This window comes from Nocardia sp. CA-290969, from assembly GCF_050936135.1.
Lineage (GTDB): Bacteria > Actinomycetota > Actinomycetes > Mycobacteriales > Mycobacteriaceae > Nocardia.
Map to the genome: position 1 here is coordinate 6,243,627 of NZ_JBNJNJ010000001.1, position 915,063 is coordinate 7,158,689.

At 67.9% G+C, this 915,063-nt stretch carries 860 protein-coding genes, 12 tRNA genes, 1 other RNA gene, 7 pseudogenes and 2 riboswitches (2 of these 882 running past the window's edge); of the genes and pseudogenes, 419 read left to right on the forward strand and 461 right to left on the reverse strand.

Annotated features, from left to right (window positions below; all coding sequences use genetic code 11):
- The 8 genes from ACQEVO_RS28420 to ACQEVO_RS28455 form a co-directional block, all read right to left on the reverse strand.
- On the reverse strand, positions 1–191 hold the start of the coding sequence (locus tag ACQEVO_RS28420; protein ID WP_432919376.1) for a hypothetical protein. It extends 304 nt beyond the left edge of the window; only the first 191 of its 495 coding nucleotides appear in the window; it begins with the start codon at positions 189–191; the stop codon falls past the left edge of the window.
- Positions 188–1,276: a DUF4129 domain-containing protein gene (locus ACQEVO_RS28425; protein ID WP_432919378.1), complete on the reverse strand. Its 1,089-nt coding sequence runs from the start codon at positions 1,274–1,276 to the stop codon at positions 188–190. Before ACQEVO_RS28425 ends, ACQEVO_RS28420 begins: the two co-directional genes overlap by 4 nt.
- A 487-nt stretch (positions 1,277–1,763) precedes the next feature.
- Positions 1,764–2,954: a lipid-transfer protein gene (locus tag ACQEVO_RS28430; RefSeq protein ID WP_432919380.1), complete on the reverse strand. Its 1,191-nt coding sequence runs from the start codon at positions 2,952–2,954 to the stop codon at positions 1,764–1,766.
- Positions 2,951–3,385: a MaoC family dehydratase gene (locus tag ACQEVO_RS28435; protein ID WP_432919382.1), complete on the reverse strand. Its 435-nt coding sequence runs from the start codon at positions 3,383–3,385 to the stop codon at positions 2,951–2,953. Before ACQEVO_RS28435 ends, ACQEVO_RS28430 begins: the two co-directional genes overlap by 4 nt.
- A complete protein-coding gene (locus ACQEVO_RS28440; protein WP_432919384.1) occupies positions 3,382–4,320 on the reverse strand; it encodes a bifunctional MaoC family dehydratase N-terminal/OB-fold nucleic acid binding domain-containing protein in 939 nt (312 codons plus the stop codon). The genes ACQEVO_RS28435 and ACQEVO_RS28440 overlap by 4 nt, the downstream gene beginning before the upstream one ends.
- Positions 4,321–4,394: 74 nt before the next feature.
- Positions 4,395–5,564 carry an acyl-CoA dehydrogenase family protein gene (locus ACQEVO_RS28445; RefSeq protein ID WP_432919386.1) on the reverse strand — a complete coding sequence of 390 codons (1,170 nt, stop codon included), beginning with the start codon at positions 5,562–5,564 and terminating at the stop codon, positions 4,395–4,397.
- Complete coding sequence (locus ACQEVO_RS28450) at positions 5,549–6,613, reverse strand: acyl-CoA dehydrogenase family protein (RefSeq protein ID WP_432919388.1); 1,065 nt, start codon at positions 6,611–6,613, stop codon at positions 5,549–5,551. Before ACQEVO_RS28450 ends, ACQEVO_RS28445 begins: the two co-directional genes overlap by 16 nt.
- A 26-nt stretch (positions 6,614–6,639) precedes the next feature.
- On the reverse strand, positions 6,640–8,811 hold the full coding sequence (locus ACQEVO_RS28455) for an acyl-CoA dehydrogenase family protein (RefSeq protein ID WP_432919390.1): 2,172 nt from the start codon (positions 8,809–8,811) through the stop codon (positions 6,640–6,642).
- A 133-nt stretch (positions 8,812–8,944) separates the two neighbouring features.
- On the opposite strand from ACQEVO_RS28455, the gene kstR reads away from it, so the two are divergent.
- The 7 genes from kstR (at position 8,945) to ACQEVO_RS28490 (ending at position 17,604) form a co-directional block, all read left to right on the forward strand.
- A complete protein-coding gene (gene kstR, locus ACQEVO_RS28460; protein ID WP_432919392.1) occupies positions 8,945–9,589 on the forward strand; it encodes a cholesterol catabolism transcriptional regulator KstR in 645 nt (214 codons plus the stop codon).
- Between the two features lie 173 nt (positions 9,590–9,762).
- Positions 9,763–12,315, forward strand: coding sequence for a trehalose-phosphatase (gene otsB, locus ACQEVO_RS28465; RefSeq protein WP_432919394.1), 2,553 nt, complete (start codon positions 9,763–9,765; stop codon positions 12,313–12,315).
- A gap of 224 nt (positions 12,316–12,539) precedes the next feature.
- Positions 12,540–13,430, forward strand: a complete 891-nt coding sequence (locus ACQEVO_RS28470; RefSeq protein WP_432919395.1) for a metal ABC transporter solute-binding protein, Zn/Mn family — start codon at positions 12,540–12,542, stop codon at positions 13,428–13,430.
- A 220-nt stretch (positions 13,431–13,650) separates the two neighbouring features.
- Positions 13,651–14,562 carry a metal ABC transporter ATP-binding protein gene (locus ACQEVO_RS28475; protein ID WP_432923090.1) on the forward strand — a complete coding sequence of 304 codons (912 nt, stop codon included), beginning with the start codon at positions 13,651–13,653 and terminating at the stop codon, positions 14,560–14,562.
- The gene (locus ACQEVO_RS28480) at positions 14,563–15,429 is read left to right on the forward strand and encodes a metal ABC transporter permease (protein ID WP_432919397.1); all 867 of its coding nucleotides are present in this window, start codon (positions 14,563–14,565) and stop codon (positions 15,427–15,429) included. It abuts the gene before it with no gap.
- Positions 15,430–15,553: 124 nt separating this feature from the next.
- The gene (locus ACQEVO_RS28485; protein WP_432919399.1) at positions 15,554–16,723 is read left to right on the forward strand and encodes an acyl-CoA dehydrogenase family protein; all 1,170 of its coding nucleotides are present in this window, start codon (positions 15,554–15,556) and stop codon (positions 16,721–16,723) included.
- A gap of 71 nt (positions 16,724–16,794) precedes the next feature.
- Entirely contained in the window at positions 16,795–17,604 is an 810-nt protein-coding gene (locus ACQEVO_RS28490) for an enoyl-CoA hydratase/isomerase family protein (RefSeq protein ID WP_432919401.1), read from the forward strand.
- Between the two features lie 6 nt (positions 17,605–17,610).
- Here ACQEVO_RS28490 and ACQEVO_RS28495 read toward each other — a convergent pair whose 3' ends face one another.
- The 6 genes from ACQEVO_RS28495 to carD all read right to left on the reverse strand — a co-directional run bounded on the left by ACQEVO_RS28495 (position 17,611) and on the right by carD (position 22,564).
- Complete coding sequence (locus ACQEVO_RS28495; RefSeq protein WP_432919402.1) at positions 17,611–17,886, reverse strand: DUF4190 domain-containing protein; 276 nt, start codon at positions 17,884–17,886, stop codon at positions 17,611–17,613.
- Between the two features lie 310 nt (positions 17,887–18,196).
- On the reverse strand, positions 18,197–19,168 hold the full coding sequence (gene rlmB / locus ACQEVO_RS28500; RefSeq protein WP_432919404.1) for a 23S rRNA (guanosine(2251)-2'-O)-methyltransferase RlmB: 972 nt from the start codon (positions 19,166–19,168) through the stop codon (positions 18,197–18,199).
- Between the two features lies 1 nt (position 19,169).
- Entirely contained in the window at positions 19,170–20,576 is a 1,407-nt protein-coding gene (gene cysS, locus ACQEVO_RS28505; protein ID WP_432919406.1) for a cysteine--tRNA ligase, read from the reverse strand.
- 289 nt (positions 20,577–20,865) lie between these two features.
- Positions 20,866–21,360 carry a 2-C-methyl-D-erythritol 2,4-cyclodiphosphate synthase gene (ispF, locus tag ACQEVO_RS28510; RefSeq protein WP_432923094.1) on the reverse strand — a complete coding sequence of 165 codons (495 nt, stop codon included), beginning with the start codon at positions 21,358–21,360 and terminating at the stop codon, positions 20,866–20,868.
- A 5-nt stretch (positions 21,361–21,365) separates the two neighbouring features.
- Entirely contained in the window at positions 21,366–22,073 is a 708-nt protein-coding gene (gene ispD, locus ACQEVO_RS28515) for a 2-C-methyl-D-erythritol 4-phosphate cytidylyltransferase (RefSeq protein WP_432919408.1), read from the reverse strand.
- 2 nt (positions 22,074–22,075) lie between these two features.
- Positions 22,076–22,564: an RNA polymerase-binding transcription factor CarD gene (gene carD, locus ACQEVO_RS28520; protein WP_011206964.1), complete on the reverse strand. Its 489-nt coding sequence runs from the start codon at positions 22,562–22,564 to the stop codon at positions 22,076–22,078.
- 462 nt (positions 22,565–23,026) lie between these two features.
- On the opposite strand from carD, the gene ACQEVO_RS28525 reads away from it, so the two are divergent.
- Together ACQEVO_RS28525 and radA are read left to right on the forward strand one after the other, a co-directional pair.
- On the forward strand, positions 23,027–23,686 hold the full coding sequence (locus ACQEVO_RS28525) for a hypothetical protein (RefSeq protein WP_432919412.1): 660 nt from the start codon (positions 23,027–23,029) through the stop codon (positions 23,684–23,686).
- Between the two features lie 574 nt (positions 23,687–24,260).
- Entirely contained in the window at positions 24,261–25,640 is a 1,380-nt protein-coding gene (radA, locus tag ACQEVO_RS28530) for a DNA repair protein RadA (RefSeq protein WP_432919414.1), read from the forward strand.
- 120 nt (positions 25,641–25,760) lie between these two features.
- Here radA and ACQEVO_RS28535 read toward each other — a convergent pair whose 3' ends face one another.
- Both ACQEVO_RS28535 and ACQEVO_RS28540 read right to left on the reverse strand, forming a co-directional pair.
- Entirely contained in the window at positions 25,761–26,417 is a 657-nt protein-coding gene (locus ACQEVO_RS28535; protein ID WP_432919416.1) for a hypothetical protein, read from the reverse strand.
- 121 nt (positions 26,418–26,538) lie between these two features.
- Entirely contained in the window at positions 26,539–27,162 is a 624-nt protein-coding gene (locus tag ACQEVO_RS28540; RefSeq protein ID WP_432919418.1) for a carbonic anhydrase, read from the reverse strand.
- A 176-nt stretch (positions 27,163–27,338) separates the two neighbouring features.
- On the opposite strand from ACQEVO_RS28540, the gene ACQEVO_RS28545 reads away from it, so the two are divergent.
- Positions 27,339–28,205, forward strand: coding sequence for an A/G-specific adenine glycosylase (locus ACQEVO_RS28545; protein WP_432923097.1), 867 nt, complete (start codon positions 27,339–27,341; stop codon positions 28,203–28,205).
- Position 28,206: 1 nt separating this feature from the next.
- On the opposite strand, the gene ACQEVO_RS28550 is transcribed toward ACQEVO_RS28545, so the two are convergent.
- Both ACQEVO_RS28550 and ACQEVO_RS28555 read right to left on the reverse strand, forming a co-directional pair.
- Positions 28,207–28,479: a hypothetical protein gene (locus ACQEVO_RS28550; protein WP_432919420.1), complete on the reverse strand. Its 273-nt coding sequence runs from the start codon at positions 28,477–28,479 to the stop codon at positions 28,207–28,209.
- An 80-nt stretch (positions 28,480–28,559) separates the two neighbouring features.
- The gene (locus tag ACQEVO_RS28555; RefSeq protein WP_432919422.1) at positions 28,560–29,324 is read right to left on the reverse strand and encodes an alpha/beta fold hydrolase; all 765 of its coding nucleotides are present in this window, start codon (positions 29,322–29,324) and stop codon (positions 28,560–28,562) included.
- 42 nt (positions 29,325–29,366) lie between these two features.
- Here ACQEVO_RS28555 and mhuD point away from each other — a divergent pair, with 42 nt between their 5' ends.
- The 3 genes from mhuD to ACQEVO_RS28570 all read left to right on the forward strand — a co-directional run bounded on the left by mhuD (position 29,367) and on the right by ACQEVO_RS28570 (position 30,907).
- Positions 29,367–29,678, forward strand: a complete 312-nt coding sequence (gene mhuD / locus ACQEVO_RS28560) for a mycobilin-forming heme oxygenase MhuD (RefSeq protein ID WP_280399927.1) — start codon at positions 29,367–29,369, stop codon at positions 29,676–29,678.
- A gap of 73 nt (positions 29,679–29,751) precedes the next feature.
- Positions 29,752–29,897, forward strand: a riboswitch (cobalamin riboswitch).
- A gap of 36 nt (positions 29,898–29,933) precedes the next feature.
- On the forward strand, positions 29,934–30,128 hold the full coding sequence (locus tag ACQEVO_RS28565) for a CbtB domain-containing protein (protein WP_432919424.1): 195 nt from the start codon (positions 29,934–29,936) through the stop codon (positions 30,126–30,128).
- Positions 30,119–30,907 (forward strand): CbtA family protein, encoded by a 789-nt coding sequence (locus tag ACQEVO_RS28570; protein WP_432919426.1) that lies wholly within the window; start codon positions 30,119–30,121, stop codon positions 30,905–30,907. Before ACQEVO_RS28565 ends, ACQEVO_RS28570 begins: the two co-directional genes overlap by 10 nt.
- A gap of 53 nt (positions 30,908–30,960) precedes the next feature.
- Here the strand turns inward: ACQEVO_RS28570 and ACQEVO_RS28575 are convergent, their stop codons facing one another.
- Both ACQEVO_RS28575 and ACQEVO_RS28580 read right to left on the reverse strand, forming a co-directional pair.
- Positions 30,961–31,404, reverse strand: a complete 444-nt coding sequence (locus tag ACQEVO_RS28575) for an OsmC family peroxiredoxin (RefSeq protein ID WP_068045750.1) — start codon at positions 31,402–31,404, stop codon at positions 30,961–30,963.
- Positions 31,405–31,460: 56 nt separating this feature from the next.
- Positions 31,461–31,916 carry an SRPBCC family protein gene (locus ACQEVO_RS28580; RefSeq protein ID WP_432919429.1) on the reverse strand — a complete coding sequence of 152 codons (456 nt, stop codon included), beginning with the start codon at positions 31,914–31,916 and terminating at the stop codon, positions 31,461–31,463.
- Positions 31,917–32,101: 185 nt separating this feature from the next.
- Here ACQEVO_RS28580 and ACQEVO_RS28585 point away from each other — a divergent pair, with 185 nt between their 5' ends.
- Both ACQEVO_RS28585 and ACQEVO_RS28590 read left to right on the forward strand, forming a co-directional pair.
- On the forward strand, positions 32,102–33,196 hold the full coding sequence (locus tag ACQEVO_RS28585; protein ID WP_432919431.1) for a sensor histidine kinase: 1,095 nt from the start codon (positions 32,102–32,104) through the stop codon (positions 33,194–33,196).
- 85 nt (positions 33,197–33,281) lie between these two features.
- On the forward strand, positions 33,282–33,746 hold the full coding sequence (locus ACQEVO_RS28590; RefSeq protein ID WP_432919433.1) for a YfbM family protein: 465 nt from the start codon (positions 33,282–33,284) through the stop codon (positions 33,744–33,746).
- 346 nt (positions 33,747–34,092) lie between these two features.
- Here the strand turns inward: ACQEVO_RS28590 and ACQEVO_RS28595 are convergent, their stop codons facing one another.
- The 18 genes from ACQEVO_RS28595 to ftsH all read right to left on the reverse strand — a co-directional run bounded on the left by ACQEVO_RS28595 (position 34,093) and on the right by ftsH (position 52,538).
- Positions 34,093–34,743, reverse strand: a complete 651-nt coding sequence (locus ACQEVO_RS28595; protein ID WP_432919435.1) for a vWA domain-containing protein — start codon at positions 34,741–34,743, stop codon at positions 34,093–34,095.
- Between the two features lie 156 nt (positions 34,744–34,899).
- Positions 34,900–37,455 carry an ATP-dependent Clp protease ATP-binding subunit gene (locus tag ACQEVO_RS28600; protein ID WP_432919437.1) on the reverse strand — a complete coding sequence of 852 codons (2,556 nt, stop codon included), beginning with the start codon at positions 37,453–37,455 and terminating at the stop codon, positions 34,900–34,902.
- Between the two features lie 278 nt (positions 37,456–37,733).
- The gene (locus tag ACQEVO_RS28605) at positions 37,734–38,357 is read right to left on the reverse strand and encodes an FHA domain-containing protein (RefSeq protein ID WP_432919439.1); all 624 of its coding nucleotides are present in this window, start codon (positions 38,355–38,357) and stop codon (positions 37,734–37,736) included.
- Positions 38,358–38,623: 266 nt separating this feature from the next.
- Positions 38,624–38,986, reverse strand: coding sequence for a histone-like nucleoid-structuring protein Lsr2 (locus tag ACQEVO_RS28610; RefSeq protein ID WP_432919441.1), 363 nt, complete (start codon positions 38,984–38,986; stop codon positions 38,624–38,626).
- A gap of 119 nt (positions 38,987–39,105) precedes the next feature.
- Positions 39,106–40,572 carry a lysine--tRNA ligase gene (gene lysS / locus ACQEVO_RS28615; RefSeq protein WP_432923100.1) on the reverse strand — a complete coding sequence of 489 codons (1,467 nt, stop codon included), beginning with the start codon at positions 40,570–40,572 and terminating at the stop codon, positions 39,106–39,108.
- A gap of 300 nt (positions 40,573–40,872) precedes the next feature.
- The gene (locus ACQEVO_RS28620; protein WP_432923103.1) at positions 40,873–41,295 is read right to left on the reverse strand and encodes a rhodanese-like domain-containing protein; all 423 of its coding nucleotides are present in this window, start codon (positions 41,293–41,295) and stop codon (positions 40,873–40,875) included.
- A gap of 8 nt (positions 41,296–41,303) precedes the next feature.
- On the reverse strand, positions 41,304–41,930 hold the full coding sequence (locus ACQEVO_RS28625) for a cysteine dioxygenase (protein ID WP_432919443.1): 627 nt from the start codon (positions 41,928–41,930) through the stop codon (positions 41,304–41,306).
- Positions 41,931–42,108: 178 nt separating this feature from the next.
- Complete coding sequence (locus tag ACQEVO_RS28630; RefSeq protein WP_432919445.1) at positions 42,109–42,903, reverse strand: type III pantothenate kinase; 795 nt, start codon at positions 42,901–42,903, stop codon at positions 42,109–42,111.
- A gap of 16 nt (positions 42,904–42,919) precedes the next feature.
- Positions 42,920–43,339 (reverse strand): aspartate 1-decarboxylase, encoded by a 420-nt coding sequence (panD, locus tag ACQEVO_RS28635; RefSeq protein ID WP_280399932.1) that lies wholly within the window; start codon positions 43,337–43,339, stop codon positions 42,920–42,922.
- A 298-nt stretch (positions 43,340–43,637) separates the two neighbouring features.
- Positions 43,638–44,606 (reverse strand): pantoate--beta-alanine ligase, encoded by a 969-nt coding sequence (gene panC, locus ACQEVO_RS28640; protein WP_432919447.1) that lies wholly within the window; start codon positions 44,604–44,606, stop codon positions 43,638–43,640.
- A gap of 49 nt (positions 44,607–44,655) precedes the next feature.
- Entirely contained in the window at positions 44,656–45,603 is a 948-nt protein-coding gene (locus tag ACQEVO_RS28645; RefSeq protein WP_432919449.1) for a Rossmann-like and DUF2520 domain-containing protein, read from the reverse strand.
- Between the two features lie 117 nt (positions 45,604–45,720).
- Complete coding sequence (locus ACQEVO_RS28650) at positions 45,721–46,953, reverse strand: DUF6779 domain-containing protein (RefSeq protein WP_432919451.1); 1,233 nt, start codon at positions 46,951–46,953, stop codon at positions 45,721–45,723.
- Positions 46,954–47,039: 86 nt separating this feature from the next.
- On the reverse strand, positions 47,040–47,570 hold the full coding sequence (locus ACQEVO_RS28655; protein WP_432919453.1) for a DUF3180 domain-containing protein: 531 nt from the start codon (positions 47,568–47,570) through the stop codon (positions 47,040–47,042).
- Positions 47,567–48,112, reverse strand: a complete 546-nt coding sequence (gene folK, locus ACQEVO_RS28660; RefSeq protein ID WP_432919455.1) for a 2-amino-4-hydroxy-6-hydroxymethyldihydropteridine diphosphokinase — start codon at positions 48,110–48,112, stop codon at positions 47,567–47,569. The genes ACQEVO_RS28655 and folK overlap by 4 nt, the downstream gene beginning before the upstream one ends.
- Positions 48,109–48,495 carry a dihydroneopterin aldolase gene (gene folB / locus ACQEVO_RS28665; protein WP_432919457.1) on the reverse strand — a complete coding sequence of 129 codons (387 nt, stop codon included), beginning with the start codon at positions 48,493–48,495 and terminating at the stop codon, positions 48,109–48,111. Before folB ends, folK begins: the two co-directional genes overlap by 4 nt.
- Positions 48,492–49,307 (reverse strand): dihydropteroate synthase, encoded by an 816-nt coding sequence (folP, locus tag ACQEVO_RS28670; protein ID WP_432923106.1) that lies wholly within the window; start codon positions 49,305–49,307, stop codon positions 48,492–48,494. Before folP ends, folB begins: the two co-directional genes overlap by 4 nt.
- Before the next feature lie 92 nt (positions 49,308–49,399).
- Positions 49,400–50,071 (reverse strand): GTP cyclohydrolase I FolE, encoded by a 672-nt coding sequence (folE, locus tag ACQEVO_RS28675; RefSeq protein WP_432919459.1) that lies wholly within the window; start codon positions 50,069–50,071, stop codon positions 49,400–49,402.
- A gap of 73 nt (positions 50,072–50,144) precedes the next feature.
- Positions 50,145–52,538, reverse strand: coding sequence for an ATP-dependent zinc metalloprotease FtsH (ftsH, locus tag ACQEVO_RS28680; protein WP_432919461.1), 2,394 nt, complete (start codon positions 52,536–52,538; stop codon positions 50,145–50,147).
- Positions 52,539–52,836: 298 nt separating this feature from the next.
- On the opposite strand from ftsH, the gene ACQEVO_RS28685 reads away from it, so the two are divergent.
- On the forward strand, positions 52,837–53,835 hold the full coding sequence (locus ACQEVO_RS28685) for a hypothetical protein (RefSeq protein WP_432919463.1): 999 nt from the start codon (positions 52,837–52,839) through the stop codon (positions 53,833–53,835).
- A 149-nt stretch (positions 53,836–53,984) separates the two neighbouring features.
- On the opposite strand, the gene ACQEVO_RS28690 is transcribed toward ACQEVO_RS28685, so the two are convergent.
- Positions 53,985–54,800, reverse strand: coding sequence for a DUF1266 domain-containing protein (locus ACQEVO_RS28690; protein WP_432919465.1), 816 nt, complete (start codon positions 54,798–54,800; stop codon positions 53,985–53,987).
- Positions 54,801–54,903: 103 nt separating this feature from the next.
- Here ACQEVO_RS28690 and ACQEVO_RS28695 point away from each other — a divergent pair, with 103 nt between their 5' ends.
- The 4 genes from ACQEVO_RS28695 (at position 54,904) to ACQEVO_RS28710 (ending at position 59,040) form a co-directional block, all read left to right on the forward strand.
- A complete protein-coding gene (locus tag ACQEVO_RS28695; RefSeq protein ID WP_280397596.1) occupies positions 54,904–55,158 on the forward strand; it encodes a DUF2277 domain-containing protein in 255 nt (84 codons plus the stop codon).
- A gap of 164 nt (positions 55,159–55,322) precedes the next feature.
- A complete protein-coding gene (locus tag ACQEVO_RS28700) occupies positions 55,323–56,912 on the forward strand; it encodes an aldehyde dehydrogenase family protein (protein ID WP_432919467.1) in 1,590 nt (529 codons plus the stop codon).
- On the forward strand, positions 56,909–57,739 hold the full coding sequence (locus ACQEVO_RS28705; protein ID WP_432919469.1) for an SDR family oxidoreductase: 831 nt from the start codon (positions 56,909–56,911) through the stop codon (positions 57,737–57,739). The genes ACQEVO_RS28700 and ACQEVO_RS28705 overlap by 4 nt, the downstream gene beginning before the upstream one ends.
- Before the next feature lie 416 nt (positions 57,740–58,155).
- The gene (locus ACQEVO_RS28710; protein WP_432919471.1) at positions 58,156–59,040 is read left to right on the forward strand and encodes a LysR family transcriptional regulator; all 885 of its coding nucleotides are present in this window, start codon (positions 58,156–58,158) and stop codon (positions 59,038–59,040) included.
- Between the two features lie 53 nt (positions 59,041–59,093).
- Here the strand turns inward: ACQEVO_RS28710 and hpt are convergent, their stop codons facing one another.
- From hpt to ACQEVO_RS28730, 4 genes are all read right to left on the reverse strand, one after another.
- Positions 59,094–59,657, reverse strand: a complete 564-nt coding sequence (gene hpt, locus ACQEVO_RS28715) for a hypoxanthine phosphoribosyltransferase (RefSeq protein WP_432919473.1) — start codon at positions 59,655–59,657, stop codon at positions 59,094–59,096.
- 1 nt (position 59,658) lies between these two features.
- Entirely contained in the window at positions 59,659–60,624 is a 966-nt protein-coding gene (gene tilS, locus ACQEVO_RS28720) for a tRNA lysidine(34) synthetase TilS (protein ID WP_432923109.1), read from the reverse strand.
- A gap of 91 nt (positions 60,625–60,715) precedes the next feature.
- On the reverse strand, positions 60,716–61,852 hold the full coding sequence (locus ACQEVO_RS28725; RefSeq protein WP_432919475.1) for a zinc-dependent metalloprotease: 1,137 nt from the start codon (positions 61,850–61,852) through the stop codon (positions 60,716–60,718).
- A 14-nt stretch (positions 61,853–61,866) separates the two neighbouring features.
- Positions 61,867–63,351, reverse strand: coding sequence for a D-alanyl-D-alanine carboxypeptidase/D-alanyl-D-alanine-endopeptidase (locus ACQEVO_RS28730; protein ID WP_432923112.1), 1,485 nt, complete (start codon positions 63,349–63,351; stop codon positions 61,867–61,869).
- Between the two features lie 192 nt (positions 63,352–63,543).
- Between ACQEVO_RS28730 and ACQEVO_RS28735 the strand changes: the two genes are divergently transcribed.
- Positions 63,544–64,035, forward strand: a complete 492-nt coding sequence (locus ACQEVO_RS28735; protein ID WP_432919476.1) for an inorganic diphosphatase — start codon at positions 63,544–63,546, stop codon at positions 64,033–64,035.
- A 374-nt stretch (positions 64,036–64,409) separates the two neighbouring features.
- Here the strand turns inward: ACQEVO_RS28735 and ACQEVO_RS28740 are convergent, their stop codons facing one another.
- Positions 64,410–65,231: a crotonase/enoyl-CoA hydratase family protein gene (locus tag ACQEVO_RS28740; protein WP_432919478.1), complete on the reverse strand. Its 822-nt coding sequence runs from the start codon at positions 65,229–65,231 to the stop codon at positions 64,410–64,412.
- Between the two features lie 194 nt (positions 65,232–65,425).
- On the opposite strand from ACQEVO_RS28740, the gene ACQEVO_RS28745 reads away from it, so the two are divergent.
- The 4 genes from ACQEVO_RS28745 (at position 65,426) to ACQEVO_RS28760 (ending at position 71,913) form a co-directional block, all read left to right on the forward strand.
- Positions 65,426–65,899, forward strand: a complete 474-nt coding sequence (locus tag ACQEVO_RS28745) for a YbaK/EbsC family protein (protein ID WP_432919480.1) — start codon at positions 65,426–65,428, stop codon at positions 65,897–65,899.
- A 63-nt stretch (positions 65,900–65,962) separates the two neighbouring features.
- Positions 65,963–66,523, forward strand: coding sequence for a flavin reductase family protein (locus ACQEVO_RS28750; protein WP_432919482.1), 561 nt, complete (start codon positions 65,963–65,965; stop codon positions 66,521–66,523).
- Positions 66,524–66,640: 117 nt separating this feature from the next.
- Complete coding sequence (locus ACQEVO_RS28755) at positions 66,641–70,570, forward strand: Pls/PosA family non-ribosomal peptide synthetase (RefSeq protein WP_432919484.1); 3,930 nt, start codon at positions 66,641–66,643, stop codon at positions 70,568–70,570.
- Positions 70,570–71,913: a M1 family metallopeptidase gene (locus ACQEVO_RS28760; RefSeq protein ID WP_432919486.1), complete on the forward strand. Its 1,344-nt coding sequence runs from the start codon at positions 70,570–70,572 to the stop codon at positions 71,911–71,913. The genes ACQEVO_RS28755 and ACQEVO_RS28760 overlap by 1 nt, the downstream gene beginning before the upstream one ends.
- Here the strand turns inward: ACQEVO_RS28760 and ACQEVO_RS28765 are convergent.
- A complete protein-coding gene (locus ACQEVO_RS28765; RefSeq protein WP_280397585.1) occupies positions 71,898–72,086 on the reverse strand; it encodes a hypothetical protein in 189 nt (62 codons plus the stop codon). The two genes, ACQEVO_RS28760 and ACQEVO_RS28765, sit on opposite strands and share 16 nt — an antisense overlap.
- A 14-nt stretch (positions 72,087–72,100) precedes the next feature.
- A complete protein-coding gene (locus tag ACQEVO_RS28770) occupies positions 72,101–72,610 on the reverse strand; it encodes a DUF2752 domain-containing protein (RefSeq protein ID WP_432919488.1) in 510 nt (169 codons plus the stop codon).
- Between the two features lie 241 nt (positions 72,611–72,851).
- Here ACQEVO_RS28770 and ACQEVO_RS28775 point away from each other — a divergent pair, with 241 nt between their 5' ends.
- The 3 genes from ACQEVO_RS28775 (at position 72,852) to ACQEVO_RS28785 (ending at position 76,110) form a co-directional block, all read left to right on the forward strand.
- A complete protein-coding gene (locus tag ACQEVO_RS28775) occupies positions 72,852–73,904 on the forward strand; it encodes an alpha/beta fold hydrolase (protein ID WP_432919490.1) in 1,053 nt (350 codons plus the stop codon).
- 121 nt (positions 73,905–74,025) lie between these two features.
- Positions 74,026–74,946 carry an NADP-dependent oxidoreductase gene (locus ACQEVO_RS28780; RefSeq protein WP_432919492.1) on the forward strand — a complete coding sequence of 307 codons (921 nt, stop codon included), beginning with the start codon at positions 74,026–74,028 and terminating at the stop codon, positions 74,944–74,946.
- A 108-nt stretch (positions 74,947–75,054) separates the two neighbouring features.
- Positions 75,055–76,110 carry an NAD(P)H-dependent amine dehydrogenase family protein gene (locus tag ACQEVO_RS28785; RefSeq protein ID WP_432919494.1) on the forward strand — a complete coding sequence of 352 codons (1,056 nt, stop codon included), beginning with the start codon at positions 75,055–75,057 and terminating at the stop codon, positions 76,108–76,110.
- A 122-nt stretch (positions 76,111–76,232) separates the two neighbouring features.
- Here ACQEVO_RS28785 and ACQEVO_RS28790 read toward each other — a convergent pair whose 3' ends face one another.
- The gene (locus tag ACQEVO_RS28790) at positions 76,233–76,706 is read right to left on the reverse strand and encodes a DUF1772 domain-containing protein (RefSeq protein ID WP_432919496.1); all 474 of its coding nucleotides are present in this window, start codon (positions 76,704–76,706) and stop codon (positions 76,233–76,235) included.
- 86 nt (positions 76,707–76,792) lie between these two features.
- On the opposite strand from ACQEVO_RS28790, the gene ACQEVO_RS28795 reads away from it, so the two are divergent.
- The 5 genes from ACQEVO_RS28795 to ACQEVO_RS28815 all read left to right on the forward strand — a co-directional run bounded on the left by ACQEVO_RS28795 (position 76,793) and on the right by ACQEVO_RS28815 (position 80,402).
- Entirely contained in the window at positions 76,793–77,395 is a 603-nt protein-coding gene (locus tag ACQEVO_RS28795; protein WP_432919498.1) for a TetR/AcrR family transcriptional regulator, read from the forward strand.
- 219 nt (positions 77,396–77,614) lie between these two features.
- Complete coding sequence (locus ACQEVO_RS28800) at positions 77,615–78,907, forward strand: lipase family protein (protein ID WP_432919500.1); 1,293 nt, start codon at positions 77,615–77,617, stop codon at positions 78,905–78,907.
- Between the two features lie 52 nt (positions 78,908–78,959).
- Positions 78,960–79,151 (forward strand): MaoC family dehydratase, encoded by a 192-nt coding sequence (locus ACQEVO_RS28805; protein WP_432919501.1) that lies wholly within the window; start codon positions 78,960–78,962, stop codon positions 79,149–79,151.
- Positions 79,152–79,154: 3 nt separating this feature from the next.
- Positions 79,155–79,286, forward strand: a complete 132-nt coding sequence (locus ACQEVO_RS28810) for a hypothetical protein (protein WP_432919503.1) — start codon at positions 79,155–79,157, stop codon at positions 79,284–79,286.
- 282 nt (positions 79,287–79,568) lie between these two features.
- Positions 79,569–80,402 (forward strand): hypothetical protein, encoded by an 834-nt coding sequence (locus ACQEVO_RS28815; RefSeq protein WP_432919505.1) that lies wholly within the window; start codon positions 79,569–79,571, stop codon positions 80,400–80,402.
- 3 nt (positions 80,403–80,405) lie between these two features.
- On the opposite strand, the gene ACQEVO_RS28820 is transcribed toward ACQEVO_RS28815, so the two are convergent.
- From ACQEVO_RS28820 to ACQEVO_RS28840, 5 genes are all read right to left on the reverse strand, one after another.
- Positions 80,406–80,621, reverse strand: coding sequence for a DUF2510 domain-containing protein (locus tag ACQEVO_RS28820; RefSeq protein WP_432919507.1), 216 nt, complete (start codon positions 80,619–80,621; stop codon positions 80,406–80,408).
- A 247-nt stretch (positions 80,622–80,868) separates the two neighbouring features.
- Positions 80,869–81,363: a hypothetical protein gene (locus tag ACQEVO_RS28825; RefSeq protein WP_432919511.1), complete on the reverse strand. Its 495-nt coding sequence runs from the start codon at positions 81,361–81,363 to the stop codon at positions 80,869–80,871.
- A gap of 52 nt (positions 81,364–81,415) precedes the next feature.
- Positions 81,416–81,676 carry a Txe/YoeB family addiction module toxin gene (locus ACQEVO_RS28830; protein ID WP_432919512.1) on the reverse strand — a complete coding sequence of 87 codons (261 nt, stop codon included), beginning with the start codon at positions 81,674–81,676 and terminating at the stop codon, positions 81,416–81,418.
- Positions 81,673–81,957 carry a type II toxin-antitoxin system Phd/YefM family antitoxin gene (locus ACQEVO_RS28835; protein WP_432919514.1) on the reverse strand — a complete coding sequence of 95 codons (285 nt, stop codon included), beginning with the start codon at positions 81,955–81,957 and terminating at the stop codon, positions 81,673–81,675. The genes ACQEVO_RS28830 and ACQEVO_RS28835 overlap by 4 nt, the downstream gene beginning before the upstream one ends.
- 193 nt (positions 81,958–82,150) lie before the next feature.
- A complete protein-coding gene (locus tag ACQEVO_RS28840; RefSeq protein ID WP_432919516.1) occupies positions 82,151–82,639 on the reverse strand; it encodes a nuclear transport factor 2 family protein in 489 nt (162 codons plus the stop codon).
- 72 nt (positions 82,640–82,711) lie between these two features.
- On the opposite strand from ACQEVO_RS28840, the gene ACQEVO_RS28845 reads away from it, so the two are divergent.
- Positions 82,712–83,923 carry an MFS transporter gene (locus ACQEVO_RS28845; RefSeq protein ID WP_432919518.1) on the forward strand — a complete coding sequence of 404 codons (1,212 nt, stop codon included), beginning with the start codon at positions 82,712–82,714 and terminating at the stop codon, positions 83,921–83,923.
- A 159-nt stretch (positions 83,924–84,082) separates the two neighbouring features.
- Here ACQEVO_RS28845 and ACQEVO_RS28850 read toward each other — a convergent pair whose 3' ends face one another.
- From ACQEVO_RS28850 to ACQEVO_RS28880, 7 genes are all read right to left on the reverse strand, one after another.
- A complete protein-coding gene (locus ACQEVO_RS28850) occupies positions 84,083–84,859 on the reverse strand; it encodes a hypothetical protein (protein WP_432919520.1) in 777 nt (258 codons plus the stop codon).
- Positions 84,860–84,870: 11 nt separating this feature from the next.
- Positions 84,871–85,875 carry a hypothetical protein gene (locus ACQEVO_RS28855; RefSeq protein WP_432919522.1) on the reverse strand — a complete coding sequence of 335 codons (1,005 nt, stop codon included), beginning with the start codon at positions 85,873–85,875 and terminating at the stop codon, positions 84,871–84,873.
- Positions 85,876–86,156: 281 nt separating this feature from the next.
- Positions 86,157–86,232 (reverse strand) — tRNA-Thr (locus ACQEVO_RS28860).
- 57 nt (positions 86,233–86,289) lie between these two features.
- On the reverse strand, positions 86,290–87,480 hold the full coding sequence (locus tag ACQEVO_RS28865; RefSeq protein ID WP_432919524.1) for a DNA polymerase III subunit delta': 1,191 nt from the start codon (positions 87,478–87,480) through the stop codon (positions 86,290–86,292).
- A gap of 155 nt (positions 87,481–87,635) precedes the next feature.
- Positions 87,636–88,142: a DUF664 domain-containing protein gene (locus ACQEVO_RS28870; RefSeq protein ID WP_432919526.1), complete on the reverse strand. Its 507-nt coding sequence runs from the start codon at positions 88,140–88,142 to the stop codon at positions 87,636–87,638.
- Positions 88,143–88,200: 58 nt separating this feature from the next.
- Positions 88,201–91,119 (reverse strand): type I DNA topoisomerase, encoded by a 2,919-nt coding sequence (gene topA, locus ACQEVO_RS28875; protein WP_432919528.1) that lies wholly within the window; start codon positions 91,117–91,119, stop codon positions 88,201–88,203.
- Between the two features lie 677 nt (positions 91,120–91,796).
- Positions 91,797–92,003 carry a cold-shock protein gene (locus tag ACQEVO_RS28880; RefSeq protein WP_011206895.1) on the reverse strand — a complete coding sequence of 69 codons (207 nt, stop codon included), beginning with the start codon at positions 92,001–92,003 and terminating at the stop codon, positions 91,797–91,799.
- A 434-nt stretch (positions 92,004–92,437) separates the two neighbouring features.
- Between ACQEVO_RS28880 and ACQEVO_RS28885 the strand changes: the two genes are divergently transcribed.
- On the forward strand, positions 92,438–94,801 hold the full coding sequence (locus ACQEVO_RS28885) for a DEAD/DEAH box helicase (RefSeq protein WP_432919531.1): 2,364 nt from the start codon (positions 92,438–92,440) through the stop codon (positions 94,799–94,801).
- 244 nt (positions 94,802–95,045) lie between these two features.
- Here ACQEVO_RS28885 and ACQEVO_RS28890 read toward each other — a convergent pair whose 3' ends face one another.
- The 7 genes from ACQEVO_RS28890 to ssd all read right to left on the reverse strand — a co-directional run bounded on the left by ACQEVO_RS28890 (position 95,046) and on the right by ssd (position 100,196).
- The gene (locus ACQEVO_RS28890) at positions 95,046–95,612 is read right to left on the reverse strand and encodes an Rv3654c family TadE-like protein (protein ID WP_432919533.1); all 567 of its coding nucleotides are present in this window, start codon (positions 95,610–95,612) and stop codon (positions 95,046–95,048) included.
- 44 nt (positions 95,613–95,656) lie between these two features.
- Positions 95,657–95,971 (reverse strand): TadE family type IV pilus minor pilin, encoded by a 315-nt coding sequence (locus tag ACQEVO_RS28895; protein WP_432919535.1) that lies wholly within the window; start codon positions 95,969–95,971, stop codon positions 95,657–95,659.
- A gap of 113 nt (positions 95,972–96,084) precedes the next feature.
- Positions 96,085–96,312, reverse strand: a complete 228-nt coding sequence (locus tag ACQEVO_RS28900; protein WP_432923115.1) for a DUF4244 domain-containing protein — start codon at positions 96,310–96,312, stop codon at positions 96,085–96,087.
- Positions 96,313–96,393: 81 nt separating this feature from the next.
- On the reverse strand, positions 96,394–96,993 hold the full coding sequence (locus tag ACQEVO_RS28905) for a type II secretion system F family protein (RefSeq protein WP_432919537.1): 600 nt from the start codon (positions 96,991–96,993) through the stop codon (positions 96,394–96,396).
- A 91-nt stretch (positions 96,994–97,084) separates the two neighbouring features.
- Positions 97,085–97,903, reverse strand: coding sequence for a type II secretion system F family protein (locus ACQEVO_RS28910; protein WP_432919539.1), 819 nt, complete (start codon positions 97,901–97,903; stop codon positions 97,085–97,087).
- Positions 97,900–99,093: a TadA family conjugal transfer-associated ATPase gene (locus ACQEVO_RS28915; protein WP_432919541.1), complete on the reverse strand. Its 1,194-nt coding sequence runs from the start codon at positions 99,091–99,093 to the stop codon at positions 97,900–97,902. Before ACQEVO_RS28915 ends, ACQEVO_RS28910 begins: the two co-directional genes overlap by 4 nt.
- A complete protein-coding gene (gene ssd, locus ACQEVO_RS28920) occupies positions 99,090–100,196 on the reverse strand; it encodes a septum site-determining protein Ssd (RefSeq protein WP_432923119.1) in 1,107 nt (368 codons plus the stop codon). The genes ACQEVO_RS28915 and ssd overlap by 4 nt, the downstream gene beginning before the upstream one ends.
- A gap of 363 nt (positions 100,197–100,559) precedes the next feature.
- Here ssd and ACQEVO_RS28925 point away from each other — a divergent pair, with 363 nt between their 5' ends.
- Positions 100,560–101,393, forward strand: a complete 834-nt coding sequence (locus ACQEVO_RS28925) for an HAD family hydrolase (RefSeq protein ID WP_432919543.1) — start codon at positions 100,560–100,562, stop codon at positions 101,391–101,393.
- Between the two features lie 465 nt (positions 101,394–101,858).
- On the opposite strand, the gene ACQEVO_RS28930 is transcribed toward ACQEVO_RS28925, so the two are convergent.
- The 5 genes from ACQEVO_RS28930 to ACQEVO_RS28950 form a co-directional block, all read right to left on the reverse strand.
- Positions 101,859–102,605, reverse strand: coding sequence for an oxidoreductase (locus ACQEVO_RS28930; protein WP_432919545.1), 747 nt, complete (start codon positions 102,603–102,605; stop codon positions 101,859–101,861).
- Between the two features lie 61 nt (positions 102,606–102,666).
- Positions 102,667–104,319, reverse strand: coding sequence for a dipeptide ABC transporter ATP-binding protein (locus ACQEVO_RS28935; RefSeq protein ID WP_432919547.1), 1,653 nt, complete (start codon positions 104,317–104,319; stop codon positions 102,667–102,669).
- Positions 104,320–104,395: 76 nt separating this feature from the next.
- Positions 104,396–105,349, reverse strand: coding sequence for an ABC transporter permease (locus tag ACQEVO_RS28940; protein ID WP_432919549.1), 954 nt, complete (start codon positions 105,347–105,349; stop codon positions 104,396–104,398).
- Between the two features lie 14 nt (positions 105,350–105,363).
- Positions 105,364–106,290, reverse strand: a complete 927-nt coding sequence (locus ACQEVO_RS28945) for an ABC transporter permease (RefSeq protein WP_432919551.1) — start codon at positions 106,288–106,290, stop codon at positions 105,364–105,366.
- Between the two features lie 31 nt (positions 106,291–106,321).
- Positions 106,322–107,935, reverse strand: a complete 1,614-nt coding sequence (locus ACQEVO_RS28950; protein ID WP_432919552.1) for a peptide ABC transporter substrate-binding protein — start codon at positions 107,933–107,935, stop codon at positions 106,322–106,324.
- 343 nt (positions 107,936–108,278) lie between these two features.
- Between ACQEVO_RS28950 and acs the strand changes: the two genes are divergently transcribed.
- The 4 genes from acs to ACQEVO_RS28970 all read left to right on the forward strand — a co-directional run bounded on the left by acs (position 108,279) and on the right by ACQEVO_RS28970 (position 113,224).
- Positions 108,279–110,234, forward strand: coding sequence for an acetate--CoA ligase (acs, locus tag ACQEVO_RS28955; RefSeq protein ID WP_432919553.1), 1,956 nt, complete (start codon positions 108,279–108,281; stop codon positions 110,232–110,234).
- A gap of 226 nt (positions 110,235–110,460) precedes the next feature.
- Positions 110,461–111,672: a Na+/H+ antiporter NhaA gene (nhaA, locus tag ACQEVO_RS28960; RefSeq protein WP_432923122.1), complete on the forward strand. Its 1,212-nt coding sequence runs from the start codon at positions 110,461–110,463 to the stop codon at positions 111,670–111,672.
- 37 nt (positions 111,673–111,709) lie between these two features.
- Positions 111,710–112,207, forward strand: a complete 498-nt coding sequence (locus ACQEVO_RS28965; protein WP_432919555.1) for a phage holin family protein — start codon at positions 111,710–111,712, stop codon at positions 112,205–112,207.
- Positions 112,208–112,255: 48 nt separating this feature from the next.
- Positions 112,256–113,224: an alpha/beta fold hydrolase gene (locus tag ACQEVO_RS28970; protein ID WP_432919557.1), complete on the forward strand. Its 969-nt coding sequence runs from the start codon at positions 112,256–112,258 to the stop codon at positions 113,222–113,224.
- A gap of 45 nt (positions 113,225–113,269) precedes the next feature.
- Here the strand turns inward: ACQEVO_RS28970 and ACQEVO_RS28975 are convergent, their stop codons facing one another.
- The 4 genes from ACQEVO_RS28975 to nth form a co-directional block, all read right to left on the reverse strand.
- The gene (locus ACQEVO_RS28975; protein ID WP_432919559.1) at positions 113,270–114,463 is read right to left on the reverse strand and encodes a MarP family serine protease; all 1,194 of its coding nucleotides are present in this window, start codon (positions 114,461–114,463) and stop codon (positions 113,270–113,272) included.
- Positions 114,460–115,164, reverse strand: a complete 705-nt coding sequence (locus tag ACQEVO_RS28980; protein ID WP_432919560.1) for an NUDIX hydrolase — start codon at positions 115,162–115,164, stop codon at positions 114,460–114,462. Before ACQEVO_RS28980 ends, ACQEVO_RS28975 begins: the two co-directional genes overlap by 4 nt.
- 64 nt (positions 115,165–115,228) lie before the next feature.
- Positions 115,229–115,879, reverse strand: coding sequence for a redoxin domain-containing protein (locus ACQEVO_RS28985; protein WP_432919562.1), 651 nt, complete (start codon positions 115,877–115,879; stop codon positions 115,229–115,231).
- A complete protein-coding gene (gene nth, locus ACQEVO_RS28990; RefSeq protein WP_432923125.1) occupies positions 115,876–116,637 on the reverse strand; it encodes an endonuclease III in 762 nt (253 codons plus the stop codon). Before nth ends, ACQEVO_RS28985 begins: the two co-directional genes overlap by 4 nt.
- 178 nt (positions 116,638–116,815) lie before the next feature.
- On the opposite strand from nth, the gene ACQEVO_RS28995 reads away from it, so the two are divergent.
- On the forward strand, positions 116,816–117,055 hold the full coding sequence (locus tag ACQEVO_RS28995) for a hypothetical protein (protein WP_280402311.1): 240 nt from the start codon (positions 116,816–116,818) through the stop codon (positions 117,053–117,055).
- 153 nt (positions 117,056–117,208) lie between these two features.
- Complete coding sequence (locus ACQEVO_RS29000; protein WP_033243926.1) at positions 117,209–117,883, forward strand: Crp/Fnr family transcriptional regulator; 675 nt, start codon at positions 117,209–117,211, stop codon at positions 117,881–117,883.
- A gap of 136 nt (positions 117,884–118,019) precedes the next feature.
- Here ACQEVO_RS29000 and ACQEVO_RS29005 read toward each other — a convergent pair whose 3' ends face one another.
- From ACQEVO_RS29005 to ACQEVO_RS29015, 3 genes are all read right to left on the reverse strand, one after another.
- Positions 118,020–118,814: an MBL fold metallo-hydrolase gene (locus ACQEVO_RS29005; protein WP_432919565.1), complete on the reverse strand. Its 795-nt coding sequence runs from the start codon at positions 118,812–118,814 to the stop codon at positions 118,020–118,022.
- A 476-nt stretch (positions 118,815–119,290) separates the two neighbouring features.
- A complete protein-coding gene (locus ACQEVO_RS29010; RefSeq protein ID WP_432919566.1) occupies positions 119,291–119,761 on the reverse strand; it encodes a RidA family protein in 471 nt (156 codons plus the stop codon).
- Between the two features lie 20 nt (positions 119,762–119,781).
- Positions 119,782–119,946, reverse strand: a complete 165-nt coding sequence (locus ACQEVO_RS29015) for a DUF4177 domain-containing protein (RefSeq protein ID WP_280402308.1) — start codon at positions 119,944–119,946, stop codon at positions 119,782–119,784.
- 167 nt (positions 119,947–120,113) lie between these two features.
- Here ACQEVO_RS29015 and ACQEVO_RS29020 point away from each other — a divergent pair, with 167 nt between their 5' ends.
- Together ACQEVO_RS29020 and ACQEVO_RS29025 are read left to right on the forward strand one after the other, a co-directional pair.
- The gene (locus ACQEVO_RS29020) at positions 120,114–121,133 is read left to right on the forward strand and encodes an ArsA-related P-loop ATPase (protein ID WP_432923128.1); all 1,020 of its coding nucleotides are present in this window, start codon (positions 120,114–120,116) and stop codon (positions 121,131–121,133) included.
- Entirely contained in the window at positions 121,130–122,269 is a 1,140-nt protein-coding gene (locus tag ACQEVO_RS29025; RefSeq protein ID WP_432919568.1) for an ArsA family ATPase, read from the forward strand. Before ACQEVO_RS29020 ends, ACQEVO_RS29025 begins: the two co-directional genes overlap by 4 nt.
- Positions 122,270–122,354: 85 nt before the next feature.
- Here ACQEVO_RS29025 and ACQEVO_RS29030 read toward each other — a convergent pair whose 3' ends face one another.
- Positions 122,355–122,678, reverse strand: coding sequence for a WhiB family transcriptional regulator (locus ACQEVO_RS29030; protein WP_432919570.1), 324 nt, complete (start codon positions 122,676–122,678; stop codon positions 122,355–122,357).
- Between the two features lie 418 nt (positions 122,679–123,096).
- Between ACQEVO_RS29030 and ACQEVO_RS29035 the strand changes: the two genes are divergently transcribed.
- Positions 123,097–125,406: a penicillin-binding protein gene (locus ACQEVO_RS29035; RefSeq protein WP_432923131.1), complete on the forward strand. Its 2,310-nt coding sequence runs from the start codon at positions 123,097–123,099 to the stop codon at positions 125,404–125,406.
- Positions 125,407–125,486: 80 nt separating this feature from the next.
- On the opposite strand, the gene ACQEVO_RS29040 is transcribed toward ACQEVO_RS29035, so the two are convergent.
- Positions 125,487–125,951, reverse strand: coding sequence for a GatB/YqeY domain-containing protein (locus ACQEVO_RS29040; RefSeq protein WP_432919572.1), 465 nt, complete (start codon positions 125,949–125,951; stop codon positions 125,487–125,489).
- A gap of 203 nt (positions 125,952–126,154) precedes the next feature.
- On the opposite strand from ACQEVO_RS29040, the gene ACQEVO_RS29045 reads away from it, so the two are divergent.
- Together ACQEVO_RS29045 and ACQEVO_RS29050 are read left to right on the forward strand one after the other, a co-directional pair.
- Positions 126,155–127,117, forward strand: coding sequence for a metallophosphoesterase (locus ACQEVO_RS29045; protein ID WP_432919574.1), 963 nt, complete (start codon positions 126,155–126,157; stop codon positions 127,115–127,117).
- Positions 127,118–127,194: 77 nt separating this feature from the next.
- Positions 127,195–127,268, forward strand: a tRNA-Pro gene (locus ACQEVO_RS29050).
- A 31-nt stretch (positions 127,269–127,299) separates the two neighbouring features.
- Here the strand turns inward: ACQEVO_RS29050 and ACQEVO_RS29055 are convergent.
- Positions 127,300–127,908, reverse strand: coding sequence for a TetR/AcrR family transcriptional regulator (locus ACQEVO_RS29055; RefSeq protein ID WP_432919576.1), 609 nt, complete (start codon positions 127,906–127,908; stop codon positions 127,300–127,302).
- A 106-nt stretch (positions 127,909–128,014) separates the two neighbouring features.
- Between ACQEVO_RS29055 and ACQEVO_RS29060 the strand changes: the two genes are divergently transcribed.
- Positions 128,015–129,274 carry an FAD-dependent monooxygenase gene (locus ACQEVO_RS29060; protein ID WP_432919578.1) on the forward strand — a complete coding sequence of 420 codons (1,260 nt, stop codon included), beginning with the start codon at positions 128,015–128,017 and terminating at the stop codon, positions 129,272–129,274.
- Positions 129,275–129,380: 106 nt separating this feature from the next.
- Here ACQEVO_RS29060 and ACQEVO_RS29065 read toward each other — a convergent pair whose 3' ends face one another.
- Genes ACQEVO_RS29065 through ACQEVO_RS29080 form a run of 4 tightly spaced genes read right to left on the reverse strand, consistent with a single transcriptional unit; the run spans position 129,381 to position 134,287 of the window.
- Positions 129,381–130,679: a glycerate kinase gene (locus ACQEVO_RS29065; protein ID WP_432919580.1), complete on the reverse strand. Its 1,299-nt coding sequence runs from the start codon at positions 130,677–130,679 to the stop codon at positions 129,381–129,383.
- A gap of 33 nt (positions 130,680–130,712) precedes the next feature.
- Positions 130,713–132,209, reverse strand: a complete 1,497-nt coding sequence (locus ACQEVO_RS29070) for an SLC13 family permease (RefSeq protein ID WP_432919582.1) — start codon at positions 132,207–132,209, stop codon at positions 130,713–130,715.
- Positions 132,206–132,868: a response regulator transcription factor gene (locus tag ACQEVO_RS29075; protein ID WP_432919584.1), complete on the reverse strand. Its 663-nt coding sequence runs from the start codon at positions 132,866–132,868 to the stop codon at positions 132,206–132,208. Before ACQEVO_RS29075 ends, ACQEVO_RS29070 begins: the two co-directional genes overlap by 4 nt.
- 3 nt (positions 132,869–132,871) lie before the next feature.
- Complete coding sequence (locus ACQEVO_RS29080; RefSeq protein ID WP_432923134.1) at positions 132,872–134,287, reverse strand: sensor histidine kinase; 1,416 nt, start codon at positions 134,285–134,287, stop codon at positions 132,872–132,874.
- A 1,726-nt stretch (positions 134,288–136,013) separates the two neighbouring features.
- On the opposite strand from ACQEVO_RS29080, the gene ACQEVO_RS29085 reads away from it, so the two are divergent.
- A complete protein-coding gene (locus tag ACQEVO_RS29085; RefSeq protein ID WP_432919585.1) occupies positions 136,014–137,360 on the forward strand; it encodes a serine hydrolase domain-containing protein in 1,347 nt (448 codons plus the stop codon).
- Between the two features lie 45 nt (positions 137,361–137,405).
- Here ACQEVO_RS29085 and ACQEVO_RS29090 read toward each other — a convergent pair whose 3' ends face one another.
- From ACQEVO_RS29090 to ACQEVO_RS29100, 3 genes are all read right to left on the reverse strand, one after another.
- The gene (locus ACQEVO_RS29090; RefSeq protein WP_432919587.1) at positions 137,406–138,440 is read right to left on the reverse strand and encodes an aspartate-semialdehyde dehydrogenase; all 1,035 of its coding nucleotides are present in this window, start codon (positions 138,438–138,440) and stop codon (positions 137,406–137,408) included.
- Positions 138,441–138,443: 3 nt separating this feature from the next.
- Entirely contained in the window at positions 138,444–139,709 is a 1,266-nt protein-coding gene (locus ACQEVO_RS29095) for an aspartate kinase (RefSeq protein ID WP_280399563.1), read from the reverse strand.
- Positions 139,710–139,887: 178 nt separating this feature from the next.
- Positions 139,888–140,457: a dihydrofolate reductase family protein gene (locus tag ACQEVO_RS29100; protein ID WP_432919590.1), complete on the reverse strand. Its 570-nt coding sequence runs from the start codon at positions 140,455–140,457 to the stop codon at positions 139,888–139,890.
- Between the two features lie 179 nt (positions 140,458–140,636).
- On the opposite strand from ACQEVO_RS29100, the gene ACQEVO_RS29105 reads away from it, so the two are divergent.
- Positions 140,637–140,822: a DUF1918 domain-containing protein gene (locus ACQEVO_RS29105; RefSeq protein ID WP_280399561.1), complete on the forward strand. Its 186-nt coding sequence runs from the start codon at positions 140,637–140,639 to the stop codon at positions 140,820–140,822.
- 168 nt (positions 140,823–140,990) lie between these two features.
- Positions 140,991–141,449: an SRPBCC family protein gene (locus tag ACQEVO_RS29110; protein ID WP_432919592.1), complete on the forward strand. Its 459-nt coding sequence runs from the start codon at positions 140,991–140,993 to the stop codon at positions 141,447–141,449.
- Here ACQEVO_RS29110 and ACQEVO_RS29115 read toward each other — a convergent pair.
- The 3 genes from ACQEVO_RS29115 to ACQEVO_RS29125 form a co-directional block, all read right to left on the reverse strand.
- Complete coding sequence (locus ACQEVO_RS29115; RefSeq protein WP_432919594.1) at positions 141,434–142,303, reverse strand: ion transporter; 870 nt, start codon at positions 142,301–142,303, stop codon at positions 141,434–141,436. The two genes, ACQEVO_RS29110 and ACQEVO_RS29115, sit on opposite strands and share 16 nt — an antisense overlap.
- A 170-nt stretch (positions 142,304–142,473) precedes the next feature.
- Complete coding sequence (locus ACQEVO_RS29120; protein WP_432919596.1) at positions 142,474–144,108, reverse strand: GMC oxidoreductase; 1,635 nt, start codon at positions 144,106–144,108, stop codon at positions 142,474–142,476.
- A gap of 109 nt (positions 144,109–144,217) precedes the next feature.
- Positions 144,218–144,982 carry a sulfite exporter TauE/SafE family protein gene (locus ACQEVO_RS29125; protein WP_432919598.1) on the reverse strand — a complete coding sequence of 255 codons (765 nt, stop codon included), beginning with the start codon at positions 144,980–144,982 and terminating at the stop codon, positions 144,218–144,220.
- A gap of 422 nt (positions 144,983–145,404) precedes the next feature.
- Between ACQEVO_RS29125 and leuA the strand changes: the two genes are divergently transcribed.
- Both leuA and ACQEVO_RS29135 read left to right on the forward strand, forming a co-directional pair.
- Positions 145,405–147,204 carry a 2-isopropylmalate synthase gene (gene leuA, locus ACQEVO_RS29130; protein ID WP_432919600.1) on the forward strand — a complete coding sequence of 600 codons (1,800 nt, stop codon included), beginning with the start codon at positions 145,405–145,407 and terminating at the stop codon, positions 147,202–147,204.
- A 157-nt stretch (positions 147,205–147,361) separates the two neighbouring features.
- Positions 147,362–149,701, forward strand: coding sequence for an AAA family ATPase (locus tag ACQEVO_RS29135; protein ID WP_432919602.1), 2,340 nt, complete (start codon positions 147,362–147,364; stop codon positions 149,699–149,701).
- Here the strand turns inward: ACQEVO_RS29135 and ACQEVO_RS29140 are convergent.
- Entirely contained in the window at positions 149,695–150,636 is a 942-nt protein-coding gene (locus ACQEVO_RS29140; protein WP_432919604.1) for a LysR family transcriptional regulator, read from the reverse strand. The two genes, ACQEVO_RS29135 and ACQEVO_RS29140, sit on opposite strands and share 7 nt — an antisense overlap.
- A gap of 72 nt (positions 150,637–150,708) precedes the next feature.
- Here ACQEVO_RS29140 and ACQEVO_RS29145 point away from each other — a divergent pair.
- The 5 genes and pseudogenes from ACQEVO_RS29145 to ACQEVO_RS29165 all read left to right on the forward strand — a co-directional run.
- Positions 150,709–151,632, forward strand: a pseudogene (locus ACQEVO_RS29145) (EamA family transporter); the annotation flags it as partial.
- A 639-nt stretch (positions 151,633–152,271) separates the two neighbouring features.
- A complete protein-coding gene (locus ACQEVO_RS29150; RefSeq protein ID WP_432923137.1) occupies positions 152,272–153,954 on the forward strand; it encodes a hydroxysqualene dehydroxylase in 1,683 nt (560 codons plus the stop codon).
- Positions 153,955–154,271: 317 nt separating this feature from the next.
- Entirely contained in the window at positions 154,272–155,510 is a 1,239-nt protein-coding gene (locus ACQEVO_RS29155) for a MurT ligase domain-containing protein (protein WP_432919606.1), read from the forward strand.
- Entirely contained in the window at positions 155,507–156,214 is a 708-nt protein-coding gene (locus tag ACQEVO_RS29160; RefSeq protein ID WP_432919608.1) for a type 1 glutamine amidotransferase, read from the forward strand. Before ACQEVO_RS29155 ends, ACQEVO_RS29160 begins: the two co-directional genes overlap by 4 nt.
- 223 nt (positions 156,215–156,437) lie before the next feature.
- Positions 156,438–157,079 (forward strand): hypothetical protein, encoded by a 642-nt coding sequence (locus ACQEVO_RS29165; protein WP_432919610.1) that lies wholly within the window; start codon positions 156,438–156,440, stop codon positions 157,077–157,079.
- Between the two features lie 205 nt (positions 157,080–157,284).
- On the opposite strand, the gene recR is transcribed toward ACQEVO_RS29165, so the two are convergent.
- Together recR and ACQEVO_RS29175 are read right to left on the reverse strand one after the other, a co-directional pair.
- Positions 157,285–157,893 (reverse strand): recombination mediator RecR, encoded by a 609-nt coding sequence (gene recR, locus ACQEVO_RS29170; protein ID WP_280402682.1) that lies wholly within the window; start codon positions 157,891–157,893, stop codon positions 157,285–157,287.
- Between the two features lie 18 nt (positions 157,894–157,911).
- Positions 157,912–158,241, reverse strand: coding sequence for a YbaB/EbfC family nucleoid-associated protein (locus ACQEVO_RS29175; RefSeq protein ID WP_432919613.1), 330 nt, complete (start codon positions 158,239–158,241; stop codon positions 157,912–157,914).
- A 113-nt stretch (positions 158,242–158,354) separates the two neighbouring features.
- On the opposite strand from ACQEVO_RS29175, the gene ACQEVO_RS29180 reads away from it, so the two are divergent.
- Entirely contained in the window at positions 158,355–158,708 is a 354-nt protein-coding gene (locus ACQEVO_RS29180) for a VOC family protein (RefSeq protein WP_432919615.1), read from the forward strand.
- A 172-nt stretch (positions 158,709–158,880) separates the two neighbouring features.
- Here ACQEVO_RS29180 and ACQEVO_RS29185 read toward each other — a convergent pair whose 3' ends face one another.
- Complete coding sequence (locus ACQEVO_RS29185; RefSeq protein WP_432919617.1) at positions 158,881–159,315, reverse strand: SRPBCC family protein; 435 nt, start codon at positions 159,313–159,315, stop codon at positions 158,881–158,883.
- Positions 159,316–159,879: 564 nt separating this feature from the next.
- On the opposite strand from ACQEVO_RS29185, the gene ACQEVO_RS29190 reads away from it, so the two are divergent.
- Both ACQEVO_RS29190 and ACQEVO_RS29195 read left to right on the forward strand, forming a co-directional pair.
- Positions 159,880–161,316, forward strand: a complete 1,437-nt coding sequence (locus ACQEVO_RS29190; protein ID WP_432923140.1) for an FAD-binding oxidoreductase — start codon at positions 159,880–159,882, stop codon at positions 161,314–161,316.
- Positions 161,313–162,629 carry a class I SAM-dependent methyltransferase gene (locus tag ACQEVO_RS29195; protein WP_432919619.1) on the forward strand — a complete coding sequence of 439 codons (1,317 nt, stop codon included), beginning with the start codon at positions 161,313–161,315 and terminating at the stop codon, positions 162,627–162,629. Before ACQEVO_RS29190 ends, ACQEVO_RS29195 begins: the two co-directional genes overlap by 4 nt.
- 26 nt (positions 162,630–162,655) lie before the next feature.
- Here the strand turns inward: ACQEVO_RS29195 and ACQEVO_RS29200 are convergent, their stop codons facing one another.
- From ACQEVO_RS29200 to ACQEVO_RS29215, 4 genes are all read right to left on the reverse strand, one after another.
- Positions 162,656–166,495, reverse strand: coding sequence for a protein kinase domain-containing protein (locus ACQEVO_RS29200; RefSeq protein ID WP_432919621.1), 3,840 nt, complete (start codon positions 166,493–166,495; stop codon positions 162,656–162,658).
- A 534-nt stretch (positions 166,496–167,029) separates the two neighbouring features.
- Positions 167,030–169,180, reverse strand: a complete 2,151-nt coding sequence (locus ACQEVO_RS29205) for a 3-hydroxyacyl-CoA dehydrogenase NAD-binding domain-containing protein (protein ID WP_432919623.1) — start codon at positions 169,178–169,180, stop codon at positions 167,030–167,032.
- A 38-nt stretch (positions 169,181–169,218) separates the two neighbouring features.
- Positions 169,219–170,430, reverse strand: coding sequence for an acetyl-CoA C-acetyltransferase (locus tag ACQEVO_RS29210; protein WP_432919625.1), 1,212 nt, complete (start codon positions 170,428–170,430; stop codon positions 169,219–169,221).
- Between the two features lie 300 nt (positions 170,431–170,730).
- Positions 170,731–173,643, reverse strand: a complete 2,913-nt coding sequence (locus ACQEVO_RS29215) for a DNA polymerase III subunit gamma and tau (RefSeq protein WP_432919627.1) — start codon at positions 173,641–173,643, stop codon at positions 170,731–170,733.
- A 171-nt stretch (positions 173,644–173,814) separates the two neighbouring features.
- Here ACQEVO_RS29215 and ACQEVO_RS29220 point away from each other — a divergent pair, with 171 nt between their 5' ends.
- Together ACQEVO_RS29220 and ACQEVO_RS29225 are read left to right on the forward strand one after the other, a co-directional pair.
- A complete protein-coding gene (locus ACQEVO_RS29220; RefSeq protein ID WP_432919629.1) occupies positions 173,815–176,091 on the forward strand; it encodes an MMPL family transporter in 2,277 nt (758 codons plus the stop codon).
- Entirely contained in the window at positions 176,088–176,783 is a 696-nt protein-coding gene (locus tag ACQEVO_RS29225; RefSeq protein WP_432919631.1) for a TetR/AcrR family transcriptional regulator, read from the forward strand. Before ACQEVO_RS29220 ends, ACQEVO_RS29225 begins: the two co-directional genes overlap by 4 nt.
- Position 176,784: 1 nt before the next feature.
- On the opposite strand, the gene ACQEVO_RS29230 is transcribed toward ACQEVO_RS29225, so the two are convergent.
- Complete coding sequence (locus ACQEVO_RS29230) at positions 176,785–177,696, reverse strand: neutral zinc metallopeptidase (RefSeq protein WP_432919633.1); 912 nt, start codon at positions 177,694–177,696, stop codon at positions 176,785–176,787.
- A gap of 316 nt (positions 177,697–178,012) precedes the next feature.
- On the opposite strand from ACQEVO_RS29230, the gene ACQEVO_RS29235 reads away from it, so the two are divergent.
- Positions 178,013–179,620, forward strand: a complete 1,608-nt coding sequence (locus ACQEVO_RS29235) for a DUF2207 family protein (protein WP_432919635.1) — start codon at positions 178,013–178,015, stop codon at positions 179,618–179,620.
- Positions 179,621–180,125: 505 nt separating this feature from the next.
- Here the strand turns inward: ACQEVO_RS29235 and ACQEVO_RS29240 are convergent.
- Positions 180,126–181,412, reverse strand: coding sequence for an ROK family protein (locus tag ACQEVO_RS29240; RefSeq protein ID WP_432919637.1), 1,287 nt, complete (start codon positions 181,410–181,412; stop codon positions 180,126–180,128).
- A gap of 734 nt (positions 181,413–182,146) precedes the next feature.
- Between ACQEVO_RS29240 and ACQEVO_RS29245 the strand changes: the two genes are divergently transcribed.
- The 3 genes from ACQEVO_RS29245 (at position 182,147) to ACQEVO_RS29255 (ending at position 185,396) form a co-directional block, all read left to right on the forward strand.
- On the forward strand, positions 182,147–182,536 hold the full coding sequence (locus ACQEVO_RS29245; RefSeq protein WP_432919639.1) for a hypothetical protein: 390 nt from the start codon (positions 182,147–182,149) through the stop codon (positions 182,534–182,536).
- Positions 182,537–182,625: 89 nt separating this feature from the next.
- Positions 182,626–184,680, forward strand: a complete 2,055-nt coding sequence (locus ACQEVO_RS29250) for a hypothetical protein (RefSeq protein WP_432919641.1) — start codon at positions 182,626–182,628, stop codon at positions 184,678–184,680.
- Positions 184,680–185,396: an ESX secretion-associated protein EspG gene (locus tag ACQEVO_RS29255; protein ID WP_432919643.1), complete on the forward strand. Its 717-nt coding sequence runs from the start codon at positions 184,680–184,682 to the stop codon at positions 185,394–185,396. The genes ACQEVO_RS29250 and ACQEVO_RS29255 overlap by 1 nt, the downstream gene beginning before the upstream one ends.
- A gap of 6 nt (positions 185,397–185,402) precedes the next feature.
- On the opposite strand, the gene ACQEVO_RS29260 is transcribed toward ACQEVO_RS29255, so the two are convergent.
- Complete coding sequence (locus ACQEVO_RS29260) at positions 185,403–185,975, reverse strand: HhH-GPD-type base excision DNA repair protein (protein WP_432919645.1); 573 nt, start codon at positions 185,973–185,975, stop codon at positions 185,403–185,405.
- A gap of 191 nt (positions 185,976–186,166) precedes the next feature.
- On the opposite strand from ACQEVO_RS29260, the gene ACQEVO_RS29265 reads away from it, so the two are divergent.
- Positions 186,167–186,973: a methyltransferase domain-containing protein gene (locus ACQEVO_RS29265; protein WP_432923143.1), complete on the forward strand. Its 807-nt coding sequence runs from the start codon at positions 186,167–186,169 to the stop codon at positions 186,971–186,973.
- Between the two features lie 13 nt (positions 186,974–186,986).
- Here the strand turns inward: ACQEVO_RS29265 and ACQEVO_RS29270 are convergent, their stop codons facing one another.
- From ACQEVO_RS29270 to ACQEVO_RS29280, 3 genes are all read right to left on the reverse strand, one after another.
- The gene (locus ACQEVO_RS29270; RefSeq protein ID WP_432919647.1) at positions 186,987–188,273 is read right to left on the reverse strand and encodes an aminotransferase class I/II-fold pyridoxal phosphate-dependent enzyme; all 1,287 of its coding nucleotides are present in this window, start codon (positions 188,271–188,273) and stop codon (positions 186,987–186,989) included.
- A 329-nt stretch (positions 188,274–188,602) separates the two neighbouring features.
- An RNA gene (gene ffs, locus ACQEVO_RS29275) (signal recognition particle sRNA small type) lies at positions 188,603–188,697 on the reverse strand.
- A 188-nt stretch (positions 188,698–188,885) separates the two neighbouring features.
- Positions 188,886–188,971: transfer RNA gene (locus tag ACQEVO_RS29280), tRNA-Ser, on the reverse strand.
- Positions 188,972–189,115: 144 nt separating this feature from the next.
- On the opposite strand from ACQEVO_RS29280, the gene ACQEVO_RS29285 reads away from it, so the two are divergent.
- Positions 189,116–189,853, forward strand: coding sequence for a hypothetical protein (locus tag ACQEVO_RS29285; protein WP_432919649.1), 738 nt, complete (start codon positions 189,116–189,118; stop codon positions 189,851–189,853).
- A 93-nt stretch (positions 189,854–189,946) separates the two neighbouring features.
- Here ACQEVO_RS29285 and ACQEVO_RS29290 read toward each other — a convergent pair whose 3' ends face one another.
- Both ACQEVO_RS29290 and ACQEVO_RS29295 read right to left on the reverse strand, forming a co-directional pair.
- Positions 189,947–191,395: a wax ester/triacylglycerol synthase domain-containing protein gene (locus ACQEVO_RS29290; RefSeq protein WP_432919651.1), complete on the reverse strand. Its 1,449-nt coding sequence runs from the start codon at positions 191,393–191,395 to the stop codon at positions 189,947–189,949.
- A gap of 88 nt (positions 191,396–191,483) precedes the next feature.
- Positions 191,484–191,693 (reverse strand): DUF397 domain-containing protein, encoded by a 210-nt coding sequence (locus tag ACQEVO_RS29295; RefSeq protein ID WP_432919653.1) that lies wholly within the window; start codon positions 191,691–191,693, stop codon positions 191,484–191,486.
- Between the two features lie 481 nt (positions 191,694–192,174).
- Here ACQEVO_RS29295 and ACQEVO_RS29300 point away from each other — a divergent pair, with 481 nt between their 5' ends.
- From ACQEVO_RS29300 to ACQEVO_RS29310, 3 genes are read left to right on the forward strand one after another with little or no spacing between them, the layout of a single operon-like run.
- Positions 192,175–192,726, forward strand: a complete 552-nt coding sequence (locus tag ACQEVO_RS29300) for a DUF309 domain-containing protein (RefSeq protein ID WP_432919655.1) — start codon at positions 192,175–192,177, stop codon at positions 192,724–192,726.
- Entirely contained in the window at positions 192,723–193,658 is a 936-nt protein-coding gene (gene gluQRS / locus ACQEVO_RS29305; RefSeq protein ID WP_432919657.1) for a tRNA glutamyl-Q(34) synthetase GluQRS, read from the forward strand. Before ACQEVO_RS29300 ends, gluQRS begins: the two co-directional genes overlap by 4 nt.
- Positions 193,659–193,706: 48 nt before the next feature.
- On the forward strand, positions 193,707–194,384 hold the full coding sequence (locus ACQEVO_RS29310) for an RDD family protein (protein WP_432919659.1): 678 nt from the start codon (positions 193,707–193,709) through the stop codon (positions 194,382–194,384).
- 61 nt (positions 194,385–194,445) lie between these two features.
- Here ACQEVO_RS29310 and ACQEVO_RS29315 read toward each other — a convergent pair whose 3' ends face one another.
- Entirely contained in the window at positions 194,446–194,988 is a 543-nt protein-coding gene (locus ACQEVO_RS29315; protein ID WP_432919661.1) for a DUF4190 domain-containing protein, read from the reverse strand.
- A 37-nt stretch (positions 194,989–195,025) separates the two neighbouring features.
- Between ACQEVO_RS29315 and ACQEVO_RS29320 the strand changes: the two genes are divergently transcribed.
- A complete protein-coding gene (locus ACQEVO_RS29320) occupies positions 195,026–195,799 on the forward strand; it encodes a queuosine precursor transporter (RefSeq protein WP_432919662.1) in 774 nt (257 codons plus the stop codon).
- Between the two features lie 56 nt (positions 195,800–195,855).
- Here ACQEVO_RS29320 and tgt read toward each other — a convergent pair whose 3' ends face one another.
- The 5 genes from tgt to ACQEVO_RS29345 form a co-directional block, all read right to left on the reverse strand.
- Entirely contained in the window at positions 195,856–197,109 is a 1,254-nt protein-coding gene (gene tgt / locus ACQEVO_RS29325; protein WP_432919663.1) for a tRNA guanosine(34) transglycosylase Tgt, read from the reverse strand.
- Positions 197,110–197,271: 162 nt separating this feature from the next.
- On the reverse strand, positions 197,272–199,167 hold the full coding sequence (locus ACQEVO_RS29330) for an ABC transporter ATP-binding protein (RefSeq protein ID WP_432923146.1): 1,896 nt from the start codon (positions 199,165–199,167) through the stop codon (positions 197,272–197,274).
- Positions 199,168–199,175: 8 nt separating this feature from the next.
- Entirely contained in the window at positions 199,176–200,909 is a 1,734-nt protein-coding gene (locus ACQEVO_RS29335) for an ABC transporter ATP-binding protein (protein ID WP_432919664.1), read from the reverse strand.
- Positions 200,903–201,442: an RrF2 family transcriptional regulator gene (locus ACQEVO_RS29340; RefSeq protein ID WP_432919665.1), complete on the reverse strand. Its 540-nt coding sequence runs from the start codon at positions 201,440–201,442 to the stop codon at positions 200,903–200,905. Before ACQEVO_RS29340 ends, ACQEVO_RS29335 begins: the two co-directional genes overlap by 7 nt.
- 22 nt (positions 201,443–201,464) lie before the next feature.
- A complete protein-coding gene (locus tag ACQEVO_RS29345) occupies positions 201,465–202,058 on the reverse strand; it encodes a TetR/AcrR family transcriptional regulator (protein WP_432919666.1) in 594 nt (197 codons plus the stop codon).
- 256 nt (positions 202,059–202,314) lie between these two features.
- Here ACQEVO_RS29345 and ACQEVO_RS29350 point away from each other — a divergent pair, with 256 nt between their 5' ends.
- Positions 202,315–204,699, forward strand: coding sequence for an MMPL family transporter (locus ACQEVO_RS29350; RefSeq protein ID WP_432919667.1), 2,385 nt, complete (start codon positions 202,315–202,317; stop codon positions 204,697–204,699).
- A gap of 112 nt (positions 204,700–204,811) precedes the next feature.
- Here the strand turns inward: ACQEVO_RS29350 and ACQEVO_RS29355 are convergent, their stop codons facing one another.
- The 3 genes from ACQEVO_RS29355 to ACQEVO_RS29365 all read right to left on the reverse strand — a co-directional run bounded on the left by ACQEVO_RS29355 (position 204,812) and on the right by ACQEVO_RS29365 (position 207,204).
- Positions 204,812–205,531, reverse strand: a complete 720-nt coding sequence (locus tag ACQEVO_RS29355) for a maleylpyruvate isomerase family mycothiol-dependent enzyme (RefSeq protein ID WP_432919668.1) — start codon at positions 205,529–205,531, stop codon at positions 204,812–204,814.
- Positions 205,532–205,642: 111 nt separating this feature from the next.
- Positions 205,643–206,074 carry a very short patch repair endonuclease gene (locus ACQEVO_RS29360; RefSeq protein WP_432919669.1) on the reverse strand — a complete coding sequence of 144 codons (432 nt, stop codon included), beginning with the start codon at positions 206,072–206,074 and terminating at the stop codon, positions 205,643–205,645.
- Positions 206,071–207,204: a DNA cytosine methyltransferase gene (locus ACQEVO_RS29365; RefSeq protein ID WP_432923149.1), complete on the reverse strand. Its 1,134-nt coding sequence runs from the start codon at positions 207,202–207,204 to the stop codon at positions 206,071–206,073. Before ACQEVO_RS29365 ends, ACQEVO_RS29360 begins: the two co-directional genes overlap by 4 nt.
- 278 nt (positions 207,205–207,482) lie before the next feature.
- Between ACQEVO_RS29365 and ACQEVO_RS29370 the strand changes: the two genes are divergently transcribed.
- Entirely contained in the window at positions 207,483–208,553 is a 1,071-nt protein-coding gene (locus ACQEVO_RS29370; protein ID WP_432919670.1) for an alpha/beta hydrolase, read from the forward strand.
- A gap of 5 nt (positions 208,554–208,558) precedes the next feature.
- Here ACQEVO_RS29370 and ACQEVO_RS29375 read toward each other — a convergent pair whose 3' ends face one another.
- From ACQEVO_RS29375 to ACQEVO_RS29390, 4 genes are all read right to left on the reverse strand, one after another.
- On the reverse strand, positions 208,559–209,050 hold the full coding sequence (locus ACQEVO_RS29375; protein WP_432919671.1) for an SRPBCC family protein: 492 nt from the start codon (positions 209,048–209,050) through the stop codon (positions 208,559–208,561).
- Positions 209,051–209,294: 244 nt separating this feature from the next.
- Positions 209,295–209,367: transfer RNA gene (locus tag ACQEVO_RS29380), tRNA-Arg, on the reverse strand.
- Between the two features lie 37 nt (positions 209,368–209,404).
- Positions 209,405–209,494, reverse strand: a tRNA-Ser gene (locus tag ACQEVO_RS29385).
- A gap of 92 nt (positions 209,495–209,586) precedes the next feature.
- Positions 209,587–210,327, reverse strand: a complete 741-nt coding sequence (locus ACQEVO_RS29390; protein ID WP_432919672.1) for a dienelactone hydrolase family protein — start codon at positions 210,325–210,327, stop codon at positions 209,587–209,589.
- Positions 210,328–210,421: 94 nt separating this feature from the next.
- Here ACQEVO_RS29390 and hisC point away from each other — a divergent pair, with 94 nt between their 5' ends.
- The 3 genes from hisC to ACQEVO_RS29405 all read left to right on the forward strand — a co-directional run bounded on the left by hisC (position 210,422) and on the right by ACQEVO_RS29405 (position 214,614).
- Positions 210,422–211,498: a histidinol-phosphate transaminase gene (gene hisC / locus ACQEVO_RS29395; RefSeq protein WP_432919673.1), complete on the forward strand. Its 1,077-nt coding sequence runs from the start codon at positions 210,422–210,424 to the stop codon at positions 211,496–211,498.
- Between the two features lie 310 nt (positions 211,499–211,808).
- Entirely contained in the window at positions 211,809–214,028 is a 2,220-nt protein-coding gene (locus ACQEVO_RS29400) for an MMPL family transporter (protein ID WP_432919674.1), read from the forward strand.
- 4 nt (positions 214,029–214,032) lie between these two features.
- Positions 214,033–214,614 carry a TetR/AcrR family transcriptional regulator gene (locus ACQEVO_RS29405; RefSeq protein WP_432919675.1) on the forward strand — a complete coding sequence of 194 codons (582 nt, stop codon included), beginning with the start codon at positions 214,033–214,035 and terminating at the stop codon, positions 214,612–214,614.
- Between the two features lie 70 nt (positions 214,615–214,684).
- On the opposite strand, the gene ACQEVO_RS29410 is transcribed toward ACQEVO_RS29405, so the two are convergent.
- Positions 214,685–216,049 carry an MFS transporter gene (locus tag ACQEVO_RS29410; protein WP_432919676.1) on the reverse strand — a complete coding sequence of 455 codons (1,365 nt, stop codon included), beginning with the start codon at positions 216,047–216,049 and terminating at the stop codon, positions 214,685–214,687.
- 221 nt (positions 216,050–216,270) lie between these two features.
- Positions 216,271–216,996 carry a TetR/AcrR family transcriptional regulator gene (locus ACQEVO_RS29415; protein ID WP_432919677.1) on the reverse strand — a complete coding sequence of 242 codons (726 nt, stop codon included), beginning with the start codon at positions 216,994–216,996 and terminating at the stop codon, positions 216,271–216,273.
- A 138-nt stretch (positions 216,997–217,134) separates the two neighbouring features.
- On the opposite strand from ACQEVO_RS29415, the gene ACQEVO_RS29420 reads away from it, so the two are divergent.
- Both ACQEVO_RS29420 and ACQEVO_RS29425 read left to right on the forward strand, forming a co-directional pair.
- Positions 217,135–218,331 carry an FAD-dependent monooxygenase gene (locus ACQEVO_RS29420; protein ID WP_432919678.1) on the forward strand — a complete coding sequence of 399 codons (1,197 nt, stop codon included), beginning with the start codon at positions 217,135–217,137 and terminating at the stop codon, positions 218,329–218,331.
- A gap of 20 nt (positions 218,332–218,351) precedes the next feature.
- Positions 218,352–218,813 (forward strand): DUF6640 family protein, encoded by a 462-nt coding sequence (locus ACQEVO_RS29425; protein ID WP_432919679.1) that lies wholly within the window; start codon positions 218,352–218,354, stop codon positions 218,811–218,813.
- Positions 218,814–218,820: 7 nt separating this feature from the next.
- Here the strand turns inward: ACQEVO_RS29425 and ACQEVO_RS29430 are convergent, their stop codons facing one another.
- Positions 218,821–219,642: an SDR family oxidoreductase gene (locus ACQEVO_RS29430; protein WP_432919680.1), complete on the reverse strand. Its 822-nt coding sequence runs from the start codon at positions 219,640–219,642 to the stop codon at positions 218,821–218,823.
- A gap of 278 nt (positions 219,643–219,920) precedes the next feature.
- On the opposite strand from ACQEVO_RS29430, the gene ACQEVO_RS29435 reads away from it, so the two are divergent.
- The 3 genes from ACQEVO_RS29435 (at position 219,921) to ACQEVO_RS29445 (ending at position 221,630) form a co-directional block, all read left to right on the forward strand.
- Positions 219,921–220,334: a hypothetical protein gene (locus ACQEVO_RS29435; protein WP_432919681.1), complete on the forward strand. Its 414-nt coding sequence runs from the start codon at positions 219,921–219,923 to the stop codon at positions 220,332–220,334.
- A gap of 478 nt (positions 220,335–220,812) precedes the next feature.
- Positions 220,813–221,169 (forward strand): MerR family transcriptional regulator, encoded by a 357-nt coding sequence (locus ACQEVO_RS29440; RefSeq protein WP_432919682.1) that lies wholly within the window; start codon positions 220,813–220,815, stop codon positions 221,167–221,169.
- A gap of 95 nt (positions 221,170–221,264) precedes the next feature.
- Positions 221,265–221,630, forward strand: coding sequence for a hypothetical protein (locus tag ACQEVO_RS29445; RefSeq protein WP_432919683.1), 366 nt, complete (start codon positions 221,265–221,267; stop codon positions 221,628–221,630).
- A 22-nt stretch (positions 221,631–221,652) separates the two neighbouring features.
- Here the strand turns inward: ACQEVO_RS29445 and ACQEVO_RS29450 are convergent, their stop codons facing one another.
- Positions 221,653–222,573: a LysR family transcriptional regulator gene (locus tag ACQEVO_RS29450; protein WP_432919684.1), complete on the reverse strand. Its 921-nt coding sequence runs from the start codon at positions 222,571–222,573 to the stop codon at positions 221,653–221,655.
- 74 nt (positions 222,574–222,647) lie between these two features.
- Between ACQEVO_RS29450 and ACQEVO_RS29455 the strand changes: the two genes are divergently transcribed.
- Positions 222,648–223,514, forward strand: coding sequence for an EamA family transporter (locus ACQEVO_RS29455; protein WP_432919685.1), 867 nt, complete (start codon positions 222,648–222,650; stop codon positions 223,512–223,514).
- A gap of 154 nt (positions 223,515–223,668) precedes the next feature.
- Positions 223,669–224,106, forward strand: a complete 438-nt coding sequence (locus ACQEVO_RS29460; RefSeq protein ID WP_432919686.1) for a DoxX family protein — start codon at positions 223,669–223,671, stop codon at positions 224,104–224,106.
- Between the two features lie 219 nt (positions 224,107–224,325).
- On the opposite strand, the gene ACQEVO_RS29465 is transcribed toward ACQEVO_RS29460, so the two are convergent.
- The gene (locus ACQEVO_RS29465; RefSeq protein ID WP_432919687.1) at positions 224,326–224,661 is read right to left on the reverse strand and encodes a YnfA family protein; all 336 of its coding nucleotides are present in this window, start codon (positions 224,659–224,661) and stop codon (positions 224,326–224,328) included.
- A gap of 73 nt (positions 224,662–224,734) precedes the next feature.
- Here ACQEVO_RS29465 and ACQEVO_RS29470 point away from each other — a divergent pair, with 73 nt between their 5' ends.
- Positions 224,735–225,358, forward strand: coding sequence for a TetR/AcrR family transcriptional regulator (locus ACQEVO_RS29470; RefSeq protein WP_432919688.1), 624 nt, complete (start codon positions 224,735–224,737; stop codon positions 225,356–225,358).
- Positions 225,355–226,833: a hypothetical protein gene (locus tag ACQEVO_RS29475; protein ID WP_432919689.1), complete on the forward strand. Its 1,479-nt coding sequence runs from the start codon at positions 225,355–225,357 to the stop codon at positions 226,831–226,833. The genes ACQEVO_RS29470 and ACQEVO_RS29475 overlap by 4 nt, the downstream gene beginning before the upstream one ends.
- On the opposite strand, the gene ACQEVO_RS29480 is transcribed toward ACQEVO_RS29475, so the two are convergent.
- Complete coding sequence (locus ACQEVO_RS29480; RefSeq protein WP_432919690.1) at positions 226,806–227,411, reverse strand: TetR/AcrR family transcriptional regulator; 606 nt, start codon at positions 227,409–227,411, stop codon at positions 226,806–226,808. The two genes, ACQEVO_RS29475 and ACQEVO_RS29480, sit on opposite strands and share 28 nt — an antisense overlap.
- Positions 227,412–227,606: 195 nt before the next feature.
- Between ACQEVO_RS29480 and ACQEVO_RS29485 the strand changes: the two genes are divergently transcribed.
- Positions 227,607–228,410, forward strand: coding sequence for a ferredoxin reductase (locus tag ACQEVO_RS29485; RefSeq protein WP_432919691.1), 804 nt, complete (start codon positions 227,607–227,609; stop codon positions 228,408–228,410).
- Positions 228,411–228,466: 56 nt separating this feature from the next.
- Here the strand turns inward: ACQEVO_RS29485 and ACQEVO_RS29490 are convergent, their stop codons facing one another.
- Entirely contained in the window at positions 228,467–229,174 is a 708-nt protein-coding gene (locus ACQEVO_RS29490) for a hypothetical protein (protein WP_432919692.1), read from the reverse strand.
- Between the two features lie 230 nt (positions 229,175–229,404).
- Between ACQEVO_RS29490 and ACQEVO_RS29495 the strand changes: the two genes are divergently transcribed.
- Genes ACQEVO_RS29495 through ACQEVO_RS29505 form a run of 3 tightly spaced genes read left to right on the forward strand, consistent with a single transcriptional unit; the run spans position 229,405 to position 231,623 of the window.
- Positions 229,405–229,863 (forward strand): MarR family winged helix-turn-helix transcriptional regulator, encoded by a 459-nt coding sequence (locus ACQEVO_RS29495; protein ID WP_432919693.1) that lies wholly within the window; start codon positions 229,405–229,407, stop codon positions 229,861–229,863.
- On the forward strand, positions 229,860–231,293 hold the full coding sequence (locus ACQEVO_RS29500) for an MFS transporter (RefSeq protein WP_432919694.1): 1,434 nt from the start codon (positions 229,860–229,862) through the stop codon (positions 231,291–231,293). Before ACQEVO_RS29495 ends, ACQEVO_RS29500 begins: the two co-directional genes overlap by 4 nt.
- 36 nt (positions 231,294–231,329) lie before the next feature.
- Positions 231,330–231,623 carry a DUF1330 domain-containing protein gene (locus ACQEVO_RS29505; protein ID WP_432919695.1) on the forward strand — a complete coding sequence of 98 codons (294 nt, stop codon included), beginning with the start codon at positions 231,330–231,332 and terminating at the stop codon, positions 231,621–231,623.
- 164 nt (positions 231,624–231,787) lie between these two features.
- Here ACQEVO_RS29505 and ACQEVO_RS29510 read toward each other — a convergent pair.
- The 3 genes from ACQEVO_RS29510 to ACQEVO_RS29520 form a co-directional block, all read right to left on the reverse strand.
- Positions 231,788–231,878 (reverse strand) — tRNA-Ser (locus ACQEVO_RS29510).
- Between the two features lie 56 nt (positions 231,879–231,934).
- Positions 231,935–232,381 carry a nucleoside deaminase gene (locus ACQEVO_RS29515; RefSeq protein ID WP_432923152.1) on the reverse strand — a complete coding sequence of 149 codons (447 nt, stop codon included), beginning with the start codon at positions 232,379–232,381 and terminating at the stop codon, positions 231,935–231,937.
- 23 nt (positions 232,382–232,404) lie between these two features.
- Positions 232,405–232,944, reverse strand: a complete 540-nt coding sequence (locus tag ACQEVO_RS29520) for a tRNA adenosine deaminase-associated protein (protein WP_432919696.1) — start codon at positions 232,942–232,944, stop codon at positions 232,405–232,407.
- A gap of 58 nt (positions 232,945–233,002) precedes the next feature.
- Between ACQEVO_RS29520 and ACQEVO_RS29525 the strand changes: the two genes are divergently transcribed.
- Positions 233,003–233,983 (forward strand): prephenate dehydrogenase, encoded by a 981-nt coding sequence (locus ACQEVO_RS29525; RefSeq protein WP_432919697.1) that lies wholly within the window; start codon positions 233,003–233,005, stop codon positions 233,981–233,983.
- A 213-nt stretch (positions 233,984–234,196) separates the two neighbouring features.
- Here ACQEVO_RS29525 and ACQEVO_RS29530 read toward each other — a convergent pair whose 3' ends face one another.
- The 3 genes from ACQEVO_RS29530 to ACQEVO_RS29540 form a co-directional block, all read right to left on the reverse strand.
- Positions 234,197–234,811 (reverse strand): putative glycolipid-binding domain-containing protein, encoded by a 615-nt coding sequence (locus ACQEVO_RS29530; protein WP_432919698.1) that lies wholly within the window; start codon positions 234,809–234,811, stop codon positions 234,197–234,199.
- Positions 234,812–234,929: 118 nt separating this feature from the next.
- Positions 234,930–235,014 (reverse strand) — tRNA-Ser (locus tag ACQEVO_RS29535).
- 66 nt (positions 235,015–235,080) lie between these two features.
- Positions 235,081–236,256: an alpha-hydroxy-acid oxidizing protein gene (locus ACQEVO_RS29540; protein WP_432919699.1), complete on the reverse strand. Its 1,176-nt coding sequence runs from the start codon at positions 236,254–236,256 to the stop codon at positions 235,081–235,083.
- Between the two features lie 138 nt (positions 236,257–236,394).
- Between ACQEVO_RS29540 and ACQEVO_RS29545 the strand changes: the two genes are divergently transcribed.
- On the forward strand, positions 236,395–237,396 hold the full coding sequence (locus ACQEVO_RS29545) for an NAD(P)H-quinone oxidoreductase (RefSeq protein WP_432919700.1): 1,002 nt from the start codon (positions 236,395–236,397) through the stop codon (positions 237,394–237,396).
- Here ACQEVO_RS29545 and ACQEVO_RS29550 read toward each other — a convergent pair whose 3' ends face one another.
- Positions 237,397–238,599 (reverse strand): cysteine desulfurase-like protein, encoded by a 1,203-nt coding sequence (locus ACQEVO_RS29550; protein WP_432919701.1) that lies wholly within the window; start codon positions 238,597–238,599, stop codon positions 237,397–237,399.
- Positions 238,600–238,724: 125 nt separating this feature from the next.
- On the opposite strand from ACQEVO_RS29550, the gene ACQEVO_RS29555 reads away from it, so the two are divergent.
- The 6 genes from ACQEVO_RS29555 (at position 238,725) to ACQEVO_RS29580 (ending at position 244,374) form a co-directional block, all read left to right on the forward strand.
- Complete coding sequence (locus ACQEVO_RS29555; protein WP_432919702.1) at positions 238,725–239,315, forward strand: bacterial proteasome activator family protein; 591 nt, start codon at positions 238,725–238,727, stop codon at positions 239,313–239,315.
- A 168-nt stretch (positions 239,316–239,483) separates the two neighbouring features.
- Positions 239,484–240,374, forward strand: a complete 891-nt coding sequence (gene wzm, locus ACQEVO_RS29560) for a galactan export ABC transporter permease subunit Wzm/RfbD (protein WP_432919703.1) — start codon at positions 239,484–239,486, stop codon at positions 240,372–240,374.
- 13 nt (positions 240,375–240,387) lie between these two features.
- A complete protein-coding gene (gene wzt / locus ACQEVO_RS29565) occupies positions 240,388–241,251 on the forward strand; it encodes a galactan export ABC transporter ATP-binding subunit Wzt/RfbE (RefSeq protein WP_432919704.1) in 864 nt (287 codons plus the stop codon).
- Positions 241,252–241,526: 275 nt separating this feature from the next.
- Positions 241,527–242,438: a galactofuranosyltransferase GlfT1 gene (glfT1, locus tag ACQEVO_RS29570; protein WP_432923155.1), complete on the forward strand. Its 912-nt coding sequence runs from the start codon at positions 241,527–241,529 to the stop codon at positions 242,436–242,438.
- 125 nt (positions 242,439–242,563) lie between these two features.
- Entirely contained in the window at positions 242,564–243,280 is a 717-nt protein-coding gene (locus ACQEVO_RS29575) for a hypothetical protein (protein WP_432919705.1), read from the forward strand.
- A 242-nt stretch (positions 243,281–243,522) separates the two neighbouring features.
- Positions 243,523–244,374 (forward strand): SDR family oxidoreductase, encoded by an 852-nt coding sequence (locus ACQEVO_RS29580; RefSeq protein WP_432919706.1) that lies wholly within the window; start codon positions 243,523–243,525, stop codon positions 244,372–244,374.
- Between the two features lie 353 nt (positions 244,375–244,727).
- Here the strand turns inward: ACQEVO_RS29580 and ACQEVO_RS29585 are convergent, their stop codons facing one another.
- The 3 genes from ACQEVO_RS29585 to ACQEVO_RS29595 all read right to left on the reverse strand — a co-directional run bounded on the left by ACQEVO_RS29585 (position 244,728) and on the right by ACQEVO_RS29595 (position 248,768).
- Positions 244,728–246,632: a glycosyltransferase gene (locus ACQEVO_RS29585; protein WP_432919707.1), complete on the reverse strand. Its 1,905-nt coding sequence runs from the start codon at positions 246,630–246,632 to the stop codon at positions 244,728–244,730.
- 76 nt (positions 246,633–246,708) lie between these two features.
- Positions 246,709–247,251 (reverse strand): GtrA family protein, encoded by a 543-nt coding sequence (locus ACQEVO_RS29590; protein WP_432919708.1) that lies wholly within the window; start codon positions 247,249–247,251, stop codon positions 246,709–246,711.
- An 83-nt stretch (positions 247,252–247,334) separates the two neighbouring features.
- Entirely contained in the window at positions 247,335–248,768 is a 1,434-nt protein-coding gene (locus ACQEVO_RS29595) for an RNA-guided endonuclease TnpB family protein (protein ID WP_432919709.1), read from the reverse strand.
- Between the two features lie 128 nt (positions 248,769–248,896).
- Between ACQEVO_RS29595 and ACQEVO_RS29600 the strand changes: the two genes are divergently transcribed.
- Complete coding sequence (locus tag ACQEVO_RS29600; protein WP_432919710.1) at positions 248,897–249,892, forward strand: glycosyltransferase; 996 nt, start codon at positions 248,897–248,899, stop codon at positions 249,890–249,892.
- Positions 249,889–251,409, forward strand: a complete 1,521-nt coding sequence (locus tag ACQEVO_RS29605) for a DUF2142 domain-containing protein (protein WP_432919711.1) — start codon at positions 249,889–249,891, stop codon at positions 251,407–251,409. The genes ACQEVO_RS29600 and ACQEVO_RS29605 overlap by 4 nt, the downstream gene beginning before the upstream one ends.
- 216 nt (positions 251,410–251,625) lie before the next feature.
- Here the strand turns inward: ACQEVO_RS29605 and rfbB are convergent, their stop codons facing one another.
- The gene (gene rfbB / locus ACQEVO_RS29610) at positions 251,626–252,636 is read right to left on the reverse strand and encodes a dTDP-glucose 4,6-dehydratase (RefSeq protein ID WP_432919712.1); all 1,011 of its coding nucleotides are present in this window, start codon (positions 252,634–252,636) and stop codon (positions 251,626–251,628) included.
- Positions 252,637–252,934: 298 nt separating this feature from the next.
- Here rfbB and ACQEVO_RS29615 point away from each other — a divergent pair, with 298 nt between their 5' ends.
- A complete protein-coding gene (locus tag ACQEVO_RS29615; RefSeq protein ID WP_432919713.1) occupies positions 252,935–253,636 on the forward strand; it encodes a hypothetical protein in 702 nt (233 codons plus the stop codon).
- 118 nt (positions 253,637–253,754) lie between these two features.
- Here the strand turns inward: ACQEVO_RS29615 and ACQEVO_RS29620 are convergent, their stop codons facing one another.
- Positions 253,755–255,767 carry a hypothetical protein gene (locus tag ACQEVO_RS29620; RefSeq protein ID WP_432919714.1) on the reverse strand — a complete coding sequence of 671 codons (2,013 nt, stop codon included), beginning with the start codon at positions 255,765–255,767 and terminating at the stop codon, positions 253,755–253,757.
- A 36-nt stretch (positions 255,768–255,803) separates the two neighbouring features.
- On the reverse strand, positions 255,804–256,844 hold the full coding sequence (locus tag ACQEVO_RS29625; RefSeq protein ID WP_432923158.1) for an ATP-grasp domain-containing protein: 1,041 nt from the start codon (positions 256,842–256,844) through the stop codon (positions 255,804–255,806).
- 423 nt (positions 256,845–257,267) lie between these two features.
- Here ACQEVO_RS29625 and rfbA point away from each other — a divergent pair, with 423 nt between their 5' ends.
- Together rfbA and ACQEVO_RS29635 are read left to right on the forward strand one after the other, a co-directional pair.
- Positions 257,268–258,140: a glucose-1-phosphate thymidylyltransferase RfbA gene (gene rfbA, locus ACQEVO_RS29630; RefSeq protein WP_432919715.1), complete on the forward strand. Its 873-nt coding sequence runs from the start codon at positions 257,268–257,270 to the stop codon at positions 258,138–258,140.
- 8 nt (positions 258,141–258,148) lie between these two features.
- Positions 258,149–258,709: a dTDP-4-dehydrorhamnose 3,5-epimerase family protein gene (locus ACQEVO_RS29635; RefSeq protein WP_432919716.1), complete on the forward strand. Its 561-nt coding sequence runs from the start codon at positions 258,149–258,151 to the stop codon at positions 258,707–258,709.
- 89 nt (positions 258,710–258,798) lie between these two features.
- Here the strand turns inward: ACQEVO_RS29635 and ACQEVO_RS29640 are convergent, their stop codons facing one another.
- Positions 258,799–259,248: a DUF4282 domain-containing protein gene (locus tag ACQEVO_RS29640; protein ID WP_432919717.1), complete on the reverse strand. Its 450-nt coding sequence runs from the start codon at positions 259,246–259,248 to the stop codon at positions 258,799–258,801.
- 414 nt (positions 259,249–259,662) lie between these two features.
- On the opposite strand from ACQEVO_RS29640, the gene ACQEVO_RS29645 reads away from it, so the two are divergent.
- Positions 259,663–260,154: a hypothetical protein gene (locus ACQEVO_RS29645; protein ID WP_432919718.1), complete on the forward strand. Its 492-nt coding sequence runs from the start codon at positions 259,663–259,665 to the stop codon at positions 260,152–260,154.
- Positions 260,155–260,261: 107 nt separating this feature from the next.
- Here ACQEVO_RS29645 and ACQEVO_RS29650 read toward each other — a convergent pair whose 3' ends face one another.
- On the reverse strand, positions 260,262–260,642 hold the full coding sequence (locus ACQEVO_RS29650; protein WP_432923161.1) for a GtrA family protein: 381 nt from the start codon (positions 260,640–260,642) through the stop codon (positions 260,262–260,264).
- Positions 260,643–261,152: 510 nt separating this feature from the next.
- On the opposite strand from ACQEVO_RS29650, the gene ACQEVO_RS29655 reads away from it, so the two are divergent.
- Positions 261,153–262,634, forward strand: a complete 1,482-nt coding sequence (locus ACQEVO_RS29655) for an FAD-binding protein (RefSeq protein WP_432919719.1) — start codon at positions 261,153–261,155, stop codon at positions 262,632–262,634.
- Complete coding sequence (locus ACQEVO_RS29660) at positions 262,631–263,410, forward strand: decaprenylphospho-beta-D-erythro-pentofuranosid-2-ulose 2-reductase (protein ID WP_432919720.1); 780 nt, start codon at positions 262,631–262,633, stop codon at positions 263,408–263,410. The genes ACQEVO_RS29655 and ACQEVO_RS29660 overlap by 4 nt, the downstream gene beginning before the upstream one ends.
- A 198-nt stretch (positions 263,411–263,608) precedes the next feature.
- Here the strand turns inward: ACQEVO_RS29660 and ACQEVO_RS29665 are convergent, their stop codons facing one another.
- The 5 genes from ACQEVO_RS29665 to ACQEVO_RS29685 all read right to left on the reverse strand — a co-directional run bounded on the left by ACQEVO_RS29665 (position 263,609) and on the right by ACQEVO_RS29685 (position 272,888).
- On the reverse strand, positions 263,609–263,770 hold the full coding sequence (locus ACQEVO_RS29665) for a hypothetical protein (protein WP_195055828.1): 162 nt from the start codon (positions 263,768–263,770) through the stop codon (positions 263,609–263,611).
- Positions 263,771–263,892: 122 nt separating this feature from the next.
- Entirely contained in the window at positions 263,893–267,171 is a 3,279-nt protein-coding gene (locus tag ACQEVO_RS29670) for an arabinosyltransferase domain-containing protein (RefSeq protein ID WP_432919721.1), read from the reverse strand.
- 106 nt (positions 267,172–267,277) lie between these two features.
- Entirely contained in the window at positions 267,278–269,290 is a 2,013-nt protein-coding gene (locus tag ACQEVO_RS29675) for a galactan 5-O-arabinofuranosyltransferase (protein ID WP_432919722.1), read from the reverse strand.
- Between the two features lie 158 nt (positions 269,291–269,448).
- Positions 269,449–269,571: a hypothetical protein gene (locus ACQEVO_RS29680; protein WP_432919723.1), complete on the reverse strand. Its 123-nt coding sequence runs from the start codon at positions 269,569–269,571 to the stop codon at positions 269,449–269,451.
- Positions 269,571–272,888, reverse strand: a complete 3,318-nt coding sequence (locus ACQEVO_RS29685; protein WP_432919724.1) for an arabinosyltransferase domain-containing protein — start codon at positions 272,886–272,888, stop codon at positions 269,571–269,573. Before ACQEVO_RS29685 ends, ACQEVO_RS29680 begins: the two co-directional genes overlap by 1 nt.
- Before the next feature lie 191 nt (positions 272,889–273,079).
- Between ACQEVO_RS29685 and ACQEVO_RS29690 the strand changes: the two genes are divergently transcribed.
- Positions 273,080–273,580, forward strand: coding sequence for a peptidylprolyl isomerase (locus ACQEVO_RS29690; protein WP_432919725.1), 501 nt, complete (start codon positions 273,080–273,082; stop codon positions 273,578–273,580).
- A 63-nt stretch (positions 273,581–273,643) separates the two neighbouring features.
- Here the strand turns inward: ACQEVO_RS29690 and ACQEVO_RS29695 are convergent, their stop codons facing one another.
- The 18 genes from ACQEVO_RS29695 to ACQEVO_RS29780 all read right to left on the reverse strand — a co-directional run bounded on the left by ACQEVO_RS29695 (position 273,644) and on the right by ACQEVO_RS29780 (position 301,992).
- Positions 273,644–275,188, reverse strand: a complete 1,545-nt coding sequence (locus ACQEVO_RS29695; protein ID WP_432919726.1) for an acyl-CoA carboxylase subunit beta — start codon at positions 275,186–275,188, stop codon at positions 273,644–273,646.
- Entirely contained in the window at positions 275,185–280,548 is a 5,364-nt protein-coding gene (gene pks13 / locus ACQEVO_RS29700) for a polyketide synthase Pks13 (protein ID WP_432919727.1), read from the reverse strand. The genes ACQEVO_RS29695 and pks13 overlap by 4 nt, the downstream gene beginning before the upstream one ends.
- Before the next feature lie 115 nt (positions 280,549–280,663).
- Positions 280,664–282,574 carry a long-chain-fatty-acid--AMP ligase FadD32 gene (gene fadD32, locus ACQEVO_RS29705; RefSeq protein ID WP_432919728.1) on the reverse strand — a complete coding sequence of 637 codons (1,911 nt, stop codon included), beginning with the start codon at positions 282,572–282,574 and terminating at the stop codon, positions 280,664–280,666.
- Positions 282,575–282,767: 193 nt separating this feature from the next.
- Positions 282,768–283,787, reverse strand: coding sequence for an LLM class F420-dependent oxidoreductase (locus ACQEVO_RS29710; RefSeq protein WP_432919729.1), 1,020 nt, complete (start codon positions 283,785–283,787; stop codon positions 282,768–282,770).
- 268 nt (positions 283,788–284,055) lie between these two features.
- On the reverse strand, positions 284,056–285,045 hold the full coding sequence (locus ACQEVO_RS29715) for a cutinase family protein (RefSeq protein ID WP_432919730.1): 990 nt from the start codon (positions 285,043–285,045) through the stop codon (positions 284,056–284,058).
- A gap of 9 nt (positions 285,046–285,054) precedes the next feature.
- Positions 285,055–285,585, reverse strand: coding sequence for a DUF732 domain-containing protein (locus ACQEVO_RS29720; RefSeq protein WP_432919731.1), 531 nt, complete (start codon positions 285,583–285,585; stop codon positions 285,055–285,057).
- A gap of 380 nt (positions 285,586–285,965) precedes the next feature.
- Positions 285,966–287,819 (reverse strand): alpha/beta hydrolase-fold protein, encoded by a 1,854-nt coding sequence (locus ACQEVO_RS29725; protein WP_432919732.1) that lies wholly within the window; start codon positions 287,817–287,819, stop codon positions 285,966–285,968.
- Positions 287,820–287,994: 175 nt separating this feature from the next.
- Complete coding sequence (locus ACQEVO_RS29730; RefSeq protein ID WP_432919733.1) at positions 287,995–289,017, reverse strand: alpha/beta hydrolase; 1,023 nt, start codon at positions 289,015–289,017, stop codon at positions 287,995–287,997.
- A 442-nt stretch (positions 289,018–289,459) separates the two neighbouring features.
- Positions 289,460–290,509, reverse strand: a complete 1,050-nt coding sequence (locus tag ACQEVO_RS29735) for an alpha/beta hydrolase (RefSeq protein ID WP_432919734.1) — start codon at positions 290,507–290,509, stop codon at positions 289,460–289,462.
- Between the two features lie 275 nt (positions 290,510–290,784).
- Positions 290,785–291,879: an alpha/beta hydrolase gene (locus ACQEVO_RS29740; protein ID WP_432919735.1), complete on the reverse strand. Its 1,095-nt coding sequence runs from the start codon at positions 291,877–291,879 to the stop codon at positions 290,785–290,787.
- A gap of 166 nt (positions 291,880–292,045) precedes the next feature.
- Entirely contained in the window at positions 292,046–293,995 is a 1,950-nt protein-coding gene (gene zomB, locus ACQEVO_RS29745) for a flagellar motor control protein ZomB (protein ID WP_432923164.1), read from the reverse strand.
- A 4-nt stretch (positions 293,996–293,999) separates the two neighbouring features.
- Positions 294,000–294,926: a decaprenyl-phosphate phosphoribosyltransferase gene (locus ACQEVO_RS29750; RefSeq protein ID WP_432919736.1), complete on the reverse strand. Its 927-nt coding sequence runs from the start codon at positions 294,924–294,926 to the stop codon at positions 294,000–294,002.
- Between the two features lies 1 nt (position 294,927).
- Positions 294,928–295,494, reverse strand: a complete 567-nt coding sequence (locus ACQEVO_RS29755; RefSeq protein ID WP_432919737.1) for a phosphatase PAP2 family protein — start codon at positions 295,492–295,494, stop codon at positions 294,928–294,930.
- A 5-nt stretch (positions 295,495–295,499) separates the two neighbouring features.
- Entirely contained in the window at positions 295,500–297,434 is a 1,935-nt protein-coding gene (locus ACQEVO_RS29760) for a glycosyltransferase (RefSeq protein WP_432919738.1), read from the reverse strand.
- The gene (gene glf / locus ACQEVO_RS29765) at positions 297,431–298,660 is read right to left on the reverse strand and encodes a UDP-galactopyranose mutase (RefSeq protein ID WP_432919739.1); all 1,230 of its coding nucleotides are present in this window, start codon (positions 298,658–298,660) and stop codon (positions 297,431–297,433) included. Before glf ends, ACQEVO_RS29760 begins: the two co-directional genes overlap by 4 nt.
- A 156-nt stretch (positions 298,661–298,816) precedes the next feature.
- Positions 298,817–299,440 (reverse strand): hypothetical protein, encoded by a 624-nt coding sequence (locus ACQEVO_RS29770; protein ID WP_432919740.1) that lies wholly within the window; start codon positions 299,438–299,440, stop codon positions 298,817–298,819.
- 136 nt (positions 299,441–299,576) lie between these two features.
- The gene (locus tag ACQEVO_RS29775; protein ID WP_432919741.1) at positions 299,577–300,344 is read right to left on the reverse strand and encodes a MerR family transcriptional regulator; all 768 of its coding nucleotides are present in this window, start codon (positions 300,342–300,344) and stop codon (positions 299,577–299,579) included.
- 88 nt (positions 300,345–300,432) lie between these two features.
- A complete protein-coding gene (locus ACQEVO_RS29780) occupies positions 300,433–301,992 on the reverse strand; it encodes a SpoIID/LytB domain-containing protein (protein WP_432919742.1) in 1,560 nt (519 codons plus the stop codon).
- A 408-nt stretch (positions 301,993–302,400) separates the two neighbouring features.
- On the opposite strand from ACQEVO_RS29780, the gene ACQEVO_RS29785 reads away from it, so the two are divergent.
- On the forward strand, positions 302,401–304,869 hold the full coding sequence (locus tag ACQEVO_RS29785) for an N-acetylmuramoyl-L-alanine amidase (RefSeq protein ID WP_432919743.1): 2,469 nt from the start codon (positions 302,401–302,403) through the stop codon (positions 304,867–304,869).
- 207 nt (positions 304,870–305,076) lie between these two features.
- Here ACQEVO_RS29785 and ACQEVO_RS29790 read toward each other — a convergent pair whose 3' ends face one another.
- The gene (locus tag ACQEVO_RS29790) at positions 305,077–305,934 is read right to left on the reverse strand and encodes an HAD family hydrolase (protein ID WP_432919744.1); all 858 of its coding nucleotides are present in this window, start codon (positions 305,932–305,934) and stop codon (positions 305,077–305,079) included.
- 246 nt (positions 305,935–306,180) lie between these two features.
- Here ACQEVO_RS29790 and ACQEVO_RS29795 point away from each other — a divergent pair, with 246 nt between their 5' ends.
- The 6 genes from ACQEVO_RS29795 to ACQEVO_RS29820 all read left to right on the forward strand — a co-directional run bounded on the left by ACQEVO_RS29795 (position 306,181) and on the right by ACQEVO_RS29820 (position 314,013).
- On the forward strand, positions 306,181–307,158 hold the full coding sequence (locus ACQEVO_RS29795) for an ABC transporter permease (protein ID WP_432919745.1): 978 nt from the start codon (positions 306,181–306,183) through the stop codon (positions 307,156–307,158).
- Between the two features lie 79 nt (positions 307,159–307,237).
- Positions 307,238–308,209 (forward strand): ABC transporter permease, encoded by a 972-nt coding sequence (locus ACQEVO_RS29800; protein WP_432919746.1) that lies wholly within the window; start codon positions 307,238–307,240, stop codon positions 308,207–308,209.
- A gap of 14 nt (positions 308,210–308,223) precedes the next feature.
- Entirely contained in the window at positions 308,224–310,152 is a 1,929-nt protein-coding gene (locus ACQEVO_RS29805; protein WP_432919747.1) for an ABC transporter ATP-binding protein, read from the forward strand.
- Positions 310,149–311,813, forward strand: a complete 1,665-nt coding sequence (locus tag ACQEVO_RS29810; RefSeq protein ID WP_432919748.1) for an ABC transporter family substrate-binding protein — start codon at positions 310,149–310,151, stop codon at positions 311,811–311,813. The genes ACQEVO_RS29805 and ACQEVO_RS29810 overlap by 4 nt, the downstream gene beginning before the upstream one ends.
- Positions 311,810–312,535 (forward strand): hypothetical protein, encoded by a 726-nt coding sequence (locus ACQEVO_RS29815; RefSeq protein WP_432919749.1) that lies wholly within the window; start codon positions 311,810–311,812, stop codon positions 312,533–312,535. The genes ACQEVO_RS29810 and ACQEVO_RS29815 overlap by 4 nt, the downstream gene beginning before the upstream one ends.
- A gap of 149 nt (positions 312,536–312,684) precedes the next feature.
- Positions 312,685–314,013, forward strand: a complete 1,329-nt coding sequence (locus ACQEVO_RS29820) for an MFS transporter (protein ID WP_432919750.1) — start codon at positions 312,685–312,687, stop codon at positions 314,011–314,013.
- A 38-nt stretch (positions 314,014–314,051) separates the two neighbouring features.
- Here ACQEVO_RS29820 and hemC read toward each other — a convergent pair whose 3' ends face one another.
- From hemC to ACQEVO_RS29840, 4 genes are all read right to left on the reverse strand, one after another.
- The gene (hemC, locus tag ACQEVO_RS29825) at positions 314,052–314,978 is read right to left on the reverse strand and encodes a hydroxymethylbilane synthase (protein WP_432919751.1); all 927 of its coding nucleotides are present in this window, start codon (positions 314,976–314,978) and stop codon (positions 314,052–314,054) included.
- A 122-nt stretch (positions 314,979–315,100) separates the two neighbouring features.
- Positions 315,101–315,460, reverse strand: a complete 360-nt coding sequence (locus ACQEVO_RS29830; RefSeq protein WP_432919752.1) for an ADP-ribosylation/crystallin J1 — start codon at positions 315,458–315,460, stop codon at positions 315,101–315,103.
- A 201-nt stretch (positions 315,461–315,661) separates the two neighbouring features.
- Entirely contained in the window at positions 315,662–317,242 is a 1,581-nt protein-coding gene (locus ACQEVO_RS29835; protein WP_432919753.1) for a Rieske 2Fe-2S domain-containing protein, read from the reverse strand.
- A 44-nt stretch (positions 317,243–317,286) separates the two neighbouring features.
- The gene (locus ACQEVO_RS29840; RefSeq protein ID WP_432919754.1) at positions 317,287–318,252 is read right to left on the reverse strand and encodes a hypothetical protein; all 966 of its coding nucleotides are present in this window, start codon (positions 318,250–318,252) and stop codon (positions 317,287–317,289) included.
- 99 nt (positions 318,253–318,351) lie between these two features.
- Between ACQEVO_RS29840 and ACQEVO_RS29845 the strand changes: the two genes are divergently transcribed.
- The 4 genes from ACQEVO_RS29845 to ACQEVO_RS29860 all read left to right on the forward strand — a co-directional run bounded on the left by ACQEVO_RS29845 (position 318,352) and on the right by ACQEVO_RS29860 (position 323,769).
- Positions 318,352–319,098 carry a lysophospholipid acyltransferase family protein gene (locus ACQEVO_RS29845; protein ID WP_432919755.1) on the forward strand — a complete coding sequence of 249 codons (747 nt, stop codon included), beginning with the start codon at positions 318,352–318,354 and terminating at the stop codon, positions 319,096–319,098.
- A 57-nt stretch (positions 319,099–319,155) separates the two neighbouring features.
- Positions 319,156–319,896 carry a lysophospholipid acyltransferase family protein gene (locus ACQEVO_RS29850; protein WP_432919756.1) on the forward strand — a complete coding sequence of 247 codons (741 nt, stop codon included), beginning with the start codon at positions 319,156–319,158 and terminating at the stop codon, positions 319,894–319,896.
- A gap of 643 nt (positions 319,897–320,539) precedes the next feature.
- Positions 320,540–321,472: a hypothetical protein gene (locus tag ACQEVO_RS29855; RefSeq protein ID WP_432919757.1), complete on the forward strand. Its 933-nt coding sequence runs from the start codon at positions 320,540–320,542 to the stop codon at positions 321,470–321,472.
- Positions 321,473–321,492: 20 nt separating this feature from the next.
- Entirely contained in the window at positions 321,493–323,769 is a 2,277-nt protein-coding gene (locus ACQEVO_RS29860; RefSeq protein WP_432919758.1) for a heavy metal translocating P-type ATPase, read from the forward strand.
- Between the two features lie 145 nt (positions 323,770–323,914).
- Here ACQEVO_RS29860 and ACQEVO_RS29865 read toward each other — a convergent pair whose 3' ends face one another.
- The 4 genes from ACQEVO_RS29865 to serS all read right to left on the reverse strand — a co-directional run bounded on the left by ACQEVO_RS29865 (position 323,915) and on the right by serS (position 330,280).
- The gene (locus ACQEVO_RS29865; RefSeq protein ID WP_432919759.1) at positions 323,915–324,937 is read right to left on the reverse strand and encodes a DMT family transporter; all 1,023 of its coding nucleotides are present in this window, start codon (positions 324,935–324,937) and stop codon (positions 323,915–323,917) included.
- A gap of 232 nt (positions 324,938–325,169) precedes the next feature.
- Positions 325,170–326,813, reverse strand: a complete 1,644-nt coding sequence (locus tag ACQEVO_RS29870) for an MFS transporter (RefSeq protein WP_432919760.1) — start codon at positions 326,811–326,813, stop codon at positions 325,170–325,172.
- Positions 326,814–327,079: 266 nt separating this feature from the next.
- Positions 327,080–328,933: a putative bifunctional diguanylate cyclase/phosphodiesterase gene (locus ACQEVO_RS29875; protein WP_432919761.1), complete on the reverse strand. Its 1,854-nt coding sequence runs from the start codon at positions 328,931–328,933 to the stop codon at positions 327,080–327,082.
- An 84-nt stretch (positions 328,934–329,017) separates the two neighbouring features.
- On the reverse strand, positions 329,018–330,280 hold the full coding sequence (gene serS, locus ACQEVO_RS29880) for a serine--tRNA ligase (RefSeq protein WP_432919762.1): 1,263 nt from the start codon (positions 330,278–330,280) through the stop codon (positions 329,018–329,020).
- 168 nt (positions 330,281–330,448) lie between these two features.
- Between serS and ACQEVO_RS29885 the strand changes: the two genes are divergently transcribed.
- The 5 genes from ACQEVO_RS29885 to ACQEVO_RS29905 all read left to right on the forward strand — a co-directional run bounded on the left by ACQEVO_RS29885 (position 330,449) and on the right by ACQEVO_RS29905 (position 334,684).
- The gene (locus ACQEVO_RS29885; protein ID WP_432919763.1) at positions 330,449–331,726 is read left to right on the forward strand and encodes a septum formation family protein; all 1,278 of its coding nucleotides are present in this window, start codon (positions 330,449–330,451) and stop codon (positions 331,724–331,726) included.
- Positions 331,727–331,739: 13 nt separating this feature from the next.
- Positions 331,740–332,090, forward strand: coding sequence for a metallopeptidase family protein (locus tag ACQEVO_RS29890; RefSeq protein WP_432919764.1), 351 nt, complete (start codon positions 331,740–331,742; stop codon positions 332,088–332,090).
- A gap of 175 nt (positions 332,091–332,265) precedes the next feature.
- Positions 332,266–332,598 (forward strand): PE family protein, encoded by a 333-nt coding sequence (locus tag ACQEVO_RS29895; protein WP_432919765.1) that lies wholly within the window; start codon positions 332,266–332,268, stop codon positions 332,596–332,598.
- Between the two features lie 98 nt (positions 332,599–332,696).
- Positions 332,697–333,857, forward strand: coding sequence for a PPE domain-containing protein (locus tag ACQEVO_RS29900; RefSeq protein ID WP_432919766.1), 1,161 nt, complete (start codon positions 332,697–332,699; stop codon positions 333,855–333,857).
- Positions 333,854–334,684: an ESX secretion-associated protein EspG gene (locus ACQEVO_RS29905; protein ID WP_432919767.1), complete on the forward strand. Its 831-nt coding sequence runs from the start codon at positions 333,854–333,856 to the stop codon at positions 334,682–334,684. Before ACQEVO_RS29900 ends, ACQEVO_RS29905 begins: the two co-directional genes overlap by 4 nt.
- Positions 334,685–334,764: 80 nt before the next feature.
- Here the strand turns inward: ACQEVO_RS29905 and ACQEVO_RS29910 are convergent, their stop codons facing one another.
- The 3 genes from ACQEVO_RS29910 to ACQEVO_RS29920 all read right to left on the reverse strand — a co-directional run bounded on the left by ACQEVO_RS29910 (position 334,765) and on the right by ACQEVO_RS29920 (position 337,591).
- Positions 334,765–335,427, reverse strand: a complete 663-nt coding sequence (locus ACQEVO_RS29910; protein WP_432919768.1) for a histidine phosphatase family protein — start codon at positions 335,425–335,427, stop codon at positions 334,765–334,767.
- Positions 335,424–336,341 carry a prephenate dehydratase gene (gene pheA, locus ACQEVO_RS29915; protein WP_432919769.1) on the reverse strand — a complete coding sequence of 306 codons (918 nt, stop codon included), beginning with the start codon at positions 336,339–336,341 and terminating at the stop codon, positions 335,424–335,426. The genes ACQEVO_RS29910 and pheA overlap by 4 nt, the downstream gene beginning before the upstream one ends.
- Positions 336,342–337,162: 821 nt before the next feature.
- A complete protein-coding gene (locus tag ACQEVO_RS29920; RefSeq protein ID WP_432919770.1) occupies positions 337,163–337,591 on the reverse strand; it encodes a hypothetical protein in 429 nt (142 codons plus the stop codon).
- A gap of 182 nt (positions 337,592–337,773) precedes the next feature.
- On the opposite strand from ACQEVO_RS29920, the gene ACQEVO_RS29925 reads away from it, so the two are divergent.
- The 5 genes from ACQEVO_RS29925 to ACQEVO_RS29945 all read left to right on the forward strand — a co-directional run bounded on the left by ACQEVO_RS29925 (position 337,774) and on the right by ACQEVO_RS29945 (position 342,711).
- Positions 337,774–338,532 (forward strand): DUF2470 domain-containing protein, encoded by a 759-nt coding sequence (locus ACQEVO_RS29925; RefSeq protein ID WP_432919771.1) that lies wholly within the window; start codon positions 337,774–337,776, stop codon positions 338,530–338,532.
- Between the two features lie 655 nt (positions 338,533–339,187).
- Positions 339,188–339,967: a CPBP family intramembrane glutamic endopeptidase gene (locus tag ACQEVO_RS29930; protein WP_432919772.1), complete on the forward strand. Its 780-nt coding sequence runs from the start codon at positions 339,188–339,190 to the stop codon at positions 339,965–339,967.
- A 112-nt stretch (positions 339,968–340,079) separates the two neighbouring features.
- Entirely contained in the window at positions 340,080–341,435 is a 1,356-nt protein-coding gene (locus ACQEVO_RS29935) for an LCP family protein (protein ID WP_432923167.1), read from the forward strand.
- A gap of 77 nt (positions 341,436–341,512) precedes the next feature.
- Positions 341,513–342,067 (forward strand): ferritin, encoded by a 555-nt coding sequence (locus ACQEVO_RS29940; protein WP_432919773.1) that lies wholly within the window; start codon positions 341,513–341,515, stop codon positions 342,065–342,067.
- A 92-nt stretch (positions 342,068–342,159) separates the two neighbouring features.
- A complete protein-coding gene (locus ACQEVO_RS29945; RefSeq protein WP_432919774.1) occupies positions 342,160–342,711 on the forward strand; it encodes a ferritin in 552 nt (183 codons plus the stop codon).
- Between the two features lie 279 nt (positions 342,712–342,990).
- On the opposite strand, the gene ACQEVO_RS29950 is transcribed toward ACQEVO_RS29945, so the two are convergent.
- The 4 genes from ACQEVO_RS29950 to ACQEVO_RS29965 form a co-directional block, all read right to left on the reverse strand.
- Positions 342,991–343,911 (reverse strand): DUF5926 family protein, encoded by a 921-nt coding sequence (locus ACQEVO_RS29950; protein WP_432919775.1) that lies wholly within the window; start codon positions 343,909–343,911, stop codon positions 342,991–342,993.
- Positions 343,912–343,984: 73 nt separating this feature from the next.
- Complete coding sequence (locus ACQEVO_RS29955) at positions 343,985–344,770, reverse strand: glycerophosphodiester phosphodiesterase (protein WP_432919776.1); 786 nt, start codon at positions 344,768–344,770, stop codon at positions 343,985–343,987.
- On the reverse strand, positions 344,767–345,816 hold the full coding sequence (locus ACQEVO_RS29960; RefSeq protein WP_432919777.1) for a DUF4328 domain-containing protein: 1,050 nt from the start codon (positions 345,814–345,816) through the stop codon (positions 344,767–344,769). The genes ACQEVO_RS29955 and ACQEVO_RS29960 overlap by 4 nt, the downstream gene beginning before the upstream one ends.
- 18 nt (positions 345,817–345,834) lie before the next feature.
- Positions 345,835–346,197, reverse strand: a complete 363-nt coding sequence (locus ACQEVO_RS29965) for a rhodanese-like domain-containing protein (RefSeq protein WP_432919778.1) — start codon at positions 346,195–346,197, stop codon at positions 345,835–345,837.
- A 477-nt stretch (positions 346,198–346,674) separates the two neighbouring features.
- Here ACQEVO_RS29965 and ACQEVO_RS29970 point away from each other — a divergent pair, with 477 nt between their 5' ends.
- From ACQEVO_RS29970 to ACQEVO_RS29980, 3 genes are all read left to right on the forward strand, one after another.
- A complete protein-coding gene (locus tag ACQEVO_RS29970) occupies positions 346,675–347,313 on the forward strand; it encodes a hypothetical protein (protein WP_432919779.1) in 639 nt (212 codons plus the stop codon).
- 344 nt (positions 347,314–347,657) lie between these two features.
- Positions 347,658–348,281, forward strand: coding sequence for a superoxide dismutase (locus ACQEVO_RS29975; RefSeq protein ID WP_033243809.1), 624 nt, complete (start codon positions 347,658–347,660; stop codon positions 348,279–348,281).
- Between the two features lie 267 nt (positions 348,282–348,548).
- Positions 348,549–349,076, forward strand: a complete 528-nt coding sequence (locus tag ACQEVO_RS29980) for a peptidase (RefSeq protein ID WP_432919780.1) — start codon at positions 348,549–348,551, stop codon at positions 349,074–349,076.
- Between the two features lie 75 nt (positions 349,077–349,151).
- On the opposite strand, the gene ACQEVO_RS29985 is transcribed toward ACQEVO_RS29980, so the two are convergent.
- Positions 349,152–349,547 (reverse strand): hypothetical protein, encoded by a 396-nt coding sequence (locus tag ACQEVO_RS29985; protein ID WP_432919781.1) that lies wholly within the window; start codon positions 349,545–349,547, stop codon positions 349,152–349,154.
- Between the two features lie 534 nt (positions 349,548–350,081).
- Between ACQEVO_RS29985 and ACQEVO_RS29990 the strand changes: the two genes are divergently transcribed.
- Together ACQEVO_RS29990 and ACQEVO_RS29995 are read left to right on the forward strand one after the other, a co-directional pair.
- On the forward strand, positions 350,082–350,816 hold the full coding sequence (locus tag ACQEVO_RS29990) for a TMEM165/GDT1 family protein (protein WP_432919782.1): 735 nt from the start codon (positions 350,082–350,084) through the stop codon (positions 350,814–350,816).
- Between the two features lie 109 nt (positions 350,817–350,925).
- Positions 350,926–351,693, forward strand: a complete 768-nt coding sequence (locus ACQEVO_RS29995) for an SDR family NAD(P)-dependent oxidoreductase (RefSeq protein ID WP_195055885.1) — start codon at positions 350,926–350,928, stop codon at positions 351,691–351,693.
- 75 nt (positions 351,694–351,768) lie between these two features.
- Here the strand turns inward: ACQEVO_RS29995 and ACQEVO_RS30000 are convergent, their stop codons facing one another.
- The 3 genes from ACQEVO_RS30000 to ACQEVO_RS30010 all read right to left on the reverse strand — a co-directional run bounded on the left by ACQEVO_RS30000 (position 351,769) and on the right by ACQEVO_RS30010 (position 356,154).
- Positions 351,769–352,323 (reverse strand): hypothetical protein, encoded by a 555-nt coding sequence (locus ACQEVO_RS30000; protein ID WP_432919783.1) that lies wholly within the window; start codon positions 352,321–352,323, stop codon positions 351,769–351,771.
- 231 nt (positions 352,324–352,554) lie between these two features.
- Complete coding sequence (gene htpG, locus ACQEVO_RS30005; protein ID WP_432919784.1) at positions 352,555–354,513, reverse strand: molecular chaperone HtpG; 1,959 nt, start codon at positions 354,511–354,513, stop codon at positions 352,555–352,557.
- Between the two features lie 15 nt (positions 354,514–354,528).
- Entirely contained in the window at positions 354,529–356,154 is a 1,626-nt protein-coding gene (locus ACQEVO_RS30010; protein ID WP_432923170.1) for a TM0106 family RecB-like putative nuclease, read from the reverse strand.
- An 838-nt stretch (positions 356,155–356,992) separates the two neighbouring features.
- Between ACQEVO_RS30010 and ACQEVO_RS30015 the strand changes: the two genes are divergently transcribed.
- The 8 genes from ACQEVO_RS30015 (at position 356,993) to rraA (ending at position 362,136) form a co-directional block, all read left to right on the forward strand.
- On the forward strand, positions 356,993–357,631 hold the full coding sequence (locus ACQEVO_RS30015; protein ID WP_432919785.1) for a DUF6474 family protein: 639 nt from the start codon (positions 356,993–356,995) through the stop codon (positions 357,629–357,631).
- 382 nt (positions 357,632–358,013) lie between these two features.
- Positions 358,014–358,673, forward strand: coding sequence for a hypothetical protein (locus ACQEVO_RS30020; RefSeq protein ID WP_432919786.1), 660 nt, complete (start codon positions 358,014–358,016; stop codon positions 358,671–358,673).
- Positions 358,634–359,290: a YcnI family copper-binding membrane protein gene (locus ACQEVO_RS30025; protein ID WP_432919787.1), complete on the forward strand. Its 657-nt coding sequence runs from the start codon at positions 358,634–358,636 to the stop codon at positions 359,288–359,290. The genes ACQEVO_RS30020 and ACQEVO_RS30025 overlap by 40 nt, the downstream gene beginning before the upstream one ends.
- Positions 359,287–359,826: a copper resistance CopC family protein gene (locus ACQEVO_RS30030; protein ID WP_432919788.1), complete on the forward strand. Its 540-nt coding sequence runs from the start codon at positions 359,287–359,289 to the stop codon at positions 359,824–359,826. The genes ACQEVO_RS30025 and ACQEVO_RS30030 overlap by 4 nt, the downstream gene beginning before the upstream one ends.
- Positions 359,823–360,749 carry a CopD family protein gene (locus ACQEVO_RS30035; RefSeq protein ID WP_432919789.1) on the forward strand — a complete coding sequence of 309 codons (927 nt, stop codon included), beginning with the start codon at positions 359,823–359,825 and terminating at the stop codon, positions 360,747–360,749. The genes ACQEVO_RS30030 and ACQEVO_RS30035 overlap by 4 nt, the downstream gene beginning before the upstream one ends.
- Positions 360,750–360,758: 9 nt before the next feature.
- Positions 360,759–361,142 carry a DUF5313 family protein gene (locus ACQEVO_RS30040; protein WP_432919790.1) on the forward strand — a complete coding sequence of 128 codons (384 nt, stop codon included), beginning with the start codon at positions 360,759–360,761 and terminating at the stop codon, positions 361,140–361,142.
- Between the two features lie 53 nt (positions 361,143–361,195).
- Positions 361,196–361,558, forward strand: coding sequence for a DUF5313 family protein (locus tag ACQEVO_RS30045; protein WP_432919791.1), 363 nt, complete (start codon positions 361,196–361,198; stop codon positions 361,556–361,558).
- Positions 361,559–361,647: 89 nt separating this feature from the next.
- Positions 361,648–362,136, forward strand: a complete 489-nt coding sequence (gene rraA, locus ACQEVO_RS30050; protein ID WP_432919792.1) for a ribonuclease E activity regulator RraA — start codon at positions 361,648–361,650, stop codon at positions 362,134–362,136.
- Between the two features lie 41 nt (positions 362,137–362,177).
- On the opposite strand, the gene ACQEVO_RS30055 is transcribed toward rraA, so the two are convergent.
- Entirely contained in the window at positions 362,178–362,399 is a 222-nt protein-coding gene (locus tag ACQEVO_RS30055; protein ID WP_432919793.1) for an RNA-binding S4 domain-containing protein, read from the reverse strand.
- Positions 362,400–362,646: 247 nt separating this feature from the next.
- Here ACQEVO_RS30055 and lysX point away from each other — a divergent pair, with 247 nt between their 5' ends.
- The 3 genes from lysX to ACQEVO_RS30070 all read left to right on the forward strand — a co-directional run bounded on the left by lysX (position 362,647) and on the right by ACQEVO_RS30070 (position 367,275).
- Complete coding sequence (gene lysX, locus ACQEVO_RS30060) at positions 362,647–365,961, forward strand: bifunctional lysylphosphatidylglycerol synthetase/lysine--tRNA ligase LysX (RefSeq protein WP_432919794.1); 3,315 nt, start codon at positions 362,647–362,649, stop codon at positions 365,959–365,961.
- Positions 365,962–366,082: 121 nt separating this feature from the next.
- A complete protein-coding gene (locus ACQEVO_RS30065; protein WP_432919795.1) occupies positions 366,083–366,550 on the forward strand; it encodes a hypothetical protein in 468 nt (155 codons plus the stop codon).
- A gap of 110 nt (positions 366,551–366,660) precedes the next feature.
- On the forward strand, positions 366,661–367,275 hold the full coding sequence (locus ACQEVO_RS30070) for a histidine phosphatase family protein (RefSeq protein ID WP_432919796.1): 615 nt from the start codon (positions 366,661–366,663) through the stop codon (positions 367,273–367,275).
- On the opposite strand, the gene ACQEVO_RS30075 is transcribed toward ACQEVO_RS30070, so the two are convergent.
- The 3 genes from ACQEVO_RS30075 to gltB all read right to left on the reverse strand — a co-directional run bounded on the left by ACQEVO_RS30075 (position 367,276) and on the right by gltB (position 374,662).
- Complete coding sequence (locus ACQEVO_RS30075) at positions 367,276–368,175, reverse strand: cutinase family protein (protein ID WP_432919797.1); 900 nt, start codon at positions 368,173–368,175, stop codon at positions 367,276–367,278. It lies immediately after the preceding gene.
- 308 nt (positions 368,176–368,483) lie between these two features.
- Entirely contained in the window at positions 368,484–369,953 is a 1,470-nt protein-coding gene (locus ACQEVO_RS30080) for a glutamate synthase subunit beta (RefSeq protein WP_432923173.1), read from the reverse strand.
- A 56-nt stretch (positions 369,954–370,009) separates the two neighbouring features.
- The gene (gltB, locus tag ACQEVO_RS30085; RefSeq protein ID WP_432919798.1) at positions 370,010–374,662 is read right to left on the reverse strand and encodes a glutamate synthase large subunit; all 4,653 of its coding nucleotides are present in this window, start codon (positions 374,660–374,662) and stop codon (positions 370,010–370,012) included.
- Between the two features lie 941 nt (positions 374,663–375,603).
- On the opposite strand from gltB, the gene ACQEVO_RS30090 reads away from it, so the two are divergent.
- From ACQEVO_RS30090 to ACQEVO_RS30110, 5 genes are all read left to right on the forward strand, one after another.
- On the forward strand, positions 375,604–377,256 hold the full coding sequence (locus ACQEVO_RS30090; RefSeq protein ID WP_432919799.1) for a DUF4407 domain-containing protein: 1,653 nt from the start codon (positions 375,604–375,606) through the stop codon (positions 377,254–377,256).
- A 506-nt stretch (positions 377,257–377,762) separates the two neighbouring features.
- Entirely contained in the window at positions 377,763–378,677 is a 915-nt protein-coding gene (locus tag ACQEVO_RS30095) for a hypothetical protein (RefSeq protein WP_432919800.1), read from the forward strand.
- A complete protein-coding gene (locus ACQEVO_RS30100; protein WP_432919801.1) occupies positions 378,674–379,714 on the forward strand; it encodes a DUF4129 domain-containing protein in 1,041 nt (346 codons plus the stop codon). Before ACQEVO_RS30095 ends, ACQEVO_RS30100 begins: the two co-directional genes overlap by 4 nt.
- Positions 379,711–380,715, forward strand: a complete 1,005-nt coding sequence (locus ACQEVO_RS30105) for an AAA family ATPase (RefSeq protein WP_432919802.1) — start codon at positions 379,711–379,713, stop codon at positions 380,713–380,715. Before ACQEVO_RS30100 ends, ACQEVO_RS30105 begins: the two co-directional genes overlap by 4 nt.
- Positions 380,716–380,718: 3 nt before the next feature.
- Positions 380,719–382,014 (forward strand): DUF58 domain-containing protein, encoded by a 1,296-nt coding sequence (locus ACQEVO_RS30110; RefSeq protein WP_432919803.1) that lies wholly within the window; start codon positions 380,719–380,721, stop codon positions 382,012–382,014.
- Between the two features lie 116 nt (positions 382,015–382,130).
- Here ACQEVO_RS30110 and ACQEVO_RS30115 read toward each other — a convergent pair whose 3' ends face one another.
- Positions 382,131–382,928: an RDD family protein gene (locus tag ACQEVO_RS30115; RefSeq protein ID WP_432919804.1), complete on the reverse strand. Its 798-nt coding sequence runs from the start codon at positions 382,926–382,928 to the stop codon at positions 382,131–382,133.
- Positions 382,929–383,080: 152 nt separating this feature from the next.
- Here ACQEVO_RS30115 and ACQEVO_RS30120 point away from each other — a divergent pair, with 152 nt between their 5' ends.
- Positions 383,081–384,076 carry a stage II sporulation protein M gene (locus ACQEVO_RS30120; protein ID WP_432919805.1) on the forward strand — a complete coding sequence of 332 codons (996 nt, stop codon included), beginning with the start codon at positions 383,081–383,083 and terminating at the stop codon, positions 384,074–384,076.
- Between the two features lie 875 nt (positions 384,077–384,951).
- Here the strand turns inward: ACQEVO_RS30120 and ACQEVO_RS30125 are convergent.
- Positions 384,952–385,034, reverse strand: a tRNA-Leu gene (locus ACQEVO_RS30125).
- A 249-nt stretch (positions 385,035–385,283) separates the two neighbouring features.
- On the opposite strand from ACQEVO_RS30125, the gene ACQEVO_RS30130 reads away from it, so the two are divergent.
- From ACQEVO_RS30130 to pknB, 7 genes are all read left to right on the forward strand, one after another.
- Positions 385,284–386,660, forward strand: a complete 1,377-nt coding sequence (locus ACQEVO_RS30130; protein ID WP_432919806.1) for an FhaA domain-containing protein — start codon at positions 385,284–385,286, stop codon at positions 386,658–386,660.
- Between the two features lie 201 nt (positions 386,661–386,861).
- Positions 386,862–387,329 carry an FHA domain-containing protein FhaB/FipA gene (locus tag ACQEVO_RS30135; RefSeq protein ID WP_280397298.1) on the forward strand — a complete coding sequence of 156 codons (468 nt, stop codon included), beginning with the start codon at positions 386,862–386,864 and terminating at the stop codon, positions 387,327–387,329.
- On the forward strand, positions 387,326–388,816 hold the full coding sequence (locus ACQEVO_RS30140; protein WP_432919807.1) for a PP2C family protein-serine/threonine phosphatase: 1,491 nt from the start codon (positions 387,326–387,328) through the stop codon (positions 388,814–388,816). The genes ACQEVO_RS30135 and ACQEVO_RS30140 overlap by 4 nt, the downstream gene beginning before the upstream one ends.
- Positions 388,816–390,294 carry an FtsW/RodA/SpoVE family cell cycle protein gene (locus ACQEVO_RS30145; protein WP_432919808.1) on the forward strand — a complete coding sequence of 493 codons (1,479 nt, stop codon included), beginning with the start codon at positions 388,816–388,818 and terminating at the stop codon, positions 390,292–390,294. Before ACQEVO_RS30140 ends, ACQEVO_RS30145 begins: the two co-directional genes overlap by 1 nt.
- Positions 390,291–391,757, forward strand: coding sequence for a peptidoglycan D,D-transpeptidase FtsI family protein (locus ACQEVO_RS30150; protein ID WP_432919809.1), 1,467 nt, complete (start codon positions 390,291–390,293; stop codon positions 391,755–391,757). Before ACQEVO_RS30145 ends, ACQEVO_RS30150 begins: the two co-directional genes overlap by 4 nt.
- Before the next feature lie 37 nt (positions 391,758–391,794).
- Entirely contained in the window at positions 391,795–393,291 is a 1,497-nt protein-coding gene (locus ACQEVO_RS30155) for a serine/threonine-protein kinase (protein ID WP_432919810.1), read from the forward strand.
- The gene (gene pknB, locus ACQEVO_RS30160) at positions 393,288–395,192 is read left to right on the forward strand and encodes a Stk1 family PASTA domain-containing Ser/Thr kinase (RefSeq protein WP_432919811.1); all 1,905 of its coding nucleotides are present in this window, start codon (positions 393,288–393,290) and stop codon (positions 395,190–395,192) included. The genes ACQEVO_RS30155 and pknB overlap by 4 nt, the downstream gene beginning before the upstream one ends.
- Positions 395,193–395,380: 188 nt before the next feature.
- Here the strand turns inward: pknB and ACQEVO_RS30165 are convergent, their stop codons facing one another.
- Complete coding sequence (locus ACQEVO_RS30165; protein WP_432919812.1) at positions 395,381–396,025, reverse strand: aminodeoxychorismate/anthranilate synthase component II; 645 nt, start codon at positions 396,023–396,025, stop codon at positions 395,381–395,383.
- A gap of 135 nt (positions 396,026–396,160) precedes the next feature.
- On the opposite strand from ACQEVO_RS30165, the gene crgA reads away from it, so the two are divergent.
- Both crgA and ACQEVO_RS30175 read left to right on the forward strand, forming a co-directional pair.
- Positions 396,161–396,427 (forward strand): cell division protein CrgA, encoded by a 267-nt coding sequence (crgA, locus tag ACQEVO_RS30170; protein ID WP_432919813.1) that lies wholly within the window; start codon positions 396,161–396,163, stop codon positions 396,425–396,427.
- Positions 396,428–396,508: 81 nt separating this feature from the next.
- The gene (locus ACQEVO_RS30175) at positions 396,509–396,970 is read left to right on the forward strand and encodes a PH domain-containing protein (RefSeq protein ID WP_432919814.1); all 462 of its coding nucleotides are present in this window, start codon (positions 396,509–396,511) and stop codon (positions 396,968–396,970) included.
- Between the two features lie 121 nt (positions 396,971–397,091).
- Here ACQEVO_RS30175 and ACQEVO_RS30180 read toward each other — a convergent pair whose 3' ends face one another.
- The gene (locus ACQEVO_RS30180; RefSeq protein ID WP_432923176.1) at positions 397,092–397,943 is read right to left on the reverse strand and encodes a rhomboid family intramembrane serine protease; all 852 of its coding nucleotides are present in this window, start codon (positions 397,941–397,943) and stop codon (positions 397,092–397,094) included.
- Positions 397,944–398,164: 221 nt separating this feature from the next.
- On the opposite strand from ACQEVO_RS30180, the gene ACQEVO_RS30185 reads away from it, so the two are divergent.
- A complete protein-coding gene (locus ACQEVO_RS30185) occupies positions 398,165–398,374 on the forward strand; it encodes a hypothetical protein (protein ID WP_432919815.1) in 210 nt (69 codons plus the stop codon).
- Between the two features lie 4 nt (positions 398,375–398,378).
- Here ACQEVO_RS30185 and ACQEVO_RS30190 read toward each other — a convergent pair whose 3' ends face one another.
- Together ACQEVO_RS30190 and ACQEVO_RS30195 are read right to left on the reverse strand one after the other, a co-directional pair.
- Positions 398,379–399,173: an ABC transporter permease gene (locus ACQEVO_RS30190; protein ID WP_432923179.1), complete on the reverse strand. Its 795-nt coding sequence runs from the start codon at positions 399,171–399,173 to the stop codon at positions 398,379–398,381.
- Between the two features lie 59 nt (positions 399,174–399,232).
- Positions 399,233–400,297: an ATP-binding cassette domain-containing protein gene (locus ACQEVO_RS30195; RefSeq protein WP_432919816.1), complete on the reverse strand. Its 1,065-nt coding sequence runs from the start codon at positions 400,295–400,297 to the stop codon at positions 399,233–399,235.
- Positions 400,298–401,070: 773 nt separating this feature from the next.
- Here ACQEVO_RS30195 and ACQEVO_RS30200 point away from each other — a divergent pair.
- On the forward strand, positions 401,071–401,982 hold the full coding sequence (locus ACQEVO_RS30200) for an oxygenase MpaB family protein (protein ID WP_432919817.1): 912 nt from the start codon (positions 401,071–401,073) through the stop codon (positions 401,980–401,982).
- A 99-nt stretch (positions 401,983–402,081) separates the two neighbouring features.
- On the forward strand, positions 402,082–402,594 hold the full coding sequence (locus tag ACQEVO_RS30205) for a thioesterase family protein (RefSeq protein WP_432919818.1): 513 nt from the start codon (positions 402,082–402,084) through the stop codon (positions 402,592–402,594).
- Between the two features lie 8 nt (positions 402,595–402,602).
- Here ACQEVO_RS30205 and ACQEVO_RS30210 read toward each other — a convergent pair whose 3' ends face one another.
- A complete protein-coding gene (locus tag ACQEVO_RS30210) occupies positions 402,603–402,893 on the reverse strand; it encodes a cold-shock protein (RefSeq protein ID WP_432919819.1) in 291 nt (96 codons plus the stop codon).
- 107 nt (positions 402,894–403,000) lie between these two features.
- Here ACQEVO_RS30210 and ACQEVO_RS30215 point away from each other — a divergent pair, with 107 nt between their 5' ends.
- On the forward strand, positions 403,001–403,642 hold the full coding sequence (locus ACQEVO_RS30215) for a class I SAM-dependent methyltransferase (protein ID WP_432919820.1): 642 nt from the start codon (positions 403,001–403,003) through the stop codon (positions 403,640–403,642).
- Between the two features lie 146 nt (positions 403,643–403,788).
- On the forward strand, positions 403,789–404,310 hold the full coding sequence (locus ACQEVO_RS30220) for a helix-turn-helix domain-containing protein (RefSeq protein ID WP_432919821.1): 522 nt from the start codon (positions 403,789–403,791) through the stop codon (positions 404,308–404,310).
- Positions 404,311–404,405: 95 nt separating this feature from the next.
- Here ACQEVO_RS30220 and ACQEVO_RS30225 read toward each other — a convergent pair whose 3' ends face one another.
- Positions 404,406–405,287 carry an NAD(P)-dependent oxidoreductase gene (locus tag ACQEVO_RS30225; RefSeq protein WP_432919822.1) on the reverse strand — a complete coding sequence of 294 codons (882 nt, stop codon included), beginning with the start codon at positions 405,285–405,287 and terminating at the stop codon, positions 404,406–404,408.
- Between the two features lie 139 nt (positions 405,288–405,426).
- Between ACQEVO_RS30225 and ACQEVO_RS30230 the strand changes: the two genes are divergently transcribed.
- Positions 405,427–405,777, forward strand: a complete 351-nt coding sequence (locus tag ACQEVO_RS30230; protein WP_432919823.1) for a winged helix-turn-helix transcriptional regulator — start codon at positions 405,427–405,429, stop codon at positions 405,775–405,777.
- 305 nt (positions 405,778–406,082) lie between these two features.
- Here the strand turns inward: ACQEVO_RS30230 and ACQEVO_RS30235 are convergent, their stop codons facing one another.
- A complete protein-coding gene (locus ACQEVO_RS30235; RefSeq protein ID WP_432919824.1) occupies positions 406,083–406,289 on the reverse strand; it encodes a hypothetical protein in 207 nt (68 codons plus the stop codon).
- Positions 406,286–407,566, reverse strand: a complete 1,281-nt coding sequence (locus tag ACQEVO_RS30240; protein ID WP_432919825.1) for a helix-turn-helix domain-containing protein — start codon at positions 407,564–407,566, stop codon at positions 406,286–406,288. Before ACQEVO_RS30240 ends, ACQEVO_RS30235 begins: the two co-directional genes overlap by 4 nt.
- 218 nt (positions 407,567–407,784) lie before the next feature.
- On the opposite strand from ACQEVO_RS30240, the gene ACQEVO_RS30245 reads away from it, so the two are divergent.
- The 6 genes from ACQEVO_RS30245 to ACQEVO_RS30270 all read left to right on the forward strand — a co-directional run bounded on the left by ACQEVO_RS30245 (position 407,785) and on the right by ACQEVO_RS30270 (position 410,689).
- Positions 407,785–408,042, forward strand: coding sequence for a hypothetical protein (locus tag ACQEVO_RS30245; protein WP_432919826.1), 258 nt, complete (start codon positions 407,785–407,787; stop codon positions 408,040–408,042).
- Positions 408,032–408,178, forward strand: a complete 147-nt coding sequence (locus ACQEVO_RS30250) for a hypothetical protein (RefSeq protein ID WP_432919827.1) — start codon at positions 408,032–408,034, stop codon at positions 408,176–408,178. Before ACQEVO_RS30245 ends, ACQEVO_RS30250 begins: the two co-directional genes overlap by 11 nt.
- A complete protein-coding gene (locus ACQEVO_RS30255) occupies positions 408,168–408,503 on the forward strand; it encodes a hypothetical protein (protein ID WP_432919828.1) in 336 nt (111 codons plus the stop codon). The genes ACQEVO_RS30250 and ACQEVO_RS30255 overlap by 11 nt, the downstream gene beginning before the upstream one ends.
- Complete coding sequence (locus ACQEVO_RS30260; RefSeq protein WP_432919829.1) at positions 408,500–409,402, forward strand: SAM-dependent methyltransferase; 903 nt, start codon at positions 408,500–408,502, stop codon at positions 409,400–409,402. The genes ACQEVO_RS30255 and ACQEVO_RS30260 overlap by 4 nt, the downstream gene beginning before the upstream one ends.
- Before the next feature lie 61 nt (positions 409,403–409,463).
- Positions 409,464–409,877: a hypothetical protein gene (locus ACQEVO_RS30265; protein WP_432919830.1), complete on the forward strand. Its 414-nt coding sequence runs from the start codon at positions 409,464–409,466 to the stop codon at positions 409,875–409,877.
- A 227-nt stretch (positions 409,878–410,104) separates the two neighbouring features.
- On the forward strand, positions 410,105–410,689 hold the full coding sequence (locus tag ACQEVO_RS30270; RefSeq protein WP_432919831.1) for a DUF2510 domain-containing protein: 585 nt from the start codon (positions 410,105–410,107) through the stop codon (positions 410,687–410,689).
- A gap of 64 nt (positions 410,690–410,753) precedes the next feature.
- On the opposite strand, the gene ACQEVO_RS30275 is transcribed toward ACQEVO_RS30270, so the two are convergent.
- The 36 genes from ACQEVO_RS30275 to ACQEVO_RS30450 form a co-directional block, all read right to left on the reverse strand.
- Complete coding sequence (locus tag ACQEVO_RS30275; protein ID WP_432919832.1) at positions 410,754–411,392, reverse strand: DUF7257 domain-containing protein; 639 nt, start codon at positions 411,390–411,392, stop codon at positions 410,754–410,756.
- Positions 411,393–411,415: 23 nt separating this feature from the next.
- A complete protein-coding gene (locus ACQEVO_RS30280) occupies positions 411,416–411,829 on the reverse strand; it encodes a hypothetical protein (RefSeq protein ID WP_432919833.1) in 414 nt (137 codons plus the stop codon).
- A complete protein-coding gene (locus tag ACQEVO_RS30285) occupies positions 411,829–412,494 on the reverse strand; it encodes a hypothetical protein (RefSeq protein ID WP_432919834.1) in 666 nt (221 codons plus the stop codon). The genes ACQEVO_RS30280 and ACQEVO_RS30285 overlap by 1 nt, the downstream gene beginning before the upstream one ends.
- Before the next feature lie 10 nt (positions 412,495–412,504).
- Entirely contained in the window at positions 412,505–412,738 is a 234-nt protein-coding gene (locus ACQEVO_RS30290) for a hypothetical protein (protein ID WP_432919835.1), read from the reverse strand.
- Entirely contained in the window at positions 412,738–413,115 is a 378-nt protein-coding gene (locus tag ACQEVO_RS30295; RefSeq protein WP_432919836.1) for an LtfC-like domain-containing protein, read from the reverse strand. The genes ACQEVO_RS30290 and ACQEVO_RS30295 overlap by 1 nt, the downstream gene beginning before the upstream one ends.
- Entirely contained in the window at positions 413,112–413,477 is a 366-nt protein-coding gene (locus ACQEVO_RS30300; protein ID WP_432919837.1) for a hypothetical protein, read from the reverse strand. Before ACQEVO_RS30300 ends, ACQEVO_RS30295 begins: the two co-directional genes overlap by 4 nt.
- A 15-nt stretch (positions 413,478–413,492) precedes the next feature.
- Positions 413,493–415,124, reverse strand: coding sequence for a hypothetical protein (locus ACQEVO_RS30305; protein WP_432919838.1), 1,632 nt, complete (start codon positions 415,122–415,124; stop codon positions 413,493–413,495).
- Position 415,125: 1 nt separating this feature from the next.
- Positions 415,126–415,683 carry a hypothetical protein gene (locus tag ACQEVO_RS30310; RefSeq protein WP_432919839.1) on the reverse strand — a complete coding sequence of 186 codons (558 nt, stop codon included), beginning with the start codon at positions 415,681–415,683 and terminating at the stop codon, positions 415,126–415,128.
- Positions 415,661–415,915 carry a hypothetical protein gene (locus ACQEVO_RS30315; RefSeq protein WP_432919840.1) on the reverse strand — a complete coding sequence of 85 codons (255 nt, stop codon included), beginning with the start codon at positions 415,913–415,915 and terminating at the stop codon, positions 415,661–415,663. Before ACQEVO_RS30315 ends, ACQEVO_RS30310 begins: the two co-directional genes overlap by 23 nt.
- 43 nt (positions 415,916–415,958) lie before the next feature.
- On the reverse strand, positions 415,959–416,333 hold the full coding sequence (locus ACQEVO_RS30320) for a hypothetical protein (protein WP_432919841.1): 375 nt from the start codon (positions 416,331–416,333) through the stop codon (positions 415,959–415,961).
- The gene (locus tag ACQEVO_RS30325; RefSeq protein WP_432919842.1) at positions 416,333–417,352 is read right to left on the reverse strand and encodes a hypothetical protein; all 1,020 of its coding nucleotides are present in this window, start codon (positions 417,350–417,352) and stop codon (positions 416,333–416,335) included. The genes ACQEVO_RS30320 and ACQEVO_RS30325 overlap by 1 nt, the downstream gene beginning before the upstream one ends.
- Positions 417,352–417,954: a C39 family peptidase gene (locus ACQEVO_RS30330; RefSeq protein ID WP_432919843.1), complete on the reverse strand. Its 603-nt coding sequence runs from the start codon at positions 417,952–417,954 to the stop codon at positions 417,352–417,354. The genes ACQEVO_RS30325 and ACQEVO_RS30330 overlap by 1 nt, the downstream gene beginning before the upstream one ends.
- Entirely contained in the window at positions 417,951–418,379 is a 429-nt protein-coding gene (locus ACQEVO_RS30335; RefSeq protein WP_432919844.1) for a phage gene 29 protein family protein, read from the reverse strand. The genes ACQEVO_RS30330 and ACQEVO_RS30335 overlap by 4 nt, the downstream gene beginning before the upstream one ends.
- 1 nt (position 418,380) lies before the next feature.
- The gene (locus ACQEVO_RS30340; protein ID WP_432919845.1) at positions 418,381–419,988 is read right to left on the reverse strand and encodes a hypothetical protein; all 1,608 of its coding nucleotides are present in this window, start codon (positions 419,986–419,988) and stop codon (positions 418,381–418,383) included.
- Positions 419,985–420,890, reverse strand: coding sequence for a hypothetical protein (locus ACQEVO_RS30345; protein WP_432919846.1), 906 nt, complete (start codon positions 420,888–420,890; stop codon positions 419,985–419,987). Before ACQEVO_RS30345 ends, ACQEVO_RS30340 begins: the two co-directional genes overlap by 4 nt.
- Positions 420,836–424,354, reverse strand: coding sequence for a phage tail tape measure protein (locus ACQEVO_RS30350; protein WP_432919847.1), 3,519 nt, complete (start codon positions 424,352–424,354; stop codon positions 420,836–420,838). Before ACQEVO_RS30350 ends, ACQEVO_RS30345 begins: the two co-directional genes overlap by 55 nt.
- On the reverse strand, positions 424,351–424,755 hold the full coding sequence (locus ACQEVO_RS30355) for a hypothetical protein (protein ID WP_432919848.1): 405 nt from the start codon (positions 424,753–424,755) through the stop codon (positions 424,351–424,353). Before ACQEVO_RS30355 ends, ACQEVO_RS30350 begins: the two co-directional genes overlap by 4 nt.
- A gap of 14 nt (positions 424,756–424,769) precedes the next feature.
- Positions 424,770–425,291, reverse strand: a complete 522-nt coding sequence (locus ACQEVO_RS30360; protein WP_432919849.1) for a hypothetical protein — start codon at positions 425,289–425,291, stop codon at positions 424,770–424,772.
- Positions 425,275–425,601, reverse strand: a complete 327-nt coding sequence (locus ACQEVO_RS30365; RefSeq protein WP_432919850.1) for a hypothetical protein — start codon at positions 425,599–425,601, stop codon at positions 425,275–425,277. Before ACQEVO_RS30365 ends, ACQEVO_RS30360 begins: the two co-directional genes overlap by 17 nt.
- A 96-nt stretch (positions 425,602–425,697) precedes the next feature.
- The gene (locus tag ACQEVO_RS30370) at positions 425,698–426,513 is read right to left on the reverse strand and encodes an Ig-like domain-containing protein (protein WP_432919851.1); all 816 of its coding nucleotides are present in this window, start codon (positions 426,511–426,513) and stop codon (positions 425,698–425,700) included.
- A gap of 80 nt (positions 426,514–426,593) precedes the next feature.
- Complete coding sequence (locus tag ACQEVO_RS30375) at positions 426,594–426,998, reverse strand: hypothetical protein (protein WP_432919852.1); 405 nt, start codon at positions 426,996–426,998, stop codon at positions 426,594–426,596.
- On the reverse strand, positions 426,995–427,261 hold the full coding sequence (locus ACQEVO_RS30380) for a hypothetical protein (RefSeq protein WP_432919853.1): 267 nt from the start codon (positions 427,259–427,261) through the stop codon (positions 426,995–426,997). Before ACQEVO_RS30380 ends, ACQEVO_RS30375 begins: the two co-directional genes overlap by 4 nt.
- Positions 427,262–427,264: 3 nt before the next feature.
- Positions 427,265–427,591, reverse strand: coding sequence for a hypothetical protein (locus tag ACQEVO_RS30385; protein ID WP_432919854.1), 327 nt, complete (start codon positions 427,589–427,591; stop codon positions 427,265–427,267).
- Complete coding sequence (locus ACQEVO_RS30390) at positions 427,588–427,953, reverse strand: hypothetical protein (protein WP_432919855.1); 366 nt, start codon at positions 427,951–427,953, stop codon at positions 427,588–427,590. The genes ACQEVO_RS30385 and ACQEVO_RS30390 overlap by 4 nt, the downstream gene beginning before the upstream one ends.
- Positions 427,950–428,396, reverse strand: coding sequence for a hypothetical protein (locus ACQEVO_RS30395; RefSeq protein ID WP_432919856.1), 447 nt, complete (start codon positions 428,394–428,396; stop codon positions 427,950–427,952). The genes ACQEVO_RS30390 and ACQEVO_RS30395 overlap by 4 nt, the downstream gene beginning before the upstream one ends.
- Positions 428,393–429,325: a hypothetical protein gene (locus ACQEVO_RS30400; RefSeq protein ID WP_432919857.1), complete on the reverse strand. Its 933-nt coding sequence runs from the start codon at positions 429,323–429,325 to the stop codon at positions 428,393–428,395. Before ACQEVO_RS30400 ends, ACQEVO_RS30395 begins: the two co-directional genes overlap by 4 nt.
- A 33-nt stretch (positions 429,326–429,358) precedes the next feature.
- Positions 429,359–429,811 (reverse strand): hypothetical protein, encoded by a 453-nt coding sequence (locus ACQEVO_RS30405; RefSeq protein WP_432919858.1) that lies wholly within the window; start codon positions 429,809–429,811, stop codon positions 429,359–429,361.
- 1 nt (position 429,812) lies between these two features.
- Positions 429,813–431,309: a phage protease gene (locus ACQEVO_RS30410; RefSeq protein ID WP_432919859.1), complete on the reverse strand. Its 1,497-nt coding sequence runs from the start codon at positions 431,307–431,309 to the stop codon at positions 429,813–429,815.
- Entirely contained in the window at positions 431,306–432,667 is a 1,362-nt protein-coding gene (locus tag ACQEVO_RS30415) for a phage portal protein family protein (protein WP_432919860.1), read from the reverse strand. The genes ACQEVO_RS30410 and ACQEVO_RS30415 overlap by 4 nt, the downstream gene beginning before the upstream one ends.
- Before the next feature lie 11 nt (positions 432,668–432,678).
- The gene (locus ACQEVO_RS30420) at positions 432,679–434,220 is read right to left on the reverse strand and encodes a hypothetical protein (protein ID WP_432919861.1); all 1,542 of its coding nucleotides are present in this window, start codon (positions 434,218–434,220) and stop codon (positions 432,679–432,681) included.
- Positions 434,198–434,521, reverse strand: a complete 324-nt coding sequence (locus ACQEVO_RS30425) for a hypothetical protein (protein WP_432919862.1) — start codon at positions 434,519–434,521, stop codon at positions 434,198–434,200. Before ACQEVO_RS30425 ends, ACQEVO_RS30420 begins: the two co-directional genes overlap by 23 nt.
- A 171-nt stretch (positions 434,522–434,692) precedes the next feature.
- Complete coding sequence (locus ACQEVO_RS30430) at positions 434,693–435,037, reverse strand: hypothetical protein (RefSeq protein ID WP_432919863.1); 345 nt, start codon at positions 435,035–435,037, stop codon at positions 434,693–434,695.
- A gap of 2 nt (positions 435,038–435,039) precedes the next feature.
- Positions 435,040–435,375 (reverse strand): hypothetical protein, encoded by a 336-nt coding sequence (locus tag ACQEVO_RS30435; protein WP_432919864.1) that lies wholly within the window; start codon positions 435,373–435,375, stop codon positions 435,040–435,042.
- Entirely contained in the window at positions 435,372–435,494 is a 123-nt protein-coding gene (locus ACQEVO_RS30440) for a hypothetical protein (protein WP_432919865.1), read from the reverse strand. Before ACQEVO_RS30440 ends, ACQEVO_RS30435 begins: the two co-directional genes overlap by 4 nt.
- Positions 435,495–435,792: 298 nt before the next feature.
- A complete protein-coding gene (locus tag ACQEVO_RS30445) occupies positions 435,793–435,939 on the reverse strand; it encodes a hypothetical protein (protein ID WP_432919866.1) in 147 nt (48 codons plus the stop codon).
- A gap of 76 nt (positions 435,940–436,015) precedes the next feature.
- Entirely contained in the window at positions 436,016–436,318 is a 303-nt protein-coding gene (locus tag ACQEVO_RS30450) for a hypothetical protein (protein WP_432919867.1), read from the reverse strand.
- A gap of 134 nt (positions 436,319–436,452) precedes the next feature.
- Between ACQEVO_RS30450 and ACQEVO_RS30455 the strand changes: the two genes are divergently transcribed.
- On the forward strand, positions 436,453–436,794 hold the full coding sequence (locus ACQEVO_RS30455; protein ID WP_432919868.1) for a hypothetical protein: 342 nt from the start codon (positions 436,453–436,455) through the stop codon (positions 436,792–436,794).
- Positions 436,795–436,856: 62 nt separating this feature from the next.
- Here the strand turns inward: ACQEVO_RS30455 and ACQEVO_RS30460 are convergent, their stop codons facing one another.
- From ACQEVO_RS30460 to ACQEVO_RS30595, 28 genes are all read right to left on the reverse strand, one after another.
- The gene (locus tag ACQEVO_RS30460) at positions 436,857–437,144 is read right to left on the reverse strand and encodes a hypothetical protein (protein WP_432919869.1); all 288 of its coding nucleotides are present in this window, start codon (positions 437,142–437,144) and stop codon (positions 436,857–436,859) included.
- The gene (locus ACQEVO_RS30465; RefSeq protein ID WP_432919870.1) at positions 437,141–437,524 is read right to left on the reverse strand and encodes a DUF6221 family protein; all 384 of its coding nucleotides are present in this window, start codon (positions 437,522–437,524) and stop codon (positions 437,141–437,143) included. The genes ACQEVO_RS30460 and ACQEVO_RS30465 overlap by 4 nt, the downstream gene beginning before the upstream one ends.
- Positions 437,521–437,721 (reverse strand): hypothetical protein, encoded by a 201-nt coding sequence (locus ACQEVO_RS30470; protein WP_432919871.1) that lies wholly within the window; start codon positions 437,719–437,721, stop codon positions 437,521–437,523. Before ACQEVO_RS30470 ends, ACQEVO_RS30465 begins: the two co-directional genes overlap by 4 nt.
- On the reverse strand, positions 437,718–438,662 hold the full coding sequence (locus ACQEVO_RS30475; protein ID WP_432919872.1) for a hypothetical protein: 945 nt from the start codon (positions 438,660–438,662) through the stop codon (positions 437,718–437,720). The genes ACQEVO_RS30470 and ACQEVO_RS30475 overlap by 4 nt, the downstream gene beginning before the upstream one ends.
- Positions 438,659–438,946, reverse strand: coding sequence for a hypothetical protein (locus ACQEVO_RS30480; protein WP_432919873.1), 288 nt, complete (start codon positions 438,944–438,946; stop codon positions 438,659–438,661). The genes ACQEVO_RS30475 and ACQEVO_RS30480 overlap by 4 nt, the downstream gene beginning before the upstream one ends.
- A 2-nt stretch (positions 438,947–438,948) precedes the next feature.
- Positions 438,949–439,320 (reverse strand): hypothetical protein, encoded by a 372-nt coding sequence (locus ACQEVO_RS30485; protein WP_432919874.1) that lies wholly within the window; start codon positions 439,318–439,320, stop codon positions 438,949–438,951.
- Complete coding sequence (locus ACQEVO_RS30490) at positions 439,317–440,129, reverse strand: DNA-methyltransferase (protein ID WP_432919875.1); 813 nt, start codon at positions 440,127–440,129, stop codon at positions 439,317–439,319. Before ACQEVO_RS30490 ends, ACQEVO_RS30485 begins: the two co-directional genes overlap by 4 nt.
- Positions 440,130–440,143: 14 nt before the next feature.
- A complete protein-coding gene (locus ACQEVO_RS30495) occupies positions 440,144–440,380 on the reverse strand; it encodes a hypothetical protein (RefSeq protein ID WP_432919876.1) in 237 nt (78 codons plus the stop codon).
- The gene (locus ACQEVO_RS30500; RefSeq protein ID WP_432919877.1) at positions 440,373–440,576 is read right to left on the reverse strand and encodes a hypothetical protein; all 204 of its coding nucleotides are present in this window, start codon (positions 440,574–440,576) and stop codon (positions 440,373–440,375) included. The genes ACQEVO_RS30495 and ACQEVO_RS30500 overlap by 8 nt, the downstream gene beginning before the upstream one ends.
- Positions 440,576–441,172: a hypothetical protein gene (locus ACQEVO_RS30505; protein WP_432919878.1), complete on the reverse strand. Its 597-nt coding sequence runs from the start codon at positions 441,170–441,172 to the stop codon at positions 440,576–440,578. Before ACQEVO_RS30505 ends, ACQEVO_RS30500 begins: the two co-directional genes overlap by 1 nt.
- Positions 441,165–441,614 carry a hypothetical protein gene (locus tag ACQEVO_RS30510; RefSeq protein WP_432919879.1) on the reverse strand — a complete coding sequence of 150 codons (450 nt, stop codon included), beginning with the start codon at positions 441,612–441,614 and terminating at the stop codon, positions 441,165–441,167. The genes ACQEVO_RS30505 and ACQEVO_RS30510 overlap by 8 nt, the downstream gene beginning before the upstream one ends.
- A 10-nt stretch (positions 441,615–441,624) precedes the next feature.
- Entirely contained in the window at positions 441,625–442,752 is a 1,128-nt protein-coding gene (locus tag ACQEVO_RS30515; protein ID WP_432919880.1) for a hypothetical protein, read from the reverse strand.
- On the reverse strand, positions 442,752–443,090 hold the full coding sequence (locus ACQEVO_RS30520) for a DUF4326 domain-containing protein (protein ID WP_432919881.1): 339 nt from the start codon (positions 443,088–443,090) through the stop codon (positions 442,752–442,754). The genes ACQEVO_RS30515 and ACQEVO_RS30520 overlap by 1 nt, the downstream gene beginning before the upstream one ends.
- The gene (locus ACQEVO_RS30525) at positions 443,090–443,932 is read right to left on the reverse strand and encodes a DNA adenine methylase (protein ID WP_432919882.1); all 843 of its coding nucleotides are present in this window, start codon (positions 443,930–443,932) and stop codon (positions 443,090–443,092) included. Before ACQEVO_RS30525 ends, ACQEVO_RS30520 begins: the two co-directional genes overlap by 1 nt.
- Positions 443,929–444,672 carry a hypothetical protein gene (locus ACQEVO_RS30530; RefSeq protein WP_432919883.1) on the reverse strand — a complete coding sequence of 248 codons (744 nt, stop codon included), beginning with the start codon at positions 444,670–444,672 and terminating at the stop codon, positions 443,929–443,931. Before ACQEVO_RS30530 ends, ACQEVO_RS30525 begins: the two co-directional genes overlap by 4 nt.
- Positions 444,669–445,586, reverse strand: a complete 918-nt coding sequence (locus tag ACQEVO_RS30535) for a phage Gp37/Gp68 family protein (RefSeq protein WP_432919884.1) — start codon at positions 445,584–445,586, stop codon at positions 444,669–444,671. The genes ACQEVO_RS30530 and ACQEVO_RS30535 overlap by 4 nt, the downstream gene beginning before the upstream one ends.
- Positions 445,583–446,596 carry a DNA translocase FtsK gene (locus ACQEVO_RS30540; RefSeq protein ID WP_432919885.1) on the reverse strand — a complete coding sequence of 338 codons (1,014 nt, stop codon included), beginning with the start codon at positions 446,594–446,596 and terminating at the stop codon, positions 445,583–445,585. The genes ACQEVO_RS30535 and ACQEVO_RS30540 overlap by 4 nt, the downstream gene beginning before the upstream one ends.
- On the reverse strand, positions 446,593–447,759 hold the full coding sequence (locus ACQEVO_RS30545) for a hypothetical protein (protein WP_432919886.1): 1,167 nt from the start codon (positions 447,757–447,759) through the stop codon (positions 446,593–446,595). Before ACQEVO_RS30545 ends, ACQEVO_RS30540 begins: the two co-directional genes overlap by 4 nt.
- Positions 447,756–448,589, reverse strand: a complete 834-nt coding sequence (locus ACQEVO_RS30550; RefSeq protein WP_432919887.1) for a PD-(D/E)XK nuclease-like domain-containing protein — start codon at positions 448,587–448,589, stop codon at positions 447,756–447,758. The genes ACQEVO_RS30545 and ACQEVO_RS30550 overlap by 4 nt, the downstream gene beginning before the upstream one ends.
- Positions 448,586–449,125, reverse strand: a complete 540-nt coding sequence (locus tag ACQEVO_RS30555; RefSeq protein WP_432919888.1) for a WhiB family transcriptional regulator — start codon at positions 449,123–449,125, stop codon at positions 448,586–448,588. Before ACQEVO_RS30555 ends, ACQEVO_RS30550 begins: the two co-directional genes overlap by 4 nt.
- The gene (locus ACQEVO_RS30560) at positions 449,122–449,709 is read right to left on the reverse strand and encodes a WhiB family transcriptional regulator (RefSeq protein WP_432919889.1); all 588 of its coding nucleotides are present in this window, start codon (positions 449,707–449,709) and stop codon (positions 449,122–449,124) included. Before ACQEVO_RS30560 ends, ACQEVO_RS30555 begins: the two co-directional genes overlap by 4 nt.
- Positions 449,710–449,928: a hypothetical protein gene (locus tag ACQEVO_RS30565; RefSeq protein WP_432919890.1), complete on the reverse strand. Its 219-nt coding sequence runs from the start codon at positions 449,926–449,928 to the stop codon at positions 449,710–449,712.
- Positions 449,925–450,140, reverse strand: coding sequence for a hypothetical protein (locus ACQEVO_RS30570; RefSeq protein WP_432919891.1), 216 nt, complete (start codon positions 450,138–450,140; stop codon positions 449,925–449,927). Before ACQEVO_RS30570 ends, ACQEVO_RS30565 begins: the two co-directional genes overlap by 4 nt.
- The gene (locus ACQEVO_RS30575; RefSeq protein ID WP_432919892.1) at positions 450,137–450,274 is read right to left on the reverse strand and encodes a hypothetical protein; all 138 of its coding nucleotides are present in this window, start codon (positions 450,272–450,274) and stop codon (positions 450,137–450,139) included. The genes ACQEVO_RS30570 and ACQEVO_RS30575 overlap by 4 nt, the downstream gene beginning before the upstream one ends.
- On the reverse strand, positions 450,271–450,717 hold the full coding sequence (locus ACQEVO_RS30580; RefSeq protein ID WP_432919893.1) for a hypothetical protein: 447 nt from the start codon (positions 450,715–450,717) through the stop codon (positions 450,271–450,273). Before ACQEVO_RS30580 ends, ACQEVO_RS30575 begins: the two co-directional genes overlap by 4 nt.
- On the reverse strand, positions 450,714–450,953 hold the full coding sequence (locus ACQEVO_RS30585) for a hypothetical protein (RefSeq protein WP_432919894.1): 240 nt from the start codon (positions 450,951–450,953) through the stop codon (positions 450,714–450,716). Before ACQEVO_RS30585 ends, ACQEVO_RS30580 begins: the two co-directional genes overlap by 4 nt.
- Before the next feature lie 252 nt (positions 450,954–451,205).
- On the reverse strand, positions 451,206–451,526 hold the full coding sequence (locus tag ACQEVO_RS30590; RefSeq protein ID WP_432919895.1) for a helix-turn-helix domain-containing protein: 321 nt from the start codon (positions 451,524–451,526) through the stop codon (positions 451,206–451,208).
- Positions 451,523–451,828: a hypothetical protein gene (locus ACQEVO_RS30595; protein ID WP_432919896.1), complete on the reverse strand. Its 306-nt coding sequence runs from the start codon at positions 451,826–451,828 to the stop codon at positions 451,523–451,525. The genes ACQEVO_RS30590 and ACQEVO_RS30595 overlap by 4 nt, the downstream gene beginning before the upstream one ends.
- A 92-nt stretch (positions 451,829–451,920) precedes the next feature.
- Here ACQEVO_RS30595 and ACQEVO_RS30600 point away from each other — a divergent pair, with 92 nt between their 5' ends.
- Positions 451,921–452,202, forward strand: a complete 282-nt coding sequence (locus tag ACQEVO_RS30600) for a helix-turn-helix domain-containing protein (protein ID WP_432919897.1) — start codon at positions 451,921–451,923, stop codon at positions 452,200–452,202.
- A gap of 475 nt (positions 452,203–452,677) precedes the next feature.
- On the opposite strand, the gene ACQEVO_RS30605 is transcribed toward ACQEVO_RS30600, so the two are convergent.
- The 3 genes from ACQEVO_RS30605 to ACQEVO_RS30615 form a co-directional block, all read right to left on the reverse strand.
- Complete coding sequence (locus ACQEVO_RS30605) at positions 452,678–454,144, reverse strand: tyrosine-type recombinase/integrase (RefSeq protein WP_432919898.1); 1,467 nt, start codon at positions 454,142–454,144, stop codon at positions 452,678–452,680.
- A gap of 143 nt (positions 454,145–454,287) precedes the next feature.
- Positions 454,288–454,360, reverse strand: a tRNA-Ala gene (locus ACQEVO_RS30610).
- A 94-nt stretch (positions 454,361–454,454) separates the two neighbouring features.
- Positions 454,455–455,732: an oxygenase MpaB family protein gene (locus tag ACQEVO_RS30615; protein WP_432919899.1), complete on the reverse strand. Its 1,278-nt coding sequence runs from the start codon at positions 455,730–455,732 to the stop codon at positions 454,455–454,457.
- A gap of 246 nt (positions 455,733–455,978) precedes the next feature.
- Here ACQEVO_RS30615 and ACQEVO_RS30620 point away from each other — a divergent pair, with 246 nt between their 5' ends.
- The gene (locus ACQEVO_RS30620) at positions 455,979–456,650 is read left to right on the forward strand and encodes a TetR/AcrR family transcriptional regulator (protein WP_432919900.1); all 672 of its coding nucleotides are present in this window, start codon (positions 455,979–455,981) and stop codon (positions 456,648–456,650) included.
- Between the two features lie 270 nt (positions 456,651–456,920).
- On the opposite strand, the gene ACQEVO_RS30625 is transcribed toward ACQEVO_RS30620, so the two are convergent.
- From ACQEVO_RS30625 to dnaA, 9 genes and pseudogenes are all read right to left on the reverse strand, one after another.
- Positions 456,921–456,994 (reverse strand) — tRNA-Ile (locus ACQEVO_RS30625).
- 258 nt (positions 456,995–457,252) lie between these two features.
- Positions 457,253–458,308, reverse strand: a complete 1,056-nt coding sequence (locus ACQEVO_RS30630; protein WP_432919901.1) for a DUF3566 domain-containing protein — start codon at positions 458,306–458,308, stop codon at positions 457,253–457,255.
- 39 nt (positions 458,309–458,347) lie between these two features.
- Positions 458,348–460,849, reverse strand: coding sequence for a DNA gyrase subunit A (gene gyrA / locus ACQEVO_RS30635; RefSeq protein ID WP_432919902.1), 2,502 nt, complete (start codon positions 460,847–460,849; stop codon positions 458,348–458,350).
- 71 nt (positions 460,850–460,920) lie between these two features.
- Positions 460,921–462,963, reverse strand: coding sequence for a DNA topoisomerase (ATP-hydrolyzing) subunit B (gene gyrB, locus ACQEVO_RS30640; protein ID WP_432919903.1), 2,043 nt, complete (start codon positions 462,961–462,963; stop codon positions 460,921–460,923).
- Positions 462,964–463,303: 340 nt separating this feature from the next.
- Positions 463,304–463,870, reverse strand: a complete 567-nt coding sequence (locus ACQEVO_RS30645) for a DUF721 family protein (RefSeq protein WP_432919904.1) — start codon at positions 463,868–463,870, stop codon at positions 463,304–463,306.
- A 299-nt stretch (positions 463,871–464,169) separates the two neighbouring features.
- Entirely contained in the window at positions 464,170–465,447 is a 1,278-nt protein-coding gene (gene recF / locus ACQEVO_RS30650) for a DNA replication/repair protein RecF (protein WP_432919905.1), read from the reverse strand.
- A gap of 181 nt (positions 465,448–465,628) precedes the next feature.
- Positions 465,629–466,804 carry a DNA polymerase III subunit beta gene (gene dnaN, locus ACQEVO_RS30655; protein ID WP_432919906.1) on the reverse strand — a complete coding sequence of 392 codons (1,176 nt, stop codon included), beginning with the start codon at positions 466,802–466,804 and terminating at the stop codon, positions 465,629–465,631.
- Positions 466,805–468,467: 1,663 nt separating this feature from the next.
- A pseudogene (locus tag ACQEVO_RS30660) lies at positions 468,468–468,602 on the reverse strand (SDR family oxidoreductase); the annotation flags it as partial.
- A 338-nt stretch (positions 468,603–468,940) separates the two neighbouring features.
- Entirely contained in the window at positions 468,941–471,202 is a 2,262-nt protein-coding gene (gene dnaA, locus ACQEVO_RS30665) for a chromosomal replication initiator protein DnaA (RefSeq protein WP_432919907.1), read from the reverse strand.
- Positions 471,203–471,768: 566 nt separating this feature from the next.
- On the opposite strand from dnaA, the gene rpmH reads away from it, so the two are divergent.
- The 6 genes from rpmH (at position 471,769) to rsmG (ending at position 475,399) form a co-directional block, all read left to right on the forward strand.
- Positions 471,769–471,912 carry a 50S ribosomal protein L34 gene (gene rpmH / locus ACQEVO_RS30670; protein ID WP_006550910.1) on the forward strand — a complete coding sequence of 48 codons (144 nt, stop codon included), beginning with the start codon at positions 471,769–471,771 and terminating at the stop codon, positions 471,910–471,912.
- Positions 471,913–472,017: 105 nt separating this feature from the next.
- On the forward strand, positions 472,018–472,410 hold the full coding sequence (gene rnpA / locus ACQEVO_RS30675; protein ID WP_432919908.1) for a ribonuclease P protein component: 393 nt from the start codon (positions 472,018–472,020) through the stop codon (positions 472,408–472,410).
- Positions 472,407–472,751 (forward strand): membrane protein insertion efficiency factor YidD, encoded by a 345-nt coding sequence (yidD, locus tag ACQEVO_RS30680; protein WP_432919909.1) that lies wholly within the window; start codon positions 472,407–472,409, stop codon positions 472,749–472,751. Before rnpA ends, yidD begins: the two co-directional genes overlap by 4 nt.
- A 4-nt stretch (positions 472,752–472,755) precedes the next feature.
- On the forward strand, positions 472,756–473,850 hold the full coding sequence (gene yidC / locus ACQEVO_RS30685) for a membrane protein insertase YidC (RefSeq protein WP_432919910.1): 1,095 nt from the start codon (positions 472,756–472,758) through the stop codon (positions 473,848–473,850).
- A gap of 79 nt (positions 473,851–473,929) precedes the next feature.
- Positions 473,930–474,475 carry a protein jag gene (locus ACQEVO_RS30690; protein ID WP_432919911.1) on the forward strand — a complete coding sequence of 182 codons (546 nt, stop codon included), beginning with the start codon at positions 473,930–473,932 and terminating at the stop codon, positions 474,473–474,475.
- Between the two features lie 174 nt (positions 474,476–474,649).
- Positions 474,650–475,399 carry a 16S rRNA (guanine(527)-N(7))-methyltransferase RsmG gene (rsmG, locus tag ACQEVO_RS30695; RefSeq protein ID WP_432919912.1) on the forward strand — a complete coding sequence of 250 codons (750 nt, stop codon included), beginning with the start codon at positions 474,650–474,652 and terminating at the stop codon, positions 475,397–475,399.
- Between the two features lie 988 nt (positions 475,400–476,387).
- Here the strand turns inward: rsmG and ACQEVO_RS30700 are convergent.
- Positions 476,388–476,585, reverse strand: a complete 198-nt coding sequence (locus ACQEVO_RS30700) for a hypothetical protein (RefSeq protein WP_432919913.1) — start codon at positions 476,583–476,585, stop codon at positions 476,388–476,390.
- A 1,025-nt stretch (positions 476,586–477,610) separates the two neighbouring features.
- Here ACQEVO_RS30700 and ACQEVO_RS30705 point away from each other — a divergent pair.
- The 3 genes from ACQEVO_RS30705 to ACQEVO_RS30715 all read left to right on the forward strand — a co-directional run bounded on the left by ACQEVO_RS30705 (position 477,611) and on the right by ACQEVO_RS30715 (position 480,573).
- Positions 477,611–478,567, forward strand: a complete 957-nt coding sequence (locus ACQEVO_RS30705; protein ID WP_432923182.1) for a ParA family protein — start codon at positions 477,611–477,613, stop codon at positions 478,565–478,567.
- 47 nt (positions 478,568–478,614) lie between these two features.
- Complete coding sequence (locus tag ACQEVO_RS30710; RefSeq protein WP_432923185.1) at positions 478,615–479,631, forward strand: ParB/RepB/Spo0J family partition protein; 1,017 nt, start codon at positions 478,615–478,617, stop codon at positions 479,629–479,631.
- Between the two features lie 216 nt (positions 479,632–479,847).
- The gene (locus tag ACQEVO_RS30715) at positions 479,848–480,573 is read left to right on the forward strand and encodes a GNAT family N-acetyltransferase (RefSeq protein WP_432919914.1); all 726 of its coding nucleotides are present in this window, start codon (positions 479,848–479,850) and stop codon (positions 480,571–480,573) included.
- A 20-nt stretch (positions 480,574–480,593) separates the two neighbouring features.
- Here the strand turns inward: ACQEVO_RS30715 and ACQEVO_RS30720 are convergent, their stop codons facing one another.
- The 8 genes and pseudogenes from ACQEVO_RS30720 to ACQEVO_RS30755 all read right to left on the reverse strand — a co-directional run bounded on the left by ACQEVO_RS30720 (position 480,594) and on the right by ACQEVO_RS30755 (position 493,598).
- Positions 480,594–481,787 carry an N-acetylmuramoyl-L-alanine amidase gene (locus tag ACQEVO_RS30720; RefSeq protein WP_280398934.1) on the reverse strand — a complete coding sequence of 398 codons (1,194 nt, stop codon included), beginning with the start codon at positions 481,785–481,787 and terminating at the stop codon, positions 480,594–480,596.
- 176 nt (positions 481,788–481,963) lie between these two features.
- Positions 481,964–482,299 (reverse strand): annotated as a pseudogene (gene trxA / locus ACQEVO_RS30725) (thioredoxin); the annotation flags it as partial.
- Between the two features lie 39 nt (positions 482,300–482,338).
- A complete protein-coding gene (trxB, locus tag ACQEVO_RS30730) occupies positions 482,339–483,325 on the reverse strand; it encodes a thioredoxin-disulfide reductase (RefSeq protein WP_432919915.1) in 987 nt (328 codons plus the stop codon).
- A 142-nt stretch (positions 483,326–483,467) separates the two neighbouring features.
- Positions 483,468–484,337 carry a hypothetical protein gene (locus tag ACQEVO_RS30735; RefSeq protein ID WP_432919916.1) on the reverse strand — a complete coding sequence of 290 codons (870 nt, stop codon included), beginning with the start codon at positions 484,335–484,337 and terminating at the stop codon, positions 483,468–483,470.
- Between the two features lie 129 nt (positions 484,338–484,466).
- Positions 484,467–485,087 carry an RNA polymerase sigma factor SigM gene (gene sigM, locus ACQEVO_RS30740; RefSeq protein WP_432919917.1) on the reverse strand — a complete coding sequence of 207 codons (621 nt, stop codon included), beginning with the start codon at positions 485,085–485,087 and terminating at the stop codon, positions 484,467–484,469.
- 225 nt (positions 485,088–485,312) lie between these two features.
- Positions 485,313–489,095 carry a lipid II flippase MurJ gene (locus ACQEVO_RS30745; RefSeq protein ID WP_432919918.1) on the reverse strand — a complete coding sequence of 1,261 codons (3,783 nt, stop codon included), beginning with the start codon at positions 489,093–489,095 and terminating at the stop codon, positions 485,313–485,315.
- 1,360 nt (positions 489,096–490,455) lie between these two features.
- The gene (locus ACQEVO_RS30750; protein ID WP_432919919.1) at positions 490,456–493,065 is read right to left on the reverse strand and encodes a DUF6049 family protein; all 2,610 of its coding nucleotides are present in this window, start codon (positions 493,063–493,065) and stop codon (positions 490,456–490,458) included.
- Positions 493,062–493,598: an NUDIX hydrolase gene (locus ACQEVO_RS30755; RefSeq protein WP_432919920.1), complete on the reverse strand. Its 537-nt coding sequence runs from the start codon at positions 493,596–493,598 to the stop codon at positions 493,062–493,064. The genes ACQEVO_RS30750 and ACQEVO_RS30755 overlap by 4 nt, the downstream gene beginning before the upstream one ends.
- 216 nt (positions 493,599–493,814) lie before the next feature.
- On the opposite strand from ACQEVO_RS30755, the gene ACQEVO_RS30760 reads away from it, so the two are divergent.
- Positions 493,815–495,275, forward strand: coding sequence for a CCA tRNA nucleotidyltransferase (locus ACQEVO_RS30760; RefSeq protein ID WP_432919921.1), 1,461 nt, complete (start codon positions 493,815–493,817; stop codon positions 495,273–495,275).
- A 9-nt stretch (positions 495,276–495,284) separates the two neighbouring features.
- Here the strand turns inward: ACQEVO_RS30760 and ACQEVO_RS30765 are convergent, their stop codons facing one another.
- Positions 495,285–496,109, reverse strand: coding sequence for a hypothetical protein (locus tag ACQEVO_RS30765; protein ID WP_432919922.1), 825 nt, complete (start codon positions 496,107–496,109; stop codon positions 495,285–495,287).
- Positions 496,110–496,377: 268 nt separating this feature from the next.
- Here ACQEVO_RS30765 and ACQEVO_RS30770 point away from each other — a divergent pair, with 268 nt between their 5' ends.
- A complete protein-coding gene (locus ACQEVO_RS30770; protein WP_432923188.1) occupies positions 496,378–497,970 on the forward strand; it encodes a DUF4185 domain-containing protein in 1,593 nt (530 codons plus the stop codon).
- Here the strand turns inward: ACQEVO_RS30770 and ACQEVO_RS30775 are convergent.
- From ACQEVO_RS30775 to ACQEVO_RS30795, 5 genes are read right to left on the reverse strand one after another with little or no spacing between them, the layout of a single operon-like run.
- Entirely contained in the window at positions 497,963–498,823 is an 861-nt protein-coding gene (locus ACQEVO_RS30775; protein WP_432919923.1) for a biotin-dependent carboxyltransferase family protein, read from the reverse strand. The genes ACQEVO_RS30770 and ACQEVO_RS30775 overlap by 8 nt on opposite strands.
- On the reverse strand, positions 498,820–499,497 hold the full coding sequence (locus tag ACQEVO_RS30780) for a 5-oxoprolinase subunit B family protein (RefSeq protein ID WP_432919924.1): 678 nt from the start codon (positions 499,495–499,497) through the stop codon (positions 498,820–498,822). Before ACQEVO_RS30780 ends, ACQEVO_RS30775 begins: the two co-directional genes overlap by 4 nt.
- A 16-nt stretch (positions 499,498–499,513) precedes the next feature.
- Positions 499,514–500,269 carry a LamB/YcsF family protein gene (locus ACQEVO_RS30785; RefSeq protein WP_432919925.1) on the reverse strand — a complete coding sequence of 252 codons (756 nt, stop codon included), beginning with the start codon at positions 500,267–500,269 and terminating at the stop codon, positions 499,514–499,516.
- 56 nt (positions 500,270–500,325) lie between these two features.
- Positions 500,326–501,723, reverse strand: coding sequence for an MFS transporter (locus ACQEVO_RS30790; protein ID WP_432919926.1), 1,398 nt, complete (start codon positions 501,721–501,723; stop codon positions 500,326–500,328).
- Between the two features lie 10 nt (positions 501,724–501,733).
- Positions 501,734–502,234, reverse strand: a complete 501-nt coding sequence (locus tag ACQEVO_RS30795; RefSeq protein WP_432919927.1) for an NUDIX hydrolase — start codon at positions 502,232–502,234, stop codon at positions 501,734–501,736.
- A 196-nt stretch (positions 502,235–502,430) separates the two neighbouring features.
- On the opposite strand from ACQEVO_RS30795, the gene ACQEVO_RS30800 reads away from it, so the two are divergent.
- The 3 genes from ACQEVO_RS30800 (at position 502,431) to ACQEVO_RS30810 (ending at position 505,905) form a co-directional block, all read left to right on the forward strand.
- Positions 502,431–503,213, forward strand: a complete 783-nt coding sequence (locus ACQEVO_RS30800; protein WP_432919928.1) for a pirin family protein — start codon at positions 502,431–502,433, stop codon at positions 503,211–503,213.
- A gap of 153 nt (positions 503,214–503,366) precedes the next feature.
- On the forward strand, positions 503,367–503,840 hold the full coding sequence (locus ACQEVO_RS30805; protein WP_432919929.1) for a DUF4190 domain-containing protein: 474 nt from the start codon (positions 503,367–503,369) through the stop codon (positions 503,838–503,840).
- A 61-nt stretch (positions 503,841–503,901) separates the two neighbouring features.
- Positions 503,902–505,905, forward strand: a complete 2,004-nt coding sequence (locus ACQEVO_RS30810; RefSeq protein ID WP_432919930.1) for a M13 family metallopeptidase — start codon at positions 503,902–503,904, stop codon at positions 505,903–505,905.
- Between the two features lie 117 nt (positions 505,906–506,022).
- On the opposite strand, the gene ACQEVO_RS30815 is transcribed toward ACQEVO_RS30810, so the two are convergent.
- Positions 506,023–506,922: a L,D-transpeptidase gene (locus ACQEVO_RS30815; protein WP_432919931.1), complete on the reverse strand. Its 900-nt coding sequence runs from the start codon at positions 506,920–506,922 to the stop codon at positions 506,023–506,025.
- Positions 506,923–507,591: 669 nt separating this feature from the next.
- Between ACQEVO_RS30815 and lppU the strand changes: the two genes are divergently transcribed.
- Positions 507,592–508,200, forward strand: a complete 609-nt coding sequence (gene lppU / locus ACQEVO_RS30820) for an LppU family putative lipoprotein (protein ID WP_432923191.1) — start codon at positions 507,592–507,594, stop codon at positions 508,198–508,200.
- Positions 508,201–508,269: 69 nt separating this feature from the next.
- On the opposite strand, the gene ACQEVO_RS30825 is transcribed toward lppU, so the two are convergent.
- Positions 508,270–508,962: a serine protease gene (locus ACQEVO_RS30825; protein WP_432919932.1), complete on the reverse strand. Its 693-nt coding sequence runs from the start codon at positions 508,960–508,962 to the stop codon at positions 508,270–508,272.
- A gap of 610 nt (positions 508,963–509,572) precedes the next feature.
- Here ACQEVO_RS30825 and ACQEVO_RS30830 point away from each other — a divergent pair.
- The 10 genes from ACQEVO_RS30830 to ACQEVO_RS30875 all read left to right on the forward strand — a co-directional run bounded on the left by ACQEVO_RS30830 (position 509,573) and on the right by ACQEVO_RS30875 (position 519,958).
- Positions 509,573–510,391 carry an MlaE family ABC transporter permease gene (locus ACQEVO_RS30830; RefSeq protein WP_280401870.1) on the forward strand — a complete coding sequence of 273 codons (819 nt, stop codon included), beginning with the start codon at positions 509,573–509,575 and terminating at the stop codon, positions 510,389–510,391.
- Between the two features lie 4 nt (positions 510,392–510,395).
- Complete coding sequence (locus ACQEVO_RS30835) at positions 510,396–511,259, forward strand: MlaE family ABC transporter permease (RefSeq protein WP_432919933.1); 864 nt, start codon at positions 510,396–510,398, stop codon at positions 511,257–511,259.
- Between the two features lie 4 nt (positions 511,260–511,263).
- Positions 511,264–512,805 (forward strand): MlaD family protein, encoded by a 1,542-nt coding sequence (locus ACQEVO_RS30840; protein WP_432919934.1) that lies wholly within the window; start codon positions 511,264–511,266, stop codon positions 512,803–512,805.
- Positions 512,802–513,833 (forward strand): MCE family protein, encoded by a 1,032-nt coding sequence (locus ACQEVO_RS30845; RefSeq protein WP_432919935.1) that lies wholly within the window; start codon positions 512,802–512,804, stop codon positions 513,831–513,833. Before ACQEVO_RS30840 ends, ACQEVO_RS30845 begins: the two co-directional genes overlap by 4 nt.
- Positions 513,830–514,828 (forward strand): MCE family protein, encoded by a 999-nt coding sequence (locus tag ACQEVO_RS30850; RefSeq protein WP_432919936.1) that lies wholly within the window; start codon positions 513,830–513,832, stop codon positions 514,826–514,828. Before ACQEVO_RS30845 ends, ACQEVO_RS30850 begins: the two co-directional genes overlap by 4 nt.
- Positions 514,825–515,925: an MCE family protein gene (locus ACQEVO_RS30855; protein WP_432919937.1), complete on the forward strand. Its 1,101-nt coding sequence runs from the start codon at positions 514,825–514,827 to the stop codon at positions 515,923–515,925. Before ACQEVO_RS30850 ends, ACQEVO_RS30855 begins: the two co-directional genes overlap by 4 nt.
- Positions 515,922–517,016 carry an MCE family protein gene (locus ACQEVO_RS30860; protein WP_432919938.1) on the forward strand — a complete coding sequence of 365 codons (1,095 nt, stop codon included), beginning with the start codon at positions 515,922–515,924 and terminating at the stop codon, positions 517,014–517,016. The genes ACQEVO_RS30855 and ACQEVO_RS30860 overlap by 4 nt, the downstream gene beginning before the upstream one ends.
- Positions 517,016–518,176, forward strand: a complete 1,161-nt coding sequence (locus ACQEVO_RS30865; RefSeq protein ID WP_432919939.1) for an MlaD family protein — start codon at positions 517,016–517,018, stop codon at positions 518,174–518,176. The genes ACQEVO_RS30860 and ACQEVO_RS30865 overlap by 1 nt, the downstream gene beginning before the upstream one ends.
- A gap of 185 nt (positions 518,177–518,361) precedes the next feature.
- Complete coding sequence (locus ACQEVO_RS30870; protein ID WP_432919940.1) at positions 518,362–519,282, forward strand: hypothetical protein; 921 nt, start codon at positions 518,362–518,364, stop codon at positions 519,280–519,282.
- A gap of 40 nt (positions 519,283–519,322) precedes the next feature.
- Positions 519,323–519,958 (forward strand): hypothetical protein, encoded by a 636-nt coding sequence (locus ACQEVO_RS30875; RefSeq protein ID WP_432919941.1) that lies wholly within the window; start codon positions 519,323–519,325, stop codon positions 519,956–519,958.
- A gap of 60 nt (positions 519,959–520,018) precedes the next feature.
- Here the strand turns inward: ACQEVO_RS30875 and ACQEVO_RS30880 are convergent, their stop codons facing one another.
- Both ACQEVO_RS30880 and ACQEVO_RS30885 read right to left on the reverse strand, forming a co-directional pair.
- The gene (locus ACQEVO_RS30880; protein ID WP_432919942.1) at positions 520,019–521,125 is read right to left on the reverse strand and encodes a tyrosine-type recombinase/integrase; all 1,107 of its coding nucleotides are present in this window, start codon (positions 521,123–521,125) and stop codon (positions 520,019–520,021) included.
- On the reverse strand, positions 521,112–521,630 hold the full coding sequence (locus ACQEVO_RS30885; protein WP_432919943.1) for a helix-turn-helix domain-containing protein: 519 nt from the start codon (positions 521,628–521,630) through the stop codon (positions 521,112–521,114). The genes ACQEVO_RS30880 and ACQEVO_RS30885 overlap by 14 nt, the downstream gene beginning before the upstream one ends.
- 105 nt (positions 521,631–521,735) lie before the next feature.
- On the opposite strand from ACQEVO_RS30885, the gene ACQEVO_RS30890 reads away from it, so the two are divergent.
- From ACQEVO_RS30890 to ACQEVO_RS30935, 10 genes are all read left to right on the forward strand, one after another.
- Positions 521,736–521,927, forward strand: a complete 192-nt coding sequence (locus tag ACQEVO_RS30890) for a helix-turn-helix domain-containing protein (RefSeq protein ID WP_432919944.1) — start codon at positions 521,736–521,738, stop codon at positions 521,925–521,927.
- 92 nt (positions 521,928–522,019) lie between these two features.
- Positions 522,020–522,706, forward strand: coding sequence for a hypothetical protein (locus tag ACQEVO_RS30895; protein WP_432919945.1), 687 nt, complete (start codon positions 522,020–522,022; stop codon positions 522,704–522,706).
- Complete coding sequence (locus ACQEVO_RS30900; RefSeq protein WP_432919946.1) at positions 522,703–522,999, forward strand: hypothetical protein; 297 nt, start codon at positions 522,703–522,705, stop codon at positions 522,997–522,999. Before ACQEVO_RS30895 ends, ACQEVO_RS30900 begins: the two co-directional genes overlap by 4 nt.
- A 439-nt stretch (positions 523,000–523,438) precedes the next feature.
- Positions 523,439–524,407 carry an AAA family ATPase gene (locus tag ACQEVO_RS30905; RefSeq protein WP_432919947.1) on the forward strand — a complete coding sequence of 323 codons (969 nt, stop codon included), beginning with the start codon at positions 523,439–523,441 and terminating at the stop codon, positions 524,405–524,407.
- Complete coding sequence (locus ACQEVO_RS30910) at positions 524,404–524,715, forward strand: WhiB family transcriptional regulator (RefSeq protein WP_432919948.1); 312 nt, start codon at positions 524,404–524,406, stop codon at positions 524,713–524,715. Before ACQEVO_RS30905 ends, ACQEVO_RS30910 begins: the two co-directional genes overlap by 4 nt.
- 23 nt (positions 524,716–524,738) lie before the next feature.
- A complete protein-coding gene (locus ACQEVO_RS30915) occupies positions 524,739–525,044 on the forward strand; it encodes an HNH endonuclease (RefSeq protein WP_432919949.1) in 306 nt (101 codons plus the stop codon).
- 98 nt (positions 525,045–525,142) lie between these two features.
- Entirely contained in the window at positions 525,143–525,358 is a 216-nt protein-coding gene (locus ACQEVO_RS30920; protein WP_432919950.1) for a hypothetical protein, read from the forward strand.
- Positions 525,351–525,830: a hypothetical protein gene (locus ACQEVO_RS30925; protein ID WP_432919951.1), complete on the forward strand. Its 480-nt coding sequence runs from the start codon at positions 525,351–525,353 to the stop codon at positions 525,828–525,830. The genes ACQEVO_RS30920 and ACQEVO_RS30925 overlap by 8 nt, the downstream gene beginning before the upstream one ends.
- Before the next feature lie 128 nt (positions 525,831–525,958).
- Complete coding sequence (locus ACQEVO_RS30930; protein ID WP_432919952.1) at positions 525,959–526,801, forward strand: phage major capsid protein; 843 nt, start codon at positions 525,959–525,961, stop codon at positions 526,799–526,801.
- Positions 526,801–527,445, forward strand: a complete 645-nt coding sequence (locus ACQEVO_RS30935) for a hypothetical protein (RefSeq protein ID WP_432919953.1) — start codon at positions 526,801–526,803, stop codon at positions 527,443–527,445. Before ACQEVO_RS30930 ends, ACQEVO_RS30935 begins: the two co-directional genes overlap by 1 nt.
- Before the next feature lie 437 nt (positions 527,446–527,882).
- On the opposite strand, the gene ACQEVO_RS30940 is transcribed toward ACQEVO_RS30935, so the two are convergent.
- Complete coding sequence (locus ACQEVO_RS30940) at positions 527,883–529,043, reverse strand: helix-turn-helix domain-containing protein (RefSeq protein WP_432919954.1); 1,161 nt, start codon at positions 529,041–529,043, stop codon at positions 527,883–527,885.
- Positions 529,044–529,208: 165 nt separating this feature from the next.
- Here ACQEVO_RS30940 and ACQEVO_RS30945 point away from each other — a divergent pair, with 165 nt between their 5' ends.
- Positions 529,209–529,517: a hypothetical protein gene (locus ACQEVO_RS30945; protein WP_432919955.1), complete on the forward strand. Its 309-nt coding sequence runs from the start codon at positions 529,209–529,211 to the stop codon at positions 529,515–529,517.
- Between the two features lie 522 nt (positions 529,518–530,039).
- On the opposite strand, the gene ACQEVO_RS30950 is transcribed toward ACQEVO_RS30945, so the two are convergent.
- The 4 genes from ACQEVO_RS30950 to ACQEVO_RS30965 form a co-directional block, all read right to left on the reverse strand.
- Positions 530,040–530,624: a ribonuclease H family protein gene (locus ACQEVO_RS30950; RefSeq protein ID WP_432919956.1), complete on the reverse strand. Its 585-nt coding sequence runs from the start codon at positions 530,622–530,624 to the stop codon at positions 530,040–530,042.
- A 9-nt stretch (positions 530,625–530,633) separates the two neighbouring features.
- Positions 530,634–531,107, reverse strand: a complete 474-nt coding sequence (locus tag ACQEVO_RS30955; protein WP_432919957.1) for an SRPBCC family protein — start codon at positions 531,105–531,107, stop codon at positions 530,634–530,636.
- Between the two features lie 359 nt (positions 531,108–531,466).
- Positions 531,467–532,270 (reverse strand): TIGR03084 family metal-binding protein, encoded by an 804-nt coding sequence (locus tag ACQEVO_RS30960; protein WP_432919958.1) that lies wholly within the window; start codon positions 532,268–532,270, stop codon positions 531,467–531,469.
- A gap of 241 nt (positions 532,271–532,511) precedes the next feature.
- Positions 532,512–533,867, reverse strand: a complete 1,356-nt coding sequence (locus ACQEVO_RS30965) for a hypothetical protein (protein ID WP_432923194.1) — start codon at positions 533,865–533,867, stop codon at positions 532,512–532,514.
- A 169-nt stretch (positions 533,868–534,036) separates the two neighbouring features.
- On the opposite strand from ACQEVO_RS30965, the gene ACQEVO_RS30970 reads away from it, so the two are divergent.
- The 4 genes from ACQEVO_RS30970 (at position 534,037) to ACQEVO_RS30985 (ending at position 540,918) form a co-directional block, all read left to right on the forward strand.
- Entirely contained in the window at positions 534,037–534,843 is an 807-nt protein-coding gene (locus tag ACQEVO_RS30970; RefSeq protein WP_432919959.1) for a cyclase family protein, read from the forward strand.
- Positions 534,840–536,558 carry a thiamine pyrophosphate-binding protein gene (locus tag ACQEVO_RS30975; protein WP_432919960.1) on the forward strand — a complete coding sequence of 573 codons (1,719 nt, stop codon included), beginning with the start codon at positions 534,840–534,842 and terminating at the stop codon, positions 536,556–536,558. The genes ACQEVO_RS30970 and ACQEVO_RS30975 overlap by 4 nt, the downstream gene beginning before the upstream one ends.
- A 191-nt stretch (positions 536,559–536,749) precedes the next feature.
- Positions 536,750–539,134 carry an endopeptidase La gene (lon, locus tag ACQEVO_RS30980; RefSeq protein ID WP_432923197.1) on the forward strand — a complete coding sequence of 795 codons (2,385 nt, stop codon included), beginning with the start codon at positions 536,750–536,752 and terminating at the stop codon, positions 539,132–539,134.
- Between the two features lie 311 nt (positions 539,135–539,445).
- On the forward strand, positions 539,446–540,918 hold the full coding sequence (locus ACQEVO_RS30985) for a molybdopterin-dependent oxidoreductase (protein ID WP_432923200.1): 1,473 nt from the start codon (positions 539,446–539,448) through the stop codon (positions 540,916–540,918).
- Positions 540,919–540,998: 80 nt separating this feature from the next.
- Here ACQEVO_RS30985 and ACQEVO_RS30990 read toward each other — a convergent pair whose 3' ends face one another.
- Together ACQEVO_RS30990 and ACQEVO_RS30995 are read right to left on the reverse strand one after the other, a co-directional pair.
- Positions 540,999–542,879 carry an ABC transporter ATP-binding protein gene (locus tag ACQEVO_RS30990; RefSeq protein WP_432919961.1) on the reverse strand — a complete coding sequence of 627 codons (1,881 nt, stop codon included), beginning with the start codon at positions 542,877–542,879 and terminating at the stop codon, positions 540,999–541,001.
- 74 nt (positions 542,880–542,953) lie between these two features.
- Positions 542,954–544,039 (reverse strand): DNA polymerase IV, encoded by a 1,086-nt coding sequence (locus ACQEVO_RS30995; protein ID WP_432919962.1) that lies wholly within the window; start codon positions 544,037–544,039, stop codon positions 542,954–542,956.
- Between the two features lie 176 nt (positions 544,040–544,215).
- On the opposite strand from ACQEVO_RS30995, the gene ACQEVO_RS31000 reads away from it, so the two are divergent.
- The 3 genes from ACQEVO_RS31000 (at position 544,216) to ACQEVO_RS31010 (ending at position 548,778) form a co-directional block, all read left to right on the forward strand.
- The gene (locus ACQEVO_RS31000) at positions 544,216–544,653 is read left to right on the forward strand and encodes a PaaI family thioesterase (protein WP_432919963.1); all 438 of its coding nucleotides are present in this window, start codon (positions 544,216–544,218) and stop codon (positions 544,651–544,653) included.
- Positions 544,654–544,733: 80 nt separating this feature from the next.
- Positions 544,734–547,541 (forward strand): FAD-binding and (Fe-S)-binding domain-containing protein, encoded by a 2,808-nt coding sequence (locus ACQEVO_RS31005; RefSeq protein WP_432919964.1) that lies wholly within the window; start codon positions 544,734–544,736, stop codon positions 547,539–547,541.
- 319 nt (positions 547,542–547,860) lie between these two features.
- A complete protein-coding gene (locus tag ACQEVO_RS31010) occupies positions 547,861–548,778 on the forward strand; it encodes a DNA-3-methyladenine glycosylase family protein (protein WP_432919965.1) in 918 nt (305 codons plus the stop codon).
- Between the two features lie 46 nt (positions 548,779–548,824).
- Here ACQEVO_RS31010 and ACQEVO_RS31015 read toward each other — a convergent pair whose 3' ends face one another.
- Positions 548,825–549,025, reverse strand: coding sequence for a hypothetical protein (locus tag ACQEVO_RS31015; RefSeq protein ID WP_432923203.1), 201 nt, complete (start codon positions 549,023–549,025; stop codon positions 548,825–548,827).
- 269 nt (positions 549,026–549,294) lie between these two features.
- Here ACQEVO_RS31015 and ACQEVO_RS31020 point away from each other — a divergent pair, with 269 nt between their 5' ends.
- Complete coding sequence (locus ACQEVO_RS31020) at positions 549,295–549,522, forward strand: DUF397 domain-containing protein (protein WP_432919966.1); 228 nt, start codon at positions 549,295–549,297, stop codon at positions 549,520–549,522.
- A 127-nt stretch (positions 549,523–549,649) separates the two neighbouring features.
- Complete coding sequence (locus ACQEVO_RS31025) at positions 549,650–549,805, forward strand: hypothetical protein (protein WP_432919967.1); 156 nt, start codon at positions 549,650–549,652, stop codon at positions 549,803–549,805.
- A 19-nt stretch (positions 549,806–549,824) separates the two neighbouring features.
- Here the strand turns inward: ACQEVO_RS31025 and ACQEVO_RS31030 are convergent, their stop codons facing one another.
- The 5 genes from ACQEVO_RS31030 to ACQEVO_RS31050 all read right to left on the reverse strand — a co-directional run bounded on the left by ACQEVO_RS31030 (position 549,825) and on the right by ACQEVO_RS31050 (position 555,769).
- Positions 549,825–550,571 (reverse strand): succinate dehydrogenase/fumarate reductase iron-sulfur subunit, encoded by a 747-nt coding sequence (locus ACQEVO_RS31030; RefSeq protein ID WP_432919968.1) that lies wholly within the window; start codon positions 550,569–550,571, stop codon positions 549,825–549,827.
- A gap of 4 nt (positions 550,572–550,575) precedes the next feature.
- The gene (locus tag ACQEVO_RS31035) at positions 550,576–552,540 is read right to left on the reverse strand and encodes a fumarate reductase/succinate dehydrogenase flavoprotein subunit (RefSeq protein ID WP_432919969.1); all 1,965 of its coding nucleotides are present in this window, start codon (positions 552,538–552,540) and stop codon (positions 550,576–550,578) included.
- A gap of 15 nt (positions 552,541–552,555) precedes the next feature.
- On the reverse strand, positions 552,556–553,389 hold the full coding sequence (locus tag ACQEVO_RS31040) for a hypothetical protein (protein ID WP_432919970.1): 834 nt from the start codon (positions 553,387–553,389) through the stop codon (positions 552,556–552,558).
- A 285-nt stretch (positions 553,390–553,674) separates the two neighbouring features.
- Complete coding sequence (locus ACQEVO_RS31045) at positions 553,675–553,962, reverse strand: hypothetical protein (RefSeq protein WP_432919971.1); 288 nt, start codon at positions 553,960–553,962, stop codon at positions 553,675–553,677.
- 619 nt (positions 553,963–554,581) lie between these two features.
- A complete protein-coding gene (locus tag ACQEVO_RS31050; protein ID WP_432919972.1) occupies positions 554,582–555,769 on the reverse strand; it encodes an AAA family ATPase in 1,188 nt (395 codons plus the stop codon).
- A gap of 387 nt (positions 555,770–556,156) precedes the next feature.
- On the opposite strand from ACQEVO_RS31050, the gene ACQEVO_RS31055 reads away from it, so the two are divergent.
- Positions 556,157–556,807 (forward strand): C40 family peptidase, encoded by a 651-nt coding sequence (locus tag ACQEVO_RS31055; RefSeq protein WP_432919973.1) that lies wholly within the window; start codon positions 556,157–556,159, stop codon positions 556,805–556,807.
- A gap of 3 nt (positions 556,808–556,810) precedes the next feature.
- A complete protein-coding gene (locus ACQEVO_RS31060) occupies positions 556,811–557,215 on the forward strand; it encodes an RNA-binding S4 domain-containing protein (protein WP_432919974.1) in 405 nt (134 codons plus the stop codon).
- Positions 557,216–557,422: 207 nt separating this feature from the next.
- Here the strand turns inward: ACQEVO_RS31060 and ACQEVO_RS31065 are convergent, their stop codons facing one another.
- On the reverse strand, positions 557,423–559,318 hold the full coding sequence (locus tag ACQEVO_RS31065; RefSeq protein WP_432919975.1) for an acyltransferase domain-containing protein: 1,896 nt from the start codon (positions 559,316–559,318) through the stop codon (positions 557,423–557,425).
- A gap of 755 nt (positions 559,319–560,073) precedes the next feature.
- On the opposite strand from ACQEVO_RS31065, the gene ACQEVO_RS31070 reads away from it, so the two are divergent.
- Positions 560,074–561,027: an MBL fold metallo-hydrolase gene (locus ACQEVO_RS31070; protein ID WP_432919976.1), complete on the forward strand. Its 954-nt coding sequence runs from the start codon at positions 560,074–560,076 to the stop codon at positions 561,025–561,027.
- Positions 561,028–561,247: 220 nt separating this feature from the next.
- On the opposite strand, the gene ACQEVO_RS31075 is transcribed toward ACQEVO_RS31070, so the two are convergent.
- On the reverse strand, positions 561,248–562,222 hold the full coding sequence (locus ACQEVO_RS31075; RefSeq protein ID WP_432919977.1) for an NAD(P)H-dependent flavin oxidoreductase: 975 nt from the start codon (positions 562,220–562,222) through the stop codon (positions 561,248–561,250).
- A 332-nt stretch (positions 562,223–562,554) separates the two neighbouring features.
- Between ACQEVO_RS31075 and fadD5 the strand changes: the two genes are divergently transcribed.
- Positions 562,555–564,123, forward strand: a complete 1,569-nt coding sequence (fadD5, locus tag ACQEVO_RS31080; RefSeq protein WP_432919978.1) for a fatty-acid--CoA ligase FadD5 — start codon at positions 562,555–562,557, stop codon at positions 564,121–564,123.
- Positions 564,124–564,268: 145 nt separating this feature from the next.
- Positions 564,269–564,859, forward strand: a complete 591-nt coding sequence (locus tag ACQEVO_RS31085) for a cysteine hydrolase (protein WP_432919979.1) — start codon at positions 564,269–564,271, stop codon at positions 564,857–564,859.
- A 133-nt stretch (positions 564,860–564,992) separates the two neighbouring features.
- On the opposite strand, the gene ACQEVO_RS31090 is transcribed toward ACQEVO_RS31085, so the two are convergent.
- Positions 564,993–567,377, reverse strand: a complete 2,385-nt coding sequence (locus ACQEVO_RS31090) for a lysylphosphatidylglycerol synthase transmembrane domain-containing protein (protein WP_432919980.1) — start codon at positions 567,375–567,377, stop codon at positions 564,993–564,995.
- Positions 567,378–567,495: 118 nt separating this feature from the next.
- On the opposite strand from ACQEVO_RS31090, the gene ACQEVO_RS31095 reads away from it, so the two are divergent.
- A complete protein-coding gene (locus tag ACQEVO_RS31095) occupies positions 567,496–568,095 on the forward strand; it encodes a GDSL-type esterase/lipase family protein (RefSeq protein ID WP_432919981.1) in 600 nt (199 codons plus the stop codon).
- Between the two features lie 96 nt (positions 568,096–568,191).
- Here the strand turns inward: ACQEVO_RS31095 and ACQEVO_RS31100 are convergent, their stop codons facing one another.
- Positions 568,192–569,559, reverse strand: a complete 1,368-nt coding sequence (locus tag ACQEVO_RS31100) for an ABC1 kinase family protein (protein WP_432919982.1) — start codon at positions 569,557–569,559, stop codon at positions 568,192–568,194.
- A 240-nt stretch (positions 569,560–569,799) separates the two neighbouring features.
- Between ACQEVO_RS31100 and ACQEVO_RS31105 the strand changes: the two genes are divergently transcribed.
- Positions 569,800–570,588, forward strand: a complete 789-nt coding sequence (locus ACQEVO_RS31105; RefSeq protein ID WP_432919983.1) for a GntR family transcriptional regulator — start codon at positions 569,800–569,802, stop codon at positions 570,586–570,588.
- Between the two features lie 104 nt (positions 570,589–570,692).
- Here ACQEVO_RS31105 and ACQEVO_RS31110 read toward each other — a convergent pair whose 3' ends face one another.
- Both ACQEVO_RS31110 and ACQEVO_RS31115 read right to left on the reverse strand, forming a co-directional pair.
- A complete protein-coding gene (locus ACQEVO_RS31110) occupies positions 570,693–571,820 on the reverse strand; it encodes an NAD(P)H-dependent flavin oxidoreductase (protein ID WP_432919984.1) in 1,128 nt (375 codons plus the stop codon).
- Between the two features lie 168 nt (positions 571,821–571,988).
- On the reverse strand, positions 571,989–573,386 hold the full coding sequence (locus ACQEVO_RS31115) for a hypothetical protein (RefSeq protein ID WP_432919985.1): 1,398 nt from the start codon (positions 573,384–573,386) through the stop codon (positions 571,989–571,991).
- A gap of 153 nt (positions 573,387–573,539) precedes the next feature.
- Between ACQEVO_RS31115 and rpsF the strand changes: the two genes are divergently transcribed.
- From rpsF to dnaB, 5 genes are all read left to right on the forward strand, one after another.
- Complete coding sequence (rpsF, locus tag ACQEVO_RS31120) at positions 573,540–573,827, forward strand: 30S ribosomal protein S6 (RefSeq protein WP_432919986.1); 288 nt, start codon at positions 573,540–573,542, stop codon at positions 573,825–573,827.
- Between the two features lie 95 nt (positions 573,828–573,922).
- Positions 573,923–574,462 carry a single-stranded DNA-binding protein gene (locus ACQEVO_RS31125; RefSeq protein ID WP_280400827.1) on the forward strand — a complete coding sequence of 180 codons (540 nt, stop codon included), beginning with the start codon at positions 573,923–573,925 and terminating at the stop codon, positions 574,460–574,462.
- Positions 574,463–574,517: 55 nt separating this feature from the next.
- The gene (rpsR, locus tag ACQEVO_RS31130; RefSeq protein ID WP_033246575.1) at positions 574,518–574,769 is read left to right on the forward strand and encodes a 30S ribosomal protein S18; all 252 of its coding nucleotides are present in this window, start codon (positions 574,518–574,520) and stop codon (positions 574,767–574,769) included.
- Positions 574,770–574,787: 18 nt separating this feature from the next.
- Positions 574,788–575,243, forward strand: a complete 456-nt coding sequence (gene rplI / locus ACQEVO_RS31135) for a 50S ribosomal protein L9 (RefSeq protein ID WP_432919987.1) — start codon at positions 574,788–574,790, stop codon at positions 575,241–575,243.
- 655 nt (positions 575,244–575,898) lie between these two features.
- Positions 575,899–577,281: a replicative DNA helicase gene (gene dnaB / locus ACQEVO_RS31140; protein ID WP_432919988.1), complete on the forward strand. Its 1,383-nt coding sequence runs from the start codon at positions 575,899–575,901 to the stop codon at positions 577,279–577,281.
- A 29-nt stretch (positions 577,282–577,310) separates the two neighbouring features.
- On the opposite strand, the gene ACQEVO_RS31145 is transcribed toward dnaB, so the two are convergent.
- The 6 genes from ACQEVO_RS31145 to ACQEVO_RS31170 all read right to left on the reverse strand — a co-directional run bounded on the left by ACQEVO_RS31145 (position 577,311) and on the right by ACQEVO_RS31170 (position 582,237).
- The gene (locus ACQEVO_RS31145) at positions 577,311–577,625 is read right to left on the reverse strand and encodes a DUF1330 domain-containing protein (protein ID WP_432919989.1); all 315 of its coding nucleotides are present in this window, start codon (positions 577,623–577,625) and stop codon (positions 577,311–577,313) included.
- A 253-nt stretch (positions 577,626–577,878) separates the two neighbouring features.
- Entirely contained in the window at positions 577,879–578,649 is a 771-nt protein-coding gene (locus ACQEVO_RS31150; RefSeq protein WP_432919990.1) for an SDR family oxidoreductase, read from the reverse strand.
- Positions 578,646–579,338 (reverse strand): VC0807 family protein, encoded by a 693-nt coding sequence (locus ACQEVO_RS31155; RefSeq protein WP_432919991.1) that lies wholly within the window; start codon positions 579,336–579,338, stop codon positions 578,646–578,648. The genes ACQEVO_RS31150 and ACQEVO_RS31155 overlap by 4 nt, the downstream gene beginning before the upstream one ends.
- A gap of 128 nt (positions 579,339–579,466) precedes the next feature.
- Positions 579,467–580,093, reverse strand: coding sequence for a TetR/AcrR family transcriptional regulator (locus ACQEVO_RS31160; RefSeq protein WP_432919992.1), 627 nt, complete (start codon positions 580,091–580,093; stop codon positions 579,467–579,469).
- Positions 580,094–580,319: 226 nt separating this feature from the next.
- Positions 580,320–581,432: a DUF475 domain-containing protein gene (locus ACQEVO_RS31165; protein WP_432919993.1), complete on the reverse strand. Its 1,113-nt coding sequence runs from the start codon at positions 581,430–581,432 to the stop codon at positions 580,320–580,322.
- 229 nt (positions 581,433–581,661) lie between these two features.
- On the reverse strand, positions 581,662–582,237 hold the full coding sequence (locus ACQEVO_RS31170) for a TerD family protein (protein WP_432919994.1): 576 nt from the start codon (positions 582,235–582,237) through the stop codon (positions 581,662–581,664).
- Between the two features lie 263 nt (positions 582,238–582,500).
- Here ACQEVO_RS31170 and ACQEVO_RS31175 point away from each other — a divergent pair, with 263 nt between their 5' ends.
- The 4 genes from ACQEVO_RS31175 to ACQEVO_RS31190 are packed head-to-tail and all read left to right on the forward strand — an operon-like array spanning position 582,501 to position 588,409.
- Positions 582,501–583,709, forward strand: coding sequence for a hypothetical protein (locus ACQEVO_RS31175; RefSeq protein ID WP_432919995.1), 1,209 nt, complete (start codon positions 582,501–582,503; stop codon positions 583,707–583,709).
- A 12-nt stretch (positions 583,710–583,721) separates the two neighbouring features.
- The gene (locus ACQEVO_RS31180; RefSeq protein ID WP_432919996.1) at positions 583,722–584,936 is read left to right on the forward strand and encodes an HpcH/HpaI aldolase/citrate lyase family protein; all 1,215 of its coding nucleotides are present in this window, start codon (positions 583,722–583,724) and stop codon (positions 584,934–584,936) included.
- A gap of 2 nt (positions 584,937–584,938) precedes the next feature.
- Entirely contained in the window at positions 584,939–587,563 is a 2,625-nt protein-coding gene (locus tag ACQEVO_RS31185; RefSeq protein ID WP_432919997.1) for a phosphoribosyltransferase, read from the forward strand.
- The gene (locus tag ACQEVO_RS31190) at positions 587,564–588,409 is read left to right on the forward strand and encodes an HAD family hydrolase (RefSeq protein WP_432919998.1); all 846 of its coding nucleotides are present in this window, start codon (positions 587,564–587,566) and stop codon (positions 588,407–588,409) included.
- 189 nt (positions 588,410–588,598) lie between these two features.
- On the opposite strand, the gene ACQEVO_RS31195 is transcribed toward ACQEVO_RS31190, so the two are convergent.
- The 4 genes from ACQEVO_RS31195 to ACQEVO_RS31210 form a co-directional block, all read right to left on the reverse strand.
- Positions 588,599–589,564, reverse strand: a complete 966-nt coding sequence (locus ACQEVO_RS31195; RefSeq protein WP_432919999.1) for a DUF389 domain-containing protein — start codon at positions 589,562–589,564, stop codon at positions 588,599–588,601.
- Positions 589,565–589,693: 129 nt separating this feature from the next.
- Positions 589,694–590,434 carry an AIM24 family protein gene (locus ACQEVO_RS31200; RefSeq protein WP_432923206.1) on the reverse strand — a complete coding sequence of 247 codons (741 nt, stop codon included), beginning with the start codon at positions 590,432–590,434 and terminating at the stop codon, positions 589,694–589,696.
- Between the two features lie 17 nt (positions 590,435–590,451).
- A complete protein-coding gene (locus ACQEVO_RS31205; RefSeq protein ID WP_432920000.1) occupies positions 590,452–591,150 on the reverse strand; it encodes an AIM24 family protein in 699 nt (232 codons plus the stop codon).
- Positions 591,151–591,153: 3 nt separating this feature from the next.
- Positions 591,154–591,777, reverse strand: a complete 624-nt coding sequence (locus ACQEVO_RS31210) for an AIM24 family protein (protein WP_432920001.1) — start codon at positions 591,775–591,777, stop codon at positions 591,154–591,156.
- A 439-nt stretch (positions 591,778–592,216) separates the two neighbouring features.
- On the opposite strand from ACQEVO_RS31210, the gene ACQEVO_RS31215 reads away from it, so the two are divergent.
- Both ACQEVO_RS31215 and ACQEVO_RS31220 read left to right on the forward strand, forming a co-directional pair.
- Positions 592,217–593,542 carry a TerD family protein gene (locus ACQEVO_RS31215; RefSeq protein ID WP_432920002.1) on the forward strand — a complete coding sequence of 442 codons (1,326 nt, stop codon included), beginning with the start codon at positions 592,217–592,219 and terminating at the stop codon, positions 593,540–593,542.
- 23 nt (positions 593,543–593,565) lie between these two features.
- A complete protein-coding gene (locus ACQEVO_RS31220) occupies positions 593,566–595,134 on the forward strand; it encodes a TerD family protein (RefSeq protein WP_432920003.1) in 1,569 nt (522 codons plus the stop codon).
- 248 nt (positions 595,135–595,382) lie between these two features.
- Here ACQEVO_RS31220 and ACQEVO_RS31225 read toward each other — a convergent pair whose 3' ends face one another.
- From ACQEVO_RS31225 to ACQEVO_RS31235, 3 genes are all read right to left on the reverse strand, one after another.
- Positions 595,383–597,224, reverse strand: a complete 1,842-nt coding sequence (locus tag ACQEVO_RS31225; RefSeq protein WP_432920004.1) for a glycosyltransferase family 87 protein — start codon at positions 597,222–597,224, stop codon at positions 595,383–595,385.
- Between the two features lie 73 nt (positions 597,225–597,297).
- Positions 597,298–599,931 (reverse strand): transglycosylase domain-containing protein, encoded by a 2,634-nt coding sequence (locus ACQEVO_RS31230; protein ID WP_432920005.1) that lies wholly within the window; start codon positions 599,929–599,931, stop codon positions 597,298–597,300.
- 451 nt (positions 599,932–600,382) lie between these two features.
- Positions 600,383–600,793 carry a DUF5318 domain-containing protein gene (locus ACQEVO_RS31235; RefSeq protein WP_280396964.1) on the reverse strand — a complete coding sequence of 137 codons (411 nt, stop codon included), beginning with the start codon at positions 600,791–600,793 and terminating at the stop codon, positions 600,383–600,385.
- A gap of 286 nt (positions 600,794–601,079) precedes the next feature.
- On the opposite strand from ACQEVO_RS31235, the gene ACQEVO_RS31240 reads away from it, so the two are divergent.
- The 4 genes from ACQEVO_RS31240 (at position 601,080) to ACQEVO_RS31255 (ending at position 605,290) form a co-directional block, all read left to right on the forward strand.
- Positions 601,080–601,796, forward strand: a complete 717-nt coding sequence (locus ACQEVO_RS31240; RefSeq protein ID WP_432920006.1) for a hypothetical protein — start codon at positions 601,080–601,082, stop codon at positions 601,794–601,796.
- A 23-nt stretch (positions 601,797–601,819) separates the two neighbouring features.
- Positions 601,820–603,400: a serine/threonine-protein kinase gene (locus ACQEVO_RS31245; protein WP_432920007.1), complete on the forward strand. Its 1,581-nt coding sequence runs from the start codon at positions 601,820–601,822 to the stop codon at positions 603,398–603,400.
- Positions 603,401–603,648: 248 nt separating this feature from the next.
- Positions 603,649–604,209, forward strand: a complete 561-nt coding sequence (locus ACQEVO_RS31250) for a PadR family transcriptional regulator (RefSeq protein WP_432920008.1) — start codon at positions 603,649–603,651, stop codon at positions 604,207–604,209.
- On the forward strand, positions 604,202–605,290 hold the full coding sequence (locus ACQEVO_RS31255) for an inositol-3-phosphate synthase (protein WP_432920009.1): 1,089 nt from the start codon (positions 604,202–604,204) through the stop codon (positions 605,288–605,290). The genes ACQEVO_RS31250 and ACQEVO_RS31255 overlap by 8 nt, the downstream gene beginning before the upstream one ends.
- Before the next feature lie 330 nt (positions 605,291–605,620).
- Here ACQEVO_RS31255 and ACQEVO_RS31260 read toward each other — a convergent pair whose 3' ends face one another.
- From ACQEVO_RS31260 to ACQEVO_RS31285, 6 genes are all read right to left on the reverse strand, one after another.
- On the reverse strand, positions 605,621–606,046 hold the full coding sequence (locus ACQEVO_RS31260; RefSeq protein ID WP_432920010.1) for a GyrI-like domain-containing protein: 426 nt from the start codon (positions 606,044–606,046) through the stop codon (positions 605,621–605,623).
- A gap of 6 nt (positions 606,047–606,052) precedes the next feature.
- Positions 606,053–606,514, reverse strand: coding sequence for a GyrI-like domain-containing protein (locus tag ACQEVO_RS31265; RefSeq protein WP_432920011.1), 462 nt, complete (start codon positions 606,512–606,514; stop codon positions 606,053–606,055).
- A 180-nt stretch (positions 606,515–606,694) separates the two neighbouring features.
- Positions 606,695–609,055, reverse strand: coding sequence for a transglycosylase domain-containing protein (locus tag ACQEVO_RS31270; RefSeq protein ID WP_432920012.1), 2,361 nt, complete (start codon positions 609,053–609,055; stop codon positions 606,695–606,697).
- Positions 609,056–609,163: 108 nt separating this feature from the next.
- Positions 609,164–610,051, reverse strand: coding sequence for a carbohydrate ABC transporter permease (locus ACQEVO_RS31275; protein WP_432920013.1), 888 nt, complete (start codon positions 610,049–610,051; stop codon positions 609,164–609,166).
- Positions 610,048–611,082: a carbohydrate ABC transporter permease gene (locus ACQEVO_RS31280; RefSeq protein ID WP_432920014.1), complete on the reverse strand. Its 1,035-nt coding sequence runs from the start codon at positions 611,080–611,082 to the stop codon at positions 610,048–610,050. Before ACQEVO_RS31280 ends, ACQEVO_RS31275 begins: the two co-directional genes overlap by 4 nt.
- Before the next feature lie 40 nt (positions 611,083–611,122).
- A complete protein-coding gene (locus ACQEVO_RS31285) occupies positions 611,123–612,406 on the reverse strand; it encodes an ABC transporter substrate-binding protein (RefSeq protein WP_432920015.1) in 1,284 nt (427 codons plus the stop codon).
- 197 nt (positions 612,407–612,603) lie between these two features.
- Between ACQEVO_RS31285 and ACQEVO_RS31290 the strand changes: the two genes are divergently transcribed.
- Together ACQEVO_RS31290 and ACQEVO_RS31295 are read left to right on the forward strand one after the other, a co-directional pair.
- The gene (locus ACQEVO_RS31290) at positions 612,604–613,464 is read left to right on the forward strand and encodes a DUF2786 domain-containing protein (RefSeq protein ID WP_432920016.1); all 861 of its coding nucleotides are present in this window, start codon (positions 612,604–612,606) and stop codon (positions 613,462–613,464) included.
- Entirely contained in the window at positions 613,461–613,991 is a 531-nt protein-coding gene (locus ACQEVO_RS31295; RefSeq protein ID WP_432920017.1) for a TIGR04338 family metallohydrolase, read from the forward strand. Before ACQEVO_RS31290 ends, ACQEVO_RS31295 begins: the two co-directional genes overlap by 4 nt.
- Positions 613,992–614,016: 25 nt before the next feature.
- Here the strand turns inward: ACQEVO_RS31295 and ACQEVO_RS31300 are convergent, their stop codons facing one another.
- Positions 614,017–615,000, reverse strand: coding sequence for an o-succinylbenzoate synthase (locus tag ACQEVO_RS31300; RefSeq protein WP_432920018.1), 984 nt, complete (start codon positions 614,998–615,000; stop codon positions 614,017–614,019).
- A gap of 171 nt (positions 615,001–615,171) precedes the next feature.
- Here ACQEVO_RS31300 and ACQEVO_RS31305 point away from each other — a divergent pair, with 171 nt between their 5' ends.
- Both ACQEVO_RS31305 and ACQEVO_RS31310 read left to right on the forward strand, forming a co-directional pair.
- Complete coding sequence (locus ACQEVO_RS31305; RefSeq protein ID WP_432920019.1) at positions 615,172–615,411, forward strand: hypothetical protein; 240 nt, start codon at positions 615,172–615,174, stop codon at positions 615,409–615,411.
- Complete coding sequence (locus tag ACQEVO_RS31310) at positions 615,408–616,682, forward strand: SGNH/GDSL hydrolase family protein (RefSeq protein ID WP_432920020.1); 1,275 nt, start codon at positions 615,408–615,410, stop codon at positions 616,680–616,682. The genes ACQEVO_RS31305 and ACQEVO_RS31310 overlap by 4 nt, the downstream gene beginning before the upstream one ends.
- 175 nt (positions 616,683–616,857) lie before the next feature.
- Here ACQEVO_RS31310 and ACQEVO_RS31315 read toward each other — a convergent pair whose 3' ends face one another.
- Positions 616,858–618,027: a thiolase family protein gene (locus ACQEVO_RS31315; RefSeq protein ID WP_432920021.1), complete on the reverse strand. Its 1,170-nt coding sequence runs from the start codon at positions 618,025–618,027 to the stop codon at positions 616,858–616,860.
- A gap of 105 nt (positions 618,028–618,132) precedes the next feature.
- Between ACQEVO_RS31315 and ACQEVO_RS31320 the strand changes: the two genes are divergently transcribed.
- On the forward strand, positions 618,133–618,657 hold the full coding sequence (locus tag ACQEVO_RS31320; RefSeq protein ID WP_432920022.1) for a winged helix-turn-helix transcriptional regulator: 525 nt from the start codon (positions 618,133–618,135) through the stop codon (positions 618,655–618,657).
- A gap of 108 nt (positions 618,658–618,765) precedes the next feature.
- Here ACQEVO_RS31320 and ACQEVO_RS31325 read toward each other — a convergent pair whose 3' ends face one another.
- Entirely contained in the window at positions 618,766–619,839 is a 1,074-nt protein-coding gene (locus ACQEVO_RS31325) for an ABC transporter ATP-binding protein (protein WP_432920023.1), read from the reverse strand.
- A 324-nt stretch (positions 619,840–620,163) separates the two neighbouring features.
- On the opposite strand from ACQEVO_RS31325, the gene ACQEVO_RS31330 reads away from it, so the two are divergent.
- Entirely contained in the window at positions 620,164–621,132 is a 969-nt protein-coding gene (locus ACQEVO_RS31330; protein ID WP_432920024.1) for an Rpn family recombination-promoting nuclease/putative transposase, read from the forward strand.
- A gap of 74 nt (positions 621,133–621,206) precedes the next feature.
- Here ACQEVO_RS31330 and ACQEVO_RS31335 read toward each other — a convergent pair whose 3' ends face one another.
- The 7 genes from ACQEVO_RS31335 to ACQEVO_RS31365 form a co-directional block, all read right to left on the reverse strand.
- Entirely contained in the window at positions 621,207–622,115 is a 909-nt protein-coding gene (locus tag ACQEVO_RS31335) for an SMP-30/gluconolactonase/LRE family protein (RefSeq protein WP_432920025.1), read from the reverse strand.
- 52 nt (positions 622,116–622,167) lie between these two features.
- Positions 622,168–623,139, reverse strand: coding sequence for a prolyl aminopeptidase (pip, locus tag ACQEVO_RS31340; protein ID WP_432920026.1), 972 nt, complete (start codon positions 623,137–623,139; stop codon positions 622,168–622,170).
- Positions 623,140–623,185: 46 nt separating this feature from the next.
- The gene (locus tag ACQEVO_RS31345) at positions 623,186–623,713 is read right to left on the reverse strand and encodes a hypothetical protein (protein ID WP_432920027.1); all 528 of its coding nucleotides are present in this window, start codon (positions 623,711–623,713) and stop codon (positions 623,186–623,188) included.
- Between the two features lie 268 nt (positions 623,714–623,981).
- Positions 623,982–625,274 (reverse strand): MFS transporter, encoded by a 1,293-nt coding sequence (locus ACQEVO_RS31350; protein WP_432920028.1) that lies wholly within the window; start codon positions 625,272–625,274, stop codon positions 623,982–623,984.
- A 31-nt stretch (positions 625,275–625,305) separates the two neighbouring features.
- Positions 625,306–626,514: a CaiB/BaiF CoA transferase family protein gene (locus tag ACQEVO_RS31355; protein ID WP_432920029.1), complete on the reverse strand. Its 1,209-nt coding sequence runs from the start codon at positions 626,512–626,514 to the stop codon at positions 625,306–625,308.
- Between the two features lie 11 nt (positions 626,515–626,525).
- On the reverse strand, positions 626,526–627,986 hold the full coding sequence (locus ACQEVO_RS31360; protein ID WP_432920030.1) for a dihydroorotase: 1,461 nt from the start codon (positions 627,984–627,986) through the stop codon (positions 626,526–626,528).
- Between the two features lie 57 nt (positions 627,987–628,043).
- Positions 628,044–629,411: an FAD-dependent oxidoreductase gene (locus ACQEVO_RS31365; protein ID WP_432920031.1), complete on the reverse strand. Its 1,368-nt coding sequence runs from the start codon at positions 629,409–629,411 to the stop codon at positions 628,044–628,046.
- Positions 629,412–629,725: 314 nt separating this feature from the next.
- Here ACQEVO_RS31365 and ACQEVO_RS31370 point away from each other — a divergent pair, with 314 nt between their 5' ends.
- The 4 genes from ACQEVO_RS31370 (at position 629,726) to ACQEVO_RS31385 (ending at position 633,725) form a co-directional block, all read left to right on the forward strand.
- Entirely contained in the window at positions 629,726–630,508 is a 783-nt protein-coding gene (locus tag ACQEVO_RS31370; RefSeq protein WP_432920032.1) for an IclR family transcriptional regulator, read from the forward strand.
- Positions 630,505–631,344 (forward strand): HpcH/HpaI aldolase/citrate lyase family protein, encoded by an 840-nt coding sequence (locus ACQEVO_RS31375; protein WP_432920033.1) that lies wholly within the window; start codon positions 630,505–630,507, stop codon positions 631,342–631,344. The genes ACQEVO_RS31370 and ACQEVO_RS31375 overlap by 4 nt, the downstream gene beginning before the upstream one ends.
- A complete protein-coding gene (locus ACQEVO_RS31380; RefSeq protein ID WP_432920034.1) occupies positions 631,341–632,174 on the forward strand; it encodes a cyclase family protein in 834 nt (277 codons plus the stop codon). The genes ACQEVO_RS31375 and ACQEVO_RS31380 overlap by 4 nt, the downstream gene beginning before the upstream one ends.
- A 114-nt stretch (positions 632,175–632,288) precedes the next feature.
- Positions 632,289–633,725: an MmgE/PrpD family protein gene (locus tag ACQEVO_RS31385; RefSeq protein WP_432920035.1), complete on the forward strand. Its 1,437-nt coding sequence runs from the start codon at positions 632,289–632,291 to the stop codon at positions 633,723–633,725.
- 63 nt (positions 633,726–633,788) lie between these two features.
- Here the strand turns inward: ACQEVO_RS31385 and ACQEVO_RS31390 are convergent, their stop codons facing one another.
- On the reverse strand, positions 633,789–634,529 hold the full coding sequence (locus ACQEVO_RS31390) for an SDR family oxidoreductase (protein WP_432920036.1): 741 nt from the start codon (positions 634,527–634,529) through the stop codon (positions 633,789–633,791).
- Between the two features lie 93 nt (positions 634,530–634,622).
- Between ACQEVO_RS31390 and ACQEVO_RS31395 the strand changes: the two genes are divergently transcribed.
- Positions 634,623–635,201: a TetR/AcrR family transcriptional regulator gene (locus ACQEVO_RS31395; protein ID WP_432920037.1), complete on the forward strand. Its 579-nt coding sequence runs from the start codon at positions 634,623–634,625 to the stop codon at positions 635,199–635,201.
- A gap of 118 nt (positions 635,202–635,319) precedes the next feature.
- On the opposite strand, the gene ACQEVO_RS31400 is transcribed toward ACQEVO_RS31395, so the two are convergent.
- The 5 genes from ACQEVO_RS31400 to ACQEVO_RS31420 all read right to left on the reverse strand — a co-directional run bounded on the left by ACQEVO_RS31400 (position 635,320) and on the right by ACQEVO_RS31420 (position 639,635).
- Positions 635,320–636,849: an ATP-binding protein gene (locus ACQEVO_RS31400; RefSeq protein ID WP_432920038.1), complete on the reverse strand. Its 1,530-nt coding sequence runs from the start codon at positions 636,847–636,849 to the stop codon at positions 635,320–635,322.
- 308 nt (positions 636,850–637,157) lie between these two features.
- Entirely contained in the window at positions 637,158–637,985 is an 828-nt protein-coding gene (locus ACQEVO_RS31405) for an alpha/beta fold hydrolase (protein ID WP_432920039.1), read from the reverse strand.
- 178 nt (positions 637,986–638,163) lie between these two features.
- Positions 638,164–638,487: a DUF4288 domain-containing protein gene (locus tag ACQEVO_RS31410; protein WP_432920040.1), complete on the reverse strand. Its 324-nt coding sequence runs from the start codon at positions 638,485–638,487 to the stop codon at positions 638,164–638,166.
- 42 nt (positions 638,488–638,529) lie between these two features.
- Positions 638,530–638,736: a DUF397 domain-containing protein gene (locus ACQEVO_RS31415; RefSeq protein WP_432923209.1), complete on the reverse strand. Its 207-nt coding sequence runs from the start codon at positions 638,734–638,736 to the stop codon at positions 638,530–638,532.
- A 2-nt stretch (positions 638,737–638,738) separates the two neighbouring features.
- Positions 638,739–639,635, reverse strand: coding sequence for a helix-turn-helix domain-containing protein (locus ACQEVO_RS31420; protein ID WP_432920041.1), 897 nt, complete (start codon positions 639,633–639,635; stop codon positions 638,739–638,741).
- Between the two features lie 364 nt (positions 639,636–639,999).
- On the opposite strand from ACQEVO_RS31420, the gene ACQEVO_RS31425 reads away from it, so the two are divergent.
- From ACQEVO_RS31425 to ACQEVO_RS31435, 3 genes are all read left to right on the forward strand, one after another.
- Complete coding sequence (locus tag ACQEVO_RS31425) at positions 640,000–640,359, forward strand: hypothetical protein (protein ID WP_432920042.1); 360 nt, start codon at positions 640,000–640,002, stop codon at positions 640,357–640,359.
- On the forward strand, positions 640,356–640,724 hold the full coding sequence (locus ACQEVO_RS31430) for a hypothetical protein (protein ID WP_432920043.1): 369 nt from the start codon (positions 640,356–640,358) through the stop codon (positions 640,722–640,724). The genes ACQEVO_RS31425 and ACQEVO_RS31430 overlap by 4 nt, the downstream gene beginning before the upstream one ends.
- Positions 640,725–640,850: 126 nt before the next feature.
- Entirely contained in the window at positions 640,851–641,645 is a 795-nt protein-coding gene (locus ACQEVO_RS31435; protein ID WP_432920044.1) for an LLM class F420-dependent oxidoreductase, read from the forward strand.
- Between the two features lie 135 nt (positions 641,646–641,780).
- On the opposite strand, the gene ACQEVO_RS31440 is transcribed toward ACQEVO_RS31435, so the two are convergent.
- Positions 641,781–642,446: an ammonium transporter gene (locus ACQEVO_RS31440; RefSeq protein ID WP_432920045.1), complete on the reverse strand. Its 666-nt coding sequence runs from the start codon at positions 642,444–642,446 to the stop codon at positions 641,781–641,783.
- Between the two features lie 482 nt (positions 642,447–642,928).
- Here ACQEVO_RS31440 and ACQEVO_RS31445 point away from each other — a divergent pair, with 482 nt between their 5' ends.
- Positions 642,929–643,225: a hypothetical protein gene (locus ACQEVO_RS31445; RefSeq protein WP_432920046.1), complete on the forward strand. Its 297-nt coding sequence runs from the start codon at positions 642,929–642,931 to the stop codon at positions 643,223–643,225.
- A 212-nt stretch (positions 643,226–643,437) separates the two neighbouring features.
- Here ACQEVO_RS31445 and ACQEVO_RS31450 read toward each other — a convergent pair whose 3' ends face one another.
- A complete protein-coding gene (locus ACQEVO_RS31450; RefSeq protein ID WP_432920047.1) occupies positions 643,438–644,136 on the reverse strand; it encodes an SDR family oxidoreductase in 699 nt (232 codons plus the stop codon).
- Positions 644,137–644,501: 365 nt separating this feature from the next.
- On the opposite strand from ACQEVO_RS31450, the gene ggh reads away from it, so the two are divergent.
- Positions 644,502–645,842 carry a glucosylglycerate hydrolase gene (gene ggh / locus ACQEVO_RS31455; protein ID WP_432920048.1) on the forward strand — a complete coding sequence of 447 codons (1,341 nt, stop codon included), beginning with the start codon at positions 644,502–644,504 and terminating at the stop codon, positions 645,840–645,842.
- Between the two features lie 3 nt (positions 645,843–645,845).
- Here the strand turns inward: ggh and ACQEVO_RS31460 are convergent, their stop codons facing one another.
- Complete coding sequence (locus tag ACQEVO_RS31460; protein ID WP_432920049.1) at positions 645,846–646,268, reverse strand: SdpI family protein; 423 nt, start codon at positions 646,266–646,268, stop codon at positions 645,846–645,848.
- 115 nt (positions 646,269–646,383) lie between these two features.
- Between ACQEVO_RS31460 and leuS the strand changes: the two genes are divergently transcribed.
- Positions 646,384–649,275 (forward strand): leucine--tRNA ligase, encoded by a 2,892-nt coding sequence (gene leuS, locus ACQEVO_RS31465; protein WP_432920050.1) that lies wholly within the window; start codon positions 646,384–646,386, stop codon positions 649,273–649,275.
- A gap of 130 nt (positions 649,276–649,405) precedes the next feature.
- Positions 649,406–651,448, forward strand: a complete 2,043-nt coding sequence (locus ACQEVO_RS31470; RefSeq protein ID WP_432920051.1) for a PhoX family protein — start codon at positions 649,406–649,408, stop codon at positions 651,446–651,448.
- 115 nt (positions 651,449–651,563) lie between these two features.
- Here the strand turns inward: ACQEVO_RS31470 and ACQEVO_RS31475 are convergent, their stop codons facing one another.
- Positions 651,564–652,253, reverse strand: a complete 690-nt coding sequence (locus ACQEVO_RS31475; RefSeq protein WP_432923212.1) for a glycoside hydrolase family 25 protein — start codon at positions 652,251–652,253, stop codon at positions 651,564–651,566.
- 560 nt (positions 652,254–652,813) lie between these two features.
- On the opposite strand from ACQEVO_RS31475, the gene ACQEVO_RS31480 reads away from it, so the two are divergent.
- Genes ACQEVO_RS31480 through ACQEVO_RS31490 form a run of 3 tightly spaced genes read left to right on the forward strand, consistent with a single transcriptional unit; the run spans position 652,814 to position 654,936 of the window.
- Positions 652,814–653,716 (forward strand): TIGR04222 domain-containing membrane protein, encoded by a 903-nt coding sequence (locus ACQEVO_RS31480; RefSeq protein WP_432920052.1) that lies wholly within the window; start codon positions 652,814–652,816, stop codon positions 653,714–653,716.
- Between the two features lie 3 nt (positions 653,717–653,719).
- Positions 653,720–654,589 (forward strand): DUF692 domain-containing protein, encoded by an 870-nt coding sequence (locus tag ACQEVO_RS31485; RefSeq protein ID WP_432920053.1) that lies wholly within the window; start codon positions 653,720–653,722, stop codon positions 654,587–654,589.
- Entirely contained in the window at positions 654,586–654,936 is a 351-nt protein-coding gene (locus tag ACQEVO_RS31490; protein ID WP_432920054.1) for a hypothetical protein, read from the forward strand. The genes ACQEVO_RS31485 and ACQEVO_RS31490 overlap by 4 nt, the downstream gene beginning before the upstream one ends.
- Before the next feature lie 69 nt (positions 654,937–655,005).
- Here the strand turns inward: ACQEVO_RS31490 and ACQEVO_RS31495 are convergent, their stop codons facing one another.
- Complete coding sequence (locus ACQEVO_RS31495; RefSeq protein ID WP_432920055.1) at positions 655,006–655,761, reverse strand: SDR family oxidoreductase; 756 nt, start codon at positions 655,759–655,761, stop codon at positions 655,006–655,008.
- Between the two features lie 328 nt (positions 655,762–656,089).
- Between ACQEVO_RS31495 and ACQEVO_RS31500 the strand changes: the two genes are divergently transcribed.
- Complete coding sequence (locus ACQEVO_RS31500; protein ID WP_432920056.1) at positions 656,090–656,602, forward strand: EXLDI protein; 513 nt, start codon at positions 656,090–656,092, stop codon at positions 656,600–656,602.
- A 33-nt stretch (positions 656,603–656,635) separates the two neighbouring features.
- On the opposite strand, the gene ACQEVO_RS31505 is transcribed toward ACQEVO_RS31500, so the two are convergent.
- Positions 656,636–657,295 (reverse strand): YqgE/AlgH family protein, encoded by a 660-nt coding sequence (locus ACQEVO_RS31505; RefSeq protein ID WP_432920057.1) that lies wholly within the window; start codon positions 657,293–657,295, stop codon positions 656,636–656,638.
- A gap of 257 nt (positions 657,296–657,552) precedes the next feature.
- Between ACQEVO_RS31505 and ACQEVO_RS31510 the strand changes: the two genes are divergently transcribed.
- A complete protein-coding gene (locus tag ACQEVO_RS31510) occupies positions 657,553–658,314 on the forward strand; it encodes a lysophospholipid acyltransferase family protein (protein WP_432920058.1) in 762 nt (253 codons plus the stop codon).
- A gap of 143 nt (positions 658,315–658,457) precedes the next feature.
- Here the strand turns inward: ACQEVO_RS31510 and ACQEVO_RS31515 are convergent, their stop codons facing one another.
- Positions 658,458–658,769 carry a GNAT family N-acetyltransferase gene (locus ACQEVO_RS31515; protein ID WP_432920059.1) on the reverse strand — a complete coding sequence of 104 codons (312 nt, stop codon included), beginning with the start codon at positions 658,767–658,769 and terminating at the stop codon, positions 658,458–658,460.
- Between the two features lie 86 nt (positions 658,770–658,855).
- Complete coding sequence (locus ACQEVO_RS31520; protein WP_432920060.1) at positions 658,856–659,953, reverse strand: zinc-binding dehydrogenase; 1,098 nt, start codon at positions 659,951–659,953, stop codon at positions 658,856–658,858.
- Between the two features lie 376 nt (positions 659,954–660,329).
- On the opposite strand from ACQEVO_RS31520, the gene ACQEVO_RS31525 reads away from it, so the two are divergent.
- Positions 660,330–660,812 (forward strand): nitroreductase family deazaflavin-dependent oxidoreductase, encoded by a 483-nt coding sequence (locus ACQEVO_RS31525; RefSeq protein WP_432920061.1) that lies wholly within the window; start codon positions 660,330–660,332, stop codon positions 660,810–660,812.
- 102 nt (positions 660,813–660,914) lie between these two features.
- Here ACQEVO_RS31525 and aroQ read toward each other — a convergent pair whose 3' ends face one another.
- Complete coding sequence (gene aroQ, locus ACQEVO_RS31530; protein WP_432920062.1) at positions 660,915–661,370, reverse strand: type II 3-dehydroquinate dehydratase; 456 nt, start codon at positions 661,368–661,370, stop codon at positions 660,915–660,917.
- A 367-nt stretch (positions 661,371–661,737) separates the two neighbouring features.
- Here aroQ and ACQEVO_RS31535 point away from each other — a divergent pair, with 367 nt between their 5' ends.
- The gene (locus tag ACQEVO_RS31535; RefSeq protein ID WP_432920063.1) at positions 661,738–663,354 is read left to right on the forward strand and encodes an NTF2-like N-terminal transpeptidase domain-containing protein; all 1,617 of its coding nucleotides are present in this window, start codon (positions 661,738–661,740) and stop codon (positions 663,352–663,354) included.
- A 9-nt stretch (positions 663,355–663,363) separates the two neighbouring features.
- Here the strand turns inward: ACQEVO_RS31535 and ACQEVO_RS31540 are convergent, their stop codons facing one another.
- From ACQEVO_RS31540 to ACQEVO_RS31550, 3 genes are all read right to left on the reverse strand, one after another.
- A complete protein-coding gene (locus ACQEVO_RS31540) occupies positions 663,364–663,732 on the reverse strand; it encodes a DUF3054 domain-containing protein (protein ID WP_432920064.1) in 369 nt (122 codons plus the stop codon).
- A gap of 63 nt (positions 663,733–663,795) precedes the next feature.
- Positions 663,796–664,899, reverse strand: a complete 1,104-nt coding sequence (locus ACQEVO_RS31545) for a lysylphosphatidylglycerol synthase transmembrane domain-containing protein (RefSeq protein WP_432920065.1) — start codon at positions 664,897–664,899, stop codon at positions 663,796–663,798.
- Between the two features lie 68 nt (positions 664,900–664,967).
- Positions 664,968–666,491, reverse strand: coding sequence for an adenylate/guanylate cyclase domain-containing protein (locus ACQEVO_RS31550; RefSeq protein WP_432923215.1), 1,524 nt, complete (start codon positions 666,489–666,491; stop codon positions 664,968–664,970).
- Positions 666,492–666,591: 100 nt separating this feature from the next.
- Between ACQEVO_RS31550 and ACQEVO_RS31555 the strand changes: the two genes are divergently transcribed.
- A complete protein-coding gene (locus ACQEVO_RS31555) occupies positions 666,592–667,932 on the forward strand; it encodes an AI-2E family transporter (protein WP_432920066.1) in 1,341 nt (446 codons plus the stop codon).
- A 304-nt stretch (positions 667,933–668,236) separates the two neighbouring features.
- Positions 668,237–668,935, forward strand: a complete 699-nt coding sequence (locus ACQEVO_RS31560) for a DUF1707 SHOCT-like domain-containing protein (RefSeq protein ID WP_432920067.1) — start codon at positions 668,237–668,239, stop codon at positions 668,933–668,935.
- 8 nt (positions 668,936–668,943) lie between these two features.
- On the opposite strand, the gene ACQEVO_RS31565 is transcribed toward ACQEVO_RS31560, so the two are convergent.
- Genes ACQEVO_RS31565 through trmB form a run of 3 tightly spaced genes read right to left on the reverse strand, consistent with a single transcriptional unit; the run spans position 668,944 to position 674,307 of the window.
- Positions 668,944–672,768, reverse strand: a complete 3,825-nt coding sequence (locus ACQEVO_RS31565; RefSeq protein WP_432920068.1) for an MMPL family transporter — start codon at positions 672,766–672,768, stop codon at positions 668,944–668,946.
- A 1-nt stretch (position 672,769) separates the two neighbouring features.
- Positions 672,770–673,498 (reverse strand): NYN domain-containing protein, encoded by a 729-nt coding sequence (locus ACQEVO_RS31570; RefSeq protein WP_280399180.1) that lies wholly within the window; start codon positions 673,496–673,498, stop codon positions 672,770–672,772.
- Positions 673,498–674,307 carry a tRNA (guanosine(46)-N7)-methyltransferase TrmB gene (gene trmB / locus ACQEVO_RS31575; RefSeq protein ID WP_432920069.1) on the reverse strand — a complete coding sequence of 270 codons (810 nt, stop codon included), beginning with the start codon at positions 674,305–674,307 and terminating at the stop codon, positions 673,498–673,500. The genes ACQEVO_RS31570 and trmB overlap by 1 nt, the downstream gene beginning before the upstream one ends.
- 135 nt (positions 674,308–674,442) lie before the next feature.
- On the opposite strand from trmB, the gene ACQEVO_RS31580 reads away from it, so the two are divergent.
- The 5 genes from ACQEVO_RS31580 to ACQEVO_RS31600 all read left to right on the forward strand — a co-directional run bounded on the left by ACQEVO_RS31580 (position 674,443) and on the right by ACQEVO_RS31600 (position 680,451).
- Entirely contained in the window at positions 674,443–675,564 is a 1,122-nt protein-coding gene (locus ACQEVO_RS31580; protein ID WP_432920070.1) for a hypothetical protein, read from the forward strand.
- The gene (locus ACQEVO_RS31585) at positions 675,551–677,146 is read left to right on the forward strand and encodes a hypothetical protein (protein WP_432920071.1); all 1,596 of its coding nucleotides are present in this window, start codon (positions 675,551–675,553) and stop codon (positions 677,144–677,146) included. Before ACQEVO_RS31580 ends, ACQEVO_RS31585 begins: the two co-directional genes overlap by 14 nt.
- A 241-nt stretch (positions 677,147–677,387) precedes the next feature.
- Positions 677,388–679,220 (forward strand): phosphoenolpyruvate carboxykinase (GTP), encoded by a 1,833-nt coding sequence (locus ACQEVO_RS31590; protein WP_432920072.1) that lies wholly within the window; start codon positions 677,388–677,390, stop codon positions 679,218–679,220.
- 455 nt (positions 679,221–679,675) lie between these two features.
- Positions 679,676–679,813 carry a hypothetical protein gene (locus ACQEVO_RS31595; RefSeq protein ID WP_432920073.1) on the forward strand — a complete coding sequence of 46 codons (138 nt, stop codon included), beginning with the start codon at positions 679,676–679,678 and terminating at the stop codon, positions 679,811–679,813.
- A gap of 323 nt (positions 679,814–680,136) precedes the next feature.
- Positions 680,137–680,451 (forward strand): hypothetical protein, encoded by a 315-nt coding sequence (locus ACQEVO_RS31600; RefSeq protein ID WP_432920074.1) that lies wholly within the window; start codon positions 680,137–680,139, stop codon positions 680,449–680,451.
- A gap of 63 nt (positions 680,452–680,514) precedes the next feature.
- Here ACQEVO_RS31600 and ACQEVO_RS31605 read toward each other — a convergent pair whose 3' ends face one another.
- Positions 680,515–681,408, reverse strand: coding sequence for a methyltransferase domain-containing protein (locus ACQEVO_RS31605; protein ID WP_432920075.1), 894 nt, complete (start codon positions 681,406–681,408; stop codon positions 680,515–680,517).
- Between the two features lie 492 nt (positions 681,409–681,900).
- Between ACQEVO_RS31605 and ACQEVO_RS31610 the strand changes: the two genes are divergently transcribed.
- On the forward strand, positions 681,901–683,103 hold the full coding sequence (locus ACQEVO_RS31610) for a glycosyltransferase family 4 protein (RefSeq protein ID WP_432920076.1): 1,203 nt from the start codon (positions 681,901–681,903) through the stop codon (positions 683,101–683,103).
- Between the two features lie 364 nt (positions 683,104–683,467).
- Here ACQEVO_RS31610 and ACQEVO_RS31615 read toward each other — a convergent pair whose 3' ends face one another.
- Entirely contained in the window at positions 683,468–685,795 is a 2,328-nt protein-coding gene (locus tag ACQEVO_RS31615) for a hypothetical protein (RefSeq protein ID WP_432920077.1), read from the reverse strand.
- A gap of 137 nt (positions 685,796–685,932) precedes the next feature.
- Here ACQEVO_RS31615 and ACQEVO_RS31620 point away from each other — a divergent pair, with 137 nt between their 5' ends.
- On the forward strand, positions 685,933–687,156 hold the full coding sequence (locus tag ACQEVO_RS31620; protein ID WP_432923218.1) for a polysaccharide biosynthesis protein: 1,224 nt from the start codon (positions 685,933–685,935) through the stop codon (positions 687,154–687,156).
- On the opposite strand, the gene ACQEVO_RS31625 is transcribed toward ACQEVO_RS31620, so the two are convergent.
- The 4 genes from ACQEVO_RS31625 to ACQEVO_RS31640 all read right to left on the reverse strand — a co-directional run bounded on the left by ACQEVO_RS31625 (position 687,113) and on the right by ACQEVO_RS31640 (position 693,717).
- Positions 687,113–691,369, reverse strand: coding sequence for an alpha-(1->3)-arabinofuranosyltransferase domain-containing protein (locus ACQEVO_RS31625; RefSeq protein WP_432920078.1), 4,257 nt, complete (start codon positions 691,367–691,369; stop codon positions 687,113–687,115). The genes ACQEVO_RS31620 and ACQEVO_RS31625 overlap by 44 nt on opposite strands.
- Positions 691,370–691,437: 68 nt before the next feature.
- A complete protein-coding gene (locus ACQEVO_RS31630) occupies positions 691,438–691,608 on the reverse strand; it encodes a DUF2613 domain-containing protein (RefSeq protein WP_195056089.1) in 171 nt (56 codons plus the stop codon).
- Positions 691,609–691,983: 375 nt separating this feature from the next.
- Positions 691,984–693,075 carry an isochorismate synthase gene (locus ACQEVO_RS31635; RefSeq protein ID WP_432920079.1) on the reverse strand — a complete coding sequence of 364 codons (1,092 nt, stop codon included), beginning with the start codon at positions 693,073–693,075 and terminating at the stop codon, positions 691,984–691,986.
- A gap of 129 nt (positions 693,076–693,204) precedes the next feature.
- A complete protein-coding gene (locus ACQEVO_RS31640) occupies positions 693,205–693,717 on the reverse strand; it encodes a universal stress protein (RefSeq protein WP_432920080.1) in 513 nt (170 codons plus the stop codon).
- 102 nt (positions 693,718–693,819) lie between these two features.
- On the opposite strand from ACQEVO_RS31640, the gene ACQEVO_RS31645 reads away from it, so the two are divergent.
- Together ACQEVO_RS31645 and ACQEVO_RS31650 are read left to right on the forward strand one after the other, a co-directional pair.
- A complete protein-coding gene (locus tag ACQEVO_RS31645) occupies positions 693,820–694,989 on the forward strand; it encodes a glycoside hydrolase family 3 N-terminal domain-containing protein (protein ID WP_432920081.1) in 1,170 nt (389 codons plus the stop codon).
- 186 nt (positions 694,990–695,175) lie between these two features.
- Positions 695,176–695,799, forward strand: coding sequence for a TetR/AcrR family transcriptional regulator (locus ACQEVO_RS31650; protein WP_432920082.1), 624 nt, complete (start codon positions 695,176–695,178; stop codon positions 695,797–695,799).
- Positions 695,800–695,939: 140 nt separating this feature from the next.
- Here the strand turns inward: ACQEVO_RS31650 and ACQEVO_RS31655 are convergent, their stop codons facing one another.
- On the reverse strand, positions 695,940–697,040 hold the full coding sequence (locus ACQEVO_RS31655; RefSeq protein ID WP_432923221.1) for an acyltransferase family protein: 1,101 nt from the start codon (positions 697,038–697,040) through the stop codon (positions 695,940–695,942).
- A gap of 340 nt (positions 697,041–697,380) precedes the next feature.
- Between ACQEVO_RS31655 and ACQEVO_RS31660 the strand changes: the two genes are divergently transcribed.
- Complete coding sequence (locus ACQEVO_RS31660) at positions 697,381–698,559, forward strand: DUF3068 domain-containing protein (protein WP_432920083.1); 1,179 nt, start codon at positions 697,381–697,383, stop codon at positions 698,557–698,559.
- 85 nt (positions 698,560–698,644) lie between these two features.
- On the opposite strand, the gene ACQEVO_RS31665 is transcribed toward ACQEVO_RS31660, so the two are convergent.
- The 3 genes from ACQEVO_RS31665 to ACQEVO_RS31675 form a co-directional block, all read right to left on the reverse strand.
- On the reverse strand, positions 698,645–698,968 hold the full coding sequence (locus ACQEVO_RS31665) for a DUF4288 domain-containing protein (protein WP_432920084.1): 324 nt from the start codon (positions 698,966–698,968) through the stop codon (positions 698,645–698,647).
- A 130-nt stretch (positions 698,969–699,098) separates the two neighbouring features.
- The gene (locus ACQEVO_RS31670; protein ID WP_432920085.1) at positions 699,099–699,314 is read right to left on the reverse strand and encodes a hypothetical protein; all 216 of its coding nucleotides are present in this window, start codon (positions 699,312–699,314) and stop codon (positions 699,099–699,101) included.
- Between the two features lie 152 nt (positions 699,315–699,466).
- Complete coding sequence (locus ACQEVO_RS31675) at positions 699,467–700,114, reverse strand: HEAT repeat domain-containing protein (protein ID WP_432920086.1); 648 nt, start codon at positions 700,112–700,114, stop codon at positions 699,467–699,469.
- A 371-nt stretch (positions 700,115–700,485) separates the two neighbouring features.
- Between ACQEVO_RS31675 and ACQEVO_RS31680 the strand changes: the two genes are divergently transcribed.
- From ACQEVO_RS31680 to ACQEVO_RS31700, 5 genes and pseudogenes are all read left to right on the forward strand, one after another.
- Positions 700,486–700,635 carry a hypothetical protein gene (locus ACQEVO_RS31680; RefSeq protein WP_432920087.1) on the forward strand — a complete coding sequence of 50 codons (150 nt, stop codon included), beginning with the start codon at positions 700,486–700,488 and terminating at the stop codon, positions 700,633–700,635.
- Positions 700,636–700,697: 62 nt separating this feature from the next.
- On the forward strand, positions 700,698–700,841 hold the full coding sequence (locus ACQEVO_RS31685) for a hypothetical protein (RefSeq protein WP_432920088.1): 144 nt from the start codon (positions 700,698–700,700) through the stop codon (positions 700,839–700,841).
- 183 nt (positions 700,842–701,024) lie between these two features.
- The gene (locus tag ACQEVO_RS31690; RefSeq protein WP_432920089.1) at positions 701,025–701,276 is read left to right on the forward strand and encodes a CopG family transcriptional regulator; all 252 of its coding nucleotides are present in this window, start codon (positions 701,025–701,027) and stop codon (positions 701,274–701,276) included.
- Positions 701,273–701,707 carry a type II toxin-antitoxin system VapC family toxin gene (locus tag ACQEVO_RS31695; protein ID WP_432920090.1) on the forward strand — a complete coding sequence of 145 codons (435 nt, stop codon included), beginning with the start codon at positions 701,273–701,275 and terminating at the stop codon, positions 701,705–701,707. Before ACQEVO_RS31690 ends, ACQEVO_RS31695 begins: the two co-directional genes overlap by 4 nt.
- Positions 701,708–701,722: 15 nt before the next feature.
- Positions 701,723–701,869: pseudogene (locus ACQEVO_RS31700) on the forward strand (DUF397 domain-containing protein); the annotation flags it as partial.
- 98 nt (positions 701,870–701,967) lie between these two features.
- Here the strand turns inward: ACQEVO_RS31700 and ACQEVO_RS31705 are convergent.
- Together ACQEVO_RS31705 and ACQEVO_RS31710 are read right to left on the reverse strand one after the other, a co-directional pair.
- Complete coding sequence (locus ACQEVO_RS31705; RefSeq protein WP_432923224.1) at positions 701,968–702,834, reverse strand: MaoC family dehydratase; 867 nt, start codon at positions 702,832–702,834, stop codon at positions 701,968–701,970.
- Positions 702,834–704,192, reverse strand: a complete 1,359-nt coding sequence (locus ACQEVO_RS31710) for a 3-oxoacyl-ACP reductase (RefSeq protein ID WP_432920091.1) — start codon at positions 704,190–704,192, stop codon at positions 702,834–702,836. Before ACQEVO_RS31710 ends, ACQEVO_RS31705 begins: the two co-directional genes overlap by 1 nt.
- 252 nt (positions 704,193–704,444) lie before the next feature.
- On the opposite strand from ACQEVO_RS31710, the gene ACQEVO_RS31715 reads away from it, so the two are divergent.
- Positions 704,445–705,737 carry an acetyl-CoA C-acetyltransferase gene (locus ACQEVO_RS31715; RefSeq protein WP_432920092.1) on the forward strand — a complete coding sequence of 431 codons (1,293 nt, stop codon included), beginning with the start codon at positions 704,445–704,447 and terminating at the stop codon, positions 705,735–705,737.
- A gap of 637 nt (positions 705,738–706,374) precedes the next feature.
- Here the strand turns inward: ACQEVO_RS31715 and gnd are convergent.
- Positions 706,375–707,406 carry a phosphogluconate dehydrogenase (NAD(+)-dependent, decarboxylating) gene (gnd, locus tag ACQEVO_RS31720; RefSeq protein WP_432920093.1) on the reverse strand — a complete coding sequence of 344 codons (1,032 nt, stop codon included), beginning with the start codon at positions 707,404–707,406 and terminating at the stop codon, positions 706,375–706,377.
- 375 nt (positions 707,407–707,781) lie between these two features.
- On the opposite strand from gnd, the gene ACQEVO_RS31725 reads away from it, so the two are divergent.
- A complete protein-coding gene (locus tag ACQEVO_RS31725) occupies positions 707,782–710,367 on the forward strand; it encodes a VanW family protein (protein WP_432920094.1) in 2,586 nt (861 codons plus the stop codon).
- A 255-nt stretch (positions 710,368–710,622) separates the two neighbouring features.
- On the opposite strand, the gene ACQEVO_RS31730 is transcribed toward ACQEVO_RS31725, so the two are convergent.
- The 3 genes from ACQEVO_RS31730 to ACQEVO_RS31740 all read right to left on the reverse strand — a co-directional run bounded on the left by ACQEVO_RS31730 (position 710,623) and on the right by ACQEVO_RS31740 (position 715,418).
- Positions 710,623–711,717 (reverse strand): DUF4185 domain-containing protein, encoded by a 1,095-nt coding sequence (locus tag ACQEVO_RS31730; protein WP_432920095.1) that lies wholly within the window; start codon positions 711,715–711,717, stop codon positions 710,623–710,625.
- A gap of 38 nt (positions 711,718–711,755) precedes the next feature.
- On the reverse strand, positions 711,756–713,210 hold the full coding sequence (gene rox / locus ACQEVO_RS31735; protein ID WP_432920096.1) for a rifampin monooxygenase: 1,455 nt from the start codon (positions 713,208–713,210) through the stop codon (positions 711,756–711,758).
- A 372-nt stretch (positions 713,211–713,582) separates the two neighbouring features.
- The gene (locus ACQEVO_RS31740; protein ID WP_432923227.1) at positions 713,583–715,418 is read right to left on the reverse strand and encodes an acyl-CoA dehydrogenase; all 1,836 of its coding nucleotides are present in this window, start codon (positions 715,416–715,418) and stop codon (positions 713,583–713,585) included.
- Positions 715,419–715,832: 414 nt separating this feature from the next.
- Between ACQEVO_RS31740 and ACQEVO_RS31745 the strand changes: the two genes are divergently transcribed.
- The gene (locus ACQEVO_RS31745) at positions 715,833–716,432 is read left to right on the forward strand and encodes an alpha/beta hydrolase family protein (RefSeq protein WP_432920097.1); all 600 of its coding nucleotides are present in this window, start codon (positions 715,833–715,835) and stop codon (positions 716,430–716,432) included.
- Positions 716,433–716,631: 199 nt separating this feature from the next.
- On the opposite strand, the gene ACQEVO_RS31750 is transcribed toward ACQEVO_RS31745, so the two are convergent.
- Together ACQEVO_RS31750 and ACQEVO_RS31755 are read right to left on the reverse strand one after the other, a co-directional pair.
- Positions 716,632–717,291 carry a class I SAM-dependent methyltransferase gene (locus ACQEVO_RS31750; RefSeq protein WP_432920098.1) on the reverse strand — a complete coding sequence of 220 codons (660 nt, stop codon included), beginning with the start codon at positions 717,289–717,291 and terminating at the stop codon, positions 716,632–716,634.
- A gap of 69 nt (positions 717,292–717,360) precedes the next feature.
- Positions 717,361–718,443 (reverse strand): DUF4185 domain-containing protein, encoded by a 1,083-nt coding sequence (locus ACQEVO_RS31755; protein WP_432920099.1) that lies wholly within the window; start codon positions 718,441–718,443, stop codon positions 717,361–717,363.
- A gap of 334 nt (positions 718,444–718,777) precedes the next feature.
- Between ACQEVO_RS31755 and ACQEVO_RS31760 the strand changes: the two genes are divergently transcribed.
- Positions 718,778–720,298 carry an acetyl-CoA acetyltransferase gene (locus ACQEVO_RS31760; RefSeq protein WP_432920100.1) on the forward strand — a complete coding sequence of 507 codons (1,521 nt, stop codon included), beginning with the start codon at positions 718,778–718,780 and terminating at the stop codon, positions 720,296–720,298.
- Positions 720,298–721,062 (forward strand): crotonase/enoyl-CoA hydratase family protein, encoded by a 765-nt coding sequence (locus ACQEVO_RS31765; protein WP_432920101.1) that lies wholly within the window; start codon positions 720,298–720,300, stop codon positions 721,060–721,062. Before ACQEVO_RS31760 ends, ACQEVO_RS31765 begins: the two co-directional genes overlap by 1 nt.
- A gap of 35 nt (positions 721,063–721,097) precedes the next feature.
- Here ACQEVO_RS31765 and ACQEVO_RS31770 read toward each other — a convergent pair whose 3' ends face one another.
- Positions 721,098–721,880 (reverse strand): alpha/beta fold hydrolase, encoded by a 783-nt coding sequence (locus tag ACQEVO_RS31770; RefSeq protein WP_432920102.1) that lies wholly within the window; start codon positions 721,878–721,880, stop codon positions 721,098–721,100.
- 535 nt (positions 721,881–722,415) lie between these two features.
- Here ACQEVO_RS31770 and ACQEVO_RS31775 point away from each other — a divergent pair.
- From ACQEVO_RS31775 to ACQEVO_RS31795, 5 genes are all read left to right on the forward strand, one after another.
- Complete coding sequence (locus tag ACQEVO_RS31775; protein ID WP_432920103.1) at positions 722,416–722,748, forward strand: hypothetical protein; 333 nt, start codon at positions 722,416–722,418, stop codon at positions 722,746–722,748.
- A gap of 461 nt (positions 722,749–723,209) precedes the next feature.
- Complete coding sequence (locus tag ACQEVO_RS31780) at positions 723,210–723,716, forward strand: NADPH-dependent FMN reductase (RefSeq protein ID WP_432920104.1); 507 nt, start codon at positions 723,210–723,212, stop codon at positions 723,714–723,716.
- A gap of 10 nt (positions 723,717–723,726) precedes the next feature.
- Positions 723,727–724,224: a flavin reductase family protein gene (locus ACQEVO_RS31785; protein ID WP_432920105.1), complete on the forward strand. Its 498-nt coding sequence runs from the start codon at positions 723,727–723,729 to the stop codon at positions 724,222–724,224.
- A gap of 118 nt (positions 724,225–724,342) precedes the next feature.
- Positions 724,343–725,575 carry an MFS transporter gene (locus ACQEVO_RS31790; protein ID WP_432920106.1) on the forward strand — a complete coding sequence of 411 codons (1,233 nt, stop codon included), beginning with the start codon at positions 724,343–724,345 and terminating at the stop codon, positions 725,573–725,575.
- Complete coding sequence (locus tag ACQEVO_RS31795; protein ID WP_432920107.1) at positions 725,572–725,958, forward strand: ArsR/SmtB family transcription factor; 387 nt, start codon at positions 725,572–725,574, stop codon at positions 725,956–725,958. The genes ACQEVO_RS31790 and ACQEVO_RS31795 overlap by 4 nt, the downstream gene beginning before the upstream one ends.
- 12 nt (positions 725,959–725,970) lie before the next feature.
- Here ACQEVO_RS31795 and ACQEVO_RS31800 read toward each other — a convergent pair whose 3' ends face one another.
- The 4 genes from ACQEVO_RS31800 to ACQEVO_RS31815 all read right to left on the reverse strand — a co-directional run bounded on the left by ACQEVO_RS31800 (position 725,971) and on the right by ACQEVO_RS31815 (position 728,565).
- Positions 725,971–726,315: a VOC family protein gene (locus ACQEVO_RS31800; RefSeq protein ID WP_432920108.1), complete on the reverse strand. Its 345-nt coding sequence runs from the start codon at positions 726,313–726,315 to the stop codon at positions 725,971–725,973.
- A 306-nt stretch (positions 726,316–726,621) separates the two neighbouring features.
- Positions 726,622–726,930, reverse strand: coding sequence for a hypothetical protein (locus ACQEVO_RS31805; protein ID WP_432920109.1), 309 nt, complete (start codon positions 726,928–726,930; stop codon positions 726,622–726,624).
- Positions 726,920–727,129, reverse strand: coding sequence for a hypothetical protein (locus ACQEVO_RS31810; protein WP_432920110.1), 210 nt, complete (start codon positions 727,127–727,129; stop codon positions 726,920–726,922). The genes ACQEVO_RS31805 and ACQEVO_RS31810 overlap by 11 nt, the downstream gene beginning before the upstream one ends.
- 263 nt (positions 727,130–727,392) lie before the next feature.
- Positions 727,393–728,565 (reverse strand): helix-turn-helix domain-containing protein, encoded by a 1,173-nt coding sequence (locus tag ACQEVO_RS31815; protein WP_432920111.1) that lies wholly within the window; start codon positions 728,563–728,565, stop codon positions 727,393–727,395.
- A 699-nt stretch (positions 728,566–729,264) separates the two neighbouring features.
- Between ACQEVO_RS31815 and ACQEVO_RS31820 the strand changes: the two genes are divergently transcribed.
- Both ACQEVO_RS31820 and ACQEVO_RS31825 read left to right on the forward strand, forming a co-directional pair.
- Positions 729,265–729,936, forward strand: coding sequence for a hypothetical protein (locus ACQEVO_RS31820; protein ID WP_432920112.1), 672 nt, complete (start codon positions 729,265–729,267; stop codon positions 729,934–729,936).
- Positions 729,937–730,055: 119 nt separating this feature from the next.
- Positions 730,056–730,496, forward strand: a complete 441-nt coding sequence (locus tag ACQEVO_RS31825; RefSeq protein WP_432920113.1) for a hypothetical protein — start codon at positions 730,056–730,058, stop codon at positions 730,494–730,496.
- A gap of 81 nt (positions 730,497–730,577) precedes the next feature.
- Here ACQEVO_RS31825 and ACQEVO_RS31830 read toward each other — a convergent pair.
- A tRNA-Gly gene (locus ACQEVO_RS31830) sits at positions 730,578–730,648 on the reverse strand.
- A 178-nt stretch (positions 730,649–730,826) separates the two neighbouring features.
- Between ACQEVO_RS31830 and ACQEVO_RS31835 the strand changes: the two genes are divergently transcribed.
- Complete coding sequence (locus ACQEVO_RS31835) at positions 730,827–732,113, forward strand: tyrosine-type recombinase/integrase (protein WP_432920115.1); 1,287 nt, start codon at positions 730,827–730,829, stop codon at positions 732,111–732,113.
- Positions 732,114–732,161: 48 nt separating this feature from the next.
- Here ACQEVO_RS31835 and ACQEVO_RS31840 read toward each other — a convergent pair whose 3' ends face one another.
- The gene (locus tag ACQEVO_RS31840; RefSeq protein WP_432920117.1) at positions 732,162–733,031 is read right to left on the reverse strand and encodes an AMP-binding enzyme; all 870 of its coding nucleotides are present in this window, start codon (positions 733,029–733,031) and stop codon (positions 732,162–732,164) included.
- 107 nt (positions 733,032–733,138) lie between these two features.
- Between ACQEVO_RS31840 and ACQEVO_RS31845 the strand changes: the two genes are divergently transcribed.
- From ACQEVO_RS31845 to ACQEVO_RS31920, 16 genes are all read left to right on the forward strand, one after another.
- A complete protein-coding gene (locus ACQEVO_RS31845; RefSeq protein ID WP_432920119.1) occupies positions 733,139–733,459 on the forward strand; it encodes a helix-turn-helix transcriptional regulator in 321 nt (106 codons plus the stop codon).
- Entirely contained in the window at positions 733,446–734,252 is an 807-nt protein-coding gene (locus tag ACQEVO_RS31850; RefSeq protein WP_432920121.1) for a phage antirepressor N-terminal domain-containing protein, read from the forward strand. Before ACQEVO_RS31845 ends, ACQEVO_RS31850 begins: the two co-directional genes overlap by 14 nt.
- A complete protein-coding gene (locus tag ACQEVO_RS31855) occupies positions 734,249–734,500 on the forward strand; it encodes a hypothetical protein (protein WP_432920123.1) in 252 nt (83 codons plus the stop codon). Before ACQEVO_RS31850 ends, ACQEVO_RS31855 begins: the two co-directional genes overlap by 4 nt.
- Positions 734,497–734,751, forward strand: coding sequence for a hypothetical protein (locus tag ACQEVO_RS31860; protein WP_432920125.1), 255 nt, complete (start codon positions 734,497–734,499; stop codon positions 734,749–734,751). Before ACQEVO_RS31855 ends, ACQEVO_RS31860 begins: the two co-directional genes overlap by 4 nt.
- Complete coding sequence (locus ACQEVO_RS31865) at positions 734,748–735,191, forward strand: hypothetical protein (RefSeq protein WP_432920127.1); 444 nt, start codon at positions 734,748–734,750, stop codon at positions 735,189–735,191. Before ACQEVO_RS31860 ends, ACQEVO_RS31865 begins: the two co-directional genes overlap by 4 nt.
- Before the next feature lie 109 nt (positions 735,192–735,300).
- The gene (locus ACQEVO_RS31870) at positions 735,301–735,666 is read left to right on the forward strand and encodes a hypothetical protein (RefSeq protein ID WP_432920129.1); all 366 of its coding nucleotides are present in this window, start codon (positions 735,301–735,303) and stop codon (positions 735,664–735,666) included.
- Entirely contained in the window at positions 735,663–736,142 is a 480-nt protein-coding gene (locus ACQEVO_RS31875) for a hypothetical protein (RefSeq protein WP_432920131.1), read from the forward strand. The genes ACQEVO_RS31870 and ACQEVO_RS31875 overlap by 4 nt, the downstream gene beginning before the upstream one ends.
- Positions 736,143–736,204: 62 nt before the next feature.
- On the forward strand, positions 736,205–737,125 hold the full coding sequence (locus ACQEVO_RS31880) for a helix-turn-helix domain-containing protein (protein ID WP_432920133.1): 921 nt from the start codon (positions 736,205–736,207) through the stop codon (positions 737,123–737,125).
- The gene (locus ACQEVO_RS31885; RefSeq protein WP_432920135.1) at positions 737,122–737,379 is read left to right on the forward strand and encodes a hypothetical protein; all 258 of its coding nucleotides are present in this window, start codon (positions 737,122–737,124) and stop codon (positions 737,377–737,379) included. Before ACQEVO_RS31880 ends, ACQEVO_RS31885 begins: the two co-directional genes overlap by 4 nt.
- Positions 737,376–738,707, forward strand: a complete 1,332-nt coding sequence (locus tag ACQEVO_RS31890) for an AAA family ATPase (protein ID WP_432920137.1) — start codon at positions 737,376–737,378, stop codon at positions 738,705–738,707. Before ACQEVO_RS31885 ends, ACQEVO_RS31890 begins: the two co-directional genes overlap by 4 nt.
- Before the next feature lie 122 nt (positions 738,708–738,829).
- Positions 738,830–738,976 (forward strand): hypothetical protein, encoded by a 147-nt coding sequence (locus ACQEVO_RS31895; RefSeq protein ID WP_432920139.1) that lies wholly within the window; start codon positions 738,830–738,832, stop codon positions 738,974–738,976.
- A gap of 38 nt (positions 738,977–739,014) precedes the next feature.
- Positions 739,015–739,758, forward strand: coding sequence for a hypothetical protein (locus tag ACQEVO_RS31900; protein WP_432920141.1), 744 nt, complete (start codon positions 739,015–739,017; stop codon positions 739,756–739,758).
- Positions 739,759–739,786: 28 nt separating this feature from the next.
- Positions 739,787–739,936, forward strand: coding sequence for a hypothetical protein (locus ACQEVO_RS31905; protein WP_432920143.1), 150 nt, complete (start codon positions 739,787–739,789; stop codon positions 739,934–739,936).
- On the forward strand, positions 739,933–740,163 hold the full coding sequence (locus ACQEVO_RS31910; RefSeq protein WP_432920145.1) for a hypothetical protein: 231 nt from the start codon (positions 739,933–739,935) through the stop codon (positions 740,161–740,163). The genes ACQEVO_RS31905 and ACQEVO_RS31910 overlap by 4 nt, the downstream gene beginning before the upstream one ends.
- A complete protein-coding gene (locus tag ACQEVO_RS31915; protein WP_432920147.1) occupies positions 740,160–740,552 on the forward strand; it encodes a hypothetical protein in 393 nt (130 codons plus the stop codon). The genes ACQEVO_RS31910 and ACQEVO_RS31915 overlap by 4 nt, the downstream gene beginning before the upstream one ends.
- 391 nt (positions 740,553–740,943) lie before the next feature.
- A complete protein-coding gene (locus tag ACQEVO_RS31920; RefSeq protein ID WP_432920149.1) occupies positions 740,944–741,201 on the forward strand; it encodes a GreA/GreB family elongation factor in 258 nt (85 codons plus the stop codon).
- A 365-nt stretch (positions 741,202–741,566) separates the two neighbouring features.
- On the opposite strand, the gene ACQEVO_RS31925 is transcribed toward ACQEVO_RS31920, so the two are convergent.
- On the reverse strand, positions 741,567–741,890 hold the full coding sequence (locus ACQEVO_RS31925) for a hypothetical protein (RefSeq protein ID WP_432920151.1): 324 nt from the start codon (positions 741,888–741,890) through the stop codon (positions 741,567–741,569).
- Between the two features lie 270 nt (positions 741,891–742,160).
- Between ACQEVO_RS31925 and ACQEVO_RS31930 the strand changes: the two genes are divergently transcribed.
- The 32 genes from ACQEVO_RS31930 (at position 742,161) to ACQEVO_RS32085 (ending at position 767,175) form a co-directional block, all read left to right on the forward strand.
- Positions 742,161–742,442 (forward strand): HNH endonuclease, encoded by a 282-nt coding sequence (locus tag ACQEVO_RS31930; protein ID WP_432920153.1) that lies wholly within the window; start codon positions 742,161–742,163, stop codon positions 742,440–742,442.
- 108 nt (positions 742,443–742,550) lie between these two features.
- Positions 742,551–742,844: a hypothetical protein gene (locus tag ACQEVO_RS31935; RefSeq protein WP_195056132.1), complete on the forward strand. Its 294-nt coding sequence runs from the start codon at positions 742,551–742,553 to the stop codon at positions 742,842–742,844.
- A gap of 13 nt (positions 742,845–742,857) precedes the next feature.
- Complete coding sequence (locus tag ACQEVO_RS31940; protein WP_432920155.1) at positions 742,858–744,273, forward strand: terminase; 1,416 nt, start codon at positions 742,858–742,860, stop codon at positions 744,271–744,273.
- Positions 744,270–745,730, forward strand: coding sequence for a phage portal protein (locus ACQEVO_RS31945; protein WP_432920157.1), 1,461 nt, complete (start codon positions 744,270–744,272; stop codon positions 745,728–745,730). The genes ACQEVO_RS31940 and ACQEVO_RS31945 overlap by 4 nt, the downstream gene beginning before the upstream one ends.
- A complete protein-coding gene (locus ACQEVO_RS31950) occupies positions 745,711–746,529 on the forward strand; it encodes a hypothetical protein (RefSeq protein ID WP_432920159.1) in 819 nt (272 codons plus the stop codon). Before ACQEVO_RS31945 ends, ACQEVO_RS31950 begins: the two co-directional genes overlap by 20 nt.
- A 49-nt stretch (positions 746,530–746,578) precedes the next feature.
- Positions 746,579–747,169, forward strand: a complete 591-nt coding sequence (locus ACQEVO_RS31955) for a hypothetical protein (protein WP_432920161.1) — start codon at positions 746,579–746,581, stop codon at positions 747,167–747,169.
- Positions 747,170–747,181: 12 nt separating this feature from the next.
- Positions 747,182–748,081, forward strand: coding sequence for a phage major capsid family protein (locus tag ACQEVO_RS31960; RefSeq protein ID WP_432920163.1), 900 nt, complete (start codon positions 747,182–747,184; stop codon positions 748,079–748,081).
- On the forward strand, positions 748,081–748,242 hold the full coding sequence (locus ACQEVO_RS31965) for a DUF7302 family protein (RefSeq protein WP_432920165.1): 162 nt from the start codon (positions 748,081–748,083) through the stop codon (positions 748,240–748,242). Before ACQEVO_RS31960 ends, ACQEVO_RS31965 begins: the two co-directional genes overlap by 1 nt.
- A 6-nt stretch (positions 748,243–748,248) precedes the next feature.
- Positions 748,249–748,710 carry a hypothetical protein gene (locus ACQEVO_RS31970; protein WP_432920167.1) on the forward strand — a complete coding sequence of 154 codons (462 nt, stop codon included), beginning with the start codon at positions 748,249–748,251 and terminating at the stop codon, positions 748,708–748,710.
- Complete coding sequence (locus tag ACQEVO_RS31975; RefSeq protein ID WP_432920169.1) at positions 748,707–749,069, forward strand: hypothetical protein; 363 nt, start codon at positions 748,707–748,709, stop codon at positions 749,067–749,069. Before ACQEVO_RS31970 ends, ACQEVO_RS31975 begins: the two co-directional genes overlap by 4 nt.
- Positions 749,069–749,326: a hypothetical protein gene (locus tag ACQEVO_RS31980; protein ID WP_432920171.1), complete on the forward strand. Its 258-nt coding sequence runs from the start codon at positions 749,069–749,071 to the stop codon at positions 749,324–749,326. Before ACQEVO_RS31975 ends, ACQEVO_RS31980 begins: the two co-directional genes overlap by 1 nt.
- Positions 749,326–749,730: a hypothetical protein gene (locus tag ACQEVO_RS31985; RefSeq protein ID WP_432920173.1), complete on the forward strand. Its 405-nt coding sequence runs from the start codon at positions 749,326–749,328 to the stop codon at positions 749,728–749,730. The genes ACQEVO_RS31980 and ACQEVO_RS31985 overlap by 1 nt, the downstream gene beginning before the upstream one ends.
- A gap of 58 nt (positions 749,731–749,788) precedes the next feature.
- Positions 749,789–750,373, forward strand: a complete 585-nt coding sequence (locus ACQEVO_RS31990) for a hypothetical protein (RefSeq protein WP_432920175.1) — start codon at positions 749,789–749,791, stop codon at positions 750,371–750,373.
- A gap of 111 nt (positions 750,374–750,484) precedes the next feature.
- A complete protein-coding gene (locus tag ACQEVO_RS31995; RefSeq protein ID WP_432920177.1) occupies positions 750,485–750,781 on the forward strand; it encodes a hypothetical protein in 297 nt (98 codons plus the stop codon).
- Positions 750,742–751,155 carry a DUF5361 domain-containing protein gene (locus ACQEVO_RS32000; RefSeq protein WP_432920179.1) on the forward strand — a complete coding sequence of 138 codons (414 nt, stop codon included), beginning with the start codon at positions 750,742–750,744 and terminating at the stop codon, positions 751,153–751,155. Before ACQEVO_RS31995 ends, ACQEVO_RS32000 begins: the two co-directional genes overlap by 40 nt.
- A 3-nt stretch (positions 751,156–751,158) precedes the next feature.
- A complete protein-coding gene (locus tag ACQEVO_RS32005) occupies positions 751,159–754,269 on the forward strand; it encodes a phage tail protein (RefSeq protein WP_432920181.1) in 3,111 nt (1,036 codons plus the stop codon).
- Positions 754,266–755,132, forward strand: a complete 867-nt coding sequence (locus tag ACQEVO_RS32010) for a phage tail protein (protein WP_432920183.1) — start codon at positions 754,266–754,268, stop codon at positions 755,130–755,132. Before ACQEVO_RS32005 ends, ACQEVO_RS32010 begins: the two co-directional genes overlap by 4 nt.
- Positions 755,036–756,766: a phage tail protein gene (locus ACQEVO_RS32015; protein WP_432920185.1), complete on the forward strand. Its 1,731-nt coding sequence runs from the start codon at positions 755,036–755,038 to the stop codon at positions 756,764–756,766. The genes ACQEVO_RS32010 and ACQEVO_RS32015 overlap by 97 nt, the downstream gene beginning before the upstream one ends.
- Positions 756,767–756,775: 9 nt before the next feature.
- The gene (locus tag ACQEVO_RS32020) at positions 756,776–757,819 is read left to right on the forward strand and encodes a hypothetical protein (RefSeq protein ID WP_432920187.1); all 1,044 of its coding nucleotides are present in this window, start codon (positions 756,776–756,778) and stop codon (positions 757,817–757,819) included.
- A 10-nt stretch (positions 757,820–757,829) separates the two neighbouring features.
- Entirely contained in the window at positions 757,830–758,903 is a 1,074-nt protein-coding gene (locus ACQEVO_RS32025) for a hypothetical protein (RefSeq protein WP_432920189.1), read from the forward strand.
- A 41-nt stretch (positions 758,904–758,944) separates the two neighbouring features.
- Positions 758,945–759,952 carry a hypothetical protein gene (locus tag ACQEVO_RS32030; protein WP_432920191.1) on the forward strand — a complete coding sequence of 336 codons (1,008 nt, stop codon included), beginning with the start codon at positions 758,945–758,947 and terminating at the stop codon, positions 759,950–759,952.
- Positions 759,949–760,548 carry a hypothetical protein gene (locus ACQEVO_RS32035; protein ID WP_432920194.1) on the forward strand — a complete coding sequence of 200 codons (600 nt, stop codon included), beginning with the start codon at positions 759,949–759,951 and terminating at the stop codon, positions 760,546–760,548. Before ACQEVO_RS32030 ends, ACQEVO_RS32035 begins: the two co-directional genes overlap by 4 nt.
- Positions 760,532–761,362 (forward strand): peptidoglycan recognition protein family protein, encoded by an 831-nt coding sequence (locus ACQEVO_RS32040; protein ID WP_432920195.1) that lies wholly within the window; start codon positions 760,532–760,534, stop codon positions 761,360–761,362. The genes ACQEVO_RS32035 and ACQEVO_RS32040 overlap by 17 nt, the downstream gene beginning before the upstream one ends.
- A complete protein-coding gene (locus ACQEVO_RS32045) occupies positions 761,359–761,622 on the forward strand; it encodes a hypothetical protein (RefSeq protein ID WP_432920197.1) in 264 nt (87 codons plus the stop codon). Before ACQEVO_RS32040 ends, ACQEVO_RS32045 begins: the two co-directional genes overlap by 4 nt.
- 41 nt (positions 761,623–761,663) lie before the next feature.
- The gene (locus ACQEVO_RS32050; protein WP_432920199.1) at positions 761,664–761,954 is read left to right on the forward strand and encodes a hypothetical protein; all 291 of its coding nucleotides are present in this window, start codon (positions 761,664–761,666) and stop codon (positions 761,952–761,954) included.
- A 4-nt stretch (positions 761,955–761,958) separates the two neighbouring features.
- A complete protein-coding gene (locus tag ACQEVO_RS32055; RefSeq protein WP_432920200.1) occupies positions 761,959–762,141 on the forward strand; it encodes a DUF7620 family protein in 183 nt (60 codons plus the stop codon).
- Positions 762,138–762,533 carry a putative phage holin gene (locus ACQEVO_RS32060; protein ID WP_432920201.1) on the forward strand — a complete coding sequence of 132 codons (396 nt, stop codon included), beginning with the start codon at positions 762,138–762,140 and terminating at the stop codon, positions 762,531–762,533. Before ACQEVO_RS32055 ends, ACQEVO_RS32060 begins: the two co-directional genes overlap by 4 nt.
- The gene (locus ACQEVO_RS32065; RefSeq protein ID WP_432920203.1) at positions 762,521–763,984 is read left to right on the forward strand and encodes a hypothetical protein; all 1,464 of its coding nucleotides are present in this window, start codon (positions 762,521–762,523) and stop codon (positions 763,982–763,984) included. Before ACQEVO_RS32060 ends, ACQEVO_RS32065 begins: the two co-directional genes overlap by 13 nt.
- Complete coding sequence (locus tag ACQEVO_RS32070) at positions 763,984–764,439, forward strand: hypothetical protein (protein WP_432920205.1); 456 nt, start codon at positions 763,984–763,986, stop codon at positions 764,437–764,439. Before ACQEVO_RS32065 ends, ACQEVO_RS32070 begins: the two co-directional genes overlap by 1 nt.
- A gap of 1,020 nt (positions 764,440–765,459) precedes the next feature.
- The gene (locus ACQEVO_RS32075; protein ID WP_432920207.1) at positions 765,460–765,804 is read left to right on the forward strand and encodes a hypothetical protein; all 345 of its coding nucleotides are present in this window, start codon (positions 765,460–765,462) and stop codon (positions 765,802–765,804) included.
- Positions 765,782–766,318, forward strand: a complete 537-nt coding sequence (locus tag ACQEVO_RS32080; protein ID WP_432920209.1) for a DUF6879 family protein — start codon at positions 765,782–765,784, stop codon at positions 766,316–766,318. Before ACQEVO_RS32075 ends, ACQEVO_RS32080 begins: the two co-directional genes overlap by 23 nt.
- Positions 766,315–767,175: a helix-turn-helix domain-containing protein gene (locus tag ACQEVO_RS32085; RefSeq protein ID WP_432920211.1), complete on the forward strand. Its 861-nt coding sequence runs from the start codon at positions 766,315–766,317 to the stop codon at positions 767,173–767,175. The genes ACQEVO_RS32080 and ACQEVO_RS32085 overlap by 4 nt, the downstream gene beginning before the upstream one ends.
- Positions 767,176–767,218: 43 nt before the next feature.
- Here the strand turns inward: ACQEVO_RS32085 and ACQEVO_RS32090 are convergent, their stop codons facing one another.
- The 5 genes from ACQEVO_RS32090 to ACQEVO_RS32110 all read right to left on the reverse strand — a co-directional run bounded on the left by ACQEVO_RS32090 (position 767,219) and on the right by ACQEVO_RS32110 (position 769,208).
- Positions 767,219–767,590, reverse strand: a complete 372-nt coding sequence (locus tag ACQEVO_RS32090; RefSeq protein WP_432920213.1) for a hypothetical protein — start codon at positions 767,588–767,590, stop codon at positions 767,219–767,221.
- A gap of 37 nt (positions 767,591–767,627) precedes the next feature.
- Positions 767,628–768,086: a Panacea domain-containing protein gene (locus ACQEVO_RS32095; protein WP_432920215.1), complete on the reverse strand. Its 459-nt coding sequence runs from the start codon at positions 768,084–768,086 to the stop codon at positions 767,628–767,630.
- Between the two features lie 152 nt (positions 768,087–768,238).
- Entirely contained in the window at positions 768,239–768,526 is a 288-nt protein-coding gene (locus ACQEVO_RS32100) for a hypothetical protein (RefSeq protein WP_432920217.1), read from the reverse strand.
- A gap of 133 nt (positions 768,527–768,659) precedes the next feature.
- A tRNA-Gly gene (locus ACQEVO_RS32105) sits at positions 768,660–768,733 on the reverse strand.
- Positions 768,734–768,830: 97 nt separating this feature from the next.
- Positions 768,831–769,208 carry a VOC family protein gene (locus tag ACQEVO_RS32110; RefSeq protein WP_432920219.1) on the reverse strand — a complete coding sequence of 126 codons (378 nt, stop codon included), beginning with the start codon at positions 769,206–769,208 and terminating at the stop codon, positions 768,831–768,833.
- 147 nt (positions 769,209–769,355) lie between these two features.
- Between ACQEVO_RS32110 and dcd the strand changes: the two genes are divergently transcribed.
- On the forward strand, positions 769,356–769,928 hold the full coding sequence (gene dcd, locus ACQEVO_RS32115; protein ID WP_432920221.1) for a dCTP deaminase: 573 nt from the start codon (positions 769,356–769,358) through the stop codon (positions 769,926–769,928).
- Positions 769,929–769,940: 12 nt separating this feature from the next.
- On the opposite strand, the gene ACQEVO_RS32120 is transcribed toward dcd, so the two are convergent.
- Positions 769,941–770,537, reverse strand: a complete 597-nt coding sequence (locus ACQEVO_RS32120; RefSeq protein ID WP_432920223.1) for a TetR family transcriptional regulator — start codon at positions 770,535–770,537, stop codon at positions 769,941–769,943.
- Positions 770,538–770,628: 91 nt separating this feature from the next.
- Here ACQEVO_RS32120 and ACQEVO_RS32125 point away from each other — a divergent pair, with 91 nt between their 5' ends.
- The gene (locus tag ACQEVO_RS32125; protein ID WP_432920225.1) at positions 770,629–771,561 is read left to right on the forward strand and encodes a zinc-binding dehydrogenase; all 933 of its coding nucleotides are present in this window, start codon (positions 770,629–770,631) and stop codon (positions 771,559–771,561) included.
- Between the two features lie 5 nt (positions 771,562–771,566).
- On the opposite strand, the gene ACQEVO_RS32130 is transcribed toward ACQEVO_RS32125, so the two are convergent.
- Positions 771,567–772,133, reverse strand: coding sequence for a TetR/AcrR family transcriptional regulator (locus ACQEVO_RS32130; RefSeq protein ID WP_432920227.1), 567 nt, complete (start codon positions 772,131–772,133; stop codon positions 771,567–771,569).
- A gap of 99 nt (positions 772,134–772,232) precedes the next feature.
- Here ACQEVO_RS32130 and ACQEVO_RS32135 point away from each other — a divergent pair, with 99 nt between their 5' ends.
- Complete coding sequence (locus ACQEVO_RS32135) at positions 772,233–772,736, forward strand: hypothetical protein (protein ID WP_432920229.1); 504 nt, start codon at positions 772,233–772,235, stop codon at positions 772,734–772,736.
- Between the two features lie 142 nt (positions 772,737–772,878).
- On the opposite strand, the gene ACQEVO_RS32140 is transcribed toward ACQEVO_RS32135, so the two are convergent.
- On the reverse strand, positions 772,879–773,325 hold the full coding sequence (locus tag ACQEVO_RS32140; protein WP_432920231.1) for a hypothetical protein: 447 nt from the start codon (positions 773,323–773,325) through the stop codon (positions 772,879–772,881).
- Between the two features lie 293 nt (positions 773,326–773,618).
- Here ACQEVO_RS32140 and ACQEVO_RS32145 point away from each other — a divergent pair, with 293 nt between their 5' ends.
- From ACQEVO_RS32145 to ACQEVO_RS32155, 3 genes and pseudogenes are all read left to right on the forward strand, one after another.
- Positions 773,619–774,941 (forward strand): helix-turn-helix domain-containing protein, encoded by a 1,323-nt coding sequence (locus ACQEVO_RS32145; RefSeq protein WP_432920233.1) that lies wholly within the window; start codon positions 773,619–773,621, stop codon positions 774,939–774,941.
- A gap of 85 nt (positions 774,942–775,026) precedes the next feature.
- Complete coding sequence (locus tag ACQEVO_RS32150) at positions 775,027–776,280, forward strand: pyridoxal phosphate-dependent aminotransferase (RefSeq protein WP_432920235.1); 1,254 nt, start codon at positions 775,027–775,029, stop codon at positions 776,278–776,280.
- A gap of 424 nt (positions 776,281–776,704) precedes the next feature.
- Positions 776,705–777,853, forward strand: a pseudogene (locus tag ACQEVO_RS32155) (YibE/F family protein); the annotation flags it as partial.
- Positions 777,854–778,394: 541 nt separating this feature from the next.
- On the opposite strand, the gene ACQEVO_RS32160 reads toward ACQEVO_RS32155, so the two are convergent.
- Positions 778,395–780,863, reverse strand: a complete 2,469-nt coding sequence (locus ACQEVO_RS32160; RefSeq protein WP_432920237.1) for an Hsp70 family protein — start codon at positions 780,861–780,863, stop codon at positions 778,395–778,397.
- A gap of 162 nt (positions 780,864–781,025) precedes the next feature.
- Positions 781,026–782,348 carry a UDP-glucose dehydrogenase family protein gene (locus ACQEVO_RS32165; protein ID WP_432920239.1) on the reverse strand — a complete coding sequence of 441 codons (1,323 nt, stop codon included), beginning with the start codon at positions 782,346–782,348 and terminating at the stop codon, positions 781,026–781,028.
- Positions 782,349–782,501: 153 nt separating this feature from the next.
- Between ACQEVO_RS32165 and ACQEVO_RS32170 the strand changes: the two genes are divergently transcribed.
- From ACQEVO_RS32170 to ACQEVO_RS32180, 3 genes are all read left to right on the forward strand, one after another.
- Positions 782,502–783,035, forward strand: a complete 534-nt coding sequence (locus ACQEVO_RS32170; RefSeq protein WP_432920241.1) for a YdcF family protein — start codon at positions 782,502–782,504, stop codon at positions 783,033–783,035.
- A 134-nt stretch (positions 783,036–783,169) separates the two neighbouring features.
- Positions 783,170–784,402, forward strand: a complete 1,233-nt coding sequence (locus tag ACQEVO_RS32175) for an acyl-CoA dehydrogenase family protein (RefSeq protein ID WP_432920243.1) — start codon at positions 783,170–783,172, stop codon at positions 784,400–784,402.
- Positions 784,402–785,544, forward strand: a complete 1,143-nt coding sequence (locus ACQEVO_RS32180) for an acyl-CoA dehydrogenase family protein (RefSeq protein ID WP_432920245.1) — start codon at positions 784,402–784,404, stop codon at positions 785,542–785,544. Before ACQEVO_RS32175 ends, ACQEVO_RS32180 begins: the two co-directional genes overlap by 1 nt.
- Positions 785,545–785,647: 103 nt before the next feature.
- Here the strand turns inward: ACQEVO_RS32180 and ACQEVO_RS32185 are convergent, their stop codons facing one another.
- Both ACQEVO_RS32185 and ACQEVO_RS32190 read right to left on the reverse strand, forming a co-directional pair.
- Complete coding sequence (locus ACQEVO_RS32185; protein WP_432920247.1) at positions 785,648–786,301, reverse strand: Uma2 family endonuclease; 654 nt, start codon at positions 786,299–786,301, stop codon at positions 785,648–785,650.
- Between the two features lie 97 nt (positions 786,302–786,398).
- The gene (locus tag ACQEVO_RS32190) at positions 786,399–787,178 is read right to left on the reverse strand and encodes a phytanoyl-CoA dioxygenase family protein (protein ID WP_432920249.1); all 780 of its coding nucleotides are present in this window, start codon (positions 787,176–787,178) and stop codon (positions 786,399–786,401) included.
- A 198-nt stretch (positions 787,179–787,376) separates the two neighbouring features.
- On the opposite strand from ACQEVO_RS32190, the gene ACQEVO_RS32195 reads away from it, so the two are divergent.
- Entirely contained in the window at positions 787,377–787,808 is a 432-nt protein-coding gene (locus tag ACQEVO_RS32195; RefSeq protein ID WP_432920251.1) for a PPOX class F420-dependent oxidoreductase, read from the forward strand.
- A gap of 224 nt (positions 787,809–788,032) precedes the next feature.
- Here the strand turns inward: ACQEVO_RS32195 and ACQEVO_RS32200 are convergent, their stop codons facing one another.
- On the reverse strand, positions 788,033–788,431 hold the full coding sequence (locus ACQEVO_RS32200; protein WP_432920253.1) for a hypothetical protein: 399 nt from the start codon (positions 788,429–788,431) through the stop codon (positions 788,033–788,035).
- A 56-nt stretch (positions 788,432–788,487) separates the two neighbouring features.
- The gene (locus ACQEVO_RS32205) at positions 788,488–789,714 is read right to left on the reverse strand and encodes a helix-turn-helix domain-containing protein (RefSeq protein WP_432920255.1); all 1,227 of its coding nucleotides are present in this window, start codon (positions 789,712–789,714) and stop codon (positions 788,488–788,490) included.
- Between the two features lie 122 nt (positions 789,715–789,836).
- Between ACQEVO_RS32205 and ACQEVO_RS32210 the strand changes: the two genes are divergently transcribed.
- Positions 789,837–790,034 carry a hypothetical protein gene (locus ACQEVO_RS32210; protein ID WP_432920257.1) on the forward strand — a complete coding sequence of 66 codons (198 nt, stop codon included), beginning with the start codon at positions 789,837–789,839 and terminating at the stop codon, positions 790,032–790,034.
- Between the two features lie 141 nt (positions 790,035–790,175).
- Here ACQEVO_RS32210 and ACQEVO_RS32215 read toward each other — a convergent pair whose 3' ends face one another.
- The 3 genes from ACQEVO_RS32215 to ACQEVO_RS32225 form a co-directional block, all read right to left on the reverse strand.
- A complete protein-coding gene (locus ACQEVO_RS32215) occupies positions 790,176–790,517 on the reverse strand; it encodes a helix-turn-helix domain-containing protein (RefSeq protein WP_432920259.1) in 342 nt (113 codons plus the stop codon).
- Entirely contained in the window at positions 790,514–790,897 is a 384-nt protein-coding gene (locus tag ACQEVO_RS32220; RefSeq protein ID WP_432920261.1) for a type II toxin-antitoxin system RelE/ParE family toxin, read from the reverse strand. Before ACQEVO_RS32220 ends, ACQEVO_RS32215 begins: the two co-directional genes overlap by 4 nt.
- Positions 790,898–791,058: 161 nt before the next feature.
- The gene (locus tag ACQEVO_RS32225; protein ID WP_432920263.1) at positions 791,059–794,316 is read right to left on the reverse strand and encodes a heterodisulfide reductase-related iron-sulfur binding cluster; all 3,258 of its coding nucleotides are present in this window, start codon (positions 794,314–794,316) and stop codon (positions 791,059–791,061) included.
- A gap of 508 nt (positions 794,317–794,824) precedes the next feature.
- Between ACQEVO_RS32225 and ACQEVO_RS32230 the strand changes: the two genes are divergently transcribed.
- Complete coding sequence (locus ACQEVO_RS32230; protein WP_432920265.1) at positions 794,825–795,547, forward strand: hypothetical protein; 723 nt, start codon at positions 794,825–794,827, stop codon at positions 795,545–795,547.
- Positions 795,548–796,016: 469 nt separating this feature from the next.
- On the opposite strand, the gene ACQEVO_RS32235 is transcribed toward ACQEVO_RS32230, so the two are convergent.
- The 3 genes from ACQEVO_RS32235 to ACQEVO_RS32245 form a co-directional block, all read right to left on the reverse strand.
- On the reverse strand, positions 796,017–797,330 hold the full coding sequence (locus ACQEVO_RS32235) for a S1 family peptidase (protein WP_432920267.1): 1,314 nt from the start codon (positions 797,328–797,330) through the stop codon (positions 796,017–796,019).
- An 18-nt stretch (positions 797,331–797,348) separates the two neighbouring features.
- The gene (locus ACQEVO_RS32240) at positions 797,349–798,704 is read right to left on the reverse strand and encodes a S1 family peptidase (RefSeq protein ID WP_432920268.1); all 1,356 of its coding nucleotides are present in this window, start codon (positions 798,702–798,704) and stop codon (positions 797,349–797,351) included.
- Between the two features lie 143 nt (positions 798,705–798,847).
- Positions 798,848–800,230, reverse strand: a complete 1,383-nt coding sequence (locus ACQEVO_RS32245) for a hypothetical protein (protein WP_432920270.1) — start codon at positions 800,228–800,230, stop codon at positions 798,848–798,850.
- A gap of 521 nt (positions 800,231–800,751) precedes the next feature.
- Between ACQEVO_RS32245 and dnaK the strand changes: the two genes are divergently transcribed.
- Genes dnaK through ACQEVO_RS32265 form a run of 4 tightly spaced genes read left to right on the forward strand, consistent with a single transcriptional unit; the run spans position 800,752 to position 804,979 of the window.
- Positions 800,752–802,602, forward strand: coding sequence for a molecular chaperone DnaK (dnaK, locus tag ACQEVO_RS32250; protein ID WP_432920272.1), 1,851 nt, complete (start codon positions 800,752–800,754; stop codon positions 802,600–802,602).
- A complete protein-coding gene (grpE, locus tag ACQEVO_RS32255; protein WP_432920274.1) occupies positions 802,599–803,339 on the forward strand; it encodes a nucleotide exchange factor GrpE in 741 nt (246 codons plus the stop codon). The genes dnaK and grpE overlap by 4 nt, the downstream gene beginning before the upstream one ends.
- Positions 803,340–803,390: 51 nt before the next feature.
- On the forward strand, positions 803,391–804,554 hold the full coding sequence (dnaJ, locus tag ACQEVO_RS32260) for a molecular chaperone DnaJ (RefSeq protein ID WP_432920276.1): 1,164 nt from the start codon (positions 803,391–803,393) through the stop codon (positions 804,552–804,554).
- Positions 804,554–804,979 (forward strand): heat shock protein transcriptional repressor HspR, encoded by a 426-nt coding sequence (locus ACQEVO_RS32265; RefSeq protein ID WP_432920278.1) that lies wholly within the window; start codon positions 804,554–804,556, stop codon positions 804,977–804,979. Before dnaJ ends, ACQEVO_RS32265 begins: the two co-directional genes overlap by 1 nt.
- Positions 804,980–804,997: 18 nt before the next feature.
- Here ACQEVO_RS32265 and ACQEVO_RS32270 read toward each other — a convergent pair whose 3' ends face one another.
- Positions 804,998–805,780 carry an FAD-binding oxidoreductase gene (locus ACQEVO_RS32270; RefSeq protein ID WP_432920280.1) on the reverse strand — a complete coding sequence of 261 codons (783 nt, stop codon included), beginning with the start codon at positions 805,778–805,780 and terminating at the stop codon, positions 804,998–805,000.
- 254 nt (positions 805,781–806,034) lie between these two features.
- Positions 806,035–807,192: an FAD-binding oxidoreductase gene (locus tag ACQEVO_RS32275; protein WP_432920282.1), complete on the reverse strand. Its 1,158-nt coding sequence runs from the start codon at positions 807,190–807,192 to the stop codon at positions 806,035–806,037.
- Between the two features lie 336 nt (positions 807,193–807,528).
- On the opposite strand from ACQEVO_RS32275, the gene clpB reads away from it, so the two are divergent.
- The 7 genes from clpB to ACQEVO_RS32310 all read left to right on the forward strand — a co-directional run bounded on the left by clpB (position 807,529) and on the right by ACQEVO_RS32310 (position 815,084).
- Positions 807,529–810,129 carry an ATP-dependent chaperone ClpB gene (gene clpB, locus ACQEVO_RS32280; RefSeq protein ID WP_432920284.1) on the forward strand — a complete coding sequence of 867 codons (2,601 nt, stop codon included), beginning with the start codon at positions 807,529–807,531 and terminating at the stop codon, positions 810,127–810,129.
- A gap of 166 nt (positions 810,130–810,295) precedes the next feature.
- Entirely contained in the window at positions 810,296–811,093 is a 798-nt protein-coding gene (locus tag ACQEVO_RS32285) for a DUF5666 domain-containing protein (RefSeq protein WP_432920286.1), read from the forward strand.
- A gap of 74 nt (positions 811,094–811,167) precedes the next feature.
- The gene (locus ACQEVO_RS32290) at positions 811,168–812,205 is read left to right on the forward strand and encodes a hypothetical protein (RefSeq protein WP_432923230.1); all 1,038 of its coding nucleotides are present in this window, start codon (positions 811,168–811,170) and stop codon (positions 812,203–812,205) included.
- Positions 812,206–812,346: 141 nt separating this feature from the next.
- Positions 812,347–812,880: an orotate phosphoribosyltransferase gene (gene pyrE, locus ACQEVO_RS32295; RefSeq protein ID WP_432923233.1), complete on the forward strand. Its 534-nt coding sequence runs from the start codon at positions 812,347–812,349 to the stop codon at positions 812,878–812,880.
- An 82-nt stretch (positions 812,881–812,962) separates the two neighbouring features.
- Positions 812,963–814,021 (forward strand): beta-ketoacyl-ACP synthase 3, encoded by a 1,059-nt coding sequence (locus ACQEVO_RS32300; protein WP_432923236.1) that lies wholly within the window; start codon positions 812,963–812,965, stop codon positions 814,019–814,021.
- Positions 814,022–814,023: 2 nt separating this feature from the next.
- Entirely contained in the window at positions 814,024–814,713 is a 690-nt protein-coding gene (locus tag ACQEVO_RS32305) for a lysoplasmalogenase family protein (protein WP_432920288.1), read from the forward strand.
- A 59-nt stretch (positions 814,714–814,772) separates the two neighbouring features.
- Positions 814,773–815,084 carry a DUF4190 domain-containing protein gene (locus tag ACQEVO_RS32310; protein ID WP_432920290.1) on the forward strand — a complete coding sequence of 104 codons (312 nt, stop codon included), beginning with the start codon at positions 814,773–814,775 and terminating at the stop codon, positions 815,082–815,084.
- Between the two features lie 93 nt (positions 815,085–815,177).
- Here the strand turns inward: ACQEVO_RS32310 and ACQEVO_RS32315 are convergent, their stop codons facing one another.
- Positions 815,178–815,789 (reverse strand): TrmH family RNA methyltransferase, encoded by a 612-nt coding sequence (locus ACQEVO_RS32315; RefSeq protein WP_432923239.1) that lies wholly within the window; start codon positions 815,787–815,789, stop codon positions 815,178–815,180.
- Between the two features lie 584 nt (positions 815,790–816,373).
- Here ACQEVO_RS32315 and ACQEVO_RS32320 point away from each other — a divergent pair.
- Positions 816,374–817,462 (forward strand): glycoside hydrolase family 76 protein, encoded by a 1,089-nt coding sequence (locus ACQEVO_RS32320; protein ID WP_432923242.1) that lies wholly within the window; start codon positions 816,374–816,376, stop codon positions 817,460–817,462.
- A 60-nt stretch (positions 817,463–817,522) separates the two neighbouring features.
- On the opposite strand, the pseudogene ACQEVO_RS32325 reads toward ACQEVO_RS32320, so the two are convergent.
- Together ACQEVO_RS32325 and ACQEVO_RS32330 are read right to left on the reverse strand one after the other, a co-directional pair.
- A pseudogene (locus ACQEVO_RS32325) lies at positions 817,523–818,158 on the reverse strand (DedA family protein); the annotation flags it as partial.
- 30 nt (positions 818,159–818,188) lie between these two features.
- The gene (locus ACQEVO_RS32330; RefSeq protein ID WP_432923245.1) at positions 818,189–818,932 is read right to left on the reverse strand and encodes a DedA family protein; all 744 of its coding nucleotides are present in this window, start codon (positions 818,930–818,932) and stop codon (positions 818,189–818,191) included.
- Positions 818,933–819,140: 208 nt separating this feature from the next.
- On the opposite strand from ACQEVO_RS32330, the gene fbaA reads away from it, so the two are divergent.
- Both fbaA and ACQEVO_RS32340 read left to right on the forward strand, forming a co-directional pair.
- On the forward strand, positions 819,141–820,175 hold the full coding sequence (gene fbaA / locus ACQEVO_RS32335) for a class II fructose-bisphosphate aldolase (protein ID WP_432920292.1): 1,035 nt from the start codon (positions 819,141–819,143) through the stop codon (positions 820,173–820,175).
- A gap of 24 nt (positions 820,176–820,199) precedes the next feature.
- Positions 820,200–821,315, forward strand: coding sequence for a BTAD domain-containing putative transcriptional regulator (locus ACQEVO_RS32340; RefSeq protein WP_432920294.1), 1,116 nt, complete (start codon positions 820,200–820,202; stop codon positions 821,313–821,315).
- Between the two features lie 364 nt (positions 821,316–821,679).
- On the opposite strand, the gene ACQEVO_RS32345 is transcribed toward ACQEVO_RS32340, so the two are convergent.
- Positions 821,680–822,969 carry an adenylosuccinate synthase gene (locus ACQEVO_RS32345; protein ID WP_432920296.1) on the reverse strand — a complete coding sequence of 430 codons (1,290 nt, stop codon included), beginning with the start codon at positions 822,967–822,969 and terminating at the stop codon, positions 821,680–821,682.
- 202 nt (positions 822,970–823,171) lie between these two features.
- On the opposite strand from ACQEVO_RS32345, the gene ACQEVO_RS32350 reads away from it, so the two are divergent.
- A complete protein-coding gene (locus ACQEVO_RS32350; RefSeq protein WP_432920298.1) occupies positions 823,172–823,831 on the forward strand; it encodes a hypothetical protein in 660 nt (219 codons plus the stop codon).
- Positions 823,828–824,607 (forward strand): site-2 protease family protein, encoded by a 780-nt coding sequence (locus tag ACQEVO_RS32355; RefSeq protein WP_432920300.1) that lies wholly within the window; start codon positions 823,828–823,830, stop codon positions 824,605–824,607. Before ACQEVO_RS32350 ends, ACQEVO_RS32355 begins: the two co-directional genes overlap by 4 nt.
- A 220-nt stretch (positions 824,608–824,827) precedes the next feature.
- On the opposite strand, the gene ACQEVO_RS32360 is transcribed toward ACQEVO_RS32355, so the two are convergent.
- Complete coding sequence (locus tag ACQEVO_RS32360) at positions 824,828–825,976, reverse strand: FUSC family protein (protein WP_432920302.1); 1,149 nt, start codon at positions 825,974–825,976, stop codon at positions 824,828–824,830.
- Between the two features lie 14 nt (positions 825,977–825,990).
- Positions 825,991–826,443 (reverse strand): DUF3151 domain-containing protein, encoded by a 453-nt coding sequence (locus ACQEVO_RS32365; RefSeq protein WP_432920304.1) that lies wholly within the window; start codon positions 826,441–826,443, stop codon positions 825,991–825,993.
- A gap of 77 nt (positions 826,444–826,520) precedes the next feature.
- On the opposite strand from ACQEVO_RS32365, the gene ACQEVO_RS32370 reads away from it, so the two are divergent.
- The 4 genes from ACQEVO_RS32370 to ACQEVO_RS32385 all read left to right on the forward strand — a co-directional run bounded on the left by ACQEVO_RS32370 (position 826,521) and on the right by ACQEVO_RS32385 (position 832,664).
- Complete coding sequence (locus tag ACQEVO_RS32370; RefSeq protein ID WP_432920306.1) at positions 826,521–828,962, forward strand: Rv0361 family membrane protein; 2,442 nt, start codon at positions 826,521–826,523, stop codon at positions 828,960–828,962.
- Positions 828,963–829,249: 287 nt separating this feature from the next.
- Positions 829,250–829,546 carry an excalibur calcium-binding domain-containing protein gene (locus ACQEVO_RS32375; protein WP_432920308.1) on the forward strand — a complete coding sequence of 99 codons (297 nt, stop codon included), beginning with the start codon at positions 829,250–829,252 and terminating at the stop codon, positions 829,544–829,546.
- Positions 829,547–829,633: 87 nt separating this feature from the next.
- Positions 829,634–832,234 carry a LuxR C-terminal-related transcriptional regulator gene (locus tag ACQEVO_RS32380; protein WP_432920310.1) on the forward strand — a complete coding sequence of 867 codons (2,601 nt, stop codon included), beginning with the start codon at positions 829,634–829,636 and terminating at the stop codon, positions 832,232–832,234.
- A gap of 142 nt (positions 832,235–832,376) precedes the next feature.
- A complete protein-coding gene (locus tag ACQEVO_RS32385; RefSeq protein ID WP_432920312.1) occupies positions 832,377–832,664 on the forward strand; it encodes a hypothetical protein in 288 nt (95 codons plus the stop codon).
- Between the two features lie 49 nt (positions 832,665–832,713).
- Here ACQEVO_RS32385 and ACQEVO_RS32390 read toward each other — a convergent pair whose 3' ends face one another.
- Positions 832,714–832,923: a hypothetical protein gene (locus ACQEVO_RS32390; protein WP_432920314.1), complete on the reverse strand. Its 210-nt coding sequence runs from the start codon at positions 832,921–832,923 to the stop codon at positions 832,714–832,716.
- Positions 832,924–832,984: 61 nt separating this feature from the next.
- On the opposite strand from ACQEVO_RS32390, the gene ACQEVO_RS32395 reads away from it, so the two are divergent.
- On the forward strand, positions 832,985–834,490 hold the full coding sequence (locus tag ACQEVO_RS32395) for a PLP-dependent aminotransferase family protein (RefSeq protein WP_432920316.1): 1,506 nt from the start codon (positions 832,985–832,987) through the stop codon (positions 834,488–834,490).
- Positions 834,491–834,699: 209 nt separating this feature from the next.
- On the opposite strand, the gene ACQEVO_RS32400 is transcribed toward ACQEVO_RS32395, so the two are convergent.
- From ACQEVO_RS32400 to fgd, 4 genes are all read right to left on the reverse strand, one after another.
- Positions 834,700–835,905, reverse strand: coding sequence for an acetate kinase (locus tag ACQEVO_RS32400; protein ID WP_432920318.1), 1,206 nt, complete (start codon positions 835,903–835,905; stop codon positions 834,700–834,702).
- A 29-nt stretch (positions 835,906–835,934) separates the two neighbouring features.
- Positions 835,935–838,007 carry a phosphate acetyltransferase gene (gene pta / locus ACQEVO_RS32405; RefSeq protein ID WP_432920320.1) on the reverse strand — a complete coding sequence of 691 codons (2,073 nt, stop codon included), beginning with the start codon at positions 838,005–838,007 and terminating at the stop codon, positions 835,935–835,937.
- Between the two features lie 474 nt (positions 838,008–838,481).
- On the reverse strand, positions 838,482–839,132 hold the full coding sequence (locus tag ACQEVO_RS32410) for a class I SAM-dependent methyltransferase (protein ID WP_432920323.1): 651 nt from the start codon (positions 839,130–839,132) through the stop codon (positions 838,482–838,484).
- A gap of 207 nt (positions 839,133–839,339) precedes the next feature.
- Positions 839,340–840,350, reverse strand: a complete 1,011-nt coding sequence (fgd, locus tag ACQEVO_RS32415; RefSeq protein WP_280400374.1) for a glucose-6-phosphate dehydrogenase (coenzyme-F420) — start codon at positions 840,348–840,350, stop codon at positions 839,340–839,342.
- A gap of 204 nt (positions 840,351–840,554) precedes the next feature.
- Between fgd and ACQEVO_RS32420 the strand changes: the two genes are divergently transcribed.
- On the forward strand, positions 840,555–841,331 hold the full coding sequence (locus ACQEVO_RS32420; protein WP_432923248.1) for an HAD-IIA family hydrolase: 777 nt from the start codon (positions 840,555–840,557) through the stop codon (positions 841,329–841,331).
- Positions 841,332–841,336: 5 nt separating this feature from the next.
- Here the strand turns inward: ACQEVO_RS32420 and ACQEVO_RS32425 are convergent, their stop codons facing one another.
- The 3 genes from ACQEVO_RS32425 to ACQEVO_RS32435 all read right to left on the reverse strand — a co-directional run bounded on the left by ACQEVO_RS32425 (position 841,337) and on the right by ACQEVO_RS32435 (position 843,627).
- Entirely contained in the window at positions 841,337–842,551 is a 1,215-nt protein-coding gene (locus ACQEVO_RS32425; RefSeq protein WP_432920326.1) for an O-succinylhomoserine sulfhydrylase, read from the reverse strand.
- Positions 842,548–842,964 (reverse strand): rhodanese-like domain-containing protein, encoded by a 417-nt coding sequence (locus ACQEVO_RS32430; protein ID WP_432920328.1) that lies wholly within the window; start codon positions 842,962–842,964, stop codon positions 842,548–842,550. Before ACQEVO_RS32430 ends, ACQEVO_RS32425 begins: the two co-directional genes overlap by 4 nt.
- A gap of 15 nt (positions 842,965–842,979) precedes the next feature.
- Positions 842,980–843,092, reverse strand: a riboswitch (SAM riboswitch).
- A gap of 64 nt (positions 843,093–843,156) precedes the next feature.
- Positions 843,157–843,627, reverse strand: coding sequence for an Rv0361 family membrane protein (locus ACQEVO_RS32435; protein WP_432920330.1), 471 nt, complete (start codon positions 843,625–843,627; stop codon positions 843,157–843,159).
- Between the two features lie 229 nt (positions 843,628–843,856).
- Between ACQEVO_RS32435 and ACQEVO_RS32440 the strand changes: the two genes are divergently transcribed.
- Both ACQEVO_RS32440 and ACQEVO_RS32445 read left to right on the forward strand, forming a co-directional pair.
- Positions 843,857–845,245: an FAD-dependent oxidoreductase gene (locus ACQEVO_RS32440; RefSeq protein ID WP_432920332.1), complete on the forward strand. Its 1,389-nt coding sequence runs from the start codon at positions 843,857–843,859 to the stop codon at positions 845,243–845,245.
- A 64-nt stretch (positions 845,246–845,309) separates the two neighbouring features.
- Positions 845,310–846,194 (forward strand): amidohydrolase family protein, encoded by an 885-nt coding sequence (locus ACQEVO_RS32445; RefSeq protein WP_432920334.1) that lies wholly within the window; start codon positions 845,310–845,312, stop codon positions 846,192–846,194.
- A 212-nt stretch (positions 846,195–846,406) separates the two neighbouring features.
- Here the strand turns inward: ACQEVO_RS32445 and ACQEVO_RS32450 are convergent, their stop codons facing one another.
- On the reverse strand, positions 846,407–846,886 hold the full coding sequence (locus ACQEVO_RS32450) for a DUF456 domain-containing protein (RefSeq protein ID WP_432920337.1): 480 nt from the start codon (positions 846,884–846,886) through the stop codon (positions 846,407–846,409).
- A gap of 143 nt (positions 846,887–847,029) precedes the next feature.
- Here ACQEVO_RS32450 and ACQEVO_RS32455 point away from each other — a divergent pair, with 143 nt between their 5' ends.
- Positions 847,030–847,836, forward strand: coding sequence for an MOSC domain-containing protein (locus tag ACQEVO_RS32455; RefSeq protein WP_432920340.1), 807 nt, complete (start codon positions 847,030–847,032; stop codon positions 847,834–847,836).
- A 97-nt stretch (positions 847,837–847,933) separates the two neighbouring features.
- Here ACQEVO_RS32455 and ACQEVO_RS32460 read toward each other — a convergent pair whose 3' ends face one another.
- Positions 847,934–848,809, reverse strand: coding sequence for a helix-turn-helix domain-containing protein (locus tag ACQEVO_RS32460; protein ID WP_432920343.1), 876 nt, complete (start codon positions 848,807–848,809; stop codon positions 847,934–847,936).
- A 160-nt stretch (positions 848,810–848,969) separates the two neighbouring features.
- Here ACQEVO_RS32460 and ACQEVO_RS32465 point away from each other — a divergent pair, with 160 nt between their 5' ends.
- Positions 848,970–849,218 carry a hypothetical protein gene (locus ACQEVO_RS32465; protein ID WP_432920346.1) on the forward strand — a complete coding sequence of 83 codons (249 nt, stop codon included), beginning with the start codon at positions 848,970–848,972 and terminating at the stop codon, positions 849,216–849,218.
- On the forward strand, positions 849,215–849,517 hold the full coding sequence (locus ACQEVO_RS32470; protein WP_432920349.1) for a hypothetical protein: 303 nt from the start codon (positions 849,215–849,217) through the stop codon (positions 849,515–849,517). Before ACQEVO_RS32465 ends, ACQEVO_RS32470 begins: the two co-directional genes overlap by 4 nt.
- 183 nt (positions 849,518–849,700) lie before the next feature.
- Here the strand turns inward: ACQEVO_RS32470 and ACQEVO_RS32475 are convergent, their stop codons facing one another.
- Complete coding sequence (locus tag ACQEVO_RS32475) at positions 849,701–850,237, reverse strand: TetR/AcrR family transcriptional regulator (RefSeq protein WP_432920352.1); 537 nt, start codon at positions 850,235–850,237, stop codon at positions 849,701–849,703.
- Positions 850,238–850,326: 89 nt separating this feature from the next.
- On the opposite strand from ACQEVO_RS32475, the gene ACQEVO_RS32480 reads away from it, so the two are divergent.
- Complete coding sequence (locus ACQEVO_RS32480) at positions 850,327–851,277, forward strand: quinone oxidoreductase family protein (protein ID WP_432920355.1); 951 nt, start codon at positions 850,327–850,329, stop codon at positions 851,275–851,277.
- Between the two features lie 90 nt (positions 851,278–851,367).
- On the opposite strand, the gene ACQEVO_RS32485 is transcribed toward ACQEVO_RS32480, so the two are convergent.
- The 3 genes and pseudogenes from ACQEVO_RS32485 to ACQEVO_RS32495 form a co-directional block, all read right to left on the reverse strand.
- The gene (locus tag ACQEVO_RS32485) at positions 851,368–851,622 is read right to left on the reverse strand and encodes a hypothetical protein (protein ID WP_432923415.1); all 255 of its coding nucleotides are present in this window, start codon (positions 851,620–851,622) and stop codon (positions 851,368–851,370) included.
- A 46-nt stretch (positions 851,623–851,668) separates the two neighbouring features.
- Positions 851,669–852,094, reverse strand: a pseudogene (locus ACQEVO_RS32490) (aminoglycoside phosphotransferase family protein); the annotation flags it as partial.
- A 34-nt stretch (positions 852,095–852,128) separates the two neighbouring features.
- Positions 852,129–852,725: a TetR/AcrR family transcriptional regulator gene (locus tag ACQEVO_RS32495; protein WP_432920358.1), complete on the reverse strand. Its 597-nt coding sequence runs from the start codon at positions 852,723–852,725 to the stop codon at positions 852,129–852,131.
- Positions 852,726–852,828: 103 nt separating this feature from the next.
- Between ACQEVO_RS32495 and ACQEVO_RS32500 the strand changes: the two genes are divergently transcribed.
- From ACQEVO_RS32500 to ACQEVO_RS32515, 4 genes are all read left to right on the forward strand, one after another.
- On the forward strand, positions 852,829–853,710 hold the full coding sequence (locus tag ACQEVO_RS32500; RefSeq protein WP_432920361.1) for an alpha/beta fold hydrolase: 882 nt from the start codon (positions 852,829–852,831) through the stop codon (positions 853,708–853,710).
- Positions 853,711–853,819: 109 nt separating this feature from the next.
- Positions 853,820–854,749: an ABC transporter ATP-binding protein gene (locus tag ACQEVO_RS32505; protein ID WP_432920364.1), complete on the forward strand. Its 930-nt coding sequence runs from the start codon at positions 853,820–853,822 to the stop codon at positions 854,747–854,749.
- A complete protein-coding gene (locus tag ACQEVO_RS32510) occupies positions 854,746–855,591 on the forward strand; it encodes an ABC transporter permease (RefSeq protein WP_432920367.1) in 846 nt (281 codons plus the stop codon). Before ACQEVO_RS32505 ends, ACQEVO_RS32510 begins: the two co-directional genes overlap by 4 nt.
- A complete protein-coding gene (locus ACQEVO_RS32515) occupies positions 855,581–855,823 on the forward strand; it encodes a helix-turn-helix transcriptional regulator (protein ID WP_432920370.1) in 243 nt (80 codons plus the stop codon). The genes ACQEVO_RS32510 and ACQEVO_RS32515 overlap by 11 nt, the downstream gene beginning before the upstream one ends.
- A 101-nt stretch (positions 855,824–855,924) precedes the next feature.
- Here the strand turns inward: ACQEVO_RS32515 and ACQEVO_RS32520 are convergent, their stop codons facing one another.
- The 4 genes from ACQEVO_RS32520 to ACQEVO_RS32535 form a co-directional block, all read right to left on the reverse strand.
- Positions 855,925–856,728, reverse strand: coding sequence for an alpha/beta fold hydrolase (locus tag ACQEVO_RS32520; protein ID WP_432920372.1), 804 nt, complete (start codon positions 856,726–856,728; stop codon positions 855,925–855,927).
- 89 nt (positions 856,729–856,817) lie between these two features.
- Complete coding sequence (locus ACQEVO_RS32525) at positions 856,818–857,234, reverse strand: type II toxin-antitoxin system VapC family toxin (RefSeq protein WP_432920374.1); 417 nt, start codon at positions 857,232–857,234, stop codon at positions 856,818–856,820.
- Positions 857,231–857,485, reverse strand: a complete 255-nt coding sequence (locus ACQEVO_RS32530) for a hypothetical protein (protein WP_432920377.1) — start codon at positions 857,483–857,485, stop codon at positions 857,231–857,233. Before ACQEVO_RS32530 ends, ACQEVO_RS32525 begins: the two co-directional genes overlap by 4 nt.
- A gap of 35 nt (positions 857,486–857,520) precedes the next feature.
- Positions 857,521–858,054, reverse strand: a complete 534-nt coding sequence (locus ACQEVO_RS32535) for a methylated-DNA--[protein]-cysteine S-methyltransferase (protein WP_432920380.1) — start codon at positions 858,052–858,054, stop codon at positions 857,521–857,523.
- Positions 858,055–858,203: 149 nt separating this feature from the next.
- On the opposite strand from ACQEVO_RS32535, the gene ACQEVO_RS32540 reads away from it, so the two are divergent.
- The 3 genes from ACQEVO_RS32540 (at position 858,204) to ACQEVO_RS32550 (ending at position 860,052) form a co-directional block, all read left to right on the forward strand.
- Positions 858,204–859,301 carry a CaiB/BaiF CoA transferase family protein gene (locus tag ACQEVO_RS32540; RefSeq protein WP_432920383.1) on the forward strand — a complete coding sequence of 366 codons (1,098 nt, stop codon included), beginning with the start codon at positions 858,204–858,206 and terminating at the stop codon, positions 859,299–859,301.
- A gap of 131 nt (positions 859,302–859,432) precedes the next feature.
- The gene (locus ACQEVO_RS32545) at positions 859,433–859,654 is read left to right on the forward strand and encodes a type II toxin-antitoxin system VapB family antitoxin (protein ID WP_432920386.1); all 222 of its coding nucleotides are present in this window, start codon (positions 859,433–859,435) and stop codon (positions 859,652–859,654) included.
- Between the two features lie 11 nt (positions 859,655–859,665).
- Entirely contained in the window at positions 859,666–860,052 is a 387-nt protein-coding gene (locus ACQEVO_RS32550) for a PIN domain nuclease (RefSeq protein WP_432920389.1), read from the forward strand.
- A gap of 106 nt (positions 860,053–860,158) precedes the next feature.
- Here ACQEVO_RS32550 and ACQEVO_RS32555 read toward each other — a convergent pair whose 3' ends face one another.
- Together ACQEVO_RS32555 and ACQEVO_RS32560 are read right to left on the reverse strand one after the other, a co-directional pair.
- The gene (locus ACQEVO_RS32555; protein ID WP_432920392.1) at positions 860,159–860,746 is read right to left on the reverse strand and encodes an ABC transporter permease; all 588 of its coding nucleotides are present in this window, start codon (positions 860,744–860,746) and stop codon (positions 860,159–860,161) included.
- Between the two features lie 134 nt (positions 860,747–860,880).
- The gene (locus ACQEVO_RS32560) at positions 860,881–861,936 is read right to left on the reverse strand and encodes a medium chain dehydrogenase/reductase family protein (RefSeq protein WP_432920395.1); all 1,056 of its coding nucleotides are present in this window, start codon (positions 861,934–861,936) and stop codon (positions 860,881–860,883) included.
- 108 nt (positions 861,937–862,044) lie between these two features.
- On the opposite strand from ACQEVO_RS32560, the gene ACQEVO_RS32565 reads away from it, so the two are divergent.
- Positions 862,045–862,686, forward strand: coding sequence for a TetR/AcrR family transcriptional regulator (locus tag ACQEVO_RS32565; RefSeq protein ID WP_432920398.1), 642 nt, complete (start codon positions 862,045–862,047; stop codon positions 862,684–862,686).
- Positions 862,687–862,714: 28 nt separating this feature from the next.
- Here ACQEVO_RS32565 and ACQEVO_RS32570 read toward each other — a convergent pair whose 3' ends face one another.
- The 3 genes from ACQEVO_RS32570 to ACQEVO_RS32580 are packed head-to-tail and all read right to left on the reverse strand — an operon-like array spanning position 862,715 to position 867,521.
- Positions 862,715–865,105, reverse strand: coding sequence for a tetratricopeptide repeat protein (locus ACQEVO_RS32570; RefSeq protein ID WP_432920401.1), 2,391 nt, complete (start codon positions 865,103–865,105; stop codon positions 862,715–862,717).
- Between the two features lie 5 nt (positions 865,106–865,110).
- Positions 865,111–866,160: a glutamate ABC transporter substrate-binding protein gene (locus tag ACQEVO_RS32575; RefSeq protein WP_432920404.1), complete on the reverse strand. Its 1,050-nt coding sequence runs from the start codon at positions 866,158–866,160 to the stop codon at positions 865,111–865,113.
- On the reverse strand, positions 866,157–867,521 hold the full coding sequence (locus ACQEVO_RS32580) for a hypothetical protein (RefSeq protein WP_432920407.1): 1,365 nt from the start codon (positions 867,519–867,521) through the stop codon (positions 866,157–866,159). The genes ACQEVO_RS32575 and ACQEVO_RS32580 overlap by 4 nt, the downstream gene beginning before the upstream one ends.
- Before the next feature lie 297 nt (positions 867,522–867,818).
- Between ACQEVO_RS32580 and ACQEVO_RS32585 the strand changes: the two genes are divergently transcribed.
- Genes ACQEVO_RS32585 through ACQEVO_RS32595 form a run of 3 tightly spaced genes read left to right on the forward strand, consistent with a single transcriptional unit; the run spans position 867,819 to position 869,726 of the window.
- Positions 867,819–868,577, forward strand: coding sequence for an NUDIX hydrolase (locus ACQEVO_RS32585; protein ID WP_432920410.1), 759 nt, complete (start codon positions 867,819–867,821; stop codon positions 868,575–868,577).
- Positions 868,577–869,278 (forward strand): RibD family protein, encoded by a 702-nt coding sequence (locus ACQEVO_RS32590; protein ID WP_432920413.1) that lies wholly within the window; start codon positions 868,577–868,579, stop codon positions 869,276–869,278. Before ACQEVO_RS32585 ends, ACQEVO_RS32590 begins: the two co-directional genes overlap by 1 nt.
- 19 nt (positions 869,279–869,297) lie before the next feature.
- On the forward strand, positions 869,298–869,726 hold the full coding sequence (locus ACQEVO_RS32595) for a deaminase (protein WP_432920416.1): 429 nt from the start codon (positions 869,298–869,300) through the stop codon (positions 869,724–869,726).
- 37 nt (positions 869,727–869,763) lie between these two features.
- Here the strand turns inward: ACQEVO_RS32595 and dnaE are convergent, their stop codons facing one another.
- Positions 869,764–873,300 (reverse strand): DNA polymerase III subunit alpha, encoded by a 3,537-nt coding sequence (dnaE, locus tag ACQEVO_RS32600; protein ID WP_432920419.1) that lies wholly within the window; start codon positions 873,298–873,300, stop codon positions 869,764–869,766.
- 131 nt (positions 873,301–873,431) lie between these two features.
- On the opposite strand from dnaE, the gene ACQEVO_RS32605 reads away from it, so the two are divergent.
- The 3 genes from ACQEVO_RS32605 (at position 873,432) to ACQEVO_RS32615 (ending at position 875,417) form a co-directional block, all read left to right on the forward strand.
- The gene (locus ACQEVO_RS32605) at positions 873,432–874,436 is read left to right on the forward strand and encodes a LysR family transcriptional regulator (protein WP_432920422.1); all 1,005 of its coding nucleotides are present in this window, start codon (positions 873,432–873,434) and stop codon (positions 874,434–874,436) included.
- Positions 874,437–874,776: 340 nt separating this feature from the next.
- Positions 874,777–875,226 carry a hypothetical protein gene (locus ACQEVO_RS32610; protein ID WP_432920425.1) on the forward strand — a complete coding sequence of 150 codons (450 nt, stop codon included), beginning with the start codon at positions 874,777–874,779 and terminating at the stop codon, positions 875,224–875,226.
- 47 nt (positions 875,227–875,273) lie between these two features.
- Entirely contained in the window at positions 875,274–875,417 is a 144-nt protein-coding gene (locus tag ACQEVO_RS32615) for a hypothetical protein (RefSeq protein ID WP_432920428.1), read from the forward strand.
- An 8-nt stretch (positions 875,418–875,425) separates the two neighbouring features.
- Here the strand turns inward: ACQEVO_RS32615 and ACQEVO_RS32620 are convergent, their stop codons facing one another.
- Positions 875,426–875,884, reverse strand: coding sequence for a TetR family transcriptional regulator (locus ACQEVO_RS32620; protein ID WP_432920431.1), 459 nt, complete (start codon positions 875,882–875,884; stop codon positions 875,426–875,428).
- On the opposite strand from ACQEVO_RS32620, the gene ACQEVO_RS32625 reads away from it, so the two are divergent.
- A complete protein-coding gene (locus tag ACQEVO_RS32625; RefSeq protein WP_432920434.1) occupies positions 875,848–876,807 on the forward strand; it encodes a zinc-binding alcohol dehydrogenase family protein in 960 nt (319 codons plus the stop codon). The genes ACQEVO_RS32620 and ACQEVO_RS32625 overlap by 37 nt on opposite strands.
- A gap of 24 nt (positions 876,808–876,831) precedes the next feature.
- Here the strand turns inward: ACQEVO_RS32625 and ACQEVO_RS32630 are convergent, their stop codons facing one another.
- The 6 genes from ACQEVO_RS32630 to thiO all read right to left on the reverse strand — a co-directional run bounded on the left by ACQEVO_RS32630 (position 876,832) and on the right by thiO (position 882,186).
- Positions 876,832–877,596 carry an adenylate/guanylate cyclase domain-containing protein gene (locus ACQEVO_RS32630; RefSeq protein ID WP_432923251.1) on the reverse strand — a complete coding sequence of 255 codons (765 nt, stop codon included), beginning with the start codon at positions 877,594–877,596 and terminating at the stop codon, positions 876,832–876,834.
- A gap of 631 nt (positions 877,597–878,227) precedes the next feature.
- On the reverse strand, positions 878,228–878,995 hold the full coding sequence (locus tag ACQEVO_RS32635) for an ABC transporter permease (RefSeq protein ID WP_432920437.1): 768 nt from the start codon (positions 878,993–878,995) through the stop codon (positions 878,228–878,230).
- Positions 878,995–879,987 (reverse strand): ABC transporter ATP-binding protein, encoded by a 993-nt coding sequence (locus ACQEVO_RS32640; protein ID WP_432920439.1) that lies wholly within the window; start codon positions 879,985–879,987, stop codon positions 878,995–878,997. Before ACQEVO_RS32640 ends, ACQEVO_RS32635 begins: the two co-directional genes overlap by 1 nt.
- Positions 879,988–880,086: 99 nt before the next feature.
- The gene (locus tag ACQEVO_RS32645) at positions 880,087–880,845 is read right to left on the reverse strand and encodes a thiazole synthase (RefSeq protein ID WP_432920442.1); all 759 of its coding nucleotides are present in this window, start codon (positions 880,843–880,845) and stop codon (positions 880,087–880,089) included.
- Positions 880,838–881,086: a sulfur carrier protein ThiS gene (gene thiS / locus ACQEVO_RS32650; RefSeq protein WP_432920445.1), complete on the reverse strand. Its 249-nt coding sequence runs from the start codon at positions 881,084–881,086 to the stop codon at positions 880,838–880,840. The genes ACQEVO_RS32645 and thiS overlap by 8 nt, the downstream gene beginning before the upstream one ends.
- Positions 881,083–882,186 (reverse strand): glycine oxidase ThiO, encoded by a 1,104-nt coding sequence (thiO, locus tag ACQEVO_RS32655; RefSeq protein WP_432920448.1) that lies wholly within the window; start codon positions 882,184–882,186, stop codon positions 881,083–881,085. The genes thiS and thiO overlap by 4 nt, the downstream gene beginning before the upstream one ends.
- A 283-nt stretch (positions 882,187–882,469) precedes the next feature.
- Here thiO and thiE point away from each other — a divergent pair, with 283 nt between their 5' ends.
- Positions 882,470–883,165, forward strand: coding sequence for a thiamine phosphate synthase (gene thiE, locus ACQEVO_RS32660; RefSeq protein WP_432920451.1), 696 nt, complete (start codon positions 882,470–882,472; stop codon positions 883,163–883,165).
- Between the two features lie 394 nt (positions 883,166–883,559).
- Here the strand turns inward: thiE and ACQEVO_RS32665 are convergent, their stop codons facing one another.
- Positions 883,560–883,715, reverse strand: coding sequence for a hypothetical protein (locus ACQEVO_RS32665; protein ID WP_432920454.1), 156 nt, complete (start codon positions 883,713–883,715; stop codon positions 883,560–883,562).
- Between the two features lie 167 nt (positions 883,716–883,882).
- On the opposite strand from ACQEVO_RS32665, the gene ACQEVO_RS32670 reads away from it, so the two are divergent.
- The 10 genes from ACQEVO_RS32670 to ACQEVO_RS32715 all read left to right on the forward strand — a co-directional run bounded on the left by ACQEVO_RS32670 (position 883,883) and on the right by ACQEVO_RS32715 (position 894,742).
- Positions 883,883–885,598 carry an acyclic terpene utilization AtuA family protein gene (locus tag ACQEVO_RS32670; protein ID WP_432920457.1) on the forward strand — a complete coding sequence of 572 codons (1,716 nt, stop codon included), beginning with the start codon at positions 883,883–883,885 and terminating at the stop codon, positions 885,596–885,598.
- On the forward strand, positions 885,595–886,746 hold the full coding sequence (locus ACQEVO_RS32675) for an acyl-CoA dehydrogenase family protein (RefSeq protein ID WP_432920460.1): 1,152 nt from the start codon (positions 885,595–885,597) through the stop codon (positions 886,744–886,746). The genes ACQEVO_RS32670 and ACQEVO_RS32675 overlap by 4 nt, the downstream gene beginning before the upstream one ends.
- Positions 886,743–888,341, forward strand: a complete 1,599-nt coding sequence (locus ACQEVO_RS32680; RefSeq protein WP_432920463.1) for an acyl-CoA carboxylase subunit beta — start codon at positions 886,743–886,745, stop codon at positions 888,339–888,341. Before ACQEVO_RS32675 ends, ACQEVO_RS32680 begins: the two co-directional genes overlap by 4 nt.
- Positions 888,342–888,349: 8 nt before the next feature.
- Positions 888,350–890,449: an acetyl/propionyl/methylcrotonyl-CoA carboxylase subunit alpha gene (locus tag ACQEVO_RS32685; RefSeq protein ID WP_432920466.1), complete on the forward strand. Its 2,100-nt coding sequence runs from the start codon at positions 888,350–888,352 to the stop codon at positions 890,447–890,449.
- Between the two features lie 20 nt (positions 890,450–890,469).
- Positions 890,470–891,630 (forward strand): acyl-CoA dehydrogenase family protein, encoded by a 1,161-nt coding sequence (locus tag ACQEVO_RS32690; RefSeq protein WP_432920469.1) that lies wholly within the window; start codon positions 890,470–890,472, stop codon positions 891,628–891,630.
- Between the two features lie 20 nt (positions 891,631–891,650).
- Positions 891,651–892,535: an enoyl-CoA hydratase family protein gene (locus ACQEVO_RS32695; RefSeq protein ID WP_432920472.1), complete on the forward strand. Its 885-nt coding sequence runs from the start codon at positions 891,651–891,653 to the stop codon at positions 892,533–892,535.
- 6 nt (positions 892,536–892,541) lie between these two features.
- Positions 892,542–893,144 carry a TetR/AcrR family transcriptional regulator gene (locus ACQEVO_RS32700; RefSeq protein WP_432920475.1) on the forward strand — a complete coding sequence of 201 codons (603 nt, stop codon included), beginning with the start codon at positions 892,542–892,544 and terminating at the stop codon, positions 893,142–893,144.
- Positions 893,145–893,200: 56 nt separating this feature from the next.
- Positions 893,201–893,476: a hypothetical protein gene (locus tag ACQEVO_RS32705; RefSeq protein ID WP_432920478.1), complete on the forward strand. Its 276-nt coding sequence runs from the start codon at positions 893,201–893,203 to the stop codon at positions 893,474–893,476.
- On the forward strand, positions 893,473–893,871 hold the full coding sequence (locus ACQEVO_RS32710; protein ID WP_432920481.1) for a PIN domain-containing protein: 399 nt from the start codon (positions 893,473–893,475) through the stop codon (positions 893,869–893,871). The genes ACQEVO_RS32705 and ACQEVO_RS32710 overlap by 4 nt, the downstream gene beginning before the upstream one ends.
- 556 nt (positions 893,872–894,427) lie before the next feature.
- Entirely contained in the window at positions 894,428–894,742 is a 315-nt protein-coding gene (locus ACQEVO_RS32715; RefSeq protein ID WP_432920484.1) for a hypothetical protein, read from the forward strand.
- 7 nt (positions 894,743–894,749) lie between these two features.
- Here ACQEVO_RS32715 and ACQEVO_RS32720 read toward each other — a convergent pair whose 3' ends face one another.
- The 3 genes from ACQEVO_RS32720 to ACQEVO_RS32730 all read right to left on the reverse strand — a co-directional run bounded on the left by ACQEVO_RS32720 (position 894,750) and on the right by ACQEVO_RS32730 (position 896,714).
- Positions 894,750–895,637 carry an oxidoreductase gene (locus ACQEVO_RS32720; protein ID WP_432920487.1) on the reverse strand — a complete coding sequence of 296 codons (888 nt, stop codon included), beginning with the start codon at positions 895,635–895,637 and terminating at the stop codon, positions 894,750–894,752.
- A 193-nt stretch (positions 895,638–895,830) separates the two neighbouring features.
- Positions 895,831–896,256, reverse strand: coding sequence for an organic hydroperoxide resistance protein (locus ACQEVO_RS32725; RefSeq protein ID WP_432920490.1), 426 nt, complete (start codon positions 896,254–896,256; stop codon positions 895,831–895,833).
- A gap of 8 nt (positions 896,257–896,264) precedes the next feature.
- Positions 896,265–896,714, reverse strand: coding sequence for a MarR family winged helix-turn-helix transcriptional regulator (locus ACQEVO_RS32730; protein ID WP_432920493.1), 450 nt, complete (start codon positions 896,712–896,714; stop codon positions 896,265–896,267).
- A gap of 174 nt (positions 896,715–896,888) precedes the next feature.
- Between ACQEVO_RS32730 and ACQEVO_RS32735 the strand changes: the two genes are divergently transcribed.
- Positions 896,889–897,377, forward strand: a complete 489-nt coding sequence (locus ACQEVO_RS32735; protein ID WP_432920496.1) for a cupin domain-containing protein — start codon at positions 896,889–896,891, stop codon at positions 897,375–897,377.
- Here ACQEVO_RS32735 and ACQEVO_RS32740 read toward each other — a convergent pair.
- Positions 897,337–898,482, reverse strand: a complete 1,146-nt coding sequence (locus ACQEVO_RS32740; protein ID WP_432920499.1) for a DUF2332 domain-containing protein — start codon at positions 898,480–898,482, stop codon at positions 897,337–897,339. The genes ACQEVO_RS32735 and ACQEVO_RS32740 overlap by 41 nt on opposite strands.
- Positions 898,483–898,717: 235 nt before the next feature.
- Positions 898,718–899,317: a hypothetical protein gene (locus tag ACQEVO_RS32745; RefSeq protein WP_432920502.1), complete on the reverse strand. Its 600-nt coding sequence runs from the start codon at positions 899,315–899,317 to the stop codon at positions 898,718–898,720.
- A gap of 190 nt (positions 899,318–899,507) precedes the next feature.
- Between ACQEVO_RS32745 and ACQEVO_RS32750 the strand changes: the two genes are divergently transcribed.
- Entirely contained in the window at positions 899,508–901,064 is a 1,557-nt protein-coding gene (locus ACQEVO_RS32750) for an MFS transporter (RefSeq protein ID WP_432920505.1), read from the forward strand.
- 18 nt (positions 901,065–901,082) lie between these two features.
- Here the strand turns inward: ACQEVO_RS32750 and ACQEVO_RS32755 are convergent, their stop codons facing one another.
- Entirely contained in the window at positions 901,083–901,796 is a 714-nt protein-coding gene (locus ACQEVO_RS32755; protein ID WP_432920508.1) for a GntR family transcriptional regulator, read from the reverse strand.
- A gap of 99 nt (positions 901,797–901,895) precedes the next feature.
- Here ACQEVO_RS32755 and ACQEVO_RS32760 point away from each other — a divergent pair, with 99 nt between their 5' ends.
- The 5 genes from ACQEVO_RS32760 to ACQEVO_RS32780 are packed head-to-tail and all read left to right on the forward strand — an operon-like array spanning position 901,896 to position 906,976.
- Positions 901,896–902,582, forward strand: a complete 687-nt coding sequence (locus ACQEVO_RS32760; RefSeq protein ID WP_432920511.1) for a phosphonatase-like hydrolase — start codon at positions 901,896–901,898, stop codon at positions 902,580–902,582.
- Positions 902,583–902,614: 32 nt separating this feature from the next.
- A complete protein-coding gene (locus ACQEVO_RS32765) occupies positions 902,615–903,574 on the forward strand; it encodes a phosphate/phosphite/phosphonate ABC transporter substrate-binding protein (RefSeq protein ID WP_432920514.1) in 960 nt (319 codons plus the stop codon).
- Between the two features lie 5 nt (positions 903,575–903,579).
- Positions 903,580–904,398 (forward strand): phosphonate ABC transporter ATP-binding protein, encoded by an 819-nt coding sequence (gene phnC, locus ACQEVO_RS32770; protein ID WP_432920517.1) that lies wholly within the window; start codon positions 903,580–903,582, stop codon positions 904,396–904,398.
- Positions 904,395–905,987, forward strand: a complete 1,593-nt coding sequence (gene phnE / locus ACQEVO_RS32775; protein ID WP_432920520.1) for a phosphonate ABC transporter, permease protein PhnE — start codon at positions 904,395–904,397, stop codon at positions 905,985–905,987. Before phnC ends, phnE begins: the two co-directional genes overlap by 4 nt.
- Positions 905,963–906,976 (forward strand): zinc-binding dehydrogenase, encoded by a 1,014-nt coding sequence (locus ACQEVO_RS32780; protein WP_432920523.1) that lies wholly within the window; start codon positions 905,963–905,965, stop codon positions 906,974–906,976. Before phnE ends, ACQEVO_RS32780 begins: the two co-directional genes overlap by 25 nt.
- Before the next feature lie 75 nt (positions 906,977–907,051).
- On the opposite strand, the gene ACQEVO_RS32785 is transcribed toward ACQEVO_RS32780, so the two are convergent.
- The 3 genes from ACQEVO_RS32785 to ACQEVO_RS32795 all read right to left on the reverse strand — a co-directional run bounded on the left by ACQEVO_RS32785 (position 907,052) and on the right by ACQEVO_RS32795 (position 909,405).
- Positions 907,052–907,348 (reverse strand): HigA family addiction module antitoxin, encoded by a 297-nt coding sequence (locus ACQEVO_RS32785; protein WP_432923254.1) that lies wholly within the window; start codon positions 907,346–907,348, stop codon positions 907,052–907,054.
- Positions 907,349–907,377: 29 nt separating this feature from the next.
- Entirely contained in the window at positions 907,378–907,659 is a 282-nt protein-coding gene (locus ACQEVO_RS32790; protein ID WP_432920526.1) for a type II toxin-antitoxin system RelE/ParE family toxin, read from the reverse strand.
- 63 nt (positions 907,660–907,722) lie between these two features.
- Positions 907,723–909,405: a bifunctional metallophosphatase/5'-nucleotidase gene (locus ACQEVO_RS32795; protein WP_432920530.1), complete on the reverse strand. Its 1,683-nt coding sequence runs from the start codon at positions 909,403–909,405 to the stop codon at positions 907,723–907,725.
- Positions 909,406–909,743: 338 nt separating this feature from the next.
- Between ACQEVO_RS32795 and ACQEVO_RS32800 the strand changes: the two genes are divergently transcribed.
- Complete coding sequence (locus ACQEVO_RS32800; RefSeq protein ID WP_432920534.1) at positions 909,744–910,130, forward strand: nuclear transport factor 2 family protein; 387 nt, start codon at positions 909,744–909,746, stop codon at positions 910,128–910,130.
- 71 nt (positions 910,131–910,201) lie between these two features.
- Here the strand turns inward: ACQEVO_RS32800 and ACQEVO_RS32805 are convergent, their stop codons facing one another.
- From ACQEVO_RS32805 to thiD, 3 genes are all read right to left on the reverse strand, one after another.
- Positions 910,202–912,379 (reverse strand): glycosyltransferase family 39 protein, encoded by a 2,178-nt coding sequence (locus ACQEVO_RS32805; protein ID WP_432920537.1) that lies wholly within the window; start codon positions 912,377–912,379, stop codon positions 910,202–910,204.
- Positions 912,380–912,443: 64 nt separating this feature from the next.
- Entirely contained in the window at positions 912,444–913,697 is a 1,254-nt protein-coding gene (locus ACQEVO_RS32810; RefSeq protein ID WP_432920540.1) for a glycosyltransferase, read from the reverse strand.
- Positions 913,698–914,275: 578 nt separating this feature from the next.
- On the reverse strand, positions 914,276–915,063 hold the 3' portion of the coding sequence (gene thiD / locus ACQEVO_RS32815; protein WP_432920543.1) for a bifunctional hydroxymethylpyrimidine kinase/phosphomethylpyrimidine kinase. It continues 52 nt past the right edge of the window; 788 of the gene's 840 nt are visible here — the last part of the coding sequence; the start codon falls outside the window, past its right edge; it ends in the stop codon at positions 914,276–914,278.

A 915,063-nucleotide genomic window follows, 5' to 3' on the forward strand; every position in this document is an offset into this window, starting at 1 on the left:
TTGGCCATCTCGTCGACGAATTCCTTCTCTTTCTTCTCCGGGCGCAACAGCACCCAGACGAAGCAACACAATGCGATCGCCACCGGAATACCGGCGGCCATCAGCATGAATTCCCGGGCCCGCAGGTAGGCCGCAGCTTCGATCACCGCGACGGCGAGGATCGCGGTCACGACTATCCAGGGGCGGGTCACGCGGTCTCCTTCGGCATACGCGAGGGCCCGGCGTGGGTACGCGTCGTTACCGCCTCCGGGCCCGGCTCGCCCACCCGGGCCCCCGTTGCGCCGGCCGGGCGGTCCGCCGCGTCCGGGCCTTCCGGTGGAGCGGGGATCGGAATGCCCTGTAGATCGGCGAGCACCACCCGCAGCAACTGTTCGGCCCGCATCCGCTGCCATTCCAGCATCGAGTGCGGGCTGAACCGCGCCTCCTCGAACAGCGCGACCAGTTCGCGGGCGGAGGCGTCGTGCAGGGCGCCGTGTTCGAACGCCCGGGCCAGCACCTCCATGGGGGTATCGGAAGCCAGTGGGGCGGCGCCGCGCGCGTAGATGAGCCCGCGCTCCATCGCCACATAGCAGGCGATGATCGCGGTGCGCGGATCCTGTCCGGGCGCGTTCATCGCGGCCAGTCCCATTTCGGCGGCCTTCACCAGCGACAGCTTTTCCTCGCGCAACTGTTCACCGGTGATACCGCCCGCTTCCTCGGGTTCGGTGGGCCGTTCGCGACGCTGGGTGTTCACGGTGACCACGGCCAGGCCGGTGATCGCCACCGCGACCAGTGTCCCGGCCGCGGCGACGGCCAGGATCAGGCCGGTACCGGTGAGTACCGGCTCGTCCTCCTGCATCCCGGGCGGCACCGGTGGGCGGTCGGGCTGTTCGGTGCGCTGTTCCGGTGCCGGCACCTCTTCGGCAGTGCGCTGGAACCCGATGAAGTAGAGGGCGAAGACGATCGAGGCCAGCACTCCGGCGACGGCCAGCAGGAACAGCGCCACCAAGCCGAGACGGCCGAGCCGCCAGGGCTGTTCCGATGCGTCGTCGTCGAGATCGGGCATGGCCAGCGGTAGCCGATGCTGGCTGGCGATGACACCGGCCAGCAACACCACGATCGAGACGGTGAGCAGTACGGGCATGAGCACGACGGACAGGACGGCCGGTGCGCTGTCGGCGGATTCCCCGGATTTTTCCGGTAGGCCCGGAATATGTCCGCGCAGCGCGAGGACAGCGCAGACCAGCAGCGCGAACACCGCCACAATCCGCGCGATCAGCGCCCGCGACCCGGCCAACCCGATAACTCCACTATGTGTACTGCCAAGAACAGCCACATATTTACATGCCGGACGGTCGGCCGGGTAGCGATTGGGCAATATGAAATGACGACTTTTCCACCTCTACCAGCCCTTCGCCGGCAAACCTACTGCCTATTGAGGAATCGACAGTTATATCTTGTTCCCCGCTGTGAATACTCACAAGCCTCCCGGGCCCGCTGAACAGGCCCGGGACGCACGCCGGCGACTTCCGCCGCAGCGGACGGGCAGAACTCACACCCGGCGCTGCCACCTGCGCCGAGTCCATCCGGATTGACGGTTTCCGCGAGCGCCGCAACCCACCGTTGTGGACGCGTGGCTACAGCAAAGCCGCGGTCACCGGCCCGCCTCAGGAGCCGGTGACCGCGGCAGGCGGACGGCGACCACCTCCATGTAGCCGCAGCGGCGACCGCTGCCCATTTCCTGCCTCGGCCCACGCCGGGGCGCGGGGGTGACGGACGGTCCGTCAGGAGCGGTCGGCGCTGAGCACGAGGCCCGAAGTAGGCACCCCGGTACCGGCGGTGACCAACACGTTGTCCACCTTTTCGACCTGATTGACCGAGGTTCCGCGGAGTTGCCGGACTCCTTCGGCGATACCGTTCATCCCGTGGATATACGCCTCACCCAATTGTCCGCCGTGGGTATTGATCGGCAGCTTTCCACCGATTTCGATGGCTCCGCCGGCAATGAAATCCTTCGCCTCGCCACGTCCGCAGAATCCGAGTTCCTCGAGTTGCATCAGCACGAAAGGCGTGAAGTGGTCGTACAGAATCGCGGCCTGCATATCGTCCGGCCGTAAACCGCTCTGCTCCCACAGCTGATCGCCCACCAGACCCATTTCCGGCAGACCGGTGAGCGCGTCCCGGTAGTAGCTGGTCATCACGTACTGATCCGCGCCGCTGCCCTGCGCCGCCGCGGTGATCACCGCGGCGGGGTTGGGCAGATCGCGCGCCCGCTCCACACTGGTCACCACGATCGCGACCCCGCCGTCGGATTCCTGGCAGCAGTCCAGCAGATGCAGTGGTTCGGCGATCCAGCGGGAATTCTGGTGATCCTCCAGGGTGATCGGCTTGTTGTAGAAGAAGGCATCCGGATTCACCGCGGCGTGTTTGCGGTCCGCGACGGCGACCCGCCCGAAGTCCGCGCTGGTCGCGCCGTAGACATGCATGTACCGGCGGGCCACCATCGCGACCTGCGCGGCCGGTGTCCCCAGCCCGTGTGGATAGGACCAGCCGGCGTCGATTCCCGAGGAGGTCGGCGCCGCGGCCAGCGACGACGAGAACTGCCCGAACCGGGAGACCGACCGTTCGTTGAACGCCCGGTACGCCACCACCACATCGGCGACCCCGGTGGCCACCGCCATCGCCGCCTGCTGCACGGTGGCGCAGGCCGCGCCGCCGCCGTAGCCGATATGGCTGAAGAACTTCAGCTGCGGGATGCCCACCGCCCGCGCGACCGCGACCTGCAGGTTCGTATCCATGGTGAAGGTGGTCAAGCCGTCCACATCGGCCGGGGTGAGCCCGGCGTCGGCGAGCGCGGCGGTAACGGCCTCGGCCGCCAGCCGCAGTTCGCTACGGCCGGATTCCTTGGAGAAATCGGTGGCGCCGATACCCGCGATGGCGGCCCGGCCCGACAGTGGATGTGCTGAGTTGCTCACGCGTTCCTCGTTCCCGGCTCGCAGCGCCCGATATCGATGGCGACCTTCGCGACGATGTGATCGCCCAGGCTGTCCTTGCCGACGACCTCGAGTCGCACTTCGGACCCGTCGATCGCCGTCACCTTCCCGGTGAGCGTGAGGGTGTCGTAGGCGTACAGCGGCACCCCGAGGCGCAGCGAAATCGACTTCACCACGGTGGCGGGGCCCGCCCAGTCGGTGACGAACCGCTGCACCAGACCGGTGTCGGTGAGGATGTTGACGAAGATGTCCTTGGATCCGCGCTCGATCGCCTTGTCGCGGTCGTGGTGTACATCCTGGAAATCCCGGGTGGCCAGGGCGGTGCTGATCACGAAGGTCGGATCGGCGTGGATCGACAGCTCGGGCAGTTCGGTGCCCACCTGCACAGCGGCCGGATCGAATGTGGTCGTCACGGGTTCACCTTCCAGAACGGCAGCACCGTATCGTCGTCCAGCTTCTCGAAATCGGCGACGACGGGCAGTCCCACCTCGACGTCGCCGGGTTCGATACCGCGCAGTTCGCCCAGCATCCGTACCCCTTCCTCGAGTTCCACCAGGGCGACCACGAACGGCAGATCGCGGCCGGGAACCTTGGGCGCGTGATGCACGACGTAACTGAAGACCGTGCCTTTTCCGGAGGCAACGACGTAGTCGACCGGCTCGGCCTTGTCCTGCCAGATAGCGGGAACGGGCGGGTGGCGCAGTGTTCCGTCGGGCATCTTCTGGATCCGCAATTCCCGGGCTTTCGTGCCCTCCCAGAAGAATTCGGTGTCGTGCGAAACCAGCGGGCGCACCCGGTCGGCGAGCGACGGCTTCGGCGGCGCGCCGGTTCCGGGCGCGAATTTCAGGATGCGGAAAAGCATTTCGGTGACGAGCTCGTCGCCGACGTGCCAGCTGGTGCGATAGGTGAGGAAGAACCCCTCCCCCAGGCCGGTCTTCTTCGGTCCGGCGATATTGTCCAGCGCGCTGGTGATGCTCACTTCCTCACCGGGCCGCAGATAGCGGTGGTAGATCTGCTCGCAGTTGGTGCCGACCACCGAGGTGTATCCGGCGGAATCGAGCAGGGCGTTGGTCGCTTCCATCGGATCGTCGGCCGGACGGCGGCCGCCCAGCCCCAGCATGGTCCACACCTGGGCCATCGCCGGTGGGGCGACGATTCCGTCGAACCCGGCGGCCTTGGCGGCGGCCTCGTCGACGTACACCGGGTTGGTGTCGCCGAGGGCCTCCACCCAATTGTTGATCATCGGCTGGTTCACGGGGTCGCGGCCGGGCCGGGGCGCGCTGGCGCCTGCTGCCTTGATTTTCTCGGCCGCGGCGATGATCGCTTCCGGAGTATTGAGATCCGGCACGCTACTCCTTCGTTACGTGTGATCCGGCGCGGGCGGGACACCGACGAGGATCACAGGATTGCTGGTCGAACGCATCAGCGCGGCACCCGGGGCAGTTTCAGGCCCGCGGAGGCGACGAGTTCGCGCATTACTTCGTTGACGCCGCCGCCGAAGGTCACCACCAGGTTCTGCTTCGTCCGGCGGTCGAGCCAGGTCAGCAGTTCCGCGGTCGCGGGGTCGGAGGGATCGCCGAACCGGCCGATGATCTCTTCGGCCAGCCGACCGGCCTCCTGCAGCGATTCGGTGGAGAAGATCTTGGTCGCCGACGCGTCCGCGATGACCTGTGACTGATCGGTGTCCGGATCCTCGGCGGTGGCCGCCACCTGCCAGTTCAGCAGTTCGTTGAGACGGGTCATGGCGTGGATGCGACCCAGCGCGCGCTGCGCCTCGGGTTCGTCGAGGATCGCCCGGGGGCGAGCCCAGTCGCGGACCTTGTCGTAGAGCTGCTCGATCTTGCCGGACGGCCCCAGGCTCACCCGCTCGTGGTTGAGCTGGGTCGTGATCAGCCGCCAGCCCTTGTTCTCCTCGCCCACCAGCATGCTCGCCGGAACGCGGACATTGTCGAAATAGGTCGCGTTGGTGTGGTGGGCGCCGTCGGCGGTGATGATCGGCGTCCACGAGTACCCCGGATCGGAGGTGTCGGCGATCAGGATGGTGATACCGCGGTGCCGGGATTCCACCGAACCGGTCCGGCAGGCCAGCCAGATGTAGTCGGCCTCGTGCGCGCCGGTGGTGAAGATCTTCTGGCCGTTGACGACCCAATCACCGGAATCGTCCTTGACCGCGCTCGTCCGCAACGCGGCCAGATCCGTTCCGGCTTCCGGTTCGGAATAGCCGATGGCGAAATGGATATCGCCGGACAGGATGCCGGGCAGGAACTTCTCTTTCTGTTCCTGCGTGCCGAACTGCTGCAGGGTCGGGCCGACGGTCAGCAGGGTGACCAGCGGCAGCGGGACGTCCGCGCGGGACGCCTCGTTGTAGAAGATCTGCTGTTCCACCGGGCCGAAACCCTGGCCGCCGTATTCCTTCGGCCAGCCGACACCCAGCCAGCCGTCGCGGCCCATCCGGCGCACCACGGCGCGGTAGGCGTCGCCGTGCCGGTTGACCGCCATTTCGGCGGCCTCCTCCGGGGTGACGAGATCGGCGAAGTAGGCGCGCAGGTCGTCGCGGAGTTTGCGTTGTTCGCTGGTCAGATCGATGAACACCCTGCCCCCAATCGTTCGAGCCGCAGCGCGGCGCCGCCCAGCCAGCGGGCGAGGTCTTTGGACTGTGAGTAGTAGCGGTGCATGGAGTGCGTGACATCCACTCCGATACCGCCGTGCAGGTGATGACATTTCTGCATGGCGCGCGGCAATTCCGCGGCCACGGTGTAGGCCAGCACGTTCAGATCGTCGTCGATCCGCTGCTGCTGTTCGGGGCTCGTGGCGTCCTGCCCCAGCGCCCAGTTCGCGGAAACCGCCGCGACGTGCAGCGTACGCGACACCACGTACAGATCGGCGATCTGCTGGGCGACCGCCTGGAACTCCGCCAGCGGCCGGTTGAACTGGTGCCGGGTGCCCACATGGGTCGCGGTGAGTTTCACCGCGCCGGCGAGCAGGCCGTCGGCGACCGCGCCGATGGCGGCGAGGACGAACCGGTGCAGTCGCGGGCCCGCCGCGGGCAGCAGCCGGTCTGCCGGGATCGTGACCCCGTCCAGTTTCACCGAGAATTCGGGCAGTTCCCCGGATACCGAGGACGGCGCGAACGACAGTCCGGACGCGTTCGAATCGACTACGGCGACACCGGATTCCGTGGTGACCAGAATCCAGCGCGCCTGATCCGCGCAGGGCACCGCCACCTTGTAGCCGGTGATCCGCACCGAATCGCCGGATACCTCGGCCTTGGTCGTGGGCTCGGTGGTCAACGGCGCGCCGGGTTCGCTGACGGCCGCGGTGAGCACCGCGCCCTCCGCGACGGCCGGGAACACCTCCGCGGCCACACTGTCGGGTAGCGCGCCCAGTAGCGGCAGGACGCCGAAGCCCAGGGTGGGCAGCGCGGGCGCGGCCACGGCATCGGTGGCCAATTCGGTCAGCAGCACCGATACCGCGTCGATGCCCATATCGTCGCCGCCGAACCGCTCCGGTAGCGCGACCGACAGCAGGCCGGTCGCGGCCAGTTTCGGCCACAGCTCGCTGTCGCGCGCCGCCTCCCGCTCCAGGAGTCCGACGACGACCTCGGCCACCGCCTCCTGAGCTTCGTCTCGGGTGAAGTCCACGTTCTGCTCTCCAGTCGTCGCACGAACTAACCGGCCGCGTCGCGGGGCAAGCCCAGGATCCGCTCGGCGGCCACGGTCAACAGGATCTGCTCGGTGCCGCCCGCGATCGACAGACAGCGAGTGAGCAGGAATTCCGAGGTGTCCTCGGTCGTTCGCGCGCCGGCCGGGCCGGCGACCTGTACCGCGAACTCGGCGACCGCTTGCCGGTGCCGTACACCCACCAGTTTGCGCACACTGCTCTGCGCGCTCGGGTCGGCGCCGGCCAGGATCCGCACCGCCGCCCGCTGCTCCAGCAGCAGGCCCGCGATCGCGTCGGCGACAAAACCACCCAACCGGTCGTTGATCAGCTCCGAACCCCGGCCGGTGGCGGGCAGTTTGGCGATCAGCTCCTCCAGTGCGGGGCCGATCCCGTTGCCGCTCATGGCGACCCGCTCCGCCGAAAGTGTGGACCGCGCGATCTTCCAGCCGTTGCCCAGCGCCCCGACCACACAGTCGTCGGGCACGAAGACCTCGTCGAGGAAAACCTCGCTGAACCGCGCCTCACCGGTGATCTGGACCAGCGGCCGGATATCGATCCCGGCGCTGCGCATATCGACCAGGAAATAGCTGATGCCCTTGTGTTTCGGCGCGGCCGGATCGGTGCGGGCCAGGCAGATCGCCCAGTTCGCCTCTTTGGCCAGTGAGGTCCACACCTTCTGCCCGCGCAGGATCCAGCCGCCCTCGGTGCGTTCGGCGCTGGTGCGCAGCGCGGCGAGATCGGAACCGGCGCCGGGTTCGCTGAACAGCTGGCACCAGACCACCTCACCGCGCAGCGTCGGCCAGGCGAACCGTTCGATCTGCTCGGGTGTGCCGTGCTGCAGCAGGGTCGGGACGGCCCAGCCGCCGATGGTCAGATCGGGTACCGGTACACCCTCCCGGCGCAGCTCCTCGGAGATCACCAGGCCGGTCATCGGATCGGCCGCGCGACCGTAGGGCTTCGGCCAGTGCGGCATGATCAGGCCCGCTTCGGCGAGCGCGGTGCGCTGCCGGTCGGCCGGCAGGGCGGCGATCCGGGCGACTTCGGTGGCGAGTTCGGTTGCGGTGGCGTCGGTATCGCCGCCGGCCGCGGCCGCGTCGGCGAACACCCGGTCGGCGCCGGTGGTGCGCCGCTGCCCGGCACGGGTCAGTTCGGTGACCCGGCCCCGCCAGTACGCGCCGCCGCCGAGCAGCTGGCACAGGGCCACCGCCCGCCGCAGGTAGAGGTGCGCGTCGTGTTCCCAGGTGAAGCCGATACCGCCGAGCACCTGGATACAGTCCTTGGCGGTTTCCACCGCGGCCTCCAGGCTGATGGCGGCGGCGATCGCGGTCGCGATGGGTAGTTCGGCGGCACCGGAATCCACCGCGGCGGCGGCGTCGGCGGCCACCGCCCGGATGAGTTCGGTACGGCACAGCATCCAGGCGCAGATATGTTTCACGGCCTGGAACGAGCCGATCTGCCGGCCGAACTGTTCGCGGACCTTCGCGTAGTCGACCGCGGTGTCCAGGCACCAGCCGGTGACGCCCGCGAGTTCGGCGACGGCCAGCGCGACCAGCAGGTCCTCCACGGCGTACGCGGGCGCGAAGACCGCGGCCGGCGCTACGGATACGCCGGTGCAGCGCACCCGCGCCAGCGGCATCGCCAGGTCGAGCGGTTCCAGCGATTCGAGTTCCACCCCGTCCGCGTCCGGCGGCACCAGGCACCAGCGCCGGCCGTCGGCGGTGTCCACCGGTAGCAGCAGCGCGGTACCCGGAGCGGCGCCGAGCACCGATTCCCAGGTTCCCGACAGCGTTCCGGCGGCCGGATCGAATACCGGGACGCCAGCGCCGGGCGCGTCGTCCGCGGGGGCCACCGTATCCAGCGCGACGCCGCACGGCTGATCTTCGGCCAGCGCACCGGCCGTCACCAGGCCGGCCACCGCGGTCGTGAGTACCGGCCCGCCGACCAGGTCGTGCGCCGCCTGTTCGAGGAAAACGGCCAGATCGGTCACCGATCCACCCGCGCCGCCCGACTCCTCGGCCACCGCGACATGGAAGATTCCGAGTTCGGTCAGCGTTGGCCAGTACGAACGCCAGAAACCGGTGGTATCGGCCCGCATTGTTGCAATCGGTTGGGCCGCTGCGGCCCATCCGCTCATCGACTGCTGAACGGCTTTATGCTCGTCAGTGGTGGCGATGGTCACAGTCCATACCGCCTTTCCGGCGTGACTCCCACACCTAGAACATGTTCTAATATCCACGGCGGGCGGAAGTCAAGACATGGCGCCGACCGGCCGCCACCGCGCCCCGATCACGTCACGGAAAGGACTCCGCTCCATGGCAAGCCCCTCCCGTTCCCAGCCCGGCGACTCGGACGCGACTCCGGTCGCGCCCGTCACCACGCTGCGGGAGGACGAGCTGAGCTCGGCGGCTCAGCGCGAGCGGCGCAAGCGGATCCTGGACGCCACCCTGGCCCTGGCCTCGAAGGGCGGCTACGACGCCGTGCAGATGCGCGCCGTCGCCGAGCGGGCCGATGTCGCCGTGGGCACCCTGTACCGGTACTTCCCGTCCAAGGTGCACCTGCTGGTCTCGGCCTTGGCCCGGGAGTTCGAACAGTTCGAGGGCAAACGCAAACCGCTGGCCGGTCAGTCACCGGAAGAGCGGATGCATACGCTGCTGTCCCAGATCACCCGGATGATGCAGCGCGACCCGCTGCTCACCGAAGCGATGACCCGCGCCTTCATGTTCGCCGACGCTTCGGCCGCCGCCGAGGTGGACCGCGTCGGCAAGGTGATGGACCGGGTTTTCGCCCGCGCCATGAACGACGGCGAACCCACCGACCGTCAGCTCGCCATCGCCCGCGTGATCAGCGATGTGTGGTTGTCGAATCTGGTCGCCTGGCTCACCCGCCGGGCCTCTGCCACCGATGTCTCCGAACGCCTCGAACTGACCGTCGACCTGCTGCTCGGCAAACGCTCCTGAGGGGATACCGGCGCTCACCCGGCGGCCGGTAGGCAGGCTCGGCCACCGCCACGATCCGCGCGGTTCGCGCGGGCACCCGCCCGCACTTCCCGCCGAATCGGATGAGGGATGATGACACAGTATTGTCATGCGCGCCCCCTCTTAACGAAAACTCCGATCAATAGGTTGGATGCGTGAGCGCACAGGATCTGCCATTGGAACTCCGCCGCGCGCTGGCGACGGTCGCGCGCGTGCCTCGGCTGCTGGTCGCATCGGATTACGACGGGACCCTCGCGCCCATCGTCTCCGATCCGTCCAAGGCGTACCCGCACGGTGAATCCGTGCGGGCCTTACGCGCGCTGGCCGGTCTCTCCGGCACCACGGCCGCGGTCATCTCCGGCCGCGCCCTGCGCGATTTGGCCGCGCTGTCCCGGTTACCGGTCGAAGTGCAGTTGATCGGCAGCCACGGTTCGGAATTCGACGTGGGTTTCGTCCATGCCATCGACAACGACGCCAGACAACTCCTGCGTGAAGTGGTCGCGGCCATGAACAAGATCGCGACGGAGAACACCGGCGTGGCCGTGGAGGTCAAACCCGCCAGCGTCGCGCTGCATGTGCGCAACGCGGCCCCGGAGGTCGGGCGCCGCGCGCTCGACCAGGCCCGGCAGGGGCCCGCGTCGTGGGTCGGCGTGCAGGTCACCGAGGGCAAGGCGGTGATCGAACTGGCGGTGGTCCCCACCGACAAGGGCTCCGCGCTGAGCACCGTCCGGCATCAGGAGAGCGCGTCGGCCGCGGTGTTCTTCGGCGACGACGTCACCGACGAGAAGGCCTTCCGGGTGCTCTGCGGCCCCGATATCGGGATCAAGGTCGGCGAGGGCGAATCGCTGGCCAAGTACCGGGTGGACAGCACCGAGGCGGTTTCGCACGCGCTGGCCTTCCTGCTGGAGGAACGCCGCACCTGGCTGGCCGGGGCCAGTGCGCCGCCGATCGAACGCCTGAGCATGCTGGCCAGCCCGCGCTCGGTCGCGCTGCTCACCCCGGACGCCACGGTGACCTGGTTCTGCCATCCCGAGCCCGATTCCGCCGCGGTGTTCGCACATCTGCTCGGCGGGATCGACGCGGGTCATTTCTCGATCACCCCGCAACGACCGGGCCTGCCGCTGTCCCAGCGGTACATCGACAGCACGATGACGGTGGAGACCCGCTGGGCGAAACTGTCGGTGGTCGATTACCTCCCGCACGATGTGGACCCCGCCCGCACCGATCTCACCCGCGTGATCACCGGTTCGGCGGCCGCCGAGGTGACCTTCGCGCCGCGACCCGAATTCGGCCAGGTGCCGGTATCCATCGAGGTCGAACGCGACGGCCTGCGGGTCTGGGGCACCAACGACCCGGTGGTACTGCGCTCCCCCGGCGTCGCCTGGGAGATCCACAGCGACGGCGTGCACGATTCGGCCACCGCTGTCGTCGACCCGTCGCAGGGCCCGATCGTGCTGGAACTGCGCTGCGGATCGAAGGATCTCGGCCCGGCCGCGACCAGCGAACCGGAACGCCGGCGGATGGCCGAACTGTACTGGTCGGAATGGGCGCGGACACTGGACCTGCCCGCCCTCAAACCGGATCTGATGAAGCGCTCCGCGCTCACCCTGCGCGGCCTGGTGCACGCCCCGTCCGGGTCGATTCTGGCGGCGGCCACCACCTCGCTGCCGGAGGATATCGGCGGCGTCCGCAACTGGGACTACCGCTACTGCTGGTTGCGTGATGCCGCGCTCACCGCGAGTGCCCTGGTCTCCCTGGGGTCGCTGGGTGAGGCCGAACAGTACCTGGACTGGGTCCACCGGGTGCTGGAAACGCTGCCCGGTCCGGAACGGCTGCACCCGCTGTACACCATCTACGGCGAGACACTGCCCCCGGAGGCCGTGATCGACCAGCTGCCCGGATACGCCGGCTCGCGGCCGGTACGCGTCGGCAACGCCGCGAATATGCAGGTGCAGCTGGACGTGTTCGGCCCGATCGTGGATCTGATCACCACCCTCGCCCACGCCCGCGAGAAGCAGGGCATCACCGATCCGCGCAAGGTTCTGCCCGATGCGGACTGGGAGCTGGTACATGCCATGGTGTCGGCGGTGCAGCGGCGCTGGACCGAACCCGACCACGGCATCTGGGAGATCCGCGGCAACCCGCGCCACCACGTGTATTCGAAGGTGATGGGCTGGCTCACGGTGGACCGGGCGCTCACGCTCGCCGAGAAGTTCGACCGTCCCGTCGACACCGACTGGGTTCCGTTGCGGGAAACCATCGCCGAAGAGGTGAAATCGAAGGGCTGGAACGACGAGGTGCAGTCCTACACCGCGGCCTACGACGGCACCGACCTGGACGCCGCGACCCTGCACATCGGTCTGAGCGGCCTGATCGACCCCACGGATCCGCGTTTCGCGGCCACCGTGCTGGCGACCGAGGCGGAACTGCGCAGCGGCTCCACGGTGTACCGCTATCACCACGACGACGGGCTGCCGGGCGGTGAGGGCGGCTTCCATCTGTGCGCGGCCTGGCTGGTGGAGGCCTACCTGCTGATCGGCCGGCGCTCCGACGCCGAGGCGCTGTTCACGCAACTGGTGAACGTGGCGGGACCGACAGGCCTGCTCAGCGAGGAATACGACCCGGTCGCCGAGCGTTCTCTCGGAAACCACCCGCAGGCCTACAGCCACCTGGGCCTGCTCCGTTGCGCCCAGTTGCTGGGGGTTTGAGGAAGCACTCCGACCCCGGCCCGAGCCGAACGCACCCAGCGGCACCGCCGATTCCTACGGCCTTCGGAGGACTGACCGAAACCGGACCCGTCCAGCGGCGCCGCTGGGCGGGTTCCGGGGTGCTCGCCGAGGGTGTCCAGCGGGGACGGGCCGGGTCTTACCGGCAACACCTCCTGCTAAAGTAAAACGGAAACGATTTCCATTAACTTTTTGGTAGGTACGCCGTGTTCTTGAAGTCTGCCCGCAGCGCCCTCGTTCTCGCCGTCGGCGTGGCGACGACCGCGGCGCTCACCGCCTGCGGTGGTTCCAGCGACGATTCGGGCAAACCGCAGGTGGTCGCGTCCACCAATGTCTGGGCCGATATCGCGAGCGCAGTGGCCGGACCGGACGCGGACGTATCCGCGATCATCTCCGACCCCGCCGCCGACCCGCACTCCCACGAGACCTCGGCGGCGGAATCCGCCCAGATCAGCGATGCCGATCTGGTGGTCTACAACGGCGGGCACTACGACGAGTTCATGGCGAAGGCGATCGAGGGCCGCGATAAGCGCGCTGTCGAAGCCGTCGCCGCCCGCGACGGTGAAATCGCCGGCGATACGAACGAGCACATCTGGTACGACATGGAGACCGTCGCCCAGGTAGCCGAGCAGATCGGCACCGCGCTCGGTGAGCTCGATCCCGCGCACGCGAGCGGATACGCCGATCGAGCCGCGCAGTTCTCCGACCGGCTCGCCGGGATCACCGCGCTCACCGACCGGACCGCCGCCGAACACCCGGACACGCCGGTCCTGCAAACCGAACCGCTGGCGTACTACCTGCTCCAGGACGCCGGTACGGTCGACCGGACCCCGCGCGGCTACCAGGAAGCGATCGAACAGGAAACCGATCCCGCTCCCGCCGCGGTAGCCGCCACCAGAGATCTGATCAACGGCCGGCAGATCCGGGTGCTGGTCTACAACGTGCAGACCGAGGACCAGGTCAGCGAGGATCTGCGGGCGGCGGCCGACGCGGCCGGTATCCCGGTGGTCGAGGTCACCGAGACGCTGCCGCCCGGGCTCGATTTCGTGGCCTGGCAGACCCGCAATGCGCAGGCACTGGCCGACGCCGTCGGCTGATCCCGCCCCCGAGACCGACGAACGGATACCACCGATGAGCGAAACCGCCTCGGCGAACGGTCGCGGCACACCGCCCGGAGCCGATACCGGCGCGCCGGAGACAGTGGCGGAGCACGGTACCGGCCTGGGCGGCAACGGCGACCGTACGACCACCGGAAGCGCGCAACACAGCGCCTTACCCGGAGGGCATGAAACCTTGCCGCGCGAGGGGAACCACAGTGTGCCGCCGGGCGAGCAGGGCACCGCGCACCGGACCCAACCGGCGGCCGTCGCGCTCGACTCGGCGACCCTCGCCTTCGGCGACCGCACCCTCTGGCACGATCTCGACCTCAGCGTCGGCCGCGGTGAGTTCATCGCCGTTCTCGGACCCAACGGATCCGGTAAGACCTCCCTGCTCCGGGTACTGCTCGGTCAACTCGCGCTGACCTCCGGCCGCGCCCGGATCGGCGGCGCCGAACCGCGCGCCGGGCACCCCGATATCGGCTACATCCCGCAGCAGCGCACCATCGACGCCGGCGTGCAGTTACGCGGAACCGACCTGGTCGGTCTCGGGGTCGACGGACATCGCTGGGGGCTGGGGCTGCGCGATCGCGCCGAACGCCGCCGCAAGGTCGCCGCCGCGATCGCCGATGTCGGGGCCGAACGGTTCGCGAAGGCGCCACTGGAAAGTATGTCCGGCGGCGAACAGCAGCGGTTGCGGGTCGCGCAGGCGCTGGTCGGCGATCCCGCGGTCCTGCTCTGCGACGAACCCCTGCTCAGCCTCGACCTAGCCAGTCAGCAGCTCGTTTCGGGCCTGATCGACGCGCGACGCCGCGAACACGGGACCGCGGTACTGTTCGTCACCCACGAGATCAACCCGATCCTGCCGCTGGTGGACCGGGTGCTCTACCTGGTCGACGGAAAGTTCCGGATCGGCACTCCCGACGAGGTGATGACCTCGGCCGTACTGTCCGAGCTGTACCAGACCGAGGTCGATGTGCTGCGCGTCCGTGGCCGGCTGGTCGTGGTCGGCACCGGCGACACGATGGACGCGCTCGGCACCGCCGGAGCGCATTGCCACGGCGACCCCGGCACCCCGCATATCCCCGAACCGGCCGCCGAGGGCCGGCAAGCGCGACAGGTACGCACCTAGATGGACAAGCTCTCCGACGTGCTGGCCCAGGTCTTCGATCTGGGAACCACCGTTCACCTGCTCGGCTACGACTTCGTCCAGCAGGCGGTACTCGCCGCGGCGCTGCTGGGTCTGCTCGCCGGCGCGATCGGGCCGTTGATCATCAGCCGGCAGATGTCGTTCGCCGTGCACGGCACCAGCGAACTCTCACTCACCGGCGCCGCGGCCGCGCTATTGGTCGGCGCCGGCGTGGGTGTCGGCGCGATCGCGGGCTCGGTGGTCGCGGCGGTCCTTTTCGGCGTGCTCGGTACCCGCGCCCGGGAACGCGATTCGGTGATCGCGGTGGTGCTGTCGTTCGGACTCGGGCTCTCGGTGCTGTTCCTGTGGCTCGGGCCCGAACGGGCCGGGTCGAAGTTCTCGCTGCTCACGGGGCAGGTGGTCAGTGTCGGATTCAGCGGCCTGACCCTGCTCGCCACCTGCACCGCGGCCGTGCTGGCGGTGCTCGCGGTGGTCTACCGCCCGCTGCTGTTCGCCAGCACCGATCCGGAGGTCGCGGTGGCGCGCGGGGTTCCGGTACGCGCCCTGTCGATCCTGTTCGCCGTGATGCTCGGAATCACCGCGGCATTCGGTGTCCAGATCGTGGGCGCCCTGCTGGTACTCGCCCTGCTGATCACCCCGGCGGCCGCGGCGGCGCAACTCACCGCCGACCCGGTGCGGGCCACGATTCTCGCGGTGATCTTCGCCGAGGTCGCAGCGGTCGGCGGCATCCTGCTGTCGCTGGCGCCCGGCGCCCCTGTCTCCACCTTCGTTACCACGATCTCGTTCTTGATCTACCTGGTCTGCCGGGTGATCGGCGCGCGGCAACGACAGGTGGCCCGAGTCCGGTAACGCCGCGTCGGGGCTCACCTCCGGTTCCGCGGATCGGCGCGGGTCTATTGCGGGCATCTGCCTTCAGTCGGGGTGCCGGGGTTTCGTATGCTCGTCGCAACGCTCCCGGACCGAAGGGCACTTCATGATCGACTTCACGATTCCCGCCGACCTGGCCGCCGAACGGGACCGAATCCGCCGGTTCGTCGCCGAGCGGATCGTGCCCTACGAGCGCGACCCCCGGCTCACCGCGCACGGCCCCACCGACGAGCTCCGGCAGGAACTGGTCGAACTCGCCCGCGCCGAGGATCTGCTGACCATCCAGGCGCCCAAGGAACTGGGCGGCCGCGGGCTCACCCATATCGAACAGGCCGTCCTCTACGAGGCGGCGGGCTGGTCCACCCTCGGCCCGGTCGCGATGAACTGCGCGGCCCCCGACGAGGGCAATATGTTCCTGCTCTCCAAGATCGCCGATCCCGAGCAGACCGAGCGCTACCTGAAGCCGGTCGTCGACGGCCACCAGCGGTCCGTTTTCGCCATGACCGAACCCGACGGCGCCGGTTCCGACCCCGGCCAGCTGTCCACCACCGCCACCTTCGACGGCGAGAACTTCACCATCGAGGGCCGCAAATGGCTGATCACCGGCGCGAACGGCGCCAAAACCTGGATCATCATGGCCAAGCTCGCCGAGAACCCGCATCTCCCGGCCGGGCCGACCCTTTTCCTCACCGACGGCGATCAGCCCGGCATCGTCATCGAACGCACCATGAACACCATGGACCGCAACTACGTGGCCGGACACTGCGTGGTCCGCTTCGACGGCCTCACCCTGCCGAAATCCGCGCTCCTCGGCGAGGCGGGCCAGGCCCTGCGCTACGCCCAGCTGCGCCTGGCCCCCGCCCGGCTCACCCACTGCATGCGCTGGCTCGGCGCCGCCGAACGCGCCCAGAGCATCGCCGTGGACCACGCCAAGACCCGCACGGCGTTCGGCAAAACCCTCGGCGAACACCAGGGCGTGTCGTTCATGATCGCCGACAACGAGATCGCCCTGCACCAGTGCCGGCTGACCATCTGGCACGCCTGCTGGCTGATGGACCAGGGCGAAAAAGCCCGCCACGAGAGCTCGATGGCGAAATCGTTCGTCTCCGAGGAACTGTTCAAAGTCGCCGACCGCTGCGTGCAGATCCTCGGCGGTATCGGTGTGAGCGACGAAACCGTCGTCGAAATGATCTTCCGCGATATGCGCCCCTTCCGCCTCTACGACGGCCCCACCGAAGTCCACAAATACGCCATCAGCCGCAAAGTGCTGCGTTGACGGCCGGGGCTCCGTAGGAAAAAGACAGCCCGGCACCCCGGATGTGGCGGCTGACCAATAAACTGCCCGGCATGAGTTCGGAATTGCTCGTCGATGTCTCAGCGGGCATCGCCGTCCTCACATTGAATCGGCCGGCGAAGCAGAATGCGTTCAACCCCTCGATGACCGAGGCGTTGGGGGCGGCATTGAAACGGTGTGACGCCGAGGACGCCATTCGCGTCGTGGTCATCACCGGGACGCCGCCCGCCTTCTGCGCCGGCGCCGACCTGTCGGACCGGGTGGGCGAGGTGAGTGCGGCCGTCGATCCGCCGCCGTTCCGGATCCGCAAACCGGTGATCGCGGCTGTCAACGGGCATGCGGTGGGGGCCGGGCTGGCGCTGGCCCTGCAATGCGATCTGCGGTACCTGGCCGACGACGCGGTGTACGCGCTGAGCCAGGTACGGCGCGGCGTACTCGCCGACGGGTACGCGCACTGGACGCTCTCCCGGCTGGCGGGCCTGGCCAATGCCGCCGATATCCTGCTCACCGGCCGTACCTTCGACGGCGACGAAGCCAAGGCCATGGGCCTGGCGAATGCGTGCCTGCCGGCGGCGGAGGTGGTGCCCACCGCGATGGCGGTCGCCCACGATATCGCCAACGGCTCGGCCCCGCTCAGCGCGGCGTTGTCGAAACGTTTGCTCTGGGAGGGCATCGGCCTGAACCCGGCGATCGTCGGGCAGTTGGAGGCCGACCTGAACGAGCACATCGCCCAGGGCCGCGATGCGGGTGAGGCGATGGCGGCGTTCCGGGAGCGCCGCCAGCCGAACTGGTCGGGGTCGATCAGCGAGGAATGGCCGAGCTGGGAGCCCGGGAAATGGTCCGGGCAGCAGAGCCTCGACTGATCGCGTTCACCCGCCGCTGATCAAGACCAGGAGGAACAGCAACGCCATCAGCACCATCAGGATGGTGCCGATAACCCCCAGCGTGAACCCGACCACCACCTGCGTCCGGCCGCTGTACGCGCCGCCGGATTCGTCGATCTGGTCCAGCGCGCGTTTCCCCATCGCCCATGCCACCGGCCCGGACAGCCCGAAACAGAACAGGCTGATGGCGCCGAGGAGCAGCACCACCGTCGCATAGGGATGCTCGACCGGCTTACCGATGGGCGCGTTGGGTATCACCACGCATCGAATTCTACGGTGCCGAGCCGGTTTTGCGTTCCGGGCGCGACACAATCGCCTCCGCACCGGCCGCTGAGCGCGTGTCTCGCGCGACGCGGCGCCACGAGCATCCGCCGCCCGAGCCGGGGCGGACACCGGCGCCCGTCGCGGGGAGGCCGGCAACCTGGCCGGGGAAAGACCGTCGGCCGGAGCCTTCACGCGAGCCGCCGAGCGAGCGCCGGGCACGTAAGCCCGCATCAGCCGACACGATCACGAGAACCATGCGGTGCAATTACCCGGCGACCCGTTACGACGACAGCGCTACCGCCCCGAATCAGGCGCGGCGCTGCCGGGCAGTCTCGGCCAGTACCACGCCCGCCGCGACGGAAGCGTTCAGCGATTCCACCGGACCCGCCATCGGAATGCTCAGGATGGCATCGCAGGTCTCCCGGACGAGCCGGGACAGCCCCTTGCCTTCGGACCCCACCACGATCACCGTCGGCCCGGTGGCGTCGAAATCGTCGAGCGACGTATCACCACCGGCGTCCAGGCCGACGATCTGCACGCCTTTGGCAGCCCAATCTTTCAGTGTGCGAGTGAGATTGGTGGCTCGCGCGACCGGCAGCCGGGCCGCCGCACCGGCACTGGTCCGCCACGCCACCGCGGTCACGCTCGCGCTGCGCCGCTGCGGGATCACCACACCGTGCCCGCCGAACGCCGCCACCGAACGCACCACCGCGCCCAGATTGCGCGGATCTGAGATATTGTCCAGAGCCACCAGCAGCGCGGGCTCCACCGACTGCTGGGCCCGGGCCAGGAGATCGTCGGGGTGGGCGTACCGGTAGGGCGGCACCTGCAGCGCCATCCCCTGATGTAAACCGTTGGAGCTCATCCGGTCCAGATCGGTGCGCGGCACCTCGAGGATGGAAATCCCGGTATCGGCGGCGATACGCACGCTCTCGGTGAGCCGCTCGTCGTTCTCGGTGCCCACCGCGACGTACAGCGCTGTCGCCGGAACCCCGGCGCGCAGACATTCGGTGACAGGGTTGCGGCCGAGTACCAGCTCGGGCCCGTCGTCACCGTGCCGGCCGGCCGGGCGCGCGCCGCGATTGGGTGAGCCGCTCTGGGCGGCACGCGCTTTCGCGGCGGCCCGCCGGGCGGCCGGATGCTTAGTGCGCGCCTCCGCCGGCGGCGTCGGCCCGCGACCCTCCAGGCCACGGCGGCGCTGCCCGCCGGAACCGACCACCTGCCCCTTCTTGGTGCCGCCTTTGCGGATCGCACCACGACGTTGTGAATTGCCGGCCATATCAGCCTGCCTTTCCGGGGGAAGGTGTGCCCAGCGACCATTCGGCACCGTTGGGGGTATCGGTCACTTCGATGCCGGCGGCCTGCAAGCGGTCGCGAACGGCATCGGCGGTCGCCCAGTCCTTCGCCGCCCGGGCCTGCTGGCGGCGTTCCAGTTCCGCCGCCACCAGCACATCGAGCGCGGCATCGGCGGCCGAATGATCGGCGCCGCTGTGCCAGTGCGGATCCAGCGGGTCCACGCCCAGCACGTCGAGCATGGCGCGAACCTGACCGGCATGTTCGCGGGCGGTTTCCAGGACACCGGCGTCGAGCGCCCGGTTGCCCTCGTGCACCGCGTGATGGATTTCGGCGAGCGCCTTCGGGACCCCGAGGTCGTCGTCGAGGGCGGCGGCGAAGCCGTCGGTCCATTTACCCAGCGGAATATCGCCACCGCGTTCGGCCACCCGCTGCACGAACGCCTCGATCCGCTGGTACGACTGCGCGGCATCGGCGAGCGCTTTATCGGAATATTCCAGCATCGACCGGTAGTGCGCGCTGCCCAGGTAGAAACGCAATTCCACGGGCCGCACCGATTTCAGCACGTTCGGAATGGACAGCACATTGCCGAGCGATTTCGACATCTTCTCGCCGCCCATGGTCACCCAGCCGTTGTGCAACCAGTACTGCGCGAAACCGTCCCCGGCCGCCTTCGACTGCGCGATCTCGTTCTCATGATGCGGGAAAACCAGATCCATTCCCCCGCAATGAATATCGAATTCCTTGCCGAGATAGAACTCGGCCATCGCCGAGCATTCCAGATGCCAGCCGGGCCGGCCCGGTCCCCACGGCGAAGGCCAGGTGGGTTCGCCGGGTTTCGCGGCCTTCCACAGCGTGAAATCGCGGGGGTCGCGTTTACCGAGCCCGGCGCTTTCCCCTTGGTGGACGTCTTCGAGACGGTGGCCGGACAAATGGCCGTAGTCCGGATAGCTGCGGACATCGAAATACACATTGCCCTCGGAGGCATAGGCGTGCCCGCGGTCGATGAGCCGCTGCATCAAATCGACCATCTGGGTGATATGCCCGGTGGCCCGCGGTTCCGCCGAGGGCGGCAACACCCCGAGCTGCCGATAAGCCTGGTCGAACGCCCGCTCGTGCGTCGCCGCCCATTCCCACCACGGCCGGCCCGCCGCGGCCGCCTTGGTCAGGATCTTGTCCTCGATATCGGTGACATTGCGGATGAAGGCCACGTCCAGCCCGCCCGCGGCCAGCCAGCGGCGCAGAATATCGAACGCCACCCCGCTGCGCACATGACCGATATGCGGCAGACCCTGCACGGTCGCCCCACACAGGTACACCGAGGCACGTCCGGGTACCAGCGGCGTGAAATCACGCAGGGTCCTTTTCTCGGTGTCGAACAGGCGCAGCGTCACGGCAGTCGATCCTAGTTTCGTTTGTGGATTGCACTCGAATGTGGTGCAGCGGGGATATGGGCAGGGTAGCGGCAACGACCGAATCTCCGGCATTCGGCCGCACCGTCACGGCGAGGCCGGTCACGCCGTGGGCCTCGGTATCGATCATTGCGCCGGCGCGGCAGCGATCTCCACGGCGGCCGTCCGGCACCGAGGCGACCGGCGATGCCGAGTTCACCCGGCATCCACCGGCCGGGAGTTCCCGGTTCCTACTGGATGTGGCGGCTTCGCTGACCTGGGACGCGTCCGGTTACCGGTCCCCGAGGTGATCGCTCGGCCGCCCCGGACAGTGCAGCAGGGCCGTGGCGACCGCGGCAATCCCCTCGCCCCGGCCGGTGAGACCCAGCCCGTCGCTGGTGGTGCCGGATACCGACACCGGAGCGTCCAGCAGATCACCCAGCACCCGCTGCGCTTCCGCGCGCCGCGGGCCGATCCGCGGGCGATTACCGATGACCTGCACCGCGGCGTTGACCACGGCGTATCCGTCCTGTTCCAGCAGCCGCCGCACTTCCTTCAGCATGGCGGCGCCGGATACACCCGCCCATTCGGGGCGTCCGGTACCGAAGACCGACCCGACATCGCCGAGTCCGGCGGCCGACAGCAGGGCGTCGCACAGGGCATGTGCGGCAACATCACCGTCGGAGTGGCCGGCGCACCCGTCTTCCCCGTCGAACAGCAGACCGGCCATCCAGCAGGGCCGCCCCGGTTCGATCGGGTGCACATCGGTGCCCAGGCCGACTCGGATATCCATCACCCCACCACCTGTTTCCCGTCGAGGACGGCTTCGGCCAGGCGCAGGTCGAGCGGGGTCGTGATCTTGAACGCAAGCGGATCGCCGGGGATGGTGCGCACTCCGATCCCGAGCCGTTCGACCAGACCGGCGTCGTCGGTCGCGATTTCCGGGTGGTCGTAGGCGCGTCGCAGCACCTCGGCAGAGAAACCCTGCGGGGTCTGCACCGCGCGCAGCGCGGAACGGTCGGGCGTACCCGTCACGACACCGGCCGCGTCGACCGATTTCACGGTATCGACCACCGGCAACGCGGGTACGACGGCCGGCTCACCGGCACGCAGCTCCGCGACCACCCGGGCGATCAGCGTGGGTGGGGTCAGCGCCCGCGCGGCATCGTGAACCAGGAAGAACGCGGCGTCACCGGCGGCCGCGAGCCCGGCGCGCACGGAATCGGTACGTTCGGCGCCCCCGGCCACGATCCGGGCCGGGGCGGCGGGGGGAAGCAGGGCTGCCGTGGCCTCGACGAGTTCGGCGGGCACCATCACAATGATCTCGTCGACGACTCCGGCAGCCATCAGGCCGCTGACAGCGAGCCCGAGCATGGGTTTGCCGCCGACCGGGACGAACGCCTTGGGAGCATCTGCACCCAAGCGCACGCCACGACCGGCGGCAGGAACCAACGCGACGACGGGACCGGCATCACGGCCGGTACCGTCCGGTGCGTACACGGTCAGGACGCCGCGGCGAGAACCTCGTCGAGAAGCGTCTCGGCCTTGCCGTCATCGGTCCCCTCGGCGAGCGCCAGCTCACCGACGAGGATCTGCCGAGCCTTGGCCAGCATCCGCTTCTCGCCCGCGGACAGACCACGATCCTGTTCCCGGCGCCACAGGTCGCGGACGACCTCGGCCACCTTGTTCACATCGCCGGAGGCGAGCTTCTCGAGGTTGGCCTTGTAACGGCGGGACCAGTTGGTGGGTTCTTCCGTATGTGGCGCCCGCAGCACCTGGAAGACCCGATCCAAGCCTTCCTGGCCCACGACATCGCGAACGCCGACGTATTCCGCGTTTTCCGCGGGAACCCGAACAGTGAGGTCACCCTGTGCGACCTTCAGGACCAGATACTCTTTCTGCTCACCCTTGATGGTGCGGGTCTCGATAGCTTCGATCAAAGCCGCCCCATGATGGGGATAAACGACGGTATCTCCGACCTTAAAAATCATGTGTCCCGTGCCCCTTTCGATGTTCACAGTTTAACACGCGACTCGATAACGGCGCGATCAACTGCGCAGGTCAGGGCCACAACGACCAGGTACTGGGGCTTGACAGGGCCAATTTGGTGTGCATCACGTTGTGGCCGAACGGGTGTCGGCGCCACCCTTGTCCGAGTCCCGCGCGACCGCGTCACGCGGGCGCGCCGAAACGATACGCGGAAGCCGGATCGTTACCGGTCAGCGGGGCGCGGCCGATACGCCGATCGCGGCCGGGCAACCCGCCGGACCCAGCGGTTCGAGGCGGTTCATCCAGGCCGGGCCGCAGGTAATACCACCGGCGCGTCGACGTGCGGCAAATCACACCGCACCGACCCGCAATACCCCCTGACGGCGCCCGGTGCGCCCGGCATCCCGGCGCGACTACTACAGTGCCTAGTTGGAGTGCGCCCACTCGGACATGGAGGACAACCCGTGACTGCCCTGACTGCTGTGACTGCCGCGAACCCGGTCGCCTCGACTCGGCGGCGCCGCCGCCTGGTGCCGGTCGCCGCGCTCGCCGCCGGAGCGGCCCTCATCCTGTCCGGCTGCGGTGCCGGCCAGATCTCGCAGACCGCCGACCAGGTTCCCGCGATCAACGGCAACACCGCCGACGCCGGTGAAATCGCGCTGCGCAATGTGCACCTCGTGTACCCGGGCAGTGCCACCCACAACAACACCACCGGCGGCCAGGCCGCGCTGGCCCTGTCGATCATCAACACCGGCGAAACGGTCACCGACGAACTCACCAGCGTCACCACCGACCTCGGCACGGTGAAGATCACCCCGGCCGAGGGCGACAAGATCCGCCTCGCCCCGGCCGAAACGGTCGTGGTCTCCACTCCGTCGGCCGGCGCGGAAACACACACCACCGGCGAAACGGTCGACACCGAAGGCGGCGAAACCAAAACCGCGCAGATCGAAATCACCGGCCTGACCCAGAACATCACTCCCGGCCTCACCTACGACGTCTCGTTCAACTTCAAGGAGAACGGCACCGTCCTGGTCCAGGTCCCGGTGGACGCCGGCCTCGACACCCCCCGCCACGAATCGGAACTCTCCAAGAGCACCACCGGTAGCTCCGGCGGGCACTGAATCTTTTGCGGCGCCTTCGGCGCCGCGGGTTTTGGCCCCCTTGGTCCCTGCTGTCAGCACTCGACACTCGCGGCTGCGCCGCATCGCATCGAGCACTGACAGCAGGGACGGGCCAAAACCTCTCAGGGCCTCGTAAGACTCGGCACCGCCGTGGTTGCGTTGGGTTTCGGGGTTATGTGAACCGCTGAGGGCCTTGTAAGACTAGGCACCGCCGTAGTCGCGTTCGGTTTCGGGTTATGTGAACTTCCGAGGGCCTCGTGAGATTCGGCGCGGTCGTGGTTTCGTTGGGTTCCGGGGTATGTGAACCTCCGAAGTCTCGTGGACCCGGCGCTGCCGTGGTCGCGTTCGGTTTCGGGTCAGGTGGGCCTCCCCGGGCCTCGGCGAGGGCCCGGTGGGTACACCGGCGCCGCGTCGTCGCCGGCGCCTGCGGTTTCGGGCTGCACCCTGCGCCGCTGTGGGCATATCGGGCCGGGGTGAGCTGGTCCGTTGGGTCGCGCTGTGTTGTGCGGCATCGGTTCGTAGTAGGGACGGGAGATACCTCGGCTGTCGGTGAGTATGCGTAAGGTGCGGGTTCGTGGCAGCTACCAAGACCAAGGCCGTCTATCGGTGTTCCGAGTGTGCGCACGAAGTCGCCAAATGGGTTGGTAAATGCCCCGGTTGCGGCTCGTGGGGCACCGTCGACGAAGCCCTGCCGGTGGCGGGGGCGGCCGGTGGTACGGCGAGCCGGAAGGCGATGCTGCCGAGTACCGCGGCCGCGCCGATCTCGCGGATCGACTCGAACACGACCACCGCGCGGCCGACCGGGGTTTCCGAGCTGGACCGGGTGCTCGGTGGGGGGATCGTCGCGGGCTCGGTGGTGTTGCTGTCCGGGGAGCCCGGAGTGGGGAAATCGACCCTGCTGCTCGAGGTGGCCCATCGGTGGGCGCGGCAGCGTGACGAGCGAGCCTTGTACGTCACCGCCGAGGAATCGGCGGGGCAGGTGCGGTTACGTGCCGACCGGACGGGAGCGGTGCACGACCGCGTGTACCTGGCGGCCGAATCGGATCTGTCGGTGCTGCTCGGCCATGTCGATCAGGTGAAACCCACACTGCTGGTGGTGGATTCGGTGCAGACGATGCTGGCCGGCGACAGCGACGGCGTGATCGGCGGGGTCACCCAGGTCCGCGCGGTGACCGCGGCGTTGACCTCACTGGCCAAAACGAGCGGGATCGCGGTACTGCTGGTCGGTCACGTCACCAAAGACGGCGCGGTGGCGGGGCCGCGCACCCTGGAGCATCTGGTCGATGTGGTGTTGCAGTTCGAGGGCGACAAGAACTCGACGCTGCGCATGGTGCGCGGTATCAAGAACCGTTTCGGCAGTGCCGACGAAGTGGGCTGCTTCGAATTACACGACGACGGAATCGCCTGTGTCACAGACCCTTCCGGGCTCTTTCTACATCACCGCACCGATTCGGTTCCGGGGACCGCGGTGACAGTAGCGATGGATGGGAAACGGCCGCTCGTCGGCGAGGTGCAGGGACTCACGGTCGACACCCAGGTGCCGGCGCCGCGCCGGGCCGTGAGCGGACTGGACTACAACAGGGTCGCGATGGTTCTCGCGGTGCTGCAGAGCCGTTGCGGACTCTATGTCGGCAAACAGGATGTCTATGCCGCGACGGTCGGCGGGATGCGGCTCACCGAGCCCGCCGCGGATCTGGCCATCGCGGTGGCGATCGCCAGTGCCGCCCGGGATACGGCGCTCCCGCCGGGCTGGGTGATCCTCGGCGAGGTGGGGCTGGCGGGCGAGGTCCGCCGGATCACCGCCGGGGGCCGCCGGCTCGCGGAAGCGGAACGACTCGGTTTCACGACCGCGGTGGTGCCGCCCGGGGTCACGGGGAAAGGCATCGGGATGACACTGCACGAGGTATCCAGCCTGCGCGGCGCGCTGCGGCTGGCCGGCCTCACGAAGAAATGAGTACCGCGCCGGAAGCACGTCCGCGCCGGGCCGGGTGACCTTCGGCGAAGGGGGGCTTGCCGGCGAGGCCCACCGGATCACCGCGGCCGTCGGCGGGATCGCGACTCCGGCCGTTCGCTGTCAGGCGATGTTGAAGGGTTCCGGGGCGCTGCGTACGGATCCGAGCTGCGCTGTCACGTTGTAGGCCCCGGTGGGCACCTGTACACGTTCCCCGGCGCATTCGGGCTGGGATGTGGTGCCCGTCCAGGTGACGGTGAACGCGGCCTGCTCGCCGCGATCGAGCGTGCGCACATCGGGTTCACCGTCGGGATAGCAGTCGGTGCTGGCCCACAGCTGACGACCGCCGTCGAGGGTGTGCACCGAAACCCGCTGCAGCCCCGACCCCATGTCCCGGGTGCAGGGCTCGCCGGAGATATTCGTGATCACGATCCCGAAAACCGGCTCCTCCCCCACCCGGTAGGTCGGCTGGGCCACCGACACCTTGATCGCCAGCGATTGGTCGGTGCATTGCCCGGACACGGCGGGTGCCGGCTCGGTGCCGGAGGTCGTGGTGGTCGCTCCGGTGGTGGTAGTGGGGGCCGGCGTGGAACTTGCCGGGGTTTGTGTACCGGTCGCCGACGAGGTCGCCGCGGCGACGGTCCCGGGCGAATCGCCGCCCCGGGATACGGTCACGGCCAGCCAGATCACCACCGCGAGCGCGACGATCAGCGCGCCGATGGCAAAAACGCGACGCCGCCAGTAGATCTCCGGCGGTAACGGTCCTGTCGGTTCCAACACGTGTCAACGGTAAGCGTATTCGGCGGTGGTGGCGGTCAACGGCACACCGGAAGCTCCGGCCGGTTGCCGGGACGCCACCGGCCGGCCGGGTATCCGGCCGGCCGGTACCGCGCGTATCCCGCTAGACGGTCTCCCCGATTTCGCCGACGACGCGATGCAGTTGCGCCCGGCCCTCGGCCAGCTTGTAGGTGACGCAGGCGATCGCGCACTGCCCGGATTCCACCCGCTCGGAGACGATCTTCGACCGTTCCATCAGCAGCTTGCTGGTTTCGACCACGTGGCGGGCCTCGAGTTCGTCCACCGTGTTCAGGCCCTCGCGGCGGCCGATCAGCATCGAGGGGGTGACCTTCTCGACGATGCTGCGGATGAATCCACCCGGCACCTCGCCGCCGTCGAGCGCGTCCAGCGTCGCTTTGACCGCGCCGCAGGTGTCGTGGCCGAGGACGACGATCAGCGGGACGTTCAGCACACCCACGCCGTACTCGATCGAACCCAGCACCGCGGCGTCGATGACATGACCCGCCGTACGCACCACGAACATATCGCCGAGGCCCTGATCGAAGATCAGCTCCGCGGCTACCCGGGAATCGCCGCAGCCGAAGAGGACGGCGGTCGGACTCTGGCCACCGACGAGCTTGGCTCGGTCGGCGGCACCCTGACTAGGATGCAACAACGTGCCGTTGACGAAGCGCTCGTTTCCTTCACGCAGCGACTTCCAGGCACTCACCGGGTTGGACTGAGGCATGGTGTCCATTCTGCACGATTCGTATTGCCCCCGGCTTCGGTCCCGTTACGACGCGGCGTCGGTCCGCGCGTCGCCGGTGGTATTGCACGGTGAGGTGAACGGAGCGAGTTCGGGTGAGCAGCAGAGCAGTCGCAGGTCCGGAGACGGGCGAGCACCGAGTTTCACCGGCATCGGCCGTGCTCGACACCGACGCGCTGATCGACTGGTACTCCCGCACCGCCCGCGACCTGCCCTGGCGCCGGCCCGGCGTCACGGCCTGGCAGATCCTGATGAGCGAAATCATGCTGCAACAGACTCCGGTTTCGCGGGTCGAACCGATCTGGCGGGAATGGGTGGCGCGCTGGCCGGTGCCCTCGGCCATGGCGGCGGCGAGCGCGGGCGAAGTGCTGCGCGCGTGGGGCAAGCTCGGATATCCCCGCCGCGCCCTGCGGTTGCACGAATGCGCGCAGGTGCTGGCGAGTGAGCACGCCGACGAAGTCCCCGATGATGTGGAGGTCCTGCTCGGCTTACCGGGGATCGGGGCCTACACGGCGCGGGCGGTCGCCTGTTTCGCCTATGGGCAGCGAGTTCCGGTGGTGGACACCAATGTTCGCCGCGTGGTGGCCCGGGCCGTGCACGGTCGCGGTGAGGCGGGCAACCCGGCGGCCCGCGATCTCCGCGAAACCGAGGCGCTGCTGCCCGTACGGGTCGACCGGGCGGCGGTGTTCTCCGCGGCCCTGATGGAACTCGGGGCGACGGTGTGCACCGCCCGCACCCCCGACTGCACCCGCTGCCCGCTCCCCCGCTGCGCCTGGGTCACGGCGGGCCGCCCGGTACAGGAGTCCACGCGCCGGACCCAGAAATACGAGGGCACCGACCGCCAGGCGCGCGGCCGTTTGCTGGATGTACTGCGCGCGGCGACGGAGCCGGTGGATCGCATCCGCTTGGACTTGGCCTGGACCCGCGACCCCGGCCAGCGCGACCGCGCCCTGGATTCGCTCCTGGTGGACGGCCTGATCGAGCAAACAGTGGACGGGCGCTTCGCCCTGGCCGGCGAGGGCTGAGTTACCGCGCGCCTGCACCTCGGATTCGGTGAGCGGGGTGCGCGGGCTCTCCGCGAGCCCGGTGGGTGGGCCTGGTCCGGCGCGGGTTCGCCGGCACCGGAGCGGGCTGGGGAGCCGGCTCCACCACCTCGGCGTCGACCACATCGGCCGGCGCCTCGGCGGGTTCGGGCTCGGCGTCGGCGGCCTTGCCCGGGCGGCCGATCAGGCCGTTCACCCGGTCCAGCACTTCCTCGGCCCGGCTGCTGGCGTCCTCGGGGCCCGGCGGCGGTGCCATCCATTCCCGGCCGTGGCGGCGCTGCTGCTCCGCCTAGACGAGCACACCTGGGGCAGGCTGTCGCAGGCGAATGCCGACGATCAGCGGTTCGGGGTTGCTTCGGCGGTGAGTACCCGGCCGAGGAACCGTTCGACTGCGGTGCGGTAGCGGGCGGGCTGGTCGTCGTGGACCAGATGGCCCGCCTCGGGGATCACGATATGTTCGGCGGCCGGATGCAGCTCGGCCATGCGGCGCATCTGCCCGGGTGGGGTGATGGTGTGTTCGCCCTCGATCAAAAGGCTGGGGACGCGCACCTGCTGCCATTGCGACCAGAACGCGCGCGTACCCCATTCCTCGGAGATATCGCGAAACGTGGCCACCTCCCCGTGCAGGCGATAGCCGTCACGGCTCCGCTCGAACGAATGCAGGAAGTAGCGACCGGCGACCGGACCGAAGAACTCCAGCATCGCGGCCTCGTCGGCGAAGGGCTGCGGCCAGGCTTCGATCATGGCCGCCCAGTGTGCGGCGGTGCGGCCGGTGAAGTCGGCCGCCATATCCTCGACCACCAGCGCCCGTACCCGCTTCGGGTACCCGGCGGCGAAAACCCACCCGTGCAGGCCACCCATCGAATGTCCGATGACGACCATCGGCTCGGGGATCGTCGCGGTGGCGGCGGCAAGATCGGCGACGAATGCGTCGGTGGTGAGTTCGGCCGGGGCCGGACGGCCGTGCCCGGCCGCGTCGAAGGTGTACACATGGCCGTAGCCGCGTAACCACGCGATCTGATCGGCCCAGGTCCGGGCGCTGCCCATCAGACCGTGCAGCAGCAGTATCGGGACCCCGGACCCGCCTTCGTCGTGCAACATCGGGTCGAGTGTATTCGGCACACGTTTCACTAAGCTCGTCCTATGGCTGTTGTGAAAATCAATGCGATCGAGATTCCCGAGGGCGCGGGTCCCGAATTGGAGAAGCGGTTCGCCCACCGCGCGCATGCCGTCGAGAACTCCCCCGGGTTCCTCGGCTTCCAGTTGCTGCGGCCGACTGCCGGGGAGAACCGGTACTTCGTCGTCACCCAGTGGGATTCCGAGGAGTCCTTCGCGGCGTGGCGGGACGGGCCGGCCAAGGAGGCGCATGCCGGGCAGCAGAACAAGCCGGTGGCCACGGGCGCCTCGCTGCTGGAGTTCGAGGTCGTGCTGGACGTGGCCGGCAAGAACGCCTGACGATCCTTTCGATGCGGGTCACGCCACCTTTACTGTGCGGTGGCGTGACCTGCGCTTTTTCCGGGGCATATTGACGACCACCGCGGGCGGTGTCACAGTTCCGGAGTACGCGGAGGTGATGCGGTAATCCGGTGGGAACCCGGAGCGGTCGCGCCACTGTATTGCGCACTGTCTCGGCAGTGGGCAGAGCCAGACACCGGCACCGAAGCGCAGAACTCGCGACCGGACGCGACCTTCCGGATGAGGAGGACCATCATGGCCATCGTGCACACCCCGAGCCGGGCCGGCGAAACGCTGGCGACCGTGCTCATCACAGTCGGTGTCGTTCTACTGGCGTTGCTCACGCTCTACCTGGTCGGTTTCGATCAGGGCGCGATATCCCGCAGCGGGATGTTCCTGCACGAGCTGATGCACGACGGACGGCATCTGCTGGGCGTGCCATGCCATTGAGCGGATCCTTCGGTGCGCTGCTGCTCCGTGGTCTGCTCGCCGGCCTGATCGCCGGTCTGCTGGCGGGTGTCGTCGGGAATTTCGTCGGTGAACCCAAGGTGGACGCGGCCATCGCCATCGAGGAGGCAGCGGCGACGCACGAGCACGGCGGCGGGCACAGTCACGGCGAAGACGCCGGGCACAGTCACGATCCGGACGAGGCCGTGGTGAGCCGGCCGTGGCAGAAGTTCGGTCAGTTCCTGGCGAACGCCTTGGCGGGGATGGCCTTCGGCGCCCTCGTCGCGACGGCGGCGCACTACGCCCGCCGCCACACCGCCCTACCGGGACCGCGACTGGTGCTGGGGCTCGGCCTCGGCGGATGGCTCGCGGTGGTGCTCGTCCCGTTCTTCAAATACCCGGCCAACCCCCCGGCCGTCGGTGACCCGGAAACGATCAACGAACGCACGCTGCTGTGGGTGGCCGCTGTCGTCCTCGGACTGATCGCCTTGGCGGCCGCCGGCTATGTCTGGAACCTGCTGCGGGCACAGCTCGAAACAGTCCGGCTCGTCGCGGCCGTCGCCGCCTTCGCCCTGATCGTCACGCTCGGATATGTTCTGCTGCCCGGGGTGAACGAGGTCGGCGCGGATTTCCCGGCCACCCTGTTGTGGGAATTCCGGACGGCATCGCTGGCGGTGTCGACCACGCTGTGGGTGAGCATCGGTCTCGCCTTCGGCGCACTCACCGAATGGAGCACCCGCCGCAGCACGCCGGTAACGGAAGCCGCTGCTGCAGCCGGGTGATCCGGGAGTCCGCGATCCCGGGCTCCCCGCAGACGAGGGAGCCCGGGAACCGGTCAGGACTCGAGTGCCGCGTCCAAGGTGATCTCGTCCACTCCGGCCAGTGCCTTGCTCACCGGGCAACCCGATTTGGCCGCGGCGGCCGCCGTGGTGAAACCGGCGTTGTCCAGGCCCGATACCCGGCCGCGGACGGTCAGTGCGATACGGCTGATGCGGAACCCGCCGGCCGGGTCGGGGCCGAGGGTGACAGCCGCCGAGACATCGAGGCTCTCCGGGGTGCCGCCGGCCTGGGCGATCTCGTTCGACAGCGCCATCGCATAGCAGGACGCGTGCGCGCCCGCGATCAGTTCCTCCGGGCTGGTGGTGCCGCCGGCCTCGTCGGCGGACCGTTTGGGGAAGGACACCTCGTACTTGCCGACCCCCGAGCTGACCAGTTCGACCTGGCCGGAGCCGTCCTGCAGACCACCGGTCCATGCGGTGCGCGCGGTACGTGTGGGCATCACAATCCTTTCGAAGACGATTCGTTCGGGTCCGGTGTCGAACCTACTCGCACCATTCAACCGGCCGCAGAGGTTCGCTCATCGAGGCGGGCCAGCGCCTTCGGCCAGGTCGCGCGGTACCGGTCACGAGCGGCCTCGTCGGCAAATCCGCTGTGCCGCAGCCGTAACCGGATACCGCGGGGTTGTTTCACGAGTTCCACCCGGACCACGGTTTCCGCGCCCGCGGTGCCCGCCGCTCCCGTCACCCAGGTCATTTCGACGAGCCGGCCGGGTTCGAGCCGCAGGAATCGCCCGTAGTGCGGGTGCATGCTCCCCTCGTGCCGGGTTTCGAAGTAGAACGGCTCGTTCACCTCCGGGCGCATCCGTACGGTTGCGGGCTCCGCGAACCAGATATCGAATCCCTGGGTCCACGCGAGGTACAGCAGTTCGGGCGAGGCTTTCATCACTCGCTCCACTGTCAGCTCGTACGGCCGCGCTGACAGGTCCGGTGAACGCACTTGCTGGTCGACCATCACTGGACCATACCCGCGCCGGGACGCGTGCCGCCGCCGATGCGGCGATCGTCGCGCCGACGACGAGGAGTTTCTTCACCGAGCGAAGTATTCGCCGCGGCAATACCTCTGCCGCAAAGCAAATCCGGGTGTGCAGCGCCGGGTTCGGCCCAAGTGCGAATAGGGTGGTGCAGGTGGAGTCCGCGATGACGAGCTGGCAGATGGTCGGGCTGCTGAGCTGGCTGGCATTGGCCGCCGCTCTGGTGGTGATGGCGCGGCAGCAGCGTGCGCTCGTACACGCTCGCCGGGAACGGGACGCCGCGGCGGATACCGCCGCGCAGCGGCTACGGGAGCTGGAGGTGAGTACCGAACGCCTGCTGATCGCCCGGGAACTGCACGACGTGGTGGCACACAATCTTTCGCTGATCAATGTGCAGTCGGGGATGGCACTACAGCAGGTCGAGAACAAATCGGCGAAGGCCGCGGGAACGGTCGCCGAGATCAAGACCACGAGCCGCAACGCCCTCGAGGATGTACAGGCTCTGCGGCACGCGATCCAATCGGTGGAACCGGCCCGCACCACCCCACCCGCCGAGGAGCAACAGCCGCGCGATACCGGCGCACCCGCCGGTGACGAACGTGAGAAACCCGCCCGGCGCGCGGGTTTCGGGCGGCGCGACAGGTCTTCGGCGGCCGGCCGGCCCCGCGATTCCGCACCCCGGAACACGGCACCCGCCCCGGCCCCGGCGCCACCGGCGCGCGAACCCGATCCGACCATGGCCGAACTCGACGAACTCCTCCGCAAACCCCGCCGCGCCGGCCTGACGGTGCATACCCGGATCGTGGGTACCGCCGGTTCGCTGCCCGCGGCGATCGACGAGGCCGCGACCCAGATCGTCACGGAATCACTGACCAACGTCATCCTGCACGCACCCGGCGCCGAAGCCACGGTGACCGTGCGCTTCACCGCCGATTCCGTGGACCTCACCATCGACAACACCCGGCCCACCGGCAAACCGGAACACACCGGACCGACCCGCGGAATGGGCATTATCGCCATGCGCGAACGCACCCACGCGCTCGGCGGCGCGCTGACCGCCGGCCCGAAACCCAGCGGCGGTTACCGGGTGGCCGCTCGGTTACCGAGCCGTCCGCTGCGGGCGGTCGACCCGGACCGGACATCGCGGTCGCGTGCGGAGTCGGGCGAGAGCAAGCGGTTCGCACCGGCGGCTTCCGATAAATCCGGCACTCGGGAATCCGAACGCCGACCAGCCGAAACCGCGCCCACGAGAACGGAATAGCGCCGGGCGGCGAATGTCGCGAAAGAAACTGTCGGATCCTGCGGCTAGCCTCTGCCCCGATATCTCAACCGACATCGGGGTGACAATGGGAATAGTTGTTTCGTTCAATCGCGTTTCCGACGCGGAGCTGGCACGGGTGATCGCGGAGCCGGAAAGCTATTGGGAAGTGGTGGACAGCCGGGACCGCGCGGCGGAGCCCAGCGGGTACCTGGACAAAGCTTGGCACGGCCTGTCATATCTGCTGGGGCGCTCCGGCACGGGGATCGATCTGTTCATGGGCGGCGACCCCATCGAGAACACCGAGGGTTTGACCGCCTGGTCCGCACAGCTCGTGCGCGAAACCGCACAAACCCTGCGTGGTACACCCTTCTCCACACTCGCGGCCCATTACGAACCCACCACACTGGAAGCGGCGGGAATCTATCCGAATATCTGGGCCGCGGAGGGCGAGGAGGCGTTGGACTATCTGCGTGAGTACTACGACGTCCTGGTGAAATTCTTCGGCTCCGCCGCTGACGCGGAATCCGCCGCCGTCATGAGTATGGGCTGAGGCGGAACCTCGCGGGGCGCGGAACAGCTCGGCAATGCCGACGGTCCCGGCTCGGCGAGTAGCGCACCCCGGCCCTGCAGGTTCCGGCGGTCGGCAAATCCGTATTAGACACCTGTCGCCGAATTCGGACAGGCGCGGAGTGCCCCGAGACCGGTGATCGTTCGGTGTGCGCGGACCCCTGGCGCCGGTCGGTGAAACCGGGCCGCGTTCGAGCCCCAGGTCTGCGGTATCCAGTCTGTCATCGCCCAGCGGGAGGTCTCATGGGTGGCGCGGGCCGCAGCGTGCTCGTCGGGCGCCCAGGCCGCCGGACCTCGGTGCGGTGCGGCCGGCCTACCGAAGTCCGGGATCACCCTCCCGGATTGGAACCGCGGCGTTCTTCGTCGGTGAATCCCGCAGCGCGGGCCGCCCCAGGGGCTCCCGGGGCCTGCAGTCGGCCGGAGTACGCGCCGGCCGCCCGGAAGACTCCCTGGACCCCGGCGGGGGCGGCGCCGTAGGTGATCGACTGCTGCGGAGCGAAGCCCAGTTCGGTGCCGATCTGCACGGCGTCCATATTGGCGCCGAGGAACAGGAAATCCCAGTTGTACTGGTTCTGCTGCTGCTCGATCAGCGACCGAACCGCCGCATGTGTCCATTCACGGCTGGAGTTCTCGTGGCCGTCGGTGAGGATGACGACGATCACGGTGCCCGGCCGCTCGGACTCCGGGCGCCCCGCCAGCTCGGTGCCGATATCGGTGACCAGCTTCCCGATCCCGTCGTACAGCGCCGTACCGCCGCGGGGATGCAGGACCGGTGGCGGAACTTCCGCGAGGGGGACGTTCGAGTAGAGACATTCGTACTCGGTATCGAATTGCGCGAAGGTCACCCGGACGGTTTTCTCGACCTTGCGCTGTTCTTCGAAGAAGGCGGCCAGCCCGCCCTCGGTATCGGATTTGATCGACTGCATCGAGCCGGAGCGGTCCAGCAGGACGGCGATCAGGCTCTGGTCGGGATCGGTCATCGTTACCCCCGGTTCGGAATGGACCTGTGTCCCCACACTACGTGCCCTCACGTCCGGCCGCCGCTGAATTACGCACCCCCGGAGAAATGCCCATAGGTACGCGAAAGGGCCTGTCCCGCTGTGCAACACAGCTGGACAGGCCCTTCGCCGTCCGGACTACTCGCCCGAGGCGGCCTCGGCCGGGCCCTCGCCCGCACCGGTCAGCACGACCTCCGGCTTCTTCTCACCCTCGTCCTTGGTGAGCTTGGCCTTCGGGGTGAAGGTGAAACGGGCATCCTCGCCCGAGCCTTCGCCGTCCCAGCCCTCGACATCGACCACGACGTTCTGGCCGGCACCGATCTCGCCGAACAGGATCTTCTCCGACAGCTGATCCTCGATCTCCCGCTGGATGGTGCGGCGCAGCGGCCGGGCACCGAGCACGGGATCGAAGCCGCGCTTGGCCAGCAGGCTCTTGGCCTGATCGGTGAGCTCCATCGACATATCCTTGTTCTTCAACTGGACGCCGACGCGGTTGATCATCAGATCCACCATCTCCACGATCTGCTCGGTGGTGAGCTGGTGGAAGACGATCACATCGTCGATACGGTTGAGGAACTCCGGCCGGAAATGCTTCTTCAGCTCGTCGTTGACCTTGAGCTTCATCCGCTCGTAGTTCGAGCCCTCCTTGTTGGACTGGGTGAAGCCCAGGCCGACGGCCTTCGAGATATCCGAAGTGCCGAGGTTCGAGGTGAAGATCAGCACCGTGTTCTTGAAGTCCACGGTCCGGCCCTGGCCGTCGGTCAGGCGGCCGTCCTCCAGGACCTGCAACAGGGTGTTGTAGATCTCCTGGTGGGCCTTCTCGATCTCGTCGAACAGCACGACCGAGAACGGCTTGCGGCGCACCTTCTCGGTGAGCTGGCCGCCCTCTTCGTAGCCGACGTACCCGGGAGGAGCACCGAACAGCCGCGAGGCGGTGAAGCGGTCGTGGAACTCGCCCATATCGATCTGGATGAGCGCATCGTCGTCGCCGAACAGGAAGTTCGCCAGCGCCTTGGACAGCTCGGTCTTACCGACACCGGACGGGCCGGCGAAGATGAACGAACCGGACGGACGCTTCGGATCCTTCAGGCCGGCACGCGTACGGCGGATGGCCTTGGAGACGGCCTTGACGGCATCCTCCTGGCCGATGATCCGCTTGTGCAGCTCGTCCTCCATACGGAGCAGACGAGTGGTCTCCTCCTCGGTGAGCTTGAACACGGGGATACCGGTCCAGTTGGCCAGCACCTCGGCGATCTGCTCGTCGTCGACCTCGGCCACGACGTCCAGGTCACCGGAGCGCCACTGCTTCTCCCGCTCCGCGCGCTTGGCGACGAGCTGCTTCTCCTTGTCGCGCAACCGCGCGGCCTTCTCGAAGTCCTGCGCGTCGATCGCCGATTCCTTCTCCCGGCGCGCGTCGGCGATCTTGTCGTCGAATTCGCGCAGGTCCGGCGGGGCCGTCATCCGGCGGATGCGCATGCGGGCGCCGGCCTCGTCGATCAGGTCGATCGCCTTGTCCGGCAGGAACCGGTCGTTGATGTAGCGATCGGCCAGGGTGGCGGCGGCCACCAGGGCGCCGTCGGTGATGGAGACCCGGTGGTGCGCCTCGTAGCGGTCGCGCAGACCCTTGAGGATGTTGATGGTGTGCTCGACGGTCGGCTCGCCCACCTGCACCGGCTGGAAGCGGCGTTCCAGGGCGGCGTCCTTCTCGATGTACTTGCGGTACTCGTCGAGGGTGGTGGCACCGATGGTCTGCAGCTCACCGCGGGCCAGCTTCGGCTTCAGGATCGAGGCCGCGTCGATCGCGCCCTCGGCGGCACCCGCACCGACCAGCGTGTGCAGCTCGTCGATGAACAGGATGATGTCGCCGCGGGTGTTGATCTCCTTGAGCACCTTCTTCAGGCGCTCCTCGAAATCACCGCGGTAGCGGCTGCCCGCGACCAGGGAACCCAGGTCGAGGGTGTAGAGCTGCTTGTCCTTCAGCGTTTCGGGGACCTCGCCGTTGACAATGGCCTGGGCCAGGCCCTCCACCACGGCGGTCTTACCGACACCGGGCTCGCCGATCAGCACCGGGTTGTTCTTGGTACGGCGGGACAGCACCTGCATGACCCGCTCGATCTCCTTCGAGCGGCCGATCACCGGGTCGAGCTTGCCTTCGAGCGCGGCCTGGGTGAGGTTACGGCCGAACTGGTCGAGCACCAGCGACGTGGACGGAGTACCGGTCTCGCCGCGAGCGCCGGATTCCACCGGTTCCTTGCCCTGGTAACCGGACAGCAGCTGGATGACCTGCTGGCGGACCCGGTTGAGGTCGGCGCCGAGCTTGACCAGGACCTGGGCCGCAACTCCCTCGCCCTCGCGGATGAGGCCCAGCAGGATGTGCTCGGTACCGATGTAGTTGTGGCCGAGCTGCAGCGCCTCGCGCAGGCTCAGCTCCAGCACCTTCTTGGCGCGCGGGGTGAACGGAATATGACCGGACGGCGCCTGCTGGCCCTGGCCGATGATCTCCTCGACCTGGCTGCGCACGCCCTCCAGCGAGATACCGAGCGACTCCAGCGACTTGGCCGCGACACCCTCACCCTCGTGGATCAGACCCAGCAGGATGTGCTCGGTGCCGATGTAGTTGTGGTTGAGCATCCGGGCCTCTTCTTGGGCCAGGACGACGACACGCCTCGCGCGGTCGGTGAACCTCTCGAACATCGCTCCCTCACTCTCCTGCTCCGGACTCTATGGCCGGCTGGTGCCGTGGTGTGTCGTGGACAACCGTCGGCCTCAGCCTGCCATGAAGGCCAGGGGTTGCGGCCCCCGCCTCCCACTCTAGTTGGCGGGTGGTCTCACTGCCGCCGGTCCACCCTAATGATCTGTGGCCGGTCGCAGCGCTATTCACTGATAACGCCCATACCCACGGATTCGTTTCCCACTCCGGTTTTGCCCAGAGCGAACATCCGGACTTCCCCATACCGGGGATACGCGCAGGTCTACAGGTCGCGGTCGGTGATGAGCCCGCTACGCATGGCCAGCGCCGCCAGCCGGACCCGCTTCTGGTTCTGCGGCAGATCCTCGACGCCGAATTTTGCGAACAGGGCGCGCAAATGTGTTTTGACGGCGTCGACGCTGAGGAACAGCTCGTCGGCGATCTGCTGGTTCGATGCGGGCGCGGCGAATCCGGCGTCGCCCTTGTAGGGGCGGCACAACGCGATCAGCACGCCACGCTGCGCCTCCGTCAGCGATCGAACGGTCGGGATGCTGGCACTGGAGGCCCGGGTCGCGTCGTCGGCGACCCCGTTGAAATCGTGGAACGACACCAGCGAGGTGCCCATCCGGATCCGATCGCCGGGCATGAGCCGGCGGCGGCCGTGCAGTCGTTCGCCGTTGACGAACGTTCCGTTACGCGACAGGCCGTCGTCCACGATGGTCCACTGCGCGGCGAGGTATTCCACGGCGGCGTGCAGCCGCGATACCTCGGCGTCCCACCGCAGCGAGAGATCGGCGCCGGCCGAACGGCCTATCGTGATCCGCTGACGATCGGGGCTCAGCATCACCTCACGGCGGCGGCCTTCGTCATCGGTGAATCGTAGGAACGAGCCGGCGGATCCGGACACTGCGCCGCTACCTGACCTCTCCATACCGGCAGCAACTGCCGAAATACCACCCCGACCCCCGGTACCGCGTTCGTACCGGGCCCGGTACAACCAACACCCCTATGGTGCCGGGCGAGCGGGCGGTCGAGCAAGACTGAACACCGCTGAGCGCAGTGACCCCGGCGCGCAACGCCGGGGCCAGCGGTAATTCCAATTAGCTATCGAGAAAGACCTTACCGTCGCCCGCTTCGGCGGAAATACCTCCCGAACGACGGTTGAAAGAAGAACTACCCCTTCGAGGCCTTGTTGTACGCGTCGGTGATATCGGCGGAGATCCGGCCCCGCGCGGAAACCTTGTGACCATTCCGGCGCGCCCACTCACGAATTGCCGCGCTTTGTTCGCGATCCATCGTGGCCCGTCCCTTGCTGTTACCCCCGGCGGCGGCGACCGCGGCCTTCACCCGGCGCCGGCCGCTCACGCGACGTGCACTGGAAACCCACTGCTCCAACTCGTCCCGAAGCTTCGCCGCATTCGATGACGACAGGTCGATCTCGTACGACACCCCATCGATTGCAAACTCGATGGTCTCGTCCGCGATGGACTCACCGTCGACATCGTCGATCAGGCTAACGGTGACCTTCTTTGCCATGAGATGAACGTCCTCTCGAAATCGTGCGGCCCGCAAAATTCAGGCCGGATTACCCGAGGCAAGAATACCCCGAATTCGAAAAATTCCAAGACGAGCGATCGGCTATGCAAACCGTTCGCTCAACGGCCGGCGGGCCGCACTATTGGGAACAGTATCGTTTCCCGGATTCCCAATCCGGTGAGCGCCATCAACAACCGATCGATTCCCATACCGGTTCCGGTTGTCGGCGGCATCCCGTGTTCCATCGCGGCCAGGAAGTCTTCGTCGAGCACCATTGCTTCGTCGTCCCCGGCCGCGGCCAGCCGCGCCTGATCGACGAACCGCTCGCGCTGGACGACCGGATCGACCAACTCCGAATAACCCGTGGCCAACTCGAAGCCGCGGACATACAGATCCCACTTCTCGGCCACCCCCGCGCGCGACCGGTGCTGCCTGGTCAACGGGGAGGTCTCGACCGGGAAATCACGAACGAAAGTCGGCATGTACAGCTTGTCGCCGTAGCAGTGCTCCCAGAGTTCCTCCACCAGTTTGCCGTGACCGTAGCCCTTGCCTTCGGGAATTTCGAGACCTTCCCGTTCGGCGAGCGCCAGCAATTCCGAAACGGTTGTTTCCGGAGTCACCTCGACCCCCAGCGACTCCGATAGCGACGGATACATCTCGACCGTTGTCCACTCGCCACCGAGATCGTATTCGGTACCGTCGGCCAGTGTCACGATCTGTGTTCCCAGAGCCTCCTGCGCGACTTCCTGGATCAATTCGCGGATCATCCGCGCGGAGTCGTCGTAGGTGCCGTACGCCTGATAAGTTTCGAGCATCGCGAACTCGGGCGAATGGGTCGAATCGGCCCCCTCGTTACGGAAGTTCCGGTTGATCTCGAACACCCGCTCGAGCCCGCCCACGACGCAGCGCTTGAGAAAAAGTTCCGGCGCAATGCGCAGGTAAAGGTCCATATCGAGCGCATTGGAATGCGTCCGGAACGGACGCGCCGCGGCGCCGCCGTGCAGGGTCTGCAGCATCGGCGTCTCGACCTCCAGGAAACCCCGGCGCTCGAGTGCGTTGCGCAGTGCGCGCACCACCGCGACCCGGGTCCGGGCGGTCTCCCTGGCCTCCGGGCGCACGATCAGATCCACATAACGCTGCCGGACCCGCGACTCCTCGCTCATCTCTTTGTGCGCGACGGGCAGCGGGCGCAAAGCCTTCGAGGCCATGGACCAGGAATCGGCCATGATGCTCAATTCCCCGGTACGCGACGAGATGACTTCGCCGTGCACGAAAACCACATCACCGAGATCCACATCGGCTTTCCAGGCCGCCAGTGCATCCGCGCCCACCCCGTTCAGGCTGACCATGGCCTGCAACGTGGTGCCGTCACCCTCCTGCAACTGCGCGAAACACAATTTGCCGGTATTGCGCATGAAGATGACGCGCCCGGCCACACCGGCCTGCTGCCCGGTCGCGGTATCGGCCGCGAGATCGGGATGCGCGGCGCGGATTTCGGCCAGGGTATGGGTGCGGGGCACCACCACCGGATAGGGCTCGGTACCCGCCGCGAGCAGCCGTTCCCGCTTCTCGCGCCGGATCCGCATCTGCTCGGGGATGTCGTCGACTTCCACAGCGCGGCCGGATCGCCCCGCGGGAACAGTGCCCGCGGAGCCGCCGGATGACGAGGAGTTCGGGTTGCTCACAGCGAACCACCCTAGCGTGCACGGCAAACCGATTCGTCAGCCGCCCGCCCCTCGACCACACGATAAGGAATCGGCACGGTCGCGCACCGGGTTACCCGCGACAGAAATAGACCATTTGGTTGCTTCGGCAATTCCGCCCACAGCTCGCCGAGGCGGAAATGTATTGCGCTCCGGACCTATTCGCGGCCCGATACGAACAATTCAGAGAACGGCGAGCGAACGGACTTCCCTGGTGAAGTGCTCGGCTCCGGTCGCGACCGTGCGCAAACCGGCGGCGACCAGGGCCTGATATCCGCCGACCAGATCGGTCGCCCTGTGCAACCCCAATTGACGCAAGGATGCCGCGGCCAGGCTGGAGGTGTAGCCCTGGGAGCACACCACGATCCATTCGACATCGTGATCGGTGGCCAGTGCGAGCCGGGCCGAACTGCTCGGGTCCAGGCGCCACTCCAGCACATTCCGTTCGATAACCAGCGCGCCGGGCAATGCACCCTCCTGAGCGCGCTGCGCCGCGGGCCGGATATCCACCAGGATCGCGCCCCGCGCCAGCGCCGCCGGTAATTCGACGGGCTGGATCCGCCGCAATTGCGCACGGGCGTTGTCGAGCATTTGATCGATGGTCAGTCGCGACATCAGAGATCACCCTCGGGCTGGTCGGTGAGAACGGTATGGGTACGTCGGAGGCTGCCGTGCCCGGTCACCTCGTAATAGGACATGGCGGTGAGCGGGGGAGAATAGGCGTGCACGCTCAGCGTGGGATCCAGCGGACCGGTATCGGACTGCCCGGAAACGGCGATCCGCTCGGACGCGCGGACGACATCGTGCACCCAGCCGATCGGGAATGCGGCCTGATCACCTGCGGTCAGCACCCGGTGCCGGAGCTCGGAACCGTTCCACCGGTATTCGGCGAGGGCACCGCTGAGCACGGTCAACGCGCCGAGCGAACCCGCGTGATCGTGCAATTTCGTGGATTTGTCCGGCGTCCAGCTGATCAGCCAGATATCGACCTCGTCATCGGCGACCAGCCGGGTGGCCCAGCGATCCACCAGCGGCCACCGGCCGTCGGCGGGGAGTAAATGGTCGTACCGGCCGGCGAGAACGTCCTCGCCGGTTTCGTCGGTCAGCCGTAAGAGGTCGGCCGGACGAAGGCGAGTCGGCAAGGCCGGGGAAATCGGGCGATCGGGAATCGGATTCGCTGCGGCGGCCGCGGTATCACGAAACGAAGGCCGGACGACGGAGGAAAGAACAGGGGAACGCATCTGCGCATCTCCAGGAGGAATGAGTTCGGTCGAGGAATTCGGAATGCCTCGACTGGCCGAGGCGAATCAGCCTCGACAACACTCCTGGGTACGCACGCGCTTCAGCACACGGCGAGCTTAGCAATCAAGGAACGGCTCGGCCATACCCGGCCCAGCGGAATACGTCACATTTCACCACTCACCCGCGGCTGCGCCGCTGGTTGCGTTCATAGACCAACCGCAAACCGGTCAGGGTGAGATGCGGCCGGTGATGTTCGATCGTCTCGGATTCGTCCAGAATCAACGGTGCCGCGGGACCCGTCGCCACCACCGCGATATCGTCGCCGGCAAAACCGTCGATATCGTCGCGAATCCGGTCGACCAGGCCGTCCACCAGACCGGCGAAGCCGAACACCGCACCGGACTGAATGCATTCCACGCTGTTCTTGCCCACCACCGAGCGCGGACGGGTCAATTCCACCCGGCGCAGCGCCGCCCGCTCGATCAGCGCCTCGGTCGCGATCTCCACGCCCGGCGCGATCACACCGCCGAGGAACTCCCCCTTCGCCGACACCAGATCGACGCAGGTCGATATGCCGAAATCCACCACGATCGCGGCGGTGCCGTATTCGTGATAAGCGGCGAGACTGTTGACGATCCGGTCCGCGCCCACCTCCTTGGGGTTGTCCACCAGCAGCGGGATACCGGTGCGCACACCGGGCTCCACCAGCACATGCGGTACGTGCTGCCAGTAGCGGTCCAGCATCAGCCGCATCTCCCGCAGCACCGGCGGAACCGTGGACAGGCCCGCCACCCCCGTCACCTCGTCGAGTTCGGCACCCACCAAACCACGCAGGCTCATCGCGAACTCGTCGGCGGTATGCAACGGATTGGTATGAATCCGCCAATGCCGCACCAGGTCGGCCCCCGACTCGGTTCCGTTCAGCAATCCGACAACGGTGCTGGTGGTGCGGACGTCGATGGTCAGCAGCATCCTTCTACCGCAGCGCTCAGACCAGCGAGAGGTTGCGGGGACTGAGCAGATCCGACCCCTCCGGCGCATGCGCCGGATCGGAACCCAGCTCCACCGGGCGGTTACGGGAATCGACGAAGACGACCTTCGGCTCGTATTCGCGCAACTCGGCCTCGTCCATCATCCCGTACGCGATCAGAATGACCAGGTCACCAGGGTTGACCAGATGCGCCGCGGCACCGTTGATACCGATCACCCCGGACCCGCGCTCACCCGCGATGATGTAGGTCTCCAGCCGGGCACCGTTGTCGATATCGACAATGCAGACCTGTTCACCCTCCAGCAGATCGGCGGCATCCAGCAGATCCTGATCCACGGTCACCGATCCGACGTAATGCAGATCGGCGTGGGTCACGGTGGCCCGGTGGATCTTCGACTTCATCATGGTCCGCAACATCACTGTCGCCCTTCTGTATCTATGGCGTCGCCTCCGGCGACGCGGGGTCGGGGCCCTCTGAGCCCCTGGTCTTCACTCCTCCGCTCCTCCGCTTCGCTCCCCCGCTCCGTCGCTCCAGACCAGGGGCGGGCCCCGACCACGGAGGTAGACCGACCGGAAGGAACAGCGGCCGCCACGATCGCATGTGAGCGGTTCACATACGGGCCGAGCAATGGCGCGGAAGGGTTCAGCACTTCGCTTCCGCGGAGCGACACGCCCCGATACCGCCTCGTAGCGCGGGCTGCGGCTACACAAGTGCTCATCGTCCGGTGCCCGTAGGGGTCGCGGACTCATGAGTCGTTTGCTCCGCCACCGGGGCGGATATATCCGCGTCGGGGTGGCCGTCCAGTTGCACGCCGAGCTGGACGGGGGCGTTGTCGATCAGGCGGGTGGTGCCCACGCGGGCCGCGACGAGGAGGCGGGCGTTGCCCGTTTCCGGGGTGGGGCCCAGGTCCGCGGCGCGCAGTTCGAGGTAGTCCAGGGCGATCTCCGGGGCGGCGTCCAGTACCGACCGGGCGGCGTCGAGGACAGCACGCGGGCCGCCCGCGCCGGAGCGGGTGCCGGCCAGGAGTGCGGCCGACAGAGTGGTCGCGAGTTCGCGCTGGGCGGGGTCGAGGTAGCGGTTGCGGGAGGACAGGGCGAGACCGTCGGCTTCGCGGACCGTGGGAACCGCGACGATTTTCACGTCGAAATTCAGGTCGCGGACCATCTGCCGGATCAGGGCCAGCTGCTGGTAGTCCTTCTCACCGAAGAATGCCTCGTGCGGGGCCACGATCTGCAGCAGTTTCGCCACGACCGTGAGCATTCCGGCGAAATGGGTCGGCCGGGACGCGCCCTCGAGCTCGGCACCCAGCGGGCCCGGCTGCACCGTGGTGCGCGGACCGTCGGGATACATGGCCGCGGCGCTCGGGGCGAACACCAGGGCGACGCCCTCGGAGCGCAACAGTTCGACATCCGCGTCGAGGGTGCGCGGATAGGCATCCAGATCCTCGCCCGCACCGAACTGCAGCGGGTTGACGAAAATCGAGACGACCACGACCTGATTGGTGCGCTTGGCGCGGCGGACCAACTCCAGATGGCCCTCGTGCAAAGCGCCCATGGTGGGCACGAAGCCGATCGTGCGGCCCGTACCGCGCAACGCACGGACGGTTTTGGCCAGCACCGCCGGATCGTGTTGCACGGTGAGCTCACCGGCACGGTAGGCCCCGCGCAGAGTCCCCTCCGTCATCGGCCACACTCCTTCCCAGTGGATCCGGCGGAGGTACCGCGGTATCGCATCATCGGTGCCCCTCCAGCAGGTCACGGAGTTCGGCGGGCGCCTGGGCCCGTTCGGCGGTGCGCCGCGACAGCGCCCGGTAACCCGCGGCGATCTGCGGGTCGGCAGCGGTGAGCGCATCCAGATGGGCGGCGACGGCCGCGGTATCACCGCGGGCCACCGGCCCCGTGAGGGCGGCTTGCCCGCGGCGCAGCGCGTTGTCCAGCGCGGCGGAGGCCAGCGGTGCCAGCAGGCGTTCGGGCAGGCCGTTCGGCTGGTCGTCGACGATCTGCTGACCGAGCAGCCCCGGCCCCGCCAGCGCGTCGCGCAACGCCTGCACCGCGTCGAGTACCAGCGTGACCAGGTGGTTGCTGCCATGGGCGAGGGCGGCGTGGTAGAGCGTCCGGTTCTCTTCGGCCACCCGGACCGGTTCCCCGCCCATCTCGATGACCAGGGACTGCGCGATCGCGTAGCCGATCTCGTCGGCCGCGGTGATCCCGAAACACGCGTTCGCCAAGCGCGCCAGGTCTTCGTCGTGGCCGGTGAAGGTCATCGCGGGATGGATGGCCAGCGGCCGGGCGCCGGCCTGCGCCAGCGGCGCGAGAATGCCGATGCCGTTGGCGCCGGAGGTGTGCGCGACGATCGTGCCGGGCCGTACCGTCTGCGCACTGGCCAGACCGCGGACCAGGCCGGCCAGTTCGGCGTCCGGGACCGCGAGGACGAGCAGTTCGCTGCGGGCGGCGACCTCTTCGATCGGCAGGATCTGTGATTCGGGCAGCCGGGTACGCGCCCGGTGCACGGAGGCATCGGAGATGGCGGCTACGCCGAACACCACATGTCCGGCGCGCTCGAGCGCGGCGCCGAGTGCTGATCCCACACGTCCCGCCGAGACGATTCCTACCGTCAGTCGTGCGGGCGCCGGATCACCACTCGCGGCCGGATTGCCAGGAGTCACGCGTGGCGAGGTCACCAGTGTCCTCTCGAAGTCGTTCCAGTCCCGCTGTGCGGGTACCGGACGTTACGCATCGAGGATAGGACCGCAGTCCACCGATGCGCCATGTGCGCGCCGGGTGATCTGCACCGCACTTCAGGAGCTGCGCTGTTCCTCTTCCTGACGCAGGTTCGCCATGATCTCGGCCACCGACAACCGGCGCGAACCGCTGGGGTCGGCCTGGGCGCGACGCCGCCGGGAGTTGCGCGGCGACAATTTGGCCGGGATCCGGGAGATCCGCTCCCGGGGCTTCGTGGCCGCGACCTTCTCGGACGGGTCCGCTTTCGGCTGCGCCGGACGTTGCGCGGCATCATGCGGCACCGGCGGGCCGTGGATCTCCTCGGCCGGAGGGGGCGCGCCCTGCACGGATTCGTCGCGGCCCGGCGGATCGTAACGACCGGCGCCGACGGCCGGGGCCGAAGCATCGTGGACCTCGGTGAACGCGTCCGACCAGCTCGGCCCGGATATATCGGCGGTTGCCTGAGCGAACGGCGGCTCGTCGTCGAGCCGCACGATCGCCGTTTCGGCCGTTACCGGAGCATCGTCGGGACTCGCGAAACGGGGCCGGCTCGGATGGTCACTGTCGTAGACGGGAGTCACGCCGTTACGTTCGCCGGTCGGTTCCGCCGCATCGGCCACGGGCTCGCCGCCGCCATCGGCCACCGGATCGATCGAGTCGCCGATGGCCGGATCGACGAGCTCGCCGACCTCCGGATCGACCCAGCCGTCCGCCGCATGCGACCAGCTCGCCGCGGCATTCGCCCAGGCGTCCACCGCCCGGCGCTCACCGTCCTCACTGCCGGGCCAGGCGCCCGCGACCACGGCCCGGGCCTGACCATTGGCCCAAGCCCCCGCACCGCCGGGCCGTTCCCCGGCGCCGGGCAACTCCGGCATGCGGAAAGCCGCTGCCCGCAGCGCCGGACGCTCCGGCGGAAGGTCCCCGTCGAACAGTCGCTCCAGCTGCCGGCGCAGCACGGCCAGTTCGGCACGCAGCGCGGCCATCTCCGACGCGTCGGCGCCGACTTCCGCCCGTACCCGCGCCTCGATCCCCAGATCGTGTTCGCGGCGCGCGCTGATCTCGCGTTCGAGTTCGATTTCGTAGGTGCGGCGCAGTTCGCGCACCGTGGACTGGTACCGGCTCACCGCCCAGGCGCCGAGCACCGCGGCCCACAACGCGGCCACCAACCCGACCCGCACGAACTGCACCTTGTCGCTGACGACGAGAAAGACGCTGGCAACCAGGCCGAGCAGAACCAGGGCGCCGAGGAAAAGCTTGCCCACATCTTCCCGGCGGCGCGCGGAAGAACTACTGCGGGACGGTGACACCATGACCGCAAGGGTAGCCGCGTTCGGCAGCCTCGCCCAGGTCGGGAAAGGCGTGATGGATCACGAAGAACGCGGCGGTCACAATGCGTTCACGAAGGCGCGGGATCGTCGGTCGGGTCGTCCGGGGCCCGGCAGCAGTACTCGAGCCACAGCGCCGCGACGACCAGCGCGATACCCGCACCGCAGCCGATCAGGGCACCCGGATAGTCGGCGTCGGCGGCCCGGAGATCGCCGCGCTGCGGAAAGATCCAGAACAGGAACCCCAGCCAGACCCCGGCGACCAGCGACCCGACTTGCGCCGATGCCTTCGCCAGGGCCAGTGCCCGGGCCACCGTGATCGGATGCAGCCGCCGGCCGTCGGCGCCGATCTCACTGTTGCCGACCCGGATGCGGATATAGACGCCGAGGGCGGCTTCCAGCAGCGCCACCGGGTACAGCGAAGCCCCCGCCAGGGTGGAGATCGGCGGAAAACTCCCGTAGGCGAGACGCGTGGCCACCCAGGCGATCACGGCCGCGATCGCGACGTTGGCCAACAGCTCCCGGACACGGGTGGGTTTCAACTTCATATCGTCGTCGTCGGGCCCGCCGCTGGTGTTCTTGTTACCGCCCCCGAGCGTCATGGTGCTACTCCCCCGGCGGGTGTCAGCGTGTGATCGGTAGGCCGTACTCCCGCGACCTCGGCGGTGTCCAGTTCCGCCAGCAGATCCCGCACCGGGCGGCCGGCGCCGGCCACGTCGAGCACGGCGTCCGGCTCCACATCCAGCCAAGGGACCAGCACGAACGCCCGCTCATGGGCCCGCGGATGCGGCAGGGTCAGCTCGGGGTCGGTGCTACGGCAGGCTCGGAACCCACCGGCGACCGGTTCGGCGCAGGTGACGATATCCACGTCGAGGGTCCGCGCGCCCCAGCGCACCGTCCGCTCCCGGCCGGCGCCCTGTTCGAGCCGCTGCCCGTGCGCGAGCCAGTCGCGGCAGTCGTAGGCCGGGTCCTCGGCCACCAGGACGGCGTTGAGGAAATCGTCCTGCTCCACGCCGCCCCAGGGCGCGGTGGTGTACACCGGCGAGACCGCCCGGATACGCGGTCCGAATCCGGCGACGGCACCACGCAGCAACGCGAGCCTGTCCCCCATGTTCGAGCCGATGGAAAGGATCGCGCGCGTCATACCGGCCCCTGCTCACGGCCGCCGGAGGTAACGACCCGCACATCGGTGAAACGATGCGGTATCGGCGCGCCCGGCTTGTGCAGCACCACCTCGACATCGGCGACGCCGGGCACGGCGCGCACCCGTTCGGCGATTTCGGCGGCGACGGTTTCGATCAGATTCCGCGGCGGCCCCTGCACGATGCCCACCGCGAGATCGGCGAGAGCGCCGTAATCCACGGTGTGGGTGAGATCGTCGGTGGCCGCGGCGGCGGAGATATCGGTCCAGACGGTGAGATCGACGACGAATTCCTGCCCGTCGCGGCGTTCGTGCTCGAACACCCCGTGATAACCGAAAACGCGCAGTCCCCGCAGTTCGATCCGGTCGGCGGGCCGGGTGCTCACCGGACAGCTCCCGCGGCGGCGCGGCGCCAGGCATCGGTGACCGCGATCGCGTCCTGTGAACCGCGCACATCGTGCACCCGGACGCCCCAGGCGCCGTGCCAGGCCGCGAGCGCGGAGATCGTCGCGGTCGCGGTTTCCCGGCCGGCCGGCGGACGCGGACCGCTCTGGTCGCCCAGCAGCGAACCCAGGAACCGCTTACGGGAAGCCCCGATCAGCACCGGGAAACCGTCGGCGACGAAACTGTCCAGCGCCGCCAGCAGGGCCCAGTTGTGCTCGGCGTTCTTCGCGAACCCGAGGCCGGGATCGAGAACGATCCGGGCCGGGTCCACCCCTGCGGCGACCGCATGCCGCACCTGGACGCCGAGTTCGGCCCGCACTTCCGCCACGACATCGTCGTAGTGATCGGCCGGGCCGGTATGCCGGTAATCGGCGGCGGCCCGCCAGTGCATGAGGATCCACGGAATATCGGCAGCCGCGACCACCTCGGCCATCGCCGGGTCGGCACGCCCGCCGGAGACATCGTTGATCACCGACACCCCGGCCGCGACGGCCGCCTCCGCGACCACGGCGCGCATGGTGTCGACACTCGTGGGCACGCCGGCCGCGACGAGCCCGGTGATAACGGGCACCACCCGTTCGATCTCGGTTTCCGCCTCGACCCGCACCGCGCCGGGTCGCGTGGATTCGCCGCCCACGTCGATGATGTCGGCGCCGGACTCGTAGAGCCGCACCCCGTGCTCGATCGCCCGGTCGGGGTCCAGGTAGCGGCCGCCGTCGGAGAACGAATCGCTGGTCACGTTCACGATGCCCATGACGACGCACGACCGGCCCGGGCGGGGAGTGACTCCCGGCCGGGGTACGACACCGGTCAGGGTGGGGGTGCTGGTGGCCGGGGGCTGATCGCTCACTTGCGCAGGATCAAGTCGAGGGCCTCGGAGCGCGAGGCCGAGTTGGTCTGCAACAGTCCGCGTACCGCGGAGGTGGTGGTGCTGGCCCCGGGTTTGCGGATACCGCGCATGGCCATGCACAGATGTTCGGCCTCGACCACGACGATCGCGCCGCGCGGATCCAGTTTGCGCATCACCGCGTCCGCGATCTGACTGGTCAGCCGCTCCTGAACCTGCGGCCGCTTGGCGTACAGGTCCACCAGCCGGGCCAATTTCGACAATCCGGTGACCCGGCCGTGCGGGCCCGGGATGTAGCCGACGTGCGCGACCCCGTGGAACGACACCAGGTGATGTTCACAGGTCGAGTACATCGGGATATCGCGGACCAGCACCAATTCCTGGTGCTCCTCGTCGAAGGTGGTGTTCAGTACCGCATCCGGTTCGACGTACAGGCCCGCGAACATTTCCCGGTAGGCGCGCGCGACCCGGGCAGGCGTATCGACCAGCCCCGGCCGGTCGGGGTTCTCCCCGACCGCGAGCAGCAGCTCCCGTACGGCGTTCTCGGCACGTACCTGGTCGAACGGTTTACCCGTGTGCCGGGCGATCAACTCCGGCACCGGACCGCCGGTCTCGCCCAATTCGGCGGGAATACCGGTCGTTTGGCCGTTGGTCTGCTGATCGGCCGACATAGGACACCTCCACATCTCGGGCGCGGCAGTACTCACCGGGCGCCGAACAGGTCCGAGCGTAATCGGCGCCGAATTACTGCCGGCCGTTCGGGCCGTCCCAGGAGTGCGCGCCGCCACGTCCGGGCTCCTCGCCGGAACCGTAACCGGAATCGCCCTGGCCACGGTCGTAGGGCCCGCCCTCGTTCCGTTGCCCGCCGGACTCGGTTCCCGGATGTGCGTGGCGCGGCTGCTCGGCTGCCGGGCCACCGTAGCCGCGTTCGGCGGGTGGTGCCTGCGGCGGCTCACGCGGCGGCCAGCCGGGCGCCGACCAGCCGGCGGGCGCGCCGTAATCCGGACGTGAACCTTGCGTCGCCCCGCGCGGATACACGGGTGCGGGCTGCTGCGGCGCCGGATAGCCGGCCGGAGGCTGCCCATAGCCGGGCTGCGCGACCGGCCCGCCCGGATACCCGGCGGGCTGCGGCAGGCCGCCCGCGGCGGCGGGCTCGCCCTGGGCGACCCCGGCCGGCACCTTGGGTTCGTGCGGCGGCCACTGCTCACCCCGTTCGGCGGCCAGTTCACCCGGGGTCTTCACCGGGGGTTTGTCCGAGGGCACCCGATCACCGAAATCGTTGAACGCGGTGATCCGCGGCCGCTTCTGCACCGCACCAAGGATCACTTCGAGGTCCTTGCGGTGCAGGGTTTCGCGTTCCAGCAGCGCAGTGGCCAGATCGTCGAGCACATCGCGGTATTCGCTCAAGATCGACCAGGCCTCGGTATGCGCGGCCTCGATGAGGTTGCGGACCTCCTCGTCGATCGCACCCGCGACCTCGTGCGAATAGTCCGAGGCGGTGCCCATGGACCGGCCGAGGAACGGATCGCCCTGTTCCTGGCCGTAGCGGACGGCGCCCAGGCGCGCGCTCATCCCGTATTCGGTGACCATGGCGCGAGAGATCTTGGTGGCCTGGTCGATATCGGAGGACGCACCCGTGGTGGGCTCGTGGAACACCAGTTCCTCGGCCGCGCGCCCGCCCATGGCCATGACCAGCCGGGCGATCATCTCCGAGCGGGTCATCAGGCCCTTGTCGTCCTCGGGCACGGTCATGGCGTGACCGCCGGTCCGGCCGCGGGCCAGGATCGTCACCTTGTAGACCGGCTCGATATCGGGCATCGCCCAAGCCGCCAGGGCGTGACCGCCCTCGTGGTAGGCGGTGATCTTCTTCTCGTGTTCGCTGATGATCCGGCTCTTGCGGCGCGGGCCGCCGATCACCCGGTCCACCGATTCCTCGAGGGCGTCGCCCGTGATGGTGGAACCGTTCTCGCGGGCCGTGAGCAGCGCGGCCTCGTTGATGACATTGGCGAGATCGGCACCGGACATACCGACGGTGCGCTTGGCCAGACCGTCGAGATCGGCCTCCGGCGCGATCGGCTTGCCCTGCGAATGCACCCGCAGGATCGCCCGGCGACCGGCCAGGTCGGGATTGCTGACCGGGATCTGCCGGTCGAACCGGCCGGGGCGCAGCAGCGCGGGGTCGAGGATATCGGGGCGGTTGGTGGCGGCGATCAGGATGATGCCGGTGCGGTCACCGAAGCCGTCCATCTCGACCAGCAGCTGGTTGAGGGTCTGTTCACGTTCGTCGTGCCCACCGCCGAGCCCGGCGCCGCGCTGGCGGCCGACCGCGTCGATCTCGTCGACGAAGATGATGCACGGGCTGTTCTGTTTGGCCTGTTCGAACAGGTCACGCACGCGGGAGGCACCGACACCGACGAACATCTCCACGAAATCGGAGCCGGAGATGGTGAAGAAGGGCACCCCGGCCTCACCGGCGACGGCGCGCGCGAGCAGGGTTTTACCGGTACCGGGCGGGCCGTAGAGCAGTACGCCCTTCGGGATCTTCGCGCCCAGCGCCTGGTAGCGCACGGGATTCTGCAGGAAGTCTTTGATCTCGTACAGCTCTTCGACCGCTTCGTCGGCACCGGCGACATCGGCGAAGGTGGTCTTGGGCATATCCTTCGACAGCTGTTTGGCCTTGGATTTGCCGAAGCCCATCATGCCGCCGCGGCCGCCGCCCTGCATCCGCGACATCACGAAGATGAACAGGCCGAGCAGGATCACCATCGGCAGCACGAACAGCAGGATCTGGGTGAGCCAGCTCTCCTGTTTGACCACCGTGTTGTACTCCGCGCCGGAGTCCTGGACGGCCCGGAAGATCTGCGCCGAGGTATCGCTGCCACCGGGATACTTGGCGATGATCTTGTTCTGGCCGTCGGTGGCCTCGTTCCCGTTCTTCAGCTCGATCCGCAGCTGTTGTTCGCGATCATCGATCTGAACGTGGGTGACGTTTTCCTTGTCGTTCAGCTGGTTGAGGGCCACCGACGTATCGACGCTCTGCCAGCCGCGGGTGTCGTTGCCGAAGTAACTGAACAGATAGATCACGAGCAGAATGCCCGCGATTATCGCCAGGGTGCGAAACACTGTCTTGCGGTTCATAGAGCGTCGGCCGGGCGGCCAGTCCTTTCAGGCGTCTCCGCGTTTTGCCTAGCGATGCGTCCGTCTCGAGCGGCGCAACCCACTTCCGGGGCCGCCCGGTGGGCGGATTCGGATGCGGACATGCCACGTTACCGCGTACGGTCTACTCGATACATCGCGCTTCCTGACTTATCGCAAGCGAGGAGTTCGGCTGGTGATGCAGTTCAACAGGTAAACGGCCGGAAAACCACAGTGGTTCCCGGCGTCGTGGTCTGTGATATCTCGTAGTGATCACAATCATGGCACGCACACCCCACCCATGATGATCGAGTACGAACTGAGCGCAGGGGGTATGGACATAGTCGAGTTACGGACACCCACAGCAATCGTTCGGCACGGCGCGGGACGGTTGATCGTCCTACGGCCCGGAGCCGACGGCGATACCGAAACCGACGGCGAGCGCGTCCTGGACGTCGCGGTCACCGATCTGCTGGAGGTGCGGCTCAGTCGGCGCGCCGACGACGCGGTGGTGATCGAGATCTATCTGCGTTACCCGACCCCGGTACTGGTCGGGGTGCCCGCGGACCGGACTCCCCTCCCCGTGCTGATCGCCGAACACGATGTGCCGGCGGCCGCCGGCATCGTCTCCCGGATCAACGATCAGATCCTGGCCGCCCAGCGGATCGATATCGCCGCCCCCGACCTGACCGCGCCCCCGGTCGAGATCACCGACCACGGGCCGGTCCGCGCGGACGTCGACCGGGCGATCCGCCGGATGGCGGTGGCCGGGCGCGGCGAACCCGCCCTGACCGATCTGCACCGACTCGTCACCGGTGACGAATACGTTCTGGAAACGGCGTATGTCATCGCGCATCCACCGGTCGGCGACGACGATCCCTGCCTGCTCACGGTGACGACCCGGCGCCTGCTGCTGCTCGCCCTGGGCGCCGACGAACCGTACGCGCACGAGCTGCCGATCGAAATGATCATGCGGGCCCGCGCCACCGAGGAACCGCCCTCGATGGCGACCGGCCTGCTCGCCGCCGACCGCCGGCCGCTGATCGAGATACACGACGGCAACACCACGATGAGCTTCACCGGACTGGACCGGGCCGATACCGAGCGGGTGACCTACGCGGTCAACTTCGCGGTCCGGCTGGTGGCGCTGGACGGTTCGGCGGGCGCGGCCGATCCGAGCGTCGCCCATCTGTACTCGGAGTGGGAGCTGCTGGTCGAACGGCATTCGCTGGGCATGGTCGACGACACCCAGTTCCAGCGTTACGGCCGCGGCATCCTGCGCTCGCTACCGGGCATCTGAAGTCGCCGGGCGCCGTCTCGCACCCGGCGGGCCGGCGCCGCTACGGCGACGACGCACCCGTCAGCAGGCGGCGGGTGCGCGCGGGCGCCCACTCCGGTAGTTCGCCGACCGGCCCTGAAGCATCCCGCTCCGGATGGTCCTGCGGGGGGTTACAGCAACTCGACACGGCGCCAAGGGCTGGTCGGTCGTAGCCAGAGGCGTAGCAGTTCCATCCGGCGGTCGACCCCGCCGTCCTTGAGCTCGGCGAGATCTTCACAGGCCTGCCAGTAGGTCCAACCGGTGATGTAGGCGTCGCCGAACTGCCGCCAGTTGCGGTATTTGCGCTGCGCCAGCGGCAGCGCACGGGCCAGGTAATCCCAGGCGACGTCCTCTTCGATATAGCCGGCGGTATAGGACATGCGGGCCACCGCGACCACCCGGGCCAGATCCCAGGCGTGGATATCGGCCGGCAGCGGCCGGGACAGATGGTCGGTGAAGCCGATCTTGATGGCTTGCGACCAGATGTCGTAGTCGCGCACCAGTGCCTCGGAGTTGTCGATCCCGCGGAACGAGGCGACCTGTCGCAGGAAGGCCCGGTGCCGATCGGCGCGTTCACCGAAGCGGTCGCGTTCGCTGGCATTGAGCGAGGCGGTGACCAGCGGATGCACCAGGGCGTACAGCGGTGCGTGCATACCTTCGAGGAGCTGTTCCATCGAGGCCCGGGCCTCGGTTCCGTCGGTGATCCCCCAGGCCCCGGTGAGCGTGTCGATGGCGAGTTCGCGCCGGTCACCGAGGGGATGGTCGCGTTCGGGGCCGAGCAGCAGCGCATCGTGGAATGCGTCCCAGCGCGCCGAGTAGAAGGCACCCAGCGACAGCGCCCGCAGGCGGTCGTCGTCGATCGGCGCGCCGGACCAATGGTCTTCCTCGCGCTTGTCGAGCTCCGGATAGGGGAAGGGGGTCGGCGTGGGCAATCCGGCAGCAGCCATACCGTGAAGTGTAGGACCCAGGTTGAGCCCCGGTCCGGTCAATGTGTTTTCACATTTGCGGCTTGGCATGTCACGCGGGTAGTTCCGGAGCTAATGTGCATTCATGTGTAGAAATATCACCGTCTTGCGAGGTCTGGAACCCGCCGCTACCGAGCAGGAGATCTACGCCGCAGCACTGCAGTATGTGCGCAAGGTCGGTGGCCTGTCCGGACTCAGTTCGGCCACCAAACCCGCGGTGGACAAGGCCGTCGCCGCGGTCGCCGAGGCGACCACCGCCCTGCTGGCGGAGTTACCCGACCGCCGGGTTCCCCCGGCAACCGAACCGCCGCTGCGCCGGCTGGCCAGGGAAAACTTGTAACCGACCCCCCTCGGGCGCCGCGACCGGGCGCGGTGTCCGTAACGAGTCGCCTTCCATCCTCGAGATGTTGAGGCGATTACCGATGAATTGTGTCACGATCGGTCTGCGCGCCGATCGCTGATCGGCCACCAGCGGTTCCAGCACGACGCAGTGGGAGAACAGCAGTGACCAATACCGAATCGGGACGACCCGATACCGAGCCCGCATCGGGCCCGCCCCCGGATGCGGAAATCCGGGTTCTCAACCCCGCCACCGGCGAAATCGTCGGCAGCGTGGCCGATACCCCCGCCGACCGGGTTGTCGCGCGGATCGCCGAACTCCGCGAGCACCAGCGCGAATGGGCGGCCATGGGCGCGAGCGGACGCAAGGAATGGCTGCTGAAACTGCAGGACTGGATCATCGACAACACCGAGGCACTCGCCGACGTACTCCAGTCCGAAACCGGTAAGCCCCGGGTGGATGCCCTCATCGACCCGATCTTCGGCAGCGATCTGATCGGCTATTACGCGCGCCGCGCGCCCAAATTCCTGGCCGACGAGCATCCGGCACCGCACAGCCCGCTCTCCCGGGTGAAACGGCTCACCACGGTTTTCGAGCCGTATCCCGTGGTCGGCGTGATCACGCCGTGGAACTTCCCGCTGGCCATGCCGATTCTCGACGTCATCCCGGCGCTGGCGGCGGGCGCCGCCGTGATCCTGAAACCGTCCGAGGTCACCCCGCTGTCGGCGCTCGAACTCGCCCGCGGCTGGTCCGAGATCGGCGCGCCGCCGGTGCTCACCGTCGTCACCGGCGCCGGTGCCACCGGGGCGGCGGTCGTGGACAACGCCGATTACATCCAGTTCACCGGGTCCACCGCCACCGGCCGCCGGATCGCCGCCGCCTGCGCGGCCCGCATGATTCCGTACAGCCTGGAACTGGGCGGTAAGGATCCGGCGATCGTACTGGCCGATGCCGACCTCGATCGCGCCGCGCACGGTATCGCGTTCGGCGGCATGTTCAACTCCGGGCAGGTCTGTATCTCGGTCGAGCGCGTGTACGTCGAGGCACCGGTCTACGACGAGTTCGTCGCCAAGCTCACCGCGAACGTCAAGTCCCTGCGACAAGGTCGCGACGACCGCACCCCGCGCCACGACGTCGGCGCCATGGCCAACGAGAGCCAGGTCGCGATCGTCTCCCGGCACGTCGAGGAAGCGGTGGCCGCGGGTGCGAAGGTGCTCACCGGCGGCAAACGCACCGGTGAAGGCACCTTCTTCGAGCCCACCGTGCTCGTCGATGTCGACCACAGCATGTCGTGTATCACCGAGGAGACCTTCGGCCCGACCCTGCCGGTGATGAAGGTGGCCGACGAGGCCGAGGCCATCCGGCTGGCCAACGATTCCGTCTACGGGCTGTCGGCCTCGGTCTGGACCGGGGACAAGGCACGCGGCGAACGGGTCGCCCGGGCGCTGAACGCCGGCGCGGTGAATATCAACGATATCTTCGCGAACCTGTTCAACTTCGCGCTGCCGATGGGTGGCTGGGGCGATTCCGGTGTCGGCGCCCGCTGGGGCGGCGCCCAAGGCGTGCGCAAGTACTGCAAGGCCAAGGCGATCACCACACCGATCCTGCCGACCCAGGAACGCGAGCTCACCTGGATGCCCTACGACCTGAACAAGATCCTGATCGGACTGGGCGCCATGCGTGCGGCCGGTGCGCGCGGTATGCGCCGGATCGATCTTCCCGCCCTGCTCCGACTCAAGGGAGACAAGAAGTGAAGACGGGTTCCATCCGCGGCAAGGTTGTCGTGATCACGGGCGGCGCACGCGGTATCGGCCTGGCCACCGCGGTGGCGCTGGCGAAACTGGGTGCGAAGATCGCGATCGGCGATATCGACGAGAAGACGGTCAAGGAATCGGGCACCGAGCACGATTTCGACCATTACGGCCGGCTCGATGTGACCGATCAGCAGTCGTTCACCACCTTCCTCGACGACGTGGAACGCGAACTCGGCCCGATCGACGTGCTGATCAACAATGCCGGGATCATGCCGACCGGCCGGCTCGTCGAGGAGCCCGATCAGGTCACCCGCCGGATCCTGGACATCAACGTCTACGGCGTGATCCTCGGCTCCAAGATCGCCCTGGCCCGGATGCTCGGGCGCGGACGCGGGCACATCATCAATATCGCCTCGCTGGCGGGTGAGACCCATATCCCCGGCCTGGCCACCTACAACGCCTCCAAGCACGCCGTATTGGGTTTCACCGATACGCTGCGCGAGGAGTACCGGGGCACCGGGGTGTCGTTCTCGTCGGTACTGCCCACGCTGACCCGGACCGAGCTCGGGTCGGGTGTCGCCGCTCCCAAAGGGCTGCCCGCCGCCGAGCCGGAGGATATCGCCGCCGCCGTGGTCCGGCTGATCGCCAAGCCCAAGGCGAAGGCACGCGTGACGCGGGCAGCGGGAGCCATGTCGGTTTTCGTGAACCTGCTGCCGCAATCGGTGGGTGACGCCCTGGGCCGGTCGATGGGATCGGGGCAGACCTTCCTCGACGATGTGGACGCCGACGAGCGCAAGGCCTACGAGGAGCGGATCCGCAACACCTGATACCCGGATACGACGCGCGCCGCGGTTCCGTTCCGACGGGCCGCGGCGCTCGCTTTTGCGTCGGATGGAGCACATCGAAACCCTATTGTGATCAATGTCACTTGACGTGCATAGTCGAGTAGACGGCGTGGGGATTCACCTCCCCCGCCGCACAGCCGGCAGTCCCGCTCACTTCATCTCCCGAGGTGGCACCACACATTTCATGAACAGCCCTACCACCGGAAACGCCCGACGTTTTACGTCGTATCGCCCGCGGCCGACGCACAGACCGCGCGGCGCGAAACCGATGGTGCGCATCACGGTGACACCCAATAAGCTGTCACTAACAAACCTGCCGACTGTTTCCGGCCCGCATTGCGGACCATCCGAACAGATTAGGGCTGGAAATTCGGCAACTATTCTGATAGCAAGGTGCTATGGACCCGCATTTGCGCGATCTGCGGTATTTCGTCGCCGTCGCCGAGGAACTGCACTTCACGAACGCCGCTCAGCGGCTGCACATCGCTCAACCGACCCTGTCGCGTCAGATCCGGCAGCTGGAACGTCAGCTCGATGTGGTCCTGTTCGATCGCAACCAGCGCAGCGTCGCACTCACGGTTGCCGGTAAGGAGTTGCTCGGCGGCGCCCGCAAGATCCTGGAACTCTGGGAGACCACCAACGGCTCACTGCAGGAAGCGGGCGAAGTACTGCGCGTCGGCCTGCAGTCGAACCTGGGCCGCGGCCTGCTCAACGATCTGGAAAGCGCCAGCGGCCACCGGCTCGCGCTGCACCAGGCGTCCTGGACCGACCCGTCCAGCGGCCTGTCCGGCCGGCAGGCCGATCTGGCACTGGTCTGGCTCCCGCTACCCGACCCCAACCGCTATCGCTGGCAGGTACTGCGCACCGAGCGGCGCTGGGTCCTGCTGCCCGAGAACCATCCACGGGCAGGCCAGGAGATGATCGATTTCGCCGATCTGCTGGACGAGCAGTTCATCGCGCTCCCCGCCGAAGCCGGCGCGGTCCGCGACTTCTGGCTCGGCAACGACGCCCGCGGCGGCCGGCCGGCGAAGATCGGCGCGGAAGCCGCCACCCCGGAAGACCGGCTGGAAGCCGTCGGGCTGGGGCTGGGACTGTGCCTGCTCGCGGAGAACAACGTACCGATGTACCGCTGGCCCGGCCTGACCGCGCGCCCGCTCACCGGTATTCCGCCGTGTGAACTCGCGGTCGCCTGGCGCGCCGACGATACCCGGCCGACCATCCTCGAATTCGGCCAGCGCGCCGTCGCGGGTGGATTCGCGGCCCCGCCCGCCATCTCGGCCTGATACCGGATTCGCCCGCCCGGGCAGGTGGTCATCCACCTGCCCAGGCGCGGCGCTCAGTCGCTCTCGCCGCCGTATACCCGCGGATGCAGAGTGCCGATATAGGGCAGATCCCGGTACCGCTCGGCATAGTCCAGGCCGTAGCCCACGACGAACTCGTTGGGGATATCGAAACCCACATTCGCCACCTCGACCTGCGTGCGCAGCGCATCCGGTTTGCGAAGCAGGGTGACCACCTCGAGCGAGGCGGGATTACGGGTGGAGAGGTTGCGCATCAACCAGGACAGCGTGAGCCCGGAATCGATGATGTCCTCGACGATCAGCACATTACGGCCGGCGATGTCCTTGTCCAGATCCTTCATGATCCGCACGACCCCGGACGACGAGGTCGACGAACCGTAGGACGAGACGGCCATGAATTCCATCTGGGTCGGGATGGGCAGCGCCTTGGCGAGATCGGTCATGAAGAAGATCGCGCCCTTCAGTACCCCCACCAGCAGTAGATCCCCTTCCGGGGCATCGGCCGGGTACCGTTTGGAGATCACCTCGGCCAGTTCGCTGACCTTGGCCTCGATTTGTTCCTCGGTGATCAGGACCGAAGCGATATCGTCCCCGTACACGTCAGCTGGTTTCCCTTCGGTCTCGGCTCGCCCGGTCGGCGCGGGCAAGTGCCAGCCTGCCATGCTCGCGGACGACGACCAACCGGGTCCCCCGCTCACCGCCGCTCACCGCGACCCCGCCCTGTCCGCGCCACGCCGTCACCAGTTCGTCCACGGCCCGGATATGTGCCCCGGTCACCGCGCGCACCCCACGGCCCAGCAGCCAAGCCCGTACGGCCCGGCGCCGTACCGCCGCGGGCGCGCCGGCGAGCACTTCGCAGGACAGTCCGGCGGGCTCGGTACCGGCTCGGACCAGCAATTCCGCGGCGAACTCGTCGAGCGCGGCATTGTCCTGGCGCAACTGTTCGGCGGTGCGCGCGAGCGCCACGGCCGCGGTACCGCCGAGGACGTCCTCGAGCAGCGGCAGCACTTCGATGCGCAGCCGTACCCGGGTGAACTCGGGGGAGAGATTGTGTGGATCTTCATAGGGCGAGAGCCCGAGATCCGCGCAGAACTGCCGGGTGGTCGCGCGCCGGACAGCCAGCAGCGGCCGCCCCCAGGGAGCGTCGAACGGCGCCATCCCCTGGATCGAGCGGGCGCCCGATCCGCGGCCGAGCCCGAGCAGCACGGTCTCGGCCTGATCGTCGAGCGTATGGCCGAGCAAAACCGGTAGCTCACCCCGCGCGACATCCAGCGCGCGGTAACGGGCGGTGCGGGCGGCGGCCTCCATCCCGCCCTCGCGCCCCACCTCGACGGCCAGCACGCGGGCCGACCGGCAACCCAGCGCACGCGCCGTCTGCGCCGCCGTCTCCGCGACGGCATCCGACCCCGGCTGCAGCCGATGGTCCACCACCAGCGCGTCCACGACCGCCCCTTCGGAGACGGCCGCGGCCGTCAGCGCGAGCGAATCGGCACCACCGGAAACACCCACCGCCACCGCGCCCGTGGACCGGTACCGGCCGAGCCAATCCCGGACCGCGTGCCGCATCGCGAGTACCGCGGGCGTTTCCGGTAGCCGGACAGGGCGCGATTGCGCCGGCGTCGTCCCGGCTGCGAGGTCGCCGGCCCGCCGGCTCGGATCAGCCCAGTACCCGGTCGATCCAGCGCCGCGGTTCATCGATCTCCTCGGTGCGCGGCAGGGTGTTCGCATCGGTCCACACGACGTTGAACTGCTGCATCCCGACCGTATCCACCACCTCGTCGACGAAGGCCTTCCCGCGCACGTACTGGGCGACCTTCGCGTCGATACCCAGCAGCGCGCGCAGCAGCCGCTGCACCGGATTGGCCGGACGGGTGCGACGCCGGTCGAAGGCCGACCGGATCTGTTCGACTGTCGGCACCACGCTCGGGCCGACCGCGTCCATCACATGATCGGCGTGCCCTTCCAGCAGGGTGCCCAGCATCAGGAGGCGGTCCAGCGCCTCGCGCTGAGCCGGTGGCTGGGTGGCGCGCAGCAATCCGACCACGCCGCGCGAGTTGGGATCGTCGCCGGCCTTACCGCTGCGGCGCAGCCTGAGCTCGGCGATCAGCCGGCCCAGCATCTCCATCGTCGCCTCGTCCTCGATATCACCGAGCACCTCGACATTTTCGCGCATATAGCCGGACAACCACGGCGACGCCGAGAACTGGACCCGGTGGGTCACCTCGTGCAGGCACACCCAGAGCCGGAAATCCGCGGGTGTCACACCCAGCGCCCGCTCGACCCCGACGATATTCGGGGCCACCAGCAGCAGTGTGCCGTCGGGGCCGGTGAACGGGTCGTACTGGCCGAGGATGGCGGTGGACAGGAAGGCCAGCATGGCACCCACCTGCACACCTGCCGGTTTACCGGCCAGGACGCCGCCCGGTTTACCGGCCGGGACGCCGGTTTCGCCGGTGATCCCGGTGCCGGTGAGCAGGGACATGGAATCGGCGGCGGCGCCGATCCAGCCGGGCCGGTCGACGATCCGCGCGGCGGGCACCGGCTGGTCGTCGAGCAGGCCGGTCACCGCGCGCACCGGGCTCTCGGCCCGCACCGAGGCCTCCGCCAATTCGGCCACGGCCTGTTCCGCGGCCAGGCGCGAAGTCCGCGGCCCGGCCGGTACGAGCGCCGCACCGGTGCGGGCGGCCCAGCGCCAGTCCACCGCACCGGCGAAGGTTCGCCGCTCGGAATCCGGGGTGCCGGTATCGGCCGACTCCGTGGCGCCGGGTCCGGCAGGACCTTGTCGAATCGTCATGCGCCCTCCAGCCGTCAGGAACATCCACAGTTACGCAGCGTCGTCGCGACAGCATCCAGCGCGGGCCGGCTGACCTCCGGCGGACGATCGCTCGACATCAATGTGAAGGTCAGCACCCGGCCGTCACGATCCAGCACGTACCCAGCCAACGTACTGGCCACCGAGAGAGTTCCGGTCTTGGCGCGCACCCAGCCGGCGCCGGCCTGATTCTGGGTGACATAGCGGCTGGTCAGCGAGCCGGTACCGCCCGCGACCGGCAGATAGTCGAGCAGCGGGACCAGGGCGCCGGTCAGCGTCTCACCCGGATCGGCCGGTTCGGCTTTCGAGCCCGCGCCGGCGCCGATCGGCGGAATCAGCGGTTTGGGGGTCGTGGGCGTCGCCGTCTCGTCCGCGCCCGGCCCGGCCGCGGTGGCCAGGATCCGGTCCAGCACCCGGGCCGGGATCCGGTCGTCGGTCGACAGGCCGCTGCAGTCGAACATGGTGACACCGTTCAGGTCGAACCCGTGCTCGGTGAGTACCGCGGCGACCGCGGCGGCGGCTCCCTCGAACGACGCGGGCCGGCCGGTGGCCTGCGCGACCTCCCGGCCGATCGTCTCGGCCAGCACGTTGTCCGAATACACCATCATGTCGCGCAACCGGTCGCGCAGCGGTGCGGAGGACACCTCGGCCAGGCGTTTGGTCCCCTGCGGCGCGGTGCCGATCCGCACCCGTGCGGGATCCAGACCGAGATCGGTCGCCAATCGGCGGCCCACATCCAGCGCCGGCGTACCGGACCGGGGGGAATACTCGACCAGCGGGTCGAGGCGGGCGCCGTCGAGCATGACGGGTTCCAGCGGCGCGATGGAACCACCGCCGATATCGGCCGGTTCCCAGCCGCGCGCCATCGTCGCACCGGAATAGCGCGAGATATCGACCACGATGGTGTCGGCCCGCACATCGGCGGAACGGACCTGATCGGCCAGATCGGCCAGACTGGCCGCGCCCGGGTAGTAGCCGTCACCGCCGGGCTGGGCGGTCAGCGTGGGGTCACCACCGGCCACCAGCACGATCTCGTTCGGTGCCGCCCCCGCGACCACCCGCGTCTGCACCCGCTGATCGTCGGGCAGGGTGAGCAGTGCCGCCGCGGCGGTCATGATCTTGGCTGTCGAGGAGGGCACCCGCGGTTCGTCGGCGCGGGAATTCCACAGCACGGTGCCGGTCGCGGCATCGGTAACCGACCCGGCGAAACCGCCGAGGTCGGGGTTGGCCACCACCGGCCCGAGCGCCGCCGCCACACCGGCCGGGCTGGGCGCCGGCCCCGTCTCGAGCGCGGGCACGACGTCCGGCACAGGTTCGACGGGCGCGGGAGGCGCGGCGATGGTGAGGCCGCCGTGCCGGAACTCCGGGGTCCACGGTTGCAGCAGTGCCGCGACCACGGCCGCCGCCCCCAGCAGACCCACCAGCACGGTGATCAACCATGCGCGTATTCCGCGGCGCCGGCGTCCCGCCGAACCGTTCATCCCGTTGCCGCCCTGCCAAACCACGTTGCCGCCGTCTCCTCGTACCGTCCGTGGCACCGGGACCCCGGCCGTCCCATGTGCCCGCCGACAACCCTATCCGGGACCGGTCCGCTACCGTTCTCGGCGAACAACCGGGTGCGCCGGCCGGGCCGGCCGCCACGGCGCATCGTGACAGCAGCGGAAGGAGTTGGCGTGGAGTTCGACGTCACCATCGAGATCCCCAAGGGTTCGCGTAACAAGTACGAGGTCGACCACGAAACGGGCCGGGTCCGGCTGGACCGGTTCCTGTACACCTCGATGGCCTACCCGGCCGACTACGGTTTCATCGAGAACACCCTGGGCGAGGACGGCGACCCGCTGGACGCCCTGGTCCTGCTGCCGGACTCGGTGTTCCCCGGGGTGATCGTCGAGGCCCGCCCGGTGGCCATGTACAAGATGACCGACGAAGCCGGCGGCGACGACAAGATCCTGTGCGTACCGGCCGGCGACCCGCGCTGGGATCACATCCAGGACCTCGCCGACGTCCCGGAATTCGAACTGGCCGCGATCAAGCACTTCTTCGAGCGCTACAAGGACCTGGAGCCCGGCAAGTACGTCAAGGGCTCGGAATGGGTCGGGCGCGCGGAAGCCGAGGCCGAGGTCGAGGCGTCGTTCCAGCGGCTGAAGGACAAGGGCGGGCACTGAGTCTGCGGCGCGCCACCGACCTCCGTCGTTTCGCAGTAGAGCGCAGGTGGGTGGAACGCCGGGATGCCGCACACCGCAGCGCGCTCACCGCGAAGGCGGGGAAGCGGGCCGAACCGCGAAGGTTGCTGTGTTTTTGGCGCGCTGGCGCGCGCGGGGTTTTGGCCCCCTTGGTCCGGCTGTCAGCGCCCGAGACTCGCGGCTGCGCCGCATGCGCTTCGGGCACTGACAGCCGGACGGGCCAAAACCTCTAAATGCCTCGCTGAACTCGGCGCCGCCGTGGTTGCGTAAGGGACGGCTGTGGCGCCGGACCTCTGTAGGTGCCTCGCTGAACTCGGCGCCGCCGTGGTTGCGTTCGGAACGGGGGTTGGCGAACCCTAGCGGCCCTTGTAGTCCGGGGTGCGCTTTTCGAAGACTGCCTGGATGGCTTCGGTGAGGTCTTCCGAGGGGAGGAATGCGGCGTTCCAGGCCGAGACGTAGCGCAGGCCCTCCGTGACGGCGGCGGAGTCGCGCTGGTTCAGGACGTCTTTCACGCCCTGGACCACCAGGGGCGGGTTGGCGGCGATTTCCCGGGCGGTCGCTTCGGCGGCGGCCAGGACCGCTTCCTGGTCCGGGTAGACGTCGTTGACCAGGCCGATCTTCTCGGCGCGGGCGGCGTCGATGTCCTTGGCCGTATAGGCCAGTTCACGTAGGTGACCTTCGCCGATGATGCCGGGCAGCCGCTGTAGCGAGCCCACGTCGGCCACGATCGCGACCTTCGCCTCGCGCAGGCTGAACTTCGCTTCGGCACTGGCGTAGCGGATATCCGCGGCGGCGATGAGGTCGAGGCCGCCACCGATGCACCAACCGGAAATCGCGGCGACAACCGGTTTACGGCATTCGGCGACGGCGGTGATCGCGGCCTGGAGGCGGCGGATCTCACCGAGGAAATCGGTGCGCGGCGCGGCCAGGGCGCGGTCGGCCATCAGCGGGCCGAAGGTGCCGCTCATGGCGGGCAGGTCCAGGCCGTAGGAGAAATGCTTACCCGACCCGGTGAGCACGATCGCGCGGACCTCGGGGTCGGCGTCGAGACCGCGGAAGATCTCCGGCAGTTCCCGCCAGAAATCCGGGCCCATGGCGTTCCCTTTACCCGGGCCGGTGAGCGTCACCCGGGCGACGCGATCGTTGGTTTCGACGGTGAAAGCCTGCCAATCTGTCATCGGTTCAGACTAATGGCTCGCTCCGGAGGGCCGGGGCGGGCCGAGTGCCCGCAGCCGCGCCGGGTGCCGCGTTCCGGCAGTTCGGATCAACCGGCGACGGCTGGGGCGGCGGCCCTGTCCACTCGCCGGGACGGAACCGACCCCGCCTCGGTCGAACAGCGCCCTCTGGGCCCGGTTCGCCCTACCCTGTGACCATGCGCAGGTCGCTTCCACCGATAACCTGCCGGGTCTCGGATACTTTGATAGCTCGCGGACACCACGGCCTGATCGTCACCGTGCCGGAATCCGCGGTGGGTCCCGTGGAAACAGCGGAGGCGATGGAGGTGGCCCCGGGAGCGCTGGTGCAGGCCCAGGTCTTCCTGCTCGCTGACGAACCGATCCTGCTGCTCGTCTCCGCCGCGCATCGAGTGGATACGGCCCGGACCGGTGCGCGGCTCGACGGCGAACTGATACCGGCGCCACCCCATCTCGCCGTCAAGTACACCGGGCAACTGCCGGGCAGTATCGCGCCGGTGGGTCATCCGGCGAACCTGCCCACCTGGGTGGACAGCATGCTGGCCGGGTTCGGTGAACTGCTGGCGGCCGGCGGCTGTCCCGGCACCGTGTTCCGCACCTCGTATTCCGAGCTGCTGCGAATCACCGCCGGACTCTCCCTCGAGATGGAATAACCGGCTTCCCGCCCAGCGGACCGGGCCGCGCCGGTGCCCGGTTCCGCGCGTAGCGTCGGCGGGGTGACCGAAGCACCACGGCCCGAGACCGGAATCCGGATCCCCGACGACCTCAGCGGTATCACCGCCGAGCAATACCGCGCCTCGATGCGGCACTACCCGTCCGGCGTCACCATCGTGACGCTGAACTCGGCCACCGGCCCGGTCGGTTTCACCGCGACCTCGTTCGCCTCGCTCTCCCTGGATCCGCCGCTCATCTCGTTCAATATCAGCGATACGTCCTCCAGTCTCACCGCCCTGACCGCCGCGCAATCGGTGGTGATCCATTTCCTGGGCGAACACCAGCGCCATCTGGCCCAGCGGTTCGCCCGCACCGCCGCGCACCGTTTCAGCGATCCGGCTCTCTGGTCGGCACTGGACACCGGCGAGCCGGTACTGCACGGCACTCCGCTGTGGCTGCGCACCACCATCGAACAGCTCATCCCGATCGGCGATCACACCCTCGTGGTGGGCCGGGTGGTGAAGGTGCACGACGACACCGAAGAGGAACCCCCCACCGTTCCCTTGCTCTATTACAAGGGCCGCTACTACCGCCCCACCCCGCTCACCGACGACGCGGACTGATTACCCCACCTCCACGCCGGTAGGCTGTTCACCCGGTCGACCGCTGTTTGCCGCGCGGTAACCCTCGTATGAGATAACAGTCCGTCGGCTGGGCGCGATGGAAGGTGGGCCGGGTAGATGCAGTCGCAGCTGCAGGAGGAGAGCGGGCTCCGGCGCGCCGATGCGGCGCCGGCTGCCCGCACCCTGGTCGAGGTACTCACCGAAACGGCCGCCCGCCATCCCGACGCGCCGGCGTTGTCGACCGCCGACCGCACGCTGACCTACGCCGAACTGCTGGCGGAGATCGATACCGCGGTCGGCGCGCTCATCGCGGCCGGGGTCCGCCGGGGCGACCGGGTGGGTGTGCGAATGCCGTCGGGTACGTGGGAGTTGTATCTCACGATCCTGGCGGTACTGCACGCCGGCGCGGCTTATGTTCCGGTCGATGCCGACGACCCCGAGGAGCGGGCGCGGCTCGTCTTCGGTGAGGCGCAGGTCACGGCCATCGCGACCGCGTCCGGTATCCAGCCCGCCGCGGATCGCCCCGCGGCCCGCGAACAGGCCCCGGCAAACGATGGGCAATCTCCCGGATTGCCCACTCCCGACGACGACGCCTGGATCATCTTCACCTCCGGTTCCACCGGCACACCGAAGGGCGTCGCGGTGACCCACCGCAATGCCGCCGCCTTCGTCGATGCCGAGGCCCGGCTGTTCCTGCGCGAGAGCCCGCTCGGCCCGGGCGACCGCGTGCTGGCCGGGCTGTCGGTGGCTTTCGACGCCTCCTGCGAGGAGATGTGGCTGGCGTGGCGGCACGGCGCCTGCCTGGTCCCGGCGCCGCGCGCGCTGGTACGCACCGGCGCCGATCTCGGCCCGTGGCTGGTCCGGCAGGGCATCACCGTGGTGTCGACCGTCCCGACCCTCGCCGCGACCTGGCCTCCGGAAGCCCTGGAATCGGTGCGCCTGCTGATCTTCGGCGGCGAAGCGGTACCGCCGGAGCTGGCCGAACGCCTCGCCGACGACGACCGCGAGGTGTGGAACACTTACGGTCCCACCGAGGCCACCGTGGTTGCCTGCGCGGCGCTGCTGGACGGTACCGGCCCGGTCCGGATCGGGCTGCCGCTGGACGGCTGGGATCTGGCGGTGGTCGACGCGGAGGGCGCCCCGGTGGGCGAGGGCGAATCCGGCGAACTGGTGATCGGCGGCGTGGGGCTGGCCCGCTACCTCGACCCCGCCAAGGACGCCGAGAAATACGCCCCGCTGGCGACACTGGGCTGGGAGCGCGCCTACCGCAGCGGCGACCTGGTCCGCAACGACAGCGCCGGCCTGGTGTTCCTGGGCCGCGCCGACGATCAGGTGAAGATCGGTGGCCGCCGGATCGAACTCGGCGAGATCGACAACGCGCTGCAGCATCTTCCCGGCGTGAGCGGCGCGGCCGCCGCGGTCCGCACCACCGCCGCGGGTTCGCCCGTGCTGATCGGCTACCTCACCGGGGTCGCGGACGATTACGACCTGGCAGCGGCCCGGACCCGGCTGTCGGGGCAACTTCCGGCACCGCTGATCCCGCGCCTGGTGGTGGTTCCGGAACTACCCACCCGCACCTCGGGCAAGGTCGACCGTAACGCGCTGCCGTGGCCGCTGGCCGGCGCCGACTCCGGAACCGACCACGGGCTCACCGGTACGGCCGCCTGGGTCGCGCAGATCTGGACCGATGTGCTGGGCGCGGAGATCACCGGCGCGGAAGCCGATTTCTTCGAACTGGGCGGCGGATCGTTGTCCGCCGCGCAACTGGTGACGGCGTTGCGCGCCCGGTATCCGCGGGTCACGGTCGCCGATATCTACGATCACCCGCGACTGGGCGCGCTGACCGAACTGCTCGACGACAGCGGTCCGGGTGCCGTCGCCGAAACCCGCCGGGTCGCGCCGACCCCGCGTTCGGCGCAGCTGATCCAGATCCTCGCGACGGTCGCCCTCACCACGCTCACCGGGCTGCAATGGGTCACCTGGCTGGCGGTGGCCGCCGGCGTTACGGCCTGGTTCGATCTGCTGCCGTGGCTGCCCCGCCTCTCCTGGGGGTGGACGCTCCTGTTGTTCCTGGTGTTCATCACGCCGCTCGGCCGGATGGCGATCTGCGTGGCCGGCGCCCGCACCCTGCTCGCCGGGGTGCGCCCGGGCAGTTATCCGCGCGGCGGTTCGGTGCATGTGCGGTTGTGGGCGGCGGTCCGGCTGGCCGAGGCCAGCGGCGCGGAGAACCTGTCCGGCGCCCCCTGGATGGTGCCGTTCGCCCGGGCGCTGGGCGCGAAGGTCGGCAAAGGCGTGGACCTGCACACCCTGCCCCCGGTCACCGGCATGCTCGAACTGCGCGACGGGTGCAGCGTGGAACCCGAGGTCGATCTGTCCGGCTACTGGATCGACGGCGATACCGTGCACATCGGTTCCATCGTGGTGGGCAAGGGCGCGGTGGTGGGGGCCCGTTCGGTGCTGCTGCCCGGAACGCGGATCGGCCGCGACGCGGAGATCGCGGCCGGATCGGCGGTCGCCGGGAAGGTGAAGGCCGGTCAGGAATGGGCCGGTTCGCCGGCGGTGAAGGTCGGCCGGGCCCGGCACCGCTGGCCGGCGGAGACTCCGCAACGGGCCGTGCACTGGGTGCTGGCCTACGGGATCGGTTCGCTCGCCCTCGGCGCGCTGCCGCTGGCCGGGCTCGCGGCGGGTCTGGCGGTGATCGCGTGGGGTATCCGGGATACCGCGACCCTGTCGTACGCGCTGCTACCCGCGTTCCTCTGGCTGCCGGTGGCGACCCTGTTCAGCCTCGTGCTGTACGCGGTGGCGACGATCGTGGCCGTCCGGCTGCTCGGTATCGGATTGACCGAGGGCTACCATCCCGTGCGCAGCCGGGTCGGGTGGCAGGTATGGGCCACCGAACGCCTGCTCGATTCGGCCCGGACCTTCCTGTTCCCGCTGTACGCCTCCCTGCTGACCCCCATTTGGTTGCGGCTGCTGGGCGCGAAGGTCGGCAAACGGGTCGAGGCGTCCACGGTGCTGCTGCTGCCCAAGTTCACCACCGTCGCCGACGGGGCCTTCCTGGCCGACGACACCATGATCGCCAGTTACGAACTCGGCGGCGGCTGGTTGCACATCGGGGAGGCGAAGGTCGGTAAACGCGCGTTCCTCGGCAATTCGGGGATGACCGCACCGGGCCGCCGGGTGCCGAAGAACGGCCTGGTCGCCGTGCTGTCGGCGGCGCCGAGCAAGGCCAAGGCCGGTTCGTCCTGGCTGGGGAGCCCGCCGGTGCGGTTGCGCCGCGCGGCCGGCAACGCCGATACCGACCGCACCTTCGACCCGCCGCTACGGTTGCGGATCTACCGCGGCGCCTTCGAAACGTGCCGGCTGGCCGCGGTGGTGGTGACCTTCGCCATCGGCCTCGGTGTCCTGTTCGCCCTCGCCCGGCTGGCCGGGGGTCTCGGCTTCCTCGCCGCCGGACTGCTGTCCGGGGTCGTGCTGATGGTGGCGGGCGCGCTGGCCTGCGCGAGTGCGGTGACCGCGAAATGGGTTCTGGTGGGCCGTATCCGGGCCGAGGAACATCCGCTGTGGAGTTCGTTCGTCTGGCGCAACGAGGTTTCGGACGCCTTCGTGGAAACGGTCGCGGCGCCGTGGTTCGCCCGGGCAGCAACCGGTACGCCCGTACTGAATCTCTGGTTGCGCGCGCTCGGCGCGAAGATCGGCCGCGGGGTATGGTGCGAGTCCTACTGGCTTCCGGAGGCAGACCTGGTGACACTCGGTGACGGTGCGACCGTGGAACGCGGTTGTGTGGTGCAGACCCACCTGTTCCACGACCGCATCATGGCCATGGACACCGTGACGCTGGAGCCCGGCGCCACCCTCGGCCCGCACTGTGTCGCGCTGCCCGCCGCCACCCTCGGCGCGGGCGCGACCGTGGGTCCCGCCTCCCTGGTGATGCGCGGCGATACCGTTCCGCCCTCCACCAGGTGGTGGGGTAACCCCATCGCCCCCTGGTCCGGGCCGGTGCGTGCCGCGGAGACCGATCCGGCGGACGAGGAGACAGACCGCTGATGGGGAGCAGGTTCTACGACGCCCCCATCGACGACTATCTACCGCAGAACGGAAACCGGGGCTATCGCGTATCGCGGTACGAACTGGAATTGAACTACAAGGTCGCCAGTAACCGGCTGGCCGGCCGCGCCGTGATCACCGCGGTGGCCACGGCCGAACGCCCCCGCTACGCACTCGACCTCTCCCAAGCCCTGGCGGTCTCGAAAGTACTGGTCAACGGCACCAAGGCCGGTAAGTACAACCATCAGCGCGGCAAACTCACCATCACCCCGCGGCAGCGGATCCCGGCGGGCGGGATCCTGCAGCTCGTCGTCCAATACGCCGGCGCACCGAAACCCGTGCGCGGGCCGTGGGGCGAGGTGGGCTGGGAGGAACTCACCGAAGGTTCGCTGGTGGCCAGTCAGCCCAACGGCGCGGCGTCCTGGTTCCCCTGCGACGACCACCCGAGTTCCAAGGCCAGCTACCGGATCTCGGTCACCACCGACACCCCGTACCACACCCTCGCCAACGGCACCCTGGTCGGCAAACAGACCAAGGCCGGGCAGACCACCTGGGTGTACGAGCAAACCGAACCGATGGCCAGCTACCTGGCCACCGTGCAGATCGGCCGCTACCGCAAACACCGGCTCACCGATCACGACGCACCGGTGCCCATGTACGCGGTGATCCCGGCCCGGTTACGCGCCGAATTCGACCACGATTTCGCCCGCCAGCCGCAGATGATGACGGTATTCGGCGACCTGTTCGGGCCGTACCCGTTCCAGAGCTATTCGGTGGTGGTCACCGAGGACGAGCTGGAGATCCCTATTGAAGCGCAGGGCATCTCCATCTTCGGCGCCAACCACTGCGACGGCCGCCGCGGCGCGGAACGCCTCGTCGCCCACGAACTGGCCCATCAATGGTTCGGCAACAGCCTCACCATCCAGCATTGGTGCGATATCTGGCTGCACGAGGGTTTCGCCTGCTACGCGGAGTGGATCTGGTCCGAAGCTTCCGGGGGCGCGAGCGCCGACCAGCTCGCCCGCGCGGCCTGGCACACCCTGCGCCGGGAACCGCAGAACATCGCGATCGGCGATCCGGGCCCCACGCTCATGTTCGACGACCGCGTCTATAAGCGGGGTGCCCTCACCCTGCACGCGCTACGGCTGGAACTCGGCGATACCGCGTTCTTCCGATTGATCCGGGACTGGACCGCCCGCCACCGTCACGCCTCGGTATCCACCGAAGAGTTCACCGATCTGGTCGGCCACTACAGCGTGGCGCCACTGCATCCGCTCTGGCAGGACTGGCTCTACTCCGAACCGCTGCCGCCGCTGCCGCCGCTCGGTCAGAAAACCAGGTAGCGGCCCGCCAGCTGTTCGATCAGCGGATCGTCCTCGCCCACACTGTCCAGGGCGTCCAGGTCGGCGACCACGGAGATGAGACGCGGATCCTCCGATTCAGGTCCGGGTGGCCCGTCCTCGGCGAGCTGCCGCAGCAGTTTGTCCCGGACCCGGTCCTTCAGCGAATCACGCATATCCACCTCGTCGATTAAACCGGCGTCAGCCAGGTACCCCACGGCGTGTTGCGCAATACGGTGTACGCAGCGAGCGAGCCGAGCAGCACCCAGGTCGTGGTGAGGCCGATCCCGGGCAGCCGCGGCCCTTCGCCGCGCCAGGCCCGGACGGCCCAATCACCCACCCACAGCGCGAACAGCACCAGCACCGGCAACGCCAGCAGATTGCTGTGCAGGGAATCGATGATGTTCCCGTCGGTCAGGTTGTGCACTGCCCGCATACCCCCACATCCGGGGCAGTACACACCGAACAGCCCGTAGGAAGGGCACAGCCCGTACGAGCCCGGAATATGCGGGTCGCGCACATGCAGCAGCAGCACGGCGCCCGCCCCCGCACTCGCGACCGCGGCGGGAAGTGCCAGCCCGAGCACCCCGCCGCGGCGCTTCGCCGCGTGACCCGTAACCCCGGCCACGACCCCCGGCTCGCCTGCGCCCGGCGCTCCGGATGACACCAGCGGTGGCCGCGCCGCGTCCGAGTCCTTCACAGTTCTCACCGTAGTCCGGGCGCCGGGGTTGATGCCACAACCACCGGAGATGCTTGCTCCGTTTGGGCGGCGCATGCATAAAACCGGCCGGGATTGGGAAATTCTGGGTTAACAACACCGCCTACGAAACCGACATCCGGATAGAGAACCACATTCCGGGCGTGAATTTCGGTGCGGCGCTTGCTCTTGTAAGCACCCAGCTTGCAGGTTACCGTGTCAGCAGGCACAAAGGAGTGTTCTGATGCTGGTGAAATCGTTATCCGCGCTGTCGCAGGCGCACCACGGGGCGCTGACCGCCCCCTACCGCGCCGCACTGCGCGCCCGCCGGTTCAAGAACGCGGCGTTCAACGCCCCGGTCGATGCGCCAGAGGTCTCGACTGTCACAACCGTCGACGGAGCCCGCCTGCGCGTCCACTCCTACGGTCCCGCCGATGCCGAGCCGATCGTGCTCATCCACGGCTGGAGCTGCTGTATCGAATACTGGCATCCGCAGATCAACACCTTCGCCGATCGCTACCGCGTCATCTCCTACGATCAGCGCGGTCACGGCGAGAGCACGCTGGGTCGCGCCGCCCTCGCCGATCACACCCTCGCCGACGATCTCGCCGCCGTCCTCGACGCCACCCTGCGCCCCGGCCGCAAAGCCGTGCTCGTCGGTCACAGCATGGGCGGTATCACCCTGCAGGCCTGGGCGGCCCGGCACCCCGATCAGGTAGCCCGGCGCGCCCGCGCGGTGGTCCTGGCCAACACCACCTCGGGCAATATCCGCTACGACACCGATCTGCTGCCGCTGCTGAACAAACCGCTCAGCCTCGGCAACCAGCCGATCACCCTGCTGGGTTCCCCGCTGCGGCTGCCGATGATCTTCGCCGAATCCCTGCTCACCTCCCCGCTGCCGCTACCCGGCGGCTGGGCGGCGCGAGAGCTGCTCAAAGAGCGCATCATGGCCCGCGGCGCCACGAATGAGCAGGCGGAATTCGCCCTGGGCATCGTGCGTTCCTGCCGCCCGCTGGCCCGCGGCCGGCACGCCGCCCTGCTGGCGGATCTGGAGCTCGGCGAGGCGGCCGCGAACCTCACCGTCCCCACCACGATCATCGCCGGCCGCTACGACCGGCTCCTGCCCGAACGGATGTCGCGCATCATCGCCGACACCATGCGCGCGGCCGGCAACCACCCCGATTACCAGGTCTGGCCCACCGGCCACCTGGGCAATATCGAGGCCGCCGACCGTTTCAACACCGAACTCACCGCCATCCTGAGCCGCACCAGCCCGCAGTCGAAGGCCGCGGGCTGAGCGGAGGTCCCCGAGTCCGGTCGACGATGCCCGGCTCGGCGGACCCTGTCCCGTACACCGGAATATCGGCCCTGGCGCGTCGTTGCACGCAACGACACCGCCAACCGATAGGAATGGAGTTATGCGCGCAGCGACCTACGACCGCTACAGCACCGACAACAACGATATTCGCGTCCGTGACCTGCCCGATCCCAAACTTTTCCCCGGTTCGGTCCTGATCGAGGTGCGGGCCGCCGGGGTGAACCCGGTCGACTGGAAGGTGATGTCGGGCGGGCTGGACGGCCTGATCGATGCGGTGTTCCCGGTGATCCCCGGCTGGGATGTCGCCGGCACCGTGGTCGGCACCGGGCTGGACACTCCCGAATTCGCGGTCGGTGACGAGGTGCTGGCCTATGCCCGTAAAGACGTACTGCACGCCGGGACATTCGCCGAACTGGTTGCTGTCGAGGCGGCGCACGTCGCCCGCAAACCGGCCGATCTGCCGTGGGAACAGGCCGGAGCGCTGCCCTTGGCCGGCGGCACCGCGCTGCGCACCCTCGACCTGCTCGGGGTCACCGGTGACGACACCGTGCTGATCCACGCCGCGGCCGGTGGCGTCGGCAGTCTCGGTGTACAGATCGCCAAGGCCCGCGGCGCCCGCGTGCTCGGCACGGCCTCCCCGGACAACCACGACTACCTGCGCGAACTGGGCGCCGAACCGGTGACCTACGGGGACGGCGTAGTCGACCGCATCCGCGAACTCGCCCCCGACGGCGTTCAGGCGGTGGCCGATTTCGTCGGCGGCCAGCTCGACACCACGCTCGCGGTTCTGGCGACCGGCGGCCGGCACGCCTCGGTCGCCGACAACAGCGTGGCCGAACACGGCGGGCACGTCGTCTGGGTCCGCCCCGACGGCACCCAAACCCAGCGGCTGGCCGACCTCGCCGCCAAGGGCGATCTGACGGTGCCGGTTGCCCGCACTTTTTCCCTCGAAGAGGTACCCGAGGCATTCGCCGCGAGCCAGACCGGCCATACGCGCGGCAAGAACGTCATCGTGCTCTGATATCGAACCGGCCGGAAACAGTGACTTCCGTCGGCCACTGAGCGGGACCGGCCGAGTGGTACGCGCGTTCCCGAACGTCGGCGCCCCGGCGGCGGGTAGGTTCGCACGATGGCTTTGCGCGTTGTTCAATGGGCGACCGGGGGTGTCGGACAGGCCGCGATCGAACATATCCTGCGGCATCCCGACCTCGAGCTCGTCGGCTGCTGGGTTCATTCGCCGGAGAAGTCCGGGAAGGATGTCGGCGATATCGTCGGGGTCGGCAAGACCGGTGTCATCGCGACCCACAGCGTCGAGGAAATCCTCGCCCTCGATGCCGATTGCGTTCTGTACGCACCGCTGCTGCCGGACGCCGGTCAGGTCCAGGCGATCCTGCGGTCCGGCAAGAACGTCGTCACTCCCCTCGGCTGGTTCTGGCCGAACGAGAAGGAGCGGTCGAAAATGGAACCCGCGGCGCTCGAGGGTGGCGCAACCCTGCACGGCACGGGTATCGACCCCGGTGGCGCGACCGAACAGCAGCCCCTCTTCTTCAGCGGCCTGTCCTCGGCGATCACCTTCGTCCGCGGGGAGGAATTCTCCGATATCCGCACCTACAACGCCCCCGATGTCGTCCGCTACATCATGGGTTTCGGCGCGACCCCGGAGGAGGCGAAGGCCGGCCCGATGCTGGGCCTGCTGGCCCGCGGCTTCGAGCAGTCGGTACGAATGTGCCTGGACACCTTGGGTTTCGCCGAGGCGGAGATCCGCAGCAGCCACGAGCTCGCCGTAGCCACCGCGCCGATCGATTCACCGGCCGGCGTCATCGAGCCCGGCCGGGTCGCCGCGCAGCGTTTCGCCTGGGAAGCGTTCGTCGGCGAGACGAAGGTCGTGCGGGTGGCGGTCAATTGGCTGATGGGTGAGGAAAACCTGGATCCGCCATGGCAATTCGGGCCCGGCGGTGAACGCTTCGAGGTCGAGGTGAAGGGCGATCCGGACTGTTCGGTCGTCATCCACGGCTGGCATCCGGCCAGTGTCACGGCGGGCCTGCTCCGCAACCCCGGGATCGTGGTCACCGCCGCACACTGCGTCAACTCGATCCCCACGGTCTGCGCCGCGCCGCCCGGCATTCTCACCTTCGTGGATATGCCGGTGGTCACCGGCCGCGCGCACCCCGACCTCGCCAGATAACTCGAGTACCCGCCTGCGGATCCGGAGGTGTAGCGAGGCCGTCGAGTTCGACGGCCTGCCGGACGGGCACAGACAGCGAACGAACCGGCACACCCGGCCGGTTCGTTCGCGTGGTCTGCCGGTCAGACAGCGGCGATTACGACCGCCAACGCGACCAGCGCGACCACCTGCAACCCCACCCGCAGCACGATGATGCTTTCCCAACGCCGTTGCAGCGCACGAGCATTCTCCGGTACAACTCCGGAAAGCGCCGCCGCCTTCTGCGCGGTGTTGACCGGCTTGGCGACCCGGGCGTACAGAACCAGCCAGACGACCAGCGCCACCACGGCCACGGCCGCCGCTGCCGCCGCAACCGGGTATCCGCTGAGCCCAGCCACCACGGCGGCGGCGAGCGCGCTGACCAATCCGGTGATGCCGATGGGCGGCATGCGTGCGTCGGCGAAGTAGTGACCCCATCCGGCGCTGAGGGTCATCGTCGCGTCGTCGAGCCGGGCATTGACCGAGCGCGTCACGAGTGCGGCGACAGCATCGGCACCGTAGACGACGCTGTTGGTGACAAGCGCGAGCACAGCGAGAACCTGAATGAGCGTGAGCATGGTCAACTCCATATCTAGCATTGCTATCTCTAGTAGCGACACTATCTTGCTGGCGCTACTTTGTCTAGCGCTGCTAACTTGAAGGCATGGGAATCCAGAACAGGCGAGAACGGGAACGCGCCGACCGGCACCGGCTGATCGTCGACACGGCCCGCGAACTGGCCGAGACCGAAGGCTGGGACGCCGTCACCGTCCGCAAACTCGCCGACCGCATCGAATACAGCCAGCCCGTCCTCTACAGCCATTTCGCCGGCAAACGGGCCATCGTCACCGCGGTGGCCCTCGACGGCATCACCGAACTGGCCGCATCCCTCCACCGCGCCCGCACCACCGCCCCGGATGCCTCCGCCGCCCTCGCCGCCGTAGCCCGCGCCTACACCGATTTCGCCGCCGGGAACCCGGCCCTCTACGACGCCATGTTCGTCCTGCCCACCGATCTCACCTTCGGTGACGGCGCCCCCGAACCCCTCCGCAACGCCTTCGCCGAACTGGTCACCACCTTCGCCCCCTTCGCCCGGAAAACCGACGTCGAAACCCTCACCGAAACCATCTGGAGCACCCTCCACGGCCTGGCCACCCTGGAACGCAACAACCGCCTCCGCCCGGGTCACCGCGAGGAACGCCTGGCCATCCTCCGAAGCTGGCTCGACAGCGCCGCAGATGACTCCGCCGCGCGGAACGCGAATTAGTCTCACCACACCTCGTATCCGCGTACTTCCGGCGGCTTCGTTCGCGACCCGCGCGACCGGTTCGTTGACCCGCGCAGGCGAGTGCGTTTCAATGCAGCGGCGTCCGAAGACGTTTTCGCTGCTCAGGCTTGTGCACACCCGTCAGACCGCGACGGTGCCCGGTCGTTCCGGAACCGGCCCGCGGTAGCGCCCGGCGGTCGCCGGGGAACGGAGTCGCCGATGAGGACGGTCGCATTCGGTTCCGGGACACGGTCACGGATGGTCCTTGCCCTGGTCACCATGATGGTGCTGCTGTCGGGCGGCCCAGCGGCGATCCCGGCCACCACACAAGCCCAGCCACCACACCCGTCCGCAGACCCCTTCTACACCTACGACCAACCCCTGACCGCCACAGCTCCGGGCACGGTCCTGCGTTCCCGGCCCGCGCCGTTCGCCTTCCCGCAGTTATCCACACCCATCACCAGCACCCAGGTGCTCTACCGCACCACCACCCAGCAGAACACGCCCACCGCGGCGGTCACCACCGTGCTGCGCCCACTCGTCCCCGGCCCCCCACGACTGCTGTCGTACCACATGGCCTACGACGCGCTCGGCTCCCAATGCAACCCCTCGAACACGCTCACCGGCCGGACCGACAACCCCGGCGCCGTCATGGAACAGGCCGCTATCGCCGGCTATCTCGCCGCCGGGTACACCGTCGTGGTACCCGATTACGAGGGCCTGGACCTGGAGTGGACCATCGGGCGGCAATCCGGCTACGGCGCCCTCGACGGAATCCGGGCGGCCGAACAGATCCTGGGTCTTCCCGCTTCGACACCGGTCGCGATGTTCGGATACTCGGGCGGTTCGGTGCCCACCGAATGGGGTGCCGAACTCGCCCCGCACTACGCCCCCGAACTCGCCCTGGTCGGCGCCGCCGCCGGCGGGCTACCCGTCCACCTCGCCCACAACCTCCCCTATGTCAGCGGCAGCACCAACTGGGCGGGTGTCATCCCGGCCGTAATCGTCGCCTACCGCCGCGCCTACGACCTCGACACCGCCGCCTTCCTCTCCGAACGCGGCACCCAGCTCACCGCCGCCGTCGAAAATCTCTGCCTCGGCCAGTTCGCCAGGCGCTACCCCGGCCTCACCGACGCCGAAATGGTCCGCGCTCCTTACAATTCCATACTCGACATCCCCGTGGCCGCGGCCGCCCTCAACGACAACATCATGGGCACCGCCGGCAACCCCACCATCCCGCTGTTACTCGCCGTGGGCCAAAGCGACCCGATCGGCGACTCGGTAATGGTCGCCCGCGATATCGAAGCGCTGGCCCACCAGCACTGCCACCGCGGCGTCCCGGTCACCTACACCCGCTACCCCCACGCCGACCACATAGCCGCCTTCCCCCTCTTCCAAGCCCAAGCCGCCCACTTTCTCACCGACCGCTTCACCGGCACCCCACCCCCAACCAACTGCGAATCCATCGGCCCGGGCAACTCCCTCGCCCCCGTCCCCGCCCCGTCCGGGTGATCGACCGCCTCGGCACCGAAGCAGCCGCCGATATACGCCTAGCCTCGGAAGCATGATCGCTATCGACGCCGCCGAGGACCCCGGTAAGCACAACGGCGCGGAAGCGGTGACCGAATGGCAGCTGCTGAGCCAGCAGCAAGTCACCGATTTCGCCGACGCCAGCGACGACCGCAACCCCCTCCACGTAGACCCCGATTTCGCCCGCACCACCCCCTACGGCTCGACAATCGCACACGGCTACTAATTCATGGCCACAGCTCCGAGCCTGCTCGAAACCCTCTGGCAATTCACCGGATTTTCCTTCGCCGTCGCCTACGGCGTCGACCGGATCCGCTTCCCCGCGGCCCTCCCCACCGGCACCCGCTTCAGGCTCGACTGAAAATCCTCTCCACCGAAGAGATACCCAACGGCATTCAGGTCCGTACCGTCCTCACCTTCGAAGGCGAAGGCCTCGACCGCCCGGTCTGCGTAGCCGAATCCCTCTACCGCGCATATCGATAACCTGCCATCACGGCACGGCACCGACACGTTGTGCAAGTTTCCCAAGGTCACCGGCAGTAAGGTCGCGTCGCGCGGCGCGCAACGCCGGCACCCTTGATCCGATATGACGAAATTCGGCAACCACTCGCAGAACCCGCTGTGCGCCGGAAGGATCAAGAGCATGACTGGTCTCGTACTGACGTCTGAACGTCGGGCCGAATTGGCCGCGTTGCTCGACGATGGGGCACGGTTGACGGCGGAGTATCCGAAGGTCGCCGAATATCTGGATAGCGCGCCGATGCTGTCGGGTACCGGGAACCCGGAGGCCGATGGAGCGTTCGATCTGCGGTTCGTGCACTTCATGACCGGTGGTGCCACGGAGTTCGGTAATCCGTACTGGGAGATCGTCGGTCCGGCTGTTGGGAACGACGGCGACCGCAGGGTGGTCGATGGCGGAAGCGCCGACGGCAGCGTTCGACTGGGGTTCGTGCAGACCATTCTCCAGGCCGCATATGCCTATGCGATCCCCGCTCCCGAGACCCTGGACTGGGTGAAGATGTTCAGCCAGGGACGCACAGTGGTCGAACTGGGTGCCGGTCGCGGGTACTGGGCACGACAATTGAGCAACCATGGCGTGACGGTGAAGGCGTTCGATTCCGAACCGCCGGACACCGCCGCGAATCCGTCGTTTCCGGACACCCCGGGGCAGCCTGCGGTGTGGTTCCCGGTCAGCGGACTCGATGAGTTCGACACCGAACTGGATTCGGACTCGGTGCTGCTCCTGTGCTGGCCGCCCGGCTGGGGCAACACGATGGCGTCCGAAGCGCTGGAGCAGTTCGAGTCGCGCGGTGGCCGGCGGTTGGTGTTCATCGGTGAACCCAAGGGCGGCAAGACCGGTGACGACGCGTTCTTCGATCAGCTGTCGGCGGCCTGGTCACTGGAGAGTGTCGACGAGCGGTTCGTGTCCTGGTGGAACCTCGCCGATGTCGCACAAGGCTGGATCCGGCGACCCTGACTGTCAGCGACTCCGCAGCTGGTCGGTCCACATGTGCCCATCGAACCAACGCAACCGCGACGGATCCACCTGATCGGGGTACCAGCCGGGTGGCGTCGCCGTTACCGGCGGATGCGCCGGGCCACGGCTGGGACCGGCTTTGGTAAGCGCCACAACGAGACCGACCAGGCCCACCACTACCGCCAAGAGAACCACCAGCAGGATACCCACCGTGACCATGCGCTCCGAACCCTTCCTACTAAAGGCTGGGCCGGACAATCGACCCCGCGAGGCAGTCTAGGGCCAGCGCGAGGCCGGCAACGCGACCGAAGGTCGCGCGGGATTCCTCGTTGTTGCAAGCTTGAAGCCAGGAGTTCGATGCTGCGCCGTTGGCCGGCCGCCGATTGGGAGCAGGTTCACGAGATGCTCGATCCGCCGAGCGAGGCTGAGCATTTGGAAAAGTGGGCGCGGAGATGAGGGTGCGTTGTCAGCCGTGGCAATAGACTCGAACGAGCACGGTGTCTTCGGGCAGCATTTTCACGTAGTTTTCGTAGCCACCCGGCGGTATCGGACAGTCGGGCTCGTCGTCGAAGGACGTGTTCTCGTTCCAATCCTTGTGTCGGCAAACGCCGCTCGGCTCAACCCACCAACCATCGAGGGTGATTACATCGGACCATGGGAGGGTGTTTACCGCGGTGTTCAGCAAGGCTTTCGGACCGCCCGCGCACTCGCCTCGATGGGTGGGCAGCACGTGGCCGGCATAGTTGGGTGTGTCGTGAATCAGCCGGGAATCATCCTCGTACCCCGCCCGTACACAGAAGCCGGCTCCCTCACCACCGCCCCGAACCCGCCATGTGTCCCACATTTCCCGTTCCGGGAACCCTTGGTACATCTCGAACGGAGCGAGCGCTCGAGTGAGCGCAGCCGCCACGTCATCCAGAGCCTCCGGCGGTAGGCAGACCGTCACCCAGATATGCGTCAACCGCCCCTCCCGCAATGTCGAGCGGACCATAGCCGGCAAAGCAGGCACAGATCTACTCGTAGTGATGGCGACACGCCAGGATGTGGATGACATCGCCCTCGACCCGATACACCAGCCGGTGCTCCTGAGTGATCCGACGCGACCACCACCCGGCCAGACTGTGCAGCAGTGGTTCCGGCTTACCGATCCCGTCGGCTTGACCGCTCACCACGATATCGTCCAACAGCCGGTTGATCTTGCGGGCCGCCGCCCTGTCGTTGGCGACTGTCCACTCATAATCGCTCCAGGCCTCGCTGGAGAAATGCAGCTTCACGCAACACCCGCCGAGTCGCCGTCGTCGGGCACGTCCAGACGTTCGCCGGGCACGAACCCGCCGGCCGCGAACTCCTCCAGCCCGCGCTGCAAGTGCCGGGCGTTGGCAGGCGTGCCGAGCAGATGCGCCGTCTCCTTGAGCGACTCGTATTCACGAAGGGAGACCACCACCGCAGGTTCATGACCGGCGCGAGTGACAACGATCTCTTCCAGATCATCGGTGGCAGTATCGAGCACCTTCGCGAGAGTCGCGCGGGCTTCGGTGTAGGAGATCTGCCTCATACGCTAACCGTACAGGATTTCTGTACAGGTTGTTGCGCCAAGGTCGTGACGCCGCTCAGCGACGAGCCAGAACCGGTCTGCCGATCCGGATCGCGCGGAAATCTGATGCTTGGAGTCGTTCATCCGAGTGGAGCCCGCCGCGGAGCCGGTTACAGTGGGGTGCTCGCGCATGCCCTCGCCGCTCGAGGCGGGTTCAATGGTTGCTCACCGAGCAGGCGTCGGCGATAGCCGCAGTGTCCCAATAGAAGGGCCGCACCTCGGTGATCCGTCCATCGGTCACCGTGATCATTTGCAGTATGGGGAAGTTCAACTCTCGACCGCTGTCACGGGAGCGCGCGTTCACGTGAGTCAGAACAACGAGCGGGCTGGTGTCGGACAGAAACATCTGTTCGGTCATTTCGAAGCGGTCCCATGTCGCGCTCATGGCGAGGAAGAACTGTTCCATACCGTCGTGGCCGCGCCAGATTCCTCCGTACGGGAGCGTATCCGCCTGCCACAGCACCACTTCGGGGGCGAAGAACGGTGCGAGCGTGGAGAACGAAGCCTTGCCGGGGCCGCCGGCAGCGAGGTATTCGGCCTCCGCTCGGTACATGCGTTCCAACACGAGCTTCGGCGAAGAGACAGTCATGAGGTCAGTATCTGACTGCGGGTCCATGACAGGCTGGCGGTAATCGGACGGCACGTTCGCCGACCACGGACGGTCACGTCGTATTTCCGCCGGTAGCGCGGTTGGTGCGTCCTTACGGTCGGTCGAGTGCGAACTGAAACCAGACCCGAGACTTCTGATACTGCCCAGCTCCGCGGTCCCGTCATCCTGTTCATGGCCGTCGCGGCTGCCCTCGGCACCTCGACCATCTACCCGATGCAGCCCGCGATCGCGGACGTGGCGGACACGCTGGGGACGCAGATCACTGCCGTCGGGATCGCGCTCGCCTGCGGGCCGGTCGGCTACATGATCGGCCTCGGCCTGCTCGTACCGCTGGTCGACCGCTTCGCCCCCGGGCGCGTCCTCGCCGCGCAGTTCGCGGTTCTGGCGTGTGCGCTTGCGGCCGGCGCCGCTGTCGGCACCGTCGGCTTTCTGGGTCCGATAGTCGGACTGATCGGCGCATGTTCGGCGGTCGGCGCGGGTCTGAGCTCGGTCGCGGGCCGCTTGGCTCTTCCGCAGCGGCGAGCGACGGTCTTGGGGATGGTGACCGCCGGCATCTCGGTCGGCATCCTCGCAGGCCGGATCGTGGGCGGGTGGCTCGCCGACGAGCTCGGATGGCGCGGGATGCTGCTGGTGTTCGCCGCCGCGTGCGGTCTCGTTGCCGTGTGTTGCCTGATGGCGCTCCCCGCGGCACCCGGCAACTCCGAACGCGGCTACCTCGCCGCCCTGCGTTCCCTGCCCGGCTTGTTCGTCCACCACGCGCCCCTGCGCCTTGCCGCGCTGCGCGGCGCCCTGTGGTTCTTCGCGTTCTGCGCGGTGTGGGCAGGTCTCGCCGTGGCGCTCTCCGAACCCCCGTACTCCTACTCGGCCGAACGGATCGGCCTGTACGCACTCGCGGGTCTCTCCGGGCTCCTGGCCACCCGGATCGCGGGCGCCCGGACCGACCGTGACGGTGCTCGCCGGGTGATCCTCGTCGGCCTTGCCCTGGCCGGGATGGCCGCGGTCGGCGCGGGCTTCGGCCTCGCGAACACGGTCGCGACGCTGGTCTGCCTGGCAGTGTTCGACGCCGGACTGTTCGCCGCCCAGGTGGCCAACCAGAGCACGGTCCTGGCCATCGATCCCTCGGCACCGGCCCGCTTCAACAGCGCATACATGCTGGTCTACTTCGTCGGCGGCAGCCTCGGCACAGCCTTCGGCGCCGCGGCAGTCGAGTGGTTCGGGTGGCCGGCCACCACATTGATCGCCGCGGCAGCAATCGGGACGGCCGCGATGATCACCGGTTTCGGCAACCGGCGGTCAGAGTCACTCGTTGCGAACTGACACCGGAGCTGTGGGAAGGTGTGGAACCACCTGGGAATCGAGCCCCCGACCTTTTCATTGCGAGTGAAGCGCTCTACCGACTGAGCTACGGAACGCGCCGCGCCGCCGTGGAATTGGATGCTGGTGAGGTTATAGGTCGCTCTTGTCGGCGATATCCATTCAGGGTCGCGACACATGTTTCCGGATCAAGGCTGCTAATCGCGCGGGCGGAAGACCGAGCAGGGTACCGCGACTGACCTTGCCACGGTCGAGGATGACAAGTAGCTGCCCCAGCGCGCGGGCGGCGTCGAGGCGTGTACCCATCAGCGAGGTCCTGTGCATCGACCACCCGCAGAGATCGTCACGATGGGCATCGACGATCTCGAAAAGGCTGGCCAGGTCCGTGAGATCCTTGTCGGCACAACGCGACCGCCATGCCAAAGCCTTCAGCACGACCGCCGCTTCGACATCAGGCACTTGGATGTGGAAATCGAGATATGTTCCATTGGTCAGACGAACACAAGCAGCAATCCGCAGTGCCGGAGCGGCGAGGGCAAGGCTCAGACCGGGAACCTGGTCGAATCCGCGCCCTCCGAGTTCCCGTATCCCGGGTTCTGCTGTATCGGGCACGAGAATATCCACGGCCAGCTCGCCGTTCGGGTGTTCCCGGATGTAGCGGTTGCCGCACTCGTCTTCGTAGTTCCTGTCCCGAAGCCGATCGTGGAAGTGTTTACTCGCCGCGATCTGGGGGCTCACACCGGCATCAGCGTCGGTAGTACCACGAAGCCGGCCGATAGCGGTCGGATAGATATGGATCAACATCTGCACCATATGACCGCCGATAATGCGCCATTCGTCGTTCGCAAGGTCCGCAGCGGCAGCAGCGACGTCGGCCAATGCCAGGTACCCGAGATCTGATGCGTTGGTTGTAGAAGCGACATCGACCCGCGCCGACACTGGCAGCATGATTATGGAGTCCGATCGGCATCGATACGAGCACGGAGCCGATGCGCCGCTTCGGCAGCGGATGGATCCGCACTGGTGTTGTAGAGATCCCACAGAACGATGGCGTGATCCGCAAGCAAGTGAAGGGGCACAGAATCAACGTAGCTGGAGGGCTCGACCTGGGCCGTGGCCGCTGCCACCGCTCTGATCGTCGGATCGTCGGGGATCACAATGGTCATCGTGGCATCCCCGGGGTCTGCCGGTGAGAATCCAGCATCGGTGAAATCGATGATTTCCTCGGTGTATAGACGAACCGTGTTCGGCAGCATCCAAGGTGCGTACTCATCGGCCGCCATCTCGCCGGTTAGAACTGATCCGACGTTCAAGTCGGTGAGCAGCTGTCGAGCAGAGCGCAGCTGCCCTGCGGGAGGCTCCAGTCCGTACCAGTGCGCCTGCGTACCGCGAGGGCCGGGATAGTCGACGAGCCAGCGATCCAAGAGGCCGGAGTCACCGATCCAGCCATCATCGACCCGGAGAATGTGATCCAACGTCGGCAGCACCCGGGAGACTGCCTGCTGGGTAGCGCCGATGCGATCTGCGATTTCGATCTGCTTGAGTGGGCTGTCGCTGATGGCAAGCACCCGCTGGACGGCGAGTCGTAGCCACGAGACTCTCCGACCATGCGTACCGGTTGTCGACGAAACCCCTGCTGCGTCGAGCAGTACCTTTCCATCCACTACTACCAGACCGCTCTCGGCGAGCACCAAGTCGAAAGCGCCGGTCTTGGCTTCCTCGATCAAAGAGCCACGCGCGCTGTCCGCCGCGAGAAGTAACCTTCCCGGCCGATCGCTTCGCCGGACGGCATCCCGAGCCATGGCAGCTGTGAGAACCTGCCCATAGATCTTGACGCGAGTCGGTCGAGCCAGATTGTCCTTCGTGACAAGCACCATGTCGGGAATGCCACCGAGAACACGAAGCCCAGCACGCTGCAGGAGCCTGAGTAGGTCGCGATGAACGTCTGCAGCCACAACTCCCTCTCATGCAACCATTGTCCCCACACGCGACCAGCGAGATAACGGGCGAGGCCTCGGGCTCCAACACGGCATCCGCCATCGGCCCGTCATACACCGAGCTAGCCTTATACATTCGCTCGCCGAGATTATCAAACAACAGAAACGAGCATTTACTGACATTCGTTGTTTGACAAAAAGCTCAACCTAAGGTATGCGACGCCGAGCGGTTAATCCGCACCGGAGTGGTCGGGATCGGCAAGAAAAGAAGTGCGCTGCACGCAACCGAGAGAAGAGTGTGGAGCCGCCTGGGGGAATCGAACCCCCGACCTTTTCATTACGAGTGAAGCGCTCTACCGACTGAGCTAAGGCGGCGTGCCGTTCGGCGTCGCGAGTCTATCGTCTCCGGCCGGGGAACGCGAAAACGGGTGGTCAGGACGTTTGGGCGAGGAGGGTGGCGGCCATGGCGGCGAGGGCGAAGCGGGGTTTGACGTTGAGGTCGAGGGCTTCGCGGCAGGCGAGGACGGCGTCTATCGAGCGGAGCAGGCCCTCGGGGCGGATGCGGGTGGCGAGGTCGCGGGCGCGGTCGGCCATATCGGGGTGGGTCATGGTGAGGCCGGTGGGGTCGCCGAAGCTCACGGCGAGGGCGTCGCGGTAGAGGCCGGCTATATCGAGGAGGGCGCGGTCGAGGGCGTCGCGGCCGGTGCGGGTGGTGCGGGATTTCTGGCGTTTTTCGAGGTCCTTCAGAGCACCCGCGGAACCTCGGGTGGCGCCGGCCGCGCCTTTGCCGGTGCCGCCGGCGCCGAGGGCGGTGGCGAGTTCGTCGCGTTCGCGTTCGTCGCGTTCGGCGCTGAGCTGTTTGGCCTCGTCGTCGGCGGCTTTCACCAGGTCGTCGGCGGCGAGGTAGGCGTTGCCGCGGAAGACTGCGGCTACCAGATCGAGGGCGCGGCGGCGGCGGTCGCGGGCCTCGTCGTCGGTGGCGAGGCGGCGGGCGCGGCCGACGTGACCGCCGCTCACGGCGGCAGCCCATTCGGCGGTTTCCGGGTCGAGGCCGTCGTGGTCACGCAGGACCTGCGCTATAGCGGGCACCGACGGGGTCACCAGGTGAACGTGGCGGCAGCGGGAACGCAGGGTCACCGAGATGTCCTCGGGGTCGACCGAAGGTGCGCACAGCAGGAACACGGTGCGGCTGGGCGGTTCCTCCACTGCCTTCAGCAGGGCGTTGCCGGCGCCTTCGGTGAGGCGGTCGGCGTCCTCGATGATGACCACCTGCCAGTGGCCGGTGCTGGGGCGGCGGGCAGCGATCTGCACGATGGCGCGCATTTCCTTGACCGCGATGCTCAGGCCTTCGGGGATGATCCGGCGGACGTCGCCGTGGGTTCCGGCCATGGTGGTGGTGCACGCGTGGCACCGGCCGCAACCCGGTTGTGCGGGGTCGGTGCACTGCAGTGCCGCGGCGAAACACAGCGCGGCCACCGACCGCCCGGACCCCGGTGGGCCGGTGAACAGCCACGAGTGCGTCATCGCTCCTTCGACCGTGCCGGAGCGCGCCGCCGTCGCGGCGGCGGTCAGCTCGGCCGCTACCGTCTCCTGCCCCACCAGCCGATCGAAGACACCCGTCACGTCCGCCACCATAATGGACTTGTCGTCCGCGACCGATCCAAAGGCTTCACCGGACGACGCTCGTTCGCCCGTTCACAGCGCGCCCACCGAGGGGTGCACGCTGATGCTCGGGACAACGCGTCGGCGCCAGGCGGTATGCGGCCGCAATCCCATCCCTATCCGGCACGTTGCGCGGTGGTGTTCGCGCCGTCCAACTGTTCGCGGATGATGTCGGCGTGGCCGCTGTGGTGGGCGATTTCACGCAGGATGTGCAGGACCAGGAAACGCGCCGACCACCACACCCGGCCGGGCACCCACGGATTGGTGGGTGTGGGGATGGAGGCGTCCAGATCGTCCACTGTGCGCAGGAGTTCCGTGGTGTTCGCGGCGACGAGTTCCCACTCCGCGAGGAGACCGGCGACGGTTTCGTCGTCACCGAGGGTGTACTGGCCTTCGAAGTCTTCGAGTTTCTGTTCCGCGGTTTCGTCGCGATCGACGAGAACTTTTGTCCACAACCGTTCACAACTGACCAGGTGGTGCAGCAGCCCGCCCAGTGTGAGTTCACTGGCGGTGGTGCGTTGCCTCGCCTGCTCGTCACTGATTCCCCGGACGGTGATCCGGAACATCTCGCGCTGTTCGTCGAGCAGTTGGATGAGGTCGTCACGTTCCTGGCGGCCGGCCATCGGCGCTCCTTCGCATCGGTGTCGCGTGGAGGCTACGGCGTGGGTCCGACAACCCGGGTTATTCGTTGTCCCCGGTGGTGGTGCGGCTCGCGGCCTTCGCCGGGGCCTTCTTCGCGGTGGACTTCTTGGCGGTCGTCTTCTTGGCCGCGGTCTTCTTCGCGGTCGTTTTCTTCGCCGCGGTGGTGGTCTTCTTCGCCGCGGCCTTCTTGGCCGGCGCCTTCTTGGCGGCGGTCTTCTTGGCCGCCTTCTTCACCGGACCCCGCGCGCGCCGATCGGCCAGCAGCTCCGAGGCACGTTCGTCGGTGATCGACTCCACCTCGTCGCCCTTGCGCAGGCTGGCGTTGGTCTCCCCGTCGGTGACATAGGGCCCGAACCGGCCGTCCTTGATCACCATCGGTTTCCCGGTGGCGGAATCGTTGCCGAGTTCACGCAGCGGCGCAGCGGCCGCGGCCTGTCTACCCCGGCGTTTGGGCTCGGCATATAACTTGAGTGCCTCGTCCAGGGTCACCGTGAAGATCTGGTCCTCGGTGGCCAGCGACCGGGAGTCGGTGCCCTTCTTGAGATAAGGCCCGTAGCGGCCGTTCTGCGCGGTGATCTCCTCGCCGGATGCCGGGTCCGTGCCGACCACCCGGGGCAGCGAGAGCAGTTTCAGCGCGTCGTCGAGCGTCACCGTCGCGGGATCCATCGACTTCAACAGCGACCCGGTGCGCGGCTTCGGACCGTTGTTCTTCTTCGCGGTCTTCTTCGCCGCTTCCTCTTCCGGCGGCTCCGGCAGGATCTCGGTGACGTACGGCCCGAAACGTCCTTCCTTGACGACGATTTCGTGGCCGCTCGCCGGATCCACACCCAGTGCGCGACCCTCCTGCGGCGTCGCGAACAGCTTCTCCGCGACATCGGGGGTCAGCTCGTCGGGCGGCAGATCGTCGGGCAGGTTCGCGCGCTGCGAGGTGGGTTCGGCGTCGGGATTGTCGGGGTCGGTGACCATACGCTCCAGGTACGGCCCGTACCGGCCGACCCGCACCACCACATCGCGACCCTCTTCATCGGTGAACAGCTTGATCGAATTGATCTCGCGCGCATCGATATCGTCGAGCCGCTCCCCGACCATCTTCTTCAACCCGCCGGACCGCGCGACCGACCCCTCGGCCCCGTCGTCCCCGCCGAAGTAGAAGCTGGACAGCCAATGCCCGCGCCGGGCCCGGCCGGTGGCGATCGCGTCCAGATCGTCTTCCATGGCGGCGGTGAAATCGAAATCGACCAGCCGGCCGAAATGCGATTCCAGCAGTCCGGTCACCGAGAACGCCACCCACGACGGCACCAGCGCGCTGCCGCGTTTGTAGATGTAGCCGCGGTCGAGGATGGTTTTGATGATCGAGGAGTAGGTGGACGGGCGGCCGATACCCAGTTCCTCGAGGGTTTTGATCAGCGAGGCCTCGGTGTAGCGGGCGGGCGGATTCGTGCTGTGCCCGTCGGGATTCAGTTCGACCGCCGTTACGCCCTCGCCCTCGGCGAGCTGTGGCAGCCGCATCTCCGCGTCGTCGGATTGGCCACCGGCCTCCTCGTCGACGCTCTCGACATAGGCCTTCAGGAAGCCCGGGAAGGTGATGGTGCGACCGGAGGCGGAGAACACACACTGCTCGCCGGTTCCGGCGGTACCGGAGATCCGCAGGGTGAGGGTGGTGCCGCGGGCATCGGCCATCTGCGAGGCCACGGTGCGCTGCCAGATCAGCTCGTAGAGCCGGAACTCGTCGTTGTCCAGCCGGGCATGCAGCTGGCCGGGTGTGGCGAACGTATCACCGGCGGGGCGGATCGCCTCGTGTGCTTCCTGCGCGTTCTTGACCTTGCGGGTGTACTGCCGCGGGGTCGGATGGACGTACTCGGCGCCGTACAGCTGGGTCGCCTGGGTGCGGGCAGCATTGATCGCCGACTCCGACAGTGTCGTCGAGTCGGTACGCATATAGGTGATGTAGCCGTTCTCGTACAGCCGCTGCGCGGTGCGCATGGTGCGTTCCGAGGTGAACCGCAGTTTCCGGCCGGCCTCCTGCTGCAGGGTGGAGGTCATGAAGGGGGCATACGGTTTGCGCGTATACGGCTTGGATTCGGCCGAAGTGACCACGAGGTCGGCGCCGTGCAGGGCCTCGGCCAGGCGCCGGGCGTGAGCCTCGTCGAGCACCAGGGCACGGGAATCGGCCTTGAGTTGCCCGTCGGAACCGAAATCGCGGCCCGTGGCCACTCGGGCACCGTCCACATCGACCAGCCGGGCGGAGAAAACCCGCGGATTGGCGGAATCGGCGTCGCCACCCGCATCCAGCTTCGCCGCGATATCCCAGTACTCGGCCGACCGGAACGCCATCCGCTCACGTTCGCGTTGCACGATCACCCGGGTCGCGACGGACTGCACACGGCCCGCCGACAACCGCGGCATGACCTTCTTCCACAGCACCGGGCTGACCTCGTAGCCGTACAGCCGGTCCAGGATGCGCCGGGTTTCCTGGGCGTCGACCAGGTCGTTGTCCAGCTCGCGGGTATCGGCGGCCGCGGCGCGGATCGCGGGTTCGGTGATCTCGTGGAACACCATCCGGCGCACCGGGACCTTCGGCTTCAGCGTCTCCAGCAGATGCCAGGCGATCGCTTCGCCCTCGCGGTCGGGGTCGGTGGCGAGATACAGCTCGTCGGCGTCGGCCAGCAGACCCTTGAGTTCGGTGACCTTGCCCTTCTTATCCGGGCTCACCACATAAATGGGTTCGAAGTCGTTGTTGACGTCCACCCCGAGCCGAGCCCAGTCCTGCCCCTTGTACTTGGCGGGCACATCGGCGGCACCGCGCGGCAGATCGCGGATATGCCCCACCGACGCCTCGACCGTATAGTCCCGGCCCAGGTAGGGCGCGATTTTCCGGGCCTTGGTCGGGGACTCGACGATCACGAGACGACGCACGGGACGACCCGCCTCGGCTGCGCTGCGGTCTCGTGTTGCCACCGGCGAATCCCTTTCCTTCTCGACCCGCGAAGCCCTGCTGGGGGCGCAGTACGCGGCTGGATGAACAGATGGTGAAGTCGAACATCACCACCAGACACGTTTATACCTTGACGCTGCGCGTGGCCGAGCGGTTGCGACCATCGGGCGATGGCGCGTCGATGCCGTTCAGTATGCAGGGCGCGAGGCCGCTACAGCACGCACGGTAGGTCACGAGGACGTGCCTTGTCGATGTGAGCGGGGTGGGCGCACGGTCATCGAGCGACGGCCCGCGCGTGGCGCGACGCCGGCGGGACCGGCCGGAGTCCGGCGGGATCCGCGTCGCGTGAAAGGCTGCCTGGCCTGCGGCGCGGGAAGGCAGTGGATGGGTCCCCGGCGCGACAGCCGAACCGTTCGGTGACGGCGTGAGCCGTGCCGGGATCCGGCCGGGCGTCGAGTAGCCGGGCGAGACGCGTTCGACCGGGGCAGCCGCGGTATGGCGCAACGACGCCATCGCCGGTACGGCTCCCGGGGTGCCCGCGGCCGATGCCGAAGCTCGCGAAAAGCGTGCGGCTGGAGCGAACCCGGAAGTACGCAGAGGGCGAACGGCTGGAGCGAACGCGGAAGTACGCATACTGCACATATAGTTCGTCCCTCGCTCCCGTTACGGGATCGAGGGACGAACTGGGAGGTGTGCCCGCTCAGCTGAGCGCGCGAACTCCGGTGGCCTGAGGGCCCTTGGTGCCCTGACCAACCTCGAACTCGACTTTCTGATTTTCTTCGAGGGTACGGAACCCCGAACCCTGGATTTCGGAGTAGTGGACGAAGACGTCCGCAGAGCCGTCTTCGGGCGCGATGAAGCCGAAGCCCTTCTCCGCGTTGAACCACTTCACAGTTCCCTGTGCCATTCTGTTCCTTCTCTTTTCTTACTCGGAACGGCGGACAACTGAGTTTCGTCCACCGGGCCTGTTCCGAACCCCTGTACTCTGGACTCCCATGGGGGGCCTTCGTAAGCGGTTCGCAACATCGATCCTGCCAAGGTTTGGACTTTGCATCCGTTCCCTCGAACACAGAAGCTTGCGACCGAGACCCAGTGAACCATGTCTTCGGGAAATTCAACAGCGGAGTTACCGACAATTTGCAAAAAAAATGATCTCGCGAATGCAGGGGTAAGGGATTACCCGCCGGAATCTGAACCTCCGGTATGTTTGCCTACAGATAACCAGCCGACGGACCGTGTACCCACCTGTGACCCAGATCGCTATTGGGTATCGAATCCGCAGGCAGCGAGCGGCGGAAGACGGTGTTTCACACCTTCCGGCGACACGGAAGGCATGGCGGAATGACGCGCGAGGTCCAGCCCGAGACGAGCTACGGTCGATCGTTGCTGAATCGTGTCCTGGCCGGCGCCGGGGACACCGACGAGCGACTGACGCATATCGCCGAGATCGCCGGACGCGCGGCCCGGACCACCGAATGGCCGCTGTGGGCGGCGCCCGCAGTGGTCGACGCACTGCGCGCGGAGGGCATCGAAGCCCCCTGGAGCCACCAGGCCGAAACCGCGGACCTCGCCCACCACGGGCGCAATGTGGTGGTGTCGACCGGGACCGCGTCGGGCAAATCGCTCGGGTACCAGCTGCCCGTGCTCACGGCACTGCACGACGATCCCCGAGCGACCGCGCTGTATATCGCCCCGACCAAAGCACTCGGGGCCGACCAGCTGCGAACGGCCGGCGAACTCGTCCGGCACCGGGCGTTACGCGATATCGCGATCGCCGCCTATGACGGCGATACGCCCACCGAAATACGGCAATGGGTGCGCGCGGAGGCACGCTGGGTGTTCACCAATCCCGATATGTTGCATCTGGGCGTCCTGCGCTCGCATCGCCGCTGGTCGCGGCTGTTTCGACGGTTGCGCTATGTGGTGGTCGACGAATGCCACGCCTATCGTGGCGTCTTCGGCTCCCATGTGGCGCTGGTGCTGCAGCGGCTTCGCCGGCTCGCCGCGTATTACGGCGCCGACCCGGTGTTCGTGCTGTGCTCGGCGACCGCCGCCGACCCGGCAGCCGCGGCATCCCGGCTGACCGGTGCGGACTGTGTGGCGGTGACCGAGGACGGTTCCCCGCGCGGTCCGCGCACCGTGGCGTTCTGGGAGCCACCGCTGCTGACCTCGGTACAGGGTGAGAACGGTGCACCCGTACGCCTGGGCGCGACCACCGAAGCCGCCCGGATCACCGCCGATCTGGTGCTCGAGGGTGCCCGCACGCTGACCTTCGCCCGATCCCGGCGCGCCGCCGAACTCATCGCCCTGCACACCCGGCAGCGGCTCGCGGAAATCGACCCCGACCTGGCGGAACGGGTCGCTGCCTACCGCGGCGGCTACCTCCCCGAAGACCGCCGCGCGCTCGAAGCCGGCCTCACCGACGGGTCGCTGGTTGCCGCGGCCACCACGAACGCCCTGGAGCTCGGTGTGGACATCGCGGGGCTGGACGCCGTGGTGCTCGCGGGTTTCCCGGGCACCGTCGCCTCGTTCCGCCAGCAGATCGGCCGAGCCGGACGGCGCACCCAGGGGGCACTCGCCCTGCTCGTGGCGCGGGACGACCCGCTGGACACCTACCTCGTCCACCATCCCGAAGCCCTGCTGGACCGGCCGGTGGAAGCCACGATCATCGACCCGTCCAACCCCTACGTCCTGGGCCCGCAGCTTTTGTGCGCGGCCATGGAGCTGCCGCTCGGCGATGCCGAGGCAGAGCAGTTCGGCAACCGCCGGATTCTGGCAGAACTGGCAGGTCAGGGACTGCTTCGGCGCCGGAAGTCGAACGGGGGCCACCACTGGTTCTATACCGCGCCCGAGCCGCCACACGATTCGGTGGATGTCCGCGGCGGTATCGGTGGCCAGATCGCGATCGTGGTCGGCGAGACCGGTCGGTTCCTGGGAACGGCGGACCCCGGCCGCGCCCCGGCGACCCTGCACCAGGGCGCGGTGCACCTGCACCAGGGCGAGACCTATGTGGTCGACGAGCTGGACCTCGAAGCAGGCGTGGCCTTCGTCCACGAGGAGAGCCCCGGCTGGTCCACGAGTGCCCGGCAGATCACCTCGATCACCATCGATTCGGTCCGGGAGAACCGCGTATTCGGGCAGGTCACGGCGGCCTTGGCCGAGGTCACCGTGCACAGCCAGGTCGTCGGTTACCTACGCACCGCGCTCACCGGCGAGGTGCTCGACCTGGTCGAACTCGACCTGCCGCCACAGCGCCTGTCCACCACAGCCGTGCTCTACACCGTCACCCCGGAACTGCTGGACCGCGCCGGTATCGCGGCGCCCGATGTGCCGGGAGCACTGCACGCCGCCGAACACGCGGCCATCGGGTTGTTGCCGCTGGTAGCGACCTGCGACCGGTGGGATATCGGCGGCGTTTCCACCGCCCAGCACCCCGATACCGGCCTGCCCACCGTGTTCGTCTACGACGGGCAGGCCGGGGGCGCCGGTTTCGCCGAGCGGGGCTACGCCCTGCTCCGGCGCTGGCTGGGCGCCACACTCGCCGCCGTGGAGTCGTGTTCCTGCCGCTCAGGATGCCCATCGTGTGTGCAATCACCCAAGTGCGGCAACGGCAATGACCCGCTGGACAAGGCGGGAGCGGTCAGGTTGTTGACGGCGATTCTGGCCCAGCCGGACGGGCGCGATCACGCGTCGTACGACTCGTAAGAGATGCACGCAGGTCAAGATGTTCGCTGCTCCGCACCCACCGCCGTCATCCTGCCCACGGCGCTACCGATTTAAGAGGAAGCGGCTCATGTTAACTGAATTGTTGCCACTTAACCGGCCGGTAGCCGGCGGCAATGCATTCGGATCATTTCAATAACGAACTCCTATTTCCGGTAACGAGCAGTTAATTGCCGCAGCTAAGTGAACGACCAATTCGTCGTTAACTAATTACCGTGAAGTCCCATCACCGCCCTTCTTCGACCGGGCCGGCGCGCGCAATCGCACGTATACGCCGCGCTCCGAACGGACCCACCGGTACCTTTTCCTCCACTTCGATCAGGACATCCCAGCCCTCGACTTCGCATCGGGTTATCGCGGCCCGCATCCGCCGGCCGAGGGATTCGGCGGCAGTACACCCCGCCTCGGCGCCGTCGCGTAGTCCGGCAGCGGCAGCCAGCGCAGACAGGTCGGCGGCCGCCTGCGCTCGGTGCCGCGCGACGACCACCCCGCCGATCTGGGTTACGAGTACGGTCAGTGCGATCAGAGCGGCCACGGCAAAGCATGCGATCACGGTTGCCGACCCGTTGTCCCCGCGCAGATGGCCGAACTGCCGGCCGCTCGCCCGGGTCAGGCTCTCGCTGTTGCTGCTGGACACACGCACCGGTCTCCGGCGGGCCGCCGCGGCCGGCTCCGAGCTGTCCCAGCGGCCGAGCCGGAACAGCGGCAGCCCGCGGAGGCAGCCGGTGATCCCGCCGATCACCACGCCGGCGGCCGTCCCGACGAAGCCGCCGACCGCGGTCGCGAGTGACACAGCGGAGAGCCATCGGCTGCCCGCCGGACCCGGGCACCCCCGGTTCACGAGCCCGCGCCCGGTTCCCGGACGGCGACCGCCTCGGCCCGCATCTGCAGCGCGGGAAGCAACGGGGTGTCGGCGGTGACCACGGCGACCACGCGGTCTCCCTCGTAACGCAACGAGATATCCGCTCCGTCCGGGGCCACCCGCTGCGCGGTAGGGACCGCGGACTCCCGGTCTCCTCTGGCGGCGAGCCGAGCCGCTTCGCGGGCGGCATCGACACAGCGCACCTGGGTGACCGCCGCGAAAACCGCGCCCACACACAGGGCTACCGCGGCAGCGAGCGCACCGAGCGCGATCGCTCCCTCGACAGTCACCGACCCCCTGTCACCGCGCAGTACCGCTGGGCGGCGTGCTCGCTCTGCGCTTGTCGTGCCCGGCCACCGGCCGCGCGCCCACGTTCCGGCCTCATCGGTGGACACCTGTGTTCCTAAACGCTTGTGTTCAAGGCCTTTTCGATGATTCCGGTCAAGGCGTCGGGGATGCTCTCCCCGGTCACCACGGTGTACAGGACGGCGCCGAACGCCGCCGCGGCTATGGTTCCGATCGCATACTCGACCGTGCTCATCCCGTCCTCCGCCGTCGCGGCATACAGCAGTCGGGCGTTCAGTTCGCCGCCGAACGCGCGCACCCGCCGCACCGGTGCCCACTCGATCATTTCGGACATGGGGTATCTCCTCCTCTTCACCACGTTCGGACTGTCCGTACGTGGTACATCTCGGTTCTCCGGCTGCGGCGGTCACAGCAGGGTGCCGCCCAGCACCCGGCCGGCCAAGCCGACGATGACGGGCACGATTCCCAGGCAGACGAATGCGGGGAGAAAGCACAGGCCCAGCGGGCCGCCGATCAGCACACCGGCACGTTCGGCGCGTGCTGTCGCCGCCTCCTCCACCAGCGCCCGGTGCTCATCGGCCAGTTCCCCGACCGCCGCCGCCAGCGAGGATCCGGAACGAGCCGACCGGCGTGCCAACCGCGCCAGCGCCTCGAATTCCGGCGCGGCCGCAGAACCGGGTGGCGTCGCCGCCCAGGCTGTCGCCGGGTCGGCACCCATCGCGAGCAGATCGGCCGCGCGCCGCAGCAGCGCCGCCAACGGCGCCGGGCAGGTGGGTAATACGGCACGTACCGCGGCGTCCGCCGGCAGACCTGCGCGTAGACAGGCCGCCAGCAGGTCGAAGAGCGTCGCGATGGCCACCGGATCGACCGGGCCCCGAGTTGGGCGCCGTGCCGCGGGTTCGTAGGTGGGCCCCGTCCCCAAGCGCGCGAGCACCGGCCTGCGCACCGGAAAGAGCAGGAACGCCGCGGCCAGCAGGAGATAAGGCCACACCGCACCGGTCGTCATCGTGGGCTCCTACCCGGGTATGCCGGACATTTCGGCCACCGGCCATGCGGCGGCTGCCGCACGGTGCTGCGCTGGGAGCGAGCGGGGACGCTCATCGCGGAACCACCCGGCGGGTTATCTCGTCGGCCCACAGCAACCCGGCACAAGCCAGGCCCGCGCCGAGCGGAAGGAGAAAGGTGCCGATCGACGAGAACAGGAGTACACGCAGCGGTTGGGCACCCATCAGCTGTCCCAAACCGATGCCGAGTACCGGAAGTACCGCCAGGATCGTGGCCGTAGCGCGGGCTCCGGCCAGAGCCGCCTCGGTACGGTTGCGGAATTTGATCCGGGCGGCCAGATCGGCCCGGGCTGCCGCGAGCAGTTCGGCCAGGGCGAGGCCGTGTCGTTCGGCGACCCGCCAGGCGTCCGCTACCCGGGCGAGCTCGGCGGCGATCACCGTATGCGGGCGTAACAGTCCGTCGGCACCGGAGCCGCCCAGCCGGCTACGCGCCGCGCCCACCGCGAACGCCTGCGCCGCGATACCGCCGGTCTCGCGGGCGGCGACCGCGGCGGCGGCACTGGGATGCGCGCCCACCCGCAATTCCGCGATCACGGCCGACAACGCATCAAGGAGGTAGCCGCATTCGGTGTTGTGCCGCCGGGCCAGCCGCGCACGGCGCATTCGTACCGTCGCGGTGGCCACAACGAGCACCCCGCCGATGAGGCTGCCGCTACCGAGAACCAGCGCCACCGCACAGCCGAGCCCCGCGGCGCCGCGGACGAGCCACCGCCCGGGCACGCGGCGCGACACTGGCGCACCGAACACCCGGGTGAATCGCCGCCGATCGGCCGGTGCGGGAATCAGGAGCAGGGCCACGGCCACCCAGCCGAGCCCGGCGACCACCGGCGATACCGGTCCGGTGAGAGTCATCGGCCCAGCCGTTCCTCGAACAAGGCGGCCAGCGCCTCCGCACCGGGGCCTGCCGCGCCGGCCCGCCAGGCCGGGCAGATCACCACCCAGCCGTCGCTGCCCCGCCGCACCACCCCGATTTCGCGGAGGATGCGCGAGCCGTCGGGACGCCGCTGTACATGGAGAACCACCTGGACCGCCGCGGCGAACTGACTGTGCAGAGCCGCGCGGTCCATACCGCCCGAACCGGCGAGGGCTTCCAGCCGGGCCGGCACCTCGCGCGGCGAGTTGGCGTGCACCGTTCCCGCGCCGCCGTCGTGCCCGGTGTTGAGCGCCGCCAGCAGGTCGACGACCTCGGCGCCCCGCACCTCACCCACGACGAGGCGATCCGGGCGCATCCGCAGGGCCTGGCGCACCAGATCGCGCAGGGTGATTTCGCCGGCGCCTTCAATATTGGCCGGACGAGCCACCAACCGGACCACATGGGGATGCGGCGGCGCGAGTTCGGCGGCGTCCTCCACGCAGACGATGCGCTCGGCCGGATCGACCTCGGCGAGCAGCGCGGACAGCAACGTGGTCTTCCCCGCGCCGGTACCGCCGACCACCAGGAAAGCCAGCCGCGCCCGAATCATCCGGCGCAGTAGGGCTTCGGCTTCCGGCGGTACGGTTCCGGCCCGGCACAAAGCGTCCAGACCCTGGGTGGCCGGCCGCAGCACCCGTAGCGACAGGCAGGTACCGCCGAGCGCGATCGGCGCGAGCACGGCATGCAGGCGAACCCCGAAGCTGTTACCCAGCACCATCTCCCGCCCGGCGAGCCGGCCGTCCACCCAGGGCTGGGCGTCGTCGAGGCGGCGGCCCGCCGACAGCGCGAGACGCTGGGCCAGGCGCCGCACGGCGGCCTCGTCGGGGAACGTTATCGGGGTCTTCTCGACACCGCGGCCACGATCGACCCACACCGCATCCGGCGCGGTGACCAGCACATCGGCGACCGCGGGATCGTGCAGCAGCGGTTCGAGCAGCCCGGCACCGGTGAGTTCGGTCTGCAGCAGGCGCAGGGCCCGCAGGAGGTCGGTATCCCCCAGCATGCCGCCCGCCTCGGCCCGGATGGCCGCCGCGACCCGCGCCGGTTCCGGTTCGGCGGATTCGCCGGCCAGCCGCCGGCGGACCCGGTCCAGGAGTTCGGCGGTGACGACCCCCGCCTCGGCGTTCACCCGGCTCTCCGTTCACCGGGCGGAGTGAGCACCGCGAGCACCGCATCGCAGGCGGTACGCAGTGGGCCGCGACGTAGCCGCAGGCCACCGCGCTCGAGGCGGGCGGCGAGACCGGGCTGGGCGCGCACGGAAGCCAATAGCGGCAACCGCAGCACCGAGGCGATCTCCTGCCCCCGCAGATTGCCGGGTGCGGGCCCGCGCACCACCAGGCCCTGGTTCGGGTTCCGGTTCGCGACCCACTGCGCCACCGCCTCGGCCGCGGCCACCGCACGCAGCCGGGCGGGTACGACCAGCACGACCAGATCAGCGGCGTCGAGCATGCCATCGATATGCGGACCCCGTTCGCCGGAGATATCGCAGACGACGAGATCCCCGGCTCCGCGGGTGGCTTCGACCACCGCGTGCACCGCGGCGGCGCCGATCGGACTGGTGCGGCCGGAGCCGCGGCCGCAGGACAACACCGACAGCCCGGCTCCGGCGCCCGGTAGAGCGTTGTGGAGTTCGGCGGCGGCCACCCGGCCGTCGTCGATGACCAGGTCCGGCCAGCGCAGACCGGGAGCGCTTTCGATCCCGAGCAGTAGATCCAGCCCGCCACCATGCGGTGCGCCGTCGACCAAGACCGTCTGCGGCCGGAATCCAGTGGTGGCCGAACGCAGCGCGATCGCCGCGGCGAGGGTGGAGGCACCCGCCCCGCCGCCCGCGCCGGCGAGCGCGATGACCACTCCCCCATCTGCGCGCTTTTCGGCGTATTCGGCGAATTTCTCGATGAGACCGACCGCCCCGGCGGGCAACGCGACCACCCGCTCGGCGCCGATCACCGCCGCCGCCTGCCAATCCGCGAGTTCCGGCTCGCCGTCGGTGACGGTGACCACTCCGCTGCGCCGCGGTGGTGCCGCGGCAGCGCATTCCACCGCCGCGGGGGTGTCCAGCACGATGAGTGGCGCGATGGACCATGCGTGGCGTCCCGGTGGCGGAGCGGCCTCCTCGATACGCCGGCCCGCGGCCGCCGCAACGCGTAGCACTTCGTCGCGTAACCGGTGATCCCGGATGAGCACCAGCACACCGGGTTCGGCGGTTTCCGCGGTGGTCGCCTCGTGGTCCATGAGATCCAGCGTGGCCGGGAAACGCGGTCCGGTACGGGCCGCGGAGGAGATTGTGGACAACTCGCGGGCTGTGGACAACGTCCACAGCGAATGGCCGTCCCCGAAATAGAGGACGGCCCCAGCCGGGGGGGGAGGAGGCTGGGGCCGTCGGGGTTCAGCCCCGGGGGGTCGGGCTGAACGCGCCTGGAACATGTCCAGGTGACAGCAATACTACACCCAAGCCCCGACGAGAACGCAAGCCCCGAGACAAAGAAGTTCCCCAGCTCACGCCGACCACTGTCCGCGGTGAAAAACCACAGGTCAGAACCGGCTGAACCACCCTGTGCCGCCGACACGCCAGACACGTTTGCCTATCCTGAACCCGTGACGGACACCGCTGATTCGACACCGCTTCCCGGCGATCGCCGACCCACCCACGGCCGTATCGCCGCGTTCTTCGACCTGGACAAGACCGTGATAGCTCGCTCGAGCACCTACGTGTTCAGCAAACCGTTCTTCGCCCAGGGCCTGATCAACCGGCGGGCGGTACTCGAGAGCAGCTACGCCCATTTCATGTTCCTGCTCTCGGGCGCCGACCACGATCAGATGGAGCGGATGCGCGCCAACCTGACCAATATGGTCGCCGGCTGGGATGTCGCCCAGATCCAGTCGATCGTGGCCGAGACGCTGCACGAACTGGTGGATCCGCTGATCTACGCAGAGGCAGTCGATCTGATCGCCGACCACACGATCCGCGGGCACGATGTGGTGATCGTCTCGGCCTCCGGCGAGGAGGTGGTGGCGCCGATCGCGGAGGCGCTCGGGGCGACCCACACCGCCGCGACCCGCATGGAGGTCGTCGACGGGAAGTACACCGGCGAGGTCGATTTCTACTGCTACGGCGAAGGCAAGGTCACGGCCATCGAAAAGCTTGCCGCTACAGAGGGTTACGACCTGTCGCGGTGCTACGCGTATTCCGATTCGATCACCGATCTGCCCATGCTGGCCGCGGTCGGCCACCCGACCGCCGTCAATCCGGACCGGAATCTACGGCGGGAGGCAACGGCACGGGGGTGGCCGGTCCTGACCTTCTCCAACCCGGTTTCACTGTGGTCACGGTTTCGCGCACCGTCGAGAACGACGGCCACCGGGATCGCGGTCGGACTCAGCGCACTGGCCGCCGGCGCACTTACCTATCGGCTCCTGCGACGCCGCTGAAGACGGCTTCTACCTGGCCTTATAGCATACGCCTCCGAACTCCGGCGACCGTTTTCCAATGTTCGGTTATGTTGCCCGAAGCCTTGATGTGAGTGCGCTCACAGTGTAAAAATGGAGGCACGGAAGGACGGAAGGCCAAGGCGCAGCCGGAAGAGAAGGCTCAGTCTCCCGACCACCCTTCCCAGCACGGACACCAGGCACCCACGCGGAGCTCGCCGCGACAAGGGCAGGAGTGTTGTGGGCCTGCGAAATCCGGTTCGTTGCCGGCGATGGCCTCGCATAGCTGCGGGGATGAGCTGCTGCGGATCCCGGAGGAACGCCGAGGCCGGAGAACACAACCCATTTCAGCACGCATGGTAACCGGGTAGTCCGTGCTCGCGGGCGGTGAGGTCCAACGACCACGCCGCCCGCTTTGATGTGTGCGGTAGCCCTGATACGACAGCCCACCACGACGGCATTCGGCTGTCAGCCGGCCGCCGCCTCCGCGATCGACATCGCTTCCCGGGCACCGTCTTCGAGTGCACCGCAGCAGAACACCACCCAGCCCCCGACCCCGTCGGCGGTTGCGGCGCCGAACGCGGCCGCCGCGTCCAGGTATGCCTGCCGGCGGCGCAGCAGAAAGACCTCCGGCACACCGAGCGCGTGTGGATCCAGCCCGCTCGACACGGTGACCAGACGCGACGCCGCCCGGGCGACCAGCCCGTCCGCCGACCCGAACGGTTTCAGGGTCAGCAGTTCGCCGTGCACCACCGCCGCGGTGACCGGAGCCGGTGCCGAGGTGGCCAGCAGGGTCTGGGCCAGCACGTCCAAGCGCTCGGCCACACCGCCGTCGGCGCGTGGCCGGCCCAGCGCGCTTTCGTCGTCCACCATGTCGGCGGCGGCGAGCAGGTGCAACCGGGCCAGGGCCTGCAGCGGCGCCCGCTCCCAGATTCCGACGAGGTTGCGCAGTGCGTCACCTTCCAGCGCCTGGCCCACGCGCAGCGCGCCGGCCAGGATCGGGTCGGCGACCGCGCCGTCGGCGGGTAGTTCGGTACTCCCGCCGTCGAGCGCCGCGGAGGATCGCGCCGCCCGGACAGCGGCTTCGGCCGCGGTCGTCGGCCAGCCGCGGCGGTTCGTCTTGTGCCGGTGTACCTCGGCCAGCGCGTCGCGGGCCTTATCGGCCGCGGCGCGCACGCCGGGCAGTTCGGTGAGGGGCGCGAGCGGATCGGTCACGGGGTAGGAGGCTACGCGGCTCGGACGGCGACGTGGACGTGAGTCCCGCGAGACCCCGTTGTCACGGTCGGCCGACAGCCAGGTCGCGGCCGGGTATGGCCGCGAGCAGGGAGCGCGTGTACTCCTCGCGCGGGGATTCGAAGATCTGCTCCGTCGGTGCCGCCTCGACAATGGTCCCCTCGTGCATCACCAGGACCTCGTCCGCGATCTGGCGCACCACCGCCAGATCATGGGTAATGAACAGATAGGTCAGACCCAGGTCACGCTGGAGGCGATCGAGCAGGTCGAGGATATTGGCCTGGACGAGCACATCCAGCGCCGATACCGCCTCGTCGCAGACCAGCAGTTCGGGTTCGAGCGCCAGTGCCCGGGCGATGGCGACCCGCTGGCGCTGCCCGCCGGACAGTTCGTTCGGGTAGCGGTCGGCGATATCGGCGGGCAGCGAGACCTGATCCAGCAGCTCCCGGACCTTGGCGTCCCGTTCGGCGCGAGTACCCAGTTTGTGGGTGTACAGCGGTTCGGCGATACAGCGATGGATCGAATACATCGGGTCGAGCGACGCGTAGGGGTTCTGGAAGATCGGCTGCACCCGGCGCCGGAACCGAGTCTGCTCGCGGCGGCTCAGCCGGCCGATATCGGCGCCGTCGAAAAGCACCGAACCGGAGCTGGGCTCGAGCAATCCGAGGACGAGCTGTGCCACGGTGGACTTTCCGGAACCCGATTCGCCGACCAGGGCGGTAGTGGTCCCCCGGTGCAGGCGGAACGAAATATTCTCGGCGGCCGCGGCCTCTCGGGACCGCCACGGAGCCGATCCGCGGACGCGATACCGCTTGGTGAGCTTGTCGGCCACCAGAATCGGATCCCGGCTCTGCTCGTCGCCGCGGTCGCGGGTACGGCCGGCGCGCCGCCCGGCGGCCAGCGAGGGCGCCGCTTCGATCAGCTTGCGGGTGTAGGCGTGGCGCGGATCGCGTAGCAGGTCCGGCGCCGGGCCCGATTCGACGACGCGACCCTGATACAGCACCACGAGGTGTTCGGCGCGTTCGGCGGCGAGTCCGAGATCGTGGGTGATGAGCAGCATCGCCGTACCGAATTCTCCGGTGAGGCTGTCGATGTGGTCGAGGATGCGGCGCTGCACGGTGACATCCAGCGCCGAGGTGGGTTCGTCGGCGATCAGCAGCGCCGGTCGCGCGGACAATGCCATCGCGATGAGAGCGCGCTGCCGCAACCCTCCGGACAGTTCGTGCGGATACTGGCCGGCCCGGTGCTCCGGGTCGGGTATCCCGGCGGCGCGCAACAATTCGACCGTCCGCTCCCGGCCCGCCCGGCCCCGCGCCACGCCGCTCGCGGCCAGGGCCTCCCGGATCTGGAAGCCGATCTTGTAGACCGGATCGAGATTCGACATCGGATCCTGCGGTACGAAACCGATCTCGTTGCCACGCAGGGCGACCAGCCGAGATTCGGGCGCATCGGTCAGTTCCGTACCCGCGAAACGGATACTTCCCCCGGTGATCCGGCCGCCGGGCGGCAACAACCCGAGTACCGCGTGCGCGGTGGTCGATTTACCGGACCCGCTCTCGCCGACGATCGCGACTGTCTCGCCGGGGTAGACGGTGAGATCCACACCCCGTACCGCCTCGACCCGGCCGGCGCCGGTCCCGAAAGCTATACGCAGATCCTGGATTTCCAGCAAGGGGCGCTCTTCGGTGGTGGTCATGAGCGCGTCCTGTCCAGTAGCCGCGAGCGCCGCTCGCTCGGTGTGCGGAGACCGTGCGCCGGCCCTCCCCCGGCGCTCATCGCGCACCCCGTGCTTTCGGATCGATGGCGTCGCCGAGGGCATCGCCGAGCATGATGAAACTGAGCACCGTCAGCGCCAACGCGGTGGCCGGATAGAACAAGATCAGCGATCCGCCCCGCAACTGCTGCTGGCCGGTCGCGATATCGGCGCCCCAGGAGACCACGGTGGGTGGCAGTCCGACCCCCAGGAACGACAGCGTCGCCTCGGTCACGATGAACACACCCAGCCAGATGGCCGTCACCACGATGACGGGCCCTACCGAGTTCGGCAGGACGTGGCGGACGAGGATACCGAGGCGGGAAACTCCCAGCGCCCGGGCGGCCAGCACGTATTCGCTGTTCTTCGCCGCGAGCACGGATCCGCGGGCGATCCGCGCCGCCTGCGGCCAGGTGAAGGCCGCCAGCGTGACGATCACCAGCCCGATGGTGCGCTCGGTGGACAGCTGCATGAGCACGATGGCGGCGAGCATCAGCGGGATGGCGTAGACGATCTCCGAGATGCGGGAGATCACCGAATCGAGCAGCCCGCCGTAGTACCCGGCCAGTGCGCCCAGCGTGGCCCCGATCAGAACGAACAGGGCAGCCGCACCGACCCCGGTCAGGATCGACGCCCGGGCCCCGTAGACCGTGCGGGCGTAGATATCGCAGCCCTGCAGATCGAACCCGAACCAGTGCGCCGAGCTGGGCGGCAGCAAACTGTTGTCGACCGTGCAGTAGCGCGGATCCTGGTCGGTGAACAGACCGGGGAACGCCGCTACCACCAGCACCAGCAAGATGAGTGCCGCGGAGATCCAGAACAGCGGATTGCGCCGCAGGTGCCGCCAGGCCTGGCCCCAGAAACCGCGCGGCGCGCCCGCGATCCGCACCCGGTCGGTGGCCTCCACCGGCACCGCGTCCGGTTCGGCGACCCAGCGCTGCCGGTCGCGCCGCCGGGGCAACTCATCGGACATGACCGCACTCCTGTTCAGGCATAACGGATCCGGGGGTCGAGTACCGCGTACAACAGGTCCACCACGAGGTTGGCCAGCAGGAACACCACGATCAGCACCGTGACGAAGGAGACGACCGTCGGCGCTTCGCCGCGGACCACCGCCTGGTAGAGGGTGCCGCCGACGCCGGGGATGTTGAAGATGCCCTCCGTGACGATCGCCCCGCCCATCAGCGCGCCCAGATCGGCGCCGAGGAAGGTGACCACCGGGATCAGCGAGTTCCGCAGGATGTGCACGGTGACGACCCGCCGCCGGGGCAACCCCTTGGCCGTGGCCGTGCGCACGTAGTCGGCGTCGCGGTTCTCCGCGACCGCGTTGCGGGTCAGCCGGAGTACGTAGGCGAACGACAGCGCACCCAGCACGAGTGCGGGCACCACCAGTCGCCCCCAGCTCGCGTCCGCGCCGACCGTGACGGGCGCGATGCCCCATTTCACGCCGAGCAGGAACTGGGCGAGGAAACCGAGCACGAAAACCGGTATCGCGATCACCACGAGACTCAGCACCAGCATGGCCGAATCGAACCATTTACCTTTGCGCAGCCCGGCCAGCGCGCCGAACAGGATGCCGAACACCGCTTCGAACAGCAGGGCCAGTAGCGCCAGGCGGATGGTGATCGGAAAAGCACGGGCGAGTTCGTCTTTCACCGACCGGCCGGAGAACGAGGTGCCGAGATCGAAGGTGAAGATCCCCTTCAGGTAGTAGAAGTACTGCACGAAGAAGGAGCGGTCCAGGTGGTAACGCGCGCGTAGTTGCTCTTCGAGAGCGGGGGTGAGGGTGCGGTCACCGGCCAGCGCCGCCACCGAACCACCGGAGACCTTGTAGATCAGGAAGTAGATGAGCAGGGTGGCGCCGAAGAACACCGGAACCATCTGCAGCAGGCGCCGCACTACATACCAGGCCATGCGCTCTCCTCCCGCCGGCGGGTATCCGGGGTCATATCAGCTCGAGGTTCTCGAAATCGGCCATACCGTTCCAGCCGAAGGTGACCCCGCGGACCCGTTCGGAGTAGCCGGAGGAGTTCACGTAGTCGAAGATGGGAATGGTGGGCAGATCGCGCAACAGCACCGTCTGGGCGCGCGCCACCAGCGCCCAGGATTCCGGTTCGGTCAGTGCGGCTTCGGCGGCCGCGATCAGGGCGTCGAATTCGGGGTTGTGATAGTCGAAATCGTTGGTTTCGGAGTTGCCCAGGAACGATGGCTCCAGGAACTGGAGCATCGTCGGGTAGTCGCCCTGCCAGCCGGAGCGGAAGGCCTTGCCGACGGTGCGCGAGGTGATCTGGTCGCGGAGTTGTTTGAACGTCGGATAGGCGGCGCCCACCGCTTCGATCCCGAGGGTGTTCTTGATACTGTTCGCGACCGCGTCGACCCAGGGCTGATGATCTCCGTCGGCGTTGTAGGCAATCTCGAAACGACCGCTCCACGGTGCGATCTCGTTCGCTTCGGCCCACAACCGGCGGGCCTCGCCGGGATCGAATTCGAGGACCTCGGCACCGGGGAGATCACCGTCGAAACCCGGCAGCACGCTCGAGGTGTAGTCGCGGGCCGGCGCGCGGGTGCCGCGGAAGATCTTGTCGCCGATGGCCTTCCGGTCGATGGCGCGCGAGATGGCGTGCCGCCGCAGCCGGCCTTCCGCACCGCCGAAATGCGGTAGGCCGGGTTGGGTGCCGATCCACTGATTCTTCGCGGTGGCCGCCGCGACGGCGCGCTCGCCCAGGTCGGCATCCACCACGGTCAGCGCACTGGTGGGGACGGTATCGAGGACATCCAGGTTACCGGCCAGCAGATCGGCGTAGGCGGCATCCATATCGGAATAGAAGACGAAGGTCAGGCCCCGGTTCCGGGCGGGCCGCCCGCCCCGGTACGTCTCGTTCGGCACCAGATCCAGTTTCACATCGTGCTGCCAGGCGTCCGGGCCCGCGAACCGGTACGGGCCGTTACCGATCGGATGCTGCCCGAACGCTTCCATATCCGCGAAGGCTGCCGCGGGCAGCGGGTAATAAGGCGCGTATGCCAGCCGGGTCCGGAAATCGATGGTGGGCGCCTTCAAGTCGACCGTGAAGGTGAGATCGTCGACCACGCGCAGTCCCGACATGGTCGTCGCGCGGGGCGGATCGGCCTGCACATCCTCGAATCCGACGATCGGCTCATAGGTGTAACTCTGCAGCTGCGCGTTGGTGACCAGGGCGCCGTAATTCCACGCGTCCACGAAAGAACGGGCGGTGACCGGTGATCCGTCGCTGAACGTCCAGCCGGGTTCCAGCCGAATCCGGTAGTGCTGCTGATCGGTGGTCTCGATGGACTCGGCGACCTCGTCGTGCAGGCTGCCGTCGGCGGCGATCCGGCGCAGGCCCGCGAACAAACGATCGACGATCCGGCCGCCACCGTTCTCGTTCGTATTCGACGGCACCAGCGGATTCTGTGGTTCCGAACCGTTGACGGCGATGGAATCACCGAGCGCGGGGGTCACCGTGCAGGCAGGCAGCACGACGACGGCGGCCAGTACCACCAGCAGGCCCGCGGCCCACCGAGTCCACGATGCTCCCCGCACACACACTCCCCGACTCGTCGTTCCCCACGATCGCCCGTTCGGCGTCGCGGGCCGAGACAGCCGCACTGCTTCCCGGACCCGCACTTCCCGTCCGCGGCCGGGCGGGCAAGACCGGGTCGCGACCCACACCCCGAAGAGTTGCCCGATGATATCGGCCCCCGCCGCATCCCGCACGGCTTCGTCGACTTCGCGCTGGATCCGGGACCTACCGTTCGTCCCCCTCCGGCTGCCGTTCACCCGGCAGGGGCGGCCATTCGCCGGGGATCTCCTCGACCGGCCCGTGGAGAGTTTAGGGTCACAGGTGGCCCCTCATGGTGCAGGTAACGCGAAGGAAGTGACTCAGATGACCGAAACCGCCGATCACCCGGACGCCTACCCGCCGAGCGCGGAGTTCGCTGCCGCGGCGAATGTGGATGCGGGTATCTACGAGCGTGCCGCGCAGGATCGCGAAGGGTTCTGGGCGGAGCAGGCCGATCACCTGCACTGGCATCAGCGCTGGAACCAGGTGCTCGACTGGAGCGACGCGCCGGTGGCGAAATGGTTCGTCGGCGGACGCCTGAACGTTGCCTACAACTGCGTGGACCGGCATGTGCTCGAGGGCCGCGGCGACAAGGTGGCGCTGCACTGGGAGGGCGAGCCCGGCGATTCCCGCACGATCACCTACGCCGACCTGCTCGCCGAGGTCGGCCGCGCGGCGAACTACCTGACCTCGCTCGGTTTGACGGCGGGCGACCGGGTCGCCATCTACATGCCGATGATCCCGGAAACCATCGTGGCGATGCTGGCCTGCGCGCGCCTGGGCCTCACGCATTCGCTGGTTTTCGCCGGGTTCTCCCCGACCGCCCTGCGGCAGCGCATCGACGATGCCGAGGCGCGCCTGGTAATCACCACCGACGGCCAATGGCGTCGCGGCAATCCGGCACCGCTGAAGGAGGCGGTCGACGAGGCGCTGTTCGCGCACGGTGACGTTCCGTCCAGCGTGGAGCATGTGCTGGTGGTGCGCCGGGTCGGGATCGAGGTGGCGTGGACCGAGGGACGCGATCTGTGGTGGCACGAAACCGTCGCCCAGGCCGAGCCCGCCCACGAGGCGGAGGCGTTCGATTCCGAACATCCGCTGTTCATCCTCTACACCTCGGGCACCACCGGTAAGCCCAAGGGCATCCTGCACACCAGCGGCGGATACCTGACCCAGACCAGCTACACCCACCGCGTGGTGTTCGACCACAAACCGGAAACCGATATCTACTGGTGCACCGCCGACGTCGGCTGGGTCACCGGGCACAGCTATATCGTCTACGGTCCGCTGGCCAACGGCGCCACCCAGGTGCTCTACGAGGGCACCCCGAATTTCCCCGACGAGCACCGGCATTGGCAGATCATCGAGAAGTACGGGGTCACGATCTACTACACGGCCCCCACGCTGGTGCGCACCTTCATGAAGTGGGGGCGCCAGATTCCGGACGCGCACGATCTGTCCTCGATTCGGGTGCTCGGCTCGGTCGGCGAACCGATCAACCCGGAGGCCTGGCGCTGGTACCGCGATGTGATCGGTGGCGGTAAGGCGCCGATCGTCGATACCTGGTGGCAGACCGAAACCGGCGCCATCATGATCTCCCCGCTGCCCGGTATCACCGCCACCAAACCGGGTGCCGCGATGACCCCGCTGCCCGGTATATCCGCGACGGTGGTGGACGAGGAAGGCAATACCGTACGCCGCGGTGAAACCGAGGCCAACGGATATCTGGTCCTCGACCAGCCGTGGCCGTCGATGCTGCGCGGTATCTGGGGCGATATGGAACGCTACCGCGCCACCTACTGGGAGCGTTTCGCCGAACAAGGCTGGTACTTCGCCGGCGACGGGGCGAAGCTCGACGTCAACGGCGATCTGTGGGTGCTCGGCCGGGTCGACGACGTGATGAATGTGTCCGGGCATCGCATCTCCACCGCCGAGGTCGAATCCGCGCTGGTCGGCCATGCCGGGGTCGCGGAGGCGGCGGTGGTCGGCGCCACCGACGAAACCACCGGTCAGGGGATCGTGGCATTCGTGATCCTGGCGGCCGGGGCCACCGACAACGGCGCGGCGATGGTCGACGAACTCAAGGCCGAGGTGGCGCGCGAGATCAGCCCGATCGCCCGGCCGCGGGAGATCCACGTGGTGCCGGAACTGCCCAAGACCCGCAGCGGCAAGATCATGCGCCGGTTGCTGCGCGATGTGGCCGAGGGCCGCGAACTGGGCGACACCTCCACCCTGGTGGACCCCCAGGTGTTCGAGAACATCCGCGCGGGTCGGTCCGAATAGGTCACCCGCCGGGCCCGGGGCGGCGGAGACGCCCATGGGCCCGGCGGTCCCGCCACGGCCGCACTCCTCTGAGGCAGGGTGCGAATGATCGGCGGGAGATCACCGACCGTTAAGATTGCTTACGGTGTGCCGGGAAGTCTGGTCGGCGAGATGGACGTGCGCTCGCCGGTGATCAACCGGTCGAGCGGACGCGGAACATGTCCGTACGACCGAAAGGTTCCCCGTGCTGAGCAGCCCCCGGTCGGAACTCGCCAGATATCTACGGACCGAGACTGTCGGCGGATCATTGCTGCTGATTGCCGCGGCGGTAGCTCTGCTCTGGGCCAACTCACCGTGGAGCGAGAGCTACCTGGCGCTTTCGGAGGCACACCTTCCCATTCCGCCGCTGCACCTGGACCTGACCGTCGCCGAATGGGCCAAGGACGGCCTGCTCGCCATCTTCTTTTTTGTCGCCGGCCTGGAACTGAAACGTGAGCTCGTCGTCGGTGAACTCGCCGACCCGAAACGTGCGGCGCTGCCGATCATCGCCGCCGCCGGTGGCGTGGTCACCCCGGCGCTCATCGCGTTCTCCGTAGGATTCGGCGTGCCGGGGATGGACCAGGCCTGGGCCATCCCGGTAGCCACTGATATCGCCTTCGCGCTCGCTGTGCTGGCGATGACAGGGTCGCGGATCCCGGCCAGCGCGCGGGTTTTCCTGCTCAGCCTCGCGGTCGTCGACGATCTGATGGCCATCGCGCTCATCGCGGTGCTGTTCACGGCCGGGCTGGCCTTCACCTGGCTGCTGGCGGCGCTGGCCTGCTGCGCGGCCTGGTGGTTCGCCCAGCACCGGCGCTGGAAATCGCCGCTGATCTACCTCGTGATCGGACTTGTGTGCTGGTACGCCCTGCACGAGGCCCATATCCATCCCACGCTGGCCGGGGTGGCGTGCGGTCTGCTCACCCGAGTGCGGCGCGACGACGGCGAAGACGAAGCGCCCGCCACCCGGTGGGAACACCGGGTCCAGCCGATCTCGGCCGGACTGTGTGTGCCCCTGTTCGCCCTGTTCGCCTCCGGCGTGCCGTTCAATATCGAGGTCCTCGGCGATATGTTCACCGAACGGCTTTCCCTGGCGATCATCCTCGGCCTGCTGTTCGGGAAAATCATCGGCATCTTCGGCATCAGCTGGGTCGCGATCCGCTTCGGTCTCGCCAAACGTCCCGCGCAGCTGGGTTACCGCGATATGTTCGCCCTGTCGGTGCTGGGCGCGATCGGGTTCACCGTTAGCCTGCTCGTGGCGGAACTTGCGCTCGAGGACTACCCCGAATCCGCCGAATTGGCCAAAGCCGCGGTCCTGGTGACCTCCATGGCCGCATCGTTGATCGGTTCGGCGCTACTGTTGCGGCGTGGGCGTGTCCACGACGCACGGCGCGACGCGGATGCGCTAGAACCAGAACAGTAAGACCGAGCAGGATCGGGACAGGGAGAGGGTCGACCACGTGAGTGTCACACAGGGCGGTAACGGCGACGGCGCACGAGGCGGCACGGTCACCTCGATTCCGCTGTCCGAGATCGACCCGCACGCTTCGGCCAGTTTCGGCAGTCTGGTCCGCGACGCCTCCGAACAGGTCTCGACCCTGGTCCGCGCCGAAGTGGCTCTCGCCAAGGCGGAGGTCACCGGGGAGATCAAGAAGGGCCTGCAGGGCAGCGTCTTCTTCATCGGCGCGCTGACCGTCCTGCTGTTCAGCAGTTTCTTCTTCTTCTTCGCGGTCGCCGAAACGCTGGATATCTGGCTCACCCGCTGGGCCGCGTTCTGGATCGTCTTCGCGTTCATGATCGTGGTGACGGTGCTGCTGGCGTTCCTCGGCTACCGGAAGGTCAAGAAGCTGCGGGCACCGGAGAAGACGATCGACTCGCTCAAGCAGACCCGTACGGTGCTGCCCTCGGGATTCGGCAGCCACGACGAGCCGACCGCGCTGGAGAAGACCACCCGCTGAGCGGGTCAGACACCGGGCGCGACCGGACGTTCACTACGCTCGGACGCCGTGGCGTCGAACTTTCCACCGGACCCGTCGAGCGTGCGCTACGACGGCGCCTGGACGCACCGTGATGTGCACGCCAACGGGATACGGTTGCACGTGGCCTCCGCCGGCCCCGGCGACCCCGAGGCCCCGCTGGTGGTGCTGCTGCACGGGTTCGCCGATTTCTGGTGGACCTGGCGGCATCAGCTCACCGCGCTGGCCGCGCTCGGCTATCACGCGGTCGCGGTGGATCTGCGCGGCTACGGCGACAGCGACAAACCTCCGCGCGGCTACGACGGCTGGACCCTGGCCGGCGATATCGCCGGCCTGATCCGCGCGCTCGGCTACAGCAGCGCGACACTCGTCGGGCATGCCGACGGCGGGCTGGTCTGCTGGGCGACCGCGGTCCTGCATCCCCGGCTGGTGCGGGCGATCGCGGTGGTGTCCTCACCGCACCCGGCGGCTTTGAAGAGCGCGGTATGGCGTGACCACGCGCAACGTCGCGCCTTCCTTCCAGGGTTCCTGAACGCGCAGCTCCCCCGGTATCCCGAATACCGGCTCACCCGCGACAACGGTCGCGGCGCCGCCGATCTGCTCACCGGCCGCAGTTCGCCGGCCTGGGCCGATACCGCGGAATGCGCCGAGACGGCACGGCGGATGAGCTCGGCCATCCGGATTCCCGGCGCGGCCCATTGCGCGCTGGAGTACCAGCGGTGGGCGTTCCGCAGCCAGTGGCGTGCGGACGGCCGCCGGTTCATCGCCGTGATGCGCAAACCCGTCGATATCCCGGTGCTCTCCCTGCGGGGCGAGCTCGATCGGTACATCCTGCCGAATACCGTGCACCGGGGCTCGCACCTGTCACCCCGCCGCCAGGTGGTGACCGTGCGCGACGCCGGGCATTTCGCGCATCAGGAGAACCCGGACGCGGTCACCGCCGAAATCGCCAAACTCCTCGGCGGGCACGACGACCGAAGACCGGACCGCTACGCCTGAACACCTACACCGCTGTCTGTTCCGCGCTGTACTACCGGGTCGCGCTCAGCTCAGCACACACGGGCCCGTAGCGACCGGCAGTGTCGACGCGGGCGCCGCGGTGATCCGTTCCCGGACCTCGTCCAGCGTCAGCACATAACCGGTGTCGTCGTCGGTGACGGCGGCGCCGAACACCACGCCGAGCACCTTGCCCTCGGTATCGACCAGTGGGCCACCGGAATTACCGGCCCGCACCTGCCCGCGCACCGTGTACACCTCACGCTCGACGGTGCCGTCGCGGTAGATGGTGGGCCCGGTGAGATCCAGGGTCTCCCGGACCCGGGCGGCGCTGGCCGTGTACCGGCCGCCGCCGGGATAACCGAGCACGATCGCGCTCTCTCCCGAAGTGGCCGCCTCCGGCGCCTGTGGAATCACCGGCGCCGTGAGACCGGGCACCGACAGCACCGCGATATCCATGGACGGATCGAACTCCACCACCGACGCTTCCAGCGGCCCCGCGGCGGAATCCACCGTCACACTGGTGGTTCCGGCCACCACGTGCGCGTTGGTCATCACCCGTTCCGGTGCGACCACGAACCCGGACCCTTCCAGCGCGCGCTGGCAACTCGGCGCGACCCCGCGGATCCGCAACACACTCTGCTGTAGCGAACCGGCCACCGGACTGGCCAGCACACTGGGATCCGGCGGTTCCACCGCGGCGATGGGCGCCCGCCCGAACGGACCGATCACATCCGGAAGACCCGAAGTATTCAGCAGTTTCGAGAACTCGTTGGGCAGGGTGCGCAGCCATTCCGGCGCCACCCGGTTCACATCGGCGAGCACCCGGGAACTGTTGATCGCCGCGGCGATGGCCGGCTGTGAAGAGGTGGCCAGTGGCAACGCCAGCAACCAGGCCGTCACCAGTACCGCACCGGCCATGAGCACCGCGCCGACCGTACTGTCGGCGCTGCGTGCGAAGGGGTGGCGCATCCCGCTGCGCGCTGCCCGGCCGAGCACCATCCCGGCGATCTCGCCGACGATCACCAGCAGCACGATGAGCAGCACCCCCGCCAGCACCCGGCTGCGGCCCTCGTCGATGTGCACGAGGATATGCGGCGCGATCAGGATGCCGGCGACGGCGCCGAGCACCACCCCGAGAAATGCCAGCGCCGAACCCACCGCTCCCTGCCGCCACCCGGAGGAGGCGGCCAGCAACGCCAAGATCACCACTGCGATATCGAGCCACGCAGACGAGCTCACAACACCATCCCCACCGCGGCCAGCGCCTGTTCCAGATCACGCACGTCGGTTCGGTCCCATTCCGCTTCCCAGCCCAGCGAAGTCACAAGTCCGGCCAGTATGCCGCCGGTGAGCCCCCAGACCAACATTCCGTCCACCTGGAACGCCGGACTCCGGTACCCGAGGGAGCTGCGTACCAGGAAACGGTTCGCCGGATCCAGCAGCTCGGACATCGGTACGCGGACCACCCGATCGGTTTCCCCGCGGTCCATCACCCGCACCTCGCTCGGCGTACGCCAATAGGCGACCACCGGCGTCACATCGAATCGCGAGGGCGGAACGAAGAGTTTCGGCAGGGTCGCGATCGGCTCGACCCCCGCGCGCTCGAGCCCCGTCTCCTCCCAGGCTTCCCGCAACGCGGTATCGATCGGCCCGTCGTCACCGGGGTCCACGGCACCGCCGGGGAAAGCGACCTGTCCGCGGTGGTTGCGCATGGTGGAGGCGCGCTGGGTCAGCAGGACCTCCGCGTCCGCGGGGAGACCGCCCGGCGCCTCCGGGTCGCCGGCGGGATCACCGGCGAACAACACCAGCACCGCGGCCTGGCGGACCTTGCCCGCCATCGTGCGCCGCAGAACCCGGGTCCGGCCGAGGGTATCGGCGAAATCGGGCAGCCCGGGCCCGGCCGCCCTGCTGAGCCAGGACGGCACCTGCTCGTCGGTCAAGAAGCCTCCCTCGAAGCAATTACCTGTGGGCGGCGCAGACCGTGGGGAAGGCAGGAACAACGCATCACGCCGCAACTCCCAGGGCACCGGCCACGGTATCGGCGATATCGGTGACATCGCGGAACGGGCGGGCGACGTAGTCGGCGATCGACCCGTCCGGCCGGACCAGCACCGTGATCGGCAGCGCGTTCGGCGCGTTCGCCGCCGCGCGGATCCGGGCCTCGGGATCCTGCAGGCCGGGTAGCCGCAGTTCCGGGCGCTGTTGCGCCCGCAGGTCGGCGTTGAGCGCGGCCAGCAGGGACAGTGCCTTCGCCTCGTCCGGGTCGCTGTGCACGGTGAGCACCCGTACCGCGGGCCCGGCCCGGTCCGCGTACTCCTGGAACAGCGGCAGTTCGGTACGGCACGGTTCACACCAGTAGGCCCACAGGTTCAGCACCATCGGTGCACCGGTCATCCGGCCGGGCGCCACGGGCGCACCGTCGGCCAGGCAGCTCGTGACGATATCGGCCAGCGGGCCCGCCGCGGACGCGGATTCCGGCGGGCAATCCGCCGCCCCCGATTCCTGCCGCAGTGTGGGCTCGATCCGGGCGGGTTCGGGCGTCGCCTGCGTTCGGCCGGAATCCGAATCGCCGCGCGGCCACAATGCCGCCGCCGCCGCCACCGCCACGATTACCGCCGTCAACGCCCATTTCCAGAAAACCGGTATTCGGCTCACCGGCCCACCAGTTCGAGCAGATGCGCTTTCTCCGGACCCTTCACCAATGCGGCGGCACTTTCCGGATCGGTCGGGCCGGCACCGAACGACGGGCAATCCTTTGCCAGCACGCAGACGCCGCATGCGGGTTTACGGGCATGGCAGACACGGCGCCCATGGAAGATCACCCGATGGGACAGCAGCGTCCACTCCTTGCGTTCGATGAGCGCACCCACGGCGTGCTCGACCTTGACCGGATCCTCCTCGGTGGTCCAGCCCCAGCGCCGCACCAACCGGCCGAAATGGGTATCGACCGTGATACCCGGAATTCCGAACGCGTTACCGAGAATGACATTGGCAGTTTTACGGCCGATCCCGGGCAACCGGACCAGCTCCGCCATGGTGTGAGGTAACTCACCGTCGTGACGTTCGAGCAACGCCTGCCCGAGCCCGATCAGCGAATTGGCTTTGTTGCGATAGAAACCCGTGGGCCGGATGAGTTCTTCCAGCTCCGTGCGGTTCGCCTCGGCGTAGGCCCGGGCGTCCGGATAGGCCGCGAAAAGTGCGGGAGTGGTCATATTCACTCGCACATCCGTGCACTGCGCCGACAGGATCGTGGCGACCGCCAATTCCAGCGGAGTACCGAAATCCAATTCGCAGTGCGCGTCCGGAAATGCCCGTGCCAGCATCCGGTTCATCCGGCGTGCCCGGCGCACCAGACCCAATTGTGTCTCCGCCGGTCGCGAGCGGGTTTTCCGATTTCCGACCCCGTCGGACACCGGGCGCCCCGCGGCTGCCGCGGCGGTTCCGGAAAGGGGGCTTCCGGCGGTATCGGAGGGGGTGATTCGCACCCGTCCACCATACGGAACCCGCCGACAACGTTGTCCCGCCAGTTCTGGTCCCGTATTCCATCTGAGACCTCGACCGTGTTTACTACCCGGCATGCAAGGACTCGCTGTGGCGCTCTTCCCAGTGGTGTTGATGCTGTTCGCCCTCGGTATGGAACGAGTGGAGAACCGTCTGCGCAAACTTGTCGAGCCCGACGAGGAAGTCCAGGCCTACCTGGACAAAGCCAGCAACGCCGAGGTCAACGAGCTCACCAAGCTCGGCCTACCGGCGGCGGTGGCGCGTATGCGCCGACGCCGTAACCGCACCGAGGAGGCCGAGGACTCCCTCGATATCGCCCGCGCGAGCTGATCCGTGCGCCCACTGGCGCGTGCGGGGCGCGTCCCGGTTAACCTTCCTTACGTGGTGTCTGTCACTGCGCGCCGATAGGGCCGCGTAGACTGCACTGTCGGCCGACTCGCATCGGTCCGACGACTACAGCCATTCCCGATAAGGAGCACATTCGTGGACGAGGCCCTCGCCAGAGCAGGCATCTTCCAAGGCGTTGAGCCCACCGCGGTGGCTGCGCTCGCCAAACAGCTGCAGCCCGTGGATTTCCCCCGCGGCCACGTCATCTTCAACGAAGGTGAACCCGGCGATCGGCTGTACATCATCACGGCCGGCAAAGTGAAGCTGGGCCGGCGTTCCCCGGACGGCCGGGAGAATCTGCTGACCATCATGGGCCCGTCGGATATGTTCGGCGAACTGTCCATCTTCGATCCGGGCCCGCGCACCTCCACCGCCACCACGGTCACCGAGGTTCGCGCCGTCACCATGGACCGGGACGCGCTCAAGTCCTGGATCGATCAGCGCCCGGAGATCGCCGAACAGCTGTTGCGAGTGCTGGCCCGCCGTCTGCGCCGCACCAACAACAACCTCGCGGACCTGATCTTCACCGATGTCCCCGGCCGGGTCGCCAAGGCGCTGCTGCAGCTCGCGCAGCGTTTCGGCACCCAGGAAGCCGGCGCGCTGCGGGTCACCCACGACCTGACCCAGGAGGAGATCGCCCAGCTGGTGGGCGCTTCCCGGGAAACGGTCAACAAGGCGCTCGCCGATTTCGCGCATCGCGGCTGGTTGCGCCTGGAGGGCAAGAGCGTGCTGATCTCCGATTCCGAGCGGCTGGCCCGCCGGGCTCGCTGAGTCCGCACGGCACCACCCCATCCGGGGCCCACGCACGCCGGTAACCGCTCTGCTCAGTGAGTGATTTTCAGCGGCCGGCCGTTCACGGCTATCCGTGGCGGCCGGCGTACCGACTACCTACCGTGCAGCTATGGCCTCAGGCGCCGGATTCGGAGCGCAGGTAGGTGAGCTGGGATTCGACCGAACTGCGCGCCGCCGGCCACAGGCTTTCGTCCACGTCGGCGTACACCTTGCGGACCACGTCCATGGCGTCGGCGTCCGCACCGAGTTCGTCCAGCGCGGAGCGCACCTGTGCGAGCCGTTCGTGCCGGTGCGCGATGTAGTACCGCGCCACCGGTTCCAGGTCGGGATGGTCGGGGCCGTGTGCGGGTAGCAGGGCCCGGCCGGAGCCTTCTTCCAGTAGCCGGTCCATCGAGCGCAGGTAGTCGCGCAGGGTGCCGTCGCGGTCGAGCACAGTGGTCCCACGACCCAGGATGGTGTCGCCGCTGAGGACCGCGTCGGCGAGCAGGAAACTCACCGAATCCGCGGTGTGCCCGGGGGTGTGCAGCACGGTGATCCGCAGGCCGGCGGCCTCGATCACCTCACCATCGGTCAGCGGTTCCACCTCGCCACGCAGGAATTCCGGGTCCACGGCCCGCACCGGTGACCCGGTCAACCGGACCAGTTCGTCGATTCCGCCGGTGTGGTCCGGATGGCGGTGGGTGATCAGCGTGAGTGCGACCGCGCCACCGGTCGCTTCGGCGATCGCGGCGATATGGTCCGGATCGTCCGGGCCCGGGTCGACCACCACACAGTGGGTTTGCCCGGGGGCCCGCAGGATCCAGGTATTGGTCCCGTCCAGCGTCATCGGTCCCGGATTGTCCGCGAGCAACACCGCCGCGGACGGCGTGACCGCACGCAATTGCCCGTAGGCCGGATGAGTGAGTGTCATCGACGACACCTCCGATCAGAAAGCAGCACAATCGAATCTACGGGCCCACTCGCGGCTGCGCCGATCCGCACCCCGGGACGGCCCGCGCGCCGGCCGCCCCGGCAGCGGGACAGGAGTCCGGCACGGCGCCCACCGCGACGGGTGGAGGTGCACAACAGCACACGGCCGGAGCAAGCCTCCATCTGATGCGGCTGCTGCTGCCGGACAACGCGATCATCGACACCGCCTCCTCCGGGAACCGGCCCAGGTCCATCGGTCATCCGGGTGCCGGCATCCGGCCTCGCGGACCACGAGCTAGGTTTGCAGCCCGCGGGCTCGGCGACCGACGTGCCGACCGATGGCTCCCACCCCTCGGGCGAAGTGACGCAGTGAGCGCACTGCGGGAGCCGGTGCGGAGGTACGCAGCGTGAGCAGCGCGCGGCCGGAGCCCGTTCAGCGGTACGCAGGCCACGGGGCGGGAGCACCCAGAGGTCCGGTTATCGGACCTCGGCGATCAGTTCGACCTCCACCGGAGTGTTCTTGGGCAGTTCGAAAACTCCGACCGCCGAACGGGCGTGCGCACCGGCCGGTCCGAACACCTCGCCCAGGAATTCCGAGGCGCCGTTGATCACCAGCGGCTGATCGGTGAACCCCGGCGCGGACGCCACGAAACCGACCACCTTCACGATCCGCACCACCTCGTCGAGGCCCACCAGATCGTGCACCGCGGCCAGGGCGTTGAGTGCGCACCACCGGGCCGCGAGCACCGCCTCCTCGAGCGATACCTCGGCGCCGACCTTGCCGACCGCCGTCAGCTCACCGGCGACGAACGGCAACTGCCCGGAGGTGTAGACATGCGAACCCGTCCGCACCGCGGGCAGGTACGCGGCGACCGGGGCCACCACCTCGGGCACTGTCAGCCCCAGCCGGCCGAGGTTCGCGCGCCATTCGGTCGCGGGTGCGCTCATATCGGATTCCCCCACGCCGCTTACTGCTTCGGCCGCTTCAGGTATGCGACGTGCTGCTCGCCGGTGGGCCCGGGCAGCACGGTCACCAGTTCCCAGCCGTCGGCGCCCCACTGGTCCAGGATCTGTTTGGTCGCATGCGTCAGCAGCGGTACGGTCGCGTACTCCCACTGGGTGATATCGCTCATGCGCACCGAGCGTACTGGGTCCCGGACCCGGCGCCCGGCGCAGGACCGGTGTGGCTGTACAGGCGTCGGATCCCGGTGTCTGGTACACCACAGGAGGACAAACCGTAGTATGCGGGCATCCGTCCGGTCCGGGTTATAGGCTCGCGACCGTGGCAGAACCAACGACGATGCCGGAATCGGCCGAGCCCGACCTGAAAACCGGGTGGCCCGAGCGTGCGGCGAACGCCCGGCTGCACTACGTCTCCGGTAAGGGCGGCACCGGTAAGTCCACGGTCGCGGGGGCCCTGGCATTGGCGCTGGCCGCGGGGGGCCGCCGCGTCCTGCTGGTCGAGGTGGAGAACCGGCAATCGATCGCGCAGTTGTTCGACCTGCCGCCGCTGCCGCCCACCGAAACGAAGATCGCCACCGCCGACGGTGGTGGTGAGGTGGTCGCGCTCGCCCTCGATATCGAGCACGCCTTTCTCGAATACCTCGAAATGTTCTACAACCTCGGGTTCGCCGGCCGGGCCATGCGCCGGATGGGCGCGATCGATTTCGTCACCACGATCGCGCCGGGCCTGCGGGATGTCATCCTGACCGGCAAGATCAAGGAATGCGTGGTCCGGGCCGACAAACAAGGTTCACCGGTCTACGACGAGGTGGTGGTCGATGCCCCGCCGACCGGACGGATCGCCAGTTTCCTGGATGTCACCAAGGCGATGGCCGAACTCGCCAAGGGCGGGCCGATCGCCGGACAGGCCGAAAGTGTCTCGCGGTTGCTGCACTCGGACCAGACGATGATCCACCTGGTCACCCTGCTCGAGGCGCTGCCCGTACAGGAAACCCTCGACGCTGTCGCCGAGTTGAGCGCCAACGATCTGCGGATCGGCAGCGTGATCGTCAACCGGGCCGCGCAGAGCCCGCTGAGCGTCGAGACCCGGGCGAGCGCGGCCGCCGGCGAACTCGACACCGAGGCATTGCGCGCCGGGCTGGAAACGGCCGGAATCAGTCCGACAGCCGCCGATTTCGCCGGCCTGCTCACTGAGACGGTCGAGCATTCGGCCACGCTGACCGCCCAGGATCGCAGCGCCGCGGACCTGCTGGACCTGGATATCGCCCGCCTGCAGCTCCCCACCCTCGCCGAGGGTATGGATCTCGGGGGCCTGTACGAACTGGCCGCCTATCTGACCGAACAGGGAGTCCGATGAGCACCCGACCCGCCGGCCCGGCGCCCCTGGATCTCTCCGGCATCCTCGCCGACCCCACCGCCCGGGTCGTGGTGTGCTGCGGTTCCGGCGGCGTGGGCAAGACCACCACCGCCGCCGCGATCGCGTTGCGCGCGGCCGAACAGGGCCGCAAGGTCGTGGTACTCACGATCGACCCGGCGCGGCGACTGGCCCAGTCGCTGGGGGTCGCGGATCTGGACAACAGCCCGCAGCGGGTCGCGCTGGGTCCCGAAGCCAAGGGCGAACTGCACGCGATGATGCTGAATATGCGGCGCACATTCGACGAGATGGTGCTCGAACACACCACCCCGGAGAAAGCCGAGCAGATTTTCGCCAACCCCTTCTATCAGGCGGTGGCCTCCTCGTTCGGCGGCACCCAGGAATACATGGCGATGGAGAAACTGGGCCAGCTCGCGGGCCGCCGCGAATGGGATCTGATCGTCGTGGATACGCCGCCGTCGCGTAACGCGCTGGATTTCCTGGATGCCCCGAAACGGCTCGGCACCTTCCTCGAGGGCCGGATGATCCGCGTGATCATGGCGCCCGGCCGGGGCGTCGGGCGGTTCGTCACCGGTGCGATGAGCCTGGCCGTGCGCGGTGTGTCGACCATCGTCGGCGGCCAGATGCTCAAGGACGCGTCGAACTTCCTGCAGTCGCTGGAATCGTTGTTCGGCGGATTTCAGGAGCGCGCCAATCGCACCTTCGCGATGCTCGCCCGGCCCGGCACCCATTTCCTCGTGATCGCCGCCCCGGAGCCCGATGCGCTGCGAGAGGCGTCGTTCTTCGTGGATCGGCTGTCCACCGAGAAGATGCCGCTGGCCGGGCTCGTCCTCAACCGGACCCATCCGGTGCTGTGCTCGATACCGGCCGATCACGCCCTCACCGCCGCCGACCGGGTCGCCGAATCCGACCCGCTGACGGCCGGGGTGTTGCGGGTGCACGCCCACCGGGTCGCGATCTCGCGGCGGGAACAGCACCTGCTGCACCGGTTCACCGGCGCCCACCCGCGGGTGCCGATGGTTTCGGTCACCGCCCTGCCGTTCGACGTCACCGACCTGTCCGCACTGCGCGCCGTCGGCGCCCAGCTGGTGGGCGAGGAGACCGCGGCCGCCGGCTGACCGGAACCGTCATACCCCGATCGATCGGCCGCCGGGCACTCGCGAATCGAGTGCCCGGCGGCCGGTTGTCCAATCGGTAATTCCCCTACATAGCCATCTGATGCTGACGCTGGGCGTGGAAGAAGTCCGACCAGGAGGTCACCTCGGGATGCTGTTTGAGCAACGCCCGCCGCTGCCGCTCCGTCATACCGCCCCACACGCCGAATTCGACCCTGTTGTCCAGGGCGTCCGCCCCGCATTCCATCAGGACCGGGCAGTGCCGGCAGATCGTCGCCGCCTTGCGCTGGGCGGCGCCGCGTACGAACAACTGATCGGGATCTACTTCCTTGCATCGGGCCTGGGAAACCCAGGCAATCCTTGCTTCGGCCTGCTCTACATCCAAGCGAGCGACGGGGGTTGTCATGTGCATTTGGTGTGCCCCTTTGCCAGTCCGAACACCGGGTCACGGCGCTCCGGAATCGCGTGTACTCCGCAGCAACCCGAACCCCGCTGCGAAGTGCACCACATTCCACATTGAGTGTTAGCTCTATCACACTGAGCTCTCAATCTAGGTAAAGGTATGCCGCGAGCGCAAGACCGGATGATGACTTTTTGGTACGTCCGTGCCTGCGGACCACTCCCCGTCGACCGCCCCCACGGTCGAATACGCACGTCAGGTGCCCTCACCCGGATTAGCCGCGCAATCGGCGAATCCGGATACACAACACCGAGTGTCCACACGTCACGGACGCCGGACGGCCACCCTCTACCCTGGTGCTGTGCCGATCACACGTGCGCTCCTCAAGCTGGCGGGCAGCTGTGTACTCGCCTCCGTACTCGTTGCCGGAATGTTGTTCCCGGTCGCCGGAGGTTTCGGATTCGTCTCGAACCGCGCCGCCGATGCCGTCGACAACGTGTCGGCGGAACTGGTCGAGGGAACCGTGCCGGCCGTATCCACGATGGTGGACGCGGCCGGTAACCCCATCGCCTATCTGTACGAGCAGCGCCGCTTCGAAGTGCCCAGCGACCGGATCTCCAACGATATGAAGCTGGCCATCGTCTCCATCGAGGACAAACGATTCGCCGACCACCACGGTGTCGACTGGCAGGGCACCATCCGCGCCTTCCTCACCAACACCAGCAGCGGTGAGGTCCAGCAGGGCGCCTCGACCATCGATCAGCAGTACGTGAAGAACTTCAACCTGCTGGTGGTCGCGAAAACCGATGCCGAACGCCGGGCCGCCATCGAGACCACTCCCGCGCGCAAGATCCGCGAGATCCGGATGGCGCTCACCCTGGACAAGGAACTCAGCAAGGACGAGATCCTCACCCGGTATCTGAACCTGGTCCCGTTCGGCAACTCGTCCTACGGCATCCAGGACGCCGCGCAGACCTACTTCGGCATCGACGCGAAAGACCTGAACGTCGCGCAATCGGCGATGCTCGCGGGCATGGTGCAGAGCAGTTCGAAACTGAACCCCTACACCAATCCGGAGGGCGTGACCGCCCGGCGCAACACGGTCCTGGACACCATGATCCAGAACATCCCCAGCCGGGCCGAGGAGTTCCGGGCCGCGAAATCCCAGCCGCTGGGCGTGCTGCCCGAGCCCAAGGGATTGCCGCAGGGTTGCATCGCCGCCGGTGACCGCGGTTTCTTCTGCGACTACGCGCTGCAGTATCTGGCCGAGGCCGGACTGAGCCAGGAACAGATCCAGAAGGGCGGCTACCTGATCCGCACCACCCTGGACCCCGCGGTCCAGGATTCGGTGAAACGTTCGGTCACCGAACATGCCGACCCGCATCTGCCGAATATCGCCTCGGTGATGTCGCTGATCGGCCCGGGCAAGGAGAAACATCCGCTGCTGGCGATGGCCAGCAGCCGCACCTACGGGCTGAACCGGGAAGCGCACGAGACCCTGCTCGCCCAGCCGTACTCGATGGTCGGCGACGGCGCCGGCTCGGTGTTCAAACTGTTCACCACGGCGGCCGCGATGGAGAAGGGCATGGGTATCAACGCCCAGCTCGACGTACCCGGCCGGTTCGACGCCCGCGGTATGGGTAACGGCGGCGCCCCCGGCTGCCCGCCCGCCACCTACTGCGTCGAGAACGCCGGTAACTACCGGTCGCCGATGTCGGTGACCGAGGCGCTGGCGACCTCACCGAACACGGCCTTCGTGAAGCTCATCCAGGCGGTCGGCGTGACGCCCACCGTGGATATGGCGGTCCGGCTCGGGCTGCGTTCCTACACCGAACCGGGCAGTTCCGGCTTCGACAACCAGAGCCTGGCCGACATGATCAAGGGCCAGAACCTCGGTTCGTTCACGCTGGGCCCGGTCGCGGTGAACCCGCTGGAGCTGTCGAATGTGGCAGCCACCCTGGCCTCCGGCGGGACCTGGTGCCCGCCCTCGCCCATCGCGCAGGTCATCGACCGGTACGGCAAACCGGTGCCGCTCACCGAACAGGCGTGCGAGCAGGTCGTCGAGCCGGGTCTGGCCGATACGCTGGCCAACGCCATGGGCAAGGACCACGATCCGGGCGGCACGGCCGGCGCGGCAGCCTCGGCGACGGGCTGGAACATGCCGGTCGCGGCCAAGACGGGGACCACCGAAAGCCACCGCTCCTCGGCCTTCGTGGGCTTCACGAATTCACTGGCCGGTGCCGTCTACGTCTACGGCGACAGCCCGACTCCCGGTGAGATCTGCTCGTTCCCGCTGCGCAACTGCCCGGCCAGCGACGCCAACGGCCTCTTCGGCGGTAACGAACCCGCCCGAACCTGGTTCAAGGCCGCGAAGGACGTTTCGGGGAACTTCCCGCCGCCCGCGCTGCCACCGGTCGACGAGAAATACGTGCGCGGCTCGGCGAACGCGCAGGTGCCCGATGTGGTCGGAATGACGGCGGGTGAGGCGACCGCCGCGCTCACCGGCGCCGGCTTCAAGGTCACCTCGGTGACCGCGCCGGGCTCGGCTCCGAAGGGCACGGTCACCGGTTCGACCCCGAACGGATCGGCGATCCCGGGGTCGCAGGTGACGATCTATCTCAGCGACGGCACCATCCGGCAGGCACCGGAGCCGGGACGTCCGCCCGCACCGACCCAGGCCCCGCCCGGTATACCGCTGCCGCCGTTCCTGCCACCGATCCCCATCCCGATACCCCGGTGATCACCCGGCTATGACTGTGCCCCGGGCTCGCGCGACCAGCGCGCCCCGGGGCACAGTCCTGTGAGCGGTGGGCTCCGCGCTCAGAGGCGCGCCTTCACCGCCGCCGAGATCCTCGACCCGTCCGCCTTCCCGGCGGCCAGCCCGGTCGCGACCTTCATGACCTGCCCCATCTGCCGTTTACCGGGCCGCTCGCCCAATTCCTCGGCGACCTGGGCGATCGCGGTATCGGCGAGATCGGCGACTTCCGCGTCGGTCAACTGAGTGGGCAGGTATTCGTCGATGATCCGCGCCTCGGCATGCTCGTTGGCCGCCAGCTCGCCGCGACCGGCCTGGGTGTAGACCTCCGCGGCTTCGTTGCGCTTCTTCGACTCCTTGGTGAGCACGGCGACGACCTCGGCATCGGAGAGCTCCCGCGCTTCCTTACCGGCCACCTCGGCCGTCTGGACGGCGGCCAGCAGCATCCGCAGCGTGTTCAACCGCAGCGAATCCTTCGCCTTCATCGCGGCGGTCATATCGGCGCGCAGCTTCGATTTCAGTTCCGGCATGGGCGCAACGGTAGCCGCTGCACCGCGCCACGCCCATCGGATTATCGCTCCACACCGGGCGTGTCCCCCGGGGGCATCGCATCGTTTTCCAAGGCCACGAGCCCGGTGACAGCGCCGGTGAGCAGTTAATCAGTCCGCCACAGCACCGTAACTGTGGCCGAACACGCTGCGCGCGGGCCGTGCTGGTCACCTATGCTGGGCAAATGCCCGTGATCTCGACGTCGGCCCTGCGCCGGACCGCGTTCGGCGCAGCCGGAGCCGCGGCTGCCGGAGTCGGCTACGCCTCACTGATCGAACGCAATGCCTTCGTCCTGCGCGAAACGACCATGCCGGTCCTGCGGCCGGGTTCCGCTCCGCTGCGGGTACTGCACATCAGCGATCTGCATATGACCCCCGGGCAGAAGCTCAAACAGCAGTGGCTGCGGGAACTCGACCGGCTCGAACCGGACCTGGTGATCAACACCGGTGACAACCTGTCGCATCAGAAGGCCGTGCCCGCGGTGGTGCAGTCGCTGGGTCCGCTGTTGTCGCGGCCGGGTCTCTTCGTGTTCGGCAGCAACGACTACTTCGCTCCGGTGCCGAAGAACCCACTGAAGTACTTCGACAAGAACCACAAGCGAGTGCACGGCGCCCCGCTGCCGTGGAAGGATCTGCGCGCGGCGTTCACCGAACGCGGCTGGCTGGATCTCACGCACACCCGCCGCGATATCGAGGTGGGCGGTATCCGGATCGCCAGCGCCGGCGTCGACGACCCGCATCTGCAGCGCGACCGCTACGACACCATCGCCGGAGCCCCCAACCCGCTGGCCGATCTGCGCCTGGGTCTCACCCATTCGCCCGAGCCGCGGGTCTTGGACCGCTTCGCCGAGGACGGCTACGACCTCGTCCTCGCCGGTCATACGCACGGCGGCCAGCTGTGCCTGCCCGGATACGGCGCCCTGGTCACCAACTGCGAGATCGACCGCTCCCGCGTGAAGGGCCCGTCCAAATGGGGCGCCCACACCCGGCTGCACGTCTCCGCCGGTATCGGCACCTCACCGTGGGCGCCCTACCGCTTCTGCTGCCGTCCCGAGGCGACTCTGCTCACCCTGGTGGCGGTGCCGCCGAAGAAACCTGCCGCCGATTCCGGCCACGGTGTTTCGACTTCGCGGGCCGTTGCCCGGTAGGACCCGAAAAACCGGGCTCGAGCTGCCGGTTTCTTTTCCGGACCGGACCTGATGTAAGCTACGTCAGGTCCGCTTCACGGGGTGTGGCGCAGCTTGGTAGCGCGCTTCGTTCGGGACGAAGAGGTCGTGGGTTCAAATCCCGCCACCCCGACTCGTGTGGTCGAGACACGATAGACCCCTGATCAGTTCGCCTGGTCAGGGGTTTTCTCGTTTCCCCCGGCGCTCCTACCGCTCAGCGCGGAAATCGCGGCACCGAACTCCGCGGCGGTGGGCAGGGCGCCGTCCGGGTGGCTCATCCACTGCATCACCAGCCCGTTGAGCAGGATCATGTAGAGCCCGGCCAGCGCCCGGGCCTGCGGCGGGTCCAGTTCCGGGTGCGTTTCGGCCAGCGTGGTGGCGATTTCGGCGACCCCGAATTCGCTCAGCTCACCCATGCGCGCCTGCTCACTGGGCGTCCGGTGCACCCGCACCAAGTTCTCCACACTCGCTACCAGGGCCTCCCGGTTGCGCGTGAACAGTTCGGCGATGCCGTCCCACACCTCCGGAAAGGCCGCCCCCGGCGACAGTCCCGCGGTGGCGCGGATCCGGTTTTCCAGGTCGTCGCCGATCTCCCGGCCGGTCTCGTCGGTGAAGGCTTCGGTGAGCAGGCGGTCTTTGGACCCGAAGTGGTAGCCGATGGCGGCAAGGCTCACGCCGGCCTTCGTGGCGATATCCCTGGCCGTGGTCGCGGCGAATCCGCGCTCGTAGATGCAGGTCCGCGCGGCGGCGAGCAGGTCCTCCTTGTTTCCCATGCCACCACCTTAACCCGACGTCTTAGACATTTGTTCTAGACATACGTTCAACGCATGTGTTAGACATTTGTCTAAGACATTCGAACAAGGCCTGAGCGAGGAACCGATGACCACACACCCCACCACCGCCACCCCCCGAGTGCTGATCTCCGGCGGCGGTATCGCCGGCAACGCCGTGGCCCTCCAACTGTCCCGCGCCGGGATCCGGCCGACCGTGATCGAGCGTGCCCCCGCTCCCCGGCCCGGCGGACAAGCCGTCGACCTCCGTGGACCCAGCCGGACTGTCGCCGAGCGAATGGGCCTCATGCCCGGAATCCGCCGGCACCAGCTCGACGAGCGCGGCATGGTGCACGTCGACACCGCCGGACGCGAAGTGGTCCGGATGCCGGCGGACCTCTTCGGCGGCAACGGCGCGGTCGCCGAAATCGAGATCACCCGGGGCGATCTGAATCAAGTTCTCCTGGACGCGGTTGCCGCCGCGGCCGACGACCGGGACAACCCGGGTGTCGACTACCGCTACGGAGAATGGATTCGCGACCTGCGCGAACTCGACCATTGCGTACAGGTGGACTTCGCTTCGGGCGCTACCGGCGAATTCGACCTGGTGATCGGCGCCGACGGCCTGCACTCGGTGACCCGCCGGCTGGCGTTCGGACCCGAAGAGCAGTTCAGCACCTATCTCGGCGCCTACATGTCGTACTTCACCATGCCGACCCCCGCCGGCATCGAACCGCACTGGATGACCATGTATTCGATGCCCGGCGGAATCGTCGCCGGGCTGCGCCCCGATGCCGATCCGGCCACCTCGAAGGCGCTGATCACCGTCCGGACCGCTCTCGATCCCGCACTCCGGCGCGATAGAGCCGCCCAGCAGGAGCTCATCCGGAAAAGCCTGACCGGCGGCGGCTGGATGACCGGCACCATTCTCGACGCGATGGGCCGCGCCGAGGACTTCTATTTCGACGAACTCGCGCGGATCACCATGCCGGGCTGGACCACCGGACGGGTCGCGCTCGTCGGCGATGCCGGCTACTGCGGGTCACCCCTGAGCGGCCAGGGTACTGCCATGGCACTCGTGGGTGCCTATGTGCTGGCCGGCGAGATCGCCCGCACTCCGCACGACCCGTCCGCCGCCCTCGTCCGCTACACCGAAACGCTGCGGCCGTTCGTCGACACCGCGCAGCAGCTGCCGCCGGGCGGCGTGAAGGGCATGGCCCCGCGCACAAGGATCGGGATCCGAGCCGCCCACGCCTCCGTCCGCCTCATGACATCGCGGGTAATGCAGCCACTGATGACCCGCATGCTGTCGGAGACCGACAACTACAGCCTTCCCGAGTACCCGGCGGCGCAACCCGCACCACAGTGATCCCGGCCGCCGCATTCTTGTGTGCAGCCGTTCGGCTGGTGCCCTCGCAGACAACGCTGTATCGACCCGTAACGGCGCGCGCATCCGACCGCGCCGGGCGTGGGCTTCACCGCTGTTGTCCACGGGCCCGTCCGCGGGCGGCCGGGAGACGCGGTCCGATGGCGCGCCGAACACCGAAGGTGGCGGGACGGAGCACACGCCCTGTCCCGCGACCCATCCGCACGGAGACGGCTCCGCCGACCAGCAGCATCCGCATCGTGCGTTCGGCGGCGTCGGTGAGCAGCCGTTCGGCATCGGCCACCGCATCGGCCAGGGCCATCGGCACGGGGATGATCGAGGCGATGGCGCCGATACCGACATCGTGCACCCGCGGTGCCCCCTCCCCCAGGGAACCGGCCAGCGCGATCACCGGCACTCCTCGGACGCGGGCTCGGCGGGCGATTTCAGCGGGCACCTTGCCGTGCGGTGTCTGCAGGTCGATCGCGCCTTCCGCGGTGATCACCAGATCCGCCCGGGCGATCCGGCGGTCCAGGTCGGCCCCGGTGAGACCGGAATCCAGCAGTGCGTCGAACCGGGAACGCAGAGTCGCGCCCACCCCGCCCGCCAATCCGGCGCCGAGCCCACCGGATGCGCCGGTGACCGCTCCGGTGCGCAGGTCACCGGCTGCCCGGCCGTCGCGTTCGAGTATCGCCGCCCAGTTGTCCAGGGCGAGCGATAGTGCTGCTACCTGTGCGGGTGTGGCTCCTTTCTGTGGCCCGAACACCCGCGCGACCCCGCGCGGTCCGCAGAGCAGGTTGTGTGGATTGCCCGCCACCACGATTTCGGATCGGGCCAGCCGGGGATGTAGACCGGACAGATCGAGGCGCACCGCACGCGCGAGTTCGGTACCCCCGTAGCCGATTTCGCGTCCCGTCCCGTCGAGGATGCGGGCGCCCAGGGCTTGTAGCGCACCGGCGCCACCGTCACAGGTCCCGGAATCGCCGCAACCCACCACGATTCGCTCCGCACCCGAGTCCAGCGCCGCGGCGATGAGCTGCCCGACCCCGAACGTGGTGGTGGCGCCGGGATCCCGGCGGTCGCGCGGCACCTGCCGCAGACCGGCCGCGGCGGCGACCTCGACCACGGCCGTTCGCCCGGCCGGGAACCCGAGCCGGGCCCATTGCGCTCGCAGCGGAATATGCACCGGTCCGGTTACCTCGCAATCGTGCAATGTGCCGCCGGTCGCGGCGGCGAGCATAGCGGCGGTGCCCTCACCACCGTCGGCGATCGGGGCGAGGTCGACGTGGACGCCGGGCAGCACTCGGCGCACGCCGGCGGCGATGGCGTGCGCAACGGGTTCAGCTCCGAGACTTTCCTTGAACCCGCTGGGTGCGACGAGAATGCGCTGCGGGACGGGTAGTGCCATGGTGGTGCCTTTCGAGAGAGCCGACCACTCGGGTCAGCGGATGGGACTCAGTCCCAGTTGCGGCCACACCCAGACCGCGAACGCGAGCAGTAGTGCCACCGAGAGCGGGGCGAGGACGGCGGAATAGCGCAGCAGATGTTCGGGCCGGAATCCCGGCACGGTGTCGGACGCGGCGAAAACGGCCATCGGTTTCGCCGAACTGGTCATGGTGTGACAGAAACCGGCCGCCGCCGTCGACAGGAAGGCCGCCGCGGCAGCGTCCATGCCGACCGCCGGGGCGGTCGCGACGATGATCGGCACGAGCACAGCCGAACGCGCCGACCGCGACTGGATCATCAGGTGCGCCGCCAGGGAGACGACCACGGTCAGCACCAGGAACGCCGCACCGGCCGTGTCCCCCAGCGAACGCACCGGGTCGAAGACGAGGCCGGCGAGCCACGCGGACGCGCCACTGGTCGTGAGTGCGATGCCCAGGCAGAGCGTGGCGGCCATGAAAAGCAGCAGAGTCCAGGGGATGGTTTTCGCGGCGGCGGGCAGTGTGGTCGCGCCCAGCTTCGGCGCAGTCGCGAGCAGGGCGCCGAGCACGGCGACAACGGCCGGGTCGATACCGTGCCACGCTTCGGTGCACCACAGCACCACCACGGCCGCGAGCACGCCGAGTACCCGGCGCTGAGATGCGGACAGCGGCCCCCGCACATCCGACCCGGCCGCGTCGGCAAAGGCCGCCACGGGCACGGTGAGCGGCGTACGGCGCTCGGTGCGGTCGGCGAACAGCACCAGCGCGATCTCCGCGGCCAGATGCGACCACACCACCGCGAGCGGGAGACCGAGGATCAGCCATTGCGCGAAGTGGTAACCCTCGCCGGTGGCCGTCGCGACGATCTCGCTGGTGATGAGGTGCGCGCCCGCGCCGACCAGCGAGCCCACCGCGGAGAACAGGATCACCGAAGGGATGCCGACCGCGAGAGCCAACACGAGCTGAGGCCGGTGCCGCAGCACCGCGGCGAGGGCCAGGAATACCGGTAGCGCCAGGGCGGCACGACCCGACGTCGCCGGTATCGCGAAGGTGGTGGCCAGCAGGACAACGGTGAGCAAATGCATCAGCTGCCGCGGGGTCCGGGCCAGAGCCAGTACCCGGGCGGCGATACGCGCGGACAATCCGGTCGCGGTGACCGCCGCGGCAATCACGAAGGATCCCACCAACAGCCAGATCACCGAATCACCGAGGGTCCCGGTGAATGTCTCGGTATCGATCGGCCCGGTGACGACCAGTGCCACCGCCGCGCCGAGCGCGACATAGGTATCGGGCACCGGTGCGAAAATCCACATCCAGATCGCGACCACGAAAACTACCAGCGTTATCAGAGCTTCGCGGCCGAGGTCACCGGCTGCTGCGGCGGCGAGAAAACCCAGGCAGACAAGAACTCCCGCGATTGCGGCCAGCAGGGGCGCCCAGGCGAGTTCGCGTGCGGGCGGCACCGCGGCCGCCGGCCGCCGGCGCGGTACGGTCCGGAACTCGGTAGCCGTCACGAGAGCCGGTATCCCATCCCGCGCACGGTCTGCAAACGCTGGGCGCCGATCTTGCCCCGTAGCGCCCGCACATAGACATCGACCACGTTGGAGGCGGGATCGAAATCGTAGCCCCACACCTGTCCGAGGATCTGCTCCCGGCTCAGGACCTGGTCGGGATGCCGCAGAAACACCTCGAGCAGGCCGAATTCCCGGGCGGTGAGATCCGCGGTCCGTCCGTCGACATGCACTCGACGCGCGCGCAGGTCGAGGCTGAGGCCGTTGTGCGACAGCGCAGCCGACGGCGCACCCGCGGTCGTTTCGTCCTGGAGGCGCAGCCGCACGCGTGCCAGGAGTTCGGCGAATTGGAACGGCTTGGTCATGTAGTCGTTGGCGCCGCCCTCCAGCCCGGCGACCGTATCGTCGACGCTGTCGCGGGCAGTGAGCACCACCACCGGTGTCCGCACGCCTTCTCCGCGCAGCCGGCGCAGCACGGTGAAACCGTCCATCGAGGGCAGTCCGATATCGAGGATCACCATGTCGAAGGCGCCGGATCGGGCCATCAACAACGCGGTTTCGCCATCGGCGGCGTGTTCGGTGGTGTACCCGGCGGCCCGCAGGCCCTTGCCGACGAACGACACGATGTGCACATCGTCCTCGGCGATCAGTATCCGGCTCATCTCCTACCCTTTGCGTTCGTTCGGATCGGCGTGGTCGCGGCGTGCGGGATACGCCGGATCGGCCGGCAGATCGAGACCGAAGGTGGCGCCGTCACCGGGCACGCTGCGCACCCAGGCCGACCCGTGGTGCGCGTCGGCAATCGCTCGGACGATTGCCAGCCCGAGGCCCGCGCCGGACCGCGGATCCGTCCCGGAACTGTCGGCCGGCTCACCCCGCCGGAACCGTTCGAAGATCACCGGCGCGTCGTGCGGCGACACTCCCGGCCCCTGGTCGGAGATCCACAGCGACAGCGTCCGGTCCGGTTCGGTACCGCTGAGCCGGCAGCCGAGTTGCACGGTGGTCCCGTCCGCCGAATGCGCGACAGCGTTGGCCGCGAGCTGCAGCATCGCCTGGGTGACCCGCTGCGCGTCGATCCACGCGGTCCCCTCGGCCACCTCCATCAGATGCCAGCGCCGCTCACCGAGCGGTTGCACCTTGGATTCGATATCCAGCATGGTCTGTGCGATATCGACCGGACGCCGGACCACGAAGTCGGGTTGTTCGGCCTTCGCCAGCATCAGCAGATCGGAAACGAGCCGCCCCATCCGGTTCAGTTCCGAATCGACCAGCGCCAGCGTGCGACGCTGCTCCTCCGGGTCCTGGGAGAGCAGTTCGAGATGCCCCCGTACCACCGTGATCGGCGTGCGCAGCTCATGGCCCGCGTCGTCGACGAACTGCCGCTGGGTCGTATAGGCGTGTTCGAGACGGTCGAGCATATCGTTGAAGGTTTCCGCCAGCGCCGCGATATCGTCGCGCCCCTCTACCGGAACGCGTGCGGTGAGATCCGTTTCCCCGATCTCGGCGGCCACGGCCCGTACGGTGCGCACCGGCAGCAGGATGCGCCCCGCCACCAGGTACGCGACTCCGGCGGTCAGGGCCAGCCCGGCCAGCGAGACCGCGGCGATCGTACGCATCATCCGATCGACCCCCGCGCGTCCGACCTCCGTGAACGCCGCTACCACGAATGATCCCCGGTCGGCGGCGGACTCGACGTCCACCCGGCCCCACCGCATCTCACCGGCCGGTGAATCGACCACCCCGGATGTCCGGTCCGCCGTTGTGGTGGCGGTGAACAGACTCGGGTCGCCGGCCACGACCGCGGGCAGGTTACCCCGGATACCGCCGAGCTGCCGATGGTCCACGACTCCCACCATCACCTCGCCGTCGATCGGCGACTGGCGCAACAGATAGGTCTCGAGCAGGCGCTGCACCGAGGTGAACGGTTCGGTGGTGGCCGGATCGACCCCTTCGTCGGCGAAGGTGCGGAATTCGTCGGCCTCCTGGGCGATATCGGCGTTCGCCCGGGTACTCACATCGCGCAGCAGCAGATTGCGGGCGGTCACCAGCACCACGACCAGCAGCAGGAACGTCGTGAGCATGATCCAGGCGGTGATCTTCCAGCGTGCCGGCAACCGGGAACCCCGCCGCCGAAGTATCCGCCGACCACCCGCAGCCGGGTGGCCGGCAGTGTCCGCGGGGTGGTGCAGGGTCGGCTCCGTCGTGCCGGCAGGACGCGAGGGGCCGAGATCAATCATCGTTGTCGGACGGCCCGTCCATACCCGGCTGATCATCCGCGTCGTCGTCGAATCCGTCGTCGGCATCGTCATCGCTCTGGTGCGGTGCAGGCGCCGGAGCCGCAGGACCCGGGGCAGGCACCGGGTGCGCGGGCGTCACCGGACCCGGTGCTGGAGATGCGGGTGCCGGTGCGGGGACCGGGCCGCCCGCAGCCGGCGGCGCACCGGCCGAGCCCGGTCCCTGTTGCGGTACGGAATCCCCCGGCGCCTGCCGTCCCGGCTCAGCAACCGCGCCCGGTGACTCCGGCACGTCCGGCTCCACACTCACCGAAACCGACGACGGATCGAGCTCCGGCTCCGGTGATCGAGTCAGGACAAAGCTCACCAGCACCACGGCGGCGGCACCCGCGAGGACTAGGGCTGCGGCAAAAGAACGAGAACCGGACATAACAGTCACTATGCCGGACCCCGATGATCCCACGGTGAGGGCCGGATGAGGATTTCTTCATCACCGAGCGCAAACGACCGGCCGGACGATTCGACAGTTTTCGTCCGGCCGGCCGCAGTTTCGTGGACGCTGCCGTACCCGATTCTCGAACGGTTACCTTTCGCGGTGGCGGACCGCGGACATTGTTCGATCGGTCCGCCACTGAGCATCCGGAAGAGCCGAACGGTGCGACGGCTGCCGGCCGGACCGGTCACCCCGCGAGACCGGTCCGATCGACGACGCCCTGCCCATGGGCCGGTCTGTCACCCCGCGAGACAGACCGACCCACCCGGTCGCGCAGCTCCCCACTGCGCCGACCGGCCCCATTCCCCCACGGTGGTTCGCCGATCCCCTCCCCGGTCACGGAAACCACCACACCCCCACGGATCCCCCACCATTCCCCCGGATCCGTACTTTCCGGGATGCGTCCCGGGTCCTCCCCAGGCACCGGTCCGCATCCCGCCCCCTCCTTTGGACGGCGTCCCCGACTACTGGCAGGAGTCGAAACGCCGAGCTCGATGCGACCGTCCTCGATCGGGTAGCCGGTCGCATACAGTTCGATGCCCGCGACCGGGTTCTCCCCGTCCGGCGCAGGCCATTGCGCCCCTTGGACCGCCGGGTAGGCGTTCGGGATCGTTGTGCAGGGCGGTGGCCGGCTCGGTGCTCATCTACGGGTTCCTGTTCGCGGTGTGAGTGCCGGTGTGCTCTCCGGCATGACTCAACAATGCGACCCGGCACTTGGCGCGCCCTTAACGTGAACTTATAACGCTGCGAACACGATGCGTCACAGTGCAATCAAGGTCGGAGAACGGTCCGGGCGGGTGTGCCGCCATCCGGATATCTCGGGCATCATGGAGAACATCCGCTACGACAAGAGTGGGAGTGTCGATGGATACGTTGGCCCTGTGGGCACTGGCCTGTGTGGTCTATTGGTTCGGCCTGCTGTAGCCGCGCCCATACCGACCTCGTGACGGCACGGTACGAGTGCCGATCGGCATGACGCCCCTGATCGATCCGGATCGGTCAGGGGCGTCGGCTATCCGCGGCGCGTGCCACGCCCGGTGATACCGGCCCGGTGGACCGGCCGGCATTAATGTGTCCCGCATGGCGCGTTTCGGTGGGCTCCTGGCGGGAGTCGCGGCGGTAACTCTGGTGGCGGGACAGGTTTTCGCGGCCCACGCGCACGCCGCGCCGGCCGAAACCGAATGCGCGGTGAGCTCCGGCCGGGACCCGCAGCGGGCCCAACCGGAAGAGGTGGGCCTGGACTCGCAGCGGCTGGCCGATGCGCTGGCCTTCGCCGGTGGCCGAAATCGGCTCAATGTGCAGGTTTTCCGGCACAACTGCCTGGTCGGCGAGGGGCCGGAAAATGACCGGACCGGGCGTATCCCGTGGAACGTGTGGAGCGTGACCAAGAGTGTGGTCTCACTGGTCGCCGGGATCGCCGCCGACCGTGGCCTGCTGGATATCCGGGCACCGATCGATCGATACCTGCCGCCGGGCCTGGGCGACGCGCAGCGGCGCGCGATCACGGTGGAGAACCTGCTCACCGAAACTTCCGGGATGCGCACCGGCGTCGTCACCGAGGGCATCACCGGCGCTGTCCCCATCGATCCCAACAGCGCGGTCCAAGCGCTGGGTGTACCGCTGGATCATGAGCCCGGCACCGTGTTCACCTACAGCCAGCGCACCGTGGACCTGCTCTCCTACGTGGTGGAACTCGCCGTCGGCGAACCACTGCAGGAATTCGCGCAGCGAGAATTGTTCGCGCCGCTGGGGATAGAACGCGGTGACTGGTATTGGGCGCGCGACCGGACCGGACACACCTACGGCTACGCGCATCTGCTGATCCCGCCGGACGATCTGGCCAAACTCGGCCTGCTCGTCGCCAATCAGGGTGACTGGAACGGGCTCCGGATCGTCTCCGAGCAGTATCTGGCCCGCGCGACCGCGCCCTCACCGGCCAACCCCTGCTACGGGTACCTGTTCTGGCTCGGGTCGAGTTGTGCGGAGAACCCGGGGTTCCTGCCGCCGGACACCTACGCGATGTCCGGGATGGGGCTGCAGAATGTGTTCATTGTGCCGAGCCTCGACCTGGTCGTGGTGTGGACCGGCGTATTCGGCAACGTCAGCAAGTACGGCCCGGCCGGGATCCTGCAGAACTTCGAGGAATTGCCACACGAGTTCTTCCGGCGGCTGATGGCCGCGTTCGACGAACCACCGGTCGCCGATCCTGGACCCTACGTGGAACCGCCGGTGCAAGCGGACCCGGATGCCTATATCGACACCGATATCCTGCTGGCGGTCTTCGGGATCGGGAATTCGGCCTATCCGGGCTGCGATGTTTTCGCCTGCCTGAACGAGCCGCTCGCGGCGCCGTTCAGCGACGCACCGCCGGGTTGCGTACTGCTGGCCTGCCTCGGCACCGATCCTCGGACACCGGGAATCCACTGAGCCCCCTGTCTCCCCGGCACGGCGGCCGGGGAGACGGGCTCCTCGTCAGCGATCGGCGAGCAGGACTTCGGCGATCTGGATGGTGTTGAGCGCGGCACCCTTACGCAGGTTGTCGCCGGAGATGAACAGCGCCAGACCGCGGCCGTCCGGTACACCGGGATCCTGGCGGATCCGGCCGACCAGGGATTCGTCCTTACCCGCGGCGGCCAGCGGCGTCGGCACATCGACGAGCTGCACGCCGGGCGCCTTGGCCAGGATCTCCTGCGCCCGCTGCACCGACATCGGGTCGGCGAATTCGGCGTTCACCGACAGCGAGTGACCGGTGAACACCGGCACGCGCACGCAGGTACCGCTCACCAGCAGCTCCGGCAGCCCCAGGATTTTGCGGCTCTCGTTGCGCAGTTTCTGATCCTCGTCCGTCTCCCCGGAACCGTCGTCCACCAGCGAACCCGCGAGCGCGAGCACGTTGAAGGCGATGGGGGCCACGTACTTGTTCGGCGCCGGGAAATCCACAGCGCCGCCGTCGTGGGTGAGTTTCTCGGCGTCGTCGATCACCGCGCGGGTCTGCGAGGCCAGTTCTTCGACACCGGCCAGACCGCTGCCCGAGACCGCCTGATAGCTGGACACGATCAGCCGCTGCAGGCCGGCCGCATCGTGCAACGGTTTGAGAACCGGCATGGCGGCCATCGTGGTGCAGTTCGGGTTGGCGATGATGCCCTTGGTGAGGTTGCGGGTCTGCTCCGGGTTGACCTCGCTGACCACCAGCGGAACATCCGGATCCTTACGCCACGCCGACGAGTTGTCGATCACCGTGACACCGGCCGCGGCGAACCGCGGCGCCTGCACCCTCGACATGGTCGCGCCGGCGGAGAACAGCGCGATATCCAGGCCGGCGGGATCGGCGGTTTCGGTGTCCTCCACGACGATCTCGCCGCCGCGCCACGGCAGTTTCTTGCCCGCGGACCGGGCCGAAGCGAAGAAGCGCACCTCGTCGGCCGGGAAATCACGTTCCGCGAGCAGTTTGCGCATGACGGCGCCGACCTGCCCGGTCGCGCCGACCACACCTACACGTACACCCATGAGTTATCGCCCCGTTCCGGCGTGCACGACGGCGACCTCGTCGCCGCCGAGATCGAACGCGCGGTGCAGTACTTTCACCGCGTCGTCGAGTTCGGTGTCCTTGACCAGTACCGAGATGCGGATCTCGGAGGTCGAGATGAGGTCGATATTGATACCGGCCTCGGCCAGCGCCTCACAGAAGGTGGCGGTGACCCCGGGATGACTCTTCATACCGGCGCCGACCAGCGACACCTTGCCGATGTGGTCGTCGTAGAGGACCTGCGAGAAACCGATCTCCTCCTGGTGCCCGGACAGCATCTCGACCGCCCGCTGGCCGTCGGATCGGGGCAGGGTGAAGGTGATATCGGTTTTCCCGGTCTCCACCTTGGAGATGTTCTGCAGAACCATATCGATGTTGATCTCGGCCTCGGCGACGGCACGGAACACCTTGGCGGCGTATCCGGGCACATCCGGCAGGCCGACCACGGTCACCTTGGCCTCGCTGCGGTCGTGCGCGACGCCCGTGAGGATTGCTTGCTCCAAGGGAATGTCCTCCATCGATCCGTAAACGTAGGTGCCCTGCTTGTCGGTATAGGACGAGCGCACATGCACGGGCACGTTGTAGCGGCGCGCGTATTCGACACAGCGCAGCATCAGCACTTTGGACCCGCAGGCCGCCATCTCCAGCATCTCCTCGTAGGAGACCTGCTCGAGCTTCTGCGCATCGCTGACGATGCGCGGATCGGCGGTGAACACTCCGTCCACGTCGGTGTAGATCTCGCAGACGTCCGCCTCGAGCGCGGCCGCCAGCGCGACGGCGGTGGTATCGGATCCACCGCGTCCCAGCGTCGTGACGTCCTTGCTGTCCTGGCTCACGCCCTGGAAACCCGCGACCAGCACGATGGTGCCTTCGTCGAGAGCTTCCCGGACGCGGCTGGGAGTCACGTCGATGATCTTGGCCTTACCGTGCACCGATGTGGTGATCACGCCGGCCTGGGAGCCGGTGAACGACCGCGCCTCGGCGCCGAGAGTGTGAATGGCCATGGCCACCAGTGCGTTGGAGATGCGTTCACCGGAGGTGAGCAACATATCCATCTCCCGGGCGGGCGGCGCGGGAGCGACCTGTTCGGCCAGGTCGAGCAGTTCGTCGGTGGTGTCGCCCATGGCCGAGCAGACCACGACCACATCGTGGCCCTGCTTCTTCGTCTCGACGATCCGTTCGGCGACGCGCCGGATCCGGTCGGCCGAGGCGACCGAGGATCCTCCGTACTTCTGGACAACGAGTGCCACGAGGGGTCCTCCAATGTCGGCGAACAGGCGATCAGTGCATAAGCGTACCGAGCCCGTACTGGTTGTCCCGGGAGTATCCGCCCCGGCTGTGGAATAACACACAGCCGTGTGACGTCACGTTTACCGGCCCGGACACCCGCCGCACGCGCGGGCGCCCGCCCTGGTGACGTCGCCCGCGTCAGGTCCGGTCGAACCAGGTGACCAGGGTCCCGTTGCTGAACTCCTGCCGCCGCCGGGGCGTGAAGAGGGTCGGCCGGAACTTCCCGGAGACCAGCGGGATGCCGCTCCCCGCCAATACCGGATAGCTCTTGACGACCAGCTCGTCGATCTCGTCGATCAGCGCTCCCGCGAGCTCGGCGCCACCGCAGAGCCAGATATCGAGGCCGTCCTGCTGTTTGAGTCCGCGCACCAGTTCCACCGGATCGGTGGCGACGATCTCGACTTCCGGATACTCGCTCGGCTCGAGGGTGCGCGAAAAGACGTACTGCTTCATATGACCGAAGGGATTGCGCGCGCCCTCGGCCAGACCCGGTTCGTAGGTCCGCCGACCCATGAGCACGGTGTCCCATGACTTGTTCGGCAGGTCGACGGGGATGCCGACCCGCTCCCGGATGTGCGCGGGGATGGATTCCGGGTAGGGGTTCCACGTGGCCATATCGTCGGGCACCGGGTAGAAGTCGTACTCCCCGCCCGGACCGGCGATATAGCCGTCGATGGATACGCCCACGTAGTAGACCAGCTTTCGCATGCGGTACCACCTTATTCGTAGCACTTTAGTTGAAGTGGTTTCACCGTAGTACTACGGTTGGAGTGGTGTCAAGCCATGGGCAGTGACGTAGCACGCGCTCGGCGGGCACCCCGGGAATCGATACATAGCCGACGGATGAGGGTTGTGATTAACACCACCCGGGCCGAATAATGGGAATCATGATGGCGAACGTCGGAGACCGCTTGCATGTGCACGGGCACACCGTCGGGGAAAGTGATCATGAAGGGGAGATCGTCGAAGTACGCGGTCCGGAGGGATCGCCGCCGTACATCGTGCGTTTCGACGACGGCCACGAATCCCTGGTATTCCCCGGCCCGGACGCGACAGTCGAACATCCCCACTGAACCTGGCGCACCCGGTAGCCCGCACCCCAGCAAACGCCCGCAGTTATTCGCGGGCCGCATACCTACGTGTCGGACACCTCGAGCGCGTTGAACAGCGTGTTGACGATCACGCGACGCACAGGCGACAATCGTGGCCGATTCGTAATAACCGGGGGTGCGAGGGATCAGATGCGTACGAAGACCGATATCAGTTTCGCTGTCCAAGCCGATCCGTCGCAGGTCATGGACGCAATGATGGCGGTCGAAATGTTCGCCGAATGGTCCCCCGATTTCATCGACGCCCGAGTGGCCAACCGGGACGACGAGGGTCGCCCGCGGCGCGTTTTCATCCAGGTCGACATCTCGAACTCCCCCGATATGCAGGTGTGGGAGTTCACCTGGTCGGACAACCGGATGTCGTGGGAAGTCGCCGACAGCAGCCGCGGTATCCGCGGCGGCGGGTTCTTCGAGGTCACCGCCGGTGCCACCGGTAGCGAGGTGTTGTTGCACGTCGAGCAGTACACGCCCGTTCCGCTACCGGGTTTCCTGCTCAAACGCTCGGTGCGCAAGACCTACGAGACGCTGGTGGAGAATTTCGCCGCCTACGCCGAACAATTCCCCGAAACCGAGACCTACGATCTGGTCTGATCCCGCTGCCCGTTGAGATGCCGGGCGGTGAGATGGTGCGGTGTCGGGCCGTAGGCCGACGGCGCCACCTTCACCCCGGAGCGCACCGATTCGCGGATCTGGTCCACGTTCTCCCGGATCATGTCGGAGACCAGTTCATCGGTGCGCGGATCCGCGAGCACCTGGAACAGGATGCGGAACACCGTATCGGCGACCAGCCGGATGATGTCGTCGTGGAACGGGATGTAGCGGACCCGGCCGGTCTGCGGATCGTTCTTGATCATCTCGACGATCATCTCGTCGAGCTCGCTGCGGTTCTCCTCCAGTGCCGTGGCGATATTGCGGGTGTAGTGGCCGGTGCGCAGGACCGCGGTGACCTCCTCCATGATCGCGATCGTCATGGGCCGTTTGATGACCTCCACGATCGTCCCCACGGAATGGTTGATCACCGCGGCGGTGACCCGATCGCCGAAGACCCGGTCGGCCACCCGGGCCAGCCGCACGAGGATCACGATGATCCGCAGCAACCGGAAAGCACGGAAGATCGGGCTCGTCACCGGGATCATGCCGAGGATCTCGTACCAGTAGACCAACGGATAGGTCCACGGCCAGCCGGCCCGGCGCCAGCGCCACAGGAATTCGACGGCGAAAACAGCGCAGATCGTGTAGTCGGCGATGACGATGTAGTGGTAGACGTCCGGGTCCACCTCGAAGAAGGAGACCCAGCACACCAGCACCACGGAAACGATCGCCAGCGCCAGCATCACGAAATCGGTCCACAGAGCGGGCGGCTTCCGGGGGAATTCATCCGGTTCGGCCGTATCGGCCACGGGTATCGTGCCGGGCTCCGTGGACGGCGGTGTTGACACCTGCATTCCCTTCGACGCCGAAAGATCGTAGTCAAGTATTACCCGCTCGCCCCGCGGCCTGCCCGCGCAATACGCCGGTCCTCCGAACCGGACCGCTGCCACGACGCGGGTAGACAGCCGACCGTCGAGGGTCCGGCCGCCCGCGCCGGACGGCCGGTGAACTGCCCGGCTGTCGACTACTGGCCCGCGCGGATGATGGCCTCGATATTGCGTTCGGCCAGTGCGGTGATGGTGAGCGACGGGTTGGCGGCGGCGGTACTGCCCGGAATCGCCGCCCCGTCCATGACGTAGAGGCCGCGGTGGCCGTGCACCCGGCCGTAGGGATCGGTCGCCTTACCCAGCACCGCACCGCCCAGCGGGTGTGCGGTGAAGAACGCGTTCGCCTCGTAACCCAGCGCGCTGTACTCGGCCAGCGCGCCGGCCCGCTCCGCGATCCGCCGATCCACCGCCCGTGCCGCCGCGGTCACCTCGTCCTGGGCCCGCGCCGGCCAGGACAGCCCCACCGCGCCGGTGGCGCGATCGAAGCCGAAGCGGGTCCGGGTCGGGTCCAGGACCACGGCGAGCGAGGCCAGCGCCCCGGTTTCGAACGGAATACCCGGGATGTACCAGTTCTCCAGGGTGAGGGCCATACCGCTGTCGTCGAAGATCCGGCTGGCACTGGGTACACCCTGGCCGTTCCCGGCGACCGAACTGGCCCCGCGGGCCAGCACCACATCACCGTTGGTGCCCCAGCCTTCGCCGATATGCTCGTTCAGCCGCGGCAGCGCACCGGTCTCGCGGGCCCGGACCAGCAGTTCCGAAGTGCCGATGGAACCGGCGCCGAGGAACAGCTTGTCGCAGGTGAGCGTGCGGGTACCGAGCACCGCGCCGGTGGGCGCGAGCAAGGTGACCGTGACCGCGAAGCGACCGCCGGGCTCCTGGGCGATGGCGTCCACGCGGTGGCCCGGGAAGATCCGTGCCTTACCGGTGGCCTGCGCTTCTTTCAGATAGTTCTGGTTGAGATCGAATTTCGCGCCGTTGGAGTTGCCGAGGTTGCTGCGGCCCACGGTCGCCGAGGGGCGGGTGGCCCCGTTCAGTTCACCGCGCACCACATCCCAGGTGAAGATCGAATCGTTCGGCAGGGGCCGGTAGCCCGCTTTCCGGACCTGGTCGTCCCAGGCGCGTGAATGCGTGAACGGCGCGGAGTGATAGATATCGGCGGGCATCGGGTCCAGCCGCAGCATCGAGCGAACCCGCGGATAGTAGACGCGGTCGAGTTCCGCGTAGTCGACCACACCGCCGAAGACATGGTCGAACAGCGGCTTCTCGGGGGCGATCATCGCGCCGGTGAACACCACCGAGCCGCCGCCGACCGCGGCACCGCGCCAGACGTCGATACCGGGATAGCGGGTGCAATCCAGGACACCACCGAAATCGGCGAACTGCATCGGCACCTTGGTGACACCGGTGAAGCTGGTGGTGTGCCAGAAACCGCGGCCGTCGGGCAGATCGTCGCCGGTGAAGATCTCCCGCCACGGATCGTTGGGCCAGCGCGAACCGCGCTCCAGCACCGTGGTCGCGACCCCGGCCTGTGCCAATCGCAGCGCCGTGACCGCCGCACCGAAACCGGAGCCGATGACAACGGCCTCGGTATGCTGCGGCGCCTCCGGTAGCGGCGCGAAGATCTCCGGAACCCACTGGGCGAACAGTTCGTGCCAGATGGGCTGGGCCGCGGCACGCGGCAGCGCCGATTCCGGTTTCGGAATCCCCGCCCCCACCGCCCCGATCAGAGCAGCCGCCCCCGCGGCCTTGAAAAGGGCTCGCCTATCCACCCCGGTACCTCTTTCGTCACGCAACAAGCGCTGGGATGGTACCGATATTCACGGGTGTTGAACAGTGGGAGCGGCGAACAGCCCTGCGCCCCGGGCGGATTCGAGCTGGTCAACTGAACAACAAACGGACCACCGCTATGGTGCCCACCACAACGATCACCGCGCGCAGCACATTCGGCGACAGCCGCCGCCCCACCCGCGCGCCGAACTGGCCGCCGATGATCGAACCGGCCGCGATCAGCGCGACCACCCGCCAGTCGATCTCCGCGACGACGATGAAAATCGCCGCGGACAGCGCGTTCACCAGCAGCGCGAGCACATTCTTCACCGCATTGAGCCGCTGCAGCTCGTCCTGCACGAAGACGCCGAGCAGGCCCACCAGCAGCACGCCCTGGGCCGCACCGAAGTAACCACCGTAGATACCGGTCGCGAAAATCGCGGCCAGCAGAACAGGGCCGCCGTGCGCCGGTGCCGCGGCCTTGTCGCGCTGCCGTTCACGCACCCAGGCCGACAACCGTGGTTGCAGTACCACCAGCACCAGCGCGGCGATGATCAGCACGGGCACGATCGCCGCGAACGCCTCTTCGGGCAGGTTGAGCAGCAGCACCGCACCGACAGCCGCACCCAGCAGCGAGGCCGAACTGTAGCGCAGCAATCGGGCCCGCTGGCCGGACAGCTCGCGGCGGTAGCCGATGACCCCGCTGAGCGAGCCCGGAACGAGGCCGACGGTATTGGAGACATTCGCTGTCACCGGGGGTAGACCGATTCCGAGCAGCACCGGGAAGGTGATCAACGTGCCGGAGCCGACGACCGTGTTGATCCCGCCCGCGGCGATACCCGCGGCGAAAACGGCCAGCATCTCCAGCCAACTCATCCTCGACCTCTCGACCTTTCCGGACAGTGCGGTCACGCCCGAGCGTGCCCAGGGCACGCTAACGGTATGGGCGCGCACCGCCGCGCCGGGCCCGGCGCGGTTGTCTATCCCGCCACACGGCTGCCGTCGGCCCGGCGACCCCGGCCACCGGCCTCGGCACGCCTGCGCACCGTCCGGGCCGGGGCGGCAGCACACGTCTCGAACGGCTGCGCGCGGCCGCAACCGCCGGCGCGCCGACGGGCCGACCGCCCGTACCGCCTTGTCAGGGGTGGTGGCGCTGGGGGTAGACTCGCACGAGTTATGCAGCGGGCACTTCTTCTCAGCCGCCGCGACGGGGTCTGATCGGACCGGCTTCCCGTCGCGGGGTTCCGCCGCGCCGGTCGACCCAATTCGGGAAACAATCTCACCCACGGAGAAATCGCATGTCACCCGCTGACGCCTTCGTATCGAGCTCGCGCACCATCACCGCGCCCGCCAAGCCCGCGCCCGCCGACCAGCCCGCGTGGAACCGGCAGAAGAACTCGTCGATGCCGGTGTTCCGGTACCGGCCGTTCGCCGAAGAGGTCGAACCCGTCGTTCTCCCGGACCGCACCTGGCCGGACAAAGTGATCGACCGCGCCCCCGCCTGGTGCGCCGTCGATCTGCGTGACGGTAACCAGGCGCTGATCGACCCGATGAGCCCCGCCCGCAAACGCCGCATGTTCGATCTGCTGGTGCGGATGGGTTACAAGGAGATCGAGGTCGGTTTCCCGTCGGCCAGCCAGACCGATTTCGATTTCGTCCGCGAGATCATCGAAGACGGCGCGATCCCCGACGATGTCACCATCCAGGTGCTCACCCAGTGCCGTCCCGAACTGATCGAGCGCACCTTCGAGGCGTGTGCCGGCGCCACGAACGTGATCGTGCACTTCTACAACTCGACCTCCATCCTGCAGCGGCGGGTGGTGTTCCGGGCCGATCGCGACGCGGTCCGCAAGATCGCCACCGATGCCGCGCGGCTGTGCCTGGAGATCGAGCAGCGCTACCCGGATACGAACTGGCGCTACGAGTACAGCCCGGAGTCCTATACCGGCACCGAGCTGGAATACGCCAAGGAGGTCTGCGACGCGGTCTCCGAGATCATCGCCCCGACTCCGGAAAAGCCGTTGATCATCAACCTGCCCGCGACCGTGGAGATGGCGACCCCGAACGTCTACGCCGATTCCATCGAATGGATGCACCGCAATCTGGCGCGGCGCGATTCGATCGTGCTGTCGCTGCATCCGCACAACGACCGGGGCACCGCGGTGGCCGCCGCCGAACTCGGCTACCAGGCCGGCGCCGACCGGATCGAGGGCTGCCTGTTCGGCAACGGTGAGCGCACCGGCAACGTCTGCCTGGTGACGCTGGGTATGAACATGTTCTCCCAGGGCGTGGACCCGCAGATCAACTTCTCCGATATCGACGAGATCCGCCGCACGGTGGAGTACTGCAACCAGCTGCCCGTGCACGAACGCCACCCCTACGGCGGCGACCTGGTGTACACCGCGTTCTCCGGCAGTCATCAGGACGCCATCAACAAGGGCCTGGACGCCATGAAGGCCGCCGCCGACGCCGCCGAAACCGATGTCGACGATCTCACCTGGGAGGTGCCGTACCTGCCGATCGACCCCAAGGATGTCGGCCGCACCTACGAGGCCGTGATCCGGGTCAACTCGCAGTCCGGTAAGGGCGGCGTGGCCTACATCATGAAAACCGATCACGGACTGGCACTGCCGCGTCGGCTGCAGATCGAATTCTCCCAGGCCATCCAGCAGATCACCGACGGCGAGGGCGGCGAGATCACGCCCAAGGAGATGTGGGACGCCTTCGCCGACGAGTACCTGACCCCGATCCGGCCGCTGGAACGGATGCGGCAGAAGGTGACCGCGTCGGAAACCGACGGCGGCACCGACACCATCACCGCGGTCGTCAAGGTGGACGGGGTCGAGCAGGAGATCTCCGGTAGCGGTAACGGCCCGCTCGCGGCCTTCGTCGACGCCATCTCGACGGTGGGTTACGAGGTCGAGGTGCTCGACTACTCCGAGCACGCCCTGTCGGCCGGTGACGACGCCCAGGCCGCGGCGTATGTGGAATGCGCGATCGGCGACCGGATCGTCTGGGGCGTCGGTATCGCCACCTCGATCACGACCGCCTCGCTGCGCGCGGTGGTCTCGGCGGTGAACCGGGCCGCCCGGCAGTAGAACCGCGCTCCGGCTACTCGGCCGCCGTACCCACCGGGTACGGCGGCCGAGGTCGTCAAACCACCCGGCATGCGATACGCCCCGCACCTGCTAGCGTTGGTCACGACTCAACGCCGCCGAGCTCTCTGCTCGAAAACCCCGAGCAGATGGGGGAACTGTGACCACTGACGAACACAACCCGACTTCCCAGCCCTGGCCCCCGAGTCAACCGGCGGATACCGCCGGCGGTGAGTCGGATACCACGCCATCCGCCGATCCGGTCGCCGACGCGGAATCGGCCACCGAAGCCGAAACGGCGACCCCGGCAGGCCCGGCCGAACCGGTGAACGAGCCCGCCGACGCGAGCCTCCCGGAGCCGGCAGCCACCGACGGTGCGGTGAATCCGGAATCCGATGCGGCCGGTGCGCCCTGGCCCGCCGACCCCGCTGCGGGATCATGGGGTGGAGCCGACGGATTCGCCCCACCCGGGCCGGACGGTAACGGCGGCCAATACAGTGCCGTGCCGTTCGACCAGCTCGCCCCGCCTGTGCCCGGCGGGTTCAGCACCCCCGCCGGCCCCGGCAGCGATCAGTTCCCGCAACCGGACCAGTTCCCCGCGGGCGCCGGCTACCCGAGCGGACAGTTCGTCGCGCCCGACGCCGGCCAGCCGCAGCCCCTCGGACACGGCAGTGGCCAGTTCGCGCAGCCGGACCCGAACCAGTTCCAGCCGGCGAATACCGGATATGCCAGCGGACAGTTCGTCGCACCGGGGGCCGACCAGTTCCAGCCTCCGAATTCCGCGCACGGCAGCGGACAATTCCAGCAGCCGGATCCGAATCAGTTCCAGCCCGGCGGTGGGGGTTTCCCGCCACCGGACCCGAACCAGTTCCAGGCCGCGAATTTCGCCGCGAACGGTGCACAGTTCGACCAGCCGTACCCGGGCCAGTACCAGGCGCCCGGCCCGGCGGGCCAGTTCGATCCGCAGTCCGGCGGTTTCCAGGCTCCCGACGCCGCCGGCCCGCCCGGCAGCGGGCAATTCGAGCAGCAGCCCGGTGGATTCCGTGCACCCGAAGCCGGCGGCCAGTACGGCAGTGGGCAATTCGAGCAGCAGCCGGGTGGTTTCCAAGCTCCCGGCCCCGGAGGCGGCCAGTACGGTAGCGGCCAGTTCCCGGCGGCGGGCCCGAATCCGTCACTGGATCAGCTCAATCCGGAGCAGGCGCCCAATACCGGAGCACTGGGTCCGGACGGCGGTCGATTCGACCAAACTCCCGGCGGATACGCACCGGCCGGGGCGCCGGACCCCGGCGCCGGCCCACAGGGCGACCCGGCGGGCGGACCGATCTACAGCTGGGCTCCGCCGCCGATACCGGCCGCGCCGCCGCTCCAGCAGCCGTACCAGCAGGTACCACCCGCGGCTCACAACCCGCCCACCGGCCAGTTCGAGCAGCCCGGATGGGGCGCCGGCCCGGGACAGCCCGCGCCCGGAGCCCCGCAACCGCAGCAGCAGTTCCAGCAGCCGGGGCAGCCGCCGCAGGGGCAGTTCCAGCCGCGGCATATGCCCGAACCCGGGCAGCCGGGACATTCGGTCAACGATCTGAATCTGCTCAAACGTGCTCGCAAAGCCCCGCGCGGCGGCTGGCGGCGTGCGGTGCACAAGGTTTCGCGCGGCGTGATCAATCCCGGTGAATCGGCCGCGGACGTCGTCCACCGCGACCTGGTGAGTCGCGTGAACGCGCCCGTACACGGAGATTTCCGGATCGCGATCCTCTCGCTGAAGGGCGGGGTCGGCAAGACCACCACCACGGTCGGCCTGGGCGCCACCTTCGCCTCCTTGCGCGGTGACCGGGTGATCGCGATCGACGCCAACCCCGACCTGGGCACCCTGGCCCACCGGGTGCCGCGGCAGACCCGTTCGACCGTGCGCAATCTGCTGGAAGACCAGAACATCACCCGGTACTCGGATGTGCGGGCGCATACCTCGCAATCGCCGAGCCGGCTGGAAGTACTGGCCAGCGAACAGGATCCGGCGGTGTCGGAGGCCTTCAGCGAGGCCGATTACCGTCGCGCGATCGGGATCCTGCAGTCGTTCTACAACATCATCCTCACCGACTGCGGTACCGGACTGATGCATTCGGCCATGTCGGGTGTGCTCGATATGGCCAGTTCACTGGTCCTGGTGACCTCGCCCGCCATCGACGGTGCCCGCAGCGCCTCGGCGACCCTGGATTGGCTGGATTACCACGGGTATTCGCATCTCGTACGGCAGACGGTGGTGGTGGTGAACGCGTCGCGGCGCGGTTCCACCTCGGTGAACCTGGACCATCTGCGCCGGCTGTTCCTCGACCGCACCCGCGCGGTGCAGGTGGTGCCGTTCGACGACCACCTCGCCGAGGGCGCGGAGATCGATCTGGAATTGGTGAGCAAGCCGACCCGGCAGGCGCTGCTGGAACTGGCCGCGATGGTCGCCGACGATTTCTCGAATGTGGACGGATACCCGTACGGCGGTAATCGCTACTGAGCGGTGACCGCGGGCGGCGGTTCCGCGGTGACCCGCCGGGCCGCCGCCGCGAAGGAGTCCAGGACCGCGGCGATGGCCGGACGGGTCTCGGCGCGCGGCCGGGTGACCAAGTCGTAGAGCCGGGCGGCGCGTACCCCGATCAGCCGCAGCTGCGACAGCCCCGGATGGGTGACGACGTAGCGCGGCATGAGCGCGACTCCGTATCCGGCGGCGACCAAGGTTTCGATCATGCGGAAATCGTTGAGCCGCTGCACGATACGCGGTTCGACGCCGGTCACGGTGGCGATCGAGCGCAATACGTCGTCCACCGGGAAACCGCCGCGCACACTCAGCCAGGCCTCCGCGGCCAGCTCCGCGGGTGTGACGGCGGGCTTGCCCGCGAGCGGATGATCGGGCGGTACGAGCACGTCGATGGGTTCGCGCATGAGTACACGTGAGGCGATACGCGGCCCGGATACAGGCGCGGCGCGTTCGTCGCGATGGGTGAGCACGATGTCGTAGTCGGCGAGCAGGCGCGGGGTCTCGTGCGGCGGGACGTCCTCGTCACCGGCCACGATCTCCACACCACTACCCGCCATCGCCGGCAGGACGTGCGGTAGCAGCAGCGCCCCGCCCGAGGGGAACACCGCGACCCGCACTTGCCCGCGGGGCGAACCGCGGTAGTGCGCCATCTCGGCGACCGCGCGATCGAGCGCGGCGAGCACCTCGTCGGCCCGGACGACGAGTGCGTGCCCGGCGTCGGTGAGCCGCACCCGGCGCCCGCTGGGTTCGAGGAGGGTGACGCCCGCCTCCCGGGTGAGCACCTTCAATTGCTGTGATACCGCCGACGGTGTCATGGACATTGCGTCGGCGACGGCGCCGATCGTGCCGCGATCGGCGAATTCGCGCAGGATACGCAGCCTTTCCACGGAGAGCGACGAACTGCCGGAAACCATTAAGCAATACTAAATCATTCGTCCATAACAATTCGATTGTGCTCACGGTTCGATACATCCCACGATTGATCCGTGACCTCCCGTGACCGCCTCCTCGCCCTGACCGTCATCCTGCTGTGGGGACTGAACTTCCTGGCCATCCGCGTGGGTCTCGACCATCTGCCGCCGTTCTTCTTCGCCGCGCTGCGGTTCGCGGTGATAGCGGTGCCGGCCCTGCTTTTCATCCCGCGACCCCCGGTGCGGCTGCGCTGGATCCTGCTCTACGGCGCCGGGTTCGGGATGCTGCAATTCGCGTTCCTGTTCACCGCGATGCGGGTCGGGATGCCGACGGGGCTGGCGTCGCTGGTACTGCAGTCCTCGGCGCCGTTCACGGTGGCGCTGGGCGCGGTACTGCTGCGGGAACGGCTACGGCCGGTACAGGTGGCCGGGCTGCTGGTGGCGGTTGCCGGTATGGCCGTGATCGGCTGGAACCAGTTCGCGCACGCCGCGCTGCTGCCGGTGCTGCTGACGCTGGCCGCCGGATTCGGCTGGGCGCTGGGCAATATCGGCGCACGGCAGGCGAGTGTGGAGTCACCCGCCGCCAACCCCCTGCATCTCACCCTGTGGACGACGGCGGTCCCGGTGCTTCCGCTGCTCGCCATCTCGCTGGTCTGGGAGGGCCCCGCTACGGGGGCGCGGGCGCTGGCGGGCAGTTTCTCGGCGGACGGGTGGCCGGCACTGGCGGCGCTGGCGTATATCTCCCTGCTGGCGACAGTGATCGGGTCGGGCTTGTGGACGTATCTGATGAGCCGGTATCCGGCGGGTAGCGTCGCCCCGCTGTCGCTGCTGGTTCCGGTGGTCGGCTTCACCGGTGCGTGGATCTTCCTCGGTGAAACACCGGCACCGGCTAGTTTGCTCGGCGGTGGGGTGGTCATCGCCGGCGCGTTCGCGGCCACCGCCGGCGCTCGGAAGACGGCCCCGCCACGCGACCAGGACCCGGCATCCGCACCCAGCGGCACCGGGTCGTGCGAGGACAGCACCACATCTCCCGCGGACAGCTCTGCCGGGCAGGAAGACAGCACCGGGCCGCGCAAGAACGGCACCGCGTTTCCGGAAGACCGCAGAGCTTCCCACGACGACAGCACCGGGCCGACCGGAAGCAGCACCGAACCGCGCGAGGAGGGCATCGTATTGCTGCCGAACGGTCCGGCGGCGCAGGCGGCCGGTAAGAATGGCGTGCCGGACGCCGTGCGCCCGCTTGCCCCCGTGACCCGGTAGTCCCGCAGTGGAAGCCAGGCGGCGGTAACCGTGCGGCGGAAGCCGGGCAGCGAATGCCGGGCGCGGGTAACCGGATGGAACGCGGCCGACAGGTGAGCGGACCGGTCGGTGAGCGGACCGGTCGGTGAGCGGACCGGTCGGTGAGCGGACCGGTCGGTGAGCGGTCGATGGGGCACGAACGGCATATCGCGTTTAAAGTATGGCGCGATAGAGACAGCTATCCCGGGTTAGGCAGTAGTAGACAATATGGCGCAGCATCGGTGGCCCACCGCGGACTCCGCAACGATTTCCGATCAGCGGACCGCCGGTGCGGGGGCATTCTCCCGGCGCACCGTATTGCGCGCCACCGCGACCGCGGGGATCGGCGTGGCCGCCGCGATGACCCTACCGGCCCGGACGGCGCGGGCCGCGGCGAAGAGCCGAGTCGCGGTGCTGGGTGGTGGGGTCGCCGGCCTCACCGCGGCGCACGAGCTGGCCGAACGCGGTTTCGAGGTCACCGTCTACGAACGACGGGCGCTGGGCGGCAAAGCCCGCAGCATGGGGGTGCCGGGCAGCGGCACCGGCGGCCGGCCCGATCTGCCCGGCGAGCACGGCTTCCGGTTCTTCCCCGGTTTCTACCAGCACGTCCCCGACACCATGCGGCGGATCCCGTTCGCCGCCAACGGCAACGGCGTATGGGACAACCTCGTGTCCGTCCCCGATGCCCGCTTCTCCCGGGCCGGTGGCGACGATATCCACGCCGTACTCGGTTCCGGAGCGCTGACCACCGCGACCCCGGAAGGTATGCGGGAGAGCCTCGGCTCGATGATTTCCACGTTGCTGAAGATGCCGCCCGAAGAAGGGTTGTTCTTCGCCAACCGGCTGCTGGTGTTCTACACCAGCAGCGATGCGCGGCGCCTGGAACAGTGGGAGCGCACCTCGTGGCTGGATTTCGTCCAGGGACATGAGCGTTCGCACGAATTCCGGGCGTTGGTGTCGCGCACGCTGACCAGCCTGCTGGTCGCGGCGAAGGACGATATGGCCAGCGTGCGGACCATCGGCACGATGGGCGAACAATTCCTCGGCAACCCGCTGCGGATCGGTTTCGACGGTGCCCTGGACCGGGTGCTCAACGGCCCGACCAATACCGCCTGGATCGACCCGTGGGTCACGATGCTGCGCCAACTCGGGGTGCGGTTCGAGGTCGGCGCCGAGGTACGCGGGCTGGAAACCGCCGGGCGGCGGATCACCGGTGCCCGGATCGTCACCGCGGACGGTACGGCGGAAACGGTGACAGCCGATCATTTCGTGGTGGCCCTGCCCGCCGAACGCGCCCGTGATCTCTGGAACGCCGATATTCTCTCCGCCTGGCCGGAATTGGCGAAGATGAGCCGGCTGTACACGGATTGGATGAACGGCATCCAGTTCTATCTGCGTCGCGGCACCACTCTCGGCGCCGGCCACAGCGCCTATATCGATTCGCCCTGGTCGCTCACCTCGATCGCCCAGAACGCCCTGTGGGCGCGCAAACTTCCGGAGTACGGCGACGGTACCGTGGCGGATTGCCTTTCGGTGGATATTTCCGACTGGAACACCCCCGGCATTCTGTTCGGTAAAACCGCCAAGGAATGCACTCCGGAGGAAATCGCGCGGGAAACGTGGGCGCAGTTGATCGCCCACCTCAACGACCGCGAAGAAGTATTGCGCGATGCCGATCTGCATTCGTGGTTCCTCGACCCCGGAATCACCTGGCACGCCGATCGTGGCGAGAACAGCAACGCCGACCCGCTGCTGATCAATACCGCGGGTTCCTGGGATGCCCGGCCCGAACCGCACGGCGGGGTGGAGAACCTCTATCTGGCCGGTGACTATGTGCGGACGAATATCGATTTGGCGACCATGGAGGGCGCCAACGAATCCGCCCGGGCCGCGGTCAACAAACTGCTCGATGTGATCGGGTCGGACGCCCCACGCTGTCGCACCTACACCCTCTACCGGGCAGTCGAACTCGAACCACTCCGCCGAGCCGACGCCGCCGACTTCGCCGCGGGGCGCCCGAACCGGTTCGATATCCAGTTCTGATACCACCCCGCGAGACCACCCTCGACCCGCTCGCGAGCGGACCCGCAAAGCACCGGCGGGCCTCGTTCGGACACGTGGCGAGGCCGGGCCTCGGTTCCGGCCGTGAACATGAGGTCGCACCGCGCCGCCCCTGGTCCAGTGGCGGACGGTTCGCGCGGCGCCCAGCCGCGAAGGCACCGCGCCGGGCAGGGACCACAACCGGTGGTGGCATACCGGCCGGGCCCGATCTCGAGCCCGGGGGAACGCACAGTGTCACCACAATGTGAACTCCCCGCGCCGCGTGAAGACCGGCGTGGTGAATCATTAGACTGCGCGGCGTGGCAGATATCTCTGTGCGGGGGCGAACCGCCCTCCGGGTGGCGAACGCGGCAGCGTGGGCGTCCCGCAAAGCAGGCCGTGGCAACGGTTCGATGATCGGCGGGCTCCTCGCGCTGCGTATCGACCCGGGCATCATGAAACAGCTCGGCCGCGGGCGGCGCACCGTGCTGATCACCGGGACCAACGGCAAATCCACCACCACCCGCATGACCACCGCCGCCCTCAGCACCCTCGGCGAGGTGGCCACCCAGGCCGACGGCGCGAATATGGACGCCGGGATCGTCTCCGCGCTCAATGTTCACCGCGACGCCCCGCTGGCCGCCATCGAGGTGGACGAACTGCATCTGCCGCATGTCACCGATGCCCTGAAGCCCGAAGCGGTCGTGCTGCTGAACCTGAGCCGCGACCAGCTGGACCGGGTCGGCGAGATCAATATGATCGAACGCCGGCTGCGCTCCGGGCTGGCCCGGCATCCGGACACCGTCGTCATCGCCAACTGTGACGATGTGCTGGTCACCTCGATCGCCTACGACCATCCCAACGTCGTCTGGGTCGCGGCCGGCAGCGGCTGGGCGATGGATGCCACCAGCTGCCCGCGCAGCGGTGAGCCGATCCTCTGGGAGGGCGCGCACTGGCACAGCACCGGCACCGATTTCGCCCGCCCGCAACCGGATTGGTGGCTGGACGGGGACAAACTCTGCGGCCCGGACGGGGTCCGGCTGCCATTGCGGCTGGCGCTGCCCGGTCGCGCGAACCGCGGTAACGCCGCGCAGGCGGTTGCCGCTGCAGTCGCCATGGGCGCCGAGGCGGAACAGGCCTGCGCGGCCACCGGCACGGTGCAGGAGATCGCCGGCCGCTACCGCACGGTGCAGGTCGGCGAACACGCCGCCCGGCTGCTGCTCGCCAAGAATCCGGCCGGCTGGCAGGAGGCGCTGTCGATGATCGACCACAGCGCGGCCGGCCTGGTGATCGCCGTGAACGGGCAGGTGCCCGACGGTGAGGACCTGTCCTGGCTGTGGGATGTGCGCTTCGAGCACTTCGAGGACGTGCACGTCGTCGCCGCCGGCGAACGGGCCACCGACCTGGCCGTACGGCTGACCTACGCCGGGGTCGCGCACACCACCGTGCCCGACCCGGTCCGCGCGATCGCGTCCTGCCCGGCGGGACAGGTCGAGGTGCTGGCCAACTACACGGCGTTCCGCGACCTGAACCGTGACCTCCGGGAGCGCACACGATGAGCGAATCAACCGTCCGCATCGGGCTGGTACTGCCCGATGTGATGGGCACCTACGGCGACGGCGGCAATGCCGTGATCCTGCGCCAGCGGCTGCGGTGGCGCGATATCGACGCCGAGATCGTGGAGATCACCCTGCCCGACCCGGTCCCCGACTCGCTGGACATCTACACCCTCGGCGGTGCCGAGGATTCCGCCCAGCGCCTGGCGACCCGCCACCTGCTGCGCTACCCGGGCCTGCAAACCGCCGCCGGCCGCGGCGCCCCGGTGCTGGCCATCTGCGCGGCGATCCAGGTGCTCGGCCGGTGGTACGAAACCTCCAGCGGGGAGCGGGTGGAAGGCGTCGGGCTGCTGGACGCCACCACCTCCCCGCAGACCACCCGTGCGATCGGCGAAGTCACCACCACCCCGCTGCTGCCGGGGCTGTCGGCGCCGCTCACCGGGTTCGAGAATCACCGCGGTGGTACCTCGCTCGGCCCCGATGCCACCGGTTTGGCGCGGGTGACCCGCGGCGTCGGTAACGGGGTCGGCGACGGGCTGGAAGGCGTGGTCCAGGGGTCTGTACTGGGCACCTACATGCACGGCCCGGCTTTGGCCCGCAACCCCGAACTCGCGGACTACCTGCTCTGCCGGGCTCTCGGCCTCGACTCGCTCCCGCCCCTGGACCTCCCCGAGGTGGACCAGCTCCGCCGCGAACGCTGCGTCTAACTGCGCTGCCTCCGGCGGCGCGGGTTCGGGGCCCCCTTGGTCTCGTTCTTCACTCCTCCGCTCCTCCGCTTCGCTCCCCCGGCTCTGTCGCTCCAGAACGAGACGGGCCCCGAACCACAGGTGCCGGCCGAACACAGAGACGCGGAGATGATCAGTGGCCCGCGTGAATCGACTCACCGGATCCGACCACTGACGAATGGGGGGCTGCGGCCATACTCTGAGCGTGAGCTATGACCATATGCTGCTGCCGTCCGGTGTCGCCGCTACTCCTGCCGAGGTGGACGCATATTTCGTGACGCAGGAGGGACGGGCGGAGACCGAAGCGGTCGCGGCGCTGGCGAGCGAGTTGAACGATCGCAATGCGAAACTCCCGGAAGAGGACAGTTTCCTGAGCGCGCCGGTAGGCGGCGTGCCGTACGGGGCGGCATTGCATATCGCCAGCCCCTACGACGCGATCGGTTTCGTCCGGAACCTGGTGTTCGAGCTGGCGACCCCTCGCGACTACGCGGTCTACGACCCCCAGCTGGCCTGGTTGATCGACCCCGCCGGGCATATCCCGGTCACCGTCACCCACGGCGGCGCGGGCGAATTCCCCTACCTGACCGAAACCCTCGCCGGCTTCTGGGTCCACGGCCTCGCCGACCCGAACCCGTACCTGATCGTGGAACGCGCGGACCAGGTCTACATCCAGACCTACCGCGAGTCGGACCAGGATTTCACCCTCGAATACCGCGACGGCGGCCCCGACCGGCATTTCACCACCCAGGTCACCGGCCCCGACACCGTGGCCGAACTGATCTGGGCTTGGACCCGCCGCAACCAGGAGCGTCTCGACCAGCTCCCCTGGCAACGGCTGGACCTGTGAACGCCACCCGCTGACCACGCCGCGCGTTCATAACCCCGAAACCCAACGCAACCACGGCGGCGCCGAGTCTTACGAGGCCCTGAAAGGTTTTGGCCCGTCCCTGCTGTCAGTGCTCGATGCGATGCGGCGCAGCCGCGAGTGTCGAGTGCTGACAGCAGGGACCAAGGGGGGCCAAAACCCGCGGCGCCGAAGGCGCCGCAAAACATTACAGCGCGCGGCGACCTGAAAAAGCTCGGCCCAGGGTCAGTTCGTCGGCGAATTCGAGGTCGCCGCCCATGGGCAGGCCGGAGGCCAGGCGGGTGACGGTGAGGCCGGGGAAGTCGCGCAGCATGCGGACCAGGTAGGTGGCGGTGGCCTCGCCCTCGGTGTTCGGGTCGGTCGCGATGATCACCTCGGTGACGTCCACCCCGTCGTCCTGGTTGCCGATCCGGGTGAGCAGCTCCCGGATCCGCAGTTGTTCGGGGCCGATACCGCTGAGCGGGTCCAGCGCGCCGCCCAGCACGTGGTAGCGACCGCGGAATTCGCGGGTGCGTTCGATGGCCGGGACGTCCTTGGGCTCCTCGACCACGCAGATCATGCTGCGATCCCGGCGTGGGTCGGCGCAGATGCGGCACAGTTCGCCGTCGGCGACGGTGCCGCATTGGGCACAGAACCGCACACCGTCGCGGATTTTCTGCAGTACCGCCTGTAGACGGTCGATCTCCGGCGGTTCCACCTGCAACAGGTGGAACGCGATCCGCTGGGCGCTCTTGGGGCCGACGCCCGGAAGTTTGCCCAGTTCGTCGATGAGATCCTGAACCGGACCCTCGTACACCGCGTTTCCCGGAACGTCTCAGAAGCCGGGCAGGCCCGGGGCGCCGCCACCGGCCAGCGGACCCAGCCGCTCGGCGGCCAGCTCCTGCGCGTTGCCCATTGCCTGGTTGATCGCCCCGATCACCAGGTCCTGCAGGGTTTCCACATCGTCGGGATCCACCGCCTTGGGGTCGATGGTCAGCGACACGATCTCCCCCGTGGCCTTGATGGTCACCTTGACCAGGCCGTTTCCTGCCTGCCCCTCCACTTCGGCAGCGGCGATCTCGGCCTGCGCCGCCATCACCTGCTCCTGCATCTGCTGGGCCTGCTGGAGCAACTGCTGCATATCGAACTGACCATCGGGCTGCACGGCATTCCTCTCTACGGACGGGTCACGGTTCAGCCTAGTGCGGTAATGCGCTTTGTTGTCGGTGGGCCGGTGCATGATGCGGGCAACCACTCGTTCGAGGACAAGGACTACATATGGCCCCGACCATCGCCGCCGCCACGTTCGACTGTACGAATGCCGCCGCCTTGGCCGATTTCTACGCGCGCCTGCTCGACCATTCGGTGGACCCGGATGCCAGCGAGTACGTCGCCACTGTCGGACGCGACTCCGGGATGACACCGCCGCTGATGTTCCTGCAGGTGCCCGACCGGACACCGGGTAAGAATTCGGTTCACCTGGATCTGATGGCCACCGATCTGGCCGCGGAGGTCGAGCGGGCGGTGGCGCTGGGCGCGAAGCATATCGGCGATTTCGACGAGCACGGTTTCCAGTGGGCCACGCTGGCCGATCCGGAGGGCAACCTCTTCGATATCGCCACCCACTCCTGAGCGGGGCGACCGCACGGGAGCGGGAACACGACGCAACCGGGCCGGGTAACGTGGCGCAACCGTTCGCCCATCCGGTGGCAGCCGAGAGTTACGTAGCCCGTCCCGGCCGATTCGCCCGGGCGGGACGGCCGCACGCAGTAAGTGCGGCCGTCCGCGCCGGAGCCGGGCGATATCAGCCCAGTTCGCGCTTCAGGTTCGCCAGCACCGCGCCCTGGATCTTGCGCAGGCCCAGCGGGGCGAAGATGCCCTCGAAGATGCCGGAGATACCGCCGGCGCCCTGCCAGGTGGTTTCCAGCCGCACGGTCGAACCGGAGCCCGACGGGATAACCGTCCAGGTGTTGACCAGCGTGGAGTTGGCGTCCTTCTCGGTGACCACGAGATCGGCGACCGACACCTGGGCCCGGATGTTGCGGACGCGCTTCTCGGTGGCCTGCAGGGTCCACTCGGCCACGGTGCCGTCGCCCTGGCCGCCTTCCACCACCTTGTAGTCGCGGTACTGCTCGGAAAGGATCCTCGGCCGCACTTCGGTGTAGTCGGTGATCGCCGCGAGCGTGCGCTGCGGATCCGCCGCGACGTCGATCGAACTACCGGCCTTGACCTGCCCCACGATGACACTCCTTATCCAGGATGAGTTCTGACAACCCCATCCTGCCCTGTGTTCGTAGCGACCGCCGCGCCAGCCCGATAATTACGGACAACCGGCGCAAAACCGACCAATTGACAAACGCATTCGAAACAACGAGAAATAGGACAATACGGCCAAAGAATCGGCAGACCACGCCCCGAACGCCCCCCACGGCGGCGCCGAGTCCAGCGAGGCCCTCGGAAGTCCACATAACGCCGAAACCGAACGCAACCAGGGCGGCGCCGTGTCTTACAAGGCCCTCGGAGGTTCACATAACCCCGAAACCCAACGCAACCACGGCGGCGCCGAGTCTTACGAGGCCCTGAGAGGTTTTGGCCCGTCCCTGCTGTCAGTGCTCGATGCGATGCGGCGCAGCCGCGAGTGTCGAGTGCTGACAGCAGGGACTAAGGGGGGCCAAAACCCGTGCCGCCGGAGGCGGCACCAAAAACACAGCCGCCAATGACACAGATATGTGACGTTTTGTTCTTGATACTCCCCCCGCGGTGGCCGATCGAGACCAGGGAGGACTAGCGTCTAGACGTGGCAATGAGTCTGTTGGGGAAGGCCGGCCACGGTCCGGCCGCAAATGAATCCGGGTTCGCCGCATATCGGGCAGGCGTGGATCGCCTACTCGCGAGCTATCGCGCCATCCCGGCGGATGCCGATGTGCGATTGGCCAAGAAAACTTCCAATCTGTTCCGGGCCCGGGCGAAGAACACGGCTCCGGGGCTGGATGTATCGGGGCTGACCCGAGTGATCGAGGTGGACCCCCAGGCGAAAACGGCCGAGGTGGCGGGGATGACCACTTACGAGGATCTGGTGGCCGCCACCCTCCCGTACGGGCTCGCGCCGCTGGTGGTTCCGCAGCTCAAGACGATCACGCTGGGCGGCGCGGTCACCGGGCTCGGTATCGAGTCCAGTTCCTTCCGCAACGGTCTACCGCACGAATCCGTGCTGGAGATGGAGGTGCTCACCGGGGCGGGCGAGATCGTCACCATCACCCCGGACGGCCCGGATGCCGAGCTGTTCCGCGGTTTCCCCAACTCCTACGGCACCCTCGGCTACACCACCCGGCTGAAGATCGAACTGGAAACCGTGCAGCCCTATGTGGCGTTGCGGCACCTGCGGTTCCGCGATCTGCGCGAACTCGAGGCCACCTTGGACCGGATCGTGCTCGACCGCAGTCACGACGGCGAAGCGGTCGACTATCTCGACGGGGTCGTCTTCAGCGCGGGGGAAAGCTATCTCACCCTCGGGCGGCAGACCGACGAGCCCGGGCCGGTCAGCGATTACACCGATATGGATATCTATTACCGGTCCATCCAGCACGAGGGCCCGGAGCCGAAACGGGACCGGCTCACCATCCACGACTACCTGTGGCGCTGGGATACCGACTGGTTCTGGTGCTCGCGCGCGTTCGGTACGCAGAATCCGAAGATCCGCCGGTTCTGGCCGAAACGCTACCGCCGCAGCAGTTTCTACTGGAAGCTGGTCGCCTTGGACCGCCGCTACAACATCGGCGACAAGCTCGAGGCACGCAAGGGTAATCCGCCGCAGGAGCGGGTGGTGCAGGATATCGAGGTCCCGGTGGAACGCACCGCGGATTTCATGGAATGGTTCCTGCGCGAAATTCCGATCGAACCCGTCTGGTTGTGCCCCTTGCGGTTGCGCGATACCGGTGCCGCGGCCGGCGACCAGCCGTGGCCGCTGTATCCGCTGCGGACCGGGCGCACGTACGTCAACATGGGTTTCTGGTCGGCGGTGCCGAAATCGCCCGGCCGGATAGATGGTGCAGCAAACCGTGCCATCGAGAAAACCGTCACCGAATTCGACGGACACAAATCCCTGTACTCGGATTCTTATTACGGACCCGAGGAATTTGCCGCCCTCTACGGCGGTGAGAGATACAAAGAATTGAAAGAACGCTACGATCCCGGCCAGCGCCTGCTGGATCTGTATTCGAAGGCGGTGCAACGCAAATGACGACATTCAAGGACAGATCCGATGCTTTCGCGGATCTGGGCACCCGGCTCAGTATCGCCGAAGTGGTCGAGACCTTGGTCGACGGCGATGTTCCCATCAAGCTGACCGCCTACGACGGCAGCACCACCGGCCCGGTGGATTCCGATTTCGCGCTCGAGATCCGCAACCCGCGCGGCATCAACTACCTCGCCAACGCACCGGGTGATCTCGGCCTGGCCCGTGCCTACATCTCCGGGGATATGGACGCCGCGGGCGTGCATCCCGGCGATCCCTACGAAATCCTCGCGGCGATGACGGACCTGAAGTTCAAACGTCCGTCGGCGCTGTCACTGGTCGCGATCGCCCGCTCGCTGGGCTGGGAACGGTTGCGACCGGTGCCGCCACCACCGCAGGAAACCCTGCCGCGCTGGCGCCGGATCGCGCTGGAGGGGTTACGGCATTCCAAGACCCGGGACGCCGAGGCCATCCATCACCACTACGACGTCTCGAACACCTTCTACGAGTACGTCCTGGGCCCGTCCATGACCTACACCTGCGCGTGTTACGGCGAGCGGGATTGGACCCTGGAGCAGGCGCAGGAGAACAAGTACCGGCTCATCTTCGAGAAGCTGCGGCTGAAGGAAGGCGACCGGCTGCTCGATATCGGCTGCGGCTGGGGCGGGATGGTGCGCTACGCCGCGAAACGCGGTGTCCGGGTGATCGGCGCGACCCTGTCCGCCGAGCAGGCCTCCTGGGCGCAGAAGAAGATCGCCGAGGAAGGCCTGAGCGATCTGGCCGAGGTGCGGCATTCGGATTACCGGGACGTCACCGAAGGTGAATTCGACGCGGTCTCCTCGATCGGGCTGACGGAACATATCGGGGTCCACAACTACCCCTATTATTTCCGGTTCATCCAGAGCAAATTGCGGGAGGGCGGGCTGTTCCTCAACCACTGCATCACCCGCCCGGACAACACCCGCACCACCAAGGCCGGCGATTTCATCGACCGCTACGTCTTCCCCGACGGGGAACTCATCGGTTCGGGCCGCATCATCAGCGAGATCCAGAACATCGGGCTCGAGGTGCTGCACGAGGAGAACCTGCGCGAGCACTATGCGCTGACCCTCGCCGAATGGTGCAAGAACCTGGTGGCCAACTGGGATGCGTGTGTGGCCGAGGCCGGCGAGGGCACCGCGAAGGTGTGGGGCCTGTACATGGCGGGCAGCCGGTTGGGCTTCGAACGCAATGTGGTGCAGCTGCACCAGGTGCTCGGGGTGAAACTGGGCAGCTCCGGCCGGCCCGAGGTGCCGCTGCGGCCCTGGTGGACGCCGTAGCGCGCCGACGCTCGGCGCGGCAGCGTTCAGCTCAGTAGTTCGTCCAGGAAACGGATCGGGACACGGTTCTCACCCAGCGTGCGGACCGTGTCCTTTCCTTCCGGGGTGGTCACCGGCAGATCGTCGCGCAGTACCTGCATGATCTCGCGGACCGCCGGGCCGGCGTCCAGCAGCGGCCGCGTCCAGCCCAGTTCCGCGCAGGTGGCGACGGCCGGTGCCAGCAGCGCGGCCGCCTCACCGACCCATCCCGCGGCGGCCAGGCATTCGGCGAGCAGCAGCGACATATCCAGACCGGCACGGGGCCGGCCCTGTTCCCGGGTACGGCCGTGCAGCGCCCGCGCGTGCCGCGCGGCGCGCTCGTGGTCCTGGCGCGCATCGCCGGTCAGCAACGAGCGGATGACGGCGATCTCGCCCGCCTCGGTGTCCAGCGCGGTCGGGGGTGCGGGCGTTTCGAGCACCCGCCGGGGTTCGATGATGTTCCGGGCGCCGCCGGCGGTGCTTTCCGAACCCCGGTCGGCCGGGAGCGCGCCGAGCCGGAACTGCTCGGCCCGGATCTGCGCACCCAGCCGGGTGAGCTGGTGGTCGGCGGCGATCCGCGCCCCCTCGGCGAGCCGCACCGCCGCGGCCGGCAGATCACCGCGCAGGGCCTTCACCCGGGCGCCGGTCACGATGGTGGCGATCAAGGATTCGATCGGGCCGACCCGCGCCACCAGTTGATAGCTCTCGTCGAACAGTTCCTCGGCCGCGGCCAGATCGCCCCGCCGGTACTCGAGTTCGCCCAGCAGCCCGGCGACGGCACGGACCCCGTGCGACCGCGGCCCCGCCCGCAGCTGCGCGGTTTTGTACGCCTGCCGGTAGGCGGCGGAAGCGGTCGCGATATCCAGCTGCTCGTAGGCGATGAGGCCCCGGCCGCACCAGGCGAAGATCTCGCCCAGCGGCTCCCGGGACCGCTCCTGATAGGGCCGCGCCCACTCCAGCATTTCGCTCGCGGCCCGATAGTCGAATTCGCATATCCGGACGTAGGCGTGGATATTGGCTGCCGTCGCGACCGTCCAGGCCGGCAGTTCGTCGGGATGCTGTAGCGATTCGTCCACCTGATCGAGCACGCCGGCGCAGCGATCGTGCGAGATCTCGTCCGCCGCCGCCAGCACATCGGCCTGGCAGCGCTGTTTACGCACCTCACCGTCGCCCTCCGGGCTTCGCGACAGCGCGTTCGACAGCCGGTTCAGCGCCGACCGCGCCGCCGTGGACTGCTGCAGGTTCACGTTCGCCCGCGCGACCGCCATCAACAGCTTCGACCGCGAAGCCACCTGCTGGACGGGCAGTTTCGACACCGAGCCGAGCAGGGTCGCCACCCGCGAACCGTCGATCAGGTCCATACCACCGTTCTCGAGCAGATCCAGGGCGGTTTTGAAATCGGTGCCGGCCAGCGAATGGTCCACCGCGCGGCGTAACAGCTGATGTTCGGCATACCAGCGGGCGGCGCGGCGGTGCAGCGTCTTCACCCGGCCGGGATCGTTCCGGTCCAGGCGTGCGCGCAGATATTCGGCGAACAGCGGCTGCATCCGGAACCATTCCGGTTCCTCGTCGATATGCCGCACGAACAGTTCGCGCCGCTCGGCCTCCTCCAGCAGCCGCGGTCCCTCGGAGTTACCGGTGATCGCGATCGCCAGCGCACCGTTGACCTGTTCGGCCACCGCGATGGCGGACAGGAAGTCGAGCATCTCGGGTTCGAGCGTGTCCAGCACGTTCTCGGCCAGATATTCACGAATACCGTGTCCGCCCTCGGACAGGCGCTCCACCAGGCTCGCCGGGTCGGGGTCGTCCCGCAGCGCCAGGCTGATCAGCTGGATCGCGGCAGGCCAGCCGTCGGTGGCGGCATACAGCCGGTCCAGTTGCCCGTCGTCGAGCGCGAATCCGTTGCGGCGTACCAGGATCTCGCCGACCTCGGCGCGGGTGAGCCGTAGCTGCGCGGAATCGACCTGCACCAGTTCGTCGTTCATCCGCATCCGGCCTACCGGCAGTTCGGAAGGGTCGCGGCTGGTCACCACGAAACGCAGGTGGTGGCAGCCGCTGCCCAGCAGCCGCGTCAGCACCCGGTGCGCGCCCGGATCGGTGAGCCGGTGCCAATCGTCGATGATCACCACCACCGGTTCTCCGCTGGTGTGCAATTCGTCGATCAGGCTGGACACCGCGAAGGCGACCGTATCCGCGGGCCGTTCCTCGAGCATCTGTCCCAGCCCGGCCCCGATATCGGGTCGCACTCGATGAATGGCCTCGATCAGATGCGCGAGGAACCAGACCTCGTTGTCGTCGCCGCTGTCGATTCCGATCCAGGCGACCGGCAGCCCCTGGGACTCGAGTTCGTCGCGCCACTGCGCGGCCAGCACACTCTTCCCGAAGCCGGCGGGCGCATGGATCACGGTGAGCCGGCATTCCACACCTTCGCGCAGGATATCGAGCAGCCGTGGCCGGCGCACGGGCTCGCGCGGCGGGGTGGGGGGCCGGAACTTCGTGGCCGGACTCGGTGGCAGCGTGGCCGGCGACCGCGGCCGCTCACCCACCTGCCCCGTATCGGCCCGTGGTCCGGCCTCGGGGGTGCGCGCGCGTGGGCCCGTGATACCGAGCCGGCCGGACGCCGTCGGTGGTAGCAGCGGCCAGCTGCGCCGCGCCGTCACCGCGGGAGCCGGGCGCTCGTGCACCGGCGGTCCGGCTTCCACCGCGGTGATCTCCGGGTCCAGCAGCGCCATCTCGTCCGGCACCTGACCGTGCGCGGCCTGCACCGCCCGCAGCATCTCCCCGAACTCGTAGGCGGAGGCCGGCCGCTCCCGCGGGTCCTGCGCCATCGCCTGTTCGATGGCCGCGGCGACATCGGCGGGAATGTCCTGCTCACGCAGATCGGGAACGGGCTGCGTGGTGATCCGCAGGAACTGCGCCACCACCCGTTCCCCCGCCTGCCGCTCGAACGCGGCGTGCCCGGTGAGCAGGGCGAACAGGGTCGCACCCAGACCGTATACATCGGAGCGGACCGTCGGCTCCTGCCCCTTGAGCACTTCGGGTGCCGTGAACGCCGGGGAACCGGTGATCTGGCTGTCCGAGGTGCGGAAACCGCCGGGCATCCGGGCGATCCCGAAATCGGTGAGCTGGGGTTCGCCGTACGAACTGAGCAGCACATTGGCCGGTTTCACATCGCGATGCAGAATCCGGGTGCGATGCGCGCTCTCGATCGCACCGGCCAGCTTCACTCCGGCGCGTAGGGTGTCGGCCCAGCTCAGCGGGCCCAGATCGTGGATGAGACGTTCCAGCGAACCGTGCGTGGCGAAGGGCATCACGATGAACGGCAGCCCGCCGGCGGTCACATCCACCTGCAGGATGTCGACGATATTGGGATGCCCCGACAGCCGGCCCATGGCGTGCTCCTCACGCAGGAACCGCTCCCGGCTCTCCGGGTCCAGATCCGAGGACAGCACCTTCACCGCGACCACCCGGTCCAGCGCCCGCTGCACACACCGGTACACGACGCCGAACCCACCGCGCCCGATCTCCTGCGCCTCGGTCAGCCCCATAGCGGCCAGGTCCTCGACGATATGCTCCGGTTCGGCCACCTCCGGGCCGGGCCCCGGGACGGCCATCGTGGGCTCCGGGACCGCGGGCCCGCGACCGGTCGCACCGGGCTCCGGGGACTGGGGTTCCGCGGCTTCGGGATCGGCAGACGGGGGATCGACGGTTTCGGGCACAGCGGATTCGGGACCGGCCGTATCGAAACCGGCGCTCTTCGGATCGGCGTGTCGCGACGCACCGGCGGACCCGGGGTAGGAGTCTTCCGATTCGCGGCCCTGCGGGCCCGAACGCGTTCGTGGAGTCATATCACCACCTCGCACTCGTAACGAATCGGCTGCGGTGGAAAACGCCGCGGGGCCGTTCGGTATCCACTTCCAACGTAGCGCGGTGTATCCCACTATGGGCGGGATTAACCTCCCGCCGCGTGTCTGTGCTTATCTGCGCCGCCTCCGGCGGCGCGGGGTTCGGCCCCCTTGGTCCCTGCTGTCAGCGCTCGACACTCGCGGCTGCGCCGCATCGCATCGAGCGCTGACAGCAGGGACGGGCCGAACCCTCTCAGGGCCTCGTAAGACTCGGCGCCGCCGTGGTTGCGTTCGGGTTCCGGGTTATGGCGTCCTCCGAGTGCCTCGGTGGACTCGGCGCCGCCGTGGTTACGTTCGATTTCGGGATTTGTGCACTTCGAGTGCCTCGGTGGACACGGCGCTGCCGCGGAGCGCGTTGGGGACGGCTGTGGACAAGGAGACCGGGGCATCAAATGACATAACCCGCCCCACACCTGGTGGGACGGGTTATGTGTTCTACCGGCTGTACGGTCCGGGCCGCTGGGGCCGGGCCGAAACCTACTTGCGCAGGGAGGCCGGGACCTCGAAGCGCTTGCCGTACTTCTTCGCCAGCTCGTCGGCGCGGGCCACGAAGGCTTCCTGGCCGCCCGGGTAGCCGACGATGAACTGGTGCACGCCACCGGTCCAGGCCGGGAACCCGATACCGAAGATCGAGCCGATATTGGCGTCCGCGGTGGACTCGAGCACGCCTTCGTCGAAGCACTTCTGGGTTTCGATGGCCTCGGCGAACAGCATGCGGTCGATCAGATCCTGCAGCGGCACGGTGAAGTCACGAGTGGTCTTGAAGTGCTCCCGCAGCTGCGGCCAGATGTGGAGACGCTTGCCGTTCTCGTCGTACTCGTAGAAACCGGCCTTCTCCAGGCGACCCGGGCGGCCCTGTTCGACCATGTAGTCGACCACGTCGATGGCCGGGTGCCGTTCGGTGCCCATGGCGGCGTCGCCGGCCTTGGCGGCCTCTTCGGTCTCCCTGGCGATCTTCTGCATGAGCTTCATGTTCAGCTCATCGGTCAGCTGCAGCGGCGGAGCCGGGTAGCCCGCCTGCGAACCGGCCTGCTCGATGGTGGCGGGCTCGATGCCCTCACCCAGCATGGCGATCGCCTCGTTGACGAAGGTACCGATCACGCGGGAGGTGAAGAAGCCGCGGCTGTCGTTGACGACGATCGGGGTCTTCTTGATCGCCAGGGTGTAGTCGAACACCCGGGCCAGCGCCTCGTCGGAGGTCTTCTCACCCTTGATGATCTCGACCAGCGGCATCTTGTCGACCGGCGAGAAGAAGTGGATCCCGATGAAGTCCTGCTCGCGCTTGACACCCTTGGCCAGGCCGGTGATCGGCAGGGTGGAGGTGTTGGAGCCCAGCAGCGCGTCCGGGGTGACGATGTCCTCGATCTCCTGGAACACCTTGTGCTTCAGCTCGGTGCTCTCGAAGACCGCCTCGATCACGAAATCGACGCCGTCGAAATCGGCGACATCGGCGCTCGGCTTGATCCGGTCGAGCAGCGCCTTGGACTTCTCCTCGGTGGTCTTGCCCCGGGACAGCGCCTTGGCCTCGATCTTCTCCGAGTAGCCCTTACCGCGCTCGGCCGCCTCGATGGTGACGTCTTTGAGCACGACCTCGTAGCCGGCCTTGGCGGAAACGTAGGCGATACCCGCGCCCATCATGCCCGCGCCGAGCACACCGACCTTCTTGATCTCACGCTTGGGCACATCCTTCGGACGCGAACCACCGTTGTTGATGGTCTGCAGATCGAAGAAGAACGCCTGGATCATGTTCTTCGCGACCGGCCCGGTGAGCAGGTGCACGAAGTAACGGGATTCGATCAGCGACGCATTGTCGAAATCGACCTGCGAGCCCTCGACCGCCGCGGCCATGATGGCGCGCGGAGCGGGCATATTGGCGCCCTTGAGCTGCTTGCGCAGGTTGGCCGGGAAAGCCGGCAGGTTCGCGGCGAACGCCGGGCTGGCGGGGGTGCCGCCGGGGATCTTGTAGCCCTTCTTGTCCCAGGGCTGTACGCCGCCCTCGGGGTTGGCCTTGATCCACGCCTTGGCGGCGGGAACCAATTCCTCGATCGAGCCGACCAGCTCGTCGACCAGGCCGATCTCCTTGGCCTTGGCCGGCTTGTTGCGCTGGCCCTGCAGCAGCACGCCCATCAGCGCGGTCTGCAGGCCGAGCATGCGCACGGTGCGGACGACGCCGCCGCCCGCGGGCAGCAGGCCCAGGGTGGCCTCGGGCAGGCCGATCTGCGAACCGGGGACATCGGCCGCGATCCGGTGATGGGTCGCCAGCGCGATCTCCAGGCCACCGCCGAGCGCGGCGCCGTTGATGGCGGCCACGACCGGCTTGCCGAGGGTCTCCAGGCGGCGCAGCGCCGACTTGATCTCGGTCAGTTCGGCCATCAGTTCGGGGCCGTTGTCCGGGCCGACCTGCATCATGTTCTTCAGGTCGCCACCGGCGAAGAAGGTTTTCTTCGCCGAGGTCAGCACGACACCGGTGATGTCGTCCTTCTCGGCCTCGAGCCGGTCGACCGTCGCGGTCATCGACTTCTTGTAGAGGTCGTTCATCGTGTTGGCGCCCTGGTTCGGGTCGTCCATCGTCAGCACGACGATGCCGTCCGAATCCTTCTCCCAACCGATCATGTTGGCTTCGCTCACAGCTCTGTGTCTCCTTGTTGAATCAGTGACCGGTGGGATCAGACCCGCTCGATGATGGTGGCCACACCCATGCCGCCGCCGATGCACAGCGTGACCAGGGCGTAGCGGGCGTTGCGCCGCTCCAGTTCGTCGACCATGGTGCCGGTGATCATCGCGCCGGTGGCGCCCAGCGGGTGGCCCATGGCGATGGCGCCGCCGTTGACGTTCAGCTTCTCGTCCGGGATCTGCAGATCCTTCTGGAACTTCAGCACCACCGAGGCGAAGGCTTCGTTGATCTCGAACAGGTCGATATCGTCGATGCTCAGACCGGCCTTGGCCAGCACCTTCTTGGCGGCCGGGGTGGGGCCGGTGAGCATGATGGTGCTGTCGGCGCCGCTGGTGGCGGTGGCGACGATCCGGGCGCGCGGGGTCAGGCCCGAGGCCTTACCGGCCTCTTCGGTGCCGACCAGCACCAGCGCGGCACCGTCGACGATGCCGGAGCTGTTACCGCCGTGGTGGACGTGCTCGATCTTCTCGACGAAGTGGTATTTCTGCAGCGCCACCGCGTCGAAGCCACCCATTTCACCGAGCCCGGCGAACGACGGGTTCAGCTTGGCCAGATCCTCCACGGTGGTGCCCGGGCGCATGTGTTCGTCGCGGTCCAGCACGGTCAGGCCGTTGATGTCCTTGACCGGGACGATGGACTTGGCGAAGTAACCGCCGGTGGTCGCCTTGGCGGCCAGGTCCTGCGAACGCACGGCGTAGGCATCGACGTCCTCACGGGTGAAGCCTTCGATGCTGGCGATGAGGTCGGCGCTGATGCCCTGCGGGACGACGTAGGTGTCGTAGTTGGTGGCCGGGTCGAGCATCCAGGCACCGCCGTCGGAACCCATCGGCACCCGCGACATCGACTCGACACCACCGGCGAGCACCAGATCGTCGAAGCCGGAGCGCACCTTCTGGGCGGCCATGTTCACGGCTTCCAGGCCGGAGGCGCAGAAGCGGTTGATCTGCACGCCGCCGACGGTTTCGGGCAGGCCGGCGGTCAGCACGGTGGTGCGGGCGATATCGGAACCCTGGTCGCCGACCGGGGACACGACACCCAGGATGAGGTCCGAGATACGGTCCTCGTCGAGATTCGGGAAGCGGTTACGCAGCTCCTGCACCAGGCCAGTGGTGAGATCGATCGGCTTGACCGAATGCAGCGACCCCTTCTTGTTGCGGCCGCGCGGGGTGCGGATGGCCTCGTAAATGTAGGCCTCTGTGGTCATATCGGAGTGTTCCTTCCTAGGAATACGCCCGCGCCGCACCCTGGCGGAGCAGACGCGAGTTACCTCGCCGACCGGCCGTTCGACCGACCGTCCGTATTCAGTTGGCAGCGCTGACGGGCCGGAAAAACCCGCGCGGGCATACGCTGTACAAACCACGGCACGAACCAGCGGACGGGTATCCGGCGGACCGCTCGTCACGGCCCACCATAGAACCTCGTCCCACGGGAGTCCGCAGCCACCCGCCCATAGTACCGCCGGATGCGAACTCCGGTTAACTTAACGCGGTCCAACCGGTGCTTGTCAACCGTTCAACGGGGTGGCGCCCAGCTCACTGGCCAGCAATTCCAGAGCGACCTCATCCGGATCGCGCCGATGCTCGGGCGCAACCGGCCGCGCGGCGTCCTCGAACATCTCCTGCTCCTCCTCCGGCGTGGAAGGCGGAACGGCGCCCGATCCGTAACCGTAATCGTCCGGGCCCGGATCGTCCGGTAGGTCCGGATAGTCCGGCGGCGGGATGTCGTCGTAGGGGTTCCCGGCTCCCCCGGGGCCCGGATTCCCGGCCCCCGGCGAGCCCGATGCCCCGGCAGCCGCCGGACCACCGCCACGAGCCTGACTCGGCCGCGAGAACCGCGGCGCACTCCCCGCTTTCCGGCCCGATCCACTCGCCGTCCGGTTCGGCTCGCCCTCGCCGCGACCGCCGGGTCGTCCCGTCACCGCGGTGCCGGTGGTATCCGCCTCACGCTCGGTGGTGGAACTTCCCGCCGGCCCCGAGGCGCCGGACTCGGCCGCCGCACTCCCCGGCCGTCCGGTCCAGGATCGCCGCGGCCCGCCTCGGCGACTCCCTTCGGAATCTCCCGATTCGGTGTCCCCGGAGCGCCGCCCGCCCCGCTCCCGGCCGCCGGGACCCCGCGAGATCTGCTGGCCCGCGACCACCCACCGCACGGGATGTTCCCGTCCGAGGACCGCGGCGACCGCCGACCGCACCACCGACAGCGGCTGCGGCTGCGACAGCCGCTGCACCAGCGCGGCGTGGTGGGCGAGCACGATCTCGCCCCGTTCGACACCGGCGACGGACGCGCCCGAAGTGAGCATCGCGCCGAGCGTGGCCCCGGACTCCTTCACCTTCATCTTGATATCGGACCAGGCGGCCTCCACGGCCGCCAGCAACTCGGGGTCACCCGCCGGTCCATCCGGCTCCGCATCCGGTCCGTCCGGACCAGCGGAAGCTCCACCCGGACCGGGCTGCGATCCACCCGGCCCATCGAAAGAATCACCCGATCCGGCAGGAGATCCTGCCGGAGCAGCCGAAGGCGCCCTCCGATCCTCCGAAGGCACACTCGACGCAGGAGAAGACCCGCGCGGCCCAGCCGGCGGTCCGCTCGGACCCGCAGGAGATCCACTCGGCCCAGCCGAGGGTTCGGCCGGGCCGGCGGGAGATCCACTCGGCCCGGTGGCGGGTTCACCCGGTACAACCGAAGTTCCATCCGGCCCGGCGGACAACGTGTCGCGCCCGGCCTCCGGGAACGATTCGGATTCCGGCCGGACAGCACCGGCGCGGTTCTCCGCGGTTCCGCCTGCGACCGGCGCAGGCATACGCTCACCGTCACCGGTTGTCCGTGGACCATCGACCTCATCGGCAGCGGGCACGGCACGACCGCGATCGGCAGCCGGGTGATCGCGATCGTCATTCCCGGTGCCCGCACGATCCGGGCCGCCGGAACCGGCCGCCGTTCCACCCGTGTTCTCCGGACCACGTCCGGCGGTGTGGGTACCCCCGGTCTCGGAATGCGCTGCGGGGCCGGCGGATTCCATAGACGGACCGGCGGCGGACGGACGGCGATCGCGATGACCGGCACCTTCGCCCGCGGGCGTATGCGCGCCTTCCGCCGACGCCCTCGCGGCGGTTGCGGACTCCGGCCGCTCGGTCCCCTTGGACCCCCGCAAGGCGGCCAGCGCCTCGGCCCCACGCCGGCGGGACGGATCGGCGGCCGGGCGGGCGGGCGCCGCGGGCTGATCGGCGGAAGCAGGAGCCGGTCCCGCCGGGGCCGCGACCGCGCCGGAGGCCACCCGCCGTTCCAGCTGTTCGAGCCGCTGCAGGGTCGCCGCCTCGGAAGTGTCGGCGGCGGGCAGCAGCATCCGCGAGCACACCACCTCGAGCAGCAGGCGGGGCGCGGTCGCGCCGCGCATCTCGCCGAGCCCGGCGTGCAGGAGTTCGGCCGAGCGGGTCAGCGTCGCCGGCCCCAGCCGGGCGGCCTGGTCGCGCATGCGGTCCAGCAGATCGCCGGGGGCGGCGACCAGGCCGCGTTCGGTGGCATCGGGCACGGCCTGCATCAAGATCAGATCACGCAGGCGTTCGAGCAGGTCCACCGCGAAACGCCGCGGATCGTGCCCGGCCTCCATCACCCGGTCGACCGTGCGGAACAGCGCCGCCCCGTCACCGGCCGCCAGCGCGTCGACCGCATCGTCGATCAGCGCCACATCGGTCACCCCCAGCAGTGCGACGGCGCGCGCGTAGGTCACGCCGTCACTACCGGCGCCCGCGAGCAACTGGTCGAGAACGCTCAGACTGTCTCGCGGCGATCCACCACCGGCCCGGATCACCAGCGGATATACCGCCTCTTCCACCGGCACCTGTTCCTGTTCACAGATATCGCCGAGCAGGCCGCGCATCGTGGCCGGCGGCAACAGCCGGAACGGATAGTGGTGGGTGCGCGACCGGATGGTCGGCAGCACCTTCTCCGGCTCGGTGGTCGCGAAAACGAAGATCAGATGGGCCGGTGGTTCCTCGACGATCTTGAGCAGCGCATTGAAGCCGGCGGTGGTCACCATATGGGCCTCGTCGACGATGAACACCCGGTAGCGGGATTCGGCGGGCGCGTAGAACGCGCGATCGCGGAGTTCGCGGGTGTCGTCCACACCGCCGTGGCTGGCGGCGTCGAGCTCGATCACGTCGAGGTTCCCCCCACCGCCGGGCGCCAGGGAAACGCAGGACGCGCAGGTCCCGCACGGCGTCGAGGTGGGTCCCTGGACGCAGTTCAGCGATCGGGCCAGGATCCGGGCCGACGAGGTCTTACCGCAACCCCGCGGACCTGAGAACAGATAGGCATGACTGATCCGCCCGGTATCGAGCGCGGTACACAGCGGGTCGGTGACATGCTCCTGGCCCACCACGTCAGCGAACGTTGCCGGTCGGTACTTCCGGTACAGAGCCACGGGGCGAGTCTATTGGCGCGCTCCGACGCGCGGGGCCCGAGGCCCGGCAAGGGGCCTGACAAAATCGCGCGCCGGGCACCGGCGGCGCCGAGCCGCGGAATTCCACCCTTCCCATCGAGAGTTAACAGCGTTACGCTAACGCCACTAACCTACGAGCCGGGGGCCTTGCTCATGCTGATCCGCATCGCGCAATTCGTTACGAGATTCCCGCGGGCGATACTCGCCGGCGCGCTGGTCGTCGCATTGTTGTGCGGCGTCTTCGGAGCCACCGCGGCATCGGGGCTCAAATCCGGCGGCTTCGTCTCCGCGGACGCCGAATCCATCCGGGCCAGCGACCTGGTCGCGGAAAACTTCGAGGGTGCCGCGCCCAACTACATCTTGCTGGTCGATTCCGCGGAAGGAGTCGACTCGCCGGCCGTGCGGGCCCGGGCGCTGGCCGCCATCGAGACGATCCGGGGGCACCAGGACGCCTCGGAGATCCAGTCGTACTGGACCGCACCCTCGCCCGCGGTCGCCTCGGCGTTGCGCAGTACCGACGGCAAATCCGGGCTGATCGCGGTCCACCTGGACGGCGACGAAACTCAGATGCAGGAAGCCGCGGGCGAGCTCAGCGCACAGGTCACCGGTAGCGCCGACGGGGTCACCGTGCGCGCGGGCGGTGCCGCCGCGACCTTCCACGAGGTGAACGAGCAGATCACCCACGATCTGGCGGTCGCCGAGGCCGCGGCTATTCCGCTCACCCTGATCGTGCTGGTACTCGTATTCGGCAGCCTGATCGCCGCCTCGCTGCCGCTGCTGGTGGGTCTGTTCGCGATTGCCGCCACCCTGGCGATCCTGCGGCTGTTCACCCTGTTCACCGACGTATCCATCTACGCGATGAACCTCACGACCGCACTCGGCCTGGCGCTGGCCATCGACTACAGCCTGTTCATCGTGAGCCGGTTCCGGGAGGAACTCGCGAACGGCCGCGACCCCCGCGCCGCCGCCGTACGCACCCTGCAGACCGCCGGCCGGACCGTACTGTTCTCCGCGCTCACCGTGGCACTGTCGCTGTCGGCGATGCTGGTCTTCGACCTGTACTTCCTGCGTTCGTTCGCCTACTCCGGGGTCGCGGTGGTGGTGGCCGCGGCCGCCGCCTCGGTGATCGTGCTGCCCGCGGCGCTGGTACTGCTGGGCCATCGGGTGAACGCCCTGGACCTGCGCGCCCCACTGCTGCGGCTGTTCGGCCGCGAACCGGCTCCGCTCGGCGCCATGGTGCCGGAGCAGACCGGCTGGTACCGGCTGGTGCTGCGGGTGATGCGGTTCGCGGTCCCGGTTTCCGTGGTGATCGTGGCACTACTGCTGGCGCTGGGGTCGCCGTTCCTCTCGGTGAAATTCGGTTATCCGGACGAACGGGTACTGCCGACCACGGCGGCGAGCCGGCAGGTGGGCGACGAGGTCCGCGCCGAATTCCCGCGCGCCGATCCGGGCGGTAACACCACGATCGTGCTCGACGGCTACCACGACGAGAACGCCGTCGGCTCCTACGCGGCACGGCTGTCCGAGGTCGGTGATGTCAGCGGCGTGCTGTCGAGTGCCGGGGTCTATGTATCCGGCAACCGGCTCGCACCCACTCCACCCGGGATGGCCAACGACACCGGCACGTATCTGACCGTCAATTCCTCGCTCGACCCGTTCTCCCCGGCCGCCGGCGACCAACTGGCGGAACTCCGCTCGGTACCCGCACCGGCACCCCCGCTGTTCTCCGGCGCGGCGGCGATGAACGACGATTCGCTCGATGCGCTCGCCGACCGGCTCCCCCTGGCCGGGCTGCTGATCATCCTGACGACGTTCGCGGTGCTGTTCCTGTTCACCGGCAGCGTGCTCCTGCCGTTGAAAGCTCTCCTGTTGAACACCCTTTCGCTGACCGCCGCGTTCGGCGCCATGGTGTGGATCTTCCAGGACGGCCATCTCGAGGGACTGCTCGGTTTCACCGCCGTCGGCTATCTCGTGCCGACCATGCCGATCCTGATGTTCTGCCTGGCCTTCGGTCTGTCCATGGACTACGAGGTGTTCCTGCTCTCCCGGATCCGCGAGGAATGGCTGCGCCGGCGGGCAGGCCGTACCGGGAACGAGTTCGCCGCGGAGGACAACACCCAGTCCGTCGCCATCGGCGTGGCCCGTACGGGCCGGATCTTCACCGCGGCGGCCGTGCTGATGGCCATCGTGATCGGTGCCCTGACCACCTCCAAGGTGTCGTTCATCCAGCTGATGGGGCTGGGTCTGACGCTGACGGTCCTCGCCGACGCCACCCTCATCCGGGCGCTGCTGGTCCCGGCGCTGATGCGGTTGATGGGCCCGCTCAACTGGTGGGCGCCGAAACCGCTGGCCCGGCTGCACGCCCGGTTCGGTCTCGGCGAGGAGGCCGATGAGCGTACGGCCACCGCCGAACCACCGGTGCGCGTATGACCGGGCGGCCGAGATCTCCGCGCGGCTCCGGCGGCCGGTTACGCGCGGAGATCCTCACCGCCGCCCGGGAACTGCTCGAAAGAACCGGCAACGTCGGCGCGGTCTCCATCCGCGCGGTCGCGGAGGCGGTCGGGGTGAGCCCGCCCTCGATCTACCGGCATTTCGCCGATAAGGACGCGCTGATCGACGCCGCGGTCGCGGAGGTGTTCGAAGCGTTGAACACCGCGATGCACGATGCGGTGGATCCGGCGGAACCACCCACGTTGCGCATGCGCCGGCTCGGCCTGGCCTACGTCCGGTTCGCGCTGGACCACCCCGAGCAGTACCGGCTGGCAACGGTCCCGACCTCCGGCCGGGGAGCGGTGGATATGGTGCTGTCCAGCGGTGCGTTCCGGTACTTCGCCGAGACCATCGAAGAAGCCATGTCGGAAGGCTTCATCCGCCCAGGCGACCCCACCCCGGTCGTACTCGACCTGTGGGCCGCCGCGCACGGTATCGCCTCGCTGTTGCTGGCCAAACCCTATCTACCGTGGGGTGAACCGATGGCCGTCGCGGAACGGGTGCTCGACGCGGCCTGTTTCGGGCATGTGGTCAACGAACTGATCGGCGCCGCGGCGACACCGGAGGACAAGGCCCGGTGGGTGGTGGAATTCCGCGCCCGGATGGGCGAATCCGGGCCGGCTGCCGGCTGATTCAGCTGACCGCGTCGTCCGGCGCGGTGAAGGTATTGCACTGGGCCGTCCGGTTGTGCTCCACACCCAGCCCGAACCACCGGCCGCCGTTCTCCGGCGTGCCGTGATCGCGCATATCGCCGCGCTGATCGCCGCGATGGTCGGCGTCGGTGCGGGCCTCGGTCATCTGCTCCTGGGTCAGTGAACCACCGTCGGCCGAGGACACCAGATACATCCCGTCGAAACAGTTGGCCTGCAGTTCGACCCGGCGCGACAGTTCCAGACCGTCCGGGCTCTGCGCGCCCACATCGACGCGTTCGCTGTTGGCGGCCAGCAGGATTCCGGACAGGTTCTGGATGTGGTGCCCGTACTCGTGCGCGAACACCGACAGGTAGACCACCCAGTTGTCGCCGTAGTAGTCGGTCTGCAACTGGCTGATCGGCATGTAGACGGTACGGTTGGCCGGACAGTAGAAGGCGGCGAAATCGCTGGTGGAACCGGTGCACGGGGTGGAGATACCGTCCGTGGTCGCCGAAACGTGCACGGTCGGCGGTTCGAACGGCAACCCCGCGGCCTCCAGTACGGGCAGCCACGCCGACTCCAGGCATTTCTCGGCGCTGCCGAAGAACGCCCGGGCGGTGTCCTCGTCGGTCGACCATTCGGAGTACGGGCAGTTCGCGGGGACGAGTGTGGCGGCGGTATCGGTGAGCAGCGGATTGGTAGCGGTTTCGGCGGGGCCGGTTTCGCCGGTGTCGTAACTGTGGTCGGGTTGCGGTCCGAGCAGGCTCAGGCCACCCGAATCCAACGCGCCGCGTACCAGCGCCGAAAGCACGACGACGATGATCAGTAGCAGTATCCACAGCGTCCGGCCGCCGCCGCGGCGGGGGCGGGGCTGACGCCCACGCGGCGGCCGCTGCGGAACCGGGGGCGGCATGGGCGGTGCGACGATCGGCCGGTAACCGGGAATCGGACCCCGCGGCGGCGGCCCCGGACGCGGCGGATAACCGGGCCGCGGCGGCGGATAACCAGGGGCGGGCGGATATCCAGGGCGCCCGCCCTGCGGCGGCGGGCGATGCGGTTGCGCGGGCGGTGCACCGTAGGGCGGACGGCCGTGCGGCGGAACCGGTTGCCTCCCAGGAGGGACCGGCCCACGGCCGTAAGGTGGTTGCGTCACGCCCCCGGACCCCCTGTAACTCTCGAACACCAACAGCCGCTGACGAAGGATAGCAAGCTGTCTACAGTTACGAGTCATGCTCACTTTTCGGGGGGGCGCTGCGGCGCTGCTACTCGCTTTGACCGGATTGTTCACGCTGTGCACACCCGGCGCACCGGACGCCCGGGCCCAGCAGCCCGCCGGGGTGATCCTGAACTTGGACATGACGCTCAGCCGCGAAGGTGTCCTCGAGGTGACCGAGCGGGTGACGGTTCCCCCCGAGGGACACTTCACCATGTCCCTGCCGCTGCGGGTCCAGGTCAGTGAGGATTCCGAACGCCGGTTCGCGGTCACCGATATCGAAACCACCGGTCCCGGTAGCGCGCAGGTCGCCGACGACCTGTTCACCATCGACGCCGGCCCCGGCGAATCGACCTTCCGCTATTCGGTCCAGAACACCGTCAGCGACGCCGAGGGCAGCCAGGTGTTCCGCTGGTTCGGCGTACTCAATGTCGATATCGCCGAAATCCACGCCACGCTGATCAGCCCCAGTTTCGAAATGGGCATCGTGGACTGCGTCCTGGGCCCTATCGGCGAGACCCGGCCCTGCGCACAGGTGCGGATCGAACCCGACGGCGTGCTGTACCTGGATCAGACGAACCTCCGCAAGGGCGAATCGGTCGATCTGACCTTGCAGATCCCGCCCGGTACGGTCCCGGCCAACGCCGATATCACCGGCCCCGGGGACTCACCGTTCGCGATCACCGGGCCGGTCCTCATCGCCTTCGCGCTACTGCTCCTGGCACTGGCCGCACTCGCCGCCTACATCGTCTGGGCACGCCGGCAAACCGCGCCCGGCGAACCGCTGCCGCCACTGGTCCGCGCCGACGGCCGTACCCAGTTCAGCTCCCCCGCCGGAATTCTCCCAGGCGAAGCGGGTGTACTGCTGGACGAGCACGCCGACCCGACCGATATCGCCGCCACCGTCGTCGATCTGGCGGTCCGCAACTACCTGTGGATCGGTCGCACCGGGGAAACGGAGTGGCGGCTGGTCCGGGTCAACCCCGCCGACGAACAGCTGCGCCCCTACGAACGTGCGGTCTACGACGCGCTGCTGCCCGCGGGCGCCGCCGAGGTCGCACTCGCCGAACTGCGCGCTCCAGGCCGGCTTCCGGCCGAACCGCTGCGCGCCGCCATGCTCGCCGACGCGGTCGACCGCGGGGCGCTCATCGATCCGGCCCGCCGCCGTATCCCGCTGTGGCTGGGCGGCGCCCTCGTCGCCCTCGGCGCCGCGGTGACAGTGGCCGCCGCGCTGCTGTCCGGCCACGCGCTGGTCGGCGTGGCGATCGCCCTCGCCGGAGCCGGCCTGCTCGCGGCCAAGAAGTTCCTCCCCGCCCGCACCGCCTTCGGCCGCACCCTCACCGGCCAGGTGCGCGGACTGCAGCAGGGCCTGGAACAGGTGACCACCGAGCAGATCCCGGCCGGCGACCGGGAACTGGTGTTCTCCCGCGGCCTCCCCTACATGATCGTCTGGAGCCGCGCCGACAACTGGGTCCGCACCTTCCGCGATCTCGACCCCTCCGCCGACGACGACCCGGGCCTGTACTGGTTCGGCGGTTTCGAACGCGACCGCGACCTGCACCGCTTCGCCGGCCACTTCCCGTACTTCATCACCGCCGTCGAAGGACTGTTCCCACCCCGCTGACCCCGGCACCGCGATCCGGCCGGTCCGAAGGCGGACCCAGCGCTCGACGATATCGCCATGCCGATCGAAGCACTCGGCAGTTGTCCACAACCATCCACAACGAACCCGGCGGCGGCCGAACCCGGCAAGACCACAACGAGTTCGGCCACGCCGTGCCGACCATGCCCCGCAGCGCGGCCGAGCCCAGCGAGACCCTCGAAGCAGGTGGTCGGCGCACGCGCCTACCCGCCCAGCGCCTCCGCGTCCACCAAGGCCCGTGAAGGACCGAAGTCCCCGGAAACCGAACGCAACCACGGCGACGCCCAGTCTCATGAGGCCCTCGGAGGTTCACATAACCCCGGAGCCGAACGGGACCACGGCGGTGCCGAGTCTTACGAGGCCCTGAGAGGTTTTGGCCCGTCCCTGCTGTCAGTGCTCGATGCGACGCGCCGCAGGCGCGAGTGTCGAGTGCTGACAGCAGGGACTTAGGGGGGCCAAAACCCGCGGCGCCGAAGGCGCCGCAAAATTACACAGCCTGGAGGCGGCGGAGGGCGGCGAGTGGGTCGGTGTAGAGGGCGCTGAGGGAGGTGACCACGGCGGCGAACTCCTGCACCTTGGACGCGTAGCCGGTGACCCGGATGTCGGTGGGGGGCAGGACCGTCGCCTCGTTGAACGAGCGGGCGACATGCGCCAGGCCCGGCCGGTAGGTGGTGAAGGCCTGGCCGCCGAGCACTACGCGGTCGGGGTTGAGCATGTCTCGGACCAGGGCGACTGTGCGGCCGAGCACGGTGGCCCGTTCCGCGAGCAGTTCGCGGGCCGGTTCCGAGCCGTTCACGGCGGCGCGGTAGAGGTCACCGATATTCGAGCTGGCTTTCCCGTTGTGCGCGGGGATGATTCCGCGTCCGACCGCCCGTGCGTGCAGTCCACGGTCACCGACCGTGGCCTCCAGGCAACCGCGCCGGCCGCATTCGCATTCGACGTCCGAACCGGTCGGGAGATGCGCGATCGAACCGGGGCCGTTGCTCGGGGTGTGCACCCGGCCGTCCAGGGTCACCGAGATACCGGCGGTTTCGCGGACGTAGAAGTAGAGGCTGCTCCCGTGCAGTGCGGCCGCCGGGTCGGGGGCATCCGCCATATCCCCCTGTACACCGGGCAGCAGCAGTTCCGCGGCGGCCATCGCCTCGACGTGCGGGGCGACTGTGATCGGTAATCCGAGGACCTCGCTGAACACCGCGCCCACCTGCGCCGCCTGCCAGCCCAGTTTCGGATGATCGACGACACCGGTGGTCGGATCGACCCGGCCGCCGATGGCCACGCCCACCCACAGCGGGGTCCGGCGATACCACCGTTGCAGGAAGGCTTTCGCACTGTGCGCGACGGTTTTGACGGCGAATTCCTGGCCCGTTTGCGGGGTCGCGATGGTGAGTCCGCCCAGGATCCGGCCCCGGAGATCGGCCAGCACGATCCTGGTGGCCGCGGCACCGATATGGACTCCGAGGGTGCCGAAGGTGTCGATATCCACCTCGAACGGCACCCGGGGCCGGCCGACCGCGCCCGAGGCGGTGAGGTCGGCGCGCTCACGCAGCAAACCTGCCGTGAGCAGGGCGGAGACCTGGCGGTTGACGGTGGCGATACTCAAGCCGGTGGCGCGGGCGGTCTTGTCGCGGAAAACCGGGCCGGTGGTGGCGGAACGCAACACGGCCGCGGCCGGATTATCGGAGACCCGCAGGTCCGGGGGGACGACGGGACGGGCAACTCGGGTGCGGACAGCGGGAGCCTGCGACGAGATACGTTCGGCGGTACGGACAGCCATATGATTTCCTCGATGAATTCCGGCTCACGCCGGGATATGCCTATATGAACTACAACGAGGCGGCGAGTGGATCGAGATCGCTCAACCGCGGCGGCGGGAGCAACACAACTCGCGAGTGAGCGGCAACCGGAGACCGAGCGCGGCGGTCACATAAGTGACCGGCTTCGGTTTGGTGCCGCTGGTAGACATAACAAATAAATTAACATCCCTTACGGCACCACACCAAGGGGTTCGTCGTCGCCGTAACCCGCAACCGGGCGTTTCCCCAGGTGGTAGCGCATTTACCGGCGCGTCCGCCGCAATCCGTCCGGTACGGTCCGTCCGGCCACGCACCGGCCGGGCTCACCGCAGCGTGTTCGGCCGATATGCCCCGGTAGTCCGATTTCCGGTACCGTGCATCGAGCGCGAATTATCCCGGCACGGGCATTCCCCGGAAAAGTCCGGGAAATATATTCCCCACGCCGCCGCGGAAAATATTTCCCAGGAATTCACGGAGAATATTCCCCGCCCGGAAGAGGGAAATATCGGCGCGCCCACCGGGTGTGCCACTCCCGCGATCTCGCGGCGGATCTTCGCGGCCGCCCGGCAACGACGCCGGGTGATGACTTTTGCGAGACCTCGCGCCCGGGGGACGATCCGCCTTCGCGTCGGCCCGGAGCATATCGACCCTGGTCCGGGACCTTTTCCGCTGCTATGCTCCGGTCTCGAGTGGGGAGTGACGAAGGGGGAGAACGATGTCCATCCCAGATCTGGGGCAGCAAGCCGGGATCCGGCTGTACGAGGCGGCTCGCGCCGGTGAGTTCCGAATGTCCGAGGAGGTCGCGCGGGAACTGGCCGCCTCTTGTGACCGGCTGGTGGAACGACTACAGGCGGCCCGTAACGGCGCCAACGGCATCACCCAGGTATCCGGTTTTCCGGTCCTGCCCTCGGGCCGTGCGCTGACCGCCGGTTTCGGCGCGAAGGGCCGGGAACTTCTCGATGTGCTCCTCGCCTTCGAACAGGCGGCACTCCGCCACAAGGCGGCCTATCTGGCGGCCGCCGCACTGTTCGAAGAAGCCGACGCCGCCAACGGTGCCGCACTCGCCACAGCGCTGGCGGATACCGGCACGCTTACGGCATCATAGCGAATCACGCAGGGGCACAGCAGTATTGAAACCATACGGTCCGGCATCCCGCCAGGTGAGCACGGACCGCACGAACAAGGGGGCCGACCGTGGCACAACAGGGGCAAACCGGCGCACCGACCGCCGGCACCGATCCGGCCTATGTGCCAGATCGCGAGGTTTTCGATTCCTACACCCATCAGCAGATCTGGGACCTGGTCCATGAGCCGCTGGCACCGGCCGAACTACGCCGCGTGGCCGACGTCTGGGGTACGGCCGCGAACATTGTCGAATCGGCATTCGACGAACACGCCCGCGAACTCAACCGGCTCTCCGGCGAATGGTCGGGTTCCGCGGCGGCCGCCGCGCACGGGGCGGCGACCGCCCTGATCCGGGCCGGTGACGATACCGCCGCAGTCTGCCGGGTGCTGCAGCAGCTCATGGCGGCGAATTCCGATGCCGCGGAAGCGGTCCGGGCGGCCATACCACCGCCGCCGCAACCCTACCGGCCGGATCCGGACCCCGCGGTCGAGGCGGCGACCGGCGGCCCTCGCCGCACCGCGTACAACACCGCCGCGGCGGCAGCAACGGCAACCGCCCAGGACACCATGACCTACACCTACAACCCGACGATCCCGGCGAGCGGCGACAATATCCCCCGCTTCCCCGCTGTCGACGCGGCGACGGAGACCACCGAGATATCGGGGCTCGCCGGCGTGCCGGCACTGCCCGCGGCCCCGGGCACGGATTCCGGGCCGGGAACAGGGTCCGCCCGCGAACCGGGCGGCACCGGCCCGGCCGGAACCACTGTCGCGCCGGGCGCCGGCGAAACGACCACCGGCTCACCACCGGAGCGAGCCGGTACGAACCCGCTGGTCGGCGCCCGCCCGGATATACCGGAGCAGGTATCCGTATCGACCGGCCGCACCCGCACGTCCTCCCCGGCGCAACCGCCCACAGTTCCAGCCGAATCCCCCGTGGCGCCGGATCGGCCACCCGCGAGTCCGGAGGGAACCACGGCCGATTCCACGCCGCCCACGGACGCTCCGGGAGCCGCACCACCACCGCCCGCAGACGCTCCGGAATCCGTATCGGCGCCGTCCGCGCAACCACCGGCAGGCACAACACCCGCCGGCGCGGCTCCCGCACCGGATGCCGCTCCCGCCGGGACGGACCCCACGGGCCGATCCGCCCCGTCCACACCGACTACGTCACCCGGCGCGAACCCGGGCAGCACCGACCAAGCACCACGCCCGATACCGGGTCCTTCGACCACCCCGCCCGCGCCGATCCCAGCGGGCACAAGCCCCGCCAACCCGGCCCCAGCCCAGCCACTCACCACCGCGCCGACCCCGGCCGGCGCAGGTCCGGCGAACCCCGCCCCGGCTCAACCGATTTCCACCACAACACCCAGCACGCCGCTCCTGAACAGCGCATACCCGGCCAACCCGAGCCCAGCCCAGCCGATTTCGACCACACCGCCCAGCACGCCGATTCCGACCGGCACAAGCCCGGCCACCCCGGTCCCAGCCCAACCACTTTCCACCGCGCCACCCAGTACGCCGATCCAGACCGGCACAAACCCAGCAAACCCACTCGCGGGTCAGCCTGCGCCCGCCGCGTCGCCCAGCGCGCCGGCCGGGCCCGCGCCCGCGGGTTACGGCAACCCGCCCGGCACGCCCGCGGGCTCCGGTCATACTCCCGGCCCCGCCACGGCCGGGTACCGCCCGGGAGCGTCCGTGCCCACAACCGGTCCGGACATCTCCCCGCCCGCTGTTCCAGGTCCCTCTGCTCTCACCGGTGCAGGCCCCGCCGGCCCGGAAAGCAACGGTTCGGGTCCGGGCACCACCCGCCCCGGCAGCCCGACTGTGGATCGCGAACCGCTCGGCCCGGCGGGAACCGCCGCAGAAAGTCCGGGTACCCGGGCGGGCGAACACGAGCACCCGGGCGGGCGACCGGGCCGGCTGGTGCCCGCCGGGGTACCGCTGCCCACGGGCACCACAGCACCGCCACGCACGGCCGGCCCCGAACGATCGAGTCCCGATTACCTACAAGCCCCGAACGAGGATCTGACCGCGACCGAGCCGGCGGTCCCCCCGGTACTCGGCGAGTACACCGAAGCCGAACGGGCCGAACGCGCCGATCCGGGTGGCGGGAGCCACTGATGGAGTGGGTGTTCACGCCGGACGAGTTCAGTCACCTCTGGCAGACCGAAACAGGACTCGACCGGCGCCCCCACCCCATCGATCTCGCCCCGCGGGCGACCGCCGCCACCGAGCGGGAGCGGTCCGCGCTGGAACTGGACCGCCGGTTCCCACCCAACGGCGACCCCGATCTCACCGGCACCCTGCACTTCCTGGCCCGCACCGATGTCACCCGGATCACCGTTTTCGGCGACGAGTTCGACGGCCGGGAACGCTGCGGCGAGCCCGTGCTCGCGGTCGCTGTCGGATTCGGTAACTGGGGTGCGCTGGTGCGGGCCCGGGCCGGGGAGATCACGGTGATCGCCTGCCACGCGCGAACCGTGGGCAAACATGTGGTCAGCACGCTCGGTCCGGCGCGGGCGGGCAAGCTGCCCGCCATGCGGGAACCACGTTCGGCCGTGCTCTGCCCGGAGCCCGGTCTCGGCGAGGCGGACGACGCCGCGATCCGGGCCGGGCGATTGCGGGCGGCACTACATCGGCCGATCGACGCCCGGGGGTTCTTCACGATCGCCGTCGCCCCGGAAAACCCCATGTCGCCGCCACCGATCCACCGCACCTGGCTCGATTTCACCGATGACGGGCGTTATCTGCTCGCTGCCGGCGCCGACCTTTCGCTCACCCCGATCGGTGATTCCGGTCTGGCCGCCGAACTCACCCGGCTCGCGCGCTTGCGCTGACCGGGCTTATTTCTGCTTCGCCGCCGCTTTCATCTTCTTCTTGAACGCGCGGACTTCGAGCAGGGTCTCGCTGTCGACGATATCGGCCGCCGAGCGCCGCGACCCCGGCTCGGCATAGTCGCCGGCCGCCGCCTCCCAGCCGGGCGGGCGGATATCGAGTTGTTTGCCCAATAGCGCGAGGAAGATCCGGGCCTTCTGGTCGCCGTACCCCGGCAGCGCTTTCAACCGCTTCAGCACCTCTTTGCCGTCCGGGTCCCCGGCGGTCCAGATCGCCGTCACGTCGCCGTCGTAGGTTTCGATCACATAGCGCGCCAGGTCCTGGATCCGCCGCGCCATGGACCGGCCGTAACGGTGGATGGCGGGTGGTGTCGCGGCCATCTCCTCGAATTCGGCCTGATCGGCCGCGGCGATCGCGTGGATATCGAGCCCGCCCATCCGGTCGGCGATCTTCTTCGGACCGCGGAAGGCATGTTCGAGCGGGTACTGCTGGTCCAGGAGCATCCCGATCACCAGCGCCAGCGGGCTCTGCGATAACAACTGGTCCGCCTCGGGATCCTGCGCCAGACACAATTCGGCCATAGCCTTCTCCTCACCGCGCCTATTGAGCATGAGCGGGGCCCGCGTGATGACGCTGCGCTGCCGGCCTCCGGTCCTGACCGCTCGTGCTCGGGACTACAGCGATGATCCCACGGCCTGCGCGCGCATATTAGGCTCGCCCCATGCCAGACACGGCGATATACCCACCCACCACACTGGATGGACACGGACCCATGGACAGTTTCGGGTTACGCCCCGACCGTTTCGACTCCGCCGGCCAGGATCAACTGGTCGATATCCGCGATCTACAGGCCACGCTCCCCGGACTCACCCGGCTGCGGGAATGGGCACACGAAGCGCTCGCACTGCAACCGGGTGAACACGCCGTCGATATCGGCTCCGGCACCGGATCAGAGGTCATCGCCTTCGCCGAAGCGGTCGGGCCCACCGGCCTGGCCGCCGGCGTCGAACCCGACCCCAGCCTGCTCGCCACCGCCGAACGACGGGCCGCCGAGACCCGTTCGACCGCGACTTTCCACTCCGGCGATGCCTACGGTGTGCCGTTCGGTCCCGAAACCTTCGACGCCGTGCTGTGCGAACGGGTGTTCCAGCACCTCACCGCACCCGCGCGTGCGGCCCGGGAAATCGCCCGCGTGCTGCGCCCGGGTGGCCGGACCGTGGTGATGGATGCCGACTGGGGTTCGGCGATCGTGCACCCCGGCGATACCCGGGTGGTCCGCGAGGTCGTCGACACCCTGATCTCGGCGACCACGAATCCCTATTCGGGCCGCCGATTGCAGGGGCTGCTCACCGCCGCCGGCCTGGAGGTCGAGAGCACCGGGTCGCACGCGTTGGTCCAGCAGCGTTCGGTGGGAGCCGGCGCACTGGTCAGCAGGGTTTCCGCGATGGCCGTGGCGCGCCGGGTGATCACCGAGACAGAACGGGAACGGCTGCTGGCCGATCTGGCCGCGGGCGCCGCGAGCGGGGATATCCACCTGTCGGTGACCATGTTCGCCGTGTACGCCCGTAAACCGGCCTGATCGGCCGGACGTCCTACTTCAGCAGTTTCTCGGTCGCCGCCAGGAGCACGCAGGTCGCCAACCCGTCCATGGCCTGCTCCAGCTCCGGCAGCGCCGGGAAACTGGGGGCGATCCGGATGTTCTTGTCCTCCGGATCCTTCTTGTACGGGAAGGCCGATCCGGCGGCGGTCAAGGCGATACCGGCGTCCTTCGCCAATTCGATGACCCGCGATGCGGTGCCCTCGAGCACGTCGAGGCTGACGAAGTAGCCGCCTTTGGGTTCGGTCCAGGAAGCGACCTTGGACGACCCCAGGCGTTCCTCGAGGATCCGCAGCACCAGTGCGAACTTGGGTTCCAGGATGGCGCGATGCTTCTGCATATGCGCGCGCACCCCGGCGGCGTCACTGAAGAAACGCAGATGGCGTAGCTGGTTGATCTTGTCCGGCCCGATGCTCTTCTTCGCGGCATGGCCCAGGTACCAGTTCAGGTTCTCGGTGGAGGCACCGAAGAAGCTCACGCCCGCACCGGCGAAGGTGATCTTCGAGGTGGAGGCGAAAACCAAGGGACGGTTCGGGTTTCCGGCCGCCGCGGCGAGCGAGAGCACGTCGAGCACCGGTGCCGCGGTATCGGTCAGCGGATGCACGGCGTAGGCGTTGTCCCAGAACAGCCGGAAGTCGGGGGCTGCGGCCGGCATCGAAACCAGTTCCCGGACAACATCTTCGGAGAACACCACACCGGTGGGATTCGAGTAGTTGGGTACCGCCCACAAACCCTTGATCTGCGGGTCGGCGGCCAGCAGTTCGGCGATCATCCGGGTGTCCGGCCCGTTCTGCAGCATCGGCACCGGGATCATCTCGAAACCCAGGGATTCGGTGATCGCGAAATGCCGGTCGTAACCCGGACTGGGACACAGGAATTTGACCACCGGCTCATCGGCCCAGCGCCGCGGCGAATCGGGCAGCCCGTACAGGGTGGCGTAGACGATGCTGTCGTGCATCAGTTCGAGACTGGCGTTACCGGCGGCGATCAGATTGTCGACGCCGATCCCGAGGAGTTCCCCGAAGATGGCACGTAGCTCCGGAAGCCCGTGCAGACCACCGTAGTTCCGGCAATCGGTTCCGGTGCCGTCCCGGAAATCACCGTCGCCGGGCAGCGAGAGCAGCGCCGAGGACAGGGCGAGTTGTTCCGGCGACGGCTTACCCCGGGTCAGATCGAGAGCGAGCGCAGCGGCCTGCAGTGTCGCGTAGTTCGCGGACTGGAGTTCGTGCTCGGCGGCGAGTTCCTCGGGACTCATCAAACCGATCTGGGTTTGCCGGGGCATGCTGGACAGCCTTTCCAACGACCTGGTGGGGTGAATGCGCTTATGAGCGGCCGGTGTGACGGCCGCCCCGGGCCACGTTACCCGTAGGGCCCGGACGGCCGGGAGGTGTTGGGATTCTCGGTGTACACCGCCGTACGGTCGGTGTGCTGTTGCGCGGAACACAGCGGCGGGCGGGGCAGCGATGTGGTGGCGGAGCGAAGTCACGCGGGGCCCGTCACTCACCTGTCCAGGGATTCACTCACCTGTCCAGGGATATCGAACAGTTGCGATGGGGCGAGAAATGGAAGCGGAGCCGATGCCCGCTCACGTAACGCTGAACGCGGTCCGGATTAAGGGGACCCCGCGCACCCGGCAGAGCCCGTTGACCCTTGCTGCCTTCCGGCCCTGGGGGAGTTCACAGGATGCGCGCCGCGCGGGATCCGTCGGCCAGTGTAGCGGCTCCCGGCGACCACCCGCTCCAGGGGGCCGAGTTAGAGCCCGGCGAACGAGTCCGGTGCCGGGGCGGCCGGCACGGGAGCGACATCCCGGAGCGCCGTGGTTCGCAGTCCACCGAGCGCCCGACCCGAACGAAACGGCCCCGACGGTAGTGAGCACTACCGTCGGGGCCGACTGCGGAGGATGCGGGATTCGAACCCGCGAGGGCTGTTAACCCAACCCGCGTTCCAGGCGAGCGCCATAGGCCACTAGGCGAATCCTCCGCCGAGCAGCATACCTGCCACCCCGCACATCGTGAAAACGCCCGTTCGGCAGCCGCGACCGCCGCCACCCGACCGGCGTTGACATAGCACGAATTCCCTTATCCGGCAAGATGTCCAGGTGATCGGCCCGCTGAGCACCCAATTGTGACGGCCGTCGCGCCCGGCCGGGCCGACGGTGCCATGATGGGCGCCGTGGATCCCCAGGTGATCGAGATCGTTCAGAGTTCCCCGGCCTGGTGGCAGTCGTGGCTGCCGCTGCTCGGTTCGCTCGCGCTCGGTGGTGCGGCCGTGATCGCCGTACTGGTCAACAATCGGACGAACCGGGATGCGATCGCCGCCGCCGACGAGCGGGCTCAGCGCACCCTCTCCGTCGCGGCCCAGCAGCAGAACGACAGCGCCCAGCGACAGGCCGACACCACCCGGCTATCCCTCGATGCCGCCCACCATCAGGTGGAATCCGCCCATGCCGTGGCGTTGGTACAGGCCGGTGAGCATTGGCGCCGGGATGCCGTCGTCGCGGCGGTGGCCGATTCGCTGGGGATGTCCAGCCGCATCTGCCAGGCGCTGCGCCGCGACGAGGACTGGACCGATGAACTCATCGGCGATCTGATCCACGATCTGGAGGCCGGCTCCGACCGGGCCAATGTCCTGCGCCTGGTGGGCTCGGACCCGCACTACAAGCAGTGGCGCCGGCTCGCCGATACCCTCTCCGACGTGCTGCTCTCGGCCCTCACCCTGCAACGCAAGAAGTTGCAGGACGCCCCGCCGGAGGAGATCCGCGCCGCCCGCGACCACAAGACGCAACTGCTCGGCGAGGTGCGCGTCGCCGAACGCGAACTCATCGTCGCCACCCGCGAAGAAATCGGCATCGACCCGAGCTGAGTAACCGCGGAGCCGGTGAACAGACAGCGCCGATTTGCCATAACGCCGTGTCCGAGCACGCGCTCCGGCGGACCGGGTCGGCAGGGCGCGTCCTCAAGCGAGCAGCCGGGGAAGTTCACGCACAACATCCGCCACATGGCCGATGTAGCTGTCGACTTCTACGACACCGGGGTCGGCGTGCATCGACAGCGTGACGGTCTCCCCCAGCCCGTGGACCCCGTGTGTGAGATGCATCACGGAGCCGAGCGCGGGAAATCCGCCGGTGAACCGCACCGGGGCGCCGCCGAAGGCGAGATCCGCCGGGCCCCGGTTCACGCTGGAGACCACGGTATGCCCGGTGATCTGCTCGGGCACGCTGTCGATAGGGTAGCCGCGGACGTCGCGGCGCAGGAACAACGGCGGGACCACCGCGGTGACGGCGTCCTGTGCGTCCAGCAGCGGATGCCCGGCCCGCTCCCGGCGAGCCGCCAGCTCCGCCGCGATCCGGGCCGCCCGGGTGCGCGGTGCACGCTCGCCGGCGGCCAGGTCCACGCCCAGGCTGCGGTAGTTGTTCCGGACACCGGGGCGTGGCGGTAAAGCCATGGGTACCTGCGCGCCCAAGCGCGTAACCTCTTCGCCGCGCTCCCGCAGGTACCGCTCGAGCGCGATCGAAACGACCGTCAGCCCGACCACTGTGACGCTCAGCCCGGGGATCCGGAAATCGTCCGCCGGACACACCACCATCCGCACCACATGCCCCGCCACGTCGACGGGACCGTTGAGTGGTCCCGGCGGATACCCGTCTCCGGGCGGCGGCACCAAACCGGCCGCGGTGAGCGCCGCGAGTTCGTTGCGTGCCTGCGCGGCGGCCGTACCGCGCCGGACCGTGCGCACCACCCCGAGCGGCAGCACGGCGGCGGCACGGAGCGAAGCAACACGCGCCCGGAAGGAGAGACGTTCACCCACCGATGTCTCGGGCTCAACTCCCGGCATGCTCTGCCCCACCCGCGACCCGGAGTCCTGTTCTACGGGCCCAGACCGACCGGCCTGAGGGTGTTCGACAGCTGCGACGCCGGTTTCCGCCCCCGGTCGCGCAGGCTCGGTGAACAGGGCGCGGGCGAGGTCGGCGGCTCCGCGGCCGTCGACCAGCGCGTGCGAGATCTGCAGGACGACCACGGTCACCTGCGGATCGGGCGCTGGACTGTCGCGGATTCCACGGAAAAAATGCAGCAGCCATGGGTGTTCCGTCGCGTCGACGCCGGTGCCGGCCAGCTCGCCGAGGGCGGTGAGGAGTTCCGGCCAGACCGGTGTGGTGAGCCGGTGCTGCCGGACCTGCGCGGGTTCGGGCGCGGCGGGAATCCACCTCGGATAGGCCAGGCCGGTGGGATCGTCGCGTAACCGCACTCGTAGCTCGGGTATCGCGGCGCAGCGCGACAGGATGCCGGTACGCAGTTCGGTGTCCGTACGGGCGGACTCCGCGAAGCAGTAGAGGAGGAACTGGTCGTTGCGGGTGCGCCGGGACAGCCAGTACATGGTGGCGTCCGGGGCTGCCAGCGAGGTCACCGGCCGACCCTAACGTCGCGCGGCGGGCAGCAAGCAAAGGCCCCGGGCCGCTGGGCCCGGGGCCGTACTGCCTGATATCGGGACAACCTCAGGCGCCGCGGAAATCTCCTGCCGACACTCCGGACAGGAACTCGGCCCATTCGCCGGGCGCGAAGGCCAACACCGGTCCGTTACCGCGGTCCTTGGTATCGCGGACCGCTACGTTGCCGTCTCCGAGAAATGCCACCTCCACGCAGTTCCCGTCCGGGCCGCTGTATGAACTCTTCCGCCACACAGCACCCGTCATATCCACCTTCACGGCACTGCACTCCTTCGCTGCGTCGATAATTCGATTCCTGCATAGTTCCTGAACTAGCTGGTACCCGGTGGAGAGCACCGAATACATAGATGCACGCGCAGATAGCGAGCAAATATCCGGTTTGCCAGGATCGGACTCGCACTGTCCGCGAACACATCTGACGCGATGGCTCAAACCCCTTGTGAGCGGCCCCGCATCGGGAAGACTAGCAGGTTCTGCCGGGATTTGCCGATCTCTTGCCAACTGGGCCAATACCCTTGGCAATCCCGCTAAGATGTCGCATTGCTGCGCAATTGCGGACTTATAAGGAAGACTTTGCTCGAAAATATCCGGAATGGATCGGAATGGACCAATGTGATTGTTACGTGATCGCCCATTCATCCTATGTCAATCCCTCTAACGCACACTCCGCAGGGGCCTGAGCGCCGATACGGAAGGGCCCCGCGCCGGTTCCGCGGAAACACAGCGCGATGATGGCCGTATGCCCGAACGCGATCGCGACGACCAGGGACGCGCCGCCAATGCCCGCCCCCGGGACCGGCTGGGACGCCCGCTACCACCGGGTTCGCCCGGCATCCCGCGGATACCCGACGAGCTGGATCTCCCGCCGGACGAAGCACTCGCCTACGCCCAGCACCTGCTGGACCAGGGCCTGGCCTTCCACGCGCACGAGGTACTGGAATCCGTCTGGAAGAACGGCCCCGAGGCCGAACGCATGCTGTGGCAGGGTCTCGCGCAATACGCCGTCGGCCTGACCCATATCCAGCGCGGCAATCGCACGGGCGCGCGTACGCTGCTGCACCGCGCGATCGGCCGGATCCGCGCCTTCGACCCCACCACCGCGGGCCACCCCGCCGGCGCCCTCCCCTACGGTCTCGACGGCCCGGGCCTGATCGCCCATGCCGAAGCCCTGCTCGCCGAGCTGGACGCCTCGGCCCCGGAATCGTCCGGCCGGCCGCCCGGCGACCCCGCGCCGGCACCCCTCATCGACGAGTCCAGGCTCTTCCCCCGCCTCGTCCGCGACCTACCATGACAACGATGCCCACCGACCCCGCGGCCGGCGCCGGCCGGTACGCCCCCAGCCCTTCGGGGGATCTGCACCTCGGCAATCTGCGCACCGCGTTGCTGGCCTGGCTGTTCGCCCGCAGCACGGGCCGCCGCTTCGTCCTGCGTATCGACGATCTGGACCGCGTCCGCCCCGGTGCCGAAGCCCGCCAGATCAGCGATCTGGCCGCCCTCGGCCTCGACTGGGACGGCCCGGTACTGCACCAATCCGACCGGCTCCCCCGCTACGACGCGGCCGTCGAACAGCTCACCGCCGCGGGCCTGACCTACGAATGCTTCTGCACCAGACGGGAGATCCAGCAGGCCGCCGCCGCCCCGCACGGACCGCAGGGCGCCTATCCGGGCACCTGCCGCGACCTCACCACGGCCGAGCGCGCCGAGCGCCGCGCCGCCGGCCGCCCCGCCGCGCTCCGCCTGCGGGCCGGGCGGCCCGATTTCGAGATCACCGATCGCCTGCACGGCACCTACCGCGGACCCGTCGACGATCTCGTGCTGCGCCGCGGCGACGGAATCCCGGCCTACAACCTGACCGTCGTGATCGACGATGCCGAACACGGTGTCGACCAGGTGGTCCGCGGCGACGACCTATTACCCTCCACCCCGCGGCAGGCCTACCTCGCCACCCTCCTCGGCCTGCCGGTGCCCGAGTACGCCCACGTCCCGCTGGTGCTCAATACCGCGGGGCAGCGCCTGGCCAAACGCGACGGTGCGGTTACCCTCGCCGATCGGCTGGATCGCGGCGACTCCGTACAGGGAGTGGTCGCGATGTTGGCTGCCTCACTCGGATCGGCGGGCGGGACCGCGCGCGAACTGCTCACCGGTTTCGATCCCGACCGGCTGCCACGCACGCCGTGGGTGCTCGACCCCGACAGCTTGGTGTGCGCGGCCGGCGGTCCGTAATCTGGCCTGCGACCGGGTCTTTACGATTTTCGAGTTCAGGCAGGCGAAATGACCAGTGGCGGGTACGACCCCAGCAACCACCCCCAGGCCGGGCGGCCGTACGGGCAGCCACCGCAGTACGGGGCGCCCGGGCCGTACGCGCCACCGCCGGGACCACCCCCGCAGTCCCCACCGTACGGGCAGCAGCCCCCGCCCCCGGCCGCGAAGCCGCAGCCACCCACCTACGAGCAGACGGTGCATCCGCAGCGGCAGTACGGCGGGCACCAGTACGGGCAGTTCCAGCCCGCGTTCGGGGTCCCGGGCAAGCTGTGGCCGCGTTTCACGGCCCGGCTGATCGACAACCTGATCGTGGCGCTGCCGCTGTCGATCCTGCTGAATTTCGTCCTCGTACCGAATATGGAGGGTTTCGGCGGCGTCTCGGTCAGTTACGCGATCGTCTTCGCCGCTGTCCTGGTGTACTTCGTGCTGATGGAGAGCCGGACCGGGGCGACGCTCGGCAAGAAAATCCTCGGGCTCAAGGTGGTGGCACCGAACGGGGCGCCGACGGTGCCGTTGCTCGCCTCCCTGAAACGCAATGTCTACCTTGCCGTCTCGATCGTCCCGTGCCTGGGCTGGGTGATCGGCCTCGCCCTGATGATCTATATGGCCGCCACCCTGGACAAAGACCCGAACAAACAGGGCTGGCACGACAAGCTGGCCGGTGGAACCCAGGTCATCGAAGCGTAACCAGGCAGGACCTCGCGCTCAGGCACAGCAGACACAGCCCGAGCGCGTCGGGCCGGGGGCCTCACACCCCGTTGACCGCGATCATGAACACGATGTACAGCACGATCAGGACGATCACCCCGACGCCCACCCAGATCCCGGCCAACGCCAGTCCGCGACCCTCCTGACCGGTTTCCCGGATCTGGTTGAGCGCGATCACACCCATGATGATCCCGGCGAGGGCGCCGATACCGCACCCGCAACCCACCAGCGAGCTGATCAGCGAGGCGATGGCGAGCCCGTTCGTACCCCGGTTGGCCGGATAGCCGTACGGCTGATAACCCACCGGGTATCCGGCGCCCTGGGGCGTGGCCGGGTACGGGTTCGCGGGATAGGCCGGTGTCGCCGGATAGGGGTTCGGCGGCGGCGTCATCGGATTCGCGGTGGGCGGCACCGAATAGGACGGAGTCGCGGGCGGCGGCACCGGAGTGGGCGCCGGAGCCGAAGGGTACGACGGGTAACTGGACGGTTCGCCCGCGGACGGCTGCGCGTTCGCGGGATCCGACGATACGCCCGACCCCCCGTACTGCTTCCACCATTCATCGGAGTTGCCGGGGTTCGTCATGGTTACACCCTATTCGAGAGTTTGATTGGATAGCCGGGTGGAAGATTCGAACAAACCCCCGTTACCCGGCAAGTCTGGACACCCCGCGTCCGGTCACGCGGCATTCGCCCAGGTGGCGCGGGGGTATTACACACCGATCGTCGTGTTGTTCACGGCAACACTGCTCATCTCCAATATCTGCGCGACCAAAGGGGTGCAGTTCTTCTCCGGCAGCTCGCTGACCCTGGGCCCGCTGGAGATCCTGCCCGTCACCACCGACGCCGCGTTCTTCTTGTTCCCCCTGGCCTATGTCCTCGGTGACGTGCTCAGCGAAGTCTACGGTTTCCGTGCGACCCGGCATGCCGTGTTCTACGGGTTCGCCGCGCTGCTGCTGATGGTCGGCTGTTTCGCCGTGGCGATCCAGTTGCCCCCGGCGGTGTTCTACGAGAACCAGGAAGCGTTCCGCAGCGTTATCGGCACCACTCCGCAACTGGTGGCGGCCGGGCTGGCCGGCTATGTGGTGGGCCAGCTGCTCAATTCCGCGACCCTGGTGCTGATCAAGGAAAGGACCCGCGAGAAGCACCTGTGGGCACGGTTGATCGGTTCGACCGTGGTGGGCGAACTGGCCGATACCCTGATCTTCTGTTCCATCGCCGCAACCGCCATCGGTATCGACAGCTGGAGTCAGTTCGTCAACTATGTGATCGTCGGATTCCTGTGGAAAACCCTGGTCGAGGTGGTGATGCTACCGGTGACCTACCAGGCGATCGCCCTGCTCAAGAAGCACGAACCTACCTACGCGTCCCGCGACACCACCCCACTTCGCTCCTGACCCTGATGGTCCAGACCACGGGCGAGGCCCGCCCCTGGTCTGGACTGACGGAGGCCTCAGGGTGCCGTGATCCGCCCCTTCCAGCGGCCCAGCGTCTCGGCCCGGAACTCGTCGAAATATCCGCCGTCGATACTGGCCCGGATCCGGTCGACCAGCCGGACCGTGTACCGCTCGTTGTGAATCGTGCACAGCGTAAAGGCCAGCATCTCCTTCGCCTTGAACAGGTGGTGGATATAGGCGCGGGTGTAATGGGCGCAGGTGTAGCAGTCGCAGGTTTCGTCGATCGGGGTGAAATCCCGTTTGAACCGGAGCGTATCGATATTGAACCGGCCGGCGTCCACGTAGATCCCGCCGTTGCGTCCCACCCGGGACGGATTCACGCAGTCGAAGGTGTCCGCGCCGGCCTCGATGGCGGCGAACATATCCTCCGGTTCGCTGATCCCGAGCATATGGCGCGGTTTGTCCGCGGGCAGTTCGTCGCAGCACCAGCCGACGATGGTGCCCAGGTTGTGTTTCTCCAGCGCACCGCCGATCCCGTAGCCGTCGAATTCGCTTCCCGCGGCGCCGCGGATCTCGGCGAGCTCCCGGGACGCCTTGCGCCGCAGGTCCTCGTACTGCGCGCCCTGTACCACCGCGAACAGCGCCTGGTACGGCCGGTGCGTGCGGGCCGCGGTGAGCCGTTCGTGCTCGTCGATACAGCGCTGCGCCCACCGATGCGTGCGCTGCACCGATTTCTCCTGGTAGCCACGGGTGTTCATCAGCGTGGTGAGTTCGTCGAAGGCGAACATGATGTCGGCGCCCAGCTGATGCTGGATACCCATGGAGACCTCGGGGGTGAACCGGTGGGTCGACCCGTTCAGATGCGACCGGAAGGTCACCCCGTCGTCGTCGACGGTGGCGAGGCGCTCCTTACCCTTGGCGATCACATCGTCGTTCTGGACGCCGACGGTTTCCATCGCCAGTACCTTCTTGAACCCGACACCGAGCGACATCACCTGGAAGCCGCCGCTGTCGGTGAAGGTGGGCCCGGGCCAGTTCATGAACGCGGCCAGGCCGCCGGCCTCGTCGACGATATCCGGGCCGGGTTGCAGGTACAGGTGGTAAGCGTTGGCGAGCAACGCCTGCGCGCCCAGCTCACCCATCGTCTCGGGCAGCACCGCCTTCACCGTCGCCTTGGTACCCACCGGGATGAAGGCGGGGGTGGCGACGGAACCGTGCGGGGTCCGGATCACCCCCGTCCGGCCGTGCCGGCCGTCGAGGCGGGTACCGATGCTGAACGAGAAACCGGGGCTGTCGGACACGCCCGCCATCCTCGCAGGCAGCAAATCAGGCGGGGTCCATGGGGCCTGAGCGGGGCCCTGCGTGGTGACGCTGCGCTACCGCCTCCGGGCCTGACCGCTCAGGCTGTATCCATGGGCCCGAGCGGGGGCCCTGCGTGGTGACGCTGCGCTACCGCCTCCGGGCCTGACCGCTCAGGCCTCGACCGCGGCTGCCGCGAATTGGGCGCTGTAGAGGCGGTAGTACGCCGCCCGGCGTTCCAGCAGTTCCTCGTGGGTGCCCTGTTCGACGATGCGACCGTCCTCCATCACCACGATCAGATCGGCGTCGCGGATGGTGGACAGGCGGTGTGCGATGACGAAACTGGTGCGGTCGCGGCGCAGTTCCGCGGTGGCCTGCTGCACCAGTAGCTCGGTGCGGGTGTCCACCGAACTCGTCGCCTCGTCGAGCACCAGGATCGTGGGTTTGGCGAGGAAGGCGCGGGCGATGGTGATCAGCTGTTTCTCGCCGGCGCTGACCCCGGTGCCCTCTTCGTCGATCACGGTGTCGTACCCGTCGGGCAAGGAGTGCACGAAACGGTCCACGTAGGCGGCGCGGGCGGCGGCGAGGATTTCTTCCTCGGTCGCGTCCGGATCGCCGTAGGCGATGTTCTCCCGGATGGTGCCCTTGAACAGCCAGGTGTCCTGCAACACCATGCCGATACGGGAGCGCAGCCGGTCGCGGCTGAGTGCGGTGATATCCACCCCATCGATGCTGATCATGCCGGAATCGAGTTCGTAGAACCGCAGCAGCAGGTTCACCAGGGTCGTCTTCCCGGCGCCGGTGGGCCCGACGATCGCCACCACATGCCCGGGCTCGGCGACGAGCGAGAGCTGCTCGATCACCGGCTGCTCCGGGTGGTATCCGAACGCGACATCGGTGAATTCCACCAAGCCGCGCTCGGGCGGAACGGTGATCTCCTTCGCCGGGTCCGGGCTCTGCTCGTCGGCGTCGAGGATGTCGAAGATCCGCTCCGCCGAGGCAACCCCCGACTGCAGCAGGTTCGCCATGGCACCGATCTGTGTCAGCGGCTGGCTGAACTGGCGCGAGTACTGGATGAAGGCCTGTACCTCACCCAGCGACAACTGGCCCGAGGCCACCCGCAGCCCGCCGATCAACGCGACGAGCACGTAGTTCAGGTTCCCGAGGAACATCGACGACGGCATGATCAGGCCGGAGATGAACTGCGCCTTGAAACTGGACTGGTACAGCTGCTCGTTGCGCTCGTCGAATTCGGCGCCCACCTGCTTGCTGCGACCGAACGCGGTAACCACCTCGTGGCCCGTGTAGGCCTCTTCGACCTGCGCGTTCACCAGGCCGGTGTACCGCCACTGATTCACGAAATGCGGTTTGGAGCGTTTGGCGATCTGCGCTGTCACGACAATCACCGCGGGCACCGTGAGCAGGGCGATCAACGCCAGCAGCCAGGAGATCCAGAACATCATTCCGAGAATGCCCAGGACGGTGAGCAGCGAGATCAGCAGCTGGCTCATGGTCTGTTGCAGGCTCTGCGAGATATTGTCGACGTCGTTGGTGACCCGGCTGAGCACATCGCCGCGCGGTGCGGAATCGAAGTAGCTCAGCGGCAGCCGGTGGATCTTGTCCTCCACATCGGCGCGCAGGCGTTTGATGGTCCGGTTGATCAGGTCGTTGAGCAGATAGGCCTGCAACCAGCCGAAGAGGGCCGCGCCCAGGTACAGCACCAGGACCAGGGTCAGTACCCGGCCGACGGCGTCGAAATCGATCCCGACACCGGGTACCACGTCCATCCCCGTCAGCATGTCGGCAAAGGTGTCCTGGCCCTGCGCCCGTAGCCCGGCGATGGCCTGGTCCTTGCTCACCCCGGCCGGCAACTGTCGGCCGACCACCCCGTCGAAGATCAGGTTGGTGGCCTTGCCGAGCAGATACGGGCCGGCGATATTGAGCACCACCGAAACGACACCCAGCGCGACGATCAGCACCACCAGCAGCCGTTCCGGTGCGAGCCGCCCCACCAGCCGCTTCAGCGACGGTTTGAACGATCTCGGTTTCGCGTCGGGCGCACCCGCCATCCCCGGTCTCAACGGGCTTCCTCCACACTCAGCTGGGATTCCACGATTCCCCGGTACTCCGCGCAGTCGCGGACCAGTTGTTCGTGGGTGCCCAGGCCGACCATATCGCCGTCCTCGAGTACCACGATCTGGTCGGCGTCGCGGATGGTGGCGATTCGCTGCGCCACGATGAGCACCGCGGCGTCGGCGGTCTCCGGCTGCAGCGCCGCTCGCAGCCGGGCGTCGGTGGCGACATCGAGCGCGGAGAACGAGTCGTCGAACAGATACACCCGGGGCCTGCGCACCAGGGCCCGCGCGATGGCAAGCCGCTGCCGCTGCCCGCCGGAGACCGTGGTACCGCCCTGGGCGATCGGTGTTTCCAGTCCCTGCGGCATGGCGCGGACGAAATCGGCGGCCTGCGCGATCTCCAGGCAACGCCACAGTTCCGCGTCACTCGCCTCGGGATCCCCGTAGCGCAGATTGCTCGCGACGGTGCCGGAGAACAGGTACGCCTTCTGCGGGACCAGCGAGATCCGGGACCGCAATTCCTCCAGATCGAGGTCGCGCACATCGGTGCCGCCGATCAGGACGGCGCCTTCGGTGGCGTCCATGAGCCGCGGGATCAGATTCAGCAAGGTCGTCTTACCCGCGCCCGTCGAACCGACGATCGCGGTGGTCTGCCCGGGTTCCACCCGGAAGTCGATATGCCGCAACACCGGTTTCTCGGCGCCCGGGAAACTGAATCCGGCATCGCGCAACTGCACCTGGGCCGGGTCGCCGCGCAGCGGGCGCGGCTGCGCCGGTGAACGCACCGACGATTCGGTATCGAGTACCTCGGCGATCCGGTCCGCCGAAACCGCGGCCCGAGGTGCCATCATCGCCAGGAACGACGCCATCATGACCGCCATCAGGATCTGCATGATGTAGGACAGCAGCGCGGTCAGCGAGCCGATCTGCATCTCCCCGGCGTCGATCGCCTTCCCGCCGAACCAGATCACCGCTACCGAGGTCACGTTGCTGATCAGCATGACCGCCGGGAACATCAGCGCCATCAACCGGCCGACCCGCACCGAGATATCGGTGAGTTCGGTATTGGCGACCTCGAAACGCCAGACCTCGAGCCGTTCCCGCACGAACGCCCGCACCACCCGGATACCGGTGATCTGCTCGCGCAGCACCCGGTTGACCTCGTCGAGGCGGCTCTGCATGAGCCGGAACGCGGGCACCATCCGGGCGATGATCAGACCCATGCTGAGCGCCAGGGCCGGAACGGCGATCAACAGCAGCCAGGACAGGCCCAGGTCCTCGCGCAGGGCCATGATGATGCCGCCGACGCACATGATCGGCGCCATCACGGCCACCGTCGAGGCCATCACGACGAGCAACTGCACCTGCTGCACATCGTTGGTGTTGCGGGTGATCAGCGAGGGCGCGCCGAACACTCCGACCTCCCGCGCCGAGAAGGTGTTCACCCGGTGCAGCAGTGCCGCCCGCAGATCCCGGCCGGCGCCCATCGCGGCCTGCGCGGCGAGCAGCACCGAGGAGGCGGAGGCGACGATCTGGACACCCGAGACCGCCAGCATTCGCAGACCGGCGGTCCAGATGTAGCCGATATCGCCCTTGGTGATGCCCTCATCGATGAGGTCGGCGTTCAGGCTGGGCAGGTACAGCATGGCGATCACCGAGATCAGCTGCAGTACCACGATCCCGGCCAGCTGTTTCCGGTACGGGACCAGGAAACTACGAAGCAGTCGGATCAGCATGATGACCGAACGCTACCGTCTGGGTTCGCCGATGGCCCGATAATTTCCGGTGGGGCCGGTGGGCCGTCGCCGCGTTCGCGGCGGGCCCAGGCGCCCGGGTCCGCGATGAGGTTCTCCACGAATTCCGGCAGCGTCCCCGCGGCGATATCGGCCAGCGTGACATTTTCCAGAACCGCACGGATATTCACCCGCAACGCGATCCACACCTGCTGCAACGGTTCGGCGGCGCCCCGGTAGCGGACGTCCTCCGGGCGCATCCCGCGCACCGAGGCGAGCGGCCCCTCGATCGCGCGGATGACATCGGCGATCGAGATCTCGGCTGCCGGCCGGGCCAGCCGGTAGCCGCCGTCGGGTCCGCGCCGGCTGGTCACCAGCGTGGCGCGGCGCAGATCGGCCAGGACGCTTTCCAGTACTTTCGGCGCGATCTGCTGGGCGGCCGCGATCGCTTCCGCCTTCACGGCCGCGGCCTGATCGGCAGCCGTGATCTCCAGCAGTGTGCGCACGGCATGATCCACCTTCGCGGTGATGTGCACGACCAACCCGACCTTTCCGCCGCTATTCCACGCCCGGTTGCAGCGCGGCGATCGCCGCGTCCAACAGCGTCGACTCCACCACATCATCCCCCGCGTCGGGCGCCACCTCGTTGGAAATGAGGGCGACGGTCAGTATCTCCATGGCCGCGCTCGCCCGCAGCAGCCGTACCGGGGTGGGGTCGGGACCGGCAAGCCAATTGCGCAGGACTTTGTTCGCGTCGACCATCACCGGGTACTGGTCGGCTACCGCATTGATGATCGCGACCGCGTTGCCCACCATCATCTCCCCGGCGACCCGGTGCCGGATCATGGCCCGGATATACGCGCGCAGCACCGTGCGGCGGGCTTCCGCGTCCGGCGGCGGCAAGGTTTCGACCTCGTCGGCCAGCGCCCGCATATCGTCGAGCAGCGGGTTGATGATCGCGACCAGGAGTTCGAGCTTGGAAGCGTAGTGATAGTAGAGCGACGGCTTTGTGATTCCCACCGCATCCGCGATTTCACGCAGGCTCGTCTGCTCGAAGCCTTTGCTCACGAACAGCTGCACGGCGGCGTCCAGGATGGCCCGCTTGGTATCCCGACCTGCGGTAACGTGGTGGCCGGTGCGCCGATTCGCCATGCTCGATCCTCTCGTTCTCCCGGTGTATCGCCCACCTCGGCCCCGGAAGTCGAGTTTGTTCCTCCGTTTAACCTCCCGGTAGTCTACCTACCGTACGGTAGATACATTGGCGTCCACCGTGTAGGCGGGTCCACACGATTACGCGACCGAGGTAAGCCTCCTCCGCGCGATCCGGTCCGCGAAAGCGACGTCGGCCGTCAGTTCGTCACAGCACATACGACCAAACCGTTTCGGCCTCGCCTAGGAGAAATCCCTCGTGTCCGTATTCCTGTACAGATGGGGAAAGTTCGCTTTCCGCCGGAAGTGGATAGTGCTGCCCGTATGGGCACTGATACTGGTGTTACTCGGCGGGGCCGCGGCCACGCTGGCCAAACCGTTCCAGGACAGCTTCGAAATGCCGGGGCTGCCGTCGGAGCGGGCCACGGCCATCCTCGAAGAACATATGCCGCAGATGGCCTCGATGTTCAGTATCGACGCCATCACCGGTCAATACGTCATCGCCGCGAAGAACGGCACGCTGGCCGACGAACCCAATATGACGGCGCTCGACGCACTGGTCCAGCGGCTGAACGAACTCGATATCGTCGACCACAGCGAACCGGTCGTCAACCCGGTCACCGCGACCGCGATGATGCCGGCCAGCCAGGAAGCGGCGAAAGAGCAGGCCGAGGCGGCGGCCACGCTGAAGCCCGGCCAGGCCCCGCCCACCCCGGAGCCGAACTGCCTCGACGGCAGCAGTTCTCCCGACTTCAAAGCACTGTGCGGCGGCGCCCCGCTGAACGTGCTCAGCGAAGACCGGCCGCAAACGGTCGCCGTGCTCGACGTGAAGTTCACGATGCCGAGCTTCTCCGACGTCACCGAGGAGCACCGGCAGGCCGCCGAGGCCATCGCCCAGGAGGGCCGTAACTCCGGGCTCACCGTCGAGATGAGCGGCGCCATCGCGCAGTCCCAGCCCGAATCCGGCCAGGCCGAAATGATCGGTATCGGCGTCGCGCTGGTCGTGATGATCATCGCCTTCGGCGCCATCGTGGCCGCCTTCGTCCCGATCATCACCGGAATCGTCGGCGTCGCCTGTGCGGGCGCACTTATCCTCACCGGTACCTCGCTGACCGAAGTACCGACGTTCACGCCGATCCTGGCGTCGATGATCGGCCTCGCGCTGTCCATCGACTACGCCCTGTTCATCGTTTCCCGGTACAAGCACGAACTCGTCGTCCAGGATTCGCCCGAAGAAGCCGCGGGTGTCGCGGTGGGCACCGCCGGTTCGGCCGTCGTCTTCGCGGGCCTGACCGTGGTGGTCGCGCTGCTGGGCCTGTCCGTGGTCGGGGTCGGCTTCCTCACCATGATGGGTATCGGCGGCGCCATCGCGGCCGGGTTCGCCGTGCTCGCCGCCACCACCCTGATGCCGGCGCTGCTCGGCGCACTCGGCAAATCGCTGTTCAAACCGAAACTGCCGCTGATCGCCCAGCACGATCCCGAAGACGACAACTCGGTCACCAACGGGATGCGTTTCGCCCGGCTCATCGCCCGGGTGCCGGTACTCACGCTGGTCCTCAGCGCCATCGTCCTGGGTGCGCTCGCCGCGCCGGCGACGCAACTGAACCTCGGCCTGCCCGGCGGCGACAGCATGCCGGAGGATTCCTCGATCCGCAAAGCCTACGAACTGCAGACCGCAGGCTTCGGTGAAGGTAAGAACGGCGTGCTCGTGGTCGCCGTCGATCTGTCCGAAACCCCCGCCGACCAGCGCGATGCCGCGCTGACCACCCTGCGCGATCAGCTGGCGGGCTACGACGGCGTGGATTACCTGAGCGTCGCGCAGCCGAGCAAGGACGGCGAAGCCGCCCTGTTCCAGGTGGTTCCCGACTCCGGACCCAACAGTGCGGAAACACAGGATCTGGTGGAGCAGGCCCGCAACGCCGAAGCCGCGCTGAAAGACCAGTACGGCATGGAATACGGCATCACCGGGCAAACGGCCATCTACGCCGACGTCAACAGTGTGCTGCTGGACAGCATCATCCCGTACATGGCCATCGTCGCGGTGGCGGCGTTCATCCTGCTGCTGCTGGTGTTCCGGTCCATCCTGGTGCCGCTGACCGCCGCGCTCGGCTTCCTGCTGTCGATGGCCGCGACCTTCGGCGTCACGGTGCTGATCTTCCAGGAGGGCGCGTTCGGGCTGGTGGACGACACCCATCCGATCATCAGCTTCCTGCCCATCATGCTGATCGGCCTGGTGTTCGGCCTGGCCATGGACTACCAGGTATTCCTGGTGACCCGGATGCGTGAGGAGTACGTGCACGGCAAGGAACCGAAGCAGGCGATGGTCGACGGCTACCATCACGGCGCCCGCGTGGTGGCCGCGGCGGCGGTCATCATGATCTCGGTCTTCGGCGGTTTCATGCTCTCGCCCGATATCACCTCCAAGTCCATGGGCTTCGCCTTGGCGGCGGGCGTGTTCTTCGACGCCTTCCTGGTGCGGATGGTGCTGATCCCGTCACTGCTGGCGCTGCTGGGCAAATGGGCCTGGTGGATGCCGGCCTGGCTGGACCGCATCCTGCCGGATATCGACGTCGAAGGCACAAAACTGCGCGAACTGCAGGAACGGTCCAAGCGGGCCGAAGCTCCGGAACCCGCCGGGGTCTGATCCAGCCAACAGGCACTACGCGAACCGGCCGGCACCCACTCGGGTGCCGGCCGGTTCGTTCTTCGCGACAAGAGAGGATCCGGCGGACACCGGACGCGGGAAGTGGCCCGGTTCAGCGCCAGGCGGGCAGCTCCGGCAGCTCCGGGGGCAGATTCTCGTCGGCGCCGCGACCGAGCAACCAGGCCAGCAGGGATGCAGCGGGAGCCGCGACAGTCCGATCCGGGTCGCCGGTTCCGACGACCGCTTCGAAACCGCTATCGGTGGCACGGATTCCGAACGGCTGGGTATCCGGGCGACCGCCCATATCCGTGGCGACCTCGGCGAGCAACTCCGCCACGAACTCGACCGGCCACTGCGCGGGTGTATAGCCCGCGTTCAGATCCACATGGTGGATTCGCACTTCTTGCACGCGGTTCCACAGAACCCGGTGCGCCGGAAGCGGCCGCCCCTGCCGGGTGCGGACCTCGGCCTGCCACTGCTCCTCCGTGAGCACCCGCGCCATTCCGACAAACCGATCGGCGGATTCCACGAGGTCGGCGCGCTGTTCGGCGAGTGGGCGCGGCGCACCCAGCTCGATATCGGCATCCCGCAGCGCCGCGCTCGCGTACTGCGGCGTCTCCACCCCGGTATGCGCCCAGAGCAGCAGGTTGACCAGGCTGTCGGCATTGCGCGAAATATGCGCGAGCACATGCCCGCGGGTCCAGCCGGGAAGCGCGGACGCGGCAGAAAGTGCCGAATCGTCCAATGTGTCGACGGTGGCGAGCAATTCGGTGGTCGCCTCGGCGACCTCCCCCATCCGCTCGGTGAGCGTTTCGATCAAATCCCTGGGCACCCCACCGACCCTAATGCCGCCCACCGACGGACTCCCAGCGAACTCGGGCGATACACGGTCGCCTGCGGGCGGCACCCAGGCGCCCACGCGGTACCCAGGCACCCACGCGGTTCAGTGTTCCAGTGCTTCCTGCACCCGGTCCGCCGCGGAAACCGGATCCTCGTGTTCCCAGATGCGGACGACCGCCCAGCCCGCGGCGACCAACGCCGCATCCGTGGCGCGATCCCGCTCGACATTCCCGGCCAGTTTCTCCGCCCACCACTCGGCGTTGTTCTTCGGGTCGGTCGCGTGTACCGGGCAGCGATGCCAGAAACATCCGTCCACATACACCGCGACCCGCCGCCGCGGGAACACCAGATCCGCCCGCCGCCGCTGGCCGCGAATGGGGGCACGGTCGACGAAGTAGCGGATCCCGCGCCGGTGCAGTTCGCGCCGCAACGCCATCTCGGGCTCGGTGTGCGCCCGCCGCTGCCGCGACATCCGCGCGCTGGTCACCGGATCGGTGGCCGGGCGGTGGCTGCTGCGGGCGGGTTCGCCGGTCATGCCGCCCAACCACCCATCCGTTCCAGATGCGCCTGCACGTCGTCGAGGAAACCGGCCGGGAACCGCAGCGTTCCCATACCCGTCCGCCGCAGGAATCCGGCCGTCGCCCGCGCCGAGAGCAGTTGGGTGTCGGTGAGGAAATGCCGCAGATCCTCGTACGGCTCGTGCACCGGCCACGGCGAGAGCGGTACTTCGAACACCTGCCCGGAATGCCCCCACGCCGCACCCGGCCACGGGCTGCCCGGCGGCAGCGGAATATGCCCGGGGATCGGTTCACCCGGCACCCGCAGCCGCGACCCCACCCACGACGCCATTCGCACACTCACCGCATTACCTACCAGCCGCCACCGCTGACCCGGCCGGAATCCCGGTACCGCCAGCGCCGGTTCAGTCCAGCCGGGGTCGAAACCCTGTAACCGCTCACCGTCGGTGATCCCCGGGGTGACGATCTCACCGGACGGCAGCCGCACCGCCGGCGCGCTCGGAATCCCCAGGCCGGAACCACCCTTGAGCGTGGGGACCGCGTTCACCACCCAGCCCAGCCCGCGCACTCCCTCGGTCCAGTAGAAACCGCAGGGGTCGCTGTCGATGCTTCCGAGCAGCCGCGGGCCGGCGTCGTCGGCGAACAGGACGGTGCGTGGGTCTTCGGTTCGCGAGGCCAGCATGAGTACCCGGTTACGCCGCTGCGGCAGGCCGAAAGCCCGGGCGTCCACCACCCGGTAGGCCCAGGTGTAGCCCAGTTCGGCGAGGGCGTCCGTGATATGCCGCATGGCGGCGCCGCGACCGAGCTGCAGCATGAACGGCACATTCTCGATCAGCAGCCAGCGCGGCCCGCGTTTACGGCGCACCAGCCGGAACACATGGTCGACCAGGCTGGATTTGGTCCCGGTGATACCGGCGGTGCGTCCCGCCTGTGAAAGGTCCTGGCAGGGGAAGCCCGCGGCCACCAATTCGGTATCCGGTGGCAGAGCCCGCAACCGGGTGATATCGGTATGGAGTTCGGCGCCGGGGAAACGCGCCGCCAGCACCGCCCGCGCGCCGGGATCGATCTCGCACAGCAGCGCGCTGTCCCAGCCGTGGGCCGCCAGCCCGAGCTCCAGGCCTCCGATCCCGGCGAAAAGCCCCACCATTCGCGCGCCCGCCACGAAGTCCTCTCTCCATCCGGTCCGGCTCCCGAAGCGAGATTACTCCGCGGGTTCCGGGTGCCCGCCGCGTCCGGGTGGCCGATGCCACAGCTGCCGCGCACTGGCCGCGTGACCAGCCCGGACAGCGGGCCGCCCACCGCGAGTCGATCTTCACCGGCCGAGATCCGTTCCGCGGCAATACCATCGAAACCGCAGGTCAGAGCATATAAAGGCGGGTATTCCGGTACACTGCGCGGGGCGTCTTCTCTGGCAGGATGGTCGCCATGAAGTATCGCGTCGGCCTGGCCACCGTCGTATCGGGCGCCGTCGCCCTGTGCGGCGCGGTCGCCCCCGGCGCGGCCCAGGCGGCCCCCGACGACCTGCACACCGCCCCCGCCCAGCCCGGCACCGGTTCCGCCGAAGATCCCGGCCCCGTCGAAAAAGCCGAACCGGTACCGGCGCCACGCGCCGCCATCATCGGCGTCCAGCCGGTGCACGACCGCCTGCTGCGCGTTTTCGTCGACTCCCCCGCCATGCACCGCACCGTGCAGGTACTCGTCCTACTCCCGGCCGACCGCAGCGCCCCCCGCCCCACCGTCTACATGCTCGACGGCCGCAGCACCCAGTCCGACAGCAACAACTGGCTCGACCGCGGTGGCGCGGCCCAGTTCTACGCCGACAAACCCGTGAACGTGGTGTTCACCGTCGGCGGTCCCGCCAGTTTCTACACCGACTGGCAGCGCCCCGACCCGGTACTCGGCGTCAACAAATGGGAGACCTTCCTCACCGAGGAGCTACCACCGCTGATCGACGCGGAGTTCTCCGGCAACGGCCGCAACGCCGTGGTCGGCACGTCCATGGGCGCCGAGGCAGCCATGATGCTGGCCATCCGCAAACCGGAACTCTATTCGGCGATCGGGGCGCACAGCGGCTGTTTCTCCACCGGCACCGACCTCGGCCAGGCCCAGGCCCGCATGGTCGTCTCGACGTTCAAAGGCAACCCCGAGAACATGTTCGGCGCCCCCGACGATCCGGCCTGGCTGGCCCACGACGTAACCCTGCACGCGGCCGCATTACGCGGCAAGAAGCTCTACCTCTCCGCCGGCAGCGGCCACCCCGGCGTCCACGACGTCCTGACCAACCCCGAAACCCCGCAGAGCGTCCTGATGGGCGGCCCTCTGGAAGCCGCCACCGACTTCTGCACCCGCCGCCTGGCCCAGCGCCTGGACACCCTCGATATCGACTACACCGCCCACTTCCGCCCCCAGGGCACCCATTCGTGGCCGTACTGGGCCGACGAACTGGTCGCCTCCTGGCCCACCATCTCCGCCGGCGTGGGCATCGACGGACAGTGAGCAGTTCAGTCCTCCGCTTCGCGGACGTCCTTTCCGTGCTCGGCGAACGCCTTGAAGTCCTGCATGTGCTGTAGCGACTGCTTACGGAAGTAGCCGCGCATCAAACGCCCTAACAGCTTCATCAGGACGCTGCTGAACCGGTATTCGTTCTCGCTCTCCCACAGCGTCGTCTCCGGACCGGCTTCGGTCAGCCGTTCACGCGCGGCGCTCCACATGCCCTCGCCGACGATCTCACGCTCGAAGTGAACGACGCTCGTTTCCGGGATCTCGCGCAGGTCTGCCGGTTCCCGGCGGGTGATGGTCTCGGTGCACTCCATCTTCCGCCCGCCCATCTCCAGTACGACCCGCGACTCGGTGCCGACCTGCCCGTGCTCCCCGCTCACCGGCTCGTGCAGCACCAGGCCCCGCAGCCAGTTCGGCAGGTGCGCCGGGTCTGCGAGCAGCTCGGCCACCCGCTGGCGCGGCAGGGCGATCTCGATGGAGACGGTGTACTTCATCGGCATAGCTCCAGGTTCCGGAATGAACGGACGTAACCAGCATTCTGTAGACACCGGATTCGCGCCATGGTCTCATACGCACCAGGTCGCGGGCCCGAGCCTCAGGCGAACCAACCGCGGTAGCCCGGGTGGGGGCCCGGGGGCGAAGCCCTCCGGGCGGGGCGCGGGGGCTGCGCCCCCGCACAATACGACGAAACGAGAAAAGGCCCAGCCCGCGTGGGCATGGACCTTCCATCGAGTGGAGTGCGCCCGAAGGGATTCGAACCCCTAACCTTCTGATCCGTAGTCAGATGCTCTATCCGTTGAGCTACGGGCGCGTACGCGTTATTCAGTTGTCACCCGGTGAACCGGGTGTGGCGGAGGCGAGAGGATTTGAACCTCCGGTCCCCGTGAAGGGACAACTCATTAGCAGTGAGTCCCATTCGGCCGCTCTGGCACGCCTCCTGGAGCCTTCTCTTCGAGGGCACCGGTCCTTTCGAACCGCCGAGCAGAAAGGCTACCCGAGCTTGGTGTGAAACTGCAAAACGGCTGGTTGATCAGCGTAGGTGGCTGTCGAACCAGTCGAAAATGCGGGTTTGGGAGTCGATCAGTTCGTCGGCGTCGTCCTCGTCGTCACCGGGTTGGTCGGCGCGGTGCAGCAGGCCCGGATAGTTCACGACGAGGCTGGCGACGGCCGCCTGGGCGGTGGCATCGCGCAACTGGTCGACCTCCGCCACCGGGGTACTGGATTCCGCGCCGAACAGGCCGAGCCACGGGGCCTGTAGGCGGGGCGCGGCGGTGACCAAGGCTTCGGCCTGCTCGGTGAGTGGGGTGGTGATACCGGGCGCCCCCACACTCACCGCGGCGCCGATGGGACGGTTGGTGGCAACCAGGAAGGCGGCGGTTCCGGCGGTGTCGAAACCGAGGGCGCCGATGCAGTCCGGGAAGACCCCGCGATGGGTGAGCCAGTCGAAGCAGGCATCGAAATCCTCGAACAGTTCGTCGCCGAATACTCCGGCGGTGGCGGCGGTGGCGCGATGGAAAAGGTTCGGGGCGACCACCAGCCAGCCCTCGCCGGCGAGCGCGCGCATGAACTCCAGCAATGATCCGGTGAACTCCCGGGTCTCGTGCAGCAGCACAATTCCGCCGCGGGCATACCCCTCGGGTTCGATCACCGTAATAGGTACGTGTTCGCCGGTTTCGGGCCTGGTGGCGGCCTCTGTCGGTTCCTGTTCCTGGCCGGCCGCGGCCGGTTCCTGACGCCGCAGGGGCGCGATATCGTCATAAGTGCCCGACATGTTCCCAGCGTAGGGCGATATCCCGGGAGCGGGAAGAACTGGCAGCTGAACAGCCCGAACGTGGCGCGATCGAGATCGGAACTAAGCTCATTACGTGACCGCGCACATCCGGCCGGACCTCGATTCCATTCCGGCGTACGTTCCCGGCCGCAGCCATCCCGGCGCGGTCAAACTGGCGAGCAACGAAACCACCCTCGGTCCGTTGCCCGCCGCGAGCAAGGCCATCGCCGAGGCGGTGGAGCTGGCCAACCGCTATCCGGACAATCAGTCCGGCGAACTGCGGGCAGCGCTGGCGGAGTTCCTCGGCGTCACGCCCGCGAATATCGCGATCGGCTGTGGCAGTGTGGCGCTGTGCCAGGAGCTGGTGCAGATCACCTGCGCCGCCCCCACCGACGAGGTGTTGTTCGCGTGGCGTTCGTTCGAGGCGTACCCCATCATCACGCAGGTCGGTAACGCGACCGCGGTGACGGTGCCGCTCACCGGGCAGGTGCACGATCTGGACGCCCTGGCGGCGGCGATCACCGAGCGAACCCGGCTGGTGTTCGTCTGCAACCCGAACAACCCGACCGGCACGGCGGTGGGCCGGGCGGAGCTCGAACGTTTCCTGGACCGGGTGCCCGCCGATGTGGTCGTGGCGCTGGACGAGGCGTACTACGAGTACCTGCGGTTGCCGGGGGATCATCCGGACGGGGTGGAGCTCGGCCGTTCGCGGCCGAATGTGGTTGTGCTGCGGACCTTCTCGAAGGCATACGGGCTGGCCGGGCTGCGGGTGGGCTACGCGGTCGGCGCGCCGGACGTGATCGCGGCGCTGTTGAAGGTGCATATCCCGTTCAGCGTGAGCCGGGTGGCGCAGGCGGCGGCCATCGCCTCGCTGCAGGCCCGGCACGAACTGCTGGACCGCACCGAGTCCGTGATCGCCGAGCGGGACCGGATGCGCGACGATCTGCTGGCCGCGGGCTACCGGGTGCCGGCGAGCCAAGCGAACTTCCTCTGGATCGACCTGGGCCCGGCGACGGTCGAGTTCGCCGAGGCGAGCGCGGAGGCGGGTGTGCTGATCCGGCCGTTCGCGGGCGAGGGGGTGCGGGTCACGGCGGGCGATCCGCATGAGAACGACCTGTTCCTGCGATTCGCCCTCGCCACGGAAACTGTCGCGCGGTTCGCCGGAGCCTGAAAGAACGGCCCGAAACCCGCACCTCGCCGATGGTTGCGGTAATAGCCACTCGGCGCCGATGCGCCTGACTACGGATCAGAGGCCAGAAGGGCAAGATCCCCTCGGCGCACCCCATTCGAAAACCGGTCCACGTCCACCAGGACGTGGGCCGGTTCTCGTTTTGTCGCATTGTGCGGCGGACTGCGAGCAAGAGCGATCTGGCGTGCCCCGTACGTAACCGAACGGGCGAAGGCGCGGCGGAAGGTCTTGCCCGCAGCCAAAGTGGAAGTTACTCTCAAAAAACAGTAACTACCAATGAAGAGAGACTGTCATGTCAGCTCTGCTCTATCGGATCGGGCGGTTCGGCTTCCGCGCTCGACGACTCGTACTGCTGTCCTGGTTACTACTCGTGGTGGCCTTGGGCGTCGGCGCCGCGACCTTGGCAGCCCCGTCCGCCACCTCCTTGAACCTGCCCGGCACCGAATCCCAGGAAGCGTTCGACCTCCTGGAAACGCGGTTCGCCGATATGCCCCTCGACGGCGGGTCCGCGCAGATCGTGTTCGTCGCCGAGAACGGCACCGTCACCGATGCCGCGCACCGCGGCAAGATCACCGAGGTGGTGCACGCCGCCGCCGGGGCACCCGAGGTCGCGGCGGTGCAGAGCCCGTTCGACAGCGGCCTGATCTCGGCGGACCAGCGCATCGCCGTCGCCGACGTGACCTACGAGGTGCCCTTCGAGACAGTGCGCGATTCGAGCCGACAGGAACTGATGAGCCTGGTCGAACGCAGCGGTTCGGCCGATCTGCGCGTCGCCGTGGGCGGCGATGTCATGGAGCTGATGCCGGATGTGAGCAAGGAACTCATCGGTCTGCTCGTCGCGGCCGTGGTACTCGTGATCACGCTGGGTTCCCTGGCCGCGGCCGGGATGTCGCTGATCGCCGGGGTTACCGGCGTCGTGGTCGGCCTGCTGGGCATCCTCACCGCCACCGCGTTCCTGGATCTCGGCGCCACCACTCCGATCCTCGCGCTCATGCTCGGGCTTGCCGTGGGTATCGACTACTCGCTGTTCATCGTGTCCCGCTACACCCACGAACTGACCCGGAGTCCGGACCCCGAGGAGGCCATCGGCCGGGCGGTGGCCACCGCCGGATCGGCCGTGCTGTTCGCGGGCCTGACCGTGGTGATCGCACTCACCGGGCTGAGCGTGGTCGGTATCGGACTGCTCACCGAGATGGGTCTCGCCGCGGCGGTGACCGTGGCCGTCGCCGTACTGGTGGCGATCACCCTGCTGCCTGCACTCCTCGGTTTCGCCGGCCGCCGGGTGCTGCGGCGCGGCCGGCGGCACCCGTCCGGGGACACGGCGCACACCGATCGGCACCCCCGCACCCTCGCCCGGCGCTGGGCGGGACTGACCACCCGGCGGCCGGTGGCGACCCTGCTCGTCGCGCTGGCCGGAATCGGCGTCCTGGCCCTCCCCGCGCTGGACCTGCGACTCGGCGTCCCCGACCAGGGCACCTACCCCGAGCACACCACGCAGCGCCAGGCCTACGACGCGATCTCGGCGGGTTTCGGTCCCGGGTTCAACGGACCGCTGCTCGTTGCCGTCGACCTGGCCCGCGCGCCGCGACCCGAGGACACCGCGCGCCGGGTCCACGCGGAACTGGCCGGGACGGAAGGGGTCTCGATGGCCACACCCCCGGAGTTCAATACGGCCGGCGATACCGCGATCATCGGCGTCATCCCGCGCGGCGGGCCCGACAGCGAGCAAACCGAGCAGCTGGTGCAACTGCTGCGCGGTAGCGTCGCCGATACCGTCGAGCGGTTCGGCGCCCGGGTCGCCGTCACCGGAACCGCGGCCATCATCATCGATTTCAGCGACCGGATGGCCGATGCGTTGTGGACCTACCTCCTGGTGGTCGTCGGCCTGTCGTTCGTGCTGCTGATGACCGTGTTCCGCTCGATCGTCGTCCCGCTCAAGGCGACCGTGGGATTCCTGCTCAGCCTGGGCGCGACGTTCGGCGTCCTGGTGGCCACCTTCCAATGGGGCTGGCTGGAATGGCTGGGCATCCACACCACCGATGTGGTGGTGAGCATGCTGCCGATCTTCATCATCGGCGTGGTGTTCGGGCTGGCCATGGACTACGAAGTGTTCCTGGTGACCCGCATGCGGGAGGAATACGTCCACGGCGCGGCGGCGGCGCCGGCGGTGCGGGCCGGGTTCACGCACGGCGCGCGGGTGGTGGCCGCGGCCGCGATCATCATGGTGAGCGTGTTCGCCGGGTTCGCCGCCGGTGATGCCAGCGATATCGTGCAGATCGGGGTCGCGCTGGCGGCCGCGGTCGCCGTCGATGCCTTCGTGGTCCGGATGACCATCGTCCCGGCGGTTCTCGCGCTCGTCGGGGACAAGGCCTGGTGGCTGCCGAAATGGCTGGACCGGATACTGCCGGACCTGGACGTCGAAGGCCGTGATCTGCGCGGCGAACCCGCACCGGAGACCGCCGGGGAACTCACCGAATCGTTTGTCCGGCCGGTAGAGGGTTCGGCAAGATGATCCTATGAGTACCGGTGGCCTGCGAGAACTCAAGAAGAAGCGCACGCGTGAAGCCATCCAGGATCACGCGTTGCGCCTCTACCGGGAGCAGGGCTACGCGAACACCACGCTGGAGGAAGTAGCGGCCGCCGCCGAGGTCTCGCCGAGCACGCTGTTCCGCTACTTCCCCACCAAACCGGATACGGTGCTGTTCGATCGCGTGGACCCGATCTTCCTGGAGAAGTTTCGCGCCGAGCCCCCCGGTCTGACGCTGTTCGAGGCCATCCGCAATGCCCTGCAGGCCGTTCTCAACAGCGCAGAGGTCGATATCGCCACGGTCGAAACCACCCGGATGAGGCTTATCGCGACCGTGCCGGAACTGCGTGCGGCCGTGCTGCACAAGTTCGAGTCGGATATGCCGCCGTTCATCGAAGCCATCGCCGCGCGTGTGGGGCGCAACCCCGACGATCCACAGATCCTGTACTGGACCGGCGCCGTGGCGGGGGTCGCGATCATGGCCTATCTGCGGGCGGTCGACAACGGCGGGGACATCTACATGGTCGTCAACGAGGCCCTGGAGTTCCTGGAAAACGGAATGCCTCTCTGACACAACAGAACCGCCACCCGGATTCCCGAAGCGCGGGTGGCGGTTCCGTGGTCACAGCGTCTGCCGTGCGCTACCGGAAGGCGCTCCCCTGTTCCCGGTCGAGCTCTGTCTCGCTCTTGTTCTTCAGGGCGAACAGGTACACCAGCAGCGAGACGAACACGACGACGGTCACGTAGACGATGAACAGGGTTACGTGCCCGCCGTTCTTCGCGGCCTGGTAGATCATCGGCGCGGTACCGCCGAACGCCGAATTGGCCAGGGCGTACCCGACACCCACCCCCAGCGCACGGATATGCGAGGGGAACAGTTCGGCTTTGACGATGGCGTTGATGGACGTGTAACCGGTGAGCACGATATAGCCGGCGCAGGTGACCAGCAGGGTGCCCAGCACCGAGGTCGCGTCCTGCAGGTAGGTGATGAGGAACCAGGTGTAGACGACCCCGCCGATACCGAAGAACACCAGCACGGGCTGGCGGCCCACCTTGTCGCTGATCATTCCGCCGACCGGCTGCAACAGCATCAGGAAGATCAAGCCGGCGAGGTTGATCCAGGTGGCCGTCATCCCCCGGTCCTCGAACGCGGTCTTGATCATCGCGGGTGCGTTCACGCTGTAGACGTAGAAGGCGAGGGTGCCGCCCATGGTGATCAGGAAGCACAGCAGCAGCGGACGCCAGTACTCGAGCACCAGCACCCGCAGCGAACCCGATTCGGTGTCCTCACCGCGCTTCACCGCCGCGAGCTGCTCCTCGGTAAGCGATTCGTCCATACTGCGCCGCAACCAGAACACGACGACCGCGGCGATACCGCCGATGAAGAAGGCGATCCGCCAGCCGAAGTCGGAGATCTCCTGTTTGTCCATGAACATCTGCAGCACCAGCAGGGTGAGCTGGGCCAGCACATGACCACCGACGAGGGTGACGTACTGGAACGACGAGAAGAAACCGCGGCGTTCCCGCGTGGCGGCCTCGGACATATAGGTCGCCGAGGCGCCGTACTCACCGCCGGTCGCGAATCCTTGCACGAGCCGGCACAGGATCAGGATCACGGCGGCACCGACGCCGATCACCTCCCGCCCCGGCACGAGCGCGATCACCAGCGAACACGCCGCCATGAGCGAAACACTGAAGGTGAGCGCCGCGCGCCGGCCGTACCGGTCGGCGTAGCGCCCGAAGAACCACGACCCCACCGGACGCATGAGGAAGGTGACGGCGAAGATCGCGTACACGTAGACGGTGGAGTTCTTGTCCGCCGAATCGAAGAAATGGCTTTCGAAGTACGAGGCGAACACCGTGTAGACGTAGACGTCGTACCACTCGACGAGATTGCCCGACGAGCCGCGCAGCGTATTCCACACGGCGCGCCGCGTCGCCGCCCGTGAGGAGGCAGGCGTCGGTTCGCCAGGGGACGCCGGGCCCTTGGTCGTGGTTTCGGACATTCGTGATTCCTTCCCGTTCACCAGTGCGCCGGCGACACGATGCGCGCGACGCACCCGCCCAGTGTGCAGGCAGGACCAGGCACCTCGGAGCCCATTCCCGCATTTCGGGACAGCGCCGAACACGCGAACCGGGCCGGTCGCCCGCCCCCGCCGGGACTTCCTGCGGCTGGGGTCCCAGGGTTCGGCCGCGCATCGCCGCTCGCATCGTGACGGCGACTCCGCTACCGTGCGCCCGGCGGCGGACCGGAGTACGCGATGCCGAGCAGACCGGACAGGTCGCGCAGGCATTCCTCGTAGACAGGTTCGAGGTCGCTGTAGGCGAAATCCAACTGGTGCAGCACTTCCATACACAGCAGGCCGTAGAGACGGATCCAGCAGGACAGAAAGACGTGGGCGGCTTCGGGCGGCAGGCGGTTGCCGATGCCGGCGCAGTACGCCCGAAGTTGCGTGTGCAGCGATTCGGGCAGCTGGGCGGGAACCGGAAACGGCCGTTCTTCCCATAACTCGACCGTCAGATCCAGCAGGATCCGTTCGAACCGCAGCGCGGCCCGATGCCGGACCGACTCCGGCCGCCGCTGGGGCGCGCCCACCGGACCGGCGAAGATCCAGCCGAATTCCGCCGGATGTGCGACCGCCCAGAATCGCATGGCCCGGCATACCGCCAGAATGCGATCACCCACCGGGCGATCATCCGCCGCGTCGCGGGCGGCTTCCATTTCGGCTGCCAACTCGTCGAAGAAGGTGGCTGTCACGGCGCCGACCAGCTCCTCGTGTCCGCTGTAGTAGTGATACAGCGCGGGGCCGCTCATCCCCATCCGCCTGGCGACCCCGTTGATGGTGACCGCGCCGGAACCCTGTTCGACCAGTAGATCTCGTGCGGTCTGGTGGATCTCGCGCAGGGTCGCAGCACGCAACCTGGCCTTCCGGCCACCGGCGGGCGCAGTCATCCTCCCGGTCTCCTTTCGTCCTTGACATCTTACATAGTCTATGGATGCTTAATGCTATTAATTAAACCAACGAGCCCTAGGGGAAGTTGTGGTTGTGCTGTATTGGATTCCGGTGGCGGTGCTGCTGGTGACAGCGGTGTGGTGGCGGCAGTCGAGAAGGGCGCACCTGCGTGGGCTCCCGACCCCGTTCGCTCCCTCGCCCCGGAAACACTCGGTCCGGGGGCGGCGGCCGTGAAAGTAGTGATCGTGGGCGGCGGTATCGGCGGGCTCGCCACCGCCGCGGCATTCCACCGGCAGGGCTGGGATATCGAAGTACTCGAACGGGCTGCCGAATTCACGGAGGCCGGAGCCGGCCTGACCATCCAGCCCAACGGGTTGCGGGCACTGGACCTGCTCGGCATCGGCGATGTGCGCCGGATCGGCCGGATCGCCGACCCGCCCTCGGGAATACGCGCCGAGAACGGGAACTGGCTGATCCGCAACGATGTCGAGGCGCTGAAACACCGTTTCGGGCAATGGGTCACAGTGCATCGCGCCGACCTGATCGACCTATTGCTTACGGCGATTCCGGCCGAAACCCTGCGTCCCGGCGCCGAGGCCCGGCAGGTACACCCGGACGGCACGGTCGTGCACACAGCGGGAACGACCTCCGGTGATCTCGTCATCGGTGCGGACGGACTGCACAGCAGCACCCGGCGCACGCTGTGGCCCACCGCCCCGCAGCCCCGGTACGCGGGCTACACCACCTGGCGCTTCCTCGCCGCGGACCGCGCTGTCACGGCGAGCGTGGAAACCTGGGGCAGGGGTGCACGATTCGGCCAGGTCCCGATGCCGGGTGGCCGCGTCTACTGTTACGCGATGGCGAACGCGCCCGCCGGGTCGCGGGCGGGCGCCGCGGACCTACGCGAACGATTCCGGCGGTGGCACGACCCGATTCCGGCCCTCCTGGAAACCATCGTGGACGAGACGGTGCTACAGCACGACACCTACGAGCTGCCGGACCTGCCCCGCTTCGTGGCCGGCCGGGTCGCGCTGCTCGGCGACGCCGCCCACGCAATGACCCCCAACCTGGGGCAAGGCGCCTGTCAGGCGCTCGAGGACGCGGCCACCCTCGTCGAGAAAGTTACGGCGCTCGGGATCGGCGCGGGCCTCGCGGCCTACGACCGGGCCCGCCGAGCACGCACCCGGATGGTGGTTCGCCGTTCCCGGCAGGCCGGCGCCCCCGCCCACTGGACCAACCCGATCCTGGCCGGCCTGCGCGACGCCGCGCTCCCGCGCATTCCGGGCGCCGTCTTCGGGCGCTCCATCACCCCCGCGTACACATGGCCGAACTGATCCGTTTCGAGGACACCCGGATGAAGTATTCCCGCATAACGCTCGCCGTGGTCGCGGTGATCACCATGGCCGGCGCCGTACTGGCCGATCTGGTGGTTCCCGATCTGGCCGCACAACACGCGTTCAACGACAACTGGCCCCCGCACGCCAAATTCCACGACGCCCAGTACATGGTGATGACCGTGCTACTGGGCGCCATCGGACTCGCCCTCCTACGCCGCGGGACGAATCCGCGCGGCCGCTTGCTGTGCGCGGCCGCCGTCCTGTCCACACCCTGGATCGGCATGGTCGTCGCGCTCGTATTCCCCGGCACCGCCACCTACGATCCCGAGTTCCACGACCGCACCCTGTTCGTCCTCGGGCTACACGGGCAGGTATTTCTCGCGATCATCCTGCTCGTCGCTTTGATTGTCGCGTCGGTAGCGGTATTCCGCACCACTCCCCCCGAACCGCGACCTTCCTGGCCCGCACGCGAGGAATAGCCGAGGATCAGGCGCGCACCGCCGCTCGCGTCGTGGCGACGACACCGCCGTCGACGAGCAGGTCGGTGCCGGTGACGAAGCTACTGGCGGGGTCGAGCAGGTAGGTCGCCGCCGCCGCGATGTCCTCGGCGGTGCCGATCCGCCCGGTCGCGGAGTTTTCGATCATCTGCCGCATCCGGGCACCGGACTCCCCGGCCAGTTCGTCGCGGCCCTGCGCGGTGGAGATCACGCCCGGGCTGATCGAATTCACCCGGGCACCGACGCGGCCCCAGGCACCGGCCGCGGCCTGAACGCGAAGGGTCGCGCCGCGTTTGGCGATCGGGTAGGCGAGCATCGGATGCAGGGCGGGCTCCGGGTTCAGGAACGGGAGGCCGGCCAGGTCCGCCGCGGGTGTGGCGGCCAGCGCCGCTTCCTGTTCGGCGGTGAGCCGAGCCAGATGCCCGGCCATGCTGGCGATCACGACGCCCGCCCCACCGCGGGCCATCAGTGGCCCGAATTCGTCGAGTACATACGCCACCCCGCACAGATCCACACGCACGATCGCGTCGGTAGGCGCGTTCGCCGGTGACACTCCCGCGGTGTGCACCAGATGCCGGATCGGCCCCGTTTCGGCGGCCGCCGCGGCGAGTTCCGCCACCGAGGCCGGGTCGCCGGCGTCCACCCGGTGGGTGCTCACCTCGAATCCCTGCTCGGTGAATTGCCCGGCCGCACCGTCCAGCAGACCGTCGTCGAAATCGGCCAGCAGCAGATGCCGGCCGCTGCCGATCCGCGCGGCGATCGCGCGGCCCATCCCCCCGACACCGACGACGACGCTGACCTCTGTGCTCATACCGCATTCCTCCGAGCCGATTGCGAATCGCTCCGAACGTATCCCGGAAGCGCTGAGTCCGTGGCGATCCGGCGGAGATCGCGGTGCTCCGCGCCCGGCAGGCCACTCCCGGTGACCGGCCCGGCGGTCGCGGAAGCAGGCCACAACCATCGGTGAACAGGGAAAACTCCGTGTCAGTGGGCATATCAGGCGGGTATCAGGCCGGTGTCAGGCGCACCCGCGACAGTGTTTTCCAACGGCGAGAACGCCGCCCCGGAACACCACCGAAGGAGAACACAATGTCTGTCACCCTCACCGCCCAGGACCAGGCCACCCTGCGCACCGCCGCGTACGGCGCCGTCTCGCTGATCACCGCCTCCGGCATGTACAGCGGCTCGGCCCACAAGGCCGCCACCGGCGGATCCCTCGCCCTCACCACGGCGACCGGGTTCGTCGGGCACGTACTCGCCGGCGTCAAGGCGAAGGACATCGACCTGACCGGCAAGAACGTCGCCGAACTGGCCGACCAGGTCTTCCCCGCGCTGACGACCGCCATGAGCCTGCTGAAGCAGCAGGATGCGGCGGAGGCGGACAATTTCCGCAGCACCGTGCTCGTCGCCGTGGAAACCGCGACCCGGACCCAGAAGGGCGCCCCCAGCCCCGCCGTGTCGGATATGTCCCGCAAGATCACCGCGGCCCTCGACGCCGCCTGACCGGCGGCGTTCCGGCCGGGATCACCGGCCGGAACGCCCACCGTCCACCGTTTCGAGATAAACACTCACCGCGGATGCCGAAAATTTACACTCGTGGTTGTAGACATTCTGTCAGCGCACAGATAGAGTCGCTGACGTTCGAAGAGATGGAGTCCAGAGGCCGGGCAGGTGAACTGCTCCGGAAGATGCAGTACCCCTCGTCCCCTCCGGCGGAGAAGAGAATCCCGGTGCAAGCGGCCGGACCCCGGAGGGGGGCGAGCAAACGAAATTTTCGAGAACCGCAGGTAAGCCCGTCGATCGAGGAGGTGGTCACTGAGTAGTCACCTACCGGTTCCGCATCCCGGCAGGTCCCGGATGCGGTGCAGGACACCGGCCCATGCGGCCGGTGGAAAGAATTGACGTCAACCCCTTATTCCGTAAACCCCAGGCCCCGGCGCACCGCGCCGGGGCCTGCCAGCGTTGAATCCCGAGAGGTGCTGTGCAGCAACCGAACACCAATCCTGCCGACGGCAACAGCGCCGCCGACAAACTCGACGACGACGACTACCCCGCCTACAGCATGGGCCGCGCCGCAGAAATCCTCGGCGTCACCCAGGCGTTCCTCCGTGGCCTCGACGCCGCGCAACTGCTCACCCCGCAACGCTCCCCGGGCGGCCACCGCCGCTACTCCCGCAGCCAGCTCCGTATCGCCGCCCGCATCCGCGAACTCGTCGACGCCGGCAACCCGCTCGAGGCGGCAGGCCGCATCGTCGTCCTGGAAGACCAGCTGGCCGACGCCGAGCGTCGCAACACCGACCTCCAGCAAACCATCGACAAGCGCACCGACACCGAATAACACGGCACCGCCGGCCCCGGCCTCTTTCGTAACGTGGCACGTTGCGTAATCGATGGTCAGGTGACAGAGAAACACGGTGAGAGATGGGTTTTCGGATGAGTAGGACCACACTGGTCGCCGCACGGATCGCCGTCGCCGCCGCCTTGACTTCGGGCTTCGCCGCGGTACTCGGAGCCGGCACGGCCCACGCCGCGCCGCAGGACTGCACGGTCACGCGCGACCTGGTCAGCGCCTCCGCGACCTGCCACGACGACGGACCTCCCGGACGGGAGTACGCGCTGATCGTCGAGTGCTTCGGCCTGCACCCCGTGCCCAACGCCTTCCCACTCGTAACCATCGGTCCCTACCAGGGTTCGTGGAGCGGTTCCTTCGGCCCCTCCGGCCACGGCACCGCCTCGTGCTTGGGTCCCCTCAGCGTCGGGACCACTACGAACGCCTACGTGAAGGTCTATCGGGACTGACCCCCGCACCCGGTCACGCAGGTTACCCGGGCCCCTCGGCTGCCAGTTCACCGGCGATCGCGGCGATGGTGTGCAATCCGGCGGCGATCACCGGGTGCTCCCGGCTGCCACGGCGGATCGCGCAGGTGATCACGCGCGTCGGCCGGATAGAGCCGTGCAGCGGGATGCGCACGGTGCGATGGTGCTCAGGCACGGGTACCAGCCGTGGGAGTAGGCAGACACCGAAACCGTGGGCGACGGCCGCGGATACGGCGAACCACTCCTTCAGGTGGTGGGTGATGCGGGGCGTGAATCCGGCGGCGGCGCAGGCGGCCAGGAGCAGGTCGTAGGAGTCGTTGTTCTCCGGCTTGACGATCCAGTTTTCGGTGGCGGCGTCCGGCAACCGCACTTCGCGGCGCCGGGTGAGGGGATGGTTTTCGGGTACGAGGAGGTCTTGGGCGTCGTCGAATACCGGCTGCTGCTCGAAGCGCGGATCGTCGGCGGGCGGACTGTGGGCCGGTAGGACCAGGGCGATATCGGCGCGCTGCGCCAGGAGCTGCTGGAAGCATTCGGCGCTTTCGAGTTCACGAATGTGGACGTCGAGACCGATATGGTCGCGGCGCAGTCGCGCGGCGGCGGGTATGAGAACGGCAGCCGCGGCGGAGGACACCCCGCACAACCGGAGGCTGCCGGTGAGCGTCTCGTTGCCGGAGGCGATATCGGCGCGGGCGCGTTCCCAGCGGGCGCCCAGGTCGTCGGCATGGGCGAGCAGGGACCGGGCCGCGGGCGTGAGTTCGACATTGCGCCCGGCCCGGACCACCAGCTCCACACCGAGTTCGGAAGCCAGCGACCGCAACTGCTGCGACACCGCCGAAGGGGTCACATGCAGGTCGGCGGCCGCGGCCGTGACCGTCCTCCGCTCGGCGAGAACACGCAGCACCAGCAGGCGGCGGAGGTCGATCATGTAGCTCACGCTAAACGAATACGCCTCGAATCTTTCGATGGACCTGAATCCGTAGGGCGTTCAGGCTGGAAAAGGTGATACCGGCTCCCCTTCTGGTCCTCACCGCCGCCGTCTGCACCCAATCCGGGCAGGCACTCGGCAAAAGCTTGTTCGACCGGCTCGACCCCCTCGGTGTCGCCGGCCTGCGACTGGGCATCGCCGCACTGGTCGCGGCCGCGCTCTACCGCCCGCTGAGCAGACCCCGCGCCCGGCGGCAAGGCGCCGTGATCGCCGGGCTCGGAGTGTCCATCGCCGGTATGAACCTCATCTACCCCGCACTGCACTACCTGCCACTCGGTGTCGCGAGCACCATCCAGCTCATGGGCCCACTGACGGTCGCGGTGGCGGGTTCGCGCCGGGCACGAGACCTCATCGTGGTGGGCCTTGCCGCGGCGGGCGTGTGGCTGATCCGCGACCCCGGCGCCGGGCCACTGCACTGGCAGGGATTACTCCTGGCCGGAGCGTCCGCCGTCGCGATGGGCTGCTACCTGCTGCTCTCCCGCGAACTCGCCGCCGACCTCGGCCACACGGCGCTGGCGCTCGCCCTGCCCGTCGCCGCCTGCCTGGTATTGCCCGCCGGGGTCGCGAGCAACGGCGCCACCCTGTTCCAACCGCAGATCCTCGCCTGGGGCGCCGCGGTCGCGATCCTGTCCGCGGTGCTTCCGTACTCGCTGGAAATGGCTGCGCTCCAACGTATTTCCGCCGCAACCGCCGGAGTGCTGCTGAGCCTCGAACCGGTGGTGGCCGCGATCGCCGGATTGCTCGTCCTCGACGAGACGCTATCGGCCCACCGGTGGCTGGGTATCGCTTGTATCTGCACGGCCACCGCGGTGGCGGTCCGGCACTCGGCTCGATCCGGTTCGGGCAGACGCTCGACCGCGGTGGATCATCCTCCGCTGTAGTGCGGACTCGGCACCGAGGATGCGGTACCCACAGCGGAACCCGGCAACGGGCTTCCGAAAAACTTTTTCGCACAGCGATGACTCTTCGGGTGGTGCTCCGTCTTATCGGTTGAACGCGCTACCAACCCGGCGCGACCGACCAGAAGGACCGACAATGACCATCGCCGACGCCACCGCCAACTTCTCCGACGACGTCACCTACCGTCCCGGCAAGATCCGCAACCGGGTCCTGTGGACCTTGCAGATCGTCCTCGGCCTGTTCTTCATCATCGCCTCCGGCGGACCGAAACTCGTGATGCCGAACTCCCTGGTGGAGAACGCACCCGCGAACCTGACCATCCCCTTCGCACTGCTCATTTTCATCGGAGTCGTCGAGGTCGCGGGCGGTATCGGCCTGATGGTGCCGCGGCTCAGCGCACTGGCCGCCGCGGGCCTGTCGGTTCTCACTGTGCTCGCCGCCGGAACGCAGGCGTTCCTCGCCGGCGAACCCGCTATGGCGATCTTCCCGCTGGTCCTCGCCGCGATCTTCGCCTGGATCGCCTACGAGCGCCGCGCCACCGTCGCCGACCTGCGCGACTCGCTCTCGCGATGACAAACCCATAAGCACGACCGGCGATCGGTGGTTCACCCACCGATCGCCGATCGTGCGTTCGGCGAATCGGTCGCCCGTCGGGTTGGCGGCGATCGGTTCGGAGCGGCCATCTGGTCCGCGGTGCCCGGGTCCCGGGCACCGCGCCAGGTGGCCGTCGTCGTGCGCTACCGCCCGCCGTCGCGACGCCCAGACACTCCGGGCAGCCCGCAGGGCTGATTTTCAGGCGCCGCGAGGCGCGTACATGATGACCGCGACCCCGGCCAGGCAGACGGCGGCACCGATGACGTCCCAGCGGTCGGGCCGGAAGCCGTCCACGGCCATTCCCCACAGCAGGGAACCGGCGACGAAGACGCCGCCGTAGGCGGCCAGGATCCGGCCGAAGTTCGCATCGGGCTGCAGGGTGGCGACGAACCCGTAGATCCCGAGGGCGATGACACCGGCGCCGATCCAGGCCCACCCGCGGTGTTCGCGCACGCCTTGCCACACCAGCCAGGCGCCACCGATTTCGGCAACGGCGGCCAGCACGAAGAGCAGCACAGAGCGCGCAACAGTCATGTTGGGAGAGCTTAGCCCGCGAGGCGATATAGATACGGTTGCGTAGCTACGCAGACGTAGCTAAAGTGGCGGCATGGTCACCGACGCTGAGCAACCGGGACGCCGCCGCTCGCTAGAGGATGTACTCGAAGCCTGCCGGTCGGCAGTGATCGCCGAAGTCACCGAGAAAGGGCTGGGCCGGCTCGCGATCGAAGGGGTCGCGCGGCGGGCGGGGGTGGCGAAGACCTCGATCTACCGGCATTGGCAGACAGTCGAGGATCTACTGCTCGACGCCCTCGCCCACGCGCATCCGGTGGAGCGGGTCGCTGTAGAGGGTGGTGGATTGCGATCGGATCTGCTGGTTTCCCTCGAACAGCTGGTCGGGTGGCTCGGCGCTCCTACCGCACCGGCCGTCGCGGCGATACTCGCCGAGCGGCAACGCCGGCCGGAACTCGTCGAAGCGCTCTACACCCGGGTTTTCGACAGCCACGGCGGCCGCTTCACCCGCACTGTCATCGAGCACTACGCCGCGCGCGGCGATATCGATCCCCGCCTGGTCACACCGGTTGTCGTCGATATCGGCGAAGCGCTGGTGATCAAACATCAACTCGACACCGGGCAACTGCCCGACGCCGGAACACGCGCCGCGATCGTGGATCAGGCCATCCTGCCCGCGCTCGGCCTGCCGCATCTCCCCCAGGAAGGAACCAGTACATGACGACCATCGAACCCCCACCCGCCACCGCGCAGGTGAACTGGGACGAAGCCATCGGCGCCTCCCGGACCACACTCACGACGCATCTGTGGACCGCGCCGCCGCTGCGCCGTGGATCCCCGATCCACGACAAAGCGTTCACCGCGCTGCGCGAACTCCGCGCCGATCTCGCCCGTTTCCTGCCCTGGTACAGCCAGCCAAGGGTCGCGGTGCCCGAACTCACTCCGCCGACCGCCGATTCCACCTCGTGGAACTTCGAACTGCTCGACCCCTTCGTCGAGGATTTCGTCGCGGCGGCCGAGGGCCGGCCCGTCGTGGCGAACTTCGCGACGATCCCGGCCTGGATGTTCGTCACGCCCGAACCGGTGGCGGTCTCCGATGACCCCGACGAGATCCACTGGGAATACGAACAGGGCACGGAACTGCGCGACCCGACCTTCCAGGAGGTCGCCGACTACTTCTACCGGCTCGCGAGCTGGTACATCGCCGGCGGTTTCACCGACGAACTGGGCCGGTGGCACGAGTCGGGCCACCGGTATCGTTTCGCCTACTGGGAGGTGCTCTGCGAGCCCGATCTCGGCCACCGGCTGCCGCCCGCGACCTACACCGCGCTCTACGACGCCGTGGTCGCGCGCCTGGCCCCGCTGGATCCCGAGATGAAGTTCATCGGGCTCTCCCTCAGTCATATCCACCATGAGCCGGAGTACTTCTGGCACTTCCTCGACCCGGCCAACCACGCCGCGGGCATCCCGGTCGACGCGATCTCCTACCACTTCTACGCCCAGCCCGAGATCGTCAACCCCTTCGCCGCACTCGGCAACGCACCGAGCGACCAGTGGCGCAATCTCTTCTTCTCCCAGGCCGATATGTTCCTCGACCAGGTCCGTTTCATCGACTCCATCCGCAAGCGCCTGGCGCCCGGCACGGCCACTTTCATCAACGAGCTGGGTTCCTATCCGGCCGACATCATGAACCCCGAACCCGATATCCCGGACAGCTATTGGGCGCTGAGTGCCGCGGTGCAGTCCTATCTCTGGTCGAAACTCGTCGCACTGGGCATCGACCTGGTCGGCATCGCCGAGTTCATGGACTATCCCGGCATGATCCCCGGAGTCAGCCTCATCGACTGGGAGACGGGCGCACCCAACGCTCGCTACCAGGCACTCGCCCTGCTGCTACGGCATTTCGGCAAGGGCGACGCGTTGGTGGCCACCTCCGCCGGCTTCCCCGGATACCCCGACCCCCGGTTCCACGCCCAGGCATTCCTGACGGCCGCCGGCGACCGGAAACTCCTCCTGGTCAACAAAACCGCTTACCCGGTCGCCGTCACCCTCCCCGACGACCACGGCCGGCTCGAACTCGAGCAGGTCGGCGACGGTGACGCGTACACGACGACCCCCGAGGCAGGCATCGCCCTGCTCGAGCCCTACGCCACCGCGGTCGTCTCCTATCAGCCGGTGACCATGGGGACTACATAGGTACGGGCGAATTCGTCGAGTTGTTCGTCGGAGTCCAGGGGAACCAGCCCCGAGGGGCAGAGGATGAACGAGTGGACCAGGCGGCACACCAGTTCCGCCCTGGTCAGCAGGTCGGCGGGTTCGTCCAGGAGGCCGGAATCGGCGGCACGGCACAGGGCGGTGTGGGCGGCGGCGACCGACATGGCGAAAACCGGGCCGCCCTCGGTGGTGAGCTTTTCCAGGAGCCGATCCGGCTCCACGTCGAGCATCCGTTTCACCAGGACATGTTCGCGCCAGCGGCGGATCACGGTGACGAAGATATCGGCGATCAGGTCGTCGAGGCGTTCGTGGCGGGTGGAGATCGCGTCCACCTCGGTGAGAACAGCGGCGACCTCACGGCTCACCACCGCCTGCACCACATCGTCGCGCGAACCGATGCGGCGGTATATGGTCACCCGGTCGACACCGGCCTGGCGGGCAATGTCTTCGATGGTGGTTTTCTTGACACCGAACTCGCCGAATCTGATCAACGCCGCGTCCAGAATGCGGGCCTCGATACCATCCTGCAGCCCAGGGGACGATGTGTACGCGGCGGACATGAGATAACGCTAGCAAGGACACCGTCGGCGCAAACACCTATCGGCCCGGTCGCAAACGCCCACCCTGCACTCGCAATATTGCAACATTGCCATAGTTTGTGTTGCCATGTAGATTCGGCGAATGGTGCAGACCACCCAAGCATCCGCTTGTTTCTCCGTGGTACATCCCCCCGCCCGACTACCCGGGCACAGCTGATGGGCACCCAGGTGCCGCCGCGCGGCCTCCAGATGATCGGTGCGGCGATGGACGCGTGCCGCTCGATATTCGTCACGCATCGGCCGTCGTCGGTACTGCCGCGATCGAAGCTGCTGTGGCACAGCGGTTTCAACCGCAAGCTCGTTATCGCTGCAATCCAGCGGGAAGCTGTCGATGTGGTCGCCGTGGTGCTGGTCGATCCCGAGGGTGAGCCGTTACCGGCCTGGCTACCCGGCGCCCACCTCGATGTCTTCCTGCCCTCCGGCCGGCAGCGGCAGTACTCGCTGTGCGGGGATCCACGCGACCGATCCGCCTACCGGATCGCCGTCCGGCTCATGCCACACGGCAACGGCGGATCGATCGAAATCCACGAAAACCTGCGCAGCGGTGACGTTCTCAGAGTCCACGGCCCCAACCACACCTACCCGTTCGTCGACGCCGACGACTACCTCTTCGTCGCGGGCGGTATGGGTATCACCGCCCTCCTGCCCATGGCCCGGGCGGCGGGCCGCCGCGGCACGCTGATCTATACCGGCCGCACCCGGGAGTCGATGCCATTCCACGACCGGCTCCCCGACGCCGTGATCCGGCCCGACGACGAATTCGGCGCACCTGAAATGGCAGATCTTCTCGCATATGCGAATCCAGGCGCGGCCGTCTATGTCTGCGGACCCCCGCCCATGCTGGACGCGGCGATCCGCGCCCTCCCACGCGTGAACCCGACATGTTCGCTGCACCTGGAACGCAGTCCTGGGGCCCGCACGGCCGCGCCGCACACTCCGGCAGTCGACCCGACCTCCTGATTCGGCGGCACAGCGTACGTCGGCTGCGTCCACAGTCGTCCATACGACCACCCGGGCTAACGCATGAGCGCCCGGCTGATCTCGGCCAATTCCGCATATTCCGTCCCGGCGTCGTCGCGGAACCGGGTGTTCGGGCCGACATCGCACGTCCACACACCCGCATCATCCACGGTCCAGGTCTCGTCACCGCAGAACTCGCGCTCCGTCAGCAGCGCGACCGCCTGTCGCTCGGGGTCGGTGGCGCCCTGTTCACGCAACGCGCTCGCCACGATCTCGGCGGCGTCGAACGGCCGGTCCGCATCCGCCAGCATCGGCAGCAGCGCGAGCAGTCGCGCCCCGGGCCGCTGGATCCCATCGGTTCCGGCCGGCGTGGCGGCATCGACGAGCTCCGCCCAGCGCAACCCACCGTAGGTGCCCTCCATCTCCGCCGCGCCCAGCACGATCGTCCGCTCCTGACCAGCGGGACGGAGCAGGTACCGCACCGAATACTCGTACTCTTCGCCCGGCGTCAGGGTGTATGTCTCGTACACGATGTAGATCTCGTGGTCCCCGGCGAGCGGGATGCGCAACACCGGCCAGCGCGTGGGATGGGTGAGCCGCTCGTCGCGCATCCGGAGAAACTCCCGATAGGGCACACCGAAGAATTCGTACGCGCCGAGAACCGTCCCACACAAGTGGTACGACCAGAATGCGGGGTCATCGGTCAACGCGGTCGCGTCGTACAACTCGGCGCCAGGGTCCGGCTCGTACGCGGGAATATGCACGCTGCCATCTTGGCCCGAAAACACGACACGGACGACCGGACCGGTCTAGCACCGCACGTTATTCGGGTTCAAGGGAGATCACCGGGTGGCTGCGTCGGCACTCCCCCGACGACCCGGCCGGTCGCATTACGAACAGGTCGATCACCGCGCCGATCCGAACACCGGCAGGCCTCTGGATCGCGCACTGAAACTTACATAAACTATAAATATAAAACTGTTATGCTTCTGGCATGAGTCGTCACGACACCGTTCCCGACGGGTCCGCCGCCATCGGGGCAGTCCTCTACGGCCTCGCCACCAGCGCCGTGAGACGCCTGCCCCGGGACATGAGCCTGACGTCCGCCGCGACCCTGGCCACCCTGGACCGGACCGGCCCGCGGCGCATCACCGATCTGGCCGCGATCGCGGGCGTCACCCAGCCCGCGATGACCGCCCTGGTCCGGGTGATGGAGGAGTCGGGCTTGGTCGAGCGGCAGAGCGACATGTCCGACAAGCGGGTCACGCTGGTGTGCCTGACCGAGGCCGGCGCTTCCTATGTCCGGACGCGGCGCCAGGCGGGCGTCCACGCGTTCGAGCGGCTGATCGGCGAGCTCACCGGCGATGAGGTCGAGGCGCTGGTGGCAGCCCTTCCAGCGCTGAAGCATCTGGCCGAGCTCGAAAGCCAGGACCGCGAAGGGCCGAAGCAGTGACCGGGCAGCCGGTCGGCGGGGCCCCGGTGAACGCTTTCGCCGGGGAGCATTCCGAGGCGCGGCTGCTGGTCCCCACGCTGATGTTCATCGGTCTGGTCGTGGCGGCGGTCGGTAGCCTCGGGGCGCCGCTCATCACCAGCGTGGCGACCTCGTTCCACGTCTCGCTCGGCAGCGCGCAGTGGACGCTGACCGTCACACTGCTCAGCGGCGCCGTCGCGACGCCGGTCCTGGGCAGGCTCGGCGCCGGCCCGTACCGGCGGGCCACGATCCTCGCCACGCTGGCGGTCGTCGTCGCCGGCAGCGCGCTCACCGTGCTGCCGCTGCCGTTCGCGTGGCTGCTCGCCGGCAGAGCGGCCCAGGGCATCGGGCTCGGGCTGACGGCGCTGATGATGGGCGTGGCCCGGGACCACCTCCCAGAGGAGCGCAGCGGGGCCGTGATCGCCCAGATCTCGGTGGTTTCGATCATCGGAGCCGGCGTCGGCTACCCGCTGGCCGCACTGCTCGCCGAGCTCGGCGGGGTACGGGCCGCCTACGGCCTCGGCCTGGTCGTCACCGCCGCCGCTCTCCTGGCCGCGTGGCGCTGCGTGCCCGAAGCCCCCGAAGGCCGCTCCGCCCACGTGGACGTGGCGGGCGCGGTCGTCCTGGCCGCTGCGCTGCTCCTGGTGCTGTTCCTCGCCGGCGAACGGAGTCTGTGGAGCCGGCACCTCGCCGTGGCGGCGGGCCTCGCCGTCGTCGCGGCGGTGCTGCTCTGCGTCTGGACCGCCGTCGAGCTGCGCAGCACGACGCCCCTGGTCGATGTTCGAGCGGTGCGGCACCCGGCGGTCGCCGGGGCGAACCTCGCCATGTTCGTCGGCGGGATCGGTATGTACCTCCTGCTCACGCTCATCACCCGGTACGCACAGACCCCGCACGACGCCGGCTACGGCTTCGGGCTGACGACCTTCGTCGCCGGGCTGGTCCTCATCCCGTTCTCGGTGCTGGGGTTCGTCGCCGGCAAGCTCACGCCGCGGCTCCGGACGTGGATCGCCGACCCCGTGCTCCTGGCCGGTAGCGCCGTCGTGGTCGGCGGCGGGCTCGCCCTGTTCGCGGCGGCCCGGTCGGACCTGGCAGAACTGTTCGTGGCGATGGGCGTGCTCGGCTTCGGTGTGGGCGGCTTCTCGGCCGCGATGCCCGGCGTCATCCTGGCCGTCACCCCCAAGAGCGAGACGTCGAGCGCCATGAGCTTCAACTACGTCGTCCGCAGCGTCGGGCACTCCCTGGGCAGCGCCATCGGCGGCCTGATCCTCGCCGGAGGCACCGGCCCCGGCGACCTCTTCCCCGACAACAGCGCCTACACCACCGCGGCGCTGGCCGGCATCGGCGCCATGGCAGTAACGACGCTGACAAGCCTCGCTCTCGCCCGCCGACGCTCGTCCGACATCACCCCGTAAGTCAAGACGCACTCATCCCGACAACTGGAGGTTCCCATGCCCAAGGGCTACTGGGTCAGCGCCTACCGCACCATTTCGGACCCCGAGAAGCTGGCTGCTTACAACAAGCTGGCCGGGCCGGCCGTCAAGGCCGGGGGTGGTCGGATCCTCGCCCGTGACGGGCGGGTCGTGGCGCATGACGCCGGGATCGCCGGGCGCACCATCCTGATCGAGTTCGACAGCTTCGAGCAGGCCGTCGCGGCGCACGAGAGTGCGGCCTACCAGGAGGCGCTGGCCGCCCTCTCCGACGGCGTCGAGCGCGACTTCCGCATCATCGAAGGCATCGACTGACCGAGGTCCGGACGGATCTGCAGCGCAAATCATCGCCTACCAGCAATGATTGCGCGTTCCCACGGCCGCTAGCGGCGCTTGCCCGCATCCAGAGCAACGCGCCGACGCCGCCGCAGAGGCGGCATGAAAAAGCCCCTCACCTGACGTTTCCAGGTGAGAGGCTGTGGCGGTGGCGGAGGGATTTGAACCCTCGGAGGGGGGTTACCCCTCACACGCTTTCGAGGCGTGCTCCTTAGGCCGCTCGGACACGCCACCGCCCGTCACAATACCGGACCGGCCGGCGATCCTCTAAATCGGGCGTCGACCTGGGATTATGGGCCGGGTCGGCGCTGGGAGTGGAAGAAGGTGTCGAGGATCGCCGCGCATTCGGCTTCCAGGATTCCGCCGCGCACCTGCGGGCGGTGATTGAGGCGGCGGTCGCGGACCACATCCCACAGCGAGCCCACCGCCCCCGTTTTCGGTTCCCACGCACCGAACAGCAACCGGTCCACCCGCGCCGCGACCAGGGCGCCGGCGCACATCGTGCACGGTTCGAGGGTTACCGCCAGGGTGGTGCCGGTGAGCCGCCAGCCGTCGCCGTGGACCGCGGCGGCGCGGCGCAGGGCCAGTACCTCGGCGTGGGCGGTGGGGTCGCCGGTGGCTTCGCGCGCGTTGGCGGCGCGGGCGAGTTCACGACCTTCGCTGTCGAACACCACCGCGCCGACGGGAACGTCGCGCGGATCGGCGGTGCGGGCGGCGGCAAGTGCCGCCCGCACCATCTCGGTATCGGAGAGCGGGCCGCTCACCTCTGCATTTTGTCCAGCACCGCGGAGAACTCCGAGGCGAAGCCGAGCCGTTCGGCGATCATCGCAAGCTGCTCGTCGGGATAGAGGTCGGTTTCGGCGAGGATCACACTGAACACCGGCTCCGGGAGACCCAGGTCGGCGAGGATGCCGAGGTCACCTTCCTCCCACGGCTCGGTGTCGTCCAGATCGTCGGGGTCGATATCGGGGATCTCGATATGCAGTTCCTCCAGGACGTCGGCCGCGATGTCGTAGTCGATCGCGGCGGTCGCATCCGACACCAGCAGGCGAGTGCCGCTGGGGGCGGGACGGACCACGATGAAGAATTCGTCGTCGACGTCCAGGAGTCCGAAAACCGCCCCGGAGGAACGGAGTGCCTTCAGCTCGTTCTCCGCGGCGGACAGTGTGGTGAGCGCGGCCGGTGTCAGCGGACTGCATTTCCATGTACCGTCTTCCCGGACAACGGCCACCGCGAACCCCTCGACGTCGTCGTAATCGTCCGACGTCGCCCTGTTCGTGCCCGAGCGCTGTGCTGCCATGGGCGCAACGGTAGTCGGCTGGAGCCCGTTAGATGAACTCGTATGCGAATCTGTTCCGGTGACTGCTGACGACCATACGGCGCTCTGTGTTCTCGGGACGGGTTTGATCGGCGGATCGCTGCTGCGTGCGGTATCCGCGGCCGGATACACCGCCTGGGGATACAACCGCTCGGCCCCGGGCGTGGCGGCCGCCCAGAGCGCCGGATTCGAGGTAACCGACGACCTGGAATCGGTACTGCGCCGCGCCGCCGAGACCAGCGCGCTGATCGTGGTGGCGGTGCCGATGCCGGCGGTGAACCCGATGCTGGACGCCATCGCGCAGTACGCGCCGCAGTGCCCGCTGACCGATGTGGTGAGTGTGAAATCCCCGGTCGCGGCCGCCGTGCGCCGCTACGGCCTGGAGGAACGGTATGTGGGCGGGCACCCGATGGCGGGCACCGCCGAATCGGGCTGGCAGGCAACCGATCCCGATCTGTTCCGCGGCGCCGCCTGGGCGGTGGGCGTGGACCCGGGCACCGATCCAGAGGCCTGGACACGCGTGACGCGGCTGGCATTGGACTGCGGGTCGGTGGTGGTTCCGGTGATCGCCTCCGAACACGATCGCGCTGTCGCCCGGATCTCGCATCTGCCCCATGTGCTGGCCGAGGCATTGGCGGTGGCCGGGGCACGGGGCGGTGACCTCGCGCTGGGCCTGGCGGCGGGGTCGTTCCGCGACGGCACCCGGGTCGCCGCCACCGCACCCGATCTGGTGCGCGCGATCTGCGAACCGAACTCCGACGCCCTGCTGGCGGTGCTGGACGAAACACTCACCGCCCTGACCGAGGCGCGGGAAGCACTGAGCGCGTACACCTCCCTCGACGAACTCACCGCCGCCGGGCACGCCGCGCGGCAGCGGTACGAATCCGCGCAGCGCTGGGAGATCACCGATATCGAACCGGGAGCGCCCGGCTGGCTGGAGAAATTGCAGGAAGCCGGGCGGTCGGGCGGAGTGATCACCCGCCTCGGACCGCCCGCGCCCGAACCAGTCCTCGGCCGGTAACCGCGCCCGGCACCCGCCGCGGACCGCCCAGTCCCGAAACCGGGCCCGGCCGGTAGCCGCCCGGCTCCCACGGGCGGCCGTTCACAGGCGAAGGCCCGGCGGCGCAGCACCGGCCGCCGGGCGGACCGGCGATTTCTCGCCCTTGCGGGAACGGGGCAGATGCGTACGGGGCGTGGCCGGAACCGATGCTTGTGCCGATCCGGAGTCGAGCGATCAGATCCGGGCGGCCAGGCCCGGATAGTCGAGGACGAAACCGTCGGGGTCGACGGTGAGGGTCGCGCTGGACACCGGCGAGAGCACGCTGATCCCGTCCCCCGCGCTGCTGTAGGTGAGATCGGCTTCCTGCACCGACAGGTCCGGCAGGCCGACGTAGACCACCGGCACCTGCACATCCTCCATCGCGTGCTGTAAGCCGAAACGGCGGATCGGCAGGGTGTTGAAGAACGGGCTGAGCACCACATCGGCGTCCAGCGCTCCGCCGAAGGCCGACCGGATATGGACGTCGGTGGCGTCGATGAGCCAGTAGTTCTCCTCGTCGCGCGCGATCGACGCGTGCCGTTCTCCGGCCGCGGTGGTACTGCGCAGCGACAGCCGCCTGGTCGCCCCGTTCTCGTCGGTGACCAGGTCGTAGGAGGCGCTGAACGCGGGATGCTCCCCGCAGCCACCACCGATGATGCGGCCACTGGCCCGGATCCGGTTACCGTTCAGCGTTACCCGGACCGATTCCATGCGCGAATGGTCGTGCGAGCGCCAGGTGAGCACAGCGGGCCACCGCACCGGCTCCGGCGCGGCGCCCGGACCAGGGGTTTCATCGCTCGTTTCCGTCACGTGTCCACCGTACGCAACCGGTGCGGCTGCACGCCGTAGCGCCATTGCCGTAGTCGATCCGGCCGGCGGGCGAGTTCGGCGGCCGGCACGCGGACCGGCCGCGATCGGCCGGCGTAAGCGGAGACGGAGGGATTTGAACCCCCGGTCGCTCTCACGACTCTCGCTTTCAAGGCGAGTGCATTCGGCCGCTCTGCCACGTCTCCAGGGCCTCGATGTTAACCGATGCCCCCGGCCGCGGCCGAAATCCGCCCGGCGGTCCCGCGCGACCTTCAGCGCGGGACTGCCAGCAGGTCGCGGGTGATTCCGGTGAGGCCGGCGCAGCCGGAAAGGCCCATGGCGGAGTCGAAATCGGCGAGCAGCAGGCGCAGGGCGTGCCGCACGCCGGGCGCTCCGGCGATGCCGAGGGCGTAGGCCCAGGGGCGGCCGTAGCAGACAGCCTTCGCGCCGAGGGCGAGGGCGGTGAGGATATCGGAGCCGGTGCGGATTCCGGAGTCGAACAGCACGTCGGCGCGGTCGCCGACGGCCGAGACGATCGGGCCGAGCGCGTCGAGGGCGGCGATCGAATTATCGATCTGGCGGCCGCCGTGGTTGCTCACCAGCACCCCGTCGGCGCCCGCGTCGACCACGAGGCGGGCGTCGTCGGGGTGCAGAATGCCCTTCACCGCGATCGGCAGATCGGTCCATTCGCGCAGTTTGGCCAGGTCGGCGGGGCGCAGGGCGTGGTTGCCGAACAGACCCACCCAGGTGAGGATCGCCATCCGCATGGCGTCCTCGCTCTCCTCCGGCGGGGCGGGCAGCTTGGCGCGGAAGACGGGGTCGGACAGGTAGTTCGCGATACCTTTACCCAGCAGGAACGGCAGGTGGGCGAGTTCGAGATCGCGGGGGCGCCAGCCGAGAGACGGCGTATCGACGGTGACCACGATCGCCTTCGCCCCGGCCCGGTCCGCGCGTTCGACGAACGATCGGGCCAGTTCGTCGTCGGCCGGCCAATACAGCTGGTACCACCAGTCACCGGCCACTTCGCCGACTTCCTCGATGGTCGAGGAGGACGCCGTGGACAGGATGTTGCCCACGCCGAGTTCCTTCGCGACCCCGGCCACCACGACCTCGCCTTTCTCGTGCAGCAGCTCCAGCACCCCGACCGGCGCGGTGAGTACGGGGGCGGCCAGCTTCGTGCCCAGGACTTCGACGGCGGTGTCCCGGGCACCGGGACCGCTGGTGCCACGGAGCATGCGGGGCACCAACCGGTACCGCTCGAACGCGGCGAGATTCGCCGCGGCCGTCCGTTCGCTGGACGCACTACCCGCCACATAGGCGAACGCGCGAGCGTCGAGCAGCTCCCGGGCCCGGTCCGCGAACCCGTCCGCGGTCATCGGCAGTTCCGGTACCGCGCCGCCCATTCCCTGGAGGTAGATCTCGTTCTGGAAGTCGATGAAGCTGCTCACGAACGCTGAGGCTAGCCGTGCCGGGCCGGGTTCGTGGGGAATACGGGCGCGGGTCCGGCGGCGCTACCGGTTCCGGAGGGGACGCGCCGGAGTCGGGCGCGAGCGGCTCCGCGCCGGCTTCTGTTGCAGTATGGGGCGATGCGCGCGATCAACTTGAACGGTTTCGGTGGGCCCGAGGTGATGGAGTGGTCGGAAGCACCCGACCCGGTGCCGGGGCACGGTGAGGTGCTGATCGAGGTGGCGGCGGCCGGGGTGAACCGGGCCGACCTGCTGCAACGGCGCGGCTTCTACGCCCCGCCCGCGGGAACGACCCCGGTGCCGGGGCTGGAATGTTCCGGGGTGATCGCGCAGGTCGGCGAGGGTGTGCGGGACTGGTCGGTGGGCGACCGGGTGTGCGCGCTGCTCTCCGGCGGCGGATACGCCGAGAAGGTGGTGGTTCCCGCCGGCCAGGTGCTGCCGGTACCGGACGGCCTGGACCTGGCAGCCGCGGCCGGACTACCCGAGGTGGCCGCGACGGTGTGGTCGAACCTGGTGATGACCGCCGGCCTGCACTCCGGGCAGCTGCTGCTCATCCACGGCGGCGGCAGCGGGATCGGCACCCACGCGATCCAGGTGGGCAAGCAGCTGGGCGCCGAGGTCGCGGTGACGGCGGGGTCGGCGGGGAAACTCGACCGCTGCGCCGAGCTCGGGGCGAGCGTGTTGATCAACTACCACGAACACGATTTCGTGGACCTGATCCGCGCCGAGCACGGGGTGGGCGGTCCGGGCGCCGATATCATCCTCGACAACATGGGCGCCGCCTATCTGAGTCGCAATGTCGACGCGCTGGCGATGGACGGCCAGGTGGTGATCATCGGTATGCAGGGCGGGGTGAACGCAGAGCTGAATCTGGCCGCCCTGATGGCCAAACGCGGGACCGTCCGCGCGATCAAACTGCGCGACCGCCCCGCCACCGGGCGCGGCAGCAAGGCCGACATCATCACCGAGGTCCGCACCCATGTCTGGCCGCTCCTGGAAAAAGGCGAGATCGTGCCGGTGATCCACGCCGAGGTCCCGGTGGCCGAAGCGGGTCGCGCGCACGAAATGCTGGACGAACACGAAACGTTCGGCAAGGTGATCCTGCGGGTCGGGAACTACTGATCAGCCCAGGGCCGACAGCGCGCGGCCGAACAGGTCGATCTCGCGCCGGGTGGTGTACGGCGCGAGACCGATGGTCACCGCGCCGCCCTCGTCGTTGACGCCCAGCGCGTCCAGCAGCCGGCTGCCGCCGTGCGATCCGGCGAGCACGGTGATCCGCTTATCGGCCAGTTCGGCCGCGATCTTCTCCGCCTGCATCCCGTCGATCGTGAAACTCACCGTCGGGATCCGGGTGGAGGCCCGGCCGATCACGGTGAGGCCGCTGATCTTGTCCAGTGTGCTCATCAGATGGTCGAACAGCTGGTCGTGGTAGTCCTGCAGGGAGGTCACCGAGATCTCCAGCCGTTCGCGCCGGGTGCCCTCGGCGCGTTCGTCGAGCCCGGCCAGATAGTCGATCGAGGTGGTCAGCCCGGCCAGCAGCGCGTACTGGTGACCGCCCACCTCCAGCCGTTCCGGACCCTTCGCGTACGGGTTCAACGCCATGGACGGGATACGGTCCAGGAAGGCGGGGTCACGGAAGACCAGTGCGCCGACCTGCGGCCCGCCCCAGCTCGGGGCGCTCAGCGCCACCACATCGGCGTTGAGATCCTCGATATCGATCAGCGCGTACGGCGCGGCGCCCACCGCGTCGGCGACCAGCAGCCCACCGACCTCGTGCACCCGTTCCGCGGCGACCCGCACCGAGGGTGCCGACCCCACGATCGGGGAGGCCGCCGTCAGCGCGACCAGCCGCGCCGTCGGCCCGATCAGTTCCTCGAACTGCCAGGCGGGCATCTCACAGGTTTCGATCTCCACCTCGGCCCAGCGCACATGCGCGCCGTACCGGTTGGCGATCCGCAGCCACGGGGCGACGTTCGCCTCGTCGTCCAGCCGCGACAGCACGATCCCGGTACCCAGCCCCAGCCGCGAGCTCAGCGATTCGGCCAGCCAAGACAACAGGACCGCACGATCGGGCCCCAGCACCACCCCGCTCGGGTCCGCCCCGACGAGATCCGCGACGGCCACCCGGGCGTCGTGCAGGATATCCGCACTGCGTTTGGCGGCACCGTGGCGGCCGATATGGGTGAAAGACGACGAACGGAATCCGATCGACACCGCGCGCGAGACAGAATCCGGAACAAGCATGCCCGCCTGCGGAGCCAAGTTGATCCAGCCGTCGGCCAGAGCGGGGATCAGTCCCCGGACCCGCGCGACGTCGTATGTCATGCACGCCACTTTAAGGCCAGCGGCCGCTGCCGGGTAACCCTGGTCCGGCCGACTGTGGGGACCATGACCCACGCCACCACCACCGGCTTTAGCGCGTTCGCGGCGAACACGACATGATAGGGACCATGACGCAATCGGATGACGCATCGGATCCCGTTGTCGTGATCGGCCCCGAAGGCCGCCCCTTGGTGTTGCCGCCGGGCGCTGCCTCGAGCGCGTCGTATCCCGGCCGGGAGGACCCAGCGGACGACCAGCCGGAAGGCGACCGTTCCGAAACCCTGGCCGATATGGTCGAGCAGCCCGCCAAGGTGATGCGGATCGGCACCATGATCAAGCAGCTGCTGGAGGAGGTGCGGGCGGCCCCGCTCGACGACGCCAGCCGCACCCGGCTGGCCGAAATCCACAAATCCTCCATCCGCGAACTCGAGCAGGGCCTCGCACCGGAGCTGCGCGAGGAGCTGGAACGGCTGGCGCTGCCGTTCAGCGAACAGGCCGTCCCCTCCGACGCGGAACTGCGGATCGCGCAGGCACAGCTGGTGGGCTGGCTGGAGGGCTTGTTCCACGGCATCCAGACGGCGCTGTTCGCCCAGCAGATGGCCGCGCGGGCGCAGCTCGAGCAGATGCGCCAGGGGGCGCTGCCGCCCGGTATCCACGCCGGTGAGGGCCGTGGTGGTCAGCAGGGACACTCCATCGGAGGCACCGGGCAATACCTCTGAACGCGGTGGTGTATATGCCAGGCGTTACCGGGTCGTGTTCTCGGGGTAGTGTCGTGCACCGTGCCTGCAGCTTCCGCTCGCTCCGACCTGGTAACCACTGAAGATCCGGCGAGCACCGACGAGAGCTCGGTGCCCGCCGGCCACCCTTCCGCCGCAGATGAGAAGCCCGTGAGTTCCGAGCAGACCCCGGTAGCCGATACCGAAACCGCCGCGGCGACCGCCCCGGCGGCGATCGAGCCCGATTCCCAGTCCTGGGCCCGCGCCTGGCGCGATATCCGCGACGGCTTCGGGCAGCGCGAGCTATGGCTCTCGCTCGGCTGGCAGGACATCAAACAGCGCTACCGGCGTTCGGTGATCGGCCCGTTCTGGATCACCATCGCGACCGCTGTGCAGGCCACCGCCATCGGCATCCTGTACGCGGCGCTGCTCGGTCAGCCGCTGCAGGAGTACCTGCCCTACGTCGCGGTCGGCCTGATCGTGTGGAACGTCATCAACGCCTCCATCCTGGAGGGCGCGGATGTGTTCATCGCCAACGAGGGGCTGATCAAACAGTTGCCCTCGGCGCTGAGCGTGCACGTGTACCGGCTGGTCTGGCGGCAGATGCTGTTCTTCGCCCACAACCTGCTGATCTACGTGGCGGTGCTGGCCCTGTTCGGGGTGTGGCGCGATCTGCACTGGACGGCGATCTTCGCGCTACCGGCACTGGTGCTGCTGTTCCTGAACGCCATGTGGGTCTCGGTGCTGTTCGGCATCTTCAGCACCCGCTACCGCGATATCGCCCCGATTCTGGGCAGTATGACGCTGATGCTCTTCGTGCTCACCCCCGTGATGTGGAGCACCAAGAGCCTGGAAGCGCAGGGCGGCGAGGTCGCCGAACGGGCCCGGGTGGCCGAGCTGGTGCCCACCTACCATTACCTGGAGATCGTGCGCGCCCCGCTGCTCGGCGACGACCAGAAGCTGTACCACTGGGCCATCGTCGGCGGGATCACCGTGGTGGGCTGGATCGGTGCCGCCATCGCCCTGAAGAAGTACCGTTCGCGCGTGCCCTACTGGGTTTAGGAGTCAGCCGGTCATGACCGATCAGGTGAGTATCGAAACCCGCGACGCGTGGGTGGAGTTCCCGATCTTCGACGCGAAATCGCGGTCGCTGAAGAAGGCGTTTCTGGGCAAGGCGGGCGGTTCGATCGGCCGCAACCAGTCCGATGTGGTGGTCGTGGAGGCGCTGCGCGACATCACGCTGTCGCTGAAAGAAGGCGACCGGGTGGGTCTGGTGGGCCACAACGGTGCCGGTAAATCCACCCTGCTGCGGCTGCTGTCGGGTATCTACGAGCCGTCCCGCGGTAGCGCCCGGATCCGCGGCCGGGTGGCGCCGGTATTCGACCTGGGCGTCGGGATGGACCCGGAGATCTCCGGCTACGAGAACATCATCATCCGCGGCCTGTTCCTCGGGCAGACGCGGAAACAGATGCTGGCCAAAATCGACGAGATCGCCGATTTCACCGAACTCGGCGAATACCTGTCCATGCCGTTGCGCACCTATTCGACCGGTATGCGGGTGCGGCTGGCGATGGGCGTGGTCACCTCCATCGACCCCGAAATCCTGCTGCTCGACGAAGGCATCGGCGCGGTCGACGCGGAGTTCATGAAGAAGGCCCGCATCCGCCTGCAGGAACTGGTGGCCCGCTCGGGCATCCTGGTCTTCGCCAGCCATTCCAACGAATTCCTCGCCCAGCTCTGCGATACCGCGATGTGGATCGATCACGGCCAGATCCGGTTGCACGGCGGGATCGAGGAGGTGGTCCGCGCCTACGAGGGCCCCGAGGCGGGTAACCATGTGGCGACGGTATTGCGGGAACTGGCGGCCGAGAAGACCGGTGTTTCCGCCGAACCGCAGCCTGCGGACGGCGAACGAGAACTGGAGAAAAATCAGGTATGAGCGAGTCAGGCCCGGAGGGGGCGGCCGAGCGTGGCGACGCGGAGCCCTCGCTCACGCCCGATGAACCGAGCACGATCGAATCGGACGGCCGGGAAGCGGAAGCGAAGCACGGCAAGGCGAAATCCGAACCCGGCGATACTCCGGCCGGTACCGACCGCCCGGAGCCGGCCACGGACGTGAAGTCCGAATCGCCCGCCGCGACAGAACCCGAGCCACCCGCGGCAGTATCGGACGAGCCGCCCACGGCAGTGCCGGCCGATCCCGCCGCGGCGGTACTGCCGGCGGTCGATTACAGCGCGGACGCCACCGTCGTTGCCGTGGTGGTGACGCATAAGCGGCGTGACCTGCTCGCCGAATCGCTGAAAGCCGTGGCTACCCAGTCCCGTCCGGTCGACCACCTGATCGTGGTCGACAACGGCAACGAGGGCGAGGTGGCCGAACTCGTCGCCGACCAGCCGGTGCCGACCACCTACCTCGGTTCGGCACACAATCTCGGCGGTGCCGGCGGGTTCGCGCTGGGCATGCTGCACGCGCTGAGCCTGGGGGCGGACTGGGTGTGGCTGGCCGACGACGACGGCCGCCCCGACGGCCCGGAAGTACTTGCCACGCTGTTCGATTGCGCCCGCCGCCACGAACTCGTGGAGGTTTCGCCGGTGGTGTGCGATATCGACGAACCCGATCGGCTGGCCTTCCCGCTGCGCCGCGGCCTGGTGTGGCGGCGGCGGCGCTCCGAACTCGGCGCCGACGATTTCCTGCCCGGTATCGCCTCGCTGTTCAACGGTGCCCTGATCTCGGCGCGGGCCGTGGACGTGATCGGTGTGCCGGACCTCCGGCTGTTCGTACGCGGTGACGAAGTGGAGGTCCACCGGCGGCTGGTGCGCTCCGGATTACCCTTCGGCACCTGTCTGCAAACCGCGTATCTGCACCCCAACGGCGCCGCCGAGTTCAAGCCGATCCTCGGCGGGCGGATGCACACCCAGTACCCGGACGATCCGGTGAAACGGTATTTCACCTACCGCAACCGCGGCTACCTCATGTCGCAGCCCGGTATGCGAAAGCTGCTCCCGCAGGAATGGATTCGTTTCTCCTGGTTCTTCCTGGTGACCCGCCGCGATCCGGCCGGATTGCGCGAGTGGTTCCATCTGCGCAGCCTCGGCCGCAACGAGCAATTCCAGAAACCGGAGTAGTGCCGTAGCGCCCCGGTGTGGCATACCGATCACCTTTTTCGCAATGGTGCTTGACGGCGGATGCGAGAGTTTCCTCCCGACCGGGTAGGTTCGGCTGGCAATCAGCATGATTCGGGAGGAGATCGATGAGTTACCCCGGCGGCCAGCCGCCACAGGGCATGCCCGCACCCGGCCAGTACCCGGCGCCGCAACCACAGTTCGCGCCGCCGGCACCGCCACCGGGTGGGCAGCCACCGCACCCAGGGGGACCACAGCAGCAGTGGGGCGCACCGCCGCAGGGCGGTTTCGGGCAGCCCCCCGCACAACCACAGTTCCCGGGCGGACCGGCCGCCCAGCCGATGGGGCAACCGCAGTTCCAGAGCGGACCGTATCCGCAGCCGGCCGGGCAGCCGCCCGCGCAGTTCGGGCCGGGCGGACAGCCGGGACCGTACGGTCAGCACCCCGGACAACCGGCACCGAACGATCCGCCGGGACTCACGGTGGACTGCTCGTACTTTCCGCTGGCCTTCCTCTTCGCGCTCACCAAGCCGAAGATCCAGGTGAACGGGCAACAGGTACCGAACACCCAGTGGGGCCCGAACCATATCCCCGTGGGGCCGGGTATGTACCACGTCCGGGTGACGACGCCGTGGATCCTCTTCGATATGCCCGCCGAAACCAGCGTTTCGGTACAGCAGGGGCAGGGAGTCCGCTACTACTACCGGACGCCGGCGATCATCTTCATGAACGGCGCGATCGGGCCGGTTCCGCAGAAGACTCCCGGCATCCTGTTCGTCTACATTTCGTGGGGCCTGGCGGCGTTGATCATCCTTCTGAATCTGGTGATGATCGCCTCGATGTGAGTCGCAGCCGGGCCCGGCGGATCGGCGCAGCCGTCCGACGGGCCCCGGCACGGGTACGCGGGTGACGGCCCGGCTCGTTCGCCCGGGCCCTCACCCGCGGGCCGGCAGCCCCGCCCGGCCGTTCAACCTGCGATGATCGCGCGCCCTCTGGGCAACGCACAGCCGCTTGCCTACGCTCGGAACGCATGCGTCGTCTGCGTGGTCACCGCGCGGCGGCGGCCGTGACGACAGAAGGGCACGCTATGACGGCAACCGGAGACAAACCGCTGAGCGGGCGGACGATGATCATGTCCGGCGGCAGCCGGGGTATCGGCCTGGAGATCGCCAAGCGGGCCGGCGCCGACGGCGCGAACGTCACACTGATCGCCAAAACCGATCAGCCGCATCCCAAACTGCCCGGCACCATCCACACCGCGGCCGCCGAGATCGAGGCCGCGGGCGGGACGGTGCTGCCGTTCGTGGGCGATATCCGGCTCGACGAATCGGTGGCCGAGGCCGTCCGGCAGACCACCGAACGTTTCGGCGGGATCGATATCGTGGTGAACAACGCCTCCGCCATCGACCTGTCGCCCACCGACGCCCTGGCGATGAAGAAATACGATCTGATGCAGGACATCAACTGCCGCGGTAGTTTCCTGCTCTCCAAGCTCTGCATACCGGAGCTGCGTAAATCCGCCGCGGCCGGGCGCAATCCGCATATCCTCACCCTTTCGCCGCCGCTGAACCTCGACCCCAAATGGGCGGGGTCCTCGCTGGGCTACACCATCGCCAAGTACGGAATGTCGCTGACCACACTGGGTTTGGCGGAGGAACTGAAAGCCGACGGTATCGGCGTGAATTCGCTGTGGCCGCGTACCACCATCGCCACCGCCGCGGTGCGCAACCTGCTCGGCGGCGACGAGATGGTGAGCACCTCGCGCACCCCGGATATCTACGCGGACGCCGCCTACTTGGTACTCACCTCACCGGCAGCCGAAACCACCGGCAATTTCTTCATCGACGACGATGTGCTCGCCGCCCACGGCATCACCGACCTGGACAAGTACCGGGTCACCCCGGGCGACGGCCCGCTCACGACCGACCTGTTCCTCTGAGATCGGCGGCGGTGCCGAGGTCGCAGGCACGCGGACGCCGTTGCTTCGGCGTCCGCGTGCAGGGCATCGGCAACAGAGGACCGCAGATCCGGCGAGCCGGTACGACCTCACCGCCGGTGATATCGCCACTGTGCCCTGTCCGGTACGTAGCGGCCCGGGCAGGCGCGGCCGGCTGTTGTGCACCGGCCTGTCCGGAATCACCACCACCGCGGACATCGGCGAAACGACTCCCGGCTCGCCTTCCGAGCCGGGGCGGTACGAATCCCGCCATCACCGGCCGGCCCCCGCCCCGGGGGCACGGCCGGCGTGCGAGTGATGTGGCCGCGGAACGGCGAGCGACCGGTTCGCGGCCGTCAGCTCTTGGTGCCGTCGATCCCGTACAGCCGCTCCCAGTTCTCGCGGCTGGTGAGTTCGGCGTGGGCGCTGCGATAGCGCTCCTGCAGGGTCGGCAGTTCCTTACGCAACCGGCGCAGCACCCGCAGCGTGCGCAGCAGCAGGGCGCGTGCCCGCGCCTTGTCCCGCTTACGCACCCGCACCCCCGATTGCGAGGCGTCGGTGACGACCACATGGTCGAACAGCGAGACATGCCACCAGTGCGCATCCTCGCGGGTCACCCCGACCAGCCCGTACTGCACCCGGCCGGTCCACTGCTGGATCGCCCGCTTGATCAGCACCGCCAGCAGCCGGCTGGGTTCCCCACCGGCCCGGCGCACCCGGATATCGGCGGAGTTCACCGGTGGGTTGGCGGCCGAGTGTTTCACGGTTTCCGGGTAGTCGGCACGGCTGGTGCGGGCCCGGCGCAGCACCTCGGTGCCGCCGTCGCGCAGGATCTTCGGCCCTTCCAGGAAATCCTCGATCCCCTGGAGGGTGGTGTGCGCGAGACCGTACTGCATCCCCACCAGGTACTCCGCGATATTGCGGAACAGCTGTTTGGAGATGGCGTCGGCGTCCAGGTCGGCGTGCATGGAGCTGACGATCAGCGAGTTACGGGTGCTGAAGTAGCGGGCCCAGTCGTCGAAATCCTTCCAGTAGAAGTCCGCGTGCCAGACCGCCGCGTTCGGCAGCGTGACCGTGACGAACCCGTGCTCACGGGCCCGCACCCCGTACTCCACGTCGTCCCACTGGAAGAAGATCGGCAACGGCAGACCGATCTTCTTCACCACCTCGGCCGGGATGAGGCAGGTCCACCAGGCGTTGTAGCCGGCGTCGACGCGGCGTTCCTGGTTCTTCTTCAGCATGCTGGTGTTGCGCAGCGCCTTGGGCACCTTCTGGCCGTGCATGAGTTTGTGCAGGTGCACGTCCTCGGCGCCGACGTTCAGATAGTCGGGGTTGAGCAGGAACAGCATCTGCGCGCCGACCAGAGTCGGCTCGACGGTGAGATTCGCGAAGGCCTGCAACCGCAGCACGGTCTCGGGTTCGCAGAGGATATCGTCGTCCATGAGGATCACATCGGCGTGTTCGTTGGCCGCCGACACCTCGTACAGGCCGCGGGTGAAACCGCCGGCGCCGCCCAGGTTGGGCTGGCGGATATAGCGCAGTTTCTCGCCCAGCGCGGGCCGGGTTTCCTGGTACCGCGGCTGGTTCTCGACCAGGTCGGTGCCCTGGTCGACCACGTACACCGCGTCCAGGGCACCCAGCACGGTCTGGTCGGAGGCCAGCGCCGCGACGGTTTCCGCACAGTCCTGGGCCCGGTTGAAGGTGCAGATGGCGATGGCGACCGGGCGCACCGTTTCGGGCGCGGTGGCGGTCCACGCGAGGTCGGATACGGCCAGCTCACCGCCGACCGCGTCGAATTCCAGCCACAGCGCGCCACCGTCGACGTACTGGTCCAGCGGCGCCGTCAGGGTCACCGGGCCGCTGGCGGTGACGTCGGCGCTGCCGACGATGCGGCGGTGCCCGGCGATATCGGAGGCCACGATCCGCACTCTGGCCAGCTTGCCGACGTGCAGCGTCATGGTCGCCCGGACCTCGGTCACCACGGTCCAGCGCTGCCAGTAGCTGGCGGCGAAACGGCCGAAGTAGGTGTTGGTATGCGCGGTGGCGCCCTTTTCCAGGTGCAGGCTCAGCCGGTCGCGGGTGGCGCGACCCCGGACCACCACATACAACTCGTCACTGATCCGCGGCGACGGTCCGGTGAAGATGCCCCGTGCGAGTACCAGGCGGTCCGGCGCCCGGTGGTGTTCGGCGCGCAGCGATTCGGGTGCGACCGCAGAGTGTTCGTTCGTCTCGGTAACGGCCTGCATAGCCGACTGGTCCATGAAGTCCTCGAAATCCTTGATCGTGCCGACGGGACCGACATGTCCCTGAATACGGTTCGCGGCGCGCCCGAGGATATCAATCAGCCACGCCGGTCGCCCGTTCGGTCGTTCCCCGATCGGGCCCCCCGGTAAACACAAACTTGTCGTAAGCCCAATAACGGAAGACGACCGCCACAATCTGACCTATCAATGTTCCGGAAATATTGTCGGCAAGCGGGCTGGACAGATCGAGTACATACCGGGAAAAGCCCAGGCAGCCCAACTGCAAGCCGATCGCGATCACATTGATCACCGCGTACAGCACGTATTCCCGCGCCGGACTACCGGATTGCTTGTGCGAGAAGGTCCACCACTTGTTGCCGAAGTAGGTCACCACCGTGGCCACCGCGATCGCGATGATCTTGGCCGGCAGCGGCAGGTCGTGCATCAGCCCTTCGCCGCCCCAGGCGCCGAAGTTGAACACCAGCAAGTTGTAGGTCCCCGCATCGACCAGGAACCCGATCACGCCGACGACCAGGAACGCCGCACTCTGCCGCAGCCCCGCCCGCACCCGCTCGGCGAGCGAACGAGGGGCCGGCGCGCCGGTGTCGACCACGGCCGACGACTCACCAGATGACACGCGCCGACGGTACCGCAGTGACCTGACAGCGTGTCCGATACCTCGAGGGTTATCGGACACCGCCCTTCTCGGGCGTCGTCGGTTCACACCCCGATCGGGGTGTAAACCTCAGTTCCCGCGTCTACCGGGCCGGTTGCACCGGCACCCATGAGGTGTCGGCCAGCGCCTTCCTGTCGGCGGGCATTGGTGACCCGGCCTCCTGCTCGGGGGTCCGGGGGTCGTGAAACGTCCTGATGGCGTGCTTCGGCCCAGGCGGCGAGGTTGGCTGCAGCATTGAGGTCCCGGTCCGCGTGGTATCCGCACCCGCAGGTGAACACCCGATCCGCCAACCTGAGCCCACTGTTGACCGAACCGCAGGCCGAGCAGCGTTTACTCGATGGGTACCAGCGGTCCGCTGTGACGACGGTGCCACCTCGCCATTGCTGCTTGTAGCGCAGGAGCCGCGCGAAATCCGCCCACCCGGCATCGCTGATCGCCCGCGCCAAAGGCCGATTACGAAGCATTCCGGCCACATGCAGGTCCTCGACAACGAACCGGTCGTGTGTTTTGACCAGCTTGTTCGTGACCTGATGCAGGAAATGCCGGCGAATACCAGCAACCCGATGGTGGTGGCGCGCCAGCCGCGCCGCAGCGTCTGCGCGGTTACGTGATCCTTTCTGTTTCCGTGCCAGCGATTTGGCCAGTCGCTGCTGCCGCCGCAACCCGGCTGCCAGCGGGGTGGGTTGGTTGTCTACCCGGGTGTGCTCGGTGCCGTCTGCGGTCGCGGCAACCAGGTACGCCGAAAGCCCTCGATCGACACCGACCCACCCACCCCCAACACCGCGAGGAGGGCGGTGGTGATGGGCAGGGTGCAGGTCTGCGGCCTCGGCAGCGAGGCTGATCCACCAGCGGCCCGCCCGCAGCGAGACTGTCGCGTACAGGACCTTCGCCCGGCCACCGGCGAGCATGCGCCGCAGCCGACGGGTGTCGTCGCGGACCCGGATCAGGCCGAGACCAGGCAAGGTCACCGAGCGCGGAACCCCCCGCTCACCGACCCGGATGAGGCTTTTCCCGGCTTTACTGTGCTTGTTGCGCAGCCGGAACGCCGGAATAGTCGAGTTCTTCTTCTTGAATCTCGGAAACCCGACCCGGCCGCCCGTGCGTTTCCCGCTGCGCGAGTCGGACCATGCAGCCAGTGCGCGGCTGCAGTCGACTGCGGCTTCTTCGAACACCTGCTGACACACTTGGTTGCGCCACACCAACCCGGTCACCTGTACCTCGGCGACACCGCTGGAGTCGACGGCGAAGATCCGGCCTGCGGCGTCGGTTCTCTTCCACGTGTTGAAGGTGTTGATCAGATCAAAACGAGTCCACGGCACCGAATACCCGGGATCTGTCCGCCGCCTGGTGAGAGCGATTCTGACCAGGTGCAGGCATTGATTGAACGCGAACCGGGCCGCACCGGCATGTCGGGCGAGCGTAACTTGCTGCTCGACCGTCGGGTCGAGGCAGTACCTGAACGCGGTATGGCGGCTCATCACTCGGGAGTGTGGCACAGCGCACCGACAGCGAAGCGAAACCACGCAGGGCCCTCGCTCGTGCCCTATTGATACAGCCGGTAGTCTCCCCGTGTTCCCATATCCGTCGATTTCGAGGATTTGACCAGGTGGAATCCACCGATCTCCTTATTGCCGCCGTGGTCCCGTGCCACAACGAAGAAGCGTCGGTCGCCAAGGTCGTCACCGACCTCAAGGCCGCGGTACCCGGAATTGTCGTGTACGTGTACGACAACCTCAGTACCGATGCCACCGCCGAGAAGGCGCGCGCCGCCGGCGCCATCGTGCGCACGGAACTGGCCAAGGGCAAGGGCAATGTCGTACGCCGCGCCTTCGCCGATATCGAGGCCGACGTGTACCTCATGATCGACGGCGACGACACCTACGAGGCGTCCGCGGCCCCGGAAATGATCGAAACCCTGCTCTCCGGCCCGTTCGATCACGTGCTCGGCGTCCGGAAACAGGATGTGGGTGGCTCGGCCTACCGGTCCGGTCACGAAACCGGGAACAAGGTACTCAACGGCGTGGTCGGCAAGGTTTTCGGCGAGAACGTCGAGGATATGCTGAGCGGCTTCCGGGTGTTCTCCCGCCGCTTCGTCAAAAGTTTTCCCGCCGTATCCCGGGAATTCGAGATCGAAACCGAACTCACGGTGCATTCGCTGCATTTGCGCGTCCCGCAGACCGCGGTCCCGGTCGGCTTCCGCGATCGCCCCGCGGGCAGCGAGAGCAAATTGCGCACCTACCACGACGGATTCAAAATCCTGGCGCTCATCTTCGGCCTGGCCCGGCACGAACGGCCGGTCGCGTTCTACGGCCTGTTCGGCACCCTCAGCTGGTTGATCTCGGTGGTGCTGACCATTCCGATCATCGCGGAATACTACGAATCGCATACCGTGCCGCGCTTCCCCACGCTTTTCCTCGCCTGCACCCTGCTGCTGGTCGGCTTCCTGGCCTGGACCGCGGGCCTGATCCTCGACGGTATCCGCCGTTCCCGGCACGAGGCCGCGCGGCTGATCTACCTGCGCTACGAAGCGCCGGCCGCCTCCCGCCCGGCCCTCGCGTCCGGTGAAACCCAGCCGGATCCCGTGGCCGGGGACATCCGTTGACCGCCGATACCGAGACCCGCCCCGCCGGCACCGAGCGGGCCGCGGGCCGCACCGCCCTGTCCGGAACTGCGCGGGCCGGCCGGGCCGTGGTACACCGGGCCGGTCCCGCCACGGTCGCTTTCGTGCTGCTGGCCGGGATCTTCGGCCTCGTCTTCGCGGTGATGAGCCCGCCGTTCTGGGGTCACGACGAGCTCACCCAGTTCGGCCGCGCCTACCAGGTATCCCAAGGCGGCCTGACCCCCACCGAGATCGAGGACGGCCGCGGCGTCGCATACGGCGGCGAAGTACCGGCGGCGGTCGAAGCGCTGATGGGTTTCGCGCTCGACGATTACACCCACAACCCTGGTGAACCGTTTCCCCTGGTCGCCGAGCCCGGCACGTACCAGCGCCTGAGCGATGCGCCGATCACCGACGACCGGAAAACGGTCTGGTTCACCAATACCGCCGCCTACTCCGCGGTTCCCTACATCCCGAACGCGATCGGGATCCGGTTCGCCGAACTGATCGACGCCGACGCCGGCACGCTGGTACGCCTCACCCGGCTCGCCGGGCTGGCCGCCTACCTGCTGGTGGTGGGTTTCGCGCTGTGGTCGCTGCGGGCGCACCGCATCCAGTGGCTGGCATTCACCGTGGCCGTCGTCCCGATCGCGGTGTTCCAGGCCGGCACCATCACCGCCGACACCCTCACCAACGCGCTCGCGCTACTGGTTTCCGCGCTACTGGTGAAGGGCCTGTTCCTCGGTGACCGGCTGGGTCGCACCGAAACGGTCGCGGTGATGGCCTGCGCGATCCTGCTGCCCCTGTGCAAGCCGACGTATGTCCTGCTCGCCATGCTGGTGGTGCTGATCCCGGCCGAGCGGATGGGACTCACCGGGTGGCGCCGCTGGATCACCTGGGCCTGCGCGGCGCTCGGCGCCCTCGGGTTCGCGGTGTGGATGAAGATCGCCGCCCCGACCGGCGAGGGCACCAGCCTGATGCGCCCGCGGCACCAGTGGTACACGGTCGACACCGGCGAACAGCTGACCGGCATCCTCACCGACCCGTTCGGCTTCCTGCGGACCTTCTGGGAAAGCATCCTGCGCCGCGACCACGAATGGTTCACCGAATTCTTCGGCGAACTGGGCTTCGCGTACGTGAACGTACCGGCCACCGCGATCGTGGCCTGCCTGCTCGCCTTCGCCGTGAGCGTGGGAACGGCCGAACGGTTCGCCCGCCCCGATTTCCGGCGCACCCTGGTGGTGGCGCTGACCGTGGCGGCCAGTGTCGCGATGATCTACGTGACGCTCTACATGTCGTTCACGCCGGTCGGCTACTACATCATCGACGGCGTGCAGGGCCGGTACTTCATTCCGCTGGCCATCGTGGCGTTCGCGGTACTACTGCGCTGGATCCCCTTCCGGCTCCGCGGCCCCGGCGATCGCGAACCCGGCCGCGGCGCCGCCGTGACGATCGTGGTCGCGACGACCATCGCCCTGATCACCACGGTCGCGAAGTACCACATCTACGTCTGGGGCTGAGCTGTATCTATGGCGCCGCCTCCGGCGGCGCGGGTGCTGTGTCATGGCGCCGCCTCCGGCGGCGCGGGGTTCGGGGCCCCCTTGGTCTCGTTCTTCACTCCTCCGCTCCTCCGCTTCGCTCCCCCGCTCCGTCGCTCCAGAACGAGACGGGCCCCGAACCACTGAGGTGCCTCGGGTGCAGGAGGTATCCCCGGGGGGATGGCTGCGGTGCGCGAATTATGGAGTGGCGATGGTTCGTTCGCCGGCCTCGGTGTAGGCGCGTTCGGTGGCGGCTTTGACCGGGCGCCACCAGGATTCGTTGTCCCGGTACCAGGCTACGGTGGCGGCCAGGCCGGCGCGGAAATCCGCGTAGCGGGGGGCCCAGCCGAGTTCCTCGCGCAGCAGGGTCGCGTCGATCGCATAGCGCTGATCGTGTCCGGCGCGGTCGGTGACGAAATCGAAGTCACCGGGGTCACGGCCGAATTCGGCGAGCAGTAGTTCGACGACCGTGCGATTGTCGAGCTCGCCGTCGGCCCCGATCAGATACGTCTGCCCGATCCGGCCGTGCTGCAGTACCGCCCATACCGCGCGGTTGTGGTCGTCCACATGGATCCAGTCGCGGATCTGGTGCCCACCGCCGTAGAGGCGCGGCCGTACCCCGTCGATCAGGTTGGTGATCTGGCGCGGGATGAACTTCTCGACATGTTGGTACGGGCCGTAATTGTTCGAGCAGTTCGACAGTGTGGCCTTGATACCGAACGACCGCACCCAGGCGCGGACGAGCATATCGCCGGCGGCCTTGGTGGCCGAATACGGACTCGACGGGTTGTACGGGGTGCGTTCGGTGAACGCTGGACCGTCGGAGTCGAGATCGCCGTACACCTCGTCGGTGGAAACATGGTGATAGCGCACATTGTGCCGCCGGACCGCCTGCAACAGGGCGTATGTGCCGACCACGTTGGTCTGCACGAACGGCCACGGTTCGGTCAGCGAATTGTCGTTGTGCGATTCGGCGGCGAAATGGACCACCGCGTCCACACCGCTGACCAGCTCGTCCACCAAATCCAGATCGGCGATATCGCCGTGTACGAAATCGATCCGATCGGCCACCGGGTCCAGTGAGGCGCGGTTACCGGCATAGGTGAGGGCGTCCAGCACGGTGACCGTCACCTCCGGGCGCTCGGTGACAGTCTGGTGGACGAAGTTGGCTCCGATGAACCCGGCCCCGCCGGTCACGAGAAGACGCACCGTCCTACTCTACGTCTCCCCGGAACCCGGCCGGGTCGGGAGTCTTCGTCACAGAGGCGCCACCACCGGCGCTTGCCGGTCGCGTTCCGCATCGGCGAAGCCGGGTCGAAATGGACAATCAGAAAGCGGACCGTGCGGAATCGAATTCCTACCCAGGCGCAAAGTTTCCGGCACCCCACCATGCGGCGGCACGGAGTGTGAAGAAATGGTGAATAGATGGATACGGCCGGTTCACGGTCGATTAGCGGAATACGGGTCGAATAGTGCCATTCGATTCCCCATCCCTCGAGGTGACCATATGTTCGTAAGAAAATTCGCCGCGACCTCGGCCCTTCTGATAGCCGCACTCGGTGTCGCCACCGGCAGCGCCCACGCCGATCCCGCGTCGGCACCGGCTCCGGTCGGCTTCACGGCGCAGGCCGTCGGCGATCGGTCGGTGATCACCACTGACGCCGGTTCCATGGTGGTCGAGGAGGATACCTTCAAAATCAAATCCGCCGACGGCACCGTACTGGCCGGCACGCCGCTGAAGTTCCGGCTCGACGATTTCGAATTACCCATCCTCGCCGAAATTTCCGGTAACACCGCAACCCTCACCCCACAATTGGACCCCGCGAAGGCCGTCTACCGGCCGGTCGCCCTTCCGCACCAGGAGTCCGCACCGTGGAAAACCCCCTACGACCGTGAAGTCGCCGCTTTCACCCGGCTCAAGGACACCATCGCGACCGGCGCCTCGATCGGCACCTTGGTAGGCGGTCTGGGCGGGGCCGGTCTGGGATGCATCCTCGGCGGTATCGCCGGCGCAACTGTTGCCGCGGCCACCATTGTCGGATTGTTCGGACCTTTCCTCCCCGCCGCGGTGATCGGATGCTTCGGCGGAATCATCGCCGTGGGCGCCCTCGGCACGGTGGCCGGCCAGCTCCTGGTCACCGCACCGGTCGCCATCGGCGCGGCAATCCAGTACTTCACCACGATCAACGAACCCTTCCCCAGCAAATGAGCCCTTCTCCAGCAGTGCACATTCGGCGATGACCGGTCACGGGATGCCGGACGGACGCGATGGATCGCCCCGCCGCCGCATCCCGTGGCCAGGCCGGTGGTGCCGGTAGCAGCGGGAATCACTCGATGAGGCCGGGGGCATGCTCCGCAGCTCGAGCGGGTATTCGGTCCGCACCCCAGCTGCGGTGCACATAGCCCACCACGCGGTCCAGTTCCGCGCGGTCGACCGAGGCCGGTTCGCCCGCCTCCAGCGGGTCGAAGTGGAAGATGTAGAGCCGGGAGGCGAACTGCTCGAACGGTAGCGAGGCCTCGCCGAAGCGTTCGCCGTGGCCGGCCGTCCCCACCACGACTCCGTCACCCCAGTCCTGGCCGCTGTCGTTGTTCGGGTTGTAGAAGTAGACCCGCATCCGTTCCTGCGGGTCCAGCGCGACCCGCAGGATCGTGATCGCATGCCAGCCCACGAACCGGGCCGCGCTGTCGGTGACCGCGACCCCGGCCGGCTGCGGGTGGATCAAGGGCTGGTTGCCGTTGTGGAAGGGGTGGTAGCTGGCGTAGAAGTGGCGCAGGAATTCGTCCAGCTCGGTGAGCTGCCCGGTGGCCACATCGACATTGATCCGGAAACCCCGGCCCGACCACCAGCCGTGGAATTCCGGGTTCACCCAGCGATGCGGGTCGCCCTCGCGATCGGCCACCTGCCGGCCCATTTCCGCGTAGATCCGGTCCAGATGCGGTACCACCAGCAGCGATACCGGGTCCAGATCAACCGGCAGTTTGGTGGCGACCCCGGCCGCGCTGTCGCGCGAGGAAAGCGGGCGGCCCTCGAAATGCATGACGATCTCGTCGTCGCGCGCCGCCCACGCCAGTGTCTGCAACAGGTAGTCGGGATCGTTGTAGGCCCACATCGACAGTGCGCGAGCGGACTGACAGGTCGGGTTGTCGCCCTGACCGACCCCCAGCGGCAGGCCGAGCATCGACAGGGTGCCCGCGAGCAGCCGGGCACGCGGATCCGGCTCGGGTCCGAACGCCTGGGTCAGCCGCTCGCGGGAATACGCCGACAACTGCAAGGACAACTGTCGCCACAGCGCCGGGGCGACCGGGGGCTGGTAGAGGATTCCGCGTTCCAGCAGCAACGCGATCCCGTAGATGCACTGCGCGGTTTCCACGTGCACGGCGTCGGAGATGAGGCGGCGCACCAGTTCGTGGTAGCAGAGCAGGCATTCGCGGCCGGTGCTGGACAGACCGAGTGCCTCCCCCAGCAGGTATTCGCCCTTGCCCAGCAGGAATCGCACCAGCACCGCGTGATACGGGGAGACCAGGCCGGTGTCGTGCATGGACCGGGCGAAACCCGCGGTCTCGTACTGCAACGCGCTGTCGTCCATCGTCTCCAGGCGCGCGCGATAGACCTCGACACCCGGATCCTCGCGGCACGCCTCGGTGGTGCCGTAGAGGCTGCTGATCAGCCGGTCGGCACCGAGGCCCGCGGCGCCCAGATCGATATCGGGATTGGTCCGCGCGACCGCGATCTGGGTGATCATCCGTTTCACCGGCTCCACCTGGATCGGCCGCTGCCGCAGGATCCGCCAGATCTCGTCGACCAGGTTCTCCAGCACCTTCTCGTAACCGATTTCCTCGACGAGATGGCGCAGCAGTTCCCGCGAGACCTGCGCCATCCGGCCCTGCTGGGTGCGCTCGGCCTCGCTGGGCGGGCTGAACAGCAGGGTCAGATTCATCGCCAGCACCTGGGACAGATGATGGTTGGCTTGTTCCGCCGAGATCAGCGGATGCACGTATTCACCTTTGGCCACCGCCAGCAGCCGGAGATCGCTCACCGTTTCCAGCACCACCGTGTCGGCGTTGGGGCTGCGCAGCGACCCGGTGCTCAGCGACGGAATCAGGATCTGCGGTTGCGCCCAATCCGTACCGCGGAACAGCCCGGCCGCTTCCAGCCGCGCCGCGCGCGCACGCACGGCGGCGCAGCCGCCCAGCAGCAGCACCCGGCGCAACGCGGCGAGCACCCTCGACAGTTTGAGCTGCTTACCGAAATCGCTGGCGTCCGCGAGCTGCTGGGTCGCGTCGTCCAACGAGGCCAGACGTCTGTCGAGGGTTGCCCCGTCACCGCTGAGTGGGGTCAATGAGGATCCTCCCCGTGAAGTTACTGCCGAACGAAATCAGACATAGAAATCGAGCTCTTCCTGTCGCTTCAGCAGATCCCGGAGAGTGTACGGGTCGTCACCGAAGAAGTACAACAGCCCCCAATGGTTGCCGAACGCGGTCCGTTTGGTCACTTTTTCCGTCAGCGGCTCGGTGAGCTCGTGCGATTCGAAATAGTCGTGATCCTCCGTCTCCTCGGGTACCGACAACTGGCTTACCACTCGCCGCCGCGGATAAACCCCGAAACAGCCGGCGTGCCCCTTCGCATCCACCACCTCCCGCGGGAAGAAATCCTTGATCTCCTGTTCGGTGGTCTTCGGGTCGAAGGCCAGGACGAGCGCATGGTAGGCATTGAACCCGTACGAGCGCTCCAGCAGTTCGAAAACCTTGAACCCCGGCGGACGGTAGGCGACCTCGCCGAAGTACATCTCCCCGTCGCTGGTGACGAAGTATTCCGGATGCACGAATCCGAACTCGATATCGAATGTTTTCACCAGGCGTTCGACCTGCCGTGTTATCTCCGGCCGGTACCGCTCCAGCTCGGGCGTCGCGGGAACGAATACCGAGTATCCGAGCGTGACGTATTCGGAAATATTCAGGAAGCAGATCTTACCGTTGTGTATCCAAGCTTCCACCGCGAATTCCCAGCCGTCCAGATGAGATTCCATGAGCACCGGGAACTCGTCGTCGGGAATCGTATCGATCTCATCGGGTGTGCGGATCACCCGATGTCCGAGGCAGCCCGCTTTGTCGAAGGCCTTCACGTGAATGGGGTCGTTCGGGTCGCCGTCGAGTTTCAGCAGCGTCTGGTTCACGCGCTTCAGGAAGCGGATCACATCGTCGCGTTCGTGGGCTTCCTCGAAAATTCCGACGCGAATTCCGCCGAGCTGTGCGCGACGCTTCATGAGCGCCTTGTCACGCAGCAGCATGGCTTGCCCGAAAAGGCGCGGGTTGTCCAGCAGAACGGAGTTGATGGCGCCCGCCCACTCCACTGTTTCCTCGAAAATGGGAATGGCGACGTCCACACCCATGTCCTGTAGCGTCTCGGCAATCTCCATGGAACGATCGTTGAGTCGTTCGAAATTCCAGGGGATATAGGGTATTCCGTTCTCGGCGCAATAATCCGCCACCCACTCGGGCGCCACGACAACATAGCGCCGGTCGAAACGGTCCACCGCTTCCACGGCATTCAAGCTCCAGCCCAGCAGGGCGATATACCCCTTGTCCGGATCTTTGACTCTAGATTCTGATGCCGAAATCGACAAAACAAATCCCCTCTCAACTACATTCCGAACTCGTTGATCGCGAGGGCATCGGCCACAGACAAAGTCCCGACCGCAACACCGGCACAGATATCGGGCCGCTACCGAATCCGTCTCGCGATACCGAAATTGCTGTGGACCGGACCATGTAACGCCCTCATTACCCTCGGGTACCCCGGTGGCATCGAAACCAAACGCCGCCTGGCACACTGACCGAACATGCGCGGAATCATTCTGGCGGGCGGCACCGGGTCGCGTTTGCATCCGATCACGCGCGGGGTGAGCAAACAGCTGGTCCCGGTCTACGACAAACCGATGGTCTACTACCCACTGTCCACACTCATGCTGGCCGGTATCCGGGACATCCTGGTGATCACCACCCCCGAAGACGCCGAATCGTTCGCCCGGCTGCTCGGCGACGGCTCCCAGTTCGGGATCTCCATCACCTATGTGGTGCAACCGGTTCCCGACGGTATCGCCCGGGCCTTCGTCCTCGGCGCCGACCATATCGGTACCGAGGGCGCCGCCCTGGTACTGGGCGACAACATCTTTCACGGCCCCGGCCTGGGCACCAGCCTGAGCCGGTTCGCCGATATCGACGGCGGCGCCATCTTCGCCTACCGCGTCTCCGACCCCACCGCCTACGGTGTCGTCGAATTCGCCGACGGCAAGGCCATCTCCATCGAGGAGAAACCGAAGGTGCCGCGCTCGAACTACGTGGTGCCGGGCCTGTACTTCTACGACAACGACGTGGTGGAGATCGCCCGCGGTCTCACCCCGTCGGCGCGCGGCGAATACGAGATCAGCGATATCAACCGGGCCTATCTGGAAGCGGGCCGGCTCGGCGTCGACGTCCTGGCCCGCGGTACCGCCTGGCTCGATACCGGCACCTTCGACTCCCTGCTCGACGCCGCCAACTATGTGCGCACCATCGAGGAACGCCAGGGCCTGAAGATCGGCGTACCGGAGGAGGTCGCCTGGCGGATGGGCTATATCGACGACGAACAGCTGTGCCTGCTCGCCGACCCCCTCACCCGCTCCGGCTACGGTAAGTATCTGCTCGAGTTGCTCGAGCACGGACGAACTTGGTGAGTGGGTAGATGCGGATCAGTGAGATGGCGATCCCCGGCGCCTGGGTCTTCACGCCGAAGGTCCACGGCGACGAGCGCGGCAGTTTCGCCGAAACCTTCCGGGCCGCGGAGTTCGAGAAGGCCACCGGCCGCACGTTCGAGCTGTTGCAGGCCAATACCTCGGTCTCCGCGGCCGGCGTGCTGCGCGGTATCCACTACACCGACGACCCACCCGGCCAGGCGAAGTACGTGACCTGCGTGCGCGGCGCGTTCCTCGACGTGGTGGTGGATCTGCGCCCGGCCTCCCCCACCTTCGGCCGGTGGGACAGTGTGCTGCTCGACGATCACGACCGGCGGTCGGTCTTCCTCTCCGAGGGCCTGGGCCACGCCGTCCTCTCACTGGCCGACGACTCCACCCTCACCTACCTGTGCTCGCTCGAATACAGTCCCGAATTCGACCACGACCTGGATGCCTTCGATCCGGATCTGGCCATCGACTGGCCCGAGACGGGTCGCGACGGGCAGCGACTCACCTATCTCCGGTCGGCCAAGGACGCGGCGGCGCCGGGTCTGCGCGACCTCATCCCGTAAACCCGGCGTCCGGTAGTGGGTCGCGCTGGGGCACCAAGCCGGGTGGCGCTCGTACACGCTCCTCGCCCCGTCCGCGATCCCGGTGTGCGCTATTTGCGCGGACCCCGGCGGAAACGCCAGAACTGGACCGCCCGCACATCCTCGGACAGCTGGCTCATCGGTTCCGCGACCTCCGACAGCACCTGGAACAGGTCGTCGGCCATATCGCTGATGTGCTCGACCCGGGTGGCCAGCCGCGACGCGTTCACCAAGAACTCCAGCAACAAGCGCACCGCCGCCGCGATGGTCACCGCCAGCGGGAGCGCGAAGACCGCGGCCAGCACACCCAGTAGCGCGGAGACCCGCCATGCCAGCACCACGGCCACGATCGGTGCGGCCACCGCGAACGCCAGGCCGAGGAGATAGACCAGCGGCAGCAGCGTCCGCGTCGCGGGGCGGCGGAACTGGAGGTCCAGCAAGCCGCCGACGGCCTCACCGGCCCACTGCCGGAAACCGCCCGGGTCCCGGCGATCCAGATCGTCTTCATCTTCGGCGGCCACGAATCGTTGCGCCGCCTCCGCACTCCAGGGCCTTCGTGTCCCGGCCCGCCAGGGCAGTTTCCGCCGGATTCGCCGAGCCGCCGGTTCGGCGGTAATGTCCTCGCCCGGCGGTTCCGTCGTAGGACCGCCGTCCGGTGCCGGCTCAGCCGCCGGCCCTGGCCCCCCGGCTGCCGCCGGGCCGGTTCTCGGGGACTCGTCCGCTGACTCACTGGCCATACCGGGATCCTCCCTGGATTCCGGCAGGGAAGCCAACCGTGACCACGCTCCGCGGCGCCCGCCGCGGCTATACGCCCGAGGAAACAAGTGAGACGTACCCGACAGTCGAAAAAATTCGCTGGAACGGCGTAACACCACGGGGACCCGGCACCGATACGACCCATGAAAGCCGGAGCTGATCGATACCGGGGAATGGAGATGACAGTGCGTACGACGTTTTCGGGTTCCGTCTCGGCGGGCGCCAAGTCCGCGGCCGCGCGGGATTACGTCCAGCGTGGCTGGACGATCGCCGAAACGACCAACGGCCTGTGCCTGATCACCGATGCCGACCTGTCCGCCGTCGAGGTCACCGGGGAGTTGGCCGCGTCGGTACGCCGGTACCTGCGGGCGAACAACCTGACGGGTCCGGTGATCGAGATCCCGGGCGCTGAGCGCCGGGAGATCCACCTGGTCACCGGGATGGCGAAGGCCGAGCGGGCCGTCGAGGCGCTGCGCGCCGCGGGCGCGGTCGTGCACACCGACGGCGACGGCATCCCGCTGCCGCCCACCCACCTGTCGGCCGGTTCGGCGAACTGGGGCGTATCCCCCGACGAGGCCCGCTGGGTCCCGCCGGTGGTCGCGCTCGGTGCCGCGGTGCGGACGTCGGTGGCCCGGGCCCGCCGGCCCCGGCGGCTCACCAGCGTCGCCTGACCAGGCACAACACCCAGACCTGACAGCAAGAACCCCGGTCGCGCAGGCAACCGGGGTTCTTGTTGTGCCGGATTCTCGCCGAGCCGGCTCGCTGTTCGTACCGTCACTCAGCGGATGCGGAAGATGACCAGCCGCTGCACCACGAAGTTGATCACGGTGGCCGTACCCTGGGCGATCACATACGCCGCCGGGACCCGCCACCACACGCCGTCGTCGAAGATCTCGTAGAACACCCAGTTGATCCCGACCTGTACACAGAAGGTCAGGCCGTAGAGCACGACCACCGCGAGGAACCGGGCCCGGCTCGGCGGCGCGTTGAACGTCCACCGCCGGTTGATCAGATAGGCGGTCGTCGTCCCCGCGATGAACCCGATCGCCTTGGCGAGGTTCACCGGCAGCCCGGCCACCTCGAGCAGCAGCCAGTACAGCCCGAAGTCGACCACCGCCGAAAGCGCACCGGTGGCCGCGAACCGCACCAGCTGCGTCATCAGCCCGATCTGCGCGCTCTCCTGCCCCGCGGCATTCGGCGCGAGCCCGGCGTTCACCTGTTCCCCGGACGACACGGAAAGATCCCCGGTCTCCCCCGGCACCACCCGGGGTCCCCGGCTTACTGCATTGCTTTCAGGGGGCACGGCCGAAATCTACTTGCCGACCCCCACCCGCGAGCCCCCGGGGCATCGACCGAAGCCGATCGCAGCGGAGAACGACCCGGGCGTGAGCCTGCAATCTCTCGGTGTCGGCGAAGAGCAGAGCTCAGCTCGAACGTCCCCAGCTCCCGGCGGACCGCAAGTTTCTCGAACCCCCACTCACAACGACCCCGGATTCCCCGCCTCCGAATCCGCTCCCCAGCTCCAGGCCCACATTCGTGGTTCGGGGCCCGTCTCGTTCTGGAGCGACAGAGCGGGGGAGCGAAGCGGAGGAGCGTCGGAGTGAAGAACGAGACCAAGGGGGCCCCGAACCCGCGCCGCCGCAGGCGGCGCCATGTTGCAGTAGCCTCTATGCCGATGTCCACGAAAGCTCCGACCTCGACCCCGTCGTCCGGTACCGAGATCCCGGCGGCCGGCGAACCAGATACTGCCGGTGCAGGGTTCGCGCTACCCACCCAGACCCGCACCCTCTCCGGGTGGGCTCGTACCGCGGCGACCACCGCCGAGGTGCTCTCGACCAGCGACCCCGAAGTCATCGCGCGAGCGGTGGCCATGGTCGCCGAGGACAACGACGGTAAACCCGCTCATTTGCGGCGCGGGGTGATCGCCCGCGGTCTCGGCCGCTCCTATGGCGACAACGCGCAGAACGCGGGCGGCCTCGTCGTCGATATGACCGCGTTGAACAAGATCCACCGGATCGACCGGGACACCCGGATGGTGGATGTCGACGCCGGCGTGAATCTGGACCAGCTGATGAAGGCCGCGCTGCCGTTCGGGCTGTGGGTTCCGGTGCTGCCGGGTACCCGGCAGGTCACCGTGGGCGGGGCGATCGGATCCGATATCCACGGTAAGAACCATCACAGTGCGGGCAGCTTCGGTAACCATGTGCGGTCGATGCAGCTGCTCACCGCCGACGGCACCGTGCAGACCATCAGCCCGAAGAAGAACGCCAAACTGTTCTGGGCCACGGTCGGCGGGTGCGGGCTGACCGGCATCATCCTGCGGGCCACCATCGAGATGACCCCGACCGAGACCGCGTACTTCATCGCCGACGGTGATGTGACCTCGGGTCTGGACGAAACCATCGCTTTCCACAGCGACGGGTCCGAGGACAAGTACGAGTACAGCTCCGCCTGGTTCGACGCGCTGAGCCCGATGCCGAAGCTGGGCCGGGCGGTGATTTCGCGCGGTTCGCTGGCGAAGCTGGATCAGCTGCCCAAGAAGTTGCGGAAGAACCCGCTCGGATTCACCGGTAAGACGTTCCTCACGTTCCCGGATGTGTTCCCGAACGGCCTGCTCAACAACAAGACGTTCACGCTGGCCACCGAGATCTGGTACCGCAAGGGCGCCACCTACCGGCAGAAGCCGCAGGATTTGACGGCCTTCTACCATCCGCTCGATATGCTCGGCGAATGGAACCGCGCCTACGGTTCGCGCGGTTTTCTGCAGTATCAATTCGTGGTGCCGCCGGAGGCGGTCGCGGAGTTCAAGCAGATCCTGATCGATATCCAGGCCAGCGGGCACTATTCGTTCCTGAATGTCTTCAAGTACTTCGGTGAGGGCAATCAGGCGCCGTTGAGTTTCCCGATGCCGGGCTGGAACGTCTGCCTGGACTTCCCGATCGTGCCCGGGCTCAACGAGTTCGTCACCGAACTGGACCGGCGGGTGCTGGAATTCGGTGGCCGCCTCTACACCGGTAAGGATTCGCGGACGACCGCCGAAACCTTCCACCAGATGTATCCCCGGATCGACGAGTGGATCAAGGTGCGCCGCAGCGTCGACCCGACAGGCGTATTCATGTCCGATATGGCGAGAAGGCTGGAGCTTCAGTGATCAACGCGGTGGGCAATCCGCAGACCATTCTGCTGTTCGGCGGGACCTCGGAAATCGGCCTCGCGATCTGCGCGGAGTACCTGAAGAAGGGCCCGGCGCGGGTGATCCTGGCCACTCTGCCGGGCGACCCGTTGCGCGATACCGCCGTGGCCCAGATGAAGGCCGATGGTGCGAGTCAAGTCGATGTGATCGATTTCGACGCACTCGATACCGCCTCCCACCAGGAAGTGGTGGAGAAGGCCTGGGCCGGTGGCGATATCGATGTCGCGATTGTCGCGTTCGGTCTGCTCGGCAATGCCGAGGAGCTGTGGCAGAACCAGGCCAAGGCGGTGCAGATCGCGCAGATCAACTACACCGCCGCGGTATCGGTGGGTGTGCTGATCGGCGAGAAGATGAAGGCGCAGGGCTTCGGCCGGATCATCGCCATGTCGTCGGCCGCCGGGGAGCGGGTGCGGCGCTCCAACTTCGTGTACGGCTCCACCAAGGCCGGGTTGGACGGGTTCTACCTGGGGCTCGGCGAAGCGCTGCGGCCGTTCGGGCCGCGGGTGCTGGTGATCCGGCCCGGTCAGGTGCGCACCACCACCACGATCGAGCACTGGAAGGCCACCGGAGCCAAGGAAGCCCCGTTGACGGTGGACAAGGAAGAGGTGGCCGCGCTCGCGGTGGCGGCTTCGGAGAAGGGTAAGGAACTCATCTGGGCACCGGGGGCGTTCCGGTACGTGATGATGATCCTGCGCCATATCCCGCGCCCCATCTTCCGCCGCCTGCCCGTCTGACCCGAGCGATCGGGCGCAGGTCATAGCCCGGCAAGCCGGAGCGGAGGCCGAGGCACGCCTTGTTCCGGCGCACCGGGGCCTGGCCTGCACCCGCCGCAAAAAAGCTCGAAGGCCGTCACGGCCGGATCTATTCCGGTTGCGACGGCCTTCGTCGTATTTCGGTCCGCCCGGCACGGTTGCCCGTGGCCGGGTTCGCTTTCACACGCGTGTCATGCGCTGTCCGAGTTCCCGGCGCAGCACCTCCTGAGACGGCAGGCGCCCGAGGACGCGCAATACCGTGGGTCGTAGTTCTCGCTGCTCCTCATCGGTGAGCAAGCCGACGAGATCGCGCAGTTCCATATCGTCGAAGGCCGAGGTCATGCGACCCAGGGTACGGCGTGAGTCCGCGTTCGTCATCCGTTCCGGAATTCCCTCACCTGGAAATAAACCATGGTGTGAGGGATCGCACATGATAGACGAGTTTCGATGTAGCACAGCGCAGTTCAACTCACTTTGATGGGATCGTCGACCGAGAGACCACTGCGGGTCTCCTCGGTGACGGTGAGTTCGGCGGGGCGCGCGTCCGGCCGGTAGGGGGTGTAGCGCTCGAGCGAACCCCAGTCCCGCGCCCAGTCGTCGGACAGGTAGGTCGCCACCGAATCCGCCTGCAGCAGTAGTTCGGTCCAGCCCAGCGGGCCGCCGCCGATATGGTCCTGCCAGGCGTTGGAGGCATCGGAGCCGACCCGGTCGGGCAGGATGCGCCAGCGCGGAACCTCCGCGACCCCGTGGCTGTGATCGAACGGCCGCTGACAACCGAAGGCCAGCCCGACATGCCAGTCGAGCAGCACCGGATCGGTGTGTCCGACAACCGAATCCAACGTCGCCAGGCGGGGCAGCCGGGGCGGGGTGACGGCCAGCCACTGCCGCTCGGTGATGTCGTTGTCCACCGCGACCAGCCGGACGGCGTTCACCTCGGGCGGCAATTGGTCCAGTGGCACGCGCAGATTGCGCCAGGACGGATTTGGTCCGATATCCAGCGGTGCCACCGAGCCGAGGACGTTCATGGTGCCGTCGGCGGCGCGGGTGCCGTATTCAATGGTGAGGTCCTGCCCGTAGGTCATGACTCCATCGGCGTCCACCGATTTGATCCGGCCGGCGGCGGTGATCGCCAGTACACGGTAGGCGGGGTCGGCGCGCATCTCGTCGGTGAGGTCCAGGCGGTACCACTGCGAGGTCAGTTTCGCCTGCTGCTGCTCATCGGCCTGGTAGCTGCCGAGCACCGGGGTACGGGCCGGGTCGAGACCGAAAGGCAGGGTGACGGTGGAGCCGTTGATACCGGGTTGTGCCTCGGTACCGCCGCCGGTTCCGGCACCGGTGGTATCGGTGGTCTTGTTCTCGCTATCGGATTCGAGGGAGTTCGCACTGCCGGACACCGTTTCCTCGGCGTCGGCGGTGAGATCGTCGGCGACACCGTCCGGTGTGAAACCGGTCGTCTCGGTTTCGGGGTCGGTGGAGATCAGGCCGTTCGCCGGGTCACCCTCGTACGGCCGCAGCAGGGAATCGGCGGTATCGGTCTCCACCAATACTTCGTCGGCCAGGCCGCACGGGTCACCGGCGAGAGCCCGGAAGTTCGATTTGGCAATCGAATACGCCGGATACTGGGCCACCGCGGCCTTGGTCAGGGAGGCGATCTCGAACAGCACGACCACCGCCGCCGCCACGGTCAGCGGCGCAGAGGCGTAACGCGCCGAGCGGGACGGCGGGCCGCTGCGGTACGGCGCCCGGTAGTGCAGCCACAGCGCGACCAGCAGAGCCAGCACACTGAGCCCGAGGAACAGTGTCGAGAAACCCTTACCCGCGAGCAGCGGCGCCTTGTCCCACCACGGGACACCGTAGCTGGATACGTACCACCAGCCGTTCGAGCCGGTGAACGTGACCGCCAGCAGGAACAGCACGGCCGCCGCGAACAACGCCCGGTTCCGTGGCGCGCGAATACCGTTGGTACCCACCGCGACCGCCGCCAGGGCGGCCAGCGAACCGGCCAGCCCCGCGTAGACACCGAAATGATGGGTCCATTTGGTGGGCGTGAACATCATCAGCAGCAGCGAGGCGAACACGACGCCGAGAATGCGTACCGACGGCCCGCGGGAGGTCCCGGGGATCCGGCCTTTACGCAAGACCTGCAGCACGCAGACCAGCAGGCACAGCAGCATCAGCAGTACCCCGAAACGCCGGGCCAGCGAACCGTCCGGCGAGAGCATGAGCAGCGAATCCCAGCGGGTGCGTTCGTCGAACCACGCCACGTTCGGGCCGACCGCGGTACGCACCCGGGTGGCTTCCAGCACCGTCGACAGGGTCTGATCGGCGAAGATCACCACCAGCACCAGTGTTCCCGCAGCGAGACCGGGGGCGAGCAGGCTCGCGTACCGGAGCACCGCGCCCGCACTGCTCCGGCGAGGCGTATCGGTGGTCCCCACGCCGGGACGCGCCCGTTTGACGATGATCTGCAGGACCGGGCGCGAACCGGCGATCAGCGCGGCGATACAGATGAGGCCGGTCGGCCCGGCGGCCAGCGAGAACGCGGCGATCAGGATCGCGACCGCAGCCGGCAGCAAACGCCCGGTGGCGATGGCGCGTTCGATCGAACACCAGGTGAGCAGCGCACCGGCGGCGATCAGCGGTTCCGGGCGCAGGCCGTTGTCGTAGGGCAGCCAGAACGCCAGGAACACCAGGCCCGCGGTCCACAGCGCGACCCGGTTACCACGCACCCGGGCACCGAGGCGGGGCAGCACTTCCCGGCTGATCACCAGCCAGCAGACGATACCGGCGAGCAGGGTCGGCAACCGCATCCACGGACTCGAATCCGAGATCCGCGACATCCAGGCCAGCACCTCGTAGGACCAGCCGAACGGCGCCTCCGGGACACCGAACCACCGGTAGTAGTTCGCGAGGTAACCGGACTTCTCCGAGACTCGCGCCATATTGAGGATGTAACCGTCGTCGGAGGTGTTGGCGCCGATCACATGCCAGCCCACCAGTACACCCAGCACCGCGGCATCCGCCAGACCGAACCGCCACCAGTGGGCGGGCAGGAACCGGCGGGCACGACGGCCGTCGGTGGTGTCCAGGAAATGCAGGGCCAGCAAGGCGAGCAGGGTGAACACGACCGCACCGGCGATCGCGGCGATTTTCAACGGGCCCGGCGAAGAGGTGAAACGCGAATCGATCTCGGCGTGCAACCGGATCCCGGCGAGCTGCTCCGCGGGCAGATCGGTGAACACACCGACGATCTGCGGCCGGATATCCCGATCCACCTGCGCGCGGAACGGAGTGCCGTCGGCGCGGGTAGTGCCGGTGAGCTCGGCGGTGGTCGAGGCCGCGGTCGAGACCACCGACAGCGATTCACACCCGGCCAGTTCCGCACGTTCGGCGGCCAGTAGCGGGACATCGCGCAACACCACCGAGAGCGCGTCGCCGCTCACGGTGACGCGCAGCCCCTTGGCCGAGGATTGGCCCGATTCGTCCGGAACCGTCGCCACCACGGTGCCCTCGGCACCACCGAGCACCGGGCACGGCACCGTGAGATCCAGCCGCAACGGCTGATAGCTCACCAGCGGCGCCTCGATATCGGTGACGCCGGCCTGCGGCCATTCCAGGGCCGTACGGTCCTGCCGGACCGGCAGAACGGGCGCCAGAATCGCCAGTACGAACCCGAGTAGCCCGGATACGAGAGCCAGCAGGCGGATACGGTTCGACGCTCGGGGAGATCGCTGCGGTCGCACGGGGCTCGACTCTAATAGCCCGATGCCGGGAGCAGCGTATCCGCCGCAGGCAGATAGCGGTGTGCCGACATTCGGATCGCGCGTGCGCGCAGGGCGATGTCCCAGCTCAGGGTTTCACCACGATCAAGGTGAACGGCCCGATATCGGTCGCGGCGAACCGGGGGTCGTCGAACAGCGACGCCGGGAAGGAGACGGTGTAGCGGCGGACGTTCGGGTCGTTCGGGTACACATCGGCGGCGAGTCGCAGGGTGTATTCGTCGCCGCTGCGGCGGAACAGGAACGCGTCCGGGGTGCGCCACGGGGCCGCCGCCATCGCGTCCAGGAGTTCCTGGGGACTTTCCAGCTTGCTCCAGGCTTCGATGGCCGCGGAGCGGTCCGAGTAATCGGCCAGCGGGTTGGCGTAGTGCGAGGTCAGGCCCTGGAAACCGAAGTACGGGTAATAGGCGAGGAAGGTGGTGTCGCCGGTGAGCAGCACGTTGTCCGACGGTTCGCGGCCCGTCTGGGCGCGCAGGGCGTCGTCGATGTGGTGGTAGTGCCGGACCGCGGCGGGGTCGCGCTGATCGGCACGATGGCCGTCGCCGTCGGTATCGGTGTAGGCGGTGGTGATCTCGGGCTCCAGCACGTGCGCGATGTTCTGGCAGTAGGCCAGGGCGCCGACGGTCGCGAGCGCGATCGCTACCCAGCGGAACCGCGCCGGTTCGTTCAGCGCCTGATACACCGCCCGGGCGCCCTCCACGAACCCGAAGCCGCCCGCGGCGGCCAGCAGCACCAGCAGCACCGGTTCCAGCCGGAACGACAGCAGGGTCGTACCGGCCACGGTCGCCAGCATCGACAGCAGCGACCACAGATACACCGCGACAACCCCGAGCCCCAGCGATTGCGCCCGCCGCGAGGAGTTCGCCCGCAGCACCAGCCAGATCACACCGACCAAGCACAGACCACCGAGTAGCGAGAACTCCGCCATCGGCAGCGGCAGTTCCGACCCGGCCTCGGGCAGATAGTGGAACGCCCCACCCGACTCGAATTTCGGGTTGTCCAGCATCCGTAGCAGGAAGGGAACGAATACCGGCAGCGCCACCAGCGCGGCGACCACACCCATCACGATCAGCCGCACCAGCGGGGCGCCGATCGCCCGGCCGATGCCGTGTACCGGTTCGCGAGACTCACCGGACTGCGCCGCGATCCGGCGCGGAGTCCGGGCGGCGTACCGCGACCGGACCCCCAGCCCGGCCGCGACGACCGCCATGAGCACCACCGTGAACACCGCGAACGCGAAGTAGAGCGTGTAGAACGCCGCCGCCAGTCCGAGAAAGAGGCCGGTCCCCAGTACCGCGGCCCAGCCGCCCGCCGTAGTGCCGCGCCGGGTCTCCCCCGCGGCGGCCCCGGCGCGCACCGCGAGCTCGGCCGGACGGTACAGCGCGCCCCAGGCCATCACGAGAACCGGCGGGATGAGGATGGCGATCACCGCGCCATATGCCTCGGGGGCCGCATAGGTGACGCCCACCGCCGTGACCGCGGCGGTCACGCCCACTGCCCAGTCCGCGCGGATCAACCGCGACCACAGCACCAGCGAGACCACCGCCGCCACCGCGATCGACGCGATCGCGTACGGCTTGAAGACCTCCCAGCCGTCCATTCCGAGCACATTCGCGACCCGCCCGCCGACCCAGAACCAGCCGGCCGGGTAGAACGGCGGCAGATCCGCGTAGGTCATATCCCGCAGCGCGGCGCTGTCGGTGAGCCGGGTCAGGTATTCGGTGCGGAACTCCTGGTCCACCGAGACCCCGAACAGGTACAGCTTGGTCGCCGCCAGCGGTAGGCCGAGGGTTACCGTCACGAACCCCGAGATACCGGCCCAAGAGAGCACTTTCGCCCACCACCGGGCCCGGCGCAGCCGCAACAACGCGATCGAAACCGCCAGCAGCACGGCCGCAGCGACCTGGCCCACCGTGGTCAGCGCCCGCAGCACATTCGAGGAGTTGAACGCCGGCCAGTTCACCAGCGAGAACGCAACGAGCCCCACCGCGACCACCAGCACGGCAACGACCGTGGCGAGTACCGCCTCGCCGATTCCGGCCCCGACCTGACGCATCCACCGCGCGCCACGACTCGTCGTCATCGGCGTACTTACCTCCGGCTCCTGTACACGAACTGGCCGCCGGTCAGCCTAGTGGAGAGCGTCAACGCACCACGGGGCACGGAACCATACGTTCGATTCGTCGGTCCCGACGCACCCACGCTCAGGAGGCAGGACTCACCAGGCCAACCATCTGAGATTCAGAAGTCCGGCTCGCGCGGCCCCTCGTGCACATTGATCTGCTGAATCTCGACCGACAACCGGGAAGCGGCCACAAAATCCGAATCGTCATGCACGGTCCCCGACCACACCGAATCGATCATCAGTACACCCGCAGCATCCCCGGGTCCCACAGGCCGGTCCGGGTTGCGGTGCCGGTCTGCAGTTGCGCGGGGACCGCGTCGTAGTACTGGTCGTAGCGTTCCAAGGTGCCCCAGTCGCGACCCCAGTCGTTCTTCAGGTAGGTCGGGATAGTGGTGGATTTCGCCAGCATCTGGGAGAAGCCGAGGGGGCCGCCGAATTCCTGGGCCTGCCAGGTGTTGGTGGAGCTCACCGCCAGCGGGCGGTCCGGCAGGATGCGGAACTTCGGCACCTCGGCCACGCCGTTCTCGTGGCGGAACGGGCGCTGGCACGGGAACTGCAGGCCGACCGCCCAGTCGAGCAGGATCGGCTGTTCCGAACCCAGGTAGTCGTTGGCGGTTTCCAGTTTCGGCAGCCGCGGCGGGGTGAAGGCCAGCCACTGGTCGCCGATGAGGATCGGGTCGTTGGCCACGATCCGCACCGCGTCGGCTTCGGGGGCGATCTCGTCCAGCGGGACCCGCAGGTTGCGCCAGGACGGGAACGGGCCGATATCGCGCGGCAGGTAGGTGCCCAGGTGGGTGACCGAACCGTCCGGCTGCCGTTTGCCGTAGTCGACGGTGAGCGACTGGCCGTACTGCATGGCGCCCGTGTCGTCGTAGGACAGGATCCGGCCGGCCGCGGTGATCACCAGTAGCGGCTGGTCCGGGGACCGTTGCGGCAGCTCGTACCAGCTCGAGGTGACCAGTGCGGGCCGCTGCACACCTTCCTGGTAGCTGCCGAGGATCGGCGTGGTGGCGGGATCGAGCCCGAAGGGCAGCGCCACCGTGGAGCCGTTCACCCCGAGTGCGCCCTGACCGCCGCCGGTACCGGCGTTCTGGCCTTCGGCGAAGGAGGCACCCACCGACTGGCTGGACGTATTGCCGGTGCCCGGTTTCACCTCCACCGCGTCGGCGGACAGATCGTCGGGAACGCCGTTGGGGTCGAAGCCGACCGGATCGACGCCCGCCAGCGGGTCGGCGGAGTTGGTGGGCGGATTCGCCGGATCGATGATCGGATTCAACCGTCCCGCGTTGGCATTCACCTCGACCAGCACATCGTTGGCCAGCCCGCAGGTCTCGCCGGACACGGCGTCGATATTGCCCCGGGCCAGCGAATAGCCCGGGTACTGCGAGTACGCGCCCTTGGCCAGCGAGAGCACCTCGAACAGGACCATGGCCGCGGCGACCAGGGTGAGCGGGATGGCGGCGAACTTCCGCACCCGCCGGCCGCGCACGGTACGGGTGGAGTTCGGCGGTTTCGCGTAACCCTCGCGCAGCACGTGCCAGGCCACCAGCAGCAGCGACAGCCCGAACAGCAGCAGCATCGCGGTATTGGACGAGATCCCGAACAGCGTGACCCGCTTGTCGAACCACGGCACCCCGTAACTGGACACGTACCAGTAGCCGTTGATGCCGGAGAACGCCAGCGCGAGGGTGAACATCAACCCGGCCAGGAAGATCGCCCGGTTCTTGCGCGCCCGCAACGCCGACGCCGATACCGCCACCGCCGTGACCGCGGCCAGCGAACCCGCGATACCGGCGTAGGCGCCGAAGTGGTGGGTCCACTTGGTGGGGTTGAACATCATGAAGAAGATCGTCCCGAACACCACACCCATCAACCGCCAGGTCGGGCCCGCGGCGATACCGGGCACCCGGCGGCGGCGCAACAGCACCAGCATCGTGGTGAACAGGCACAGCAGCATCGCCAGGAACGCGAAACGGCGCGACAGCGATCCGTCGACGGTTTCGACGAACAGGTAGTAGTAGCGCAGATAGTCCTCGTACCAGGCCAGGTTCGGGCCGGCCAGCTGCCGGACGCGGTTGGCTTCCTGGATACCGGCGAAGGTCTGGTCACTGTAGACGACCGTGAGCACCAGGAACCCGGCCGCGGCCAAGGGCGCCAGCAAGGCGACGGTCCCGTGCTCGCGGTGCCGTTTGACGATGATGCGGGTGATCGGCCGGATACCGGCCAGCAGCGCGGCCACACACATCAGGCCGGTCGGGGCCGCGGCCAGCGTGAACGCCGCGACCAGGATCGCGACGGCGGCGGGCAGCAGGCGCGCGGTCGCAATGGCCCGTTCGATGGACACCCAGGTGAGCAGCGCGCCGAGCGCGACGATCGGCTCCGAGCGCAGGCCGTTGTCGTAGGGCAGCCAGAACGCCAGGAACACCAGGCCACCGGTCCACAGCGGCACACTGCCGAACCAGGCCCGCCCGCGCAGGCCGCGCAGGCCGTTACCCAGCCGCGGCACCACCTCGCGGCTGATCACCATCCAGCACAGGATTCCGCAGGCCAGCGCCGGCAGGCGGACCCACGGGCTGGCCGTGGATACTTCGGCGAACAGCTGGATCACGTAGTAGTACCAGCCGAACGGCGCCTCCGGGACGCCGTACCAGCGGAAATAGTTGGCCATATAGCCGGCGTCCGGCGCCACCCGGACCATATTGAGGATGTAGCCGTCGTCGGAGGTGTTGGCGCCGAGGAAATGCCACACCAGCAGCGTGCCGATCACCCCGCCGTCGGCCAGCGTGGGCTTCAACCAGTGCGCCGGCAGGAAACGCCGGTGACCGCGGCCGTCGCTGGTGTCGAGCCGGGCCAGTGCCACCAGCGAGAGCAGGGTGCACAGCACCGCGGCGATCATCGCGGCGAGTTTGATCCAGGTGGGGCTGGAACTGAACCGGGTGTCGATGGTGGATTCCAGGCTCAGCCCGGCCGGGATACCGCCGGTCATATCCGTGAAGATGCCCACCATCTGCGGGCGCAGGTCACCGACCAGCTGCCCGGCGTTGGGGACGCCGTTCGCGCCGATCAGACCCTCGAACGCCGCCGTGGTGCGTTCGTTGTCGGAGGTGATGGTGATGGCCGAACAGTTCGCCATCTCGGCCCGGTCCGCCGTCGCCACCACGGCGTTGCGGTCCACCACGTCCACCGACGTATCCGATACCCGCACGAACAACGCCTCGAGCGCCGCCCGGTCGCCCTGCGGGGGTGCGGTGGCCAGCAGCATGCCGCCCTCCGGCGGCAGCTGGTTCACCGCCGAACAGGGGATGGTCGCGGTGAGATCGATCGGCACCTGCGACATCAGCGGCGCCTGCACATTGGCCAGGCTGTCGTTCTGCGGCCAGGTCAGCGTCGCCGTGGTCTGGGTGACCGGTAGGAACGGTGTGGCGAGCGCGAAGAGCGCGCCGAGGACGCCGGTGACTATCGCGACGAGCCGCGCGACCCGGAAATCCCTCGGCGCAACCCTCGGCTCCGGCTCCGGTGGCGTCTTCGTCAGTACTGCTGTGGCGACTTCTGGCACGCTGGCATGCTACTTGGGCGCGGCGTGCCCGGCCGGTTGGTGCCCCGGCGCGTAACGTCTCCGGTCACAGAAACTCCCCGCGAACGGGTTAGAAACCACCAGAACGGGGTAAAGAGGGGCGGCTGGCACAATCGGCCCGAAATCACCCCCTTATGCGCGGGGCAAAGCGGCGGTAATGGAAAGGTAGGGGCATGACCAAGGTGAATCTCGAGACGAACTACGGAACCATCGGCCTCCAGCTGGACGAGGCGAAGGCGCCGGACACCGTCCGCAATTTCGTCGAATACGTCAAGTCGGGACATTACGACGGCACGATCTTCCATCGCGTGATCCCGGGTTTCATGATCCAGGGCGGCGGCTTCGACGCGCAGATGCAGCAGAAGCCGACGGAGGCACCCATCCAGAACGAGGCCGCCAACGGCCTGAAGAACGACAAGTACACGGTCGCCATGGCGCGTACCAACGACCCGCATTCGGCGACGGCGCAGTTCTTCATCAATGTCGCCGACAACGAATTCCTCAACCACACCCAGCCGGCGGGTCAGGGCTGGGGCTACGCCGTCTTCGGCGCGGTCACCGAGGGCACCGACGTGGTCGACAAGATCGCCGCGGTGTCCACCTCGTCGAAGGGTATGCACCAGGACGTGCCGGAGTCCGATGTGGTGATCAAATCCGCCACCATCACCGGCTGAATTCGCTCGTCGGTCGGTTCGGGTTGCGCCGGGGCCAGTTGCCGGGCAACCCGAACCGAAGACTCACAGCGGCAGCAGGTGATGTTTGCGCGGGTTGCGGATCACCGTCTTGTCGCGCAGCAGGTGTAGCGCGCGGCGCAGCTCCAGCCGGGTCTGCGCCGGCTCGATCACCGCATCGATGAAACCGCGTTCGGCAGCAACCCACGGCGTGGCCACGGTGGCGTTGTAGAAATCGACCAGCTGCTGCCGGACGGCGGCCTTCTGGTCCTCCGGCGCGGCGGCGATCTGCGCCGCGCCGATCAGGCTCACCGCGCTCTCCGCGCCCATCACGGCGATCCGGGCCGTCGGCCAGGCCAGGTTCACATCGGCACCGCACTGTTTGGACCCCATCACGGCGTAACCGCCGCCGTAGGCCTTACGCACCACAACGGTCACCTTCGGCACGGTCGCCTCCACGAAGGCGAACAGGAAACGGCCGCCGCGTTTGATGACGCCGATCTTCTCCTGTTCCACGCCGGGCATGAACCCGGGAGTATCGACCACCAGCACCAGCGGGATCTCGTAGGCATCGCAGAGCCGGATGAAATGCGAGGCCTTGTCCGAGGCACGCGCGTCCAGGGCCCCGGCGTACACCTGCGGCTGGTTGGCCACCACGCCCACGCTGCGGCCGTCGACCCGGGCGAAACCGGTGATGATGTTCTTCCCGGCTTCGGCGCCGTATTCGTGGAAATGGCCGTCGTCGAAGATGCGCAGCAGAATGTCGTGCATATCGTAAGCGGCGTTGTCCGAATCCGGGACGATCGAATTCAGCTCGCGGTCACTGTCGGTGATCTCCGGTTCCAGCCCGGGATTGATGACCGGCGGCTGCTCCTGGCAGCTGGTCGGCATATACGACAGGTACTCGCGCACCCAGGCGAACGCCGCGGCCTCGTCCTTGGCGATGTGGTGGATATTGCCGTATTGGGCCTGCGCGTGCGCGCCGCCGAGTTCCTCGAGGCTCACATCCTCGCCGGTGACCTCACGGATCACCTTCGGCCCGGTGACGAACATATGCGCCGATTCCACGGCCACCACGACATCGGTGTTGATCGGCGAATACACCGCACCACCGGCGCAGTTGCCGAGGATCATCGAAATCGTCGGCACCATCCCCGACAGCGGTTCCTGCCGGGTACTCAGCTCGGCGTACCAGGCCAGCGACGAAACCGCCTCCTGCACCCGCGCGCCACCGGAATCGTTGATCCCGATCATCGGGCAGCCGACCTTCGCGGCGTACTCCATGATGGCGGCGACCTTCCGGCCGAACATCTCACCCACCGACCCGCCGTACACGGTCTGATCGTGGGAGAACACCGCCACCGGCCGCCCGTCGACCGTGCCGTGCCCGGTCACCACACCGTCCCCGTACAGCGCGGCCGGATCACCGGGCCGGCGCACCAGCGCGCCGATCTCCACGAAACTGCCCGGGTCGAGCAGCATATTGATCCGGTCGCGAGCGCTGGGTATCCCCTTACGCGCCCGCTTCGCCACGCCGGCTTCGCCCGCCGGTTCCTGGGCGAGCTCGAGTCTCTTGCGCAGGTCGGCGAGTTTTTCGGCGGTAGTGCTCACTTGCTCCCTTTCACGCCCGATGAGTCGATCCGAGCGAGTTTAGCGGTGAGGTCCGCGCCGATTTTCCCGATCCTGGGCTCGTCGATGATCTGCAGGTGATCGCCGGGGATATGCACGACCTCCAGGTTGGGCAGGTAATCGTCCCAGCCGCCGTTGGGCAGCCGCTCGGCGAACCGGGGCTCCAGCTCGATCATGCCGTCGTGGTAGCGATCGGCGAGGTAGAGCACGACATCACCGTCGTAGTGGCTGGGTCGTACCTGCTGTAGCGCCTGGTTCTCGATCCAGGAGGTGCGCTGGTGTTCGATGACACCGCCGGGAATCTTGGCCCCCGTCATCTTGATGAGGCTGGACACCATCTCGAATTGTTCTTCCGGGGTGGCGTCGGCCAGCTCACGCAACTGGTCGGGATCCAATTCGCCCTGGACGCCGTAGGTCTTCTGCGCGAAGGCCTGGTAGCGCTCCATCCGTCGCAAGCTCTCCTCGGGACTGTTGTCCTGGGGCTCGCTCGGGATGGCGAGGTCGATCAGTCCCACGACCCGCACATCGGCGCCCTCGCCACGCAACACCTGCGCGACCGCCATGGCGAGGACCGCGCCCAACGACCAGCCGTACAGCACATACGGCCCATCACCCTGCAGTTTGCGCAGCTCGGGCACGTACTGCCGGGCCCGCTCTTCGATCGAGCCTTCGACGCGTTCGAAGCCGTACATGGGGGTATCGGCCGGCAGCCGCTTCAACAGCGGCTCGTACACGAGGGTGTTGCCACCGGAGGGGTGGAAGACGAACACCGGGACAGCCTGCGCACCCTCGGGTCGCACCCGCAGCGCTCGAACGAACCCGTCCACATCGGCACCGCTGTCCTGCAGTGTGCGCACGATATCGGCAAGCTGTTCGATGGTTTCGCAATCGAGCACATCGTCGACGGTGATCTCCGCGCCCACCCGCTCGGTGAGCCGCTCGGCCAGCTTCTCGGCGGTGTCCTCGTCGAGGATCGGCAGGGTGTTGAAGATGCCGCCGGCGGATTCACCGGTGACCATCGCCCAGGACGCGTAGGTGAGCCGTTCCGCGGCGTCACGTGGCGGAACGTTCTCCTCGTCCGTGGAACCGGCGGCGCCGCCACCGAAGACCGCCGCGCCCGCGGCCGGGGCGGGTTTCGCCGCGGCCGGCTGGTCGGCGCTGCGCGCGGAGTCCGTTTCCGTAGTGGCCCCGCCGGCTTTCGGCCCGTTCGTGACCGCAGTGGAGTCCGCCGTACCAGCAGGACTGCCGGTACCCGAATCCGTAGCGGCCGGAGCAGTTTCCAACCGTGCCGCCGGGTTGCCCGTTGCCGGCTCGGTGGCGGCGGCCGCGTTGCCGGCCGTCGCCTGGTTCAGCGCCGCGACCGGGTCCTGACCCGACTCCATGGCCGCTTTCGCCGCCTCGACGAAACTATCGTCCACATTGAGGGCACCGGATTCGCCGGCGGCCTGCTTCTCCGCCATCTCCCGCACCTCGTCGCGGTGCTCGATCGCGTAGCGCAGCACCTTGCCGACCTCGTGCAGGCTGGCATCGCGTACCGCGGAGACCTGCAGTTGCGGAATATCGAATTCGTATTCGACCCGGTTCTTGATCCGCATCGCCATCAGCGAATCCAGCCCGAGCTCCATGAGCGGGATCTCCATCGGCAGATCCTCGACCGCGTAGCCCATCGATTCGGCGACGATCAGTGCCAGTCGCTCCTCGACGGTCTGGCCGCTGTCCGGGTTCCAGCGCTCGCCGAAACCGGCGGTGTCCACCGCGTCGAGTACCTCGGGTTCCGCCGTGACCACCGGTGCGACGGCGGCAGTTTCGACCGGAGCGGGTTGGGCGGCGCCGGAGGTGATCACCGCGTCGAACAGCAACCGGAACTGCGCGCCTTCCCGGGCATGCACCTGCACCGACGCGCCACCCGGATGCGGGGTGAGCGTGGTGGTCAACGTCCCGGTCGCGGGTAGCGGGGCGTGGGCGACACTCGCACCCAGATTCACATCGGTCAGTACCTGCGCGGCCGCCGAGCGCACCAGCGCCGGCAGTTCGTCGACCGCCGCCGCCTGGACCTCCCAGACGTGCCGGCCGTCGGGCAGCGCGACGGAGGCGCCCGGAACCCGGGCGCTGCCGCCGGTGGACAGCGGTGTCACCTTGGGCCAGTAGTGCTTACGGACGAACGCCGTGCGCGGGATATCGGCGTACGGTCCGGCCGGCAGCAGCGAAGCCAGGTCCACCGCGTGCCCGTGCACGTACAGCTGCGCCAGCGAGGTGATCACCGCGGCGGATTCGTCTTCTTTGCGTTTGAGCGTCGGAATCAGCTGGGCGTCGTGCAGACCGGCGGCGAACGTGGTGCCGAGTACCTGCATGAGCGCCACCGAATTCGGGGCCAGCTCGAGGAAGGTGGTGATCCCGGCGTCGACCGCGCGCCTGATCGCGTTCGTGAAGTACACGCTGTGCCGCATGTTCTTCACCCAGTAGGCCTCGGTGTGCACCGGGTCGTGCCCGGGTGCGTAGTACTGCTCCTTGTCGACCGTGGAGTACAGCCCGACCGTCGGTTTCGTCGGCTCGATCCCGGCCAGTTCGGCGGCGAGTTCGCCCAGCAGCGGATCCATCTGCGAGGTGTGCCCGGCGCCCTTGGTCTGCAGGACACGGGCGAATTTCCCGGCTTCCTCGACCTTCGCGACGATCGCCGCGACCTGATCCACCGGACCACCGATCACGGTGTTGGTCGGCGCCGCGTACACGGCGACCTCGATATCGGGATAATCCGGCAGCATCGCGGCGACATCCTCGGCGCTCAATTCCACCAGCGCCATATTGCGGACATCGTCGTCGGTGAGCATCTCCTCGCCCTCGCGCATCAGGCGGGAGCGCGCGCAGATCACCCGGACGGCGTCCTCCAGCGGCAACCCGCCGCTGATGTACGCCCCGGCCACTTCACCCTGGGAATGACCGACCACCGCGGTGGGTTCGGCCCCGTGGGCGCGCAGCAGCGCGGCGAGTCCCAGCTGAATGGTGAAGGTGCCGACCTGTGACGTGCCGATATCCCAGTCCTGGGCGTCGTCGAGCATCATCTCGCGCACCGAGTAGCCGGCCTCGTCCTGGACGAGTTCGTCGACCTCGTCGACGGTGCGCCGGAAGATCGAGTTCTCCAGATAGAGCTGTTTGCCCATCTTCCGGTGCTGGGCCCCGAAACCGGCCATCACCCACATCGGCCCCTCGGCCGCAGGTGCGTCGGCGGTGAACACCCCGGCCCCGGGTTTGCCCGCGGCGATCGCCCGCAGCCCGGCCACTGCTTCGGCGTGATCCTTCGCGAGTACGACCCCGCGGGACCGCCAGTGGCTGCGTTTGGCCAGCGCCCGGGCAACATCGGTGAGCGGAGTCCGCTGCCCCGCTTCGCTTTCCAGCCAGTCGGCCAGATCGGCGGCGGCGCGGCGGCGACGTGAGGGCAGATAGGCGGAGACGGCCAGGATCACCGGCAGCGGTTCGGCGCGTTCGGCCGACCATTCGGGTTCGGGCGCGGCCTCCGCGGTGACTGCTTCGGCTTCCGCCACCACATCGGTGGTCTCCAGATCTAGTTCACCGGTCTCCGCCGAACTGTCGACAGGCGTTTCGGCCGCGGCGACGGGAGGCACGTACTCCTGGACCACCACATGCGCGTTGGTTCCGCCGAACCCGAAACCGGAGATACCGACGGTCGCGGTGCCGCTGTAGCGCGGGAACGGCGTGGGTTCCTCGACGACCTTCAGCCGGGCCTGCTCGAACGGGATGTACGGATTCGGTCCGGCGTAGTTGATATTGGGCGGGATCACGTCGTTCTGGAACGCCATGATCACCTTGGCCAGGCTCGCGGCGCCCGCGCCGGATTCCAGATGCCCGAAGTTGGTCTTCGCCGAGCCAAGCAGCGCGGGCGTCTCCGCCGCGCGACCGGCGCCGACCACCCGGCCGAGCGCCTGCGCCTCGATCGGATCACCGACCAGGGTGCCGGTGCCGTGCGCCTCGATGTAATCGACGGTGGAGGGCACGATTCCCGCATCGCGGTAGGCGCGGCGCAGGACATCGGCCTGGGCCTCGGGGTTGGGGGCGATGAGCCCGTTGGACCGGCCGTCGCTGTTGACCGCCGAACCCTTGACCACCGCGAGAATGTTGTCACCGTCGCGTTCGGCGTCGGCGAGCCGTTTGAGCACCACCAGGCCGGCGCCCTCGGACCGGACCATTCCGTCGGCATCGGACGAGAACGCCTTGATCCGGCCGTCCTTCGCGACCGCGCCGATCTTGTCGAAGCCGAGCGTGATCATCGGCATGAGCAGCATGTTCACCCCACCGGCCAGCGCGACGTCGGCGTCACCGGCGCGCAGCGCCTGTACTGCCTGGTGCACCGCGACCAGGGTCGAGGAGCAGGCGGTATCCACCGCCACCGAGGGACCGCGGAAGTCGTAGAAATACGACAGGCGGTTGGCGATGATGCTGGAAGCACTGCCCGTGATCTTGTAGCCCTCCGCCGAAGCCGGGACATTCGGATCGGTATCACCGAGGCTCATCGCCGCGACCAGCTGGAAATCGCTGGTCGATGTACCGATGAAAACACCCACCGATTCCCCGCGCAGGTCACTGGCCGGGATATGCGCATGCTCGAGCGCTTCCCAGGTGAGCTCCATCATCAGCCGCTGCTGCGGGTCGATCCGCTCGACCTCGATCGGCGACATGGCGAAGAATTCGGCGTCGAAATCGGTGACGACGTTCTGGTCCAGATATCCGCCGCGGGTGTTGCCCTCCGCCACGGCCTGCGCCACCTGCGGTTCACTCAGGAATTCCGCCCAGCGGCCTTCGGGAAGCTCGCGGATGGCGTCGCCGCCGTTGATCAGGAATTCCCAGGTCGATTCCGGGGTATCGCCCGCACCGGGCAGCCGGGTCGACAAGCCCACGATCGCGATATCGTGCGCGTCGCCCGGCGCGAATCCGGCGGTGTAGAACTGGTCGTCGAGCGCCTCGAGCGTGCTCTCCGGCGGGCCGTTCACGATCACCTCGGCCAGCGAGGCGATGGTCGGATGCTGATAGATGATGGTGGGGTCGAGGATCACACCGGTGCGGTCCTCGATATCGCCGCCGAGGGCCAGCGCATCGCGCGAGGCGAGACCGAACTCCTCCATCGGCCGATCGACAGTGATCTTGTCCACCGACTGCCCGGTGGCCTCGGCGACCCAGTTGCGCAACCACTCCCGCAGTTCCGCCACCGATATCTCGGTGCGCTCGGCGCCTGCCGCGGCCGTGGGCTCGGCGCCCGTCCCGGCGCCGCCCTCCTGCCCGGCGGGAAGATTCTCGGTCGGTTCCGGCGACGTACCCTCGTTATCAGCCATCAGTCCTCAAGCTACCTGTCTGTATGCGGTGCCTGGCAACAGCCTGCATCGCAGGGATGGGTGGACGGCGACCGCCGGCGCCGCGGTGTCCACGCCGACACCGCCGTGAGCGGACTCATTCCTCCGGTGCATCGGGGAAGGCCTGCTGCGTGTAACCACCGCGCAGCGTGCCCTCGATATAAGCCGCCTTGCAGGCGCGCCGCGCGATCTTCCCGCTCGACGTACGCGGAATCGAGCCCGCGGGCACCAGCAGCAGATCCCGGACCGTCACGCCGTGGCGCTGCGAGATCGCCGCCCGGACCGCGTCCGCGATGGGCAGCGGATCGGCCTTACCCGCGCCCGGTCCCCGCTCGGCGACGACGACGAGCTGTTCGGACGCATCGTCGGCATCGAATTTCAGGCCGGAATGGCTGCCCTGCGCGAACACCTCGGCGGGCAACTGGTTGGCCGGCACCGAGAACGCCGCGATGAATCCGGGCCGCAGCGCACTGCTGGCCTCCTGCGCGGAGAATTCGAGATCCTGCGGGTAGTGGTTGCGGCCGTCGACGATCACCAGATCCTTCACCCGGCCGGTGATGTAGAGCTCGCCGTCGAAGTACACGCCGTAGTCGCCGGTGCGCATCCAGTTCGCGTCCTGCGCCGCACCTTCGGCATGGCTGCCTTCGGGCAGCCGCTCGGCGACCTTGTTCCGGAATGTCGCGTTGGTCTCGTCCTCGCGGCCCCAGTACCCGATACCCATGTTGTTGCCGTGCAGCCAGATCTCGCCGACGTGCCCGTCGGGCTGTTCGCGCGGCGCGGCATCGATCGACTCGGGATCCACGATCACGGCCCACTGCGAGCGGGCGACATAACCACAGCTCACCTGGGCGATCGCATTCTCGGCACCCGGGTCGACCTTCACCATGCGCCCGGCGTTGAGTTCGTGCCGGTCGACGTAGGTGACCTTGGCCTCGTCCTCGGATTTGGTCGCCGAAACGAACAGCGTGGCCTCGGCCATGCCGTAGCACGGTTTGATGGCGGTCTTCGGCAGGCCGTACGGGGCGAACGCGTCGTTGAACTTCTTCATCGACGAGGTGGTCACCGGTTCGCTGCCGTTGATCAGGCCGATCACATTGGACAGGTCCAGCGATTCACCGTTCTTCGGCAGCCCGCGCACCGCGGCGTGCTCGAAAGCGAAGTTCGGGGCCGCCGCGAAGGTGCCCGCGCCGTCGGAGGCGGCGGCGAGTTCCTTGATCCAGCGGTACGGGCGGCGGACGAACGAGGCCGGCGACATGATGGTGATGAACTTGCCGCCCACGGCGGGCAGGATCACGGTCAGCAGACCCATATCGTGGAACAGCGGCAGCCAGGTGACACCGCGCGAATTCCAGTCCAGATTGATGGCGTCGACCATCTGCAGCAGGTTGGTGCCGACGCCGCGGTGGGTGATCTCCACACCGGCCGGGGTCCGGGTGGAACCCGAGGTGTACTGCAGGTAGGCGATATCGTCCACGGCGATATCCGGGCGCACCCAGCTCTCCCCGACACTGTCGGGAATAGCGTCCACCGCGATGATGCGCGGGCGCTGGGCGGCGGGGAGCGAACGGAAGAACTGGCGCACCCCCGCCGCGGACGAGCTGGCGGTGAGGATGGCCGACGGTTCGCAGTCGCCTAGCACCGCGTGCAACCGGTCGGTATGACCGGGCTCGTCGGGATCGAACAGCGGCACCGCGATCGTGCCCGCGTAGATGGCGGCGAAGAAGGAGATCACATAGTCCAGCCCCTGCGGCGCGAGTACCGCCACCCGGTCACCGGGTTTGGTGACCTGCTGCAGTCGGCCGGCCACCGCGCGCAGCCGGACCCCGAACTGTTGCCACGTGAGCTCGTGTACCTCACCATCGCGTTCGCGCGAATAGTCGATGTAGCGGTACGCCAAGGTGTTCGCGTCGTTGCGGGTGTGCATCTCGACGTGGTCGACCAGGGTGCGATCATCGGGAATCGTGATATTCCCGTTCTCGTCCAGGTAGTCGTCGAAAGTCTCGTCCATTCCTTCTTCTCCTCCGAGGCGCACGCGGCAACGGCACGATAACCGTTATTCAGTGTGTGGGCCCCGACTCGCATTCGCCGCGGTGCTCTCGCAACGAGAACTGTTCACCCGCGGGTTCTGGGGTGCGGTCTGCGCGGTGACCGCTATCGGCTAGATGGTCTCAAACCAGAGACATGTTACAGAGATGAGCTTCTCACTCCTCCCGGAGCAGGGGAATCACCGGGGCGAACGCGTCCATCTGGGTCGGATAGATCCCGACGTAGGACATACCGGTGAGCTGACGCACCCGGCGCACCTGATCGGCGATCTCCTCGAACGTGCCGATCGCCACATACGGCGAATTCAGCAGCTGCTCGACGGTCAGCTGGATATCCACCTCGAGATCCGGATGCAGGCCGCGGTCCAGCGCCGACAGCGCCATCTCCGCCGTCTTCTCCCGATCGTCGGTGATCACGATCGCGGTGATCGCCCAGTTCAGCTCGATCTGGGAGAACCGGTCGCCCGCGGCCTCCTTGATCAGATTCACCTTCTCGACGGTCTTCTCGAGGGTGATCCCGGAGAGCAGGCCTTTGCCCTGCGGCGTGGTGACCGGCACCACCGAGATGATGTCGGCGTGCTTGGCGGCCAGCTTCAGCATCCGCGGGCCACCACCGCCGGTACACAGCGGCGGGCGCGGGCCCTGGCGCGGCCGCGGCGTGCCCTTGATACCGCGCACCTGGTAGTACTTGCCCTCGAACGTGCATTCCTGCCCGCGTAGCAGCACGTCGAGAATGGTGAGCGTCTCGTCGAGTTTCGCGAGCCGGATCCCCGGCCGGTCGTAGTCCAGCCCGGCGGCGGCGAATTCGTCGGCCTTCCAGCCGGCGCCGATACCCACCTCGAGCCGGCCCTTCGACAGCACATCGATGGTGGCCAGATCCTTGGCCAGCACCACCGGATGGCGGAACCCGTTGGCCAGCACGGAGGTGCCGAGGCGGATCTTCTCGGTGGCCTGCGACAGCGCACCGAGAGCGGCGATCGGACCGATCTGGTCACCGAGATGGTCCGGTACCACGAAGGTGTCGTAGCCGTACTCCTCGGCCTGCTGCGCCGTCTGGATGAACTTGCGGGCGCCGCCTTCCTGCTTGTTCCCTTCGCCCGCGGCCGCGAAGCGGAACTTTCGCAACGGAGTGCCCAGCGCGCTCAACTCATCCACCGGTGCGGCGGCTTCTGTCATGAACTCATGCTCCTGGCTATCGGAAGTCACTGCGTATCCCGGCCGGCGCAGGGCCGGGACGCGCGATCACCAGCGCACTTTACAGCGTGCTGCGGGTGAGGGAACACGCTGCGTGCGGTGAATTGTCACAACGCGCCGCCGATACCGAGCGGCACCAGCGAAATTGCGCACTACCAGGCACGACACGCTTCCGTCGCATACGCGACACCGGCCGCGAGTGTCTGAGCCGGTACCGCTCGGCCGCATCGGTCGCATTCGCGGGCAGGTATCAGGAATGCGGCGGTGCCGGTGCGTTCTCCACCAGGCCGATCGCCCACTGAGCGGCCCACTGGGTCGCCGTGGTGCCGTTCTCGTCGACCACGAACCCGTGGTAGAGGCTGTGCACCGGATTCCCGACGGCCTGCGCCAGCGTGCCCAGGCTGCCGAGGATATTGCCCGGACTGAGCGCATTGCGCGGTGCGTCGCAGATCAGATCGCCCGGCGCGCAGATCGTGTACACCCGGTCGGCCAGATCACCGAAGCCTTCTGTGCGTGGACCCGTCATCGTGATTCCCGGCACGGTCAAACCGCCCAGCGCGACCTCCGCGCCGATCCCGGGCGGCGGGGTCCCCACCTGGATCGGCTGACCCGGGCCGGGCTCACCGGACCGGCGGCCGTCCGCGATCAACGTCACCCCGAGCACCCGTTCGGCCGGAACCGGGCCGTTGCCCTTGCCGATCTGCTCGGCGATATCCCCGGCGATCACCGCGCCCTGCGAGAACCCGGCGATCACATAGGTGGTGAGCGGGCATTCCTCGTGCCGCTGGGTGAGGAAATCGAAGGTCCGCCGCATACCCTCGGTACGCGAAACGTTGTAGGAGGCCTGCCCGTCCGGCGGGAACGCCACGGGGTTGGAGAACTGCGCGACGTAGGGGACGGTGTACACATCCACCCGCTGGTCCGGGAACTGTTCCCGCACCGGATTGCTGACGTTCAGCATGAGCGAGGCCGGGTTCGCCGTCGGGTTGTACGGGTCGTCGTTGCTGTTGGACTCCCACGTCCCGGGCACCGAGATCATCTGCACATCCGGGCAGCTCGCCGGCTGACTGGTCGGCTCCTCCGGCCCGGGCCCCGGCCCGGGCGGTTCCGGCTCCCGCAGGCAGCCCGCCAGCAGGTACCAGAGCAACACCACGATGACGAGCCCGGCCACCCCGAGTGCCAGCAGTGTCAGACACCCTGCCGACCGCGACCGCCGAGCTCCGCTACGTCCCCTACTCACCGGCAGCCACTAGCAGTAGTGCGCTTTCGCGGTATTGATGTAGATCTGCCCCGCCTGTTCGACCGGCATCTTCGCCGGATCGAACGTCGCGTCCGACCCGGCCATCGCGGTCACCCAGGTGAGCAGGCTCGCATCCGGTTCGCCCTGTGCCACCCCGTTGCACACATACGCACCGATACTCAGCGCGATATCCGGGCTGGACGGCGTAACGCCCTGTTTCGCGAGCTCGTCGATATAGGTCTGTTCCTTGGGCCCGAGCTGGCCGGTCTCGGTTTCCTGCGGCGGTACCGGCGCGGGGCGCTCGGGTTCGGCCGGCGGCTCCTCCGGTGCGGTCTCCTCGGGCGCCGGGGCCGCCTCCGGGGCGGGGCTCTCGGCCTCGGGCGCCGGCGCCGGTGCCGAGCTCGCGGACGGTGCGGCGGCCGGGGTCGACAAGGTCGGGGTGCTGGTCGCGGTCGATTCCTCGTCACCGCAGCCGGCGAGCAGTCCGGCGGCCGCCACGGCCGCCACCACACCGAGCAACGTGCCTCGGGTCCGATACATACATTCCATCCTGTGTTCCGGCGCGCAGTTGCGCGCATGTCCACGGCGGCCCGAGATCAGGCGCCGCAGACCCATGGGTTGACCGTAACGTTACGTCCCGGGCCCAGCGCGTAACGCGGGCCGCGACCCCCGAGGGTAATACTGTGTCTTTTTGCGCGCCTCCGGCGCGCTGGTTTTGGCCCCCTGAGTCCCTGCTGTCAGCACTCGACACTCGCGGCTGCGCCGCATCGCATCGAGCACTGACAGCAGGGACGGGCCAAAACCTCTCAGGGCCTCGTAAGACTCGGCACCGCCGTGGTCACGTTCGGTTCCGGGGTTATGCGAACCTCCGCGGGCCTCGTAGGACTGGGCGCCGCCGCGGTCCCGTACAGCTCGAGGTGTCAGCGCACCTCGACGCGGTTGTCTCGGACAGTAACCGACCCGTGTTGGAAGTTTTGTTGTATTCCACCAGGAATGGCGAACTCGTCGCTGATCGGGAAACCCAACCGGCCGTTCTCGAATCCGGCGTCGCGCCAGGCGTCCATGATCGGGCCGTTGCGGACGGCCCAGGCTCCCGAGAGCGGGCTCCAGTAGATATTGCCCCCTTCGAATCCGCTGAACCGGCCGAAATCCTTCAGCGGGAGCTCCGGACCCACCGGGAAGCCCAGCCAGCTGTTCTCGAAGCCCAGTTCGGCGTATTTGCCGAGGATGAGACCTTCCACACGGTGCGCTCCGGTGGCCGGGCTGAAATAGAACGGGCCGCCTTCGAAGGATTGCACCGCACCGTCACGGTTCGGCGTCTTCACCTCCGGGCCCACCGGATATCTGGCCGGGCCGCCCTCGTAACCCTGGCGTCCCCACTCCGCCAGAATCGCCCCGCGCACCACCTGCGCGCCGGTCTCCGGCGTCCAGTACAGCGATCCGTGCTGGAATGCCTGATATCGACCCCGCCCGTCCGGCAGCGGGATCTCGGCGCCGACCGGCATCCCGAGCGCGCCGTGCGGTCCGGCCGCGGCCTGGTACCCGCCACCGATCCGGCCGGCCACCGGATGGGCACCGCCTTCCGGTGTGTAGAAAACGCGGCCGCGCCGGAAATCCTGGGCGATTCCGCCGGGCACCCGGTATTCGCCCGTGAGGCAGTCGCCGAGCCAGCCGTTGCCGGCGGCCACGGCCCCGATGTCACCACCGGCCGCGCAGGGCGGTTTCGTGGCGGAGACGCCGAGCGCGGTGGCGGCCTGCGGCCAGGACTGGCGCATTTCGAAATCCCAGTACGGCCAGGTGTGGGTACCGGCGGAACGGTACTTGACGGTGGCGGGTATCTGCAGTTCGTCGAGTTTGCGAATGAAATTCTGGGAGGTGATCAGGGCCAGCGTCTCCAGACCCATTCCGAACATATTGGTGCTCACGCCCGGTATCTCCGAGCCTTCGTCGTGCTTACCGGAGGCGCCGGTGCCGCTCGATATATAGAGGGATTTACCTTTCAGGCGGTCGGCCAGATACAGCGGATCGTGTTCTTCCCACTGCGGGCTGCCGGGCGGCCCCCACATCGCCGCGGCGTCGAAACCGCCCGCATCGGCCATCGCGAGCCGGATCGCCTGCGGCATACCCGTACTCGTGGTGGTCAGGAATCCGGAGTAGGAGGCCGCGTATTTCGCGAAATCGGTGTTGCGGGCGGACAGGAACATGGCGGCGGTACCGCCCATCGACAGTCCGGCGATCCCGCGGGTGCCGGTGGCCCGCCATTGGCTTTCCAGCAACGGGGGAAGTTCCTTGGTGAGGAAGGTTTCCCATTTGTAGTTCTTGCCGTTGTTGGGTTCCAGCCAGTCCGAGTAGAAACTCGCCTGGCCACCGACCGGCAGCACCACGGTCACGTTCTTGTCCGCGAAGAAATCGACGGCGCCGGTCTCTTTGATCCAGCCGCTGTCGTCGTCGGTGGCGCGCAGCCCGTCGAGCATGTACAGCACCGGGAACTTCGCGTCCGGCTGAGTGTTCCAGTCGCGCGCCAGCAGCAGCCGCACCTGGATCGGGGCGCCCATGGCGGGCGAGTTCACCCATACCGCGACGTGCCGGTCGGAATGCCAGACGATATTGCGGATCGTCGCCGGCGCTGCTGCCGCGGTGGGCTGCGCCGGTGCCGGGGCCTGTGCGGCGGCGAACGGCAGCACCAGGGCGGCCGCCAGGACGGCGAGTCCGCGCCGGGCGCGGCTACCGGGCCGGCCGGTTGTCCCCCCTGCTGCGCGTTTCTTCGCTGCCACACACTGTTTGTACCGCCGCCGGGCCCGGATACCCGGTAGACGCGCTGAGGAGCAAACCGGTTGATCCCCGGCATGGCATGGAAAGACGAACGGCGCCACCTGCTTCGATAGGAAGCAAGTGGCGCCGTTGCGCGGTGCTATCGGTTCAGCGGCAACCGATCAGCATAGGGTTCGATCACCAGCCGTTGGTGGAATCCAGGAACATCTTGCGGGAGGCGAAGAGCTGGCCTTCCCAGTACTTCCAGGAGTGGGTGCCCACGTTCGGGAAGTCGAAGTGGGCGTTGATACCCAGCGTCTTCAGCCGCGCCTGGAACGCCCGGGTGTTCACCAGGGAGAGTGCTTCCAGAGCCATGGCGTTACCGGTGTTGAACGCGCCGATCGCGGAGGCCGGCTTGTCGTACGGGCCGGGCAGGCCGCTGGCCGCCGAGATGTACATCGGCAGGCCGCGCAGCTGCGGCGCGAAGACGAACGGGTCCATCCGCAGCCACTGCGGGCTCCACGGGGCGGCCATCGAGTCCACGTTGAAGCGGCCCGCGTCGAGCATCGCGATGCGGATGGCTTCCCGCATACCCGGCGCCGAGATGTTCAGGTAGCCGGAGTAGGCGGCCGCCGACCGGAACTGGTCGCGGTGGTAGGCGGCCAGGGCCAGCGCGGCGCTGCCACCCATCGACAGGCCCGCGATCGCGTTGTTGGTACGCGAGACGCCGTGACCCTCGAGGAACGCGGGAAGCTCCTTGGTCAGGAACGTTTCCCACTTGTAGGTGAACTTCTGGCCGTTGGTGTTGCTGGGGGCGTACCAGTCGGCGTAGAAGCTCGACTGCCCGCCGACCGGCATGATCAGCGAGATGTTGTCGTTCGCGAACTGCTCGAGCGCATTGGTCTCGAACGACCAGGCGTTACGGTCTTCGCGGGCGCGCAGACCGTCGAGCAGGTAGAGGCCGGCGTTGCCGCCGCGCGCCGCCCACTGCACCTGAACCTTGATCGGGCCCATGCTGGAGGGAACCATCAGCTCCTCCAGGCCGGCGCGATGCACCGGGGACGCCGCCGGCGAGGCCACGGCGGTCGGCGCCGCGATACCCGCGGCGACCGGTAGTGCGAGCGCAGCCGCACCGATAGCCAGAATCCGGTTACGCCAACCGCGAGGTGCCCGTGACCGCCCCGTCTCTCTCTTCGGGCCGGCTGCCCTGCCGAAACGCATGAATTCTGCTCTCTTTCTGCTGTTGTGGTGTGCTCCGCCACCGCTGCGCGGACCACACCCCGTTTCTCCTCGGCGGCGCCGGCGGCCGGTCCCGACCAACCCTTTGGCCGACAGCGCTACAACGATCTGGTCACAGATGTGCTCGCTGGACCTTATTCGACCCGATCGGGCTCGAGCAAGGCCGTGCTGATCGGATGACCGAAATGCGCCGCGAGAACGTCTGTGATCGCCCCGTGACGATACCTTGCCGCGGCGTTGATGTCTCGGTGGGCCGCGATATTCTCCCGTTATCGAAATCGCCCGCTGACCGGGCATGTGTAACGGAATACCAACCAGAGGCGAATTCGTATCGACAGCAGTGTGCCCGCCACCGGAGAACTCCGGGTGGCGGGCACACTGCTGTGGTCGCGGGACCCCGTTGCCGGGGCCCTGCCACCGCGGGTTATCCGATATTCGCCGACAAATCCGGAATCATCCGATGCACTTCGGCTTCCCAGTACGTCCACGCGTGGATACCGGTGGCGGGGAACGAATAGGTGACATTGTTCGCACCCAGCGACATCATCCGCAGCTGGAACGACCGGGTATTCGCCAGGGCCAGCGCCTCGAGCGCCATCCCGTTGACGGTATTGCCGTTGAAGCCGTCGGCCGGCGCGGGAAGCGCGCTACCGGCGGATATCCAGAGCCTGGTGTTGTGGTCGCGCAGCAGCGGCGCGAAGACGAACGGATCCATCCGCAGCCATTGCGGCCCCCAGGGCGGTGCCATCGAGTCCACGTTGTATCCGCCGGCGTCGATCATGGCCAGCCGGAGGGCTTCGCGCATACCGGGCGCGGAGATGTTCAGATAGCCGGAGTAGGAACCCGCGAAACTGAACTGATCCGGGTGATAAGCGGCCAGGGTGAGGGCACCGCTGCCGCCCATCGACAATCCGAATACACCGTTGCGGTAGGGGTTGAAACCGAGCCGATCGCGCAATGCCCAGCGCAAATGCTGGTTGATGAACGTTTCCCAGGCGTAGCGATAGCTTTTGCCGGGACCCTCGGATATCACGTTCAGCGCGCCCGAACCCGAGGACGAGCCGGTGGGCGGCGCCCCGAAGAAGGAACTCGGCGCATTCCAGTCGGCGTAGAAGCTCGACATACCGCCGACCGGCATGACGACGTTGATATTCCAGTCGGTGAGCGCGTCGGCGACATTGGTGTCGAACTCCCAGCCGCTATGGGTTTCGGGGGCGCGCATACCGTCCAGCGCGTAGACGACGCGGTTGGTGTTGCCGTCCTTGGCCCGGAAGATCCTGGACCGGATCGGGCCCATCTCCGGGGAGTTCACCACGAAATCGAATCCCCGCGGGTTGGGTGCCGCCTGGGCCGGGGCGCCCGTATCGGAGAGCGCCACCGCGAGGGGCGCGAGCAGTGCCACGGTGATCGCCAGTACCCATCGACCGCCCCGGCGCCGGGGTCGTACCGATCTGAGCCTTCGCGCACTTCGCATTCGACTGGACCTTTCGCCTGGACAGCCGGACAGCAAATCACGAGCTACGTTACCGGCCCCATATCGGATACATAGACGACGGCTACCAACGGACACGGAAGCCGTTATCTGGATACCTGCTCCTGGTGTATCAATCGACCAGATAGGGGTCCATGTTGCCAGATAGTGGCGCAGGTCATAGGCAACTCGCGTGGCGCGGATGCATTTTCGTTGCCGGATGCCCGCATCCCGCGCGACCGCAATGTTTCCGCAATGCGCGCCGCGCACCCGGCAGATCAGCCGATATTCGCCGACAGATCCGGGATCATCCGGTACACCTCGTCGGTCCAGTACCGCCAGTTGTGGACCCCGACGGCCGGGAAGTCGTAGGTGACGTTATGCGCGCCCAGCGACAACATCCGGGCCTGGAAGGCCCTGGTGTTGACCAGCGCCAGCGATTCCAGCGCCATGGCGTTGACGGTGTTCACATCCAGCCCGTCGGCTGCCGCGGGCAACCCGCTGCCCGCCGAGATCCACAGCCGGGTGTTGTGGGCACGCAGCATCGGCGCGAACACGAACGGGTCCATCCGCAGCCACTGCGGGCTCCACGGCGGCGCCATCGCATCGATGTTGAACCCGCCGGCATCCAGCATCGCGACCCGCAGCGCCTCGCGCATACCGGGTGCGGACACGTTCAGATAGCCGGAATACGAAGCCGCGTAGCGGAACTGATCCGGGTGGTAGGCGGCCAGGGCGAGGGCCGCGCTACCGCCCATGGACAGCCCGAACACGCCGTTGCCGTTGGGGTTGAAACCGAGCCGGTCGCGCAATGCCCAGCGCAGGTCACGGGTCAGGAAGGTTTCCCATTTGTACGTGCTGGACCGGCCCAGACCGGCCGCCGAACCCGACGCCAGCCCGGATCCCGAATCCGCGGCCGACCCGGTGGCACCACCGGCGCTACCGGAGCTGCCCAGTCCGAAGAAGTTGCTCGGCGCGTTCCAATCGGCGTAGAAGCTGGAGCGGCCGCCGACCGGCATGACCACGTTGATATTCCATTTGGTCAGTTCCCGGGCGACGTCGGTATCGATCTCCCAGCCGCTGAGATCGTCGCGGGCGCGCATCCCGTCCAGCGCGTAGACGACCCGCCCGGTGTTCCCGTCGGCGGCGCGGAAGATCCGCGATTTGATCGGGCCCATCTGCGAATCGACCCAGAAGTCGAACCCGAAACCGGGATCGAACCGGGCGGCAGCGGGTGCGTCCGGTCCGGCGACCGAGACTCCGGCGGCCGGCAGCAGCAGCGCCAGGGACAGTAGGGCGGCACGTTTGAGCCGGTCACCCAGCTTCCGTGCCGGGTGGCCGGTCCGTCGACCGCGGCCGATAACGCCTCGCATTGCTCCCACCCTCCGTCGTGCGACCAGTCGATCGCATGGTCCACCACCGGTCTCCGCATTTCATCGGGGACTGACGCGAGCACCATAGCCCGACGCGGTACCCGTTGCCCGCCGAGAACACGCGGGGAAAACCGCAGTGCCGAAAAGCTATCAGAGAACGGGCAGATCAGCGCACCGGTGGCACCGGATCGACCAGGCCACAGCGTTGAATCTCATACTCCGGTACCCGATCGATGCGGTAGGACGCGAAATCGAACGCGTGCAACAGGTTGTGCTTGAAGCGCTCGAACGTCAACGGGCCCTTGTAGGAAAGCATCAGCGCGTGGGTCTGCGGGCAGGACATGGCGACGTGGGCCTGTTGCACCCAGTCCTCGTCCATATACCAGGGCAGCCACGGTTTGCGGTCCACCATGCCGGTTTCCACGATCACCCAGTCGGGGTAGAGGCTCTTGTCGTGGCCGATACGCCCGTCGGTGAGCCGTTCGGTGTGCGCGGCCAGTGGGAAGGCCAGACCCATCGGATCGATCACCCGGACGTCGAGCGGGACGTTCATGCTGGTCATACCCAGGTTGAGGAAGTAGACCGTATGCCCGGCGCCACCCGGCGGGATCGGAACCGGCGGCGGTGCCACGTACCAGAACATGAACGACGGCGAATTCAGCAGGAGCCCGCCGTCGGGGGTTTGCTCGATGGCCTCCACCATGGGCCGCATCCGCGCGTAGTCGAGGTAGTCCTCGGCGCGGATCGGGTGATCGTGGCCGGTGTTGAGCACGTAGTAGATGCGCTCGTCCACGATCCCCGACTTGTTGATCTTGGTACCGGTTTTGATCGCGGTGGTACCGGAGGCCAGCAGCGCCCACGCCACGGTGCCCACCAGCGCGACCACCAGCAGCGCGAAAGCCGGTGCGTCCCGGCGCGTCAAGGCCCGTACACCGCCGTCGGGCAACCGCAGCGGCAGCACCGCCACCGGCAGCAGGAACAGGAACAGCTGCGGCAGCAGCATCCGGCCGTGCATGAAATCGCCACCGACGCGCAACGCGTAGACGGTGAGGATCACCGCGGCGCCCAGCACCAGCGTGACCACCGCGGCCGGTGTCCGCAGCCATTCGCGCAGCCGCCGGGCCCGGCCGGACCGCTCCCGCGTGGAGTCCTGCTCCGCGGCGGGGTCCACCACGACCGGCTCGGTGTGATACACCCGGGCCGCGACCAGCCCCGCGATCAGCAGAATCGCCAGCGGCACGTAGAGGTAGTACGGACCCGCGAGATCCCAGAGATAGGTGAAACCCTGCCCCCATTTGGCGCCGCCCGCATCCTTCGCGACCGCGGTGTTCGGGTACGGCAGCCCGTAGTAGCCCATCCGCCAGACCTGGTAGCACAGCGGTACGAAACCGGCCACCGCGACGATCAGTCCGCGCAGCAGCCACGGCCGCAACCGGGAGGCGGGCATCGGGGCGATGAAGATCATCAGCAGCGCCAGGCCGCCGACCACCGCCATCTCCGGCCGGATCAGCGGTGCCAGCCCGGCCAGGAACGCCAGGCCCAGCAGCCCCGGCACACCGGGACGTTCGGCCTTGCTCCAGCGGACCAACAGCAGCCACAGCAATCCCAGCCAGCAGATGACCAGGCAATTCTCCAGGCCGGAGGTCGCATAGTCACGGGCAGGGGGCACGGCGATATAGGCGAGGGCACCGGCCGGGATCAGCAGGGTCGATGTCGCCGGCCCCCACAGTTTCCCGGTGCCGAGCATGGCGAAAAGCAGCGCCAGCACCGAAAGCGTCAGGGCCACACCCAGGACGACGTACTCCAGCCGGGCCTGGGTGAGCCAGCTGAAAAACCAGACGATGTAGGTCCAGGCCGTGCTGGTGTTGGTCTCCACGCGCTCGCCCGCGTTGAACACCGGGCCGTTGCCGGCCAGCAGGTTGCGCACGGTACGCAGCACGATGAGACCGTCGTCGGCGATCCAGCGGCGCTGCCAGCCGCCGTAGGCCAGCAGCGCGAGGGTCACCACGATTCCCCCGGCGAATACCGCACGCGGTAGCCGGGACGAACGCGCCGACGAGCGAGGCTGCTCCGAGGCAGCCCGCTCGCCGGTCTTTTCAGTTTCCGCTACCGCAATCTCGTCAGAAGAGATAGACAGCGACACCTACCGCTCCGATCCAGGCAATGGCGAGCAACTGCAGGACGCGGTCTCCGAAGGCGATCTCTTCCGGCTCGCCGGCCTCGCCACCGTCGACATCCACGGCGTACCGCAGGATGGCGATGGTGAACGGGACCATCGAGAAGGCGAACCACTCGTTGTCTTTGACCTCACCCTGTTCGAATGCCCACAGTCCGTAGAAGACCACGACCGCGGTGGCAGCCAGGCTCCACGTGAATCGTAGGTAGGTGGGGGTGTAGTACTCCAGCGATTTGCGAATCTTTGCCCCGGTCGAAAGGGCCAGCTGCAGTTCGGCGTACCGCTTACCGGCCGCCATGAACAGCGAACCGAAAGCCATGATCAGCAGGAACCACTGCGACAGCGGGATTCCGGAGGCCACGCCGCCGGCGATCGCGCGGAGCAGGAAGCCCGAGGACACGATGCAGATGTCCAGAACGGCCTGATGTTTGAGCCCGAAGCAGTAGGCCAGCTGAATACCGACGTACACCCCGATGGTGACGGCCAGCTGCCAGTTCGCCAGGAAGGAGAGGCCCACCGAACCCACCAGCAGCACCGCCGCCAGCGCGAAGGCCAGGTTCACCGGAACCACACCGGCCGCGATCGGACGGAACCGCTTGGTGGGATGCGCCCGGTCGGCCTCGACGTCCATCGCGTCGTTGACCAGGTAGATGCCCGAGGCCGCCATGCAGAAGACCACGAAGGCGATCGCGACACTGCCGAGCACGTCCAGATCGGTGACCGACCCCGCCGCCATGGGCGCGGCCAGTACCAGGACGTTCTTCACCCACTGCCGCGGGCGGGCGGCCTTGATCAGACCGCCGACCAGCGTTTTGGGCGGGCCCTTGACCTCGGCTTCGGCCAGATCGGCGCCGGTGGGCTCTTCACTCATATCAGGCAGCGCCTTTTCGTCTTGTACGGTCACTGTCGAGTCTCTTTTCGGCGGCGAGCAGGACGGCGGCGGACGCGGCGCCGAGCGCGGAACCGGCGATCACATCGGAGGGGTAGTGCACCCCGAGAACGACCCTGGACAGCAACATCGGCGGTACGAGCACCGCAGGCAAGGGTAGCCCGGTCAATTTTCCGAGCAGCACCGCCGCCGCCGTTGTCGAGGTCGCATGCGAGGAGGGGAAGCTGAGTTTGCTCGGCGTACCCACGTTGACCTGCACCGATGGCGCATGCGGGCGGGGCCTGCGAACGACGCGCTTGATCACGATGGAAGCGGCGTGCGCACCCACGGCGCCGACCGCGACCCCGGCCCATTGCCGCCGGCGGGGCTTGTCGGCCAGCGCACCGGCCGCGGCGATCGCGACCCAGCCCAGCGCGTGCTCCCCGAAATGCGACATTCCGCGGGCCGCGGACACCACCGCGGGCGTCGCGATAGCCCCCTGGACGGCCTCGATGATCTTCACTTCCGGCGGGACGCTGCCCGCGGTCGTGTCCTGCAGGCTCGGGTTCATCGCATTCACCGTTCGGACTCCGCCTTGCTGTCGATACCGAAAACCTTCTCCCAGGCGGCCGTCCCGGTGAGTTCGGCATGCGCGGCCCGGTACCGCTGCCGCATCTCCGGCATCCGGTCGGCGAGTTCCTTACGCAACCGCAGCGCCTCCCGCAGCAGCCCGTAGGCCTGCCGCGGATCCCGCTTCCGGTACACCACCCCGCGCCCGTCGGCGGTGGTGACGGTGACCCCGTCGACCTGCGAGAGCAGGAACCAGCGCGCGTCCAGGGTCGGCACATTGAGCTGCGGGCGCTCGTGATGTTCCGGATGCGCCGGCCGCAGATTGTTCAGCACACCTTTGCCGAGCCGCACGATCTTGGCGATCGGGTTGGCCGGTTCGGCCACCGCGCCCACCCCGATCCCGCTGGCCAGCGGGAGTTCGGTCGAGGACGGCAGGATCACCGCGTCCGGATACTGTTTGCGCAGTTCGTGCACCGCGCCGAGCGCGCTCGGCAGCAGTTCGAACAGACGCTGCGGGCCGGCCAGGAAATCGCGGATCGCGAGATTCTGGATGGCGACCGTCGAATATTCGAGGCAGAGCAGATGTTTCAGGGTCGCCTTGACGGTGTGCGCGATCATCGCGCGCCCGTTACCCGGCTGGTACAGCGAGGCCACCACCAGGCGGTTGCGCAGATGGAAATACGCCTGCCAGTCGATGGCGTCGTCCTTATCGCTCCACGCCATATGCCAGACCGCGGCCCCCGGCAGGGTGACCGTCGGATAACCGGCCTCGCGGGCCCGCAAACCGTATTCGACGTCGTCCCATTTCAGGAACAACGGCAGCGGCTGCCCCAATTGTTCGGCCACCTGCCGCGGGATCACACAGGTCCACCAGCCGTTGAAATCGCCGTCGATACGCCGGTGCAGCAGTTTCGAATTGTCCCGGTCGCGCAGCGGGTACTTCGCGAAATCGTGGTCGTATTCGACATTCGGCGCGGCCGACCACATGAAGATATTGCGGTCCACCACCTCGCCCATCACATGCAGATGCGAACGTTCCTGCAGGTTGAGCATCTGGCCGCCGACCAGCACCGGGGATTTCGCGAAACGGGCGAAGGCCAGGGCGCGCAGAATCGAATCGGGTTCGATCTCGATATCGTCGTCCATGTAGACGATGTATTCGGCGCTGGTGGTTTTCAGCGCCTCGTACATGACCCGGCTGTAGCCACCGGACCCGCCGAGATTCGGCTGGTCGTGAATGGCGAGCCGGTCGCCCAGTACGGCGGCCGCCTCCTCGAAACCGGGTTCGTCGACCACTTTGCGGGTGCCCTGATCGGGGATGATCACCGCGTCGATCTGCGCCAGGACCAGCGGGTCGGCGCCGAGCGCGGTCAGCGTCTTCACCGCATCGGTGGGGCGGTTGAACGTCGGCATACCGACCGCGATCCGGCCCTCACCCGGCGCTTCGATCGGCGCGTACCAGCCGCCGGACACCAGCGTCACCGCGGTATCGGTGGTGATATCGAACCAGAGCCAGCCACCGTCCTCGAACGGCCCGAAATCGGTCTCCAGTTCGAGGGTGACGGTTTCGGCACCCGCCGCGACCGCGAACTCACCACCCTGCACGTGGATCCGCGACCCGTCGGCCTTGGAGCGGTAGAGATCGACCCGCCCGTGCCCGGCCAGCTCCAGCCGCAGCACCACCGAATCGAGCATGCTCCAGCGCCGCCAGTAACTGGCCGGCAGCGCGTTGAAATAGGTGCAGAACGACACCTCGGATTCGGCGCCCACCGACAGCGAGGTCCGGGTGGTGGCATGCGCGCGGCGCGCATTGGTGGCCGACTCTTCCAGGTAGAGCGTGCGCACATCCAGCGGCTCACCCGGGCGGGGCAGGATCACTCGTTGCAGGAGCGATTTCGCACGGGTCGTGGACGGGCTGTGCGCCAGTGATGCGGAGGTCATACGTCGTTGTTCTCCTCGGCCAGCGGTGCACCCGTCTCCAGATGCGGCCGCAGCACATTGTCGAACATGTTCAGTGCACTCGCGATGGCCATATGCATATCCAGGTACTGGTAGGTACCGAGGCGGCCGCCGAACAGGACCTTCGCCGTGGCGGTCTCCTGTTTGGCCAGCGCGCGATACGCGGTCAGTTTGGCTCGGTCCTCAGGGGTGTTGATCGGATAGTACGGTTCGTCGCCGGTCTTGGCGAAACGCGAGTACTCGCGCATGATGACCGTTTTGTCCGTCGGGTAGTCGCGCTCCGGATGGAAATGCCGGGGCTCGATGATGCGGGTGTAGGGCGGATCCGCGTCGTTGTAGTTCATCACCGACGTGCCCTGGAAATCTCCGGTCGGCAGGACCTCGGTTTCGAAGTCGATCGTGCGCCAGCCCAGCTCACCCTCGGCGTAGTCGAAGTAGCGGTCCAGCGGGCCGGTGTAGACGACCGGGGCGTCCGGGTTCTGCGCGCGCAGTTCGTCGCGCACGTCGAACCAGTCGGTGTCCACCCGGACCTCGATCAGGTCACTGGCCGCCATGTTCTCCAGCCACTTCGTGTAACCCTCCTTGGGCAAGCCCTCGTAGGTGTCGTTGAAGTAGCGGTTGTCGAAGGTGTAGCGCACCGGCAGCCGGGTGATATTGCCGGCGGGCAGTTCCTTGGGATCGGTCTGCCACTGTTTGGCGGTGTAATCACGGACGAAGGCCTCGTAGAGCGGGCGGCCGATCAGCGAGATGGCCTTTTCCTCGAGGTTCTGCGCGTCGGAGGTCTCGATCTCGGCGGCCTGCTCGGCGATCAGCGCACGCGCCTCTTCGGGGGTGAAATACCGGCCGAAGAACTGCGAGACCAGTCCCAGCCCCATCGGGAACTGATAGGCCTGGCCTTTGTGCATGGCGAAAACACGGTGCTGGTAGCCGGTGAACTCGGTGAACTGGGTGACATAGTCCCAGACCCGCTTGTTCGAGGTATGGAACAGGTGCGCACCATATTTGTGGATTTCGATCCCGGTTTCCGGTTCGGGCTCCGAATAGGCGTTACCGCCGATATGCGGACGGCGGTCCAGCACGAGGACTCTCTTGCCGAGTAAATTCGCGCTGCGCTCGGCGACGGTCAGCCCGAAGAATCCGGAGCCGACGACGATCAGGTCGAACTGTGCGTTGTTATCTGAGTTACCCGGAGACGATGCGGCGGTCACGGGTGCCCAGCGTATCGGAAGCGTTTCCCGGCGCCAGTCGGGATCGGGGCCGGGTTCGTAACGGCTGGTCGGGGCGGCGGCATCGAAAATACGTTCGCCGGGGCCGGTGGGTGACCGGCCCCGGCGAACGGGGTGTTCCCAGCGAAGTGCCGGGTCTCAGTAGGCGTACGGGGCAGGGCCGTAACCGGCGGCCATCGCAGGCCTGCGACCTGCATCGATCCACTGCTTGGTGGAGCCGAGCGCCGCCAGGACCAGGGTCAGGACGGCGAAGGCGCCACCGACGATCGCGGTGAGCCCGAAGCCGAAGATCGAGACGATCACGAAGCCGACGCAGGCGACGATCACGGTGACCCGCCCGGCACTGCTGCGCCGCAGCAGCGCGATCCCGCCGATCAGCAGGGCCAGCGCGATAACGATGTAGGCGATACCCCAGACGACACCCACGCCCTCGAAGTCCAGATCCACGTCCGGACCGCTGCTGCTACTGCTGCTCGAGGAGCTGCTGCTGCGCCGGCGGGCGCCGGTGGCGAGCACGGCCCCGTTCGTGAGCGAGCTCTCGGAGGTGGCGGCGGCCAGGATGAACATGGAGATCGCCATACCGATGCTGGAGAGCGCACCCAGCAGCGCGAGGACCCCCGCGGTGATTCCCGTTCCCCCGCTCGGCGCCGGCTGCTGGTACCCGTACGGGCCGGGTGCGGCGGCGTAGGCGGGTGCCGGGTAGCCGGGGCCCGGGGCCGGGTATCCCGGCTGGTGCGGCGGCTGACCATACGGATAACTCATGGGACCTCCCCCTCGTCGAAATTTCCCGGAACTCTACCGTGCCGCAGCACAGTTCGCCGCCGGGATAACCCCCGAATTGTGAAACATGACCGTCCGCAACCCGGTTCGGGTGCGGACGGCCGCATTTCCGTTTCGCCTATTCGAGATCGGCGTCGGCGTACACCTTCATCGCGTCCCGGACCAGCTCCGCCGTGCCTTTTCCGTGCCGGTCGTAGTTGCTACCGAAACGTTCGTCGGCGACATACATTTCACCGAGCCCGGCGAATTGCTGCGCATCGGGCCGCCGGCCTTGCCAGCCGGTGGTAACCCACTCGTAGTGTCGCGCGGTGATCGCCTGGACCTCGGCGCTGTCCGGTGCCAGCCCGGCCCGCCACGCACGGCCGTAGTCCGCGGCGATATCGAGCTGATCCTGCTGGAACCGTTGTTTCTCTGCCGCGCTCAGCGAACCCCACCAGCGGTCGCCGCGTTCGTACGTTTCGGCGCCCCAGCGTTCGGCGACCTCGTCCTTGTATTGCGAATGGTCGAATTCTTCGAAAACTTCTGCCGCCACGAGTCGTTCACCCCTTTCCAATTTCTCCAGCGTGGTGCGTACCGACTCGATCCGGCGGCGGGTCCGCCGTTGTTCGCCGTGCAGCAGGTCCAGTTGGGCCCGCAAGGCGGTGGCGATGTCCCGCTCCCCGGCCAGGATCTCGCCGATTACGGGCAGCCCCACACCGAGTTCGCGCAGCAGCAGGATCCGCTGCAACCGGACCAGGGAGCACTCGTCGTAGTAGCGGTAGCCGTTGGCACCGATCCGGCTCGGCGGTAACAGCCCCAGCTGCCCGTAGTGGCGCAGCGTGCGGCTGGTGGTGCCGGCCGCCTTCGCCAGTTCCTGGATGGACCACTCACCGGTGTAGGAGCCCACGACCACTCACCTCGTTTCCGTATCGCGTCGGTACCACCGAGCGTGCACGTTGACGCAGCGTCGAGGTCAAGCGGTCGTGGGCGTGGTCTCAGCCGTCGGAGAGGTCGGTCACCTCCAGATCCATCGGGATCGTCGGCGCGCCGGGTACGGCCGCGGGACGATCGCCCGGCAGCCAAGCACCCGGCGAGGTATCCGGTGCGTCTGCGGCCCCCGCACGGCCGGCCGGGACCCGGCCCGGGGCGGTACCGGTCGCGCCGGAATCGCCCGCGCCGTCCGGACCGCTGGTGCCGGGTGCGCTCCGGCCCGCACCCGGGCCGTCCGGTCCGGTGGTCCCGGGCTCGCTCCGGTTCTCGCCCGAGTTGCCCGGATCGGACGTGCCCGGTTCGGTCGCGCCCTCGTCGGCGCTGCCCACCGCCGGATCCTCGAGGTCCGGTACCAGCTGCATCAGCGTCGTGAAATCCACCACCTGCGCGCCGAGGGTGGGCGTGTAGATGATGACGCCGTTCTCGAACAACCGGTAGCTGCCAGCATCGTCGGGCAGCGGCATTTCCGGCGTGACGGGCAGGCCGACCGCACTGCGCGCGCCACCCATTTCCGCGTATGCGGTATCGATCGGTGACGGGGTCTCCCCCGGCCGCACACCGGGCAGCGCCGGACTCCTACCGTCCGGTGACAGCGGCAGGCTGCCCTCCGGAGTCCGCGGCACCGGGGCACCCGCCCCGGGGGCCGAGCCGGATTTGTTGCCTTCCGGTGAGACCGGGGACACCCCGGGCGAGGCCCCCTCGGGCAGCGCGGCCTGGGTCTCCGGGTGTGCGGGCGGCGCGGGCATCGGCGTCGCGACCGTGAGTTCCGCGGGCGTCGGGCCCACCTCGAAAGTCTGGATATCGGCGGGAGAACCGCCGTCGGGTGCGGCCGAATACTCCGCCCGCAGAATCCGCCCGTCGCGCAACAGGACCCGGCCCGCGGTGGCCGCCACGGCGGCGGTGGTGCGCGAATCCTCCTGCGCGGTACCGCTGTAGACCTGGCAGTCGGTGGTGTCGCAGGTCTGTGCGTACGGCCAGCGGGTTTCGGCCAGGGCGTAGGAGCGGGCGGCGATCGCCTGCGCCTCGAGGGCCGCGGGGGCCCAATCGGCCGGCATCTCCGCCGGGATGACGCCGAGCAGGTAGTCCTGTACGTCCACCCGGTTGACCGTGCGTGGTTCGCCGTTCTCGGTGGCCACACCGAGCGAGCCCCGGTAGGCGCCGCCGTCGCACAAGGTGAGATGTTCGTTCGCCGGGCGGCCGGGGTTCGGGTCGATCGGGTAGACCCACGGGTCGCCCACGGCGGTCTCCCAGAGCACCGCGCCGTCGCATCCGTCGGTCACCACCACGCGCGCGCCGCCGTCGGGCAGCGGTATCAGCCGGGCCGCCTCGCCCGCGTTGATCGTGCGACCCGCCACCCGCGCACCCGCATCCGAGTAGACCACCGGTTCGGCACCGTCGTAGCCCTGCAGCCGGACCGAGACCGAGGCCGGGCCGATGGTCCCGATCTCCGCCCCCGGGTAATAGAAGGAGAGGATCTGCTCCGGGCTCTGACCACTGCGGGCATTCTGCAGCGCGCCGTGCTGGCTCAGCCCCCGGCCGTGCCCGGGACCGGCCTCGGCAATCATCCGGTATACCTCCGCGGCCGGGGGCGTCAAGAGGGCTCCACCGATCAGCAGCGCTGTGGCCCCGCAGGCGAACATCGGGCCCGGTCGAATCCGCCGATTCCGCATAGATTGCGGCATTCTGCGCACTACCAGCGGATTCGTAAGTCGCAGTGGAGCTTTCGGGCGAGTTATGCTCTTTCGGTATGGCATCCGTGCACTCCCATCGTTTTGCCCGGACGTTTGCCTCGACGCGACGTCGGCATGTCGTTTCGACCGGCCACGATCCGGGAGCTACATTCGAGCGACCAGGTAAGCCTCAACCTCAGGTTTAGATTTGTGACGAATGTGGCTAGTGTGGTCCGTGAGACTCGAGTACGCAAGCATGACTTGCTCACCGATCACTGGTTGCAACCCTGATTGGAGACGCTCGTGCCCTACCGCAAACCGAAGCGTTCCTATGTCCTGCCGGTTGTCGCGCTAGTTGCGGTCGCGGGCCCGATCCTGGTCCCCACGGTCACCGAATCCGGGAAACCGGCCGACCAGGTGGAACTCACCGCCGTACCGCCGCTGCTCACCCAACTGGCCCTGAAGAACGCACCCGATATCGTCCTGCCGCTGGGCGAACTCACCGGCCTCGACCTGCCCGATCTTCACCTCTCCGATCTGCAGGCGCTGGGTCTGCCGGGGATCACCCCGTCCCCCACCAGCCCCGGGCCGGGCGCCGGGATGCCCGGCCGGCAGCCCGGGCTCGGCTTCGTCACCGCAGCCCCCGGCGGCACACCGGCCGCCGACACCCCCGCGCTCACCCCCGGCGTCATCCCCCCTGAATTCATGAATGCCGTCGGCGCCCAGGTCAAAGAACTGACCCGCGAGCAGCCGTTCAGCATGGTCGCGCTCACCGCGCCCGATCTGGCGAACACCACCGTGATGGTCCGCGCCAAACAACCCGACGGCGCCTGGGGCCAGTGGTACGAGGCCAGCCCGATCGACGGCGCCGACGGCGTCGCCGACGGCGCACCCGCCGGCACCGACCCGATCTACGTCGGCAACACCACCGCCGTACAGGTACTGGTCACCCGCAAACCCCGGCAGAGCCCGGGTGGCGGACTCGAACCCACCCCCGCCGCGGCGGGGGAACAGGCACCCCCCGACCTCACCGCCGTCCTGATCGACCCCGGCCGCGGCGCCGTCGACGACCATCTCCAGGACATCGCCGCCGCCCTGCCCGGCGGCGGCCCCCGCGTGATCACCCGCGACCAATGGGGTGCCGACGAATCGATCCGCTGCCAGGAACCCACCTACGACGACGGCCTCGGCGGGATCACCGTGCACCACACCGCCGGCCGCAACGACTACAGCAAGGGCGAATCGGCCGGCATCGTGCGCGCCATCTACGCCTACCATTCACAGACCCTGGGATGGTGCGATATCGGCTACAACGCCCTGGTCGACAAGTACGGGCAGATCTTCGAGGGCCGCTACGGCGGCCTCAACGAACCGGTGCAGGGCGCGCACGCCGGTGGCTTCAACGAGAACACCTCCGGGGTCGCGATCATGGGTGACTACCAGGCCGAACAACCCACCGACGAGGCCGTGGAGGCCACCGGGAAATTCGTCGGCTGGCGCGCGCGCATCGCCGGACTCGACCCGCGGGGCCAGACCACCATGTACTCCGAGGGCACCGAGTTCACCCCGTACGCCCAAGGCGAGGAGGTGCGGCTGCCGGTGGTGTTCGCGCACCGCGACGTCGGCAACACCAGCTGCCCCGGCGACGCGGCCTACGCCCAGATGGACCGCATCCGCACGATCGCCGCGGGTGAGGCCGGGCAAACCCAATCGCAGGCGCAGGCGCCACGCAGCCAGGCCTCCCGGTCCGATCTGGCCGCCCTCGCCGACCTCACCGCGAAGCTGCTGACCATGGTGAACGACAACCTGATCGCCCGGTACTGGGCGTCCAAGGGCGGCCCCGACGGCCCGCTCGGGCAGGCGGCCTCCGAACCGTTGCCCGCGGCGCAGGGCCAGCAGTACGCGAAGTTCGTCAACGGCTACGTCTACACGGCTCCCGACGGGCAGGCCCACGAGGTGGTGGGCAAGATCCTGGACCGCTTCCTCGAACTCGGTGCCGATACGGGCGCCCTCGGCCTGCCGCTGACCAGCCCGTACCCGGTGCCCGAGGGCCTGCGCGCCGATTTCCAGAACGGCTCGCTCATCCTGAACACGGCCACCGATATCGTCACCACGCTCTGGAAGACCTACAACGAACTCAACCAGCAGCAGGTCCAGGGAGCCCCCGGTACACCGAACCAGCACGCCCCCGGCACCCCCGCCGGGCCTGGGACTGTCGCGCCCGCACCGGCCCTCGCCGCGCCCGTCCCCGGCCCCCAGCAAGCGCCGGCCATCGCGGCACCGGTGCCCGGCCACCACCAGGCACCCGTCGCTGCGGCGCCGGAACTCCAGCAGACACCCGCCGACCCCGTAGCGGTCCGGGGACCACAGCCGGCACCGACGGTCGCGACGCCGGGGTCTCAGCAGGTACCCGTCGACGCAGCACCGGGACCCGAGGTTCAGCGGGCACCGGCACAGGAGCAGGCACCGGGTAGTCAGCCGGCATCGGCGCCGCATCCAACTGAAACACACGCGACGAATGGACCGGCGCCGAACGACCACACAGGGGGTATCGCGGAAGCACAGTCACCGCCTGCCGCGCCGATCCACGAACCACCACCGGCTCACCCGGCGAGCAACGGCACCGGACCCGCCGCCCCGGCTCTCGGCGCCCCGGCGGAGCAACCGCGGACACCGGCGACCACCGCTGCACCGCAGGCGCAACCAGCCCCACCGGCACCGGCGGGACTCGTACCCGGCGACGAACCGGCGCTGCCCGTGCCGGCCGCCTGACCGCCCAACGAACGACAGCGCCGACTGGACACTCGGTCGGCGCTGTCGTTCGTTCTGCCTTCGGATCCCGCAGCGATACGGGTGGACTGTCGAGTGCCGGTGGTGCAGCTCCCGGGCGACGGTCACCGCCCCGGGTCCTGCACCACCACAATGCCATCGAAACCGCGCGCTACCTGCACATCCGCGGAACTGTCCGGACCGGCCTGCTCAGGAACTCCCGGGTTCCCGGGGCCACCAGCGTTCCAGTACCCGCGCGACCCCGTCCTCGCTGTTGGTTCCCGTGATTTCGTCCGCGGCCGCGAGCGCGTCCGGATGCGCATGACCCATCGCCACCCCCAGCCCGACCATCCGCAGCATCGGGATGTCGTTGGGCATATCGCCGAACGCGATCATATCGGCGGGCTCGATCCCGAACCGCTCCCCGATGATGCGCAACCCGTGCGCCTTCGTGACCCCCGGGGCGGAGATCTCGAGCAGCCCGTGGTCGGTCGAATAGGTGATATCCGCCCGTGCACCGATATGACCGGCCAGTTTGCCCACCATCTCGCCGCTGCTCATCCCGGGCAGCCGGATCAGCATCTTGATCGCCGGCGAGTCGATCACCTCGTCGCGCGCCACCGCGGTGTCGTCCGGGTTCAGCCACGCGTGCTCGTACTGCGGCGAGCTCACGAACTGCGGGGTCGCCGCATCGTGTGCGCTGATCCCGACCCGTTCGGCCGCGAGCCCGCACCCGGGCAGCACCTTCTCCGCGAGATCGGCGAGCCAGCCCAGCGTCGGAACATCCAGGACGGTGGTGCTCAGCACCCGATCGGTCTCGGCGTCGTAGAGCACCGCCCCGTTCCCGCACACACACAGCGGCGCGAACCCGAGCCCCGCGACCACCGGCGCGATCCAGCGCGGCGGCCGCCCCGTGGCCAGCACGAACTGCACGCCGTCGGCTACCAGCGCCCCGACGACGTCCCTGGTCCGCGCGGTCACCCGCTCGTACGGGTCGATCAGGGTGCCGTCCACGTCGGAGGCCACAAGTTTCGGTTTGGGCAGCTGCGTTGCGGTCACCCGCTCCATTCTGCTGTGTCCCCCCGCGGCGGCACCGCTGCCTCCCACGCGGCCGGGTCGCCATGGCCCCCGGCCGGCCGGGCGGCAAGCCCCGCACACGGCCAGGCTGCGGTGTCCCGCACCGCCTGGTCACGACCTCTCCGCACGGCCGGACGGCCGGGCGGCCCGGAAGTGAACACGCAGCGAGCCATCCGGCGCGCAGTGCGCGGCAACGCTCCCTATGATCAGGGGCTACACCTGATATCGAGGGGAACGATGGCCGGCTTTCTGTTGCGACGCGCACTCAACTACGTCGTGCTGCTGCTGCTGGCGTCATTCTTGACCTTCACCGTCGCATCGCTGAACTTCAATCCGCTGGAAAGCCTGGAACAGCGCAATCCGCGGCCGCCGCAGTCGGTGATCGATGCGAAGGCCGAAGAGTTACATCTGAACGACCCGATTCCGCAGCGCTATCTGATCTGGGTTTCCGGCGCCGTCCGCGGTGATTTCGGAACCACGCTGTCGGGTCAGCCGGTGAGCGAGGAACTTCCGCGACGGGTGGCGGTGAGCCTGCGACTGCTCATCCTCGGTTCAGTGGTGGGCACGGTACTGGGTGTGCTGATCGGTGCGGCCGGCGCGATCAGGCAGTACAAGTTCAGCGATTACTTCACCACCGTGATCTCACTGCTGATCCTGTCGACACCGGTGTTCCTGCTCGCGACCTTGCTGAAATACGGCGCCCTCGAAATCAACTCGATGGCCGGGCAACAGGTCCTGCTCTACACCGGCGAAACCTCGGCCGGGCATATCGAAGGTTTCGGTGCCCAACTGGTCGACCGGCTTCAGCATCTCGTCCTGCCGACGCTGGCGATCGCCCTCGGCGGTATGGCCGGATACAGCCGCTACCAGCGCAATGCCATGCTCGATGTCCTACAGAGCGATTTCATCCGTACCGCCCGCGCCAAGGGTCTCACCCGCACCAGGGCACTGTACAAGCACGGCCTGCGCACCGCGCTGATTCCGATGGCGACGCTGTTCGCCTACAGCCTGGGCGGACTGATCACCGGCGCGACCTTCACCGAGAAGATATTCGGCTGGCACGGAGTCGGCGAATGGCTGGTCGATTCGATCAACGCGCAGGACGTGTACGTAGTGGTCACTGTGACGGTATTCGCCGGACTGGTCGTGCTGATATCGGGACTGCTGTCCGACATCGTGTACGCGATCCTCGACCCCCGGGTGCGTGTGGCATGAGCGCGTTCGGGGCACCGCGTCACCACGCAGCAAGTTGCCCGCCGCGCGCCGGGCGCACAGATCCCGATACGGGGGCGCAATGACCGAAGCAGAGATCATCGTCCAGGGCGCACCGGAGGTCGCGGCGTCGGGCCGGCGCAAATTGGTATGGAAAAGGTTCCTGCGCAACCGGCCCGCGGTGTTCGGTGCGGTGGTGCTGCTTCTGCTGGTGCTGGCCGGATTCGCGTTGCCACCGCTGCTGCCCTATGACTATCAGGACCTCGACCCCACGGCCCTGTTGCAGCCCCCGAGCCCGCAACACCCGTTCGGTACCACCCAGATCGGACAGGACGTCCTCGCGCAAACTCTGCGCGGATTACAGAAATCCCTGCTCATCGGGTTCTGCGTGGCGATCATTTCGACGACCATCGCCGCGTTGGTCGGCGCTGTCGCCGGGCTGCTCGGCGGCTGGACCGACCGGGCTCTCATGTGGGTGGTCGACCTGCTGCTGGTCGTCCCGAGCTTCATCATCGTCGCGCTGTTCGCTCCCCGCACCAAAGGCAGCGGCTCGATCGTCCTGCTGATCGTCCTGCTCGCCGTGTTCGGGTGGATGATCAGCGCCCGAATCGTGCGCGGTCTGACGTTGAGTCTGCGCGACCGCGAATTCGTCCGCGCGGCCCGGTATATGGGCGCCCCGACCCGGACGGTGATCCTCAGCCATATCGTCCCGAATATCGCCTCGATCCTGATCATCGACACCACCCTCACGGTCGGTGCGTCGATCATGGCCGAAACCGGGCTCAGCTTCCTCGGTTTCGGTGTGCAGCCGCCGGATGTGTCGCTCGGCTCGCTGATCGCCGTCGGCACCGATACCGCGCTCACCTACCCGTGGTTGTTCCTGTTCTCCGGCGGACTGCTGATCGTCACGGTGCTGTGCGCGAACCTGGTCGGCGACGGATTGCGCGATGCGTTCGACCCCGGTGCGAAAGGCGCTCGTTCACGACCGTCCCGCAAAGTCCGTAAGGCACAGCGTTCCGGAAACGCCGAATCGGCCGAGAGCAAGCGGCGATGAGCGGAGATACGACGATGGCACAACCCGCCGCGAATTCCCCCGGGGCCGCCGCGTCCGGCGGCGCCCCGCTGCTCGAGGTCACGGACCTGCGGGTTTCCTTCCCCAGCGAGGAGGGCCGGATCGAGGCGGTACGCGGGGTCGGCTACACCGTGTCCGATGGTGAAGTACTGGCGATAGTCGGTGAATCCGGTTCCGGTAAGTCGGTTTCCTCGCTGGCTGTTATGGGACTTCTCCCCGATCAGGCCCGCGTGACCGGTTCGATCCGGTTGCGGGGTCGTGAACTACTGGGACTGGACGACCGGCAGCTTTCCGAACTACGTGGCAGCTCGGTAAGCATGGTGTTCCAGGATCCGCTCTCCGCACTCACGCCGGTGTACCGGGTCGGCGACCAGATCGCCGAAGCTCTCCTTGCCCACGGCGATATGAGCAAGGCCGCGGCGGCGAAACGCGCGGTCGAACTACTCGATCTCGTCGGTATCCCGGACCCCGAACTGCGGGCCAAGGCCTTTCCACACGAGTTCTCCGGAGGGATGCGGCAACGGGTGGTGATCGCCATGGCGATCGCCAACGATCCGGCCTTGATCATCTGCGACGAGCCGACGACCGCACTCGACGTGACCGTGCAGAAGCAGATCCTGAATCTGCTGCGCAAGGCGCGCGATATCACCGGCGCGGGCGTCATCATGATCACCCATGACATGGGTATCGCCGCGACCCTGGCCGACCGGGTGGCGGTGATGTACGCGGGCCGGATCGTGGAAACCGCGACGACCTCGGAACTTTTCGCCGCGCCCCGGATGCCGTATACGGTCGGCCTGCTCGGATCCATACCACGGATGGACGGGCCTGCCCGGACCCCGCTCATCCCGATCGTCGGCGCACCGCCGGCCATGCACGATCTCCCGCCGGGATGTTCGTTCGCCCCGCGCTGCCCGGTGGCTGTCGCAGTGTGCCGGGACGGCGAACCGCCACTGGCCGAGACTCCGAGCGGGCATCGCGCCGCCTGCTTCCGCACGGGCGAAGTGGGCACCGAGGAACTGTTCGATGCCTATCGTCACGAAATCGACGAATCGGCCGCCGATACCGAACCGCAGGCCGAAACCGAAGTGGTGCTGCGGGTATCGGACCTGGTGAAGACTTTCCCGATCACCTCGGGCGTGGTTTTCCGGCGGCGCAAAGGCGAGGTACGCGCGGTCGACGGCATCAGTTTCGAAGTCCGCGCCGGCCGCACCCTGGCCCTGGTCGGTGAGTCCGGTTCCGGGAAATCCACCACGCTCGAACAGATCCTGAACCTGGTCCGGCCGCAATCGGGCCGGATCGAAATCCTCGGCCACGAAACCGGCGCACTCACCAAAACCCAGAAACGCGAACTGCGCCGCCGGATGCAGATCGTTTTCCAGGATCCGACGGCTTCCCTGGACCCGCGCCTGCCGGTATTCGATGCCATCGCCGAACCCCTGAAGATCGATCGGCGTCCGAAGGCGGAGATCGCGCGCCGAGTGCCGGAATTGCTCGCCCAGGTCGGTTTGCGCCCCGAGCACTCCGATCGGTATCCGGCGGATTTCTCCGGCGGCCAGAAGCAGCGCATCAGTATCGCCCGCGCCCTCGCCCTGGATCCGGAACTGCTGGTCTTGGACGAACCGGTGTCCTCACTCGATGTCTCCATCCAGGCCGGTGTGCTGAACCTGCTGCGGGATCTGCAGAACGAGCATGGCCTGTCGTACCTGTTCGTCTCCCACGACCTGTCGGTGGTCCGCAATCTCGCGCACGATATCGCTGTCATGTACCAGGGAAAGATCGTCGAATACGGCAGGGCCGAGCAGATCTTCGACGAACCCCGGCATGCTTATACGAAGTCGCTGATCGCGGCGGTGCCGGTACCGGTCGTCGACCGTGGCAGGGGTTCGGTGGCGAACTCCTCCAGCAGGAAGGAAGTCTCATGAGGATTCGATCCGTCGGTATCCGCCTCGCGGTGCCGATCACCGCGATCGGCTTACTGCTGAGCGGCTGCAGCGCGAACAGTACCGAGGCCGGTGATGTGACCATCACGGGCACCAACCAGATCAACCCGCACGACCCGAGCGAACTACGCGACGGCGGAAATCTGCGGCTGACGATCTCGGCACTACCGCAAACATTCAACCCGCTGCATGTTGACTCCGACGCTGACGCCTCCGAAGTGGTGTCCTGGACCATGCCGAGCCCGTTCACCTCCAACGCTCGCGGTGAGCTTTCCGTCGACACCAATTTCTTCACCAGTGTCGAAATGACCAACACCAACCCACAGGTCATCACATACACGATCAACCCCGAGGCGGTCTGGTCCGACGGCACACCGATCACCTGGGAAGACCTTGCCTCGCAGGCGCACGCGCAGAGCGGGAAGGACCCCGAATACCTGGTCGCCGCGACCTCGGGCTTCGACCGGGTGGAAAAGGTGGAACGCGGTGCCGACGACCGTCAGGCCGTTGTCACCTTCAACAAGCACTACGCGGAATGGCAGGGTCTGTTCGGTTACCTGCTGCCGAAAGCCGCGACGGCGTCCCCGCAGGCATTCAACGACTTCTACCGCAACGGGATGCCGCTCAGCGCGGGCCCGTTCACCGTTACCAATATCGATCGCGCCCAGAACCGCATCACTCTCGGCCGTAACCCGAAATGGTGGGGTGACACACCGAAACTCGATACCGTCACCTACAGCGTCCTGGATATCCCGGCACGGATCGCCGCTGTTCAGAACAACGAACTCGATTCCACGGATATCTCCGGTATCGCGGAGGTGACCACCGCCCGCAACACCCCCGGCATCCAGGTTCTGCGTACGCCCCTGCCCCGGTTCTCGCACTTCACGTTCAACGGCGCACCGGGGTCGATCCTCGAAGATCCTGCCCTGCGGCGCGCGATCGCGAAGGGTATCGACCGCCAGGCCATCGCCTCGGCCACCCAGCTCGGGGTCGTGAGCGACCCCAAACCGCTGAACAACCACATCTACATGCAGGGTCAAGAGGGCTACCAGGACAACGCCGGGGTTGTCGCGTACAACCCCGAACAGGCCGCCAAAGAGCTCGATGACCTCGGCTGGAAGCTCAACGGCACGGTGCGGGAAAAGGACGGCCGCAAGCTGGTCATCCGCGATGTCATGTACCAGCAGGATCTGTGGGTGCAGACCGCCAAGATCGCCCAGCAGAATCTGGCGGCGATCGGGGTCGAGCTGAAGATCGAAACATATCCGGGACAAGGTCTTTTCACCGATATCATCGACCCCGGCAACTTCGATATCGCACAGTTCACCTGGATCGGCAGCGTCCTGCCACTCGGTGCGTTACCGCAGATTTACGCCTACAACCCCGAAGTTCCGCTGTCGAACAAGGGCAAGATCGGCTCGCCCGAACTCAATGCCCTGATCGAGGACACCATCTCCGAGCTCGACCCGAAGAAGGCGATCGAACTGGCCAACCAGGCCGACCGGATGATCTTCGAGGAAATGCATTCGCTGCCGATCACCCAGTCGCCCGGTACCGTCGCCCAGCGCAACGAGGTCGCCAACTGGGGTGCGTTCGGTCTGGCGTCCCCCGATTACACCAAGGTCGGCTTCCTGAAGTGAATCGTGGATCGGGCCGTCCCCTGGCCTATCCGCTGTGCGTAACGATCGGCGCCCTCGCGGTACTCACCGCGTGGGCGCCGTTCGCCGATCCGGACCAGCTCAGCGCGCTTGTGGTCGTCGGACTCGGGATGGTCGGATACACCGCGTACCGGTTGGCGGTGGCGCTCGGCGTCGTTCCGCACGGCGCCGCCGATACAGAACACCTGGCGGCCCGGCGGGTCCGGCAGGAGCACCAGTTGCAGAGCCGATCCTGGCTGGAACTCCGCGCCGGTGACCGGACGCGCTGGATACCGGTCTATTTCGTGCCCGCACTGGTCGGCTTCACAGGGGGCAGTGCCGAATTCGACGGACGGCGTATCACTCTCCGGACCACCGAATCGGATGGGCAGACGACCGCCGCCGATAATTCCTCGAGCTCGCTGAGCGCGTCGCCGCCGATAAAGATTTTGCCTGCAGGCCGGATCCGGCTGCGCGAGCCCCGCGGGCGATTGCTGGACAATCCCTCCCGCCCCGACTCGGCCGCCGAGGAGCGGGCGTGGACGGCGGCGAGGTTCCCGCGCAGGCTGTTGCTGGACGCGCAATCCGTAGTGGCCGCGCCGCTGATCGGGCTGATGTGGGTATATGTGGTCGGCGGCGGACTGCCCGCGTTCGTGGGCGCGACCTGTGTCGCGGCGGCCGCCGCGATCTGGCTGGCGGCGATCCGCGGATCCGATCCGAGTTGAAAGACCGCAGCCGGCGGGCGGAATGAGAACGGGTTCGTAGCCACGTGCCACCGAACGGTATGAACACGGACTGTGGGAACCGAATACGCATCGGGTGCGTCGAAACCAACAGTGTGATTACCGGTCCATCCATGGGTTCGGGGGGAAACGTGACGACCGAATCGGCAACGACAACCAACTACGGCAAGCACGGCGGCCGGATCTTCGCGGCGATCTGGGGTGGCCAGCTGCTGTCGCTGGCCGGATCCAGTGCCGCATCCTTCGCCTTGGCGCTGGCCGTGTATTCGGCAACGAACAGCGCGCTCGCCTTGGCATCGATCACCGTGACCGCGGCCTTGGGCACCATCTACCTGGCGCCGGTGGCGGGCGCGGTTTCCGACCGGTATCCCCGGCGGCAGGTGCTCCTTCTTGCCAACCTGGCCGCTGCGGGCGTCGCGGGGCTCCTAGCGGTGGTAGCCGGCTGGGGATCGAGCTCACCGGCCCGGATGGCGGTGATAGTCGGGCTGGTATTCGTCTCGGGCATCCTCAACGCGCTGCTGTGGGTGACCATGGCGGCGACCGTCCGCCTATTGCGTCCGGAAGCGGACCTCACCCGCGTCAACGGCGTAACTGCGCTGGTCGAAAGCCTTCCGACGCTCACGGGACCGCTCCTGGGTGCGGCCGTGTACACGCTGAGCTCACCGGCAACGGTGTTCCTCGCCGACGGGGCGACATTCCTGGTCCAGGCGGCAATCCTCTCGGCGGTCCGCTGGCGCGACGAACCCACGGTCGGCAGACGCACCCTCCGCCCCTTCGCCGGTGCCGAAGCAGGTTTGGCACTGATCCTGCGTGACCCGGCCCTCAGATACCTGCAGCTTTCGTTCGCCGGTATCAACTTTTGCAACGGCCTTGGTGTCGCCGTCGCGGCCGCCTTCGTACTGTCCGCCTCCACACCCGCGCAAGCCTCCTGGAACCTTGCCCTCTACAACACCGGCGGCGCCATCGGACTCGTGTTGGGCGCCTTGGCGGTTGTGACCATCGGATCCCGCTGCGATCGCCGCCGACTGATCTGCGCGGCGATACTCGCTGCCGCACTATCGGGCCGGCTCGGCTTGGCCTCGGCAACCATCCCGCTGCTGTGGCTGCTGTGCGCGCTGCTGCGCAACACGGCAGTGCAGTTGATGAACGCACCGCTCACCGCGATCTGGCAGGAGCGCATCCCTCAGCAAGCACAGGCGTCGGTCTTCGGCGCACGCCGCCTACTCGGCCAGGGGCCCTATCCGATTGCCGTCCTGCTCGGCGGCCTGCTCACCGATCACGTCTTCACCACCGGAGCAGGCCTCGGCACCGGCGCCGAAATCGTCCTTCTGCTCACGGCCGCGGCCGAAATCGCTCTCGCCATCGGGTTGTGGGTCACACCGGCACTCCGCCGGCTCGCCGTCACACCTCGTGCCGACGCCGTCAGCGCCGATGGCGATCGAGCCCGTTCGGCCACCTGACCGGATGCCGGGGAGCAACAGGCGACAAGGCTTCCGGCTCAGTGCGGAATGGAGTCGATGATCGCGCGGGCGCCCTGGCGCAACAGATCCGAGCCGACGAAGAAGCCCAGTGCCTGGGGATCTTCCGGGACGCCCCAGTGATGGGCATCCAGCCACTGGGTTCCGTCGAGATTGAACACCTTGCCGTGCAACGAGAGCCGTCCGGTCGGTTCGATCACGCAGACCCCGGCGATGGGCGAATTGCAGTGCCCCTGCAGGGCGTGCAGCATCGCCCGTTCGGCGTCGGCGACGCGGTGGGTTTCGGCATGATCGAGCCGGCCCGCGAGTTCCCGGACCTCGTCGTCGCCGGCGCGGCAGGCCAGGGTGAGCACACCGGCGCCGATCGGCGGGCACATGATGTCGACCGGCAGGATTTCGGTGATCCGGTCCTCGTGGCCGATCCGGTACATACCGGAGACCGCGGCGATCAGCACATCGCAGTACCCGTCCTCCAGTCGCTGCAGGCGGGTGTTCATATTCCCGCGCAGCGGTTTGGTCTCCAGATGCGGGTAGTGCAACCGCAATTGCGCGGCCCGGCGCACCGAACTGGTACCGACCACCGTCCCGGGCGGCTGCTCCGCCAGGGGCCGGCCGTCTTTGGTGATGATCGCGTCGCGCACATCGTCGCGTTTCGGGAAACCGGCGAACGCGATACCTTCCGGAATCGGGATATCGCCCGGAATATCCTTCAGGCAGTGCACTGCCAGATCGGCCTCGTCGTGCAGCAGGGCGTCGTCGATTTCCTTGACGAAAGCCCCCTTACCGCCGAGCTGGGCCAGATCACCCATCCACCGGTCACCGGCGGAGGTAACCTTCACCAGTTCGGTCTCCACCCCGAACCCGGCCAAACCAGCGGCGACCTGCTCGGCTTGGGCAACTGCCATCGGACTGGCCCGGGTCGCGACCCGGATAATGCGCGCGGCCATGCCGAGACTCTACCGCCGCCCGGAATCACGGCACCGGCCCGTCTACGTTCTCATCCGTCCCCACACCGTGGTTTCCGGAACCGGAAGTTCGTCCGAGGCCGGTGCACCCGGTCATATCCTCGTCAGTGGAACTCGTGCACGACCTCGATCGGTCCGACAATATGGGCGTTGAACTCCGCCAATTCCTCCGCGGGAACCCATAGCTCCAAGATCGTCCGGCCGCCGGCCTGCTGCACGGGATAACGCGACAGGAAATCCGTCTCGACTTCGAATCGCGTCACGAAGCCCGCGCCGTCGTGCTCGACGTTCCAATCCCTGGCGATCTTGATCGCGTAATCCTCGTTGAGCACCGGGTAGAAGATCGGCTGTTCCGGCAACCGCGGTGGCCAAGCACGCCAGTCCAGTGCGCGAACGAGCTGCAATTCCTTCGGACCGGTCGGGCGCCACAGGGTTGTCGTCATGGTGCCACTGACCATGGGCATGTCCGCTCCTCGAATCGCACGGCTGAACGGCGGACGATACCTGGAACAGCGAAGTCGGCCAAACGGTTTCCGATCAGCCGTTTCAGCTGCCCTCTAGGAGGCAAGGCCGCCGACAGCAGCGCCGCGAGGTACGCACGCACCTCGCGCCGAGGTCACGCATCCGCCCGTAGTGCGCGGCTGCCCGATATCTTCGGTCGCCGGTCAGCTTCCGGCGGGTTCGGTGAGCTTGCGGGAGCGGAGTTCGTGGCCCTTCGAGGTTTTGCAGCGGCCGGATTCCAGGTCCCATTGCCAGCCGTGCAGGTTGCAGGTGAGCGTGTTGCCGTCCACCACACCGAATTTCGACAGGTCGGCCTTGAGGTGGGGGCAGCGGCGCTGGATCTCCCAGCCGGCCACCTCGACCGAGGCCGAATCGTCGTGCGCTTCGGAGAACCAGCCGTCGGCGTAGGCGATGCGTTCATCGGTGAGGCATTTGAAGAACGTGTACAGGTACTCGTTGTAGCCGCCGATCCGCCACGCCTGGAAACGGGTGGACAGGAAGATCGTGTTCACCCAGTCAGGTTCCTGGTCGCGCAGCACGGTGCGGACGAGTTCGGGGGCGATCCGGAATCCGTAGCGGTATTTGCCCTCTCCCTCACGCGGGGCGCGGACCTGCCGGTTCGGGAAGTCCAGGACGACGGTTTCGTCGCCCATCACCAGGCCGACCGGGTAGCCGATACCGTCGCAGATCAGATCGCTCTGCGCCATGATCGGCTCGAAGAGTTCGCGCAGCGGTCCGAGCAGCGGTTCGCCCTCGGCGGGCGCCCAGCTCTTCTTCTCCGCGACCAGCACCGGCGCCATGCGCTGGGCCATCTTCTCGATGTAGGCGGCCTTATCGCTCCAGATGGTTTCCGGATCGTAGGGATGGCTGAGTTCCAGTTCGGTGCCGTGCAGGTCGGCCGTCGACCCGGGCACCATCAGCAGGCCCCGATCGTGGCCGTGCTCACGCATCTGCTCCAGGAAGACCATCTGGTCGGGGAAAATATTTCCCTCGTCGCCGTGATCGTCGTTGAGATAGCGCAGTTCGTCGTCCAGGAAAACGGGCGGCCCGGCCGAGGGAACAACCCAGGTGGCACCCACCTGCTCGATATAGCTGCGGGCCCGGTCCATTCCGCGCTGCCGCTTCTGCTTGCCGAAATTCGATTTCGTGCGGGCGGGGATGTCGTAGACCATCGGATACCAGATGGCGCCGGAGTACTGCAGCAGATGAATATCGATCGTGCCGAACGCCTCGTGCAGCACATCCATATCGACCGGGCGCGCGTCGTTCATATTGAAACAGGTGGTTTCACGGTCGGAGACGATGAGCCCGGAATCTCCGATCGGGCCGTCCGCGGGAGCGCGTAGCGCGACGATCATGATGTCCAGTTCGGCGGTGGGGTCGCCACCGCCGGCGCCCATGGCACCGGTCACCGTGTGCTTGACCGAATCCTCGGTTTCGAAGAATTTGTGGAAGCCGAGTTTCTCCAGCTCACGACGCAGATCCGGCACCGGGTAGTCGGGCAGCAGGACGGTGGCGTCCTTGTTGACGTACTCGAGCAGATGGGCGGCATCGAAATGGTCGCGGTGCAAATGGGAAACGTAGAGGAAATCACAGTTCCCGAGTTCGTCCCAATCGAGTTGGGTGTTGTCCGGGAAGGGGAACCAGGAACCGAAGTACGCGGGGTTCACCCAGGGATCGCATAGGATCGTCCCGGCCGCGGTCCGGATATGAAATCCCGCATGTCCGACGCTGGTGATCTGCACGTGCTCGCTCCTCTTGACCGATTGCAGGCTTCCAGGGTAGTGGCTCAGGACGAGATTTCCCCGATGCAGTAGCCGTTGTCACCCTCCGCGAGCACAAATGTCCGATTCTGGGTAACGCCGGACGCATTTGTCACCGGTACCGCCACCGACATATATCCCGGGGTCAGCTGCTGGGAACTGATCTGCTGATCGGTGTAGCCGGTGATCCCGGTGAGCGTGCCGGGATCGTCCGCCAGCGGTGCCGGTACCGGCGCGCCGCTTCCCTGCGGATCCCAGGTGGCCGGCGACGCCGCGCAGACCAGCGGGTATTCGGCTTCTCGATCGTCGGGATGGAGCGGCTGGCCGACGAACCTGGCGAGGTAGCGGCGCACGGTGTGCCGGGCGTCGGCGGCGTCGTGGGTGGGTTCGACGGTCGCGGGGAACACGCGGCCGCAGGCGTATCCGGACGCCACCCTGTCCTGGTCGGCGGTGACGGTGGTCACTCCGTCTGTCCAGGTGAGTGTTCCGTCGGTGGCCGTGCCCGGCTGCGCCAGGGCGCTGAGCACCGCTTCCGGGTCGGCGTACATGGTTTGCGCGGTGAGCGGCGGGATGGTCCAACAGGACTGCTGCAGGGTCGCGAGATCGCCGGCGCGCAGGTCTACGGCGAACCGTTGCAGCGCGGGCGCCGCCTCGGGGACTCCGGGTACCTCTCCGACCTGCGGCGCGTCCGCGGGGACCGGCGGCCGCGGGGGCTCCGCCGCCACGGTTGTGGTCGTAGTCGCCGGCGCGGCGCTCCCCTCGGGATCGGCCGCGCCGGGACCGGGATCGTCGACCGGAATGCCGGATACCGAATCGCATCCGGTGGCCAGCAGCAGTCCGGCCGCGGCCAGCCCGATCACCACCGCCCGGCCCCGGCTGCGGCGCGGCGCGGCCACGGCAGCGGCGTGGATATCGGCTCCACGACGCGGTGCTGCTGCGCGGCCGGTACGGCGCGACGGTTCGGGGCGGGCGCGTTCCACTTCGACGATCACCTTTCCTGCGGTACATACCGGTTCGAACCAGGCCCACAGACGGGGATTCGCGGGCCGGACGCTGCCGATCATGATGGCAGCGACTACGCTAGCGGACTTGTGGATCCCGTCTACCGGACTGTCATCGGGCTGGCCCGGACCGTCTTCTTCCTCGAGGGCCTGAAATTCACCGTCACCGGCGACGAGAACATCCCCGCCGAAGGCGGTGCCGTGATCGCGGTCAATCACACCGGGTACATGGATTTCACGTATGCGGGGCTGCCGGTGCGCACACCCAAGCGCTACATCCGGTTCATGGCCAAACACGAGGTCTTCGAGAACAAGATCTCCGGCCCGATCATGCGGGCGCTCAAACATATTCCGGTCGACCGCACCGCCGGCGCCGATTCCTACCAAGCGGCCGTGGAATACCTGCGACGCGGCGAACTCGTCGGCGTCTACCCCGAGGCCACCATCAGCCGCAGCTTCGAGATCAAAGAGCTGAAGTCGGGGGCGGCCCGAATGGCGATCGAGGCCGAGGTGCCGATCATCCCGATCGTCATCTGGGGTGCGCAGCGCGTATGGACCAAGGGCCATCCGAAACGGCTCGGCCGCACCAACACCCCGATCTCGATCGCCGTCGGCGAACCGATCCAGCCCTACGAGCCCGCCGCCGAACTCACCGCCGAACTGCGTTCCACGATGCAGCGGCTCCTGCACGGATTGCAGGAGAACTACCACCACGAACCGGGCGCGTACTGGGTTCCCGCACGCCTCGGCGGTAGTGCCCCTACCCTGGAAGAGGCCGATGCGATGGATGCCGCCGAGGCCGCGGAGCGAGCCGCCCGCAAACAGGCCGGCGAGTAGCGGCCCGTCGCACGGTACGGGGTGCGGATCCGTCCGCGGTAGTGAGCAGGAGTCGAGATGGCGCGGGAGCCGGTTTTCGATATTCTCGCCGGGCTGGTGCACACGGTGTTCTTCGCCCAGGGTCTGCGAGTGGATATCCGCGGTCAGGAACATATTCCGCGCGCCGGCGGCGCTGTGCTCGCGGTGAATCACACGTCGTACCTGGATTTCATGGAGGTCGGCCTGGTAGGGCGCCGGTCGAGTCGCAATGTGCGGTACATGATGAAGGCCGAACTCGAACACGGCATCGTCGGCTTCCTGATGAAACATTGCAAGGCGATCGGTGTGGACCGTACCGCCGGCGCGGAATCGTTCGGTCGCGCGGTGGCGGCGCTGCGCGCGGGCGAACTCGTTGTGGTCTATCCGGAGGCCACCATCAGCCGCAGCTTCGAGCTGAAAGAATTCAAATCGGGCGCGGCGCGGATGGCGCTCGAATCGGGCACGCCGATCGTTCCGCTGGTCATCTGGGGTGCGCAGCGCGTCTGGACCAAAGGGTTCCCCCGGAAACTCGGCCGGCACAATTTCCCGATCCATATCCGGATCGGGGAGCCGCTGGTCGCCACCGGCACACCCGATGAGATCACGACGACCCTCCGTGCCCGGATGAGCGAACTGCTCGCCGATGCCCAGGAGGGGTATCCGATGCCCGCCGGTGAGCCGTGGGTCCCGGCACGATTGGGCGGAAGCGCGCCGACGCTCGAACAAGCCGCCGTCCTGGAGGCCGAGGAGTACGCCCGCCGCAGGTCACCTCGCCCTTGACCGCGGACCGCGACTGCCGGCGCCACGCACGCAACGCACCACCGCCGCGTCTCGGGGAGCATAGTTCCTGCGGTCGTAGGGTGGCGCTCCGCCCGGAGCCGTAGGGATTGCACTCGGCCTGCCCTCGGTTCCGCGCCCCCGCTAGGGCATGGCAATTACCCGGCGGATCTGCGGGCCGTCTGCTGCCGCTGCCACACACCTACCGGCCGCACGTCACAAGTCGCGCCGGATGCGAGGCCGGCTTGTCCATCGCGTGCCGGACGCCCCGGGCGGCGCGGTCCGCCGGGTGCCTACGTCACCGGGTAGTTCAAGCACGATCCCACCGGATTCATCGGGTCCGACAAATCCTGCGCCCAGGGGACCTGCAACCTAGGGCCCGTACAGCGCTCGCGGTGAGCCGCCGCGCCCAGGGCCACAACTTTGCCTATATCCGCAGTCAAGGGACTGATCGGTAGAGCATCGTGCCCTGCACCAGGGGACGGGGCCCGGTCTCCACAATCGCTCGGCGTTTCCTATTCGTCCACATCCATCCCCAGGCGCGCTAGATCGCCCGTACCGGGCCGTTTGACAAAATACCCTAGGGGGGTACCGTAACCGGCAGAGGCGGCACGAACCGCCTGGAGAACGATGGATGGAGCATCCGATGAGTACGTCGACGAAATTCGCCGGGTTCACGCTCGGGCTGGTCGCGCTGTTCGGAGTCGCGCTCGGGGCCGGTGCGCTGGTCGGCTCGCCCGAGAGCGAGCAGGACGGCCACGACACCGCCGTCCCCGGCCGCGCCGCACCGGCCGGACCGGCCGGCCTGACCGACAGCGCGGGCGGATACACCCTGGCCTTGGACGAGCCGATCACCGAATCGGGCCCCGGCGCCACCCTGCGGTTCCGGATCGAGGACAGCGCGGGCCGGCCGGTGATGCGATACACGCCCAACCATGAGAAAGACCTGCACCTGATCGTGGTCCGTCGCGACCTGAGCGGGTATCAGCATCTGCACCCGAACCTCGGCGGGGACGGCACGTGGAGTGCGCCGGTGAACCTCGAGCGGGGCGGCGACTACCGCGTCTTCGCGGATTTCGTCACGGCCGACGGGGAGCCCTTCACACTCGGCACCGACCTGCGGGTCGCGGGCGCCTACACACCCCGGCCGCTGCCGGTTCCGGCCACTACCGCGACCGTAGGCGACTACCGTGTCGAACTGGGTGGAACCCTCACCGCGGGCAGTTACACCGACGTCGCCTTCAGCGTTTCCCGCGGCGGGAAGCCGGTCACGGATCTGGAACCCTATCTCGGGGCGTACGGTCATCTCGTGGCCCTGCGTGCCGCCGACCTCGGCTATCTCCACGTTCACCCGGCCGGCCATCCCGGCGACGGAACAACACCCGCCGGGCCGGGCGTTACCTTCGCCGTAGCGGCCCCCGGCGCCGGTGACTACCGCCTGTTCTTCGAATTCCGGCATGCCGGGCAGGTGCACCGGGCCGAGTTCACCGCCGCGGTCGGCACCGCCGCGCCCGGCGGGCCGGGACCGACCAGCCCTCGACCGGCACCCGAACACACCGATAACGGCCACGGCCACTGAACCGGGTCACGGAGCGAATGATGACTACCCAGACACCACACGAAACGGCGGCCGCCACCGGCCCGACCGAACAGATCGAACTGGTGATCGGCGGGATGACCTGCGCGTCCTGCGCGAACCGGATCGAGAAGAAACTCAACCGGCTCGACGGGGTGAGCGCCTCGGTCAACTACGCGACCGAGAAGGCCCGGGTGCACTATCCGGAAAACCTCACCCCCGAAGACCTGGTCGCCGTCGTCGAACAGACCGGGTACACCGCGACGGTCCCGCAGCCGGCCGCCGAACAGCAGGCGGAACCCGAGCCCACCGATCCGGCGGATGCCCTGCGCACCCGCCTGCTGATCTCACTGGTGCTGACCGTCCCGGTGATCGCCATGGCGATGATTCCGGCACTGCAGTTCACCAACTGGCAGTGGCTGTCGCTGACCCTCGCCGCGCCGGTGGTCGTCTGGGGCGCCTGGCCGTTCCACCGGGCGGCGTGGACGAATCTGCGGCACGCCACCGCGACCATGGACACCCTGGTGTCGCTGGGCACCCTGGCCGCCTTCGGCTGGTCGCTGTACGCGCTTTTCTGGGGTACCGCGGGCACACCCGGGATGACCCACCCGTTCGAATTCACGATCGCCCGGATGGACGGTACCGGCAGCATCTATCTGGAAGCAGCTGCCGGTGTCACCACGTTCATCCTGGCCGGCCGGTATTTCGAGGCGAGGTCCAAGCGCCGGGCGGGGGCCGCGTTACGGGCCCTCCTGGAGCTCGGCGCCAAAGAGGTATCGGTATTGCGTGGCGGCCCGGACAACTGGACCGAACAGCGGATCCCGGTCGACCAGCTCGCGGCCGGCGACCGTTTCGTGGTGCGGCCGGGCGAGAAGATCGCCACCGACGGCGTGATCGTGGACGGCTCGTCCGCGGTGGATGTCTCCATGCTGACCGGGGAATCCGTGCCGGTGGAGGTCGGGCCGGACGATACGGTCGCCGGTGCGACCGTGAACGTCGGCGGCCGGATCACCGTGCGGGCCACCAAGGTCGGCTCGGATACCCAGCTCGCCCAGATGGCCCGGATGGTCGAGGACGCACAGTCGGGTAAGGCCCAGGCACAGCGCCTGGCCGACCGGATCTCCGGTGTGTTCGTCCCGATCGTGATCGCGCTGGCCGTGGCCACGCTCGGTTTCTGGCTCGGCACCGGCGGTTCGGTGGCGGCGGCGTTCACCGCGGCGGTGGCTGTGCTGATCATCGCCTGCCCCTGCGCGCTGGGCCTGGCGACGCCGACCGCCCTCATGGTCGGCACCGGGCGCGGCGCCCAGCTCGGCATCCTCATCAAGGGTCCCGAGGTGCTGGAATCCACCCGCCAGGTGGACACCGTGGTGCTGGACAAGACCGGCACCGTGACCACCGGCAAGATGGCGCTGCTCGAGGTGGTGGCCGCGGCCGGCGAGGACGCCGACGAGGTGCTGCGGCTGGCGGGTTCGCTGGAGGACTCCTCCGAACACCCCATCGCCAAGGCCGTCGCCGACGGTGCGCGGCAGCGGATCGGCTCCCTGCTGCCGGTCGAGAGTTTCCGCAACAACGCCGGGCTGGGCGTCGAGGGTGTCGTCGACGGGCACGCGGTGATCGTGGGTCGCGCGGGGCTGCTCGCCGACTACGCACTGCACCCGGACGCCGACCTGCTCGCGGCCATGCGCGCGGCCGAATCCGAGGGCAGGACAGCGGTGGCGATCGGCTGGGACGGTAAGGCCCGCGGCGTGCTCGTGGTCGCCGACACCGTGAAACCGACCTCCGCCGAAGCGGTTTCCCGCCTGCGCGCGCTCGGCCTCACCCCGGTCATGCTCACCGGCGACAATGCGACGGCCGCGCAGGCCATCGCCCGGCAGGTCGGGATCGACGAGGTGATCGCCGAGGTGCTGCCGCAGGACAAGGTCGCGGTGATCGAGCGACTGCAGCGGGAGGGCAAAACGGTCGCCATGGTGGGTGACGGCGTGAACGACGCCGCCGCCCTGGCCCGCGCCGACCTCGGCCTGGCCATCGGCACCGGTACCGATATCGCCATCGAGGCCGCGGATCTCACCCTGGTCCGCGGCGATCTGACCGCCGCCCCCGACGCCATCCGGCTGGCCCGCCGCACCCTCGGCACCATCAAGGGCAACCTGTTCTGGGCGTTCGGCTACAACGTGGCGATGATCCCGCTGGCCATGGCCGGCCTGCTCAACCCGATGCTGGCCGGCGCCGCGATGGCCTTCTCCTCGGTGTTCGTGGTGAGCAACAGCCTGCGCCTGCGCAAGTTCCGCCCCACACACTGATCGGCACAGGGTGGAGGTACCCGGGTACCTCCACCCTGTGCGCCTCGGCGGCGGATCGATCGCCGGATCTCGACCGCGCCTTCCGCGGCACCGGCGGGTACTGCGCCTCACAGGCGACGACCCCACGGCGCGGAACTGCCCCGGGTTACTCCGGCAACTGTTCGCTCTCCGGGCTCGTTTCCCGACCGTAGGACTGTGCCGCTCGAACGTTCTCCGCGGGGCGACCGGACTGCAAGGTCGCAACTACCACGGCCACCAGGGTGAGCCCGCATCCCAGTAGTTTCGCCGGCGAGAGCGCTGCGCCGGCCGGCAGGAGCCAGTCGAGCAGTACCGAGGTCGTGAGCTGGCCCGCCACGGTACTGAGACCCATCAGCAGGACCCCCACCCACCGCACGACCAGCACTCCGGCCGCGATGAACAGCACCCCGATCGCGCCACCCAGGTAGAGCCAGGGCTCACGGGGGAACGCGGCGGGCGCCCCGGCCCGCACCAGGACAAGTACCTCGATAACCAGCAGGCCCAGCAGGCCGATTCCGAAGTTGATCACGGTGGCGGCGAAAGGACTTCCCGACGTACCGACCCGGCCGTTCCACGCCTGCTGCCAAGCCAGCCCGATACCCGCCAGCACCGGGAGGACGAGCAGAATCGGCCCGGCGCCGGCGCCGAGCCAGGACGCCGTCGCGGCGCCTTCGGTGCCCGTCCCGCCGGACGCGGCCAGGAGCACAGCGCCCACCGCAAGGGCCGCCCCGCCGAGCCGGGCGGCGGTAACCGGAGTGCGGCCCTGTGGACCGATACCCAGCCGATCCACGACCAGACTGCTCACCAACTGCCCGGATACCGCGCCCACGGTGAACGCGGTGACGCCCACGGCGGCCACGGTCAACGACTGGCTCGCCACGAACAGGGCCCCGCACAGCCCGCCGAGTAGCTGCCAGGGCCGTAGTTCGCCCGCGGCCAGCGCGCCGCGCACCCCGCGCAGTCCCGCCCGTAGCCGCGCGCTCAGTGCCACCGCGATCAGCAACAGGACGAAGCCGCTACCGAAACTCACCACCGCCGCGGCGACGCCGTCGGCCAGCCGTGCCCCGAGTTCACCGTTGATCCGCCCCTGTACGGCGACTCCGGCCCCGATCAGCAACCCCAGCCCGAGACCCCACCGCCGTACCACCATGACCGGAACCCTACCGACGCTGTCCCGGCCCACCGATCCGTCTTCGCCGGCCGCGGCGGCCGGTCACGAACATCCACCACCGAACTCACCTCCTGCCGCCACGGCGGGTAACCGCTGGTCACCGTCGCGAGACCGAGTGCTGGAGGTGCCTCCTGGCCTCGATTGCGATCACCGGTGGCCGGGGCCGACATCCGCCGGCGCACGGCGGGCGGTACAGGTGCCCGGCCGACGGTCACGTGCGCCCGGTTTCGGAGGATCGCTTGTTCTCCTGCGGCTCGTTGTCGTGCACTCGCGGCTGTGGCGGTAACCACCTCCCGGAGAGGACCGCGATCGCGGCGAGGCCGATACCCAGCAGCGCGAGGGTCGAGGACATCGGCAACCACAGGGTCATCAGGCCCACGAACCCGAATACGGCCAGCGAGATCAATTCCTCCGAAAGCCCGGCCACCGACATCACGGTGGCCCGTGCGGGTCCGGTGATCGCATCCTGCAACCGCGCTTCGGCGACGATGGCGCTGTTGTAGACGATGCCGTAGGAAGCGGCCAGCGCCACAAAACCGGCGGCAGCGAGAATATAGGTCGCCCCCGGCCGGTGCACCGCCGCGCCGGCGATCAATGCACCCGCTCCGAAGAGGACAGCCGCCGCGTACAGTGCGCGGGCCATGGTGCGCGCCGACATCGCTTCGGTGCGCCCGGCGAGCAGCGAACCGAGCAGCGAACCGACCACGGTCACGCCCACCAGAACCGGCACCACCGCGGTGGTGGCCCCGGCCGCACCGGCCAGCAACCCGAAATACTCGTCGAAGGCGGTGATCCCGTAGAGCAGCGCGAGCAGCACCACCCCGCGCCGGACCACCCGGATCCGGACCGCTTCGGTGACACCTGTCCGCAGCATGTACAGGTACCGCCGGATCGAACCGGAACCACTGGTGGCGGGGTCCGCCGTCGCCGGTCGCGGACTCGGAGTGAGCACCGCCGGATCGGTCACACCCCGATGCGATACGCCGGCCCGGGCCGGCGCAGTTTCGCCGGCCGCGGCGACTGTTGTCTCAGCGGCTTCGGCCACCGCGGCTTCGCGGGGTTCGCGTATCGCGGTCGCGCCGGCTTCGGGCTGCGCAGTGGCACCGGGTTCTCGGGGCGCGGTCGCGCCGGCTTCGGGCTGCGCAGTGGCACCGGGTTCTCGCGGCGCGGTTGCACCGGGTTCGGGCGATGTAGCTGCGCCGGATTCGTTCACTCCGATTCCGGCGGCCTCGGATTCCCCGGCTTCCTCCAGTTCGCCGACCTCGGCCGCCGAGACCGACCGCGGTGCCGCGGGCAGGCTACGGGCCAGCGCGGTGTGCACGATCGCGCATCCGACACTGGCCCAGCCGACGAGTTCGTAACCGCCCCACAGATACAGCGGGGTCGCGGCGAGGATCGCGAGTACCGCGCTCAACTCGCTCGCCGACCGCGTATAGCCGATCACGCGAGCGTAGGCACGGGATTCGCCCCGTACGGTGAGCTCGTCGTACAGCAGCGCCTCGAACGTGCCCGAACGCAACGCACTGGCCACTCCCCACAGCACGAAGCCCGCGGCGAACCCGAGGAATGAGGGCGCGAGGGTCCACAGCAGGAAGCCCACGGCCATCAGCAGGCCGTTGAGGATCAGCAACCCACGCCGCGACACCGTATCGGCCCACGCACCGGACGGGATTTCGCAGACGAAGGCCGTGACCGACCAGAGCGCGAGCAGCAGCGAGATCTGCCCGGGGCCGAAGCCGTGATCGGCGAAGAGCAGCGCGTACAACGCGTAGTACGGAATGAGGTCCCCGGTCGCGGCGAACAGCGTCGCGCGCAAGGTCAGCGCGCGCAGTCCGGCACTCCGCCCGGAGCTCACCCGTCGGCGTCAATAGTGGTAGATGAGCAGATGCATGCGATCAGCATCCGCGTCGCGCGCCCACGGGTCAAGACCTTTTACGCCTCGCTCGGGGTCGGTTCGCCGCACGCCACATCCGGACGCCGGCCGTCACACGCCGGTCCGAGTCGACGGGCGGAGCCTGCGGCCACTGGGCGAGGTGCGGCCCGTGTGCAGACGAGCAGGCAGCTCGGAGCAGGTGGGGCCGCGCGTTGCCTACTCCCGGCCGGCTCCGCTGCGGGCCCGGTTCAGAGCGGAACCCAGCCGTTCTCGGCTTCCGAGCCGGCGCCGAGCGCGCGGGTGTTCGCGGCACCCAGACCACGGTTCATATCGCTGATCAGATCGGCCACCGGATGCGAATCGCTGTAGTGATAGCCCTGGGCGAGTGCGAAACCCAGTTCGGTGAGTACGGCCGCCTGGTGTTCGGTTTCCACGCCTTCGGCGATCACCTGCAGGTCCAGCGATTTGCTCAGCGCCGCGATCACCCCGAGCAGCGGCGGCGCCGGGGAATCGGACCGGATGGCGGCCACGAACGATTGGTCGACCTTGATGATGTCGCTGGGCAGCGTGGCCAGCCGGCTGAGCGAGGAGTAGCCGGTACCGAAATCGTCGATGGCGATCCGTACGCCGCGGTCGCGCAAGATGTGCAGATTGGCGATCGCGGTATCCGATTCGGCGGCCAGTTCGGTTTCGGTGACCTCGAGCACCAGCTGGTCGGCGGGCCAGCCGGTGCTTTCGAGAATTCCGGCGACCTTGTCCGCGTACCCGGATTCGGCCAGTTCCAGCCCGCTGACGTTCACGTTCAGGGTGAGCTCCAGCGCGGCGAACGTCTCCTGCAACTGGGCCGCATCCGCGCAAGCGCGGCGTAGCACCAGTTCGTCGAGATCGGCGATGAGGTCGTACTCCTCGGCCACCCGGATCAGGCCCTCGGTGGTGACATCCGGTTGCGCGCTCGACGACCAGCGCAGCAGCGCCTCCACCCCGACTGCCTTCTCCCCGCCGTCGCTGAGGCTGACAATCGGCTGATAGTGCACGTCCAGGGTGCCGTTGTCGATCGCTTCGCGCAGTTCCACCGCCAGCGGTGTGCGATGCCCGGATTCCAGAACCGTCCGGTTCCGGCCCGCCTGCTTGGCCCGGTACAGACCCACATCGGCACGGCTCACCAGTAGCGAAGCCGACTCCCCGGGCTGCCACGAGGTCACCCCGGCGGAGCAGCCGGTGCTCACCGCGGCGCGCAGCTGCTCGGTGAGCAGGATGGCCGCCTGTTCGGTGGTTCCGGGCAGCAGTGCGGCGAAGACATCGCCACCGTAGCGAGCCAGCCGCTGGCCCGGGCCGAGCAACCCGGCCCAGGTATCGGCGACCTTCTGCAGCACCGCATCACCGGCGCGGTGGCCGAGGTGATCGTTGACCTTCTGGAAACGGTCCAGGTCGACCAGGACCAGCGCCAGCGCCTGACCGGAACGGTCGGCCTGTTCGATCGCGGAGTTCAAGGCCCGGTCGAAACCGCGCCGGTTCAGCAGGCCGGTGAGGGTGTCGATATCGGCCTCCGACGCCATCCGGGTCAGAATGCCCACCACCACGCCGACACCGAAGGTGATACCCGCGGGAATCACCCCCGACCACCACGGCAGCCCCGCACGGGTCGGCAGCACCCACAGGCACAACGCCATACACAGGGCGATATGCGCCGCGGCCCGCGACCAGGCGAAGAACAGCGCGGCATCGCAGGCGACGAAGACATAGAACGACGCCAGGGTGATCGCCGCGACCGTATTCGGGAACGAATGCACGGCGATGGTGACCAGGATCGTGGCCATCACCACGTAGCCGTGGTGCAGCCAGTGCGGCATCCGCGGACCCCAGCCGAGCAGGCTTATCCCCAGCAACAGCGCCACCGCGGCGGCCGAGCCGACCAGTACACGGTTGCCCTCGTCGCCCGGGTACAGCACTCGCGTGGGCGCGATGGCGGTCACGAGTAGACCCAGCACTCCGCCCATGACGTAGAACGCCCCGGTGGTCCGGGACATGACCATGGCCGTCGCCACACCCGACGCGGCCCGTACCCGCGTCCGGGTATCGCCGCGAGACCCGCTTCCTCGCACGATGAACAGCCTAAACAACCGAATCCCGGCGCGCTGACCCAACCGGGTATTCCGGTTACCCCGATCGGATGCGCGACGAACCTGTCAGGCCGGGGGAGTCAGCAGCTCGGTACCCACGAACGGCACCAGAGCGGCGGGCACCCGGACCGAACCGTCGGCCTGCTGATGGTTCTCCAGCAGCGCGACCAGCCACCGGGTGGTGGCCAGCGTCCCGTTCAGCGTCGCCGCGATCTGCGGTTTCCCGTTCTCGTCGCGGTAGCGGACCGATAACCGGCGCGCCTGGAAGGTTGTGCAGTTGGAGGTGGAGGTGAGCTCGCGGTAGGTCCGCTGGCTCGGCACCCACGCCTCGCAGTCGAACTTGCGCGCGGCCGAGCTGCCCAGATCGCCGGCCGCGACATCGATGATTCGATACGGCACGTCGAGGGCGGCGAGCATATCGCGCTCCCAGGCCAGTAGCCGCTGGTGTTCGGCGTCGGCGTCCTCCGGCCGGCAATAGACGAACATCTCGACCTTGTCGAACTGGTGCACCCGGATGATGCCGCGGGTGTCCTTGCCGTAGCTGCCCGCCTCCCGCCGGAAACACGACGACCAGCCCGCGTACCGTTTCGGTCCCGCGCCGAGATCCAGGATTTCGTCGGCGTGATAACCGGCCAGCGGGACTTCGGAGGTGCCGACCAGGTACAGGTCGTCCTCCTCGAGGTGGTACACCTCGGCCGAATGCTGACCCAGGAAACCGGTGCCGGCCATGATCTCCGGCCGCACCAGCACCGGCGGGATCATCATGGTGAAACCGTTGGCCACCGCCCGCTGCGCGGCCAGCTGCAACAGCCCCAGCTGCAGTAGCGCGCCGTAGCCGGTGAGGAAGTAGAACCGCGAGCCGGACACCTTGGCTCCGCGCTCCATATCGATCAAGCCCAGTGATTCGCCGAGGTCCAGGTGATCGCGGGGGGTGAAATCGAATTCGGGCACCGTGCCGACGGTCTCCAGCAGGACGAAATCGGCCTCACCGCCCGCCGGCGCGCCGTCCTGGACGATATTGGAAATCGCCCGGTGCGCCTCCTGCAGAGCGGCCTCGGCGGCATGCTGCCCGGTCTCGGCCTCTTTGACCTTGACCGACATCTCCTGGGCCTGCGCCAGCAGCGCCGGGCGGTCCTCTTTGCTCGCCTTGCCGACCTGCTTGCCCATGGCCTTGTGCTCGGCCCGCAATTTGTCGGCGGTCGCGATCGCGGACCGGCGCGCGCTATCGGCGGCGAGCAGCGCGTCGACGAGTGCCGGGTCCTCGCCCCGGGCTCGCTGCGAGGCGCGGACCAGCTCGGGATCATCGCGCAGGAGTCGGAGGTCGATCATGGCTGACCAGCGTAATGGGCGTGGATTTCCGCGCTCAACCGAGTATCGCCACGACCGGCCGCACAGCGAGGTCTCACGCCTCGCGCCCGAGTTCGTAGCACAATTCGGCCATACCGATCGGCCGGGTTCGTGGCATGTTCGGGCCGGGCGCTGCCATGATGGACCGCGATGTCCTCCGAAAAAGAGCCTGCACACCGCCCCGGCCTCCGCGGCGGCCAATCGTTGCGCTCGCGTACCGCCCGCGCGGGCCGTGGTCGCAAGACCGATTTCGCGCGGGCGAGGTCCGCCGGTCCGGCATCCCCGGAAACGCCGGACCCGTTCGACCCGCCGGAGCTCGGCCCCGCGGCCGTTCGTTCTCCGCGTCGCGGGAACCGGGCGGGCGCGGGCAGTGCGCGGCCACCGGGTAAGGGCAAACCCAAGCGGATCCCGGCACCGCGGTTGCGCTGGAGTCTGCTCGCGGTAGCCGTCGGCGCGATTGTCGCGGCACTGCTCACCCTCATGGTCAGCGGTTTCGACAACGATTCCAATCTGCAGGCGCGCACCCCGGGCGGTGCGGTGGCCAAGGCGGACAAGGTATTCGCCTCGGTGGCCACCGGCGACTGCCTGACCTGGACCAAACCGGATCATTCCGATCTGGTGGAACTCGATTGCGCCGAGGAGCATCTGTTCGAGGTCACCGACACCATCGATCTGAGCCAGTACCCCGGTGCGGAGTTCGGCCCCGACGCGGTGTGGCCGGATTCGCTGCGGCTCACCGAACTTCGTGAGGAGCACTGCGTTCCGGCGGCCCAGCGCTATCTGAACGGGAAACTCGATCCGCGCGGCCGGTACGCGGTGGGGTTGATGTATCCCAGCAACGACGGCTGGACCAATTCCGGTGATCGCATGCTGCGCTGCGGCCTGCAGGTGCCGGGGCTCAGCGGAAACCCGCTGCCCAACACCGGCCGGGTGGCCGAAAGCGACCAGTCCAAGGTGTACGAATCGGGTGTCTGCCTCGGGATCAGCCAGAATCTGCCGACCGACCCGGTCGACTGCACCCAGGAGCACGCGGTGGAGATCGCCGCGACGGTGGACCTGTCGGCCAAGTTCCCCGGCGGCCCGCCGGGGAAGGACGAGCAGGATCAGTTCCTGGAAGCGGAATGCGGCCGGATGACCAACGACTACCTCGGCGGCCCGCATGTGCTCCGGGACAAAACGCTGACGGTGTTCTTCGATTTCATCGATGCGCGCAGCTGGCTGGCCGGTAGCCGCAAACTGAACTGCATGATCGGAAAAGGCGCCGATCAGGAAGGTTTCGCCCCCATCGTCGGACCGGCCCGCGGCCGGGTGCTGATCAACGGCCAGGAACCGGTGCCGCCGCCGAACTCCGGTCGCTCCACCCCTACCCCGCTGCCGGGTGCGGCGCCGCTGCCCCCGCAGCCGGAACCGCGGCCCGCGCCACGCTGAAACGGAAAGTTCCATGCCGGTCGTCATGTCGGAGGCCCGTTTCGAGGAGCTCGTCGGGGATGCGCTGGATCTGATCCCGCCCGAGCTGTCGCGCGCCATCGACAATGTGGTGGTGCTGATCGAACCGCGTAATCCCGACGATCCGCACCTGCTCGGCCTGTACCACGGGATCGCGCTCACCGAACGCGACAGCCATTACGGCGGTTCCCTTCCCGACACCGTCACCATCTACCGGGAGGCGCTGCTGGCGGTCTGCGCCGACGAGGAAGAAGTGGTCGAGGAGGTCCGGATCACCGTGATCCACGAAATCGCACACTATTTCGGGATTGACGAAGACCGGCTTCATCAGTTGGGATGGGGTTAAGCTAAGCCAGGTCCACGCGACGCGCCGGCAGGGGATTGCACGGGCGCGGCGCCGGACCGCACCGGAAGAAGTTCGGATTCGATGGAACCGCTCGCGGGGGTATCGCGTCCAATGTACTCGTAGGGGGAATTCTCGTGGTTCCGCCCAAGAGCCGCCACAAGAAGGAGTCGAGGACATGATCGGTAATGTCGACGTCACACCTGAGCTCATCCTTGCCGCCGCGGTCGAATTGGACCTGCTCGCCGACCGTTTGGCCGGGGTCGCGGCGATCACCGTACCGGCCACCTATGTCGCACCGTCCGGCGCCGACGAAGCATCGATCCACGGCGCGATGCATATGAACAAGGGCGCCGCGACCCACCAGACCTCGCTCGCGCAGGCGGTGCTCGAACTGCATCACACCGCCGCCATCCTGCGCACCCAGCTCGCCGGATACCTCGCCCAGGACGCCGCTTCCGCCGGTGTGCTGGCGCTCACCGGCGCACCGTTCGGCGCGATCAGCGTCTGACACACAGTGACCGCCGGCGCGCCGCGACGCGGCGCACACCACGAGCGCACGGCACGCCCGCCGCAGCGTATCGATAGCTCACAAGGGGAGAAACAAGCATGACCGCAGGTATCACCGGGGTGTTCTGGCTGCCCAGACTCGCCGAGGGGAATTCGATCGCACTCAACGCGGGTTCCCACGCCATTCCCATGTCCGCGGCCGCCACCGCCTGGGGCACCCTGACCGGGGCCTGGGTGGACGCCACCGCCACGGTGGTCCGGGTGATGGCCGAACTCGGTGTCGGTATGCAGAGCGTGAACGGTATCGGCGCGCTCGCCCGGCTCGTCGGATTCACCGGATGGGCGGAACAGCAGGGCACCATGGCCGCGGCCCTGGGCACCAAGGCCGCGTCGCAGGCGACGGCCTACACCGTGGCCTCGATCGCCATGCCGAGCCTGCCCGAGATCGCGGCCGTGAACGCGGCGCGCGTCGCGGCCCACAGCACCGGCGGCGTGCTCAACGGCAGCTCCGAAATCGCGGAAGCGGCCAAGGCCGCACTGGATCTGCGGGCCGCCCTCACCATGGAGACCTACGAGGCCGCGATCACGGCCCTCGTGCTGACACCGGGTGAATTCCTCAACCCGCCACCGATCGCCAACGGCGCCGGTCAGGCCGATCCGGGGCCGGCCGAAGATGCCATGAAGGAAGCCAACGGCGATCCGGTGAAGATGCTGGCCGCCGCGGGTAGCGCGCTCGCGCAGAACCCGGGTGTCGCCAGTGCCGTCACCCAGGCGGCGAATGTCGCGGGATCGGTGGCCGGTACGGGTGTCACCACCGTCGGCAACCTGGGCGCCAACGCGATCGCCGCGGCCACCACCACGTCGGCGCCGGCCTCCGTCGCACCACTGGCCCCCGGTGTGGTGACCGGTGCGGTCGCCGCGTCCACCGCCGCCGCGACGACCCGTGCCGGTGGTATGCCCAGCGGTTCGACACTCGGACTGAACAACGGTGGGCTCAAAGTGCCCGAGGGCTGGGGTGCACCCGCGGCCGGGGCGGCGGCGCCCGCCACCGAAACCGTCGCGGTGCCCCGCGGCGAGGCCGCACCCGTGCGCCCGGCCGCCCCCGCATCCGGCAGCCCGCTGCTGGGTAACGCCCGTGCCAACGGCGAGGACGATCAGGAACACGACGGAGCCGACTACCTGCGCGGTGATCACTTCACCGACGGTCGCTACATCGCCGACGGCGTGATCGGCGCCGAACCCCCACGGTCGGACAAGTGACGGTGCTGGGTGCGGGGCGCGGGCCGTCGATGCTCGCCGAGGTAACGCTGTCGCTCGACGAAATGCAGTATCTCCTGGAGAAACTGGAGATCGACGAGGTGCCCGTGGTCCTCGACGCGCGCGGTCGTTACGACAACCAGGTCGACCACGACGCGGCGATGAACGCCGCCGAGAAGTTGCTCGTCGAACGTGACCTGCTCGACGGCGGTCATATCCATCCGGATCTCGCCGACCGGCTGCGCGGGTTGTACCGCCCGCACTGGGTGGTGGCGCTACGGCTGTTCGTGGGCGGCCAGGCGAGCCGGATGTGCCTCGCGAAGGGCGACGATATCGTCACCGTCGCCCTTCGCGGTCCGGAGTCCTATGTGATCCACGAAGCCACCGAGGATCTGCCCGGCCCGGTGATCGCGGCGCTCGGCGCGGCGCAGCCGCTGGAGCTGACCGGTATGCGCGCACCCACCGAGCACCTCGTACCGATTTTCGATGATGTGGGCGATCCGGCCGCCACCGCGGCCCGCTTGGCGAAGGTCGGCAATCCGGCTCGGGACGCGCAGGCCATCGCTTCGGCCATGGCGCATTGTGAATCGCACGCCGAGATCGTCGGGGTCGTGTACGGGGACGCCAGTCGCGATATCGCGGACGGCCATATCGCCGTATACAACACCGGGGCAGGCCGATTCATCGCCACCGCAAGCGTCGCCGACGACGGGACGAAATGGACGTCGTTCAGTAGCGGTACCGACGCCCGGCTGCGAATCGCCCTGCAGGATCTCATCAATTCGCTACCCGAACGGTCGGAGTTCCCGCGCAACCCTGCCCTCGCCTGAGGGCGGAGCCGGGCGGGCGGCCGCGAAACACACACGGCCGCAGCGAATCCTGAGATCCACCGTGTTCGGAAAGCCGGCGATCAGCCCATCGGATCGTCGGCGCCGAATTCGGCCTTGCCGCCGAACGGTGGGGTGAAGCGGCCCCACCGCACACATTCCCAGCCGCCGCCGGGCAGCGGAAGCAGCTCGATGGTCTCGGTGTTGTCCAGGTGATTGTTGGTGGTGAACGGCGGGGCTACCCCGCCCAGCTCGCGACCCACCAAACGCATGGCGGCGCCATGGGTTACCACCAGCACATCGCCATTGCCGCCGTCTTCGAGGTACTCCGTGCGCAGGGCGGCGACAGCGGGCAGGAATCGTTCCAGGACGTCGCGGCCCGATTCGCCACCCGGCACACGTTCGTCCAGCCGGCCCTCGTGCCAGTGCCGGTACACAGTCTGGAACTGTTCGTGGGCTTGCGTACTGCTCAAACCGTCGAGTTCACCGAGTTGCACCTCGTGCACACCGTCGCGCGGTATCGCACGCACACCGGTCGCCGCCTCGATATAGCCGGCGGTCTGCCGGGCGCGCAGCGCATGCGAATGGAACAGGGCGCGCGGTGCGGCGGCCAGCCCCTCACCGAAGGACTTCGCCTGAGCGGCGCCTCGTTCGGTCAGTGGTAGGCCCGGCAGTTTGGTATCGAGGATTTTGGCGACATTGCCTTCGGTCTCACCGTGCCGAACCAGAATGAGCTTGGCGGTCACAGGTCGGCCACCCCTTTTCGTAGCTGGGTCAACCACAGCGCCGCGTCCTCGTCCGACGGGGGCGGGGTCCCGGTCGCCGAGGTGGCGGGCCAGGAACCGAGGAATCGGATACTCGCCGTTCGGTGCAGCGCCTTCAATGCCTCGGCCACCGCGGTGTCCTCGATATGGCCGACGCAGTCGAGGTAGAAGCGGTAGGTGCCCATACCGGTCCGCGTCGGCCGGGATTCGATGCGGGTCAGATCGATACCGCGAGTCGCGAATTCGGCGAACGCGCGCATGAGGGAGCCGGGCATATTCGGCAATTCTTCGATAACGATCGAAGTGCGATCGGCGCCGGTGGGCGCGGGCGCCACGCGCGGCGGCGTGACCAGCACGAACCTGGTGACGGCCTGGTCGTGATCGGCCACCCCGGAAGCGAGGACCGCCAGCCCCAGCCGCTCCCCCGCCAGCGTGGTGGAAACCGCGGCATCCGCGAGACCGTCACGTACGTCCTCCGCGGCCGCGGCGTTGGAGTCCGAGGTGTGGATCGCGATCTCGCCCCAGGTTTCGGCGACCCAGTTCCGGACCTGTGCGAGCGCCACGGGGTAGGCGGCCAGGGTGCGCACGGCCCCCGTATCGGTTCCTGGCCGCGCGAGGATGGTGAAGCTCACTTCCAGTTCGGTTTCGGCGACGATCTGCAGCCGCGGCCCGATGGCCAGCGAATCCAGAGTCGACGAGATCGAACCCTCCACCGAACTCTCGATCGGTACGACCGCCGCGGCCACGGCACCGTCGCGCACCATTTCCAGGGCGGCGGCCTGGCTGGCGGCAGCGATCCGCTCGACGGGCCCGTCGAAAGCCCCCGAGCGCTCGAATTCGGCGAGGGCCATCTCGGTGAAGGTTCCGGATGGTCCGAAATACGCGATACGCGGCACGTCTACGAGCCTACTTGGGCGAACCCCGAGCGCGCCGCCGGTATTGCCGGCCGAACCGTGCACGGGCGGGAATACGCGCCGGTCAGGCTCCGGGAACCGCCGGCTCCCGTAAGCGGATATCCCCGCAGCCGAGAAGAAGAACGTCACGAGCTGACTGCCGGCAACGGCCCCGTCAGGCAATGCCCCGTCCACACGCCGCTCCGGGACAATGCCCCGTCCACACGCCGCTCCGGGACGCTGTCACCCGCGGCCCCCGGGCTCGATCCGCTGGCAGGACAGCCGTCGCGATCCAGGATCGCCCGCAGCAGGCTCAGCACGCCTAGAAACCAGCCCGGCGGGAACCGTGGGCGCCGGGCAAATCCAGTAGATCGTGGCGGGCGGATGCCTGCGGGAGGACGATTTGCTCGCCGCCCGGCACTGGAGCGGAGCGTTCGATGCGACCGGCCGTGTCCAGCGCGCGCTCGAGGGTGACGACCCGATCGGTCCCCGGTTTTCTCCCGCGCCTGCTCCAGCGCACCGTGGGCGATGCGCTCGGCGGTGGCTTTTATTCGTCGAACAGGATTTCGTTGACCAGCTGCGCCACCGGCGGCTCCCCGTAAACGAGGTCGTTGATCAGCGAACGCCCCGGGTGCGAGCCCTTGCGGTGGCCCGCCCGGGCCGCGGTCTCGCCTGCGCCGGCTGTTCCGCTCCCCTGTGGCCCGAGCGGATGGACGGCTGGGATCAGGGCCCTTGCGCGGCATATCAGCTCTGGGACACGGCGGTCCCGGCACGAGCGGCGAGACACCAGGGAGCAGCCTGCCGCCGAAGTGGCCGCTGCACGGTCATCTGGTGGTTGCGCTGCGGACCAGCGCCCCGAGCGCATGCTCCAGTTCCGCCGGTGCCTCGCTCTCGATGCCCAGCAGGACTTCCCGCACAGCGTCGACAGCCCCGCTCGAGAGTCCGGTCAGGAAATCGATGTCCGGACTGGTCAATGCGCTGCGAATATCCTCGCCACACAACGCGGCGGCAGTAGCCGCGATGAGCGCCAGCGCGCGGGGCGCCTCGCCGGTCCGGGCCGCGAACCCGCCCGGCCGGTGGACTGCCGCGGCCAGGAAATCGGCAATGCGCTCGTCGGGGAGCGTCAGGTCGAGCAATTGTTCGCCGGCGAGCCGCCCTGTCGGCACCACCAAACCGTCGATCAGGCCGCGTTCCACCACGCGCAAGGGGACGCTCAACTGCAGCATTACCGGCTCGGATTCACCTGCGACCACATTTCGATAGTAGGCAGCCCGCCGGTGGGCGCAGCTGAGCGGCCCGGCAGCGCGGCGTACCGGCACGGGGGTTTCTGGAATCGGGCTGCGGCGATCCCTTGCGCCGCAATCGAGTTTAACTTAGCTTAGGTTAACCTAATAACTGATCGTTGAAGTCGGGTCCGCCCGCACTGGAGGTACCGATGGCGCCGACCGCCCCCGCCCCGTCCACCGCCGAACGCGTCCGCAGCGCCTGCGCCCACGCCGAACAGGCTGTGCTCGCACTGCCGGGCGCCGACCCGACCCCCGTCTCGGTGCACTATCTGCGCCAATGCGGCGATGTGGTGATCGCGGTACCCAACGAGAGCGCCGCGGTGTACGCGGCGCAGGAGCAGATCGCGGGAGCGCCCGCCGTTCTCGAACTCACCGACCACGCCCCGCTGCCGTTGCGCGAACCGGTGCGCGCGCTGGTGTGGTTACGCGGCTGGGTCCGCGCGGTACCGGCCCGCGCCCAGCGCACCCTGGTCACCGCGGTCGCCGAGGACCATCCGCACCCGGCCCTGCTCGATATCGGCCACACCGCCACCCTGCTGCGGCTGGTGCTGAATTCCGCGGTGGTGGCGGATTCCGCCGGCGCGGAATCGGTCTGCGTCGACGATCTGCGCCTGGCCACCCCCGACCCGTTCTGCGAGATGGAATCGGCCTGGCTGCAGCACCTGGACGCCGACCACGCCGACGTCGTAGCACAGCTGGCCCGGCATCTGCCCGCCAAGCTGCGGCACGGCCGGATCCATCCGCTGGCCCTCGACCGCTACGGCCTCACCCTGCGCATCGAAGGTATCGACGGCGACCACGATTTCCGCCTGCCGTTCGCCACCCCGGCCGACGACGTCGAGGCCCTGGGCCGCGCGGTCCGCACCCTGGCCGGCTGCCCCTTCCTCAACGGCCTGCGCAGCATCTGAACCTTCGCCCGTTCGAACGAACCCGCCCCACCGAACCGAAACTGACCGGACGAGCCGAGCGGCAGTACCTCGCACCAGCCGCCCCACCCCCTCGAAACACGCCAGCCGCATGCCCGACAGCAGCTACGACCGCGATGAGATAGCTCGAAGGTCCGGTCCCAGACCCCGCCGCCCGAATGCGCCCAGCGGTGCCGAGATGCCTACGAGAAACCTCGGAGGTCCACAGCACCGCGAAACCGAACGCAACCAGCGGCAGCGACGATCCGTACGAAGCCGTTGACGGTTCACATAACCCGAAACCAAACGCACCCGGCGGGGGTACCGAGATACCTACGAGCCCCCGAGCTCACGTAACCCCGAACCAACGCGCCCAGCGAAATGCGAGTCTTACAAGACCCTCACGGGTTCACATAACCCCGGAACCAAACGCAACCACGGCGGTGCCGAGTCATACGACGCCCTCACCGGTTCACATAACCCCGGAACCGAACGTAACTGCGGCGGTGCCGAGTCTTACGAGGCCCTGAGAGGTTTTGGCCCGTCCCTGCTGTCAGCGCTCGATGCGATGCGGCGCAGCCGCGAGTGTCGAGCGCTGACAGCAGGGACTTAGGGGGCCAAAACCCGCGGCGCCGAAGGCGCCGCAAAATTACACAGCATGAGCGAAAGCGGTTGGCTGGTGGGCGAGCGGGCGCGGGAGCAGCGGGCGATCCGGCTCGAGATCTTGGTGGTGCTGGCTGTCACCTTCGGTCTGAGCGGGGTCAGTGCCGCGCTGTCGCTGCTGGAGAGCGCCTTGGCGCCGGGTGGGGTCGGCGAGCAGACGGTGGCGTTGAATTCGTCGCGCACCAGCCAGTCCTTGCTCGACCTGATGTTCCAGCTGCTCGGTGTGGTGCGGTTGGCCGCATGGGCCGGACTCGCCTTGTATCTGCTGTGGCGCAGCGGGCTCGCACCTCGTGCGATCGGCTTGGCCCGGATCAGGTTCCGGCCCGATATCGTGCACGGCTCGCTCCTGGCCGCGCTGATCGGGCTACCCGGTTTGGGGCTCTACCTCATCGCGCAGAGCTTGGGAATCAATGTGACCATCGTCCCGGACGCGTTGGCGGATCATTGGTGGCGGCTGCCCGCACTGGTGCTCTCCGCGTGCGCCAATTCGGGTGCCGAGGAAATCGTGGTGGTGGCCTACCTGCTGACCCGGTTGCGGGCGCTGGGCTGGTCGGACAACTCGGCATTGGCCGCTTCGGCACTGCTGCGCGGCAGTTATCACCTGTACCAGGGCCTCGGCAGTGGGATGGGCAATGTGGTGATGGGCATTGTTTTCGGGCGGTACTGGCAGCGCACCGGCCGGTTGTGGCCGCTGGTGATCGCGCACGCGCTGATCGACGTCGTCGCCTATATCGGGTACGGAGTACTGCACGGACGGGTGTCGTGGCTGCCGTGACCCGCGGCACGTAACCCGGCTGGACACGATCGGCGCCGCGACCTGCGGCGCAGCGGTGCGCAGAACCACGCTAACGAACGCCGCCGCGAACCATAAGTACAGTCTGATGATGATGAACGGCGACGACCCCAGGATCCGCCGGGTGCCGCCGCACAGTGGAGCACCCGGACGAGGACCCGCGCGCAGGCCCGTCCCGCCCCCGCCGCAGGGCGGGCGGCCACCGGTCGAACCGCCGCAGGTGATGCGCCGCGGCCCGGCCCCCGGCCGGCCCACCGAGCGGTACGAACCTCCCCGGGCCTGGTCGCAGACACCGGACGGGCGTCCCGCCCCTCCGCCCCGGCAGCAGGGCCGCGGTGGCAAACCCGCTCCCCCCACCCACGCCCCCACACAACGTCCGGTCCCCTACCGGGAATCCGGGCACGCCCCCCGGCAGCGTCCCGTTCCGTATCGCGACGACCGCCGGCGGCCGCCGCCACCCCGGGACGGCGATCTGCCCTACGGCGGTGCCGCCCCCCGGCCCCGGCGGCGGAAACGCCGGCTCGGCCGGTGGTTCCTGGCTTTCCTGCTGGTCCTGCTCGCCGCGCTGGTGTACGGGGTGGTGTCGCTCGACGGGTCACTCAAACGAATCGACGCGCTCGGCGACTACGAGGATCGGGTCGGTAACACCGCGGGAACCAACTGGCTGCTGGTCGGTTCGGACAGCCGCGCCGGGCTCTCCGAGGACGAGGCCGCGGGGCTGGCCACGGGCGGGGAGGTCGGTGACGCCCGCACCGACACCATCATTCTCGTGCACATCCCGCCGTCTGGTCGCACCACACTGGTGAGCCTGCCGCGCGATTCCTATGTGAGCATCCCGGGTTACGGCCAGGACAAACTCAACGCCGCCTTCGCTTTCGGCGGTGCACCGCTGCTGACGCAAACGGTGGAGACGGCGACCGGACTGCGTATCGATCACTACGCCGAGATCGGTTTCGCGGGGTTCGCGGGCGTGGTGGACGCGCTGGGCGGTATCGATGTGTGTGTCCCGCAGGCCATCAACGATCCGCTGGCCGGGATAGACATCGCCGCGGGGTGCCAGGAGCTGAACGGGCCGCAGGCGCTCGGGTTCGTCCGCAGCCGGGCCACCGCGCTCGCCGATATCGACCGGATGAACAACCAGCGGCTGTTCCTGTCCGCGCTGCTGGAAAAGGCGACCAGCCCGGCCACGCTGCTCAACCCGTTCGCGTTGTGGCCCATGGCCGGTAAAACCGCGGGCTCGCTGACCGTGGATTCCGGCGACCATATCTGGGATCTCGGGCGCCTGGCCTGGGCACTGCGCGGCGATACCCTGGCGACGACGGTTCCGGTGGGCGGCTTCGAGGATACGGACAGCGGCAATGTGGTGCGCTGGGCCGATCCGGGGGCCGACCGGTTCTTCGAGGCGCTGGCCAACGGTGACCCCATTCCGGCGGATCTCACCGGCCAGTAATCCAGCTGACCGGCCGGGAGCCACCCGGCCGGGGCCCGGCCCCCGCGCATGACCACTGCCGCGCGATAATCGATGGCATGCACGACAGCGACCTGGCCCAGCCGTTCATCGCCGGGCTGCGGGCTCAGGTGCGGCACGGCCTGACAGCCTCGCAGCAGTATCTGGCGGCCGCGGTGTACTTCGATATCGAGCGGTTGCCTCAGCTCGCCGGGCATTGTTACGGACGGTCGGAACAGCATCGCGGGCATGCACTGCGGATCGTGCAGTACCTGATCGATCGCGACCTCGAGATCACCATCGGCGGGCTCGACGAGGTGCGCCAGACTTTCGAATCGCCGCGCGCCGCCGTCGCGTTCCTGCTCGCCCGGGAGCAGACCCTGACCGATCAGGTCACCGAACTCGCCAAGGTCGCACGGGAATGGGCCGACTTCCTGGGCGAGCAATTCATGAGCTGGCTCCTGGAATGCCAGCAACACGATGTTGCCGGTATGTCGACATTACTCGCTGTGACGGATCGCTCAGCCGGGAATATGTTCGATGTCGAGGAGTTCGTGGCGCGCGAATTGCGTTCCACTGTCCCGCAAACGAACAGCTCGGCGCCCAAAATGGCCGGTGAGGGCCGTATTAAATAAGGCAATACTATCCTCAATCGGATAAGGGAACACTATCCTCATTAAGGCTGCACTTGGATGACATAGCCCTTTTCCGGCGTTAATGTCAAGGCATGTCCAATCATCCGGAGAGCCCCCGCAGCAAATTCCACGGATTGCTGCACGATCAGATTCGGCACGAGTTCAATGCCGAGCATCAGTACATCGCCATCGCCGTGTGGTACGACAACGCCGACCTGCCGCAGCTGGCCAAGCGGTTCTATGCGCAGGCGGTCGAGGAACGCAATCACGCGATGATGATCGTCCAGTATTTCCTGGATCGGGATATCAGTGTCGATATCGCCGGAGTCGACGCGGCGAAGTCGCATTTCGAGAATGCCCGCGAGCCGATCGCGCTGGCGCTCGACCAGGAGAAGACGGTCACCGACCAGATCGTCCAGCTCGCGAGCACGGCCCGCGAGGAAGGCGATTATCTGGGCGAGCAGTTCATGCAGTGGTTCCTCAAGGAGCAGGTGGAGGAGGTCGCGAAGATGACCACCCTGCTGACCGTCGCCGACCGCGCCGGTTCGAACCTGTTCGATCTCGAGGAGTTCATCGCCCGGGAGATGAGCGACGACGCGACCTACGCGCCGGGTGCGCCGTCGGTCGCGGGCGGTCATATCTGACAGGTGACAATCCGGCCTCCGCGCCGAGCGACCGCCGTATGACACGGCGAGGCTCGGCCGGGGTTCGTGGATTGTTTCCCGGGTGATGCGAAGGGGAGCATCGGCCGTCCCGGCCTACTGCGCCGAGGTCGGGCGGCCGATGCTCCTGCGCGTCAGCCGGCGCCGGGTCGTTGTGTCGGCTGACGTTCGTCGCCGGGGGGTTCCAGAAACGGCGACCTCTGAAACCTAGCCGAGATCAGCTTCGGAAAAAAGAGTTTTTCGGAAATTTCTCCTTTTTATTCAGCGGAGGGTCACCTGCCGTGACCGCAGCCCGTCCCGTGAGCGTCGCTGCTCCGAGGTCAGGGGGCTGTCCACCGCCAGTGCCTCGTCCAGCCGGGCCCCGAATTCCGTAGCCGGGTCCCGCCATTCGCTCACATGCCGCTCCGGATCCAGATCGAACACGGGCACCAGCAAGCCGTGCGTCCGGAACGAGCCCGCGAACCGCGAACCCTCACCGAGATGCAGACCACCCGCCGCGTGCAGCCGGGCCAGCGCGAGCATCAGATCGTCCTCCGGTTCGGGCCGCACCCAGCGCAGATGCGCTTTCTCGCCCGCATCCACCCACCAGGGCGCCCCGATCGCGTCGGGCCCCAGGTCCAGCCGGTCCGACGGCATGATGGCTTCCTTCGCCTGCTCGATGGTGGCGGCGACCTGCGGATCGGGCTGAACGCCCTCGGGCACCCACCAATCGAAATCGCGGTGCACCACCAGATCCAGCGGCGCGGCGGACACGATCACATCGGAGAGGGCGGGACCGCCCGGGGCGGCATGCGCCACGGCCAGCGATTCACCGGGTTCGGCGGATTGCGCCCACAGAATCGAGGCCGCGATATCGGCGGCCGGATCCCTCGTCGGCGCCTGTACCTGTACACCGACGTAACCCGTGGGGGTATCACCGGCGCGTACCAGTGCGGCCACCGCGCCCGGAAGTACCGTGGCCAGCACCACCGCACGCTCGGCGGCGATTTCGGGCTTCAGCGCCAATTCGGCTGTCGCCGAGGGAACGAACTCCCGCAGCGCGACCAGATCGCATTCCGCGGCCAGGCCTTCGAAAGGCCGGGCGACAGCCTGCTCGGCCTCCTGCAACGCCGCCCGCCGCTCGGCCAGACGCTGGGCCCGGTTGCCGCCGGGTTTCGGACTATTGCGTTTGCTCTTACCCACGGCTGGTCAAATTACACGGCACAGCGGCCCGTCGGCGGCAGGCCACTCGGTTCAGCACTCACCGGTGCGGCGTTCAGCTGTTGGCGAGGACCGCTTTGGCGCGGCCCGGATGATTGGTCGCAACCCAGCTCACGCCGAGATCCGCGCACAACTGGATATCGTCGGGTTCGTCGACCGTCCAGCAGTAGGTCGCCCGGCCGGCCGCAGCCGCCTTGTCGACCAGATCCGGGTGCTCGCGCAAGGTCTTCACCGAAGGGCCCACCGCGGTAGCGCCCACGGTGGTCGCCGCGCTACCCCCCAGATAACGGGAGGATTCCCCGAGCAGCACGGTGGGCAGTAGCGGCGCCGCCCGGCGGATCCGCCATACCGCGGTGGCCGCGAACGACATCACCACCGCCCGGGAATGTGCCGCCGAGGCCGGTGTGGCGATTCCGAAACGCTGCAGTTCGGCCAGCACCTTGTTCTCCACCAGCGACCCGTACCGCACCGGATGCTTGGTTTCGATGAACAGTTTCGTCGGGCGGCTGCGCCAATCCAGGACCAGGCCGATGAGTTCGCTCAGCGTGAGCACCCCGGCCGGTACCCCGTCACCGAAGTCCAGTTCCTTCAGCTCGGCGAGGGTCAATTCGCTGACCAGCCCGGTCCCGCTCGACGTGCGGTCGACCGTGCGGTCGTGCACACAGACCAGATGGCCGTCGCGAGTGAGCCGGACATCGCATTCCACGCCGTCGGCGCCCTCTTCCAGCGCCAGCTCGTAGGCCGCCAGCGTATGTTCCGGGCGCTCCGCCGAGGCGCCGCGATGCGCGACCACGAACGGCGCGCGCGGGCCCTGGACCGACTGGTCACTGTGCTCGCTCACTGAGCCACAACCTCCTGTGCTGCTCGGCCGGCGCCGTCCCGGGAATCTGCTGTCGCGGCGTCCGGCGCCGTGCCCACCGTAGCGGCCCCGCCCGGATGCACCGGTTCGATCAGCGGCTTCGCCGGATCGACCGCCATCACCCAGCGGTGGGCCAGCCGGTGCCGGCCGCGCAGATCGCGGCCCTCGACAGTGCGTACGACCCATAGTGTGAGCACCGCGACCCCGGCCGCCGCGAGATCGGTGAGCGCGGTGAAGAGCACGCCGTCGGCCTTGGCCTGCAACGAATCCGCGGTCCGCCAGTACAGGGCGGCCACCGCCAGCAGACCACCGAGCACCCAGCACACCCACCAGATCCGGACGGCCCGCAGCGGCCGCGGGTCGTCGCGGCCGGCCACCGCCTCGGAGAGAAAGACCCCGGGCCAGATGAGGTTCACCCCGGGAATCAGGCTGCCGAGCGCGAGCAGGCGCGGCGAGCGCGGGTCGCGCCGGCCGGCCGCGGCGAAGACGGTGCGGCGCACCTCGATCAGCCAGCCCAGCGCTGCCGCGGCGGAGACCAAGGCCATGATCAGGGCGAACAGCGCGGCGGTGTTCACGAGCGCGTCGGAGAACCACAGCAGTGGCGGTTCGATGAGGCGGGTGCGATTACGCAGCAGAACCAGGTAGCGGATCAGTTCGGCCACCGCGGCCAGGCCGAAGAGCACCGCGGTGGCGAGCAGGGCGGTGTAGACCCAGCGTGCCAGCGCACTGAGCGGCTGTTGCGGTTCGCCGTCCGCGGCGGTTACCGGGCGATCCCGCAACCCCCAGCGCGGGATCTCGGTGTAGCGCGGAGTCGCGGCGGACCGGCGTTCACTGCCGGCCGAGCCGGCCGGACGATCGAGACGGCCGGGCCGGCGGGCGACCCAGCGGTAGTTACGGCGCTGCGGTGGCGCATCGATCGGTCCCGGGGACAGCAGGACCCCGCGACAACGCGGGCACCAGTGCATCGGCGTGCCCTGCACCGCCCAGCGCGTACCGCAGCGGGCACAAGGCTGCACCACCGTACTCACCGCGCACCTCGCTCTTCGTCAGTAGATCTTCGCGGGCTCGGGGCCCTCGCCGGCCAGCGCGCGGCCGTGCTGCTGCCAGGCCACCATCCCGCCTACCACGTTGACCGCTTCGTAACCCATGTTCACCAGATACTTGACGGCCTCCGCCGAGCGGCCGCCCTGCCGGCATACGACGTAGAGGTCGGCATCGGGGTCCAGCTCGCCGTAGCGCGCCGGGAGATCGGAAAGCGGGATGTGCACGGCGCCGGGCGCGTGGCCGAGCTGCCACTCGTCGTCCTCACGCACATCGAGCAGGACGGCGGCAGGCGCCTGCCCGGGCGGCTGGTCGAATTCGGCCGGTACGGCCTCGACCGTTACCGACGGGATTCCGAAGCTCGTCACGTTACTGATCCTGCCACAACCGCCGGTGTGGCCGCCGGGTCCGGGGCGAGCGGGCACCCGGCGGGCCGGTCGGGACGGACAGCGATCCGATCGGTGGCGACACGCCGGGCGATGCCGGTAATTTGCGAGCCCGGACGCCGGGCCGGTTCACGCAACGAGCACGAACGGACACCAGCCCGCTTTGATGAGTTATGTGCATAATTTACAACATCTTCCGGCATTGTCAGTTATCATTCAGCGCACCATTATCCCAGGCGCTCCGAATAGTCGTTTCGACCTGCGGAAACGGTGGATCCGAACGGCCGATCCGGTACTCCCCTCCAAAAATCCCGGAGCAGCCGTCCGGCCACCGCACCGGGCCGCGCCCCGTCACGACCCGATAACCACTTGGACGCCACCGGCGCCGAATCGGTTCCACCGGAACCGAAAAATGGGAAAATCCCCAGATCCCGGCAGTGACCTCGGTAATCTGGCGCCATGACATCGACCAGGGGGTTACTCGACGGATTGGACAAGGCCGGTCTCGACAAGGCGCTGTCGGAGGCCGGTTGCCTCGGATTGACAGTCGATTCCGACGGGAAACGACTGGAACTGGACCTCGAGGTGCTGAGCCTGCCGGAGCAAACGGCCGGCACATCCACCGACGAACGGTGGGATGACGTCCACGCACAGCGGGTGCGGCTCATCTTCCACGGGGTCACCAGAATTGCCGCATCATTGCGGATGCAGCGATGGGATGATCTGGAGCCGCGCATCCTGCCGCTGGATCTCTCCGGACTGAGCGCCGCGGTGCACAGTTTCGGCGGTAGCCGGCTACACGGCTGGGAGTTCGTCGACCTCGACGACAGCAGCTGGACACTCTGGAGCGAACTGCTCAGTTTCGACACCACGATCGACACCCGCATCGCCCGCCACGTCCTGGAATTCTCCCAGGAAGAAGGTATCGACCCACGCGAACTCGATATCCGGGTCTGGTTCGATACGGTGTCGGCCCAGCGCACGAACGGGCAACCGCTACCGCTGCCCGATCTGGTCGCCGGTTCACACCGCTGGTGGACGGCGCACGACAAGGGTGATCCACGCGCTTCTCACCCGTATATCGCCCCGCCCCTCTGATTCACCACCCGGGGCCCGGGTATACGAGGCGCGGGCCGATCGGGGTTTCGTGACGCGCCATCCATCGGCCGTACCGGGCGAGCTGTCCGGTGATCTCGCTCAGGCTGATTCGTACGGGCACGAGCACACCGATTTACCTGTGTCCTGGGCGGATCGCCGTTTCCGAGCGTGCTGGTCGGCATGCGCGACTCCGGCGCGGGAGGATCACGGCACCGGAACAAAAATGGTCGAGTCCGGCCCGATGTGGAATGGTGGGGTGTCGGGGCGAGTTGGACCGATCGGGTGTACGAATGGTCGGGAGCATCCCGTACAGGACGCACTCGACCCGACAAGGAAGGGACATCGTGGCTGAGTACACGCTGCCAGATCTGGATTACGACTACGGCGCCCTGGAGCCGCATATCTCCGGGCAGATCAACGAGATTCACCACTCGAAGCACCACGCGACCTACGTGGCCGGTGTGAACACGGCGCTGGAGAAGCTCGAAGCGGCACGCGAAGCCGGTGATCACGGCGCCATCTTCTTGCACGAGAAGAACCTCGCATTCCACCTGGGCGGTCACGTCAACCACTCCATCTGGTGGAAGAACCTCTCCCCCAACGGCGGCGACAAGCCGACCGGTGAACTGGCCGCCGCCATCGACGACCAGTTCGGCTCGTTCGACAAATTCCGCGCGCAGTTCACCGCCGCGGCCAACGGCCTGCAGGGCTCCGGCTGGGCGGTGCTCGGCTACGACACCCTGGGCCAGAAGCTGCTGACCTTCCAGCTCTACGACCAGCAGGCCAACGTCCCGCTGGGCATCATCCCGCTGCTGCAGGTCGATATGTGGGAGCACGCCTTCTACCTGCAGTACAAGAACGTCAAGGCCGACTATGTGAAGGCCTTCTGGAACGTGGTCAACTGGGCCGACGTCCAGGAGCGTTTCGCCAAGGCCACCAGCCAGGCGAAGGGCCTCATCTTCGGCTGATCGCCCGCGTCGTCCCACCGGTCCGGGTCGCGGCCGGTGAACGGCGTATCACACCGAGCCCGCGGACCATGGGGTCCGCGGGCATTTCGGCGTTTGCGGGAGCGCTGGCACTCTCTGGTACTTGTGTGCCAGACAACTTCTGCGCGATGCTCATCTTTCACACAATTCGCGGCGAGGCGGACCCGGAAGCGTAATCACGCGGGCCCGCGCTCACACCGCGCGAACAAGGTGGGCAGAGCCGCCCCCGGGATCCGTACGGGAGGCACCATGCGCGGCAACGGTCAAATCGGCGTGACGCCGTTCCACGCCGGCGGGACACTGCGCGGTTTCGTGATCTCCGGGCGCTGGCCGGATACCACCAAGGAGTGGTCGCAACTGCTGGTCCTGGCGGTCCGAGTGGCATCCATGCCGGGTCTGCTCGACACCTCGACCGTCTTCGGAGTCCGGGAGGAACTACCCGATGATCCGGCGCCGGATACGGTCGGGCTGGTGATCGCGGACGGTCCGGTACTCGGCGAGGAGAGGGTACAGCCCGGGCTGTACGCCGAACACACACCACCCGCGTTGTTCATGCTGCACCCACCGGCGGAAACCAACCCCTCGCTGCCGGAGTGCACGGGCGCCGCGTCCGGGTGCATCCTGCTACCCGGCCTGCCGCACCTCGGATTGGATCACCGGGCGGCCTGGGCCGAGGCCGAGGCGGACGGGACGGTCACTTCCCTGGTCAGCAGGGTCGGGCTGGATCCGATCAGCGACCCCGATACCGCCGTACTGGCCATGCTGCTGGCCGCCTGAACGGGGTGCCGAGCCCGGCGAGTACCGGGCTCGGCCACGACTGCGCACTCCCCGGAGGCGCGCCCGATTCACGGGCTACGGCAGCTTCGACAAGATCTCCGCGAGCTTTTCCATGATGGCTACCTGACCTTGTTGCAGCGCCGTGACGTCGGTACGCAGTTCGGCCTGTCCGGTCTCCAGGCGAGCATGTCCGGCCTCCAGGCGAGCATGCCCGGCCTCCAGGCGAGCTTGACCGGCCCGCAGATCCTGCACATCGGCACGCAGCTTCTCCTGCCCGGTTTCGAGTCGAGCCTGCCCGGCCCGAAGATCCTGGATATCAGCATGCAGACCGCCGAGTTCCCCCATGACCGCGCCGTGGTTGCTGTTGGTCCGCGCCCGCAGGATCCGGACCGATTCCGGTTCCTGTGCACGCTCGTTGATCAACTGCACGACCTGGGCCTCCAGGACAGTGAGGCGGTTCTCGATCGACATCTGGCGTGATCCTCTCGTTGGTCGGTAGTGTACCGATCGACCTGGCCGGTCAGGCTTATGTCCGGTCCCACGGCACCCCCTTTCGGTAACCCGGCCGTTCAGTGGCCGGAAGCGTTTCCCGCATCCTCGATGGACCCTGCTGCACACATCTCGGCGCGATCGTCGAGAACCCCCGCCCGCTTCGGTTGAGGACTCGCGATTCGATTGCTGAAGTGATGCCACAAAACCGTTCCGGACGGCCGGACAACGGTTATCAGGGTCCCCTAACTATGCCGATACCTTACCCAAACTTATTGTCAGAGGCCATTTTTCGTCGTTGCGTAATTGCGACACCGGCATCGGTGCGCTAGAGTTGCCGACAGCGAAGGGGAGTAGCCCCCAATCACGCGGTCGACATACTGACCCCACCGCCCCGGCGGCGGGTCCGGTCGCGTGAACCGGTGATCCCGGTGGGCGAGACCTTCGGCCGGACAGCAATTTCGTTTCCGGCCGGAGGCGAACCCGTTTCCGGCCGGAGGATCGGGAGCCCCTCGGATGATCGCCACCATCGGACTCGCCATCGGTATCGTCTTCCTTGCCGAATTGGGCGATAAGTCACAGCTCATGGCGTTGACGTTCGCGCTGCGCTATCGCTGGTGGGTGGTCCTCGGCGGTATCACCGCGGCGACCGCTTCCGTGCACGTCCTCTCGGTGGCCATCGGTCACTTCCTCGGCGCCGCGCTGCCCACCACGGCCATCGCCTGGGTGGCGGCAGTCACCTTCCTCGCCGTCGGGGTGTGGACACTGCGGGAACTCGCCGGCGACGACGGCGCGGAACCGGCACCGCCGCGGTTCGCCACCGCCGCGCCGTTCTTCGTGGTGCTCTCGGCGTTCCTGCTGGCCGAACTCGGCGACCGCACCATGTTCGCCACCGCCGCATTGGCCACCGACAACAACTGGGCGGCGGTCTGGCTGGGATCCACCATCGGCATGGTGGCGGCGGACGCGCTGGCCATCGGCGCGGGAATCCTGCTGGGCAAACATCTGCCCGAACGCGCCATCGGTTTCGGGTCGGGGCTGCTGTTCCTGTTCATCGGCGCGCTGACCGCCGTGAACACCGCGGTGCCGGCGCTGGGCCTCGGCGCGGCGATCGGTATCGCAGCGGCGGCCCCCGCCGCGGCGGGGGCGGCACTGTGGTGGCTGCATAGCCGCCGGGAGATCCGCGAAACCCCGGTGACCTCGACAGACACCTCCGATATCGAGGGTCGGCGAGTCGGCGGACAGCCCTAGCATCAGGCGCCGATCAGCGCAAGGGGACCGTCCACGACCCCGGTGCATCCACGGGTTAGGGTGCAATTGACGTTAGGCCAACTGGCTTGTCACGAACGAGAGGACCATCGTGGAGATTTCGGGTTCCGCCGCCATCGTCACCGGGGGCGCGTCCGGTCTGGGCGCCGCCACCGCCAAGCGTTTCGCCGATCTGGGCGCCACCGTCTTCGGGCTCGACGTACCGCAGTCGATCGAGCGCGCCGGCGACAATGTCCCCGACGGGGTCACCCTGCTCGCCGCCGATGTCACCAGCCACGACGAGGTCGCCGCCGCCGTCGCCAAGGTGGTCGAATCGGGTACCCCGCTGCGTATCGTGGTCAACTGCGCCGGTGTCGGCTGGGCCGGGCGCATCCTGTCCAAGAACGGCCCGCACGATCTCGAACTGTTCCGCACGGTGATCACCGTCAACCTGCTGGGCACCTTCAACGTCATGCGGCTGGCCGCCGATGCCATCGCCAAGACCGACGCGGTGGACGAATCCGGACAGCGCGGCGTCGTGATCAACACCGCCTCCGTGGCCGCGTTCGAAGGCCAGATCGGCCAGATCGCCTACTCGGCGTCCAAGGGTGGCGTGCACGGTATGACCGTTCCGGCCGCGCGTGACCTCGCGCAGTTCGGTATCCGCGTCAACACCATCGCCCCCGGCATCATCGACACCCCGATGCTGGCCGGCGTCACCGAGGAATACCGCCAGGGCCTGGAGGCCGGTGTGCCGTTCCCGTCGCGGCTGGGCCGCCCGGACGAGTACGCGCAGCTCTCGCAGTACATCGTCGAGCACGACTACCTCAACGGCGAGACCATCCGCATGGACGGCGCGCTGCGCATGGCGCCGCGGTAACGTCCCGGCTGCCGACACAACGCCCGCCCTCCGAAACCGGACGGCGGGCGTTCGTGTTGCCGCGGCAGCGCGGAACTAACCAGCGCTTCCCGTCGGGAGCCTCGGCCCTTTCGCAAGCTCGGCCCGCCACGCGTCGCAGACCGCGCGATCGGATCCCTCCCGATCGGCGCCGTCGGCACGGCATCCCGCGCGCGTATACCCTTCGCGATCGTATCCCCACCGGTCATATCCCCACCGGTCGTAGCCGGCGCGGTCGCGCCCGAAGCTGTCGCGTCCCTCTTCGTCGTAGCCGTCGCGGTCGTACCCGAGCCGGTCGCGCCCATCCTTGTCGTAACCGTCGCGGTCGCGCCCGAAGCTGTCGCGTCCGTCCTCGTCGTAGCCGTCGCGGTCGTAGCCGAGCCGGTCGCGCCCATCCTTGTCGTAACCGTCGCGGTCGTAACCGGATGAGTCATAGCCGGAGGGATCGTATTTATCGGAGGCAGGGACGAGGTGCACCGTGGTCGGTCCATGCCCCGGTCCCGCCGACGCCGGTGTCGCTACCAGGACAGGGGCAGCGAGCAACGCGCCGAGCAACGCGATCCGAAGCGAGGTATCGCGCAATCCGCGCCGCCGGGCAGCGGTGGTCGACATGATCGAACTCCATTCTGGAATACGAATCGTGTATTCCAGATGATCCACCGTCGATATCCCTCGGCGTGTTACAAACCGCAGGTGAGTGTTCTGGCCAAGTCGACTGCGCGCCTACATTTCTCGGCCACCGGGCCCTCTGGGAGCCACCGCGGCACGCGGATATCCGCCCTCCTCGACTGCCACTGACAGACGAGCGGAGGCCGCGGGGAGTGCCGCGACCTCCGGGTCCGGTCAGAGCGTACGCGTCAGTCGGTCGGCGAGGATCTGGGCGAACTTCGCCGGATCCTTCAGCTCCCCGCCCTCGGCCAATACCGCGGTGCCGTAGAGGAGTTCGGCGGTTTCGGTGAGTTCGGGGACCTTGCCCTCGTCGGCGTCCTGTTTACGGCTGTCGTAGGCGTCGCGCAGGCCGGTCACCAGCGGGTGGGTCGGGTTGAGTTCCAAGATCCGCTTGAACTGGGGCAGTTCCTGGCCCGAGGCCCGGTACATGCGTTCCAGCATCGGGGTCATATCGAAGACATCGCCGACCAGGCAGACCGGCGAGGAGGTCAGCCGCGAGCTGAGCCGGACCTCTTTGACACTGTCCTCGAGGGTTTTACCCAGCCAGGTCAGCACCTCGGCGAAATCCTTGTCCTGCTGTTCGCGCAGGGCCTCGGATTCCTTCTTCTCCTCCTCGGTCTCCAGGTCGACCTCGCCCTTGGCGATCGACTGCAGCGGTTTGCCGTCGAACTCCGTGACCGACCCGACCCACATCTCGTCGACGGGATCGGTGAGGATCAGCACCTCGCGACCCTTGGCGCGGAACGCTTCCAGGTGCGGTGATTTCTCCACCTGCTCCCGGGATTCGCCCGTCATGTAGTAGATCGCGTCCTGACCCTCGGGCATCCGCTCCACATACTGCGCCAGCGTGGTGGCCTCGGTATCGGAGTGGGTGGAGGCGAACGACGACACCTCGAGGATGGTGGCCTGGTTGTCGAAATCGGAGAGCAGGCCCTCCTTGAGGACCCGGCCGAACTCCTGCCAGAAAGTGCGGTACTTGGCCTGGTCCTCGGCGCCCTGCAACTCCTTGACGGTGCTGAGCACCTTCTTGACCAGGCGCTTGCGGATCATCTGGATCTGCCGGTCCTGCTGCAGGATTTCGCGGGAAACGTTCAGCGACAGATCCTGCGCGTCCACCACACCCTTGACGAACCGCAGGTACTCCGGCATCAGCTCTTCGCAATTGTCCATGATGAAGACGCGCTTCACATAGAGCTGCACGCCGCGTTTGTGTTCGCGGGTGAACAGGTCGAACGGCGCCTGCGAGGGCAGGAACAGCAGCGCCTGATACTCGAAGGTGCCCTCGGCCTTGAGCGGGATGATCTCCAGCGGCTCGTCCCAAGCGTGGCTGACGTGCTTGTAGAACTCGTGGTACTCCTCCTCGGACACTTCACCTTTGGGGCGGGTCCAGAGGGCCTTCATCGAATTGAGCGTCTGCTCCTCGACGACGGTCTTTTCCTGTTTGTCCTCGCCTTCACCCTCGGTGACGGTCCGCTCGACCTGCATGCGGATCGGCCAGGCGATGAAATCGGAGTACTTCTTGACGATTTCGCGGAGCTTGTACTCCTGCGTGTAATCGAAGAGATGGTCCTCGGCGTCGGCCGGTTTCAGATGCAGCGTGACCGCGGTGCCCTGCGGCGCCTCGTCGAGGGTTTCGATGGTGTACGAGCCGGACCCGGCCTCGGACTGCCAGCGGGTCGCGGTGGTCTCGCCCGCCCGGCGGGTGGTCAGCTCGACCTTGTCGGCCACCATGAATGTCGAATAGAAACCGATCCCGAACTGGCCGATCAGCTCCTCGGCGGCGGCGTCGGATTTCGCCTCGTTGAGTTTGCGACGCAGTTCGGCGGTACCGGACTTCGCCAGCGTCCCGATCAGATCCACCACTTCGGCACGCGACATGCCGATGCCGTTGTCCCGGACCGTGAGGATCCGCTGATCCTTGTCGACCTCCAGCTCGATGTGCAGGTCGTCGGTATCGACGTGCAGATCCTTGTCCCGGTAGGACTCCAGCCGCAGCTTGTCCAGCGCGTCGGAAGCGTTCGAGATCAGCTCCCGCAGGAACGTGTCTTTGTTGGAGTAGACCGAGTGGATCATCAGCTCGAGCAGCTGATGGGTCTCGGCCTGGAACTCGAGTTGTTCGACGTGCTCTGTCACGGTGTCCTATGTTAATCAAGCCTGCGCCGGGCTCGGCCGCAGGTCGGGCGGGGTAGCTGGGGGTTGCGCGAAATCCGCGAGCGCGGGGACTTCACGGTCGGCGCAGTGCGCGGCCGGCGTCCGTGGATTCATCCATTCACGCAGGACAGCCGTCGCGCGGACATCGTCTTCGTTGTACTCGAGCAGACGGGTGCGCTGGGTGAGATCCGGGGCGGCGTCGTAGCCGACCGCGCGCCGGTACCAGCTCATCGACGCCTCTCCCCCGGCCTCCGGATCGCGCCAGGCGAATCCGGCCACGGGCGCGATCTTCTTCAGGCCCTTTCCGCTCGGGCAGATGAACTGATCGGTGACGGCCTGGAACATATCCACCCAGTGCACCGAATCGACGAACCTCGTCACCTCCGCCGCGGTGGGGATCCCGGGGCGGCCGGCGAACCGGCGCGCGGACTCGTAGAGCCATTTGTCCTCGGCCGAACGCGAATAGCAGTAGGCGGCAAAGGTCTTCCCGGCGGCGAGGGCCTCGGCGCGCACGCCCATCAGCCAGGTCCAGAACTCGGCGAAGGAGCGGCCCTCGTCCTCGGTGGGCAGTGGATCCCAGGTGACGAACGGCCGGTACTGCCCGTCGAGCAGGGTGCCCCACAGGTAGGCGCCGTCCTCCTGGTAGCTCTCCAGATCGACATCCACCTCGACATCGGCGCGCCGCACCCACACCCGGTCGAACCGGCGCACCAGTGGCGCCTGCACCAGCCAGGCCCGCGCGGTGACCACCGCCTCTTCGAACGGCCCGTGCTGCCAGTCCTCCGGTTCCGGCCCGGACCAGGCGGCCAGTTCGTCGATGGTGCGTACCCCGAGCCCGCGCAGCAGATCCGCCCGGGAACCGGGCGCCACCACGCTCACATCGCGATGCTCGGTGAGCCACGCCTGGCAGCCACCGGCAGCGCCACGCGTCCACCACGGGCACTGGCGGCATTCGGGGACCTTCGAGGGCACGGTCGCGACCTCGCCGCGCAGGACCGCGATCCGGTCCGCGTACCGGCTGTCGTATTCGGTGAGTACCGCGGTGAGATCGTGCACCAGGATCCGGTCGAAATGGAAGCCGATGACGCCGCCGACCGGGGTGGCCGGGGCCAGGCCGCGGCGCTCGAGCATGCGGTACACGTGGGCCAGGCGCTGCTGGTCGCGGGGCTGCTGGCGGAGTTTGCGGGACCGGTCCGGTTCGGGGCGCCAGTGCAGCAGGTCCGAGGTGAGCGGGTGGAAATCGGCCGGTTCGGGTCTGCGCGGATCGGTGACCTTGTGGTTGACCACGATCACCGGGATATAGCCGCCCGCTTTGTCGCGCAGCAGGATCTCGGAGCCGCCGCGGCGGCCGGTATCGGGCTCCTGGGGTAGTAGCGCTCCCCAGATCCGGGCCGCCCCGGCCGCGCAGGCCCGCAGGGTGGCCTCGGCGCGGGCGGCTGCGGGCTGCGCCGGGTCGATGATCACCCAGCTGCCGGGATCCTCCGCGACCAAGGTGTCGCGGACCCGGTCGCGATGGGCCTGTGCGGCCGCTCGGCGCTGCTGGACACCGGGGTCCTCCCGCACCTCGGCCAGTTGTTCCGGATAGGTGGCATCGAGCCCGAGCCGATGCCGGCAGCCGATCAAACCGCGGGCATCGAGGAAAACCGGGCGATGGTGCCCGGGAGCCGAGGGGTCGACGGTGTGGGCAGCAGCGCCTTGCAGTTCGTCGGCCTCGCCGAGGGGGTCGTCCCCGGCATATGTTCCGTCGGCCTCGGCGTCCAGTCCGTCGGCCTCGGCGTCCAGTCCGTCGACCTCGGTATCCGGTCCGTCGGCACCGACATCCGTTGCGTCGACCTCGGCATCTGCGCTGCCGGCCTCGGGATCCGGTCCCTCGGCACCTGCACCTGCGTCTCCGGCATCCCGGCCGTAGCCGCCTCCGGCGAGCGCAGCGGAGTCGGCCACGGCTGCGCCGGGATCGATTCCGTTACTCGTAGGGGCTTCGTCGGCGCCCACGGCGGCGTCGCTTCCGGCACCCACGCCGGCGGGGTCTTCGCGGTCGATACTGCCCGGTTGCACGCAAGCAGTATGGTCCCTGCCCCCGACAGTGCCGCGACTCGAGCACCCGGACCGGCCGTGCGGGCACCGCATCGGACCTGTCCGCGCCCCCGCCCGAGCCGAACGCGTCGACCTGCCGATGCCCCGCTCACGGCTCTTTTTCGCGACAGCTTTCGCCACTTGCGCTCGACGGTCGGTGGCGACCGTTCCGCGGCAGCTCCGGCCATATGCTCCCCGGGAGCCGGCGTGCCCCGGCTCCGGGCTCGTCGATACCTCTCCGCGACATCGCTTGCCGGGACCTGGGTGCCGTCTCTCGCCGGTTGGGGCGGGAACCCGATAAGGTGTCCGCGAACCGTGTGACACGGGTGGACGATGCGGTTTTCCGTGTCGTATCGCCGCAGCGAACCAGCATTACGGAGGGCCTTCGATGGGGTTGTTCACCAAGCGCAAGCGGCGGCCGAGTCGGCGGGCCGAGGCAAAGGCTCTCAAGCACAAGGCTGCGATGGAGGCCAAACTCGGCGCCAAGAACGAGCGCAAGCGGCTGCGTTCGGAAGCCCGGGCGCAGAACAAGGTCGCCAAGGCGCAGATCTCCGCTCTGCAGGCCGAGGAGAAGGCCGCCCTCAAAGCCGCGGCCCGCGCCGAACGCGACCCCTTCAGCCCGGGGCAGGTCAAGAAGTATCTCGGCGTGGCACGGGTGCTGGTTCCGGTGCTCGCCCCGCTGGCCTACCGCGGTGCGACCTATGTCCGGGGGCAACTGGACGCACGCCGCGCCAAACAGCTCGGTGTGGGCGTGAACCAGCTCGGCGACTACGCCGGGCACGGCGGCCGGTTACAGGCGCGGATCGCCAATACCGAAGCCGCCCTGGACAAGATCGCGAACGGCAACGGGGGCAAGGACACCCAGCAGTTCGTGACCGGCGCCCGCAGCCGGCTCGAAGCCCTCGATTCGGCGGTGCGCACCGCGGATCAGATGCCCACGGCGCGGCGGCGTTCGGTACACGCCTCGATCGCCACGGAACTGTCCAAGATCGAAGCGGACGTGCTGGCCCGCCTCGGCGTAGCCTGACCCGACTCTGTTCACCCACCAGGTCCGGTCCGTAGTACGGAGCCGGTAGCAGCTCGCAGGCCTCGTCGACGACCGGCGCAGTACGACGCTGGAACAGGTACGGCCACCACCGCCGGGCAACTCGCGGTTCGCCGCACCGCCGCTACCTCCCCCGCAAGCCGGGCGCCGATAGGCCGGGACGCCCTTGCGCGACCTACCGGCCACAGCGCCGCGTTCGCCGACGAAGGACACCACGCATCACGCGGTCGCAGTGGCCGGACCGTCCGCTCGGCGGCACCCTCCCGACCCGGGCCGGGTGTACGCGCGGCGAGCGGGTCCGCGAGGATGGACGCCGACCGGACCCGACCGACCGGCGTCTGCCCGCATATCCCGAAAGCTCACGATGTCCCCGAACTCCTACCCCGGCCCCGCGCAGCTGCGTGGCTGCGTGGTGGGCGGGGCGACCGGGGCGCTGGCCGTGGCCGCCCACGGCGCAGCGGGCGGCGGGTATCCCACCTCGACGGGTGCCGCACTTCTCCTGCTGACCGCGCTGGTCACCGGTTGGGCGTCCGGATCCGTGGTCCCCGGGATGCGGAGCGCCCTCACACACCGTGCCGCGGCCACCGGCGCCGGCATCTTCGGGCCGCTGGCGGCAGGACAGTTCGCCGGCCACTGGGCCCTCACCGGGCTCACCGGCCACCACACCGGCGCGGATACCGCGATCGGTGAATCGCTGTCCGGTGGTCCGCTCAGCACGGCGATGTTCGCGGCTCATCTGCTGGCGGTGCTGCTGTGCACCCTGATGATCGCCGCCGCCGAACGGCTGTACCGGGCGGCTTCGGCGGTGGTGCGGGCGCTGCTCACACCGATGCGCGATATCCCGCGCGCCCTCCTGGCCGTGGCTGCCGCGCCGGCCGCGGCCCCGCGATACCGCGCTCCGAACGGGGCGTCCGGCCCGCGAGCGCCTCCGGCGCCTGCGCACCTCGACGCTTCCCATACCTTCGGAGAGAAAGTATTCGACCCATGTCCCACGGGTTTCCACCGGCCCTGCGCCGTGGTCTGACCGCGGCCGTCGCCGCGGGTTTCGTCCTGGCCGGCGCCGGTACGGCCGCCGCGCATGTCAGCGTTTCCGCCCCGAACGCCACCCCCGGCCGTTCCACCGTCGCGACCTTCAGCGTGCCCACCGAATCCGAGACCGCCGGTACCACCGCGGTGCGGATCACCGTGCCGGAGATCGCGACCGCCCGCACCGAACCTGTCCCGGGCTGGACCGCGAAGATCGAACGCGACGGCCAGGACCGGGTCGTGGCCGTCACCTGGACCGCGAACCCGGGTAGCCCCGGTATCCGGCCCGGTGAGTTCCAGCGTTTCGTGGTGTCGCTCGGCCCGCTGCCGGAAGCGGATTCGATCACCTTCCCGGCCGAACAGACCTACAGCGACGGCACGGTGGTCAACTGGAACGAAACCGGCGACCACGATTCGGCCGAACGTCCCGCGCCGGCCCTCACCTTGGGCGCCGAAACCGGCGACCAGGGCGGTCACGATCACGGCGACCAGGCCGCGGACGCGCCGGCCGAGAGCAGTGATACCACCGCCCGCTGGCTCGGCGGCCTGGGCCTGGCGCTGGGCGCGCTGGCCCTGGGTGCCGGTATCGGCGCCGTGGTCCGGAGTCGGCGATGAACCGCCGGACCCCGCTGTTCGCCGTGATCGCCGCCCTGCTGTGGGTGCTGCTCGGGCCGGTCGCCGGTCCGGCCGGCGCCCATTCCACCGTGGTGGGCAGCGATCCCGCCGACGGCGCTGTCCTCGACACCGGCCCGGCCCGCGCGACCATCACCTTCAACGAACCGCTGCAACCGAACTTTCCCGCCATGACCGTGGTGGGTCCGGACGGGAACCTGTGGTCGAAGGGCGACCCGGTAGTCGCGGGCCGCGACCTCAGTGTCGAGGTCGGCGAACTCGGCCCGGCCGGGGTGTACCGGGTGGCCTTCCGGGTCACGTCGGCGGACGGCCATGTGGTCGACGGCGAACGCACCTTCACGCTGAGCACCGCCGGTAACGGCACGCCCGGTCCGGCGGCGAACGCGCAGGGGTCGGGGAACGGCGACGGCGGAGTACCGGTGTGGGTGTTCATCGCCGGCGCGATCGTCCTGTTCGGGGCAGGGCTGGCGTTCGCGTTGTTCGGAACCGGTCTGGGTAAGGGCAAGAAGCAGCAGTGAGAAGTGGTCTCCCGAGCGGGCTCGACAACCGGGTCGCGCTCGCACTCGCGATTCCGGCGGGCCTGCTCGGGGTGCTACTGGCCTGGGCACTCAGCGATATTCCGGCGGCCGCCGGCGTGCGGGTATGCGCCGACCTCGCCGGTGCGGCCGTACTCGGCCTGGCGACACTGCCCCGGTTGAACGATCGGCTCCCGGTGCCCTGGCGGATGACGGCGGTGCTGGCGGCGCTGTGGTGCTGTCTCGAATTCGTGGTGCTGGTTTTCGCCGCGGGCGAGGTGGTTGGTTCGGGCGTGGCCGCACTGAGCCCGGCGGATTTCGGGACCTACCTGGTCCGCATCAGCGCCGGCCAGATCGGCCTGGCCATCTTGCTCGCCACGGCGGCGGTCGCGGGTTACGCGGCCCTCGCCTTCCGCGGCCGCGTGCAGCGAACCCCCGATCTGGTGCTGGTGTTCGCCGCGGTGGCCGTGACGTTGCGGCCGATCACCGGGCATATGTCGCAGCAGGTGTTCGGTTCGGTGCTGGCCGGGGTGCACGCGCTGGCCGCGTCTATCTGGCTGGGTCTGCTACTGGCGCTGGCGCTGGTGGTGCGCGGTCGCCGCGATTGGGCCGAGACCCTGCCCCGGTATTCCGGGATCGCGGTGCCGATGGTCGCTGCGATCGCGGTGACCGGCGCGATCAACGGTGTGGTCCGGCTGGGTGGGGTGGAACCTTTCTTCAGCACCGGGTACGGCCGCATCATGCTGGTGAAGGCGCTGCTGCTGGTGGTGCTGCTGGCACTCGGCTGGTGGTGGCGGCGCACCTGGGTCGCGGCGGCGGCCGCGCACCGGATGACGGCCGATGCGTCGCTGCGGCGGGCGGTGCTGGAGGTGGCGGTGATCGCAGTGGTGTTCGGGCTGGCGGCCTCGCTGGCCATCACGGGATAGCCTGGGTTCATGCGTGACCGGTCCGGAACACCCGGCTTCTTCCAGCGGATCGGCTATATCTGTGGCCGGACCCTGCCCGCGGAGTACTCGGAGTGGGTGCTGAACGATCTCACCGGCCCCGGGGCGACGCGGCGGTATCTGGTGCGCATGCTGGTACCGATCGTGCTGGTCCTGCTGCTGTTCCTGCTGACACCCGGACCGCTGTGGATCGGTGCCTCGATGATGGCGCTGCTGTTGCTACCGCTGATCTATTTCACGGTGGCGCTGACCTATGTGTTCCGGCGCAACCGGCTGGTGAAGCACGGTCTCGATCCGGCACTGGCCGATGCCGATGTCCGGCGGCGCGCGGAGGCCGAGCGCCTGTCCTATGAACAGCGGCACGGCCGCAGCTGACCTCGTCGGGCTCCGCCCTGGTGATGGCCGTCACACAGGCATAGCCTGTAGCTATGAACACGCCGACCTTGAAACAGCGGATCGCCTACGATCTGGGTCGGGAACTGCCCGCGGAGTTCCACGAATGGGTTGTCGAGGATCTCTGCGGCCACGGCGCCATGGAGCGCTACCTGATCCGCTTCGTCGGGCCGGTCATCCCGTTCTTCATCCTCATCCTGCTCTTCCCGGGACCGATGACACTCAAGCTCGGCCTGATCGTCATGATGATCGTTCCGCTGATCATCTTCACGATCGCATTGAGCTGGGTGTGGCGGCGTTACCGCCTGGTACAGCACGGACTGGACCCGGATCTGGCCGATAAGCAGAAGTGCTCGCCGCGCGATCGTGAACGCTACAACCTTCGCTACCACCATTGACGCCCGGCAGGCGACTGCGGTAGCGGGCGGGGCGACAGGACCGGGGGGTAGGTGCCGGCTGCGGCGCGCGGCCCGGCACAATCGGAAACGTGACCGAATCAGAGCAGCAGGTGGCCACCGCGGATCTCGCCGACGAGATCGGCCCCGATATCCGTAGTTGTGATACCCAGTTCATCCAGTTCGGCGGCCGGCCGGTCTTCGCCGGCCGGATCACCACTATCCGCTGCTTCCAGGACAACCTGCTGGTCAAGCAGACCCTCGGCGAACCCGGCGACGGCAAGGTACTCGTCGTCGACGGCGGCGCGAGCGTTCATACGGCGCTGGTCGGCGATATCATCGCCGGCCGCGGGGTCGACAACGGCTGGGCCGGAGTCGTGGTGAACGGGGCGGTCCGCGATTCCGCGATTCTGCGCACCCTCGATATCGGGCTCAAGGCGCTGGGCACCAATCCGCGCAAGAGCACCCAGACCGGCTCCGGCGAAAAAGATGTCCCCGTGGAGTTCGGCGGTATCACCTTCCGGCCCGGTGAAATGCTCTACAGCGACCACGACGGCGTCGTGGTCCGCGCCGAGGACTGATCGATCGCGCCGGTGCGCTACTGCAAGTTCCGGTCGCCGGGCTATCCGGCGCTCACCCGGGCCTGATGCCCGGCGATCGCCACCACATCGCCGACCTGGAGCTGGCGGCCGCGCCGCAATTCGACCTCGTCGTTGACCCGCACCAGCCCGGCGGCGATCACGGTTTTGGCTTCCGATCCCGATTCGATCAGATTCGCCAGTTTCAGGAACTGCCCGAGCCGTATGGCGTCATCGTCGATAGGCACATCGATTGGATCCGGCATAGCCACATGCTTACTCCCTCGGTCGAGGCGCGGTCCCACCACCCCGGCCGAATCCGTCCACACGCCGCCGCACAACACGACATTCCCGGCATTTCACCGGCCTTCACGCGCCACGCCCGGAGCGCGGTTACACATTTCGGCCAACCGGGCCCGCGCACAGGGAAATACGTGCCGTTATCGGCCGATATAGCCCGAACACGCCGGTACACAGCCCGGATTCGGTGCGCATCGGCGGCAGACTGGAACGGTGATATCCACGCAGGAACCGCCAGATCTGGAAATACCCGGCCGATCCCGGACCACCGGCCGGCTCGCGGCGATACCGCACGCCCTCGCCCCGGTATTCGGCGTTCTCGCCGCGGCCTGCCTGCTGTGGAGTTCGGTGCCGGCGTTGTCCGGCGCGCTGGAAGGACCCCGCGACTACCTGGATCAGTACTACGTGCACGCGCCGGCGACCAATCTGCTGTGGGCGGCCGCAGCCGGGCTGCTGGCCCTGGGACTTTCGCGGCGTAAACGCCTCGCATGGTGGGCGGCACTGCTCTACCTGGCGAGCTGGCTGCCGGTGAACCTGCTCGATATCGCGGTAGACCACGACCCGAATGCCGTTCCGGCGCTGCTGCTGCACGCCGGAGTGCTGGGCCTGCTGGTTGCCGGGCGGACCCAGTTCGCCGCGCGGATCCGGCGCTGCTCGGCGCGGCCGGCGGTTACCGTCTGTGCCGCCGGGCTGGCGGCCGCGGCCGTGGCCGGCGGCTGCGTGGTGCAACTTTTTCCCGGCACACTGGCGCCGGGCGCGAACCGTGCGCTGTTCGTCGGCTCCCAGCTCACCGCGAATCTGCTGGTGCACCCCACGCAACCAGCCGGGACCGCACCGTTTTTCACCGCCTTCCTGATCGGCCTGTTCGGGGCACTGGCCGGGGCGGCCACCATCACGGTGCTGTTGCGGACCCAACGCCGCGAGTATGCGCTCACCGCGGAAGACGAGGCGGCGCTGCGGGAACTGGTGCACGGCCCGGATCCGGCCGGTTCGACCGACTATTTCGCGACCCGCCGCGACCGCGGCGTCGTTTTCGCCCCGAACGGCCGCGCGGCCATAGGCTACCGGGTGGAATTCGGGATCTGCCTGGCGCTGGGCGATCCGGTCGGCGCACGCGACTGCTGGCCGCAGGCGGTCGAGGCATGGCAGCGCTACGCGCGGCGGTTCGGATGGCCGGTGGCGGTGATCGGCGCCGGCGAAAACGGTGTCGCGGTGTACCGCCGAGCCGGTCTCGACGCCGTACCCGCCGGGGCGGAGGCCCTCCTCGACACTCGCACGTTCGCGCTCACCCTTCCCGAACTGCGACCCGCCCGCGATGCCGTCACCCGGCTGCGCAAAGCGGGTGTCACGGTGCGGGTCCGGCGGCACCGCGATATCGGGACCGCGGAGTTCGCCCGGCTCGCGGTGGCGGCCGACCAGTGGCGGCGCACCGAAACCGAACGCGGGTATCCGCTGCCGCTGGGGCGGCTCGGCGATCGGCACGACGGCGATTGCCTGCTCGTGGAGGCGGTCGACGCAGGTGACCGGGTGCTCGGCCTGTTCTCGCTGGTGCCGTGGGGCCGCACCGGGGCCACCCTGGAACTGCTACGCCGCGAACCCGGTTCGTCCGAAGACATCACCGACCTGCTCGTCGCGGAATTCGCGTTGCGGGCCGAACAGTTCGGGATCGAACAGATCTCGTTGAACTTCACCCTGTTCAGGTCGGTGTTCGAGGCAGCCGCACAACCGCGCTCGCGCGGATCCCGCTGGGCGGCGGTGAATTCGCTGCGCGGTGGTGCGCGGACCCTGCCGCTGTCGTTCTCGCGATGGTGGCAGCTGGACCAGCTGTACCGCTCGGGCATGCGGTACCAGCCGCGCTGGGCACCCCGCTACGTCCTGTCCACCGACTCACGGCATCTGCCGCGGATCGCGCTGGCCGCCGCCCGCGCCGAGGGCCTGCTTCCGCGCCTGGGCGGCGCCGGGGCTTTCACCCATACGGGTTGCCACCGTGCCGCACCGGAGGTCACGGCAGTCGCGCATCCCGTGGTCACCGCCGATACACCGGTGACCGACGCGATGCCGGCCCGCGACCCCCGGCCGGAGCAGGTCCGGGTACGGACAGCGAAACTGAACCGGCTGGCCGCCGCGAATATCGACCCCTATCCCCTGCCCTTCCCGCCGACCCATACCATCGCCGCGGCCCGCCGGGTGCCGCGCGGGACCACGGTGCGAGTATCCGGCCGGCTGCTGCGGCTGCGCGATTGCGGCGGTGTGCTGTTCGCGGTGGTCCGCGACTGGACCGGCGATATCCAGCTGCTGCTCGACCGCGAACGGCTCGGCGCCGGCCGCTGCGCGGAATTCGGCGAGTTCACCGACCTGGGCGATCTGATCTCGGTGAGCGGCCAGCTCGGGTACAGCCGGCGCGGCGAACTCTCCCTGCTGGTGGCCGATTGGCGGATGCTGGCGAAATGCCTGCATCCACTGCCCGGAAAATGGCACGGTCTCACCGATCCCGATGCCCGGCTGCGCCGCGGCTATCTCGACCTGATGATCGACCGGCAGGCCCGCGAACTGCTGGCCCGCCGCAGCGCGGTACTGCGCATCCTGCGCGACACCCTGCACGACGGCGGTTTCCTGGAAGTCAGCTCGCCGGTGCTGCAGCCCGGCCCCGGGCCGGGAACGCCGCGCAGTATGCGCACGCATATCGACGCCGACAACACCGATCTGCATCTACGCCTCGACCCCGAGCCGGCGTTGAAGCGGCTGTGCGTCGGCGGTGTGGAGAAGGTGTTCGAACTGGGCCCCGGATTCCGCAATACGCGCGCGGATGCCCGGCACCTACCGGAATTCACGCTGCTGGAAGCGTATGAGGCGCACGGTGATCACCGGCGGATGATGGCGTTGTGCCGGCACCTCGTCCAGCAGGCCGCGCTGGCCGTGAACGATTCGGCGATCGCCATGCGGCCGCGACCCGACGGTTCGCTCGAGGCGGTGGATCTGTCCGGTGAGTGGCGGGTGCGTTCTGTCTACGACGCCCTCACCCGGGAAACCGGTATCGAGATATCCCCCGATACCGAACTGCCGCAGTTGCGGGAGCTGTGCGAGAAAGCCGATATCGGCTGTCCGCCGGGCTGGGCGCACGGCCGCATCGTTTACGCGCTCTACCAGCGCCTGGTCGCCCCCACCACCGACCGGCCGACCTTCTACATCGATTTCCCCGGTTCCGTGTCGCCGTCCGCGCGCACCCAGCGCCGCCGCGGCGATCTGGCCGAACGCTGGGAACTGGTGGCCGGCGGGATCGAAGTGGCCACCGGGCGCAGCGAACTGACCGACCCGGTGGAACTGCGCCGCCGCCTCACCGCCCAGGCCCGCCCGGGCGGTGATGACGGACCGGCCACCGTGGGTATCGACGAGGATCTCCTGCGCGCACTGGAATACGGTATGCCGCCCACCGGCGGATTGAGTCTCGGCGTAGAACGCGTATTGATGCTGCTCACCGGCCGCGCGATCCGGGAAACCCAGACCCTCCCGCTGGTTCGCCGGCGCTGACGGCGTCCCGGACTGTCGAGAACGCTGGGAATACGCGAGGTTTCGTGCCCGCGACACGGGGAAGTACCGTGTAGGCACTCCGGCCCGAGGAGGAGGGCCGAATCTTTCGAACGGGGTTACTTTGAGTTATCTGGACCTGCTCACCCACGCGAGCCATATGGACTACTCGGCCTGGGCCGATACCGATGTGCTGGCTTCCGTGGTCGATCTGGAAGCGAAGCGTAAGAGCAAGGGCAAGGGCGGTGGCGGCGGCTGGATCGTGGGTCTGATCTGCCTCGTGGTCGTCGTGGCGATTATCGTCGCGGTCGTGCTGATGGCACGGAAGAAGAACGACAACAGCGCGCAGGGCCAGTTCCAGGGCCAGCCTCCGCAGGGCGGCTACCCGCCGCAGGGTGGTTATCCCCAGCAGGGCGGATTCCCGGAGCAAGGTGGCTACCCCCAGCAAGGTGGCTACCCGCAACAGGGAGGTTATCCCCAGCAGGGCGGGTACCCGCAGCAAGGCGGCTACCCCCAGCAGGGCGGCTACCCGTCCGACCCGAACAATCCGCCGCAGGGTGGTCAGCCGCCGTACCCACCGGCCGGTCACTGACCCGCACCGACTGTTCCGGAAAGGCCCGGTCCGCCACACGGCGGACCGGGCCTTTGCGTTCGGCCCTCTCGGTTGGCCGCCGAGAGCGGCGATACGGCAGAGTGGACCCCGTGCAGTTGATACTTGTTCGACATGGCCAGCCGCAACGCGTCGACAACGCGAGCGAAGGCGCCGATCCCGGCCTGGCGCCGATCGGCGTGGAACAGGCCGAACGGGTGCCCGCCGCGCTGGACCCCCACCGGATCGCCCGGGTGATCAGCAGTCCGCAGCGCCGGGCCCGGGAGACCGCGGCGCCGACTGCCGCGAAACTCGGCCTGGATATCGAGATCGTGGACGGACTGGCCGAGTACGACCGGGAACTACCGTCCTATATCCCGATCGAGGACGCCAAGCTGGAATTCCGCGACACCTACGACCGGATCAAGGAAGGTCATCTGCCGCTGCAGATCGATGCCGAGGCATTCCGGCATCGGGTGCGTGACGCGATCACCGATATCGCCTCCACCACCGCCGCCGCCGATACCGTCGTGATCTTCGCGCACGGTGGGGTCATCAACATCACCCTGCAGGACATTCTGGGCCTGGCCCGGCCGCTGACCTTCCCGATCGATTACTGCTCGATCACGCGGATCCTGTTCTCGCGCACCGGCCGCCGCAGCGCGGCGACGGTGAACGAGAACGGCCACGTCTGGGAACTGCTCCCGCGCAATATCGCGAGCAGCTGATCAGGCCATATCCGCGATCCAGTTGTGCATCCAGGTCAGCGCGGTCTGGCCGCCACCCACGCGGTAACTGCCGTAGGCGTGGTGGGATTCGGAACGATAGAACGACTCGAGTTGCTTGAACCGCTGCTGGTTGGCGCCCTCGGTGAGCTGCGCCTGCAGCGTGGGAACGCCGCCGTACTTCATCAGATCGTTGACGATCGCCGCCGCCTCGAGCTGGTAGCGCCAGAGGTTGGCCGGGTTGGCGTCGGAGCTCTGCGCGAGGAAACCGGCGAAGCGGGTGACGAAATCGTCCTGCGCGGTGGCGCAATACAGATCGGTGGGAATGCAGACGGTGCGGGTGCGATCGCTGAGCCAGCCGAATCCGCCCACGCGCGGGCCGGCGGCACCGGCGCCCGGTGCGTGCGGGCCGACCTGGATATCGGCGGCGGCGCGGCGCGGGTCGGAGATCAGCCCGACGCCCGAGATCCGTTCCGGCCGAATCGGGCCGAGGCCGGTGCCGATTTCGGCCGCGAGATCGCCCGCGGCGTGCGCACCCTGGCTGTAGCCGACCAACGCGACCTTGGTGTTCGCGCACCGGGCTGTCATGTCGGTGATCAAACCGCGCGCGTTGGACACGGCCTCGTTCATCGACCGACCGTAGACATCACCTTCCCAGGGGAACGCGGTGGCCGCGTAGGTGACGTAGTCGACCTTCGCCGAGCGCGGTAGCCCGTCGGTCACCTCGGCCAGCATGCCGGCCGTGGGAGTTTTGTCGTGCCCGGTTTCCCACGTGCCGGGGATCGCCACTACATACAGGCTCGGGCATCCGGGCGCCGCCGAGGCGACCGACCCACCGAAAACCAACCCCGACGCGACCGCCGCACATGCGCCCAGCGCTGCGGCAACCCTCTTGAACTGCATACTGCTCCAGTCACCCTGGCCCCTGATCGGGACACTCCCGTTTCCGCCGTCGCGCGATGCCGAACCGGGCCCATTCGCCCGATGTGTAACAGGTGAACAACAGCTACGCATCACTAGTACACGATCGGATCACGATCAGGCTCCGGGACACACCGTGGATAACAATAGAGCCACGCCACAACAGCCGCCAGCCGGATACCCCCGAGATCACAAAATGCGGGACCGTGGCCGGAGATCGGCGGAAAACGCGACAGCGCGGTACCTCCCATCGGAGGTACCGCGCTGTCGGTGGTTCAGCGCCTACCGGCTCAACGCTGGGCGACCGCCGTCGGCGGAATGGGCGCCGGGAGGGCGGTTTCGCCTTCCAGATACTTGTCCACCGCGGAAGCCGCCGCGCGACCCTCGGCGATGGCCCATACGATCAGCGACTGACCGCGGCCCATATCGCCGGCGACGAAAACGCCGGGGATATTGGTGGCCCAGTTCTTGTCCCGCTGGACGTTTCCGCGCTGGTCGTAGCCCACACCGAGATCGGTGAGCAGACCGGGCTTGTCGGGGCCGACGAAACCCATGGCCAGCAGGACCAGATCGGCCTCGAGCGTGAAATCGGTGCCGTCGACCTTCTCGAACCGGCCGTTGGCCATTTTGACCTCGTGCGCCTCGAGCCCGGTGACCTTGCCGTCCTTACCGACGAAACGCTCGGTGTTCACCGAGAACACCCGCTCGCCACCCTCTTCGTGCGCCGAGGAGACCCGGTACATGAGCGGGTAGGTAGGCCACGGGGTGGAACCGGCGCGTTCGGCCGGCGGCCGCGGCATGATTTCGAACTGGTGCACGCTGGCCGCGCCCTGCCGGTGCGAGGTGCCCAGGCAGTCGGCGCCGGTGTCACCGCCACCGATGATGACGACCTTCTTACCGTGCGCGTGGATCGGCGGCAGACCGTTCTCGTCGGTCACCGGATCACCGTGCTGGACCCGGTTGGCCCAGGGCAGGAACTCCATCGCCTGGTGGATACCGTCCAGCTCCCGGCCCGGGATGGGCAGGTCGCGGGCCTGGGTGGCACCGCCGGCGAGGACCACCGCGTCGAACCGCTCGCGCAGTTCGTCGGCGGTGATATCGACACCGACGTTCACGCCGGTTTTGAAGATGGTGCCTTCGGCTTCCATCTGCGCCAGCCGGCGGTCGATGAAACGCTTCTCCATCTTGAATTCCGGGATGCCGTACCGCAGCAGGCCGCCGATCCGGTCGGCGCGCTCGAACACGGTCACGGTGTGCCCGGCACGGGTGAGCTGCTGGGCGGCGGCCAGGCCCGCGGGCCCGGAACCGACCACGGCGATCTTCTTACCGGTGAGGCGGGTCGGATACACCGGCGCGACCCAGCCCTCGTCGAAGGCGTTCTCGATGAGTTCGACCTCGACCTGCTTGATGGTCACCGGATCCTGGTTGATCCCCAGGACACAGGACGCCTCGCACGGCGCCGGGCACAGCCGCCCGGTGAATTCCGGGAAGTTGTTGGTGGCGTGCAGCCGGTCGATACCCTCGCGCCAGCGGTCCTGGTAGACCAGATCGTTCCACTCGGGAATCAGGTTTCCCAGCGGACAGCCGTTGTGGCAGAACGGGATACCGCAATCCATACAGCGGCTGGCCTGCCGTTGCAGGGTTTCGTGCGGAAAACCCTCCTGGTAGACCTCTTTCCAGTCCATCAGCCGCAGCGGCACCGGACGGCGTTCGGGTAACTCCCGGGACGTGTGCTTCAGAAATCCTTGGGTGTCACCCACGAGCGGCCCCCGAATAGTCACAGCGCCTCGTCGACGCTACCTGTGGAATGCTCTTATCAGCCACGAGCGGCCTCCATGATCGCCTCATCGACATCTTTACCGCTCTTCTCGGCCTCGGAGATGGCGAGCAGCACCTTCTTGTACTCGCGCGGCATGACTTTCACAAAGTGATTCACCTGCTGCGACCAGTCGCCCAGGATCCGTTCGGCCACCGCGGAACCGGTCTGGTCCCGGTGCCGGCCGATGATGTCGCGCAGCCAGGTGAAATCGTCACCGGACAGCGCCTCGATGGCGTCCGCCTGTTCCGGGTTGACCCGGCCGCTGAACGTGTTGTCCGGGTCGTAGACGAACGCGATACCGCCGGACATACCGGCGCCGAAGTTGCGCCCGGTCTCGCCGAGGATCACCACGCGGCCACCGGTCATGTACTCGCAGGCGTGATCGCCCACGCCCTCGACCACCGCGGTGGCGCCCGAGTTGCGTACGGCGAACCGTTCGCCCACGACACCGTTGATGAACGCCTGGCCGCTGGTCGCGCCGAACAGGATCACGTTGCCCGCGATGATGTTCTCTTCGGCGCGGAATTCGGCCGGGGCGTTGGGCGCCGGGCGTACCACCAGGTGGCCGCCGGAAAGACCCTTGCCGACATAGTCGTTCGCGTCACCCTGGACCCGCAGGGTGATACCCGCCGGCACGAAGGCACCGAAGCTGTTACCGGCCGAACCGGTGAGCGTGATGTCGATGGTGTCGTCGGGCAGGCCGGCGCCACCGTAGAGCTTGGTGACCTCGTGGCCGAGCATGGTGCCGACCGTCCGGTTCACGTTCGTGATCTTGGTGTCGATCTTGACCGGCTTACCGAACTCGAGCGCGTCGCGGCTCTGCGCGATCAGCTCGTTGTCCAGCGCCTTGTCCAGGCCGTGATCCTGCTCCTTGGTGCGGCGGCGGTCCTGGAACATGAAGGCCGTCTCGACATCGTCGAGGATCGGCGACAGGTCCAGTTTGCTGGCCTTCCAGTGCTGCTTGGCCTTGGTGGTGTCGAGCAGATCGACCCGGCCGACGGCCTCGTCCAGCGTGCGGAAACCGAGTTCCGCCAGCAGTTCCCGGACCTCTTCGGCGATGAACATGAAGAAGTTCTCGACGAATTCCGGCTTACCGGTGAAGCGTTCGCGCAGCACCGGGTTCTGGGTGGCCACACCCACCGGGCAGGTGTCGAGATGGCAGACCCGCATCATGATGCAGCCAGAGACCACCAGCGGCGCGGTCGCGAAACCGTACTCCTCGGCACCGAGCAGCGCGGCGACCATCACGTCGCGGCCGGTCTTCATCTGGCCGTCGACCTGCACCACGATCCGGTCCCGCAGACCGTTGAGCAACAGCGTCTGCTGGGTTTCGGCCAAGCCGAGCTCCCACGGCCCACCCGCGTGCTTGAGCGAGGTGAGCGGCGAGGCACCGGTGCCGCCGTCGTGGCCGGAGATCAGCACCACATCGGCGTGCGCCTTGGACACACCGGCCGCGACGGTACCGACACCGGGCTCGGCGACGAGTTTCACGTGAATCCGCGCCTGCGGGTTCGCGTTCTTCAGGTCGTGGATGAGCTGCGCCAGATCCTCGATCGAGTAGATGTCGTGATGCGGCGGCGGCGAGATCAGACCCACGCCCGGCGTCGAATGCCGGACCTCGGCGACCCACGGGTACACCTTGTGCGCGGGCAGCTGGCCGCCCTCGCCCGGCTTGGCGCCCTGGGCCATCTTGATCTGGATATCGGTGCAGTTGGTCAGGTAGTGCGCGGTGACACCGAACCGGCCCGAGGCGACCTGCTTGATCGCGCTGCGCCGCCAGTCACCGTTCTCCTCCGGTTCGAACCGGGCCGGCGATTCGCCGCCCTCACCGGAGTTGGAGCGACCACCCAGCCGGTTCATCGCGATAGCCAGGGTTTCGTGCGCCTCGGCCGAGATCGAGCCGTAGCTCATGGCACCGGTCGAGAAACGTTTGACGATCTCGGACGCGGGCTCCACCTCGTCGATCGAGATCGGCGAACGCGCACCCTTCTTGAACTTGATCAGGCCACGCAGCGAGGCCAGCCGCTCGGACTGGTCGTCGACCAGCTTGGTGTACTCCTTGAAGATCGAGTACTGCCCGCTGCGGGTGGAATGCTGAAGTTTGAAGACCGTGTCCGGGTTGAACAGGTGGTATTCACCCTCACGCCGCCACTGGTACTCGCCGCCCACCTCGAGCTCGCGGTGCGCGCGCTCGTTGCGGTTCTCCAGGAACGCGACCTTGTGCCGGGTCGCGACATCGGTGGCGATCTCGTCCAGGCCGATACCGCCCAGATGCGAGCGCAGGCCGGTGAAGTATTCGTCCACCAGATCCTGCGACAGGCCGATCACCTGGAACAGTTGCGCGCCGTTGTAGGACGCGACGGTGGAAATGCCCATCTTGGACATCACCTTCAGCACGCCCTTGCTCGCGGCCTTGTTGTAGTTGGCGACGGCCTTGCGGTAATCCGCGGCCAGGTCACCGGTGCTGCCGGGCACGGCCAGTGCGCCCCGTTCGAGCATGTCCTCGATCGACTCGAAGGCCATGTAGGGGTTGATTGCGGCGGCGCCGAAGCCGACCAGGGTGGCCATGTGGTGCACCTCGCGGGCGTCACCGGCCTCCACGACCAGCCCGACCATGGTGCGGGTGCGTTCCCGGACCAGGTGGTGGTGCACCGACGAGGTGAGCAGCAGCGACGGGATCGGCGCCAGCTTCTCGTTCGACTCGCGGTCCGACAGCACGATGATGCGGGCACCACCGTCGATCGCGGCCGAGACCTGAGTGTTGATCGCGTCCAGCGCGCGGCGCAGACCCTCGCCACCGGCCGCGACCTCGTACAGGCCGCGCACGACGACCGAGCGCAGGCCGGAATGGCTGCCGTCGTCGTTGATATGGACCAGCTTCGCCAGTTCGTCGTTGTCGATGATCGGCTGCTGGATGGCGATCTGCCGGCAGGATTCCGGGCTCGGATGCAGCAGATCGGCCTCCGGGCCGATATGGCGGCGCAGGCTGGTCACGACCTCTTCGCGGATGGCGTCCAGCGGCGGGTTCGTGACCTGGGCGAACTGCTGGGAGAAGTAGTCGAACAGCAGCCGCGGCCGGGCCGAGAGCACGGCGATCGGGGTATCGGTACCCATCGACCCCAGCGCCTCGGCGCCGGTTTTCGCCATCGGTGAGATGAGCAGGTTCAGTTCCTCGGTGGTGTACCCGAAGATCTGCTGCCGGATGAGCACGCGATCGTGCGACATGTGCACATGCGGGCGGTCGGGCAGATCGGAGAGGTGCTTGATCCCGGCGTCGAGCCATTCCCGGTACGGGTGCTCGGCGGCCAGCTGGGCCTTGATCTCCTCGTCACCGACGATACGACCCTGCGCGGTGTCCACCAGGAACATGCGGCCCGGCTGCAACCGGATCTTGCGCACGACCTTGGACTGGTCGATATCCAGCACGCCGACCTCGGAGGCCATGACCACCAGGCCGTCCTCGGTGACCCAGATCCGGCTCGGGCGCAGCCCGTTGCGGTCCAGTACGGCGCCGATCACGGTGCCGTCGGTGAAGCACACCGAGGCGGGGCCGTCCCACGGCTCCATCAGCATCGAGTGGTACTCGTAGAACGCCCGCTGCTGCGGGTCCATGTTCTCGTTGCGTTCCCAGGCCTCGGGAATCATCATCAGCACCGCGTGCGGCAGGCTGCGGCCGCCCAGGTGCAGCAGTTCCAGGACCTCGTCGAAGCGCGCGGTATCGCTGGCGCCCGGGGTACAGACCGGGAAGATCTTCTCCAGCCGGTTCTTGCCGGCGGAATCCTTGCCGAAGACATCGGAACGCAGCAGCGCCTCACGGGCCCGCATCCAGTTCTCGTTGCCTGCCACGGTGTTGATCTCACCGTTGTGCGCGACCCGCCGGAACGGATGGGCCAGCGGCCACGACGGGAAGGTATTGGTGGAGAACCGGGAGTGCACGATGCCCAGGGCGCTTTCCACCCGGTCGTCCTGCAGGTCCAGGTAGAAGGCACGCAGCTGCGGCGTGGTGAACATGCCCTTGTAGACGAAGGTCTGCCCGGACAGGCTCGGGAAGTACACCGATTCTTTACCGACCGCGCCCTCGCCCGCGCCGGCCTTGCCCAGTTCGTGTTCCACCCGCTTGCGGATGACGTAGGCGCGCCGCTCCAGATCCATACCGGAGAGCTGCTCCTCCGCGCCGGCGGGCGAGCCGATGAAGAGTTGCCGGAACAGCGGCATGGCATCGCGCGAGAGCGCACCGAGCGACGATTCGTCGATCGGGACCTCGCGCCAGCCCAGTACCGCCAGGCCCTCTTCCTTGACGATCTTCTCGACGCCGTAGGAGGCCCGCGCGGCCTCGCGCCGGGCCTGTGGGAGGAAGGCGATACCGGTGGCGTAGGAACCCTCCGGGGGCAGGTCGAAATCGACCACCGCGCGGAAGAAGCGGTCGGGAACCTGGATCAGGATGCCCGCGCCGTCGCCGGAGTTCGGCTCGGCGCCCGCAGCACCGCGGTGCTCCAGATTCAACAGGGCCGTAATGGCCTTGTCGACGATGTCACGGCTGCGGCGGCCGTGCATATCACCGACGAACGCGACACCACATGCGTCGTGTTCGTTCGCCGGGTCATAGAGCCCGATGGGTCCGGGGGACCTGTGGCCAGGTAGTTGCGTCATGCCTCTGCCTTCGAGAAAGTCGACCTCGACGTGGTGCGGCCTGGAGAGAACGCCCTGTCGAACGCCGGTACTGTCGAACGCTCCCTGCTAGGACTGCGTTCGTACGTTGGCCGACACCAGCCGCGCTGATGGTGTTCGGCGTGCAGTCACGTCTGAAGTTGTGTCACCGGTGGCTGTGCGCCGGTGCCCGCTGGTAACGAAGCGCTTACGCACTCGGAACCCGGAGGCGGGTTTCGCCCGCTAGGCTGGCCTGCGCCGATAGGTTGCCCGAACGTGCCTTCGGCCGGACATCGGTATGTGCGGCGTAAGAGCAAACGATAAGCCAGGTCCGGAACCCAACCAACCAAGGTTGCCCTAATAATCCCGCCTAGCTGGGCTTCTTCATTCGTTCCTCCACATATGCGCGTTTTCTAGTGTAAAGCAGCATTCGGGCGGGAATCGATTCCGGATCGCCCCTCCGAACAGCGGCGATCCAGGGGGTCCGGCCCGTTTCCCGATGTCGTTCCACATCCGCCGAACCCACGCTCACCTGCATCGAAGATGAATTCCCGGCGGCGGCCATCGGCAAACCAACCCACCTGCGGCTAACTGTTGCACGGCCCGATGAGATGTTCGTGACAGCGGCGTGACAAGCGCAGAACATGATCCGACCGTCCGGACTGTTTTCCGTCCACCGCCCTTCAGCACACGATCAGCAAACGGGCTTTTCAGTGGTGCACACCACACTCGTGACGGCCGGTGGAGGCCGGTTTAGATTGCGGCAGTGCTGAATTCACCCAGTCCACGACCCGGTTCCCGGCCGCGTGAGAACGGTCTCGGACGACCCGATCACCGGCTGCTGTGAAGATGACCACACCCGCTCGCCAGGGCTCGATGCGCGGGCGTGCCGCCTGTCACGCTGAGGGCACGAATCGATGACAGCTGCAGAGGTTATGGATCCCATGAGCGTCACCGGCATGTTCATCTGGCTCGGCGGCGGACAGCCCACCGAGACCGCCGACGGATACGAACGCACCGGCTACATCCTCACCGGTGTGGGTGTGGCGCTGTTCGCCGTGGTCACCGCGGGAATTACCGGGGTCGCGCTGCGGCTCGGTGCGTGGTCCCCGCTCGCGGTCGCGCCGGCGGCCGTGATCGCCGGACTCTTCACCGGCCTGCTCGGACGGGCGCTGGCCGGGGCCGAATCCACCGCTCGGCCCGACCGTCCGGCGGGCCAGACGAACACTCCGGCCGTGGCGCTGCGGCTCGGGGTCGCGGTGGTCGCCGGGATCCTGGTGGCCGAACTCGCGACCACGGTGCTGTTCGCCGGCACCATCGATCAGATCCTCGACGACCGCGCGGCCGCGGCCGCCCTCGCCGGGCCGGCGGTACGTCCGGCACAGGAAGAACTCGACCGCGCGATCGACCGGCGTGCAGCCCTCGATCGGACCGTCGCCGCGGCCGAGGCCGATATCGACACCGCACTCGTGGTGGCCCGCTGCGAGTTCAATCCCACCCCGGAATGCCCGCAGACCAAGATCACCGGGGTGCCGGGACGCGGTCCGGAAACCCAGACGGCCAACGAGATGCTCGACGACGCGCGTAATGCCTTGGCGGCGGCACAGAACCAGGTGGCGCCGTTGGACCAGCAGGTCGCCGACGCTCGGGCAGCACTGCAGAGCGCCCGTACCGCCGCCGTGGCCGAGGCAGACCGGGGGCTGGGCGCCCGCTGGTCCGCGGCGAACGATCACACTTCCGGGGATTTCGGTGCCCTGACGATCCGGCTGCTCACCTGGCTGTTCTTCATCCTGCTGGCCCTGCTGGCCCTCATCCTGCGCTGGTGGCGCGGTGAAACCGCCCAGGAACGCCGCCGCGCCGCCGAGGCCGTACGCGACCGGGCCGAACTCGCCGCCGACGCGGCCGTCGCCGAGCAGCAGGCGCGGCTCCGGGCCGAAACCGCGGCGGTCCGGGTCGATCAACAGCTGGCCGAGGCCCGGCTGGCGGCCGAGGCCGATACCGCGATCGCCCGGGAACAGCAGCGCACCCGGGTGATCGCCGCGATCGGCGGGCTGGAGATCGGGGTCACCGAACGCAATGCGGACTCCGCAGATCACACCCCTTCCACCGGCACCGAGCTCGAACGAGTGGACCGCCGGGCCCTACCGGCACCTACCGGCCCGCAGCCCGCAGCCCGGCCGGACGACCTGGTGCTACCTCTCATCGGTGCCGTTCCGTTCACCGGCACCGCCGCCCGGATGATCCGCCCGCTGGTTCCGGGCTTCGTCAGTTCGGCGGTCGACAATGCCCTCGATGCCGCGGGCCGCCCGCTGCGCACCGCCCGGCACGTCTTCACGGAGGCCGAGGAGATCACCTTCACGCTGCGGCGTACCCGCAAGGTCACCCTCGACGGCCCGGCCGAGCAGTCCCGGCCGGGGCCCGGCGATACCGCATCGCCCGGCCACTCGGTGGTGGACGCCGAACTGGTCCTCGACTCCGACGCGATCGTCTCGGCCACCACCCATCTGGAACCCGCGGCAGAAACCTCGCTGTCCGGCCGCACAGCACGCACCCTGCCGGAACCACCGAGCCCTCGGGAACTGCCACCCGGCACCTGAACCGATCCGCCCGGGCCGGTGCCGGCGTCGAGCACCGCCCCGGATGCAGCCTGATCGACCGGCCGAGGGCGATCGACCACACGGCAGGCGGGTATGGGCCCGGCCTGCCCGTTGCCCGGCCTCATCCTCGCCGCTCGTCGGGGCGCCGCAGGGAAGCTACCCGAAGTAGACAAACCGGCCGGGTCGAAGCGGTCGGCGTGCCGGTCGCGCCGATATGCAGTACTGGACCCGGGTCCTCGCGCCCGACGCGGTGGCCGGGCACCTTTCCGTCGGCGAGCAGTCGATATTTCGGCGCTCACCAGTTCGTCGCGATCCACGGCGGGTTCCGGTGGCCCAGGTACCCGCGATCGGCGCCGCGGTCGAAAGGTTTGCGTTCGTCGGACGGGGCGGTGTGCCATACCGGCGAGGGGTAGTGCAGAGCGCAGCCGACCGCTACCGCACGGCCACCGAATCCGGTGCCGAATCGTCCCCGGCCCACGTCCGGCCCAGCGGCTAGACTCGGCCGCGTGCAGCCTGCCGCCGATACGGCCGGCTCCGTCGGGGCGGGAACAGATCCGGAACACCGAGCCCGGGAAGCGACGGTGCCGGTCCGCCCGTTGAGTTTCCGGGAACTGCTCGATGCGCCGTTCGCGTTGTTGCAGGCCGATATCCGGACGACGGCCGCATGCGCCGGGCTGCTCCTGCCGGCCGGGGAGGCCGCGGTGGCGGCATCCATCGGGCTCGTCTCCTACCTGACCGGCGGGTCCGACGAGGGGACCGCCCGCGCTACCGTATGCGCCACCCTGATCGCGGCCTGGGTCCTCCGGGTCGTCCTGCGCGCGGTGTCGGTGACCACCGGTCTGGCCCGCGCCACCGGAGACCCGGTCGGTCTGCGGGAGGCCCTGCGGCGTACCGGCGACCGGCTGGGACCGCTGTTGCTGACGCAACTGTCGTTCACCGGGATCGGTCTCGCGGCGCTCGCTCCCAGCGTTCTGTTGTTCCCCCTCGGATTCGTCGCCGGGCTGATCTGGTTCCTGATCACCTATCCCCTCTGTCTCCTGGGCCTTGCCTGGCTGCGCGCCCGGCATCTGGTGGCCGTGCCCGTACTGTTCGCCGAACGGGCCACCGCCCGCAACGCCCTCGCCCGGGCCGGATTGCTCACCGGCAGCCTGCGGATGCAGCGCACCGGGCTGTGGATCTGCCAGCGCCTGGTGTTCGTCCTGTTGTTCGCTCCGCTGGGCGGGCTCGCGTGGTTCGTCAGCGATATCTCCGGCACCCACCGCTGGCCCTTTCTGATCTTGTTCACCGCGACCGCACTGTTGCTGGTGGCGTTCGCGGAACTCATGGAGTCCAGTGCCCGGGTAGTCGGTTATCTCGACCTGCGCTGCCGCCGCGAAGGAATGGATATCCGGATCCCGGCCGCCGACGGGGTGGGCCGGTGACCGAACCACAACGATCTGTACCCGGTGAACCCCGGCTGGGCACAGCCGGCACACATCGCGCCGCCGCCGAACACGCCGCCGCGCACGGGGATTACGACACCGCGCTGCGGGAACGGTTCCGCGCGGTGCTGCGCGGTCTGGAACAGCACGGCGTGCTCGAGGTACGCCGTTCCCGCACCGCCCGCGAGACATCCCATGAGGCCGCCGCGGCACTGCCGCCCGCGCTTTCCGGTGAATTGCCCCCGGCGGCCGGCGCTTTCGACGAGGTCGTCTACGGCGGCCGCCCGGCCGCGGCCGACGAATACCACCGGCTGGCCCGAGCCGACCGGTTCTCCGCCGCGGCCCCACCACCGGCGGCCGAACCGAGGGATGCCGATACCGCCCGGCGCAGGTCCCGAACCCGCGGAATTGCTCCCGGTATGCCCGCGTTGCTGCGCGATCCACGGTTCTGGGCGAGCCTGGCCGCGCTGGCGGTCGTCCTGCTGGTGCTCTACGCGATCGTGCAGGGTTGCAGCGGTCCCACCGCTCCACGGCCACCGGACGCCCCGCCGATGGATCCGCCGCCGATCGATCAGCCGGAGGGCGATTACGACCCCGACCTCCCCCGCCCGACCGGTAAGGACTCCTTCTTCTCCCGGACCCCCGACTGGCTGGCCTTCGGCGGTCTGCAATTCCTGATCGCCGGGATACTGCTCGTCTGGTGGCGGGCGCGCCGCCGCGGCACGGTGGTCGGCGAACCCCGTCCGGTGGAGGTGGCCGCCGGGGAACTACTCGCCGGTCAGGCCGGTCTCTACCGTCGTTCCCGCGACTACGCGCATATCGCGGGCGTCTTGCGAGCCGCCTCCCTGCGCCGCCTGCGGCGGGCACTCGGTGTCGACGCGGGCACTTCACCGGATGCCCTGGTGGCCGCGGTCGCCGCCCGAATCGGCGCCGACCCCGTCACCGTCGGCTCGGCCCTCTACGGTCCGGTACCGGACGCACCGAGCCTGGAACTCGTTGCCGCGCAACTCGAATGGATCGAAGCGGAGGTCGGATGACCAGCATTGACATCAGTAAGGCCGGCTCCGGCGATGCGGTGGTGCCCACGGCCGCGGAGGCCGCGGCCGCCTTCGCGGCCCTGCGCACCGAGATCGGCAAGGCGGTGGTGGGCAACGACAACGCGGTCATGTATCTCGTGCTGGCTCTGTTGTGCCGCGGCCATGTCCTGCTGGAGGGAGTCCCCGGGGTGGCGAAGACGCTGCTGGTCCGGGCGCTGGCCACCGCGCTCGATCTGGAACACAGCCGGGTGCAGTTCACCCCCGACCTGATGCCCGGCGATGTCACCGGTTCGCAGATCTACGATCCGCATTCGGCCGAGTTCACTTTCCGGGACGGCCCCGTCTTCACCAATCTGCTGCTGGCCGACGAGATCAATCGCACCCCACCCAAAACCCAGTCCGCGCTGCTGGAGTCGATGGAGGAGCGGCAGGTTTCGGTCGACGGGCGGCCACGCCCCCTGCCCGACCCCTTCGTGGTGGTCGCCACCCAGAACCCGATCGAGCAGGAGGGCACCTACCCGCTGCCCGAAGCCCAGCTGGACCGATTCCTGTTCAAGGTCGATATCCACCTGCCCGAACGCGATGACGAATTCCGCATCCTGCAGCGGCACGCCGAGGGGTTCGATCCGCGCGACCTGGCCGCTGCCGGGTTGCGCCCGGTCGCCGGGCCCGCACATATCGCCGCCGCCCGATCCGCGATTTCGGGGATCACCATCCGGCCGGAGGTACTCGCCTACATCGTCGACCTCTGCCGCGCCACCCGCACCGCACCCGCCGTCGCGCACGGCGCCTCCACCCGCGGCGCCACCTCGCTGATGGCCGCCGCCCGGGCACTGGCCTGGTTGAACGGGCGCACCTTCGTGACGCCCGACGATGTGAAAACCGTTGCGGTGGCGGTGCTGCGGCACCGGCTGCAGCTACGCCCGGAAGCCGAGATCGACGGTATCACCGGCGAACAGGTACTGGCCGGTCTGCTGCAGTCCGTCCCGGTTCCGGTGTAGGCCGTGGTGATTACCGGCCGGCTGGTCGCGGTCGCCGTCGCGGCGGCGGTTTTCGTCATGACCATCTGGCCGTCCTGGCTCGGGGTACTACTGGCCGGCGCCGTGCTCTGCGCACTGGCCGCATTCGATCGGGCACTGGCCGCCAACAGCGCGGATCTGGCCCTGGAACGTGCAGAGCTGACGGTCCTGCGGCTCGGTGCCACAACCGATATCGAACTCGCCGTCGTCAATACGGGCTCCCGTACCGTGCACGGCCGGCTCTGGGACGACTGGCCGGACAGCGCCGGGGCAACCGGCCGGGAGCACCGGCTCGACCTCGCACCGGGCCGCCGCGTCCGGTTGCGCACCACCCTGACACCCGCGCGCCGCGGCGACCGCGCCGCCGGACCGGTGACCGTGCGCCTGTTCGGCCCGCTCGGCCTGGCCGGTCATCAGTTCCGCCGGGCGGTACCCGCCCGGATCCGGGCACTGCCGCCCTTCCACAGCGAACGACTGCTGGCGGGCAAGGTCAAGCGGCTGCATCATCTGGAAGGACGTAACCTCGCGGATCTGCGCGGCCAGGGCACCGAATTCGATTCGTTCCGCGAGTACGTGCCCGGCGACGATGTCCGCACGATCGATTGGCGGGCCACCGCCCGGGCCACCGATGTCCTCGTCCGCACCTGGCGCCCCGAACGCAACCGGCAACTGCTGATGCTGCTGGATACCGGCCGCATCAGCGCGGCCCGCGTCGGCGCCGGTACCCGGCTCGAGATCGCCATCGAGGCGGCCCTGCTGCTGGGCAGCCTGGCGGCGGCGGGCGGCGATCTGGTCGGTCTGCTCGCCTATGACCGCACGGAACGCGCCGAGGTCCGCGCCGGTGCCGGGCGCGGTATGCCGCCGAAGCTGATGCATGCCTTGGCCGGAGTCACCCCGGCGCTGGTGGACACCGACGCCGAGGGGCTGGTCCGGGCCGCGATCCGGCGGGCCCGGCGGCGCAGCCTCATCGTCTGGTTCACCAGCCTCGACAGCGCGGCGGTGACCGAGAACCTGCTGCCGGTGCTGCCGGCGCTGACCGAACGCCATCGGGTACTGATCGTCTCGGTCACCGACCCGGAAATCGCCGCCGCGGCCGCCGACCGCGCCGGTCTGCCCGCGCTGTACCGGGCGGCGGCCGCCGAATCCCGGATCGCCGAACAGGCAGTGCTACAGGAGTCGCTGCGCCGGCGGGGAGTCGCCGTGATCGCCGCTCCCGCGCCGGACCTTCCGGGCGCTCTGGCCGACGAGTACCTCGAGCTCAAGAAATCCGGCGCCCTGTGAACGGCCGCGGCGGCGGCACCGCGCGAGTGGCCGGGCGACGACCAGCGCCCTGGTCCATGCCATGTGCCGGCCTCCGGCGCGGGGTGGGCCTGTGCGGTATCGGCCGGACCGGATTCTCAGCGCGGTTGCGGCACCGCCGGCGACGGGAAAAGCATGGGCGGAGCGGGGCGGGCGGGTAGCGAACGGCGCTGGCGTTCGGCGATCACACTGCCGAGGATCTGTACCGGCGGATAACCGGCCGGGGCCGTGACCCGCAGCCGGGTGCACACCGCCGCGACCAGCGCCTGCCCGATCTCGTGCTGTGCGGCCGGGGTGAGCGAATTGATCCGGGTCAGGTACTGACGCACCGCGAGGGCGAGTTCCTCAGGGAGCCCGGTCAGCTCGAGTTCGGCGGACCAGCCGGTGAGCCAGGCCGGCGGTATCGCCAGCGCCGGCAGAGACAGCCGCTGCTGGATGTGCACGACCACCGTTCCGGCCAGCACGTCGCCGACCCGGCGCCCATGGGGCGAGCACATCGAGGTAGCCACCGCGATCAGGCCGAAGAGACCCAGGATCCAGAAATCCACGATCGCGCCCGCCAGCCCACGGGTGAGGGCATGACGGAAATCGATGGGGCCGCCATCGGCCCGCACCACTCGCAAGCCGAGCGCCAGCTTGCCCGGTGTCGCCCCGCGCAGGACGGTTTCCCAGAGCACCGGATAGCCGACCAGCACGGCCACCAGCGAGGCCAGGGACAGGGTGGCGAACCACGGACTGCTGTCGTCACCACGGAGCACCGTCATCACCAGGGTGAGCAGGAAGATCCCGAGCACAACCTGAATGATCAGGTCGAGCACGAACGCCGCGGCGCGGGTCGGGATCCGGGCGACCGGCAGCTCGAGCGCCACCGCTTCCCCCGTCGTGAATTCAGCCATATCGCATAGCATTCTTCCATGGCGGCCGGGTGCGTACCCGGTGTCGCCGGACGCGGGGGTACACCGCCCCGGTGCAGTTGGACAAGGGCGGCGGTCGAATCCGCACCCTCGCCGGAGCCGGCGGCGGGACGGGCGGAGTGGGAGGTGAGCCGATGGATGTGGACGCGTACAGCGCTCGGCATCGCCAGGCCTGGGCCCGGCTGGATTCCCTGGCCGGCCGGCGCAAGCTGACCGGCGCCGAGGCCGATGAACTGGTGCTGCTGTACAGACGGACGTCTCAGCAGCTGGCGCGATTGCAGACGCACAGTCCGGAACCGGAGCTCGTGGCCGGTTTGAGCGCCCTGCTGGCCCGGGCCCGGGGCCGGATCGTCGGCAGTTCGCCCGACACCTGGACCGAGATCCGCCGGTTCTTCACCCACCGGTTCCCCGCGGCGGTCTATGACGCGTTCGGGTGGTGGCTCGGTGTGGCCGTGGTCTTCCTCGCCGTCGTCGCGGGTTTCACGACCTGGATCTCCGCGGACCCTTCGGCGCGCAGAACCCTTGGGCTGCAAGAGGACACCCGGGCACTCACCGCCCCGGGCGGTGCCTTCGAGACCTATTACACCGAGCATCCGAACGATGCTTTCGCCGCATTGGTCTGGACCAACAATGCCTGGGTCTCGGCGCTGGCACTGTTCCTCGGCGTGCTGATCCTCCCGGTGCTCTACCTGTTGTTCATGAATGCCCTGAATATCGGCGTAACAGCGGGCCTCATGGCCGATGCGGGCCGGCTCGATTCGCTTTTCGGCTTCCTGCTTCCCCACGGAATGCTGGAGCTGACAGCGATTTTCATTGCCGGCGGCGCCGGGCTCAAACTGGGCTGGACACTTATCGACCCGGGCCCGCGCAGTCGCGCCGCGGCGGTGGCCCAGCAGGGTCGCAGCACCGCTGCGATCGCCCTGGGACTGGTCCCGACACTGCTGGTAGCGGGCTTGCTCGAAGGTTTCGTCACGCCCAGCGCGTTGCCCACCCCGGCCCGGATCGGCTGCGGCCTGCTTGCCGAAGCACTGTTTCTCACCTACATCTTCGCCGCCGGACGCCGGGCGAAGGCCGAGGACGCCACGGCCACCCTAGAGGTCTCTACGGATACCGCACCTGGAACACGGTAGACAACGGCGAGCACACCACGGTCGGCATCATCCAGTGAGGTGACAGCAACGTGAATTCGATGACCTGTGAGAATCCCCCGATTGAATTCCGCTGGCCGCAGCGAGTCGCCGCTCTAGCTGCGGCCAGCGTTACCGTCGACTCTACACAATCGTTATGCCTACGCAACCCTCTGCCGAACAGGTCACAGGTATAACCCCGAATCCAGCAAACAACCAGAAACCCCCTCCGACGACCCTATCCAGCTAACTTCCAGCAGTCACTCGCAGACTTGCAGTGGTGCTTTCATTTGCAAGTACATTTGGTTTTTACTGGTCAGGGCCATATCCGTAACCAGGCTTACACACAATCCCCGGAGGGTTCGCCGACGGAGACGCCCGAACCGTCGTTAACTCCCCGGATTTGCCACGGACCAGCGCATTCGCGAAGGGTTAACACCGTTGCCGGAGCGCCCGCGGTGCCAAAAGAAACCCCGAGTCGGTTTCCACGCCCCAAACCTGCCAGCGCCCCCGAATAAGTCGCGGAGATGTACTCGCGCACGGTTAACCAGGGTGGTTCCAGGACGTGAACTGGGTCACTACGGGCCACAAGATAGGGCACCCTCAGCAGTACCGTCGCTACCGCAAAACAATTGTGTGACCTTCGTCTCATTCAGGCATACGGCGTGTTCGAACGGCGCATTCCAAGATCTTCCGGCCCGGAAACAGGCCGCCGTTCGCAGCGCCGGCCCGACACGGAGAGGTCCACCGGATCTCGTGCACCGGCTTGTCGACAACACCGGCGCGACACCCCGGACGACCGGGCACCCCTACTCCGCGGGGCAACCCGGGAAACAAGAGAAGCCGCGGATCCGATCGAATCCGCGGCTTCTCTTCAGTGGGCGAAGGGGGACTTGAACCCCCACGTCCCGAAGGACACTGGCACCTGAAGCCAGCGCGTCTGCCATTCCGCCACTCGCCCGAGCGACGGATCAGACAGTATCACGGAGGTGACCACGAGGCGAAATCACCAGGTCACAGAGGCGGAAGACAGTGCTGTGACCTGGGCGCGGAGGCCGATCCGGCGGTCCGGGGAACTCCGTCGCGGCCGTGGTAGTTACAGGTATAGCCGATCGCGGATATCATGCAGGGAACGTGCTCGTAGTACGACACGCCGTATACGCGTGTCGTCGTAATGAATGAGGAGAGACTCACCGAAGGGAGGGCCCATATGGGGATCGTCTCGAGATTCGAGCGCCGCCTCCAGGGCGCCGTCGGTGACGTCTTCGCCCGGGTCTTCGGCGGGAACGTAGTTCCGCAGGAGGTCGAGGCCGCGCTGCAGCGTGAGGCCGCCGACAACGTCCAGGAACTCGGCGGCGGGCATCTGCTCGCACCCAACAGTTATGTGATCACCATCAACTCGTCGGACCACCGTCAGCTCGACGCCGATCACGACCTCACTACCCGCGCTTTCGCCAAACATCTGCAGGATTACATCCGGGAACAAGGATGGCAGACCTACGGCGAAGTGCACGTGGTCTTCGAGGCATCCCCTACGCTGCACACCGGAATGTTCAGGACGAGCGGCCGCGTCGACCCCGATGCCGGCCGTGGAGCTGCCTCGGCTCACCGCCCGGAACCGCTACAACGACCCGCTAACCCGCAACCAGGAGCTGGCCCCATGACGCAGAACTCTGGCTACGACCCGAGCCGTGAGCACGCGGAGTCCGATCCACGCAATCGCGGGTACGCTCCCGGACCCGTGGGACGCGGGCCGCAGAACGGCGCGTACCCCGAGGACTACGGTCCCGGCGCGCAGTACAACGGCGCTCCCGACTATCAGAACGGCTACGACTACCAGCAGGGCGGCGCCGCCTACGACCAGCAGGGCTACGCCGGTCAGCCGGGCTACGACCAGGGCGGGTACGCGCAGCAGCCCGGCTACGACCAGCAGGGGTACGCCCAGCCCGGCTACGATCAGGGCTACGACCAGGGCGGATATGCCCAGCAGCCGGGGTACGACCAGCAGGGGTACGCCCAGCCGGGCTACGACCAGGGCGGCTACGCGCAGCAGCCCGGCTACGACCAGGGTTACGACCAGCAGGGCTACGCACAGCAGCCCGGCTACGACCAGCAGGGCTACGCCGGTCAGCCGGGTTACGACCAGGGTTACGACCAGCAGGGCTACGCACAGCAGCCCGGCTACGAGCCGGGTTACGACCAGCAGGGTTACGCGCAACAAGGCGCACCGGGATACCAGCAGGCCCCCCCGCCGGCGGGCTACGGCGCCCAGGGCGGATACGCGCCGGCGGCCGGACCCGGTTTCTCCGCGACCCTCGCGCTCGACGACGGCAGTGGCCGCACCTACCAGCTCCGCGAGGGCAGCAATATCATCGGCCGCGGCCAGGACGCCCATTTCCGGCTTCCGGACACCGGTGTCTCCCGCCGCCATATCGAGGTGCGCTGGGACGGCCAGACCGCCATGCTCTCCGATCTCGGTTCCACCAACGGAACCCTCGTCAACGGTTCACCGGTGCAGGACTGGCAGCTCGCCGATGGCGATGTGATCCGCGCCGGGCATTCCGAGATCCTTATCCGTATTGTCTGATGCCGTAGGCTCGCCGTGCGGATCACGAGGGCGCTCTCGCATAATAGGGCGGTCCAATCGTGATCGGTCTCGTCCGACGGTCCTATGATGTGCCGACACATGTGCGGCACCGCTGAGGCGGGCCGCCGGGACGAGCACGGCCAAGGGGTGGGTCACCACGCCGACGGCACCGGCATACGGTCGATTAGGAGGTGGAGCGCCGTGCAGGGACTGGTTCTGCAGTTGACCCGTGCCGGGTTCCTCCTGCTGTTGTGGCTGTTCGTCTGGGCAATCCTGCGCACCCTCCGCAGTGATATCTACGCGGCCTCCGGCATCCGGCAGCAGACTCGTGGACCGCGTGGTTCCACGGTGCTGCCGTCCATGCGCCGAGGCCAGAAGGGCGCCAAATATCTTGTGGTGACTCAAGGTTCTCTTGCCGGTACCCGCATCACACTGGGTACCCAGCCGGTATTGATCGGCCGTGCGGACGATTCGACGCTGGTGCTCACCGACGATTACGCCTCCACCCGACATGCCCGCCTGTCCCTACGCGGTGACGACTGGTACGTCGAAGACCTCGGCTCGACCAACGGTACCTACCTCGATCGCGCCAAAGTCACCACCGCAGTCCGCGTTCCGCTCGGCACTCCTGTCCGGGTCGGCAAGACAGTGATCGAGCTCCGATCGTGACACTTGTTCTCCGCTACGCAGCGCGCAGCGACCGCGGCTTGGTCCGCGCCAACAACGAAGATTCCGTCTACGCGGGTGCCCGGCTACTGGCACTCGCCGACGGTATGGGCGGGCACGCCGCCGGTGAGGTCGCGTCCCAGCTGATGATCGCCGCGCTGGCGCATCTGGACGACGACGAACCCGGCGAGGACCTGCTGGGCAAGCTCAACCGGGCCACCCATGCCGGTAATTCCGCGATCGCCGAACAGGTCGAGGAAGAACCCGAACTGGACGGCATGGGCACCACGCTCACCGCCATCCTGTTCGCGGGCAAGAAGCTCGGAATGGTCCATATCGGCGATTCCCGCGCCTATCTGCTGCGCGACGGTGAACTGGCCCAGATCACCCGCGACGACACCTTTGTCCAGTCGCTGGTCGACGAGGGCCGGATCACCCCGGAACAGGCTCATACCCATCCGCAGCGTTCGCTGATCATGCGCGCGCTGACCGGTAACGAGATCGAGCCCACGCTGGTGATGCGCGAGGCCCGCGCCGGTGACCGCTACCTGCTGTGCTCGGACGGCCTCTCCGATGTGGTGAGCGATGAGACCATCGCCAACACGATGCGTGAGGGCAATACCGACGAATGCGCCGACCGGCTCATCGAACTCGCACTGCGCAGCGGCGGCCCGGACAACGTCACCGTCGTCGTCGCCGATGTCATCGACCTCGACTACGGCCAGAGCCACCCGATCGTCGCCGGCGCCGCCTCCGGTGAGGCCGAGGACAACCCGCCGCCGAACACCGCCGCGGGCCGGGCCGCCGCCATGCGTCCGCCGGCCGCCGCGCCACGGCGTACTGCGAACGAGCCCGAACCGCCGCCGAAGAAATCGCATAAGCTGCGCTGGCTGCTGCTCGCGGTCGCGCTGGTGTTCGCGGTGGTCATCGGGCTGGTCGTCGGCTACAAGATGATCCGGTCGAATTACTACGTGGGCGCGGACAACGACAGTGTCGTGGTCATGCAGGGGCTGCCGGGCTCGATCCTGGGCTATTCCATCCACGAGGTGAACCTGGTCGGCTGCGTTACCGCCAAGGGTGAGCTCACCCTCGCCGAGAGCGGCGCTCCCCTGCCGGACGGCTGCGAAACCCTGAAGGTCAGCGACCTCTTGCAGACCGGCCGCGAACAGGTCGAACGCGGCCTGCCCCCGGGCACCCTGGACAAGGCTCGCGAGCAGATGCGCGTGCTGGCCGACCGCGAACTGCTGCCGGTGTGCAAGAAGAACGGGTCCGCCGCCCAGCCGGGCGTCACCAGTACCCCCGCCCCTGCTCCCGCCCCGCCGGCCGCTCCGACACCCACCGAGGCCGCTCCGCCGGCCCCCGCGACCCAGGCACCTGCTCCCAACGGTGAGAACCCGGCACCACCGGCACCGCCGACCACCACCGCGCCGGCGCCGACCACCACCGCTGTGCCCCAGACGCCGGGGGAGAACTGCCGGGTGACGGACTGATGTCCGCACCGGCACCACCGTCCGCCGGGGCTTTTCCGAGTCCCCCGGGCGGTTTCGCTGCAGCGCAGCCACCGACGTCGCGGCGCAATACCGAACTTCTGCTGCTCGGCTTCGCGGCCTTCATCACCACCGCCGCGCTGTTCCTGGTGGAAGCCAATCAGGAACAGTCGCTGACCTGGGATATCGCAAAGTATGGGCTGGCCTACCTCGGCCTGTTCGCGGTCGCGCACCTGGCGGTCCGGCGGTTCGCGCCTTATACCGATCCGCTGTTGCTGCCGATCGTGGCGCTGCTGAACGGGATCGGGCTGGTACTCATCCACCGGCTGGATCTCGCCGACCAGCAGACCGCTGCCTACAACTCGTGGGATATCCCCTCCCCCGACGCCAACCAGCAGATCCTGTGGACCGCGCTGGGCATCGTGCTGTTCGTGGCCTTGCTGATCGTGTTGCGCGATTACCGGACGCTGGCCAAGTACGCCTACACACTCGGGCTGGTGGGGTTGATCGCGCTGGCGATACCGGCGCTGCTGCCCAGTTCGCTCTCGGAGGTCAACGGCGCCAAGATCTGGATCCGGCTGCCCGGGGTGAGCCTGCAGCCCGGTGAGTTCGCCAAAATCCTGCTGATCATCTTCTTCGCCTCGGTGCTCGTGTCCAAACGCGAACTGTTCACCGCGGCCGGCCGGCATTTCCTCGGGATGGAATTCCCCCGCGCCCGGGATATGGGCCCGATCCTGGCCGTCTGGATCGTCTGCATCGGGGTGCTGGTCTTCGAAAAGGACCTCGGGACCTCGCTGCTGATCTTCGGCACGGTCCTGGTGATGCTCTATATCGCCACCGAACGGGTGGGCTGGCTGCTGATCGGCGGCGGCCTGCTGGCCCTCGGCTTCGTCTTCGCCTACCAGCTCTTCGGGCATGTGCGGGTGCGGGTGGAGACCTGGCTGCATCCCTTCGACGACTACAACAACACCGGCTACCAGATCGTGCAGTCGCTGTTCGGGCTCGCCACGGGCGGGCTGGCGGGTACCGGCCTGGGCAGCGGACGTCCGCAGCAGGTGCCGTTCGCCAAAACCGACTTCGTCGTCACCACCATCGGCGAAGAGCTCGGCCTCATCGGCCTGACCGCCGTCCTGATCCTTTTCCTCATTCTGATCCTGCGCGGTATGCGCACCGCGCTGGCGATTCGTGACAGTTTCGGCAAACTGCTCGCGGCCGGGCTGGCGTTCACCCTCGCCATCCAGATCTTCGTGGTCGTGGGCGGGGTGACGAAACTGATCCCGCTCACCGGTCTCACCACGCCGTTCGTCTCCTACGGCGGTTCCTCCCTGCTGGCGAACTACATCCTGCTGGCCCTGCTGATCAAGATCTCCGACGCGGCCCGTGAACCGGCCCCGGCCCGGCGCCGGGAACCGGCCCCGGCGCCGCTGGCAGAAGCGCAAACGGTGATGGTGTCACGACGGCAAGGGGGTCAGCAGCGATGAACACACCGCTACGCCGGGTCGCCATGGCGGTTATGGCGATGATCGTGGCGCTGCTGCTCAATGCCACCTATATCCAGGTGATCAAGGCCGACGACTATCGTGCCGATCCACGCAACTCCCGGGTGCTGCTCGACGAGTACTCCCGCCAGCGCGGCCAGATCTCCGCGGGCGGCACGGTGCTCGCCAGCTCCGTCGCCACCGACGATCGGTACAAGTACCTGCGCGTCTACCCCACCGACCCGGCGGCATTCGCCCCGGTCACCGGTTTCTATTCCATGCAGTACGGCAGCACCGGACTCGAACGCGCCGAAGACCCCGTACTCAACGGGTCGGATGCCCAGCTGTTCGGCAGCCGGCTGGTGGACCTGGTCTCCGGGCGCGACCCCCGCGGCGGCAATGTGGTCACCACGATCGACCCGATGATGCAGCAGGTCGCCTACAACGAACTCACCAGCAAGGGCTACACCGGATCGGTCGTCGCGATCGAACCCAGTACGGGCAAGATCCTCACCATGGTGTCCACCCCCAGCTACGACCCGAACCAGCTGTCGGGTCACGACGGCGCGCAGGGCACCGAGGCGTGGGAAACCCTCAGCGCCGACGAGAACCAGCCGATGCTCAACCGGGCGATCTCGCAGACCTACCCGCCGGGGTCCACCTTCAAAGTGGTGGTCACCGCGGCCGCGCTGTCCAACGGGGTCGCCAACCCGCAGTCCCAGTTCACCGCGGCGCCCAACATCACCCTGCCCGGTACGAGCACCACGCTGGAGAACTACAACGGCACCAACTGCGGCTCCGGCGCCACGGCCACTCTCCACGAGGCGTTCCGGCGGTCCTGCAACACCGCGTTCGTCGAACTCGGTGTCGATGTGGGTGCGGCGGCGCTGGAGGACGAGGCCGCCGCGTTCGGTATCGGCCCGCACCGCGGTATCCCGATGCCGGTGGCGGAGAGCACCATCGGCAACATCCCCGACGACGCGGCGCTCGCGCAGAGCAGTATCGGCCAGCGTGATGTGGCGCTCACCCCGCTCGACAATGCGGTGATCGCGGCTACCGTGGCCAACGGCGGTGTGCGGATGGAACCGTATCTGGTCGACCAGTTGCAGAATCCGGACCTCAGCGAGCTGGCCACCACCGAACCGGTGTCGGTCGGGCAGGCCGTGAGCGCCGATGTAGCGTCTACGCTGACCGACCTGATGGTCGCCTCGGAAGAGAACACCGCGGGTAGCGGCGGATCGGCCTATCGGATCGCGTCCAAAACCGGTACCGCCGAACACGGCTCCGATCCACGCAATACCCCACCGCACGCCTGGTACATAGCGTTCGCCCCCGCCGAGAACCCGAAGATCGCCATCGCGGTCATCGTGGAGAACGGCGGCGACCGCGCGCTGGCGGCAACCGGTGGGTCGGTCGCCGCACCGGTTGCCCGGGCGGTACTGGACGCAGGTCTGCGAGGTCGCTGAACGAGATGGATATGCGAGTGAATCTGCGGGGAACCCGATGCTGACAAACGGCGCGATGATCGCGGACCGCTACCGGCTGCAGCGCCTGATCGCCACCGGTGGGATGGGTCAGGTCTGGGAAGCCCTGGACACCCGGCTCGACCGCCGGGTGGCGGTGAAGGTACTCAAATCGGAGTTCTCGGCCGATCCGACCTTCCGCCACCGGTTCCGTACCGAGGCCAAGACCACCGCACAGCTCAACCACCCCGGTATCGCCGGTATCTACGACTACGGCGAAACCTACGACCCGCAGGGCGGTGAGACCGCCTACCTGGTGATGGAACTGGTGCAGGGCGAACCGCTCAACACCGTGCTGAACCGGCTCGGCCGGTTATCGGTCGTACAGGGCCTGGATCTGCTGGAACAGACCGGCCGCGCGCTGCAGGTCGCGCATCTGGCGGGTGTGGTGCACCGCGATGTGAAACCCGGAAATATCCTGGTCACACCCACCGGACAGGTGAAGATCACCGATTTCGGTATCGCGAAGGCGGTCGATGCCTCACCGGTCACCAAGACCGGGATGGTGATGGGCACGGCCCAGTACATCGCGCCCGAACAGGCGGTCGGTGAGGACGCCACGGCGGCCAGCGACGTCTATTCGCTCGGTGTGGTCGGCTACGAGGCGCTCGCCGGGCAACGGCCGTTCACCGGGGACGGTGCCCTGACCGTCGCGATGAAGCATGTGCGTGAGGTGCCGCCGCCCATGCCGGCGGATCTGCCCCCGAATGTGCGCGAACTCGTCGAAGTGACGCTGGCCAAAGATCCGACCCACCGCTACGCCGACGGCGGCGAATTCGCCGAGGCGGTGGCGGCCGTACGCTCCGGCCGGCGGCCGCCCCCGCCCCGTAATCTGGCCGCCGCCGGACCCACCAGCGTGATCGCGGCACCGCAGCCCGGCTACGACGACCCCGCAACCGTCCGCTACACCGCCCCGGCGGCCGGGATGACGGGCGCGACGACAGTGATGGACCATCACGGCGCGCACGAGGCCGATCCCGCCGATTACCGCGGCGGCGGCGGTGGCGGGCTCGGCAAGAACCAGAAGTGGATGATCGCGCTGGGTATCGGCGCGCTGCTGCTCGGTGGTGCCGTGCTCTGGCTGCTCTTCGGCGGCGATACCAACCCGGAGGGCACCACGCCGGGAGTCACCTCGACCGCCCCGACCACCCGGCAGCTACCGCCCCCGGTGACCACGACCTACGAGGTGACCGAACCTCCCGTGTGGACACCGACCGAGGAGAACACCCCGTCGCAGCCGCCGGCGACCACTACCACCACGCAACCGCCCGCGTCCACGACCACGACGCAGCCGCCGACCACGACGTCGGAGACCACCACGGCGCCGAGCACCACCGAATCGACGGCCAGCGAGGAGACGACCACCACCCGGCGCCTCCCCGTACCGGAGATCGAACTCCCCGAGTTCCCCGAGATCACTCGCGAAGACAGCAGCTCCCCCTTCGACCGGCCGAGCCACCATCAAGGACAGCCATGACGACGCCGAAGAATCTCTCCTCTCGCTACGAGCTGGGCGAGATCATCGGATTCGGCGGTATGTCCGAGGTGCACCGGGCCCGCGATCTCCGGCTCAACCGTGATGTCGCGATCAAGGTGCTGCGCGCCGATCTGGCCCGCGACCCCACGTTCTACCTGCGGTTCAAGCGCGAGGCACAGAATGCCGCGGCCCTGAACCATCCCGCGATCGTGGCGGTGTACGACACGGGTGAGGCCGAGGTCGACGGCGGTCCGCTGCCGTTCATCGTGATGGAGTACGTCGACGGCGACACTCTGCGCGATATCGTGCGCAACGAGGGCCCGCTGCCGCCGCGGCGGGCGATGGAAGTGATCGCCGACGTCTGCGCGGCGCTGGATTTCAGCCATAACGCCGGCATCGTGCACCGCGATATGAAGCCCGCCAACATCATGATCAACCGGGCCGGCGCGGTGAAGGTGATGGATTTCGGTATCGCGCGCGCGATCGCCGACGCCGCCAATCCGATGACGGCGACCGCCGCGGTGATCGGCACCGCCCAGTACCTCTCCCCCGAGCAGGCGCGCGGGGAAACCGTGGACGCCCGTTCGGACGTGTACTCGGTGGGCTGCGTCCTGTTCGAGATCCTCACCGGCGAGCCGCCGTTCACCGGCGATTCGCCGGTCGCCGTGGCCTACCAGCATGTTCGCGAGGACCCGCGGTTGCCCTCGCTCGTCTACGAAGGGGTGCCGCGCGAACTCGATTCGGTGGTGCTCGAGGCGATGGCCAAGAACCCCGCGAACCGCTATCAGAGCGCGGCGGAGATGCGCGCGGACCTGATCCGGGTGCTGGGCGGCCAGAAACCCGGCGCACCCATGGTGATGACCGACGAGGACCGCACCACCATGCTCGGTCCGGCCGCGCCGCCGTCGCGCGGCCAGCACCGGCTGGACGACGACGAGATCGACGATTACGACGACCGTCCCGGCGGCAATCGGCGGATGGCCTATATCGCCGCCGGGGTGGTCGCCGCGGTGGTGGTGGCCTTCGGGTTGTTCTGGATGCTGATCGGCCCGGGCGCCCGGCCCGATCAGGTGGCGGTTCCGGATCTGTCGAACCTCACGGCCAGTGAAGGCGAGCAGAAATTGGATGCACTCGGCTTCGATGTCGCCATCCAGGAGAAGCCCGACGGACGGATCACCGCCGGCCGGGTCATCTCGACCCAGCCGCTGGGTGGATCGCGGGCCGACGAGGGCAGCACGATCACGATGCAGGTTTCCACCGGACCCCAGCAGGTCCCGGTACCCCAGCTCACCGGTCTGAGCCAGCAGGAAGCCGCGCAGGAACTCAACCGGGTCGGGCTGCAGGTTCAGCCGGAGGCCAAACGCGGGCCGTCCAAGCCCGAGGAGAAGGACAAGGTCATCGCCCAGGAGCCCTCACCTGGTATCGAGATCGACGCGGGCAGCCAGGTGACGCTGACCATCGGCTCCGGGCCCGAGCAGATTTTCGTACCCGATGTGGTCGGTCAGTTGATCGACCGGGCCCAGCCGAATCTCGAGGGCGCCGGATTCAAAATCGAAATCCGCGAGGTCCAGTCCGCGCGACCGCGCGGCGAGGTGCTCTCCACCAGCCCGGCCGGCGGTTCGAACGCCGACAAGGGATCCACCATCACGGTGCAGGTCGCGCAGAGCGACCGGATCTCGATGCCGAATCTCGTCGGCCTCAGTGCCGCGGAAGTGGTCGATACGCTGCGGGAAAGCGGCTGGCAGGGCAGCGTGAACCAAGTCCGTCAGATCACTCAGATCACGCTGAACTCCGATCAGGCGGGCAAGGTGCTGAGCCAGCAGCCGTCGGCCGGAACCACGGTGCCGTCCTCGACCACGGTCACCGTGAACACCGGTGTCCTTCCACTCGGACCGCCCTGACGAATGCTGTCGTTCGGATACCGACCGGATCCAGGGCCGGCCGGTATCCGAATGACAACTGGTTCGAGGCGGACTTTCCCGCTGCCGCTACTTCGGGCTCGCGGCATTCGGCTCATGGGTGCGCAGAATCCGCCGACGAAGGCCGAGCCGGGTTGCTGCGTATCGGGCGACGGCGGGCGCGGAGCCCGTTACTGGACGGTGAGCCCGGCGACCTCGGCCTCGAGCATTTCGACCAGCCCCTCGGCCGGCCGCTCACCGCAGATTTCCAGCCAGTTCGCCAGCATCCGGTGACCACCCTGGGTCAACACGGATTCCGGATGGAACTGCACACCGTGAATCGGCAGTTCGTGGTGCCGCAGCGCCATGACGATGCCGCTCTCGGTGCGGCCGATGACGTCGAACCCGGCCGGCAGCGTGTTCTCCACCACGGTGAGCGAGTGGTATCGGGTCGCGGTGAACGGGTCGGGCAGCCCGGCCAGGACGCCCACCCCGATATGGAAGACCGAACTCGTCTTACCGTGCAGCAGTTCGGGGGCCCGGGTCACCGTCGCGCCGAAGGCCGCCCCGATCGCCTGATGGCCGAGGCAGACGCCGAGGAGCGGCGTGGACTGCTCCGCGCAGGAACGCACGAGGTCGATACTCTTGCCCGCACGCTCCGGAGTACCGGGCCCGGGGCTGATGAGAATCCCGTCGAAATCCCGGGCGACGGCATCGGTGTCGGTGAGTTCGGGATCGTCGTTGCGCCAGACGACCGCCTCGACGCCGAGCTGGCCCAGGTACTGGACCAGGTTGAACACGAAGCTGTCGTAATTGTCGACGACCAGAACTCGCATGCACAAAGAGTACGTGGCGCAACCGCCGGACACAGTCGCACCCATCGGGCGCCGGGCCGGGTACTGGGGCATCCCCCCTGATCACCTGGTGGGATAGCCTTGGAACACGACCTGCACGCTGAACACGAGGACATCATGCCCAAGTCGAAGGTCCGCAAGAAGACCGATTACACGATCAACCCCGCCAGCCGGACGCCGGTGAAGGTGAAGGCAGCGGGCCCGTCGCCCGTCTGGTACGTCGCCATCATGCTCGGCTTCATGCTGGCCGGGCTGGTGTGGCTGCTGGTCTATTACCTCGCGGCCGATCAGATCAGCTGGATGAGCGATCTCAACGCCTGGAACTTCCTCATCGGATTCGGGTTGATGGTGGTCGGCCTGATCATGACCATGCGCTGGCGCTGACCAGGGATTACACGGGTGTAATTAATGCACACCTGTGGATAAGCCTGTGGATAACTCTCGAAACGGATTGGGGAACCCCGCGTGCAGCCCGAGAGCACATCGCCACGCCTCGCCTGGACCACCCCGCTTCCCGCGCTGATCGCGGTCGCGATCGGCGGCGTGATCCTCGCCGTGGCCGCCGTGGTGACCGCCGAGACGGCCGGGAAACTGCTACTCGGGGTCGCGGCGCTGGCCATGCTGACCCTGGCCGCGCTGGGGGTCCGCCAGCGACCACGCCTGTCGGTGGTACCCGGCGCCCAACCATTGCTGGTCCTGCGTGGCCTCACCGGCGTCACCGAGTACACCCGCGATCAGATCCTGCGGGCGCGGGTGGTGGGCTATCGCCGGCTCGGCCGTAAATCACCCATGCTGGAAATCGATGTGGACCATCTGGGTACCGAGCGGCTGCTGATCTTCGGCCGGTGGGATCTGGGTACCAGCCCGGAAGAGGTCTACGAGACCCTGCGTTCCGAGCTGCGGCTGCACGGCGAATCGGCCCGCTGAGTCTGATCGTCGGGCTTCCCGAAGCCCGGGAAGCCATGTTTCACGTTAAACATCGGTGCTGTGGGGCGAACAGCCCGCCGCGGTTTCGCGCGGCCCGCATTCCACCCCTCCGGCCGGCGGTTCAGCGCAAGGACGCGGCCGCCACCCCGATCACCACCAGCGCCGCCACCGCCACGACCCCGAGTGCGATCACGCCCACCAGACGCGCCTGCTGCGGCGACCGCGCCCGCACCCATTCCGGCAGGAACAACACACCGAGCGTCGCCAGTGTGCCGGCGGCCAGCCCGCCGAGATGTCCCCACAGCGAGATACCGGGCAGCGAGAAGCTGATGAAAACATTGATGCCGATCAGGATCAGCATGCTGTTCGGGTTCTGCCGCAGCCGGACCAAGATCACCGTAATCGCACCGAACAACCCGTACACCGCACCCGACGCCCCGGCGGTCAGGTTCTCCTGGGCCAGCAGCATCACCGCGGCCGAGCCGCCGAGCAACGAGATGAGGTATACCGCCAGGTAGCGTGCGCGGCCGAGCACGATCTCGATATCCCGGCCGACGATATAGAGCGCCAGCATGTTCAGCAGCAGGTGGATCAGGCCGTAGTGCAGGAATCCGGAGCCGATCACCCGGAACCATTCGCCACCGGCGACCGCGGGCGGGAACATGACCCAGTCCACGAACAACGCCGACTCGACCTCATTGCCCATCAGGCTGCGGGCCTGCACGGAAGTCACCGCGTAGACCACGACATTGAGCGCGATCAGCGCATACGTGACGAACGGGGTGGCCTTGCGCGCAGCAACCGCACCCGAGACCTCCCGTACCTTCGGCATACTGCGCTGATCGGCGCGGACGCAGTCGACACAGTGCTGGCCGACCGAAGCCGGCCGCAGGCACTCCGGGCAGGCTGGGCGGCCACAGCGGGTACAGGCCAGGCCGGTGGGACGGTCGGTGTGCCGGACACACACCGGCATGGGCGGCGAGGGCTGCTGCGGGTTCACCGGCGGACCCGGCTCGAGGAGGGCTGAGGGCTCCGGCCGGGCGGCACCGGCCCGTTACCGCGTGTCGTACTCACCTGCCCATCGTGCCACGCGCGCACCGCCCGCGTGGCCCGGCCGACGGCCTACCGCAGCCGGCAGCATGCCCGCTGACCAGGCAGTCTGCGCTATCGGTCCGGCTGTGTCAGAGTTGAGCCATGAGCTCGAACCCACTGCGTCCCTCCGGCCGTTCGCGCTATCGGCTGCTCGCCGCCGCCGCGGTGGCGGCGGCCGGTGGCACCGCATGGCTGGTGCGCAGTAAACGCCCGCAACCTCCCGAGCCCGCGCCCGCGCCGCCGCGTATCGGTCAATCGCGTCAGGGTGCGGCGCCCGCCACGAACGGCGCCGCCGCACCCACCGAGAGCTGATCCGTCAGCGGCTGACCGTCTTGCGGTACTGCCGCAGCGCCAGCGGAACGAACACCGCCAGGATGATGACGACCCAGATGAGGGTTGTCGCGACCGGATGCTGCAGCGACCACGCGTCCGATACGTCGACCCCCGGTGCGGAGTTCCCGAAGAGGTTACGAGTCGCCTGGGTGAGCGCCGATACCGGATTCCATTCGGCGAAGATTTGCAGCGGGGTCGGCAGATCCTGCAGCGGGACGAAGGTGTTGGCCAGGAAGGTGAGCGGGAAGATCACCATGAAACTCGCGTTGTTGAACACCTCCGGGGTGTGCACCAGCAGCCCTACCACCGCCATGATCCACGAGATGGCGTAGGCGAACAGCAACAACAACGCGTAGGCCAGGACCGCGTCCAGTAGCGATCCGCGGATCCGCCAGCCCACCACCAAACCGGTGAGCGACATGACCACCAGGCTGACCACGTTGATCACCACATCGCTCACGGTGCGGCCGATCAGCACCGAGGACGGTGCCATCGGCAGCGACCGGAACCGGTCGATGATGCCCTTCTGCATATCTTCGGCGAGACTGAGCCCGGTGAAGGTGGATCCGAACACCACGGTCTGCACGAAAATGCCGGCGATGAGGAATTCCCGGTAGCCACCCTCGAGACCCGGAACCTTGATCGCGGTACCGAAAATATAGGCGAACAACAGCACGAACATGATCGGCGAGAGCGTGCTGAAGATCAGCACATCGGGCACTCGCTTGATCTTGATCACATTGCGCTTGGTGACGGTCAGGCTGTCGCTGACCACCATGGACAGCCGTTCGCGCAAGCCGAGCGATTCCTGGGGAACGCCGGCCGGTGCCACCGCGGTCATCTGCTCTTTCCTTCCATGACTTCGAGTTCACCGGCGTCCGGCGAGGTGTCCGGTGCACGGTCGGCAGTACCGGATCCGGTACCCAGATCGCGGTATTCGGCACCCTCGTCCGCTTGTTCCTGCGCCTCGTGCCCGGTGAGCGAGAGAAAGACATCGTCGAGCGAGGGGCGCCGTAATCCCACGTCGTGGATCCGCACGCCCTGTTCGGTCAGTCGCCCGATGGCATCCACCAGCGCCTCCGAGCCGTTGCTCACCGGCACCACGACCCGGCGCAGGCCCGGCTCGAGATGGATATCGCCGTCGGCCAGCGGACTCAGCGCCTGCTGTGCGACGACCAGGTTGTCGGCGTGGTCCACGGTCAGTTCGATGCGGTCACCGCCGACCATGCTCTTGAGTTCGTCGGCGGTCCCGCGGGCGATGACCCGGCCCCGGTCGATCACGGCGATGGCGTCGGCCAGGCGGTCGGCCTCCTCCATGTACTGGGTCGTGAGCAGCAGGGTGGTTCCGGCCGCGACCAGTTCCTCGATGACATCCCACAGATCCAGCCGGGCTCGTGGATCGAGGCCGGTGGTGGGCTCGTCGAGGAAGAGCACCGGCGGATTGGCCACCAAGGCGCCGGCCAGGTCCAACCGGCGGCGCATACCACCGGAGTAACCGCGCACCGGCCGGTCGGCCGCATCGCTGAGCCGGAACCGCTCCAGCAGTTCGCGGGCACGTTCTTTACTGCGCCGCGTACCCATGTGATAAAGCCGCCCGACCATTTCGAGGTTCTCGAAACCGGTGAGGTATTCGTCGACCGCCGCGTACTGTCCCGACGCACCGATCCGTGAACGCAACGCCCTCGGCTGTGCGAGCACGTCGATCCCGGCGACCGTCGCACGGCCGGCATCGGGAACCAGCAGGGTGGTGAGCACCCGGACGGTGGTGGTCTTACCGGCGCCGTTGGGTCCCAGCAGCGCCGTCACGGTGCCCTCGGGCACGGTGAGATCGAGCCCGTCCAGCGCGCGAACCCGCGGACCGTAATGTTTGACGAGACCCTCGGCGACTATTGCGTCGGGCATGTTTCTCCTGAATTCGGTGAGGTGCAGGGCAGGTGTATCGCCGGTGGCAACAGGGCCACCGACCGGCAGCGCATCCGGCAATCGGCCGTACTGTGCGCCAGTATTGTCGCGACCGCTGGTGTTTTCATCCGATTTATCCGGTTGCCTGCCCCCGGCGCAGCCCACACGCGAAAAAGGGCCGCACCCCGGCCCGGCTGTGCTCGGGGTAGCCGGTACGAGGTGCGACCGGTTCCGATCCTCGCGGGCGCGGGCGCCGCGGTCGTGCGTAGCGGACTACTCGAATCGGCGGCCCGCCGTACTCGAATGCGGGCCACATCACCACAATCGAGGCCGCGCCGGAGTTCACAACCGATGTACACAGCCGCATAGTGCCATCGACCTCCGACAGGTTCGGGCCGGCTGTTCTGCACCGTCGTCCCAGCTTGCGACGCGGTGCGGGCACGTTGTGATCCGGCCCGAAAAAAGTCGGAAACTACTGGGCCTCTTATGCGCGCAAACGCGGATCATCGCGTAGGATCGAACGCGTCGGCCCCTCCCCCCCGGGCCGACCTTACGCGGGCCTCGGCTAACTCCCCCCCTTCGCCGAGGCCCGCTCTCATGTCCGGGGTCGGTCGCGAATGACGCGCGTTCCTTTCCAGTCCGTCTGCCGTATGCCGTGCCCTGCACCTCCCCCATCGCAGGATCACCCCTCGCGGTCCACCACCCCGCAATGGTGAGAGAGATGGAGTATCATCGTCTCATCAGATCGATGCAGTAGATCAAGGGAGATCCGCATGACCGCGTCCGTCGACGTCGCAGCCATCGACACCCACGCGCCGGCCGAGCGCCGGCCGTTCGGTCCCGGCACCCGCACCTGGGAAGAAGTCGGGCTGATCACCTTTTCGCTGACCGCGGGCTCGGCCTTCCTCTTGCAGACCATGGAGCCGTCGATCTCGGCGGTGGTCGATGCCCACTCCACCTTCCGCACCGACCCCATCGGCCGGGCCCTGCGGAGCCTGTCCGCGGTGATGATGTGGACCTACGGCGGCGAGGAATCGCTCGGCGAAACCGACCGGCTGCGTAAGATGCACGCCACCCTCAACACCACCGACGCCACCGGGAAACGGCACACCGCCCTGTCCAGCGGCCCCTGGGCCTGGGTGCTGCACACGGGTACCTTCGCCTTCGCCGAGAACGCGAAGTACTTCGCGAAGCGGCCGCTGACCACGGCGGAGAAGGAAGACTACTACCGCGAAACGCTGCAGCTGATGCGGAACTTCTACGTACCGCCCAAGGAACTGCCGGCGACCTACACCGATTTCGAGAAGTTCTTCGCGGAGCAGGTGGAGAACCATCTCGAAGCCACCCAGACCGCGAAGGATTACCTGAAGGTCATCCGGACGATCGCGCCGCCCACCCAGCTCCCACGGGCCCTGCACCCGGTGTGGCGCGCACTGACCGGCCCGCTCGGCCGGATGCAGCACTTCGTGACCGTCGGCACCACCCCGGAGGTGGCGCGGCGCAAACTGGGACTCACCTGGACCGAATCCGATGAACGCAAACTGCGGATCCTGGGCTGGTTCATCGCCCGGCTGGTTCCGCTGCTGCCGGAACGGTTGCGCTATTTCCCTATCGCCTACGAGGCCCGCAAACTCGAACGCGACAAGGCCCGGCTGCGCAAGGTGATCGACACCCGGCCGCTCTGATCCGGCCCGGAACGGCCCTTGGAACGGCTCGCGTTCCGAGGGCCTTTTTCTGCGTCGATACACTGCGGGAAGAGCCGAGATCGATAGGAGAACCACCCCGTGACCAGCAGCACGACCACACTTCCCGACTATGAGCAGGTGGTCCGGCTGCCGCGCGAACTCGGCCCGATCGTCGTTCCCGAGAGCTTCCGGGACGAGAACGACCATATGAACATCCGGCACTACTTCGACCTGTGCGTCGAAGCCGCGGGAGGGGTTTTCGAACGGATCGGATTCACCGACGAATACCGCTCCGGCCGCGGCCACGGGGTCTTCACTGCCGAACACCACATCCGTTATCACGCCGAAACCCGGGTCGGCGAAGAGGTTTCGGTCTATGTACGCGGCGTGGCACGCTCCGACAAAGTGGCGCACGTGGTGGCAATGTTGATGAACGACACCACCCGCCGCCTCAGCGCCACACTCGAGATCACCGCGATCCATGTGGATCTGCGCACCCGTTCGGCGACGCCGTTCGCGGCCGATATCGCCGCCGCCATGGATCAGGAATTCGAATCCACCGAGGCGGACTGGCCCGTACCGGTCTGCGGCGCAATGGGAATACGCCGCTAACGCCCGAGTTACGGCAGGTCGGCTACAGGCCCCTGTTCCGGTTGGCCGGCCGGTACGGGGCGAACCGTGACCGCCTCATGGCCGCGCGGGCGTGCGGTACTGACGAACAGCACCGGCTGCCCAGCGTGCAGTGTCCGGTAACCGTCGGTTTCGATGCACCGGTACTCCACGAAGACCTGCTCGGTCCCGTCGTCGGGTTTGATGTAGCCGAACCCTTTCTCGGAGTCGAACCAGAAGACTCTCCCCCGTCTCCAATCCGATCGGTCGATCCCGGGTACGGCAGACTCCGAAGGGGTCATTACCAGGTCTTCTCCACTCGTGATATCAGGGTCGACAACCTCAAAAGTACGCCCGATGCCCATGGACGTCACGATCGGCTCCATCGGCACATCAGTACGGTGCACCTGTGGCAGAAGCATCCTTCCTCACCGATACCCGGTCCGGCTACGACACCATCGCGGCGGCATACACCGAAACCTTCGCCGGCGAACTCGACGCCAGCCCTTGGGAGCGCGCGATACTCTCCGCCTTCGCCGAAGTGGTCGGCCCTGGGGAGCCGGTTGCCGATATCGGCTGCGGCCCGGGCCGGGTGACCGGTTTTCTTGCCGAACGAGGTCTGGCGATACGCGGACTCGACCTGTCCCCGGTCATGGTCGAACTGGCCCGGCAGCGTCACCCGGATATCCGGTTCGATGTGGGTTCCATGACCGCGCTGGAGATCTCCGACGGCTCGCTGGCGGCGGTGGCCGCGTGGTACTCCCTGATCCATATTCCGCCCGCCGAACGCCCCGCGGTACTGGCCGAATTCCATCGCGTCCTGCGACCGGGCGGCCGGTTGCTGCTCGGGTTCCAAGCCGGTACCGAGACAAAGCATTACGACGAGGGGTTCGGGTTTCCGGTCTCGCTCGACTTCCATCGGATCGTCCCCGAGGAGGCGGCCGCAGTGGCGGAAGCCGCCGGCTTCGCCGTCGAGATGCGTTTCGTGCGGGCACCCGCCGGAACGGAAACGACCCCGCAGGCGGCCCTGCTGTTGCTGCGCTCGAGTTGATAGGGCGACAGTGCGGATATCGAAAAGATCGCAATCCCTATCATTTCGATGCGATCAAGATGAGCGGGGTCTGCCGCCACGCCCCTCGAATGGGCCCTATCATCACGATTCTTGACGCGATCATTTCGATAGACAACCCTGGTCCGGTGGTGATCAAGAAGAACCCGCTCGGCCCGACGGGTAACACTGTCCGGGAAAACATCCTGCGCTATCGCACCCGGCTGAACCTGGGCTATGCCGATCTCGCCCGAAGGCTCGAGGCCCTCGGACGTCCCATCCCGGTCTTGGGACTGTCGCGGATCGAGCGGGGCGAGCGCCGGGTCGACGTGGACGATCTGCTGGCGCTCGCGGTCGCGCTCGGGGTCTCGCCCACCAGTCTCCTGCTGCCGGACACTCCCGATTCGGACACCGCAGTCGGCGCCACCGGAATCGACGGCACCGCGGCGGATCTCCTCGGCTGGTTCCGGCTGCACACCCCCTCGGCCCATATCGGCAAACCGGCCGGGCAGCGATTCGTCCGCGACGCCATCCGGTTCATCGCCGATGCCCGCCCCCGCTGGGATATCGAAAGTCTCACCCTCGACAAGCTTCCCGGTGTCGGACATCAGGAGTACGCCGCCGAGATCGCCCAGAAGTCGCGGCGGACGGAGCCCGAAACCGGCCGCTGACCTTCGCCGCGGCCGGGTCGCTGCCGGCACCCGAAAGCAGTGCACCCGGCCGGCGCACAGCCGGGCGGTGCTGTGACCGCCGGGGCATCGCGGCTTCAGGAGGACGCCGGGGCCGCCATGAGCTCGAATATCGAAACCGGCCGCCCCGCTTCCGCACTGGCTGCACGCGCCCGCCGCCAGAATTCCTGCGCGACTCGGGACAGGGTGGCGTCCACCCCGGCTTCCTCGCTCGCATCGATGATGTGCTGCGCACCGGCATCCATCATCGCGAACGATGCGAGATCGCCCCAGCCACCTTTCTTCGCGGCCTCCGCGTACTCCGCCATGAAGAAGGGATACGCCTCGGCCGAACGCACGGCGTAGGGCAGGAAGCGGTCGATATCGTTGCCGGAGCGCGCGATCAGGGCCAGCGCCTGGTCGTAGGCGAGCATCCACGGATGGAAAACGATCAGCAACGCCTGGTAGAACACCTGGGCCAGACCGTCATCGGAACCCAGATACTCCTGCGGGCTCAGCGGCCGCAGCAATTCGGCGTGCGCGTCGAATACTTCCTGCGGTCCGCTGTAGAAGAGGTATGAGGCGGGGTGGGCGATATTGTCGCCGGCCGACATGAAGCCTCCGGAGAGGAACTCCGCACCGTGCGAGCGCACCCACGCCCCACCCCGGCGAGCGTTTTCCGGCGAGTCCGAGGAGAGATTGGCGATCACCTTCCCCCGCAGCTCACCGGTCGCCTGGCCGAGTACCTCGTACATCGCGGCGTAGTGCGTCAGGCTCAGCACGGTCACCTCGTTCGCCGCCAGCGCCTCGGCGACCGTCGCGGCCCGCTTCGCGCCCAATGCGACCATGGCGTCGGCCTTTTCCGGGCTGCGGTTCCAGACGGTGACCTCCGTACCGGCGGCCAGGAAAGCCCGTACCATCGCCTGCCCCATCGGGCCGAGCCCGATCACGCTGACCGACCGAATATTCTGCTGAGACATCGAATGCCCTCTTCCGATAGTGGTTCAGATGCTTGCCGGCTCCGGAACCGATACTGGTTCCCGCAGGTAGAGTGGGCAAGAACGTACGTTCGAGTGGGGCTGCTCACCCCGAGGTACGTAACGAGTTCAGGAGGACGCGGTGACCCAACCGAGTGACACGTATCACGATGTATGCGGTATGTCCCTGGCGATCGACGTCGTCGGCGGCAAATGGAAACTGCATCTGATGTGGGTGCTCGGTGCGAGTCCGCAGCGGTTCGGGCAGATCCGCCGGGCACTCACCGGGGTGAGCGAGAAAGTTCTCACCGAGAACCTGCGTCAACTCGAATCGGCCGGCATCATCCGCCGCGAGGTCTACCCCGAGGTGCCGCCCCGGGTCGAATACTCACTCACCCCACTCGGCGAAGACCTCGCCCGCGCCCTGCGCCCCCTGGAGGAATGGGGCGACCGCCACCGCGATCACCTGATGAGCTGCCCGCAGGCAGGGTGAGCACACCTAAACGCCGAACGCTCCCGACCCGTCGATGCGGGCCGAGAGCGTTCCGGAGTGGAGCCTAGGGGAATCGAACCCCTTGGGCTGGGCCTCTAACCAGCGAAAACACCGGTTACTCGGCTCGCATCCTGCGGTTTCTCGGGACTCGTCGGGTTTCGACGGGATCGGTCGGGACTCACAATAATGCACTTCGGGCACCGCGTGCCCGGCGTTCCCGCGGCTTCGGATCGCAGCGACCTGCGATCAAACAGCAAACGAGGCGCCCCGAGCTCTCGCTCCGAGCGCCTCGTGGCACTTCAGGATCAGCGTCCGCGGCGCGCCATATGCACGATCGACGCAGCCTCGCGGCCTGTCATCTGGAACTGTGCAACCAGGTCGCTCGGCACGATATCCGAATCGCCGACCAGTTCGACGAGCAGCTCGTCACGGGCGGCCGTCGCCGCCCTGACCTCTTCGCGCGCGGCTGCGAGCCGCTGTACGGCTGCGTCTATCCGGCTGTCCTCGCTCACACAAGAACCATATCGCGGGCAGTCAGCGCGGCGTCGAGCTCCCGCACCGGCGAACTGTTACCCCACGGGGTGAGCAGCTGGCGCCCCTGCATGATCGCCGTGGCCAGCCGTGGTGACCGGTTCCGGTCGGTCAAGTCCAGGGCGTCACTGACGGCGGCGGCGGCGCCGGCGATATCGCCGAGTTGCAGATACGCCCGTTCCAGCTCGAGCAGCATCATCGCCCGATCGCGGGTCCGCCGCGGGTCGATCATCGCGACCGCCGCGCGGGTCGCTTCCACCGCGCGGTCCGGTTCGCCGAGCAGCGACCAGCACCACCCGCGATAGGACTCGAGCAGCGCCGACGTCGCGAAGTAGGCGCGCGAGCGCTCGGGCCCGACTTCCTTCTCGGCGTGCGCGAGTTCGAGAGCTTTCTCGGCGGCGTTGAGGGCCGCGGCGCAGAATCGCCCCTGCCCGTCAGTGGCCGCGGCCTCGGCGACCCGCATTTCTACGTACGCGCGTAGGCGGTGGTCGCTGGACTGCGATACCGCGGCCCGTGCTGCGATCGCATCGTTGACAGCGTCGCGCGTGCGCCGGTCTGCGAGCGCCAGCTGTGACAGGTGGCAATGCATGTACGCGCGGATATCCGAGTCGTCGGCGTCGTGCGCCTTGTCTCGCGCGAGTCCGTACAACCGGTTCGCCGTCACGCGGTCGCCGACGTCCCATGCGAGGCACCCGGCGAACCCGATCATCTCGGCGTCGAGCGCGACCAGGTGCGGACGCAGTGCCGGCGCTGCCTCTTTCACCATGGCCTCGGTGAGTGCCTGCTGGGCGATCACCATGCCCTGCGCGGCCGGGCTGCCCATGGCGTCGTCGAGCAGCATCGCCTGATGAAGCGTCCCGCGGACCAGGTCGACGCCGTGCATATCGGGCCGGCCCGTTCCGGACATGAGCCACGAAATGCGCTCGGCGGCGTCGCCGCTCAGCCCCAGCGCGGCCAGCGCCGCGGCCCCTGCGGCACTGGACTTGAACAGGGTGCGTCGATTCACGTCGGTATCCTCCTCGCCTGCAATCCGATCACGGATCCGGCGATAGGCGCCGAGTACTTGTTCCGACGCCTCGGCGAGCAGGCCGTCGAGGACGTTCGCATTGAACCGCCCGACCGGTGACTCATGTTTCTCCCAGCGTCGGACCGAGCGCTCACGTACACCTACCAGGGCGGCGAATTCCGCCTGGTTCATCCGGAGGGCCAAGCGCAGCGCTTGAACCTCCGTGCCGGTCCAGACGCCGACGGTAGCCATCACGAACCCCCTTGACGTAGTGGTGAATTCAACATTAGCCGGTTTTTGTCCGGTTATGTCCGGAAATGTCCGGTGGCCTTTCCTGGATGCTCTCACCAGCCCCGGCGCCGGGACGTATGTCGCCTTCGGAATAGCCACTTGTCGCAACGATCGGCCCTGTTTGCCGTCATCCCCGTCGCCGGGTGCTCACCATGCAGCCTCACTTGGGGAGAGGAACCATGCACACCTACGAGACCCGTAGACCGGCAGCGCCGCCACCGCTGCCTACCCGGGCGCCGGTCAATCGGGCGATGGCCGCCGCGCTGCGGCTGTGGCGCGAGAGCGAATGCTACGACCGGGCCACCGTAGAACGCTGCCTCGAGGGCCTGCGCTCCCTCGATGCGCCGGCCGCCGAGCAGCCCACCGTCCAGCATGAGGTCGACGGCGTGATCGCCCGGTGGCGTGCCGAACACCCGGAGGTGCGGCGTGCCAGCTGACCTCGCGACCTTGCACCGGATCGCAGGGAAAATCCGCGGGGACACGGTCCGGGAAACCCGGCTGCACCGCGAGTTCGAGGCCATCATCGAGGCGTTGTGGCGCGCGCCGATTGAAGAGGTGCGCCGTGCCTACTGAGGACGGCGTCACGGCACAAATGCGGTACTACGCCGATCTCATTATGTGGCGCCAGCGCGCACCCGAGGTCGCGGAATCGCTCGAGGCCGAGGGGCCGCCACCTCCTGAGCCCGAGGACGGGCTCACCGGCAAGGTCCTCTGGTACGAGTACCACCCACCGAGCGCTCGGGAGTATCAGCAGTTCCTGGACGCTGCGGTCGCCGGATCGGCGATCACCGCCGAGGACCGAGACGCCTTGGCCGAGCTGCCCCCTATCGATGGTGTGGCCGCGATCCGTGCGCGATTGGCGTCGAAAGACGCTCCGGAAGAGGGAACAACAACATGACTACCCCTGCACCCCGAACCAGGGCCCGTGTACCGGTCGGAGTGGATACCACCCGGCCCAGCATCGCCCGCGTCTACGACTACAGCCTCGGCGGCAAGGACAACTACGACGCGGACCGCGCCGCGTACGAGCAGATCCTTCAGGTCGCGCCGCGGCAAGGCGATGTCTCCCGGATGAATCGGCGCTGGCTGCACCGGGTGGTGCGCTATCTCGCCGGCCCGGCTGCGGTCGATCAGTTCCTCGATATCGGCGCAGGCCTGCCCACGGTGGCGAACACACATGAAGTTGCGCAGCAGGACCGGCCCGAGGCGCGGGTCGTCTACGTCGACAACGACCCCGTATGCAACGCGCACGGCCGGGTACTGCTCGAACAGAACGACCACACGTTCTTTGTGGCCGGCGATCTACTCGAGGACGGCACGCTGCTGTCGAACCGCTCGGTCATGCAGTACTTCGACCATGACCGGCCGATCGCCGTGATCGTCTGCGGATTGCTGCACCATATCGAGGACGAGCTGAACCCAGCCGCGGTGATGCGCGAATACGTCGACCAGATGCCGCCGGGCTCCTATCTGGCGATCTCGCATTTCTGGGATCCGGCCGACGAGGATCCCGAGCTGCATACGCGCGCCCGGCAGGCTGAGCGCGCGTTCGTCGAGATGGGCCTCGGCTCGGGATGGTTCCGCACCCGCGAGCAGATTCGCGAGTTCTTCGGCGGGCTGGCGCTCATCCCGCCGGCGCCGCTGGAACCGCCCGGACTCGTCGAACTCGACGACTGGTGGCCGATGGGCCCGTGGCCGCTGACGAGGTGCTGGGAGCAGCGGCTCATGCTGGGCGGCGTCGCCTACAAGCCGGATCCCGCCCACGAACCGGTGCCGCTGCGTGCGCGCCGCGGCTGACCCGGCGACCGCGCTGATCGGCCGCACGTCGGTGCCGGAAACGCGGTACAGCGCGAGCGAGTTGCGTGCGTTCGCCGAGAAGCGCTCCGACGCGCCAAGGTTCGTCGGCGTGACCGATTTTGCGGACATCACCGGGGAGCGGACTCAACAGCTCACCCGGTGGCGCCGCACCGGGCGGGTATGGGTGCCGACGCCGGCGATCCTGCTCGGCGAGACCGAGCGCGCCGGATGGGAACCCGAGGTTGCGAAAGCGTGGCGGCGCGGTCTAACCGGTGTGGACCGGCCCGAGCCGGTGCGGTATCTGAGCATTACCGAGATGGTCGCCATATGGCACCTGCCGCGCGCGCTGCTGTGGGAGGCGATCCTCGTGCGCGAGTCGATTCCGCCGCCGGCGATCTGGCTTACCACCCGCGGCACCGCTGACGCGGGATGGTCGCCCGCCGAGAACCCCCGGCCGTCCGGCCGGGTGTCGTAGAACACCACACCGAAGGAGAGCAGCACCGATGAAATTTCGGCCAGGACCCGACGGTAACTCCGGCGAAAACTGGGATGAACCCGCCAACAAAGACGAACCCGGCGGCGACATGACCCATAGCAGCCGGTAGCCAGTCCAGCTGAAACGCAGCGGGCGCGCCCACCGATCCACTTACCAGGACCAGCGGGGCGCCCGCTGAGTTATTACTTCCAATATCAGGGGATTTCGTGACCGCACAGGACGACAACGTCGCCAGACGCCGCCGAACCAACCGCAACATACTCATCATCGTCGGCGTGATCGTCGGCCTACTCGTCGTCTGCGGGGTTGTGGGCGCGATCGTCGGCGACGACCAGGCCGCCGAGGAGCCAGCGCCGACGCCAACAACCACCGAGGTTGTCGCCCCTCCCCCGGCGCTCGCTACGCCGCCGGCGCCAGCGAGCAGCTCGGCGCCGGTGCCCACCACCGGCACCGGTCCGGCGGCCTACTCCGACCCGCGTTGCGCGCCGGCGAGCGCCGATCTCGTCGCCCAGGTGGCGACCGGCCTGACCCGGGACGGATACACCCTCACGAACGGAACGGTCATCAGCGAGGCCGGCACAACCTACTTCGGTGCGACGACGCTCGACGCATCCGGCCGGATGGAGAACCGGTCCGACGTCTGGGTGGTGCGCGATGGCGCGGTGTATGCCTCGACCGGCGGAGCCCGGAACGAGACGAGTTTCCCGAAAGCCTCGGACGCGCTCGGTGTCTCGCCCGGCGATCCGGTCGTCGCGGCCGTCGATACGTGCGTGATCGATTTGACCAGGTAGAAACGACGAATGAGCGCCCCGACCGGGTTCGGTCGGGGCGCTCATTCGTTGCGGAGGGCGGTGATCAGGCGGCGATGTCGTACGCCCAGAACTCGTCGATTGAGGCGGACTGGTACTGCTGCTGGAATATCGGCCGGTTGCCGCTGAGTCCGATGCGACACCGCCGCTGCCCCGGTCCGGACGGGATTATGCCCGCGGTGTCGTTCCAGGACAGAAAAGGGACCTCGTTGACGAACACCGAGAACAGCGAGCCTACGCGGCGGAACCGGACGATAGCGTTCATCGGCACCTGGGCGGTCGTGGATGCCCGCGTGGTGTAGGTGGCGCCGTTTCCGGTTTGGATGATGCAGGGCGTGAACGGGTTGCCGCCGCCGTCGTGTGAGTACCCGCCGAACGCGACATTGACGCCCTGCTGATAGGTGCCGTCACTACCGGCGATGATCAGCGTAAAGCTGTTGTTGGTCGCGAGCCCGTAGCCAGACGGGGTCATTTGCGCGCGAATCTCGTGAGCGTCGGTGTAGAACTTGCCGTCGTTACCACCGCCGCGCCAGGTGTTGATGCAGTGCGCCGCCGCCGCGCCGCTGCCCTGCGGGGTGATCTGCACCCGGCCGCTGACGATCACGAGCGGGTTCGTGGTGTCGGTCGTGTAGTTCGGGCCGATCGCGCCGTTCGTCCGGTTGAAATCATCACCGGTGAACGACATGGGCGGTTGCCATACCGCCGGGCTCACGCGCGCCGCCAGCGGATCTCGGCGGCGAGCTGGGCGCCCGGCGCGGTGTTGGCCGCGGTCTGGTAGATCCAGATTCGATCGCCGGCGGAAACAGCGGCGTTCGGGGTCGCGGCCGTCGGCGAGCTCGGCGCCGGCGTGCCGGACGAGCCCGCGATCGCGTCGCCGGTCGCGGTGCCGTTACGGCGTAGCTCGGCCGTGCAGGTGCCGCCCGTCCCGGCCGCTTTACTCCAATACCGCGCCGAGATGATCACCATGTCGTAGGGGACGACCCAGCCGATATCTTGCTGTCCGATTCCCTGCGCGTGCAGGCCGTAGGTCTGCCAGATCATCGCCCCGTCTTCGCGGAACTTCGCGAACTCTTCGCCGATCCGGGTAGCGAGCGCGGCGAGCGCGTCGACCAACACAGCCATCAGACGAGCGCCGCCTCGAACACCGCAACGAAATCGGTCGAGGTATCGCCGACGTCGGCCGCCGCCGCGGCGCCGATGTTGGTTCGCGCGTTGCCCTGCTGGGTAGTGGTGAGCCCTTGCGAGGCGGTATCGACGCGCACCCGGTTGCCGAGTGCGGTCTGAATGTTGGCGATCGCGTCCGGATTGTTGCCCAGCGCCGCGGCGATTTCGGCGATCGTATTCAGCGTTTCGGGCGCATCCTCGACCAGCGCGGCGACCTGTGTCGCGATCGCCGAATCGGTTTCGCCCGTCGAGTAGACGCTGAGCGCACTGCGCGCCGCGGTCGCCGAGGCCGCGGTGATCAGCGCTCGGCCGGTCGCGGTCGAGTCGCTGATATCGGCGGCAGTCGGTAGCCACGTCGAGGCCTTCGCGCCGACCGCGGTACGGGCCGCAGCGGCGTCGACCGCGGTGAGTACTGCTCGGCCGACCGTGGTCGAGTCGGTGATGTCCTCGGAGGTGACCGGTCCGCCGGCCCCGCCGCCGGCGGCGACTTCGTTGATCGCGGCGACGATGTTGGTCTTGTCGGTGGTGGACAGTGACGCGAGCGAGCCGATCGTCGTGCGCACGGCTTTGAATTCCGTGCCGACCCGGGTCGCGAGGTCGCTGAGCTGGGTTACAAGGGACATCGGGGGCTCCTTATGCCATACCGTTTTCGAGCAGCAGAATCAGGGAGACGGGCGGGGTGAGCTCGTCGAGCACCTCGTCGACGACCAGGCCGATGTCTTCGGGGTCCAGTTCGATACCGCCGCCGGCGCCGGGCACGAGAATTACTTGAGCGCCGGACGGGTCCGGGGTGATGTCGACCTCGTCGGCGACCGCAGTGATATCGGCGGAGTGCGGGACCGATACCTCGATCACGACCTCGCTCATCACGAACGCCCGTCGACCCGCATGATCGTGCCCACGACGACCGTCTTGTCGTAGAACCCATCGTCGAAACCGGAGTCCGGGTACAGCAGACGGAAGCCCCACAGGGTGTTGTCTCGGAGCGCGTTGAGCTGGACGGCCGGCACCCTGATCGGCAGGCTGTGACCACTCGGGGTGCCGGTGGCCGTGATGCGGTCGGCCGTAGGGGTCTTGAGGTCTTGATAGATGGTCAGGACCCCCGTTACCCCGGACGGATAGTCGAGGTACTGCCCGGCGTTGGCCGGGTCACGGTTGCGGAAGACGACGACCAGGTCGCCGTCCAGCGAGACCGGCAGGACCCGGACCGGTGGCGGCGTGATGAGCGTCTCGGGCGCGGTCATCCTTCGACCGCCTCAACGATCTCGTACCCTTCCGCCGACCCGGCGCCAAGGCCTTCGGCCTGCCCAGCGCCACGCAACGCCCACGCAAAGCAGCCCTTGAGGTGATCAGGCCTCGAGAACGGATTGCCGTGCGGTGTAAACGACCCGGGCCGCTCGCGCATGCTGCCCTCGACCGGGGCGCCGGTCCGGGTCGACATGATCACCGAAACGGCCCCGTCCATATGCGCCGCCGGCTCGCGCACCCAGACGAGAACGTACTCGCGCTCGACGCCGTCGTAGAGCAGCGGCGGGTCGAGCTGATAGACACGGGCGAGCCCGGGATATCCCGGAACCTCGTCCAATACCAATGTGGCAGTTGCCATTTTCTGCTGCTCCCCTCACGAGATGAATCCGGGCGAGGACAGGACCCACGCCCGGCCGTTTCCGCCCTTGCCGCCTTCGCCGCCCTGCTCCGGCCCAAACCACGGAAATGCGCCGCCACCTGCGCCACCACCACCGCCGGGGTATCCGCCGTCGCCGCCGCGGCAGTCACCACCGGCGCCGCTGTTGCAGGCACCACCCCCGCCACCGGAACCAATACCGCGCTGTCCGGGGGGCGGCGATACGCCGGCAGCGCCGCGGCCACCGTTGCCGGTGCCGCCCGCACCGCCAGCCGCCAGGAATCCATTCCCACCCGGAGAACCGTTGCCGGCGGTCGCGGGTGCACCCCTGCCGCCGAACGGTAGGAAATCGGTTCGGGTGCCGCTGCCTGCGGTAGCGGGCCCGTTGTTGCTGGCGCCGCCGCCGGCGCCCGCAGTCAGATACGAGCCGAAGAGGGTCGGGGTGCCGCTGGTTCCGTAGTCGGGCGTATTGCCCGAGCGCCGCGCACCGCCCACGCCGCCGGTGCCGATCGTGATGGGAACTGTGGCCGGGAGTTCGGCGCTGGTGAAAACGTGCTCGGCCCAGCCGCCAGGCCCGCCGCCGTAACCGGCGGGGGCCGCGCCACCGGTGCAGCCACCGCAGCCGCCCCCGGCGCCGCCGATGAGGATCGCCTTGTGGTAGCTCTTGTCGACGGGTTTGGTCCAGGTCCCGTTGACTGCGAACTCGGCGATTTCGTTGCCGCTTTCGAGGTACGTGATCCGGTTCTCGTGGTCTGAGACCACGGCCTCTTGTCCGGCGACCGCGGCGTCGGCGGCCTCGGCGATGCCGCGGGTGGTGGCGAGGTCCTGCTCGAGTCCCTTGACGCCGGCCTGCGCGACCATCCGGCCGGCAACAACGTCGTCGATGTACCAGCCGCCGGCGTCCGGGGTGAGTCCGGCGTCCTCGTACAGAACGGCCCGGACGTCAGCACGGACCGCACCGGCTGGCGGGGTGATCTGCGCGGCGTAGGTGACCCACTCGTCGACCGGGATATCGAGCGGCGGAACGGCCGAGGTGTTCGCCCGGGTGAGGTAGGTGTCGCTGGCGTTGTAGAAGTACATGAACACCGCGGCGCGGAAGTTCGGGGAACCGAAACGGCGCTGCTTCCACTCGACATACAACGGCTCGCCGGCGGCCACGTCGACCCGCTGGCTGAGCAGTTGGTCCGCATAGGCTGGGTAGCCCACATCGGGGTCGAGCCGCAGCACCCAGGTGCCCGAGGCGGCGATCGCCGGGTCCTCGACGTAGCTGAATCCGCCGGCGGAATTCTCCGGGTATTTCTCCCTGACCGCCTGCGTCTCGAAGTTGTAGATCTCCGTGAAATTGATCCGGCTCGCCGCGGCGACCGCGGTTTGCTGCGCCTCCTGCGCTTGCTCGGCCGTGCCGTTGATGAAATCGGCTATCCCGTCGACGATTTCCTCGAGGGTGTCGCCGACGATCGGGACATCGCCGAGCAGGTCAGCCAGCATCCGCAGGCCCGAGGCCACGAAAAACCGAATGAACACACCGAACCCGTCGGTCAGGCCCTCGATGAGGTCATCGAAACCCCAGTCGCCGACGGGCTGGCCTTGACTCTCGGGTGGGATCTCGTGATGGTCGGGCGAGGTCACGTCAGCACCTCGGGTATGGGTTCTCGGCGCGGGTGCGCTCGTTCTCGGCCTGCCGGCGCTGGTTGTCGGTGACCGTGTCGTCGAACCGGGTGAGCAGGATCCGGGCCTGCTCGCGGCGGTCGGGCGCCTCGATAGGGATCGCGAGGAACCCGCGCACCAAATCTGCGACTGCGGCGTCGTTTTCCTTGCGGGCAACAGCGTCGTCGGCGGTTGCCGCGGCGCGTTCGGCGATGGTCCGCTGGAATTCGTCGTTGCAGCGCCGCTGCTCGGCCACAAACGCCGTGTTCTGCCATAGACCGGCGATCACGGCGACCGCCATCAGGGCGAGGATTGCCCGGAAGGTGAGCGGCCGAAGTTCCGAGGTCGCTATCCGCCGGCGGAATTCCCGCCAGCGCACCGCCAGCGGGCGCCGGTCGAGCGCTGGCACCGCGAGGGTCTTGCCGCCGCGGTGGACGCGACGGAAGCCGAGCAGATACATGCCGGCTGCGGTGATTGCGCTGCCGATGAGCAGCCCGACCAGCACGGCCAGCCAGTAGTTACCGATCATTTCCATCACCACCGGGGGGACCGCCTTCCTGGTCGTCCTCCTCGTCGAGGGCGCGGCGAGCCTTGAAGTACGCGCCGCCGAGTAGGCCGGCGATCGCGGTGATGACCGCGGTCATCGCGACCGTCACCTCGTTCGGCGGCTGGTAGTCCTGCCGGAATATGGGCAAGACGATGAACGAAATGAACCATCCGATCGTGATGACGCTCGCGATGCCCGCGAGGACCTTCACCAGGATTTCGTCCACGCCTCACCACCTCTCCACACCTGCCCATGCCGGCGTCTCCCTCTCACTGACCGGCGCGATGCCGACCGCCGGGTACGCCGGCGTCGTGCAGCTCGGCGACGCGCGCCCTGATTTGCGCCAGCAGCGCTGTCGCGTCCGGGCCGAACAACTGCACGGCCTCGTTCTCGACCTGGTCGAGCGCGGCCTCGGTGCCGATGGCGATCGCGTCGCGCAGGTGCCCGTCCGGAGTTGCGTGGCTGCGTACCGCCTCGGCGGCCGGCACACCGAGCAGCAGCGCGGCGACGCCGGTGATGATGTCGGCGACATCGCCAGCCACCCAGCCGCGGCCGACGAGGTAGACGACCACGGCGAGCAGCGCCGGATAGGCGACGAGCCGGATCGGTTCGTTCGCGCGTAGCCGCGCGAGCGCCGCGCCCATCACTGGCCGCCGAGCAGCTGGTCGAGCTTTGCGTCGATGCCGCGCAGCAGCTCGGCGTGCGCGGCGCCCTGGTCGACGAGTTCGTCGGCGAGCTCGAGCAGCCGCGCCGCGGCATCGACGACGGTGCGTTTCGGTGCCTCGGCGGTTTTCGCGCGGGCGGCCTCGGCCTCCTCGCCTTCGCCGAGCTGAGACCAGCCCTCGAAGTTCGGGCCGCCGGCGAGCTGGGTGAGCAGCACCGCGACCGCCTCGGTGAGATACCGGTTTCGTTTGGCGTCGGTCTCCACGGCTTTGCCGAGGATGCCGAAGCCCTTCCGGTCGGCGCCGAGTAGCTGGGTTGCCACATCGCTGGCGTCGCTCATGATGTCCTCCTTGCTCGCGCCGAACAGCGCGTCGAGTTCGGTTTCACTGCCTCGGAATGCGTTCGCGTCGCACGGGCTCTCGCCCGCGGCGATCGCGGTGTCGGTGAATTGCAGGATTTCGACCCGCTTGCCGCCCATGTCGGCCCAGCCGGCGTAGCCGTCGCCCGGGTACAGCCGCGAGGCGTAGTCGATGCCGCGGACGTAGTCGGAGTTCCAGATGCCCACCGGCAGGTCCGCGAGCCGGGGCGAGCCCATGCGGTCGCGCCAGTACCAGCGCGGCAGGTAGATCGGCAGCAGGTGGAACCCGAGCCGCTGCGCCTCGGTGATCCGGGCCCACAGGTCGTCTATCGAGCCACCGTTGACGGTGTCCTCGTAGTCGATCTGCAGGGGCGGTATCCGGCCGGCTGCGTCGCGGGCGTGCTCGAGGGTGGCGCCGAGTTCATCGGCCGGCGGGGTGTTGGTGCGGCAGAACACGTACCCACCGAACCGGCCGGGGAACAGCGGCCAGGTTTCGTCACGTTCGCGCGGCCAGTACGGGTCGCGCCAGGTGCCCTCGGTGATTTTGTGCGTGATGAACGCGAACCCCTCGCGGCGCGCGCGTTCGCCGTCGAACCCGTCGCGGGACTGGTGATTCGAGATATCCAGACCGAACAGCGTCATTACCGCGCCCCCATGAACTGTGTCGCGATCTCGCCCCACAGCGCCGCGTCGGCGGCCGGTGCCGCGGCGTAGGCGTAGCCCTTGGGCGGGATGAGCGTGCAGAGCTGGTCGAACGCGAGCCAGTAGCCGAACGGCCGGAACCCGCTGTCAGCGACCCAGACTGCGCGGGCCACGTCGTCGTAGCCCATGACGGCGAAGTAGTGGAACACCTTGCCGCCGCCGTATGCCGGCGACGTGCTGCCCTTCACACCGCGCGGGTAGTTGTCGACCGGGGCGACGATGTTCGCGATCACGCCCCACCCGGCGTCGATGGACGCCGTGATGTGCTGCCACAGCCGGTCACGCTGCGCGTGGGTAGGCGGGTCGTTGGGCATATCGACCGAGGTGTATTGAGCATCGGGCACCCGGACGTCGAGCACGCGCTCGATGAGGCCGACGAAATCGGTTCCGTTCCAGGTGGTGCCGATCTCGCGAGCCAGCACCGGTTCCGGTACGACGATGCCGCGGGAGTCGAGCACCACCTGGGCGCTCGCGGGCCCGCACCAATAGCCGGTTTCCTGCGGGACGATCGCCCGGTTGTAGGGCAGCACCTTCTCCGTCATGCGTAACCTCCGAGCTGTTCGTCGATGCGCCGGCGTAGCTCGAGCAGTTCCGAGGGCATGAGTTGCTCGGCCTGCGCGGCTACGACGTGGACCGGGTCGGGATCCGGGTCGGGCGCGTTGATGTCCATCCAGTCGCCCGGGTTCGTGATGCTCTTACCGCCGCGTATCGGGTCGACCCGTTTGATGAGTGCGAGCTCGGGGTGCAGCCGGAACCCGCACAGTTCGGCGTGCTCGGCGATGCGGCTTGCGGTCGAGGGCAGGGTGATCACACCGCGGGCGCCGACGCGCCAGACCTTGGTCCGCTGGCCGGTTTTGGCGTCGCGGATGGTGATCCACCGGCCGCTGATCGGAATATCACGGAATAGGTCGGTGTGCGGGTGCTGCGGGGTGTCCTCGAAATTGGAGCCGTCGGGGTAGTCGGCCATCTCAGACCCCCACGCCCTGCTGCTGTAGCAGCGACATGATGTTCTCCTTGTATCGCATCAATTTCGCGGCGGGGTCCTCTTCGGCCTGGTCATTGCCGATGCTGATTTCCCAGGTGGGCAGCGTTGCCCGATCGCCCTTATTGCGAATCGCGTGGACGTGGTCGACCTGCCAGGTGCCCATCACTTCGAAGGCAATGCGGTCCATCAGCCCGAAGTGCTTGCCGGGGATATAGGGTGCGTTCGCGTCGATCTCGGCGGTAAAGGACGTGTAGCCAGCGGTCTCACCGAAACCGGTGATCATCGCCTGCAGCGTCGACAGCGTGAAACCCACGCCGGGGCCCTGGACCCAGTGCTCCATCCAGGCGTCGGGGCCCATCTCGCTCTTGCGGATCGCGTTCGGAATCCGATGGAAGGCGAGGATGGTGTCCTCGAGTAAGAAATCGAACACACCCAAGGCCAGGCCGGGATTGCCGATCAGTGCGCCGAGGTAGCCGAGCGCCGCGTTGGCGGCGAGCTTCGCAGCGCTGTTGACCCACTGGGGGCTCTTGCCGCCGGTGACCATGGCGTACGCGAGCGCCTTGTGGATGGTCATCGTGGTCGAGCGGACGGTGCTGTATTTGCCCTCGGGGAATACCACCCACGGCGCGCTCTGGACGGTGCCGAACCAGCCGGGCAGTTTGTACTCGTCGGGCTGCTCGCGGGACAGCTCGGTAATGATCTGGTTGATGTAGTCCTCGGCGACCGTGCCGACGAGGTTGAGCAGGCCATCGACGAGGGTCCCGGTCGGACCGGCGTAGGCCGACTTGTTCTCGACGTGGAACACGCGCGTGCTGTGTTCGAGGTTGAAAAAACTCGGGGCCGGCTGCGGTTCACCAGGCATCCAGCGCTGCGGCCGGAGCAGCAGTTTCGCCGAGGTGAGCGTCGGCAGCACGAGGTCGTGCCAGTACGGGAACCGTGCGCTCATCACGGCCCACTCGCTCGTGTCCGTGACCGGGTTGATCGGCACCATCGTGGTCCACCACTGCGACGGGTCGAACAGCCCGGACCACGCCCCGGGATCGAAAATGTTGTCCGGGATGGCGGACAACGATTGGACGCGCCACATGTTCGACAGCCCGTATAGCGCGACGCCGGTCGCCGACGGCCCTGCCCACGGCATCGCTTTCGGCACCTGGATTTCTGCGCCGAACGCCGGGTTCGCGAAGCAGATCAGACGTTTCGCCTGGTGGTAGTCGTGCAGAAAGTGGATGCGGACGGCCACCATTTCGCCGGCCTTGTAGATCCGCTGGATGTAGTCGCATTTACCGGCCCATCGCCAGTACCGGGTGTTCACGACGATGTGCACGTCCTCGTTGCGGCGGCTCGGGTGGAGCAGCCAGTGCACGAGCAGGTGATCGCCGGGCAGGGTGATTTCGCCCTCGCCGGTGTTGTTGGCGATCTCCTGGAAATCCCACGCGAGCTCGCCGCGCACGTACGAGACCGGATCCCATGCCTTGTCGCAGATCAGGAACTCGGGCCGCGCGTTGGCGTCGCGAGATTCCTGCCGGCGCCGAGCGACGAGGTAGTTCCGGACGTCGTCGAGCGTCAAGAATTCGGGGGGCGCGGTCATCCCCACGGCCTCTTGAACAGTGGCGTCATGAACACCTTGACCTCGGTCGCGGTGTTGCCGCCGGTCGCCGACACCGGTACCGAGACAGGCTCGGTGGTGCGCGGCGGGATCGGGTGCCGGAACAGCATGCCGGCCATCAACGCCGCTGCCTGTGTTTCGGTGACGGTGTCGATGTTGACGCCGGTGGTCATGTCCGGGTCGACGAGCCAGTGGTCGCCGTCGGTGAACTCTGGCAGCTGCCGGGTGTCGCCGGCGATGCCGTCGGGCAGGGTGACCCGGACGCCGGTCTGGCCCCAACCGGAGAACTGCGCCCAGATCTCGATATCGCCCGGGTTCGCGAGGTTCAGCGTGCCGATGCCGGTGCCGTCGGTGTTTTTCCACTCTGAGGTGAGCATCTGCCCGCGCCAGCCGGGCGAGTACGCGATGGTCGGAAGAACCCATTCCATCTCGGTCTCGGGTTCGAAATCGAACGGCTCGGCCGGATACCGCTGCAACCTGATCGGCTGCTCGCGGGTGCCGCCGCGGCGGTCACCGGCGATCAGTAGTCCATCTTCCTCGTCCGACCAGGCGTTCCACCATGCGGATTCGACGTCTTCCCACTCGGCGTCGTCGCGGGCCGAGGTGAATATCCGCATGTCGATGATGCTGGGATCGGTTTTCGACGGGCCCGGGATCGCGCCGCGCATGTACGCCGGCGTCTGACTCAGCGGTACCCGCACCGGGTGGTAGAACCCAGCGAGCGAGGTCAGATACACACCCTCGGCGCCCATATGCTCGCCGCCGTGCAGGTGCCAGACCGAGCCGTCGACGCCGATATAGCGGATCTCGCGCGCTACAGCGGGGGCCGTCACCAGGACCGCCCGCCGTAGCCGCCGGTGCGGGCCCACTGCCGGCGCTGCCATTCGGTGGCGATATCACCGGCGGTGTAGCCGTTGGCGATATAGGTGTCGCCGCCGCGGGCCGGACCCCGGCTGCCCATTTCGCGGATGAGCCGATCGGTGGCACCGATATTGGCCTCGGCCACCTGCCACTTGTCCGCCGGTAGCAGCGGTTCAGGCTTGTCGAGCAGCGAGAGTGCCAGCTGGTTGGGCATCAGCATGCCGCCGTTGTCGAACAGCCCGATCCGGCGCGCGGTGTCACCGAGCCCGAGCGAGGTCAGCAGGCCGACGAGCAGCGGATCACCGGTTCCGACTCCCGCGGTCGACGACGCCGGCGGCACACCGGTCTGCCCAGGGCGCGCGTCGGTAGTGCGAACGCTGGATCCGTCGTCGCCCTCGAACAACTTGTTCGGGTCGGCGAGGATGCTGTTCTCCAGGCCGAGCGTCTCCAGGATGCCCTTTGCGAAGATGCCACCGAAATCGGCGCCCAACTCCTCGAATGTCTTGAGCCGGGTTTTCTGCTCGGCCGAGCTCGGGGCGCTCGTGCTGGGGGTCGAGCTCGGCGCCGGCGTGCTCGCCGGTGGCGTGGCCGCGGCGTTCGGGTCCGGTGCGCTGGCGATGGTGGCCGCGATGAACATGCTCGACGGGAAATGCATGTGGTCGGTGAACGTCGGCGCCGTCGCGGTCTGTGCGGTGCCGCCGTATTGGCCGATGCCGCCGGGGCCGCCCATCTCGAACCCGATGCCGCCGGGCAGGGTGCCGGCGGTGTGGCCGCCGCCGGGGCCGCCGTTCATCCATCCCAGGTTGTAGTCGTCCGGACCGCCGAGGCCGGGCAGCGCACCGCGTGCTTTCAAGGCGTCGGCCATGTTGGCGGTGCCGAATCTTCCGCCGGTCTCGGTGTTGCCGTAGGCGATCAGGTTCGCCGCCTTGGCTTGGGCGCCCGAGCAGTCGGTCTCCCATGTGCCGTCCCAGCCGCCGAACACGTATGCGGCGCCGTCGATGCCGCGCAACTGGTTGAGGAAATCCTCGCGGGTGACCTTGCCGCCGATCACGCCGCCGTCGGCGTAGCCGGGCAGCATCGCGTGCAGCAGCTCGGGCGAGGGCACCCATCCGGCGTTGAGTGCGGCTACGAGTTCGGCGCCGCCGTTGGCCATCGCCTGTTCGGTGACGACGCCCTCGCCGTTGGCGACGCGGACGATCGGGAGGCCGGCGGCGTTCACGCCGAATATCGAGTCGCTGAGTCCGGTGCCGGGCCCGGACAGCAGGCCCGCGGCGTTGCGGCTGGCGATCGTGCCGCCGGCGGCGAGCGTTGGCAGGTCAGGGGTATCGATCGAAAAGCTGACGTGCTTGTTGATGACCGGGATCGTGAAGTCGAAACCCAACCGGAAATTGTTCCAGTGGCCGATCACCCAGTTGATCGCGGACTTGAAGGCATCCGAGATCCCGTCGAACAGCCCGGCCGCCGCCGATCGGATCCGGCCCGGCATTTCGGTCACCCAGGACACGAGCGCACCGAGCCGTTCGATGATCCAGTCCTTGGCCTCACCCGCTTTCGTGGCGAGCCCGGTGATGATTTCCCCAGCTTTCGCGAAATTGTCGCCCCACCAGGAGAAGAACGGTTTCAGCCCGTTGTCCCACAGCCACAGCGCGCCGGTTTTGATGGCGTCCCAGGCGCCGAGGACGATATTTCGGAAGGTCTCGGAGTTCTGCCAGGCGAGCACGATGCCGGCGATCAGGGCGCCGATCGCTAGCACGACCAACCCGATCGGGTTGGCGGATAGGGCAGCGTTGAGCACCCACTGGACCGCGGACCAGGCCATCGTCGCGCCGCGGACCACCCCGGTCGCCACCGCATACGCGCCGAGCGCCAGGGTGTTACCGGCCAGAGCCAGAGAGCCGGCGCCCTGAGCGGCGGCCATCACACCCTGTGCGACGGCGTAGCCCATCGCGGCGACCCGGGCGGTCACCAGCCCGCCGACGAGCACGCCGAGTGCGATTGCCATGGCCTGCGCGGCGCCCTGGTTCCGTTCGATCCAGCCGGCCGCCCCGGTCAGCGCCCCGATGAGGTCGCCTTGTATCCCGCGTTTGAGCTTCTCAAGGCTGTTCGCTGTGTTGTCGTTGAGCGTGTCGCCGAGCTTGGTCGCAGCACCGTCGATATTGCCGAGTGCCTGCGTGGCGGTAGACGGGTCCATGGAATAGATGGCCGCCTGCAGATCCTCGAACTTGGTCCCGTACAGGCCCAGCGCGATCTCGGCGCGTTTCGCCGGGTCCTCCATGCCCACGAGGCCGGATTGCAGCTCGGTGAATACCGCCTGCGCCTCGTCGCCGCCCTGGGCGAACCGGTTCAGCACCGCATCCACGTCACTGAACCCAAGGTCGGAGATCGCGTTGCGGGTGGCCTCGCTGCCGCCCTGGACTTGCAGGGTGAATTCCTTGAGGGCGTCCACGACCAGGTCCGCATTACGCGCACCGCCACCGAGCGCCTGGGTCATGAGGCCGACAGAATCGGCGGCATCCAGGCCCATCGCCTGGAACTGGACGCTGTACTCGGTGAACGTATCCAGGAGGTCCTGGCCTTTGTCCGCGCCTTGCTGGAACCCTCTGGTGAGTACGTCCATAGCGGCCTGCGCGTCGGGCGCCAGGCCGGTCTTCAGCATGGTTCCGACCGCGTTCGCCGCACTGAAGACGTCCTGGTCGAATGCCGTGGCGAGGTCGAGCACTTTGGCGGTGATGCCCTCGATTTCGGCGGTCGTGGCGTCCTCGGAAACGAGGCCCTGCTGCCACACATTGCGCAGTGCCTCGTTGACCCCGGCGAGGTTCTCGCCGTAGGCGTCGGCATACAGGCGGCCGGCGATGCCACCGAATTCGGCGGCCATCTCCGGTCCGGCGCCGAGCTGGGCGGTGAGCTTGTCGCCGAGTGCTTCGTTCTCGATGGCGGCTGCGGCGGTCGCCATTGCCCCGCCGACCCCGGCGGTTGCGGCGGCGAGGCCGGCCATCTGCTTCGCGGCGTCGGTGGCGCGGCCACGCATGCCGTCGAGCGTCCCGCCGAACGATTCACCTGCCCCCGCGGCCTCGTCGGATGCCTCGGCGGAATCGCGGGTCGCCGCGGCAAGGTCGCGCTCGGCCGCGCGGGTGCGGTTGGCGGTCTGCTGGGACCGCCGGCGCGCCGCCTCGAGTGCCTCCTCGGCGCGGATGAACCGCGGGCCGTCGGTGATGCCGCGGGCCCGGAGGTCCTCCAGCGCCGCCTCGGCGACCCGGACGCGGCCGGCGGCGTCGGCCTCCTTGTCGCGGGCCGTCTGTAGCGCTTCGGACGCGGCCTCGACCGAGGACGCTTGGCTGCGCACACCTTCGGCGACGCCGCGCCCGGCGGCTTGGCCGGCCTGGCGGCCGGTCTGCTGCATCGGCGTCATGATCATCCGAGACAGGTCCTGGCTGATCCCCTGCATCGACGGGATGATGGGCAGAGTTGCGTACCCGATCGTTGTCACGATGAGCCCCCTTCCTGCTGCTGGCGGCGAGCGCGGATCGCCGCCCGCCGCCGGCGTGCGGCGCGCATCTTCTCGGCGCGACGCGGATCACTGCTGACGGCCTTCTTGGTCCTCGGCCGACCGGGGTGGTCCTTCGGGGCTTTCTTGCCGGCGAGCTGCTTCGCCTCCAGGCCCCAGATATCGGCGAGCAGGTGGTCGGACAGCGTCCACGGCATCCGGCCGCCGTTGGCGTCGATGGCGAGTGCGGAATTGTGCGGCAGCCCGTGGGTGATGCGCGCGTAGATCTGGCGCAGCGTGAGCTTCCGGCGGCCTTGCTCGTCGAATCGCCACAGGTCGCGCAGGTCCCGGTGGAAAAACCGGTCGAGGTCGGCCTCCACGAGGTTCGGCTTGTCGCGCAGCAAGCTCAGGAGGCCCCTCAGTTTCCCGCCGTATCGAAACCGCCGGCGCGGGCGAGGCGGTCGAATAGCTCGTTGAAGTCGCGCAGCCGGTAGCCGCGCAGCCGCAACTTGGCCCATTGGACGTCGCCGAGCAGGGCGTGGATTGCGGTGGTCGCCTTGCCCTGCTCGAACGCCTCGGCCGCGTCCAGCGGCCAGTCCAGCGGTTCGGCGGGGATCTCGTAGTAGCGGCCGTCGAACTCGACGCTGACGAAACCGTCGTCCTCCGCCTCACGCTGCACCGGGGCGCGGTCGCGCGCCGGAGCACGGTGGTCCTGCGGCTGCGGAGCGTGCGCGGGGATCCGGGACCGCTCCCGCTGGCGCGCCCGGCGCTGCTGGCGGTTGCCGCCCATCGGGATGGGGCGCCGCGGGCGGTCGCGTGGTTCCTCCCTGGCCGGGGGTTCCTCGGTGTAGCGCTGGTCTTCGTAGCGGTCGTCGTCGGCGTAGGCCGCCGGATCGTATTCGCCGCCGTCGAGGCTGAGAGCCTCACGAGGTTCGGGCATCGCGTTGCCTTTCGTGTGCGGTTCGGTAGAGCACCGGCGCGAGCGCCGCGGTGATCGCGGTTGCGGCGGTGTTGTCGAGCTGGTCGGCCAGGCGCCGGTGGGCGTCGACGATCAGTGCGAGCGGCGCGTCGAGCGAGCGCTCGGCATGCTCGGCGGCGGCAGTTTCCCGCTCGGCGAGCTGGATGGTTTTCGCCACTCGGGAGCGCAGCGAGCGCGGGCATTGCCCGTTCTCGTCCGCCAGGCCGAGGCGGCGTGCGCCCTCGTTGATCTGGGCATCGGTGGGGATGTCCTGTGCGGGGATGCGCGGCATGCGGATCTCCTGTGCGGTTGAGGGTGTGCGGTTGAGAGGGGCCCGCCCGCCCGGCGAACCGCACGAACACCGGACGGACGGGGATCGGGGACCCTGCTACGCGATGACCGTGACGTCGCAGAGGTCGATGTGGCCGCCGTAGGTGGCGACGATCGTGGCGGTGCCGACCGAGACCGGGGTGACCAGACCGGACGCGGAGACCGTCGCCACTCCGGTCGCGCTGGAGTGGTAGGTCGCAGACGCGGTGCGCACGACGCTGTTGCTGTCGGTCACCGTCAGCTGCTGGGTTTCGGCGTCGGACAGGTCGAGTTCCGCGGTGTCCGGGGTAACCGTGATCGCGGTGATCGACGGGTTCATGCCGGTCTCCTGCTTGAGGAACCGGCGCTTGAGCGCGTCCGGGAAGATGCTCGCGGTGTACTCCACCGCGGCCATGTCCTGCTCGTTATCGGTCCGGCCGCCGGACATGACGGTCGCCGGCACCGTGGAAATCCGGCGCTTCACCTTGCCGACGTCGGTACGCACCTCGAAACCGATGAACACTCGAGCCGGTTTCGCGTCGACCACGTATTCCTCGGTGTCGCCCGGCGACTCGAGGTACTCGGTAACCGAGTTGCGTTCCAGCGCGGTAAACACGCGCTGCAGGCGTCGGTTCCGGTAGCTCTTGAGGATCTCGCCGTAGCCCCAGGCGTTGTACGCGGACTCGTCGAACGCCACAGTTTCGGCGAAACCGTTCTCGCCGTTGAGCAGGCCGACGAGCTCCCATTCGGCGCCGGTGACCGCGTCGAATGCTTGCTCGACGCTGGCCGGCCGAATCTCGGCGAGCGTCCACGGGTCACCGTTCGGTTTGGTGGCTCGGTGGATCCAGACATCTGCGGAGTCCCAGATGTCGACATTGGCAGGCTGTCCGCCCATGACAAATACCCCTCTCGGGTCGGGAACGGTTGAGGGCGTGCGGTTTCCACCCGTGAGGGGGTGGTGGTCGTGAGGTCTGCTCAGACGGTCTGAGCGGTGGTCCGCAGCCGGGTGCGGACGGTGAACGAGGCGAGCCAGCCGCCGGTGCGGTCGTCGCGGTCGTCGATCAGTGCGGTGCTCGGCAGGATCTTCGCGACGCCGGGCACCTTGACGCACAGCAGCAGGCCGAGCGCGTGGCCGGCGATCTCGATCGCGCGGCTGCGTCCGTCGGCCCAGACGGTGGCCCGGACCTGCGGGCGGGTCTCCACTGGGTAGCGCATCGGTCCGGAATCGTCGAACAGCACGAGCTCGGCGGCCGAGTCAGGCGCCCAGTTCGCCGAGAGGCTCTGACGCACCTGGACTCCCGGGAACCGGTCCGGGATCCGGGAGGCGAGGAACGTTTGCACCGGCGCGAGCACGTCGCCCGGCACGTAGATCTCGGTCACTGCGGGACCACCACAAGGCCTACCGCTGCTGCGGCGCGGGTCAATGCTCCGTCGGTCGCCTGCAGGGTGACCGGCACACCGACAGCCGCGGCGCCGCGGTCGGTGGTGTACGACTCGACCTCGGGCTCCTCGCCGGTGTCCTCGCGCACCTGGTCGGCGACCGCGGCGGCGGTCTCGTTGATCACGGCCGCCATCTCGGGAGATTTCAGGATCTCCGAGACGCCAGCGCGGTCGAGCTGGAACTCGACCCGGTTCCCGGCCATGGGTTACCCCCTACCTCGTGCAGCGACGACGACCTGCCCGGACAGGTCCTCGTCCTCGTCGATCCATTCGTCGGGTTCGCCGACGACCATCCAGTCGTGCCCGCGGGCGGCGAGCACGCTGGTCGCGGTGGCGCTTACGGGTGCGTTGGCCGGCAGGTACACCCGGATCTGTGTGTAGGTGCCGGTCCGTCCGCGGACCGTGAGCTCACTCGACCCCATGGGCTCGACCACGCATCCGGCGACCGGCACCGGTGCGGTGCCGGGTACCGGGTTGTTCGATGCGTCGAGCGTGACGCCGGCACCGATGGCGACAACCTCGTTCCCGATCATCGTTTGTCTCCGAAGTAGTAGACGGGTGCCGGGTGAATCGAGATCCCGAGCAGTTCCTTGTGCCAGTCGTCGAACACCAGCGCCCCGCCCGGGTTCGTGAGCGTGCCCGATTTGGTGCGGGGCCCGGTTGTTCGGGTGTAGGAGATGTGGCCGGCGTAGGCGCGGGTCGCCATTGCCGTCGAAACGACGTCGATGCTGACCGTTCTCGCGTTCGGGTCGTCGACGGCTATATCGGGTAGCCGGCTACGGATCCAGCTCGCGGCGGCGGCGAGCAGCTGCTCGGCGATCTCACGTTCGGGACCGGTCAGGGGACGCCCGAGGTCGTCGGGTTCGGCGAACGGCGGTGCGCCCCCTGCGGTCATGCCAGCTCCTCGATCAGCTCGGCGCGGGACTTGCTGTCTGCCACCTCGCGCGGCATGTCGCGGTGGTTGACGGCGTAATCGCGCCATTCGTCGGTTGACGCTGTTTTCTTGGGCATCTCCACATCGGTGGTGCCCGCGCCCGCACCGGCGTTCTCGGGGGCCGCGGAACCCGCGCCCCCGTTGGCGTTCTGCATCTCGCCCAATGTGGTGGTGCCGCCGCCCGCGCCACCGGCGCCGAGGACGACCCCTGCCGATTCGCTGGACGCTTCGACGTCGGCTGCGGGCCGGATCGCGCCGGCGCGCAGCAGCCGCTCGACCTCGACATCGGGCAGGTCGGTCACGATATCGCCGCGGCGGTGTTTGATCATCCGCTTCGGCGCACCGTTCTCGTACCGTTCGAGGACCTGGTCGAACCGCGAGGCGGTCAGGACGTAGTCGGTCACGGCGTCACCAGTCCTGTCAGCCACAGGCCAGCCTTGGGCTGGTCCAGGCCGAGGGCGCGCTTGTAGCTGGCGTCGCTGCGCCAGGTCTCGCGCGGGCCGCCGTTCGGGCCGCCGCCCTCGGCGTAGAGCGCGGTGAACTGCAACGGCCGGGTGTCGGAGTAGAACCCGATGGTGCCGCGCTCGAGGATCAGCGCCCGGTCCGCGGGGAAGGTCCGGGACTTGATGACGTTGAGCCCCATGATCTGGCCGGGGATCGCGCCGGTGTAGGCGATGGACTCGTTGGCGACGTTGCCCTGGTACACCTTCAGGATCTGCTCGTTGTCCATCAGCGTGGCGAGCAGCCCGGGGTGCAGGACGATGGTGTCTGGCTCGAACCCGTAGTACTCGTCCTCGGTGGCCTCGTCCGGCGCCGCGGTGCTGATCTCTTCGATCGCCTTCGCGAGATCGGTACGCGGCTTGCCGGACGGGTCATCCCATGCTGCGGACACGGCCATGGTCGGAACTGCCGCGGACTGCAGCAGGGCCTTCGCGCCGCGGTCGTTCGCGCGGATGAACGTGTTACGCAGACCGTTCATCTGCTTGTTCACGGCGTCGATGTTGTTCTCGTCGATCATCTCTTTCGAGATGCGCACGCCGAGAGCTTTCTTGACGGCGAACACGGTCCGCGGCTTGCCGAGCTGGCCCGAGCTCACCGGGATCTCGCCGAATTCGGCGACGTCCTGGACGTCGTCGTCGAGGAACGTCGGGTCGCCCTCACGGAACGCGACGACGCCGGCGTCGTTCTTGCCGCCGTTGCGCAGCAGGGCCTCGCTGATGAACTGATTTTCCATCAGCTCTTTCAGCTTGGTCGGGACGAACAGCGGGTTCTTGACCAGGTCGGACACGGTGACCCGCGAGCCGTCGCTGACACTCACAATCGAGGTGGGCATGGGATTCTCCTGCTCCTGTTCGTAGTAGTCGGATCAGGCGATCCGCATGAGGCCGACGGCCTTGGTGGCGACGACGACGCCGGCGGGTTCGGTGCAAACACCGACGATCGTGCGGGCGTCCGGGGTCGCGCCAGCGGGGGCGACGGTGCCGGCCGTGGTCGCGACGAGCTTGTCGCCGAACGATGCGTTCGCCGAGTAGGTGACCTTGACCTCGGTGCCGCCGTAGGCGACCGCCACCGTGGTCGGAACCGGCACCATCGACACCACCGTGCGGCCGAGGGCATCGGTGCCGTCGGCGGCCGGGAAGTCCTCCGGCGCTACCGCATCGGTCAGTGCGACGCCGAGCACCTTGGTGCTGGCTGCGGCGGCCACGCCGATCCGGCCGCCGCTGCGGGCCTCGACGAGCTGGCCACCCTTGATGACCTCGTTGTCGGCCGGGGTGAAGGTCTTCGGGCCACCCTGGGTGACCTGGGCGATGCCTGCCATGTCAGATGCTCCAGTTCTTGTAGGCCGCGTTCTCGCGGACGTCGGTGATGTCGGCGGCCTCGGTCGCGTGCCCGAGCTCGGCGACCGGCACCGCGGTGTTCGGCGCCATCGACGCGAGCAGGGTCTTGCCGTGGTCGAGGTCGGAGTCGAGCGTCTTGCGCCAGGTCTCCTTGTTGGCCGGGGTAATCCGGCCCTCCTTGATCGCGCTCGCGAGCACGCCGTCGATCTCGTCGCGGCGCCGCTCGGCGAGGTAGCTCTTGAACTGCGCCGAGTCCGCCTCGAGCGCCGCCAGGCGGCCACTGTCGACGGTCACCACGCCCTCGGGCAGGCGGCTGGCGGCGGCGATCTGCTCGGCGGCCTCGGTCGCCTCGGTCGCGGTCTGCTCGGCCTGCTCGGCGACCTTTGTCGCGAGCTCCTGAATGGCCGTGACGATGGCGTCGATATCGGCGTCGTCCGCGAGCCCGAGAGCGGTGCGGAGGGCCGCCAGTTGCTCGTTCGTGAGTTCCACGCCCGAACCTCCTTCGGTGGTTGCCCCGTCCGCTGCCGCGGCGGGAGTAGCCGCCGCGGCCGGGCGGCCGGGGCGGGATTCGGCACGGCTGGCGTACCGGAGCACTGTGGATGCGGCGACCGGCGCCGCGGTGTCCTCGCCCTCGACCGCGGCGGGGTCGGCGGGATCGGCGCCGGCGGTGGTGGCGTCGTCGTAGCGGACGACCACCGGGACCGGGGCGCCGAACGTGACGCCGTCGGTGCCGTCGCCGGCGGGATCGACGATGACCGGTACGCGCTGCCGGTTGCCGGTGTCGTCGTCGATGACGATGAGCTGTAGTGGTTCGAGGTGGAATTCCTCGATCCACTGCGCCCAGGGCGCGGAGTCGTAGAACTTGCGGCGCACGTCCTCGGTGGTCACACCGGCGGCGACCTGACGGGGTGTCGGGCTGGGCATGGCTGGTCCCTTCATGTGGACGGTGACGGGTGAGCCGCCGGTGTGCGGCGTGGATGCGGCTACGCCGTACAGCGCGCCGATGTCCTGTAGCGAGGCGAGGGTGCCGATCGCGGGTTCGGTCACGCCGAGCAGTGCGAGCCCGGTGAGGACGAACGGGTGGTGGTGGCCGAGCGCGCAGCGGTGATCCCAGACGGCCTCGATCGACCGGGACGGGTAGGCCGAGGCGATCACGGTGTGCCCGTGCTCGTCCGGGGTCGCGAGCCAGCCCGGCATGCCGACGAAATCGCCGATCAGGGACCGGCCGCCGTTGGCGGTGGCGAGGTTGTCGATCCACCCGACCGCGGGTTCGCCGTCGAACCGCGGGTCGGTGTGTCCCAACTTGAGCACCGGCCGGCGCACGGCCGGGCAGTCCAGCGCGGCCACGGCGAACGCGAGATCGTCGGCAGTGAACGTGTGCCGCCCGGTCGAACACTCCCAGGTGCCGGCGTGCATCAGCTCGACCCGCGGCAGATGCGACAGCGCCGGCGCGGTCGGCACCGGAACCGGGGCGGTCACCAGAGCGCTCCCTGCTCGGCGGGAACATTGCGCCGGCGGGCGGCCACCGGGGTGGCAGCCGGCGCCGGAGTAGCGGCCGGTTCCGGCGCGGCCGGCGCGTTCTCCGGTCGCGCGGGCAGCCCGAGGCGCTGCCGGACGGTCTGCTCGACCAGTACATCGGGGCTCAGCAGGCCGGCCTCGACGAGCATCTTCAATGCCGCGGCGGTGGCGTCCTGCCGGCTGCCGATTTCGTCGAAAACGATCTGCGGCGCTGGTTCGTCCACGCCGAAATTCACATCGACGAGGTCCTCGACGACGTGCTGGTTCGCGGTATCGCGGATCGACTCGGCGAACGTCTGCACGGACTCGACGAACGTGTTCGCCTGCACCGACGCGAGCGCGTACGAGCCGCCGCCGGACAGGTTCAGGAAGTGCGCGAGCCCGGCGATCGCGATCATGTTGTCGTGGTAGGCGATACCGGCCCGGATATCGGGCAGGTTGCCCTGCACGCCCAGCAGCTCGAGCTTCGCACCGAACGGCAGACCGGCGCCGGAGTGCTCGCCGACCCGGTATTTCGACGCCATGTCGGCGAGCTTGTCGATATCGGATTGTGAAGCGCCCTCGGCGCCGGTCGCGACCGGCACACCGACGCCGTTGCGGCGGGCGGCGACCGCTTCGATGCGCATCAGCTCGTCCTTGAGGATCCAATGCTTGTAGGACGGGCGTAGCAGGGACTCGCCGACCCAGCGGCCGGGCTCCATCTCGCGGGTGTAGACCACCAGGCGGCTGATCGGGATGGTCAGCGGCGTAATTCCGTACATCACCGAGCTCGATGCGGCCGGCGCCATCTGCTCGATGGACTCAAGGCCGCCGTCGGCGGCGACATTCCAGGCCGAGATGGTGCGCTGCGGGCGCGGGGCGAGCTTGTGCAGCCACACGCGGCCGTCGCCGTAGTCGCGATACACCTGCTCGAACACCGAGTGCCCGTACTGGTTCACGGTGAGCGCCCACACGAGGTGTTGGGCCCACGAGAACCGGCCCTTGCGCCGGCCGGGCGGCGCGAGATCGGCGCCGCCGTCGATCGGCAGGGCGAGGTTGCGCGCCACGAACTCGGTTACCTCGTCGCGGGCGCCGTTCGGGGCCACTCGCCAGCTGGTACGGCGGATCGGCAGCCCAATCGCGGCCAGCAGCGACGACACCCGGGAGTCCTCGCGCTTCATCCGCGTGAAAACACCCACGCTGGCCGGCCATTGCAGGTCCGGAACCTGCTCGTACTGCTCCCACTGGGAGAAATGGCCGACATCATGGCCGGCGATCTGCCCGTTGACGTACCCCTTCTCGCGGAACGCAGGTTTCGCGGGCTTGATCTCGGTCGGCATCGGTCACCTCCTCAGAACGCGGCGGCGAAAACGTCGAGCTCGCCGGACGAACGCGGCCTATCCGCGGTAGTTGTGCTGCCGGTCGACGGCGAGGCGGGCGGCGAAACGGTCAGGCCGAACGTCAACAGACCCCAGCGAGCGAGCGTGGCGGCCACGAGCGGCGCGATCACCCCACCGGCGGTGCGATCCCACGCCCAGTCGCCGCCCGGCATGATGCGTTTCGCGGCCGTGGCGACCGCGTCGGTCAAGATCTTCTGCCCGGTGTGCGAGAGCAGGCTGGCAACCGCGTCGTCGTAGAAGCCCTGGCAGGCGACGGCCATCTGCGGGGCCGCGGTCATCTCCGGTTCGATACCGACGGCGAGCAGTTTCGCCTCGAGCGCCGCCGCCGGCGACTTGCGGTCGATCACCAGCACGCACGGATCCCATGCCTCGACGACCGCGAGCAGGTAGGCGATGGCCTCGTCGTGCGTGGCCGACTGGAAGTACCCGATCTCGAGGTGAGTTCGGCCGTCGGTGGTGGCCTGCGCCGCGGCGAGGGCCCAGTATCGCCCGTCCGGTGTGCGGTCGAGCGCGAGCGCGATCTGCCCGCGCAGGCTCGGCGCCGTTTCCGTCATGTCCGACCACACCTCCGGGTCGATGACCGCCTCGTGGTCCTCCTCCTCGGCGGGCCACTGGCCCCAGCCGAGCGCCTCGACGCCGTAGGAGGTCCAGCGTTCCTCGTTCGTGCAGCCGCGCAGCGCCTTGCGGATCTTGGCGTCGGTCTGGATCACCCCGTAGCTGGGGTTCGCCATGCGCGCGGTCTCGAGCGAATCGCGCGGCATGTCCTCCGGTGCAGCGAATTCGGCGAAGTAGAGGCCCTCGTCACCGGCGAGGCCGCGGCGCCGGACCCCGGCGAGGATCAGACCGTTCGGGTGCTTGTCAGCGTTGACCGCGCTTGAGGCGTAGATAGTCTGCGGGTTGCGTGAGGCCATCTGCGTCCAGCTCAGCGCGTCGATCTGGCCGCCGGTGAGGTTGTATGCCTCGTCGTAGACGACCAGGTCGACCTCGTCGAGGCCACGGCCGGCGTCATTCGACCGGGTGATGAACGCGATCTTTGCCCCGGACTTGAGCTCGATATAGCCCATGCCCTGCGAGCAGGTGTTCTTGACGACCCGGCGGCGAAGGCTCGGCCGCGCAACGATGATCGCCCATAGTCGTTTGTAGGCATCCTCGGCGGTCGGCCACCGCTGCGAGCTGTAGATGATGCGCTCACCCAGGACGAACAGCCCGAACAAGCACCTGATGACAAGAATCAGGGTCTTGCCATTCTGGCGCGGCACGATCAAGCACACATCGGGGTGCGTCCACGCGCCGGCGGTCATCCGGAGGATCGCCAGCAGCGCCGAAACCTGCCACGGCATCTGTGGTTTGCGGCATCGGCGGCCGAGCTCGACCGCGTCGAGGCCGTGCTTGTCGTCGCCCTCGAATTCCGAGAGGTGCTCGGGCTCCTGGCGCCCGGTGAGCGTCGGCCAGTCCGGATAGGCCGGGCGCTCAGCCAATGCCGTCGAGGTCATCCCCGTCACCGTCGGGTGCTGGCTCCTTGCGCCGGTTGATCTCGGCGAGCAGCTGGCGCAGCACCGAGGCTTGCTGCCGCGCCTCCTGTAGCGCGTTGTCGATGCGGACCTCGATCACACCGTCGCGGGCCTCAACCAGCCGTGCCCAGCAGTCGGCGTCGCCCGAAACGATGGCGTCGAGGCGGTCGAGCCGGTCAACGATGCGGGCCGCTTCCACCCCGAGTGCAGTCAATGACGGCGGATCGTTGGGATCGTGCAGTGAATCGAACAGTTCGCGCCCACGCGCGCCGAACTCCGGCATTACACCTCCCGGATCCGCCCGGCCCCGCCCATATCGTTCGGCCGTACAAAAAAAATTCGCGACTACCGCGGGGGAGTCATGGCCCCCGGGGGGCCGAATATTTTAGGCCCCTGACCTGCGGTTTTAGGTTCACCATCGGCGGCGGGCCTCTGACCTGCGGTTATGCCGAGGTCAGGGCCAGGGCATCGCGAGCACGCCGAGATCGGCGCCGTTGCTGGGCAGCTTCGGCCGGCGGCCGGTGAGCACGGGGCGTTCGTGGTCGTGTCGGCCGTCGCCGCGCTCGCGGTTGCAGATGGAGTGCAGCAGCCGGTCGGCCCGGGTGCCGCCGTGGCTGCGCGCCTTGCTGTGGTCGCCCTCGAGTGTGCGGCGGTCCCAGTTGCGGCGGGCGTCGCGGTACATGGGCTGCCCGCACCACCAGCAGGGCGAACCGTCGACGTGGCGGGCGCGTAGGCCGGCGACGTGTTGGCGGTGTGTCCAGCCGAGGCCGCGCTGTGTGGTGGTGCGTCGCTGCGCCATGGTCAGATGTGGACTATGTCGGCCGACCGCGACGAGCCGAGGCGCATCGCAAGCTCGGTGGTGAGTTCGCTGTGGTCGACGTAGACGCGGTCAAGGACGACGCCGCGGCAGGCACCGAGGCGAACGCTGGTGTAGCCGCGGATCTCGATCCAGCCGGGGCCGGCGGACGTGATGCGATGGTTTCCGTTCGCGTTGCGGGCGGTCTCACCGTCGGCGAGCTGGGCGGTCATGCGGTCGCGTAAGGCCTTGGCCGTGCTGCTGCTGGGCGCGATCACGAGAACACGGCGGCCGGCGCGCATGTCGGCGAGGGCGAGGGCGGTGAGGTCCGGAGCGTTCATCGGTAGATCACCCATCGGGCCCGGCGGGCGGTGCGGAGCTCGCGGCGCATCCGCTCGGAGTAGTGCGGATACAGCCGGTCGGCGATCCAGCCGAACCAGCCGGCGAGCCACTTACGCACGGTCGCACCTCCCGATCGCTGGGTTGAGGTAGGGGTTGCCCTCGGCGGGATTTGAACCCGCGTTACCGCGATGGGGGCCATTCGCCGCCCCAACCCGTGGGCGACCGGACTCGAACCGAACCACCGCGGCGTCTTCGGCCGCTGGACTACGAGGGACGAGGGCTCGCAGCGCGCAGCGTGCCCGCCCGGTATCGGATGCTCACCGGGTAGTTGCGGGGCGATGTGGCGTGTGCCCGTTGGGGTGCTTGCCGGGGATCCGGCCCGGTTTAACGCGCTGCGAAGTTCGGGGTGGTTCGGCTCAGACGAGGTAGTCGAGCACGACCAGGGCGACGCGGGCGACGAGTTCCCACGGGACGACGGACAGGGCAGCGGACAGCGAGGCCATCGCGGTTTCTCCTTGGTTCGGGCCCTGATTCGGGCATGAAAAAACCGCTGCGATCTGCACTTGGGGATGCGTCGTCAGCAGCGGTTTCGTGTCTCACTGTACAACATGGTCCCGATAGGCCGGGTAGTTCGACCGGTCAGGATTCGGCCGCCGGGGCGGTCTGGGCGCGGTTGAGCACCTTGCCGACGGCCGCCCCAGTGGTCCCCCATCGCCGGCCGATCTCGGCCTTGGGGATGCCGAGGTCATGCAGCGCCTGATAGGTAGCGCGCCGGCAGGCGGCAACCGCGCCCCGGACTTCGAGGGCGGCGGTGTCGAGTTCGCCGAGGGGGTCGGTGTCTGCGGTGGGCGCGAGGTCAGCGGGGGCGATGGCGGCGTACCGGTCGGCGAGGTCGGCCAGCGCGCGGGCGCGGGCTGCGAGGTCTGCCCAGGGGTCGGTCATGGTGAGGCTCCTTCGTTGTTCGTGACACCAGTTTAAACCCTAGGGTTGCGTAATCGCAACCCTAGGGTTTATACTTGAGGAGTCAGCAACGCTGGCAAGCAATTTGAGAACTCAACAGAGAGCAGGTGATTCGGATGACCGAATCTCGCGCGAAACGCCTCCACGACGCCTACCAGGCAATGCGGAAAGTGTTTGCAACCGCGCTGCCGCTGCGGATCGAGCTTCCCGACCTGGAACTCGAAACCTGGCGGCCCCACGCAGCCCGCGCCGACGTGATAGGCGCCCGGACAATCCTCCGGGACCTGCCCGCCGACCCGCACCGCGTCTACCTGATCGAGCAACTTGCGCTCGACTGGCTTACCGCGGTGGTGCTGACTCGAATGAGTCACGTCGAGGTCTGGTGCGGAGAGGCGGCAGACGACGCCCTGACTCGATTCTGGGCGACGCTGGAAGTCCTCCGATACGAGGACGAGTAACAGGAAGGCCCCGGCGGGTCGTGACCGCCGGGGCCTTTCCCGTTGTGCATCCTACCGGCGCGCTACAGCCGCGGATCGTGCACCAGCCGGAAGTCGTGCAGCGGCTCAGCCTCCGAGCCGACCGCCGTGAATTCTCGGCCGATCACCTCGCCCGCCGGAATATCGCAATCCCGGCCCATCTGCTCAGCCGACAGGATCAACGGCACAGACCGGGTGTGCCACGGCGTCACGCAGTACGCCCGGTCCTCAACGGTTACGAACACATAGACCGGCACGCGGCCGTCCGGCAATACGGCGTAGTCCTCGCCGACCGGGGGTGCATCCCAATCGAACCCGTATTCGTCGCTCATCGGTTCCATTCCTGTTGATAGTCGGGATGATCCGCGTACGGTTCCGCCAATGCACCTGTCAACGTGGCGAAATCCTGATCCGCAAATTCGGCACCCGACCGCGCAACCTCGGTAGCAAGGGCAAGCATCCTGCGCTTTCCCGCAACGTCGCGCAGCACGCGCGCCGGGTCGTGTCTGGCAATGTGGTCGGTCTGCGCGTCCTCGTGGAATCCGAGCCGACCATCCGGCGGCGCGGACTGATGGTCGCCGAACACAGCCATGCCGTGGTGGTCCAGCTTTCGAACTCGCCATGAGGGTCCCTCGACGTCGACGGCGGATGCCGCCCGCGCGATCTCCTCGTCCTCGTCGAGCCGAGCCTTGATGAATTCCTCGATGTTCACTGACCGCCCGCTTCCGGCGGCCACGGACTCACTACGTAGCTCCGATTTCCGCCGGCGTCCTGCTCGACAGTGAGGGTAGACCCGTCCGCATAGGTGAACTCGTGGGTCGACGGGCCCTCGACGCGGATGCCCACGTCCTGCCCATCGCTGGTGGTGTATGTGTAGTCCGGGTTTCGCGGTTCGTTCGCAGCGGTCATACGGCCTCGGCTCCTTCTTTGCGGGCGACGGCGAGCGCGTCGCCGAGCCGGTAGACCTGCCGGTCCTCCGGCGATATCTGATGATCTGTGATGCGTGTTCCGCGCTCGTCGGTGTGCTGCCAGCCCCGCGGCGCGATCCGGCGCTGCTGCGCCCACCGATACAGCGTCGAGCGCGGTACCGGGTGCCCGAGTTCGGTGAGCAGGCGCAGCAGGTCAGCTACAGAGTAGTGCCGGTCCTCAGCGCCAGTCAGCGCTGCCGACTTGAGTTCGGCGACCACGTACGGTGCGCCGCAGCGCCGGCACACCGTCTGCACAGCCCGGTCCTCGGCCCATAGCTCATGCCCGCACGGCTGGCCGGCGTCGTCCTTGCGTGGGCACAGACCGAGGTATTCGCGCGGGGGCGGTGCGACCGCCCGCCGCAGGCCCCGGACCGCCGCGGCCACTTCGCGGGCGAGCTCGGGCGCGGCCTCGTGCCGGGCGATCTCGCGCCGGTGCCGCGTGAGCCATATCGCGCACTGTTCGACCGGTGTCGCGGGCTCGGCCAGGGCCGCGGCATCGGGTCGTCGGTCCGCGCGGAACGCGAGGCGGCGTTCTTGTGTGAGGTCCACGAGGTACGCGGTGCCGACGGCCGGGCAGACGTGGAGGTCCTCGGCCAGCGCGCGGGCCCAGCCGATCACCGCGGTCTCGAGCCGGAGCACCACGCGCTCGCCGGCGCGGCGATCGCGGCCGTCCAGGCGAACCGGTAGCGGTGGCTCGGCCGGTCGGCCGGCGCCCGAGCTGCGTGGCCCCGAGCGAGCGAGCCCGGCACGGACGATAGCGAGCTCGGCGAGCAGCGCGGGTACGTCGGCGAGCTGCTCGATGAGGTTTCCGACGCACTCCTTGCACAGCGTGACGCCATCGCCGAGCGGCCGGCCGCACTCGCCGCATAGCGGGCCGGTCAACGGATCACCGACCGGGCGAGCGAGGCAGCCGCGGCGATGAGGTCACTCAGCAACGACCATGAGCGCTCGGTGTCCGGCGGCGGCGTACCGGCCGGCGCGATGAACACCTCGCCGTCGATCTCGTATCCGACCCGGGTCCAGTTCTCGGCCCGGGATGCGAGATAGGGCGGCTCGGCGCGTGGCTGCTCGGCGGCCTCGGTGCGGAATTCGCCACGCCGCCGCTGCTCGCGCCGTTCGTGCGCGTCCTCCAACGAGCGAAGGAACTTGCCGGATGGCTCGGACATGGTCAAACCTCCTCGGGGCGCGTGCCGGTCATCAGTGCGACGAGGTCGCGCAGGGTCATCAGCACGATCTGGTCGCCGGGGTTGGTGGTGCCGCGGCGTTTCGCAACGACGAGGGCAGCGACAGCATCGTCGTTGCCGCGTTCGATCTCGGCCTCGGCAAGCCAGGTGCCTGCCTTGATCTGGCCGCCGTAGTCCTTGCATTCGACGACAACGCGCTCGGCGTAAGCGCGCAGGCCGGCGATATCGCCGCGGTCTTTCGCCCCATTGCGGGTACGTCGTTCGATCCGGTCGTCGATGTTGGCGGCGAGGTAGCCGGCGACCGAGGTTTCGTGTCGGGTGCCTGCGGCCTTCGCGCTGGCGCGGGATCTGGTCATGGTGCGACCTCGCCGAAATCGAAACCGGCCTGCTCGCCCTTGTCGTCGCCGCCCCGCAGCTGCGCGAGGCGGCACCGGCGTGCGGCCACCTCGGCGTAGTGCGCGACCTGTTCGACGCCGATGAACCGGCGCCCCTCGAGCACCGCCCCGACGCCGGTTGTGCCGGCGCCGGCGAACGGGTCGAGGATCACGCCGTCCTCGGGCGCGATCTTGGCGAGGTCGCGCATGATCTCGACCGGTTTCTGTGTGATGTGCTCCCGGACGCGCGGGGTGTTGACCTCGAAAAAGCCCGGCAGCGCGACCGAGCCCAACAGGTCCTGCGCCCGGGGCCCCGCGGTGCCCCAGGTTACGTATTCGCAGTTTCCGGCGAACCGCCCCTGCTGCCGGCGCCCGTTCGGTTTGTGCCACGGGACGATTCCGCGCCAGACGATTCCCCCGGCCTGCAGCACGTCGGTCGTGAGCGGTAGCTGGCGCCAATCGGTGAACAGCGCGATCACCGCGCCGCGGCGGGCGATGCGTAGGCACTCACCGAGCCACAGTGCGCACCAGTAGCCGAACCCGCGCTGGTCGCGGGAATCGCCGGAGAACTCCGGCAGCGCCGCGCCGCCGGTGCCGCGGGCGACCTGGTCGCTCTGCACGTATTTCGTGTGCACGCTCATCGTCCGGTCGTCCCGCGTCATCCCGCCGGAGTTGTACGGCGGATCCGTGATCACGGCATCGACCGAGCCGCTGGGCAACTCGGCGAGCACGGCCAGGGCGTCGCCCTGGTAGATGGTTACGCGCTCGTCCTGGTAACGGATTTCAGCCATGATCAGCCCTCTCATCAGTAACCGGATTCCGATCTGTCTGCTCTTTCGATTGCGGCGCGAGCTCGCGCGGACGGGATGGTTTCGGCGTAGTCGGTGACCTCGCGGCGGGTGCCGCTGCGCAGATGTGGCTTGCAGAGCAGGCATGGCTGCGGGTGGTCGGCGTCGGGATTGACCCAGCCTGAGCAGGTCTCGCGGTGCTGGGCGAGCGCTACCTCGTCGAGGCGTTCGGGGTCGCTGTAGCGGTCAGGCATCGTCGCCCCCGTCCTCGCTGGACAGCGGGACGGGTCGCCACTTGTCGCCGACCCGCTCGACGAGTTCGACCGTGACCGGGCTGTGGTTCCGACGCTGCGCCTGCCGGCGGACGATGACCTCGAGCTCGGCCTCGTCTCGGGCGCAGGCGCGGAGCGTGAACACGCGCCCGTCGGGCCGGTATCGGTAGCCGTACATCAGCGCGACCCCCGGGCGAGGACGTCCGCGGCGGCTGGCGCATCACCGGGCAGGTAGACGTCGGTCATTGGCGGCGAGACGAACGCGCCCGGTTCTTCCAGCTCGCAGTAGTCGCACAGTTCGCGAGCCTCGTCGGCGGCGTCGTGCACCCACTCGATCTCGCCGACAGCGAACTTCGCGCCGCCGCGCGTGACGATGGCCCGGATGACGTGACCGGCGCCGACGTAGGTCGCCAGGGTCACGCCGACGGGGCTGCGCTGGATACCGAAATCGGTTGGCGCCGGGTCCTCGTCGAAACCGTGCGCCTGGGCGAACGCGATCGCCTCGGTGAGGGCGGTCTCGAGCGGCGACAGCGCCGCAGCGCGGGCCGCTCGGTCGAGGCCGGCCTCGACGCGCTCGGCGATCGGCCCCGGGCACCGGTCGGCCGTGTGCGACTGCCGGATCGTTTTCGTCCGCACCATCGGGTGGTGCTCGCAGTCGGGGTGTGCGCGCTTCTGGTCGACCAGGCCGCACGGTTCCTGCGGGCACGGGCAGGAGTCCTCGATTGCGGTTCCGGACCAGGAACGGCCGACGTGCGCGCTGTGGGGCTCAGACATTGGGCACCTCGTAGCGCAGCTGGACGAGCGCGGCCTCGACCGCCCGGTTGCGCCGGTACACCGCCTCGTCGCTGGCGTCGCCGGCGGGGTGGGCGGGTCCAACCCACCCGTCGAGGCCGGCGCCGTTGCCTGCGTCCCAGGCGGCCCCGAGAACGGTCCGGATCTGCTCCGGCGATACCACGAGCGTGTATCCGATATCGGCTATGGCCGCGGCGATCGCTGCGCCGACGTAGACCGGTCCGGCGGCCGTGTCGGGGATTCGCCGTTTGACTGCTTCACCGACGCGGTGCTGGAACTCTCGCTCGCGGACGTGGCCGCGCAGCCAGCTCAGGCCGGCGCGCTGGGTTGTGTAGCCGGGGTGCAGGTTCTCGACAGACGCGGCGAGTTCGTCCACGAGATCGATCGCGGCGAGCAGCTCGGCAGTGGTGGTGTTTTCAGGCATCCGGTGTCTCCTAGGGGTTTTCGGTGTCGGGCTGGGATTTCTCGGCGAGGGAGGCGCGGACCAGCGCAATGCCGCGGCGGGCGCGGTCGGCGCCGTCGGGGTCGTGGTCGCAGAGTGCGGTGCCGACGTAGCCGAGCTCGTCGCACATGTCGCAGTTCGCGATGGCGGCGGCGCGGACCTCGGCGGCGCTGCGGGCGCTCTCGGACCGGGCGCGCTTGGCGCGGTCGGCATGCTCGGCGTCCCACGCCTCGGCGGCGCGGCGAGCGTCTGCGCAGTGGCCGCACGCCGGTGGCCGGGGTTCGTTGCGGTGCTTCGGGCAGCGGTCGAGCGGTCGTCCGGCCGGGCGGCTTGTAGCGGCGCCGCGGAGGTCGACGCGATTCGCCGCGACCCACGCCTCGGCGACCCGGTCGCAGTCGTCGCAGTCGTCGCGCCATCCGTCGGGGTGCTCTGCGTGGAATTTCGGCGGAGGGGTTTCGTTCTCCGGCGCGGCGCCGCTGCCTACGTAACGTTCCCCCTCTAGGTGACCCCCTTTATATGGGTCGGGTCGGGTCGGGACGGGGTTAGCGTCACTGCGCGCGAAGTTCGCGCGAACATTTCGGGCCGATTCGTTGTCTACCTGCGTATTCGCCTGCTCGGTACCGTCGAAACTTTCGGTTACGGAATGGCTGCGGCCGTTCAGATTTCGATCGGATTCTGTTGAGATTTCGTCGAAATCGTGTTCGGGCGGCGGCTCGTGTTCGCTAGAACGTTCGGCGTCGGTTCGCGTGATGTTCGCGCGAACATCGTCGGAACGATCGCCCTTGTTCTTGCTCCGTGCGCGCTTCATTCGCTCGCGCGCGGCGGCGCGTTTCTCGTCCACTTCGGCCCGGGTCGGCTGCCGGTCTGCCCACTGGTGGAACTGGTATCCGCGCAGCTGGCCGCCGGTCTCGACGACCGGGTACCACAGCCCGACCGCGACCAACTTCTTCGCCTGCGCGGTGTTGCCGAGTGCGGCGACCATGTGCTTCGGAATGAACCCGTCGGTGAGGGTTTGCGCCGACCATGCGCCGGCGCGGACCCACAGCCCCATTGCGGCGTTACCGGCGGCAACGACCTTGCCGTGAAACGCGAGATCGTCGTCGACCTTGAACCAGGGCACTAGGGAACCTCCCTGTTCGCGATCTGTAGCAGGACATCGGCGTGGCACGGTTCGCCCAGCGGGCACCAGCAGCCGAGGTCGCGGCCGGCGAGCTCGGTTACGACGTCGTCGAGGTAGTAGCCGAGGCGCCCCTCGGCGAGGTCATCGCGGAACAGCCGAACAGCGAGGCCGCGGGACTCCCCCGGCGCGACGTAATGGAAATTGCCCCACTGGTCGCGTACGCGATCGGCGCCGGCGAGCACATACGGGTTGCCCCACTTGCTCGGCCGGGCAACCACCACGGCCCCATCGGGCAGGCGCCAGCCCTTGGTCCGGCGCAACTGGATACGTTGCGGCATCAGCGGACCTCCTTCGCGTATACGTCGGCGCTGAAATCGAGCGTCGGGTTGCCGACCTCTCGGTTGGACCAGACGACCTCGGTTCGGGAGCCCGCCGCGCGGCCGCCGCTGTTGCCGGTGAACGCGGGGAACTCCACACGCGACCAGCCCGCGAGGGCGGTGTCGTAGAGGTCGCTTGCGTATCCGGACAGCACGACCGCGGACCGGGCGTGTAGTAGGGCGTCGAGCAGCTGCTCGTGCTCTGCCGTGCTCGCCATCTCGTGGGCGTAGTTCGTGCCGTTGCGCGTCGACCCGAGGTAAGGCGGGTCGACGTACAGGCAGACGTCCGCGATACGGCCATACGCCGCGATCACTTCCATCGCCGGGCGGCACTCCAGGCTCACCGCGTGCAGCCGCTCGGCGGCGGCCATGAGGCGGCCGACATACCCGTCGAGGTAGTCCGGCATCGACGACGAGCACCCGGCCGGGTCGATGTAGTACCGCCATCCGGTCTTGCGGAGCAGTCCGCTCCTGGACTGGGACAGCCGAACCCAGACGCGACGTGCGGTCTCAAGGTCATCGCCGACGGTGAGCTCGGCTGCCGCCGCGTACTCGGCGCGTGAGTGCGGAGTGAGCGCGCAGGCTCGGGCGAGTTCGACGGGCCGGTCGCGCAGCACGCGCCAGAACGTCATGAGCTCGGCGTGTATGTCGTTCACGGTCTCGAACGGCGTGGGCACCTTGGCGAGCAGCACCGAGAGCGAGCCGGCGAACGGCTCGACGTAATGTCGGTGCGCTGGCAGCAGTTCGACGATGCGGTCGGCGACCGACATTTTGCCGCCGTAGTAGGGGAACGGTGGTCTCATTGGATCCCCCGATTGACCGCCTCGGCGAGATCGGCGCACAGCCGCTCGGTGACGTAGGCATAGGTGTGTCGGCCGCCGCCGAGCGGTGGCGGCAGGTAGCCCCAGGCGTCCTCGACGGCACCGCCCCAATCGCGCCAGTATTCGAGCGACCACCAGGGCTGCCAGTCCCGGGCCTGAGCGCGAGCGAGCAGCGCTCGACCCCACGCAATCGCGGCGGCCGGGCTAGCGAGCGAGTAGTAATCGGCCATATCGGCGATACCGCGCAGCGGCGACCCGTTCGCCAGGGCGGTGATCGGGTCGCCCTCGGCCGCGGCCCACCACGCCGGCATGCCGGTGATCTGCCGGGGCCGGAGAATGCCGGATCCGCTCGCGGCCGGGCGGCCGGGCATCGTCGCGCCCGCCGGCCGCGCCGGATCGGCGATCAGGGCACAGCCCACCAGTTCGAGACCGGGCAGCCGACCGTCGCCGACGGCAGCGGCGAAATCGCCGGCGATCCCGGCGCCCTGCGAGTACCCCACGGGCAGCACCAGGCGGTTGGTTGCCCGTGTCGCATCGATCAGGGCTTGCAGTCCGGCGGCGCGCGAGAGCGCCCAAGCGTCCTCGAGTCCGCCGAATGTTGCCGGGTAGGTCACGAACCGCGGTGCGAACCGCCGGCGGTCGAGGCGCTCGGCGAATGCCTCGCATACGCCGTCGCCCCCGTTCGGGAATCCGGTGCCCGCGAGGATCAATACGTCGATCACCGGGCACCTCCGGTCACTGCGGGGAATTGATCCCAAACCTGGCCGTCGAGCTCGCGACCGGCCTTTTTCTTTCCGACTCGGCGGACGATCTGCCGGAACCCGAGGTCGTCTACGGGCGATCCGATCAGCTGCTCGGGCGGATCGAAACGGCCCAGCCCGAACCCCGTGGGCGCCCATTCGCCCCACTGTTTGAAATGGAACGCGACGCCGGCCGCAGTGGACTGGTCGCGCAGGGAGCGCGCCCAGGACGGATCCATGGGCCGGGCGCCGGGCCCGGACTCGCCGCCCACGATCAGCCAATCGAGCCCGCGGCCGAACTCGTCGGGCGCCAGTAGACCGCGCGTGAGGTCGATCGGCCCGAGAAGCGGCTCGGCCGAGACGAACCGGACTGCGGCTGGCGAACTGAGCAGAGCCGGAATCCGGAGGTCGGCCCACTGCTGGTTCTCGGCGCTCACGCCTACCCAGACGTTTCGCAACGGCCATGACTCGTCCCAGCCGTCACGGCCGATGGCGTCCGCGTAGTTGCGCACGTCCTGCTGAAACTGTGGCGAGGACAGCAGTGCCCGCATCCGGGCGGCGCGCTTGGTGAGTACCTGGAATGTGTGCCGTCCAGCGCACGCCATTACGGCCCAGATGCTCGCGATGTAGTCGGCGTCAATCTCGTCGTGGAACAGGTCCGCCATGGAGCACACGAACACCAGGCGGGGTTTGCGCCACGACAGTGGTTCACCGAGTCGTTTCGGGTGCAGCTGCACTCCGGTGGTTGCACCGATGTGCGGGCCGTCGAACTTGCGGTGCGCCATGCGCATCGGTGGGGTGCGTTCGATGTAGCACCGGGTGCACCCTTCGCTCACACGGGTGCACCCGGTTGCCGGGTTCCAGGTCTCGTCGGTCCACTCGATTTTGCTGCTCATGACTGCCCGCCCTCGGCGTCGTTGTTGTTCCGGAGGGTGGTGAGCAGCGCGTCGGCCTGGTCGGCGGGCACGAGTACGTCCCGGGCCCGCGAGCCGTCGGCCGGCCCGATAATCCCGGCCTCGGTCATCCGGTCGAGCAGCTGCACCGCCTTGGCGAACCCGACGCGCAGTTTGCGCTGCAGCATCGACGGCGAGGCGAACTGTGCACGCACCACCAGGTCGACGGCGTGCAGGAACATTTCGCGGTCGTCGCCCAGGTCGACGGCGTCGAGGTCCACGGTGGCCGGTTCGGTTTTGCTCATCTCGGCCTCGGCCGCGGCGACGATGCCGGGCAGGCGCCGTGTCCATCCGTCGGCCCATTCGCGCATTTCGCCGACGTCGTGGTCGGACATTCGGCGCGGCATCATGGCGCCGAGGAATGCCTCGCCGCATCGGATCAGCAGTGCCCTGCTGGCCGCGTGTGCCTCGATGGTGAGCGCGGCGGTGTAGGCGTTACTGGCCGCCCGGAAACGGGCCAGCATCTCACCGGATACCGACATGTCGGCGAGTAGCGTCGGCGCGCTGCTGTGCTGCCGCGAGAGCACGCCGGGGATGGTGCACAGGGTGCCGCCGTCGGTGGGTAGCCGCGGGATCCGGTACGCGCGGCCGTCGATCATGCCGGAGCAGTCGGTGATGGTCAGCCGGGAGTCGCCGATATCGAGCCGCAGCATGTTCTCGGGCTCGTCCGCCTTGTCCTTGACGGCGCCGAATATCCGGAGCAGCTGGGTGACGTCATCCGGTAGTACGTCGACCGTGATCGGGTTGTGGGCGTCGGTTTCCCAGACCGAGACGAGCGCGAGCCCGGCGGTGAACGTGTCGGTGGCGATGACGGCCACGTTCTCGCGGCCGACGGCGAGCCGGATCCGGTGTGTGGTGGGTACCTCGGCGTCGGCGCCAGCGTGGGCGCGGACGGAGACCAGGGCGGCGCGGAGGTCGGCGGTGCCGACCTGGATTGAGGCGCGGATGCTCATTCGGTCTCGGCCCCTTCCGTATCGTCGGCGTCCGGCTGCTCAGCGGCGGCCAGCTGCTCGGCGTCGTCGGCTGTGGTGGCCTCGGCCACGGTGTCGGTCGGTGCCCGGCCGCTGCTCTGGTTGTCGAGTTCGCCGATGACCTCGACGGCCTCGGCGTAGGTGAGGTCCGCGGTGCTGGCGATCTCGCGTTCGAGGAGCGTCGACAGGTAGGCGCTCACCTGTTCGGGCGTGTTCCCGTCGAGTTCGTCGAGCCGCCGGTCGATCTGTTCGCGCTGCGCCTTGGTCGACTTGCGCGGGGCCCGTTTGCGCTCCTTCTCGGCGGCCGGTTCGCTGTTATCGCCAGCGTCGCGCAGGTCCTCGGTGGTGAGGCCTTCGGCCGGTTCCTGCTGCGGCGTGGGGAACTCGTCGCCGACGGTGGTCTCGCCGCGTTTGATGGACTGGTAGACGACGCCGAGCCGGCCGACGTCGCCGCCGTCCCAGTCCTCCATCGGTTTGCCGACCTTCGCGACGAGCTGGGCCTCGGTGACGCCGAGTACGGCGAACCCGTAGGTGGCGTTCGTGATCCGCGTGGCGAGGTCCTCGCCGTTGCCCTTTTTCAGGGTCGCGTCGCAGTTGGCCTTGGCCTCCTCGACGAACCAGTTCGGCAGTACCGCGAGGATCTGTTCGCGCAGTCGCCGGGCGCCGGCGTTGGCGTTGTTCTCGTAGATGTCCCGCGTGGCGGTGAGCTTCCGTGCGCCTTCGCTGGTGTCGCGCACATGCGGGACGATGAACGTGGTCGATGCGCGCGCGTTGGTCTGCATATCCCAGGCGTGCGCGAGCATTTCGGACTCACCCTTGGCGTCATCGCGGCTGAGTTCCTTGATGCCGTAGTCGATGTTTCCCCAGCAGCGCGCGAGCTCGCGGGCGAGATGGATCGATACGCCCGTGACCGTGGTGTCGCTGCGGACGTAGCGGAAATATGCGCGCTCGGCGACCGAGTGCTGGGCGGTGGCGTCGCGCATCTCGTCGACGGCGAGGGCCTTGTTGCGCGGGCGCTGCTGGGCAACGAGCACCGCGGCCTGTACTTCGGCAATCGCGCGGGACTGCTCGATCGCGGTCGCCTGGCTGAGGTCGATGCGGGCCGGGGTGGGATTGAGCGGCTGATACCGGGCGGGTGTGTTCATGCGAGCAGCTCCTGAGCGCGATAGCGGGCGTAGGCCGGGATGGATACGGTGTGAATCCGGTCGCTGTCGTCGGGCCAGTGACCGGCGGCGAGGCAATCGGCGTAGGTGCGGATCGCGGCGCGGTTGAGGTCGTGACCGAGGGCCACGTCATTGGGGTGCAGCTGGGCGACGGTGACCCGGTACGGCGGGGTTTTGCACTGGGTGACGAACACGAACGCCGGGTTGTCGGCGATCTCGAGCGCGCGGAATCCCGCGGTGTAGTACGGGTGCTGCATGAAGTAGCCGTAGTCGGCCGCGGCCTTCGCGAACGCGCCGCGGCCGGCGGATTTCGACGTCTTGTAATCGACGATGACCAGGCGCCCGCGGATCGCGGTGAGCCAGTCGGTGCGTAGCCGGAGCATCACCCCGGTCTCGTCGTCGGGCCACCACCCGGACATCTCGGGCTGGCCGGCGGCGAACAGCGGGCCGGCCAGCTCGTGACGGCGAACGGTCGCCGCCATCTCCCGGGCTGCGAGATCCTGATGCGGCAGCAGCGGCACTTTGCCCGCCTTGTACGCAGCGTCTCGTGCTTTCCGGGCGTCGTCGGTGCGCCAGTCCTCGGCGTCGATCACCTCGACCGCGGGGCCTTTGCCGAGCAGGTAGAGGTGCGCGGCGTGGCCCTCGTCGTACGCGGCTTTCGGGGGCCGGCCGTGCTGCTGCTCGTACCAGAACTCGGCCGGGCTGCGCATCAGGATCGTCCGGGCCCCCGACGACGACAGCGACCCGGTGTCGCTGTGGTATTCGTCGTCGTCGACGTCGGAGTACAGGCCGGGTGGTGGCGGCAGGATCATGCGCGCACCGCCCCCTCGGCCCGTAGCGCGAGGATCTTGGACTCGATGGTCACCGAGACCTTGCCGCCGGTTTTCCCGCGGGCGATGCGCGAGATGGTGTGCCGGTTCACCCCGGCGAACTCGGCGATCGTCTGGTGGTCGATGATCTGCTCGAGCTCGCGGATCCGGGCCCGGGCGGCGCTGTCGTCGACCATGCCGTTGCGGCAGTCCGAGCAGATCGTCTGCCGGAGTGCGCCGGTGTGGCGGATGGTCGCACCGCATTCGGCGCAGGGCGAGGTCGGTGCGTCGGCCTGCTTGAGGTACCGCCGGAATGCGTCCTTCTGGCCGGGCAGCCGGTACCCGGCCCAGATTCCTTGTGCGCCGATCCTGTTCGCGAACCGTGCGCAGTCTTCCCGCACCGGGCATCCGCGGCATGTGATCACCGCCGCCTTGTTGTCGTCCGTGATTTCGTGACCGACCGGGAACCAGTGCTCCGGATCGCCGCCGCGGCACTGCGCGTCCGTGCGCCAGTCCGGTATCGCCACCTGTGGTTTCATGCCGCACCTGCCCGCATGACGTCGGCGACGGTGACCGCGCGGATCGCGCGGTCTGTTTTCTGCGCAATCCAGCGGTTGCGCCGGACGCCGAGCACGGTGTTGTGAGGGAGGCCGGCGCACGCGGCGATACGCACATACGAGGCCCGCGTCGCGGTGGCGAGTTCCTCTAGATGCTTCCGAGCGGGCCCGGCGTCCACATGGCCCTGCCTGCAGGGAACACACCGAACCGGCTCGGCCACCTTCCGCGTCGAGGTGAACTCGGCGCCGCACTTGACGCACTCGTGGGTGGCCTCGCGGCGGTGCTTCTGGCGGGTATCTCCCGCCGGAGCAAGGCCGAGGCGTACCTGGAGCGCTTCCCACTCGCCCGCGTCGCGGGTGTTGTAGCCGGCATAGACGCCGAGCCGCGCGGACTCATCGACCGCGAGCTGGCCGCAGGCGCGGAGCTGCTCGAGCGGGCAGAGCCCGCAATAGAGTTTGGCCTCCTCGATGCGCTGCGGCTCGTCGGAAAACCAGGTCTCGGGGTCGGGGTGGGTCGCGCACGGCGGCTGTGTCGTGTCGGTCCGGGCGGGAGCACGGGTCAGCATCTACATCACCCCGTTTCGCTGGTCGATCTCGCGGTCGTAGGCGCGATCCCACGCGGCGCCCTCGTCGTAGCCGTCGGCGACCGGGTCCTCGTCGTCGAGGTCGACGGCAGGCTGCAGGCGGGCGAACACGGCCAGCGCGGAACCGATACCGAGAGTCGAGAGGGTGAGGACGTCGACCACGAATGCGACCGCGTCGGAGAGGTGTTCGGAGATTTTCACGAGGTCTCCCGGGTCTGGATCTTGTCGAGCTGGGCCTGCCGCTGGCCGAGCAGCAGCGAGGCGAGGGCGGCGTCCGCGCAGGCGGAGATGAGCTGCACGGCGCGGGTGTGATCGGTGTGGCCGTCGAGTGCGTCGGCGAGCCAGATCGCGATGGCGCGGTCGAGGCAGGTGGCGACCTCGCCGGGCGTGAGTGCTTCGTCAGGCGCGTTCACAGCAGCCACCCCATGAGCAGCAGCGGCAGTACCACCGCGCTCGCGATGGGCAGGCCGTAGACGATGACCAGGAACAGGGCGTCGCCGGCGAACCGCGGCAGCGGCGCAACCGGCGCGCGGTGCCGGCCGGTCACTGGTTCGGCTCCTGCACCGGATCCGGGCTGTAGATCCGGACGGCGAAACCGTCGAACTCTCCAGCCCAGGCGCGGCGACCATTCACGCCGGCGGGGCGCTCGGGTATCCCGAGGGCGTCGGCGGCCTCCTCGGCGGACTCGTCGGTAGGCGCGAAGGTGTAGAAGCCCTGGCCTCGTCGCCAGGGCACGCTGGGCGCCTCGATGCTGAGCGTCTCGTAGGACGAGTCGCCGGCGTCGCTGAACAGGCGGATATCAGCGGCGGACCTCTCCAGGTCATACCGGAGCGAGAACGCCTTGAGGCGGTCCGCATCCTCGTCGGGACGCTCGGCGGCGTAAGCATTGGCCTCAGCGAGAATGCCCTGGATGCGCGCGTGGAGATATGCCGGATCGCGTACGAGTTCGGCATCCGGATCCGGGAGGCGGTCGCGGGTTTCCTCGATCACCGGGCCACCTGCGCAGCCTCGCCACGACTGGGCCCGTAGGTCCAGCTCGGCGGGTTGACCGGCAGCGTGCTTTCCGGCGCGGTGTACGGCGGGGCGAGCGGCGCCGGGATCCGGGTCGTCGGTACGTGCTCGAGCTCGGGAACGTGGCTGCCGACGTGACAGCCGGTGAGGCCGAGGCCGACGATGCCGCCCCAGGCGAGGCCGCAGCCGATCGCGATATGATGCGGTTTGAACATCCTTCGAACTCCTGTGATTCGGTGAGGTTGGGTGTTCTTCGACGGCCCCGGCGAGGTGCAACTCGGCGGGGCCGTATTCGTGAGGTGGGTCGGGGCGCCGGTCGCGTTCGGTGTGGCGCCCATCGGGGTCTCCTGTCTGTCGCGGTTGTGGTGCTGCGTGGCCAATCGGGTCGGGCGTGAGGGGGCGCCCGGCGGTCCGTCCGTTCGGTCACGCGCCCCGCGGCGGGTTCGGCGCTCGCCGCCGCGGGGAAGTCAGGCGGCGTGGTTGCGCGCCAATCGGGCCGCGCTGCGTTTGGACAGCCCGGCGGGGTTGCCCGGCGCGGCCGGCGGTTTGCTGGGGGGTTCGTCGGCCGACGCCGTGCCGCGTCCGGCGAGTTGGCGCTCGGCGGCGGCGCGCATGTGGTCGACGACGCGGCACATATCGCTGCGCGTCATCCGCCATTTGCGACCGGCGAGCACGGCGGATAGGTCGCCGGCGGTGATCCGGCGATACAGCCAGTCCGGGGACGGCGCGCCGGTCATTTCGCAGACCTGTTCAAGGGAAAATGTTTCGAATTCGTTTGTGCCGCTCATCGTTTGGCACTCCCCTGGCTAACCGTCTCGGAAATGGCGGTGAGCAAGGTGGCCATTTTGACGCCGAGGACAGCCGATATCCGCGACAGCTCGTTCACGCGGAACGCTGTCCGGCCTTGAATGCGGCGCTGCCAGGTCCGCGGCTCGATTCGGGCACCCTCGGCGACGGATTCCTCGGTCTGGTCCGCTTTCGCGATGGCGTCCCGGACTACCGCCGCGGTCGCCTCGTTGATAGGGAGCATGTTGACCACATTAGGGTCAAAGTTGGCGCTTTTCAAGACTAACTTGGCGCCATCGGTCACGTTCAGGCATTGCTCCAGCTACCGGGAACGGGCGTTAGGGTGGCCTGACATAGACTTGCCCGATGGTCAGATTTGACCCCAAAATGGACAGCATGAGAGCAGCAGCCGCCGATCCCGCGCCGCGGGACGACGACATGGACGAGGCCGCGCGCAAACTCGACAAGGCGCTCGGTCACGCAATCCGGGTCATGCGAGCAGAGCGTCAGTGGTCGCAGGAGGATTTGGTCGCGAGATCCGGAATCAGCAAGAGGACCATTGGCCGGATCGAGACCGGCCAATCGTCGATGCAGATGCCGCAAATGCTGCGGATCGCAACAGCGCTAGGAGTCTCACTGGGGGACCTACTGACGAGGGCAGAGGAACTCGGGGGTTAATCCGAGGAGTTCGGGGGTCAAGCAGTTCAGCACCTCAACAGCGTCATGCCCGTGCCGCCTGACTTCGAGAATGAACCGCGACGCGGGCATAAGCCGTGCCCGCGCGATCAATTCGGTCAGATCTGACGTGTACCGACTATCCCCTGCCGTTTGCCCCATTACACGCACCCTCGATCGTCTCGCCGCCCATCTGCCACAAGCCCCGACACTTGTTCGAACATTTGTTCGATACTACCGGGCGGCGACGATTTCGCAGTGCCTCGCGGTGTGGAAAACCCCCGCCCGATTCGTAGGATCAACGGTTAATCGCAGCGTAACCCGCGGGTCACGGGTAAGAATGTCCGATTTCCGAAGTATTCGAATCGTGACCTTGGGCAACGACCGATGCCCCCGGAAATAGGGGCGGCGGCAACGGAATTGCCACCGCCCCTCCTCCCCACTTGAGACGTCAAGCTCCCTTACGTGGTACTCGGAGTCACGCTGCCGCGGCCACGGGATCACCGGTCTCGTGCAGCGCGACATGCTCGACGGCCGCTGTGTAGTCGGCGAATACGCGCGAGCACACCTCGCCCGCCGCGTCCATCCAGACCGCCTCGAACCCGTCGTCGACCCGGTCGATCTCGCCGAGCTGACCGGCGCGCACGAGCCTGCGCCGGCGCGCCATCTCGAGATCGACCACCGTGCTGCGCAGTGCCGGCAGTCGGCCGGCGGCGCGTTCAGCCGCGGCGATCGAGCTCGCGTTGTCGATGTGGCCGTACTTGCGGTCGGTGGTCTGGATCGACTCGTGCCCGGCGTCGCGGCTCACGACCCAGATCGGAACGCCGTCCTGCAGGCGCCACGAGATCCCGGTATGCCGGGCGGTGTACGGGGTGAGCCACTTCGCGTGCAGGCCCACGACGGTGCCGCGCCCGAACCGGGCGAGCAGCTCCGCCGGTGGCGAGCCGGTCCAGTGCGCCATCCTCCCGAACAGGTTCCGGCCCGGGGTCTCGGTATCGGTGAGCGCCTCGAGCCGGCGGAGCGCCGGCAGCCAGATCTGCCGATAGAAACCGGTCACAGTGAACGCGCTGCCGACGCCGGTGGCGAACAGCAGCTCGTCGGCCGGGCGGTCCAGGTCGAGCTTCGCGATCGTTTCTAGCGGCACGTAGGCGGTGCGGATCCCGCGCTCGGATTTCGGCCGGCCGAGTTTGCGCTTGCCCCCGGCGTATTTCCACGCCTTGTCGATTCGGACGGCACCGGTCTCGGCGTCGATATCGCCGACGGTGAGCGCGAATATCTCGCCCGGCCGCGCCATGGACATCACCATGAACTCGAACATCGGCCGGTACCGGGGATAGAGCAGTGCCTCGAACAACTCGAACTCGGCCGGCGTGAAGAACTCCCGGCGCCGTCCGGTCACGCGCGGCAGGCGGGTATGCGCGCACGGGTTCAGCGGCACGAGCGGCTCGGGCCGGTGCCGGGCGGCGGCGGCCATGGCCGCGGACACGAAACCATGCTTGTTACAGATGGTTTTCGGTGCGTTGCCGACCTCCGTCTCGAGATAGACCACCCACGCGGCGTCGAGCTCCTCGGTGTACGCGCCAATCGGCAGGCCGCCCATGAACGGGTCGACGTCGCGCTCGATGAACCGGACGTACTTCCGGCGGGTCTCCTCCTCGATTCCGGTGAGCCGGTCGGCGTAGCGGCGCAACCATTGACCGATGGTCATCGTCGCGGCAGCGCCAGCGGCGAGCTGGGCGGTGAGAACGGACTCGGCGCGCTCGGGCCCGACGCGGTCGAGCAGCGCGGCCCAGCGGACCGCGGCGACCTCGTCGTCGAATGTCTGTGATGTGCGGCGGAGTTTGCCGCCGCGCTCGATGTAGTAGCGGACCTGCCAGCCGATCGTGCCGTCGCTGCGGGGGCGCGGGGTCGGGGTGTGGCAGCGTTTCTTGGTAGCGGTGGACATGACGCATCCTCATTGGGTCGTGCGCCGAAATCCCCTCAGATCACGGTGGACCGCTCGCCCGGTCGCGTGCTCTCGGGCACACGGTCGGGCACATGGGCAGGTCTCCCAGTGTAAAAACACTGTTCGACCTGCCCTGATACCAGTGGAGCCTAGGGGAATCGAACCCCTAACCCCTGCCTTGCAAAGGCAGTGCTCTGCCAATTGAGCTAAGGCCCCTGGCATATGGGCGACTACGGTGAGTCGCCTGCGAAACAGTAGCGTTTACGCGCATACACCGTCAAACAAGGGTACCCGGCCGCCGACGGGGCCGTTACCTGCGCAGCGCCCCGGTGGCCTCGAACTGCGCCTCTCGACCCTGCATCTGTTCGCGGTACCAGTTCTCCCGATGCCACAACATCACCTTTTCGTGCAGGCGACCGATGGGTGGCACCCGGCGCGCGAATTCCACGGCGGTGACCAGCGGAATCCGGGCGATCGGCAGCAATACCCAGGGAAACGCCGCCGGCATCCGGTACTTGCGGCGGGTACTGGGCAGCATGTACAGCGCCGGGTAGGCGGAGTTGATCCGATAGTTGTAGTGCGCCCGCAGGCGCGCGAATCCCTTCTGGTCCGGCCTGGGCGCGAAGACCGCCGGATAGGACTCGATGAGTTCGGCGCCCGGTTCGCCGGCGTCGTGGGCGCGGGCGATCATGGTCATCGCCATCACCCGCAGGGTGTCGGGCACGGTTTCCGGATGCCAGTTCAGCCGCACCCCGAGCAGGTAACCCATGTACTTCTGGAAATGCAGCAGCGCCCGGAACTCCGCCGGGCTGGTCTGATAGCCGAGCGCCCACAGGCCCAGGCCGGGGATCGTGCTACCGGCGATGAGGGTGAGCAACTGGTAGGTCTGGCTGATCGGCAGCCCCCACCGTCCGGTATCCCATTCGGGATGCCGCTCGACGCCGGCCCGCACCGAGACGTGCATGATCCGGACTTTCAACGCGGTGGCCCGCCCCTGCGACCCGGGCGTGAGCAGCGCACCGGGCTGGGAGACATCCATCCAGAAACGGCAGGTTTCCAGGAACCGGCGCAGCGCGCTCTCACCGGCGTAGCCGCCGGCCAGCGAGAGTGGAGTGGCGACGGCGGATTCGGTGTACATCTCCAGGGTTTCCGCACCCGCGAAGCTGAACAGCATGGTGCCCCACCGGCGCCACACCGCGGCGCCGCGTTCGACCAACTCGGGCCGCACCCAGTCGGGGACCGTTTCGAACTCGTCGAACAGCGCGCGCATGGCCGGGGGCGGGTCGGTGATGCTGTCGATACCGTCGCGCAGGGCCGCATCCAGGAGCAGGCGGCCGTTCTCTCGACCGGTTTCGCCCCGCATCACCTCCGCGACGAACCGTTCGGCCACCGGATCGCCGGTGAACATATCTGCGCACAGCGCCCGCGCTTGTTCGTCGGTCGGGAAGAGCTCACCACCGGTCACCGCGCGGACCAGCCGTTCGACCTGCCGCACCCAGGGGTTTTCCCGCGCCTGCCAGTAGCGGAAGGCCTCCGGGCACGGGGCTGCCGAGTCGTCGATATCCGGTGTCACCCCTGGTGCCGACATCACTGTCCTCCCTACCGAACCGACCCGATGCCATACGCCCGGTACGCCCGGGGCGGATCCATCGTGCGTCTCAACCATACGTCATCGTATGGACGGACAGTACCCAATAGTATGGAACGGGTAAAGACCCCCGGCTGCCCGCGGAAATCGAGACACATTCGACCTGCCCCGGCGCCACATCATGGACGCCTGCCCGTAATCACCCGATCGTCCGAGCGCGCCGAACGGCTCCCCTACCATCGGAGTATGAGACTCAGCGGCGATCGGTCGGCGGAAACGACGGCGGATTCCGACGCCGCCGGACCTTCCGGCGATCCGGCCGCGGCGCGGCGGCCGAAGTCCAAAAAAGCCCAGGCTCAACAGCGGCAACGGCGGCGCACCGCGCGGCTCTCCTATGACGACTGGGTCGACGGCGCACTGAATCTGTTGTCCCGCGAGGGTGTCGGAGCCATCAAGATCCAGCGCCTGTGCCAGGAGCTCGGCGTCACGAAGGGCAGCTTCTACTGGCATTTCGACGATATCGAGCAACTCATGGCGGCGATGGCCGACCGGTGGAGCGCGATACAAAGCGAAACCGTGCGCGACTTGGGTGCGTTCGCGGCTATTCCGGTGGAAGAACGGATCGAGAAAATGGCGGCGATGCTGGTGGATCAGCGCCATTGGATTGTCGAGACCACGGTGCGGGAATGGTCACGCAGCAACCCCAAGGTCGCGGCCGCGGTGCGCAACCTCGATCAGCGGGTATTCGAAACCGTCAAACGAACCATGCTCGACCTGGGTTTCGATGAGAACCAGGCCCGGTTGCGGGCGGGCGCGATGGTGTATATCGGCCTCGGTTTGATCCACGGCCGGGACAACCTTCCGACACCGTCCACCGCGCAGGTGTCCTCGGTTATCGAACTGCTGGCCCGGCCCTGATCAGCCGCGGGCAACAGGCCACACGGCGATACCGTCAGCGCGTGGTGACCTCGTGCCACAGGTCGTCGTCCCGCCGACGCAGCTTGCTGATACCGATGAGAACCGCAGCGACAATTCCGATGGTGAGGACGTATTTCATTATTTCAGCCTAACTCTGTATGCCTGTACCGGCTCGTCCAGGATCGACGATTCGGCGGCGGCGGAACTACCGGGGACAAAGGAAAACGACCTCCGAACCGGTACCGGTGGAGGTCGTCGATATACAGGGTGTGGGTCTAGGAGGACTTGAACCTCCGACCTCTTCGTTATCAGCGAAGCGCTCTAACCGCCTGAGCTATAGACCCGCGGAGCAGCTGTTGAATGTCAACCAACCGCCGAGGACAAAGAGTACAGGACAGGGCCCGAACCAACCAAAACGGCTGGTAGAAGAGCTGCACGCAATCTCCCGGGCGAGCGCCGGAGTCGATTCGGGCCGCAGGGACCGATCGGCCGCCGTCGTTCCTCGTCGAACCGGCGTGACGGCACCACCAGCCCGAGACCGGGCCCGGACGCAAGAAAGGCCGACGCCCGCTCGGGCGCCGGCCTCTTGTCGATCGCCGAATTCAGTCCGGGTCGGCCAGGGTGACCTGGATGCCGCCGACCATATCGCAGCACTGGTTGTAGATGAACGTGCCGACCGTGGCCAGCGCGGTGAACAGGACCACGTTGATCAGCCCGATCACCCCGGCGTAGCCGAAGACGGTACCGGCGTCGATCAGACCGACCGAACCGCTGTCCGGCGACACCATATCGGTGAACGTGCTGTTGAGCCGCTCCCAGACGCCCATACCCGCCAGCACCATGTACAGCAGCGCGACGGCGATCATCCAGACGAAGAACATGGCGACACTGATCACCAGGGTGATCTTCAGTGTCGACCACGGGTCGATCCGGCGAACCTGGACCGTGGCCCGCAGCGGCTCCCCGCCCAGTACCGCGTGCGGCAGCCCGCGGGGCGCCGGCGAGGACACCGGCCCGGACGATGCCGGCGGCGCGTAGGCCGGCGGCGGGGCGGGCTGCTCCGGCGGCAGCGGATGCCGGATCTCGGAGAGGTCGGGCATATCCTTGACCAGTTCGGGCCGGGCGATACTGCGGGTGGGCCCGTCCAGGCCGACGGATTTGGCCATGGCCGCTTCCTTACGCGCCGCCTTGGCCGCCAAATCGCTGGTGGTGCGGGCGTTGGTGACTCCGCCGCTCAGCCCCACCGAACGCGGCTGCGGCCCGCCACCGACCGGGGTATGCCCCGGCCGCGGCAGGTTGGACTGGGGTTCCCGCTGCGGCAGCTGCGACCAGCCTTCCTGGAAACGGCCGTCACCGCCGTTGCCGCCCTGCTGCGGCTGCTCCCCCTGACCGCCGCCCTGCGCGGGGTTCGGGCCCGATCCTGGGTTGCGCGATTCGGACCCGAATTCGCCTTGTTTCTCCTGATTTTCGGGCGCGGAGCCCCCGGCGGGCGCACCACCGGGCGCGTTACCGCCCGGCTGCCCGCCCCCGGACTGCTCGTTGTTCGCGGCATCGCCCGGCCGCTGGACCGGGCGCGGCGAAATCGGGGACGGGGTGACCCGCTCGGTCACACCGTTCGTCTGCTGCCGCTCGTCGCTCGGCTGTTTCGGAGTGGTCAATGGGAATCCTCGGATCCGTTCTTTGCCGCCGATATGGATTTACTGCTCGGGGGAATCGCCACCGTCGATCTGCTCGGGCTCGTCGGCGTTACGTGCGATCGCAAGCAAGGTATCGCCCTCGCCGAGGTTCATCAATCGCACGCCCTTGGTCTGCCTACCGGCCTTACGCACCTGCCGGGCGGCAGTGCGGATAACCCCGCCGCTGGACGTGATCGCGTACAGCTCGTCGTCGTCGTCGACGATGAGCGCACCCACCAGGGTGCCACGCCGGGCGTCGAACTGGATGGTCAATACGCCTTTTCCGCCACGACCCTGCGCCGTGTACTCCTCGATGGCGGTGCGTTTCGCATACCCGCCGGAGGTCGCGACCAGGAGATATGTGCCATCGCGGACCACGTTCAGCGACAGCAGCGCGTCGTCGGCGTTGAACCGCATACCCTGCACGCCGGAGGTGGCACGGCCCATCGGGCGCAACGCCTCGTCGGTGGCGGAGAAGCGGATCGACTGGCCCTGTGCCGATACGAGCAGCAGATCGTCCTCGGCGGAACACAGGACGGCACCGACCAATTCGTCGTTGTCGCGCAGGTTCACCGCGACGATGCCGCCGCTGCGGTTGGAATCGAAGTCCACCAGCCGCGACTTCTTGACCAGACCCTTCTGCGTCGCCAGCACCAGGTAGGCGGCATCCTCATAGGACTTGATCCGGATTACCTGGGCGATCTTCTCGTCCGGCTGGAAGGCCAGCAGATTCGCCACGTGCTGCCCGCGTGCCGTGCGGTTCGCCTCCGGCAGCTCATATGCCTTGGCCCGGTAGACCCGGCCTTTGTTGGTGAAGAACAACAACCAGTCGTGGGTCGAGGTCACGAAGAAGTGCCGGACGATATCGTCCTGTTTCAGGCCCGCGCCCTGCACACCCTTGCCGCCACGCTTCTGGCTGCGGTACAGATCGGTCTTGGTGCGTTTGGCGTAACCGGTTTCGGTGATCGTGACCACCACGTCCTCGCGGGCGATCAGATCCTCGTCGGCGACATCGCCGTCGGCGGAGACGATTTGGGTGCGCCGCTCGTCACCGTAGCGTTCCACGATCTCGGCGAGTTCGTCCTTGACGATGGCACGCTGCCGCTCCGGCTTCTCCAGAATGTCCTTCAGATCGGCGATTTCGGCCTCGAGCTTGGCCAATTCGTCGACGATCTTCTGCCGTTCCAGTGCCGAGAGCCGGCGCAACTGCATATCCAGGATCGCGGTGGCCTGGGTTTCGTCGATATCGAGCAGTTGCATCAGGCCGGTTCGCGCGGTCTCGGTATTGGCCGAGCGGCGGATCAGCGCGATGACCTCGTCGAGCATATCCAGCGCCTTGACCAGGCCGCGCAGGATATGGGCCCGTTCCTCGGCCTTGCGCAGCAGGTAGCGGGTGCGCCGGACGATCACGTCGAGCTGATGGTTCACATACAGCCGGATCATCTGGTCCAGCCGCAGCGTCCGGGGTACACCGTCGACGATGGACAGCATGTTCGCGCCGAAACTGGTCTGTAGCTGAGTGTGCTTGTACAGGTTGTTCAGCACGACCTTGGCGATCGCGTCCCGTTTGACCGTGACCACGATGCGCAGACCCGCCCGGTCCGACGATTCGTCGTGGATATCGGCCACCCCGGCGATCCGGCCGTCCTTGACCTGCTCGGCGATCGCGTTGATGAAGTTGTCGGTGTTGACCTGGTACGGCAGTTCGGTGATGACGATGGTGGTACGGCCGCGCGCGTCCTCTTCGATCTCCACCACACCGCGCATCCGGATGGAACCGCGGCCGGTGGTGTAGGCGTCGTGGATACCCTGCGTACCGACGATCAGGCCGGAGGTCGGGAAGTCCGGGCCCTTCACCCGCTCCATACAGGCCGCGAGGGTGGCTTCCTCGTCGGCCTCGTGGTTGTCCAGCGCCCAGTAGATGGCCTCGGCCAGCTCGTTCAGGTTGTGCGGCGGGATGTTGGTCGCCATCCCGACCGCGATACCGTTGCTGCCGTTCATCAGCATATTCGGCACACGGCTGGGCAGAACGACGGGTTCCTGGGTCTTACCGTCGTAGTTCGCGATGAAATCGACCGTGTCGTGGTCGATTTCGCGCAGCAGTTCCATGGCCAGCGGGGTCAGCCGGCATTCGGTGTACCGCATGGCGGCGGCGCCGTCGTTGCCGCGGCTGCCGAAGTTGCCCTGGCCGTCGACCAGCGGGTACCGCATCGCCCACGGCTGAGCCATTCGCACGAGGGTGTCGTAGATGGCCGAGTCGCCGTGCGGGTGGTAGTTGCCCATGGTGTCGGCGACGGGGCGCGCGGATTTCACATAGCTGCGGTCGGGCCGGTAGCCGTTGTCGTACATCGCGTACAGGATCCGGCGGTGCACCGGCTTGAGGCCGTCGCGGACCTCGGGCAGCGCGCGGCCGACGATAACGCTCATCGCGTAATCGATATAGCTGCTCTGCATCTCCTGCTGGATGTCGACCGGTTCGATCCGGTCGCCCGCGCTCTCCGGCGGCAGGGTTGTGTCGGTCATACGAATCTCCTAGGTACTGGCGGATAACGACGGATCACCGCGCGCCGGTGCGCTGCGGGCGACCGCCGCTCCTACACGTCGAGGAAGCGGACGTCCTTGGCGTTACGGGTGATGAAGCTGCGCCGCGCCGCGACATCCTCGCCCATCAGCACGCTGAACAGTTCGTCGGCGGCGGCCGCGTCGTCCAGCGTCACCTGGCGGAGCACCCGTACCGACGGGTCCATGGTGGTCTCCCACAGCTCCTTCGGGTTCATCTCGCCCAGACCCTTGTACCGCTGGATACCGTCGTCCTTGTTGATCTTCTTCCCGGCCGCCAGACCCGCCTCGACCAGGCCGTCGCGTTCCCGGTCCGAATACGCGAACTCGGGTTCGCTGCGCTGCCATTTCAGCTTGTACAGCGGCGGCTGCGCCAGGAACACGTGCCCGTGCTCGATCAGCGGGCGCATGAAACGGAACAGCAGGGTCAGCAGCAGGGTGGAGATGTGCTGGCCGTCGACGTCGGCGTCGGCCATCAGCACGATCTTGTGGTACCGCAGTTTGCTGAGATCGAACTCGTCGTGGATACCGGTGCCGAACGCCGTGATGATCGCCTGGACCTCGGCGTTCTTCAGGACCTTGTCGATCCGCGCCTTCTCGACGTTGATGATCTTGCCGCGCAACGGCAGGATCGCCTGGTACATCGAATCGCGGCCCGATTTCGCCGACCCACCCGCGGAATCGCCCTCCACGATGTAGATCTCGGATTTGCTCGGATCCTTGGACCGGCAATCGGCCAGCTTGCCCGGCAGGCCACCGATATCGGTGGCGCTCTTACGCCGCACCAGCTCGCGCGCCTTACGCGCCGCGACCCGGGCCTGCGCCGAGGAGACCGCTTTGTTGACGATGGTCTTGGCGTCCGCGGGGTTGGCTTCGAACCAATGGGCCAGATGCTCGTTACAGGCGCGCTGCACGAACGACTTGACCTCGGTGTTGCCGAGTTTGGTCTTGGTCTGCCCCTCGAACTGAGGTTCGCTCACCTTGACGCTGACGATGGCGGCCAGGCCCTCGCGGATATCGTCGCCGGTGAGGTTGCCGTCCTTCTCCTTGAGCAGCTTCTTTTCCTTGGCGTACCGGTTGACCACGGTGGTCAGCGCGGCCCGGAAACCCTCTTCGTGGGTACCACCCTCATGGGTGTTGATGGTGTTGGCGAAGGTGTGCACCGACTCCGAGTAACCGGAGTTCCACTGCATCGCGACTTCCAGCTCGTGCCCGGTGCCCTTACCGCTGAAGCCGACGACCGAATTGTGGATCGGCTGCTTGGTGCGGTTGATATGCCGGACGAAGTCCTCCAGCCCACCGGGATAGTGGTACGTACGGGTCTTCACCTTGTGCTCTACCGGCGCCGCCGCCTCGTCCGAGTGTTTCGGCGCCTCGGCGGTCTCGCTGACCACCTCGTCGGTGACCTCGGCCTCGCTGACTCGCTCGTCGGTGAGCACAATGGTCAGGCCCTTGTTCAGGAAGGCCATTTCCTGGAGGCGCCGCGATACCGTTTCGAAGTTGTAGGTGGTGGTCTCGAAGACCGCGGGATCGGCCCAGAACCGGATGGTGGTACCGGTTCTCCTGGTGGGCTCACCCTGAACCAGCGGACCCGGGACCGCGTCCTTGTAGGTCTGGGTCCAGTGGTACCCGTCGTGGTCCACCTCGGCCTCGAGCCGGCTGGACAGGGCGTTTACCACCGAGATACCGACACCGTGCAGACCACCGGATACCGCATAGGAATCGGAGTCGAACTTACCGCCGGCATGCAGCTGGGTCATGACGACTTCGATGGTCGGGATGCCCTGCGCGTGCATACCCGTGGGGATACCGCGGCCGTCGTCGACGACCTGGACGCCACCGTCGGCGAGGAGAGTGACCTCGACCTTGGTCGCGTAACCGGCCATCGCCTCGTCGACCGAGTTGTCCACGACCTCCCAGATCAGGTGGTGCAGACCACGCTCGCCGGTGGAACCGATATACATGCCCGGGCGCATCCGCACCGCCTCGAGGCCTTCCAGGACCTTGATGGAGGAGGCACCGTAGTCCTGTTTGTTCGATGCGCTCGAACCTGATGCTTTGGAGTCTTTGGCAGCCACTGGTCGGTAGCTCTCCTTACTTGCTGATCCCCGGGACGGCGGTGGGACAGCGCACGTGGGCCCGGGACAGATAAGAGGGCTGCACACAACGCGCCGAGGGTATCGCCGCTGATTTACGTTTCCATCTTACTTCGCGGCCCAACTTACAGTGCATCTGCGACACCCCTGACAGCTCCCAGGGCCGGAGAAATCGAACCGGCACGGGTCCCCTGGCGGATCGGCCGGTTTCGGACCATCAGATTCGTCCTGAGAGTTCACTGAGGGCGGGTGCCGGAACCGGCCGATCGACGGCGCCGATTTTCGGCGAGCAGGTGCCACGGCGTTCCACGTGAAACCCGGCCTACCCGTAGGTGTCGCGTGGGCCACGACCCCGGACATGGCGCTCGCCTTTGCGCCAGCTGGGCGCGGTCGGCCCCGCGATCCGAAGCGAGCGGACCACCCCCGGGCCGACGGCGGCGGTGATCTTCGCGAGCAACTGCGCCTGCAGCAGCCGGAGTTGCGTGGCCCAAGCGGTGGACTCGGCCGCCACACTCAGCACACCGTTCTCCAGTTTCACCGGTTTCGCGTGCGCGGCGATATCCTCGCCGACCACGCGGGACCAGTGCCCGAATACCGTGCCCTCGGCGACCTTCGTGGACCAGCCACGACTGCGGGCGATGGAGGTCGCGAGTTTGGAGAGCGGCTGCGGATCGCGATCGTCGGGCCGCGGACCGGACCAGCCGCTGCGCCGGCGTCCCCCCGCCCGCTGACTGCGGCGGGGCGATGATCGGCCCTGGCCGACGGATTTGCCACTCGCTCGCGCGGCCGCCCGCGCCTCCTCGAGCGCGCGGCGGGCCAGGTCGACTCCACGCAACTCCGGTTCGGCCGGTGGTACGGCACCACCGGATGCCGGCGGCTGGTCGGTCATCGTCGCACTCCGCTCGCCGGCCGAGTTATCCCCAGGGCCGGTGGATATCTGCTCGGGTTGTGCACATCCGCGGACGACACCGCGACGCCGCGGTCCCGGGAACGGACAAGCACTGCCTGCCAGGGCATCCGCCCTGCTAGATGTGGGTATTTCGAGTTCCGACGCAGGTAGTCGCCGGTCGGACCAGGTCACTGCCCGGGTTTGAGCCGACGACCTGGCCGGATGAGTTATCCACAGGCTGTGGATAACTGTGGACTTCGCGGCGGGCGGGGGATAACGGCCCGACGTATCGGCTCACTCTACGAATGCCCCGGCCCGGGTGCAAGGTGCGGACCGCTGCGTGTTCCCGGTGCCGGGGATTCGCTGGACACGGCGTGCGGAGGGTCACTTCCGGCGGGCTGCCCGGCCCCCTGGGCGGGATCGCCGGCGAGTGCGGATATCCGGTGTTCGGGGTCGCCGGTGGTCGTCACGCGCAGGGTCGTCCCCGCCAGTTCGGCGGGCACGTCCTCGGGAACGGCGGCCGTGATCAGGACCTGTTCCGCATCGGCCGCCACCGCGGCCAGCGCGGTCCGGCGGCGGCGGTCGAGTTCGGCGAAGACGTCGTCGAGCAGCAGCACCGGTTCGGTACCGCCGGCCCGTAACAACTCGAACGCCGCCAGGCGCAGGGCCAGCGCGAACGACCAGGATTCCCCATGGCTGGCGAATCCCTTGGCGGCCGTTTCGCCGAGCGTCAACTCCAATTCGTCGCGGTGCGGCCCGACCAGGCAGATGCCCCGCTCGAGTTCCTTGGCACGTGCCGCCGCGATCTCACGCAGCAGGATCTGCTCCAGCAGCGCCGGGTCGTCGGGCCGCGGCTCGCGGCCGGGGTCGAGCAATTCGGGCGGAAGCGCACTGCTGCGATACGCGACGGTGGCCGGTCGTGATTCCGGCGCCAGCGCGGCATAGGCGCGGGTGATATGCGGATGCAGCTCGTGTACCAGCCGCAGACGTTCGGCGAGCAGCACCGAGGCGTGCCCGGCCAGGTGGCCGTCCCATACATCGAGGGTGCCGAGGTCGGCGCGGTTCGACCGGCCGGCGGTCTTCAGCAGGGCCGAGCGCTGCCGCAACACCCGGTCGTAGTCCGCGCGCACGCCGGCCAGCGCGGGGCGGCGCGCCGTGCACAGTTCGTCGAGGAACCGGCGACGTTCGCCCGGGTCGCCGCGGACCAGCGCCAGATCCTCCGGCGCGAAAAGCACGGTGTGCAGGATGCCGAGGATTTCCCGTGGCCGGCGTACCGGCGACCGGTTGATCTGTGCCCGGTTCGCCGCCCCGCGGTTCAACTCGATGTCGACGCGCAGTTCGCGCCCGAGATGCACCACGTTCGCGCCGATCCGGGCGTGATCGGCGCCGGTTCGGATGAGTGGCGCGTCCGCCGATACGCGGTGCGAACCCAAGGTGGAGAGGTAACCGAGCGCCTCCAGCAGGTTGGTCTTGCCGTTGCCGTTGGCTCCCAGGAAAACAGTAGGGCCTGTGGATAACTCGATCTCAGCGTGTTCCCAGGAACGGAAATCACGCAAGGTCAGAGCACGAATTTGCACCTGTTCACACCGTCCGGTAAAGACCCTCGCAGTTATCCACAGCTGTGGATAACTCGAGTCCACGCAGGTCGCGGTGCACGTTTGCGGAAGTATCGCTGCACCCGGCACCTGCGGTAGCGATCGCTGCGCCGCGGCGAGGTGTGGATCGGCGCCGAGGCAGCGCTGCCGGACCCACGCCCGCTCAGCCCGGCAGCCGGACCGGCATCAGCAGGTAGGTGTACGGGCTTTCCAGGGCCGGATACGCGCCGGTGTCGAGCGGTTCCGGCTCCTCGTCACGGGCCGGGAGCAGCACGGCGGGCCGGCTCGGCGTGGTGAAGCCGAAGGTGACCCGGTCCGAATGCAGCGCGGACAGGCCGTCGATGAGATACCCGGGATTGAAAGCGATGGTCAGCGGCTCGCCCCGGAAATCCGCGCTCAGCCACTCCTCGGCCCGCCCGGCATCGTCCCCGCCGGCCGCGAGCTGCAATCCCTCGGCGGAGAACTCCAGCCGGACCTGCGCGCCCCGCTCGGCCACCAGGGCAACGCGCTTGATCGCCTCGGTGAGCGAGGCGACCTCCAGGGTCGCGATGGAGGTGTGCTCCTTGGGGAGCAGCTGACGGAACTTCGGGAATTCGGCGTCCAGCAACCGCGTGGTGGTCCGGCGGCCCCCGTTGACGATTCCGAGCAGGCCGTCGGCACCGGCGCCGGAGCCGAGCGACAGCTGCACCGGCTGATCGGACGCGCCCAGCGTTTTGGCGGCTTCGGAGAGCGTACGGGCCGGAATCAGGACCGCGGTCTCGATATCGGCGCGGGCCGGTTGCCACTCGATATGGCGGACCGCGAGCCGGAACCGGTCGGTGGCCGCCAGCACCACCTGTGAACCCTCGATCTCGACCCGGATACCGGTGAGCATGGGCAGGGTGTCGTCGCGCCCGGCCGCGACCGCGACCTGGCCCACCGCCTCGGCGAACACATCCACCACCAGCTCCCCACTGGACTGCGGCACCTCGGGCAACTGGGGATAGTCCTCGACCGGCATGGTGGGCAGCGAGAACTTCGCGCTGCCGCACTGGATCAGGACCCGGCTCCCGTCGACCGAGACATCCACCGGCTTGTTCGACAGCGCCTTGGTGATATCGGCCAGTAGTTTCCCGGAGACCAGCACCTTGCCCGGACCCGCGACCTCGGCGGCCACCCGCATCTGCGCCGACACCTCGTAGTCGAACCCGGAAACTGTCAGCCCGTCGTCGTCCGCGACCAGCAGGACTCCGCCGAGGACCGGGACCGGCGGGCGGGACGGCAGACTGCGCGCCACCCAGGCGACCGATTCCGCGAAATCCTCACGCGCGACCCGAAACTTCATGCCTGCAAGGTCCATCGCCCGAGGTGTCCTCTCCCGTTCAGTGTTGATCGGTGGCGGTGCTGCCCCCGTACCTCCCCGCCGCGCCGAGCCGGCCACGCGGTGGTGTTCCGGCGGTCGCGGAGCGTGCCGGACCGCCGGAGAATTCTGGCACAGCGACTACCCGAAACCGTACTCCGCCGTGTCGCAGCGGATCGGCCGCCCCTCCGTGTGGAGGATACGTCCTCCCGTCCACATCGGGCCAGGCCCGCTACCACCGTTCCAGGGACGCCGGATCGGGTGTGGACGGCTGTGGACAGATACCGAATCGGCGGGTCGCTTTCCTGTCCACAGTTATCCCATGGCGGGGCTGGGGACAACTTCGACGCGATCGGGTCGGCGAGTTCGCTCGATGACAGGGGTCGTAGTGGCGGGGACGAACCCGGAGACGGATGGACACGGGCGAACCCGCTCGTGGGCTGCCGGGCGGTTACGAGCACGGTGCCTGATGCGCCGGCCGGCCGGGCGGGGCCATATCCGCGCTCGTGCACTACATCGGCCCGCTGAACAGGAGACGGCGCAGCCCACCTTTCGGCGGCCGTAGCCACGGAAGGCACAAGGAGGAGCGAACAGAAGCCGTCCGCTTCCTGTGTGCGTGCTCGGGTGCTGTCCGCGTTGAACCCCGCCGGGCTCTCCTTGTCTGCTTCCGGAGCCCGGCCGGGCAATCGGGCGGTCCGAGCTTTGTCCACACATCCTGTTTTCAAGAGAAATTTTCTAGAGGAAGAACAGGGGTAGTAATAGGCCCTGTGGAAACTGTGGATTCCCGCTGTTCGAGCAGGTCAGCAGGCGTGTCTGGCTGTGGACTGTCGTGGGATAACTCGAGGATGAATCCGCGCTGCCTGTGGACAGGATTTGTTGTCCACACTGCGTCCACAGTTCATCCCCATGTTGCTCCCCAGAATCCGGGCAGTTGTGCACACTGTGTACGAATCGGTGGACAACCTGTGGATTCCTCGAGGATTCCACAGGGATTCCCCAGGTTGTCCCCAAGCCTCTGACCGGAACATGCCCTGGTCAGCGGGTGTGGATGAAATCGCCTGTGGAAACTGTGCATAACCAGGCTGTGGACAAGTCGTGTGCACAGCCGCCCGAAAGCTGTGGATGCACCGGTGGACAACCTGTGGATTCCACAGCCAGTTCTATCCAGAAATGCCTGGTCAGCGCATCAACAGGCTGTTAGCGACACACCTGTGCATGGATCCGACACGCCCATCGCAGCCGACGATCGGTGTCGAACCGCGGATCGCACGATTCGCCACCCAGGCGCGAAGCGAGTTGCGCGGGGGGAACTTCCGCCAGGGAGCGTCCGTCCGCCTGGCCGATGCGCCCGCACTCTCCGGAGATCGGGGCGGCGAACCGCAGATCGGGGCGCAAGCCCAGGCGTAGTGCGAACCGGTCCCCCTGGCCGGATATCGTGCGGGCCGCGATCTTCCGGATCCTCATTTGTCGAGACCCCGCCCTGCACGACACGGCCGTGACGCGGCAGCTCATGAGATGCCCGGGCCGAGCTGCTCGCCGCAGCCCAGCGGTACCTGGAACGGGTCAGCGGGCGGACGGGGTTTCCGGGGCGGCTCCGTCCGGCGTGGACACGGGAATCTCGGTCAGCCGGGCGGATCATCAGGTCGAGTCGGTCCCCTGGCCGCTATGCCGTCTGCTCCTGGCCGCGGCGTCCGAGGGTGCCGCGACGTGAGGGGGTGTGGACGAAGCCGGGATTGACCGCGTTGACGCGGATTCCGCGTGGTGCGAGTTCCATGGCGGCGACCTCGGTGAGCACTGCCCGGACTCGGCACAAGCCCGCCGATACATGCGGCGTGTCGCCCGCCGCCCTGCGAGTCGGCGGCGGCCGGTGAGCCCGGTCAGGCCGTTACCGTCAGCCGAAGAGGACCGGTCGTTGCCGGGCGTAGCCGCGGCTGTGCGTCATTTGGTTGGACAGCGCAAGGTTCATCGCCGGCCGCGGATGAAATCCGCGGGATGAAACTGCCGGTCCTCTAGTTGTCGACCGTGCCGTTGGATCGTGCCGCTGAGGTGTGGGGCGGACTATGGGTGTTCAGGGCCGGGGACAGAGCGAACCCGCTGCGCGCACAGGAAGGGAAGGCGATGGGCGCGGCAGCGGGGTCAGCGGGAGCGCTGTTTGATCCGGGCCGTGAGTTCCTGGACCTGGTCGTAGACCCGGCGGCGCTCCGACATCTCCTTGCGGACCTTCTTCTCGGCGTACATGACCGTGGTGTGGTCGCGGCCGAACGCCTGGCCGATCTTCGGTAGGGAGAGGTCGGTGAGTTCGCGGCACAGGTACATGGCGATCTGGCGGGCCTGCGCCAGCGGGCGCGCCTTACCCGGGCCGGTCAGTTCCTCCATGGACGTGTTGAAGTACTCCGCCGTGACACCCATGATCGTCGACGCGGTGATCTCGACATCCTGCGATTCGGGCATCAGATCCCGCAGCACCACCTCGGCCACCGACTGATCGAGCGGCTGGCCGTTCAGCGAGGCGAACGCCGTGACCCGGATGAGCGCGCCCTCGAGTTCCCGGATATTGCGTTCCACCCGGCTGGCGATGAGTTCCAGGACATCGTGCGGAACATCGAGGCGGTCCATTCGCGCCTTCTTGCGCAGGATCGCGATGCGGGTCTCCAGTTCCGGCGGCTGCACATCGGTGATCAGCCCCCATTCGAACCGGGTGCGCAGCCGCTCCTCCAGCGTGGCGAGCTGTTTCGGCGGGCGATCCGAGGACACCACGATCTGTTTGTTCGCATTGTGCAGCGTGTTGAAGGTATGGAAGAACTCTTCCTGGATGCCTTCTTTGCCCTCGATGAACTGGATATCGTCGACCAGCAGGATATCGGTCTCGCGGTAGCGGCGTTTGAACGCGACCTTGCGGTCGTCGCGCAGACTGTTGATGAAGTCGTTGGTGAACTCTTCGGTCGATACGTATTTGACCCGCATCCCCGGGAACAACCGCTGCGCGTAGTGGCCCGCGGCGTGCAGCAGATGCGTTTTGCCGAGCCCGGAGGCACCCCATACGAACAGCGGGTTGTAGGCGCGCGCGGGCGCTTCGGCGATGGCGACCGCCGCGGCGTGCGCGAAGCGGTTGGACGCACCGATGACGAAGGTCTCGAAGGTGTACTTGGCGTTCAGGCTCGCCGACGATTTACTCGTATCCGCGGTTTCCGAGCTCTTGGCGAAGTAGGTGGGCCAGGAATCCCGGACGTTCACCACCTTCTCGTCGCCCCGGTGCCCGTCCGGCGCCGGATCGATACCGGAGTCGCGCACGCTCTCCCGCAGGCTCTCGCGCTGGGGATCGTGCAGTGGTTCCCGCGGTGCGGGGTCGGCGGCGGGGAGATCGGGGGCGAACAGGGTTTCCTGCGCTGGGCGGCCGGTCCGGCGGGGTGGCAGGATCGGGTCGAGTTCGGGGGCCGGTTCACGGGTGGGCGCGGTACCCGGCTCCATGCCGTTTCCTGCCGGATCGCCGAGGTCGGTGCGATTCGGCGGATAGGTCTCTCCGTAGTCGGCCGGGGGATATTCGCGGTCCCGTTCGTACTCCGGTTCCCTGGTGTACTCCGGTTCCCTGGTGTATTCGGGTGCGGGGGTGTACTCGCGGGAGTATGTCCGGGGCGCGGCATAGGTTTCCACCGTCGGCGGTTCGGACTCCCGGGCGCCGCCGGCGCCGCGGGCGAAACCCGTCCCGGGTGTGCGGAAATCCGCGGCCGGTGGTGCGGGTTCCGCGCCGTGCGGGAGTTCGGGCAGGGTGGCGCGCCGGAGTGGATCGGCGCCGGCCGGTTCGGGACCGCGGGTGTGGGCGGGGTTGCGGGGCAGCTCACCGGTGAGCGGCAGCTCGGCTTCGTGCGAGAAACCCCCGGCCGGGAAACGGGGCTCATCGGATCGGCGGGGCGTACCCGGGAAGCCGGGTGCGGGATAGCCGCCGTTCTCGGGTTCGCGGAGTTCGCCACGCCAGGGGGCCTCGGCTGCGGGGGGAACACCGCCCGGGCGTCCGGCACCCGCGCCGTTGAACGGTTCGGGCCGGGAACCGGCGGAATCCGGCCGGCTGGTCATCCGGGCGTGCCGCGGCGGACCCGATTCGGCCGCGGCGGGATTCGGCGCGGCGATTCGCACCCCGAGGCCTTCCACCTGCGGTCCGAGCCGGCGACCGAGGGAGCGCAGGATCGGTTCCCGCAGGTCGCGTTCGATGGCTTCCTGGGCGAGTGAGGACGGGACCGAGAGCAGCGCGAAACCCTGGACCACCATCAGCGGCTTGACCAGCTTCAGCCAGGCCTGCTGGGCTCTGGTCACCGCGCCGATGGCACCGTCGGCCGAACCGGTGGTCAGCTCGGTGACCACCTCCGGCCACACGGTGGCCAGTACGTTCTGCTCGTCGTCCATCCAGTGTCCTCCCCGGGAGTCGGTTGCTCGGCGCAGACGTCCGGGGCTCGCGGTGCGTCTACTGTACTGGTTCGTCCCAGTGACACCGCATACGTTGCTCACCGGGGGCGGCCGCATTCGACGGATACGGCGCCCGGGGCGCTGCCCGGAACCCCCTCTTCCGGCTGCGGCGTGGCACCGTCGGCCCTACGAATATGCCATTCACAGGGTATTTCCACACAATTATCCACAGATGTGGACAATCTCCGGGGACCGACGTTGGCCTCGCGTGCTGCACCGGACCGGTGCCGGGGCGCCCGACCTGCGACCCTGCGCCCGGTGCGGCCCCCGCGGTGACCATCGCCACCACCGGCCCGTGGCCGGACGCCGGCGACCCCTTCCGGATCGCGCCCGGAGGGGCGAGTTTGACCCGGTAGAACTGGATAAGTACCCTCGTACAGTCACCCTCGGCGTGGTGACCGTCCTGTGCTGACCACCTTCCAGGACAGCGCGCCGAACCGACATCTACAGAATCACCGAAAGCTTCGGGTACCGCAGGGTGCCCACCAATTCGAGGAGTGTTGACCGTGGCCAAGGGCAAGCGGACGTTCCAGCCGAACAACCGTCGTCGGGCGCGGGTCCACGGTTTCCGTCTCCGGATGCGGACCCGTGCGGGCCGCGCCATCGTTTCCGCGCGGCGCCGCAAGGGCCGCGCCAGCCTCACCGCCTGATTTCCGGCCGAACTCGGTGCCCGATGCCCGGTCCGCCGAACCCCGTGGCCTCCGCCGCCGGTAACACTGCCGGTCCGGCGGCTTCGACGACCGCCGGATGTCCGGGTGCTTCCTGAACCGCACCGGCTGCATCAGCGTGCCGAATTCTCCCGGACGGTGCGGCGCGGCCGGCGGGCGGGCAAGCGGGATCTGGTGGTCCACGCCCTGGTGGATCGGCCCGACCCGGCCGACCCCGATATCCGGGTCCGGTTCGGTGGCCCGCGTTTCGGGTTGATCGTCAGCAAGGCGGTGGGTCCCGCGGTCGTCCGGCACCGCGTGGCCCGCCGCCTGCGTCATATCTGTGCAGAACTGACCGCGGATATCTCCGCCGAGGTGGATATCGTGATTCGCGCTCTCCCCGGCGCCGCCGGCGCCGACAGCGACGAGCTACGCCGTCAGCTGCGTGGCGGGCTCCGCCGGCTCGACCTCACCGCCACCGACCCGGGCACTCCCCTATGAGCGCCCGCACCGCACTGGTGGCCGCCACCCGGTGGCCCGCAAAAATTCTGATCTTCTCGATCGAGCTGTACCGCACCTACGTCTCCCCCACGCGGATGCCGGTCTGCCGATTCACTCCCACCTGTAGCGAGTACGCGGTGACTGCCCTGCGTACCCGCGGACTGTTCGTCGGCCTCGGACTGACGGTCGTGCGATTGGCCAAATGCGCACCCTGGCACCCTGGAGGATGGGATCCCGTGCCGGAGCGGCAGCGCAGTGTCGGCCACGACGACCCGCGGCCCACAGCTTGTAAGGGATCACCGCACGCGGTGATCGGTGACTCTACCGACGGGAGTGCATAGAGCCGTGCTCGATTTCATCTACTACCCGGTGTCCTGGATCCTCTGGTTCTGGCATCGGGTATTCGGCTTCGCCTTCGGGGCCGACAACGGCGTGTCCTGGGCGCTGTCCGTGGTTTTCCTCGTCTTCACGCTGCGGCTGGTGCTCTACCGGCCCTTCGTGCGGCAGGTGCGTACCACCAAACAGATGCAGGAACTGCAGCCGCAGATCAAGGAACTGCAGAAGAAGTACAAGAACGACCGCCAGAAGATGGCGCTGGAGATGCAGAAGCTCCAGAAGGACCACGGCTTCAACCCGCTCATGGGCTGCCTGCCGATCCTGGCCCAGGTGCCGGTCTTCCTCGGTCTGTTCCATGTACTGCGGTCGTTCAACCGGACCGGGCACGGCTTCGGCCAGCTCGGGATGGACCCCTACACCAACGCGCATACGCCGAACTACGTCTTCAATGTCGACGATGTGCAGTCGTTCCTGAGCGCCCGTATCTTCGGCGCTCCGATCTCGGCGTTCATCACCGCACCCGCCGAGGAGCTGCAGGCCTTCGCGGACTACGGCGGCACCCCGAGCCGGTTGAGTATCGCCGCCGTCGCGATCCCGCTCATGGTGATCGCCGCGATCGCGACGCATTTCAACGCGCGGGCCTCGGTCGCCCGGCAGACCCCCGAGGCCGCGGCCAACCCGCAGGCCGCGATCATGAACAAGCTCGCGTTGTGGGTGTTCCCGTTCGGCGTTCTGGTCGGTGGCCCGTTCCTGCCCATCGCCATCCTGCTGTACTGGGTGTCCAACAACATCTGGACCTACGGCCAGCAGCATCTCGTCTTCGGCCGGATGGCCAAAGAAGAAGAAGCCAAGCTCCAGGCCAAAAAGGAGAAGCAGGCGCAGAACGCGCCCAAGCCCGGCGCGAAGCCTGTCGACGTCCGCAAGAAGCAGTCGGCCAAGCCGACCGGTGAATCCGACGACGAGACGACCGAGAGCGCGGCTGTCGCGAACGGCTCGAGTGCGGCAAAGGCGAACGGCCGGCCCAAGCAATCGGGACAGCGCAAGCCGGGTGGTCAGAAGCGATCCGGTAGCCGCGGCCGCGCCAATCAGAAGCGGCGTCGCTGACTCTCCCCCGTAGACCCCTTGTGATCGGGATACCGGCCGACGGGCGGCCGGTATCCCGGCGAGCAGATGAAGGAAACATATGACACTCGAGACCGAAGGTGGCGACGCCACCGTATCGTCAACCGTGGTCGAGGCCGACACCGCGGATTCGGTGAGCGATGCCGAGGAAGCGCTCATCGAAGAGGGTGAGATCGCGGGCGACTACCTCGAACAGCTCCTCGATGTGCTGGACTTCGACGGCGATATCGACCTGGATGTCGAAGGTGATCGCGCGGTGGTAAGTATCGACGGTGGCAACGATCTGTCGAAACTGGTCGGCCACAGCGGAGAGGTCCTCGACGCGCTCCAGGAACTCACCCGGCTGGCCGTGCAGCAGGCGACCGGTGTGCGCAGCCGGCTGATGCTGGATGTGGCGGGCTGGCGTGCGAAGCGGCGGGAAGACCTGAGCGCGCTCGGCGCGGCCGCCGCGGAGCGGGTGCTGCAGACCGGTGCACCTGAGCCGCTCGCGCCGATGACGCCGTTCGAACGCAAGATCGTGCACGATGCGGTCGCCGCGATCGACGGAGTCGCCAGCGAGAGCGAAGGTGTGGAGCCGAACCGGCGCGTTGTGGTCATACCGGACTGACTCCGGAGCGCCGGTGGCGACCGGATGAACATGGGATGGGCCCGAGTCGGAGGACTCGGGCCCATCCTGTTTCCGGGTTCGGCTGCTTGCGTGGTGGACGGTGGCAGGGGGCTACGGTTGAGGCGATAGTGGTGGATCCGTTGGTAGCTTCGTCGGTCACGATCGAACAGAAGGGTGTTTCACGTGAAACCAGAACTCGGCGATTCGTCGGTGGTGCCGCAGCTGCCGCCGCCGGCGGAGGCGGAGCTCGTGTTCGGGGATCGACTTGCTTCCGCATGTGATTATTGGACGGCGCTCGCCACCGCCGGTGTGGAGCGCGGACTCATCGGGCCGCGCGAAGTCCCCCGGCTCTGGGAGCGACATATCCTCAACTGCGCGGTCGTCGGCGAGTTGATCGGTGAGGGCGCTTCGGTGGTCGATATCGGAAGCGGCGCGGGACTGCCCGGTATCCCCCTCGCCCTGGCACGCCCGGATCTCCGAATCACGCTCGTCGAGCCGCTCCTGCGGCGGACGGTTTTCCTCAAGGAGTTCATCGACGCGGCGGAGTTGCCGATCACCGTGGTGCGCGGTCGCGCCGAGCAACCCGGAGTGATCCAGGAAGCAGGCGGCGCCGATGTAGTGACTTCCCGGGCCGTCGCTCCCCTGGCCAAGTTGGCGGAATGGTCCATCCCGCTCCTGCACGATCACGGGCATATGCTCGCGCTCAAAGGGTCGAGTGTGGCCGAGGAATTGGAGCGCGACCGCGCGGCGGTGGAACGGGTCGGCGCGGGCAACTTCACGGTGCTGGAATGCGGCGCCGGGATCATCGCCACTCCCACGGTCGTTCTCTCCGCCGAACGCCTGCGCCGCTCGGAGCGACCGGCGAAACGTCAGAAGAAGCGCATCCGCACGGACCGCCGGGCCGGCGAAACACCCCCTTCCTGACCGACCCGATCCGCGACGCCTACCGGCGACCGATGTTTCACGGGAAACATAAGACATCCGCTCGCTTGCGCCTGTCGCGGTGTTGGGCGAGACTCCCGGACTCCCGGACTCCCGGACTCCCCGAGAGACCAGTTGGTGTAGCGAAACAACTGAGTGGCTCTCCTGTGTCGTCGGTCATCGAACAGGGACCGATGTTTCCCGTGAAACATCGGGCGGCTTCGCGCACCGCGGTGGTCCGAAGTTCTTCTTGTGGAGTTCGATGGGACGCGGACGGATTTGTGCCTTGGTTGCGCGTCGGTAAGCGTGGAGTTATCCCCTTCTCTGCACGCGGTGGTCATAACTCGATCGGTGGTAACGCTCCCGCGGGAGCGGAGCGCGTGTGAGAGCCGCGGCCGGAAGCTGCTCTGGAGTAGGTCGCCACTCCCCCGATACTTTTGGTTGCTGCACCACGGGTGGAACGATTCCGGTGGTGCCGCTCCCGCCCGGAGTCCTCGGCAGATATCGGTGAGCTACATTCGGCCTGCGCTGGTCGGCGTCCGGTATAGCGACCGGGGCGGGGAGGGAGGCCGGCACTTCTCGATATCGGAGTGAATGGGTGGCGCCGGTGAGGAACAACCGGCCCTTCGCCAGGCGGCCTCTCGGATGGTCGGTAGAGATCGGTGGATCCGTCGGTCGCAGTAATCGGCGGTGTTCGAGTGTGCCGGTCGGTGCCTGCTGTTGGGACGGGCTCGAGTGTGTCTGCCGGGCGCCGGCCAGGGTCGACCCCCGGATAGCCGCATCAGCGATCGCCGCGGTCACTGGGCCGAACTGGCGGGTGGCAGTCAGGTCACCGCGCAGTTGATCACAGAGCGGGCATATGAGCTGCGGGCGCTGCTCGAACAGGGTGCGAGCGTGCCGTTGCGGTCGGCGATGACCCGGCTCGCGTGAGCAGCTGAGGGACGCACCGAGCCCCCGGACGACGAGCCGGCGCGCAGAAGCCGGGCCGCGGCTACGTCAGCCCTCGGCGAGCTCGCGCGAACGACCCGGGCGCGTAATTTGTCTGCGTGATCAGACCTTCCGGTTGCGGGAAAACGACCGTGGTGAAGCTCCTGGAGCCGAAGGTTCGCGGGGTCGCCGCGCCCAGTGCGCGACCGAGGCCGATCGCCTGCTCATCATGGTCGGCCTCGACCGCCTCGGCGGTCGGCACGCTGCGAACTATCCGGCGGCCAGCGTGATCCAATCAGCCCGACGCGCGGATGTTTCACGGGAAACATCGAGGGTGGGAAAGATGGTCGGTCGGCCGAATGGTGCCGGCACGACCCGCTTCTGTTCGGTCATGGTGCAACTGGTCGGCGGTACGGCCGGGGAGAACCTGCAACCGCGTCGATCTTGCCGCCAACACGATTGGGCGTGGCGACAGCTCTCGCGATCCGGCCATCGGGCCTGTGGCCGCCTGATGCCGACTCGGTGCGCTGCGTTGCGCGCATTCACGGGCGGCGGAGCTGTCGGAGCGGCGGCGTAGCGACAGGTGAAGCAAAGGGCGAGGGGTGAATCACCCTCGATCGCCCGGCTCGCGCGGCTGTGCTGCGGTGATCAACGTAGTCGGGTGCGGGGCTGTCAGGGTGGCTATGCGCGGAGCCGGGCCGAGTGGGTCTGGAAGCGGATGCCACATAGTCCGGCGGTGGATGGCTCCGCCCCTACCCTTTGCTGTCTCGGTGGGAACAGCTCGAGCGGTGAATTTTCGCTTTCGCTGCGGCGACCGGCGCTGAGGGCGTCGATGTTTCCCGTGAAACATCCGGGCTCCGGTCCGCTCGCGAACCTGTGAAAGTGTTTCCGGGCGATGAATTCGGACGAGTTCCGCGTGTCGCGGGCGCGTCGCAGCGATTCAGCTTTCTTCTCGGGCTCGCTGCTGGCAAGCTATTGAGCGTCGGGCGTGAGCTTCGGTGCCACGGAGAACTCTTGGTGTTGCAGCGTGAAGCTCCGTTCGACCGACCGGCGACCCAGTGTCCGCGTCGGAGGAGGTACTTCGCGTGACCACGCAGCGTTGCGAAGTCGCCCGTCCGTACGGATGCCGCAGTCCTGGTCGTGGATCGTTGTTCGGTCCAGCACGGCTTGTTTCGACGACACGGCCGGCGTCTGTCAGGCCACGTGATCTTGCAGTTCTCGCGTTAGGAGCGGTCTATGTCGAACGGTTCAGCGAATGTTTCACGGGAAACATCGCGCGTGCCGGGGATGCTCGATGGCAGCAATATCGGCCCGGAGGCATTCGGAAGCACACCGTATGGGCACATCTCCCCTGCCGAGACGCCGATCGCCGCCGAGGCGCACCGCGCAAGCCAGCTAATGCATCCAGGAAAGGTGACAGTGCCGAAACCTCATGAGCAACGCATCATCACCATAGCCAACCAGAAAGGCGGTGTCGGAAAGACTACGACAACGGTGAATCTGGCCGCCGCTCTGGCGCATCAGGGGATGAAGGTGCTCGTGATCGACCTCGATCCGCAGGGCAATGCCAGTACCGCGCTGGGGGTCGAACATCATTCGGGTGTCCCGTCGACCTACGAACTGCTGATCGGTGAGATCAAGGTCCAGGACGCTATCCAGCAGAGCCCACACAGCGACAATCTGCTCTGCATCCCGGCCACGATCGATCTCGCCGGTGCCGAGATCGAACTGGTGTCGATGGTGGCGCGGGAGGCGCGGCTCAAGGGGGCGATCCAGGAAGCCAATCTCGCGGGCTACGACATCGACTATGTGATGATCGACTGCCCGCCCTCGCTGGGGCTGCTCACCATCAACGCGATGGTCGCCGCCCGCGAGGTGCTCATCCCGATCCAGTGTGAGTACTACGCGCTCGAGGGGGTCGGCCAGCTGATCCGGAATATCGGGTTGGTGCAGTCGCACCTCAATCCCGAGCTGCATGTGTCGACCGTGGTGCTCACCATGTACGACGGCCGGACCAAGCTGGCCGATCAGGTGGCCGAAGAGGTGCGCAGTCATTTCGGGGACGTGGTCCTGCGGTCCGTGATCCCGCGCAGTGTGAAGGTCTCCGAAGCGCCCGGTTACGGTATGACGGTTCTCGATTACGACCCGGGCTCCCGTGGCGCCCTCAGTTATCTGGACGCCGGGCGAGAGATCGCCGCGCGCGGCGCGGCTCGGTATGCCGCGCTGACGGATGGTGCGCAGTGAACGGATCGGGCATGGCTGTGGATACGGGCAACGGAAAGGGCAGGCCGGTGAGTCAGTCGAAAAAGGGTGGACTGGGACGCGGTCTGGCGGCATTGATCCCCACCGGCCCGGCTCCCGTCGCGGGTGGTTTGGGAACTGAGGCCGCCAACGCGGTGATCGGCCTGGATCCCGGCCCGCGTCCCGCATCCACCTATCTGCACCAGGTCCCCGATCCCGGCGAGGTTCCAGAGCTTGCCGGGGCCGGTAATGCGGTGTACCGGGAAATCCCACCCGCCGCGATCGAGCCCAATCCGAAACAGCCGCGTCAGTATTTCGACGACGAGGCGCTGGCCGAGCTGGTCCATTCGATCCGCGAGTTCGGTTTGATGCAGCCGATCGTGGTGCGTGAACTGGAGCCGGGTGGCGATCGCTATCAGCTCATCATGGGTGAGCGGCGGTGGCGGGCCTGCCAGGAGGCGGGCCTGGAGGCCATCCCGGCCATCGTCCGCGAAACCAACGACGATGCGATGTTGCGCGACGCTCTGCTGGAGAATATCCATCGCGTGCAGCTGAACCCGCTCGAGGAGGCCGCCGCCTATCAGCAGCTGCTGGAGGAGTTCGGAGTCACCCAGGAGGAGCTGGCCGCCCGGATCGGCCGGTCGCGTCCTGTGGTGACAAATATGATCCGCCTGCTGAAACTTCCGATTCCGGTGCAGCGCCGGGTCGCGGCCGGGGTGCTGTCGGCCGGGCATGCGCGCGCCCTACTGGGGCTGGAGGGCGGCGCCGATGCGCAGGAGGTGCTGGCCGCCCGGATCGTCGCCGAAGGACTTTCGGTGCGGTCCACAGAGGAAGCGGTGAAGCTGGCGAACCGTGAGCAGGAACCGGCGAAACCACCCGCGCCGCGCCGGCCGCCGATCCACTCCCCCGGGTTACAGGACGTTGCCGATCGGCTGTCGTCGTCGTTCGATACGCAGGTTTCGGTGAGCCTCGGGAAGCGGAAGGGCAAGATTGTGGTCGAGTTCGGATCGGTCGATGATCTGGAACGTATCGTCGAGATGATGCTGCAAACTTCGCTGAACAACTGAAATTTCGGCTTGTAATCCGCGTAACTCACACCCCGGGCAGAAAACGTCACTGTGACAGCCGCTGATCCGGGGCCCCGTGACCCGAAGCATGCCTGAACGGAAGACCTGGTGACGCGAAATGAGGCGGGTTCGCTTGATCGCATATTCTTGCTGGCGAGAAAACATTGATGCGGCGTGAGCGTAGACGAATCGGATAGCTGGAGGCTGAGCAGAGCGGTGTCGACCAGCGTCACAGGATTAACCCTGGAAAGTATCAGCCGGCTCCCGGCGCATGCTCGCCGCTGCGTGTTCTGGGAGATCGATCCGGCGGTGGCCGCCGACTCCTGTGAGTTCAGTGATCCGGTTTTCGAGAAGGAAGCCTGGATCTCCACGGTGATGCTCGAATGGGGGTCGTGCGGGCAACTCGCCACCATCGATGAGAAGACAGTCGGGTGCGCGCTCTACGCCCCGCCCGGGGTGGTGCCGCGCGCCGGTCTGTTCCCGACGTCGCCGGTGAGCCCCGACGCCGTCCTGCTCACCACTCTCGGCACCGAGTACCCCGACCTCGACGGCGATATCGCCTACCGGCTGGTGCAGGGCGTCGTCACCGACCTGGTCCGGCGCGGGGTACGTGCCCTGGAAGCATTCGGGATCCGCGGCGCGTCGACGAGCACCGCCCTCTCCGACCGGCCGACCGGCACCATGCGCTTGATGGAGCGGATCGGCGTGCCCGGGCGCGGTGCCCGGCGATCGGTATTGGGTTGCAGCCCCGAGAACTGCATGATCGAGGCCGATTTCCTGGAGGACGTCGGGTTCGAGGTGATCGCACCGCATCACCGTTTCCCGCGGCTGCGTCTGGAACTCGACACCGATCACGGCTGGAAAGAGGACGTCGAACGCGCCCTCGACCAGCTGCTGGCCGCCGCGTCGATGACCGTACCGACCCGGATCCTCACTCTTTGAGGTAACGGCCGGGGGATTCGCTAGCCGCTGTCGGCGGCGGCGAGTTCCTCGGCCAGCAGCTCGGCGAAAGTGTATGTGCCGGTGGGCTGATCATCCTGACCCAGCAGATAGAGCCGTTTCACCGAGATCAGGATCGCTTCGGCGATCACATCGCGCATCCGTGGATCGGCCAGTACCGAGGCGTCGTACTGGTTGGTGACATAACCCAGATCTACCTGGACGGTCGGCATCTTGGTGAGGCGCAGCAGATCCCAGGTCCGCGGATGGGTCCGGCAGTCTTGTAGCGAGGTCCGGGCGACCACCTCACGCTGGATGAACCCGGCCAGCACCTGCCCGATCATCGACACCGAACCGTGCGAATTGCCGAAGTAGAATCCGGCCACACCGTTGGCCATCGGACTGGAATTCGACGCGCATCGCAGCGAGATCATCAGATCCGCGTCGAAGGCATTGGAGGTTTCGGCGCGTTCCACATCGGTGGGGTTGCTCCCCCACGGGCGGGACAGGAACGTCTCCATTCCGGTGGCGGCCATCCGGCCCTCCAGCCGGCTGGCCAGGTCCCACAGTATTTCCTGTTCGTACACATCGCCGAACTCGGTGGGCACCGCGCGCCCACGATCGGATCCGCCCAGACCCGGGTCGATGACGATCCGTTTTCCGGTGAGCTGCGGACCCGCCCGATGCACCACTTCTTCTTCGGCGATCCGGTGCGGGTTACCGCCGGTGACCCGGGCGCCGAGCAGTTCGAGCGACCGCAGGGTGTCCGGACCGCAGATACCGTCGGCGGCCAGCCCGATTTCACGCTGGAAGGAGGTCAGTCCCTCGTGCGTATGCGGGCCGAAGAAACCGTCGACCCGGTGCACATAGAAGCCGAGGTCCTGCAGCCGGCGCTGCAAGGTCGCCACATCGTCGCCGTACAACGGCGCCGACAGTTGGTAGATGAGGGTTCGGGCACCCAGACGATAGGACGCTTCCTTCAGCGCCCGGTAGGTGGCCGGACCGACCACACCGTCGACCAGCAGTCCGCGGTGCTGCTGGAAAGCACGCACCGCGGAGTCGAGCTGATAATCGAAAGTGGCTTCGGTGTCTTTCCAGTACTCGTCCGCGCCATTGGCCTGCGCGCCGTTGTGCGCGTGCAGGAACCCCAGACTCGCCAGGGTGCTCCGAACCTCTGCTACGGCTGGACCGGTGTCGCCGTGACGAAGTCGGTGCATGCGTGAGGGCCCTTCCTTCCGTCAATCCCGGGTACCCACTCATGCGATGGCGTACACCCTCGCACGACGGAGCGTGGTCGATTCTGTCAGACCCGGACCGGAATTCGACAATTGTGGTCAGGGCATAGTACGGCGCGTCGTTGCGTGACGGACGCCGGATGGCCTATTCGAGACGTTCAGATGACGTCTTCGATTTCCCGCAGGAGTGCGGCCTTACCCTTGGCTCCGACGATCTGTTTCACCGGCTTGCCGCCGGCAAACAGGATCATAGTCGGGATGCTCATCACCTGGTAATCGCGAGCGGTGTTGGGGTTGGCGTCGATATCGAGCTTGGCCACGGTGAGTTTCTCGGCATGCGAGCCCGCGATCTCCTCCAGTACCGGAGCGACCATCTTGCACGGCCCGCACCAGGTGGCCCAGAAATCGACCAGTACCGGCTTCTCGCTCTGCAGAACATCGTCGGCGAACGAGGTGTCGGTGACGGTGACCGTGTTGGTGGACTCGGACATGGCTGTTCTCCTTGATCTCCGGGCAGCGAATTGCCAGGGTGCTCAGTTGCCCGCGACGGCGACCGGCTGGTCGGCGTGCGGAAGCGTATTGCTGGTGATATCGCCCTTCTCGGCGAGCCAGCGTTCGGCGTCGATGGCGGCGCGGCAGCCGGTGCCGGCGGCGGTGATCGCCTGCATATACGTGTGGTCGACGAGATCACCGGCGGCGAAAACGCCCTCGACGGTGGTTTCGGTGCCCGGTTCACGCACCACGACATAACCTTCGGCGTCCAGATCCACCTGGCCGCGGACCAGTTCGCTGCGCGGATCGTGACCGATGGCCACGAAAAGCCCGGTGGCGGCCAGTTCGGCGGTCTCGCCGGTGCGGGTGTCGCGCAACGTCAACGAGGTGACGCTGGTCTCACCGTGGACCCGGGCCACCTCGGCGTTGGTGCGGAAGCGGATCTTGTCGTTGTTCTTGGCGCGTTCGAGCATGATGCGGGAAGCCCGGAACTCGTCGCGCCGGTGCACGATGGTGACACTGGAGGCGAACTTGGTGAGGAAGATCGCCTCTTCCATCGCCGAATCGCCGCCGCCGACCACCACGATGTCCTGGCCCTTGAAGAAGAACCCGTCGCAGGTGGCGCAGGCGCTGACGCCGCGGCCGAGCAGTTCCTGCTCACCGGGGACGTTCAGATACCGGGCCGCCGAACCCATGGCCAGAATCACGGCATGCGCCTCGTAGACGTCGTCACCGACGGTGACCTTCTTCACGGGACCGCTCAGATCGATGGCGTCCACATCCTCGGTGCGAATTTCGGCGCCGAAGCGTTTGGCCTGCTCGCGCATCTGCTCCATCAGGTCGGGGCCCATGATCCCGTCGCGGAAGCCGGGGAAGTTCTCGACCTCGGTGGTGGTCATCAGCGCACCGCCGAACTGGGTGCCCTCGAATACCAGCGGCTCGAGTTCGGCGCGGGCGGCGTACACGGCGGCCGTGTATCCGGCCGGTCCGGAGCCGACGATGATCAGGTCGCGAACTGGCGTGCTCATGGGGCCCTTCCGGAGAAGCTGATGGGGTCGTTTCGGTCAACAACAGCGTAGACGCGCTTTGTTCCCCGGTGGCTGTCTATCCGGAGAGCGTGCGGTGGGCGCTCGGACCGGGACCGGAGCCGCTGGTTCGGCGGCAAAGTGCTCAGCCGATATCGGTGATGGGTGAGAGCAGGTCGGGGTTGCCGGGGCCGCAGCCCGGTCCGACGACGAGTGCGGTGATCTGCGCACCGTCTCGCCCGCCGACGAGGATCAGCACCGCGTCGGCACGGTCGCGGAAGGTCGTCTCCGTGGACCCGAGCACGGGACGGTCGACACCGGCGGCCCGGACGCACGCCTCGAGAGCCGCGGGATCGGCCAACCGGCCGGGTACGTCGTGGCGTCCCAGCGCGCGTAGCGCGACCGCGGTATCGAGTTCGGTGGCCGGTTCGGTGGCCTCGGTGCCGGTGGGTGCGGCAGTCGGCCGGGTGTCGGGCTCGGTGCGGATACCGACGAACAGTGCGGCACCGGCGCAGATCACGATCACCGCGGCGGCGGCGAGCGTGGCGGCGATACGCCGGCGACGACGACGGTCTGCCAGCGAGATCGGCTGCGCACTGCCGGATCCTGCCGCCGGCTCGGATCGCGTGACGTCCACGGCGCCGGGCCGGTCGGCGCTCATCGGCGCCGTGCTCGATGCTGCCGGGGCAAGCTCGCCGATATCGGGCGACCCGACGGCCTCCACGGACTCCGCCGGGGTGGCACCGTCCACTGGGACGGCCGCGCTGCCGAGGGCTTCGGCCAGCGCTTCCAGCCGGGCCGCGATATCGCCGGGCATCGGGCGGACCACCCGGTCCGACCCTGCCATTCCGGCGAGCGATTCGCTTAGTGAATCCAGCGAATCGAGATAGCGGCGGGCCTCGGGATCCTGCCGGACGGCGGGCCACAGCCGGGCGCTGAGTTCGGGGTCGAGATTCCCGGCGTGCAGATCGGCGAGCAACTCCGCGGGGAAGGGAGGTTGCGGAACGGGGCTCATGACCTTCGCACCTCCAATGCTGCTGCGTCCATCTGACTCGGGCTTCGATTCCTGGGTTCGGTGGTTGTACTCCCCCGGGTACATACCGTTGGGGAGGAAAAATGTGTCACTGGATATGACGCTGCGCGGTTACATCCGGTTCCCCTCCGTATAGAAAGAATCCAGTTCGGTCTTCAGGCGTTGCCGGGCCCGTGCACATCTGCTCTTGACCGTGCCCACCGGGACACCGAGCAATTCGGCCGCGTCCGCGACGCTGTAGCCCTCGACGTCCACGGCCACCACCGCCGCCCGCTGGTCCGGTGGGAGCCGGAACAGGGCACGTTCGAGGACGATGGAAACATCTATCCGGCCGTAATGGTCTGCGTGATCGGATATTTCGGGCCATACGTCCGGTGGGAGCACCACGGTGCGCTGGGCTCGATTGCGCCGGATGCGGTCCAGGCAGGCATTGACCACGATCCGGTGCAGCCAGGTGCGTACCCCGGATTCGGCCCGGAACGACCCGGCATTGCGGTGGGCCGACAACAGGGCTTCCTGGAGCGAATCAGCGGCGTCCTCGGGGGTGTAGCACACCCGCGCCGCGGTCTGCCACAGATGATCGTTGTGCCGGCGGATCAGCTCGGCGAAAGCATGTGGTGCCCCGGCCGCGTGCGCCCGCAGCAGTTCGGTATCCGAAGTGGTGTCGAACCCGGTTCCTCGCGCCCCCGACTCGGGAGACGGTGCCGTCCCCCCGCGAACCCCCGCATTCAATTCGGACGACAATAGCCAACCCCTTGGACAACCGCCCACGACAGCCTCGACCGGGCCGGAATCCGGCCGATGGCGATTACTGCGTGCATTCAGCGAGCGGGACCGAACCCCTGATCCCACCGGCTCCCTCCTGGGAGCGCGGATCGTGATCATATCCCGGCAACCATTCGGCAGCAACCGGATTCGCACGCCACACCGATCCCGGGGAGACGCCGAAGATGCTGGTCACGGCGTTGCTTCGAACCCGAGTTCGGCGATCTCGCTCTGGAACTGCGCGCCCGAATTACCCAGGCCGGTGATCCAGACCAGAACGTAGCGCGCCGCCTGATCGGTTTTTACCGGCACCTCCGTGACCCCGTCGCCGAGCACCGCCGTACCGACCAGCTGGGTCTGGTCCAGGGTCGGCGATTCGGTGGACGAGGTGCGGATCTCGACCGAGGTCCCGGGGGTGGCCGAGGTGATCGTCACCTTGGTCAGGTTCGCGGGGGCGGGCAGCGTGGCCAGCAGGCCCACCCCTTTCTTCAGGGCGGGGAACTGCTGGAAGTACTGGTCGGTGCGCCATGCGGTGGCGGGATCGCCGTCCATTGCCGTGGCCGCTCCGCCGGGATCGTCCGGTGTGCCCTCCGGGGAGAGCACCGTGATCCCGGCGAGCGGCACAGGTACCCCGCCGGCGGCGTCGGAGGTAGGTGCCGGGGCGGCCGGACTCGGTGATTCCTCGGGCGCCCGGCTGGTGGTCAGGCCGATCACCCGCTGCTCGTTGAGCGGTTCACTGGAATCACCGGGCGCGAATACGCTCACCAGCCACCAGATGACGATCCCGACGACCAGGGCGGTGAGAATGCCCAGCGCCACCATGATCCACATCATCCGCTGCGACCGATCACGTTCGGCGGCCAGCAGTTCCGGATCGGCCAGGGATTCGTCGGCGGGCGCGGGGCCGCGCTGGCCCAACCGCAGGACCGGGATGAAATCGGTCTTCTGGTCGACCACCGACGCCTGTTCCAGTACGTGCTGGATGGTGGCGGCGGTACGGACGCCCTTGTTCGGTTCCAGCGAGCGTACGGCCACCGCGGAGATCTCGAAGGGCACCTCGGGCCGGATCTGACGCGGTTCGACGGGGGTTCCGTCGGCACCGAAATCGGCCAGGCGCAGCCCGCCGACCGTGGCGGCGGTACCACTGACCCCACCCGTACGCAGCGGCCACCGGGCGGTCATGAGCGCGTACAGCATGGCGCCCAGACCCCGGACATCGCTTTGCGGGTCGGCATCGCCGAGGGTGCCGGGGAAGGCGAGTACCGCGTCGCCGGAGGCGCTGATGCGGATCCGGTCCGGATGGTCGATGGAGAGCGCGCCGCCGCTGCGGTGCGCCATTTCGGTGGCCGAGGCGAGCACCCGGATGGCGCGGGCCGCGCCGATCGGCGACGGTACGGTTTCGGCCATTTCGCGCAGCGACCGCCCGGGTGTCCATTCGGCCACCACGATGCCGCCGGAACTGCCGCGCACCACGTCCAGCACGCGGGCCAGGCCCGGCGAATTGATCCGGCCGAGCCGCAGCGTACGGGAGAGAATGGCCTGCGGGCCGTCCTGTCCGGAATTACCGCTCGCCTTCTGATCGGCGTCGACGAAGGTCAGCGCGACTTCCCGGTCGAGCTTGATATCGAGGGCCTGCCAGAACTTCAGTCCGCGCGCGCCGCCGTGATCGGCGAGCAACCGATAGCGCCCACCGGCGACGGAAGCGCCGGGAATGAGTTTGGGCCCGCGCTGTACTCGGCTCGCCTGCGTCATCGGCGGTACGGCGATCATGCCGGTGTCGTAGACCGGGTCGGTGGCCGATACACCCGCGCCGGTCCGTTGCACATGCTCTTCGGACAGGTGAGCGCCGGGCCGATCGGATTCCGGGCCCGCGTCCTCGTCGTAGTCCGGCCCGCCGTCCGGCTCGGGCGGGTGGGCGGATTCGGCGGAATCGATATCCGCACGCTGGGTGCGCGCCTCGCCCGGCTCCGACTGCTCCGGGGGAACATCGGTGGACAGGCGACCGCTCGCCGGATTCGAGGAAGAATCGGCGGCTGGGTCCTTGCCCACCGCGTCGTCGCTCACCCTCGGACCTCCTTCGCCCTGGTATGCCGCAAACTCGGCGGATCTGCCACTTGTGCCGGTCTGCCGAACAGGGTACGGGAACTGGCCGCCCACGGTGCGATCAACCGAGTCCGGCCGAATCACCGGTAGCACCATTGTGCTCTGCGCGTCCATGGCCGAATCGAACCCGGAGTACGCGAGGTACGGGTCGGGGCGGCGCAGGATCCGGGTGGTGTGCTCCTCTTCGGCGGGTTCGCCGAGGTCCAGCGGCGGCGCGGGCGGCGTGATGCCGAGGCGTCGCGAGACCGCGACCGTGATGGCCACGACCTCCGGGATTCCGGCCAGCCGCATCAAACCGAACGCGACCGCGAACATCACGATCGCGGTGATACCGACCCGGATGAACGAACCCGGCCCGCCGAGCGAATCGGTGAGCCGGCCCAGGCCCATCACCCGGTCGGCGATGAGCATGACGGCGCCGCCGGCCAGCGAGGCCAGCAGCACCCGGCTGACGGTACGTCCCACATTGGCCATCCGCAGATCGCCCAGACTGCGGTGCAGCAGATAGCCGCCGATCACGGCGCCGGTGGTGAAGCCGAGACCGGTCGCGACGCCCAGCACGATCACGACCTGTTCACTGCTGTCGGCGATGAACGGTGCCAGCGCCGAGAACAGGATCTTGATCGCGGTGATACCGAGGATGATCCAGGTCGGCGTCCACGCCTGTTCGCGCGCGTAGAACACCCGCAGGTGGATCAGTACCAGGGAGTACGGGATCAGGGTGAACGCGGAGAAACTGACCGCGGTCCCGAGCCGGGAGGCGTCGTCGGCGAACCTCGCGTACCCGAACAGCGCGTCGCCGACCTGCGGGCCCGCCAGGGTCAGGAAGGTGACGATCGGGATCAGCGCGATCATGGTGAGCCGGGTGGCCGCCGACAGATCGTCGACCACCGCGGGGGTGTCGTCGTTCGCGGCGTTGCGGCTCAACCGGGGCATGATCGCGGTGAGCAGGGTGACTCCGATGACGCCGTACGGCAGCTGGAGCAGCAGCCAGGCGTTCTGGTAGATCGCCGGACCGGCCTCGTCCGCGTGCGAGGAGATGTTGTTGGCGAAAATACCGCCGATCTGGCTGATCAGGACGTAGAGGATGATCGCCGCCGCCATCGTGCCGAACTGTTTGAGGCGGTTGTCCAGACCCCACAGCGGGCGCAGATCGATGTGCTGACGGCGGATGGCCGGCAGCAGACTGGCGGCCTGCACGATCACGCCCAGGGTGACACCGCAGCCGAGGACCAGCAGTTTCGGATCGCTCATCCGCACCGGGTCCAGGGTGATCTCACCGGGTGTCAGCGCGTAGAGGCCGAGGACCACCAGTACGACGACATTGTTGAGCACCGGCGCCCATGCACCCGGTTTGAACGCGCCCCGGGTGTTGAGGATGGCGGTGAACAGTGCGGACAGCCCGTAGAACAGGACGGCGGGGACCAGGAGGAACGTCAACGCCGTGGTGAGCGCGGTATTGACCTTGCCGTCCGCGGAGACGAACACATGGGTCGCCAGGATCGGCGCCGCTGCGGTGGCCAGGATCGCGGCCGTGCCGAGGATGACCGACGCCGCGGTGACCAGCCGCCGGATGAAGGATGCGCCGTGGTCGGGATCCTCCTGTTCGGCGCGGACCAGCGTGGGCACCACGATGGCGGTGAGCACGGCGCCGAGCACCAGTTCGGCGATCATGTTCGGGATCAGGCTGGCCGAGGTGAACGCGCTGGCGATGGCCGGCCCGAGCACCGCCAGCAGCAGCAGCTGTTTACCGAAACCGGTGATCCGGCTGATCAGGGTCGCGATCGCGATCGAGCCGGAGTCTTTGAGAAGTTTGGCCTGACTGTTGTCGGGTTTGCCCGCGATCTCCGGTTGTTCGGCCACCGCTGCCATGGGCCCGGTACGGGGCCGGCTGTCCGCACCCACCCGTGCGGGTGCGGCACGCTGCGGGCCGCGATCCGGCGGTATCCGGCGCAGCGGCTGCGACGGCGGTGCCTGCCGGTTCGGCGGGGTCTGCGAACGCGATGGACGGCCCGGCAGGGGTGCTTGGGGACCCGGTCCGCGCTGCGGATGAGATGGGTTCTGCTGCGGACTCGGCGCACCGGCCGGTCGGCCGGGCGCCGGCGGCGGGTTCCGCCGCCCGTCCGGCGCGGGTGGTGTGGGCGGCCGGCGGGGGTCGCGGCCGGGTTGGACCGGGCGCATCCGCTGGGCCGGGAACGGTTCGGAGGGCGGTCCGCCGGGCTCGGGCCGGGACCGGTGTGGCGGTGCGGCCGGATCGGGTCGTGCGGACGAACCCGGGCGCGCTGCCCCGTCGGGGGGCGCCACCGCACCCGGGCGCGCGGGAGCCTGGTTATCGGGCCCGCGCGAGGGCGGCGGTGTGCCGGTTCCGGGCTGTGGACGACCGGTCGGCGTCACCGGTGGCCGGAACGCCGCGGGCCGGTTTGCCGGAGGAACCGCGGGTTGCGGCGCCGGGTTCTGATCGGGACGTACCGCCGGCCGGGCACCCGACGGTGGGTTCACCGGCGGTCCCGCGGGCCGGGCACCCGCGGGCGGATTCGCCGGGCGGCCGCCCGTGGGGTTCGGGGGCGGTACCGCGGGCCGGGCCCCGGAAGGCGGGTTCGCGGGTGCGCCGGGCCGCGGGCTGGGCGCGGGGGGCGCGGGCCGGGCCGCGCCGGGGGTCCGGTCGTCCGTTCCGGGAGTGCGGGCCCGGTTCGGCGCATACCTGTCCTCCCCCGGGTGCGGACCAGGGGAAGGTACGGGCCGCCGGCCGGGCGGCATGGGACGGTTCCCGGGGTCGGCCGGCCGGTCGCCGCGGCGCAGCTGTGGCGGCGGCTCCCGGAACGGTTCGCGGCCGCGTTCCGTCTCGCGCGGCGGCCCGCTCATTTCCGGCTCCGATCCGGGAGCCGGGTACACCCGCTCCCACGGAGCGCGGGGGGCCCGCCGGCCTCGGGGACCGTCGGGCTGTTTACCGGGCTGTTGCCGATGAGCGGAGGATTCATCGTCGCTCATCATGCCTCCTGTATCGCCCGGACCCCCGCTTGCCGGTTGTCACCTGTGTCGTGCCGAACAGTTCGCCCGGTCGCGCGCGACGAACTCCTGCTGTGCGCGCGACGCCGTATCCGGCCGCGCACCGGCACCGGGACAGACCCGGGGCGCCGGTGCGCACACCCTTCCATCTTCCATGGGACGTGCGTGCCGGTCATCTCCCCCGGTCAACCGGTAGCTGTCCGAACTGCGACACCGGGGTCTGTCGTCACACTCGTTCCCGGCGGCGGGCCGCGCGCAACGCCTCGTCGCTCACCTGGAGATCGGCCTGGCCGGCATTCCGGCGCCGGGCCCGGCCCAACCGGATCACCCGCCGCCGCACACCCGGATCCACACCTTTGTCGGCCGGATCGTGTTCGCCGTGGAACCGCCGCCACAACCGGCGCCCGGCGAGCAGGAACAGCAGGGCGGCCGCACAGGCCGTGATGATCGCCAGGATCTGCCCGTAGGCGTTGGAACGCACCGAAATCGAGGTCGCGTGACCGAGCGGGACTCCCTCGGGCGTACTCAGCGAGATCGGGACGACCAAGTTGCGGCTGTCGCTCACCTCGGTCGGAATCTGGAACGAGCGGGTGCCTCGCGGGGGCAGCAGTTGTTCACCGATATCGGTGATCTTGGTTTCCGGCGGAGCGTCGATCCGGAACCGGATCCGCATCGAAATGGGCAGATCATTGCGCGCCACCAGCAGCAGCGGGCTCGATTCGGACGCCAGCGTGTACACACCGCCCGGCGGGAGCACCGTCACCGACCGGTAGATCTCGTCCACCGCGGCGGTCGCCTTCTCGATCCGGCGCTGGGCGAACACCTCGGCCTGCGCGGTGGGCCCGCCCCGGCGATCCGAGAGCGACAGGGCGCGCACCAGATCGTCCCGCAGCGGGTTCAGGTAGCCGCGCGGGGTCGGCTGGCTCTCCGGGACCTCCACCATCGCCGCCAGCAGCTGCGTGATCCGATGCGACTGGTCGCGCGCGGGTACTGCGAAATGACCGGGTACGGCCTCCACCGCGGCCTCCGGAAGTGGTGCCAGCTGATAAGGCGCCGGATCCGGGGGTCGGCTCGCCAGTTCGTCGAACGGCCGCGGATCCACCAGTTTGTTCTCGGCCAGCAGCTCCAGCTGGCGCAATACGGCGACGGCCTCGTCGCGGTTGGCGCCCCACTGCTGCGGCGGCATGATCAGCTGCGACCGCGGGCGCGCCGGATCGGCCTGCAGCGCCCGCCAGGACAAGGCGCCGAGGGCGTCCTGCAGACGGGCACTGCGCGAATCGTTGGTCACCGGGTAGCGAGCCGGTTCGGGTACGTACGCCGGGGTCGGCGGGTTGGATCCGATACCGGCCAGCGCGGCGGCCGGCCAGATATCGAACGTCGCGACCCGCAGCGCCGGATCGCCGGTCGAGGCGCCGCCGCTGCCCGCCTGATTCGGTGGTGCCGGAGGCTGAGTGTTGGGGAGCTCGGGGCCCACCTGCCCCTCGGCCGGTGCCGGCGTGGTGGCCGCCTCCTGTTCCGTACCGCCGGGCGGTACGGGCGCGGGCTGCGGCGGTGCACCCGCGATGCCGGGCAACCGCACCAGATCGGGCACGGTGGCATACGGATCGCCCACCCCGCCCTCCGGCGCGACCGCATTACCGGCGAGCACCGCGGTATCGAAACCATGGGATTTCAGCAGTTGCGCCGCGGCCGGATCGAGGCTGCTCGAATCGGGCAGGCTCACCCCGCGAACCGACCGGGTGTTCAGGATGGAATCGACGATCGACGCGGGATCCTGGAGCGCCCGGGCAGTCAGCGCGGGATCGTTCGCCGCTGCCAGCGCAGCGATATCGACCTGCGCGAACGGCAACGCCACCGTGCACATCGACGCGGCCAGCCCGCGCAATCTGTCCAGCCATTGCTGCGCGGATTCGGTGCCGGAACCCGGCCGGGTCGCGCCGTCGGGATCCGACGGACTGGCCAGCACCCGGTAATCCTTCGTCATCGCCTGCACGGTGAGCAGCAGATCCGGGTCGACGGCCAGGCAGATCGCCGAGGCCGGCCCACCGGCGGCGCGTTCGTCACCGAAAACCGCTTCCAGCGCGCCCACCAGTTCGTCCAGCCGCCCGCCGCGGCTCACCGAGGCAGCCAGTTCGTCATCGGTGAGCTCGACCGTCCGGTCCAGCTCACCGGTCTGCCCGGCGACCATCCGCGGCCGGTCGGCCAGCGGCCACAGCAGCGTGGTCGAAACCGCCGGATTCGCCGGTGCGGGCAGCGGCGGGGCGCTACCGTCCGTGGCCGCCGGCAGGCCGAGTACCGGGAGCAGGAACCGGGCGTCGTCCAACCGGGCCTGGCCGCCGTAGTCGGGGGTCCCGTTGACATTCAGCAGCAGCGGATAGACACCCGGTTCGGTGATGTTCAGCGACTCCCCCGTGCCGTCACGCAGCGGTACCGACAGGGTGAACTGCTGACGCTGACCCGGCTCCAGCCGCACCGCGATGTCCTGGAACGGCGTCGGATAGTCGTAGTTGACCTGATCCAGCTTCAAGGTGGTGCGCAGCTCACTGGGATCGGCGATCGCCCGCGCCCGCTGCACCCGGACGGTGACCGCCTCCACCCCGCGATCACCGATATTGGTGACCGTCCCGGTCACCGTCAGTACCGGCTCACTCGTGGGGGTCACGGTGTTCGGGCTCACCGAATCCAGCGACAACTTCAGGAACTGGGGGGTCGCGGAATCCTCCGCCGACCCGGTCGGCTGGGCGTGCGCGGTGATCACGGGCAGCGCCGAGGGCGCCGTCACCGCACCGAGGATGGCCAGGATCAGGAAAACGATCCGGCTCGGTCCACGCGTCATCGCTTACCGGTCTCCATCCGGTCGATCAGGCGGTTCGCCACCTCGGCCAGCCTGCGCTCGTCGGCGTAGGCGAGCCTGGAGTTCAATTCGCTCAACGGCACCCAGTCGACCTGGGTGACCTCCACATCCGCGTCGGAGAGTTCACCACCGACCGAACGCAGCAGAAAATGATGCACTGTCTTGTGTACCCGCCGACCCTCGGTGACGAACCAGTAATCGATACTGCCCAATTCGGCGACCACCACGCCCTGAATACCGGTTTCCTCGGCGACCTCACGAATAGCGGTCTGCTCGGAGGTTTCGCCCTCTTCGATATGCCCTTTGGGCAGCGACCATAGCAGCCGGCCGCGACGGTCGGTGCGCCCGATCAACGCGGCACAACGCCGCTCCGGCGGACCGTCCAAACCATCGACGACCAACCCCCCGGCCGAGGTCTCGCGCACGGTACGCATACGCGGTTTCGCCGCACCACCGGCCGAACCACGGCGCCGGGGCTGGCGGCGTCGACTGTTCGCGCGATCGGCCGGAGACACTACGCAATACTAGAGCAGTGTTTATTTGCGCCGCCTCCGGCGGCGCGGGGTTTTGGCCCCCTCGGTCCCTGCGTTCAGCCCTCGAGACTCGCGGCTGCGCCGCCTCGCTTCGAGGACTGAACGCAGGGACGGGCCAAAACCCCGTGCCGCCGGAGGCGGCACCAAAAACACAGGCCCAAAACTCGCGCGCCGAAGGCGCGCCAATAAAGTTCAGCTGTGGTTTCGACGGAGTCCGAGGATGCTGTGCTGGATCGCCGTACTCGTTTGCTGGCGGCGGCGGCGATCACGCTCGGCCGGCTGTCCGATGTGCTGACGCCCCTCGGGGAGCTGTTCGCGGCACGTGGGTTCCACCTATACCTGGTGGGGGGCAGCGTGCGGGATGCGATTCTGGGGCGGCTCGGGACGGATCTGGATTTCACCACCGACGCCCGGCCCGAGCAGGTGCAGCAGCTTCTCAACGGGTGGGCGGATCAGCTGTGGGATACCGGTGGCCTGGCGTTCGGGACGGTGAGTGCGGCCAAGAGCGGCCAGCAGTTGGAGATCACCACCTTCCGCAGCGACACCTATGACCGGGTTTCGCGGAATCCGCAGGTCAGTTTCGGCGACAGTCTGGAGGGCGATCTCGTTCGCCGCGATTTCACGGTCAATGCCATGGCGGTGAAGATCGCGGCCGATGGCGCGCTGGAATTCGTGGATCCGCTGAACGGGATGGAGGCGCTGCTGGCGGGGGTGCTGGACACGCCGGCCGCCCCCGAGGATTCGTTCGGCGACGATCCGCTGCGCATGCTGCGCGCGGCGCGGTTCGTTTCCCAGCTCGGTTTCCAGGCGCATCCGCGGGTGCGGACCGCGATCGAGAAAATGGCGCCGGAGATCGACCGGATCACCGCGGAGCGGGTCCGCACCGAGCTGGACAAGCTGATCGGCGGCAACTATCCGATCGACGGCATCAACATGATGTGCGAAACCGGGCTGGCGCAGCGGGTGCTGCCCGAGGTGCCGGCGATGAAACTGGAGATCGACGAACATCACCAGCACAAGGATGTGTACTGGCATTCGCTGACCGTGCTGGAGCAGGCGATCGACCAGGAAGAAGGCGATCCGGACCTGGTGCTGCGCTGGGCGGCGCTGCTGCACGATATCGGCAAACCGGATACCAAACGCAACGAACCCGGCGGCGGGGTCAGCTTCCACCACCACGAGGTCGTGGGCGCGAAGATGGTGCGCAAACGGATGCGCGCGCTGAAATATCCGAAACAGTTCACCGAGGATGTGGCGCGGCTGGTGTTCCTGCATCTGCGGTTCCACGGCTACGGGAAGGGCCAGTGGACCGATTCGGCGGTGCGCCGCTATGTCACCGACGCCGGTGAACTGCTGCCGCGGTTGCACAAATTGGTGCGCGCGGATTGCACGACCCGCAACAAACGCCGGGCCGCCGCGCTACGTGCCACCTACGACGATCTCGAGGCCCGGATCGCCCGGCTACAGGAGCAGGAGGATCTGGCGCGGGTCCGGCCGGATCTGGACGGTAACGCGATCATGGAGCTGCTGGGCCTGCCGCCCGGCCCGGAGGTGGGCCGCGCCTGGCGTTTCCTGAAAGAACTGCGCCTGGACCGCGGGCCGCTGACGCGCGCGGAAGCCGAGGAGGCGCTGACCGAGTGGTGGCAGACGCAGCAGTGAACTGCCTGATCAGAACACGATCAGGGTGGTCCCGGCGACAATGGCCGAACGGATCTGGGCGAGGTCGAACGACCCGCTGACCGGGGCGACCTCGATCCGGAACCGGACCATTTCGCCCTCGCGAACGGCCTCCCGGACTCGGGCACCGCGCGGTAGTTCCGGGATCGCGATGGGGCTTGTCGTGCGCCAGCGCCGCGGGACCGGCATACCGAACCAGGTGGCCCGGCGCACATCCAGTGTGAGCACATCGTCGGTGATGCCCGCGTCCAGTTCGGCGCTGATGCGGCGGCGCCGATGCACCGCCCGGACCAGCCCGTGCTCGGTAATCGACAGTTCCCAGTCGCGTTGCCGGTCCGCCAGCCGGCCGAGGATCGCCTGCACGGTGACGGTGCCGTCGATATCGATCCGCTGCGCCCGGACCCGGGTCGGCACGCCCGGTACCAGCCGGACCTCGTGGGCGATCACGGTGACCTCGGCGACGGCCAAGCCGTCCCAGTCCAGGTCCCGCAGTACCGCCTTGGTCTGGAAATGCGCGCCGCGGCGGCGGACTTTCAGCTGCTCCAAGGTGCCGGTGAGCTGATGGCCGAGCAGGGTGGCGCTGATCCGGTGGCCGCCGAACCGGCTCAGGATCCCTTCGCTGAGCACGGTGAGCAGGGTGTCGGGCAGCAGCGCGGTGACGGTCCCGGCGCCGAGATCGGCCACCGGTTCCATCCACGCGGAGGTATAGCTGATCCACTGTTCCAGCCAGGATTGCTCGAACAGTCGTTTTCCGAGGTCGACCGCCCACAGCGGGGAGAACGGGGAAGCCGATCGAGGGTCGGGTTGCGCCGCCATGATCAGTTCCGAGGGTACTGGCCGGCGGCCGCCGGGAACCACAGGTAGTCGCCGGGGTCACGTTGCGGGTCGCGGTGTCCGGGTGAGTGATCCGCGTCCTTCCGGAGCCGCCCGGAGAAGTCACCGGTGCGTGTCGATGATCAATGCGCGCCACGGCTGTCCGATTCCGGTAGGTTCACTGCGACAACGGGTCTGAACAGGAGAAAGCGAACTGTTGAACAGTGCTGGTGGCGGGGCTGCGGTGCGGGTGACCCGGGGATTCGCTGTCATGTTCGCGGGGTCGGTTCTGTTCGGGTATTCCGGTGTCCCCGCGCAGGCCGCGCCGCATCCGTGGGCGCCGCCACCGGTGAACAGTTGCGGTGAGACCGGGTTCGATCCGCTGGACCGCGCGCCCGATCCGTCCGCGCCGCCGCCACCGCCGGTCACCGTGCCGCCGCAGATCGATATTCCGATACCGGTACCGCAGCTCACGCCGGTGCCGGTACCCGATCCACCGCACGACAACACGCGGATCGTTCCGGAGCCGTTGCCCACCGACCCGTGCCGCAACCCGTGCCCGGATATTCGCGACACTCCGGAACCCGAGTCGCCGGACAAGGACGAACCGGCACCCCCGGATCCACCGGAGAGCGGTTCCGGAAACGGTTCGGCCACCGGTTCGGCTGCCGGGAGCAGTTCGGGTAGTGGTTCGGGTTCCGGGGATCCGGTGAAACTGCCGAAGATCCAGATCAAACCGGAGATCGAGCCCATTCCGATCCCGATCCCCGGCGGGCCGGGCGAACCGCCGCAGCCCGCCCCGCCGCCGGTTGTGCACCCGGCCGAGCCCGGTCCGGTGGCCGCGGCCGCGGCCCCGCCCCAGGTGGAGGAGGTGCGGTTGGTCGAGCAGGTCACCGGGCCCGGTTCGGCGAACCGGACCGATATGCGCTGGCAGGTCGACGGCACCGATCTGGGTCTGATGTGGGAGACCGAGCCCGGCAAGGTCGCCGTGGTGTTCGGGGATACCTTCGGCAAGGGCTGGGTACCCGGCGGAGCCGGCAGCGCGGATGCCGATTGGCGCAGCAATATCCTCGCCTACAGCACCGACCGCGACCTGTCCGACGGCCTGCGCCTGGACACGATGGTGCAGGACAGCCGCTGCCACGCCGCGGAACTGCTGGGTAGCCGCAAGATCAAGAACTGGGAGACCACCACCATTCCGACCTCCGGATTCGCCCTCGGCGACCGGCAGTACCTGAGCTATATGTCGGTGAACCGCTGGAGCCGTATCCCCGGCCTGTGGTGGACCAACTACGGCGGGATCGCCTACTCCGACGACAACGGCAGCACGTGGGTCAAGGATCAGCACGCCAAATGGGAGAACCTGTTCGGGCTGGGCCGGTTCCAGGTGGCGGCGATGGTGCCGCACGGCGACTACGTGTACATGTTCGGCACGCCCAACGGCCGGATCGGTGTGATCGGGCTGGCGCGGGTGCCGAAGGACGAGGTGCTGAACAAGTCCGCGTACCAATACTGGGTGAACGGCAGCTGGGCGCCGGCCGCGGAGAATATCGCCACGCCGCTGGTGCCGGGCATCGCCAGCGAGCTCTCCGTGCGATTCGACACCGAATCGGGGTTGTGGCAGATGTCGTATCTGGATCCGGCGCGCGGGGCGATCGTCTTGCGGACCGCGGAGGTTGCCCAGGGCGTCTGGTCGGAGCCGGTGCAGCTGGTGTCCACCACCGACTATCCGAAGGCGTACGGCGGGTTCATTCATCCCTGGTCCACCGCGCGTGACCTGTATTTCACGATGTCGGAATGGGATTCCTACAACGTGTACCTCATGCACGCGCGGTTGGCGCCGACTCGGCCGGAGGTCAAGTGAGGCCGGCGCGGCGGAACCGGATCCGCTGCCCGGGCCGCGCCTGCGCCATCAGGTCGATATCGGCGTCGAGCACCACCGCGATCACCGGGTAGCCGCCGGTGATCGGGTGGTCGGCGAGGAAAACCACCGGCTGCCCGCTGGGCGGCACCTGCACCGAGCCGAGCGCCATCCCCTCCGTCGGCAGCTCCGCCGTATCGGCGCGGCGCAGCGGCGGGCCGTCTGCGCGGTCGAGCCGGGCGCCGACCCGATCGGTGTCCTGGCTGACCGTCCAGTGCCCGGTGAACAGGGCGGCGGGGTCGGTGAACCAGTCGGCACGCGGTCCGGGCAGGGCGCGGATCTCGAACAGCGCCGGTAGGTCCGGCTGCGGGGCCTGATCGACGGCCGGCCACGTCCCCGGTGTGGGTCCGATGGGCAGCCGGACGCCCGGCCGCAGCGGCGCCGGCCCGATTCCGGAGAGCGTGTCGTAGCTGCGCGAATCCAGGACCGGCGCGATATCCAAACCTCCGCGGACGCCGATATAGCTGCGCAGCCCGGTGCGGGCGTATCCGAGCCGCAGGACCTCACCCGGGTCGAGGCACAACACGCCGGCATGTCCTACCGGGGTGCCGTCCACGGTGGCCGGTGCGGGCGCCCCGGTCACCGCCACCAGCACCAATTCCTCGGCTCGCAGCGTCAGGCCGCCGAGCAGTACTTCGATGCCCGCGTGGCTCTCCGGATTGCCCACCAGCCGGTTGGCCAGGCGCAGCGCGGCCCGGTCGGCGGCACCGGCCGGGCCGACACCGGAATCGAACCAGCCCGGCCGGCCGAGATCCTGCACCGTCGCCGATGGCCCGACCTCCTCGATCACGATCATCGTCCGGCCGCCGCATCGTAGAACCGGACGGACGCACCGGCCCGGATGAGCGCCGGCGGATCGCGGCCGGTATCCCACAGGTCGAGTTCGGTACGCCCGATGAGCTGCCACCCGCCCGGGCTCTCCCGCGGGTACACCGCCGAATAGCCGCCGGCCAAGGCGACCGAACCTGCCGGGATCCGGGTGCGCGCGCTCGGGCGCCGGGGCACGTCGAGCCGGCCGTCCGGGGATTCGAGATAACCGAATCCGGGTGCGAATCCGACGAAGGCGCACCGCCACACCGTCCCGGTATGCGCCGCGACGACGTCCTCCGGTGTGCGGTCCAACGCGCGGGCGACCTCGGCCAGATCGGGCCCGTCGTAGTGGACCGGAATCCGCACCGGCTCTCCGGAGGGCGATGTTCCACGGGAAACATTGCCGTTTTCCGCCGCGTTCAGCGCGGCGACCAGCTGCTCGAGCTCGGCGTACAAACGCGTGGCGGATTTCGCCGAGTCCAGCGTCACGAGAACGGTTTCCGCGGCCGGGAGCAGATCGACCACGCCGGGCAGCGACCGGGCGGCCAATTCGGCGGCAAGGGCCGCGACCCGGTCCGGCCGCGGGCAGCACAGCAGTGCGCGGTCACCGGCGCGCCGCACCGCTGCCTCGTCCCCGGGCGTCCGCAACAGCTCACTCACCCCGTTCCCCGCTCGTTCAGGTGAACGACGCTACCGCGATTCCCGCGTCCTCGAGGGCGGTCCGGATGCGCCGGGCCATCTGGACCGCGGCCGGGGTATCGCCGTGTACACAGATACTGTCCGGCGACACCGCGACGGTTCCGCCGCCGCCCGCGACCCGGGCCGTGCCGGTTTCCGCCAGCGTCACCGCCTGCGCCAAGGCCGCATCCGGGTCCAGCACCGCGCCGGGAGTGCCGCGCGGGGCCAGCCCGCCGGTGGCCGTGTAGGCCCGGTCCGCGAATCCTTCGCTCACGAAACGAATACCCGCCAGCGCCGCCGATTCCTGCAGATGAGTGCCGGCCGGGCCGAGCAACGCCAGCGCCGAATCGTATTCGCGCAGTCCGGCGACCACGGCATCGGCGAGCGCGGGCTGCGCCGCGGCGGCATGGTAGAGCGCGCCGTGTGGTTTCACATAGCGCACCCTGTCCCCCGCCGCCCGGGCGAAGCCGTCGAGGGCGCCGATCTGGTAGAGCGTTTCGTCGCGCAGTTCGGCCGGTGCGATATCGAGAGCCCGGCGGCCGAATCCGGCGAGATCCCGGTAGCCGATATGGGCGCCGATCCGTACGCCCTTCGCCACCGCCAGCGAACAGGTGCGGCGCATGATGACCGGATCACCGGCGTGGAATCCGCAGGCGATATTCGCGCTGGTGACGATATCGAGCATGGCGGTATCGTCGCCCATCCGCCACGCCCCGAAGCCCTCGCCGAGGTCGCTGTTCAGATCGAGTCCCACGCCGGCCTCCTTCCGTCCGACTCCATTGTTCCCGTCCGGCTCCTGCGGTTCCTCGATCAGGCCGATCCGGACCCGGAGGGCATGATCGTGTGCGCACGCCGGTTGTTCGACAGCACCGCTACGGCACCCGCTCCGTAGCAGACGGCACCCATCAGGACCACGACGATCGAGCGGCCGTCCGCCGGGACCACCACCGCGGTCAGCGCGACCGCCAGCACGAACGCGATATTGAACACCGTGTCCTGGAGGGCGAACACCTGACCGCGCCGGTCGTCGGCGATCTCGATCTGCATGGCCGCGTCACCGGTGAGTTTGACGGTCTGTCCGGCGAGGCCGAACAGGAATGCGCCGGCGAGCAGCAGTTGGTGCGCGCGGTGGGTGGCGTCGGCGGAATCGGCCAGTGCGGTGGGCGCGACCAGCGCGAGCTGAACGACGATCGCGCAGGACAGCGCCAACAGCACCGTGCGTGACCGGCCCAGACGGGGGATCAGGAACGGGGTGAGCAGGGCGGCGCCGAGCATCCCGGACGCCGTCGCGGTGATCGCCACGCCGAAGCCGATGAGGCCGCCGTCGACCGTGGTCCCGGCCGCGGGCGCTTCGCGCAGCACCAGCACCATGATCAGCGTATTGGCGCCGAAAACGATCCGGTGGGTCCCGATCCCGATCATCGCGCTGGATACGTCCACCGAACGCCGCACCGCCCGCGCGCCCACCACCAGGCCGGCGAGGACCGCGCGTACCGCGCCGGCGGTATCACCGGACTTCGTTTCCGGTCCGAGGACCCGCGGCCGGAAACCCGCGGCGAGCAGGCCGCCGGCCACCGACCCGGCCGCGCTCACCGCGACCGCCACCGCCGAACCCGTATCCCCGGCCCCGATGAGACCGATCACGGCCACCCCGGCCGCCGCGCCCACCGCCGCACAGGCCGAGCCCGCGGTGGCCAGCACGGAGTTCGCCGTCACCAGCCACCGCTGGGACAACACCCGGGGCAGCGCGGCGGAGACCCCGGCCGAGGTGAACCGGCTGATACCGACCACTGCCAGGGCCAGCAGCAGCAGCGGGCTCGCGCCGATCCCGGTCAGCAGGCCGGCGGTCACGGCGAGGATGAGCAGCCCGCGCAGGATATTGGCGATCAGCAGGACCAGCCGGCGATCCCACCGGTCCAGCAGCGCGCCCGCATAGGGTCCGATCACCGAATACGGCAGTAGCAGCACCGCGAAACCGGCCGCGACGGCGAGTGGATCGGTTTCCCGTTCCGGGTTGAACAGGATCGCTCCCGAAAGCGCCGCCTGGAACATGCCGTCGCCGAATTGGCTGCTGAACCGCACCAGCGTCAGCCGGAGCGCACCGGGACTGGTGCGGACCGCGTCGCGTACGGCGCGCAGATCGTGTTTCCGCTCGTCCGCATCGGCCGCCGGGCCCGGTGGGGTGGGTTCGGGCGCGACGCTGGACACGGCCGCGACGCTACCTGTTCGGCGGGCCCGAGCGTATTCCGGCCGGTCCGCGCTCTTCGGTGATCAGCAGGTCCACCGCCTCACGCATATCCGGGGCCATCGGCAGGGTGCCCAGGGCGTCGGCGTCGATCCAGGCGTAGGCGTCGTGTTCGTCGGGTTCCAGGGTTATCTCCCCGGGTTCGGCCTCGGCCAGGAAGCTGAATTTGCGCACCTTGGCCTTGGTGCGGGTGGCGTAGTCGAACCAGCCCAGGAACTCGGTGATCCGGCGGGCCACCAGCCCGGTCTCTTCGTACAGTTCGCGGACCGCGCTCTCGGTGAGGGTTTCCCCGTCCTCGACTCCCCCGCCCGGCAGTTCGTACATCCCGCCGAGGTCGGCGCCGGGTACGCGGCGCACCACGAGCAGCTTGCCGGCCCGGAACACCGCGACGCCGACCACCAGATCGGTGACACCGTCGCGACGGGCACCGGCACGTAGCCGCTGCTCGATTCGCGCGAGCGCTTCGGGGCGCATCTGTCACCTCCCGGTCCGGGTTTCTCCATTTTCGACGACCGCGTGCCGTACCGCTATGACCGCCCGCCGCCGCTCACCGAGCGTTCACCCCCAGGTCGCTCGCGTAAAATGCCGAGAGCGGACAATCGACGATATGGGGTGCCGGGGTGGCCCCACGGGAAATGTCATTGTGCCCGAGCCGGAAAGGAGCCGTGCGATGTCCACACCGCCCACGCCGCATATCGACGTCCACCGCGGCGGTGACCGGATGAAAACCCGTGTTTCCTGGCTCGATTCCAAACATTCGTTCTCCTTCGGCGAGCACTACGACCCCGAGAACACCCACCACGGCCTGCTGCTGGTGAACAACGACGATATCGTGCTGCCCGGCCAGGGCTTCGATACTCATCCGCACCGGGATATGGAGATCGTCACCTGGGTGCTCGAGGGATCGCTGGTGCACCAGGATTCACTGGGCCACAGCGGTGTCATCTATCCGGGTCTCGCGCAGCGGATGAGCGCCGGCACCGGGATCCGGCATTCGGAGAAGAACGATTCCTGGCGGGTCGATCCGAGTCGGGCCGAACACGAACGGCCGGTGCATTTCGTGCAGATGTGGGTGCTGCCCGACGAACCCGGTATCGAACCGGGTTACCAGCAGCTGGAGATCGACGACGAACTCGCCGCGGGCGGGCTGGTGACGGTGGCCTCGGGGCTACCGCGGTACCGGGATCGCACCGCGATCGCCATCAACAGCAGTCATTCCGCGCTGCATGTGGCGAAACTGGCCCCCGGGGCCGAACCGGCCGCCAATCTGCCCGACGCGCCCTACGTACACGTTTTCGTTGCCCGCGGTGCGGTCGAGATGGAGGGTGTGAGCCGGCTCGAGACCGGCGATGCGGTCCGGCTGACCCACTCCGGCGGCCGGCGGTTGACCGCCTGCGAACCGGCGGAAGTGCTGATCTGGGAAATGCACGCCCGGCTCGGCGGCGCCGCGTAGGCGTACCCGCGCCTGCCTCGGTCACCGGGCCCAACTCGGCGACGCGAGCCAGGGGCTCGACCCGGATGTCCGGCACCACCGACAATGGTGGCGAACTCCGGGTCGCCCGCGTGCGATTCCGTGGTCGTGACCGGCCCAGCCGAGGAGGAACGTATGACCTATCCACCGCCCCCGGGCTATCCCCCGCCGGACCCGTACCCGGGGCACGGTGGTCCGCCGCAGTACTGGCAGGAGTCGCCGCGGAGCCGGGGTATGGCGGTCGCCGCGCTCGTCTTCGCCGTGCTGGCGGTGCTGAGCTTCTGCACCGTGGTCGGCGGGCTGTTCTTCGGGATCGTCGCCGTGGTCCTCGGGGTGATCGCCGCGGTGAAGGCCCATCGTGGCACCGCGGGCGGCGGGGTCATGGCGGTGATCGCACTGATCCTCGGGGTCGTCTCGATTGCCGCCGCGGCGGTGTTCGGGGTGATCGGCTGGGGTTTCTGGCAGGATTCCGGCGGGCAGGATTTCGTCGACTGCCTCGAGCGCGCCGGCAGCGACCAGCGGGCGGTGTCCCAGTGTGAGGACCAGTTCAACCAGCGGCTCGAGGACCAGTTCGGGGTGACCATCGCCCCGCCGCCGCCGACGAACTGAGCGGACACTCCCCGCTCGAACGTGCCGCGGTGCCCCGCCGGGCACCGGCATACTGGGTTGTGTGACTTCCGACGTGACCAGCCCCTCCGGTATCGATCTGACCCATCTCGCCCCGGCCGTCCGGGTGCAGGACGACCTGTTCACGCACGTCAACGGCGCCTGGCTGGCGGAATACGAGATACCCGCCGACCGTGCGGTCGACGGTGCCTTCCGCACGCTGTACGACCGGGCGGAGCTGGATGTCCAGGAGATCATCCGCAACGCCACGGGCGAGCCGGGCAGCGATGCGCGCAAGATCGCCGATCTGTACGCGTCCTTCATGGACACCGAGACCGTCGAGGCGGCGGGCCTGACACCCGTCGCCGAGGAACTCGCCGCGGTGGCCGGTACCACCGACCGCGGCGAGTTCGCGGCGCTGATCGGCCGGTTGCAGCGCACCGGTGTCTCCGGTGCGGTCGCGGTCTACGTCGACACCGATGACAAGAACTCCCAGCGCTACCTGGTCTACGCCACCCAATCCGGGATCGGCCTGCCCGACGAGTCCTACTACCGCTCCGACGACTACGCCGAGATCCGGGAACGCTATATCGCCCATATCGACCGGATGTTCGCCCTGGCCGCCGCCGACCCCGCCGTCGCGGCGGTACTGGACACCGAATCGGCGGGTGCGCGGGTGTTCGAACTGGAACGCACGCTCGCCGCCGGCCACTGGGATGTGGTGCGCCGCCGGGATGCCGAACTGAGCTACAACCTCACGACCTTCACCGAACTCGCCGAGCAGAACCCGGAATTCGATTGGGGCGCGTGGGCCGACGGCCTGGCCTCGGGTGTTTCGGCCGACGGTTCGCTGCTGCTGTCCGAACTGGTTGTCCGCCAGCCCGATTATCTGCGCACCTTCGCGCAGGCGTGGGAATCGGTGTCGCTGTCCGAGTGGCGGCTGTGGGCGCAGTGGCGGGTGCTGCGGGCCCGCGCGGCCTATCTCACCGAGGCGCTGGTCGAGGAGAGTTTCGATTTCTACGGTCGCACCCTGACCGGCGCCCAGGAGAACCGGGAGCGCTGGAAGCGCGGGGTTTCGCTGGTGCAGGATCTGCTCGGCGAGGCCGTGGGCAAACTCTATGTGGCCGAGCACTTCCCGCCCGCGGCCAAGGCCGCGATGGTGCAGCTGGTGGAGAATCTGCGGGAAGCCTACCGCCGCAATATCTCGAATCTGGAGTGGATGACCCCGGCCACCCGGCAGGCCGCGCTGGCCAAACTCGAGAAGTTCACGCCCAAGATCGGATACCCGGACCGCTGGCGCGACTATTCCGCGGTCGTCGTGGACCCGGCCGATCTGGTGGGTAACTATCGCCGCGGCTACGCCGCCGAACACGACCGGGATCTGAACAAACTCGGCGGCCCGGTGGACCGCGACGAATGGTTCATGACCCCGCAGACCGTGAACGCCTACTACAACCCCGGGATGAACGAGATCGTTTTCCCGGCCGCCATCCTGCAACCCCCGTTCTTCGATATGAACGCCGACGACGCCGCCAACTACGGCGGTATCGGCGCGGTGATCGGCCACGAGATCGGGCACGGTTTCGACGATCAGGGCGCGAAATACGACGGCGACGGCAATATGGTCGACTGGTGGAGCGATGCCGACCGCGCCGAGTTCGCCAAACGCACCCGGGCCCTGATCGACCAGTACGACGCGCTCTCCCCCGCCGATCTGTCCGACGAGCACACAGTGAACGGTGAGTTCACCATCGGCGAGAACATCGGTGATCTGGGTGGCCTGTCGATCGCGCTGGAGGCCTACCGGATTTCGCTGAACGGCCAGGAGCCGCCGGTCATCGACGGTCTCACCGGATTGCAGCGGGTGTTCTTCGGCTGGGCGCAGGTCTGGCGCACCAAGACGCGTCCGGAGGAAGCCGTGCGCCGGCTGGCCGTGGACCCGCATTCTCCGCCGGAGTTCCGCTGCAACGCGGTCGTCCGCAATATCGACGCGTTCCACGAGGCCTTCGAACTGAAACCCGAGGACGCCCTGTACCTCGCCCCCGAGGAACGGGTCAAGATCTGGTGAGCTCAGCTCACCGAACGCGAAACGGCGGTGCACCACATCAGGTGCACCGCCGTCGTACTGCCTGGCCCCTGATCATCCCGGGGCGGACCCCACCCTCGAGGCGCGGAGCGCCTCCAGTTACACAGTATTCCAGTCACCCAGGCCGTCGCCGGCGTTCAGGGTGCCGCCCTGGGTGTTCTGCACGATCACCGCGTCGCCCTTGCCCACGTTCTCGTAGAACCATTTGGCGTCTTCGGTGCTCACGTTCAGGCAGCCGTGGCTGGTGTTCGCGTAGCCCTGCGATCCGACCGACCACGGGGCGGCGTGCACGAAGATCCCGCTGTTGGAGATGCGGGTCGCGTACTCGACGTCGAGTTTGTAGCCCTCGGGGGCGTCGATCGGCACACCGTAGGTCGAGGAGTCCATGACCATCTCGCGCAGCTGTTCGCCGACGATGTAGGTGCCGTTCGGCGTTTCGTGGTCGACCTTGCCCATCGAGGTCGGCATCGTGCGCACGACCTCGCCGTTGCGGGTCACGGTGATCATCTTCGTGTTGTCGTCGGCCGTGGCGATCACGGCGTCGCCGATATGGAATGCGCTGCGGCTACCGCCCGCCTCAACCACCACATCGGTCTGCGCGGGCCAGAAGGAATCCGGCCGCCAGCGCACCTGCTTATCGCTCCACCAGTAGAAATGTCCGGGGACCTCGGTCGACGGGGTGATCTTGATGGCCCGTTCGGCCGCGGCCCGGTCCGAGATCGGTTCCTTGAAGTTGATGACGATCGGCTGCGCGATGCCGACCTGCTCGCCTTCGGAGGGGTTGATGGCCGGTGGCGCGAAGTTCGCCTTCGGCGGGGTGGGCTCGGTTTCGGTGACCCCGCCGGCCGATCCGGTGGGGAGATCCGGCAGTGCCTCGGCGGGCGCGGTGGCGACCATGGTGGCGGTGGCGATCGCGGCCGTCAGCAGCACACCCTGCCGAAGCCGGCGGGCGGCCCGCCGTGCGGCCGGCAGCGACCCGGTGTTCTCGGTGACATGCATAAGAGTGTTCGTCCGTCCATTCGACTCTGGAGCGTGCGGCGGCCTGTGGGCCACCGGTACGTCCGGCGGAGCACCCCGGCGAGTGTTCCCGGAGTTGTCGAGCGCCTCCACGTCGCCGCGGTCCGCATCGATCCCGGCGCGGGGCGCCGCGGTACCGCACTGGTCGTGGAGTTGTGGAGCGGCCCCGACGGGCGTGGTTCAGCGCGGCGCGCGTGCGGTCCGCGCTGGTGCGCCTTCCGCTCCGTGTTCCTTCCTACTGCCTTCATCTGTTCGTGACCAATCACAGTTTCCGTTACATAGCCGTGATGCATGACCGGTGGCGTGGGGCACAGATGTAGTGCCGCCTGAACTGCCGGGCCCCAGTTACGTGCGCTACCCGGGCGTTTTCCCGCCATCCTCGGGGGCCTGCCGAAAAATGGAACCGCGGGCGTTCAAACCTCCCGATGACATATGTCACCGCCCGCACCCCGTGGCCGCGCCGGGTGTCACGGGGCGGGCGGTATCCCCGCCCGTGTGAGGTCTCACCGAGTCGACGCTCGCGTCGCCATGGTGTATTCATGGCGTGTTGTTCCGAGCAAAGCTGTAGTGAGGTACGGATTCGATGCGGGGGAAGAGTTCGGCGTCGCAGCGGGAGGACTGTGCGTGTCTGGATGGACTTCGTCTCGATGGATGGTGGCGGTGGCGGGTGTCGGTGCCGCACTGGTGATGACCGGATGCGGTGCCACGATCGACGGCCGGGCACTGCCGGTATCCGAGACCGGGACGGTGAACGCGGTCGATGTGACGACCACGCCCGATGCCGGTGACGAATCGAAACCCACCACGACGACCGCCGCTCCCACAACTACGGAGGAGAGCGGGATCGCGGGCTTCGAGGCCGAGGTCGGCGAGTGCGTCCAACTCGGCGGCACCACTACCGACGCCAGTATCGAGGAGGCATCCTGCGGTACCGGCGAGTCGAACTACAAGGTGATCGGTAAGGCCGCGCGCAGCGACGAATGCGTCAGCGACGCCGACAACTACTACGCCGAGAGCCGCAACGGGGTCGAGCTGGGCGCGTTGTGCCTGGATATCGACTGGGTGGTCGGCGGCTGTATGGATGTCGGCACCGGAACCACGGGCCCGGAACGTATCGACTGCGGCGATACCACGGCCGTGGACGGCGTGAAAGTGGTCGCGATCGAGCAGAACGCCGACGATGTGAACGCCTGCGGGGCCGGGAGCAGCGGGTATGTGTACCCGGAGCGCCGCTTCGTGGTCTGCGTCGAAGAGTTCTGAGGCCGTCCGGAAACGAAAAACGAGCGGGCCGGGAGCCCGCTCGTCTTCGTATGCCGGTCGGCCCCGAGGTCAGATGGGCCGGAAGCCGGCGCCCACGCTGCCGCGATGGTCGATATCGCCCATGATGGTGGACATGTTCGTCCCCACCTCCGGGCCGAAGCAGGCGATGGCGAGATAGGCGTTCACCATGCCGACCAGCGTCGAGCCGACGACGACCGGCGCGCCGGAATCGCCCTCCATCACGCACATCTGCGACCAGGTCTCGATACTGCTGGCGAAGATATCGCCGTAGGCGATACCGCAGGTGTTGCCGGTTGTCCGGCCTTCTTTGCAGACGATGTTGGGGAACTGTGCCGGTGCCCCGACGCCGGTGATGCTGAGGTTGCCGACCCGGTTGACCGGGGTGACCCGCCCGGGATCGAATTCCAGCACCGCGTAGTCGAGTTCCGAGTTCGAGTAGACGAACCGGCCCAGCGCACCGGAACCCGGGTCCTGCTCGGAATACACCTCGTGCCCAGGGGTCCCGCAGTGGCCGGCGGTGAGGCCGACGAGCCTGCCGGAACGGTCGTGGCCGATCGTGGTGAGCGTGCACTGGATCGCCATATCCGACATATGACCGGGTTCGGAGGAGACGATCAGCCCCGATCCGCCGCCGAGTACGGGCCGGCCGGGATCGGCGGTGGCCGCCGGGGAGCCGAGCAATGCCGCACTCAGTACGACGGTGAAGACGGCACCGGCCGCCTGGGCGATTTTGGTGAACATATCCCTCCAGACCTCGAAGCCCGCACGATATCAATGTGTGGCACCTCATCGTGGCAGCAACGGCCGCGACGCGCGCCCCGAGCAGCCGTTGCCCATGGGTATTGTTGCGTCACTTGCGAGTTCGGCTTCTCGGTCGAGCATTCGGCCGGATGCGCCGCATAAGGCGCCGGACTGCGCGAAACTCCGGCCACGATACCTTCGAAAGAATAGCCGGACGCTATTAATTATCGCCGATTCGGCGTCGCGGGTCGCGTAACAGTCGAATCTCCATGTCGCCGCGAATTGGTAATTTTCAGGAAAATCCTCCGTTATTTATGTGAACCGCCGTTCTGTCACGATCTCGGCTCGGAACGGTCTTAATCCGCCGGTCAGCTGTATGTTCTTCCAGAATCGCGGAACACTCGTTGGGATATGCACCAAGACGCGTGCGATAACTCGATGGTCACGCCCCGAAGTGGTGAACGTCTATGACGGCCCTCATCCGTCTATGGTGTGTTTCGCACTACTACGTAGTAAGGTGCCTCAAGCAAACCAGCCGTCGGGGTAGGTAACCGACGTCGAGAGGGGTTAGTCAGTGCAGTCGACCAAGAGTCCACCAACAGGTTCTCGGTTGAGCGGAGCGGTCGAGTGGACGCGGGACTACTGGCGCGACCACCCCAGACGTTCTCTCGAGACTCTCGGCCGCCAGATGACGATGGCTGTCGAGGCGGTAACCGAACTCGTGGTCAGCATCTTCCGTGGCCGATTCCCGCTCGACGAGTTCATCCGGCAGTGCGCGTTCATGGCCAGTGTGGCCGCGGCACCGACGCTGCTGGTCGCCATTCCGATCGGTGTGATCGTATCGATCCAGGTCGGAGCCGTTGCACAGCAGGTCGGCGCCACCTCGTTCATCGGTGCGGCGAACGGTCTCGGCATCATCCAACAGGGCGCGCCTCTGGTCACCGTGCTGATGATCGCCGGTGCCGTCGGCTCGGCCATCTGTGCCGATCTCGGATCCCGCACCATCCGCGAGGAAATCGACGCCATGAAGGTGATGGGTGTCGATCCGCTGCGCCGGCTCGTCGCCCCGCGACTGGGCGCGGCAATGCTGGTCAGCGTGCTGCTCTGCGGATTCGTCGTCTTCGTAGGATTTCTGACCGGCTACATTTTCAATATCTTTGTCCAGGGCGGCACCCCGGGTTCGTATATCTCGACCTTCGCATCGTTCGCAATTTCGCTCGATCTGTTTGTCGCTCTGTTGAAATCGCTGCTGTTCGGTCTACTCGCGGCAATCATCGCCTGTGATACCGGATTGAACACTCGCGGCGGTCCCGGTGGTGTCGCCAACTCGGTGAATACCGCCGTTGTCATGTCCGCGGTGATGTTGTTCGGAGCTAATGTGATCTTCACCCAGGTGTACAACACCTTGTTCCCGCCTCAGGTGGTGTGAGCAGGTGTCAGCAACCTATGTACCTCCGCTGCTGAAACCGCTTCAGCAGCTGCGTAATGTGGCCGGCGCGCCGGTCGATATGCTCGCCCGGCTCGGACATCAGGTCTTCTTCTTCCTGCGGTCCATCGGTTCGATGCCGCTCGCGTTCAAGCAGTACCCCAAGGAAGTCTGGCGGCTGCTGTCCGATGTCACCTGGGGCAACGGCAATCTCATCGTCGGTGGCGGAACCATCGGCGTCGTACTCATCCTCAGTGCCTTCGGCGGCATCACGGTCGGCCTGCAGGGGCACACCTCGCTCGACCTGCTCGGCCTGAGCCCGCTGACCGGCGCCATCTCGGCGTTCGCCACCACGCGCGAATTGGGACCGCTGCTGGCCGCCCTGGCGTTCGCCGCGCAGGCCGGCTGTCGGTTCACCGCGCAATTGGGCGCGATGCGTATCTCGGAAGAGATCGACGCGCTGGAATCGATCGCCATCCGGCCGCTGCCCTACCTGGTCAGCACCCGGATGATCGCCGCGATGATCACCATCCTGCCGCTGTACTGCCTCGGTCTCGCGATGGCCTACATCTCCTGCTCCGTCACGGTGCAGCTGATCGGTGGTACGGCCAGCGGAACCTATCAGCATTACTTCTATCAGTTCCTGATTCCGACGGATGTGCTGTATTCGCTGCTCAAGGCGATTCTCTTCGTTGCGATCACCACGTTCATCCAGTGCTACTACGGCTTCTTCGCCTCCGGTGGCCCGGAGGGCGTGGGTGTGGCGGCCGGTCGCGCGATCAAGATGTGCATCATCGTGGTCGTTTTCGTCGACCTCTTCATGACCTTGGCCATCTGGGGTGTCGACCCCGGCATCAGGATCTCGGGGTAGCGCAATGATCATCGATCCGAGTGGGCGCGGGCCCACGATGAAGCAATTGCTCATCGCCGGCGTATGCGGCCTGGTCGTTTTCGCGGTGGTGCTCACCTTCCTGATGGCCCGCTACCAGGGCTATTTCGTGGAAAAAGTGCGGGTGACCGCCAACCTGACCACCACCGGTGACGGACTGCCGGAGAAGGCGGATGTGAAATTCCGCGGCGTGCTGGTCGGCGCGGTCGAACAGGTGTCGGTGGCTGCCCAGGGTGAACTCCAGCAGGTGAACATCGAGCTGAAACCGGAGTTCGTCGAGCAGATCCCGGCGAACGTCACCGCCCGGGTGGTGCCCAGCAACCTGTTCGCCGTCACCTCCGTGGAGCTGCTCTACAACGGCCCCACCGAGGGCCACCTCGAAGAGGGTTCGCAGATCGCGGAGGACAAGAGCCAGGGCACCATCGCCCTGCAGGACACGCTGACCACGGTCCAGAACATTCTCGACAAGATCGACCCGATGCAGTTCGGCCGCGTGCTGGGCACCCTGTCCTACGCGCTCGACGGCAGCGGCCGGGCCCCCGGCTCGACCATCGAACGGCTCGACCACTGGCTGACCTCGGTGGACGAATCCATTCCGGATCTCGGCGTCTTCCTCCAGGACTTCGCGAACTCGGCCCACGCGCTGAACGAATCGGCGCCCGAACTGATGGACGTCCTGGCTTCCTCGGTACAGACGGCGAGCACCATCGCCGACCGGCGTGAGCAGCTGGTGAACCTGATCAGCGGCGCCAGCAGCACGGTCGATCAGGTCAACGATCTGTTCGCGCGGAACCCGAATATCGGCAAAGAGCTCACCGTCGGCACGAATCAGACCTTCGGTGCGCTGGCCTCGAATCCGGCCGCGATCACCAATGCCATCAGCAATCTGAACAACTCGGCACGCGCCCTGCGCACGACGTTCAGCTGGGGTCCGCAGCAGCAGATGGTGTGGAACGCCGGTGTCTCGTTCACACCGTTCAATCCGAACACCGTCGCGGACTGCCCCCGCTACGGCGACCTGGCCGGCCCGAGTTGCTTCACCGCACCCGCCGTGGCCGATCCGGGCTACCTGCCCGAGCAGATGAAACCGCGTCGTCTGACCGCTGCCGACGGCCTGCCGGTGCTGCCGCCGATCCCCGGTCTGCCGGCGATCCCCGGCATCACAGCCGAGGCCGGTGCCCCCGCCCCGGCGCCCGCGCCGGTGAACAACCCGTTCGCCGGTACACCGCTGGAAGGTCTGTTCCCGCAGGGGCTGCCGCAACTTCCGGGTCTGCCCGGTGCTCCGGCCCCCGCGCCGGCCGCGCAACCCGGTGATCAGCCGGCCGCCCCGCCGGCGGCGCCCGGCGCCGCCGCGCCGGCCGCGCACAACGGCACCCCCGGCGCCGCACCCGCGGCCCAGCCGATCAGCTACGAGGGCGATGCGGCCGTGGCGGCTCTGCTCGGCCGGCAGCCGACCTCAGTGGAGTACCTGATGTTGAGTTCGATCCTCGAAGGCGGAACCTTGCGAGTGACCGAGGAGGCCGCGTGAGGAAGGTCCGCAAACCGCTGATCGGGTTCGGCCTGTTCGCAGTGGTATCGGTGCTGGTCACCGTGCTGGTGTGGAATACGCTGGCCCGCACGGTCGACGGCGGTACGAAATCGTATTCCGCGGTCTTCACCGATGTCCTGGGCCTGCGCGAGGGTGACGACGTCCGGATGGCGGGTGTGCGCGTCGGGAAGGTCGAGAACATCGAACTGACCGACGACGCCAACGCCAAGGTCACCTTCATCGTGCAGGACGATCAAACCCTGTTCGGTAATACGAAGGCGCTGGTCCGGTACCAGAACCTCATCGGCCAGCGCTATGTGGCGCTGGCGCCGGGATCCGGCGGGGATACATCCCAGCTGGCGGAGGACGCCACCATCCCCGTCGACCGCACCGAGCCGTCCTTCGATATCTCGGCGCTGCTCAACGGGTTCCAGCCGCTGTTCGAGGTGCTCGAACCCGAGCAGGTGAACCGGCTCTCGGAGACTTTCGTTCTCGCCCTGCAGGGCGACCGGGTCTCGCTGAGTTCGTTCATCACCCAGGCCGCCAGTATGGCCACCGATTTCCAGCGGCGTGACGCCATCCTCAGCGATGTGATCACCAACCTCAGTGGCGTGATGGCCGGCCTGGCCAAACGAGGGGACGAATTGGAGACGCTGATAACCCAGACGAGGGCGCTGATCGGCGGCCTGTACGAGCAGGGGCAATCGCTGCTCAGCTCGACCGAGCAGATCGCCGGCGCCACCACCGCGCTCGTCGGGATGGTCGGCAATATCCAGCCGAAGCTGGAGGCCGTCCAGAATTCGACACGTGACGCTTTGACCCTGTTCCTGGCGAACGGTGCCAAACTCGATCAGGCGGCCATCGACCTGCCCGCCATCCTCGCCGACGCGGGACGATTCACCTCCGAAGGCGCGTACGCGAACGCGTATATCTGCCGGCTGGATGTCTCGCTGTACGGAGTCCTGTTCCCCCGCGGTCTGTTCTCGCAGATCGGCGGCAATTCGCAATCGGCGGTGTGCCGGCCATGATGACCACATTGAAAACCTGGTTCAACAACAATCGCTATTTCGGCCTCGGCATCATCGGTGTCGTCGCCATCGCCGCGCTGGTGATCGGCTCGTCGGTCTTCAGCAACTTCGGTTTCGGACAGCAGTCGATCAAGGCCGAGTTCGTCCAGTCCGCGGGAATCAGCGTCGGCGACAAGGTCGATGTGGCCGGTGTGCCGGTCGGCACGGTGTCGGGAGCCGAACTCGAGGGCGACCACGTACTGGTGACCCTGCGGGTCAACCGCGATGTGGAACTCGGACCCGACGCCCGGGCGTCCATCAAGATGGCCACCTTGCTCGGTGCGCGCTACGTCGATCTGGAGCCGGGTGACGGCTCCGGGTTGCCGGACAACCGGATCCCGAAGACCAACACCGCGGTTCCCTACGACCTCGCCGATGTGGTCGACAAGGGCACCCCGGAATTCCAGGAACTCGATCCCGGCAAGCTCGCCGAATCGCTGAATCTGTTCAACGAGCAGTTGAACGGCTCGCCGGAGCTGGTCGTCCAGTCGCTGGACAGTATCGGCGCGCTGGCGAAGGTGATCGACAGCCGCAAGGGCGATGTCGAACAGCTGATCAAGGACCTCGATCGGGTGACCACCATCCTGGCCGACAACCGCAACAGCGCACTGCTGATCATCACCCAGGGTGAGGCCATCGCCTCGCGAGTGGTGGAACGCCAGCAACTGCTGCGCACCCTGCTGGACAATGTCGCCACCCTGACCGCGCAGCTCCAGGCGATCGGCGCGCAGAACAACAACCAGTTCAGCGGCACGCTGGACCAGTTGAACACCATGGCCGCGGGTCTGCAGAAGAACAAGGACAACCTGGACCGGCTGCTGTCGATCATGCCGCCCTCGGTGCGTTACCTCGCCAATGCCTGGGGTAACGGCAACTACGCCGAGGTCGGTATCCCGTGGCTGTTCCCGGACAACTGGTTGTGCTTCGCCCAAGTCGCCGAGGGGTGCCAGGGATGAAACCGTTGAACATCGACCTCGTGAAGAAATCCGCGAAGGCGCTGGTGATCGGCGCGTCCGCGATGGCGCTGGGCAGCTGTTCGATGGTGAACGGCGTGGTCGGCGGGGATATGAAGATCACCGCCGATTTCGAGAACATCGCCGGTATGTACGAGGGCAACCCGGTCACCGTGCTCGGCCTCGAGGTCGGCAAGGTGGACAAGATCATCCCGCAGGGTGATCTGGTGGAAGTCCATATGACCATCGACGGTGATGTGGAGATCCCGAAATCGGCCATGGCCGTGGTGGTCTCGCCGTCGATCGTCACCAACCGGCATATCGAGTTCACACCCCGCTACGTCGAGGGCGAAACGCTCGAGGACGGCGATCACCTCCCGCTGGAGAAAACCGACGTTCCGGTCGAGCTGGACACCATGCTCAAGACCATCGACCAGTTCGCCGACGCGCTCAAACCGCAAGAGGGTCAGGAAGGGGTCGGCCCGCTCTCGGGCCGGGTGCTCTACCCGATGCTCAACGGGCAGGGCGAGAAGATGCGCGACACCCTCAACGCGCTGTCCAGCGCGCTGAAGGTCGGCGTCGACAACAAGGGTGCCATCGCCAACATCATCACCAAGCTCAACGAGCTCACCACGATGCTGGCCGAGAACGACCAGGCCGTTCGCGATTTCAGCAACCAGGCCACCCAGATGACCACCATGCTGGCCGAACAGGCCCCGGGCCTGCAGGCCACCCTGCAGCAGCTCTACGACTTCCTCAACAACACCAGTTCGATCTTCGCGCAGCACCAGGATCAGCTGGTGGACACCCTCACCCGGATGAACACGGTGATCGACCAACTGCGGCAGAACGCACGGGGTGTCACCGAGGTGGTCGACGTCGCGCCGATGCTGCTGCAGAACATCCACCGCTCGATGAACTACGAGCAGGGTTACGTCCGGCTGCACGCGCTGATCGGTACCAACCTCGCGGGCGGTGAAATCGTGAGCCTGTTCTGCGAACGGATTCAGATGCGATCCGACGGCTGCCGGACCGGCCGGCCCGAAGATTTCGGTCCGGACTTCGGACTCACCGCCGCACTGCTGGGACTGACGAAATGATACGAACGATTCGACGGGCCCGTCGTACCGTGGCCGCCCTGGTGGCGGCCGGTACGGTGGTGCTGGCCTCCGGCTGCGGCCTGACGGTGGAGGACATCCCGCTGCCGAAACCCGGTGCCAGCGGTGAGACCTTCCGCCTGCAGGCGGTATTCGAGAATGCGCTGAACCTGCCCGATCAGGCCAAGGTGAAGGTCGGCGGCTCCGATGTCGGTGTGGTCACCAATATCGAGACCCGCAACTTCCAGGCCATCGTCGATATGGAGATCCGCAAGGATATCGAGCTCCCGGTCGGAACCACCGCCGAACTGCGCCAGGCGACCCCGCTCGGCGATGTGTTCATCGCGGTCGCCAAACCGCAGACCGAACCCGGAACGGCATTGCTCGAGGACGGGGACACCCTGCCCATCGAGCAGACCTCGGCCGGCGCCACGGTCGAGGAGCTGCTGCTCTCGGTATCGCTGATGTTCAACGGTGGCGGTATCGCCCACCTCACGCGTCTCGGCACCGAACTCGACTCCATCGTCGGCGGACGCAGCGATCAGGTGGTGCACCTGGTCAACGAGATCACCGGCGTGGTCTCCAGTATCAACGCGAACTCGGCGCGGATCGACAGTGTGCTCGGCGAATTCAATGTGCTCGCCGATACGCTCGACGCCCGGCGCAACGAACTCGGCCAGGTCGCCGATACCTTGCCGGATATGATCGGCGCCGTTGCCGAGAACAACCGCGCGCTGGGCGATCTGCTGGGCAAGATCGCCACTACCAGCGCCGCGCTCGGTGACTACGCGAACACCACCGGCGGCGATCTGGCAGGCACCCTCGACAACCTGAACAATCTGATGGCGGCGCTCGCGGCCACCGGCGACAAGTTCGGCGCGCTGATGGATATCCTGCACGAACTGCGCGGTCCGGTGGACGCCACCTTCCGCGGCAGCAGCCTGGCCGCCCAGGTCAACGTCACCAATCTCGATATCGCGATGCTGACGGCCCCGGGCACCAGCCACTTCTACGACGTGCGCGATCTACAGGATTTCGCGGGCAGCCTGATCCAGATTCTCCAGGTCGTCCAGCAGCGTGTGGGAGGCCAGTGATGTTCAGAAGCAAGATCCTGTGGTCGAACCTCGGCATCGTCCTGGCATTGCTCATCGGCGGAACGTATCTGCTGGTCAACGTCATGCGGGTCAACCCGCTGCGCACTACCTACACGGTGGTCGTGAACCTGGATCGTTCCGGCGGCCTGCAACCCGGTAACGATGTCACCTTGCGCGGCTTCCGGGTCGGTGAGGTGAGCAACCTCGAACTGGTCGACAACGGCGCCGGGATCCAGGCCGAGGCCGAGATCGATTCCCGGTGGAACATCCCGGTGGATACCAAGATCGCCGTGCAGGCCCTGTCCGGCGCGGGTGAGCAGTACATCGATTTCCGGCCCGCGGGCAACCAGGGGCCGTATCTGACCGACGGCTCGGAGATCAGCTTCGATCCCGAGCGGGTCAGCACCCCGGTGCCGATCTCGGCGGTGCTGGAGAACTCCAGCGACCTGATCGCGCAGGTGAACCCGGACCAGTTCTCGGTGATCCTGAACGAGCTCGATATCGCGCTCAGCGGTGGCCCGGATCAGCTGCGTTCGCTGATCGAAGGCGTCAGTCTGGTGACGGCGGGTCTGGAGAGCCTGCTGCCACAGACCACGAACCTGATCGCGAATCTGCGCACCATCGCCGCGACCACCTCCCAGGCCCAGCCGGACCTGGGGACGCTGACCGCGAATTCGCAGGTGCTGTTCGACCAGTTCAACAAGGCGAATGCCGAACTGGTGAACGTGCTGGATCAGGCCCCCGGCCAGTTCGCGAGTGTCACCGCGACGCTGGAGGCCACCAGCGACCCGATCACCGCCCTGGTGAACAACTTCGTCGCGGTGACCCGTGCGGCCCAATTGCGCCAACCCGCCCTCGCGGCGCTGTTCCCGGCGCTCGAACTCGGCGGTGCGGCGCTGGGTGTCCCGGCCCACGACAACGAGTTCCACGCGATCCTCGACATCTGGTTCCGGCCGTACTGCCAGTACGCGTCCACACCGGTGAAGACCCAGGTGGTGCAGGACGGCACGCTGCCGATGTGGAACTACTGTGACAACCCGGGGCCGGGCCAGCAGATCCGCGGCGCGGCCAACGCGCCCCGGCCGAATATCCCGGACAACGGTGCGCAGATGCCGCCGGGGGTGGATCCGAACGAACGAACGCTGCCGCCCGTGCGGTAGTACAGACCGGTCGTCCGGCGCCGGGTGCGACGGTGCATACTCTCGCAGAGATGCCCGCCACACCCGGCGGTCGTTTTCCGGCCGGATTATTACGGCGCGTCCGATGAGGCGCCGGGAAGGTGTGAACAGTACAGATGTCCACAGAAAAACCCGTCTCCGACCCTTTGGAGCCGGAAGGCACTGGTGTGCCAGCGGACGCCGCGGCTGAGCACACCACCTCCGACACCACAGCCGGCACCGACGCCGAGAGCCCGGCGAAAACCGAAACTCCCGGCTCCGGCGAATCCGCCGGCGCCGGGGCGGAGAAATCCGGCGACCCGGATGCGACGGTGAAGGTCGAGAAAGCCGCCGATCCGGACGCGACCGTGAAGGTCGAGAAAGCCGCCGACCCCGACGCGACCGTGAAGGTCGACAAGCCCGCCGACCCCGACGCGACGGTGAAGGTCGAGAAAGCCGCCGATCCGGACGCCACCGAGAAAGCCGCGAAGGCGGGTACGGCCGGGGACGAGACGGTAGTGCTCGGCAAATCCGCGGCCACGAGCCCCGCGGGCCCGGACAGCGAGAAGTCCGGCTCCACCGAGGCGAAAGAGTCATCCGGGCTCCGCAAGCGTTTCCCGCTGCCCGTGCTGGCCGGTGCCGCGGTACTGCTGATCGCGGCGCTGGTGGCGGTCGGTGTGTTCTTCTTCCTCGCCGGCGATCGCCAGGAGGAGTTGGACCGCCGCGCCGCGGCCACCAAGGCGGCCTGCGATTTCGGGAACAGCTTCGCCACCTACACCGGCGACAAAGCCGACGATTACGTGCAGCGGCTCGAACAGAACGCCACCGGGAAGTGGAAGGATCTGGTCTCGCAGATCGGTCCCGACCTCAAGGCCCGGTTCGCCGAGACCAAGGTCAACTCGACCGCCGCCGACGTGCAGTGCGGCTACGAATCCGGCTCCGGTGACAAGGCGCGGGTGGTGCTGGTGATCGACCAGCAGTTCACCACCGTGGGGGGCCCGCAGCAGCAGGCGCCCGGCCGGGTCAAGGTAGCGGCCAATGTGGATATGGAAAAGGTCGACGGCACCTGGCTCGTCGCCAACTTCGATACGCCGATGATGCAGCAGTAGCGGCAGCCGCGAGACGAACCGGAAGTTAGGACTCGAAGCTATGGCGAAGAACGAGACCGCGGCAGCGCAGCACACCGACGGCAACGGCGGGATGCTGCCCGTGCTGATCGCTTTCGTCACCGGTGTGGTGCTGGTGGCACTGGTGACCGCGGGAGTGATCTATTTCCGTGCGTTCCAGCAGAACCAGGGCGAGCTGTCCGCGCAGGACGAATCCACCAGGGCGGCTTGTGATTTCGCCCGGTCCACCAATACCTACGACTATCAGGGCGATCTCGACGGTTTCCTGAAGGCCATGAAGGACGGCGCCACCGAGAACGTGGTGTCCTCGCTGGAACAGAACTGGGATGTCCTGCGCCAGTTGCTCACCGAGTCGAAGGTGAAATCCTGGGTCGACGATGCGACCTGTGGTTTCCAGTCCGGTGACGAGAAAAGCGCCAAGGTTCTGGTCAATATCGGCCTGATGAAGACGAATGCCGTGACGCCCGAACCGAAACGGCAGGATATCGCGGTGGTCGCGGGCCTGGAGAAGGACGGCGACCGCTGGATCGTGAACCAGTGGGACCTGGCCATGCTGCAAGGCGCGGGCGGTGCCCCGGCCCAGCCGGCGGCCCCGGGCGGTCCCGCTCCGGCGGCTCCCGAGGGCGAGCCGGCGCCGGCTCCCGCTCCCGGCAACTGATCCCGGGCGCCTCCGGCGGTGGGTCGAGCCACCACCGGGGGTGCCTGGTCAGAGCGATTTTCAGCCGGTTTTGGGCACATTTTGGGCACATCTCCCCGGGCCGTAGGCATTGTGAATGCCCTCGGCCACCGCATCGAGATCCGAGTCGAACAAGTCCGCGTACACCTTCAGCGTGATCGCTGGGTTTGCGTGTCCGAGCATCCGCGCCAGCGCCAGCACGTTCGCTCCGCTCGATACCGCCAGGCTTGCGCAGGTGTGCCGCAGATCGTGCGGCGTGATCGTCTGCACGCCGGACCGCCGCACGGCGCCGGCGAACCACCCGTCGCCAGACTTCGGCCGCGGTAGGTAATCGGTGCCGTTACCGAAAACGAGATCGTTGCGGCCCCGTCCTTCGCAGTGCGTGGCCAGTTCGTCGAGAACGAACCGAGGTACCGGCACCGACCGCGCGGCATTGCTCTTCGGCGCTTTCTCGTCGTGCTCCACGCTCAGCTGCACGGCGTTCTCCGTGACCGCCAGGCGTCGGCGGAGGAACTGAATGTCGCGCACTCGCAGCGCGATCGCTTCACCCCACCGCAAACCGCAGTAGCCGAGCACCAGCACCAGCACGCGGTGCTTCGCCTCGTTGGCGAGCTTCTCCACGTCCTCCGCGGTGAGGTACACATGCCGCTTCACCGACTTGGCAGGCAGGTTGTCGACACCTCGGGCAGGGTTCACGCGGAGCCGCTTGGATTTCAACACCGCGGAATCAAGGATCCCCGCGAGCACCGAGTGCACCCGAACCACGGTCGTGGTGCTGTATTCGTCCTTGCGCAGTTTCGATATCCACGCCTCGACGTCCGGCAGGTCGATATCGGCAATCCGGACCTCGCCCCATCTCGGTTGGACGTGGATGCGCCAGGCCGATTCAAGCGTTCGGTAATTCGACCTCGCCACGCTGGTCTTCTTGTGATCCAGCCAGGCCGGAGCGAGTTCGGCGACCGTGATACGCCCGAGGGCTGGCGCCACGTAGGTGCCCTCCATCTTCTTGACCTCGACGGTAGCCGCGAACTGCTCCGCGTCGATCTTCCGCCGAAACCCGCGCTTCTTGGTCTGTTTACCGTCGGGCTTGCGGTAGCGAACCTGGTATCTCTTCCCGGATTTCGTCTCGTAGGGCTCAACTGTCGCCACGGTCGAGTTCCTCGTCCTCGTCACCGGCAGTGACCAGGTGAATATTCGGAACGCCGGCCACCCCTTGCAGCTGTGGGTCTGAATTGATCCGGTACTGGCCTTGCGCAGCTGTGACCCGTTCTCCTTGTGCGAGGTCTGGATATGCGCGGTTGAGAACCTTGCCGACTAGCAGTGGACGCTCACCGCGACCCCAGTCCCAGACTTCCCAGCCCGGTCGCATATCGGCGCCTGTGATCGAAACAACGTGCTCGACGCTGGTCGGCGGAAGGAGCAACGCAAGCGGGGAGCAGTTGAGGGCAACCGCCAACGCGACGAGGTCATCTACGTCTGCGCGTCGGGCGCCCCGTTCGATCTCGCTAATTGTGTTGTGAGCCAACGGTCTATCTGTGTCTGACAGTCGGTCCGCCACATCCCGCAGTGTGAGTCCCTGCATCTTTCGGATGCGTGCCACGTTGTGTGCCACGGTTTTGCCAGTGGGGCCTAACTCGACTCGTCTTGTCGCCATGATGCAGATAGTAACGGATCTTGCTGAATAGCCATCGGTCGTGCTACACATTGAGTTGTGCGGATCTTGCACACTCAAATGCAAAATCGGACCAAGGAGCTACGAATGGACCTGGGAGAACACCTCACCCCGGACCAGCTCGGCCAACGCTGGCATGTCACCAGGGAATTTCTGGCGCAACAGCGATACATGGGCGACGGCCCTGCCTACCTGAAGGTTGGTCGTCGGGTCCTGTACCCGATCCGGAGCGTCCTCGACTACGAGCGCGCGAACATGGTTCGCCCCGGTGCCGCCTGATGTGCGGCCAACTCACGACAGCAAAAGACCCGGGAGCGGCTGCCACCGCTCACCGGGCCATTGAGACGAACCCCTACGAAAGGCCATCCCTCATGAGCACCATACCGCCTGTCCCGGACTCCCGTGAAGCGGCCGCCGACGATGCGGCACGGCGCCGAGCCATCGCCGATATCGTCACAGCCCACGCTGCGATGCGTGCCGAGATGGCGCAGGAAGCCGAAGACGGCGTGGCGCTCGCCCATCAGAACGTGATCGCCGACATTGAGGCATCGGGTCTGACGCTGCCGGAACTCGCCGACCGTACCGGACTCGGACTGCATCACTTGGCGAACGTCGTCGACGGCCGCGACGAACTCACGGTCACGGGACTGTGCCTGCTCGGCATGGCGTTGGGTCGGCTTCCCGGCGACTGGCTCCCCGCGCTCGAAGGCGAGTTCGAGATCTCCCCAGCCGTCACTGTGGCGGCTGCCGTGAACTCCTGCGCGAGCTACTGCCCGACCAAGGACGGACACCCGGACGAGCCGCTGGCCGAGGACAAGGTGTGCTGGGCGCCGGACCCGCTGGTCGCCCCGCTGTCCTTGCACCCGTCGCCGCTGGCCCCGAACCCCGCCTACGCCGAAACGATGGCGCGGCGGAAGGAGGGACAGGACGTAGTGCATATGCATATCGAGACCAGGCGCCACGACGTGAGTTTCGACCTCACCCCCGAGGAAGCCCGCCGGTTGGCGCGCTGCCTGGTCGCGGTCGCCGAACAGGTGGAGCAGGAGGTGGTCCGGTGACCAGGCAGTGGGTGGACCCGGACGAATGGCGCAAGGAGCAGTACCGACCCGACGAGATGGCGCAGCGGATCTACCGCAGTACCTGGCGCACCCATGTGGAAATGCAGCTGGCCCGCCTCAATGCGCTGTTCGTCCAGGGCGATGAGTTGGCGTTCGCGGCATCGGCGCAGAGCTTCGCCGAGTACTGCGCGCGGATGGACGTTCAGTTGCGGGAGTCGCTGAATGGTGGGCCGCTTCCGGAGACGGAAGACGTTCGAGCCGCGCCGATTCGGCAGGTCCGCCGAGTCTCGTAACCCCCGTACGCGAAACGGCCCGCCTCCGAGAGGTGGAGGCGGGCCGTCCGACCAAGGAAGGAGCCCGCGAGTGACCAGATCACGCGAGCCCAGCATACCCCAAGGGGGTGTCTCTGGTGTCGGTGCAGCCGGGCGCCTACCTGAGCCGACCGCTCATTGCCGACACCATGACGTGTTCGAACGCGCGTGCTCCCAGTGTCACGAGTACTACCGGTCTCAGCTCAAGGGGACGCTGCGCCCCGACCCCAATTCGATGCCCCGAAGCCGGAAGCGGCCGCGGAACGAGTCACGCCACAGCCAAGGCGATTCCGGGACGCGTCCGGGTGTAGGTATGCGGACGCGTCCCGATTCGGAAAGTAGCAGGTCAGACGTGGTTACGCCTCTTCGTGCGTCCCAGGTGCGTCCCGACCCTCAAGACGTTGATCCGGACGCGTCCCAGGTGCGTCCCGGACGCGTCCCGACACCGCGGTATGTCGACATCTCCGCACTGCTGGCGGGCACGTTGCCCGAACCGCCGAAACCGGCCATCTGCCCGCGGACCGATGGTGTTGGGCTGTTCTACGCCGAGCAGTACAACGTGGTGTTCGGCGATCCCGAGAGCGGCAAGACGTTGCTGACCGATCACGCCACCGTGGTCGAACTCACCGCCGGCGGCCGCGTCCTGCGGATCGACCTGGACCACAACGGGCCACAGTCGACGATTGCCCGATTGCTCGCCATGGGCGCCAAACCCGATGCGCTCTCCGATCCAGAGCTGTTCCTCTACATCGAGCCCGAGGACGCCCGAGAGGTTCGCGAGATCTGCGATCACATGGCCGAGTGGGCCCCGACGCTGGTGATCCTCGACAGCCTCGGCGAACTGCTGCCCATGTTCGGCAGCAACAGCAACTCCGCCGACGAATTCACCACCTGTCACCGCGCGGTCATCAAGCCGCTGGTGAAAACCGGTGCGTGCGTGGTGGGTATCGACCACCTATCCAAGGGCGCGGACTCCCGGGCGTACGGCATGGGCGGCACCATCGCCAAGAAACGCGCAATCGGCGGAACCTCGATCCGGGTGCACGTAGACAGCGCGTTCACTCCCGGCAAGGGCGGAAGCGCCTACCTCTCGATCAACAAGGACCGACACGGTGGACTGCGCGCCGAGAGTCCCAGTATCGGCGACAAGGAGCCGTTGGCCGGGAAGTTCGTCATCTGGCCCGAGGGTGAGGGCATACGCGCCGAAGTCCGGGCGCCGGAGGCGAATGAACACAACCCCGGAGAGGAAGCGCCCGAAACCGATATCGCCGCGGTCGCCGCGCTGGATCCACCACCGAAGTCTGCGAACGAAACACAGACCCGCCTGAAGTGGCGCGCAGTCCGAGCCCGGGCCGCGTTCAAGGCGTGGAAGCAGCAGGAGGCATCGTGACCCACCGACCCAATGCCAGCTTCCCGCCCGTGGTCCGGCTGGCCGCCCGGCTTGCCGACGCACGGCTCATCGGCGCCGAATGTGTCGGCCTGGCCCAACTGTTCGACCCCCGCGGGCAGGCCGAGGACGACGACGATTTCGCCTACCGCACCCGCGCGGCCGCCAAGGTGTGCGCCCGATGCTCGGTTCGATCCCCGTGCGCCACTGTCGCCGGCGAACTGGGCGGCAAGGCGGTCGGTATCTGGGCCGGGAAGGTCCGCAGCGCCCCGAGACCCCGCGGCCGGCCGACGACCGCCGATGCCTCATGAGTCCATACATCGAAGGAGGAACCGTGCCCGAGAACGGCAAGCGCAACACCGCCACTCGCAACCGGCACCGCGCATACCTACGCCGCACCAAGCCGCCATGTGGCCTATGTGGTGAGGACATCGATTACTCATTGCCTCACCTCGATCCCGGTTCATTCGTGGTCGACCACATCGTGCCGCTCGCCAGGGGCGGCGCCGATGAGCTGGACAACGTCCAAAGTGCGCACCGGCTGTGCAATGGCCAGAAGCACGACAAGCTCGCCGGCGAGACGACCAAGGCTGCCGCGCCGGCCGCACCGAGGACGTACGTCACCTGGCGCACCTGGTGACCCCTGGGGGGCAAGCCCCCTCGCGGGTCCGGTGCCTCCTCCGGCGAAGGCACCTCCTCCCCCCGACATACACCCCCCTCCCCCTCGAAAGGAGCCCTATGGGAGCCGAGAAGGACCCCGACCGCGACGGCTGGCCGGAATACCACCGCGCCCCGCCCGACGTAGTTCCCCGCCGATCCCTGCCCGCCGGCGATATCCCCACCGGCGACCACGAGATCGTGCACTACGAGATGACACCGGACGGCATCGAGCGAGTCGCCGAGCGGATCTACATCACCGCACCATTCGCCGGAAGGAGTACCAACCATGAGTGACCAGACCCCCGATACCGCGGCCGCCGAACAGGACGCCCCCGTCGACAGCGCGCCCGAGGTGCCCGAGACCGACCAAGAGACCGAGGAGGAGCAGAAGAATCCGGCCGCCCGGCAGGCAGCGAAGTACCGGCGGCAGCTGCGCGATACCGAAGCCGAGCGCGATGGGCTCCGCGAGCGGGTCACCGGCTATGAACGGGCCGAGGTAGAGCGCCTGGTAGCCGACAGCCTTGCCGACCCGGCGGACCTCTGGGTAGCAGGGACCGAACTCGACGCGCTCCGCGCTGAGGACGGATCCATCGACCCCGAGAAGGTCAACAAGACGGTTGCCGAACTGCTGGAACAGCGGCCGCACTGGAAGCGCACCACGCGCACCCGGTACGACGTGGGGTCGCTGCGGTCCGGCGCCACATCATCGGGGGACACGCTGCCCACCTCCTGGCAGTCGGCATTCGGTACCGCTCTGAAGAAGTAAGATGGCAGGTGACGCGATCCGGTCCGGCCGGTAGCCGAGGATCGCGTCACGCTCGCCCCAGCGGGGCAACCGGAAGCGGCTTGCAGCCCACCGGATTCCCATTCCCGCAATCCGAAAGGCGAGCCATCATGGCTGTCTACACCTCTGCATCCGGCATCGGCGGTCTACTGCCCGAGCAGATCCACCAGCTCATCGTCCAGCCCGTACAGCGCGATTCGGTCGCATTCCAGACCACCAGCGTGTGGTCCACCGATTCGACCACGGCCAAGTTCCCGATCGTCACCGCCGACCCGGCCGCCGCCTGGACCCCCGAGGGCGCCGAGATCACCCCGGACGATCAGGATTTCGACGAACTCGAGGTGACCCCGAAGAAGGTCGCCGGCCTCACCATCGTGTCGAACGAACTGGCCGCGGACAGCAATCCGAACGCCCTCAACATCGTCGGTGCCGGCCTCGTGCGATCCATCGTCGCCAAGGTGGATGCCGCGTTCTTCGCGATCACCACGGCCAACGGTCCGGACGGCATCGGCGGCACGCTGCATCAGACCGTGGACATCGGGTCCGGCGTCACCAACACCGACCCGTTCGCCGAAGCGATCAGCAAGGCCGAGAACGTCGGCGCCCAGCTGACAAGCTTCGTCGCGCACCCGGATACAGTGCTAGCCCTGTCGACCCTCAAGGAAGCCACCGGCAGCAACAAGCCACTGCTCGGCGCGGACCCGTCCATGCCCGGCGCCCGGACCGTTCTCGGTGTGCCGCTGCTCGTATCCCCGTACGTCACCGAAGGCGATATCTGGGGCATCCCGCGAGACTTCTCGTTCACCGTCCTGCGCAACGACACCCAGCTGGCGATCAGTCAAGACGCCTACTTCTCGTCCGACCGGGTAGGCGTGCGCGCCACCATGCGCGTTGCGTTCGCCTTCCCGCATGACCTCGCGGTGGTCCGCATCGGCGAACCGAGCGGCAGCTGATGACTGAACGTGACTGGTATCCCGACTACCCCGAAAAGGTGGTCGGGTTCCGTCTCGACGGCATCCGCGAGAACGGCACCATCGGGTTTTACGGGGCACCGGAAAGCGAGTCACCCCGCATCGGAGACCGGCCCGACCTGATGTGGAAGCGGTGGACTCCGCATGCGTTCTGCGCCAAACGAGCGAACTTCTTCCGCGAGCCCCATGTTGCGCCGTACCGCAGATGCAAGTGCGGATGGTTCGTCACCACCGACATGCAGGAGCTATCCGAGTACACCACCGCCGGCTACGGGCTCGACGTTAGTTGCACGACAGTTGACTACATCCAGCGCCGCCCGGTGGTAGTTGAAGTGACAGCACATGGGCCGAAAATGGCGGCCGGCCGCGACGATCCGCTGTCGACCTTCCGTGCCACATGGGTATCACTGCGTGGCCGATGCTGGATCCGCGACGACATACCGAAGAAGACCGTGAAGCGGACTCAGCTGCTGTTCCCGTTTCTCCAGATCGAGCGGTTCAGCCATCTATCCGAGGTGCCGGCGATGGTCAAGGCCACGGCGCCAGAGTCCGAGTTCATCGGACAGAAGCGCGAATGGATACCGATCGTCGACGAGTGGGACAACGGCGACGAACCGGACTGGTGACCTGGGGGTCAACCCCGGGCGCCGACCGGTGCCCCCTCCGGCCCAGGCACGTACCTCCTCCGGGATTTTTCCACAGACCCCAGGGGAGGCACCCCGAAGGCGCCCCGGACCAAGCTCCATGGGCCTAGACGCTCCGGCAGGCTACGGGTCTGGGGAATCGGGGCCGCAGCATAATCGCAGGTCACAGCCCTACCGTCCGAGAGGTGCGGTAGGGCTGTTCTGTGCGTCCCGGAAGCGCGCAGGTCAGGGCCGTCTATTCGTAACGCCAGGCAAGGGCGTCCGCCGAACCGACACCTTTGCGAGTTCCTGCGGGGAACGCTCAACTGCTGCTCCGCGGGCAACGGTAGGCCGGTGCCCCACGGTCCAAGCGGGTGTCAATCTGGCATACCCACTTTTCAGGGTTGCCCCTGATGTCCCCGCTCAGCGGATACCAGGTGTCACAGTGACGTTCCGAGCCAGGAGGCGAATCCGACAAGGCCCTCACTCTGTCGACGTTGTGCCGCCGCGATCCCGTGAACCGTCTCCCGCACCGAGGGGTGCAGACGAGTCTGCTGCGGTGCAGCCAATCGTGCCTTGTTCAACGCGACGAGCGCCTTGTCCGGCTTCCCGGACATCAGCCACGCCCGGGCGTTGTCCTGCCAGTGGTGCGCGATCCGGGTCGGAGGTGCGTCGTCGGGGTAGGTGAGTTTCGCGCCCTCGATGGCGGCCCGGTTAGGATCCCCGGCTTCCATCTCGATTGCGTGTTGGTGGATGTCGACGTTCAGCGGACCGAACGCGGTCATGTAGTCGTCGGTCTCGCCGGTCCGGCCGGCCATCTCCCGCGCTGCCTCGATGTGGTCGGCGGCCGCGGAGTAGTTCAGTTTCCGTGCTTCGTTCACGGCGCCGGCGAGATGGGAATACCCGCCGAGGATCAACCCGCGTCGCGATTCGTCGGCCGACGATATGGCCGACTCGATGAGCTGCCCGGCTACTTCGGATTCCCCGTAGTGCGTGAGCACCCGCGCCCGGGCAAGGATGGAGAACGCCGCCCAGTTCGTGTCATCGGCCATCGGGGCGTAGGTGTCGGCCAGGTCCAGCGCGGGCAGGGTCAACAGGAGGTGACCCGTACGGCGGGCCGACCATTCCGCGAGCACGTAGGCCGCGGTCAACAGGGTGTAGGCGTGCGCCTTGCTGTCCCCGGCCATCTCCCGCACCGCGCCGTGCAACCGGCGGATGATGCCCGGCAATACCTCGATGGTCTGTCGGGTGCGGTCGCGGCGGTACAGCTGCTGCGCGGCGAACAGATCGGCCTCGAGCTGCGCCAGCGTTCCCGGTTCCTCGGCACGGGCGTAGCGGCCCTCGGTCAGCAGCACCGAGAGTTCGTTCACCGCGTCCGACAGCGGGCGGCCGTCGTCGTACGGTGCGCCGGTCAGCTGTTCCGGGGTGATCCGCAGGACCCGCGCAACGGCGGAGATGAAGCCGGGGGAGGCCGGCTCCCGTCCTTGCTCCACGGCCTTGACCATCGACAGGCTGTAGGACGCCCGCGCGGCCAATGCCCGCTGGCTGAGTCCGGCCAGTTTGCGTTCCGATGCGACCCGTTGGCCTACGTTCTCGCCCATGCCCCGAGGGTAGATCGATACTGCGCCGCTGTCCCCTCGTTGTCCCTCCGGGACCTTGCCGAACGCGAATCTTGCTGGCACGCCCCGCCGTCGGGTTGACCCTCGACTCCCCGACGGCGGGCGCGATCCAATTCTGCAGGGGTCGGGGGATACAAGGGGTGTGCAGTGGTAGGGGAGTTGCAGCGGGCGGTCGCGATGATCCGCCGGGACGTACAGGGCGATGGGGTCGACGTGCACAAGGTCGCCGAACACCACGGGTTCCGGGTGGTGCACACGCTCTACCTCGATACCGGGCCGCTGATCTCGGCGATGATCGTCGCCGGCGCGGTCGCAGAACACGATGCGGCGGCCGTGGTGGTGCCGTCGTTCGAGCACGCCGACGCGGTGCGGCACGCGATCACCGAGCACGCCGCGCTCGCTACACCAATGTGTCTCTACGCGAAGGGACATCGGTGGCCGGTGGTCGAGCTGTGATGGCCAATATCGTCCTGGTCGCGCTCGCCCTCGGGCTGGCCGGCCTCACGATCGCATTGCTCCGGGAGTGACAGGTTCCAAGTTGGACCCGGTTCCTCGCCAGGGGGTACGCACTTCCGCGTACCCCCTGGTCGCTCAGCTTGTCGGCGTCGACAACCTGCACGATGTCACGAAGGTTGCCGGGGTACTCACCACCGAGTACCCCGGCCGATCATTTTGTCGGCGCCAGCAAAATGACCCCGGGGAGATCTTCGGTGATCGCCGGAATCGCTTGCCCGAGCGGGGGTCACCTTCGTGCTGAAGGCCTCCTCCGTGGGCACATTTTGGGCACAACTTCTCGTGATTCAGGCAGATTCAGCATGATCTAGCGTGATGTCGATTTGGCTATATCACCAGGTAGTAGCCGATTTGCTGAGGTCCGGGCGCCTCCGGCGGTGGGTCGAGCCACCACCGCCGGAGGCTATTCGGGTGGTATCCGGTAATCGGTACTACGGCGACAACAGCGCGGGCGCCGCGCCTGTCTCAGAACAGGTGCAGGGCCTGCGCTGTTGTCGCGTAGTCGGCGGCCACAGCCGCCGGTTCCGCAGCCTTCCCTGCTGCTGCGGAGGTTTCGGGGGCGGCCACGTGGGCCACGGCCGGGGATGTGCCGGTGGTGCCGCGGTGATCGCGCGAGGCAGTGGCCGCGGCCTTGCGGGCGGCTGCGCCGGCCAGGGCATCGGCTTGTTCGTTGAAGTAGTTGCCGACATGTCCACGCACCCAGCGGAATCGGACCGGGCCCGGGCGGGCGGCGATGGCATGGTCGATATCGCGGATGAGTTCGACATTCTTCACCGCGCCGCCGCTGGATGTGCGCCAGCCGTTGTTACGCCAGTTGGGTAGCCACTCCGAGGCGCATTTGATCGCGTAGAGCGAATCGCTTTCGATCAGCAGCGGGTCCGTGCCCGGGTGTGCGCGGATCGCTTCGAGTACCGCGCGTAGTTCGGCGATCTGATTGGTACCCGTTGCCGCGCCACCGCTTTCGGTGCCGCCCGCGTGATCGACCCACGCCCAGCCGATGGCTCCGCCCGGGTTCCGCAGGCACGAACCGTCGGTACTCACGATGATCATGGCAGTACCCTACGCAAGCCGGCCGACAAGATCGGTACCGTGTACTTCTTCGATAGCGGCGCGCAATTGTGATTCGCTGCGGCGCAGTGCGCTGCGCAGGAGAGCGTTGCGTGGCCGGTCGCGCGGGAGGGCCGCGAAACCGCGCGAGCCCGTGTAGTCGAGTTCGGTGGTGAGCACCGAACGGCCACGGCCGAGGGGATCGAAACGCAGTGTCAGACAGGCGGTGAGCGGCGCGCCGGTCAGCGTGTAGCCGATGACGGCGTCCTGCCGGTGCTCGGTGATCTCGCAGTTCAGCACGGGCCGCCACGGCCCGAGCCGGAACCGGATCGCGTACCGGGCACCCAGACCACGGTCGGTCTCACCACGGAGCGTGACCGCTTCGGCCCCGGCCAGCCACTCCGGTACTGCCCGGGGGTTGTCTGCATAAGCGAAGGCCACGGTGATCGGCGCCGAAACATCGCTTGCGTACTTGATGAAGCCCACGGGCCCTCCCTCCACGGCTGCCCGACAAAAATACTATAGCCTTCCGCTTTATTTCTGGCAGTCCGGGATTCGATAGCCACACCGGCGCGTCTGTGATGTACGGCCGAATCGTGGCGCGATCGTATCAGAGCAGTTCGGGGGTCCGAGCCGGCAAGAAAGCCCGGCGAGCGGGCCGAGACAAGAGTCACAATTGAGCCGTTCGGCGGTACGACTGCCCGGGGGTCGAGCAGGTTTCGTAGCGGCCGTCAGGGGTACTCAACGGCAGCCGGCGAGCGCCGTACTCGACTGTCGTGCGCGGGCATACCGGCCAACGAAGTCCGGCTGTGGCGCGAGAACCCGGTCCGACGCTCGCCGGCCCCTCAGTCGAACAGGCCGGCCGCCCGGCCCTCGCCCGGTGGTCCCGCGAAGGCCTGGGCGATGGTCAGCCACTGTGCCGCCGCGGTGCCGGTCGCCCGCACCGCGAGGTCGTCCGGATGGCGGCGTTGGGTCACCAACAGGCAGAAGTCGAGCGCCGGGCCGGTTACGCGCTGCCGAGCGTCTTCGGGGCCCCAGGTCCACAGCGCTCCGGACGGTGCGGTCAGCTCCACCCGGAACTCTTCGGCCGGTGGCGGCAGCTCCCGGACGGCATAGGCGAAATTCCGGGTCCGGACGCCGATATGGGCCACGGCGTGCAGCCGGTCGGTGGCGACGCGGCGCACGCCGAGCGCGTCCGCGACATCCTGGCCGTGTGCCCAGGTCTCCATCAGCCGTGCGGTGGCCATCGAGCCCGGCCGCATGGGCGGGCCGAACCAGGCGACCTTGGCGCCGTCCGGTACCGCGCGCAGGGCCTTGTCCAGCGCCGCCCGGCCGTCGCGCCAGCGCTGCAGCAGTTCGGGGGCCGGTGTCGCGGCGGCCGCCGCGGCGGCTTCGTCGACGAAGGTCGATACGCGCGACGCGGCCTCGGTCAGCAGGTCGGTGAAGGACGTACCGCCGGTGCGGGCGTCCGTGGCCGCCAGGGTGGCGACCTCGTCGGTCCAGGCGAGGTGACCGATCTGGTGCGCGACGGTCCAGCCGGCGGCCGGGGTGGGCAGTTCCCACTGCGTGGCAGGCAGTTGCGCGACCAGCGCCTCGAGCTCGGCGCTCTCGGCGCCCAGATCGGCCAGCAGGGAGTTCAGATCGGCCATCGGTTTCGTTCTCTTTCCTCCGGCACCGGCTGGTGCGTCCTGCGGCGCCGAGGCGAGGGAGACTCGGCGGCCCCGCCGCATTGTCGCCCGGCCGGTGCGGGTGCTGTCTCGGCCCCGTGCCGGGGTCCCGGTGCCGACGCGGGGGTATGGGGCCAGCATTCCAGCGACGCTCGCGAAATACAAGCAAGCATGCTTGTATTTTCCTTACGCCGCGCGCGGCGGCCGAGGCGTCGGCGCTCCGTTACCAGCCGAAGATCAGCAGGTGGGTGGCGCCGACGAACAGTCCGAGTACCGCACCGTGCAGATACAGCAGCCAGGCGTCCTGCTCGACCGAGGCGTAGAACATCTCCATGAACTCGCCGGGGGTCAGCATCCGGAGTTTGCGGGTCGCGAATTCATCGATCTTCTCGGCCTGCTCCCGGATGAAATCGGCATCCCCGACCAGCGCCGGCGCCAGCCCGACCGCCGCACCGGCGGCACCGACTTTCAGGTTGTCGAACTGCCGGCGGCCGAAGGCGGCCCGCACCACCGAGGTGGTCCGGCCGAGCTGGCGGTGGATCTCATCGGAGATGAGCTGTTCGAGCAGCAGCCGGGTTTTGTCGCCGTTGGGCCCGTTCAGCAGTTCGTTGGACAGATTCGGCAGCGTGAGCACCTGGTAGGCGAGGATATGCGCCAGATCGGTGGCGGCCTGCGGCTGCCGTTTGGCCAGCAGCGCCTGCTTCCACAGGTACTTGTAGCGCGGCTGCGGATCGCCGGGGGTGAACACCACCCGGACGGCGATGATATTCACGACCACGCCGATGAGCGCCGTCACCAGCAGGACGATCACCCAGGCCGGCACCCACCCCCACACCGGTATGTCCTGGTGAATATGCAGGTACAGCGCGAGCAGCAACCCGAAGGGTGCGCCGAGCAAACCGATCCGGACCATGAATTTCAATTCCGGCGCGGCGATGGTGGTGGTGAGGTCTTTCAGAATCTGCGGGTTGTCCTGCAGATAGCGGATGACGAAACCTTTGATATCGATCAGCTGGTCGACGTTGTCGCCCAGGGAGGCGAAGGCCTTCGCGCACAGCTCCGGCATCTCCCGTTCGACCCGCTGGTAGATCAACTGGCGCATCGCCCGCGGCAGGGTCTGCCATAGATCCGGGTTCTCCCGGTTCATCACCTCGTCCACAATGGGCTTGACCTGTTTACCGGCGAGGGCGGCGACATAGTCGGCGATACCGGCCAGATCCAGCTCGTGGATGAAATCACGTGGGCTGCCGATCCGCATCAACGCCTTGTCGACACAGATACTGGCCATTTTCTCCGCTCGCGCCGGAATGAATCCCTGGAAACCCAGCCGCGAACCGTCCTCGGAGAAGGTCGGCAGTACCTGTACGCGGCGCGGTAGATAGGGGTAGAGCACGGCGAGACCGGGAATCCGGATACCGCGGAACAGCAGCGGCCAGAAAAGCATCACCACGCCGGTCCAGTTGGTGAACCAGCCGGCCGCGGCGCTGAATATCGGGAAACTGATCAGGTCGACCACGAATTTGGTCTGCCCGGTGAGCTGCTCCCAATCGATCAACACTCCGGACGAGAGTGTGACCATCGTGCGCTCCCCTTGGGCCGGATTGTGGATTCGAGTGCTCACATTGTCACCGGCCCGTCCCGGGTGTCAATCAGCGCCCGGCCCGGCACCGATCCCCGGCGCGGCGCTCGTCGCACATCCCGCCGCACCAGCAGCGCCGCGCGCCGCGAAACCGGAATAAGGTGCCGTTATGACCGATCCCCAGGCCGCCGCGGCGCTGCCGGCCTTCCTCGACGCCGTCACCACCGGACAATTGGAAGTGGTCGATCTGACCACCCCGCTGAGCAGCGCGACTCCCGCGCTACGCCTGCCCGCGCCGTTCGCGAACCTGATCGACTTCAGTCTCGAAGAGGTCAGCGCCTACAACGAGCCCGGCCCGTTCTGGCGGCACAACAATATCCACACCGGGGAACATATCGGCACCCATCTCGACGCTCCGGTGCACTGGGTGACCGGGCGGGACGGCGACGATGTATCCCAGATCCCGGTGCGACGGCTGATCGGGCGCGCCGCCGTCCTCGACCTCACCGACCGGGTCGCCGGCGATCCGGATTACCTGCTCACCGTCGCGGATGTCGAGGCCTGGGAACAGGCCCACGGCCCGCTCACCGCCGGCACGTGGCTGCTGCTGCGCACCGGCTGGGAATCGCGCGGGCACTCCGAGGCGGCCTTCCTCAATGCCGACGACACCGGGTCCCATACGCCGGGTGTGGCGGTCGAGTGCGCCCGGTGGCTGGCCACCGAACGCGAGATCACCGGGCTCGGGGTGGAAACCGTCGGTGTGGACGCGGGCCTCGCCGGTGGTTTCGACCCCGCCTTCCCGGTGCACCATTACTTCCTCGGTAACGACAAGTACGGACTCACCTCCCTGCGCAATCTCGGCCGGTTGCCGGCGGTGGGGGCGCTGCTGGTCGTGAGCCCGCTGCCGATCGTCGGCGGGACCGGCAGCCCGGCCCGGGTGCTCGCCGTGATCGCCCCGGACGGCGCGCGCCGATGACTTCCGGGCACCGCACCGGCCCGGGCACACCGGGCACCGGGGGAGCCGAGCGGGTCTACGGCCCGACGGTCGCCGATGTGGTGGGCCGGGTGCTGGCCGACCTGGGCGCCGGGCATGTCTTCGGCGTGGTGGGTAGCGGCAATTTCGTGCTCACCGAGGCATTGCGGCGGGGCGGCGTGCCGTTCACCGCGACCCGGCACGAGGGCGGCGCCGCGACGATGGCCGATGCGTATACGCGTATGTCGGGCCGGGTCGGGGTGGTCTCGCTGCACCAGGGCTGCGGTTTGACGAACGCGATGACCGGTATCGGCGAGGCCGCCAAGAGCCGCACCCCGATGATCGTGCTGACCGCCGACAGCCCCGCCGCGGCCTTGCGGTCCAATTTCCGGATCGATCAGGAAGCGCTGGTCCGCAGTGTGGGTGCGGTGAGCGACCGGGTGTACTCGGCCGCGACCGCGGTCGCCGATGTGGCGAGGGCCTTCCGCACCGCCGTCGCCCAGCGCCGCACTGTCGTGCTGAATGTGTCGATCGATATCGCGGCCTCGGCCTGTTCGGCGACCGGGCCGATCGACCCGCCGGTGCCGCCGGCGCGGGTACGGCCGGAAGCCGGCTCGGTGGTGCGACTCGCCGAAGCCTTGCGCGCCGCCGGGAGACCGGTTTTCGTGGCGGGGCGCGGTGCGCGCGCCGCCGGACCCGTGCTCGCCGACCTGGCGAGCGCGTGTGGTGCGCTGCTCGCCACCTCGGCGGTCGCGAACGGATTGTTCGCGGGTGACGAATACGCCCTGGGGATTTCCGGGGGGTTCGCGTCACCGACGACGGCGGAACTCATCGCCGGCGCCGACCTGATCGTCGGCTGGGGTTGTGCGTTGAACGACTGGACCACGCGGCACGGCCGGCTGATCGGTCCGGCCGCGGGGATTGTCCAGGTCGACGACGATATCGACGCTCTCGGCGCGTACCGGCCGATCGAATTCGGGGTGCTCGGCGATTGCCGCGAAACCGCGCGGGATGTGCTTGCCGAACTGGGGCGGCCGGCACCGGCCGGCGAGATCGGTTACCGCACCGCGGATATCGCGGCACGTATCGCGAACTCGGCGCGCTGGCAGGATGTTCCGATCGAGGACAGTTCCACCGCGGAGCGGATCGATCCGCGCGCGCTGACGATCGCGCTCGACCGGATACTCCCGCCGGAGCGGATCGTCTCGATCGACTCCGGAAACTTCATGGGCTACCCGGCGACTCACCTGTCGGTGCCCGACGAGTTCGGTTTCTGTTTCACCCAGGCGTTCCAGTCGATCGGCCTGGGCCTGCACACCGCTATCGGCGCGGCCTTCGCCCAGCCCGGCAGGCTCCCCGTACTGGGCGCCGGTGACGGCGGTTTCCTGATGGCGATCGCCGAACTGGAGACCGCGGTCCGGGCCGGTATTCCGCTGGTGGCGATCGTGTACAACGATTCCGCCTACGGGGCCGAGGTCCACCATTTCGGCGACGCCGATCACACCACCGTCACCTTCCCGGAAACCGATATCGCCGCCATCGCCGCGGGTTTCGGTGCCACCGGTGTGACCGTCCGCTCGATCGATGATCTGGCGCCGGTCCGCGAGTGGGTGCATGGCTACCGGACCACGGGACAGTCCCGGCCGCTGGTGATCGACGCCAAAATCACCAGCGACGGTGGCGCGTGGTGGCTGGCGGAGGCGTTCGCCGGGCACTGACCGCCGCGCTGCCCGGGGCGGCGCGGGGATCCTCCTGTTTCTTCGCCCTGGGCGAACACGGCTTCCTGGTGGAACAACGGGACGCTTGTCGAAGTTGAGTCGGGATAGCTCAACTATTGGAGGTTGTGTTCGTGACTACACCACTGAATCTTCCGGTGCTGTTCCTGACCGATCCCATCGTGCTGCCGGGCATGGTCGTCCCGATCGAACTGGACGAATCCGCGCAGGCCGCGATCGATGCCGCGCAGGCCGCGAAAACCGGAACCGTCCTGCTCGCGCCCCGCTTGACCGAGGGTTACGCCGCCTACGGCGTGATCGCCACCATCGAACAGATCGGCCGGATGCGCGGCGGGACCCCCGCCGCGGTACTGAAGGCGGAACGGCGCGCGAAGATCGGCCACGGGGTCACCGGGCCCGGGGCCGCGCTGTGGGTCGAGGCCGAACCGGTCGAGACACCGGCCGCCGACGGCCGCACCCGCGAACTGGCCGACGAGTACAAGAAACTGGTGGTCTCGGTCCTGCAGCGCCGTGAAGCGTGGCAGATGATCGACGCATTCAACCAGCTCACCGATCCCTCGGCCATCGCCGATACCGCCGGCTACGCCGCCTACCTCACCGCCGAGCAGAAGCGCGAACTGCTCGAAACCCCGGACGTGACGGCCCGGTTGAACCGGCTCGTCGAATGGACCCGGGCGCATATCGCCGAGGCCGAGGTCACCGAGAAGATCGGTGACGAGGTCCGCGAGAACATGGAGAAGAGCCAACGCGAATTCCTGCTGCGCCAGCAGCTCAACGCCATCCGCAAGGAACTGGGCGAGGACGAACCGGACGGTGCCGACGATTACCGCACCCGGGTCGAACAGGCCGACCTGCCCGAATCCGTGCGGGAAGCGGCCCTGCGCGAAGTGGGCCGGTTGGAGCGGTCCAGTGATCAGAGTCCGGAATCCGGCTGGATCCGCACCTGGCTCGATACCGTGCTCGAACTGCCGTGGACGGTGAAAACCACCGACTCCACCGATGTGGGAGCCGCGCGGGCCGTACTCGACGCCGACCATCACGGCCTGGACGAGGTGAAGGACCGCATGGTCGAGTACCTCGCGGTCCGGGCGCGGCGGGCCCGGCGCGGGCTCGAGGTCGTCGGTGGCCGCGGGTCGGGCGCGGTGCTGGTGCTGGCCGGTCCGCCCGGTGTGGGTAAGACCTCGCTCGGGGAATCGGTCGCGCGGGCGCTGGGCCGCAAATTCGTGCGCGTGGCGCTCGGCGGTGTGCGGGATGAGGCCGAGATCCGCGGCCATCGGCGCACCTATGTGGGCGCGATGCCCGGCCGGATCGTGCGGGCGATCAAGGAAGCCGGTTCGATGAACCCGGTCGTGCTGCTCGACGAGGTGGACAAACTGGGTGCCGACTTCCGCGGCGACCCGGCGTCGGCACTGCTCGAGGTGCTCGACCCGGCCCAGAACCACACCTTCCGCGACCACTACCTGGATATGGACCTCGACCTCTCGGATGTGCTGTTCCTGGCCACCGCGAACGTCATGGAAACCATCCCCGGCCCGCTGCTGGACCGGATGGAAGTGATCACCGTGGACGGCTACACCGAGGACGACAAGGTGGCCATCGCCCGCGATTTCCTGCTGCCCCGCCAGCTGGAACGCAACGCGCTGACCGCCGAGGAGGTCCAGGTCACCGATGCGGCGCTGCGTGAGATCGCGGCCGACTACACCCGCGAGGCCGGGGTCCGGCAGATGGAACGGCTGATCGCCAAGGTCCTGCGCAAGGCCGCGACCCGGTTGACCGAAAACGGGTTGTCCGATGCGGCCGTGGGCGGCGGCGAGATCGACGCCGCGAACGGGTCCGGCGCCGTGAGCGATGAGGGTGCCGGCGGTGCCACCGCGCCGGACGAGTCCCGCGCGACCCTGCGCATCGACGTCGGCGACCTGAAGGAGTACCTGGGCCGCCCCCGGTTCACCCCGGATTCGGCCGAACGCACGGCCGTGCCCGGTGTGGCGACCGGGCTCGCGGTCACCGGGCTCGGTGGTGACGTCCTCTACATCGAGGCCAACACCGCCGAGGGCGAACGCAACCTCACCCTCACCGGGCAATTGGGTGACGTGATGAAGGAATCGGCGCAGATCGCGCTGACCTACGTGCGGTCGCATCTGGGTGAGATCGGTATCGAACCCGGTGTCCTGGACCGCAACCTGCACCTGCACGTTCCCGCGGGTGCGGTGCCCAAGGACGGTCCGTCGGCCGGCGTCACCATGGTGACCGCGCTGGTTTCGCTGGCGCTCGGGCGTCCGGTGCGTTCCGATGTGGGCATGACCGGTGAGGTCACGCTGAACGGCCGGGTGCTGCCGATCGGCGGGGTGAAACAGAAACTGCTCGCTGCGCAGCGGGCAGGCCTGAAGACGGTGTTCATCCCGGCTCGTAACGAACCCGATCTGGACGATGTCCCGGCGGATGTGCTCGCCGACCTGGACGTGCGCCCGGTGGCCGATGTGGCCGACATCCTGGCCTACGCCATCGAGCCGATCCGGGAACCGGCAGCCGACGGACGGTCGCTGGCGGCCACCGCCTGAGCCCGTCCCACCCACCGCGGACCGCGGTAGCCGCCACCGGCTACCGCGGTCTGCGTTTTCGCCGTCGCCGATTTCTGACAGTTCGGTGACGCGATGGCCTTCTGCCTTCCGCAAACGGGTCCGCGCTGGAACCATCCGAAACGGGACAGTACGACGAACACCGAGGCGGACGGGCCCACGGGACCCGGTGGCGGAACGAGGAACGGATGCAGGACCGATCGGGTACGGCCGAGCGGAGACTCCGGGATACGGCCGCGTGGCCCACTCCGGGGCCGATCGCGGCGGGGTTGTGCGGTCTCGTGGCCGCCGGGATGGTGCTCGGTGTCGCGGAACTGTTCGCCGGCCTGATCGATCCGGACGCCTCGCCGTTCGTATCGACCGGCGCGACCGTGGTCGACCACACCCCGAAGCCGTTGCGCGAATTCGCGATCGAACAGTTCGGCACCGCCGACAAAACCGTGCTGTTCCTGTCGATGGGCGTGGTGATGGCGGTTCTCGCCGTCGCCGCGGGGCTGCTGGAACGGCGGCGGCCCTACGGGAGCGCGCTACTGGTCGTGCTCGGGCTCGCGGTTTGCGTGGTCGTGCTGCAACGACCCACCGCGACAGCGGTTTTCGCCATTCCGATCCTGCTCGGCATCGTGGCGGGCGTCTTCACCCTGCGCTTTCTGATAACCCGCGGGCCGGGCTCGACGGGCGGGGCGGAGGAGTCCGCCGATCCCTCGCGGCGCCGGTTCCTCGTGCTGGTGGCCGGGGCCGCCGTGGTCGCGGCCGGTAGCGCGGCGGCCGGGCGCTGGGTCGGTGAACGAATGCGCGCCGTCGCCGCCGATCTGGAGCGATTCGTCCTGCCACGTCCGCAGGTCGCGGCGGCGGCACCGCCGCCCGGAACCGATCCGCCGGTACCCGGTCTCACCGAATTCGTCACGCCCAACGACACCTTCTACCGGATCGATACCGCCCTGCGGATTCCGGCGGTGACCAGCGCGGACTGGCGGCTGCGCATACACGGAATGGTGGACCGCGATATCGAACTGACGATGGACGATCTGCGCCGCCGGCCCGCGGTGGAGAAAATGATCACCCTGACCTGTGTCTCCAACGAAGTGGGCGGCGACCTGATCGGGAACGCTCGCTGGATCGGATACCCGCTGGCGGACCTGCTGGCCGAGGCCGGGGTTCGGCCGGACGCGGATATGGTGCTGTCCACCAGCGCCGACGGGTTCACCGCGGGAACCCCGGTCGCGGCCCTCACCGACGGCCGCGACGCGCTGCTGGCCGTGGGGATGAACGGTGCCCCGCTACCGGTCGAGCACGGTTATCCGGCCCGGATGGTGGTGCCCGGACTCTACGGCTACGTCAGCGCGACCAAATGGGTGGTCGACCTCGAACTCACCAGATTCGACAAGGCCCAGGCGTATTGGACCCGGCGTGGTTGGTCGGCCCGCGGTCCGATCAAAACCGCGTCACGGATCGATGTCCCCGCGTCCTCGGCGACAGTGACGCCGGGGCCGACGGTGGTCGCGGGTGTGGCCTGGGCTCAGCATCGCGGTATCGCCGCGGTCGAGGTGCAGGTCGACGACGGTCCGTGGCAGCGGGCCGAACTGGCGCCGGAATATTCGTCGGATACCTGGCGACAGTGGACCTGGCGGTGGGATGCCGCCCCCGGCGACCACACCCTGCGGGTCCGCGCCACCGACGCAGACGGAAATGTGCAGACCGAACAGCGGGCCGACCCGGTGCCCGACGGTGCCACCGGCTGGCATACGCGGTCGTTCCGGGTCAGGTAGACGTCCGACCCTGGAGCCGGAACGACCGCGGTGCACTTGCCGGCCGAGAGTTGTCGCGGCCTGCCGCTGCCGTGAGGTTCTCAGGCCGCGGCCGGTGCCGGGTCGCCGGCGAACTGGGTGCGGTAGAGCTCGGCGTAGCGACCGTCGGCGGCGAGTAGTTCCGGATGGGTTCCGCGTTCCACGATCTGCCCCGCTTCCACCACCAGGATCTGATCCGCGGCGCGCACCGTGGAAAGACGGTGCGCGATCACCAATGCCGTCCGGTCCTGGAGGGCTTCGTTCAGCGCGGCCTGCACCGCGGCTTCGGAGGTGGAGTCCAGGGAGGCCGTGGCCTCGTCGAGGATCACCACCCGCGGCTGTTTCAGCAGCAGCCGGGCGATGGTGAGGCGCTGGCGTTCACCGCCGGAGAGCCGGTAACCGCGTTCGCCGACCACCGTATCCAGCCCGTCGGGCAGCGAGGCGACCAGATCGCGCAACCGGGCGCGGGTCAGCGCATCCCACAGCTGGTTCTCGTCGGCGTCCGGGTCGGCCAGCAGCAGGTTGGCGCGAATGGTGTCGTGGAACAGGTGGCCGTCCTGGGTCACCAGGCCCACCGTTTCCCGGATAGAGGCGGTGCTCAGCTCCCGGACATCGGTACCGCCCAGTCGCACGGAACCCGAATCGACGTCGTAGAGCCGCGAAACAAGCTGGGCGATGGTCGATTTGCCCGCACCGGAGGAGCCCACCAGGGCGATCAGCTCGCCGGGCTCGGCGCGCAGGCTGATCCCGTGCAGGACTTCCTCACCACCCCGGGTGTCCAGCGTCGCGACTTCTTCCAGCGAGGCCAGCGAGACCTTGTCCGCGGCGGGGTAGCCGAAACGCACCTCGTCGAATTCCACCGAAACACCGCCGCTGCGGACGGGCCGGGCATCCGGGGCGTCCTCGATCAGCGGTTCCAGATCGAGCACCTCGAAGACCCGCTCGAAGCTCACCAGGGCCGACATCACCTCCATCCGCGCGCTGGCGAGCGCGGTGAGCGGCGAGTACAGCCGGGTGAGCAGCAGCGACAGCGCGACGACAGCGCCGGCGTCCAACTGCCCGCGTAACGCGTACCAGCCGCCCAGGCCGTACACCAGCGCCACCGCCAGGGCCGAGACCACGGTCAGGGCGGTGACGAACACGGTCTGCAGCATGGCGGTGCGCACCCCGATATCGCGGACCCGGCGGGCCCGCAGCGCGAATTCGGCGGATTCCTGGTCGGGGCGTCCGAACAGTTTCACCAGGGTCGCGCCGGGCGCCGAGAACCGTTCGGTCATCTGGGTGCTCATGGCCGCGTTCAACCCGGCGGCCTCGCGCTGGATATCGGCCAGCCGATCACCCATCCGGCGGGCCGGGATGACGAATACCGGCAGCAGAAGCAGCGCGAGCAGCGTGATCTGCCAGGACAGCCGCAGCATCACCACCAGGGTGAGCGCGACCGTCACCAGATTGGCCACCACACCGGACAGCGTGTCGCTGAACGCGCGCTGCGCCCCGATCACATCGTTGTTCAGGCGGCTGACCAGGGCTCCGGTCCGGGTGCGGGTGAAGAACGCGATCGGCATCCGCTGCACGTGATCGAAAACGGCGGTGCGCAGATCGAGGATCAGTCCCTCCCCGATCCGGGCGGAGAGCCAGCGGATCATCAGCCCGAGCCCGGCGTCGAGTACGGCGAGGCAGGCGATGGCCAGGGCCAGCAGGAGCACCGTGCGCGCGGCCGATCCGCCGACGATCTCGTCGACCACCCGCCCCGCCAGCAGCGGTGTGGCCACCGCGAGGACCGCCGCTACGACGCTGAGCGCCAGGAACGCACCCATCCGCCGCTTGTGCGGCCGTGCGAATCGCAGGATGCGGCGGGCGGTGGCGAGGCTGAAGGCACGTTCTTCTTCGGGGGCGTGCATACGCCGGTACATCTGGTCCCAGGCGACCGATTCCATGCTCATCTGAGGTGTCCTTCCGCTCCGGAGCCCGATTCAACTCCGGTGCACCGACACTAAAAGCTCAACCTTTATTCAGGTCAAGTCGCGGCGTCCGCGACGGGCGCCAATTCGAGCCGCACTCCGAGCAACCGGATCGGCCGGTCCAGCGGGAACCGGTCGAGCACGCGTAAGGCGGCGTCGACGATGGTGGGCACATCCGTCGTCGGCTCGGCCAGTTTCGACTGCTTACTGCGGGTGTAGAAGGTGCTCGTACGCACGGTGACGGCGACCCGCACCGCGATCCGGCCCGCCCCGGTGATCTCCTCGGCGACCTCGGCCGCCAGCCGCGCGACCTGCGCCCGGATCTCCGCCGGCTCGGTGAGATCGCGCGGGAAGGTCTCCGATTTACTGCGGCCCACCGGTGGCGGCGGTTTGATCACCACCTCGGTATCGCCGGCGCCGCGCCCCATGACCCACAGATAGGGCCCGTTGGTGGGACCGAACTCGGCCGCCAGCACGGCCCGGTCGGCGGCCATCAGATCCCCGATCGTATGGATATCCAGCTCGGCCAGCCGGGCCGCGATCCGGTTGCCGATACCCCACAGCGCATTCGTGGGCCGATGCGCCATCACCTGCGACCAGTTCGCCGCCGTCAGCCGGAACATCCCCTCCTGGGCGCCGGGATGGTCGGCCGGGGTGTCGGCGGATTTTCCGACGGATTTGGCGAAACCGGTCGCCAGCTTCGCGGTGAGTTTGTTGTCACCGATACCGACGGCGCAGGTCAGGCCCAGTTCCGCGACGGCCGAACGGATCGCGGAAGCGAGTCCTTCCGGGTCCTCGGTCTCGACCGCTACGAACGCCTCGTCCCACCCCCAGACCTCCACTTGCTCGGTGAACGTGCGCAGCACCGCCATGACCTGCTCGGATGCCTCGTCGTAGCCGGGGGGATCCAAGGGCAGGAACACGCCCTCCGGGCATTTGCGCGCCGCCGTCCGCAACGGCATACCCGCCCGGATCCCGTAGGCCCGAGCCGGGTACGACGCGCAGGTCACCACCTTGCGCGGTTCCTCGGGATCGCCGTTCCCGCCGACGATCACCGGCAGCCCGCGCAGTTCGGGATGCCGGCGGAATTCCACCGCGGCCTGGAATTGGTCGAGGTCGACATGCAACAGCCATCGGGCCACGTCTGCAGTAATACTCCTATCGGGTGACAATTCGGCGGATACCGCAGAGAATCGCGGCGGCGCCGGGAACCCGAACCGGCCACCCGGCTACTCCGTACCGGGCCGTACGGCGCGTATACCTCGCCGACGGTCCGCGTGCACCCTCGGCACCCCGCACGAGTCCCCGAAAGGCAGACATGTCCGACCCGGCCCCGCTCGATTTCGACCTGGCCACGAAGGTCCTGGCCGCCCAGCCCTTCGCGAATCTCGTCGGCACCGAGCTCGCCGCCTTCGAATCCGGTAGCGCGACGCTGGTCGTACCGATCCGTCCAGAACTGGCTCAGCAGTTCGGATACGTCCACGGCGGGGTGCTTTCCTACCTGGCCGACAATGCGCTCACCTTCGCCGCCGGAACCGTACTCGGCGCGAACGTCCTCACCGGCGGTTTCTCCGTCACCTACCTGCGGCCGGCCCGTGGCGACAGGCTGCGCGCCACCGCGACCGTCACCGGATCCACCCGCCGGCAAGCAGTCGTGAACTGCACGATCACTGCCGAATCCGACGGTTCCGAGCCCGTGCTGTGCGCGCTCGCCCAGGGCACGGCACGCACAGTGGACCGGGAACTCGGCTCCTGAGTAGTTCTCGGCGAGTGCGGTGGGCTCGCGGACCCGGTAAGACGCGGAGCGGGCGCCAGGCAACCCCTAGGCTTGTCGATGTGACCGACCTGGACAGGCGGCGGGAGGCGCTCGCGCGGGAACTGGGTGCCCGCCTGGGTGCCGACGTGGTGGACGCCTCCTATCGCCGCCGCGTGGAGTATTCGTCCGATGCGTCCAACTACCGGGTGCTGCCCGAGATCGTGGTGTTCCCCCGGGGCGATGCCGAGGTGGTCGCGGCGCTGGAATTCGCCCGTGCCGAAGGCCTGTCGCTGACCGCGCGTGGCGGCGGGACCTCGGTGGCCGGTAATGCCGTGGGCCCCGGCATCGTCTGTGATTTCAGCCGATACATGCACGGTATCGCCGATATCGACCCGCAACGCCGGACCGCTCGCGTGCAGTCGGGTGTCGTACTGTCCGATCTGCAGCGCCGGGCGCGGGCGCACGGGTTGCGCTTCGGCCCCGACCCGTCCACCCAGAACCGCTGCACGCTCGGCGGCATGATCGGCAACAACGCGTGCGGGCCGCATGCCGTTGCCTGGGGGCGGACCTCCGACCGGGTGCGTGAGCTGCGGATCCTCGACGGTACCGGCACCGAGCGCCGGCTCGCGAACGATCTGGCCGTTGTTCCCGGGCTCCCCGAGTTCACCGGCTCCGCGCTCGCGGTACTGCGCACCGATCTCGGCCGGTTCGACCGGCAGGCTTCCGGTTACGGCCTGGAACACCTGCTCCCGGAGCGGGGCAGTTCGGTGGCCGGCGCTTTCGTCGGTACCGAGGGCACCTGCGGTGTACTGCTGGAAGCGGAGGTGGAACTGGTCGAGATTCCCGCCGCGACGCTGCTCGTCGTCCTCGGTTACCCGGATCTGCCGGCCGCGGCCGACGATATCGCGGCGGTGGTGTCGGTGGCGCCCGTGGCCGTGGAAGGTATCGACGCGCGACTCGTCGACATGGTGCGCGCGCACGGCCGGCAGGTGCCCGATCTGCCGCGGGGTAACGGCTGGCTGTTCGTCGAACTGGCCGGTGAGACCCCGGCCGCGGCACAGGCCGCCGCCGAACAGTTGCGCCGGGTGTCGGGTGCCCTCGATACCCGGATCATCGCCGACCCGGCCGCCGCCGCCGCGCTGTGGCGAATCCGCGCCGACGGCGCGGGACTGGCCGGGCGTACCCGCGACGGGCAGCCCGCCTGGCCCGGCTGGGAGGACGCTGCGGTCCCACCGGGCCGCTTGGGCCCGTATCTGCGCGATTTCGACGAGTTGATGGGCGAGTACAAACTCGACGGGCTGCTGTACGGGCATATCGGCGACGGGTGCATGCATGTGCGTCTCGATCTGCCCATCGCCGCCGCCCCCGACCGGTTCCATGCGTTCCTGACGGATGCGGCACACCTGGTGGTGCGGTACGGCGGCTCCCTCAGCGGCGAACACGGCGACGGCAGAGCGCGCTCGGAACTGCTGGAGATCATGTATTCGCCCCAGGTCCGCGCGGTATTCGCCGGATTCAAGGCGCTGTTCGACCCGGCCGGAGTCCTCAATCCGGGGGTTCTGGTCGCGCCCCGCCCGCTCGATGCCGACCTCCGGTTACGCGGGCTCCGACCGGTGGCATCGGCCGGTGGTTTCGCCTTCGACCGGGACGCGGGTGACCTGTCCACCGCGGTGCACCGCTGCGTGGGTGTGGGCAAATGCCGGGCCGATACCCGCACCACCGGCGGTTTCATGTGCCCGTCGTACCTCGCGACGGCCGACGAGAAGGACACCACCCGGGGCCGGGCCCGGGTACTGCAGGAGGTGGTGCGCGGCGAACTCGACTGGTCCGCGCCCGCGGTCGCCGAATCGCTGGACCTGTGCCTTTCCTGCCGGGCCTGCGGGAGCGATTGCCCGGCGGGCGTGGATATGGCGACCTACAAGTCCGAAACCCTGTACCGCCGCTACCGCCGCCGCCCGCGCCCGCGCGACCACTACTCGCTGGGCATGCTGCCGCGGTGGCTCGCCGCGGCGACCCGGATACCGCGACTGGTCAACGCGGGAGCACGCAGCGGGCCACTGCGCCGGTTGGGCCTGCGCGCGGCCGGTGCCGACCCCCGGCGCGCGGTCCCGGAACTGGCGGCCCGGCCGTTCCGCCGGATATGGCGGGACGAATCGGCGAAACAGCAGGTCGCCGATCATTCCGCGCAGACGGTGATGCTCTGGGTGGATACCTTCACCAACGCCTTCGATCCCGAGATCGCGCAGGCGGCCGTGGCGCTGCTGAACTCGCTCGGTTACCGCGTGCTGCTACCGGATCGGCAGGTGTGCTGCGGGCTCACCTGGATCAGCACCGGACAACTGGACGGCGCGCGGGCCCGGTTGCGCGCGACGCTCGACCACCTCGATGCGCATATCCGCGCCGGTGGCGCGGTGATCGGGCTGGAGCCCTCGTGCACGGCCGCCCTGCGCGCCGATCTACCCGAGTTGCTGCCCGACGACCCCCGCGCGCGCCCGGTCGCGGACGCGGTGCGCACCCTCGCCGAATTTCTGCTGGCACAACCGGACTGGCGCCCACCGCAATATCCCGGCCGGTCGATCGTGGTGCAACCGCATTGCCATCACCATTCGGTACTGGGCTTCGAAGCCGATCGCCGGATATTTGCCATGATGGGTGTGCGGGTGACCGAAATCGCCGGATGTTGCGGTCTGGCCGGTAATTTCGGAATGCAGCGCGGACACTACGACGTATCGGTGGCCGTCGCCGGCAACGGCTTGCTACCCGCTCTGGCGAACGCGCCCGATGACGCCGTTTTCCTGGCCGACGGCTTCTCCTGCCGTACCCAAGCCGCCCAGCTCGCCGCGGTCCGCGGTCGGCATCTGGCGCAGATACTGCTGGGCCAGTGGTGATTTCGCCGGACATCAGGTGCCGGCAGGTGCGCGCGGGCGGCCGTGGGCCGCTCGCCACGACATTCAGCTACCGGACGGCAAGGTGCCCGGCTGGATCTCGTACCCGGAGCTGCCGGCGAAAACGGCACCCCAGATATCGAGCAGGAAATTGAGCGCGTTGGTGATCATGAATACCTCCGGTCACGGCAGCAGCCACTGATTTGCTCAACTCGATTCCTATCGTCTCGCAAATCCGCTCTGTTACCGCGCCGACACGATGACGTAGTACCGGGCCGGGCACAATGGCGTGGTGCCCCTTCGATCCGCGGACCCCCCGGCAGTGCCTGCTCGGTTGACCCGAGTGCTGACCGCCGGCGGTCCCATCGATCTCGCGCACAGCCTGGCGCCGCTGCGCCGCGGGCCCGGCGACCCCTGCCATCGGATCGAGAGCGACGGCGCGCACTGGCGGGCCTCGCGCATGCCGAGCGGGCCGGTCACCTACCGGTTGAGCCAGACCGACCCCCGCACGGTCACCGCGGACGCCTGGGGTGCGGGCGCCGCGGAGTTCCTCGACCAGCTCGACCGGATGTTCTGCCTGGACGAGAACGTCGACGATTTCGTGGCGATCCATCCCACCATCGCCGCCACCCACCAGCGCAATCCCGGTTTACGGATGCTGCGCACCGGTCGCGTGTTCGAGGCGCTGGTCCCCGCCATCCTGGAGCAGAAGGTCACCATCGTGTCGTCACATGCCGCGTGGCGGACACTGGTGCACCGTTTCGGCGAGCAACCGCCGGGGCCGGCGCCGGCCGGTATGCGGGTTCCACCGGATGCGGGGACATGGGCGCGGATCCCTTCGTGGAGCTATCACCGCGCCAATGTGGGGCCGCAGCGGTCGCAGACCATCGTGCGTGCCGCGCGGGTGGCGGATTCGCTGGAGCGCACCGCGGACCTGCCGCCGGCGGAGGCGGCGCGCAGATTACGCACCATCCCGGGTATAGGGGAATGGACAGCCGCCGAAACAGCGCAGCGCGCGTTCGGGGACGCCGACGCGCTATCGGTGGGCGATTTCCACCTCGCGTCGCTGGTGGGCTGGACCCTGCTGGGCCGGGATATCGACGACGCGGAAATGGTCGAATACCTCGAGCCGGTCCGTCCGCATCGCTACCGGACGATCCGGCTGCTCGAAATCAGTGGTCAAGCCCGCAAACCGCGGTTCGGGCCGCGCGCTCCGATCACCGACCACCGCCACCACTGAACTATCGGAATTGCTCCGGGCTCGGAGCGTGGCGCACTCGGCGGCGCTATTGGAGCGCCCGATTGTCCAGTACGCAGCGGCCGGAATCGACGAGCGTGGCCCGGGCGCGGCGGCGTACCCGGCACATATCGACCGTGCAGTCCAGGTGCAGTTGCATCGCCGAATGCGCTTGTTCCGGGGTCATCATGCCCGGATCGTCCCAGCAGTCGAGCAGGGTGGGGATATGGGTGCTCATATTCAACCGCATCACACACGACCTCCTTGTGAACCCGCGGCGACTCCTGTTGCCCGCGGTGGGTTTCCGGGTGTGCTCATACGACCAACAGCTCACCATAGGCCGAGAACCGCCCGGATCGGGTGATATTCGGCGTTTTTGCCGCATCGAGTTCGGAAGAAGCCGGTCGGACGGATATCCGGCCCAGCGGCCCGGGCGAAGCGCGTAGCATCGCGCACGAACGCCGGCCCTCGCACGGCGCACTCGGCAGAAAATTCGCGGTTGATGGAGGAGAACCCTGAATGAGCATCGATAACGGTTCGAACGTGGATCTTTCCGGAGCCCAGTGGGTGAGCAGCCCGCCGGAGGGGGCACCCGGATCGCACAGTGTCGAGATCGCGATGCTCGCCGACGGTCATGTCGGAATGCGCGACGGCAAGAACCCCGACGGTCCGGTGCTGGTTTTCACCCCGGGGGAATGGGCGGCGTTCACGGCCGGTGTGCGCGACGGTGAATTCGACCGTCCGTGATGTTGCGCGGGGTCTCGGTTCATCCGATACAACCTGGTCAGTGCGGGGTTTGCCCGGCCGGGTAACGGGTAGACAACAATATGTGGACCGAGGGATAAAGAATTCTCATCATCCTCGGCTCCGCAAATTGGGGCCCAGCGACGGCGTGGCGTGGCTGATCGTCGGCCTGCTCTTTGCGGCGGCCGCGGTGGGCGTGTACGTACTCACCGGCTCGGTGCTTTCGGCACTGTTCGTCGGCGTGCTCGTGGCGCTGGTCGCCACGGGTGTGGTCGCGATGCTCTGACCACACCCGCGGCGGGTGCTCAGCGCCGGAACAGTTTGTTGCCGAGCCAGACGATCGGGTCGTACTTGCGGTCGGCAACCCGTTCCTTCATCGGGATCAGCGCATTGTCGGTGATCTTGATGTGTTCGGGGCACACCTCGGTACAGCATTTGGTGATATTGCAGTAGCCCAGCCCGTGCTGCTCCTGGGCCTCGTCGCGGCGATCGGCCACGTCCAGCGGATGCATTTCCAGTTCCGCGATACGCATGAGATATCGCGGCCCGGCGAACGCTTCCTTGTTCTCGTCGTGGTCACGCACCACATGGCAGGTGTTCTGGCACAGGAAGCATTCGATGCATTTGCGGAATTCCTGCGACCGCTCGACGTCCACCTGCTTCATCCGGTACTCGCCCGGTTTCAGATCGGGTGGCGGCGTGAAAGATGGTATCTCCCGTGCCTTTTCGTAGTTGTAGGACACGTCGGTCACCAGATCCCGGATCACCGGAAAGGTCCGCAGCGGTGTCACGGTGACGACGTCTTCGGGGGTGAACGTGGACATCCGCGTCATACACAGCAGGCGCGGCCGCCCGTTCACCTCCGCCGAACACGAACCGCATTTACCGGCCTTACAGTTCCACCGGACCGCCAGGTCCGGCGCCTGCGTGGCCTGCAGCCGGTGAATGATGTCGAGAACCACCTCGCCCTCGTTCACCGGCACCGTGAAATCCTGTAGGTCCCCGGAATCGGAATCGCCGCGCCATACGCGGAACTGGGCGTCGTAACTCATCGCCTCACGCCTCCTCGGAATTCGATGCGCGGTCGTCGTGGTCCGCCGAACCCTCGACTGCCGCCGGATGCCCGGCGAGTTCGGCCGGGGTGTAGTACTTCTCCAGCTCACCGAGGTCGAAAAGCGCGAGCAGTTCGGGCCGCATCGGCGGTTGGTCCTGCACGGTGACCGAGACGTCGGGTATGCCCGTCTCGCCGGGCTCTCCCTCGACCGCGCAGACCAGCAGCTTGTTGCGCCATTGCGGGTCCATCCCCGGATGGTCGTCGCGGGTGTGCCCGCCGCGGCTTTCGGTGCGCAAGAGCGCCGCCTGCGCGACACACTGGCTGACCAGCAGCATATTGCGCATATCCAGGGCGAGATGCCAGCCCGGGTTGAACTGGCGATGCCCTTCGATGGTGACGTGCGCGAACCGTTCGCGCAGCGCCTCGAGCCGGGTGATCGCCTCGCGCACCTCGTGCTCTTTGCGGATGATGCCGACCAGATCGTTCATGGTCTGCTGCAGATCCGTGTGCAGGGTGTAGGGGTTCTCGCCCGAACCGCCCTCCGGCGGATCGAACGGCGCGAGGGCGATTTCGGCGGCGGCGGCGATATCGGTCTGTGAGACCGCCGGCCGCTGGTCCAGTTTCCGGACGTACTCGGCCGCGCCGAGCCCGGCCCGCCGACCGAAAACCAGCAGGTCGGACAGCGAGTTGCCGCCGAGCCGGTTGGAGCCGTGCATACCTCCGGAACATTCCCCGGCGGCGAACAGTCCGGGTACGTGCGCTGCCCCGGTATCCGGTTCGACCTCGATACCGCCCATGACGTAGTGGCAGGTCGGGCCGACCTCCATGGGCTCTTTGGTGATATCCACATCCGCCAGTTCCTTGAACTGGTGGTGCATGGACGGCAGCCGCCGGGTGATCTCGTCGGGCGTCAGCCGGGAGGCGATATCGAGGTAGACGCCACCGTGCGGGGTGCCGCGGCCGGCCTTGACCTCCTCGTTGATCGCTCGCGCCACCTCGTCACGGGGGAGCAGGTCGGGAGTGCGGCGGGCCGAATCGTTGTCGCGCAGCCACTGGTCGGCCTCTTCCTCGCTTTCGGCGTACTGGCCCTTGAACACCGCGGGGATGTAATCGAACATGAAGCGTTTGCCCTCGGTGTTCTTGAGAACCCCGCCGTCCCCGCGCACCCCCTCGGTGACCAGGATGCCCTTCACACTCGGCGGCCAGACCATCCCGGTGGGATGGAACTGCAGGAACTCCATATTGATCAGCCGGGCGCCGGCCCGCAGGGCGAGCGCGTGCCCGTCACCGGTGTACTCCCAGGAGTTCGAGGTGACCTTGTAGGACTTGCCGATCCCGCCGGTCGCGAGTACCACCGCCGGAGTTTCGAACAGGATGAAACGGCCGGATTCACGCCAGTAGCCGAAGGCGCCGCTGATCCGGTCGCCGTCCTTCAGCAGATCGGTGATCGTGCATTCGGCGAACACCTTGATCCGGGCCTCGTAGTCACCGGTTTCGGCGTAATCCTCCTGCTGCAGCGAAACGATCTTCTGCTGCATCGTCCGGATCAATTCCAGACCGGTCCGGTCGCCCACATGCGCCAGCCGGGGATAGGTGTGACCGCCGAAGTTGCGCTGGCTGATCCGGCCGTCCGGGGTCCGATCGAAAAGGGCGCCATAGGTTTCCAGCTCCCACACCCGGTCGGGAGCCTCCAGCGCGTGCAGTTCGGCCATCCGCCAGTTGTTCAGGAATTTCCCGCCGCGCATGGTGTCGCGAAAATGGGTCTGCCAGCTGTCCTTCTCGTTCGCGTTGCCCATGGCGGCCGCGCAACCGCCCTCGGCCATTACGGTATGTGCCTTGCCGAACAGGGATTTGCATACGACCGCCACTGACAGGCCGTGTTCGCGGGCCTCGATCACAGCGCGTAGTCCGGCACCTCCGGCACCGATCACGACCACGTCGTAGTTGTGCCGTTCCACTTCGGGCATAGCCGTCCAAACTCCTCAGTCGATGATGCGAAGATCCGAAATCGTGCCGCTCGCCACCAGCATCACGTAGAAGTCGGTGAGCACGAGGGTGCCGAGCGTGGTCCAGGCCAGCTGCATATGCCTGGTGTTGAGCTTGGAGATCTGGGTCCAGAGCCAGTAGCGCACGGGGTGGGCGGAGAAATGTTTGAGCCGGCCGCCCGCGATATGCCGGCAGGAATGGCAGGACAGCGTGTAGGCCCAGAGCAGGATCACGTTCCCGGTGAGGATCAGGCTGCCCAGCCCCATTCCGAAGCCACCGGTTTTCCCGTGGAAGGCGCCGATGGCGTCGTAGGTGTTGATCACCGAGATGAGTACCGCGACATAGAAGAAATAGCGGTGCGCGTTCTGGATGATCAGTGGCAGCCGGGTCTCCCCGGTGTACTTCGTATGGGGCTCGGCCACCGCGCAGGCCGGGGGCGAGAACCACACCGACCGGTAGTAGGCCTTGCGGTAGTAGTAGCAGGTGAGCCGGAAACCGAGCAGGAACGGCAGCACCAGGAAACCCAGCGGGATGAACATCGGCAGATCGCCGAACGGGGTGCCGAAATGGCTCGATCCCTCGACACACGAGGTACTCAGGCACGGCGAGTAGAACGGCGTCAGATAGTGGTAGTCCGGCACCCAGTAGGCGGTCCGGACGAACGATCTGACGGTCGCGTAGACGACGAACGCGGCCAGCCCGACGACGGTGATCAGGGGAGGTAGCCACCACCGATCCGTGCGTAGGGTGCGGGCGTTGATCCGGGCCCGGGTTCTGCTGAATACACCTGTTCCCGATTCGGGAGCGGCTGTGGTTGTTGCGGCACTCACTGGTCGATGCCTCACTGATCGGCGGTGCGGAAAGCCGGAAGGCCTCCGCGATCGAATGTGATGCTGAGCACCATACGGCAGGGTTGCTATCGGTCGAGCGGGGTCCGGGCAATCTCGTGGGCCCTCGGCCGTAGTGATTTGCGCCACATTTACTGACGATCTTGTCGGGTGAATACACCGCAAACACGAACGGCCGGCCGCCTCTCCGGCGACCGGCCGCTCTCGACGCCCCGGGCGTAGGCCCGGGGCGGGAGGTTCAGTTATCCGACGGTGAACTCGGTGGCGCTACTGGGTGCGCGGCCGCGAGTGGAAGCCGAGACCCTCGTCCTGGGCGCCCATCCATGCCGACTCGTCGGATTTGCTGTCGGGTACGTAGATGGGCTCCTGGGCACGTCCGGCCACCGGTGGCGGCGGGCTCTGTTCGAACTCGTCGGCATCGATGCAGAGCCGTTCCAGATCGTTCTCCAGCCGGCGGACGGTGCCCGCGTCCCCGTAGTGGGAGCGCAGTACGCCGATGGACTGACGGAGCTGGTTTACGGCGTACCGGAGTTCCGCGAAGTCGCTACGTGTCATGGATACCTCCTGATTTGCTCACCGGTCGCGGTGTGTGTGACGCCGCGTGGGCTGCACTGGCCATCCGGCGTAGCTTGTGACCGACCACACAAGGTGATCTACAACACAGTACGGCAAAAACGCGATTCCGGCTCGTCGGATGATCAAGATCGGGTTGCGGTTGGGAGCCGATGTGTACAACTGTGCCGAGCGGGTGTGAGGCGAGCCCGGGTGGAATGGGCTGGTCGAAGGCCTGCGCCGGGCCGTCCAGGGTTCCCGCTAGAGGTCGGAAGAGAGCTATCGATTTGCCGAGGTATGCAAACTATTCCGCTATCTAGCCAGGCAGTTAGAGATGCGTATAAAGGCCGATCGGCGGATTGGGCGGGGCAGGTCACGCAGTCCGGGTGGACATCGATCGGGTTGTCTACCGGTGTCTAGCGGGTTCTGTAGACATCGAAATACAACTGTCGCGTCGCAATCGAGGGGCTTCGCCGTAGGCGATGGCTCCGATCCGGCCGGTGTGCGAACGCGGCCGGCGCGCCACTCGCGGAATGTGGGCCCGTGGTGGCCCGTCGATCCGGCAATCTTCCCGAGCCTACGAACAACGCTAGATAACGGAACAGATCGGTAGCGACAACTGTCAGGTGGTCACGCTGCGCAGGTAGCGGCCGAAATGGGGAACCGTGAAACCGATGGTCCCGCGTTCGGCCGAATAGATCAGGCCCTTCTTGATCAGTCCGTCGCGGGCCGGGGAGAGAGATGCCGGTTTACGCCCCAGCTCCGCCGCCACCGCCGCGGTCGCGACCGGGCCGTCGTCGCCTGCCAGATCCGCCATGGCACGCATGTACTCGCGTTCGGCCGGGGTCGCGCGCTCGTAGCGGGAGCCGAAGAAGCCGACGGCCAACTCTTCCTCGGCGGTCGGCGCGGCGACCTCCACGTCTTCGGCGGTGATCGGGCTGCCGGGCGCCTGGTCCCAGGTCGCCTTGCCGTAGGCCTGCACGAAGTACGGGTAGCCATCGGCCTTGCGGTACAGCGCCTCGAGCGCCTCGTCGGAGAACTTCACCTCTTCGCGCTCCGCCGGGGCGATGAGTGCTTGATCGGCCGATTCGCGGTCCAGCCGGTCGATGCGGTGATAGCTGAACAGCCGTTCCGAATAGCTCTTCGAGGCCGACAGCACCGCGGGCAGATGCGGTAGGCCCGCACCCACCACGATCAGGGGCGCGGCATCCTGGCTCAATTCGTGGCACGCGCCGCAGATGGCCGAGATATCCGCCGGGCCCAGGTCCTGCATCTCGTCGATGAATATCGCGATGCCCACCCCGATATCGGCGGCCAGCCCCGCGGCCTCGGTCAGCAGTTCCACCAGGTCGATCTCGATATCCCCGGAATCCGCGCGGCCGGTGACCGCCGGGACGTCGATACCCGGCTGCCAGCGCTCCCGCATTCCCTTGTCCGCGGTGGCGCGTAGCGCGAAAGCCTTGAGAATTCCGAGGAAATCGTCGACGCGTTCGCTGTTGTGGTGGGTCTTGGCGATCGCTCTGGCCGCCATGTGCAGTGCCGAAGACAGCGGCCGCCGCAGCTCCTGATCGGGGCGGGCCTCGATTTTCCCGGTACCCCAGCCGCGAGTGCCCGCGGATGAACGCAACTGGTTGAGCAATACGGTCTTGCCGACCCCGCGCAGTCCAGTGAGCATCACGCTGCGTTCCGGGCGGCCCCGGGCAATGCGCTCGCAGACGATATCGAAGGCGTCGAGTTGTTTACCGCGTCCGGCGAGTTCGGGCGGGCGTTGTCCGGCGCCGGGCGCGTACGGGTTCCGCACGGGGTCCATAACTCTCCTACCGTAGCGGGCCGATCGGTGAATATGCGCGAATCTATGCCGTGTCCTAGACGGGCCTATCCAAAGATAGCGGGGAAGCGCACGACCTGTCCGGATCACGGCCGACACGCCCGCCGAGACCGTGCCGTGACCTCGCTGCGTCCGGAAAATCCCTTCTGCCCCAGGGCTTTACACCTGTACTCCCAGCTCGCGAGAAAACGCGGGCCGTTCGGCTGGACAACGCCGGGCAGGCATCGTAACCTCTTTGTGACTTAGTGGAGTCGAGTCGTTTCGTCAGTGAGGCGGCGCCACGGGTCACCGCCATCGCAGACCGTCGCGATTTACGCACGACGCGCGTTCGCGACGGTGGGAGAGCACGAAGATCGGAGACGGAGCTCGGTGGGTAAGCACAGCTTGCAGCGAGAATCCAAGCTGCCAAATTCTGTCAAGGGCGCGCTCGTCATGGGCACTCTGGCCGCTACCACGGGCACGATGCCCGCGATTGCCTCGGCCGCGACGACCACGATCGACGTCCCGGGCGTCGGCAAGTTCGATGTCGAGGTTCCGGACCAGTACGCCGCCCAGGCGGAACAGCTCAACCAGCAGCTGAATCAGGCACTCGAGCAGGCGCCGAAAATGATGCCGGGGGCGCCCGCGCTGCCGAATTTCGCCCCGCCGGCCATGCCCGAACCGCCGAAGCAGCAGACGGCGGCGGATATCGCCCTGGAAGCCGCCAAGACCAAGGTCGGCGCCATGTACTCCTGGGGCGCCGCGGGTCCCTACAACTTCGACTGCTCCGGTCTGGTGCAGTGGGCCTACAAGCAGGCCGGTATCAAACTGCCGCGCACCAGCTTCGAACAGTCCCATGTGGGTGCGCCGGTGGCGTTCCAGAATCTGCGGCCCGGGGATATCGTCATCACCAACGGTGGCGGCCACGTGGGGATGTACGCCGGTGACGGCCTGCTCCTGAACGCGGTGCAGTCCGGCGAGCCGGTCAGCTACACCAACCTGTCGCCCGACGATGTGGTCACTGCCCGTCGTATCGTCTAAGGAGTGAGCCCCGCTCCCTCCGCGCCGGACAACGGTCCGGCCCAGGCCCGGGTCGACTCCTGGGTATGGGCGGTCCGATTGTTCAAGACTCGATCGGCTGCCGCGGCCGCGTGCCGCGGCGGTCACGTACGCGTCAACGGCGCAACGGCCAAACCGGCGCAACCGGTACGGCCCGGTGACGAGGTCCGCATCCGCAGCGCGGGTATCGAGCGGATCGTCATCGTGGAACGCGTGATCACCAAACGGGTCGGTGCTCCGATCGCCGCCCAATGCCTGATCGATCGCAGTCCACCCCCGCCGCCGAAGGAAGTTCTCGCCTCCCTTCCGCAGCGGGACCGCGGGACCGGCCGGCCGACGAAACGGGAGCGCCGCGAAACGGACCGCCTCCTCGGCCGGGCCGAGCGCTGAATCCGGTCCGCGTACCTTCCGTCGAGTCCGCCGGCCCCCATGTGCTCGGGTCGCGCCCGGAAGGCGTCCTCTTGCCGAATGCGCCCCGCGCTGCCGCATGGGCATCCGCTTCGGACCGACCGGCCGACGCCGATACGTGACCAGAATCGGGCGTTGGCCCATACCTCTGATGGATCCGAGAACCGCATCGGCTCTCGGGCCGTGGCGCTAGCCCGGATGCATCCACGACCGCGTGGATACCGGTGCTGGTTCCGGCGCCGTGCCGACCCCGCCGAACGGTGTGGAGAACACAGCGAAGAACGCGACCGGATCCGCGGCCGTGAGTTCGAGGAGATTGGCAGCGGCCGGGGAAATCCGGGCGAACCGCCGCGCCAGCCGTCCGGCGCTCGGTATCGGATCCCGCGGTTCACCCGGCGCCGCGCCTACTGCGCCGCCGGCCGCCGCCCTTGCGCCGTCCGCGGTCACCATGGCAGCGATCGCGGTGTCCTCGAAAACCTGCGCCGCGTGGACCACACCGCGGATCGTGCACCCGGATTCGCGGATATCGCGCAACGCGTTGTCGAGATCGAGCCGGTCGGCGGTATCGCAACGCACCACCACGACCCTGTCCTCGAAACCGTCGAGCAGCGGTGGGACCGGGCGCGGCGAACGGGTGGGAACCAGGACATCGCGAGCGCCCGAAACCAGCAGCCGGCGCACCACCACCGATCCGAGTGCTCCGAGCCCACCGCTCACCACATACGTTCCCGCGGTATCGACGGGCATCGGTGAATCCAGCGCTACCCGAGCGGTCAGAAAACGGATAGCCCTGTTGGCGTCGACCATTCGGGTCCATGCGATGATATCTGTGGGTGGGAGGTCATTGTGGTGCCGTATCGAAGCCAGCGTTCCGGCGCCCGCGACCTCCGCCCGCATATCTCTCCCGGTGTGGTCGATCCCCGGGGATCCCGGTTCCGGATGCGGCCGGTCACCCGGTTCGGTGACTTTCGATTCGAGCGAAGTCGCTGCGGCCCAATCGTTTCCGTTTCCCGTACCGCGTGCTGACCGGTCGTCGGTGCCCGCGGTATCGGGCCGGCCCGGGTCCGGTCCGCCAGCGGCTTCCCGGCGGCTGCTCGCCGTCGCGCGGACAACTTGGACCTGGGCCAGGCATGTCAGGAAGGTCGTTCCCTCGTCGTCACGGTGTGCGGTGGGGTAGATGTTGTGGGCGAACCGGCCGGCCGCGCGCACCGCACCGCAGAGCACCGGATCCGGGCCCACCTCCAGCACCATGGTCGCCCCCGACCGTTGCGCCCGCTCCAGTGCGGCGTCGAGGTCCGCTGTGCCGGTGAAGTTTTCGATCCAATAGTCGACGCCCGCCGCGGCCGATTCGAGAGCCGCACCTCGCCGGGCGGTGGAATATATCGGGATCTTCGGGGCGACCGGACGCAGCGGTCCGAGTTCGGCACGTAATGCGGCCGCCGCCGCGGGGTGGGCGTGCGCGGGTGAGAACACGGTGGTGTGCGTGGTGGCGATTCCGCGCCGCTCCGCGCGGCGGACGACGGTGTCGACAGCGCGTTGCGGGCCGGAGATCAGCACCGAATTCGGCCCGTGCACGGCCACGATCGCGACCCGGTCGTGCACCGGTTGCACCAGCCGCCGCACCTCCGATACGGGAGCGGCGAGCTCAGCGACAGTATCGGTGCTCGCCATCCGGTGTGCAGCGCGGCCACGTGCGACGGCCACCCGGGCGGCATCGGCCGGGGACAGCGCACCGGCGGTCACGGCTGCCGCGACCTCACCCAGGCCGTGCCCGATCACCGCATCGGGCCGGACTCCCCAGGAGATGAGGAGTGCCGCGGTGGCGACCTGGTAAGTGAAAAGTGCGGGCTGGGCGAATTCCGGATTGCGATATCGCAGTTCGGGCCACCGGGCCGAACCGGGGTGCCGGAACCCGTGGCGCGGTGTCCACACGCGCGGTCCGCCTGCCGCCACGACGGCATCACCGGTTCCGGTCACCGCCGCCGCGAAAGCGGGGTAGCGACCGGCCAGCGTCCGCCCCATCCGATCGTGTTCGCCGCCGTCCGGCGAGAACAGGAAAACCACCCCGCTGCGCGAACCGGTCATGGACCCGGCGGCGGAGACGGCGGCGTGCGGCCCTGGTGGACCGTACGCGAATTCATCCGGCTACTCGGCATGCTGTGCGTCGAGCTCATCGGCGTGCCGTGAATCCGAGACAGCAGCTGCGGGTCCGGCCTCACGCCACGATTATGCCGGAAGAATCCGGGTCGCCGGAAAGCACGCGGGCCGGTGGAACGCGTCTCCGCTCCGCGCGGGTGGTTACCGAGAGCCAAGCAAACCCATTGCCGCAGTGCGGCTCTCGTGTGCCGGATCGAACCTGCTCGCCGTGAGCTGGTTCCGGCGGTGGCACCGGATCAGCGGGTACCGCCGGACGGCCGTCGGCGGCGAGGAGGTCGGCCGGAAGGTAGCCGGCGCCTACCCGACGCGACGTCTCGACTCCGACTGCCATCACCGCCGGGGGCGCCGTCTGCGGGAGTAATTCGGCCGCACACTCACGTGGGCGCGCCGGGGCGGGTATCGCTCTCCGCGGGCAGTCGGCGGGTGGACGGCCCGGCAGGTCCGCGTGCTGCCGGCCACCGGGCGGCCCCGCCGGATGGAGAGTTCTGATAGGCGGCGGTGCCCCGGTTCACGAAGTTCTGACACCGCGGCCGACTCGACGCCCGGGTTTATCCAGGCCCAACGCCCGCCGCCGATTCGCCACATCCGGATTCGTACTCGCTGCCCCGGCCCGGTGGGCCCGGCGGTGGCCTACCGGGGTTCATCCGGCTGTCCGGGCCCGGTGCGGCCGGTACCGTTGCGGTGTGGCTGCTTCCGTCGATGGGCGAACCCCGACCGTTCCCACGCTGCTGCGCTGCTGTGCGGCGCTGGCTGCCACACCGGCGCGGCTGCTGCGGCCACGCAAGGCCGACAACCGGCTGCTGGCCCGGCTCGAATCGGTGCCGCCACCGCCGGTGCGGGCGAGTGTCGAAGTGAGCGTGTTGCTGCAGGGCCGGATGAAAGCGCCGACCACCATCGTGGCCGAGGGCGCGCGCAGTCTCGGGCACCTGCCGATGGCGATGGGTGCCTATTTCGTCGAACATCCGCAGGCCAGGTTTCTGGTGGACCCGGCTCTCTGTGCCCATGTGCACCAGCGCGTTCTGCCGGCGCTGCCGTTCCCGATCCCACTGCTGGTGGCCCCGGACAAGCCGGTCCTCGGCCTCGGCGACGCCCTGGCCGCCCGCGATATCGATCCGGCAAGCATCGATTTCGTGCTGCCGACGCATCTGCACTGGGACCATATTTCGGGTGTGCTCGAACTCCCCGATTCGGTGCCGGTACGACTGCCCGCCGCGGAGCTGAGCTGGGCGTTGCAAGGGCCGCACGCGCCGGCCGGTGTGGTGCGGGCACCGCTGCGGGGGCGCAGCCTGGACCCGCTCGAACTGGACGGACCGCCGGTGCTCACCTTCGAGCGCAGCCTGGACCTGTTCGGCGACGGTTCGGTACTGCTGGTCGATCTGGCCGGACACACCCCGGGCAGTATCGGCGTACTCCTGGCCACCGCCGACGGCCGCCGGGTGCTGCTGGCCGGAGACGCGGTGTGGAACCGGCTGCAGATCGCGATGGTCCGGGAAAAGGCGCCGATGCCGGGGCAACTGTTCGATGCCGATCGCGACCGCGCCTTCGAGACCATCCACCGTCTGCATGCACTGCCCGCGGATATCGAGGTGGTCGCCGCCCACGACTACGACGCGGTCGCGGCCTTGGCGGCGCGCTGAAACGTCGCCGGACCCACCGGACCGGCACCGTGCGGATCGAGCCGCGGTCCATCGCGCTGCGTGAACCCGGGTGACCGCCGGGGCGCGATATCGACATCCCTGCCACCGGTGGGCAACACCACACTGACCCCAGGCATAGTGCGGGAAGCCGACCCGTCGAGAGGGCTTCCCGCACTCCGGCGCCGGAACTATCGCCATATGTCCGGCGCGGGCTCCGGGGTCAGGCGGAAACGAACCCGGCCAGCCGGGCGTTGATCAGTTCCTCGGCCTCGGTGACCATCCGGCCGATCAGCTCGGCACAGGTCGGGATGTCTTCGATCAGGCCCTGGCAGAGGCCGACCGACCAGATCCCGGCGTCCAGATCGCCTTCCTCGAACACCCGGCGGCCGCGGGCCCCGGAAACGAGTTCGCGCACGTCCTCGAACTTGCCGCCCGCCTTCTCGATTTCGACGACCTTGCGGCTGATCTCGTTGTCGGCGACCCGGGCGGTGTTGTGCATGGTGCGGAAGATCAGCTGGGTGTCGCGTTCGGAGTTGGCGACGATCTTCTCCTTGACCTGCCGGTCGATGGAGGATTCCTGGGTGCACAGGAACCGGGTGCCCATGTTCACGCCGTCGGCGCCCAGCGCCAGCGCCGCGACCAGGCCGCGGGCGTCGGCGATACCGCCGGAGGCGATGATCGGGATGGTGAGCGCGCGGGCGGCCGCGGGGATCAGCACCAGGCCGGGTACATCGTCTTCACCGGGATGCCCGGCGCATTCGAAACCGTCGATGCTGACGGCGTCCACGCCGATCTTCTGCGCCTTGAGCGCGTGCCGGACGCTGGTGCACTTGTGCACGACCTTGATACCGGCCTCGCGGTAAGCGGGCAGGAACGGCTCCGGGTTGCTGCCGGCGGTCTCCACGATCTTGATGCCGCTGTCCACGATGGCGCGCACATACTCTTCGTACGGGGGCGGGTTGATCGACGGCAGGATGGTCAGGTTCACCCCGAACGGCTTATCGGTGAGTTCGCGGGTCCGCTCGATCTCGCGACGGAGATCGTCGGGGGTCGGCTGGGTGAGTGCGGTGATGAAACCGAGCCCCCCGGCGTTGGCTACGGCGGCGACGAGTTCGGCCCGGCCGACCCACATCATCCCGCCCTGCACGATCGGATGTTCGATACCGAAAATCTCGGTGAACCTGGTCCGCAGCATCGCGTGCTCTCCTCACTTTCCGCGGATAGTCCGCGCATGCTGCATGGTGCCATGCGGATCACAGCGCGATCAACCCTGGAAGTGAGTCGTGATTCGCATAAGTGACCGAGTTGTGGGTTGCTGGTCGGCCCGCTGATGTGTCGGTATCGTCGCAAATACGCCCGTCAACGCGCGTGAACTTCTGCCACGGCCCAGTTCCTCCGGATTAACCGCTATTCGGCTCCGATTTCCTTGCCGCCGGGGAAGTGAATTGTTATTCTGCCGACATGTTCACACCGCGTGTGGCGCCGGACACTCCGGCGGGTCACGCGGTACCGAGAGGAGTACGTGGGATGACCACCGGTGCGCAGGCCCTCGACGAGCCGATCCGTTCGCGTCGCAATCACTGGAACAACCAGCTCGCCACGCACGCGGTGATGCGGCCCGACGAGGTCGCGATCCGTTTCCGCGGCGCCGACACCACCTGGCGTCAGCTGCACGAACGGTCGCTGAAATTCGCCGACGCACTTGCCCGCCGTGGCGTCGGCTTCGGTGACCGGGTGATCATCCTGGCGCTCAACTACCCCGAATATCTCGAGGCGGTCTTCGGTATCAATGCGCTCGGCGCGATCGCGGTGCCGGTGAACTTCCGGCTCACCCCGCCCGAGGTCGCCTATATCGTCGGCGACAGCGGGGCGAAGGCCGTGGTCACCGATACGGTGCTGCAGCCCCTGGCCACCGCGGTACAGGGCCAGGCGCCCGGGCTCGAACACTGCTTCGTGATCGGTGGCAGCAGCGGCGACGGCGTGATCGGCTTCGCGGACGCGCTGGCCGAGGGCGGCGACCCGCACACCCCGCTGGACATCCCCGAAGACACCCCGTGCCTGATCATGTACACCTCCGGCACGACCGGTAGCCCGAAGGGCGCCATCCTCTCCTACGGCAATATGAACGCCCAGGCCGTCACCTGTATCCGGGCTCTGGGAATCGAGATCGACTCCGTCGGTTTCTGCACCTCCCCGCTATTCCATATCGCCGGCCTCGGTAGCCTCGCGCCCGCCTTCATGCTCGGCACCAAGACGGTGCTGCACCCGCTGGGCGCGTTCGACGCCACCGAATTCCTCGACGCGGTGGAAGCCGAACAGGCCACCACGGCGTTCTGCGTCCCGGCGCAGTGGCAGCTGATCTGCGACGAGCCGACCGTCAAACAGCGCAAGCTGGCGCTGAAGGCGCTGAGCTGGGGCGCCGCCCCCGCCTCGGACACGGTGCTGAAGGCGATGGCCGATTCCTTCCCGGACGCCTTCAACGTGGCGGTGTTCGGGCAGACCGAGATGTCGCCCATCACCTGCGTGCTGGAGGGCAAGGACGCCATCCGCAAGCTCGGCTCGGTCGGGAAGGTCATCCCCACCATCCAGGCCCGCATCGTCGACGACGAGATGAACGATGTGGCGCCCGGCGAAGTCGGGGAGATCGTCTACCGCGGTCCCACCATGATGCAGGGCTACTGGAACAAGCCGGAGGCCACTGCGGACGCCTTTGCCGGCGGCTGGTTCCACTCCGGGGATCTGGTGCGTCGGGACGAAGAGGGCTTCATCTACGTCGTGGACCGTAAGAAGGACATGATCATCTCCGGCGGTGAGAACATCTACTGCGCCGAGGTCGAGAACGTTCTGTTCGCCCACCCGAAGATCCGGGAGGCCGCGGTGATCGGCCGGGCGCACGAGAAATGGGGCGAGGTCCCGGTGGCGGTGGTCGCCCTGAACGATCCCGACGGCGAACTCACCCTCGCCGAACTGGAACCGTTCCTCAACGAGAACCTGGCCCGCTACAAGCATCCGAAGGATCTGGTCGTCGTCGCGGAACTCCCGCGCAACGCCAGCGGCAAGGTCGTGAAGGTGGAACTGCGCAAGGACAACGCGTAGCCGGTACCACGCCCGGGTGCGGCGCCGGGTCGGACGGTCGGCTGATCTCCGCCTCCGGCGCCGCGCCGTATCGTCCGCCCGGTGTTCCCGGGACTGTTCCGGCCCCGCTGTGCGCCGCCGCCGCCGATGACCGAGGATCTACGGCATGCCGGATCGAAACGCTGCTGTTCTCGCCTTGCATTGGCAAGTGAATGTCATTCGCCCGGAAGGGTTCTTCGGCCCCATGCTGGCCGAACCGGTGGCTGCCGCCGGGGTGGTCCATCGGGCCGCCGACTTCCACGACAAGGCCGCCGCGCTGGGGCTGCCGATCATCTTCACCCGGTTCACCGTCCCCGAGGGCGAGGGGCGGCTGGTGCGCAACACCGCGTTCATGGAGTCGGTCGGCGCGGCGCAGCACGAGTTCCGGCCGGACGCCGCGGGTAGCCGGCTGATCGACGAGATGGCCGGGCAGGCCGACCATATCGTCGACAACCAGAAACTGTCGGGTCTGGCGGGCAACGATCTGCCGCGCTGGCTGGTGGAAAACGATATCGACACCCTGTTCCTCACCGGTGTCGCGACGAACCTCACGGTCGAGCAGACCGCCCGCCACGGCACCGACCTCGGCTTCACCGTCTACACCGTCGCGGATTGCGTGGCCGCCGCCGACCCCCACATACACACCGCCTCGCTCTCCAACATCGCCTTGGCCAGCGCCGGTCTCCGCACCACCACGGACGCCTTCCACACCAGTTGACGGTTCTGGTTCGGGGCCCGTCTCGTTCTGGAGCGACAGAGCGGTGGAGCGAAGCGGAGGAGCGGCGGAGTGAAGAACGAGACATCCGGGGGCCCCGAACTCGCGGCGGCGGAGGCGGCGCAATATATAGAGCTCAGATCCAGTTCTTTTCGGTCATCCAGCGCATCACCTGCCACCCGCAGAAGACCGGGATCCAGCAGGTGAGCACGCGATAGAGCAGTACCGACGGGACGGCGACCGCGGCCGGCAACCCGAAGGCGGCCAGGCCGCCGATGAGCGCCGCTTCGACCGCGCCGACACCGCCGGGGGTGGGTGCGGCCGAGGCCAGTGTGCCGCCGATCATGGTGACGATGGTGACGGTGATGAAGGTCGTCCCGCCGCCGAACGCCTGGACGCTGGCCCACAGCGCCAGCGCCTGGCCGAGGGTGAGCGCCGCGCAGCCGAGCACGATCACGGCGCAGCGTTTCGGGTCGCGGGCCAGGCGGGCCAGTTCCGCCACCACCTCCTGCAACTGCGGGAGTACCGAATTGTTGAGCCAGCGGCGCAGTTTCGGGACGAACATGAAGGTGCCGGCGATCCCCACCCCCACACCGCCGATGAGGTAGAGCACGGTGGGCGAGGGTACGAAATGCGACAGGTCCGCCGAGGTTCCGGCGGCCACACTGAACAGCACCAGCAGGCCGATATGCGTGGACACCTGCACCGCCTGCTGCAAGGCGACCGCCGCGGTGGCGCGGACCGCCCCGACACCCCCTTGCTGCAGGAATCGCACGCTCAGCGCCAGACCGCCGACCCGCGCGGGTGTGGTGGTCGCGGCGAAGGTGTTCGCGATCTGCATCAGCACCAGCGGCCAGTACTTCACCACGCCCGAGGCGCAGGCCCACAGCGCGGCGGCGGTGCCGAGGTAGGTCAGCGACGACAGTGCCAGCCCGGCCAGCGCCCACCACCAGTTGGCCTCGCGGAGCTGGGTGAAGAAGGTGGGAACCGCGCTGATGAACGGGTAGGCGACGTAGACCAGCCCGATGAGCAGCACCAGCTGCAACAGGCTCTTGCGGTTGAACCGGGTGATCTGCTCGGCCTCGATCCGGTCCTGCCCGGTTTGGGTCCGCACTTCGTCGCGGGCCGCGGTCACCACCGATTTCCAGCCGGCGATCGAGTTGCGGATGCCGCGGGGCATGGCGAATTTGGTCAGCCGGCGCGATGCGGTGAGCACGGTCTGTTCACCGAGTACGCCGATCGCCGAACGCACCGCCGCCGCCGGCCCGAACACCGCGGCCATGGAAACCAGCAGCTGGGCGATATCGGATTGCAGCTGGGCGTCGGAGGCGCACAGTTCGGCCGTGGTGAACCCACCGAATTTCGCGTCGCCGTTGTGCACCCGGATTTCCGCGGGCCGCAGTTCGCCGTGCGCGATCCCGCGTTCGCGTAGCACGGTGAGTGCCCGCCAGACCGCGTCGAGCGCCGCCGTATCGGTGGGGTCCTGTTCGATGGAGCGGCCGGCCGGCAGGGTATGCGCGTACAGCATCCAGCCGCGGGGCAGCGCCGCGACCCCTACCGGGCGGTGCGCGGCCACGCCCAGATCGCCCAGCGCTATGGCCATCAGCGCGCGATGCTCCACCGCGCGGTGCATGGAACCGTGCAGGGGCGCGGTCTCGCTGGACCGGAAGGTCACCAGGCGCCAGAGCTGCCGGACGGCGCTGAGCGTGCGCTGGTTCTTTCCGTACAACTCGACCACCAGCGCGCGTTCGCGTTCCTCGATCGTCGCCGAGAGCATCAGCGCGCCCGGGCCGGCGGGCCGGACGACGGTGAGCCGGTTGACGGTATAGCCGCGGCGCGCCAGCTGGCGGACCGCCGCGTCCAGCGGTACCTCCAGCGCGGGTGTGCCGACCAGCAGCACGATCACCGCGCCCACCAGCCAGCCGAGCGCCAGCCCGAACATGGCGCGCGCCGGGACGACGGTGCTGACCACCAGATGGATCGGCGCGAAGGCCAGGATCAGCACCCACAGCCAGCGCCGCGGCCGCACCGGCAGCCACGGGCTCGATACCGTGAGCACCGCGGCCAGCATCGCGATCCAGCGCGGATCGTCGAGGAACTGCTGCAGGAAGGTCTTGTCCGCGAGGTTCTCCGGCACCTGCAGATGCCACTGCGGCGCCGAGAGCCCGCTCGGTGTGATGGACAGCAGCAGCCCTGCCACGATGCCGGCGGTGGCGTAGCCGGCGAGCAGTTTCCAATGCCCGCCCCACACCAGTTCCACCAGGATCGCGAACGGCAGGATCAGGATGGCGATCCCGTAGACCAGGTACACCAGGTTCGACTGGTCGGCGTTGAGGAATCCGACGATATTGGAGACCGAACGTTCCAGCGCCAGCCATTCGGGCCGGGTGATCAACGATCCGGCGATCACCACCGCCACCCCGATGATCGCGAATACGACGCGCAGGATATCGCTGGTCCGCCGGGTGAGCGGTTGTAGCAGGTTGCCCGTTACCGGGATTTCCCGCCCGTCGACTCGCATGTCGTATCGGTACTTTCGGATCGAGGTGAAGCCGGTCGGCCGCCCGTGCCCACCAGTTGGTGAGTATGCAGGAGGCCGAGCCGGACGATACACATCAACACGCTGCCAGAATCGGGGGGTGAGCAGTGATCTACGCATCTGTTTTGTGGGCGATTCGTTCGTCGCCGGGGTCGGTGACCCGCAGGCTCTGGGCTGGACGGGCCGGTTGACGGCGCACGCCCATGCCGCGGGCCGGGCGCCCACCACCTACAACCTCGGTATCCGCGGGCAGACCTCGACCGAGATCGCCGCCCGGTGGCGGGCGGAATGCGAGCCCCGACTGCCTCGTGATGTGCAGGGCCGGGTCGTGTTCTCGTTCGGGGTCAACGACAGCATGCAGGTAGGGGACCGGACCCGGGTGGACGCCGGCAACTCGGTGGCGAATCTGATCGCGGTACTCGCCGGCGCGCGGGGGCGGGAGTGGCCGGTGCTGGTGGTGGGCCCGCCGCCGGTCGACGACCCGGCGCACAACCGCCGCATCGCCACGCTCGATGAGCTGTTCGCGAAGGTCTGCGCCGAGAGCGGGGTCCGCTATGTCGGCAGCGTTCACCGGCTGGCGGCCGATCCGGTCTGGATGGCGCAGGTGCGGGCGGGTGACGGGGCGCATCCCGGGGCGGCCGGATATGCCGCGTTCGCGGAATTGGTGCTGCCTACCTGGCGGGAATGGCTGGCATACTGACCGTTTACTCGTATAAATAGGATAGTTCTTCCGTAAAAAGACGTTCCTCACCGGAAAAATGTCCCAGACGGTGCGATTGATGCAGGCTCTCGCGGCCTACTGGGCGGAGGCGCTCGAAGTGCGTCGCATGGTGTCGAATACCCCGGCGAGTTCCGGGACCGACCGGACCAACTCGGCGGCATAGTCGCACTCGGCCTCCAGCTGGCTCAAGGTCCCCAGCATCGTCAGCCCGGCCCGCACGAACGGCGTGCAGTCCGGGGGCAGGGTCAGCTCGCGCATCACATTGTTCAACCGTGGACTGGTGACGCGCAGCACCTGCTTCCGAAACCACCTGGTGGTCAACCGGAAACGCTCATGGCGCACCGGTTCACCACACGCCGAGAGCGCCGAAGCCAGCGCCGCTGCGTCGAAATCCCGCCCGGGTAGCGCGAACCCGTGCGTGCGTACAGCCGATTCCAGCGCCGCCGGCCCGCCGTTGAAAATCGCGTCACACATCTGCACGGTCATCTCGGTGAACCCCGGATGCGGCCACGGCGCGCACGCGCCGAAATCGACCACTCCGAGCCGGCCGTCGGGTAGCAGCCGCAGATTGCCGGGATGTGGGTCGCAATAGAGCAATCCGTGCCGTTCCCAGCGGGTCAAGACGAAACGCATCATCAACTCGCCGACCCGGTCGCGCTGCTCCCGGCTACCCGATTCGATGATCCGGGACACCGGGACACCGGGCAGCCATTCCGAGATCAGCACATCGCCGCGCTGTTCGAGCACCTCCGGGACCCGGAATTCGGCGCTGTCGCGGTATTCGGCGGCGAAAGCCCGCTGATTGCGCGCTTCCCCCGCGTAATCGAGCTCCGCACGCACGCTCTCGCACAACGCCTCGGTCACCGATTTCACATCGGCGCCCGGCAGCAGCACCGACGCCAGGATCGATACCCGCCGTAACTGCACCAGATCCGATTCCACCGCGGTGCGGGCACCCGGGTACATGACCTTCACCGCGACCTCGCGCCCGTCGTGCCAGACCCCGCGATGCACCTGACCGATCGAAGCGGCCGCCGCCCGCCGATCATCGAACTCGCGGAACAATTCCCGCCACTGCGGTCCGAAGGTCTCGGCCAGCACACCCCGCACCGTGGCGGGCATCATGACCGGTGCCGAATCCTGCAGCTTGGCCAGTGCCACCTGATAGGGCGGCGCCAGATCACGCGGCAGGGCCAGCTGGTAGACCGCCAGCAGCTGGCCGAGTTTGGCCGCACAACCCTTCAGCTCTCCCAGCACCGCGAACATGTGTTCGGCGGTGCGGGTCTGGATATCGCGGTTCACCTCGTGCGCCGGCCGGCCGAGCGCCCGGCGGCCTGCACCGGCGGCCTGCCGTCCCGCGTAGGCGACCGGTAGCGCCATCAGTTTGGCGCTGCGCAGGGCCGGTCGCACGGGAGGTGCGCCGGGATCGCGTCGACTGCTCATACTGTGCCTCCGGGCATGAGTCAGGGCCCCCGGTGGTAACGCTGCGACTCTGACACGCTCACACTCTATCCATCGCAGATGAGCCAGACGTCTCCATGGTGACCCTCGGCGGCGATTTCCGGTCGCCACTCGCTCATATATGTTTCATCCGCGCCGGGATTTCGCCTGTTCTCGTGTGCAGCCCGACATATTTGTGCATAGACTGTCTGGGACGTAACAGCTGCCGAGAGAGGTGTATCCATGGGGTCCCGCACGGTGGTCGCCGATGTCGCCGACGAACTGGCGCGGCGGGTCGCCGCGGGGGAATACCAACCGGGTGAACTGATGCCCTCGGTGCGTCAGGTGGCCGACGAATTCGAGATGAACCGGGCCACCGCCCAGCTCACGCTCGGCCGACTCGAATCCTACGGTTTCGTCGAGGCGCGGCGCGGTAAAGGTTTCACCATCCGCGAGGTCCGCTCGGCCGGCGGCCTGGATGTGTACCGGCACCTGTTCCGGTTCTCCGTGCCGATGCCCGAGGTCGCGATCGAGATGTTCCGCGATATCGTCGAGGTCGAACGCGGGATCATCCTGGATGCGCTCCTCGCCTACACCGGTGCGGCGCCCGGCGGCCCGGTGGCCGCGGGCTTCGATCTCGCCGAACTGAAGGCCGAAGTCGACGCCCTCGAAACCCTGGCCCGCACCGACGTTCCCGATCACCGCCGCATCCTGGCCATCGAAATCGGTATCGTCCGGCGGCTACTGGTCGCCCTGGAATCGAGTATGCAACGCGCCATCCTGAATTCGATCGGCGAAATGGTGCTCGAGGTACCGGAAGCGGTCGAAGCCTATTTCGCCGGCGCCGCCGACCTACATGTGCTCGTCTGGCGGGCACTGATCGCGGTCTGGGAATCGGAATCCGGACCGTCACCCGCCCAGCTCGCACTCTTCGAGGATCTGTTCGGGATCTACCACAACAAGGTCATCGCCCGCTTCGAAGAACTCGTCGACACCCAGGGCCAGCCCGAAATCCACGCCGTAACCGCCTGAGGGGCTGTGTTTTCGGCGCCGACTCCGTCGGCGCGGGGGTTCGGCTCGTCGAGTCCACTTGGCGGTGCGCGGGGCCTTTCGTGCCCCGCGCACCGGCGTCGCCTTTATCCCGCGTCGTTGAGCTTGTTCAGGCGCTCGCAGGCGTTGACGTACTCCTCGATGAGACGGTTCATCACATCGGCGGAGCGCTCCGTCTTGTTCATCATGCCGACGATCTGACCCACCGGGTTGAAGTTCACATCCTTGGCGGCCTCCGGGTAGCGGTGACCGCGCTTCACACCGTCGAGCGCGACCATCATCTGCAGCGGCATGGGCAGCGGGTCCGGGGTGTCCTCGGCTGCCCACGCGTCGGTCCAGTCGTTGCGCAGCATCCGGGCCGGTTTACCGGTCCAGGCGCGGGACCGGATGGTGTCGTTGCTGGTGGCGTCGATCAAGCTCTGCATCTGCGCGGGCGGCACATTCGCCTCTTCCACGGTGAGCCAGATAGAGCCGGTCCAGGCGCCCGCGGCGCCCATCGCCATGGCGGCCGCGACCTGGCGGCCGTCGCCGATACCGCCCGCCGCGAGCACCGGCAGATCGCCCACGGCGTCGATGACCTGCGGCCACAGCACCAGCGAGGAGACCTCACCGCAGTGGCCGCCGCCTTCGGTGCCCTGGCACACCACGAAGTCCAGCCCGGCGTTCTTGTGGTTCATGGCGTGCTTGACGGAACCGCACAGCGCGCCGATGAGCCGCCCGGACTCCTGGATCTGGGAGACGAACTCCGGCGGCGGGGTACCCAGCGCGTTGGCGACCAGCTTGGCTTTCGGGTGCTTCAGGATCACCTCGACCTGCGGAGCGGCGGTGGTCGCCGTCCAGCCGAGCAGCTGCGGGTGCACCTCGTCCTCCGGAAGCTTCGGCACTCCGTGGTCGGCCAGGATCTTCTCGGCGAAATCGCGGTGGCCCTGCGGGACGTGCTTGACGAGTTCGGCCTCGAGCTGTTCGGGGGTCAGGCCCTCGATGCCCTTGCCCTCGTACTTGGAGGGGATCACCAGGTCGACACCGTAGGGGTTGTCGCCGACGTGTTCGTCGAGCCAGGCCAGCTCGACCTCGAGCTGTTCGGCGGTGAAGCCGACCGCGCCGAGTACGCCGAGACCGCCGGCGTTGCTGACCGCGGCCGCCACATCGCGGCAGTGGGTGAAGGCGAAGATGGGGAACTCGATCCCCAGCCGGTCGCAGATATCGGTACGCATGGCGCTGCTGGTCTCCCTATGCCTGGAACAAGTTACATAATTGCCGCGCGGCGGCTGATCCGGCCGCTGTCACCCGGCGGACCCGAATGCGCCGCGTGCCGTGGGTGCGGGCCGCGCGTACGCAGGGATCCGGCAGGTGCCATACCTTGAATGTAACACGTTCTAGTTTTATTGGAACCTATTCGCCGCTGCCGGCCCCCGGACCGCACCGCGCGCACCCGGCGGCTCCAGCCCCTCCCGCGGCACCCGCACCGGGACCTTCAGGAAGAGCGTGAACAGGAAGATCAGCAGGGTGGCCCGGCCCCAGACACCGAAACGCACCACCGCCTCCATCGCCTCGATCGAATGACCGGTGCCCATCGCATAGAAGTAACGGAACACGCCCACCCCGATCGCGATATCGGCGAGCAGATAACTCCACACCACCGGCCACGGCACGGCCAGCACCACCAGGAACGGAATCAGCCACAACGTGTACTGCGGGGAATGCACCTTGTGGAAAACCAGGAACCCGCACAGCATCGCCCCGCTGACACCGATCCACGGGTAGACGCCCGTTTCGAGATAGCGCCGCCGGCCTGTCCACAGCGCCAGGACGAACGACGCGGCGATCAGCGCCGGGGACGCGATCGCGACGGTATCGGCGAAAGCCGCGGTGCCCACCCGGTCCGTGCCGAACAGCGGCCGCAACCCCCAGAACCAGATCGAATTCGTGGTGATATCGGCCTGCCGCTGCTGCTGGAATTCGATCGACGCCCGCCAGCCGTCGTAGCCGGCGATCGCGAACGGCAAATTCACCACCAGCACCGTCGCGGCCGCGGCGGCACCGGTGTACAGCGCACCACGGATATCGAGCCGGGTCCGGCCGGTGTCGGCGCGCCCGCGTTCACCGCCGGTCAGTACATACAGCATCAGCGGCGCCACGAAAATCGCCGGATAGATCTTGAAACAGAAACCGAGTCCCAGCAGGACCGCCGCGCAAACCGCCCGGGTTCGCAAGGGCCACCGGGCGAGCGTCAGCACCCCCATCGCCGCCACCGTCGTGCACACCACCGGCAGTTCCCAGTTGTGGAACGCGTAGAGCACCAGCGGTGGCCCCACCGCCCACAGCAGGGCGGCCCGGCCCGCCATCCGGGCCAGCAGCCAGGCGGTGAGCAGGGCGAACGGCGCAAGCAACAGTGCCGATTGCAGCAGAAACATCGCATCGTTGTCCGCACCCAGCGCGCCCAGCCACATCAGCAGGCCGCTGAGCACCGGATACTCCACGGCCCCGCCGGTCAGTGCACCGTCGGCGGTGATCCCGCCGTGAACGTAGGGAAAAATATGCTGATCGATATCGCGGCCGAGCCAGAGGAACTGGATATCGGAATAGCAGACCCAGGCGTCCTTGACGTAATCGAAAGCGACACTGCGACCGTCGGCGCGAAACGGCGCACCCGCACAGCGGGCCTTGTTCAGAAATGCCACCGCGAGCGTGATTCCGCACAGCAAAACTGCCGCGGTCACCGCCGTCTGCCGGGAAACGCGACCGCTCGCGAACGCGCGCGCGGCCGCTCCGATCGACATACCGATCACCTTAGTGGCCGGGGCCCGTACAACCGCGGGGATCGATTTCGCGGTGATCCGCCCCCTCAGGTACTCTTGCCCGGTTGCTGACGCGACGACCTCCTGCCACGGAACGTCCGTGGCCGATCACAGACCACAGGAGGTGATTGGTTCGTGCGTCATTACGAAGTGATGGTCATCCTCGATCCGAGCATGGACGAGCGCACCGTCGGGCCGTCCCTGGACAATATGCTCAACGTTGTGAAGACCGAGGGCGGGAAAATCGACAAGGTCGATATCTGGGGCCGTAAGCGCCTCGCCTACGAGATCCGCAAACAGGCCGAAGGCATCTACGCGGTTATCGATCTGACCGCCGAGCCCGCCACGGTGAGCGAACTCGACCGCCAGCTGGGTCTCAACGAGCAGGTGCTGCGCACCAAGGTTCTGCGCAACGAAAAGTAGTTCCGGCGGTACCGCCGTTTCGTCGGAGCCTGTCTCTAGGCTCTAGCGCAACAGCGAGTGCACTCGGACTGCACACCGAGCAGGAGGAACCCACCATGGCAGCAGGCGATACCGTCATCACGGTCATCGGAAATCTGACGGCCGATCCCGAGCTTCGATTCACGCCCGCGGGCGCGGCGGTAGCGAATTTCACCGTTGCGTCGACACCGCGCATCTTCGACCGTAATACCAACGAATGGAAAGACGGCGAGGCACTGTTCCTGCGGTGCAATATCTGGCGTGACGCGGCGGAGAACGTCGCCGAAAGCCTCACCCGGGGTTCCCGGGTGATCGTCAGCGGCCGGCTCAAGCAGCGCTCCTACGAAACCCGCGAGGGTGAGAAGCGCACGGTCGTCGAGCTCGAGGTCGACGAGGTCGGTCCTTCGCTGAAGTACGCCACGGCGAAGGTCAACAAGACCAGCCGCGGCGGTGGCGGTGGTGGATTCGGTTCCAACAGCGGTGGTGGTGGAAACTACAACGCCGGCAACAGCGGCGGTGGACGTTCCGAACAGGGCGCAGCGGAAGACCCGTGGGGTAGCGCGCCCGCGGCCGGCTCCTTCGGGGGCGGCCGGATGGACGATGAACCGCCGTTCTGAGACGGCCCGCACAGACCCGCGTCGGCGGGTCGCCAAGAATACGGAGTGAACGAAAATGGCCAAGGCACCGGCGCGCGAAAAGGTGCTCAAGAAGAAGGCTTGCACTTTCTGCAAAGAGAGCAAGACCGGACCTGTCAATATCGACTACAAGGACGCACCGCTGCTGCGTAAGTACGTCAGTGAGCGCGGTAAGATCCGCGCCCGCCGGGTCACCGGCAACTGCGTGCAGCATCAGCGCGATATCGCCATCGCGGTGAAGAACTCGCGTGAGATGGCGCTGCTGCCCTATGTCTCGACGGCTCGCTGAGAAAGGTCGGTCAAGCATATGAAGCTCATCCTGACTGCCGACGTCGACAATCTCGGCGCTCCCGGCGACACCGTAGAGGTCAAGGACGGCTACGGCCGTAACTACCTGCTGCCCCGTGGGCTGGCGATCGTTGCCACCCGTGGTGCGCAGAAGCAGGTCGAGGGAATCCGCCGGGCCCAGGAGGCCCGCCGGGTGCGCGATCTCGGCCATGCCAACGAACTGAAGCAGGCCATCGAGAACCTGGACTCGGTGTCGCTGTCGGTCAAGACCGCCGGCACCGGCAAGCTGTTCGGTTCGGTGACCCAGTCCGATGTCGCCGCGGCGATCAAATCGGCCGGTGGGCCGGTGCTGGACAAGCGCAGCATCGAACTGCCGAAGGCGCATATCAAGGCGACCGGTAAGCATCAGGTCACGGTGCATCTGCACCCTGATGTCGCCGCGAAATTCGCCCTGGAGGTCGTGGCCGCGGGCTGACCGCGGTCTCGGCACGCTCCGACCGGAGGTCACGCAGTCGCGTGATCTCCGGTCGCTGTGCTCTGTTCTACGGGGGATGTTAGCCAGCTGATAGCTGTCGTTCGTCTACGAATCGGCGCGTGTGGTCGTATCGCAAGCGTCCGGTTTGTTGTGTCCGGGTTATCCACAGGATGTGAAGCCTGTGGATCAATCACAAAACCAACCGGATGTATTGTGACGTAGCTCATATCTGTTCGCCCGCCCGTTAACTCAACACGCCCGGCTGTTCATCGGCACCGACACGCCGATACTTTGTTTATCCACACTGTGTTGACGGGGAAAATCCCGGTCTAGCTGGGGATTTTTGGCGGCTGACCTGCGTTTTCCCCAAGTTCTCCACAAGTTGTGCACAACCAGGGGTGAACTATCCCCAGGTTATCCACAGGTCTGTCCACAGGTCCGTTTGGCATGTGGATAGAACCTCGCCTAGGTTCATCGCAGCACCATCGTCAAAGCCCCGCCGCAACCCGGCGGAACGGATCTATCTGGGTGATAGCTGGGATGTCTGATCACTGGTCACAGACACTTCCCGTACCGGCGAGTCTGTCGGACCCATGCGGTAGAACCAATCGGCACAAGGGTGCGTCCGGTCTGGAGGAGAGGACGGTCGAGTCTGATGGCAGTCGTCGATGACCGCGGGCACACGGACTTCCCACCCGAGCCGCCCGGTGAGGACTTCGGGCGTCAGCCGCCGCACGATATGGCCGCCGAACAGTCGGTACTGGGCGGCATGCTGCTCAGTAAGGACGCCATCGCCGACGTGGTGGAGGTGCTGCGCTCCGGCGATTTCTACCGCCCCGCGCACCAGGCGATCTACGACACCATCCTCGACCTCTACGGCCGCGGCGAACCGGCCGACCCGGTCACCGTCGCCGCCGGGCTGGATCGTAGCGGCGAACTGAAACGTATCGGCGGCGCCCCCTATCTGGTCACTCTCACGCAGACGGTCCCCACGGCCGCCAACGCCGGCTACTACGCCGAAATCGTCGCCGAGAAGGCCATCCTGCGCCGCCTGGTGGAGGCCGGCACCCGCATCGTCCAGTACGGCTACGCCGGCGCCGACGGCCAGGACGTGGCCGAGGTGGTCGACCGGGCCCAGGCCGAGGTCTACGAGGTCACCGAACGCCGGACCTCCGAGGATTTCCTCCCCCTGGAAGACCTCCTCCAGCCGACCATGGACGAAATCGACTCCATCGCCTCCCGCGGTGGAATCTCCCTCGGCGTCCCCACCGGCTTCTCCGAACTCGACGAGATCACCAACGGCCTGCACCCCGGCCAGATGATCATCGTCGCGGCCAGGCCCGGTGTGGGCAAAAGCACGCTCGGTATGGATTTCATGCGCAGCTGCTCGATTCGGCACGGGCTGGCGAGCGTGATCTTCTCGCTGGAGATGAGCCGGACCGAGATCGTCATGCGCCTGCTCTCGGCCGAAGCGAAGATCAAGCTCGGCGATATGCGGTCCGGGCGGATGAGCGACGACGACTGGACCAAGCTGGCGCGGCGGATGAGTGAGATCAGCGAAGCGCCGCTGTTCGTGGACGATTCCCCGAACCTGACAATGATGGAGATCCGGGCGAAGGCGCGGCGGCTGAAACAGCGGCATGACCTGAAACTTGTTGTGGTGGACTACCTCCAGCTGATGACCTCCGGTAAGAAGGTCGAATCACGGCAGCAGGAAGTCTCCGAATTCTCCCGGCACCTCAAACTCCTGGCCAAGGAGTTGGAGGTGCCGGTGGTTGCGATCAGTCAGCTCAACCGTGGTCCGGAACAGCGGACCGATAAGCGTCCGCAGGTCTCTGACCTGCGTGAATCGGGATCTTTGGAACAGGATGCGGATATGGTGATCCTGCTGCACCGGCCCGACGCGTTCGAACGAGACGATCCGCGCGGCGGTGAAGCGGACCTTATCCTGGGCAAGCACCGTAACGGGCCGACCGCGACGATCACCGTCGCGCACCAGCTGCATCTTTCGCGGTTCGTCGATATGGCCCGCGGCTGACGGATCTCTCACTCCTCCGCTGACCGCGATCAGGCCGGGAGCGAGAACCCTTCGGGCGGGGAGCCCTCGGTGAACAGCATCTGTACCCGGGCTTTACCTTCCCGGATCTGCCGGGCTTGCCGATACTCGGGCGAGTCGTACCACTGCCGGATCCGATCCATATCGGGAAACTCGATGACGAGGATCCGGGGTGAATCCCAGGTGCCCTCGACGGGTTCGGGTGTGGGACCGGCGACCAGATAGCGGCCGCCATGACTGAGAATCGACTTCTGGGCCACCGGGGCGTAGGCCCATCCGGCCTCCTCGTCGAGCACCTCGACGTTGACGATGACGTAAGCGGGCATACGGTTCCCATCGTGGACACGGCGTGTAGTTATGTCACGCATAAGAATATCGACGCCCCTACAGCCGTAGCGCCACCGATGAATTCCCGGTTGCGGATTTCACCGGAGAGTGGTTCGCCGAGCTGGTGGAGCGCGCGGTCAACGGCGTCGAACTGCCCGACTACGCGGGGCTGCCGGACCTCGAAGTCCCGGCCGGTCTGCTGACTGCCTCGTCGACCGAGTCGTAAGTCGTGCATGGCGGGTGGCGAAAGCGTCAGGCATGCCAGGGGCGGTCCCCGATCAATGCTGCTTCGGCGCCGCCGTCGGCAAAGATCACCTGGCCGGTGACGAAGCAGTTCTCCGGTCCCGCCAGCCAGCTGATGAGGTGCCCGACCCATTCCGGGTGTCCCGGGAAGCCGCCGAGTGGTTGTGGCGCGGCGGCCTCGACGGCGGTGCGTACTGCGTCGTCGGCGAAGATCCAGGCGGCGGCCGGGGTGTCCACGACGCCGGGGGCCACCGCATTGAGCGGGATGCCGGCGCCTGCCCATTCGGGTGTCGGAGCGACTCGGCGCACCCATCCGTTGAGGGCGCGCTTGGCGATGCCGTAGGCGTAATCGCGCAGGGCGGGGTCGGCGTCCACCAGTGCTGTTGCGGTGGTTTCGTCGCCGTCGGCGCAGGCCCGCATGATTCGTTCGTCCGCGGGCGCCAGTGATGCGGTCGAGGACACGGCAACAGCGCGGGGCGCCTGGCTGCCCGCCAGGAGAGGCCGCAGCCCTTCGAGGGTTGCGACCGCACCGAAGTAGTTCGTCTCGAGGAGCCCGGTCCGGCCGCCGCCGGCTATCGCGAGTACCGCATCGATGTGACCCCACTTCGCCACCTGATCGACCAGTGAGCGGCGTCCGTCCGGTGTCGACAGGTCGGCGATGATATCCGCGTCGTTCAGATCGCAGCCGATGACCCGGGCACCCCGGTCACGCAGGATTGCCGCAGTGGCGGCACCGATACCCGAAGCCGAGCCGGTGACGACGTATCTGCGTTCGGTCATCGGCCCGCCCCACTCTGTTCGGCGGCGGGAGGTTCGATCGAGAGGTACGGTGCGCCGTTGCGCCGAAAGTACACCTGACTGCTCACCTCCGCGAGGACGATCAGCACCACCAGCTTCAGCGCGCCGATCAGGGGGACGCTGTCGACCGGCATTGTGTAGGCCAGCACTACTGTGGTGGCCGCGTCGAGTAGCAGCGCGCAAGCCCAGATCACCGTGCCCACGTGCACAACCCGCCGAAAGGGCGGCTTGTCACGCCATGCGACGTTGATCTGCTCGCGCAACGAGTCGCCGGTGAAGAGCCGCAGGGCGGACAGATAGTACGGCGTCTGCGTAAGTGTGAGAAGGATCCAGCCGCCTGCCGCCGCGGTGATCAAGCCGTCCCGCGCCAGCAGAGTCCTCGGGCTGCCGGTCAGGAACGAGAGTCCGACGCTGAGCAGAAGGACGGTCATGACGAGGCCGGCGAGCATGTCGATCCGCCGCTTCGTCACCACCGAGTACACCGTCGCGGCGGCCGGTGCAATGAGGCCCAGCATCAGTGCCCACCAATGGCTGACCCCGGCAGCCCGCAATCCGTAGAACACCGCGATCGGCGCCGCTGCGTTGACCACCAGACTCATGACGATCGCGCGCTGTGGGCGGGGCGCGCCGTCGGCCGGGCCCAAGTCGGTTGCGCGGGAGGGCGGGTTCATTGCAACCCGCCGGAACCGGGCGAACCCACAAAATTGACCATAAGGTCAATAGTAACTGACCGTATGGTCAATAGTCGAACGGAACCTGTGCCCGGTGCTGATCCGGCTTTCTGGCGACCTCCGCCGCGTCAGCTCCTGGTCTGCATTCCACCGAGCAGGATGTCTGCGAGTCGCGCCGCGTAGTCGTGCGGTTCGACCTCTGGATGTTCTTCGAGGTAGGCGAGCATGATGTCGATCGAGCCCTGGTAGGTGACCGCCATGACCGTGGTGTCGAAACGACCCAGACTGCCCTCGGCCTGCCCGCGACGGAACAGTTCCTCCTGCCCCTGGTATGTCGCGTCGTAGAAGTCGGTGGTCACCTGTTCGCCGCCGTCCGGATGGCGCAGGTTGTGCACGATGCGGTTCAGCGCGACCAATTCGTTTCGCCGGGTGCGCACCTGAAGGGCGGCCGCACGCAGGGCGGCGCGGATGATGTTCGGCACGGGCTCATCGAGGTCGAGTTCGTCGACGATATGTTGCCGCAAAGTCTCCATCGTCGCCTTCGCCGTCGCCGCCATGAGGTCTTCTTTGCCGGTGAAGTAGTGCCAGATCAATCCTTTGGCCACATCGGCGCGCTGGGCGATCCGGGTCAGCGACGCGCCCTCGTAACCGCGTTCGGCGACCTCCTCGATTGCCGCCGTCATGATCTGCTTCCGGCGCTGCTCCTCGCTGAGGCGTTGCCGCGGGCCGCGGGTCGGGCGGGAGGCGGACGTCATAACAGAGCCGGCTCCCGCGAAGGTTTCCTGTCCACGCCGCGCATGCTACTGCCCGCTCGCGTACGGGGCTGTCGCCGTGCGGTACGCCGCGATTGCTGCAACGGACACCCGTTCGGTGAGGACGCAGGTCGCTGCATGGTGGAGATCGCGGCCGTGGCGTCAGGGAAAGACAGCGGGAGCGGACCGTGACGGTCCGCTCCCGCGGTTTCGGCTGTTCGATATCGGGTCAGGCGACCGGAGTGGGCTCCGGGGTCGCCGATTCCTTCGGCTCGTCTTCCTTGCGATTGCGGCGGATGCTGGAGATCACCGCGGCGCCGATGAACGCGACACCGATGAGACCGGTGACGAGTTCGTGGACGTGGATATCGCCGACCGTGATCAGCAGGATCAGCGCCAGGGCGCCGATCGCCCAGTGGGCACCGTGCTCGAGGAACACGTATTCGTTCAGCGTGCCCTTGCGCACCAGGTAGACGGTGATCGACCGGACGAACATGGCGCCGATCAGGCCCAGGCCCAGCGCGATGATGATCGGGTCGGCGGTGATGGCGAACGCGCCGATCACACCGTCGAAGGAGAACGAGGCGTCGAGAACTTCCAGGTAGAGGAACAGGAAGAACCCGGCCTTACCGGTGGCCTTGGCCAGCTCGGACGGGCCGCCGGACGCGTTTTCGGCCTGTTCCTCGACGTGGAACATCGAACCCAGGCCGTCGACCGCGATGTAGAGGATCATGCCGAGCAGACCGGCCAGCAGCACGGTGGAGCGGGTGTCGTCGTGCGCGAGGAACTCCGCCGACAGCACCAGGCCGATTCCTGCCACGACCACCGACACCATGTCCAGCTTGCCTGCCTTGGCCAGCGGGCGCTCCAGCCAGGACAACCACTTGACTTCCCGGTCCTCGAAGATGAAGTTCAGGAACAGCATCGCGAGGAACATGCCGCCGAACGCCGCGATCTGCGGGTGCGCGTCGGTGAGCAGGGTCTCGTAGCTGGGGCTGCCGTCGGGGAAGGTGGCCGCGTCGTTCGGCGGCGGGTTGAGCGCCAGATCGAAGGCTTCGACGGGGTTGAGGCCCGCGGTGATCCACACGATGGCCAGCGGGAAGATCAACCGCATACCGAAGACGGCGATCAGGATGCCGATGGTGAGGAAGATCTTCTGCCAGAACTCACTCATCTTTTCCAAGACGGTGGCGTTGATCACGGCGTTGTCGAACGAGAGGGAGACTTCGAGGATGCCGAGGATGAGGCAGAGCGCCAAGGCGGTGGGGCCGCCGTAGAGGAACGCCACTATCAGCGACAGCACTGTGACGACTATGGAGAAACCGAATATTCGCAGGACCACTCTGGGACCTTTCGTGTGCGGTGGCCGGACTGCGGTCGGTATCCCGGCCGTTAACGAGAAACCTGGTCGGCGGTCCCCGGGGACCTCTGGTCACCAGCGTTACCGCTCTTGTCACCAGCGTTACCGTCGACCGCCGTTTTGTCCAATTTGTCCCCTCCGCCTCGTTGGGGAGGCGTGAATGAGGGGGCCCGTTGCCGGACCCCCTCACGCTACCCGGAGGTGCGGATCGTCAGACGTTGACACCGTAGTCGCGGGCGATACCGGCCAGGCCGGACGCGTAGCCCTGCCCGATGGCGCGGAACTTCCATTCGGCGCCGTTGCGGTACAGCTCACCGAACACCATGGCGGTTTCGGTGGAGGCATCCTCGGAGAGGTCGTAGCGGGCCAGCTCTTCGCCGTTCGCGCGGTTCACGACGCGGATGTAGGCGTTGCGCACCTGGCCGAAGGACTGCGAGCGGCTGTCGGCCTCGTAGATGGAGACCGGGAAGAAGATGCTCTCGATGGCCGGCGGGGTGTTCGCCAGGTCGACGTTGATCACCTCGTCGTCGCCCTCGCCCTCACCGGTGGTGTTGTCGCCGACGTGTTCGATGGTGCCCTCGGGCGACTTCAGGTTGTTGAAGAACACGAAGTGCTGGTCGGACACGACCTTCTTGTCGGCTCCGGTGGCGATCGCGCTGGCGTCGAGGTCGAAGTCGGTGCCCGTGGTGGTGCGCACATCCCAGCCGAGGCCGACGGCGACCGCGGTGAGCCCCGGAGCCGCCTTGCTCAGCGAGACGTTGCCGCCCTTGGACAAACTGACACCCATGCGGGATTCCCTTTCGTAGTTGTCTGCGATTCCCAGCATGTCCGAAATCGCCGGGTACGGAAACGACAGTAGTGGTTTTCGGTGGAGTTGCGTAGCGTCATGCGTCCATTCGAGCCCGGAACCCCTCTTGCACCTGCGAGATCGGGCCGAGTCGATGGCGCCCGGGCGCGGGCCCTATATGGTGCGCTCCGCTACCGCCCCCCGGGCCTGGCGCGCTCAGGTGGCCGGGGCGTATCGGTCCGCGATCTCATACCATCGGGTCTGTGGCAGGCCGCAGGCGTGGATGGTTCCGGTCGGGGGAGGATCCCTGGTTCGAACAGGCACGGTCGGCGCTGACGACGGCGTTCCTGGATATGGACCGGCGGCAATCGGCCGCCGATGCGGCCACCATCGCCTCCGAGGAGATCTTTCCCGAACGGGAGCTGGGCCGGGGCTGGGCGCCGGTGCGGGAACAGTGCTACGCCGCCGGTGAGGCCTATCTCGCGCTGACCGCCGAAATCGAACAGGCCGAACAATCCGGGGGCCGGATTCCGGGACGGCAGGACCGGGCGGATGCCGTGGTTCGGCAACTCCAGGCGGCCGCACAGGAAGTGGACCGGTTCTATCACCGCGACCGCGCCCGGCTCGACGAGGCGGTGGCGGTGCACCGGACGGTGCCGGACCTGGTCGCGCAGGTGACCGCCGAGGCGGCGCGGGTCCGCGGGCAGGCCGCCGAATCCGAGTACGCCGCCTATCCGTCGGTGCGGGCCGCGGCCACCCGGGTGGATGAGGCAATGGTCACACTCGAGGTCGTACCGGCCGAGGAACGGGGCCGGGTGCGGGCGGTGGCGAACCAGTTGGGCGCGGCCACCACCGAGCTGTCGGAAGCGTTGGCGCAAGCCCCATCTCGGGAAGGCGCGGCCCGTAACGCCCTCGCCTCGGTCACCACCCGCATCGCGGCGGTACGTACCCGCGCCGAACGGCTGGGTCCGGCGTACTCTGCCTTGTTGCGCGAGTTCAATGCTGCGAGTTCGGCCGATCTGGCCGAGAATGAGCGCGCAAGCCAGCGTCATATCACCGCCGCGGAAGCCGCCCTAGCCGGAGCACGTGCCGCCGCGGCCGAGCACAACCCGGAGCCGGCCCTTGACCTGACCACGACTGCGCGCGGCCATCTCGCCGACGCCGAACAACTGGTGGATGCCGTCACCAAACGGCTGACCGAGTTGCGAGCGGTGCGCGACGATCCGCGTGAACGCGCCGAGGCCGTACGGTTCCGGCTCCGGGACGCGCAGATGCTCGCTGTTTCCCGGGGGTTGGTGGCCGAATGGGGTTCGGTACTCGACGCTCAGGTCGAGCGGCTCGACCGGGTCGCCGCGTCGCTCACCGGGCGGCACCCCGACTATTGGGCCTATGTGAACGAACTCGACACCATCACCGAATTCATTGCCGGTGTGGTGGAACGAATGCGCAGACAACCGGGACAACGAGGATGAGACGGGGGATCGATGACCGCAGGCATGGCCATCCGGCAGGAAGTTTCCCTGCACAAACGGGTACCACGCCGTCATTTCCGGCAGCTACAGGGTCCGGATGCCCGGGCCCTGTTCCATCGGCTGCCCGAACCGATCGACGACGACGCCGATCGGGAGCTGCTGGCGTTGGCGCTGGGCGCCACCCTGTACGTTCCGGCGACCCGGGATGACCTGACCGCGACGATCGTGCGACGTGCCGAGCGCGGTGTGTGTTCGATGGTGATCGACCTGGAGGACGCGGTCGCCGATCACGAGGTCGCCGCCGCCAAACAGCAGGCCGTGCGGACCCTCGAGGAGCTGGCGCGGCGCCGCGACCCGAACCCGCTGCTGTTCGTCCGGGTGCGTGACGCCGATACCGTGCCCGAACTGCTCGACCAGCTGGGTGCCGGCGCCGAGGTGCTCACCGGTTTCGTCTTTCCCAAGTTCGACAGCACGTCGGCACCGAAATACCTTGCCGCGCTGGCCACGGCGGTCGCCGCACGACCCGACCGGCCGCTCTACGGTATGCCGGTGCTGGAATCGGCGGCGCTGGTGCACCGGCAGACCCGGGATTCCGAACTCACCCAGATCGCGACGCTGCTCGCCGAGCATCGGGAACGCATCCTGGCGGTGCGGATCGGTGCGACCGATATGTGCGCCACCTTCGGTATCCGCCGTGACCGCGACCTCACCATCTACGACGTGCGGGTGATCGCCGATGTCATCGCCGATATCGTGAATTACCTGGGTCGCGCCGACGGAACGGGTTTCGTGATCACCGGACCGGTATGGGAGTACTTCGCCGACCACGAGCGCATGTTCCGCCCACTGCTGCGCACGGCGCCGTTCGAGGAATCCGATGCGGTGCCGTTCCGCAGCTATCTGGTGAGCCGCGATCTCGACGGCCTGCTGCGCGAGATAACCCTGGACCGCGCCAACGGTATCCACGGCAAAACGGTGATCCACCCGTCCCATGTGGCGGCGGTGCACGCGCTCTCGGTGGTGACGCACGAGGAGTACACCGATGCCCTGGACATTCTGCAGGTGGAGGTCGGCGGGGTCGCCGCTTCGGGCTATCGCAACAAGATGAACGAGATGCGGCCACACCGCAGCTGGGCCGTGCACACCCTCGCGCGCGCCCGCGTGTTCGGGGTCGCGAAGAAAGGGGTGTCCTTCGTGGACCTACTGTCAGCGCTGGTCACCGTATGAGCATGAGCGAGTCGGGGCCGCAGTACTGGGCTACTCGCACACTGGGGATCGAGCTGCGGCATCGCGAATACTTCCGGCACGGCGATCTTTCCGACGCGCTACCCCCGGCCCTCGCGGTCACCGATCTGCTGCAGCCCGGGTTGCGGAAGAATCCGCGGCGCGCGCATCTGCTGGTGTCCACCGTGCTCGGTAAACATCTGCCGACCGATCCGCTGGTGGTGCGAGATGCCGGTGACCGGCTCGGCGATCTGGTGCGTGCCGTGCTGGGCGAGCGGGACGCCGTCGTCCTCGGTTTCGCCGAGACCGCGACCGGCCTCGGGCATTGCGTCGCGACCCGGATCGAGGCCGCCTGTTATCTGCATTCCACCCGTCGCTCCGTACCGGGCGCGCGGACACTGACCGGTTTCGAGGAGGGGCATTCGCACGCCACCTCGCATCTGCTGCAGCCGATGCCCGGTGATGTGTTCACCGCCGGGTTACCGCTGGTGCTGGTGGACGACGAGATTTCCACCGGCAACACCGCGCTGGACGCGATCGCGTCGTTGCACGAATTCGCGCCACGCACTCACTATGTGCTGGCCACACTGGTCGATATGCGGACCGACGCCGATCGGGCCCGGTTCGCCGAGGTGGCCGCCGGGCTGGGTGCGCGCATCGATACCGTCTGCCTGGCCACGGGCAGTACCGTGCTGCCGGCGGATCTGGTCGGGAGGGTGCTGGACCTGCCGGAGGCCGAACTCAATCCGGTCGCGGAAGCGCGTGGCGGTACGGCGCGGCTCGAGCTGCCCTGGCCGGCGGATGTACCCGAGGGGGGCCGGCACGGCTTCCTGCGCACCGACCGAGCGGCGTTCGAACAGGCCGGCGCGGGGGTCGCGAAAATCCTGCGGGACCAGCTGATCACCGAATACGCCGGGCGCCCGGTGATCGTGCTCGCCCACGAGGAACTGATGTATCTGCCGCTGTGCCTGGCGGTGTCGCTGGCCGAATACGGGATCGCGGTGCGATACCAGACCACCACCCGCTCACCGGCTTACGTCCTGGACGAGCCCGGTTATCCGCTGCGGCGCGGGTTCCGGTTCCATGCCCCCGAACCCGGCGAGGAGCAGCCGCGATTCCTGTACAACGCGTGCTGGCCCGGCGACGACACCGCCGATCCGGTGCTGGTTTTCGTAGTCGACACGCCGGGCGACAGCGCGCTGCTGCACGCGCCCGGCGGGCTGGTGGATGTACTGACCGCCGCGGGTTCGGATGTGCTGGTAGCGGTTCTTCCCGGTGCCGATCCGAGCGTTCTCGAGGCCACCCGGACCGGTGTCGATAACCGGTCGGCGTCTCCCACTGCGGCGGGACCGGAACTGGTGCCGGCACGGCACGGGGCGGTTGTGGCCGAGCCGACGGGTGCGGCTGTGGTCGAGCGGACCGGGACGGCCGTGGCGGCGCCGAGCCGGGCGGCAGCGGCCGAGCCGACCGGGACAACCGTTTCCGGGCTGCCTGGTGCAGCCGGTGGTCCCCGGCCGCTGTACGGGCCCGATTTCGGCTCCTACGCACCGGAGGATGTGGCGTGGTTGCTGAAGGATCTGTCCGGCGCCGAACTGGAGGCCGATCTCGCCTATCGCGAAGAGCGGATCCAGGCGGGGATCGCGCACTACGCCGAATCGCTGCCCATCGAGTACCAGCCCGACGCCGCCTATCGTGAGCTGTTCGACCGGGTGCTCGCCGACAGCGCGCAGCGGCTGGCTCTCGCGGTGGGGACCGTCGCCGAACTGGTCGTCGCCGAACGCGGTACCGGGATCGTGCTGGCCTCACTGGCCCGGGCGGGTACGCCGATCGGCATCCTGATCCGCCGCTGGCTCGCCACCGGCCACGGGTCCCGGCCCGGACTGGATATCCCGCACTACGCGGTCTCGATCGTGCGCGACCGCGGAATCGACGCGGTGGCCCTGGACTATCTGGCCGGGCAGCACGACCCCGCCGCGGTGGTGTTCGTCGACGGCTGGACCGGTAAAGGCGCGATCGCCAAGGAACTCACCGCGGCACTGGACGCCTACCACGCGGCCGGCGGTGCCCGATTCGACGACGACCTCGCCGTACTCGCCGACCCCGGCCACTGTGCGCGCACCTACGGCACCCGCGACGATTTCCTGATCGCCTCGGCCTGCCTCAACTCCACCGTCTCCGGGCTGGTGTCGCGCACCGTGCTGAACCGTGACCTGATCGGCCCGCACGATTTCCACGGCGCGAAGTTCTATGCCGATCTCGCCGCCGACGATGTGTCCGGCCGGCTCGTCGACACCGTCACCGCGGCCTTCGATGCGGTCCGCGATCAGGTGACCGCGCAGGTCGCGCAGTTGCGCACCACCGACCGCACCCCGACCTGGGCGGGTTGGGCGTCGGTGGAGCGGGTGCGCGCCGAATACGGCATCGAAAGCGTGAACTTCGTGAAACCGGGGGTCGGCGAGACCACCCGCGTACTGCTGCGGCGAGTGCCGTGGCGGGTGCTGGTGCGCGCGGCCGACGCCCCCGAGCACGCGCATATCCGGCTGCTGGCGCAGGCCCGCGGCGTGCCGGTGGAGGTCGTACCGGACCTGGCCTATTCGTGTATGGGTTTGATCAAGGATGTGCGGCGTTAGATGGCTTCCCCGAAACCGGTGCTGATCGCGACCGACCTGGATCGCACGATGATCTACTCGCGCAACGCCTTCGCGGCCGCCGCGCCCGAGACGGTCTGCGTGGAACATCTCGACGGTGCCCCACTGTCGTATATGACCGTCACCGCCGCGGCCGCGATGACCGAACTCGCGGCGGCGGCCGCCGTACTGCCCACCACCACCCGCACCATCGCGCAGTTCGACCGGATTCGCTTCCCCGGTGCGCCGTGGCCGTTCGCGGTGACCAGTAACGGCGGAAACATCCTGGTGGACGGCGTACCCGATGCGCAGTGGCGGCGAACGGTCGATATCGCCGTCCGGGCCGGCGGCGCCACCCTCGCCGAGATCGGGGCCGCGCTCCGCAACCGGATCGACGATTCCTGGGTGCTGAAATACCGCGAGGCCGATGATCTGTTCTGCTACCTGGTGGTGGATCTTGCCCGCACGCCACATGATTTCCTGGCCGAATGGGACAGTTGGTGCAGGCCGCGCGGCTGGTCGGCCTCGCGGCAGGGTCGCAAGATCTACACCATGCCCACGGCGGTGTGCAAGAGCCGGGCCGTGGCCGAGGTCCGGGCACGGCTCGTCGCGACCGGTCGCCTCGATCCGGTGGCACCGACACTCGCCGCCGGCGACGGGGCACTGGACGCGGAAATGCTGAGGGCCGCCGACCGGGGGATCCGGCCGCGCCACGGTGAACTCGAAGAACTCGGCTGGACCCGCCCCGGTATCGAAATCACCTCCGCCACCGGAATCCTGGCGGGGGAGGAGATCATCGACTGGTTCACCGCCGCGGTGCCGGGACGCGTCGCCGAACCCACCGGTTAGCCCTGTGCGGGGAGTCCGGCGGACCGTGCGGTTCGGTTCCACGGTCACCCGCGCCGCCGAACTCGGTGGTAACGGCGCCGGGTCACCAGGCCGGGCAGGCCGGTAGTTGGCCGATCGCGGGCCCGGAGCGTCCGCACCGAGACGAGGTCGAGGGCGACGGGCGGGCGGCCCGGCCCCGCGAGTCCGGGCTCAGAGCATACGGCGGCGTGCCCGCTCGACGGTTCGCGCCCGCCGCAACGAGATTCGAGACCAGACGAGGTTCTGCAATGCCAGCGTCGCCCAGCCGGCCAGCGCCATTCCGGCCAGGTTCACCACCAGTTGCAGCACGCTGCCCCAGATCGCCGACCCGGCGCCGAACGCGAGACCCAGCGCGATATTCCCGGCCGCGGGCACGGTGGTGACCGAAATGAATACGCCCACCAGTGCACCCGCTTTGGCCGAGGTGAGCGAGAGCACCCCGGCGGCCGCGGCGATCAGTGCCACCACGAACGACCATTTGTCCGGTGTGTAGATGAACGCCGTCTCCGGGCGTTCGCCGGTGACCACGTCGACGGTGATCCAGCCGAGCCCGCGCGCAACCAGGGCGGCGAGGAAGGCGAGGAAGATGGCCGCCGCGAAACCCGTCAGCAAGGTGGCGATCGCGCGGCCGAGCAAGGCCCCCCGGCGGCGCACCAGCGCGACACCCAGCGCGGCGATCGCGCCGAACTCCGGGCCCAGCACCATGGCCCCGATCACCAGGACCTGCGAATCGACCACGATCGCGATACTCGCGAGCACCGTGGCCAGTGTCATGAAACTCAGGTAGGTCCAGTTGAGTTCGGTTTCCTCATAGGAGCGCTGGGTCACGTCCGCCCAGACCACCGAGTCGGCGCTGTAGCCCGGGGTCCGCATCTCGGCCAGATATCCCGACAGCGACATCCAGGTGCGCACCGGTTCGAGTTCGATACTGCCGTGGTGGTGCAGGCCCGTGGCCCGGAGTTTCTCGACGATATCGTTGGCGGCTTCCCGCGCCAGATCGGCCAGGATCAGGTCGCCGGGGGGTCGTAGCGCGCTTCCGCGCAGGACGGCCAAACCGCTGACCGCGTCGTCGGCTTCGAGGATGCTCAGCACGTCGTCGGTGAGTTCGGCCGGCGTCATCACCCGCAGATGCAGCATGGGCCAAGTCTGCCCGGGCGGCGGTCCTTTTCCTACACGGACGAATCGGACACGGCGGCATGGCGTGTCTATCGGCCCACCGATCGGCACCGACCCACTCGGTCGATGCCTGGGGCGGCGGCCTGCCGGTCAGTACCCCTGCTGACCCTGCAGTTGCTGCGCGATCACACCCTGCAAGCGCTGCAGGCCGGGCACCGTGATCCCGCTCTGCAACTGCCCTTCGATCGTGCGGATCACAGCGTGGTCGCTGAGTACCTTCTCGCTCGACTGGATCAGCACCGTACCGGCGCCGGTGAAATCGAACTGCCGCTCCTCCCCGGAATTCACGCCGAACGCCGCCGCGCCCGCCGCCAGGAAGCCCGACACCCAGCGCTGGTCGTAATGATGGCTCGGCGACGGGCAATCGGCCCAGCCCACCAGGGATTCCGGGTCCACCCGCAACGGTGGTTCGGCGAAGATCACCGGCCCGTTCGAGGACGCCAGGAACTTCCCGGTACCGATCAGGGTGAGGAAACCGGGCACGATCGACTGGTTCAGCGACAGCCCCGGTTCGAATGCCAGCAGGTTCGCCGCCCGGATGGTGAGGTTGCCGTCGTCGAGATCGTAGGAGTTGATGTCGTAGCCGCGATCGCCGATCAGCAGTTTGCCCTGCCCCTCGGCTACCACGTAGTCGCCGGTGAACAGCGGGGCGGAGAACTGGTTCGCCACCATGTGCAGCAGCTGGCCCTGCAATCCGTGGGTGAGCATCTGGAATCGCATCTGGCCGTAGTAGGCGATCATCGCGCCCTTGCGCATGAACCAGGGTTTCACCAGGTCGATGCAGTAGGCGTAGCTGTTGCCGGGGATATTGTCGCTCTCGCCCAGCGTCATCGGGCTGAGGATCTCGCTCACAGTTTCTCCTCCGAGGCCTGGACGTAGATGATGCCCTGGCCGGCGCACTGCAATTGCATCGCCTCGCCGGATCCGCGCCCGACCGCGTCGCGCCAGCTCATCGCCGTCTTCAACTCGGTCTGCACGTTGCCGTAGGAGGCGATGAACGCCTGTGGATCCACCACCACCGGATTCGGCCCGCCGACCTGCAGTTCGAGATAGCCGCCGTGGGCGAGTAGTACCGCACTGCCGTGCCCGGAGATCTGCGTGGTGAACATGCCCTGGCCGGTGAGCGCACCGGAGGCCGCGCCACGTAACGCGCCCATGAGACCGCCCCCGCCGCCGCCCCCACCGGAACTCATCACCGAGACCACCGAGGTTTGCAGTCCGGCGGTGTAGGCGAGCAAGCGGGAGGCTTCCACCTGCAGCATGGCACCCGGTTGTACCGGCACCACCTGGACTTCCAGTCCGGCGAACCCGTAGTGGACCTGCCCGGTGCCCTGGGCGAGCATGGTGCGCTGGTGTTCCCCGGCCATCATCCGGCCCGCCATCCGCACCAGCCCGCCGCCACCGCCCATCCCGCCGCCGCCCGGTATCTCGTGCGGTGCGAAGGACACATCGCCGGTGTAGAAGAGCATGCCGCCGGCCCGGGCGACCACACCGCCCGCCGCGCCGACGTCGACCTTGACGACCTTGGAGTTGATTTTCTCGAACATGTCCTACCGTTCCGCCGGCTGGATCGAGACCACGCCCTGACCGTCCCACCGCAGCGAGAAGGCTTCGCCACCGTCCTGTCCCAGCACCGACCGCCAGGAGACATCGGTGACGAACGACTGGTTGAGGTTGCCGCGCGCCGCGACGAACGCGTCCGGGTCCACCACCAGCGGGAACTGCGGGGAGACCTCGAGGTGGATGAGCGGCCCGCCCGCCGAGAGCAAGGCGACCTGCCCCTGACCGCTCACGGTCGTGGTGAAAAGCCCCTGCCCGCTGGACGCGCCGCGCACACCCGCGAAACGCACATCGGTGCGCAGGTTTCCGGCGAAGGCCAGCAGCTGCTGCGATTCGACCTGCAGGGTTTCGTTGTTCAGGTTGACCACCGAGACGTACTGCCCGTTGACCGCCAGGAAAACCCGGCCCTGACCACCGCATTCCATCAGCGACAGCTTCTCGCCCGTGGCCCGGCGCTTCATCCCGGCCAGTACGCCCTCGCCACCGCCGAACCCGGCGGATTTGAACTGTACGGCGCCCTCGTAGGCGACCATCGAACCGGAGATCGCGCGAATACTCGAGTTCGCGAGATGAGCCTCGACTACCTTCTTCGACTGTTCGAAGAGTTGTGCCATAGAGAATTCGCCTGTCGTCGTGCTATCGGGAGGCCCCGAGCGCCGAACCGGCAGCGCTCATCCGTCGCCGCCACCTTAATCGCCCCAGGTCGATCCCGTCCATCGGTCCCCGACACAGACAGAACGTGACAGCGTCGGCGCCGAGTTCAGCGCGGCCTTGGCCTTCCCCGACCGGAACCGAACGCGACCACGGCGGCGCCGAGTCTTACGAGGCCCTGAGAGGTTTTGGCCCGTCCCTGCTGTCAGTGCTCGATGCGACGCGGCGCAGCCGCGAGTGTCGAGCGCTGACAGCAGGGACTTAGGGGGGCCAAAACCCGCGGCGCCGCAGGCGCCGCAAATAAACACAGCGGCCGAAACCACGTGCCGCCGGAGGCGGCACCAACAAACACAGCTTCTCGTAGAGTGGCATGCACACGCACCGACAAGCGAAGGGTCTGACTTGTCCGCAACACTCGCCAAGGGCCAGAACGGTCCACTGGCCACCAACGATGTGGTGATTTCGATTCAATTGGCCGCCCCGGCCGATCTGTCCGCACTATTGGTCACCGAGCAGGGCAAGGTTCGGTCCGACGCCGATTTCGTGTTCTACAACCAGCCCAGTGGTCCCGGCGTCAACCTGCGTCCGGGTCCGGCCGGCCAGCCGGCTTCGCTGGCGGTGAACCTCGCCGCGGTACCCGCCGATATCGCGCAGGTGCGGGCCGTGATCACCCTCGACGATCCGAACGCGAATTTCGGGCGGTTCGCGCCGCCGGTCGCCTATGTCTCCGATCCGTCCGGTACCCAGCTGTTCGAGTACCGGATCGATGGCCTGGCATCCGAGTCGATCGTGATCGCGCTCGAACTGTATCGCCGGCAGGGTGCCTGGAAGGTGCGCGCGGTCGGTCAGGGTTATGCCGGTGGTTTCGCCGCGCTCGTCACCGATCACGGTGTGACAGTGGATGATTCACCCGCGCAGACGCAGTCCGCGCCGCCCCCGCCCCCCGCACCGCCCGCGCCGGCTCCGCAGTCCGCGCCGGTGCCGCCGCCCACTCAGCAGGCCTACCCCGCGCAGCAGCCGCCCACCGCTCCCTACCCGCCGCAGGGTGGTGGGTATCCGCCGCCGCCCGGTCCGGGTTATCAGCCGGGTGCTCCCGCGCCCGCCCCGGTTCCGGCGCCGCCGGCGAACGAGATCAGCCTGAGCAAGACGGGCCCGGTGAGCCTGCAGAAGGGCCAGCGGGTCAGCCTCCGTAAGGAAGACGGTGCGGCGCTCACCTTCGTCAAGATGGGCCTGGGCTGGGATCCGGTGCAGCAGCGGGGAATGTTCGGCAGCCGCACCGTGGATATCGATCTGGACGCCTCGGTGGTGCTGTTCGCGGATATGAACCCCGTCGATGTCGCCTACTACGGCCAGCTCACCTCCAAAGACGGTTCGGTTCGCCATCAGGGTGACAACCTCACCGGTGAAGGCGCCGGCGACGACGAGGTGATCCTCGTCGATCTCACGCGTATACCGGCGCACGTCAACAGCCTGGTCTTCATCGTGACCTCCTACAAGGGCCATACTTTCGGCCAGGTGCAGAACGCCTTCTGCCGGTTGATCGACGGCGCGAACAACGCCGAACTGGCGCGCTATTCGCTCACCGGCGGGACCCCGACCACCGCGATGGCGATGGCGAAACTGTTCCGCGCGGGCGCCGATTGGAAGATGCAGGCCATCGGTGAAGGTTTCAACGCGAAACATCCCGGCGAGGCGATCCCCCAGTTGGGCCGATTCCTCGGGGCGTGAGCGACGGAAACGGGGGACGGGATATGAAGCAGATGCAAGCGGGCCAGAACATCGCGCTCGACGGCGGGCCGGCCCGCTTCCAGGTGAACGCGGCGGTACCGCCGACGCTTTCGGCGCTGGTGGTGGCCGCGGACCTCCGAGTGGCCTCGGCCGCGGACGTGCTGGTCACCGAGCGGCCGGCGGGTCCGGGTGTGCGGCTCGAGGGAGCGGCCGTGGTCGTCACGCCCGCCGAGGTACGGGCCGACGCCCAGGCGGTGCTGCTGATCGCCTCGGCGGCCGCCGGCCCCGGCACGGTCACCGCGATGCTGTCCGAAAACGATGCGCCGGTAGCGGAATTCGTCATCACACCGCAATCGGGGGAAACCGCGCTGATCTGCTTCGAGCTGTACCGGCGCGGCCCCGGCTGGAAGCTGCGGGCGCTGGGGCAGGGGTACGCGGGCGGGCTCACCGAACTGCTGCGGGCCCACGGCGCGCAGGATTACGCGCCCGTCGCGCCTGCGGATTACGTGCCCGCGGCGCCGACGGTCGTGTCCGCCACGGCCACTGTGGCGGACACAACGGTTCCCGTCGCGCCGACGGCGCAGGCCGACATTCCGCCCCTCGAAGTGGGCCACGGGCTGGAGCGGTTGTGGATGATCTTCGAGGACGCCGCGCGTTCGGCCGCGGCCCTGGAATCATCGCGCAGCTATGCCGCTGACCGGCTCGACCAGGAACTCTCCGCGGCGGTCTCGGACCCGGCGACCCGCAACACTCCCGCCGCCGACGCGGCACGCACGGCCGCGCAACGCCGCTACGACGAACTCACCGCCGCGGCAGAAGACAGGCACCGCGGCGACAGCGCCCAACTGCAACGGGAACTCGCCGAGGCGGATGCGGTGCTGCCCGCGGCGCTGGCGTCCTGGAACTCCCCGGCCTGGGATCGCCCGGCCATCCCGTCGGACGGAATCCGGCTCGGCGAGCTCTACGCGCCGGAACGCGGCGGGCTGCGCATTCCGTACTGTGTGCCGGTTCCGCTGAACCGGCCGCTGTGGGTCGATTCCGAATCCTCCGCGGCGGTGGCGCCGGTGATCGGGGCGCTGCTGGCCCGGTTGCTGCGGGCCGCGCCGGGACGCCGCACGGTGGTCGACATCATCGACCTCACCGGGGCGTTCGCCGGTTTCACGGGCATGCTGGCGCCGGTGCTGGCCGGGCCGCCGATCACCGATCACACCGATATCTCGGCGCGGCTACAGCAGTTGGTGGATTCCGCCGAACTCGCCGAGATGGCCTACAACTCGGGGCAGGGCGTTCCGCCGGCCGAACACCGGATCCTGCTGGCGGCGGATTTCCCGCACGGCTATCAGTCCACGGACGCGCAACGCTTGGTCGCGTTGCTGACCCGCGGCGATCTGATCGGATTGTCGACGGTGATCGTCGGTGCGAACGAATCGGAGTCGCACGACAGCACGGTGGCGGCACTCTCCCGCGCCTGCCGCCATCTGCCGACACTCACCGGAACGCCGCTGTTCGATCCGTGGACGAACAACGCCTGGCAACTCGACCTGGACCTGCTCCCCCAGGAGCCGGAACAACGAGCCCGCATCCTGCGCTGAATTTTTGGCGCCGACTCCGTCGGCGCGGGGGTTCGGCCCCCCTTGGTCCCTGCGTTCAGCCCCGCGATACTCGCGCCTGCGGCGCATTGTCTCGCGGGGCTGAACGCAGGGACGGGCCAAACCCTTTGAATGCCTCGCTGGACTCGGCGCCGCTGTGGTTGCGTTTGATTTCGGGTCATGGACCGTCGGAGTGCTTCGCTGGACTCGGCGCTGCCGTGGTGGCGGCGTCTGCTTTGGGGTCCTTGGGGTCAGCCCAAGCGGGCGGGTGGGCGTGTTTCCAGGGGCTCTGCGGGTGCGACCGGCTTCGGTGTGGTGGTTCGTGGCTTGTGCCGGGTGGCGGCGAGGGCGCCGGTCCAGTGGGTGTCCAGGGAGATTCTGGGGCGCAGGAATTCCGGTAGCCAGGGCAGCAGGGGGTCGGGGGCGCGGTCGACGATGCCGCCGACCGGGTCGTCCAGGTAGTCGCGGCGGACCAGATCGTGTTCGGGCCGGTAGATCTGGCGGACGATGAGCGCGCACAGGGCGATCACCGCGATATCGCGGAGCAGGACCGTCCCGGTGAACCACTGTTCGGGCAGGCCCTTTCGGTCGATGCCGAGGTAGTAGAACATTCGTGGCGCCCAGACCAAGGCGTCGATCGTCATCCAGGCCAGCAGCAGCCGCCGATGCGGGAGGGCGAGCACCGCGATCGGCACCAGCCACAGCGAGTACTGCGGGCTCCAGACCTTGTTGGTCAGCAGGAAGGCCGCGACCACCAGGAAGCACAGCTGGGCCAGCCGGGGACGGCGCGGCGCGGTGAGCCCGATATAGGCGATTCCGGCGCAGGCCGCCGCGAACAGCACCAGCGACACCAGGTTGAGCAGGGTCGGTGCCTCACCGTGGCGCAGCGTGCCGTCGAACCCGTTCCAGTCGGTGAACGACATCACCACGTTGTAGATCGAATCCGGGTCGGCGTGGCGAGTGGTGTTGAGCCGGAAGAATTCCCGCCAGCCATCGGGGTACAGCAGCGCGATCGGCAGGTTCACCAGCGCCCAGGTCGTGAGCGCGCCACCGGCGGTCAGGCCGGCCGCCCCCAGCGGGCGCTCGGCCAGCAGCCGGATCCGTGCCGGGATCTCGTGCGACCAGGCGATCAGATCGTCCGAACCGCGGATATCGCGCAACCGGATCGCGAACTGGGCCCGCGGTGTCCGCTGCATCGGGTCGGCGCGCAGGCACAACACCAAGATCGGGCCGAGCAGCAGCAGCGGATACAGTTTCGCCGCGCCGCCCAGCCCGAGCAGAACACCGGCCAGCAGCGGCCGACGCCGGGCCCAGGCCAGCAGACCGGTGGCGGCGAACGCGGTGGCGAGGAAATCGAAATTGGTGAAGGCGTGCACGATCACCAGCGGTGAACACGCCATCAGGACGGTATCCCAGATACGGCGCCCGGCCAGTACCGCGGTCGCCCAGATCGTCACCAGCCAGGCCATCGCCAAACCCAGTGCGACCACGTTGAAATACAGAACCACCTGCAGTGCGCCCGGCAGCGGGCTCGCATCCCAGGACTTGGCCACCAGCATGGAAACGTACTGGTACAGACCCGACAGGACCGGGTATTCCATATGCCGGACCTCGGTGCCGCCGTCCGGCGTTTCCTCCACCCACGACTTCTTGTACGGGAAGGCGCCCTCGTTGAGCCGTTCGGCGCCGTAGAGCGGAACGGTGTCCGAATAGCACATGGCGGTGTACTGGCGGCCGTTGTTCCAATCGAGGGTGAGCGCACCGCCGGCGGTGGTGGTCTGCTGGATACAGCCGGCCTTGGCGAACCAGCCGAAGGCCAGGAAGATCACCGTGCAGGCCAGCAGCACCCGCATCGGGGTCCAGAAGCGGGCCCGCCCGATGAGTGCGTGATCGCCGACCGGGCCACCGATCACGGTGCACAACTGGGCGGCCATCGAATCGTTGCGGCTCGGTTTGTCGCGGGCGTCCGCCGAACGAAGGTCAGGGGCGAGCGGGGCCGGTGCGTCGTATCCGTGACGGGTGCCCTGGTGAGCGGTCCCGTCTCCGGGATCGTTCCCGTCGTCCGGCCCACCCACCAGTCGCTGCTCGCTCACGGCACCCGAGGTTACCTGTTACGGGCGTCCGGTCCGGACCCGAGCCGGACCCCCGCGGTAGGTTGCGGCCCGGTCAGCCGCCGTCTTCGGCGCCGCCGGGGCCGCCCGGACCACCGGAATCGGTATCTTCCCCACCGGTATCGGTGTCCGTTCCGGCGCTCGGCGCCTGGGTAACGGTCGGCACGGTTCCCTCCGGCCCGGCAGTGGGCTGCCCCGGTAGCGGACCGGCGCCGCTGTCGTTCTGTGGCTGACCTTGCGGCTGCTGCTGGCTGCGCGGGTTGGGCGCCATCCCGGGTACCGGAATGGTGATACCGGGCAGGATTTCGACCTGGCTCGGCTGGATCACGACCGGCGGTTCGAAGGTCGGCATCGTCGTGGACGGTGCGGTGTACGGGGCGGTCCACTTGGGCACACCCGCCTGCCCCTTGATCGGTGCCGGTTTCGGGAACTTCTCGCTGGGCGTGCCCTCCAGGGCGCCGTCCATCGTGTCCTTCCAGATATCGGACGGCAGGCTGGAGCCGTAGATCATCGCACCGCCGTAGTTGCGCAGCGGCGAGTTGTCCGTGGTGCCCACCCAGACCGCGGTGGCCAGCGACGGGGTGTAGCCCACCATCCACGCGTCCTTGTTCTCCCCGGTATCGCCGAGCTGCGCGGTACCGGTCTTGGCGGCCGACGGGCGGCCACCGGCCAGACCGTGGTTGCGGGAGTAGCCGGCGATCGGTTCCATCGCCGCGGTCACGTTGTCGGCGACAGCCTCCGAGACCCGGCGTTCCCCGGCGACATCGCCGCGGTCCAGCAGGACCTGGCCGTCGGCGGTGACGACCTTCGTCACGAAATGTGGTTTGTGGTACATGCCGGACGCCGCGAGGGTCGCGTAGGCCGACGCCATATCCAGCGGCCGGGCCTGGTACTGGCCGAGCACGATACCGTTGTTCGGCCCGGCGCCGCCCGGTTCGGTCAGGGTCGGGCCCAGGCCCGGAAGTTCTTCCGGAATGCCCAGTTTGTGGCCCATTTCGGCGATCTTCTCCGGGCCGTTCTCCATTTCCAGCTGCATACGGTAGAAGCTGGTGTTGAGCGACCGTTTCAGCGCTTCGGCGATGGTGCAGACACCGCACTGCTCGCCTTCGACGTTGGTGATCTCGATACCGTTCACCGTGATCGGCGAGCTGTCGTACATCTGCGACAGCGGTTTACCCATTTCCAGGTTCTGCGCCAGGCCGATCACCTTGAACGACGAGCCGGTTTGCAGCGCGGCATTGGCGAAGTCGTAGCCGTAACCGTCCTCACCGCCGTAGTAGGCCCGCACCGCACCGGATTTCGGGTCGATCGAGACCACCGCGGTGCGCAGTTTGTCCGGTTCGCCCTCCATATTCGTATGTACGGAGTTGAGCGCGGCCTGCTGTGCCTGCGCATCGATGGTCGTGGTGATCTCGAGGCCCGCGGTGTTCAGCTGCTGTTCGCTGATTCCGGCCTCGGAGAGCTCGCGCAGCACCTGCGCCTTGATATGGCCCTCCGGGCCGGCGGAATCGGTTTTCTGGCCGGTCTCCGACGACGACTTCACCTGCGGGTAGGTCATCCCCGCGCGTTCGTTGCGGTCGAGATTGCCGCCGGCGACCATACCGTCGAGAACATAGTTCCAGCGCGCTTCGGCGCCGTCCGGATTCGATTCCGGATCCAGCAGCGAAGGCAGCTGGATGGTCGCGGCGAGAACGGCGCCCTCGGCGACGTTCAACTCCTGCACCGGTTTACCGAAATAGGCCTTGGAGGCCGCGTCGATACCGTAGGCGCCGCGCCCGAAGTAGATGGTGTTCAGGTAGGCGGTGAGGATCTCGTCCTTGCTCCACTGCCGGGCCATCTTCGCCGAGATGACCAATTCGTGCAGCTTACGGGTGATACTGCGTTCGTCACCGACCAGCGCGTTCTTCACGTACTGCTGGGTGATCGTCGAACCACCACCGGCGCTTTCCCGGCCGAGGAGGTTATCGCGCGCGGCGCGGGCGAAACCGGAGATCGAGAAGCCGGGGTTGCTGTAGAAATCGCGGTCCTCGGCGGCGATCACGGCATTGCGCACATGCGGCGGGATCTGATCGATCGTCACATCGGTGCGGTTGCCCTGCGGGGGGACAACCCGGGTGATCTCGGTTTCCCCGTCGTTGGCGAGGATCGTGGCGACCTGGTTGGTCTTGAGGTCGCCGGGCTCGGGTACCGACACCGTGGAATAGGCGATCAGGAACACCGTGCTCGGTACCACGATGGCAAGTGCGACCAGTACGTAGGCGATTCGGCGCACGATTTTCCACCGGCTCTTGCGTTTCTGTCCCGGACCCCGCCCCTCGGGGCCACCGGGACCACCCGAGCGATTGTCGCCCGGCCGGCGGGGCGGCGGGCCACCACCGGGACCGGAGCGTACGCGGGACCGGCCCTCCGGGCCGACCGCACGACGTTCCCCGGTGTTCGCGCCCGGCCGGGTCGCCGGACGGGGGCCGGTCGCGGTGCGTTCGCGCCGGGTGGTTTCGGCCGAGCCGGCGGGTGCGGCCGGGTTCGGCATCTTCACGGTGCCCTGTTCGCCGCGCTGCGGGCCCGGCTCACCCGGCCGGCCCATCCGCTGGGTCGGCTGATTGGGCGGCTGCGGCCGGCCCTGCGGCGGCCGTCCGGGCGGGGGCCCGGGGCGCTGCGGCGGCTGCTGCCCGCGGGGCGCCGGCGGCATACCGCCGGTGTTCGGGCCGGGTCGCCGGCCGTCGGGACCGGGACGAGGGCCGCCGACCGCAGGCCGCGGACCGCTGTTGGCGGGCGGCCGCGGCCCGGCCGGGCCGGGGCGGGGGCCGCCGACCGCCGGACGTGGGCCGGTCGCCGGACCGGGACGCGGGCCGACGGGGCCGGGTCGGGGCCCACCGGGGCCGGGCGGCCGTCCGCCGGGGCCGGGGCGGGGGGCGTTGGCGTTGGGTGCGGGACCACGGTTCGGTGACCCCGGACGCTGCTGCGGCTCCCGTCCCGGCAGCGGACCACGCGGGCCGCGGCCACCGCGCGGGTCATCGCCGGATGGGGTCTCGTAGGGCGAAGTCACTGACAAGGTCTCCAAAGCTCGTATCGGTCTGCTCGGCCCGTGCACCGGTGTCTCATGACACGCGGTGCGGCATCAACCATCGGGCCGGGCGGGTTCATTCCGCAGCGGTGCGCCGGTTCACCCGGGAGCGGGAACGCCGCTGCGGCGTCTGCCCGAGCACATAGGACTGCACCAGATGATTCCAGCTGCAGGTCCGGCACACCTCGACGACATGAACCGAGAACTCTTCTCTGGACTCGGCCAGGCGCACCAGCTCTTCCGGGCTGCGCGCAGAACCCGCGATCGGCCCCAGGCCGTCGCCGTAGACCCAGGATACGAGAGTGAGTTGTTCCTTCCGGCAGATAGGGCATGTGACCTCGCTCCCCCGGCCGTGAAATTTGGCCGCACGCAGCAGGTAGGGATTGGCGTCACATACCTCGGCGACATCGACACGGCCCGCATAGACGTCAGCCAGCAGCGACTTGCGCCGGAGCGCATAGTCCACCACTTGCCGCTGAATTCGCACGCCCCCAGAGTAGCCGTGTTGTATTTCTGCCGCCCGCGGCCGGATTGGTTTCGGGTCGGCGATATGGACCGTGCCGGGTCACCGCCGCTCCCGCCCCGACCTCGCCGGAGGACTCGGCGCGGGGGCCTGAGTGGTCTCTGCAAATCAAATGGGCGCAAATCGGCCGTCGCAAAGAGCAAGAGTTGGCGCAAATGCGCCAAACCCGCAGGGATGGCGTGGTCGTGTGGCGACCACAACAGCGGGAGCGGGCCTCCCCGCGGCGTGGCGTCCGACGTAGTATTCGCTGGTGTCAACAGCAAGGCCGGGCCGTAACAAGGCGCGTGCCACCGATCGTGCCGCAACAGCCGGTTCGGGTTTTTCCGGTCGCTACTTCGCCGTCCTCACCGCCGCCGCGCTGGCGACGGCGTTCGCCGCGTACACGCTCACCAGTCGCGGTACCGATTCGCCGCCCATCGAACCGCCGATCGCGACCCCGACACCTGCGGCGGCGCCGGGGGCCGACGCCGATGAACCCGGGCCACCGGCCACCGAGACATTGGTCTTCGCCCCGCCGAACCTCGTGACCGGCCCCGGGCTCGCCCAGTTCGTCGCCGAGTACCGCGAGCGTTTCGGCGACACCGTCGCGGACGAGGTGGGTCTGCATCCCGACCACGGCGATATCGCACGCGCTGTTCCCGGGCAGCCGAACCGGCTGGTGAGCTACGACTACCGCGGCGGCTTCAATCAGTCCGCCGATCTGACCACCCGCCCGGTCGATACCCCCACCGTCGATCTGGGCGCACTCGATACCCAGGCGATCGGCCGTGTACTGACCGAGGCCCCGGCGGCCGTCCGGGTCCCCGACGGTGTGGTCACCCATATGAACTACGAGGTCAACACCTTCTCCCCGTTCGAGGGCGTGCCCGCGGTCAGCATCTACGTATCCAATTCGTTCGACGAGAGCGGTTGGCTACTGGTCGGTCCGACCGGCGATATTCTGCGGGTCTGGCCGTTCGAGGGGTGAAGGCCTCGCGATAGTCTCGGGAAATGCTGCAACCCGGGGCGAGCGTCGCCGGCTACCGGATCGTCCGCCGGATCGGCGCGGGCGGGATGGGGGTCGTCTATCTCGCCGATCACCCCCGGCTGCCGCGCCAGGATGTATTGAAACTGCTTCCCGCCCACCATTTGGACGACCCGCAGTTCCGCGGCAGATTCGACCGGGAGGCCGATCTCGCGGCCCGGCTCAAACATCCGAATATCGTCACCGTCCACGATCGCGGAGTCGCCGACGGTCAGCCGTGGATCGCGATGGAGTACGTGCCGGGTACCGATGCCGCCGCGCTGGTCGGGTCGGCGGACATGAGCCCGCGCCGCGCCGTCCGAATCATCGATGATGCGGCCCGCGGCCTGGATCACGCCCATCGCAACGGCATGCTGCACCGCGATGTGAAACCGGGAAATATCCTGGTCACCGCGGACCCCGACCGCGAGTTCGGCGAACGTGCACTGCTGACCGATTTCGGGATCGCCCGCCTCGCGCTCGAGGGCACCGACCTCACCCGTACCGGTGAGGTGATCGCGACGGTGGCCTACGCCGCACCCGAACAGTTCACCGGCGGTCCCGTCGATCACCGCGCGGATGTCTACGCGCTCGGTTGTACCCTGTTCGTCCTGCTCACGGGCGAGAAGCCGTTTGCCATGGACAGTGCTGCCGCGGTGATCAGCGCGCATCTGCACACTCCGCCGCCACCGGCCTCCTGGCGGGTTCCGGGTCTGCCGCCGGCGATCGACGCGGTGCTGTCCCGGGCGATGGCGAAGGACCCCGCGCAACGCTACGACTCGTGCCGCGCCTTCAGCGAGGCCGCGATCCACGCGCTCGAGGCGGCCCCGGACCGCCGCCCCGGCCCGCCGCCCACGAGCCCGCCCACCGCAGCCCGGAACGCCACGTCCGCAGCGCGAACTTCCGTACCGGGTCCCGGCCCGGTACCGGGCGGATCGGCCGGCGCCGGGCGTGCCGGCGCGGCGGTTCGGCGCGGCCACCGCGGGGCACGACGCTGGTGGATACCGGTCGCGGTACTGACGATCGCTGCCACGCTCGGCGCCGGCGCCGGACTCGTGGCGCGCGAGGACCCGGCCGCCGGCGTCACCGCCGTCGCCGAGGCCGAGCCGGAACCCGCGCCGCTGCCGAACCTCCTCACCACCGCCGGGTTGGCGTCCTTCATCGACTCCTACCGCCGGGAGTTCGGTGACACCGTCATCGATACCGCGACGATCTATCCCGACTTTCTGCTGGTCCAGCGGCTGGACCAGGGCAGTCCCCGGAACTTCCGCTTCGACGGGGACGGGTTCGACGAGCTGGGCGGCCCCGTGCCCAGCTGGGCGAAGGGCCGGCCGATCGACCTGGCCGATATCGACCTGAAGACATTGGCCGCCGTACTGGCAGGAGCCCCGGCCTCGGTGCGCCTGGAGCAGGGAGCGGTCGAACATCTCGGCATCGGTTTCGAGCTGATCGCCCCGGCCGACGCCGGGCCCGTGATCGATATCTACGTCGAAGATCCTGCCGGGGGTACCGGACACTTGTCCGTCTCGTTCGCCGGCGAACCGCTGCAAGTGTTTCCCGCGAACTGACCTCGGGATTGCCGGCTTACCCGGCGGGTGGGGCCGCGGGTCTCAGGTCCGGCTCGCCGCCGGTGGGAACTCGCCGCCCTGGTTTTCGCGCCGGCTACCGAGGTGAAGTCCCAGGCCCGGGTCGGTCATGCGGCCCGGTCGCCATCTGTGATGTAGCGGACCGAACTATGAATGGTTATATCGCTCCGATATAGTGGGTAGTCGCATCCATTGGTTAGATCTGTACGGAAGTCAGGGGGTGAAGCCCGGTGCTCGAATTGGCAATCCTCGGGCTGCTCCTGGAATCGCCCATGCACGGCTACGAGCTGAAGAAACGGCTCACCGGCCTGCTCGGGGCGTTTCGGGCTTTCTCCTACGGATCGCTGTATCCGACCCTGAAACGTATGCAGGCGGATGGGCTGATCGCGGAGGAGGTGCCCGAAGGCATGGTGACGACTCGCCGTGCCCGGCGGGTGTACCAGCTCACTCCGGCGGGCCGGGAGCGGTTCAGCGAGCTCCTGGCCGATACCGGTCCGCAGAACTACACCGATGACGGCTTCGGCGTGCACTTGGCCTTCTTCAGTCGCACCCCCGCGGAAGCGCGGATGCGGATTCTGGAGGGCAGGCGGCGCCAGGTCGAGGAGCGCCGAGAGGGGCTGCGGGAGGCGATCAAGAAGGCGAGTGGCTCGCTGGATCGCTACACCCGCCAACTCCATCAACTCGGACTCGAATCAAGCGAGCGCGAAGTGCGCTGGCTCAACGAGTTGATTGCGGCGGAGCAATCGACGAAGGCGGCACCACAGAAAGAGGGAAATACCGGCCATGAGTAGTGGAGACAGCAATAAATCCAGTGTTCGCGTCGCCATCGTAGGTGTGGGCAACTGCGCCTCCTCGCTCGTGCAGGGCGTGCAGTACTACCGGGATGCCGACGACACGGCGACGGTCCCCGGCCTGATGCATGTGCGGTTCGGCCAGTACCACGTGCGTGACGTGCAGTTCGTCGCCGCCTTCGACGTGGACGCCAAGAAGGTCGGCTTCGACCTGTCGGAGGCGATCTTCGCCAGCGAGAACAACACCATCAAGATCTCCGATGTACCGCCGCTGGGCGTCACCGTGCAGCGCGGTCCGACCCTCGACGGCATCGGCAAGTACTACGCCGAAACCATCGAGCTCGCCGAGAGCGATCCGGTCGACGTCGTGCAGACGCTGAAGGACGCGCAGGTCGACGTGCTCGTCTCCTACCTGCCCGTCGGGTCGGAGGAAGCGGACAAGTTCTACGCCCAGTGCGCGATCGACGCCGGTGTGGCCTTCGTCAACGCGCTGCCGGTGTTCATCGCCTCGGACCCGGAATGGGCCGAGAAGTTCCGCGCCGCGGGCGTGCCGATCGTCGGCGACGACATCAAGAGCCAGGTCGGCGCCACCATCACCCACCGGGTCATGGCGAAACTGTTCGAGGACCGTGGCGTGCAGCTCGACCGCACCATGCAGCTGAACGTCGGCGGCAATATGGACTTCAAGAACATGCTCGAGCGCGAGCGCCTGGAGTCCAAGAAGATCTCCAAGACCCAGGCCGTCACCAGCAACCTGAAGAAGGAGATGGGCGCCGGCGATGTGCATATCGGCCCGTCCGATCACGTCGGCTGGCTCGACGACCGTAAATGGGCCTACGTCCGGCTAGAGGGCCGCGCGTTCGGTGATGTACCGCTGAACCTGGAGTACAAGCTCGAGGTGTGGGACTCCCCGAACTCGGCGGGCATCATCATCGACGCGGTGCGCGCCGCGAAGATCGCCAAGGACCGCGGAATCGGCGGCCCCGTGCTCCCGGCCTCGGCGTACCTGATGAAGTCCCCGCCGAAGCAGATGGCCGACGACGTCGCCCGCGCCGAGCTGGAAACCTTCATCATCGGTTAATTTGGCTGTGTTTTTTGGCGCCGACTCCGTCGGCGCGGGTTTTGGCCCCCTTGGTCCCTGCTTTCCGCACTCGACACTCGCGGCTTCGCCGCCTCGCATCGAGCACGGAAAGCAGGGACGGGCCAAAACCTCCAAGGGCCTCGTAAGACTCGGCACCGCCGTGGTTGCGTTCCGTTCCGGGGTCATGTGGACCTCTCCGAGCCCCGTAGGACTCGGTGCCGCCGTGGTTGCGATCGGTTTCGGGGTTATGAGAACTCCGAGGGCCTCGCTGGACTCGGCGCCGCCGCTGGGCGCGCGGGGGACGGAACTGGGGCGAAACCCTTCACGACCTCAGTCGAGCGATACGTAGACCTCGACCGAGGTCGGGCCGGTGTAGCGTTCGAGTTCGGCGGTGTGGGAGCGGGTTATCGTGCCCGCTTTCTCCGCTTCCCGCACCCGCGCCCAGGCGGTGCGGAGCAGATCGTAGGGCTTCTCGGTCACCACGAATTTCGCGTAGCGCCCGGCCGGGACGCGGGTGAGCACATCGCCGGGGTCCAGATCGGCCAGGCCGCCGACCTCGTAGCCGAGCACCGCCACCGCGTGATCGTCCTGCCCGATGTAGGCGGCCATCCGGGGGACTTCCTTCTCTCGGCTCAGGTAGCGATCCCAGGTGAAGTTGACCAGGTCCAGATCGCGGGCGGTTACCTCACGGCCGGCCAGCGGCACCGTGAGCCCGGCGACCATACTCTCGTCGAGGGTGACAATTTCGAAATCCACAGCTTCCTACCTGCCCGCCGAATCGTCTTCTGCCAGTGCCACGAATACCTCCACCGTGTGCTCGTCCGGATACCGTTCGTGGTCTCCGGTGTAGGAGCGCACCAACCGGCCGGCGGCTTCGGCGTCCCAGATGGCCCGCCACAGGGTCACGATCGTTTCGCCGAGATCCGCGCCGCTGAGGGTGAACCGGGCATAGCGCCCGGCCGGGATCCGGGCGAGGACATCGCCGGGTAGCAGATCGTCGAGGCTGCGACAGCGGTAGCCGATGATATGGGTCAGGTACGAATTGATCTCCGGGGCGTGGTCGACGAACGCGCTGGCCGGGGGACCTGGTAACGACCGCGACAGATTGCGTTTCCAGGCCTGCTCCACCTTCGTACGGCGCGGCCCTTCCACGGCGAGGGCCGGGCTGCGAAGCACCATTCCCGCCACCAGTGTTTCCGGGCGGTCAACGACATTGAATTCCACCGGCGTAGCCCCTATGTCTCGTCATCCGTCGTCGCTCCAGCGCATATCCTCCCGCACGCTCGTCCCGGCACGAGCGTGGGCCCGGTGCCGGTCGGTCGGATGGGCGACATCATCACTCTGGCAAACGATGCTGCCATGCCGACCGTTCCTTCGGTGGGATCACGAGCGGAAATCCGTGCATCACGGCACCGGAACGGTAACGCCGGGCAGGATTTCGATCACCCGCGGCGGCGGTGGCGCCGGCGGAGGCGGCGGTGGCGCCGGAACAGGGGCCGGCCCGGGTTCGTATTCGGGCTCGGGCACGTATTCCGGTTCCGGCTCGGGTACGGGTTCGGGTACGTAGGGTTCGGAGGCCGGCGGGATCACGATGAACGGTTGCTGGGGTTGTGGCGGCTCCGGCTGCGGGGGTGGGTTGAGAATGTCGTACGGCCCGCCGGACGGCTGATCACCGGCCGCGGGGGCGGGCGGCGGCGGTGGCGGAGCCGGACCACCGGGCGGCGGATTGCCGATCTGTTCCACTGGGGTATCGGCGAGGGCGCCGTCCATCGTCTGCTTCCAGATATCGGCGGGGAACCCGGAACCGTAGATGCGGCCACCGCCCGCCGTCACGATCGGCAGATTGAGTTCGGTGCCCACCCACACCGCGGTCGACAGTGAGGGTGTGAAACCGACCATCCAGGCGTCCTTGTTCTGGCCGGAATCACCCAACTGGGTGGTGCCGGTTTTGGCGGCCGAGGGGCGCCCGCTCAGTCCGTGGCCGTTGGAATAATCGGCGATCGGCAGCATCGCCTGGGCGGCGCGGGCCGCGATATCGGGCGATATGCGCTGTTCGGCGGGCGGCGGTTGGTCACCGGTCTGCTGTTTCGGGTCGGCGCTGCGATCCAGCAGCACCCGGCCGTCGCCGCGTACCACGCGTTGTACGAAATACGGCTGGTGGTAGCGGCCCTCACCGGCGATGGTGGCATACGCGGAAGCCATGTCCATGGGCCGGACCAGATAGGTGCCCAGCACGATCGACGGCATCGGATCCTCGCCCATCTCGGTGAGCGACTTTCCCGGCACCCCGGGGATCTCGTGCGGTATCCCGGCCTGGTGGGCGGCGTCGGCGATCGCTTTCGGTCCGTTGTTCATGGCCAGGGTGAGCCGGTAGAAGCTGGTGTTGAGCGAACGTTTGAAGGCCTCCGAGATCGAGCAGGTCCCGCAGGACTCGTTCTCGACATTGCGCACCTCGACCCCGTTGACGTGCACCGGCGCGCTGTCGAACGCCCGCGACAGCGGGATTCCCTGCTGCAGCGCCGCCAGCACCGCGAAGGTTTTGAAGGCCGACCCGGTCTGCACCGGGGCCTGTGCGAAATCGAATCCGATACCGTCGGCGCCGCCGTAGTAGGCGCGCACCGCGCCGGAGCGCGGGTCGATCGAGACCACCGCGGTCCGCAGTTCCGGCGGTTGCCCCTCCAGCCGTCCGGCGGCCGCGGCCTGTGCGGCCTGCTGCGCTTTCGGGTCGATGGTGGTGACGATGTTCAGGGCGCCGGTATCGATTTCCTTCTGCGAGATCCCGGCGGCCGACAACTCGCGCAACACCTGCGCCTTGATATGCCCTTCCGGACCCCGTTCGACGATGTTCTCGTCGAATACCGGCGGCGCAATCGTGGGCGGGAAGGTCACCGTGCCGCGTTCACCGGGCGCCAGGTTTCCCATCGAAACCATGCCGTTGAGCACGTAGTTCCAGCGTTGCAGCAACTGCGGCAACTGGTTCGGGTTCTGCGGATCCAGGCCGGACGGGGTGCGGATGAGCGCGGCCAGTACCGCCCCCTCGGCCACGGTCAGCTCGTTGACCGGTTTGCCGAAATAGGCCTGTGCGGCGGCCTCGATTCCGTAGGCGCCGCGGCCGAAGTAGATGGTGTTGAGGTAGGCATGCAGGATCTCGTCTTTGTTCCATTCCCGCGACATCTTGGCCGAGATGATGAGTTCGTGCGCCTTACGGCTCACCGTGCGCTCGGACCCCAGGAACGCGTTCTTGACGTACTGCTGGGTGATGGTCGACCCGCCACCGGCGTTCGCCCGGCCCAGCGCATTGTCCCGGAGCGCGCGCAGCAGGCCCGTGGGCGAGAACCCTGGGTTGGTGTAGAAGTTGCGGTCTTCGGCGGAGAGCACGGCGTCGCGGACGTGGACCGGAACCTTCTCCAGCGGAACGGGGGTGCGGTTGCCCTCGGGCGGCACCACCTTGGCCAGCACCGTGGTGCCGTCGGAAGCGGTGATGGTGGCGGTCTGATTCACCGGTACGGTGCCGGCCGCCGGGATCTCCGCGCTCCAGTACACCAGCGCCACCAACAGCGCCGGTATGGCGACCAGGATGGTGAACAGCCACAGCAGCAGATGGCGGATGCGCTGGCCACGGGTGCGGCGCGGGCGGGGGTAGCGCGGGGGCCGGGGCGGCCGGGGACGCCCACCGGCGTCGAGCTGGTTCCAACCGGCGAGCGAGGGGTACTGCGGCGATCTGGGAGTGTGGCCACGCTGGGAACGGAACGAGCTCACGATCATCTCCTCCCGGAGCGTCGGAAAAACTCAGGCGCACCACCGCCAGACCTCAGGATACCCAGAGATCAGCTTTCCACCCGCATGGTGATCAGCTGTTGACCCGCGCTGTGATCAGCTCTTGACCCCGCCCGCGGTGAGGCCGGAAATGATGCGTCGCTGGAACACCAGTACCAGAATCACCAGCGGGACGGTCACCAGGGTGCCCGCCGCCATAATCGACGCATACGGTTCCACCTGCGGATTGTTCCCGGAGAACCGAGCGATGGCCACGGTGACCGGTTCCGTGTCGCTCCCCGACAGCACCCGGGCGAGCAGGTATTCGTTGACCGCGGCGAAGAACGCCAGGATCGCGGTGGTGAACACCGCGGGCGCCGCCAGCGGCAGCATCACCAGCCGGAAAGCCTGCAGTTTGGTGGCTCCGTCGATCCGCGCCGCCTCTTCGAGCTCCCACGGCAGGTCTGCGAAGAACGAGGCGAGAACATACACCGTCAGCGGCAGCACGAAGGAGATATTGGGCAGGATCAGTGCCTGGTACTCGCCGATCCAGCCGATATCGGTGAACAGCTGGAACAGCGGGGTCACCAGCACGACCACCGGGAACATCGAGGCGCTCAGGATCACCCCGGACACCAGATAGCGACCCTTGAAGGTGAGTCGGGCCAGCGCGTACGCGGCCATTACGCCGATCACCAGTGCTATCGCGGTACTGGCCGCACCGATGATCACACTGTTGAGCAGAGCCTTGCCGAAATCGTTACCGCGGCTCGTGTCGAACACATCGCGGAAGTTGTCGAGCGTGAGGTGCGTGGGCCACGGGGTGGTGTCGAACGTGTAGGCGGGGTCGCGGAAGGCGGTCACCGCCATCCAGTAGAACGGGCCCATCCCCCAGAGCAGCACGATCAGCGCGCCCACATAGATACGGGCCGAGCCGAGCCGGCGGCGCCCGGAAACGCGGGGCCGGGCTGGGGTGCCGGATTGCTGTGTTGTCACCGCGGTCATGCCTTCCGCTGCTCTTCCTGCGTACGCACCGCGTTCGCACCCAATACCTTCACGAGTACGAAGGCCGCCGCGAAGATCAGCAAGAAGGTGATCGTCGACAGCGCGGCCGCACTGTTGGGTCCCTGCCGGGTCTGCTCGACCACCAGCACCGACAAGGTCCGGGTGGCCGGCAGGTTATCGGTCATGATGGCGGGCAGGTCGTACATGCGCAGTGCGTCCATGGTGCGGAACAGCACCGCCACCAGCAGCGCCGGCTTCAGCAGCGGCAGCGTCACCTGCGTGAACCGCTGCCAGGCCGAGGCCCCGTCCACGCGGGCCGCCTCGTACACATCGTTCGGGATCACCTGCAGACCCGCCAGCAGCAGCAGGGCCACGAACGGCGCCGTCTTCCACACATCGGCGGCGATCACCGCGAAACGGGCGGGCCAGGCGTCGGAGGTCCACAGGATCTCGGTGCCGAAGATCGTGTTGACCAGGCCGTCGTATTGGAACATGAATTCCCACAGCCGGGCCGTCACCGCGGTCGGGATGGCCCACGGGATCAGTACCGCGGCGCGCAGCAGCGCCCGGCCGCGGAAGGTTTTGCCCATCACGATCGCCATCCCGAGACCGATCACGACCTCGAGCGTCACCGTCACCACGGCGAAGAACAGGGTCACCCCCACGGCGCCCCAGAACTCGGCGCCCAGGTTGCCGGTGGGGCATTCGGTGACGCCGCCGGTGATCACCTGGCATTGGCCGGCCAGCCAGTGCAGGTAGTTGTAGAAGGTGCTTTCCCCGTTGTCGGTGAAGCGTCCGGTCACGGCGTCGAGTTGGTCGTCGTAGTGGAACGACATCCACAGTGCCCGCAGCACCGGATAGCCGATCACCACGGCCAGCGCCAGCAGCACCGGCGCGACGAACAACCACGCCCTGCCCGACATGCGCAGATCATCGCGCAGCCTGCTCAGCGTCCCGCCGGTACGCGCAGCGTCTGCGGGCTTATCTGTACGGACCGACGCCTGCGCGTGCGTTCCGGAAGGATCCGACACCGTTCTCTCTCCTGGCTCGCCGGGTCCGGTTGAACAATAACTACGATCCGGCCGTCTCGATACCCTTCTGCATGCCGATGATCGCGTCGTTCACGGACTTGGTTCCGGTCAGGGCAGCATATGCGTTGTCCTGAATGGCTTTGGACACCGCCGGATAGAACGGGGTGACCGGTCGGGGCACCGCGCTGGCGATGGAATCCTTGAGGGCGGGCAGGTACGGCATCTTGGCGATGAGCGCCGGATCGTCGTAGATGGAGGCCCGCACCGAAGGCAGTGCGCCGGAGGCGACGATATGCTGCGCCTCCTCGCTGATCAGGTACTTCAGGAAATCCAGTGCGGTGGCCTTGTTCTCGGAGTACGCGCTGATCGCGGCGTTGTAGCCGCCGAGGGTGGACGCCCCGATCCCGGTGTCGCCGGGCAGGGGAGCCACCCCGAATTTGTCTTTCACGGCCGACGATTCGGAGGCGGCGTCACCGTAGGTCGAGGGCCAGCTGCGCAGGAACATGAGTTTGCCCTGGTTGAAGGCCGCGCCGCTTTCCGGCTCCTGGAAGGTGACGGCTTCCCGGGGGATATCGCCGACTTTGTAGGCATCCACCAACTGCTGGAGCCCGGCTCGTGATTCGGCACTGTTCACGGTCGGGGTGCGGCCGTCGGTGCCGACGAAGGTACCGCCGAAGGCGTTGATCACCTCGGCGGTGTTCACCGTCAGGCCCTCGTACGGTGCGAACTGGCCCGCGTAGCAGCCGATCTGCTGTTCGCGCGCGATCGGGCAGCTGGCCAGCATCTCCGACCAGGTACGCGGTGGGACGGGGACCAGATCCTTGCGGTAGAACAGCAGGCCACCGTTGGTGTTGCGGGGGGCGGCGTAGAGGGTGCCGTTGTAGGTGGCGCTGGCGACCGGCGGGGACAGCAGCGGGGCGGTGTCGATCGCGAACTGGCCCTCGAGCGGCTGGATCCAGCCCTTGGCGGCGAACTCCGCGGTCCACGGGACGTCCAGGGCCACCACGTCGTAGTCCGGCGACTTCGCCCGCATATGTTCGACCAGGTCGTCGTACTGGGCGGAGGCGTCGTTGGACTGTTCCTTGTAGGTGACCTGCTCGTCGGGGTGGGTGGCGTTCCAGCGGTCGATCAGCTGTTTCACCGCACCGGTTTCGGTGGTGTCCTTACCTTCCACGTAGGTGATCGGGCCGCGGCCGTCCTGGTTCATGCTGAGCTGTTCGTCGGTGTCGCTGGTGTTGCACGCGGTGGCAAAGGTCGCGGTCAGCAGCGCGATCGGCAACAGCACGAGCGCGGCGCGTAGAGACGGCACCTTTTTGAAAGCCATCGCGGAACTCCAGGGTCGATACGTGAGCGGCAGCACAACGCAACATACATGGTGTGCACGTCGCGTGTGGGGTACTCCTGTGGCGAAAGGGCTCGCGCAGACCGCGCGGTGAACGACCGGCGAACTCGCCGGGGACCGTAACCACAGGTGGGCGGGGGTGGGCCCCGGTCCGGCGGTGCGCATTAGGCTGGGCCGCGATGTCCACCGCGAACGCCGTCTCCGATCGTCTGCTCACCAGGATCGGCGGATTGCTGCGCCAAGCCGAGTCCACCGACAACGAACACGAGGCCGAGGCATTCATGGCCGCTGCCCAGCGGCTCGCCACTCGGTCGTCGATCGATCTGGCGGTCGCCCGGTCGCACACCCGGGAGCGGGAGCGGGCAACGACGCCGATCCAGCGGATGATCCCCATCGGTGAATCCGGCCGCAAAGGGCTGCGTACCTACGTTCAGCTGTTCGTGGCCATCGCCGACGCCAACGATGTGCGCTGCGATGTCGCCCGCACGTCCACCCAGGTTTACGCCTACGGCTTCGCCGCCGATATCGACGTCTGCGAGGCGCTGTACTCGAGCCTGCTGGTGCAGATGGTGCAGGCCTCGGACCGGTACATCAAATCCGGGGCCTACCGGTCGGCGACCATGGAGAAAGTCGTTGTCGAACGGCGCCGCGGCCGGCGGGTGCGCCGGGTGGTGCGGGTACCTGTGGCCGGTGTCACCGCCCGGCTCAACTTCCAGATGGCGTTCGCGGCCCGGGTCGGGGCGCGGCTGGCCGAGGCCAGGGCGCAGGTCGAACGGGCGGCCACCACCCGGGACATGCACGCCGCCGAACCGATCTCCGAAGAACAGGCCGCCGGAACGGCGCTCGCGTTACGGGGCAAGGAGATAGAGCTGGCCGATTTCTACAGCCGCAACTCCGAAGCCCGCGGCACCTGGCGCGGCCCGCAGACCTCCACCGGATACGCACCGGATGCCCGGCAGGCCGGGGATCGGGCGGGTCGCGTGGCCAGGCTGGGGTTCTCGCCGGAGTTGGACGCGGCGCGCGGGCGGCTCGAAGGGTGAGTCCCGTGCGGGATTCGCAGCGCGGCAAGGTTTACGACGCCGAACAGTTGGTGCGCTCGGTGTTCGACCGCGCTGCCGAGTTCGGGCAGCGGACGGTCGAGATATACGGTTCCCGGCTGACGCTGCCGGTGGAACGTAAATTCGCTTCGGTGGAATCGGTGCAGGACTATTGCGACCGGGTTCTCCGACTGAATTGGGTTGCGGCGAAATGGGAACGGGCGGCACTACCCGTCAAGGTGCGGGCCCGGGCGGGAACGGTCGCGGCCCACTACGAATCCGGTCGCGATGTGCTCGCTGTGCCGGTCCACGGCAGGAGTGTCACGCGCGGCGGTGCCCCGTGGGCGTTGCGGGAACTGGTGCTGCTGCACGAAATCGCCCATCACCTCGAACCTCGTCCGGACGCGGTGGCCGCGCACGGCCCGGAATTCTGTGGGCGCTACGCGGACTTGGTCGAGGGTGTTCTCGGCCCGGAAGCCGGGTTCCTGCTGCGCGTTACATTGCACGACAGCGGCTTACGTCTCGGGTGAACCTGCATCGCCGGCCGTCGTTTGTTCACTGCGTCCGGGACAGTACTTCCCATACGCGGGTGAAGCGGTCGGTCCACCAGGTTGTGCGTTCGGGGTCGGGGTGCCGGTACTTCTCCAGTAGGGCGGGCGACGGTTGCGGGGCGGTGCGGGGCACCGGGAGGTAGCCGTCGACCGGGCGCAGCGAATCCGCGACCAGGTCGCCTTCGAACAGGGTCACCGTGCCCAGCCCGCACGCGTGGTCGAGTTCCGGTAACGCGCCGGCCAGGGCGAGCTGGGCGGACAGGCCGACGCTTGTCTCCAGCGCCGAGGAGATCACGCACGGCAACCCGGCGGCCTCGGCCACCTCGAGGGCCCGCCGCACGCCGCCCAACGGGGTGCATTTGATCACCGCGATATCGGCGGCGCCGGCGACAGCCACCCGCAGCGGGTCTTCGGCACGGCGAATGGATTCATCGGCCGCGATCGGCACATCGACCTTCCGGCGGACCTCGGCGAGTTCCTCGACGGTCCGGCACGGCTGTTCGACATATTCGAGGCCGCCCGCGGCACGGTCTATTTCGCGGATGCTCCGGACGGCGGTATCCACATCCCACATCGCGTTCGCGTCCACCCGGATCGCGCCGCCGGACCCCAGGGCCGACCGCACCGCTTCCACCCGGGCCGTATCTTCGGCCAGTGCGCCGGGATGGTCGGCGACCTTCACCTTCGCGGTCCGGCAACCCGACCCGGAGACGAGTTCATACGCACGTTCCGGCGACACCGCGGGAACCGTGCAGTTGATCGGCACCCGGTCGCGGACGGGTGCCGGCCAGCCCACGCCCACCTGTTCGATGGTGGTCGCCAGCCAGTGCGCGGCTTCGCGATCGTCGTACTCCGGAAACGGGCAGAATTCACCCCACCCCCGCGGTCCACGCAGAATCATGCCCTCGCGCACGGTGATCCCCCGGAATTTCGACCGCATCGGAATCGCGTACACGGTGAGGGAGTCGATCTCGGGCAGCTCGGTCACCGTCTTCACGTTAGTAGGGCCGCAGCCCGCTGTCCGGCGGCCGGCCGGGAGATGCGCCCGGGTCCGTGCCGTGGCCGCGCGGTGCGTCGAACTGCCACGGGCTCGGCGCGTCCGCTTCTCTTCGGTATCGCCCAGGGGCGATACCGTATTCACGCTTGAATGCTCCGGCGAATGCGGCGCGGAAGCGCGCGGACCCCGCGGGCGAGCCTGGCCCGGTTCCGCCGCGGCGTCCGGCACTATCAGGACGAGGGGCTACGACGAGCCACCTCGACAGACACCACGATGGTGTTCCCCGGCGACACCGAGGAGACCGCGGTGACGGAATTCCCGCAACCACCGGCGCCGGCGATTCTCCGGCACCTCGCGCCGTACGGTCTCACCCGGCGCAGCGCGGAGCCGGTGCGGCGATGAGTATCCGCAAAGCGCGTACCGCCCTGCTCTCGGCACTGCTGGGAGTTCTGCTGACCGTCTCCGGTACCGCGTTGTACGTCGGCGCCGCCGAGTCGGGCGGACCACCGGAGACGTGGCTCGACAGCTGGTCCGCGGCGCAGATATCCGCCGGCGAGGTGCTCGGGCCGAATTGGTCCGCCGCCGGCTTCGCCGGCCACACCATCCGCCAGACCGTGCGCCCCACGCTCCCCGGCGAATCCGTACGGATCACCCTGTCCAACCTCTTCGGTGATCGGCCGCTGCCGATCACGGCGGCCACCGTCGCGCACGCCGCCGAAGGGGCGGCGGTACGTTCGGGCACGGTGCGCCCGCTGTTCTTCGGCGGTGCGCCGGGCGCGGTGATCCCGCCGGGCGCCGAACTCACCAGCGATGCCGCCGATTACCCGGTCAACGCGCGGCAACCGCTCACCGTGACGCTGTATCTCGGTAGGCCCACCGGTCCCGCCACTTTCCACTTCCTCGCCAATACCACCACATATAGGGCGATCGGTGATCACAGCGCCGATATCGACGGTGGGGCGTTCACCGAATCCAGCAGGTCGTGGTACTACCTGGCCGGCGTCGAGGTCTCCGGAACACCGAACCGTGACGGTGTGGTCGTCTTCGGTGATTCGCTCACCGACGGCGCCGGAGCCTGGCCCGATATGGACAATCGCTACCCGGACGCGCTGGCCGACCGGCTCGCCGTGGCCGACCGGCCGCGCGCCGTGCTCAACACCGGGATCGGCGGGAACCGCGTCGTATCGGATTCGGCGTATGTGGGTCAGCGCGCGGCAACCAGGTTCCGCCGCGATGTACTCGACAAGGACGGGATCGGCACCGTGGTCCTGCTTTCGGGAATCAACGATATCGGCGCAAGTGAACTACACGAGCCGTGGATGCGCCCGAACCCCGAGGTCACCGCCGACCAGCTGATCGCCGAATACCGTCAGCTGATCCGGCTGGCGCGCGCGGACGGTCTGCGAATCGTCGGCGGCACCCTGCTTCCGTTCCGGGGAGCTCCCTATTACAGCGAGCGCGGTGAACGGGTCCGGGACGCGGTCAACGCCTGGATTCGCGGTTCCGGTGAATTCGACGCTGTCGTCGACTTCGAACGCGTCCTCGCCGACCCGGCGGACCCGGACGCACTGGCCGCCCGGTTCGACAGCGGAGACCACTTGCACCCCGGACCGGCAGGGTATGCGGCAATGGCCGACGCGGCCGCGGGTGTCCTGATGGGGGCCGTCGACTAGGCGTGCGCCCGCAGGCGGACCTCCGGAACTGCACGTGGTCGCGTCGGTGCGGGTACCCACCGCCGTAGGCCGGTGGTGGACGTGGCGGCGCTGAACTGTCCGGCTGCTCGAATCGAGCAGCCGGACATCTGTGCTGAAACGTTCTTCGCTCGGTCCGCGCGGTGAACGCCGATGTTCAGAGGCGTTCGAGGATTGTGGCGTTGGCGAGGCCACCGGCTTCGCACATGGTTTGCAATCCGTAGCGGGCGCCGCGGTCCTGCATGGCGTGCACCAGGGTTGTCATCAGCCTGGCTCCGGAGGCGCCGAGGGGGTGGCCGAGGGCGATGGCGCCGCCGTTGACGTTCACCCGTTCCGGGTCGGCGCCGGTGTCGCGGGTCCACGCCGAGACCACGGAGGCGAAGGCCTCGTTGATCTCGACCAGGTCGATATCGCCGATGGTGAGGCCGGCGCGGTCCAGGACTTTGCGGGTCGCGGGGATCACCGCGGTGAGCATGAGCAAGGGGTCGTCGCCGGCCATCGCGAAACTGTGCAGCCGGGCCAGCGGGCGCAGGCCGAGTTCGCGGGCGCGTTCGCTGGTGGTGATCAGGACCGCGGCGCTGCCGTCGCTGATCTGGCTGGCGGAGGCGGCGGTGATATTCCAGCCGATCTCGGGAAAACGCTCGGTCATGCTCTCGTCGTAGTAGGCGGGGCGCAGGGCGGCGAGAGTGTCGAGGCTGGACCCGGTGCGGATACCTTCGTCGGTTTCCAGCCCGGCGAGGGGCGCGAGTTCGGCGGCGAACTGGCCGTTCTTGGTTGCGCGGGCAGCTTTCTCGTGGCTGGCGAGGGAGAATTCGTCGAGTTCGGTGCGCGAGATTCCCCATTTCGCGGCGATGAGTTCGGCGCTGATGCCCTGCGGGACAAGACCCTCCGGGTAGCGCTGGGCGAAGCCCACACCGGAGATATCGTCGGCGCCGCGCGCACTCGAACCCATCGGGACCCGGCTCATGGATTCGACCCCGGTGGCGATCACCATGTCGTAGGCGCCGGCTATTACGCCCTGCGCCGCGAAATGCACCGCCTGCTGGCTGCTGCCGCACTGCCGGTCGACCGTGGTGGCCGGGACCGATTCCGGGAAACCGGCGGCCAGCGCGGCCCGGCGGGTCAGGTTCACGCCTTGTTCGCCGACCTGGCTGACGATCCCGCCGATCACATCGTCGATCAGTACGGGGTCGATTCCGGTGCGCTCGACCAGAGCGCGCAGGCTGTGCGCCATGAGGTCCACCGGATGGACCGAGTGCAGGGCTCCGCTGGGTTTGCCCCGCCCGATCGGGGTCCGGACCGCATCGACGATGACTGCGTCTCGCATGGTGATTCCTTCCCTCGCCAGAGCCTCCACTCTGGCTAAAGTTATCTAAAGCCAGAGTAGGTGCTGGCATTAGTTGAGGCAAGTCAGAGTGGATAGAATGAGCGCATGGCAGCCGTGATGGAAGGCCCCCTGGCCGATCTGAACTCGTGGAAACCGGACCAGTGCTCGATCGCGCTGGCCATGGACGTGGTGGGCACCCGTTCGGCGATCCTCATCCTGCGCGAGGCCTACTACGGCACCACCCGCTTCGACGGATTCGCCTCGCGCGTCGGCATCACCGACGCGGCGGTCTCCGGTCAGCTACGCAAACTCACCGAAGCGGGCCTGTTCACCAAACAGCCCTATCAGGAAGAGGGCAAACGGACCCGCCACGAATACATCCTCACCCGCAAGGGGCGGGACCTGCTGCCGGTGGTCCTCGCCCTCATGCAATGGGGCAACACCTACCTTCAGCCCGGCCCCCCACCGCTCGACCTGGTTGAGGCAGCCACCGGCGACCCGGTCCGGGTCCAGGTGCGCAGCGAATCCGGCCGGGAGATCGGCGTCGACGAACTGGGTGTACGCCTCAACGAGGAATGGCGCGCCCACCGGCGGAGCCGTCGTGCCGACCGGGCAAATCCGCCCGGCTGACGTGCCCGGATCCCAGCGGCACGCCGTGGAACGGACGTGCCGCTGCCGAATCGCTGGTGGGCTACGGCCGGGGATCCGGTACCGGCGTGCGCCGGGTAGGACGTTCGCCTAGTTCAGGCGGCGGCCGTCGTCGGCGCCGAAGAAGTAGACGCTCTCGGGGCCGGGCGTCAGGCGGACGCGGGTGCCCTTGGCCGGTGGGGTGCGCCAATCGGTGCGCGCCACGATCGTGTCCACACCTTCGGTGTGGTCGGCGGGGCGGCCGTAGATGAATGCGTCGGAGCCGAGTTCCTCGACCACGTCGACCTCGATCTCGATACCGGAATCGCCGGTGTCGAGATGCTCGGGGCGGATCCCGACCGTCACGGAGTTACCCGCCTCGGCGGCGACCGACCGCGGCAGGGACAGGGCGTAGCCCCCGATCCGGACCGCGCCGTCGGCGACCGGAAGGGTGAAGAGGTTCATGGCCGGGGAGCCCATGAAGCCGGCGACGAAAACGTTCGCCGGGTCGCGGTAGAGGTCGCGCGGGGAGGCGCACTGCTGCAGCAGGCCGTCGCGCATGACCGCCACCCGGTCGCCCATGGTCATGGCCTCGACCTGGTCGTGGGTGACGTAGACCGTGGTGGTCGCGAGCCGGCGCTGCAACTGCGCGATCTGGGTGCGCGTCTGCACACGCAGCTTCGCGTCCAGGTTGGACAGCGGTTCGTCCATCAGGAAGACCTGCGGGTCACGTACGATCGCCCGCCCCATCGCGACCCGCTGCCGCTGCCCACCGGACAGCGCCTTGGGCAGCCGATCCAGGAACGGTTCCAGGTCGAGCAGCCGGGCCGCCTCACGTACCCGGCGGTTCTTCTCGTCCTTGTTCACCTTGGCGAGTTTGAGCGCGAAACCCATGTTCTCGGCGACCGTCATATGCGGGTACAGCGCGTAGTTCTGGAACACCATCGCGATATCGCGATCCTTGGGATCGGTGCCGGTGACATCCCGGTCACCGATGAGGATCCGCCCGCCGGTGACATCCTCGAGCCCCGCCAGCATCCGCAGCGACGTGGATTTCCCGCATCCCGACGGGCCGACCAGCACCAGGAACTCGCCATCGGCGATCTCGAGCTGCAGTTGGTCGACGGCGGGCGTCTTCGCACCCGGATACTGCCGGCTGGCGCGATCAAAGGTCACCGTGGCCACGGCTGTTCACTTCCCTTCACCGATCGGAACACGCGAAGTGGAGCGAATTCGCAACATGTGCGTGGTCATGGCGTCAGAGGCTACCGCCGGTGTTCTCGGGCTCCGCATGGTCTGTAGGTTTTCGCTGCAAATCGTGCCAGTGAACCGCGCCACTGTCCACCGGTTGGTCCCCGCCGCGCACGGCCTGCGCCGCCGGGCCGTATCGCCCCGGGACCCGCGGGGCTTCGGTGCGGCGTGACGCACTCGAGTCGTGGGACGGCGTGACTGCGCCGTCCTCCCGTTTCCGATGCCGAACTTGTCGATACCTGCCGCTAGTTTCGCCGGATGGCCGTCCAATCATCGACTCCGCACGACGGACTGTTCAAGGGGGTCTACTCCCGCAAGGCCGAGATCGCGGGGATATTGCGGGCAAACCTGCCGAAAGCAATCATCACCCGCATCGATTTGGGCTGCTTGGAGTTGCAGCCGGGCAGTTATATCGAGCAGAACCTGCGCTCGCTCTACAGCGACCTGCTTTTCCGTACCCGCCTGTCCGGCCACGATGCCTACATCTACATCCTCGTGGAGCACCAGTCCTGCCCGGACCGGTTCATGCCGATGCGGATGCTGCGCTACCTGCTCGGAATCTGGACCCAGCACCTCGACGCCCACCCCAAGAGCAAGGCCCTTCCCGCGGTCATCCCGCTCGTCGTGCATTCCGGGCCCAAGGGCGAGCGGTGGAACTATCCGACCGAATTGGCCGAGCTGATCGATATCGACGACGAAGCCCGCGCCGAGCTGGCCGAGCACTTACCGAGCCTGAAAATACTGCTCGACGACCTCTCCCAGGTCGATATCGCCGCGATCCAGGCCCGCGATCTCACCCCGCCGGCGCGGCTGGTCCTGATCCTGCACAAGATCACCGCCAAGAACCCGAACCTCGGCCACGACCTGCAACCCTTTCTCGCCGACCTGAGCGCGCTGAACGTGGATGACCTGTGGCGGGTATTCGAGTACATTTTTCTCGAGGGCGATACCGGCCTCGAGGACCTGCAAGCCCTGTTGAACCAACTCGGTCCGCGAGCCAAGGAGGTAGCGGTGACCACAGCAGAACGACTCCGCGCCGAGGGCCGCGCTGAGGGCCGCGCCGAAGAGGCGGCCCGGATACTACTCAAGTTGTTGGCGGCAAAGTTCGGGACGCTGCCCGCCGAGTTGGTTGACCGCGTGCGCTCGGCGGATACCGACGAACTGGAGGTGTGGACGCCCCACCTGCTCACCGCAACCACGCTGAACGACGTCTTCGGTCCGGCCTGAGCCGGTCGCATCGGCGCACAGCCTGCCCGCGGAGCAGTGAGTACACCTCGGCAAGGTTGGCGGCTGCCGAGGCGTCAGGAATGGTGGATCGGCGTGAGCTCGACGTCCGGAGGCGGTCGCAGGCGCCGGAGTGTGCCGTCGAACGAGGTGACATACAGCGCGTAACCGGCACCGTCCGGCGCGATGCGGACGGAACTCGGACCGGACCAGGCGGCCGGCAGTGCCGTGGTGACCGCGCACGTCGCGCCCGAATCCGGGTCGACGCGGTGGATGGTGCCGAGGAGGTGCGCGGCTACATAGATATCGCCGGCGCCGCTCGTGGTGAGGTCGTCGAGTCCGGGAATCAGCCCGGGCACGGTGGTGAGCACGGACCAGCGGTCGGGCGCGTCGAGCGGGATGCGGTAGACCTGCCCGGTGAACAGATCGTCGGTGTAGACGGTTCGGTGGTCCGGGCTGAGCGCCAGCCCTTCACCGCGCGGCACGGGCGCCCAATTCGCTGTGACGGAACCGGTTTCGCTGTCGTAGCGCGAGACTCCGCGCGACGGCCCGCCCTCGGTGCCGACCCAGGTGGTCAGGAAATCCCCGTCGGCCAGCCGCAGCAAGCCGTTGCCCGGGAAGTCGGCCAGCCAGGTGAACTCGCCGGTGATCGTGTCGAGCCGCGACAGTTTCCCGTCCTGCCGGGTGAGCACGTACAGGCTGGTTCCGTCGAGTTGCAGGCCACCCGGCGCGGCCAGATTCTCCAGGACGGTACGCACCTGCCCGGCGCCGTCGACGTGATAGACCTTCGTATCCCCCGACAGATAGAAACCTCCCCGCCCATCCGGTTCGAGGTTCTCCACCTGCTCCAGCCCCGCGGCGAGCGTTTCGACTTGCCATCCGCCACATCCGATCGGTTCCGCGGCGAATGCCGGTGCGGCCGGGCCCACTCCCGCCACAACAGCCGCCGCGATGAAGATGGCTCGCAGCCGCGCACGTGTCCCCATTTCGCAACCCTACGACAACGACCGTTGCGTGGTGGACCGGACGAACGGGCGATCAGGTTCCGAACCGGGCGATTGCTTCCAGGACCGCTTCCTTCATGGCGGGGCTGCCGGTATGGCCGGAGTCGCCGATGATCCGCAGGTCGGCGTCCGGCCAGGCGCGGGCCAGTTCCCAGGCGGTGCGCAGGGGTGCGGACAGGTCGAGGCGGCCGTGGATGAGAACGCCGGGTATTCCGGCGAGCCGGTGGGCGTCGCGCAGTAGTTGGCCGTCTTCGAGCCATGCGGTGTGCGCGAAGTAGTGGGTGCAGATGCGGACGAACGCCAAGAGGGCGGCGTCCGGCTGGGCGGAGTACTGGCCGGGCGCACCCGTTGTTTCGTGGGCGATCGCCGCGTCCTCCCAGGCACACCATTCGTGCGCGGCCCGCTCGCGGACCGCTGGGTCGCGGTGTTCCAGCAGCCGGCGATACGCCTCCACCAGATTGCCGTCGCGCTCCGCGGCGGGCACACCGTTGCGGAATCGCTCCCACTCGACCGGTAGCAACAGCCGGAGCCCGTGGTACAGCCAGTCGATCTCCTGCGGACGGGTCATGGTGACGCCGACCAGCACGATCCCGCTGACCCGCTCGGGATGACGTTCGGCGTAGGCGAGGATGAGGGTGGACGCCCACGAACCCCCGTAGAGCAGCCATTGTTCGATACCGAGGTGCTCGCGCAGCATTTCCATATCGGCCAGCAGATGTTCGGTGGTGTTGTGCGCCATATCGACCGCGGGATCGGCGGCGTGCGGCCGGCTCTCCCCGCATCCGCGCTGATCGAACAGCGCGATCCGGAAAACGTCCGGGTCGAATGTCCGCCGCGCGCCCCGCCGGCCCCCGGCGCCGGGGCCGCCGTGCACTACCAGGGCCGGCCGGCCGTGCGGGTTCCCGCTGGTTTCCCAGTAGATCAGGTTGTCGTCGCCGACATCCAGCAGTCCGGACTCGTAGGGTTCGATTTCCGGGAAGGGTTGCCGCGGTGGCGATGTAGGCACATCCCCAACGGTACGTCGGGTCGGCCACGTTGCTCTGTGTCGATCGCTATCCGGTTTGTTTGCGGGCTGCCCGCTTCTCCATCCGGGCGTTGAATCTCTGTAGCACCGGGGTGGCCTTCTCGAACAGGGATTTCGTGCCGAAGCCGACGAGCAGGAACAGCAAGCCCGGAAGGCCCAGTACGAGGCAGCCGAATATCGAGAACAGCCCGGGCAGTACCGAAGCGTGGCCGGTGTAGACGAATCTCATTTCCGCCGCCCCGAGATCGAGGAGCCGCGGGCGCGCGGTGACCACTTCGCCGGCCGTGACCCCGTACACGCCGACGGTCCGGTCTTCCCCGATCACGCGACCCAGACCCGGTTCATCGCGGTCCGGTGAGTTGTTCGTCGCCCCTTCGATGACCTCGACCTGCATTTTCTCGCCGTAACCCAGGTAGTACGCGACCACGTTGATCGGGTCGGAAAGGAAGAACAACGCGCCGAGTGTCAGCGCCAGTCCTACACATCCCGCCACTCCGCGTATCAGGACGACCTTCAGAACCGCACGCCCCTCGGGGCGTCCCCCTTGCTCGTTCACATCGCAATCGAACCACAACCGGCCCGCCGATTCACGGGCGGAAGTGTTCTCGCGGAGGCGTTTTCCGGAACAGACCGTGCTCCGAGGACAGCGCCCACATTCACCTCATCCGCGCGGTGTGGCCCGCGGTGTCGGGAGATACGGGTCCGGCGCCGCTCTCTGTGGAGGGGGCGAGAGCGGCGCCGGAATCGGGGACGGTGCCGCGTAATCCCTCATCGGTTACGCGGTGCCGTCTTGCCCGGCGAGCGGTGAGCACGCCGGGGATGGGTTACTTCGCGGGGGCGAGTTCACCTTCCGGGTCGGTGCCGAGGGGCGCGCGTTCCGGCTCCTTGGTGAAGAAGAGCATCGCGGCCGCGCCGATCAGGCAGAGGACGGTCATGACGATGAACCCACCGTTGTAGGTGCCGGTGCGGCCCACGATGAAGCCCATCACCGAGGGAGCGATGATGCCGGAGAGGGCGAAGCAGGCGTCCGCGAAACCGGCGGCGGTGCCGGGCTGCGAGGGCGCTGCGTCGATCGAGGCCACCCACCAGATGCCGCCGGTGATGAAGCCGAAGCCGACACCGGCGGAGATGCAGATGAGGGCGACGGTCAGGTTGCCGGGGAAGAACAGGATCGGGACGATCGACGCGCCCGCCAGCAGCAGGGCCACACCGATGATGAGGAATCGCGACCGGATGCTCTGGGTGCGCTTGTAGACGCGGTCGACCAGGATGCCGCCGAGCAGTGCACCGACCACACCGGACGCCCACGGCGCCACCGAGAATCCGCCGACTTCCTTGATGGAGAGCCCGAATTCGTGTTCCAGGTACTGCGGGAGCCAGTACATGAACGCCCAGAACATGAATCCCCAGGCGAAGTAGCCGAGCCCGACCAGCCACAGGTTGCGGTTGCGCAGGATCTCGCCCCAGTCGGTGCTCGACTCGTGCCCGCTGTCCTCGCCGTCGATCTGACCGGCCCGGATGTAGTCGAGTTCTTCCTTCGACACGAACGACGCCTCGCTCGGCGAGTTCTTCAGGAACGGGTAGGCCAGGATCACCCAGGCGACGCCGGCCACGGCCAGCACCCAGAACATGCCCTTCCAGCCGGTGAAGGCGATCAGCTGGGTGAGGATCGGACCGCCGACGAGCAGGCTGCCCGAGACCGCCACACCGCCGATGAGCGCGAGTGCCTTTCCGCGTTCGTGGACGGGCAGCCACCGGCTGGCGACACGGGTCGCGGCCGGGAAGCACGGGGCCTCCCCGGCACCGAGGACGATCCGCAGCAGGATCAGGCCGATGAACCCGCCCGCGAACGGGGTGAGCGCGGTGGCCGCGGCCCAGATGAACATGCCCGCGATGAGCACGCGCCGCGAACCCCAGCGGTCGACCAGCGGCCCGGAGAGCAGGGCGAACAGCATGTAGCCGATCGAGAATGCGGAACTGATGATGCCGTATTGCCCGGGGGTGATCCCGAATTCGGCTTTCAGATCGGTGGCCGCGAACGAGATGGCACTGCGATCGACATAATTCACCACCACCAGGCCCAAGATGATGGCGATTGTCCACCAACGCGATTTCATAGCGAACTCCTCGGATGAAGCAGTAGCGGGGTCAGATGACCCCGCGGGCCCGCAGGTCGTCGATGTCCTCGGGGCTGCGCCCGAGGTGGGTGAGGACCTTGTCGGTATCGGCACCGGCGGGTCTACCGGTGTGACGGATCGCACCGGGGGATCGGGTCATGCGCCACATGACGTTCTGCATGCGCATGGGGCCGAGTTCGTCGTCGTCGACAGTGGTGACCATGTCGGTGGCGACGACCTGGGGATCTTTGAGCAGATCGCTCGGCCGGTAGACCGGTGCCACGGCGGCACCGGCTTCTTCGAAAACGCTGGTGACTTCGTCGCGCGTACGCTCGGCGATCCAGCCGCCCACGTATTCGTCGAGCAGGTCCGCGTGTTCGGCGCGGGTGCGGCCGGTGGCGAACCAGTCCTCGTCGATCACTTCGGGATGCCCGACTATCCGCATCACCCGTTCGGCGATGGCCTGCGCGCTGGTGGAGATGGCCAGCCAGTGATCGTCGCGGGTGCGGTACAGGTTGCGCGGGGCGTTGTTCTGCGACCGATTCCCGGTGCGCTGCTGGTCTATGCCGAGCTGGTCGGCGTAGATCACGCCGGGGCCGACCGCGGTCATGATCGGGCTGAGCAGGTCGAGGTCGATTTCCTGACCGGTGCCGCCGTTGCGTTCCCGTTCGAACAGCGCCATCGACACCGCGGACGATCCGGCGACGCCGGCGATGGAATCCGCGAGCCCGAACGCCGGCAGGGTGGGCGGCCCGTCGGGCTGGCCGGTGAGATGGGCGAAACCGCTCATCGATTCGACCAAGGTGCCGAACGCGGGACGTTTCGAGTAAGGACCGTGCTGCCCGAACCCGGTGACCCGCAGCAGGATCAGGCCCGGATTACGTTCCGACAGTTCGGCATAGGATAGACCCCAGCGTTCGAACGTGCCCGGCCGGAAGTTCTCGACCACCACATCGGCTTCGGCGGCGAGATCGCGGAAGATGGCCTGACCCTCGGGGGTGCTGAGGTTCAGGGTGACGGTCTGCTTGTTGCGGCTGACCATCTTCCACCACAGCGGAACACCGTCCTTGTCGAGACCGTGCCCGCGCATCCCGTCCGGTTTCTGCGGATGCTCGATTTTGATCACTTCGGCGCCGAAATCGCCCAGGATCTGCGCGGTGAGCGGTCCGGCCAGGATGGTGGAGGCATCCAGGACCTTGATTCCGCGCAGCGGCCCGGTCGGCTGTTTCTCGTCGGTCAACAGTGCGCCCCTCAGTACGGCCGGGAGATGTAGCGGCCGGTCGGCTCACCGGTGACCACACCGTCGGCCAGCACCCGGTTACCGCGCACGAAGGTGTCGGTGACGGCCGCGCCGAGTTCGAAACCTTCGAACGGCGTGTATTCCTGGGTGGATTCGGAATCGGCGGCGCGCACGGTCCAGGTGCGGTCGGGGTCGACGATGGCGATATCGGCGTCGACCCCCTCGGCGAGCCGGCCCTTACCGGGCAGGCCGTAGCGGTCGGCCGGGTTCGAGGCGGTGAGCTGGGCGATGCGGCGCAGCGACAGGCCACGTTTACGGCCTTCGGTGATCAGGCCGGGCAGCAGGTATTCGGTGCCGCCGAAACCGGACTTGGCGGCGAACACATCGTCGCGGTCCTCGCCGAATTTCACCTCGTCCTTGCAGCAGGCGTGATCGGAGACGACCCAGTCGATGTTCCCGGCGAGCAGGTGCTCCCACAGCGCCTCGACGTCCTCGCGCGGGCGGATCGGCGGATTCACCTTGGCGCCCAGCCCGTTCGCGTTGTCGATATCGGTGAGCAGATGCCCGATGGTGACCTCGCGGCGGAAGTTCACATGCGGGAACGCCTCGGCCATCTTCATGGCGGCCTTCAGCGCCTTGGCCGAGCTCAGGTGCAGCAGGTTGATATTCGGCAGACCCGTTTCGTCGGCGAGGAAGGACGCGATGGTCACCGCCAGGCCCTCGGAATGCTGCGGGCGGGAGGCGCTGTAGGCGGCGAGCCCGGTGAGCTTGCCCTCTTCTTCGACGAGCTTGGTGTAGGCGCTCATGATCTCGGCGGTTTCACAGTGCAGCGACAGCGAGATGTGCGGGGCGAGTTCGGGGAACTGCTCGCGGGCCTTCTGCACACCGCGCATAACGAACTCGAAATGCGCGATGTCGTAGCGCTCGTCCTCGGGGATCATCAGGAAATCGCTCTGCGAGGCGGAGCGTCCGTGCAGGCCGTGGCTGCCGTAGAACATGAAGATCTTGAACGAGGTGACGCCCTGATCCGCGGCCAGTTCGGGAATTTCACCGATGTGCTGCTTGGACATCGGCGCCAGGTGGAAGGCGTAGTCGATATAGCTGCGGCCGGCGGAGGCGTCCAGGACCTCGGGGAAGAAGTCGGCGTAGGCGCCGCCCTTGTTCAAGTAGTACTGGCCGGTGCGCATATAGGTGAGCGCCGTGGTCACGCCGCCCTGCGCGCTGGCGCGGGATTCGGTCTGCGTGTCCTCGGCCAGCGGGTTGTAGATACCCCAGTGCTGGTGTGCGTCGACGACGCCGGGGAAGACCAGTTTCCCTGTGGCGTCCACGATCTCGGCGCCCTCGGCGGTCAGATCGGGTCCGATGGCCGCGATCTTGCCGTCGACGATGAGGATATCGGCGGTCTCGCCCTCGGCGGGGGCCGAATCCTCGGTGCGTACGACGGTGCCGTTCTTGATCAGGTAGGTGGTCATATCTTCTCCTGGCGAATATCTGGATATGTCTTCAGTTGTCACGCGGCTGCGCTGGTGTCAGGCAGCGACCGCGCTGGTCACGTGCTCGGCGGCGAGGAAGGCCAGGCCGAGAGCGGTGATCAGGCCGTTGCCCGCGAGGTAACCGCCGGCGCCGTGGCCGGAGATACCGATGGCGGCGCCGCCGGAGGCGTACAGGCCGGGAATGGGTGCTCCACCGGCAAGTACCCGGGCGTGTTCGTCGACCACGAGACCGCCCTGGGTGTGGAACAGGGCGGGGGTGATGGCGATCGCGATGTAGGGCGCGGTCAGCGGATGGCGGGTATCGGTGCGACCCTGCCGGTCGGGTTCTGCCCCGGTCGCGGCGCGGTGAGCGGCGGCGAGTTCGTCCTCGAGCGCCGCCGCGGGGACCCCGATACTTTCCGCCAGTCCGGCCGCGGTGGCGGCCCGGACCAGTGAGCCGCTTTCGGCGACGGTGCGGAAATCGTCGAAGACCGAGCACAGCTCTTCGATGTGTTCGTCGATGACGATCCAGCCCGCCCCGCCTGGCCGGCCGGCGAGGATGGCGGCGAATTCGGAGTAGCCGGTGGTTTCCGGCGCGAAGCGGCGGCCGGTGCTGTCGACGATGACCCCGCCGTGCACGACGGTGGCCCAGCCGATGAGCGTCTGGCTGCGCGACGACAGGGCGGCGTGGCCCTGGTAGGCGTCGAGGAAACCGCTGTCGGCGCCCAGTTCGCGGCCGATACGCAACGCGTCCCCGCGGCTGTACCGGCCGCCGTGGTAGTGGGCGTCGGCGATTTCCGGCATATGGCGGCGGACCAGGTCGCGATCGGCGCCGAATCCGTTGGTCGCCAGCAGCACGGCCGGTGTGGTGAGGTGTTCGCTGTTGCCGTCGGGGGTGGCGATCTCGACCCCGGTGACCCGGCCGTCCGCGGTGTGCACGTTACGCAGGCTCATCGGGGCGATGAGCTCGATCCGGGGATGCGCCTGTGCGCGCTGCACGAGGTGGCGCAGCAGGCGCGACCCGTGCCGCCCGGGGATGCTGTGGCAGCGGTCGGCGGTATGGCCGGGGTAGCGGAAATCGGTGACCAGTTCGAGTTCGAGTTCCTGGTTGTCGGCCAGCCAGGTCACCAGCGCAGCGCTCGATCCGGCCAGTGCCCGCGCGACCCGGTGGTCGGCGGTACCTGCGGTTTTGCGGGCGATATCGTCGAGGAAACGTTCCGGGCTGTCCTGCACGCCCGCGGCGTGCTGCCAGCGGGTTCCGGCGGCCGGGATCATCGCGGTGCACATCGAGGTGTTGTTGCCGCGCTGGAAGTGCTCGTCGGCGTCGATCACCAGGACGTTCGCGCCGAGTTCGGCGGCGCGCAGCGCGGCGACCAGCCCGCCGCCCGCGCCGGCGACGACGAGATCGAAATCCGGACCGTCCACGCTTCCTCCTATCATGTTCCGGCTAGCGGAACGCCAGAATGTGGTCCCCTGCACTATGCACGTTCGTCAATCACTACACAAGTGCCTGTTGAAACGATTAACCCGGAGGAAACGGCGAAACGGTTGGCGGAACCCGTCTGGACAATCGTTTCGCTAAGCGGTACAACTTGTTCAGGCTTTGGCTGTACGTCGCCCGGCGCGGCCCGGTGAAGACGACAGCGGAGCAAGGTGGCCAGGACAGGTAGCGCGGTGTGCGTACCCAGGCTTTGCTGATGTCCGTGGACAAACGGATCGACCCAGAGAACGGAGCCAGGATGGAGCCCTCGAGTGGCGGCACCACCGCCGCCGCGCGGGCAGCGGAGGTGCTGCTCGAGTTCGGCCGCCGGTCGAGCGCGCTCGGCGTTTCCGAGATCGCCCGCTCGACCGGTATCTCCAAGGCCGTCGCACACCGCATCCTGACGACGTTCGTGGAATGCGGACTGCTGCTCTACGAGCCCGAAACGCGCCGCTACCTGCTGGGACCGGCCGCCGCGACCCTCGGCGCGCGAGCCCTGGACGTCTCCCCGCTGCGCCGGATGGCCCGCGACGCGCTGGTGGAGCTGCAACGCGCCACCGGCGAGACGGCGACCGTGACCGGCCGCCTGCCGGGCGGGCGGGTGTACCTCGACCAGGTCGAGAGCACGCAGGAGATCAAGATGACGGTGGAACTCGGCCGTCGCTTCGAACTACACAGCGGCTCGTCGGGTCGCATCATCCTCGCCCACCTCTCCGAGGAAGAGCAGGAGGATCTGCTGTCCCGGCCGCTGCCGCGGCTCACCTCCGGAACCATCGTCGACCCCGGCGCCCTGCGCGAAGCCTTGCGGGAAGCTCGCGAACGCGGGGTGTGCCGGTCGACCGGGGAACGGCAGGAGGGCGCCGGTTCCATCGCGGCACCGGTGTTCGGCGCCGACGGCGCGGTGATCGGATCTGTCTCCGTGTGCGGGCCGAGCTACCGGATGACCGAGGAAGCCTGCGCGCGGCACGAAAACGCGCTTCGCGAAGCAGCCCAGCGGGTTTCGCGCGCCCTCGGCTACCGGCCGGCGGTGGCGGCGAAATGACCCCGCGCAGCTGGCTCTACGTTCCCGGGCATCGCGCCGACCGCATCGGCAAGGCGATCGACAGCGCCGCCGACGCCGTGGTCATCGACCTCGAGGACGCGGTACCGGTGGGCGCGAAAGACCGGGCCCTGGGCAATGCACTCGACGCCGTGCGTGCCGCCCCGCCGGATCGCGACATCTGGTTGCGGCTCAACGCAATCGGGTCACCGTGGCTCGAATACGAACTGGCCGCGCTGGCCACCGGGCCCGCACCCGCCGGGGTCCGGCTGCCGAAATCCGATGATCCCGGATCGGTGGCGGCGACGGCGGAACGTATCGACTGCCCGGTGCACGCCATCATCGAATCCGCCGCGGGTCTGCTCGCGGCGCCGCAGATCGCCCGCTGTCACCCACGGGTCACCGGGATCGCGCTGGGGGAGGCGGATCTCGCCGCCGATATGCGCGCCGAACCGGAGGGATTGGCGTGGGCGCGTGGCTGGATCGTCACCGCTGCCCGCGCCGCCGGACTGTCGTCGCCGGTCCAGAGCGTGTGGACGGCTGTGGATGATTCGGCGGGGCTGGCCGAAACGTCGCGGGCCGGTCGCGCCCAGGGGTTCTTCGGCCGTTCCGTGATCCACCCCAGCCAGATCGACATCGTCAATTCGGCCTATACGCCGACGGCGGAGGAACAGGACCGGGCACGCCGCATCGTCGACCGTGCCGCCGAATCCATGGCGGCAGGCGAATCCGCGGTGCTCGACGACAACGGCCGGTTCATCGACCCCGCCGTGGTCGCGAACGCCCGCGTGGTCCTCGACCGAGCACAGGCCACAGCAGCACGAGGAGTGAGAGCATGACCGGACAGACCGTTACCGCCGACCCGCTGTTGAGCGCGGTGGTGGGCAGCGAACTCGACGTCGTCGAGCTGGGCCATCCCTATACGACGGGTATGCCGTGTTCGCCCAACCATCCCGGCTTCCGGATGACCCTGATCCGCCGGCACGGCGATATGGTCCGTCCCGACGGCGGTTCGGCCTCCAACGAGATCATCGTGACCGGTGGTCACGTGGGCACCCACGTGGATGCTCTCTCGCACGTCAGCCACTGCGGCAAACTGCACGGCGATATCGACGCCGAGGAAGCGCAGCGCGGCGGGCGCCACGCGAAGCACGGCGCCGAGAACATCCCGTTCATGCTGCGCCGCGGACTGCTGCTCGACATCCCGCGCGTGCGCGGTGTCGAGGCGCTGGAAGCCGGTCAGGCCGTCACCGAACAGGACCTGCGCGATGCCGCCGACGCGGCCGGCGTGACCCCACGCCGCGGCGATGTGGTCCTCATCCGTACCGGCTGGGCCCGCCATTTCGACGACGCGCAGCGTTACCTCGGCCAGCAGGACGGCGTTCCGGGTGCCGAAGTGGGCGCCGCGCAGTGGCTCGCGGACGCGGGCATCGTGGCGGCGGGCGCGGATACCACCGCGTTCGAACACATTCCGGCGGGTAAGGGTCACAGTGTGCTTCCGGTCCACCGGATCCTGCTGGTGGAAAACGGAATCCACATCATCGAACACCTGAACCTGGAAGCCGCGAGCGCCCGCGGACTCACCGAGTTCACCTTCGTCATGGCGCCGCTGCGGATCACCGGCGGCACCGGATCGCCCGTCCGCCCGGTCGCGGTAGTCCCGGCATGAGCGAGTCAGGGCCGGGGCGGTAGCGGACGTAACCGCGGAGAGCCCTCGCTCATGCCCCATGAGCACAGCATCAGCGCGTCGGGCAGCGAAACGGAAACCACGGAGGACCATGTAATGCCTGATCAGAACGGCACGAACACCCGCCACGACCTGGAGAACACCGTCGTCGGCCGCCTGGCGGCGCTGGCCGATCGGACCCGCACCGACGGACTCCCCGGCGACCTCCGCAAAGACGTCGCCCGCCGCGTGCTCGACGTACTCGGTAACTCTCTCGCGGCACACGACCAGCCCTCGGCCCGCGCGGTCACCGCGGTCGCCCGCGACTGGGCCGGCGCCCCCCGCGCCACCGGTATCGGCACCGGGGAACAGTTCCCCGCCGCCACCGCCGCCCTGATCAACGGCACCCTCGCCCATTCGATGGACTCCGACGACACCCACCTGCCGTCGGTACTGCACCCCTCGGCGTCCGTGGTCCCGGCCGCCCTCGCGGTCGGTGAAGCGACCGGCGCTACCGGCGCCGCCGTACTCGACGCCGCGGGCGTGGGTATCGAAATCGCCGTCCGCCTGGGCATGGGCGGTTACGACGAAGAACTCGGCAATTCGGAATTCTTCGAACGCGGCCAGCACGCCACCTCCATCTGTGGCGCGGTCGGCTCGGCCGCCGCCGCGGCCATGCTGTACGGCCTCGACGCCGAAGGTATCGCCGACGCCATGGGTATCGCCGCCAGCTTCGGCGCCGGCCTGCTGGAAGCCAACCGCACCGGCGGCACCGTCAAACGCGCGCATTGCGGCTGGGCCGCCCATTCCGGTGTCACCGCAGCGGAATTCGCGCGGCACGGTCTCACCGGCCCGCCCACGGTGATCGAGGGCCGCTTCGGTTTCCTGCACGCCTTCTGCGGCGACCGTGCCGACACCGCGAAAGTCCTCGACCGCCTCGGCGACCACTGGGAACTTCCCGGCATCTTCTTCAAGCCCTACCCCTGCAACCACTTCACCCACGCCGGCATCGACGCCGCCCGCATCCTCCGCCACGACATCGACCCCGCCGATATCGTCGAAATCCAGCTCGGCGTCCCGAAACCGGTGCTCCGCACCATCGCCGAACCCCCCGCCGCCAAGGCCGCCCCCGAATCCGGCTACCACGCGGCGTTCTCGGGTCCGTACACGGTGGCCCGGGCGCTGCTCGGCGGTTCGGGACTCGGTGTGGGCCACGCCGATTTCACCGACGAGGCGGCGAAGGACCCACGCACACTCGAACTCGCCCGCCTGGTCACCGCGCACAGCGACGACCGCTGCGACGAGATCTACCCGCACCAGTTCCCCGCGGTCCTGCGCGTCCGCACCCGCGACGGCGCCTGGCACCAGGCCCGCGTCGACCACAATCGCGGCGGCCCGGCCAACCCGCTCTCCGACGCCGAACTCACGTGCAAGTTCGACCTCAACGTAGAAGAACGATTGACTCCGGACGCCGCCCGCACAGTCGCCGCACACGCACTCGCCCTCCCCACAGCCGAATCACTCGACCCCCTGATGGCAGCCGTCCGCGGCTGATATTCGCTGGCGGTTGCGGCACCGCGTTACCCGGTAACAAGGCGATGCTGTGCCCGGCTGCGCTTATCCCTGGAGGGTTGGGCGGATGACGATGTCGCCGATCTCGACGTCGCGGGGTTGCTCGATGGCGAACGCGATTGCTCTGGCAACGGCCTCCGGCTCGATGGCGAAGTCATGCATGTTGCGCCGGATCTGGTCCCGGACCTCATCGTTGTCGATGGAGTCCGCGAGCTCTGTCCGTACGACACCGGGAGATATCGAGGTGGTACGCAAGACCCCGTCGGTCGATTCCTGGCGTAAGGCCTCCAGGAGCGTACGTACCGCATTCTTGGTACCTGCATAGACCGCCTGATTCGGAACGATCTTCAAACCGGAAGTGGAGACCGTCGTGACCAGATGGCCTTCCCCCTGTCTCCGGAACACTGGAAGCGCAGCGGCTATCCCGTGCAGAACTCCGCGAAGATTGACATCGATCATCGCCGACCACCCGGCGACATCTCCTTCGGCCACCGGTCCGATCTTGCTGATACCCGCATTGCCGACCAGCACATCGAGCCTGCCGAATTCTTGTACCGCGCGGTCGACCAGGCGAACGAGATCCGAGCTTTCGGTTACGTCCGTCTGGCAGATGACGGCACGCCCACCTCGTTCTCGGATTCGAACCGCCAGATCCTCGAGACGGTCGGTCCGCCGCGCCCCGAGGACGACGGCTGCGCCGCGCTCGGCCAGCAAGAGTGCCGTCGCCGCACCTATCCCGCTACTGGCCCCCGTAATGGCTACGACCTTGTGGTTTATTCCTGACATCTCGACCCTTCGACTATAGTGGACACGTGTCCGCTTAAGCTTTCATATTAGTGGACATGTGTCCGCTTAGCCATCTGTCGGGACGAGGAACCGTTGACCCCACCCAGCCGGCGCGCCGATGCGGCCGAAAATCGTGCCCGCATCCTCGTTGCCGCGCGTAGTGCCCTAGCGAGCTCGGAGGAGTTCAAGCTCAACGCCATCGCAAAACAGGCGGGCGTAGGGCAAGGAACCCTGTACCGGCACTTTCCGACCCGTGAAGATCTGCTTGCCGCGGTCTATCGACGTGACGTCGAAGAGTTGGTGACCGCGGCCTCGGTACTACTGGCGGAGAATGAGCCCGTCACGGCGCTGGCCCTCTGGTTCGACCGCGTCGCCGACTACGCCCGGATCAAACGATGGGTTTTCACCGCCCTGGAAGTGGGGGTCTGGCAGGACCTTTCGGCGCACAGCCGCGGGCCCATCGGCGATGCCGTCACCGTCCTGCTCGATGCGGGCAAGGCCGACGGCACGATTCGCACCGACGTGGACGCCCGAGATGTCATTCTCTTGATCGGCTATCTAACCCGACTCGACGACTCCGAGTGGAGCACGCGCGCTCGGCACCTGCTCACCGTCGTGCTCGACGGTTTGCGTCGAGTCGACGGCGACGTCGGTCGGCTCCCGCTTCGATGATCCCCGTCCGCAGCGATCACCGCAGGCCGAACCCGCGAATCAGCCTCGGCCCACCGCGGCTACGCCATATCCGTTGTTTTTCGGCAGTTACTACTGGAACCCCGACCTGGCGCCGAGATCAGGCGCGGAGGAGGATTATGGTGCGGCCTGCGGGGGAGGTGATTTCGCTGAACGCGGTGCGCTCGGTGATCGGGAGCGCTTTCTTGCGGCGGTCGAATATCACCAGCACGCCGGTGGGGAGGTCCAGGCGGTCGAGGTAGCCGTCCAGTTGGTCGAGACCCTGTTCCAGGGGGTCCTTCTGTTTGTCCGCCCAGACTTTGAGTTCGAGGGCTTCGCGTTGTTCGGCGCGGTGGCCGGTCTCGTCGGTGTAGGGCTGCCGGACGAGCAGGTCGATACGGCCGCGGCCGACGCCGTATTCGCGGTCGATGTACCCGCCGCCGTTGACGATGCGGTGCAGGAACGCCATGAGGACGAGTTGGGGGGCGACCTCGTGGTAGCGCTGGTCGCCGGCGAGTACTTCGCCGTTCACTTTCCAGAAGGCGGCGAATTCGGTGAGCAGGCGATCGAAGTCGAGGCGGCCGTCGGGCAGCCGGAACTGGGCTGGGCCGGAAACGATGACGCCTTCGATGCCGGACCCCAGGACACGGAGGATGACCTCGTTGTATATGGGATTGGCGATACGGATCGGGTTGTTGGGCGCGATGAGACCGAGGTCGGCGGCGTAGGCGCGAGCGTCGGTGAACGTGGGGTCGGTGTCGGGCGTGGTGCCGGCGATCAGCGGTTCGATGATCTTCTGGATGCGGGGTTCGGTGAGTTTGTCGACCAGGGAGTCCAGGTGGGTGGCACGGGCGACGATCAGCCGTTCTTTGGCCTGGTCGATATGGTCGTCGGTGATGGTGGATTCGATCCGCATCTCGTCGATCACTTCTGCGGCGAGGGCGTTGACGAGCCAAGGCTGGCCCTGGGTGTAGTGGAACGCCAGGTCCAGGGCGCGGGGACTGAACTCTTGACCCGTGGCGGCGGTGTGCTGCCCGTACAGCGCATCGACTTCGTCGCGGGTGAAATCACCCATCCGGACGGATTTGACTTTGATATTGAATGGACTGGCGCTGCCGAGCCGGGAGGGATCGCCGCCGGATGCGGCTTTGTAGTCGCGGACATCGCGCAGACCGCACAGGGCGATCGAGTGCACGAATCCGGGACGGTTGGTGGTATAGCCGTCGCGCAGCTGCCGGAGTGTATTGATCAGGGCATCGTCGCGCAGGGAGTCGATTTCGTCGAAGAAGAGGACCAGCGGGCGTGGGCATTGCGCGACCCAGGCGGACAGGCCGACCGACAGTGCGGTACCGGGCGGAGCGTCGGGCCATGGGGTGGGCGGCATCAGTTCGGGTGGGAGGTGGGCGGCCAGCCCGGCGGCGTGGATCCGGCCGAGGAGGGCTTGTTCGGTGGCGCCGATATCGTGGGCGAAGGAACTCGCGGCTTCGCAGGAGAAATGCAGGGCGAGGTAGTTTCCTTCGGCGGTGAGCTGGCGCGCCAGGTTTGCCAGGCTGGTGGTCTTTCCGGTTTGCCGGGGGGCGTGCAGCACGAAGTATTGGCCGCGTTCGACCATGCGGTGGGCATCGGGCAGGCGTTCGACTGCGGGCAGCATGTAGTGCATCTGTGGGTAACACGGCCCAGCGGTGTTGAAATACTTCACGACCCTCCCCAGCCTTGTCTCCGGCCGCCCCGCGCGACCATGCTCTCGGCAGCCTACGGTAGTGGGGTCGGCGCCTCGGTCGAGAAATCGCGATAAACCAGATCCGGCAGCCTGCGCCGACCACCTGCCGGCACTGCCGGCAGCCACCCGCCCGAGCCCACCGCCGATTCGCTCGGCGCAATGTCGGCGGCCGTCCGCAGCGGTTCCTGATCCGCGAAGAACCGCGTTACCCGAGTGCCGGGCAACACGACCCTCGGGGCTCAGCGGTCGAGGAATTCCAGCAGGTCGGTGTTGAAGCGTTCCTTGTCGCCGGGAACCAGGGCGATACCGTGCGAACCGCCCTCGTATACCTTCAGTGTCGCGTCGGCGATGATTTCCGCTGATTTGCGTCCGGTGGCGTCGATGGGCACGACCTGGTCGTCGTCGCCGTGCACGATCAGTGTGGGTATATCGAATTTCCGGAGGTCTTCGGTGAAATCCGTATACGCGAACGCGTCGACGCATTTCACGCCGGCTTCGATGCTCTCGTGCATCGCCATGAACCAGAACGCATCACGATTGCCCTGGGTGGCTTTGGTGCCCGGACGGTTCGCGCTGAAGAATCCCTCGGATGTGTCTTTCCAGAATTGAGAACGCTCACCGAGGATCCCGGATTTGATCTCCTCGAAAACCTTTTCCGGAACCCCCTCCGGGTTACTTTCGGTTTTGATCATCAATGGGGGGATCGCCGAGAGCAGCACCGCCGATTGGATCCGGCCGGTACCGTGCCGGCCGATATAGCGGGCGAGTTCGCCGCCGCCCATACTGTGCGCCACCAGCGTCACATCGTACAGATCGAGGCTGGTCAGCAAGTCGTCTAGGTCGTCGGCGAAGGTGTCGAAATCGTAGCCTTTCCACGGCTGATCCGACCGCCCGTGACCGCGCCGATCGTGGGCGATACCGCGGTAACCGTGATCGGCAACGCATTTCATCTGATCTTCCCAGGCGTCCGCATTCAGCGGCCAGCCATGGATGAAGACGACGGGGCGGCCACTTCCCCAATCCTTGTAAAAGATGTTCACATTGTCGCGAGTCGAGCACACAGGCATGAGCGAACTCCTCCTTCTGTGCGTATTCGCCGACCCCGCCGAAGGCCGTGACAACGAGACGCGCCCGAAATGCTACCGCCGGAACTCGGCCGGAAACCGGCTGTACCCATCCGTTACGAAACCCATGCAGGAATGTCGCCGGGACGTCCGTGGCCGGCCATTGCGTCGTCGTAACTGCTCACCCGTCGAGCAGCGTCTCCCACTTCGCGTAGGCCTCGAAGTCACGGAAGTGGCGGGAATACAGGTCACCGCCCTCGGACAGGTCGTCGGTCAACGCTGCCACGACGTCGATCACCGCGGTAGGAGTGACGGTGATGTTGTCGCCCGCCTCGTTCTTGTAGGTCCCCGCGTCGCTTCGGAAATTCGCTTCTGCGAGTTCACGCGCTTCCTCCTCGGACTCCGCGTAGAGGAGCGTCACGTCTTCTCTGTACAGAGGTACATGGTCCGGAGCGTCGGAGGTGAACTCGAACAGTGTGATCGCGATGTACGGTCTCCGGGCCACGAACGCACTCCTCGCTTGCCTTCTCGAACCAATGGAAGGTCTTTATCGGGCCGGCGACGTGAAGCGGCCTTGCCGGATCGCGGCTGCGAAGGAAGCCCATTCTCCATGGGTGAAGGCGAGTGCGGGGCCACCGACGTCCTTCGAATCCCGGACACCGACTTGTCCGTCGTTCAGCCACGCCACCTCGACACAGTCGGTTTGGCCGCCGCTGTGACTGCTCTTGAACCAGTTCGCGCCGGATAGATCCATCGTCACGCCCCATACTCTCTTGCAGCTCGCCTGAGCAGTTCCCGCGAGCGCACCTCATCGTGCGCTGTGCTTCTGATCTCCGAAGCAAGCTCATCGTAGCGTCGTACATCCGCCTCGGACTCGAGATAGAGGTCGGGCTTTCCATGCCCCTCGAAGTAGACAAGTGGTGGTTCTACGACTCTCCCTTTGGAATCCGTGCCGAAATCGAGAATCACAAATGGACCGTGGAACAACCCACTGGCATATCCTGCGGTGAACGGCTGGATGCGGATACTGATATTCGGGCGCTTGCCGATCTCCGCCAGATGCGCGAGCTGCCTGGCCATTACCTTCGGACCGCCGACTATTCGGCGCAGTGCCGACTCGTGCAGCAGCAGCTCGAGGCGCACCGGATCGGCTTTGCGGGTGACGATCGACTGCCGCTTCATCCGCAGTTCCACGCGCCGCTCGATGTCCTCGGTGCTGTCTTCTCGGTAGAAGGCGCTGATCAGAGCTCGTGCATAGTCGGGTGTCTGGAGGAGACCGAGCACAATCTCCTGGTACGAGATCAGTTGCCGCGCCGATGCCGACAACTCCACGTACATATTGAACGTCGGGTCGCTGTAGAGCCCGGCGAACGCCGTGTACCACGACGTCACCTTCGCCTGTTCCGCGAGGTCCAGCGCTCGCGCAGTCTCTTCCGGCGATACCTCGTACAGCTCGCACAATGCCCGCACATCCACCGTGCGCACCTTCTTCGTCCGTGCGGATTCGATGCGCTGTAGCGCCGCCTGGCTCAGTTCCACCAAGGCGGCGGCCTTGGCGAGCGTGAGCCCGATGGCTTCCCGGTGCTCGCGCAGGAACCGGCCCAGCTGCCGCCGCGGGAGGGTCGACGGTTCGGCGCCGTCGTCACTGGTCATAGCTGTTCTCCGTTCGGAAAAACGAATGAAATGGCACCCCGAAATCGAATCAGCCGCCGACAGGGTTCGAATCCCGCTCTGGCACAGCGCAGCAGTCTCGTTCGAGCCGGTCGATTCGGCTGTGACCAGCGTATCTCTCGTGTTCTCCTAGGTCAGGCGTTCGGGCGATCCCGAGGTTCGGGCCGCCGAAGGCGCCACATCGTTTGTGTTCCAGTGCTTTCCGTTGCGGAATCGGCCGTTCCGCCACGGAATGCGATTGCGCTTCCGCGCCGTTCCGCACTGCCGATTGCATCCTGCTGTGGGCCTGTGCCGGGCGGATCGGACGCCGCCAACGTTTCCTTCATCGACCGATTCCGGAGTACCGATGCCGTATCCCTCCGCGCCGCCGCCCGGCTACATACCGACCGCGATCGGATTCGTGCGCGTCGACCTGTCCGTCGAGCACGCCGACCGATATGCCCGCGAAATCCAGCGCCACGCCCGGGACTCCGGGTACCGCTACCTCTACACCGTGCGCCCACCGGCCGATGATCCCGACCCGCTCACCTACGTCCGCGCACTCGCCACCGAACTTTCGGCCGCGGTGATCATCGCGTTCGATCTCGGCCAGGTCGACAATCAACCCACCCGGATCTGCGATCTCGGCTACCGGCTGGAAACCGTGTGCCCACCCATGGTGTGGACACCCAGCACACCCCTCGGCTCCGGCGAGGTCCCGGTATGACCCTGTGGAACATCCTGTCCACGACCGTTGCCACCTTGGCGGTCTGCGGTGTCGCGGTACTCGCGCTCGGCTGTATCTGGCCCGCCGACCCTCCGCTGTATCCCCGCACCCACACCTACCGGGTGCCGACTCCCACCGCATGGACCTGTGGCCTACCCGGCACCCCGCTGAGCCTCGACGAGGCCCACAACGCCCTGCACCACCACCGCCACCACGACTGCCCCCGCAAACATGTCGCCCACGCGACCCTCGTCGCCTACGACCGCATCCCACCCGGCCCGGTGCCCCGGCGGTACGGCCGAGCCGAGTGTCCGTACCCACGGGGTGGGTGGATCATTTCCGCGGCAGGGGCCCACGATCGCTAGCCGTGGCGTGAGCTGTCCGTTCCGGCCGGCGCTGTTCTCGGCCGGGTCGTGTACGCGAGGAGGCGGCGTGGGGAACGCAGTAGCCTCGGGTGCGGGAGATCAACCCGACTACGAGGAGTCATGCAGATGAGCCGACCGGTTCGGATCGGAATTCAGCTCCAGCCCCAGCACGCCCCCGATTACGGACTCATTCGCGACGCGGTGTTGCGGGCCGAGGACGCGGGCGTGGATATCGTGTTCAACTGGGATCATTTCTATCCGCTCTACGGCGACCCCGACGGCGCCCACTTCGAATGCTGGACCATGCTCGGGGCGTTCGCCGAGCAGACCGAACGAGTCGAGATCGGGGCGCTGGTCACCGGGGGTGGCTACCGGAACCCCGATCTGCTCGCCGATATGGCCCGGACCGTCGATCACATCAGTGGTGGCCGGCTCATCCTGGGAATCGGATCGGGGTGGTTCGAGCGGGATTACGACGAATACGGGTACGAGTTCGGTACCGCGGGCAGCCGGCTGGACCTGCTGAAGGAGTACATGCCGCGGATCACCGCCCGGCTGGGGAAGCTGAATCCGCAGCCGGTGCGCGAGATCCCGATCCTGATCGGTGGTGGCGGCGAGAAGAAGACGCTGCGGCTGGTCGCCGAATACGCGCATATCTGGCACAGCTTCGGTGAACTCGATGTGTTCACGCGCAAGAGCGGAATCCTCGAAGAGCACTGTGCGCGGGTGGGTACGGAACCGTCGAAGATCGAACGGTCGGTGGCCTGGCCCGGGACCGAAGCGGCGCCGGCGTACCACGCCGCGGGGGCGACGCTGTTCACGGTGGGAATCAACGGGCCCGACTACGACCTGTCCCAGGTGCGGGAAGCGCTGGCCTGGCGGGATCAGATCAATCCGGAATCGGTCGCGGGTATCGCCTGAGTCGCTGCCGGATGAGGCCGTTGCCCGAATCCGGCAGTACCCGATCATGCGTCTCGGGCCCCGCCGCCATGGCGGGGCCCGAGACGTTAGGAAGGAGAGGGGCTCGGCTGGTCGGCCGGCCCGGTGTGCGAGGTGTCAGTTCCCCGCGCCGACTGTCTTTTTCGGCGCCCACTGGGTGGTGCCCGGGGCCGCGGTGAGCGTGTTGACCAAGTCCACCGCCGCGATCACGAGAGCCGGGCCGCCGACGACGATCGTGCCGATGATGCCACCGATCGTCGCGCCGGTGATCACGCTGGCGATTACAGTCGGACCGCCGATGATGCCGGCGAGCCCGACGAATGCGCCGATGGCGGTGCCGACGAAACCGCCGATGGCGGTGGCGAGCCCGAACTGGGACGCGAAATTATTCTGTGCCGCAAGGTTTTCCTGCGGCGATGCCACGAACTCGGTCGCGGGCGGTGCTGCCGTGGGACGCGCCTTCGCGGGGTCCTTGACCGCGGTGAGCTCCAACACCCGGCCGTCGTCGCGGATCGCGTGCGGCAGCGGGTATTCGGTGGTCCCCTCGCGTACCGCGAGCGGCAGGGTGACCACGGTGGCGCCGGATTCGTCGACGATATCGACGGTTTCGCCGTCGACCTCGAACTTGCCGTGCGTCAGGGTCGTCACCACGTTCTTGCCGACGAGTTCGGTGCGGTAACCGATATCGGGGGTGGGGGTGGGGTTTGCGTGGGCGGCCGCCGAGCCGAAGGTCGCGGTGGCAAGCAGCGGCACGACGGCCGCGGCAATCTTGCGGATCCTCATGGGGTCACATGTCCGATCTGATCACGATGTCGCCAAGGGTGGTTTACAGCTGGGACGAGCACGCTGTCCGAGTTCCGCCGGACCCGAATCGCCTGTGTCCCGGCGGTTTCGAACATTTGAGACATTACGCTGCGGAGGGTGCGAGAGCCTAGGAATTTTCGGGAAATTCCTAGAATCAAGTTTAGATCTCGGATGATTCGGTAACTCAGGCAGGTTATCTCCGACCCCGCCGCGGGTGCCTACAAGTTTGCTATCGGCGTGCCCCGGACGGTGAAACGCTGTGTGCCGCGGCGGCCGGGCCGCACCTTCGCCGCCCTGTTGCTGCAGGATCGGGCGCTTCTGATGCGAACTGCACGGCGGGGTCGGGGCGCACTGTAACTCTCGAGATCGGTGAATGTCCAGCTATCTGCAGTGATGCGCACTTGATAATGTAACTGTGTGCGTAGTTCCAGCTGACCGATTCGAGGAAAGAAGGAACACCGATGCAAACGGCACACGCTCAGCACACCGAACACCAGCATGTCCACGGCCCGGATTGCGGGCACGTCGCCGTGCCGCACGGTGATCATGTGGATTACGTCCACGACGGGCATCTGCACCGTGAGCACGCCGGGCACTACGACGAATGCGAACCCCGGGATCACCACGAACACGGGTCACACGAGCACGTGCACGGCGAGGGCTGCGGACATGTCGCAGTACCCCACGGCGACCACGTCGACTACATCCACGACGGCCACCGCCACGCCCCACACGACGGGCACTACGACGAACACTGAATCGGCCGGCCGCAAGCAACCTCCGCCGGCTCTCGGCTGAGCCGCCGGAGGTTGCCGGTGCCGAGCATGTCCGGCGCGTGCATCGGCTGGTGTGAGCAGCCGGTGCGGCCGCCCGGCTCGGCGCGAATACCGTCGCGGGATTCGCGCAGTCGTCGTACTGCGAACCAGGGGACGGCCCACAGAGCCGGCCCGCGGTAAGTCCTGCGCCGGGTTCAGCGGGGGCGCAGCACGATCTCCGTGGGATGGCCGTCGGGCGGCGTATCGATGGCCGTGCGGACAGCACGGGCAACCGTTTCCGGGCGGAGGAATTCCGCGGGGTCGTAGGACCGGCCCTCCCCGGCGACGATCGCACGCTGCATATCGGTATCGATGCGACCCGGATGGATCGAGGTCACCCGTATCGAGCGTTCCTCCAGCCGGAGGGCGTCACCGAACGCGCGCAAACCGAACTTGCTCGCGGCGTACGAGGCCCAGCCGGCGTTCGCCCGGAGGCCGGCACCGGAATTGATCAGCACCACGTGCCCCCCGGCGGCGCGCAGAGCCGGCAGGAGCAGGCGAGTGAGTTCCACCACCGCGATCAGATTGGCCTCCAGGGTGTCGCGCCACTGGCGCACCGAGGATTCGGCGATCGTGCCCAGGTCGGCGACGCCGGCATTGTGGACCAGAACATCCAGCCGGTCGATCGGGCGCACCGCCTCGGCCACCGCGCTGTAGTCTGTGAGTTCCACCGGCCAGCCGGTCGCGCCGGGGAGTTCGGAGAGAATCTTCTCCAGTCCGGCCGTTGTGCGCCCGCCCACCAACAGCGTGTGATCGGGGGCGAGTTCGCGGGCGATCGCCGCACCGAGCCCGCGCCCACCCCCCGTGATCAACGCCACCGGCCGCGCGTCGCCCGGCAAGTCAGCTCCCTGCACAGCACCGTCTCCTCACTCGGTCGTCGCGCGCATGGGCGCGGATCGGGGGTCTCCCCGACTGTATTCCGCAGGTCGCCCCGGCGCCTTCGCCGGAGCCGCTGTTTCGTCGCCATCGGTGGTGGCCGGGAAAACGGCGGCGAAGCCGGCGACCCGCGCGCTCGGGCCGACGGAGCGAAACACCTGCCGGGGCGTATGGCCGACGCGTCGCGACGCCGGGCCGGTGCCGTGACGCGGCTCGGCGATCGGCGCATTCAACACAGGCGCAATCCGATGCTCATTCCCGTGAAACGGTAGCTGGGTAGATATTGCGATCACCCCTCCACCGAACCGGGCGTGCGGCCCGGCCGAACAAGCAAGATGTAGAGATGGCACATCCCGGTTTCACCCCCACGCAGCTCGCGGCGCGCGCGGCGTATCTGCTGCGCGGCAACGATTTGGGAACCATGACCAGCGCCGCCCCGCGGCTCTACCCGCATATGTGGAGCTGGGACGCCGCGTTCGTGGCGGTGGGGCTGGCACCGTTGAGTGTGGAACGCGCGGTGGTCGAACTCGACACCCTGCTCTCGGCGCAGTGGAAGAACGGGATGATCCCGCACATCGTGTTCGCCAACGGCGTGGACGGCTATTTTCCCGGCCCGGCCCGCTGGGAGTGCCGGCTGCTGGCGGCGCAGGCGCCCGACGGCCCGGATACCTCCGGGATCACCCAGCCGCCGGTGCACGCCATCGCGGTGCAGCGCATCCTGGACCATTCCCGCCGGCACGGCCGCAGTACCCGGGCGGTGGCCGAGGAGTTCCTGAACCGGCGCTGGGCCGACCTGGTGCGCTGGCATCGCTGGCTCGCGCACGCCCGCGACCCGTTGGGCAGCGGCCGGATCACGCTCTATCACGGCTGGGAATCGGGGATGGACAATTCGCCGCGGTGGGACCGCGCCTACGAGAACGTCCTGCCCGGTCCGGACCTGCCCGCCTACCGGCGCGAGGACGTGCTCATCATCGACGACCCCACCCAGCGCCCCACCGACCGCGAATACGACCGCTACCTGTGGCTGGTGGAGCAGATGCGGCGTGCCCGCTACGACGACACCGAACTGAGCACCGTGATGAACTTCGCGGTGGAGGACGTGTTCGTCACCGCGATCTTCGCGCTGGCCTGCGAAGTGCTGGGGCAGATCGGTGAGGAGTATCACCAGCCGAAGGCCGATACCCGGGAGCTGTTCGGCTGGGCCGACCGGTTCCGCGCCGGGGTGATCGCCACCACCGACGCCCGCACCGGCGCCGCCCGCGACTACGACACCCGGTTGCGGCGCTGGATCACCACCGAAACCCTGGCCATGTTCGCGCCGCTCATCTGCGGCGGGTTGCCTCGGGCCACCGAACGCAGCCTGCTGCGGATCTTCGAAGGGCCGCGGTTCTGCGGCCATCCGGACCTGCGGTACGCGCTGCCGCCCTCCACCTCACCGGTATCGAAGGATTTCCGCCCCCGCGAATACTGGCGCGGCCCGGTATGGCCGGTGATGAGCTGGCTGTTCTCCTGGGTTTTCGCGCACCGCGGCTGGGCCGAGCGGTCGTTCATGCTGCGTGCCGAAGCATTGCGGCAGGCCAGCGACGGCAGCTTCGCGGAGTACTACGAACCGTTCACCGGGGAGCCGCTGGGCAGTATGCAGCAGTCGTGGACGGCGGCCTCGGTACTGGACTGGCTGGGCTGACGATCAGGCCGGCTGCGATGCGGCGGCGGGTTCGCAGGTGCTCTTCAGCGAACAACCCCCGCAGGACCCACCGCAACCGCCGGTCTCCGGCGGCGGGGCGATGGCCTCGGCGGCGCGGGCCCCGGCGTTTGCGCCCGCACCGAGGGTGAACAGGGCGATCACCAGTACGCCCGCGGTCACCAGGAGGCCGGTGAGCGTGCCGGCGGCCAGCACCACCAGCCCGCCCGCGGCGAGCAGGGCCCCGGAAACAAGGGAGGTGGGAGCCGCGATCCGGTTCGCGGTGCGGAACGCGGTCTCGTCGCGCAGCGCCGCCTCGGTGTGCACCCCGATGTACCGGTTGCCGGGCAGCCGGCCGAGGAGCCCGAGCACGCCCGTCGTCAGGGCAACGAGAGCCAGGACGAACAGCAGAATCGCGACGACAAACACCAGGTGAGAATACCGCAGTGAAATTCGCGTGCTCCTTTTTGGGCTTGTCAGGGGGCACGACTTAGGCTGTTCGACGACGGATTTCTCCCCATCAGCAGCTAGAGAAGGCAGGACCGTGCAGGACTCCCGCGCAACCGAGACCGCCGGGCAGAGCTCGGTAGACACCGGCGCCCCGGGCCGGGCCGACGATACGCCCGCCCACCGGTACACCGCCGCGCTCGCCGGGGAGATCGAGCGCCGGTGGCAGGAGCGCTGGGCCGAGCGCGGCACCTTCCATGCCCCGAACCCGGTGGGCCCGCTGGCGGGGGAGGTGCCGGCGGACAAGCTGTTCGTGCAGGACATGTTCCCGTACCCGTCGGGCGCGGGTCTGCACGTCGGGCATCCGCTGGGTTATATCGCCACCGACGTGTTCGCGCGGTACCACCGGATGCACGGCCGCAATGTGCTGCACGCGCTGGGGTACGACGCCTTCGGCTTGCCCGCCGAGCAGTACGCCGTGCAGACCGGCGCGCATCCGCGCGATACCACCGAAGCCAATATCGCGACCATGCAGCACCAGCTGGACCGGCTGGGCCTGGGGCACGACCGGCGGCGGTCGTTCGCCACCACCGACCCCGAGTACTACAAGTGGACGCAGTGGATCTTCCTGCGTATCTACAACGCCTGGTACGACCAGGAGGCCGGCCGGGCCCGCCCGATCGAGGAACTGGAACGGCAGTTCGCCACCGGCGCCCGGGCGGTGCCCGAGGGCAAGGATTGGGCGAGCATGTCCACCGCCGAACGGCGGACGCTGATCGACTCGTACCGGCTCGTGTACCAGACCGATTCGATGGTCAACTGGTGCCCGGGCCTGGGCACCGTGCTGTCCAACGAGGAGGTCACCGCCGACGGGCGCAGCGAACGCGGCAACTTCCCGGTGTTCCGTAAGCGCTTGTGGCAGTGGATGATGCGGATCACCGCCTACGCCGACCGGCTGATCGACGATCTGGACCATGTGGACTGGCCGGAGAACGTCAAGGCCATGCAGCGCAACTGGATCGGGCGTTCGCGCGGCGCCCGGGTCGAGTTCGCGACCCCGGCCGGTGACGTGGAGGTTTTCACCACCCGGCCCGACACCCTGTTCGGCGCGACCTACCTGGTGCTGGCCCCGGAACACGAGATGGTCGACGCGCTGACCACGGCCGCCTGGCCCGCAGATACCGATGCCCGCTGGACCGGCGGCAGCGCGACCCCGGCCGAGGCGGTCGCGGCCTACCGCAAGGCCATCGCGGCGAAATCGGATCTGGAGCGGCAGGAGAACAAGGACAAGACCGGTGTCTTCCTGGGCGCCTATGCCACCAACCCGGTGAACGGCGCGCAGATCCCGGTGTTCATCGCCGACTATGTGCTCAGCGGCTACGGCACCGGCGCGATCATGGCCGTCCCGGGCCAGGACCAGCGCGACTGGGATTTCGCGACCGCGTTCGGCCTGCCGATCATCCGGACCGTCGAACCGCCCGAGGGCTTCGACGGCGAGGCCTTCACCGGTGACGGTCCTGCGATCAATTCCGATTACCTGAACGGCTTGAACATCGCCGACGCGAAGGCCACCGTGATCGCGCGGCTGGAGGCCGACGGCCGCGGCGCGGGCACCGTGCAGTACAAACTGCGCGACTGGTTGTTCGCGCGGCAACGGTACTGGGGTGAACCGTTCCCGATCGTCTACGACGAGTCCGGCGCCCCGCACGCCCTGCCGGAATCGATGCTGCCGGTGCGGCTGCCCGAACTGGACGATTTCGCCCCGGTCACCTTCGATCCGGACGACGCCGATTCCGAACCCTCCCCGCCGCTGGCCAAGGCCACCGACTGGGTGGAGGTGGAACTGGACCTGGGTGACGGCCCGCGAAAGTACCGACGCGATACCAATGTCATGCCCAACTGGGCGGGCAGCTCCTGGTATCAGCTGCGCTACGCCGACCCCACCAATTCCGCGGAGTTCTGCGCGAAGGAGAACGAGAACTACTGGCTGGGCCCGCGCGCGGCCGAGCACGGTGCGGCCGATCCGGGTGGCGTGGACCTGTATGTCGGCGGTGTGGAGCACGCCGTACTGCATCTGCTGTACGCCCGGTTCTGGCAGAAGGTGCTGTTCGACCTGGGCGAGGTGAGCGGTAGTGAACCGTACCGGCGCCTGTTCAACCAGGGCTATATCCAGGCTTTCGCCTACACCGACGCCCGCGGCGCGTACGTGCCCGCGGCGGAGGTGACCGAACGCGACGGCAAGTTCTACTGGACCGACGCGACCGGCACCGAGATCGAGGTGAACCAGGAATACGGCAAGATCGGCAAATCGCTGAAGAACGCCATCGCGCCCGACGAGATCTGCGATCTGTACGGGGCCGATACGTTCCGCTTCTACGAGATGTCGATGGGCCCGCTGGACACGTCCCGGCCGTGGGCCACCAAGGACGTCATCGGCGCGCACCGGTTCCTGCAGCGGGTGTGGCGGCTGGTGGTGGACGAGGAGACCGGGGCCACCCGGGTCACCGAGGACAACCCCGCCGATGAGACGCTGCGGTTGCTGCACCGCACGATCGCCGGGGTCGACGAGGATCTGGCGGCCATGCGGGACAACACCGCGGGCGCCAAACTGATCGAACTGACCAACCACCTGACCAAGGCTTATCCGAAGGGCGCCCCGCGTTCGGCGGTGGAGCCGGTGGTGCTGATGCTGGCCCCGCTGGCCCCGCATATGGCCGAGGAACTGTGGGAACGCCTGGGCCACAGCCATTCGCTGGCGCACGGCCCGTTCCCGGTGGCCGATCCGGCGCTGCTGACCGCGGAGACCGTCGAGTATCCGATCCAGGTCAACGGGAAGGTCCGCAGCCGGATCCAGGTGGATCCGGAGGCCGATCAGGCGGCGATCGAGGCGGCCGCGCTGGCCGACGAGAAGATCGCCGCGCTGCTGGACGGCAAAGCGCCGCGCAAACTGATCGTGGTGCCGGGCCGGCTGGTCAATATCGTCTCGTGATCTCCACCGGCCGGCACGGTGCTCGGGCAATTCCCGGGCAACCGTGTTGGCCGGTAGTTAATCTGTGCGACTCCTCGGACTTGCCTGGGTCGGCTAGCGTGCGGGCGTTCAGCCCGGAACAGGAGTCACTGTGAAACCTCTTGCGCTCTTCGCCGCCCACGAACCGGCCGGTTCGCGATCCCGCGTGACCTGCCAGTACAAATGCGGTAATGCCTGCTTCCACGAGGTGCCCAACACCTCGTCGAACACCTACTTCGGGGATATCGTGGCCGGGATCTCCCGGCGCCGGGTATTGCAGGGCGGCGCGGCCGCCGTGGTCGCGATCGGCGCCGCCGGCACGCTCGCGGCCTGCGGTGACGATGCCGGCGCCGGCAACTCCGCGAGCGGCCAGGGGATGGGCACCGGGTTCACTCCGGTCGCGCCCAACACCGAGGACGCGGTCGTCATCCCGGACGGCTACGAGCAGGAAGTGGTGATCCGCTGGGGTGATCCGCTGTTCGAGGACGCGCCCGAATTCGATTTCTACGCGCAGACCCCGGCCGCGCAGGCGAAACAGTTCGGCTACAACAACGATTTCGCCGGCCTGCTGCCGATCGAGGGTCAGGCCGGTAAGTACCTGCTGGTGGTGAACCACGAATACACCACCGAGGTGTTCATGTTCCCGGGGTACAAGCCCGAGGCCATCACCAAGGAACAGGTCGATATCGCCATGGCCGCGCACGGCCTGACGGTGGTCGAGGTGCACGGCGAATCCGGCACCGGGCGGCTGAAGCCGGTTTTCGGTAAGTACAACCGGCGTATCACCGCCACCACGGAGTTCAAGGTCACCGGCCCCGCCGCCGGGAGCGCGCTGCTGAAAACCACCGCCGATCCCACCGGCACCAAGGTTCTGGGCACGATCAACAACTGCTCCGGCGGGGTGACTCCCTGGGGCACCGTGCTTTCCGGTGAGGAGAACTTCAACGCCTACTTCATCGGCAAATCCGCCGACCCGGTGACCGCCGAACGCCTGGACCGCTACGGGATCGGCGAATCCGATTCCCCGCACTTCTGGGAGAAGTTCGACAAGCGTTTCGACGTGGCCGCCGAACCCAACGAAGCCAACCGGTTCGGCTGGGTGGTCGAGGTGGATCCGTGGGATCCGCAGTCCACGCCGGTCAAGCACACGGCGCTCGGCCGGTTCAAGCACGAGGCCGCGAATATCCACGTCACCGAAGACGGCACCGTGGTCGCCTACAGCGGCGACGACGAACGCTTCGATTACATGTACAAGTTCGTCTCCGCGCGCAAGATCGAACCCGGCACCGGCGCCGCCAGCCGCCGCCACAACCTGACCATCCTCGACGCCGGCACCCTCTACGTCGCGAAACTCACCGGCGACCACCCCGACCGGATCGACGGCTCGGGCACCGTCCCCTCGGATCAGGGCTTCACCGGAAAAGGCCAGTGGATCCCGATCCTGCGCACCGCCGAGGACGGCCGCGGCGAATCGCTGGTCGAGGGTATGTCGGCGGAGGAGGTCGCGGTGTTCACCCGCCTCGCCGGTGACAAGGTGGGCGCCACCAAGATGGACCGCCCCGAGGACTTCGAAGCCAACCCGAAGACCGGCAAGGTGTACGTGGCGCTGACCAACAACAGCAAACGCGGCACCGACGGCAAGGCCGCCGCCGACGAGGCGAATCCCCGTAACGAGAACAAGAACGGCCAGGTCCTGGAGATCACCGACGATCACGCGGGCACCGAATTCACCTGGTCGCTGCTGCTGGTGTGCGGTGACCCGGCGGCCGCCGACACCTACTTCGCCGGCTACGACAAGACAAAGGTCAGCCCGATCTCCTGCCCGGACAACCTGGCGTTCGACCCGTACGGCAACCTGTGGATCAGCACCGACGGCAACGCGCTCGACGCCAACGACGGACTTTTCGCGGTGGTGCTCGACGGCGACCGCCGCGGCGAGACCAAACAGTTCCTCTCCGTCCCCGCGGGCGGCGAAACCTGCGGTCCGGTGATCACCGAGGAACGGGTCGTGGTGTGCGTCCAGCATCCCGGTGAAACCGACGACGCCTCGGTGGAGAACCCGGCGTCGCACTGGCCCGACGGCGGCACCTCGCAGCCGCGACCCGCGGTGGTCGCGGTCTGGAAGGCCGGGGGCGGCCGGATCGGCGTCGAGTAACGATCCGTCCCCTGGATTCCGGCCCGGTCCCGTCGGCCCGGGCCGGAATCCGCCGGGTTTCCTCGCGGACCCGGCGGCATCCGGACCGTCGTGGCCGGGGCCCGGCCGTACGTCCCTACCCGCTCCCGGTGAGGCCGCCCATCCGGGCGAAGCGGTTGAAATCGCCTTGGGCGCCGCTGTAGACGTTCACATCGGTGGGGCCGTGGATGCCGGGGATGGATCCGGAATCGGTCTGCTGCCAGAACGTCCACGCCGGCCAGCGGCCGGGGACCTCCGGTTGCGGGCGGTCGCGGTAGTCGGCGATCCACAGCGGGTAGCGGTGGAACCGGTCGCTGTCGGCCATCGCCGTTTTCCAGAAGGTCGGATAGGTGTAGACGATCGGGATACGGCCGGTCAGTGCCTCCACAGTATTGAGGTAGCGGTGGGTCCAGTCGATCAATGCGGCCGGGGGGAGTCCGCCGGAGTGCTCGATATCCAGGACCGGCGGCAGATCCAGCGGGCCGTTCTGGCCGAGCACGACCGCGGCGTACAGCGCCGCCTGCGGTTCCGGCGGGAGTTCCGGGCGCGCGTAGTGGTAGGTGCCGCGCGCCATCCCGGCGACGCGCATGTGCAAGCTGTCCTGGACGAAGTACGGGTTGACGTAGTTCAGCCCCTCGGTGGCCTTCACCATGGCGAACCGGTGCCCGGCGCCGCGCACCGCGAACCAGTCGATGGGGCGCCCGCTGTCGTGCTGCCAGGACGAGACATCGGGTCCGGTGGGGTCGGCGGTCGCCGCGGGGAAGGCGCCGAAACCCGCCGCGCACATCAGCGCGCCGCCCGCCGCGGCCTTCCTGAGCAGAAAGCGGATCGCGCCGCCCCGGCCGCACGACCGGTTTCCGCGGCCGCCGGGGGCGAACCGTCTGCGCGGGTTCCTGGTTCCGGAGCGATCGGCGTCCGGCCGGTGGGTCGCGACCCGGCCACGGGTACGCGGGGATGGGTGGTTGTCCTCCGGGGCGTTCGCCCCGCGCCGCGGGAGGCGGCGCAACAGTGCAGTCGATCTCCAACGGTCAGCTTCCATGGACACCGACCCTATGCACCGGACGGGGCGCCACTCGGTAAGACAGTGCCGTGAATCGGCACCGAAACGGCGGCGTCGCTATCACTACACCGCGCAAATCGTGCATCGGCCGATCCCTCGGGACGGCGGTCGGCTCGCGGGGTGGGGCGCATCGGGTGGCCTGCACGGCACTGCGCTCGAGGTGGCTGATCAGCGACTACACCCGAACTGCCATCGGTGGTTCACGGATCTGCCATCGAACTGTCGTGGCGTGGCCGGGATTTCATCCGGATACTGGTTCCAACATCGTGCAAGAGCCGGAGGTCGATATGCGCGCGGTTCAATGGTCGGCGGAGTCCGCGCTGGCAGCGGGTGAGACCTGGGGTATCTCCAGCACCGGTTTCCTGCAGTTGTACATACCGATCGCGATTTTCGCCGTGGCGGTGGCGTTCTGGTTGCGGTACCGCATCGTCAGCGCGCCCACCGACGCGCCGGCGGAGGAACTCACCGCGCCCGAACTCGGGTTGCTCACCAGCGATCACCGGGCGGTGATGGCTTCGGTGGCGCTGCTACGTGGTCATGAGCTGATCGACGCCCAGGGGCAGACCAGCGGCACGAGGGCCGCGGTCGCGCTCGACCCCTTCACCGTCGCCGTATCGGGGCACCTCGGCAAATCGCAGCAGAGCATCACCGAGGTGACCCGCCGGATGCGTCCGGATCTGGACCGGCTCCGCAATTCCCTGATCGAACGCGGATACCTGGCCGGCCCGCGTTACTCGAAGGAGTTGCGGGAAGCGGCGCTGCCGATCGTGGTGGCCGGACTCTTCGGCGTGGCCCGGTTGATCGCCGGACTGATCGGCGGTAATCCGGTGATCTTCCTGGTGCTCGTGCTGATACTGCTGGGACTGGCCTGGGCGCTGGTGGTGCGCCCGGTTCGGGTCACCCCGCGCGGCAAGGCCGCGCTGCACGAGGCCACCATGGGGAACTTCCACCTGCGCCCCTCGGCCGTCCCGGCGTACCCGTCCTACGGTCCCGCGGCCGCCGGGCTGGCCGTCGCCTTGTTCGGGGTGCAGGCGCTGGTGCTCATCGACCCCGAACTGAACGCCGCGATGTCGGGGTACGCCGCCGAACCCGGCAGTGGCGGTGACGGTGGCAGTGGAGGCGACGGCGGAGGAGACGGTGGCGGTGGTGGCGGCGGGGGGTGCGGCGGCTGTGGTGGATGCGGTGGCTGACCGGTGACCGGCCCCCTCCCCGAATTCGCCCTCGGGATCGGCTGGCGCCCGCCGATCTGCGGGCTTATCGCGCAGCTGGACGGGCTCGATTTCTGCGAGGTCGTCGTGGAATCGCTGCCGGTCACCGGTGCACCGGCGGCGCCTACGGTCGTGGTCCCGCGCGAACTCGCCGCGCTGCGCGACAGCGGCACCCTCGTGGTACCGCACGGTGTCTCGCTATCGCTCGGCGGTGCCGAACCGGTGGACCGGGGGCGCGTCGAACGATTGGCCCGGTGCGCCGAAACGCTCGCGGCGCCGCTGGTGAGCGAACATATCGCTTTCGTCCGGGCCGGCGGCCTGGAGGCCGGGCATCTGCTGCCGGTGCCGCGTACCGCCGAGGCCCTCGCCGTGCTCGTCGCGAATATCACCCGGACCCAGGACGGAATCGGTGTTCCGCTGGCGGTCGAGAATATCGCCGCGTTGTTCGAATGGCCCGACAACGAGATGACCGAGTCGGAATTCCTCACCGAGATCGTCGAGCGCACCGGGGTGTATCTGCTGCTCGATATCGCGAACGTCTATGCCAACGCGCGTAATCGGGGCCGCGACCCGCTCGCCGAACTGCGCCGCCTGCCCACCGAGCGAATCGCCTACTGCCATATCGCCGGAGGCGCGGAATCCGAGGGTCGATACCACGACACCCACCGCCACCCCATTCCCGCGCAGGTACTGGAACTCGTCGCCGAATTCGTCCGCGACCACCCTGTTCCGCTGATGCTGGAACGCGACGGCGACTATCCGCCGGACGACGAACTGCTCGACGAACTCGACGCGATCAGCAATGCCGCCGCCCGCGCCCCGATCACCGCCACGGCACGGGCGGTCCTGCGATGACCGATCCGGCGCCCGGCCTGGCCGAGCGGCAGGCCGCCCTGGTCCGCGCACTGGTCGCGGGCGAGCCGGTACCGTGCGGCTTCGATCCGGATGCCGTACGCACCGCCGCCGACGCGATCCTGCGCAAACGGGCCCGGGAGACGGCCGCGCACTATCCCGCGCTCGCGCAGGCCACCGGGCCCGAGTTCACCGCGCTCTATATCGCCTGGGCGCGCGGCCGCCCCAAAGGCGGTACCGCGGCCGACGCGCTCGGGTTCGCCCGCGATCACGAGGTGCCGTGGCCGCCGCAGCCACCGCCCGCCGCGAACCGGCTGTCCGGATTGCTGCGGCTCCGCCGGCCGCGGTGAGCGGCTACGGAGCAGCTCCCCGGACCGCCCGCAGTTCCGCGCACGACGAGAGAGCGGAGGTGGCGGAACCTAACCCGCCGCCGCGCCGGCGTGGTCGCGCAGCCAATCCCGGTAGTGCGTTCCCGCCAGGTGCGCGTCCGGTCCCGCGGTCAGGACATCGCCGTTGACGGCCGCGAACATTCCGGCCGTGTCGTCGGTGACGACCATCCGGTCGTCGTGCCGCGCCGCCAGGGTGATCCGGCCGAGATCGTCGAGCCCGAACACCTCGGGACCGGCGATATTGCGGATCCGTTGCAGCGGGGTGCGGATGGCGACCTCCACCACCGCGTCCGCGACATCGGCGGCCGCCATGGGTTGCAGGGGGGTACTGGGCAGGCGGACGGTATCGCCTTCGGCGGTCCAGGACAGGACCGAATCCATGAATTCGAAGAATTGCGTGGCCCGCACGATGGAGAACGGCGTGGGGCCCCGGCGCAGCAACTGCTCCTGGAGCGTCTTGGCCCGGTAGTAGTCCAGTTGCGGAACCTGATCCACCCCGACGATGGAGAGGACGATCTGGTGCTTCACCCCGGCGCGCTCGCCCGCGGCGAGCAGGTTGTTCATGGCGGCGTCGAAGAAATCCAGCGACGATTCGTCGAAGGCCGGGGAGTTCGCGAGATTGGTCACCACCTCCGCGCCCTCGAGCGCTTCGTCCAGGCCCTCGCCGGTGACGAGGTCGACACCGGTGGACGGTGCGGCGGGAACGGCTTCGTGCCCGGCCTCGGTCAGCTTCTGCACCACCTGTGATCCGATACGTCCGGTACCGCCGACGACTACGTGTTTCATGGTTCCGCCTTTCGCGGCGTGCCGCCCCGGGTTCGCCGGGGTTCGTGGAGGTCGATTGCTCTGGTCTGGCGGTGTTGCGCACGGGCGGCCGGAGCCGGCACCGCCGTGCCGCGGTGGCCTGGCCCGGCCACCGTGCTGCGGGGTCCAGGAAACCAGGCCGGGGCCCCGGTAGGGGATCACCCGGTTAGGGTGAGGTTCGGCGCGCCCGTCGAATCGGATGGTCGCGCGGCCGGCTTGGGCGGCGGGTTCACGCTGGTGAAGGCCCCTTTCAGGGGAATCACTCGAACCACCCTTGTTTATACGTATACTTCTACGTATAGTGGCTGGTATGCCGAACAAGACGATCTACGTCGCAGACGACGATCTGCCCCTGTTCCAGCGTGCGCAGGAACTCGTCGGCGGCAATCTGTCCGGCGCGGTGGTCACCGCGTTGCGGCGGTTCATCGAACTCGAAGAAGGCAGGCTCGAGGGGTTCGACGAGGTGGTGTTGCGAGTCGGGCACAACGGCGTCCGGCAGGTGCGATTCCAGGGTTCACTGCTCGGCGAGCACCGCGATGTCAACGACGAGCGGATGGAACATCTGCGCGTATTCCGCGGGCGCAAAGGCAAATTCGCGCTGCACGCGCAATATTCGAACTGGTCGGACTACCCCGAATCGCAGAATTGGCTGCGCGATCTGAAGAACTGGCGGCGGATGCTCGGTATCGAACACGATTGGGGCGATTATCAGCTCACCGTCACCGATACCCTGGCGGAACTGAAGGACAAGATGCCCGGCGAGCTGTACCGGCGGATCGCCGATATCGCCGACCGGCCCCCGGTGGAAGAACTCGATATCTGACCTTCCACCGGTAGCGCTCCCGCCGGAGGCGTCCTAGTTGCGCTCGACCTCGATCGGGTGGGTGGCCAGTAGCGACAGCGGCAGCGGTTGCCGGCGCAGCACCTCGGCCCACATATCGGAGCGGCGGCTGGTGATCGGATCGCTGGGCAGCGCCGACACCACGATCCAGTCGTCGTTGTCCAATTCGCTGTCCAGCTGGCCGAAGGTCCAGCCCGCGTAGCCGGCGAAGATCCGGACCCCCTCGACCAGCTGCCCGATCCGCTCCGGATCGGCGTCCAGATCCACCAGCACCACCCGGCCGTCGACGCGACGCACGCCGGGCACACCGTCGATCGACGCACCCACCCGCACCGTCCCCAGACACAGCGCGGCGTCGCGTTTGACCGGGCCGCCCACGAACAGAGTGCGCGGCTGCGCGCACACCTCGTTCCACTGCGGTAGTACGTCGTGCACCGCGGTTTCGCTGGGCCGGTTCAGCACCACACCCAGCGTCCCGGCATCGTTGTGCTCGATGATGTAGACGACCGTACGGCGGAAGGTGGGCTCGGCCAGGTCGGTCGAGGAAACCAGCAGCGTACCGGCCCGCACGACCTGTTCACCCTGCCGGTAACCACGACGACCAGGGTCGGGTTCGTGCCCGCCACCGCGGCCGCCCCGGGTCTTGCGATCATCGGGGTCATCTGCCTGCGCCACCAGGCCATCATCGCAGTTATTGCCCGATCGCGCCCCTCTGATCACTCGTTCACTTCGCTTCCTCCTCCGGCCCTGACGCGCTCGTGCGCAATTTCCATGGAGCACGAGCCCGGGGCCTCCGTGGTTACACTTCGCTTCCTCCTCCGGCCCTGACGCGCTCGTGCGCAATTTCCATGGAGCACGAGCCCGGGGCCTCCGTGGTTACACTTCGCTTCCTCCTCCGGCCCTGACGCGCTCGTGCTCGTAGAGTCAGCCGTATGCGAGCCCCAGAGGTGCTTCTCGGCAACAGTGACGACGTGTACGACTTCTACCGTGCGCACCGGCAGAACCGGATCCAGGCGATGGGGGCCTATGCCCTGCTCGGCAGGCGTTACCGGCCGCGGGTGAGCTACGCCGACGGCGCCCGGGCCGCGATACGGGAGCTGATCCGGGCCCGCACCCCACTGCTGATCGCGGTCAACCACCTCTCCCGGCTCGACCCCTACACGCTGGCCGCGGCCGCGTGGCGCAGCGAACTGCGGCCGATCATCGGCCGCACCCGGGTGCTGGCCAAGGACGAACTGTTCGAGGAGGAGAAACTGCGCCGCCGGATCGACATGATGGGCGGGATCCCGGTGTTCCGCGGCACCGATCACGGTTTGCGCGCGGTGAACGCGGCCGGGCAGCGGATGATGGATATCTGCGCCGAACGCCTGGCCGAGGGCGACAGCCTGGCGGTCTTCCCGGAGGGCACCTGCAACGACGTGGACCCGGCGCAGGTGCAGCCGATCGGCACCGGCATCGGGCATATCGCGTTCCGCACCGCCAAGCTGGGCGTCCGGCCCGCCCTGCTTTCGCTGGGCCTCAGCTACGGCCCCCGCGCCGACCCCGCCGCCGAACCGACCAAGGAGGAGGCGAAATCAGCGAGCTTCCATTTCGGGCTACCGCGCACCGAACTCCCGGAGCGCCCGGCGGAGATCACCCGGGTCGCTCGTGCGGACCTGCAGCGGGCACTGGATGGTGCGGTCGCCGCGTATTGAGCGGGCGCGTCGGCTACTTAGGTCCACGAGTGGACTGCCCGGACAGCAGACGCGTTTCGGCCCGGGGGCCGGCGGTTCCGTCCCAACGACCGATGCGGGCGCTGTCTGCCGAGCGCGCCGGGGTCAGGTGTCGCGGGGCGACGCTATTGGGGCAGGCCGAGCCGGTCGCGGGCCCAGTGCGGGACCATCGTGAGGTACTGCGGCCGGGTCTCGATGAAGCGCCCGACCACCGGGCACATCGGTAGCGCGCCGAGCCCTTCGGCGGCGGTGGCATGCAGGGCGGCTTCGACCAAGTCGCCGGCGTACCCCCGCCCGTCGAAACGTAGGTCGATCTCGGTGTGGACGAACGCGCGTTCACCGGCGGTGTCCTGGTATTCGATATAGCCCGCGACCTCGCCGTCGATCGTGATCTCGAAGCGTTCCAGTGCGGTGTTGTTGCGGACCTCCGTCGGCATGGCTCGACGCTACTCGGTCGATGGCGAAAATTCGCCTCGATCGAGTAGGTGGCGCGGCGCGTCGCCCGGATGTCCCGTCCGGCGGGTCAGGTCATCTCGATGATCGCGCGCCCGACGATCTCCCCGCGAGCCAGCGCCCGGTAGGCCTCGTCGGCCCGGTCCAGCGGGTAACGGCGGGTGATGACTTCCTGCGGCCGCACCGTATCCGCCGCCACCATGCGCAGCAGCGCCGGCATATCGGTGCGGGCCTTCGCCCCGTAGGAACCCAGGATCTGGAGTTTGCGCCGGACCAGCCGGGCCAGGTCGATACTGCCGGTCGAACCCGCGGGCGCGATACCCACCACCACGGCCCGGCCGCCGTCGTCGAGGATGTCGAGCGCGGTCGCGAAGGTGGCCGGGCTGCCGAGCGCCTCGAACGCCACGTCCACACCGTGCCCGCCGGTGAGTTCCCGGACCCGGGCCGCGGCGTCCTCGGTGCGCGAGTTGACGGTATGGGTGGCGCCGAGTTTCGCCACCGCGGAAAGCTTCTCGTCGCTGATATCGACCGCGATGATCTGCGTGACCCCCGCCGCCGCCGCGAACTGCACGATCGATGACCCGACACCACCCGCCGCGACCACCGCGATCCGGTCGCCGAGGCCGAGCCCGGCGGTGTGGATCGCGCCGAGCGCGGTGAACGAGCTGCAGCCCAGGATCGACACCGCGTCCAGGCCCACCTCCGCGGGGACGCCGAAGACATCGGAGGCGGGGACGACGCAGTATTCGGCCAGGCCGCCCATCGAGTACATGGCCAGCGGTGTGCCGTCGGCCCGGGCGAGGCGGCTGGTGCCGTCGTAGAGGGTGCCGTTGATGCGGTTGTGCGCGAAGAATTTCTCGCACAGGTCCTCGGCCCCGCGCACACAATGGCGGCAATCCCCGCACGGCATGATGAAACTGCACACCACGCTGTCCCCGACCGCCACATTCTCGACACCCTCACCGAGCTGCTCGACCACCCCCGACACTTCGTGCCCCAGCACCGCGGGCGCCGGAAACTTCACCTCGGACTTGAGAACGTGCAGGTCGGTATGGCAGACCCCGCAGGCTGTCACCCGCAACAGCACCTCGCCCCGTTTCGGCACCGGCACCGGAATGTCCTCGACAACCAGCCGGGGTTCGCCTCCGTTGAAAACTGCGGCCCGCACGACACACTCCTCCACCACTCATCACTGCACACCGGCGAAACCCGGCACCTCGAACCACCGTCCCAGAAATTCACGCCTTACGGACCCGGTTTCCGACCCAGCCGCGAAATTCCGATGCGCACTCTGAATCGGACAGCACGCTTTTCGCCCCTCCAGCCGGTTCACCTCCGTGGTTCGGGGCCCGTCTCGTTCTGGAGCGACGGAGCGGGGGAGCGAAGCGGAGGAGCGGAGGAGTGAAGAACGAGACCAAGGGGGCCCCGAACCCGCGCCGCCGGAGGCGGCGCCAAAGATACAGAGAGCAGTGCTCTTGACTTTTGGGTATGGCAGTGCGATCGTTGTTCACAACAGAGAGCAGTGCTCACACAAGGAGTTGGATATGACCACCGCGACCCGCTACCTCGCCCCCACCGGTTTCGACCCGATCTTCAATCGCATCGTCAATGTGCTGCCGAAACTCGGCATCAGCATCGCCGGCTCCCGGTTGCTGGCCGTGCGTGGGCGCAAATCCGGCGAGTGGCGGACCACCATGGTGAACGTGATGACCACCGCCGACGGTGCGCGCTATCTCGTCGCGCCGCGCGGGCATACCCAGTGGGTGCGCAATCTGCGGGCTGCCGGAAGCGGCGAGCTGCGACTCGGCCGCAAGACCGAAGCCTTCCGTGCCGAGGAGATCGCCGATGCCGACAAGATCCCCCTGCTGCGGCGCTACCTCGAGGTGTGGGGCTGGGAGGTCGGCCGGTTCTTCGAGGGAGTCACCAAGGACGCCACCGATACCCAGCTCGCCGAAATAGCGCCCGGCTTCCCGGTTTTCCGGATCGAACCCCTGTGTGGTTCGGGGCCCGTCTCGGATCTGGACTGACGGAGCGGAGGAGCGGAGGAGGGAAGATTCGAGACCAAGGGGGCCCCGAACCCGCGCCGCCGGAGGCGGCGCCATAGACGCAGCATCCGCGCCGCCGAAGATTCACCTGAGTAGGAACTCGATCGCCGCGACATAGCCGTAACTGCCCATACCGGCGACCACCGCGTCGGCGATGGGCGAGATGTAGGAGTGCCGGCGGAACTCCTCCCGGGCGTGCACATTGCTGATGTGCACTTCGACGATCGGGACCTCCGGTATCACCAGGGCATCCCGGAGAGCTACCGAGGTATGCGTCAGCCCGCCGGGGTTGATCACGATGCCCGACGCCGTCCCGCGTGCGGCGTGGATCCGATCGATCAGCGCACCCTCGGAATTCGACTGGAAATGCGCGATCTCGCGGCCGCGCGCCGCGGCCGAGCGACGGCACAATTCGATTACATCCTCGAGGGTCTCCGTGCCGTACACCTCTGGCTGGCGAGTACCGAGCATATTCAGATTGGGCCCGTTGAGAACGAGGATCGGACTGCTCGAGGTTTGCGGAAAGGCGGCATCGGACATGACAGCAACCCTACCGACACCCCGAGCGCCCGCCGAGGGTTCTGGGCTACCGTGGCGGGGTATCTCTGCAGTGGACGCGGACTTGCGGGGTAACGTCACACGGCTTCGGCTCGATCGGTAGCGTAGCGAAGCCGGGTGTGCGCCGACGGGCCGATAATTGATCATGGTCGGTTCGGCGGCGAGTTGGGAACGGCCACAACTACACACGGCGGGACCGGCTATGGTTTTGGGTTTGCGAGCACTCGCAAGCAGGCATTTTTCAGGTACGGTGGTCTTGTTACCAGAGTGGCAAGAGTGAAGAGTAGGCGACATGGATGTGTGGGGATCCCGCCGCTTTCGCTTCCGGGGCGCAGTGGCCCTTACGGGGGTGGCGGCTCTGGCAATCGCGATGGGATCGTGCGGGACCGGCACCGAGCAGGCCGGCCCCGAAGCGGTCGTCGACCGATTCACCGAACTGCTCGACGAGGGTGATCACGCCGCGGCAGCCGAACTGACCTCCTACCCGTCGGCCGCCTCGGCAACCCTCGGGCAAATGTTCGACGGGCTCGAATCCGGCACCGTCGACTACGAGAAAACACAATTCATCGGACTCGACGCCGAAACCGGCATGTTCAGCCTGGACGTGCACTGGAACTTCGGTGAACGCAAGGACTGGACCTACGGTCTGGAAGGCAAGATCCGCAAACTCTCCACCGGCTGGAAGATCTCCTGGGATCCCGCGGTGGTGATGCCGGAGCTCGAACACGACCGCACGGTACAACTGGTGCGCACCACTCCCGATCCGGCCCCGAAAGTTGTGGACAATATCGGCAAACCGCTGATGACCGAGCAGACCATCAATGTCATCCAGCTCGATCCGGCGAAGATGCCCGACCAGGTCGCCTCCACCGATGCGCTGTCACGTGCCATCGAACCGGTCGCCCCGCTCATCACCGGTGCTTCGCTGCGGGAGGATCTGGCCGCCGCCGGCGGTAAACCGATCACGGCCGTGAGCCTGCGCGAAGGCGATTTCGCGATTCTGGAACCCGAGATGGCGCCGATCCCGGGTGTGGTGATGAAGAAGGAGCCGCGGCTGATCGTCGCCGACCGCCGGATCTTCTCCCCGCTGCTCGACTCCATGAAGAACGTGTGGGAGGAAAGCCAGGACAAGCATTCCGGCTGGGCGGTGCAACTGTTCGAGAACGGGCAGTTCGTGAAACAGCTCGCCGGCTATCAGGGCCCGGCCGGGCCGGATATCGCCGGCACCATGGACCAGCGGTTGCAGCGTGCCGCCGAGGACGCGGTGGTGAGCGTGGGCTCCCCGGCATCGATCGTGGTCACCCAGCCCTCCACCGGCGCGGTGGTCGCGGTGGCGCAGAACAACTACTCCAGTGCGCAGGGGCCGGTCGCGTTCACCGGGCTGTATCCGGCGGGCGGGATGATGAACCTGTTCCGTGAGGTGGCCGCGGCGTCCAAGGGGAAAGCCGCCGAGGACGTCACGGATGAGGAAGCCGTGGAAGCGGCGGCCCTGCTCGGTGTGGGCGTGGATTTCCGGGTGCCCGGTCTGGAAGAGGTCACCGGCCGGCCCGCCGGTGCGGGCGACGCGGAACCGGTGCGTCAGGGCGGTGGCTCGGACGCGTTGCTGGCCAGCCCGTTCGGGATGGCGATCGCGGCGGCGGCCATCGGCAACGGGGCCCTGCGGCCGCCGATGATCGAACGGGGCCGCCCCGGGGAGACCGACGCCCCGACGGGGCCACTGCCCGGGCCGGTCGCCGATGCGGCGCGCCGGGTGCTGCGGGACGGGATGAACGCCCCGCAGCTGGCGCGGCTGCGCGGATTCCGCGATGTCACCGGCTATACGGCCAAGGCCGGTAACGACGGCTGGCTCATCGCGACCATGGGCGATCTGGCGTTCGCGATCCATATCGCCGATGTGGACAGCGGCGATATGGTCGTCCGGATGGGTGAACGGATGCTGGCGTCCTTCGCCAAACCCGACGAATGAGTGCGGCGCTCAGTTGAGCGCCCGGATGGCCGTGCGCCAGCCGAGCAGGAACAGTGCCAGCACCAGCGCCGCCACCACGATGAAACTCGGTGCCGTGCCCTGCCCGCTGAGCACTCGCAGCACCATCCCGACCACCAGGGTGCTCAGCCACACCACCAGGCCGGTCGGCCGCACCCGCAGACCGTTGAACGGTTCGTTCACCCGGTTGCGCAGGTGCAGGGCATAGGCGGCGAGCCAGCCGACGGCGAGTCCGGTCAGGAACGGCCAGGCCGTGCGGATCAGCCCGGCCAGTATCGCCTCGTCGTGGCTGCGGCGCCCGATCACACAGAACAGCACCACCAGCAGCGCATCGATAACGATCGTTCCCAGCCATTTCACACGAGGCAGCCTAACGGGCGCGTTCCACGCAAACCGTGACGGTCCCGGCCCCGGGATACCCGTTCAAGCGTTGCGCCGGGTGAATTCCTTCTCGTATTCCTCGTCCTCGGCGTTGCGGTTGCGGAACAGGAAGGCGAAAACGATCCAGCCGATGATCGCGATCAGGACGAAACTCACCAGCCGGTAGACGAATGCGGCGGCCACCGCCTGCGCCGCCGGCAGGCCCGCGGCCGCGGTGAGACCGTAGATCAGGGTGGCGTCCACGTAGACGATGCCGCCGGGGGCGAACGGAATGGACCCGACCGCCTTACCCGCGGCGAACGCGATCAGCAGGCCCGCCCACCGCGGGTCGCCGCCGATGGCGTAGCAGGCGGCGCCCAGGCAGGCGACATCGGCGAGCCGGTGGACCACCGCCCACCAGGTGACCCAGGCGCCGTCGCGGGTGCCCATATCCACCGATTCGACCTGGTCCAGCATTTCCCGGATCTTGTCGCGCCCGGCCTCCGGCGGCCGTTTGCGTACGCGGTTGACCAGCGCCAGCCCGCGCCGCAACGCGCCCTCGAGGGTGCCCGGATGCCGCGAGGCGTAATTACCGGCCCAGACCAGCGCCACCACCGCGGCCACCGACAGAATGAGATTGACCGGCCCGATCCGCCCGCCCGCCAGCACCGTGCCCAGCACACCGAGCAGGGCCAGGCCGACGGCCGAGACGACCCCGGAGAAGACGAGCTGCCAGGAAGCGACCACCGGGCTGGCGCCCCAGCGCCGGGTCTGGCGGTAGGTGAAGGCCGTGGAGAAGACCTGCCCGGCCGGCAGCGTCACCGACATGGCCGTCGCGCCGTAGACCACGGATACCGATTTCAGTTGCCGGACCGCGACCCCGCCCGCCCGTAACAACTGTTTCTGCACCCGCCCGAACCCGGACATCGACAGCATTTGCAGGGCAATACACGCCGCGACCCAGCCCCAATGGATTTCGGTCAGTTTCTGCCACGACTCGTGCAGCCGGGGATACAGGTAGAAACCTTCACCGATCAGCAACAACAGCAGCACCGAAACGGCCACCCATTTGAGCCACCGGAATCTGCGGGACCGTTTCCCGGCCTGTTGCGGGGCACCGGCCCGGGACACAGCAGGAGTATCCGCTGTATCACCGTTGGCAGTCACGAGCCCAGCCTAATGGACGGTCGCGGCCGGAGACCGGTACCCGCTGCCGGGGTCGCGCGACCGGTGCGCTATGCGCGCTCGACCTGGTCCGGGGCCGGTTCGGGGGCGGTCTCGGCCGGCACGGAATCGTTCGGCCAGGACAACCTGGTGCTACGCCGCCGCCCGCGGAGCTGCACCTCTTCGCCGGCGGTCCAATTCCGCTGTTCGCTCTCGTCGGCGAAATACAGAGCCGAACCCGAGGCCAGCACTCGCCCCGGATGATCCTTGGCGAGTTCGGTGAGCCGGGACGCCTCGTTGACCGGGTCTCCGATCACCGTGTATTCGAACCGGTTGGCCGCACCGATATTGCCCGCGACCGCCAAACCGGCCGAAACTCCGATTCCGATATCGAGCCCGTCGATGGACCGTAATGCCTCGCGGAGTTCGCGGGCCGCGGCCAGTGCCGCCGTCGGTGCATCCGGCCGGTCGAGCGGGGCGCCGAATATCGCGAGGGCGGCGTCGCCGACGAATTTGTTCACGAATCCGTGGTGGTGATCGATGACATCGACCACCACCCGGAAGAATTCGTTGAGCAGATTCACCACCTCGGTCGGCGGGTGTTCGGCGGCGGTCGCGGTGGACCCGACCATATCGACGAACAGCACCGCCACGAACCGGGTTTCGCCACCGAGTTCGGTGCCGTAATCGAGGGCACGCTGGGCGACTTCGGCGCCGACGTGCTGGCCGAAGAGTTCCTGCAGGCGCTGCCGGGTGGCGGCCTCCTCCATCATCCGGTTGAAACCGACCTGCAGCAGCCCGATCTCGCTACCGTCGAACACCTCCACCTGGACATCGCGCGCACCGTTCTGCACCTGGTCGATGGCCTGGCTGAGCTGACGGACCGGGTCGGAGATACTGGACGCCGTGAGCATGGACAGGGCCAGCGCCTGCATGATCACCACCCCGCACAGCAGCAGGATCGAGACGGCCAGCGACTGCGCCGAGAACTTGATATCCGAGGAGATCTGGGTCACGCAGAGCAGCACGATCGCGATGGTCGGGGCGAAGGTGCCCATCCCCCACGTCATCGCCATCCGCGTGCCGACTCCGGGGGTGAGGGTGTGATCGAAGCGGCCGGCGGTGAGCGCCTCGGCGGCGACCGGGCGCAGGATCCGTTCGCCCAGCATGTAGGTGAAACCGAACACGATGGTCGCGGCCATGCATTCGGTGATGATCACCGTGCCGGCCAGCGCCGGTGTCTCGGAAATGATGGCGGTGGCCAGGACGGCGCCACCGAGGATCCACAGCGCCAGATGCAGGATCGCCTGGCGCAGCGGCGCGTGCAGGGCAGCCATCTGTTCCTGCCGGCTGGGTGGTCCGCCGCGCATCTGCCAGCGCATCACCGGGCGCAGCATCAGGGCCGAGGCGAGCACGCTGAGCACCCCGCCGGTGAGGAACACCGCCGCGGGAACGACCAGGCCGACCTGCCGGGGCCCGGGTTCCTCGCCCTCGGGCACCGGCAACCCGTATTGGATGAACGCCCACACCAGTACCGCGCCGAACGCGTTCGCGAGCAGCATCGAGGTGAGGTACAGCGGCCAGCGCGTATGCATGGTCTGTTTGACCGCTTCCAATGGCGCTGACACGAGTACTAATCTAGCGTCCGGCCGCGGTGACCCGGTGCTCCCGGGCTCGGCCGCTACCCTCGACCGGGTGACCGAGCCGAAACCCACTGCCGCGGACGCCGTTCACCCGATCGTGCGGCAGACCGCAGAATGGGCGTGGCGGCTACTGGTGATCTTCGCGCTGGTCGCGGTGCTGGCGGCGGCCGTACGGCGGCTCGATACCGTGGTGATTCCGCTGGCCATCGCGCTGCTGGCGGCCGCGTTGCTGGCACCGCTGGTGGATTGGATGCAGCGGCGCGGCGTGCCGCGGGTGCTCGGGGTTTTCGTCGCGCTGGTCGGTTCGCTCGGTCTGGTCGCGGGCGTGATGACCTTCGTGGTGGAACAGTTCGTGGTGGGTGTGCCGCAACTGTCCGACGAGTTCACCGCCAGCATCCACAAGGTGCAGGACTGGCTCATCACCGGTCCCATGCATCTGAGCGACGATCAGATCCGGACCGCCGGTGACGCCGCGATCCGGACCGTCCAGTCGAACCAGGACACGCTGACCAGCGGGGCACTGACCACGGCGACGATGATCGGCCATATCCTCACCGGCACCTTCCTCACCCTGTTCATCCTGATCTTCTTCCTGTACAGCGGCCACCAGATCTGGGAGTTCGTCACCCGGATCGTGCCGCGGCCGCATCGCGAACGGGTACGTACCGCGGGCGGATTGGGTTTCGGGTCGCTGGTGGGTTTCGTACGGGCCACCGTCGTGGTCGCGGCGGTGGACGCGATCGGGATCGGGGCCGGGCTGGCGCTGCTGGGGGTGCCGCTGGCACTGCCACTGGCCTCGCTGGTGTTCATCAGCGCGTTCATCCCGATCATCGGCGCCTTCCTGGCCGGTTTCGTGGCGGTGTTCATCGCGCTGGTCACCAAGGGTTTCGTCACGGCGCTGATCGTGCTCGGGATCATCGTCGCGGTGATGCAGATCGAGGGCCATATCCTGCAACCGCTGCTACTGGGCCGCGCGGTGCGGATCCATCCGCTGGCGGTGGTCCTGGCCATCGCCGCGGGTGTGGTGCTCGGTGGGATCGCGGGTGGTCTGCTCGCGGTGCCGCTGGTCGCGGTGCTGAACACCGCGATCCGCTCGCTGCTCGCCGACGACCCGGAGAAAGTTCTCGCGGAACTCGCCGCCGACCGCAAGGGAATCTATGCGGTCGAGCCCGATTCGCCCGAGTCCGACACCGCGGGCGGGCCGGACAGTACCGGCCGGTTCGATCTTGCTGCCATGCTCGCCGAAGCGCAGCGGCGCATACCGCTGCCGCGCACAACCGGCCCGGACCACCGGGAAACCGGCCCGGACCACCGGGACCCCGGAGGGCAGCCGGACGATCCGGTGACCCCTGCCGAGGACGAGGCCGGCCGGCCGTCGGATACGCGGCAATAGCCAAGGTCGTCGAGCCGATCGGCCGGGGCAGGCCCAGTGCTGGAAGTGATTCGGTACCGAGGCCGGCCGCCGAGTCGTGCCGCCCCCGAGCGGCTCCCGGGCCCGATGCCGCCGTCGTCCCCCAAGCCGGGCCCCACGCAGACCGGGCCCCACGCGGACCGGGTGCCACGCGGACCGGGTGCCACGCGGACCGGGTGCCACGCGGACCGGGTGCCGCCGACTCCGGGTTCTCCGGTCCGAATACCCGCCGCATCCGGGAATGCCCTGATGCGGGATCGCGTCGGGCCTGGGTAATCTCGGGTTCATGAACGGCCCGGATCCGGTTTTCGACGGTGTGGGTCCCGGTAGCCGGGTAGGCGACCGGGACCTGCGTGTTTCCGATGCCGAACGGGAACACGTCGGGGAGTTGCTGCAGCGGGCCGTCGGGCTGGGCATGCTCTCGCTGGGGGAGTTCACCGAGCGGATGGATACCGCGCTGGCCGCCAAGACCCGGGGTGAGCTGAATTCGGTGCTCGTCGATCTGCCGGGGGTCCGGCTGGTAGGCGAACCGGCCGCCCGGCATCCGAATCACGGGAAACCCGCACCGCTGCCGCAACCCGGTGCCGGCGCCCGGTCGTCGCTCTCGGGTGTGGTGCAGGGCGGGGTGATCCGGCCGCGGATGTCCGGGGTCAACCGCCGCGGCAACTGGCAGGTCGCGCCGGTGCTGCGGGTGAACAGCTGGCTTTCCGGCGTCACCCTGGACTTCACTCAGGCGGTGATGACCACCCAGGTGGTGGAGATCCAGGTCGACGACTACGCGAGTTCGCTCACGCTGGTCGTCCCGCAGGAAGCGACCGTCGATCTGGACGGGCTGGAAATGGTGGGGTCCAGCGTGAACAACAAGGTGCGCAGCGGTCCGCCGATCGGGCCGCTGCACCTACTGGTGCACGGCCGGGTCCGATTCGGGTCGGTCACCGCCAAACAACCGTTCATGGCGCACTGGCGCCGCCTGCTCGGTCACTGAACCGGCCGCTACTCCGAATCCTCGCGGCGACGCAGCAACTCGTTCACACTCACCGAACGGCCCTCGTTCTGCTGATGGCGTCCGGTGTCCTCGGCGGTGGGCGGCATCCCGGCCTGCTGGCGCCGCGCCGAGCGTAAACCGGCCATCCACGACTCGATGCTGTTGCGTTCGCGCGGGTCCGGTTCCTGTTGGGGGGCCGCCGATTCGGCGGGGCGGCGGGCAGGATCCTCCGGGCGCTGCCACGCGGCGGGCGTGGGGCGGGCCGCGGGATCCGGATTATGGCGCTGTGCAGGCATTTCCGGCGGCAGGCCGCGCGGAACGCGGCGCGGCAACTCCGGTAGCCCGGGCTGCGGGGCGCCCGGGACTCCGCCGTTCGGGTTCGCGATCCGTGGCAGTGGGCGCGGGTGCGACCCCTGATCCGGTGCACGGCCCGGTTCGGCAGGACGCTGATTCGGCGCCGGCCGGGGTGGGGCAGGGGGCCGGCCCGCGCCGCGCTCGGGCAGTGGTGCGCCGGGCGGCGGCTGCGGTCCCGCGGGGCGCGGGGGTACGGGCGGGCGGCCGGGTCCGCCGGGTGTACCCGGTGCGCCGGGAAGTCGCAGCGAGGTTTCCGGCCGGGAACCGTCCTGGTTCCCGGAGATCCGCGCCTGCTGCGGAGTCGGCGGGATCGGGGGCGCGTCCGCCGGAGACGGGTAGACGGTGCGGCCGGTCACCTCACGGCTCTCGGCGTCCTCGACCGGTTCGGAGGCGAAGAGCCCGCGCAGTGTCGGGGTCGCGAAACCGGAACGACCGGGCGGAGTGCCGGTATTCGGGCCGCCCGGGGTCCCGGCTCCCGGCGCGGCCGGATTACCGGCCGGCGATCCGGGCCCGGCGGGCCCGGCCTGGTTGCCCGGGCGACCGGCTTGGTGTCCGGGCGCTCCCGGCGTGCGCGCGGGTCCGGATCCGCGGGGCGGCGCCGACGGTGTAGCGGGGGAATCGGTGCCGCGACCGGGCCCGGGAACGGCTTCGCCCGGGGCACGTCCGGATCGGGGCGCCTCGTTCGGCCGCCGGCCGGAATCGGGCAGCAGGTTCGGCCGGCGCCCGGGTTCCGGTGCGGCGTTCGGCGGGTGACCGGATTCCGGCGCCCGGTTCCGGTCGCCGCGGCTCTCCGGCGCCGCGGCCGCGCCGGAGCGTGCGCCGCCCGGTCCGGCGTCCTCGGGACCGCGATCCGGCCGGGCCGGATGCCGGGCGCCGTCGACGGGTGGGCGCGGGCCGGCCGGGGGCCGGGGGCCGTGGGCCGCGGGTGACGGGGGGCCCTGTGCCGGCGACCGATGATCCTCGGCGGGCCGGGTGTGCCGTCCCGTGGTTCCGGCACCGTCCGGCCCGCCGCGGCCGGCATCACCTTCGGCGGGCGGGGTGGCGCGGGGGCGGGTGGGGTCGGGCGGGGTGGGCATCGGTTGAGCCGGGGCGGACGCGGCCGGTGCCTGCTTGTCCGACCCTTTACGCGGTCCCTTGGGTACTGCGTTCAGATGCGCGGTCGGGGCGGCGGCTTCGATCTCCTCGCGGGTGCGTTTCAGCACCGGTGTCTTGCGTTGTTTCTCCGCGCCGACGGCCGGCATCTGCATGGTGACCGGATCGGTGACCGGGGTGGTTTTGACCAGGTCCACCACATCGCCGCTGCCGGGGCGTTCGTCGTCCAGGATGGGTTCGCCGAGCCCGACCTTCTGCTGGATCCGTTTCATCCAGGCCGGCGCCCACCAGCAGTCGTCGCCCAGCAGTTTCATGGTCGCCGGAACCAGCAGCATGCGCAGGATGGTGGCGTCGATGATCAGCGCGGCGATCATGCCGTAGGCGATGTACTGCATCATCACCAGGTCGGAGAACGCGAACGCGCCGGTCACCACCAGCAGGATGAGCGCGGCGGCGGTGATGATCCGGCCGGTGTGCGCGGTGCCGATCCGCACCGCCTCGGTGGTGGAGGCACCTTGCGCGCGAGCCTCGACCATCCGCGAGAGCAGGAACACCTCGTAGTCGGTGGACAGGCCGTAGATGATCGCGATGATCAGCACCAGCACCGGCGACATGATCGGCTGCGGTGTGAAGTTCAGTAGATCGGCACCGTTGCCGTCGACGAATATCCAGGTCAGGATGCCCAGCGTCGAACCGAGACCGAGCGCGCTCATCAAGGCCGCCTTGATCGGCAGCACCAGCGACCCGAAGGTCAGGAACATCAGCACCGTCGTGACGAGCAGCACGAGGGCGATCATCAGCGGCATCCGGTCGAGCAGGGCGTCGATACTGTCGCCCTGCAGTGTCGGCTGCCCGCCGACGAGCATCGTCACATCGTCGGGGACGTCGATCGCCCGCAGGTAGTCCACGGTCGGCCGGTAGTTGTCGGAATCGACGAGTGTCGCGCTGGTGCGGAACACATTGGGCTGCGTCGGTGATTCCGACGGCACGGCGAAACCGGCGGTATCGGCCAGGCCGGGGGCCTTGTCGGCTTCCTTCAGGACCTTCGCGATCGAGGAGGTGTTCTCGCCGAGGAAGATCAGCTGGATCGGGTCGGATTGGCGCAGCGGGAAGGTTTTGTCGAACTCCTCCTGCGCGATCCGGGTGGCGTTGTCCGGCGGCAGGTACTTCTCGCTCATTCCGCCGAAGGCGAGGTTCTTCACCGGGATGATCAGCAGCAGCAGCAGGATGCAGATCGGGATGGCGATCTTGAGCGGATGCTGCATGACCCAGGTGGTGGCCCGGCCCCACAGGCTGGCCTCGACCTCCTCCGCGGATTTGGTCTTGCGCATCTTCTTGAAGCTCAGCATGTCCACGCGCGGCCCCAGTACGCCGAGCATGGCGGGGAGCAGGGTGATCGAGGCGAGCGCGGCCAGGGCGACGGTGGCGATGGTGCCGTAGGCCATAGATTTCAGGAAGCCCTGCGGGAACAGCAGCAGGCCGCCGAGACTGGCGATGATCATGGTCGCGGAGAACACGACGGTCCGGCCGGCGGTCATCACCGAACGCCGGACGGCGGCCCGGGTGTCGTACCCCTCGGCCAGCTCCTCCCGGAATCTGCTGACTATGAACAATCCGTAGTCGATGGCCAGGCCCAGGCCGATCATCGAGACCACGGCACCGACGAAGGTGTTCACCTCGGTGAATTTCGTCAGCATCATGATGATGCCGTTCGCGGCGATGATGGTCAGACCGCCCACGATCAGCGGGAGTCCGGCGGCCACCACACCGCCGAACACGAAGAACAGCAGAATGCCGACCGCCGGGATGGCCAGGATCTCCATCCGCTTCTGGTCGTGCGCCATGGTGTCGTTCAGCGTGCCCGCCACCGGCTGCAGGCCGGCGACCTGCACATCGACCCCGTCGATGAAGAAGACATCCTTCACCGCCCGGTAGTTACGGACCATCTCGTCGTCGTTGTCGCCGACGATGGCGATGGAAGCGAAGGTTTTCGTCTTGTCCTTGGAACCGACCACGGAGGGCTGGGCCTCACCGGTCTCGGTTTTCCAGTAGGCGAGATTCACCTTCGCGATCTGTTCCGGGTGCTCCTTCGGCAACCGGTTCAGGCTGTCCACGATCTTGTCCCGGAACGTGGGGTCGGAATCGATCGTCTGACCCTCGGGTGCGGTGTAGAGCACCAGCACGTCACCGTTGTGGTCGCGGCCGAACGCTTCGTCGGAGATCTCGGCGGCCTTCACCGACTCCGAGTTCGGATCGAACAAACCGCTGGAGCTGAGATGATCCGCCAGCCCGAGACCGTAGGCACCGAGCCCCAGCATCCCTGCGACAACGACTCCGATAACGGCGAAACGCAGCCGGTAGACCAGATCGCCCCAGCGGGTGAACACTTTACGCGACTCCTTGTGCGGGGCGAGAGGTGAGCAGCGCCGACAGCGGCCGGAACGGCTGCAGCCAGGCACCCTCGTCGGGCAACGAATCGAGGCTCACCCGGGGGAGCGGTTCACGGAACACTCCCGGGATGTCCTCGAGGTCGACGAATTCGAGGGTATCGGATGTTACCGCCCAACTCGCGTGCTCGCGGAAGCCGAGCACCTGAACCGGGATACCGTCGGCGGCCAGCTGTTCGAGCGGCTCCCGGAACGCCTGGCCGTCGGCCGAGGCCACGATGATGCCGGCCAGCCCCGCACCGCGGGTGCGTAACTCGATATGGCCCAGCATGTCGGAATCGACATCGGAATCTTCGTCGATCTTGGGTTTGGCGAAGACGGCGTAACCCACATTGCGTAGCGCCTCCACCCACGGCCGCACCACATCGGCGGTACCGGGGGCGATATTGGTGAACACCGTGGCCTCCGGCTCCACCCGCTGCTTCTCGCCGACGGAGAGTTCGGAGGTGCGCGCCAGCAGCCAGCGGCCGAGTGCGTCGAACCGGGGGCGGTAGGCGGCAGTGGGACGGCCACCGAGAATCGCGCCCAGACCCATGTCCAGGTTGGGTGCGTCCCAGACCAGCAGAACGCGCCGCAGGCGGTCCGATTCGGGCCCGGCGGGCTCGCCGCCGGGTTCGTGCAGACTTTCGGCAACCTCGTCGCCGGCCGGGGCCATCTCACTGACGCTCATCATTCGATCTTGCCCCATATGAACTCGTTGATCGCACTACCGGCCCGATGTGCCTTGCTCTCGAACTTGGTGACCGGGCGCTCGAAACCGATCGGCGCCGATTCGCGATGCTCGGCGCTCACCCCGCCTGTGGTTTCGTTCAAACCGGCGAGCAGGGGTTCTGCCGCGCCGACTTCCGCGATGTGCTCGGCGTATCCGGCATGGTCGGTGGCGACGTGCAGCACTCCGCCCGGCCGCAGCCGGTCGGCGATGAGCGCGACGGTGGCCGGCTGCAACAGCCGGCGCTTGTGGTGGCGGGCCTTGGGCCACGGGTCCGGGAAGAACACCCGCACCCCGGTCAGCGATCCGGGAGCAATCATGTTCTCCAGCACATCTACCGCATCGCCGCGCAGCAGCCGGATATTACCGATCTCGTCGCGTTCGATCCGCTGCACGAGCTGCGCCAGACCCGGCTGGTACACCTCGATCCCGATCAGGTTCAGATGCGGTTCGGCCTGCGCCATCTCCGCGGTGGCGGTACCGGTACCGCAGCCGATCTCGATCACCAACGGGGCGGATCGCCCGAACCAGGCGTCGGCGTCCAGCGGTTCGTCGGCGACCTCGCGGCCGATCAGCGGCCAGGTGCGGTCCCAGGATTTCTGCTGGTTCGGGGTGAGCGCGCCGCGCCGGGAGCGGAAACTGGTGACCCGCGGGTACAGCCGCGACCCGCTGTGCCGCCGCCGGGACCCGCCGGCTCCTTCGGAGGTTTCCGACAGGGTTACCGGAACGGACTCGGGGCGAGGGTGCACGGCGTCGTTCACGCCGCCCATTGTCCCGCATCCCCGATTCTGGTCCGCACCGGAGGCGCACCGGAGCTACCCGCTGGTAGGGCGAGCGGGTTCCGCGCCCGGCGCGCCGCGGGCTCGCTTCTGACAGAATGCGCACCGGGACAGGGGTGTACGACGGTGACAGTCGAGGGATCGGACAGGTACATGCGGGAAGTGGGGGCGGCGGATCCGCTCGAGCGGATGATTTCGGCGCTGCGGATGGGTGACGGCACCGACGCCGGCATCGCGAACGGTATCGAAATGGCCGCCCAGCGCTGGCGCAGCCTGCCGCGCGCCCAGGTGGCCGGCCGTGCCCGGTCGGGGCGGACGACGGTGGCCAAGGCGCTCGGCCTGCAGCCGGGCGCCGAAACGGCGCCGGTGGACGAGCCGGGTTTCCCCGATCCGGTACTCGACGCCGACATCCTCATCTATGTGCTGGCCAGTACGCCGTCGCCGGGTGATCGGCGGATCCTGGGATCGTTGCCGCCGGAACGCACGCTGGTGGTGCTGAACAAGGCCGACGCGATCGGCACCGGCTGGGCCGACGCGGTGGCGGCCGCGGAACAGTACTCCCGGGCCTTCGGATTGCCGACCTTCCCGATCGTCGGCACGCTGGCCGCCCGTACGGTCGCCGGGGCGCTGCGCGAACCCGATCTGGAGCTGCTGCGCAGGCATGCCCGCAACGGTTCCTTGTCGGCGGTGTCCGCCGAGGCCTTCGTCTCCCCGGTCGCCGGACCCGATACCGAGGAGCGGGCGCAACTGCTGGAGCGCTGGGACCTGTACGGGTTGGCGTGCGTGCTGGCCGCGCTCGAACGCGAACCCGGTCTCTCCCCGCAGACGGTGCTGCAGATCCTGCACACCGTCAGCGGTATCGAGCCGGTGGCCAAACTGCTGGGCCTGCGCTATCAGCAGGCGATCTCCCGCCGGGCCGGCGTGTTCGTCGACGAGCTGACCCGGCTGGCGGCGCGGGCGGTGCCCCAGGGCGCGAGCCGTGCGCGCACGCTGATCACCGAATACCTCGATACCGACGAGGCGAAATGGCTGGGCCTGTGCGGCGGTCTGGCCGACCCCGAGGTCTCGCATCTGGCGGCCGGCTATCCCCGGCTGGAGCCGGAGAACGCCGACGACGCATTGGCGCGGGCCATCCGGTGGCGGGCGGTGGTCGCCAGCGATATGTCACCGGCCGCGCGCCGGGCCGCGGTGCGCGTCCACAACGGGTACGTCCGGGTATGGGAGCGGATGAGCAGTGTCGGACTCTGACCCGAGTCCGGGAACGGGCCCGCCGGGCGCCGGTCCCGTTTCCCCGGCCCCGCGGCCGGAGCCCTTTCCCGAGGCGGTGGCCGCCGTGGTGGGCCGCTGGAATCCGCAGGGTATGGCCCTGCTGAACACGATGACGGTCAGCGGGAACCACCATGCGGTGGTCCGGCTCATCGGCCCGGACGACGCCAACACCGCGCTGCTGCGCACCGAACTGACGCGGTTCGAACCGCGGATCGAACTCAGCGCCCCGGCGGCCGATCCGGCTGTCGCCGGGCCGGGGCAGGCACCTCCCGTGCCCGGTGGGGCGGTGGCTTCCGTGCCCGGTGGGTCGGTGACCTTGCTGGTCCTCGACGCCGGCGTGGTGATCGGGGCCGCCGAACTCGATCTCGTCCGCCGGCTGCGCGCCGACGGCAGCCATGTGCTGCTCGTGCTGAACGGAACGCACGCTCATCTCGACTGGCAGCTGGTCCGCGACCGCAGCGCCGAACTCCTCGCCGCCGCCGGGCTGGACTGCGAAATCGTGCCGGTTTCCGCCCGGCTCGCGCTCGCCGCCCGCACGGCCGGGGATTCGGCCCTGCTGGACCGCTCCGGGATCGCGCTGCTGCACGCCCGTCTCGCCGCGCTCACCACCGGCACCACCACCGTCGGCTCCCGCCGTGCCGCCGCGGCGGCGCAGGTGGTCGCGCAGACCGTCGAGCGAATCGCGCAGGAGGAGGCCCTACTCGCCGCGGGCAGCGAAACCGAACTGCTGCGCGCCGAACGGGCCCGCCTGATCGCCGAACGCGACGGCGGCCGGGCGGCGGCCGTCGCCACCCTGCGCGCCCAGCTCAACCTGGCGCGCGTCGACCTGCTCACCCAGGTGGGGCACCGGGTGCGGGCGCTGCACGCCGAGGCCCGGGCCGAACTCGACCGCCTCGACCGTGCGGGCCGCGCCGCCTTCCCGGAACGGCTGCGGTCGGCGGTCGCCGCGCTGACCGATACCGTCGACCGCGATATCGCCGCCCGGCTCACCGAGCTGCGCGCGCGGGCGGCCGCCGCGACTCCCGGCGCCGCCCTACCGCATCAGACACCCGGCTTCCGGCACGATCCGGCTCCCACATTGGGGCCTGATCCGCAACCCCGCGGCCGGGGTGTCGAAGATCACCTCATGATCGTCGTCGGTGCGTCGGCCGGGGTGGGCCTGGGCCGGTTGCTCGTCTCACCGCTGGCTCTGGTGCCCGCCCTCGATGTGGCCACCATTCCGGTCACCCTGCTGCTCGGCGCGGGCGCCGCGGCCTGGGTCGTGCGCGCCCGCCGCCACCTCGCCGACCGTGATCACCTGCGGCAATGGATTTCGGATGCGGTCGCGAATGTGAAGGCCCAGCTCGAACAGCGTGCCGTGACCGCGCTGGTGGAGGCGGAAACGGAACTGTCCGACGAGATGGTCCGCGCCGCGGCCGACCGGATGCTCGCGGTGGATCGGCGGGTGGCCGAACTGGAGACCGCGCTGCGCCGCGCGAGCGCCGGCCAACCCGGCCGGCTCGCCGCCTGCGCTCGTGACCGGCAGATACTCGAGCAATGGGCCGCGGACTCCGGAAAATAGTTTGTCCACCCCTATTGATAGGCAACCCGCTTCCATAGAGGTGGCAATACCGCGTTAACCTCTAGACAGGAACCTGGGCGTCCGCTTTGCCCTGGTGCACCCCCGGTAGCTCCGGAGGCGCCCACGGCGGGCAGTAGCGGGCGCCTCACCCGCCAATGGTGGCGCTAGGTGTTTTCGCGCTGGTCACGGGCCCGAGGGCCAGGGCGGAGGCATCGTCGCCGCCCATTTCAGGAGAGTTTTCATGACCTCAGCGACCATTCCCGGTCTTCGTGGATCCGACGGCACCGCGCCGACCGAACACAGCGAACTGCTCGCCTGGGTTCAGGAGGTCGCCGAACTGACTCAGCCGGAGCGAGTCGTGTGGGCGGACGGTTCCGACGCCGAATGGGACCGGCTCACCACCCAGCTCGTCGAGGCGGGCACCTTCAAGAAGCTGGACGAGAAGAAGAAGCCGAACTCGTTCCTCGCGTTATCCGACCCCTCCGACGTGGCCCGGGTCGAATCGCGCACCTACATCTGCTCCAAATCCGAATCCGACGCCGGTCCCACCAACAACTGGGTCGACCCCGCCGAGATGCGCGCCACCATGACCGAGCTGTACCGCGGCTCGATGAAGGGCCGCACCATGTACGTGGTGCCGTTCTGCATGGGCCCGCTCGGTGCCGAGGACCCCAAGCTGGGTGTCGAGATCACCGATTCGGAATACGTCGTGGTCTCCATGCGGGTGATGACCCGCATGGGCCGGGCGGCGCTCGATCTGCTGGGCACGGATCGGCCGTTCGTGAAGGCACTGCATTCGGTGGGCGCGCCGCTGGCCGAGGGCCAGGCCGATGTGCCGTGGCCGTGCAACGACACCAAATACATCACCCACTTCCCCGAGGACCGCGAGATCTGGAGCTACGGCTCCGGCTACGGCGGTAACGCGCTGCTCGGCAAGAAGTGCTATTCGCTGCGTATCGCCTCGGCCATGGCCCACGACGAGGGCTGGCTGGCCGAGCACATGCTCATCCTCAAGCTGATCTCGCCGGAGGACAAGGCGTACTACGTGGCCGCCGCGTTCCCGAGCGCCTGCGGTAAGACCAACCTCGCCATGATCCAGCCGACCGTGCCGGGCTGGCGCGCGGAAACCCTGGGCGACGATATCGCCTGGATGCGGTTCGGTAAGGACGGCCGGCTGTACGCGGTGAACCCGGAATTCGGTTTCTTCGGCGTGGCCCCCGGCACCAACTGGTCCTCCAATCCGAACGCGATGGAGACGCTGCAAGCCGGTAACACCGTCTACACCAATGTCGCGCTCACCGACGACAACGATGTGTGGTGGGAGGGCCTGGAAGGCGAGCCCGATCACCTGATCGACTGGAAGGGCAACGACTGGAACCTGCGCGAGACCGAAACGCTGGCCGCGCACCCGAACTCGCGCTACTGCACCCCGATGTCGCAGTGCCCGACCCTGGCCGACGAATGGGACGATCCGCAGGGCGTGCCGATTTCGGCGATCCTGTTCGGCGGTCGCCGCAAGACCACGGTTCCGCTGGTCACCGAATCCTTCGACTGGCAGCACGGCGTGTTCATGGGCGCCACCCTCTCCTCGGAGCAGACCGCGGCCGCCGAGGGCAAGGTCGGCACCGTGCGGCGCGACCCGATGGCCATGCTGCCGTTCATGGGCTACCACGTCGGCGACTACATGGCGCACTGGATCAACGTCGGCAAGAACGCCGATTCGACCAAACTGCCGAAGATCTTCTACGTGAACTGGTTCCGCCGCGGCGACGACGGCCGGTTCCTGTGGCCGGGCTTCGGCGAGAACTCGCGGGTCCTGGAATGGATCGTCGGCCGCATCGAAGGTTCCGCGGAGGCCGAATCGACCGCGATCGGCAATGTGCCCACGGCCGCCCAGATGGACCTGGCGGGCCTGGATGTGGACCCGGCGGATGTGGATGCCGCGCTGGAAGTGGATCTCGACGAGTGGCGGGCGGAAATCCCGCTCATCGAAGAATGGTTCGAATTCGTCGGCGACAAACTGCCCTCCGGTGTGCGCGACGAGTTCGAAGCCCTCAAGCAGCGCATTCAATAACACTGCGCCGCCTCCGGCGGCGCGGGGGTCGGGGCCCCCTCGGTCTCGTTCTTCACTCCTCCGCTCCTCCGCTTCGCTCCCCCGCTCCGTCGCTCCAGAACGAGACGGGCCCCGACCCTGAAAGGTGGAGCGTTCGGCTGAGGGACGACGGGTGTGAGGCCAGTCGTAGGTAGTTGTTGCCGGGCGACCCCGGTCACGTTCGATGCGCCGTTCGGCGTGGGACGTGGCCGGGGTCGTTCTGTGTCTCGGTCGTGGCACGGGCGGGTGCGGAAGCGGGCCGGGTGGTGGTCTGTGCCTTATCCTGGAAACGATCACGTAATCCCGATTTGCCGGACTGTCCTACTCCTGATCGGCCCGCCTGTCGCGCGATCCGTGGCTGTGCCGATCACCCTGCGAGAGGTGGTTGGAACATGGCCGAAGGGCGCATACTCGCACAGTCCTGTGACGATGTTCCGGTGAGCACTCCGCTGCACCGCGCTGCGGGGCGATTGCAGTCGGCGTTGCCCCCGGGGTGGCAGGTGGAAGTGGTCGATGCCGAGGACGGGGCGCCGGACGGTGAGCAGATTCTGCGAGCGTTGCTGGTTACCGATTAGTTTGCTCGCCAAGGGGTTTCCCGGCTGAATCCGGGATGATTTGTCACGGGGGCTATTTCAGGTTTTCGCCGCCTCACCTGGTCGGGTTGTGGCAGGTTTGTACTGTGTGACAAGCGCACTCGCGCCGGTATTTCACCTGGTAGCTGTCACTTTTCATGGGCCGGTCCGGGCTGCGGCCGGACTGCCGGTGCCGAATTCCTACCTCGCGGTTCGTATTTCATCGAACGCACTATTGCGTTTTGTTGCTGTATCGCGCATGATGTTAGCCAGATATCAGCTCGCTCCATACATCGAACCTGAGACCCACAATCGGGAGTGCGTTCATGGCGGTGCAAGTGATCGGCCGGGCGTTGATGACCAGCGACCAGACCGACCATCAAGCGAAAAGCGTTGGCAGCGGCGGCTGGGTCGTCTCGTTCCTACCGGGACGCACACTCACCACCGAACAGGCGATGGCCGCGATGCAGGCGGCCGAGGCGGTGGCGGTGGTCGGCGGGCTGGCCGATCTGGTCGGGCTCACCACTCTCGAAACCGTCGGTCTCGCCATTCAGGAATCACCGTGGACGCGGGCCGAACCGGTGGTCCGCAGCCGCTGGCGCGCGCGGGTGGGCCGTGGTCGTCCGCAGATGGCACTGTAACGGCACAATCCTGGCGAAGCTCCTCGGCGAACTGCGCTTGCGCGAGGGGTATTCGGGATACGTCTAGCCACTCTGTGATGGCCGGTCGGGTTTTCCCGCCACCACGACCAGATTGCTGACGAGTAGCTCCCGAATCACCGGTAGCCGTACCAGCCACCACGCCCAATGCGGGTGGTACCGCGGGAATACCGCGTACACGCTCGCGGAAGTGCGCTTCGACCAACGGATTCCGTCTCGGGCGGGTACCGCGAACAACGAGACGCCGAACCGATTCTTGGGTTCCCGCCCGTGCTTGCGGCGGTACCGGCGCGCCGCGTACTCGCCACCGAGGTAATGCCAGGGCCCGGTCTCGTGGCCGCCGAACGGTCCCAGCCACACCGTGTAGGACAGCACGACCAGCCCGCCGGGCTTGGTCACCCGCACCATCTCGTCGGCCATCCGCCACGGATCCGGAACGTGTTCGGCCACATTCGACGAGAAGCAGATATCCACGGCATCGTCCCGGAACGGCAGCGCCATCCCGGAACCGCGCACGGCCGCCGGAACCGTGATACCCGCGGCATGCATTTCGGACGGGTCGGGCTCGACCGGTATGTAGCGGGCACCGGCCCGGGCGAACTCGTCGGCGAAATACCCCGGCCCGCCGCCGACGTCGAGCACGGTGGTGCCGGACAGGTCGCGCCCGGTGAGATCGGCGAAGAAATCACCGAGCAGGTGCACACTGTCGGTGGCGATACCGCCGTAGAACCGGGCCGGCTCGGTCTGCTCGAATCGGAAACTGCGCAACAGCCGCACCGAGCGCCGCAGCGTCGCCCGCCGTGCGAACCGGAACCGCTTCCGTTCCCGCGCGGGCCCACCCGCAACCACGGGCCCGGATCCGTGACCATCGTCGGTCTCGCCGTCTTTCGCCGCAGCGGGCGACATCGGAAGCACGGCTGTTTCCTCGGCATCGAGCACGACCCCGAGTTTTCCATATCGCCCCGGCCACGACCGCCGCAGCCGCGCCCCGGCACAGCGGACAGCAACGTCCCCAACCGACATTCCACAACACGCGGAAAAACCGCCTACCCGGACTCGCTCCCGCATTATCGAAAGCACTGACAGGCCCACCTCCGTGGTTCGGGGCCCGTCTCGTTCTGGAGCGACGGAGCGGGGGAGCGAAGCGGAGGAGCGGAGGAGTGAAGAACGAGACCAAGGGGGGCCCCGAACCCCGCGCCGCCGGAGGCGGCGCCATGACACAGTTCGGGGCCCGTCTCGTTCTGGAGCGACAGAGCGGGGGAGCGAAGCGGAGGAGCGGCGGAGTAAAGAACGAGACTTCGGGGGCCCCGAACTCGCGGCGCCGGAGGCGACGCAATATATACAGCTAGTATCGCGATGACCTGTCCCGTCCGTGCGGGACGTTGACGATCCGTCCCACTGCGGGACCCGAGCCGACCGGAGAAGCCGCACGTGCGCGAAGTACTCCTACTCTGCTGGCGTGATACCGGGCATCCGCAGGGCGGCGGTAGTGAGCGGTATCTGGAGCAGGTCGGCGCGCAGCTGGCCGCCCGCGGGGTGAAGGTGACGCTGCGGACCGCCCACTATCCGGGCGCTGCGCGGCGTGAGCGGGTCGACGGTATCGATATCAGCCGAGGTGGGGGCCGGTTCACGGTGTACCCGCGGGCCTTGGCCGCGATCCTGTTCGGGCGGCTGGGGCTGGGGCCGCTCAAGGGTGTGCGCCCCGATGCGGTGATCGATACCCAGAACGGCATCCCGTTCTTCGCCCGGCTCGTGTCGGGCGCGCCGTCGGTGGTGCTGGTGCATCACGGGCACCGCGAGCAGTGGCCGGTCGCCGGGAAGCTGGTGGGCCGGATCGGCTGGTGGATCGAATCGTCGCTGTCGCCGCGGGTCCATCGCCGTGATCAGTATCTGACGGTGTCGCTGCCCTCGGCCGAGGAACTGGCGACGCTGGGGGTCGACCGGTCCAGGATCGCGGTCGTCCGCAACGGTGCGGAACCCGTGCCCGCCGAGGTTCCCACCGGTACCGGCACGGTCCGCACTCCCGAACCCCGGGTGGTGGTGTTGTCGCGGCTCGTTCCGCACAAGCAGATCGAGGACGCGCTCACCGCGATCGCCCGGCTGCGCGGCCGGATCCCCGCCGTGCACCTCGACGTGATCGGCGGCGGCTGGTGGGCGGACAAACTGAAGGATCAGGCCGTGGCGCTCGGTATCGCCGATGCGGTCACCTTCCACGGTCATGTCGGTGAACGCCGTAAACACGAACTGCTGTCCCGCGCGTGGGTGCATGTCCTGCCGTCTCGCAAGGAGGGCTGGGGGCTGGCGGTGATCGAAGCCGCGCAGCACGGGGTGCCCACCGTCGGCTACCGCTCGTCGCGCGGGCTCACCGATTCCGTCATCGACGGCGTCACCGGACTGCTGGCCGACGATGCCGACCAGCTCGCGACCATCGTCGGCGAACTGCTCGACGACGCCTCCGCCCGCACCATCATGGGCGAGAAGGCCCGGGCCCGGGCCCGGGAGTTCTCCTGGGAACACACCGGAGCGGGCGTGCACGAGGTGCTGTCGGCCGCCGCCGCGGGCCGCCGGATCAGCGGCCTGATCTCCCCCGGGGAGACGTCGACGGTGGACGCCGAGGTCGCGGCGGGCGCCTGATACCCGGGGTTGTCTCGCGGCTCGAAGAAAAACCTCGGCGGTGTGATGCCGTGATTGTCACCGCGCCCGCCCGCCGGCGCTGCCCGAACGGGCCCGTCGCGGCACCGGGCACGGGTCGTGTGTGCCGACTCCGCGCGGTAGGCCCCCTGCCGAAGCCGTAGAGCTGCTCCTCACCGAGGGTGAAAGCTATCCGCTCGCCGGATTCGGCGGCACGCGGTGGTAGCTGTTCTAGACTGCCCCGCTCCAGCGGGCTACCAACCTTTTCCCGTCCTGGACTGCCGGTGGCACGGACCCGGACCGTGCATCGGCACCGACTCCGGTTCGGCGAGGGTCGCCGCCGCGGGTGGCGCGGAAGTGTTCGGCCTCACCGAGTACGGTCCATGAGCCGGATCCTGCGCGAAATACGCGGGATGACGACCGCGCCCAGCGGGGCGACCAGCAGTAACGCCCAGAGGATGTGGGCGCCCACCACCGGAGTCCGGTGTTTCGGCGCGGGGCGGGGCACCACATCCGGTACCCGGTAGAGGTCGAGCTCGGCGGTATGGAGGACGGGATCGAGCTGCGCGAGGGTGGTGGCGGATTCGCCCAGCGGGCCGGGGGTGTCGCGTTCGACGAGGACCCAGCCCACGCCGAGCCGCGCGAGTTCGGTCGCCTCTCCGCCGGTGAGCAGCAGATCTTCGACGGTCCCCGCGCGGGTGCCCTCACCGGCGACAACCTCGCCGCGCACCGGCAACTCGCCGGTTTGCAGGACGTCGCGCGGCAGCATCCGCGGGGCAGGGTCCAGGACCGGCGCGGGACCCGAGTACGGGAACCGTCGGAACATCCCGCCCGGAAGGACCGCGACATCACCGGGACCGTCGATCCGCTCGGCCACCGCACCCCACGAATCCGGATACCGGACTGCCCGCACTTGTCCGCTCACGCCCCACCCGAGGTCGATCAGCGGCAGGATGAGCAACCCGATGAAGAGCGCGGCGAGCGCGGCCGAGGATCGCATGGGCCCGCGGGCGGACGGGCTGTTCGGCAACTGGTCGCCCGGGGCTGATTGCAGAAACCGAGGAACGTCCCCGGGGCCATCTGCCGCACTGTTCGGGTCGGTACCCGGGCGCGCGGTACCGGAAGTACCCGGCGGCACGGAAGAAGGATCCGGTGCGGCGGCTGCGGGGAAGCGCGCGCTGCCCGGAGTCGCTTCGGTCGATCTGCTGGGGGACACGGGTGCACGGACGGGCGCTGTCCCGGGCGAAGCAGGTCCGGTCCCGGGCGGGGCTCCGGATGGGTGGACGGTGTCGGTATCGGCGGCGCCGTGGCTTCGGCCTGAACCGGGTGCTTCGGGGTGGGAACCAGGTGATCCGGACGCGGGCGGTGCTGCGGCCGCGCCGGAGTCTTCGGCGGCCCAACGGCCGACAAGGACCGAGCAGGCGGCCGCGGCGCAGAGTGTGTATCCAGGGACGGCGAGGGCGGCGAATTTCTGCGTGTCCCGCAGTAGTCCCGCGCCGGGCAGATGGGTGACCAGCCATTCCATGACGGTCAGCCCGGCCGGGGTCGCCGCGAGTGCGGGTAGCGCGACGGCGGCCGCGGCGAGGATCAGCAGGAGGCGGCGGGCGCGGGTGCGTTCGGGGTCGCCGTCGTCGGCGGCGACCGCGCGCAGGCCGAGTGCCACGACGATCAGCAGGAGCAAGGTCGCGATCGCGGCGAGGGGTGTGGTGCGGGAGCCGGGTACGGCGTCGGCGTTCCAGATACCGCCCAGCCCGGCGAGGCTGCCGAGGGTGCCCAGGCCGGGCTCCGCGCGGGCGGCGAAGGCCGGGACACCCGCGGGATCCGAGGGTTCGGCCGCGACACCGGAGACCGCGGTGGCCATCAGCCACGGGGAACAGGCCAGCGCGAGCAGTACGAGAACGCCCGCGAACCGCCGCCATCCGGCCACCGTCAGCGCGACGACCCCCGCGAGCAGTGCACCGGTGGGGGTGAGACCGGCTACTGCCAGACAACCCGCCAGCATTGCCCAGTTCCCGGCACCGCCCTCGCGTGCCAGGCGGCGCACAGGCTGACCGTAGGCGTCCGGGCCGGGGCCGTTCGACCGCCGTGCGCCATATTTCCCCGGTTCGGAGGCTGTTTCGGTCGCCGATTCCGCCTGTTGCCCGGTGTCTCGTTCGGGCTGCGCCTTCGTGTTGGACGTTCCCGCGGGAGTCTCGGCGGTAGACGGCGATTCCTGCGGGCCGGGGCGAGGGCCGCGAATCCGGAGGGCGGCGAGGACGGTCCAAGGGAGGGCCGCATAGGCGGTGAGCAGGCTCCAGTGACCCTGGAGCAGGCGTTCGGCGACGTACGGGTTCCACACCGCGAGGGTGGTGGCGACCAGTTGCGCGGCGAGGGGTGCGCGCAGCAGGTCGCGGGCGAGGACTGCGGCGCCGTAGCCGGCCGCCCACAGCGCGGCGAACAGGATCGCTTTCACGACCACACCGCCGTCGACGACTGCCGAGAGCGCGGCGAGCAGGGCGTCCTGTGGGACCGCGCGAGGTGCGGCGTCGCCCAGGCCGAGGGCGGTATCGGTGAGGTAGGAACGCGGGGTGCTCACGGCGTCGCGGAGCAAAAGGTAGCCGGGTCGCAGGAGCGGGGCGGTGATCAGGAGGGTGAGCAGCAGGCTGTACCCGGCCGAGAGCCATCGTGTCCGCCGGCCCGCGCGTTGTGCACCCACGGCCAGTCACCCTACGTTCGCCGGCGCGGGCGGGGCGGACCGGTCTGTTCGTGACCCCGGGTGGGAGACTTGCCGGCGTGCAGTTCGTTCGCCGTCTCCCCGCCGTGGCGGACATGACCCTGGTCACCGCGGGGGCGATGACCGCGAATATCGCGAGCTATCTGCTGCAGCTGCTGGCCGGCCGCTGGCTGGGAGTGGCCGGGTACAGCGAATTCGCCAGCTTGCTGGCCGTACAGTTGCTGTGCGCGGTGCCCGCGCTGGCCCTGCAGAACGTGGTCGCGCGCGAACTCGTGCACGGGGCCGACCTCGCCGCGCTGCGGGCACTGCGGTGGCGGTGTGCCGCGTGGGTGGCGGCCGCGGTGGTGGTCCTGGTGCCGGTGGTGAGTGCGCTGCTGGAGGTGGGCATCGTGGCGGCCGCAGCGGCGCTGGGGTCGGCGCCCGCGCTGGTCGTGCTGTCGGGTGAGCAGGGCGTGCTCCAGGGGCAGAAACGGTTCCGTGGGCTCGCGGTGGTGCTGGGGGCCGCCGGCATCGCCAAAGTGGTGCCGGCACTGGTGGTGCTGGCCTGCGGTGGCGGGGCTGCGCCGGCGTTGTGGGCGGCGGCGGGCGGTATTGCCGCGGCGGCGGCCTACGGGCGGATGGTCGCGGGGCCGGAACGTGCGGTCGAAAAACGGGCGGTTGAGCGGCCCGAAGGGGCCGGCTCCGATGATTCCCGATCGTCGGGCGGCTCGGTGACGCCGCCGGCTCCGCGGACCACCGAGCCGGCGGATGTGGCGGCGGTGCTGCGGGCCGCGCAGGTGCAGGCCGCGCTGATGGCGTTGTCGTCGGCCGATCTGATCGTGGTGCGGATGGTGCTCGAGGAACCCGATGCCAGCCGGTACGCGCTGGGCACCATCGCCACCAAGATCGCGTTCTGGCTGCCGCAGGCCGTAGGGGTGGTGTTGTATCCGCGGATGGCGCAGCCGGCGTCGTCGAGTTCGGCGGTGCGGTCGGCGCTCGCGGTGCTCGCCGGTATCGGTGTGCTCGCGGTGCTGGGTGCCGCGCTGGCCGCCCCGCTGGCCCCGTTGTTCGCCGGACAGGATTACGCCCCGATCCAAGGGCTGCTGTGGTTGTTCGCCCTGCACGGCGCGATTCTGGCGGTGTTGCAGGGCGCGCTGCTCTCGGCGATCGCGGTGAACCGGACCGCACTGGCCACTCTGGCCTGGGTGGGGTTGGCGGTCGAAGTGGTGTTGATGCTGACCCTCGCGAGCACGGTCACCGCTCTCATCGTGACCGCCGCCGCCGTCGCCGGCACCACCACCGCACTGGTGGCGCTGCTGGCTATCCGGGCGGCGGCCCGGCGTCCGGCGGTCGCCGCCACGTGATCGGCGGCAGCGCCGCCACACCCACCGCGATCACCGCGATCAGCGCGGGCAGTTGCACCCACAGCGAGTCGCCCATATAGCCGCCGGGCATTCGCCACGGCCCGGTCGACAGTGCGGCGGCGGACAGCGCGGTACCGAGCCCGGCCACCGCGGCGAGCGCACGGCGCGGTAGCCGCGGGACGAACCGCACCACCGCCAGACCCGCGACCGTGAGCACGGTGCCGACGGGCCCGGCGATCACCGTCGCCGCCGCGACGAGTGCCAGACCGCCCAGCGTCCACGGTGTTCGCCAGGCCGGGACCGGTACGGCGGGATTCCCGCGCGGTCCGCGGGGGAAGGCCAGCGCGAGCAGCGGGATCAGCAGGAGCAATCCACCGAATATGGCTGCCCGGTACCACTTGTCGATCGGGAACGACACCGTGACCGGTCCGGCGGCATCCGCGGGTAACAGCCAGCCCTGCTGCCAGCCGTCCACCACGACGGGTTCGAGTTCCCGCCCGTCGGCGGTATGTGCCGACCAGCCGACGTTCGTGCTGAGCGGCAGCGTCAGCAACTGGGTTCCGGTATCGCCGGCCGGCGGCGCGGGCGCGGTGTTCACCAGGCGCAGCCGGTCGACGAAGAACAGTTCGGTCGGCATCACCAGCACATCGACCTCGCCCGCGGGCAGCGCGACCGGCAAGGCCGCAGCCGTGTCGGTGCCCGGTACCGGTTCGGGGCAGGCTTGGGCGGGAACCGGTGCGCCGGAGCGCAGTTCGCCCGCGGTGGCGGTGATGCTGGTGTGCACCAGCCGGCCGCCCACCGCGACCGTCGGCCCGATATCGCAGCCGACGGTGATCAGCCGGTCCACCGGTGCGGGCGGGGGATACTGCGGCCCCAGCACGTTCACCTCGGCCAGCCCGGCCGGCTGCGGCTGGTGGTAGCCGAGGGCGGTCCGGTCCAGTACCGATTCCCAGCTGCGGATGCTCAGTTCGATCCGGTCGGTCACCGTGGGATGCAGGTCGATCCGGGAGACCTCGTGCGGTTCGTCGAGTTCGCGGATCTGCGGGCCGTTACCGAGATTCACCGCGACCGAGGTCGGGGCGGCGGGCAGCCCGCCCAGCGACGGGGTCAGTTCCAGCCCCGTCACCAGGGCGGGTTCGGGGAGTTCGATCGTCAGCGTCGGTTTCGGACCCCGGGTGTCGCGGGCGGTTTCCTCCGGTGCCGTCCAACTGGTTCGCGGATCGCCGTCGGTGGCGGCGAACGCCGAACCGCGCAGATCGCCGACATCGGCGGCACCGCGTGCCACCGGCCGCGCCGGATCCGTGAGCAGCGCCTCGAGCGCGGGGCCCTGCCGGGGCCGGACGGTAAGGCGCGGGTCGACCGTCACCGGGGCCGGTACGGACAGGGTCCGGCTGAACGCACCCATCTCCTCGGGCGCCAGCGCCATCCCCTTCGCGCACCGGATGCGGTCGGGGGCGGCGAAACACGCACTGCGGCCGGGGAATTCCTGGCCGAGATCCCAGCTCGCCACCGTCGCGCCCGGCGGCGTCTCCGGAAGTACTGTGCGATGGCGGATTTCGACGGGTACGGGGAATTCACGGACCGAGTAGTCCTCGAGGGCGAGTTCGCTGATCCCGAACTGGCCGCCGGTGGACCCGCGTTCGGTCTGCCGCGCCGTGATCTTCACCCAGTCGGTCGACCCCACCGGCAGCGCCACCGAAACCGGTTCGCCGGGTTCGGTGATCCGGGCGGAAACGCTGCCGTTGTTGGTGCGCACCTCCACCCATTTCACGGGGTCGCCGATGGCCGCGGGGGTGGTGGTGAAGCGCAGCAGCCCGGACCGGAACGGCCGGTCCATATCGAGCCGCACCCACTGCCCGAGGGCGTATTCGGCGGCATTGCTGATCCAGGCCGTGGTCGGATCGCCGTCCACGATCGCGGCGGTCGAATTACCCGGTGCGGCACCGCCGATCTGGGTGGCGTCGGCCGCCGAACTCGACGCGGTGACGGTGGCGCCCGTCCAATCGCCCGTGACCGGTTCGGTGCCCGGTACCGCGTAGTCCGGGACCAGGTTGTGGGTGCGGCGCGCGTCGTCGGGGGCGCGTAGCGCGGAGTTGTGGTTGTCGACCTTGCCGAAATCGGTTTCCCGGTTCATCGGCGTATCGGTCACCGTGACCGGGCCGATCGGCAGCCCGGCGGCTTGCGCGTCGGCGGCCATGAGTGTCGGTTCGTGGGCGGTCTCGGGGTCGCGGTGGAGTCGTTCCAGCACCTCCGGGCCGCCCTGCACCACCGGCACCGAGGCCAGCGGAACCGTGTACGCGCCGGGGAGTTCGGCGGGTGCGCCGCTGCCGCTGCGTACCTCGGCCGGGATGCCCGGCGCGGGAGTTTCGACCCGGTAGATCTCCACCGCTGGATACTCCGGCCGCAGATCCGCGTCGACCACGAAATCGTCTCTGCCCGGCCCGTGTTCGATCGGCTCGCCGAACTCGGCGACCTTACGCAGCCCCGGCGACCCCTCCACCGCGCTGTGCGCCAGCAACGGCCGGGTCGACCGGGACGTATCCGGGTCCAGATCGTTGCGCAACACCAGGACCCCGATGCCCTGCCCGCGCAGCGCCGCCGCCAGGCCCGCCGAGGGCCGGCCGTCGGCGATGAGCCGCTGTACGGAATCCATGGCCCGGATGGTTCCGGGCGGGTTCAGCGGTACGGCGTCGCGTACCGCCCACGGCGTCCCGGCCAGTGCCTGCAGAGGTTCGTCGCGGGTCAGGCCCCACACCTGGCTGCCGAAGGGCGCACCGGGTACGACCAGTGCCCGGGTGTCGGCGGCGTTGGCGCGCAACCAGTCGGCGGTCTGCTGCCAGTAGGCGGGCACTTCGTCGTAGGCGCCGCGCGGGGCGAGTTTGCCCGTCCAGGCGAGTGAGGTGGACAGGGCGAGCGCCGCCAGGATCAGCATCGCCACCGCGACCCGGCGGTCGCGATGCGGGTTCGCGAATGCGTGCCGCCATTCCCGCAGCCGCACCGAGGCGGGCAGCGGCACCCGGGCGAGCAGCTGCGCCAGGCCGAGTACCAGCGGCAACCGGATCAGCGGTTCCAGTTTGTGGACGTTGCGCAGCGGCGCGCCCGCGGAGTCGAGGAAGATGCGTACGGATTCGGCGAACGGCCCACCCAGCTGCCCGACGTAACCCGCGCAGATACCGGTCAACCCGACGCACAGAATGAGAACCAGCCGCCCGCGCCCGGGCATCGAGCGCAACGCCAGCCCCGCCATCCCCGCGGCGGCGAGCAACCCGGTCGCGAGCACCGCGGCCGGTTGGGTGACCAGCACCGCCCCGGCGATACGTTCCGGAGACACGAACGGGGTCCAGCTGTCGGTGCCGCGCAGTACCTCGCCGAGCGAGGCCCATTGAGTGGTCACCCCGGAGGATTCGATGTAGTCCAGGAACGGCGGGCTCACCCGGCCGAGCAGCAGCAGCGGTACCGCCCACCACGCCACCGCCAGGACCAGCAGCGGCACCCAGGCGCGGGTGAACCGCCACCAGTCACGGTTGGGCCGGTAACTCGCCCACCACAGCAGTGCGGGCAGGAACGCCGCCACCGTGGCGACCGCGTTCACCGCGCCCATCAGCGCCAAGGCCAGCGCACTGCCGGCCGGGGAGAGCGCCCCGCCGCGCCGGCGCCGCCGGTATGCCGTGCCGAGCGCCGCGGGCGCCAGCAGCACCCACGGCGCCAGCATCATGGGCAGGGTTTCCGAGGAGATCGAACCGAGGGTGGTGAGCACTCGCGGCGCCAGTGCGTAGGCGACCGCCGCGATGATCCGCGACCCGCGCCCGCCGATCCCCAGCGTCTCGCAGAGTTTGACCACTCCCCAGAACCCGGCGAGCAGCAGCAGCGCCCACCAGACGCGCTGGGTCACCCAGGCCGGGACGGAGAGAAGGTCACCGAGCGCGAAGAACGCGCCGTGCGGGAAGAAGTACCCGTAGGCCTGGTTCTGGACCTGGCCCATCGGGGCCTGGCTGCTCCACAGGTGCGCGGCGCGGGCCAGGAAGCCGAGCGGATTCTCGGCGAGGTCGTATTTGGTATCGGCGACGGTGAGCCCGGGAGCCTGCAGGAAACTGAGCAGAAGGGCGATAACGGCCGATCCGGCGAACCAGCGCGCGCCGAGCCGGCCGGCGGGTTCCGGTGCCGCGTTCGGGGCCGCGCGAGGAGTATCGGCGGATTCGGACTGGTCGGGCACCGTGGGTCAGGCGTTCGACATCCCCGCCGCGGCAGCCGGGCGGGGACGTGGCGGGGACGAGGTGGGTCTCAGCGCTTGCCGTATTCGACGCTGTTCAGCAGCGAACTGTCCGCGTTACCGCTGCGGTCCACTTCCGGCCGGGTGTTCTGCTGCAGCGCGGCGGTGATGGCGAAAACCGCGATCGCGCCCAGCAGGGCACCGCCCACCGCACTCGCAATACCGGGGACAGCAAACTTCATCGCAGCACTCCAAACTCGACGCAGGCAGTATCCGGGCCAACCTAGCAGGACCGCGGCAGTCCCGAAACGTACAGTCCGGCGTTTCACCCTACTGGGTAGAGCCACGAGAACACCCGGGTGCTCCGGTCGTACCTCGCTCGGAACCCGAATATCCCGAAACGTGCCCAGCGGGGCGGCCGATTGAGCGAATGCCTCGCAGCTCGTCCGCCTCCGTCCCGGTCGCGCTCGGTACCTGCCGCCGGTTTCACCCTGTCGGCGCCCGGTCGAGCGAGTTGTGTGGGTCTTCCGGGACGTTAGCCGTTACGGTGCCGAGTCCGGCGGGACACTCGAGAATCTCGGCTTGGCGAACGGACAAGCGCGCAAGAGGCATCTTCTTCAGTTCGGCGGTGCGGGTACTCGCAGCGCCCCCAACAGCGTGCGTAGTTTCGTGGTGGTTTCGTCCAGTTCCGATTGCGGATCCGAGGCCGCGACGATGCCACCGCCGGCGTGGGCGCGCAGCAACAGCCCGTCGCCGGACAGTTCCGCGCTCCGGATGGCGACGACCCAGCTCCCGTCGCCGTGCGAATCGCACCACCCCACTGCGCCGCCGTAGAACTGCCGATCTTCTTCGTGCGTGGTGATGTATTCGAGCGCCTGGGCGGTGGGTGTACCGCAGACCGCGGGGGTCGGGTGCAGCAGCAGAGCGAGCTCGAGTGCGCTGGGTGCCGGATCGCGCAGTACCCCCTGGATGGGGGTGCCCAGATGCCAGACCTCGCGGGTGCTCACGAGTTGCGCGCGCGGGGGTACGGTCAGCCGGGTGCAGACCGGGCGCAGCCGCTCGGTGATCCAGTCGACGACGAACGCGTGCTCGGCACGATTCTTCGTATCCGCGGCCAAGCGATCGGCCTGCGCTTCGTCTGCCGCGGGGTCCGGCAACCGGGGTAGCGTGCCGGCCAGCGGATACACCGTGACCGCGGTGCCGGTTCGCTGGACCAGGGTCTCCGGGCTCGCACCCACCAGGGTCGCGCCCGTGCGCCCGGCGGGAGTGAGGTCCACGGCGAAAACATTCGCGCGCGGATGCGCGGTCGACAGGTGGCCGGCGACGACCTCGGGGTCCAGCCGTGCCTCGGCGGTCGCCAGTACCGAGCGCGCGGCCACCACTTTGCGCAGCGGCTGTCCGGGGTCGGTGAGGATTCCGACCAGCCGCGCGACCCGGGCCCGATGCTCTTCGGGCGAGGGTTGTTCGCCCACCACGCGGATCCGGGGCAGGGCAGGCAGCGCCGCCGGCCGCCGCGGGCCGGCGGTATGGGTGAATTCGGCGGGTTCGGCCAGCGCGGCCGGCCCGCGCGGGTCGAACGGTAGCGCGCCGGCGATCGCCGCCGCGCCCCGGTGCAGCGCGTCGACCGCCTCCCACGGGTCGCGGTATTCGGTGCGTACGCCGCTCGCGCGAACCACGCTTTCCGGCCGTGCCAGCAGGAACCCGGTCATATACCGACCGTAGTGCCACGGCACGGTGGGCCGCTGTGTCCACGCGGGACACAGCGGCCTCGGACCGATGCGGGCGCGCGCACCCGGGCCGGGCGGGAACGCCGCACCCTCGTGTGGTGTTGCGGGCCGTCAGGTTTCGGCGCGCTGGGTGTGCCCGTTCCCGCGGCTGCGGTCGCGTTGCACCGGGGGCACCAGGAAAACCGGGCGGTGGCAGTGTTTGAGTACCGCGTCGGCGACACTGCTGTGCACCAGGGCGCGGAGTCCGGTGGCGCCGCGGGTGCCCGCGACGATGATGTCCACATCGAGTTCGTCGGCGACCTCGACGATCGCGTGCCACACACTGCCGGCGAATTCGTGGGTGCGGGCCTCGGCGTTCAAACCCGCCAGTCCGGCCAGGTGCACGCCTTCGGCGTTGATCTCCCTGGCCGTCGTGTAGGCGATATCTTCCATATCCTCGTCGGAGACCCATTCCGGTTGCACCATTCCGGAGATCCCCGATATTCGCGCCGCCTGGCGGACCATCGGTTCCCAGGCGGTCAACACCACTGCCCGATCGGCGGAGAGGAAGCGTCCGGCGTATTCGATCGCGCGTTTGGCGTGTTCGGAACCGTCGTAGGCAATGAGCATCAGATCGCAGGGCATGGCGACCTCCGTTGCGGAGTCCTGACGGATGAATCCAGATTACCCCTGTCCCGATACCCAGCCGAGCTTTCCCGCCGCAGGCGGGCCGGATACCGTGCAACGATGCGGAAGATGCCGTTCGTGCTGCTCGCGGTGCTCGCCATGATCGTTACCGCCTGTTCGGGCGGCGATGGTGGCGGGTCCGGATCGCCGACGCCGGGTGCGCGCTCGCCGGAGGCCGGAACCAGCGCCGGCCCGGCGCCCAGCAGTCCGGCGGGCGCCGATTGCGCCGCCGGATACCTGGGGCAGTTCAGTACCCGGGAGAAGCTGGCGCAGTTGCTCACGGTGGGGGTCACCGGTACCGAGGACGCGCTGAGTGTGGTGCGGGACCATCAGGTCGGCGGCATCTTCGTCGGCAGCTGGACCGATCTGTCGATGCTGTCCGACGGTGGCCTGCAGCAGGTGACGGCGGCGGCGAAGGTCCCGCTCATGGTCACCACCGACGAGGAGGGCGGCCGGGTGTCCCGGCTGAGCGACCTCATCGGAACGGCGCCCTCGGCCCGGGACACCGCGGCGACGATGACCTCCGACGAGTTCTACACCGCCACCCTGGAACGCGCCCGCGCCATGAAGGATCTGGGCATCACGGTCGATTTCGCGCCCGATATCGATGTGAGTTCGCAGCCCGACGATTCGGTGATCGGTGACCGCTCCTTCTCCGACGACCCGGCCGTGGTCACCGATTACGCCGATGCCTACATCCGGGCGATGCACGAGGTCGGCCTGGGTACGGTGCTCAAACATTTCCCGGGCCACGGCGCCGGCACCGGCGATTCGCATCTGGGCGCGGTGCAGGTGGCCCCGCTGCCGGAGTTGACGGAACGTGATCTGGTGCCGTTCCGGGAATTGATCGGCAGCGGTTCGGCGGTGATGGTCGGCCACCTGGACGTGCCCGGCCTGACCACGCCCGGTGTTCCCGCGAGTATCAGCCCCGAGGTCATGTCCCTGCTGCGCGAGGGCTCCGGCTACGGCGCCGCACCGTTCGACGGCGTGATCTTCACCGACGACCTGAGCGGGATGGCCGCGATCACCGATCGCCTGTCGATCGAGGAGGCGGTCGAGGCCACCCTGGTGGCCGGCGCCGACAACGCGCTGTGGATCAGCACCGATGCCGTCGGGCAGGTGCTGGATCAGTTGGAGGACGCAGTGGCCGCGGGCCGGCTGCCGATGGACCGGGTGGATGCCTCGGTCCTGCGGATGGCCGATTACAAGCGGATTCCCCGCGCCTGCTGATCACCGGGAGACTCGGGTACCGGGCGCCGCGCGGCGCCCGGTACCGTGCCGGTCTGATCGACCCGGTGTTCGGGGGGATACATCCTGATCTCGCGCGTGGCGCACGTGTGCCGCTCCGGAATAGTTCCCGACCCGGTGAACTTACTTTGGAGTAATATAAAGGGCTCACTGCGGTAGGAGAACGTGATGGCGGGCGGTACGAAAAGACTTCCGAGGGCGGTGCGCGAGCAGCAGATGCTCGATGCCGCGGTCGAAGTCTTCTCGCGCAAGGGCTTCCACGAGACTTCCATGGATGCCATAGCCGCCGAGGCCGAAATCTCCAAACCGATGCTGTATCTGTACTACGGCTCCAAGGACGAACTGTTCCGCGCCTGTATCCAGCGCGAAGGGCTGCGGTTCATCGAATCGGTCGCCCCGGCCGGCAATCCGCTGCTCAGCCCGCACGAACAGTTGCGCACCGCGCTCGAGGGTTTCCTGGGTTTCGTCGATCGTCACCGCAACTCCTGGCAGGTGCTCTACCGCCAGGCCCTGGGCCAGCAGGCGTTCGCCTCGGAGATCGAGAACGCCCGCGAACGGGTTATCGAACTCACCGCAAAACTGCTGGAGTCCAGCGCCAAGCACGCCGAACCGGGCACCAATTTCGATATCGTCGCGGTCGCGGTGATCGGTGCCGGGGAGGCGATCGCCGATACCGTCGCCTCCGGCCGGATCGATGTGGCCGAGGCGGTGGACCTGCTGGACCAGCTGGCCTGGCGTGGTCTGTCCGGTCGCAAACCCGACTCTTCCGAGCGGGGCGACCAGGGCGAATAGTCGCCCGGCCCACCGCGGCGCTGGTTCGCCCGTGCCCGTGGCGCTCTCTTCCTCGGGCAGCCTTGTCCAGATGCCCCCGCCGGGCGGCGTGACCTACCGGAAGTTGCGACGACTGGTACCTCGGTGGGGAACTGCAGCAGTTACCCGTGCGGGCGCTGCTCCGGCTCCGGTCGCGGCCGGTCGCGGCGCCGCGCCCATTGCCGGCAGGGTTCCTCCACGAGCGCGTGACTCGCCGCGGCGATCGGCAGCGTGAACGCGATGGTGAGGAGGAGCACCTTCAGGAAATCGCCGTGGAACGGCAGGATCCCGAACACCGGGAAGATCACCGACAGTACGGCCAGATGCCAGATGAAGATGCCGTACGACCAGCGACCCACGGTCGCCGCGGGAGCCGAGGTCAGCCAGCGGTGGCGCTTGTCCGCCGCGCCCAGTACCAGCGGGGCGAGCAGCGCGAAACCGATCACGGCGCCCAGCCCCATTTTCGCCGCGTACTGCCACGGCTGGGCCCGGGTCAATCCGGCGACCCCACCCAGGTCGGTCGCCGAGGCCACGAAGGCCACGGTCGCGATCGACCACATGAGCGGCTGATTGCCCAGCGCCTGCCGCCACCGTGCGCGCCGGTCGTCGCAGAGGAGTTCGGCCAGCAGCATGCCGCCCGCGAACCACGGTATATAGGCGGGTAGCCAGTTGTCGGCGTGGATGGCGTCCGGTGTCGGAACCGGGATGAAGTTCCAGCTCAGAAAGACCACCCCGAGCGTCAGCACGACCGGCACGCGGGCGGCGGCCGCCCGGCCGCGCAATCCGTGCAGCAGCCAGGCCAGCAGCGGCAGCACCAAGTAGAAGGCCACTTCCACCGAAAGGCTCCACATCTGGGTGAGCCCGTCGGTCAGGGTCAGCGGTATGAATACCTGCAGGAGCAGCAGATTGGAGAACCACACCTGTAGTCCGGCGGTATCGGACGCGGCGGGGACCAGGATGAGCACCGCGAACACCACGACCCAGTAGGCGGGCACGATCCGCGCGATCCGATGCCGCAGGTAGTACCCCAGTGTCGGCGCGTCGCCGAGGCCGCGGGCGGCCAGGGCGTGCGGTCGCCACAGCAGGAAGCCCGACAGCGCGAAGAACACCGCGACCGCCATATCGAAGCGTTCCAGCAGCCGCCCGAGCACCGGGATACCGGTGGCTCCGGTCTGGAACGCGACGTGGGTGAGCAGCACTCCGAGTGCGGCCAGGCCGCGCATACCCTCCAGCGCGGGTAGAAAGGACCGTTGACGCGCCGCGAGTGCCGCTGTCTCGGCGGAAGCCTTCGCTACAGCGCCGGGCTCGGCGTGGTCGAGGGTGGGCTGAGCCTCGGGCGTAGTGGTCGGAGTGGTGGTCATCGGCCCCCAGTCTGCCCGGACGGCCGCGGCGTGGGGAAGGCGGTATTTCACAATGCGCGCTAAACTCCTGCCGATTCGGGTCCGATTCCGGCCTCGCCAGCGCCCACGGACCGATGTGGCTGTTAGTGTCAGGGCTCACGAGTGCCGCGGCGCCCCGCTGTACCCGCGGAACGACCTGTGTTCTACGACGAGGAGACTTTGCATGGCACTGAGTGCCGGAACCAGAAGGACGGTTGCCTGCGTGCTCGTGGGTCTCGGCGCGTTGCTGATCGTTGCCGCGCTGATGATTCCTACCTACACCGTCAGCAAAATGGCCAAAACTCCCCTCGATCTCGAGATCACCACCGTCGCGGTCAGCCAGAAAGACCAGGAAGCCCTGGTACTGGACTCGTCCTCGCTGACGGCAGAGGGGCGCACGGCCGAGGTCAACGAGAACGTTCCGCTCGTCTCCCAGCGTTTCCTCACCGTCGAAGACCCCTCCGACGCCGACGAGATGACGATCCAGGCCGGTAACACCCTGCGCCGGATCGACAAATCGGGCGATACCGGTGTGCTGACCGCCTACGTCGACCGGGTCACCATCGACCGTGTGACCGGTGAGCCCGTCGCCACCGACCCCAACGGCTCGATCGCGATGACCACCAACACCAAGGGTGAGAGCATCGCCGAACCGGTGCATCGCACGGGCCTGCAGTACCGGTTCCCGATCGGTACCGAGAAGAAGACCTACCCGTACTTCGACGTGCTCGCCCGGACCACCACCGATATGGAGTTCCAGGAAGAGACCGAGATCAACGGTACGAAGGTCTACCACTTCCGGCAGAACGTCCCGGTGACCGATCTGTCCAAGGTCTCCAACGCGCCGACCAACAAGCTCAGCCTGCCCGCCGCCAAATGGGGCGTCGAGGGCGGCGAGGAGCCGGTCACCATGTCGCGCTTCTACAGCAACGTCCGCGACGTGTGGGTGGAGCCGCAGACCGGCACCATCGTCAAGGGCGGCGAGCAGCTGAACATCTTCTACGGCCGCTCCGCCGACAAGCCGGAGGTGCAGGCGCTCAAGGCGAACATGGTCTTCGACACCGACACCGTGGAATCGCAGCTCGCCGTGGCGAAGGACAATATCGACCAGCTCTCGCTGTTCGGCCGCATCCTGCCGATCGTCTTCGGCATCGTCGGTGTGATCGCCCTGATCGCCGGTATCGTCCTCGGCGTCATGGGCGGCGGCTCCGGCCGCCCGGTCCGCACCGCGGGCCCGTCCGGCAGTCGCCCCGGCGGCCCGGCACCGACCCCCGCCGGTTCGGACGCGCCGACCACCACCCTGCCGCGCAGCAGTGGCGCGGACGCCCCGACGGAAACCATCAAGATGCCGAAGAACCTCTAGGCCGAGCCGATAGGGCCTCTCGAGGCCGAGTCGTCACGAAGCTCCCCGGACCTGATGTCCGGGGAGCTTTCTCGTTGCCGGCGACTCAGTCGTCGAGCATCGGCTCCCACTTCGAGTAGGCCTCGAAGTCACGGAAGTGGCGTGAATACAGGTCGCCACCTTCGGACACATCGTCGATCAACGCTGCCGCGACATCGACCACTGTGGTCGGCGTGACGGTGACGTTGTAGCCGGCTTCGTTCTTGTAGGTCCCCTCATCGCTCCGGAAATTTGCTTCGGCAAGCTCACGCGCTTCCACTTCGGATTCCGCGTACAGGAGCGACACGTCTTCCCTGTACAGAGGCACATAGTCCGGAGCATCCGAGGTGAACTTGAACAGTGTGATCGCGATGTATGGGCTCTTGGCCACTTCTGCGCTCCTGAGTTCTTGGATCGGTTGTCATTCAACAGCTTTCCGCCCTCAGCGATAAATCGAGCGAGAATCTGGCACGTCGAAGCCTGTAGCAGAGTCCGCAGCGGGGGACGGCTCGATGCGAAATCTATTCTGTCGACCCGTCGGAGTAGTAGACCGTGATCGACGGCCACGGACCATCAGCGGTGATCTCGTTGTGCAGGATCAGATCCTGCACAACCACATCGCCGAGATCCTCGATCGAGGCCGCCACGGTCCGCAGTAAGGCTGTGATATCGCTCTGGCTGTCTCCGGCCGGGTTCGACTGAGAGAAGTGCGAGACTGTGTACTGCCGTATCGTCATTTCCTCGTTCCTTCGGCTACTTCTTCCGACCGCGCTTCTGTTTGGTGCGGTCACCTTCGTACTTCTCGGCCTGCTGGATTTTCTTTGGGCGCGGTATCGGCCGCCATATTCGTGCCAAGCACTGCCGTCGCACTCCGAGCGTGCGCCGTCACTCAGCCAGCGGAGCCGGCACGATCGCGCAGGTTGTCCACAGCAGTCCGCGCAGCCTGACGAACATCCTCGTGAGGGTCTTCCAGCAACAGCTCGATCGAGGTGATCGCCTCCGTCAAGTCGAGGTCGTCGAGCGCATCGACGGCGGTCTCACGCACGACGTAGGCGCTATCACGAAGGCCTTGTATCAACGCCGGATACGCCGACTCCGGCTCCGCTCGAGCCAGATAGTCGAGCACGCCGGCTCGCACAAACGGCGACGGGTGGTCCCCCATTCCGCGGATCAGTTCACCCAGTTCTGTCATCCCGAATGACCCGAGAAGCCTGACCGCATCCGCGGCTACCACGGGTTCGGAATCACCCGCCAGCGCCTTGACGTACTCGGCGAACGCCGGCTCGCTGCCCTGGTGCATCGCCAAAACGGTGAGCGCTGCGCGAAGCTGCGAGACCCTGCCTCCGGCCAACTCCTGTGTGAGCACCTCGACACCCGGCCCGCCCTGTTCGTACAGCTCCCGGGCGACCGCCTCGTAGTAGTCGTCGTACTCGTCACCGACCGACCACCTGGCCACGAGATCCGCCATCGGCAGACCCACAAGGCGGTCCCGCATCTCTTCGGCCGTCAGGTCCTCCGACCAAGGACTTCCGCCCATCGACCCCTCCTCTGTGGTCAGTTGATCCCTTCATTCTCGGGTCGAGAGTTAAACGAAGAAATAGCAGGAAGGGTTTGCGTTGGTCGACGATGAGCGTGAAGTGTGGGAGTTTTCTGTGGGGCTGAGCTTGCCAGATGATTCAAGGCCCGGCGCCCTCGATGGCGAGGGCATTCATCCAATTGCATCGGCTCTCGAGGAGAGTGTCCATCAGCTCGAGGGATTGGACCGCATACCGTGCTTCACCGCCTTCGGTCCGGTTGTAGCGCTCGACGAGAGCATGGGAGGACCGCTACGAGCAGGCAAAGGTTCCGGTCGAATGCCGCCTGGCGGTCTACGGGACCGAGGAGCAACTGGACGAGCTCGTACAACTGGTGGTTCAGGGCCTTGGTCTGGAAAAGGAGGGATACTCCTCCGTCGCCAACCGCAAGGTCACTGTCGGTCTGCGGGAAATCGCTCTGGGTTCGCCGGAGAACAGCTTCTATCAGCATCTCGTCGATCAGTATCACGGCGGTCCTGGATGAGTCGGTTCCGCCTTCCGGAAGCATCCTGACGTTTCTCACCGCACTCGTCGACTGACCGAGAAGTGTCGAAAACCCGGGATCGCTTGGAACTCGACCACGGTGGTGATCTCGGCATCGTCAACGACGGATTCGCGGCGGCACCGATGCTTGGTGGCCGCCGCAGTCAAGGCGGTGAAAGCGTTATCCAGTCCGGCGCGGTCCGGTGATGCCGGAGAGCCCCTTGTCGACGCGGGCCGGAGCTGTAACTACGCTTGGTTGATGTCTCGATGCCATCGTCGGTCAAGGCCACCCCAGAAAACACCTGGTCATCGTAGGGTTATACCGGATCTGGGGAGCGCTGGTGATAAATTCCGCTCGCCCAAAGGTTATGGTGCGGGTACCATAACCTTATGGGTCTGAAGAAGACGACGGTCATGGTCGACGAGGCCGACCTCGAGCTGGTGAAGATGGCCGCGGCACGTGAAGGGCGGCCGGAGTCCGAGTATTTTCGTGAAGCTTTTCATCTGGCCGCGATACGCACTCGCCGATGGGATGAGGAGTGGGATATCCCCGTACTCGACTACGGGCACGCGGTGTCGGCCGATGAAATCGATAGCACTGTGCTAGAAGCGATCACCAACACCGAAGCCGATGCTGGATGATCGTGATCGGCGACACCTCAGGTCTGGTCGCCGCTTTCAACTCCGCGGATCCTGAGCACGTCTGCGCTCGCGCAGCGCTGCAGCAGGCGGCGCTGACCATCGTCTCTCCGCTTGTGTTGCTCGAAGTCGAACATATCACCACCCGAAATCTCAATCGTCGAGCCGCCTACGCGGTGAATGATTGGTTATTGGCGCAAGAGCGCACCGGACGCATCGAAGTACCCACGGTCTCGGCAGACTTGTTGCGGGTCGCGCGCAGGGTACAGAACAGATACCTGGCCTTGCGCCTGGATCTCACAGATGCCACCAATGTTTCATTGGCGGAAAGATACGAAACTGTGGAGGTGTTGACGCTCGACCGACGTGATTTCCGTGCAGTTACCCCGCTCACTGGTGATGCCGCGTTCCGCCTGTTGCCCGACGATCTCTAGTTAAAGAGCAGCTACAGCCAGGCCGGCGGCGAATGCGTGGAAGTCGCGCACCTCGACGACTCGGTTGGAGTCCGTGATTCGAACGATGTGGCCGGTCCCGTGCTGGTGTTAGAGCCGAATACGTGGGCCGCCTTCACCCGCGGGATCCGTTCGCCGGAGTAGCAGCCCGACCGTCCGCTCGGCCCGGCATTTCGCGCGAAACCCCCGCCCCGGAACTCGTGGGGCGGGGGTTTGCCTATTACACCCGGCTACGGCGCGGTTCAGCGCAGGGTGGCGGTGAGGTGGGGATACCCCTTCTTGGGGTGTCGCAGGGCTAGTTCCCAGCCCTCGGACACCTGGTCCGCGTAGACGTTCACGGTCGAGGGCAGCAGGATTGGTTTGCCGAACTTCACCGCATAGGTGGCGTTGTCCGGGATCCGGCCCTCCAGCGTGGACAGGATCGCTGCCGCCGACCACATTCCGTGGGCGATGGCGCGCGGGAAACCGAACGCCTTGGCTCCCAATGCCGAGGTGTGGATCGGGTTCTGATCGCCGGAGGCGTTCGCGTACCGGGTGATCGTCTGCTGATCTACCTTCATGGTCCGCAGCGGGGGCGGTGGGACCTCTTCCGGTTTCGGCTCGGGTTTCGGCCCACCCGACAGCGATGTCTTCTGCTGGTGCAGGAAGGTGGTGACCTGGCGCCACACCAGTTCCCGGCCCACCCGGATCTCACTGATCGCGTCCACCAGCAGCCCCTTGGGATGCTCGCGGAGGTTCTCGATATGGGCGGTGATATCCAGCGGTTCGCTCACCGAGATATCGCGGGTGCGTTCGATCAGGTTCTCCGCGTGCACCGCGCCCACCGCGACGAATGGGAAATCGCGCTGCACCACCAGTTTCATCACCATCGGGAAGGTGATGACGAACGGATAGGTGAGCGGCAGAGTATCGCCGAACCGCAACCCGGTCGCCCTGCAGTAGGCGGCCAGATGGTCCGGATCGACCCGCAGGCCCTCCAGCCGGACCTCCCGGTCCGGGATCGCCGGTTTCCGGCCCGAGCCGAACGGTAGCGGCACCGCGCCCAGGGCCGCCTTCACATAGAGGCTGCCGTTCTTCGGGGGCGCGTCCAGGGTGATGGTTTCGGTCATCACGCGCCGATCATGCTCTGGCCGCAGACACGGACGATATTGCCGTTCACCGCGTTCGACGCCGGGCTCGCGAAATAGGCGATGGTTTCGGCGACGTCCACGGTCTCGCCGCCCTGGTTGAGCGAGGCCATCAGACGCCCGCCCTCGCGGGTGGCCAGCGGGATCGCGGCGGTCATCGCGGTTTCGATGAAACCGGGGGCCACGGCGTTGATGGTGATGTCCTTCTCGGCCAGCGCGGGCGCCTCGGCGTTCACCATGCCGATCACGCCGGCCTTGGAGGCACCGTAATTGGTCTGCCCGCGGTTGCCCGCGATACCGGCGATGGAGGAAACGTCGATCACCCGGCCACCCGCCTTCAGCGCACCCGAGGCCACCAAGCCCTCGGTGATGCGGTGCGGTGCGGCGAGGTTGACGTTCAGGACGGCGTTCCAGCGGCCCTCGTCCATATTCGCCAGCAGTTTGTCGCGGGTGATGCCGGCGTTGTGCACGATGATGTCGATGCCGCCGAAGCGTTCGGTGGCGAATTCGGCGAGCCGCTCGGCGGCGTCGGGCGCGGTGACATCCAGTGCCAGCGCGGTGCCGCCGACCTTGTTCGCGGTCTCGGTCAGGGCCTCCCCGGCAGCCGGGATATCGGCGACGATCACGGTGGCGCCGTCGCGGGCGAAGACCTCCGCGATGGTCGCGCCGATACCGCGCGCGGCGCCGGTCACCACGGCGACCTTGCCGTCGAGCGGGCGGTTCCAGTCGGCCGGGGCGGTCGCATCGTCCTTACCGACCCGGATCACCTGGCCGTCGACGAACGCGGACTTGGCGGACAGCAGGAAACGCACGGTCGACTCCAGGCCGGTCGCCGCCGGGCCCGCCTCGGGATGCAGGTAGACAAGCTGCGAGGTGGCGCCGCGCAGCAGTTCCTTACCCACCGACCGGGTGAAACCCTCGAGCGCGCGCTGGGCGATCTGGCCCTCCACCGAACCGGCGAGTTCCGGCGTGGTGCCGATGACCAGTACCCGGCCCGACGGCGCGATGCTGCGCATGGCCGGCTGGAAGAACTGGAACAGCTGGGCCAGGTCGTCGATGCTGTTGAGGCCGGTCGCATCGAACACCAGGGCGCCGTACTTGGTGCCCGAGGTGAGCGAATCGGCGAAGGTGTAGTCGCCGGAGAGAAGTGTGCGCAGCGGGTCGGCCACGCGACCCTTACCGCCCAGCAGTACCGGCCCCGGCAGCGGCGGTTCGCCGGGCACGTAGCGCCGCAGCTTCTCCGGCTTCGGCAGGCCCAGCTTGTTCGCGAGGAACCCGCCGGGCGCGGAGTTGACGAACGATCCGTAGAGGTTGGGTGCGCCCTTGCTCTTGGCTGCCACTGTTCCCACCTTTTCTGTTGCTCGGTTGTGTGTCGTACCGGCCGTTCACCGGCCCGCCGCGGGGTGCCGCCCGCAGTGGCCGACCGCACCCTGACCTGCGGCGCCGGAGCCGGTGTCGACATTGAACTTACTCCGGAGTAAGTTTATCGTAAACCGATCGCGGGCGGGCGACGGCCGCCGCGGCCGGGTACCGCGGCTCCGGGGCCGCAAACACCCGACCCTCTCGCCAACTCGACAACCTGGGAGACCCGAGTGACCACCACACCCCGTTCCACCCGACCGGTCGCCATCCTCGGCGGCAACCGGATTCCGTTCGCCCGCTCCGACAAGGCCTACGCCCAGGCCTCCAACCAGGACATGTTCACCGCGACCCTGGACGGTCTGGTGAGCCGCTTCGGACTGCAGGGCGAACGCCTGGGCATGGTCGCCGGGGGCGCCGTCCTCAAGCGGGTCGGCGAACACGGCATGATCCGCGAGAGCGTGCTCGGCAGCACCCTCAGCCCCTACACCCCCGCCCACGACCTGCAACTGGCCTGCGGCACCGGCCTGCAGGCCGTGGTCACCGTCGGTGACGCGATCGCCGCGGGCCGGATCGAGGCCGGTATCGGCGGCGGCACCGACACCACCTCCGACGCCCCGATCGGGGTCAGCGAGCGGATGCGCGAATGGATGCTGAAGGCCAACCGCGCCCGCACCAACGCCGAGCGCCTCAAGCTGGTGGGCCAGCTCCGCCCCGGAATGATCGGCATCGAGATCCCGCGCAACGCCGAACCGCGCACCGGCCTGTCCATGGGCGAGCACGCCGCGATCACCGCCAAGGAATTCGGTGTCGCCCGCGAAGCGCAGGACGAACTGGCCTACCTGTCGCACAAGCACATGGCCGCCGCCTACGAGCGCGGTTTCTTCGACGACCTGGTGACCCCGTTCCTCGGGCTCACCCGCGACGACAACCTGCGCCCGAATTCGTCGATCGAGAAACTCGCCACCCTCAAACCTGTCTTCGGGGTGAAGCTCGGCGATGCCACCATGACCGCCGGTAACTCGACCCCGCTCACCGACGGCGCCTCGGCCGTCCTGCTGTCCAGCGAGGAATGGGCCGCCGAACGCAGCCTGCCGGTGCTGGCGCATCTGGTGGACAGCGAGGTCGCCGCCGTCGACTACATCCACGGCCCCGACGGCCTGCTGATGGCCCCCACCTACGCGGTACCGCGGATGCTCGCCCGCAACGGCCTCACCCTGCAGGATTTCGACTACTACGAAATCCACGAGGCGTTCGCCTCGGTGGTACTGGCCACCCTGCAAGCCTGGGAGTCGGACCAGTACTGCAAGGAACGGCTGGGTCTCGACGGCGCCCTCGGCCCGATCGACCGCAGCAAGCTCAACGTGAACGGCTCCTCGCTCGCGGCCGGGCACCCCTTCGCCGCCACCGGCGGGCGCATCGTCGCCCAGACCGCCAAGATGCTGGCCGAGAAGGGGTCGGGTCGCGCACTCATCTCCATCTGCGCCGCCGGCGGTCAGGGCGTGGTCGCCATCATCGAACGCTGAATCTTTGGCGCCGCCTTCGGCGCCGCGGGTCCGGGGTCCCCTTGGTCTCGAATCTTCCCTCCTCCGCTTCGCTTCCCCGCTCCGTCAGTCCAGATCCGAGGCGGACCCCGAACCGCTGAGGTGAACTAGACGGGTGTCCTGCGTAGTGGGGCCCGGACTGCGGTGGTGGGGATAGGGGCTGCGGACCCATGTGGCGGAGTTGCAGGGCGATCAGGTGCCCCGATCGAGGGGTCGGGGCACCGTGTGGCCGGGCGGTGAACGGGTCGCCCGCGTTGGGATGGTTGCCGGTGCCGCACGCGCCGAGTGGTGCGAACCGGTCGGCATCGGCGAAGGCGGGAAGTGGACTCGACGGGCAGGTCTTGGGTCGCGGCGCGCCGGCGGCCACCGCAGCGGCGAGATCGGCGAGATCGGATTCGGGTCGGGCAATCGGCGCCGGCGGGAGCAGGGAGCTCGCCGGCGCCGGTGGGTTCGACGCAATGGGAGCCGGGAGTGCAACCGCCGATGGCCGCGGCCATCGGCGCCTGTCCCCCGTGGCGGGTGCGGTCCGGAGCGTGCTGCCGTCGCCTTGTTCCGGCACGCACACACGCACATATGGTTGGGCCTGGCGACGGTGTTCCGCACCGGGCCATCGCCCTTTCTATTCGGTGTGTGGGAGTTCGTGGTGGCCGCCGAAGGCTTCCCGCATGGCGGAGAGGGTTTTGTCGGCGTACTCGGATTCGCCGCGGGAGGCGAAGCGCTGGAACAGGGCGGCGGAGAGCACCGGAGCCGGGACACCGATATCGATCGCGGCGTCCAGGGTCCAGCGGCCCTCACCGGAATCCGAGACCCGGCCGCCGAAGGAATCGAGGTTCGGATCGGCGTAGAGCTGGGCGGCGGTGAGGTCGAGTAACCACGACGCGACCACCGAGCCGCGCCGCCACACCTCGGTGACCTCGGCGATATCGATGTCGTAGCGGTAGTACTCGGGATGTTCGAGCGGTGTCTCCTCGGCGGAGAACTCGCTCGCCGCCCGCCGCCCGTAGTCGGCTTTGTGCAGGATGTTGAGTCCTTCCGCGTACGCGGCCATGGCCCCGTATTCGATGCCGTTGTGCACCATCTTCACGAAATGCCCGGCGCCCGCGGGGCCGCAGTGCAGATAGCCCTGTTCGGCGGCGCTCGGTTCGCCGGAACGTCCCGGCGTGCGCGGGGCGGCATCGACCCCGGGCGCGATCGCGCGTAGCAGCGGCTCGACATGCCGGAACGGTTCTTCCTCGCCGCCGATCATCAGGCAGAAGCCGCGTTCGCGGCCGAAGACTCCGCCGGAGGTGCCGATATCGAGGTAGTGGATACCCAGCGGGCCGAGTTTCGCGGCCCGGGAAATATCGTCGTGGTAGCGGCTGTTGCCGCCGTCTATCACGATATCCCCGGGTTCGAGCAGTTCGGCGAGTTGATCGATCACGGCCCCGGTCGCGCCTGCGGGGATCATCACCCACACCACTCGCGGGGTGTCCAGCAAAGCGATGAACTCCCGCAGGTCGGTGTTGCCGCGGAAGCTCTCGCCGAGTTCCGCGGTGAGATCGGTGAGCACGGTCTCGTGGCGTTCACAACCCACCGCGGTGTGCCCGGCCGCGACGATCCGCCGCACGATATTGGCGCCCATCCGGCCGAGCCCGATCATCCCCAACTGCATCTCACGTCCCCTTTTCCTGGGTAGGAGGTCCGGATCGCACGTCGTAGTCGATTGTGCCCGCCGCCGGGCGAATTTCCGCGCGGCCGGGTGTAACGACCCGTACGCGGCACCGATATACCGGTTGGCTCCGTGTATTCGCCTGACCCCCGACCCGGCGACTACACGGGGCCACTTTGCTGTTCGGACACACCCGCGCAGTGTCACCTGGCCAGACGCCACCGGCCGCCGCGCGGTGTCACAAATGAGTCGCTGTACGGGTCACCCGATGGCGCAGCTGTGATCGATCAGGCACTGAAGATTACAGTTCGGACAACTATCGTTGGCGAAGGCTCGCACCCGCGAGTCCCCGGACATAGCGATTGGGGAGGACGGTTCGTGAGCGGCGAATCGAACACCGGCCGCGGCAGTGGCGAATCGAGCGACGACAGATACGGCCCCGGCCGTGCCCAGCAGTCGCAACCGCCCGTACAACCGAATCCGGCGGATGCCGTCGCGCCCGGCTGGCGCGGCGGCAGTTCGTGGTTGAATCCGGCCGCCGGTGCACCCGGCGCCGATAGCCGGCCTGCCTCCCCAGATTCTGTATCCGAGGGTGGTTCCGCCCAAACCTCCGGCCCCGCAGCCTCCTCGCCGCCCGGCACCGGCTACCCGGCCCCGGCGCCCCGGCCATCCGCCGCCGAACCGCCCGCGCCCGGCCATCCGGCGCACGCGCCCCGTCCGCCCGCCGCCGATTCGCCCACGGCGCCCCACCGGGGGCCGGCTCCTGAACCGCAGCGCCCGCAACCTCAGTGGCCCGCCGCCGATCAGCCCACCGAGATCCACCGGGCACCCGCCGCGGAACCGCAGCGTCCCGGCCCCGATCCGGCGGGCTCGGATTTCGCGACCCAGCAGCTGCCGCGACCGGCTGTCGCGAACCAGGCGCCCGGCGCCTACAGCTCCGCGGGCCCCGAAACCGATGCCCCCACGGAAGTCTTCGATTCCGCCCCGCTCACCGAACGACTGTCCGAGGATCCAGCACCGTGGCCCGCGTATTCCGCGGACACCGCCGCCACCGATGCGCTCGGCGAGCGCGGCCCGGTTCCGCCCCCGCCGCCGAAGGGCCCACGTCCCGGCGGTTCCGGTGGGGACGACGGTTCCGGCGGCCCGCTGTCGGGTGCGCGCACGCTGTTGCGCGATTCCGCGTCCGCCCGGCGGATCCTGCTGGTCGCCGCCGTCGTGTTCGGTATCGCGCTGGTCGGCTATATCGCCGATCTGGTGATGACCTCGGGCAAGGTCCCGCGCGGTGTCGAGGTCGCGGGGGTCGCGATCGGCGGAATGGAACAGGACGCGGCCCGCGCGAAACTGCAGGGCGTGCTCGATGCCCGCTCCGGTGAAGTCGTTCCCGTGAAGATCGCCGATGTGCAGACCCAGCTGGTGCCCGGCGCCGCCGGTCTGGGCGTGGACTGGGCGGGTACCTGGGACCGGGTGGGCGGCCAGCCGCTGAACCCCGCCGCCCGGCTGCTGTCCTTCGTCGCGACGCGCGAGGTGACGGTGGCCAGCACGGTCGACGAGGCCGCGCTCACCCGTACCTTCGACGAACTGCGGGTGCACGATCAGCCGCCGGTGGAGGGCGGTATCGCCTTCGAGGGCACCCGCCCGGTCGCCGTGAACCCGGTTCCCGGCCGGATCCTGGATCTGGCCGCGGCGCGCACGGTGCTCACCGATCGGTGGGCGACCGCGAGCACCCTGGATCTGCCCGTCACGCCCGCGCCGCCGGCGGTCCGCCGCGACGCCATCGAAGCGGCACTGCACCAGATCGCGGAACCGGCCGTGAGTGCGCCGGTCGCGTATTCGGGTAAGGGCAACGCGACCGCGACCCTGAACCCCGAGCAGATTGCCGCGATCGTGAGTTTCGTGCCGGACGGTCACGGTGGCCTGCGGGTCGAATTCGATCACAAGGTGGCGCAGGATCTGCTCGCGCCGCAGCTCGCCCCGACCGAGGTCGAGCCCAAGGACGCGACGTTCACCTTCTCCGGTGCCCCCACGGTGGTACCCGCCGTGGTCGGCGACAAGATCAACTGGGCGAAATCGCTGGAACAGTTGCCGGCGATGCTGGCCGCCGCCGGTGCCCCGCGCACCACCCCGGCGATCTACGAGCGCATCGAACCGAAACTCACCACCCAGGCCGCGGAATCCCTCGGCATCACCGAGGTGGTGGGTGAGTTCACCACCAGCGGTTTCTCGGGCCCGTCCGGGGTGAACATCCGCACGGTCGCCCAGGAAGTGAACGGCGCCGTCGTCAAGCCCGGCGACACTTTCTCGCTCAACGGGCATACGGGTCACCGCGGCGCCGCCGAGGGATACGTGGAATCCGGCATCATCGACCACGGCCGTCCCAGTAAGGCGGTCGGCGGCGGGATCAGCCAGTTCGCCACCACCCTCTACAACGCGGCGTACTTCGCCGGGCTCGAGGACGCCGGCCATACCGAGCACAGCTACTACATCTCCCGCTACCCGGCCGCCCGGGAGGCCACCGTTTTCGACGGCGCCATCGATCTACAGTTCCGCAACAACTCCCCGCACGGTGTCTACATCCAGGCCTTCGCCGACAGTTCCGAGGTGACGGTGCGGATCTGGGGTACCAAAACCGTGAACGTCGAATCGATCACCGGCGAGAAAACCAAGCCGACCGAACCGGAAACCATCACCCTGCCCGCGGGCGACGACTGCATCGCCTCCACGGGAGCCCCCGGTTTCACGATCTCCGATACCCGGGTGATCACCGATATCAACACGGGCCAGGAAATCTCCCGGCACACCCGGACGGTCAAATACGACCCGGTTCCCGAGGTGAAATGCGTTTCCCCGGACGACGAGAAATCGGACGAGGAATCACCCGAGACCACCACCCCGGCCCCGACGACAACACCGAGCAGCGGTAACGAAGGCAGCCGCCCCACCACGAACCGGGCCGGAAACCGCTGATTCCGCCGCCCGAGGGGTGCCGGGTGTTCCCGCTCGGGTAGGCCGGCAGCGGCGGACCCGGCACAAGATCCGGCGCGCCGCCGAAGTCCGGACGCGACCTCGTCACCGTCCCTTCAGGGCTGACGAGGCCGGGCCCTGGCCGAACCGCCAGCGGCCGTCGCACCGGAGGCGGCCCGTCCCACAACATCTGCCGCAGCCGGTGGCCTTCCGGAAACTTGCCCGGGCTCCGGCGCGACCGGTTGGTGAGGCGCCCGCTTACAGCGGTGTGCGCATCAGCAGGACGTTGTACTGCCGGTGCACCGTGAGCAGGAAGTACAGGTCGCTACCCGTCTGATACGGGAAGATCATGGGTGCGTAGGCGGTGGGCAGCGCGGCGGCTTCCAGCAGTACCCGGGGTGTGCTCCAGGGGCCCTGCGGGGAGTCCGCGGTGCGCAGGACCACCGAATTGTGTGGATCGGTCGTCAGCATGACGAACTTGCGCAGGTGATCGTTCCACTGCACCGACAGCTCGGCCACACCTTCGACGATCGGTACCGCCGCCAGCGGATCGTTCACCTTCCAGCCGCGGCCGTCCCAGTACTCGTAGGCATCGATATTCGCGATCTCCGCCTCGCGCACCCGGGAGACGAAGCCGGGGTTGCCGCGTCCCGCCGGGGTGCCGTACCGGTACACGTAGCCGTCGTCCTTCACGAACGCGTTCTGCTGGAAACGTTCGTGGCCGCCGACATTCGCCCGGCGGGTGGTCGGCAGTTGCGCCCAGGTGCGCCCGCCGTCACCGGACGAGGCGAGGGTGGAGAAGTTCGTGGTCCACTTGCCGTGGTCTCCCCACTCCTTCACCGACATCATGCTCATGTACTGCACCCCGCCCACCGCGATCCCGGCGGTGGGGATCAGGCTGATCTCGATACCCGGAATCTTGGGGCTGGGCAGCGGGTTCGGGGTGGCGCCGTCGAAGACGATGCCCTGCGCCGGGTACTTGGTGTGGCTGTAGAAGATCACATTGCTCGTCCAGGCCCACACACTGCCGGCCAGCAGATTCGGAACCCCCAGCCCCGCGGAATCGCCGAACGCCGTCAGCATGGTGCCGGCCCCGTCGTCCCACATCACCCCGAGATCGGTGCCGAGGACGTTCACCTTCTCGGTCCTGTTGGGGCTGTCCATCCCGGTCACCTGGTAGACGGCCTGGGTTTCGCCCGGCAGCGGCGGCAGGCCCCGGGGCTCCCCGTTGATCCCGGGAATGGGATTCACATTGTTGGGATCCGCGGCGGCCGGACCGGCCAAGACGAGCGCCGCGGCGGCACCCATGACCCCGGCGCGCACTAGTACGGACAGCGGGCGGCGGCGAGTCATTCTCGGTGTCCTCCTGCGGAGCTGCGCGGTTCTGCAGGCTATCTTGCCACGGCGGTGGTGCCCGCGTGCCCGACCGCGGCACCGAACCACCGAGGTATCCGGTCGAGCAGTTCCTGCTGATCGTCGCCGGCCCAGGCCACGTGCCCGTCGGGTCGCAGGAGGACGGCGGGCACATCGAGTTGTGCGCCGGGGTCGGCGATATGGTCGATCCGGTCGGCCCACCCCGCGACGGACAGCCGGCCGGTCCGGTCGAGCAGCAGACCGCGGCCGCTGTGCATCCGTTCGTAGAGGCGGCCGTGGGTGAGTTCGATATCGCGGAGCCGCCGGCCGAGCAGGTCCGGCCCGGCGCCGAAGTCGTAACGGATATCGAGCGCGGTGATCTTCGCCAGCAGGAACCGGGTGACCTCCGGGAAGTCCATCAGTTCCGACAGCAACTCGCGCACCGCCCGCGGACCCGGCTCGGTGGACAGCAACTCGGACTGTGCCCGGGTGTTCACCAGCACGCCGGCGGCCACCGGATGTCGTTCGGTGTGATAGCTGTCCAGCAGGCCGTCCGGGGCCCAGCCCGCGAGCTCGGCGGCGAGTTTCCAGCCCAGGTTGACGGCGTCCTGGACGCCGAGGTTGAGACCCTGCCCGCCCAGCGGCGGATGGATATGTGCCGCGTCCCCGGCCAGCAGCACCCGTCCGGTCCGGTAGCGTTCGGCCAGCCGCGTGGCGTCGCCGAACCGGGACAACCGGCGCGGTGCGTGCACCCCGAAATCGGTGCCGGCGTAGGCACGTAACTGCTCGGAGAATTCGGCCAGGGTCGGTGGAACCGAGCGATCGGCGGCCACTCCCGCCGCGGGCACTCCCACGCGATACAGATCGTCACCGAGCGGCATCAGGCCGAACCGGTGTTCGGTCTTGCGTACCTCGGTCATCACCGTGGTGATGGTGTCCGGGGATGCGGTGACCGCCATTTCGCCCAGCAGCACGTCGGTGGTGGACGGCTCGCCCGGGAATTCCACGCCGAGCAGTTCACGGACCGTGCTGCGGCCGCCGTCGCAGCCGACGAGATAGCGGGCCCGCAGCCGGGTGCCGTCGGCGAGTTCGGCGGTGACACCGGCTTCGTCCTGGTCCAATCCGGTGAGTTCGCGGCCGCGCCGGATCTCGGCGCCGAGTTCGGCGGCGCGTTCGGCGAGCAGGCGATCGGTCACCGGCTGGGGGATACCGAGAATGTAGTGGTGGGCGGTGTCGAGCCCGCCGGGGATGGGTTTACTGATACCGGCGAAATGACTGCCGAGGGGATACCGGGTTCCGTGCGCGAGAAACCGGTCCAGCAAGCCCCGCTGGTCCATGATCTCGATACTGCGCACGTGCAGTCCGGTGCCGCGGATGAATTCGGACGGTTCGGCTTCCTTCTCCAGCACGACCACGTGCACGCCGTGCAATCGCAATTCCGACGCCAGCATCATGCCCGTGGGCCCACCGCCGGTAATGATCACATCGAACATGAACTGCCCATCTCTCGAAATCCGTGCCGGTTCGCGCCCGCACCGCCGCGGCCGGTGATACTTCGCGGGACCCGGGGTTTCCGCAGCTACCGGCGGTAGCCGGAGGTAGCGGACCGGGTCCGGCGGGCAATTCTGCGGCACGACCGGGGTCTTGCCGCAAGACCCCCTGTGCGATATACGTTGAAGTGGGGGGAAGTTCTGCGCCGCATTTTCACGTTCGGTGCCCCATCAGAGTTCTCCGCTGCGTTCGCACTTCGGCCACTCGTCGCTTCGGTAGCGCACTCTCGAACGATCTCCAGAACTGCGGTGCCCATAAAAAAGCCGGCGGCCCGGAGAATTCCGGGCCGCCGGCGAGAGCCGAGTCCTATCGGATCAGAAGGCCGCTTCGTCCAGCTCCATGATGTCGTTGTCGAGGTTCGACAGGATGGTGCGAGTGGCGGTCAGCTCCGGCAGGATATTGCGGGCGAAGAACTGCGCGACGCCCACCTTGCCCTGGTAGAAGGCCTTGTCCGCACCGTCGGCACCGGCGTCCAGCGCGGCCCCGGCGACCTCGGCCTGGCGCAGCAGCTGCCAGCCGATCAGCAGATCGCCCACCGAGAGCAGGAAGCGCACCGAACCCAGGCCCACCTTGTACAGCTCGTCGCTCTGCTCCTGCGCACCCATCAGGTGGCCGGTGAGCGTGGCGGCCATGGCCTGCACATCCTCGAGCGCGGTGGCCAGCAGCTTGCGCTCGGCCTTGAGCCGGCCGTTGCCCGCCTCCGAGTCGATGAACTTCTGGATCTGGCCGGCCACATGGGCCAGCGCGACCCCGCGGTCACGGGCGATCTTGCGGAAGAAGAAGTCCTGTGCCTGGATGGCGGTGGTGCCTTCGTACAGCGAGTCGATCTTGGCGTCGCGGATGTACTGCTCGATCGGGTAGTCCTGCAGGAAGCCGGAACCGCCCAGGGTCTGCAGCGATTCGGTCAGGTACTGGTAGGCCCGCTCGGAACCCACGCCCTTCACGATCGGCAGCAGCAGATCGTTGACCCGGGCGGCGGTATCGGCGTCGGCACCGGAGACGGCCGCGGCGACGTCGGCGTCCTGATGGGCCGCGGTGTACAGGTACACCGCACGCAGGCCCTCGGCGTACGCCTTCTGGGTGGCCAGGCTGCGCCGGACATCCGGGTGGTGGGTGATGGTGACCCGCGGCGCGGTCTTGTCCGTCATCTGGGTGAGGTCGGCGCCCTGGACGCGCTGCTTGGCGTAGTCGAGCGCGTTGAGGTAGCCGGTGGACAGGGTCGCGATGGCCTTGGTGCCCACCATCATCCGCGCGTGCTCGATGACCTCGAACATCTGCGCGATGCCCTGGTGCACCTCGCCCACGAGCCAGCCCTTGGCCGGGATGCCGTGGCCACCGAAGGTGACCTCACAGGTGGCCGAAACCTTCAGGCCCATCTTGTGCTCGACATTGGTGACGAAGACGCCGTTGCGCTCGCCCAGTTCACCGGTTTCGTGGTCGAAGTGGAACTTCGGTACGAAGAACAGCGAAAGACCCTTGGTGCCGGGGCCGGCGCCCTCGGGGCGGGCCAGCACCAGGTGCATGATGTTCGGGAAGAGGTCGTCGGAATCGGCCGAGGTGATGAAGCGTTTCACGCCCTCGATATGCCAGGAGCCGTCTTCCTGCCGGACCGCCTTGGTGCGGCCCGCGCCGACGTCGGAGCCGGCATCGGGCTCGGTGAGCACCATGGTGGCGCCCCAGCCCTGCTCGACGGCGATCTTGGCCCACTTCTTCTGCTCTTCGGTGGCGTTGTTGTAGAAGATGTTGGCGAACCCGGGGCCGGCGGCGTACATGAAGGCCGCGGGCTGCGCGCCGAGGATCAGTTCGGCGATGGCCCAGTAGGCGGTGCGCGGGATATCGATACCGCCCAGTTCGGGGTCGACGGAGAAGGTGTCCCAGCCGCCTTCCTGGAGGGTCCGGTAGCTCTTCTTGAACGACTCGGGGAGGGTGACCGTATGGGTTTCCGGGTCGAAGACCGGCGGATTGCGGTCGGCATCGGCGAAGGATTCACCCAGCGGGCCTTCGGCCAGGCGACGCACCTCGTTGAGCATCTCCTTGACGGTGTCGGTGTCCAGGTCGCCGTAGGCGCCGGACTCCAGGATGCTGCCCAGTCCGAGGACCTCGAAGAGGTTGAACTCCAGGTCGCGGACGTTGCTCTTGTAATGACCCATTGTGATACTCACTCTCCGTTGAGTCGGGTGCGGTCGGTGTGGTTAGCCGTTCCCGCCCGTTGTTGCCACCGGGTAGCTACCGGCACGCGGCAGGCTACTCGCGGGTAACTTACCCAATATATTACCGACGGGTAAGGCGGTCGGCAAAGGCTTGTGCGGCAATGTGACGCGCGGAACAGATCGCAACCCGGTGACCTGCGGAAATGGCGTTTTCACGGGAGCAACAGAGCTGATCACGGTCGCGTCTCCGGCGCGGGGTGCCCGGTTACGGGCGGTGATTCCAGCCTCCTTCACGGGCCACCCGAACCCCCTCTCATCAGCAGGTTGTGTATCGCCCCGTGCCGTGAACGGCGTAATGCGACGCCCGCGGGCCGGATTGCGGCGGACCCGATCCAGGACTCGTTAGGGTGAGGTGTGCGGATCGAGACGAGCGCCGGCCCCGCCGAGGCCGAGATCGACCACCCGGACGACCCGGCGTTCCTGCTGGTCTTCACCCACGGCGCCGGTGGCGGCGTGGACAGCCGGGACATCCTGACCGTCCGCGATACCGCGCTGGCCGCGGGTGGGGTGGTGGCCCGGGTGCTGCAGCCCTATCGAGTTGCCGGGCGCCGCGCTCCGGGTAAACCGGAACCGCAGGACAAATCCTGGATAGAGCTGGTTACCGCGCTGCGCTCCGAGCTCGGCCCCGATCTGCCGCTGGTGCAGGGTGGGCGCAGCAACGGGGCGCGGGTGGCCTGCCGGACGGCCGGCGAGCTCGGCGCCCGCGGGATCGTGGCGGTGTCGTTCCCGCTGCATCCGCCCGGGAAACCCGAGAAGTCCCGCCGCGAGGAATTACTGGCGGCCGCGCCCATCGACGTAGTGGTGATCAACGGCGGCAGCGACCCCTTCGGAATTCCCGCCCCGGCCGACGCGGCGGAGGTCCGGGTGATTCCCGGCCAGGCGCACTCGTTCACCAAAGGGTTCGACACGATCGCCGAAACCCTCGCTCCCTGGTTCCGGCGCTGGGGCGGCTGAGGATTGCGGTTTGCCCGCCCGTCGTCATCGGCGCGGCCGAATGGGTGCGATCTTCGGGTGCATCGATGAGTGCACGCGCAGCGAAAGGGGCCTGTCCCGGGTACTCCGGCCCCGCATCGCTTCCGCGGGCCGGCGTGTGGCTGCGAATGAATATAGGGGCGCCGTGGGCCGAGTGGTGCCGCGGCCGTGGGAGTCCGTGTTACTCGACAGGCTTGGTGGCGACGACGAGGGCGTCGATCGCGTCACCGTTCTCGGTCGGCCGCAGCACCTGCTGAGCGGTATCGATCTGCACACCACTGTCGTCGCCCAGGTCGGCAACCACGTCGCCGGGCGTGAACAGGATCGCCGGATCCTGCGGGCCGCCGTGCCCCCGTTCGGGATTCGCGCTGTCGTGGCCCAGGACCAGCAGCATCCCGCCGGGGGTGAGCAGGTTCGCCGACTGCCGGACCATCTCGCGGCGCTGCGCCGCCGGTAGATGCAGGAACACCATCAGAACCAGTTCGTACGGACCCCCGATATCCACCCCCGGCTCGGTCAGATCGGCGCACTGCCAGGTGATCCGTTCCCGGATCGACCGGGTGAGCCGGGTTGCGACGGTTCGCCCCTTATCGATCCCGACCTGAGAGAAATCCACCGCGTGCACCTGCCAGCCGTGCGTGGCCAGCCACAGTGCGTTCCGGCCCTCACCGCAGGCCAGATCCAGCGCGCGGGGGAATTCGGGTATCTCGCCGTCCGGGCCCGGCAGGCGCGGTACCCGCCGGTCCAGTCCGTGCACGAACTCCACCACCGTGTTGTTCGGCGGTGCGCCCCAGACCAGTTCGCTCTGCACGTACCGTGCATCCCACTCCGCCGCGTCCATACCGCAAGTGTATGGGGGGTGTGCCGGGCGGCGGCGCCGAGTTCGGCGAAGTCCGCGCCGCCGCCGGACCTACAAACGTGTGCGCATCAAGACGACGTTGTACTGGTTGTGGACCGTGGTGAGGAAGTACAGTTCGTCGCCGGTCTGGTACGGGAAGATCGACGGGGCGTAGGCCGTCGGGAGTTCCCGGGCGTCGATCAGTACCCGGGGCGGGCTCCACGGGCCTTGCGGGGCGGGAGCCGTGCGCATGACCACCGAATTGAACGGGTCGGTCGTGAGTGAAACATATTGGCCCAGATAGTCGTTCCACATCACCGACAATTCCCCGACCCCGTGCATGATCGGCTGGGCGGCATTCACGTCACCGTGTTTCCAGGCGCCACCGTCCCAGTATTCGTAGGCACCCAGATTCTGGATATCGGCTTCGCGGACCCGGGATACGTACGCGGGGTTATCGCGGCCGGAGGCCGTACCGTAGACATAGACGAAGCCGCCGTCCTTGGCGAAGGCATTCATCTGGAAATTACGATTACCGCCCTCGTTGGGCCGGCGGGTGAAAGTGAGGTCGGCCCAGGTTTCGCCGTTGTCGGCGGAGGCGGCCAGACCGGAGTAATTGGTTGTCCATTCTCCCGGGGTGTCCCAGGTTTTCACCGACATCAGGCTCATGTATTGGACGCCGTTCACCGAGATACCGGCGGTCGGGATCCGGCTGATCTCCAGGAAGGGGATTTTCGGGCTGGGGATCAGATCACGGGCCTGGCCGAAGACATCGCGAACCACACTGTCGAAGTAGATGCCGTGCCGGGGGTCGCGGGTATGGCTGCGGACCAGCACATTGCTGCGCCACGCCCACATACTGCCGGACAGCAGGTTGGGGAATCCGACACCGGCGGTATCGCCGAAGGCGGTGAGCATTTCGCCGTGCCCGTTGTCCCACATGATGCCCAGATCGGTACCGAGCATGTTGTAGTTGTGGGTGCCGTTCGGGCTGGCCATACCGGTTACCTGGAAAACCGCCCGGGTGGCTCCGTGCAATTGCGGGAGCCCGGTGGTGCCGTTCAGCACGGGAATGGGGTTGATGGCGTTGGGATTCGCCGTGGCCGGTGCGGTGGCCGCGAGTATTGCGGCCGATGCGCCCGCCAGCAAAGACATCAGTATGGATCCGGTTCTTTTCAAGTCCGTCGGACCTCCGGGTTGCGTCGAAAATCGCCGCGGAAATACGGGGGAATCTCGGGATCTGATACACGGCTCGATTCGACTGGCTGGCAGATCGCGGTCATGTTAGCAGTGGATATGGGCTGTTCAGAGGTAATGAGCAGCGGTTCCGTGATGGTGTCATGGCTGCGACCGGAGTTGTTGCTGATTTGTCACCAGGAACGACACCGGCCGGATAGCTGTCCGTGGGCGCCGTAGACCGCTCCATGGTCTAATCGAGAAGTTAACCGCGCATTTCAGCGGGTTACTTCAGCGAGGAAGCGGAGGACGTATGCTGCCAGCCGGAATGGACCCGCGCACACCGGTGCTCGTCGGAGTCGGTCAGATCGTGCACCGGTCCGGTGAACCAGGTCTGCCGGGACCTGTCGAACTGGCGGCCGAGTCGTTGCGCCGAGCGGGTGCCGACAGCGGTACCGGCGACGCGCTGCTGCGTTCGGCCGATGTGGTCGCCTCGGTGGCCACGGTGACCCGCACCTACCCCGATATGGCCGCCCTGGTGGCGGCCGAGCTCGGCGCGAGCCCCAAACGCACCTGGCAGTCGGCGCCCTACGGTGGTGACGCGCCGCAGCGTCTGCTCAACCTGCTGGGCCGACAGATCGCCGAGGGCAAGGCCGATATCGCGCTGATCTGCGGGGCGGAATCGGTGGCCTCGTGGACCGCCGCCAAACGTGCCGGTACGGATCCGGGCTGGCCGGTGCAGGACGAGAACGCCGCGCCTGACGAGATCGTCGGCGCCGATGCCGCGCCGAACACCGATATGGAGACCGGCGCCGGCCTATGGGGCCCGATCTACATGTACGCGCTGATGGAATCGGCCATGCGCAACCGGCTCGGGTTGGACGAGGCCACCCACCTGGCCCGTATCGGCGGGCTCTGGTCCCGGTTCTCCGAGGTGGCCGCCCGTAACCCCTATGCGTGGCTACCTGCGGCCCGGAGCGTGGCCGACCTCGTCACCACCGGCCCCGACAACCGGATGGTCTCCACCCCGTACCCGAAGCTGCTGATGGCGAATCTGACCGTCGACCAAGGTGCGGGCCTCATCCTGTGCAGCGCCGCGGCGGCGGACGCGGCCGGAGTGCCTCGGGAGCAGTGGGTTTTCCCGCACGGCGGCGCCACCGCCACCGAGACCTGGTACGTCTCCGAACGCACCGATCTGGCCGCGTCCCCGGCGATCGCCGCGGCCGGGCGGGCGGCGCTCGGCGGTGCGGGTATCGGAATCGACGATATCGCCCATATCGACCTGTACTCGTGCTTCCCGGTGGCCGTCCAGGTGGGCGCGGCGGCGCTGGGCCTGCCGATCGACGACCCGGCGCGTCCGCTCACCGTCACCGGTGGCCTGACCTTCGGCGGGGGACCGGGCAACAACTACAGCACCCACGGCATCGCCACCATGGCCGAGATCCTGCGGCGCAACCCCGGCGACTACGGGCTCACCACCGCCCTCGGCTGGTACATCACCAAGCACGGGGTGGGCGTGTACTCGGCGAAACCGCCCGCCGAACTGTTCCGTCCGGTGGAAGCCGAAGTGCCGGAGGCGCGCCGCGATACCGCCCCCGGATACACGGGGCCGGCGGTGATCGAGGCCTACACCGTGCCGCACCGCAAGGGCAGCGCGGGCGACGAAGCCGAATCCGTGGTGGTGAGCGCCTTGAATCCGGCCGGTGCCCGCATACTTGTCCGGGCGACCGACAGTGAAACCATTGCCGCCTGCACCGCCGGTGACCGGCTCGGTGCCGCCATCGAGATCACTGCCGCCGACCGATTCATCCTGCGTAGCGAGAGGACAGCCTGATGACCGACACCGTGCTCCTGGACCGGTGTGATGCGATCACCGTGCTCACCATCAATCGGCCCGCGGCGCGTAACGCCATCGACCTGGCCACAGCAAAGGCGATCGAAGCCGCGCTCGACGAGTTCGAAGCCGACGATTCCGCCCGCGTGCTGGTTCTCACCGGTGCGGACGGAACGTTCAGCGCCGGAATGGATCTCATCGGTATGACCCGCGGCGAGGTGCCGGTGACCGAACGGCGCGGCCCGCTCGGCATCGCGGCGAAACCGCCGGTCAAGCCGATGGTTTCGGCGGTCGAGGGTTTCGCGCTGGCCGGCGGTTTCGAACTGGCCCTCGCCGGTGACCTGATCGTCGCCGCGCGGGACGCGAAATTCGGGATCCCGGAAGTGAAGCGCGGTCTCGTGGCGGCGGCCGGTGGGGTCATGCGGCTCACCCAGCGCCTGCCGCGCAGTATCGCGGCCGAACTGGCGCTGACCGGGGGCCGGATCAGTGCGGAGCGGCTGCATCAGCTGGGTCTGGTCAACCGGGTGACCGAACCGGGTGAGGCGCTGGAGGTCGCGCTGGAACTGGCGGGCGAGATCGCGGCCGCGGCGCCGCTGGCGGTGGCGGCCAGTAAGCGGATCATCGACGAGACCCCCGATTGGAGTACGGCCGAGGGGTTCGCGAAGCAGGGCGAGATCGCCCTTCCCGCACTGGTTTCCAAGGATGCGGCCGAAGGCGCACTCGCGTTCGCGGAGAAGCGCGACCCGGTGTGGCAGGGGCGCTGAGGAAGCCGCTCGCAACATCACGGCTCAGCGTGCGGCTATCCGGCTGATCGCTCGAGTATGACGCGGGCGCAGGCGGCGGGGTCGTCGTAGAACGGCGTATGCCCGCTGCCTTCGAGCGTGACGTGGCGGGCGTGTGGCAGAACCTCGCGGGCGCGCCGGCTCTGGGTCTTGTAGGTGAGCAGGATGTCGCGGTTACCCCAGGCGATCGTCACCGGGAGATCTGCCAGCGCGGCCGGGTCGGCGAGTTTCGCGTCGGTGAACGAATCCAGGGCGGGGGAGAAACCCAGCGAGTTCACGGCGCCGCTGGCGGTGTCCAGGGCGGTCTGTGCGTCGACGGCCCAGGGTTTACCGAAGACCAGGCTCAGGAACATGGCCCGGCCCGCCGGGGTGGCGAGCACCTTAGGCATGGCCGGGCCCAGGAGGCGGCCGAGTTTCTTGGACTGCCCCAGCGATTGCTGACACCAGATCCGGCCGGGCTTGTCCCAGAAGAAGATCGGGGAGAAGGCCGTCACCGAGCGAGCCAGGCCGCGGGCACCGAGGTTCAGGGAGATACCGCCGCCCATGGAGTTCCCGGCGAGGTGGGGCCGGTCGAGCCCCTGGCCGGCCAGGAAATCGGCGAGGGCGTCGGTCAGCGTGTCCACCGTGGTGCGGGGCAGGGGTGCGGAATCGCCGAAACCGGGCAGGTCCACCGCGATCACGTCGAAGTGTTCGGCGAGTGTCCCGATGACCGGTTCCCAGACCTGCCACCTGCTACCGACCCCGTGAACCAGGACGAGGGGTTCACCGCGACCTTCCCGGTGGTGATTGAGGACCGTCATCGTCAGCGCTCCGATCGAGACATGAATGGCGGGATCACACTAACAGCAGGCGGGGAACGTCAGTTGGATTCGGACCGAGTGCGCCCCTGTTCGGACGGGGTCACGTCCGCGGCGCCGCCGATCATCCGGATGGTGAGTCCGGCGATCCTCCCCGGGCCGGTATCTGATCGACACCCCGCACGTCGCTGTCGCCCCGGACGAACTCGGCGCCGGTGAGCGCCACTGCGACCGGCGCAAGAGGGCCTGACGGGTGTTATGACCGGCCGGGCGAGGCATCCATAAGAGACGCGGCATGGTGAATGTCGCTTCCGGCGAGGCTGTTCGTGTCGCGGCTGGCGGACACACGGGGCGACAGGTCCGGATACTCCTGTCGGACCTGCGCCGATACCAGGTGTGAGCCATCTCGAAATATCGTTGCCCGAGTTGCGGCACGAGTGTGACTGCGACTACACACATGCGTGGGCGCCGTACCGGCGATCGTGGACATCCCCGCGGTCCCGCGGCGCCCAGGTGATACATCTGAGAGAGGAACCCGGTGCGGAAGACCCTTTTTGCCGCGACCCTAGTCATTCTGCCGCTGCTGGCGGCCTGCGGTAGCGATACCGAATCCGCGCCCGCGATTTCCGAGGCGGACCTGTCGAAATCCCTGCAGGAGAAAGGTCTCCAGGATCCCGCCTTCGCCGACTGCGCCGCCAAGCTCTACATCGCGGAAGGTATCTCCCAAGACGGCCTGCAGACTATGGTCAGCGATGAATTCGACACTCGGATGGCCGATCCGGAGACCCTGGGCATGAGCCAGGAGGATGCCGACAAGGCCCGCGCCGCGACCAACAAGATCGTCAGCGAATGTCTCGGTAAGGCCGGATAAGCAACTGCGGTTGCCGCCGGGGCGTCGGCGCCCGTTTCCTGGACGATCAGCACCCGCCACCGGGAGTTGGGGGCGCCGGGATCGTATGCGTCGCCGGCGGCGCGGTAGCTCGGCCGGCGACGATCTCGGACACCGAATCCGCTGCCGCGGTCCGGCCGCCACCGGTGCGACGATCTTCCCGGCACCCGGCACCCGGCACCCGGCACCCGGCACCCGGCACCCGGCACCCGGCACCCGGCACCCGGCACCCGGCACCCGGCTATCGGCTATCGGCTATCGGTGAGCTCCGCGGTATGCGCTGCTGTTCGGCAGGGTCGTCGCAGGGATCAGGTGCCGACGGCTCTGCGGACTCGTTCCGATCGCCTCGATCCCAACCCTGGCCCCTGCACTGCCCGGGATGCTGAACTGGATACACAGCACCCAACGATCCCGGCAGCCGCCGGAGGGCAGGAGGCGCCGACGTGACCGTCACCGTGGTGGTCGGTAACCCGAAACCGGCCTCGCGCACCTTGTCCGCGGGTGTCGCGCTCGCCGCGGCCCTGCGCCCCGAGACAGAACCGGCCGTGATCGACCTGGTCGATCTCGGGCCCGGCCTGCTCGGCTGGGGTGATCCGGCGGTAGCCGCCGCCGCCCGCACCGTCGCCGGTTCGGAACTGGTGATCTTTGCCAGCCCCACCTTCAAGGCCACCTACACCGGCTTGCTGAAACTGTTCCTGGAGCAGTTCGACGGTGGTACCGGCCTGGCGGGTGTCGTGGCGGTTCCGCTCATGCTGGGCGCGGGCCCCGCCCACGCGCTCGCTCCGGACCTGCTGCTCAAACCGGTCCTGGTCGAGTTGGGTGCCACCACCGCCCTACCGGGGCTGTACTTGTCCGACCGGACATTCGGCGAGGACGGCGTGCTCACCGCCTACGCCGACCGCTGGCGGCCGGTGGTGCAGGCGTTGTCGACGGTTCCTTCCGTGAAATGAGGGTTGCATCATGAACGAACTCTTCGAAACCCCCGCCGACGGCACCGGTCTGCGCCGGGCATTCGCCAATTTTCCCAGCGGGGTGGTGGCGGTCTGCGCCCGGATCGACGGGAAGCCCGACGGCCTCGCGGTGAGCACCTTCGTCCCGGTCTCCCTGGATCCGCCGCTGGTGTCGTTCTGCATCCAGAACACCTCGTCCACCTGGACACGCCTGGTCCACGCCGGACATCTCGGCCTCAGCCTGCTCGGCACCGACCAGCAGGACGCCGCCCGTTCCCTCGCCTCCCGCGATGGCGACCGTTTCCGCGGCCTCGAAGTGCACGACGGCACCGGCGAAGCGGTATTCATCCAAGGCGCCTCGGTTTGGATCGAAGGCACACCGGAGGCGCACGTCCCCGCTGGCGACCACACGGTGGTCATCCTGCGCATCCACCGCCTGGCGATCCACCCGGGCCGTGAACCCCTGGTATTCCACGGTTCCCGGTTCCGCTTGCTCCGCGCCGTCTGAGCGCGGTCGGCAGCTTCTCGTAGGGAGCGCCCCGCCCGAAGTTACCCCTATACGTGCGCACTTGCGCACGTATAGGGTATTAGTCGGAATGTCGATTCCGGCGAAAGGTGGCGTGGCGATGCTGGAGATCTTGGGCCGACCCGTATTCCGGCGGTTGTTCACCGCGCAGGTAGTGGCGCTCGTGGGAACAGGTCTGTTGACGGTCGCGCTGGGTCTGCTCGCCTACGACCTGGCCGGAGCGGACGCGGGCGCGGTGCTGGCCACGGCGTTGGCGATCAAAATGGTCGCCTATGTCGCGGTGGCGCCGGTGATCGCCGCGCTGACAGATCGGCTGCCGCGGCGGGCGGTGCTGGTCGCCGCCGATATCGCCCGCGCCGCCGTCGCCCTGCTCCTGCCTTTCGTGGATCAGGTCTGGCAGATCTATCTGCTGATCTTCGCCCTGCAGGCGGCTTCGGCGACGTTCACCCCGGCGTTCCAATCACTGATCCCCTCGGTGCTGCCCGACAGCGACGACTACACCCGCGGACTGTCGCTGTCGCGGCTGGCCTACGACCTGGAAGCGGTGCTGTCACCACTGCTGGCGGCCGCGCTGCTCACCGTGCTCGATTACCAGAACCTGTTCGTGGGTACCGTCCTCGGTTTCACCGCCTCGGCGCTGCTGGTCGTATCCACCCCGCTACCGGCTGTTGCGGCGCCGGACCGGACACAACCGCTCACAGCCCGGATCTTCGCGGGCGCCCGCGCGATGATGTCCAGGCCGGTACTGCGCGGGCTGCTCGCGCTGAACCTGGTGGTCGCCGCCGGTACCGGGCTGGTTCTGGTCAACACGGTGGTCTACGTCCGCGACCTGTTGCACGGCACCGATATCGGTGTCGCCGTCGCGCTGGGTTGTTTCGGCGCCGGCTCGATGCTGGTGGCATTGCTGCTGCCGCGTTTGCTCACGGGCCTGCCCGAACGCACGGTGATGCTCACCGGAGCCGTCGCGGTCCCTGCCGGACTGGTCGTCTCCGGTCTGCTACTCGCCGCCGCACCCGGCCCGGTCCTCGGCTGGACGGTTCTCGGGCCGACTTGGGTCGTCCTGGGTGCCGGAGCTGCGCTGATCAGCACACCGGCCGCGCGGCTGCTGCGCGATCACTCGTCCGAACAGGAACGCACGGCCGTGTTCACCGCGCAGTTCTCGCTGTCACACGCGTGTTTTCTGCTCACCTACCCGATCGCCGGATGGGTGGGCGCGCGGGCAGGTCACCCGATCGCCGCTGCGGTGCTGGCCGTCCTGGCTACACTCGCAACCATCACCGCCGCATACCTGTGGCCGGCGCCCCGGCCCGCCACGCCGATCGCGGTCCGATGAAAGTGGTGACCCTGATGGCCGAGCGCGCCAACGACCCCGCGCCCACCGCGGCCAGCCTCACGCACCCGGTCTCCCCGGACCCGGCCCGACTGGAAGCCGCCACCGGCATCTTCCAGATGCTCGCCGACCCCACCCGCCTGCACATCCTCTGGCTGCTCACCCACGGCGAAGCCGATGTCACCGCCCTCATCGACGCCTGCGGCGCCTCCCGCACCGCCGTCAGCCAGCACCTGGCGAAGCTCCGCTTCTCCGGCCTGGTCGACACCCGCAAGGAAGGCCGCCGCGTCATCTACCGCCTCCGCGGCGGCCATCTCGCCCGCCTGGTCGCCGAAGGCATCAATCACGCCGACCACGTCATCACCGGCGAACCCCCACACGAGTAGGGGCCGGGAAGTTCACCGCGGCGGCGACGGATGCCGCGGTTGATAGATGGGAAGTTCACTCCCATCGGGCATTTCGATCGCAGCCAGCAACCCCCATCCCTGGTCGGCGATCTCGGTCGATACCGTGACACCTTTCGCCCGCAGGCCGGTCAAGGTCTGCTCGATGTCCTCGCACATCAGGTACAGCCCGTGACTCGTACTCTCCGCCGGATGCACCGCCAATTCGGCAGGCGGCATCGCGAAAATGGGCCAGCCGCCGCCGGCATCCACCCAATCCAGTTCGAGCACATCCCGAAGGAAGGCGCGAACCTTCTCCGCTTCGGGCGTGAACACGATCGCATGCAGACCGGTCAGCATCGCGCCACCGTAACCCCGGCCCGCCGCCTCGTGGCACCGCAACACGAAGTTCCGGGGGTCGCGCCGAGTCGTCCCGCAGTCAGCCGAGCAACCGGTCCTCGTTCACGTCGAAGAACACCAACCCGCGCAGTCCCGCACGCTCCGTGGCATACCCGGCCACTCGGCGGCTTTGCTGTACATCGTCGCGAAATAGATGAATGGTCCGGAGGCGTTCTTGATTCCTCCACCTCAACCGGTCGGTCGAAGCGTAATTTCGATCGACGCGGTGCGCCCGTCGGCCGGCACTCGAGGACGAAGCCTGTGTTTCTACGGCCGGGTGAAATCGCGACCTCCGTCGAGCACTACACCACCGGCGCCTATCACCTCGGCGATCTCGGCCAGCGCATGCCATTCCCGCCCTGCCCATACGTCCTTTGCGGTGAGGTGGGGTACGACAACCACTTCGGCGCCATGTTCGAGCGCGTGCCCCGCCGCGATCATCACGGCCAGTCGCGGTACGGCCGTATCGGTGATCGCGGTGAATACGACCCGAAGGTTGTGCAGCCGGATCAGCCGCTCGAGTTCTGCGCCGCCACCGTCCTCCCGGCGCAGCACCACCGCCCGCCTACTCGGCATCTCGCACTACGTCGATATCGGCGGAACGCAACCGCTCGACAGCGAGGTCGACTTCTCGGCGGAACACATCCTCGTCGTCGTGGGACGGTGAGCAGGGCGCTACGGACGGCCCGAGTGCGCGGATACCCGCAGCAATGCGCTGAAGAAGTGCCATATCCGCACTGGGATGGGTGTTCAGTAGCCGTACTTCCCTGGCCATTGCTTCATTCGACTGCGGCCGGACCGATATGGTTCGCTCACGCATAGGTGTCCCTCTCCCCGAACAAGGTGTCAGCGCATGGACACCCGGCGCCGGGGATACCACCACGCGGCCATCCGTCAGGCCGGGGTGTGCCGCGCAATTTCGGCTTGCGGCACACCCGGCGCCGGGGTGGTCACACGGTCGCACCACGAATGTGGCTGTGTCTGTGTCTGTTTCGGGACGGAATGAGCGAAAAGGGCACAAGCGATGGTTTGGTTCGGTCAGTACTCGAGGCGTATCGCATCAGCAAGCCCGCGCATCTCCTGAGTCAGTGTGCGTCGCCCGCGGACTACCTCAGCGAGAATGTCGCGTGCGTAGCGTTGCTGGGGTAGCCACTCGGGCGCGGTCGCGTAGAGATCCTGCATGACCGCGATGGCCTCGCTGTATTGGCGCAATTGTGTGTGCGCGTACGCCACGTCCAGCCGATGCCGAAGTCGAGGTGCTGCTGTGCGGGACGGGACCGCTGCGGCCGGGATCGATTCGGCAATGGCGAGCACGCGATCCGGACGGCCGGTGATCACTGCGCATTCCCCGGCGATCTGGGCAACTGTCACCGGGCCGTACGGTCTGTGAGGCGCGGGGTCGTAAGACATCTCGCGACCGATTCGGTCGGCGGCCGCCTTCGCGAGGCTGAGTGCATCCTCGGTTACGCCGGGGTTGTTGTCCCGGACTCCGACATTCGCGACGTACAACCACAGTCGGCCCCAGAGTGCGAGCTGAATCGGCGTCGCCCGCGAGAATCGGGGCTCGATGTCGTCAGCCCACCGCTGCGCGAGCTCGGCGGCGGCCGCGAGCCGGCCTTGCCGCAAGTGGCTCCACACCAGGGCGTTGACCGGTGCGACAGCGGTACCGCGGTCGGGCGCCTCGTCGATCGCGCGTCCCAGCGCATCCGCGGCGGAGTCGAATTGCCTGTTCTGCACCAGTAGCCAGCCGGTCATGCCGAGGATTCGCGACCGGAGTGCGCGCCCTTCGCTGTCATCGAGAGCGGCGGCGTCACGTAGCAGGGCCGGTAGACCTGCCGCAACCTCGGTATACCGATGTTCACCCAACGCCGGCAGAAGGCTCGCGTAGCCCGCCTTCACTCCATCGGCCGTGGGCGCTTCGTCGAGGTCATCGTTGTGACCGGCCAGTGCTCGGCGCACGGGCCCCCACAGATCCAGGGTCTCGGGCGATGCCCACTCGGCATCGCCGCGACCGTCCTGCAGCGTGGAGGTCTTGACCCCTAATGCGACGGCGAGAGCGCGCAGGGTCTCGAGCCGAACGCTATCGCGCTGGCCCTGTTCGATCTTTTTGATGAGCGAGAGCGATATCCCGCTCAGCTCCGACAGTTCGCTTTGCGACAGCCCGCGGCGTTTGCGCACGCTGGCGACGCGGTCCCCAAGATCCGCAGCCATACCATCGAGCGTACGGACTCACAGCATTTCGCGACATGGATCGGGCCCGGAAGGAACTCGCTGTTCCCCGGCGATCTGAGGCTCTCGGCCCCGCGCCGGACCTTCTTGTGGCACGTCGGAGAGTTCGGTGGTGGTACTCCGACCAGGAATACCGCAAGGGGGATACGTGGAAGTTGTTGCGGCCGTGGTGGTTCGGTCGGTGGTATGCCGTAAGGTTGCCGTACCTCCTGCCGAGGGGCGGTGGACGTGGGTCCAGACATCGCGCCCAGGGAGGAGGTGGTGGGGAATGGCGAAACATCGCCGGAACAAGAGCAAGGCCCCGGTCGATCACGGCATCGTGCTTGCCACAGCTGCCGTGATCGCCGGGGCGCTCCTGGTGGTCCGCCGAGTCTGGCGGGCTAGCTGACCCATCAGGGTGGGGCGTCGCGGCAACGGCGCTCCACCCGCTCGGCGTCACTCGCGTGACGCTACAAGTGTACAGATTCGGCGGTGTTCGCGGGACTCCGCCGATGCGTCAACCCGCCCGACTACGATGACTACAGTTCAGCGCTGCCGGTGGTACACCATCGGTTCGGCAACCGGGTGAGCCCGGGCCGCAACCGGTCGACCGGTCGCCGGGCGACTTGTGCTCGATTGTGGAAGGTGAGCCGACGCCTTCCACGAGGAGATCTGATGTCTGTCGTACGCACCGGCCACCAGATGCACGACTATCTGATCGACCGGGTGAACGACATTCTGCGCAGAGCGGAAATGTTCGGTGGTGAGCCTGCGCTGTGGACAACCTTCGACCACCTTTATCACCTCGAGGGCGACGACTCCGGCTACATGGACCTTCGGCAGTCATGGAGCGAGCGCAATGCGTCCACGTCGACCGGACTGAAAGGCGCACTCTGCGGTCTGCTTCCGGAAAACGTCGTTACCAATGCCGTGGCCTCGATGTATGCCGAAGCGGCCCAGGCCAGGACCTGGCTTCGACTCGACCGGACCCTGGCTCACAGCGAGATGACCGAATTGCGCAAACGTGTCCACTCGTTCGCCGCCGAGGACCACAGCTGGAGTGAAGTCGTCGCGGCGTTCGGCGAACCCAGTGTTCTGATCGGCGGCTCCAACCGCCACTACGGGAAAACGCTCGCCTACGCCACCGCCGACGCGACCGATCCCATGGTCTTCTTCCACCTCTGGAACGGCACAGAACCCGGGTCCCAGCCGTCCTGGCCGCCTGCGCGCCCAGAGCCGGTACTGCTCGCTATCCGATACGGGTCGGCAAAGTGGCCCGACGCATTTGTCTTCACTCCGCAGGGCAACCGTCTCCGCCACCATCGACGCGTGTCGGCGGGCGCTGTGTCGACAGACGGGGGACGTCGGAAGTGAGGCCGGCTCTGCAGGGTTAGGTGTGCGCCGTTGACCCTATATGGACATGTGTCTACTCTCGTGTCTGGACATAATTATGCTCGGCGCTCCAGTCTGCCGTCGCCCGAAAGGACCCGAGAGTGACGAATGTTCCTAGCCGTAACGCTCGTTTGGCGCACGCTTCCAAGCACGCCGAACTCTGGAATGCGGGCCGCAAAGGTGAATGGGTTGCGTCGTGGCGCACGATCATCCCGGCCGGTGTGCGAATGTTCGACCCGGTCGGTACCGAGGAAAAGACCGGATTCGAGGCCGCGACCACGCATGCGTGGGACCTCTTCCAGCAACTGCTGCGAATCACGATGCTGACTGTCCAGGTCAACGGCGACGAAATGGCGTGGGTGTGCGAGAACCGGTTCGGCAGTGGCGATGACGTCGTGACGGTGCACAGCATCGAGACGTTTGCCTGGGATGCGAAGGGCGACCTGTTGATCAAGACCTACTATCCGATGCCCGAGCGCGTCGGCGCCGACCAAGACCCCTACGCGCATATCCTCGAGGGCGGGGCCACCGGTCATTCCTGATTCGTCGTAACTGACCTCGCTGGAGGACCGGACAAGCTCCGCAGCGCTCGACGACATGCTCTCGACGCTCGCAGGTTGTGGTGGAGCCGGTGACGGGAATCGAACCCGCGCCATCTGCTTGGGAAGCAGATATGACAACGTTTTTCACCTGCGTCGATCTCTCGAATCGCCTGGTAGATACCAAATTATCGAGTTGCGCGATACCGTACGGTACCCGGTCATAGGGTACAGTAATAGGGTACAGCTACGGAGGGATTAGCACGTTCGTGCCAGTTTCGGGTGGCAAACAACCTGCACACCTCTGCCCTCCACGACCGCAGGGTGATCGCGATGGCCGAACGAGAAAAGTACCGCACCCCCGGGAAGCGTCGACGGCGCACCAAGGGGGCGGGCGCGCTGTTCCAACGCAAGGACGGGATGTGGATCGGGCGAGTGGATGTCCCGGACGAACTGGACCCGAAGCGGTACCGGTCCCAGGTGTCCGCCGCGGACAAGGCGGTCGCACTGGAGAGGCTGGAGCAGCTGAAGCTCGAGATCGCCCAAGGGGTTGAGCAGATCAAGAGGGGCGTCACGGTCGAAACCTGGATCCTGCAATGGGTCGAGCACAAGAAGCCCCATCTCGCGCCGAACGTGTACAAGTCGTATCGAGCGACCGCCCGCCAGCAGATCATCCCGTCCATCGGGAACGTGCGACTGCCGCACCTCAAACCGGCGCATATCCGGTACCTGCTCGAGTACTGCACCACGGCGACCAAGGAAATCGTTGTCGACGGCGAGAAACAGACCGTTCCGAAATGGAAGTCCCGCACCATCCAGGTCGCCTACGACCGGATCAAGCAAGCCCTCGATGACGCACGCAAGGAGCGGCCGCCGCTGGTCCGCGAGAATGTCGCCGAGCTGGTTCCGCGCCCGAAGGCCGTGTCGGAGGAGATCCCTCACCACACCGCCGAACAGGCTCGAGCCGTCATCTCCACTGCGCTGCGCCGGCGGAACCCGTACGTCTCGCTGATTGCCGCTCGGTACCTGACAGCGATGCGTCGTGGTGAACTCCTCGGCCTGGAGGAGGACCGGATCGACTTCGACAACCTCACGATCGACAAGTCGTGGCAGTTGCAGTGGCTTCCGCTGAAGGAGGGCATGAAGTACTCCGACGATCCGGACCGGTACGACGCGCCGAGGGATTACGAGGTCCGGCCGCTGTATTTCGGGGCCGCGCTGGTACGCCCGAAGTCTCGGAAGTCGTATCTGATCCCGATGCCGCCGGAGCTGGCCGCGATCCTGCAGGTGTATCTGGAGACGCGGGAGCCGAACGAGTACGGCTTGGTGTGGACGTCGAGCAAGGGTAAGCCGATCCAGTTCGCGAGTGATGCGGAGTTGTGGGAGGACGCGCAGGCTGCGGCGGAGGTGCCGATCATCCCGGGGCATGGTGGCCGGCATACGGCGAACAACTTGCTGGAGATCCCGGAGGACGACCGTATGAAGATTCTGGGTCAGTCGACGGTGACGGCGAACAGGATTTACCGGAAGGTCAATTTGGATCGGGCAAGAGCGGGTATGGGGGAGTTCTCGCGGCTGCTGCTGCCCGAGGTGATCGTCCCGAAGGAATTGCGGCGGTGAATCATAAGACCGGGACCATAGCGGGGTCGTGCCGGGCTCTCCGCAATCCTATTTCCTAGTTTTTATCCATGGGTCAAAAATGAGAGACCGTCGATCGCCCGTTCGTGGCCCCTTCATCAGATTGAACTCGCGCAACATTTTTGCATTCAGCTTCCCATTACGGTACCGAGGTATCTCCTCGAGAGTGACGAGCGCAAGCGGTACGTGTATTTGCTTCGCCGTCTTCATGAGCGCGTCGCGCACGGCCTCAACGCTGTAGCCAGCATCCTGCTTCGGGACTACAAACATCACGAGCATGGGACCTCCAGTGGGGCTCTCGCGGACTAATCCCACAGCCTCCGCAACGGAGGGCAAATCACACACAACGGACTCCAGTTCGGGCAGCAGTGACGCCTGAGCTGCGCCCGATGAAAAACTCTGCTCAGACATTATTCGCTGCTGCACGGCAAGCCCGTGAAGCGCATTCTTCAAGACTTCCCTGAGTCCCTCGATGGGAATTAGCTCCCTGAATTGCTCGGCATCCTCCTGAGGAAAGGGCGCCAATGCCCGATCGATTGAATGAATCAGGTCGATGCCTTCTTTTAGGATCGGCTCCGTGCGCGTGACGTAGTAGCTCAATCGTCGACCCAATTCGAAGAGCCACTGCTCGTCTGCAGAGTGCGTCTGCAGCATGACCGAAAGATTCGCACCCAGCACCTCCGCGATAACAGCGGCCTCGTTCAAACGGACTGGGCGGACACCAGTCTCCGTCCGTTGAACGGTCTGCTGGTGAAACGGCAGTCCGCGGTCGGCAAGCAACCGTGCCAGCTCGGTCTGCGAGATCGCGTTCTTCTCACGAAGCAACTTCATGTTCTCGATGAAGACCGCCTCCCATGGCAGCTGGCCAGAATCGTTGGGTTCGTTGGTCTCGCTGGTCACGAGGGCTAGCCTAACGTGACGTTGTTGCCCCGACAAGACGTTGTCAACATCGTTTTGTGGTGGTACCTTACGAATCGTTGTTCCGGTTTGCGAAGGAGAAACTGAGCGTGGACCTTCTGACCACACCCCAGGTCGAACGAGAGTTCGGCATCCCCCAGGGAACCTTGCGGTACTGGCGCCACCTCGGCATCGGCCCCACATCGTTTCGCCTGGGCCGTAAGCGGATCGTCTACCGCCGGTCCGAGGTGGATCGTTGGATTGCCGAACAGGAGTCGGCTACACGAAGGGGCGACCTGCCAGGCAGCGATCCCCCGTTGCTAATCGATTGCGGCAGCAGCACCCGTTCCTCCGGCCAAGAAGTCCCGGGTGCCGCCGCCTCTACCACTCCAACCCCCACGAAAGAGGAGGCCGAGCGTGTCTCAGCCTAGTAACCAGCTGCGTCCGAACATCGGTTCGGTCGGTGAACTCGTCCCGGTAGTCGTCCCGGGCGCGTCGTTGCCAATCCAGACCGACGGCAAGCGGCTCGCCGCACTGCGCCCCGTGGTCGAGTCCCTCGGCCTCGATTACTCCGGCCAGCTCCAGAAGCTCAAAGGGAAGTCCTGGGCAACCGTGGAGAATTTCTCCACGGTTGGCGCGGACGGGAAAGTACGCGACATGGTCGGGATCGACCGTCGCACTGTGACGATGTGGTTGGCCACCCTCGACGAGAACCGCGTCCGCGAGGAGCACCGGGCCGACCTCCGCGCCTACCAGGCCGAGGCTGCCGATGCGCTGGATGCCTTCTTCCACGAGGGCGGAGCCATCAACCCCAGCGCCAGCGTCGACCAGCTCGATCGCCTCACCAACCGGGCCCGGACGCAGATGGAGATCATCCGTCTCGCCGAGGGCATCATCGACGCAAAGCATCTGGAAGCGAAGGCACGGATCGTCCTCGCCCGCAGCCTCGGCGAGGCGCCCGAGCTGGATCCCACCTCACGCCCGCTGTACGCCCAGTCCTACCTGGCCGAGAAGGGGCTTCGCCGGTCAGAGGTGAAATCCATCAGCGGCGTATTCGGCAAGCGCGTGAAGGCCGCCTACGTCCTGAAGTACGGGGTCGATCCGAAGAAGTACCCGCTGGAGGCCGAGAACGGCCGGATCGTCGACGCCAACGCCTACACCGAGGCGGACCGTCCCCTGATGGACGAGGTCTGGGACAGGTACTACGCGGGGGTGCAGGCATGAGCCCCACGATCGAGCGGCCGACCCCCTGGGCGTGGTGGGCCGAACCCGAGGAGATCAACGCCGGCAGCCAGACCGTCCTCGTCGGAGGTGCCAGCGTCCAGAACGGTCCCGATATCGCAGCGCTTGTGGTCCTGGCACACGGTTGGTCCGCCGACGTCACCCTCACCTTGGCGCAGCTCGACGAGCTTATTGAGGCGCTGAACGGTGTTCGGGAGGCCCTGGCCACGCCCGTGGACGGTGCGGCATGAGCACCATCGACATCGACCGGGCGGTCACCGAGGCTGTGGAGAAGGCGCTGGCTGAGCTGGTCGTGGACCGGCGCCCGGTCGCTCTCGATCTGGCAGCCGCGATGCAGTACAGCGGCATGTCGAAGACGGCTCTGAACCAGTTGCTCCGCGAGGAGAAGATCGTCGCGAGGAAGTTCGGCACGAAGAACTTGTTCCTGCGCGAGAGCCTCGACCGGTACCTCAGCAGCCTGCCCGCGTGGGGGTCGCGATGACGACCCCGTACAACAGCCTGGACTGCTTGAAGTACCTGGCGAAGCGGACCAACGGAACCGTCGGCTGGGTCGCCGATAGCGCATCATGCGCGCTCGCCGACCACCCACACCCGACGGTCAGCATCGAACCGGAACTTGATGCCTTGAGCGAGTTCATCGACGAGATGCACTCGCTGCTCGGTCCGATTGTCCTGGACTGGGACAACTACAGCGACGGCCGCCCCGTGTCGACCCGCGTCGATATCGAGCAGGGATACACGTTCGAGCACGTCTGGCACCCGGACCCTGCGAAGAACACGGCAGGTGTGGTGACCGGTAGGCGCCTGGCCGATCCGGGCGAGGACAACGGTTCCTGGGAGGTCCATATCCTCCCGCCGTCGACAGTTCAGGTCGTCCTTTTGCCGCCGAAGCCTGCGCTGCGCTCGGTCCCCGCGGAGTAACGCCTCCAACGACGAAGGCCGCCCCGACGAATCGGCGGCGGCCTTCCCTCTCTACCACTCCAGCCGGCCACTACCCCGGCGGAGTTTCACTCCAGATCGGAGCTTATCAGTGACTGATCAAAATGGCAGCCCCCTCGTTGTCGATGTGCGCTGCGGTGATTGCGGCAAGCACCTCCCGGGCTGGGAGTACAAGCCGATGTTCGTGCAGTGCCTCGACTGCGCCGAGGTCGCCGACACCATGACCGCCGATACCGCTCGGCTGGTGGCGAACGTGCATCGTCGGTTGCGCGACGCCTTCGCCCAGTCCGGCCGGACGGCGCCCGAGGTCGAGCGGATGACCGGGATCGCCCGCGAGCGCGTATCCGCGCTGATCGATGGCCGCGACACGGCTACGGTCTCCGAACTCTTGCTCCTCGGTATGGCTTTCGGACACAACGCGAGCGAATGGTTCCGTGCCGAGGCGGTGGGTCAGTGACCAGCGTCTACGAAACCGCCGCAGTCCTCGGCGTCGAGTTCGAGACGCCCCTCGGCGAAATCCGGGTCCACGGTGAGTGGTTCGAAGCCGGAACCGTAGTTGCCACCGACGACGGTGCCGTCCGCGTCATTCCTCGCTCCGGGCTCGACGAGAACAGCCGGGACGAACTGCTCGGCATGGCGATACAGGTCGCCATCCAGGGCCCCGGCCGCCCGCCTGCGTGGCGCTATGCAGTCGGGCTCGGGTGGGTGGCGTGCGTGCAGCTCCGGCACCGCTCCGAGCAGGAGCTGCGAATGCGCAAGTTCGCGTTCGAAGTCCTCAATGCCTTCGGTCAGCGACCGCGGGACTGCCGGGCACACCTCGACTTCTACCTGGATATCGGTCGCCGGTGCTCGCTGACGGACACCGAGATCGGCCAGTGCCTGGGGATGTCCGAGGACGAAGTTCGCCGCGAACTCGCGGCCGGAGGTCAGTAGTGATGTTAACGCGGGCGCGGTTCTGCCGCGCCCGCGTTGTCGCGGAGAAGGAGATCCGGACTGTGAGTTGGCAAGCCAGCCGCTGGGCGGCCAGGGTCGCGAAAACGGAGAGCGGCAGCGAGAAGTGCGTGCTGCTGGTCATGGCTGAGATCGCCGACGAGCACGGTCAAGGTGTCCGGGTCTCGCAGGGCACGTTGGAGGAGCGCTGCTGCTTCACGGAGCGCACCGTTCGCCGCGCCCTGATCGGCCTGGAGACTCGCGGGCTCATCCGCCGCGGCAACCAACGGCTTGTTCAGCACCTGCCGGTTGGCCGGCGACCGGTCGTCTGGGATCTGGTGCTCACGGAGTTCGCCGGTTCCGAGGACCTTCTGAACGACGATTTTGGAGAGGACACTGTGTCCCCTCAGGCCGGACATAATGTCCGCTCGGACACAGTGACCCCTCAGGGCGGACATGACGTCCCCTCAGAGGGGACAGAAAGTCCCCTCGACCGGGGACATTGTGTCCCCTCAAGGGGGGACACAATGTCCGACAAAGCTTCCTTAGAAGCTTCCTTTGAAGCATCTTCTTCGTCATCGGCGAAATCGCCGACGACGCGAAAGCAGAAGCCGAAGCGCGAACCACAGCGTGATGACGTCGATGCCCTCTGTAACCGGCTCCGGGAAAGCGTCATCGCCAACGGATCCAAACCGCCCACGATCACCGAAGCATGGAGGCGGGAGGCGCGCCTGCTGCTCGATCGGGACGGCCCCGAGTGCCGTGGCGTCGATCTCCAGAAGGCCCTGAACGTGCTCGATTGGTCCCAGCAGGACCCGTTCTGGAAAGACAACATTCGCTCGATGCCCAAGTTCCGCAAGCAGTACGACGTGCTTCGTGGCAGGGCGCTCGCCGAGTACGAGCGGAATAAGTCGCACGGTCGGGAGCCGTCAGCGGCGCCGATGCGGGACCCCCGGTCCGGGAATCTCGTGGAGGCGCGCTGGTGAGCGTCGCTGACATGGCCGCGATCATCTCGCGCGCACCCGAATCCCAGGAAGAGGCCGACTGGGCGGCCCTCGGCCAGGCCGTCGCCGAAATGCACGCCCCGGAAGACGGCCGCTGCCGCCAGTGCGGGCAGGAATGGTTCACCTACCCCGATTTCCCCGGCTGTGAAACGTATCTGGAGGTGCGTCTGCACCTCGTCCAAATCATTGGTCGCCGCGTCCAGCGGATCGCGGCGAAGTACTGGAAGGGGGCATGACCGTGCACGACATCGCATCGGGCGGCCCGTTCGCCGACGACGGCGCCGAACAACTGGTTCTCGCCGCGGCGCTGGACAACCCGCACCTGCTGCCCTCGGTGCTGGCGCTGCCGCCGGACGCGTTCTCCCGGCCGCTGCACCAGGAACTACACGCCGTGCTGCGCGCCATGGCCGCCGACGGCGAGCCCATCGACCACGTTTCGGTCCAGCGCCGCGCGACGGCTCGCCTGGGGGTCGGGATGGGCGGGCAGATTGACCGCCTCCTCCTGGCGATGATGGGACGGACCACGGGAACCATGATCGGGTTCCACCTCGACCGGCTGTTGATGCTCGCCAAGGCTCGCGCGGTCGACGTGGCGGCAATCCGGCTCCGGCAATTCGCGGAGCACAGCGTGATCGGTGACGACGCCGAATCGCTGCGGGTCGGTGTGGACCGAGCGATCGAGGAACTCAACACCATCCGCGCCGAATCGGCCGGCACGGTCACCGACGCCGACCTGCCGGCGAGCCTGGCCGATGTCCTGGAGTACTCGGAGAGCTACGACTGGCTGGTCCCCGGCGTCCTGGAGCGCACGGACCGGCTGATCGTGACCGGATTCGAGGGCACCGGGAAGTCGTACCTGCTGGCGCAGATGGCGCTGTGCGTGTCCGCGGGCCTGAACCCGTTCCTCGGCTGCGCTGGTGGCGAACCGGGCCGGGTGCTGGTGGTGGACTGTGAGAACAGCGAACGGCAGACCGCGCGCCGGTATCGGCGGATGCGCGGGATGGTCGAGAAATGCTGCCACAAGGCGGGCCGTCCGATCCCGGACTGGTCGAAGCAGTTGCGGTTCGTCCTCCGCCCCGAGGGTGTGGCACTCAACGACCCGCGTGAGTTCGCGAAGGTCGAGCGAGCGATCCGTGCGACGAACCCGGACATGGTGATCGCGGGCCCGCTGTACCGAATGCACACCCTCGACACCCGGGACGAGCAGGCCGCGAAGGAACTGACCGACCGCCTCGATGAACTGCGGGTCCGCTACCGGTTCGCTCTCGTCACCGAGGCTCATGTGGCGCACGGCAGCGCACGGGAGGCGCGGGCGCTGAAGCCGATCGGGTCGTCGCTGTTTCTGCGGTGGCCGGAGTTCGGTCTCGGGTTGCGGCCGGCGCAGGGCACCGAGGAGGAGGAGCACCCGTCACGGGTGGACATCGTGGCGTGGCGCGGCGGCCGCGAGGACCGCGTCTGGCCCTCCCAGTTGCATCACGACTATCAGCGGCTGCCGTGGACCGCCGACGACAAGTACTGGATGCGCCTCGAGCAGGCGGGCGTGAAGGTCGGGGTCCCCTCATGAGCCGAAAACCGGTCCGAATCGTCAGGACATCCCAGAGCGCCCCCGACGGACCGCCCAGGAGCCGCCTGGCGCCGTCTACGCCGCCTCCGGGCGTGAGCGTCTGCCCGGCCTGTTCGGCCTACGTGGCAGACCCAGAGCTTCATGCCGCGTACCACGACAGGACCGACCGGTGGGCCCGGCGGGTGGGCGAGGTACTGCAGATCGTCCTGAACACGTTGCTCGTGGGCCGCGGCTCCATCACCAACGGGAAGCCCGGAGACCGCCTGTGAACCACCGCCTTGCCACCTGCGAGAACCGAGGAGGACCCATGCGACACCCTGAAACCCTCACCAGCACCGGGAAAAGCATCCCCACGGACGGGAAACCGCTGCGCACTGAGGGCACCGTCGAACACGAGTGCCGCCAGGGACGCCACTGCAAGAACCGCACCCGCACCGCGGAGGGCCACTGGTACGGCGCCGGCGTCGAACGCTCTGGCGCCCTCTGCCGCTCTTGTGAGGAGCACGCCTTCGCCGATATCCGGCAACTGGCCGACGATTACGCGGATCTCGCCCAGGCGCGCACCGAGCCGACCCGAATAGGCGGTGGCCCGAAGGTGTCCCGCTCCGCGGAGCTACCGGTCCCGATCGCGCTCATCGTTGACGCCCTCATGACCGAGATCGACGAGGAGGCGGCACGCTGGGCGCGGCGCCTTCCCGGGGACGGACCGGACCTGACGGTAATCTGCTCCCGCCTCGGCACCCTGGTGGACCTTCCCGTCCAGACGGTGACGGTGTGGGTTCCCCACCCGGACGGCGGTGACGATGTCACCCGGACCGTCCTGGACGGTGTCGATGCGGTCCTGCGGTTGTCGGCGCTGCACCGGCGCGCGGTGAAGCTGCTCGGCCGCGATGAGGTCAGAGACAGCCGGCTGACCGAGGCATGCCACGTCTGCGGGATGTGCACGCTCACGGTGAGCCTCCAAACCAATCTGATCACGTGCCGGATGTGCCGCAACGTCTGGCACCAGGACGAATTCGCACGGTTGAACAACCCACTCGTGGCGGCATGAGTGCCCGCGGCGATGACCGGAAGGAGTCATGGCAATCAGCACAGAGAAATTCACGCCTGCGGAAGAAGCGTGGCTCGCCGAGGTCAAGAAGGGCTGGGCACCGCTCGACGCCTACCAGGCCATGATCATCCGCCGACATTTCCGGACCAAACCGCCCCAGCAAGAAGGCAGGACATGAGCAGCACAGAGAACGGATTCCGCACCACCGACTGGAACCCCATCGTGGTTGAGGCCGCGAAGGTCATGTACGAGCGTCTCCGCGTCGGCGATCGTGATCTGCCGCCGTGGTCTCAACTCGACGACGACGCGACCGATCACTACTGCATCGCCGCCCAGAACTGCGTCGAAACGTTCCATTGGGAGGCGTCGAAGATGGTCACCGTGTACCGGGACTTCCACGGATGACCGGGATTCGACGCTCGACCCTGGACTGGGCTCGCGATATCGCTCGGGCCTACCGCGGTGCTCTATTGGCCGTGGATCCGGAGCGCTGCGCCCGCCTCGACGAGAAGGCGCGAGAGAACGGGCAGAACTGGGCGGCGCCGACCCCGGTCGATCCGGCGGAGATGGAACGGTACTTCGACGTCCCACTGCCACCGGCGGAGATCGAGCGGCTGTGGGGCGTGAAAGCGGCGACGATCCGTTCCTGGGCACGCAAGGAGCGGCGCGACCCCGGAGACCGGTCGAAGCCGCTCCTGCGCCGTCACGGGGAAGGCAAGCATGCCAGGTATGTCCCGCGGGAAGTGCTGGCCGTCCAGTCGCGGCACAGGGTGATCGAGAGCCGCCTGGAATGAACAGCATCCTGAGTTCTCGGCACTCGCGTGCGTGAGCGGCCGACTCGAACCCGCGACAGCCAGGATTGCACCTATATCCGGCCTTGCGCGCGGGCCGGACTTTCGGCAACCTTCGTGACATCACGAAGGTTGCCACTCCGCCCTCACATGCGCCGGACGCCAGGCCGCTTTTCGTTGGCATCACCGAAAAGATCCAGTGGCACTCACGCCCTCGAACCCGGCGCGGCGGCTGGACATTGTGCACCGTGCCAGGCAGGATGTAGGTGGACCAGGACAACTGTGTCCATATCGAGATCAGTCTCCACCGGCATGAAACATCCACGCATCTTCCGGGATATTTTGAGTGCCTGACCATCCTGTCGGGCAACCGATCCGGAAAGCGCAGGTAACCATGCCGAACAACCCCATCGCTCTGAACTCGCAACTCGTGCTGTCTGAACTCGACACCGACGACAAGATCGTCGACCAGTTCGACTACCGCATCGTTCCCGACGACGAAGCCGACGCCGCACAGGCCTGGTACCCGGTGAGTGCACCGACCAGCCAGGACCTCCTTGGGCGTATCGCCAATGACATCGTCGAGACCACGCGCGACGGTCGATCCGTTCGTGTTCGGGTTCAGGCCCACGAAGCCATCGTTCAGCGATAGGCTCTCCCTACGGCGGACCGCCGTAGACCCTAAGCCCACCCCGGCCCCCTTCCGAGGTGGGCTTAGTTTCGTCCAGGGAGAGCCCCATGTCTCGGATGATGGTCCACCGCAGCGGATCCTGCGGATGTTGTTCCGCACCTGAACGAGGGACCGCCCGCCAACGCGAGAAACGCGCATGGCTCGCAGAGGTCACCTCTGGACGGGAGCACTCCCGCAACCTCACCGAGGAGTCCTGATGGCCATCCTGGCCGCGTTCATCCACTCCCTGTGCCGCCCGACGCCGCTCCACACCCTGGAGCAGCCCATGACCGTGTTCGAAGTCGCGCCCACAGTGTGGAGCTGGTGAGCGACCACACCGGCAGCGGTTACTCGCCGGCGTCCAGGTCGATGCTCGTGATTGCGGTTTCCGACTCTGGAGGCACCTGGCCCATATTCCCGCGGACGCCTCCCGCCCGGGCCCGCTGGTACTTCACAGCCTGACCAGTCGCCATCGGCACCCGCTCGTCGGCGTGGAGCTTGAACCCCAGCAGCCACTGGTCACCCGTCAGCCGGCCGATCACTGGGCGCTTCTCATAGCTCGCGGTATCCGCCCGAGCGTGCTGCTCCACCAGGTCCAGGCTCTTGGAAACGGCCACCGGCCGCGACCCGGGGACGCTGTAGTGCTCGAACGACCTCCACCACCCGTACATGCCAACGACCCTATCGGCCGCCGCCCAGCCCTACAGGAGAACCAGTGACCAGCCTCATCCTCAACGCCCTGTGGGACCTCATCAGCTACAACGACTTCCAGCTCCCCAAGCTCGCATGGCAGGCCATCCGCACAGGCTCGGCATAACCCATGCCCCAACCCCTGACGTCGGTCCTCCTCAGCATCGGCACCACACTGCTGTGGGCCTCCATCGTGTTCGCTCTCGTGATGCTGCTCATCCGCCTGCAGGGCAAGCCCAACAGCTGAGCCCATGCAACGCAGCACCAGCACAAGAGACCGACACCGAACCCTCATCGCCCGCGGCCGGCCACCATGCGGCATCTGCGGTGGCGACATCGACTACAGCCTCCCCCACCTGGATCCGGGCGAGTACGTGATCGACCACATCGTGCCCTTAGCTCGAGGTGGCACCGACACCCTGGACAACCTCCAGCCGGCTCACCGGCACTGCAACAGGCAGAAAGCCGACAAGGACCCCGACACAGCCCCCAGACCGGCCTACCGGACATTCGTCACCGAGCGAACCTGGTGACCACCCACCCCTGGGCGGGGTCCCGCTCCCACCGCAGGACCCGCCGCCCTGGGCATAGGCGGCTGTCTATCCACGAAGCCCCCGCCCCCCGGAAGGAGGCGACCGACCATGGCTGAGAAGAAGCTGCGGGTCGTCTCCGAGGAGGAGCGCCGCGCGCAGCCGCTGACGTTGTTGGAGGCGGTCGAGGACGGCGATGTCCTGGCGATCCTGAAGGCGCAGCGGCGGATCATCGCCGAGTCGCTGGCGACAGCGTCGGAGAACACGAAGCCGCAGTACTCCAACGAGTTGACGAAGCTGACGAAGCTGATCACCGAGGAGGAAGGCCGGCGGGCGGTGGAGCGCGGCGAGAACTCTGTGGTCGCGCGGACCGATGACGAAGCCTGGGACAGCTCGGCTATCTGAGGTCGCCCGGCATGTGATCGAGCCGGACGGGATTGTCTCGACTCGCTGGCCGCGGGTTCGGGACACCTGCCGCAACCTGGGTTGGGAGTTCGACGGCTGGCAGGACGGCACCGGGCGCCTGATCTTGGCTCTGCGCGCCGATGGGCTGTACGCGGCCGACACGGTGGTGATCTCGATCCCGCGGCAGGTGGGCAAGACCTTCCTGATCGGCGCGATCGTGTTCGCGCTGTGCCTGATCTTCCCGGGTCTGACGGTGATCTGGACGGCGCACCGGTTCAAGACCGCGCGCGAGACGTTCTCGGCGATGAGTTCGATGGCCGACTCGCCCCGTGTCCGACCGCATATCAGCAACGTGTCCCGCGGCCGCGGTGAGGAAGGCGTCTACTTCGTCAACGGGTCCCGGATCATGTTCGGCGCCCGGGAGCGTGGGTTCGGACGAGGGTTCGCGAAGGTCGACGTCCTGGTGCTCGATGAGGGACAGATCCTCACCGAGGCCGCGATGGAGGACATGGTGCCGGCCACGAACGCCGCACCGAACCCGCTGATCCTGCTGACCGGCACACCGCCGCGGCCGAAGGACCCGGGCGAGATCTTCACGACGCTGCGGCAGGAAGCGCTCGACGGCGAGTCCGACGAAACGGTGTTCATCGAGATCTCGGCTGACCGTGATTGCGACCCGAACGACCGCGAGCAGTGGCGCAAGGCGAACCCTTCGTACCCGCATCGGACTTCCGAGCGCGCGATCCTGCGCATGAAGAAGAACCTGGGGCCGGACTCGTTCATGCGTGAGGGCCTCGGTGTCTGGGATGAGATCAGCAAGCACATGCCGGTCGTGCGGGCGTCGCTGTGGCGGGAGCTGGTCGACGTCGGACCGGCCGACGGCACCGCGCCGACAGCGTTCGGCGTGGATATGTCGCATGGCCGGGAGATCTCGATATCGGCGTGCTGGATCGAGGGTGAATCGGCGCACTGCGAGGAAGTGTGGGCCGGTGTCGACGAGGACGCCGCGGTCGAGTGGCTGCTCGCCCGGGCGCGGCGGCGAACCCCGATCGCGATCGATTCGGCTTCGCCCGCGGCGTCGATGGTTCCAGTGCTGCGGGCCCGGCGGATGGCGGTTGTGCAGACCTCAGCGGGCGATATGGCGAAGGCGTGCGGGCTGTTCGTGGCGAAGGTGAAGGGCGCTCGGTTCACTCACGGCGGGCAGAAGGCGGTGGATGACGCGGTGGAGGGCGGCCGGAAGCGGCCGATCGGTACTGCCGGCGGGTGGGGTTGGGACAGGACGGACGAGACCGTGAATATCGCGCCGATCGTGGCGATGACGTTGGCGCTGTTCGGGGCGTCGGGAACGCGGCCCCTCTCGGGCGGCGGCCGCGGTGTCTCCCGTGGCACGAGGTCGACGACAGGCGGAAGGACGGCGGTATCGCGGTGATCACCGACAGGATCGCAGCCGAGAAGATCACCATTCCCGGCCTGGACAACGACGAGCAGGACACGCTCGATGGTCTGGTCGTCGAGTTGGACCGGAAGGCGCGGCGTAACCGCCTGCGCAAGGCGTACTACGACGGCAAGCACGCCGTGGAGCGGCTCGGGCCGGTTGTCCCGCCCCAGTACTACCAGCTGGCCATCGTTCTCGGCTGGTCGGCCAAGGCGGTCGATATCCTCGCCCGCCGCTGCAACCTCGATGGGTTCGTGTGGCCGGACGGCGATCTCGCCAGTCTCGGTATCGACGAAGTGGTCGAAGACAACTTTCTCGGTGCCGAGTCGTCTGCTGCGGTGACCTCCTCGCTGATCCACAGTGTCTCGTTCCTGGTGAACACCGAGGGTGACGGCGATGGCCCGAAGTCGCTGATCCACACGAAGGATGCGCTCAACGCAACCGGTGAGTGGAACCAGCGGACCCGCCGGCTGGACAACCTGCTGTCGATCACCTCCCGTGACGAGGAGGGTCGGCCGACCGGGCTGGCGCTGTACCTGGAGAACCTGACCATCGTGGCCGAACGGCGTTCGGGCAGATGGGCGATCGTGGATCGGTCGACGCATCCGTGGGGTGTGCCTGCTGAGCCGTTGGTGTACCGGTATCGCCCAGGGCGACCGTTCGGTGCGTCGCGGATCTCGCGGGCGGTGATGTCGCTGCACGATCAGGCGATTCGGACGGTGATCCGTATGGAGGGTCACGCCGATGTGTTCAGCTTCCCTGAGCTGCTGCTACTCGGCGCGGACGAGTCGGTGTTCAAGAACGCCGACGGGACGACGCGCGCGGTGTGGGAAGTGATGCTCGGCCGGATCAAGGGCATCCCGGACGACGACAACGCGGTGAACCCGCGCGCGGACGTGAAGCAGTTCGCTGCCAGCTCGCCGGCGCCACATATCGAGATGCTGCGGCAGCAGGCGCAACTGTTCAGCGGTGAGACGTCGATCCCGCTGACCTCGCTGGGTGTCTCGGACATGAGTAATCCGACCTCCGCGGACAGCTACATCGCATCGCGTGAGGACCTGATCGCCGAGGCCGAGGGTGCGACCGACGACTGGTCGCCGGCGTTCCGGCGGTCGATGATGCGGGCGCTGGCTATCCAGAACGACCTCGACGAGATCCCGCCGGAGTGGCGCAGCATCGACACGAAGTGGCGGTCACCGATCTACCTGTCCCGGGCGGCGCAGGCCGACGCGGGCATGAAGCAGCTGACCGCGGTGCCGTGGCTCGCCGAGACAGAGGTCGGGCTCGAGCTGCTGGGTCTCACCGAGCAGCAGATCGAACGCGCTTTGGCGGATCGGCGGCGTGCAAATGTGCGCCAGATCCTGGATCGGCTTCCCGCGGTACCCGACGTGACGGCGCAAGCTCCGGCGCAGGTAGACGAGACGGCCACCGATGGCAGTATCGCCCGCTGAGCGGCAGTACATCCTCGCCCAGATCGGGAAGGTCGCCTCGGATGCGCTGCAGGTGCTGTGGCAGCAGGCGGCAGAGTTGTCGACCGGCGATTTCGCCGCGTTCGTGATCGAGGCCTTCCCGGAGCTGGTCGCGCCGTACACCACGCTGGCCGCCGAAACGGCGCTGCTGTGGTACGCGGCGTCGGAGGTGGTGCCCACCGACTTCGTGCCGGAGCTGGGGTCGCTGCCGAGCGTGGAGCAGTTGACCCGGTCGGCCGAGTGGGCGCTGGGCGGGCAGGGAACGGTCGGGCTCGACCGCTTGCAGGGCACCACGCAGCGAGCGGTGTACGACTCGGCGCGCAGCACGATCGTCGAGAACTCCGACTCCGAGCCGGGTGCTCGGTGGGCGCGGTATGCGTCGGCGAACGCGTGCGCGTTCTGCGCGATGCTGGCCACCCGCGGCGCCGTCTACACCTCCGCCGAGGCTGCTGGCGGTGTCGTCGGCCGGGGCACGGAGATGTCGCTGATGGATCGCCGGATCCGCGCGGCCGGCGGGACCCGGCGCACCGGTGGGCGGTTCACGGCTGGGGGTGTACGCGCCCGCGGGGAACGCGCGCTCGGCGAGAAGTATCACGACCACTGCCATTGCGTCGCGATCGAGGTCCGTCCCGGCGACAGCTACACCCCACCTGACTACGTCGAGCGGTGGGACGACGCCTACATCACCGCGACCCGCGAAACGCCGGGCGTCGGACGGTATGGCGCGATCGACCGAACCGCGGTGCTCGCTCATATGCGCGAGTCGCTCGGCTCTCACTAGACCACCCCGACCGCAACGGGCGGGGACAAACCCGAAACGGGAGATGCACATGTCCGCCATCACGATGCCTATCCATCCGGTGACCGGAGTGCGGGCGATCGGATTCACCCGCCGCGGCCCCGTCTGGCCGGTTCTCGGTGGCGCAGAAGACGCCGGCCATCCCGGCGCCGGCGATAGCGCCACCGGCGACGGCTCGGGTGATACACCGCCCGCCGATCCGAAGCCGACCGAAACGGTCGAGTTCTGGAAGCAGAAGGCCCGGGAGCAGGAGAAGCGCGCCAAGGACAACGCCGCCGCCGCGAAGCGGCTGGCCGAGATCGAAGACGCGCAGAAGTCGGAGACCCAGCGCGCTGCTGACAAGGTCGCCGCAGCCGAGGCCGAGATCGCAACGATCCCGGCGAAGGTCGCCGACGCGCTCCGCGGTCACCTGGTCACGCTGCACAAGATCGACAGCGCCGACGCCGAACTGTTCCTTACGGCAACGGATCCCGATCTGCTGCTCAAGCAGGTCGACCGGCTCGTCGCTCAGGCGGACAAGAGCAAGAAACGTAACCACGTTCCCCGCGAGGGGAATAACCCCGAACCCGGCGAGAACTCGATGCACGCGTTCGCGCGGCAGCTGTTCCACGGCGGAGAATAAGGAAGGGCCACCATGGCTACTTTGACCACCGGGAGCCTGAGCATCCCGAACCAGATCCTCGATCCGTGGCTCGGCAAGGTGAAGTACGGCTCGGCCGTAGCCACTCTGTCCGGCGCCACCCCGATGAAGTTCGGCACGGGCCAGTCGATGACCTTCACCATCGGCGAAGCCGAGTACGTCGGTGAGGGCGCGAACAAGGGCGGATCGACCTTCACCCCGACCACCAAGACGGTGAAGCCGTTCAAGTTCCACAAGACGGTGCGCTGGACCGAAGAGGTCATGTGGGCCAACGAGGATCACCAGCTCGAGGTGGTCGAGCAGATCCTCGACCAGATCCAGCCCGCGCTGTCGCGCGCTCTGGACTTCGGTGTGTTCCACGGCATCAACCCCACCGGCGGCGCTGCGGTCGCAGCAATGACCGAGAAGCTGTCCGACACAACCAACTCGATCGAGATCGGCGCGAGCGATAAGCCGTACGCCAACCTCGACGCGGCCGACGCGCTGATCCTGGCCGACAGCTTCAACCCGCGCGATATCGCGTTGGATCCGTCCTTCGCCGCGGTGTTCGGCGGTCTGCGTAACGCGACCTCCGAGCAGAAGCTGTACCCCGATCTGTCCTACGCGACCGCCCCCGCCGGCCGCCTGGAGAACCACAACTCGTCGGTGTCCGACACCGTCGGTGCTGTCGGCGTGGCCGCTGTCGACACGGACGTGAAGGCGTTCGTGGGTGACTTCTCCGCGATCCGGTGGGGCATCCAGCGGCAGCTCGGCCTGGAGGTCATCCAGTACGGCGACCCGGACGGTGGCGGTGACCTCAAGCGCAACAACCAGGTCGCGTTCCGCTCCGAGGTCGTCTACGGCTGGGGCATCGCGGATCTGAACGCGTTCGCCAAGATCATCGACGCGGCCTGATGCCTCGCCTGCGTAACTCCGTGACCGGTGTGGTCGTGTCCGTCTCCGACGACACGGCCACCCGGCTCGGCCGCGAATGGCAGCCCGTCGAGGCCGCGCCACCGCGCCCCCGCAGGCGTGCACCCCGGCGAGCCCCGGCCCCGGCGACCGAAAAGGAGTAGGTGCACATGGGCGACTTCATCCAACCAGTGGACCTCGCGCCCTTCGCGACCATCGATCCGGCCAAGGCTGCGGCGATGATCGAGGACGCCGAGGCCATGGCCAAGGAGTACGCCCCGTGCATCACCGACGCCGAGTTCGTGAAGCAGGGCGCGGTGAAGGCGATCCTCCGCGGAGCGATCTTGCGGTGGAACGATGCCGGGTCTGGTGCGGTAGCGACGCAGTCGGCGGGTCCGTACGCGCAGACGTACGACACCCGGCAGCCGCGTCGACAGCTGTTCTGGCCCAGCGAGATCGAGCAGTTGCAAGGCCTGTGTACGACCGACGGTGACGGCAAAGCCTTCGCGGTGGACACGGCGCCCGGGTGCGGGACGGTGCACGCGGCGACGTGTTCGCTGGTGTTCGGCGCGCTGTACTGCTCTTGCGGTGCCGATCTCGCCGGCACCCCGCTGTGGGGTGTGAGCGGATGACGTTCCCGACCCCGTGGTCGGTGGGGGTGCATGCCTTCTCCGACAGCGGAACGGACGCGCACGGCAACCCGACCATCACGTTCACCCCGCCTCTGTCGCAACCGGGCACCACGGCGGCGGTATACGGCTGGTTCGTGCCGTCGACCACCGAACCGCCCTTGGCCGGGCACGACCGGGTGATCGTCGATGTGCAGCTCCTCGTCCCGCCGGGGTTCCCGGCCGGGCCCAGGGATGTCGTCGATCTACCGGAAGGGCCGGCTGGGCAATTCGAGGTCGTCGGCTATCCGGAGGACTACACGCACGGCCCATTCGGGTGGGCGCCGGGTGCTGTGCTGAATCTGCGGAAGGTGGACGGCTGATGGCCGTACGTATCCGGTTCCACAACGAGGCGTTCGAGGAGCTCCGCCGCGGAGACGCGGTGCAGGACGAACTCGCCAAGCATGCCGAGGCCTGGGCCCAGGCCGCCCGGGACGACTCCGGCCGGTTCGGGTATCAAGCGCGGCGCGGCGTCGGTGAAAGCCGGGACCGAGCCGCAGTGGTCACGGTCAACGCCGCCGCGATGAACAACGAGGCACACCACCACACCCTGATCCGCACGATGCCGGGCGGCACCTGATGACCGCGCTGGTCGCGTTCCCGGACGCCGAGGCCGCGATCATCACGCACCTGCGTGGCCAGCTCGCCGCGCTCGGCGTTCCAACACCGGTCTCGGGGCGGGTGCCCAACCCGGTGCCAGCCCGGCATGTTCGGGTTGTTCGCACCGGTGGTCTTCGCCGGGACCTTGTCACCGACCGGGCCCGGTTGACGTTCGAGTGCCGTGATTCGGGTGGCGAGCCGGGCGCAATCGAGCTGGCTCGGCTCGTGCGGGCGATCGTCACCCACGCGCCCGGCTACATGGGCGGGGCGTGGGTGGATGTGGCCGCTGAAGTCGGGGGCCCGGCGTCGTCGCCGGACCCAGATACCGGGACGCCCCGGTATCTGCTGACCGTCGAGCTGCACATGCGTGGCTCGGAACTGTAAACCGCTCCACTGATTCATCTCTCCAAGGGCCTGCGCAACAACCCGAAGGAGAACCGCCATGGCTATGGCGACCACCAAGACCATCGGTGCGGGTACCCCGAACATGGTCACCGGCGGCGTGCTCGTCGCCCCTCTCGGCAGCACTCTGCCGACCACCGCGGCCGCCGCCTACGACGCCGCGTTCAAAGCCCTCGGCTACGTATCGGAGGACGGTCTCGAATCCCAGGGCGAACGGACCGTCGAGGCCATCAAGGACTGGAACGCCGACATCATCGCCCAGCTGCAGACCGAGCATTCGGCGCGGTTCGGGCTGACCCTGTACGCGGTGTGGGATCCGGACGTCCTGAAAGAGGTGTTCGGCGAGGACAACGTCACCACCACCGCGGCGACCCCGACCACCGGAACCTTGATCACCGTCGAGGAAACCGGCTCGATCCTGCCGTACCGCTCGTGGTCGTTCGATATGGCATACGGCGGCAAGAAGCTTCGGCTGGTGCTGCCGAACGCCAAGATCACCGAGGTGACCGAGTCGGCGTTCGTGTCCAACGCGCTGGCCGGTTTCCAGGTCGTCGTCGAGGCGTTCAAGGACGACGTCGGCGTGAAGGTCTACCGCTACTACGACGACGGCGTGTTCTCGGTCTGACCGTCCCCAAGACCCCCAGTGGTGGCGGGTTCCCCTATGCGCAGGCCGCCCGCCACCGCTGGGGCTTCACAGCCCTATTCGCCTGCGCATCAATGAGAAAGGTCTGCGCACATGACTGCTCGTAGAAGGCCGGCCGCTGCCGGTCCGAAGGAGACGACGGTCGTCGAGGACGACTTCGTCACCAAGGTTGGCGGTGTCGAGATCCGGTTGCCGTCGCTGTCGAATCTGCCGTTCGGGCTGCTCCGCAAGTCTCGGAACCTGTCGAAGCTCGAGCTGATGTTCGTGGTCATCGAGGACGTGCTCACCGATAAGCAGCTCGCCGCCATCGACAAGCTCCGCAACACCGAGATCACCCAGCTCGTCAACGATTGGCGCGAGCACTCGGGTATCGACCTGGGGGAATCCTAAGCCTCGCCGCCCTCATCGAGCAGTACCCGCAGGCGGTCGAGCGTGACCTGATCGACCGCGGGCTGCGGCTGCGCCAACTCGGCACCGAGGCCCTGACGTGGTGCGACTTCCGCGCGATCTTCGCGTACCCGCACCCGGATATGGCGGTTACCCGGGCGATGCGGCCGGATGAGTGGCAGTGGGGCCTCACCGAACAGCTGCTTGCCTCTGCTGTGGATGCCCTGACCTTGCTTGTTTGGGCGAAAACCAAGGACGCCCAGAAGGGCCGCAACCGTCCGAAACCGATCCCTCGCCCCGGCATTGCCCGGCCCGAGCGGATCGGCGACGCGATGTCGATCGAGGAACTCAACGCACTCATCGGATGGGAGGTGTAGCCCGTGGCGAACGTCGAACTCGCAACCGCCTATGTGTCGATCCTGCCGGAGACCTCGCGGATCGCTCCGCGTATCCGTGAAGCGATCGCCGATGCGGACGGCGAACGGGTGCGCGTCGAGGTCGACGTCGACGATTCGGGCCTACGCAACCTGTCGGGTTCGGCGCGAGCGGCGAACGCGGAACTCGGTGGGATGGGTTCGTCGGCCGGAAGCCTCGCCAAACTGGCCGGCGTTCTCGGCGCGGTCGGCGGGGCTGGAGGCCTGGCAACCGGTGCGGTCGGAACCCTCGGTATCGGCATGGCGTCGCTCGGCCCGGCGGCGATCGCTGTCGGCGCGACTGTCGCGGTCGGGTTCCAGGGCATGGGGGACGCGATCTCTGCGGTCGCCGAGGGCGATATGGAGGCCCTCAACGAGGCCATGGGAAAACTGGCCCCCTCGGCGCAGGCGATGGTCACCGCCATCGGCGGGCAGAAGGCGGCGTGGGACGAGCTGCAGGGCGCGGTACAGCAGGAGATGTTCGCCGGGCTCGACCAGTCATTCACTAACCTGGCCAACACAACGATGCCCACCCTGCGGGAGGGTATGACCGGTGTCGCCGGGTCGTTGAACCAGGCCGCCGCGGGCGCGATGTCGTTCTTCGCCACCGCCGAAGCGCAGGCAGGGATCCAGGCCGCGTTCTCCAGCGCGTCAACACTGATTTCCGCGATCGCCCCGGGTCTGGGACAGGCCACACAGGGGTTCCTGTCGATGGCGCAGGCCGCCGCGCCTGCGATGCAGTCGGTCGGCGCAGGCCTCGGCGGTCTGCTCGGCAGCATCGGGCAGGCATTCACCAACACGTTCGCCTCCGGCGCTCTAACCCAGTTGATAGACGGTTTCGGCCAAACCCTCGCTGGTCTCGGGCAAGGCCTGCAGCCGCTGATCGAAGGACTCATCGGCGCCGCGGCACAGATCGCGCCTGTCCTAGGCCCACTGTTCGCGTCCATCGGGCAGGCGATCGGTCCGGTGCTGCCGATGATCGGCCAGATGGGCGCCGTCCTCGGTGGCGCACTCACGCAGGCGATTCAGGCGCTTGCGCCCGCGCTGGGGCCGGTGGTGTCGGCGATCTCTTCGATGCTGTCGGCGGTCGCGCCACTCCTTCCGGTGATCGCTGAAGTCGCGTCCGGGCTCCTGCAGGCGCTCGCCCCGGCACTGACCGTCTTGTTCGATGCGATCGGTCCTGTGATCAAGCAGGTCACAGACCTGATGATGCCAATTTTCCGGCAGCTGCAGCCGATCCTGCAGCAGGTCGCGATGCAGCTCGGCACCGCCCTGGCGGACGCGATCACTCAGCTCGCGCCGATCCTTCCACCGATCATCGAGGTGTTCGCGCAGCTGGTCACGGCGATCGCGCCGCTGCTACCGCAGATCGTGCAGCTGATCACCTCGCTGCTGCCGCCGCTGGTGTCGATCATCACCGCGGTCGCGCCGCTGCTGACCAAGGTCGCGACGATCATCATCACGCTGGCGACCCAAGCGATCGAGCATATCCTCATGCCGGCGCTGCGGTTCCTCGCCGGCGTGTTCCAGTCGACCTTCGAACTCGCGGCGAATGTCGTGCAGGTCGCGGTCGATCTGATCTCCGGCACGATCGACGTGGCGCTCGGCATCTTCGACGCTCTGAAAACCGCGATCGGCGCGGTCGGCGACGCGTTCGGCGCGGCGAAAGACTGGATCGTCGAGCAGTGGAACAACCTGATCGACTGGTTCAAGGAACTGCCGGGCAAAGTCACCTCGGCAGTGTCGGGGTTGTGGGACGGAATCAAGAACGCATTCCGGGACGCGATCAACTGGCTGATCAACGCCTGGAACAATTTCCGGCTCCACTTCGAATTCACGATCCCCGTCATCGACAAGGACATCTCCCTCACCGTCGACACCCCGGACCTGCCGTTGCTCGCGCGCGGCGGCCGCGTGTCCGGCCCTGGAACCGGAACCAGCGACAGCATCATCGCCGGCCTGTCCAACGGCGAGTTCGTCGTGAATGCCCGCTCAACCGCGGCGAACCTGCCACTGTTGGAGGCGATCAACGCCGGGTGGGTACCGTCGGCGGATTTCCTGCACGGCCTGATCCCCGGGTTCGCCTCCGGCGGCATCGCAGGCGGGGCTGGGTCGCTGTCCAACATCCAGCAGGGGATGTGGGAGGCGCTGCGTAACGCATTCCCCGAGGCGTTGCTCACCTCCGCGACCCGCACCGTCGATGTCGGGTCCGGCTACGACTTCCACATGCAGGGCAAGGCGATCGATATAGCCGGCCCGAACATGGGCGAGATGGCGGAGTGGATCGCCACGAACTTCCCCGGGTCCCTGGAATTGATCCACGGCAACGGGTTCGGCAACAACATCGACGACGGGAAGAACGTCGGTGACGGCATGTCCTATTTCGGTGCCGACACGATGGCTGGCCACAACGATCACGTGCACTGGGCGATGAACACCGCTCCGAATGTCGGCGCAGTGGAGCCCGGTTCGGGTGCCCTGTCCTCGGGCGGCAACTCCGGTGGCGGCTCAGGTGGCGGCGGTGGCGCATCCGGCGGCAGTGCAGGCAGCGGGGGTGCCGGTGGGTCTTCGGGTGGCGGCTCGGGCACCGCGGTCGACGTGTTCGTCACCAACTGGCCGTCGTCCGGGATCGCCGCGGCCGCACAACCGGGCACGTCGGCATCGACCACGAGCGGCACGACATCTGCCCAGAGTTCGACCACCACGACGGCGAGCAGCACCGCGGCGCCAGCCGAGGGACAGCAGCACCCCCTGACCGGGCTACCGCTCTCCGGGGACCTCTTCAACGGCCCCGCCCCGTGGTTCATGGCGGGCACCCCGGAGCAGGCGCTGACCAACCTCAACGCCCAGGCCGGCGCGCTCGCGCAACGCGGCATCGGAGAAGTGCAGTCGTTCTTCCAGGACAACTGGAAAGAAATGATCGAAACCGGTGCGGGCGTGCTCGGTATGGGCGCGATGGGTGGCGGCACCACCTTCAACATCTCGGGCACCGACCCGATGGGCGCGGCCGCCGCGGTCGAACGCGTGCACCGGCGCCGGACTCTCGCCACTCAACGATCGGGAGGTCTGGGCCGGTGAATCTTCTCCTGCGTAACCGCTCCACGAAGATCGTGGTCTGGGATATCCACGGCCGGGTCTGGCATTTGCACGGCTGCGGCGCCGGCCGGGAGGGCGTCCGGCTGACCGGGCAGACCGGGAATATGTTCGCTCCGGTCAACCTGTTGGTGGCGGAGGGTGCGCGGCAGGACGGGGCGACATTCCTGCGGTCCGTCCGCAGCAAGAAGGAAATCGACTTCTTCGTCTTCATCGACGGGAACGGAGACGTTCGCTCCTTCCACGCGATTCACGATGCCTGGCATCGGGGTTGGTCGACCGATATCCCCTGCAAGATGGGGTACTTCACCCGGCATCAGGGGTGGCGGTACCAGCTGGTGCAGCTCGATTCCGCACCCGAACTCCAGGGCGATATCGACCCTGCCCGCAATGCGGCGGTCACGTACCAGATGTCGGCGACGGCGATGGATCCGCTGGAGCGACACCTCGGCGAGCACAACGTGTGGGTCAACTCCGATGGCGCGAACGAAGGCATCGTGGTCGCGCGGAATGCGGCGGATCAGCCGGCGTGGCCGCGGTACACAATGCCGGGGCCGGGCCGGTATGCCATCCAGGATCCAGGGGACTCGCTGCGGATCGTGGAAACCCCGCTGCTGGTGGATGGCGAGGAGTTGCGGATCGACACGCATCCGCGGCATCGGACCGCGCGCATCTACTCCGGAGCTCTCCCGGAGGGGCGCAACGTGTGGGGCCAGATGCGCGGTAAGCGCTGGTTCTCGTCGCTGGCGCCGTGGTCGTCTACGCCGATCATTGTCCGCGTCGCCGATGGGGATTTGGAATCGGCTGTCCGCGTGGATGTCATGCCGCGTTCGTCGAGGCCGTTCTGATGGCGTGGGACCACAGCGCCGCGGCGCGTCGCCTGGATCTGGCGGAGCGCGCCGATCAGCAGTACATGGCCGACCAGACCGTGCTGGTGCGGTACTGGGACAAGTTTCTGCAAGAGGTCGGCGAGGAGCACAACTACATCAGCCTCGAAATCAGCCGCATCAAGAACGGTGCGGGCGGGCTGAAGATGTCGATCCCGCGCAAGGACATGGTCTATTACGACCACATCTTTGCGAATGAGGATGGTGCGGACGCGACGATCCCGATCACGGTGAACACGAAGGCGTACCGGTGGGACGGCTACATCACCAAAGCCTCTGTCGTCCGGGACGAAAACGGTATCGAGACCGTCGATATCGAGGCGATCCACTGCTGGCAGCACATCGCCACCACCGCCTGCTGGGCCTCACCGTTCGCGCCGATCCTCGCGCAATGGCCGCGGCACATGATCCTGTTCGGCCCGGTCCGCACGATCGCCGTGCTGTACCTGGTCACGAACCTCATTCGCCTGCAGGCCAGTTTCTGGACGATCCCGGATCGGTGGCTGGATGCCCCGGACTGGGCGCAGGTCGGTAATTCGGTGTGGCCGATCTGCGTGGTCCCGGTGGACACCTTGCGTGACACCTCCCCGTGGCGGGCGGGGTCCGCCCGGTTCGATATGGCGGACCAGTTGATCCTGCCGATGCTCGAAGACACGGGCGTGATGCTGGAGGCGAACTTTTTCCTGCCGGACGAGGATGAGCAGCCGGCGCCGGAGTGGTATTACCTCGACCGGCCGACCGTCGTGTTGAGGGCGGTGGACAAGTCTGGCGTGACCGGGCCCAGTGGCACGCTGCTCGACGGTTTCGTGCGGATGCTCGAAGAGTGGGTGGACGACGGGACTCCCGTCCGATACCCCAGCTTCAACTCCCAGACCGAGTACGAGAGCGTCTACTCCTCGACCGGCCCTCTCGGCACGGTGCGGCAGTTCCCGCACGTCTGGTATCTCGAAGGTGAGTACTCCGGTATCGGATCATCGGAGATCGCGCTCCATAAGCCGTTGGCGCAGACCGTGATCGTCGGCGGAAAAAGTCCTGGGTGGGTCAACGCGGCGATCGAGATTGCCGTGAAAAACCTCTTGGCATGGCTTGGCCTGCTCATCGGCCTGCCTGGCCTGGACAGCCTCTATCAAGGCCAATTGGATGACGTTTTCCTGGCGTGGGCCGTATTCGAGGACCGGGGCCGCACCGAGCGCAGCGGGCCGTTCGGATTCAAAGAGCACGTCGTCACCAACTCGTCGAAGGCCTTCACCCTCGACGGCGTCATGACGGGCAGAAGAGGTCTGCACACCACCCGCGGCTACGTCTCCCAAAAGGTATCCGTCGGTGACGGCGCGCCGTACCTCGTCGGCCAGGACTTCGATCTCGGCGATCAGATCGGGTTCGTCATCGGCGACCAGGCGTTCGCCGACTACGTGTCGGAGATGACGTTCCGCGACGACCGCAAGACCGCCGCGAGATGGGAGTTGACCGTGGGTGATGGCTCCGACGAAGAGGATTCGCTCGTCAAAGCGTGGGATCGGATGGGGCAGATGGCGCAGATGTTGAAGACCCTGGCCACCGACGTCGGCGCTGACCTCGACCTGCTGATCTTCTGAGGGAGGAATATGGCTGACGTTTCGTTCTCCGCGCATATCACCGTCGACGAGGAGACCGACATCGACGGGTTGCCGATCCTCTCGGCCACCGTCACCCCGGACGACGAGTCCTCGGGGCTTCCGCTCCCTGCCGGCCCCACCGGCCCCGCCGGTCCCACGGGATCCCCGCGCACGACGTTCTTGAAGATGGGCGAGATCGCCAACGCGGGCGCCCGTCCCGCCGGACTCACCGCGGAAGATCGCGGGAAGTGGTGGCACCGACTCGACACCAATGGCATGGACGTCTGGACCGGAACCACCTGGATCCATTCCCCGGGCGCCGTCGGCGCGCAGGGGCCCACCGCTCCGGCGACGACGATCACCCCGACCACCATGCATAATCCGGCGTTGACGACACCCGCAGTCCGGTTCACCGGCGAGGCTCCCGCGTTGAACCTGGCGGTCACCGCGCCCGCGGGGCTACCCGGCCCGGAGGGCCCGCCAGGAGACAGCGGTTCCATCAGCACCGCCACCGACTTCGATCAGGAGATCGGGCCCGCGCGTCGCGGAACCTTCGCCTGGTCGCGGGGCGCGCGGAAGTGGAAGGCCCAGCCTGCTCCGAACGGGTTCGGGGTGTGGTCGTGGTATGCCTCAGACTTCAACGCCGGGGTAACTGCGGACGCCGACCGGCTGGTCGTGGGCACGTTCGCGCTGCCCGCCATGCCGTTCGCGTACCGGCCGATGGCGTGGGGCGACCTCGGGCTCTACAGCGAGTTGAACAACACGACTTTCGCGGAGATCCGGGTACGGATCGGTTCGGAAACCGGGCCGATGGTCGCGGCCGGGGCGGGGATTCGCAGCATCGCCGGCAACAACTACACCACGGCATTCACCCCAGCGGTTGGTGATTCGACCACCAAGCCGATCAGTCCGACATCAACTCTGGCGTCGGTTCCTGCCTACACACCGGCTGACCTGCTGGTGCTTGTAGAGCGTGTCGGGCAAAGCGCCATCGATATCGGGTTCACCTCGACCGGGGCAGCTTTGACCGTGTGGGCGCAACCCATCGGATAGGAGGCTCGAATTGACGACAGTCGCGGAGTACTTGTCCTCCGTCGCGATCCGCGGAATCAACGAGGGCATCGGCAAACCCGGGGTTGTGCAGTCCTTCAACGCGACCCCGGCCGACGGCAGCCTGGAACTTCCTGTCGGGACGGCGGGCGCTGCCGGGCCCGCCGGACCGGAGGCGCCGCGGTTCCGGTGGGAGGGCGATGTCTCCGACCCGACCGCCCTGTCGGCGTTGGCCGCGGATCTCGGACCGGTCCACGCGGGAAAGGCGTGGCGTGTCGAGTCCACCAACACCTTGATGTATTGGAACGGAACCTCGTTCGACTCCTTCCCGGAGGCGTTCGGCGCCGCGGGACCCACCGGCGACGCCAACAGCCTGTCGATCGGAACGGTCACCACCGGTGCGGCCGGCAGTGACCTGATCGTCGATGTCACTGGGACCCCGCCGGCGCAGACCGTGAACCTCACGATCCCGCGCGGTGTGCAGGGTGTGCAGGGCCCCGATGGCGGCCCGGGCCCGATCCGGGAGGCCGCCGACTACGAGGAGTCCGCGGAGCCGGCCGATGGCGCGGTACCGATGTGGGACGACACGGCCGAGAAGTGGAAGCCCACCCCGGATCCGGGGTGGCGCGGCCCCTGGACCATCACCGGAACCCAGGCGTGGGATGGAGGCGCGGGCTTCGCGGCGGCGGTGACCAACACCAGCACGACGCCGCTCACGCTCGCGGTCATCAACATTCCCGCGCAGGACGTGGCGTGGCGGCCGATGGTATTCGGTGGCGCGTCTATGCGGCCGGGCAGCTCATCGGTTGGGCTGGACATCTTCGCCCGCATCGGGTCGGTGTCCGGGCAGCCGGTCGCGGTGGGAGTGGGGCCGTCGGAATCTGTGTGGTGGTACTACCAACTGATTCCCGAGTACGCCACCCCAGGTATCACCCCTGCATCTCCGGAGGGTGTCATCGCGGCGGGGGCTGCGACCTCGATCCATATCGTCGCCCGGCGTAGCACGGGCTCGGGCTCCTACTCCTACAGAGGCCCGGACCGCGCCCACGTCACCGTGTGGGCTGTACCTGTAACGGGGGCACCGTGACCGAGGTCTACAGCAGCGACGTCACAGTGACGATGCGGAGCGTGAGCGACCCGATCGGCCTGCCCTACACCGTCAACCCTATGGAGCTCGCCGACCGTGACGCGCTGATCGAGGTCCGCGAAGGGCCCCAAGGCGGTCCCGGCCCGGAGGGTGATCCGGCGTGGCCGTGGGAATGGCAAGGCGATACCCCCGACTTCGCCACCCTGGAAGGACTCGCGCTCACCACCGCCGACGCCCGGAAAGCATGGCGGGTCGTGAACGAGAACGCCATCTACCTGTGGACCGGCCTGGATTGGGTGCGGTTCACCAACGCATTCCAAGCACCCGGAAAGCAGGGGCCGGCGACCCAACTCACGGGCGCCGCGGTCGCCGGCGCGGTGGGATCGTCGGCGGCTGCGGAGATCACCGGCACCGCCCCGAATCAGACCCTGCAGATCACGTTCCCGCGCGGTGCCACCGGCGTCACCGGCGACCCGGGTGAGGCGGGAGCGATCGCGGACGCGGAGGACGTCGCCGACCTCACCGACGCGCCGGACGGTTCCGTGCTGGCCTGGAACTCAACCGATGACCTGTGGCACGCGGCGCCGCCCCCGCGGCTGCTCGGCCCCTGGGCTATCGCCGGTTCCCAGTTCGCGGCGGCGTCGAATGTGTCCGCGCAGGCGCGCACCGTCGCCACTATGACCATCCCCGCGCAGCCGTACGCGTACCGGCCGATCGTGATATCAGGGCAACTCAATGCCCGGGTCAACACACCCTCGTCGACGCCGGGCACCGACTTCATCTACGCCTACGTCCGGCTCGGCTCGGCGACCGGAACTCCCATCGGGTTCGGGCAACTCCTGGCGGCGCGGAACAACACCAACATCCTCCTGACCCAATGGTGGGACCAGCCCATCACGCCCGCCTCCACGTACGGGACTGTCGCCGCGAATCAGACCGCCACGCTGTACATCGTCATCGAACGCGCCACGGGCACCAACACCTACACCATCGTGAGCCAGGGCTCGCAGCTGCTGGTGATGGCCCAACCGTTGAAGGATCAGACGTGAGCGAAGAGATCCACTTCAAAGCCGGTCAGACGCCTGAATATCAGGCCAGCCCGGTCGAAGGCGTGCAGGTCACCGAGCGCTGGAAGCAGTTCGTGCAGATGGCCGTCGACGGTCGCCTCCCCGATCTCGGAGACGTCCCGGAGGTCGACCCGAACGTCCGCGCCCTGGCCGAGGACCTGGCGGTGATCCATCTCCCGGAGTGGCGGAACCCGGCCGGCCGCAAGCTCGCCGACCCGGCGACAGTGCAAACGCAGCAGGCGCCGCGGATCGCGCAGTACATGCACGACCGCGGCTGGCGGTTCCACCCCGAACTGGAGACGGTGCGCTGGCGGCCCACCCCCGGCGGCCCGCCCGGCGTATACGACCAGGGATTGCACATTCACCCGGACGAGGACGGTAACTGGCCGGACCCGGACCCGGAGGACTTCTACGACTTGGACGACATCAAGGTCGGCCCGCTGGAGGACGGACGCTGGGCAGCTACCCACCCGCGCGGACTGCAGTTCGAGGCGGACACGAAATCCGAAGCCTATGAGGGCATCGTCGGCGTGCTGCGCCGCAAGATCGAGGAGGCCAAGAATGTCCTGGACGGGTGATCCTGTATGGCTGGCGGACGCGCTCCGCGCCGAGGGCCTCAAGGTGTTCGAGCACGAGGGCTGGGAGCGGCGCGGCCACGGTGACTTCCGTGATATCCGCGGCGTGCTGTGCCATCACACCGCGGGTGGGGGGCCGAACGACTGGCGCGTCGTGCAGGATGGCCGGCCCGGTCTCCCCGGCCCGCTGGCTCAGCTCGTCCTCGAGAAGGACGGCACGTATCGGGTTGTCGCCGTCGGCGTCTGCTGGCACGCCGGCCGGGGGAGCTGGCCCGGCTGGCCGACCGATAACGCGAACTATCACACGATCGGCATCGAGGCCGTCTCGCGCGGCACCCCGCCGTGGGACTGGACAGCTGCGCAGCTCGACGCCTACAAGCGCGGGTGCGCCGCGATCCTGCGTCGCATCGGAAAGTCCGCGGCCGCGGGATGTGTGGCGCATCGCGAGTACTCCAGCGAAGGAAAGATCGACCCGGCAGGCATCGACATGAACGCCTTCCGCCGGGACGTACAGGCATTGATCGACAACCCGACGGGAGACGACATGACACCCGAAGAGCGGACCCTGCTCAAGGACGTACACCGGGAGCTGACCCAGAAGTACCCGTCCCGGTCGAAGTACCGCAAGGACGACAGGGTCGTGGACACCCTGGCCGGGATCGTGCTGAACATCGACGGTCGCGTCCACGAGGACCACGTCGAGCGCGAGGCACTCAAGAAGGTCGAGTGGGCGGTGAGTCTCGTCAAGCGTGAGGCCGCCAAGGGCGACCCGGGCGCGCAGGCCGTGCTCGCTCAGATCGAGGGAGGTTCGAAGTGACTGCACTGAAGAAGTGGTGGAACGAGGAGCCGGTCGCCTCCCGCGTCGGTCCTGTGGTCGCTCTCATCGCAGGCTATCTGCTCTACAAGGGCGTCATCGACGCTGCCACCGAAGAGCTGGTTATCGGCGTCGTTGGCCTGCTGCTCGGCGGCACCGCCCTGGTCTCGGCGCGGTCGACGGTGTTCCCGTTCGCGAAGCTCGGCGCGGCGGCCCTGGATGCGATCCGCGGTGAACGCCTACGCGATCGGCCGAGTGAATAGTGCTCGAAGGAGCGGCACTCGGGGCCGTTCCCTGGGGGGACGTGGGACTGGTCGGCTTCTGCGCGGTGCTCACCATCACGTGGCTTCGCATGATCATGTCCGGGAAGTTCGTCCCCCGCGAACAGGTCGATCTCATCGTGGCCGACCTGCGCGCCCGGATCGAATTCCTGGAGGCGTCCAGCACGACGAAGGACGCCACCATCGCTGAGCAGGCATCGCAGGTCGCGAAGCTGACAGCGCAGGGCGACCTGTCGGTGCGCATGCTCGAATCCATCACTGCCTACAGCACGAACGCCCGGTCGGGGAGTGGCTATGTGGCGCAGGCGGAATAAGCACGTGGAGTCAGAGGAACTGCGGGCGGCGCGCGCCGAGTTGGAGCGCGCCGACCGGCAGTTGCGACGAGTGCAGCAGCACGGCGAAAAGGTGGACAGGATCAGCGAAGCGCTGAACACCTACATCGTTCGCAATCACTTCGGGGAGTCGATCAAGCGGACTTTCGAGCGGAGGACAGCGACATGATGCGATACATCGGATTGACGACCACCGCCATCGCCGGCGTGTCCGCCGTGTTGCTGAGCCCGGACAAAGACCTGGTCGCCAATGTGATCCTCGCCGGCGTGGCCGCGGTGTCGTGGGTTTTCTGCATCCTGTATGCCGCTCGGTCGAATTGGAGGGCCGAGGCGACGGGCCGGGCGATCTTGCGGATGGTGCTGTGCATCGCCGCCATCTGCACGCAGGGTCTGGTGACGATCCTGACGGACTACAACTACTGGGGCCGGGAGATCTTCCGGCCGATCATGCTGCTTTTCGTCGGCGTGGCCGTGGCGGACCTGTTGTGGACGCTGATCCGGATACAGCGCGGCCAGGCCACTTTCCAGCCTGTTCATTGGAGGAACAAGTGGCATCACTGACCCCCCTGAAGTACGGCAAGGTCGTCGGCCGGTTCCTCGCGAACATCAGCGATGGCCCGGACATCGACAAACTGCCGGAGTTCCCCCCGCTGTCGGGCACCCTGACGTTCACCGCGGGCGCGCCGAAGGTACTGGTGGCCACGGCCGAGCCGGACCCGGCCACGTATGTGCAGCTCCCGCAGTACTACGAAGTGAGCTTGGACGAGTTCGGCTATATCACCTGGCGCGGTGACCGCGGCGTGAAGCTGGTGGCGCCCACCGAGGACACCACTAATCCCAGCGGATGGACGTGGAAGGTCGCGTTCGATCTGAACTATGAGGGAACCCCGGTTCCGATCGCGCCGTTCTCGTTCAATGTCCCGGAGTTCATCCCGGGCCCGGACCCAGAGAACCCCGATGAGGGCTCCGAGGGGCTCGTGGATCTCACCCTTGCCTCGCCCGTCCCGGCGAGTAACGGTGAGGCAGTCGTCCGCGGCCTGTCGGTGGTGGATGTCGAGCTGATCGGAAATGCCCTCGAATTCATCCTGGACAACGGGGAGCACCTGGACCCGGTCACCATCCCGCAGATCGAGGAAGCAACCGACGCGGCGGCTGCGGCTGCGGCGAGTGAGAGTGCGGCCGAGACTGCGGCAGCGGATGCGGCGGCGGCGGTCAACTCGTTCGACCTGAACGTCGGTACCGTCACTACCGGTGCGCCGGGAGCGCCCGCCACCGCGAATGTGTTCGGCGGGCCGCCGGCGTGGACCCTGGATCTCACGATCCCGAAGGGCGATACCGGCGAGACGGGTCCACCCGCCCCGGACGCCACCGACACCGTGAAGGGCATCCTGCAGCTGACCGGCGACCTGGGCGGCACTGCGGCCTCCCCGACCGTCCCCGGGCTGGCAGGCAAAGCGAACACCGTGCACACCCATGTGGCCACCGATATCACGGACTCCACCGCCACCGGTCGCGGTGTGCTCTCCGCAGCGAACGCGGGCGCCGCACGTACAGCGATCGGCGCCGGCACATCGAGCCTCGTCCTCGGGACGACCGCGGGCACGGCCTGTGAGGGCAACGACAGCCGGCTGTCCAACACCCGCACCCCGACGACGGGCACCGTCCCGTACGACATCTGCTTCCCGGCGTTCGGGAAAGACACCACCCGTGCGGCGAGTTCGGCCGGCGATCTCCCGGGCGGGCTGAAACTGCAGCGGGCGGCGACGTTCACGTCGGTCACCTATCGGGCAATCACCGCCGACGCCTCCGGCAACCTCACGGTGGAGCTGAGGAAGAACGGCGTCACGGTCGCCGGTACGAGTGCGGCGATCGCCGCGGCCGGCCAGGTCGCGGGCGGGACCGTCAGCGGATCCTGGTCCTTCGCGATCGGCGACATCCTCACCGTCTACATCACCGCGGTAGGGACCACGCCCGGCAAGGGCTTGGTCGCCGATATCACGGGGCTGGCCTGATGCCGTGCATCGTGGTCGGCGGCGTAGGCGGATCGTTCCTGCCGTCCGGGATGAACAAGAGCGGGAACCAGACCATCCCGAACTCCACCCTCACGCTGATCATCAACTGGACCGCCGATACAGCGACCTTCCCGGGATCCTCGGTGTCCAGCAATGGCCTGGTTGCTCAGCGCAATGCATCCGCGGCCACGCTCGCGGTGGAGTGGTCCGTGCAGAACTCGGGGTTCACGGCTGTCACGGTCGAGGTCGATTTCCGGGTCAACACAGTTTCTCTCGGAGCGCCATTCATCCAATCGTTCGTGGTCGATGGGTCCTCGACGCAGATCCGGACCGCCTCGGTCGCGGGGATTGCGCTCGCCGAGGGCGATGTCGTGACGGTGTGGGCTCGCGGGGTGTCAGGCGGCGGAACCCGAACCCTGCAGACCGGTGGGTGGATGCGGATCACGCAGTCCTGATCTGAGACACCGCACCCCCGCCGATCGACTGATCGGCGGGGGTGTTTCGGCGTCTTTCGTGGAGGCTTCAAGGATGCGGCACGGGCAGCGGCGGCGTCCGACTCCCGGCGGCGATATAGATCCCCGACCACGTACAGGACTCCCGAGCATGCCTGTCGTGCAGGGAAATGCGGGACTTCTCTACATCGGCCATCCGGCGACACCCGGGGCAGGACACTGACCGGATCGGGTTGATCGGGATAAGCCGTTCATGGATCACGAGGGACATTTGGCCGGAGCGAACCCACGGCCAGCCGCCGCACATGCAGGGCTGAGACGGTCGGATCCGGATACCGGTCCACACGCAGTCGTCTGGGAGGTTGCGCCAGTGTTCGCCAAGGCGGCCCTTCTCCAAAGGGGCGCCGCGGAGGCAGTGCTCGCGGTCGGGGCAACGGACGGTTGGGCCGCCGCCGAGGCGCGCTGGCCGGACACCGCCGAGCATGTCGATCGTCACCCACGGCTCGCGCCGGCATATGCAGGTGTGCGGGTCCCCGGTGATGCCGTTCACGGCCGAGCCGCCACGGCGTAGTCGACAGCTGCACGGTAGCGGGGGCACTGGTGTCTGGCATGGTCGGCCATCAGATAGTGGGCGTGGGCGTAGCCGCGCGGGGTGTCCTGTGATCGGCAGGCGGCCGGATAATCCAGCGCCCGGAGCCCGGCTAGCACCCGTTCGAGGAGGGGCCGGGATCGTGTGTGCCAGAGCCGGATTGTGACGGCGCGGTGGCTCGGTGTTCGTACAGTCAGCGGGGGCGGTGCGCTCATGGTTTCGTCTCCCCTGGCGAGGTTGTAGTGGTGAGCACCCGGCGCCGGGTCGTTGCCGGCGGTATGCGGTGCGGCATCGGGGAAAAGAGAGCCAGCGCCGGGGCTATCACGACGGTATGAACCAGAGGGTCTCTCGGGCTACAGAAGTGCCAAAAAGTGCCAGAACCATTGCACCAACGAAGGATTACCTGGGACTATTGACCTCATCCCCCGCACCCCATGGCAAAGGCGTTCATCATGCATGTCAGATTCCTCGGCGGCCCGACCGGCGGGCAAGGGTCCCCGCGCCTATACGAAACCGACCGTGGCACTTTCGCCGTCCAGGGGTGGAAGACCGACCACGACGATCGAATCGAAATTCCCCATCGCCTGCTCGTCCACGCCGAACCGGGCACATGCATCGCAGGACTCCAGGACACCGGGCACGGAACATTCCTGCTGACCGGGACACCGATCACCGACCCAGAAGCGTTGGCGATCATGAAGATTCCCGGGCACGAAACGGCAGTCGAGGTGCCCATCGCAGCGGAGGTGACGCCGGATGCGCCAAGTACTCGGCGGTGACCCCTTCGACCGCCTCCTCGACGAGGCGAAATCGTCTGCGTTCCATCTCGAAACCAGTGACGATTATCTGGCGGAGACGGAGTCGGAGTCACTTAGCCGGTGGCGGGAAGACGAGTCCCGCGACCCGGGCGGTGAGTGGTTCGACTCGTGGACCGATCAGGTGCGTCGGATGACCGAGCGCGGTGTGACGATGCGGCGTGTGCGGATCGTGAGCGAGCCGCACACCGCATACACGCGGTATCTGCTCGCGCTGGCCCGGCACAACGAAGCGGCCGGTGAACAGGTTCGGTATCTTGCCCGGCAGGACGCGCACCCGGCAGACGCTGCGAGTGACGACTTCTGGCTGCTCGACAACCGTGTTGTGTCGTTCAGCCTGTTCGACGATCGCGGATACTGGATCGGTGGAGCGGTCACCGAGGATCCGGTGCTGGTCAGCAATGCTATGGCCATCCGGGACCGGGTGCTGGCCGCCGCAATTCCGTACGACATCTACCGGGACCGGCATACCGCGTGACCGATGTTCTTCGGCTCAGGCAGGCTCTGGGCGCGCGTCTGCGCGAACTCCGCAGGGACGCGGGCCTGGACGGCCGCCAGTTCAGTCTCGCGGCCGGCTGGCACTGGTCGAAGACGTCACGGATCGAAACAGGTAAGCGCACACCATCGGAGGCCGATATCGGCGTTTGGTGTGAGGTGTGCGACGCGCGGCTGGCGAAACCGGATCTGGTGGCCGCACTGCGCAATCTGGAAGCCCAGTGGACCGAGTGGAAGCGGGTCGCGGCATCCGGTCACGCCCGCCGGCAGAAACGCGCTGTCGAGATCGAGGGGCAGGCCCGGCTGCAGCGGGTCTACGCGCCGGTGGTGTTGCCGGGGCTGTTGCAGACCGAGGATTATGCGCGCGCGGTTCTCGCCCAGTGCATCCGGTTCCTGGATACCCCGGATGATCTCGAGGCGGCCGTTGCAGCGAGGATGCAGCGGCAGCTGGTGCTGGATCAGATCCGGCACCGGTTCGTGCTCTTGGCCGATGAGGCCGCTCTGTACAAGACGGTCGGCGGCGACGCTGTGATGGCCGGCCAGCTTCAGCACCTGCTCGATACCGCGTTCGACAATCCGCGGCTCATCTTCGGGGTGGTGCCGCTGACCGCCGAGTTCACCTACATCACGACGTCGTTCGACATCCTGGACAACCGGGTCGCGATGATCGAGACCATCAGCGCTGAGCTGACGGTGGTGACGGCGTCGGAGCTGGCGCTGTATGAGAAGGCGTGGAAAGCCCTGAGCAAGCAGGCGTTCTACGGCGACCGGGCCCGCGAGCTGATCACGGCCGCCCTGGAAACACGAACGAACCCCTACCCGAAGTTGGATAGGGGTTGACCAGCCGATTCGTTTCGGCTGGGCTCTCGTCACGTCTGGGCGGTCACTTCTTCCCGTGGTCGTACAACTCGTTCCACTTCGCTTCGATCCAGAGCACGTGGAACACGTCGCCCGCGCGAAACCCGACGAATGGCTGATTGCCAGAATGCCGGAAGACCATGTACTTGTCCTGCTCGAACTGCTCGGGGATCGCTGGCTTGAACGCCGACTTCGGCAGGTTCTCCGAGCCGAGGCCATGCTTGTCGTGCTGGACCAGTTCCTTCCAGGTCAGCTTCGCGCGCTTGTGCCATTTCTTGAGGAACTCCTGGCACTGCTGCGCGTCGAGTTGGTCGATCCCGAACTTGTCCTGGAGGTGCCTCAGGCACAGAATCGGGTAGCCACTGCCCGCGGACGTGGGGACGGCGGCAGGCTTCACTACGGGGTCGTGCTTAGGTGCCGATCCCCGCCTTTTGTTAGACACCGTCCGCGAAGAAACGCTGCAGGCGGTCGGGCTTGATGACCTCGTTGTACGCGCCGGACTCGAAGGCTTCCCGCCACGGCGCCTCGGTGTGCGTCTTGTTGCGCAGGGCCCACGCGGCGAGGCTGCCGTAGACGTCCCAGGTGTCGAGGAGTCGCTTCTCGATGGGCTTGTAATCATCCCAGTCGAAGAACATATCCAGGGCTTCATTGGGGTCGATGGGGTTCGACCCGTAGCCCTTGTACTGGTGGTAGACCTCGGGCACTACGGGGCCGTGGCCCCATGCCTCGATGTCTTCCTTGAACAGCCGCTGACCGGTTTCTGCGAGGTGGTGGCCCTGTGCGTAGTACAGCAGTTTCTGCAGCTTCAGATTGGTGATGTCGGCGTCGATGTTTTCCGCCCAGGCAATGAACCACCGGGCGATGTCGATTGCGCTCATCGGATTGCCGGCCATGATTGCCCCTGCTTGCATTGCTTCATCGGTCTCTCCGAGTATCCCCAGTGTAGTGGTTGGCTGTGACAAGGGCTGGAGCCCCTGGTAACGGAACGGGCCCGACTATCGAGGTCGGGCCCGTTGTTGGTTGATACACCTTGGCACAGCTGCTGTTACCTACGTCTCGCTTTCGGGCGTGTCGTCTCTCCGGCTCTGCCGGGAAGCAGTCCTTGTGCACGCTGATTGATGCGAGCCTCGGCGAACCACGCCTGGATGTAGCGGCGCTTCGCCTCCGAGAACGGCGGCGCCTGGTCGACGATCTTCTTCACGTACGCCTCATACTCGGGCGTGCCGCGCTTCACGAGAAAACCACGCGGTCGGTCGGCGAAGAACCAGCTGAGACCCCGAAAGACCTGCAGCGTCCTGTCATCTGGAGTGTGCGAAGCAACGATCTGGCGCACTCGGATCTGGGGTGATACGCGCAGGTTGGGAGACGATCGACGCAGTACGCATTGGGTACAGTTTTGGGTACAGTCCCGAGTTCCGCCGAGGATGACATTTTGCCATCGTAGCTGGTCAGCGTATGTTTTCTGGTGGAGCCGGTGACGGGAATCGAACCCGCGCCATCTGCTTGGGAAGCAGAGATTCTGCCATTGAACTACACCGGCGTACGCCTGTCGGCGCGAAGGCGAGCTTAGCAGAGGGCCGGCCCGAGGCCGAAATCTTTCGCGGATTCCGGGCTCGGGGGAAGACGGCCCGGTCGGGTCAGGTTTCCGACCAGACGCCGAGCTGGTTACCGCTCGGGTCGGTGAAGTGGAAGCGGCGGCCGCCGGGGAAGTCGAAGGGGCCTTCGGTGACCGTGCCGCCGGCGGCGCCGACGGTGCGCAGGGTGGTGTCGAGGTCTTCGGAATACAGCAGGACGAGGGGGCCGCCGGTGCGGACCTCGGTGCCGGGGGCCAGGCCGCCCGCCTCGCCCGGGCTGCCGTCGAAGCGGCGGATACCGGCGTAGTCGGGGCCGTAGTCGTTGAATTCCCAGCCGAATGCCGACCGGTAGAAGGTTTTGGCGGCGTCCAGATCGGTGACGGTGAGTTCGATGTAGTCGATGCCGTGGTGGGTGTGCGCGCTTGCTTCGGACATGGGCATTCCTCCTGGTGGGCCGGCGGGTATGAACGATGGACGGGCCGGTCGGGCCGCGTCCGTCAGGTGCAGTGTGCCCGCGGGGTGCGACAGAAAACGGTGCCTGCCGGACCGGGGCCTTCCTGCTCGGGCGGTGGTCGCTACGCTCGTGGCGTGCTGCTATCCGATCGTGATATCCGGGCGGAGTTCGCCGCCGGGCGGCTCGGGCTCGAACCGTTCGAGGACAACCTGGTCCAGCCGTCGAGTATCGACGTGCGGCTGGACCGGATGTTCCGGGTGTTCAACAACACCCGCTACACCCATATCGACCCGGCGCAGCGCCAGGACGAGCTGACGAGTCTGGTGGAGCCCGCCGCGGGTGAACCGTTCGTCCTGCATCCGGGCGAGTTCGTGCTCGGCTCCACGCTCGAGGTGTGCAGTCTGCCCGACGATCTGGCGGGCCGGCTGGAGGGTAAGTCGAGTCTGGGCCGGTTGGGTCTGCTGACCCACTCGACGGCCGGGTTCATCGACCCCGGGTTCAGTGGGCACATCACCCTGGAGTTGTCGAATGTGGCGAACCTGCCCATCACCCTGTGGCCGGGTATGAAGATCGGACAGCTTTGCCTGTTCCGGCTCACCAGCCCGGCGGAGAACCCGTACGGCAGCGCGGGCACCGGCTCCAAGTATCAGGGGCAGCGGGGGCCCACGCCGTCGCGGGCGTATCTGAACTTTCCGCTGCCGGGCTGAGGCGGCCGGCGGTCACGCCTGCAGGCGCAGGCTGTCTTCCATTGTGGCGAACGCGCGCCGCACGCACTCGGGCAACTCTTCGGGGGTGCAGGCGGGTAGCCATTCGTCCAGTGCGCAGCGCCAGGTGGCCACACAGAACTCGGTGAGCAGCCGCAGTTCGAGGCGGCGCGGGTCGCCGAGCCGGTGGGTGACCTCTTCCTGAACCTCTGCGCAATGTCGCAGGGAATGCCCGTTCAGCGCGGGCGATTGCTCGATCAACCTGAGCGTAGGCGGAAAGCGCCGGTACCAGTCCTCGTCCATGCGGTCGAGGGTGGCCAGCATCGCGTCGCGGAAGACATCGGTGAGCCGCCCGGACTTCTCGGTTTCGTCCAGCACCTCGAGGTAGGTGCTCCAGAGTTGCGTGACGGCGGTGAGCGCGACGTCTTCCTTCGAGCGGAAGTTGCGGAAGAAGGTCCGCCTCGACACCTCCACCGCCTCGAGGAGCGCGTCGAGCGGCGTGGTGTCGAAACCGTGCTCGCTGAACATCGCTATCGCGGTATCCGCCAGCGCCTGCCGGGTGCGCAGCTTCTTGCGTTCACGCAGCGTGGTGGGCTGCTCGGAGGTCGTCATCGACCGCAGTCTAGCAAGCGCGCGCATACTGCGCATGTGCTCTAATGGAGCAAGTGCCACAGTGTGGCACATTGATGCGAAGGAGCTCCCTGTGCGTGCACTCGTTGTCGACCACACCGCGACGACACACCTCTCACTGGCCGAGGTGGCCGATCCGGTACCCGCGCCCGGTGAGGCGCTGGTCCGAGTCGAAGCGGTTTCCCTCAACTTCGGCGAGGTGAAAGGCGCCACCGGCTCGGATGCACCGGCCGGTGCCGTGATCGGCTGGGACGCGGCGGGCGTCGTGGTCCGTGCAGCGGCCGACGGTTCGGGCCCCGCCGTGGGGACGCCGGTGGTCACGCTGGGGGAAGCGGGCTGGGCCGAGCTGCGCGCGGTTCCCGCTACCCTGCTCGGTGTCGTGCCGGAGGGTGCCGACCTCGGTGCTGTCAGCACGATTCCGGTCGCCGGCCTCAGCGCCCTGCATGTGCTGCGCCGGATGGGGCAGCTCATCGGGCGACGGGTGATGATCACCGGCGCGTCCGGTGGTGTCGGCCGCTATGCGGTGCAGCTCGCCGCCCGGGCGGGCGCGGAGGTCGTGGCGATCAGCGGGAATCCCGCCCAGGCGGACGGACTTCGAGCATTGGGTGCGCACGAGGTGTACGCCGATCCGGCGCAGGTGGACCGGCCCGTGTTCGCGGTGCTGGACAATGTCGGCGGGCAGCAACTGGTGGACGCCTTCGCGGCGGTGCAGGCCGGTGGCGTACTGGTGAGCGTGGGCCGGTCGTCCGAGGCGGATGCCGTACTCCCGCCCGCGGCCCTGCTGGCCACCGAAGGGCGGCACGATCGGTCGATTCGGACGTTCTTCCTGCTGGCCGACCCCACCGCCGACTTTTCCGGCGACCTGACCTGGCTGGCCGCAGAGGTCGCGGCCGGTCGTCTCGAGCCGGGAATCAGCTGGCGCGGCCCGTGGACCCGATACGACGAGGCGGCTCGGGCGCTGCTCGACCGCCGCCTGCACGGCAAGGCGGTACTGGACGTCGGGTGAGCTTCCTATTCCTTTCCGGGCGACCCGCCGAGCACGATATCGGCGGCCCGGGCCATGATCGCGGAGCGGTCGGCGCTGTCGAGTGGGTCGGCGGCCAGGAAATACATACCGATCCGGGTGCTGAAGGCGAGCAGGCTGCGGGCTTCTATTTCGATGGGGTCGGTGAAGTAGGCGCCGATCATTTCGCGCAGTAGCGCCATGCGCTGGTTGTCCACCCGGCGCAGGCGAGCGGCCACGGTCTCGTCGCGCCGGGCCCAGTCGCGGACCGCCAGATCGATCGGCAGCAGTTCCGGGGACAGGGTGAGCGCGCCGGCGCGCTGGATCTTGGTGCGCGCATCCCCGCCGTCGCGGGTGACGCGTTCGAGGACCTCGTCCACGCTGCGCCGCTCCCAGGTGTCGAGCATGGCTTCGAGCAGCGCGTTTCTATCGGCGAAGTACCCGTAGAAACCGCCCTTGGTTACGCCGAGCGACTTCGCGAGCGCCTCGACGCGGACCGCGTCGGGACCACCGCGGGCGAGGGCGCGCAGCCCTTCGTCGATCCAGTCGGCACTCGGCGTGCGTGCCGTGCCCATATGTGTCCCTCCTCTACCCGACCGGCGTCTATACGCCACCGTATATTTCGGCTAGCGTTGTTATACGCCACCGTATAACACCAAGAGGAAGACGTGACGATGACGGACAATTCCCCGATAGACGCGCACCGCGATCCGGTCGCCTTTCAGCAGCCCGACATCGGCGAATCGGTCGGCGCGCACACCGCGCTGACCGATTACCACTACGCCGATCAGTTCACGCTGGTAATCAACGCAGCGGAGATCGGAACCCCGGAAGAATGGGCGCGTGCGGCACTCGACACCGTCGCCGGGATCAAGGGACAACTCATCTGGCGCGGCCTGCTCGGATTGCGGCTCGCGCGCCGATCCGCGCCGGGGCAGGTGGCGGGCTGGGCGATCGTCGACCGCGGCGACAGCTGGATCACGCTGGCGGCGCGGTCCTGGATGCTCACCGGCAATCTCGTGGTCGAGGCCGTGCAGGAGAGCGTTTCGCTGGCCACGTTCGTCCGGTACGAACGGCCGATCGGCGAGCGCGTTTGGACGCGCGCGGCGCACGGTCATCGCCGGTTCGCCCCGACACTACTGCCCGACGCGCAACGGGTACTGCGGAATGCTCGGTGATACCGGGCCCGCCGCGGTAGGCGGCCGGCCCGGTATCCCGGCGGCTGTTCCGGACAGCCGCCCCCGCGTACGCCCGTCGGCGCCGCGGGGCGGGCTACGTCCGGCATACCTTGTGGGCTGCCGGACGTAGCCCCATCCCCGGTTATTCCCGGTCGCCGCCTGCCAGGAGCGCGGCGTTGATCACCGAGGACAGTGGTGGCAGGAGGCCGTCGCGTTCGGGTGGCACCACCCAGTTGCAGCCTTCCCGGTTCCAGCGGCCCAAACCCGTGGGCAGCATGACCGCGCTGCCCACCCCCGGAATATCGATATCGATGCGCTGCAACATTTCCACTACTTCGGGATCGGGCCGGCGATCCGGGTAGGCCACGAAGCTCCAGCGAATCTGCCGGGCCAGCACGGGAACTCGGATTTCCCGCGAATCCAGTAGTTCACGCACCGCGCGGGCGCGGCCGGTGGGAAGGTGGATGACGCAGGCGCGGCTGGTGATCGGCAGCATCACGAACCCGCCGCGCTCGACCGCCGGTAAGCCGAATTCGTGACGGTAATAGGCGGCCCAGTCGTCGACTGTCCTGAGCTTTTCCACGTTCACGATGAATCCCCTTGCCTCCCTGGGCGTGCCGAGCCTTCCGGTGTGCCGAGCCACGGCCGGCGGCGGTCGCGATGATCCGCCTTACCAGGATCGCGCCCCGGACCGCGCGCCGGAACCGCCTACACGCTCGCGTTCCACTGCCCTTGCGCTGCCATTCGGTCCGGTATGGCTTCTCTTTGTGGTTGCAGTCACATTCGGCTCGTACTCTGGGAGGGAAATCGTTCGGAAAGGGTGACGACGTGGTCGGCCAATGGTCTGGAAAGGAGGCCCGGGCGCTTCGCGAGGCCAAACGGATGAGCATCCGGGAGTTCGCGGCACATCTGGGTGTGCACGAACGACTGGTGTCCAAATGGGAGGCCGGGGGCGACCGGGTGCATCCGCGTCCGGTCAATCAGGCCGCCCTCGATACCTGTCTCGCCAGATCCGATGACGTCGAGCGGGGCCGCTTCGCCGCGTTGACCGCGCCCGGCCCCGGTTCCGCGTCCCGCGCTGCCGCCGGGCCCGCCGCGGTGCACGAAAGTTATTCCACTGAAGCCGAACTCCTCGCCCTCATCGACAGCGGTGCGGTGCGCGGGGAAGGTTCGGCGGCGATTTCGGAGAGGGATCTGATCATGGCGGCAGCACACGAGGCGAGTGATCACGCGGGCCGGGCCGAGGCCACGAATATCGGCCCCAGCACCCTCGAACAACTCGACGCGGACGTGACGCGGATCGCCAACGACTATGTGCACACCCCGCCGATGCCGATGATGGTGGAGATGTTGCGGGTCCGCCGCCGGGTGTATCGGCTGCTGGAGGGGCAGCAGCGCCCGTCCGACACCGGTCACCTATACCTGCTGGCCGGATCGTTGTCGGGGTTGCTCGCCAACGCGAGTACCGATCTGGGCTATCTGGATGCAGCCGGCGATCAGATCCGGGCGGCCTGGGCGTACGGGGAGATCTGCGGGCACAACGGCTTGCGGGCCTGGGCGCGGGGGATGCACGCGCTGATCGAGTACTGGTCCGAGCGGCCGCATCGCGCGCTCGCGCTGGCGCAGAGCGGGCAGCAGTACGCGGATTCGGCCACCGCCGCGGTGCGCTTGCACAATATCGAGGCGCGGATCTGGTCGAAGATCGGCAGCGCCGCGGATACCGAACGCTGTATCCGGGCTGCCGCGGCGGCGAGCGAGGTCGCGGCGACCGACAGCCTGCACGACGAGGTGGGCGGGGTGTTCGGTTTCTCCGAGGCCAAGGCCAGCTATTACGCGGGCGCCACCTATATCCATCTGGGTTTGGCGGAGCCGGCGCTGGCCGCCACCGAACGCACGATCGAGCTGTACCGCACCGGCCCGGCGCGGCAGCGTTCCTATGGCGCCGAAGCCCTGGCACGGGTCGATTCGGCGGCCGCCCACCTGATCAACGGCAGCCTCGACGGTGCGGAGGCGGCCCTGTCGCCGGTGCTCGAACTGTCCGAGGACAAGCGCATCGCGCAACTGGAGGAACGGCTCACCGGTGTGCGCCGGCGCATCTGCGCACCCACCTACCGCGGCGTCGCGCAGGCCCGGTCACTCGACGAGCAGATCGAGGAATTCTGCGGTTCCACGGCCACCCGCAGCCTGCCGCCGGGCACCGCCTGAGGCCGGCCGCGGGCCGTCGTTCTGCGGTAACCGAACGGTCACTCGCCGGGGCCGGACCGGATATCCGCTTGCCCCTGGTGGCACCATGGATCGGGTGAGTACTGGCCATTCGCATCCCGCCCCCCGGATTCTGGAGCAGTCGAAAAAGCTGCAGAACGTCGTCTACGAGATCCGTGGACCGGTACACGCACATGCGGCACGGCTGGAGGCCGAAGGGCACCGGATCCTGAAACTCAATATCGGCAACCCGGCGCCGTTCGGGTTCGAAGCGCCCGATGTGATCATGCGGGATATGATCGCCGCCCTGCCGAACGCGCAGGGTTATTCCGAATCCAAGGGGATACTGTCCGCGCGGCGCGCGATCGTGACCCGCTACGAGCTGGTGCCGGGTTTCCCGGAGCTCGACGTCGACAGTGTGTACCTGGGCAACGGCGTCTCCGAGCTCATCACCATCACGATGCAGGCGTTGCTCGACAACGGTGACGAGGTGCTGATCCCGGCCCCCGACTATCCGCTGTGGACGGCGATGACCAGCCTGGCGGGCGGTACTCCGGTGCACTATCTGTGCGACGAGACCAACGGCTGGCAGCCCGATATCGCCGATATCGAAGCCAAGATCACCCACCGGACCAAGGCCCTGCTGGTGATCAACCCCAACAACCCGACCGGTGCGGTGTACTCGGCCGAGGTGTTGCAGCAGCTGGTGGACCTCGCCCGTAAGCACCGGCTGCTGCTGCTGGCCGACGAGATCTACGACAAGATCCTCTACGACGACGCCAAACATATTTCGCTGGCGACGCTGGCGCCCGATCTGCTGTGCCTCACCTTCAACGGCTTGTCCAAGGCGTACCGGGTGGCGGGCTACCGGTCGGGATGGCTGGCGATCACCGGCCCGAAGGACCACGCGGCCGGGTTCCTGGAGGGGATCGACCTGCTCGCTTCCTCGCGCCTGTGCCCGAACGTGCCCGCGCAGCATGCCATTCAGGTGGCGCTGGGTGGCTACCAGAGCATCGAGGATCTGATTCTGCCCGGCGGGCGGTTGCTCGAACAGCGGGATGTCGCGTGGGAGCGATTGAACGCGATTCCCGGCGTGTCGTGCGTGAAACCCAAAGGCGCGCTGTATGCGTTCCCTAGGCTGGATCCCGAAGTCCACGAGATCCACGACGACGAGAAGCTGGTGCAGGACCTGCTGCTACAGGAGAAGATCCTGATGGTGCAGGGCACCGGATTCAACTGGCCCAACCATGATCATCTGCGCATCGTGACCCTGCCCTGGGCCCGCGATCTGGCGGTTGCCATCGAGCGGTTCGGCAACTTCCTGGCGGGCTATCGTCAGTAGCGGGGCGGCCGATTCTGGGTCGAAACAGACCCCTCGTCCGGATATTCGGCAATTTTCTGAACCTACTGGCATAAATCAGGATTGTGTGTGTACAGTGGGCTTCGGCACTTCGAGTGCCCGGCCAGGTTGTCTACCCCCCCTGGGCAACCTGGTCCTCGGGTTAGGCCGCCTACCCCCCTGGGCGCCTGCCCCCGGGCGGCGGAGACATCCCCCTGCTCTCCGCCGCCCCTTCCCGAGTTTCCCGGTCGTATCACCGAATTCCCAGCGTAGGGCCTGTTGTCAGGCCGAAGCCGCACCCCGCGAATCCTCTAGGCTGTGCCGGGTGAGCGACCACCATCATCATCACGATCACTCCAAGCCGATCGCCATCGGCGCCACCGCCGCCCGCGTGGTGGTCGGATTGCTGGTCGCTATCGGCATCGTCGTGGTCCTCGCCACCATCGCCCTGTGGCCGGAGCGCCAGCAGGTCGATATTCCGCTGCCGATGCAGAACGCGGACGGTTCCGCGGTGGTCACCGAGGCCGGCACCGTGATCCGCCAGGACGTCGGGGCCTGCGGTAGCCCGTCCATCGGCCGGGTCTTCGACGGCGACCCCGAACCGCCGGCCATGCAGGTCTACGACTGCCAGCGCAGTGTGATCGCCATCGAATCCGGACCCGACAACGGTAAACACACCCTGCTGGAGATCGCGCCGGGGCCCGGCCAGCCGGATCTGGCCGCCGGCGACGATATCCGGCTCGTACGCCAGACCGCCCCCGACGGCTCGACGCTGTACGGCTTCGACGACTACGCCCGCGGCTTTCCGCTCAGCGTTATCGCGCTCGCCTTCGTGGTGGTGATCGTCGCGATTGCGCGCTGGCGTGGGGTCCGGGCGCTGCTCGGCCTGGTCTTCGCCTTCGGGGTGCTGGTCGTCTTCCTGCTTCCCGCTCTGCTGGACGGCAAACCGGCGATACCGGTTGCGATGGTGGCGGGTTCACTGATCTTGTACGCGGTGCTCTATCTGGCGCACGGCGTGAACCTGCGTACGAGTTCCGCACTGCTGGGAACGCTGACGTCCATGGTCATCGCGGCGGTGCTTTCCTGGCTCGTCATCGATGCGACCACACTCACCGGGCTGTCCGAGGAACAGAACACCAACGTCGCCACCTACCTCGAACACGTCAGTATCACCGGACTACTGCTGGCCGGGTTCATCATCGGCTCGCTCGGTGTGCTCAACGATGTGACCATCACCCAGGCATCGGCGGCGTTCGAACTCGCGGAACTGGACAAGGGTGCGTCCCGCGGTGAGATCTTCGCGGCCGCGATGCGGGTCGGGCGCGACCATATCGCCAGTACCGTCTACACCCTCGTGCTCGCCTACGCCGGTGGCGCGCTGCCGTTGCTGCTGCTGTTCAGCGTGGCCGGCCGGCCGATCCGGGATGTGCTGGTGGGCGACGCCGTGGCGATCGAGATCGCGCGATCCGCGGTCGGCGGTATCTGCCTGGCCCTCTCGGTACCACTGACCACCGGGATCGCGGTACTGCTCGCCCGGCCGTTCGGCACGCCGAAACCCGCGGCGCGGACGCGGCGGGCGGGGTCGAAACGTGCGGATACCGGTAGCCATCGCGCGGTGGGCCGGCCGGAACAGGGCCCGGGAACCGCGCAACGGTCGCGGACGAAACGCGACCCCTGGCCGACAACCGGTGACCAACCCCGAGTACGACGTCCCGGTGAAGAGCGCCCGGGTGCCAACACCCGGCAGTCCGGTCCGCCCAGGCCGCCGCATACCGGGCCGCAAGCCGCCGTCCCCCGGCAACCGAACCAGCCCAGGCCGCCACACAGCGGGCCGCCCACCGGACCGCAGCAACCGGGTCCCGCTCAGCCGGGGCCGCAGCGGCCGTGGAACCCTCAGCGGCGCTTCGACGGGCCGCCACCCCGCGGGCGCCGTGGCCCCGAGCCGGGTTACGGGCGGGATTGATCGCCACGGCGACGAATTCAGATACTTCGCCCCGCCCGCGAGACGTGTGAACGGAACCATCGCGGCATACCTGCTTCCACGGGAGCGCCGGCACGTCGTCCTGCCCGGCGGACCGATCCGGGGCTCCGGCCACCGCCGGTGGCAACGTGGCAGCTCAGCGGCGGGGCCCCGGGAAGGGCAGGGCCTCCGGCGGGATGGTCGGTACGACGATCGGCGGCAGGCCCGGCAGGACTTCCCAAGTGTTCGGACCGGGTGTGACCGGCGGCGTCGTCTCGGGTTCCGGCTGGTACACCGGTGGCGGTTCGGCCAGGGAAGCGTGTTCCGAGGTCGTCGTCGCGGTCGGCGCGGGCGGGCCGGAGGTCGCGGACGGTGCGGGTGCCGACGTGGTGTCGGGTTGCGACGGACTCTGGACGGTGGCCGAGTCCTTGCTGAACATGTGCTGGCCGTAACCGAGACCGATCCCGATCGAGGCCAGCACCACCAACGCGCTCACCGCCACCATGGGCGCGCTGATCTCCCGGTTACGGCGTTGCGGCGGCTCGCCGAACGAACGCCGCGGCAAGAGTTTCGCCGGTAACCGCAGGGCTACGGTCGGCGGGTCCTCGTCCGGGGTGAGCCGCGGTACCGGGGTGCTTATCGGGCGCGGTAGCGCGGGAGCCGAGGGGGATGCGGCCGAACTCTGGCCTGGCGCCGGGCTCGGGGTCACCGGGCTCGGCGCAGCCCCGCTCGCAGTGCCGCTCGGTGGAGGCGCGCTCGGAAGACCGGTCGAAGGAGATGCGCTCGGAGATCCCGTTGCGGGTGCACCCGGCGGGTTGGACGGGGCAGGCGCGCCCGCTGGGCCGGACTGCGGCGGCGCGATCGGCGGGGACTGCGGAGGCGTGCCCGGCGGGTTGGTCTGCGGCGGCGCGATCGGTGGGCTGGGCTGCGGAGGCGTGCCCGGTGGGGAGTGCGGAGGTGGGCTCGGCGCGCCGGTCGGCGGGCCGAAGATGCCGTGCTGCGGTATCGGCAGATCGGGCCGGGATTGCTCGGCGCCCGGTGTCGCGGGCGCCGGAAATACAGGGAAGGCGTGCGAACCCGAATGCGCGGTCACTGTTGTTCCAGGGGTGGTCGCGCTCGGCGGTCCGGCCGGGCCGGGATACGCGGCGGTCGCACCGGGAAATGCGGACGTGGTGCCGAAAGGCGCGGTCGGCGTGGCGGAGAACGCAGACGTAGTGCCGGGGAACGAGGCGGGCGGGCCGAGATGCTCGGTGCTGTCGCCGAAGGGCGAGGTCGCGCCGGAGCCTGCACCGGCCGCGGAGTAGGCGGCAGCCGCGTCGGCGATCGTGCTCGGCGGTGCTGGTGCGGTGCCCGCGTGTGCGGATACCGAGTCGGCGGCCGTGGTGGTCGCAGCGGGGCGACCCGTGTTTCGGCCGAGCTGTGCGGTCGCCGCGCCGGCCCACGGGAGGCTCCCGTCGGAGTCGAGATCCCCAGGTGCGGCCGCGCTCGGGTATGTGGCAGCGCCGTTCTGTATTGCGAAGGTGCCGCTGTGATCAGGCGAGATGCCGCTGTAGTTCGGCAGGGTGCCGCTGGATTTCGGGGACGCGGCATTCGGAATAGGTGCAGTGACACCGGGTAGTGGGTTGTTCGCGCCGGAATGCCCGGGGGCCGGATAGCTTCCGCCGGGTTGCGCGGGGGCAGTGTCGGGGCGGCTGTCGTTTTCGGCGGAGCGGTCCCGCGGTTCGGCGGCCGCGGTGGAATCGTTCGCCCCGGCCTCGGCGGCACGGGTGCGCGCTTTGCCTGCCAGCAGGGCCGCGCCGCGGGCGGCCGCCGTCTCCGGTTCCGGTGGTACCAGGATCGGCATATCCACGGCTTCACGCAGGGCTTGGCTCACCAGCGGGATCCGCATACCACCGCCCACCGCCAGCAGGGCCTGTACCGGGCGGCCGGAACGTGCGATCACCTCCCGGGTCGCGCGGGCCGACGTTTCGACCGACCGGCCGATGAGCGCGGTGAAATTCTCCTGGGTGAGCAGCACCGGCCCGTAGCTGCTGGGCAGCGCGACCGCGTTACCGGCCGCGAGCCGTTCCTTGGCCGAGCGGCACAGCGCGTCCAGTTCGGCCAGGCCGGCCGGATCCGGCGGGTGTGCGATCCGGCCGGAGTTGATCTGCTGTTCCCGGATCAGTGAATCGAAATATTCGCCGCTGATATCGCCGGTGCGTTCGGTGTGCCGGACCTGCCGAGTGGGTACATCCACCACAGTCACCGAGAGGCCGGAGGAACCCAGATCGAAAACAGCGAGCGTGGACACGTCTTTCAGGGCACCGGACGCCACGGCGAATTCGAGAACGGCCTCGATATCGGGAACGATGTCGTAGGCGGTGAGTCCGTGCTCGCTCATCGCCGTATGCAGCGCCCGGGCCTGCTGTTCGTCCCGGCAGGCCAGCACGGTGGCGGTGATCGCGGGATTCGAGTTCAGCGCCGCCGCGACCGAGAGCGCGGCGCGTTCGGCGCTCGGTGTCTCGGGCGGCACCACAAAGGTGCGCATATCGTACGAATCGGGCTCGGCGCAGGGGTCGGCCCCGGCAGGTGGGCGCGCCAGGCGGATCGCGCCGGCCCCCACCGACACTCCCAGTACTGAACTCATCGGCAGCCCATCCGTACTTCCCGCTTCACACTGTGCGAGCGCCGGCCTGTCGATGATGACGGCTCATCCCCCGAACCAGGCGGCCTCTTCGACAGTACCGTCCGGTCCCGTTGTCACGGGAGGCAGGAACCGATGCCCTACGTCCGGCTCGCCCACCCGACTCTACGGTGTGCCCACGCCTGCGTACACCCATCCGGCCGACCGCCAAGCGGCCCGATCGAGACAATTGCGTCCGTCGATGACGGAGCGGGCCCGCACCACCGAGTCCAGGTCCTGTGGGCGCAGTTCGACGAATTCGTTCCATTCGGTGAGGACCAGCACCACATCGGCGCGTTCGCAGGCCTCCCGCACCGAGGTCGCATAGCTGAGGGTGGGGAAGACGCGGCGCGAATTCTCCAGGGCTTTCGGGTCGTAGACGGTGACCACGGCGCCGTGCAACTGGATCATTCCGGCCACGTTGAGCGCCGGGGAATCCCGGACATCGTCGGATTCGGGTTTGAAGGCCGCGCCGAGAACGGCCACGTTCGCCCCGAGCAGTGAGCCGCCGCACGCCCGGGCCGCCATATCCACGATCTTCGTCCGGCGGCGCATATTGATGTTGTCGACCTCCCGGAGGAAGGCCAGCGCGTGATCGGCGCCCAGTTCCCCGGCGCGTGCCATGAAGGCCCGGATGTCCTTGGGCAGGCAGCCGCCACCGAATCCGACACCGGCGTTGAGGAACCGGCGGCCGATCCGTTCGTCGTAGCCGAGGGCGTCGGCCAGCACGGTGACATCCGCACCGGTGGCCTCGCAGACCTCGGAGACAGCGTTGATGAACGAGATCTTGGTTGCCAGGAAGGCGTTCGCCGAGACCTTGACCAGCTCGGCGGTGGCGAGATCGGTGAGCAGGAACGGGACCTCGGCGGCGAGCAGATCGGCGTAGAGCTCCTCGATCAGTTCGCGCACCCACGGTGACCGCGCGCGGGAATCGTCGACGCCCAGAACCAGCCGGTCCGGGCGCAGGGTGTCCCGGACGGCGTAACCCTCGCGCAGGAACTCGGGGTTCCAGGCGACCTCGATATCCACGTCGCTGAGCGCCCGGGCGCGTTCCCCCAGCGCGGCGGCGGTACCCACCGGCACGGTCGATTTGCCGACGATCACGCTGGGCCGGGTGACCAGCGGGGCCAGCGTATCCACCACGGCATGCACGTATTTGAGGTCGGCCGCGTATTCACCCTTTTTCTGCGGGGTGCCCACGCCGAGGAAATGCACCTCGGCATGGTCGGCGGCTTCGGCGTAGGAGGTGGTGAAGCGGAGCCGGCCGGCGTCGAGGTTGCGGCGCAGCACCGATTCCAGGCCGGGTTCGTAGAACGGCGTGACCCCGTCGGAGAGTTTCGCGACCTTGCCCGGGTCGATATCGACTCCGAGAACATCGTGGCCGAGTTCGGCCATACACGCTGCGTGCGTGGCCCCCAGGTACCCGGTTCCGAAGACTGTGCATCGCATAATCGATTGGTAAACCCCGCCGGTGGCCCCACCGGAAAACCGAGGCGATCCGCCGGGCAACAGCAGATGTACACCGGACGACACCGTGCGCTGACCTGCGCGGATCGGAATGGGTGCGGTACGCCGGCGGAGCCGCCGGTTAGGATCGCGGCGGTGCGCCGCCGAATTGTCCTCGCAGTAGCGATGGCCGCCGTGGTGGTGTTCGTACTCGCGCTGTGGCCGGTCTATGTGCGTCCGCAACGGGAGGAGCCCGCGCCCGCCGACGCGATCCTGGTGCTCGGTGGAGCGCACGACGGCCGGGAGGCACTGGGGCTGCGGCTGGCGCGGGAGGGCTACGCGCCGCGGGTGCTGATCTCCAATCCTTACGAGGACAGTCCGCTGATCAACCGGATCTGTCACGGCGGCTACAGCTTCGACGTGGTGTGTTTCGACCCGTCGCCGCGGACCACCCGGGGGGAGGGCCGGTACCTGGCCGATCAGGCGCGCGCGCACGGCTGGGACCGGGTCATCGTGGTCACCTTCACCCCGCATATCTCGCGGGCTCGCTATGTGCTCGGCAAATGCTGGGACGGGCAGCTGCTGTTCGTGGACACGCGCCCGGACCTCGGGCTGCCGCGGTGGGCCTACGACTACGTGTACCAATCGGCGGGGTACGTGAAGGCGGCTTTCGAGGACTGCCCGCGCTGAACCGGAATCTTTTCGGAAGATATGATGGCATGTGCCTTCAGTTTGACGGAATGAGAGAGAACTGGCTACATTCTCTCCAGCGCCGGTAGTCGCCGGACCTGCTGCGACGACGCATGAAGCCTTCGGGAGCGTGTATGGATTACGACTGGTCGGAGGCCGACAAGGCCTTCCGAGACGAGGTACGGGCGTTCCTGGCGGAAAAGCTCACGCCCGAGATCAGCACCGCGGGCCGGTTGATGACGAGTGTCTACTCCGACCACGAGGCAAGCCTGGAATGGCAGCGCATCCTGCACGAGCGCGGCTGGGCGGCGCCGCACTGGCCGGTGAAATACGGCGGCTGCGACTGGTCGCTCACCCAGCACTACATCTTCAGCCGCGAACTCACCTTGGCCGGTGCGCCCGCGCTCTCGCCCATGGGTATCCGCATGGTCGCCCCGGCGCTGATCGCGTTCGGCACCGAGGACCAGAAGAACTACTTCCTGCCCCGCATCCTCACCGGTGAGGTCTTCTTCTGCCAGGGCTACTCCGAGCCCGAAGCAGGCTCCGACCTGGCCGCTCTGAGCATGGCCGCGGTGAGCGACGGCGACGATTTCCTCGTCTCCGGCAGCAAAATCTGGACCACCCACGCCACCGAGGCGAACTGGATCTTCGCGCTGGTCCGCACCTCCCGTGAGGGTAGGAAACAGCAGGGCATCACCTTCATCCTGATGGATATGACCGCCCCCGGTATCGAGATCCGGCCGCTGGTCATGAGCTCCGGCGAGCAGGTGCAGAACCAGATCTTCTTCGACAATGTGCGGGTGCCCAAGAGCAATGTGCTCGGGCAGATCGACGACGGCTGGACTGTCGCGAAGTACCTGTTGGTCCACGAGCGCGGCGGCGGCGCGATGGCGCCCGCACTACAGGCCATGGCCGAGAACATCGCCACGGCCGCGGCCGCCCAGCCCGGCCGCGCCGGCAAACCACTGAGCGCCGACCCGCATTTTGCCGCCCAGCTCGCCGACGCCCGCATTCGCACCGAAGTACTCGAGGTGCTGGAATTCCGGACTTTGGCGGCCATGGCCGAAGGCAAGGATCTCGGTACGTCGTCTTCGATGCTGAAGATCCTGTCCACCGAACTCAGCCAGCAGCTCACCGAACTCGCGCTCACCGCGGCCGGCCCGCGCGGCCGGGTCTACCAGCCGCACGCCACCGCACCCGGCGGACCGATCGCCGAATACACCCCGCCCGCCGACGGTTACGTCAGCGGCGCGGATTGGCAGGCCGTCGCGCCACTGCGCTACTTCAACGACCGCGCCGGTTCGATCTACGCGGGCAGTAACGAAATCCAGCGAAATATCCTCGCCAAGGCAGCATTGGGGCTCTGATGGACTTCACCTTCACCGATGAACAGGTAATGCTGCGCGACGCGCTCGCCGGTTTTCTCGCCGCCCGTTACGACCTCGAGAAAAGCCGCAGCGCGGTCAAAACGGGGTCCGGCTGGCAACCCGAGATCTGGCGCGGTTTGGCCGAACTGGATGTGCTCGGCCTGACCCTGCCCGAGGAGGCCGGCGGGTCCGGCGGGGGCCCCGTGGAAGCCATGATCATTGCCGAGGAACTGGGCCGCGCGCTGGTCGTGGAACCCTACGTCGACACCGTGGTGGTCGGCGGTGGTTTGCTGCGCCGCTCCGGCGGCGAGTCCGCCCAGGCGGTGCTGCGGCAGATCGCCGAGGGCAGTGCGCGCATCGCCTTCGCCGCCCTCGAGCCGGGCGCCGGCGAAGTGCGCCAGGATGTTTCGGTCACCGCCCGCCGCGACGGCGACAGTTGGGTGCTCGACGGCAGCAAGATCGTGGTCACCGGTGCGCCCATCGCCACCCATCTGATCATCTCCGCCCGCACCGCCGGTGAACGCCGCGACCAGGACGGAATCTCGCTGTTCCTGGTGGAATTCGACGCCGCCGCACCGCCGGCCGGAGTCGAGGTGCACCGCTATCGCACCATCGACGACCGGGTCGCCGCCGACCTCACCTTCACCGGTTTCCGGCTACCCGCGGATTCGCTCCTCGGTGCCGAGGGCCAGGCGTGGCCGATCATCGACGCATGCGTCGACGACGCCATCGCTGCCGTCGCTTCCGAAGCGGTGGGGTTGATGCGCAAGGTGCTCGACGACACCGTCGAATACACCAAACAACGCCAGCAGTTCGGCGTCCCGATCGGCAGTTTCCAAGCACTGCAACATCGCATGGTCGATATGCTGATCGAACTCGAGCAGAGCGTCGCCGCCGCCTATCTGGCTGCCTACGCCCTGCAAGCCGAACCCGCCGAACGGGCCCGCGCCATTTCCGCGGCGAAGGTCACGATCGGCCGCGCGACCCGTTTCATCGGCCAGAATTCGGTGCAATTACACGGCGCGATGGGCATGACCGAAGAATTGGCCATCGGCCATTACTTCAAACGGCTCACCGCCATCGAATACGAATTCGGCAACAGCTCCGATCACCTCGCCCGCTATATCGCGCTGACGAATTGATCGGCCCGCACCCCACTCACTCCTGTGCCCGAGTGGGGTGCGGAAACCCGTGCCGGGCCGTGCGGTGGGCCGTCAGAGGGGGATCACCGCGCGACCCGGTACGTCAGTACTCGAGCTCTGTCCACGGAATGGTGATCGGGAACGGGAATTCGATGCGGATGCCGTCCTCGTCCTCGGGGGTCCATTCACCCGCGAGAACATAGTTTGCCGAGCGCAACGGCCGAACACCGGGCGGAAGTCGACCGGGTTCGGTTTCCAGCGCGTAAGCGTGGACTGCCTCGATAGCGCTTACTTCGCGCGCCAGAGTGACCTCCCAATACCAGGGGATGCCGGCACCCGCGTAGCGTCCCTTCTTCGCCGTCATAGCGGAGGACGTATTCGAGGGGGACAATACTTCGCCCACCAGAAGCGTGGATGCGGCACGTATGTCCTCGAATGGTGTCTCGGGGCAGCGGCAGACCAGGAAATCCGGGGTCAGGAAATCCGACTTACCGCTGGTACCGAGAAATACGTTGGTTTCTGTTTCGACCTTCCAGCAGGTTTCCGGTCGATCGGACATATTCTTGCGGGCGCAGCGTTCGATCGCATTTGTCATTCGACGGCCGAATGCCTGATGCTCCATGGGCCCGCGCCGGAGCCGGACAACACGCCCCTCCCATAGTTCGATCTCGCCCGCGATCTCTTCGGGCAGCCGTTCGAGTTCCTCCCAGGTCATGAACTCGGGGAGGTCTGAAGGTTCGATCTTCGGCCGGGACATAGCGCAATGGTATGCCCTGCTCGCAGACTTATCGATGGCGTTGCCGTGGCTCCATACGCAGCCGGTTGTGCGACCTGTATGTGCTCGTGGATTCGCGCTATCGCCTGGTCGCGCGCAGGATCGCCGTCTCGACCGGGAGGGCTGACCCAGGACCGGGAGCCGGAGCGCCATCAGCGGGGCTCAGATTCGGCTGGGCGAGGAAACGGGGCTCGGTACCGCGATGGGGTTGGCCTGCGTGGACGAGGAACGGGTGGCACAGGTACACATCGCCCGCCCGACCGGTCGCGAAGGCGAGCGGGCGATGCGCCGTGGCCGGTACGGCGCGGCGGGCGAGTTCCCGGGCGTCGAGGCCGGCGTCGCCCTCCGGTTCGAGGATCCGGGCCACGTCCAGGTGGGAACCGGCACGTATCCGGGTGGGGGCGTCGGACTCGCCGGTGTCGGAGAAGAGGAACAGCATCAGCAGGGCGCGGTTCTTCGAATGGATGTTGATCCGCCAGCTGAGATAGTCGGTCGGGCTCGAATCCGGACCCGGAAAACTGGCATCCACATGCCAGCCGTCGAGTACGGCGGGTTCGTTACCAGGAAACCGGACGACGAAGCCGCCGAGACTGATTCGAGGAACCCAGCGTTTCGGGCCGACGAGCCGGTCGAATGCGGCGTGCAGTCGCGGTGTGTTGGCGGCGGCAACGAACGGCGGCGAGGCGTAGTCGGGGCGGGTCGCCACCGGGGCCGGCCATGTTTCCGGCTCGTCCGGGGAGGCATCCAGATCACGCCAGATGATCGCGCGGCACTCCTCGGCCAGGGAACGGGGAAATGCCTCCGGTACGTGTACGAATCCGTTGTCGATGAACGATGCCACCTGTTCGTCGTCGAGCATGGTCCTATTCGAACCATTACCTCGGCGGCTACGCCAATGATTTTCCGCGCTCACCGCCCAGTACCCGAGACCGCAGCCTGCCCTGGGATCACCGCGTCGTCCCGGCTACGCCGGCGTACGGCGACCGGCGCCGTTCGAGCGGGATCCGGTCGAACCATGCGACGGAATAGCGGACGCCCTCCACGACTTGGATCGGATATGACGGACCCACAGTTCGATCCGCGCACGCTGCTGGCCGAAAGCCGGCTGGGCATCCTGGCCACGATCAAGTCGGACGGCCTGCCGCAGCTCTCGCCGGTGACTCCCTACTATGACCGCGACGCCGACATCATCTACGTCTCGATGACCGAAGGCCGCGCCAAAACCGTCAACCTGCGCCGTGACCCGCGCGCGGCACTGGAGGTGACCCGCGCCGACGGCTGGGCCTGGGCCACCGCCGAGGGCACGGTCACGCTCACCGGCCCTGGCACCGACCCGCACGGCCCCGAGGTCGAAGCGCTCGTCGACTACTACCGCGCGGCCGCCGGCGAGCATCCAGACTGGGACGAGTACCGATCGGTCATGGTCTCCGACCGCCGGGTCCTGATGAAACTCTCGGTCCAGCACGTATACGGAGCACTATTGCGCTGAACTTCGGGCATCCAGAAACCCGTGATCCGACCCGGCGCTGGGTGCACGCCTGCCGGGACCGTTGTGCATCGAGGGGTGGCGGACTGCCGACCCCTGGCAGCGCGGTGTTCTCGCGCGCGGTCAGTCGTCGCGTGAATCGTCGTCGGTGGGCCACAGCACCGCAGCAATCAGGACTGATAGCGGTAGGCCGATCGCTACAGCGAAACCGGTCGCGATACCCGCGCTCACTGCTCGGCCTCGGTGCACCGCCAGCGGGCGAAGGACAACCGGGGCAGCACCGTTTCGACATCAGCGATGTGCATCACCGAATTCAATTGCAGCGGGCCGAGATGGTCCGGCGCGGGCAGGATCACCGCGTCCGCGCCGGCGTCGCGCACCAAGTCGCGCAGCGGTAGCAGGCTGCACGGGTCCGGCCAGACGAGCCGGTAGCCGAGCCGACGGGCAAGCCGCTGTACCTGCGCGGCTTCCCAATCCGGCGCGGTGCTGTTGTCATGGTCGATCCAGCCGAGCGCGACCGGTCGCTCCCACATCGTGAACCCCCTGCTGTGCGGTTTGTGTGCACCCGCCGCCGAGGTCGAGACACCCGGCGGAGAGGCGTGGACCGAACCTATGAGGGAAGTCACGCAGGGATTGTCCTGAAAGGACAAGTGCATTAGGCCTTTTCGATCAGCAGTTCCGTTCAGCCTTGCTCGGGTCCGACACCCAGCCGCCACGCAAGCCCGCGTAGCTCGCGCCCGGCGGCATCCCGTCGGGCGGCACGTAGGTGATCCGCGACAGCTTCACGGGCGAGCATGTCTGTGTGTACCCGTTGCGGTGCGAGCTGTTCCGCACGCAGCAATACCTGTATGCCTTGATCACGGCGGCGAGAGTCGGTGAGTAAGGCTCGACCGACCTCCATGTAGAGCTCGGCCTGCCGTGAGTTACTGGGTATGGCTCGGACATTCACCGAGCGTGCCCGTTCGGCGACGGTCACACCGTCATCGAGTTCGTTTCCGATCGTCGCGCGCCATATACCGACGTTGGCGGTGCCGAACCACATGCGGCCGAAAGTCCCGACCTCGGTGTCCAAGCGATCCGCGACCGCTGCCGCTTCCGCCAGGTGTGTGTCAGCGGTTTCTCGGTTTCCCTGTACAGCACACGCAAGTGCTGCCGACAAGTGCAGCATTCCGTACGTCTGAATCACGTCCGGATCATCCAGGTGTGCGGTCAACTCGTCGGCGCATCGCACGGCACGCCGGTACTGCTCGGGGCGGGACAATCCGCCCGTCGCGTCACCGCGCAACCAGGTTGTGAAGCCCATCCAGGCAGGGGATTCCAACAGTGCAGCACAATGCTGGGCGGCTCGGGCTGCCAATAGCGGCAGACCCCGGCCACCGAGGCGCTTGGTTGTCCACACGGCCGAGCTGTAGCAGGTGATCATGCCGAGCAGCGCCGCCCGCCTACGATCCGGAGTCCGCGCGTAGACGGCGTGTAGTTCGCCCAGGAGGTCCGGCATGAGTTCGACTTGCGCCGCGTAATCGGATGTGACCTGTGCGAGGTCACTCAGCCGCCGGAGATCGGCAGCGATCAGCGGCCACTCGCGTACCGTGCAGCCAGGGTCTTCGCCGAGTTCATAGGCGTCCAGCGCATTCTCGACGGCGACCAGGCCACCGTGCGCCGCCTCCGCTGCTGCCGATGGCGTCGATTCCCACGGTGCCGGTGAGAATTCCGATGGCGCCACTCGCAGCGCCCGCGCAAGAGCTTCGAGCGTCCGGCGGTTTTCCAAAGCCTTCTCGCCTCGCTCGAGTTTGCCGAGGTAGCCGTACGAGATGCCGGCCAAGCCCGCGGTGACCTCGAGGGTTTGCCCGCGCCAGGCCCGGATCTCACGCAGCCGCCGACCGACCTCGTTCGGTGCGATTTCGCTCATGATTCGAGGCTACGACCGCCTGCGCTCGGCGTACAGGAAAAAGAGCCGAAGGTCCATCTCGGTCGGCGCATACTCGAAAGACAAGTCCGATGTCGGTTGGCAGGCACAAGGAGATGGATACGGTGGCTGGACGCAAGGTATGCAACGCACATGCGGTGCTCGAGCCGGGGGATCTGGTCCGCGTCCGCTTCGACCGTCAGATCATCGAAGGCACCGTGACGAGCGCGCATGATGACCTTGTCCATGTTGTGTTCAGTGTCGAAGGATCGGACGAACCCATGGCCGGTCTCTACCGCGAGAGCGAACTCGTCTGGGGCTGACCTGCCGCTGGTGTACTTCGATTCCGGCAGCCCGCCGAGATTCTGTCCGGTCGGCCACTGACGCGTCCGTTGTATCGCCACAGCGCCAGGGTTGCGCCTCCCCGCTCGCTTTCCGCGAGGGCATCGCTGTCGGGGATCAGTTCAGGCGGCGTCGGTGTGGTGACCGCTGAATTTCACCCGGGTATCCTCCGCGTCGAGGGCGATGTTCAGGGTGGCGTCCAGGGCTTCAGCGAGCTTGGCGAGCAGGGGCAGCGTCGGCACGGTGTCGGAGCCCTCGATACGCGATACCTTGGCCTGTGTCAGCCCGGCGCGTTCGGCGAGTTCGGTTTGGGTCAGTCCGAGTTCTGTCCGGCGGTCGTACACGGCTTTGGCCAATGCCATGGAGAGGCGGATTTCGCGACGGGCGTCGGTCACCTCATCGGGCTCGGTGTAGCCCTCGGCCAATTTCCGCTCCCGCAAATGTTTCCATCGTGCGTGGCTCATCGGTCCAGTTCTCCCTTCTCGATCACGCGGGTGAATTCTTGGTGTGCCGGTTCGTGTTCGGTCCGGCATACCTGTTGCGCCAGCTTCGCGCGTTTGACCTCGGCGTCTTCTCGCATCCGCGTCTTGCGGAACACTGTGAGCAGGATGGCTCTGCGTCCGGGCGCAAGCCAGTAGGTAATGCGCATGGCGGCGCCGTCCAAGGTCGGGCGTAGCTCACGGACCCCGTCTCCGAGGTATCGGGCATAGGGTTCGCCGAGCGACTCGGCATGCTCGGCAAGCAGGCCAACGTACTCGTCGACCTTCAGGAAGTGCCTGGCCGGGAGCGCTTCGAGCCAGTCACGCACCTCCGGCTCGATCTCGATGGTGAACAGTTCGCCCACGACACGCACCTTATATGTCGCTAACAACATACTGCAAGTATGCCGACCGGTGCTCAGGCGTCCGGGGTCGTCTAACTAGGGAACTCCCGCGGTGGGCGAATAAGCGACGGGCCCGGTGCTCAGCGCAACGGACCCGTCGATTGTTCGGTTGTGTTCTTCGGTCAGCCCTTGCGACCCGGTGCTTTCGCGCCGGACTTGAATCCGAGGGCGCCCGGTTTGGCGGCCGGCGGGTTCGCGCCGGATCCGTTACCCGCTGTTCCATTGCCCGACGAACCGGTGGTTTCGGTGGCCGGTTCCGTGGCGGATTCGGCCGGTGCCGATTCCGCGGCCTCGGCTGCCGGTGCCGGTTCGGCGGCGGGTGCCTTGGCGCCAGGCGCCTTCGGAGCCGGGCGCTTGAAGCCGGACTTCATCGCCAGACCCTTGGCCGGCTTCGAGGGCTTGCTCTCGGCCGGTGCCGACGCTGTGGGCTGCTCGGTCTCCGTGGGTGCGGCCTCGGCCGGTGCCGCGGATTCCGCCGGTGCGGGCTCGGCTGCGGGAGCCGAGTCCGCTGCCGGTGCAGCGGGTTTGGCGCCGGGTGCCTTCGGGCCGGGGCGTTTGAAGCCGGACTTCATCGCGAGGCCCTTGGCGGCGACCGTGGGTTTGGTTTCGGTCGCAGCCGAGCTCGCGGCGGTCTCCGCCTCGGTGGTGGATTCGGCCAGTTCCGCGGCGGGTGCTTTCCCGCCGGGTGCCCTTGCCCCGGGGGCCTTGGCGGCACCCTTCATGGCGAGGCCCTTACCGCCGGGTGCTTTGGCGGCACCCTTCATGCCCAGACCCTTCACCGGCGGAGCCGCTTTGGCTTCAGTGGCTTCGGTCGGCGCGGCTTCCGCGGTTTCGGCCTTGGCGCCGGGAGCCTTGGCCGCGCCCTTCATGGCGAGACCCTTACCGCCGGGGGCCTTGGCGGCCCCCTTCATCCCGAGACCCTTGGCGGCAGGCGCGGCCGTTTCCTTGGCCTCGCCTTCGGCGGCGGGAGCCTTCGCCCCCGGTGCCTTCGCGGCGCCCTTCATTCCGAGGCCCTTACCGGGTGCCTTCGCCGGGCCCTTCATGGCCAGGCCGCCGCCCTTCGGGGCGGCCTTCTCGGCGGCCGGGGCCGCCGCTTCGGCGACCGGTTCGGGCTCGGGTTCGGGTTCCGGCTCGGGTTCGGCCTTGGGCTCCTGGATGACCGTCAGGTTGGCGGTCAGCTGTTCCGGCTGCTGCCGCTCGATCGATTCGAGCATCAGCTGTGCGACGTCGACGACCTCCACGCCCTCGCCCTGGCCCGACTCCTGGCGTGCGGTGACACCGTCGGTGAGCATGACGCGGCAGAACGGGCAGCCGGTGGCGATCTTGGCAGGGGAGGTGGTGAGCGCCTCGTCCACGCGGTCGATATTGATGCGCTTACCCAGCTGCTCTTCCATCCACATCCGGGCGCCGCCGGCGCCGCAGCACATGGACCGTTCGCCGTGGCGGGGCATTTCCACCAGGTTCGAACCCGACGCCGCCATCAGTTCACGCGGCGCGTTGTAGACCTTGTTGTGCCGGCCCAGGTAGCAGGGGTCGTGATAGGTCACGTTCTGCGACACCGGGGCGACCGGGACGAGTTGCTTACCGCGCACCAGCCGGTTCAGCAGCTGGGTGTGGTGCACCACCTCGTAGGTGCCGCCGACCTGCGGGTACTCGTTGTTGAGCGCGTTGAAGCAGTGCGCGCAGGTGACGACGATCTTCTTCTTTTTCTGCTCCACACCTTCGAACACCGAATCCAGCAGTTCGATGTTCTGCATGGCCAGCTGCTGGAACAGGAACTCGTTACCCGCACGCCGGGCCGAATCGCCGGTGCAGGTTTCCTCCTGGCCCAGCACCATGAACTTCACCCCGGCGGTCGCCAGCAGTTCCGCGACGGCCTTGGTGGTCTTCTTGGCGCGGTCCTCGTAGGCGCCGGCGCAGCCGACCCAGAACAGGTACTCGTAGCCGTCGAAGCTGTCGGCGTCCTGGCCGAACACCGGGATATCGAAATCGAGTTCGTTGATCCAGTTGAGCCGGTCCTTGGCGTTCTGGCCCCAGGGGTTGCCCTTGTTCTCCAGGTTCTTGAACAGGCCCGCGAGCTCGGACGGGAACTCTGATTCGATCAGCACCTGGTAGCGGCGCATATCGATGATGTGGTCGACGTGCTCGATATCCACCGGGCACTGTTCGACGCAGGCACCGCAGGTGGTGCAGCTCCACAGCACCTCGGGGTCGATGATGCCGTTCACGTCGGCCTCGCCGACCAGCGGCCGCTCGGCCTCGGCGCGGGCGGCCTCGGAGATCTTGGCGAGTTTCGCCTCGTCGGGCTTACCGTCGGCATCGACCAGGCCGACCTCGTCGCCGCCCATATCCCGGCTGCCACCGGCCAGCAGGTACGGCGCCTTGGCGCGGCCGTGGTCGCGCAGCGACATGATGAGCAGCTTCGGCGACAGCGGCTTGCCGGTGTTCCACGCGGGGCACTGCGACTGGCAGCGACCGCATTCGGTGCAGGTGGTGAAGTCCAGCCAGCCCTTCCAGGAGAAGTCCTCGATCCGGCCGGCACCCAGGGTGTCGGTATCGGGGTCGACGTTCTCCATGTCCAGGGCCTTGCCCTTCGACATCATCGGCTTGGCCGCACCGAGGGCGACGCCACCGTCGTCCTCACGCTTGAAGTAGATGTTCGGGAAGGCCGAGAACCGGTGCCAGGCCACACCCCAGGTGATGTTGCGGCCGACCAGATACAGGAACGCCATACCGGACATCAGCTTGATGAAGGCGAAGATCGACACCATGGTCGGGCTGGCGGGCAGCAGTTCGGCGACCCGCATGGTGAAGAAATCGGTCGCGCCGTTCGCGTGGCCGTAGGTCGCGATCTTGCCGGCCTTCACGAAGACCATGCCCAGGCCCTCGAGCAGTACGATCGCCTCGATCACGTAGGCCGCGCCGAAGGCGGAGCCGCTGAACCGGGAGAGCCGGTCGGGTACGCGCGGATGGTTCAGCTGCCGGATCACGATCAGCGTCCCGATACCGACCACCGTGCCGATGCCGAGGATCTCGTCCCACAGGTGATAGATCGCGGTGTTGCCGATGAGGGGCCAGTGGAAGGCGGGGTCGAAGGTCTGACCGTATGCCTCGAACCAGAGGATCGCGCCGCCGATGAAGCCGATCATCACCAGCCAGTGGGCCCAGCCGACGGTCCGGAACTTGTTCATCCGGGTGTGCGCCAGGAACTCCACGAGCATCTGCTTGAAGCGCGGGAAGAACGGACGCCAGCGGTCGGGTGCGGGCTGGCCCAGCATGATGGCGCGGACGATATCCCGGACGCCGCCGAAGAACGACGCCCAACACAGCAGGCTGAGCGCCGCTCCCAAGGTGCCCAGCGTCACTGTCAGGGCATTCATGTCGCGACCTTTCTTTCGAGGCAACACGAGGTGCGAGGAACGATGAGTAACCTCGTCCGGCTCGTATCGTAACCGCCAGTAAGTTACCCGCCAGTAACTAACGCTGTCCAGTGTACGATCGCCGGTGCGCCGCAGCCCCTTCTACCTGGGCTTTCCCGCGGCTGGTGCCGCGTGATCAATGTCACCTTATTCAGTTGACTGTCCATAACTGTTCTTGCTGATGAACACCGTAAAGGGCCCGCTGTGACGGCCGCGGATAAGGCCAGGCTTACCCTGTCCATTTCTCACGTTTGGGACACGAATGTCGCCTTTGGGCAACGGATTCGATTACGCTCAGCCCGATCTGTCAGGACGGTGTGACATCTCATAACGCTCGGGGAGGAAATTCGGGCCGCGGAACCCTCGCGGCCGCCTCGCGTGCGGATGTCGTGCTGGATACCCCGATTGGAAATGGATGAAACTCGCTAGACCCGCTGTGGTCGCAGGACTGGTCACAGGTTCGCTCGCCATGAGCTTCGGCACCGCGTACGCCGAACCGGCCGCCGTAGCGCCGGCCCCGATCAACTACTCCATCCAGATGGTGGAGAAAACGGTTGTCACGACGCTGCAGGGGGGCACCTTCGCCATTGCGGAGGAGGAAGTGCAGCCCATCTCGGCCGAGCCCGGGGTCGCACCCGTCAAAGAGCAGTTCGTTCAGGTCAAGGACAAGGCCGGCGCGGTTGTCATGTCTTGGCCGGTCGATCTCGCTGTGGAGGGGGCCGAGGTACCGGTGAAGCCGGTGCTGAAGAACGATGACACGGTCCTCGAACTCACCCCGGAGAAGACCGACATCAAGACGGATCAGCCCGTCAAGGCGGTGAACCTGACCGCCAAGCCCATCGCGTCGCCGGCCGAAGACCAAATGGCGATGAACGAATTCACCACCCAGTTCTCCCTGGCGACCGCGGTCGGTGGATTCGTCGGCACGGCCGCCGGCGTCGTGATCGGCGGGATCACCGGCTGCATTCTCGGACTGCCGCTGCTGGGTATCGGCTGCATCCCGGCCGCTGTCGCCGGCGCCGGCCTCGGTGGCATCCTCGGAACGATCGCCGTGGGCGGACCGGCCCTGGGGATCGCGGCCATGAACCTGGTCCAGACCCTGCAGGCCGCTCCCGGCACCAGCAAATGGGCCAACGGCGGTAAGCCGGTAACCGAGGGTGCGCCTCCGGTGACCGAAGAGGCGCCGAAGTAACCAACTGGCGCAACCACTCCGATCGGCCCGCATGCCACGGCATGCGGGCCGATCGCGTTTCAGGGGCTCGGCTGTCGATGCCGTCGCCGCCGGCCGAACGCAGTCCTCGATGCCCGGACACCTATGGAGTCGGTAACCCGGCTCGCGGCAGCGGACTGGTCCACCATCGACGTTCCAGTGACAGGGAGCCCCGGCCCTCCACCGCTACAACACCGGCGAGCCGTGTGCGGGCCGGCCCAGGCTCTGCCTGCGAGCGCCGCGCAGTACCCGGACTGGCCGGTGGCGCTTTCGGTGTGTGCGAGCGCCGGTGCGGGCGGCTGCTCCCTTGCCTCCGGGAACCGAGAAAGCCCGCTCATAGAGGAAGGGCCGGCAGCGTAATGCTGCCGGCCCATCCTTGCTCTATGCCCGGTGCGAGTGACACTCGCTGCCCCTCACCCCGCGCCCGGTGGGCACGGGGTGAGCGTGCCGGTTAGTTCGTGCGGATACGCAGGCCCGGGTTGTCGGAGAGCACCACGCTCACCGGCTGGGCGAACAACTGCGGGGCATTCCCGGTGAGGACGCCCAGGATGTTGGGGATCTCGCAGATCGGGTAGTCGGCGACCGAGGAGGCGCTGGAGATACCCAGGGCCAAGCGGCCCGTGACGATCGGGCCACCGCTGTCACCGGGCAGGGCGCAGATATTGGCGGAGAAGCTCTGGGTGAGCTGGCGATCGCCGACCTGCACCGTCTGGTCGACGGCGTTCACGACACCACAGCTGAAGCCGGTGCGCGAACCCGATTTGCAGACCGGGGCGCCCACGACGGGGGTGGCCACGCCCTCGATCGGGACCGGCGCGGCGGCCGGCACCTTCACCTGGTTGTTCTCGAAGCGGCCCGCGGCGCCGTCCTCGATATCGAGGATCGAGTAGTCCTGGTTGCCCAGTACCGACTTCTGGAAAGTGGCGATCTTCGGACCGACCCGGTTGCCGCCGAGCGATTCGTGCACGGAAGAGGCGCCGACATCATCCAAGTTCGGATTGCAGTGGCCGGCGGTGATGTTCACGACGTTGCCGCCGGGGCCGATTCCGTTGAATCCGAACGAGCAGCGCAGCGAGCCCTCGCCGGCGACGGAGGCGAAGCCGTCGCCGCCGCCGATCGGCGCTGCGGCACTGCCTTCGGCGATATCCGCGGCCGGCAGCGTTTCCGCCGCGATCGGCGGGGCCATCACGATGACGCGGGCCGGGTCGATGAAATTGGGCATCGGCAGACCGGCCTGGTCGACACGCACCGCGATGCTGTTGTTCACGGTATCGATGACCACACCGCGCACCAGCGCGGAGACCGCGTCCGGCTGGCCGTCGAGCCAGCGTTCGAAGGCACTCTTCTCACCACGCAGGGTCTGTTCGCTCTTGGCGACATTGCGTACGACGAAACCGGTGGATTCCGCGGCACCACGCGCTTCCTCGGCACCCGGCCCGGGCGCCAGGGCGACCACGCCCTGGCCCTGTTCGTCGAGCCAGGCGCCCGCGAACACCTGCGGGAACTGACGCTGCGCGGTGGTGGCGAACGCGGCCACCTGCTGTGCGGTATCGGCGCGCTGCAGATACTCCTCGGGGGAGATGTGCAGATCGCGGTTCAGCGCCGCGACGAGGTCGGCGGGCAGGCCGAGACCCGGATCGGGGGCGGCGGACGCGACCGCCATGGGGCCGAACAGCAGCACCGCCGCCGAGGCGGCCGCCGCGGCCCGGTAGGTGCGGGTTCTGGACGGCGCCGTTCGCCGTTTACCTATGCGTGGCATGAGCATGCGAAGACTATATCGGGCTCACCCGGCATTCGGCCTGGTTCGCACGCTGATACCGCTGCCCAGGCCGCCACCGGAGGTCGCGTTGACGTCGGCGAGGATCGCCCGGATCGGAATGCCCAGGGTGGCGGTGCCGCCGTACTGGGCCAGGGCGATATTGGCCTCACCGCAGTCGGGGGCTTCGGCGGCGTTCGAGCCGCTGGTGATGCCGAGGGCCAGGGTGCCGGTGACGATCGCGCCGCCGCTGTCACCGCCGAGGGTGCACGCGGTACTGGCGAACCCGCGGATGGTCTTGGCTTCGCCCTCCGTGGTGAACAGCTGCGTCTCCACCCGGTCGGCGACGACGAAACCGCAGGTGAAGGTCGAGGACTGGCCGGATTTGCAGACCGGCGCGCCGACCACCGGATCGGCGGTGCCGGTGATGTTCAGGGTGGTGCCGTTGGCGCCGCGCACCGACGGCTGATCCATACCCGAGCCCACGGCGCGTTCGTTCAGCTGGATCACCGAATAGTCGAGCGTGCTGGGGCCGCCGAGTTCCGATTTCACGAACGTGCCCAATTCCGGGCTCGCCGGGATATTGCGGACGTTCGGGCTGTACACGGTGGCGCGCTCATCGCCCTTGTCGAGATTGGGATTGCAGTGTCCGGCACTGATATTCAGCGCGTTGCCGGCGGAATCGACACTGTTGAACCCGAACGAGCAGACATCGACACTGCGCAGTTCCGCGTCGTCGAGCCGGCCGGGGGCGCTGATATAGGTATCGCCGCCCATGGGCCGGCGTTCGACCGGGCCGCCGCTGTTGGGTCCGAGAACCACTTTGATATTGGCGATCATCGTCGGCAGATTGAGCATATGCGCCAGCGGCGTATTGGCGACATTCACGACCAGCTGACTGTTGAGGAAGTCGATCGCGATCGAATTGATCACCTGCGAGATATCGCGCGGCTGCTCGGCGACCCACTGATTCAGTTGCGACAGCGAGGTTTCCAGCGCGGCGGCCGAGACCGGGGCCAGCCGGGTGTGATAGCCGTCGGCGCTGGCCGCCTGCGCGGCCTCCGGGGAGGTGACGGCGACGAACGGTTTACCGTCCGGGGTCATCCAGGCACCGGCGAAAACATCGGGACGTTCGGCGCGGAAATCGGCCGCGTAGTCCTGTAGTTGCTGGGCTCGGGCCGACCGGTCGAGGTACTCGGTCGGGGTCATCTGCAGATCGCGGGACAGCGCTTGTACGAGTTCGGCCGGCAGGTCTTCGGCTCTGAGCTGTTCCGGCGCGGGCTCCGCGGTCGCCGGAACCGCACCGAACAGGGGAGTCAGGAGAACGGCAGAGCTGAGGATGGCAGCTTTGACCGCGGCGCGACGCGCCACCGACTTGCGCATGGAGTCCCTTCGTCGGCACTGTGTGCCAGATATTCCATGGCCACGGGATTGAATCCGTTGGCGCACAGGTTTGGTCGAGCTGACCGGGCTGCCGGGGTGGCCGGAATAACACCGGTCAGGCGAACACTCTAAAGCACAAAACGCTATCTGGCTTCTTCTTGACGGCCCTCTTGGGAACCGGTGTCCGGAAGGTCCCGATCTTCGGTGCGGAACGGATTGGGGAACGGGAAGAAATCGAAACCGGGACGGCTCCGGGTGGTTGTGGTTTCGGTGGTTTCCGTGGGGTCGGTGAGGGTGGGCCCGCTCGGTACCGTGCTGCTCGGCACCGAGGTCGTGGGCACAGGCGATTGCGTTGTGACGGTCACCGGTGGCGGAGTGGTCGCCGGTGGTGTTTCGGGGGTGACAGTCGGTTCCGGCACATAGGTCGGTTCGGGTTCGTAGGTCGGGGCCGGCGGCGCGAGCGGCTGCGGTGCGGCGGGCGGCGGTGGCGCGGCCGGGGGTGTGGTGACCGAGGTGGTGGGTGCGGGGCCGGGTTCGGCTGCGCCGGTGCGCAGCAGCGCCGTGACCCCCACCGCGCCGATCAGCAGGCCGACGAGCGCGGCGGCCGCGACCAGTACCGCAGTGCGGCGGCTGATCTTCGATCCGGTGGGCCGGGCCTTGCCGGTCGGCCCGGGTGTTTCCGGTACGGGCGCGGGCGGATTCGTGGGTGACGAGGGTGGTTCCGCTGCCGGTAGGGCGCCCGCCGCCGCGGAGACGCCCAGCCCGGCGGCGAGAACACCCAGGCTGGGGCCGCCGTAGGTGGCTTCGGGATCGGCGGCCGGGGCGGCCGCCGAGTATGCCTCGGCGGGGGCGGCGCCGGAGTACGACTCGGCCGGCGCGGGGTAGGTCGGGGTGGGGGTGACCGCGGAGTATGCCTTGGCGGGGGTGTCGCCCGCGCCCAGTTTCGGCATGACGACGGTGTCGAGGAAAGAATTCTCGGCCGTGGTGGGGTCGGGCGGGGTGGCGCCGGCGGGGGTCTCCAGGACCACGGCAAGGGCGGCGCGCCCGGCGCTCTCGGCGAAATACCGGCCGGCGTCGCCGGGGGCGTGGCGGGGTCGCGGGGGCAGTTCGTCTTCACCGATGAGGGCCACGGATTTCAGGCCCAGATAGTCCAGGGCGCCGCGCAGCGCGAAAACCTGGGTGGCCGGCCAGCCGCCGGGATGGGTGGCGTAGAACTCGGCCGGGCCGTTGAGGTGGTCGGCGGTCAGGTTGATCAGGCAGAACATGGCGGTGGCCAGCAGGTCTTCCCCGCGGTACGCCTCACCGTCGTCCACCGCGACGCCGGCCGGATCGCCTACGGCGGAGATGAACCCGGTGATCGTCTGGGTATAGCCGGGCGGCGCGGTCGCACCGCCGAGGGTCGCGTCGCCGTCCTCGGACATGTGCAGGATCGGTTCGCGGATGATGAAGTGCGGATCCCCGTCATCGCTGACCACCGCCGCGGTGCACGCGTGCTCGGCGATGTGCAGGCCCACCCCAGTGGCCATCCTCGGGTCCTCGCTTCGACTTCCTCATCCAACAACGACGCTACGGGTTCGCGTAGGGTCGTCCGGCGCGGCGCGCGGCGACCGGGCGCGGAGCATTGACAATAGCTCCGATCGGGGTCCGGTAGGGACCCGGGAGTGCGGCGAGGCGGTGACCGGAGCGGGTCCCCGGGTGTGGGACGGTGGCGGTGCACGGCGCGGCACGGCTCGGTCACGATGTCGTACCGCCCGGTTTCCCGAGGTGGGTGCGGAGAAGAATGGCGGCGGACCGCCGGTACGGGGTGGGGAATAGTTCGCCGGGGTCCGGGGTTGAGCTGATCGACAATGTTGAGTGAGATCGACTCAAGTTTGACTTGACGGCCCGCGCGGAGGCGGGCAGGATTGAGCCGACCACGCTCAGTATTGCTGGGACCGTGCTCTATGCAGTGCCTGGGGCTGGTCCGACCGTCGGGTCCTCCGGGGCCCGGCGCGCAGGGGCGGACAGCCCGTACAGACACAAGCAGTCGAAAAATGAGGAGGAACAAATGGCTCGTGCGGTCGGAATCGACCTCGGGACCACGAACTCGGTCGTCGCCGTTCTCGAAGGTGGTGAGCCGGTCGTCGTCGCCAACTCCGAGGGTTCGCGCACTACGCCCTCGATCGTCGCGTTCGCGAAGAACGGTGAAGTTCTCGTCGGCCAGCCGGCGAAGAACCAGGCCGTCACCAACGTCGACCGTACGATCCGCTCGGTCAAACGCCATATCGGCACCGACTGGACCGTCGAGATCGACGACAAGAAGTACACCTCGCAGGAGATCAGCGCGCGCACGCTCATGAAGCTGAAGCGCGACGCCGAGGCCTACCTGGGCGAGGAGATCACCGACGCGGTGATCACCGTCCCCGCCTACTTCGAGGACGCTCAGCGCCAGGCCACCAAGGAAGCCGGCCAGATCGCCGGTCTCAATGTGCTGCGCATCGTCAACGAGCCCACCGCCGCGGCCCTGGCCTACGGCCTGGACAAGGGCGACAAGGAACAGACCATCCTGGTCTTCGACCTCGGTGGCGGCACCTTCGACGTCTCGCTGCTGGAAATCGGCGAGGGCGTCGTCGAGGTCCGCGCCACCTCCGGTGACAACCACCTCGGTGGTGACGACTGGGACGAACGGGTCGTGAAGTGGCTGGTCGACAAGTTCAAGGCCAGCTCCGGAATCGACCTGACCAAGGACCGGATGGCCATGCAGCGGCTGCGTGAGGCCGCCGAGAAGGCCAAGATCGAGCTGAGCTCCTCGCAGAGCACCTCGATCAACCTGCCCTACATCACCGTCGACGCGGAGAAGAACCCGCTGTTCCTCGACGAGCAGCTCACCCGCGCCGAATTCCAGAAGATCACCTCGGATCTGCTGGACCGTACCCGCGCGCCGTTCCAGTCCGTGGTCAAGGATGCCGGGATCAAGGTCGCCGATATCGACCATGTCGTGCTGGTCGGTGGCTCCACCCGGATGCCCGCGGTGACCGATCTGGTCCGCGAGCTCACCGGTGGCAAAGAGCCGAACAAGGGTGTGAACCCGGACGAGGTCGTCGCCGTCGGCGCCGCCCTGCAGGCCGGTGTGCTCAAGGGTGAGGTCAAGGACGTCCTGCTGCTCGATGTGACCCCGCTGTCGCTGGGTATCGAGACCAAGGGCGGCGTGATGACCAACCTCATCGAGCGCAACACCACCATCCCGACCAAGCGTTCGGAAACCTTCACCACGGCCAACGACAACCAGCCGTCGGTGCAGATCCAGGTGTTCCAGGGTGAGCGCGAAATCGCCGCGCACAACAAACTGCTCGGCTCCTTCGAGCTCACCGGTATCCCGCCGGCCCCGCGCGGGGTGCCGCAGATCGAGGTCACCTTCGATATCGACGCCAACGGCATCGTGCACGTGACGGCGAAGGACAAGGGCACCGGTAAAGAGAACACGATCAAGATCCAGGACGGCTCGGGCCTGTCCAAGGAAGAGATCGACCGGATGGTCAAGGACGCCGAGGCGCACGCCGCCGAGGACAAGGCGCGGCGCGAGGAGGCGGAGACCCGCAACCAGGCCGAATCGCTGGTCCACCAGACCGAGAAGTTCATCGCCGACAACGAGGACAAGGTCCCGGCGGATGTGAAGTCCAAGGTCGAGGCCGCGATCGGCGAGGCCAAGGAAGCGCTGAAGGGCACCGACACCGCCGCGGTGAAGGCCGCGGTGGAGAAGCTGGCCACCGAATCGCAGGCGCTGGGTCAGGCGATCTACGAGGCCTCGGCCGCCGAGGGTGCGGCCGCGGGTGACGGTGCCGCCAACGGTGCCGCCGGTGACGACCAAGTGGTCGACGCCGAGGTCGTGGACGAACCGGTCGACACGGAGAAGAAGTGACGAACGCGGGTAACAATTCCGAGGAACCGATCAGCTTCGTCGACAAACGCAAGATCGATCCGGAAACCGGCGAGGTCAAGGAGCCGGCCGGGGCAGCCGACGAGGCTGCCCCCGCCGGGGCCGCGGACGCCGAGGAGCGAGTCGCTCCGCAGGCGCCGCAGGCGGGCCTGGACGGTGAGGGCGCCGAGGCGGCTGCCGAAGCCGCTCCGGAACCCGATCCGGCGGCCGAACTCGCCGAGCGCACGGCCGATCTGCAGCGGCTCACGGCGGAGTACACCAACTACCGCCGGCGGGTGGAACGCGATCGCAAGACCGCGATCGACAACGCCAAGGCCGCCGTGGTCACCGAGCTCCTGGGCGTGCTCGACGACCTGGACCGCGCCAAGGCGCACGGCGACCTGGAATCCGGGCCGCTGCGCTCGGTGGCCGACAAACTGATCGAGGCATTGCGTAAGCAGGGGCTCGAGGAATTCGGGACCGAAGGCGAAGCGTTCGACCCGAACCTGCACGAGGCCGTACAGCACGAAGGCGCCGGGCACGATCCGGTGATCGGCGTGGTGATGCGCAAGGGATACCGCTTCGGCGAGCGGGTGCTGCGGCACGCGCTGGTCGGGGTGACCGACGGTGTGGGCGACAGCGCGGCCGGCACCGAGACCGACGCCGGTCCCGATGCCGCCGCCGCGGCGGAACCCGCGGCAGCGGAGGCATCGGATGCGGATGCGGGTTCGAAGAATTAGCGATTCCCCGGCCCGGGGTCGCGGAGCAGTGCGGAAAGGAGGAGACGCCCGGTGAGCCAGCGGGAGTGGATCGAGAAGGACTTCTACAAGGAGCTGGGCGTCTCCTCCGACGCCTCCACCGAAGAGATCAAGAAGGCGTACCGCAAACTCGCCCGCGACCTGCACCCGGACGCCAATCCGGGCGATGCCAAGGCCGAGGAGCGGTTCAAGGCCGTCAGCGAGGCCCACACCGTGCTGTCGGATCCGGCCAAACGCGCCGAATACGACGAGACCCGCCGCCTGTTCGCGGGCGGCGGGTACGGCCGGGGTGGCGGTTTCACCCCGGGCGCTGGTGGCGGGTTCACCCAGGGCTTCGACCTGGGCGATATCTTCGGGCAGGCCGGCGCCGCCGACGGCGGTCTCGGTGACCTGTTCGGCGGCTTGTTCAACCGGGGTGGCGGCGGTACCCGCACCAGCCGCCCGCGCCGGGGCGCGGATGTGGAGGCCGAGACCACCCTCGGATTCCGCGAAGCCGCCCGCGGCGTCACGGTTCCGCTGAGCCTGACCAGCCCGGCACCCTGCACCACCTGCCACGGCAGCGGCGCCAAACCGGGCACCAGCCCGCGGGTGTGCCCGATCTGCAACGGCAGCGGCGTGGTGAGCCGCAACCAGGGCGCGTTCGGGTTCAGCGAGCCCTGCGACGAATGCCGCGGCAGCGGGTCGATCATCGACGACCCCTGCGTGGACTGCCGGGGCAGCGGCATCCAGAACCGCACCCGCACCCTCAATGTCCGCATACCGCCGGGTATCGCCGACGGGCAGCGGATCCGGCTCGCCGGACAGGGTGAAGCCGGGCTGCGGGGCGCCCCCTCGGGCGACCTGTACGTCACGGTGCGGGTGAGCCAGGACAAGGTCTTCGGCCGGGCCGGCGACGACCTCACCCTGGTACTGCCGGTCAGCTACAGTGAATTGGTGCTCGGCACGACCGTATCGGTGCCCACGTTGGAGGGCCGGGTCGGCGTGAAGGTGCCACCGGGTACCGCGGACGGCCGCACCCTGCGGGTGCGCGGCCGCGGAGTTCCCAAACGTGGTGGCGGAGCCGGTGATCTGCTGGTCACCGTGAAGGTCGCCGTGCCGCCGAAGCTGGACGACGATGCCGTGGCCGCGTTGCGCGCGCTACAGGAGGCGGAGAAGACCAGCGGCTTCGATCCGAGAGCTGGATGGGCAGGTGCGTGATGTCCAACGATCCGAAACGGGTTCCCGACGGTAGTTCGGCGCGTGCGGAGGCGCGCGCCGAATACTTCGTGATCTCGGTGGCCGCTCAGCTGGCCGGTATGCACGCGCAGACGTTGCGCACCTACGACCGGCTGGGATTGGTGACACCGCAGCGCACTTCGGGCGGTGGCCGGCGTTATTCGGAGCGGGACGTGGAGTTGCTGCGCGAGGTGCAGCGGCTGTCCCAGGACGAAGGCGTCAACCTGGCCGGGATCAAACGCATCATCGAACTCACCAACCAGGTGAGCGAACTCCAGCAGCGGGTCGTCGAACTCACCGCGGAACTGGAACGGGAACGAGCCCGGCCGGACTACCGCCCGGAACTCATCCCGCCCCAGCGCAACACCGCCCTGGTCGTCTGGCAACCCCGCCACCGCCGCCGCTGAGTTTTTTGCGGATGGGGTTCATGCGCCTTCGAATTGGATTCGCTCGGGTGGGGTTCCGGTGTCGAGTAGGCGTTCCACGGTGGAGCGGGTCATTGCCGGGGAGCCGCATACCAGGATCTGGTGGCGGTCGAATTTGCCGTAGGAGCCGACCACTTCGGCGAGGGTGCCCTGGATCAGGTCGTCCTCGTCGAAGCCGATATCCACCCGGTGCCGGTCGTGCCACTGGTCGGGCCAGTGCGGGTCCTCCAGGCGTTCCACGACCGGGACCACGGTGAGCCACGGCAGGTCGGCGGCCAGGAGCACCAGCATGTCGGCGGCGTAGAGGTCGCGGGGGGAGACGCCGCCGAAGAACAGGTAGGTCGTCGGCGGGTACTGGTGCCGGGCGAGTTCCAGGATCTGCGACCGCAGCGGTGCCAGGCCGGTGCCGCCGGCGATCATCACCACTTCGTCACCGTCGGGGTCCACGCTGAACATCCCTTGCGGGGCAGTCAGTTTCCAGCGGTCACCCGGCCGGGTGTCGGCGACGATCCCGCCGCTGCACCAGCCGCCGGCCACGGTGCGGATATGGAATTCGAGTTTCCCGTCCAGCGAGGGTGGCAGCGCCGGGGAGAATCGCCGGCGCATACCGGGAAACTGCGGGACCTCGACCTCCACGGATTGACCCGCGGTGAACGGTACGTACTCGCCGATCAACCGGACCACCGCCAGATCGTGACGTAACCGGTGGTGTTCGACGACATCCGCGAACCAGTACGCCTGCTGGGCGGAGCGTTCCGGTTGGCGCCGAGGGTCACTGGACACTGGCAGGTACTCCTTCGGGGCGGTTCATGTGGTCAGCGGAGGTCACGGCGTTGGCGGAGTGTCCCGCAGGCACTCCTGCGGGACGGGCTGATGCGGCCGGCGGCGGATGCAGCGAAAGCGGTTGCCTCGCGGTACTTTCCCGGAGCAGCTGCCCGCGATCGGCCGAGGCCGTCGCATCGGCGCAGGTATCGCACCATTTTCCTTTCGCTGTGGGCAGGCGGGCCGGGTGTCGCGGCGAGGGGCCGGGTACCGGATCACACCGGGTCGGTGCTGATGATGTCCTCGGGGGTGCCGACCGCGAGCAGTGCGCGCCGGGTATCCGCGATCATCTTCGCCGAACCGGCGATCTGGATCTGCCGATCCTCCCACGCTCCGAAGCTCGCCACCACGGCGCCGAGGTTGCCGACCAGGCGGCGGTGCATCCCGTAGGGCGCGTCCTCGGTGGGATGCGGATACCACCACGGGTTGGTCTTGTGTTCGCAGACCGGGACGATGGTGAGCCACGGATTGCTCTGCGAGAGCTGCCACATGTTGTCCACGTCGTAGAGGTCGCACGGGTAGACGCCGCCGATGAAGAAATGCACCCGCGGGTTGATCCCGCGTCGGCCCATTTCGATCAGCTGTGCGCGCAGCGGCGCGACGCCGGTGCCCGAACCGATCATCAGGACGTCGCGGCCGCTGTCCTGGTCCACCTGCAACCCGCCGAGCGGCCCGCCGATGAGCCAGCGGTCGCCGACCTTGGTCTCGTTGACGATGGACGGGCTCACCCAGCCGCCGCGCACCTTGCGCACATGGAATTCGATCTCGCCGTAGGGGTTCGAGGGGATCGCGGGCGAGAGGTAGCGCCACATCCGCGGCCGCTGCGGGACCGAGACCGGGACGTACTGGCCGGCCAGGTAGGGGATCGGGTCATCGGACTGCAAACGGACGATGGCGAGGTCGTCGAGGACGTGCCGGTGCCCGACAACGGTGGCCTCCCAATAGGGCGGAGAATCGTCGGAATTGGCGCCTATCGCCATGGCGGCGGAGATGAGCAGGCAGACATCGCGCCATCCTTCGGCGAGTTCTCTGGTCCAGTTCGGGCCGTTGTAGGTCTGGAAAGCCTGGTACAGCGCCGGGCCGGCCTGATCGTAGTGCGCGGCCTCGACCCCGTATTTGCGATGGTCGCGGGCCAGCTGTTCGAGAAACTTCTGCGCGCGGTCCCAGTCCTCGAGGTGATCGAGCATGTACTGGATCGCGGTGGCCAGCCGTTTCGGCTGCATATCCATGGCCGGAGGGAACAGCTCCCGCAGCCGCGGATTCACGCCGAACAGGTGACCGTAAAAAGCACTGATCAACCGCTCGATTCCATGCGGTGTATCCAGCACCGACTGAAAATTGGCGCGGACCAGCGCTGCCGAACGCGCATCCACGGCGTGGAGCTTCCTTTCCCTGAATGTCCGAGGCGAATGGACTTAGCCGTTACCGGCTGTCCTTCATCCGACCAGTATCCCCGAAAATTGTGAGGATGGCGTGTGTGAAATAGGAATACCGGGTTTTATCGATCTTGTTCGCGGGTATGGCCGCTGCGGTACGAGCCGGGAGCCAGCACCTTTCCGGCAACCGCCGGTGCGGGTCACGCGCGGAAAATTTGTAAACTTGAGTGGAACAGACTCAACCTTTCGGACGTTGAACCGAGCAGAACGGCACGAGTCCCGGGGATCGGGCGTGGTTGCCGGAGAAGAGATGAACTAGCAGGAAGGTGCTTCGTGGACTCGTTCAACCCCACCACCAAGACTCAGGCCGCCCTCACCGCCGCCCTACAGGCGGCGTCGGCGGCCGGTAACCCGGAGATCCGTCCGGCCCATCTGCTGGTGGCACTACTGGACCAGACCGACGGGATCGCCGGGCCGCTGCTGAAGGCGGTGGGTACCGATCCCGCGACGGTGCGCCGCGAGGCGCAGGACATCGTCGACCGGCTGCCCCGGGCCACCGGCGCCACCACCACGCCGCAACTGGGCCGGGAGGCCCTCGCCGCCATCACCTCGGCGCAGCATCTGGCCACCGAACTCGGCGACGAATACGTCTCCACCGAACATGTGATGGTCGGGCTCGCCACCGGCGATACCGACGTCACCCAGCTGCTCGAGAAGTACGGCGCCACCGCGGCCGCGCTGCGCGAGGCGTTCACCGCCGTCCGCGGCAATGCCCGAGTGAGCAGCCCCGACCCCGAGGGCAGTTACCAGGCGCTGGAGAAGTACTCCACCGACCTCACCGACGCCGCGCGCGCCGGCAAACTCGATCCGGTCATCGGCCGCGATACCGAGATCCGCCGGGTCGTGCAGGTGCTGTCGCGGCGTACCAAGAACAACCCCGTCCTCATCGGTGAACCCGGTGTCGGCAAGACCGCGATCGTGGAGGGTCTCGCCCAGCGCATCGTCGCGGGCGATGTCCCCGAATCGCTGCGCGGGAAGACCGTGATCGCCCTCGACCTGGGCGCGATGGTCGCGGGTGCGAAGTACCGCGGTGAATTCGAGGAACGGCTCAAGGCCGTGCTCGAGGAGATCAAATCCAGTGCGGGCCAGATCATCACCTTCATCGACGAACTGCACACCATCGTCGGCGCCGGTGCGACCGGCGAATCCGCGATGGACGCCGGAAATATGATCAAGCCGATGCTGGCGCGCGGCGAACTGCGGCTCGTCGGCGCGACCACCCTCGAGGAGTACCGCAAGCACATCGAGAAGGACGCGGCCCTGGAACGCCGCTTCCAGCAGGTGCTGGTCGGCGAGCCCTCGGTGGAGGACACCGTGGGCATCCTGCGCGGGATCAAGGAACGCTACGAGGTGCACCACGGCGTGCGGATCACCGATTCCGCGCTGGTGGCGGCGGCCACCCTCTCCGACCGCTACATCACCTCCCGGTTCCTGCCGGACAAGGCGATCGACCTCGTCGACGAATCCGCGGCCCGGCTGCGCATGGAGATCGACTCGCGGCCGGTGGAGATCGACGAGGTGGAACGCGCGGTACGCCGGCTGGAGATCGAAGAGGTCGCCCTCGCGAAGGAGACCGACGAGGCATCCAAACAGCGGCTGGAGAAACTGCGCGCCGAACTCGCCGACGGCCGGGAGAAGCTCAACCAGCTCACCACCCGCTGGCAGAACGAGAAAACCGCGATCGACCAGGTGCGGGTGCTCAAGGAGCAGCTCGAGGGCCTGCGCGGCGAATCCGAGCGCGCCGAACGCGACGGTGACCTGGGCAAGGCCGCCGAGCTGCGGTACGGGCGGATTCCGGCGCTGGAGAAGCAGCTCGCCGAGGCCGAGGCGGCCTCCGGTGCGGCGGCCGACGGCGAGGTGATGCTGAAGGAGGAGGTCGGGCCGGACGATATCGCCGAGGTGATCTCGGCCTGGACCGGTATCCCGGTCGGCCGGCTGCTCGAGGGCGAAACCGAGAAGCTGCTGCGGATGGAGTCCGAGCTCGGGCGCCGGGTGGTCGGGCAGGACGAGGCCGTACAGGCGGTATCGGACGCGGTGCGGCGGGCGCGCGCCGGGGTCGCGGACCCGAACCGGCCCACCGGCTCGTTCATGTTCGTCGGGCCCACCGGTGTCGGTAAGACCGAGCTGGCCAAGGCGCTCGCCGACTTCCTGTTCGACGACGAACGCGCGATGGTCCGCATCGATATGAGCGAGTACAGCGAGAAGCATTCGGTGGCCCGGCTGGTGGGTGCCCCGCCCGGTTACGTCGGCTACGACCAGGGCGGTCAGCTCACCGAGGCGGTGCGCCGCCGGCCCTACACGGTGGTGCTGTTCGACGAGATCGAGAAGGCGCACCCGGATGTTTTCGACATCCTGCTCGCGGTGCTCGACGAGGGCCGGCTCACCGACGGCCAGGGCCGGACGGTGGATTTCCGCAACACCATCCTGATCCTGACCTCGAACCTCGGCGCCGGTGGTGACAAGGAGTTCGTGATGAACGCGGTACGTTCGGCGTTCAAACCGGAATTCCTCAACCGCCTCGACGATGTGGTGATGTTCCGGTCGCTGGACGAGGACCAGCTCGCGCATGTCGTCGATATCCAGCTCGACCAGTTGCAGCGGCGGCTGGCGCAGCGGCGGCTCGTCCTGGACGTCAGCGATTCGGCGCGGTTCTGGCTGGCCGTGCGCGGCTACGACCCGGTGTACGGCGCACGTCCGCTGCGCCGGGTGATCCAGCAGTCGATCGGCGACACCCTCGCCAAGGAACTGCTGGCCGGCGCGATCACCGACGGCGATACGGTCGCGGTGGGGGTGAGCCCGGACGGCGACGGTCTCATCGTGGGCAAGAGTCTGCGCGAGCCCGCCGCCGCGACCGCGGACGGTCAGGGGTCCTAGACCGGGGCCGGCCGGCCCAGCCCGCGGGTGGTCGCCTCTCGCCGATCGTGGTGGCCGGAGTTCGCAGGACACCCCATCGACGGTTCCGGCCTGCGACCGGGAGGTATCGAACCTGTCCCGGGCGAGTGTGCTCGCCCGGGACAGGTTCGGCTTAGGCTGGGTAGTTATGACCAACCCGAACGATCCCTGGGCAAGGCGGCCGGACGACGATCCGACCCAGCGCCTGGGTCAGCCGGGAGAATCGGCGACCGAGAAGCTACCCACCGGCGACGGGCCGGGGTTCACGGAGCCGACCACGGCCTACCCGGGTACCGACCCCTACGGCGGCTGGGGGCCGCCGGGTCCGAACCCGACCCGGGAGATGCCGACCTACGACAGTTACGCCTACGGCGGGCAGCAGCAGTGGGGCGCGCCCGGCGGCCCGCCTCCGCAGGATCCTTACGGCCCGGCCGGCGGCCCGCCCGGGGGATCGCCGAGGCCGCCGAAGAAGAACGGTGTACTGCTGGGAATCGGGCTGGCCGTCATCGTGCTGCTCGGCTTGGCCGGGATAGCTGCCGGAATGATGTTCGGTGGCGACGATTCGCAATCCACGGCCGGTGATACGTCGAGCACCAGTCGCACGCTCGGCCGGGAGGTCCCGGCGCAACCGGACGAATCCGAACCCCCGCTGCCGAGCCTGCCGGGGATCCCGGATATGCCCGATTCCGGTGAACAGGATCCGGGCGGCACCACCATGGGCACCATCAGCTCCAATTCCGGCGGCACCCTGACCCTGAGCACGCTCACGGGTGACGAGGTCACCGTGCACACCACCCCGCAGACCCAGGTGATCTCGCTGGCCGGCGCCACGGTCGACGCCCTGCCCGCCGGGGACCTGGTGATCGTGCAGGGGCAGCCGGGCCCGGACGGTTCGATTCAGGCCGATGTCATCATCAGCACCGCCCTCGAGGGGGGCGGGCGATGATAAAACCGCGGCGCGCAGTGTGGGTGCCCGGCATTACGCCGGGCGGGTCGATAGGCTAGGCGACGATGACGGCAATGTGGTTCGGGCTGGCGGCAATCACCCTGGTGGGTGCGATAGTGCTGCTCTACTTCGACCGGCGCCAGCGGCAGCGGACCGGTCACGCGCGCCAGGTGTGGGCGAAAGCCCAGGGATACACCTATGTGTCGGTGGAACCGGCGCTCGCTTCGACCTGGCGCCGTGGTGCGCTGGCCAAGCTCGGGTATCTGACCGCGGTCGATGTGGTCACCGGTATCCGTAAGGGCGAGAAATTCGTCCTGCTGGATCTGGAGGATTCCGCGACCCTGGTGGCGGTGCGCCGCCAGATCGGTTCGGATATCGACGTCGATATGCGGCTCAAGACCATGAATCCGCCCAAGGACGCCGATCTGGAACTGCTCGGCGCGATCGGCGATCGGGTGGTGTTCGCGACCAATCCGGAGATCGCGCGCCATGCGGTCGATCAGCGGATGGTGGCGTTCATCGAATCGCTGGCCGATACGGTGCAGATGCTGTGGAGCGAAGGCAATTGGACGCTCGGCATGCTGCCCGTCGGCTCGGCGGCCAAGGACTGGGAAACCGGGATCGACGCCGTGCTGCGGTTGTCGGGGCTGCTGCATGTGCTGCCACCGGTCACCGATCCCCGTAACGACGAACCCGGCGCCCCGCCCTCGCCTCCGCGGGCCCGGATCCGCTCGGCGGAATACGACGACGACGATCCCGACGGCCCGTACGACGACTACGACGAATACGACGACGGCGCCGACGACTACGGCCACCCGGGGCCGAATGTCCGCTATCGCCGCGACGCCGGGGACGATCCCGATGCGCCGGGCCACGGCCCCGGTGACGACGTACCGCCACGCCGGCCGAGCCTGGCCGTGGTGCCCGACGCCCGGCCGGCGAACCGTTCCCCGCGCCCCGAACCGGCGGGTGCGCGGCCGGGCGGGGCGGGCGAACCGGACCGCGCCCCCGACCGCCGCGACTCCACCACCGACGACGAGCACGCCCCGCGCCTGCCCGGCGGGCCCTTCCACCCCGGTTTCCGTCCGTATCAGGGTCCGGTGCCGCAGTAGGTCCGCGCGGACGCGCGACCTGCGGTAACCGGTGCCGAGGCGCGTGCGTATCCTTCCTCGCAGGCGCCGCTGCGGGCGCCGGGACCGTACTCGCCGCGACTCGCCTCCACGGGCGGAAGGACACCGATGATCGACCAGGCAATGACCGACCGGGATGTCTTGGCCGGGCTGGTGCGCGATTTAGCCGTCGTGCACGGCAAGGTGACATTGTCTTCGGGTAAAGAGGCCGACTATTACGTCGATCTGCGGCGGGCGACGCTGCATCACCGGGCGGGGCCGCTGATCGGGAAACTGCTGCGGGAACTGGTCGCGGATTGGGATTTCGACGCCGTCGGCGGGCTCACCATGGGTGCCGATCCGGTCGCGCTGGCCGTGATGCACGCGCCCGGCCGTCCGATCGACGCCTTCGTGGTACGCAAGGCCGCGAAAACCCACGGGATGCAACGGCAGATCGAAGGCCCGGATGTGGTGGGTAAACGGGTTCTGGTGGTCGAGGACACCACCACCACCGGAAACTCCCCGCTGACCGCGGTGCGCGCGCTGCGTGACGTCGGTGCGACGGTGGTGGGGGTGGCCACCGTGGTCGACCGGGAAACCGGCGCGGATCGCGTGATCGCCGACGAAGGACTGCCCTACCGCTCCATACTCGGTTTGAAGGATCTGGCACTGAGCTGAACCGGACGGGCCGTTCGCCCGCCTGCCGCGCTCCGTTAGCCTGATGATCCGTCAGAACTGTGAGTGAAGGGTCGTGAGCGTCGTGGTGAGCATTGCCGGCAAAAAGGGGCACGACAACGTCGCGATGCTCGGGATCGGTGCCTACCGGCCGCAGCGCGTCGTCAGCAACGACGAGGTGTGCCAGGTGCTGGATTCCTCGGACGAATGGATTTTCGAGCGCAGCGGTATCCGCAACCGGCGCTGGATCAGCGGCGACGAAACGCTGCGGTCGATCTCGGTGGCCGCCGGTGACCGGGCACTGCGCAACAGCGGTGTGGACCCCTCACAGATCGGCGCACTGATCCTGGCCACGTCCAGTTGGCCGATGCTGACCCCGCACGGCGCCCCGATCGTCGCCAGCGATCTCGGCATGAACGGGATTCCCGCCTTCGACCTCACCTCCGGCTGCGGCGGGTTCGGGTACGGGCTGGGGGTCGCCGCGGATATGATCCGTGCCGGCTCGGCCGAATACGTGCTGCTCATCGGTGCCGAGACGATGACCATCGGGATCGACCCCACCGATCGCGGTACGGCGTTCATCTTCGGTGACGGCGCCGGCGCCGTGGTGATCGGACCGAGCCAGGACAACGGGATCTCCCCGACGGTCTGGGGCAGCGACGGCGAGAACGCCGACGCCATCAAGCAGGATGTGAACTTCGTCGAGTACATGCAGCGCGCCCAGGACCTGCAGGGTACCGATCCCGAGGTCGAACCGGTGGGCCGGATGTCGCTGCGGATGGAAGGGCCCCGGGTCTTCCGGTGGGCCGCCGTCACCCTGCCCCGCGCGCTGTCCACCGCGCTGGATATGGCCGGGGTGTCCAAGGACGATATCGAGGTGTTCATCCCGCATCAGGCCAACGCCCGGATCAACGAGCTGATGAAGAAGAACCTGGGGTTGGCCGACGATATCCCGATGGCCGGCGATATCGAGAACACCGGGAACACCTCCGCGGCGTCGATTCCGCTGGCGATGGAGGAGATGCTGGCGACCGGTAAGGCCAAGGGCGGGCAGCTGGCGCTGCTGCTCGCGTTCGGCGCCGGGCTCAGTTACGCGGGCCAGGTGGTGACCCTGCCGCCCGCCCCCGCCGAGGCGAGTCTGTAGCGATGCGGCCGCTGCGCGCGGGGTTCCTGGTCGCGACGGCGGTTACCGTGGCGGGCGCACTGACCGGCCGTGACCGGTTGCAGTGGGTGGCGAAACCGCTGATGATGCCGTTGCTCGCGGCCGATATCGCCAGCAGCACAGCGGAAATCGCGCCGGTCGAGCGCACGCTGCTGCTGGGATCGCTCGGTGCCGCCACGGTCGGTGATGTGCTGCTCATCGAACCCGACGACGATCGCCGGCTGGTCGCCGGCGCGTCGTCGTTCGCGGTGATGCAGACGGGGTACGCGGCGCTGTGGTGGCGGCGTGGCGCCCGTCCGCGCGTGAATACCGCTGTCCCGCGCCTGCTCGCCTGGGCCGGGGCGGTCGGTCTGTTGCGGGCGAAGGCGCCCGCGCTCGCCGTGCCGTTGAGTGCCTACGGCCTGACCTTGGGCAGCGCGGCCGTACTGGCCTCCGACCCAGTGCTGGCGCCGGGTGCGGACAATGTTGCGGGACTCAATGTTCCGGGCGCCGATCCACGCAGCCGCCTCGGCGTGGGCGCCCTGCTTTTCACGATCTCCGACGGACTGATCGTGGCGCGGCGGTTGTTCGCCCGCGGGCAGCGGTCACGCCGGGTGCTCGAGGCGATCATCCTGGCCACCTACGGTGGCGCGCAGTTCCTGCTGGCCGACCCGGAGGCGCACACCGGCGGCTGAGGAGTGACCTCCGGTTTTTCCGCTCGTGCGCGCTCGCCCGCGGCGGCTACTATCCACGCATGAGCTACCCTCCGCCGCCGCCCGCGTACGGATACCCGGGATACGGTCCGCCGCAGGATCATCCACAGGCCACCACGGTGTTGATCCTGGGCATCATCAGCTTCTTCTGCGCGGTCACCGGTCCGTTCGCCTGGGTCATGGGTAAGAAGGCGCTCAACGAGATCGACGCGTCGGGCGGAACCATCGGCGGCCGCAGCAATGTGATGATCGGTTACGTACTCGGCATCATCACATCGGTCCTGCTGATCATCTATCTGGTCCTGGTCGTCCTCTTCATCGTCATTGCGATCGTGGGAGCAGCCTCGGCCTGAGGTTCGGCGAGGTCGCGGCTCCCGGTGTCCGGGATCCGGTCATCGCCCGGACGGGGTTGTTCGCTACGCACTCGGCGTGATCGCTACCCGCGTTCACCAGGCCGTGGTGAGGTCCGCGTGCTGCCGGATCCAGGTGTGCATGGCGATACCGGCCGCCACCCCGGCGTTGATACTGCGGGTGGAACCGAACTGGGCGATCGACACCGTGAGTACCGCGGCATCGCGGGCCCCGTCGCTCACCCCGGGTCCTTCCTGACCGAACAGCAGCAGGCAGCGTCGCGGCAGCCGCACCGTTTCCAGCGGTACCGACCCCGGCACATTGTCCACCGCGACCACGCTCAGATCCTCGGCCGTGGTGAATTCGAGCAGCGCGTCGATATCGGGGTGGTGCACGATGTGCTGGTAGCGATCGGTGACCATGGCGCCGCGGCGGTTCCAGCGGCGGCGGCCGACGATATGGACCGCGCCGGCGGCGAAGGCGTTGGCGGTCCGCACCACGGTGCCGATGTTCGCGTCGTGCCCGAAGTTCTCGATCGCGATATGGAAGGGATGGCGGCGCCGGTCGATATCGGCGACGATCGCCTCCCGCGTCCAGTACCGGTACGCGTCGACCACATTGCGCCGGTCACCCTCCGCGAGCAGAACCGGGTCGAGCCGGTCATCGTCCGGCGGCGGTTCGCCGTGTTCCGCGATCCACGGACCCACTCCGTGCGGATGCTCGCCCCATTCCGTGGGGCCCGGTTCGGAGGCGTCGTCGAGCGGGTCGCCGCCGGCCGTGGGCTCGTGGTCGTACCGCGCGCTCGGCCGGGTTGCCTGCACGGGGCCCGTGGTCGTCCCGGATGTCCGCTCCGGGTGCCGGGCGGAGTCGGGGCCGGCCGAGGGCGCTGCGTTTGTCACGGCACGATCGTAGTGCGGGCGCACAGCGCGGCTACCGTTCGGTCTGGTCCGCTCGAAAACACCTGTGCCGATTGGTGTTTCTGCGCGGCTCGGGTTTCGCGGTGCGGCACGCGCGGCCCGGCACCGATCTGTATAGCCGGGTTGACATAGCCGTTCGGTATGAATCTCCCGCTCTGTCCGGCAGCGATCCGCGCGGAACCCGGCCCAGCGGACGGTGAGACGAACGGTTCCGCTTCGACTCGGTAACAATTGAGCGGCGGGAATTCCGATATTCCTGGCAATATGGGTGCATGACCTCGCCCAGCGACGATCTCGACGTTCCCCGGCGGGTGTCCGGGCAACAACGCAGGCCGCAGGGCAACCCCGTGAAACTCTGGTCGGACCGGGCCGATATGGCCGAGGCCGCCATCGTCTCGCGGCATATCGAACCGGTGTGGCTACTGCCCGGCACCGCGCTCGGCGTGGTGGGCTGGCCCTCGACCCGGCGCGAACGTTTCTTCCTGACCTGGCATTACTGGTGGCAGGCACACCTCATCGATTGCGCCGTCGACGCCGCCAATCGCGCGCCCACCATCGAACGCCGCAAACGGATCGCGGCGCTGGTGCGGTCGCATCGGATGCGCAATCTCACCGGCTGGACCAACCGCTACTACGACGATATGGCCTGGCTCGCCATCGCGCTGGAACGGGCCGCCCGGGTACAGGACAACGACGAGGCGCGCGGCGGTCTCGGACCGCTGGAACAGAAGCTTTTCGCGGCGTGGAATCCGGCGGTCGGCGGCGGTATCCCGTGGCGGGTCGGCACCGACTTCTACAACGCCCCTGCCAACGGCCCCGCCGGTATCGCCCTGTCCCGGCTCGGCCGCTACGAGCGGGCCGCCGAAATGGCCGACTGGATCGACGCCACCCTGCGCGATCCGGAGACCGGCCTGATCTTCGACGGGATCCATCTCCCGTCCGGCACGCTCGAACGCCCGGTCTACAGCTACTGCCAAGGCGTGGTGCTCGGCCTGGAGACCGAGCTTGCCGTGCACACCGGCGATCCGGTCCACCTCGATCGGGTGCATCGCCTGCTGGACGCGGTCGAAGACCAGCTCACCACCAACGGGGTCGTGCGTGGCGGCTCCGGTGGTGACGGCGGGCTGTTCAACGGGATCCTCATCCGCTATCTCGCGCTGGTGGCGCTCATGCTGCCCGGCTCCGAGCACGAGCAACTCGCCGACCGGCGGATCGCCGCCCGCATCGTCAAGGAATCGGCCGCGGCGGCCTGGGCGAACCGGCTCGACGTCGAGGGCGAACCGCTGTTCGGTCATGATTGGACGCGCTCGGCGCAGCTGCCGGGCGGTACCGCGGGCGCCGGTGGGCTCAACCCCAACGGCGCCGTGACGTCCTCGCGGGTTCCCGAACGCGACCTATCGGTACAGCTCTCGGGTTGGATGCTCATGGAGGCCGCCCATATGGTCACCGCGGCGGGGCTGTAGCTCCCTGCGCGACCGGGGCTCGCCCAGGCTGGGCAGCGGTGTGGTGTCGGCGGTGGCGCTGTCCAGTTCGAAATCCTCGGCGGGCTGTGCCATCTCGTGCCGGTACTGGCGGATACCGATCACCGTGCCCACGACCAGGCAGAACACCAGCGAACCGATCACGATGGGCATCAGCCAGGAGATCTGCTGGATGAAGCTGCCGGCGTAATAGCCCAGCAGCAACAGCACCGGCGCCCAGATGATCGCGCCGATGGTACTGGCGATGGTATAGCGGCGATGGTCCATCTCGGCGGCGCCCGCCACCATCGGGCACAGCGTGCGCACCCACGGGATCCACCGCGCGACCAGCACCGCGACGAAACCGTGCCGCTGCAGCAGCTCGGCCACCCGGGTGAGGTTCTGGGTGTTGATATAGCGCCCGTTCTTGCGGGCGACGAGCCGGTGCCCGGTGCGGCGTCCGATGACGTAGCCGACCTGGTTCCCCGCGATCGCGGCGACCATCGCACCCACCGACAACAACCACACCTGGGTTTCCCCGGTGGCGTGCGAGGCCATCACGATGCCTGCCGTGAGCAGCATGGAATCACCGGGCAGGAACAGGCCGAGGATCACGGCGCATTCCAGGAAGACGAAGGTCAGCACCACGGTCCAGACCAGCGCCGGACCCGCGGAGATCAGCGGATCGAAACTGCCCATCGCGTAGGGCACGGCCGAAGCGGACACCACTTACCGTACTGGGGTCTCGTTCGCGGCAGCCGGCGCGTGGGCCGGCACCACCGGCAGGGGCATGGTGCTGGTGACCTGGTTCGGCAGGTCGACGGCCGGCAGTTCGGCGGTGGAAGCCAGGGCGCCCTCGGCGGCGAGTTCGGCGGCCGGCTTACGACCCAGCAGGCGTTTGGCCACCGCACTGATACCCGGCAGGATCGAGACGAACACGATCAGCAGGAAGATCGCCTCGACGTGGTCGCGGATGAAGGCGACATTGCCGAGGAAGTAACCGAGTACGGTCACGCCGCCGCCCCAGGCGATGGCGCCGACGATATCGAACGCGACATAGCGCTGGTAGCTCATCTTCGATACGCCGGCCAGCACTGGCATGAAGGTCCGGACGATCGGGACGAATCGGGCGAGGATGATCGTTTTGGGGCCGTGCTTCTCGAAGAATTCGTGCGTTTCGGTCACATAGCTCTTCTTGAAGAACCGGGTGTCCTCTTTGTTGAACAACGCGGGACCGATGGCCCGGCCGATCCAGTATCCGCACTGGTCCCCGGCGAAAGCGACGAACGTGACCGCGGGCAGGAGCACCCAGATGGAGACCGGCGGGTTCTCCTGGGCGGCCAGCAAGCCACCGGTGAACAGCAGCGAATCGCCGGGCAGCAGCGGGAACAGCAGACCCGTCTCGATGAAGACGATCACCAGAATCGCCGGTAGCACCGCGTTCTTCAGCCAGGTCTCGGTCAACAGGTGCATCGGGTCGAGCAGTTCGGTCAGAGCCAGATTGCTCGTCACCGCGTCGGTAGCTGCCAGCGCAATCACCCGGCCCACAGTACCGGTTACAGCCGAGCGTGCAGGGTGCGGCGGCGCAAACAATCCCCTTATACCGGATGAATCCCGCCTGCCTTAGGGTATGTGCAGAAACAGACAATCCCGTCTGCCGCACTACACGGAGGTCTTCACAGTGCCGATCGCGACTCCGGAGGTCTACGCCGAGATGCTCGGCCAGGCCAAGGCGAACTCTTTTGCCTTCCCGGCCATCAACTGCACATCGTCGGAGACGATCAACGCGGCGATCAAGGGTTTCGCCGAGGCGGGCAGTGACGGGATCATCCAGTTCTCCACCGGCGGCGCGGAATTCGGTTCCGGCCAGGGTGTGAAGGATATGGTCACCGGTGCTGTCGCGCTCGCCGAATTCGCGCATGTGGTGGCCGAGAAGTACGGCGTCACCATCGCGCTGCACACCGACCACTGCCCGAAGGACAAGCTGGACGGTTTCGTCCGCCCGCTGCTGGCCATCTCCCAGGAGCGGGTGAGCGCGGGGAAGAACCCGCTGTTCCAGTCGCATATGTGGGACGGTTCGGCGGTCCCGATCGACGAGAACCTGTCGATCGCGCAGGAGTTGCTCGCCGCCGCGACCGCCGCGAAGATCATCCTCGAGGTGGAGATCGGTGTCGTCGGCGGTGAAGAGGACGGCGTCGAGGCCGAGATCAACGAGAAGCTCTACACCTCGCCCGCCGATTTCGAGAAGACCATCGATGCGCTCGGTGCCGGGGAGAAGGGCAAGTACCTGCTCGCCGCCACCTTCGGCAATGTGCACGGTGTGTACAAGCCGGGCAATGTGGTGCTCAAGCCGGAGGTGCTGGCCGAGGGGCAGAAGGTCGCCGCCGCGAAGCTGGGCCTGGGTGCCGACGCCCAGCCCTTCGATTTCGTCTTCCACGGCGGGTCCGGCTCGCTGAAGTCGGAGATCGACGATTCGCTGCGCTACGGCGTGGTGAAGATGAACGTGGACACCGACACCCAGTACGCCTTCACCCGGCCCGTCGCCGCCCATATGTTCAGCAACTACGACGGGGTGCTCAAGATCGACGGCGAGGTCGGCAACAAGAAGACCTACGATCCGCGCAGCTACCTGAAGAAGGCCGAGCTCTCGATGGCGGCCCGAGTGGTGCAGGCCTGCGAGGACCTGCATTCCGCGGGACGTTCGATCAGTGCCTGATCACGTCGTCACGCTCGCTGCGAGATGACAATCGATCTCCGTGTGCTGGGGCCCGTTCGACTGCTGGCCGGTGGTGAGCCGGTCGCCGTCGGCGGGCCCAAACCGCGGGCGCTACTGGCCGCGCTCGCGGTGAACCGGCGCCGCGCCGTATCGTCGGCGACCCTGGCCGATATGGTCTGGAACGAGACCCCGCCGGACGCCTACGCCGCCAGCCTGCAGGTCTTCGTCTCCAATATCCGCAAGGCATTGCGGAATTCGGGCGTGGACTCGGCCGCCGTCCTGCGCACGGAATCTTCCGGATACCGGCTCGAGATCCCCGACGACGCCTGCGATCTCGGCCGGTTCGAGGCCGCCCGTGACGCCGGCAATCGCGCCTCGGGCGCCGGTGATCACGCGTCGGCTTCGCGGTTGTTCGCCACGGCGCTACGCGAATGGAACGGACGCGCGCTCTCGGACCTGGCCGGGCTGGGCTTCGCCGACAGTTTCGCCACCGCCATGGAAGAGGAACGGCTGCAGGCGGTTTCGGCGCGGTTCGACGCGGAGATCGCCTGCGGCCGGGCGGCCGCAGTGATCGGTGAACTGGTCGCGCTGACCAACGAACATCCGCTGCGTGAACCGCTGTGGGGCCAGCTCATCACCGCCCTCTACCTCTCCGAACGGCATGCCGACGCGCTGGAGGCGTGCCGGCGGGTGCGTACGGTCTTGGCCGAGGAACTCGGTATCGACCCCGGCCCCGCACTGCTCGAACTGGAACGCCGGGTGCTGCGGCAGGAGCCGCTGAGCACGGTCGAATTCAAAACCGCCGAACGGATCGCCGCCGCCATGACGGATACGGTCACCGAGGTACCGCGCACGGTGCGCAGCGGGCAGTTGCGCTTACCGGACGGGCGGCTGGTGCTGGTCGCGCACGGTGGTTTCCGGATCGGCCGGATGACCGACAACGATCTGGTGCTCGACGATCCGAAGGCCAGCCGCTACCACGCCCAGATCAAACTCGGCCGGGCCGGGCTCCTGATCGAGGACCTGGATTCGGCAAACGGGGTCTACGTCAACGAGGAACCGATAGATTCCGCGCTGCTCGCAGACGGCGATACGATCCGCATCGGAACAACCGTCCTGGCTTTCCAAGCCGTCCGCTGAACCCCCGATCACCCCTGACGGGTACCCCGCCTGGCACCTGGGTGGGGCCCGCCCGGTTCTGGAGCGACGGAGCGGGGGAGCGAAGCGGAGGAGCGGAGGAGTGAAGAACCGGGCTACCCGGGGCCCCACCCTCGAGCCGCGGAGCGGCTCCAAAATTACAGCCCGCCCCTTCACGGACGGTTCCCTGGGAGCACTTGACCAGTAATCCACGAGCTCCGGATTTCCACGGACTCGGGGTTTCCACGAGCTCGGGATTTCCACGAGCTCTGATTTCCACGGACTCCCGATTCCCACGAACCCTGGACTCCCACGAACTCCGGTCGACCGTTCCTTCCCGCCCTCCCGGTGTCTCGGGGCGCCGACCCTATCCGAGCACGTCGTGACGGACGATCGTCTGCTCGCGACCCGGACCCACACCGATACAGGACATCCGCGCCCCGGAGAGTTCCTCCAGCCGGTGCACGTAGGCCTGTGCGTTGGCGGGGAGTTCGTCGAAGGTGCGGGCCCCGGAGATGTCCTCCCACCAGCCCGGCATCTCCTCGTAGATCGGCTTGGCGTGGTGGAAACCGGTCTGAGTGGTGGGCATCTGCTCGACCCGCTCACCGTCGACCTCGTAGGCCACGCAGATCGGCACCCGATCCAGGCTGGAGAGCACGTCGAGCTTGGTGAGGAAGTAATCGGTGATGCCGTTGACGCGGGTGGCGTAACGGGCGATCACCGCGTCGAACCAGCCGCAGCGCCGGGCGCGGCCGGTGGTGACGCCGACCTCGCCGCCCGTTTTTGCCAGGTAGGCGCCCGATTCGTCGAAAAGCTCGGTCGGGAACGGGCCCGAACCGACCCGGGTGGTGTAGCACTTGAGGATGCCCAGCACGGTGCCGATCTGGTTGGGGCCGATACCGGCGCCCACCGCGGCGCCGCCGGCGGTCGGGTTGGACGACGTGACGTACGGGTAGGTGCCGTGGTCGACATCGAGCAGCGTGCCCTGCGACCCTTCCAGCAGCACCGTCTCGCCGCGTTCGAGGGCCAGGTTCAGTTCCAGCCGGGTATCGCTGATGCGATGCGCGAACTTCTCCGCCTGCGCCAGCACCTCGTCCACCACCTGCTGCGGGTCCAGGGCGCGGCGGTTGTAGATCTTCACCAGCACCTGGTTCTTGAACTCGAGTGCCGCCTCCACCTTCTGGGTGAGGATCTTCTCGTCCAGCACATCGGCCACCCGCACGCCGACCCGCGCGACCTTGTCCTGGTAGCAGGGGCCGATCCCGCGACCGGTGGTGCCGATCTTGTTGTTGCCGAGGAACCGCTCGGTGACCTTATCGATCGCCACGTGGTAGGGCATGATCAGATGCGCATCGGCGGAGAGCAGCAGGCCGGAGGTGTCGACGTCGCGTTCCTCCAGCCCGGCCAGCTCGTCCAGCAGCACACCGGGGTCGACGACGACACCGTTGCCGATGACGTTGCGTACACCGGGCGTCAGGATTCCGGAGGGGATGAGGTGCAGCGCGAAGTTGTCCCCGTTCGGCAGCACGACGGTATGGCCGGCGTTGTTACCGCCCTGGTACCGCACCACCCACTGCACCCGGCCGCCGAGTAGATCGGTGGCTTTGCCCTTGCCCTCGTCGCCCCACTGGGCGCCGATGAGGACGATTGCCGGCATGGTCGTGTCTCCTACGGGTCGACGCGCAACACGCACTTCGTGCTGCGGCTACCTGCCGTAATGGGGAGGAAGCCGGGAGCACAGTCTACTCGAGGCACCGGAGGGCGCCGGGAACGGCCGCTGTACCAGGCCCGTTGTGCGGGTCGGCGGGGGCCACCCTCTACACTCGTGGTCGACCGGTCCGAGGGAGGGTGTTGGGCGTTTGAGTACCCATGTTCTCCGCTGTGCCGACGCTCCGGTACCCATCGCGCTCGCCGCGGCGCCCACCACACAGACCGCGGCCGTCCCGGATTCCGCGCTGATCGACGAACTGCTGCCGGTACTGGCCGCCGACAGCCTGCCGCGGCTGATCGTGCTCGGCCACGACGCCGCGCTGGCGGCGGTACTCACCCACCTGATGCGCACCGAACGCCTGCACGTCGAGGTCGGTTACGTGCCGTTGGAGAACACCTACGCCGCGCAGGCCTACCAGCTCGGCACCGGGAACTCGGCCGCGCGCCGGGCGCTCGACGGGACCGCCCAGGAGGTACCGCTGATCCGCGACGATACAGGCGTCGTCCTGGTCGGCCGCGCCAAGATCACCGGGGTCGACGGTGCCCACCTGACCGGCGAGGCCTACGTCGACGAGACCCGGCTGTTCTCCGGCGAGGTGCGGGCGATGTTCGTATCCCCGACCCTCGAGATGCCGGGGGTCCGGGCGAGTGTGCCGCGCCGCTTCCGGCGCCGCCGCTGGATCACCGGCCGCGCCGCCCAGCTCGGCACCCCCGCGGCGGTGATCAACCGCGACGGCGTGCAGAGCGACCGGACGGTGCCGCGGTCGAGTTTCTACCGCTACCACGAGCCCTGGTTATTGGTTCGATGAGCGGCGGGGTTTCGGCGTTGCGGCGGGGTGCGGTGCGGCCCAGCCCGGTTTTCCTGCTGGTGCTGCTGCTGGCGGTGGCCGGCGGGGTGCTGGCGTGGGGTGCGGACCTGGATTCGATACAGGCGAAGGCCGGGGTTTTCGTCCTGGTGGTGTTCGGCTGGGTGGTGAGTCTGTGCCTGCACGAATTCGCACACGCCTACCTGGCCTGGCGCGCCGGTGACCGCGAGGTCGAACTGCGCGGGTACCTGACGCTGAACCCGCTCAAATACAGCCATCCGCTGCTGTCGATCGTGCTGCCGATGGTTTTCATCGCGCTGGGCGGGATCGGGTTGCCCGGCGGGGCCGTCTACATCCACGCGCATCAGGTGCCGCCGCGGACCCAGCGGCTGATCAGCGCCGCGGGTCCGGCGGTGAACGCGCTGTGCGCCGTGCTGCTGCTGTCGATCGTCCAGTTGTTCGGCAGTTCCGAGCAGCACCCGGCGTTCTGGTTCGGGCTCAGCTTCCTGGCATTCCTGCAGGTGACGGCCACCCTGCTGAACCTGCTCCCGATACCGGGTCTGGACGGATACGGGATCGTCGAACCCTCGCTGAGCTATCAGACCCGCCGCGGGCTGGATCAGTTCAAACCGTTCGGCATGCTGATCCTGTTCGCCCTGCTGTTCACGCCCGCGATCAACCAGGTGTTCTTCGACGCCGTCTACGCGCTCTACGACCTGTCCGGAGTGCCGGAGCAGTGGTCCCGGTACGGCGGATATCTGACCAGGTTCTGGGCGTAGACCCGAGCAGGCCCGCCCGGCGCGGCGCCGGCCGGACGGGCCCGGATTCCCCGCCCGGGCCGGCGTCCGGGTATCCATACGATCGGCGCCGGGCAAGGCGCCTCACGTCGGCAACGCGGCGTGCGGGAGGGGTCCCGGCCGAACCGGTGAAACGATTCGGCCATGTTTCACATTAGTTCAGTTCGGCCGAATGGGCACGGGTAGTCCACTACTCGGAATTTCACTTCTGCGGTGTGACATAGGGGTTGGGCACCGTCGGCGGCAGCAGGGCCAGCGCCGAGATCCGTTGCACCCCGCAGACCTGCATGAGGTCGACCAGGGTCGAGCGGATCTGCGCGAAAACGACATGCGCCGAGAGTCCGGCACCGGCCACCAGTTCCGGCCGGGCCTGTTTCGCGACCGACCGTAGCGCGCGCGCCGCCTCGGCGGGGTCGGGCTGTTCCCCCGGATCGTTCAGCACCATCCGCCGGACCACATCCACCGCCGCGGCCAGCCGCTCCACCTCGTCGATCAGGCCGGGGTTGAGGATTTCGTCGTCACGCACCATCGTCAGCGAGCGGCGCAGCAGCACCCGGGTGTTGCGGACCGCGTTGTCCAGTGGGTCGGCCGCCGCGCGCAGGCGTTCCAGCCGGCCGCGCGAATTCCAGTACAGCGGGGATATCCGGCTCACCTCGCGGCCGCCCTCCAGCGTTTTGCGCAGCGAATCCAGCTCCTGCTGGGTCGCGCGGACCGCGGTGAGCGCCTCGTGGATCTTGCCCGGATCCTGCTCCAGCAGGCCCTGCCCGCAATCGGTGAGCGATTTGCCCATCACTCCGAGAATCGCCGCCGCCTGCTCGCGCGCCCGGCGCACCGGATGCAGCGGCAGCGCGGCGACGACCACCACGCCCACCAGGCCGCCGATCAGGGCGTCGACCATCCGGGACAGGCCGGCCCCGGTTTCCGGCGGCATCAGCGTCGCCACCAGCACGGCCGAACCGGAGGCCTGGATGCCGATGATCGGCCCGCCGTCGAGGAAAATCGCCAGCGCCATGGCCGCGGCCACCACCAGCGCGATCTGCCAGACCCCCGTACCCACCTGCGAGATGAACAGATCGCCCACGCCGATCCCGACCGCCACCCCGACCACCAGTTCCAGCGAACGGCGCAGTCGTGCCCCGAACGCGGTACCGATCGAGACGACGGCCGCCGTCGGCGCGAAGAACGGCAGCGGGTGGCCGACCACGTCCTTGGCCAGGAACCAGGCCAGCGCCGCGGCCAGTGAGCATTGCAGGATCGGCAGCGCCGACAGCCGCAGCCGGGTCCAGGAACGCCGCAGGCGCGCGGTGCCGCGAGCCCGGGCCCGGGAAATCCGTGAGGTCGGGTCGTTCACTTCCGCGAGATCGATCAGTCGAGACCGAGTTCCCCGGCCGCCCGCGGATCACAATCCTCGAGCAGATCCAGGCAGCGGGCGTACTCGTCGTTTTCGCCGATGATCTGCGCCGCCTTCGCCAGTACCGCGACGCTGCGCAGGAAACCGCGGTTCGGTTCGTGCTCCCACGGGACCGGGCCGAAACCCTTCCAGCCGTTCCGGCGCAGCAGGTCCAGCCCGCGGTGATAGCCGGTGCGGGCGAACGCGTAAGCGGCCACCACATCGTGGTTCACCGGTTCCGCGGCGGCCGCGGCGCGCTCCAGGGCGGCCTCGGCCAGCGCCGCCCACGCGATCGAAGCGGCCGGATTCTCGGCGGCCACCCGCACCGGATCGGTGCCCGCGTCGAGCGCGTCTTCCGCCGCATGCAGTTCAGGAAGGAGTACGGGTTGCGGTCCGAGCAGATCACCGAACGAGGTCATGCGGTTCATTGTGCACGGCTACCGGGATTGCTCGATAGGCTGGCCGTCTACGCCACATTCTGTTCGCCCAGCAACGAGGGGTTTAGGTGCCGCACCCGACCGACGACGAGAAACCGACGCGCTCCGACTCCGGCTCCGGTTCATCCACCGCGACGCCGGACCCGCAGGACACCGGCTCGCAGCTGTCGCAGGCCGCCGATGCGGTGACCTCCCGGATCCGCCGGGCGCTCGGCCGTGACACCGCGGCCGGCGCGGCGGACGAACCCGCCCCCGGGGAGAGCAACGCGCCCACCGAGGCCATCCCACGCGCGTCGGCGACGAGCGGGCGCGCGGAGAGTTCCGGCGAGACGGCGGCGTCCGAGGACGAGGCCGAGACGGAGGTGATCCGTAAGGCCGGTGCGCAGGGGTCCGGGAAATCCGGTGGTGCAGCACCGGCCTCGGGCGGGGCGGGCAGCCGGGATTCCGCGGCGTCCGCACCGGGCGCTGCAGCCGAGCCCGGGCAGGGTGACGCCGGTTCCGGTGATGCGGAGGCAACCGAGGGAGATAGCGGAGCAGCGAACGGCCGGTCGACGGGTGCGGCCGTCGTCGGCACCGCGGCTGCCGGCACCGCAGCCGCGGCAGCCGCGAAGACGGCGGGGCAGCCGACGGCAGATGACGGCGCGGACGCTACCGGCGGGCCGGACGATGCCGAAGCCGGCGGAACGGGCCTCGCGGCAGCGGGCGACGGCGATACAACGGCGGCGGAAGCGCTCGGCGAGGAACCCGTCGCCGCGTCGGCCGAAGGTGGTCGCGACGCCGACGCCGCTACCACCGCCGGACAATCCGGATCGGCCGCTGGGGCGGTGAACGAGGATGCGAATTCCCCGGATGCCCGGGCCGGTAGCCGGGACGCTCCGGGCACCGAGGCCGCCGAAGGGAAGGTCCCGGCCTCCGAGCCCGAGGACGGAGAGACTACGGATCCCACGGCAGACGAAGGCGCTGCCGCTGCGGGCGCGGGTGCTGAGGCTGCAGACGACGACGCTGCCGCTGCGGGCGCGGATCCTGAGGCTGCAGACGGAGATACTGCGGCTGCGGGCGGCGACAGTGCCGCCGCGGGGTCGGGCGATAAGGAAGCGCGCCGCGAAGCTGCGGGCACGGAGCGAGACACGGCCGCCGCGGGACGGGGTGATGCGGGCGCCGACTCCGTGGATCAAGACTCCGCGCGGCGGGACAGCCCGAGCCGGGAACCCGGGGATGCGGACGTCGCGGATCAGGAAGTCGCGGGTGTCGAAGCTGCGGGTCAAGGGTCTGTGGGCGCGGAAGCCGCAGGCGGTGAAGCCACGCACGCGGGTACGGGCCAGGGGTTTGCAGGGGCCGCAGGCGACGAGGTTGCGGGTCGGAGATCTGCGGATGCGGACGCCACGGGTAGCGAGGATGTCGACCTCGCGGGCGACGAGGTTGCAGGCGCGGACGTCGCGGGTTCGGCGTCTGTGGACGCGCAACGTGCGGGGGCGGAGGCCGCAGAGGCGGAGTCCGTGGATCGGGGCGACTGGGCGGAGACCACGGACGCCGGGTCCGAAGCGGTCGGCGACCCGGATCAGGGGCCGGCGGGTGGAGAGGCGCGGACGGTTGTCATCCCGCGACAGCCCCGGCCGGACGACGCGCAGACCGTCGCGATGCCGGCCCAGCGGCCGGATCCCGACGCCACCGCGCGCATCGATATGAACCAGGTACGTAAGGCCGGTCGGCCGGGTCAGTCGCCCGGCCGGGCCCAGGGGCCCGCCCGCACCGACCGGGTCGGCCCCGGCGCGCCGGGTGGCCCGGCGCTGTCCAAACCACCGGCCACGCCGCGCCCGCAGGCGGGACCGAAACGGCCCGGTCCGCAGGCGCCGGGCCGGCCCGACCAGCCCGCACCGCAGCGGCCCGGCGGTCCGCCGCCCGCGCAGCGGCAGCCGGGGCGCCCGCAGGCCGGTCCGCAGCGGCCGGGCGGCGCACCCTCCCCGGCCGACCTCAAACCGACCGTCGCCGAACAGCGGGTCGCGCCGGCGCCCGGATACTCCGCGCCGCAGCAGATAGCGCAACCGCAACGGGTCGAACCGGCCCCCGCCCCGGCGGCACCGGCCGAGGACAACAAGAAATGGCTCATCGCCGGCGGAGTGGCGGTGGCACTGGTGGTCGCGTTGATCGCGATCCTGGTGGGCGTCGGCGGCGAGGACGATTCGCCGCAGGGCCGGATCCGTACGGCCATCGGCGATTACACGGGCGCACTGGAAAGCGGCAACCTGCCCGCACTCCGCGAAGCCACCTGCGGTGCCCTGCACGACTACTACCAGGGCCTGTCCGAGGAACAGTTCTCCGGCGTGCACCGGCAAGCGGTGAACGAAGGCACCATCCCGGAGGTCTCCGGCGTCGACGCGATCCAGATCACCGACCGCACGGCTCTCGCACAGGTCAGCGTCCAGACCGACGCCGACCCGGAGGCCACCACCCGCACCTTCGACCTGCAGGAAACCGAAACCGGCTGGAAGGTCTGCGATCCCCCGCAGTAGTTTTGGCGCCGACTCCGTCGGCGCGGGGTTTGGCCCCCCTTGGTCCCTGCGTTCAGCCCCGCGATACTCGCGCCTGCGGCGCATTGTCTCGCGGGGCTGAACGCAGGGACGGGCCAAACCCTCCAAATGCCTCGCTGAACTCGGCGCCGCCGCTGGGCGCGGGAGGAACGGCTGTGCGACCGGGACCGGGTACAGCCCGGTGCCGGTCGCTGCGGTGAACATGGGTCTTTCACTTTTCTCGATTGCGCGTGAGGATAGGAGTACCCCAGCACCCGAGGACGTCCGTGATGAAAACCCGTACCATTCTGGCTCGTTCGATCGTCGCCGGTTGCGCGCTGACCTTGCTCGCTGCCGCGCCGGCCGCTGCCGATACCCAGAACTCGCCGAATACGAGCCAGGATTCGCATCCGTTGCCCGCCGATCGCGCGCAACCGGAGTCCGACGAAGACGAGCACCCCTACTACATCAGCTGTGATCACGCGCGGCGCGAAACCGATACGCCGTTGTTCGGGGGACAGCCCGGGTATTCGTTCCAGCTCGACGAAGACGGTGACGGCCTGGCCTGCGAAGTGGGCGAGCACTGAGGCGGCTCCGGAGCAGGTCGCGCAGTGCCGGTGCCGCCGTGGACAGTTCACCGTATCGACCGGTAATGCGGGCTTTACAGTAGTCATATGGCGCGAAATTGGCCGATGGTCGAGCGGGGGAACGAGTTCGAGGCGATTCGCGCGACGCTCACCGGTTCCGATCATGTCGGCGCTGTTCTCATCGGGGAGCCCGGGGTCGGGAAGACCACGCTGGCCCGGCGGGCCGCTACCGCGGGCGGTGGGACCATCCGGTGGGTCGCGGGTACCGAATCGGCGCGCAGTATTCCGCTGGGCGTCTTCGCGCATATGGTCGGCGTGTACACCGCGCACGATCCGGTGACGTTCATGGCCGCGGCGCGGGAGGCGCTGCTGGCCGACGGCCCCGCGATCATCGGGGTCGACGACGCGCATCTGCTCGACCAGCTCTCCGCGACCCTGCTGTTGCAGCTGGCGATCGACAAGGCGGCGCGGATCGTCGCCACCGTCCGCGACGGTGTCCCGGTGCCCGACGCGGTGACGACGCTGTGGAAAGACGGGCATCTGCTGCGGATCCAGCTGCCGCCGTTCACCCAGCAGCAGAGCGTGGACCTGGTGGAATCGGTGCTCGGCGGGCAGTTGGAGGGGTTCACCGCCAACCTCATGTGGGAATCCTCCGGCGGTAACGCGCTTTTCCTGCGGCATCTGGTCGAGGGTGCGCTGGAGGTGGGGTCGCTGCGGCAGGTGAACGGGGTGTGGCAGCTGCGGGGCCGGGCCGCTGTCACCTCGGAACTGGCCGCGCTGCTGGAGGATCGGGTCGAGCAGCTCCCCGACTCGGTGCTGCGGGTGCTGGAACTGCTCACTTTCTGCGAACCCGTCGATCTCGAGGTGATGGCCGAGCTCGCGGGGGAGGAGGCGGTGGAAGCGGCCGAGAACGGCGGGGTGATCCGGGTGGTGGAGGCAGGGCCGGACCTCGTTGTTCGGTACAACCATCCGCTGTTCGGCGAGGTGATCCGGCGCCGCCTCGGTATCGCGAGCTCGCGCCGATTACGCGGCCGGTTGTATTCCGCGCTCAAACAGCGGCGGATCAATTCCGCCGCCGATCGGATCCGGCTCGCCGAACTGGCCTTGGACAGCGATAAGTCCGCCGATCTGGAATTGTTCGAATCCGCCGCCGAGGACGCGATCGGCCTGGCGAATCTGCCGCTGGGGGAGCGGTTCGCGCGGGCGGCGGTGGAACGCCGCGGCGGGGTGGAGTCGGCGGATCTGCTGGCGCGTGCCCTGCTGTGGCAGGGGCATCGGATCGAGGCGGAGCGAACACTGGCCAGCTTCGATCCGGACGATCTCGACGAGGTGCAGCTGGCTCGCTGGGGGAGTACGCGGGTCTCGAATCTGCTGTGGGCCTCCGGCGACGCCGACCGCGCCGACGAGGTGCTCGCGCTGGTCCGCGCGCGGATCGCGCATCCGAAGATCGGGCTGATCACCACCGGGCTCGCCGCGGCCTGCGCGGTGAGCGAGAACCGCCTCGGTGACGCGCTGCGCGAAGCCGAACAGGTGATGCGGGTCGCGGACGCGCCGCCGTGGGCGGTGTGGTGGGCGGCGTTCGGCGGTGGGCTCGCGGCGGCGCTGCGGGGGCGCGCGGAAGTCGCCCGGCGCTACGCGGACCGGGGGCGGGCGGTGGAACCGCATATCGACGGTCTCAACCGGTTCATGTCGACGCATGCCGAGGTGCTGGCGCTGGTGCTCACCGGTGATCTGGATGCGGCCGCGCACCGGGCCACCGAGTATTTCGGGTATTCCGCGCCGGGGCAGTACCTCGCGTGGGGAATGTCGAAGATCTTGCAGGGCACGGTCGATGTGGCGCGGGGCCGGTTCGCGGCCGGGATCGACAATTTGGAGCAGGCGCTGGCCGCGCTCACCGCCGAGGGCGCCGCCGCCTGGATGTTCCCGGCCCGGATCCGGCTGGCCGAGGCCTACGCGGCGCTGGGCCGGCCGGCCGAGGCCGCCGAATCGATCGCCGAAGCCGATGCGCGGGGTGGCCGGCACAGCGCGGTCTACGAACCGCAGCTGGAGATCGCCCGGGCCTGCCTGGCGGCGGCGGAGGGCGCGGTGAGCACCGCGGTCGAACGCGCGATACGCGCCGCCGACGCCGCCGCGCGTTCGGATCAGCACGCCGTCGAGGCGCTGGCCCTGCACACCGCGGCCCGGTTCGGCGCGGGGTCGGTGGCGCCTCGGCTGGCCGACCTGGCGCACCGGGTGGACGGCCCGCTGGTCCGCGCGCAGGCCCGGCACGCGGTGGCGCTGGCCGGGCACGACGGGGCCGGGCTGGACGCGGCGGCGGCGGATTTCGAAACTCTCGGCGCGTACCTGTCGGCCGCGGATGCCGCGGCGCAGGCCGCGACCGCGCACGACCGGGCCGGGGATCGCCGGCAGTTACTGGAATCGGCGGCGCACGCCAACCGGCTGGCGGCGGCCTGCGGCGGCGCCGCGACCCCGGCACTACGTGATGCCGCCCAGCCGTTGCCGCTCACCAGCCGGGAGCGGGAGATCGCGAATCTGGTGGCGGCCGGTCTGAGCAACCGGCAGATCGCCGACCGGCTCACCGTCTCGGTGCGGACCGTGGAGGGCCATCTGTACCGCGCCTGCACCAAACTCGATGTCACCGACCGGGAATCCCTGGCCGCGCTGCTGCGCGGGGAGTCGGCGGGCTGAATCGCCGACCGGGCGGCGGTGGCGCTCCTGCGCCATACCGCGGGCTGCGACGGCATCGTCCGTGGTCCGGGGCCGATACCGGTCCGCACCGGTATCGGTTACGCTGGCCGCTCGTCGGGCAGCCGGGTATGTGGAGGTGCGCATGGTCACGAGGTACGCGGTCCGGATTGCGACCATGCTGTCGTTGTGCGCGGCGACGGCGCTGGTCTACGGCTGCGCCCAGGACACCGGCGGTCACGCCACCACCACGACGTCCGCGGCCGCGCCGGCCACCACCGAAACCCCGCAGCAGCGCAACCTGCGGATCCGGGACGAACTGGTGCGCATGGGCTGCGATACCAACTCCTGTATCCAGACCTATTTCGCCTGCGCCGACGGCCTGCTCTCGGGCGACCCGTGCGACTTCTATCGTCAGCACCCACTGAACTGAGCGAGCAATCAGTCCAGTTGCACAACTGGACCCCTGTGCTCCGGCTGGGTTAGATCAAGTCCAGGTGTTCGTGCGACCGTGCGGCGTCCAGGTCGCGGTAGCCGCGTTCGAGGTCGTACCGGCTGAGGGAATCGTCGGTGATCGAGCCGAGGGGCCGGTATCGTTCCAGCAGTTCGGGTAGCCGCGATTCGGTGACCAGGTACTCATAGGCGAAGAAGCTGAACGCGCCCACTCCGATGAGCGCAGCGAAGAGTGTCATGACTCCAGGATGGCGTTACTGGACTTGCCGTTAAAGAGCCAATCGATGAATACTGGCCTGTATGTCGACGAGAGTGCTCGGCGCCGCGGGCCTGGCCCGTGATCTGGGGCAGTGGCGCGGCCCGGACCAGTCACCTGCCGAGGGCGGTGCGCGCCGTTCCGGCCGCCCCGCCTATCTGGCGCTGGCCGAGGGCATCCGGCTGCTGATCCACGACGGCCGCGCCCCGCTCGGTATCGCGCTGCCCAGCGAACGCGATCTGGCCGCCACCCTGGGCGTCAGCCGTACCACCGTGACCTCCACCTACGCGCTGCTGCGCGAACACGGCTACCTCATCACCCGGCAGGGGTCGCGGTCCACGGTCGCGCTGCCCCCGGCCGTCGCGCACGACGGTGGCCGCGCCGCCCGCGGGATCCTGGCCACCATGTCCGTCGGCGACCGGCCCGCCGTGGACCTGACCTATGCCGCGATGACGGCCCCGCCGGAGATGCAGGAGGCCTATACCGTTGCGCTGCAGGGCATCCCGTCATATTTGAGCACCCACGGTATGGACCCGGTCGGTATCCTGCCACTGCGTGAGGCGCTCGCCCGCCGCTACACCGAACGCGGCCTGCCGACGAGTGCCGATCAGATCCTGGTGACCCTCGGTGCCCAGCACGGCCTGCGCCTGCTGCTGAACGTGCTGGCTCCCGCGGCGGCCCGGGTGCTGATCGACCATCCCACCTATCCCAACGCGATCGAGGCGATCCGCGATGTCGGCGCCCGCCCGGTACCCGTCCCGTTGCGACTGGAGGACCCTTCGGCCGCCTGGGATCTGGACGGCCTGCGCAGCGCGGCCCGGCAGACCGCCGCGACCCTGGCCTACCTGGTGCCCGACCACAACAACCCGACCGGATTCCTGATGGACGAGGCGGCCCGCGCCGAGCTGGCCGCGATCGCCCGTGAGACCCGGATGCTGCTGATCATCGACGAATCCATGGCGGATCTGTCGCTCACCGATACCGCTCCGGTCGCCCCGGTCGCCGCGTTCGCGAAGGGATCCGAGGTGATCACCATCGGGTCGGCGTCCAAATCGTTCTGGGGCGGTCTGCGTGTGGGCTGGATCAGGACCTCCGAATCACTGATCAGCCGCCTGCTCACCACCCGCGCCACCGTCGATCTGGGCACGCCGGTGATGGATCAGCTGGCGGCGGTCCACCTGCTCGAACAGGCCGAACCCATCCTGGCGCGCCGCCGGAAACTGCTGCGCGATCAGCGGGAGGCGCTGCTGGCGGCGCTGGCCGAGGAGCTTCCGGATTGGTATGTGCTGCCGGGGGTGGGCGGTATGTCGGTGTGGGCGCAGCTACCCGATCCGGTCTCGACCGCGCTGGCGGCCACGGCACCCAATCACGGCGTACTGCTCGCCGCCGGGCCACGATTCGGGGTGCAGGGTGCGTTCGAACGTTTTCTGCGCTTGCCGTACACCAACCCCGAACCCGAACTCCGCCGGGCGGTTACGGCGATCGCGGCGGCCTACGACGGTCTGGGCCCGCGCGCGGGCGAATCGTTGCAGCCGCTCACCTGCTACTGAACCGCTGCCCGGTACCTCGTCACCCGCCGGAGCAGGCTTGCGGGCGACCGTCCCGCCACGCGCCGGAGATGGTCGCCCGGCCCGCGTCTGCGGGGAGATGGTCGCCCGGCCGCGTGTGCGGGGTGACGGTCGCCCGGCCGCATGTGCCCGGCTGATGGCCGCCCGGGCGTGCGCCAGGTAATGGCCGTCCGGCTGCGTATGCCGGTGGTTCACGACTGCCCCGCGACCGCTACCGCCGCGCGGGCGATGGCGAGTTCCTCGTTGGTCGGCACCACCAGTACCTGCACCCGCGACCCTTCCGCGGAGATCAGCCGGGCGCCACGGTCTTTCGCGGTATTGAGCCGGTGGTCCACGGCGATCCCGAAACCGTCGAGCCCGGCGAGCGCGTCGGCGCGGACGTCGGGATTGTTCTCGCCCACGCCCGCCGTGAAGGTGATCGCATCGACCCCGCCCAATTCGATCAGGTAGGCGCCGAGATAGTGCCGCAGCCGGTGTACGTAGACGTCGTAGGCGTTGCGCGCGGCGGTGTCGCCGGCGTCGATGCGGCGGCGTAGTTCCCGGAAATCGTTGACACCGGCCATACCGCGCAACCCGGAACCCCGGTTGAGCAACCGGTCGATACCGTCGACGTCCAGGTGTGCCGTTCGCATGAGATGCAGGATGATCCCGGGATCGAGATCGCCGCTGCGGGTGCCCATGACCAGGCCTTCCAGCGGGGTCAGGCCCATACTGGTGTCGACCGGCCGCCCGCCCCGCAGCGCGGAGACAGAGGCACCGTTGCCCAGGTGGAAGATGATCTGATTCAGCGAGTCCGCCGGCCGGCCGAGGAATTCGGCGACGCGGCCGGAGACGTATTCGTGTGAGGTGCCGTGGAAACCGTAGCGGCGGATACCGTGCGTTTCGGCGACCTGACTGTCGATCGCGTACGTTTTCGCGGCTGCGGGCAGCCCGTGGAAGAACGCTGTGTCGAACACCGCGACCTGCGGGACCTCCGGCAGCAGGGTACGCACGGCGTCGATCCCGCGGATATTGGCCGGGTTGTGCAGTGGCGCGAGGGTGGACAGTTCGGTGATGGTGCGTAGCACCTGATCGTCGACGAGGGTGGGCCGGTAGAAGATCTCGCCGCCGTGGACGACCCGGTGCCCTACGGCGGTGATACCCGCCCGGGTCAGGTCGTGGCCGGCTTCGGCGAATTTGTCGAAGGCCAGGCGTAAACCGGCGGTGTGGTCGGGGATCGGCACCTTGTCGGTGACGGTCTGCTCGCCCGCGGTGTGCTCGATCGCGCCGCCGTCCTCCTCGCCGATCCGCTCCACCAGTCCGGAGGCGATGATCGTGCCCGAATCCGGTTCGAGAAGTTGATATTTGATCGAGGAGGAACCCGAGTTGACCACCAGTACGCGTGTCGGTTGCACCACCGCCATCGTCTCCTGTTCGCCGGGTCGCGTCACTGCTGCTGTGCCTGAATGGCGGTGATGGCCACCGTGTTCACGATATCGGTGACCAGCGCGCCCCGGGACAGGTCGTTCACCGGTTTGCGCAGACCTTGCAGTACGGGCCCGATCGCGACCGCGCCCGCGCTGCGCTGCACCGCCTTGTAGGTGTTGTTGCCGGTGTTGAGGTCCGGGAAGATGAATACCGTGGCGCGCCCGGCCACCTCCGAATTCGGCAGTTTCGCGTCGGCGACCGTGGGCTCGATGGCGGCGTCGTATTGGATCGGCCCTTCCACCAGCAGTTCCGGGGCGCGTTCCCGGACCAGGCCGGTCGCCACCCGCACCTTGTCGACATCGGCGCCGCTGCCGGATTCGCCGGTGGAGTAGGACAGCATCGCCACCCGGGGCTCGATACCGAACCGGGCGGCGGTGGCCGCCGAGGAGACGGCGATATCGGCCAGCTGTTCGGAACTCGGATCGGGAACGACGGCGCAGTCGCCGTAGGCGAGCACCCGGTCGGCCAGGCACATCAGGAACACACTCGACACCGTCGAAACACCCGGCACCGTTTTGATGATCTCGAACGACGGCCGGATGGTGTGCGCGGTGGTGTGCGCGGCACCGGACACCATGCCGTCGGCGAGGCCGCGATGCACCATCATGGTGCCGAAATAGGAGATATCGGTGACGGTTTCGCGGGCCCGCTCGACCGTCATACCTTTGTGTTTGCGCAGTTCGGCGTATTCGCGGGCGAAATCGTCGAGATGTTCGGAGGTGCGCGGATCGAGTACCTGGGCGTCGGCGATATCGACCCCGAGTTCGGCGGCGCGCGCCCGGATCGCGGTCTCGTCGCCCAGGATGATCAGATCGGCGACCTTGCGTTGTAGTACCCGCCCGGCCGCGCGCAGCACCCGGTCGTCGTCGCCTTCGGGCAGCACGATGGTTTTGCGGTCGGCCCGGGCGCGTTCTATCAGCTGGTATTCGAACATCTGCGGGGTCACCACACTGGTGAGCGGAACCTCCAGGCGGCGCAGGAACTCCGCGGCGTCCACATGGGTTTCCATCAGCGCCAGCGCGGTATCGACCTTGCGTGGGTTGTCGGCCGACATCCGGCCGCGGGTGCGATGCGCGACACCGGCGGTGTCGTAGGTGCCCAGACCTGTGGTCAGGATGGGTAATCGCGGTTTCAGGCCCGTGATCAGGCGGCCGATCGCCGGATGGGGCAGCAGGCCCCCGTTCATCACGATCCCGGCCAGCGACGGGAAGCTCTCCGCTTCATGCGCGTTCACCACACTGAGCAGCACGTCGGAGCGGTCCCCGGGGGCGATCACGACGGCGCCGTCGAACAGGCGCTCGAGGATGTGTTCGGCGGTCATCCCGCCCACCATCACACCCAGCGCCTCGCGGTGCAGCAGTTCGGGGTCGCCGCTGTAGATCTCGCCGTCCAGCGCCGCGCACAACTCCGCCATGGTGGGCGCGATCAGCAACGGCACCTCGGGCAGGCTCCAGCACGGTACGCCGAAGCCGGTGAGCCGTTCCCGCACCTGGTCGAGCTCTTCGGGCGCGCACCGGTTGGCGATGATCGCGCTGAGTTGCGCGTGCTCCCCGGACAACTCGGCCGTGCACAGTTCCACCAGCTGCTCGACCTCGTCCGGGGTGCGCTGCGCCCCCCGCACCACCAGCAGCACCGGAGCCCCCAGGTTCACCGCGATCCGCGCGTTGAACCGGAGTTCGCTGGGGCTGGCCACGTCGGTGTAATCGCTGCCCACGATCACCACGGCGTCACAGGCCGCCGCCACCTCGTGGTACCGCATCACGATCTCGGAGATGGCGGCGTCCGGGTCGGTATGCACCTGCTCATAGCTGACCCCCACCGCCTGCTGGTACTCGATATCGGCGGTGCTGTGCTCGAGCAGCAATTCGAGAATGTAATCGGGTTCGGTCACCGACCGGGTGATCGGCCGGAAGACCCCCACGCGCGCGGTGGTCGCGCACAACATCTGCAGCACACCGAGCGCCACGGTCGATTTCCCGGTATCACCCTCCGGCGATGCGATGTACACACTGGACGCAGCAACCTCGGCCATGAGGGAGAGCCTAACGGTGATCCCCGCGCCACCGGCGGTGACGCGGGACGCACATCCACACAGGGCGGCCTCAGGCGGTCGTGTTCCGGGTAGCCGGAGCAGGTGGGGGGTGGTTTGCGGGGTCGAGGGTCCTGCAACACAATGCCTTCGAGCTGAAGCCTGCGAGGCTGACCGTCATCAACTCCAGCTACCAGCTCGCCCTGTTTCTGGCGATGTCAGTCGTAATCGGGCTGCGATAACGCCAAGGAGTGGGTTCGCGAAGAGGCCTGTGCGCTGCGTTCGTCCATTTTGTCCAGGCGCGCGAGTTTGGCTGCAGCGGCGTGCAGGCTGACGCGTAGTCCCTCGACTTCCCCGGTCCAGCCCCAGGCTTTCGCCTCGGCGATACGGTTGCGCAGATCGGCGATGATCTCGGCCAGGCGCGCGGGCGCGTGGGTCCACCGGTAGCCTCGGGCATCGGATGCATGCTTCTCTGAACTACTGGTAGGGCTGGTGACGTGCGAAAAGTATTGCTTGCGACGCTTTCGCTTCCGGGGCGAGCAGCATGTGAGCCTCGACCATGAATCCGGCATCACGCAGCCAGGCCGTCATGAGGTCCGGCTGGCGACGGTGGACATGGACATTCATCGGGTGACCGCCATAGCCTTGGGTCTTCAACTGCGACTCGGTGCCGACGTGGAACAGTAATTGCAGTGGTCCGCCGGGACGCAGTACTCGATGAAAGTGCCTCAGCACGGCCGGGACCTCGTCGTCGGGGACGTGGATCAACGACTGCCAGACCAGCATGCCGGCCATCGAGGCTGCCGGGAAGTCCAGCTCCGTCATAGAACCCACCTCGAACCGCAGTCCAGGGTGGTCACGCCGAGCTAACTCGATCATCCCAGGGGAGAGATCGATACCGAAGACATCAACACCCAGCTCGTGTAAGTAGGCGGTAACGTGTCCGGGACCGCACCCGACATCGGCTACGAGCCCGCCGCCGACGGCCCGCACGCTGTCCGCGAACAATGCCAGAGCTGCACGGAGGTATGGGTGTCCAGTCAGGGCATCGCGCACCTGGTCGGCATAGCTCAGCGCGACAGTGTCGTAGGAGGTTCGGGTATCGGTCAACCAGTCGTCTGCGCTCATCACCGGCAGGGTAGTCCGTAACCATCAATTGCACTCGACCGATGCTACGGCGGCTGGATTGAGGAGCATCTGAGCTAATTCCTATGGGGCAGAAGTCCTTCCGGAATGGCATCGAATCCGAGATGCCGAGTTGTATTGTCAGCCGTCGCCAGCACGGCCGGCCGATGGGCGATTCGTTTATCGGCCGGCCGCGAAAGCCGTTCTTTTCTAGGCGAGTTTGCGCAGGCGCGGTGCCAGGTCGCGCTGGAAGAGGTCCAGGAACCGCCGTTGGTCGTGGCCGGGGGCGTGGAACACCAGGTGGTTCAGTCCGGCGTCCACATACGGCTTCACCAGCTCGACCGCCTCGTCCGGGTCGCTGGCGACGATCCAGCGTTTGGCGATCTGCTCGATCGGCAGCGCGTCGGCCGCCTCCTCCATTTCGATCGGGTCGGTGATGCTGTGCTTCTGTTCGGCCGTCAGTGACAGCGGCGCCCAGAAACGCGTGTTCTCCAGCGCCAGCTCGGGGTCGGTGTCGTAGGAGATCTTGATCTCGATCATCCGGTCGATGGTGCTCACCTCCCGGTCCACCTTCGCCGCGCCCTCGGCGACCGCCGGCATCAGTTTCTCGGTGTAGAGATCCATCCCCTTGCCGGACGTGCAGATGAAACCGTCACCCGCGCGGCCCGCGTACCGGGCCACCACCGGACCACCGGCCGCGATGTAGACCGGGATGCCGCCCTCGGGGACGTCGTAGATCGAGGCGCCCACCGTCTTGTAATAGGTCCCGTCGAAATCGGTGCGCGCACCCGTCCACAGCGCCCGCATCAGATCCACCGATTCCCGCAGGCGGGCGAACCGCTCCTTGAATTCCGGCCATTCACCGGCGTATCCGGTGGCGATCTCGTTCAGCGCCTCACCGGTGCCGACACCCAGCATCACCCGCCCCGGATACAGGCAGCCCATCGTCGCGAAGGCCTGCGCGATCACCGCCGGGTTGTAGCGGAAGGTCGGGGTGAGCACCGAGGTGCCGAGCATGATCCGCTCGGTCCGCTCACCCGCGGCCGCCATCCAGGCCAGTGAGAACGGCGCGTGGCCGCCCTTGTGCCGCCACGGCTGGAAATGGTCGCTGACCGTCGCGCTGTCGAGGCCGTGTTCCTCGGCCAGCACCGCCAGCTCCACCAGTTCGCGGGGTCCGAATTGTTCCGCCGACGCTTTGTACCCGAGCTTGAGCTCACCCATATGCGCCACTCCTGTCGCGTTGTGGTCGGACCGTCTCCGGCCCCGGATTCGACCATAACCACCGCCACCGGCGGCCGCTTCCGGTGGTCCGGATCACCGGACGCGCGCCGCGGGTTCCGGGCGCGGCATACCCACCCCGGGAGGTACGAAGCGCAGAATTGTCGGGTGAGCCCCGATGATCCGATCCTGTCCTACCTGACCGATATGGACGGCGTGCTGGTCCACGAGGACCATCTGGTCCCCGGCGCCGACGAGTTCCTCGCCGAACTGCGCGCCGAGCAGATCCCGTTCCTCGTCCTGACCAACAACTCCATCCGTACCCCGCGCGATCTCCAGGCGAGATTGCGGCAGACCGGTCTCGACATCCCGGAAAACGCGATCTGGACCTCCGCCCTGGCCACCGCCCATTTCCTGAACGAGCAGCGCCCCGGCGGCACCGCGTACGTGGTCGGCGAATCGGGTCTCACCACCGCGCTGCACGAAATCGGCTACGTCCTCACCGACGTGGACCCCGACTACGTGGTGCTCGGCGAAACCCGCACCTATTCGTTCGAGGCGATCACCACCGCGATCCGGCTGGTCGAACGCGGTGCCCGGTTCATCGCCACCAACCCCGACCCCACCGGCCCGTCCCGCGACGGGGTCCTGCCCGCCACCGGTTCGGTGGCGGCGCTGATCACCCGCGCCACCGGCCGCGACCCCTACTACATCGGGAAACCCAACCCGCTGATGATGCGGTCGGCGCTGCGCCGGATCGATGCCCATTCACAGACCAGCGTGATGATCGGCGATCGGATGGACACCGATGTGATCTCCGGGATGGAAGCGGGTATGCGCACGATCCTGGTCACCTCGGGTATCTCCACCCGGCATTCGGTGGAGAACTACCCGTACCGGCCCACTATGACGCTGAACTCGGTGGCCGACCTGGTGGGCCGGGTCCGGACCCCCTTCACGGAGCCCACCGCTCAACCTGGGTGAACCGATCAGCGCAGGGCGTGATCGAGGTCGCCCAGGAGGTCTTCGATGTCTTCCAGGCCGACGGATACGCGCACTACTCCATCCGAGAGGCCGATACTTGCTCGGCCTTCCGGGCCCATCGCGCGGTGGGTGGTGGTCGCGGGGTGGGTGATGAGGGTTTTGGCGTCGCCGAGGTTGTTGGAGATATCGATGATCCGCAGCCCGTTGAGTACTTCGAAGGCTCGTTTCTTGGCGGCGTCCTCTGCTGCCTTCAGTTCGAAGGTCACCACGGTGCCGCCACCGCTCATCTGGTCGGTCGCCAGTTTGTACTGCGGGTGGGATTCGAGGAAGGGGTAGCGCACCCAGCTGACCGCCGGATGCTCGTCGAGGTATTTCGCGATCCGCAGGGCCGAATCCGCCGACTGCCGGACCCGCAGCGGCATGGTTTCCAGGCCCTTGAGCAGCGTCCAGGCGTTGAACGGGCTCAGCGCCGGGCCGGTGTGCCGCATGAGTGTCTTCACCGGGCCCTCGATGTACTCCTCCGACCCGAGGATCGCGCCGCCCAGCACCCGGCCCTGGCCGTCGATGTGTTTGGTGCCCGAGTACACGATCACGTCCGCGCCGAGTTCGAAGCCGCGTTGCAGCAGCGGGGTGGCGAAAACGTTGTCCAGCACCACTTTCGCGCCCGCGGCGTGTGCGAGCTCGCATACTTTGCGCACGTCGACCAGGGTCTGCATCGGGTTGGCGGGGGTTTCGAAGAACACCGCGGCGGTGGGTTCGGACAGCGCCGCCTCCCACTGCTCGAGGTCTTCACCGTCGACGAAAACGGTCTCCACACCCCAGCGCGGCAGGATTTCGTTGCACACCACGAAACACGATCCGAACAGGCTGCGTGCCGCCACCAGCCGGTCGCCCGCCTTCAGCAGCGCGCCGAGCGCCACGAAAACGGCCGACATACCGCTGGCGGTGGCGAAACAGGCCTCGGCGCCGTCGAGCAGACGCATCCGTTCCTGGAACATCGACACGGTCGGGTTGCCGTAGCGCGAGTACACGTAGTGCGGGACGTCGCCGGTGAACGCCGCCTCGGCGGCTTCCGCGGTGGCGTAGACGAATCCGGAGTTCAGGTACAGCGCCTCGGAGGTTTCCTCGAAGCCCGACCGGCTCAGGCCGCCGCGCACCCCCAGCGTGGCCGGGCCGACACCTTCGGGCAGTGCCCGTTCGAACGCGCCGCCGCTGATCACGACTGCCGCCAGGGCAGGCCGTGGGCGCGCCAGCCGGCGCCGCCGCGATGCCCGAACTCGTCCAGCGGACCCTCGAAACCTTCCGCGACGTTGTAGGCGGGCGCGATCCCGGCCGCGGTCGCGGCATCGGCGGCATGCGCGGATCGTTGACCCGACCGGCACAGGAACAGCACCGGGGCGTCGGCAGGGCGGTCGCCCAGCGCGGTGCGCAACTGGTCCAGGAATCCGGTGTTGCGCGCGCCGGTCGCATCGACCCATTCGACCAGCAGTGTCGGCTTGGCGACGGAACTGGTGTCGGGGACGCCGACGAACTTCCATTCGGCCTCGGTGCGCACGTCCACCAGGACGGCGTCGGGATTGTCGGCCAGCAGTTCCCAGGCCTGCTGTGGACCGATATCACCTGCGTAACTCAACGTGAACCTCCTGCGAATCCGCACTTGCCGCATCCGTTCGATGCGTGCCAGGTCGTCACCCGGAGCACCCCACCGCGGAGGAGGGTTGCCGACCAGCGAGCCGGGGCTTGGCGCTGGCACTCATGACCTAATGGATGAGATTGCCCGGACCTCCCCGGCCGTGTCAAACCCCAGTTGACGCCCGGCGGTAAATCATTCGACCGGCCGATTGCACACCTTCCACTCGCCGTCGGTGTGGAACATCCACCAGGTCGATGTCTCCTCGTTGTCCTCGACCCGGCTGGTCACTTCGATGGTCGCGGTCTCGCCGTTGACCTGCACCGGGCCGAATCTCGTGATCTCGATATCTTTTCCGGTCTCGCCGGGTTGCAGCCGCGGCGCCAGCGGGGAGCGGGCGGGAACGAACCCCGGGCAGACCGCTTCGCGGGGCGGTTCGGGTCCGTAGCGGCTGCTCACTTGGGCGAAGTCGCGGACCGCGCCGGCGATCCGGTCGGATTCTGTGACATTTTTCTCAACGGGTGCCAGCAGGCCGGTGAGCAGGATGCCCCCGAGAATGAGGACCGCGATCACCGCGGCCACGACGAACGGCGTGATCGTGCGCCGTGCCGGGGTGTCATCCGGGTCGGTGGCCGCCGGGTCGTCAGCGGGTCCGGAATCGCTCATACCCATGATCATCCCTGGTCCCCGCGGCGGGGGCACGCCCGCACCCCGATAGAATTGCAGGAGACCGCGGGTGGACGGCACAGCAGTCGCCGCGGGGACGTGGGAAGACGTAGCGCGAACCGGCTGCCCGAAACGGCGCGATGACGGCGCATACAAGCCACGCGTCAACTTAGCCTAAGCTAAGCACAACGCCAGTGATTCTTTCGACCGATAAGGGTGCGCGTAACAGATGACCGAGCAGAAGGAAGCGAATCGCCCGCTTCGGATCGCGATCGTGGGAGCTGGTCCGGCGGGTATCTACGCCGCTGATGCGTTGATGAAATCGGATGCCGAGGTCTCGATCGACCTGTTCGAGCGGATGCCCGCCCCCTTCGGGCTCATCCGCTACGGCGTCGCGCCCGACCACCCGCGCATCAAGGGAATCGTCACGGCCCTGCACAAGGTGCTGGACAAGGAGCAGGTGCGGCTGCTGGGCAATATCGACTACGGCACCGATATCACCCTGTCGGATCTGCGGCGTTTCTACGACGCGGTGATCTTCTCCACCGGCGCCAACGCCGACCGCGCGCTGCCGATCCCCGGTATCGACCTGGACGGCTCCTACGGTGCCGCCGATTTCGTGTCCTGGTACGACGGGCACCCGGATGTGCCCCGCACCTGGCCGCTGGACGCGGAGAAGGTCGCGGTGCTGGGCGTCGGCAATGTCGCGCTGGACGTGGCGCGGGTGCTGGCCAAGACCGGTGACGAACTGCTGCCCACCGAGATCCCGCCGAACGTCTACGCCGGCCTGAAGGAGAACAAGGCCGTCGAGGTGCACGTCTTCGGCCGCCGCGGTCCTGCGCAGGCCAAGTTCACCCCGCTCGAGCTGCGCGAACTCGATCATTCGCCGACGATCGAGGTGATCGTCGACCCCGAGGACATCGACTACGACGAGGGCTCGGAGGCCGCGCGCCGCCATTCCAAGCAGGTCGATATGGTCGCCAACACCCTCGAACAGTGGGCGATCCGGGATCAGGGCAACCGGCCGCACAAGCTGTTCCTGCACTTCTTCGAATCGCCTTCGGAGATCCTCGGCGAGGACGGCAAGGTCGTGGGGCTGCGCACCGAACGCACCCAGCTCGACGGCACCGGCAACGTGAAGGGCACCGGAAACTTCCGCGACTGGGATGTCCAGGCGGTCTACCGGGCGGTCGGCTACCTGTCGCAGAACATCTCCGAGCTGCCGTTCGACGACCAGGCCGGGGTGATCCCGAACGAGGCCGGTCGGGTGCTCGTCGACGAGGACGCCGACGGCGCCGCGCGCTATATGCCGGGCACCTATGTGACCGGCTGGATCAAGCGCGGCCCGGTCGGGCTGATCGGTCACACCAAGGGCGATGCCAACGAAACGGTCGCTTGCCTGCTCGACGACAGCTCGGCTTTCGGTGCCGCCGAGCATCCGGAGCCCGAAGCGGTGACCGAGTTCCTGGAGAGCCGCGGTATCCCGTTCACCACCTGGGCCGGCTGGTACCGCCTCGACGCGCACGAGCGTTCGCTGGGCGAGCCGGAAGGCCGCGAACGGGTCAAGGTCGTGGAGCGCGAGGACATGCTGCGCGCCAGCGAACCGCACAAGGTGTAGGTCCGAGCCCGCTCCGGGCTTCCCGGAGCGGGCACCACCACGACATATCAGGCATTCTGTATCCGTGTTCGATGCCCATGTGCACATCATCGATCCGCGTTTTCCGCTGATCGAGAACGAGGGCTACCTACCGGAGCCGTACACCATCGCTGATTACCGGCGCCGGATGGCCCGGTTCGAGGTCTCCGGTGGCGCGGTGGTGAGCGCGTCCTTCCAGGGGAACGACCAGAGCTATCTGCGTGCCGCGCTGGCCGAACTGGGGCCGGGCTGGGTCGGGGTCACCCGCCTCGACCTGGACGCCTCCGACGAGGAAATCCTCGACCTGCACGAAGCCGGGGTGCGCGCGGTTCGGTTCAACCTGAAACGCGCCGCCGCCGATATCACCGGAATGACCCGCCAAGCATTACGTGCCCACGAGCTGGCCGGCTGGCATGTGGAAATCTACGTCGACGGTCAGATGCTCGCGTCGCTGCAACCGGTGATCCTGAAACTGCCGAAGGTTTCCATCGACCACCTCGGTATGTCGGAGGAAGGGCTGTCCTACCTCCTCGACCTCGTCGATCGAGGTGCCCGCGTGAAGGCGACCGGGTTCGGGCGGGTCGAGATGGACGTCGCCACCGCCCTGCGCCGGATCCACGCGGTGAGCCCCGAAGCCCTCATGTTCGGCAGCGATCTGCCCGGCACCCGCGCCGGCCGCCCGTTCCGGGAATCCGATGTGGAGCTGATCAGCGATGTGGTCGGCACCGATATGCACGCCGTCCTCGAAGACAATGCCCGCGCGTTCTACGGCCTGCCGCCCATCGACCGCAGCCCCGAGGACCCCACCCCCACGCTGCCCCTGTTCATCCCGCCGCGGGATATCGACCGGCGCCCCGCCACCGACGGCACCACCCGCCCCCTCCCCATCCTCGGCCCCCGCCCGGGACGATCCTCGGGCCCGAACCGATAGCCACAGTGCGCGCCGGTCCTCGGCCGGCTCCCGTTTAGGCGTTTCCCAACGACGCCACCTCCGTGGTTCGGGGCCCGTCTCGTTCTGGAGCGACGGAGCGGGGGAGCGAAGCGGCGGAGCGGAGGAGTGAAGAACGAGACAAAGGGGGGCCCCGAACCCGCGCCGCCGGAGGCGGCGCCATGACACAGCACCCGCGCCGCCGGAGGCGGCGCCTAAATTACAGCGCCGATCACCCAAACTCCGGTCGCGAGCAGGGCGCCCAGCAACTCCACCAGGATCGACAGCCCGACCCCCTTGATCGCATGCTTACTCGACACCCACGCCTGCCGGTTGTCGGGTATCCGCGCCATCTCCGAGAGATACACCCCCACAACGAAACCCACGAACAACCCGATCACCGGGATCACGAAGAACCCCACGATTCCCGCGAGCCCGCCCAGCAGCAGGGTCCGGTTGGGAATCCCCGCCTCTTTCAGATTCCGCCCGGGCCAGGTGTATTTCACGACCCCCGAGATCACCAGCAGCAGCGTGCTGATCCCCAGCACCACCCACGCCGTGACGCCGCCGGTGAGGAACGCCCACACCGCGATCGCCGCGAAGATCAGGATCACCCCCGGCAGAATCGGCACCACGATGCCGACCAGGCCGACCAGAATCACCAGGCCGACGATGATTTCACCCCATACGCTCACCTCACCAACGTAGCCCGAGTCGCGGTTGTGTGCCGGACCGCCGAAAAGCGCGTTCGCCGCCGCGCGGGGTGGTCGATACAATCGCAGGCTCGGCGGCGATCGGACTCGGGCGACGGGTAACGGGCGGAGGAGGTCGACAGGTAGTGCAGGTCACGACACTGCGCAGGTATCCGGTGAAATCCATGCTCGGCGAGGACGTACCCGAACTGGTGGTGGACGACAGCGGTGCCACCGGTGACCGGGCGATGGCGGTTGTCGATACGGCCACCGGTCGTGTCGCCACCGCCAAGCAGCCACGGTTGTGGCGGCGGCTGCTGCAGTGCTCGGCCACCGGAGAACCAGGGCGGATACACATCACCTTGCCGGACGGGAGAACCATCGAGGCCGGTTCGCCCGACGCCGCGCACCTGCTGAGCGAACTGCTGGAGCGCGACGTCCGCCTCAGCGATCGGCGCCCCGACGGTGCGGAAATGGAACGACCCGACCCCGAGGAGGTGCTGGCGCAGGGGGTCGATGCAGCCCTGGACTACGCGACCCTGCCCGTCGGCGCCGGCACCCCCGGAGGTTCGTTCGTCGATTTCGCCCCGCTACACCTGATCACCACCGCCACGCTGGACCATCTCGATATCGAGGCCCTGAGATACCGCCCGAACCTGATCGTCTCCACGCCACCGGGGTTCGCACCATACGGTGAAAACGACTGGCTGGGAATGGAATTGGCAATCGGCGATGTGCGGCTGTCGCCGATAACCCCCACTCCCCGCTGTGCCGTGCCGACCTTGGAACACGGAGACCTGCCGCGCGCCCCGCAGGCGGTCCGCCGCCCGATGGCCGAGAACCGGGTCGATGTCGCTATCCCGGGACTCGGTGCACTGCCGTGTGTCGGGCTGTACCTGGCTGTGGTGCAGGGCGGCACCCTCCGCGCCGGAGACCAGCTCGTAATCGGCTGAACTCGGCGATCCTCTGGGACGTGCCGCCACGTGGGAGGGCGCCGGCGATCAGCTCCCGCGCGGTGGTGCGGTGATCGCCGGGGCGGTAGCGCGGGTTTCACATGTCCGGGTCGACCCGGCGAAGTGCCGATGCCAGCCATTCTGTGCGCCGATGTTCCTCGGGCATTGCTTCCAACCCCGCTTCGGCCTCGCGCACAGCTTCGGTCGGGTATCCGAGGCGAGCCAGCACACCGGCGCGCTGAACGGCTGCGAATCCCGGACTCCACCAGTACATGGAATCCGGTGGATCGGCGTCCGGCGATTCCGGCAACAAGGCGCGTGTGGCTTCTCGTTCATCGTCCATTTCCGCCAGCATCTCGGCACGGCGCATACGTCCGTAAGCGTCGATGACAGGATGAGTGCCACGCACTGAAAGCGCGGCGTCATACAGATCGAGAACCGCGGCGAAATCGCCTGTGCTGGCGGTTACATAGCCGAGAAATCCGAGGCTGTGCGCGAGCCTGTCCGGGTCGCCTGCCGCCCGCGCAATTTCCACGGCTGTGCCCAGCGTGCGCCGTGCTGTGGCATCGGCTCCGACCGCGTGCTCGAGCCAGCCTCGGTACTGGACGACTTCGCTTGCGAGCGCGGTAGGGCTGTGCGACACCATCTCCGTGAGCCCTCGCACGGTAGGAAGCACGGTGAGCGCCCCGGTAGCGTCCTCGACGCGTCTCAGTGCGCCCAAGATGTCGGCAACCTCATGTAGTGCGCCAGCATTCACAGCAGCGGGAGCTCTTGCCACGCTGGTGATCCGCCCGAGGTCCGCACCCAGCACGCGCTCATATGCGGCAACCACGCCAGGGGGCACCGCCCGCTTCCCCGACTCTATGAGGCTGAGATAGCTGGCGCTGTAGTGCGTCCGGCGACCGAGTTCGCGCAGCGAGATACCGGACGATTGCCGCGCTGCGCGCAGGATTGCGCCTGCCCCTGACTCCATCTCCCCTCCATAGCCGCAAACACCTGTCAACACTCGCTATCTGTCCAGGGTATGCCGCATAGCCATAGCGTCAATCCCAGCGCCGCCGGTACTCGTCTCATGCGATTTCGCCGAGTCGTCGGCGGTCCATCAACCAAGCCGATGACCGTGAGGTGACTCCATGGGCCAGAACCTGCCGCCGCTCCCTATCCGTCTGCCTGTGAACCGCGTGATGGATGTGGCGCAGCGGTATGCGTACACGAGCCGCCAAAACGACTGCGAGCTACTGAAGCGGATCGCTGCCGGGCTCCGCGCATTACCCGCCACTCACGCCGCCGCCCAAGACTGCACCGGCCTGCCGATCGAAAGCTGTCCCCACGGCTATCAGGTGGACAAGATTGCCGGGCGGCTGGACAGAGTGCCGTCATGAACCGCTCGATCGCGTTCGGCTGGATCAACGTCGATATCAGCCGCTCACCGGAATCCGATCGCGCACATATACGCTGCTTCGCACGGCATCTCGGGTACCGCCTCGTTTGGCCCCGTGAACTTTCGGTGCTTCCGGTCGTCGATCAGGTGCGTAACGCAAGCGCCGACTTGGTGATTCTGCCGGCGCCTGACCACCTGAGCGCGGTCGAGCTCAATGCGGTTATGGATGTGGCCGACGTGGAGACGGTATTTCCACGGCTCAGCTTCGCGCGCTGGGCGTTCCAGCGGCCGGCGCCATGAGCGTCCTTGTGGTTGCCGGATACGCGATCGCGATCGGGCTGCCATTGCTCGTCATCGCGGCAGCGATCTGGTGGCCGCCGTGGGTGGGCCCCAGGACTGATCAGGCTGAGTACGGGCGGCCGGTCATTTCGCGCCCAGTGCAGCCACCGTTCCCCGCCGCGGCGGATACGTACGGTAATGCGTCTATCCCTGCGGGTCGAGTCCGAGCACGCGCGCGGTGAGGTCCAGGACGCCGGCGCGGTGGCGTTGGGCGCCGACGAAGTCCGTGAGATCCGGGCGCATGCTGGAGAACAGGGCCAGGGTCAGGAATTGCGCGTCGGCATCGGGGTCGAGCTGGGCGATGAGTTCGGTGAGCTGATTACGCCAGGGCGCCCAGGTGTCGGAGTTGCATCCGTCGGGCATGGCGCGGGTGAGGGGTTGTAGTTCGATGGCGGTGAGGTCGAAAACCGCGGCTACGTAGGCCAGTATTCGTTCGCCGACCGGAACCGTCGTATCCGCCGCGTGTTCGCGCGCCGCGGTCCACGCGCGCTGGGTCCGGTCGTCGAACAGGGCGCGGATCAGGCCTTCGCGATCGGTGAACCGGCGGAACAGTGTGCCCTTGCCGACTCCGGCGGCCGCCGCGATCTCGTCCATGGACACGTTGTCGAGTTTGTCGTCGCAGATCAGGCGCCCGGCCACCGCGAGGATCGCGGCGCGGTTGCGTTCGGCGTCGGCGCGCATCCGGAGCCTCCTGTTGACATAAGCGGACTGATGGTCCGTATGATAGCGAATGTTAAACGGACTGATAGTCCGGAACGAGAGGTGGAGTTATGCGTGCCGTTCGCTATCACGAGTACGGGCCGCCGGAAGTGCTGCGGATCGAAGAAGTCGACGACCCGGTGCCGGGCGCGGGCGAACTGCTCGTCCGCACCGTGGCCACCGGCGTCAACTACTTCGAAGTCCAGGTACGAGCCGGGGTTCTTCCCGAACCGCTCGGGCTTCCGCTGCCCCATACGCCGGGGATCGAGGTGGCCGGGGAGGTGACCGCGGTCGGGCCCGGAATCGAGAAGAGCCGGATCGGCGAGCGCGTCGTCGCGACTGTCGCCTCCGGAAGCTACGCCGAACTGGTGGTGGTACCGGCCGAAGTCGCCCGGCCGCTGGACGAACGACTCGGCGAGCACCAGGCGCTGGCGCTGCTCGGCCAAGGCGGGACGGCCGTCGGCCTGGTCGACGTAGCCGAACTCGGCCCGGCCGATACGGTGCTGGTCGAAGCCGCGGGCGGCGGTATCGGAACACTGCTGGTGCAGCTGGCCAAACGGGCGGGCGCCCGGGTGGTCGCCGGGGCGAGCGGCGAGGCCAAGCGCGCCCTGGCCGCCGACCTGGGCGCCGACACAACTGTGGATTACACGCGCCCCGGCTGGACCGAAGAAGCCGGCCCGGTATCGGTGGTCTTCGAAACCGTCGGCGGGCCGACCGCCCGCGAGGCCTACACCCTGCTCACCGAACCCGGTGCCCGCATGGTGGTTTTCGGTACCGCGAGTGGCGCACCGGTCGAGATCGGCTCGGACCTGCTACTCCCGGTGGGGGCCTCGCTGATCCCGTTCAGCCTGGGCTACCGCCCGCAGCGGTGGCCCGAGTACATCAGGCGCGCCGAGGAATTGACGGTGCGTGGTGAGATCACGCCGGTCGTGGGAACGGTGCTCCCGCTCGCCGAAGCCGCCGCGGCGCACCGTGCCTTCGAGGAGCGCACGGCGCTGGGCAAAACGATCCTCACCGTCTGACCTCCGGCCGGCGCATGATCGGTCCGCGAGGTGGCCGCTCAGCAGTTCGATGGGACGGTGGTAGTCGAACCGGTGCAGGCCCGGCGCACCTCACGTGAGGAGTTCGGCGGCCATGTCGAATGCCTCGATGAGCCGGCCCGGTTCGCCGTTGCGCCGGGCCTGTAGTGCCTCCCGCACTGCGCCGGCCTGGGTCCAGCGGCGGGCGCGATCACGGTCGACCTCTGCGGCCTCGCAATAGATATCGAGGTAGCGGAGCAGCGCCGGACGGGGGCCGGCCGTGGTGAGCAGGGGGCCGAAGCGCGGGCTGAGCAGGACATAGAGCGCTCGCGAGTTCGGCCATCGCACCGATTATTTCCCGCTCCCACTCGCCTACGCTGTCGGATAATCGAGGAAGCCCGGCAGGCGCCGGGACGGCCAGGCGGTGGCTGAGCCTGCCTTGGATGGTCAGCGCTTCTTCCGGGTCGGCGATATCGGTCAGCGTTGCGCTTCGGGCCTGTTCCAGCAGCACGGCGAGGTTGCTGTCGTCCCGCTCGTACAGCTGGACCGCGCCCGCACCGTTCCAGACGGCCAGTGCGGTTGCCTCGTGCAGGCTTCCGTAACCGGGGAACGACACCTTGATGACGGCGGATGGATGATCGCGACACCGTACCGGCAGAACGATGCCGACCCGGCCGTGCCGCACCGGGCCGGCCGGGTCGCAGTGCCAGCGCTGCAGTAGTTCGTCGATCAGGTCGGGCAGCGAGACGAGCCACGCCCGCGCCTGGCCACCCGCGCTAGCGACCAGGCCGCGGGCGAACGCTGCGGGCACCTCGAACATGGCGGTCCTCCGTGAGGTTTCGGTTGCGCGCGGTTCAGTTGCCGGTACCGGGTCCGAGGACGCGGTCGAGGAGATGGTCGACGAGGGTGATCGCGGAGTCCGCGGTGTAGTGACCCTGGATCATGCCCTGGGTGATCCCGCCGGCCGCTACCAGGATGAGTTCGGCGTCCAGTTCGCGGTCGCCGCGGCCGGGTGGTGTCCGGTCGGTTCGTGCGAGCTGGTGGGCCAGCAGGGTGACCAGGGCGCGAGGGGCCGCCAGGGTTTCTTCGGTGGTGATGCCCTGGCCGGTGATCGCCGCCGCGGCGAAGGCGCCGAGGACTATCGCTTCCTCTCGGCGCTGATCGTCGAGTGGGAGTAGTTCGGTGAGTACCGCTTTCACGGCTTCGCGGGGTTCGGCATGTTCGCCGAGTTCGGACCAGCGCCGGCCGAAGCGGGTGCCGGCGTCTTCCATGACCGAGCGGTGCGTGGCGAGCAGGAAATCGCGTTTGGTCCCGAAGTAGTACTGCACGAGTCGCACCGAGAACCCGGCTTCGGCGGCCACCGTCTGGAATGTCACCGACTCGAGGCCGCCCGCCACGATGACGCGGCGCGCCGCATCGGTGATCTGCCTGCGCCGGATCTTGTGATCCACCAATCGGGGCACCTGTCTGCCTTTCCTCCGGGACAGCTTTTGATGATATGCATGTATCCTAAAGATGATATGGTCATATCATCAAAGAGGGAGAGGGGCGATCATGCCGAAACTGGGGCGATTCACCAGCGCGGAAGCGAAGGACGAATTCGTACGCGCCTATGACGCTGTGGCCGCGAAGTGGCCGGTGCCGTCCACGAATATCGACGTCGACACGTCGTTCGGGACCACGCGGGTGCGTAGATCCGGAAGTGGGCCAGGTGCGCCGATTGTGTTGCTGCCCGGTATCGGCGGCAACGGTCAGGTGTGGTTCCGGTTCGTCGAGGACCTGGCGCGTGACCATGTCGTGTACACCCCGGACATCATCGGCTGGGCGGGATGCTGTGTGCAGACCGCGCCCGTGCGCGATATGGAAGATATCGCGAAGTGGATGGCCGAAGTGCTCGATGGCCTGGGCGAGGATCGCGTCCATCTGGCCGGGAATTCGCTGGGCGCGTGGCTGGCCGGCGTGATCGCGGTGTACCGGTCCGACCGCCTGGCGAGTATGACCATGTTCGAGCCGAGTGCTGCGACATTCGCCAAGCCGCGCCTGGGACTGCTGGTGAAATTCATTCTCTCGGGTGCGCGGCCCACGCCCGAGAAGCTGCGGAAGCTCAACAGCTGGCTGATGCCCGGTTACGAGATGACCGAGGAGGAGTTCGCTCTTGCCGTCGCCACGCTGAAGTTCCGGGCGGCGATGCCGTGGGACCGCCCGTTCACCGACGAACAACTGGCGGCCGTCACCGTGCCGACGCTGGTGCTCTTCGGTGCCGAAACGGTGGTCAGCGATCCCGAGGCAGGTGCGGCCCGCGTCCGCGCTCACATCCCCTCGGGTGCGGCCGAAATCTACCCGGGTGTGGGTCACGATCTGCTGTGGGCGAATCCGGAGCAGGTGATCCCGCGCTTTCTGGCTTTCGTTGCCGAACACGATCCGGTACGGCGTTGAGCCGGAGCGCGCCGGCCCGGTATGAGGGCCGGCGAGAACTGGAGTATTGCTGCCTCCATATGTAGCACGTATGCTACATACTGTCGGAGTTGGACGATTGGGAGGTCTCATGGCTTCGGGTGACGACGTGGTACTCGATGTCGGCGCGCTGCGAATGCGCTACGACACCACCGAGGTACTGCGCGATGTGACATTCCAGGCGCGGCGCGGGGAGGTCCTGGTGATGCTCGGGCCGAACGGGGCGGGTAAGACCACCACCATCGAGGTTCTGGAAGGGTTCCGTACGCGTTCGGCGGGTGCGGTGCGCGTGCTGGGTGTCGATCCGGCACACGGGGACGAGGCGTGGCGGGCGCGGATCGGTGTGGTGTTGCAATCCTGGCGGGATCACGCCAAATGGCGGGTGCGGGAACTGCTCGGCCATCTCGGGGCCTTCTACCGGCCCTACTCCGACGACCACATGCGAAAACCTTGGGACACCGACGAACTCATCGAGCTGGTCGGGCTCACCGAGCAGGCGGGCGCGAAGATCTCCACACTCTCCGGCGGTCAGCGCCGGCGGCTGGATGTGGCAATCGGGATCGTGGGCCGGCCGGAGGTGCTGTTCATGGACGAACCCACGGCCGGTTTCGACCCTGCGGCCCGCCGCGATTTCCACGATCTCGTGCACCGCCTGTCCGACCTGGAGGACACCACGGTGCTGCTCACGACCCACGACCTCGACGAGGCGGAGAAGCTCGCCGACCGGATCCTGATCCTGGCCGGCGGGCGCATCATCGCCGACGGGTCCGCCGACGAACTGTCGCGCAGTATCGCCGGCGAAGCCGAGGTGCGCTGGACCGTCGAGGATCAGCGTTTCGTGCACACCACCACGGAGTCCACGAAATTCGTGCACGAACTGTTCAAACAGCACGGCGACCGGATCGGTGACCTCGAGGTCCGCCGGGCATCGCTGGAAGACACCTATATGACACTCGTCCGCCGCCACGAATCCGGGGAACCCGGCGCGGCGGTGCACACTCTCGCGGAGGTCGCCCGATGAATCCCACCGCCGTCCGCGCCGGTTTCGCCCGCGCCTGGATCGAACTGCGGCAGATGTATGTCAGCGCACCGGATCTGATCGGCCAGTTCATGACCCCCGCGCTGTCGCTCGCGGCACTCTATCTGCTGCGCAACCGGGAGTACTCGGACAGCGGAATGTCGATCGCCGAACTCGCCCTGCCCGGGTTGATCGGCAGCATCATCGCCTTCAACGGCCTGTTCGCGATCACCAATGTGCTGGTGCTCGACCGTGAGGACGGCACGCTCCTGCGTGCCAAAGCGATACCCAACGGGATGGCCGGCTATTTCGTCGGCAAGGTGACCACCGCCGCCGGCTCGGTGCTGGTGCAGGTGCTGGTCATCCTCGCGGTCGGCATGCTGATCATCGGCGGATCCGCCCTGGACAGCCCCGGTGACTGGCTGACCTTCGGCTGGGTGATTCTGCTCGGTCTGCTCGCGACACTGCCCATGGGGGCGATCCTGGGCGGTGTCCTCGAGGGTCCGCGCGCGACCTTCCTCCTGACGATGCCGCTGATGGGTCTCATCGCGATCTCCGGCATCTACTACCCGATCACGGCGCTACCGAGCTGGTTGCAGGCCGTCGCCCAGGCGTTCCCGATGTACTGGGCGGGTCTCGGGATGCGTTCGGCGCTGCTGCCGGCCGAGACGGTGACCATCGAGATCGGCCAGTCCTGGCGGCATCTCGAAACCGCCGCGGTGCTGGGGGTATGGGCCCTCGTGGGCCTGCTCGTCGCGCCGGTAGTGTTGCGACGCATGGCGCGTCACGAATCCGGGTCGAGTATGGCCGCCCGGCGGGAGAAGGCGATGCAACGTGCCTTCTGAGGTCATCTACAACCGCATCGCGATGCTGCGCGCCGAGCGCGGCATCTCGCGGCGGCAGCTGGCCGAGGCGCTGGGCGTCCACTATCAGACCGTCGGCTATCTGGAACGCGGCGAATACAGCCCCAGCCTGCACCTGGCGTTGCGGATCGCCGCGTACTTCGAGGTGGCGGTGGAGGTCGTGTTCTCCACCGAACCGTTCCCGCGGCTCGGGTCGGCCACGGAAACGGCCTGAGCTCTCGGTGCGGCCGGTTCTCGGCCCGCGTCGCGATGGCGCGGCGCGCGCATACGGCATACGGGCGGATTGCGGTCTGCGCGATCCGGAGCCGGCGGTGGTCAGTAGAGGAAGTCCGCGAGGATTCCGGCAACCTTGCCGGGGGCTGTGGACGGCGCGAAATGTGTTTGCCCCGGCATGATTTCCATGGTCGCTCGCGGCATCACCGCGGCCAGCCGTTCGACGGTTTCCGGCATCGGTTGCCAGGTGTCCGCGCCGCATATGAGCAATGTCGGCACGGTTACCGATGCCCATCGATCCAGATAGGTGGTGTCGCCGACCATCGACTCCAGGTCCCGGCTCCAGCCGTAGGAGTCGTCCGGGGTGTCCTCGGCGTCGTCGATGGCGGCCGACTGCGCGAGCAACGGCGCCGGCACCCGGGCCACTTTCTCGGCAAGCAGCCGCTGCGCCTGCTTGTGCTCCCCGTTCGCGGCCAGCTTCTCGAATCGGGACAGTACGGGCGCGAGTTCCGTACCCGCCGCGTACAGCGGCGGCTCCCAGAGAGCCAGCGAGCGGACCGGGAGCCCGGACGCCGCCGCGTGCAGCGCCACCGTTGCCCCGTAGGACATGCCCACCAGATGTGCCGGGCGGCCGATCATGCCGATCATCGCGCCGAGGTCGCGCACCTCGTCGGCGAAATGTTTGGGGGAGTGCCCGGGCCCGCTCGGCGCATACCCGCGCCGGGCCGGCAGCCACAGATCGAACCGGTCCGGGAGATGCTCGGCCACCGGTTGCCAGGAGTGCAGCCCGCCGCCCGAACCGTGGATCATGATCACCGGCGAGCCGTCGCCGGCCCGGTGGTAGCAGATCACGGTCCCGTCGAACGATGCGAACGTCGCGGGCGGCAGGTTCGTGAACAACGGCATGCGCCTACTCTCGCAAAGTCCGCCGCACCCCTCCAGCGCATTCGCGTCTCGATTCCCCGCGCTGCGCACCCTCGTGCAACGCCCTTCGGCTACGGCAGCAGTTCCAGCCCGTCGCAGTGCACGGGTCGAACGGCATGCATGTGACGGTGATCGATCGACGCGATCCGCTTCACGCCGAGCCGCTCCGCGACGGCGATCACCGATGCATCGGCGGCGCCGAGGGGAAAGCCGGCATACTGATGCGCCAGCGCGGCGACGCGCTGCCAGTCTGCCGCGGTGAGTTCTTCGATGATCAGCTCGCCCTCGACGATCGAATCGAGGAACCTGGTCTCGGCGTGGGGACCGATCTGAGTTTGCGCCAGATAGCACACCTCGGTCACGATCAGGCTGGGTACGACAAGGTCGCCGTTGAACTCATCGAAGAGAGCCACGGATGCGTCGTGGTACTTGTCGCGCTCGTTGAGCACTGCGACAAGCGGGCCGGTATCACAAACCAGGGCACTCACTGCCGCGAGTCGCCGAACTCGCTCGCGCGGAGATAGTCCTCGGCATTTTCAGCCAGGTCTGCAGGCCCACGACCGGCCGCAGTGAACGAAAGCCGGTGGCGGCGCGCCGGTGCCGGCTCTGTGCTTGATCGAGGCGACTCCGCGCGGCGGCCGAGCATCGATTCCACGACGACGTACACGGCCTCCGCCTGTTCCGGGCTCAAGCGGTCGACAGCCCGGTGGAGTTCGTGATAGTCCGGCGCGATCGTCATGCTACGAGGATAGCCAACCACGGCCTGTCCGCGATTCAGAAGAGAGTCGGTTCGCCGAAGCCCGCGGTGCGTTCGATGGCGAGTAGGCGCTGTTTGGTTTCGACGCCGCCGGGGGCGGAGAACCCGTGCAGCGCGTGGTCGGCGGCCAGGACTCGGTGGCAGGGGATGATGAGCGGGATCGGGTTGCGGCCGAGGGCCTGGCCGACGGCCTGGGCGGCGCCCGGAGTGCCGGTGCGGTCGGCGACCTCGCCGTAGCTGAGGGTGTGGCCGGGGTCGATGGCGCGGGTGACGGAGTAGACGGCGCGGTGGAATTCCGGGAGGCCGGTGAGGTCGAGAGGGATCGCGCGGAGGTCGTCGAGATCGCCGTCGAGATGGGCGCGGATCAGGGTGAGCGCGACCGCGCGCGGGCCGGTGGTGGGTACGGAGAGCCGGCGGGCGTCGGACATGAGCCGGGTCGGATCGGGGCCGGGGAGGTGGAACCGGGCCACCGCCTCGCCGCGCCAGGCGATGGCGCAGCGGCCGATGGCGGTGTCGAAATCCATCGCGTCGAGTGGGGTGGGACCGGGCATAGCGACAGTCTGCCCGCGGCCACCGACAGCTGCGGGTACCGGTTGGTTCACGCCGAGGCCGTGACGTGACGCTCCTGTTGTCATACTGTCAATATGTTCCGCGGGCGGCCGCGGGCGCACACTGGATCGACGACGAACCGAGGTAAGGCGTGAGCACACCATCCACCGCCAAGCAGGGCCCGCTCGCGGGCATTCGCGTGATCGAATTGGCCGGAATCGGGCCGGGGCCGCATGCCGCATTGCTGCTCGCCGATCTCGGCGCCGATGTCGTGCGGATCCAGCGGGCCGGTCAGCTGCCGGGCGGGGCCGACCGGCCGACGCTGCGTGGTCGCACCGTCGTGGAGGCCAACCTGAAGGACCCGGCGGATATCGAGAAGGTGCTCGGCCTGGTGGAGAAGGCCGATGTGCTGCTCGAGGGATTCCGGCCGGGCGTCACCGAACGGATGGGGCTGGGGCCGGACGTCGCCCTGGAACGCAACCCGCGGCTGGTCTACGGCCGGATGACGGGCTGGGGGCAGTTCGGGCCGCTGGCCGACCGCGCCGGTCACGACATCAACTACATCAGCCTCACCGGTGTCCTGCACGCCATCGGCCGCAAGGGTGAACGTCCGGTACCGCCGCTGAACATGGTCGGCGATTTCGGTGGCGGCTCGATGTTCCTGGTCTTCGGTGTGCTCGCCGCCTTGGTGGAACGCCAGAATTCCGGTAAGGGCCAGGTCATCGATGCCGCGATGATCGACGGCACGCTGGCGCTGTCGCAGATGATCTGGGCATTCCGCGGGATGGGCGCCTGGAGTTCGGAGCGGGGCACCAACCTGCTCGACACCGGTATGTCCTTCTACGACACCTACGAGACCTCCGACGGCAAGTACATGGCGGTCGGCGCGATCGAACCGCAGTTCTACGCGCAGCTGCTGGCCGGGCTGGAAATCGACCCCGAGGGTCTGCCGTTCCAGCTCGACCCCGCCGGCCAGGACGAGCTGAAGAAACTGTTCACCGACAAGTTCCGCAGCAAGACCCGCGACGAATGGTCCGAGATCTTCGCCGGCACCGACGCCTGCGTCACCCCGGTCCTCACCTTCGAGGAAGCCACCGAGAACGAGCACATCGCCGCCCGTAACTCGCTGATCGAGCTGGAGAATGTCACCCAGCACGCCCCGGCGCCGCGGTTCTCCCGCACCCCCAGCGGCACCCCCACCCCGCCGCCGACTGCGGCGACCTCGATCGATTCCGTCTGGACCGACTGAACCGAGTGGGCGCCGGCCTCGATCTTGCTGCTCGTGCCGGCGCCCACCCGGTCTGCTGTCGTCGGGCGTGCCGCGGTCGCCCCGGGCTGATATCCTATTTCCAATATGTATATCAAGGGGAGGTTGTGGCTATGTCCAGAACGGTGATCGACGTGGATGACGAGGCGCTCGCCGAAGCGGCCCGGCATCTTGGTACGACAACGAAAAAAGATACGGTGAACGCTGCGCTCCGGGAGATCGGCGATCGCCGTCGCCGGGCGGCCGCTATCGCTCGTATGCGTCAGATGGTTGCGGAAGGGGAGATCGATTTCGACGCAGCTGACGGTTCTCCCCGCAACGGCCGGGTGGCGTGACAGAACTGTTCTTGGCCGATACCAGCGCGCTGGTCAGGTTCTTTCGCCGGCAGAGCGGCCCGGATTGGGACGATTGCGTTGCGGCGGGTCTGGTAGGCATATGTGAGCCGGTGCGCCAGGAGTATCTGCGTGCGGCCGGAGCTCGTAGCGCCTACTACGAGGCCGATACCCTGTTGCGCGAGACCTTCCCTTATTACGCAGTGCGAGACGGTGTATGGGATGACACTGCGGACCTGCAGCATCGGCTCGCGGAGAAGTCCTGGCATCAATCGGCGAGCCCGGTCGATCTGCTGGTCGCGGTGACGGCGACTCATCACGAATTGACTGTCTTGCACGACGACACCGATTTCGAAACCGTCGCGCGCCTGACGGGTCAACCCGTGCGGCGTATCTGCTGATCCCGGCGGGCGGAAGCGCCGGTGCGACTCTCTTCTATGCATGCCTTTCGAGGTGCGTACGGGCCTTCGTGCGCACCTCGACGGCAGTTCTTCTCCGGATGCCTGGTCATCGGGTGGCGAGGCGGCGGAACTCCAGGACGGTGGCGATCGCGTAGCCGGTACCGCCCGCCACCGCGAGAACCCAGAAGAGGCCGGTGGCGGCGAAGCAGAGGGCTACCGCCGCGACCAGCGCGAGCCAGGCGCCGAGGCCGTAGTGCAGGACGTTGCGGCGGGCGGCGCCTTCGCTGAGATAGATCAGGCCGACGATGAGACCGGAGCCGGCGGGCCAGAGGACGGATTGCAGCTCGGGCAGGTTCAGGGTGGCCGTGAGACCTGTGATGGCGACGGCGAGCGCGGCGAAGCCCACCACCCAGGACAGTCCGAGGAGTTTGCCGCTGAGGGCTTCGGATTCGGGCGCCCCGCGTTGAGCCCGCAGGGCGGCCCGGGTGGCGCATACCGTTCCGATCAGCAGACCGATACCGAGCAGGGTTATCGGCAGCCACCCGGGCAGGGCGACAAGGGGATCGGTGCCGGTGGAGATCGCCGCGGCGCCGTGGCCGGCGATATAGGCGAGCCCGAAGCCGATGTAGGCGGCGCGGTTGTCGACCTCACCGGTGCGGTCGGCGATCGGGGTGGGCAGGGTGGCGGTGGTCATGAGGTGTCTCCGAGTTCGGGGTGTGGGTTCGGTAAATGGGGGGCCGCGGGCGACGGCTCGGCAATCCGGCGGCCGTGCCCAAGGTTGGCGCCGGCCCGGACTTCGGGCCGCTGCGGGTGTAAGCAGCGCGTGGCTCAGGCGGGGCGGGCGTCGGGGACCAGGACCACCTTGCCGGCGACGGTTCGCGATTCGGCGAGGGTCAGTGCCGAACTTGCTTGCGACAGTGGGAATTCCGCGGCGATCTGCGGGGTGAGGACCCCATCGGCGAGCAGCCGCAGAACTTGGGTGAGATCCTCACGCAACCGGCTCCGGAAGGTATCGAGGCGGCGCCGGCCGGCCCAGAAGTTGTAGAAGTGCGCACTCTTACCGTTGGGCAGGTAGTTCCAGAGCGCCAGCCGGGCGAAGAGTTTCAGCACCGGCATTTGTGAATTGCCCTCGACGTCCTTGGTGGCCGCGGTGCCGTAGGAGACCAGCGTGCCGCCCTTGCGCAGCAATCGCCACGAGCCGACCACCCCGGCGCCACCGACATGGTCGAATACCGCGTCCACACCGTCGGGCGCGATATCGGTGATTCGCCGATACATCTGTGGGTCGCGGTAGTCGACGGGTATCGCGCCGAGTTCCCGGACCAGCGCGTGGTGGCGTGGGGAGGCCGTGCCGATCACCGTGACCCCGTGGTGCCGGGCCAGCTGTACGAGCGTGGAGCCGACACCGCCGTTGGCGCCCAGCACCACGATCGTGCCGCCGGCTCGCACTCCGGCGGTCCGGTGCAGCATCTGCCACGCCGTAATGCCGTTGACCAGCACTGTTTCGGCGGCGGCCGCACTGACCTCGGCCGGTACCGGCACCAGGTCCGCAGCGTCGAGCAGCAGCGAACTGGCCCAGCCGCCGACCTTGGTGACGGCCGCGAACCGGCGTCCGATCAGGGCGGGGTCGACACCCGGGCCGGTGGCGGTGACGGTGCCGACCACGTCGTAGCCGGGGACGAAGGGGAACGGTGGCTGGTCGAAGTATTTGCCGCGGCGCATCTGCTGCTCGGCGAACGAGACGCCTGTCGCGGCGAGCTCCAGGACGACCTGTCCCGCGGCGGGTGCGGGCAGTTCGCGGGTGGTGATCCGGAGGCCGGCGGGTTCGACCTTGCCCGGCAGCACGATCTCGGTGGCGGTAGTGGTGCGGGTGATGCCGCTCATGGTGTGTTCCGATCCGCTGGAGTTGCGATAACGATCGTAAGGTTACGCACGTTAGTTGAAAGCCCGCAACAGCTAACGTGTGTAAGTTTTGTTCTGTAAGGTGGCGGCATGCGAGAAGAGAAAACAGCGACGCGTACCCGTACTCGCAACCCCCGCGGAGAGGGCGCCCGGTTACGCGACGAGATCGTGGCGGCGGCGGTCGAACTGCTCGACGAGACCGGCGAGGAAAGCGCCATCACCCTGCGCTCCGTCGCCCGCCGGGCCGGAATCGCCCCGCCCTCGATCTACCGGCATTTCCCGGACCAGCCGGCCATCATGCTCGCGGTCGTGCGCAACGCGTTCGACGAATTGGACGAACAGTTGCGCACCGCGTTGAACAGCACCGATGCACCCCGGGAACGACTACTGGCCGTCTGCGACTGTTACCTGGGCTTCGCCCGTGCCCGGCCCGGCCGCTACCGCGCGATGTTCGCCGGGGTGTGGATACCGGACCTCACCGCGGGCTCGGTGACCGTGAACGATATGGCCACGCTCGGCCAGGAGAGCCTGCGGCTGCTCGTCCAGGCTTTCGAGGGATGCGTCAGTGCCGGTCTGTCCTCGAGCACCGATATCGCGGCGGATACCGTCGCGTTGTGGCTCGGCCTGCACGGGCTCGCCCACCAGCGTATGGTTTCGCCCTCGTTCCCCTGGCCGCCGGATATCGCCGAGCGCCTCATCGCGACGCTCGCACACTTCACCGAAGAAGGGTGATCCGCGGGCCGCGGTACCGGAAAGCGGGTCAGAACCAGGTCGTGGGGCGGATGTAGTTCGCCAGATCCACCAGGGCATAACGGTGGCTGCGGCCGGGGGCCGAGCGGGCCAGGGTGCGCAGGCGCTTCTCCGTGCCGTCGCGTAGCGCGTTCTCGGTGAAGGCGACGCCCATGAGCGGGGGATTCGGTGCGGCCGGGGTTTTACCGGCCTCCAGCCAGGCCAGCGCGCTACCGAGGACGATGACCTGTAGCTGCACCGCGCGCCGCTCGTCCGGCGGGAACGTCTCGACCCGGGCGGCGGCCGCCCGCAGCGTGTCCTCGGCGAGTTGACCCACGGGTGCGCTGGTGAGCAGGAGCAGGACGGCGGTCATCCGGGCGGTGGTGTAGTACCGCGAGGACGCGGGGACTTCGTCCAGGGCGGTGACGGCTTCGGTGTACCGGCCGGTGGCCGACAGCAGCCGGGCCAGCCCGAAGGCGGCGCTCACCAGGCCGTGATCCGTGCGCCAGGTGATGGCGTAGAAGTTCTCGGCGTAGACGCGCCAGGCCTTGGTCTCGTCCGGATGCCAATGCTGGAGCACGAGTTCGGCGGTACCGGCGAGGGCGAGTTTGGGTGCCAGTTCGCCGGGAAGCACGCGCAGCACGGCATCGAAGGCGGAATAGGCTTTTTCGTAGTCGTTCTCGCGCAACCCCGCCATACCGGTGTACCAGTCGATCCGCCAATCCCGGCGACCCGCGGTGGGGATCGCGTCGAGCAGTTCGCCCGCGGCGCCCGCGCGGTCCAGGTCCAGCAGGATCCGGGCTTCGGCCAGCCGCAGCTCCAGTTCCAGGTTCTCCGGGGCGGCCGCCGGATCTCGCGCCAATTCCTCGCGGGCCTCGTGCAGGGCGGCCAGCGCCTGCTCCGGTTCGGCTTGCAGGATCTCCGACAGCCGGCGTGCGGCCGGATCGCCCGGCGCCGGCAGCGGGACCGGGAGCGCGGCGGCGATATCCGCGGCGGAGAGCGCGGTGTCGTGGTCGGCACCGTCGGCGTAGGCGTCGGTCTGCCCGATCAGCTGCTCGGTCCCGAACGCGGTGCGCTGTTTACCGAATACCACCGAGCGGTGCGGATGTTCGGCCCCGGTGTCCTGTGCGAGGATTTCGCGCAGGACACCGGCCAGCTGGTCGGCCATCGCGCCGGCAGAGGCGAACCTGCGGTCCGGATCGTGGTCGGTGGCGCACAGCAGCAGCCGGTGGAACGATTCGTATTCGGCCAGGACGGGCTCGTCCTCGGGCGTCGGCAGGCCGTCGCGGTAGGCACCGTGTTCGGTGGGGATCGCGAGGGTGAGTACGGCGAGCGTGCGGCCGACCGTGTAGATATCGGAGGCGACCGTCGGCCCGGTGCGGGCGATCTCGGGGGCTTGGAAACCCCTGGTGCCGTACAGGTTCCCGTAGGCCTCGATGGGGGCGACGGCGCCGAGATCGAGCAGTTTGACCTGATCCTCGGTGACCATGATGTTGTCGGGTTTCAGATCGTTGTAGGTGAGGCCGGTCGCGTGCAGATAGTCGAGGGCGGGCAGCACCTCGAGTACGTACGCGATCGCCTGCGCCACCGGGATCCGGCGGGGGGCCCGGTCGTCGAGCATACTGCGCAGCGACCGGCCGCCCACGTACTCCATGACGATGAACCCGATCGGCTCGCCGGCCGGCGTTTCGTGTTCGACGAAATTGTGGATCTTGACGATCCCGGGATGCGCGACCTCGGCGAGGAACTCCCGTTCGGCCACCGCGACGGCCTGGGCCTCGATATCGTCGGCGTGCAGCAGGCCTTTGAGCACCACCCAGCGGTCGCTGACATTGCGGTCGATGGCCAGGTATATCCAGCCCAGCCCGCCGTGCGCGAGACAACCCTGGATCTCGTACTGCCCGGCGACCATATCGCCGGGGCGCAGGCTCGGGCGGAAATCGAAGTTCGCCCCGCAATTCGCACAGGTTCCGCGGGTACGACCCGGACCGCTCGCACTCGACCGGCCGACCGGTTTCCCGCACCGCCAGCAGAACCGTTTCCCTTCGGCCACCACCGGGTCGGCCAATACCGCCCCCGCCGGATCGGCAGGTTCGATGGGGGGCACCTCGACCAGCCCGGCAACCAGTGTGCGCACGCTGGGCCGGGAACGTACGGTCCGGGTGCTGCGCCCGGTCCGGACCTGGGAGCCGCTGCCCCGGCCCGACGCGAGGCTGGTTCCGGCCCGCGGACCACTCGACGCTGTCGCGGTACCGGCCACCGCCGCGGTACCGGCGATCGCGGCGGTGCCGGGAAGTTCGCTCGCCCCGGGGGCAGGCATCGCCGTGGTGGCGCCGCCCGCATCCTCGTGCTGCAGGGCCGCGGACAACTCGGTGCCGGCGTCCTCGGCGCCGGGCCGGTTACCGGACTCGTTGGCGGCCACGGCGTTCAGTCCCGATAGGCCGGCGCCGGAGGCGGCGGGGTGGGTCCCAGAGCCGAGAGCCACTGGCCGTAGAGGCGGCTCCAGGTTCCGTCGGCGCGGATCCGGTCGAGCGTGCCGTTGACGAACCGCACCAGATCCTCGTCACCCTTCGGGATTCCGATGCCGTACGGCTCCTCGCTGATACTCGGGCCCACCAGATCGGTGTGCGGGTCCTGCGCCTTGAGCCCGGCCAGGATCGAATCGTCGGTGCTCACCGCGTCCACCTGCCGCTGTTGCAGGACCACCAGGCAATCCGCCCAGGTGGGGACGGTCAGGATGGACGCTTCGGGCTGGATCCGCCGGATATGTTCCAGCGATGTCGTGCTGCGAATGGTGCACACCCGTTTACCGGCGAGATCTTTCAGGCTCTCGATTCCGGAACCCTTGATCGCCAGCACCCGCTGATGCGCCTGCAGGTACACCGTCGAGAACGCCACCCGCTCCAAACGCGCGCACGTGACGGTCATGGTCTTCACCACCATATCGACCCGGCGGTCGATCAGCGCCGCCTCCCGTTCTTCCGAACCGAGGCTGCGGTATTCGATGCGATCCGGATCGCCGAACAGATCGCGCGCGACCTCGCGGGCGATATCGGCGTCGAATCCGACGATGACACCGCTGTTCGGGTCGCGGAAACTGAACAGGTTGCTGCCGGTGTCCAAGCCGACGACCAGCCGGCCGCGGGCGCGGATGCGGTTCAGGGCGGGTCCGGTCGCGGCCGGGCCGGCGGGGCGCAGGCTGGCGGTGGGGTCGCCGCAGTCCGGGTCGTCGGGAACCGGAACCGAGCTGTCGGAAGGTATCGCGGTCGCCTGTGCGGGTAGTGGTGGTTCGGCGTAGTCGCCGTGCGGGGTATCGCTGCGCGGGCCGGGTCCGGTGGCGCAGCCGGCCAGTAGCAGCGCCGTGCACACGATCAGGCCGCGCACCGGCCAGGAGTGGTTACCGCGCGGTGGCGGGGCGGCTCGCCGTATCCGGTACCGCGGCACCGCCGGTCGGCGCGGAGTGCGCACAGGTCTCATCGGTACTCCCGCAGTCTCGGCCAGATTCCGAATGCGATATACGCCGCGGCCGCGATACCGAGGATAACCGCGCCGGGCGCCAGATAGTCGAGTACCCGGGCACTGTGGAAAATATTGCTGCGCAGCGTGTCCCGGGTCTCGGTAATGCCCGCGGCCAGGGCTTTGTCCAGCGCTTCCACGTGGACCGTGGCGTTTTCCGCGCCCGGTCCGGTGGCGATGGTGGCGGCGCGGGCGAATTCGCCGCGGTTGAGGGTGTCGTTCATCCGCTGATGCGCGGCCAGCCAGTGCAGCAGGGCGGCGCGGGCGTCGGTGGTCGCGCGGTCGGTATGCCCGGCGAGGAGTTCGTTGAGCCGGGTGATATTCGCGTCGAAGGTGTGGTCGTAATCGCCGGTGGTGTCGCGGCGCACCAGTTTCAGCGTTTCCGCCGAGCGGGCCTGCTGCGCCAGGATCCGGCTCTCGGTGAGCCGGGCGGCCGGCTCCGTACCTTCGGAACGGCCGCTGGACATCGCCGCCGCCGACACCGAACCGGCGATCACGGTCCACAGCAGCAGGATCAGCACCGCCCCCGAGGCCAGCAGCAGCCCGGGATTGAACGTGCGGTGCCAGCGCCGGGCCAGCAGCCGCTGCGCCCAGACCAGCGTGCCCAGCGCCACCACCAGCAGCATGATCGCCGGCCACGGCGGTCGGACATGGCGGTCCTGCGCGCTGTCCACGGCGTCGGCCCGCCGGACGTAGAGCTGCTCGGCCATCGGCAGCAGATCGCTCTGCATCTGATGCGACGCCTCACTCAGATATGCGGCGCCCACCGGATGGCCTTCGCGGTTGTTCGCCCGCGCCGTCTCCACCAGGCCCGAATACACCGGCAATCCGGACCCGATACCCATCCGCTGCTGATTGTCCTCGGTGCCTTCGCCGGAGAGGGTCACCAGTTCGGCGCCCGCCTCACCCAGCGCTTGGCTGTAGCGGTCGCGTACCTGCTGCGGTTCCAGGCCGCCGGAGATGAATGCCGTGGCGGCGGCCGCGTCCGCGACCGAGAGCGAGGTGTAGAGGCGGTGCGCGGCATTGGCGTCGGGTTCGGTGCCGGCGAGCAGGATGTCGAGGTCGCGCTGGCGATCGTGCACGGTCGCCGCGGTGAGCGCCCCCGAGCCGAGGCAGAGTACGGCCAGCAGCAGTCCGATTCCGATCAGCCGGCCCGGTGAGGATTGCGCGAACAGGCGTAGGCGCGCGGGATCCAGCCATTTCCACGCCGTTTCGACCCGGGTGCGCACGAGGCCGGTCCACCCGGGCGCGGGCGTGGGCGCCGGTTCCGGCTGGGCCGGTTCGGGTTCGGAGATCACCCGATCCACCGCCGACCGCGTCATGTCCACCCTCCAACTCTGGGCGCCGTGTGCGCTGTATCGCTGCGCGGTCCGTGGGCGATTCCGCTCACCCCGCGCTCCTGAGCGTATTCGGTATTGTGCACGCCCGCGCCCCGACTGCGACAACGCCCATCTCCGCGAGCGCACGACTGCCCCGCCGTGAGCGGAAGGACGACCCCGCCGCGAGCGGCACCACGACCCGCCGCGAGCAGCGCGACCCCCTCGTCGCGAGCGGTACCGGACCACCGCCGCGAGCGGGTACGGCAGGATGGAGGGAACGGTCGACGAGGACGGTGCGAGATGCGCGGTGATGGAGACGGGTGGGCGGTGAGCCCCGGTGGGGTACGGCACTGGGGGAAATTCGGCGCGGCCGGGCTGCTGCTGCGCGCGCCGCTCGGCACCGGTGGCGCGGCCGTATTACTGCAGCACCGGGCGCTGTGGAGTCATGAGGGTGGTACCTGGGCGCTGCCCGGTGGCGCCCGCGACAGTGACGAAACCGCGGTGCACACCGCCGTCCGCGAGGCCGACGAGGAGGCCGGGATCAAGGCCGCCGATATCCAGGTGCGCGCCGAACGGGTCACCGCCGTCGCCCCCAGCGGCTGGACCTACACCACCGTGATCGCCGACGCCGGCAAACCCCTGCCCGTCCGCCCCAATATGGAAAGCGTGGAACTGGCCTGGGTCCCCGAGGACGAGGTGGATCAGCGGCCGCTGCACGCCGCGTTCGCCGTCGCCTGGCCCGGGCTGCGGGCGACGTTCGCCCGGATGGACACCAGTGAATGCGGGCAGGCGGACGCCGCCGAACTGGCCGCGACCCTGCCACGCACCATCGATCTGGGTGCGGAATTCGTCTGGCTGCACGCCGACCCGGCGGTTCCGGGGGAGCGGGCCGTCCTGCTGGACCCCCCGTACCCGCCCGAGCAGCCCGACGACGGGGAATCGGCGGTGGCCGCGGCCGCGGTCGCCGCGTCCGGTGATCCGGCCGCAGGCCCGGGGGCGGCACTGTCCGCGGAAGCCCGGGTCCTGGGAATTCCGCGCAGCTGGGTGCTGGGCGGCTGATGGCGGCGGGAGACGGGAGGCCGTTCGTCCTGCTCTCGGTCGCCATGAGTGTCGACGGATATATCGACGACACCGCCGCGGAGCGGCTGCTGCTGTCGAACGAGGCCGATTTCGACCGGGTCGACGAACTCCGGGCCTGGTCGGACGCGATTCTGGTCGGGGCGGAAACGGTGCGCCGCGACAACCCGCGGCTGCTCGTCAAGGCCGAGACCCGCCGCCGGGCCCGGCTCGCCGAAGGCAGACCCGCGTATCCCCGGAAGGTCACCGTGACCGCGGCCGGGAATCTGGATCCGGATGCCCGGTTCTGGCACCACGGCACCGCCGACCACCCCCCGCTCGTGTACACCACCGACACCGGCGCCCGGCGGCTCGCCGAACGGTTCGGCGCGCCCGCCGAGATAGTCGCGCTCGGCCCGGAACTCGAATTCGGCGCCCTGCTCGACGATCTCGGTGCCCGCGGTATCGGCCGGTTGATGGTCGAGGGCGGCGGCCGTATCCATACGGCTTTCCTGTCGGCCGGCCTGGCCGACGAACTCCACCTCGCCATCGGCCCCACCCTGGTCGGCGACCCGCAGGCCCCGCGTTTCCTGCATCCGGCCCCATTCCCGGGCGGCTCCACCCACCGCATGCGGCTCCTCGGGACCACCCAGCTCGGCGATGTGGCAGTGTTGCGTTATCGACCCCGGGAGTCCGATGCCTGAACCGCACCACCATCACTGGATGAATCGGGCCATCGAACTGGCCCGCCGGAGCCCACCGGCGCCGGGCGCGTTCTCCGTGGGCGCGGTGATCGTCGCCGACGGCACCGAACTGGCCACCGGCTACTCCCGCGAAGCCGATCCCAAGAACCACGCCGAGGAAGCCGCCCTGGCCAAGCTCGACCCCGCCGACCCCCGGCTCCGCCGCGCCACCCTCTACAGCACCCTCGAACCGTGTTCGGAACGGGCCACGAAGAGCCGTCCCCCGTGCACCGACCGCGTCCTCGCCGCCGGTATCCCCACCGTGGTCATCGCCTGGCGCGAACCCGCCACCTTCGTCGCGAACTGCGTAGGTGTGGAGAAGCTGGAACAGCACGGCGTGCGTGTGGTGGAACTACCGGAGCTGGCCGAGGCCGCGATGTCCATGAACCGCCACCTCGATCTCTCCTGAATCGCCGGTACCCGGCCTGCCGGGCCGTGCCGGGAGATCAGCGTGAGCATGACGGACCGAAAAGGGCCTTCAGTTCGCCCATCAGCGCCGGTGACGTGGTGACCCGGAACCGCGGATCGAGCGCGAGCAGCTGTGGTCCGCGCGCTCCGATCAGAGTGATCCGGACCTCGGTCGGCCCCGGATGACGTTGCAGAGTGTCCCGCAGTGCACCCACCGATCGTGGCGTACAGGCGGCGGTGGTCAGGGTGAGTGTCAGCGGCGCCCCGGCCCCGCCGGCGGTGAGTCCGGGGTCGCGGACGCGATCGCCGAGCACCGACTGCCTGCCCTCCCGGATGCTGACCTGTGCGTCGATCACCACGACGGAGTCCTCGGTGAGCAGGGCGGCGGCAGCGGAGTACGCGGCCGGAAAGAACAGGATCTCGACCCCGGCTTCCAGATCCTCGAGGCGCACGATCGCCCAGGATTCACCTTTCTTGGTGATACGCCGGTCGACGGCGGCGATGATGCCGGCCACCGCGAACTTCCGGCCGTGCGGGATCAGCCCGTCCCGCAGCGCGGCGATCGGAGTGTCGCCGGCCGTGCTCAGTGCGGGCGCGATGTCGTCCAGCGGATGACCGGACACGTAGAGACCAAGCATTTCGCGTTCGTACCCGAGCCGTTCCCGGGGCTCCCATTCCAGATCGGGTACGGGGATCTCGAAAACGGAGGCATCGGCGTCCGGGTCGGTGTGCTCGCCGGCGAACAGGTCGAATTGGCCGCGTGCGGCGGCTTTCTTGGTGTTCATCACGGCATCGACGGCGTCACCGTGGATCGTGTACAGGCCCTTGCGCGGATGGCCCAGCGAATCGAAAGCCCCGGCCTTGATCAGGGACTCGACCACCTTCTTCGTGCACGCGCTTGCGTCGACCTTGGCGAGATAGTCGGAGAAACCGGTGAATTTCGCCGGCCCGCGCGCCCGGACCACGGCTTGTACCACCGGCTCGCCGACATTGCGCACGGCACCGAGGCCGAAGCGGATATCGGCGCCGACGCTGGTGAAGGTGGCCACGGACTGGTTCACGTCCGGCGGCAGCACCCGGATTCCGCGTTTACGGCAGTCGGCGAGGTAGATCGCGGATTTGTCCTTGTCGTCGCCGACCGAGGTGAGTAGTGCGGCCATGAATTCCGCTGGGTGATTCGCCTTCAGATAGGCGGTCCAGTACATCACCAGGCTGTATCCGGCGGCGTGGGATTTGTTGTAGGCGTAGCCGGCGAAGGGCAGCACCGCCTCCCACAGCGCGGTCACCGCTTCGTCGCGGTAACCGTTGGCGCGCATACCGTTGCGGAAGTTCTCGAATTCCATGGCCAGCACTTCCGGCTTCTTCTTGCCCATGGCGCGGCGCAGCAGATCGGCCTGGCCCAGCGAGTATCCGGCCACCTGCTGCGCGATCTGCATGATCTGTTCCTGATAGACGATCAGCGCGTAGGTTTCGGCGAGAATCTCGCGCAGCGGCTCGTCCAGTTCGGGGTGGATCGGTGTCACCGCTTCCCGGCCGTTCTTGCGGTCGGCATAGGCCCAGTGCGCGCCCACACCCATCGGCCCGGGCCGGTACAGGGCGTTGGAGGCCACCAGATCGTTGAACTCCGTCGGCGCCATCCGCAGCAGCAGTTCCCGCATACCGGCCGAATCCATTTGGAAAACACCGAGGTTGTCGCCGCGGGCGAGCATGGCGTAGGTGGCCTCGTCGTCCAGCCCGAGGGTGTCGAGGTCGATTTCGATACCCCGGTTGGTGCGGAGATTGTCGAGACAGTCGCCGATCACGGTGAGCGTTCGCAAGCCGAGAAAGTCCATTTTGAGCAGGCCGATGGCCTCGCACGAAGGGTAGTCCCAGCCGGTGATGACGGCGCCGTCCTGCGGGCGCTTCCACAGCGGCACCACATCGAGCAGCGGTTCGCTGGACAGAATCACCGCGCAGGCATGGACACCCGCCCCGCGGACCATCCCCTCCAGACCTACGGCGGTGTCGTAGATCCGGCGGACGTCGGGATCGGTGTCCATGAGCGCCCGGACCTCCGCGGCCTCGCCGTAGCGTTCATGGCCCGGGTCGGTGATGCCCGCGACCGAGATATCCTTCGCGGCGACCGCCGGCGGTAACGCCTTGGTGATGCGGTCCGCGACGGCGAACCCGGGCTGACCGAACTGCACCCGTGCGGCGTCTTTGATAGCGGCCTTGGTCTTGATCGTGCCGAAGGTGATCACCTGGGCGACTTTGTCCGCGCCCCAGCGTTCGGTGGCGTAGCGGATCATCTCGCCGCGGCGGCGGTCGTCGAAGTCGATATCGATATCCGGTGCGGACGGCCGCTCCGGGTTGAGGAAACGTTCGAACAGCAACCCGTGCTCGATCGGGTCGATATTGGTGATGGCCAGCGCGTACGCCACGAGCGATCCGGCCGCCGAACCCCGTCCGGGTCCCACCCGGATTCCCGCGCGGCGCGCATAGGCGATGAGGTCGCCGACCACCAGGAAGTAGGCGGGAAAACCTTTGTCGCGGACGATATCGAGCTCGAAATCCGCGCGCCGGCGGTACGTATCGGGTACGCCCCCGGGAAAGCGCCAGCGCAAGCCCGCCGTCACCTCCCGGCGTAACCAGCTGTCCTCGGTATGCCCCTCGGGCACCGGGAACACCGGCATCCGGTCGCGGAACTCCCACACCGCGTCGTAGGGCTCGATCCGGTCGGCCACCGCGAGCGTGGCGTCACATGCGCCGGGTACCTCGTCGTCCCAGAGGGTGCGCATCTCCGCCGGCGATTTCAGGTAGTAGCCGTCGCCGTCGAAACGGAACCGCGTGGGATCGGACAGCGTTTTCCCGGTCTGCACACACAGCATCGCCTCGTGCGCGGCCGCCTGCTGTCGTAGCACATAGTGACAGTCGTTGGTGGCCAGCGCCGTCAGCCCGGCCTTCCGCCCGACGGCGAGTAGATCCGCCCGGACCCGGCGTTCGATCGCGAGCCCGTGGTCCATCACCTCGAGCAGGAAATTCTCCCGGCCGAAGATATCGCGCCAGCGGCCCGCTGCTTCGCAGGCGGCATCGAATTGCCCCAGCCGCAAACGTGTCTGGACCTCCCCGGACGGGCAGCCGGTGGTGGCGATCAAACCCTCGGCGTGTTCGGCGATCAGCTCGGCGTCCATCCGCGGCCATTTCCCCAGCTGTCCCTCGAACGATGCCCGCGACGACAACCGGAACAGGTTGCGCAGCCCGGTGGCATTGCGCGCGAGGAGCGTCATGTGCAGGTAGGCACCGGAACCGGAGACGTCATCGGACTTCTGCGACGGGTCACCCCACCGGACCCGTTTCGCCGAAAACCTCGACTCCGGCGCGATATACGCCTCGATTCCGATGATCGGCTTCACCCCGGACTGCCGGGACCGCCGGAAGAACTCCGCCGCGCCGTACATATTGCCGTGATCGGTCATCCCGACAGCCGGCATGCCGAGCCGTTCGGCCTCGGCGAACAGCAGATCGACCTTCGCCAGACCGTCGAGCATCGAATACTCGGTGTGGTTGTGCAGATGCACGAAAGAAGCGTTCGTCATCGGTGAACCCCGTCGAGCCGTATCCGGGCCGCCCGGTTGTCCAGCCGGAGCGGCCGATAAGGTTGTTTCGGCACATATGACCAGGTGAAATGCAATAGGTCGAACAATCGACACGAAGGCTGGAACAACCGATGGGTGTATCGCGAGGTGAGTCGGGCGACCTCGACCTGGCGGCGGTGCGGGCGTTCGTCGCCGTCGCCGACGAAGGTCAGTTCAGCGCGGCTGCGGCGCTGCTCGGGATCAGCCAGCAGGCAGTGTCCAAACGTATCGCGCGACTGGAGAGGCAGTTCGGCCTCGAGTTGTTCGACCGGGTGCCCACCGGCGCCGCACCCACCGCGGCCGCCGCCCGGTTCCTGCCGCACGCGCGGTCGCTGCTGGCGGTCGCCGACGAAGCCGTGGCCAGGGTGCTACGACAACCGCGGCCGCTGCGGGTAGCGGTGCTGGGGGAGCGCGCGACCGAAATGCGGGCTATGCGTTACTACCTCGGCCGGCATCCCGGCCGCGATACCGAGATCGTGCTGACCAATCCGTTCGTCACCTCCCGCGACGCTCTGGTGGCCGGGCGGGTAGACGCGGCCTTCGCCCGCGCATACGGCGGCCCCCGCGCCCTGCCGGCGCGGATAGCGGCGGCCCCGTTCCACCTGGACCCGCTGCATCTGCTGGTCGGCAAGGATCATCCGCTTGCCGGGCGCGCGGCGGTTCCACTCACCGAACTCGCCGGGGTGACGGTGTGGGTGCCCGGGACCTCGGTGGAGTCGGAATGGGCCGACTATTACCGCGAACTGAGCCGGTACAGCGGGGTCGTGATCGACAGCCGCCGGCGGGCGGAACTGTTCCCCGATATCCCCGCCGGCCGTGGGCCGGCTCCGATCGAGATGCTGATCGAGCACATCGCCGGTTCGGACTCGCTCGCGACGTTCAGCGCCGAGGGTTTCGAATCCCCGTGGCATCCGAATATCCGCCGGGTGCCCGTTGTCGACCCGACTCCGGCGTACCCGCACGCGCTGCTGTGGGACGCCGGTGATCCACATCCTGGTGTCGCGGGTCTGGTCGCCTATTTCCGGGACAATTTCAACCGCGATATCGCGCGCGATTGCTGGATACCGGACAGCGACAGAGCGCTGTTCATGTCCTGAACGGGTTCGGTCCCACGGCTTCCCGATGCGGGGATGCCCACACCGGGGATAGGCGGCGTGGCGTCGTAGCTCGATTCGCCCGTAGCCGGCGGGCATGGGCTCGGCGCTGTTCGGCGGCACCGGGGCGACAGTGTTCCCACGCTGTCCGCGCTGGGCAGGCTGCCGGCCGGGGCAGGGCGTTGCGTATCACCAATGTCGGGAATGTCCGATACTCGATGGCATCTGTGATGGTCGAATACCGGTATGCGCCGGTATCGGGTGAGTGCGTTCGTGAGGTGTTGATGGGGTTCGGACGCTCGTCGACCGGCGGTGCCGGCAACGACACGGCGCGGGTGCCCGGATGACGACGCGTGCCGAACTGACGGTCGAGCTGATTCCGCCGCCTGCCGCGCGGCCGGCCGCTGTCGCCGTCATCGAGAGTGTCGAGGAGAGCATCCAGGGACAGGTCATGTTGCTGGCGACCAGCGATACGACCTACGACCCGGATCTCGTGGGCTGGCTGCACAACCAGGGGCTGCTTGCCCCGAAGGGTCTCGCCGAGCCGGCGGGTGAATCGGTGATGGCCGACGACTACGGAACGCATCGCAGTCTGATCGAGGACCACACCGAGGAGATGCGCCGCCGCAACGATTCGGTGAACAGTTCCGCCTTCGCGGCCTTCGACACCACCAATCGGACCTTTCAGTCGATCACCGGCAAGGTCGATTCGCTCAACACCCGGATGGCGCAGGCGCCTGGTCCGAGCGAAGGTGAGCAGTACATGCCGCTCAGGCAGCACCGGGTGATCTGATCATCTTCGATTGGCAGGGCGACGGCACCCCCGATCACATCGGGATCGTGGAATCGGTGCGCGGCGGCACCATCACCACCATCGAGGGAAACTCCAGTGATCGACTGCAGCGCAACAACTACCAGCTCGGCAACTCGGATCTGGTGGGCGTGGTGAAACCGCCGCCGAGTTCCGCCGCCACGGCGAGCTGACGGTTCTGTCAGCGCAGCCGGGCTTCGAATCCGTCGAGAACGACGCCGAGCTGCCGTTCGAATCTCGGGTCGCCGTCATCGCGGAGATGTCCGGCGCCTTGACCAGTTCGGCGCCTTCGCCGAGCCAGGCGTCGCGTTCGGTGCGCGAGTAGCGCGCGGGGTCGGCGCGCGCCGACTGGCTGCGCTCCTGCTCCTCGATGACGAAGCCGACCACGAAGGCGGTGATCAGGTCGAGGGTGTCGTCCGCTTGGGGCCTTCACGTCGAGCCGGGACGCGAGGGCGCGGACGGTGAGGGCGTCCATGCCCTGTTCGTCGAGCAGTTCGAGGGCCGCCGTCACGATCCGGTGATTCCTTTGCCACAGTTGACACCTTAACAAAGTTAAGGCACTGTTGGCGGCAGCAGAAATTAACTTAGTTAAGGAGACAGGCCATGCGTGCTGCAGTCGTCGAAACCGCCGGCGCCACACCGGTTTGTGCGGAGTTCCCGGATCCGGACCAACAGCCGGGCCGGGTGCCGCTGAGGCTCGTGGGCGCCGGGTTGCACCACGTCGTCCGCGGGATGGCCGCCGGTCGCCATTACGGCGGCGGCGGGGTGTATCCCCTCGTGCCCGGTGTCGATGCGGTGGCCCGGACCGGCGACGGGCGGCTGGTGTACACGGGACTCGCCCGGGCGCCGTGGGGCACCATGGCCGAACGGCTGGTCACGGCGTTCGAGGTGGAGTTGCCCGCGGGGGCGGATCCGCTCGCGGTCGCCGCCGGTATGAATCCCGCCATGTCGGGGTGGATGCCGCTGGTCGCCCGGCGCGCGGAGGCGGGCGAACTCGGCACCGTGCTGGTGCTCGGCGCGACCGGCGCATCCGGCGGTCTCGCGGTGCGGGCTGCGCTGTCGCTCGGCGCGAAACAGGTCGTCGCGGTCGGGCGTGACCGCGACGCGCTGGAACGGCTGAACGGCCCGGGCGTGGTGACCGTCGCGCTCGCATCGGACGCACCCGGCACCTGGCCGGCCGCGCTCGGTGCGGCAGTCGCCGAGGCACCACCCGACCTTGTCCTCGACTACGTGTGGGGTCCGGTCGCCGAGGCTGCCTTCGCCGCGTTGGGAAAGTCCGGTCGGCACGACGACGGTGCGGCGGTCGACTACGTGCAGATCGGCTCGCTCGCCGGAGCGGAGGCGGTGCTGCCCGCGGCGCTACTGCGCAGCCGGCGGATCCGGGTCAGCGGTAGTGGCATGGGCTCGGTCTCGAAACAGCAGATGGTCGCCGAGTTCCCCGATATCCTCGCGCGGTTCGCCGACGGCACCTTCGACGCGCCCTACACCAGCTACCCGCTCAGCCGCGTCGGCGACGCCTGGGCGCATCAGGGACGCACCCGGGCGGTCGTCGTCCCGGACTGACCGGAGAGTGTTCCGTCCGGAGTGCTAAGCGGACGTGATCCGGTAGATCCGCAGATCCTCCGGGACCCCGCTCAGCGGTGCCGCGAAGAAGCTGCGGCGGTAGGGGCGGGCGGTGTGACCGAGTTCTTCGAGGGTTTCCGGCGCCAGCGCGGCGAGGGTGGATTCGGAGATCATCATCCGGCCGTTGCCCGCCGCTTCCATCACCCGGGCGGCGATGGTGACATCGACGCCGAGCCAGTCGCCGCCGATTTCGCGGGGGGTGCCGGTGTGCAGGCCGATCCGCATCCGGGGCTGATAGCTGCCCACCGTGATACCGGCGAGGTTGCGGCGGGCCGCGAGCGCGGCTTCGACCGCGCGGTCGGCCGAAGGGAAGACCGCCATCACGCCGTCGCCCATCCGTTTGACGACTTGGCCGCCGCGTTCGGAGATGGGCGGTTCGATAGCCCGGGCGACCTTGCGCAGCAGGTCGAGGGTGGCTTCGTCACCGGCGGTGAGCGACCAGGACGAGAACGCGACCAGGTCGGTGAACATCACGGTGATTTCCTGGGTGCCTTTACCGCGACCCATCCGTTCGAGCACGGCCTGCCATACCTGCAGCGCACCGAAGCCGATTTCGCGGGCGGCGCTGGGGCTGTCACCGACCAGTCGGTCCGCGGCGCGGGCAACGGCGCGGGCGCCGCCGGGGCCGGTGACCGAGAGCGGATCGCCGAAGGCCGGGTCGCCGGGGAGCTGGTGCCGGGCCTTACGCAGGACCTCGACGACGTCGGGGCGGTTGTTGGCGGCATGCATGAACGCGGAGAGCGGGCCGATCCGGGCGCGGGTGGTGGCGCCGGTGTTCGTGTCCGGGGAAGGCTCAGGGGTGACGCCCCGCTCGCGGCGGCCGTCCCGGCGCTCGGAGCTCGTCTCGTCGCTCTCGTGGACGGGGGTCAGTTCGATCGTGGGGCCCTCGCCGGCGCCGGGCCGGGCGACGCGGTCTACCTCCGGCTCCGGTGCTGCGCTGCCGGAGGGTTTGTCGTTCACGCCCCGAGGGTATCTCAGGGGGTCGGACATGGGTGGAGTGCTGAGAATGGTCACCTGTCACCTCTCTATCGGAGGAGTGCGGCACGCCGTTGGGTCCGCCGATGGAAAACGTGTGGTGCCTGACCTCGTTGGTCCTGAGTCCGATGGTAGCCAGCGGCCGGGGGCCGGAGGTGAACTCCCGGTTACCGAAAATCGGCGTTCGCCGTCGCGCGGTATCGATGATCAGGACGAACGTCCAAGTTGTGATTACGACCACCGGCCCGGCGCGTGGCGCCGGGCCGGTGGTAGACACCCCGGCGGCCGGGCAGTGGCCGCCGAGGCGCGGGGTGCGCGAATACTCCCGACAAGGTCGCGCACCCGATACCCGAGCGGCGAGGGAAGCGGCTCGGGCGGCTCGCGGTCAGGCGTCGCGCCGGTTGACCACCACCAACGCGATACCGGCGACGACGGCGGCGAAGGCGATGAAGTAGGCGAGACTGCCCCACACACCCCAATGCCAGTTCGCCGAGGACATCGTGGCGTCCATCGTCGCGAAACGGCTCGCGTTCTGGAACGGCAAGAACGCGCTGATCTCACGTCCCACCTTACCCAGTGCGCCGACCAGGGGTTCTATGATCAATTGCCACAAAACGATCAAGGATATCGCCGCGGCGGATTGCCGGACCAGCACGCCGATCGCGACGGCCAGCACCACATTGAGGAACGCCAGGATCGGTACCGCGTACAGCGCCCGCCAATTGCCGTCCAGCACCAGCGTCGTCCCCGCATCCCCGGCCACCGCCTTGGCGACGGCGTAGGCCGCGAAGGCCAGAACCGTGGTCAGCACCGCGGCGTAGATGCCGACCAGGCCTGCTTTCGCGCCGATCACCATCGTCCGGTTGGGTACGGCCTGGAAGGTCGTCCGGATGATGCCGAACCGGTATTCGCTGGTCACGGTGAGGGTGGCCATGATGGCCAGGACCAGCACCCCGAAGCCGTTGATCCCGAGGAACGCGGTATCGACCGTCAGCGCGGGGGCGCCGGAGGCCTGCGGGTCGTCGGCGGCGATCCGGCCGATCAGGCCGAACAGCGCGGCGAACCCGACGGCCAGCGCCACCACGATCACCGAGCACCACCACGGTGAACGGGTGGAGGTGAGTTTGATCCGCTCGGCGGCGATCACACCCATTACTTCGTACCTCCCGTGATCAGCGGTTCGGTTCCCGCCGGCTGTGCCATCACGACGGTGGCGTCCGCCGGCGACCCGATCTCGCCGTGATACTGGACGTCGCCGCCGGTCATCCGCATGAACGCTTCCTCGAGCGAGCCGCGCTGCGGGGCCAGCTCGTGCAGGACGATGTGGTGTTCGCCGGCCAGCGTGCCGACGGCATCGCTGGTGACCCCGTTCACGATGAGTGCGGCCCCGTCGGCGTTGCCATCGTTCTCCTTCACCGTCATGCCGTGCGAGGTGAGCAGGCTGCGCAGCTCGTCGAGCTGCGGGCTGCGCACCCGCACCGAGGACTCCGAGGCGCGTTCGATGAATTCCGAGGTGGTGGAATCGGAGATGAGCCGGCCCCGGCCGATCACCACCAGATGGTCGGCGGTCTGCGACATCTCCGAGAGCAGATGGCTCGACACCAGCACGGTGCGGCCCTCACCGGCCAGCCGCTGCATGAACCGGCGGATCCACAGGATGCCCTCCGGGTCCAGGCCGTTCACGGGTTCGTCGAACAGCAGGACCTTCGGGTCGCCGAGCAGCGCCCCCGCCAGGCCCAGCCGCTGCGACATACCCAGCGAGAACCCGCCCGCGGATTTCCCGGCCACCTCCGAGAGGCCGACCAGCCGCAGTACTTCCTCGACCCGCGATTTCGGCAGCCCGTTGGAGGCGGCCATCCATTCCAGGTGGGCGCGCGCGGAGCGGTTGGGATGCACCCATTTGGCGTCGAGCAGCGCCCCCACCTCGCGCAGCGGGTGTTTCAGCTCGGCATACGGCTTACCGTCGATCAGTGCGGTGCCCGCGGTGGGCCGGTCCAGGCCCAGGATCATCCGCATGGTGGTGGATTTACCGGCGCCGTTGGGTCCGAGGAAACCGGTGACCTGTCCCGGTCGAACGGTGAAGGTCAGGTCCTGGACCGCGACGGTCTGCCCGTAATGCTTGGTCAAGCCCCGGACTTCGATCATGCCGACCAGCATGCCTTATGACTGTCGCCCGCGCGTCGCCCGATGGTCGTGAGTCCGGGTCATCCTCGAGGATGAGGTGTCCCCGAGCCGCGACCCGTCTTAGAGCCCCGGTGACGACGCCTGCGCCCAGAAGCGTTTCGGTATCCGGCCCGCCTCGCGTGCCCGGTATCCGGCCCGGACGGCGTCCGACATGGCGGCGGCCATGAGCGCCGGGTTGCGCGCGCGGGTGACGGCGGTGGCGAGCAGGACGGCCGAACAGCCGAGTTCCATGGCGAGGGCGGCGTCGCTGGCGGTGCCGATACCGGCGTCGAGGATCACCGGGACCCCCGCGCGGCTCACGATCATCTCGATATTGTGCGGATTACCGATACCGAGCCCGGTGCCGATCGGTGCGCCGAGCGGCATCACCGCCGCGCAGCCCGCATCCTCGAGCCGCCGCGCCAGAGCCGGATCGTCGTTCGTGTAGGGCAGCACCGTGAAACCGGCGTCTACCAGCTGTTCGGCCGCGTCGAGGAGTTCGATGGGGTCGGGCAGCAGGGTGCGCTCGTCGGCGATCACCTCGAGTTTCACCCAGTTGGTGCCGAGCGCTTCGGCCGCGAGCTGGGCGGTGAGCACGGCTTCGGCCGCGGTGCGGCAGCCGGCGGTATTGGGCAGCGGCGCGATATCGAGCCGTTTCAGCAGGTCGAGCACGCCGGTGCCGCCCGCCGAATCCACCCGGCGCATGGCGACGGTGGTCAGCTCGGTACCGGAAGCCACCAGGGCTTCCTCCAGGACGGTCAGATTCTCCGCCCCGCCGGTGCCCATGATCAGCCGGGAGCCGAAGGTGCGGCCGGCGATCCGCAGCGGTTCGTCAGCCACCCTGGACCGCCGTCAGCACGTCGATCTGCCAGCCGCGGCCGACCGGTTCGTCCCAGCGCGATTTCGGGAACACCGCGCCGTCGACCGCCAGCGCCACACCCTGGCACGGCAGGTCCAGCCGTTCCAGCAGTTCCCGGACGCTGAGCGGGCCGGCGAATTCGTGCTCGGTCCCGTTCACCGTGACCCCGATCGGTGCTGCCGAGCCCGCGACCGGCGATCCCGATGCTGATGACACTGTCATCGATTACCTCCTGAAAATGTGGCCGCACCGAACCGGCGCGGATCGGCCGCCGCGACCTCGGCCAGCGGCTGCCCACCGAGTTCGGCGACGACGGCATCGGCCGTGAGCGCACTGGTCAGCATGCCATTGCGGCCGTGGCCGGTGGCGGCGATCACCCGGTCGGACAGACGCCCGATCAGTGGGAGATTATCCGGGGTGCCCGGACGTGATCCCGCACTCGCCTCGGCCAGCTCGTACTCCCCGATACCGGGCAGCACGGTTTCGGCGTCGGCGATGAGGTCGCGGACCCCGGCGACGGTGACGGCGGTATCGAAACCCGCTTCGTACTGCGTGGCGCCCACCACGACACCGTCGTCGCGTGGCACGAAGTACACGGGCCGCCCGTGGACCCGGGCCCGCACCACGCGGGTGGGCGGTGGTTGCGTGCCCGGCCGCTGCCGCAGCCGCAGGATCTCGCCCTTCACCGGCCGGACCGGGAGCCCCGGCCACAGTGCCGCCGAGGCGGCTCCGGCGGCGAGCACGATCCGGTCGTGCCCGAGTTCGGCCAGATCGCGCACTCGGTCCGGCCGCACGGTGACCCCGGCTTCATCGGCGGCCTTGCGCAGCGCGGTGACCAGCCTGCGGTTGTCGACGGCGGGTTCGGCCGCCGCGACCAACCCGGCCCGCACGGTGCGCGCCAGCGCCGGTTCCAGCGCCCGCACCCCGGCACGGTCCAGCAAGCGCAGATCGTGCCCGTGCCCGTTCACCCAGTCGGCGATGGTGCGCAGGTCCGCGGCGTCCGCACCATCCTGGGCGATGGTCAGCGTTTCGCCGGCCACGAAGACATCCACCCCGGTGGCCGCCGCGAGCCGGGTCGCGAAATCGGGCCAGGCAGCCAGCGCCGCGGCCCCGAAGGCGAGAACCTCGTCTTCCCCGGGCCAGCCTTCGGACAACGGTGCGAGCATCCCACCGGCGACCCATGAGGCGCCGCTGCCGACAGCCGGATCGAACAGGGTGACCGACCAGCCGGCCTCCGCGGCCCGCCACGCCGCCGCCAGCCCGATCACACCGCCGCCTACCACGGCGACAGTCGAGCCGGGGGTCCGTTCCGGCACGGTCATCCTCGCCACCTCCTGTGGGGCATCGGTTCGACGGGACATGAGTTCGGCGTCAGGGGCGACGGCCGGCCCGCCCGGTTGCGGGACCCGGTACGGATTCTGTGGTCACGAGCGTCCCGCCGGTCCGACCCGCGCACCCCGGGCGGGTATCGCGAATTCACCGGCGCCGCGCCGGTTGTATCGGGCCCGTCGCGCCCGCCGCAGCGCCCGCGACGGGAGCGCGGATGTTCGCACTACGTTCCACCTCCTGCAACATTTCCACGTTAGCGCGGTTACGGTGGCAGATGTGCAACCGTCCTCCGCTCGCCGACAGCTCCCGCCGCGCGATCGTCTCGCGACCGCCCGGCTGTACCTGTGCACCGACGCCCGTCGTGACAAGGGTGATCTGGCAGCGTTCGCGGACGCGGCGCTGGCCGGTGGTGTCGACATCATCCAGCTACGCGACAAGGGCTCGCCCGGGGAGCAGCGGTTCGGTCCGCTGGAAGCCAAGGGTGAACTCGCCGCACTCGCCGAACTACGGGCCGCCACCCGCCGCCACGGCGCGCTGCTGGCGGTGAACGACCGGGCGGATATCGCCCTGGCCGCGGCCGCCGATGTGCTGCATCTGGGCCAGCAGGATCTGCCGCCCTGGTACGCCCGCCGGATCTTGGGCCCGGATGTGGTGATCGGCCGGTCCACTCACGATCGTGAACAGGCCCGGCTTGCCGCCGCCGACGAACACCTCGACTACTTCTGCACCGGACCGGTATGGGCGACCCCCACTAAACCGGGCCGTGAACCCGCCGGCCTGGAACTGGTGCGCGAAACCGCCGCTGCCGAGCCGACCCGCCCCTGGTTCGCCATCGGCGGTATCGACGGGTCGACCCTGCCCGAGGTCATGGCCGCCGGTGCCGAGCGTGTGGTGGTGGTACGGGCGATCACCGCGGCCGACGATCCGGAGGCGGCCGCCCGGGACCTGAAGTCCGCGCTCCTGGCCGGCTGAACCCACTGGAGGACGCGCCGATCCTGCCCGGCGCAGAGGAGCAGGACCGGCGTGCCGCCGGGTTCCGGAGACCGAATCCGCCGACGGGCGGACGATTCGCCGGACACCACTTTCGTAACTGCCCCACCGCACGGCGGGGGAAACCTCACGGCCACAATCGGCTCCTCCCGGCCTATGACAATCGGCACGGTCAGCCCACGACGCACGGATGAGGTGCCGGTGGAGCGCACCGCGACTGTGGATTTCTGCCGGAAACACCAGCGCAGCCGGCTGGGGCGCGGCCCGATTCCCGGCGCGAGTGGTGCGGCGTAACCGACTGTTCGCCGCCACCGGCAGGCCTGCGCCGGGCGCGCGCCGCGGAACGCGGGGGCTGGTTGTAGTACCTGCGAAGGCTTCAGAGGATCCAGAGCACGGCGCCCACCGCGGCGAGTACCGCGCAGACGCCGAGGCTGATCGCGAGTGGGCGGGTGGTTTTCCAGGTGGTGTAGGCGCCGCCGATCAGGAATCCGGCGAGGGCGAACAGGAGTACTGCGGCGACATCTGTGGACACGGAATCCCATTGTGCCTGGTCGGCCCGGGTGTGCAGCGCCGGGTTCACGGCTGCGGAATTTACAAGCACGCGTGCTTGATTTTTTTCGGGTGGACTGTGATGCTGAACTCGTACGCGAACAGTCCCGGGCGCTTCTCCGCCCGTAGCGGTAGGAGGCGCAACCGCTGATGAGTGCTCTGGCCGACGATCCCGGCGTCATCCGGATCGGCAACTGTTCCGGGTTCTACGGCGACCGCATCGGCGCCATGCGCGAGATGCTCGAAGGCGGCGACCTCGATGTGCTCACCGGGGACTACCTGGCCGAACTGACCATGCTGATCCTGGGTCGCGACCGGATGAAGGATCCCGGCCTCGGCTACGCGAAAACATTCCTCCGCCAGCTCGAGGAGTGCCTCGGTCTCGCGCTGGACGGCAACATCCAGATTGTCACCAATGCCGGTGGCCTGAACCCTGCCGGGCTGGCCGGCAAGGTGCGCGACCTGGCCGCGCGGCTCGGCCTCGACGTCCGGGTCGGTTATGTGGAGGGCGACGATCTCCTCGACCGCGCCACCGAACTCGGCCTGGGTACCCCACTGACCGCCAACGCCTACCTGGGCGCGTTCGGTATCGCCGACTGCCTCGCCGCCGGCGCGGATGTGGTGGTCACCGGGCGGGTTACCGATGCCTCGGTGGTGGTGGGCCCGGCCGCCGCGCATTTCGGCTGGAAACGCACCGACTACGACGAGCTGGCGGGCGCGGTGGTGGCCGGCCATGTGATCGAATGCGGTACCCAGGCCACCGGTGGCAACTTCGCGTTCTTCACCGAACTTCCCGATCTCGGCCGGCCCGGCTTCCCGATCGCGGAGATCCGATCCGACGGTGGCAGTGTCATCACCAAACACGAGGGCACCGGGGGCGCGGTGACCGTCGATACGGTGGCGGCGCAGCTCATGTACGAGATCCAGGGCGCGCGTTACGCCGGCCCCGATGTCACCGCGCGGCTCGATACCGTCGAGCTGGCGCCGGACGGGCCCGACCGCGTACTGATCAGCGGTGTGGTGGGGGAGCCTCCGCCGCCGCAACTGAAGGTCTCGCTGAACACGCTCGGCGGTTTCCGCAACGAGATGGAGTTCATCCTCACCGGCCTCGATATCGAGGCGAAAGCCGAACTGGCACAACGCCAGCTCGAAGCCTGGCTGCCCGAACGACCCGCCGAGCTCGACTGGACCCTGGCCCGGCTCGACCGCCCCGACGCCGAGACCGAGGAACAGGCGAGCGCCCTGCTGCGCTGTGTGGTCCGCGATCCCGACCCGGACAAGGTGGGCCGCGCATTCTCCAGTGTCGCCGTCGAACTCGCGCTGGCCAGCTATCCGGGCTGCAGTTTCACCGCGCCCCCGGGAAACGGTTCGCCCTACGGCGTCTACCGGCCGGGGTTCGTGGACGTCGCGGAGGTCGCGCATACCGCGGTGCGCCCGGCCGGCTTCCGGGTGCTGGTGGGCGCGCCCTCGGAGACCCAGAAGCTGGCAGAAGTGCCGGAACCCGCACTCCCCGAACCGCTTCCGGCCGGTGCGACGAAACGCGTCCCGCTCGGCACGATCGCCCTGGCACGCAGCGGCGACAAGGGCGGGGATGCCAATATCGGCGTATGGGTACGCACGGATGCGCAGTGGCGCTGGCTGGCGCATACGCTCACCGTCGACCGGCTGCGCGAACTGTTACCCGAAACCGCCGGGCTGGAGATCACCCGGCACGTCCTGCCGAATCTGCGGGCGCTCAACTTCCTCGTCACCGGCCTGCTCGGTGCGGGCGTGGCCTATCAGGCCCGTTTCGATCCGCAGGCGAAGGGACTCGGCGAATGGCTGCGGTCCCGTCATCTCGACATACCGTTGGAGCTGTTGCCGTGAGCACTGTCTGGAACACCCCGGAGCGCCGCGAATTGCGCGCCACCGTGCGGGCTTTCGCCGAACGAGAGATCATGCCGTACCTGGACGACTGGGAGCGCGACGGTGAGATCCCCCGGGAACTGCACAAGAAGGCCGGTGAACTGGGCCTGCTGGGGATCCAGTTCCCGGAATCGGCGGGCGGCGCGGGCGGTGACGGTATCGACGCCGCGATCGTCTGCGAGGAACTGCACTACGCCGGGGTATCCGGCGGGCTGTTCGCCTCGCTGTTCACCTGCGGTATCGCGGTCCCGCATATCATCGCCGCCGGCGACCCCGAACAGATCGAACGGTGGGCGAAGCCGACGCTGGCCGGGGAGAAGATCGGCTCGCTGGCCATCACCGAACCCGGCGGCGGCTCCGATGTCGGCCACCTGACCACCAGTGCCCGCCGCGACGGTGACCACTACATCGTCAACGGCGCCAAAACCTACATCACCTCCGGCTGCCGCGCCGATTTCGTGGTGACCGCGGTCCGCACCGGTGGGCCCGGGTCGGCGGGGGTTTCGCTGCTGGTGGTCGAGAAAGATACGCCGGGTTTCACGGTGAGCCGGAAACTGGACAAGATGGGCTGGCGCGCCTCCGATACCGCGGAACTGTCGTATCAGGACGTGCGGGTGCCGGTGACGAACCTGGTGGGTCCGGAGAACGCCGGATTCCTGCAGATCGCCGCCGCTTTCGTCAGCGAACGGGTCGGGCTGGCGGTGCAGGCGTATTCGAGTGCGCAGCGCTGCCTGGACCTCACCCTCGACTGGGTCCGCAACCGGGAGACCTTCGGCCGCCCGCTCATCGGCCGGCAGCCGGTGCAGAACACCGTCACCGAAATGGCGCGGCGTATCGACGTCGCCCGCGTCTACACCCGTGAGGTGGCCGCCCGCGCCGCCGCCGGCGAAACCGATCTGATCGCCGAGGTCTGCTTCGCCAAGAACACCGCGGTCGAGGCCGGGGAATGGGTCGCCAACCAGGCCGTGCAGTTGTTCGGCGGGCTGGGCTATATGCGCGAATCCGAGGTGGAACGCCAGTACCGGGATATGCGGATCCTCGGTATCGGCGGCGGCACCACCGAAATCCTCACCGGTCTGGCCGCGAAACGATTGGGGTACCAGGCATGACCACGCTGCGCAGCACCCTCGACACCACCACCGCGGAATACACCGCGGCGGCCGAGGCCATGACGGCCAAACTGGCCGAGGTCGAGGCCGAATTCGAGAAGGTCATCGCCGGGGGCGGCCCGGAGAAACTGGCCCGGCACCGCAAACGCGGCAAACTCACCGCCCGGGAACGCATCGAACTGCTCATCGACGAGGATTCGCCGTTCCTGGAGTTGTGCCCGCTCGCGGCCTGGGGCAGCGAATTCCAGGTCGGGGCCAGTACGGTCGCCGGGATCGGCGTGGTGGAGGGCGTGGAATGCATGATCGTCGCCCCCGACCCCACCGTCCGCGGCGGCACCTCCAACCCGTGGACCCTGCGCAAAACCCTGCGCGTCAACGACATCATCCGGGAGAACCGGCTGCCGGTGATCTCGCTGGTGGAATCCGGCGGCGCCGATCTGCCCACGCAGAAGGAAGTGTTCGTGCCGGGCGGTCGTATGTTCCGCGACCTCACCCAGGCATCGGCCGCGGGAATCCCCACCATCGCACTGGTTTTCGGTAACTCCACCGCCGGTGGTGCCTACATACCCGGTATGTCCGACCACGTGGTGATGATCAAGGAACGCTCCAAAGTGTTCCTGGGCGGCCCGCCGCTGGTGAAAATGGCCACCGGCGAGGAATCCGACGACGAATCCCTGGGCGGCGCCGATATGCACGCGCGAGTTTCCGGGCTGGCCGATTACTACGCGCTCGACGAACAGGACGCCATCCGGATCGGGCGCCGAATCGTCAAACGGCTGAACTGGAAGAAGCAGGGTCCCGCACCCCGGCCCTCGGTATCGGAACCGCTTTTCGACCCCGAGGAACTGCTGGGCATCGTCCCGTCCGACCTCAAGATTCCGTTCGACCCACGCGAGGTGATCGCGCGGATCGTCGACGGCTCCGATTTCGACGAATTCAAACCGCTCTACGGTTCCAGCCTGGTCACCGGCTGGGCCGAACTACACGGCTATCCCGTCGGAATCCTGGCCAACGCCCGCGGTGTGCTGTTCTCCGAGGAATCGCAGAAGGCCACCCAGTTCATCCAGCTGGCCAACAAGACGAACACCCCGCTGCTGTTCCTGCACAACACCACCGGCTACATGGTCGGCAAGGAATACGAGCAGAAGGGCATCATCAAACACGGTGCCCAGATGATCAACGCGGTATCCAATTCGAACGTGCCGCATATCTCGGTGCTCATGGGCTCCTCCTACGGTGCGGGGCACTACGGAATGTGCGGGCGTGCCTACGATCCCCGTTTCGTCTTCGCCTGGCCCAGCGCGAAATCCGCCGTGATGGGCGGGGCGCAACTGGCCGGCGTGATCTCCATCGTCGGCCGCGCCGCCGCCGAAGCCCGCGGGCAGGTGTTCGACGAGGAGGCCGACGCCGGTATGCGCGCCATGGTGGAAGCGCAGATCGAGGCCGAATCGCTGGCCATGTTCATGTCCGGGCGGCTCTACGACGACGGTGTCATCGACCCGCGCGACACCCGCACCGTGCTGGGAATGGCCCTCTCGGCCATCCACACCGCACCTGTCCAGGGCGCCGAGGGCTTCGGCGTCTTCCGAATGTGAGGCCGGCCGTGTCAGATCCACAGATCGTCACCAGTGTTCTGGTGGCCAACCGCGGCGAGATCGCCCGGCGGGTTTTCGCGACCTGCCGCCGGATGGGGCTCGGCACCGTCGCCGTGTACTCCGACGCCGACGCGGATTCGCCGCATGTCGCCGAGGCCGACGCGGCGGTCCGGCTGCCCGGTAACACCCCGGCCGACACGTACCTGCGGGCCGACCTGCTCATCGCCGCGGCCCAGGCCGCCGGGGCCGACGCCGTGCATCCGGGTTACGGATTCCTCTCCGAGAACGCGGAATTCGCCCGGGCCGTGCAGGCGGCCGGGCTGGTCTGGATCGGGCCGCCGGTCACCGCCATCGAGGAGATGGGGTCGAAGGTCGCGGCCAAGAAGATGATGGATGCCGCCGGGGTGCCGGTGCTGGCCGAACTCGATCCGGACGAGGTGACCGAGGATCAACTGCCGGTCCTGATCAAGGCTTCGGCAGGAGGCGGCGGTCGCGGGATGCGCGTGGTGCGTGCCCTCGCCGAGCTTCCCGAGCAATTGGCCGGTGCCCGCCGGGAAGCCGAATCGGCGTTCGGCGATCCCACGGTGTTCTGCGAGCGCTATCTCGAGACCGGCCGTCATATCGAAGTCCAGGTGATGGCCGATTCCCACGGCACGATCTGGGCGGTCGGCGAACGGGAATGCTCGATCCAGCGCCGGCACCAGAAGGTTGTCGAGGAGGCGCCGTCACCCCTGGTCGAGCGCATCGACGCCGTGCGAGCCGGACAGCCGGGCAGCCACTCCGGTACCTCCGGCGCTGCCGGAGCAGGCCACGAAGCCGTCTCCACTGCGTCGCCGGCGGGCGGTATGCGGGACCGGCTGTACACGGCGGCTCGGCAAGCGGCCGCTGCCATCGGCTATACCGGTGCCGGGACGGTCGAGTTCCTGGCCGACGAGACGGGGGAGTTCTTCTTCCTCGAGATGAACACCCGGCTGCAGGTCGAGCACCCCGTCACCGAATGCACCACCGGACTCGACCTGGTGCAGCTCCAGCTGGAAATCGCCCAGGGCGGGCGGCTGCCCGCGGACCCACCCGCCATGCGCGGGCACTCGATCGAGGTCCGGCTCTACGCCGAGGACCCGGCGCAGGACTGGCAGCCGCAGAGCGGGACCGTGCACCGCATCGATATCCCGTCGGTGGCTGCCGAATTCGATCTGCTCGATCGTCCCGGTATCCGGCTGGACTCCGGTGTCGCCGCCGGTTCGGTGGTGGGCGTCCACTACGACCCCATGCTGGCGAAGGTCATCTCCTACGGCCGCACCCGCGACGAAGCCGCCCGCCTGCTCGCCGCCGCGCTGCAACGCGCGCGTATCCACGGGCTGGTCACCAACCGTGACCTGCTGGTCCGGGTGCTGCGCCACCCCGCGTTCCTGGCCGGTGATACCGATACCGCCTTCTTCACCACCCACGGCCTGGACGCGCTGGCCGCGCCGCTGGTGAGCCCGGAGGACGAGAAACTGGCCGTCGTGGCGGCCGCGCTCGCCGAATCGGCGGCGAACCGGGCGCGGGCCACCGTGGTCGCGGGTGTGCCCAGCGGCTGGCGAAATCTGCCGTCGCAGTCGCAAACCAAGTCCTACGAAAGCCGGACGAGCGGTGTCCACGAGATCGGCTACCGGTTCACGCGGTCCGGTGTGACGGTCGCCGGCTTCGACGGACTCGAATTGATCTCGGCCACCCCGGAAGAGGTGGTGCTCGCCGTGCCCGGCGCGCAAGGTCCGGTCCGGCGCCGGTTCGCCGTCGCCCGCTACGACGATCTGGTCTGCGTGGATTCCGCGCTCGGCCCGCTCGCGGTGCGGCGGTTGCCGCGGTTCACCGACCCCGCCGATCAGGTCGCCACCGGGTCCCTGCTCGCCCCGATGCCGGGCAGTGTGATCCGGCTCGGCGCAGAGGTCGGCAGTACCGTCACCGCCGGCCAGCCGATCCTGTGGCTGGAGGCCATGAAGATGGAGCACACCATCGCCGCCCCGGTGGACGGGGTGCTCAGCGCCGTGCATGTCGAGGTCGGCCGGCAGGTCGAGGTCGGGACGGTGCTCGCCGTGGTGGACCCCGCCGACGAGAACTCTCAATAGCACCGAAACCAGGAGTAGCAATGAGCTTCATCGAATCCGACGAACGCAAAGAGCTGCGCGCCGCCGTCGCCGCGCTCGCCGCGAAATACAGCTACCGCGATTACGTATTGCCGAAGGCGCGCAACAACGAGCCGCTGGACGAGCTCTGGCAGGAAGCGGGCAGCCTCGGCTTCCTCGGGGTGAACCTGCCCGAGGAATACGGTGGCGGCGGCGCCGGCATGTACGAGCTGGCGCTGGTGATGGAGGAACTCTCCGCGCAGGGCGCCGGTCTGCTGCTCATGGTGGTCTCGCCCGCGATCTGCGGCACCATCATCACCAAATACGGCACCGACGCCCAGAAGTCGGAATGGCTGCCGAAACTCGCCGACGGTTCGGCCAAGATGGTTTTCGGTATCACCGAACCCGATGCCGGGTCCAATTCACACCAGATCACCACCACCGCCCGCCGGGACGGCGACGACTGGCTGCTCACCGGCCGCAAGATCTTCATCTCCGGCGTGGACCAGGCCGAGGCCGTGCTGATCGTGGCCCGCACCGAAGACCACAAAACCGGCAAACTCAAGCCCGCGCTGTTCATCGTCCCCACCGACGCGCCGGGGTTCGAGAAGACCCCGCAGGTAATGGACATCATCGAACCGGACCACCAGTTCACGCTGTTCCTCGACGATGTCCGGCTCCCGTCGAGTGCGCTGGTCGGCAAGGAGGATGCCGCGCTCATGCAGCTGTTCGCGGGCCTGAACCCGGAACGCATCATGGGCGCGGCGATGGCCGTCGGGATCGGTCGCTACGCGCTCGACCGCGCCGTCGACTACGCCAAGGAACGCGCGGTCTGGAAAACCCCGATCGGCGCCCACCAGGGTATTTCGCATCCGCTCGCGCAGGTGAAGATCGAACTGGAACTGGCCCGCCTGATGATGCTCAAGGCCGCCACCCTCTACGACGCCGGCGACGAAATGGGTGCCGCCGAAGCCGCCAATATGGCGAAATACGCCGCGGCCGAGGCGAGTATCAAAGCCCTCGACCAGGCCATCCAGACCCACGGCGGTTCGGGTCTCACCGCGGAGTACGGCCTGGCCGCCATGCTCGGCGCCGCCCGTATCGCCCGGATCGCCCCGGTGAGCCGGGAAATGATCCTGAACTTCGTCGCCCAGCATTCGCTCGGACTGCCGAAGTCCTACTGAGTGCGTAAAGGAAGGCTCCCGTGACCGGAACCGAAACCGCCGGCCGAGTGGTGCGCTACACCGTCGAGGACGGGTTCGCGACCCTCACCCTCGACTCCCCGCACAACCGCAACGCGATCTCGTCCGCGCTGGTAACTCAGCTCCTCGACGGGTTCGAGCGTGCGGCCACCGACCCGGATGTGCGCGGTGTGGTGCTCACCCATACCGGCAACACCTTCTGCGCGGGCGCCGACCTGAAGGAAGCGGTGGACGCCGATCCGGCCGCCGCCGCCGATATCCGCACCCAATGGATGGTCCGGCTGCTGCGCAGCATTCTCGAACTGCCGAAACCGGTGGTGGCGCGGGTCGACGGCAATGTGCGCGCGGGCGGTATGGGTTTGCTCGCCGCCTGCGATATCGCGATCGCGGGCCGGGGCAGCAGTTTCGCCTTGACCGAGGCCCGGCTCGGCTTGGCCCCGTTCGTCATCTCGCTGACACTGCTGCCCAGAATCGCCCCCCGCGCCGCCGGCCGCTACTTTCTGACCGGCGAGAAGTTCGACGCCGGCACCGCCGCGGAGATCGGCCTCATCACGCAAGCCGCCGACGACCCGGCCGCCGCGGTGGCGGCGCTGCTGGCCGAACTCCGGCTGGGTTCGCCGCAGGGCCTGGCCGAGAGCAAACGCCTCACCACCGCGCCGGTACTCGCCGAATTCGCCCGCAGCGCAGACGAATTGGCGCAACGCTCGGGTCGCTTCTTCGGCACACCCGAAGTGATCGAGGGAATGACGGCGTTTCTGCAGCGTCGTCCGCCCCGGTGGGCCGCCGGTGCGCCGCCGGCCGAGCCCGGCACCGCGGCAGGAACCGTGGCCCCACCCGGGTCCACCGACTCCGCGGGCCGGGTCCCTGATCCGGGCTCGGCAGAATAGACCGTTATGGCGACACCGCACGAACCCAAACAGGACCGCAGCCGGGCCACCCGGCAGCGGCTCCTCGAGGCGACCATCGACTGCCTGGCCGAAAAAGGCTGGGCCGCCGCGACCGTCTCCGTGGTGGCCGAACGGGCCGGGGTTTCGCGCGGTGCCGCCCAGCACCATTTCCCCACCCGGGAAGACCTGATCACCGCCGCCCTCACCTACATGTTCGATACCCGCACCGATCAGGCGATGACGGCGGCGGTCACCGAATCCGGCCTGGCCCGCACGGAGGCGGTGGTCGCCGGGCTGGTCGAGTCCTACACCAGCCCCCTGTTCAAAGCTGCGCTCCAGGTGTGGACCCATGCCGCCGCCGACCCCGCCCTCCGCGAACGAATAGTTCCCCTGGAAGCCCGCTTCGGCCGCGGCGCCCACCGCCGTGCCATCCGGGCGCTGGGCGTCGACGACTCCGACCCGGTAACTCACCACCTCGTCCAGGCCACCCTCGACCTCGCCCGCGGCCTCGGCCTGGCCGACGTTCTCACCGACGACTCCGCCCGCCGCAAACAGATCGTCCACCAGTGGGCGGTCACCCTGCACGAAGCCCTCGAAGCCCGCCGCTAGGCCTCAGCGCATGACGCATTGGCAATCTATAGCATTAAAAATGCTATATTCGGGTCATGGATGCTGATTTCGCGCCCGGCGACGGGCCTGCCAGCGGCATCTCGGTGAGCCTGACCGCAGGAACACTGCAGGCGATCCGAGAGCGGGCGGGCAAGCGAGGCGTGTCCGCGTACCTGGAACAGGCGGCGCAACGCCAGATCGAACGCGACAACCTCGATGAATTGATCGCCGACTTCGACAAACACAACGGGCCGGCCGATCCCGAGGCGGTGGCCGCAAAACGTGCGGACTTGACCGGCGCAGCCGATCCACGGGCAGGATCCGCCGCGTGAGCGGCGCTTTGGTCCTGGACAGTGAGGGCCTCGCCAAAGCCGTGCAGCGGGACCGTGAGGTGCACGAGTGGCTCACGGCCGCCCGTGACGCGGATATTCCCGTCGTCACCTCTGCTGCTGTGCTCGTCGAAGTGATTCATCCCCGAATCAACGACAACGCATTGAAGTGGACGCTGTCCCGCCTGCACGTCGAGCCGGTGACGCAGAGCCATGCACAGTCCGCCGCCGCGTTGCTGCGAGCGGCCGGCCGACACGGGCACAAGTACGCCATCGACGCCATGCTCTGTGCCACAGCACTGGCCCGACCAGGCCGGGTCGCCATTCTGACTTCCGACGTGGATGATATCGGCGCGCTCACCGCAGCTCATCCGCGCATCGTCACCAGGAAAGTCTGACCCCGGACCTGCTGCCGGAATACCCGGCAGGCGGCTTGGCGGCGGTAACGGCGCGCTGATCGTCGCTCACCTGCATTCTCGGCGATTTGGGCTTGGTAGGCCCCAGCCCTCGCGCATTTCCGCATGGCGGGTCGCGCGACTGAGCGCGACCATGTGCTGGGCGCCGTCCTCGATCTCTACCCGGTCGTTCTCATGAGGAAAGAACTCGGCCAGAAACCTCTCCTTCTCGTAAGAGTGAGTGCTCACGAGCGTTTCCTCTCCTCCAGATACTCCGCGGCCGGCTCAGCCCGGGGCCCTCACCAGTAGAGCGGTGAGGGCGTGGCCGACGAGAAGGCAATAGCCCGGTAACCGTAACGTGCGGCCGTGGAGCGCGAAAGAGTTCGGAGAAGACCCGGGTGGTGGGTGTGGGCCGTAGTCTGTGGAGCGTTCGGCCGCAGGTGGGAAGGGTCCGGCGCGCGCCGTTGTCCGAACGTGGGGCGACCGGGGGTGATCGGTAGTTCGGATTCGGTGCGTTGCGGGGCATGCGAATGCGGCCCTGCCGAGAGAAGGGGCGCGGATGGCGGATGCCAGACGTTCGGAGCAGGTAGTTGCGGCGGTAGCGGCAGTGGGCACCAGGCTTTCCGGCGGCTGGCTACGCCATGAACTACTCGTCGGCTCGCTGGTGCTGTCGCTGTTCACCCTCATGATGGGGCTCATATCCGAGCACGCCGGATGGCGGATCGGGTACTGCGTGGCCGGGGCGGCGGGTGTCGCCGCGTCTGTGCTGGTGATGCGCCGGGACGGGCCGCGGCAGTGGCTGGCTTCGGTCGGAATCGCCTTGGTGAACGTGCTTTTGCTGATCGTGTACGGGCGAATGTCCGGCGACCTGTGACCTCGGGTCAGACCGGACCGAAGCGCACTGCCGTCAGTTCCTCGGAGACGGTCCAGAGTTTTTCGGCGGTCGCCACATCGACGGCTTTGGTGGAGCGGCCGACCAGCGTCGGCCGGCCGTGCAGTTCGCCCCGGCCGTCCGGACCCACGTAGCTCGCCCCGGGCAGATCCTGGGTCGCGGCGAACAGGGTGGGCAGGGCCGCCTGTTCCGGTGTCTGGGCGAGGAAACGCCCGGCCAGGTGTACGAGCGCGACCAGGTATTTGTTGCGGTCGCGGGTGCCGAGTTCGGTGGCCGCGTAACCGGGGTGCGCCGCCATCGAACGCACCGCCGACCCGGCCCGCCGCAGCCGGCGTTCCAGTTCGAAGGTGAACAGCAGGTTCGCGAGTTTGGCGCGGGCGTAAGCTTTTACCGGATTGTATCCGCTCTTGGCGAAGTCCAGATCGTCGAAGTCGATACCGCCCGCGCGATGCAGCCCCGACGACAGCGTCACCACGCGGTCGGTGATATGGGGGAGCAGCAGGTTGGTGAGCGCGAAATGCCCCAGATGATTGGTGCCGAACTGCATTTCGAATCCATCGGCCGTTCGCGATTCGGGAACCATGGCGACCCCTGCGTTGTTCACCAGGATCGCGATATCGCCCTCCCAGGATTCGGCGAACGCGCGGACCGACGCGAGGTCGGCGAGGTCGATCCGGCGCACCTCGTTACTGCCGCCGATCCGCCGCGCGGCTTCGGCGCCGCGATCCGGATCGCGTACCGCGAGCACGGTATGCGCCCCGGCGCGGGCGAATGCGGTGGCGGTACCGAACCCGACTCCGCTGTTGGCGCCGGTGACGATAACCGTGCGACCATCGAGCGCGGGCATATCGGCAGCGGTCCAGTGCGAGGAACTCATGCCCCGAAGGTAGCGGTTCCGCACGAGACCTGGGCGATGTGAACGACCTGTGTTCACCGGAGCGCCGCCGGCCAGGGGGGTCTATCCCGCCCGCGCGGCGGAGCCCTGCCCGGACGTCGGGCAGGGCGGGGCATTCGATCCGACAGTCCCGGAGGCGAGATACTGCGGTGCCCCGGGCCCGCCGCCGGATTACTCAGTCGTCCGTGACGACGATATCGACCTCGATATTGCCGCGCACCGCGTTCGAGTACGGGCATACCGCGTGCGCGGCGTCGGCGAGTTCCTTGGCCGCGGCCTGGTCGAGGGTGGGGATGACGACCTCGAGGGTCACCGCGAGCCCGAAGCCGCCGTTGCCGTCGGGGCCGATACCGACCCGGGCGCCGACGCTGGAGTCGCCGATCTCGACCTTTTTCGTACGGGCGACCAGTTGCAGCGCGGAATGGAAGCAGGCGGCATAACCGGCGGCGAAGAGCTGTTCGGGATTGGCGCCGTCACCGTTGCCGCCCATCTCCTTCGGCATGGCCAACTGGAGGTCGATCCGCCCGTCGGCGGTGCGGGTACGGCCGTTGCGGCCGGCGCCGGTGGAGATGGCTTCGGCGGTGTAGACGATGTCGGGCATCGAATTCCTCATTCCTGGTGGTCGGGAACTTTCCGGTCCTGCGATTCACAGAAGCGGGTGGCGAGATCGCGCAGTAATACGGCTTCCTCGGGAGAGATTTCGAACTGCCGCTGGACCCGGCGTTGTACGGCGGCCACCCGCGGCTGCAGCTGCCGCCCGGCCTCGGTGAGGTGGACGGTGACCGATCGCTCGTCGGTGGTACCGCGCCGTTTCTCGACGAAACCGAGCGTCTGCAACCGGCGCAGCAGCGGTGACAACGTCCCGCTGTCCAGCCGCAGCCGTTTACCGAGTGCGGAAACAGTGACACCGTCGCGCTCCCACAGCGCCAGCAGGGTGACGTACTGGGTGTAGGTGAGCCCGAGCTCGCCGAGACCGTCCCGGTAGGCGTTCGACGCGACCCGCGCCGCCGAGTACAGCGCGAAGCAGACTTGCGAGTCCAAGAGCAGGTCCTTCTCCACACCGGCAATAGTGCCACACAACTAAACTTCGTGCAACTAAATTGCGCACAATCTACCACCGCCGTGCCGTTCCCCGGACCGGAGAACGCAAACGGATGCCGGTGTGCCGGTGGCGGACTACAGTTCGGTGAATCGGCGGAATCGCCGGTGCCGCAGGACGAAAGAGGGCTGATCATGACCGCGGTCGGTCGTGGTGGCGTGCGCAATCCGTGGACGCAGCCGACATACGGGTACTACAACACCCGCTTCGAGCAGTCGCTCACCGAGCAGGACACCGCCGGGCAGTTGACGATGATGCGGATGACCCTCAACAGGGATTCCGCGCCGCCGCTACATTTCCACACCCGGGAGGACGAATTCTGGACGGTGGTCTCCGGCCGGGTGCGCTTCTGGCTCGGCGGGTCCACGCTGGAGAGTTGTGCGGTGCAGGTGGCCGAGCCGGGCGCCTTCGTCTTCGGTCCGCGCAATGTGCCGCATACCTTCCAGACGATCACCGAGACCGCGGAGGTGCTCATCGGCAACACCCCGGGTGCGCTGGAGGGGTACTTCACCGGGGTCGGGGCCGCGGACGCACGGCACGACGACGAGAACACCGGCACCTTGGAGGATTACGGTGTGTACTTCATCGGCCCGGCGCCGGACTGGAGCGAGTGGAACAACTGACCGCGGCCCGCGGCGGGCTGGGGTCTGCCAACCAGGTGAGTATGCGGCCGCGCGACCAGCAACGGCCGAGTGCCTCGGTCTGCGAACCGGTTCCGTCGAATACCGCCAGTCCGATGATGCTGTGCCCGGAGGCGGGGCGATCACCGAGTGTCGGTATCGCCGGGGCGACTCCGACGCCCTCCGCCGATACCCAGGCCACCACGCGGCCCGCCGCTTCGAGGTGGTGCAGGAAGCGCAGGCGCTCCTCGCGGGTATAGCGCGACAACGCCCACGCGGTGGTGACGATGGGCAAGGTACCGGCGGGTACCCGCGCGAAGACGCCGGGCAGCAGGTCGAGGGCATCGCCGCGCAGCAGTAGCGGAGCGACCGAGGCCGCCGACCCGATATCCGCGTCCAGCCGGGCGATGCGCTCCGGCCGGTCCGGCGGGAGGCAGGCGCGCAGCCAGCGGGCATCTTCGGCGTCCGTTACCTCGAACGGTGCGCGATCGATGCCGATACGGGTGGTGACCTGCGGTATCGCCTGCGCGGGTAGGGCTCGGTCGCCCACGACCGAGGACGACAGCCGGCTCGGAGACGACGGGTCGCCCAGTGCCTGCCCGTTGCTGTAGGTGATGCCGGCGCGATCGACGGTGAGGTCGAAACCGGCTGCGCAGTCCACGTCGATGAGACCGACAGCGTGCGCGCCCACTCGGCGCGCTGCCTCGGCGATGGCCGGATACAGCACTGCGCGGGCTCGCGTTTCGTCGGTCCAGGGCCGGTGGCGCACGACGAGCTCCACGACCGGATCCGTCATACGCAGCAGCGTGTCGATGGCGGTGCCGGCGGCGGTGTCGTGGTCGGTGGCGGTGTAGGCGGCGGCGAGATCCGGGGCTCGTCCGGCCAGGGCCAGGTCGTGCAGGGCCGCGAGGATCGATGCCGGGTGCCGCCGGCGCGCCGGTGCGGTCCGGATGGCGTGTAGCGCTGCCTCCGACTCGCTCAAGGCGAGGGCGATGCGTTCGTACAGTGGGGAGATCCGGGCGGCCTCGGCTTCCGCGAACCGCCGGTACATCCCGGCGAGTTTGCGGATGTCGCCGCGGGCGGACTTACTTCCTCGGGTCCGGCTCATGTACCTGGATCGTATCGTTGAATCTTCGGTTGAGAGCCGGGCGCTGGGTACCTGGTCAAAGCTTCCGTCGAGTATCAAAGCGGGGTGGCTGTACAGATCCTGGTCGAGGTTGTACAGCCACCCGCAGCCGGTGAATGTGCGGATCCGATAAGAGCCGAGTCATTTTCCGGAATTTGCGGTGCGATCCGACGATTCATCAGTTATCGAACCGCTATCTAACGGTACATAAATCCGATTAAAAAGCGCTACCTGTGCCCGGCAGGCCCGCGAGCCCGGCCAGTGGCAGGGGCAGTTGCTGCAGCGAGGGCAGGTGCAGCACGGGGATCGACGGCAGCAGCGCCGGCGGGGGCGGCGGGATGTAGGGGTTGGGCATGTTCCAGGTGTGGTTCTGGGTGCCGCCCCCGTTGTTGTGCCCGTGGCCGACCGGCCCGTCGTTGTCGTTGCCGCCGTTGCCGCCGTAGCCGGCATGCGAGTCGTTGTCCCGGCGGCCGTTGTGACCGTTGTTGAACTGGTCGCCGAAGCCGTCGTAGTTGTGCTGGTTGTGGTCGCGATAACCGTAGTTGCCGTTGTCGTCCCAGCCGAACCCGTTGTCGCCGATGCCGTAGTCGCCGGGCGTGTTGTCGCCGAGCCTGTTGTCGCCGAAGTGGCTGCCGCGGTCGCTGTCGCGGCCGTTGTCGGAACCGCGGGAACCGTGGGAATCGTCGCTGATCGCGGACGCGCCGGCCGGGTCGGCGAGGGCGGTACCGGTGACTGCCAGGGGCGCGAGGGCGACGACTGCGATCGCGGCGATCCGAGCGGCGATCCGGCGGGTGCGCTGTGCGGGGGTTCGGTTCATCGGTGGAGTCCTCACTCGTCGCGCCCCGTGGGTCGGCGGGGCGGTAGCGCCCTTGGGAGCGCTTATCGATACATTCATTACCGTACCGCTATGTAACGGCACATACAACAGGTAATCGAAAATTGGCCTAACGGTCCTCGGCCCAGCTCATCGGGAGGTGCGCGGCGACCCCGGCGGGTAGCCTGTGCCGGTGGGGTCGAGGGAAACCGTGCCGGGCACGACGAAACGTCCGGGCGTGGCATTGGCCGCGGTCACCGCTGTAGTGTTCGTGACCTTCCTGGACACCACGGTCGTCAGTGTCGCGCTGGGCGCCATCCGCAGCGAGCTGAAAACCGATGTGACCGCGCTGCAGTGGGTCGTCAACGGCTACACACTGGTTTTCGCGTGTCTCATGCTGGCAGGCGGTTCGCTCGGCGACCGCTGGGGCCGCAAACGGGTCATGATCGTCGGACTCGTGATATTCGCTGCCGGCTCGGTGGTTTCGGCGCTCGCGACCAGTGTCGCGGTGCTCATCGCCGGTCGCGTGATCATGGGTGTGGGCGCGGCCGCATCCGAACCCGGCACTCTCTCGGTACTGCGGCATATCTTCCCGGGCGAGCGGTCCCGCGCGAAGGCGCTCGGGGTGTGGGCGGCCGCCTCCGGGCTGGCACTGGCGGCCGGGCCGGTGCTGGGCGGCGTCCTGGTGCACGCGTACGGGTGGCGCTCGATCTTCTGGTTCAACCTGGTGATCGGCGCGGTGGCGCTGGTGGCGGCGCTGTGGTCGGTCCCGGAGAGCGCGGATCCGCGCCCGGAGCCGATCGACTGGGCCGGTGCGCTGCTCGGCGCCGGTTTCCTCGGGGCGATCATCTACGCCGCGACCAGTGGTGAGGAGGTCGGTTACACCGCGCCCTCGGTGATCGTGTTGTTCGTCGTCGGCGCGGTGGCGCTCGTCGCGTTCGTCGCCGTCGAGCGGCGGGCCCGCGCACCTATGCTCGACTTCCGGTATCTCCGGCTGCCGACGGTGCGCAGCGCTCTGGTGGTCGCCTTCGCCGTCTACTTCGGTGTCTTCTCGATCTTCTTCTTCACCGCGCTGTATCTGCAGGTGATGCACTCGTATTCGGGTGCGCACACGGCCGCCGTGTTCGCGCCGATGGCGGCCGCGATCATCATCGGATCGCTGGCCGCGGGCTATTGGGTGGGCCGCCGGGGTGCGCGGATACCCATGATCGTCGGCTGTGTACTCGGCGCCGGCGGAATTCTGCTGACCCGCTTCGCGCTGGCGAGTTCGGTGCAGGATGTGCCGCTGGCGGCCGCGATGGCGGTGGCGGGTGCGGGTTTCGGGATCGCGGTGGTGCCGTTGACCTCGGCCGTGATGTCGGCGGTGCCGCCCGAGCATTCGGGTATGGCCGCCGCGGTGACCAATACGATGCGCCAGGTCGGTTCGGCGTTCGGGGTGGCGGTGCTCGGGGTGTTGGTGAATTCGCTGCTCACCGCCGATCTGAAGCAGCGGATGACCGAGCTCGGGCTACCGCCGGAACTGCAACCCGGCGCGGTCGAAGCGGTCGAACGCGGCGGGATCCCGGAGGGTTTCAACATCACCCCCTACTTCCCGTATCTGGGGAAGCTGAACGAGGTGATCGAAACCGGGAAGGTCGCGTTTCATCACGGACTGGATGTGGCCCTGCTGGTTTCGGCGATCATGATCCTGGCCGCGGCCGCGTTCACCGCGCTGGACCCGGCGAGCCGCCGGCCCGTGCCGAACGGATAGGGCCGCACCCGGCCCGGGCTACGGGGTCTGGATGGCGGTGAAGGTCATGCGGTCGCCGCGGTAGAGGGAGCGGCGGTGTTCGATCGGGATGCCGTCGGGGTCGTAGGAGACGCGTTTCAGCAGGAACATCGGGGTGCGGGTGTCGACGGTGAGCAGCGCGGCTTCGCGGGCGTCCGGCAGGGTGGTTTCGATACTGTCGACCGCCTTCGCGAACGATATTCCCCGAGTGGCGATTTCGGCGTAGAGCGATTGGGTGTAGTCGAAGGTGTCGATCAGTCCGGGGTAGCGGTAGGCGGGCAGCCGGGTGGTTTCCAGGCCGAGGCGGACGCCGTCGGTGGTGAGGACACGTTCGAGCTGGATGATCGGATCGCCCGGATCGATGGCGAGTTGCGCGGCCAGTTCCGGGTCGGCGGTGAGACGCGACCAGCCCACCAGAATGCGAGTGGCGCTTCGTCCTTCGGCGCGGGCGGCCTCGGTGTAGGAGCCCAGGGCCAGTGGGAGAACCAGTTTCGGGCCGGCCACCAGGGTGGTTTTGCCCTGTCGTTCGATCCGGCCCGCGACCAGCAGCTCCCGGAGCGCCTGGCGCACCGTTTCCCGGGCCACGTCGAAACGCACCGCCAGATCGCGTTCGGAGGGCACGGTGGCGCCGACCTCGAGCCCGTCGAGCAGTTCCTCGATGCTCGCGCGCACGATCTGATGTTTGAGAACCCGTGGTTCGGCGGTCGACGTCACGCTCCAACCCTACCGCGACGGTGGTCTATACCAGCTGTTAACCCAAGGTTCGCTCAACGGCCGTTCCCTGGTCTATACCAGCATGGCATTCTCGGTCCTGTGCAAGACGACACCGATATCGCCCTGGCAGTACTGGATATGGCCGGCACCACCGTCGCCGACGACGGTGCCGTGATCGCGGCCTTCGACGACGCCGCCACCGCGGTGGGGTTGCCGGAAACCGGCCCCGAGCGGGACAAGGCCCGCCGGTACGTGCTCGACACGATGGGCCAGTCGAAAATAGTGGTGTTTCGTGCACTGTTCGGTTCCGACCATCGGGCCGCGGTTGCCAACGCGGCCTTCGAATCCGCCTACGAACGCTATATCGAAGCCGGCTCCGTCACCGCGATCCCGGGCGCCGCGGAAGCCATCGCGAAACTGCGCGCAGCCGGCATCAAGGTCGCACTCACCACCGGATTCAGCCGGACCACCCAGCGCAAACTCCTCGACGCCCTGGGCTGGTCCGAAGTTGCCGATCTGGTGCTGGCCCCCGCCGACGCCGGTCGCGGCCGCCCCTACCCCGACCTCGTACTCACCGCGTTGCTGCGCTTGGAGGTCGACGACGTCCGCCGGATCGCGGTGCTCGGTGATACCGCCAGCGACATCCTCTCCGGGCTCCGTGCCGGCGCCGGAATCGTCGCCGGCACCCTCACCGGCGCACACGACGCCGAAACGCTGCGCGCCGCCGGCGCCACCCATGTGCTCGGCTCCGTCACCGAACTTCCCGCCCTGCTCTTATCCGCCTGATCCGCTCCGCCCTTCTCTCCCAAGGACGTTCCATGTTCTTCCGTCGCCGTCATACCGCGGCCGCCGTACTCGCCGGCCTGGCTCTCACCCTCTCCGCCTGTTCCGGTTCCGATTCCGGAGCGACGAACGACCAGGGTTTCCCGGAGACCCTGACCCTCGCGGCCATTCCGGCCGAGAACTCCACCGACCTGAAGTCCAGCTACGAACCCGTGATCGCCCTGCTGGAGCGGGAAACCGGGTCGAAGGTCGAGTTCGTACAGGCCTCCGACTACGCGGGTGTGGTCGAGGGCCTGATCGCCGGCAATGTGGACCTGGCGTTCTTCGGCCCCTTCGCCTACGTCGTCGCGGGAGTGAACGGCGCCGAGATGACACCGCTCGGCGCGGTGGTCAAGGACAAGGGCACGCCGCCCGGATATCAGTCCTACGGGCTCACCCGTGCCGACAACAGCCAGGTCAACGCCCTCGAGGATTTCAAGGGCAAGAAGGTCTGCTTCGTCGACCCCGGTTCGACGTCCGGATTCCTGTATCCCTCGGCCGGTTTGATCGAGAAGAAGGTGATCGCCTCCGGGTCGGAAGAAGACCTCTCGGCCGGTGTGCAACCGATCTACGCCGGCGGTCACGACGCCTCCGCGCTGGCCATCGCGGCCGGTGACTGCGATGCGGGCTTCGCGTTCGACACCATGGTCGACAAAACCCTGGTCGAGAAGGGTGACCTGAAGCCGGGCCAGTTGAAGACAGTGTGGAAATCGGAAACCATCGCCGGTTCGGTATTCGCCGCCAACAACGATCTCGGCACCGAAACCATCGCGAAGCTGAAGACCCTCTTCACCGAGAAGGTGAACGCCGAATACCTGCTCGGCGAAGGCCTCTGCACCGGCGACTGCCGGATCACCGACGAACGAGCCTGGGGCGTCGTCCCGGCGGAGGACGCAGACTACAACGGCGTGCGTCACGTCTGTGAGGTCACCGGCTCCGAGAAGTGCAAGGGCTGATTCCCATGCCACCCGCGCCGCACCGGCCCACTGTCGCCGGTGACGACACCGTCATCTCCGCACAGTCGGTCACCAAGAAGTTCGGCGGAACCACCGCGCTCGACGAGGTGTCGTTCGAGGTGCACCGCAGTGAAATGGTCGTTCTGCTGGGGCTCTCCGGGTCCGGCAAATCGACCCTGCTGCGGTGCCTCAACGGACTGCACCCGGTGAGTTCGGGCCGCATCGAGGTCGACGGCACCCGCGTCGACCTCGCCTCCGGCGCCCGGCTGCGGGCCCTGCGCCGTGAGGTGGGATTCGTCTTCCAGCAGTTCAACCTGGTCGGCCGGCTGAGCTGCCTGGAGAACGTGCTCATCGGCGGCCTCGGCCGCATCGCACTGCCGCGATACGGGGCACTCACCTACCCCAAGCGGATGCGCGCCGAGGCATTGCAGCATCTCGACCGGGTGGGTCTGGCCGACCTCGCCGAACGCCGCGCCGATACCCTCTCGGGCGGCCAGCAGCAGCGGGTCGCGATCGCCCGGACCCTCATGCAGCAACCCAAGGTCGTGCTCGCCGACGAACCGGTCGCCTCGCTCGACCCGGAGAACGCGGGCGTGGTGATGGACCTGCTGTTCCGGGTGTGTATCGAAGAGAAGCTCACGGTGCTGTGCACACTGCACCAGGTGGATCTGGCGATGGGCTGGGCGCACCGGCTGATCGGGTTGCGGGGCGGCGTGAAGGTGCTGGACCGGCCCGCGGTAGGTCTTTCCAAGGACGAGGTCATGGAGATCTACCAGCGGGTCGAACCGGCGGTGGCCGAATCGAACGCGGCCGAGTCGCGATGAGTACGCTGCTGGTCCCGCCGCCGCAGGCCGCGAAACCGCGGGTGCCCACGCCGATTCGCGCCGTGCTCCTGCGGACCTGCGCCGGCGCCGCGGTACTGGCCACCCTGGCCGCGGCCTGGTACATCGATTTCGCGCCGGCCACTCTGATCGACGGTCTCGACGAGATCGCCGCGCTGCTGGAGCGGATGCTGCCGCCGCGGCTCGACGATCCCGGCCGCATCTCCGTTCTCGCTGTCGAAACTTTGCTCATGGCGGTACTGGGCACCGTCCTCGCCGCGGTGGTATCGGTGCCGCTGGCGTTCCTCGCCGCCCGCAACACCACGCCACATCCCGCGGTCTACGCCGTCGCGCGGGCCGTCATAACGTTCTGCCGGGCAATGCCGGACCTGCTGTTCGCGGCGCTGTTCGTGCGCGCCCTCGGTATCGGTGTGCTGCCCGGGATCCTGGCGCTGGCGCTGCATTCGATCGGAATGCTCGGCAAACTCTTCGCCGACGCGATCGAACAGACCGATCCGGGTCCCCGGGAGGCCGTGCGCGCGACCGGCGCCGGATACTTCCGGGAAATGCTCAATGCCGTGGTCCCGCAGGCTGTTCCGTCGTGGATCAGCACCTTCGTCTACCGCATCGATATCAACCTGCGGATGTCGGTGGTGCTCGGTTTCGTCGGCGCCGGCGGGATCGGTTTCGCGTTGCAGGACGCGCTGCGCGGGCTGATCTATCCGCGGGCACTCGGTATCGTCGCCGTGATCCTGGTGATCATCGCGGCCATGGAAGTGCTCACCATCGTCATCCGCCGCACCCTGCTCACGGCGTCGCAGGCAGGACCGCGCCGAGACCGGCTGACCCGCTTCCTCTTCGGCGGACTGCTGAGCATCACCTGTGTCGCATCGCTGGTAGTACTCGAAATCGACCCGTGGTCGCTGCTGACCTGGCCGGTGCCCTCGTTCGAGGTCTTCGGCCGGATGATCCCGCCGGATTTCGGCGCGCTCGGCACCGAACTGTTCGACGCGGCCGTGCAGACGGTCGCGATCGGCCTGGTGGCGACGGCGATCGGGGTGGTGCTCTCGATCCCGCTGGGCATCCTCGGCGCAGTCAATGTCTCTCCGCACCCGGCGGTGTACTGGACGGCTCGCGCGTGGATCCTGGTGGTACGGGCGGTACCCGAACTCATCGTCGCGGTGGTGTTCGTGGCCGCGCTGGGCCTGGGCCCGATCGCCGGAACCTGCGCGCTGGCCATCGGTTCGATCGGCTTCCTCGGCAAACTCGTCGCCGACGCGGTCGAGGAAATCGACCCCGGACCGCTGGAAGCCGTCCGCGCGGTAGGCGGTGGGTGGTGGAAAACCCTGTTCGCCGCGGTGATTCCACAGGCCGTGCCGTCGATGATCGGGTCGAGCCTCTACCTGCTCGACGTCAATATCCGTACCTCCACGGTGCTGGGCATCGTCGGCGCGGGCGGTATCGGCTACCTGCTGTTCGAGGCCATCCGCACGTTGAACTTCGATATCGCCGGCGCCATCGTGATCGTCGTCTTCGTCATCGTCTACACCATCGAAAGGCTGTCCGGATGGATACGCTCACTCGTCGTCTGACCCGCGCGGCCGTCTGGTCCGGTGACGGTGTGCGGGTGCGCGAGGTCGAGCTGCCGGAACCGGGTCCGGGGGAACTCCTGGTGCGGGTGCGGCTGGCCACCGTCTGTGGCAGCGATCTGCACACGATCTCCGGCCGCCGCCCGGCGCCGTCCCCGTCGATCCTCGGGCACGAAGCCGTCGGTCACGTGGTGGCCGCCGGGCTCGGCGCCGAACAGGAGATCGGCGACCGGATCGTCTGGTCCGTCACCGCCGCCTGCGGCCGCTGCGCGCGCTGCCGGCGCGGTTTCACCGCCAAATGCGAGCAGGTACGCAAGGTCGGGCACGAGGCGTTCACCGGCGACTGGCCGCTGTCCGGCGGGTACGCCGAGCACATCCTGCTCCCCGCCGGCGTCACCACCGTCGTGGTGCCCGATACCGTCCCCGACGCGGTCGCGGCACCCGCCGGCTGCGCGACCGCCACCGTGATGGCCGTGCTGGAGGCCGCTGGTGATCTGACCGGCCGCCGAGTCCTGATCTGCGGCGCGGGCATGCTCGGTGTGACCGCGGCCGCCGCCTGCGCCGAGCGAGACGCACGGGTGACGATCAGCGATCCACATCCGCAGCGGTGCGCCCTGGCCGCCCGTTTCGGCGCCGAACCGGATACCGGCGGCCCGATCGATATCGCCCTGGATTTCTCCGGCTCCGCCACCGCGGTAGCCGGCGCACTGTCCCGGCTCGACCTCGGCGGAACCCTGGTACTCGCCGGTTCGGTGACCCCGGGGCCCACCGTCGCGCTCGATCCGGAGGCGGTGGTCCGGGGCTGGCTGACCATCACGGGCGTGCACAACTACGAACCCCGCCACCTCGTCCGCGCGGTCGAATTCCTGACCCGCACCTGCCGGACGCTGCCCTGGAACGACCTGGTCGCGGCCCCCGTCGCGCTCGATGCGATCGGCGCCGTCCTCGAACCCACACCACGGGACATACTGCGCGCCTCGGTCACGCCATGACCTGCGATGAACTTCGCGACCGCCGAGACCGTACGCCCGAATCGCTATTCGCCACTGTGTACCCCCGGTCGTAACTCAGGCGGACAGCGGAACGATTCGATCGAGTGTGTCGCCCAGCTTGTCCGAGGTGACGTCGAGGTCGTAGCGGTCCTGCAAGTTGAGCCAGAACTGGGCACTGTTGCCGAACACCTTCGCCAGCCGGAGCGCGGTATCCGCGGTGATGGAACGCTTACCGTGCACGATTTCGTTGATCCGGCGGGGAGGGACTCCGATCAGCAGGGCGAGCCGATGCTGGGTTATTCCGAATGGCTCCAGAAAATCGGCGACCAAGATCTCGCCGGGATGGATGGGCGTCTCCAGAGGAGTGTTCATCATGGGTACCTCGTGGTATCTCGGTGCAGTCAGTGGTAGTCGGTGATTTCGACACGGTGCGCGGCGCCGGTATGCCAGGCGAAGCAGATTCGGTACTGATCGTTGACCCTGATGCTGTATTGGCCGGCGCGGTCGCCGCCGAGCTTTTCGAGCCGGTTGCCGGGTGGGATCCGTAGATCGTTGACATCGGTCGCCGCATCGATCAGGAGTAGCTTGCGACGGGCGGTGCGCTGGATGTCCTGGGGCAACTTCGTGGACATCACTCGGTCGAACACGAGTTCTGTCTCCTTGTCTGCGAACGATGCGATCACAGACAGAATATAACGCTATCCGTTATTAACGGATAGCGTTATGTTATTGGTATGCTCTGGAGGTCAGCGGCGTTCGATGCGCTGCTCGGGGGCGGCAACCGGACCCCGGTCGCGGAGGTAGGTTTCCAGGGCGTCGAGGTCGGTGGGGCCGACGGTGTTGTCGGTGCCGCGGGTGAACACGGTGAAACCGTCGCCACCCGAGGCGAGGAAGTTGTTGGTGCTGACCCGGTAGACCGCGACCTCGTTCAACGGTTCGCCGCCGATCCGGACCGAATCGTCGATCACCTTCTCCCCGGGCGGGGCCGTGTCGTCGTAGGCGTAGGAAAGACCGGCCACCGAGAGCACCGCGGGTTTGCTCTCGTTGTCCCACTGCTGTTCCAGCAGGTCCAGGATCTGGCGGCCGGTGAGCGTCAGTGTCACCACTTGATTGCCGAAAGGCTGGGTTTCGTAGATGCTCCCGTAGGTGATCGGGCCCTGATCGATATCGGCGCGGACACCGCCGGGATTCATGAACGCCACCACCGCCTGCGCCGATTCCTCGGTGACATCGAGCATCGCGTCGGCGATCACCGCGCCCAGTGGCGATTCGCCGGTCGCGCTCGCCTTGGCCAGCGGGGCGGTGGCGGTTCCCACGACCCGGCCCGCCCGCGGGGCGGCCTGGCCGGCGTAGAAATCGATCAGTCCGGTGATCTCCGGGTCGGGTTCGACATCGCGGGTGACGACGCGGTTCACCGCACCCGCGGTGACCTCACCGTCGGCGAAGCGCAGGGTGATATCGGTGATGAGGCGGCCGTACGACGAACCCTGGGTCACCACTTTGCCGTCGAACTCGCAGACATACGGCTGATGGCTGTGCGCGGTGAAGATCACCCGCACGGCCGGGTCGGTCCGCGCGGCGAGATCGGGGATGTCGGGGCTGATCTCGGCGCATCCGTTGTAATCGGTGGCCTTCGCCGGGGTGCCCTGGCCGCCGCCGTCGTGCACCAGCGCGACCACGGTTTCCGCCCCCGCCTGCTGCATGGCGGGAACATATTTGTTGATGGCTTCCGTCTGGTCACCGAAGGTATAGCCGCGGATGCCCTCCGGGAAGACGAGGTTGACCGTATCCGGGGTCACCGTGCCCACCACGCCGATCTTGTGGCCGCCGGCCTCGATCATGGTCCACGGCCGGACCTCCGGTGGTAGCTCACCACGGGCGTTGGTGAGATTCGCGGCCAGGAAGTCGAAATTCGCGCCGGTGAACGGCTTCCCCGGCGAACAACCGTCCGGCGCGCAGCCGCCATTGCTCAGCCGGGCCAGTTCCAGCACGCCGTGGTCGAGTTCGTGATTACCGACCGCCGAGGCTGCCGTATCGATCCGGTTCAGGAACTCGATCGTCGGCTCGTCGTGGAACAGCGACGACACCAGCGGGCTCGCCCCGATATTGTCGCCGGCGGAGAGAACGGCGCTGTCCGGGTAGGCGGCGCGCAGCCGGTCGAGATGGGTCGAGAGGTAGGCGGCACCGCCCGCGGTATATTCGCCGATCAGTCCGTTGCTCGCCTCAGGTGGTTCCAGATGCCCGTGCAGATCGTTGAACCCGAACAGATGCACTTCGCCGGGTTGCGCCGCCGGGAGGTCATCGGTGGAGATCAGCGGGACGCCGCCGGGCGGTGCGGGAGCGGGTTCCCCGCTGCCCGAACAACCGGCCAGCAGCACGACACTCAACGCGACAGCGCACCCGGACGCCACCCGACGCATAACGCTCATACCTACCAACTCTGGCAGCGCAGTTCGGCCGCAAGACGACGCTCCGGTGAACTCCTGCCGCGCCCGCGCGAACGCCGGTCGCTTCCGTCGGGCGCCGCGGGCCGGACGCGGGTCGGTGAAGCGGTCGATATCGTCGAGGCCGACGTAGATATGGGTGCTGACCCGCACGGACTCGGCGTCGCCGGCACTGCCCGGGGCGGGCGGGTCAGGTGATCTCGGACGCCGGCACCCGGTGGTGTCTCTGCTCCCGATCCCCGGCGCGCTTCGTGAACTTCCACTACCCTGAGCACGCATTACGAAAAGCATTCCCGATGCGGGAGATTCGGCAAGGAGAGTTGATGTCGGCGGTCCGGAAACTGGTGGAGAACTACTACGAGCTCATCGACTCCGGCCAACTCGCCGAGGCGGCCGCTTTGATGACCGATGACGTGAAGCTGACCTTCGCGAACGCCGAACCGGTCACCGGCCGGGACGCGGCGACGGCCTCCATCCAGTACGTGCTCGATCAGACCACGAAGATCGAGCACAAGGTGGTGCACTGGATCGAACCGCATCCGGCGAGCGGCGGCGTCACCGAGGTGATGTTCGAAATCCGCATCCACTACTGGTTGAAGAGCGGTAAAGAGGTGGATATCCCGGGTGCGGTGTACGCGACGGTGAACGCGGACAACCAGTTCACCGAACAGCGTCTCTACGGTGACCTCACCGAGGTCTTCGCGGGCTGAGCCCACGCCCCCGCACCGGCGGCCCGGACCTGTGTGGTCCGGGCCGCCGGTCGTTCGGTGCTACTTCGGTGCTACTTCGGTGCGGTCAGGTCGTAGACCGTCACACCGTCCACCTCTTGCGCGGTGAAATGCTCCTGCACCCACTGCGTTATCTCCGAACTCGTACCGGTCCGGCCGCCGGGTCCACCGCCACTGCCGCCGAGAAAGAAGTGGATCCGCCCGGATTCCACATACTGCTGGAACTGTTCCAGCGTGGGCGAGGGATCGCTCCCGTTGAAGCCGCCGATGGGCATGATCGGCAGTTCGGTGGCCAGCTGATATCCGGCCGCGCTGTTCGCGGACACGGTCGCACCCGCCCAGGTGTAGGCATCGGCATCGTTCTTCAGCAGTGCGATCAGAGCATCGCCCGGCTTGCTCGCGCCCATCACGCCACCTCCGGGGCCGCCGCCCATCCCACCGGGCCGGCCCATCCCACCGTCCGTGCGGCCCCCCGCTACGGTCGTGCCGCCGCCCTGAGCCGAGCCCGGAATACCGCCGGTAGTGCCGGTCGGAGCGGCCGACCCGCCGTCGGTGCCGTCCGTGTTCTCGGGTACTCCGGCCTGGGCGCCGTCGGTGGTACCGGGGCCGCCGCCGGCTTCCGCCGGTGCGCCGGGCATTCCGTTGGTGGCGCCGGGCATTCCCGGCATTCCGCCCGGTCCGCCGTTCATCCCGCCGGGTCCGCCGTCGTCACCGCGCATCCCCGGCGGCCGCATACCGCCGAACATTCCGGTGTCCGGCCCGGCCGTCGGAATCGACCCGGCGTGCGCCGAATTCAGCGTGTCGACGGTGTAGGCGAGCGGCCCGCCCAGTCCGACTGCTCCCGTCAGCAGCGCCGCGACGACCGCGGTACGGCGGGGAAGTGGCAGCAGTAGCGCGAGGGTCGCGACGACGCCGCCCGCGAGGATCGACCAGCGCAGCCAAGGCAGGAAATCCGCGCTACGCGACAGCAGCAGCCACGCCGTGCCGGTGGTCAGCCCGGCGGCCACCGCCGCCAGGACACGCACCCACCAGCGGGACCTGTTGCGCCCGAACAGAACGGCTCCGATACCCACCAGCGCCGCGATCGCGGGCGCCAGCGCCACCGTGTAGTACTGGTGGAAGATCCCGGCCATGAAGCTGAACACCAGACCGGTGACCAGCAACCACCCACCCCACAGCAGCACCTGCGCCCGGGCCGCGTCGGTGCGGGCGGCACGGCCGCGCAGCAGCAGACCGGCGACCAGCGCCACCAGCGCGGCCGGGAGCAGCCAGGCGATCTGCCCGCCCTGTGCGGGATCGAACATCCGGGTGATCCCGGTCTGCCCCCACATCCCGTTCCCGCCGGGCGGCAGCTCACCGCCCGGGCCGACGCTACCGGTCTCGTTACCGTTCAGCCGGCCGAGCCCGTTGTAACCGAGGGTCAGCTCGATAATCGAATTGTTCTGCGAACCACCGATATACGGCCGCGAATCGACCGGCCACAGTTCCACCGCCAGCAGCCACCAACCGGCCGCGACCACCATCGCCGCACCCGCGGCGAACAACTGCGCGATCCGCTTCCCCAGCTTCGGCGGTCCGGCGAACAGGTACACCAGCGCGAGCACCGGCACCACCAGCATCACCTGCAACTGTTTGGCGAGGAAACCGAAACCGATACAGGTACCGGTGAGCACGAGCCAGCGCCAGCGGCCGTCGTCGCGGGCCCGCGTCATCGCCCACACCGCGGCGACCAGCAGGAACACCAGGAGCGCGTCGGGGTTGTTGAACCGGAACATGAGCGCGAACACCGGTGTCACCGCGACCACCAGGCCCGCGATCAGACCCGCCGCCGGTCCGAACGAGCGCCGCACGGTCGCCCACAGCAGCGCCACCGTCGCCACACCCAGCAGCACCTGCGGGACCAGCATGCTCCAACTGTTCAGGCCGAACACGCGCACCGACAGTTCCATCACCCACAGCGAAGCCGGCGGTTTGTCCACCGTGATGGAGTTCGCGGCGTCGGAGGAACCGAAGAAGAACGCCTTCCACGACACCGAACCGGCCTGGATGGCGGCCGAATAGAAGGAGTTCGCCCAGCCGTTCGCGCTCAGGTTGTACAGATAGGACAGGCCGGTGGCGAGCAACAGCACTGCCAGCGCCGGATGCTCCCAGCGCCCGGCGCGAGCGGGCCGGCGGCCGGAGTGTGTGGTCGCGGGTTCCGCGGTATCGGCGGCAACAGCGGTGATCGTCATCGGACCTCCTTCGGAGCGGATTCATGCGGGCCGCGGAGGCCGGAGCGTCGGCGGGGGTATCGCATCATCGGGCAACCTCCGCGGTGAGCGGTTCCGGGTGGGCGGCTGCCCGGAAAACCCAGCGCAGGCCGACGAAACGCATGAGGGTCGCGATCAGGTTCGCCACCACCAGCACCAACAGTTCCAGGTGAACGGCCGCCCAGGGCGCCCAATGATGCAGCGCGAACAGCGAACCGCTGGTCACCAGCAGGCCGAAGCCGAAGATCAGCAGACCCTGGACATGATGCGCGGCCAGCCCGGCCTGCCCGCGGACGCCGAAGGTGAACGCGCGGTTGGCGGCGGTATTGGCGACCGCCGTGATCAGCAGGGCCGCGAAATTCGCGACCTGCGCGCCGGCCAGCGGCTGCAGCAGCACATAGAGCAGCGCGTAGGCGAGTGTGGAACCCACGCCGACCAGCGCGAACCGGATCAGCTGACCGACCATCCCCGGTGGCACACCCGCCACCAGCGGCTCCCGGCCCACCGCGCTGCGCAGCTCGGCCAGCGGCAGCGAACCGGTGGTGAGTGCGCGGCCCAGCCGCCAGATGCCCCGCAGATCCTTACGGGCGGTATCGACGAGATCGACCCGGCTGTCGGGGTCGTCGATCCAATCCACCGGAACCTCGTGAATGCGCAGCCCGGCGCGTTCGGCGATCACCAGCAGTTCGGTATCGAAGAACCATTCCCCGTCCTCCACCAGCGGCAGCAGTTTGCGCGCCACCTCGGTGCGCATGGCTTTGAAACCGCACTGGGCGTCGGAGAACCGCGCCCGCAGCGACGCCTTCAGCAGCAGGTTGTAGCAGCGGGAGATGAATTCGCGTTTCGGTCCGCGGACCACCCGCGAACCCGGGCCCAGCCGGGTGCCGATGGCGAGATCGGAATGCCCGGAAACCAGCGGGGCGATCAGCGGGAGCAGGGCGTTGAGATCGGTCGACAGATCGACATCCATATAGGCGACGACCTGCGCGTCCGACTCCTGCCATACGGTCCGCAGCGCGCGGCCGCGGCCCTTGGCATCGAGACGCACCACCCGCACCTCGTCGAGTTCGGCTGCCAGCAGTTCGGCCACCGCCGGCGTGGCATCGGTGCTGGCGTTGTCGGCGATGGTGATCCGGGCGGGGAACGGGAACCCGCCGCCCAGGTATTCGTGCAACCGGCGCACGCAGACGCCGAGGTCGGTTTCTTCGTTGTATACGGGGACGACCACATCCAGCACAGGGGGCGACGATGGGCCGTCGACTAGGTCCGCCGGTCCGGCGACGGTCACGGTCTCGGTCATAGCGACCAGACTCGGCCGCTCCGCTGGGGCCGGGCTCCGGACAAGCTGGGAGCTGGCTGGGAATTGGAAGGCGCCCGGCCGCTGGACACCGTCACAGGTGGGCCGGTACGCAAGGGTGAGGGGTGGGCCTGCTGGCGAAGGTGAGAGGTGGGCCTGCTCGCGAAGGTTCTGTGTTTTTGGCGCGCTGGCGCGCGCGGGGTTTTGGCCCCCTTGGTCCCTGCTTTCCGCCCGCGATACTCGCGGCTTCGCCGCATTGTCTCGCGGTCGGAAAGCAGGGACGGGCCAAAACCTCCAAGTGCCTCGCTGAACTCGGCGCCGCAGTGGTTGCGTTCGGTTCGGGCGCGGGCCCACCGAGTGTCTCGCTGGGCTCGGCGCTGCGGATGGGCACGTTGTGCGGACGCGTGCGGGCCGGCACTGGATGGTGGCCGGGGTGCCGGCCGTAAACGCTCAATGGTCGAGGTGCCGATGCATCGGCGGGGTGGCTACGGACCAGATGAGAACCTCGTTGTTCTCGCCACTCCGTTGTGGGGCTGTTCCGTAACGCCTTCAGTATGCGCGGGGGTACCGACAGGTTCGGGTCAGTGCAGCCGCCACAGCGGCGATACGGGACCGTGGCCTTTGCCCAGGTCGTAGGCGTCCTCGAGGCAGCGGCGGGTCCATTCCTTCGCGAATTCGAAGGCGTCGGGCACCGAGTAGCCGTTGGCCAGTGCGCAGGCCAGCGCGGCGGCCAGGGTGTCGCCGCCGCCGTGGTCGTTGCCGGTGTCGATCCGGGGCGCCCGGAATTCCAGGAAGCGTTCGCCGTCGAACAGCAGGTCCGTGCTGTCGGCCGAGGTGCGCAGATGCCCGCCTTTCACCACCACCCATTGCGGACCCAGTGCGTGCAACGCCTCCGCCGCCGTGCGCGCCGAGGCCGTATCGGTGACCCGCACCCCGGTCAGTAATCGCACCTCGTCCAGGTTCGGTGTGACGATCGTGGCCAGCGGGAACAGGGTGTAGCGCACCGCGTCCAGGGCTTCGGTGTGCAGCAGCGGGTCGCCGTGCATGGATGCCGCGACCGGGTCGACGACCAGCGGAGCCTCGCCGTCGCGCCCGATCCCGACTTCCCGGCACACCGCGGCGACGGCCTCGATGATGGAACTGGAGGCGAGCATCCCGGTCTTGGCGGCACCGACCCCGATATCGCCGGCCACCGACCGCACCTGATCGGCGACGACCTGTGGCGGAATCTCGTGGAACCCGCTCACTCCCACGGTGTTCTGCACGGTCACCGCGGCCACCGCCACCAGCGCATGCACGCCACAGAGGGCCATCGTGCGGGTATCGGCCTGGATCCCGGCACCGCCACCCGAATCGGTCCCGGCGATGG

Excerpts from the sequence above, each read along its gene's own strand:
- kstR (WP_432919392.1), top strand. The coding sequence starts at position 8,945 with ATGGCAAGCCCCTCCCGTTCCCAGCCCGGCGACTCGGACGCGACTCCG.
- ACQEVO_RS28480 (WP_432919397.1), top strand. The coding sequence starts at position 14,563 with ATGGACAAGCTCTCCGACGTGCTGGCCCAGGTCTTCGATCTGGGAACC.
- ACQEVO_RS28485 (WP_432919399.1), top strand. The coding sequence starts at position 15,554 with ATGATCGACTTCACGATTCCCGCCGACCTGGCCGCCGAACGGGACCGA.
- ACQEVO_RS28490 (WP_432919401.1), top strand. The coding sequence starts at position 16,795 with ATGAGTTCGGAATTGCTCGTCGATGTCTCAGCGGGCATCGCCGTCCTC.
- rlmB (WP_432919404.1), bottom strand. The coding sequence starts at position 19,168 with ATGGCCGGCAATTCACAACGTCGTGGTGCGATCCGCAAAGGCGGCACC.
- carD (WP_011206964.1), bottom strand. The coding sequence starts at position 22,564 with ATGATTTTTAAGGTCGGAGATACCGTCGTTTATCCCCATCATGGGGCG.
- ACQEVO_RS28540 (WP_432919418.1), bottom strand. The coding sequence starts at position 27,162 with ATGCCTCAGTCCAACCCGGTGAGTGCCTGGAAGTCGCTGCGTGAAGGA.
- ACQEVO_RS28550 (WP_432919420.1), bottom strand. The coding sequence starts at position 28,479 with ATGGCACCGCCGCCGGGCCCCGAGGACGCCAGCAGCCGGGCCGAGGAA.
- ACQEVO_RS28555 (WP_432919422.1), bottom strand. The coding sequence starts at position 29,324 with ATGTTGCACGACGAAGGCGGGTCCGGGGTCCCGATACTGCTGCTGCAC.
- mhuD (WP_280399927.1), top strand. The coding sequence starts at position 29,367 with ATGGCTGTTGTGAAAATCAATGCGATCGAGATTCCCGAGGGCGCGGGT.
- ACQEVO_RS28565 (WP_432919424.1), top strand. The coding sequence starts at position 29,934 with ATGGCCATCGTGCACACCCCGAGCCGGGCCGGCGAAACGCTGGCGACC.
- ACQEVO_RS28570 (WP_432919426.1), top strand. The coding sequence starts at position 30,119 with ATGCCATTGAGCGGATCCTTCGGTGCGCTGCTGCTCCGTGGTCTGCTC.
- ACQEVO_RS28575 (WP_068045750.1), bottom strand. The coding sequence starts at position 31,404 with ATGCCCACACGTACCGCGCGCACCGCATGGACCGGTGGTCTGCAGGAC.
- ACQEVO_RS28580 (WP_432919429.1), bottom strand. The coding sequence starts at position 31,916 with ATGGTCGACCAGCAAGTGCGTTCACCGGACCTGTCAGCGCGGCCGTAC.
- ACQEVO_RS28585 (WP_432919431.1), top strand. The coding sequence starts at position 32,102 with ATGACGAGCTGGCAGATGGTCGGGCTGCTGAGCTGGCTGGCATTGGCC.
- ACQEVO_RS28590 (WP_432919433.1), top strand. The coding sequence starts at position 33,282 with ATGGGAATAGTTGTTTCGTTCAATCGCGTTTCCGACGCGGAGCTGGCA.
- ACQEVO_RS28595 (WP_432919435.1), bottom strand. The coding sequence starts at position 34,743 with ATGACCGATCCCGACCAGAGCCTGATCGCCGTCCTGCTGGACCGCTCC.
- ACQEVO_RS28600 (WP_432919437.1), bottom strand. The coding sequence starts at position 37,455 with ATGTTCGAGAGGTTCACCGACCGCGCGAGGCGTGTCGTCGTCCTGGCC.
- ACQEVO_RS28610 (WP_432919441.1), bottom strand. The coding sequence starts at position 38,986 with ATGGCAAAGAAGGTCACCGTTAGCCTGATCGACGATGTCGACGGTGAG.
- lysS (WP_432923100.1), bottom strand. The coding sequence starts at position 40,572 with ATGCGGATCCGGCGCGAGAAGCGGGAACGGCTGCTCGCGGCGGGTACC.
- ACQEVO_RS28625 (WP_432919443.1), bottom strand. The coding sequence starts at position 41,930 with ATGCGTTCCCCTGTTCTTTCCTCCGTCGTCCGGCCTTCGTTTCGTGAT.
- ACQEVO_RS28630 (WP_432919445.1), bottom strand. The coding sequence starts at position 42,903 with ATGCTGCTGACCATCGACGTCCGCACCACCAGCACCGTTGTCGGATTG.
- panD (WP_280399932.1), bottom strand. The coding sequence starts at position 43,339 with ATGTTGCGGACCATGATGAAGTCGAAGATCCACCGGGCCACCGTGACC.
- panC (WP_432919447.1), bottom strand. The coding sequence starts at position 44,606 with ATGACGGAGGGGACTCTGCGCGGGGCCTACCGTGCCGGTGAGCTCACC.
- ACQEVO_RS28650 (WP_432919451.1), bottom strand. The coding sequence starts at position 46,953 with ATGGTGTCACCGTCCCGCAGTAGTTCTTCCGCGCGCCGCCGGGAAGAT.
- ACQEVO_RS28655 (WP_432919453.1), bottom strand. The coding sequence starts at position 47,570 with ATGACGCTCGGGGGCGGTAACAAGAACACCAGCGGCGGGCCCGACGAC.
- folK (WP_432919455.1), bottom strand. The coding sequence starts at position 48,112 with ATGACGCGCGCGATCCTTTCCATCGGCTCGAACATGGGGGACAGGCTC.
- folP (WP_432923106.1), bottom strand. The coding sequence starts at position 49,307 with ATGGGCATCGTGAACGTGACCAGCGATTCGTTCTCCGACGGCGGCCGC.
- folE (WP_432919459.1), bottom strand. The coding sequence starts at position 50,071 with ATGTCGGCCGATCAGCAGACCAACGGCCAAACGACCGGTATTCCCGCC.
- ftsH (WP_432919461.1), bottom strand. The coding sequence starts at position 52,538 with ATGAACCGCAAGACAGTGTTTCGCACCCTGGCGATAATCGCGGGCATT.
- ACQEVO_RS28685 (WP_432919463.1), top strand. The coding sequence starts at position 52,837 with ATGATGATCGAGTACGAACTGAGCGCAGGGGGTATGGACATAGTCGAG.
- ACQEVO_RS28690 (WP_432919465.1), bottom strand. The coding sequence starts at position 54,800 with ATGGCTGCTGCCGGATTGCCCACGCCGACCCCCTTCCCCTATCCGGAG.
- ACQEVO_RS28695 (WP_280397596.1), top strand. The coding sequence starts at position 54,904 with ATGTGTAGAAATATCACCGTCTTGCGAGGTCTGGAACCCGCCGCTACC.
- ACQEVO_RS28710 (WP_432919471.1), top strand. The coding sequence starts at position 58,156 with ATGGACCCGCATTTGCGCGATCTGCGGTATTTCGTCGCCGTCGCCGAG.
- tilS (WP_432923109.1), bottom strand. The coding sequence starts at position 60,624 with ATGCGGCACGCGGTCCGGGATTGGCTCGGCCGGTACCGGTCCACGGGC.
- ACQEVO_RS28725 (WP_432919475.1), bottom strand. The coding sequence starts at position 61,852 with ATGACGATTCGACAAGGTCCTGCCGGACCCGGCGCCACGGAGTCGGCC.
- ACQEVO_RS28730 (WP_432923112.1), bottom strand. The coding sequence starts at position 63,351 with ATGAACGGTTCGGCGGGACGCCGGCGCCGCGGAATACGCGCATGGTTG.
- ACQEVO_RS28740 (WP_432919478.1), bottom strand. The coding sequence starts at position 65,231 with ATGACAGATTGGCAGGCTTTCACCGTCGAAACCAACGATCGCGTCGCC.
- ACQEVO_RS28745 (WP_432919480.1), top strand. The coding sequence starts at position 65,426 with ATGCGCAGGTCGCTTCCACCGATAACCTGCCGGGTCTCGGATACTTTG.
- ACQEVO_RS28755 (WP_432919484.1), top strand. The coding sequence starts at position 66,641 with ATGCAGTCGCAGCTGCAGGAGGAGAGCGGGCTCCGGCGCGCCGATGCG.
- ACQEVO_RS28760 (WP_432919486.1), top strand. The coding sequence starts at position 70,570 with ATGGGGAGCAGGTTCTACGACGCCCCCATCGACGACTATCTACCGCAG.
- ACQEVO_RS28765 (WP_280397585.1), bottom strand. The coding sequence starts at position 72,086 with ATGCGTGATTCGCTGAAGGACCGGGTCCGGGACAAACTGCTGCGGCAG.
- ACQEVO_RS28775 (WP_432919490.1), top strand. The coding sequence starts at position 72,852 with ATGCTGGTGAAATCGTTATCCGCGCTGTCGCAGGCGCACCACGGGGCG.
- ACQEVO_RS28780 (WP_432919492.1), top strand. The coding sequence starts at position 74,026 with ATGCGCGCAGCGACCTACGACCGCTACAGCACCGACAACAACGATATT.
- ACQEVO_RS28785 (WP_432919494.1), top strand. The coding sequence starts at position 75,055 with ATGGCTTTGCGCGTTGTTCAATGGGCGACCGGGGGTGTCGGACAGGCC.
- ACQEVO_RS28790 (WP_432919496.1), bottom strand. The coding sequence starts at position 76,706 with ATGCTCACGCTCATTCAGGTTCTCGCTGTGCTCGCGCTTGTCACCAAC.
- ACQEVO_RS28795 (WP_432919498.1), top strand. The coding sequence starts at position 76,793 with ATGGGAATCCAGAACAGGCGAGAACGGGAACGCGCCGACCGGCACCGG.
- ACQEVO_RS28800 (WP_432919500.1), top strand. The coding sequence starts at position 77,615 with ATGAGGACGGTCGCATTCGGTTCCGGGACACGGTCACGGATGGTCCTT.
- ACQEVO_RS28805 (WP_432919501.1), top strand. The coding sequence starts at position 78,960 with ATGATCGCTATCGACGCCGCCGAGGACCCCGGTAAGCACAACGGCGCG.
- ACQEVO_RS28810 (WP_432919503.1), top strand. The coding sequence starts at position 79,155 with ATGGCCACAGCTCCGAGCCTGCTCGAAACCCTCTGGCAATTCACCGGA.
- ACQEVO_RS28815 (WP_432919505.1), top strand. The coding sequence starts at position 79,569 with ATGACTGGTCTCGTACTGACGTCTGAACGTCGGGCCGAATTGGCCGCG.
- ACQEVO_RS28820 (WP_432919507.1), bottom strand. The coding sequence starts at position 80,621 with ATGGTCACGGTGGGTATCCTGCTGGTGGTTCTCTTGGCGGTAGTGGTG.
- ACQEVO_RS28835 (WP_432919514.1), bottom strand. The coding sequence starts at position 81,957 with ATGAGGCAGATCTCCTACACCGAAGCCCGCGCGACTCTCGCGAAGGTG.
- ACQEVO_RS28870 (WP_432919526.1), bottom strand. The coding sequence starts at position 88,142 with ATGGCCGGCCGCCAGGAACGTGACGACCTCATCCAACTGCTCGACGAA.
- ACQEVO_RS28880 (WP_011206895.1), bottom strand. The coding sequence starts at position 92,003 with ATGGCACAGGGAACTGTGAAGTGGTTCAACGCGGAGAAGGGCTTCGGC.
- ACQEVO_RS28885 (WP_432919531.1), top strand. The coding sequence starts at position 92,438 with ATGACGCGCGAGGTCCAGCCCGAGACGAGCTACGGTCGATCGTTGCTG.
- ACQEVO_RS28900 (WP_432923115.1), bottom strand. The coding sequence starts at position 96,312 with ATGATCGAGTGGGCACCGGTGCGGCGGGTGCGCGCGTTCGGCGGCGAA.
- ACQEVO_RS28905 (WP_432919537.1), bottom strand. The coding sequence starts at position 96,993 with ATGACGACCGGTGCGGTGTGGCCTTATCTCCTGCTGGCCGCGGCGTTC.
- ACQEVO_RS28910 (WP_432919539.1), bottom strand. The coding sequence starts at position 97,903 with ATGACTCTCACCGGACCGGTATCGCCGGTGGTCGCCGGGCTCGGCTGG.
- ssd (WP_432923119.1), bottom strand. The coding sequence starts at position 100,196 with ATGGACCACGAGGCGACCACCGCGGAAACCGCCGAACCCGGTGTGCTG.
- ACQEVO_RS28935 (WP_432919547.1), bottom strand. The coding sequence starts at position 104,319 with ATGACCACCACCGAAGAGCGCCCCTTGCTGGAAATCCAGGATCTGCGT.
- ACQEVO_RS28940 (WP_432919549.1), bottom strand. The coding sequence starts at position 105,349 with ATGTCCGATGAGTTGCCCCGGCGGCGCGACCGGCAGCGCTGGGTCGCC.
- ACQEVO_RS28945 (WP_432919551.1), bottom strand. The coding sequence starts at position 106,290 with ATGGCCTGGTATGTAGTGCGGCGCCTGCTGCAGATGGTTCCGGTGTTC.
- acs (WP_432919553.1), top strand. The coding sequence starts at position 108,279 with ATGACCGAAACCGCCGATCACCCGGACGCCTACCCGCCGAGCGCGGAG.
- ACQEVO_RS29005 (WP_432919565.1), bottom strand. The coding sequence starts at position 118,814 with ATGACACTCACTCATCCGGCCTACGGGCAATTGCGTGCGGTCACGCCG.
- ACQEVO_RS29010 (WP_432919566.1), bottom strand. The coding sequence starts at position 119,761 with ATGAGCGCACCCGCGACCGAATGGCGCGCGAACCTCGGCCGGCTGGGG.
- ACQEVO_RS29015 (WP_280402308.1), bottom strand. The coding sequence starts at position 119,946 with ATGAGCGATATCACCCAGTGGGAGTACGCGACCGTACCGCTGCTGACG.
- ACQEVO_RS29020 (WP_432923128.1), top strand. The coding sequence starts at position 120,114 with ATGCCGGAATCGGCCGAGCCCGACCTGAAAACCGGGTGGCCCGAGCGT.
- ACQEVO_RS29025 (WP_432919568.1), top strand. The coding sequence starts at position 121,130 with ATGAGCACCCGACCCGCCGGCCCGGCGCCCCTGGATCTCTCCGGCATC.
- ACQEVO_RS29030 (WP_432919570.1), bottom strand. The coding sequence starts at position 122,678 with ATGCACATGACAACCCCCGTCGCTCGCTTGGATGTAGAGCAGGCCGAA.
- ACQEVO_RS29035 (WP_432923131.1), top strand. The coding sequence starts at position 123,097 with ATGTTGTTCCCGGTCGCCGGAGGTTTCGGATTCGTCTCGAACCGCGCC.
- ACQEVO_RS29040 (WP_432919572.1), bottom strand. The coding sequence starts at position 125,951 with ATGCCGGAACTGAAATCGAAGCTGCGCGCCGATATGACCGCCGCGATG.
- ACQEVO_RS29045 (WP_432919574.1), top strand. The coding sequence starts at position 126,155 with ATGCCCGTGATCTCGACGTCGGCCCTGCGCCGGACCGCGTTCGGCGCA.
- ACQEVO_RS29055 (WP_432919576.1), bottom strand. The coding sequence starts at position 127,908 with ATGGGAAACAAGGAGGACCTGCTCGCCGCCGCGCGGACCTGCATCTAC.
- ACQEVO_RS29060 (WP_432919578.1), top strand. The coding sequence starts at position 128,015 with ATGACCACACACCCCACCACCGCCACCCCCCGAGTGCTGATCTCCGGC.
- ACQEVO_RS29065 (WP_432919580.1), bottom strand. The coding sequence starts at position 130,679 with ATGGCACTACCCGTCCCGCAGCGCATTCTCGTCGCACCCAGCGGGTTC.
- ACQEVO_RS29075 (WP_432919584.1), bottom strand. The coding sequence starts at position 132,868 with ATGAGCCGGATACTGATCGCCGAGGACGATGTGCACATCGTGTCGTTC.
- ACQEVO_RS29080 (WP_432923134.1), bottom strand. The coding sequence starts at position 134,287 with ATGCTCACGACGTTCCTGCTGCTGGTCGTGGTGCTGGTGACCGCCCGC.
- ACQEVO_RS29085 (WP_432919585.1), top strand. The coding sequence starts at position 136,014 with ATGGCGCGTTTCGGTGGGCTCCTGGCGGGAGTCGCGGCGGTAACTCTG.
- ACQEVO_RS29090 (WP_432919587.1), bottom strand. The coding sequence starts at position 138,440 with ATGGGTGTACGTGTAGGTGTGGTCGGCGCGACCGGGCAGGTCGGCGCC.
- ACQEVO_RS29100 (WP_432919590.1), bottom strand. The coding sequence starts at position 140,457 with ATGCGAAAGCTGGTCTACTACGTGGGCGTATCCATCGACGGCTATATC.
- ACQEVO_RS29105 (WP_280399561.1), top strand. The coding sequence starts at position 140,637 with ATGATGGCGAACGTCGGAGACCGCTTGCATGTGCACGGGCACACCGTC.
- ACQEVO_RS29110 (WP_432919592.1), top strand. The coding sequence starts at position 140,991 with ATGCGTACGAAGACCGATATCAGTTTCGCTGTCCAAGCCGATCCGTCG.
- ACQEVO_RS29115 (WP_432919594.1), bottom strand. The coding sequence starts at position 142,303 with ATGCAGGTGTCAACACCGCCGTCCACGGAGCCCGGCACGATACCCGTG.
- ACQEVO_RS29125 (WP_432919598.1), bottom strand. The coding sequence starts at position 144,982 with ATGAGTTGGCTGGAGATGCTGGCCGTTTTCGCCGCGGGTATCGCCGCG.
- leuA (WP_432919600.1), top strand. The coding sequence starts at position 145,405 with ATGTCACCCGCTGACGCCTTCGTATCGAGCTCGCGCACCATCACCGCG.
- ACQEVO_RS29140 (WP_432919604.1), bottom strand. The coding sequence starts at position 150,636 with ATGGTTTCCGGCAGTTCGTCGCTCTCCGTGGAAAGGCTGCGTATCCTG.
- ACQEVO_RS29150 (WP_432923137.1), top strand. The coding sequence starts at position 152,272 with ATGACCCTACCGGCCCGGACGGCGCGGGCCGCGGCGAAGAGCCGAGTC.
- ACQEVO_RS29160 (WP_432919608.1), top strand. The coding sequence starts at position 155,507 with ATGAGCGAATCAACCGTCCGCATCGGGCTGGTACTGCCCGATGTGATG.
- ACQEVO_RS29180 (WP_432919615.1), top strand. The coding sequence starts at position 158,355 with ATGGCCCCGACCATCGCCGCCGCCACGTTCGACTGTACGAATGCCGCC.
- ACQEVO_RS29190 (WP_432923140.1), top strand. The coding sequence starts at position 159,880 with ATGAGTCTGTTGGGGAAGGCCGGCCACGGTCCGGCCGCAAATGAATCC.
- ACQEVO_RS29195 (WP_432919619.1), top strand. The coding sequence starts at position 161,313 with ATGACGACATTCAAGGACAGATCCGATGCTTTCGCGGATCTGGGCACC.
- ACQEVO_RS29200 (WP_432919621.1), bottom strand. The coding sequence starts at position 166,495 with ATGACTCCACGAACGCGTTCGGGCCCGCAGGGCCGCGAATCGGAAGAC.
- ACQEVO_RS29210 (WP_432919625.1), bottom strand. The coding sequence starts at position 170,430 with ATGACCACAGAGGCCTACATTTACGAGGCCATCCGCACCCCGCGCGGC.
- ACQEVO_RS29220 (WP_432919629.1), top strand. The coding sequence starts at position 173,815 with ATGCTGATCCGCATCGCGCAATTCGTTACGAGATTCCCGCGGGCGATA.
- ACQEVO_RS29225 (WP_432919631.1), top strand. The coding sequence starts at position 176,088 with ATGACCGGGCGGCCGAGATCTCCGCGCGGCTCCGGCGGCCGGTTACGC.
- ACQEVO_RS29230 (WP_432919633.1), bottom strand. The coding sequence starts at position 177,696 with ATGCCGCCCCCGGTTCCGCAGCGGCCGCCGCGTGGGCGTCAGCCCCGC.
- ACQEVO_RS29235 (WP_432919635.1), top strand. The coding sequence starts at position 178,013 with ATGCTCACTTTTCGGGGGGGCGCTGCGGCGCTGCTACTCGCTTTGACC.
- ACQEVO_RS29240 (WP_432919637.1), bottom strand. The coding sequence starts at position 181,412 with ATGGCTGTCCGTACCGCCGAACGTATCTCGTCGCAGGCTCCCGCTGTC.
- ACQEVO_RS29245 (WP_432919639.1), top strand. The coding sequence starts at position 182,147 with ATGTCCATCCCAGATCTGGGGCAGCAAGCCGGGATCCGGCTGTACGAG.
- ACQEVO_RS29255 (WP_432919643.1), top strand. The coding sequence starts at position 184,680 with ATGGAGTGGGTGTTCACGCCGGACGAGTTCAGTCACCTCTGGCAGACC.
- ACQEVO_RS29260 (WP_432919645.1), bottom strand. The coding sequence starts at position 185,975 with ATGGCCGAATTGTGTCTGGCGCAGGATCCCGAGGCGGACCAGTTGTTA.
- ACQEVO_RS29265 (WP_432923143.1), top strand. The coding sequence starts at position 186,167 with ATGGACAGTTTCGGGTTACGCCCCGACCGTTTCGACTCCGCCGGCCAG.
- ACQEVO_RS29270 (WP_432919647.1), bottom strand. The coding sequence starts at position 188,273 with ATGCCCCGGCAAACCCAGATCGGTTTGATGAGTCCCGAGGAACTCGCC.
- ACQEVO_RS29300 (WP_432919655.1), top strand. The coding sequence starts at position 192,175 with ATGCCCGAACGCGATCGCGACGACCAGGGACGCGCCGCCAATGCCCGC.
- gluQRS (WP_432919657.1), top strand. The coding sequence starts at position 192,723 with ATGACAACGATGCCCACCGACCCCGCGGCCGGCGCCGGCCGGTACGCC.
- ACQEVO_RS29310 (WP_432919659.1), top strand. The coding sequence starts at position 193,707 with ATGACCAGTGGCGGGTACGACCCCAGCAACCACCCCCAGGCCGGGCGG.
- ACQEVO_RS29315 (WP_432919661.1), bottom strand. The coding sequence starts at position 194,988 with ATGACGAACCCCGGCAACTCCGATGAATGGTGGAAGCAGTACGGGGGG.
- tgt (WP_432919663.1), bottom strand. The coding sequence starts at position 197,109 with ATGGCGGGCGTGTCCGACAGCCCCGGTTTCTCGTTCAGCATCGGTACC.
- ACQEVO_RS29330 (WP_432923146.1), bottom strand. The coding sequence starts at position 199,167 with ATGGCGGGTGCGCCCGACGCGAAACCGAGATCGTTCAAACCGTCGCTG.
- ACQEVO_RS29335 (WP_432919664.1), bottom strand. The coding sequence starts at position 200,909 with ATGCTGATCCGACTGCTTCGTAGTTTCCTGGTCCCGTACCGGAAACAG.
- ACQEVO_RS29345 (WP_432919666.1), bottom strand. The coding sequence starts at position 202,058 with ATGGCGAATCGGCGCACCGGCCACCACGTTACCGCAGGTCGGGATACC.
- ACQEVO_RS29360 (WP_432919669.1), bottom strand. The coding sequence starts at position 206,074 with ATGACCGGCGAACCCGCCCGCAGCAGCCACCGCCCGGCCACCGATCCG.
- ACQEVO_RS29365 (WP_432923149.1), bottom strand. The coding sequence starts at position 207,204 with ATGGTGGGGCTTTTCGCCGGGATCGGAGGCCTGGAGCTCGGGCTGGCG.
- ACQEVO_RS29370 (WP_432919670.1), top strand. The coding sequence starts at position 207,483 with ATGAAGTATCGCGTCGGCCTGGCCACCGTCGTATCGGGCGCCGTCGCC.
- ACQEVO_RS29375 (WP_432919671.1), bottom strand. The coding sequence starts at position 209,050 with ATGAAGTACACCGTCTCCATCGAGATCGCCCTGCCGCGCCAGCGGGTG.
- ACQEVO_RS29390 (WP_432919672.1), bottom strand. The coding sequence starts at position 210,327 with ATGTCGGGCACTTATGACGATATCGCGCCCCTGCGGCGTCAGGAACCG.
- ACQEVO_RS29400 (WP_432919674.1), top strand. The coding sequence starts at position 211,809 with ATGTCAGCTCTGCTCTATCGGATCGGGCGGTTCGGCTTCCGCGCTCGA.
- ACQEVO_RS29405 (WP_432919675.1), top strand. The coding sequence starts at position 214,033 with ATGAGTACCGGTGGCCTGCGAGAACTCAAGAAGAAGCGCACGCGTGAA.
- ACQEVO_RS29410 (WP_432919676.1), bottom strand. The coding sequence starts at position 216,049 with ATGTCCGAAACCACGACCAAGGGCCCGGCGTCCCCTGGCGAACCGACG.
- ACQEVO_RS29415 (WP_432919677.1), bottom strand. The coding sequence starts at position 216,996 with ATGACTGCGCCCGCCGGTGGCCGGAAGGCCAGGTTGCGTGCTGCGACC.
- ACQEVO_RS29425 (WP_432919679.1), top strand. The coding sequence starts at position 218,352 with ATGAAGTATTCCCGCATAACGCTCGCCGTGGTCGCGGTGATCACCATG.
- ACQEVO_RS29430 (WP_432919680.1), bottom strand. The coding sequence starts at position 219,642 with ATGAGCACAGAGGTCAGCGTCGTCGTCGGTGTCGGGGGGATGGGCCGC.
- ACQEVO_RS29435 (WP_432919681.1), top strand. The coding sequence starts at position 219,921 with ATGTCTGTCACCCTCACCGCCCAGGACCAGGCCACCCTGCGCACCGCC.
- ACQEVO_RS29445 (WP_432919683.1), top strand. The coding sequence starts at position 221,265 with ATGAGTAGGACCACACTGGTCGCCGCACGGATCGCCGTCGCCGCCGCC.
- ACQEVO_RS29450 (WP_432919684.1), bottom strand. The coding sequence starts at position 222,573 with ATGATCGACCTCCGCCGCCTGCTGGTGCTGCGTGTTCTCGCCGAGCGG.
- ACQEVO_RS29460 (WP_432919686.1), top strand. The coding sequence starts at position 223,669 with ATGACCATCGCCGACGCCACCGCCAACTTCTCCGACGACGTCACCTAC.
- ACQEVO_RS29465 (WP_432919687.1), bottom strand. The coding sequence starts at position 224,661 with ATGACTGTTGCGCGCTCTGTGCTGCTCTTCGTGCTGGCCGCCGTTGCC.
- ACQEVO_RS29470 (WP_432919688.1), top strand. The coding sequence starts at position 224,735 with ATGGTCACCGACGCTGAGCAACCGGGACGCCGCCGCTCGCTAGAGGAT.
- ACQEVO_RS29475 (WP_432919689.1), top strand. The coding sequence starts at position 225,355 with ATGACGACCATCGAACCCCCACCCGCCACCGCGCAGGTGAACTGGGAC.
- ACQEVO_RS29480 (WP_432919690.1), bottom strand. The coding sequence starts at position 227,411 with ATGTCCGCCGCGTACACATCGTCCCCTGGGCTGCAGGATGGTATCGAG.
- ACQEVO_RS29485 (WP_432919691.1), top strand. The coding sequence starts at position 227,607 with ATGGGCACCCAGGTGCCGCCGCGCGGCCTCCAGATGATCGGTGCGGCG.
- ACQEVO_RS29495 (WP_432919693.1), top strand. The coding sequence starts at position 229,405 with ATGAGTCGTCACGACACCGTTCCCGACGGGTCCGCCGCCATCGGGGCA.
- ACQEVO_RS29505 (WP_432919695.1), top strand. The coding sequence starts at position 231,330 with ATGCCCAAGGGCTACTGGGTCAGCGCCTACCGCACCATTTCGGACCCC.
- ACQEVO_RS29515 (WP_432923152.1), bottom strand. The coding sequence starts at position 232,381 with ATGGTGCGGGCGGCACTTGCCGCCGCCCGCACCGCCGATCCGCGCGAC.
- ACQEVO_RS29520 (WP_432919696.1), bottom strand. The coding sequence starts at position 232,944 with ATGGCAGCACAGCGCTCGGGCACGAACAGGGCGACGTCGGACGATTAC.
- ACQEVO_RS29545 (WP_432919700.1), top strand. The coding sequence starts at position 236,395 with ATGCGCGCGATCAACTTGAACGGTTTCGGTGGGCCCGAGGTGATGGAG.
- ACQEVO_RS29550 (WP_432919701.1), bottom strand. The coding sequence starts at position 238,599 with ATGACATACGACGTCGCGCGGGTCCGGGGACTGATCCCCGCTCTGGCC.
- ACQEVO_RS29555 (WP_432919702.1), top strand. The coding sequence starts at position 238,725 with ATGACGCAATCGGATGACGCATCGGATCCCGTTGTCGTGATCGGCCCC.
- wzt (WP_432919704.1), top strand. The coding sequence starts at position 240,388 with ATGACCGATCAGGTGAGTATCGAAACCCGCGACGCGTGGGTGGAGTTC.
- ACQEVO_RS29575 (WP_432919705.1), top strand. The coding sequence starts at position 242,564 with ATGAGTTACCCCGGCGGCCAGCCGCCACAGGGCATGCCCGCACCCGGC.
- ACQEVO_RS29580 (WP_432919706.1), top strand. The coding sequence starts at position 243,523 with ATGACGGCAACCGGAGACAAACCGCTGAGCGGGCGGACGATGATCATG.
- ACQEVO_RS29585 (WP_432919707.1), bottom strand. The coding sequence starts at position 246,632 with ATGGACCAGTCGGCTATGCAGGCCGTTACCGAGACGAACGAACACTCT.
- ACQEVO_RS29595 (WP_432919709.1), bottom strand. The coding sequence starts at position 248,768 with ATGAGCCGCCATACCGCGTTCAGGTACTGCCTCGACCCGACGGTCGAG.
- ACQEVO_RS29615 (WP_432919713.1), top strand. The coding sequence starts at position 252,935 with ATGTTCGTAAGAAAATTCGCCGCGACCTCGGCCCTTCTGATAGCCGCA.
- ACQEVO_RS29625 (WP_432923158.1), bottom strand. The coding sequence starts at position 256,844 with ATGGAGATTGCCGAGACGCTACAGGACATGGGTGTGGACGTCGCCATT.
- rfbA (WP_432919715.1), top strand. The coding sequence starts at position 257,268 with ATGCGCGGAATCATTCTGGCGGGCGGCACCGGGTCGCGTTTGCATCCG.
- ACQEVO_RS29635 (WP_432919716.1), top strand. The coding sequence starts at position 258,149 with ATGCGGATCAGTGAGATGGCGATCCCCGGCGCCTGGGTCTTCACGCCG.
- ACQEVO_RS29645 (WP_432919718.1), top strand. The coding sequence starts at position 259,663 with ATGACAGTGCGTACGACGTTTTCGGGTTCCGTCTCGGCGGGCGCCAAG.
- ACQEVO_RS29650 (WP_432923161.1), bottom strand. The coding sequence starts at position 260,642 with ATGACGCAGCTGGTGCGGTTCGCGGCCACCGGTGCGCTTTCGGCGGTG.
- ACQEVO_RS29655 (WP_432919719.1), top strand. The coding sequence starts at position 261,153 with ATGCCGATGTCCACGAAAGCTCCGACCTCGACCCCGTCGTCCGGTACC.
- ACQEVO_RS29665 (WP_195055828.1), bottom strand. The coding sequence starts at position 263,770 with ATGACCTCGGCCTTCGACGATATGGAACTGCGCGATCTCGTCGGCTTG.
- ACQEVO_RS29675 (WP_432919722.1), bottom strand. The coding sequence starts at position 269,290 with ATGACGACGAGTCGTGGCGCGCGGTGGATGCGTCAGGTCGGGGCCGGA.
- ACQEVO_RS29680 (WP_432919723.1), bottom strand. The coding sequence starts at position 269,571 with ATGATCGATTCGGTGTGGTCGGGGACCGTGCATGACGATTCGGATTTT.
- ACQEVO_RS29690 (WP_432919725.1), top strand. The coding sequence starts at position 273,080 with ATGACCAAGGTGAATCTCGAGACGAACTACGGAACCATCGGCCTCCAG.
- pks13 (WP_432919727.1), bottom strand. The coding sequence starts at position 280,548 with ATGGCTGATAACGAGGGTACGTCGCCGGAACCGACCGAGAATCTTCCC.
- fadD32 (WP_432919728.1), bottom strand. The coding sequence starts at position 282,574 with ATGGACGAGACTTTCGACGACTACCTGGACGAGAACGGGAATATCACG.
- ACQEVO_RS29710 (WP_432919729.1), bottom strand. The coding sequence starts at position 283,787 with ATGACAGAAGCCGCCGCACCGGTGGATGAGTTGAGCGCGCTGGGCACT.
- ACQEVO_RS29720 (WP_432919731.1), bottom strand. The coding sequence starts at position 285,585 with ATGTATCGGACCCGAGGCACGTTGCTCGGTGTGGTGGCGGCCGTGGCG.
- ACQEVO_RS29730 (WP_432919733.1), bottom strand. The coding sequence starts at position 289,017 with ATGCGTTTCGGCAGGGCAGCCGGCCCGAAGAGAGAGACGGGGCGGTCA.
- ACQEVO_RS29735 (WP_432919734.1), bottom strand. The coding sequence starts at position 290,509 with ATGCGAAGTGCGCGAAGGCTCAGATCGGTACGACCCCGGCGCCGGGGC.
- ACQEVO_RS29740 (WP_432919735.1), bottom strand. The coding sequence starts at position 291,879 with ATGCGAGGCGTTATCGGCCGCGGTCGACGGACCGGCCACCCGGCACGG.
- ACQEVO_RS29750 (WP_432919736.1), bottom strand. The coding sequence starts at position 294,926 with ATGAGTGAAGAGCCCACCGGCGCCGATCTGGCCGAAGCCGAGGTCAAG.
- ACQEVO_RS29755 (WP_432919737.1), bottom strand. The coding sequence starts at position 295,494 with ATGAACCCGAGCCTGCAGGACACGACCGCGGGCAGCGTCCCGCCGGAA.
- ACQEVO_RS29760 (WP_432919738.1), bottom strand. The coding sequence starts at position 297,434 with ATGACCTCCGCATCACTGGCGCACAGCCCGTCCACGACCCGTGCGAAA.
- ACQEVO_RS29770 (WP_432919740.1), bottom strand. The coding sequence starts at position 299,440 with ATGAGTTATCCGTATGGTCAGCCGCCGCACCAGCCGGGATACCCGGCC.
- ACQEVO_RS29780 (WP_432919742.1), bottom strand. The coding sequence starts at position 301,992 with ATGATTGCCGAGGCCGGTCCCGGGCACGGCCGGGGGCTGAGCCAGCAC.
- ACQEVO_RS29790 (WP_432919744.1), bottom strand. The coding sequence starts at position 305,934 with ATGGAGCGGGTGACCGCAACGCAGCTGCCCAAACCGAAACTTGTGGCC.
- ACQEVO_RS29795 (WP_432919745.1), top strand. The coding sequence starts at position 306,181 with ATGGCCGGCTTTCTGTTGCGACGCGCACTCAACTACGTCGTGCTGCTG.
- ACQEVO_RS29800 (WP_432919746.1), top strand. The coding sequence starts at position 307,238 with ATGACCGAAGCAGAGATCATCGTCCAGGGCGCACCGGAGGTCGCGGCG.
- ACQEVO_RS29805 (WP_432919747.1), top strand. The coding sequence starts at position 308,224 with ATGGCACAACCCGCCGCGAATTCCCCCGGGGCCGCCGCGTCCGGCGGC.
- ACQEVO_RS29810 (WP_432919748.1), top strand. The coding sequence starts at position 310,149 with ATGAGGATTCGATCCGTCGGTATCCGCCTCGCGGTGCCGATCACCGCG.
- hemC (WP_432919751.1), bottom strand. The coding sequence starts at position 314,978 with ATGGCCGCGCGCATTATCCGGGTCGCGACCCGGGCCAGTCCGATGGCA.
- ACQEVO_RS29830 (WP_432919752.1), bottom strand. The coding sequence starts at position 315,460 with ATGCCCATGGTCAGTGGCACCATGACGACAACCCTGTGGCGCCCGACC.
- ACQEVO_RS29850 (WP_432919756.1), top strand. The coding sequence starts at position 319,156 with ATGGCGCGGGAGCCGGTTTTCGATATTCTCGCCGGGCTGGTGCACACG.
- ACQEVO_RS29855 (WP_432919757.1), top strand. The coding sequence starts at position 320,540 with ATGAGTACGTCGACGAAATTCGCCGGGTTCACGCTCGGGCTGGTCGCG.
- ACQEVO_RS29860 (WP_432919758.1), top strand. The coding sequence starts at position 321,493 with ATGACTACCCAGACACCACACGAAACGGCGGCCGCCACCGGCCCGACC.
- ACQEVO_RS29865 (WP_432919759.1), bottom strand. The coding sequence starts at position 324,937 with ATGGTGGTACGGCGGTGGGGTCTCGGGCTGGGGTTGCTGATCGGGGCC.
- serS (WP_432919762.1), bottom strand. The coding sequence starts at position 330,280 with ATGATCGACCTCCGACTCCTGCGCGATGATCCCGAGCTGGTCCGCGCC.
- ACQEVO_RS29885 (WP_432919763.1), top strand. The coding sequence starts at position 330,449 with ATGTCCTCCGAAAAAGAGCCTGCACACCGCCCCGGCCTCCGCGGCGGC.
- ACQEVO_RS29890 (WP_432919764.1), top strand. The coding sequence starts at position 331,740 with ATGCCGGTCGTCATGTCGGAGGCCCGTTTCGAGGAGCTCGTCGGGGAT.
- ACQEVO_RS29895 (WP_432919765.1), top strand. The coding sequence starts at position 332,266 with ATGATCGGTAATGTCGACGTCACACCTGAGCTCATCCTTGCCGCCGCG.
- ACQEVO_RS29900 (WP_432919766.1), top strand. The coding sequence starts at position 332,697 with ATGACCGCAGGTATCACCGGGGTGTTCTGGCTGCCCAGACTCGCCGAG.
- ACQEVO_RS29925 (WP_432919771.1), top strand. The coding sequence starts at position 337,774 with ATGGCGCCGACCGCCCCCGCCCCGTCCACCGCCGAACGCGTCCGCAGC.
- ACQEVO_RS29930 (WP_432919772.1), top strand. The coding sequence starts at position 339,188 with ATGAGCGAAAGCGGTTGGCTGGTGGGCGAGCGGGCGCGGGAGCAGCGG.
- ACQEVO_RS29935 (WP_432923167.1), top strand. The coding sequence starts at position 340,080 with ATGAACGGCGACGACCCCAGGATCCGCCGGGTGCCGCCGCACAGTGGA.
- ACQEVO_RS29940 (WP_432919773.1), top strand. The coding sequence starts at position 341,513 with ATGCACGACAGCGACCTGGCCCAGCCGTTCATCGCCGGGCTGCGGGCT.
- ACQEVO_RS29945 (WP_432919774.1), top strand. The coding sequence starts at position 342,160 with ATGTCCAATCATCCGGAGAGCCCCCGCAGCAAATTCCACGGATTGCTG.
- ACQEVO_RS29970 (WP_432919779.1), top strand. The coding sequence starts at position 346,675 with ATGACATCGACCAGGGGGTTACTCGACGGATTGGACAAGGCCGGTCTC.
- ACQEVO_RS29980 (WP_432919780.1), top strand. The coding sequence starts at position 348,549 with ATGCGCGGCAACGGTCAAATCGGCGTGACGCCGTTCCACGCCGGCGGG.
- ACQEVO_RS29985 (WP_432919781.1), bottom strand. The coding sequence starts at position 349,547 with ATGTCGATCGAGAACCGCCTCACTGTCCTGGAGGCCCAGGTCGTGCAG.
- ACQEVO_RS29990 (WP_432919782.1), top strand. The coding sequence starts at position 350,082 with ATGATCGCCACCATCGGACTCGCCATCGGTATCGTCTTCCTTGCCGAA.
- ACQEVO_RS30000 (WP_432919783.1), bottom strand. The coding sequence starts at position 352,323 with ATGTCGACCACCGCTGCCCGGCGGCGCGGATTGCGCGATACCTCGCTT.
- ACQEVO_RS30015 (WP_432919785.1), top strand. The coding sequence starts at position 356,993 with ATGGGGTTGTTCACCAAGCGCAAGCGGCGGCCGAGTCGGCGGGCCGAG.
- ACQEVO_RS30020 (WP_432919786.1), top strand. The coding sequence starts at position 358,014 with ATGTCCCCGAACTCCTACCCCGGCCCCGCGCAGCTGCGTGGCTGCGTG.
- ACQEVO_RS30025 (WP_432919787.1), top strand. The coding sequence starts at position 358,634 with ATGTCCCACGGGTTTCCACCGGCCCTGCGCCGTGGTCTGACCGCGGCC.
- ACQEVO_RS30030 (WP_432919788.1), top strand. The coding sequence starts at position 359,287 with ATGAACCGCCGGACCCCGCTGTTCGCCGTGATCGCCGCCCTGCTGTGG.
- ACQEVO_RS30040 (WP_432919790.1), top strand. The coding sequence starts at position 360,759 with ATGCGTGACCGGTCCGGAACACCCGGCTTCTTCCAGCGGATCGGCTAT.
- ACQEVO_RS30045 (WP_432919791.1), top strand. The coding sequence starts at position 361,196 with ATGAACACGCCGACCTTGAAACAGCGGATCGCCTACGATCTGGGTCGG.
- ACQEVO_RS30055 (WP_432919793.1), bottom strand. The coding sequence starts at position 362,399 with ATGCCGGATCCAATCGATGTGCCTATCGACGATGACGCCATACGGCTC.
- ACQEVO_RS30075 (WP_432919797.1), bottom strand. The coding sequence starts at position 368,175 with ATGCAGTTCAAGAGGGTTGCCGCAGCGCTGGGCGCATGTGCGGCGGTC.
- gltB (WP_432919798.1), bottom strand. The coding sequence starts at position 374,662 with ATGACGCAACTACCTGGCCACAGGTCCCCCGGACCCATCGGGCTCTAT.
- ACQEVO_RS30090 (WP_432919799.1), top strand. The coding sequence starts at position 375,604 with ATGAGCGTCACCGGCATGTTCATCTGGCTCGGCGGCGGACAGCCCACC.
- ACQEVO_RS30105 (WP_432919802.1), top strand. The coding sequence starts at position 379,711 with ATGACCAGCATTGACATCAGTAAGGCCGGCTCCGGCGATGCGGTGGTG.
- ACQEVO_RS30115 (WP_432919804.1), bottom strand. The coding sequence starts at position 382,928 with ATGGCTGAATTCACGACGGGGGAAGCGGTGGCGCTCGAGCTGCCGGTC.
- ACQEVO_RS30120 (WP_432919805.1), top strand. The coding sequence starts at position 383,081 with ATGGATGTGGACGCGTACAGCGCTCGGCATCGCCAGGCCTGGGCCCGG.
- ACQEVO_RS30130 (WP_432919806.1), top strand. The coding sequence starts at position 385,284 with ATGGGGATCGTCTCGAGATTCGAGCGCCGCCTCCAGGGCGCCGTCGGT.
- ACQEVO_RS30145 (WP_432919808.1), top strand. The coding sequence starts at position 388,816 with ATGTCCGCACCGGCACCACCGTCCGCCGGGGCTTTTCCGAGTCCCCCG.
- ACQEVO_RS30150 (WP_432919809.1), top strand. The coding sequence starts at position 390,291 with ATGAACACACCGCTACGCCGGGTCGCCATGGCGGTTATGGCGATGATC.
- ACQEVO_RS30155 (WP_432919810.1), top strand. The coding sequence starts at position 391,795 with ATGCTGACAAACGGCGCGATGATCGCGGACCGCTACCGGCTGCAGCGC.
- pknB (WP_432919811.1), top strand. The coding sequence starts at position 393,288 with ATGACGACGCCGAAGAATCTCTCCTCTCGCTACGAGCTGGGCGAGATC.
- ACQEVO_RS30165 (WP_432919812.1), bottom strand. The coding sequence starts at position 396,025 with ATGCGAGTTCTGGTCGTCGACAATTACGACAGCTTCGTGTTCAACCTG.
- crgA (WP_432919813.1), top strand. The coding sequence starts at position 396,161 with ATGCCCAAGTCGAAGGTCCGCAAGAAGACCGATTACACGATCAACCCC.
- ACQEVO_RS30180 (WP_432923176.1), bottom strand. The coding sequence starts at position 397,943 with ATGCCGGTGTGTGTCCGGCACACCGACCGTCCCACCGGCCTGGCCTGT.
- ACQEVO_RS30185 (WP_432919815.1), top strand. The coding sequence starts at position 398,165 with ATGAGCTCGAACCCACTGCGTCCCTCCGGCCGTTCGCGCTATCGGCTG.
- ACQEVO_RS30190 (WP_432923179.1), bottom strand. The coding sequence starts at position 399,173 with ATGGTGGTCAGCGACAGCCTGACCGTCACCAAGCGCAATGTGATCAAG.
- ACQEVO_RS30195 (WP_432919816.1), bottom strand. The coding sequence starts at position 400,297 with ATGCCCGACGCAATAGTCGCCGAGGGTCTCGTCAAACATTACGGTCCG.
- ACQEVO_RS30200 (WP_432919817.1), top strand. The coding sequence starts at position 401,071 with ATGACCGCGTCCGTCGACGTCGCAGCCATCGACACCCACGCGCCGGCC.
- ACQEVO_RS30210 (WP_432919819.1), bottom strand. The coding sequence starts at position 402,893 with ATGACCCCTTCGGAGTCTGCCGTACCCGGGATCGACCGATCGGATTGG.
- ACQEVO_RS30225 (WP_432919822.1), bottom strand. The coding sequence starts at position 405,287 with ATGTCTCAGCAGAATATTCGGTCGGTCAGCGTGATCGGGCTCGGCCCG.
- ACQEVO_RS30240 (WP_432919825.1), bottom strand. The coding sequence starts at position 407,566 with ATGGCTACCGTCGGCGTCTGGACCGGCACGGAGGTTCAAGCGCTGCGC.
- ACQEVO_RS30245 (WP_432919826.1), top strand. The coding sequence starts at position 407,785 with ATGCACACCTACGAGACCCGTAGACCGGCAGCGCCGCCACCGCTGCCT.
- ACQEVO_RS30260 (WP_432919829.1), top strand. The coding sequence starts at position 408,500 with ATGACTACCCCTGCACCCCGAACCAGGGCCCGTGTACCGGTCGGAGTG.
- ACQEVO_RS30275 (WP_432919832.1), bottom strand. The coding sequence starts at position 411,392 with ATGTCGTTCACCGGTGATGATTTCAACCGGACGAACGGCGCGATCGGC.
- ACQEVO_RS30280 (WP_432919833.1), bottom strand. The coding sequence starts at position 411,829 with ATGGCTGTGTTGGTCGACGCGCTCGCCGCGCTCGCTACCCGGATCGGC.
- ACQEVO_RS30285 (WP_432919834.1), bottom strand. The coding sequence starts at position 412,494 with ATGTCCCTTGTAACCCAGCTCAGCGACCTCGCGACCCGGGTCGGCACG.
- ACQEVO_RS30290 (WP_432919835.1), bottom strand. The coding sequence starts at position 412,738 with ATGAGCGAGGTCGTGATCGAGGTATCGGTCCCGCACTCCGCCGATATC.
- ACQEVO_RS30295 (WP_432919836.1), bottom strand. The coding sequence starts at position 413,115 with ATGACCGCGCCCGAGACGCTCATCACGCCGCCACCGGTCCGGGTCCTG.
- ACQEVO_RS30300 (WP_432919837.1), bottom strand. The coding sequence starts at position 413,477 with ATGGCAACTGCCACATTGGTATTGGACGAGGTTCCGGGATATCCCGGG.
- ACQEVO_RS30320 (WP_432919841.1), bottom strand. The coding sequence starts at position 416,333 with ATGGGCGCGGCGCTCGCGCGGCTACGCGCGAACGAACCGATCCGGCTC.
- ACQEVO_RS30325 (WP_432919842.1), bottom strand. The coding sequence starts at position 417,352 with ATGACGCTGTTCGGTCTGGATATCTCGAATCACCAGTCCCGCGACGGG.
- ACQEVO_RS30330 (WP_432919843.1), bottom strand. The coding sequence starts at position 417,954 with ATGACGGAGAAGGTGCTGCCCTACAACCGGGCGATCGTCCCGCAGGAA.
- ACQEVO_RS30335 (WP_432919844.1), bottom strand. The coding sequence starts at position 418,379 with ATGGCCGACTACCCCGACGGCTCCAATTTCGAGGACACCCCGCAGCAC.
- ACQEVO_RS30340 (WP_432919845.1), bottom strand. The coding sequence starts at position 419,988 with ATGACCGCGCCCCCCGAATTCTTGACGCTCGACGACGTCCGGAACTAC.
- ACQEVO_RS30345 (WP_432919846.1), bottom strand. The coding sequence starts at position 420,890 with ATGGCAGCGCCGGCAGTGGGCCCGCACCGGCGGCTACGGCGGGCGGTC.
- ACQEVO_RS30360 (WP_432919849.1), bottom strand. The coding sequence starts at position 425,291 with ATGCCCGAACCTCGTGAGGCTCTCAGCCTCGACGGCGGCGAATACGAT.
- ACQEVO_RS30365 (WP_432919850.1), bottom strand. The coding sequence starts at position 425,601 with ATGCCGCGCATCCCCGCACAGGACATCCCCACCGATGCCCAGATCAAC.
- ACQEVO_RS30370 (WP_432919851.1), bottom strand. The coding sequence starts at position 426,513 with ATGGGCGGACAGCCTGCCAATGTCGACATCTGGGACTCCGCAGATGTC.
- ACQEVO_RS30380 (WP_432919853.1), bottom strand. The coding sequence starts at position 427,261 with ATGGCCGGGAACCGGGTCGAGTTCCAGCTCGACCGCGCTGGCGTCTCG.
- ACQEVO_RS30385 (WP_432919854.1), bottom strand. The coding sequence starts at position 427,591 with ATGATCGGGAACGAGGTTGTCGCCATCGGTGCCGGCGTCACGCTCGAC.
- ACQEVO_RS30390 (WP_432919855.1), bottom strand. The coding sequence starts at position 427,953 with ATGACCGCAGGGGGCGCACCGCCGTTCGCCGAACCCGACGACCTCGGG.
- ACQEVO_RS30400 (WP_432919857.1), bottom strand. The coding sequence starts at position 429,325 with ATGCCCACCTCGATTGTGAGTGTCAGCGACGGCTCGCGGGTCACCGTG.
- ACQEVO_RS30405 (WP_432919858.1), bottom strand. The coding sequence starts at position 429,811 with ATGGCAGGCATCGCCCAGGTCACCCAGGGTGGCCCGAAGACCTTCACC.
- ACQEVO_RS30415 (WP_432919860.1), bottom strand. The coding sequence starts at position 432,667 with ATGCCGACCGAGATCAAGCCCGCGAAACCTGCGTTCCGCGAGAAGGGG.
- ACQEVO_RS30420 (WP_432919861.1), bottom strand. The coding sequence starts at position 434,220 with ATGACCTCGACGGCATTGGCTGAGCGCCCGGCCTATCCGGACTGGCCG.
- ACQEVO_RS30425 (WP_432919862.1), bottom strand. The coding sequence starts at position 434,521 with ATGCCGGAGTTCGGCGCGCGTGGGCGCGAACTGTTCGATTCACTGCAC.
- ACQEVO_RS30430 (WP_432919863.1), bottom strand. The coding sequence starts at position 435,037 with ATGGCGCAGCGACGCACCACCACACAGCGCGGCCTCGGCTGGACACAC.
- ACQEVO_RS30435 (WP_432919864.1), bottom strand. The coding sequence starts at position 435,375 with ATGAACGCTCCGGACCTCACCGCCCTCGCCCTCGCCGACATGCGCGCC.
- ACQEVO_RS30450 (WP_432919867.1), bottom strand. The coding sequence starts at position 436,318 with ATGACCGACCCCTGGGCAGACCTCGCAGCCCGCGCCCGCGCGCTGGCC.
- ACQEVO_RS30455 (WP_432919868.1), top strand. The coding sequence starts at position 436,453 with ATGACCGAATCTCGCGCGAAACGCCTCCACGACGCCTACCAGGCAATG.
- ACQEVO_RS30460 (WP_432919869.1), bottom strand. The coding sequence starts at position 437,144 with ATGAGCGACGAATACGGGTTCGATTGGGATGCACCCCCGGTCGGCGAG.
- ACQEVO_RS30470 (WP_432919871.1), bottom strand. The coding sequence starts at position 437,721 with ATGACCGCTGCGAACGAACCGCGAAACCCGGACTACACATACACCACC.
- ACQEVO_RS30480 (WP_432919873.1), bottom strand. The coding sequence starts at position 438,946 with ATGTCCGAGCCATCCGGCAAGTTCCTTCGCTCGTTGGAGGACGCGCAC.
- ACQEVO_RS30485 (WP_432919874.1), bottom strand. The coding sequence starts at position 439,320 with ATGACCAGATCCCGCGCCAGCGCGAAGGCCGCAGGCACCCGACACGAA.
- ACQEVO_RS30490 (WP_432919875.1), bottom strand. The coding sequence starts at position 440,129 with ATGGCTGAAATCCGTTACCAGGACGAGCGCGTAACCATCTACCAGGGC.
- ACQEVO_RS30495 (WP_432919876.1), bottom strand. The coding sequence starts at position 440,380 with ATGCCTGACCGCTACAGCGACCCCGAACGCCTCGACGAGGTAGCGCTC.
- ACQEVO_RS30500 (WP_432919877.1), bottom strand. The coding sequence starts at position 440,576 with ATGTACGGCTACCGATACCGGCCCGACGGGCGCGTGTTCACGCTCCGC.
- ACQEVO_RS30505 (WP_432919878.1), bottom strand. The coding sequence starts at position 441,172 with ATGTCTGAGCCCCACAGCGCGCACGTCGGCCGTTCCTGGTCCGGAACC.
- ACQEVO_RS30510 (WP_432919879.1), bottom strand. The coding sequence starts at position 441,614 with ATGCCTGAAAACACCACCACTGCCGAGCTGCTCGCCGCGATCGATCTC.
- ACQEVO_RS30520 (WP_432919881.1), bottom strand. The coding sequence starts at position 443,090 with ATGCCGCAACGTATCCAGTTGCGCCGGACCAAGGGCTGGCGCCTGCCC.
- ACQEVO_RS30525 (WP_432919882.1), bottom strand. The coding sequence starts at position 443,932 with ATGAGACCACCGTTCCCCTACTACGGCGGCAAAATGTCGGTCGCCGAC.
- ACQEVO_RS30535 (WP_432919884.1), bottom strand. The coding sequence starts at position 445,586 with ATGAGCAGCAAAATCGAGTGGACCGACGAGACCTGGAACCCGGCAACC.
- ACQEVO_RS30540 (WP_432919885.1), bottom strand. The coding sequence starts at position 446,596 with ATGAGCATCCGCGCCTCAATCCAGGTCGGCACCGCCGACCTCCGCGCC.
- ACQEVO_RS30545 (WP_432919886.1), bottom strand. The coding sequence starts at position 447,759 with ATGAACACACCCGCCCGGTATCAGCCGCTCAATCCCACCCCGGCCCGC.
- ACQEVO_RS30550 (WP_432919887.1), bottom strand. The coding sequence starts at position 448,589 with ATGATCCTGCCGCCACCACCCGGCCTGTACTCCGACGTCGACGACGAC.
- ACQEVO_RS30555 (WP_432919888.1), bottom strand. The coding sequence starts at position 449,125 with ATGAAACCACAGGTGGCGATACCGGACTGGCGCACGGACGCGCAGTGC.
- ACQEVO_RS30560 (WP_432919889.1), bottom strand. The coding sequence starts at position 449,709 with ATGCTGACCCGTGCTCCCGCCCGGACCGACACGACACAGCCGCCGTGC.
- ACQEVO_RS30585 (WP_432919894.1), bottom strand. The coding sequence starts at position 450,953 with ATGTTCAAACCGCATCATATCGCGATCGGCTGCGGCCTCGCCTGGGGC.
- ACQEVO_RS30590 (WP_432919895.1), bottom strand. The coding sequence starts at position 451,526 with ATGAGCGGCACAAACGAATTCGAAACATTTTCCCTTGAACAGGTCTGC.
- ACQEVO_RS30600 (WP_432919897.1), top strand. The coding sequence starts at position 451,921 with ATGAGAGCAGCAGCCGCCGATCCCGCGCCGCGGGACGACGACATGGAC.
- ACQEVO_RS30605 (WP_432919898.1), bottom strand. The coding sequence starts at position 454,144 with ATGTCCACCGCTACCAAGAAACGCTGCCACACCCCGACCCCGCGCCCC.
- ACQEVO_RS30615 (WP_432919899.1), bottom strand. The coding sequence starts at position 455,732 with ATGTCGGCACCAGGGGTGACACCGGATATCGACGACTCGGCAGCCCCG.
- ACQEVO_RS30620 (WP_432919900.1), top strand. The coding sequence starts at position 455,979 with ATGAGACTCAGCGGCGATCGGTCGGCGGAAACGACGGCGGATTCCGAC.
- gyrA (WP_432919902.1), bottom strand. The coding sequence starts at position 460,849 with ATGACCGACACAACCCTGCCGCCGGAGAGCGCGGGCGACCGGATCGAA.
- ACQEVO_RS30645 (WP_432919904.1), bottom strand. The coding sequence starts at position 463,870 with ATGACCGACCAGCCGCCGGCATCCGGTGGTGCCGTACCACCGGCCGAA.
- dnaN (WP_432919906.1), bottom strand. The coding sequence starts at position 466,804 with ATGGACCTTGCAGGCATGAAGTTTCGGGTCGCGCGTGAGGATTTCGCG.
- dnaA (WP_432919907.1), bottom strand. The coding sequence starts at position 471,202 with ATGGACGACGAGCAGAACGTACTGGCCACCGTGTGGCCGGAGGTGGTC.
- yidD (WP_432919909.1), top strand. The coding sequence starts at position 472,407 with ATGAGCGCCCGCACCGCACTGGTGGCCGCCACCCGGTGGCCCGCAAAA.
- ACQEVO_RS30690 (WP_432919911.1), top strand. The coding sequence starts at position 473,930 with ATGACACTCGAGACCGAAGGTGGCGACGCCACCGTATCGTCAACCGTG.
- ACQEVO_RS30705 (WP_432923182.1), top strand. The coding sequence starts at position 477,611 with ATGCTCGATGGCAGCAATATCGGCCCGGAGGCATTCGGAAGCACACCG.
- ACQEVO_RS30720 (WP_280398934.1), bottom strand. The coding sequence starts at position 481,787 with ATGCACCGACTTCGTCACGGCGACACCGGTCCAGCCGTAGCAGAGGTT.
- trxB (WP_432919915.1), bottom strand. The coding sequence starts at position 483,325 with ATGAGCACGCCAGTTCGCGACCTGATCATCGTCGGCTCCGGACCGGCC.
- ACQEVO_RS30735 (WP_432919916.1), bottom strand. The coding sequence starts at position 484,337 with ATGAGCCCCGTTCCGCAACCTCCCTTCCCCGCGGAGTTGCTCGCCGAT.
- ACQEVO_RS30745 (WP_432919918.1), bottom strand. The coding sequence starts at position 489,095 with ATGGCAGCGGTGGCCGAACAACCGGAGATCGCGGGCAAACCCGACAAC.
- ACQEVO_RS30750 (WP_432919919.1), bottom strand. The coding sequence starts at position 493,065 with ATGACGCGTGGACCGAGCCGGATCGTTTTCCTGATCCTGGCCATCCTC.
- ACQEVO_RS30765 (WP_432919922.1), bottom strand. The coding sequence starts at position 496,109 with ATGGCGGCGCAACCCGACCCTCGATCGGCTTCCCCGTTCTCCCCGCTG.
- ACQEVO_RS30770 (WP_432923188.1), top strand. The coding sequence starts at position 496,378 with ATGTTCGCGGGGTCGGTTCTGTTCGGGTATTCCGGTGTCCCCGCGCAG.
- ACQEVO_RS30775 (WP_432919923.1), bottom strand. The coding sequence starts at position 498,823 with ATGATCGTGATCGAGGAGGTCGGGCCATCGGCGACGGTGCAGGATCTC.
- ACQEVO_RS30795 (WP_432919927.1), bottom strand. The coding sequence starts at position 502,234 with ATGCGCCCCGAAGCGCTCGCGCGAATCGAGCAGCGGCTACGTGCCGGT.
- ACQEVO_RS30800 (WP_432919928.1), top strand. The coding sequence starts at position 502,431 with ATGTCCACACCGCCCACGCCGCATATCGACGTCCACCGCGGCGGTGAC.
- ACQEVO_RS30805 (WP_432919929.1), top strand. The coding sequence starts at position 503,367 with ATGACCTATCCACCGCCCCCGGGCTATCCCCCGCCGGACCCGTACCCG.
- ACQEVO_RS30815 (WP_432919931.1), bottom strand. The coding sequence starts at position 506,922 with ATGCATGTCACCGAGAACACCGGGTCGCTGCCGGCCGCACGGCGGGCC.
- lppU (WP_432923191.1), top strand. The coding sequence starts at position 507,592 with ATGGTGGCGGTGGCGGGTGTCGGTGCCGCACTGGTGATGACCGGATGC.
- ACQEVO_RS30825 (WP_432919932.1), bottom strand. The coding sequence starts at position 508,962 with ATGTTCACCAAAATCGCCCAGGCGGCCGGTGCCGTCTTCACCGTCGTA.
- ACQEVO_RS30840 (WP_432919934.1), top strand. The coding sequence starts at position 511,264 with ATGATCATCGATCCGAGTGGGCGCGGGCCCACGATGAAGCAATTGCTC.
- ACQEVO_RS30850 (WP_432919936.1), top strand. The coding sequence starts at position 513,830 with ATGATGACCACATTGAAAACCTGGTTCAACAACAATCGCTATTTCGGC.
- ACQEVO_RS30855 (WP_432919937.1), top strand. The coding sequence starts at position 514,825 with ATGAAACCGTTGAACATCGACCTCGTGAAGAAATCCGCGAAGGCGCTG.
- ACQEVO_RS30860 (WP_432919938.1), top strand. The coding sequence starts at position 515,922 with ATGATACGAACGATTCGACGGGCCCGTCGTACCGTGGCCGCCCTGGTG.
- ACQEVO_RS30865 (WP_432919939.1), top strand. The coding sequence starts at position 517,016 with ATGTTCAGAAGCAAGATCCTGTGGTCGAACCTCGGCATCGTCCTGGCA.
- ACQEVO_RS30875 (WP_432919941.1), top strand. The coding sequence starts at position 519,323 with ATGGCGAAGAACGAGACCGCGGCAGCGCAGCACACCGACGGCAACGGC.
- ACQEVO_RS30885 (WP_432919943.1), bottom strand. The coding sequence starts at position 521,630 with ATGGCGACAAGACGAGTCGAGTTAGGCCCCACTGGCAAAACCGTGGCA.
- ACQEVO_RS30890 (WP_432919944.1), top strand. The coding sequence starts at position 521,736 with ATGGACCTGGGAGAACACCTCACCCCGGACCAGCTCGGCCAACGCTGG.
- ACQEVO_RS30895 (WP_432919945.1), top strand. The coding sequence starts at position 522,020 with ATGAGCACCATACCGCCTGTCCCGGACTCCCGTGAAGCGGCCGCCGAC.
- ACQEVO_RS30920 (WP_432919950.1), top strand. The coding sequence starts at position 525,143 with ATGGGAGCCGAGAAGGACCCCGACCGCGACGGCTGGCCGGAATACCAC.
- ACQEVO_RS30925 (WP_432919951.1), top strand. The coding sequence starts at position 525,351 with ATGAGTGACCAGACCCCCGATACCGCGGCCGCCGAACAGGACGCCCCC.
- ACQEVO_RS30930 (WP_432919952.1), top strand. The coding sequence starts at position 525,959 with ATGGCTGTCTACACCTCTGCATCCGGCATCGGCGGTCTACTGCCCGAG.
- ACQEVO_RS30935 (WP_432919953.1), top strand. The coding sequence starts at position 526,801 with ATGACTGAACGTGACTGGTATCCCGACTACCCCGAAAAGGTGGTCGGG.
- ACQEVO_RS30940 (WP_432919954.1), bottom strand. The coding sequence starts at position 529,043 with ATGGGCGAGAACGTAGGCCAACGGGTCGCATCGGAACGCAAACTGGCC.
- ACQEVO_RS30950 (WP_432919956.1), bottom strand. The coding sequence starts at position 530,624 with ATGATCATCGTGAGTACCGACGGTTCGTGCCTGCGGAACCCGGGCGGA.
- ACQEVO_RS30960 (WP_432919958.1), bottom strand. The coding sequence starts at position 532,270 with ATGGCCGATCTGAACTCCCTGCTGGCCGATCTGGGCGCCGAGAGCGCC.
- ACQEVO_RS30965 (WP_432923194.1), bottom strand. The coding sequence starts at position 533,867 with ATGGTCACACTCTCGTCCGGAGTGTTGATCGATTGGGAGCAGCTCACC.
- ACQEVO_RS30970 (WP_432919959.1), top strand. The coding sequence starts at position 534,037 with ATGACCGATCCCCAGGCCGCCGCGGCGCTGCCGGCCTTCCTCGACGCC.
- ACQEVO_RS30975 (WP_432919960.1), top strand. The coding sequence starts at position 534,840 with ATGACTTCCGGGCACCGCACCGGCCCGGGCACACCGGGCACCGGGGGA.
- lon (WP_432923197.1), top strand. The coding sequence starts at position 536,750 with ATGGTCGTCCCGATCGAACTGGACGAATCCGCGCAGGCCGCGATCGAT.
- ACQEVO_RS30985 (WP_432923200.1), top strand. The coding sequence starts at position 539,446 with ATGGTGCTCGGTGTCGCGGAACTGTTCGCCGGCCTGATCGATCCGGAC.
- ACQEVO_RS30990 (WP_432919961.1), bottom strand. The coding sequence starts at position 542,879 with ATGAGCATGGAATCGGTCGCCTGGGACCAGATGTACCGGCGTATGCAC.
- ACQEVO_RS31000 (WP_432919963.1), top strand. The coding sequence starts at position 544,216 with ATGTCCGACCCGGCCCCGCTCGATTTCGACCTGGCCACGAAGGTCCTG.
- ACQEVO_RS31015 (WP_432923203.1), bottom strand. The coding sequence starts at position 549,025 with ATGCGGTTGAATATGAGCACCCATATCCCCACCCTGCTCGACTGCTGG.
- ACQEVO_RS31020 (WP_432919966.1), top strand. The coding sequence starts at position 549,295 with ATGAGCATCGATAACGGTTCGAACGTGGATCTTTCCGGAGCCCAGTGG.
- ACQEVO_RS31030 (WP_432919968.1), bottom strand. The coding sequence starts at position 550,571 with ATGAGTTACGACGCCCAGTTCCGCGTATGGCGCGGCGATTCCGATTCC.
- ACQEVO_RS31035 (WP_432919969.1), bottom strand. The coding sequence starts at position 552,540 with ATGCCCGAAGTGGAACGGCACAACTACGACGTGGTCGTGATCGGTGCC.
- ACQEVO_RS31045 (WP_432919971.1), bottom strand. The coding sequence starts at position 553,962 with ATGACACGTAGCGACTTCGCGGAACTCCGGTACGCCGTAAACCAGCTC.
- ACQEVO_RS31050 (WP_432919972.1), bottom strand. The coding sequence starts at position 555,769 with ATGGACCCCGTGCGGAACCCGTACGCGCCCGGCGCCGGACAACGCCCG.
- ACQEVO_RS31065 (WP_432919975.1), bottom strand. The coding sequence starts at position 559,318 with ATGACCGGTTCGCGCAGCGGGGTGGTTTTCCTGTTCTCGCCGGACGGC.
- ACQEVO_RS31075 (WP_432919977.1), bottom strand. The coding sequence starts at position 562,222 with ATGCTGCGGACCAGGTTCACCGAGATTTTCGGTATCGAACATCCGATC.
- fadD5 (WP_432919978.1), top strand. The coding sequence starts at position 562,555 with ATGACCACCGGTGCGCAGGCCCTCGACGAGCCGATCCGTTCGCGTCGC.
- ACQEVO_RS31085 (WP_432919979.1), top strand. The coding sequence starts at position 564,269 with ATGCCGGATCGAAACGCTGCTGTTCTCGCCTTGCATTGGCAAGTGAAT.
- ACQEVO_RS31090 (WP_432919980.1), bottom strand. The coding sequence starts at position 567,377 with ATGCGAGTCGACGGGCGGGAAATCCCGGTAACGGGCAACCTGCTACAA.
- ACQEVO_RS31100 (WP_432919982.1), bottom strand. The coding sequence starts at position 569,559 with ATGAGCAGTCGACGCGATCCCGGCGCACCTCCCGTGCGACCGGCCCTG.
- ACQEVO_RS31105 (WP_432919983.1), top strand. The coding sequence starts at position 569,800 with ATGGGGTCCCGCACGGTGGTCGCCGATGTCGCCGACGAACTGGCGCGG.
- ACQEVO_RS31110 (WP_432919984.1), bottom strand. The coding sequence starts at position 571,820 with ATGCGTACCGATATCTGCGACCGGCTGGGGATCGAGTTCCCCATCTTC.
- ACQEVO_RS31115 (WP_432919985.1), bottom strand. The coding sequence starts at position 573,386 with ATGTCGATCGGAGCGGCCGCGCGCGCGTTCGCGAGCGGTCGCGTTTCC.
- ACQEVO_RS31125 (WP_280400827.1), top strand. The coding sequence starts at position 573,923 with ATGGCAGCAGGCGATACCGTCATCACGGTCATCGGAAATCTGACGGCC.
- rpsR (WP_033246575.1), top strand. The coding sequence starts at position 574,518 with ATGGCCAAGGCACCGGCGCGCGAAAAGGTGCTCAAGAAGAAGGCTTGC.
- rplI (WP_432919987.1), top strand. The coding sequence starts at position 574,788 with ATGAAGCTCATCCTGACTGCCGACGTCGACAATCTCGGCGCTCCCGGC.
- dnaB (WP_432919988.1), top strand. The coding sequence starts at position 575,899 with ATGGCAGTCGTCGATGACCGCGGGCACACGGACTTCCCACCCGAGCCG.
- ACQEVO_RS31145 (WP_432919989.1), bottom strand. The coding sequence starts at position 577,625 with ATGCCCGCTTACGTCATCGTCAACGTCGAGGTGCTCGACGAGGAGGCC.
- ACQEVO_RS31150 (WP_432919990.1), bottom strand. The coding sequence starts at position 578,649 with ATGACCGAACGCAGATACGTCGTCACCGGCTCGGCTTCGGGTATCGGT.
- ACQEVO_RS31155 (WP_432919991.1), bottom strand. The coding sequence starts at position 579,338 with ATGAACCCGCCCTCCCGCGCAACCGACTTGGGCCCGGCCGACGGCGCG.
- ACQEVO_RS31160 (WP_432919992.1), bottom strand. The coding sequence starts at position 580,093 with ATGACGTCCGCCTCCCGCCCGACCCGCGGCCCGCGGCAACGCCTCAGC.
- ACQEVO_RS31170 (WP_432919994.1), bottom strand. The coding sequence starts at position 582,237 with ATGGGTGTCAGTTTGTCCAAGGGCGGCAACGTCTCGCTGAGCAAGGCG.
- ACQEVO_RS31180 (WP_432919996.1), top strand. The coding sequence starts at position 583,722 with ATGACCGCAGGCATGGCCATCCGGCAGGAAGTTTCCCTGCACAAACGG.
- ACQEVO_RS31185 (WP_432919997.1), top strand. The coding sequence starts at position 584,939 with ATGAGCGAGTCGGGGCCGCAGTACTGGGCTACTCGCACACTGGGGATC.
- ACQEVO_RS31190 (WP_432919998.1), top strand. The coding sequence starts at position 587,564 with ATGGCTTCCCCGAAACCGGTGCTGATCGCGACCGACCTGGATCGCACG.
- ACQEVO_RS31195 (WP_432919999.1), bottom strand. The coding sequence starts at position 589,564 with ATGCTGCATCTGCGGGTGATGACGCCGGCCGAACTCACCGACGACGTG.
- ACQEVO_RS31200 (WP_432923206.1), bottom strand. The coding sequence starts at position 590,434 with ATGACGCTGGGCGAGAGCGACAATATCCCCGGCAACAGCTACGCCTAC.
- ACQEVO_RS31205 (WP_432920000.1), bottom strand. The coding sequence starts at position 591,150 with ATGTTCGAGAAAATCAACTCCAAGGTCGTCAAGGTCGACGTCGGCGCG.
- ACQEVO_RS31210 (WP_432920001.1), bottom strand. The coding sequence starts at position 591,777 with ATGGCACAACTCTTCGAACAGTCGAAGAAGGTAGTCGAGGCTCATCTC.
- ACQEVO_RS31220 (WP_432920003.1), top strand. The coding sequence starts at position 593,566 with ATGAAGCAGATGCAAGCGGGCCAGAACATCGCGCTCGACGGCGGGCCG.
- ACQEVO_RS31230 (WP_432920005.1), bottom strand. The coding sequence starts at position 599,931 with ATGCCGCCGGCGCCCCGCGGGCAGCAGCCGCCGCAGCGCCCCGGGCCC.
- ACQEVO_RS31245 (WP_432920007.1), top strand. The coding sequence starts at position 601,820 with ATGCTGCAACCCGGGGCGAGCGTCGCCGGCTACCGGATCGTCCGCCGG.
- ACQEVO_RS31255 (WP_432920009.1), top strand. The coding sequence starts at position 604,202 with ATGAGTAGTGGAGACAGCAATAAATCCAGTGTTCGCGTCGCCATCGTA.
- ACQEVO_RS31270 (WP_432920012.1), bottom strand. The coding sequence starts at position 609,055 with ATGATCGTGAGCTCGTTCCGTTCCCAGCGTGGCCACACTCCCAGATCG.
- ACQEVO_RS31275 (WP_432920013.1), bottom strand. The coding sequence starts at position 610,051 with ATGACCGCGGTGACAACACAGCAATCCGGCACCCCAGCCCGGCCCCGC.
- ACQEVO_RS31285 (WP_432920015.1), bottom strand. The coding sequence starts at position 612,406 with ATGGCTTTCAAAAAGGTGCCGTCTCTACGCGCCGCGCTCGTGCTGTTG.
- ACQEVO_RS31290 (WP_432920016.1), top strand. The coding sequence starts at position 612,604 with ATGTCCACCGCGAACGCCGTCTCCGATCGTCTGCTCACCAGGATCGGC.
- ACQEVO_RS31305 (WP_432920019.1), top strand. The coding sequence starts at position 615,172 with ATGCGGCGCGGAAGCGCGCGGACCCCGCGGGCGAGCCTGGCCCGGTTC.
- ACQEVO_RS31310 (WP_432920020.1), top strand. The coding sequence starts at position 615,408 with ATGAGTATCCGCAAAGCGCGTACCGCCCTGCTCTCGGCACTGCTGGGA.
- ACQEVO_RS31315 (WP_432920021.1), bottom strand. The coding sequence starts at position 618,027 with ATGCGAGACGCAGTCATCGTCGATGCGGTCCGGACCCCGATCGGGCGG.
- ACQEVO_RS31320 (WP_432920022.1), top strand. The coding sequence starts at position 618,133 with ATGGCAGCCGTGATGGAAGGCCCCCTGGCCGATCTGAACTCGTGGAAA.
- ACQEVO_RS31330 (WP_432920024.1), top strand. The coding sequence starts at position 620,164 with ATGGCCGTCCAATCATCGACTCCGCACGACGGACTGTTCAAGGGGGTC.
- ACQEVO_RS31335 (WP_432920025.1), bottom strand. The coding sequence starts at position 622,115 with ATGGGGACACGTGCGCGGCTGCGAGCCATCTTCATCGCGGCGGCTGTT.
- ACQEVO_RS31350 (WP_432920028.1), bottom strand. The coding sequence starts at position 625,274 with ATGAAATCGCGTTGGTGGACAATCGCCATCATCTTGGGCCTGGTGGTG.
- ACQEVO_RS31360 (WP_432920030.1), bottom strand. The coding sequence starts at position 627,986 with ATGACCACCTACCTGATCAAGAACGGCACCGTCGTACGCACCGAGGAT.
- ACQEVO_RS31370 (WP_432920032.1), top strand. The coding sequence starts at position 629,726 with ATGGAGCCCTCGAGTGGCGGCACCACCGCCGCCGCGCGGGCAGCGGAG.
- ACQEVO_RS31375 (WP_432920033.1), top strand. The coding sequence starts at position 630,505 with ATGACCCCGCGCAGCTGGCTCTACGTTCCCGGGCATCGCGCCGACCGC.
- ACQEVO_RS31380 (WP_432920034.1), top strand. The coding sequence starts at position 631,341 with ATGACCGGACAGACCGTTACCGCCGACCCGCTGTTGAGCGCGGTGGTG.
- ACQEVO_RS31385 (WP_432920035.1), top strand. The coding sequence starts at position 632,289 with ATGCCTGATCAGAACGGCACGAACACCCGCCACGACCTGGAGAACACC.
- ACQEVO_RS31390 (WP_432920036.1), bottom strand. The coding sequence starts at position 634,529 with ATGTCAGGAATAAACCACAAGGTCGTAGCCATTACGGGGGCCAGTAGC.
- ACQEVO_RS31400 (WP_432920038.1), bottom strand. The coding sequence starts at position 636,849 with ATGCTGCCCGCAGTCGAACGCCTGCCCGATGCCCACCGCATGGTCGAA.
- ACQEVO_RS31405 (WP_432920039.1), bottom strand. The coding sequence starts at position 637,985 with ATGCCTGTGTGCTCGACTCGCGACAATGTGAACATCTTTTACAAGGAT.
- ACQEVO_RS31415 (WP_432923209.1), bottom strand. The coding sequence starts at position 638,736 with ATGGATCTATCCGGCGCGAACTGGTTCAAGAGCAGTCACAGCGGCGGC.
- ACQEVO_RS31420 (WP_432920041.1), bottom strand. The coding sequence starts at position 639,635 with ATGACCAGTGACGACGGCGCCGAACCGTCGACCCTCCCGCGGCGGCAG.
- ACQEVO_RS31425 (WP_432920042.1), top strand. The coding sequence starts at position 640,000 with ATGCCGTATCCCTCCGCGCCGCCGCCCGGCTACATACCGACCGCGATC.
- ACQEVO_RS31430 (WP_432920043.1), top strand. The coding sequence starts at position 640,356 with ATGACCCTGTGGAACATCCTGTCCACGACCGTTGCCACCTTGGCGGTC.
- ACQEVO_RS31435 (WP_432920044.1), top strand. The coding sequence starts at position 640,851 with ATGAGCCGACCGGTTCGGATCGGAATTCAGCTCCAGCCCCAGCACGCC.
- ACQEVO_RS31440 (WP_432920045.1), bottom strand. The coding sequence starts at position 642,446 with ATGAGGATCCGCAAGATTGCCGCGGCCGTCGTGCCGCTGCTTGCCACC.
- ACQEVO_RS31445 (WP_432920046.1), top strand. The coding sequence starts at position 642,929 with ATGCAAACGGCACACGCTCAGCACACCGAACACCAGCATGTCCACGGC.
- ggh (WP_432920048.1), top strand. The coding sequence starts at position 644,502 with ATGGCACATCCCGGTTTCACCCCCACGCAGCTCGCGGCGCGCGCGGCG.
- ACQEVO_RS31475 (WP_432923212.1), bottom strand. The coding sequence starts at position 652,253 with ATGTGCGCGGCGGGTTTCGGCGCCTTCCCCGCGGCGACCGCCGACCCC.
- ACQEVO_RS31480 (WP_432920052.1), top strand. The coding sequence starts at position 652,814 with ATGCGCGCGGTTCAATGGTCGGCGGAGTCCGCGCTGGCAGCGGGTGAG.
- ACQEVO_RS31490 (WP_432920054.1), top strand. The coding sequence starts at position 654,586 with ATGACCGATCCGGCGCCCGGCCTGGCCGAGCGGCAGGCCGCCCTGGTC.
- ACQEVO_RS31495 (WP_432920055.1), bottom strand. The coding sequence starts at position 655,761 with ATGAAACACGTAGTCGTCGGCGGTACCGGACGTATCGGATCACAGGTG.
- ACQEVO_RS31500 (WP_432920056.1), top strand. The coding sequence starts at position 656,090 with ATGCCGAACAAGACGATCTACGTCGCAGACGACGATCTGCCCCTGTTC.
- ACQEVO_RS31510 (WP_432920058.1), top strand. The coding sequence starts at position 657,553 with ATGCGAGCCCCAGAGGTGCTTCTCGGCAACAGTGACGACGTGTACGAC.
- ACQEVO_RS31515 (WP_432920059.1), bottom strand. The coding sequence starts at position 658,769 with ATGCCGACGGAGGTCCGCAACAACACCGCACTGGAACGCTTCGAGATC.
- ACQEVO_RS31525 (WP_432920061.1), top strand. The coding sequence starts at position 660,330 with ATGACCACCGCGACCCGCTACCTCGCCCCCACCGGTTTCGACCCGATC.
- aroQ (WP_432920062.1), bottom strand. The coding sequence starts at position 661,370 with ATGTCCGATGCCGCCTTTCCGCAAACCTCGAGCAGTCCGATCCTCGTT.
- ACQEVO_RS31550 (WP_432923215.1), bottom strand. The coding sequence starts at position 666,491 with ATGCATACGCGCTGGCCGCTGTACCTCACCTCGATGCTGCTCGCGAAC.
- ACQEVO_RS31560 (WP_432920067.1), top strand. The coding sequence starts at position 668,237 with ATGAACGGCCCGGATCCGGTTTTCGACGGTGTGGGTCCCGGTAGCCGG.
- ACQEVO_RS31570 (WP_280399180.1), bottom strand. The coding sequence starts at position 673,498 with ATGAGCGTCAGTGAGATGGCCCCGGCCGGCGACGAGGTTGCCGAAAGT.
- trmB (WP_432920069.1), bottom strand. The coding sequence starts at position 674,307 with ATGGGCGGCGTGAACGACGCCGTGCACCCTCGCCCCGAGTCCGTTCCG.
- ACQEVO_RS31590 (WP_432920072.1), top strand. The coding sequence starts at position 677,388 with ATGACCTCAGCGACCATTCCCGGTCTTCGTGGATCCGACGGCACCGCG.
- ACQEVO_RS31600 (WP_432920074.1), top strand. The coding sequence starts at position 680,137 with ATGGCGGTGCAAGTGATCGGCCGGGCGTTGATGACCAGCGACCAGACC.
- ACQEVO_RS31620 (WP_432923218.1), top strand. The coding sequence starts at position 685,933 with ATGACCGCGAATATCGCGAGCTATCTGCTGCAGCTGCTGGCCGGCCGC.
- ACQEVO_RS31630 (WP_195056089.1), bottom strand. The coding sequence starts at position 691,608 with ATGAAGTTTGCTGTCCCCGGTATTGCGAGTGCGGTGGGCGGTGCCCTG.
- ACQEVO_RS31635 (WP_432920079.1), bottom strand. The coding sequence starts at position 693,075 with ATGACCGGGTTCCTGCTGGCACGGCCGGAAAGCGTGGTTCGCGCGAGC.
- ACQEVO_RS31640 (WP_432920080.1), bottom strand. The coding sequence starts at position 693,717 with ATGCCCTGCGATCTGATGCTCATTGCCTACGACGGTTCCGAACACGCC.
- ACQEVO_RS31645 (WP_432920081.1), top strand. The coding sequence starts at position 693,820 with ATGCGGAAGATGCCGTTCGTGCTGCTCGCGGTGCTCGCCATGATCGTT.
- ACQEVO_RS31650 (WP_432920082.1), top strand. The coding sequence starts at position 695,176 with ATGGCGGGCGGTACGAAAAGACTTCCGAGGGCGGTGCGCGAGCAGCAG.
- ACQEVO_RS31655 (WP_432923221.1), bottom strand. The coding sequence starts at position 697,040 with ATGCGCGGCCTGGCCGCACTCGGAGTGCTGCTCACCCACGTCGCGTTC.
- ACQEVO_RS31660 (WP_432920083.1), top strand. The coding sequence starts at position 697,381 with ATGGCACTGAGTGCCGGAACCAGAAGGACGGTTGCCTGCGTGCTCGTG.
- ACQEVO_RS31670 (WP_432920085.1), bottom strand. The coding sequence starts at position 699,314 with ATGACGATACGGCAGTACACAGTCTCGCACTTCTCTCAGTCGAACCCG.
- ACQEVO_RS31675 (WP_432920086.1), bottom strand. The coding sequence starts at position 700,114 with ATGGGCGGAAGTCCTTGGTCGGAGGACCTGACGGCCGAAGAGATGCGG.
- ACQEVO_RS31690 (WP_432920089.1), top strand. The coding sequence starts at position 701,025 with ATGGGTCTGAAGAAGACGACGGTCATGGTCGACGAGGCCGACCTCGAG.
- ACQEVO_RS31695 (WP_432920090.1), top strand. The coding sequence starts at position 701,273 with ATGATCGTGATCGGCGACACCTCAGGTCTGGTCGCCGCTTTCAACTCC.
- ACQEVO_RS31705 (WP_432923224.1), bottom strand. The coding sequence starts at position 702,834 with ATGACCGAAACCATCACCCTGGACGCGCCCCCGAAGAACGGCAGCCTC.
- gnd (WP_432920093.1), bottom strand. The coding sequence starts at position 707,406 with ATGCAGTTGGGGATGATCGGGCTCGGCCGGATGGGCGCCAATATCGTG.
- ACQEVO_RS31730 (WP_432920095.1), bottom strand. The coding sequence starts at position 711,717 with ATGACTCGCCGCCGCCCGCTGTCCGTACTAGTGCGCGCCGGGGTCATG.
- rox (WP_432920096.1), bottom strand. The coding sequence starts at position 713,210 with ATGTTCGATGTGATCATTACCGGCGGTGGGCCCACGGGCATGATGCTG.
- ACQEVO_RS31740 (WP_432923227.1), bottom strand. The coding sequence starts at position 715,418 with ATGGGTCATTACAAGAGCAACGTCCGCGACCTGGAGTTCAACCTCTTC.
- ACQEVO_RS31750 (WP_432920098.1), bottom strand. The coding sequence starts at position 717,291 with ATGGACGCGGCGGAGTGGGATGCACGGTACGTGCAGAGCGAACTGGTC.
- ACQEVO_RS31755 (WP_432920099.1), bottom strand. The coding sequence starts at position 718,443 with ATGTCTTTGCTGGCGGGCGCATCGGCCGCAATACTCGCGGCCACCGCA.
- ACQEVO_RS31760 (WP_432920100.1), top strand. The coding sequence starts at position 718,778 with ATGCTGCCAGCCGGAATGGACCCGCGCACACCGGTGCTCGTCGGAGTC.
- ACQEVO_RS31765 (WP_432920101.1), top strand. The coding sequence starts at position 720,298 with ATGACCGACACCGTGCTCCTGGACCGGTGTGATGCGATCACCGTGCTC.
- ACQEVO_RS31770 (WP_432920102.1), bottom strand. The coding sequence starts at position 721,880 with ATGACGGTCCTCAATCACCACCGGGAAGGTCGCGGTGAACCCCTCGTC.
- ACQEVO_RS31785 (WP_432920105.1), top strand. The coding sequence starts at position 723,727 with ATGAACGAACTCTTCGAAACCCCCGCCGACGGCACCGGTCTGCGCCGG.
- ACQEVO_RS31790 (WP_432920106.1), top strand. The coding sequence starts at position 724,343 with ATGCTGGAGATCTTGGGCCGACCCGTATTCCGGCGGTTGTTCACCGCG.
- ACQEVO_RS31795 (WP_432920107.1), top strand. The coding sequence starts at position 725,572 with ATGAAAGTGGTGACCCTGATGGCCGAGCGCGCCAACGACCCCGCGCCC.
- ACQEVO_RS31800 (WP_432920108.1), bottom strand. The coding sequence starts at position 726,315 with ATGCTGACCGGTCTGCATGCGATCGTGTTCACGCCCGAAGCGGAGAAG.
- ACQEVO_RS31805 (WP_432920109.1), bottom strand. The coding sequence starts at position 726,930 with ATGCCGAGTAGGCGGGCGGTGGTGCTGCGCCGGGAGGACGGTGGCGGC.
- ACQEVO_RS31810 (WP_432920110.1), bottom strand. The coding sequence starts at position 727,129 with ATGGCCAGGGAAGTACGGCTACTGAACACCCATCCCAGTGCGGATATG.
- ACQEVO_RS31815 (WP_432920111.1), bottom strand. The coding sequence starts at position 728,565 with ATGGCTGCGGATCTTGGGGACCGCGTCGCCAGCGTGCGCAAACGCCGC.
- ACQEVO_RS31820 (WP_432920112.1), top strand. The coding sequence starts at position 729,265 with ATGCACGACTATCTGATCGACCGGGTGAACGACATTCTGCGCAGAGCG.
- ACQEVO_RS31835 (WP_432920115.1), top strand. The coding sequence starts at position 730,827 with ATGGCCGAACGAGAAAAGTACCGCACCCCCGGGAAGCGTCGACGGCGC.
- ACQEVO_RS31855 (WP_432920123.1), top strand. The coding sequence starts at position 734,249 with ATGAGCCCCACGATCGAGCGGCCGACCCCCTGGGCGTGGTGGGCCGAA.
- ACQEVO_RS31860 (WP_432920125.1), top strand. The coding sequence starts at position 734,497 with ATGAGCACCATCGACATCGACCGGGCGGTCACCGAGGCTGTGGAGAAG.
- ACQEVO_RS31865 (WP_432920127.1), top strand. The coding sequence starts at position 734,748 with ATGACGACCCCGTACAACAGCCTGGACTGCTTGAAGTACCTGGCGAAG.
- ACQEVO_RS31890 (WP_432920137.1), top strand. The coding sequence starts at position 737,376 with ATGACCGTGCACGACATCGCATCGGGCGGCCCGTTCGCCGACGACGGC.
- ACQEVO_RS31900 (WP_432920141.1), top strand. The coding sequence starts at position 739,015 with ATGCGACACCCTGAAACCCTCACCAGCACCGGGAAAAGCATCCCCACG.
- ACQEVO_RS31905 (WP_432920143.1), top strand. The coding sequence starts at position 739,787 with ATGGCAATCAGCACAGAGAAATTCACGCCTGCGGAAGAAGCGTGGCTC.
- ACQEVO_RS31910 (WP_432920145.1), top strand. The coding sequence starts at position 739,933 with ATGAGCAGCACAGAGAACGGATTCCGCACCACCGACTGGAACCCCATC.
- ACQEVO_RS31915 (WP_432920147.1), top strand. The coding sequence starts at position 740,160 with ATGACCGGGATTCGACGCTCGACCCTGGACTGGGCTCGCGATATCGCT.
- ACQEVO_RS31920 (WP_432920149.1), top strand. The coding sequence starts at position 740,944 with ATGCCGAACAACCCCATCGCTCTGAACTCGCAACTCGTGCTGTCTGAA.
- ACQEVO_RS31925 (WP_432920151.1), bottom strand. The coding sequence starts at position 741,890 with ATGTACGGGTGGTGGAGGTCGTTCGAGCACTACAGCGTCCCCGGGTCG.
- ACQEVO_RS31930 (WP_432920153.1), top strand. The coding sequence starts at position 742,161 with ATGCAACGCAGCACCAGCACAAGAGACCGACACCGAACCCTCATCGCC.
- ACQEVO_RS31935 (WP_195056132.1), top strand. The coding sequence starts at position 742,551 with ATGGCTGAGAAGAAGCTGCGGGTCGTCTCCGAGGAGGAGCGCCGCGCG.
- ACQEVO_RS31950 (WP_432920159.1), top strand. The coding sequence starts at position 745,711 with ATGGCAGTATCGCCCGCTGAGCGGCAGTACATCCTCGCCCAGATCGGG.
- ACQEVO_RS31955 (WP_432920161.1), top strand. The coding sequence starts at position 746,579 with ATGTCCGCCATCACGATGCCTATCCATCCGGTGACCGGAGTGCGGGCG.
- ACQEVO_RS31960 (WP_432920163.1), top strand. The coding sequence starts at position 747,182 with ATGGCTACTTTGACCACCGGGAGCCTGAGCATCCCGAACCAGATCCTC.
- ACQEVO_RS31965 (WP_432920165.1), top strand. The coding sequence starts at position 748,081 with ATGCCTCGCCTGCGTAACTCCGTGACCGGTGTGGTCGTGTCCGTCTCC.
- ACQEVO_RS31970 (WP_432920167.1), top strand. The coding sequence starts at position 748,249 with ATGGGCGACTTCATCCAACCAGTGGACCTCGCGCCCTTCGCGACCATC.
- ACQEVO_RS31975 (WP_432920169.1), top strand. The coding sequence starts at position 748,707 with ATGACGTTCCCGACCCCGTGGTCGGTGGGGGTGCATGCCTTCTCCGAC.
- ACQEVO_RS31980 (WP_432920171.1), top strand. The coding sequence starts at position 749,069 with ATGGCCGTACGTATCCGGTTCCACAACGAGGCGTTCGAGGAGCTCCGC.
- ACQEVO_RS31985 (WP_432920173.1), top strand. The coding sequence starts at position 749,326 with ATGACCGCGCTGGTCGCGTTCCCGGACGCCGAGGCCGCGATCATCACG.
- ACQEVO_RS31990 (WP_432920175.1), top strand. The coding sequence starts at position 749,789 with ATGGCTATGGCGACCACCAAGACCATCGGTGCGGGTACCCCGAACATG.
- ACQEVO_RS31995 (WP_432920177.1), top strand. The coding sequence starts at position 750,485 with ATGACTGCTCGTAGAAGGCCGGCCGCTGCCGGTCCGAAGGAGACGACG.
- ACQEVO_RS32020 (WP_432920187.1), top strand. The coding sequence starts at position 756,776 with ATGGCTGACGTTTCGTTCTCCGCGCATATCACCGTCGACGAGGAGACC.
- ACQEVO_RS32040 (WP_432920195.1), top strand. The coding sequence starts at position 760,532 with ATGTCCTGGACGGGTGATCCTGTATGGCTGGCGGACGCGCTCCGCGCC.
- ACQEVO_RS32060 (WP_432920201.1), top strand. The coding sequence starts at position 762,138 with ATGATGCGATACATCGGATTGACGACCACCGCCATCGCCGGCGTGTCC.
- ACQEVO_RS32070 (WP_432920205.1), top strand. The coding sequence starts at position 763,984 with ATGCCGTGCATCGTGGTCGGCGGCGTAGGCGGATCGTTCCTGCCGTCC.
- ACQEVO_RS32075 (WP_432920207.1), top strand. The coding sequence starts at position 765,460 with ATGGCAAAGGCGTTCATCATGCATGTCAGATTCCTCGGCGGCCCGACC.
- ACQEVO_RS32080 (WP_432920209.1), top strand. The coding sequence starts at position 765,782 with ATGCGCCAAGTACTCGGCGGTGACCCCTTCGACCGCCTCCTCGACGAG.
- ACQEVO_RS32095 (WP_432920215.1), bottom strand. The coding sequence starts at position 768,086 with ATGGCCGGCAATCCGATGAGCGCAATCGACATCGCCCGGTGGTTCATT.
- ACQEVO_RS32110 (WP_432920219.1), bottom strand. The coding sequence starts at position 769,208 with ATGCCCATGTCCGAAGCAAGCGCGCACACCCACCACGGCATCGACTAC.
- ACQEVO_RS32120 (WP_432920223.1), bottom strand. The coding sequence starts at position 770,537 with ATGACGACCTCCGAGCAGCCCACCACGCTGCGTGAACGCAAGAAGCTG.
- ACQEVO_RS32130 (WP_432920227.1), bottom strand. The coding sequence starts at position 772,133 with ATGGGCACGGCACGCACGCCGAGTGCCGACTGGATCGACGAAGGGCTG.
- ACQEVO_RS32135 (WP_432920229.1), top strand. The coding sequence starts at position 772,233 with ATGACGGACAATTCCCCGATAGACGCGCACCGCGATCCGGTCGCCTTT.
- ACQEVO_RS32145 (WP_432920233.1), top strand. The coding sequence starts at position 773,619 with ATGAGCATCCGGGAGTTCGCGGCACATCTGGGTGTGCACGAACGACTG.
- ACQEVO_RS32150 (WP_432920235.1), top strand. The coding sequence starts at position 775,027 with ATGGATCGGGTGAGTACTGGCCATTCGCATCCCGCCCCCCGGATTCTG.
- ACQEVO_RS32160 (WP_432920237.1), bottom strand. The coding sequence starts at position 780,863 with ATGAGTTCAGTACTGGGAGTGTCGGTGGGGGCCGGCGCGATCCGCCTG.
- ACQEVO_RS32165 (WP_432920239.1), bottom strand. The coding sequence starts at position 782,348 with ATGCGATGCACAGTCTTCGGAACCGGGTACCTGGGGGCCACGCACGCA.
- ACQEVO_RS32175 (WP_432920243.1), top strand. The coding sequence starts at position 783,170 with ATGGATTACGACTGGTCGGAGGCCGACAAGGCCTTCCGAGACGAGGTA.
- ACQEVO_RS32180 (WP_432920245.1), top strand. The coding sequence starts at position 784,402 with ATGGACTTCACCTTCACCGATGAACAGGTAATGCTGCGCGACGCGCTC.
- ACQEVO_RS32185 (WP_432920247.1), bottom strand. The coding sequence starts at position 786,301 with ATGTCCCGGCCGAAGATCGAACCTTCAGACCTCCCCGAGTTCATGACC.
- ACQEVO_RS32190 (WP_432920249.1), bottom strand. The coding sequence starts at position 787,178 with ATGCTCGACGACGAACAGGTGGCATCGTTCATCGACAACGGATTCGTA.
- ACQEVO_RS32195 (WP_432920251.1), top strand. The coding sequence starts at position 787,377 with ATGACGGACCCACAGTTCGATCCGCGCACGCTGCTGGCCGAAAGCCGG.
- ACQEVO_RS32205 (WP_432920255.1), bottom strand. The coding sequence starts at position 789,714 with ATGAGCGAAATCGCACCGAACGAGGTCGGTCGGCGGCTGCGTGAGATC.
- ACQEVO_RS32215 (WP_432920259.1), bottom strand. The coding sequence starts at position 790,517 with ATGAGCCACGCACGATGGAAACATTTGCGGGAGCGGAAATTGGCCGAG.
- ACQEVO_RS32225 (WP_432920263.1), bottom strand. The coding sequence starts at position 794,316 with ATGAATGCCCTGACAGTGACGCTGGGCACCTTGGGAGCGGCGCTCAGC.
- ACQEVO_RS32230 (WP_432920265.1), top strand. The coding sequence starts at position 794,825 with ATGAGCTTCGGCACCGCGTACGCCGAACCGGCCGCCGTAGCGCCGGCC.
- ACQEVO_RS32235 (WP_432920267.1), bottom strand. The coding sequence starts at position 797,330 with ATGCTCATGCCACGCATAGGTAAACGGCGAACGGCGCCGTCCAGAACC.
- ACQEVO_RS32240 (WP_432920268.1), bottom strand. The coding sequence starts at position 798,704 with ATGCGCAAGTCGGTGGCGCGTCGCGCCGCGGTCAAAGCTGCCATCCTC.
- ACQEVO_RS32245 (WP_432920270.1), bottom strand. The coding sequence starts at position 800,230 with ATGGCCACTGGGGTGGGCCTGCACATCGCCGAGCACGCGTGCACCGCG.
- dnaK (WP_432920272.1), top strand. The coding sequence starts at position 800,752 with ATGGCTCGTGCGGTCGGAATCGACCTCGGGACCACGAACTCGGTCGTC.
- ACQEVO_RS32265 (WP_432920278.1), top strand. The coding sequence starts at position 804,554 with ATGTCCAACGATCCGAAACGGGTTCCCGACGGTAGTTCGGCGCGTGCG.
- ACQEVO_RS32285 (WP_432920286.1), top strand. The coding sequence starts at position 810,296 with ATGACCAACCCGAACGATCCCTGGGCAAGGCGGCCGGACGACGATCCG.
- ACQEVO_RS32290 (WP_432923230.1), top strand. The coding sequence starts at position 811,168 with ATGTGGTTCGGGCTGGCGGCAATCACCCTGGTGGGTGCGATAGTGCTG.
- pyrE (WP_432923233.1), top strand. The coding sequence starts at position 812,347 with ATGACCGACCGGGATGTCTTGGCCGGGCTGGTGCGCGATTTAGCCGTC.
- ACQEVO_RS32305 (WP_432920288.1), top strand. The coding sequence starts at position 814,024 with ATGCGGCCGCTGCGCGCGGGGTTCCTGGTCGCGACGGCGGTTACCGTG.
- ACQEVO_RS32310 (WP_432920290.1), top strand. The coding sequence starts at position 814,773 with ATGAGCTACCCTCCGCCGCCGCCCGCGTACGGATACCCGGGATACGGT.
- ACQEVO_RS32320 (WP_432923242.1), top strand. The coding sequence starts at position 816,374 with ATGGCCGAGGCCGCCATCGTCTCGCGGCATATCGAACCGGTGTGGCTA.
- ACQEVO_RS32330 (WP_432923245.1), bottom strand. The coding sequence starts at position 818,932 with ATGCACCTGTTGACCGAGACCTGGCTGAAGAACGCGGTGCTACCGGCG.
- ACQEVO_RS32340 (WP_432920294.1), top strand. The coding sequence starts at position 820,200 with ATGACAATCGATCTCCGTGTGCTGGGGCCCGTTCGACTGCTGGCCGGT.
- ACQEVO_RS32345 (WP_432920296.1), bottom strand. The coding sequence starts at position 822,969 with ATGCCGGCAATCGTCCTCATCGGCGCCCAGTGGGGCGACGAGGGCAAG.
- ACQEVO_RS32355 (WP_432920300.1), top strand. The coding sequence starts at position 823,828 with ATGAGCGGCGGGGTTTCGGCGTTGCGGCGGGGTGCGGTGCGGCCCAGC.
- ACQEVO_RS32365 (WP_432920304.1), bottom strand. The coding sequence starts at position 826,443 with ATGAACCGCATGACCTCGTTCGGTGATCTGCTCGGACCGCAACCCGTA.
- ACQEVO_RS32375 (WP_432920308.1), top strand. The coding sequence starts at position 829,250 with ATGAAAACCCGTACCATTCTGGCTCGTTCGATCGTCGCCGGTTGCGCG.
- ACQEVO_RS32380 (WP_432920310.1), top strand. The coding sequence starts at position 829,634 with ATGGCGCGAAATTGGCCGATGGTCGAGCGGGGGAACGAGTTCGAGGCG.
- ACQEVO_RS32385 (WP_432920312.1), top strand. The coding sequence starts at position 832,377 with ATGGTCACGAGGTACGCGGTCCGGATTGCGACCATGCTGTCGTTGTGC.
- ACQEVO_RS32390 (WP_432920314.1), bottom strand. The coding sequence starts at position 832,923 with ATGACACTCTTCGCTGCGCTCATCGGAGTGGGCGCGTTCAGCTTCTTC.
- ACQEVO_RS32395 (WP_432920316.1), top strand. The coding sequence starts at position 832,985 with ATGTCGACGAGAGTGCTCGGCGCCGCGGGCCTGGCCCGTGATCTGGGG.
- pta (WP_432920320.1), bottom strand. The coding sequence starts at position 838,007 with ATGGCCGAGGTTGCTGCGTCCAGTGTGTACATCGCATCGCCGGAGGGT.
- ACQEVO_RS32410 (WP_432920323.1), bottom strand. The coding sequence starts at position 839,132 with ATGAGCGCAGACGACTGGTTGACCGATACCCGAACCTCCTACGACACT.
- fgd (WP_280400374.1), bottom strand. The coding sequence starts at position 840,350 with ATGGGTGAGCTCAAGCTCGGGTACAAAGCGTCGGCGGAACAATTCGGA.
- ACQEVO_RS32420 (WP_432923248.1), top strand. The coding sequence starts at position 840,555 with ATGGACGGCGTGCTGGTCCACGAGGACCATCTGGTCCCCGGCGCCGAC.
- ACQEVO_RS32435 (WP_432920330.1), bottom strand. The coding sequence starts at position 843,627 with ATGAGCGATTCCGGACCCGCTGACGACCCGGCGGCCACCGACCCGGAT.
- ACQEVO_RS32440 (WP_432920332.1), top strand. The coding sequence starts at position 843,857 with ATGACCGAGCAGAAGGAAGCGAATCGCCCGCTTCGGATCGCGATCGTG.
- ACQEVO_RS32460 (WP_432920343.1), bottom strand. The coding sequence starts at position 848,809 with ATGGAGTCAGGGGCAGGCGCAATCCTGCGCGCAGCGCGGCAATCGTCC.
- ACQEVO_RS32465 (WP_432920346.1), top strand. The coding sequence starts at position 848,970 with ATGGGCCAGAACCTGCCGCCGCTCCCTATCCGTCTGCCTGTGAACCGC.
- ACQEVO_RS32470 (WP_432920349.1), top strand. The coding sequence starts at position 849,215 with ATGAACCGCTCGATCGCGTTCGGCTGGATCAACGTCGATATCAGCCGC.
- ACQEVO_RS32475 (WP_432920352.1), bottom strand. The coding sequence starts at position 850,237 with ATGCGCGCCGACGCCGAACGCAACCGCGCCGCGATCCTCGCGGTGGCC.
- ACQEVO_RS32480 (WP_432920355.1), top strand. The coding sequence starts at position 850,327 with ATGCGTGCCGTTCGCTATCACGAGTACGGGCCGCCGGAAGTGCTGCGG.
- ACQEVO_RS32500 (WP_432920361.1), top strand. The coding sequence starts at position 852,829 with ATGCCGAAACTGGGGCGATTCACCAGCGCGGAAGCGAAGGACGAATTC.
- ACQEVO_RS32505 (WP_432920364.1), top strand. The coding sequence starts at position 853,820 with ATGGCTTCGGGTGACGACGTGGTACTCGATGTCGGCGCGCTGCGAATG.
- ACQEVO_RS32510 (WP_432920367.1), top strand. The coding sequence starts at position 854,746 with ATGAATCCCACCGCCGTCCGCGCCGGTTTCGCCCGCGCCTGGATCGAA.
- ACQEVO_RS32520 (WP_432920372.1), bottom strand. The coding sequence starts at position 856,728 with ATGCCGTTGTTCACGAACCTGCCGCCCGCGACGTTCGCATCGTTCGAC.
- ACQEVO_RS32530 (WP_432920377.1), bottom strand. The coding sequence starts at position 857,485 with ATGACGATCGCGCCGGACTATCACGAACTCCACCGGGCTGTCGACCGC.
- ACQEVO_RS32535 (WP_432920380.1), bottom strand. The coding sequence starts at position 858,054 with ATGCCCGGTCCCACCCCACTCGACGCGATGGATTTCGACACCGCCATC.
- ACQEVO_RS32545 (WP_432920386.1), top strand. The coding sequence starts at position 859,433 with ATGTCCAGAACGGTGATCGACGTGGATGACGAGGCGCTCGCCGAAGCG.
- ACQEVO_RS32555 (WP_432920392.1), bottom strand. The coding sequence starts at position 860,746 with ATGACCACCGCCACCCTGCCCACCCCGATCGCCGACCGCACCGGTGAG.
- ACQEVO_RS32560 (WP_432920395.1), bottom strand. The coding sequence starts at position 861,936 with ATGAGCGGCATCACCCGCACCACTACCGCCACCGAGATCGTGCTGCCG.
- ACQEVO_RS32565 (WP_432920398.1), top strand. The coding sequence starts at position 862,045 with ATGCGAGAAGAGAAAACAGCGACGCGTACCCGTACTCGCAACCCCCGC.
- ACQEVO_RS32575 (WP_432920404.1), bottom strand. The coding sequence starts at position 866,160 with ATGAGACCTGTGCGCACTCCGCGCCGACCGGCGGTGCCGCGGTACCGG.
- ACQEVO_RS32580 (WP_432920407.1), bottom strand. The coding sequence starts at position 867,521 with ATGACGCGGTCGGCGGTGGATCGGGTGATCTCCGAACCCGAACCGGCC.
- ACQEVO_RS32585 (WP_432920410.1), top strand. The coding sequence starts at position 867,819 with ATGCGCGGTGATGGAGACGGGTGGGCGGTGAGCCCCGGTGGGGTACGG.
- ACQEVO_RS32590 (WP_432920413.1), top strand. The coding sequence starts at position 868,577 with ATGGCGGCGGGAGACGGGAGGCCGTTCGTCCTGCTCTCGGTCGCCATG.
- ACQEVO_RS32595 (WP_432920416.1), top strand. The coding sequence starts at position 869,298 with ATGAATCGGGCCATCGAACTGGCCCGCCGGAGCCCACCGGCGCCGGGC.
- dnaE (WP_432920419.1), bottom strand. The coding sequence starts at position 873,300 with ATGACGAACGCTTCTTTCGTGCATCTGCACAACCACACCGAGTATTCG.
- ACQEVO_RS32605 (WP_432920422.1), top strand. The coding sequence starts at position 873,432 with ATGGGTGTATCGCGAGGTGAGTCGGGCGACCTCGACCTGGCGGCGGTG.
- ACQEVO_RS32610 (WP_432920425.1), top strand. The coding sequence starts at position 874,777 with ATGACGACGCGTGCCGAACTGACGGTCGAGCTGATTCCGCCGCCTGCC.
- ACQEVO_RS32625 (WP_432920434.1), top strand. The coding sequence starts at position 875,848 with ATGCGTGCTGCAGTCGTCGAAACCGCCGGCGCCACACCGGTTTGTGCG.
- ACQEVO_RS32630 (WP_432923251.1), bottom strand. The coding sequence starts at position 877,596 with ATGCATGCCGCCAACAACCGCCCCGACGTCGTCGAGGTCCTGCGTAAG.
- ACQEVO_RS32635 (WP_432920437.1), bottom strand. The coding sequence starts at position 878,995 with ATGGGTGTGATCGCCGCCGAGCGGATCAAACTCACCTCCACCCGTTCA.
- ACQEVO_RS32640 (WP_432920439.1), bottom strand. The coding sequence starts at position 879,987 with ATGATCGAAGTCCGGGGCTTGACCAAGCATTACGGGCAGACCGTCGCG.
- thiS (WP_432920445.1), bottom strand. The coding sequence starts at position 881,086 with ATGACAGTGTCATCAGCATCGGGATCGCCGGTCGCGGGCTCGGCAGCA.
- thiO (WP_432920448.1), bottom strand. The coding sequence starts at position 882,186 with ATGACCGTGCCGGAACGGACCCCCGGCTCGACTGTCGCCGTGGTAGGC.
- ACQEVO_RS32670 (WP_432920457.1), top strand. The coding sequence starts at position 883,883 with ATGAGTGCTCTGGCCGACGATCCCGGCGTCATCCGGATCGGCAACTGT.
- ACQEVO_RS32680 (WP_432920463.1), top strand. The coding sequence starts at position 886,743 with ATGACCACGCTGCGCAGCACCCTCGACACCACCACCGCGGAATACACC.
- ACQEVO_RS32690 (WP_432920469.1), top strand. The coding sequence starts at position 890,470 with ATGAGCTTCATCGAATCCGACGAACGCAAAGAGCTGCGCGCCGCCGTC.
- ACQEVO_RS32700 (WP_432920475.1), top strand. The coding sequence starts at position 892,542 with ATGGCGACACCGCACGAACCCAAACAGGACCGCAGCCGGGCCACCCGG.
- ACQEVO_RS32705 (WP_432920478.1), top strand. The coding sequence starts at position 893,201 with ATGGATGCTGATTTCGCGCCCGGCGACGGGCCTGCCAGCGGCATCTCG.
- ACQEVO_RS32715 (WP_432920484.1), top strand. The coding sequence starts at position 894,428 with ATGGCGGATGCCAGACGTTCGGAGCAGGTAGTTGCGGCGGTAGCGGCA.
- ACQEVO_RS32720 (WP_432920487.1), bottom strand. The coding sequence starts at position 895,637 with ATGAGTTCCTCGCACTGGACCGCTGCCGATATGCCCGCGCTCGATGGT.
- ACQEVO_RS32725 (WP_432920490.1), bottom strand. The coding sequence starts at position 896,256 with ATGCCCGACATCGTCTACACCGCCGAAGCCATCTCCACCGGCGCCGGC.
- ACQEVO_RS32735 (WP_432920496.1), top strand. The coding sequence starts at position 896,889 with ATGACCGCGGTCGGTCGTGGTGGCGTGCGCAATCCGTGGACGCAGCCG.
- ACQEVO_RS32740 (WP_432920499.1), bottom strand. The coding sequence starts at position 898,482 with ATGAGCCGGACCCGAGGAAGTAAGTCCGCCCGCGGCGACATCCGCAAA.
- ACQEVO_RS32745 (WP_432920502.1), bottom strand. The coding sequence starts at position 899,317 with ATGAACCGAACCCCCGCACAGCGCACCCGCCGGATCGCCGCTCGGATC.
- ACQEVO_RS32765 (WP_432920514.1), top strand. The coding sequence starts at position 902,615 with ATGTTCTTCCGTCGCCGTCATACCGCGGCCGCCGTACTCGCCGGCCTG.
- phnC (WP_432920517.1), top strand. The coding sequence starts at position 903,580 with ATGCCACCCGCGCCGCACCGGCCCACTGTCGCCGGTGACGACACCGTC.
- phnE (WP_432920520.1), top strand. The coding sequence starts at position 904,395 with ATGAGTACGCTGCTGGTCCCGCCGCCGCAGGCCGCGAAACCGCGGGTG.
- ACQEVO_RS32780 (WP_432920523.1), top strand. The coding sequence starts at position 905,963 with ATGGATACGCTCACTCGTCGTCTGACCCGCGCGGCCGTCTGGTCCGGT.
- ACQEVO_RS32785 (WP_432923254.1), bottom strand. The coding sequence starts at position 907,348 with ATGAACACTCCTCTGGAGACGCCCATCCATCCCGGCGAGATCTTGGTC.
- ACQEVO_RS32795 (WP_432920530.1), bottom strand. The coding sequence starts at position 909,405 with ATGAGCGTTATGCGTCGGGTGGCGTCCGGGTGCGCTGTCGCGTTGAGT.
- ACQEVO_RS32800 (WP_432920534.1), top strand. The coding sequence starts at position 909,744 with ATGTCGGCGGTCCGGAAACTGGTGGAGAACTACTACGAGCTCATCGAC.
- ACQEVO_RS32805 (WP_432920537.1), bottom strand. The coding sequence starts at position 912,379 with ATGACGATCACCGCTGTTGCCGCCGATACCGCGGAACCCGCGACCACA.
- ACQEVO_RS32810 (WP_432920540.1), bottom strand. The coding sequence starts at position 913,697 with ATGACCGAGACCGTGACCGTCGCCGGACCGGCGGACCTAGTCGACGGC.